The organism is Bacillus sp. SRL337, assembly GCF_984799155.1.
Map to the genome: position 1 here is coordinate 1,668,502 of NZ_OZ481793.1, position 920,335 is coordinate 2,588,836.

General features: G+C 41.8%; 968 protein-coding genes, 1 tRNA gene, 30 pseudogenes, 7 riboswitches and 6 other annotated features (2 of these 1012 running past the window's edge). Of the genes and pseudogenes, 473 read left to right on the forward strand and 526 right to left on the reverse strand.

Annotation, left to right across the window (positions count from 1 at the left end):
• The 90 genes from dprA to AC4E8A_RS08590 all read left to right on the forward strand — a co-directional run.
• Window positions 1-515 carry the 3' portion of a DNA-processing protein DprA gene (gene dprA / locus AC4E8A_RS08145; RefSeq protein WP_490197888.1) on the forward strand. Its footprint begins 379 nt before the window's first position, so the window shows 515 of its 894 coding nt (coding positions 380-894); its start codon lies off the left edge, out of view; the stop codon is at window positions 513-515.
• Between the two features lie 301 nt (window positions 516-816).
• Complete coding sequence (gene topA / locus AC4E8A_RS08150; protein WP_490197889.1) at window positions 817-2,892, forward strand: type I DNA topoisomerase; 2,076 nt, start codon at window positions 817-819, stop codon at window positions 2,890-2,892.
• Between the two features lie 212 nt (window positions 2,893-3,104).
• On the forward strand, window positions 3,105-4,001 hold the full coding sequence (xerC, locus tag AC4E8A_RS08155; protein WP_490197891.1) for a tyrosine recombinase XerC: 897 nt from the start codon (window positions 3,105-3,107) through the stop codon (window positions 3,999-4,001).
• Window positions 4,002-4,021: 20 nt separating this feature from the next.
• Complete coding sequence (gene hslV, locus AC4E8A_RS08160) at window positions 4,022-4,564, forward strand: ATP-dependent protease subunit HslV (RefSeq protein ID WP_490197892.1); 543 nt, start codon at window positions 4,022-4,024, stop codon at window positions 4,562-4,564.
• 50 nt (window positions 4,565-4,614) lie between these two features.
• Window positions 4,615-6,027 carry an ATP-dependent protease ATPase subunit HslU gene (hslU, locus tag AC4E8A_RS08165; RefSeq protein ID WP_490197893.1) on the forward strand — a complete coding sequence of 471 codons (1,413 nt, stop codon included), beginning with the start codon at window positions 4,615-4,617 and terminating at the stop codon, window positions 6,025-6,027.
• A gap of 142 nt (window positions 6,028-6,169) precedes the next feature.
• Entirely contained in the window at window positions 6,170-6,949 is a 780-nt protein-coding gene (gene codY, locus AC4E8A_RS08170) for a GTP-sensing pleiotropic transcriptional regulator CodY (RefSeq protein WP_490197894.1), read from the forward strand.
• 188 nt (window positions 6,950-7,137) lie between these two features.
• A riboswitch (cyclic di-GMP riboswitch) is annotated at window positions 7,138-7,230 on the forward strand.
• 434 nt (window positions 7,231-7,664) lie between these two features.
• Window positions 7,665-8,054: a flagellar basal body rod protein FlgB gene (gene flgB, locus AC4E8A_RS08175; RefSeq protein ID WP_490197895.1), complete on the forward strand. Its 390-nt coding sequence runs from the start codon at window positions 7,665-7,667 to the stop codon at window positions 8,052-8,054.
• 2 nt (window positions 8,055-8,056) lie between these two features.
• Window positions 8,057-8,518: a flagellar basal body rod protein FlgC gene (flgC, locus tag AC4E8A_RS08180; protein WP_490197896.1), complete on the forward strand. Its 462-nt coding sequence runs from the start codon at window positions 8,057-8,059 to the stop codon at window positions 8,516-8,518.
• A gap of 11 nt (window positions 8,519-8,529) precedes the next feature.
• On the forward strand, window positions 8,530-8,835 hold the full coding sequence (gene fliE / locus AC4E8A_RS08185) for a flagellar hook-basal body complex protein FliE (RefSeq protein ID WP_490197897.1): 306 nt from the start codon (window positions 8,530-8,532) through the stop codon (window positions 8,833-8,835).
• A 53-nt stretch (window positions 8,836-8,888) separates the two neighbouring features.
• Complete coding sequence (gene fliF / locus AC4E8A_RS08190; protein ID WP_490197899.1) at window positions 8,889-10,475, forward strand: flagellar basal-body MS-ring/collar protein FliF; 1,587 nt, start codon at window positions 8,889-8,891, stop codon at window positions 10,473-10,475.
• Between the two features lie 11 nt (window positions 10,476-10,486).
• Window positions 10,487-11,503: a flagellar motor switch protein FliG gene (fliG, locus tag AC4E8A_RS08195; RefSeq protein ID WP_490197901.1), complete on the forward strand. Its 1,017-nt coding sequence runs from the start codon at window positions 10,487-10,489 to the stop codon at window positions 11,501-11,503.
• The gene (gene fliH, locus AC4E8A_RS08200) at window positions 11,496-12,272 is read left to right on the forward strand and encodes a flagellar assembly protein FliH (protein ID WP_490197902.1); all 777 of its coding nucleotides are present in this window, start codon (window positions 11,496-11,498) and stop codon (window positions 12,270-12,272) included. The genes fliG and fliH overlap by 8 nt, the downstream gene beginning before the upstream one ends.
• Window positions 12,272-13,594: a flagellar protein export ATPase FliI gene (gene fliI, locus AC4E8A_RS08205; RefSeq protein WP_490197903.1), complete on the forward strand. Its 1,323-nt coding sequence runs from the start codon at window positions 12,272-12,274 to the stop codon at window positions 13,592-13,594. Before fliH ends, fliI begins: the two co-directional genes overlap by 1 nt.
• Window positions 13,591-14,034 (forward strand): flagellar export protein FliJ, encoded by a 444-nt coding sequence (gene fliJ, locus AC4E8A_RS08210; RefSeq protein WP_490197905.1) that lies wholly within the window; start codon window positions 13,591-13,593, stop codon window positions 14,032-14,034. Before fliI ends, fliJ begins: the two co-directional genes overlap by 4 nt.
• Window positions 14,035-14,042: 8 nt before the next feature.
• Complete coding sequence (locus tag AC4E8A_RS08215) at window positions 14,043-14,648, forward strand: MotE family protein (protein WP_490197906.1); 606 nt, start codon at window positions 14,043-14,045, stop codon at window positions 14,646-14,648.
• Window positions 14,649-14,673: 25 nt separating this feature from the next.
• On the forward strand, window positions 14,674-15,990 hold the full coding sequence (locus AC4E8A_RS08220; protein ID WP_490197908.1) for a flagellar hook-length control protein FliK: 1,317 nt from the start codon (window positions 14,674-14,676) through the stop codon (window positions 15,988-15,990).
• Window positions 15,991-15,999: 9 nt separating this feature from the next.
• Entirely contained in the window at window positions 16,000-16,641 is a 642-nt protein-coding gene (gene flgD / locus AC4E8A_RS08225; RefSeq protein WP_490197910.1) for a flagellar hook assembly protein FlgD, read from the forward strand.
• Between the two features lie 16 nt (window positions 16,642-16,657).
• Window positions 16,658-17,053, forward strand: coding sequence for a TIGR02530 family flagellar biosynthesis protein (locus tag AC4E8A_RS08230; protein ID WP_490197911.1), 396 nt, complete (start codon window positions 16,658-16,660; stop codon window positions 17,051-17,053).
• A 71-nt stretch (window positions 17,054-17,124) separates the two neighbouring features.
• Window positions 17,125-18,336, forward strand: a complete 1,212-nt coding sequence (locus AC4E8A_RS08235; RefSeq protein WP_490197912.1) for a flagellar hook protein FlgE — start codon at window positions 17,125-17,127, stop codon at window positions 18,334-18,336.
• Between the two features lie 50 nt (window positions 18,337-18,386).
• Window positions 18,387-18,608 (forward strand): flagellar FlbD family protein, encoded by a 222-nt coding sequence (locus AC4E8A_RS08240; RefSeq protein WP_490197913.1) that lies wholly within the window; start codon window positions 18,387-18,389, stop codon window positions 18,606-18,608.
• On the forward strand, window positions 18,598-19,020 hold the full coding sequence (fliL, locus tag AC4E8A_RS08245) for a flagellar basal body-associated protein FliL (RefSeq protein ID WP_490197914.1): 423 nt from the start codon (window positions 18,598-18,600) through the stop codon (window positions 19,018-19,020). The genes AC4E8A_RS08240 and fliL overlap by 11 nt, the downstream gene beginning before the upstream one ends.
• A gap of 31 nt (window positions 19,021-19,051) precedes the next feature.
• Complete coding sequence (gene fliM / locus AC4E8A_RS08250; RefSeq protein ID WP_490197915.1) at window positions 19,052-20,050, forward strand: flagellar motor switch protein FliM; 999 nt, start codon at window positions 19,052-19,054, stop codon at window positions 20,048-20,050.
• A complete protein-coding gene (fliY, locus tag AC4E8A_RS08255) occupies window positions 20,040-21,251 on the forward strand; it encodes a flagellar motor switch phosphatase FliY (protein WP_490197917.1) in 1,212 nt (403 codons plus the stop codon). The genes fliM and fliY overlap by 11 nt, the downstream gene beginning before the upstream one ends.
• A gap of 17 nt (window positions 21,252-21,268) precedes the next feature.
• Window positions 21,269-21,631: a response regulator gene (locus AC4E8A_RS08260; protein ID WP_490197918.1), complete on the forward strand. Its 363-nt coding sequence runs from the start codon at window positions 21,269-21,271 to the stop codon at window positions 21,629-21,631.
• A gap of 77 nt (window positions 21,632-21,708) precedes the next feature.
• On the forward strand, window positions 21,709-22,374 hold the full coding sequence (gene fliO, locus AC4E8A_RS08265; RefSeq protein WP_490197920.1) for a flagellar biosynthetic protein FliO: 666 nt from the start codon (window positions 21,709-21,711) through the stop codon (window positions 22,372-22,374).
• Window positions 22,367-23,032, forward strand: a complete 666-nt coding sequence (gene fliP, locus AC4E8A_RS08270) for a flagellar type III secretion system pore protein FliP (RefSeq protein WP_490197922.1) — start codon at window positions 22,367-22,369, stop codon at window positions 23,030-23,032. Before fliO ends, fliP begins: the two co-directional genes overlap by 8 nt.
• A 14-nt stretch (window positions 23,033-23,046) precedes the next feature.
• On the forward strand, window positions 23,047-23,316 hold the full coding sequence (gene fliQ / locus AC4E8A_RS08275) for a flagellar biosynthesis protein FliQ (protein ID WP_490197923.1): 270 nt from the start codon (window positions 23,047-23,049) through the stop codon (window positions 23,314-23,316).
• Window positions 23,317-23,320: 4 nt separating this feature from the next.
• The gene (gene fliR / locus AC4E8A_RS08280) at window positions 23,321-24,097 is read left to right on the forward strand and encodes a flagellar biosynthetic protein FliR (RefSeq protein WP_490197924.1); all 777 of its coding nucleotides are present in this window, start codon (window positions 23,321-23,323) and stop codon (window positions 24,095-24,097) included.
• Between the two features lies 1 nt (window position 24,098).
• Window positions 24,099-25,181: a flagellar biosynthesis protein FlhB gene (gene flhB, locus AC4E8A_RS08285; protein ID WP_490197925.1), complete on the forward strand. Its 1,083-nt coding sequence runs from the start codon at window positions 24,099-24,101 to the stop codon at window positions 25,179-25,181.
• A 25-nt stretch (window positions 25,182-25,206) separates the two neighbouring features.
• Window positions 25,207-27,243 carry a flagellar biosynthesis protein FlhA gene (flhA, locus tag AC4E8A_RS08290; protein WP_490197926.1) on the forward strand — a complete coding sequence of 679 codons (2,037 nt, stop codon included), beginning with the start codon at window positions 25,207-25,209 and terminating at the stop codon, window positions 27,241-27,243.
• Window positions 27,240-28,397 carry a flagellar biosynthesis GTPase FlhF gene (gene flhF, locus AC4E8A_RS08295; RefSeq protein ID WP_490197928.1) on the forward strand — a complete coding sequence of 386 codons (1,158 nt, stop codon included), beginning with the start codon at window positions 27,240-27,242 and terminating at the stop codon, window positions 28,395-28,397. Before flhA ends, flhF begins: the two co-directional genes overlap by 4 nt.
• Window positions 28,394-29,266 (forward strand): MinD/ParA family protein, encoded by an 873-nt coding sequence (locus AC4E8A_RS08300; protein ID WP_490197930.1) that lies wholly within the window; start codon window positions 28,394-28,396, stop codon window positions 29,264-29,266. Before flhF ends, AC4E8A_RS08300 begins: the two co-directional genes overlap by 4 nt.
• Complete coding sequence (locus AC4E8A_RS08305) at window positions 29,263-30,354, forward strand: protein-glutamate methylesterase/protein-glutamine glutaminase (RefSeq protein ID WP_490197932.1); 1,092 nt, start codon at window positions 29,263-29,265, stop codon at window positions 30,352-30,354. Before AC4E8A_RS08300 ends, AC4E8A_RS08305 begins: the two co-directional genes overlap by 4 nt.
• 5 nt (window positions 30,355-30,359) lie before the next feature.
• Complete coding sequence (locus tag AC4E8A_RS08310; RefSeq protein WP_490197934.1) at window positions 30,360-32,435, forward strand: chemotaxis protein CheW; 2,076 nt, start codon at window positions 30,360-30,362, stop codon at window positions 32,433-32,435.
• Window positions 32,436-32,450: 15 nt separating this feature from the next.
• Complete coding sequence (locus AC4E8A_RS08315; protein ID WP_490197935.1) at window positions 32,451-32,891, forward strand: chemotaxis protein CheW; 441 nt, start codon at window positions 32,451-32,453, stop codon at window positions 32,889-32,891.
• A 101-nt stretch (window positions 32,892-32,992) separates the two neighbouring features.
• Window positions 32,993-33,628, forward strand: coding sequence for a chemotaxis protein CheC (locus tag AC4E8A_RS08320; protein WP_490197937.1), 636 nt, complete (start codon window positions 32,993-32,995; stop codon window positions 33,626-33,628).
• A 38-nt stretch (window positions 33,629-33,666) separates the two neighbouring features.
• Window positions 33,667-34,122 carry a chemotaxis protein CheD gene (locus AC4E8A_RS08325; RefSeq protein WP_490198805.1) on the forward strand — a complete coding sequence of 152 codons (456 nt, stop codon included), beginning with the start codon at window positions 33,667-33,669 and terminating at the stop codon, window positions 34,120-34,122.
• Window positions 34,123-34,211: 89 nt separating this feature from the next.
• The gene (locus AC4E8A_RS08330) at window positions 34,212-34,967 is read left to right on the forward strand and encodes a FliA/WhiG family RNA polymerase sigma factor (protein WP_490197938.1); all 756 of its coding nucleotides are present in this window, start codon (window positions 34,212-34,214) and stop codon (window positions 34,965-34,967) included.
• Between the two features lie 73 nt (window positions 34,968-35,040).
• Window positions 35,041-35,601: a hypothetical protein gene (locus AC4E8A_RS08335; protein ID WP_490197939.1), complete on the forward strand. Its 561-nt coding sequence runs from the start codon at window positions 35,041-35,043 to the stop codon at window positions 35,599-35,601.
• Between the two features lie 152 nt (window positions 35,602-35,753).
• Window positions 35,754-36,464 (forward strand): 30S ribosomal protein S2, encoded by a 711-nt coding sequence (rpsB, locus tag AC4E8A_RS08340; protein WP_119545982.1) that lies wholly within the window; start codon window positions 35,754-35,756, stop codon window positions 36,462-36,464.
• Between the two features lie 197 nt (window positions 36,465-36,661).
• Complete coding sequence (tsf, locus tag AC4E8A_RS08345; protein ID WP_490197940.1) at window positions 36,662-37,546, forward strand: translation elongation factor Ts; 885 nt, start codon at window positions 36,662-36,664, stop codon at window positions 37,544-37,546.
• 107 nt (window positions 37,547-37,653) lie between these two features.
• Window positions 37,654-38,379 (forward strand): UMP kinase, encoded by a 726-nt coding sequence (pyrH, locus tag AC4E8A_RS08350; RefSeq protein WP_490197941.1) that lies wholly within the window; start codon window positions 37,654-37,656, stop codon window positions 38,377-38,379.
• Window positions 38,379-38,936, forward strand: a complete 558-nt coding sequence (gene frr, locus AC4E8A_RS08355) for a ribosome recycling factor (RefSeq protein WP_490197942.1) — start codon at window positions 38,379-38,381, stop codon at window positions 38,934-38,936. Before pyrH ends, frr begins: the two co-directional genes overlap by 1 nt.
• Before the next feature lie 337 nt (window positions 38,937-39,273).
• Window positions 39,274-40,068: an undecaprenyl pyrophosphate synthase gene (gene uppS / locus AC4E8A_RS08360; RefSeq protein WP_490197943.1), complete on the forward strand. Its 795-nt coding sequence runs from the start codon at window positions 39,274-39,276 to the stop codon at window positions 40,066-40,068.
• Window positions 40,065-40,859 carry a phosphatidate cytidylyltransferase gene (locus AC4E8A_RS08365; protein ID WP_490197944.1) on the forward strand — a complete coding sequence of 265 codons (795 nt, stop codon included), beginning with the start codon at window positions 40,065-40,067 and terminating at the stop codon, window positions 40,857-40,859. The genes uppS and AC4E8A_RS08365 overlap by 4 nt, the downstream gene beginning before the upstream one ends.
• A gap of 59 nt (window positions 40,860-40,918) precedes the next feature.
• Window positions 40,919-42,067, forward strand: coding sequence for a 1-deoxy-D-xylulose-5-phosphate reductoisomerase (locus tag AC4E8A_RS08370; RefSeq protein WP_490197945.1), 1,149 nt, complete (start codon window positions 40,919-40,921; stop codon window positions 42,065-42,067).
• A 92-nt stretch (window positions 42,068-42,159) separates the two neighbouring features.
• Window positions 42,160-43,416: an RIP metalloprotease RseP gene (rseP, locus tag AC4E8A_RS08375; protein ID WP_490197946.1), complete on the forward strand. Its 1,257-nt coding sequence runs from the start codon at window positions 42,160-42,162 to the stop codon at window positions 43,414-43,416.
• Window positions 43,417-43,544: 128 nt separating this feature from the next.
• Entirely contained in the window at window positions 43,545-45,251 is a 1,707-nt protein-coding gene (locus AC4E8A_RS08380) for a proline--tRNA ligase (protein ID WP_490197947.1), read from the forward strand.
• Window positions 45,252-45,620: 369 nt separating this feature from the next.
• On the forward strand, window positions 45,621-49,943 hold the full coding sequence (locus AC4E8A_RS08385; protein WP_490197948.1) for a PolC-type DNA polymerase III: 4,323 nt from the start codon (window positions 45,621-45,623) through the stop codon (window positions 49,941-49,943).
• A 406-nt stretch (window positions 49,944-50,349) separates the two neighbouring features.
• The gene (gene rimP, locus AC4E8A_RS08390; RefSeq protein WP_490197950.1) at window positions 50,350-50,820 is read left to right on the forward strand and encodes a ribosome maturation factor RimP; all 471 of its coding nucleotides are present in this window, start codon (window positions 50,350-50,352) and stop codon (window positions 50,818-50,820) included.
• Window positions 50,821-50,859: 39 nt separating this feature from the next.
• Window positions 50,860-51,984 (forward strand): transcription termination factor NusA, encoded by a 1,125-nt coding sequence (nusA, locus tag AC4E8A_RS08395; protein WP_490197951.1) that lies wholly within the window; start codon window positions 50,860-50,862, stop codon window positions 51,982-51,984.
• 11 nt (window positions 51,985-51,995) lie between these two features.
• The gene (gene rnpM / locus AC4E8A_RS08400) at window positions 51,996-52,265 is read left to right on the forward strand and encodes an RNase P modulator RnpM (RefSeq protein WP_490197952.1); all 270 of its coding nucleotides are present in this window, start codon (window positions 51,996-51,998) and stop codon (window positions 52,263-52,265) included.
• An 11-nt stretch (window positions 52,266-52,276) separates the two neighbouring features.
• Complete coding sequence (locus tag AC4E8A_RS08405; RefSeq protein WP_490197953.1) at window positions 52,277-52,597, forward strand: YlxQ family RNA-binding protein; 321 nt, start codon at window positions 52,277-52,279, stop codon at window positions 52,595-52,597.
• 4 nt (window positions 52,598-52,601) lie between these two features.
• Window positions 52,602-54,740 carry a translation initiation factor IF-2 gene (infB, locus tag AC4E8A_RS08410; RefSeq protein ID WP_490197954.1) on the forward strand — a complete coding sequence of 713 codons (2,139 nt, stop codon included), beginning with the start codon at window positions 52,602-52,604 and terminating at the stop codon, window positions 54,738-54,740.
• Window positions 54,740-55,018, forward strand: coding sequence for a DUF503 domain-containing protein (locus AC4E8A_RS08415; RefSeq protein WP_490197955.1), 279 nt, complete (start codon window positions 54,740-54,742; stop codon window positions 55,016-55,018). Before infB ends, AC4E8A_RS08415 begins: the two co-directional genes overlap by 1 nt.
• 46 nt (window positions 55,019-55,064) lie before the next feature.
• Window positions 55,065-55,424 carry a 30S ribosome-binding factor RbfA gene (rbfA, locus tag AC4E8A_RS08420; protein ID WP_490197956.1) on the forward strand — a complete coding sequence of 120 codons (360 nt, stop codon included), beginning with the start codon at window positions 55,065-55,067 and terminating at the stop codon, window positions 55,422-55,424.
• 528 nt (window positions 55,425-55,952) lie between these two features.
• Complete coding sequence (truB, locus tag AC4E8A_RS08425; RefSeq protein ID WP_490197958.1) at window positions 55,953-56,858, forward strand: tRNA pseudouridine(55) synthase TruB; 906 nt, start codon at window positions 55,953-55,955, stop codon at window positions 56,856-56,858.
• Between the two features lie 19 nt (window positions 56,859-56,877).
• Window positions 56,878-57,828: a bifunctional riboflavin kinase/FAD synthetase gene (ribF, locus tag AC4E8A_RS08430; protein WP_490197960.1), complete on the forward strand. Its 951-nt coding sequence runs from the start codon at window positions 56,878-56,880 to the stop codon at window positions 57,826-57,828.
• A 128-nt stretch (window positions 57,829-57,956) separates the two neighbouring features.
• Window positions 57,957-58,226 (forward strand): 30S ribosomal protein S15, encoded by a 270-nt coding sequence (rpsO, locus tag AC4E8A_RS08435; RefSeq protein ID WP_006837488.1) that lies wholly within the window; start codon window positions 57,957-57,959, stop codon window positions 58,224-58,226.
• Window positions 58,227-58,589: 363 nt separating this feature from the next.
• A complete protein-coding gene (gene pnp / locus AC4E8A_RS08440) occupies window positions 58,590-60,710 on the forward strand; it encodes a polyribonucleotide nucleotidyltransferase (protein ID WP_490197961.1) in 2,121 nt (706 codons plus the stop codon).
• A gap of 176 nt (window positions 60,711-60,886) precedes the next feature.
• Complete coding sequence (locus AC4E8A_RS08445; protein WP_490197962.1) at window positions 60,887-61,885, forward strand: polysaccharide deacetylase family protein; 999 nt, start codon at window positions 60,887-60,889, stop codon at window positions 61,883-61,885.
• A gap of 34 nt (window positions 61,886-61,919) precedes the next feature.
• Window positions 61,920-63,164: a M16 family metallopeptidase gene (locus tag AC4E8A_RS08450; protein ID WP_490197964.1), complete on the forward strand. Its 1,245-nt coding sequence runs from the start codon at window positions 61,920-61,922 to the stop codon at window positions 63,162-63,164.
• 380 nt (window positions 63,165-63,544) lie between these two features.
• Entirely contained in the window at window positions 63,545-63,778 is a 234-nt protein-coding gene (locus AC4E8A_RS08455) for a YlmC/YmxH family sporulation protein (protein ID WP_490197965.1), read from the forward strand.
• Window positions 63,779-64,221: 443 nt separating this feature from the next.
• Window positions 64,222-65,115, forward strand: coding sequence for a dipicolinic acid synthetase subunit A (gene dpaA, locus AC4E8A_RS08460; RefSeq protein ID WP_490198806.1), 894 nt, complete (start codon window positions 64,222-64,224; stop codon window positions 65,113-65,115).
• A 5-nt stretch (window positions 65,116-65,120) separates the two neighbouring features.
• Complete coding sequence (gene dpaB / locus AC4E8A_RS08465) at window positions 65,121-65,717, forward strand: dipicolinate synthase subunit B (RefSeq protein WP_490197967.1); 597 nt, start codon at window positions 65,121-65,123, stop codon at window positions 65,715-65,717.
• Between the two features lie 252 nt (window positions 65,718-65,969).
• Window positions 65,970-67,022 (forward strand): aspartate-semialdehyde dehydrogenase, encoded by a 1,053-nt coding sequence (gene asd, locus AC4E8A_RS08470; RefSeq protein WP_490197968.1) that lies wholly within the window; start codon window positions 65,970-65,972, stop codon window positions 67,020-67,022.
• Between the two features lie 99 nt (window positions 67,023-67,121).
• The gene (gene dapG, locus AC4E8A_RS08475) at window positions 67,122-68,360 is read left to right on the forward strand and encodes an aspartate kinase (protein WP_490197969.1); all 1,239 of its coding nucleotides are present in this window, start codon (window positions 67,122-67,124) and stop codon (window positions 68,358-68,360) included.
• 13 nt (window positions 68,361-68,373) lie between these two features.
• Window positions 68,374-69,246, forward strand: a complete 873-nt coding sequence (gene dapA, locus AC4E8A_RS08480) for a 4-hydroxy-tetrahydrodipicolinate synthase (protein WP_490198807.1) — start codon at window positions 68,374-68,376, stop codon at window positions 69,244-69,246.
• Window positions 69,247-69,993: 747 nt separating this feature from the next.
• Window positions 69,994-71,661 carry a ribonuclease J gene (locus AC4E8A_RS08485; protein WP_490197971.1) on the forward strand — a complete coding sequence of 556 codons (1,668 nt, stop codon included), beginning with the start codon at window positions 69,994-69,996 and terminating at the stop codon, window positions 71,659-71,661.
• 526 nt (window positions 71,662-72,187) lie between these two features.
• Window positions 72,188-72,925, forward strand: a complete 738-nt coding sequence (locus AC4E8A_RS08490; protein WP_490198808.1) for a ClpP family protease — start codon at window positions 72,188-72,190, stop codon at window positions 72,923-72,925.
• Window positions 72,922-73,128: a YlzJ-like family protein gene (locus AC4E8A_RS08495; RefSeq protein WP_490197972.1), complete on the forward strand. Its 207-nt coding sequence runs from the start codon at window positions 72,922-72,924 to the stop codon at window positions 73,126-73,128. The genes AC4E8A_RS08490 and AC4E8A_RS08495 overlap by 4 nt, the downstream gene beginning before the upstream one ends.
• Before the next feature lie 234 nt (window positions 73,129-73,362).
• Window positions 73,363-75,714 carry an FtsK/SpoIIIE family DNA translocase gene (locus AC4E8A_RS08500; RefSeq protein WP_490197973.1) on the forward strand — a complete coding sequence of 784 codons (2,352 nt, stop codon included), beginning with the start codon at window positions 73,363-73,365 and terminating at the stop codon, window positions 75,712-75,714.
• Window positions 75,715-76,202: 488 nt separating this feature from the next.
• Window positions 76,203-76,928 carry a GntR family transcriptional regulator gene (locus AC4E8A_RS08505; protein ID WP_490197975.1) on the forward strand — a complete coding sequence of 242 codons (726 nt, stop codon included), beginning with the start codon at window positions 76,203-76,205 and terminating at the stop codon, window positions 76,926-76,928.
• A gap of 58 nt (window positions 76,929-76,986) precedes the next feature.
• Entirely contained in the window at window positions 76,987-78,069 is a 1,083-nt protein-coding gene (locus AC4E8A_RS08510) for a BMP family lipoprotein (RefSeq protein WP_490197976.1), read from the forward strand.
• Between the two features lie 204 nt (window positions 78,070-78,273).
• Entirely contained in the window at window positions 78,274-79,809 is a 1,536-nt protein-coding gene (locus AC4E8A_RS08515; RefSeq protein WP_490197978.1) for an ABC transporter ATP-binding protein, read from the forward strand.
• Complete coding sequence (locus tag AC4E8A_RS08520; protein ID WP_490197980.1) at window positions 79,802-80,845, forward strand: ABC transporter permease; 1,044 nt, start codon at window positions 79,802-79,804, stop codon at window positions 80,843-80,845. Before AC4E8A_RS08515 ends, AC4E8A_RS08520 begins: the two co-directional genes overlap by 8 nt.
• Window positions 80,846-81,811 carry an ABC transporter permease gene (locus AC4E8A_RS08525; RefSeq protein WP_490197982.1) on the forward strand — a complete coding sequence of 322 codons (966 nt, stop codon included), beginning with the start codon at window positions 80,846-80,848 and terminating at the stop codon, window positions 81,809-81,811.
• 672 nt (window positions 81,812-82,483) lie between these two features.
• Window positions 82,484-83,758 carry an EF-P 5-aminopentanol modification-associated protein YfmF gene (gene yfmF / locus AC4E8A_RS08530; protein ID WP_490197984.1) on the forward strand — a complete coding sequence of 425 codons (1,275 nt, stop codon included), beginning with the start codon at window positions 82,484-82,486 and terminating at the stop codon, window positions 83,756-83,758.
• A gap of 3 nt (window positions 83,759-83,761) precedes the next feature.
• The gene (gene yfmH / locus AC4E8A_RS08535) at window positions 83,762-85,054 is read left to right on the forward strand and encodes an EF-P 5-aminopentanol modification-associated protein YfmH (RefSeq protein WP_490197986.1); all 1,293 of its coding nucleotides are present in this window, start codon (window positions 83,762-83,764) and stop codon (window positions 85,052-85,054) included.
• Window positions 85,055-85,276: 222 nt separating this feature from the next.
• Window positions 85,277-85,999 carry an elongation factor P 5-aminopentanone reductase gene (ymfI, locus tag AC4E8A_RS08540; protein WP_490197987.1) on the forward strand — a complete coding sequence of 241 codons (723 nt, stop codon included), beginning with the start codon at window positions 85,277-85,279 and terminating at the stop codon, window positions 85,997-85,999.
• A gap of 150 nt (window positions 86,000-86,149) precedes the next feature.
• Window positions 86,150-86,407, forward strand: coding sequence for a DUF3243 domain-containing protein (locus tag AC4E8A_RS08545; protein WP_490197989.1), 258 nt, complete (start codon window positions 86,150-86,152; stop codon window positions 86,405-86,407).
• A 470-nt stretch (window positions 86,408-86,877) separates the two neighbouring features.
• Window positions 86,878-87,669 (forward strand): DUF3388 domain-containing protein, encoded by a 792-nt coding sequence (locus AC4E8A_RS08550; protein WP_490197990.1) that lies wholly within the window; start codon window positions 86,878-86,880, stop codon window positions 87,667-87,669.
• Between the two features lie 19 nt (window positions 87,670-87,688).
• Entirely contained in the window at window positions 87,689-88,594 is a 906-nt protein-coding gene (locus tag AC4E8A_RS08555) for a helix-turn-helix domain-containing protein (protein ID WP_490197991.1), read from the forward strand.
• A 49-nt stretch (window positions 88,595-88,643) separates the two neighbouring features.
• The gene (gene pgsA, locus AC4E8A_RS08560) at window positions 88,644-89,222 is read left to right on the forward strand and encodes a CDP-diacylglycerol--glycerol-3-phosphate 3-phosphatidyltransferase (RefSeq protein ID WP_490197993.1); all 579 of its coding nucleotides are present in this window, start codon (window positions 88,644-88,646) and stop codon (window positions 89,220-89,222) included.
• Between the two features lie 130 nt (window positions 89,223-89,352).
• Window positions 89,353-90,600: a competence/damage-inducible protein A gene (locus tag AC4E8A_RS08565; RefSeq protein ID WP_490197994.1), complete on the forward strand. Its 1,248-nt coding sequence runs from the start codon at window positions 89,353-89,355 to the stop codon at window positions 90,598-90,600.
• A gap of 309 nt (window positions 90,601-90,909) precedes the next feature.
• Complete coding sequence (gene recA / locus AC4E8A_RS08570; protein WP_490197996.1) at window positions 90,910-91,947, forward strand: recombinase RecA; 1,038 nt, start codon at window positions 90,910-90,912, stop codon at window positions 91,945-91,947.
• Window positions 91,948-92,218: 271 nt separating this feature from the next.
• Window positions 92,219-93,781, forward strand: a complete 1,563-nt coding sequence (rny, locus tag AC4E8A_RS08575; RefSeq protein ID WP_490197997.1) for a ribonuclease Y — start codon at window positions 92,219-92,221, stop codon at window positions 93,779-93,781.
• A 283-nt stretch (window positions 93,782-94,064) separates the two neighbouring features.
• Window positions 94,065-94,865, forward strand: a complete 801-nt coding sequence (locus AC4E8A_RS08580) for a TIGR00282 family metallophosphoesterase (protein ID WP_490197998.1) — start codon at window positions 94,065-94,067, stop codon at window positions 94,863-94,865.
• A gap of 344 nt (window positions 94,866-95,209) precedes the next feature.
• Entirely contained in the window at window positions 95,210-95,470 is a 261-nt protein-coding gene (gene spoVS / locus AC4E8A_RS08585) for a stage V sporulation protein SpoVS (RefSeq protein WP_029281188.1), read from the forward strand.
• Window positions 95,471-95,596: 126 nt separating this feature from the next.
• Entirely contained in the window at window positions 95,597-96,520 is a 924-nt protein-coding gene (locus tag AC4E8A_RS08590; protein WP_490197999.1) for a dipeptidase, read from the forward strand.
• Window positions 96,521-96,796: 276 nt separating this feature from the next.
• Here AC4E8A_RS08590 and AC4E8A_RS08595 read toward each other — a convergent pair whose 3' ends face one another.
• A complete protein-coding gene (locus AC4E8A_RS08595; protein WP_490198000.1) occupies window positions 96,797-96,925 on the reverse strand; it encodes a hypothetical protein in 129 nt (42 codons plus the stop codon).
• 386 nt (window positions 96,926-97,311) lie between these two features.
• Here AC4E8A_RS08595 and miaB point away from each other — a divergent pair, with 386 nt between their 5' ends.
• Window positions 97,312-98,877: a tRNA (N6-isopentenyl adenosine(37)-C2)-methylthiotransferase MiaB gene (gene miaB, locus AC4E8A_RS08600; RefSeq protein WP_490198002.1), complete on the forward strand. Its 1,566-nt coding sequence runs from the start codon at window positions 97,312-97,314 to the stop codon at window positions 98,875-98,877.
• Between the two features lies 1 nt (window position 98,878).
• Window positions 98,879-99,310 carry a YlbF/YmcA family competence regulator gene (locus AC4E8A_RS08605; protein WP_490198003.1) on the forward strand — a complete coding sequence of 144 codons (432 nt, stop codon included), beginning with the start codon at window positions 98,879-98,881 and terminating at the stop codon, window positions 99,308-99,310.
• Window positions 99,311-99,507: 197 nt separating this feature from the next.
• Here the strand turns inward: AC4E8A_RS08605 and AC4E8A_RS08610 are convergent, their stop codons facing one another.
• Together AC4E8A_RS08610 and AC4E8A_RS08615 are read right to left on the reverse strand one after the other, a co-directional pair.
• On the reverse strand, window positions 99,508-99,717 hold the full coding sequence (locus tag AC4E8A_RS08610) for a hypothetical protein (protein ID WP_490198004.1): 210 nt from the start codon (window positions 99,715-99,717) through the stop codon (window positions 99,508-99,510).
• Between the two features lie 80 nt (window positions 99,718-99,797).
• Complete coding sequence (locus AC4E8A_RS08615) at window positions 99,798-100,529, reverse strand: class I SAM-dependent DNA methyltransferase (RefSeq protein ID WP_490198006.1); 732 nt, start codon at window positions 100,527-100,529, stop codon at window positions 99,798-99,800.
• Between the two features lie 262 nt (window positions 100,530-100,791).
• Here AC4E8A_RS08615 and cotE point away from each other — a divergent pair, with 262 nt between their 5' ends.
• From cotE to glpK, 5 genes are all read left to right on the forward strand, one after another.
• Window positions 100,792-101,328, forward strand: a complete 537-nt coding sequence (gene cotE, locus AC4E8A_RS08620; protein ID WP_490198007.1) for an outer spore coat protein CotE — start codon at window positions 100,792-100,794, stop codon at window positions 101,326-101,328.
• Window positions 101,329-101,645: 317 nt separating this feature from the next.
• Window positions 101,646-102,017 carry a VOC family protein gene (locus AC4E8A_RS08625; protein ID WP_490198009.1) on the forward strand — a complete coding sequence of 124 codons (372 nt, stop codon included), beginning with the start codon at window positions 101,646-101,648 and terminating at the stop codon, window positions 102,015-102,017.
• A gap of 174 nt (window positions 102,018-102,191) precedes the next feature.
• Complete coding sequence (mutS, locus tag AC4E8A_RS08630; RefSeq protein WP_490198010.1) at window positions 102,192-104,816, forward strand: DNA mismatch repair protein MutS; 2,625 nt, start codon at window positions 102,192-102,194, stop codon at window positions 104,814-104,816.
• A gap of 12 nt (window positions 104,817-104,828) precedes the next feature.
• A complete protein-coding gene (gene mutL / locus AC4E8A_RS08635) occupies window positions 104,829-106,733 on the forward strand; it encodes a DNA mismatch repair endonuclease MutL (protein WP_490198011.1) in 1,905 nt (634 codons plus the stop codon).
• A gap of 221 nt (window positions 106,734-106,954) precedes the next feature.
• Window positions 106,955-108,445: a glycerol kinase GlpK gene (gene glpK, locus AC4E8A_RS08640; RefSeq protein WP_490198013.1), complete on the forward strand. Its 1,491-nt coding sequence runs from the start codon at window positions 106,955-106,957 to the stop codon at window positions 108,443-108,445.
• 59 nt (window positions 108,446-108,504) lie between these two features.
• Here the strand turns inward: glpK and AC4E8A_RS08645 are convergent, their stop codons facing one another.
• Window positions 108,505-108,840, reverse strand: a complete 336-nt coding sequence (locus tag AC4E8A_RS08645) for a DUF948 domain-containing protein (protein WP_490198015.1) — start codon at window positions 108,838-108,840, stop codon at window positions 108,505-108,507.
• A gap of 143 nt (window positions 108,841-108,983) precedes the next feature.
• Window positions 108,984-109,219: a binding site (T-box leader), on the forward strand.
• Window positions 109,220-109,452: 233 nt separating this feature from the next.
• On the opposite strand from AC4E8A_RS08645, the gene AC4E8A_RS08650 reads away from it, so the two are divergent.
• Window positions 109,453-110,448 (forward strand): tryptophan--tRNA ligase, encoded by a 996-nt coding sequence (locus tag AC4E8A_RS08650; RefSeq protein WP_490198016.1) that lies wholly within the window; start codon window positions 109,453-109,455, stop codon window positions 110,446-110,448.
• Window positions 110,449-110,612: 164 nt separating this feature from the next.
• On the opposite strand, the gene AC4E8A_RS08655 is transcribed toward AC4E8A_RS08650, so the two are convergent.
• A complete protein-coding gene (locus AC4E8A_RS08655) occupies window positions 110,613-110,864 on the reverse strand; it encodes an alpha/beta-type small acid-soluble spore protein (protein ID WP_490198017.1) in 252 nt (83 codons plus the stop codon).
• Between the two features lie 127 nt (window positions 110,865-110,991).
• On the opposite strand from AC4E8A_RS08655, the gene AC4E8A_RS08660 reads away from it, so the two are divergent.
• From AC4E8A_RS08660 to AC4E8A_RS08730, 15 genes are all read left to right on the forward strand, one after another.
• Window positions 110,992-112,449 carry an FAD-binding oxidoreductase gene (locus AC4E8A_RS08660; RefSeq protein ID WP_490198018.1) on the forward strand — a complete coding sequence of 486 codons (1,458 nt, stop codon included), beginning with the start codon at window positions 110,992-110,994 and terminating at the stop codon, window positions 112,447-112,449.
• Complete coding sequence (locus AC4E8A_RS08665) at window positions 112,446-113,015, forward strand: MFS transporter (RefSeq protein WP_490198020.1); 570 nt, start codon at window positions 112,446-112,448, stop codon at window positions 113,013-113,015. The genes AC4E8A_RS08660 and AC4E8A_RS08665 overlap by 4 nt, the downstream gene beginning before the upstream one ends.
• Before the next feature lie 457 nt (window positions 113,016-113,472).
• Window positions 113,473-114,414 carry a tRNA (adenosine(37)-N6)-dimethylallyltransferase MiaA gene (gene miaA / locus AC4E8A_RS08670; protein WP_490198021.1) on the forward strand — a complete coding sequence of 314 codons (942 nt, stop codon included), beginning with the start codon at window positions 113,473-113,475 and terminating at the stop codon, window positions 114,412-114,414.
• A gap of 39 nt (window positions 114,415-114,453) precedes the next feature.
• Window positions 114,454-114,687, forward strand: a complete 234-nt coding sequence (gene hfq / locus AC4E8A_RS08675; RefSeq protein WP_490198023.1) for an RNA chaperone Hfq — start codon at window positions 114,454-114,456, stop codon at window positions 114,685-114,687.
• 235 nt (window positions 114,688-114,922) lie between these two features.
• On the forward strand, window positions 114,923-115,873 hold the full coding sequence (gene spoVK / locus AC4E8A_RS08680; RefSeq protein ID WP_490198025.1) for a stage V sporulation protein K: 951 nt from the start codon (window positions 114,923-114,925) through the stop codon (window positions 115,871-115,873).
• A gap of 644 nt (window positions 115,874-116,517) precedes the next feature.
• Window positions 116,518-117,408, forward strand: coding sequence for a nitrilase-related carbon-nitrogen hydrolase (locus AC4E8A_RS08685; protein ID WP_490198026.1), 891 nt, complete (start codon window positions 116,518-116,520; stop codon window positions 117,406-117,408).
• Window positions 117,409-117,543: 135 nt separating this feature from the next.
• On the forward strand, window positions 117,544-118,893 hold the full coding sequence (locus AC4E8A_RS08690; protein WP_490198027.1) for an NAD(P)-dependent oxidoreductase: 1,350 nt from the start codon (window positions 117,544-117,546) through the stop codon (window positions 118,891-118,893).
• A 25-nt stretch (window positions 118,894-118,918) separates the two neighbouring features.
• On the forward strand, window positions 118,919-120,205 hold the full coding sequence (gene preA / locus AC4E8A_RS08695; RefSeq protein ID WP_490198028.1) for an NAD-dependent dihydropyrimidine dehydrogenase subunit PreA: 1,287 nt from the start codon (window positions 118,919-118,921) through the stop codon (window positions 120,203-120,205).
• 13 nt (window positions 120,206-120,218) lie between these two features.
• A complete protein-coding gene (gene hydA, locus AC4E8A_RS08700) occupies window positions 120,219-121,646 on the forward strand; it encodes a dihydropyrimidinase (protein ID WP_490198029.1) in 1,428 nt (475 codons plus the stop codon).
• A gap of 137 nt (window positions 121,647-121,783) precedes the next feature.
• Window positions 121,784-123,250, forward strand: a complete 1,467-nt coding sequence (locus tag AC4E8A_RS08705; RefSeq protein WP_490198030.1) for an NCS1 family transporter — start codon at window positions 121,784-121,786, stop codon at window positions 123,248-123,250.
• Between the two features lie 473 nt (window positions 123,251-123,723).
• Complete coding sequence (locus AC4E8A_RS08710) at window positions 123,724-123,924, forward strand: hypothetical protein (RefSeq protein WP_490198031.1); 201 nt, start codon at window positions 123,724-123,726, stop codon at window positions 123,922-123,924.
• 15 nt (window positions 123,925-123,939) lie between these two features.
• Complete coding sequence (locus tag AC4E8A_RS08715; protein ID WP_490198032.1) at window positions 123,940-124,122, forward strand: hypothetical protein; 183 nt, start codon at window positions 123,940-123,942, stop codon at window positions 124,120-124,122.
• 61 nt (window positions 124,123-124,183) lie between these two features.
• Entirely contained in the window at window positions 124,184-125,785 is a 1,602-nt protein-coding gene (locus tag AC4E8A_RS08720) for a PucR family transcriptional regulator (protein ID WP_490198033.1), read from the forward strand.
• A gap of 124 nt (window positions 125,786-125,909) precedes the next feature.
• On the forward strand, window positions 125,910-127,376 hold the full coding sequence (locus AC4E8A_RS08725) for a CoA-acylating methylmalonate-semialdehyde dehydrogenase (protein ID WP_490198035.1): 1,467 nt from the start codon (window positions 125,910-125,912) through the stop codon (window positions 127,374-127,376).
• Between the two features lie 97 nt (window positions 127,377-127,473).
• Window positions 127,474-128,829 carry an aspartate aminotransferase family protein gene (locus tag AC4E8A_RS08730; RefSeq protein WP_490198036.1) on the forward strand — a complete coding sequence of 452 codons (1,356 nt, stop codon included), beginning with the start codon at window positions 127,474-127,476 and terminating at the stop codon, window positions 128,827-128,829.
• Between the two features lie 90 nt (window positions 128,830-128,919).
• Here AC4E8A_RS08730 and AC4E8A_RS08735 read toward each other — a convergent pair whose 3' ends face one another.
• A complete protein-coding gene (locus AC4E8A_RS08735; RefSeq protein WP_490198037.1) occupies window positions 128,920-129,528 on the reverse strand; it encodes a trimeric intracellular cation channel family protein in 609 nt (202 codons plus the stop codon).
• 272 nt (window positions 129,529-129,800) lie between these two features.
• On the opposite strand from AC4E8A_RS08735, the gene hflX reads away from it, so the two are divergent.
• A complete protein-coding gene (hflX, locus tag AC4E8A_RS08740; protein ID WP_490198039.1) occupies window positions 129,801-131,054 on the forward strand; it encodes a GTPase HflX in 1,254 nt (417 codons plus the stop codon).
• Between the two features lie 93 nt (window positions 131,055-131,147).
• On the opposite strand, the gene AC4E8A_RS08745 is transcribed toward hflX, so the two are convergent.
• Entirely contained in the window at window positions 131,148-131,396 is a 249-nt protein-coding gene (locus AC4E8A_RS08745; RefSeq protein ID WP_490198040.1) for a hypothetical protein, read from the reverse strand.
• A 48-nt stretch (window positions 131,397-131,444) separates the two neighbouring features.
• Between AC4E8A_RS08745 and AC4E8A_RS08750 the strand changes: the two genes are divergently transcribed.
• The 10 genes from AC4E8A_RS08750 to AC4E8A_RS08795 all read left to right on the forward strand — a co-directional run bounded on the left by AC4E8A_RS08750 (window position 131,445) and on the right by AC4E8A_RS08795 (window position 141,749).
• Complete coding sequence (locus AC4E8A_RS08750) at window positions 131,445-132,722, forward strand: methionine gamma-lyase family protein (RefSeq protein WP_490198041.1); 1,278 nt, start codon at window positions 131,445-131,447, stop codon at window positions 132,720-132,722.
• Window positions 132,723-132,861: 139 nt separating this feature from the next.
• The gene (locus AC4E8A_RS08755; RefSeq protein WP_490198043.1) at window positions 132,862-133,269 is read left to right on the forward strand and encodes a MerR family transcriptional regulator; all 408 of its coding nucleotides are present in this window, start codon (window positions 132,862-132,864) and stop codon (window positions 133,267-133,269) included.
• Between the two features lie 42 nt (window positions 133,270-133,311).
• On the forward strand, window positions 133,312-134,646 hold the full coding sequence (gene glnA / locus AC4E8A_RS08760; RefSeq protein ID WP_490198045.1) for a type I glutamate--ammonia ligase: 1,335 nt from the start codon (window positions 133,312-133,314) through the stop codon (window positions 134,644-134,646).
• Between the two features lie 641 nt (window positions 134,647-135,287).
• Entirely contained in the window at window positions 135,288-136,502 is a 1,215-nt protein-coding gene (locus AC4E8A_RS08765; RefSeq protein WP_490198046.1) for a S8 family peptidase, read from the forward strand.
• A gap of 207 nt (window positions 136,503-136,709) precedes the next feature.
• Window positions 136,710-137,636: an AAA family ATPase gene (locus tag AC4E8A_RS08770; protein WP_490198047.1), complete on the forward strand. Its 927-nt coding sequence runs from the start codon at window positions 136,710-136,712 to the stop codon at window positions 137,634-137,636.
• Window positions 137,633-138,739: a DUF58 domain-containing protein gene (locus tag AC4E8A_RS08775; RefSeq protein ID WP_490198048.1), complete on the forward strand. Its 1,107-nt coding sequence runs from the start codon at window positions 137,633-137,635 to the stop codon at window positions 138,737-138,739. Before AC4E8A_RS08770 ends, AC4E8A_RS08775 begins: the two co-directional genes overlap by 4 nt.
• 13 nt (window positions 138,740-138,752) lie before the next feature.
• Complete coding sequence (locus AC4E8A_RS08780; RefSeq protein ID WP_490198049.1) at window positions 138,753-139,433, forward strand: hypothetical protein; 681 nt, start codon at window positions 138,753-138,755, stop codon at window positions 139,431-139,433.
• Between the two features lie 39 nt (window positions 139,434-139,472).
• Entirely contained in the window at window positions 139,473-140,183 is a 711-nt protein-coding gene (locus tag AC4E8A_RS08785; protein WP_490198050.1) for a hypothetical protein, read from the forward strand.
• Window positions 140,184-140,214: 31 nt separating this feature from the next.
• Window positions 140,215-141,084, forward strand: coding sequence for an alpha/beta fold hydrolase (locus tag AC4E8A_RS08790; RefSeq protein WP_490198809.1), 870 nt, complete (start codon window positions 140,215-140,217; stop codon window positions 141,082-141,084).
• Window positions 141,081-141,749, forward strand: coding sequence for an HAD family hydrolase (locus AC4E8A_RS08795; RefSeq protein WP_490198051.1), 669 nt, complete (start codon window positions 141,081-141,083; stop codon window positions 141,747-141,749). The genes AC4E8A_RS08790 and AC4E8A_RS08795 overlap by 4 nt, the downstream gene beginning before the upstream one ends.
• Window positions 141,750-141,966: 217 nt before the next feature.
• Here the strand turns inward: AC4E8A_RS08795 and AC4E8A_RS08800 are convergent.
• Window positions 141,967-142,212: pseudogene (locus tag AC4E8A_RS08800) on the reverse strand (transposase); the annotation flags it as partial.
• 412 nt (window positions 142,213-142,624) lie between these two features.
• Between AC4E8A_RS08800 and AC4E8A_RS08805 the strand changes: the two are divergent.
• The 4 genes from AC4E8A_RS08805 (at window position 142,625) to AC4E8A_RS08820 (ending at window position 146,205) form a co-directional block, all read left to right on the forward strand.
• The gene (locus tag AC4E8A_RS08805; protein ID WP_490198052.1) at window positions 142,625-143,875 is read left to right on the forward strand and encodes a penicillin-binding transpeptidase domain-containing protein; all 1,251 of its coding nucleotides are present in this window, start codon (window positions 142,625-142,627) and stop codon (window positions 143,873-143,875) included.
• Between the two features lie 128 nt (window positions 143,876-144,003).
• Window positions 144,004-144,618, forward strand: a complete 615-nt coding sequence (locus AC4E8A_RS08810) for a PH domain-containing protein (protein WP_490198053.1) — start codon at window positions 144,004-144,006, stop codon at window positions 144,616-144,618.
• 211 nt (window positions 144,619-144,829) lie between these two features.
• Window positions 144,830-145,795 (forward strand): SGNH/GDSL hydrolase family protein, encoded by a 966-nt coding sequence (locus AC4E8A_RS08815; protein ID WP_490198054.1) that lies wholly within the window; start codon window positions 144,830-144,832, stop codon window positions 145,793-145,795.
• Window positions 145,796-145,932: 137 nt separating this feature from the next.
• Complete coding sequence (locus AC4E8A_RS08820; protein ID WP_490198055.1) at window positions 145,933-146,205, forward strand: DUF2188 domain-containing protein; 273 nt, start codon at window positions 145,933-145,935, stop codon at window positions 146,203-146,205.
• A gap of 107 nt (window positions 146,206-146,312) precedes the next feature.
• Here AC4E8A_RS08820 and AC4E8A_RS08825 read toward each other — a convergent pair.
• Window positions 146,313-146,640: pseudogene (locus AC4E8A_RS08825) on the reverse strand (transposase); the annotation flags it as partial.
• A gap of 414 nt (window positions 146,641-147,054) precedes the next feature.
• On the opposite strand from AC4E8A_RS08825, the pseudogene AC4E8A_RS08830 reads away from it, so the two are divergent.
• The 9 genes and pseudogenes from AC4E8A_RS08830 to AC4E8A_RS08870 all read left to right on the forward strand — a co-directional run bounded on the left by AC4E8A_RS08830 (window position 147,055) and on the right by AC4E8A_RS08870 (window position 157,015).
• Window positions 147,055-147,806 (forward strand): annotated as a pseudogene (locus AC4E8A_RS08830) (MerR family transcriptional regulator).
• 205 nt (window positions 147,807-148,011) lie between these two features.
• Window positions 148,012-148,473, forward strand: coding sequence for an IS200/IS605 family transposase (gene tnpA / locus AC4E8A_RS08835; RefSeq protein WP_119549773.1), 462 nt, complete (start codon window positions 148,012-148,014; stop codon window positions 148,471-148,473).
• Window positions 148,474-148,728: 255 nt separating this feature from the next.
• Window positions 148,729-150,789 carry a DUF4179 domain-containing protein gene (locus AC4E8A_RS08840; RefSeq protein WP_490198056.1) on the forward strand — a complete coding sequence of 687 codons (2,061 nt, stop codon included), beginning with the start codon at window positions 148,729-148,731 and terminating at the stop codon, window positions 150,787-150,789.
• A 70-nt stretch (window positions 150,790-150,859) separates the two neighbouring features.
• Window positions 150,860-151,741 (forward strand): aminoglycoside 6-adenylyltransferase, encoded by an 882-nt coding sequence (locus AC4E8A_RS08845; protein WP_490198810.1) that lies wholly within the window; start codon window positions 150,860-150,862, stop codon window positions 151,739-151,741.
• A gap of 554 nt (window positions 151,742-152,295) precedes the next feature.
• Window positions 152,296-152,838, forward strand: a complete 543-nt coding sequence (locus tag AC4E8A_RS08850; RefSeq protein ID WP_490198057.1) for a GNAT family N-acetyltransferase — start codon at window positions 152,296-152,298, stop codon at window positions 152,836-152,838.
• Between the two features lie 638 nt (window positions 152,839-153,476).
• Window positions 153,477-154,142 carry a hypothetical protein gene (locus AC4E8A_RS08855; RefSeq protein WP_490198058.1) on the forward strand — a complete coding sequence of 222 codons (666 nt, stop codon included), beginning with the start codon at window positions 153,477-153,479 and terminating at the stop codon, window positions 154,140-154,142.
• Between the two features lie 516 nt (window positions 154,143-154,658).
• Complete coding sequence (rlmD, locus tag AC4E8A_RS08860) at window positions 154,659-156,050, forward strand: 23S rRNA (uracil(1939)-C(5))-methyltransferase RlmD (protein ID WP_490198060.1); 1,392 nt, start codon at window positions 154,659-154,661, stop codon at window positions 156,048-156,050.
• A gap of 359 nt (window positions 156,051-156,409) precedes the next feature.
• Window positions 156,410-156,637 (forward strand): GNAT family N-acetyltransferase, encoded by a 228-nt coding sequence (locus AC4E8A_RS08865; RefSeq protein ID WP_490198811.1) that lies wholly within the window; start codon window positions 156,410-156,412, stop codon window positions 156,635-156,637.
• 30 nt (window positions 156,638-156,667) lie between these two features.
• Window positions 156,668-157,015: a hypothetical protein gene (locus AC4E8A_RS08870; RefSeq protein ID WP_490198062.1), complete on the forward strand. Its 348-nt coding sequence runs from the start codon at window positions 156,668-156,670 to the stop codon at window positions 157,013-157,015.
• A gap of 183 nt (window positions 157,016-157,198) precedes the next feature.
• On the opposite strand, the gene lexA is transcribed toward AC4E8A_RS08870, so the two are convergent.
• Window positions 157,199-157,819, reverse strand: a complete 621-nt coding sequence (lexA, locus tag AC4E8A_RS08875; protein ID WP_490198063.1) for a transcriptional repressor LexA — start codon at window positions 157,817-157,819, stop codon at window positions 157,199-157,201.
• Window positions 157,820-157,975: 156 nt separating this feature from the next.
• Between lexA and yneA the strand changes: the two genes are divergently transcribed.
• The 9 genes from yneA (at window position 157,976) to AC4E8A_RS08920 (ending at window position 168,801) form a co-directional block, all read left to right on the forward strand.
• On the forward strand, window positions 157,976-158,299 hold the full coding sequence (gene yneA, locus AC4E8A_RS08880) for a cell division suppressor protein YneA (protein WP_490198065.1): 324 nt from the start codon (window positions 157,976-157,978) through the stop codon (window positions 158,297-158,299).
• Between the two features lie 11 nt (window positions 158,300-158,310).
• The gene (locus AC4E8A_RS08885; protein WP_490198812.1) at window positions 158,311-158,961 is read left to right on the forward strand and encodes a YneB family resolvase-like protein; all 651 of its coding nucleotides are present in this window, start codon (window positions 158,311-158,313) and stop codon (window positions 158,959-158,961) included.
• A 123-nt stretch (window positions 158,962-159,084) separates the two neighbouring features.
• Window positions 159,085-159,318 (forward strand): DUF896 domain-containing protein, encoded by a 234-nt coding sequence (locus AC4E8A_RS08890; RefSeq protein ID WP_490198066.1) that lies wholly within the window; start codon window positions 159,085-159,087, stop codon window positions 159,316-159,318.
• A 1,010-nt stretch (window positions 159,319-160,328) separates the two neighbouring features.
• Window positions 160,329-162,335 (forward strand): transketolase, encoded by a 2,007-nt coding sequence (tkt, locus tag AC4E8A_RS08895; protein ID WP_490198067.1) that lies wholly within the window; start codon window positions 160,329-160,331, stop codon window positions 162,333-162,335.
• A 192-nt stretch (window positions 162,336-162,527) separates the two neighbouring features.
• Window positions 162,528-162,968 (forward strand): sporulation inhibitor of replication protein SirA, encoded by a 441-nt coding sequence (sirA, locus tag AC4E8A_RS08900; protein WP_490198069.1) that lies wholly within the window; start codon window positions 162,528-162,530, stop codon window positions 162,966-162,968.
• A 101-nt stretch (window positions 162,969-163,069) separates the two neighbouring features.
• A complete protein-coding gene (locus AC4E8A_RS08905; protein ID WP_119549243.1) occupies window positions 163,070-163,288 on the forward strand; it encodes a YneF family protein in 219 nt (72 codons plus the stop codon).
• A 551-nt stretch (window positions 163,289-163,839) separates the two neighbouring features.
• Window positions 163,840-164,985, forward strand: coding sequence for a CamS family sex pheromone protein (locus AC4E8A_RS08910; RefSeq protein WP_490198071.1), 1,146 nt, complete (start codon window positions 163,840-163,842; stop codon window positions 164,983-164,985).
• Between the two features lie 266 nt (window positions 164,986-165,251).
• A complete protein-coding gene (locus tag AC4E8A_RS08915) occupies window positions 165,252-167,000 on the forward strand; it encodes an ABC transporter transmembrane domain-containing protein (protein ID WP_490198073.1) in 1,749 nt (582 codons plus the stop codon).
• Window positions 167,001-167,004: 4 nt separating this feature from the next.
• On the forward strand, window positions 167,005-168,801 hold the full coding sequence (locus AC4E8A_RS08920) for an ABC transporter ATP-binding protein (RefSeq protein ID WP_490198074.1): 1,797 nt from the start codon (window positions 167,005-167,007) through the stop codon (window positions 168,799-168,801).
• 330 nt (window positions 168,802-169,131) lie between these two features.
• Here the strand turns inward: AC4E8A_RS08920 and AC4E8A_RS08925 are convergent, their stop codons facing one another.
• Window positions 169,132-169,320, reverse strand: a complete 189-nt coding sequence (locus AC4E8A_RS08925; RefSeq protein WP_490198075.1) for a Spo0E family sporulation regulatory protein-aspartic acid phosphatase — start codon at window positions 169,318-169,320, stop codon at window positions 169,132-169,134.
• Window positions 169,321-169,600: 280 nt separating this feature from the next.
• Here AC4E8A_RS08925 and AC4E8A_RS08930 point away from each other — a divergent pair, with 280 nt between their 5' ends.
• The 3 genes from AC4E8A_RS08930 to AC4E8A_RS08940 all read left to right on the forward strand — a co-directional run bounded on the left by AC4E8A_RS08930 (window position 169,601) and on the right by AC4E8A_RS08940 (window position 172,202).
• Window positions 169,601-170,308 (forward strand): cytochrome c biogenesis CcdA family protein, encoded by a 708-nt coding sequence (locus AC4E8A_RS08930; RefSeq protein ID WP_490198076.1) that lies wholly within the window; start codon window positions 169,601-169,603, stop codon window positions 170,306-170,308.
• A gap of 140 nt (window positions 170,309-170,448) precedes the next feature.
• Window positions 170,449-170,808 carry a response regulator gene (locus tag AC4E8A_RS08935; RefSeq protein WP_490198077.1) on the forward strand — a complete coding sequence of 120 codons (360 nt, stop codon included), beginning with the start codon at window positions 170,449-170,451 and terminating at the stop codon, window positions 170,806-170,808.
• A 908-nt stretch (window positions 170,809-171,716) separates the two neighbouring features.
• Entirely contained in the window at window positions 171,717-172,202 is a 486-nt protein-coding gene (locus tag AC4E8A_RS08940) for a CcdC family protein (protein ID WP_490198079.1), read from the forward strand.
• A 213-nt stretch (window positions 172,203-172,415) separates the two neighbouring features.
• On the opposite strand, the gene AC4E8A_RS08945 is transcribed toward AC4E8A_RS08940, so the two are convergent.
• Complete coding sequence (locus AC4E8A_RS08945; RefSeq protein ID WP_490198080.1) at window positions 172,416-172,844, reverse strand: DUF2621 domain-containing protein; 429 nt, start codon at window positions 172,842-172,844, stop codon at window positions 172,416-172,418.
• Window positions 172,845-173,136: 292 nt separating this feature from the next.
• Between AC4E8A_RS08945 and AC4E8A_RS08950 the strand changes: the two genes are divergently transcribed.
• Window positions 173,137-174,474 (forward strand): ATP-binding protein, encoded by a 1,338-nt coding sequence (locus AC4E8A_RS08950; RefSeq protein WP_490198082.1) that lies wholly within the window; start codon window positions 173,137-173,139, stop codon window positions 174,472-174,474.
• Window positions 174,475-174,762: 288 nt separating this feature from the next.
• Window positions 174,763-175,317 (forward strand): YtxH domain-containing protein, encoded by a 555-nt coding sequence (locus AC4E8A_RS08955; protein WP_490198084.1) that lies wholly within the window; start codon window positions 174,763-174,765, stop codon window positions 175,315-175,317.
• Window positions 175,318-175,339: 22 nt separating this feature from the next.
• Here the strand turns inward: AC4E8A_RS08955 and AC4E8A_RS08960 are convergent, their stop codons facing one another.
• Window positions 175,340-175,840: a CBO0543 family protein gene (locus AC4E8A_RS08960; protein WP_490198085.1), complete on the reverse strand. Its 501-nt coding sequence runs from the start codon at window positions 175,838-175,840 to the stop codon at window positions 175,340-175,342.
• 330 nt (window positions 175,841-176,170) lie between these two features.
• Window positions 176,171-176,267: transfer RNA gene (locus AC4E8A_RS08965), tRNA-Sec, on the reverse strand.
• Window positions 176,268-176,523: 256 nt separating this feature from the next.
• Here AC4E8A_RS08965 and AC4E8A_RS08970 point away from each other — a divergent pair.
• The 9 genes from AC4E8A_RS08970 to AC4E8A_RS09010 all read left to right on the forward strand — a co-directional run bounded on the left by AC4E8A_RS08970 (window position 176,524) and on the right by AC4E8A_RS09010 (window position 184,491).
• Entirely contained in the window at window positions 176,524-177,042 is a 519-nt protein-coding gene (locus tag AC4E8A_RS08970; protein WP_490198086.1) for a hypothetical protein, read from the forward strand.
• A 393-nt stretch (window positions 177,043-177,435) separates the two neighbouring features.
• Window positions 177,436-177,654 (forward strand): DUF1659 domain-containing protein, encoded by a 219-nt coding sequence (locus AC4E8A_RS08975; RefSeq protein WP_490198087.1) that lies wholly within the window; start codon window positions 177,436-177,438, stop codon window positions 177,652-177,654.
• 37 nt (window positions 177,655-177,691) lie between these two features.
• Entirely contained in the window at window positions 177,692-177,907 is a 216-nt protein-coding gene (locus AC4E8A_RS08980) for a DUF2922 domain-containing protein (RefSeq protein ID WP_490198088.1), read from the forward strand.
• Window positions 177,908-177,980: 73 nt separating this feature from the next.
• Complete coding sequence (locus tag AC4E8A_RS08985) at window positions 177,981-178,121, forward strand: YvrJ family protein (protein ID WP_490198089.1); 141 nt, start codon at window positions 177,981-177,983, stop codon at window positions 178,119-178,121.
• A 180-nt stretch (window positions 178,122-178,301) separates the two neighbouring features.
• Window positions 178,302-179,447 (forward strand): exonuclease SbcCD subunit D, encoded by a 1,146-nt coding sequence (locus tag AC4E8A_RS08990; RefSeq protein ID WP_490198090.1) that lies wholly within the window; start codon window positions 178,302-178,304, stop codon window positions 179,445-179,447.
• Window positions 179,444-182,578 carry an AAA family ATPase gene (locus AC4E8A_RS08995; protein WP_490198091.1) on the forward strand — a complete coding sequence of 1,045 codons (3,135 nt, stop codon included), beginning with the start codon at window positions 179,444-179,446 and terminating at the stop codon, window positions 182,576-182,578. Before AC4E8A_RS08990 ends, AC4E8A_RS08995 begins: the two co-directional genes overlap by 4 nt.
• A 115-nt stretch (window positions 182,579-182,693) precedes the next feature.
• Entirely contained in the window at window positions 182,694-182,987 is a 294-nt protein-coding gene (locus AC4E8A_RS09000; RefSeq protein ID WP_490198092.1) for a hypothetical protein, read from the forward strand.
• Window positions 182,984-183,784, forward strand: a complete 801-nt coding sequence (locus tag AC4E8A_RS09005; RefSeq protein WP_490198093.1) for a type II pantothenate kinase — start codon at window positions 182,984-182,986, stop codon at window positions 183,782-183,784. The genes AC4E8A_RS09000 and AC4E8A_RS09005 overlap by 4 nt, the downstream gene beginning before the upstream one ends.
• A gap of 131 nt (window positions 183,785-183,915) precedes the next feature.
• Window positions 183,916-184,491: an SCO family protein gene (locus AC4E8A_RS09010; protein WP_490198813.1), complete on the forward strand. Its 576-nt coding sequence runs from the start codon at window positions 183,916-183,918 to the stop codon at window positions 184,489-184,491.
• A 119-nt stretch (window positions 184,492-184,610) separates the two neighbouring features.
• On the opposite strand, the gene AC4E8A_RS09015 is transcribed toward AC4E8A_RS09010, so the two are convergent.
• On the reverse strand, window positions 184,611-185,432 hold the full coding sequence (locus AC4E8A_RS09015; protein ID WP_490198094.1) for a DUF2935 domain-containing protein: 822 nt from the start codon (window positions 185,430-185,432) through the stop codon (window positions 184,611-184,613).
• Window positions 185,433-186,031: 599 nt separating this feature from the next.
• Between AC4E8A_RS09015 and AC4E8A_RS09020 the strand changes: the two genes are divergently transcribed.
• From AC4E8A_RS09020 to AC4E8A_RS09035, 4 genes are read left to right on the forward strand one after another with little or no spacing between them, the layout of a single operon-like run.
• Complete coding sequence (locus AC4E8A_RS09020) at window positions 186,032-186,205, forward strand: hypothetical protein (RefSeq protein ID WP_490198095.1); 174 nt, start codon at window positions 186,032-186,034, stop codon at window positions 186,203-186,205.
• A gap of 33 nt (window positions 186,206-186,238) precedes the next feature.
• The gene (selB, locus tag AC4E8A_RS09025) at window positions 186,239-188,134 is read left to right on the forward strand and encodes a selenocysteine-specific translation elongation factor (protein WP_490198097.1); all 1,896 of its coding nucleotides are present in this window, start codon (window positions 186,239-186,241) and stop codon (window positions 188,132-188,134) included.
• A gap of 49 nt (window positions 188,135-188,183) precedes the next feature.
• Window positions 188,184-189,083, forward strand: a complete 900-nt coding sequence (locus AC4E8A_RS09030; protein WP_490198098.1) for an SDR family oxidoreductase — start codon at window positions 188,184-188,186, stop codon at window positions 189,081-189,083.
• A 48-nt stretch (window positions 189,084-189,131) separates the two neighbouring features.
• Entirely contained in the window at window positions 189,132-189,611 is a 480-nt protein-coding gene (locus tag AC4E8A_RS09035; protein ID WP_490198099.1) for an 8-oxo-dGTP diphosphatase, read from the forward strand.
• A gap of 53 nt (window positions 189,612-189,664) precedes the next feature.
• Here the strand turns inward: AC4E8A_RS09035 and AC4E8A_RS09040 are convergent, their stop codons facing one another.
• Window positions 189,665-190,444 carry a SurA N-terminal domain-containing protein gene (locus tag AC4E8A_RS09040; RefSeq protein WP_490198100.1) on the reverse strand — a complete coding sequence of 260 codons (780 nt, stop codon included), beginning with the start codon at window positions 190,442-190,444 and terminating at the stop codon, window positions 189,665-189,667.
• 179 nt (window positions 190,445-190,623) lie between these two features.
• On the opposite strand from AC4E8A_RS09040, the gene AC4E8A_RS09045 reads away from it, so the two are divergent.
• Entirely contained in the window at window positions 190,624-191,061 is a 438-nt protein-coding gene (locus tag AC4E8A_RS09045; RefSeq protein ID WP_490198101.1) for a Dps family protein, read from the forward strand.
• A gap of 35 nt (window positions 191,062-191,096) precedes the next feature.
• On the opposite strand, the gene AC4E8A_RS09050 is transcribed toward AC4E8A_RS09045, so the two are convergent.
• Window positions 191,097-191,372, reverse strand: a complete 276-nt coding sequence (locus AC4E8A_RS09050) for a YpbS family protein (RefSeq protein ID WP_490198102.1) — start codon at window positions 191,370-191,372, stop codon at window positions 191,097-191,099.
• 216 nt (window positions 191,373-191,588) lie between these two features.
• Here AC4E8A_RS09050 and AC4E8A_RS09055 point away from each other — a divergent pair, with 216 nt between their 5' ends.
• Together AC4E8A_RS09055 and AC4E8A_RS09060 are read left to right on the forward strand one after the other, a co-directional pair.
• Window positions 191,589-192,155, forward strand: a complete 567-nt coding sequence (locus AC4E8A_RS09055; RefSeq protein WP_490198103.1) for a VanZ family protein — start codon at window positions 191,589-191,591, stop codon at window positions 192,153-192,155.
• A gap of 70 nt (window positions 192,156-192,225) precedes the next feature.
• Complete coding sequence (locus AC4E8A_RS09060) at window positions 192,226-192,459, forward strand: hypothetical protein (RefSeq protein ID WP_490198105.1); 234 nt, start codon at window positions 192,226-192,228, stop codon at window positions 192,457-192,459.
• An 823-nt stretch (window positions 192,460-193,282) separates the two neighbouring features.
• Here the strand turns inward: AC4E8A_RS09060 and AC4E8A_RS09065 are convergent.
• Window positions 193,283-193,510: pseudogene (locus tag AC4E8A_RS09065) on the reverse strand (transposase); the annotation flags it as partial.
• Between the two features lie 130 nt (window positions 193,511-193,640).
• Window positions 193,641-193,796, reverse strand: a complete 156-nt coding sequence (locus tag AC4E8A_RS09070; RefSeq protein ID WP_490198107.1) for a hypothetical protein — start codon at window positions 193,794-193,796, stop codon at window positions 193,641-193,643.
• Between the two features lie 956 nt (window positions 193,797-194,752).
• Between AC4E8A_RS09070 and AC4E8A_RS09075 the strand changes: the two genes are divergently transcribed.
• The 5 genes from AC4E8A_RS09075 (at window position 194,753) to AC4E8A_RS09095 (ending at window position 199,815) form a co-directional block, all read left to right on the forward strand.
• A complete protein-coding gene (locus AC4E8A_RS09075) occupies window positions 194,753-195,307 on the forward strand; it encodes a GNAT family N-acetyltransferase (protein ID WP_490198108.1) in 555 nt (184 codons plus the stop codon).
• 89 nt (window positions 195,308-195,396) lie between these two features.
• Window positions 195,397-195,579 carry a small, acid-soluble spore protein, H family gene (locus AC4E8A_RS09080; protein WP_490198110.1) on the forward strand — a complete coding sequence of 61 codons (183 nt, stop codon included), beginning with the start codon at window positions 195,397-195,399 and terminating at the stop codon, window positions 195,577-195,579.
• Between the two features lie 382 nt (window positions 195,580-195,961).
• Window positions 195,962-196,372 carry a glucose starvation-inducible protein GsiB gene (gene gsiB / locus AC4E8A_RS09085; protein ID WP_490198111.1) on the forward strand — a complete coding sequence of 137 codons (411 nt, stop codon included), beginning with the start codon at window positions 195,962-195,964 and terminating at the stop codon, window positions 196,370-196,372.
• 176 nt (window positions 196,373-196,548) lie between these two features.
• Window positions 196,549-198,255 carry a gamma-glutamyltransferase gene (ggt, locus tag AC4E8A_RS09090; protein ID WP_490198113.1) on the forward strand — a complete coding sequence of 569 codons (1,707 nt, stop codon included), beginning with the start codon at window positions 196,549-196,551 and terminating at the stop codon, window positions 198,253-198,255.
• Between the two features lie 261 nt (window positions 198,256-198,516).
• A complete protein-coding gene (locus tag AC4E8A_RS09095) occupies window positions 198,517-199,815 on the forward strand; it encodes a Glu/Leu/Phe/Val family dehydrogenase (RefSeq protein ID WP_490198814.1) in 1,299 nt (432 codons plus the stop codon).
• Between the two features lie 188 nt (window positions 199,816-200,003).
• On the opposite strand, the gene AC4E8A_RS09100 is transcribed toward AC4E8A_RS09095, so the two are convergent.
• The gene (locus AC4E8A_RS09100; protein WP_490198114.1) at window positions 200,004-200,843 is read right to left on the reverse strand and encodes a hypothetical protein; all 840 of its coding nucleotides are present in this window, start codon (window positions 200,841-200,843) and stop codon (window positions 200,004-200,006) included.
• A 222-nt stretch (window positions 200,844-201,065) separates the two neighbouring features.
• On the opposite strand from AC4E8A_RS09100, the gene AC4E8A_RS09105 reads away from it, so the two are divergent.
• The 4 genes from AC4E8A_RS09105 (at window position 201,066) to AC4E8A_RS09120 (ending at window position 204,336) form a co-directional block, all read left to right on the forward strand.
• Window positions 201,066-201,710 carry a class I SAM-dependent DNA methyltransferase gene (locus AC4E8A_RS09105; protein ID WP_490198115.1) on the forward strand — a complete coding sequence of 215 codons (645 nt, stop codon included), beginning with the start codon at window positions 201,066-201,068 and terminating at the stop codon, window positions 201,708-201,710.
• A 90-nt stretch (window positions 201,711-201,800) separates the two neighbouring features.
• Window positions 201,801-202,262: an S-ribosylhomocysteine lyase gene (locus tag AC4E8A_RS09110; RefSeq protein ID WP_490198116.1), complete on the forward strand. Its 462-nt coding sequence runs from the start codon at window positions 201,801-201,803 to the stop codon at window positions 202,260-202,262.
• A 15-nt stretch (window positions 202,263-202,277) separates the two neighbouring features.
• A complete protein-coding gene (locus AC4E8A_RS09115; RefSeq protein ID WP_490198117.1) occupies window positions 202,278-203,195 on the forward strand; it encodes a PLP-dependent cysteine synthase family protein in 918 nt (305 codons plus the stop codon).
• 4 nt (window positions 203,196-203,199) lie between these two features.
• Window positions 203,200-204,336: a bifunctional cystathionine gamma-lyase/homocysteine desulfhydrase gene (locus AC4E8A_RS09120; RefSeq protein WP_490198118.1), complete on the forward strand. Its 1,137-nt coding sequence runs from the start codon at window positions 203,200-203,202 to the stop codon at window positions 204,334-204,336.
• Window positions 204,337-205,297: 961 nt separating this feature from the next.
• Here the strand turns inward: AC4E8A_RS09120 and AC4E8A_RS09125 are convergent.
• The 3 genes from AC4E8A_RS09125 to AC4E8A_RS09135 form a co-directional block, all read right to left on the reverse strand.
• Window positions 205,298-205,807 (reverse strand): hypothetical protein, encoded by a 510-nt coding sequence (locus AC4E8A_RS09125; RefSeq protein WP_490198119.1) that lies wholly within the window; start codon window positions 205,805-205,807, stop codon window positions 205,298-205,300.
• Window positions 205,808-205,916: 109 nt separating this feature from the next.
• On the reverse strand, window positions 205,917-206,798 hold the full coding sequence (locus tag AC4E8A_RS09130) for a VanW family protein (protein ID WP_490198120.1): 882 nt from the start codon (window positions 206,796-206,798) through the stop codon (window positions 205,917-205,919).
• Between the two features lie 16 nt (window positions 206,799-206,814).
• On the reverse strand, window positions 206,815-207,636 hold the full coding sequence (locus AC4E8A_RS09135; RefSeq protein ID WP_490198121.1) for a hypothetical protein: 822 nt from the start codon (window positions 207,634-207,636) through the stop codon (window positions 206,815-206,817).
• Between the two features lie 243 nt (window positions 207,637-207,879).
• Here AC4E8A_RS09135 and AC4E8A_RS09140 point away from each other — a divergent pair, with 243 nt between their 5' ends.
• The 12 genes and pseudogenes from AC4E8A_RS09140 to AC4E8A_RS09195 all read left to right on the forward strand — a co-directional run bounded on the left by AC4E8A_RS09140 (window position 207,880) and on the right by AC4E8A_RS09195 (window position 216,507).
• Entirely contained in the window at window positions 207,880-208,863 is a 984-nt protein-coding gene (locus AC4E8A_RS09140; protein ID WP_490198122.1) for a ring-cleaving dioxygenase, read from the forward strand.
• A 12-nt stretch (window positions 208,864-208,875) separates the two neighbouring features.
• Window positions 208,876-209,478 carry an alpha/beta hydrolase gene (locus tag AC4E8A_RS09145; protein ID WP_490198123.1) on the forward strand — a complete coding sequence of 201 codons (603 nt, stop codon included), beginning with the start codon at window positions 208,876-208,878 and terminating at the stop codon, window positions 209,476-209,478.
• A gap of 366 nt (window positions 209,479-209,844) precedes the next feature.
• Entirely contained in the window at window positions 209,845-210,108 is a 264-nt protein-coding gene (locus tag AC4E8A_RS09150) for a hypothetical protein (RefSeq protein WP_490198125.1), read from the forward strand.
• Between the two features lie 371 nt (window positions 210,109-210,479).
• The gene (locus AC4E8A_RS09155; protein ID WP_490198126.1) at window positions 210,480-211,154 is read left to right on the forward strand and encodes a sigma-70 family RNA polymerase sigma factor; all 675 of its coding nucleotides are present in this window, start codon (window positions 210,480-210,482) and stop codon (window positions 211,152-211,154) included.
• A 14-nt stretch (window positions 211,155-211,168) separates the two neighbouring features.
• On the forward strand, window positions 211,169-211,741 hold the full coding sequence (clpP, locus tag AC4E8A_RS09160) for an ATP-dependent Clp endopeptidase proteolytic subunit ClpP (RefSeq protein WP_490198128.1): 573 nt from the start codon (window positions 211,169-211,171) through the stop codon (window positions 211,739-211,741).
• Between the two features lie 177 nt (window positions 211,742-211,918).
• A pseudogene (locus tag AC4E8A_RS09165) lies at window positions 211,919-212,338 on the forward strand (DinB family protein); the annotation flags it as partial.
• A gap of 72 nt (window positions 212,339-212,410) precedes the next feature.
• Window positions 212,411-212,950, forward strand: a complete 540-nt coding sequence (locus AC4E8A_RS09170) for a GNAT family N-acetyltransferase (RefSeq protein WP_490198815.1) — start codon at window positions 212,411-212,413, stop codon at window positions 212,948-212,950.
• A gap of 26 nt (window positions 212,951-212,976) precedes the next feature.
• Window positions 212,977-213,876, forward strand: coding sequence for an EamA family transporter (locus tag AC4E8A_RS09175; RefSeq protein WP_490198130.1), 900 nt, complete (start codon window positions 212,977-212,979; stop codon window positions 213,874-213,876).
• A gap of 131 nt (window positions 213,877-214,007) precedes the next feature.
• Window positions 214,008-214,463 carry a DIP1984 family protein gene (locus AC4E8A_RS09180; protein WP_490198132.1) on the forward strand — a complete coding sequence of 152 codons (456 nt, stop codon included), beginning with the start codon at window positions 214,008-214,010 and terminating at the stop codon, window positions 214,461-214,463.
• Window positions 214,464-214,744: 281 nt separating this feature from the next.
• Complete coding sequence (locus AC4E8A_RS09185; protein ID WP_490198133.1) at window positions 214,745-215,290, forward strand: GNAT family N-acetyltransferase; 546 nt, start codon at window positions 214,745-214,747, stop codon at window positions 215,288-215,290.
• A gap of 15 nt (window positions 215,291-215,305) precedes the next feature.
• Window positions 215,306-216,148 (forward strand): DUF2785 domain-containing protein, encoded by an 843-nt coding sequence (locus tag AC4E8A_RS09190; protein ID WP_490198134.1) that lies wholly within the window; start codon window positions 215,306-215,308, stop codon window positions 216,146-216,148.
• Window positions 216,149-216,234: 86 nt separating this feature from the next.
• The gene (locus tag AC4E8A_RS09195) at window positions 216,235-216,507 is read left to right on the forward strand and encodes a GNAT family N-acetyltransferase (RefSeq protein ID WP_490198135.1); all 273 of its coding nucleotides are present in this window, start codon (window positions 216,235-216,237) and stop codon (window positions 216,505-216,507) included.
• A 246-nt stretch (window positions 216,508-216,753) separates the two neighbouring features.
• Here AC4E8A_RS09195 and AC4E8A_RS09200 read toward each other — a convergent pair whose 3' ends face one another.
• The gene (locus tag AC4E8A_RS09200) at window positions 216,754-217,251 is read right to left on the reverse strand and encodes a L,D-transpeptidase family protein (RefSeq protein ID WP_490198137.1); all 498 of its coding nucleotides are present in this window, start codon (window positions 217,249-217,251) and stop codon (window positions 216,754-216,756) included.
• A 226-nt stretch (window positions 217,252-217,477) separates the two neighbouring features.
• Here AC4E8A_RS09200 and AC4E8A_RS09205 point away from each other — a divergent pair, with 226 nt between their 5' ends.
• Window positions 217,478-218,959, forward strand: a complete 1,482-nt coding sequence (locus tag AC4E8A_RS09205) for a Na+/H+ antiporter NhaC family protein (RefSeq protein ID WP_490198139.1) — start codon at window positions 217,478-217,480, stop codon at window positions 218,957-218,959.
• Window positions 218,960-219,062: 103 nt separating this feature from the next.
• Here the strand turns inward: AC4E8A_RS09205 and AC4E8A_RS09210 are convergent, their stop codons facing one another.
• Window positions 219,063-220,355: an NCS2 family permease gene (locus tag AC4E8A_RS09210; RefSeq protein ID WP_490198140.1), complete on the reverse strand. Its 1,293-nt coding sequence runs from the start codon at window positions 220,353-220,355 to the stop codon at window positions 219,063-219,065.
• A gap of 97 nt (window positions 220,356-220,452) precedes the next feature.
• Window positions 220,453-220,553: riboswitch (purine riboswitch) on the reverse strand.
• Between the two features lie 842 nt (window positions 220,554-221,395).
• Here AC4E8A_RS09210 and AC4E8A_RS09215 point away from each other — a divergent pair.
• The 5 genes from AC4E8A_RS09215 (at window position 221,396) to AC4E8A_RS09235 (ending at window position 226,258) form a co-directional block, all read left to right on the forward strand.
• Window positions 221,396-222,136 carry a YwaF family protein gene (locus AC4E8A_RS09215; RefSeq protein ID WP_490198141.1) on the forward strand — a complete coding sequence of 247 codons (741 nt, stop codon included), beginning with the start codon at window positions 221,396-221,398 and terminating at the stop codon, window positions 222,134-222,136.
• Window positions 222,137-222,380: 244 nt separating this feature from the next.
• Window positions 222,381-222,788, forward strand: a complete 408-nt coding sequence (locus AC4E8A_RS09220; RefSeq protein ID WP_490198142.1) for an NUDIX hydrolase — start codon at window positions 222,381-222,383, stop codon at window positions 222,786-222,788.
• A gap of 161 nt (window positions 222,789-222,949) precedes the next feature.
• Complete coding sequence (locus tag AC4E8A_RS09225) at window positions 222,950-223,708, forward strand: methyltransferase domain-containing protein (RefSeq protein WP_490198143.1); 759 nt, start codon at window positions 222,950-222,952, stop codon at window positions 223,706-223,708.
• Between the two features lie 91 nt (window positions 223,709-223,799).
• The gene (locus tag AC4E8A_RS09230) at window positions 223,800-225,809 is read left to right on the forward strand and encodes a putative bifunctional diguanylate cyclase/phosphodiesterase (RefSeq protein WP_490198145.1); all 2,010 of its coding nucleotides are present in this window, start codon (window positions 223,800-223,802) and stop codon (window positions 225,807-225,809) included.
• 266 nt (window positions 225,810-226,075) lie between these two features.
• Window positions 226,076-226,258, forward strand: coding sequence for a hypothetical protein (locus AC4E8A_RS09235; protein ID WP_490198147.1), 183 nt, complete (start codon window positions 226,076-226,078; stop codon window positions 226,256-226,258).
• A gap of 292 nt (window positions 226,259-226,550) precedes the next feature.
• Here AC4E8A_RS09235 and AC4E8A_RS09240 read toward each other — a convergent pair whose 3' ends face one another.
• Window positions 226,551-226,778, reverse strand: coding sequence for a hypothetical protein (locus AC4E8A_RS09240; RefSeq protein WP_490198148.1), 228 nt, complete (start codon window positions 226,776-226,778; stop codon window positions 226,551-226,553).
• Window positions 226,779-226,900: 122 nt separating this feature from the next.
• On the opposite strand from AC4E8A_RS09240, the gene AC4E8A_RS09245 reads away from it, so the two are divergent.
• The 3 genes from AC4E8A_RS09245 (at window position 226,901) to AC4E8A_RS09255 (ending at window position 229,315) form a co-directional block, all read left to right on the forward strand.
• On the forward strand, window positions 226,901-227,218 hold the full coding sequence (locus AC4E8A_RS09245; protein WP_490198150.1) for a hypothetical protein: 318 nt from the start codon (window positions 226,901-226,903) through the stop codon (window positions 227,216-227,218).
• 139 nt (window positions 227,219-227,357) lie between these two features.
• Entirely contained in the window at window positions 227,358-228,434 is a 1,077-nt protein-coding gene (gene rlmN / locus AC4E8A_RS09250; protein ID WP_490198152.1) for a dual-specificity RNA methyltransferase RlmN, read from the forward strand.
• 191 nt (window positions 228,435-228,625) lie between these two features.
• Entirely contained in the window at window positions 228,626-229,315 is a 690-nt protein-coding gene (locus AC4E8A_RS09255; protein WP_490198153.1) for an aspartate/glutamate racemase family protein, read from the forward strand.
• A gap of 69 nt (window positions 229,316-229,384) precedes the next feature.
• Here AC4E8A_RS09255 and AC4E8A_RS09260 read toward each other — a convergent pair whose 3' ends face one another.
• Complete coding sequence (locus tag AC4E8A_RS09260) at window positions 229,385-229,990, reverse strand: peroxiredoxin (protein WP_490198154.1); 606 nt, start codon at window positions 229,988-229,990, stop codon at window positions 229,385-229,387.
• A 223-nt stretch (window positions 229,991-230,213) separates the two neighbouring features.
• Here AC4E8A_RS09260 and AC4E8A_RS09265 point away from each other — a divergent pair, with 223 nt between their 5' ends.
• From AC4E8A_RS09265 to AC4E8A_RS09345, 17 genes are all read left to right on the forward strand, one after another.
• Window positions 230,214-230,807 carry a glycerol-3-phosphate acyltransferase gene (locus AC4E8A_RS09265; RefSeq protein WP_490198155.1) on the forward strand — a complete coding sequence of 198 codons (594 nt, stop codon included), beginning with the start codon at window positions 230,214-230,216 and terminating at the stop codon, window positions 230,805-230,807.
• Between the two features lie 2 nt (window positions 230,808-230,809).
• Complete coding sequence (locus tag AC4E8A_RS09270; RefSeq protein WP_490198157.1) at window positions 230,810-232,423, forward strand: aminotransferase class V-fold PLP-dependent enzyme; 1,614 nt, start codon at window positions 230,810-230,812, stop codon at window positions 232,421-232,423.
• Window positions 232,420-234,270 (forward strand): LTA synthase family protein, encoded by a 1,851-nt coding sequence (locus tag AC4E8A_RS09275; RefSeq protein WP_490198158.1) that lies wholly within the window; start codon window positions 232,420-232,422, stop codon window positions 234,268-234,270. The genes AC4E8A_RS09270 and AC4E8A_RS09275 overlap by 4 nt, the downstream gene beginning before the upstream one ends.
• Before the next feature lie 131 nt (window positions 234,271-234,401).
• Entirely contained in the window at window positions 234,402-235,034 is a 633-nt protein-coding gene (locus tag AC4E8A_RS09280) for a LysE family transporter (RefSeq protein ID WP_490198160.1), read from the forward strand.
• 158 nt (window positions 235,035-235,192) lie between these two features.
• Complete coding sequence (locus AC4E8A_RS09285) at window positions 235,193-235,414, forward strand: hypothetical protein (protein ID WP_490198161.1); 222 nt, start codon at window positions 235,193-235,195, stop codon at window positions 235,412-235,414.
• Window positions 235,415-235,861: 447 nt separating this feature from the next.
• Window positions 235,862-236,062: a cold-shock protein gene (locus tag AC4E8A_RS09290; protein WP_119545389.1), complete on the forward strand. Its 201-nt coding sequence runs from the start codon at window positions 235,862-235,864 to the stop codon at window positions 236,060-236,062.
• A gap of 170 nt (window positions 236,063-236,232) precedes the next feature.
• Complete coding sequence (locus AC4E8A_RS09295) at window positions 236,233-237,201, forward strand: cation diffusion facilitator family transporter (protein ID WP_490198162.1); 969 nt, start codon at window positions 236,233-236,235, stop codon at window positions 237,199-237,201.
• A gap of 885 nt (window positions 237,202-238,086) precedes the next feature.
• The gene (locus tag AC4E8A_RS09300; RefSeq protein ID WP_490198164.1) at window positions 238,087-239,592 is read left to right on the forward strand and encodes a flotillin family protein; all 1,506 of its coding nucleotides are present in this window, start codon (window positions 238,087-238,089) and stop codon (window positions 239,590-239,592) included.
• A 57-nt stretch (window positions 239,593-239,649) separates the two neighbouring features.
• Window positions 239,650-240,279 carry an HD domain-containing protein gene (locus AC4E8A_RS09305; RefSeq protein WP_490198165.1) on the forward strand — a complete coding sequence of 210 codons (630 nt, stop codon included), beginning with the start codon at window positions 239,650-239,652 and terminating at the stop codon, window positions 240,277-240,279.
• Window positions 240,280-240,364: 85 nt separating this feature from the next.
• Window positions 240,365-241,498, forward strand: coding sequence for a DNA polymerase III subunit beta (dnaN, locus tag AC4E8A_RS09310; protein WP_490198166.1), 1,134 nt, complete (start codon window positions 240,365-240,367; stop codon window positions 241,496-241,498).
• A 361-nt stretch (window positions 241,499-241,859) separates the two neighbouring features.
• Window positions 241,860-243,308, forward strand: a complete 1,449-nt coding sequence (locus AC4E8A_RS09315) for an IS1182 family transposase (RefSeq protein WP_490195673.1) — start codon at window positions 241,860-241,862, stop codon at window positions 243,306-243,308.
• Window positions 243,309-243,561: 253 nt separating this feature from the next.
• Window positions 243,562-243,930 carry an IDEAL domain-containing protein gene (locus tag AC4E8A_RS09320; protein ID WP_490198167.1) on the forward strand — a complete coding sequence of 123 codons (369 nt, stop codon included), beginning with the start codon at window positions 243,562-243,564 and terminating at the stop codon, window positions 243,928-243,930.
• A 56-nt stretch (window positions 243,931-243,986) separates the two neighbouring features.
• Window positions 243,987-244,379 carry a DUF1259 domain-containing protein gene (locus AC4E8A_RS09325; RefSeq protein ID WP_490198168.1) on the forward strand — a complete coding sequence of 131 codons (393 nt, stop codon included), beginning with the start codon at window positions 243,987-243,989 and terminating at the stop codon, window positions 244,377-244,379.
• Between the two features lie 207 nt (window positions 244,380-244,586).
• Window positions 244,587-245,048 (forward strand): IS200/IS605 family transposase, encoded by a 462-nt coding sequence (gene tnpA, locus AC4E8A_RS09330; RefSeq protein WP_119549773.1) that lies wholly within the window; start codon window positions 244,587-244,589, stop codon window positions 245,046-245,048.
• 256 nt (window positions 245,049-245,304) lie between these two features.
• On the forward strand, window positions 245,305-246,474 hold the full coding sequence (locus AC4E8A_RS09335) for an endonuclease (RefSeq protein ID WP_490198169.1): 1,170 nt from the start codon (window positions 245,305-245,307) through the stop codon (window positions 246,472-246,474).
• A gap of 374 nt (window positions 246,475-246,848) precedes the next feature.
• Window positions 246,849-247,109, forward strand: coding sequence for a hypothetical protein (locus AC4E8A_RS09340; protein ID WP_490198170.1), 261 nt, complete (start codon window positions 246,849-246,851; stop codon window positions 247,107-247,109).
• Window positions 247,110-247,310: 201 nt separating this feature from the next.
• On the forward strand, window positions 247,311-247,538 hold the full coding sequence (locus AC4E8A_RS09345) for a hypothetical protein (RefSeq protein ID WP_490198171.1): 228 nt from the start codon (window positions 247,311-247,313) through the stop codon (window positions 247,536-247,538).
• A 146-nt stretch (window positions 247,539-247,684) separates the two neighbouring features.
• On the opposite strand, the gene AC4E8A_RS09350 is transcribed toward AC4E8A_RS09345, so the two are convergent.
• Both AC4E8A_RS09350 and AC4E8A_RS09355 read right to left on the reverse strand, forming a co-directional pair.
• Window positions 247,685-248,131 (reverse strand): hypothetical protein, encoded by a 447-nt coding sequence (locus AC4E8A_RS09350; RefSeq protein ID WP_490198172.1) that lies wholly within the window; start codon window positions 248,129-248,131, stop codon window positions 247,685-247,687.
• Between the two features lie 895 nt (window positions 248,132-249,026).
• Window positions 249,027-250,667 (reverse strand): peptide ABC transporter substrate-binding protein, encoded by a 1,641-nt coding sequence (locus AC4E8A_RS09355; protein ID WP_490198173.1) that lies wholly within the window; start codon window positions 250,665-250,667, stop codon window positions 249,027-249,029.
• Between the two features lie 600 nt (window positions 250,668-251,267).
• Here AC4E8A_RS09355 and AC4E8A_RS09360 point away from each other — a divergent pair.
• From AC4E8A_RS09360 to AC4E8A_RS09370, 3 genes and pseudogenes are all read left to right on the forward strand, one after another.
• Window positions 251,268-251,363: pseudogene (locus AC4E8A_RS09360) on the forward strand (FbpB family small basic protein); the annotation flags it as partial.
• Between the two features lies 1 nt (window position 251,364).
• Entirely contained in the window at window positions 251,365-251,751 is a 387-nt protein-coding gene (locus tag AC4E8A_RS09365) for a sporulation protein (protein ID WP_490198174.1), read from the forward strand.
• A gap of 39 nt (window positions 251,752-251,790) precedes the next feature.
• A complete protein-coding gene (locus AC4E8A_RS09370) occupies window positions 251,791-252,585 on the forward strand; it encodes a TerC family protein (protein WP_490198175.1) in 795 nt (264 codons plus the stop codon).
• Window positions 252,586-253,292: 707 nt separating this feature from the next.
• Here the strand turns inward: AC4E8A_RS09370 and AC4E8A_RS09375 are convergent.
• Entirely contained in the window at window positions 253,293-254,309 is a 1,017-nt protein-coding gene (locus AC4E8A_RS09375; RefSeq protein ID WP_490198817.1) for an NADP-dependent oxidoreductase, read from the reverse strand.
• Between the two features lie 810 nt (window positions 254,310-255,119).
• Here AC4E8A_RS09375 and AC4E8A_RS09380 point away from each other — a divergent pair.
• From AC4E8A_RS09380 to tnpA (AC4E8A_RS09390), 3 genes are all read left to right on the forward strand, one after another.
• Window positions 255,120-255,542: a GNAT family N-acetyltransferase gene (locus AC4E8A_RS09380; RefSeq protein WP_490198819.1), complete on the forward strand. Its 423-nt coding sequence runs from the start codon at window positions 255,120-255,122 to the stop codon at window positions 255,540-255,542.
• A gap of 66 nt (window positions 255,543-255,608) precedes the next feature.
• Window positions 255,609-255,788 carry a hypothetical protein gene (locus AC4E8A_RS09385; protein ID WP_490198177.1) on the forward strand — a complete coding sequence of 60 codons (180 nt, stop codon included), beginning with the start codon at window positions 255,609-255,611 and terminating at the stop codon, window positions 255,786-255,788.
• A 179-nt stretch (window positions 255,789-255,967) separates the two neighbouring features.
• Complete coding sequence (gene tnpA, locus AC4E8A_RS09390) at window positions 255,968-256,429, forward strand: IS200/IS605 family transposase (RefSeq protein WP_119549773.1); 462 nt, start codon at window positions 255,968-255,970, stop codon at window positions 256,427-256,429.
• On the opposite strand, the gene AC4E8A_RS09395 is transcribed toward tnpA (AC4E8A_RS09390), so the two are convergent.
• Window positions 256,357-257,037, reverse strand: a complete 681-nt coding sequence (locus AC4E8A_RS09395) for a hypothetical protein (RefSeq protein WP_490198178.1) — start codon at window positions 257,035-257,037, stop codon at window positions 256,357-256,359. The two genes, tnpA (AC4E8A_RS09390) and AC4E8A_RS09395, sit on opposite strands and share 73 nt — an antisense overlap.
• 81 nt (window positions 257,038-257,118) lie before the next feature.
• The gene (locus AC4E8A_RS09400) at window positions 257,119-257,700 is read right to left on the reverse strand and encodes an HD domain-containing protein (RefSeq protein WP_490198180.1); all 582 of its coding nucleotides are present in this window, start codon (window positions 257,698-257,700) and stop codon (window positions 257,119-257,121) included.
• Window positions 257,701-257,878: 178 nt separating this feature from the next.
• Here AC4E8A_RS09400 and AC4E8A_RS09405 point away from each other — a divergent pair, with 178 nt between their 5' ends.
• The 4 genes from AC4E8A_RS09405 to AC4E8A_RS09420 all read left to right on the forward strand — a co-directional run bounded on the left by AC4E8A_RS09405 (window position 257,879) and on the right by AC4E8A_RS09420 (window position 261,336).
• Window positions 257,879-258,082 (forward strand): YbxH family protein, encoded by a 204-nt coding sequence (locus AC4E8A_RS09405; protein ID WP_490198181.1) that lies wholly within the window; start codon window positions 257,879-257,881, stop codon window positions 258,080-258,082.
• Between the two features lie 15 nt (window positions 258,083-258,097).
• Window positions 258,098-258,817, forward strand: a complete 720-nt coding sequence (locus tag AC4E8A_RS09410) for a hypothetical protein (protein ID WP_490198182.1) — start codon at window positions 258,098-258,100, stop codon at window positions 258,815-258,817.
• A 245-nt stretch (window positions 258,818-259,062) separates the two neighbouring features.
• A complete protein-coding gene (locus tag AC4E8A_RS09415; RefSeq protein WP_490198183.1) occupies window positions 259,063-260,415 on the forward strand; it encodes a Na+/H+ antiporter NhaC family protein in 1,353 nt (450 codons plus the stop codon).
• Between the two features lie 69 nt (window positions 260,416-260,484).
• On the forward strand, window positions 260,485-261,336 hold the full coding sequence (locus tag AC4E8A_RS09420) for an STAS domain-containing protein (RefSeq protein ID WP_490198185.1): 852 nt from the start codon (window positions 260,485-260,487) through the stop codon (window positions 261,334-261,336).
• Between the two features lie 255 nt (window positions 261,337-261,591).
• Here AC4E8A_RS09420 and AC4E8A_RS09425 read toward each other — a convergent pair whose 3' ends face one another.
• Window positions 261,592-262,860 (reverse strand): MDR family MFS transporter, encoded by a 1,269-nt coding sequence (locus AC4E8A_RS09425; protein ID WP_490198821.1) that lies wholly within the window; start codon window positions 262,858-262,860, stop codon window positions 261,592-261,594.
• Window positions 262,861-263,034: 174 nt separating this feature from the next.
• Between AC4E8A_RS09425 and AC4E8A_RS09430 the strand changes: the two genes are divergently transcribed.
• From AC4E8A_RS09430 to AC4E8A_RS09440, 3 genes are all read left to right on the forward strand, one after another.
• Window positions 263,035-263,454 (forward strand): hypothetical protein, encoded by a 420-nt coding sequence (locus AC4E8A_RS09430; RefSeq protein WP_490198186.1) that lies wholly within the window; start codon window positions 263,035-263,037, stop codon window positions 263,452-263,454.
• 58 nt (window positions 263,455-263,512) lie between these two features.
• Entirely contained in the window at window positions 263,513-264,646 is a 1,134-nt protein-coding gene (locus AC4E8A_RS09435) for an NAD(P)/FAD-dependent oxidoreductase (RefSeq protein WP_490198188.1), read from the forward strand.
• Between the two features lie 117 nt (window positions 264,647-264,763).
• Window positions 264,764-265,288, forward strand: a complete 525-nt coding sequence (locus tag AC4E8A_RS09440) for a CBO0543 family protein (protein WP_490198189.1) — start codon at window positions 264,764-264,766, stop codon at window positions 265,286-265,288.
• Between the two features lie 346 nt (window positions 265,289-265,634).
• Here AC4E8A_RS09440 and AC4E8A_RS09445 read toward each other — a convergent pair whose 3' ends face one another.
• A complete protein-coding gene (locus tag AC4E8A_RS09445; protein WP_490198190.1) occupies window positions 265,635-266,036 on the reverse strand; it encodes a hypothetical protein in 402 nt (133 codons plus the stop codon).
• 138 nt (window positions 266,037-266,174) lie between these two features.
• On the opposite strand from AC4E8A_RS09445, the gene AC4E8A_RS09450 reads away from it, so the two are divergent.
• From AC4E8A_RS09450 to AC4E8A_RS09460, 3 genes are all read left to right on the forward strand, one after another.
• Window positions 266,175-267,047, forward strand: a complete 873-nt coding sequence (locus AC4E8A_RS09450) for an SDR family oxidoreductase (RefSeq protein WP_490198192.1) — start codon at window positions 266,175-266,177, stop codon at window positions 267,045-267,047.
• 122 nt (window positions 267,048-267,169) lie between these two features.
• A complete protein-coding gene (locus AC4E8A_RS09455; RefSeq protein WP_490198193.1) occupies window positions 267,170-267,373 on the forward strand; it encodes a hypothetical protein in 204 nt (67 codons plus the stop codon).
• Window positions 267,374-267,380: 7 nt separating this feature from the next.
• The gene (locus tag AC4E8A_RS09460; RefSeq protein ID WP_490198195.1) at window positions 267,381-268,571 is read left to right on the forward strand and encodes an alanyl-tRNA editing protein; all 1,191 of its coding nucleotides are present in this window, start codon (window positions 267,381-267,383) and stop codon (window positions 268,569-268,571) included.
• A gap of 385 nt (window positions 268,572-268,956) precedes the next feature.
• Here the strand turns inward: AC4E8A_RS09460 and AC4E8A_RS09465 are convergent, their stop codons facing one another.
• Window positions 268,957-269,820: a glycine betaine ABC transporter substrate-binding protein gene (locus AC4E8A_RS09465; protein WP_490198196.1), complete on the reverse strand. Its 864-nt coding sequence runs from the start codon at window positions 269,818-269,820 to the stop codon at window positions 268,957-268,959.
• 183 nt (window positions 269,821-270,003) lie between these two features.
• Here AC4E8A_RS09465 and AC4E8A_RS09470 point away from each other — a divergent pair, with 183 nt between their 5' ends.
• From AC4E8A_RS09470 to AC4E8A_RS09495, 6 genes are all read left to right on the forward strand, one after another.
• Window positions 270,004-270,393: a GntR family transcriptional regulator gene (locus tag AC4E8A_RS09470; RefSeq protein ID WP_490198197.1), complete on the forward strand. Its 390-nt coding sequence runs from the start codon at window positions 270,004-270,006 to the stop codon at window positions 270,391-270,393.
• Complete coding sequence (locus tag AC4E8A_RS09475) at window positions 270,386-271,288, forward strand: ABC transporter ATP-binding protein (RefSeq protein ID WP_490198198.1); 903 nt, start codon at window positions 270,386-270,388, stop codon at window positions 271,286-271,288. The genes AC4E8A_RS09470 and AC4E8A_RS09475 overlap by 8 nt, the downstream gene beginning before the upstream one ends.
• The gene (locus AC4E8A_RS09480) at window positions 271,260-273,212 is read left to right on the forward strand and encodes a DUF6449 domain-containing protein (RefSeq protein WP_490198199.1); all 1,953 of its coding nucleotides are present in this window, start codon (window positions 271,260-271,262) and stop codon (window positions 273,210-273,212) included. Before AC4E8A_RS09475 ends, AC4E8A_RS09480 begins: the two co-directional genes overlap by 29 nt.
• 23 nt (window positions 273,213-273,235) lie before the next feature.
• Window positions 273,236-273,754: an RNA polymerase sigma factor gene (locus tag AC4E8A_RS09485; protein ID WP_490198200.1), complete on the forward strand. Its 519-nt coding sequence runs from the start codon at window positions 273,236-273,238 to the stop codon at window positions 273,752-273,754.
• A 223-nt stretch (window positions 273,755-273,977) separates the two neighbouring features.
• Window positions 273,978-275,528, forward strand: a complete 1,551-nt coding sequence (locus AC4E8A_RS09490) for a hypothetical protein (protein ID WP_490198201.1) — start codon at window positions 273,978-273,980, stop codon at window positions 275,526-275,528.
• Between the two features lie 54 nt (window positions 275,529-275,582).
• Window positions 275,583-276,248 (forward strand): Type 1 glutamine amidotransferase-like domain-containing protein, encoded by a 666-nt coding sequence (locus AC4E8A_RS09495; protein ID WP_490198202.1) that lies wholly within the window; start codon window positions 275,583-275,585, stop codon window positions 276,246-276,248.
• A 51-nt stretch (window positions 276,249-276,299) separates the two neighbouring features.
• Here AC4E8A_RS09495 and AC4E8A_RS09500 read toward each other — a convergent pair whose 3' ends face one another.
• A complete protein-coding gene (locus AC4E8A_RS09500; RefSeq protein WP_490198203.1) occupies window positions 276,300-277,229 on the reverse strand; it encodes a CorA family divalent cation transporter in 930 nt (309 codons plus the stop codon).
• A gap of 179 nt (window positions 277,230-277,408) precedes the next feature.
• Between AC4E8A_RS09500 and AC4E8A_RS09505 the strand changes: the two genes are divergently transcribed.
• On the forward strand, window positions 277,409-277,732 hold the full coding sequence (locus AC4E8A_RS09505) for a four-helix bundle copper-binding protein (protein WP_490198204.1): 324 nt from the start codon (window positions 277,409-277,411) through the stop codon (window positions 277,730-277,732).
• 212 nt (window positions 277,733-277,944) lie between these two features.
• Here AC4E8A_RS09505 and AC4E8A_RS09510 read toward each other — a convergent pair whose 3' ends face one another.
• Window positions 277,945-278,175 (reverse strand): hypothetical protein, encoded by a 231-nt coding sequence (locus tag AC4E8A_RS09510; RefSeq protein ID WP_490198205.1) that lies wholly within the window; start codon window positions 278,173-278,175, stop codon window positions 277,945-277,947.
• 151 nt (window positions 278,176-278,326) lie between these two features.
• On the opposite strand from AC4E8A_RS09510, the gene AC4E8A_RS09515 reads away from it, so the two are divergent.
• The 4 genes from AC4E8A_RS09515 to AC4E8A_RS09530 all read left to right on the forward strand — a co-directional run bounded on the left by AC4E8A_RS09515 (window position 278,327) and on the right by AC4E8A_RS09530 (window position 280,393).
• Window positions 278,327-278,476, forward strand: coding sequence for a hypothetical protein (locus tag AC4E8A_RS09515; RefSeq protein WP_490198206.1), 150 nt, complete (start codon window positions 278,327-278,329; stop codon window positions 278,474-278,476).
• Window positions 278,477-278,594: 118 nt separating this feature from the next.
• A complete protein-coding gene (locus AC4E8A_RS09520; protein ID WP_490198207.1) occupies window positions 278,595-279,626 on the forward strand; it encodes an STAS domain-containing protein in 1,032 nt (343 codons plus the stop codon).
• 78 nt (window positions 279,627-279,704) lie between these two features.
• Window positions 279,705-280,055, forward strand: coding sequence for a hypothetical protein (locus AC4E8A_RS09525; protein ID WP_490198208.1), 351 nt, complete (start codon window positions 279,705-279,707; stop codon window positions 280,053-280,055).
• Between the two features lie 62 nt (window positions 280,056-280,117).
• Entirely contained in the window at window positions 280,118-280,393 is a 276-nt protein-coding gene (locus AC4E8A_RS09530) for an HU family DNA-binding protein (protein ID WP_490198209.1), read from the forward strand.
• 93 nt (window positions 280,394-280,486) lie between these two features.
• On the opposite strand, the gene AC4E8A_RS09535 is transcribed toward AC4E8A_RS09530, so the two are convergent.
• Window positions 280,487-280,822 carry a hypothetical protein gene (locus AC4E8A_RS09535; protein ID WP_490198210.1) on the reverse strand — a complete coding sequence of 112 codons (336 nt, stop codon included), beginning with the start codon at window positions 280,820-280,822 and terminating at the stop codon, window positions 280,487-280,489.
• A gap of 118 nt (window positions 280,823-280,940) precedes the next feature.
• Window positions 280,941-281,567: a LysE family transporter gene (locus AC4E8A_RS09540; protein WP_490198211.1), complete on the reverse strand. Its 627-nt coding sequence runs from the start codon at window positions 281,565-281,567 to the stop codon at window positions 280,941-280,943.
• A 200-nt stretch (window positions 281,568-281,767) separates the two neighbouring features.
• Here AC4E8A_RS09540 and AC4E8A_RS09545 point away from each other — a divergent pair, with 200 nt between their 5' ends.
• Window positions 281,768-281,893 carry a hypothetical protein gene (locus AC4E8A_RS09545; RefSeq protein WP_490198212.1) on the forward strand — a complete coding sequence of 42 codons (126 nt, stop codon included), beginning with the start codon at window positions 281,768-281,770 and terminating at the stop codon, window positions 281,891-281,893.
• A 437-nt stretch (window positions 281,894-282,330) separates the two neighbouring features.
• Here the strand turns inward: AC4E8A_RS09545 and AC4E8A_RS09550 are convergent, their stop codons facing one another.
• The 4 genes from AC4E8A_RS09550 to AC4E8A_RS09565 all read right to left on the reverse strand — a co-directional run bounded on the left by AC4E8A_RS09550 (window position 282,331) and on the right by AC4E8A_RS09565 (window position 284,017).
• A complete protein-coding gene (locus AC4E8A_RS09550; protein ID WP_490198213.1) occupies window positions 282,331-282,573 on the reverse strand; it encodes a hypothetical protein in 243 nt (80 codons plus the stop codon).
• Between the two features lie 65 nt (window positions 282,574-282,638).
• A complete protein-coding gene (locus AC4E8A_RS09555; protein ID WP_490198214.1) occupies window positions 282,639-283,151 on the reverse strand; it encodes a DUF3231 family protein in 513 nt (170 codons plus the stop codon).
• A gap of 204 nt (window positions 283,152-283,355) precedes the next feature.
• Window positions 283,356-283,670 (reverse strand): DMT family transporter, encoded by a 315-nt coding sequence (locus AC4E8A_RS09560; RefSeq protein WP_490198216.1) that lies wholly within the window; start codon window positions 283,668-283,670, stop codon window positions 283,356-283,358.
• Window positions 283,670-284,017 (reverse strand): DMT family transporter, encoded by a 348-nt coding sequence (locus AC4E8A_RS09565; RefSeq protein ID WP_490198217.1) that lies wholly within the window; start codon window positions 284,015-284,017, stop codon window positions 283,670-283,672. Before AC4E8A_RS09565 ends, AC4E8A_RS09560 begins: the two co-directional genes overlap by 1 nt.
• A gap of 156 nt (window positions 284,018-284,173) precedes the next feature.
• Between AC4E8A_RS09565 and AC4E8A_RS09570 the strand changes: the two genes are divergently transcribed.
• Complete coding sequence (locus AC4E8A_RS09570; RefSeq protein ID WP_490198218.1) at window positions 284,174-285,229, forward strand: ATP synthase beta subunit C-terminal domain-containing protein; 1,056 nt, start codon at window positions 284,174-284,176, stop codon at window positions 285,227-285,229.
• 96 nt (window positions 285,230-285,325) lie between these two features.
• Window positions 285,326-285,757 carry a DnaJ family domain-containing protein gene (locus tag AC4E8A_RS09575; RefSeq protein ID WP_490198219.1) on the forward strand — a complete coding sequence of 144 codons (432 nt, stop codon included), beginning with the start codon at window positions 285,326-285,328 and terminating at the stop codon, window positions 285,755-285,757.
• Between the two features lie 455 nt (window positions 285,758-286,212).
• On the opposite strand, the gene AC4E8A_RS09580 is transcribed toward AC4E8A_RS09575, so the two are convergent.
• Together AC4E8A_RS09580 and AC4E8A_RS09585 are read right to left on the reverse strand one after the other, a co-directional pair.
• The gene (locus tag AC4E8A_RS09580; RefSeq protein ID WP_490198220.1) at window positions 286,213-286,728 is read right to left on the reverse strand and encodes a DUF421 domain-containing protein; all 516 of its coding nucleotides are present in this window, start codon (window positions 286,726-286,728) and stop codon (window positions 286,213-286,215) included.
• Window positions 286,729-286,823: 95 nt separating this feature from the next.
• Window positions 286,824-287,390 carry a DUF2179 domain-containing protein gene (locus AC4E8A_RS09585; protein WP_490198221.1) on the reverse strand — a complete coding sequence of 189 codons (567 nt, stop codon included), beginning with the start codon at window positions 287,388-287,390 and terminating at the stop codon, window positions 286,824-286,826.
• Window positions 287,391-287,606: 216 nt separating this feature from the next.
• Here AC4E8A_RS09585 and AC4E8A_RS09590 point away from each other — a divergent pair, with 216 nt between their 5' ends.
• Window positions 287,607-287,948: a hypothetical protein gene (locus tag AC4E8A_RS09590; protein ID WP_490198222.1), complete on the forward strand. Its 342-nt coding sequence runs from the start codon at window positions 287,607-287,609 to the stop codon at window positions 287,946-287,948.
• A 66-nt stretch (window positions 287,949-288,014) separates the two neighbouring features.
• On the opposite strand, the gene AC4E8A_RS09595 is transcribed toward AC4E8A_RS09590, so the two are convergent.
• From AC4E8A_RS09595 to AC4E8A_RS09610, 4 genes are all read right to left on the reverse strand, one after another.
• Entirely contained in the window at window positions 288,015-288,179 is a 165-nt protein-coding gene (locus tag AC4E8A_RS09595) for a YfhE family protein (protein ID WP_490198223.1), read from the reverse strand.
• 101 nt (window positions 288,180-288,280) lie between these two features.
• On the reverse strand, window positions 288,281-288,433 hold the full coding sequence (locus tag AC4E8A_RS09600) for a hypothetical protein (protein ID WP_490198224.1): 153 nt from the start codon (window positions 288,431-288,433) through the stop codon (window positions 288,281-288,283).
• 30 nt (window positions 288,434-288,463) lie between these two features.
• On the reverse strand, window positions 288,464-288,658 hold the full coding sequence (locus AC4E8A_RS09605) for a YozQ family protein (protein ID WP_490198225.1): 195 nt from the start codon (window positions 288,656-288,658) through the stop codon (window positions 288,464-288,466).
• A 15-nt stretch (window positions 288,659-288,673) separates the two neighbouring features.
• Window positions 288,674-289,426: a TraR/DksA C4-type zinc finger protein gene (locus AC4E8A_RS09610; protein ID WP_490198226.1), complete on the reverse strand. Its 753-nt coding sequence runs from the start codon at window positions 289,424-289,426 to the stop codon at window positions 288,674-288,676.
• 207 nt (window positions 289,427-289,633) lie between these two features.
• Between AC4E8A_RS09610 and AC4E8A_RS09615 the strand changes: the two genes are divergently transcribed.
• Both AC4E8A_RS09615 and AC4E8A_RS09620 read left to right on the forward strand, forming a co-directional pair.
• Entirely contained in the window at window positions 289,634-289,972 is a 339-nt protein-coding gene (locus AC4E8A_RS09615) for a hypothetical protein (RefSeq protein ID WP_490198227.1), read from the forward strand.
• Window positions 289,973-289,982: 10 nt separating this feature from the next.
• On the forward strand, window positions 289,983-290,546 hold the full coding sequence (locus AC4E8A_RS09620; protein WP_490198228.1) for a GNAT family N-acetyltransferase: 564 nt from the start codon (window positions 289,983-289,985) through the stop codon (window positions 290,544-290,546).
• Between the two features lie 62 nt (window positions 290,547-290,608).
• On the opposite strand, the gene AC4E8A_RS09625 is transcribed toward AC4E8A_RS09620, so the two are convergent.
• Both AC4E8A_RS09625 and AC4E8A_RS09630 read right to left on the reverse strand, forming a co-directional pair.
• Window positions 290,609-291,304 (reverse strand): DUF421 domain-containing protein, encoded by a 696-nt coding sequence (locus AC4E8A_RS09625; RefSeq protein ID WP_490198229.1) that lies wholly within the window; start codon window positions 291,302-291,304, stop codon window positions 290,609-290,611.
• A gap of 82 nt (window positions 291,305-291,386) precedes the next feature.
• Window positions 291,387-291,785 (reverse strand): secondary thiamine-phosphate synthase enzyme YjbQ, encoded by a 399-nt coding sequence (locus AC4E8A_RS09630; protein WP_490198230.1) that lies wholly within the window; start codon window positions 291,783-291,785, stop codon window positions 291,387-291,389.
• A 249-nt stretch (window positions 291,786-292,034) separates the two neighbouring features.
• Here AC4E8A_RS09630 and AC4E8A_RS09635 point away from each other — a divergent pair, with 249 nt between their 5' ends.
• The 8 genes from AC4E8A_RS09635 to AC4E8A_RS09670 all read left to right on the forward strand — a co-directional run bounded on the left by AC4E8A_RS09635 (window position 292,035) and on the right by AC4E8A_RS09670 (window position 296,298).
• Window positions 292,035-292,157 (forward strand): hypothetical protein, encoded by a 123-nt coding sequence (locus tag AC4E8A_RS09635; RefSeq protein ID WP_490198231.1) that lies wholly within the window; start codon window positions 292,035-292,037, stop codon window positions 292,155-292,157.
• 96 nt (window positions 292,158-292,253) lie between these two features.
• Window positions 292,254-292,889, forward strand: a complete 636-nt coding sequence (locus AC4E8A_RS09640; protein WP_490198232.1) for an NUDIX hydrolase — start codon at window positions 292,254-292,256, stop codon at window positions 292,887-292,889.
• A gap of 16 nt (window positions 292,890-292,905) precedes the next feature.
• Entirely contained in the window at window positions 292,906-293,208 is a 303-nt protein-coding gene (locus AC4E8A_RS09645; RefSeq protein ID WP_490198234.1) for a hypothetical protein, read from the forward strand.
• An 11-nt stretch (window positions 293,209-293,219) separates the two neighbouring features.
• Window positions 293,220-293,915 (forward strand): Type 1 glutamine amidotransferase-like domain-containing protein, encoded by a 696-nt coding sequence (locus AC4E8A_RS09650; RefSeq protein WP_490198235.1) that lies wholly within the window; start codon window positions 293,220-293,222, stop codon window positions 293,913-293,915.
• A gap of 190 nt (window positions 293,916-294,105) precedes the next feature.
• Entirely contained in the window at window positions 294,106-294,300 is a 195-nt protein-coding gene (locus AC4E8A_RS09655) for a hypothetical protein (RefSeq protein WP_490198237.1), read from the forward strand.
• A 229-nt stretch (window positions 294,301-294,529) separates the two neighbouring features.
• Window positions 294,530-295,120: a DNA-3-methyladenine glycosylase gene (locus AC4E8A_RS09660; RefSeq protein ID WP_490198823.1), complete on the forward strand. Its 591-nt coding sequence runs from the start codon at window positions 294,530-294,532 to the stop codon at window positions 295,118-295,120.
• Window positions 295,121-295,395: 275 nt separating this feature from the next.
• The gene (locus AC4E8A_RS09665) at window positions 295,396-295,521 is read left to right on the forward strand and encodes a 3-methyladenine DNA glycosylase (protein WP_490198238.1); all 126 of its coding nucleotides are present in this window, start codon (window positions 295,396-295,398) and stop codon (window positions 295,519-295,521) included.
• A gap of 162 nt (window positions 295,522-295,683) precedes the next feature.
• Window positions 295,684-296,298: a CPBP family intramembrane glutamic endopeptidase gene (locus AC4E8A_RS09670; protein WP_490198239.1), complete on the forward strand. Its 615-nt coding sequence runs from the start codon at window positions 295,684-295,686 to the stop codon at window positions 296,296-296,298.
• A 42-nt stretch (window positions 296,299-296,340) separates the two neighbouring features.
• Here the strand turns inward: AC4E8A_RS09670 and AC4E8A_RS09675 are convergent, their stop codons facing one another.
• Both AC4E8A_RS09675 and AC4E8A_RS09680 read right to left on the reverse strand, forming a co-directional pair.
• A complete protein-coding gene (locus AC4E8A_RS09675) occupies window positions 296,341-296,538 on the reverse strand; it encodes a spore germination protein (RefSeq protein ID WP_490198240.1) in 198 nt (65 codons plus the stop codon).
• Between the two features lie 24 nt (window positions 296,539-296,562).
• Window positions 296,563-296,802 (reverse strand): hypothetical protein, encoded by a 240-nt coding sequence (locus AC4E8A_RS09680; RefSeq protein WP_490198242.1) that lies wholly within the window; start codon window positions 296,800-296,802, stop codon window positions 296,563-296,565.
• A gap of 192 nt (window positions 296,803-296,994) precedes the next feature.
• On the opposite strand from AC4E8A_RS09680, the gene AC4E8A_RS09685 reads away from it, so the two are divergent.
• Window positions 296,995-297,699, forward strand: coding sequence for a class I SAM-dependent methyltransferase (locus AC4E8A_RS09685; protein WP_490198243.1), 705 nt, complete (start codon window positions 296,995-296,997; stop codon window positions 297,697-297,699).
• Between the two features lie 91 nt (window positions 297,700-297,790).
• Here AC4E8A_RS09685 and AC4E8A_RS09690 read toward each other — a convergent pair whose 3' ends face one another.
• On the reverse strand, window positions 297,791-298,603 hold the full coding sequence (locus AC4E8A_RS09690) for a DUF2935 domain-containing protein (protein ID WP_490198244.1): 813 nt from the start codon (window positions 298,601-298,603) through the stop codon (window positions 297,791-297,793).
• Between the two features lie 268 nt (window positions 298,604-298,871).
• On the opposite strand from AC4E8A_RS09690, the gene AC4E8A_RS09695 reads away from it, so the two are divergent.
• The 4 genes from AC4E8A_RS09695 (at window position 298,872) to AC4E8A_RS09710 (ending at window position 300,947) form a co-directional block, all read left to right on the forward strand.
• On the forward strand, window positions 298,872-299,861 hold the full coding sequence (locus AC4E8A_RS09695; RefSeq protein WP_490198245.1) for a Gfo/Idh/MocA family protein: 990 nt from the start codon (window positions 298,872-298,874) through the stop codon (window positions 299,859-299,861).
• Window positions 299,858-300,136, forward strand: a complete 279-nt coding sequence (locus tag AC4E8A_RS09700; protein ID WP_490198246.1) for a hypothetical protein — start codon at window positions 299,858-299,860, stop codon at window positions 300,134-300,136. Before AC4E8A_RS09695 ends, AC4E8A_RS09700 begins: the two co-directional genes overlap by 4 nt.
• 174 nt (window positions 300,137-300,310) lie before the next feature.
• Window positions 300,311-300,790, forward strand: coding sequence for a site-2 protease family protein (locus tag AC4E8A_RS09705; protein ID WP_490198247.1), 480 nt, complete (start codon window positions 300,311-300,313; stop codon window positions 300,788-300,790).
• Between the two features lie 58 nt (window positions 300,791-300,848).
• Window positions 300,849-300,947, forward strand: coding sequence for a hypothetical protein (locus AC4E8A_RS09710; RefSeq protein WP_490198248.1), 99 nt, complete (start codon window positions 300,849-300,851; stop codon window positions 300,945-300,947).
• An 822-nt stretch (window positions 300,948-301,769) separates the two neighbouring features.
• Here AC4E8A_RS09710 and AC4E8A_RS09715 read toward each other — a convergent pair.
• The 4 genes from AC4E8A_RS09715 to AC4E8A_RS09730 all read right to left on the reverse strand — a co-directional run bounded on the left by AC4E8A_RS09715 (window position 301,770) and on the right by AC4E8A_RS09730 (window position 304,539).
• Complete coding sequence (locus AC4E8A_RS09715; protein ID WP_490198249.1) at window positions 301,770-302,066, reverse strand: DUF3817 domain-containing protein; 297 nt, start codon at window positions 302,064-302,066, stop codon at window positions 301,770-301,772.
• A 413-nt stretch (window positions 302,067-302,479) separates the two neighbouring features.
• The gene (locus AC4E8A_RS09720) at window positions 302,480-303,139 is read right to left on the reverse strand and encodes a DUF429 domain-containing protein (protein WP_490198250.1); all 660 of its coding nucleotides are present in this window, start codon (window positions 303,137-303,139) and stop codon (window positions 302,480-302,482) included.
• A gap of 136 nt (window positions 303,140-303,275) precedes the next feature.
• Window positions 303,276-304,091 (reverse strand): alpha/beta fold hydrolase, encoded by an 816-nt coding sequence (locus AC4E8A_RS09725; protein ID WP_490198251.1) that lies wholly within the window; start codon window positions 304,089-304,091, stop codon window positions 303,276-303,278.
• Window positions 304,092-304,344: 253 nt separating this feature from the next.
• Window positions 304,345-304,539: a hypothetical protein gene (locus tag AC4E8A_RS09730; RefSeq protein ID WP_490198252.1), complete on the reverse strand. Its 195-nt coding sequence runs from the start codon at window positions 304,537-304,539 to the stop codon at window positions 304,345-304,347.
• Between the two features lie 355 nt (window positions 304,540-304,894).
• On the opposite strand from AC4E8A_RS09730, the gene AC4E8A_RS09735 reads away from it, so the two are divergent.
• The 4 genes from AC4E8A_RS09735 to AC4E8A_RS09750 all read left to right on the forward strand — a co-directional run bounded on the left by AC4E8A_RS09735 (window position 304,895) and on the right by AC4E8A_RS09750 (window position 307,276).
• Window positions 304,895-305,287, forward strand: coding sequence for a thiol-disulfide oxidoreductase DCC family protein (locus AC4E8A_RS09735; RefSeq protein WP_490198253.1), 393 nt, complete (start codon window positions 304,895-304,897; stop codon window positions 305,285-305,287).
• 72 nt (window positions 305,288-305,359) lie between these two features.
• Window positions 305,360-305,782, forward strand: a complete 423-nt coding sequence (locus AC4E8A_RS09740) for a DUF4064 domain-containing protein (RefSeq protein ID WP_490198254.1) — start codon at window positions 305,360-305,362, stop codon at window positions 305,780-305,782.
• Window positions 305,783-306,201: 419 nt separating this feature from the next.
• The gene (locus tag AC4E8A_RS09745) at window positions 306,202-306,414 is read left to right on the forward strand and encodes a hypothetical protein (protein ID WP_490198256.1); all 213 of its coding nucleotides are present in this window, start codon (window positions 306,202-306,204) and stop codon (window positions 306,412-306,414) included.
• Between the two features lie 112 nt (window positions 306,415-306,526).
• Entirely contained in the window at window positions 306,527-307,276 is a 750-nt protein-coding gene (locus AC4E8A_RS09750; protein WP_490198257.1) for a polyphosphate kinase 2 family protein, read from the forward strand.
• A 557-nt stretch (window positions 307,277-307,833) separates the two neighbouring features.
• Here the strand turns inward: AC4E8A_RS09750 and AC4E8A_RS09755 are convergent.
• Window positions 307,834-309,576 carry an ABC transporter ATP-binding protein gene (locus AC4E8A_RS09755; protein WP_490198258.1) on the reverse strand — a complete coding sequence of 581 codons (1,743 nt, stop codon included), beginning with the start codon at window positions 309,574-309,576 and terminating at the stop codon, window positions 307,834-307,836.
• A 237-nt stretch (window positions 309,577-309,813) separates the two neighbouring features.
• Here AC4E8A_RS09755 and AC4E8A_RS09760 point away from each other — a divergent pair, with 237 nt between their 5' ends.
• From AC4E8A_RS09760 to AC4E8A_RS09785, 6 genes are all read left to right on the forward strand, one after another.
• Window positions 309,814-311,964: a DNA topoisomerase III gene (locus tag AC4E8A_RS09760; RefSeq protein WP_490198259.1), complete on the forward strand. Its 2,151-nt coding sequence runs from the start codon at window positions 309,814-309,816 to the stop codon at window positions 311,962-311,964.
• 194 nt (window positions 311,965-312,158) lie between these two features.
• The gene (locus AC4E8A_RS09765; RefSeq protein WP_490198260.1) at window positions 312,159-312,425 is read left to right on the forward strand and encodes a hypothetical protein; all 267 of its coding nucleotides are present in this window, start codon (window positions 312,159-312,161) and stop codon (window positions 312,423-312,425) included.
• A gap of 226 nt (window positions 312,426-312,651) precedes the next feature.
• Entirely contained in the window at window positions 312,652-313,752 is a 1,101-nt protein-coding gene (locus tag AC4E8A_RS09770; RefSeq protein ID WP_490198261.1) for a M24 family metallopeptidase, read from the forward strand.
• An 867-nt stretch (window positions 313,753-314,619) separates the two neighbouring features.
• Complete coding sequence (locus AC4E8A_RS09775) at window positions 314,620-315,282, forward strand: type 1 glutamine amidotransferase domain-containing protein (RefSeq protein ID WP_490198263.1); 663 nt, start codon at window positions 314,620-314,622, stop codon at window positions 315,280-315,282.
• 603 nt (window positions 315,283-315,885) lie between these two features.
• A complete protein-coding gene (map, locus tag AC4E8A_RS09780; protein ID WP_490198264.1) occupies window positions 315,886-316,629 on the forward strand; it encodes a type I methionyl aminopeptidase in 744 nt (247 codons plus the stop codon).
• A gap of 350 nt (window positions 316,630-316,979) precedes the next feature.
• On the forward strand, window positions 316,980-317,780 hold the full coding sequence (locus AC4E8A_RS09785) for a 3D domain-containing protein (RefSeq protein ID WP_490198265.1): 801 nt from the start codon (window positions 316,980-316,982) through the stop codon (window positions 317,778-317,780).
• 961 nt (window positions 317,781-318,741) lie between these two features.
• Here the strand turns inward: AC4E8A_RS09785 and AC4E8A_RS09790 are convergent.
• Window positions 318,742-319,113: a VLRF1 family aeRF1-type release factor gene (locus AC4E8A_RS09790; RefSeq protein ID WP_490198266.1), complete on the reverse strand. Its 372-nt coding sequence runs from the start codon at window positions 319,111-319,113 to the stop codon at window positions 318,742-318,744.
• Window positions 319,114-319,139: 26 nt separating this feature from the next.
• Complete coding sequence (locus AC4E8A_RS09795) at window positions 319,140-319,547, reverse strand: hypothetical protein (protein ID WP_490198267.1); 408 nt, start codon at window positions 319,545-319,547, stop codon at window positions 319,140-319,142.
• 263 nt (window positions 319,548-319,810) lie between these two features.
• On the opposite strand from AC4E8A_RS09795, the gene AC4E8A_RS09800 reads away from it, so the two are divergent.
• Together AC4E8A_RS09800 and AC4E8A_RS09805 are read left to right on the forward strand one after the other, a co-directional pair.
• On the forward strand, window positions 319,811-320,383 hold the full coding sequence (locus AC4E8A_RS09800) for a 3D domain-containing protein (RefSeq protein WP_490198268.1): 573 nt from the start codon (window positions 319,811-319,813) through the stop codon (window positions 320,381-320,383).
• 499 nt (window positions 320,384-320,882) lie between these two features.
• Window positions 320,883-322,400: a glycine betaine uptake BCCT transporter gene (locus AC4E8A_RS09805; RefSeq protein ID WP_490198825.1), complete on the forward strand. Its 1,518-nt coding sequence runs from the start codon at window positions 320,883-320,885 to the stop codon at window positions 322,398-322,400.
• Between the two features lie 347 nt (window positions 322,401-322,747).
• On the opposite strand, the gene AC4E8A_RS09810 is transcribed toward AC4E8A_RS09805, so the two are convergent.
• Both AC4E8A_RS09810 and AC4E8A_RS09815 read right to left on the reverse strand, forming a co-directional pair.
• Window positions 322,748-323,131 carry a hypothetical protein gene (locus AC4E8A_RS09810; RefSeq protein ID WP_490198269.1) on the reverse strand — a complete coding sequence of 128 codons (384 nt, stop codon included), beginning with the start codon at window positions 323,129-323,131 and terminating at the stop codon, window positions 322,748-322,750.
• Window positions 323,043-323,708 (reverse strand): hypothetical protein, encoded by a 666-nt coding sequence (locus AC4E8A_RS09815; RefSeq protein WP_490198270.1) that lies wholly within the window; start codon window positions 323,706-323,708, stop codon window positions 323,043-323,045. Before AC4E8A_RS09815 ends, AC4E8A_RS09810 begins: the two co-directional genes overlap by 89 nt.
• 106 nt (window positions 323,709-323,814) lie before the next feature.
• On the opposite strand from AC4E8A_RS09815, the gene AC4E8A_RS09820 reads away from it, so the two are divergent.
• Both AC4E8A_RS09820 and AC4E8A_RS09825 read left to right on the forward strand, forming a co-directional pair.
• Window positions 323,815-323,931, forward strand: coding sequence for a YjcZ family sporulation protein (locus tag AC4E8A_RS09820; protein WP_490198272.1), 117 nt, complete (start codon window positions 323,815-323,817; stop codon window positions 323,929-323,931).
• 330 nt (window positions 323,932-324,261) lie between these two features.
• Window positions 324,262-324,891, forward strand: a complete 630-nt coding sequence (locus AC4E8A_RS09825) for a lytic transglycosylase domain-containing protein (RefSeq protein ID WP_490198274.1) — start codon at window positions 324,262-324,264, stop codon at window positions 324,889-324,891.
• 37 nt (window positions 324,892-324,928) lie between these two features.
• Here the strand turns inward: AC4E8A_RS09825 and AC4E8A_RS09830 are convergent, their stop codons facing one another.
• Complete coding sequence (locus AC4E8A_RS09830) at window positions 324,929-325,183, reverse strand: GlsB/YeaQ/YmgE family stress response membrane protein (RefSeq protein ID WP_490198275.1); 255 nt, start codon at window positions 325,181-325,183, stop codon at window positions 324,929-324,931.
• A gap of 120 nt (window positions 325,184-325,303) precedes the next feature.
• Between AC4E8A_RS09830 and AC4E8A_RS09835 the strand changes: the two genes are divergently transcribed.
• Both AC4E8A_RS09835 and AC4E8A_RS09840 read left to right on the forward strand, forming a co-directional pair.
• Window positions 325,304-327,589: an AAA domain-containing protein gene (locus AC4E8A_RS09835; protein WP_490198276.1), complete on the forward strand. Its 2,286-nt coding sequence runs from the start codon at window positions 325,304-325,306 to the stop codon at window positions 327,587-327,589.
• Between the two features lie 124 nt (window positions 327,590-327,713).
• Window positions 327,714-327,899: pseudogene (locus tag AC4E8A_RS09840) on the forward strand (Rdx family protein); the annotation flags it as partial.
• 31 nt (window positions 327,900-327,930) lie between these two features.
• Here AC4E8A_RS09840 and AC4E8A_RS09845 read toward each other — a convergent pair.
• A complete protein-coding gene (locus AC4E8A_RS09845) occupies window positions 327,931-328,317 on the reverse strand; it encodes a hypothetical protein (protein WP_490198277.1) in 387 nt (128 codons plus the stop codon).
• A 148-nt stretch (window positions 328,318-328,465) separates the two neighbouring features.
• On the opposite strand from AC4E8A_RS09845, the gene selA reads away from it, so the two are divergent.
• The gene (selA, locus tag AC4E8A_RS09850; RefSeq protein ID WP_490198278.1) at window positions 328,466-329,869 is read left to right on the forward strand and encodes an L-seryl-tRNA(Sec) selenium transferase; all 1,404 of its coding nucleotides are present in this window, start codon (window positions 328,466-328,468) and stop codon (window positions 329,867-329,869) included.
• A 182-nt stretch (window positions 329,870-330,051) separates the two neighbouring features.
• Here selA and AC4E8A_RS09855 read toward each other — a convergent pair whose 3' ends face one another.
• Window positions 330,052-330,195, reverse strand: coding sequence for a small acid-soluble spore protein P (locus AC4E8A_RS09855; RefSeq protein WP_490198280.1), 144 nt, complete (start codon window positions 330,193-330,195; stop codon window positions 330,052-330,054).
• A 145-nt stretch (window positions 330,196-330,340) separates the two neighbouring features.
• On the opposite strand from AC4E8A_RS09855, the gene AC4E8A_RS09860 reads away from it, so the two are divergent.
• Window positions 330,341-330,604, forward strand: coding sequence for a hypothetical protein (locus AC4E8A_RS09860; RefSeq protein ID WP_490198827.1), 264 nt, complete (start codon window positions 330,341-330,343; stop codon window positions 330,602-330,604).
• 474 nt (window positions 330,605-331,078) lie between these two features.
• On the opposite strand, the gene sspO is transcribed toward AC4E8A_RS09860, so the two are convergent.
• Complete coding sequence (sspO, locus tag AC4E8A_RS09865; RefSeq protein ID WP_044022356.1) at window positions 331,079-331,228, reverse strand: small acid-soluble spore protein SspO; 150 nt, start codon at window positions 331,226-331,228, stop codon at window positions 331,079-331,081.
• 320 nt (window positions 331,229-331,548) lie between these two features.
• Between sspO and acnA the strand changes: the two genes are divergently transcribed.
• The 10 genes from acnA to AC4E8A_RS09915 all read left to right on the forward strand — a co-directional run bounded on the left by acnA (window position 331,549) and on the right by AC4E8A_RS09915 (window position 341,990).
• A complete protein-coding gene (gene acnA / locus AC4E8A_RS09870) occupies window positions 331,549-334,260 on the forward strand; it encodes an aconitate hydratase AcnA (RefSeq protein ID WP_490198281.1) in 2,712 nt (903 codons plus the stop codon).
• Window positions 334,261-334,382: 122 nt separating this feature from the next.
• The gene (locus AC4E8A_RS09875) at window positions 334,383-334,955 is read left to right on the forward strand and encodes a peroxiredoxin family protein (protein WP_490198282.1); all 573 of its coding nucleotides are present in this window, start codon (window positions 334,383-334,385) and stop codon (window positions 334,953-334,955) included.
• Between the two features lie 108 nt (window positions 334,956-335,063).
• The gene (locus tag AC4E8A_RS09880; RefSeq protein ID WP_490198283.1) at window positions 335,064-335,207 is read left to right on the forward strand and encodes an FbpB family small basic protein; all 144 of its coding nucleotides are present in this window, start codon (window positions 335,064-335,066) and stop codon (window positions 335,205-335,207) included.
• Between the two features lie 605 nt (window positions 335,208-335,812).
• A complete protein-coding gene (locus tag AC4E8A_RS09885) occupies window positions 335,813-335,956 on the forward strand; it encodes an acid-soluble spore protein N (RefSeq protein WP_119545284.1) in 144 nt (47 codons plus the stop codon).
• Between the two features lie 38 nt (window positions 335,957-335,994).
• On the forward strand, window positions 335,995-336,252 hold the full coding sequence (tlp, locus tag AC4E8A_RS09890) for a small acid-soluble spore protein Tlp (RefSeq protein WP_490198285.1): 258 nt from the start codon (window positions 335,995-335,997) through the stop codon (window positions 336,250-336,252).
• A gap of 102 nt (window positions 336,253-336,354) precedes the next feature.
• Window positions 336,355-336,771, forward strand: coding sequence for an acyl-CoA thioesterase (locus tag AC4E8A_RS09895; protein ID WP_490198287.1), 417 nt, complete (start codon window positions 336,355-336,357; stop codon window positions 336,769-336,771).
• A gap of 19 nt (window positions 336,772-336,790) precedes the next feature.
• On the forward strand, window positions 336,791-337,090 hold the full coding sequence (locus AC4E8A_RS09900) for a hypothetical protein (protein ID WP_490198288.1): 300 nt from the start codon (window positions 336,791-336,793) through the stop codon (window positions 337,088-337,090).
• A gap of 77 nt (window positions 337,091-337,167) precedes the next feature.
• Complete coding sequence (locus AC4E8A_RS09905; protein ID WP_490198290.1) at window positions 337,168-338,820, forward strand: diguanylate cyclase; 1,653 nt, start codon at window positions 337,168-337,170, stop codon at window positions 338,818-338,820.
• Window positions 338,798-339,169: a response regulator transcription factor gene (locus AC4E8A_RS09910; RefSeq protein ID WP_490198292.1), complete on the forward strand. Its 372-nt coding sequence runs from the start codon at window positions 338,798-338,800 to the stop codon at window positions 339,167-339,169. The genes AC4E8A_RS09905 and AC4E8A_RS09910 overlap by 23 nt, the downstream gene beginning before the upstream one ends.
• The gene (locus AC4E8A_RS09915; protein ID WP_490198294.1) at window positions 339,162-341,990 is read left to right on the forward strand and encodes an ATP-binding protein; all 2,829 of its coding nucleotides are present in this window, start codon (window positions 339,162-339,164) and stop codon (window positions 341,988-341,990) included. The genes AC4E8A_RS09910 and AC4E8A_RS09915 overlap by 8 nt, the downstream gene beginning before the upstream one ends.
• A 39-nt stretch (window positions 341,991-342,029) precedes the next feature.
• On the opposite strand, the gene AC4E8A_RS09920 is transcribed toward AC4E8A_RS09915, so the two are convergent.
• Complete coding sequence (locus AC4E8A_RS09920; RefSeq protein WP_490198296.1) at window positions 342,030-342,320, reverse strand: HesB/YadR/YfhF family protein; 291 nt, start codon at window positions 342,318-342,320, stop codon at window positions 342,030-342,032.
• 159 nt (window positions 342,321-342,479) lie between these two features.
• Here AC4E8A_RS09920 and AC4E8A_RS09925 point away from each other — a divergent pair, with 159 nt between their 5' ends.
• Entirely contained in the window at window positions 342,480-342,743 is a 264-nt protein-coding gene (locus AC4E8A_RS09925; RefSeq protein WP_490198298.1) for a hypothetical protein, read from the forward strand.
• Between the two features lie 445 nt (window positions 342,744-343,188).
• Here AC4E8A_RS09925 and AC4E8A_RS09930 read toward each other — a convergent pair whose 3' ends face one another.
• Together AC4E8A_RS09930 and plsY are read right to left on the reverse strand one after the other, a co-directional pair.
• Window positions 343,189-344,337 carry a CapA family protein gene (locus AC4E8A_RS09930; protein WP_490198300.1) on the reverse strand — a complete coding sequence of 383 codons (1,149 nt, stop codon included), beginning with the start codon at window positions 344,335-344,337 and terminating at the stop codon, window positions 343,189-343,191.
• Window positions 344,338-344,569: 232 nt separating this feature from the next.
• Window positions 344,570-345,163: a glycerol-3-phosphate 1-O-acyltransferase PlsY gene (plsY, locus tag AC4E8A_RS09935; protein WP_490198301.1), complete on the reverse strand. Its 594-nt coding sequence runs from the start codon at window positions 345,161-345,163 to the stop codon at window positions 344,570-344,572.
• Between the two features lie 228 nt (window positions 345,164-345,391).
• On the opposite strand from plsY, the gene AC4E8A_RS09940 reads away from it, so the two are divergent.
• From AC4E8A_RS09940 to AC4E8A_RS09990, 11 genes are all read left to right on the forward strand, one after another.
• A complete protein-coding gene (locus AC4E8A_RS09940; RefSeq protein WP_490198303.1) occupies window positions 345,392-346,684 on the forward strand; it encodes a purine/pyrimidine permease in 1,293 nt (430 codons plus the stop codon).
• 320 nt (window positions 346,685-347,004) lie between these two features.
• Window positions 347,005-347,970, forward strand: coding sequence for an ABC transporter ATP-binding protein (locus tag AC4E8A_RS09945; RefSeq protein WP_490198305.1), 966 nt, complete (start codon window positions 347,005-347,007; stop codon window positions 347,968-347,970).
• The gene (locus tag AC4E8A_RS09950) at window positions 347,960-348,619 is read left to right on the forward strand and encodes an ABC transporter permease (protein WP_490198306.1); all 660 of its coding nucleotides are present in this window, start codon (window positions 347,960-347,962) and stop codon (window positions 348,617-348,619) included. The genes AC4E8A_RS09945 and AC4E8A_RS09950 overlap by 11 nt, the downstream gene beginning before the upstream one ends.
• A gap of 17 nt (window positions 348,620-348,636) precedes the next feature.
• Window positions 348,637-349,530 (forward strand): glycine betaine ABC transporter substrate-binding protein, encoded by an 894-nt coding sequence (locus tag AC4E8A_RS09955; RefSeq protein WP_490198308.1) that lies wholly within the window; start codon window positions 348,637-348,639, stop codon window positions 349,528-349,530.
• Window positions 349,531-349,641: 111 nt separating this feature from the next.
• Window positions 349,642-350,049: a CoA-binding protein gene (locus AC4E8A_RS09960; RefSeq protein ID WP_490198309.1), complete on the forward strand. Its 408-nt coding sequence runs from the start codon at window positions 349,642-349,644 to the stop codon at window positions 350,047-350,049.
• A gap of 315 nt (window positions 350,050-350,364) precedes the next feature.
• Complete coding sequence (parE, locus tag AC4E8A_RS09965) at window positions 350,365-352,320, forward strand: DNA topoisomerase IV subunit B (RefSeq protein WP_490198828.1); 1,956 nt, start codon at window positions 350,365-350,367, stop codon at window positions 352,318-352,320.
• The gene (gene parC / locus AC4E8A_RS09970; protein ID WP_490198310.1) at window positions 352,317-354,746 is read left to right on the forward strand and encodes a DNA topoisomerase IV subunit A; all 2,430 of its coding nucleotides are present in this window, start codon (window positions 352,317-352,319) and stop codon (window positions 354,744-354,746) included. The genes parE and parC overlap by 4 nt, the downstream gene beginning before the upstream one ends.
• A 213-nt stretch (window positions 354,747-354,959) precedes the next feature.
• Complete coding sequence (locus AC4E8A_RS09975) at window positions 354,960-356,390, forward strand: alanine/glycine:cation symporter family protein (RefSeq protein ID WP_490198312.1); 1,431 nt, start codon at window positions 354,960-354,962, stop codon at window positions 356,388-356,390.
• Window positions 356,391-356,490: 100 nt separating this feature from the next.
• Window positions 356,491-357,246, forward strand: a complete 756-nt coding sequence (locus tag AC4E8A_RS09980) for a hypothetical protein (protein ID WP_490198313.1) — start codon at window positions 356,491-356,493, stop codon at window positions 357,244-357,246.
• Between the two features lie 77 nt (window positions 357,247-357,323).
• Window positions 357,324-357,782, forward strand: coding sequence for a staygreen family protein (locus tag AC4E8A_RS09985; RefSeq protein ID WP_490198315.1), 459 nt, complete (start codon window positions 357,324-357,326; stop codon window positions 357,780-357,782).
• Window positions 357,783-357,929: 147 nt separating this feature from the next.
• Entirely contained in the window at window positions 357,930-358,115 is a 186-nt protein-coding gene (locus tag AC4E8A_RS09990; RefSeq protein ID WP_490198316.1) for a hypothetical protein, read from the forward strand.
• 870 nt (window positions 358,116-358,985) lie between these two features.
• Here AC4E8A_RS09990 and AC4E8A_RS09995 read toward each other — a convergent pair.
• Together AC4E8A_RS09995 and AC4E8A_RS10000 are read right to left on the reverse strand one after the other, a co-directional pair.
• The gene (locus tag AC4E8A_RS09995) at window positions 358,986-360,005 is read right to left on the reverse strand and encodes a hypothetical protein (protein WP_490198317.1); all 1,020 of its coding nucleotides are present in this window, start codon (window positions 360,003-360,005) and stop codon (window positions 358,986-358,988) included.
• Entirely contained in the window at window positions 359,998-360,882 is an 885-nt protein-coding gene (locus tag AC4E8A_RS10000; protein ID WP_490198318.1) for an ABC transporter permease subunit, read from the reverse strand. The genes AC4E8A_RS09995 and AC4E8A_RS10000 overlap by 8 nt, the downstream gene beginning before the upstream one ends.
• A 112-nt stretch (window positions 360,883-360,994) precedes the next feature.
• Between AC4E8A_RS10000 and AC4E8A_RS10005 the strand changes: the two genes are divergently transcribed.
• The 8 genes from AC4E8A_RS10005 to AC4E8A_RS10040 all read left to right on the forward strand — a co-directional run bounded on the left by AC4E8A_RS10005 (window position 360,995) and on the right by AC4E8A_RS10040 (window position 371,276).
• On the forward strand, window positions 360,995-361,675 hold the full coding sequence (locus AC4E8A_RS10005) for a hypothetical protein (protein WP_490198320.1): 681 nt from the start codon (window positions 360,995-360,997) through the stop codon (window positions 361,673-361,675).
• A 446-nt stretch (window positions 361,676-362,121) separates the two neighbouring features.
• Window positions 362,122-362,787 carry a thioredoxin domain-containing protein gene (locus tag AC4E8A_RS10010; RefSeq protein WP_490198322.1) on the forward strand — a complete coding sequence of 222 codons (666 nt, stop codon included), beginning with the start codon at window positions 362,122-362,124 and terminating at the stop codon, window positions 362,785-362,787.
• Between the two features lie 2 nt (window positions 362,788-362,789).
• Window positions 362,790-363,215, forward strand: coding sequence for a disulfide oxidoreductase (locus AC4E8A_RS10015; protein WP_490198324.1), 426 nt, complete (start codon window positions 362,790-362,792; stop codon window positions 363,213-363,215).
• Between the two features lie 113 nt (window positions 363,216-363,328).
• Window positions 363,329-364,180 (forward strand): cation diffusion facilitator family transporter, encoded by an 852-nt coding sequence (locus tag AC4E8A_RS10020; protein ID WP_490198325.1) that lies wholly within the window; start codon window positions 363,329-363,331, stop codon window positions 364,178-364,180.
• A gap of 955 nt (window positions 364,181-365,135) precedes the next feature.
• A complete protein-coding gene (locus tag AC4E8A_RS10025) occupies window positions 365,136-366,077 on the forward strand; it encodes an IS30 family transposase (protein ID WP_490198326.1) in 942 nt (313 codons plus the stop codon).
• A gap of 456 nt (window positions 366,078-366,533) precedes the next feature.
• The gene (locus tag AC4E8A_RS10030) at window positions 366,534-367,697 is read left to right on the forward strand and encodes an endonuclease (protein ID WP_490198327.1); all 1,164 of its coding nucleotides are present in this window, start codon (window positions 366,534-366,536) and stop codon (window positions 367,695-367,697) included.
• Window positions 367,698-368,125: 428 nt separating this feature from the next.
• Window positions 368,126-370,066: a lipoteichoic acid synthase gene (gene ltaS / locus AC4E8A_RS10035; protein ID WP_490198328.1), complete on the forward strand. Its 1,941-nt coding sequence runs from the start codon at window positions 368,126-368,128 to the stop codon at window positions 370,064-370,066.
• Window positions 370,067-370,304: 238 nt separating this feature from the next.
• Window positions 370,305-371,276, forward strand: a complete 972-nt coding sequence (locus tag AC4E8A_RS10040) for a tRNA dihydrouridine synthase (protein ID WP_490198329.1) — start codon at window positions 370,305-370,307, stop codon at window positions 371,274-371,276.
• Between the two features lie 682 nt (window positions 371,277-371,958).
• Here the strand turns inward: AC4E8A_RS10040 and AC4E8A_RS10045 are convergent.
• Window positions 371,959-373,143, reverse strand: coding sequence for an MFS transporter (locus AC4E8A_RS10045; protein WP_490198330.1), 1,185 nt, complete (start codon window positions 373,141-373,143; stop codon window positions 371,959-371,961).
• 69 nt (window positions 373,144-373,212) lie between these two features.
• Window positions 373,213-373,312, reverse strand: a riboswitch (purine riboswitch).
• Window positions 373,313-374,224: 912 nt separating this feature from the next.
• Here AC4E8A_RS10045 and AC4E8A_RS10050 point away from each other — a divergent pair.
• The 23 genes and pseudogenes from AC4E8A_RS10050 (at window position 374,225) to AC4E8A_RS10160 (ending at window position 392,842) form a co-directional block, all read left to right on the forward strand.
• Entirely contained in the window at window positions 374,225-374,536 is a 312-nt protein-coding gene (locus AC4E8A_RS10050) for a hypothetical protein (RefSeq protein WP_490198331.1), read from the forward strand.
• 274 nt (window positions 374,537-374,810) lie between these two features.
• Complete coding sequence (locus AC4E8A_RS10055; RefSeq protein ID WP_490198332.1) at window positions 374,811-375,845, forward strand: serine hydrolase domain-containing protein; 1,035 nt, start codon at window positions 374,811-374,813, stop codon at window positions 375,843-375,845.
• A gap of 294 nt (window positions 375,846-376,139) precedes the next feature.
• Window positions 376,140-376,295, forward strand: coding sequence for a DUF4181 domain-containing protein (locus AC4E8A_RS10060; RefSeq protein WP_490198830.1), 156 nt, complete (start codon window positions 376,140-376,142; stop codon window positions 376,293-376,295).
• Window positions 376,296-376,383: 88 nt separating this feature from the next.
• A complete protein-coding gene (locus AC4E8A_RS10065; RefSeq protein WP_490198333.1) occupies window positions 376,384-376,560 on the forward strand; it encodes a hypothetical protein in 177 nt (58 codons plus the stop codon).
• 672 nt (window positions 376,561-377,232) lie between these two features.
• A complete protein-coding gene (locus AC4E8A_RS10070; protein ID WP_490198334.1) occupies window positions 377,233-377,763 on the forward strand; it encodes a GNAT family N-acetyltransferase in 531 nt (176 codons plus the stop codon).
• A 181-nt stretch (window positions 377,764-377,944) separates the two neighbouring features.
• A complete protein-coding gene (locus AC4E8A_RS10075; RefSeq protein ID WP_490198336.1) occupies window positions 377,945-378,085 on the forward strand; it encodes a hypothetical protein in 141 nt (46 codons plus the stop codon).
• Between the two features lie 133 nt (window positions 378,086-378,218).
• Window positions 378,219-378,419, forward strand: a complete 201-nt coding sequence (locus AC4E8A_RS10080) for an undecaprenyl diphosphate synthase family protein (RefSeq protein WP_490198832.1) — start codon at window positions 378,219-378,221, stop codon at window positions 378,417-378,419.
• A gap of 31 nt (window positions 378,420-378,450) precedes the next feature.
• Complete coding sequence (locus AC4E8A_RS10085; RefSeq protein WP_490198337.1) at window positions 378,451-378,564, forward strand: hypothetical protein; 114 nt, start codon at window positions 378,451-378,453, stop codon at window positions 378,562-378,564.
• 17 nt (window positions 378,565-378,581) lie between these two features.
• On the forward strand, window positions 378,582-379,049 hold the full coding sequence (locus AC4E8A_RS10090) for an AraC family transcriptional regulator (RefSeq protein ID WP_490198833.1): 468 nt from the start codon (window positions 378,582-378,584) through the stop codon (window positions 379,047-379,049).
• A gap of 230 nt (window positions 379,050-379,279) precedes the next feature.
• A complete protein-coding gene (locus AC4E8A_RS10095) occupies window positions 379,280-379,549 on the forward strand; it encodes a CD3324 family protein (RefSeq protein ID WP_490198338.1) in 270 nt (89 codons plus the stop codon).
• A 141-nt stretch (window positions 379,550-379,690) separates the two neighbouring features.
• Window positions 379,691-380,152 (forward strand): GNAT family N-acetyltransferase, encoded by a 462-nt coding sequence (locus AC4E8A_RS10100; protein WP_490198339.1) that lies wholly within the window; start codon window positions 379,691-379,693, stop codon window positions 380,150-380,152.
• A gap of 36 nt (window positions 380,153-380,188) precedes the next feature.
• Window positions 380,189-380,413, forward strand: coding sequence for a hypothetical protein (locus AC4E8A_RS10105; RefSeq protein WP_490198340.1), 225 nt, complete (start codon window positions 380,189-380,191; stop codon window positions 380,411-380,413).
• Between the two features lie 1,369 nt (window positions 380,414-381,782).
• Window positions 381,783-381,974, forward strand: coding sequence for a hypothetical protein (locus AC4E8A_RS10110; RefSeq protein ID WP_490198341.1), 192 nt, complete (start codon window positions 381,783-381,785; stop codon window positions 381,972-381,974).
• A 235-nt stretch (window positions 381,975-382,209) separates the two neighbouring features.
• Window positions 382,210-383,187 carry a sugar ABC transporter substrate-binding protein gene (locus AC4E8A_RS10115; RefSeq protein WP_490198342.1) on the forward strand — a complete coding sequence of 326 codons (978 nt, stop codon included), beginning with the start codon at window positions 382,210-382,212 and terminating at the stop codon, window positions 383,185-383,187.
• Window positions 383,184-384,653 carry a sensor histidine kinase gene (locus AC4E8A_RS10120; protein WP_490198343.1) on the forward strand — a complete coding sequence of 490 codons (1,470 nt, stop codon included), beginning with the start codon at window positions 383,184-383,186 and terminating at the stop codon, window positions 384,651-384,653. The genes AC4E8A_RS10115 and AC4E8A_RS10120 overlap by 4 nt, the downstream gene beginning before the upstream one ends.
• Window positions 384,631-385,089, forward strand: a complete 459-nt coding sequence (locus AC4E8A_RS10125) for a response regulator (protein WP_490198344.1) — start codon at window positions 384,631-384,633, stop codon at window positions 385,087-385,089. Before AC4E8A_RS10120 ends, AC4E8A_RS10125 begins: the two co-directional genes overlap by 23 nt.
• A 24-nt stretch (window positions 385,090-385,113) precedes the next feature.
• Window positions 385,114-386,175: a helix-turn-helix domain-containing protein gene (locus tag AC4E8A_RS10130; RefSeq protein WP_490198835.1), complete on the forward strand. Its 1,062-nt coding sequence runs from the start codon at window positions 385,114-385,116 to the stop codon at window positions 386,173-386,175.
• A 21-nt stretch (window positions 386,176-386,196) separates the two neighbouring features.
• Window positions 386,197-387,288, forward strand: coding sequence for a sugar ABC transporter substrate-binding protein (locus AC4E8A_RS10135; RefSeq protein ID WP_490198345.1), 1,092 nt, complete (start codon window positions 386,197-386,199; stop codon window positions 387,286-387,288).
• Window positions 387,289-387,644: 356 nt separating this feature from the next.
• Entirely contained in the window at window positions 387,645-388,712 is a 1,068-nt protein-coding gene (locus AC4E8A_RS10140; RefSeq protein ID WP_490198837.1) for a sugar ABC transporter substrate-binding protein, read from the forward strand.
• 79 nt (window positions 388,713-388,791) lie between these two features.
• On the forward strand, window positions 388,792-390,312 hold the full coding sequence (locus tag AC4E8A_RS10145) for an ATP-binding cassette domain-containing protein (RefSeq protein WP_490198346.1): 1,521 nt from the start codon (window positions 388,792-388,794) through the stop codon (window positions 390,310-390,312).
• A gap of 12 nt (window positions 390,313-390,324) precedes the next feature.
• Window positions 390,325-391,497 carry a sugar ABC transporter permease gene (locus AC4E8A_RS10150; RefSeq protein WP_490198348.1) on the forward strand — a complete coding sequence of 391 codons (1,173 nt, stop codon included), beginning with the start codon at window positions 390,325-390,327 and terminating at the stop codon, window positions 391,495-391,497.
• A gap of 184 nt (window positions 391,498-391,681) precedes the next feature.
• Window positions 391,682-392,343 (forward strand): annotated as a pseudogene (locus AC4E8A_RS10155) (HAD family hydrolase).
• A 154-nt stretch (window positions 392,344-392,497) separates the two neighbouring features.
• Entirely contained in the window at window positions 392,498-392,842 is a 345-nt protein-coding gene (locus tag AC4E8A_RS10160) for a hypothetical protein (RefSeq protein ID WP_490198349.1), read from the forward strand.
• Window positions 392,843-392,916: 74 nt separating this feature from the next.
• On the opposite strand, the pseudogene AC4E8A_RS10165 reads toward AC4E8A_RS10160, so the two are convergent.
• Window positions 392,917-393,015 (reverse strand): annotated as a pseudogene (locus AC4E8A_RS10165) (1,4-dihydroxy-2-naphthoate polyprenyltransferase); the annotation flags it as partial.
• Window positions 393,016-393,544: 529 nt separating this feature from the next.
• Complete coding sequence (locus AC4E8A_RS10170; protein ID WP_490198351.1) at window positions 393,545-394,369, reverse strand: STAS domain-containing protein; 825 nt, start codon at window positions 394,367-394,369, stop codon at window positions 393,545-393,547.
• Window positions 394,370-394,504: 135 nt separating this feature from the next.
• On the opposite strand from AC4E8A_RS10170, the gene AC4E8A_RS10175 reads away from it, so the two are divergent.
• Entirely contained in the window at window positions 394,505-394,648 is a 144-nt protein-coding gene (locus AC4E8A_RS10175; protein ID WP_490198352.1) for a hypothetical protein, read from the forward strand.
• 966 nt (window positions 394,649-395,614) lie between these two features.
• Here AC4E8A_RS10175 and AC4E8A_RS10180 read toward each other — a convergent pair.
• From AC4E8A_RS10180 to AC4E8A_RS10195, 4 genes are all read right to left on the reverse strand, one after another.
• On the reverse strand, window positions 395,615-396,688 hold the full coding sequence (locus AC4E8A_RS10180) for a hypothetical protein (protein ID WP_490198354.1): 1,074 nt from the start codon (window positions 396,686-396,688) through the stop codon (window positions 395,615-395,617).
• 77 nt (window positions 396,689-396,765) lie between these two features.
• Complete coding sequence (locus AC4E8A_RS10185; RefSeq protein ID WP_490198355.1) at window positions 396,766-397,275, reverse strand: hypothetical protein; 510 nt, start codon at window positions 397,273-397,275, stop codon at window positions 396,766-396,768.
• Between the two features lie 56 nt (window positions 397,276-397,331).
• Complete coding sequence (locus AC4E8A_RS10190; protein ID WP_490198357.1) at window positions 397,332-398,408, reverse strand: NAD(P)/FAD-dependent oxidoreductase; 1,077 nt, start codon at window positions 398,406-398,408, stop codon at window positions 397,332-397,334.
• A 100-nt stretch (window positions 398,409-398,508) separates the two neighbouring features.
• Window positions 398,509-398,754 carry a stage VI sporulation protein F gene (locus AC4E8A_RS10195; protein ID WP_490198358.1) on the reverse strand — a complete coding sequence of 82 codons (246 nt, stop codon included), beginning with the start codon at window positions 398,752-398,754 and terminating at the stop codon, window positions 398,509-398,511.
• A gap of 171 nt (window positions 398,755-398,925) precedes the next feature.
• Between AC4E8A_RS10195 and AC4E8A_RS10200 the strand changes: the two genes are divergently transcribed.
• Entirely contained in the window at window positions 398,926-399,210 is a 285-nt protein-coding gene (locus AC4E8A_RS10200) for a phospholipase (RefSeq protein ID WP_490198359.1), read from the forward strand.
• A 115-nt stretch (window positions 399,211-399,325) separates the two neighbouring features.
• Here the strand turns inward: AC4E8A_RS10200 and AC4E8A_RS10205 are convergent, their stop codons facing one another.
• Window positions 399,326-400,663 (reverse strand): APC family permease, encoded by a 1,338-nt coding sequence (locus AC4E8A_RS10205; RefSeq protein ID WP_490198360.1) that lies wholly within the window; start codon window positions 400,661-400,663, stop codon window positions 399,326-399,328.
• Between the two features lie 638 nt (window positions 400,664-401,301).
• On the opposite strand from AC4E8A_RS10205, the gene AC4E8A_RS10210 reads away from it, so the two are divergent.
• Window positions 401,302-401,757 carry a GNAT family N-acetyltransferase gene (locus tag AC4E8A_RS10210; protein WP_490198361.1) on the forward strand — a complete coding sequence of 152 codons (456 nt, stop codon included), beginning with the start codon at window positions 401,302-401,304 and terminating at the stop codon, window positions 401,755-401,757.
• Between the two features lie 84 nt (window positions 401,758-401,841).
• Here the strand turns inward: AC4E8A_RS10210 and AC4E8A_RS10215 are convergent, their stop codons facing one another.
• The 12 genes from AC4E8A_RS10215 to tenI form a co-directional block, all read right to left on the reverse strand.
• A complete protein-coding gene (locus AC4E8A_RS10215; RefSeq protein ID WP_490198362.1) occupies window positions 401,842-402,300 on the reverse strand; it encodes a GNAT family N-acetyltransferase in 459 nt (152 codons plus the stop codon).
• Window positions 402,301-402,422: 122 nt separating this feature from the next.
• Window positions 402,423-404,339, reverse strand: a complete 1,917-nt coding sequence (thrS, locus tag AC4E8A_RS10220) for a threonine--tRNA ligase (protein ID WP_490198363.1) — start codon at window positions 404,337-404,339, stop codon at window positions 402,423-402,425.
• 23 nt (window positions 404,340-404,362) lie between these two features.
• Window positions 404,363-404,506, reverse strand: coding sequence for a hypothetical protein (locus tag AC4E8A_RS10225; protein ID WP_490198364.1), 144 nt, complete (start codon window positions 404,504-404,506; stop codon window positions 404,363-404,365).
• A gap of 151 nt (window positions 404,507-404,657) precedes the next feature.
• Window positions 404,658-404,884 (reverse strand) — a binding site (T-box leader).
• 121 nt (window positions 404,885-405,005) lie between these two features.
• Entirely contained in the window at window positions 405,006-405,338 is a 333-nt protein-coding gene (locus AC4E8A_RS10230) for an HIT domain-containing protein (protein WP_490198839.1), read from the reverse strand.
• A gap of 3 nt (window positions 405,339-405,341) precedes the next feature.
• On the reverse strand, window positions 405,342-405,566 hold the full coding sequence (locus AC4E8A_RS10235; RefSeq protein ID WP_490198365.1) for a hypothetical protein: 225 nt from the start codon (window positions 405,564-405,566) through the stop codon (window positions 405,342-405,344).
• A gap of 113 nt (window positions 405,567-405,679) precedes the next feature.
• A complete protein-coding gene (thiE, locus tag AC4E8A_RS10240; RefSeq protein ID WP_490198840.1) occupies window positions 405,680-406,345 on the reverse strand; it encodes a thiamine phosphate synthase in 666 nt (221 codons plus the stop codon).
• Window positions 406,338-407,153 carry a bifunctional hydroxymethylpyrimidine kinase/phosphomethylpyrimidine kinase gene (gene thiD, locus AC4E8A_RS10245; protein ID WP_490198366.1) on the reverse strand — a complete coding sequence of 272 codons (816 nt, stop codon included), beginning with the start codon at window positions 407,151-407,153 and terminating at the stop codon, window positions 406,338-406,340. Before thiD ends, thiE begins: the two co-directional genes overlap by 8 nt.
• Window positions 407,154-407,163: 10 nt before the next feature.
• A complete protein-coding gene (locus AC4E8A_RS10250) occupies window positions 407,164-408,183 on the reverse strand; it encodes a thiazole biosynthesis adenylyltransferase ThiF (RefSeq protein WP_490198367.1) in 1,020 nt (339 codons plus the stop codon).
• Window positions 408,176-408,946, reverse strand: a complete 771-nt coding sequence (locus AC4E8A_RS10255; protein WP_490198368.1) for a thiazole synthase — start codon at window positions 408,944-408,946, stop codon at window positions 408,176-408,178. Before AC4E8A_RS10255 ends, AC4E8A_RS10250 begins: the two co-directional genes overlap by 8 nt.
• A 1-nt stretch (window position 408,947) precedes the next feature.
• Window positions 408,948-409,151, reverse strand: a complete 204-nt coding sequence (gene thiS / locus AC4E8A_RS10260; protein WP_490198369.1) for a sulfur carrier protein ThiS — start codon at window positions 409,149-409,151, stop codon at window positions 408,948-408,950.
• 12 nt (window positions 409,152-409,163) lie between these two features.
• Window positions 409,164-410,300: a glycine oxidase ThiO gene (thiO, locus tag AC4E8A_RS10265; RefSeq protein WP_490198370.1), complete on the reverse strand. Its 1,137-nt coding sequence runs from the start codon at window positions 410,298-410,300 to the stop codon at window positions 409,164-409,166.
• A complete protein-coding gene (gene tenI, locus AC4E8A_RS10270; RefSeq protein WP_490198371.1) occupies window positions 410,293-410,910 on the reverse strand; it encodes a thiazole tautomerase TenI in 618 nt (205 codons plus the stop codon). The genes thiO and tenI overlap by 8 nt, the downstream gene beginning before the upstream one ends.
• 96 nt (window positions 410,911-411,006) lie before the next feature.
• A riboswitch (TPP riboswitch) is annotated at window positions 411,007-411,112 on the reverse strand.
• A 185-nt stretch (window positions 411,113-411,297) separates the two neighbouring features.
• On the opposite strand from tenI, the gene AC4E8A_RS10275 reads away from it, so the two are divergent.
• On the forward strand, window positions 411,298-411,861 hold the full coding sequence (locus AC4E8A_RS10275; protein WP_490198373.1) for a glutathione peroxidase: 564 nt from the start codon (window positions 411,298-411,300) through the stop codon (window positions 411,859-411,861).
• A 174-nt stretch (window positions 411,862-412,035) separates the two neighbouring features.
• Here the strand turns inward: AC4E8A_RS10275 and AC4E8A_RS10280 are convergent, their stop codons facing one another.
• Window positions 412,036-412,476, reverse strand: coding sequence for an SRPBCC family protein (locus AC4E8A_RS10280; RefSeq protein WP_490198375.1), 441 nt, complete (start codon window positions 412,474-412,476; stop codon window positions 412,036-412,038).
• 749 nt (window positions 412,477-413,225) lie between these two features.
• On the opposite strand from AC4E8A_RS10280, the gene AC4E8A_RS10285 reads away from it, so the two are divergent.
• A complete protein-coding gene (locus AC4E8A_RS10285) occupies window positions 413,226-414,386 on the forward strand; it encodes a glycoside hydrolase family 18 protein (RefSeq protein WP_490198377.1) in 1,161 nt (386 codons plus the stop codon).
• A gap of 16 nt (window positions 414,387-414,402) precedes the next feature.
• Here the strand turns inward: AC4E8A_RS10285 and AC4E8A_RS10290 are convergent, their stop codons facing one another.
• From AC4E8A_RS10290 to AC4E8A_RS10300, 3 genes are all read right to left on the reverse strand, one after another.
• Window positions 414,403-414,687 (reverse strand): hypothetical protein, encoded by a 285-nt coding sequence (locus tag AC4E8A_RS10290; RefSeq protein ID WP_490198379.1) that lies wholly within the window; start codon window positions 414,685-414,687, stop codon window positions 414,403-414,405.
• Between the two features lie 306 nt (window positions 414,688-414,993).
• Complete coding sequence (locus tag AC4E8A_RS10295; protein ID WP_490198381.1) at window positions 414,994-415,260, reverse strand: DUF1292 domain-containing protein; 267 nt, start codon at window positions 415,258-415,260, stop codon at window positions 414,994-414,996.
• 21 nt (window positions 415,261-415,281) lie between these two features.
• Complete coding sequence (locus tag AC4E8A_RS10300) at window positions 415,282-415,635, reverse strand: DUF6509 family protein (protein WP_490198383.1); 354 nt, start codon at window positions 415,633-415,635, stop codon at window positions 415,282-415,284.
• Window positions 415,636-415,945: 310 nt separating this feature from the next.
• Here AC4E8A_RS10300 and AC4E8A_RS10305 point away from each other — a divergent pair, with 310 nt between their 5' ends.
• Window positions 415,946-416,242: a hypothetical protein gene (locus AC4E8A_RS10305; RefSeq protein ID WP_490198384.1), complete on the forward strand. Its 297-nt coding sequence runs from the start codon at window positions 415,946-415,948 to the stop codon at window positions 416,240-416,242.
• On the opposite strand, the gene AC4E8A_RS10310 is transcribed toward AC4E8A_RS10305, so the two are convergent.
• Window positions 416,243-417,019, reverse strand: a complete 777-nt coding sequence (locus AC4E8A_RS10310; RefSeq protein ID WP_490198386.1) for a S1C family serine protease — start codon at window positions 417,017-417,019, stop codon at window positions 416,243-416,245.
• Between the two features lie 158 nt (window positions 417,020-417,177).
• Between AC4E8A_RS10310 and AC4E8A_RS10315 the strand changes: the two genes are divergently transcribed.
• Window positions 417,178-418,494 (forward strand): short-chain fatty acid transporter, encoded by a 1,317-nt coding sequence (locus AC4E8A_RS10315; RefSeq protein WP_490198388.1) that lies wholly within the window; start codon window positions 417,178-417,180, stop codon window positions 418,492-418,494.
• 294 nt (window positions 418,495-418,788) lie between these two features.
• Here the strand turns inward: AC4E8A_RS10315 and AC4E8A_RS10320 are convergent, their stop codons facing one another.
• The gene (locus tag AC4E8A_RS10320; RefSeq protein ID WP_490198390.1) at window positions 418,789-419,715 is read right to left on the reverse strand and encodes a DMT family transporter; all 927 of its coding nucleotides are present in this window, start codon (window positions 419,713-419,715) and stop codon (window positions 418,789-418,791) included.
• Window positions 419,716-419,897: 182 nt separating this feature from the next.
• On the opposite strand from AC4E8A_RS10320, the gene AC4E8A_RS10325 reads away from it, so the two are divergent.
• Both AC4E8A_RS10325 and AC4E8A_RS10330 read left to right on the forward strand, forming a co-directional pair.
• Complete coding sequence (locus tag AC4E8A_RS10325) at window positions 419,898-420,101, forward strand: hypothetical protein (protein ID WP_490198392.1); 204 nt, start codon at window positions 419,898-419,900, stop codon at window positions 420,099-420,101.
• Between the two features lie 87 nt (window positions 420,102-420,188).
• Window positions 420,189-420,608, forward strand: a complete 420-nt coding sequence (locus tag AC4E8A_RS10330; protein WP_490198394.1) for a VOC family protein — start codon at window positions 420,189-420,191, stop codon at window positions 420,606-420,608.
• Between the two features lie 144 nt (window positions 420,609-420,752).
• On the opposite strand, the gene AC4E8A_RS10335 is transcribed toward AC4E8A_RS10330, so the two are convergent.
• From AC4E8A_RS10335 to AC4E8A_RS10360, 6 genes are all read right to left on the reverse strand, one after another.
• Window positions 420,753-422,201: an IS1182 family transposase gene (locus tag AC4E8A_RS10335; protein WP_490195675.1), complete on the reverse strand. Its 1,449-nt coding sequence runs from the start codon at window positions 422,199-422,201 to the stop codon at window positions 420,753-420,755.
• A 311-nt stretch (window positions 422,202-422,512) separates the two neighbouring features.
• Window positions 422,513-423,274: an exodeoxyribonuclease III gene (locus AC4E8A_RS10340; RefSeq protein WP_490198395.1), complete on the reverse strand. Its 762-nt coding sequence runs from the start codon at window positions 423,272-423,274 to the stop codon at window positions 422,513-422,515.
• 136 nt (window positions 423,275-423,410) lie between these two features.
• Window positions 423,411-424,895, reverse strand: coding sequence for a DEAD/DEAH box helicase (locus tag AC4E8A_RS10345; protein ID WP_490198396.1), 1,485 nt, complete (start codon window positions 424,893-424,895; stop codon window positions 423,411-423,413).
• A gap of 51 nt (window positions 424,896-424,946) precedes the next feature.
• Window positions 424,947-425,144, reverse strand: coding sequence for a hypothetical protein (locus AC4E8A_RS10350; protein WP_490198398.1), 198 nt, complete (start codon window positions 425,142-425,144; stop codon window positions 424,947-424,949).
• Window positions 425,145-425,370: 226 nt separating this feature from the next.
• On the reverse strand, window positions 425,371-426,039 hold the full coding sequence (locus AC4E8A_RS10355; protein ID WP_490198399.1) for a GNAT family N-acetyltransferase: 669 nt from the start codon (window positions 426,037-426,039) through the stop codon (window positions 425,371-425,373).
• Between the two features lie 26 nt (window positions 426,040-426,065).
• On the reverse strand, window positions 426,066-426,212 hold the full coding sequence (locus AC4E8A_RS10360) for a hypothetical protein (protein WP_490198401.1): 147 nt from the start codon (window positions 426,210-426,212) through the stop codon (window positions 426,066-426,068).
• A gap of 519 nt (window positions 426,213-426,731) precedes the next feature.
• Here AC4E8A_RS10360 and AC4E8A_RS10365 point away from each other — a divergent pair.
• Complete coding sequence (locus tag AC4E8A_RS10365) at window positions 426,732-426,926, forward strand: alpha/beta-type small acid-soluble spore protein (protein WP_490198842.1); 195 nt, start codon at window positions 426,732-426,734, stop codon at window positions 426,924-426,926.
• Window positions 426,927-427,587: 661 nt separating this feature from the next.
• On the opposite strand, the gene speD is transcribed toward AC4E8A_RS10365, so the two are convergent.
• A complete protein-coding gene (speD, locus tag AC4E8A_RS10370; RefSeq protein ID WP_490198402.1) occupies window positions 427,588-428,409 on the reverse strand; it encodes an adenosylmethionine decarboxylase in 822 nt (273 codons plus the stop codon).
• Between the two features lie 218 nt (window positions 428,410-428,627).
• On the opposite strand from speD, the gene AC4E8A_RS10375 reads away from it, so the two are divergent.
• Window positions 428,628-429,770, forward strand: coding sequence for a CAP domain-containing protein (locus AC4E8A_RS10375; RefSeq protein WP_490198403.1), 1,143 nt, complete (start codon window positions 428,628-428,630; stop codon window positions 429,768-429,770).
• Between the two features lie 674 nt (window positions 429,771-430,444).
• On the opposite strand, the gene AC4E8A_RS10380 is transcribed toward AC4E8A_RS10375, so the two are convergent.
• Entirely contained in the window at window positions 430,445-433,030 is a 2,586-nt protein-coding gene (locus AC4E8A_RS10380; protein WP_490198404.1) for a DEAD/DEAH box helicase, read from the reverse strand.
• A 31-nt stretch (window positions 433,031-433,061) separates the two neighbouring features.
• A complete protein-coding gene (locus AC4E8A_RS10385) occupies window positions 433,062-433,874 on the reverse strand; it encodes an Fpg/Nei family DNA glycosylase (RefSeq protein ID WP_490198405.1) in 813 nt (270 codons plus the stop codon).
• A gap of 216 nt (window positions 433,875-434,090) precedes the next feature.
• Here AC4E8A_RS10385 and AC4E8A_RS10390 point away from each other — a divergent pair, with 216 nt between their 5' ends.
• Both AC4E8A_RS10390 and AC4E8A_RS10395 read left to right on the forward strand, forming a co-directional pair.
• Window positions 434,091-434,954: a manganese catalase gene (locus AC4E8A_RS10390; RefSeq protein ID WP_490198406.1), complete on the forward strand. Its 864-nt coding sequence runs from the start codon at window positions 434,091-434,093 to the stop codon at window positions 434,952-434,954.
• Between the two features lie 145 nt (window positions 434,955-435,099).
• A complete protein-coding gene (locus AC4E8A_RS10395; protein ID WP_490198407.1) occupies window positions 435,100-435,339 on the forward strand; it encodes a hypothetical protein in 240 nt (79 codons plus the stop codon).
• A gap of 43 nt (window positions 435,340-435,382) precedes the next feature.
• Here AC4E8A_RS10395 and AC4E8A_RS10400 read toward each other — a convergent pair whose 3' ends face one another.
• From AC4E8A_RS10400 to AC4E8A_RS10425, 6 genes and pseudogenes are all read right to left on the reverse strand, one after another.
• Window positions 435,383-437,290, reverse strand: a complete 1,908-nt coding sequence (locus AC4E8A_RS10400; protein ID WP_490198409.1) for a PTS fructose transporter subunit IIABC — start codon at window positions 437,288-437,290, stop codon at window positions 435,383-435,385.
• A 2-nt stretch (window positions 437,291-437,292) separates the two neighbouring features.
• On the reverse strand, window positions 437,293-438,216 hold the full coding sequence (pfkB, locus tag AC4E8A_RS10405; RefSeq protein ID WP_490198410.1) for a 1-phosphofructokinase: 924 nt from the start codon (window positions 438,214-438,216) through the stop codon (window positions 437,293-437,295).
• On the reverse strand, window positions 438,213-438,962 hold the full coding sequence (locus tag AC4E8A_RS10410) for a DeoR/GlpR family DNA-binding transcription regulator (RefSeq protein ID WP_490198411.1): 750 nt from the start codon (window positions 438,960-438,962) through the stop codon (window positions 438,213-438,215). The genes pfkB and AC4E8A_RS10410 overlap by 4 nt, the downstream gene beginning before the upstream one ends.
• 519 nt (window positions 438,963-439,481) lie before the next feature.
• Window positions 439,482-439,703, reverse strand: a pseudogene (locus AC4E8A_RS10415) (transposase); the annotation flags it as partial.
• A gap of 793 nt (window positions 439,704-440,496) precedes the next feature.
• Window positions 440,497-440,913, reverse strand: a complete 417-nt coding sequence (locus tag AC4E8A_RS10420; protein ID WP_490198412.1) for a VOC family protein — start codon at window positions 440,911-440,913, stop codon at window positions 440,497-440,499.
• 64 nt (window positions 440,914-440,977) lie between these two features.
• The gene (locus tag AC4E8A_RS10425) at window positions 440,978-441,586 is read right to left on the reverse strand and encodes an FMN-binding negative transcriptional regulator (protein ID WP_490198413.1); all 609 of its coding nucleotides are present in this window, start codon (window positions 441,584-441,586) and stop codon (window positions 440,978-440,980) included.
• 68 nt (window positions 441,587-441,654) lie between these two features.
• Here AC4E8A_RS10425 and AC4E8A_RS10430 point away from each other — a divergent pair, with 68 nt between their 5' ends.
• On the forward strand, window positions 441,655-442,335 hold the full coding sequence (locus tag AC4E8A_RS10430) for a serine/threonine protein kinase (protein ID WP_490198414.1): 681 nt from the start codon (window positions 441,655-441,657) through the stop codon (window positions 442,333-442,335).
• Between the two features lie 35 nt (window positions 442,336-442,370).
• On the opposite strand, the gene AC4E8A_RS10435 is transcribed toward AC4E8A_RS10430, so the two are convergent.
• From AC4E8A_RS10435 to AC4E8A_RS10460, 6 genes are all read right to left on the reverse strand, one after another.
• Window positions 442,371-442,964 carry a hypothetical protein gene (locus AC4E8A_RS10435; RefSeq protein ID WP_490198415.1) on the reverse strand — a complete coding sequence of 198 codons (594 nt, stop codon included), beginning with the start codon at window positions 442,962-442,964 and terminating at the stop codon, window positions 442,371-442,373.
• A 141-nt stretch (window positions 442,965-443,105) separates the two neighbouring features.
• On the reverse strand, window positions 443,106-443,531 hold the full coding sequence (locus AC4E8A_RS10440) for a cell wall hydrolase (RefSeq protein WP_490198416.1): 426 nt from the start codon (window positions 443,529-443,531) through the stop codon (window positions 443,106-443,108).
• A 64-nt stretch (window positions 443,532-443,595) separates the two neighbouring features.
• On the reverse strand, window positions 443,596-444,519 hold the full coding sequence (locus tag AC4E8A_RS10445) for an MBL fold metallo-hydrolase (RefSeq protein WP_490198843.1): 924 nt from the start codon (window positions 444,517-444,519) through the stop codon (window positions 443,596-443,598).
• Between the two features lie 108 nt (window positions 444,520-444,627).
• Window positions 444,628-445,674, reverse strand: coding sequence for an S-methyl-5-thioribose-1-phosphate isomerase (mtnA, locus tag AC4E8A_RS10450; protein ID WP_490198417.1), 1,047 nt, complete (start codon window positions 445,672-445,674; stop codon window positions 444,628-444,630).
• A gap of 11 nt (window positions 445,675-445,685) precedes the next feature.
• Window positions 445,686-446,858 carry an S-methyl-5-thioribose kinase gene (mtnK, locus tag AC4E8A_RS10455; RefSeq protein WP_490198418.1) on the reverse strand — a complete coding sequence of 391 codons (1,173 nt, stop codon included), beginning with the start codon at window positions 446,856-446,858 and terminating at the stop codon, window positions 445,686-445,688.
• A 90-nt stretch (window positions 446,859-446,948) separates the two neighbouring features.
• A riboswitch (SAM riboswitch) is annotated at window positions 446,949-447,103 on the reverse strand.
• Between the two features lie 349 nt (window positions 447,104-447,452).
• The gene (locus AC4E8A_RS10460) at window positions 447,453-448,241 is read right to left on the reverse strand and encodes a carbon-nitrogen family hydrolase (protein ID WP_490198419.1); all 789 of its coding nucleotides are present in this window, start codon (window positions 448,239-448,241) and stop codon (window positions 447,453-447,455) included.
• Window positions 448,242-448,344: 103 nt separating this feature from the next.
• On the opposite strand from AC4E8A_RS10460, the gene AC4E8A_RS10465 reads away from it, so the two are divergent.
• From AC4E8A_RS10465 to AC4E8A_RS10485, 5 genes are all read left to right on the forward strand, one after another.
• Window positions 448,345-449,523, forward strand: a complete 1,179-nt coding sequence (locus AC4E8A_RS10465) for a pyridoxal phosphate-dependent aminotransferase (protein WP_490198420.1) — start codon at window positions 448,345-448,347, stop codon at window positions 449,521-449,523.
• Between the two features lie 168 nt (window positions 449,524-449,691).
• Window positions 449,692-449,793, forward strand: a riboswitch (SAM riboswitch).
• Between the two features lie 288 nt (window positions 449,794-450,081).
• Window positions 450,082-451,290, forward strand: a complete 1,209-nt coding sequence (locus AC4E8A_RS10470; protein ID WP_490198421.1) for a 2,3-diketo-5-methylthiopentyl-1-phosphate enolase — start codon at window positions 450,082-450,084, stop codon at window positions 451,288-451,290.
• Window positions 451,287-451,970, forward strand: a complete 684-nt coding sequence (locus AC4E8A_RS10475) for a 2-hydroxy-3-keto-5-methylthiopentenyl-1-phosphate phosphatase (RefSeq protein WP_490198423.1) — start codon at window positions 451,287-451,289, stop codon at window positions 451,968-451,970. The genes AC4E8A_RS10470 and AC4E8A_RS10475 overlap by 4 nt, the downstream gene beginning before the upstream one ends.
• Window positions 451,954-452,580, forward strand: a complete 627-nt coding sequence (locus tag AC4E8A_RS10480) for a methylthioribulose 1-phosphate dehydratase (protein WP_490198424.1) — start codon at window positions 451,954-451,956, stop codon at window positions 452,578-452,580. Before AC4E8A_RS10475 ends, AC4E8A_RS10480 begins: the two co-directional genes overlap by 17 nt.
• A 14-nt stretch (window positions 452,581-452,594) precedes the next feature.
• Window positions 452,595-453,137, forward strand: coding sequence for a cupin domain-containing protein (locus AC4E8A_RS10485; protein ID WP_490198425.1), 543 nt, complete (start codon window positions 452,595-452,597; stop codon window positions 453,135-453,137).
• A gap of 152 nt (window positions 453,138-453,289) precedes the next feature.
• Here AC4E8A_RS10485 and AC4E8A_RS10490 read toward each other — a convergent pair whose 3' ends face one another.
• Complete coding sequence (locus tag AC4E8A_RS10490; RefSeq protein WP_490198426.1) at window positions 453,290-453,925, reverse strand: FMN-dependent NADH-azoreductase; 636 nt, start codon at window positions 453,923-453,925, stop codon at window positions 453,290-453,292.
• A 203-nt stretch (window positions 453,926-454,128) separates the two neighbouring features.
• Window positions 454,129-454,278, reverse strand: coding sequence for a hypothetical protein (locus tag AC4E8A_RS10495; protein WP_490198427.1), 150 nt, complete (start codon window positions 454,276-454,278; stop codon window positions 454,129-454,131).
• A 197-nt stretch (window positions 454,279-454,475) separates the two neighbouring features.
• Here AC4E8A_RS10495 and AC4E8A_RS10500 point away from each other — a divergent pair, with 197 nt between their 5' ends.
• Window positions 454,476-455,285 (forward strand): MBL fold metallo-hydrolase, encoded by an 810-nt coding sequence (locus AC4E8A_RS10500; RefSeq protein ID WP_490198428.1) that lies wholly within the window; start codon window positions 454,476-454,478, stop codon window positions 455,283-455,285.
• A 46-nt stretch (window positions 455,286-455,331) separates the two neighbouring features.
• Here the strand turns inward: AC4E8A_RS10500 and AC4E8A_RS10505 are convergent, their stop codons facing one another.
• Together AC4E8A_RS10505 and AC4E8A_RS10510 are read right to left on the reverse strand one after the other, a co-directional pair.
• Window positions 455,332-455,637, reverse strand: a complete 306-nt coding sequence (locus AC4E8A_RS10505) for a hypothetical protein (RefSeq protein ID WP_490198429.1) — start codon at window positions 455,635-455,637, stop codon at window positions 455,332-455,334.
• A 268-nt stretch (window positions 455,638-455,905) separates the two neighbouring features.
• Window positions 455,906-456,211 (reverse strand): hypothetical protein, encoded by a 306-nt coding sequence (locus AC4E8A_RS10510; RefSeq protein ID WP_490198430.1) that lies wholly within the window; start codon window positions 456,209-456,211, stop codon window positions 455,906-455,908.
• 262 nt (window positions 456,212-456,473) lie between these two features.
• Between AC4E8A_RS10510 and AC4E8A_RS10515 the strand changes: the two genes are divergently transcribed.
• Window positions 456,474-457,172 (forward strand): hypothetical protein, encoded by a 699-nt coding sequence (locus AC4E8A_RS10515; protein WP_490198431.1) that lies wholly within the window; start codon window positions 456,474-456,476, stop codon window positions 457,170-457,172.
• Between the two features lie 56 nt (window positions 457,173-457,228).
• On the opposite strand, the gene AC4E8A_RS10520 is transcribed toward AC4E8A_RS10515, so the two are convergent.
• The 4 genes from AC4E8A_RS10520 to AC4E8A_RS10535 all read right to left on the reverse strand — a co-directional run bounded on the left by AC4E8A_RS10520 (window position 457,229) and on the right by AC4E8A_RS10535 (window position 459,974).
• Complete coding sequence (locus tag AC4E8A_RS10520; protein WP_490198432.1) at window positions 457,229-457,564, reverse strand: VOC family protein; 336 nt, start codon at window positions 457,562-457,564, stop codon at window positions 457,229-457,231.
• A gap of 53 nt (window positions 457,565-457,617) precedes the next feature.
• Entirely contained in the window at window positions 457,618-457,980 is a 363-nt protein-coding gene (locus tag AC4E8A_RS10525; RefSeq protein WP_490198433.1) for an aminoacyl-tRNA hydrolase, read from the reverse strand.
• A gap of 359 nt (window positions 457,981-458,339) precedes the next feature.
• Window positions 458,340-458,852 carry a mismatch-specific DNA-glycosylase gene (locus AC4E8A_RS10530; protein ID WP_490198434.1) on the reverse strand — a complete coding sequence of 171 codons (513 nt, stop codon included), beginning with the start codon at window positions 458,850-458,852 and terminating at the stop codon, window positions 458,340-458,342.
• Window positions 458,853-458,930: 78 nt separating this feature from the next.
• Window positions 458,931-459,974: an SDR family oxidoreductase gene (locus tag AC4E8A_RS10535; RefSeq protein WP_490198435.1), complete on the reverse strand. Its 1,044-nt coding sequence runs from the start codon at window positions 459,972-459,974 to the stop codon at window positions 458,931-458,933.
• 118 nt (window positions 459,975-460,092) lie between these two features.
• On the opposite strand from AC4E8A_RS10535, the gene AC4E8A_RS10540 reads away from it, so the two are divergent.
• Both AC4E8A_RS10540 and AC4E8A_RS10545 read left to right on the forward strand, forming a co-directional pair.
• Complete coding sequence (locus AC4E8A_RS10540; protein WP_421385108.1) at window positions 460,093-460,227, forward strand: hypothetical protein; 135 nt, start codon at window positions 460,093-460,095, stop codon at window positions 460,225-460,227.
• Window positions 460,228-460,778: 551 nt separating this feature from the next.
• On the forward strand, window positions 460,779-461,183 hold the full coding sequence (locus tag AC4E8A_RS10545; RefSeq protein ID WP_490198436.1) for an anti-sigma regulatory factor: 405 nt from the start codon (window positions 460,779-460,781) through the stop codon (window positions 461,181-461,183).
• 80 nt (window positions 461,184-461,263) lie between these two features.
• Here the strand turns inward: AC4E8A_RS10545 and AC4E8A_RS10550 are convergent, their stop codons facing one another.
• The 24 genes and pseudogenes from AC4E8A_RS10550 to AC4E8A_RS10665 all read right to left on the reverse strand — a co-directional run bounded on the left by AC4E8A_RS10550 (window position 461,264) and on the right by AC4E8A_RS10665 (window position 478,652).
• Window positions 461,264-462,217 (reverse strand): bile acid:sodium symporter family protein, encoded by a 954-nt coding sequence (locus AC4E8A_RS10550; RefSeq protein ID WP_490198437.1) that lies wholly within the window; start codon window positions 462,215-462,217, stop codon window positions 461,264-461,266.
• Window positions 462,218-462,342: 125 nt separating this feature from the next.
• Window positions 462,343-463,560, reverse strand: a complete 1,218-nt coding sequence (locus tag AC4E8A_RS10555) for an MDR family MFS transporter (RefSeq protein WP_490198438.1) — start codon at window positions 463,558-463,560, stop codon at window positions 462,343-462,345.
• Between the two features lie 155 nt (window positions 463,561-463,715).
• Window positions 463,716-464,618 (reverse strand): AEC family transporter, encoded by a 903-nt coding sequence (locus tag AC4E8A_RS10560; RefSeq protein ID WP_490198439.1) that lies wholly within the window; start codon window positions 464,616-464,618, stop codon window positions 463,716-463,718.
• A gap of 155 nt (window positions 464,619-464,773) precedes the next feature.
• Window positions 464,774-465,472 carry a YetF domain-containing protein gene (locus AC4E8A_RS10565; RefSeq protein WP_490198441.1) on the reverse strand — a complete coding sequence of 233 codons (699 nt, stop codon included), beginning with the start codon at window positions 465,470-465,472 and terminating at the stop codon, window positions 464,774-464,776.
• Window positions 465,473-465,951: 479 nt separating this feature from the next.
• Window positions 465,952-466,866 carry a LysM peptidoglycan-binding domain-containing protein gene (locus AC4E8A_RS10570; RefSeq protein WP_490198442.1) on the reverse strand — a complete coding sequence of 305 codons (915 nt, stop codon included), beginning with the start codon at window positions 466,864-466,866 and terminating at the stop codon, window positions 465,952-465,954.
• Window positions 466,867-466,983: 117 nt separating this feature from the next.
• Window positions 466,984-467,370, reverse strand: a complete 387-nt coding sequence (locus AC4E8A_RS10575; protein ID WP_490198443.1) for a YidH family protein — start codon at window positions 467,368-467,370, stop codon at window positions 466,984-466,986.
• 182 nt (window positions 467,371-467,552) lie between these two features.
• Window positions 467,553-467,678, reverse strand: a complete 126-nt coding sequence (locus AC4E8A_RS10580; protein ID WP_490198444.1) for a hypothetical protein — start codon at window positions 467,676-467,678, stop codon at window positions 467,553-467,555.
• A gap of 196 nt (window positions 467,679-467,874) precedes the next feature.
• A pseudogene (locus AC4E8A_RS10585) lies at window positions 467,875-468,030 on the reverse strand (sulfurtransferase TusA family protein); the annotation flags it as partial.
• Between the two features lie 190 nt (window positions 468,031-468,220).
• Window positions 468,221-469,350: pseudogene (locus AC4E8A_RS10590) on the reverse strand (MBL fold metallo-hydrolase).
• An 81-nt stretch (window positions 469,351-469,431) separates the two neighbouring features.
• Window positions 469,432-470,001, reverse strand: a complete 570-nt coding sequence (locus AC4E8A_RS10595; protein WP_490198445.1) for a sulfurtransferase TusA family protein — start codon at window positions 469,999-470,001, stop codon at window positions 469,432-469,434.
• A gap of 52 nt (window positions 470,002-470,053) precedes the next feature.
• Window positions 470,054-470,350, reverse strand: coding sequence for a rhodanese-like domain-containing protein (locus AC4E8A_RS10600; RefSeq protein ID WP_490198446.1), 297 nt, complete (start codon window positions 470,348-470,350; stop codon window positions 470,054-470,056).
• Window positions 470,351-470,869: 519 nt separating this feature from the next.
• Window positions 470,870-471,232 carry a rhodanese-like domain-containing protein gene (locus tag AC4E8A_RS10605; RefSeq protein WP_490198447.1) on the reverse strand — a complete coding sequence of 121 codons (363 nt, stop codon included), beginning with the start codon at window positions 471,230-471,232 and terminating at the stop codon, window positions 470,870-470,872.
• A 17-nt stretch (window positions 471,233-471,249) separates the two neighbouring features.
• The gene (locus tag AC4E8A_RS10610; protein WP_490198448.1) at window positions 471,250-471,729 is read right to left on the reverse strand and encodes a DsrE/DsrF/DrsH-like family protein; all 480 of its coding nucleotides are present in this window, start codon (window positions 471,727-471,729) and stop codon (window positions 471,250-471,252) included.
• A 62-nt stretch (window positions 471,730-471,791) separates the two neighbouring features.
• Window positions 471,792-471,970 (reverse strand): annotated as a pseudogene (locus AC4E8A_RS10615) (sulfurtransferase TusA family protein); the annotation flags it as partial.
• Between the two features lie 131 nt (window positions 471,971-472,101).
• Entirely contained in the window at window positions 472,102-472,362 is a 261-nt protein-coding gene (locus AC4E8A_RS10620) for a metal-sensitive transcriptional regulator (RefSeq protein WP_490198449.1), read from the reverse strand.
• On the reverse strand, window positions 472,352-472,729 hold the full coding sequence (locus AC4E8A_RS10625) for a hypothetical protein (protein ID WP_490198450.1): 378 nt from the start codon (window positions 472,727-472,729) through the stop codon (window positions 472,352-472,354). Before AC4E8A_RS10625 ends, AC4E8A_RS10620 begins: the two co-directional genes overlap by 11 nt.
• A gap of 443 nt (window positions 472,730-473,172) precedes the next feature.
• Window positions 473,173-473,451, reverse strand: a complete 279-nt coding sequence (locus AC4E8A_RS10630) for a hypothetical protein (RefSeq protein ID WP_490198451.1) — start codon at window positions 473,449-473,451, stop codon at window positions 473,173-473,175.
• 201 nt (window positions 473,452-473,652) lie between these two features.
• Complete coding sequence (locus AC4E8A_RS10635) at window positions 473,653-474,591, reverse strand: NADP-dependent oxidoreductase (protein WP_490198452.1); 939 nt, start codon at window positions 474,589-474,591, stop codon at window positions 473,653-473,655.
• 71 nt (window positions 474,592-474,662) lie between these two features.
• The gene (locus AC4E8A_RS10640; protein ID WP_490198453.1) at window positions 474,663-475,811 is read right to left on the reverse strand and encodes a CHAD domain-containing protein; all 1,149 of its coding nucleotides are present in this window, start codon (window positions 475,809-475,811) and stop codon (window positions 474,663-474,665) included.
• A gap of 301 nt (window positions 475,812-476,112) precedes the next feature.
• Complete coding sequence (locus AC4E8A_RS10645) at window positions 476,113-476,268, reverse strand: hypothetical protein (protein ID WP_490198454.1); 156 nt, start codon at window positions 476,266-476,268, stop codon at window positions 476,113-476,115.
• 86 nt (window positions 476,269-476,354) lie between these two features.
• On the reverse strand, window positions 476,355-477,059 hold the full coding sequence (locus AC4E8A_RS10650; protein ID WP_490198455.1) for an SGNH/GDSL hydrolase family protein: 705 nt from the start codon (window positions 477,057-477,059) through the stop codon (window positions 476,355-476,357).
• Between the two features lie 97 nt (window positions 477,060-477,156).
• Window positions 477,157-477,509: pseudogene (locus AC4E8A_RS10655) on the reverse strand (VOC family protein).
• 147 nt (window positions 477,510-477,656) lie between these two features.
• Window positions 477,657-477,929, reverse strand: coding sequence for a hypothetical protein (locus tag AC4E8A_RS10660; protein WP_490198457.1), 273 nt, complete (start codon window positions 477,927-477,929; stop codon window positions 477,657-477,659).
• A 129-nt stretch (window positions 477,930-478,058) separates the two neighbouring features.
• On the reverse strand, window positions 478,059-478,652 hold the full coding sequence (locus tag AC4E8A_RS10665; RefSeq protein WP_490198458.1) for a kinase: 594 nt from the start codon (window positions 478,650-478,652) through the stop codon (window positions 478,059-478,061).
• 166 nt (window positions 478,653-478,818) lie between these two features.
• Between AC4E8A_RS10665 and AC4E8A_RS10670 the strand changes: the two genes are divergently transcribed.
• The 3 genes from AC4E8A_RS10670 to AC4E8A_RS10680 all read left to right on the forward strand — a co-directional run bounded on the left by AC4E8A_RS10670 (window position 478,819) and on the right by AC4E8A_RS10680 (window position 479,848).
• On the forward strand, window positions 478,819-478,977 hold the full coding sequence (locus AC4E8A_RS10670) for a hypothetical protein (protein WP_490198459.1): 159 nt from the start codon (window positions 478,819-478,821) through the stop codon (window positions 478,975-478,977).
• A 400-nt stretch (window positions 478,978-479,377) separates the two neighbouring features.
• Entirely contained in the window at window positions 479,378-479,578 is a 201-nt protein-coding gene (locus AC4E8A_RS10675; RefSeq protein ID WP_490198460.1) for a hypothetical protein, read from the forward strand.
• A gap of 24 nt (window positions 479,579-479,602) precedes the next feature.
• Window positions 479,603-479,848 (forward strand): OsmC family protein, encoded by a 246-nt coding sequence (locus AC4E8A_RS10680; protein WP_490198844.1) that lies wholly within the window; start codon window positions 479,603-479,605, stop codon window positions 479,846-479,848.
• 38 nt (window positions 479,849-479,886) lie between these two features.
• On the opposite strand, the gene AC4E8A_RS10685 is transcribed toward AC4E8A_RS10680, so the two are convergent.
• From AC4E8A_RS10685 to AC4E8A_RS10700, 4 genes are all read right to left on the reverse strand, one after another.
• On the reverse strand, window positions 479,887-480,210 hold the full coding sequence (locus AC4E8A_RS10685) for a hypothetical protein (protein ID WP_490198461.1): 324 nt from the start codon (window positions 480,208-480,210) through the stop codon (window positions 479,887-479,889).
• A 44-nt stretch (window positions 480,211-480,254) separates the two neighbouring features.
• Complete coding sequence (locus tag AC4E8A_RS10690) at window positions 480,255-480,629, reverse strand: hypothetical protein (protein WP_490198462.1); 375 nt, start codon at window positions 480,627-480,629, stop codon at window positions 480,255-480,257.
• A 113-nt stretch (window positions 480,630-480,742) separates the two neighbouring features.
• A complete protein-coding gene (locus AC4E8A_RS10695; RefSeq protein ID WP_490198463.1) occupies window positions 480,743-481,303 on the reverse strand; it encodes a DEAD/DEAH box helicase family protein in 561 nt (186 codons plus the stop codon).
• 226 nt (window positions 481,304-481,529) lie between these two features.
• On the reverse strand, window positions 481,530-482,723 hold the full coding sequence (locus AC4E8A_RS10700; protein WP_490198464.1) for a TraB/GumN family protein: 1,194 nt from the start codon (window positions 482,721-482,723) through the stop codon (window positions 481,530-481,532).
• Window positions 482,724-482,765: 42 nt separating this feature from the next.
• On the opposite strand from AC4E8A_RS10700, the gene AC4E8A_RS10705 reads away from it, so the two are divergent.
• Entirely contained in the window at window positions 482,766-483,200 is a 435-nt protein-coding gene (locus AC4E8A_RS10705) for a hypothetical protein (RefSeq protein WP_490198466.1), read from the forward strand.
• 56 nt (window positions 483,201-483,256) lie between these two features.
• On the opposite strand, the gene AC4E8A_RS10710 is transcribed toward AC4E8A_RS10705, so the two are convergent.
• On the reverse strand, window positions 483,257-484,336 hold the full coding sequence (locus AC4E8A_RS10710) for a bifunctional 3-deoxy-7-phosphoheptulonate synthase/chorismate mutase (protein ID WP_490198467.1): 1,080 nt from the start codon (window positions 484,334-484,336) through the stop codon (window positions 483,257-483,259).
• A 53-nt stretch (window positions 484,337-484,389) separates the two neighbouring features.
• Window positions 484,390-484,616 (reverse strand) — a binding site (T-box leader).
• Between the two features lie 55 nt (window positions 484,617-484,671).
• Window positions 484,672-484,898: a binding site (T-box leader), on the reverse strand.
• Window positions 484,899-485,099: 201 nt separating this feature from the next.
• Here AC4E8A_RS10710 and AC4E8A_RS10715 point away from each other — a divergent pair.
• Window positions 485,100-485,531, forward strand: a complete 432-nt coding sequence (locus AC4E8A_RS10715; protein ID WP_490198468.1) for a YndM family protein — start codon at window positions 485,100-485,102, stop codon at window positions 485,529-485,531.
• A 2,315-nt stretch (window positions 485,532-487,846) separates the two neighbouring features.
• Window positions 487,847-488,026, forward strand: a complete 180-nt coding sequence (locus tag AC4E8A_RS10720) for a hypothetical protein (RefSeq protein ID WP_119546643.1) — start codon at window positions 487,847-487,849, stop codon at window positions 488,024-488,026.
• A 58-nt stretch (window positions 488,027-488,084) separates the two neighbouring features.
• Here the strand turns inward: AC4E8A_RS10720 and AC4E8A_RS10725 are convergent, their stop codons facing one another.
• Entirely contained in the window at window positions 488,085-488,498 is a 414-nt protein-coding gene (locus tag AC4E8A_RS10725) for a disulfide oxidoreductase (RefSeq protein ID WP_490198469.1), read from the reverse strand.
• 5 nt (window positions 488,499-488,503) lie between these two features.
• Window positions 488,504-489,175, reverse strand: a complete 672-nt coding sequence (locus tag AC4E8A_RS10730; RefSeq protein WP_490198470.1) for a DsbA family protein — start codon at window positions 489,173-489,175, stop codon at window positions 488,504-488,506.
• 163 nt (window positions 489,176-489,338) lie between these two features.
• On the opposite strand from AC4E8A_RS10730, the gene AC4E8A_RS10735 reads away from it, so the two are divergent.
• Window positions 489,339-489,878 carry a helix-turn-helix domain-containing protein gene (locus AC4E8A_RS10735; RefSeq protein WP_490198472.1) on the forward strand — a complete coding sequence of 180 codons (540 nt, stop codon included), beginning with the start codon at window positions 489,339-489,341 and terminating at the stop codon, window positions 489,876-489,878.
• 220 nt (window positions 489,879-490,098) lie between these two features.
• Here the strand turns inward: AC4E8A_RS10735 and AC4E8A_RS10740 are convergent, their stop codons facing one another.
• Entirely contained in the window at window positions 490,099-493,254 is a 3,156-nt protein-coding gene (locus AC4E8A_RS10740) for an SNF2 helicase associated domain-containing protein (RefSeq protein WP_490198474.1), read from the reverse strand.
• Window positions 493,255-493,360: 106 nt separating this feature from the next.
• Window positions 493,361-494,317: a DUF2268 domain-containing putative Zn-dependent protease gene (locus AC4E8A_RS10745; protein ID WP_490198476.1), complete on the reverse strand. Its 957-nt coding sequence runs from the start codon at window positions 494,315-494,317 to the stop codon at window positions 493,361-493,363.
• A gap of 188 nt (window positions 494,318-494,505) precedes the next feature.
• On the opposite strand from AC4E8A_RS10745, the pseudogene AC4E8A_RS10750 reads away from it, so the two are divergent.
• Window positions 494,506-494,745: pseudogene (locus tag AC4E8A_RS10750) on the forward strand (helix-turn-helix transcriptional regulator); the annotation flags it as partial.
• 84 nt (window positions 494,746-494,829) lie between these two features.
• Window positions 494,830-496,011 carry a chromate transporter gene (locus tag AC4E8A_RS10755; RefSeq protein WP_490198845.1) on the forward strand — a complete coding sequence of 394 codons (1,182 nt, stop codon included), beginning with the start codon at window positions 494,830-494,832 and terminating at the stop codon, window positions 496,009-496,011.
• A gap of 278 nt (window positions 496,012-496,289) precedes the next feature.
• On the opposite strand, the gene lysS is transcribed toward AC4E8A_RS10755, so the two are convergent.
• From lysS to AC4E8A_RS10770, 3 genes are all read right to left on the reverse strand, one after another.
• Window positions 496,290-497,750 carry a lysine--tRNA ligase gene (gene lysS, locus AC4E8A_RS10760; protein ID WP_490198477.1) on the reverse strand — a complete coding sequence of 487 codons (1,461 nt, stop codon included), beginning with the start codon at window positions 497,748-497,750 and terminating at the stop codon, window positions 496,290-496,292.
• A gap of 74 nt (window positions 497,751-497,824) precedes the next feature.
• Window positions 497,825-498,087, reverse strand: a binding site (T-box leader).
• Between the two features lie 283 nt (window positions 498,088-498,370).
• On the reverse strand, window positions 498,371-498,934 hold the full coding sequence (locus AC4E8A_RS10765; protein ID WP_490198478.1) for a nucleotidyltransferase family protein: 564 nt from the start codon (window positions 498,932-498,934) through the stop codon (window positions 498,371-498,373).
• Between the two features lie 210 nt (window positions 498,935-499,144).
• Complete coding sequence (locus AC4E8A_RS10770) at window positions 499,145-501,331, reverse strand: FUSC family protein (RefSeq protein WP_490198480.1); 2,187 nt, start codon at window positions 501,329-501,331, stop codon at window positions 499,145-499,147.
• A 156-nt stretch (window positions 501,332-501,487) separates the two neighbouring features.
• Here AC4E8A_RS10770 and AC4E8A_RS10775 point away from each other — a divergent pair, with 156 nt between their 5' ends.
• Entirely contained in the window at window positions 501,488-501,877 is a 390-nt protein-coding gene (locus AC4E8A_RS10775) for a hypothetical protein (protein ID WP_490198481.1), read from the forward strand.
• Between the two features lie 209 nt (window positions 501,878-502,086).
• Here the strand turns inward: AC4E8A_RS10775 and AC4E8A_RS10780 are convergent, their stop codons facing one another.
• Both AC4E8A_RS10780 and AC4E8A_RS10785 read right to left on the reverse strand, forming a co-directional pair.
• Complete coding sequence (locus tag AC4E8A_RS10780) at window positions 502,087-502,830, reverse strand: phosphotransferase (RefSeq protein WP_490198483.1); 744 nt, start codon at window positions 502,828-502,830, stop codon at window positions 502,087-502,089.
• 145 nt (window positions 502,831-502,975) lie between these two features.
• On the reverse strand, window positions 502,976-503,647 hold the full coding sequence (locus AC4E8A_RS10785; protein ID WP_490198484.1) for a DUF421 domain-containing protein: 672 nt from the start codon (window positions 503,645-503,647) through the stop codon (window positions 502,976-502,978).
• A 222-nt stretch (window positions 503,648-503,869) separates the two neighbouring features.
• Here AC4E8A_RS10785 and AC4E8A_RS10790 point away from each other — a divergent pair, with 222 nt between their 5' ends.
• Together AC4E8A_RS10790 and AC4E8A_RS10795 are read left to right on the forward strand one after the other, a co-directional pair.
• The gene (locus AC4E8A_RS10790; RefSeq protein ID WP_490198485.1) at window positions 503,870-504,304 is read left to right on the forward strand and encodes a MarR family winged helix-turn-helix transcriptional regulator; all 435 of its coding nucleotides are present in this window, start codon (window positions 503,870-503,872) and stop codon (window positions 504,302-504,304) included.
• Window positions 504,305-504,368: 64 nt separating this feature from the next.
• Window positions 504,369-504,995, forward strand: a complete 627-nt coding sequence (locus AC4E8A_RS10795; protein ID WP_490198487.1) for an FMN-dependent NADH-azoreductase — start codon at window positions 504,369-504,371, stop codon at window positions 504,993-504,995.
• Window positions 504,996-505,154: 159 nt separating this feature from the next.
• Here AC4E8A_RS10795 and AC4E8A_RS10800 read toward each other — a convergent pair whose 3' ends face one another.
• The 10 genes from AC4E8A_RS10800 to AC4E8A_RS10845 form a co-directional block, all read right to left on the reverse strand.
• Window positions 505,155-506,603 carry an IS1182 family transposase gene (locus AC4E8A_RS10800; RefSeq protein WP_490198488.1) on the reverse strand — a complete coding sequence of 483 codons (1,449 nt, stop codon included), beginning with the start codon at window positions 506,601-506,603 and terminating at the stop codon, window positions 505,155-505,157.
• Between the two features lie 295 nt (window positions 506,604-506,898).
• A complete protein-coding gene (locus tag AC4E8A_RS10805) occupies window positions 506,899-507,051 on the reverse strand; it encodes a hypothetical protein (RefSeq protein ID WP_490198489.1) in 153 nt (50 codons plus the stop codon).
• Between the two features lie 80 nt (window positions 507,052-507,131).
• Window positions 507,132-507,662, reverse strand: coding sequence for an NADPH-dependent FMN reductase (locus tag AC4E8A_RS10810; protein WP_490198490.1), 531 nt, complete (start codon window positions 507,660-507,662; stop codon window positions 507,132-507,134).
• 97 nt (window positions 507,663-507,759) lie between these two features.
• On the reverse strand, window positions 507,760-508,233 hold the full coding sequence (locus AC4E8A_RS10815; RefSeq protein ID WP_490198491.1) for a hypothetical protein: 474 nt from the start codon (window positions 508,231-508,233) through the stop codon (window positions 507,760-507,762).
• 21 nt (window positions 508,234-508,254) lie between these two features.
• Window positions 508,255-508,500, reverse strand: a complete 246-nt coding sequence (locus tag AC4E8A_RS10820) for a YuzB family protein (RefSeq protein ID WP_490198846.1) — start codon at window positions 508,498-508,500, stop codon at window positions 508,255-508,257.
• 178 nt (window positions 508,501-508,678) lie between these two features.
• The gene (locus tag AC4E8A_RS10825) at window positions 508,679-509,281 is read right to left on the reverse strand and encodes a nitroreductase family protein (protein WP_490198492.1); all 603 of its coding nucleotides are present in this window, start codon (window positions 509,279-509,281) and stop codon (window positions 508,679-508,681) included.
• A 151-nt stretch (window positions 509,282-509,432) separates the two neighbouring features.
• On the reverse strand, window positions 509,433-510,554 hold the full coding sequence (locus AC4E8A_RS10830; RefSeq protein WP_490198493.1) for an NADH-dependent flavin oxidoreductase: 1,122 nt from the start codon (window positions 510,552-510,554) through the stop codon (window positions 509,433-509,435).
• Window positions 510,555-510,608: 54 nt separating this feature from the next.
• Window positions 510,609-510,986, reverse strand: a complete 378-nt coding sequence (locus tag AC4E8A_RS10835) for an IDEAL domain-containing protein (protein WP_490198495.1) — start codon at window positions 510,984-510,986, stop codon at window positions 510,609-510,611.
• Window positions 510,987-511,138: 152 nt separating this feature from the next.
• A complete protein-coding gene (locus AC4E8A_RS10840) occupies window positions 511,139-511,570 on the reverse strand; it encodes an Rrf2 family transcriptional regulator (RefSeq protein ID WP_490198847.1) in 432 nt (143 codons plus the stop codon).
• Window positions 511,571-512,234: 664 nt separating this feature from the next.
• Complete coding sequence (locus AC4E8A_RS10845) at window positions 512,235-512,972, reverse strand: hypothetical protein (protein ID WP_490198496.1); 738 nt, start codon at window positions 512,970-512,972, stop codon at window positions 512,235-512,237.
• A 39-nt stretch (window positions 512,973-513,011) separates the two neighbouring features.
• On the opposite strand from AC4E8A_RS10845, the gene AC4E8A_RS10850 reads away from it, so the two are divergent.
• A complete protein-coding gene (locus AC4E8A_RS10850; protein WP_490198497.1) occupies window positions 513,012-513,245 on the forward strand; it encodes a hypothetical protein in 234 nt (77 codons plus the stop codon).
• On the opposite strand, the gene AC4E8A_RS10855 is transcribed toward AC4E8A_RS10850, so the two are convergent.
• Window positions 513,235-513,696, reverse strand: coding sequence for an Hsp20/alpha crystallin family protein (locus AC4E8A_RS10855; protein WP_490198499.1), 462 nt, complete (start codon window positions 513,694-513,696; stop codon window positions 513,235-513,237). The two genes, AC4E8A_RS10850 and AC4E8A_RS10855, sit on opposite strands and share 11 nt — an antisense overlap.
• A 67-nt stretch (window positions 513,697-513,763) precedes the next feature.
• Between AC4E8A_RS10855 and AC4E8A_RS10860 the strand changes: the two genes are divergently transcribed.
• Both AC4E8A_RS10860 and AC4E8A_RS10865 read left to right on the forward strand, forming a co-directional pair.
• Window positions 513,764-514,006 carry a hypothetical protein gene (locus tag AC4E8A_RS10860; protein WP_490198500.1) on the forward strand — a complete coding sequence of 81 codons (243 nt, stop codon included), beginning with the start codon at window positions 513,764-513,766 and terminating at the stop codon, window positions 514,004-514,006.
• A gap of 14 nt (window positions 514,007-514,020) precedes the next feature.
• Window positions 514,021-514,254: a hypothetical protein gene (locus tag AC4E8A_RS10865; protein WP_490198502.1), complete on the forward strand. Its 234-nt coding sequence runs from the start codon at window positions 514,021-514,023 to the stop codon at window positions 514,252-514,254.
• A 198-nt stretch (window positions 514,255-514,452) separates the two neighbouring features.
• Here the strand turns inward: AC4E8A_RS10865 and AC4E8A_RS10870 are convergent, their stop codons facing one another.
• The 5 genes from AC4E8A_RS10870 to AC4E8A_RS10890 all read right to left on the reverse strand — a co-directional run bounded on the left by AC4E8A_RS10870 (window position 514,453) and on the right by AC4E8A_RS10890 (window position 517,252).
• Window positions 514,453-515,304 (reverse strand): cupin domain-containing protein, encoded by an 852-nt coding sequence (locus AC4E8A_RS10870; RefSeq protein WP_490198504.1) that lies wholly within the window; start codon window positions 515,302-515,304, stop codon window positions 514,453-514,455.
• A 239-nt stretch (window positions 515,305-515,543) separates the two neighbouring features.
• The gene (locus AC4E8A_RS10875) at window positions 515,544-515,759 is read right to left on the reverse strand and encodes a hypothetical protein (RefSeq protein ID WP_490198506.1); all 216 of its coding nucleotides are present in this window, start codon (window positions 515,757-515,759) and stop codon (window positions 515,544-515,546) included.
• A gap of 86 nt (window positions 515,760-515,845) precedes the next feature.
• Entirely contained in the window at window positions 515,846-516,370 is a 525-nt protein-coding gene (locus AC4E8A_RS10880) for a GNAT family N-acetyltransferase (protein WP_490198507.1), read from the reverse strand.
• Window positions 516,371-516,443: 73 nt separating this feature from the next.
• A complete protein-coding gene (locus AC4E8A_RS10885) occupies window positions 516,444-516,638 on the reverse strand; it encodes an STAS domain-containing protein (protein WP_490198509.1) in 195 nt (64 codons plus the stop codon).
• The gene (locus AC4E8A_RS10890) at window positions 516,635-517,252 is read right to left on the reverse strand and encodes an STAS domain-containing protein (protein WP_490198511.1); all 618 of its coding nucleotides are present in this window, start codon (window positions 517,250-517,252) and stop codon (window positions 516,635-516,637) included. Before AC4E8A_RS10890 ends, AC4E8A_RS10885 begins: the two co-directional genes overlap by 4 nt.
• A 505-nt stretch (window positions 517,253-517,757) precedes the next feature.
• Here AC4E8A_RS10890 and AC4E8A_RS10895 point away from each other — a divergent pair.
• Both AC4E8A_RS10895 and AC4E8A_RS10900 read left to right on the forward strand, forming a co-directional pair.
• Window positions 517,758-518,615, forward strand: a complete 858-nt coding sequence (locus tag AC4E8A_RS10895) for a manganese catalase (protein ID WP_490198512.1) — start codon at window positions 517,758-517,760, stop codon at window positions 518,613-518,615.
• A 139-nt stretch (window positions 518,616-518,754) separates the two neighbouring features.
• A complete protein-coding gene (locus AC4E8A_RS10900) occupies window positions 518,755-518,910 on the forward strand; it encodes a YjcZ family sporulation protein (protein ID WP_490198513.1) in 156 nt (51 codons plus the stop codon).
• 321 nt (window positions 518,911-519,231) lie between these two features.
• Here AC4E8A_RS10900 and AC4E8A_RS10905 read toward each other — a convergent pair whose 3' ends face one another.
• On the reverse strand, window positions 519,232-519,378 hold the full coding sequence (locus AC4E8A_RS10905) for a hypothetical protein (RefSeq protein ID WP_490198514.1): 147 nt from the start codon (window positions 519,376-519,378) through the stop codon (window positions 519,232-519,234).
• 196 nt (window positions 519,379-519,574) lie between these two features.
• A complete protein-coding gene (locus AC4E8A_RS10910) occupies window positions 519,575-519,778 on the reverse strand; it encodes a zinc ribbon domain-containing protein (RefSeq protein WP_490198515.1) in 204 nt (67 codons plus the stop codon).
• 142 nt (window positions 519,779-519,920) lie between these two features.
• Between AC4E8A_RS10910 and AC4E8A_RS10915 the strand changes: the two genes are divergently transcribed.
• Entirely contained in the window at window positions 519,921-520,289 is a 369-nt protein-coding gene (locus tag AC4E8A_RS10915; protein ID WP_490198517.1) for a hypothetical protein, read from the forward strand.
• Between the two features lie 140 nt (window positions 520,290-520,429).
• A complete protein-coding gene (locus tag AC4E8A_RS10920) occupies window positions 520,430-520,567 on the forward strand; it encodes a hypothetical protein (protein ID WP_490198519.1) in 138 nt (45 codons plus the stop codon).
• A 317-nt stretch (window positions 520,568-520,884) separates the two neighbouring features.
• Here the strand turns inward: AC4E8A_RS10920 and AC4E8A_RS10925 are convergent, their stop codons facing one another.
• The 9 genes from AC4E8A_RS10925 to nagA all read right to left on the reverse strand — a co-directional run bounded on the left by AC4E8A_RS10925 (window position 520,885) and on the right by nagA (window position 527,535).
• Window positions 520,885-521,754 carry a cation diffusion facilitator family transporter gene (locus AC4E8A_RS10925; RefSeq protein ID WP_490198520.1) on the reverse strand — a complete coding sequence of 290 codons (870 nt, stop codon included), beginning with the start codon at window positions 521,752-521,754 and terminating at the stop codon, window positions 520,885-520,887.
• Window positions 521,755-522,025: 271 nt separating this feature from the next.
• Window positions 522,026-522,571, reverse strand: coding sequence for a P-loop nucleotide/nucleoside kinase family protein (locus AC4E8A_RS10930; protein WP_490198521.1), 546 nt, complete (start codon window positions 522,569-522,571; stop codon window positions 522,026-522,028).
• A 225-nt stretch (window positions 522,572-522,796) separates the two neighbouring features.
• Complete coding sequence (locus AC4E8A_RS10935) at window positions 522,797-523,000, reverse strand: hypothetical protein (RefSeq protein WP_490198523.1); 204 nt, start codon at window positions 522,998-523,000, stop codon at window positions 522,797-522,799.
• 174 nt (window positions 523,001-523,174) lie between these two features.
• A complete protein-coding gene (locus AC4E8A_RS10940) occupies window positions 523,175-523,441 on the reverse strand; it encodes a hypothetical protein (protein WP_490198524.1) in 267 nt (88 codons plus the stop codon).
• 134 nt (window positions 523,442-523,575) lie between these two features.
• Window positions 523,576-523,887: a histidine phosphatase family protein gene (locus tag AC4E8A_RS10945; protein ID WP_490198526.1), complete on the reverse strand. Its 312-nt coding sequence runs from the start codon at window positions 523,885-523,887 to the stop codon at window positions 523,576-523,578.
• A 177-nt stretch (window positions 523,888-524,064) separates the two neighbouring features.
• Window positions 524,065-524,802: an SIS domain-containing protein gene (locus AC4E8A_RS10950; RefSeq protein WP_490198527.1), complete on the reverse strand. Its 738-nt coding sequence runs from the start codon at window positions 524,800-524,802 to the stop codon at window positions 524,065-524,067.
• A gap of 17 nt (window positions 524,803-524,819) precedes the next feature.
• A complete protein-coding gene (locus AC4E8A_RS10955) occupies window positions 524,820-525,548 on the reverse strand; it encodes a GntR family transcriptional regulator (RefSeq protein ID WP_490198529.1) in 729 nt (242 codons plus the stop codon).
• A gap of 54 nt (window positions 525,549-525,602) precedes the next feature.
• Window positions 525,603-526,337 carry a glucosamine-6-phosphate deaminase gene (nagB, locus tag AC4E8A_RS10960; protein WP_490198530.1) on the reverse strand — a complete coding sequence of 245 codons (735 nt, stop codon included), beginning with the start codon at window positions 526,335-526,337 and terminating at the stop codon, window positions 525,603-525,605.
• A 4-nt stretch (window positions 526,338-526,341) separates the two neighbouring features.
• Window positions 526,342-527,535 (reverse strand): N-acetylglucosamine-6-phosphate deacetylase, encoded by a 1,194-nt coding sequence (gene nagA, locus AC4E8A_RS10965; protein WP_490198531.1) that lies wholly within the window; start codon window positions 527,533-527,535, stop codon window positions 526,342-526,344.
• Window positions 527,536-527,806: 271 nt separating this feature from the next.
• Here nagA and nagE point away from each other — a divergent pair, with 271 nt between their 5' ends.
• A complete protein-coding gene (nagE, locus tag AC4E8A_RS10970; RefSeq protein WP_490198533.1) occupies window positions 527,807-529,693 on the forward strand; it encodes an N-acetylglucosamine-specific PTS transporter subunit IIBC in 1,887 nt (628 codons plus the stop codon).
• Between the two features lie 129 nt (window positions 529,694-529,822).
• On the opposite strand, the gene AC4E8A_RS10975 is transcribed toward nagE, so the two are convergent.
• The 7 genes and pseudogenes from AC4E8A_RS10975 to AC4E8A_RS11005 all read right to left on the reverse strand — a co-directional run bounded on the left by AC4E8A_RS10975 (window position 529,823) and on the right by AC4E8A_RS11005 (window position 535,108).
• Window positions 529,823-530,122: a DUF3231 family protein gene (locus AC4E8A_RS10975; protein ID WP_490198535.1), complete on the reverse strand. Its 300-nt coding sequence runs from the start codon at window positions 530,120-530,122 to the stop codon at window positions 529,823-529,825.
• A gap of 2 nt (window positions 530,123-530,124) precedes the next feature.
• Window positions 530,125-530,289 carry a DUF3231 family protein gene (locus AC4E8A_RS10980; protein ID WP_490198537.1) on the reverse strand — a complete coding sequence of 55 codons (165 nt, stop codon included), beginning with the start codon at window positions 530,287-530,289 and terminating at the stop codon, window positions 530,125-530,127.
• 173 nt (window positions 530,290-530,462) lie between these two features.
• Complete coding sequence (locus tag AC4E8A_RS10985) at window positions 530,463-531,014, reverse strand: MEDS domain-containing protein (protein ID WP_490198539.1); 552 nt, start codon at window positions 531,012-531,014, stop codon at window positions 530,463-530,465.
• Window positions 531,015-531,374: 360 nt separating this feature from the next.
• Window positions 531,375-531,551 (reverse strand): annotated as a pseudogene (locus tag AC4E8A_RS10990) (YeeE/YedE thiosulfate transporter family protein); the annotation flags it as partial.
• A gap of 344 nt (window positions 531,552-531,895) precedes the next feature.
• Window positions 531,896-533,020: an alpha-hydroxy acid oxidase gene (locus AC4E8A_RS10995; protein WP_490198848.1), complete on the reverse strand. Its 1,125-nt coding sequence runs from the start codon at window positions 533,018-533,020 to the stop codon at window positions 531,896-531,898.
• Between the two features lie 110 nt (window positions 533,021-533,130).
• The gene (locus tag AC4E8A_RS11000) at window positions 533,131-533,367 is read right to left on the reverse strand and encodes a DUF2651 family protein (RefSeq protein WP_490198540.1); all 237 of its coding nucleotides are present in this window, start codon (window positions 533,365-533,367) and stop codon (window positions 533,131-533,133) included.
• A gap of 544 nt (window positions 533,368-533,911) precedes the next feature.
• On the reverse strand, window positions 533,912-535,108 hold the full coding sequence (locus tag AC4E8A_RS11005; protein WP_490198541.1) for an MFS transporter: 1,197 nt from the start codon (window positions 535,106-535,108) through the stop codon (window positions 533,912-533,914).
• Window positions 535,109-535,230: 122 nt separating this feature from the next.
• On the opposite strand from AC4E8A_RS11005, the gene AC4E8A_RS11010 reads away from it, so the two are divergent.
• Complete coding sequence (locus AC4E8A_RS11010) at window positions 535,231-535,995, forward strand: DUF3891 family protein (protein ID WP_490198542.1); 765 nt, start codon at window positions 535,231-535,233, stop codon at window positions 535,993-535,995.
• A 33-nt stretch (window positions 535,996-536,028) separates the two neighbouring features.
• On the opposite strand, the gene AC4E8A_RS11015 is transcribed toward AC4E8A_RS11010, so the two are convergent.
• The 3 genes from AC4E8A_RS11015 to AC4E8A_RS11025 form a co-directional block, all read right to left on the reverse strand.
• Window positions 536,029-536,259 carry a hypothetical protein gene (locus tag AC4E8A_RS11015; protein WP_490198543.1) on the reverse strand — a complete coding sequence of 77 codons (231 nt, stop codon included), beginning with the start codon at window positions 536,257-536,259 and terminating at the stop codon, window positions 536,029-536,031.
• Window positions 536,260-536,447: 188 nt separating this feature from the next.
• A complete protein-coding gene (locus AC4E8A_RS11020; protein WP_490198545.1) occupies window positions 536,448-536,924 on the reverse strand; it encodes a DUF2975 domain-containing protein in 477 nt (158 codons plus the stop codon).
• A gap of 553 nt (window positions 536,925-537,477) precedes the next feature.
• Window positions 537,478-538,116, reverse strand: coding sequence for a 2OG-Fe(II) oxygenase (locus AC4E8A_RS11025; protein ID WP_490198850.1), 639 nt, complete (start codon window positions 538,114-538,116; stop codon window positions 537,478-537,480).
• A 264-nt stretch (window positions 538,117-538,380) separates the two neighbouring features.
• On the opposite strand from AC4E8A_RS11025, the gene AC4E8A_RS11030 reads away from it, so the two are divergent.
• The gene (locus AC4E8A_RS11030) at window positions 538,381-538,527 is read left to right on the forward strand and encodes a hypothetical protein (RefSeq protein ID WP_490198546.1); all 147 of its coding nucleotides are present in this window, start codon (window positions 538,381-538,383) and stop codon (window positions 538,525-538,527) included.
• Window positions 538,528-538,743: 216 nt separating this feature from the next.
• Here AC4E8A_RS11030 and AC4E8A_RS11035 read toward each other — a convergent pair whose 3' ends face one another.
• The 4 genes from AC4E8A_RS11035 to AC4E8A_RS11050 all read right to left on the reverse strand — a co-directional run bounded on the left by AC4E8A_RS11035 (window position 538,744) and on the right by AC4E8A_RS11050 (window position 542,221).
• Window positions 538,744-539,322 (reverse strand): hypothetical protein, encoded by a 579-nt coding sequence (locus AC4E8A_RS11035; protein WP_490198547.1) that lies wholly within the window; start codon window positions 539,320-539,322, stop codon window positions 538,744-538,746.
• Window positions 539,323-539,806: 484 nt separating this feature from the next.
• Window positions 539,807-540,562 carry a class I SAM-dependent methyltransferase gene (locus AC4E8A_RS11040; protein ID WP_490198548.1) on the reverse strand — a complete coding sequence of 252 codons (756 nt, stop codon included), beginning with the start codon at window positions 540,560-540,562 and terminating at the stop codon, window positions 539,807-539,809.
• Between the two features lie 226 nt (window positions 540,563-540,788).
• Window positions 540,789-541,163: a nuclear transport factor 2 family protein gene (locus tag AC4E8A_RS11045; RefSeq protein WP_490198549.1), complete on the reverse strand. Its 375-nt coding sequence runs from the start codon at window positions 541,161-541,163 to the stop codon at window positions 540,789-540,791.
• Entirely contained in the window at window positions 541,160-542,221 is a 1,062-nt protein-coding gene (locus AC4E8A_RS11050) for a DUF1835 domain-containing protein (RefSeq protein ID WP_490198550.1), read from the reverse strand. Before AC4E8A_RS11050 ends, AC4E8A_RS11045 begins: the two co-directional genes overlap by 4 nt.
• Before the next feature lie 304 nt (window positions 542,222-542,525).
• On the opposite strand from AC4E8A_RS11050, the gene AC4E8A_RS11055 reads away from it, so the two are divergent.
• Together AC4E8A_RS11055 and AC4E8A_RS11060 are read left to right on the forward strand one after the other, a co-directional pair.
• Window positions 542,526-543,119: a cupin domain-containing protein gene (locus AC4E8A_RS11055; protein ID WP_490198551.1), complete on the forward strand. Its 594-nt coding sequence runs from the start codon at window positions 542,526-542,528 to the stop codon at window positions 543,117-543,119.
• Between the two features lie 212 nt (window positions 543,120-543,331).
• Window positions 543,332-543,563, forward strand: a pseudogene (locus AC4E8A_RS11060) (IS5/IS1182 family transposase); the annotation flags it as partial.
• A 160-nt stretch (window positions 543,564-543,723) separates the two neighbouring features.
• On the opposite strand, the gene AC4E8A_RS11065 reads toward AC4E8A_RS11060, so the two are convergent.
• The 5 genes from AC4E8A_RS11065 to AC4E8A_RS11085 form a co-directional block, all read right to left on the reverse strand.
• Window positions 543,724-544,035 (reverse strand): hypothetical protein, encoded by a 312-nt coding sequence (locus tag AC4E8A_RS11065; protein ID WP_490198552.1) that lies wholly within the window; start codon window positions 544,033-544,035, stop codon window positions 543,724-543,726.
• A 253-nt stretch (window positions 544,036-544,288) separates the two neighbouring features.
• Window positions 544,289-544,897, reverse strand: a complete 609-nt coding sequence (locus AC4E8A_RS11070; RefSeq protein WP_490198553.1) for a lysozyme inhibitor LprI family protein — start codon at window positions 544,895-544,897, stop codon at window positions 544,289-544,291.
• Window positions 544,898-545,020: 123 nt separating this feature from the next.
• Window positions 545,021-546,025 carry an LLM class flavin-dependent oxidoreductase gene (locus AC4E8A_RS11075; protein WP_490198554.1) on the reverse strand — a complete coding sequence of 335 codons (1,005 nt, stop codon included), beginning with the start codon at window positions 546,023-546,025 and terminating at the stop codon, window positions 545,021-545,023.
• A gap of 313 nt (window positions 546,026-546,338) precedes the next feature.
• Window positions 546,339-546,905, reverse strand: a complete 567-nt coding sequence (locus tag AC4E8A_RS11080; protein WP_490198555.1) for a sugar O-acetyltransferase — start codon at window positions 546,903-546,905, stop codon at window positions 546,339-546,341.
• A gap of 201 nt (window positions 546,906-547,106) precedes the next feature.
• A complete protein-coding gene (locus AC4E8A_RS11085; protein WP_490198556.1) occupies window positions 547,107-547,481 on the reverse strand; it encodes a nucleotide excision repair endonuclease in 375 nt (124 codons plus the stop codon).
• A gap of 177 nt (window positions 547,482-547,658) precedes the next feature.
• Between AC4E8A_RS11085 and AC4E8A_RS11090 the strand changes: the two genes are divergently transcribed.
• On the forward strand, window positions 547,659-547,958 hold the full coding sequence (locus AC4E8A_RS11090) for a hypothetical protein (protein ID WP_490198557.1): 300 nt from the start codon (window positions 547,659-547,661) through the stop codon (window positions 547,956-547,958).
• A gap of 60 nt (window positions 547,959-548,018) precedes the next feature.
• On the opposite strand, the gene AC4E8A_RS11095 is transcribed toward AC4E8A_RS11090, so the two are convergent.
• The 3 genes from AC4E8A_RS11095 to AC4E8A_RS11105 form a co-directional block, all read right to left on the reverse strand.
• Window positions 548,019-548,198, reverse strand: coding sequence for an SE1832 family protein (locus AC4E8A_RS11095; protein WP_490198558.1), 180 nt, complete (start codon window positions 548,196-548,198; stop codon window positions 548,019-548,021).
• 397 nt (window positions 548,199-548,595) lie between these two features.
• Window positions 548,596-548,826, reverse strand: coding sequence for a hypothetical protein (locus AC4E8A_RS11100; RefSeq protein WP_490198559.1), 231 nt, complete (start codon window positions 548,824-548,826; stop codon window positions 548,596-548,598).
• 290 nt (window positions 548,827-549,116) lie between these two features.
• The gene (locus AC4E8A_RS11105) at window positions 549,117-549,866 is read right to left on the reverse strand and encodes a GTP pyrophosphokinase (protein ID WP_490198560.1); all 750 of its coding nucleotides are present in this window, start codon (window positions 549,864-549,866) and stop codon (window positions 549,117-549,119) included.
• Window positions 549,867-550,071: 205 nt separating this feature from the next.
• Here AC4E8A_RS11105 and AC4E8A_RS11110 point away from each other — a divergent pair, with 205 nt between their 5' ends.
• Entirely contained in the window at window positions 550,072-551,184 is a 1,113-nt protein-coding gene (locus tag AC4E8A_RS11110; RefSeq protein ID WP_490198561.1) for an AI-2E family transporter, read from the forward strand.
• Window positions 551,185-552,090: 906 nt separating this feature from the next.
• Here the strand turns inward: AC4E8A_RS11110 and AC4E8A_RS11115 are convergent.
• Complete coding sequence (locus AC4E8A_RS11115; protein ID WP_490198562.1) at window positions 552,091-552,276, reverse strand: hypothetical protein; 186 nt, start codon at window positions 552,274-552,276, stop codon at window positions 552,091-552,093.
• Between the two features lie 302 nt (window positions 552,277-552,578).
• A riboswitch (SAM riboswitch) is annotated at window positions 552,579-552,690 on the forward strand.
• A gap of 79 nt (window positions 552,691-552,769) precedes the next feature.
• On the opposite strand from AC4E8A_RS11115, the gene fbpA reads away from it, so the two are divergent.
• From fbpA to AC4E8A_RS11130, 3 genes are all read left to right on the forward strand, one after another.
• The gene (gene fbpA / locus AC4E8A_RS11120; protein WP_490198564.1) at window positions 552,770-552,964 is read left to right on the forward strand and encodes a Fur-regulated basic protein FbpA; all 195 of its coding nucleotides are present in this window, start codon (window positions 552,770-552,772) and stop codon (window positions 552,962-552,964) included.
• 250 nt (window positions 552,965-553,214) lie between these two features.
• The gene (locus AC4E8A_RS11125; protein WP_490193842.1) at window positions 553,215-554,435 is read left to right on the forward strand and encodes an ISL3 family transposase; all 1,221 of its coding nucleotides are present in this window, start codon (window positions 553,215-553,217) and stop codon (window positions 554,433-554,435) included.
• 258 nt (window positions 554,436-554,693) lie between these two features.
• A complete protein-coding gene (locus AC4E8A_RS11130) occupies window positions 554,694-555,455 on the forward strand; it encodes an SDR family oxidoreductase (RefSeq protein WP_490198565.1) in 762 nt (253 codons plus the stop codon).
• A gap of 317 nt (window positions 555,456-555,772) precedes the next feature.
• Here AC4E8A_RS11130 and AC4E8A_RS11135 read toward each other — a convergent pair whose 3' ends face one another.
• The 5 genes and pseudogenes from AC4E8A_RS11135 to AC4E8A_RS11155 all read right to left on the reverse strand — a co-directional run bounded on the left by AC4E8A_RS11135 (window position 555,773) and on the right by AC4E8A_RS11155 (window position 559,752).
• Window positions 555,773-556,291: a methylated-DNA--[protein]-cysteine S-methyltransferase gene (locus AC4E8A_RS11135; RefSeq protein ID WP_490198567.1), complete on the reverse strand. Its 519-nt coding sequence runs from the start codon at window positions 556,289-556,291 to the stop codon at window positions 555,773-555,775.
• On the reverse strand, window positions 556,284-557,180 hold the full coding sequence (locus AC4E8A_RS11140; RefSeq protein WP_490198569.1) for a DNA-3-methyladenine glycosylase family protein: 897 nt from the start codon (window positions 557,178-557,180) through the stop codon (window positions 556,284-556,286). Before AC4E8A_RS11140 ends, AC4E8A_RS11135 begins: the two co-directional genes overlap by 8 nt.
• 9 nt (window positions 557,181-557,189) lie before the next feature.
• Window positions 557,190-557,765: a bifunctional transcriptional activator/DNA repair enzyme AdaA gene (locus AC4E8A_RS11145; protein ID WP_490198570.1), complete on the reverse strand. Its 576-nt coding sequence runs from the start codon at window positions 557,763-557,765 to the stop codon at window positions 557,190-557,192.
• Window positions 557,766-558,005: 240 nt separating this feature from the next.
• Window positions 558,006-558,246 (reverse strand): annotated as a pseudogene (locus AC4E8A_RS11150) (hypothetical protein).
• A 255-nt stretch (window positions 558,247-558,501) separates the two neighbouring features.
• Window positions 558,502-559,752, reverse strand: a complete 1,251-nt coding sequence (locus AC4E8A_RS11155) for an MDR family MFS transporter (protein WP_490198571.1) — start codon at window positions 559,750-559,752, stop codon at window positions 558,502-558,504.
• A gap of 98 nt (window positions 559,753-559,850) precedes the next feature.
• On the opposite strand from AC4E8A_RS11155, the gene AC4E8A_RS11160 reads away from it, so the two are divergent.
• On the forward strand, window positions 559,851-561,497 hold the full coding sequence (locus AC4E8A_RS11160; protein ID WP_490198573.1) for an ABC transporter substrate-binding protein: 1,647 nt from the start codon (window positions 559,851-559,853) through the stop codon (window positions 561,495-561,497).
• Between the two features lie 40 nt (window positions 561,498-561,537).
• On the opposite strand, the gene AC4E8A_RS11165 is transcribed toward AC4E8A_RS11160, so the two are convergent.
• Window positions 561,538-561,777: a hypothetical protein gene (locus tag AC4E8A_RS11165; protein ID WP_490198575.1), complete on the reverse strand. Its 240-nt coding sequence runs from the start codon at window positions 561,775-561,777 to the stop codon at window positions 561,538-561,540.
• Between the two features lie 287 nt (window positions 561,778-562,064).
• Here AC4E8A_RS11165 and AC4E8A_RS11170 point away from each other — a divergent pair, with 287 nt between their 5' ends.
• Together AC4E8A_RS11170 and AC4E8A_RS11175 are read left to right on the forward strand one after the other, a co-directional pair.
• The gene (locus tag AC4E8A_RS11170; protein WP_490198576.1) at window positions 562,065-562,697 is read left to right on the forward strand and encodes a hypothetical protein; all 633 of its coding nucleotides are present in this window, start codon (window positions 562,065-562,067) and stop codon (window positions 562,695-562,697) included.
• Window positions 562,698-562,727: 30 nt separating this feature from the next.
• A complete protein-coding gene (locus AC4E8A_RS11175; RefSeq protein WP_490198578.1) occupies window positions 562,728-563,213 on the forward strand; it encodes a DUF4825 domain-containing protein in 486 nt (161 codons plus the stop codon).
• A 197-nt stretch (window positions 563,214-563,410) separates the two neighbouring features.
• On the opposite strand, the gene AC4E8A_RS11180 is transcribed toward AC4E8A_RS11175, so the two are convergent.
• On the reverse strand, window positions 563,411-566,473 hold the full coding sequence (locus AC4E8A_RS11180; RefSeq protein WP_490198579.1) for an efflux RND transporter permease subunit: 3,063 nt from the start codon (window positions 566,471-566,473) through the stop codon (window positions 563,411-563,413).
• 469 nt (window positions 566,474-566,942) lie between these two features.
• Here AC4E8A_RS11180 and AC4E8A_RS11185 point away from each other — a divergent pair, with 469 nt between their 5' ends.
• The 5 genes from AC4E8A_RS11185 to AC4E8A_RS11205 all read left to right on the forward strand — a co-directional run bounded on the left by AC4E8A_RS11185 (window position 566,943) and on the right by AC4E8A_RS11205 (window position 571,799).
• Window positions 566,943-567,815: a TetR/AcrR family transcriptional regulator gene (locus AC4E8A_RS11185; RefSeq protein ID WP_490198581.1), complete on the forward strand. Its 873-nt coding sequence runs from the start codon at window positions 566,943-566,945 to the stop codon at window positions 567,813-567,815.
• Window positions 567,816-568,316: 501 nt separating this feature from the next.
• The gene (locus AC4E8A_RS11190) at window positions 568,317-568,466 is read left to right on the forward strand and encodes a hypothetical protein (RefSeq protein ID WP_490198974.1); all 150 of its coding nucleotides are present in this window, start codon (window positions 568,317-568,319) and stop codon (window positions 568,464-568,466) included.
• Window positions 568,467-569,103: 637 nt separating this feature from the next.
• Window positions 569,104-570,480, forward strand: coding sequence for a PepSY-associated TM helix domain-containing protein (locus AC4E8A_RS11195; protein WP_490198583.1), 1,377 nt, complete (start codon window positions 569,104-569,106; stop codon window positions 570,478-570,480).
• 26 nt (window positions 570,481-570,506) lie between these two features.
• Entirely contained in the window at window positions 570,507-570,974 is a 468-nt protein-coding gene (locus tag AC4E8A_RS11200) for a FixH family protein (protein ID WP_490198584.1), read from the forward strand.
• A 531-nt stretch (window positions 570,975-571,505) separates the two neighbouring features.
• Complete coding sequence (locus AC4E8A_RS11205) at window positions 571,506-571,799, forward strand: hypothetical protein (RefSeq protein ID WP_490198586.1); 294 nt, start codon at window positions 571,506-571,508, stop codon at window positions 571,797-571,799.
• An 88-nt stretch (window positions 571,800-571,887) separates the two neighbouring features.
• Here the strand turns inward: AC4E8A_RS11205 and AC4E8A_RS11210 are convergent, their stop codons facing one another.
• The 5 genes from AC4E8A_RS11210 to AC4E8A_RS11230 all read right to left on the reverse strand — a co-directional run bounded on the left by AC4E8A_RS11210 (window position 571,888) and on the right by AC4E8A_RS11230 (window position 578,008).
• Window positions 571,888-572,082: a hypothetical protein gene (locus tag AC4E8A_RS11210; RefSeq protein WP_490198587.1), complete on the reverse strand. Its 195-nt coding sequence runs from the start codon at window positions 572,080-572,082 to the stop codon at window positions 571,888-571,890.
• A 621-nt stretch (window positions 572,083-572,703) separates the two neighbouring features.
• On the reverse strand, window positions 572,704-575,289 hold the full coding sequence (locus AC4E8A_RS11215) for an ABC transporter permease (RefSeq protein ID WP_490198589.1): 2,586 nt from the start codon (window positions 575,287-575,289) through the stop codon (window positions 572,704-572,706).
• Window positions 575,286-575,969: an ABC transporter ATP-binding protein gene (locus tag AC4E8A_RS11220; protein ID WP_490198590.1), complete on the reverse strand. Its 684-nt coding sequence runs from the start codon at window positions 575,967-575,969 to the stop codon at window positions 575,286-575,288. The genes AC4E8A_RS11215 and AC4E8A_RS11220 overlap by 4 nt, the downstream gene beginning before the upstream one ends.
• A 331-nt stretch (window positions 575,970-576,300) precedes the next feature.
• Window positions 576,301-577,320, reverse strand: coding sequence for a sensor histidine kinase (locus AC4E8A_RS11225; protein ID WP_490198591.1), 1,020 nt, complete (start codon window positions 577,318-577,320; stop codon window positions 576,301-576,303).
• A gap of 1 nt (window position 577,321) precedes the next feature.
• On the reverse strand, window positions 577,322-578,008 hold the full coding sequence (locus AC4E8A_RS11230; protein ID WP_490198593.1) for a response regulator transcription factor: 687 nt from the start codon (window positions 578,006-578,008) through the stop codon (window positions 577,322-577,324).
• Window positions 578,009-578,540: 532 nt separating this feature from the next.
• On the opposite strand from AC4E8A_RS11230, the gene AC4E8A_RS11235 reads away from it, so the two are divergent.
• Window positions 578,541-578,918, forward strand: a complete 378-nt coding sequence (locus tag AC4E8A_RS11235; RefSeq protein WP_490198594.1) for a hypothetical protein — start codon at window positions 578,541-578,543, stop codon at window positions 578,916-578,918.
• A gap of 145 nt (window positions 578,919-579,063) precedes the next feature.
• Here AC4E8A_RS11235 and helD read toward each other — a convergent pair whose 3' ends face one another.
• Complete coding sequence (gene helD, locus AC4E8A_RS11240; protein WP_490198596.1) at window positions 579,064-581,379, reverse strand: RNA polymerase recycling motor HelD; 2,316 nt, start codon at window positions 581,377-581,379, stop codon at window positions 579,064-579,066.
• A gap of 275 nt (window positions 581,380-581,654) precedes the next feature.
• On the opposite strand from helD, the gene AC4E8A_RS11245 reads away from it, so the two are divergent.
• Both AC4E8A_RS11245 and AC4E8A_RS11250 read left to right on the forward strand, forming a co-directional pair.
• On the forward strand, window positions 581,655-582,404 hold the full coding sequence (locus AC4E8A_RS11245) for a phosphotransferase family protein (protein ID WP_490198597.1): 750 nt from the start codon (window positions 581,655-581,657) through the stop codon (window positions 582,402-582,404).
• Between the two features lie 17 nt (window positions 582,405-582,421).
• Window positions 582,422-582,757 carry a hypothetical protein gene (locus AC4E8A_RS11250; protein WP_490198599.1) on the forward strand — a complete coding sequence of 112 codons (336 nt, stop codon included), beginning with the start codon at window positions 582,422-582,424 and terminating at the stop codon, window positions 582,755-582,757.
• On the opposite strand, the gene AC4E8A_RS11255 is transcribed toward AC4E8A_RS11250, so the two are convergent.
• From AC4E8A_RS11255 to AC4E8A_RS11320, 14 genes and pseudogenes are all read right to left on the reverse strand, one after another.
• The gene (locus tag AC4E8A_RS11255; RefSeq protein ID WP_490198600.1) at window positions 582,719-583,279 is read right to left on the reverse strand and encodes a DUF421 domain-containing protein; all 561 of its coding nucleotides are present in this window, start codon (window positions 583,277-583,279) and stop codon (window positions 582,719-582,721) included. The two genes, AC4E8A_RS11250 and AC4E8A_RS11255, sit on opposite strands and share 39 nt — an antisense overlap.
• A 133-nt stretch (window positions 583,280-583,412) precedes the next feature.
• Window positions 583,413-583,595 (reverse strand): hypothetical protein, encoded by a 183-nt coding sequence (locus AC4E8A_RS11260; protein WP_490198602.1) that lies wholly within the window; start codon window positions 583,593-583,595, stop codon window positions 583,413-583,415.
• Window positions 583,596-583,615: 20 nt separating this feature from the next.
• Window positions 583,616-584,068 (reverse strand): DUF1648 domain-containing protein, encoded by a 453-nt coding sequence (locus tag AC4E8A_RS11265; RefSeq protein WP_490198603.1) that lies wholly within the window; start codon window positions 584,066-584,068, stop codon window positions 583,616-583,618.
• 86 nt (window positions 584,069-584,154) lie between these two features.
• On the reverse strand, window positions 584,155-584,310 hold the full coding sequence (locus tag AC4E8A_RS11270) for a hypothetical protein (protein ID WP_490198605.1): 156 nt from the start codon (window positions 584,308-584,310) through the stop codon (window positions 584,155-584,157).
• 187 nt (window positions 584,311-584,497) lie between these two features.
• Window positions 584,498-584,716, reverse strand: coding sequence for a hypothetical protein (locus tag AC4E8A_RS11275; protein ID WP_490198607.1), 219 nt, complete (start codon window positions 584,714-584,716; stop codon window positions 584,498-584,500).
• Window positions 584,717-585,011: 295 nt separating this feature from the next.
• Complete coding sequence (locus AC4E8A_RS11280; protein WP_490198609.1) at window positions 585,012-585,338, reverse strand: DUF3221 domain-containing protein; 327 nt, start codon at window positions 585,336-585,338, stop codon at window positions 585,012-585,014.
• A 28-nt stretch (window positions 585,339-585,366) separates the two neighbouring features.
• Entirely contained in the window at window positions 585,367-585,735 is a 369-nt protein-coding gene (locus tag AC4E8A_RS11285) for a hypothetical protein (protein WP_490198610.1), read from the reverse strand.
• Window positions 585,736-585,853: 118 nt separating this feature from the next.
• Window positions 585,854-587,065 carry an MFS transporter gene (locus AC4E8A_RS11290; protein ID WP_490198612.1) on the reverse strand — a complete coding sequence of 404 codons (1,212 nt, stop codon included), beginning with the start codon at window positions 587,063-587,065 and terminating at the stop codon, window positions 585,854-585,856.
• Between the two features lie 172 nt (window positions 587,066-587,237).
• A complete protein-coding gene (locus AC4E8A_RS11295; RefSeq protein WP_490198613.1) occupies window positions 587,238-588,266 on the reverse strand; it encodes a serine hydrolase domain-containing protein in 1,029 nt (342 codons plus the stop codon).
• Window positions 588,267-588,346: 80 nt separating this feature from the next.
• Window positions 588,347-589,759, reverse strand: a complete 1,413-nt coding sequence (locus tag AC4E8A_RS11300) for a bifunctional metallophosphatase/5'-nucleotidase (RefSeq protein WP_490198615.1) — start codon at window positions 589,757-589,759, stop codon at window positions 588,347-588,349.
• Between the two features lie 189 nt (window positions 589,760-589,948).
• Window positions 589,949-590,605 (reverse strand): zinc dependent phospholipase C family protein, encoded by a 657-nt coding sequence (locus tag AC4E8A_RS11305; RefSeq protein WP_490198617.1) that lies wholly within the window; start codon window positions 590,603-590,605, stop codon window positions 589,949-589,951.
• A 105-nt stretch (window positions 590,606-590,710) separates the two neighbouring features.
• A complete protein-coding gene (locus AC4E8A_RS11310) occupies window positions 590,711-591,589 on the reverse strand; it encodes an aminoglycoside phosphotransferase family protein (RefSeq protein WP_490198619.1) in 879 nt (292 codons plus the stop codon).
• A 381-nt stretch (window positions 591,590-591,970) separates the two neighbouring features.
• Window positions 591,971-592,359 (reverse strand): annotated as a pseudogene (locus tag AC4E8A_RS11315) (hypothetical protein).
• A gap of 754 nt (window positions 592,360-593,113) precedes the next feature.
• Complete coding sequence (locus AC4E8A_RS11320; protein ID WP_490198620.1) at window positions 593,114-594,676, reverse strand: histidine kinase N-terminal 7TM domain-containing diguanylate cyclase; 1,563 nt, start codon at window positions 594,674-594,676, stop codon at window positions 593,114-593,116.
• Window positions 594,677-594,809: 133 nt separating this feature from the next.
• On the opposite strand from AC4E8A_RS11320, the gene AC4E8A_RS11325 reads away from it, so the two are divergent.
• Window positions 594,810-594,971 (forward strand): hypothetical protein, encoded by a 162-nt coding sequence (locus tag AC4E8A_RS11325; protein WP_490198622.1) that lies wholly within the window; start codon window positions 594,810-594,812, stop codon window positions 594,969-594,971.
• A 203-nt stretch (window positions 594,972-595,174) separates the two neighbouring features.
• Here the strand turns inward: AC4E8A_RS11325 and AC4E8A_RS11330 are convergent, their stop codons facing one another.
• Both AC4E8A_RS11330 and AC4E8A_RS11335 read right to left on the reverse strand, forming a co-directional pair.
• Window positions 595,175-595,402 (reverse strand): hypothetical protein, encoded by a 228-nt coding sequence (locus AC4E8A_RS11330; RefSeq protein WP_490198623.1) that lies wholly within the window; start codon window positions 595,400-595,402, stop codon window positions 595,175-595,177.
• A 207-nt stretch (window positions 595,403-595,609) separates the two neighbouring features.
• Entirely contained in the window at window positions 595,610-596,131 is a 522-nt protein-coding gene (locus tag AC4E8A_RS11335; RefSeq protein ID WP_490198624.1) for an SRPBCC domain-containing protein, read from the reverse strand.
• A 638-nt stretch (window positions 596,132-596,769) separates the two neighbouring features.
• Here AC4E8A_RS11335 and AC4E8A_RS11340 point away from each other — a divergent pair.
• Window positions 596,770-596,973, forward strand: coding sequence for a hypothetical protein (locus AC4E8A_RS11340; RefSeq protein ID WP_490198625.1), 204 nt, complete (start codon window positions 596,770-596,772; stop codon window positions 596,971-596,973).
• A 10-nt stretch (window positions 596,974-596,983) separates the two neighbouring features.
• On the opposite strand, the gene AC4E8A_RS11345 is transcribed toward AC4E8A_RS11340, so the two are convergent.
• The 13 genes from AC4E8A_RS11345 to AC4E8A_RS11405 form a co-directional block, all read right to left on the reverse strand.
• Entirely contained in the window at window positions 596,984-597,874 is an 891-nt protein-coding gene (locus AC4E8A_RS11345; protein ID WP_490198627.1) for a GNAT family N-acetyltransferase, read from the reverse strand.
• Between the two features lie 44 nt (window positions 597,875-597,918).
• Window positions 597,919-598,152 (reverse strand): hypothetical protein, encoded by a 234-nt coding sequence (locus AC4E8A_RS11350; RefSeq protein ID WP_490198628.1) that lies wholly within the window; start codon window positions 598,150-598,152, stop codon window positions 597,919-597,921.
• Complete coding sequence (locus tag AC4E8A_RS11355) at window positions 598,122-599,132, reverse strand: TolB family protein (protein WP_490198629.1); 1,011 nt, start codon at window positions 599,130-599,132, stop codon at window positions 598,122-598,124. Before AC4E8A_RS11355 ends, AC4E8A_RS11350 begins: the two co-directional genes overlap by 31 nt.
• A gap of 460 nt (window positions 599,133-599,592) precedes the next feature.
• Complete coding sequence (locus tag AC4E8A_RS11360) at window positions 599,593-600,078, reverse strand: hypothetical protein (RefSeq protein WP_490198630.1); 486 nt, start codon at window positions 600,076-600,078, stop codon at window positions 599,593-599,595.
• A 22-nt stretch (window positions 600,079-600,100) separates the two neighbouring features.
• On the reverse strand, window positions 600,101-600,730 hold the full coding sequence (locus tag AC4E8A_RS11365) for a DUF3108 domain-containing protein (RefSeq protein ID WP_490198631.1): 630 nt from the start codon (window positions 600,728-600,730) through the stop codon (window positions 600,101-600,103).
• Window positions 600,731-600,748: 18 nt separating this feature from the next.
• On the reverse strand, window positions 600,749-601,171 hold the full coding sequence (locus AC4E8A_RS11370) for a GNAT family N-acetyltransferase (RefSeq protein ID WP_490198632.1): 423 nt from the start codon (window positions 601,169-601,171) through the stop codon (window positions 600,749-600,751).
• Between the two features lie 32 nt (window positions 601,172-601,203).
• Entirely contained in the window at window positions 601,204-601,539 is a 336-nt protein-coding gene (locus AC4E8A_RS11375) for a GNAT family N-acetyltransferase (RefSeq protein WP_490198634.1), read from the reverse strand.
• 354 nt (window positions 601,540-601,893) lie between these two features.
• Window positions 601,894-604,047: a penicillin-binding protein gene (locus AC4E8A_RS11380; protein WP_490198636.1), complete on the reverse strand. Its 2,154-nt coding sequence runs from the start codon at window positions 604,045-604,047 to the stop codon at window positions 601,894-601,896.
• A gap of 135 nt (window positions 604,048-604,182) precedes the next feature.
• Window positions 604,183-604,662, reverse strand: a complete 480-nt coding sequence (locus AC4E8A_RS11385) for a hypothetical protein (protein ID WP_490198637.1) — start codon at window positions 604,660-604,662, stop codon at window positions 604,183-604,185.
• A 9-nt stretch (window positions 604,663-604,671) separates the two neighbouring features.
• Window positions 604,672-605,679, reverse strand: a complete 1,008-nt coding sequence (locus tag AC4E8A_RS11390; RefSeq protein WP_490198638.1) for an ABC transporter permease subunit — start codon at window positions 605,677-605,679, stop codon at window positions 604,672-604,674.
• Window positions 605,676-606,602, reverse strand: a complete 927-nt coding sequence (locus tag AC4E8A_RS11395; protein WP_490198639.1) for an ABC transporter permease subunit — start codon at window positions 606,600-606,602, stop codon at window positions 605,676-605,678. The genes AC4E8A_RS11390 and AC4E8A_RS11395 overlap by 4 nt, the downstream gene beginning before the upstream one ends.
• Window positions 606,603-606,614: 12 nt before the next feature.
• Entirely contained in the window at window positions 606,615-607,322 is a 708-nt protein-coding gene (locus tag AC4E8A_RS11400; protein ID WP_490198640.1) for a hypothetical protein, read from the reverse strand.
• Window positions 607,294-607,851: a sigma-70 family RNA polymerase sigma factor gene (locus tag AC4E8A_RS11405; protein WP_490198641.1), complete on the reverse strand. Its 558-nt coding sequence runs from the start codon at window positions 607,849-607,851 to the stop codon at window positions 607,294-607,296. The genes AC4E8A_RS11400 and AC4E8A_RS11405 overlap by 29 nt, the downstream gene beginning before the upstream one ends.
• Window positions 607,852-608,059: 208 nt before the next feature.
• Between AC4E8A_RS11405 and AC4E8A_RS11410 the strand changes: the two genes are divergently transcribed.
• Entirely contained in the window at window positions 608,060-609,103 is a 1,044-nt protein-coding gene (locus tag AC4E8A_RS11410; protein WP_490198642.1) for an ArsR family transcriptional regulator, read from the forward strand.
• The gene (locus AC4E8A_RS11415) at window positions 609,100-610,311 is read left to right on the forward strand and encodes an MFS transporter (RefSeq protein ID WP_490198643.1); all 1,212 of its coding nucleotides are present in this window, start codon (window positions 609,100-609,102) and stop codon (window positions 610,309-610,311) included. The genes AC4E8A_RS11410 and AC4E8A_RS11415 overlap by 4 nt, the downstream gene beginning before the upstream one ends.
• 1,261 nt (window positions 610,312-611,572) lie before the next feature.
• Here AC4E8A_RS11415 and AC4E8A_RS11420 read toward each other — a convergent pair.
• From AC4E8A_RS11420 to AC4E8A_RS11440, 5 genes and pseudogenes are all read right to left on the reverse strand, one after another.
• Window positions 611,573-611,794 (reverse strand): annotated as a pseudogene (locus AC4E8A_RS11420) (sigma factor); the annotation flags it as partial.
• 86 nt (window positions 611,795-611,880) lie between these two features.
• Entirely contained in the window at window positions 611,881-612,327 is a 447-nt protein-coding gene (locus AC4E8A_RS11425) for an NUDIX hydrolase (RefSeq protein WP_490198644.1), read from the reverse strand.
• A 534-nt stretch (window positions 612,328-612,861) separates the two neighbouring features.
• The gene (locus AC4E8A_RS11430; RefSeq protein WP_490198645.1) at window positions 612,862-614,283 is read right to left on the reverse strand and encodes a hypothetical protein; all 1,422 of its coding nucleotides are present in this window, start codon (window positions 614,281-614,283) and stop codon (window positions 612,862-612,864) included.
• An 11-nt stretch (window positions 614,284-614,294) separates the two neighbouring features.
• Window positions 614,295-615,464 carry an anti-sigma factor gene (locus tag AC4E8A_RS11435; RefSeq protein ID WP_490198647.1) on the reverse strand — a complete coding sequence of 390 codons (1,170 nt, stop codon included), beginning with the start codon at window positions 615,462-615,464 and terminating at the stop codon, window positions 614,295-614,297.
• A gap of 508 nt (window positions 615,465-615,972) precedes the next feature.
• Window positions 615,973-616,641 carry a hypothetical protein gene (locus AC4E8A_RS11440; protein ID WP_490198648.1) on the reverse strand — a complete coding sequence of 223 codons (669 nt, stop codon included), beginning with the start codon at window positions 616,639-616,641 and terminating at the stop codon, window positions 615,973-615,975.
• An 87-nt stretch (window positions 616,642-616,728) separates the two neighbouring features.
• Here AC4E8A_RS11440 and AC4E8A_RS11445 point away from each other — a divergent pair, with 87 nt between their 5' ends.
• Entirely contained in the window at window positions 616,729-616,977 is a 249-nt protein-coding gene (locus tag AC4E8A_RS11445) for a hypothetical protein (protein ID WP_490198649.1), read from the forward strand.
• Here AC4E8A_RS11445 and AC4E8A_RS11450 read toward each other — a convergent pair.
• The 9 genes from AC4E8A_RS11450 to AC4E8A_RS11490 form a co-directional block, all read right to left on the reverse strand.
• On the reverse strand, window positions 616,964-617,167 hold the full coding sequence (locus AC4E8A_RS11450; RefSeq protein WP_490198650.1) for a hypothetical protein: 204 nt from the start codon (window positions 617,165-617,167) through the stop codon (window positions 616,964-616,966). The genes AC4E8A_RS11445 and AC4E8A_RS11450 overlap by 14 nt on opposite strands.
• Before the next feature lie 143 nt (window positions 617,168-617,310).
• Complete coding sequence (locus AC4E8A_RS11455) at window positions 617,311-617,562, reverse strand: hypothetical protein (RefSeq protein ID WP_490198652.1); 252 nt, start codon at window positions 617,560-617,562, stop codon at window positions 617,311-617,313.
• A 17-nt stretch (window positions 617,563-617,579) separates the two neighbouring features.
• A complete protein-coding gene (locus tag AC4E8A_RS11460) occupies window positions 617,580-617,822 on the reverse strand; it encodes a hypothetical protein (RefSeq protein ID WP_490198653.1) in 243 nt (80 codons plus the stop codon).
• Window positions 617,823-618,576: 754 nt separating this feature from the next.
• The gene (locus tag AC4E8A_RS11465) at window positions 618,577-619,410 is read right to left on the reverse strand and encodes an aminoglycoside adenylyltransferase domain-containing protein (protein ID WP_490198654.1); all 834 of its coding nucleotides are present in this window, start codon (window positions 619,408-619,410) and stop codon (window positions 618,577-618,579) included.
• Window positions 619,401-619,745, reverse strand: a complete 345-nt coding sequence (locus tag AC4E8A_RS11470) for an NIPSNAP family protein (protein ID WP_490198655.1) — start codon at window positions 619,743-619,745, stop codon at window positions 619,401-619,403. Before AC4E8A_RS11470 ends, AC4E8A_RS11465 begins: the two co-directional genes overlap by 10 nt.
• Window positions 619,746-619,804: 59 nt before the next feature.
• Window positions 619,805-620,272, reverse strand: a complete 468-nt coding sequence (locus tag AC4E8A_RS11475; protein WP_490198656.1) for an NUDIX hydrolase — start codon at window positions 620,270-620,272, stop codon at window positions 619,805-619,807.
• A 66-nt stretch (window positions 620,273-620,338) separates the two neighbouring features.
• Entirely contained in the window at window positions 620,339-621,616 is a 1,278-nt protein-coding gene (locus AC4E8A_RS11480; RefSeq protein WP_490198657.1) for a histidine--tRNA ligase, read from the reverse strand.
• A 266-nt stretch (window positions 621,617-621,882) separates the two neighbouring features.
• Complete coding sequence (locus AC4E8A_RS11485; RefSeq protein WP_490198658.1) at window positions 621,883-622,371, reverse strand: VanZ family protein; 489 nt, start codon at window positions 622,369-622,371, stop codon at window positions 621,883-621,885.
• A gap of 1,493 nt (window positions 622,372-623,864) precedes the next feature.
• Window positions 623,865-624,458, reverse strand: a complete 594-nt coding sequence (locus AC4E8A_RS11490; RefSeq protein ID WP_490198659.1) for a GNAT family N-acetyltransferase — start codon at window positions 624,456-624,458, stop codon at window positions 623,865-623,867.
• Window positions 624,459-624,566: 108 nt separating this feature from the next.
• Here AC4E8A_RS11490 and AC4E8A_RS11495 point away from each other — a divergent pair, with 108 nt between their 5' ends.
• Complete coding sequence (locus AC4E8A_RS11495) at window positions 624,567-624,764, forward strand: hypothetical protein (protein ID WP_490198660.1); 198 nt, start codon at window positions 624,567-624,569, stop codon at window positions 624,762-624,764.
• A gap of 92 nt (window positions 624,765-624,856) precedes the next feature.
• Here AC4E8A_RS11495 and AC4E8A_RS11500 read toward each other — a convergent pair whose 3' ends face one another.
• The 12 genes from AC4E8A_RS11500 to AC4E8A_RS11555 all read right to left on the reverse strand — a co-directional run bounded on the left by AC4E8A_RS11500 (window position 624,857) and on the right by AC4E8A_RS11555 (window position 635,134).
• The gene (locus tag AC4E8A_RS11500; RefSeq protein WP_490198661.1) at window positions 624,857-626,278 is read right to left on the reverse strand and encodes an amino acid permease; all 1,422 of its coding nucleotides are present in this window, start codon (window positions 626,276-626,278) and stop codon (window positions 624,857-624,859) included.
• Window positions 626,279-626,785: 507 nt separating this feature from the next.
• Window positions 626,786-627,658: a DMT family transporter gene (locus AC4E8A_RS11505; RefSeq protein ID WP_490198662.1), complete on the reverse strand. Its 873-nt coding sequence runs from the start codon at window positions 627,656-627,658 to the stop codon at window positions 626,786-626,788.
• Window positions 627,659-627,739: 81 nt separating this feature from the next.
• Entirely contained in the window at window positions 627,740-628,438 is a 699-nt protein-coding gene (locus AC4E8A_RS11510; protein WP_490198663.1) for a helix-turn-helix transcriptional regulator, read from the reverse strand.
• Window positions 628,439-628,471: 33 nt separating this feature from the next.
• On the reverse strand, window positions 628,472-628,654 hold the full coding sequence (locus AC4E8A_RS11515) for a hypothetical protein (protein ID WP_490198664.1): 183 nt from the start codon (window positions 628,652-628,654) through the stop codon (window positions 628,472-628,474).
• A 74-nt stretch (window positions 628,655-628,728) separates the two neighbouring features.
• Entirely contained in the window at window positions 628,729-629,286 is a 558-nt protein-coding gene (locus AC4E8A_RS11520; RefSeq protein WP_490198665.1) for a cysteine hydrolase family protein, read from the reverse strand.
• 228 nt (window positions 629,287-629,514) lie between these two features.
• Window positions 629,515-629,946, reverse strand: a complete 432-nt coding sequence (locus AC4E8A_RS11525; RefSeq protein WP_490198667.1) for a hypothetical protein — start codon at window positions 629,944-629,946, stop codon at window positions 629,515-629,517.
• A 494-nt stretch (window positions 629,947-630,440) separates the two neighbouring features.
• On the reverse strand, window positions 630,441-630,929 hold the full coding sequence (locus AC4E8A_RS11530; protein ID WP_490198668.1) for a hypothetical protein: 489 nt from the start codon (window positions 630,927-630,929) through the stop codon (window positions 630,441-630,443).
• A 510-nt stretch (window positions 630,930-631,439) separates the two neighbouring features.
• Window positions 631,440-631,601 (reverse strand): hypothetical protein, encoded by a 162-nt coding sequence (locus tag AC4E8A_RS11535; protein WP_490198670.1) that lies wholly within the window; start codon window positions 631,599-631,601, stop codon window positions 631,440-631,442.
• Window positions 631,602-631,616: 15 nt separating this feature from the next.
• Window positions 631,617-632,141: a hypothetical protein gene (locus AC4E8A_RS11540; protein WP_490198671.1), complete on the reverse strand. Its 525-nt coding sequence runs from the start codon at window positions 632,139-632,141 to the stop codon at window positions 631,617-631,619.
• A 44-nt stretch (window positions 632,142-632,185) separates the two neighbouring features.
• Window positions 632,186-632,605 (reverse strand): nucleotidyltransferase domain-containing protein, encoded by a 420-nt coding sequence (locus AC4E8A_RS11545; protein WP_490198672.1) that lies wholly within the window; start codon window positions 632,603-632,605, stop codon window positions 632,186-632,188.
• 832 nt (window positions 632,606-633,437) lie between these two features.
• Entirely contained in the window at window positions 633,438-634,367 is a 930-nt protein-coding gene (locus AC4E8A_RS11550; RefSeq protein ID WP_490198674.1) for a zinc-dependent alcohol dehydrogenase, read from the reverse strand.
• Window positions 634,368-634,372: 5 nt separating this feature from the next.
• Entirely contained in the window at window positions 634,373-635,134 is a 762-nt protein-coding gene (locus tag AC4E8A_RS11555; protein WP_490198675.1) for a serine hydrolase, read from the reverse strand.
• Between the two features lie 197 nt (window positions 635,135-635,331).
• Here AC4E8A_RS11555 and AC4E8A_RS11560 point away from each other — a divergent pair, with 197 nt between their 5' ends.
• Window positions 635,332-635,550, forward strand: coding sequence for a hypothetical protein (locus AC4E8A_RS11560; protein ID WP_490198677.1), 219 nt, complete (start codon window positions 635,332-635,334; stop codon window positions 635,548-635,550).
• A gap of 54 nt (window positions 635,551-635,604) precedes the next feature.
• On the opposite strand, the gene AC4E8A_RS11565 is transcribed toward AC4E8A_RS11560, so the two are convergent.
• The 15 genes from AC4E8A_RS11565 to AC4E8A_RS11635 form a co-directional block, all read right to left on the reverse strand.
• Window positions 635,605-635,871, reverse strand: coding sequence for a hypothetical protein (locus AC4E8A_RS11565; protein ID WP_490198679.1), 267 nt, complete (start codon window positions 635,869-635,871; stop codon window positions 635,605-635,607).
• 64 nt (window positions 635,872-635,935) lie between these two features.
• Entirely contained in the window at window positions 635,936-636,343 is a 408-nt protein-coding gene (locus tag AC4E8A_RS11570; protein WP_490198680.1) for a hypothetical protein, read from the reverse strand.
• 575 nt (window positions 636,344-636,918) lie between these two features.
• Complete coding sequence (locus AC4E8A_RS11575; protein ID WP_490198682.1) at window positions 636,919-637,416, reverse strand: GNAT family N-acetyltransferase; 498 nt, start codon at window positions 637,414-637,416, stop codon at window positions 636,919-636,921.
• A gap of 22 nt (window positions 637,417-637,438) precedes the next feature.
• Entirely contained in the window at window positions 637,439-638,263 is an 825-nt protein-coding gene (locus AC4E8A_RS11580; RefSeq protein WP_490198683.1) for a hypothetical protein, read from the reverse strand.
• A gap of 11 nt (window positions 638,264-638,274) precedes the next feature.
• Window positions 638,275-638,700, reverse strand: a complete 426-nt coding sequence (locus AC4E8A_RS11585; RefSeq protein ID WP_490198685.1) for a hypothetical protein — start codon at window positions 638,698-638,700, stop codon at window positions 638,275-638,277.
• 1 nt (window position 638,701) lies between these two features.
• The gene (locus tag AC4E8A_RS11590) at window positions 638,702-638,905 is read right to left on the reverse strand and encodes a helix-turn-helix transcriptional regulator (protein ID WP_490198687.1); all 204 of its coding nucleotides are present in this window, start codon (window positions 638,903-638,905) and stop codon (window positions 638,702-638,704) included.
• Window positions 638,906-639,090: 185 nt separating this feature from the next.
• Window positions 639,091-639,234: a hypothetical protein gene (locus AC4E8A_RS11595; RefSeq protein ID WP_490198688.1), complete on the reverse strand. Its 144-nt coding sequence runs from the start codon at window positions 639,232-639,234 to the stop codon at window positions 639,091-639,093.
• Between the two features lie 134 nt (window positions 639,235-639,368).
• Window positions 639,369-640,121 carry an HAAS domain-containing protein gene (locus AC4E8A_RS11600; protein ID WP_490198851.1) on the reverse strand — a complete coding sequence of 251 codons (753 nt, stop codon included), beginning with the start codon at window positions 640,119-640,121 and terminating at the stop codon, window positions 639,369-639,371.
• 2 nt (window positions 640,122-640,123) lie between these two features.
• Window positions 640,124-640,453: a PadR family transcriptional regulator gene (locus tag AC4E8A_RS11605; RefSeq protein WP_490198689.1), complete on the reverse strand. Its 330-nt coding sequence runs from the start codon at window positions 640,451-640,453 to the stop codon at window positions 640,124-640,126.
• A 361-nt stretch (window positions 640,454-640,814) separates the two neighbouring features.
• Window positions 640,815-641,303, reverse strand: a complete 489-nt coding sequence (locus AC4E8A_RS11610) for a hypothetical protein (protein ID WP_490198690.1) — start codon at window positions 641,301-641,303, stop codon at window positions 640,815-640,817.
• Window positions 641,304-641,359: 56 nt separating this feature from the next.
• Window positions 641,360-641,896 (reverse strand): thiol-disulfide oxidoreductase ResA, encoded by a 537-nt coding sequence (resA, locus tag AC4E8A_RS11615; RefSeq protein ID WP_490198692.1) that lies wholly within the window; start codon window positions 641,894-641,896, stop codon window positions 641,360-641,362.
• A gap of 198 nt (window positions 641,897-642,094) precedes the next feature.
• Window positions 642,095-642,469 carry a VOC family protein gene (locus AC4E8A_RS11620; protein WP_490198693.1) on the reverse strand — a complete coding sequence of 125 codons (375 nt, stop codon included), beginning with the start codon at window positions 642,467-642,469 and terminating at the stop codon, window positions 642,095-642,097.
• Window positions 642,470-642,842: 373 nt separating this feature from the next.
• Window positions 642,843-643,652 (reverse strand): PP2C family serine/threonine-protein phosphatase, encoded by an 810-nt coding sequence (locus tag AC4E8A_RS11625; RefSeq protein WP_490198694.1) that lies wholly within the window; start codon window positions 643,650-643,652, stop codon window positions 642,843-642,845.
• A 1-nt stretch (window position 643,653) separates the two neighbouring features.
• Window positions 643,654-644,100, reverse strand: a complete 447-nt coding sequence (locus tag AC4E8A_RS11630; protein WP_490198695.1) for an HIT family protein — start codon at window positions 644,098-644,100, stop codon at window positions 643,654-643,656.
• 78 nt (window positions 644,101-644,178) lie between these two features.
• On the reverse strand, window positions 644,179-644,790 hold the full coding sequence (locus AC4E8A_RS11635) for a hypothetical protein (RefSeq protein ID WP_490198696.1): 612 nt from the start codon (window positions 644,788-644,790) through the stop codon (window positions 644,179-644,181).
• 159 nt (window positions 644,791-644,949) lie between these two features.
• Between AC4E8A_RS11635 and AC4E8A_RS11640 the strand changes: the two genes are divergently transcribed.
• Both AC4E8A_RS11640 and AC4E8A_RS11645 read left to right on the forward strand, forming a co-directional pair.
• A complete protein-coding gene (locus tag AC4E8A_RS11640; protein WP_490198697.1) occupies window positions 644,950-645,483 on the forward strand; it encodes a 2'-5' RNA ligase family protein in 534 nt (177 codons plus the stop codon).
• Window positions 645,484-645,617: 134 nt separating this feature from the next.
• Window positions 645,618-646,580 carry an arsenic resistance protein gene (locus AC4E8A_RS11645; RefSeq protein WP_490198698.1) on the forward strand — a complete coding sequence of 321 codons (963 nt, stop codon included), beginning with the start codon at window positions 645,618-645,620 and terminating at the stop codon, window positions 646,578-646,580.
• A gap of 724 nt (window positions 646,581-647,304) precedes the next feature.
• Here AC4E8A_RS11645 and AC4E8A_RS11650 read toward each other — a convergent pair.
• From AC4E8A_RS11650 to AC4E8A_RS11685, 8 genes are all read right to left on the reverse strand, one after another.
• Window positions 647,305-647,805, reverse strand: coding sequence for a hypothetical protein (locus AC4E8A_RS11650; RefSeq protein ID WP_490198699.1), 501 nt, complete (start codon window positions 647,803-647,805; stop codon window positions 647,305-647,307).
• 88 nt (window positions 647,806-647,893) lie between these two features.
• Window positions 647,894-648,517 carry a hypothetical protein gene (locus AC4E8A_RS11655; RefSeq protein WP_490198700.1) on the reverse strand — a complete coding sequence of 208 codons (624 nt, stop codon included), beginning with the start codon at window positions 648,515-648,517 and terminating at the stop codon, window positions 647,894-647,896.
• A 77-nt stretch (window positions 648,518-648,594) separates the two neighbouring features.
• Window positions 648,595-649,461: an alpha/beta fold hydrolase gene (locus AC4E8A_RS11660; protein WP_490198701.1), complete on the reverse strand. Its 867-nt coding sequence runs from the start codon at window positions 649,459-649,461 to the stop codon at window positions 648,595-648,597.
• Between the two features lie 108 nt (window positions 649,462-649,569).
• Window positions 649,570-649,788 (reverse strand): helix-turn-helix domain-containing protein, encoded by a 219-nt coding sequence (locus tag AC4E8A_RS11665; protein WP_490198702.1) that lies wholly within the window; start codon window positions 649,786-649,788, stop codon window positions 649,570-649,572.
• A 10-nt stretch (window positions 649,789-649,798) separates the two neighbouring features.
• Window positions 649,799-650,278: a DUF2975 domain-containing protein gene (locus AC4E8A_RS11670; RefSeq protein ID WP_490198703.1), complete on the reverse strand. Its 480-nt coding sequence runs from the start codon at window positions 650,276-650,278 to the stop codon at window positions 649,799-649,801.
• 319 nt (window positions 650,279-650,597) lie between these two features.
• A complete protein-coding gene (locus AC4E8A_RS11675; protein ID WP_490198705.1) occupies window positions 650,598-651,314 on the reverse strand; it encodes a hypothetical protein in 717 nt (238 codons plus the stop codon).
• Window positions 651,301-651,828 carry an RNA polymerase sigma factor gene (locus AC4E8A_RS11680; protein WP_490198707.1) on the reverse strand — a complete coding sequence of 176 codons (528 nt, stop codon included), beginning with the start codon at window positions 651,826-651,828 and terminating at the stop codon, window positions 651,301-651,303. The genes AC4E8A_RS11675 and AC4E8A_RS11680 overlap by 14 nt, the downstream gene beginning before the upstream one ends.
• Before the next feature lie 137 nt (window positions 651,829-651,965).
• Entirely contained in the window at window positions 651,966-652,808 is an 843-nt protein-coding gene (locus AC4E8A_RS11685; RefSeq protein WP_490198708.1) for a tyrosine-type recombinase/integrase, read from the reverse strand.
• 166 nt (window positions 652,809-652,974) lie between these two features.
• Between AC4E8A_RS11685 and AC4E8A_RS11690 the strand changes: the two genes are divergently transcribed.
• Complete coding sequence (locus AC4E8A_RS11690; protein ID WP_490198710.1) at window positions 652,975-653,166, forward strand: hypothetical protein; 192 nt, start codon at window positions 652,975-652,977, stop codon at window positions 653,164-653,166.
• Between the two features lie 46 nt (window positions 653,167-653,212).
• Here AC4E8A_RS11690 and AC4E8A_RS11695 read toward each other — a convergent pair whose 3' ends face one another.
• Complete coding sequence (locus AC4E8A_RS11695; RefSeq protein ID WP_490198711.1) at window positions 653,213-653,413, reverse strand: hypothetical protein; 201 nt, start codon at window positions 653,411-653,413, stop codon at window positions 653,213-653,215.
• Window positions 653,414-653,441: 28 nt separating this feature from the next.
• Window positions 653,442-653,753, reverse strand: a complete 312-nt coding sequence (locus tag AC4E8A_RS11700) for a hypothetical protein (RefSeq protein WP_490198713.1) — start codon at window positions 653,751-653,753, stop codon at window positions 653,442-653,444.
• A gap of 101 nt (window positions 653,754-653,854) precedes the next feature.
• On the opposite strand from AC4E8A_RS11700, the gene AC4E8A_RS11705 reads away from it, so the two are divergent.
• Window positions 653,855-654,652: a GNAT family N-acetyltransferase gene (locus AC4E8A_RS11705; protein WP_490198714.1), complete on the forward strand. Its 798-nt coding sequence runs from the start codon at window positions 653,855-653,857 to the stop codon at window positions 654,650-654,652.
• Here AC4E8A_RS11705 and AC4E8A_RS11710 read toward each other — a convergent pair.
• The 8 genes from AC4E8A_RS11710 to AC4E8A_RS11745 form a co-directional block, all read right to left on the reverse strand.
• Window positions 654,638-655,156 (reverse strand): GNAT family N-acetyltransferase, encoded by a 519-nt coding sequence (locus AC4E8A_RS11710; protein WP_490198715.1) that lies wholly within the window; start codon window positions 655,154-655,156, stop codon window positions 654,638-654,640. The two genes, AC4E8A_RS11705 and AC4E8A_RS11710, sit on opposite strands and share 15 nt — an antisense overlap.
• Window positions 655,157-655,183: 27 nt before the next feature.
• The gene (locus AC4E8A_RS11715; protein ID WP_490198717.1) at window positions 655,184-655,423 is read right to left on the reverse strand and encodes a hypothetical protein; all 240 of its coding nucleotides are present in this window, start codon (window positions 655,421-655,423) and stop codon (window positions 655,184-655,186) included.
• A gap of 122 nt (window positions 655,424-655,545) precedes the next feature.
• Window positions 655,546-655,824, reverse strand: coding sequence for a hypothetical protein (locus tag AC4E8A_RS11720; protein WP_490198718.1), 279 nt, complete (start codon window positions 655,822-655,824; stop codon window positions 655,546-655,548).
• A 389-nt stretch (window positions 655,825-656,213) separates the two neighbouring features.
• Window positions 656,214-656,789 (reverse strand): nucleoside/nucleotide kinase family protein, encoded by a 576-nt coding sequence (locus AC4E8A_RS11725; protein ID WP_490198720.1) that lies wholly within the window; start codon window positions 656,787-656,789, stop codon window positions 656,214-656,216.
• A 450-nt stretch (window positions 656,790-657,239) separates the two neighbouring features.
• Window positions 657,240-657,806: a SurA N-terminal domain-containing protein gene (locus AC4E8A_RS11730; RefSeq protein WP_490198722.1), complete on the reverse strand. Its 567-nt coding sequence runs from the start codon at window positions 657,804-657,806 to the stop codon at window positions 657,240-657,242.
• 450 nt (window positions 657,807-658,256) lie between these two features.
• Window positions 658,257-659,300 carry a DUF3231 family protein gene (locus AC4E8A_RS11735; protein ID WP_490198724.1) on the reverse strand — a complete coding sequence of 348 codons (1,044 nt, stop codon included), beginning with the start codon at window positions 659,298-659,300 and terminating at the stop codon, window positions 658,257-658,259.
• Window positions 659,301-659,447: 147 nt separating this feature from the next.
• Window positions 659,448-659,801: a DUF2200 domain-containing protein gene (locus AC4E8A_RS11740; protein WP_490193346.1), complete on the reverse strand. Its 354-nt coding sequence runs from the start codon at window positions 659,799-659,801 to the stop codon at window positions 659,448-659,450.
• The gene (locus AC4E8A_RS11745; RefSeq protein WP_490193347.1) at window positions 659,801-660,016 is read right to left on the reverse strand and encodes a hypothetical protein; all 216 of its coding nucleotides are present in this window, start codon (window positions 660,014-660,016) and stop codon (window positions 659,801-659,803) included. The genes AC4E8A_RS11740 and AC4E8A_RS11745 overlap by 1 nt, the downstream gene beginning before the upstream one ends.
• Before the next feature lie 98 nt (window positions 660,017-660,114).
• On the opposite strand from AC4E8A_RS11745, the gene AC4E8A_RS11750 reads away from it, so the two are divergent.
• Together AC4E8A_RS11750 and AC4E8A_RS11755 are read left to right on the forward strand one after the other, a co-directional pair.
• Window positions 660,115-660,585 (forward strand): hypothetical protein, encoded by a 471-nt coding sequence (locus AC4E8A_RS11750; RefSeq protein WP_490193348.1) that lies wholly within the window; start codon window positions 660,115-660,117, stop codon window positions 660,583-660,585.
• Window positions 660,578-661,099, forward strand: coding sequence for a hypothetical protein (locus AC4E8A_RS11755; protein WP_490193349.1), 522 nt, complete (start codon window positions 660,578-660,580; stop codon window positions 661,097-661,099). Before AC4E8A_RS11750 ends, AC4E8A_RS11755 begins: the two co-directional genes overlap by 8 nt.
• A gap of 100 nt (window positions 661,100-661,199) precedes the next feature.
• On the opposite strand, the gene AC4E8A_RS11760 is transcribed toward AC4E8A_RS11755, so the two are convergent.
• On the reverse strand, window positions 661,200-662,282 hold the full coding sequence (locus AC4E8A_RS11760; protein WP_490193350.1) for a citrate/2-methylcitrate synthase: 1,083 nt from the start codon (window positions 662,280-662,282) through the stop codon (window positions 661,200-661,202).
• Between the two features lie 112 nt (window positions 662,283-662,394).
• Between AC4E8A_RS11760 and AC4E8A_RS11765 the strand changes: the two are divergent.
• Window positions 662,395-663,273 (forward strand): annotated as a pseudogene (locus tag AC4E8A_RS11765) (LysR family transcriptional regulator).
• Here the strand turns inward: AC4E8A_RS11765 and AC4E8A_RS11770 are convergent.
• The 9 genes from AC4E8A_RS11770 to AC4E8A_RS11810 all read right to left on the reverse strand — a co-directional run bounded on the left by AC4E8A_RS11770 (window position 663,268) and on the right by AC4E8A_RS11810 (window position 671,599).
• Complete coding sequence (locus tag AC4E8A_RS11770; RefSeq protein ID WP_490193351.1) at window positions 663,268-663,630, reverse strand: hypothetical protein; 363 nt, start codon at window positions 663,628-663,630, stop codon at window positions 663,268-663,270. The pseudogene AC4E8A_RS11765 and the gene AC4E8A_RS11770 sit on opposite strands and share 6 nt — an antisense overlap.
• A gap of 82 nt (window positions 663,631-663,712) precedes the next feature.
• On the reverse strand, window positions 663,713-664,591 hold the full coding sequence (locus AC4E8A_RS11775) for an alpha/beta fold hydrolase (RefSeq protein ID WP_490193352.1): 879 nt from the start codon (window positions 664,589-664,591) through the stop codon (window positions 663,713-663,715).
• 543 nt (window positions 664,592-665,134) lie between these two features.
• Window positions 665,135-665,797: an HAD family hydrolase gene (locus AC4E8A_RS11780; protein WP_490193353.1), complete on the reverse strand. Its 663-nt coding sequence runs from the start codon at window positions 665,795-665,797 to the stop codon at window positions 665,135-665,137.
• Window positions 665,798-665,821: 24 nt separating this feature from the next.
• Window positions 665,822-666,556 (reverse strand): GntR family transcriptional regulator, encoded by a 735-nt coding sequence (locus AC4E8A_RS11785; protein WP_490193354.1) that lies wholly within the window; start codon window positions 666,554-666,556, stop codon window positions 665,822-665,824.
• Window positions 666,557-666,620: 64 nt separating this feature from the next.
• Window positions 666,621-667,439: a PfkB family carbohydrate kinase gene (locus AC4E8A_RS11790; protein WP_490193355.1), complete on the reverse strand. Its 819-nt coding sequence runs from the start codon at window positions 667,437-667,439 to the stop codon at window positions 666,621-666,623.
• Window positions 667,440-667,451: 12 nt separating this feature from the next.
• Window positions 667,452-668,339 (reverse strand): carbohydrate ABC transporter permease, encoded by an 888-nt coding sequence (locus tag AC4E8A_RS11795; protein WP_490193356.1) that lies wholly within the window; start codon window positions 668,337-668,339, stop codon window positions 667,452-667,454.
• A gap of 2 nt (window positions 668,340-668,341) precedes the next feature.
• A complete protein-coding gene (locus tag AC4E8A_RS11800) occupies window positions 668,342-669,223 on the reverse strand; it encodes a carbohydrate ABC transporter permease (RefSeq protein ID WP_490193357.1) in 882 nt (293 codons plus the stop codon).
• A 63-nt stretch (window positions 669,224-669,286) separates the two neighbouring features.
• Entirely contained in the window at window positions 669,287-670,567 is a 1,281-nt protein-coding gene (locus AC4E8A_RS11805) for an ABC transporter substrate-binding protein (RefSeq protein ID WP_490193358.1), read from the reverse strand.
• Between the two features lie 57 nt (window positions 670,568-670,624).
• Complete coding sequence (locus AC4E8A_RS11810; RefSeq protein WP_490193359.1) at window positions 670,625-671,599, reverse strand: SIS domain-containing protein; 975 nt, start codon at window positions 671,597-671,599, stop codon at window positions 670,625-670,627.
• A 695-nt stretch (window positions 671,600-672,294) separates the two neighbouring features.
• Here AC4E8A_RS11810 and AC4E8A_RS11815 point away from each other — a divergent pair.
• Window positions 672,295-672,876 (forward strand): HAD-IA family hydrolase, encoded by a 582-nt coding sequence (locus AC4E8A_RS11815; RefSeq protein WP_490193360.1) that lies wholly within the window; start codon window positions 672,295-672,297, stop codon window positions 672,874-672,876.
• A 214-nt stretch (window positions 672,877-673,090) separates the two neighbouring features.
• Here the strand turns inward: AC4E8A_RS11815 and AC4E8A_RS11820 are convergent, their stop codons facing one another.
• The 7 genes from AC4E8A_RS11820 to AC4E8A_RS11850 all read right to left on the reverse strand — a co-directional run bounded on the left by AC4E8A_RS11820 (window position 673,091) and on the right by AC4E8A_RS11850 (window position 677,737).
• Window positions 673,091-673,561: a DinB family protein gene (locus AC4E8A_RS11820; RefSeq protein WP_490193361.1), complete on the reverse strand. Its 471-nt coding sequence runs from the start codon at window positions 673,559-673,561 to the stop codon at window positions 673,091-673,093.
• A 121-nt stretch (window positions 673,562-673,682) separates the two neighbouring features.
• Entirely contained in the window at window positions 673,683-674,567 is an 885-nt protein-coding gene (locus AC4E8A_RS11825) for a TIGR01777 family oxidoreductase (protein ID WP_490193362.1), read from the reverse strand.
• Between the two features lie 1,094 nt (window positions 674,568-675,661).
• Window positions 675,662-675,805, reverse strand: coding sequence for a hypothetical protein (locus AC4E8A_RS11830; protein ID WP_490193363.1), 144 nt, complete (start codon window positions 675,803-675,805; stop codon window positions 675,662-675,664).
• Window positions 675,806-676,009: 204 nt separating this feature from the next.
• The gene (locus AC4E8A_RS11835) at window positions 676,010-676,273 is read right to left on the reverse strand and encodes a hypothetical protein (protein ID WP_490193364.1); all 264 of its coding nucleotides are present in this window, start codon (window positions 676,271-676,273) and stop codon (window positions 676,010-676,012) included.
• 220 nt (window positions 676,274-676,493) lie between these two features.
• Entirely contained in the window at window positions 676,494-676,625 is a 132-nt protein-coding gene (locus tag AC4E8A_RS11840; RefSeq protein WP_490193365.1) for a hypothetical protein, read from the reverse strand.
• Between the two features lie 98 nt (window positions 676,626-676,723).
• Window positions 676,724-677,278 (reverse strand): DUF3231 family protein, encoded by a 555-nt coding sequence (locus AC4E8A_RS11845; protein WP_490198852.1) that lies wholly within the window; start codon window positions 677,276-677,278, stop codon window positions 676,724-676,726.
• 6 nt (window positions 677,279-677,284) lie between these two features.
• Window positions 677,285-677,737: a DUF3231 family protein gene (locus AC4E8A_RS11850; protein WP_490193366.1), complete on the reverse strand. Its 453-nt coding sequence runs from the start codon at window positions 677,735-677,737 to the stop codon at window positions 677,285-677,287.
• A gap of 188 nt (window positions 677,738-677,925) precedes the next feature.
• Here AC4E8A_RS11850 and AC4E8A_RS11855 point away from each other — a divergent pair, with 188 nt between their 5' ends.
• The 3 genes from AC4E8A_RS11855 to AC4E8A_RS11865 all read left to right on the forward strand — a co-directional run bounded on the left by AC4E8A_RS11855 (window position 677,926) and on the right by AC4E8A_RS11865 (window position 680,487).
• The gene (locus AC4E8A_RS11855; RefSeq protein WP_490193367.1) at window positions 677,926-678,441 is read left to right on the forward strand and encodes a hypothetical protein; all 516 of its coding nucleotides are present in this window, start codon (window positions 677,926-677,928) and stop codon (window positions 678,439-678,441) included.
• A 199-nt stretch (window positions 678,442-678,640) separates the two neighbouring features.
• Window positions 678,641-679,288 carry a hypothetical protein gene (locus AC4E8A_RS11860; protein ID WP_490193368.1) on the forward strand — a complete coding sequence of 216 codons (648 nt, stop codon included), beginning with the start codon at window positions 678,641-678,643 and terminating at the stop codon, window positions 679,286-679,288.
• Between the two features lie 569 nt (window positions 679,289-679,857).
• On the forward strand, window positions 679,858-680,487 hold the full coding sequence (locus AC4E8A_RS11865; RefSeq protein WP_490193369.1) for a class I SAM-dependent methyltransferase: 630 nt from the start codon (window positions 679,858-679,860) through the stop codon (window positions 680,485-680,487).
• Window positions 680,488-680,593: 106 nt separating this feature from the next.
• On the opposite strand, the gene AC4E8A_RS11870 is transcribed toward AC4E8A_RS11865, so the two are convergent.
• From AC4E8A_RS11870 to AC4E8A_RS11910, 9 genes and pseudogenes are all read right to left on the reverse strand, one after another.
• Window positions 680,594-681,022 (reverse strand): DUF4362 domain-containing protein, encoded by a 429-nt coding sequence (locus AC4E8A_RS11870; RefSeq protein WP_490193370.1) that lies wholly within the window; start codon window positions 681,020-681,022, stop codon window positions 680,594-680,596.
• Between the two features lie 215 nt (window positions 681,023-681,237).
• Window positions 681,238-682,376 (reverse strand): annotated as a pseudogene (locus tag AC4E8A_RS11875) (glycerate kinase).
• Window positions 682,377-682,586: 210 nt separating this feature from the next.
• Window positions 682,587-682,751 carry a hypothetical protein gene (locus AC4E8A_RS11880; protein WP_490193371.1) on the reverse strand — a complete coding sequence of 55 codons (165 nt, stop codon included), beginning with the start codon at window positions 682,749-682,751 and terminating at the stop codon, window positions 682,587-682,589.
• Window positions 682,752-682,841: 90 nt separating this feature from the next.
• The gene (locus AC4E8A_RS11885) at window positions 682,842-683,006 is read right to left on the reverse strand and encodes a tRNA U-34 5-methylaminomethyl-2-thiouridine biosynthesis protein (protein WP_490193372.1); all 165 of its coding nucleotides are present in this window, start codon (window positions 683,004-683,006) and stop codon (window positions 682,842-682,844) included.
• A 48-nt stretch (window positions 683,007-683,054) separates the two neighbouring features.
• Window positions 683,055-683,264 (reverse strand): hypothetical protein, encoded by a 210-nt coding sequence (locus AC4E8A_RS11890; protein WP_490193373.1) that lies wholly within the window; start codon window positions 683,262-683,264, stop codon window positions 683,055-683,057.
• A 153-nt stretch (window positions 683,265-683,417) separates the two neighbouring features.
• The gene (locus AC4E8A_RS11895; RefSeq protein ID WP_490193374.1) at window positions 683,418-683,816 is read right to left on the reverse strand and encodes a DUF3021 family protein; all 399 of its coding nucleotides are present in this window, start codon (window positions 683,814-683,816) and stop codon (window positions 683,418-683,420) included.
• 55 nt (window positions 683,817-683,871) lie between these two features.
• The gene (locus AC4E8A_RS11900; RefSeq protein WP_490193375.1) at window positions 683,872-684,528 is read right to left on the reverse strand and encodes a histidine phosphatase family protein; all 657 of its coding nucleotides are present in this window, start codon (window positions 684,526-684,528) and stop codon (window positions 683,872-683,874) included.
• A 28-nt stretch (window positions 684,529-684,556) separates the two neighbouring features.
• Window positions 684,557-685,039 (reverse strand): DinB family protein, encoded by a 483-nt coding sequence (locus AC4E8A_RS11905; RefSeq protein ID WP_490193376.1) that lies wholly within the window; start codon window positions 685,037-685,039, stop codon window positions 684,557-684,559.
• Between the two features lie 227 nt (window positions 685,040-685,266).
• Window positions 685,267-685,812: a cupin domain-containing protein gene (locus AC4E8A_RS11910; protein WP_490193377.1), complete on the reverse strand. Its 546-nt coding sequence runs from the start codon at window positions 685,810-685,812 to the stop codon at window positions 685,267-685,269.
• A gap of 137 nt (window positions 685,813-685,949) precedes the next feature.
• Here AC4E8A_RS11910 and AC4E8A_RS11915 point away from each other — a divergent pair, with 137 nt between their 5' ends.
• Both AC4E8A_RS11915 and AC4E8A_RS11920 read left to right on the forward strand, forming a co-directional pair.
• Window positions 685,950-686,576 (forward strand): LysE family translocator, encoded by a 627-nt coding sequence (locus AC4E8A_RS11915; RefSeq protein WP_490193378.1) that lies wholly within the window; start codon window positions 685,950-685,952, stop codon window positions 686,574-686,576.
• A gap of 305 nt (window positions 686,577-686,881) precedes the next feature.
• Window positions 686,882-687,317 (forward strand): annotated as a pseudogene (locus tag AC4E8A_RS11920) (transposase); the annotation flags it as partial.
• Window positions 687,318-688,118: 801 nt separating this feature from the next.
• On the opposite strand, the gene AC4E8A_RS11925 reads toward AC4E8A_RS11920, so the two are convergent.
• The 5 genes from AC4E8A_RS11925 to AC4E8A_RS11945 all read right to left on the reverse strand — a co-directional run bounded on the left by AC4E8A_RS11925 (window position 688,119) and on the right by AC4E8A_RS11945 (window position 694,319).
• Window positions 688,119-688,394, reverse strand: coding sequence for a hypothetical protein (locus AC4E8A_RS11925; protein WP_490193379.1), 276 nt, complete (start codon window positions 688,392-688,394; stop codon window positions 688,119-688,121).
• Window positions 688,395-688,558: 164 nt separating this feature from the next.
• Entirely contained in the window at window positions 688,559-689,044 is a 486-nt protein-coding gene (locus AC4E8A_RS11930; RefSeq protein ID WP_490193380.1) for a hypothetical protein, read from the reverse strand.
• A 961-nt stretch (window positions 689,045-690,005) separates the two neighbouring features.
• On the reverse strand, window positions 690,006-690,638 hold the full coding sequence (locus AC4E8A_RS11935; protein WP_490193381.1) for a type 1 glutamine amidotransferase family protein: 633 nt from the start codon (window positions 690,636-690,638) through the stop codon (window positions 690,006-690,008).
• Between the two features lie 74 nt (window positions 690,639-690,712).
• Window positions 690,713-691,675 carry a helix-turn-helix transcriptional regulator gene (locus AC4E8A_RS11940; RefSeq protein WP_490193382.1) on the reverse strand — a complete coding sequence of 321 codons (963 nt, stop codon included), beginning with the start codon at window positions 691,673-691,675 and terminating at the stop codon, window positions 690,713-690,715.
• Between the two features lie 1,780 nt (window positions 691,676-693,455).
• Entirely contained in the window at window positions 693,456-694,319 is an 864-nt protein-coding gene (locus AC4E8A_RS11945) for an SDR family oxidoreductase (RefSeq protein WP_490193383.1), read from the reverse strand.
• Window positions 694,320-694,510: 191 nt separating this feature from the next.
• Here AC4E8A_RS11945 and AC4E8A_RS11950 point away from each other — a divergent pair, with 191 nt between their 5' ends.
• On the forward strand, window positions 694,511-694,945 hold the full coding sequence (locus tag AC4E8A_RS11950) for an Rrf2 family transcriptional regulator (protein ID WP_490193384.1): 435 nt from the start codon (window positions 694,511-694,513) through the stop codon (window positions 694,943-694,945).
• Window positions 694,946-695,025: 80 nt separating this feature from the next.
• Here the strand turns inward: AC4E8A_RS11950 and AC4E8A_RS11955 are convergent, their stop codons facing one another.
• From AC4E8A_RS11955 to AC4E8A_RS11970, 4 genes are all read right to left on the reverse strand, one after another.
• On the reverse strand, window positions 695,026-695,409 hold the full coding sequence (locus AC4E8A_RS11955) for a group-specific protein (protein ID WP_490193385.1): 384 nt from the start codon (window positions 695,407-695,409) through the stop codon (window positions 695,026-695,028).
• 110 nt (window positions 695,410-695,519) lie between these two features.
• Window positions 695,520-695,723, reverse strand: coding sequence for a hypothetical protein (locus AC4E8A_RS11960; RefSeq protein WP_490193386.1), 204 nt, complete (start codon window positions 695,721-695,723; stop codon window positions 695,520-695,522).
• A gap of 271 nt (window positions 695,724-695,994) precedes the next feature.
• Window positions 695,995-696,264: a hypothetical protein gene (locus AC4E8A_RS11965; protein ID WP_490193387.1), complete on the reverse strand. Its 270-nt coding sequence runs from the start codon at window positions 696,262-696,264 to the stop codon at window positions 695,995-695,997.
• Between the two features lie 679 nt (window positions 696,265-696,943).
• Window positions 696,944-697,132, reverse strand: a complete 189-nt coding sequence (locus AC4E8A_RS11970) for a tyrosine-type recombinase/integrase (RefSeq protein WP_490198853.1) — start codon at window positions 697,130-697,132, stop codon at window positions 696,944-696,946.
• A gap of 429 nt (window positions 697,133-697,561) precedes the next feature.
• Here AC4E8A_RS11970 and AC4E8A_RS11975 point away from each other — a divergent pair, with 429 nt between their 5' ends.
• Window positions 697,562-698,581, forward strand: a complete 1,020-nt coding sequence (locus tag AC4E8A_RS11975; RefSeq protein WP_490193388.1) for a DUF3231 family protein — start codon at window positions 697,562-697,564, stop codon at window positions 698,579-698,581.
• Between the two features lie 522 nt (window positions 698,582-699,103).
• Here the strand turns inward: AC4E8A_RS11975 and AC4E8A_RS11980 are convergent.
• From AC4E8A_RS11980 to AC4E8A_RS11990, 3 genes and pseudogenes are all read right to left on the reverse strand, one after another.
• A pseudogene (locus tag AC4E8A_RS11980) lies at window positions 699,104-699,401 on the reverse strand (transposase); the annotation flags it as partial.
• 74 nt (window positions 699,402-699,475) lie between these two features.
• Window positions 699,476-699,610, reverse strand: coding sequence for a hypothetical protein (locus tag AC4E8A_RS11985; protein WP_490193389.1), 135 nt, complete (start codon window positions 699,608-699,610; stop codon window positions 699,476-699,478).
• Between the two features lie 533 nt (window positions 699,611-700,143).
• Window positions 700,144-700,611, reverse strand: coding sequence for a hypothetical protein (locus AC4E8A_RS11990; protein ID WP_490193390.1), 468 nt, complete (start codon window positions 700,609-700,611; stop codon window positions 700,144-700,146).
• A 514-nt stretch (window positions 700,612-701,125) separates the two neighbouring features.
• On the opposite strand from AC4E8A_RS11990, the gene AC4E8A_RS11995 reads away from it, so the two are divergent.
• From AC4E8A_RS11995 to AC4E8A_RS12005, 3 genes and pseudogenes are all read left to right on the forward strand, one after another.
• Window positions 701,126-702,133 (forward strand): DUF3231 family protein, encoded by a 1,008-nt coding sequence (locus AC4E8A_RS11995; RefSeq protein ID WP_490193391.1) that lies wholly within the window; start codon window positions 701,126-701,128, stop codon window positions 702,131-702,133.
• A 9-nt stretch (window positions 702,134-702,142) separates the two neighbouring features.
• A pseudogene (locus AC4E8A_RS12000) lies at window positions 702,143-702,585 on the forward strand (hypothetical protein).
• Window positions 702,586-702,742: 157 nt separating this feature from the next.
• Window positions 702,743-703,294, forward strand: a complete 552-nt coding sequence (locus AC4E8A_RS12005) for a CBO0543 family protein (protein ID WP_490193392.1) — start codon at window positions 702,743-702,745, stop codon at window positions 703,292-703,294.
• A 1,240-nt stretch (window positions 703,295-704,534) separates the two neighbouring features.
• On the opposite strand, the gene AC4E8A_RS12010 is transcribed toward AC4E8A_RS12005, so the two are convergent.
• The 8 genes from AC4E8A_RS12010 to istA form a co-directional block, all read right to left on the reverse strand.
• Entirely contained in the window at window positions 704,535-705,122 is a 588-nt protein-coding gene (locus AC4E8A_RS12010) for a DUF5412 family protein (protein ID WP_490193393.1), read from the reverse strand.
• A 136-nt stretch (window positions 705,123-705,258) separates the two neighbouring features.
• Window positions 705,259-706,065: an aldo/keto reductase gene (locus AC4E8A_RS12015; protein ID WP_490193394.1), complete on the reverse strand. Its 807-nt coding sequence runs from the start codon at window positions 706,063-706,065 to the stop codon at window positions 705,259-705,261.
• Between the two features lie 477 nt (window positions 706,066-706,542).
• Window positions 706,543-707,055, reverse strand: coding sequence for a DUF4367 domain-containing protein (locus tag AC4E8A_RS12020; protein WP_490193395.1), 513 nt, complete (start codon window positions 707,053-707,055; stop codon window positions 706,543-706,545).
• A gap of 190 nt (window positions 707,056-707,245) precedes the next feature.
• The gene (locus AC4E8A_RS12025) at window positions 707,246-707,494 is read right to left on the reverse strand and encodes a hypothetical protein (RefSeq protein WP_490193396.1); all 249 of its coding nucleotides are present in this window, start codon (window positions 707,492-707,494) and stop codon (window positions 707,246-707,248) included.
• A gap of 240 nt (window positions 707,495-707,734) precedes the next feature.
• Window positions 707,735-709,537: a group II intron reverse transcriptase/maturase gene (gene ltrA / locus AC4E8A_RS12030; RefSeq protein WP_490193397.1), complete on the reverse strand. Its 1,803-nt coding sequence runs from the start codon at window positions 709,535-709,537 to the stop codon at window positions 707,735-707,737.
• 1,142 nt (window positions 709,538-710,679) lie between these two features.
• Complete coding sequence (locus AC4E8A_RS12035; protein WP_490193398.1) at window positions 710,680-712,461, reverse strand: methyl-accepting chemotaxis protein; 1,782 nt, start codon at window positions 712,459-712,461, stop codon at window positions 710,680-710,682.
• Between the two features lie 617 nt (window positions 712,462-713,078).
• Window positions 713,079-713,834 (reverse strand): IS21-like element helper ATPase IstB, encoded by a 756-nt coding sequence (gene istB, locus AC4E8A_RS12040; RefSeq protein ID WP_490198756.1) that lies wholly within the window; start codon window positions 713,832-713,834, stop codon window positions 713,079-713,081.
• Window positions 713,831-715,378, reverse strand: coding sequence for an IS21 family transposase (istA, locus tag AC4E8A_RS12045; RefSeq protein ID WP_490193399.1), 1,548 nt, complete (start codon window positions 715,376-715,378; stop codon window positions 713,831-713,833). Before istA ends, istB begins: the two co-directional genes overlap by 4 nt.
• Before the next feature lie 1,419 nt (window positions 715,379-716,797).
• On the opposite strand from istA, the gene AC4E8A_RS12050 reads away from it, so the two are divergent.
• Both AC4E8A_RS12050 and AC4E8A_RS12055 read left to right on the forward strand, forming a co-directional pair.
• Window positions 716,798-717,814, forward strand: coding sequence for a DUF3231 family protein (locus tag AC4E8A_RS12050; RefSeq protein ID WP_490193400.1), 1,017 nt, complete (start codon window positions 716,798-716,800; stop codon window positions 717,812-717,814).
• A gap of 12 nt (window positions 717,815-717,826) precedes the next feature.
• A pseudogene (locus AC4E8A_RS12055) lies at window positions 717,827-718,206 on the forward strand (hypothetical protein); the annotation flags it as partial.
• Between the two features lie 37 nt (window positions 718,207-718,243).
• Here the strand turns inward: AC4E8A_RS12055 and AC4E8A_RS12060 are convergent.
• From AC4E8A_RS12060 to AC4E8A_RS12160, 21 genes are all read right to left on the reverse strand, one after another.
• Window positions 718,244-718,633 (reverse strand): glyoxalase superfamily protein, encoded by a 390-nt coding sequence (locus AC4E8A_RS12060; protein WP_490198855.1) that lies wholly within the window; start codon window positions 718,631-718,633, stop codon window positions 718,244-718,246.
• Window positions 718,634-719,372: 739 nt separating this feature from the next.
• Window positions 719,373-719,618 (reverse strand): hypothetical protein, encoded by a 246-nt coding sequence (locus AC4E8A_RS12065; protein WP_490193401.1) that lies wholly within the window; start codon window positions 719,616-719,618, stop codon window positions 719,373-719,375.
• 1,024 nt (window positions 719,619-720,642) lie between these two features.
• Window positions 720,643-720,861 carry an aminopeptidase gene (locus AC4E8A_RS12070; protein ID WP_490193402.1) on the reverse strand — a complete coding sequence of 73 codons (219 nt, stop codon included), beginning with the start codon at window positions 720,859-720,861 and terminating at the stop codon, window positions 720,643-720,645.
• Complete coding sequence (locus AC4E8A_RS12075) at window positions 720,785-721,897, reverse strand: aminopeptidase (protein ID WP_490193403.1); 1,113 nt, start codon at window positions 721,895-721,897, stop codon at window positions 720,785-720,787. The genes AC4E8A_RS12070 and AC4E8A_RS12075 overlap by 77 nt, the downstream gene beginning before the upstream one ends.
• Entirely contained in the window at window positions 721,894-722,151 is a 258-nt protein-coding gene (locus AC4E8A_RS12080; protein WP_490193404.1) for a hypothetical protein, read from the reverse strand. The genes AC4E8A_RS12075 and AC4E8A_RS12080 overlap by 4 nt, the downstream gene beginning before the upstream one ends.
• A gap of 203 nt (window positions 722,152-722,354) precedes the next feature.
• The gene (locus tag AC4E8A_RS12085) at window positions 722,355-722,813 is read right to left on the reverse strand and encodes a GNAT family N-acetyltransferase (RefSeq protein ID WP_490193405.1); all 459 of its coding nucleotides are present in this window, start codon (window positions 722,811-722,813) and stop codon (window positions 722,355-722,357) included.
• Between the two features lie 576 nt (window positions 722,814-723,389).
• Window positions 723,390-723,645, reverse strand: a binding site (T-box leader).
• Window positions 723,646-725,490: 1,845 nt separating this feature from the next.
• Window positions 725,491-726,159, reverse strand: coding sequence for a Type 1 glutamine amidotransferase-like domain-containing protein (locus tag AC4E8A_RS12090; protein WP_490193406.1), 669 nt, complete (start codon window positions 726,157-726,159; stop codon window positions 725,491-725,493).
• Window positions 726,160-726,331: 172 nt separating this feature from the next.
• A complete protein-coding gene (locus AC4E8A_RS12095; RefSeq protein WP_490193407.1) occupies window positions 726,332-726,979 on the reverse strand; it encodes a CPBP family intramembrane glutamic endopeptidase in 648 nt (215 codons plus the stop codon).
• Between the two features lie 230 nt (window positions 726,980-727,209).
• Window positions 727,210-727,692: a redoxin domain-containing protein gene (locus AC4E8A_RS12100; protein ID WP_490193408.1), complete on the reverse strand. Its 483-nt coding sequence runs from the start codon at window positions 727,690-727,692 to the stop codon at window positions 727,210-727,212.
• A 112-nt stretch (window positions 727,693-727,804) separates the two neighbouring features.
• On the reverse strand, window positions 727,805-728,257 hold the full coding sequence (locus AC4E8A_RS12105) for a DinB family protein (protein ID WP_490193409.1): 453 nt from the start codon (window positions 728,255-728,257) through the stop codon (window positions 727,805-727,807).
• A gap of 258 nt (window positions 728,258-728,515) precedes the next feature.
• A complete protein-coding gene (locus AC4E8A_RS12110; protein WP_490193410.1) occupies window positions 728,516-729,394 on the reverse strand; it encodes an SDR family oxidoreductase in 879 nt (292 codons plus the stop codon).
• 698 nt (window positions 729,395-730,092) lie between these two features.
• Entirely contained in the window at window positions 730,093-737,610 is a 7,518-nt protein-coding gene (locus tag AC4E8A_RS12115; RefSeq protein WP_490193411.1) for a carboxypeptidase regulatory-like domain-containing protein, read from the reverse strand.
• A gap of 198 nt (window positions 737,611-737,808) precedes the next feature.
• Window positions 737,809-739,428: an aspartate 4-decarboxylase gene (aspD, locus tag AC4E8A_RS12120; protein ID WP_490193412.1), complete on the reverse strand. Its 1,620-nt coding sequence runs from the start codon at window positions 739,426-739,428 to the stop codon at window positions 737,809-737,811.
• Window positions 739,429-739,824: 396 nt separating this feature from the next.
• The gene (locus AC4E8A_RS12125; RefSeq protein WP_490193413.1) at window positions 739,825-740,604 is read right to left on the reverse strand and encodes a PhzF family phenazine biosynthesis protein; all 780 of its coding nucleotides are present in this window, start codon (window positions 740,602-740,604) and stop codon (window positions 739,825-739,827) included.
• 135 nt (window positions 740,605-740,739) lie between these two features.
• Complete coding sequence (locus AC4E8A_RS12130) at window positions 740,740-741,579, reverse strand: GNAT family N-acetyltransferase (protein ID WP_490193414.1); 840 nt, start codon at window positions 741,577-741,579, stop codon at window positions 740,740-740,742.
• A gap of 55 nt (window positions 741,580-741,634) precedes the next feature.
• A complete protein-coding gene (locus tag AC4E8A_RS12135) occupies window positions 741,635-743,056 on the reverse strand; it encodes a hypothetical protein (RefSeq protein ID WP_490193415.1) in 1,422 nt (473 codons plus the stop codon).
• Between the two features lie 169 nt (window positions 743,057-743,225).
• On the reverse strand, window positions 743,226-743,597 hold the full coding sequence (locus tag AC4E8A_RS12140) for a VOC family protein (RefSeq protein ID WP_490193416.1): 372 nt from the start codon (window positions 743,595-743,597) through the stop codon (window positions 743,226-743,228).
• 505 nt (window positions 743,598-744,102) lie between these two features.
• A complete protein-coding gene (locus tag AC4E8A_RS12145; RefSeq protein WP_490193417.1) occupies window positions 744,103-744,561 on the reverse strand; it encodes a hypothetical protein in 459 nt (152 codons plus the stop codon).
• A gap of 2 nt (window positions 744,562-744,563) precedes the next feature.
• Complete coding sequence (locus tag AC4E8A_RS12150; protein WP_490193418.1) at window positions 744,564-745,277, reverse strand: hypothetical protein; 714 nt, start codon at window positions 745,275-745,277, stop codon at window positions 744,564-744,566.
• A gap of 995 nt (window positions 745,278-746,272) precedes the next feature.
• Entirely contained in the window at window positions 746,273-746,980 is a 708-nt protein-coding gene (locus AC4E8A_RS12155; RefSeq protein ID WP_490193419.1) for a M48 family metallopeptidase, read from the reverse strand.
• Window positions 746,981-746,983: 3 nt separating this feature from the next.
• Window positions 746,984-747,478: a YehS family protein gene (locus AC4E8A_RS12160; RefSeq protein WP_490193420.1), complete on the reverse strand. Its 495-nt coding sequence runs from the start codon at window positions 747,476-747,478 to the stop codon at window positions 746,984-746,986.
• 338 nt (window positions 747,479-747,816) lie between these two features.
• Between AC4E8A_RS12160 and AC4E8A_RS12165 the strand changes: the two genes are divergently transcribed.
• The 3 genes from AC4E8A_RS12165 to AC4E8A_RS12175 are packed head-to-tail and all read left to right on the forward strand — an operon-like array spanning window position 747,817 to window position 748,451.
• The gene (locus AC4E8A_RS12165; RefSeq protein ID WP_490193421.1) at window positions 747,817-748,011 is read left to right on the forward strand and encodes a helix-turn-helix transcriptional regulator; all 195 of its coding nucleotides are present in this window, start codon (window positions 747,817-747,819) and stop codon (window positions 748,009-748,011) included.
• 3 nt (window positions 748,012-748,014) lie between these two features.
• A complete protein-coding gene (locus AC4E8A_RS12170) occupies window positions 748,015-748,209 on the forward strand; it encodes a hypothetical protein (RefSeq protein WP_490193422.1) in 195 nt (64 codons plus the stop codon).
• 14 nt (window positions 748,210-748,223) lie between these two features.
• Window positions 748,224-748,451: a hypothetical protein gene (locus AC4E8A_RS12175; RefSeq protein WP_490193423.1), complete on the forward strand. Its 228-nt coding sequence runs from the start codon at window positions 748,224-748,226 to the stop codon at window positions 748,449-748,451.
• A 327-nt stretch (window positions 748,452-748,778) separates the two neighbouring features.
• On the opposite strand, the gene AC4E8A_RS12180 is transcribed toward AC4E8A_RS12175, so the two are convergent.
• From AC4E8A_RS12180 to AC4E8A_RS12200, 5 genes are all read right to left on the reverse strand, one after another.
• Window positions 748,779-750,086 (reverse strand): replicative DNA helicase, encoded by a 1,308-nt coding sequence (locus tag AC4E8A_RS12180; RefSeq protein ID WP_490193424.1) that lies wholly within the window; start codon window positions 750,084-750,086, stop codon window positions 748,779-748,781.
• Window positions 750,046-750,921: a DNA helicase gene (locus tag AC4E8A_RS12185; protein WP_490193425.1), complete on the reverse strand. Its 876-nt coding sequence runs from the start codon at window positions 750,919-750,921 to the stop codon at window positions 750,046-750,048. The genes AC4E8A_RS12180 and AC4E8A_RS12185 overlap by 41 nt, the downstream gene beginning before the upstream one ends.
• A gap of 447 nt (window positions 750,922-751,368) precedes the next feature.
• Window positions 751,369-752,130 carry a PAS domain S-box protein gene (locus tag AC4E8A_RS12190; protein WP_490193426.1) on the reverse strand — a complete coding sequence of 254 codons (762 nt, stop codon included), beginning with the start codon at window positions 752,128-752,130 and terminating at the stop codon, window positions 751,369-751,371.
• A 422-nt stretch (window positions 752,131-752,552) separates the two neighbouring features.
• Window positions 752,553-752,909, reverse strand: a complete 357-nt coding sequence (locus AC4E8A_RS12195) for a class I SAM-dependent methyltransferase (protein ID WP_490198856.1) — start codon at window positions 752,907-752,909, stop codon at window positions 752,553-752,555.
• 84 nt (window positions 752,910-752,993) lie between these two features.
• Complete coding sequence (locus tag AC4E8A_RS12200) at window positions 752,994-753,824, reverse strand: alpha/beta fold hydrolase (RefSeq protein ID WP_490193427.1); 831 nt, start codon at window positions 753,822-753,824, stop codon at window positions 752,994-752,996.
• 699 nt (window positions 753,825-754,523) lie between these two features.
• Between AC4E8A_RS12200 and AC4E8A_RS12205 the strand changes: the two genes are divergently transcribed.
• Together AC4E8A_RS12205 and AC4E8A_RS12210 are read left to right on the forward strand one after the other, a co-directional pair.
• Window positions 754,524-755,972 carry an IS1182 family transposase gene (locus AC4E8A_RS12205; protein WP_490195673.1) on the forward strand — a complete coding sequence of 483 codons (1,449 nt, stop codon included), beginning with the start codon at window positions 754,524-754,526 and terminating at the stop codon, window positions 755,970-755,972.
• A gap of 165 nt (window positions 755,973-756,137) precedes the next feature.
• A complete protein-coding gene (locus AC4E8A_RS12210; RefSeq protein ID WP_490193428.1) occupies window positions 756,138-757,013 on the forward strand; it encodes a DUF6612 family protein in 876 nt (291 codons plus the stop codon).
• A 125-nt stretch (window positions 757,014-757,138) separates the two neighbouring features.
• Here AC4E8A_RS12210 and AC4E8A_RS12215 read toward each other — a convergent pair whose 3' ends face one another.
• The 4 genes from AC4E8A_RS12215 to AC4E8A_RS12230 are packed head-to-tail and all read right to left on the reverse strand — an operon-like array spanning window position 757,139 to window position 759,717.
• A complete protein-coding gene (locus tag AC4E8A_RS12215) occupies window positions 757,139-758,014 on the reverse strand; it encodes an ABC transporter ATP-binding protein (protein ID WP_490193429.1) in 876 nt (291 codons plus the stop codon).
• A 16-nt stretch (window positions 758,015-758,030) separates the two neighbouring features.
• Window positions 758,031-758,423 carry a GntR family transcriptional regulator gene (locus AC4E8A_RS12220; protein ID WP_490193430.1) on the reverse strand — a complete coding sequence of 131 codons (393 nt, stop codon included), beginning with the start codon at window positions 758,421-758,423 and terminating at the stop codon, window positions 758,031-758,033.
• A gap of 17 nt (window positions 758,424-758,440) precedes the next feature.
• The gene (locus AC4E8A_RS12225; RefSeq protein WP_490193431.1) at window positions 758,441-759,181 is read right to left on the reverse strand and encodes a hypothetical protein; all 741 of its coding nucleotides are present in this window, start codon (window positions 759,179-759,181) and stop codon (window positions 758,441-758,443) included.
• A gap of 35 nt (window positions 759,182-759,216) precedes the next feature.
• Complete coding sequence (locus AC4E8A_RS12230; RefSeq protein WP_490193432.1) at window positions 759,217-759,717, reverse strand: small multi-drug export protein; 501 nt, start codon at window positions 759,715-759,717, stop codon at window positions 759,217-759,219.
• A 391-nt stretch (window positions 759,718-760,108) separates the two neighbouring features.
• Between AC4E8A_RS12230 and AC4E8A_RS12235 the strand changes: the two genes are divergently transcribed.
• The 3 genes from AC4E8A_RS12235 (at window position 760,109) to AC4E8A_RS12245 (ending at window position 762,801) form a co-directional block, all read left to right on the forward strand.
• Window positions 760,109-760,597 carry a sigma-70 family RNA polymerase sigma factor gene (locus AC4E8A_RS12235; protein ID WP_490193433.1) on the forward strand — a complete coding sequence of 163 codons (489 nt, stop codon included), beginning with the start codon at window positions 760,109-760,111 and terminating at the stop codon, window positions 760,595-760,597.
• Between the two features lie 278 nt (window positions 760,598-760,875).
• Window positions 760,876-761,358 carry a competence protein ComK gene (locus tag AC4E8A_RS12240; RefSeq protein WP_490193434.1) on the forward strand — a complete coding sequence of 161 codons (483 nt, stop codon included), beginning with the start codon at window positions 760,876-760,878 and terminating at the stop codon, window positions 761,356-761,358.
• Between the two features lie 321 nt (window positions 761,359-761,679).
• Window positions 761,680-762,801: a hypothetical protein gene (locus tag AC4E8A_RS12245; RefSeq protein WP_490193435.1), complete on the forward strand. Its 1,122-nt coding sequence runs from the start codon at window positions 761,680-761,682 to the stop codon at window positions 762,799-762,801.
• 180 nt (window positions 762,802-762,981) lie between these two features.
• Here the strand turns inward: AC4E8A_RS12245 and AC4E8A_RS12250 are convergent, their stop codons facing one another.
• The 6 genes from AC4E8A_RS12250 to AC4E8A_RS12275 all read right to left on the reverse strand — a co-directional run bounded on the left by AC4E8A_RS12250 (window position 762,982) and on the right by AC4E8A_RS12275 (window position 768,592).
• Window positions 762,982-763,695, reverse strand: a complete 714-nt coding sequence (locus AC4E8A_RS12250; RefSeq protein WP_490193436.1) for an Ltp family lipoprotein — start codon at window positions 763,693-763,695, stop codon at window positions 762,982-762,984.
• A 602-nt stretch (window positions 763,696-764,297) separates the two neighbouring features.
• Entirely contained in the window at window positions 764,298-766,145 is a 1,848-nt protein-coding gene (locus AC4E8A_RS12255; RefSeq protein ID WP_490193437.1) for a PDDEXK-like family protein, read from the reverse strand.
• Between the two features lie 30 nt (window positions 766,146-766,175).
• Window positions 766,176-767,195, reverse strand: a complete 1,020-nt coding sequence (locus AC4E8A_RS12260; protein ID WP_490193438.1) for an HNH endonuclease — start codon at window positions 767,193-767,195, stop codon at window positions 766,176-766,178.
• A 21-nt stretch (window positions 767,196-767,216) separates the two neighbouring features.
• Window positions 767,217-767,540 (reverse strand): nucleoside triphosphate pyrophosphohydrolase, encoded by a 324-nt coding sequence (locus tag AC4E8A_RS12265; RefSeq protein WP_490193439.1) that lies wholly within the window; start codon window positions 767,538-767,540, stop codon window positions 767,217-767,219.
• Between the two features lie 261 nt (window positions 767,541-767,801).
• Complete coding sequence (locus tag AC4E8A_RS12270) at window positions 767,802-768,218, reverse strand: hypothetical protein (protein WP_490193440.1); 417 nt, start codon at window positions 768,216-768,218, stop codon at window positions 767,802-767,804.
• Between the two features lie 14 nt (window positions 768,219-768,232).
• Complete coding sequence (locus AC4E8A_RS12275; protein ID WP_490193441.1) at window positions 768,233-768,592, reverse strand: hypothetical protein; 360 nt, start codon at window positions 768,590-768,592, stop codon at window positions 768,233-768,235.
• Between the two features lie 389 nt (window positions 768,593-768,981).
• Between AC4E8A_RS12275 and AC4E8A_RS12280 the strand changes: the two genes are divergently transcribed.
• Entirely contained in the window at window positions 768,982-769,314 is a 333-nt protein-coding gene (locus AC4E8A_RS12280; protein WP_490193442.1) for a hypothetical protein, read from the forward strand.
• Window positions 769,315-769,502: 188 nt separating this feature from the next.
• On the opposite strand, the gene AC4E8A_RS12285 is transcribed toward AC4E8A_RS12280, so the two are convergent.
• The gene (locus tag AC4E8A_RS12285; protein ID WP_490193443.1) at window positions 769,503-770,282 is read right to left on the reverse strand and encodes a nitroreductase family protein; all 780 of its coding nucleotides are present in this window, start codon (window positions 770,280-770,282) and stop codon (window positions 769,503-769,505) included.
• 227 nt (window positions 770,283-770,509) lie between these two features.
• Between AC4E8A_RS12285 and AC4E8A_RS12290 the strand changes: the two genes are divergently transcribed.
• On the forward strand, window positions 770,510-770,980 hold the full coding sequence (locus AC4E8A_RS12290; RefSeq protein ID WP_490193444.1) for a tRNA (cytidine(34)-2'-O)-methyltransferase: 471 nt from the start codon (window positions 770,510-770,512) through the stop codon (window positions 770,978-770,980).
• 267 nt (window positions 770,981-771,247) lie between these two features.
• On the opposite strand, the gene AC4E8A_RS12295 is transcribed toward AC4E8A_RS12290, so the two are convergent.
• The 5 genes from AC4E8A_RS12295 to AC4E8A_RS12315 form a co-directional block, all read right to left on the reverse strand.
• Complete coding sequence (locus AC4E8A_RS12295; protein ID WP_490193445.1) at window positions 771,248-771,448, reverse strand: hypothetical protein; 201 nt, start codon at window positions 771,446-771,448, stop codon at window positions 771,248-771,250.
• Between the two features lie 285 nt (window positions 771,449-771,733).
• The gene (locus AC4E8A_RS12300) at window positions 771,734-776,143 is read right to left on the reverse strand and encodes a coiled-coil domain-containing protein (protein ID WP_490193446.1); all 4,410 of its coding nucleotides are present in this window, start codon (window positions 776,141-776,143) and stop codon (window positions 771,734-771,736) included.
• Window positions 776,130-776,870, reverse strand: a complete 741-nt coding sequence (locus AC4E8A_RS12305; protein WP_490193447.1) for a DUF6063 family protein — start codon at window positions 776,868-776,870, stop codon at window positions 776,130-776,132. Before AC4E8A_RS12305 ends, AC4E8A_RS12300 begins: the two co-directional genes overlap by 14 nt.
• Window positions 776,860-778,374, reverse strand: coding sequence for a replicative DNA helicase (locus AC4E8A_RS12310; RefSeq protein ID WP_490193448.1), 1,515 nt, complete (start codon window positions 778,372-778,374; stop codon window positions 776,860-776,862). Before AC4E8A_RS12310 ends, AC4E8A_RS12305 begins: the two co-directional genes overlap by 11 nt.
• Complete coding sequence (locus tag AC4E8A_RS12315) at window positions 778,365-779,387, reverse strand: Wadjet anti-phage system protein JetD domain-containing protein (protein ID WP_490193449.1); 1,023 nt, start codon at window positions 779,385-779,387, stop codon at window positions 778,365-778,367. Before AC4E8A_RS12315 ends, AC4E8A_RS12310 begins: the two co-directional genes overlap by 10 nt.
• 276 nt (window positions 779,388-779,663) lie before the next feature.
• Here AC4E8A_RS12315 and AC4E8A_RS12320 point away from each other — a divergent pair, with 276 nt between their 5' ends.
• Window positions 779,664-780,902, forward strand: a complete 1,239-nt coding sequence (locus AC4E8A_RS12320; protein WP_490193450.1) for an NADH:flavin oxidoreductase/NADH oxidase family protein — start codon at window positions 779,664-779,666, stop codon at window positions 780,900-780,902.
• Between the two features lie 152 nt (window positions 780,903-781,054).
• Here AC4E8A_RS12320 and AC4E8A_RS12325 read toward each other — a convergent pair whose 3' ends face one another.
• Entirely contained in the window at window positions 781,055-781,756 is a 702-nt protein-coding gene (locus AC4E8A_RS12325) for an SDR family oxidoreductase (protein WP_490198857.1), read from the reverse strand.
• A gap of 195 nt (window positions 781,757-781,951) precedes the next feature.
• A complete protein-coding gene (locus AC4E8A_RS12330; protein ID WP_490193451.1) occupies window positions 781,952-782,101 on the reverse strand; it encodes a hypothetical protein in 150 nt (49 codons plus the stop codon).
• Between the two features lie 247 nt (window positions 782,102-782,348).
• Here AC4E8A_RS12330 and AC4E8A_RS12335 point away from each other — a divergent pair, with 247 nt between their 5' ends.
• On the forward strand, window positions 782,349-783,899 hold the full coding sequence (locus AC4E8A_RS12335; RefSeq protein ID WP_490193452.1) for a metal ABC transporter solute-binding protein, Zn/Mn family: 1,551 nt from the start codon (window positions 782,349-782,351) through the stop codon (window positions 783,897-783,899).
• A 764-nt stretch (window positions 783,900-784,663) separates the two neighbouring features.
• Complete coding sequence (locus tag AC4E8A_RS12340) at window positions 784,664-786,358, forward strand: DUF2207 domain-containing protein (RefSeq protein ID WP_490193453.1); 1,695 nt, start codon at window positions 784,664-784,666, stop codon at window positions 786,356-786,358.
• 141 nt (window positions 786,359-786,499) lie between these two features.
• Here AC4E8A_RS12340 and AC4E8A_RS12345 read toward each other — a convergent pair whose 3' ends face one another.
• Window positions 786,500-787,609 carry a DUF1648 domain-containing protein gene (locus tag AC4E8A_RS12345; RefSeq protein ID WP_490193454.1) on the reverse strand — a complete coding sequence of 370 codons (1,110 nt, stop codon included), beginning with the start codon at window positions 787,607-787,609 and terminating at the stop codon, window positions 786,500-786,502.
• A complete protein-coding gene (locus AC4E8A_RS12350) occupies window positions 787,606-788,001 on the reverse strand; it encodes a GntR family transcriptional regulator (protein ID WP_490193455.1) in 396 nt (131 codons plus the stop codon). The genes AC4E8A_RS12345 and AC4E8A_RS12350 overlap by 4 nt, the downstream gene beginning before the upstream one ends.
• A 122-nt stretch (window positions 788,002-788,123) precedes the next feature.
• Here AC4E8A_RS12350 and AC4E8A_RS12355 point away from each other — a divergent pair, with 122 nt between their 5' ends.
• Window positions 788,124-788,378, forward strand: coding sequence for a hypothetical protein (locus AC4E8A_RS12355; protein WP_490193456.1), 255 nt, complete (start codon window positions 788,124-788,126; stop codon window positions 788,376-788,378).
• Window positions 788,379-788,583: 205 nt separating this feature from the next.
• Here AC4E8A_RS12355 and AC4E8A_RS12360 read toward each other — a convergent pair whose 3' ends face one another.
• The 4 genes from AC4E8A_RS12360 to AC4E8A_RS12375 form a co-directional block, all read right to left on the reverse strand.
• On the reverse strand, window positions 788,584-788,889 hold the full coding sequence (locus AC4E8A_RS12360) for a hypothetical protein (RefSeq protein WP_490193457.1): 306 nt from the start codon (window positions 788,887-788,889) through the stop codon (window positions 788,584-788,586).
• Between the two features lie 143 nt (window positions 788,890-789,032).
• Window positions 789,033-789,176, reverse strand: a complete 144-nt coding sequence (locus AC4E8A_RS12365; RefSeq protein ID WP_490193458.1) for a hypothetical protein — start codon at window positions 789,174-789,176, stop codon at window positions 789,033-789,035.
• A gap of 105 nt (window positions 789,177-789,281) precedes the next feature.
• The gene (locus tag AC4E8A_RS12370; protein ID WP_490193459.1) at window positions 789,282-790,382 is read right to left on the reverse strand and encodes a metallophosphoesterase; all 1,101 of its coding nucleotides are present in this window, start codon (window positions 790,380-790,382) and stop codon (window positions 789,282-789,284) included.
• A gap of 360 nt (window positions 790,383-790,742) precedes the next feature.
• On the reverse strand, window positions 790,743-791,801 hold the full coding sequence (locus AC4E8A_RS12375; protein WP_490193460.1) for a hypothetical protein: 1,059 nt from the start codon (window positions 791,799-791,801) through the stop codon (window positions 790,743-790,745).
• Between the two features lie 667 nt (window positions 791,802-792,468).
• Between AC4E8A_RS12375 and AC4E8A_RS12380 the strand changes: the two genes are divergently transcribed.
• From AC4E8A_RS12380 to AC4E8A_RS12400, 5 genes are all read left to right on the forward strand, one after another.
• A complete protein-coding gene (locus AC4E8A_RS12380) occupies window positions 792,469-792,906 on the forward strand; it encodes a hypothetical protein (protein ID WP_490193461.1) in 438 nt (145 codons plus the stop codon).
• Between the two features lie 235 nt (window positions 792,907-793,141).
• Window positions 793,142-793,558, forward strand: a complete 417-nt coding sequence (locus AC4E8A_RS12385) for a hypothetical protein (protein WP_490193462.1) — start codon at window positions 793,142-793,144, stop codon at window positions 793,556-793,558.
• Between the two features lie 251 nt (window positions 793,559-793,809).
• A complete protein-coding gene (locus tag AC4E8A_RS12390; protein ID WP_490193463.1) occupies window positions 793,810-794,445 on the forward strand; it encodes a pentapeptide repeat-containing protein in 636 nt (211 codons plus the stop codon).
• 359 nt (window positions 794,446-794,804) lie between these two features.
• On the forward strand, window positions 794,805-795,578 hold the full coding sequence (locus AC4E8A_RS12395) for a TerC family protein (protein WP_490193464.1): 774 nt from the start codon (window positions 794,805-794,807) through the stop codon (window positions 795,576-795,578).
• 511 nt (window positions 795,579-796,089) lie between these two features.
• Window positions 796,090-797,031 carry a hypothetical protein gene (locus tag AC4E8A_RS12400; protein WP_490193465.1) on the forward strand — a complete coding sequence of 314 codons (942 nt, stop codon included), beginning with the start codon at window positions 796,090-796,092 and terminating at the stop codon, window positions 797,029-797,031.
• Window positions 797,032-797,913: 882 nt separating this feature from the next.
• Here AC4E8A_RS12400 and AC4E8A_RS12405 read toward each other — a convergent pair.
• The 15 genes from AC4E8A_RS12405 to AC4E8A_RS12475 form a co-directional block, all read right to left on the reverse strand.
• Entirely contained in the window at window positions 797,914-798,165 is a 252-nt protein-coding gene (locus AC4E8A_RS12405; RefSeq protein ID WP_490193466.1) for a hypothetical protein, read from the reverse strand.
• Between the two features lie 408 nt (window positions 798,166-798,573).
• Window positions 798,574-798,777, reverse strand: coding sequence for an alpha/beta fold hydrolase (locus tag AC4E8A_RS12410; RefSeq protein ID WP_490193467.1), 204 nt, complete (start codon window positions 798,775-798,777; stop codon window positions 798,574-798,576).
• Window positions 798,778-798,798: 21 nt separating this feature from the next.
• Entirely contained in the window at window positions 798,799-799,479 is a 681-nt protein-coding gene (locus tag AC4E8A_RS12415; protein WP_490193468.1) for an alpha/beta fold hydrolase, read from the reverse strand.
• Between the two features lie 464 nt (window positions 799,480-799,943).
• Entirely contained in the window at window positions 799,944-800,330 is a 387-nt protein-coding gene (locus AC4E8A_RS12420; protein ID WP_490193469.1) for a hypothetical protein, read from the reverse strand.
• A gap of 968 nt (window positions 800,331-801,298) precedes the next feature.
• Window positions 801,299-802,426, reverse strand: coding sequence for a hypothetical protein (locus tag AC4E8A_RS12425; protein WP_490193470.1), 1,128 nt, complete (start codon window positions 802,424-802,426; stop codon window positions 801,299-801,301).
• Complete coding sequence (locus tag AC4E8A_RS12430; protein WP_490193471.1) at window positions 802,423-803,310, reverse strand: ABC transporter ATP-binding protein; 888 nt, start codon at window positions 803,308-803,310, stop codon at window positions 802,423-802,425. The genes AC4E8A_RS12425 and AC4E8A_RS12430 overlap by 4 nt, the downstream gene beginning before the upstream one ends.
• Window positions 803,294-804,100 (reverse strand): hypothetical protein, encoded by an 807-nt coding sequence (locus AC4E8A_RS12435; RefSeq protein ID WP_490193472.1) that lies wholly within the window; start codon window positions 804,098-804,100, stop codon window positions 803,294-803,296. The genes AC4E8A_RS12430 and AC4E8A_RS12435 overlap by 17 nt, the downstream gene beginning before the upstream one ends.
• Window positions 804,078-804,644: an RNA polymerase sigma factor gene (locus AC4E8A_RS12440; protein ID WP_490193473.1), complete on the reverse strand. Its 567-nt coding sequence runs from the start codon at window positions 804,642-804,644 to the stop codon at window positions 804,078-804,080. The genes AC4E8A_RS12435 and AC4E8A_RS12440 overlap by 23 nt, the downstream gene beginning before the upstream one ends.
• A 387-nt stretch (window positions 804,645-805,031) precedes the next feature.
• Window positions 805,032-805,976 carry an ABC transporter permease gene (locus AC4E8A_RS12445; RefSeq protein WP_490193474.1) on the reverse strand — a complete coding sequence of 315 codons (945 nt, stop codon included), beginning with the start codon at window positions 805,974-805,976 and terminating at the stop codon, window positions 805,032-805,034.
• A complete protein-coding gene (locus AC4E8A_RS12450; RefSeq protein ID WP_490193475.1) occupies window positions 805,969-806,895 on the reverse strand; it encodes an ABC transporter ATP-binding protein in 927 nt (308 codons plus the stop codon). Before AC4E8A_RS12450 ends, AC4E8A_RS12445 begins: the two co-directional genes overlap by 8 nt.
• Before the next feature lie 47 nt (window positions 806,896-806,942).
• Window positions 806,943-807,158 carry a helix-turn-helix domain-containing protein gene (locus AC4E8A_RS12455; protein ID WP_490193476.1) on the reverse strand — a complete coding sequence of 72 codons (216 nt, stop codon included), beginning with the start codon at window positions 807,156-807,158 and terminating at the stop codon, window positions 806,943-806,945.
• 10 nt (window positions 807,159-807,168) lie between these two features.
• Window positions 807,169-807,660 carry a DUF2975 domain-containing protein gene (locus AC4E8A_RS12460; protein WP_490193477.1) on the reverse strand — a complete coding sequence of 164 codons (492 nt, stop codon included), beginning with the start codon at window positions 807,658-807,660 and terminating at the stop codon, window positions 807,169-807,171.
• Window positions 807,661-807,962: 302 nt separating this feature from the next.
• Entirely contained in the window at window positions 807,963-808,583 is a 621-nt protein-coding gene (locus AC4E8A_RS12465; RefSeq protein ID WP_490193478.1) for a sterol desaturase family protein, read from the reverse strand.
• Complete coding sequence (locus AC4E8A_RS12470) at window positions 808,573-809,289, reverse strand: GntR family transcriptional regulator (RefSeq protein WP_490198859.1); 717 nt, start codon at window positions 809,287-809,289, stop codon at window positions 808,573-808,575. Before AC4E8A_RS12470 ends, AC4E8A_RS12465 begins: the two co-directional genes overlap by 11 nt.
• 218 nt (window positions 809,290-809,507) lie before the next feature.
• Window positions 809,508-809,846: a hypothetical protein gene (locus AC4E8A_RS12475; protein WP_490193479.1), complete on the reverse strand. Its 339-nt coding sequence runs from the start codon at window positions 809,844-809,846 to the stop codon at window positions 809,508-809,510.
• A gap of 1,158 nt (window positions 809,847-811,004) precedes the next feature.
• Between AC4E8A_RS12475 and AC4E8A_RS12480 the strand changes: the two genes are divergently transcribed.
• Entirely contained in the window at window positions 811,005-812,009 is a 1,005-nt protein-coding gene (locus tag AC4E8A_RS12480; protein ID WP_490193480.1) for a DUF3231 family protein, read from the forward strand.
• 186 nt (window positions 812,010-812,195) lie between these two features.
• Here the strand turns inward: AC4E8A_RS12480 and AC4E8A_RS12485 are convergent, their stop codons facing one another.
• Together AC4E8A_RS12485 and AC4E8A_RS12490 are read right to left on the reverse strand one after the other, a co-directional pair.
• The gene (locus AC4E8A_RS12485) at window positions 812,196-812,579 is read right to left on the reverse strand and encodes a VOC family protein (RefSeq protein ID WP_490193481.1); all 384 of its coding nucleotides are present in this window, start codon (window positions 812,577-812,579) and stop codon (window positions 812,196-812,198) included.
• A 93-nt stretch (window positions 812,580-812,672) separates the two neighbouring features.
• Window positions 812,673-812,951 carry an ArsR/SmtB family transcription factor gene (locus tag AC4E8A_RS12490; protein ID WP_490198860.1) on the reverse strand — a complete coding sequence of 93 codons (279 nt, stop codon included), beginning with the start codon at window positions 812,949-812,951 and terminating at the stop codon, window positions 812,673-812,675.
• Between the two features lie 200 nt (window positions 812,952-813,151).
• Between AC4E8A_RS12490 and AC4E8A_RS12495 the strand changes: the two genes are divergently transcribed.
• A complete protein-coding gene (locus AC4E8A_RS12495; protein ID WP_490193482.1) occupies window positions 813,152-813,646 on the forward strand; it encodes a GNAT family N-acetyltransferase in 495 nt (164 codons plus the stop codon).
• A gap of 519 nt (window positions 813,647-814,165) precedes the next feature.
• Here the strand turns inward: AC4E8A_RS12495 and AC4E8A_RS12500 are convergent.
• From AC4E8A_RS12500 to AC4E8A_RS12530, 7 genes are all read right to left on the reverse strand, one after another.
• Window positions 814,166-816,238 (reverse strand): HAMP domain-containing sensor histidine kinase, encoded by a 2,073-nt coding sequence (locus AC4E8A_RS12500; RefSeq protein ID WP_490193483.1) that lies wholly within the window; start codon window positions 816,236-816,238, stop codon window positions 814,166-814,168.
• Window positions 816,225-816,911, reverse strand: coding sequence for a response regulator transcription factor (locus AC4E8A_RS12505; RefSeq protein WP_490193484.1), 687 nt, complete (start codon window positions 816,909-816,911; stop codon window positions 816,225-816,227). Before AC4E8A_RS12505 ends, AC4E8A_RS12500 begins: the two co-directional genes overlap by 14 nt.
• Window positions 816,912-817,242: 331 nt before the next feature.
• Window positions 817,243-818,241 carry an HAAS signaling domain-containing protein gene (locus AC4E8A_RS12510; RefSeq protein ID WP_490193485.1) on the reverse strand — a complete coding sequence of 333 codons (999 nt, stop codon included), beginning with the start codon at window positions 818,239-818,241 and terminating at the stop codon, window positions 817,243-817,245.
• Window positions 818,228-818,575, reverse strand: coding sequence for a PadR family transcriptional regulator (locus AC4E8A_RS12515; protein WP_490193486.1), 348 nt, complete (start codon window positions 818,573-818,575; stop codon window positions 818,228-818,230). Before AC4E8A_RS12515 ends, AC4E8A_RS12510 begins: the two co-directional genes overlap by 14 nt.
• A gap of 697 nt (window positions 818,576-819,272) precedes the next feature.
• A complete protein-coding gene (locus AC4E8A_RS12520; protein WP_490193487.1) occupies window positions 819,273-819,818 on the reverse strand; it encodes a GNAT family N-acetyltransferase in 546 nt (181 codons plus the stop codon).
• Window positions 819,819-820,634: 816 nt separating this feature from the next.
• Window positions 820,635-821,561: an alpha/beta hydrolase gene (locus AC4E8A_RS12525; protein ID WP_490193488.1), complete on the reverse strand. Its 927-nt coding sequence runs from the start codon at window positions 821,559-821,561 to the stop codon at window positions 820,635-820,637.
• 110 nt (window positions 821,562-821,671) lie between these two features.
• Window positions 821,672-823,165 (reverse strand): flavin-containing monooxygenase, encoded by a 1,494-nt coding sequence (locus AC4E8A_RS12530; protein ID WP_490193489.1) that lies wholly within the window; start codon window positions 823,163-823,165, stop codon window positions 821,672-821,674.
• Window positions 823,166-823,635: 470 nt separating this feature from the next.
• Between AC4E8A_RS12530 and AC4E8A_RS12535 the strand changes: the two genes are divergently transcribed.
• The 5 genes from AC4E8A_RS12535 (at window position 823,636) to AC4E8A_RS12555 (ending at window position 827,256) form a co-directional block, all read left to right on the forward strand.
• Window positions 823,636-824,103 (forward strand): alpha/beta hydrolase fold domain-containing protein, encoded by a 468-nt coding sequence (locus AC4E8A_RS12535; protein WP_490193490.1) that lies wholly within the window; start codon window positions 823,636-823,638, stop codon window positions 824,101-824,103.
• Window positions 824,025-824,309 (forward strand): hypothetical protein, encoded by a 285-nt coding sequence (locus AC4E8A_RS12540; RefSeq protein ID WP_490193491.1) that lies wholly within the window; start codon window positions 824,025-824,027, stop codon window positions 824,307-824,309. Before AC4E8A_RS12535 ends, AC4E8A_RS12540 begins: the two co-directional genes overlap by 79 nt.
• Window positions 824,310-824,482: 173 nt before the next feature.
• The gene (locus AC4E8A_RS12545) at window positions 824,483-825,325 is read left to right on the forward strand and encodes an aldo/keto reductase (protein ID WP_490193492.1); all 843 of its coding nucleotides are present in this window, start codon (window positions 824,483-824,485) and stop codon (window positions 825,323-825,325) included.
• A gap of 352 nt (window positions 825,326-825,677) precedes the next feature.
• Complete coding sequence (locus AC4E8A_RS12550) at window positions 825,678-826,076, forward strand: CBO0543 family protein (RefSeq protein ID WP_490198861.1); 399 nt, start codon at window positions 825,678-825,680, stop codon at window positions 826,074-826,076.
• Between the two features lie 124 nt (window positions 826,077-826,200).
• Entirely contained in the window at window positions 826,201-827,256 is a 1,056-nt protein-coding gene (locus AC4E8A_RS12555; protein WP_490193493.1) for a DUF3231 family protein, read from the forward strand.
• 180 nt (window positions 827,257-827,436) lie between these two features.
• On the opposite strand, the gene AC4E8A_RS12560 is transcribed toward AC4E8A_RS12555, so the two are convergent.
• On the reverse strand, window positions 827,437-827,601 hold the full coding sequence (locus tag AC4E8A_RS12560; RefSeq protein ID WP_490193494.1) for a hypothetical protein: 165 nt from the start codon (window positions 827,599-827,601) through the stop codon (window positions 827,437-827,439).
• Between the two features lie 100 nt (window positions 827,602-827,701).
• Window positions 827,702-828,079, reverse strand: a complete 378-nt coding sequence (locus AC4E8A_RS12565; protein ID WP_490193495.1) for an iron chaperone — start codon at window positions 828,077-828,079, stop codon at window positions 827,702-827,704.
• Between the two features lie 986 nt (window positions 828,080-829,065).
• Here AC4E8A_RS12565 and AC4E8A_RS12570 point away from each other — a divergent pair.
• Window positions 829,066-829,485: a CBO0543 family protein gene (locus tag AC4E8A_RS12570; protein ID WP_490198862.1), complete on the forward strand. Its 420-nt coding sequence runs from the start codon at window positions 829,066-829,068 to the stop codon at window positions 829,483-829,485.
• 248 nt (window positions 829,486-829,733) lie between these two features.
• Here the strand turns inward: AC4E8A_RS12570 and AC4E8A_RS12575 are convergent, their stop codons facing one another.
• The 4 genes from AC4E8A_RS12575 to AC4E8A_RS12590 all read right to left on the reverse strand — a co-directional run bounded on the left by AC4E8A_RS12575 (window position 829,734) and on the right by AC4E8A_RS12590 (window position 832,702).
• Window positions 829,734-829,868 (reverse strand): hypothetical protein, encoded by a 135-nt coding sequence (locus AC4E8A_RS12575; RefSeq protein ID WP_490193496.1) that lies wholly within the window; start codon window positions 829,866-829,868, stop codon window positions 829,734-829,736.
• A gap of 202 nt (window positions 829,869-830,070) precedes the next feature.
• Complete coding sequence (locus tag AC4E8A_RS12580; protein ID WP_490193497.1) at window positions 830,071-832,032, reverse strand: S9 family peptidase; 1,962 nt, start codon at window positions 832,030-832,032, stop codon at window positions 830,071-830,073.
• An 89-nt stretch (window positions 832,033-832,121) separates the two neighbouring features.
• Window positions 832,122-832,364: a hypothetical protein gene (locus AC4E8A_RS12585; protein ID WP_490193498.1), complete on the reverse strand. Its 243-nt coding sequence runs from the start codon at window positions 832,362-832,364 to the stop codon at window positions 832,122-832,124.
• 182 nt (window positions 832,365-832,546) lie between these two features.
• Window positions 832,547-832,702 (reverse strand): hypothetical protein, encoded by a 156-nt coding sequence (locus AC4E8A_RS12590; protein WP_490193499.1) that lies wholly within the window; start codon window positions 832,700-832,702, stop codon window positions 832,547-832,549.
• 546 nt (window positions 832,703-833,248) lie between these two features.
• Between AC4E8A_RS12590 and AC4E8A_RS12595 the strand changes: the two genes are divergently transcribed.
• Entirely contained in the window at window positions 833,249-834,139 is an 891-nt protein-coding gene (locus AC4E8A_RS12595; RefSeq protein ID WP_490193500.1) for a fructose bisphosphate aldolase, read from the forward strand.
• 752 nt (window positions 834,140-834,891) lie between these two features.
• On the opposite strand, the gene AC4E8A_RS12600 is transcribed toward AC4E8A_RS12595, so the two are convergent.
• The gene (locus tag AC4E8A_RS12600) at window positions 834,892-835,047 is read right to left on the reverse strand and encodes a hypothetical protein (RefSeq protein WP_490193501.1); all 156 of its coding nucleotides are present in this window, start codon (window positions 835,045-835,047) and stop codon (window positions 834,892-834,894) included.
• Window positions 835,048-835,142: 95 nt separating this feature from the next.
• Between AC4E8A_RS12600 and AC4E8A_RS12605 the strand changes: the two genes are divergently transcribed.
• Window positions 835,143-835,355 carry a hypothetical protein gene (locus AC4E8A_RS12605; RefSeq protein WP_490193502.1) on the forward strand — a complete coding sequence of 71 codons (213 nt, stop codon included), beginning with the start codon at window positions 835,143-835,145 and terminating at the stop codon, window positions 835,353-835,355.
• Between the two features lie 61 nt (window positions 835,356-835,416).
• On the opposite strand, the gene AC4E8A_RS12610 is transcribed toward AC4E8A_RS12605, so the two are convergent.
• From AC4E8A_RS12610 to AC4E8A_RS12635, 6 genes are all read right to left on the reverse strand, one after another.
• The gene (locus tag AC4E8A_RS12610; RefSeq protein WP_490198863.1) at window positions 835,417-835,881 is read right to left on the reverse strand and encodes a GNAT family N-acetyltransferase; all 465 of its coding nucleotides are present in this window, start codon (window positions 835,879-835,881) and stop codon (window positions 835,417-835,419) included.
• A 441-nt stretch (window positions 835,882-836,322) separates the two neighbouring features.
• Window positions 836,323-837,336, reverse strand: coding sequence for a phosphotransferase family protein (locus AC4E8A_RS12615; RefSeq protein WP_490193503.1), 1,014 nt, complete (start codon window positions 837,334-837,336; stop codon window positions 836,323-836,325).
• Between the two features lie 55 nt (window positions 837,337-837,391).
• The gene (locus AC4E8A_RS12620) at window positions 837,392-837,733 is read right to left on the reverse strand and encodes a hypothetical protein (RefSeq protein WP_490193504.1); all 342 of its coding nucleotides are present in this window, start codon (window positions 837,731-837,733) and stop codon (window positions 837,392-837,394) included.
• A gap of 417 nt (window positions 837,734-838,150) precedes the next feature.
• Complete coding sequence (locus AC4E8A_RS12625; protein WP_490193505.1) at window positions 838,151-838,816, reverse strand: tubby C-terminal domain-like protein; 666 nt, start codon at window positions 838,814-838,816, stop codon at window positions 838,151-838,153.
• Window positions 838,817-839,260: 444 nt separating this feature from the next.
• Entirely contained in the window at window positions 839,261-840,175 is a 915-nt protein-coding gene (locus tag AC4E8A_RS12630) for a Nif3-like dinuclear metal center hexameric protein (RefSeq protein WP_490193506.1), read from the reverse strand.
• An 83-nt stretch (window positions 840,176-840,258) separates the two neighbouring features.
• The gene (locus AC4E8A_RS12635; RefSeq protein WP_490193507.1) at window positions 840,259-840,678 is read right to left on the reverse strand and encodes an Lrp/AsnC family transcriptional regulator; all 420 of its coding nucleotides are present in this window, start codon (window positions 840,676-840,678) and stop codon (window positions 840,259-840,261) included.
• A 142-nt stretch (window positions 840,679-840,820) separates the two neighbouring features.
• Here AC4E8A_RS12635 and AC4E8A_RS12640 point away from each other — a divergent pair, with 142 nt between their 5' ends.
• A complete protein-coding gene (locus tag AC4E8A_RS12640; protein WP_490193508.1) occupies window positions 840,821-841,009 on the forward strand; it encodes a DUF1272 domain-containing protein in 189 nt (62 codons plus the stop codon).
• Window positions 841,010-841,213: 204 nt separating this feature from the next.
• Here the strand turns inward: AC4E8A_RS12640 and AC4E8A_RS12645 are convergent, their stop codons facing one another.
• Both AC4E8A_RS12645 and AC4E8A_RS12650 read right to left on the reverse strand, forming a co-directional pair.
• A complete protein-coding gene (locus AC4E8A_RS12645) occupies window positions 841,214-842,104 on the reverse strand; it encodes a hypothetical protein (protein WP_490193509.1) in 891 nt (296 codons plus the stop codon).
• Window positions 842,105-842,236: 132 nt separating this feature from the next.
• Window positions 842,237-842,842 carry a hypothetical protein gene (locus tag AC4E8A_RS12650; RefSeq protein WP_490193510.1) on the reverse strand — a complete coding sequence of 202 codons (606 nt, stop codon included), beginning with the start codon at window positions 842,840-842,842 and terminating at the stop codon, window positions 842,237-842,239.
• A 494-nt stretch (window positions 842,843-843,336) separates the two neighbouring features.
• Between AC4E8A_RS12650 and arr the strand changes: the two genes are divergently transcribed.
• Complete coding sequence (gene arr / locus AC4E8A_RS12655) at window positions 843,337-843,753, forward strand: NAD(+)--rifampin ADP-ribosyltransferase (RefSeq protein WP_490193511.1); 417 nt, start codon at window positions 843,337-843,339, stop codon at window positions 843,751-843,753.
• Between the two features lie 144 nt (window positions 843,754-843,897).
• Window positions 843,898-844,047: a hypothetical protein gene (locus AC4E8A_RS12660; RefSeq protein WP_490193512.1), complete on the forward strand. Its 150-nt coding sequence runs from the start codon at window positions 843,898-843,900 to the stop codon at window positions 844,045-844,047.
• A gap of 116 nt (window positions 844,048-844,163) precedes the next feature.
• Here the strand turns inward: AC4E8A_RS12660 and AC4E8A_RS12665 are convergent, their stop codons facing one another.
• On the reverse strand, window positions 844,164-844,376 hold the full coding sequence (locus AC4E8A_RS12665) for a hypothetical protein (RefSeq protein ID WP_490193513.1): 213 nt from the start codon (window positions 844,374-844,376) through the stop codon (window positions 844,164-844,166).
• A gap of 111 nt (window positions 844,377-844,487) precedes the next feature.
• Entirely contained in the window at window positions 844,488-844,628 is a 141-nt protein-coding gene (locus AC4E8A_RS12670; RefSeq protein ID WP_490193514.1) for a hypothetical protein, read from the reverse strand.
• A 141-nt stretch (window positions 844,629-844,769) separates the two neighbouring features.
• Between AC4E8A_RS12670 and AC4E8A_RS12675 the strand changes: the two are divergent.
• Window positions 844,770-845,304: pseudogene (locus tag AC4E8A_RS12675) on the forward strand (dihydrofolate reductase family protein).
• Between the two features lie 38 nt (window positions 845,305-845,342).
• Here the strand turns inward: AC4E8A_RS12675 and AC4E8A_RS12680 are convergent.
• The 7 genes from AC4E8A_RS12680 to AC4E8A_RS12710 form a co-directional block, all read right to left on the reverse strand.
• Window positions 845,343-845,882: a lipoprotein gene (locus AC4E8A_RS12680; RefSeq protein WP_490193515.1), complete on the reverse strand. Its 540-nt coding sequence runs from the start codon at window positions 845,880-845,882 to the stop codon at window positions 845,343-845,345.
• Between the two features lie 75 nt (window positions 845,883-845,957).
• Complete coding sequence (gene paiA / locus AC4E8A_RS12685) at window positions 845,958-846,476, reverse strand: spermidine/spermine N(1)-acetyltransferase (RefSeq protein ID WP_490193516.1); 519 nt, start codon at window positions 846,474-846,476, stop codon at window positions 845,958-845,960.
• 19 nt (window positions 846,477-846,495) lie between these two features.
• Complete coding sequence (locus tag AC4E8A_RS12690) at window positions 846,496-846,948, reverse strand: MarR family winged helix-turn-helix transcriptional regulator (RefSeq protein WP_490193517.1); 453 nt, start codon at window positions 846,946-846,948, stop codon at window positions 846,496-846,498.
• A gap of 132 nt (window positions 846,949-847,080) precedes the next feature.
• A complete protein-coding gene (gene arsC / locus AC4E8A_RS12695) occupies window positions 847,081-847,500 on the reverse strand; it encodes an arsenate reductase (thioredoxin) (protein WP_490193518.1) in 420 nt (139 codons plus the stop codon).
• 24 nt (window positions 847,501-847,524) lie between these two features.
• Window positions 847,525-848,823 (reverse strand): arsenic transporter, encoded by a 1,299-nt coding sequence (locus AC4E8A_RS12700; RefSeq protein ID WP_490193519.1) that lies wholly within the window; start codon window positions 848,821-848,823, stop codon window positions 847,525-847,527.
• Window positions 848,824-848,837: 14 nt separating this feature from the next.
• On the reverse strand, window positions 848,838-849,182 hold the full coding sequence (locus AC4E8A_RS12705) for an ArsR/SmtB family transcription factor (protein ID WP_490193520.1): 345 nt from the start codon (window positions 849,180-849,182) through the stop codon (window positions 848,838-848,840).
• A 277-nt stretch (window positions 849,183-849,459) separates the two neighbouring features.
• Window positions 849,460-850,374: a GNAT family N-acetyltransferase gene (locus tag AC4E8A_RS12710; protein ID WP_490193521.1), complete on the reverse strand. Its 915-nt coding sequence runs from the start codon at window positions 850,372-850,374 to the stop codon at window positions 849,460-849,462.
• Between the two features lie 450 nt (window positions 850,375-850,824).
• Between AC4E8A_RS12710 and AC4E8A_RS12715 the strand changes: the two are divergent.
• Window positions 850,825-851,160, forward strand: a pseudogene (locus AC4E8A_RS12715) (permease); the annotation flags it as partial.
• Window positions 851,161-851,228: 68 nt separating this feature from the next.
• On the opposite strand, the gene AC4E8A_RS12720 reads toward AC4E8A_RS12715, so the two are convergent.
• Window positions 851,229-851,576, reverse strand: coding sequence for a hypothetical protein (locus AC4E8A_RS12720; RefSeq protein WP_490193522.1), 348 nt, complete (start codon window positions 851,574-851,576; stop codon window positions 851,229-851,231).
• Between the two features lie 113 nt (window positions 851,577-851,689).
• On the opposite strand from AC4E8A_RS12720, the gene AC4E8A_RS12725 reads away from it, so the two are divergent.
• The 6 genes from AC4E8A_RS12725 to AC4E8A_RS12750 all read left to right on the forward strand — a co-directional run bounded on the left by AC4E8A_RS12725 (window position 851,690) and on the right by AC4E8A_RS12750 (window position 854,713).
• The gene (locus tag AC4E8A_RS12725; RefSeq protein WP_490193523.1) at window positions 851,690-851,869 is read left to right on the forward strand and encodes a DUF4083 domain-containing protein; all 180 of its coding nucleotides are present in this window, start codon (window positions 851,690-851,692) and stop codon (window positions 851,867-851,869) included.
• Between the two features lie 553 nt (window positions 851,870-852,422).
• The gene (locus AC4E8A_RS12730) at window positions 852,423-852,599 is read left to right on the forward strand and encodes a hypothetical protein (RefSeq protein ID WP_490193524.1); all 177 of its coding nucleotides are present in this window, start codon (window positions 852,423-852,425) and stop codon (window positions 852,597-852,599) included.
• Between the two features lie 46 nt (window positions 852,600-852,645).
• Window positions 852,646-852,942, forward strand: a complete 297-nt coding sequence (locus AC4E8A_RS12735; RefSeq protein ID WP_490193525.1) for a TIGR04104 family putative zinc finger protein — start codon at window positions 852,646-852,648, stop codon at window positions 852,940-852,942.
• A 133-nt stretch (window positions 852,943-853,075) separates the two neighbouring features.
• Window positions 853,076-853,312 carry a hypothetical protein gene (locus AC4E8A_RS12740; protein WP_490193526.1) on the forward strand — a complete coding sequence of 79 codons (237 nt, stop codon included), beginning with the start codon at window positions 853,076-853,078 and terminating at the stop codon, window positions 853,310-853,312.
• Between the two features lie 97 nt (window positions 853,313-853,409).
• Window positions 853,410-854,453 (forward strand): IS30 family transposase, encoded by a 1,044-nt coding sequence (locus AC4E8A_RS12745; protein ID WP_490193527.1) that lies wholly within the window; start codon window positions 853,410-853,412, stop codon window positions 854,451-854,453.
• Between the two features lie 101 nt (window positions 854,454-854,554).
• On the forward strand, window positions 854,555-854,713 hold the full coding sequence (locus tag AC4E8A_RS12750) for a hypothetical protein (RefSeq protein ID WP_490193528.1): 159 nt from the start codon (window positions 854,555-854,557) through the stop codon (window positions 854,711-854,713).
• Between the two features lie 476 nt (window positions 854,714-855,189).
• Here the strand turns inward: AC4E8A_RS12750 and AC4E8A_RS12755 are convergent, their stop codons facing one another.
• From AC4E8A_RS12755 to AC4E8A_RS12805, 11 genes are all read right to left on the reverse strand, one after another.
• A complete protein-coding gene (locus tag AC4E8A_RS12755; protein ID WP_490193529.1) occupies window positions 855,190-855,582 on the reverse strand; it encodes a putative immunity protein in 393 nt (130 codons plus the stop codon).
• Window positions 855,583-855,831: 249 nt separating this feature from the next.
• Window positions 855,832-856,551 (reverse strand): alpha/beta fold hydrolase, encoded by a 720-nt coding sequence (locus AC4E8A_RS12760; RefSeq protein WP_490193530.1) that lies wholly within the window; start codon window positions 856,549-856,551, stop codon window positions 855,832-855,834.
• 85 nt (window positions 856,552-856,636) lie between these two features.
• Window positions 856,637-857,305, reverse strand: a complete 669-nt coding sequence (locus AC4E8A_RS12765; RefSeq protein ID WP_490193531.1) for a DNA alkylation repair protein — start codon at window positions 857,303-857,305, stop codon at window positions 856,637-856,639.
• 137 nt (window positions 857,306-857,442) lie between these two features.
• The gene (locus AC4E8A_RS12770) at window positions 857,443-857,727 is read right to left on the reverse strand and encodes a hypothetical protein (RefSeq protein ID WP_490193532.1); all 285 of its coding nucleotides are present in this window, start codon (window positions 857,725-857,727) and stop codon (window positions 857,443-857,445) included.
• Window positions 857,728-857,925: 198 nt separating this feature from the next.
• Window positions 857,926-858,234 (reverse strand): hypothetical protein, encoded by a 309-nt coding sequence (locus AC4E8A_RS12775; RefSeq protein WP_490193533.1) that lies wholly within the window; start codon window positions 858,232-858,234, stop codon window positions 857,926-857,928.
• A gap of 675 nt (window positions 858,235-858,909) precedes the next feature.
• Window positions 858,910-859,569: a potassium channel family protein gene (locus tag AC4E8A_RS12780; RefSeq protein WP_490193534.1), complete on the reverse strand. Its 660-nt coding sequence runs from the start codon at window positions 859,567-859,569 to the stop codon at window positions 858,910-858,912.
• Between the two features lie 727 nt (window positions 859,570-860,296).
• Complete coding sequence (gene abc-f / locus AC4E8A_RS12785) at window positions 860,297-861,934, reverse strand: ribosomal protection-like ABC-F family protein (protein ID WP_490193535.1); 1,638 nt, start codon at window positions 861,932-861,934, stop codon at window positions 860,297-860,299.
• Window positions 861,935-862,228: 294 nt separating this feature from the next.
• Window positions 862,229-862,414: a hypothetical protein gene (locus AC4E8A_RS12790; RefSeq protein WP_490193536.1), complete on the reverse strand. Its 186-nt coding sequence runs from the start codon at window positions 862,412-862,414 to the stop codon at window positions 862,229-862,231.
• Window positions 862,415-862,444: 30 nt separating this feature from the next.
• Window positions 862,445-862,867, reverse strand: a complete 423-nt coding sequence (locus tag AC4E8A_RS12795) for a hypothetical protein (protein WP_490193537.1) — start codon at window positions 862,865-862,867, stop codon at window positions 862,445-862,447.
• A 441-nt stretch (window positions 862,868-863,308) separates the two neighbouring features.
• Window positions 863,309-863,719 (reverse strand): Spx/MgsR family RNA polymerase-binding regulatory protein, encoded by a 411-nt coding sequence (locus AC4E8A_RS12800; protein WP_490193538.1) that lies wholly within the window; start codon window positions 863,717-863,719, stop codon window positions 863,309-863,311.
• A 48-nt stretch (window positions 863,720-863,767) separates the two neighbouring features.
• Window positions 863,768-864,382: a TetR/AcrR family transcriptional regulator gene (locus AC4E8A_RS12805; RefSeq protein WP_490193539.1), complete on the reverse strand. Its 615-nt coding sequence runs from the start codon at window positions 864,380-864,382 to the stop codon at window positions 863,768-863,770.
• 855 nt (window positions 864,383-865,237) lie between these two features.
• On the opposite strand from AC4E8A_RS12805, the gene AC4E8A_RS12810 reads away from it, so the two are divergent.
• Complete coding sequence (locus tag AC4E8A_RS12810) at window positions 865,238-865,489, forward strand: YueH family protein (RefSeq protein ID WP_490193540.1); 252 nt, start codon at window positions 865,238-865,240, stop codon at window positions 865,487-865,489.
• 37 nt (window positions 865,490-865,526) lie between these two features.
• On the opposite strand, the gene AC4E8A_RS12815 is transcribed toward AC4E8A_RS12810, so the two are convergent.
• From AC4E8A_RS12815 to AC4E8A_RS12850, 8 genes and pseudogenes are all read right to left on the reverse strand, one after another.
• Window positions 865,527-866,237, reverse strand: coding sequence for a class I SAM-dependent methyltransferase (locus AC4E8A_RS12815; protein ID WP_490193541.1), 711 nt, complete (start codon window positions 866,235-866,237; stop codon window positions 865,527-865,529).
• Window positions 866,238-866,280: 43 nt separating this feature from the next.
• A pseudogene (locus AC4E8A_RS12820) lies at window positions 866,281-866,779 on the reverse strand (DUF3916 domain-containing protein).
• 16 nt (window positions 866,780-866,795) lie between these two features.
• A complete protein-coding gene (locus tag AC4E8A_RS12825; protein WP_490193542.1) occupies window positions 866,796-867,152 on the reverse strand; it encodes a DUF6054 family protein in 357 nt (118 codons plus the stop codon).
• Between the two features lie 265 nt (window positions 867,153-867,417).
• The gene (locus tag AC4E8A_RS12830; protein WP_490193543.1) at window positions 867,418-867,984 is read right to left on the reverse strand and encodes a DUF4256 domain-containing protein; all 567 of its coding nucleotides are present in this window, start codon (window positions 867,982-867,984) and stop codon (window positions 867,418-867,420) included.
• Window positions 867,985-868,043: 59 nt separating this feature from the next.
• On the reverse strand, window positions 868,044-868,697 hold the full coding sequence (locus AC4E8A_RS12835; RefSeq protein WP_490193544.1) for a hypothetical protein: 654 nt from the start codon (window positions 868,695-868,697) through the stop codon (window positions 868,044-868,046).
• Window position 868,698: 1 nt separating this feature from the next.
• Window positions 868,699-869,196 carry a hypothetical protein gene (locus AC4E8A_RS12840; RefSeq protein WP_490193545.1) on the reverse strand — a complete coding sequence of 166 codons (498 nt, stop codon included), beginning with the start codon at window positions 869,194-869,196 and terminating at the stop codon, window positions 868,699-868,701.
• A 42-nt stretch (window positions 869,197-869,238) separates the two neighbouring features.
• A complete protein-coding gene (locus AC4E8A_RS12845; RefSeq protein WP_490193546.1) occupies window positions 869,239-869,529 on the reverse strand; it encodes a hypothetical protein in 291 nt (96 codons plus the stop codon).
• A 20-nt stretch (window positions 869,530-869,549) separates the two neighbouring features.
• Window positions 869,550-870,518: a DUF2268 domain-containing putative Zn-dependent protease gene (locus AC4E8A_RS12850; RefSeq protein ID WP_490193547.1), complete on the reverse strand. Its 969-nt coding sequence runs from the start codon at window positions 870,516-870,518 to the stop codon at window positions 869,550-869,552.
• A 99-nt stretch (window positions 870,519-870,617) separates the two neighbouring features.
• Between AC4E8A_RS12850 and AC4E8A_RS12855 the strand changes: the two genes are divergently transcribed.
• Window positions 870,618-871,055, forward strand: a complete 438-nt coding sequence (locus AC4E8A_RS12855) for a hypothetical protein (protein ID WP_490193548.1) — start codon at window positions 870,618-870,620, stop codon at window positions 871,053-871,055.
• Between the two features lie 55 nt (window positions 871,056-871,110).
• On the opposite strand, the gene AC4E8A_RS12860 is transcribed toward AC4E8A_RS12855, so the two are convergent.
• The 9 genes from AC4E8A_RS12860 to AC4E8A_RS12900 all read right to left on the reverse strand — a co-directional run bounded on the left by AC4E8A_RS12860 (window position 871,111) and on the right by AC4E8A_RS12900 (window position 876,780).
• Complete coding sequence (locus AC4E8A_RS12860; protein ID WP_490193549.1) at window positions 871,111-871,335, reverse strand: DUF3953 domain-containing protein; 225 nt, start codon at window positions 871,333-871,335, stop codon at window positions 871,111-871,113.
• Window positions 871,336-871,405: 70 nt separating this feature from the next.
• Entirely contained in the window at window positions 871,406-871,588 is a 183-nt protein-coding gene (locus tag AC4E8A_RS12865; protein WP_490193550.1) for a hypothetical protein, read from the reverse strand.
• Window positions 871,589-872,125: 537 nt separating this feature from the next.
• A complete protein-coding gene (locus AC4E8A_RS12870) occupies window positions 872,126-872,884 on the reverse strand; it encodes a GNAT family N-acetyltransferase (protein ID WP_490193551.1) in 759 nt (252 codons plus the stop codon).
• 78 nt (window positions 872,885-872,962) lie between these two features.
• Entirely contained in the window at window positions 872,963-873,169 is a 207-nt protein-coding gene (locus AC4E8A_RS12875; RefSeq protein ID WP_490193552.1) for a hypothetical protein, read from the reverse strand.
• Between the two features lie 47 nt (window positions 873,170-873,216).
• The gene (locus tag AC4E8A_RS12880; protein WP_490193553.1) at window positions 873,217-873,474 is read right to left on the reverse strand and encodes a hypothetical protein; all 258 of its coding nucleotides are present in this window, start codon (window positions 873,472-873,474) and stop codon (window positions 873,217-873,219) included.
• A 91-nt stretch (window positions 873,475-873,565) separates the two neighbouring features.
• The gene (locus AC4E8A_RS12885; RefSeq protein WP_490193554.1) at window positions 873,566-873,838 is read right to left on the reverse strand and encodes a hypothetical protein; all 273 of its coding nucleotides are present in this window, start codon (window positions 873,836-873,838) and stop codon (window positions 873,566-873,568) included.
• 816 nt (window positions 873,839-874,654) lie between these two features.
• On the reverse strand, window positions 874,655-874,918 hold the full coding sequence (locus tag AC4E8A_RS12890) for a hypothetical protein (RefSeq protein ID WP_490193555.1): 264 nt from the start codon (window positions 874,916-874,918) through the stop codon (window positions 874,655-874,657).
• Window positions 874,919-875,291: 373 nt separating this feature from the next.
• Entirely contained in the window at window positions 875,292-876,107 is an 816-nt protein-coding gene (locus AC4E8A_RS12895; RefSeq protein WP_490193556.1) for a ZIP family metal transporter, read from the reverse strand.
• A 64-nt stretch (window positions 876,108-876,171) separates the two neighbouring features.
• On the reverse strand, window positions 876,172-876,780 hold the full coding sequence (locus AC4E8A_RS12900) for a TetR/AcrR family transcriptional regulator (protein WP_490193557.1): 609 nt from the start codon (window positions 876,778-876,780) through the stop codon (window positions 876,172-876,174).
• A gap of 219 nt (window positions 876,781-876,999) precedes the next feature.
• Between AC4E8A_RS12900 and AC4E8A_RS12905 the strand changes: the two genes are divergently transcribed.
• Window positions 877,000-878,475: a DHA2 family efflux MFS transporter permease subunit gene (locus tag AC4E8A_RS12905; protein ID WP_490193558.1), complete on the forward strand. Its 1,476-nt coding sequence runs from the start codon at window positions 877,000-877,002 to the stop codon at window positions 878,473-878,475.
• Between the two features lie 54 nt (window positions 878,476-878,529).
• Here AC4E8A_RS12905 and AC4E8A_RS12910 read toward each other — a convergent pair whose 3' ends face one another.
• Window positions 878,530-881,337, reverse strand: a complete 2,808-nt coding sequence (locus AC4E8A_RS12910) for an EAL domain-containing protein (RefSeq protein ID WP_490193559.1) — start codon at window positions 881,335-881,337, stop codon at window positions 878,530-878,532.
• 209 nt (window positions 881,338-881,546) lie between these two features.
• Between AC4E8A_RS12910 and AC4E8A_RS12915 the strand changes: the two genes are divergently transcribed.
• Window positions 881,547-882,635, forward strand: coding sequence for an NAD(P)-dependent alcohol dehydrogenase (locus tag AC4E8A_RS12915; RefSeq protein WP_490193560.1), 1,089 nt, complete (start codon window positions 881,547-881,549; stop codon window positions 882,633-882,635).
• A gap of 48 nt (window positions 882,636-882,683) precedes the next feature.
• Here the strand turns inward: AC4E8A_RS12915 and AC4E8A_RS12920 are convergent, their stop codons facing one another.
• The gene (locus tag AC4E8A_RS12920) at window positions 882,684-883,118 is read right to left on the reverse strand and encodes a PaaI family thioesterase (protein ID WP_490193561.1); all 435 of its coding nucleotides are present in this window, start codon (window positions 883,116-883,118) and stop codon (window positions 882,684-882,686) included.
• A 257-nt stretch (window positions 883,119-883,375) separates the two neighbouring features.
• On the opposite strand from AC4E8A_RS12920, the gene AC4E8A_RS12925 reads away from it, so the two are divergent.
• The 6 genes from AC4E8A_RS12925 to AC4E8A_RS12950 all read left to right on the forward strand — a co-directional run bounded on the left by AC4E8A_RS12925 (window position 883,376) and on the right by AC4E8A_RS12950 (window position 887,099).
• Window positions 883,376-884,416: a TDT family transporter gene (locus AC4E8A_RS12925; protein ID WP_490193562.1), complete on the forward strand. Its 1,041-nt coding sequence runs from the start codon at window positions 883,376-883,378 to the stop codon at window positions 884,414-884,416.
• A 185-nt stretch (window positions 884,417-884,601) separates the two neighbouring features.
• Window positions 884,602-884,868 (forward strand): spore gernimation protein GerQ, encoded by a 267-nt coding sequence (locus AC4E8A_RS12930; RefSeq protein WP_490193563.1) that lies wholly within the window; start codon window positions 884,602-884,604, stop codon window positions 884,866-884,868.
• Window positions 884,865-885,233, forward strand: coding sequence for a spore coat protein (locus AC4E8A_RS12935; RefSeq protein ID WP_490193564.1), 369 nt, complete (start codon window positions 884,865-884,867; stop codon window positions 885,231-885,233). The genes AC4E8A_RS12930 and AC4E8A_RS12935 overlap by 4 nt, the downstream gene beginning before the upstream one ends.
• Window positions 885,234-885,251: 18 nt before the next feature.
• Window positions 885,252-886,388 carry a zinc-dependent alcohol dehydrogenase gene (locus AC4E8A_RS12940; protein WP_490193565.1) on the forward strand — a complete coding sequence of 379 codons (1,137 nt, stop codon included), beginning with the start codon at window positions 885,252-885,254 and terminating at the stop codon, window positions 886,386-886,388.
• 198 nt (window positions 886,389-886,586) lie between these two features.
• Window positions 886,587-886,781 (forward strand): hypothetical protein, encoded by a 195-nt coding sequence (locus AC4E8A_RS12945; RefSeq protein ID WP_490193566.1) that lies wholly within the window; start codon window positions 886,587-886,589, stop codon window positions 886,779-886,781.
• Window positions 886,782-886,799: 18 nt separating this feature from the next.
• Window positions 886,800-887,099 (forward strand): spore coat protein, encoded by a 300-nt coding sequence (locus AC4E8A_RS12950; protein WP_490193567.1) that lies wholly within the window; start codon window positions 886,800-886,802, stop codon window positions 887,097-887,099.
• A 776-nt stretch (window positions 887,100-887,875) separates the two neighbouring features.
• Here the strand turns inward: AC4E8A_RS12950 and AC4E8A_RS12955 are convergent.
• Window positions 887,876-888,271 (reverse strand): VOC family protein, encoded by a 396-nt coding sequence (locus tag AC4E8A_RS12955; RefSeq protein ID WP_490193568.1) that lies wholly within the window; start codon window positions 888,269-888,271, stop codon window positions 887,876-887,878.
• A gap of 258 nt (window positions 888,272-888,529) precedes the next feature.
• Between AC4E8A_RS12955 and AC4E8A_RS12960 the strand changes: the two genes are divergently transcribed.
• Window positions 888,530-888,721 (forward strand): hypothetical protein, encoded by a 192-nt coding sequence (locus AC4E8A_RS12960; RefSeq protein WP_490193569.1) that lies wholly within the window; start codon window positions 888,530-888,532, stop codon window positions 888,719-888,721.
• 107 nt (window positions 888,722-888,828) lie between these two features.
• Here the strand turns inward: AC4E8A_RS12960 and AC4E8A_RS12965 are convergent, their stop codons facing one another.
• The 20 genes from AC4E8A_RS12965 to AC4E8A_RS13060 form a co-directional block, all read right to left on the reverse strand.
• Window positions 888,829-889,347: a DinB family protein gene (locus AC4E8A_RS12965; protein WP_490193570.1), complete on the reverse strand. Its 519-nt coding sequence runs from the start codon at window positions 889,345-889,347 to the stop codon at window positions 888,829-888,831.
• A gap of 518 nt (window positions 889,348-889,865) precedes the next feature.
• The gene (locus AC4E8A_RS12970) at window positions 889,866-890,240 is read right to left on the reverse strand and encodes a hypothetical protein (protein ID WP_490193571.1); all 375 of its coding nucleotides are present in this window, start codon (window positions 890,238-890,240) and stop codon (window positions 889,866-889,868) included.
• A gap of 504 nt (window positions 890,241-890,744) precedes the next feature.
• On the reverse strand, window positions 890,745-893,555 hold the full coding sequence (locus AC4E8A_RS12975; protein WP_490193572.1) for a VWA domain-containing protein: 2,811 nt from the start codon (window positions 893,553-893,555) through the stop codon (window positions 890,745-890,747).
• Window positions 893,539-895,359 (reverse strand): vWA domain-containing protein, encoded by a 1,821-nt coding sequence (locus AC4E8A_RS12980; RefSeq protein WP_490193573.1) that lies wholly within the window; start codon window positions 895,357-895,359, stop codon window positions 893,539-893,541. The genes AC4E8A_RS12975 and AC4E8A_RS12980 overlap by 17 nt, the downstream gene beginning before the upstream one ends.
• A gap of 9 nt (window positions 895,360-895,368) precedes the next feature.
• Window positions 895,369-896,241 (reverse strand): DUF58 domain-containing protein, encoded by an 873-nt coding sequence (locus AC4E8A_RS12985; protein WP_490193574.1) that lies wholly within the window; start codon window positions 896,239-896,241, stop codon window positions 895,369-895,371.
• Window positions 896,238-897,245 (reverse strand): AAA family ATPase, encoded by a 1,008-nt coding sequence (locus AC4E8A_RS12990; protein WP_490193575.1) that lies wholly within the window; start codon window positions 897,243-897,245, stop codon window positions 896,238-896,240. Before AC4E8A_RS12990 ends, AC4E8A_RS12985 begins: the two co-directional genes overlap by 4 nt.
• Before the next feature lie 4 nt (window positions 897,246-897,249).
• Window positions 897,250-898,857: a DUF8809 domain-containing protein gene (locus AC4E8A_RS12995; RefSeq protein WP_490193576.1), complete on the reverse strand. Its 1,608-nt coding sequence runs from the start codon at window positions 898,855-898,857 to the stop codon at window positions 897,250-897,252.
• A complete protein-coding gene (locus tag AC4E8A_RS13000; RefSeq protein WP_490193577.1) occupies window positions 898,850-899,704 on the reverse strand; it encodes an ABC transporter permease in 855 nt (284 codons plus the stop codon). Before AC4E8A_RS13000 ends, AC4E8A_RS12995 begins: the two co-directional genes overlap by 8 nt.
• Complete coding sequence (locus AC4E8A_RS13005; RefSeq protein WP_490193578.1) at window positions 899,705-900,637, reverse strand: ABC transporter ATP-binding protein; 933 nt, start codon at window positions 900,635-900,637, stop codon at window positions 899,705-899,707.
• Complete coding sequence (locus tag AC4E8A_RS13010; protein WP_490193579.1) at window positions 900,634-903,066, reverse strand: DUF8725 domain-containing protein; 2,433 nt, start codon at window positions 903,064-903,066, stop codon at window positions 900,634-900,636. The genes AC4E8A_RS13005 and AC4E8A_RS13010 overlap by 4 nt, the downstream gene beginning before the upstream one ends.
• A 405-nt stretch (window positions 903,067-903,471) precedes the next feature.
• The gene (locus tag AC4E8A_RS13015) at window positions 903,472-904,029 is read right to left on the reverse strand and encodes a hypothetical protein (protein WP_490193580.1); all 558 of its coding nucleotides are present in this window, start codon (window positions 904,027-904,029) and stop codon (window positions 903,472-903,474) included.
• Between the two features lie 18 nt (window positions 904,030-904,047).
• Entirely contained in the window at window positions 904,048-904,326 is a 279-nt protein-coding gene (locus tag AC4E8A_RS13020) for a hypothetical protein (RefSeq protein WP_490193581.1), read from the reverse strand.
• Window positions 904,327-904,898: 572 nt separating this feature from the next.
• Complete coding sequence (locus tag AC4E8A_RS13025; RefSeq protein WP_490193582.1) at window positions 904,899-905,177, reverse strand: hypothetical protein; 279 nt, start codon at window positions 905,175-905,177, stop codon at window positions 904,899-904,901.
• 120 nt (window positions 905,178-905,297) lie between these two features.
• A complete protein-coding gene (locus AC4E8A_RS13030; protein ID WP_490193583.1) occupies window positions 905,298-905,519 on the reverse strand; it encodes a hypothetical protein in 222 nt (73 codons plus the stop codon).
• Window positions 905,516-906,316 carry an aminoglycoside phosphotransferase family protein gene (locus tag AC4E8A_RS13035; RefSeq protein ID WP_490193584.1) on the reverse strand — a complete coding sequence of 267 codons (801 nt, stop codon included), beginning with the start codon at window positions 906,314-906,316 and terminating at the stop codon, window positions 905,516-905,518. Before AC4E8A_RS13035 ends, AC4E8A_RS13030 begins: the two co-directional genes overlap by 4 nt.
• 156 nt (window positions 906,317-906,472) lie before the next feature.
• Complete coding sequence (locus tag AC4E8A_RS13040; protein WP_490193585.1) at window positions 906,473-906,904, reverse strand: hypothetical protein; 432 nt, start codon at window positions 906,902-906,904, stop codon at window positions 906,473-906,475.
• A 345-nt stretch (window positions 906,905-907,249) separates the two neighbouring features.
• On the reverse strand, window positions 907,250-907,561 hold the full coding sequence (locus AC4E8A_RS13045; RefSeq protein ID WP_490193586.1) for a hypothetical protein: 312 nt from the start codon (window positions 907,559-907,561) through the stop codon (window positions 907,250-907,252).
• A gap of 120 nt (window positions 907,562-907,681) precedes the next feature.
• A complete protein-coding gene (locus AC4E8A_RS13050) occupies window positions 907,682-907,975 on the reverse strand; it encodes a hypothetical protein (protein ID WP_490193587.1) in 294 nt (97 codons plus the stop codon).
• Window positions 907,935-908,519: a GNAT family N-acetyltransferase gene (locus AC4E8A_RS13055; RefSeq protein ID WP_490193588.1), complete on the reverse strand. Its 585-nt coding sequence runs from the start codon at window positions 908,517-908,519 to the stop codon at window positions 907,935-907,937. Before AC4E8A_RS13055 ends, AC4E8A_RS13050 begins: the two co-directional genes overlap by 41 nt.
• A 153-nt stretch (window positions 908,520-908,672) precedes the next feature.
• The gene (locus tag AC4E8A_RS13060) at window positions 908,673-909,110 is read right to left on the reverse strand and encodes a cell wall hydrolase (protein ID WP_490193589.1); all 438 of its coding nucleotides are present in this window, start codon (window positions 909,108-909,110) and stop codon (window positions 908,673-908,675) included.
• Window positions 909,111-909,531: 421 nt separating this feature from the next.
• Here AC4E8A_RS13060 and AC4E8A_RS13065 point away from each other — a divergent pair, with 421 nt between their 5' ends.
• Entirely contained in the window at window positions 909,532-909,780 is a 249-nt protein-coding gene (locus tag AC4E8A_RS13065) for a hypothetical protein (RefSeq protein ID WP_490193590.1), read from the forward strand.
• A gap of 16 nt (window positions 909,781-909,796) precedes the next feature.
• On the opposite strand, the pseudogene AC4E8A_RS13070 reads toward AC4E8A_RS13065, so the two are convergent.
• The 14 genes and pseudogenes from AC4E8A_RS13070 to AC4E8A_RS13135 all read right to left on the reverse strand — a co-directional run.
• A pseudogene (locus AC4E8A_RS13070) lies at window positions 909,797-910,355 on the reverse strand (GNAT family N-acetyltransferase).
• Complete coding sequence (locus AC4E8A_RS13075; protein WP_490193591.1) at window positions 910,348-910,593, reverse strand: GNAT family N-acetyltransferase; 246 nt, start codon at window positions 910,591-910,593, stop codon at window positions 910,348-910,350. The pseudogene AC4E8A_RS13070 and the gene AC4E8A_RS13075 overlap by 8 nt, the downstream one beginning before the upstream one ends.
• A 5-nt stretch (window positions 910,594-910,598) precedes the next feature.
• Entirely contained in the window at window positions 910,599-910,916 is a 318-nt protein-coding gene (locus AC4E8A_RS13080) for a GNAT family N-acetyltransferase (protein ID WP_490193592.1), read from the reverse strand.
• On the reverse strand, window positions 910,913-911,938 hold the full coding sequence (locus AC4E8A_RS13085; protein WP_490193593.1) for a DUF2268 domain-containing putative Zn-dependent protease: 1,026 nt from the start codon (window positions 911,936-911,938) through the stop codon (window positions 910,913-910,915). The genes AC4E8A_RS13080 and AC4E8A_RS13085 overlap by 4 nt, the downstream gene beginning before the upstream one ends.
• Before the next feature lie 81 nt (window positions 911,939-912,019).
• Entirely contained in the window at window positions 912,020-912,526 is a 507-nt protein-coding gene (locus AC4E8A_RS13090) for a DNA topology modulation protein (RefSeq protein WP_490193594.1), read from the reverse strand.
• 160 nt (window positions 912,527-912,686) lie between these two features.
• Window positions 912,687-913,073, reverse strand: coding sequence for a hypothetical protein (locus tag AC4E8A_RS13095; protein WP_490193595.1), 387 nt, complete (start codon window positions 913,071-913,073; stop codon window positions 912,687-912,689).
• Between the two features lie 249 nt (window positions 913,074-913,322).
• On the reverse strand, window positions 913,323-914,045 hold the full coding sequence (locus AC4E8A_RS13100; protein WP_490193596.1) for a YwaF family protein: 723 nt from the start codon (window positions 914,043-914,045) through the stop codon (window positions 913,323-913,325).
• A gap of 91 nt (window positions 914,046-914,136) precedes the next feature.
• On the reverse strand, window positions 914,137-914,370 hold the full coding sequence (locus AC4E8A_RS13105) for a hypothetical protein (protein ID WP_490193597.1): 234 nt from the start codon (window positions 914,368-914,370) through the stop codon (window positions 914,137-914,139).
• 186 nt (window positions 914,371-914,556) lie between these two features.
• Window positions 914,557-914,970: a DUF2500 domain-containing protein gene (locus AC4E8A_RS13110; RefSeq protein ID WP_490193598.1), complete on the reverse strand. Its 414-nt coding sequence runs from the start codon at window positions 914,968-914,970 to the stop codon at window positions 914,557-914,559.
• Window positions 914,971-915,903: 933 nt separating this feature from the next.
• The gene (locus AC4E8A_RS13115; protein ID WP_490193599.1) at window positions 915,904-916,806 is read right to left on the reverse strand and encodes a carbohydrate ABC transporter permease; all 903 of its coding nucleotides are present in this window, start codon (window positions 916,804-916,806) and stop codon (window positions 915,904-915,906) included.
• A 16-nt stretch (window positions 916,807-916,822) separates the two neighbouring features.
• Window positions 916,823-917,701 carry a carbohydrate ABC transporter permease gene (locus AC4E8A_RS13120; RefSeq protein ID WP_490193600.1) on the reverse strand — a complete coding sequence of 293 codons (879 nt, stop codon included), beginning with the start codon at window positions 917,699-917,701 and terminating at the stop codon, window positions 916,823-916,825.
• Window positions 917,702-917,989: 288 nt separating this feature from the next.
• A complete protein-coding gene (locus AC4E8A_RS13125) occupies window positions 917,990-919,291 on the reverse strand; it encodes an extracellular solute-binding protein (protein WP_490198864.1) in 1,302 nt (433 codons plus the stop codon).
• Between the two features lie 111 nt (window positions 919,292-919,402).
• A complete protein-coding gene (locus AC4E8A_RS13130) occupies window positions 919,403-920,185 on the reverse strand; it encodes a response regulator transcription factor (protein ID WP_490193601.1) in 783 nt (260 codons plus the stop codon).
• Window positions 920,157-920,335 carry the 3' portion of a sensor histidine kinase gene (locus AC4E8A_RS13135; protein WP_490193602.1) on the reverse strand. The gene runs 1,591 nt beyond the window's last position, so the window shows 179 of its 1,770 coding nt (coding positions 1,592-1,770); its start codon lies off the right edge, out of view; its stop codon occupies window positions 920,157-920,159. Before AC4E8A_RS13135 ends, AC4E8A_RS13130 begins: the two co-directional genes overlap by 29 nt.

A 920,335-nucleotide genomic window follows, 5' to 3' on the forward strand; every position in this document is an offset into this window, starting at 1 on the left:
AGTATACTCATGCTGGTTTAAAAGCGATTCTTCCTGAACTCGTAGAGGGAGGTTTCGTGACTGTCAGCGGGCTAGCTGCAGGAGCAGATGGACTTGCCCATCGTATGACGATTGACTTAAACGGAAGCACAATTGGGGTGATCGGCGGGGGACTGAAAAATATTTATCCAGCGACAAACAGGAAATTGGCTGAACGTATGATGAGCGAACATCTTATCATTTCTGAATATTCCCCAGATACTAAACCACAGCGCTGGCACTTCCCCATGAGGAACCGGATTATCAGCGGATTGAGCCAGGCGGTCATTGTCACACAAGCCAGCAGGAAAAGCGGTTCGCTGATAACGGCAGAAATAAGCCTGAACGAAGGAAGAGATGTGTTTGCACTGCCCGGAAGGCTTGACTCTCCATTATCTGAGGGAAGCAACCTCTTAATCCAGCAAGGAGCTAAGTTGGTCTTATGTTCTGCAGATATAATTTCTGAATTTGGGTATAGTTCCTTCAGAAAACAGTAATATGATAGTACACAATTCTTTTGCTCAAAAAGGTGAGACGTCAACATGTATAAAATGTAAATTAAAGGGAAAAACAGACTGTCTATACAGCTGATTTTTTGAAATAATGATGTTTATATGTATAAAATGTATAAAAAGGTTGCAATTATTCTCAATCTGTTATACATTTTGCAACAGATATATTACAACGCAGCAGTTACTTTCATTTGAGTGAATGGAAACGTTTCCTAGGCTCTTTAATTAACGAATATAAAGTATGAATTCCAAATAAAATGATTTCCCTCTTTAAGGAGGCAATTTAATGTCAGATTACTTAGTGATTGTGGAGTCGCCTGCAAAGGCTAAAACAATCGAACGATATTTAGGAAAAAAATATAAGGTCCGGGCTTCAATGGGGCATGTGCGGGATTTGCCCAAGAGCCAAATGGGTGTTGATGTCGAGGATAATTTCAATCCAAAGTATATCACCATCCGTGGGAAAGGACCTGTCTTGAAGGAATTAAAAACAGCCGCAAAAAAGGCAAAACGAATATACCTGGCTGCCGACCCCGACAGAGAAGGGGAAGCAATCGCATGGCACCTTGCACATAGCCTGGATATGGATGTTCACTCTGATTGCAGGGTGGTCTTCAACGAAATTACGAAAGACGCCATAAAGGAGTCCTTTAAGCATCCGAGGCCGATCAACATGGATTTGGTTGACGCCCAACAGGCAAGGAGAATTCTAGACCGTCTTGTCGGGTATAATATCAGCCCGCTTCTTTGGAAGAAGGTGAAAAAAGGCCTTAGTGCCGGAAGGGTGCAGTCTGTAGCGGTAAGGCTGATCATTGATCGGGAGAAAGAAATCAAGGCATTTACGCCAGAAGAATATTGGACGATCCAGGCTCAATTCCAAAAAGGCAAGAGTACTTTCCAAGGGGCTTTTTATGGACTTGATGGCAATAAGCTTGATTTGAAAACCGAACAAGAAGTCAATACTATTCTCAAAAAGATAAAAGGTGAATCTTTTGAAGTTAAGAAAGTGACCAAAAAAGAAAGAAAACGTAATCCTGCTGCACCATTTACAACTTCTTCCTTACAGCAGGAGGCAGCAAGGAAGCTTAATTTCAGGGCAAAGAAAACAATGATGCTTGCTCAGCAGTTATATGAAGGAATCGAGATTGGCAAAGAGGGAACTGTCGGTTTGATCACCTACATGAGAACAGATTCTACGCGCATCTCCGAAATAGCTCAAAAAGAAGCATCTGATTATATCACTGAAAAGTATGGCAGTGAATTCACCAAAAGTGAGGACAGAAAAGAGAAAAAAGGGCAAAAAGCACAAGATGCCCATGAAGCGGTACGGCCTACTTCCACCCTGAGAGACCCATCTTCAATGAAAGAATATCTCTCCAGAGACCAACTAAGGCTTTATAAGTTGATATGGGAGCGTTTTGTGGCAAGCCAAATGGCTTCGGCTGTCATGGATACAATGAGTGTCGACGTTGTCAACGGTGAAGTGTATTTCCGGGCAAACGGTTCTAAAGTGAAATTTCCAGGCTTTATGAAGGTTTATGTAGAAGGCTCTGATGATCAGAAGGAAGAGAAGGAAAACCTGCTCCCTGCTTTGGCAGAAGGAGATGCAGTAAGCTATGAAGACATCGATCCCAAGCAGCATTTTACCCAGCCGCCTCCTAGATATACTGAAGCGAGATTGGTAAAGACTTTGGAAGAGTTAGGGATTGGACGCCCGTCAACATATGCACCGACCTTGGATACGATCCAAAGAAGGGGTTATGTAAGCCTTGATAACAAGAGGTTCATTCCAACAGAACTCGGTGAGATTGTTTCAGAGCTTGTTTCTGAATTCTTCCCCGAAATTATTGATGTCGAGTTCACTGCAAACATGGAACGTGACCTTGACTATGTGGAAGATGGAAAAGAGAAATGGGTAACCATTATCGACCAATTCTACAAAGGTTTTGAGAAGCATCTCGAAAAAGCTGAAGAAGAGATGGAGAAAGTTGAAATCAAGGATGAGCCGGCTGGTGAGGATTGTGAAAACTGCGGACATCCCATGGTTTTCAAGATGGGACGCTATGGAAAATTCATGGCATGCAGTAACTTCCCTGATTGCCGAAACACAAAACCGATCGTTAAAGAGATTGGTGTGAAGTGCCCAGATTGCAAGGAAGGCAATATCATTGAGAGGAAAAGCAAGAAAAAACGGATTTTCTATGGCTGCGACCAGTATCCGAATTGTGAATTCCTTTCCTGGGACAAACCGATTGACAGAAAGTGCCCCAAATGTGAGCACCTCCTCGTTGAGAAGAAACTCAAGAAGGGTGTACAGGTCCAATGTTCGAATTGTGACTATAAAGAAGAGACACAGCAGTAAAGGAACAGTGAGCTTAGAGGCTCACTTTTTCCTTTTATAAAATAATATGGTATCTTAAATGGAGAAGATTCATACTTTGAACATGGACTTGAATAAAGACTTTCGCATAGTCGGAGAAACAATTCAGAACTTTGTGAAATATTTGTAAACTCCATTGCACGGGCTACTAAATTGTGTTACTATTTAGTAGCCTTTTGTGAGGTGATATTAACTTGGAAAATATAGACCAATATCTGGATACCTTCATTACATATATACAAATAGAAAAAAACTATTCAGAGTATACCGTTACTTTTTATAAGGATGATATCAGGGAGTTTTTTCGTTTCATGGATGAACAGAATCTGCGTTCATTATCCGAAATCGAGTATTTTGATGCACGTTTATTCTTGACCGGCCTTCATGAGAAACGCCTTGCAAGGGCCACTATATCAAGAAAGATTTCGAGTATACGCAGTTTCTTCCGATTCTTGAACCGGGAGAAGATGGTCGCTGAAAATCCGTTTGCTCTGGTGAACAGCCCGAAATCTGAAAAGAGGCTTCCGGAATTCTTTTATGAAGAAGAAATGGAAAATCTTTTGAAAGCTTGTGAAGGCGATAAGCCGATACAAGTCAGGAACAGGGCGATGTTTGAATTGTTTTATGCTACTGGGATAAGGGTAAGTGAATGTGCAGGCCTTCGAATGAAAGATATTGATTTCTCGTTGTCGACAGTCCTTGTAAAGGGGAAAGGCAGCAAGGAAAGATATGTGCCGTTCGGAACTTTTGCACATGAAGCTTTGGAACAATACATAAATATATCTCGCGGACAGCTAATGAAGAATGAAGAGCATGAATTCGTTTTCGTCAATTATAAAGGAGGCCCTCTGACTTCCCGGGGGATGCGTCATGTGCTGAATACCATCATAAAAGATGCTTCTTTAACCGGAAAGATCCATCCACATATGCTGAGGCATACGTTTGCCACTCATTTGCTGAACAATGGGGCAGATCTTCGTACAGTCCAGGAGCTTCTTGGACACGAGAATTTGTCGTCTACACAGATTTATACGCATGTTACAAAAGATCACCTTAGAAAAACATATTTAAATCACCATCCTCGTGCTTAAATGAAAAGGAGGTTATACAATTGGGAAATTTCCATGCAACAACTATCTTCGCTGTCAGGCATAAAGGCGAATGTTCCATGTCAGGGGACGGACAGGTTACATTTGGGAATGCTGTGGTAATGAAACACACTGCGAAAAAAGTCAGAAAGCTGTTTAATGGGAAGGTCGTCGCAGGATTTGCCGGTTCGGTGGCTGATGCTTTTACTTTATTTGAAATGTTCGAAGGAAAATTACAGGAGTTCAATGGTAATCTTCAGAGAGCTGCAGTTGAACTGGCAAAACAGTGGAGAAGTGATAAAGTGCTTCGCAAGCTTGAAGCTATGCTCATTGTCATGAATGCTGATGATTTACTTCTGATCTCAGGAACCGGGGAGGTTATTGAACCAGATGATGGGATTCTCGCCATAGGTTCAGGGGGGAATTATGCTCTTGCTGCCGGAAGGGCTTTGAAGCACCATAGCGGGGAACACTTAAGTGCCGAACAGATTGCAAAGGCCGCACTTGAAATAGCGGCCGACATATGTGTATATACCAATCACAATATCATTGTTGAAAACCTGTAAAGTCTTTTTCTTTATGTTAGGAAAACCACGCAGGAAAAGGAGTGTATCACTTGAAAAAACAAGCCAATCAGTTAACACCCAGGCAGATTGTCGATCGGCTGGACCAATATATAGTTGGGCAGAATGACGCTAAGCGAGCGGTTGCTATTGCGCTGAGGAACCGATACAGAAGGAGTATGCTCGCTGACAACCTTCGTGAAGAAGTGGTGCCAAAGAATATTCTTATGATGGGGCCTACTGGAGTAGGGAAAACAGAAATAGCGAGGCGAATGGCTAAACTTGTGGGGGCGCCGTTCATTAAAGTAGAAGCAACAAAGTTTACAGAAGTAGGCTATGTCGGCAGAGATGTGGAATCAATGGTAAGGGATCTGGTAGAAACTTCTGTCCGACTCGTAAAAGAAGAACAAATGGCAGATGTCAAAGAAGCGGCAGAAGAGAATGCCAACCGCCGTCTGGTAGAATTGCTCGTCCCTGCCAAAAAGAAAAATAGTAATTATAAAAACCCTTTTGAAATGATTTTTGGCGGCAATCAAGGAAATCAACAACAGGATGATGATGAGAAACAAGAAGAAACCTCAATTAATGAGAGACGAAAAGTCATAGCAGACAGACTGGCAAAAGGTGAACTTGAAGAAGAGTTCATCACTGTTGAACTTGAAGAACAGCAGGCATCCATGTTTGATATGCTTCAAGGATCCGGAATGGAGCAGATGGGTATGAACATGCAGGATGCCCTTGGCGGACTTATGCCCAAAAAGAAGAAAAAGAGAAAGCTGAAGGTGAAGGAAGCACGACCTGTCCTTATTAATGAGGAAGCACAGAAGTTGATTGATATGGATGAGGTCACACAAGAAGGGATTGTTCGTGCAGAGCAGACCGGGATCATATTCATCGATGAGATAGATAAGATCGCCAGCAAGAGCTCCAGCCAGTCATCTGGTGAAGTTTCCCGTGAAGGAGTGCAGCGTGATGTTCTTCCGATTGTGGAAGGTTCTACAGTAGTAACGAAACACGGGTCTGTCAAGACGGATTACATGCTGTTTATTGCGGCAGGGGCATTTCATACGGCAAAGCCTTCTGACTTGATTCCGGAGCTTCAGGGACGCTTTCCAATCAGGGTGGAGCTGAAGAAGCTTTCTGTCGAGGATTTTGTAAGGATTCTTGTGGAGCCTGATAATGCCATAGTTAAACAATATATAGCACTTTTAGAAACAGAGGGTATACAAATTGAATTTTCTGACGATGCTATTCGTAAGATGGCTGAAATAGCTTTTTCAGTGAACCAGAATACTGATAATATTGGGGCGCGCCGACTTCATACCATTATGGAAAAGCTGCTTGAGGATCTATCTTTTGAAGCTCCTGAAATCACAATGGAGAAGATCACTATCACACCTTCATATGTAGAAGATAAGCTGGGAGCAATCTCTCAAAATAAAGACTTGAGCCAGTTCATTCTATAAGTTTGCTGACGACCGTCCGAGGGTAAAAAATAATTGCAAACTACAAGGGATTTACAGTATCCTGATTGCGGACTATACCAGTCAATCGCGATTCTTATTTAATAATTTTTGAAACTATTTAGTTGCACTAGGAGGAAATGAAATGAATTTACTAAGTAAAACAAGAACCATCAACGCAATGCTGCAAAAAGCAGCAGGAAAACCTGTGAACTTTAAAGAAATGGCTGAAACTTTGAGTACAGTCATTATTGCAAATGTCTTTGTTGTCAGCCGCCGTGGAAAACTGCTCGGATTTGCTGTCAATCAGAAGATAGAGAATGAAAGAATGAAGAAAATGCTGGAAGATCGTCAATTTCCTGAAGAATATACAAACAGCCTTTTCAATATACAGGAAACTTCTTCTAACTTGGATATTGACAGCCAATACACTGCATTTCCAGTAGAAAACAGAGAATTGTTCCAAAGCGGCCTTACAACCATTGTGCCGATCATCGGCGGCGGGGAACGTCTTGGTACGCTGATTCTTGCCCGCCTTGAAGACAGCTTTGATGATGATGACCTGATCCTTGGTGAGTACGGTGCTACTGTTGTCGGTATGGAGATCCTTAGGGAAAAATCTGAAGAGATAGAAATGGAAGCCCGTAGTAAAGCTGTAGTACAAATGGCTATCAGCTCCCTATCTTACAGTGAGCTTGAAGCAATTGAACATATCTTTGAAGAGCTTGACGGAAATGAAGGATTACTTGTAGCTTCAAAGATTGCTGACAGAGTGGGAATTACAAGATCAGTCATCGTGAATGCCCTTCGTAAGCTTGAAAGTGCTGGTGTCATTGAGTCCCGTTCACTTGGGATGAAAGGGACATATATCAAAGTTCTAAATGATAAATTCCTGATTGAATTGGATAAATTAAAGACAAATTAATGAACTGGCCGCTAGTCCAAAAGGATTGGCGGCCATTTTTATTTCCGAGAAATATTATGGAGTAAAGGTGAAAAAACCTCAAAAGGGGTATAAAGACCTAATAGTAATGTAAGGGAAAGGGTTGAAATTAACATCACAAATAGTACAATAAGATTACAGACTATTTCCGACAATTTTCTACAACAATTCTTAGATAATGGCAAACTTTTCTGAAAAGGGAGGACGCAAAGCCACGGGCCTAAAGACAATTCTCTTTGTACATCGGCAGCCGGGTTACCTAATGGAGACATTGCATGTTTGCGGAGCGATCTCTATAGGGGTCGCTATATTTATGAGGAATTTAAGTGGGTTATTTTTCCATATGTGATTGGAAGACTTTCCCTAAAGATTTTTGAGCCATTACCAGTTATAGTATTGTAATGTGTCTGTAACATAAGCGGCGGTTTTCAGCAGAGGAAGACAGAAAAATGTTGGAAAAAAGTAGGGCTGATAGTCCTTTGGAAGAAGAAGAAACTTCCTTTAACAGCTTTGAATGACAGATTTTCTTAGAAAATATGGTAAAAGTCCTTCAAAAAAATGAATAATTAGTAGGAATAAAATTAACAGGATATTCATAGACACCTATTTTTCTTAATATTACAATAGAGACTATGATTCCGTAAAAAATGTCAAAATCCATTAATCTTTGACAAAATATTGGTTAGAGGTGTAAAAAATGAGCTTGTTTTCCAGCACCATTCAATCACTCGAAAATGGTTTGAACTATTCTTCGGCTAAACAGAAGGTGATATCTCAAAATATTGCCAATGTCGATACACCCAATTACAAAGCGAAGACAACCAGTTTCAAAGAACAGTTGAATGATTCCATCTCCACTTTCGAAGCAAAAAGAACGAATCCCCGTCATTTTGAATTTTCTGGCAGAGGAAATATCGATCTTAATGTCAGAAGTAAACCGTTCCAATACAATCACAATGGGAATGGGGTTGATATTGATAAGGAAATGTCAGAAATGGCTTCCAATCAAATCTACTTCAATGCTCTTTCCGACCGGATAAATGGTAAATTTAATTCTTTGAAATCTGTAATCAGGGGAGGTAAGTAGAAATGTCAATCTTTCATGGTATGAATACATCAGCTTCTGCGCTTTCCGCACAAAGGTTAAGAATGGATGTCATCTCATCCAATATGGCAAATGCAGATACGACAAGAGGAAAACTGGTCGATGGTGAATGGCAGCCTTATCAAAGAAAATCAGTGGTATTTCAGCCTGATGGGGAGCGGTTTTCTTCATTCCTAAATAAAGCTATGGGCACTAAGGATTCGGGGGCCATAGGTAATGGTGTCCAGGTTTCAAAGATAAAGGAAGACGATGAGACTCCTTTTAATCTGGTATATGATCCAGAACATCCTGACGCAAATCAGGATGGGTATGTAAGCCTTCCGAATGTCGATCCGCTTCGTGAGATGATTGATTTAATATCCGCTACCCGTTCATATGAAGCAAATGTAACTGTCTTTAATGCTAATAAATCCATGATGATGAAATCACTTGAAATCGGAAAATAAGGGGGATACTTATGGCGATACATAATATTTATTCAGCAACAGATAACAGATTAAGTACATCGTTTGAGAAAAGTAGCATTAAACCAGTACAAAATCAGCAGAATTTCGCTGATTTCCTGAAAAAATCCATTGAAGAAGTAAATGCCAGCCAGAAAGAATCCGATATGCTGACGGAAAAGCTGGTCCGTGGCGAAAATGTTGACCTGCACCAAATCATGGTCGCCTCCCAAAAAGCCAGTATTACGCTTCAGACGACAATGGAAGTCCGAAATAAAGTAGTCGAAGCATATCAAGAAATCATGAGAATGCCAATGTAACTTTTACGGTTATGAATGCCGCGTAAATCAGACAGAGTAACCGGGGGATTAAGATGAATGAAACTGTAAAAAAATACAAAGAACAATTAAATACATTTTGGTCATCACGAACCAAGAAACAAAGGGCTATGTATGGTGCAGCTTTGTTGGTGGTTATTTTAGCTGCTGCCATTACAGGATTCCTTTCAACAAGGACAGATCTTGTACCGCTATATAGCAATCTGGCCCCCTCGGAGACAGGAACGATTAAAGAAAACCTGGATGGAAGAGGTATAGCTTCGGAAATCACCGATGGCGGTTCAACGATAATGGTCCCTAGTGAAATGGTAGACACATTGAAAGTTGAACTTGCAGCAGAAGGAATTCCGAATTCCGGAAGCATTGACTATTCCTTTTTTAGTCAAAATGCTGGTTTCGGTATGACCGACAATGAGTTTGGTGTTATGAAACTGGATGCCATGCAAACGGAACTTGCAAACCTGATGAAAGGAATCGAAGGTGTTCAGGATGCCAACGTAATGATCACACTGCCTGAAAAAGGAGTATTTGTCAGCGAGGACACGGAACAGGCATCTGCTTCAATCGTCCTGAATACAAAACCTGGCTTTGATTTTGATCAGAAACAGATTAAATCCTTATACCATCTAGTATCGAAAAGTGTTCCAAACCTTCCTACTGATAATATCGTCATCATGAATCAATTATTTGAGTATTTTGAACTGGAAAATGAAAATTCTTCCTTTGGAGGAAGTGTAGTCCAGCAAATGGATGTTAAGAACCGGGTGGAAAAGGATATTCAAAAGCAGGTTCAAAGTATGCTTGGCACGTTAATTGGTTTTAATAAAGTGGTTGTCTCCGTTACTACCGATATAGACTTTACCCAAGAAAACAGGGAAGTAAACGAAGTAACGCCTGTTGATGAAGAAAATATGGAAGGAATCGCTGTAAGTGTCCAGAGAATCACCGAGACTTTCACCGGCAATGGAGAAGCTGCTGGTGGTGTGCCGGCTGCAGAAGATAGTGGTGATGGGCTCGGGACGTACGTAGAAGGCGAAAATGGCAATGGGGATTATGAAAGAATTGAAGAAACGATAAATAATGAGGTTAATAGAATTAGAAGAGAGATTGTCGAAAGTCCTTATAAAATCAGGGACATCGGTATTCAAGTGATGGTTGAACCGCCTGATCCAGAAGACCCTGCTTCTTTCCCTCAAGACAGGCAGGAAGATATCTCTCAGATTTTATCTACAATTATCAGAACTTCGATTGATAAAGAAACTGGCACTGAACTGACACCAGAAGCAATTGAAGACAAAATTGTCGTTTCTGTTCAGCCGTTTAACGGCAAGGTGGAATTTGACCAAACGCCATCATCCTCCCTGCCTTGGTGGACTTATGTTGTAGGAGGAATCTTGCTTGCTGTCATTATACTGCTGATTATTTTGATGGTAAGGAAAAACAAGAAAGTGGTTGAAGAGGAATCTGTATTTGCAGAAGAAAGTATGCCAATCAACATTCCTGATATCGGAACAGAAAAAGAGACTGAAGGCTCTGCCAGAAGAAAACAATTGGAGAAAATGGCCAGGGAAAAACCGGAAGAATTTGCCAAGTTATTGCGGACTTGGCTGGCTGATGAATAGGAGGGGACCATATGGCAAAACAGCGTGAAAAAGAATTAACAGGTAAACAAAAAGCTGCCGTTCTCCTTATATCGCTTGGCCCTGATGTATCGGCGTCCGTATATAAGCATCTTTCAGAAGAAGAAATTGAAAAGTTGACCTTGGAGATATCCGGCGTTAAAAAAGTAGAGTCAGAAGCTAAAGAAGAAATACTTGAGGAATTTCATAACATTGCCCTCGCCCAGGATTATATTTCACAAGGGGGGATCGGATATGCAAAGACTGTTCTGGAGAAAGCACTTGGCAACGAACAGGCTTCTGCTATTATCAACAGGCTTACTTCATCACTCCAAGTAAAACCCTTCGATTTTGCCAGAAGAGCTGATGCATCTCAAATCCTTAACTTTATACAAAATGAGCACCCGCAGACCATTGCATTAATTCTTTCTTATTTAAATCCTCAGCAGGCGGGACAAATACTATCTGAATTGTCTCAGGAAGTGCAGGCGGATATTGCAAGGCGTATTGCCTTAATGGACGGAACTTCCCCGGAAGTAATCAGTGAAGTGGAGGCGATTTTAGAAAGGAAGCTATCAACCACGGTCACCCAGGATTATTCGCAGACAGGGGGAGTTGAAGCTGTTGTTGAAGTGCTGAATGGTGTTGATAGGTCTACTGAAAAAACAATTTTGGACGCGCTTGAGATCCAGGATCCGGAACTTGCAGAAGAAATTAAGAAGCGGATGTTCGTGTTTGAAGATATCGTCACATTGGACAACCGTTCGATTCAGAGAGTCATCCGCGACAGTGAAAATGAAGACTTGCTTCTGTCTCTAAAAGTATCCAGTGAGGAAGTCAAAGATATTGTCTTCCGGAACATGTCTGCCAGAATGGTTGAAACATTCAAAGAAGAAATGGAATTCATGGGGCCAGTCAGGCTGCGTGATGTGGAAGAAGCGCAGTCAAGAATTGTCAGTGTGATCAGAAGGCTCGAAGACGCAGGTGAAATCATCATTGCCCGTGGTGGAGGAGACGATATCATTGTCTAAAGTAATAAAGAATATGCAAGCCTTTACTAGTCAGAACCGTCAAGCGAAGGTCATTTCTTTGAGGAATATACACGGATCGTCTGAAGAAAGTGGAGAAGTGAACTTTCCAGAAAGTCAAGGGGCTCAGCCAAACCGTGAAAACATTTTACGGGATGCAGAGGCGGAAGCAGAGCGGATTCTTGAATCAGCGAGGACAGAAGCAAAAAGGCAGGAAGATGAAGCTGCTGCACTGAAATCAAGCTGGGCTCAGGAGAAAGAGCTTTTACAGCAGGAAGCGTATCAAGAGGCGTATCTCCAAGGACTGGATGAAGGAAGGGAAAAGGGGATGGAAGAATACAGACTGCATATCAATGAAGCAGTCGAAGTCCTATCCCGCGCCAAAGATGATTATTATGCTCATATTGAAAAAGCGGAAAGGGTCATCTTGGAACTGGGCATGGAGACAGCAGAAAAGATCATAGGCAGGGCATTAGATGAAAACCCATCAGTATTTCTCGATATTATCAAACGGGCAATAAAGGAAGTGAAAGAACTGCCTGAGGTTCAAATACATGTTCATCCAGTCCATTACCCGTTGCTAAGTGAAAATCTGGAAGAGCTGGAATCCATGTTCCCTGTGTTGCGTAGGCTGTTGATTTATCCTAACGAGGATCTTGGCAATGAGGAGTGCTTCATTGAAACCGGTGAAGGCAGAGTGATTGTGAATGTAGATACACAGCTAAAGGAAATAAAAACTAAACTCGTGGAAATTTTAGAAGGTGGAGAATAATGAGAGCTTTCGATCTTTTAGGGCACATTCCTTCGTTACAAACCTTCAAGAAGTTTGGAAAAGTGAAAAGAGTTGTTGGCCTGATGATTGAATCACAAGGACCTAAAAGCTCAATTGGCGATATGTGCTTCATCCACCTTTCAGAAAGCAGGAAAATAATCAGAGCGGAAGTAGTTGGTTTCAAAGAAGAAACCGTAATCTTGATGCCTTATTCCAATATTAATGAGATTTCACCAGGGAGTCTCGTAGAAGCTACATCAAAACCGCTTACGATTAAAGTCGGCCCCTCTCTAATCGGAAAGGTTGTTGATTCACTCGGGAACCCTCTGGATGGAGACCCTCTTCCAAAAGGCCTTACATCTGCCTTTACTGAACAGGATCCTCCCAATCCACTAACGCGTCCGCCAATCAATGAAAAGATAGAGGTCGGGGTACGAGCGATTGACAGCATGCTGACTGTAGGGAATGGGCAAAGGGTCGGAATATTTGCAGGAAGCGGAGTGGGAAAAAGCACACTGCTCGGGATGATTGCGAGAAATACAACCGCAGACCTGAACGTGATTGCTCTCATAGGCGAACGGGGACGTGAGGTTCGTGAATTTATAGAACGGGATTTAGGTGAAGAAGGTTTAAAAAGGTCGATTGTAGTAGCGGCTACTTCTGATCAGCCTGCGTTAATGAGAATCAAAGGGGCTTTCACTGCCACGGCAATAGCCGAATATTTCCGGGATAAAGGCATGAATGTCATGCTGATGATGGATTCTGTAACCAGGGTTGCCATGGCTCAGAGGGAAATTGGATTGGCTGTAGGAGAACCTCCTGCAACCAAGGGATACACCCCATCTGTATTTGCAATATTGCCTAAGCTCCTCGAAAGGACCGGGACGAACCAAAATGGGAGCATCACTGCTTTTTACACGGTGCTTGTCGATGGGGACGATATGAATGAGCCGATAGCGGATACCACAAGAGGGATTCTCGACGGCCATATCGTCTTAGATCGGAACATAGCCAATAAAGGACAGTTTCCAGCTATTAATATTCTCAAAAGTGTCAGCAGACTCATGAACCATTTAGCATCACCTGAACATTTAAAAGCAGCTGAAAAAGTCAGGGACTTGATGAGTACATACAGTAATTCGGAAGACTTGATCAACATTGGCGCTTACAAAAAAGGAACATCACAGGAAATCGACCAGGCCATTGCTTATCAGCCTAAAATCATCTCCTTCCTAAAACAAGGAACTGGAGAAAAAGTAACAATGGATGAAAGTGTCGCTGACATTATCAACCTTGCAGAAAAAGGAGAGTGGTCTGGATGACTTATAATTTTAAGTTTGAAAAGATTCTGGCTCTCAAAGAAAGAGAAAAAGAAGAAGTAAGGGTATCTTACCTGGACTCAGTTGAAAAATTCGAGAACATCGCACAGAAACTATACGAGCTGTTAAAGAAGAAAGAGGACCTTTTAAACTTTCAATCGGAAAAAATGGTCAGCGGGTTGTCAGTACAGGATATTAGGCATAACCAGAATTTCATCACAAACATTGAAAAAACAATAGACTACTATCAAGGCTTGGTCATTCAAGCAAGAAACAGGATGAACTGGCACGAACAAAAGCTTTCTGAAATGAATGTTGAAGTGAAAAAGTATGAAAAAATTAAAGAGAATGACTTTAACAAGTACACAGAAGTCTTGTATTCTTCTGAAAGCAAGGTGCTTGATGAGCTGGCTGTCATGCAATACATGAATAAAAGAAATTAGGTGAGGACATGGGGAAAACAGCAGAGAAGGAAAAAAATGAAAAAACAACAAGCCGCTTTCAATGGGTTCTATTTGCAGGCATTATCCCTCTTCTGTTTGCCGTAGTCATTGCCCTTCTTGTAATGACGGTAGCAGGTGTGAACATTTTCGAAAAGGCAAAAGCGGCAGGGGAAAAGATCCCATTCATTTCATCAATGATCCCGACAGATGCAAAAGAAGAAGCGGCAAAGCTTGAGGAAAGGGTCCTTACCCTTCAAACGGAAATCGAGGAAAAGAATTCAGAAATAACCAGTCTTCAAGGCAAGATTGATTCACAGGAAAAGGATAAAGAAGGCTTGTTGCTTGAACAGGAACAGCTGCATGCAGAAATAGAGGAGCTACAGCAGATTCAACAGGAAAACAAACGGGCATTCAAAGAAATGGTCTCAACCTATGAATCCATGTCAGCAAAAAGTGCGGCGCCTGTACTCCTTAAAATGAAGAATGAGGAAGCAGTAAAAATATTATCCAATATAAAGCCTGCTGCCCTGGCAAAAATACTTGAAAAAATGCCTCCTGAAGATGCAGCGAAATATACTGAACTGCTTTCTGCTAAAGTTGATCAGGAATCCTAGGCAACGATTGAAAGGGGGTGAAAAAATGAACGTCGGAGCTATGCTCTCCATGCAAAATCTGGGTCAAATTACAAGTGAAAACGCAAGTCAAGCGGTTCAGCAAGGTGGACAAGGAGCTCATTTTAGCAATTTTCTAACCAAAGCAGCGAGTTCGGAGGAAACTACTGAACAGATGGACTCAGGAATAATGAATATCCTTAGACTCTTTCAAACTCTAAGTTCAGAAGATGTGAATGTCTTGGAAGGCAGTGAGGAATCTAGTTTGAATATGGAGCTTCTCCTTTCGCAGACAGGATCTGATAGACAAGAGCTATTTGCTGCTTTAGAGTCTGTTCTAAGTCAAATGATCAATACAGTTCCAGAATTAAAAGAGGTTTTGCCTGGCTTGAATGATGAAAATTTGGAAGAGAGTTTGTTTCAAGTGATTGAAACTATCGGTTTGCTGCCTGTTAAAGATCTTATGAAGATTGATTCGGCTGCTATGGAAATCATCATGAAAGCTGGAAAAACCTTTGAGATGGCTTCAAGGCAGTCTGATCTGAGCTTTAAGCAGGCTGAAAGGGCAGAAACACTGAGTCAAAACCTGAAGGCAATCACTCAGAAGCTAGAGCAGTTTTTAAATAAGGAAAATCAGAAAAACGGGAAATGGAAACAAATATTGGAAAAGGTTTTCTATACAGATGTCCAGACCAAGACACGGAATAACCATCTGACAACAAATCTCTTGTATAACAGGAATCTTGCTAACGAAAGAGTGCATCATCTAATCCCAACTGACCTGTCAGTGGGTAGGAAGGTAAGTGCCGAAGGTGAACAATCAACAAAGACTAGTGTTTCAACACCTTTTACTGGTTTCATGGGCCAGCAGATGGGCCGGGCAGAACAGTTCACACTCTTTGTGAATAAAAGCCAGCAGGGACCAACATACGAACAATTTGTTAAGGATTTTGCCAACATCATTGGTAAATCACAAATGGTGCAGACACCTAATATGAGCAAATTGTTGATAAAGCTTTATCCAGAACAGCTTGGTTCTTTGCGGATTGAGTTATTGCAGCAAAATGGTGTGATGACAGCGAAGATCCTTGCCAGCACAAAAGCGGCAAAAGATATTTTGGATTCCAACTTGACGGGGTTGAGGCATGCTTTGAGCAGCCAAAATCTCCAAGTGGATAAACTTGAAATAGCTCAGACATTCACAGAATCACAACAAAGGCATGAACGCCAGCCATCTCAACAGCAGAATGGCCAGCATCCAAAGGGCCAACCCGAACAGCAGCCAAATGACAAAGATGAAGCGGAATCAACATTTAAAGAATTCCTAATGAACAATGAAATATAGGTGATGACTATGTCAAATACGATTAATTCAAATTTACTGTATTCTTCCTTACAGCAAAAACAACGAGAAGGCGGAAATGATGTACTGGGAAAGGACGATTTCATGAAAATCTTGATGACCCAGCTGCAAAACCAGGATCCGCTCAATCCGATGCAGGATAAAGATTTCATTGCACAAATGGCCACTTTCTCAACCTTGGAACAGATTACAAATTTAAGCAAATCAATGGAGACTTTTATTGAGTCACAAGAGCAGAATAATTTGATTTCCTATAATCAGTTTGTCGGCAAAGAAATTACATGGCATAAGCTTGAAGAATCTACAGAAGGAAAGACAGAAATCCAAGAAGGAAAAGGGATTGTAGCCTCTGTCCGATTTAAAGACAGCGAGGTCCAATTTATCATGCAGGATGGAACAACCTTGGCTCCCGGAAACGTTTCCGAAGTGAATCATAAAGATGCATTGATTGGAACGAATTCCTTGGTGAACGCCAGCAGCCTGATTGGGAAAACTGTATATTGGAGTGGAAAAGGAGCAGAATCAGAATTACATAGCGCCGTTACGTCTGTGTCACAAAAAGACGGCAGTCTGTGGTTTCATCTTGAGAATGGAGAAAAAATAAAAGAAGATCAAATTATGAAAATTGAATGATAAAGGATGAGGTTGAATGCAAAGAAATGTTATCAATCGTTTGCCATCTCAACCAATTACATCACAATTTCCATCCAAGGGTTTCATCAATAAAACTCTGCCTTCAAAAACGTTCGCTGAAACGTTAAAAGAAACAGTCCATGGTAAGGGAAATACCCTTGCACTTAGCAAACATGCAGACTCGCGTCTAAAGCAGAGAGGAATAGTGATTCCTGCAGAAACCTGGAAAGAAGTTGAAAGTAAGGTTGCTCAAGCCAAGTCGAAAGGTGTGAAAGAATCGCTCGTCTTGCTGGACAATGCTGCTTTGATTGTAAGTGCCAAAAACTCTACAGTCATTACCGCAATGGACAGGAAAGAAGCAGGTTCTCAGATATTCACAAACATTGACGGAACGATAATCATAGATAAATAGGCTGGACCTTAAAAGGAAGCCGGTCACTGCTGACTGACAGATGCAGTGAAATATGAAAGGGGAAAATAATCATGCTACGATCTATGTACTCAGGAATCAGCGGAATGAAAAATTTCCAAACTAAACTTGATGTAATCGGAAATAATATCGCAAACGTAAATACGTATGGTTTTAAGAAAGGACGTGTAACCTTCAAAGATACAATGAATCAAACGATATCCGGCGCTTCGGCAGCACAAGATAACCGTGGAGGAAAAAACCCTATGCAGGTTGGCCTTGGCTCCACATTAGCGACCATCGATACCATTCATACGCAATCGAGTTTACAAACGACTGGTAGGTCATTGGATTTAGCTCTAAACGGAGATGGCTATTTTGTTGTCAAGCAAGGCGACCAGCAAATGTATTCGAGAGCAGGAAATTTTTATTTGGATGATAATGGTACCCTAGTTAATGGAGACGGAATGAAGGTTCAATCTTATGAAAATGGAGTTTTAGAAGATATTATTGTGAATGTTAATGCTACTCTTCCAGCTTTACCAACTACTGAAATAAAGATAGAGGGAAATCTTCCTGACACTGCAAGCCTAGCTGGTAATGCAGAGGGAAGTGTACAACAAATCAAGGTAGTTGCTAATTCTGGTAAAGAATTCACTTTAGATGTGCAATTCAAGCCTAATGGCTCAAACTGGGACCTTATTTTTACAAATCAAAACTCCGCGACAGCGCCCAAACCCCACGATGAAATAAGTGTAACGTTTGATAACGCTAGCTCTTCATTTATTCTCGCTGGTGCAGAAACTACAATTAATTTAAAGGAATTAGAAGTAACTACAGGAGATGAATTTATAAATTTTAATGATTTATCAAACTTAAAACAAGACTCTGATTCAATTACTGCCTTAGCTAACCCAAATGGTAATCTACAAGGAGCTTTGGAGAGCTTTAGTATAGGTTCTTTAGGAGAAATAAACGGGGTTTACTCAAATGGACAAATTAGGAATCTTGGAGATCTGGCTATCGCTAAGTTCAGTAATCCGTCTGGTTTGGCTAAAGCTGGTGGAAATATGTTCCAAGAATCTGTTAACTCTGGAACAGCTAACATCAATATTCCAGGACAAGGCCGAGGTACAATCGCATCGGGATCTCTGGAAATGTCCAACGTTGACCTTTCTGAAGAATTCACTGAAATGATTACAGCTCAGCGCGGATTCCAGGCAAATACGAGAATCATCACGACATCCGATGAAATCCTTCAAGAGCTTGTGAACCTGAAACGATAATAGAGTGCAAGGGAGGGACAGGGCTGGATAAGTTCAGCCCTGACTATAAGTTGATTAAACTCACGAAGTTAAATGGAAAAATGTTCTCACTAAATTGTCTATATATAGAAAGTGCTGAAGCCTTTCCTGACACGACCATCACACTTACAAACGGTAAGAAATTCGTCGTGAAAGAGACTATGGAAGAGGTGGAGGAAAGAACCATCACTTTTTATAGAAAGATAAATGTACTGGGACTCAGAAATACCGCGGGGGTACACGATGAAGAATAAATTACTTACTATTACGCTGATATTGCTTGTAACGATTACGTTGGTAGGAGTGCTTGCCCTCATTGTAGTAATGAAATTCAACGATGATGAAGTGAAAGAACCAAGTATAGATGAAGTAATAGAAGCATCTGTAGATGTACCGGAAATTACCACAAATCTTATGAGCGGCGATTATATCCGAATCTCCTTCAAAATCCAAACGGACAGCAAGAAAGCAAAAGAAGAACTTGAGAAGAGAGACTTCCAGGTGAAAAATATCATAATAGAAGAGCTTTCGGAAATGAAGTCAGAACAATTGCAAGGAAAAGAAGGAAAGCAGCAGCTCGAGTCCACCATTAAGGAAAAAGCAAACAGCCTTATGCAAGAGGGGAAAGTAGAAAAGGTATATATCACCTCTTATATGATTCAATGACAATACATCTGGAGGAAACGGGGGTGAGGAAGTGTCCAGTGAAGTTCTTTCGCAAAATGAAATAGATGCATTATTATCGGCGTTATCCACAGGGGAAATGAGTGCCGATGATTTCAAGAAAGAAGAGGAACAGAAAAAAGTAAAAGTTTATGATTTTAAAAGAGCTCTCAGATTTTCAAAAGACCAAATAAGAAGTTTGACAAGAATCCATGAAAATTTCGCCAGGATCCTGACCACCTATTTTTCAGCACAGCTACGGACGTATGTTCAAATATCGGTTGTTTCAACTGACCAGGTCCCATTTGAAGAATTTGTAAGGTCGGTACCGAAAATGACACTACTGAATATCTTTGACGTTCCCCCCCTGGACGGGCACATCTTGATGGAAGTGAATCCAAATATCGGATATGCAATGATGGACAGGGTAATGGGCGGAAGAGGGACCGGCATGAATAAAATTGAAAATTTAACAGAGATCGAGACAAAGATCATGTCTAACCTCTTTGAAAGAGCATTTGATAACTTGCGGGATGCCTGGAGCAATATAGCAGAAATAGATCCGATGTTGTCTGAGTTTGAAGTGAATCCGCAGTTCCTGCAAATGGTTTCCCCCAATGAGACCGTGGTAGTCATCTCGATGAACACGACAATAGGCGAAACAAGCGGAATGATCAACATATGTATCCCGCATGTAGTATTGGAGCCTATTATCCCTAAGTTGTCTGTAAGTTACTGGATGCAGACAAAACAAAAGGATAAAAACCCAAAGGATACAGAAAATCTCGAAAAAAGAATAAAAACAGCCCAGGTGCCAGTTACGGCAGAACTCGGGAACGCTGATATAACGATAGATGACTTCCTTATGCTTGATATCGGGGATGTCATCCAGCTGAATAGACGAATTGACGATCCATTGCTGATCAAGGTAGGGGAAATACCAAAATTCACTGGTCAGCCAGGTGAGTTGAATAAACGATTAGCCGTACAAATTTTGGATTCTTTGAAGGGGGGAGAAGAGGATGATGAGTGATGATATGTTATCACAAGATGAAATAGATGCCTTATTGAGAGGCACAGCCAGCGAAGAGAAAGAAACAGTACAAGCTTCTTCTCAAATGTTGAATGTAGAAAACTACCTAAGTGAATTTGAACAGGATGCTCTTGGAGAAATAGGGAACATTTCATTTGGCAGCTCGGCCACTGCACTTTCTACACTCCTGAATCAGAAGGTGGAAATTACAACGCCTAAAGTGTCCATTTTAGAAAGAAGCAAGTTGGAAGATGACTTTCCGCATCCTTATGTCGCTATACAAGTGCAATATACCGAAGGGTTCTCTGGTGCTAATCTCCTGGTCATAAAGCAGGAGGATGCCGCGATTATAGCAGATCTTATGCTGGGAGGAGATGGATTGAATCCTTCCGGAGGGCTTGGCGAAATTCAGATCAGTGCTGTTCAGGAAGCCATGAATCAGATGATGGGTTCTGCAGCAACCTCCATGTCCACTGTATTCAGCAAAAAGGTGGATATTTCACCACCTACGGTCGATATGTTGTATCTTCCGGAAGGAGAGGGTGCTGACACTATCCCTCAGCAGGATCTGCTTACAAAAATATCATTCTCGTTAAAAGTGGGAGAATTGATTGACAGCAACATCATGCAGCTCCTGCCGCTGCCATTTGCTAAACAACTTGTAGATGAATTAACAAATAATAACTCAACTTCGACAAATTCCGATATAATGGAACAAGACAATGTTGATGGAGGGTTCATCATCGAACAGGCTCCTTCTGCAGGAGCGAAACCTGAACCCCATGAAGAAGTCTACAGTGAAACTCCTGCTGGACGTGAAGCTGTACAGGAGAAGGCGCAGCCACAGCATTTTGGCGGTAACCAAAGTTTTGAGCAGCCAGTGCAAGTACAATCGGCTTCTTTTACAAGCTTTGAACAGTCTTCTGTGCATAAACCTGAAAGCAAAAATCTGGATATGCTCCTGGATATTCCGCTGAATGTCACGGTTGAATTGGGGAGGACAAAGCGTTCCGTAAAAGACATACTGGAGTTATCATCCGGTTCAATCATTGAGCTGGACAAGCTTGCCGGCGAACCTGTTGATGTCTTGGTCAACAGCAGGTTGATTGCCAAAGGCGAAGTTGTTGTCATCGATGAAAACTTCGGTGTTAGAATAACGGACATTGTCAGCCAATCAGATCGATTAAAAAAATTAAAGTAAAAACGGGGGAAAACAAAATGGCAAATAAAATTTTAATAGTTGACGATGCAGCTTTCATGAGAATGATGATTAAGGACATTCTCTCCAAAAATGGGTTTGAAGTAGTTGGTGAGGCGGCAGATGGAAACCAAGCTGTTGAGAAATATAAAGAATTGAGCCCGGACCTGGTCACAATGGATATCACCATGCCTGAAAAAGATGGCATTGCTGCACTTAAAGAGATTAAGGCGGTTGACGAAAATGCAAAAATCATTATGTGTTCCGCTATGGGGCAGCAAGCAATGGTTATTGACGCCATACAGGCAGGTGCGAAAGATTTCATTGTCAAGCCGTTCCAGGCAGACCGTGTAATCGAGGCGATCCAGAAGGCGCTGAGTTAAATTTACTATAACGACTATTTATCACTATGAATGAAGTGTACACAATGAGCAACAGAATTTAGGAGAAGGTGCTTTTTTTGAGGAACATAATTAGGAAGCTTTTTTTCATTATGATTTTTGCAGCTGTTATGCATATGCTTGGAAATACTCAGGCATATGCAGAGTTTGATGGAACTGTTGATGATTACTTGGAACAGCCTGAAGAGCATAATGAAGAAAGCCCGCCCGCTGCAGAGAAGGAAGTAAGTGTCGATGAAGTCTCCACAGGCGTTTCAGCATTGGATTATTTGAAAATGGTATTTGCACTGATATTTGTTATTGCATTGATTTATTTCTTACTTAAATTCATTAATCAAAAAAGCAAATCTTTTCAGCAGACCAAATTAATCCACAACCTTGGGGGAACGCCGCTCGGAGGAAATCGTTCTGTTCAGCTTGTAAAAGTTGGCGAAAGAGTCCTTGTTCTTGGAGTTGGTGAGGATATTCAACTTTTGAAAGAAATCGATGGTAAAGAAGAAAAGGAGGATATCCTTAGTTTTTATGACGAGAAACCTCAAGGGTTACAGCAGCCGAAGGATATGATGATGCAATGGATGGGGAAAAAAACGGGTACAATCTCACCGAAGGCTGAAGAAAACCAGTCTTTTCAAGATTTATTAAAATCCCAAATCGAGGACATAAGGAAAGGCAGAAAAAAGATGCTCAATGATTTGAAGGACAGGGAGAAAGATAAAGATGAATGAATTTATGGAGTTTTTTAATTCAACTTCTCCTGACTCCGTTTCTACGTCCATCAAGCTTCTTCTGCTTTTCACTGTCTTATCCATAGCTCCCGGGATCCTTATACTGATGACATCTTTTACAAGAATCGTCATCGTCCTGTCGTTTGTCAGGACCTCGCTGGCAACTCAGCAAATGCCTCCGAATCAAGTATTGGTCGGATTGTCGCTTTTCTTGACTTTCTTTATTATGGCGCCGACATTTCAAGAGGTGAACGAAAATGCGTTAACCCCATTGTTTAATGAAGAGATTAATTTGGAACAGGCCTATGAAAATGCAGCTGTCCCTTTCAAAGACTTTATGAGTAAGCATACAAGACAAAAGGATTTGGAGTTATTTCTTAACTACTCCGGAGCAGAGCGCCCTGAATCTATAGAGGATATCCCCTTAACATCGCTGGTTCCTGCTTTTGCCCTTAGTGAAATCAAGACTGCCTTTCAAATCGGTTTCATGATCTTTATTCCTTTCCTTGTCATTGATATGGTTGTGGCAAGTATTCTGATGTCCATGGGGATGATGATGCTGCCGCCGGTCATGATATCACTGCCATTTAAGATCTTGCTGTTTGTACTGGTGGACGGCTGGTACCTTGTCGTAAAATCTCTGCTTCAAAGCTTTTAAGTAGGTGAATAAACATGAATGCTGAATCGGTAATCGCATTAGCTGAAAGAGGAGTTTATACAACGTTAGTTATTTGTGGTCCGCTGCTGCTCTTGGCACTGGTTGTCGGATTGGTGGTAAGTATATTCCAGGCCACAACACAAATTCAAGAACAAACTCTTGCCTTCATCCCCAAAATAGTTGCTGTCCTTGTGGGTGTTGTCTTTTTCGGACCGTGGATGCTGACCAAACTGGTCACATACGCTTCCGAGATTTTCTCAAATCTTAATAGGTTTGTAGGTTAATAGAATGGAAGAACTGATTCCAAGCCTCTCCATTTTTTTATTGGTTTTTATGAGGGTGTCCGCTTTTTTTATAACCCTCCCGCTTTTTTCCTACAGGTCCATACCTGCACAGCACCGCATAGGCTTTGCCGGAGTGATTTCCTGGATCATGTATTATACGATAGATGCTGCTCCAATGGCCATTGATGCTGCATATATCCTACTGATCATGAAAGAAGCCGTGATAGGATTATTGATCGGTTTCACAGCCTACATGATCATTTCGGCCATTCAAGTTGCCGGAAGTTTCATTGATTTCCAAATGGGGTTTGCTATTGCCAATGTCATTGATCCGCAAACTGGAGCCCAGTCTCCACTAGTTGGACAATATTTATACACTTTTGGTCTGCTTCTGTTACTTGCGTTGGATGGACACCACCTGCTGCTTGATGGTGTTTTCTACAGCTATCAGTTCATTCCAATCGATCAGGCCTGGGTCCCTTTTGGTGATGAGAATCTTGTTGAATACATTATTAAAACCTTTAATTCGGTATTCATTATCGCTTTTCAAATGTCCATACCGGTGGTGGCAACACTGTTTCTGGTAGATGTCGCATTAGGGATCGTAGCGAGGACTGTTCCGCAGTTAAATATATTTGTTGTTGGATTCCCTATTAAGATAGCAGTAAGTTTCCTTGTGCTATTCATTGTGCTGGGTGCGATGATGGCCCTGATGCAGCAGATGTTTGAATTGATGATTTATACAATGAGGGATTTAATGAAAATTATCGGAGGCGCTTAATGTGAAATTGCTTTCCCTTGATCTGCAGTTTTTTGCAGGTGAGAAAACTGAAAAAGCCACACCGAAAAAACGCCAGGATTCAAGGAAGAAAGGACAAACAGCCAAGAGTCAGGATGTTAATACAGCTGTCATTTTGCTTGCTGTATTTTTATTTTTGACTTTTAGTGCTTCTTTTTTTGGAAACATCATCTTTGATCTATTTCGGGTCTCTTTCCAGGATTATATGCTGATGGACTTGACAGAAGAGTCCTTTATGCTGATTGTCATGGAGGTTCTAAAAGAAGTTGCCATTCTGCTTGGCCCCATTATGCTGGTTGCCTTGCTGGCGGGGGTTTTTTCAAACTATGTACAAGTTGGCGTCATGTTTACGGCTGAGCCATTACAGCCCAAATTGGAAAAGATTGATCCAATCAAAGGGGCGAAGCGGATATTTTCTTTAAGGGCAATCGTAGAATTGTTGAAGTCGATATTGAAAATCGGATTTGTTGGTGCCATCACGTTTGTCATATTGTGGATGAACATTGATGAGGTCCTTGGTTTATCCTTCAAGACCATTCATGACTCATTGGCTGCGATGGCGTCATTGACTGTTCAAATGGGGATTGCCGCTTCATTGGCATTGCTATTTCTATCCGTTTTTGACTATCTATATCAGAAATATGATTTCGAAAAAAATATCCGGATGTCCAAGCAGGATATCAAAGATGAACATAAAAACTCTGAAGGTGACCCGCTGATCAAATCTAAAATTAAGCAAAGGCAGCGGGAAATGGCCATGAGAAGGATGATGCAGGAGGTTCCTGAAGCCGATGTGGTCATCACCAACCCAACTCATTATGCCATTGCTTTGAAGTATGATGAAAGTAAATCGGATGCTCCTTATGTGGTGGCAAAAGGAGTGGATTACCTGGCGCAGAAAATAAAATTCATTGCCGGTGAAAATGACATCATTATGGTCGAGAACAGACCGCTGGCGAGATCGTTATATGACAGTGCCGAAATTGGTGAGGCTATACCGGAAGACTTCTTTAAAGCGGTCGCAGAGATATTGGCTTATGTCTATCGAATGAAAAATCAGCTGTAACAGCTGAAGTTAGGGGGGAATGCAATTGTCAGCAAGAGATTTATCCGTATTATTCAGCGTCATCCTTATCGTCGCCATGCTAATCATTCCTTTTCCGCCTTGGCTGTTAAGTGTACTGATCATCATCAATATTTCATTGGCTTTGCTTGTTCTTCTTACATCCATGAATATGAATGAACCCCTGCAATTTGCCATCTTCCCATCCCTGCTATTGTTATTGACTTTATTCAGGCTTGGCCTTAATGTGTCAACAACCCGTTCCATCCTCAGTAATGGAGAAGCAGGAGATGTTGTGGAAACATTTGGTACCTTTGTCGTTGGCGGAAATATTTTAGTAGGTCTAGTTGTTTTTATCATTTTAATCATTATCCAATTTGTTGTCATAACGAAGGGGTCGGAACGTGTGTCCGAGGTTGCTGCACGATTTACCCTTGATGCAATGCCGGGTAAACAGATGAGCATAGATGCAGACCTTAATGCCGGGATCATTTCCGAACATGAAGCCAGGGACCGCAGAGAAAAAGTAAGCCGTGAAGCCGATTTTTATGGGGCGATGGACGGTGCATCGAAATTCGTTAAAGGAGATGCGATTGCCGGTATCATCATTGTGTTGATGAACTTGATTTTCGGTATCATCATCGGGATGACTCAGCAGGGACTCCCTATTGCCGAAGCGGCAACCAGGTATTCATTATTGACAGTGGGCGATGGTATCGTCAGCCAAATCCCTGCTTTGCTGATCTCGACAGCTACAGGTATTGTCGTCACTCGAGCGGCATCCGACGGAAATCTTGGGAAAGATATTATTGATCAGCTATTGGCATTTCCGCCAATGCTGTATGTGGCGGGAGGAACGATCTTCCTTCTAGGCTTATTTACTCCAATCAATGATATCCTGACCATTCCTGTAGCTGCAGCTCTTGGAATCGGGGGCTTCATGCTTTCACGGGCACCTCAAGAAGATGAAGAAGACCTGATTGAAATGGAAGAAGAGAGAGAGCAGGATGAGATGAAAAGTCCAGAGAGTGTCGTCAATCTGCTTAACGTGGATCCGATCGAATTTGAATTTGGTTACGGACTGATTCCTTTAGCCGATGCCAATCAAGGCGGGGACCTTCTTGACAGGGTCGTCATGATACGAAGACAGTTGGCGATTGAACTTGGGTTAGTCATTCCAGTGGTACGAATCAGGGATAATATCCAGCTGCAGCCGAACGAATACAGGCTGAAAATCAAAGGAAATGAGATGGCGAGAGGGGAACTGCTTCTTGATCATTACCTGGCAATGAGCCCGGGAGTTGAAGATGAGTCTATTGAGGGAATCGATACTATAGAACCTTCGTTCGGACTGCCGGCTAAATGGATAGGTGAAGATATGAAGGAACAAGCGGAGATTTTCGGGTATACCGTTGTGGATCCTCCTTCTGTCGTTTCAACTCATATAACCGAAATCATTAAAAATAATGCACACGAACTGCTTGGAAGACAGGAAACAAAGCAGCTTATCGATCACCTTCAAGAATCTTATCCAATCCTGGTAGAAGAAGTTACACCAAATCCATTGTCTGTCGGAGAAGTTCAAAAAGTGCTGGCCAAACTTCTAAGAGAAAATGTATCCATTCGAAACCTGCCTATCATTTTTGAAACACTTGCTGACTATGGCAAGATGAGTACAGATACCGATTTATTGGCTGAATATGTACGTCAGGCTCTGGCAAGGCAGATCACTTCTCAATATGTAGACCAAGGGGGCACTTTGAAGGTGATCACTTTATCTGGAAGAGTGGAAAAAATGATTGCCGACTCTGTTCAGCAGACAGAGCATGGAAATTATTTGTCCATGGATCCGAATGATTCCCAGAGAATCCTAGAGGCCCTAGCTTCACAGGTGGAGCAGCTTTCCCTAATGGAGGAATCTCCTGTGATTTTGTGTTCACCTGCTGTAAGAATGTATCTCCGCCAATTGATTGACCGGTATTTCCCTCAAGTACCGACACTTTCTTATAACGAATTAGAAGCAAATGTTGAAGTCCAAAGTTTAGGGTTGGTGAATATTGAATGAAAGTAAAAAAATATACAGCACCTACCATGCCGGAAGCCATGAAGAAGATTCGTGCGGAACTAGGTGAAAGTGCAGTCATATTGAACTCTAAAATAATCTATTCAGGGGGATTCCTCGGATTATTCAAACAGAAGAACATTGAAGTTATTGCTGCCATTGACCCGAATCCATTAAAAAATTCAAAAGAGAAACGAATCCCCGCATATCAGCCGGGGACCCAAGCCCCAGCGGCTGTTGTTCCACCTGTAATGGAAAAACACGCTGATGCAAATGAAGAAAACCATACCACTCAGTTTAAAAAAGAAATCACTGAATTAAGGTCCATTGTCCAGCAGTTGAAAACCAATAAAGGTTATGAATATTATCCAAAAAATATTCAAAGGTTCTTGTTGGAACTGAAAGAACAAGAGGTAGATGAGGACTATATAATCGAAACAGCTGAGCATTTGGTGAACACCCTTGAAAACAATGATTCATTATCCACTGAAGAGTTGAAAACTGCTGTTTCAAACTTTATGAACGAAAAACTTGGGGCCTTCTCTTTTGGAGGAATCAGTTATACGAAGAAATATGTAAATGTAATAGGTCCCACCGGCGTTGGAAAGACAACTACGCTTGCAAAAATGGCCTCTGAAGCGGTCTTGGAAAAACGAAAAAAAATCGCATTCATTACTACGGACACATATAGAATAGCTGCAATCGAACAGTTGAAAACATATGCCCAGCTGTTGAATGTTCCTTTGGAAGTTGTATACAAACTGGCTGATTTTCAAAAGGCGATAGAGAAATTCAATGATTATGATGTCGTTTTTATCGATACAGCAGGGCGCAATTTCAGGGAAGAGAAATATGTACAAGATCTTGAAAAGGTGATTGATTTCAAAAATGATATGGAAACCTTCCTTGTATTAGCAATGACTGCTAAAGAAAAAGATCTAAATGAGATCATAACTAATTTTTCTGCATTGCCAATAGAGAAATTCATCTTTTCAAAAGTAGACGAAACCTCCAGCTACGGAACGATGTACAATATTTTAAGGAATGAAGAAAAAGGTGCCGCCTACATTACTTTAGGTCAGAGTGTACCCGAAGATATATCAGAAGCATCTCCAAAAGGGATTGTGGATCTAGTGATGGATGGTATAGAGACATGAACGATCAAGCACAAGGCTTACGGTTAAAGATTCTCGAAGCGCAGTCCAGGAGTGCAAAGACAATAGCAGTCGTCAGCGGAAAAGGTGGAGTAGGCAAGTCCAATTTTGCTGTGAATTTTTCCCTGGCATTGCAGAAGAAGGGCAATAAAGTCCTATTGTTTGATTTGGATATCGGAATGGGCAACATTCACATCATCCTTGGCAGACAGCCGGACAAGACGATCACCGATTTTATGGACATCCCCGATACACTGATAGAAGATATTGTCTTTACGGATGAAGAAGGGACTTCTTATATAAGTGCAGGCAATGGGCTTCAGAATATCGTTGAATGGGACGATACTGATATTGAAAGGTTTCTGAGCGCCCTTTCACTACTTGTCCATTCGTATGATTATATTATCTTTGATATGGGAGCGGGAGCAGCACGTCACACACTGGAAATCCTGATGTCGGTCGATGATATTTTCGTCGTGACCACCCCTGAACCTACAGCAGTGACAGATGCCTACTCCATGATGAAATATATCTATATGAAAGATTATGAAAAGGATTTTTATCTGATTTGCAATAGAGCTGAAAATGAAGCAGAGGGGTCCGATACATTAAAACGGCTGAAACAGGCAATGGGTAAATTTTTGAATAAAGAAGTGTTTCTTTTCGGCGTCCTTCCCGAGGATGCTTCAGTCAGGAAAGCTGTAACCCTGCAAGTCCCATTGCTGCTTTCATTCCCTCAATCTGCTATAGCAACATCATTGAACCGTGTACTGGATCAATACCTTGCCGGTAACACAACTTATACACCTGCAAAGAAAAAAGGATTCGTTTCAAACTTGAAAAGGATTCTGTTCAGGAGGAACGGCAGATGAATCGTAAAAGAGTCCTGGTGGTGGATGATTCAGCATTCATGAGAAAGCTTATAACAGATTTTCTCTCGAGCTCACCGCTTTTGGAAGTAGTGGGTACTGCCAGGAATGGCAAAGATGCCTTGGATAAGATAGAAAAGTATCGTCCAGATGTGCTGACTATGGATGTAGAAATGCCTGAAATGAATGGGATAGAAGCTTTAAAAGTCATCATGGAAAAACAGCCACTTCCGGTAGTGATGCTTTCCTCTACAACAAAGGAAGGCGCCGAGAACACAATTACGGCAATGAACAACGGTGCTGTAGATTTTGTCCCGAAGCCGTCAGGAGCCATTTCATTAGACTTACATAAAGTCAAAGAAGAGTTGATTGCCAAGGTGCTGAATGCCAGTAGTGTCTCATTAATGCGGCTTAAGAAGACAAATTCGGCAGCCCGGATCATTCCCGGCCACCCTGCCCCTATCAAAAAAAACGGTGAAGACAATAGGGGTCCGTGGAATCTACACCAAAATAAAATTATTTGTATAGGCACCTCTACAGGAGGGCCAAGAGCGCTTCAGCAAGTCGTGACTGCCATCCCTGCAAATGTTCAAGCGCCAATCCTAATTGTCCAGCATATGCCCCCGGGGTTTACAAAGTCACTAGCTAATCGGCTTGATTCACTTTCCTGCATTTCTGTAAAGGAAGCAGAGGATGGAGAAGTGCTTAAGAAGGGAACCGCGTATATCGCACCAGGAGGATTCCACCTTAAAGTGAAGGAAAAGGGGACCGGTTTAGTGGCAGTCATCGATAACATTGAACCGCCACGGAGCGGACATCGTCCGGCAGTGGATGTCATGTTCGAATCCATCAGTGAACTATCCAAGTATGAAAAAGTCGCTGTCATCATGACAGGCATGGGCACAGATGGATCAAAAGGCCTGGTGGAATTAAAGGAAAAAGGCAAGGTCAAGGCAATTGCCGAGGCAGAAGACTCCTGCATCGTATATGGCATGCCGAAAGCTGCGATATCTACCAATCTGGTAGATGATATTGAATCTGTAGAAAATATTGCTGGCTGTATTATGAAGTATTTGCCTAGAGAGGTGTGAAACTCATGGAAATGAATCAGTATTTAGAAGTATTTATCGAGGAAAGTAAAGAACATTTGCAAACCTGTAACGTACAATTGCTTGAACTTGAGAAAAATCCTGAGGATCTGACAATCGTTAACGAAATTTTCAGATCTGCCCATACGCTGAAGGGGATGGCTGCGACAATGGGCTATGAAGACCTGGCAAGCTTGACGCATCAGATGGAAAATGTACTGGATGCAATCAGAAACAGTAAGATCCAAGTATCTTCACTTATTCTTGATGTGGTGTTCATGGCAGTGGACGACCTTGAAGCAATGGTCATGTCGATTGCTGAGGGCGGGGATGGAAAACGAAATGTTTCAGAGATTGTTCAAAAGCTTTCGCTTATAGAAAAGGGAGAGTCGATAGACAGCATAAAAGCTCAGGACGAGGCGGCTGCTGCAGTACTTTCCCCGGTTGCTCCCGAGTCCAGGTCTGTTGAGTATGATCAATTTGAACAAACGGTCATTGAACAATCAAAAGAGCAAGGATTTAATTGTTATGAGGTTTCCGTTTCTTTAAGAGAAGACTGCCTTTTAAAAGCCGCAAGAGTCTTTATGGTTTTTGAAGTTTTGGAAAAGTGCGGAGAAGTCATTAAATCCGTGCCAACGGTAGAAATCTTAGAAGAAGAGAACTTTGATCAAGCTTTCCTTGTCAGCATTATAACGAAAGAAACCCCTGAAGACATGAAGAAAAAGGTGATGAAAGTTTCAGAGGTACATAGTGTGGAGGTCAGTCTTGTAAACGTGGATAATGATGAAGGAAAGAGTTCTCAAAGTGATGATCAGTCTTCTTCAAACGAACCTTCTCCACAAACAGCAAAGCTCGAATCACAATTAAAGACTCCGTCAAACACAGCTGCCAAAAAAGAGGAAAAGAAAGAAACGGTTCCCTCTAAACAAGCGGGTGCAGGTAATAAGACGATCCGGGTGAACATTGAGCGGCTTGATATATTAATGAATCTATTTGAAGAACTTGTTATTGACAGAGGAAGACTTGAACAAATTTCCAAGGAACTAAATCATCCTGAATTAAATGAAACAGTGGAAAGAATGTCCAGAATATCCGGAGACTTGCAAAATATCATACTCAATATGCGAATGGTACCGGTAGAAACAGTGTTTAACAGATTCCCGCGCATGATCAGGCAGCTTGCAAGAGATCTGAATAAAAAAATCGAGTTGCAAATCGTCGGTGCAGAAACAGAGCTTGACCGGACAGTGATCGATGAAATTGGCGATCCGCTTGTTCACTTATTAAGGAATGCCATTGACCATGGAATCGAAACCCCGGAAGTCCGAAGTCAGAATGGAAAGTCTGAAGAAGGCACCGTGACGCTGAAAGCTTATCACAGCGGCAATCACGTCTTCATAGAAATCTCCGATGACGGCGGCGGAATCAGCAGGGAGAAAGTCCTGCAAAAAGCAATTTCCCAAGGGGTTGTCACAGAAGACACTGCTTCTGCTTTATCTGACCGTCAGGTGTATGAATTGATACTTGCATCTGGATTCTCAACAGCAGAAACAATTTCTGATATATCCGGAAGGGGAGTAGGCCTGGATGTTGTAAAAGCAACCATAGAATCACTTGGCGGCTCAATCACAATCGATTCAATCTTGGGAGAAGGAAGCACGTTCTCCATCCAGCTTCCACTCACATTATCCATTATCTCGGTCATGCTCGTTGAAGTGAAACAGGAAAAATATGCTGTCCCGTTGTCCTCCATCATTGAAACAGCCATCATCAAAAAAGAGGATATATTGAATGCACACAATCAAAGAGTGATCGATTTCAGAGGGAAGGTTGTCCCGCTCCTATTCCTCGAAGATGTATTTGAAATCCCTAAGCAAGAGGGAGATGACTTCTACTCGGTAGTCATTGTACGAAAAGGAGACAGGATGGCCGGTCTAGTTGTGGATTCATTCATTGGCCAGCAAGAAGTGGTCTTGAAATCACTTGGAAATTATCTTACAAATGTATTTGCAATCTCCGGAGCTACAATCCTTGGTGACGGACAGGTAGCTTTAATTGTTGATTGCAATGCATTGATCAAATAATGGGAGGCGAAGGGCATGAGTGAAATGGCAACAGCTGCTTCAGACATAAAAGTAATTGTTTTTCAATTAATGGAAAAAGAGTATGCAATTCCTGTCAGTCAGGTGCATTCCATTGAAAAAGTCGAACATATAACCCGCGTTCCTAAAGCTGCTCCTTTTGTTAAAGGGGTCATCAACCTGCGCGGGGTTGTAACACCTGTCATTGATTTGCGCAGCAGGTTTTCACTTCCCCAAGAGGCACATTCAGAAGAAACAAGAGTCATCATTGCCGGGGTCAATGATATGGAAGTCGGCCTGGTCGTGGATGCAGCCAATGATGTCCTCGATATTCCTGCTGAAGCAATAGAATCCCAGCCCGAAGTAGTTGGGAGTGTGGAGGCTGACTATATCAGCGGTGTCGCCAAACTTGAAAAGAGACTGCTTGTTCTCTTGAATCTGGAAGAAGTCCTGAACTAACAGCTTGACTTGCTGATCAGCAAGTCAAGCTGCCAGTGGCCGGATCAGCTTCCGGCCTTCCTTAGGAATCTGTAAATTTATCAAACTGGGGTATTTAAATTATGGGATTTGAACAAAAGGTTACCAGCCTTCATCTGGATATACTGAAAGAAATAGGGAATATCGGTGCAGGACATGCTGCAACAGCCCTTTCAACCCTATTGAATAAGAAAATCGATATGAAAGTGCCACAGGTCAGGGTCGTTTCATTTGATGAGATGATGGAAATGGCAGGAGGACCTGAAAACGTAGTGGTCAGTGTGTTTCTGCGCATTGAAGGGGATGCGCCGGGAAGTATGTTCTTTGTCCTTCCATTATCCCAAGGGTCCCGCTTCATCCATCAGATGACAGGCGAACTAGAATTTTCTTTTGAGAAACCGCCATTCTCAGAACTTGGATTATCAGCCATGCAGGAACTGGGGAACATACTCTCAGGCTCTTATCTTTCTTCCTTAAGTGATTTCACAAACTTGAATCTTTATCCCTCCGTTCCAGCCTTATCAGTGGATATGGCAGGGGCGGTCATAAGCTTCGGACTTTTGGAATTATCACAAATCAGCGACATGGCTATTGTAATAGATACTGCCCTTAAAGAAGATGATATAGCAGAATCGGAAAGTGTTAAGGGGCATTTCTTCCTGCTTCCGGATCCCGAATCATTTGAAACCATCTTTAAATCATTGGGTGTTGAATCGTGAGCCTTATTCAAGAGGTAGTCAAAGTAGGCATTGCGGATATGAAAATCGTTAAAGGCTCTCAATCGATCAGAACTTCAGGGCTTGGTTCCTGTGTAGGGGTAGTCATTTATGATGAGGCTGTCAGGCTTGCCGGGATGGTCCATGTTATGCTGCCTGAGTCCAGCCTCGCAAAAGGCAATGACTTTAAAATGGCCAAGTTCGCAGACACTGGAATTCGTGAGTTAGTAAGACTGTTGAGTCTCCAGGGAGGCCGGATCACTCGTTTGAAAGCCAAAATTGCTGGCGGGGCTCAAATGTTCCAGTTCACTTCCGGCAGTGATTTAATGAGGATCGGCCCCAGGAATACGGAAGCAGTGAAACAAGAGCTTACGAGTTTAGGTATTCCGTTAGTAGCCGAAGATACCGGCGGAAATAATGGAAGGACAATTGAGTTTAACTTGGATAGTTCTCTCTTAAATGTTCGGACTGTCAATTTGGGTGTCAAAAACATCTGATGACAGAGTGACTTCAGCAAACAGAAATGAACTAAATCGATTACACCTGAAACAATACAGCCAATCTAATAATCGGGAGGAGGAGTATCATGTCTCAGCCCTCTGCAGCAGATGAGCAAAAATACTGGGATCTGTGGAAGTCTTCCAAAGATGCCCATGCTGGAGATATGCTAGTCAAAAAATATTTGCCGCTTGTTTCATACCATGTTCAAAGAATTTCAGTGGGGCTGCCCAAGAATGTGTCCCGAGAAGATTTAAAAAGCCTCGGCCTTATGGGCCTGCTGGATGCACTTGAGAAATTCGATCCTTCAAGGGATCTGAAATTCGATACCTACGCATCCTTCAGGGTCAGGGGTTCCATTATTGACGGCCTAAGAAAGGAAGATTGGCTTCCGCGCTCCACAAGGGAAAGAGCAAAGAAGATTGAAGCGAAAATTGAGTCAATGGAACAAGAATTTCTCCGTCATGTAACACCTGAGGAAATTGCTCAGGAAATGCAGATGGAGGAAGGAGAAGTATTTCAAACCATGAATGAATACTTTCTGGCCAATGTCCTATCAATAGACGAACAAGTTTCGGATGAAGACAGCGATGGGAGTCATTCTTTTTCGATAAAAGACGATCAAACGATCATGCCTGAAGCTGAGCTGCTAAAAAATGAAAATATCATGGAGTTGACAGATACTATCCGTTCTTTATCTGAAAAGGAGCAAATGGTGCTCAGCCTGTTCTACTACGAAGAATTGACACTCACTGAGATTGGGGAAGTTATGAATTTATCGACCTCCCGTATTTCACAAATTCATTCCAAAGCTATTTTCAAACTTCGGAATCTACTTTCTTGAATGTCCCCGGACCGGGAAATTCAGATCTGATCTGAATCAATATACTACTGAAAAAAGGAATCATGGTGAGCAGATGCAAACATTTTTAATTCTTATATCTTTTATCCTGAATATTATCGCTCTTTTGGCGATTGTTCTCCTATATACCAGGCAAAACCGGCTGCTGGAAGTTGAGAAACGACAGGAAAAAGCTGTCAGTGAAATGGAGGACCTTATTTCGTCTTACCTTTTTGAAATGAAAGAGGAAAATGACCGGTTCATCCAGCAGTTCAAAGCAGTTAAGGAAGTGAAATCCGAAAGCAGTCAAGAAAAGGTCAACAAAATCAAACACGCTGCAGAGAAAGTCTTGCAACCGGAGAGAGACTCCCCTGAAAAGGATAAGGATCTTTACAACAGCCACTCATACAGGCGCCAAAATGCAGTCAAGGCGTATACACCAAAGAATGCGAACGAAATGAGTTCCGAATACGGTGAAAATACACCTGCATCTGAAACCCTTGATAAAGATCCGTTTATTCACCAAATTCAAATTCTTCAAGGTAAAGGGTATACGATTGAGGAAATTGCAAGAGAATTGGGCAAGGGTGTGACGGAAATCGAGCTTTTATTAAAGTTTCGACAAAGTCAAAAATAAATTTCTTGATTGCTGTAATTGATTGTGCTATATTAGTTAACGGTGTGATTACACACGCTTATAGGATTCCGGCGGAAGGTGCTTTAAAGAAGTTTCTGCCTGGAGATGATCATGAGCGGAGGAAAACAAAAACCAATTAGGAGGAAACACACATGTCAGTAATTTCTATGAAACAATTGCTTGAAGCTGGTGTTCATTTCGGTCACCAGACTCGCCGTTGGAACCCAAAAATGAAGAAGTATATCTTCACTGAGCGTAACGGCATCTATATCATTGACCTTCAAAAAACAGTCAAGAAGGTTGAAGAAGCTTACAACTTCGTTAAGGAACTGGCTGGCAACGGCGGAAAAGTCCTTTTCGTAGGTACTAAAAAACAAGCACAGGAATCTGTTAAAGAAGAAGCAGAACGTGCAGGCATGTACTTCATTAACCAACGCTGGTTAGGTGGTACACTGACTAACTTCGAAACAATCCAAAAGCGTATTTCCCGTCTTAAACAAATCGAAAAGATGGAAGAAGATGGAACTTTTGAGGTTCTTCCGAAGAAAGAAGTAGTACAACTTAAAAAAGAACATGAACGTCTAGTTAAATTCCTGGGCGGAATTAAAGATATGCAAGAACTTCCTGATGCACTATTCATCATCGATCCTCGTAAAGAGCGTATCGCTGTAGCGGAAGCCCGCAAACTGAACATCCCTATCGTTGGTATCGTTGATACAAACTGTGACCCGGATGAAATTGATGTTGTTATCCCTGCAAATGATGATGCAATCCGTGCGGTTAAACTTCTTACTTCAAAAATGGCTGATGCTATCCTTGAAGCTAAGCAAGGTGAAGAAGCGGCTGTTCCTGCTGCTGAGTAATCAAAAGCATTAAAAGACCGGCTTATATGGAAGACAGATAATCTGCACCTTACTTAGGCAGAAACTGCTGTGGATCATACGTGGTACGGTTGATCTGAAAAAGGTGATGAGTGGATAACCCTTATCACCTTTTTTTGAAAATAAAAAGTACAAGCATTTTAAGGTTTACATATCATACCTAAAGGAGGAATATCATTATGGCAATTACTGCGCAAATGGTAAAAGAACTTCGTGAAAAAACTGGCGCTGGAATGATGGATTGTAAAAAAGCTTTACAAGAAACTGATGGCGACATGGACAAAGCAATTGATTTTCTTCGTGAAAAAGGTATTGCAAAGGCAGCTAAAAAGGCTGACCGCATTGCAGCAGAAGGTACTACGTACATTCAAAGCGAAGGGAACACTGCAATTATCCTTGAAGTAAACGCTGAAACAGATTTCGTAGCAAAAAACGAAAACTTCCAAACAGTGGTTAAAGACCTTTCTCATCACTTGCTGACAAACAAGCCGGCAACTGTTGAAGAAGCACTTGATCAAAAAATGGAAAATGGAAGCACAGTAGGTGAATTCATCAATTCTGCTATCGCTAAAATTGGTGAAAAAATCACTCTTCGCCGTTTTGAAATCCGTACTAAAACAGATAATGATGCATTCGGGGAATACCTGCACATGGGTGGAAGAATCGGTGTATTAACAGTTGTTGAAGGTACTACAGATGCTGGTGCTGCTAAAGATGTCGCAATGCATGCTGCTGCACTGAATCCAAAATATGTATCCCGCGACCAGGTTTCTGAAGAAGAAGTTGAGCGTGAGCGCGAAGTTCTGACTCAGCAAGCTCTTAATGAAGGAAAGCCTGAAAATATTGTGGCTAAAATGGTTGAAGGACGCCTTGGCAAATTCTTTGAAGATGTATGTATCCTTGATCAGCCATTCGTTAAGAATCCTGACCAGAAAGTCCGTCAATTCCTTGAGTCTAAAGGTGCGACTTTAACAGACTTCATTCGTTATGAAGTTGGAGAAGGTATTGAAAAGCGCCAGGAAAACTTCGCTGATGAAGTTATGAGCCAAGTGAATAAGAAGTAACCCACAGGGTCTGCTTTGTTGTAAAAAAAGGGAACACACTGTGTGTTCCCTCTTTTTCAAAGCCTTGAAGGCTTCAGATAAAAAAATAACTACATATGGAGGTTCAAATGAGCGTTCCAAAGTATAAAAGAGTAGTATTAAAATTAAGCGGAGAAGCGCTTGCCGGTGAGCAAGGGTTCGGTTTAAGCCCTGCAATTATCAAGAGTGTTGCAGAAGATGTAAAAGAGATTGCAGAACTGAACGTGGAAGTTGCTGTAGTTGTGGGCGGCGGAAATATCTGGCGTGGAAAAGTCGGCAGTGAAATGGGAATGGACCGTGCCTCTGCAGATTATATGGGAATGCTTGCTACCGTTATGAATTCCCTTGCGCTTCAGGACAGTCTTGAACAACTCGGTGTTGAAACCAGAGTTCAGACATCCATTGACATGCGCCAGGTTGCTGAACCTTATATCCGTCGAAGAGCCATTCGCCACCTTGAGAAAAAACGGGTTGTCATTTTCGCAGCTGGAACCGGTAATCCGTACTTTTCGACTGACACAACTGCTGCCTTAAGAGCAGCGGAAATTGAAGCTGAAGTTATTCTCATGGCTAAGAACAATGTGGATGGCGTTTACACGGCTGATCCGAAGATGGATGCAAACGCTGTGAAATATGATGAACTTTCATACCTGGAAGTTATTAAAGAAGGTCTGGCTGTCATGGATTCCACTGCGTCATCACTATGTATGGATAATGATATTCCGCTTATCGTCTTCTCGATTGCAGAAGATGGAAACATTAAACGCGCTGTTATGGGTGAATCTATCGGAACAATTGTTAGGGGGAAAGTATAATGCCAAGTCAAATTATGTCCAGCACAAAAGAACGAATGACAAAAGCTATCCAAACGTTTACAAGAGAATTAGCTTCTATCCGTGCGGGAAGAGCTAATGCTTCTTTGTTAGACAAAATAACTGTTGACTATTATGGAGCTCCGACTCCAGTAAACCAATTAGCTGGTATCTCTGTACCTGAAGCAAGGATGCTGGTCATCCAGCCTTACGATAAATCAGCTTTGGGTGATATTGAAAAAGCGATCATGAAGTCGGATCTGGGTATCACACCTACTAATGATGGAAACATCCTGCGTATCGTGATTCCTCAGCTGACAGAAGAACGCCGTAAGGACCTGGTGAAGCTTGTAAAGAAAGAAGCAGAAGATGCTAAGGTTGCAATCCGTAATATCCGCCGCGACGGAAATGATGATCTGAAAAAATTAGAAAAGAACGGCGAAATCACTGAAGATGATCTTCGCGGATACTCTGATGACGTCCAGAAGATGACGGATGAACATATTACGCAGATTGATTCCATTGCAAAAGATAAAGAAAAAGAAATCTTGGAAGTCTGAGTCCATTTATCACTTAAAAACCCTCTGTTCAGGGGGTTTTTTTCATCTAATGAAATACTTTTTCCTGCCTGTGGAATTTCGCGGTCACTTTAAGGAAATGAGGAGCAGGATGATCAGGCTATTAAAGATCTTTAATTGAATACATAACTCCTTAGGAACAGAGTATTTCCTGTTTTTTAAAGATAAATATACATATTTTTGATATGATAGTAGGGAAAAAGTATTTTGAGTCAATTTCATAGTTGTTTGGATTGGTGAATCAGGTCATGCTAAGGGATAGACCTGGAAAAAACATCATGAAAGTGGAATTGATACTATTGTTTTCTGGAGGATAACTATGTTAAATAAAATGAAATTATGGAAAAGTCAAAAGGATAAGGCTGGGTTTGACGAAAAATTTCATGAAGTGTTAAAACACCGAATCCCTAATCATATCGCAATTATAATGGACGGTAATGGCAGGTGGGCGAAGAAGCGGGCTCTTCCAAGAATCGCCGGCCACCATGAAGGCATGAAAGTGGTCCGTAAAATCACCAGAATGGCAAATTCCCTTGGTGTAAAGACACTGACTTTATATGCGTTCTCTACAGAGAACTGGAAAAGGCCCAAAATGGAAGTCGACTACCTGATGAAGCTGCCCGAAGAATTTCTGGGCACATTTTTACCTGAGCTGATTGAGGAAAACGTCAAGGTGACCATGATGGGCTATGAAGATAAACTGCCTGCACATACAGCAAACGCAATCAAAAAAGCAATGAAAGAAACAGAACAAAATGACGGCTTGATTTTGAACTTTGCGTTGAACTATGGAAGCCGTTTTGAAATCATTGAAGCTGTCAAAGATGTCTTAAATGATGTCAGCAATGGTATAATAGATAAAAATCAATTAAACGAAGAAACCTTCTCAAATTACTTAATGACTAAGAATCTTTCCGATCCGGATTTGTTGATCCGGACAAGCGGCGAAATCCGGTTGAGCAATTTTATGCTATGGCAGCTTGCTTATACAGAATTTTGGTTTACACCCGTGCTTTGGCCGGATTTCCAGGAGGAACATCTGCTTGAAGCAATTGAAACCTACCAGGGAAGATCAAGAAGGTACGGCGGTATACAAAGTGAGGAATTAGAATGAAACAAAGAATACTTACGGCTGTAATAGCGGCGGCGGTTTTCCTGCCAATCGTCATGTTTGGGGGAACGCCATTTCTCCTATTGACCTATTTAATTGCCACAATAGGGCTATATGAAGCATTAAAAATGAGGAACCTGAAAATTATTTCGATTCCAGGCTTCATTTCTATTGCACTTTTATGGATTTTTTTACTTCCCGATCAATATATTGATGTTATAGAGGACCTCGGTTACAGCAAAATTGAGCTAGCTCTGTTAGCAGTACTCCTGTTTTTGACTTATACCGTCGCTGCTAAGAATCGCTTTTCATTCGATGATGCAGCTTTTGCTATCCTTGCGACTCTATATGTGGGAATAGGATTTTATTATTTTATCGAGACAAGGAATGCCGATGCAGGAATCCAATTCGTCTTTTATTCCCTCTTTTTGATATGGGCAACGGATTCAGGGGCTTATTTTATCGGACGGGCTTATGGAAAGAAGAAGCTTTGGCCAGATATCAGCCCAAACAAAACGATTGAAGGATCCATTGGCGGAGTACTATGTGCAGTGATTGTCGCCATCATATTTACACTTGTTTCAGACTTGGGTGTTTCACTTCCTAAGCTTTTAATCGTTTCAGCTGTATTATCTGTGTTTGGCCAAATAGGCGATTTAGTGGAATCGGCCTTAAAACGCCATTATAATGTAAAGGATTCAGGTCAACTTCTGCCAGGCCATGGCGGCATTCTTGACCGTTTCGACAGTCTGTTGTTTGTATTGCCCCTTCTTCATTTTTTAAATGTGATATAGATTTATGTTGAGGGACACCGGAACAGAAAAAAATGTGTTTTTATGCAGGGGTGAAATTTTTGAAGAAAATCAGTTTGATGGGTGCAACCGGATCAATCGGTTTACAGACATTGGATGTCATCAGGGAAAATAAAGGAGAGTTTATCCTTACAGCGATTTCCGCAGGGAGAAACATCGCCGAAACAAAAAAGATCATCAATGAATTTACTCCCCGGTTGGTTTCTGTGCAATTGAAGGAAGATGCACTTTCATTGGAAAACGAAGTGCCGCCGGGAACCAAAGTGCTATGGGGAGAAGAAGGGCTTCTCGAAGTTGCCTGCCATCAGGATGCAGATGTATTGGTCAATGCCGTCCTTGGCAGCGTCGGTTTATATCCGACTCTCCAAGCAATAGAGGCGGGCAAAACGATAGCAATCGCTAACAAGGAAACTCTTGTGACTGCGGGGCACATCGTCATGGCTGCAGCTAAGAAAAACGGGGTTCAGCTCTTGCCGGTGGACAGTGAACATTCAGCAATCTTCCAATGTCTCCAGGGAGAAAGCCAAAAAAATATTGAATCCCTAATCATCACTGCTTCCGGAGGCAGTTTCAGGGATCGAACCAGGTCACAGCTGGAAGGCGTCACGGTGGATGAGGCCCTGAACCATCCCAACTGGTCCATGGGTGCCAAGATTACGATCGATTCAGCCACCATGATGAATAAAGGGCTGGAAGTCATTGAGGCACATTGGTTATTCGGAATTCCCTTTGAAAATATAAAGGTATTGTTGCATAGAGAAAGTATCATTCATTCCATGGTTGAGTTTCATGACAGTTCTGTAATTGCGCAGCTTGGTACACCTGATATGAGGGTGCCGATCCAATATGCCCTTACTTATCCCAATCGTTTTGAAAGACCTCAGGCCGGCAGATTGAATCTTGCGGAAATCGGGAAACTCCACTTTGAAGACATGGATTATGAGCGATTCCGCTGCCTGAAATATTCATTTGCTGCCGGCAAGGAAGGCGGCTCCATGCCTGCTGTCCTGAATGCTGCAAATGAGGCAGCAGTCGCAAGGTTTCTGAATGGAGAAATCTCGTTCCTGCAAATTGAGACCCTTATTGAAAAAGCGCTGGATAAACATCAGGTGATTAAGCAGCCTGATTTGAAGACCATTATGGACATTGACTCTGAAACGCGTAAGTACATCAACACGATTCAGCCTTGATATAACCGAATTTTTTTACTGGTCCAGACGCCTTTAAGTATAACGCTGATAAGCTCTGGATCTATACATCATTTACAAAGGTGGTTTTCTATTTGCAGACAGTGATAGCCTTTATTGTCATTTTTGGCGCACTTGTTTTCTTTCATGAATTGGGGCATTTGATTTTTGCCAAGAGGGCAGGGATTATGTGCCGGGAATTTGCAATCGGATTTGGTCCGAAAGTTTTTTCTTTTAAAAAATCAGAAACAACCTACACAATCCGACTTCTTCCTCTTGGGGGATTCGTCCGTATGGCGGGTGAAGATCCGGAAATGATTGATATTAAGCCGGGGCACCGGGTGGGCTTGGTCCTGAATGAAGGTGAAACGATTCAAAAAATCATCCTTAATAATAAGGACAGATACCCAAGCCTCCGAGTAGTGGAAGTAGAAGAATGTGATCTTGAGCATAAACTCTTTGTACGCGGTTATGAGGATGGGGAGGAAGAATTAAAGACATTTCCAATCAGCAGGGATGCGGTCATTATCGAAGACGGTGCGGAAACACAGGTTGCTCCCTGGGACCGTCAGTTTGCCTCGAAAACATTAGGGAAAAGAGCGATGGCTATTTTTGCCGGACCGCTTTTCAACTTTATCCTTGCGTTCGTTATTTTTTTACTGGTTGGTTTACTTCAAGGAGTTCCTGTCAATGAACCGCTTCTTGGAAAGCTCACTGATGATGGTGCAGCCAGGGAATCCGGTTTACAGCAAGGTGATGAAGTGTTGAGCATTGATGGAAACGAAATCTCAACATGGGAAGATATCGTTACAATCATCCAAAAGCATCCTGGTGATCAATTGCTCTTTACCGTCGATCGCAACGGAAGTACAGAGGAACTTTCTGTCACACCTAAGCCTCAGGTGATTGAGGATCAGGAAATCGGGATTATCGGGGTTCATAGTCCAGTTGAGAAGTCTCCGATGAAAGTGATTGGCAATGGTTTTGAGCAAACATATGAATGGACCAAATTGATATTTGTCATGCTGGGCAAACTCGTTACTGGACAATTCTCGATTGATGCACTCTCTGGGCCAGTCGGCATCTATCAATCGACAGATATTGTAGCGCAGTCGGGTATTTATTACCTGATGAGGTGGGGAGCTATTCTAAGCATTAACTTAGGAATAATGAATCTCCTCCCTATACCTGCTTTAGACGGGGGAAGGTTGATGTTCTTTGCAGTGGAAGCGGTCAGAGGAAAGCCGATCGACCGCCAGAAGGAAGGCATGGTCCATTTCATTGGTTTTGCTCTCCTGATGGTATTGATGCTGGTAGTAACCTGGAATGACATCCAAAGGTTCTTCCTGTAAGATACGTAAATGCAAGAAAAAGAGAATGAACCTGTTCGTTCTCTTTTCTTTTGCGGGACTAATGGAATCACGCACATGAGTACGTATAATGAGTCGTAAAATTTAAATAATGTTTGAGGTGGTAGAATATGAAACAAAGTATGACGTTAATTCCAACTTTAAGGGAAACTCCGGCAGATGCCGAAGTCAAAAGTCACCAACAGTTATTGCGGGCAGGATTTATCAGGCAGAATGCAAGCGGAATTTACAGCTTTCTTCCTCTTGGGCGCAAAGTACTCCAAAAGGTTGAAGAAATAATCCGGGAAGAAATAGTCAATGCAGGTGGTGTTGAACTATTGATGCCTGCATTGCAGCAAGCAGAATTATGGCAGGAATCGGGAAGATGGAGTACATACGGTCCAGAGCTGATGCGGATGGAAGATAGACATAAACGTAATTTTGCCTTGGGGGCCACTCATGAAGAGGTCATCACTTCCCTTGTTCGTGACGAGATTAAATCTTACAAAAAATTACCACTGACCTTGTTTCAAATCCAGACTAAATTCCGTGATGAGAAGCGGCCGCGTTTTGGGCTTCTGAGGGGGCGTGAGTTCATCATGAAAGATGCATACTCCTTCCATGCTTCTTATGAAAGCCTTGATGATGCTTATGAAAAGATTTTTGGGGCATACCAGAATATATTCCGACGATGTGGATTGAATTTTAGAGCGGTTATCGCGGACTCCGGAGCCATGGGTGGTAAAGATACCCATGAATTCATGGTCCTTTCAGATATCGGGGAAGACACGATTGCTTACTCGGATACTTCACAGTATGCAGCCAACATTGAGATGGCGCCAGTAGTGTCAAAGTATGAAGTATCAACAGAAGAAGAAAAAGACATGGTTAAAGTTGAAACTCCAGATCAAAAAACCATTGAAGATGTCAGCATCCATTTAGGGACAGGAAAAGAAAAATGCATCAAGTCCCTCCTGTTTAAAGCAGATGATGAATTTGTGCTTGTCATTGTCCGAGGTGACCACGAAGTGAATGACATTAAAGTCAAAAACCTTCTTGATGCATCTGTTGTTGAACTGGCGACTGCTGAAGAAACGAAGGAAGTACTGAATGCACCAGTCGGTTCTATTGGACCGGTTAACAGTAAAGCAGATGTAAAAATTCTTGCAGATCAAGCTGTGAAATACCTCAAGAATGCAGTATGTGGTGCAAATGACGAAGGCTTCCATTTTACCAATGTTAACTATGAAAGAGATTTTAAAGTAGATCAATTTGCAGATTTGCGTTTCATCCAGGAAGGTGATGCATCTCCTGATGGTGAGGGAACCATTCAATTTGCCAAAGGAATTGAGGTTGGCCACGTCTTTAAATTGGGGACAAGGTACAGTGATGCCATGGGTGCGCAATACTTGGATGAAAACGGCAGGGCTCAATCCATGATCATGGGCTGTTATGGGATCGGGGTTTCGCGGACCCTTGCTGCTGTAGCAGAACAGTACAGCGATGAAAACGGATTGCAATGGCCATCAAGTTTAACTCCTTATGATCTGCACATCATTCCTGTCAACATCAAAAATGATGAGCAAAGGGAGTTAGCAGAACAACTTTATGCTGAATTGAAGGAGCATCGATTCGACGTCCTGTTTGATGACCGCCAGGAACGCCCGGGCGTTAAATTTACTGATTCTGACCTGATTGGATTGCCTTTCAGAATCACCGTCGGAAAGAAGGCCGCGGAAGGTGTCGTTGAAGTGAAAGTCAGAAAAACCGGCGAGGTCCTGGAAGTCCATAAGGATGAACTAGCTGCCAAACTGCAGGAATTATTTCGCAATCAATAATGAAGGATTTTATGATAAGATAGTAAGTAATTCGTAGAATTCCTGAATACAACAGGGTCTGATCATTCGGTCAGCCCCTTTGTTCTGTATAAAGCGGAATGGCCACGTACAGCGCCGTACAGATTGGAGGGCTATCGCATGAGATAAAGGAATCACAACGAACGAAGTGAGTTGATGATGACTTATCGCAAGGAGAAAGACCGAAATCTGCCAGGCGTTGTGGCCCTGGAGCTGGAATGGGTATAAAGCGGAATGGCCGTTCAGTGCTGAACCAGCTTTGCTAAAGTATAAGTATTTCACAAGTCCTTTTCACAAAGGGAGATTAACATTTTTAATAGAGACAGATATAAAGATTGGGGGAGAAATGAATTGCGAGACAATCCCGCCGGTAAAAAAGAGAGATTTCAAGTCCTGCTCATGCAGCTCGGATTGACAGAGGATGCGGTTGTACAGCATTTTCAATCAGCACAGATTGATAAACTTCTGGTGGATCGTCAGGAGAAAAGGTGGCACTTCTATTTTACACTTGAAAAACTAGTGCCATGCCAAGTATGGAATGAGTTTTCCATAAGACTCCACCAAGCCTTTCAACATATTGCCAAAGTCCAATTTTCGATAAAACTAATGGATGACTCCCATACACAGGAGCAGCTGCTTGAGTATTGGAATGAATGCATCAAAGAAATTGATGGTATTTCACCGCCTCTTCTGGCCCTGTTAAATCAGCAGGTCCCGACTATCAAGGGCAACAAGATCATCATTCAGACATCCAATCAAACCGAGGCCGTTGCCCTGAAAAGGAAATATTCCACATTTATTTCTTCCGTGTTTCAGAATTTCGGTTTCCCCGCTTATACAATCGATGCTGAAGTCAAACAATCAGAGAGCGGAAATGATGATTATCAGAAGTTCCTGGAGGCTAAAAGACGGGAAGATGAAGAGAGAGCGAAGCAAGCGGTCATCGAGATGCAGAAACAGGCCAGTGAAAAGGACCAGGATGCTGCTCCGTCAGGACCTGTCAATATCGGCCTGACCATTAAAGATGATGCAGAATTCAGGAAGATAGAACAAATTTATGATGAAGAAAGAAGAATTGCTCTGGAAGGTTATATCTTTGCTGCCGAAACAAAGGAACTACGCAGCGGGCGGACATTATTGACGTTTAAAATCACTGATTATACAAGCTCACTGATGGTCAAGATGTTTTCTCGTGATAAAGAGGATGCAGCCATTATGAACAGAGTGAAAAAAGGGATGTGGGTACGCTGCCGGGGAAGCATTCAGAATGACACATTCGTCAGGGATTTAGTCATGATTGCCAATGACGTTAATGAAATCACTCCTGTATTGAGGAAGGATACAGCACCAGAGGACGAGAAGAGGGTCGAGCTTCATCTTCATACGCCGATGAGCCAGATGGATGCAGTTTCATCAGTCGGCGACCTGGTTGGACAAGCAAAAAAATGGGGACACCAAGCTGTCGCCATCACTGACCATGCAGTGGTCCAGTCATTCCCTGAAGCTTTCAATGCAAGTAAAAAGCATGGTATTAAAATCCTTTACGGGCTTGAAGCCAACCTTGTGGATGATGGTGTTCCGATTGCCTATAATGATGCCCATCGCAGCCTTGAGGAAGATACTTATGTTGTTTTTGACGTGGAAACCACAGGTTTGTCAGCAATGTACAACACGATTATCGAGCTTGCGGCGGTGAAGATCCATGAAGGGGAAATCATCGACAGGTTTGAGAGTTTTGCAAATCCGCATCACCCGCTATCAGCGACCACGATTGACCTTACCGGAATCACTGATGATATGGTACAGGGTGCACCTGAGGTGGAGGAAGCCCTGAAATCATTTAAGGATTGGGCGGGCGATTCGGTTCTTGTTGCACATAATGCTTCATTTGATATGGGGTTCCTGAACGTTGGTTATGGAAAAGCAGGGTTTGATAAGGCGGAAAACCCTGTAATCGATACCCTTGAGCTGGCTAGGCTCCTATATCCTGAAATGAAGAATCATCGGTTGAACACACTAGCCAAGAAGTTCGATGTAGAACTTACCCAGCACCACAGGGCCATCTATGATGCAGAAGCAACAGGATACCTTCTTTTGAAAATGCTGAAGGACGCCAATGAAAAAGGAATTCATTATCATGATCAATTTAATGATTATATGGGAAAAGGCGATGCCTATAAACGTTCCCGTCCATCTCATGTGACGTTGCTTGCCCAAAATGAAGAAGGGCTTAAAAACTTGTTCAAGCTTGTAACCGTTTCTCATCTTGAGTATTACTTCCGTGTACCCCGTATCCCGAGGTCGTTGCTGCAGAAATATCGCAGCGGTATTCTGGTTGGGTCAGGATGCGATAAGGGAGAGGTATTTGAAGGGATGATGCAAAAGGCTCCCGAGGAAGTTGAGGAGCTGGCGCGGTTTTATGACTATTTGGAAGTGCATCCTAAAGAAGTTTATCAGCATTTGATCGAGTTGGACCTTATTCAGACAGAAGAAAATCTTGAAGAAATCATCAGCAATATTGTGAAGATGGGTGAAAAGCTGGATCTTCCAGTAGTGGCAACGGGAAATGTCCATTATATCAACCCGACGGATAAGGTACACAGGGAGATTCTTGTAGGGTCTCAAGGCGGTGCAAATCCGTTGAACCGCCATAAATTGCCGGATGTTCATTTCAGGACCACGAACGAAATGCTGGACTGTTTCTCCTTCCTTGGAAGAGAAAAAGCGAAGGAAATCGTTGTGACAAACACCAATAAGGTGGCGGATTTAATCGAGGAGATCAAGCCTATAAAAGACGATCTTTATACACCTAAAATTGAAGGTGCCGATGAAGAGATGAGGCGCATGAGCTATGAAATGGCTAAAAGCATCTACGGTGAACAACTTCCTGAAATTGTCGAGGCAAGGCTTGAAAAAGAATTAAAGAGTATCATCGGCCATGGGTTTGCGGTTATTTATCTGATTTCAGCAAAGCTCGTAAAAAAATCCCTGAGCGACGGCTACCTGGTTGGATCGCGTGGATCAGTCGGTTCGTCTTTAGTGGCCACAATGACGGAAATCACAGAGGTGAATCCGCTGCCGCCGCATTATGTTTGTTCTTCTTGCAAACACTCAGAGTTCTTTGATGATGGGTCAGTCGGATCCGGCTTTGACCTTCCGAACAAGAACTGCCCTGAGTGTGGTAGTGTATACAAAAAGGACGGACACGATATTCCTTTTGAAACCTTCCTTGGATTCAAAGGTGACAAAGTTCCGGATATCGATTTGAACTTCTCAGGTGAATACCAGCCCAAGGCCCATGATTATACAAAAGTATTGTTCGGGGAAGACAACGTATACCGTGCCGGGACCATAGGTACAGTTGCGGACAAAACGGCGTTTGGATATGTTAAAGGGTATGCTTCAGACAATAATCTTCAAATCCGCGGAGCGGAAATAGACAGGCTTGCCCAGGGATGCACTGGTGTCAAGAGAACGACCGGGCAGCATCCGGGCGGGATCATCGTTGTTCCGGATTATATGGATATATTTGATTTTTCTCCGATCCAATTTCCGGCGGATGATAAGAATTCAGAGTGGAAAACGACTCACTTTGACTTCCACTCCATTCACGATAACCTGTTGAAGCTCGACATTCTCGGCCACGATGATCCAACCGTGATCCGCATGCTTCAAGATTTATCAGGCATCGATCCCAAAACGATCCCCACAGATGATCCTGAAGTTATGAAAATATTCAGCGGTACAGAGTCTCTTGGTGTTACAGAAGAACAGATTATGTGTAAGACCGGTACGCTCGGAATTCCTGAATTCGGGACGCGCTTTGTAAGGCAGATGCTTGAAGATACAAAACCGACGACATTTTCTGAACTCGTGCAAATTTCGGGCCTTTCGCACGGAACGGACGTATGGCTTGGGAATGCCCAGGAATTGATCCATAACAATATTTGTAACTTGAGCGAAGTGATCGGCTGCCGTGATGATATTATGGTGTATTTGATTTATCAGGGTCTTGAACCTTCACTCGCCTTCAAAATCATGGAGTTTGTCCGGAAAGGAAAAGGCCTGCAGCCTGAATGGGAAGAAGAAATGGCCAAGAACGGAGTGCCTGGATGGTATGTCGATTCTTGTAAGAAAATCAAATACATGTTCCCGAAGGCCCATGCTGCAGCATATGTATTGATGGCCGTAAGGATTGCCTATTTTAAAGTCCATCACGCACTTCTCTATTATTCTGCGTACTTTACTGTCCGTGCTGAAGATTTTGATATTGAAGCAATGGTAAGGGGAAGCCAGGCAATCAGGGCAAAGATAGAAGAAATCAATCATAAAGGACTTGATGCTTCTCCAAAAGAGAAAAATACGTTGACAGTTCTTGAACTGGCTTTGGAGATGTGTGAAAGAGGCTTTAAATTACAAAAGGTAGATTTATATCGTTCTTCTGCCACGGAATTTATCATTGATGGAGATTCCCTCATTCCTCCGTTTAACGCGATTCCTGGTTTGGGTACAAACGCTGCCATCAATATTGTGAATGCAAGGAAAGAGGGGGAATTCCTCTCCAAGGAAGACTTGCAGCAAAGAGGAAGGGTTTCGAAGACTATTATTGAATATCTGACGAATCACGGATGCCTTGATGCACTCCCTGATCAAAACCAATTGTCCCTTTTCTGAGGGGCAGGGTTGTCAAGGGTTATATTTGCAAAAAAATGTTGGTTATGGTATATTTTTATTGGAAATACTAATGATAACTCTGAAGGAAAGAGTGGGGCACCCCCACTCTTTCGTTTGTTGATTAGGGATTTTGCTTGACTGGATTCTATTTGTTCATCTTAAAACAGAAACGAATCTTGCTCTGCCTTTCATCCCTCAAGCCGAAAGTCTTCTTGTAGCAGGAATGATAAAATATCTTACAAGTTTTTTCAGGCTTGTACCAGACTAACGGGAGTTCATGCGATAGACAGGAGTTGCAGTCCGTTCTGTGATGATGCCTGTCTATATTACTAGGCGGTCCGATATTTTATTAGCTGGGAATGATTATTCCTGGTCCAAGATTTCTTTTATAATCCAGGAGGTATGTATGAGTAAAATTACTGAACTCGTAGATGAACTCGTGACACCGATTTTAGATGATATGTCACTTGAATTGGTAGATGTTGAATATGTTAAGGAAGGCTCCAATTGGTTCCTGCGTGTCTTTGTCGACAAGGAAACAGGCGTGGACATCGAAGAATGCGGAGTCGTAAGTGAGCGGCTCAGCGAAAAGCTGGATGAAATGGACCCGATCACCCATAATTATTTTCTTGAAGTATCTTCACCGGGTGCAGAACGCCCCCTTAAGAAGGAGAAGGATTTCGAGAAAGCGGTGGGTAAGATAGTCCATGTCAAAACATATGAACCTATTAATGGCGAAAAAGCGATTGAAGGGAAGCTTCTGTCATACGACGGAAACTCTTTATCAATAGAAATGACCATCAAGACCAGGAAGAAACAGGTAGACATTCCGATGGAAAAAGTAGCTAAGGCCCGCCTGGCTGTCACTTTTTCATAAAAACGGAAGAGCCTTGACTAGAAGGGGGATGACATAACAATGAGTTCACAATTACTTGAAGCTCTAAATGTACTTGAAAAAGAAAAAGGCATCTCTAGAGATGTGATTATTGAAGCGATTGAGGCAGCGCTCGTTTCTGCGTATAAGCGGAACTTTAATCAGGCGCAGAACGTAAGGGTTGATCTGAACTTGGACACAGGGTCGATGCGGGTTTTTGCCAGAAAAGAAATCGTCGATGAAGTCTTTGATTCACGCTTGGAAATTTCCCTGGAAGATGCAAAAGATATCAATCCGGGATATGACACCGGGGATGTGGTGGAGCTTGAAGTCACACCTAAAGACTTTGGCCGGATTGCTGCACAGACAGCCAAACAGGTTGTCACTCAGCGTGTAAGGGAAGCTGAACGCGGAATCATTTATTCAGAATTCGCGGATAGAGAAGAAGACATCATGACCGGTATTGTCCAAAGGCAGGACGGCCGCTTCATTTATGTTGCCCTTGGCAAGATTGAAGCACTCCTTCCGGTGAACGAGCAAATGCCGAATGAATCTTATAAACCGCATGACAGGATAAAAGTATTCATTACGAAAGTCGAAAAAACGACAAAAGGACCGCAGATTTTCGTTTCCAGAACACATCCTGGTCTTTTGAAAAGGTTATTTGAAATTGAAGTGCCGGAAATTTTCGATGGCACAGTCGAAATCAAATCGGTGGCACGTGAAGCAGGCGACCGCTCAAAAATCTCGGTAGCTGCTTCCAATGAAGAAATTGATCCTGTTGGCGCTTGTGTAGGAACAAGAGGCGCACGCGTACAAGCGATCGTGAATGAACTCAAAGGTGAAAAGATCGATATTGTCCAATGGACAGAAGATCCCGTCACTTTTGTGGCAAATGCTTTGAGCCCTTCCAAAGTGCTTGATGTACAGGTGGATGAAGAGGCAAAAGCAACGACCGTTGTCGTGCCGGACTATCAATTGTCGCTCGCTATCGGGAAAAGAGGCCAAAACGCACGCCTTGCAGCGAAACTGACAGGCTGGAAGATTGATATCAAAAGTGAAACCGATGCACGCGAGTTAGGCATCTACCCTAGGACAGACGAACCGCTTCTTCCGGTAAATGATGAAGATGACTTTGAAGATAACTCTTCAGAAGATCTGGAATAAGGTGATTATCGATGAGTACGAAGAAGAAAATTCCTTTAAGGAAATGCTTGGCCACCGGGGACATGAAGCCTAAAAAAGAAATGATCAGAATTGTCCGTTCCAAGGAAGGCGAAGTATCCGTCGACCAGACAGGTAAGAAATCAGGGAGAGGGGCATACCTTTCGAAAACGAAGGATGCAATCCTTACCGCTAAAAAGAAAAATGCAATAGCCAATCAATTACAGGCAAAAGTGGATGATTCAATTTATGATGAACTGCTTTCGTTAGTGGAAAAGGAGTAGTTCTCGATTATATGGATCAGCAAAATCGATGGATGTCTCTGCTAGGATTGGCCAATCGGGCACGCAAGGTGATTTCAGGCGAAGAGCTTGTCATCAAGGAAATCCGAAGCAATAAGGCAAAGGTCGTCATTCTTGCAGGTGATGCATCTGAAAATACCCGAAAAAAAATCACTGACAAATGCAGTTATTATAAAGTTCCTGTATATCAAGTAGATGACAGGGGTGTTCTCGGACGAGCAATCGGAAAAGAGGCGAGGGTGACTGTAGCAGTACTGGATGCCGGATTTGCCGCAAAGATCTCCAAGCTGCTCGATGAATCTCAATGGGGGTGAACATATGAGCAAAGTACGTGTATATGAATACGCGAAAAAACATAACGTTTCAAGCAAGGATGTTATTTCGAAACTAAAAGAAATGAATATTGAGGTATCAAATCATATGGCGACACTGGAGGACGACACCGTTAAGAAGCTGGAAAAATCATATGGCAGCAATGCCGGCAATGCTGCAGAAAAAGCGGCAAAGAATGAGACGAAGACTGCAGCACCAAAGAACCGTGAAGGCAAAAAGCCTGAACAGCAGCAAAATCAGCCTAAAAAAGGGTTTAACAATAATAAAAAAGGTAAGAACAACAATAGGCCAAACAATAGCAATAACAAGGCAAACAAGAACAGCAGAAATACTCATTCAAACAATCCGCCGCAGAAGAAAAAAGAAAAAGAACTTCCTGCAAAGATCACGTTCTCTGAGTCACTGACTGTAGCTGAACTTGGTAAGAAGCTTCATCGTGAGCCTTCTGAAATCATCAAGAAGCTTTTCATGCTGGGTGTAATGGCAACTATCAATCAAGAGCTTGAAAAGGAAGCGATTGAACTTGTAGCTGCTGAGTATGGTGTAGAAGTAGAGGAAGAAATCCTGGTGGATAAGTCTGACCTTGAAGTATACTTCACTGAAGATGAAAAAGAGGACCAAGTTGAACGTCCTTCTGTTGTTACCATTATGGGACACGTTGACCATGGTAAAACGACTTTACTTGATTCCATCAGGAACACAAAAGTGACTGAAGGAGAAGCTGGCGGGATTACACAGCATATCGGTGCTTATCAGATCGTGGATAACGATAAGAAGATTACCTTCCTTGATACACCTGGACATGCTGCCTTTACTACAATGCGCGCCCGCGGAGCGCAAGTGACAGATATTGCCATCATCGTCGTTGCAGCTGATGATGGGGTCATGCCGCAGACAGTGGAAGCAATCAACCATGCTAAAGCAGCGGAAGTACCGATTATCATTGCTGTTAACAAAATGGATAAAGAAGCTGCGAACCCTGACCGTGTCATGCAGGAACTTACTGAGTATCAGCTTGTTCCTGAAGCATGGGGAGGCGATACGATCTTCGTTCCGCTTTCTGCCTTGAAAGGTGAAGGAATCGATGACCTTCTTGAAATGATCCTGCTTGTAAGTGAAGTGGAAGAATTGAAAGCTAATCCAAACCGTCTTGCACAAGGTACTGTCATCGAGGCAGAGCTGGATAAAGGCCGCGGTTCAGTAGCGACCCTCCTTGTTCAGAACGGTACATTGAAAGTCGGTGACCCGATTGTTGTCGGAACTACTTTCGGCCGTGTCCGCGCAATGGTCAATGATCTGGGACGCAGAGTAAAGGAAGCAGGCCCTTCAACTCCTGTTGAAATCACAGGATTAAACGATGTCCCTCAAGCAGGAGACAGGTTCGTTGTTTTTGAAGATGAAAAGACTGCCCGCTCTGTTGGAGAAACACGCGCACAGGAGGCTCTGCAGGCACAGCGAGGAGAAAAATCCCGTGTCAGCCTTGATAACTTGTTCGAACAGATGAAACAAGGTGAAATGAAAGATCTGAATATCGTGATGAAAGCCGATGTCCAAGGTTCAGTCGAAGCACTGGCTGCTTCCCTTCAAAAGATTGAAGTGGAAGGTGTTAATGTTAAGATCATCCACACTGGTGTAGGTGCTTTGAATGAGTCTGACATTACACTTGCTGCGGCATCTAATGCGATTGTCATCGGTTTCAACGTCAGGCCGGATGTCAATGCAAAACGTGCTGCCGAAGCCGAAGGTGTTGAAATCCGCCTTCACCGTATCATCTATAACGTAATTGAAGAGATTGAATCTGCCATGAAAGGCATGCTTGATCCTGAGTTTGAAGAGAAAATCATCGGGCAGGCAGAGGTGCGTCAAACATTTAAAGTGTCTAAAGTTGGGACGATTGCGGGAAGCTATGTAACAGACGGGAAGATCACCCGCGACAGCGGAGTTCGTGTTATCCGCGATGGCGTAGTCATCTATGAAGGTGAACTCGATGTCTTGAAACGCTTTAAAGATGATGTGAAAGAAGTGGCTACGAACTATGAGTGTGGTATCACAATCAAGAACTTCAACGATATCAAAGAAGGAGATATCATTGAGGCGTTCGTTATGGAGGAAATCAAGAGATAATGATCGCTTATGTAGAATGTGAGTTTAACATCCATGATTCTCATTCTCTTAAGGACAAAAGAGCGGTTCTTCAGCGGGTGTTGACCCGCTTGAAGCAGAAATACAACGTGGCGGTTTCAGAAATTGACCATCAGGATGTGTGGCAGCGGACAAGGATTGCCATTGTCACCGTTTCATCTTCAAGTCAATCCGCCAAATCTGTCATTGACAGTGCTCTGAAGCTGACAGATTCCTTTCCTGAATGGGAAAGAGGAGAAACAGTACACGAACTTCTTTAGTCGCAGAAGCTTCAGATATAAACTAGGAAGTTAAGAGGTGATATTGATGAGCCATCGTTCTAACCGTGTTGGCGAGCAGATGAAAAAGGAGCTCAGCGATATTATCGGACGAAAAATCAAAGACCCGAGAGTCGGCTTTGTGACAGTCACTGATGTCGAAGTATCAGGGGATCTGCAGCAAGCCAAAGTGTTTATCACTGTTCTGGGTGATGAAGTGCAGCGAGAAGACACATTGAAGGGGCTTGCAAAAGCTAAAGGATTTATTCGTTCGGAAATCGGACAGCGGGTTCGTTTGCGAAAAACACCTGAACTCATTTTTGAATTTGATGAATCGATTGATTATGGTAACCGGATCGAGTCATTGCTTAAAAAAATTCAAGATGATCCTGAAGAAAAGCAGGACTGATTCTTCCAGCCGGAAGACAGGAGCTTTCTTCATAGATGAACAAAGGCTGACCAAGTTGATTGGGTCAGCCTTTTTCTTTGGAACATAGCATTGATTTCCGCCCCAGGTTGGAGCGGAAGGTGCTTAACCTCCTGAGGGATCAGAGGGCCAGGTGAGACCACCCTGCAGGCGATCCAGCTCCGGCCAGCGCCTAACGGATTTCATTCACCTTCCTTACAATAAGCCATCAGTCAAATCGCTGCTGCTCTTCGTGATTCCTTTATTTCCTGCAGGAGCCCTTCAATCCGTAAGGCACTGAACGGCCGCATTCATTTTGATTTCAGTATTGTTATCCAATGATCATTTGGAAGTTATACATCTGCCTCTTTTACCAAAAATGAGTTTATAAAGAAAGTATATAAGTTTAATCAGCATTAATCTTTTACACTTAGATCCATTTTTAATTCATCTTAAACAGTGCAATGATAGTAGTAAAAGTTCCAAAGTGAATTTATCATGAAAAATTTTACAGAAAGGCAGGGATAGAACATGAATGGCATTTTACCTCTATGGAAGCCAAGAGGAATGACCTCCCACGATTGTGTCTTTAAAATAAGAAAGATGCTGAGGACAAAAAAGGTAGGGCATACAGGGACACTCGACCCTGAAGTAACAGGGGTCCTTCCTTTATGCATTGGCAGAGCGACTAAAGTAGCCGAATATATTATGAACGGCGGAAAAGCATATGAGGGAGAAGTAACCATCGGAAGGTCAACCACCACTGAAGATGCTTGGGGAGAAACAGTCGAAGAGGAGCAGGTGACAGATTCGTATACCAGAGAACAAATCAATTCTATGTTGAACTCTTTCAAAGGGGAAATAACTCAAACTCCTCCTATGTTTTCAGCTGTTAAGGTGAACGGCAAGCGTTTATATGAGTATGCAAGAGAAGGAAAAACAATCGATCGTCCCAGCAGGACTGTAACAATTCATGATATTGACCTACTTGACGACCGGGAGGTTTTTGAGGGCGATATCATTAGCTTTAAGTTCCGCGTCTCCTGCAGTAAAGGCACATATATAAGAACACTTGCCGTTCAAATCGGAGAAAAGATGGGGTACCCTGCTCATATGTCGGAATTGACAAGGGTCCGGTCTGCTTCATTTGAAGAAAAAGATTGTTTCACATTCGAACAGCTGGAAGAACTTATTGAATCTGAGAAGGTAAATCATGCATTGTATCCAATTGAAACGGGTATATCTTATTTGCCGAAATGGGATTTAAGTGATACATTAGCTATGAAAGTGAAGAACGGTGCAGTGCTTAATATGCCGGAGAAGTGGCCGGGTAACCAAGTTGCTATGAATCATGATGGGAAGACGTTAGCGATCTATCAGGCACATCCAGAAAAACATGGCATCATTAAGCCTGTAAAAGTACTGTTTAATGATTAGTGAAAATAGGTGAGATAACATGAAGGTTATTACGGTTCATCATCCCCATTCATTCAACCGGGAAGATTTTCCTCCATTATCAATGGCGCTGGGTTATTTTGATGGAGTGCATAAAGGACACCAAAAAGTTATTGAAACGGCTATTTCGGCAGCTGATAAACGCAAATTGAAAAGCGCTGTGATGACATTTGACCCCCATCCTTCCGTAGTGCTGGGTCGCAAGCATAAGCACGTCCGGTATATAACACCGATTCAGGATAAGATCCAGCTGATTGAAAAACTTGGTGTGGATTACTTGTTCATTGTCCGGTTCACTTCGGATTTTGCGAGTCTGCATCCGCAAGAATATGTAGATCAGTACATCATCAACTTAAATGTGAAACATGTTTCTGCAGGCTTTGATTTTACATATGGAAAGCTTGGCAAAGGTAATATGGAGACCCTTCCATTTCATTCACGGAATGAGTTTGCCCATACCACAGTGATCAAGCTGGCTGAGCATGATGAAAAGATCAGTTCAACGGCCATAAGGAAATTCCTTGATGGAGGGGAAGCGGAGAAGGCTGGAAATTTACTGGGCCGCCATTATACAACCTCAGGGACAGTCATTCACGGTGATAAGCGCGGCAGGAAAATCGGCTTTCCTACAGCAAATATTGAACTGTCAGATGATTACATCATCCCGAAAACAGGCGTCTACGCTGTCAGGATTTTGGTCCAGAACCAATGGCATAATGGTGTGGCGAACCTGGGATATAAGCCGACTTTCAATAATCCGGATGATAAGGTCCTCTCCATAGAAGTGCATATCTTTGATTATGATTCTTCCATCTATGGCGAAGAAGTAAAAGTGGAATGGCATCAGTATATCCGATCCGAGAAGAAGTTCGATTGCATCGAGCAGCTTATAGCCCAAATTGAAAAAGATAAGCAGCATGCTATTGCATACTTTCAAAAAATATTTATTTAGACTTGATTTTTTCTGTGAAAAGTAGTATTCTAATTAACGTATGACAATGAACCTTTACTTGGCAGCACGATTCACCAACGTTTGCTGGGTCACAGGGGATTTTGAAAAGATATTAGGAGGTGAAATGGATGGCTATCACACAAACACGTAAAAACGAACTAATCAACGAATTTAAAACTCACGAGAACGATACTGGTTCTGCAGAAGTTCAAATTGCTATCCTTACAGAAGAAATTAACACTTTGAACGACCATTTGCGTACTCACAAGAAAGACCACCACTCTCGTCGCGGTCTTTTGAAAATGGTAGGTCGTCGTCGTAATCTTTTAACGTACCTACGTAATAAAGATGTTGCGCGCTACCGTGATTTGATCAACAAATTAGGTTTACGCCGATAAGTGACTCAGAAGCGGGATTTTTTCCCGCTTTTTATTTAGGTTTAAGGTATACACTATAAGGGAAATACTGCTAATCAAACAATCAAGAATGAAGCAGCAAAAAGCGCTTTGCTTTTTCATTTTTGATTGTTTACTTTCATCCATTTGAAAGTTTGCGGATTTTTCGCTAGCCAGGATTCTTCCGTAGTGGTGCCAATGACTTTATAATTCTGAAAAGGGCCGGCACAGAGAATATTCCTGCGCAGGGTAAGTCAAAATACATATAAATGTCGCTTATTACAATTAAAATTGTGTATATATCTGCTTCAAGGGTATGAGAGAAACCGAATACTCTTAATCGAGAAGTAAAGAGAGGGGTTCATTATGGAACAAGAAACGAAAGAGTTTTCCATAGATTGGGCAGGCAGGAAGTTAACAGTAGAATATGGTCAGCTGGCAAAGCAAGCAAATGGTGCGGCATTGATCCGTTACGGTGATACAGCTGTACTAAGTACAGCAACAGCATCAAAACAGCCAAAACCATTGGATTTTTTTCCATTGACTGTCAACTATGAAGAGCGTTTATATGCTGTAGGTAAAATACCAGGAGGCTTCATAAAACGTGAGGGGCGTCCGAGTGAAAGAGCTGTCCTGACAAGTCGTTTAATTGACCGTCCCATCCGTCCATTATTCGCTGATGGGTTCAGAAACGAAGTTCAGGTCATTAGCATGGTTATGAGTGTGGATCAGGATTGTTCATCTGAAATGGCTGCAATGTTTGGTTCTTCATTGGCATTGACTGTATCTGATATTCCATTCGAAGGGCCGATTGCTGGTGTTCAAGTCGGGCTGATAGAAGGAGAGTTCATCATTAACCCTAATGTTGAACAGCTGGACAAAAGTGAAATCAACTTGATTGTTGCCGGGACGAAAGATGCTATCAACATGGTTGAGGCAGGTGCCGATGAAGTACCTGAGGAAACAATGCTCGAAGCGATTATGTTCGGACACGAAGAAATCAAGAGACTGATCTCTTTCCAAGAGGAAATTGCTGCACAAGTCGGTAAAGAAAAGATGGAAATCGAACTTTATCAAATCAATCAGGATTTGGAAGCTGAAGTTCGTGGGATTTGTGAAGAAGACATGATCCAAGCGATCCAAGTCCAGGAAAAACATGCCCGCGAAGCTGCAATTAAAGTTGTTAAAGATAATGTCATTGCTAAATTCGAAGACAAGGAAGCAGATGAAATTCAGCTTAAACAAGTGAAACAGGTACTGGACAAGCTTGTGAAAGGTGAAGTCCGCCGCTTGATTACAGAGGAAAAAGTCCGCCCGGATGGCCGCGGCCTTGACGAAATCCGTCCGTTGGCTTCCCAAGTCGGACTGATGCCAAGGACTCATGGTTCAGGCTTGTTCACCCGCGGACAGACTCAGGCTTTGAGTATCTGTACTCTTGGTGCACTGGGAGATGTACAGGTTATCGATGGGTTAGGCCTGGAGGAATCCAAACGGTTCATGCATCATTATAATTTCCCGTTATTCAGTGTTGGGGAGACTGGCCCTATCCGTGGTCCTGGACGCCGCGAAATTGGCCACGGAGCTCTTGGAGAAAGAGCACTTGATCCCATCATTCCTAACGAAAAGGATTTTCCGTATACAATCCGCCTTGTATCAGAAGTATTGGAATCTAACGGTTCAACTTCCCAGGCGAGCATCTGTGCAAGTACACTCGCGATGATGGATGCGGGAGTACCAATCAAGGCTCCTGTTGCCGGTATTGCAATGGGTCTGATACAATCAGGCGAACATTACTCGATCCTGACTGATATTCAAGGCATGGAAGACCATTTAGGGGACATGGATTTTAAAGTTGCAGGAACTGCTAAAGGTGTAACAGCCTTACAAATGGATATTAAAATTGAAGGTCTTTCAAGAGAAATTCTTGAAGAAGCTCTTCAACAGGCTAAAAGCGGTCGTATGCATATCCTGGACAGCATGCTTTCGACTATTTCCGAGTCCCGCGAACAATTGTCTCAATATGCACCTAAAATTGTTACAATGTCCATTAACCCTGATAAGATCCGGGATGTTATCGGGCCAAGCGGTAAACAAATCAATAAAATCATTGAAGAAACCGGCGTGAAAATCGACATTGAACAAGATGGTACAGTATTTATTTCTTCCACAGATGAAGAGATGATCAAGAAGGCTAAAAAGATCATTGAGGATATTGTCCGCGAAGTGGAAGTTGGACAGATGTATCTTGGTAAAGTAAAGCGTATTGAGAAATTCGGAGCTTTTGTTGAAATTTTCAATGGCAAAGATGGTCTTGTTCATATTTCAGAGCTTGCAGAAGAAAGAATCGGCAAAGTTGAAGATGTAGTCAGTATCGGTGATGAGTTATTGGTAAAAGTTACAGAAATTGATAAGCAGGGCCGTGTAAACCTTTCTCGCAAGGCAGTATTGAAAGAACAGCGAGAAAAAGCAGAACAGGCTCAAAAATAAAAAAAGAAACGAAAGAAGCCAGCCGGAAACGGTTTGGCTTCTTTTTTAGGCCTCAGAACTTTTTTCATGGTGGGGCATCCAATAGTCATTGATATTGCACAACCATCCATGCCACCCAAGTTCTACCTTGTCCACATTTATCATATGCTGTTAGGGATAAGAAAGGGTGAAGAACGATGAATCATAAGGTACTGATTGGTATAACCGTGTGTGTTGTAGCTGTCATCTTTACTGTCAGCAATCCTGTGACCTCGCAGTATGTCTCGAATTTGAAGGAAAAGGCTGTTTTAGTTGCTGCCAAACCGGAAAAACTACAGTCGATTATAGAGAAAGAAGCCAAAAAATATGATGTTTCACCGATAGATGCCAAAAATGATCCTGTTTGGAAAGGAACACCTGGTTATAATGGTTTAAAGGTGAATAGTAAGAATTCTTATGAGAAAATGAAGGATAAGGGCGTGTTTGACAGCGAGCGAATCGTTTATGATCAAGTATCTCCCGAAGTGCATCTATCAGACCTGCCGCCGCTACCTATATACAGGGGCAATCCGGAAAAACCAATGGCTTCGTTTATCATTAATGTAGCTTGGGGAAATGAATATATACCGGACATGCTTGCCACTCTGAAGAAACATCAAGTATATGCCACTTTCTTTTTGGAGGGAAGATGGGTCAAAGAAAATCCGGAACTTGCTAAGATGATTGCGGATTCAGGGCATGAAATCGGAAACCACTCCTACTCCCATCCAAAAATGGAGACACTTTCAGGTGAACGAATCAGGGAAGAAATATTAAAAACCAATGATATTATCGAAGCAACAACTGGAAAGCGAGTGAAATTGTTTGGACCGCCGAGCGGGGGGTTCAATGATGAAGTCGTTAAAATTGCCGGGGAGTACAAAATGAAGACGATTTTGTGGAGCGTGGATACAATTGACTGGCAAAAACCGGCACCAAGTGTCATAGTAGAGAGGGTGTCATCAAAACTGCATAAAGGTGCTCTCATTTTAATGCATCCTACAGCATCCACATCATCAGCTTTGCCAGCACTTATTTCAGTTATCAAAGAGGAAGAATTAAGAATTGGGACAGTCTCTAGTTTGTTGAAGGAAGAAAGAATTATCGAAAAAGGAAATAATTCTCTCCTAAAAGGAAAAAGTAATGATAAGAACTAGAAGATGTTGACAACATGAACAGGAGGAATATTTTTTGATTAAAAAATATACATGCTCAAACGGATTAAGGATTGTTCTGGAAGAAATTCCAACTGTCCGTTCCGTCGCAATCGGTATATGGATCGGTACAGGGTCCCGTCATGAGAACAAGGAGAATAACGGTATCTCTCATTTTCTGGAACATATGTTTTTTAAGGGTACAGAGACAAAAAGCGCCCGTGAAATTGCTGAATCCTTCGACAGTATCGGAGGCCAGGTGAATGCATTTACTTCTAAGGAATACACTTGCTATTATGCAAAGGTCCTTGATAATCATGCTCAGTATGCATTGGATACCCTTGCTGACATGTTCTTTAACTCAGCGTTTGATGAAGAAGAATTGAAGAAGGAAAAGAATGTAGTGTATGAAGAGATTAAAATGTATGAAGACACCCCTGACGACATTGTGCATGATGTATTAAGCAAGGCAGTGTACGAAGATCATCCATTAGGGTATCCGATTCTTGGTACAGAGGAAACGCTTGATGCATTTAACGGCCAAACATTGAGAAATTATATGCATGACATGTATACGCCGGATGAGGTCGTCATCTCCGTAGCTGGAAATGTGGACGCTTCTTTCATTAAGCAAGTTGAAAAGCTGTTCGGGCAGTATGAAGGCGGCAAGGGGCATGATCAGCATGCAAGCCCATCGTTTCATCATAATAAAGTCTCGAGAAAAAAAGAGACGGAGCAGGCACATTTATGCCTGGGATACCCTGGATTACAGATTGGTCATCATGATATCTACAGTTTGATTGTTTTAAATAACGTCCTTGGTGGAAGCATGTCATCCCGTCTATTTCAGGAAGTCAGGGAACAAAGAGGATTGGCATACTCTGTATTCTCTTATCATTCTGCCTATGAAGACAGCGGAATGCTAACAATATATGGCGGAACGGGAGCTAAACAATTAAACCAGTTGTTTGATACGATCCAGTCAACCCTTGAAGTACTTAAGGAAGATGGAATTTCTTCAAAGGAATTAGCAAACAGTAAAGAGCAGTTGAAGGGAAATCTGATGCTCAGTCTTGAAAGTACCAACAGCAGAATGAGCAGAAATGGTAAAAACGAATTACTATTGAAAAAGCATCGTTCTCTCGATGAAATTGTCGAAGAAATTGATGGAGTGACCATGGACGCAGTGAATAATCTGGGCAGGGACATTTTCAATAATGATTTTTCAGCAGCATTGATCAGCCCCGATGGAAAAATGCCGGGAAATATTCGTAATGCATAAAGAAAAAGCTCCAGGTCCATTGACCTGAAGCTTTCAGCTTGTAGACAAAGTTCAATATATGGACCATGTCTACGAGCTTTATTTGTATAATGAAGGTGTAAATACTGTTTAGCTGAAATTTGGGTGGTTAGAATGAAAAGAACTGCTCTTCCATTCAGATAGAAAAGCTTTAGTACCCAAGGGGAAATCCGGCCATTGGGATTTTTTCAAAAGCAACAATCAGTACACCCCTCTTTTTAAAAGATGAGTAAATTTTTTACCATGCTATATGTAATCACTGATTCTAAAATGGAAAAGCACTTTATACATTATTTATAAGGATACAGTCAGCTGTGGTCAAAAGGGACAAAATCTATATTAATGATGAGTGGAGGATTCATATGCGACTTAGTGAACTGAGCGGCAAGGAAATAGTCGATTTTAAAAAAGCAGAAAGACTTGGGGTACTTGGACAGACGGACTTGGAGTTCAATGAGCGGACAGGACAAATTAACGCCTTGGTAATCCCGACAGGAAAATGGATGAGAAAACAAAGCAGTGAGATCCGAGTCCCGTGGCATCATATCCGGACCATCGGTTCCGATATGATCATTCTGGAAGTGGCAGAGGAGTAATGTACAGGAAAAAAGAAGAAATAGAAAAATGGTTGAGGACGAAATCGCTTATATGGATTTCGTCCTTTTCTTTTGATTGTTAGATGAAAGTTTCTTGTGAATTTTCATCCTACTGATAAAGTCGATTGAATGCATATGTTTATTAGACCTTGATAATAGAACTGATTGGAGACACAGTCAGATTATGGCCACCTTCAGGGCAATTGACGCACCCCAGGCAAGGACAAGGAGGTCAAAGCCGTCCCATCATAGTCAAACAGTGCAGCGGCGATCATATGAACGGCGATTTTATTTTCAGAAAGATAGGCTCAAGAACAAAAGTTCAACATTATTCCTTAATTTCCTAAGGCCCCTCACCTATTGCCCCCACCCTTCATACAATGTTGAAGTGATAAACCTTTGCAGGTGCAACGCGATTACGTTAAAAGAAGGTGAAAGCATTGATGTTGACTGGAATGCAGATCGCAGTCTTAGGCGGAGATGCGCGTCAACTCGAGATTATTCGAAAGCTTACAGAGCTCGATGCGAAAATTTCCTTGGTAGGATTTGAACAATTGGACCATGCTTTTACAGGTGCGCTTAAAGAAAAGATAGATGAAGTTGAATTTAATTCCGTTGATGCCATCATTCTTCCAGTTCCAGGGACCAACCTGGAAGGGGAAATCGAGACGATTTTTTCCAATGAAAGGATTGTGCTGACAGAAGAAATCCTGCTGGCAACCCCTTCGCATTGCAAAGTCTACTCCGGGATTACAAACAAATACCTAAATGAGATTACTTCATCGGCAAATAGAAATCTGATCCAGTTATTTGAACGGGATGATGTGGCAATTTATAATTCGATTCCAACGGTAGAAGGAACTATCATGATGGCAATACAGCATACCGACTTCACGATACATGGCTCAAATCTCATCGTATTGGGATTGGGGCGTGTTGGTATGAGTGTAGCGAGAACTTTCAATCATCTGGGTGCAAGGGTAAAGGTCGGCGCGAGGAAGAGTGAACACCTGGCCCGGATAACGGAAATGGGACTGGTGCCTTTTCATTTGGATGAATTGGAGAAAGAAGTCAAAGATTGTGATATGTGTATTAATACTATACCAGCACAAGTGGTAACAGCCGGTGTCATCACCAAGATGCCAGCACATACTCTTATCATTGATCTCGCCTCAAAGCCTGGAGGCACGGACTTCCGATATGCCGAAAAGCGTGGGGTGAAGGCACTTCTCGCCCCAGGACTCCCTGGAATAGTAGCCCCAAAATCGGCGGGGCAGATTCTGGCCAATGTGTTGTCCCAACTCTTGCTTCAAGATTTATCAACAGGAAAGGAGTAATATACATGAGTGTAAAAGGAAAACGAATCGGATTTGGGTTAACGGGTTCCCACTGTACTTACGATGCAGTTTTTCCAGAGATTGAAAGACTGGTGAATGAAGGTGCCGAGGTCATACCGGTTGTAACCTCTACAGTGAAAAATACAGTTACCAGGTTTGGTGATGGAGAAGACTGGATTAAAAGAATTGAAGAGGTGACAGGAAACACGGTAGTTGATACCATCGTCAAGGCAGAGCCGCTTGGTCCGAAGCTTCCACTTGACTGCATGATCATTGCTCCCTTAACAGGTAACTCAATGAGCAAATTTGCAAATGCCATGACTGACTCCCCAGTGTTGATGGCTGCCAAAGCGACTTTAAGGAATCACAGGCCAGTTGTAGTGGGTATATCGACAAATGACGCTTTAGGCTTAAACGGAGTTAACTTAATGAGGCTTATTTCGACTAAAGATATTTACTTCATTCCGTTTGGCCAGGATGATCCTGAGAAAAAACCAAAATCTATGGTAGCAAGAATGAATAGGCTTTTGGATACTGTTGAAGCTGCAATGGAAGGAAAACAACTGCAGCCTGTAGTAGTGGAGAGATACCTGGATTCATAAATTCCACTCTTGTTTTTACATTTAATCGCAAAGGAAAAATGCCGCTCCATTCAGGGGGCGGTTTTGGCTTGCCATTCACTCCGATCAGGTAATAATTCTTAGAGAGAAATACTTCCAATGGTATTAAAGAAAAAATAATATTGTCGGACTATTGTTTATGTTAAAATATTCTTTATTACGGTAACTGATTAAAATGTTTTTATTCTGAATATCACAGATATTGATTTAAAGGGTCTGGAAGGAGAATACAAGATGAACACAAATGGATTTCACGTAGCGGTTGTCGGCGCTACAGGTGCTGTCGGACAGCAAATGATCAAAACACTGGAGAGCAGGAATTTTCCGATTGAAAAACTTACTCTTTTATCCTCTGCACGGTCCGCGGGCAAGAGGGTTATTTATAAAGGTGAAGAAATAATCGTCCAAGAGGCCAAACCTGACATTTTCGACAATATCGATATTGCTCTGTTCAGTGCCGGCGGGAGCGTTTCAAAGGAATTGGCACCTGAAGCTGCAAAGCGCGGAGCTGTTTGTATCGATAACACAAGTGCTTATAGAATGGATCCAAACGTACCCCTTGTAGTACCAGAGGTAAACGAAGAGGAAATAAAGAACCATAATGGAATCATTGCCAATCCTAACTGTTCTACTATACAAATGGTAGCTGCTCTTGAACCTATTCGACAGAAATTCGGCCTTGATAAAGTCATTGTCTCTACTTATCAAGCCGTTTCCGGCGCTGGTGCTGCTGCTATTGATGAACTTCACAGCCAGTCACAGGCCATCCTGAATGGGGAAAAGCCTAAAGCAGAAGTGCTTCCTGTTAAGAACGGGAAAAAACATCATCAAATTGCTTTCAATGCCGTTCCGCAAATTGATAACTTTGAAGAAAATGGATATACATTCGAAGAGATGAAAATGATCAATGAAACAAAAAAAATCATGTCAATGCCTGAATTGAAAGTGGCAGCAACTTGTGTAAGGCTTCCAATTGTCACAGGACATTCTGAAAGTGTATATTTTGAAATTAAAGATGAGAATGTAACAGCAGAAGATATCAAGGCATTGTTAAAAGTTGCACCTGGCATCGTACTGCAGGATTCACCAGAAGACCAGTTGTATCCCATGCCGGCCGATGCGGTAGGCAGTAATGATGTATTTGTAGGCAGGATCAGGAAGGATCTTGATGACAGCCGCGGCTTCCACATGTGGGTGGTTTCCGATAACCTGTTAAAAGGTGCAGCTTGGAATTCAGTCCAGATTGCGGAGAGCCTGATCACGCTCAATTTAATTACAAAGAAATAAATAGTAAATGAGGTATATCAACTAGTGAATACACTTAACGTCCTGATACCATCTCCGGCAGGCCTCTTGTTTTTATATTAAAAACATTGGGGTGTAGACATGAAGATAACTGTTCAAAAATTTGGGGGAACTTCGGTTCGGGATGAAGAAGGCCGCTCAAAAGCTGCAGAGCATGTAATGAGAGCGATAGAAGACGGCTTCAAGGTAGTTGTCGTGGTATCCGCCATGGGAAGAAAGGGAGAACCTTATTCTACTGACACCTTGCTCTCACTGATAAATGGTAAAGAGACAAAAGTAAATAGTAGAGAACAAGACATACTTCTTTCATGCGGGGAAACCATTTCCACCGTTGTATTTACGAACCTGCTTTTGGAGCAGGGCATCAAAGCAACAGCATTGACAGGTCCGCAAGCCGGTTTCCTAACGAACAGTGACCACACCAATGCAAAAATCATCAATATGAAATGCGATCGATTACTGTCTGAATTACAAGAGTATCAGGTAGTTGTAGTTGCCGGGTTTCAAGGACTCTCACCACAAGGGGAAATTACGACAATCGGCCGCGGGGGAAGCGACACTTCAGCCGCTGCCCTTGGCGCTGCATTAAAAGCTGATTGGGTGGACATTTTCACTGATGTGGAAGGCATCATGACAGCTGATCCAAGAGTGACAGAAAAGGCAAGGCCATTATCCGTGATTTCATATAATGAAGTATGTAATCTTGCTAATCAAGGAGCTAAAGTCATTCATCCCCGTGCGGTTGAAATTGCAATGGATTCAAGGATCCCTATCCGAATCCGTTCAACCTATTCCAATAATCCAGGCACATTGGTGACATCATTGGAGAAGAAGAAGGAAAAAGGGATGGAAGGTGGAATCGTTACAGGTATTGCACATGTGGGGAGTCTTTCACAAATTAAGGTTTCTGCCAAGAAAGATCAGTATAATCTGCAAACAGAAGTATTTAAGGCGATGGCAAACGAGGATATATCCGTCGATTTCATCAATATTTCACCTCAGGGAGTCGTTTATACTGTACCAGCAGATTTAACGTCCAGAGCATTCCGTGTGCTTAAGGAACTGGGTCATGAGCCATTGATCGAAACAGAATGTGCGAAGGTATCAGTTGTAGGAGCAGGGATGAAAGGAGTCCCTGGAGTTACAGCTGCAATTGTCACTGCACTTTCTGAAAGGAACATTCGAATCCTTCAATCTGCTGACAGCCATACGACGATCTGGGTGCTCATTAAAGAACATGACCTAAAAACCGCAGTCAATGCCCTTCATGACTCTTTTCAACTGGAAGAAGAACCGGGTACGCTGTTTATTGAAGAATGAAAAGGAGTGGGAAATCGTGCATTTTGGCCGTGTATCAACAGCAATGGTTACACCATTTGATAACAAAGGAAATATCGATTTTCAAAAAACAACATTACTTGTAAATTATTTGATCGAAAATGGATCTGATTCTCTTGTTGTAGGAGGAACAACAGGTGAATCTCCTACTTTATCTCAAGAAGAAAAATTGGCTCTTTTCAGCCATGTAGTGAAAACCGTAAAGGGAAGAGTGCCGGTAGTGGCAGGGACAGGAAGCAACAATACTTATCAATCTGTTGAATTCACCAAAAAAGCAGTGGAAACAGGCATTGATGCTGTCATGGCAGTTGCGCCGTATTACAACAAACCAAATCAGGAAGGTCTGTATCAGCACTTCAAAGCAGTTGCTGAGGCTACGAGCCTTCCGGTTATGCTCTATAATGTACCAGGCCGTGCAGTGACAAAAATCTCACCGGAAACAATCATCAGACTTTCTGAAATTGAAAATATAACAGCTGTTAAAGAAGCAAGCGGCGATTTGGATGCGATGACGAAAATTATCGCCAATACACCGGATGACTTTCTTCTATACAGCGGTGACGATGGCTTGACTCTTCCGGTCCTCTCTATTGGAGGAGCAGGAGTCGTATCGGTTGCCTCCCATATTATCGGGAAAGAAATGCAGGAAATGATTCAACAGTTCCTTCATGGAGAGCTTCGTACAGCCTCAAAGATTCATGGAAAGCTGCTTCCCGTCATGAATGAACTATTTGCTGCACCAAGCCCTTCACCTGTTAAGACAGCCCTTCAATTAAAAGGACTGGATGTCGGCTCAGTAAGACTCCCGCTCATTCCCTTAACAGAAGAAGAAAGAAAACGTCTTTCACTCGTGCTTGGACAAAATTAAAAATGTTCTGAAGGCCGCTTGCCCAAGACTTTCAAGCTTTGGGCAAGCGGTCTTTTTGAATGGCTCTATTCGAAAACTTTGTTGCTATTCAAAATGAATGTCAAATACTATTTTGGTCATTCACCGGATAACCTTCCTGTAAGCAGGAAAGAAAAGAGCTAATTTCCCTTTTTCGAGGGGAAATCTCTGGAATACAGGAGGAGAATCCGGCTCTTGAGATTTTTACGAAAGCAACAATTCATGCGAAAACAGCCTTTTGAATACAAATACATACATTGAAAAAAATCACCTCATTGCCCCTCAACCCTTTATAGATATCATTTGAAACATAAGGAATCATTACCAACAGAAATACCGTTTGCTATTGTTATATTAAACACCCTTCATGACGAGGGGATCGGAAGCTATGCGGTATTTCAGGGACTCATCGTCCAATTCCAGCCGCCCGGCCCCATCCGCTTCAGTTTCTCTCCCTTGCCATACCTAAGACCAAAACAAGCAGATTTCAAATCGATATTTTTCTCGCTCAAAATCTCTGAAAAGGGAAAGATTTTTAAAAGGAGAAGAAAAGGGTATAGAGAATAGTGGAACAGACTGTCATAAAACGCCTGGATGAAGCAGGAAATGCGCAATATTTAGAATTTAATGACCGTTTAAGATGATTTTCATTGTAAAGATAAAAATTTATAAAGTATAATATATCTAACTGATTAATGATCGGGAATTACAGCATAGGAGGAAACGACATTGAGTAAGAAAAAGAATGAAAGTATAAAAATTATTCCCCTTGGAGGAGTAGGGGAAATCGGCAAGAACATGTATATAATCGAAGTGGATGAGGAGATATTTGTCATCGATGCCGGACTTATGTTCCCGGAAGATGAAATGTTCGGGATTGATATGGTCATACCGGATATCCAGTATCTAATCGAAAACAAAGAGAGGGTAAAAGGTATTTTCCTTACCCATGGACACGAAGATGCCATTGGTGCCATCACCTATGTCCTCAGAAAGATCAAAGCTCCTGTCTATGGTACAAAATTGACGAATGGCCTTGTCAAGGGACGACTGAAGGATGAAGAAATCAAGGAAGATATCAAGTTTTATAATGTCCATTCAGACAGCAAACTTTACTTTGGCGGGGTGGATGTGACGTTCTTCAGGACAACACACAGTATTCCTGACTCCGTAGGCGTTTCCATCAATACTTCTGAAGGATCCATTGTTCACACAGGGGAATTTAAATTCGATCAGGCCGCAAAAGGGCTGTATAGACCTGATATGGGTAAAATGGCGAAAATTGGGGATAATGGAGTGCTTTGTCTTTTGTCAGACAGTACTGAAGCAGAAAGACCAGGATATACAACTTCTGAGGAAGTGATTGCCAATCAATTGAATTCTGCATTTCATGCAGCGAAGCAAAGGATCATTGTGGCAAGTTATGCTTCCAACCTGATTAGGATCCAGCAGGTATTTGATGCTGCTTATAATAATAATCGAAAAGTAGCTGTTGTCGGCAAAAGTCTTGAAAGAGTGTATGAGATTGCCTTGAACATGGGCTATCTGAAAATCAAGGATGATGTGATCATCCCTATTCAGGATATCTCTAAATATAGTAATGATGAACTTGTCATCATTGCTACCGGCGATCAAGGAGAACCATTTGAAGCATTGCAGAGAATGTCCAAACAGAATCACAAACTTGTGAATATCCAGGAGGGGGATACGGTTTTCATCACGGCGACTCCATCTCATGGAATGGAACTCACTATGGCAAAAACAGTGGACATGCTTTATCGTTCCGGCGCCAATGTGCTGACAGCAAATAAGAAAGTACATGTATCGGGGCATGGCAGCCAGGAAGATTTAAAGATGATGCTTAACCTGATGAAACCAAAGTATTTCATTCCTATCCAAGGAGAATATAGAATGCTGATTGCACATGCCAAGGTTGCCAATTCTGTCGGCATTGCCCATAATCGGGTATTCATCCTTGATAAAGGGGATGTGGCTCAATATAAAGACGGAAAAATGAAAATGAGTGGAAGGGTTCAGGCAGGAAATGTCCTTATTGATGGGATCGGTGTAGGAGATGTGGGGAATATTGTACTGCGTGATAGAAAGCTGCTTTCACAGGATGGAATTTTCATTGTGGTGGTGACCATCAGCCGTAAAGGAAGGACGCTTGTATCTGGTCCGGAAATCATTTCACGTGGCTTTGTATATGTCCGTGAATCGGAAAAACTGATGGACGAGTCCACACAGCTTGTCAAACAAATAGTGGATGGTTACCTTGCCAAAGGAACCTTCGAATGGTCAAATATCAAACAGGATATCCGTGATCAGCTTAACCATCTCCTATTCGGCAAAACACGAAGAAGACCGATGATCCTCCCGATCATTATGGAAGTCTGAACATCATAGAAGTTAAAAGAGCTGGCCGAATGGTCAGCTCTTTTCTTATTCAATAGTTCGATAAGCCATTGTGGTTCCTTTTATCTCATGCGGAACCGGTCCAGTCCGTACGCCGCTGAGCGGGGCCATTCCGCTTTTTATCAATACAGCTCCAAGGCCCCAACGGCTGGCGGACTTCCCGTTTCCTTCTTGCGATAAGTCAACATCGACTCACGATGTTCGTCGTGTTTCCTTTATCTCATGCGGAACCAGTCCAGTCCGTACGCCGCTGAGCGGGGCCATTCCGCTTTTTATCAATCCAGCTCCAAGGCCCCAACGGCTGGCAGACTTCCCGTTTCCTTTATCTCATGCGGAACCAGTCCAGTCCGTACGCCGCTAAGCGGGGCCATTCCGCTTTTTAAAAGATCCCTCAGGCACCTAACCTATTTCTTCCTCTAACCAGTTTATGAATTGAATTTCATTTTGAAGAAGATACTAATTTTATTATTGCTTCAGAAGGAGAGTGTCTCGAGTAATGAATTTCAGTATGAACCAAAATCAACCAAACAAAGGTGAAGAAAAAGAAAAAGAGGGCAAATCTTCTGGTTTGATGGAAAAGATTCAACAGCTTGGCCAAACGAATGTACCGCAGCTCTCAAACGATTCAAATATTCATTGTTTGACGATTGTCGGTCAAATAGAAGGGCATATGCAGCTTCCACCGCAAAACAAGACGACCAAGTATGAGCATGTCATTCCTCAACTGGTCGCAATCGAACAAAATCCCAAAATTGAAGGGTTGCTTGTTGTACTCAACACAGTAGGAGGCGATGTAGAAGCTGGCCTGGCTATTTCGGAAATGCTCGCTTCCCTCTCGAAGCCTACCGTATCAATTGTGCTGGGCGGCGGACATTCCATTGGTGTTCCAATTGCGGTTTCATGTGATTATTCATTCATCGCTGGAACGGCAACCATGACCATTCATCCCGTTAGACTTACAGGGCTCGTAATTGGTGTCCCCCAGACATTCGAGTACCTGGATAAAATGCAGGATAGAGTCGTCAATTTTGTAACAACGCATTCCAAGGTAACTGAAGAGGACTTCAAAGAACTTATGTTTGCAAAAGGGAATTTAACAAGGGACATTGGAACAAATGTCGTAGGTGAGGATGCAGTGAATTATGGGTTGATGGACGGTGTCGGCGGTGTCGGGGAAGCAATAAAAAAGTTAAATGAATTGATTGAGCTTAAAGGCGGAAGCAAGGAAGAAGGGATGCTTCAATGATCCTTTATACAACGGTCCCTCAGGAGATGATATTTCCAGCTGACCAGGATGCGTACTCACAGCAGGAGGTTGTTGAGTGGCAGGGTATCCCGTTGCTTGTTGAACAATCTCAGCAATACTATAAGGTGATCAGGGTGATGAGCAGTGACCCGGCACATTATTTAAACGAACAGATTTGTCCAGGGGAATATCTGAAGATGTAGTCTTCCAATCATTGATTTTCGCCAATGACAGTATATGATATAATATATGGAGAAAGCGGCATTAATTAGAAACCTTAGAGACATGCTTTCCAAATATACGGGACTGGTATTTCCGGCTTGGTGATGAAGCGGTAAATGCCAGCCCTTTCTTCATCTATATGAGGTTGTCATCAATTGGAAACTGGGATCCTGAGACGAAGAGCATATTATTAAGAGAATTTAGGTGAAAGAACGTTGGCGAAGAGAAAAAGAAGAAGCAGTAAAAAGTCCTCCAATATCAAACACACAATCAAATATGAATTAATCGGAATGCTGTTGATAGCACTGAGCTTAATAGCCATCATCCAGCTGGGTGCAGTCGGCAAGGCATTCGTTCTTTTTTTTCGATTCTTCCTGGGGGAATGGTACATGCTTGCATTCATAGGCATGCTGTTTATTGCGGGATATATGATGGTAAAGAGGGAATTGCCGAATTTTTTTTCGAGAAGGCTGGCCGGGATATACATAATTTTAATCAGCACATTGCTCCTCAGCCATGTAAAACTATTTGAACTCCTCTCGAATGACGGTGCATTCCAGAACCCAAGTGTGATTGCAAACACTTGGGAACTTTACTGGATGGAAGTGAAAGGGGAAGCAAGTACATCGGATTTAGGCGGAGGCGTTATCGGGTCTGTTTTATATGCGGTATCTTTCTTCCTGTTCGAATCCGCGGGAACCAAGATTTTGTGTATGGCATTGATAGCCATTGGAGTCGTGCTGTTCACTGGAAAGTCTTTCGGATCTGCACTTGGCAAGATGGGCAGTGCCTTCAATGAATTCTTTGGAAATCAATGGGCAGCTTTCCGTCAGGATATGAAAGAATGGAAAGAAGAGCGGATTGAAAAGAAGGAAGCAAAACAACAGCGGAAAAAAGGAACAGTCCATGAAAAAAACACAGGCAAAACGATAGAAGAGCCGGCTGAAGAAGTGAAAGTGGAACCGATTATTTCCAGCTTCAATGAAAAAGCCTATCCTGGTGAAACTGTTCAATCCGCATTGGAAGAAGAACGGATGGAGCAGCCCCCGGGACAGAGCGAGAAGAACAGCGGGGAGCAGCCTTCCGAAGGTGCCGACGAAGCGCCTCCCATCACGTTTACCGAGGTGGAGAATAAAGATTATAAACTGCCTCCAATATCTCTATTAAACAGGCCAAGCCAGACGGACCAAAGCAATGAATATCAGATGATCCATGCGAATGCAGCAAAGCTGGAGCGCACCTTCCAGAGTTTTGGTGTCAAGGCAAAGGTCACGCAGGTTCATCTGGGACCAGCCGTCACAAAGTATGAAGTTCATCCAGATACGGGTGTGAAGGTCAGCAAAATCGTCAATTTAAGCGATGACCTGGCTTTAGCGCTTGCTGCAAAGGATATCAGGATTGAAGCACCTATACCTGGTAAATCAGCAATAGGAATTGAAGTCCCTAATACTGAAGTCGCGATGGTTTCATTGAGGGAAGTCCTTGAATCGAAGTCAAATGATAAACCAAACTCCAAATTGTTGATAGGACTTGGTCGGGACATAACCGGAGAAGCTGTATTGGCAGAGCTGAACAGGATGCCGCATTTACTCGTTGCCGGGGCTACAGGAAGCGGAAAAAGTGTTTGTATCAACGGTATTATTACAAGTATCCTTATGAGGGCGAAACCGCATGAAGTCAAATTAATGATGATAGATCCAAAAATGGTTGAGCTTAATGTATACAACGGTGTTCCTCACCTGCTGGCACCTGTAGTGACCGATGCCAAAAAAGCATCACAGGCATTAAAGAAAGTTGTCAGTGAAATGGAGAGAAGGTATGAGTTGTTCTCCCATACAGGCACCAGGAATATTGAAGGCTACAATGAATATATAAAGCGGCATAATAAAGAAAATGAGGAAAAGCAGCCAGAACTTCCATTTATCGTTGTCATAGTGGACGAACTCGCCGACTTGATGATGGTGGCTTCAAGCGATGTAGAAGATGCCATCACACGACTTGCCCAAATGGCACGTGCTGCGGGTATCCATTTGATTATCGCTACACAGCGTCCGTCTGTGGATGTTATCACAGGGGTCATCAAAGCGAACATTCCATCAAGGATCGCGTTTGCAGTTTCCTCCCAGACCGATTCAAGAACCATTCTGGACAGCGGAGGAGCTGAGAAATTGCTTGGCCGAGGTGACATGCTCTTCATCCCTGTCGGTGCTTCTAAACCGACCAGGGTTCAGGGGGCATTTTTATCGGATGACGAAGTGGAAGAGATTGTAGACTATGTCATTGGCCAGCAAAGGGCGCAATACCAGGAAGAAATGATTCCTGATGAAGTGCAGGAAGGAGACGTTTCATCATCAGTCGAAGATGACCTTTATGATGAAGCGGTTCAGTTGATTGCAGAAATGCAAACAGCCTCTGTCTCGATGCTGCAAAGGAGATTCAGGATAGGCTACACGAGGGCTGCCAGATTGATCGATGCAATGGAAGAACGAGGTGTCGTCGGTCCTTATGAAGGAAGCAAGCCAAGAACAGTATTAATTGGAAAGCCCTCGGAAGAACACTCATCATAGGTATTTTTAAACTGTCCGGATCGATTCCGGGCAGTTTTTTTGTTTTCTTTAGGACTTAGGATCCAAGCTGTTAAGCCGCAATTTATATAGACTAAATGTCCCCGATAAAGAAGGGGCCTCTACAATGATTTAGAATGACCTGATTGGAAATGAACGAAGGAGGAAAGCGTTTTTTTGGCAAAAGAAAAATAAATTTCACTTTATGAGGTCAGACCTCTATCCTTATCGACGGATAATGTGTTATACTTTTAAAAGCGTTTACATTTACCGTGTTTGCTTGAAATCATGGCCTGTTCAAGACGCCGCTCTAAAAAAACCGGTTTGCATTCGGAGTTGAAAATTTCGAAAGTTTTGATTTTCTGGTTTTTTCGACAAAAATTCAATAATCTATTTATTTATTTTTTTAAAAATGATATAGTATTTTGGATTAGTAGGAAAGATATACATCAGAGTCTGGTGTCTTGAGAAAAAATGGTGGTGGTTCTTGGATGACAATAAAAGCAGATAATAGGCATTTGTACTTACAAGTGATTGACCGTCTAAAAAAAGACATTGAAGAAGGCATATATAAAGAGAAAGAAAAACTGCCTTCTGAATTCGACCTTGCGAAACAGCTTGGAGTAAGCCGGGCAACACTTCGGGAAGCCTTAAGGATCCTCGAGGAGGAAAATGTCATTATTCGCAGGCATGGGGTTGGAACCTTTGTAAACGCTAAGCCGCTCTTTACCTCGGGTATCGAGCAGTTAAATAGTGTCACGAATATGATCAAACAGGCTGGTATGGAACCTGGGACCATTTTCTTGAGTTCAAGTTTTCAAGGCCCGACTGATGAAGACATCCGTCGTTTTACACTGGATACTGAAGAAGACATTGTGATGGTAGAACGAGTAAGGACAGCAAATGGGGAACCAGTGGTCTACTGTGTGGACAAAATGCCCTCAAATGTGTATCCCAGAAAGTTCACAACAGATGTAAATTCTCTTTTTCAAGTTCTTGAACAAGAAGAGAATAAACGAATCACTTACGCCGTGACGCAAATTGAACCACTTGGGTACCATGAGAAGATTTCACCCATCCTCAATTGCGATCCGGAGTCTGCCCTGCTGGTTTTAAAGCAGCTTCACTTCGATGAAAACGACAATCCGATTCTTTACTCAGTCAACTATTTCCGCTCGGACAAGTTCAGTTTCCAAGTGTTGAGAAAGCGGATCTGATCATTTTGCAAGTCTATTTTTCTTACTATATCAACATATTTTACAGGGGGTAACCAAGGTGAAAAAACGTAAATTTGGTTTAGCACTTTCTATGGTTCTTGCAGCAGGTACAATTCTAGGTGCATGTGGAAGCAACAATAATGATTCTGAAGATGTAGCACCGGCTAAAGACGGGCAGGCAGACACATTCACTGTGGGTATGGTAACGGATGTCGGCGGTGTCGATGACAAATCCTTCAACCAATCAGCTTGGGAAGGTCTTAAGGCATTCGGTGAAGACAATGGACTTGAGAAAGGTACTGATGGATTTGATTATCTTCAATCAAAATCTGATGCGGACTATAAAACAAACTTGAATACTGCAGTACGTAACAACTTTGATCTTATCTATGGAATTGGCTACAAACTGCAGCCTGCCATTGAAGAAGTTGGAAAACAACGTAAAGACAGCAACTTTGTAATCGTTGACAGTGTGATTGAGGGTATGGATAATGTTGCGAGTATTACGTTTAAAGAACATGAAGGTTCTTTCCTTGTTGGTGTCGTAGCAGGTCTTACGACTAAAACGAATAAAGTAGGTTTCATCGGTGGTACTGACTCTGACCTTATTAATAAATTTGCTGCTGGTTTCCAAGCAGGCGTAAAGTCTGTAAACCCTGACGCTGAGGTAGATATCCAGTTTGCAGGAGCATTTGATAAAGCGGATAAAGGTCAGTCAATGGCTGCTTCTATGTACCAGGCCGGCAATGATATCATTTATCATGCAGCAGGCGGTACAGGAAATGGTGTGTTCACTGAAGCGAAAAACCGTAAACAGCAAAATCCTGATCAAGAGCTTTGGGTCATCGGTGTAGACCGCGACCAGGCTGCTGAAGGTTCTGTAACAGTTGATGGAGAAGAAATGAATATCACTTTGACTTCAATGGTTAAACGTGTGGATACGGCTGTAATCGACGTTGCTGAAAGAGCGAAGAACGGCGAATTCCCAGGCGGAGAAGTAGTTGAATATGGATTGGATGATGATGGTGTAGGCATTGCTTCTTCTCAAGATAACATCTCTGAAGATGTTTTAGCTGCAGTTGACGAATGGAAAGAAAAAATCGTTAACGGCGAAGTGGAAGTTCCAACAAAGCCTGAGTAATAACATAAACATCGGCCGGGGAGGTCATGAGTGATTTTCCCCGGTCAACTTTTGAAAAAAAGTGTTAAATAAAAAGTAGAATGAAAGAATTCTGCTTTTTATTTAGGATTTTTTCAGGGATGAGCCTCCCTTTCCTAAAAATTTCAAAGTCTGACCTCATACTTTAGAAAATCAGACTCTATTCATAGCAAGGAGTGAAACTGGGTGGAATATGTAATTGAGATGCTTAACATTCGCAAAGAATTCCCTGGTATCGTGGCTAATGATAATATCACCCTTCAGTTGAAACAGGGCGAAATCCATGCGCTCCTGGGAGAAAATGGCGCTGGGAAATCGACTCTTATGAACGTTCTTTTCGGTCTTTATCAACCGGAACAGGGTGAAATCAAGGTCAATGGGAAAAGTGTGAAAATCACAAATCCAAATATCGCAAATGATCTAGGAATCGGGATGGTCCACCAGCATTTTATGCTTGTAGACACGTTTACCGTTACCGAAAATATCATCTTAGGCAAGGAACCTAAATCAGGCGGCAAAATCGACCTTAAGAAGGCAGAGCAGGAAGTTCGTGAAATCTCTGATCGATATGGGCTGGCAGTGGATCCACAGGCTAAGATATCTGATATTTCAGTCGGCATGCAGCAGCGTGTAGAGATCTTGAAAACGTTGTACCGCGGTGCAGAAATCCTTATTTTCGATGAGCCTACTGCTGTCCTTACGCCGCAGGAAATCAAAGAATTGATAGAAATCATGAAGACGTTGATTAAAGAGGGTAAATCTATCATCCTTATTACTCACAAACTGAAAGAAATTATGGAAGTATGTGACCGCTGTACGGTTATTCGCAAAGGGGAAGGAATCGGTACTGTCGACGTCGCTGATACAGATGTGAATGAACTTGCAAGTCTGATGGTTGGACGCGAGGTAACGTTCTCAACTGAAAAGAGCAAGGCAGAACCAAAAGAGCCTGTCTTGGAAGTTAGTGATTTAAAGGTGAAAGATTCACGGGGAGTAGAAGTTGTCAGGGGCTTGAACCTGACAGTAAGAGCAGGTGAAATCGTTGGAATAGCAGGTGTTGACGGAAATGGCCAGTCTGAGCTGATAGAAGCGATTACGGGTCTTCATAAAACATCCAGCGGTACCATTAAGTTGAATGGTAAGGAAATCCAGAATAACAAGCCAAGAAAAATCACTGAATCGGGGTTGGCGCACATCCCCCAGGATCGTCATAAACATGGACTTGTCCTTGATTTTCCAATCGGGGAAAATATGGTTCTGCAAACCTACTATCAAAAACCTTATTCTAAATCTGGTATTCTGAATTTTAAAGAAGTGTACAAGAAAGCTTCAGCATTGATTAGCGAATACGATGTCCGTACCCCAAGTGAATATACGCTTGCGCGAGCCTTATCAGGAGGGAATCAGCAAAAAGCCATCATAGGCCGTGAAATTGACCGTAACCCTGATCTGCTTATAGCTGCCCAGCCAACAAGAGGGTTGGATGTAGGTGCAATCGAGTTTATCCATAAGCGTTTGATTGAACAGCGTGACAATAATAAAGCTGTCCTTCTGGTTTCATTCGAACTGGAGGAAATTATTAATGTCAGCGACAAAATTGCTGTGATTTATGAAGGGGATATTGTGGCTGTTGTAGACCCGAAGGAAACCACCGAACAAGAACTAGGACTGTTGATGGCTGGTTCCAAGCGCAAGAAAGAAGGTGACTCTATCAATGTCTAACAAATATCAAAATATACTCATCCCTGTCATTTCAGTAGTATTGGGTTTAATTGCCGGGGCAATCATCATGCTTGTGACCGGTTATAATCCAGTAGAAGGTTATGCTGCCCTCTGGAATGGTGCATTTGGCGACAAATTCTATGTCGGCGAAACATTAAGGCAGGTTATACCCTACATTTTAGCAGGCTTAGCAGTTGCCTTTGCTTTCCGTACAGGATTATTTAACATCGGAGTTGAGGGACAGTTGTTGGTCGGCTGGACTGCAGCTGTATGGGTTGGTCTTGCTTTTGATCTTCCCAAATTCATTCATCTGCCGGTATCTATCATTGCTGCGGCTGTGGCAGGAGCTCTATGGGGGTTCGTACCTGGTATCCTTAAAGCGAAATGGCGTGTACATGAAGTAATTGTTACAATCATGATGAACTATATTGCACTTTATACTACTAACTATTTAATCAGAAATGTAATTGCGGATGAGGCTGATGCTACCGACAGCATTGCAGAATCTGCTTCACTGAAGAGTGGTTTCTTTGAAACACTGACGGATTATTCCACACTTCATAACGGAATCTATCTAGCTGTTATTGCAGCGATCATCATGTGGTTCCTGCTGGAAAAAACGACTACTGGTTATGAATTGCGTTCAGTTGGTTTTAACCAGCATGCCTCTCAATATGCCGGTATGAATGTGAATAAGAATATTGTACTATCTATGGTTATCTCCGGTGCTTTTGCCGGTCTCGCAGGTGCGATGGAAGGGCTTGGAACTTTCGGTTTTGCCTTCTTGCATTCAAGCTTTTCCGGTGTCGGTTTTGATGGGATCGCTGTAGCACTTCTTGGAGGGAACACAGCAATCGGTGTCATCCTGGCAGCAATCCTATTTGGCGGATTAAAAGTCGGTGCATTGAATATGCCGTTGGAATCAGGTGTTCCGAATGAACTCGTAGAAATTGTCATTGCCTTGATCATCTTTTTCGTAGCATCAAGCTACATGATCAAATGGCTGTTGAATCGTTCGAAAAAGGGGGTGAAATAAGTGGGTTTCATGACAATATTGGAGATCATCATCTCTTCTTCATTGGTTGTAGCTGCTCCGCTTATTTTCACTGCATTAGGGGGAGTGTTCTCTGAACGCTCCGGAGTAGTTAATATCGGTCTGGAAGGTCTTATGGTCATTGGTGCCTTCGCGGCCATTGTGTTCAACCTTACTTTTGCATCTACATTTGGCGCTGCGACCCCATGGGTAGCTTTGATTGCTGCGATGGCAGTAGGCGGTTTGCTATCACTTCTGCATGCACTTGCATCGATCACATTTCGTGCCGATCAAGTGGTCAGTGGTGTAGCGATCAACTTCCTAGCCCTTGGAGCAGGTTTGTTCCTGGTTAAATTAATTTATGGAAAAGGCCAAACAGATATCATCCGCACAGAATACAGCTTTAAAAAAGTGGATATCCCTTTCTTGAGTGATATTCCCGTAATCGGAAATCTGTTCTTCAGCCGTGTAACGTACACTGCTTACATTGCCATCATCCTGGCTTTTGTCGTTTGGTATATATTATATAAAACACCATTCGGATTAAGGTTACGCTCTGTCGGTGAACACCCAATGGCTGCTGATACAATGGGCATCAACGTAACAAAAATGCGATATATCGGTGTTTTCTTATCTGGTATACTTGGAGGACTGGGTGGTGCCGTGTATGCTCAATCGATTTCATTGGATTTCAGTCACTCCACGATCACTGGACAAGGATTCATGGCTCTTGCTGCAATGATTTTCGGTAAGTGGAATCCTCTTGGAGCAATGGGAGCTGCGCTTTTCTTCGGATTCGCCCAAAGCTTGAGTATTGTAGGGTCAAGTATTCCTTTATTTGAAAATGTACCAAGTGTATACTTGCAAATAGCGCCTTATGTCCTGACAATCCTTGCTCTTGCTGGATTCATCGGTCGTGCAGATGCACCTAAAGCCCTTGGGAATCCTTATGTGAAAGGCAGCAGATAACAATATGGAACGAGTGCAGACCTAATGTGGGCGCACTCGTTTTTTTTGTGGCCGTTTTGTAATCGCTCTAAGGTATAAATATCATTGATGTATGTTTACCTATATAGATAAACATATATTAAACTGCCATTCATATTGGTACGTAAGGATGTGCGATTTTCTGCAGAAGTAGCGGGACAGGAGCAGCCTATCAGTCAATCGGGCTCCAGCGGCAGGAGTCAATGAACAGTCTTAGCGGCTGGCAGATCTCAGTCTCGCTCTTTCAAATCCATTTTCCTGGCCCCGCTGCCAGTATATGTCCTCCCCTCTCCTCACGATCACTTCGTTCGTTCTATTTCCTTATACCTCATGCGGGAGTACACCAATCTGTGCGGCTGAACTCCGGGTTCGGCAGCTCAGCCGGCCTTGTACCCTTCAGTGTAAACCAAAGCGGAAGCCAAATTGGAAATGCTTGAGTGAATTTAAGAACTTTCCTCTCATTTTTCAGCATATAGTGAAATAATGACCATATTTTAAATGGCCATTAGTGGCAAAAACTTGAAACGGTGAAACGGTAACATGTATAGTAAAAGGGAATTTACCTCAAAATAGGGATAAATTAAGGTATGATAATAAACTAGTTGTAAAGACCTTGAATGAAATATGAATTCGTCAGCAAAAGGAGGATGGCAAATGTCTAAAGTCAATGAAATGGTGAAAACGAAAAATGGTTATTCGTTACATATCGTCAAGACAGATAAATATAAGACAAATACTCTAGTCTGGAGGATGAAGACTCCTTTACAAGCAGCAAATATAACATTAAGAGGGCTCCTGCCGCATGTGCTTCAAAGCAGCTCTAAGAAGTATCAAAGCACGACGGCGCTCCGTTCTTACCTGGATGAATTATATGGTGCAAGTTTCTTCGTCGATCTTGCAAAAAAAGGTGAATATCATGTCATGAGCTTTTCCGTTGAGGTAGCCAATGAGAAGTTTCTGAAGGATTCAGAACCGTTGCTGCAAAAAGGACTGCAGTTCCTGGCGGATGTAGTAACTGATCCCAATGTAGAAAATGAATCTTTTCATGATGAAACCGTAGCAAAGGAGAAAAGGAATCAAAAGGTGCGGATCCAATCTGTTTTTGATGACAAGATGAGGTATGCCAATTCCCGCCTTGTGGAGGAAATGTGCAAAAACGAAGCATATGCCCTGCACCCAAATGGAATTTTGGAAGATGTCGATAAAATAACAGCAGAAAACCTATTTCAGTATTATCAGGATGCAATCAGCAAGGATGAGCTGGACTTATATATAATTGGTGATGTAGACCCCGGTGAAGCAGAGAGAATGTGTGAGCAGATCTTCTCTCTACAAGAAAGGCAGCCCCAAATAGTGGGAGATGAAAGCCGGGCGCAAGATGATGACGTGAATGAAGTAATTGAAAAGCAGGATGTTAAACAAGGCAAGCTGAACATCGGTTACCGGACAAATGTTGCTTATGGAGAAGCCGATTATTGGGCATTGCAAGTCTTTAACGGCATCTTTGGCGGATTTTCGCACTCAAAACTGTTTATTAATGTTCGTGAAAAGGCAAGCCTTGCATACTATGCGGCCAGCAGGCTGGAGAGCCATAAAGGACTGATGATGGTCATGTCTGGAATTGATGCGAAAAATTACGAACAGGCCGTGACAATAATAAAAGAACAAATGCAGGCGATGAAAGACGGGGATTTTACAGAAGCTGAAATACAGCAGACAAAGGCTGTTATCAGAAATCAAATCCTTGAAACCATCGATACTTCACGCGGGCTTGTTGAAATCCTATATCATAATGTGGTATCCGATAAGGAAATAGAACTTGATGACTGGCTTGGCAGCATTGAAAAGGTGACAAAGGAGCAAATTACCTCGGTTGCGCAGAAAGTCAACATGGATACCATCTATTTTCTTACAGGAATGGAGGGATGAACTATGGAAAAAATTTCATTTGATCAGCTTCAAGAAGAACTGTTCTATGAAAAAATGGACAACGGCCTTCAAGTGTATGTCCTTCCAAAAAAGGGCTTTAATAAGACCTACGCTACCTTTACGACAAAGTATGGTTCAATAGATAATCACTTTGTGCCAAAAGGAAGCAGTGAATTTACAAAGGTACCTGATGGAATTGCCCATTTTCTTGAGCATAAACTGTTCGAAAAGGAAGATGAGGATGTTTTCCAGAAATTCAGTAAACAGGGTGCCTCTGCCAATGCATTCACGTCATTCACAAGAACAGCCTACTTATTTTCTTCTACATCCGAAGTAGAAAAAAATCTGGAAACACTGATTGACTTTGTTCAAGCTCCTTATTTTACGGAGAGTACTGTTGAAAAAGAAAAGGGGATCATTGGACAGGAAATCACTATGTATGATGATAATGCCGATTGGCGCCTGTACTTTGGCGTCATCCAGAATATGTACAAAAACCACCCTGTCAAGATTGATATAGCTGGAACCATTGAATCGATTTCCCATATTACGAAGGATATGCTGTATCAGTGCTATGAAACGTTCTATCACCCAAGCAATATGCTTATGTTCATTGTGGGTGCTGTCGAGCCAGATAAAATCATCCAACAGGTGAAGGATAATCAAAGTAAAAAAGATTATAAAGAAATGGATGAAATCAAGCGTAAGTTTGATGATGAACCAGCCGAAGCCGCCGAAAAGAAACAGGTGCTCCATATGAATGTTCAGGCTCCTAAATGCCTGGTAGGTGTAAAAGCCCTTAACACAGAGATTCAAGGGCCGAAAATGCTTAAATATGAGCTCTCTGTGAATATTGCGTTAGATATGCTTTTCGGGAAAAGCTCAGAAAATTATTTCTCACTTTATAATGATGGCCTCATCGACGAGACTTTCCATTATGATTTTACACAGGAAAAAGGGTTCGGTTTTGCCATTCTTGGAGGAGACACTGAAAAACCGGATGAATTGGCAGAACGTCTTACAAAAATCCTTTTGAATGCAACGGAAGGTGACACCTTATCAGAGGAGGCTCTCGAAAGAACAAAGAAAAAGAAAATCGGAGCATTTTTGAGGGCGATCAACTCGCCCGAGTACATCGCAAACCAATTCACTCGTTATGCTTTCAATGAAATGGATTTGTTTAATGTGGTGCCCACACTGGAAAAAATCTCATTACAGGATATCCGCTCTGTGGTTACTGAATTATTCGAAGAACAGCGGTTTACAGTTTGTCAGGTGCTTCCTAAAGAGAAATAATGGTTTTTACAGAAAGGGGAGAAATTCCCCTTTTTTATTATTTACGGCTCTTTTCGTAAACTTTGTTGCTATATAATAATATTTCCAAAAGATAGTGGAGTAATGAAACCGGAAAAACCCCAAGAGAGAAAAGTGCTTCTCTCTTCGTTCAGAGCGAAAAACGTAGTAGGCAGCAACAATATATGCGAAAACAGCCTTATTTATAGAATAGGGTGAAGGACAATGAAGAAATTTGCATTAATAACAGGAGCATCAGGGGGAATAGGAAGGCATACAGCAATGACTTTGGCAGAACAGGGCTGGAGCCTGTATTTGCATTATCATACAAATGGAGAAGCCATAAAGGACCTTCTAGGTCTGCTTGCTCAATATGAAGGAGAATTCATTCCAGTGAAAGCGGACTTATCGGTTGATAAGGGATCTGATGATCTTCTATCACAACTTTTTCATTTAGATGCTGTGATCTTTGCCAGCGGGAAGGCGCAGTATGGGTTATTTCAAGAAATTAAAGGTCAGGAAATGGATGATATGTGGAATATCCATGTCAAGGCACCGATGAAAATTATGCAGGGGGTGCTGCCCAAGCTGTTAAACAGCACGATTGGAAGTGCTGTAATCGTCAGTTCCATCTGGGGACAGACAGGTGCGGCATGTGAAGTGATGTATTCCACAGTAAAAGGTGCTCAGATAGCATTGGTCAAATCACTAAGCAAGGAATTGGCCAGAAGCGGCATACGCGTTAATGCGGTAGCCCCTGGAGCTGTGAATACAGATATGATGAGCACTTTTACAGCGGAAGAATTGGCTGGGATAGCTGAGGAGATCCCAATGGGAAGGCTGGCTGAACCCCTTGAAGTGGCGAACATGATAGAATTTTTATTGTCCTCAAAAGCCTCATATACTACCGGACAGGTGTTTTCAGTGAACGGCGGCTGGTATACTTGAGGAAATAAGGTGATTTTAATATGGTGAGGATGAATATTTTCCTTTTGAAGATGCAAACTAAGGTTGTATTTCATAAAGAAATGCAAGCAAGGCCTCTAAACTGCAGATTGAGGCCTGAAATAAAGCATGACTTCTAAGGAGGCTCCATTTATGTCTGTATTGGATAACTGGCAAGATTGGAAAAATTTTTTGGGTGACCGCTTGAATCAAGCACAGCATGAAGGGATGCAGGGCGGAGTAGTATCGGACCTTGCGTACCAAGTCGGTGACTATCTTGCAAATCAGGTAGATCCTCAGAATGAGCAAGAGAAAGTCCTTGCTGATTTATGGTCCGTTGCATCTACTGAAGAGCAGCATGCAATTGCGAACATGATGGTCAAGCTTGTTAAGAACGATGGTACTCGCTAAGAGAGAGGATTAGTTCCTCTCTTTTTTTATTTTGATTTTAGCAGCAGCAAGTTGTTGGGGCTGGGGTCACAAGGAGTGGGACCCAATGGATTGGGCTATCCAGCTAAACTAAACGGGTCCTGCCAGTGGCACAAGGACCCGACGTCCACCGTTTTAATCGCCACTGCGCTGTGGTTGATGACAAGAAATATAACTCTCCCAAAGCAAATCCTTATGTATTCCATTATTCTAATCACTGCTAACTAACTCCCGCATTTGAAAGTGTGTAAAATGATTCGACTATCGGCATATAGGGTATGATGAGAAAAGATGAGTAAATATTACGTTCATTTGTAAGGTTTTCCTTTTCTAATAAGCCAAAATCATATATTATAGAAGCTAACGATACATGACTTAAACTCTCTAATTTTCAGGATATACGCAGAAATTTGTCAGATGGCGACTGTCACTTTTATTTTTGGAGGGATCTTATGGAACGAAAAGAATGGTATTTAGAATATGAAATTCAAAGAAACCGTCCTGGACTCCTTGGTGACATTTCTTCTCTGCTCGGTATGCTCTCCGTTAACATCGTGACAATCAACGGTGTAGATGAAGGCAGGCGGGGTATGCTGCTTCTGGCAAATAATGATGAGCAGATTACCAGACTTGAATCGATATTGCAGACAATGGATACGATAAATGTAACAAAGCTTAGGGAACCCAAATTAAGGGACCGTCTTGCCGTTAGACACGGACGATACATCCAGAGGGATGCCGATGACAAGAAGACGTTCAGGTTCATAAGGGACGAACTTGGCTTGCTGGTAGATTTCATGGCAGAGCTTTTCAAGCAGGAAGGCCATAAACTGGTAGGGATAAGAGGAATGCCGCGTGTTGGAAAAACGGAATCAGTTGTGGCCTCTTCCGTTTGCGCCAATAAAAAATGGTTATTCGTTTCTTCAACTTTGCTGAAACAAACCATCCGCAGCCAGCTTATTGATGATGAGTATTCATCTGAAAACATCTTCCTTATCGACGGGATTGTATCTACCAGAAGAGCAAATGAACGCCATTGGCAGCTTGTGAGGGAAATTATGAGACTATCTGCTGTCAAAGTGATTGAACATCCTGACATATTTGTGCAGAACTCTGAATACTCGCTGGATGATTTTGACTATATCATTGAACTTCGTAATGAGCCTGACGAAGAAATTACATATGATTTGGTAGAGAAAAACAATTTATTTCAAAACTCCGATTTTGGAGGATTCGATTTTTAAAAATTGGCAGGTGTTAGTTTTGACTGAACTAGGAACACGACTTAGAGAAGCCCGTGAAGCAAAAGGGTATTCCCTTGATGATTTGCAGGATATGACTAAAATCCAAAAAAGATATCTAGTGGGAATAGAAGAAGGTAATTATGATATGATGCCCGGCAAGTTCTATGTCAGGGCTTTTATTAAGCAGTATGCTGAAGCGGTCGGTTTAGACCCTGAGATGATTTTTGAAGAATACCCGAACGACATTCCTGTGACAAATACGGGAGACCTTCCCGAATTATCAAGAGTCCAATCCAGAAAACCTGTTTCTGCGGGCTCTTCTAAAGTGATGAATGTAATTCCAAGGATTCTGGTTGCCCTTTTTGTTATTGGTGCCATATTTGTGGTTTGGTATTTGCTGCCGAAACAATTCGGTGAAAACAACCAGGGGACGGATGAGAACCAGCAGGAATCTGTAGATTATTCTGAATCCCCGGAGGTACAGCAGCCTGATGATGAGGGGACGGAGGAATCTGCCGATGAAGGCAGTGAATCTGAAGAAAGCTCAGAATCAGGGCAAAACGAAGAAGAAACAGAAGAGCCCGCGGCAGAAACTGTACAGGAGATCGCTGTTGCTAATGTGAGCGGGAAAGAAACCACTTATGAAGTTAGGAATGCTGATGGCTTTAAGGTAGACATTTCAGCTGCCGGCGGTGACACTTGGATTGGTGTTTATAACTCCAAGGATGAGCAGCTCTTCAATCAAATGTTGAGTGATGGGAACACACAAACCTTCGACCTGGCAGAAGACGGAGAAGCTTTCATCATAGTCGGTAATGCCTCGGCAACGACAATAAAGGTTAATGGCGAGCAGGTCAAATATGAAGTATCGCCGACAGAAGTGGTAAGACAGGACATCATCATCAAACGTCCTGCCCAAGAATAGTCACTAAAGTGGCTATTCTGTTTTGTTATGATTCAAGGAGGTAGTAAGAGTGAACTTGCCAAATAAAATTACAATATCCAGGATTTTCCTCATCCCCTTATTTATGATTATCATGCTGGTTCCATTTGATTGGGGAACCATCTCTATTCTAGGGGCAGCAATGCCTGTAACACACTTTGCAGGAGGCCTTTTATTTATCATCGCATCTACAACAGACTGGATTGATGGGTATTATGCCCGTAAGCTGAACATGGTCACCAATCTGGGGAAATTTTTAGATCCACTGGCAGATAAGCTGCTCGTATCCGCAGCATTGATTGTCTTGGTGGAGATGGGCTTCGCTCCATCATGGATTGTCATCATCATCATCAGCAGGGAATTTGCTGTAACAGGATTGAGATTGGTACTGGCAGGGACAGGGGAAGTGGTGGCAGCCAACATGCTGGGGAAAATCAAAACATGGGCACAAATCATTGCGATTTCATCCCTATTGCTGCACAATATCATTTTTGCAGCCCTCTCCATCCCATTTGATACCATTACATTATGGATTGCTATGCTCATTACAATCTGGTCAGGATGGGATTATTTTTATAAGAACCGCCAGGCGTTTATAAATTCAAAATAATATGGACAAACAGGAGCCCGAACCCTTCTTTTTAACTGGTTTAGGGCTTCTTTTTTGTGGTATCAATGCTAAAAGCCTATAATTTATAGTGTAGAAAAAAATAAAAGATAACTGTAAAGGGGATAAAGGTATGAACGCAGAAATCATTGCTGTTGGTTCTGAATTGCTCCTTGGGCAAATCGTTAATTCAAATGCGAAATTCTTATCAGAACAACTGGCTGAAATTGGTGTGAATGTATACTTCCATACTGTTGTCGGAGATAATCCCGACCGATTGAAAAACGCTATAGAGATTGCCGAATCCCGTGCTCAACTGATAATATTTACCGGCGGCCTCGGACCGACGAAAGACGATTTAACCAAGGAGACGATTGCCGGCCATTTAAATACCTCGTTAGAAAAAGATGAAGAGGCATTGGCATATATAAAAGATTATTTCGTAAGGGCTCAAAGGGAAATGACGCCCAATAATGAGAAGCAGGCATTGGTTCTGAAAGATGCTCAAGTACTGAAAAACGAACAGGGCATGGCACCGGGAATGTTCCTCGCTAAGCCATCAAGATATTACATGCTCCTTCCAGGGCCTCCATCTGAAATGATTCCTATGTTCAAAAAATATGGAAAATCCGCTATTGAGAAGGCTTTGGGAAGACAAGAAACGATTGCTTCCCGTGTTTTGCGTTTCTTTGGTATAGGGGAAGCGGAGCTTGAAACAGAACTGATGGATTTAATTGAAGCACAGTCTAATCCAACAGTAGCGCCGCTGGCTTCTGACGGAGAGGTAACTCTTAGATTAACAGCAAAAGATGAATCAAAAGAAACGGCTGAGAAGCTGCTTGATCAACTGGAAACTGAAATACTGAAAAGAGTAAGGCCGTATTTTTATGGATATGAGGATACCACCTTAATGGAGGAAACCTCAAAGGCACTTAAAGAGAACGCGTTGACGATTGCCTGTGCGGAGAGTTTGACAGGCGGCCTGTTCGAGTCGCAGTTGACATCAATATCAGGCGCAGGATCCATTTTAAAGGGTGGTATTGTCTGTTACTCACCAGAAATCAAAAAGAATCTCCTTAATGTGTCGAGGGATACAATTGCCATTCATGGCACAGTAAGCAAACCATGTGCGGAAGAGCTGGCGGAAAATGTGAGGGAGAAATTCGATTCTGATATTGGAATCAGTTTCACCGGAGCTGCAGGTCCCGGCCCCCACGAAGGGAAAGATGAAGGGACCATCTGGATCGGCATCGCCAGAAAAGGCAGGGAAACGAAAACCTTCCTGCTCAACCTTGCCGGAACAAGAAATGGAAATCGGGCAAGGACAGTTAAGTACGGCTGCCACTTCCTCTTGAAAGAATTGAAAAAAGAAAAGGAGTAAAAGAGCGAGGACCAACAGGATACCCTGTTGGTCTTTGGTTTGATTTGGGGTGTTTATCTGTTGAAAGATAGTGACATAAAAAAGTGTTTTAATGAAATCCACTCTTGAGAATGACATTTTCTCCAAAGGAAAAAGAAGAAAGTTTAAAAATTCCGGCATAGAAAAAAACCGAATGAATGTTCGATTTTTCTCTTGTTAAATTGACCAAAAAGGTTTATAGTAGAGATAGGTTGTTGAAATGAGACAAGCAGTTGATAAATTGCTATTTTGTCTTTCTATATATGTAAGAGATTAAAAGGAGGAAATTTTGTGAGCGATCGTCAAGCTGCCTTAGACATGGCACTTAAACAAATCGAGAAACAATTCGGTAAAGGTTCTATCATGAAACTGGGAGAACAAACAGATAGAAATATAGTAACAATTCCAAGTGGTTCATTGGCATTGGATGTTGCTCTTGGTGTGGGCGGATATCCACGCGGGAGGATCATCGAAACATACGGTCCGGAATCATCTGGTAAAACAACAGTTGCTCTTCATGCAATTGCTGAAGTTCAGGCCAATGGCGGACAGGCTGCATTCATTGATGCCGAGCATGCCCTTGATCCTGTATATGCCCAAAAACTTGGTGTGAATATAGATGAACTTCTGCTTTCACAGCCGGATACCGGCGAACAGGCTTTGGAAATTGCTGAAGCGCTTGTCCGAAGCGGAGCAGTCGATATTCTTGTTATCGACTCTGTAGCTGCGCTTGTTCCTAAGGCAGAAATTGAAGGGGAAATGGGAGATTCACACGTTGGTCTTCAAGCACGTTTGATGTCCCAGGCCCTTAGAAAACTTTCTGGTGCCATTAATAAATCAAAAACAATTGCCATCTTTATTAACCAGATTCGTGAAAAAGTCGGAGTCATGTTTGGTAATCCTGAAACCACGCCAGGCGGACGTGCGCTTAAATTCTACTCCTCCGTCCGTCTTGAGGTCCGCCGTGCTGAAGCACTGAAGCAAGGGAACGAAATGGTCGGTAATAAAACGAAAGTCAAAGTCGTTAAGAACAAAGTGGCACCTCCTTTCCGTGTTGCAGAAGTCGATATCATGTATGGACAAGGGATTTCCAGAGAAGGGGAAATCATCGACATGGGCTCTGAACTGGATATCGTTCAAAAAAGCGGTGCCTGGTATTCTTACAATGAAGAGCGACTTGGCCAGGGCCGTGAAAATGCAAAAATTTTCTTGAAAGAAAACCCTGAAATCCGCAATGAGATCATGCAGAAGATCCGTGATCATTATGGGTTGGATACTGGCAGAGCGGAAACTGATGAAGGCCAGGATGAATTGTTCTTAGAAGAATAAGCTTTTTAAGAAGCAGGGAACCGTTCTCTGCTTCTTTTTCATATTAGGGTTCAAATGCATGAAAAATGATGAAAAAATCCAGTTAAAACAAGGGGAAAAGGCTCACCCCCTTGACAATGAATATTCTGAGATTTAAAATTAACATGTATATTTTACAAATTTTCGAATGTTAATATTTGAAAGCCTAGCGCTGTATATTGAAACCTTTGGAAACAATGTACCAGCCGACATGTAAAAGACATGACAAAAGTTCATAGCAAGGGGAGGTGAAATGATGGAACTCATTACAATCATCTCCATTTTGCTTGGCCTAATCGTCGGTGTAGTTGTTGGATACTTTATTCGTAAATCCATTGCTGAAGCAAAGATTGCTGGAGCTAAAGGTTCGGCAGAGCAGATTCTTGAAGATGCAAAGCGCGAGGCAGAAGCTCTGAAGAAGGAAAAGCTCTTGGAAGCAAAGGATGAAAATCATAAGCTTCGTACTGATATGGAAAACGACCTTCGTGAACGAAGAAATGAACTGCAAAAGCAGGAAAATCGTTTAATGCAAAAAGAAGAGAACCTCGACCGCAAAGATGAATCGCTTGATAAGCGTGAATCTCAGCTGGAAAGAAAAGAGGATGCTCTAAACGAAAGACAACAACATATTGAAGAGATGGAAAGCAAAGTGGACGAGATGATACGATCACAGCAGACTGAACTTGAACGCATCTCTGCACTTACACGGGATGAAGCGAAATCAATTATCCTGGACCGCACTGAGAATGAATTGTCTCATGATATCGCCTTGATGATCAGAGAGCATGAAACTCGTGCGAAAGAGGACTCTGACAAGAAAGCGAAAGAGATTCTTTCACTTGCAATCCAGCGTTGTGCTGCAGAGCATGTTGCAGAGACGACGGTATCTGTTGTGAACCTTCCGAACGATGAGATGAAAGGTCGCATCATTGGTCGTGAAGGACGTAATATTCGTACATTAGAAACGCTGACTGGAATCGATTTAATTATCGATGATACACCAGAAGCGGTTATCTTATCCGGTTTTGACCCAATTCGACGTGAGACTGCAAGGATTGCACTCGAAAAATTGGTTCAGGACGGACGAATCCATCCAGCCCGTATCGAAGAAATGGTCGATAAAGCAAGACGGGAAGTGGATGAGCATATCCGTGAAATCGGTGAACAGACAACATTTGATGTTGGTGTTCATGGGCTCCATCCGGATTTAATCAAGATTCTTGGGCGCTTGAAATTCCGTACAAGCTATGGTCAAAACGTTCTGAAACACTCCACTGAGGTTGCATTCCTTTCAGGATTGCTTGCCGCTGAATTGGGTGAAGATGTAACGCTTGCCCGCCGTGCAGGACTGCTTCATGATATCGGTAAAGCGATTGACCATGAAGTAGAGGGAAGCCACGTTGAAATCGGTGTTGAATTGGCTACAAAGTATAAGGAACATCCGGTTGTCATCAACAGTATTGCTTCTCATCACGGTGATACGGAACCAACTTCCGTCATTTCAGTGCTTGTCGCTGCTGCTGATGCACTTTCAGCTGCAAGACCAGGTGCGCGAAGTGAAACACTTGAGAACTATATCCGCCGCTTAGAAAAGCTGGAGGACATCTCTGAATCCTATGAGGGTGTCGAGAAGTCATTCGCCATTCAGGCCGGCCGGGAAGTTCGTATCATGGTTAAACCTGAATCAATAGATGATCTGGAAGCTCATCGTCTGGCACGTGACATCCGGAAACGGATTGAAGAGGAACTGGATTACCCAGGCCATATCAAAGTTACGGTCATTCGTGAAACAAGAGCGGTTGAATATGCAAAGTAAAGCGGTGTGATTTCACACCGCTTTTTACTTTGTGTCCAGCGCCCATCCCCAAGTGTCATAAGGTATTCCATCAAGAAGGTTAAAGAGCAGCCTTCCAGCCTGCTCGTCCTTTACTTGTCGGGGCTGAACAAGGCGATTCCTTTCTTTTATTTGCTACAAGCTGCTTTACCCCTCTAAAGGTCTAAGAGGCACCAGCGCTCTTAGCATGGTAATGGGTAAAGTATGAGTTTTTGTATAAGCTATGATAAAATAAAAGAAATGTTGAAAGAGAAAGGGTTTGTAAATGAAGATCTTATTTATTGGAGATGTAGTAGGCTCATTGGGCCGTGAAATGGTTTCAGAATATTTACCTAAGCTGAAGGCGAAATTTCGTCCTTCAGTCACCATTGTAAATGGGGAAAATGCAGCAGGCGGAAGAGGGATAACAGAAAAGATTTATAAACAGTTTTTGAATGATGGCGCCAATATCATTACTATGGGTAATCATACATGGGATAACAAAGAAATCTTTGATTTTATTGATAATACAAAATTGATGGTGAGGCCGGCAAATTTTCCAAAAGGCACTCCGGGAGCAGGGCTGACATTCATCAATATCAACGGCTTCGAGACAGCTGTGATCAATCTGCAGGGCAGAACATTCATGCCCCCTTTGGATTGTCCCTTTGAAGCTGCTGAAGAGCTTGTTGCTAAGGCAAAAGAGCGGACTCCGTTTGTATTTGTTGATTTTCATGCAGAAGCAACAAGTGAAAAACAGGCGATGGGCTGGTTCCTTGATGGAAAGGCTTCAGCAGTAGTCGGAACGCATACTCATATTCAGACAGCCGATAATCGGGTTCTTCCGAATGGAACTGCTTTTATCGCAGATGTCGGAATGACAGGGCCGTATGATGAAATATTAGGGATGAATAAGGAATCGGTCATCACGAAGTTCAGAACAAGCCTTCCTGTCCGATTCGAAGTGCCAAGCAAAGGAAGAAAGGTATTGAGCGGTGTCATCATTGAACTGCACGATAAAACTGGTGTGGCGAAAAGCATTGACAGGATTCTGATCAATGATGACCACCCGTTTATTGTTGAATAAAAATGAAAAGCAAAAGTACATTCTGGTGCTTTTGCTTTTTTGTGTTTTTTTTTCGTAAATGGTTGGTATTGGCAATGCGAAATATCCGAAAAAGTGTCGATGGTTTATTTCAAGGATGCAAGCAGTAAAAAAACGCATCAAATTGGTTTTTTGTATCACCTTTTATTCAAACGATATTCATGCAGTATCAGAAGTTCCCTTTGTATACACCCCCACTACGGCTTTTTTGGGCCAAGCGGGAATGATTTCCTGCTTTCATGAATATAGTAGCAGTGGAATCATTTATACCAGGTTGTTCTTTGCTTTGAACATTCGGTATGGGGAAATGACAAGGAGGAAAAGAAATGGAAATATTAAAAGTTTCAGCAAAATCTAATCCTAATTCTGTAGCAGGTGCACTTGCCGGAGTTCTTCGTGAGAGAGGAGCAGCAGAGATACAAGCAATCGGGGCAGGAGCCCTTAATCAGGCAGTGAAAGCGGTTGCGATTGCCCGTGGGTTTGTCGCTCCCAGTGGGGTAGATCTTATATGTATCCCTGCATTCACCGATATACTGATTGACGGAGAAGAACGAACTGCTATCAAATTGATAATTGAACCTAGATGAATGGAGTTGAGGCTGTCCCTGAAGAATGAATGGGAGAGCCTTTTTTAGTATACTGAAAGAGAAGGAGTTTAGGGATATATCAAGAAGTATATATAAAGAGCAAAGAGAACAGAAAGGAGTTTTTGTATGATATTTGATGGTCACTGCGATGTGCTTTTGAAGCTGCACCATTACAAGGATAAGGTCTCCTTCGAAAGCAAAGGGGATTTACATATTACATACCCACAGCTTCGTAAGGCGGGTAGCAAGGTTCAGCTTTTTGCCATTTACCTTCCTTCCTATCTAAAACCCGGTCAACGCTTCCAGGCAGCATTGGAGATGGTGGAGGTTTTTCATAAGCAAATCCTTAAGCAAAACCCCAAAATGAAAATGGTTCGTTCCAAGAAGGAAATTGCAGCATTAAAAGAGGATGAAATTGGCGCCATGCTGACTCTGGAAGGCTGTGAGGCCATCGAGGAGGATCTCATCAAGCTGCATACACTTTATCAGCTTGGAGTCAGGGCAGTCGGCTTAACCTGGAACTGGGCCAATGCTGTTGCAGATGGAGCACTGGAACCACGAGCTGCAGGTTTAACGAATTTCGGGAGGGAAACAGTGGAATTTCTCAATGATCACAAGATCATCACGGATGTTTCTCATCTCTGTGAGAGATCTTTCTGGGATACGATAGAAATTGCAAAGTATCCAATCGCTTCCCACTCCAATACTTTCAGCTATTGTCCCCATCCTAGAAATTTAAAGGATGACCAAATTAAGGCGCTTATAAATAAAGGAGGAGTGATGGGGTTAACATTTGTCCCGCCATTCTTGAATCAAAGTGGAGACGCCGAAATTTCCGATATTCTCCGTCACCTCGATCATATATGTTCAATAGGCGGCGAAAATCATGTAGGCTTTGGTTCGGATTTTGACGGAATCTCCGAGACCGTTAAAGGGCTGTCCTCCTACCGTGATTACGATAACTTAGTAGACGCACTTCAAAAACATTATAGTGAAAGCCAGATCCGGAAGTTCCTCTTCGATAATTTTTATGAGGCACTTCCGGAATAAAGCCGCAATTAGATTAAGATTCCCGCCAGATCACACTGGCGGGATTTTTTAGTTGTATTCTTTGCTCAGGTGAATTACTTAACTGTGCGATTCTGCATTTAGTGGGACTTGCCTAGCTCCAGGGGCCGCCGCATCGACTGGCGGATTTCTGTCTCCCTTCTCTCCAATCCAGCTGCCGCTAGGGTACTTACCGGCTCTTTCTTGAGATAAGTCAATATCCACTCACTCTGTTGGTTGTGTCTAAGTGATTTCATGCCAGTCCAGCCAGTACGCAGCTTAACGAGTCAATTCCGCTATGTAGTGATCAATCATCAGGAAAGGGCTCTGCTTTTTTTGATTCCCAGAACTCATCCGGAAGCCATCCAGCTGTGAATGGCCATTCCGAAACTTTATTGAACCACTCATTGCAGTGCTCTTCGTATTTCCTTTATCTTATCCGATAGCCCTGCAATCACTACGGGCTGAAAGGCAGATCGGGCAGGCTTTTGTTCAGCACGGCTCATAAAGAAATTGACTATTTTTGTTTAGAAGCATTAATGTTTACGAATAGAGCAAAGAAAGGACGGTTTCCCTTCTCTTTAACAGGATAAATTGAACATTTTGCAACATATGTACGCTTCTATTGTTTCAGGGGAGAAAAAGCTTTATACTAGATTAACGTGCAATCCTTTTGTAAAAAACTATCAACATTTTATAATAAAGAGTATCGTTCTTAGAAAATGCGTCGGCTGGTTTACATACAAGCCTGCAAAAACGCAGTTGAGCAATAGCAGGAAAGGAGTCCTTTTTCAATGAATGAAGAACAAAGAAAACATGGCCAGCAAGCGGCAGGTCCAGAAGATAAAAAGACTGAAAAAGATTATTCGAAATATTTTCAGAGTGTATATATTCCTCCATCATTGAAAGACGCAAAAAAACGCGGGAAAGAATCGGTTCAATATCATAATGATTTTAAAATCGATGAGAAGTTCCGGGGGATGGGCAATAACAAAAAGTTCTACATCCGTACATACGGCTGCCAGATGAACGAGCATGATACCGAAGTCATGGCAGGGATTTTCATGGCGTTGGGATATGAAGCCACCAATAGTACAGAGGATGCAGATGTCATTCTTCTGAATACATGCGCCATCCGTGAAAATGCAGAAAATAAAGTATTTGGCGAACTTGGACATTTAAAGCATCTTAAACGTGAAAAGCCTGAGCTGTTGATCGGTGTTTGCGGTTGTATGTCCCAAGAGGAATCTGTCGTGAACAAAATCCTGAAGACGTATCATCAGGTAGACATGATTTTTGGTACCCACAATATCCACCGCCTTCCGAACATCTTAAATGATGCATACATGTCAAAAGCGATGGTAGTTGAGGTTTGGTCAAAAGAGGGAGATGTCATTGAAAACCTTCCTAAAGTCCGCCGCGGCAATATTAAGGCATGGGTGAATATCATGTATGGCTGCGACAAATTCTGTACCTATTGCATCGTTCCTTATACAAGGGGCAAAGAGCGAAGCAGAAGGCCGGAAGAAATCATTCAGGAAGTCCGCCACCTGGCTGCACAGGGATACCAGGAAGTCACTCTTCTGGGACAAAATGTAAATGCGTATGGCAAGGATATTGAAGATCTAGAGGATTACGGTCTTGGAAACTTGATGGATGAACTCCGCAAGATCGATATACCCCGCATCCGGTTCACCACAAGCCACCCTCGTGACTTTGATGACTACTTAATCGAAGTCCTTGCGAAGAAAGGGAATCTTGTAGAACATATCCATTTACCGGTTCAATCTGGTTCATCTGCTGTCCTGAAAATCATGGCCCGTAAATATACACGCGAGAGATTCCTGGAGCTGGTAGGAAAAATCAAAGCGGCGATGCCTGGTGTAGCACTGACAACGGATATCATTGTCGGATATCCGAACGAAACAGAAGAACAGTTTGAAGAAACACTTTCATTGTATCGGGAGGTAGGCTTTGAATCAGCCTATACGTATATCTATTCTCCAAGGGAGGGTACTCCTGCAGCGAAAATGAACGATAATGTACCGATGGAAGTTAAAAGAGCGCGTCTGCAGCGCCTGAATCAGGCAGTCAATGAATTTTCAGCTGAAGCGCTTAAGCAATACGAAGGCAAAATCGTTGAAGTCCTTGTTGAAGGAGAAAGTAAGAAAAACCCGGAAATCCTTGCTGGTTATACGCGCCGAAACAAGCTTGTAAACTTCAAAGCTCCTAAAACGGCAATCGGCAAAATTGTAAAAGTAAAAATCACAGATACTAAGTCATGGTCGCTCAACGGAGAATTCGTTGAAGAAGGCCGGATTGGTTCAGAATTTCTAGAAGAAGCGGCAGAGGTGAAATAATATGACGAAATATACAAAAGACGATATTATGAAAAGAGCATCTGAACTGGCAAACATGATTGCAGAAACTGAGGAAGTTGATTTTTTCAAACGTGCAGAGGCACAAATCCATGAAAATCAAAAAGTGCGCGAAATGATCGCCAGCATTAAAAGCTTGCAAAAACAGGCCGTGAACTTCCAGCACTATGGTAAAACGGAAGCACTGAAGATGGTAGAAGCCAAGATTGAAAAGCTGGAAGATGATATCGATGCCATTCCGGTCGTGCAGGAATTCAAACAGTCTCAAGTTGACGTAAATGATCTTCTTCAGATTGTGGCGTCGACTATCTCTAACACTGTTACAGACCAGATCTTATCATCTACAGGCGGTGACCTTCTCAGGGGGGAAACGGGTTCCCAGGTTAAGAACTCCACTCCGGGAAGCTGCAGCTAATTTATAGGGGAACTGATTTCCTTTAGCAGGAATCAGCTCTCCAGTTAAATAAAGGCTGTTTTCGCATATATTGTTGCTTTCGGAAAAATCCCAAAAGCAGGATTTTTCCCTTGCATACTAAGTTTTTCGCTCTTGCTAAACAGGGGGTTTTTCCAAATCATTATTCCACTATCTTTCGGAATTATTGTCAGATTGCATCAAATAAAAAAAGCGTTATCTTCAAGGTGCTGTTTTTGAAGATAACGCTTTTTATGTTTTGTTTCGCTTTTTCTCGATCTTTCCTTCTTTGTCATCGTTTTTCTCTCATGAGTGCTGAATTGGCATCCAGGAGCCCTCAAGACCGTAACATCCCGTCCTCTGGTCCTCAATAAGTGATCACGTTCCTTTTTCGCCTTGCTTTTGGCCATCGGTGCTTCACCTCGTACGTAAATTCCTCCTGTGGAGGTGGTTCTATTAAAGCACGAAATGAGATAAGTTGAAAGCCTTTTTATTTATGGAGCTGCAATATAAGGATCAGCGGTATTCTCAGCCTTCTTTTAAATTCCTCTTTATCGTTGAAGGCGTCCTTCCTCGGAGCAGCTTCTTTTAAATTTTTCAAGGCAAATCCTCCAGCCAGGCACAGTGAGATATAGTCTTCAATCGTTCTGTGGTACTTAACAACGGAATGGTCCATCCATGCCTCGGTTCTTTTCCCGCTTTCAAAATAGTTGTCAACTACCCAGTGTGTCCGTTTTTCTTTTCCTGAAAAATGGTCGAACGTCGCAGTAATGACAGGATGCATAACGGAGAATACAAATTGGCCGCCGGGTTTTAGTCCCTTATACACAACATGAATCACAGCCTCCAAATCCTCAATGTAATGAAGGGCCATCCGAGATGTAATCAAGTCATATTTCGCTTCCTCGATATTCAACTTCTCCAAATCTCCTAAGAGAAATTCCGCCTTTTCAGTCGCATGGGATGAAGTTGCGCTATCAACCATATTTTGGGATCCGTCGATTCCTGTATAATCAGCAGCCCCTGCATCAAGCAGTTCTTTTCCGAAAAAGCCATCGCCACATCCAAGATCCAGGATGCTTTTGTCCCGGACATCCCCAATCAGTTCAAACAGTACCGGTTTTTCCATAGCATTATTTGGACTTTCTTCTCTTTGTCTCCGGGACATGAAACGGTCAAAAAACTCTTTTTCTTCGTATACACTTGATCCTTTATGTAACAACGTCATCCCCCCTGAATTTAAATGTCTTTTTTTTTACTCATCATAATATAGTACGGATGAAATTACCTTGCTTTTTTGAAATTATTTGATTGTAAAGACGATTAATGGTTTTTAAGGTGGTCGGGAAAATGGGAACATTCACTATTTTTAAGCATACAATGAACTATCTCGAAACTAATTTGTCACCATTCTTAAAATACTCGCACAAACGTCTAGACGCCCGCATAAGATGAATTGAAAATGAATGAGGAGGTACGCTCGAATGGCAGAATACAGAGAGATCATTACCAAAGCGGTCGTAGCGAAGGGACGCAAATTCACCCAATCCCATCATACGATTAGCCCGCCGCATCATCCATCGAGCATTTTAGGCTGCTGGATCATCAATCACACGTATGAAGCACACAAAGTCGGCAAAAAAGTCGAAGTATCGGGCTTCTACGAAATCAACGTGTGGTATTCCCACGATGACAACCGTAAGACTTCCGTGGTTACAGAGAAAGTGGAGTACTGCGATGTCATCAAGTTGAAATATCGCGATCCTGACTGCTTAGATGATAAAGAGGTAAATGCAATCGTACTGCAGCAGCCTAACTGCGTTGAAGCGGTTATTTCACCAAATGGCAACAAAATCATCGTACATGTAGAACGTGAATTCCAAGTCGAGGTCATCGGAGAAACAAAGGTTTGTGTCCTGGTTAATCCGGATGGCTGTGATGATGACTGGGATTGTGACTTTGACGATGAAGACTTTGAAGAGCTTAACCCGGATTTCCTGGAAGGGCTTGACGAAGAATAACTGAGACTAGGAAGACGGCCTCTTCCTAGTTTTTTTGGTTTAGAAAAGAACGGAACTCCTGTTTGAAAAATCATATTTTGACAGCTGGGAATCTTGCTTCCAGGTTAAATAATCAGAAAAAGAAAAGGGCGAAACGCTACGATTTCGTCCTTTTCTTTTCGTATGTTTATTTTATCAGTGAAGCCTGTTCACCACGCATATAGATGAATTTCAAGTTTTACAGCAATTGTCTTCTTGATTTTTTGGTGAAAAGCTCCTTGGTACTGATAAAAGGAGCGAAAAAGTAGTATGATGAAAAAAAGAAGAGGAGGGATAAAATGGATTATGAGATGCTTGGCTTGGACCATGTTCAACTGACTGCACCGAAAGGGACTGAAGAAAAGGCAAGATGGTTTTATGGGGAAGTTCTCGGGCTGAGAGAGATCCAAAAGCCGGAAAAGCTCATAGCTGGAGGGGGCTGTTGGTTTCAATGCGGAAACCATGAAATACATATAGGGGTAGAGAATGAATTTTCTCCAGCACTGAAAGCCCATCCTGGAATCACGGTGAAAAACATCGGTGCTCTTAGAAGCAGGCTTGAAGGAAATGGATTCCAAGTGCAGGAAGACACCCGGATTGAAGACCGGAAGAGAATTTTTATCAACGATCCTTTTGGAAACAGAATCGAATTTCTTGAGTTCCATAAATAAGGATTGCCCATTCAGCCGGATCTCCAAGGAGAAACGGCTGTTTTCGTCCCCGGAAGTTTTTACATAATACACGCAAGCCTTCCTGTTGTTTCCTTCAATATAAAAATCAAGTTTGCTATGATATAATTGGTGTTTGAAGATTACTAGATAAGATCGGAAAGGTTTGGTTGGCCAATGGCGACATACACTCCAATGATTATGCAATACTTACAGGTGAAGGCAGAGTATCAAGATGCCTTTTTGTTTTTTCGTTTAGGGGATTTCTATGAAATGTTTTTCGAGGATGCCGTCAAAGCTTCCCAAGAACTTGAAATTACATTAACAAGCCGTGACGGAGGAAGCACCGAGCGGATTCCAATGTGCGGGGTGCCGTATCATTCAGCACCAAATTATATAGAACAACTTATTGAAAAAGGCTATAAAGTGGCCATTTGTGAGCAGACTGAAGACCCGAAACAGGCAAAAGGGGTTGTAAAAAGAGAAGTCGTTCAGCTTATCACACCCGGGACAGTGATGGATGGGAAAGGGCTTCATGACAAAGAAAATAACTATATAGCTTCTATCAGTCTATTTGATGACAATACAGCAGCATTGGCTTACAGTGATTTATCCACAGGTGAAACAAAGGTGACCCAGTTGACTGACAACTTTGATGACACCATTAATGAACTGGCCACAATCGGCGCAAAAGAAGTGGTCGTGCATTCAGATTTCGATGAAGAATTAAAGAAGAGGATGTGTGACCGCACAGGGATTACCCTCTCCTTTGAAAATGGTACGGAAACAGCCGTGAATTTCAGCACGCTTGTTGAGGAATTGAAACAAGACAAACTGAAATATGCAGTTTGCAGACTGTTAAACTACTTATTCAGAACCCAGAAGAGGAGTCTGGACCACCTGCAAAAAGTCGAAACCTACCAAATTCATCAATTCATGAAAATTGATTACTACTCAAAGAGGAACCTTGAATTGACGGAAACCATCCGTGCTAAGGGGAAAAAAGGATCCTTACTATGGCTTCTTGATGAAACCATGACAGCAATGGGAGCAAGGATGCTGAAGCGCTGGATTGACCGCCCGCTTATCAACCAAGAGGAAATTGAGAAGAGGCACAGCATGGTGCAGCTTCTTCAGGAGCGTTTCTTTGAACGGGAGGATATCAGGGAACTTCTTAAAGAGATATATGACCTGGAAAGGCTTGCCGGCAGAGTGGCCTTTGGAAATGTCAATGCAAGGGACTTGATTCAATTAAGGAAATCCCTTTCCCAGGTTCCTCTTTTGAAAAATATTATTGGTGAACTGGGGCATGAAATTGCAGACGATATTTTGAAAACCATCGATCCATGTGGCGAGCTGACCGAAATGCTGCAGGATTCCCTACATGAACAGCCCCCGCTTTCGATTAAAGAAGGGAATATCATCAAAGACGGCTACAACGAGGACCTTGATCAATACCGGGATGCAAGCCGGAACGGAAAGACATGGATTGCCCAGCTGGAAAGGGAAGAACGCGAGAGAACCGGCATCCGTTCCTTGAAGGTTGGATACAACCGTGTGTTCGGATACTATATCGAAGTCACGAAAGCCAATCTGGGATCATTGGAAGAAGGGCGATACGAGCGGAAGCAGACCCTGACGAATGCTGAACGCTTTATCACTCCTGAATTGAAAGAGAAGGAAGCTCTGATCCTCCAGGCAGATGAAAAAAGCATTGAGTTGGAATATGACCTGTTCCTGAATATCAGGGAAACGGTCAAAGACTATATTCCACGCTTACAGAAGCTCGCCAAGATTGTAAGTGAAATCGATGTTCTGCAGTGCTTCGCAACCGTAAGTGAAAAGAGGCACTATGTAAAACCATCATTTAATCGTGACAGGGGGATCATGATCAAGGACGGCCGCCATCCAGTGGTTGAAAAAGTCATGGACGCCCAAGAGTATGTTCCCAATGACTGCTATATGGACCAGGAAAGGGAAGTCCTGCTGATCACAGGGCCCAACATGTCCGGTAAAAGTACCTACATGAGGCAGCTTGCCCTCACAGCCATTCTGGCCCAGATAGGCTGTTATGTACCTGCAGCGGAAGCCAGCCTGCCGATTTTCGATCAGGTTTTCACAAGGATTGGAGCAGCGGACGATCTGATTTCAGGGCAAAGTACATTCATGGTTGAAATGCTGGAAGCCAAAAATGCCATCACCAATGCAACGCAAGACAGCTTGATTCTTTTTGATGAAATCGGAAGAGGAACGAGCACTTACGATGGAATGGCACTGGCGCAGGCCATCATTGAGTATATTCATGAAAAGATCAAAGCGAAGACGCTTTTCTCAACGCATTACCATGAATTGACTATTCTCGAACAGGAACTTGCTCATGTGAAGAATATCCATGTCAGTGCGATGGAACATAACGGAAACCTGGTGTTCCTTCATAAAATTAAAGAGGGAGCGGCTGACAAAAGTTATGGAATACATGTAGCGCAGTTAGCGGAGCTTCCTGAAAATCTGATCATCCGGGCAAATGAAATATTGAGTAGGCTCGAACAGAAAAAAGAGACTACCGCAGAAAAAAGTGCTGCATACCAGCAGACGCTTCCTGCTTTGGAAGGAGTAAAAGATGAACAGCCTTCACAACTGTCCTTCTTTCAGGAGGAAAAAACCGGAGTAGCTAGTGGAAGCAGTCTCAGCAAGAAAGAACGCAAGCTGCTGGAAGAATTGAAATCTTTTGATATCCTGGAAATGAATCCGCTGCAAGCCATGAATGCCCTCTATGATTTACAAAAGAAACTGAAAAAATAAGGAGGTGGGATTATGGGGAGGATCTTTCAGCTTGACGATGCCTTGTCGAATAAAATTGCTGCCGGAGAGGTAGTGGAAAGGCCGGCATCAGTGGTCAAAGAATTACTGGAGAATGCAATTGATGCCAATGGCAATGTAATTGAAATACATGTAGAAGAAGCGGGCCTGGGTTCAATCAGGATCATCGACAACGGTGACGGCATTTTAGAAGAAGATGTCCAAACCGCCTTCAGCAGGCATGCGACAAGCAAAATCAAGGATGAAAATGACTTGTTCCGTATTCGCACCCTCGGATTCAGGGGAGAGGCCCTGCCGAGTATTGCCTCTGTGTCTCACCTGGAAATGAACACAAGTACAGGGACTGGACCAGGTGTCAATATCAAGCTGCATGGCGGAAAAATCATCAGACAAGAAAAAGCATCAAGCAGAAAAGGGACAGATATTACAGTTTCAAATCTCTTCTTTAATACACCTGCACGATTAAAATACATGAAGACGATCCATACGGAGCTCGGCAATATAACGGATGTGACAAACAGAATCGCTCTTTCCCACCCGGAAATTTCAATCAAGTTGATCCATAATGGAAAGACCCTTCTTCATACAAACGGAAATGGAGACGTACAGCAGGTGCTCGCTGCCATTTATGGAACTAATATTGCGAGGAAAATGGTTAGAGTCGAAGCAGCCTCGTTGGATTTCAAAGTGAAGGGATATATTTCTCTTCCGGAAATCACGCGGGCGTCAAGGAATTACATCTCGACCATGATCAATGGCCGTTTCATCAAAAACTATGGACTTGCGAAAGCAATCGGGGAAGGATATCATACCTTGCTTCCGATAGGAAGGTATCCTATCGTATTGCTTTCGATTGAAATGGACCCGCTGCTTGTGGATGTCAATGTGCATCCTTCTAAAATGGAAGTAAGAATCAGTAAGGAACCAGAACTTTTTGAATTGGTTTCAAGCGCTATCAGGGATTCTTTTAAAACCAAGGAATTGATTCCTTCAGGCTATAAAGAGCCTAAACCGATGAAGTCTCAAACAGAGCAGACCTCGTTGACATTGGATCATCTGCCTGGAGATAGAGACGCCCGTGTTGAGCTGGAAAGCCAGAATCAACGTCAGGGACAGCAAACGAATAAGTACCGGTCAGAAAGATCGTATGAATCAGACAAACTGCCTCCAAAAGAGGTCATGGAACTTCTTTATAAACGGGATGAGCCTTCCGTTAAGGAAGAGGATGTTTCCAAGCTTTATGAGGAGATTCCTGATATTCAGCCTGTATCACATACGGCAGGGATTGAAATGCAGCCTGATGTATCAAAACCATCAAGGGTTCCGCCATTGTATCCTGTCGGGCAGATGCACGGTACTTATATTTTTGCCCAGAATGAAAATGGTTTGTACATCATCGATCAGCATGCGGCACAGGAACGGATCAAATATGAATATTACAGAGAAAAGGTTGGAAAAGTCGAAAAAGAACTTCAGGACATGCTCGTGCCGATTACGCTGGAATATTCAGCGGATGAATTCATGAAAATCACAGAGCATAAAGAGGAACTTGAAAAAGTAGGTGTCTTCCTGGAGGAATTCGGCCACAACAGCTTTATCATCCGCTCACATCCCCAGTGGCTGCCGGCCGGCCAAGAGGGCGAACTTATAGACGAGATGATTGAACAGCTCCTTAACATGCGAAAGGTGGATATAAAAAAACTTCGAGAAGAAGCGGCCATCATGATGAGCTGTAAAGCATCCATCAAAGCCAATCAGTACTTGAAGAATGAAGAAATTCAAGCGCTGTTGGATGAGCTTAGACGTTCTGAAGATCCATTTACATGTCCACACGGCAGGCCGATCATCATCCACTATTCAGTGTATGAAATGGAAAAGATGTTTAAAAGGATCATGTAAGGAAAAAGGGGCTTATGCGCTAAATCGCATAAGCCCCTTTGTAATCACAGGAAGGTTTAGATTTCTTATGTGAAGGTGATTGACAACGCTTCCAGATTTCATTAATCTTAAACTAAGTGAATTGAACCGTGAAACAAGAATTAGGACTCACACAGTTTATCTCAGGCGATAGTTGTGTGGGTTTTTCTATATTAGTTTAAAAGAGAAGAGGAGTGGGGAGTTTGGAAAAATATATATTATCTTTGGACCAGGGGACGACCAGTTCAAGAGCCATCCTTTTTAACAAAAAAGGGGAAATCGTCCATACCGCACAAAAGGAATTCACCCAGCACTTCCCCAAAGCAGGCTGGGTCGAACATGATCCCAATGAGATCTGGGGTTCTATCCTGGCGGTGATTGCCACAGTCCTTTCTGAATCGACCGTTAAGCCGGAAGAGGTTGCAGCGATTGGCATCACAAATCAGCGTGAAACTACAGTGGTTTGGGATAAGAATACTGGTGAACCGGTATATAATGCAATCGTTTGGCAGTCACGCCAGACTTCGGACATTTGTGAGGAGTTGAAGGGAAAGGGGCTGGAAGATACATTCCGCAATAAAACCGGTCTTTTGATCGATGCCTATTTCTCCGGCACCAAAGTGAAGTGGATACTGGATAATGTTGACGGGGCGAGAGCGAAAGCCGACCATGGAGAGCTGCTTTTTGGCACGATCGATACATGGCTGATCTGGAAACTCTCCGGAGGGAAAACACATGTTACAGACTACACCAATGCCTCCCGTACACTGATGTATAACATTTATGACTTGAAATGGGATGAGGAGCTTCTCGAAATTCTAGGAGTTCCGGATAGTATGCTCCCGGAAGTGAAGCCGTCTTCTGAAGTATACGGCAATACCGTCCCTTATCACTTCTTCGGTCAGGATATACCGATTGCCGGTGTGGCAGGTGATCAGCAAGCGGCATTGTTCGGTCAGGCATGTTTCTCGGAAGGGATGGCAAAGAACACTTATGGGACTGGGTGTTTTATGCTGATGAATACGGGGGAAAAGGCTGTCAAATCCAACCAGGGATTGCTGACGACAATTGCCTGGGGCTTTAACGGAAAGGTTGAATATGCGCTTGAGGGGAGCATTTTTGTGGCTGGTTCAGCCATCCAATGGCTCCGCGATGGTCTCCGTATGATAAAAGATGCTGGTGAGACCGAGAGCTATGCAGAAAAAACAAATGGGAATGAAGGTGTTTATGTAGTCCCGGCCTTTGTCGGGCTCGGTACACCTTACTGGGACAGCGATGTGAGGGGAGCAGTATTTGGATTGACACGGGGAACATCTAAAGAACTTTTTATCCGTGCGGTCCTTGAGTCTCTGGCCTATCAGACAAAGGATGTGCTGACGGCCATGGAGGCTGATTCTGGATTGGCACTTAAGACACTCCGGGTAGACGGGGGGGCAGTGAAAAATAACTTCCTGATGCAATTCCAAAGTGATATTCTGGCTGCTGCAGTGGAACGGCCGGTAGTCAATGAAACTACGGCACTTGGTGCAGCATATCTAGCCGGACTTGCTGTCGGCTATTGGAAGGATACAGGCGAGATTACGGCACAATGGGATTTGGACAGGAAATATGAACCCGCCATGAATCAAGAGGAAATCGACAGGCATTACGGCGGCTGGAAGAAGGCCGTGCGTGCGGCTATGGCTTTTAAATGATACAAGAGCTTCCCGGATAGACAAAAAGCCTCATACAAAGGAGTATGAGGCTTTTGGATTTAACCATTTGAAGTGCGGTAGTTCTTGCCTTCATCCGGTTTTTTGAAATTATGTTCCCAAATTTTCTTCACAGGCTTTGGCAGCTGTTTAACAGCACCAACTGTATATTGGATGTTATCTTTCTTTTCATCGATATCTACCTTGATCTCCTGGCTGTGGGTAGAAAGTTCATCGGTTTCTTCCTGCAGGTTCTGGGCGCGTTGCTGCAGGCTTTCCACAGTCTTATTCAAGTGATTCAAAGTCGGTTTTGTTTGCTTCATAAACTTAATTCCTTCATATCCGAGATAGACAATGGAAAGGACAAATAATCCGATGCTTAAATAAACGATGATCATGGTTAAACCTCCTATAGCTTCTGTAGTCCCTAAATACAGAAAATCGTTACTGTTCTTTACCCTGAATGAATGGATTAAAACAGTGGAAAATAAGATTGCCTTCCATTAAACAATGAGCTATAATAAAATCAAAAATTTTCAAATAGTATGCGATGAAAAAGAAGAGTATGCATGGAAACGACTTAAGAGAGCTGATGGCTGGTGGGAATCAGTGTTGGACCGTGTTGAATGGGCTTTAGAGCATCCAGGCTGAACAAAATAGGCCGGCGGAGGGTTCCACCGTTAAAAGGAACAAAAGAGTTGATTTTTGAGCTCTTTTCAAGATTGCCCTTTTGGAAGGGTAAATGAAGGTGGCACCGCGGGGTTTCTCGTCCTTTTTGGATGAGAAGCCCCTTTTTATTTTTGGTTCTTTCGTAAACGTTGTTGCTATCTGATAATAATTCCAAAAGATAGAGGAGTAATGATTCGGAAAAACCCTGTTTAGCAAGAGAGAAAAGAGCTTCTCTCTTCGTTCAGAGCGAAAAACGTAGTATACAGTGGAAAATCGGCTTTTGGGATTTTTCCGAAAGCAACAGTATAGGCGAAAACAGCCTAATTTTTAGGAGGGGTATTATGGATCGACCAACCGTATTAACAGGCATAAAGCCGACAGGGCATCCACATCTCGGAAACTACATCGGAGCGATTAAACCGGCACTTGAGATGGCCAAAGACAGCAGTTTCCAGGGAATCTATTTTATTGCTGATTACCATGCCTTGAACTCAGTGCAGGATAGGCAAAAATTCAAAGAATATACGTATGAGATTGCTGCAGCATGGCTTGCACTCGGTTTGGATCCGGAAACGGTCATTTTCTATCGGCAGTCAGATGTACCAGAGATTTTAGAGCTTCATTGGATTTTGTCTTGCATGACACCGAAAGGACTTATGAACAGGGCGCATGCCTATAAATCCAAAGTGGAGGAAAATAAATTGGAAGGAAATGATCTGGATGCAGGCGTCAATATGGGGCTTTTCACGTATCCCATTCTGATGGCAGCTGACATCCTCTTGTTCAATTCGGATAAGGTCCCAGTAGGGAAAGACCAGGTGCAGCATGTGGAAATCGCAAGGGACATTGCCGAAAATTTCAATCGTACGTTTGGAGAAGCCCTTAAGCTACCGAACTATGTCATAGAGGAAGAAACCGCCGTCATTCCCGGGCTGGACGGAAGGAAAATGAGCAAAAGCTACGGCAATACCATCCCGTTGTTCTCTGAGGAAACGGCATTGAAGAAACTGATCAATAAAATTGTCACGGATTCAACTCCTCCAGAGGAACCAAAAGAGGTGAAGGGATCATCCTTGTTTACTCTTTATAAAGAGTTCGCGGCTGCAGGTGAAGTCGAATCATTGAGGGAGAAATACCAGCAAGGCATCGGCTGGGGACAGGTAAAGAAAGAAGTGTTTGAAGTGTTGAACAGAGAGCTTGAGAAACCTCGCCAGAACTATTATGCATACTTGGATAACACAATGCTGCTTGATGAAATACTTGAGAAGGGTGCTGAAGAAGCACGCCGTATTGCATCGGTTCAACTTAAGAAGATAAAAGAAATGATTGGATGTTGAATGGATGGGCAGGAGTCTGGCTTCACACCGTGTGATTTCAGCTGTTAGTTTGAAAGTGCATCAAGGACCGGGATGGTAAGTCTATACGCGGCTCCATCAAAACCAAAAAACAGGCCAAACTGAATGTTTGGTCTGTTTCCCATTCATACAACTTACCCCATTTATCATTTTTTTTCAGCCAGTGTCTCCTCTGCCATCTTGATCATTTCTTTAACCATATTGCCGCCGATTTTTCCTCCGACTCTACCTGCATCGTGAGAGCTTAGCCCCCCGTTATAGCCTTTATTCAATGTGACTCCCTGCTCTTTTGCAGCTTCAAATTTCGCTGCAGCTGGATCTGTTTGATTAAACATATTGGCTTTCATGGTATTTAATCCGTTGCGTGCTTCTGGAACCAAAAGTTTATTTTTACTCATCTGAATCATCCTTTCATGTAGTACTAGTATGGTGAAAAGATAAAATTATATTAAAAAAATATTGTAATTTATCTTTAAAAGTGTAAAATTACACTAAGCATAATTTGGAAAACATGGGGTGTTTCACTTGAAGGCAAATCAAAATGTATCATTAAAAACGGGGATTCTAATTCTGTTTCTTTTTATTTATGTACTTGTATTTCTAACGGTTGCTCAAAGGCCAGAGAAGCAGGATTCCAAGGTGGTGAGTGATGTAGGCGGACTGATGCCAACCAAGATCGAGAAAGTGACCAAAGGACAAGAGGAAGATAAGATCATTAAAACAGTCAATAATGCTGTAGATAAGGACCTGAAAATATCGATTGCAGGAAAAATGCATAGCCAGGGGGGGCACACTTATTATCCTGGAAGTGTTGTCCTTGATATGACCGGTTACAATAAGGTGCTTGATATGAATGTTGAAAAAAAAACGGTACGAGTCCAGAGCGGCGCTACTTGGGAAGATGTTCAAGAAGCAGCCAATCCCCATGGCCTGGCTGTTAAGGTGATGCAGTCACAAAATATATTTACGGTTGGTGGTTCCCTTTCCGTCAATGTTCACGGGCGCGACATCAGGCATGGATCTTTGATTGAAACCGTCAATTCGTTTCGATTATTAAAACACGACGGAGAAGTGATTAATGTCTCCCGCACTGAAAATGAAGAATACTTTCCGCTGGTAATAGGCGGCTATGGCTTATTCGGTGTCATTCTGGATGTTGACCTTCAACTGACGGACGATGAGCTTTATACAATGAAAACCACAAAACTGTCTTACGATGAGTACAGTGATTTCTTTAATGTAAATGTGAAAGGAAATCAGGACGTCAAAATGCATCTTGCCAGAATTTCCACTGCTCCAGACTCGTTTTTGAAAGATATGTATATTACTGATTATGTCCATGCAAAAGATCAGGAACGTATGGAGGATTATACCGCCTTGAAGGGGGAAGAAGGTACGTTTTTTTCAAAGTTGATGCTGGGTGTCTCAAGAAATTCGGACTGGGGGAAAAATATTTTTTGGGATATGCAGAAGACCTATTTTACAGGTAAAGATGGAGAACACACCACACGGAACAACGCTATGAGGTCGGAGTCCAAGTTCATGGAATATGAAAGCAGCAAGGATACGGATATACTCCAGGAATATTTTGTACCGGTGGACAAATTCACAGAATATATCGATGATCTAAGGAAAGTGCTGGAAGAGGAAGATCTGAATTTGATTAATATCACTATTCGTTATGTGGAAGAAAATGAGGTTGCAGTATTGTCTTATGCCAAAGAAGACATGTTTGCACTGGTTCTTTTGATTAACCAGGAAACGTCCATTGAAGGGGGAGCAGAAACAGAGAGGATCATCAGAAAGTTGGTGGATGTAACAGTGAAGCACAAGGGGAGCTATTATCTCCCATATTACTCTTACCCATCAAAGGAACAAATGAGAGCCGCCTATCCAAGGACCGAAGAATTCTTCAATAGTAAAAGACAACTGGATCCAGACGAGGTTTTCATGAATCATTTTTACGAGGAGTATGGATTATGAACTATTTTATCTTATCTCAAAGCCTGGCCATGATGGCAAGTTCTGTGTCGTTTCCTTTCTATTTATTATTTATAAAAAATATAGGCTCGAACTTCTCGAGTTTTGGGTTTGCTTATGGTTTATTTACCCTGAGTTCTGCATTGTTTCACAGGTTGATAGGATCTGCCGCGGACATGATAGGGAGCCGCGGCCTATTGATAGGCTATGCATGGGGAATGGCGCTCATTTTCCTGGTGATTCCTGAGGTTGATACACTGGCTGGTGTTTATTTGTTGCAGGTAATTCTGGGGTTTTTGGGAGCTGTACAAAAAACATGCGAAAAGACGATGGCAGGGGAGGTATTTCGAGGGAAAGGGGCAGGCAGAAAGATAGGGGAATATCACTTCTGGACCACCCTTTTTGCCTCGTTCGCCGTATTCGGCACAGGAGTTCTCATTGACTTCTTTACCATTTCATTCATCTTTTATATCGGGTCCTTCCTATTTGCCGGAAGCGGAATCGCCCTGTTGTTCTATCAACAAAAGATATCCCGGAATCCTGCTGATGAGGATGTCACTGCGCAGTAGGTTGAATGGCTGTTCTTCTCACCCTTGTGAAACTTCTTTTAAATTCAAAGAACTTTTAGTTTTTTGATGATGATTAAAGCGAAGGTGTACGACCTCCTGCGGGGCCATAGGGACAGATGATATCCTGCGGGTTCATCCAGCATAAGTGGCAAGCGAAAAGCAGTTCGGTTTGTCTCCTTCCGATAAGTCACCCTCTTTATTTCCACTTATCGTGGTTTCTTCCTCTCATAAGAGAGACCTGCAATCCGTTCGTACCGCTTGGATGGCCTGCTTCGGCACTTGAGTACCATACGCCGCGGGGAGACCAGTATCTGAAGCGGAAATCATGGAAATTTTTTTATAATGTATATGTATAAAAAAGATAAAGTTGGTTATACTCTTCTGATATGTAACAAATGATTTCTTATGGTACGATAATATGTAAACTTATCTTTTTACATAGAAAGCAGTGAATTAGTTGAAGCAAAAAGAAAAACTTATCGTACTGATAGGACCTACTGCGGTTGGAAAGACAGCCACAAGCATAAATCTGGCAAAACAATTCAATGGTGAAATCATCAGCGGGGATTCCATGCAGATTTATAGAACGTTGGATATAGGCACAGCGAAAATAAATGAAGAAGAAATGCAGGGAGTTCCCCATCATCTCATCGATATAAGGGAGCCAGAACAAAGTTTTTCGGCTGCAGAATTTCAAGAGCTCGTCAGGAAAAAAATCTCAGAGATCCACAGCCGCGGTAAGCTCCCAATGATTGTGGGTGGAACGGGTTTGTATATCCAATCGGTTATTTATGATTATCATTTTACAGATGCTCCCGGGGATGAAGCGTACCGAAACAGTCTTGAAAAGGAAGCTGGAGAGCTTGGATACAAGGAAATCCACAGAAGGCTTGAAGAGGTGGATCCCAAAGCCGCCTCCAACATCCATCCCAATAACATCAGAAGAGTGATCAGGGCGTTAGAGATTTATCACTGTACCGGGAAGACAATGACAGTGCTTCAGGAAGACCAGAACAATGAACTTCTGTATGATGTGGCTCTCATCGGTTTGACAATGGACAGGGATCTTTTATACAGCAGAATTGACCTTCGGGTAGACCTTATGATGAATGAGGGGCTTCTTGAAGAAGTAAAAGGTTTATATAATCAGGGCCTGAGAGATGTTCAGTCCATCCAGGCAATCGGTTATAAGGAAATATACGAATATCTGGAAGGCATGGTTTCATTGGAAGATGCTATTGAAAACTTGAAGCAGAACTCAAGGAGATATGCCAAACGCCAGCTGACGTGGTTCCGTAACAAAATGGATGTTGAGTGGTTTGATATGTCAAACTCAAGGGAAAAGAACAAAAAAATTGAACTGATATCGGATTTTGTTGCAGGAAAGCTAGGGTTATAGTCGAATAGTTAAAATAGAGATAGAAGAGGAGGACTTATCATGAAACAATCGATCAATATTCAAGATCAATTTCTTAACCAATTGCGAAAAGACAGTACACAAGTAACTGTATTTTTATTGAATGGGTTCCAAATCCGTGGTCTTGTCAAAGGCTTCGATAACTTTACCGTTCTGTTTGAGTCAGAAGGAAAGCAGCAGATGGTTTATAAGCATGCGATTTCAACCTTCTCGCCTCAACGCAATGTTCAAATTAATTTTGATGAAGCTCAATAATTCTCTTTAAGTGATAAAACACACCAGGCTGATTCTGGTGTGTTTTTTGTTTTTATAATCTTAAACTTAACATAATATAATTATGATAAAGAGTTAAACGTGTGTATACAAAAAATAATAATGAATTCCTAACCATTTGAATAGGATGATAAGAGAGTTTTTAGAAGCATAGATGGGCATTTGTCACCGTTAAAAACCTCCAGACGTATACTGTATAGAATGGTGAGGTGAAGATATGGAACAGCCGATGAGAATGAAGAATAATGGACAAATAAGTATCGTACTGAATTCACATAAACGAAACCCGGTCCGGGAAATTAGAAGAACGGAGGATCCGGTCAAAGTCCTCCCTCAAGAACATGCGGCATTGAAAGAGATTGAAGCAGAACTTGCCATGTTAGTCGGCATGGAAGATATGAAAAAAATGGTGAAAGAGATATATGCTTGGATATATGTTAACAAGAAGCGGGAGGAAGCCGGTCTTAAAGCAGGTAAACAAGCACTTCATATGATGTTCAAAGGAAACCCTGGAACAGGAAAGACAACTGTGGCAAGACTGATAGGTAAGTTGTTTCATAAGATGAATGTCCTTTCCAAAGGGCACTTGATTGAAGCAGAAAGAGCGGATTTGGTTGGAGAGTACATTGGACATACTGCGCAGAAAACAAGGGATCTCATCAAAAAAGCGATGGGCGGGATCCTTTTTGTCGATGAAGCCTACTCACTTGGGCGCGGTGGAGAAAAGGATTTCGGGAAAGAGGCAATTGATACCCTTGTAAAACATATGGAAGACAAACAGCATGATTTCATACTTATCCTGGCAGGGTATTCACGTGAAATGGACCAGTTTTTAACTCTGAACCCGGGCCTTCATTCACGTTTTCCACTTGTATTTCAGTTTCAGGATTATACGGTCGAACAGCTTATGGAAATTGGCAGGCGAATGCTGACTGAGAAAGAATACGAGTTGAGTGCAGATGCTGAGAGAAAACTGAAAGAACATCTCTCACAGGTCAAAACTGCCATAACCCTTGCAGCTTTTTCAAATGGCCGGTATGTCAGGAACGTGATTGAAAAATCAATCAGGTCCCAGGCAATGAGGGTTCTTATGCAAAGCTCATACGACCGTCATGAGTTGATGACCATCAGGAGCAATGATTTAACTTTCCCAGCTGCCGCAGATTGAGAGAACGAGACTTCAGCCAGATGGGGGTGCTGCTCCATCTGGCTGTTTCTAATGGAGAAGAAGAGAATTTTATATAGACTTGAATATTTCATAATTCAACAGCTTTTCAAATTCAATAAGTTGCCATCCCCTTCGTCTTTTATTCTGTGCCCTTCCTTTTCACCTTTAGGATTAGAATTCGTCAGTTCTTTCATACTGAATATGATTTGTGAAAGAGAAATGATCGCGGAAAAAGGACAACCGGTAATAAAAGTGATCATCTGATCAGGGTGTTTTTCTGAAAGACTTCTACAGCCGTGCAAGTTTTTATTGAAATCGTTTTATGAATTAAATTACCTGAATATCCGGCATATTGTCGATATATTTAGATTTTTATTATGAACTGAACAGCTTGTTTTACAAAATTCGTGAACCTGCTGTGCTAGGGTATTAAGTAAGGAAGATCAGAGAATAGGAGTTTACACACTGACAATTCAATTAGATCTTGGATCTTACACAATGTACGATGTTTTTACTTGAGGGACGAGATAAAATGAAGAAAATTAACTGAATATTCCGTTAGTCGGTGCGGGATTTCAGAGAAGCGCTAATGATTAACCTTTCTGTTTGTAAGCGCTTTCTAAAATGAACTAGGGGGATTTGAAATGTCAGATATGGTAAAGATCGGCTTGATCCAGGCTTCTCATGATATTGACGGAACCGAACCAGTGGAGGTCCATAAAGAAGAGGCAATTAAAAAACACATTTCAATGGTGAAGGATGCAGCTAAAAAAGGAGCCCAAATTATCTGTTTACAAGAAATTTTTTATGGCCCTTACTTTTGTTCTGAACAAAATCCGAAATGGTATGACTCTGCAGAGGAAATTCCAAATGGCCCTACAACTAAGAGATTTCAGGACTTGGCGAAGGAATTAAATGTAGTCATTGTCCTGCCTATTTATGAAAGAGAAGGGATTGCTACATATTACAATACGTCAGCTGTCATAGATGCGGATGGTTCTTATCTCGGAAAATACCGGAAGCAGCATATTCCTCATGTAGGGGTAGGGGACAAAGGATATGGGTTCTGGGAGAAATATTACTTTAAACCTGGAAACCTCGGATACCCTGTATTTGATACGGCCTACGCCAAAGTCGGTGTGTACATTTGTTATGACCGACATTTCCCTGAAGGTGCACGATTGCTGGGCTTGAAAGGAGCAGAAATTGTATTTAATCCGTCTGCGACGGTAGCCGGTCTTTCCGAGTATTTATGGAAGCTGGAACAGCCTGCACATGCTGTAGCAAATGGTTATTACCTGGGAGCGATCAACCGAGTGGGCTATGAGGGTCCATGGAATATGGGCGAATTTTACGGCCAGTCATACCTTGTTGATCCCCGTGGAAGCTTTGTTTCCATTGGAAGCCGTGATAACGATGAAGTGATCATTGGAGAAATGAACAAGAAGCTGATCAGGGAAGTCAGGGATACATGGCAATTCTATCGAGACCGAAGACCTGAAACTTATAGTGAAATGACGGCGCTGCTTCCTTAAAATTGCATGAAAGGCTGACGATTATATACTGCATTTGACAGTAATAACTGTCAGCCGTGTTTTGTTGGTAAGGCAAATGGAATAGAGTGTGTGATTGGAAATGTGTTGACCAAAGCGGAAGAGGGGGAAGCAGGTTTGTCTAATAGTCTGTCGTTACTCAATCTTGAGAAGAACTTTCAGGAAGCCCATGGAGGGTTATCCAACAGGGAAGCTGTGGAAGAAGCTAATCGCTGTTTGTACTGTTACGATGCGCCTTGCATTCAAGCATGTCCAACAGGAATTGATATACCTTCGTTTATTAAGAAGATTGCTTCAGGAAACTTAAAAGGTTCAGCCAAAACCATTATGCTTTCCAACCCAGTCGGAGCAAGCTGCTCCCGTGTTTGTCCAACTGAAGAGCTTTGTGAAGGGGCTTGCGTGCTCAATCATTCTACCAAGCCGATTATGATTGGTGATTTGCAGCGCTATGCCACAGACTGGGCAAGGCATAATGAAGGGATTCTTTTTGAGGCAGGAGAAGCAAATGGGAAGACGGTCGGAATCATCGGCGGTGGTCCGGCTGGTTTATCCGCGGCGAGGGAGCTTGCCAGATTCGGTTATGAAGTAACGATTTATGAATCTGAAGAAAAAGCAGGTGGATTGAATACTTATGGGATTGTGTCGTTCCGTCTCCCGCAATCCGTGTCTTTTTGGGAAGTGGACCAGATTAAGAAGCTGAATGTTGAAATCAAGACGAATACAAAGATTGGCAGAGATGTTTCCGCGGAGGAATTGATTGATAAGCATGACTTTATTATCCTGGCAGCCGGAATGGCACATGTTCCGGACCTAAAAATTGCAGGGGAGGAGTTAGAAGGGGTACATGATGCGATTGAGTTTGTAAAAGCGACCAAGAGAGGAGAGTTGTCTAAAGATTATATAGGAAAGAACGTAGTTGTCATAGGAGCAGGCAATACAGCTATTGATGGTGCGACCTGCTCTGTTCGTTTAGGGGCGGGGAATGTAAAGATTCTCTATCGGCGAACTCAAGAAGAGATGACAGCTTATGACTTTGAGTATGAATTTGCCAAGCAGGATGGTGTGGAATTCAGCTGGCTGACGGCTCCAAAAAGGATCATAGGGAACGATGAGGACAAGGTAATTGGAATTGAATGCATCAAAATGGAGTTAGGGCAGCCGGGTGGAGATGGCAGAAGAAGACCGGTTCCAGTACCAAATTCTGAGTTCGTTTTACCTGCAGATGCCGTTATTAAAGCCATTGGCCAGACAAGACATCGATCATTGATTGAACAATTTGACCTGGAGCATAAAGATGGTGTTGTACAAGTCGACAGGGACACGTTCCAGACATCCAATCCCGCTATTTTTGCTTGCGGCGACATTATTTTTGGCAAGGGGGTTGGTGAAGCGATGGTGGTAACGGCTGCGGAACAAGGAAAACAAGCAGCATATCACCTGGATCAGCTTCTGGTGAAAGTTAATTGAATGAAATGTTTTGAGGGGGAGTCTCATGGCAAATTTAAGTATTGATTTAGCAGGCATTAATTCACCGAACCCATTTTGGTTAGCATCTGCCCCGCCCACGAATTCCGGATACCAGGTCCAAAGGGCTTTTGAAGCTGGCTGGGGCGGTGCTGTATGGAAAACGTTGGGGGAACCGATTATCAATGTATCTTCAAGATTCGCTGCTGTAAGCTTCAATGGCCAAAGAGTGGCAGGATTTAATAATATCGAGTTGATTACAGATCGTCCTTTAGAGGTTAACCTAAAGGAAATTTACGAAACGAAAAAGCGTTTCCCTGACCATGCCATCATTGCTTCACTCATGGTCGAGCCAAAACAGGAGAAGTGGCATGAGATTGTAAAAAAAGTTGAAGAGGTTGGCGTCGATGGACTGGAATTAAACTTCGGATGCCCTCATGGTATGGCTGAAAGGGGAATGGGTTCTGCTTCCGGCCAAGTTCCCGAACTGGTGGAAAAGCAGACCTATTGGGCAAAAGAAGTCGCAACAACCCCGGTGATTGTAAAATTGACTCCAAACATTACTGATATCACTGTTACTGCTGAGGCAGCTGTAAGAGGTGGAGCGGATGCTGTCAGTATGATCAATACAATCAACAGTTTGGCAGGGGTTGACCTGAATACATGGAATACAATTCCACATGTGGCGGGAAAAGGGGCACATGGCGGCTACTGCGGACCTGCAGTCAAACCGATATCTTTAAATATGGTAGGGGAATGTGCGAGGAATTCAAGGATCAATGTACCAATTTCAGGGATGGGAGGTGTATCGAATTGGCAGGATGCTGTTGAATTCATGCTAATGGGAGCTTCAGGCGTTCAAGTGTGCACGGCTGCCATGCACCATGGATTTCGCATTGTTGAAGACATGATTGATGGACTGAATAATTATCTGGATGAAAAAGGAATCGCTTCTGTTCAGGATATTGTTGGGAAATCAGTCCCTAAATATTCAGATTGGGGCAACCTCGATTTGAATTACAGTGTAGTAGCCAAGATCAATACCGATGTATGCATCAATTGCAATAAGTGCCATATTGCTTGCGAAGACACATCCCACCAATGCATCGACATGCTGAAAGATCCATCTGGCCGCAGTTATTTAAAAGTAAGAGAAGAAGACTGTGTCGGATGTAATCTATGTTCGATCGTATGTCCTGTCGATGGCGCCATCGATATGATAGAAGTTCCAAGCGGGCATTTGCCCATGACATGGAATGAACGCCAGGAAGCTGTAGGAAAACTTGCTGATTGCAGCATTGATGCAGTGAAATAATGGAGGTAGAGAGATGAAAAAAGTGATTAAGAATGGAACAATCGTGACAGCAGCCGATACGTATCAGGCGGATATTCTTGTGGAAGACGGAACGATCAAAGCAATTGGGAAGAATTTTGATACTACAGGAGCTGAGACTGAAGTTGTTGATGCTGGCGGGAAGTATATATTTCCGGGAGGGGTCGATCCGCATACCCACCTAGAGATGCCTTTTGGAGGGACAGTATCAAAGGATGACTTTGAGACAGGTACAATTGCGGCAGCTTTCGGGGGTACAACCACACTGATTGATTTCTGTTTGACCAACAAAGGAGAGCCCCTGAAGAAAGCGATTGATTCGTGGCATGAAAAGTCAAAAGAAAAAGCAGTCATTGATTACAGCTTTCATCTGATGATCGGAGAAATCAATGAGGATGTAATGCAGCAGCTTCCAGAAGTGATGGATAAAGAGGGGATTACATCCTTTAAAGTGTTCATGGCTTATAAAAATGTATTTCAGGCTGATGATGAAACCCTTTTTAGAACATTGGTTGCAGCTAAAGATCTTGGTGCTCTGGTAATGGTCCATGCAGAGAATGGTGATGTTATTGAATTTTTAACAGAGAAAGCTATAAAAGAGGGAAATACTGATCCAATTTATCATGCCCTTACGAGACCCCCTGAGTTAGAGGGAGAGGCGACAGGAAGAGCAGCTAAGTTAACTGGACTTGCTGATTCGCAGCTGTATGTAGTACATGTTTCATGTGCGGAAGCTGTGGACCAGATTGCGTCTGCACGAAGCAAGGGACTTAATGTTTGGGGGGAAACCTGTCCTCAATACCTGGTTCTTGATCAATCCTATCTTGAAAGGCCGAATTTCGAAGGAGCCAAATATGTCTGGTCGCCGCCGCTTCGAGAAAAGTGGAATCAGGATGTGCTTTGGAATGCCCTGAAAAGCGGACAGCTTCAGACATTAGGTTCCGATCAGTGCTCCTTTGATTTCAATGGACAAAAAGACCTTGGAAAAGGAGATTTCACTAAAATTCCGAATGGCGGCCCGATTATTGAGGACCGTGTATCTATATTATTTTCAGAAGGGGTTGAAAAAGGAAGAATCACCTTAAATCAATTTGTGGATATCATGTCGACGCGTAGTGCAAAACTTTTTGGTCTTTACCCTAAGAAAGGCACCATTGCAGTTGGTTCCGATGCAGACCTGGTTATCTTTGATCCGGATGCCGAGAGAGTGATTTCTGCTGAAACCCATCATATGGCAGCAGACTATAATCCTTTTGAAGGCATGAAGGTGAAGGGTGAACCGGTGTCCGTTTTATCACGGGGGGAGTTTGTAGTAAAAAACAAACAATTCGTCGGAAAGACCGGGAAAGGAAAATATGTAAAGAGAGCGAAATACGGTCATCAATTAGAAGAGAGCGGAGCATTCCAATCAGCAAATTCCTAGTAATCTTTCACATTTAAATACGGCTAGTATTCCAGAACAGCTCCTAAAGGCGGTGCAGGGTGGTTTGAACCCGGCCGCCAGGCTCTCTTGTATCATTAGGTTTTGCCATTCGAAGCAAACAAAGGAGAGTGTTCAATGTGAAGAAAAGCTATTTGAAATCGCCGGATTTATTGCCCATCACCGAAAGTAACAGAAAGATAACCAAACTTGGCTATTCATTTATGTGGGTCGGGATGGTTGTCGTCCTTGCTACCTTTGCGATTGGAGGAGCAGGCGTCATATCTCTGCCGCTTCCGATGGTTATATTGGCAACCGTTATCGGTTCACTGGCAATCGGTTTTTTCATCACCCTGACAGGTGATATCGGAATTGAACATGGATTGTCTTTTCCGGTTTATATGAGAGCACCATTTGGCACAATCGGCACCCATATTCCTTCAGTGACCCGGGGATTGGCAGCATCGATGTGGTTCGGTATCAATACCTTCTTCGGGGCAACTGCCATGAATGGAATTCTGAATATATTATTTGGGTTTGATAACTGGTTTGTATGCTTTTTGATTTTCGCTTTGCTTCAGTTGATCAATACAGCGCTTGGAATCAAGGCGGTCGAACGATTTGCAGACCTTGCCGCTCCGGTAATTATTTTGATATCTGTTTGGATGTACTCATCTTTATCTGATTCGGCGGCAGTACAGGGAAGGGATATTTGGTCATGGGTTGAGAGCCCTGTTACTGGCGGGGCAGCTTTTACTGCCTTCCTTGTCGTTATTTTCAGTAATATGGGATTCTGGGCTACACTTGCAGCGGACATCCCTTCCATTTCCCGTTTTATGAAAGCGCCAAAATATGAGAAAAACTGGTTCAAGCGGAACAGGAACGCCATCATTGGGAACCTTGTCGCTCTTCCGATCACTCAGTCCTTCATGGTGATGATCGGGGCAGTAGCATATATAGCCGTTTTGAACTATGACCCTGTCATCGCCCTTCAGGAAGCAGCGAGCGGATTTATTCTGGGCTTGCTCTTGTTAATGATTGTGCTGGCACAGTGGTCCACAAATATCGCAGCCAACATTGTCCCTGCTGCGACCATCTTCTCCAATGTCGGCGGCCCCAAGTTCCCATTCTGGGCAGGTGTCATTACAGCGGGGATTGTAGGGACAGTTGTTCAGCCATGGAACCTATTCGATGTCATCATCCCGGTCCTTTTGTTTGTCGGAGGGATACTATCTGCCATTGTCGGAATTCTTGTGTCAGATTACTATTTTATTAGAAAGCGCAGGGTGAACGTCCCTGATCTCTATGAAGAAAATGGACAATTCAAGTATATGAATGGCATTAATCTGGCGGGTTTCATTTCATGGATACTGGGTGGGGTAGCTTCCTATTTCGTTCCCAACTTTTCCTTCCTGATCGGTTTCGGAGTCGGGGCGGCATGTTATTATGTCCTGGCGAAATTCTGGTGGTTTAAAAAATATGAGCAAGCAGAGCTCGTCAACCCGAGTGATGATCAGTACTTGGGCATATCAGTAGGCCGTGATTGGAAAATCAAGGCAGAACCTGAACTCCTCACAGATGAAATACCTGCCGTCAAAGGTGTTTGATGGAACAAGAATTTAATTTCTTATTAAAAAAATACCATTAATAGTCTTGGAGTGCTGCCTGGGATGAAGGTGTACGCTCGTTTGCGGGAATGGAGGTGCACTTTCAGCTCCCTGGAAGATTTCGGGCTCCCGCCTTATGAATACCAATAGCAAGCGATTCCCTGCTTCTCAAGTCAACACTAACTCGCTGCGCTTGCCGTGTTTCCTTTATATCATGCTGATCCGAGCCGGTCCGCACCAAAACTTCCGACTTTTAGTGATAAGTCATCATCACCTCACTTGTTTGCTGTGATTCCTATATCTTAACCAACTGCCTTCCAATCTGTACGTGAAACGGCCGCTTGCGCTTTTTAGTTCACCGCCTTCATCGCGGAGTCATTCGCCAGCAGCGGAATGCAACCAAATTCATCATAAGGAATGGTGGGAGCAGGAATGCCCAAATCAGAAGAATTCTTTAATGGAAGGGTGTCGCTATGTCGGAATATCAGGAATTCCTTGGAGAAAGAGATAAAATAGATTACTTGATTCAAGAAGGTTATAGAATCGGAAAAGTTAGCGAAAACCTTAGCGGGGCTTTTGTTGTATTCAGCCACCCTGAGAAGGAGAATAGGACACTTCATGTTAAAACCGCCAATGCCCGAAAATACTTTTCAAATCTATTGATTCAAGGCTGAAAAAGGGGGAGTTGGATGAATAGCCTGGACAATTCAGGATCAAGCAGTTTTGAAGGACAGGGAGAACAATTACATGAGTTCTTTAAAACAACTGAAGAGTTGGTGGAGTGGGTGATGAGATTCTTAACTGCTGATCAACTATCTGAAGAACCATGGAATGAAGAGGTATATTTCACGATTCCCCCTATCGAGGAATGAGGATTGGTTCTGCCAATCCTTTTTCTCGATTTTATAAACAAAGCAGCAAAAGGAGAAATCGATGAAAAGTAATTATTATTTCTCAGTTGAAGACATTCTGTCCAGAAAGCACTTTGAACATTCAAAAGTGATAGCCGGACAAAACGGTATGAACCGCCAGGTCAAGTGGGTGCATGTTGTGGAAGTCCCAACCATCAGAAATTTGCTGAATGGATGTGAATTAATCCTGACGACAGGACTCGCATTGAAAGAGGAACAAGCATTCCTTTCTTTGCTTCAGCAATTGATAGAGTGTGATGCTTCCGCCATTTGTGTTGAACTTGACACCAATATCGCAATGATCCCGCCTAGTGTTCTTCAATATGCGGAAGAACATGATTTTCCTATAATTGTCTTTGAACAAGAAGTGCCATTTGTCAGTATCACCCAGGATATACATTCCATGCTTATTAATCAGCAGTACAGCATGATTAAGCAACTCGACACATTCGGCAATGAGCTGAATAGGAGGCTCCTGGATGTCAAACACTTCAGAGAAATCCTTGATGTTTTATATAAGGAACTCAAAGTTCCGGTGCTGTTGAAACTTCTGGATCATGAGGTGGAAATCCATCCAAGGATGCGGAGGGCTGAGGAACAAAAACTGCACAATCTTTTTGAAGGATTCACCAAAAGAGAGGATGCGCATTTTGCCTTCAGGAAAGTCCTTCTGTTTGAAAAGGAATATGCCCAACTTTTAATCTACCGGGATGATTTTTCCTTCAGTGAATATGAACTGCTCCTTTTGGATAGAACTTCGACAGCCATTGCCCAATATTTGATGAGAGAACTATACTTCAATGAAAAAAAGCGGATTGATGAATCCAGGTGGATTATGTCATGGTTAAAAGGCGAACAAACAGAGGAGAGATTATCAAAGTATCTATCTGACAAGAAAGGCGGAATATCAGGTGGAATGGTTTGCTTATGCCGACTGGAAGAATTAAAAGGGAACGAACAAATGGACTTTACGTACTTCACATTAATTGCAAGGGGTATTTTTGAACAACAAGGATTCAGGGTGCTGGCTGAAAGGGAAGGCGAAAACCTCATATATATCTTACTTGATAACCGATTGAGCACAACCTGGAAATCGAGATTGTCCAATGCTTTTGAAAAAATCCTGGGAACCGATTTTTTTCAAAAGACAGCGGATGTGAGTTTTGCTGGGGGGAAATATCAGGAAGACATAATGGACATCCACAAGAGTTACCAAACAGCTAAGGAATGCCTGGCATACCGGTCCACACTTTCCAATGGACAACGTTTTTGTTTCTATGATGATCTGCATTTATACCGATTGATTTCCATCGTTAACGATAATATGAACTTACATGAAATGATCAAGGAATACCTTGCCCCTCTTCAAAAATATGATAAAGATCATGCCGGAAGCCTCCTTCATACGTTAAAAGTCTATCTGGGCTGCCAGGGGTCCAAACAAGAGACGGCCAGACAGCTCTATATCGTCAGGCAAACATTGTACCACCGTTTAAAGAAGATTGAAGAACTCTTAGGAGAAGACTTCATGGAACCGGAGAAGCGGGTAGCGATTGAGTTCTTGCTCCATGCCTATAAGTATCTTAACCTGGACGCACCCTCAATGGAGGCTGCGAGTCATTAAGGGGAATCCCCGTGATGTAAAAAGGACAACCCGGGTTATTTTACACTCTGTCTAATGAAAGCAAGGTGCAATTCTTTCATAATGAAAATAGAAGACTTTATAAATCGATCAAGGGAGGACTATTATGTCAGTGATAAAAGAAGAAATGGCCGTGCTGAAAAACTATATCGACGGTGAATGGGTGGAGTCCTTAAGCTCGCAGACTCTTGAAGTGGAAGACCCGGCAACGAATAAAGAGCTGGCCAGAGTTCCTATCTCAACGAAAGAAGATGTGGATCAGGCGGTAAAAGCTGCAAAAAGGGCAGCCAAGACCTGGAGAAACATTCCGGTGCCGAAACGTGCCCGTTTTCTATATAAGTATCATGCATTATTATCGGAAAACCATGAGGAACTTGCCAGACTGGTGGTCCAGGAAAATGGGAAATCCTATAAAGAAGCCTATGGAGAAGTTCAAAGAGGGATTGAATGTGTAGAATTTGCCTGCGGTGCGCCAACTCTGATGATGGGCGAAACGTTGAGCGGGATCGCGGAGGATATTGATTCAGAGATGTTCCGTTATCCCCTGGGAGTTGTAGGGGGGATCACTCCATTCAATTTTCCGATGATGGTGCCATTATGGATGTTCCCGCTCGCGATTGCCTGTGGGAATACATTTGTTTTAAAACCTTCAGAACGCACCCCTATTTTAGCAAACAGGCTTGCTGAACTATTGACCGAGGCAGGGGTTCCAAATGGAGTCCTGAATGTTGTTCATGGTGCTCATGATGTAGTCAACGGCCTGCTTGAACATAAAGATATTGCAGCAATCTCCTTTGTTGGGTCTCAGCCGGTTGCAAAGTATGTATATGAGAAAGCCGCTTCGCAGGGTAAACGCGTTCAAGCGCTGTCCGGGGCAAAAAACCATCATGTCGTCATGCCGGATGCCAATTATGAGAAAGCTGCCGAACATATCGTCAGTTCTGCCTTCGGCAGCGCCGGACAGCGGTGCATGGCATGCAGTGCAGTTATTGTGGTGGGAGATAATCAGGAGTTTGTCACAGCTCTTAAAAAGAAGGCTGATGAAATCGAAGTCGGGAATGGGATGGACGATGAAGTGCTTTTGACTCCAGTGATACGCCAGGAGAACCGTGACAGGACCCTTAAGTATATTGAAAAAGGGCTTGAAGAAGGGGCTTCTCTGATTCGGGACGGCCGGAAAGAAATAGCGGACTTTACAGAAGGGAATTTCATGGGAGCGACAATTTTTGATCACGTGACACCTGATATGACGATTGCCAAGGAAGAAATGTTTGCTCCTGTACTTAGCCTGCTTCGGGCGGGTGACCTTGATGAAGGTCTTGATTTTATCCGCCAGTCACGATTCGGAAATGGAGCAACGATTTATACCAAAGATGCAAAAGCTGTAAGGCAGTTCAGGGAAGAAGCTGATGCCGGGATGCTTGGAATCAATGTCGGCGTACCTGCGACAATGGCATTCTTCCCGTTCTCTGGCTGGAAGGATTCCTTCTATGGAGATATGCATGTGAACGGGAAAGATGGTGTCAATTTCTATACCCGGAAGAAAATGATCACCTCCCGCTTTGATTTTTAATAGATGCCCATTCTTAACGGCATGCGCAGATTCATAGATATATATTGATGACATTTACAGGTGATTCATTATTCATATTGGTAAAGGAGGTCGCTTCTTGGTGAATACAGGACAGTCCATTGAAAATTTGTTGGCCATGGATGAACGGTATGTATGGCATTCAATGAAGCCCTATAATCCCTCAGGTACAATGGTTGTTGAGGAATCGGACGGCTCTTGGGTGATCGATCAGAATGGCGGAAAATATTTGGATGGGATGGCGGGCTTATGGTGTGTCAATGTTGGATATGGTCGTCAGGAATTGGCAGAGGCGGCTTATGAGCAACTGAAAAAGATGGCATATTTCCCAATGACGCAAAGTCATCAGCCCGCTATCCAACTGGCTGAAAAGCTGAACCAGATGCTTGGAGATGAGTATGTAATATTCTTTTCCAACAGCGGATCGGAAGCGAATGAGACAGCCTTCAAAATTGCGCGGCAGTATCATCAGCAAAAAGGGGAAGGGAGCCGGTATAAAATTGTTTCCCGTTACCGGGCCTATCACGGCAACTCGATGGGTGCACTGGCTGCTACTGGCCAGGCACAGAGAAAATACAAATATGAACCACTGGCCCCCGGATTCATTCATGTACAGCCTCCGGATTCTTACCGTGATGACTCTGCAGGGTGTCTGCCTCATGAATTGCCAGGGGTGAAAGCTGTTGATCAGGTCATGACTTGGGAGTTGAGTGAAACGATCGCTGCGTTGATCATGGAACCAATCATTACGGGAGGGGGCATTCTCGTCCCGCAGCAAGAATACATGAAAGCGGCTAAGGAAGTTTGTGAGAAACATGGGGCACTGCTGATTGTTGACGAAGTCATCTGCGGATTTGGGCGGACTGGTAAACCATTCGGGTTTATGAATTACGGGGTGCAGCCTGATATCATTACGATGGCAAAGGGAATCACCAGTGCATACCTCCCTTTATCTGCAACAGCTGTAAAGCGTGAAATCTATGAAGCATTTAAAGGGTCGGAAGAGTATGAATACTTCAGGCATATCAATACATTTGGAGGAAATCCGGCAGCATGTGCACTCGCTTTGAAGAATATCGAAATAATGGAAAATGAAAAGCTGTTTGAACGGTCAGCCGAACTTGGAGACAAAGCCATTAACATACTCAAAACAAGACTTCAGGAGCACAAATTTGTTGGAGATGTTCGCGGAAAAGGTCTCTTGATTGGCATTGAACTTGTTTCTGATAAAAAAACAAAAAACCCCCTGCCAGTTGAGCAGGTGAATCAGGTGATTGGATATTGTAAATCAAAAGGAGTGCTCATCGGTAAAAATGGAGCAACAGTAGCGGGATTTAATAATGTATTGACGTTATCCCCTGCGTTGAATATTGATGTTGAGGATCTTGAGTTCCTGCTGAAAACCGTCTGTGATGGAATTAATAACCTTCCTTGAATGCCTGCCTGAGGTTGAAAAAGCTTGGATCCAATTGGATCCAAGCTTTTCCTGTTCTCTGGCTGAGCAGTGGTCATGTTGTGTTTTTTCTTATTGATAGGCCTTGATATTCCGGTTTGGCAGTCTCCATTTGAGTGAATAAGACAACACTCTTAAGGAAGTGGTCAGAATGAAGAGAGTATATAATTCCCAGGCCTCGGTGACAAAGTTCAGCCCAATCGCAGCTCCGCAAAGTACAGCCCAGACAGCATAAATTTCTGATTTAAGCACCAGTGGCCTTCTTCCTGCCAGGAGATCCCGGATCATCCCGCCGCCGCTTCCAGTGAGAACAGCCGCAACAATGATGGCACTGATAGGATGATTCATCTCGGAAGCATAAAGGGCACCTTGTATGGCGAATGCTGATAACCCGATGGCATCAAAAAAGTTACCCCAGCGCCGCCAATGGCGCAGCAGGTTATTAGGGAATAGGAATACTGCCGTAATGGAAAGAAGGGCAATCTGAAACAGGAAACCCTGCTCCCATAATGCGGATACAGGGACACCGATCAGAAGATTGCGTATCGCTCCTCCTCCAAACGCAGTAACAATACCTAAGATGTAAACGCCAAGAATGTCATATTCTTCTTCCATAGCGACGATCGCTCCGGAAACGGCAAACGCAACAGTGCCAATGATACTAAGAACTTCCCAAGTCATACCTGTATTCCCCCTTTGCTGTCAATTCCCGAATTCCTTTAACGCATCACCGCAGCCGGGGACTGTCCCCCTATGAGTTAATGCGTTAATCTGTTAAAGGAACTCTGCATAGTTGTAGGTTCAAATCTCGATTCAAACATATTGATTTTATCATGTCATAAACGTTTTGCAACCTTTTTTTATCACATTTTTGAAAAGGTTAAACATAGTGTTTGTAATTTGTTTTTGATATGATGAAGAATAGCAAATATAAAAGGAAAGAAGGATTTTATTTGGAAGAAAAAATTGTAGAAAAAGCCCTGCTAGTCGGATGTCAAATCGAAGAAGATGACCAGCGTTTTGAGTACTCGATGGAGGAGCTTGCCTCCTTGACCGAAACAGCCCAAGCGGAAGTTTTAGCCACACTAACACAGAAACGGGATAGGGTTCATCCGAAGACATACATAGGAAAAGGGAAAGTGGAAGAACTTGTTTCCCTTGAAGAGCAGTTTGAACCGGATGTTGTGATTTTCAATGATGAGTTGTCTCCCAGCCAGATCCGGAATTTATCTGAACAGTTGGAAGCCAGGGTCATTGACAGGACACAATTGATACTGGATATCTTTGCACAGAGAGCACGTTCAAAAGAAGGAAAGCTGCAAGTGGAGTTGGCCCAGCTTCAATACATGCTCCCGCGCCTTGTCGGAAAAGGAACGGCCATGTCCCGTCTTGCCGGGGGTATTGGTACAAGGGGGCCAGGTGAAACCAAGCTTGAGAGCGACCGCCGCCATATCAGGCGCAGGATCGATGACATCAAGAAATCCTTGCAAGTAGTGGTTGAACACCGAGAACGGTACAGGGAAAGAAGAAAGAAGAACAAAACCTTCCAACTGGCATTGATGGGGTATACCAACGCCGGAAAATCAACGCTGTTCAATCGGATCTCGATTGCAGAATCATATGAAGAAAATCAACTGTTCGCCACACTGGACCCGTTAACTAGAAAATTGATCCTGCCAAGCGGATATACAGCGCTCGTAACCGATACTGTAGGCTTTATTCAAGATCTTCCTACTGCTTTGGTTGCAGCTTTCAGGTCGACGCTGGAAGAGGTAAAGGAAGCTGATCTTCTATTACATGTTGTGGACAGTTCCAACCCGGATTACAATAACCATGAAAAAACCGTCCAGTCGCTTTTAGAAGAATTGAAAATGGACCATATTCCGCAACTGACAATTTATAATAAAAGAGATCAAATGCACCCTGACTTTGTCCCGGACAGCAGCAGCGAAAAGATCATCATCAGTGCCCTGGATGCAAAAGACAGAACGGAACTGAAAGATAAGATTGAAGAAATTGTCATCGAACAGATGGAAGCCTACCATGTCCATCTGCCATCGAGTGAAGGAAAGCTCTTATCCCAGCTCAAAAATGAAACGATCCTGAGAAAGCTAGAATTCAATGAAGAAACACATACCTACGAGGCTAAGGGCTATTCAGTGACCGATCACCCTGTAACGGGAAACATCAAGAAATATCAAAAGTAACAGCTGTCAATATTAAAGAAGCCGATTGAAAGTATTGTTGTTATTCTCCATTTGACAATGCTGATACCAGGGGTTGATTGGAGTGTTGCAGGATTAACGGGACTCAGCTAGTTTCAGGTGCTTGCGGAATTTTAGTTTCTCTACTTGAGAATCCTGCTCCAAGGCCAAGCAGCTGGCAGACTTCATGGCTCCTCCTTGTGATAAGTCAATATCAACCCAGAATGGTATTGCGTGTATTCTATATCCCATGCGGAGCCAGTCCAGTCCGTACGGCGCTGAACGGCCGTTTACACTTTGGTTGACCGTCCGCCCTGCGGGTTCGTGCCCTGTACCTGAAATCAATTATTCCTGCTTTTTTAAAAGATAGCTCATCTACAGAAGGAGAAACAAATGTATCAATATTTAACGTACGGAAAACAACTACAGGCTTTGGCCGAAAAGGCTGAAGAAAAGATATCGAAAATTCATCTAAAAATCGACCGGCAGGCGGAAACCAATCAATTCAAGGTTCTATCTTCCTTTCAAAAACATCGTGTCAGCGATTCACACTTCATCCCTACAACGGGGTATGGTTATGATGATATCGGCAGAGATACACTGGAACAGATCTATGCTGATGTATTTGGGGGGGAAGCCGCATTAGTCCGCCCCCAGATCATATCTGGAACACATGCCATATCGATTTCTTTGTTCGGTATCCTGCGGCCAGGAGATGAACTATTGTATATCACTGGAAAACCCTATGATACCCTGGAAGAAATCGTCGGGATCCGCGGCAAAGGAACAGGTTCCCTAAAAGAATTCGGTATCGGTTATCAATCCATCCCGCTTAAAGAAAATGGATCAGTCGATTTTGAAGCAGTCTCTAAAGCAATCAAGCCAACTACCAGGATGATAGGGATTCAGCGTTCGAAAGGATATGCCAACCGCCCTTCGTTCACCATTGAGCAAGTCAAGGAAATGATTGATTTTGTCAGAGAAATCAAGCCGGATGCCGTCGTATTTGTTGATAACTGTTATGGAGAATTTGTTGAAGACCGGGAACCATGCCATGTAGGAGCAGATCTCATCGCCGGCTCACTGATAAAAAATCCGGGAGGAGGCCTGGCCAAAACCGGAGGATATATAGCTGGCAAAAAGGAATTGGTAGATGCCTGTTCGTATCGTATGACGTCTCCGGGCATAGGTGCAGAGGCAGGGGCATCACTATATTCCCTTCAGGAAATGTATCAGGGGTTTTTTGGGGCTCCCCATGTAGTAGCGCAGGCGTTGAAAGGGGCAGTCTTCACCGCAGCCGTTTTGGAGGATCTTGGCATGAATACAAATCCGTCATGGAATGCAGATAGAACCGACTTGATTCAATCTGTACAATTTGATGACAGAGATAAGATGGTGGCGTTCTGCCAGGCGATTCAATTTGCTTCTCCAGTCAATTCACACTTCACGCCTCATCCCAACTATATGCCGGGATACGAGGATGATGTCATTATGGCAGCAGGCACTTTCATTCAGGGTGCAAGTATCGAGCTTTCTGCCGACGGTCCAATTCGTCCCCCTTATATCGCTTATGTACAAGGGGGATTAACGTACTCACATGTAAAAATCGCCATCCTGACAAGCGTTAATAAATTGATGGAAAAAGGTTTAATCAATAGTAAAATAGGATAATTAGTTTTTAAAAGGATAGCTTAAATGGAAGCTGTCCTTTTTTATTGAAATTTCATGTGAGTTTTTCTAACATTCCTTTGACAAAATTCCTTACATAGAATATACTGATATCATGAAAGCAAGAAGGAGGTGAATCGGGATGAGTGGAAGTGAAATTAGAAGGAGCATGCCGCTTTTCCCAATGGGAATTGTGATGCAGCTGACTGATTTGACTGCTCGCCAGGTTCGCTACTATGAAGAGAATGAATTGATCTTTCCGGCAAGAACTGAAGGAAAGCGCAGGCTCTTCTCCTTGAATGATATCGATAAGTTACTTGAAATCAAGGATTTATTGGATCAAGGAATTAACATGGCAGGTATCAAAAAAATATTTGCTGTACAAGAAGAACATCATAAGAATGGTGCAAACAAGCAGCAAGAGGAAAAAGCAAAACCTGACCTTTCTGATGGTGAATTGAGGAAACTGTTGAGAAACGAACTGCTTCATGCCGGCCGTTTCAACAAGTCTTCACTTCGGCAAGGCGATTTATCCCGCTTTTTCCATTAAAAAATTATATTATAGAAAATTCTTGAGGAGGAATTAGTTAAGATGGCAAAGTATACTCGTGAAGACATTCTGGAAATGGCTGACAAGGAGAACGTTAAGTTTATCCGCTTGCAGTTCACAGATATCCTGGGAACGATTAAAAATGTTGAAATACCTGTTAGTCAGTTAGGGAAAGCTTTGGATAACGAAATGATGTTTGACGGTTCTTCCATTGAAGGATTTGTTAGGATTGAAGAGTCTGACATGAAGTTATATCCTGACTATGATACTTGGGTAGTGTTCCCTTGGACCGCTGAAAAAGGGAAAGTTGCCCGTTTGATCTGTGACATCTATAACCCGGACGGGACTCCGTTTGCAGGAGATCCACGCAGTAACTTGAAGCGTGTGTTAAAGGAAATGGAAGAGCTAGGATTCTCTGATTTCAATCTTGGGCCTGAACCGGAATTCTTCCTCTTCAAGCTAGATGTAGAAGGACAGCCAACGCTGGAATTGAATGATAACGGCGGTTACTTTGACCTTGCGCCTACAGACCTTGGTGAAAACTGCAGAAGAGATATCGTCCTCGAGCTGGAAGAAATGGGCTTTGAAATTGAGGCATCCCACCACGAGGTTGCACCTGGACAGCACGAAATCGATTTTAAATATGCATCTGCATTAAAAGCTTGTGATGATATTCAAACGTTCAAGCTTGTAGTCAAAACAATTGCCCGTAAGCATGGCCTTCATGCTACATTCATGCCGAAACCGTTGTTTGGTGTGAACGGTTCCGGTATGCACTGTAACATGTCTTTATTCAAAGAAGGCAAGAACTCCTTCTTTGATGAAAACGGAGAATTGCAATTGAGTGAAACAGCACGCCAATTCCTTGCCGGCACAATCAAGCATGCTACAGGGTTCACTGCCATCACCAACCCGACAGTTAACTCATATAAACGTTTGGTTCCTGGCTATGAAGCACCTTGTTATGTTGCATGGTCTGCACAAAATCGCAGTCCGTTAATCCGTATTCCGGCTTCCCGCGGTATGAGCACACGTGTAGAAGTAAGAAGTGTTGACCCGGCGGCTAATCCTTATCTTGCCATGTCTGTATTGCTTGCAGCAGGATTGGATGGTATCAAGAATGAAATGAAAGCACCTAAGCCGGTTGACCGCAACATCTATGTTATGAACAAACAAGAACGTGAAGAAGTGGGAATTGAAGATCTTCCAGCGACCCTTTACGATGCTCTAGAAACACTGAAGAAAGACGAAGTGATGGTTAACGCACTAGGGGGCCACATCTTCGAACACTTCATCGAAGCAAAAGAAATCGAATGGGATATGTTCCGCACACAGGTCCACCCTTGGGAGCGCGAGCAGTACCTGCAAATGTATTGATAAATGGGAAAACCCTGGCACAATTGTGCCAGGGTTTTTTTGTTGTGAAATATCAATGGTTTTATCTGAAACAAGTGAAAAGGCGGAAGTTTTTTTGTTTGTGAGCAACATTTTCGCCTGGGCTGTTAAGGGGAATCCACCACCTTGTGTGATTGCTATGCGGATCGGAGGGTGAGAGGGATCTTCCCAAGAATATGTCAAAATGGAACCGCTCTTGGTAACCTTTGACTGCTTTTGTACTGTCCTGAATGAGTTGAAGTAAACCTGAACTACCGCTGATTTTTTCGTATGAACCTGCCTCTAACGAATTTTTTAGGAAAATCACTTGCGAAAATCACCGACTTTTTTCCTATAAATAATCAATCGAAACAAACTTCCTTTTGGAAATTTTTCATGATTAGACAACCTTTTTGAGATTCAATCTGTTTTATCACCTAAAAATCACCATTTTTCAGAATTGATCACCTATTCTGTTAAATAAAGAAATCTGCTAGAATTCTAGTGACAAGAGGCATTACATACGTTTTCTGCAGACATTTAATGACTCTTGTCAACTATTAATCAGGAGGGGATTTGTCGAAAGCTGCTCTGCGTTAGCCGGTCATATAGGACCAGGACAAAATTACAATGGAGGAATGTAAATGAAAATCAAAAAAATTGCCGCCCTGTCGCTTGCTGCATCTCTTGCCATCTTTCCAAGTTTCGGAGGAAGTGCACTTGCAAAGGATTCAAACCCTCTAGAAAATGCTCCCAAAAAATCAGCTGTTAAAGTCAGCCTTGAAAAAGGAAGTTACGAAAAAGGTGAAGTCATCGTAAAATTCAAAGATAGCGTAAGCCTCTCGAAAAAAGGAAATGAATTAAAGAACATTGGCGCCACTGAAGTCCCTGACAAAGACGGCGTAAAGTCAGAATTTAAAGTTTTGAAAGTCGGAAATCCAGAAGCTGCTGCAAAAGCACTAAGCAAAAATCCTAACGTTGAATATGCTGAGCCTAACTACACTTTTTCTGCAACATGGACTCCTAACGATACTTACTATCAAGGCTATCAATATGGTCCTCAGAACACATACACAAATTCAGCGTGGGATTATACACGCGGAAGCAGCGGACAGGAAATTGCCGTACTCGATACAGGAGTGGATTATAACCATCCTGATTTAGATGGAAAAACGATCCGAGGCTATGACTTTGTCGATAATGACTATTATCCAATGGACTTGAACGGACATGGTACTCATGTGGCAGGAACAGCCGCCGCTGAAACGAATAATGGAACTGGAATTGCAGGTATGGCCCCGAACACCCGGATTCTTGCCGTTCGCGTCCTTGATGCTAGCGGAAACGGATCCCTGGCTGATATAGCCGACGGTATCCGTTATGCAGCAGATCAGGGAGCGGAAGTCATCAACCTTTCCCTTGGATGTGACTGCAGCACTACTACCCTTAAAAATGCTGTAGATTATGCATGGAACAAAGGATCTGTCGTTGTGGCGGCTGCCGGGAATGACGGTGTCTCCACAACATTTGAACCTGCATCGTACGCAAATGTCATTGCAGTGGGAGCAGTTGATTCTAATGACCGCAGAGCTTCATTCTCTAACTACGGCTCTTGGGTGGATGTAACAGCACCTGGTGTCGACATTGCCGCCACTGTACCGAATAACGGCTACTCTTACATGTCAGGTACATCGATGGCCTCTCCTCACGTTGCAGGGTTAGCCGGCTTATTAGCAAGCCAAGGGCGCACAAACGTTCAAATCCGCGCAGCCATCGAACAAACAGCAGATCCGATCAGCGGAACTGGTACCTACTTTGAACACGGTCGAATCAACTCTTATGATGCAGTAAGATACTAATCAAGAATACAGGCGGTCCTGAATTAAGTTTCAGGGCTGTTTTTTTGTTGTCCAGGAAATGATAAAAGTCTTGGGGGGTGGTTGATAGGAAAGCATTTCCGCAGACAGCTCCAGCCCCTGAAGGAGAGGAGTAGTTAATGAAAATTTTGGAATATTCAGGACTTTTTATGTTACCATATTATTACAAAGAAGAAGAGGAGTGGGTTTATGCTGCAGAAGGTAAAAGAAAATGTTTCAAAGGTCATGGTTGATAAAGAGAAAGAAATTGAACTTATGCTTGTTGCCTTGCTGAGTGACGGGCATGTTCTTTTGGAAGATGTACCTGGTACAGGGAAGACGACGATGGCCAAGAGTTTTTCAAGGAGTATCGACGGAAGCTTCAATAGACTCCAATTCACACCGGATACACTGCCATCTGATATTGTCGGCCAAGAATATTTTAATATGAAGCTTAGCGACTTTCAGGTAAGAAAAGGGCCGGTATTCAATCATGTTCTATTAATAGATGAAATCAACCGTGCAGTTCCGAGGACACAGTCCGCCCTGTTGGAGTTAATGGAGGAAAAGACTGTTACTCTTGGGGGAGTTACCTACCCGCTCCCGAAACCTTTCATTGTCATTGCTACCCAGAACCCGCTTGACTCAATCGGAACATTTCCATTGCCCGATGCCCAGCTAGACCGGTTTTTGTTAACGATCAAGCAAGGATACCCTTCTCGTGAAAAAGAAAAATCAATGCTCAGGCGATTCCGAATGAACAACCCGATTGAAACTTTGGAAAGTGTCATCTCAACAGAGGATATTATGGAGATGAAACAAAAAGTAAAAGAAGTTACGGTGTCAGATGATGTTGAGGATTACATGATGAACATTGTTCAAAACACAAGAAGTCATCGCCATATTGAGATTGGAGTCAGTCCTAGGGGATCGCTGGCTTATATGAAGTCCGCTCAAGCAAGAGCTTTCCTAAAGGGAAGGGCGTTTTGTACCCCTGATGATGTAAAAGAGCTTGCTCAGCCTGTCCTGGCCCATCGGATATCGCTGAATGTGGAAGGGGAAGTGAAAACATCAAAGGAGAATGTGCTTCAAGAAATCCTGGACAGTACGTCCGTCCCTGTTGAGACAACGGCATGATGATTCATCGTGATAAATCGTTCTTCATTCAGCCAAGAGTGTTGATGTTCATTGTCATATTATTTATTGTCTGCAGTTTGGCAGGGCAGAGTATAGGATCGTTTCTATGCGCCCTGGTCATTTCCCTTTCGCTGCTTTCCAATTGGTATTTAAAATACATGCAGAATAAAGTCGTTTGGCATTTTAAAAAGTACCTGGATATGACCAGTATTGATGAGGATTTCACAGGGGTATTGGAGATTAAAAACGAATCCGCTATCCCCATCTATGGATTAAAACTTAATATTGAGAGCAGAAGTGAACAGGACTTTGTTTTTCTTGATATGAAGAAGGAGATACATGAATCCAGTATTTATTTCAAAAAGGTCGACCTTCCTCCCCGGTCAGCAAAAAAGATAGATATCATGATGAAGGGAAAAGGAAGGGGAACCCATAAATGGAGTGCATTTGACCTGCTTATGTCAGACCCTCTTAACTTACAAACCACCAGGTTGGATTTTTCTGGATCTGATCTACCAGGATTTAAAATCGTCCCACGAATTCATAAGCTGAAGGATTTGAAATTAAAGTCCATGCTTCAGGGATTCAAAAATACTACCAACTCCTTATTCATTGACGAGACCAATATTATCGGAACGAAAGATTATGAAAATGAAAGCTTTCGGCATATCCATTGGCTTGCGACCGCTAAGGAAAACAAACTCCTCGCTAAAAAATACCAGCAGGTCCAAGGAGATTTTTATACTGTCTTTCTCAACTTGGCAGGCAAAGGCACCTTTCATCTGCGGCAGGATATGGAGGAACTGATTGAGTACAGCGTCTCAGTTTGCATTTACTTGATTAAGGAAGGATGCAAAGTTCAGCTCTGGGTGAATTATTCCACCCGTGATAAAGGGATTCTGCGAATAGATAATGACATTGACCGTTCGCATTTGAAAAAGGTGATTGAAACGATGGCCCTCATTAATACGAACGGATTATTCTTGTCTACAGAACAATTTTATCAGTATGGGATGGCGCAAATGGATCCTAAATCCATGGCGCTTGTCATCGGGACACCGCCATTATTTGTCAAACAAAAATGGCTTCAAATCAAACAATAAACAGGAGTGGAAAATGAAGCGTAAAATACTGGTTATTTTGATATTTGCAGCTCTGGGGGTTTCTATGGGATATCTAGTAAGCGGAACATCGATATCCATATCGGAAGGGGTTAAAAGCTTTTATAAAAAGAAACAAGAAGAACTCCTTGCCGAAAGTGACCCTTTGGTGATTTATGCCAAAGATGTTCGTGATGGGCGGGAAGTGGACTGGGATCCAGATGAAATTTCACGGCGTTTAATCATAATAGGGGGCCTTCCCTTTCCTCGCCTATATGGTGAAGGAGGATTTTCGATAAAGGATGCGGCAAGGTTGGCAGGGATCGTCGTGCCTGTTGCGGTTCTTTTCATCCTTTTATTCCGGCGCTATCAAAAGAAAAAGAAAGATCAGGAGATTGACAGACCCGCGGAGTCATTGCAGGAATCGAACAATCCAGTTTTTTCTTTTAACGAAGAACAGCAGGAGGAAGAGGTTTCTAATGTGCAGGTAATCCATGAAGTTCGGAAGCTGCTGAAGGAATGGGAAAATAACCTTCCCCCTGGTAATAAGAAACGATACCATGAAACAATTTCAGAGTGGTTTTATAGAATTGGGGGACCGACAGCCATCATTCCCGTCTATGAAAAAATCCGTTACGGATATGGAGAATGCACACTGGAAGAGTATATGCTGATAAAAAAGGTCCTTAACACGTGATAGTACGAGACTGCTATTTAAAGAGGGAGGTTGGAAAGCTTGAAAACAAAGATACACTTTCTTGTTGGGTTTGTTCTGGCTGGCCTTTCACTGGCTTTTTTTTTTAACCTTACCAACCTCAAGCTTGCTGATCAAATTACCGGCTATTATCAAGAAATTCAAGATAAGCAGGAAAGAGCCTTTCTTGGGGATTTTAATGAAGGAAGATCAAGGCGGGAAATGGATCTGGAACAGTATAATAATTTAAAAAATGATGAAAAGACAGTAGACAAGAAAGACGGACAAATAATTAAAGGGAATATTTTAAAAAAAGATCCTGTACCATTTGAAGAAGCAAAGGAAATACCTTTAAAGAAAACTGATTATGTGTTCTTAACCACTTTATTAGTAATCGCGTCAACATCAATATTAGTTTGGATTAGAGCGAGGAGGGAGAATGGTGATAGGACAGTGGAGATTGGTATAAACAAAGAAATCAAAAATGATAGTGGAAATTCATTGGCTGAACATATTAACACTGATAATCAAAACAAAATCCGCCATCTGCTTATTGACTGGCAAACCAATTTGAAGGATGATCAAAAGAAAAGAGACAGCGAGACCATTTATGATTGGTTTCTGAGAATAAATGGACCAATGGATATAATTCCTATTTACGAAAAGGTGCGTTATGGTTGTCAAAAATTCACACAGCATGAATATCTTCTCATCTACTCAAGTTTAAAACAAGGACGTGGCCAAGATTTATAAATATATTGAGAGTAAAAGCCAAAAATTGGAAGTGCTCGAAAAAGGACCTGAGGGAAACCGGATAATAATTCTTACGGGAATGGGATGCTCATTTGATGAATGGCACGAGGTGACCGATTCATTGAGCAAGACCAATCAAGTCATCATGTTCCATCGGCCTGGTCTGGGAAAAAGTGAACTTGGTGAAGAAATCAGGAATACACAAGCGGCTGTCCAGGACATACACAGTGTTATAACCCATTACGGCATGAGGGATCCTATTTATCTGGTGGGCCATTCCTATGGCGGATTATGTGCACAACATTTTGTAAAGGTTTATCCTGAGCTTGTGAAAGGGCTGGTATTGGTGGACTCTACCTCAGTTGACTTGTCAGCATTGGATGAGCTTGATTTACCAGTAATGGATGAAGAATCAGATGAAAGTTGGATTGCAAAATGCCTGGAATATGCCGCTAAAACGAAAGAACAACTAAAAGAATGGCTAAATCCTTCCCTTGATGAAAAATATGAAAAATTCCCTGTGCTGATCCAAAAGAGACTTTTGGAATTCCAAGTGAGTCCGGATCTTTATAAAGCAATGGCATCGGAAATACGGCTCTGGAAGGAAGATGCAGACAAAATAAAGAAATTAGGGGAGTTCCCTGATATCCCTTTAGTAGTTATAGGGAGGGATAAGGAATATAGTATTGAATATGAAGAAAATGAAAGAATTCCAGAGTGGGAATGTATAATATTTGAAAAAGCATGGGAAGAGTTGATAATAGCCCAGTCAAAGATGTCATCAAGGAGTAAGCTCATCTTTGCTTCCCATTCTGGCCATGCTGTATATCTTGATAGACCTGATGTGGTCATTGAATCAATACATAAGTTGATTTTTGCAGCGGAAGGGAGAGAAGTATGACATTTTCAATAATCTTTGATATGGATGGAACTCTTTTTCAAACAGAAAAGATTTTAGAATTATCATTGGAAGATACATTTAACAACCTTAGGCGTAACAATCAATGGGACACCGAGACACCCCTGAATCTTTACCGGGAAATTATGGGGGTGCCGCTCCCAAAGGTGTGGGAAACATTACTCCCGAATCATTCCATAGAAGTCAGGGAGCAGGTTGATTCCTATTTTTTAAATAGGTTAATCGACAATATCAGAAATGGAAAAGGGGCTTTATATCCAAACACCGTAGAGATATTCATGTTTTTGAAAAGCATCGGCTGTGATATTTACATAGCTAGTAACGGGCTGACTGAGTACCTGAAAACAATCGTTTCCCAGTATAGACTGGATAAATGGGTTACAGAAACCTGCAGCATTGAACAGATTGGATCACTGCATAAGGCTGACCTGGTAAAAAGTATTATTGAAAAGTACAAAATTACCAAAGGGGCAGTAGTAGGTGACCGCCTGTCAGATTTCGAAGCAGCCAGAGATAATGGGCTTATTTCCATAGGATGCAGTTTTGATTTTTCCCGTCAGGAGGAGCTGATCCAGGCAGATATGGTCATTGAGGATTTAGGGGAATTGAAAACCATTATTAAAGGATTAAGTAAACAGCCTATATAAAGAAGCATGGCGGGAAGAGGAATTTGACGTTACCTGCCTCGGAGGTGAGGCTGCTGATGAGGAGGATGAAAAGGGCCACACTGCAAGAGGAGGCCAATGAAAATCTGCCGAATATTAGAATATCACTTTGATCAATAAAGAAAAAGCCGACTCTTCTTCCTGAAAAAGGAAGAAGAGTCGGCTTTTTTCTTGGAAATAATCATACATAACTCTCTATTTACCCCAGTAACTTTAGAATCCTCTTGATATTTACCGCAAATAGTGCCATGGAACCTTGTAATTCCATGTCAATTAGACCCGAGGATTCTGCCACATTATACCCGTGTGTACGTTTTAACTCACTATTTTTCACTTCAATTTTGTATCGTTCTTTTGCCTTATCCTTAAAGTATTCACTTTCCTGGAATGCTGCCTGCGGGGAGTGCTGATCGGACTTAAGGGTAACGGAACACGTTTTATGCCTGCAATTTTAAAGGAAAAGTCTATTAAATCTTTTATTCTCCGACCATATTGCCTTGAGTTTTGAGGAACACTATCAATAAAAGTGGGTGGTTTCCAGTGATCCAACAAGAACAAACAATGATGTTCAGTAAGTATGAAGGGCTCTATGATATCGTTTTTCTTTTTTCTCAATGTTGATTGGAGTGGAAGGTGCATGATCTCCTGCGGGACTTGCGGGACTCGCCTAGATCCAGCGGCCAACGACTAGCGGACTTCAGGCTCCTTCCTTGCGAATCCAGCTCCAAAGCCCAGCTGCTAGCGTACTTCCCGGCTCCTCCTTGGGATAAGCAAAGGATTACAGCCGGAATGACAGAGTCGGAACCAGTCAGTTGGAGTTACAGTACGAAGAAGTATAGAGAGGCAAGAAAGAAAAAGTGAAAAACATAACAAAAGATGGAGAAGTTCTCGATACAATTGTCATGAAGGAAGGGAAGCGCGGAAAGGATATTGTCATCACAATCGATATGGAGCTTCAACAGGAAATAGAGAAGATTGTTTCAGAAGAACTCTTGAAGAATGTGCATAACGCACAGTCATCTCACCTGGACCGTGCATTCGTGGTCATGATGGATCCGAATAACGGTGAAATTTTAGCACTTGTAGGAAAGATTTATGGCAAGGATCCTGATACGGGTGAATACAGGATCATGGATTATGCATTTGGTACATATTCGAGTTTCTATGAAGTAGGTTCTGCAGTCAAAGGTGCTACTGATTTGACTGGATATATGACTGGGGTGCTGAGTCCGGGACAGTCCATGGTTGATGAACAGATTAAAATAGCCGGCACTGATCCAAAGACATCTTGGTTTAATACTACTGGTGCTGCGAATCAATCGATGAATGACAGATTCGCATTAGAAATATCATCCAACTCTTACATGTTCAAAGTAGCGATGAAAATTGCCGGAAATCCTTACTATATTTATGATGCCTCCATTAAAGGTTCAGAAGCAGATCTGGTGAATATGAGGAATCATTTCAACCAGTTTGGCCTTGGGGTCAACACCGGAATCGACCTTCCTGGTGAAGTGGATGGTTATAAAGGTGAATACAAAATCCCTGGTAACCTGCTCGACTTCGCAATTGGACAATTTGAGACCTATACTCCTCTGCAGCTTGCGCAATATGTGTCTACGGTGGCAAATGACGGATACAGAATCCAGCCTCACATCATGAAGGAGATACGCCATCCTGGCAGTGATAAGGATACCCTTAGCCCTGTAGAAACCAAGGCAGAGACGAAAGTCATGAATAAAGTCAATGTTACACAAAGCCAGCTGGAAAATGTTCATCAGGGATTTTATCAGGTTTATCACCACGGCAAAGGTACTGCCAGGACCCATTTTGCTGATGCTCCGTATATAGCTGCAGGTAAATCAGGGACTGCTGAATCCTTTACTCCAAAAGACCCGGTAACAGGCACCAGATATGAAACCTATAATACTACCTTGATAGGCTATGCTCCTTATGCCCAGCCGGAAATTGCCTATTCGACTGTTGTGCCGGCGTCACACAACGGGGCAAAGGATCCATACATTAACAAGGACATTTCCAGAAGAATAATGGATAAGTATTTTGAATTGAAAAAAGCCAGAAACAGCCAAGCTGAAAAGGAAGAGTAATGGATAAAAAAGTTCGTGCCGCATATAGATAAGAAGAACAAAAGCTCCTACAATGACAATCTAGTATGTTAGCATGAATATATAATGAGAGAAAGGTACTTGAATAGTACTTGAAAAGGGGTAATAGAATGTTCAAGAAAATAGCAAGTGACGCTTTGGGATTAAGCGATATCGGGAAAATCATCAAAAGGGAGGATTTTGACAAAACGTTATCGGATGACTATGTCCTTCATGAAGATGGGAAAAAAATCCATTTCCTGATAAAATCCAAGACTGATGAATACTGCTTTACGAACCGGGCGCTCATCCACTTGGATGGTGAGAAGGCTGCGAGCAGCAAACGCAATCTGTATCGATATGAGTATTACCAGAATCCAATAAGCAGCGTTTCCATTGAAACAGCAGGCACAATTGACCTTGATCTGGAAATAAAATTCACATTGGGTGGAAAGCAGGTCTCCGTTGATATCGATAAAAAAGAAGGAGAAGCTATTGCTCATTTATATAAATCACTTATTGCCATTTCCCATATACAGGAGGAGGGTAGGAGGATGCTTGACTCAGCAGAGAAAAGCTTAACCATTGCCAAAGACATTCTCAATAGCAATCGCTTCCACGACAGTGATATTTCCAATGAATTTAAAGAAACGGCCAATTTTGCTTTTGAATGGTTTAACCAGCATTATCAAACGAATACCAAAAAGGACTTTGGGGATATCTTTGACCGCTATATCCAAAATTAGTAGATATCACCCGGACGGCGCCTGTTTTCCTTAAGGACTTTAAAGGAAGACAGGCGTCTTCACTGTCTATTGGACATGAAGAACTACTATAATTTGTAACCTTTATCAAACCGCTTTGAACATGCTAAAATGGATAGACCATTCTGAATGAGGGATTAACCAGATTGGTAAAGAGGTATAGTAGTAGAAATATGACAAGTGTGGTGTCAACATGCAGAGATTGAATAAGATAATCTTTATTTCAGTTCTGCTGATGGCTGGCGTTCTAGTGTATTTATTTTTTTCCGAATCCGGGCACCCCCAACGGGTGGATGTGGAACCGCAGACCGCATCGGTCAGTGAGCAAATAGACAATCTAACATCTGATACTGAAAAGGAAGATGAGGAACGGAAACAGCTGGAGGCAGATCAAGATACAAATGAAACATCCTCTATAACAGAAGAAATAAAGAAAAATGTCCGGGGAGTCATTAGAGGTGTTATCAATTTATTTAATAAGAATCTAAAGGTAGTGGCCGTTGGGGACTCACTTACTCAAGGTGTTGGGGACGATACGGATAGCGGAGGCTATGTTGGTATCTTAAATAATACATTCGAAGAAAATGACCTCAATATTTCTATTAAGAACTACGGCAAACGGGGAAACCGGACTGATCAACTCCTTAAGCGGCTTGGCGAAAAAGAGATATCAAATTCTATTAAAGAGGCAGATACTGTCCTTATTACAATTGGTGCCAATGACATCATGAAGATTGTCAAAAGCAACTTCAATGATCTCAAGTATGACACTTTTGAAAAAGAAAAGCCTGCTTATACAGATAGACTCAGGTCAATTTTTGATGAAATTCATGATCTGAATCCTGACACGAACGTTTACCTGATCGGCTTTTACAATCCTTTCGAAGGATATTTCAATGATATCCAAGAATTGGATGTGATCATGAGAGGCTGGAATGATGCCGGCAAGTCGGTTACGGAAGAATACGAAAATGTTCATTATATTCCAACTGCGGATTTGTTCAATAATACGAAGCTTGAATTATTGGCCGGAGATTATTTTCATCCAAACTCGAAAGGCTATAAACTCATTGCTGAACGAGTCTTGGAATATGTCGATGAAATTAGCTTAGAACCAGAATCTTTGGAAACAGAAGATAAATCCAGTTCCGGGAACTGAGGTCCAAATAAGCGGCCTCAGTTTTTTTGTTGGAATTGAAATAATTATCTGAGAAAGACCACGTTTTTCAATTAATTAAAGGGGTATTACATTAGTAAAGAACAATAGAATACATTTTAATTATGGAGGTTTTAATCATGGCCAACAACAATAATAATGATCAAAACAACCGCAGTGAATATTTCGAGGATCGGGCAGGTACAGAAGATGCACGTTATCATGTAGTCCCTCATGACGAAGAGGGATGGGCCGTAAAGGAAGAAGGAAAGGACGAGCCGATTTACACAGCAGGCTCAAAATCAGATGCTGTCGAAGAAGCAAAGCAGAGAGCGAAGGACTCTGGTACAATGGCTTATATCCATAGTGAGCACGGAAAAATTGAGGAACAACATAATTATATGGACGAATAAAGAACAAAACCCGGGATGTTTCCCGGGTTTCAGACCGTAGACAAACCCCACTTCAACCAAAAGGTTGGAGCGGGGTTTGCTAATTTTTTCGTAAAAATGGTTGATAATTAGACTGGACAAGGCCCTCGCCATGTCCAACTTGCTAACGTTTTAAGGTTCATGGCAGCAAACGTAAGCATCGCCTGCAGTGAAACTTTTTTTAGACATCTCAAGGTCGTCCAACGGCATGCCAAGCTTCTCTTTCGCATCAGCAAAAATTCTTTCGATTGTTTCTTTTCGCTGCGAGTAAAGTGTTTTATTCAAATCAGTATTCCTCAGATGTTCAACCTCATCCAGGTAATCCTGCCAAAGGTGTCGATGAATCATTTTGGTGTGGTTACAACTTTGGGTGCACTTTTGTAATAACGGGCAGTCTTTACACTTTAAAGGATTAGAAGAACAGATTTTTAGAGTTTAATTGTTGGAAGCAGCATAGTTTACAAAGGGTTGATTGGAGCGGAAGGCGTACGATCTCCTGCGGGATTAGCGGGACAGGTGAGACCCCGCAAGCACAGCGAGGAGGCTCACCGCCCGCCCCGCGGAGTCGTGCGCCTGTAGCGGAAATCAACTTTTCGCTTCCAATCACTCAAATTTGAAAGTATTTAACTTAATTAAACAAAAAAAGCCTGTCGACATGGTCCATAAATTGGACTTTGTCTACAAGCTGAAACCCGGGATGTTTCCCGGGTTTTTGTTTCTGTTGAACTGAAATTATCGTTAAATGGCAGAGAGAATGAAAAAAATTCTAAACGCCCCTTTACCTTCACGCAGCGTCAAAGTGTATAGTAAAAGTTGTCAGGAGGTGGCATCATGGAATACACCGTTAAAAATTTGGGGAAGTTGGCTGGGGTCAGTACCCGTACATTACGGTATTATGATGAAATTGACATTCTTAAGCCGGCAAGAATCAACTCATCAGGATATCGGATTTACGGGGAAAACGAAGTCGACCGTCTGCAGCAGATCTTCTTTTACAAAGGGTATCGAACTGGTTCAGATAAAGGATATCCTTGATGATCCAGCCTTTGACGTATCAAGTGCACTGATACACCATAAAGAAAAGCTGTTGGCTAAGCGTGATCAGCTGGAACAATTGATTGCCAATGTTGAAAAATCAATTGCCGTGAAGGAAGGGAGATCGACTATGACAGATAAAGAAAAATTTGAAGGCTTTAAAAAGAAGATGATAAGTGACAATGAACAGAGGTATGGAAATGAAATCCGGGAAAAGTATGGGGAAGAAACCGTGAATCAATCCAATGCCAAGCTTCAGAAAATGTCTCAGGGAGAGATTGAACAAGCAAATAGGCTGGCCGAAGAGATTCACTCGGCGCTTGCTGAAGCAATGAAAACCGGCGATCCCTCGAGTGAACGGGCTCAAAAGGCAGCCCGGCTGCATAAGGAGTGGTTGATGTACTATTGGCCGCAAAGAAGGCCACACAGGGCTTGCTGATATGTATGTCACAGATGAACGGTTTAAAGCCTATTATGATAAGGACCAGAAGGGTTCCGCTGAATTTTTGAGAGATGCAATCTATGTTTTTACAAGTGGAAAACAATAGAGAATGAATCCTGTTTGTTAAGGTGCTGGCCGTTCCATTTAAAAATGGAACGGTTTTTTTGATGATCTTGAAAACCCCTGGCTATGCCGGGGGTTCCAGAGAGCTTAAAGCGTGGTATTAAAAAAACCTCGCTTCCATGATAGGATAAAGTTGGTTTCCCGACCACTTCATTCCATCATAGAAGGAGGTATGCCCTGTGAAGGACATGAACAGTTTAGCACATACAACTTGGAATTGTAAGTATCACTTAGTATTTGCACCGAAATACAGAAGACAGATTATATATGGAAAATACAAAAAGAGTATTGGGCAAATTATTCGAGATTTGTGTGAAAGGAAAGGTGTCATAATTCATGAAGCAAATGCCTGCCCGGATCACATTCATATGTTAGTGAGTATCCCACCAAAGTTAAGCGTATCTCAATTCATGGGTTACTTAAAAGGAAAAAGCAGTCTCATGATATTTGATCGCCATGCCAATTTGAAATATCGATATGGAAATCGAAAATTCTGGTGTCGTGGATTCTATGTTGATACAGTGGGCAGAAACAAGAAGCAAATCCAAGAATACATTAAGAATCAGCTGAAGGAAGATTATATGGCCGACCAGTTAACATTGTTCGAGGAACATGACCCGTTTACCGGACAGAAAAATCGGAAGAAATAAAGAAATTCTTTAGAATTAGTGAGTGAATGTGGTGCAGAAGGGAAACCATTCAGTGGGCCTTTTAGGCCGAGGCCGGTAAGAGAGGCTTCCAGCCGCAGAGCAAACCACCAGTTCACACTGGTGGTTTTGATTATGATTACGGAGGGCTTTATTATATGGTAAAATTAGAGGAGTTATTTCAGAAAATTCGACCTATTAATAGGAGGTAGTTTCTAGTACTATAGAATCAAGACATGCAGGATAGGAGGCCGCTGAATGAAAACTGAAACTGAATCGGTCCTGGTACAAAATAGTAGTGAAACCAGTCTGAAAGCTGTACTGACCTGGTTCGAAAGATATAAAATATCGTTTTATAAGCTTGGATCGGTTTTTCTAAAGGAAACTCCTTCCATTCAGGAAGTTATTTATCAAACCATCATTAGGATCCATGCCGATTCAAGGTACCTGAGGGATAATACTGAGTTTGAATCATGGGTCACTGGCATATTTGTCAATGAGTGCCGTAACAGTCCATCCTTTCTAACCAATGAAAAGGATGAAACTGGGGGTTCAGTGTTGGCTGTTCTGGATCAACTTCCAGCAAAAGAAAAAGAAGCGCTTGCTCTTGTTTATGGTAAGGGAATGCCTTTTGAGGAGGCATCAAAAATCCTGCAAATATCGATTGTCGAATTGAATTCCCGCTTGGCAGATGGGGTTGAAACATTGAGCCAAGGACTATTTGATGCTGAACCGAAAGAAAGTTGTCCAGAGTACAAGGACAGGTTTATCCGATATTTAGGAAAGACGCTGGATAGAAGCGAAAAAGTGGATTTTGAGATACATATTTATCATTGCCAGGCATGTCAGGAACAATTGTCCATTTTTCAAGAGGTGGTTTTTTCCCTTGAAAGAAGCATTGATGAATTGCCAGTTCCGAAAAATTTTATGGGCCGGGTCCGGGAAAGAATAGCAGAAACAGAGAAATTGAAAGAGGAGAAAAGGAAGAAAAGAAGCCGGCTTGGCCTCACTGCCGCGGGTTTGCTTACTTTTGTAATTTGTACCGGGTTTGTAACCGGGGGGTTCACCAGCATCTATTATTCTTGGATGGGATGGACTCAGCAGGAAGAAATAGAGATCATCAATTACTATAAGGAGGGCATAAGTGAGCCGCTGAATCTGCAAGAGGAAAGCAATGGGATCAAAGTAACGATTAAAACAGCTGTTGCCGATGATATTCAGACGCTTATTTATTATGAAGTAGAGGATACGAACAATGAAAATCAATATTTCATTAGCATGCCGGACGGTGTGAGGATTGAGAACGAGTATGAACTATTAGATCAGCAAGCAGACGAAATGTTTTATCATCCCTTTGAACAAGGGCTGGCAAATGGAGAAGAGCCGAATGTTTTCAAGGGAAAAATCAGCATTGCCCCTATTTCAAAGGACAGTGGGACCATTGAGTTAAGTCTGATGAGGCTGCAGCAGGCTATAAAAGAAGATGCGGACCGAACCAATTTTAAGTATTTTGAACAGGAGTTCATCGAGGGAGAATGGAATTTCAACATTCCGGTTACCAAGCAAGCAGCGACTGTATATGAAGTTAATCAGGAAAGTGAGATTGAAGGTCTGCCCTTCAGGGTCGATAAACTGAAGATTGCCCCTACAGCGACTATACTGGAGTACAGCTTTAAACAAACCCTCGACAATCGGATGATTGAATATGTCACATTGAAAGAATTGCGGACAAGACAGAAGAGTGTAAAAGCAGACTTATATGGAGGAGGAGGGTTTCTTCATTCTTCCGGCGAATGGATTTCATTGCAAACAAAATTCGAACCTCTGTTCTTTGACAAGCCCGGGGAGGTCAACCTCTCTTTCGAGTCCATGAATGTTTTTGTCGAGGATAAAAAAACGATTGAAATAAACGGGACAGATGATTTCCCCCAGAAGTTTGAATATCAAGGAAACGAACTTTCAATCAATAAGATTGTAACTGGAAATCCGACAAGAATTTATATAAGAGACGAATATACTGAGGACCGGAAATATGAAACGATCCAGTTCAATGTGGTTTCAGAGGATGGACTTCAATCCTATGGAATTGGAAATGGAGGGGAGGGTGTCTTGGTAGATAAAGACGGCAAAACTTTTAAACCGGAAGAATATCAATTCGCTTATGATGAGGTCGAGCAGCCCCGTTATTTCCAAACAAGCCATGAAATTGAATTGCATCAAGATAACTCCGATGAACCACTCAATCCCAAAATGCTGATGATTGAAGGATACAGAACAACCAAGTACATTGAAGATAAAATTAAAATACCATTGGATTAACTTAAGGATCTGGCAATGCGAATCAATGTATTCTATAAAAGCTCATATGACTTTTATGGGAGGGATGATGATGAGGACAGAAACCGAAATGATGGATGTCATTATGATGACAGCTAAAGAAGACGAGCGCATACGTGCCGTTTACATGAATGGATCAAGAACCAATCCCAATGCACCAAAGGATATCTTTCAGGATTATGACATCGTTTATGTTGTAACCCGCACAGCTCCGTTAATCGAGGATAAAAGATGGCTGAAATCGTTCGGGGAATTGCTGATGATACAAGAACCTGATCAAAATGACCGGATGTCCGGGAATGATAAAGATTTCACTATGTCTTATGGTTATCAGATGCTCTTTAAGGATGGCAATCGGATTGATCTCCAACTACAGGCAATTGATTGTGCGATAGAAAGATATCTAGGCGATAAGCTCACGATTGTACTTTTGGACAAGGATGGATGTCTGCCTCCCATAGGGGAACCGACAGATTTGGACTATCACGTGAAAAAGCCGACAGAGGGACGGTATTTCAGCTGCTGCAATAATTTCTGGTGGTGCCAGCAAAACATTGCCAAAGGCCTATGGCGTGACGAACTGCCTTATGCCAAGTTCATGTTTGAAAATGTGGTCAGACACGAACTTGATGACATGGTTTCCTGGTGGATTGGCACACAAACCAACTTTAAAGTATCATCAGGTAAATTGGGTAAATACTTCAAGGATTACCTCCCAGATCTTTACTGGGAAATGTACAAGGCAAGCTATGCCGATGGGAACATTGAAAATATATGGGATGCTGTATTCACAGCAGGAGTGCTATTTCGAACTTTGGCGAGGGAATCAGCAGTGGCCCTTTCATATACTTATCCAGAAAAGGATGATCGAAATATGACGATTTACTTGAAACAGGTAAGGAAGTTGTCAGGGGATGCTAAAGAGATTTTTTGAAGAATAAAAAAAGGAGGAGAGAGGTATGTTTGCACCACCGAAGCATAACGTTTCGGCCGCAGCAGTGGTAGTGAAGTGAATGATAAGAATGAAGTTTTGTTGATCAAAGGGCCAAAACGGGATGGGAACTGCCAGGCAGCCAAGTGGAAGAAGGGGAATCCTTGAAGGAAGCGGCTATAGGGGGAATGCTGACACCAATATTGGAAGCGCTGAAGCAGGTTTTTTCCCAATTACACAGGCTGGGAAAGAATGGAATACTCTTTGGGTGAAAACACATATCCGTTTTACAAAAAATTTTAGAGCTTTCGGTAATAGAAACTTTTCTGACTGGAGTTCCTATAACCATTCTTACATCATCTTGGAAAAAGATTATGTGACACTGATTGATTCCTGTAAAGAAATTCATACACCCTGCCTTATGAAAAGCCCTGGCAGAGCTGGGAGAGTCTCCTGCGGACGTTAGGTGATTTTTGCTATCATGGGCATGAAGGCGAATAAACCGCTTTGTTTGAGATAAGAAAGTTAAAATCATTCAATAGAAAGTGAGGTAACCTATGACATTTCCTGTTATTGAAACCCAAAGGCTTCTCCTGAGGAAACCGGCAACAGAAGATGCTGAAGATATTCTTAGTTATCTGTCCGATGAAGCGGTTGTAAATCACATGGGCTTGGTTTCATTTGAGTCAATTGAAGACGCGATGTCGGAAATTCATTGGTATGAGTCAATCAGAAAGGAAGGAAGCGGCATAAGGTGGGCAATCACCCTTAAAGGAAGTACAAGAATGGTGGGAAGCTGCGGCTTTCATAATATGGATGAAAAGCATTTCAGGGCAGAAGTGGGGTATGAATTGAGCAAGGATCATTGGGGGAAAGGGATCGCCAGTGAAGCACTGGAAGCTATAGTAAGATATGGTTTCAAACATTACCAACTGGAGAGGATACAGGCATTGATAGAACCTGAAAATACTTCCTCTCAAAAACTCGTAGAAGCAAAAGGGTTCCTCAGAGAAGGCTTGCTTCGAAATTATGAATATACGAATGGGAAATTTGATGACCTATACATGTATTCCATATTAAAAAGTGAATGGAGGCTGTAAAAAAGTGAGTATAAGACTTGTTTGCAGGAGTGCTGGCGAATCTGCAAACCCGTAATGATAGAACTGCACATTTTAACATTATTTCGCCAATGATTATGCATGGCGGTGGCATGAACAAGGCTTAGATGCTGCCCATATCTACTTTGGCATTCCAAAGTACAAGGTATACGGCCGAAGTGGAAGGAGAAAGGGTCGGGTTTTTTTGTATCACAGTCATTTAAAAGTAAGCCTATATTCACTTTGCAAGAGTTCATCCACAGGATCGGAATCAGAATAATGGGAGTGCACTTTTTAACCAATTCTTTCAGAAAGCAAACGAGTTAGTCAGAGATGGTGTGAGAGCAGGTACAACTCAAAATGGTAAAGGGTCCAAAGTTTGTCATACCAAGCTGGGTTATTACATAGAAAATGGAGCCAAAGAAAAGGATGGGGTTTCTGTGTTCTCAGATTATGACAGTCCTGGTCAAGACAGAATTTTGTTCCAAAAAACCTTTCTTTTGAAGATATTTATCGGTTACTTGGGATAGAACATGGTGAATTCTTTAATGAAACCAACTAACACTAATGAGACAGCCCCACTCCATTTCAGGTTTTATCCTTATTGACATGGGTACAACAAAGGGATGAAGGGGGATTCCATGGATACTATTCTTTTTGGTTTATTTGCGGTCGCGTATGTTGCGCTTTTCTTTTTTTTCGCAGCCGTTTATAAAAGATACCGTGTTCAGAGTGCTGTGCTTATGATTCCTGTTGTACTTGGCCTTGTCTATGACAAAGCCATCATTTCAACAGGGCGATTTATTGGCGAAGGGGCATTGTTAGAGAATTTAAACCTTATGCGCTACTGGTTACATGCTTTTTTTACACCACTGCTCGTATTATTCTCCTGGAAAACATTAGAACAGGCTCATATCGGTTGGTCAGGTGAAAAGAGAGCATTGATTTCCGTGCTTCTTCTTACAATTGGGTTGGTGCTGCTAGAGCTTTTTACAGAGGTTTTTGGCCTTGTCCTTCAGCCGGAATGGGAATACGGTGTTCTTACATACAGTGATGCAGCTGTTTCCGCTGGCCCGCCCATCATGGTGTTGTTTGTATCACTGGTGCTTTTGATTGCTTCCACCCTTATTTGGTGGAAACTGAAATGGAGATGGTTTTTCATCGGTTCAACCCTCATGATTGCCGGGAGTGCCATTCCTTTCCCAATAAAAAGCGGAGCTGTTACAAACTTGTTTGAACTTGCATTGCTGATCTCCCTGGCCGCAACTTCAGCCTATCAGGGGAAAGGTGCCAAGACTTTGAAGTGAAATTCTGTTTATGAGGTGGAATACATGGTTTATTTCATCTCCTTTCGCATGAATTTTTTTAGAGATGGGATACAGCGATGCTTCCATCTTAAGAGCATGTATTCCTCTTTTAGTGATGGTATACAGGGGTGCTTCCACCTCCTTAAGCGCCATCCCTTCTTTTCGTGATGGTAAAAAAGAGTACCATCCCCACATTGTATGCCTGAATCCCCGTCTTTAAAAGAATACAGTCAATTTTCCATCCCTACTAGTCCGCTGTTCACACCTTTATATGAGAAACACACCACTTAACTCAATTCCGTTTTCCTTATTAGTATGGTGAAAAGCACCATCTGCTCCACCGTTGACTAGGCATTGCCGCAATGTAAATTTCTAGATTTACAAAGGAAAGGATTCCATAATAGCTGTCCGTCCTTTATACTAGGTAAGTATGCTTTCTGGCAAGCAAGTTATTATACTAACAAAATGACCCTAAATATATAGTGTTAATACCTTTGTATGAAGGAGGAAATTGAGATGAAAATTGCTAAAGGTGAGATGATAGAAGCACAAGTTCATCGTTTGGATGATAGAGGAGCGGGTCAGGCTGTGGTCTGGCGTGAAAATGATAAAGGAAATATCGGGAAACTAAAACTTACAATTCCCCATACACTGCCTGGGGAAAAGGTGAAAGTCGTAGTGGATGAGCCTCTGAAAAGAAGAAGGAAGGCTATACCAGAAGAAATTCTTGAGTCGCATCCTGAAAGAACAGCTCCGCCATGCCCTCACTTTGAGCGCTGCGGCGGTTGTGTATGGCAGCATTTGAGCTATGAAGGCCAGTTGAAACAGAAAACCGACCATGTTAAAGAGGCTGTCGCATCCCAGGGCTATGATCCTGCTTTGGTTATGGATACCATTGGAATGGACAATCCTTGGCGTTATCGAAACAAGATGGAGTTTACTTTCGCACCGGATGGATCTTTGGGTCTGCATGAACAAGGGAATTTCCGTAAAGTCATTTCTTTGGAAACTTGCTTGATTGCGAGTGAAGAAATGGTTGAAACGGCGATGGAAGTAGCCGAGTGGGTTAAGGCACACGGATTAAGAGGATACGATAAAGACAACCATGAAGGCTTGCTTCGCCATTTAATGGTTAGACAATCATTTGCAACAGGAGAAATTATGCTTGGACTGTTTGCTACAGAAGCACCAGAAGGAAAGCTGGAAGATGCTCAAGCCGACTTGGTAATGCGTATAGGCAAGAAGTTCCCGAAAGTGAAAAGCTTGTTATGGCTGGAAAACAGGGATTGGGCAGACAGAACTCAATCTGAAAATACCCATGTTCTTTCAGGCCGTGACTTTATATATGATGAGATGGACGGCTATCGCTTCCGTCTATGGTTCGATACGTTCTTCCAAACCAACCCTGTACAGGCGCAGAAACTGGTAGACCTTGCTGTCGAAATGGGTAAACCGAAGGAAACGGAAAAGATGATTGACCTATTCTGCGGAGTTGGAACATTCTCTCTTCCTTTTGCGAACCGTGTTGGTAAGCTTGCAGGAATTGAAATCGTGGAAAGCTCCATTGAGTCTGCAAAACGAAATGCCCAAGATAATAGTATCCACAATACTACCTTCCTTGCGAAAGATGCACGAAAGGGAATTGACCAAATCCTGGAGACTTTCGGCACACCGGAATTACTGCTTCTTGATCCACCGCGTTCAGGGGCTGGCGGAAAGGTAATGAGAAGAATCGGCCGTTCTCAGCCTGAGCGAATTGTCTACGTATCTTGTAATCCAGATACTTTTGCAACCGACATTAAAGAATTGGAGCAGTTCGGCTACAGCTTGAAAGGCGTTCAGCCGGTTGACCTTTTCCCTCATACAGTCCACGTGGAATGTGTGGCGGAACTAGTTCTGGAAAATTAATTTTTAAACACCTGCATTCAAGTGCAGGTGTTTTTTATACACCTTTTTATTGCGGACTATTCTGAAGTTTGGAATAATGATTGTCATAATATAAGGGGTGATTCTTTCAATGCAGTTTAGGACGATTGATTTGGAAGTACAAGAACAGGTTGTGACCCACACTTCAGGAGGGATTCATTTGCAGTAAGTTTTAATGATACTTTCTGGTTTGATGAAGAAGAGTATCTGAGGTGGCTAAAAAAGAAAATTATCGAATTTCCTGAAGGATTTGTAATGGTGGAGGAAGGGGATGGGAGTGGGAACCAGTTGGTCAGCTGGAACTATCCACTAGAGAGCATGAAGGTCGACCTATCGGGTATATCCATTTATTTTATTTGAAGTCCGATTACCGGCAAAAGGGGGTGGGTAACGATATTCATCAATATGCTCTTCGATTTTTCAGGGGGAAAAATGGAAGAGAGTACCACCTGAGAGTTTCCCCGGCCAATATTCCTGCCAGAAGATTCTACAAGAAGATTGGAATGAAAGAAATGGGTCCAGAGCTGGATGGAAAAGTCATCCGAATGAAAGGGGAAATAGGCAAATGAAATCATATGTTGCCCTCAGCTTAAGAAATATTGAGCAGATACGGTAAGGCTGTGAAAAAATACTATACATACGATTGGACTCAAGCTGAAAGAACTGCCAGACTCGTGAATCTTCAGAGAATAGGGTGGAAAGAAGCGGCCGTTATGGAATCAGGTGTAGTCGTCACTATACCTTTCATTGAAGAGGAAGAAGTCCCGTATGAACATGAAAGTATCTTAGAAGCAGCCGCTGTGGCTGAGTATCATGAAAAATGGCGTGAATTTCCTCGTGCAGACGGCCATTTGCGGAATGGACATAGTGTTTCAGGAGAAGAGCTGAACCAGTTTTTAAAGAGAAACGAACCGAATATAAAACGCCAAAAGGCATTACCTTTGTAAAAGAATTGCCAAAAACAGCATCTGGAAAAATTCAAAGGCTTATCATTCGGAGAGGATTCTGGAAGGGAAGAAAGTCGAATGGTAAATTGATCTTGGCCACAGTGTAAAAATACTATTATAAAGGCTTTAAATCTAGTAATATAATATAAAAAATCCAGGCTGAATCAGCCTGGATTTTTTATATTAATGAATTTGGCGGTATACTCCGATGACTTTACCCAAAATGGAAACATGACGTAAAATGATTGGCGCCATAGAAGAGTTTTCAGGCTGAAGGCGGAAAAAATCCTGCTCCTTAAAGAAGCGTTTGACTGTTGCTTCGTCTTCCTCTGTCATGGCCACCACTATATCTCCGTTATTGGCGGTTTGCTGCTGACGGACAATTACATAGTCTCCGTCAAGGATCCCGGCTTCTATCATACTATCACCCATGATTTCAAGCATGAAAACTTGTTCATCTGATGGAGCAAGGTGCTGGGGCAGCGGGAAAAATTCTTCTACATTTTCAATAGCCGTAATCGGCTGCCCGGCTGTTACCTTCCCAATTAAAGGAACGTTAACGGCAGCTTGCCTCGGGATCGAATCTTCTTCCAGGTTCAATACTTCAATCGCCCTTGGCTTTGTAGGGTCTCTTCTAATCAATCCCTTGCTTTCCAATCTTGCAAGGTGACCATGGACAGTGGAGCTGGAAGCCAGGCCGACAGCTTCACCGATTTCTCTAACGGAAGGAGGGTATCCCTTTAATTTGACTTCTTCTTTGATATATTGAAGGATATCCTGCTGCCTTTTTGATAATTTTGTCATTTATTCCACCTCTAAACCGATCTTTTGTTCCCATTATAGCATGACTCCCAAGGTGATACAAACATAAGTTCGAATAAATGTTGACACCAAACGAGTGTTCGTATTATAATCAAATCAACAAAAGCGAACAAACATTCGTACGGAGGTAATAGTGTAATGGTATCTATCTGGAGAAATTATTCTTATGTTATCCTTCTAATGGGATTAGCAGTGATTATGGGGGCAGTTGCATTGATGAAGATAGGAGCAGGTGACTCTTATCAAAAAGTGACAGTTCAAGAAGGTGACTCGATCTGGACGATTGCAGAGGAACTCTCTGATGACTATAATATGTCTACAAAAGATTTGGTGGAATGGGTAAGCGAAAATAATAATCTCGCAACAGACATAATACAACCGGGTGACTCATTGATAATTCCTGGCGGGAAACCAATTCATATTAACGACAGCAGTTATGAACTTGCAAGCGGAAAAGAATAGGAGTATGAATGATGAGAGCAGCAATATATTGCAGGGTCAGTACAAAGAAAGATACACAGGAATCATCCCTCCAGAGACAGGAGGAAGAACTACTAAAACTGGCTGGTAATTTCAATTTTGAGGTTGAGCATATCATCAAGGATCAAGCGAGCGGCTATGAATTGGACAGGGATGGTGTCCTGGAACTGCTTGACCTTTTAAAGAAGGAAAAAATAGAAGCGGTCCTCATTCAGGATGAAACCAGAATCGGCAGGGGAAATGCCAAGATTGCCCTTATCCACTGCATAATGAAAGAAGGGGTGAAGATTTTCAGCATATCACACAATGGAGAACTTCATCTTTCTGAATCAGATTCCATGGTTCTCCAAATTGTCAGCATGGTAGAGGAGCATCAGCGAAAGCTGCATAATTTGAAAATTAAACGCGGCATGAGAAGGGCCGTAGAAAAAGGATATGAACCTCACAGGAATTTGAAGAACAAAGGTAACGGAGAAGGCCGCGAACGAATTGAAATCCCAGTTGAAGAAATTGTCAGACTGAGAGACAATAAATTAACTTTCGCAGAAATTGCAGCAACATTAAGAGGTTTTGGTTATAATATTTCCAAAGCGACTGTGCACAGGAGATATCAAGAATTCGTGAACTCCTCTGAGGAAGCCTGATACTTGTATTTTCCCCTTATTTTTAGTAACATGTCGATATTCGAGCGTTAATTCTGATTAAATCAAAGCACTGATCTTTTAGTGCTTTTTATTATACGACAAAAAGGAGAGGGGAAACAGACTATGCTATCAAAGGAGAAAATGGCACGGATCAATACACTTGCCAAAAAAGCAAAAGCTAAAGGTCTCACACCTGCCGAGGCAAAGGAACAAACTAATCTACGTAAAGAGTACTTGGAAACATTCAGGAACTCAATGAGATCTACTATCGAAAATACAAGAATGTTTGACCCGGAGGGCAATGAGGTGACCCCTGAAAAGGTAAGGGAAATCCAAAAAAACAAAAAACTTCATTAATAGTTGCCCACTCTCAACTTCAGTGAAAAAACACGCATAGTGCATGTTTAAGACTGTAGACTAACCCGACTTCGACCAATTGGTTGAAGTCGGGTTAGTTTCTTTTTTGAGGAGATAAAGGTGAAGATCCAACTGGACATGGGCCCCTCCATGTCCAGTTTGCCTATTCCTTTAGATTTATGGAAGCAAACGTAGCATGAGCAAAAACTCATTCAATCGTTTTTTCCGCTGCGTGGAATCAGTATGCCTCAGATGTTTAACCTCGTTAATGTAGTCCCGGCAAAGGTGTCGATGACTCATTTCGGTATGGTTTTGACTTTGTGTACATTTTTTAGTAATGGACAGTTCTTACACCTTTAAATATCAATTGGTTTGTTCAACCTTCCTTCCTAACTGGTCTTGCAGGACCAACTGATCCAGTGCAACCATCTCAATCTGATAATCTCTTCCATCTTCTACATGTTTTGATAATATATTGAATCCCCCACAGATTTTTTCAAAGGTTCGGCGTCAATACCAGCTAAGTTTAAAAAGGGTTGATTGAAGCGGAGTCTTGTGCCTGTAGCAGAAATCAACTTTCCATTCTAACCACCCCATTTTTTAGCTGAACAGTATTTACAACTTCAAAATACGGAAAAAGCCAGTAGATATGGTCCGAATACTGTACTTCGCCTTCAAGCTGAAACCTGCATATTGCATGTTTTTTTCTTTCTTATAATTAATGATCTTTAAATAGGGTATTAGGGCTATAAAAAGGAGCATTCTATAGTATGTAACACGAGTTTTTATATGACTGAAAATGGATATATTCGATGTTTTCGAAAAAAATTCCGCACTTTCTCGGATTGTAGAAAATAATTTTTATAATGAAGAAAAGGCTTTCAAATCAATAAAGTAAACGCTTTCAACGCAGGTGCTGCAAGCTTTGTGGTGAACAAATCAGTTGTATAAACTGGGTAAGAATATTAATATTAACAAGTAGTAACTGAAAAAAGGAAGGATGTTGATTAATGTTTGATGTAACTGATCAATTAGCCATTAATACAATAAGGACACTTTCAATAGATGCTATTGAAAAAGCAAATTCCGGTCACCCGGGAATGCCAATGGGCGCTGCGCCTATGGCCTATGCTCTTTGGTCCAAAGTGATGAACCATAACCCAAAGAATCCAGAATGGTATAACAGAGATAGATTTGTTCTTTCAGCAGGACATGGATCTATGCTTCTTTACAGTTTGTTACATCTGTCAGGTTATGATGTTTCGATGGAAGACCTGAAACAATTCAGACAGTGGGGAAGCAAAACACCAGGACATCCTGAATACGGTCATACTCCTGGTGTGGAAGCAACGACCGGTCCACTTGGACAAGGACTTGCTATGTCAGTCGGAATGGCAATGGCAGAACGTCATCTTGCTTCTGTTTACAACCGCGACAATTTTAATGTAGTGGATCACTATACATACAGTATTTGTGGTGATGGAGACTTGATGGAAGGCATCTCGTCTGAAGCAGCATCACTTGCTGCCCATTTGAAGCTTGGACGGCTAGTTGTTATGTATGACTCCAACGACATTTCACTAGATGGTGATTTAGATAAATCATTTTCAGAAAATGTCGAAGGACGCTTTAAATCATATGGCTGGCAGTACATCCGTGTAGAAGACGGAAACGATACAGAATCCATTGCTAAAGCATTGGAAGAGGCAAGAATGGATGAAGCTCGTCCGGCATTGATTGAAGTGAAGACTGTCATCGGCTATGGTGCTCCAAATAAATCTGGTAAATCCGATGTTCATGGCGCGCCTCTTGGTGAAGATGAAATGAAATTGACTAAAGAGGCATACAAATGGACTTTCGAGAAGGATTTCCATGTACCTTCTGAAGTTCAAGAACGCTTCCAGGAGCAAATCGTAGATGCAGGACAGAAGAAAGAACAGGAATGGGAAGAGATGTTCTCTCAATATAAAGAGAAATATCCAGAACTTGCAGCGCAATTCGATTCTGCAATGAAGGGTGAAATTCCTGAAGGATGGGATAAAGAAATCCCAGTTTATGAAGAGGGTAAAAGTCTGGCAAGCCGTGCCTCTTCCGGTGAAGTAATGAATGCCATTGCGAAGAACATGCCGACATTGATTGGTGGTTCTGCAGATCTTGCTGGATCCAACAAAACAATGATAAAAGGCCAAAGTGACTTCACACCTGAATCTTACGATGGCCGGAATATTTGGTTCGGTGTACGTGAGTTCGGTATGGGTGCAGCAATGAACGGAATGGCGCTTCATGGCGGAGTCAATGTTTTCGGTGGTACATTCTTTGTGTTTTCTGACTACCTAAGACCGGCAATCCGTCTCGCTGCTCTTATGGGACTGCCTGTAACTTATGTGTTCACACATGACAGTATCGCTGTCGGTGAAGATGGTCCTACGCATGAACCGGTAGAACAGCTTGCTTCATTGAGAGCAATGCCGAACCTTTCTGTCATCCGTCCAGCAGATGGTAATGAAACTGCCGCTGCCTGGCGCACAGCTTTGACATCAAAAGATAAGCCGACAGCACTTGTGTTAACAAGACAGAACCTGCCTACTTTGAAAGGCACGGACGCTAAGGCGCAAGCAGGAGTCGAAAAGGGAGCTTATGTTGTTTCACCTGCTGGAAAAGAACAGCCGGATGCACTACTCCTTGCTTCTGGTTCTGAGGTCAATCTTGCAGTTGATGCACAGGCAGTACTTGCCAAAGATGGAATTTCCGTTTCTGTCATCAGTATGCCTTCTTGGGATCGATTTGAAGAGCAATCCAAGGAATATAAAGAGTCCATCATTCCAAAAGCGGTTAAAAAGCGTCTTGCAATTGAAGTGGCTGCACCGTTTGGATGGGACCGATATGCAGGAGATGAAGGAGATATCCTGGCTATCAATGGATTCGGTGCTTCAGCTCCCGGAGAAAAAATCATGGAAGAGTACGGTTTTACTGTAAATAATGTAGTTTCTCGAGTGAAAGCTTTGCTTGAAAAATAAAATTCAATAGAAGAACTTGAAAGCTGCTGTTTTTCAGCAGCTTTCAGTTTCTTTACTGGCAAGCCGAACAACTTTTTTCTATTTGTAAACACGTTCGACAAAAAAAGTGAAGTTTCTCAACAACTTTCAACAATCTTACCTTGACTTGTTCTTTATACTGGAAAAAAGGACAAGCTTAGGGGAGGAAGAGTAATGAAATCCTACCGGCTCTATTGGATAGAAAATGAAATTGCTGATTATTTTTATGGAAGAGAGCGATCGTTTTTCAACTTATTTCGTGAAGGCGGATCTGCAAGAGGGCCCTTGGAAGAAGTAGTGAAGCTGCAAATACTTTATATTACCCGTTCCATACCGTTTCTGCCTTTTAATCGAGCCATCTCACAAGCGCTTGCACCCAAACGGGAATACATGCAAAACAATAATCATTTTTACATTGAATCTTCCTGTGGAAAAAACACTGCCATGATTCGGTTACTGGACAGGTATATTGAAGTAGAACTGCAGGGACACAGTGATTGGGAAGCCTATATCTTTGAAGTATTAAGAAAGCTTGATGGCCGGCTTCTGGCCATTGACGTTGAAAACGAACAATACGGCTGGCTAAAACCGATAAAAGTAAGAAAATTCATTTGAAGATTTTTTGGGGAATATAGAAATTTTTAATTAAATTATTGTATATTCTTTCTTGGTTTAGTACACTTTTATAAGGACAACATGAAGGAGGAAATAGAACTATGCTTTGGCAATTCATTCTAGTCGGTGTTCTGGCTGCATTAGCTGGGGTAGCGCTAGGATTTTTCATCGCTCGTAAATACATGATGAGCTACCTGAAGAAAAATCCACCAATCAACGAACAAATGTTAAGAATGATGATGATGCAAATGGGACAGAAACCTTCCCAAAAGAAAATCAATCAAATGATGAACGCAATGAACAAGCAGCAAGGGAAGTAAACACTATATATCCCATGGGTTTGTAACATCTAAGAGATTGATTCGGGTAAAAAGGGCAGCATTCATTTCTTCCCTGATTACTGATTCTTCTATTTGAAATCATTCAATTTGATTAATTATTTAACGTAATCTCGAAGAAGACCACTATTCCTGCAGAACCAATATACAGGGAAAGTGGTCTTTCATTCATTCGATACTGTGGTACCAGTAAACGTTTCTGCCTTTTATGGCACATCAAGTTTTTTTGTGACTAATTACCTGGTTTGTTAATGATTCCATAGGGTATATAAACTATATCTTGAAATTGACCCCCTTTTTTAACCCCATCCTTAATTGGACGGGGTTCCTTTTTAATTAAGCAGGCACAATCACTCTAAGACTGACGGCACCGCTGCTGTGTTCCTTGATTATTTCTCTTGTCATTTACACAAAGGTTTTGATACAATTGCTTGAATTTCAATGTGTTTTATATTATTTTACTCATAATAATACCGTGACTGGTCAACACCGGTCTTTTTTTATGCTAAAATAATGGTCGGAGGGAGACCTAAATGAAGAAACGATTAATTGCTACAAGTGCAGGATTACTATTGATACTATCCGGGTGTAACTTTTTGGGGATGCCTGGTAAACCGGAGACTGAGAACACAAACCTGGTCACTCAGCAGAGTTCATCAGAAAATGAAACTAATGAGTATTTGAGATATAAAGTAAAATCATCTGTTTTCAGTAAAAATAGAGAGCTGATTACTTATCAGCTGAATAACCGTGTGGACATGAATGAACTTGAAACAGGATTGATGAGCTTATCTGAAGAATACTTCCCAGCCGATGAATACATCTATCAAGAAGGTCAGTATCTGGATGAGATCGGAAGCTGGATCAGACGTAAATCGAATGATGAATTGGGGCTTAACCCTGCAATAGACGTAACGGAAAATATGGGATGGGAAGAAGTGATGGAGCTCAATAAAGCGAATCCCATGTATCTGGGGTATGTCCATGAACAAAACTATGTTGACCAGAAGGGTAAATTAAAGGGATTATCCATCGGCCTTGCAATGAAGTCCGTCGATTATATTTCCGTCAATGACAATATGGGCTTGAGGCATTTTGATACGAAAGAAATCAGTGAAAAGAAAATGATCAGTGAAGGCAAGAAAATGGCCGAAACGATAATCAGCCGCGTCAAGCAAAAAGAAAATCTCGGGAATGTTCCCATTGTCATTTCACTATACCAGCTTGAAAAGCAAAATAGTGTGCTTCCTGGATCTTACTTCACTTATGCATACCTTGATGGGAATGATAAGTCGATTAAGAAATGGCGGGATGTTGAAAAGAAGGATTTCCTTTTCCCTTCAGATGAAGCGGAAGAACACGACCGTATAGTGGCCAATCGTTTTAAAGGGTTGGAAGAAGATATGAATTCCTTCTTCAGTGACAGAACGATTCAATTGGTAGCTAAGGGGACTTATATTGAGAGTGACCTGCAAAAGATGGTTATCAATGTGAACACAGATATGGCTAAGTACGGGGAAATCGTCGGTTTCGTCCAGGCGTTCACTCCTGAAATTCAGGATTTCTTCCCGCATGAGCCTGTTTACATCTATGTGAAAACACCTGAAGGGACCGCGGCGACAGTCCTGATTGAACCTGAGCACGATCCGGTTGTCCATATTCATGATAGTGGAAGTTGATGAAAAAACGTGCTTAGCTGCACGTTTTTTTCTTTTGTCAATCGTTGCCGATAAATGCAGCCCATGGGCGGGATGAAAGGTGAGGGGTGATATACCAACTTATGAGTCTTCACCATGCAAGAAAACATCCCACAAAACATCCAATACCTGAGGACTTCGATTAAATATAAATAATTCAAGCAAAAAAGTTTTATTTTATTTTCTATTTTTGAAAAATTTGCTAAAATTAAGAGTCATAAATTTTTCGGAATTCGGAGGAAATCATCATGAGAGTCTTTCTTGATTTAATGTGGTTTTTTAAACAAGAAAAGAAGTCCTATCTTACGGGGATAGCTGTCCTTTTGGTGGTAGCGCTGCTGCAATTGGTGCCCCCAAGAGTAATAGGACTTGTGGTTGATAGTATCAAGGAGGGGGAAATGACATCGGGCGGGCTGCTGCAATGGGTTATGATTTTGGCAGCAGCAGGTATAAGTATGTACGGACTGAGATACATCTGGAGGATCATGATCTTTGGATCTGCAGTCAAACTGTCAAAATTACTGCGTACTAACCTGTATTATCACTTTACCAAGATGACACCATCCTTTTATCAAAAAAGGCGGGTAGGAGATTTGATGGCACATGCTACCAATGATCTTCAGGCGATTCAAATGACAGCCGGGCAGGGTGTATTGACTTTTGTCGACTCTCTTGCAACAGGAGGGTTTGTCATCATTGCAATGGCGCTTACCATCAGTTGGAAATTGACACTGATTGCCTTGATACCTATGCCCTTTATGGCTTTGCTGACAAACTATTACGGAACTTTACTACATAAGCGATTCCATAAAGCCCAGGAGGCCTTCTCGGACTTGAATGATAAAACCCAAGAAAGCGTGTCGGGGATTAAAGTCATTAAAACGTTTGGACAGGAAAATGAAGATATCGAATCATTCAGGGAACAGTCGGAAGAAGTGGTGCAAAAGAATATTTCCGTCGCCAAGGTTGACTCGTTATTCGATCCAACGATCTCCATCATCGTAGGGATATCCTTCTTCTTATCGGTGGCATTTGGATCCAGATTTGTTATTGCAGGAGACTTGACGATAGGTGAGCTCGTCTCTTTTACGACCTATTTGGGGCTGCTGATCTGGCCGATGCTCGCTTTTGGATGGCTATTTAATATTGTGGAAAGGGGCCGGGCGTCCTATGACCGCGTCGCCAATCTGCTTGCAGAAAAAGTGGAGATCGCTGACAGCCCTAATGCCTTGGATATCAAACCTACAGGTGACATCCAGTTTAGTATTGACCAGTTTACTTATCCTGACGAGGACGAAGCTGTCCTCAAGAATATCGGCTTTACTTTAAGAAGGGGAGAAACGTTAGGGGTTGTCGGAAAAACCGGCGCCGGGAAAACAACACTGCTCAAGATTTTGATCAGGGAGTTTGAGGGATACGAGGGAAGTGTCCTGTTCGGAGGACGCTCGATTAAAGATTACAAGCTTGAAAAGCTTAGAGAGTCTCTCGGATATGTCCCACAGGATCACTTCCTGTTTTCAGCTACCATTTCAGAAAATATTGCCTTCACGAATCCCATGACAGAAAAAGAATCGGTTGAAAAAGCTGCTTCTTTGGCTCATATCCACGAAGACATTGAGCAATTTACAGAAGGGTATCAAACAGTTGTCGGTGAGCGTGGGGTTTCGCTGTCAGGCGGCCAGAAACAGCGGATTTCAATTGCACGTGCCCTAATGATGGAACCGGAAGTACTAATTCTGGATGATTCACTGTCCGCTGTGGATGCAAAGACGGAAGAGTCAATCCTTAATGCCCTTAAAGAAAATCGAGAAGATAAAACCACGATTATTACTGCTCACAGGCTGAGTGCCATCCAGCATGCCAACTTGGTTCTGGTTCTGGACAATGGCGAGATTACCGAGAAAGGAACACATGAAGAATTGATGGAAAACGAAGGCTGGTACAGGGAGATGTTCATGCGCCAGCAATTAGAAGAATTAGTGGAGCATGGAGGCTAAACGTATGGAAAAATCAACGACCATGTCAGCAAAAGATCAGCGTCATGTCTTAAAAAGGTTATTAACATATACAATTCCACATAAAAAGGCTATATTCATCGCTTTTTTTCTATTGGCTTTAACGACCCTCGGTGACGTCCTTGGCCCCTATCTCATCAAGATATTTATCGACGACCATCTGACGCCAAGGAATTTTCCGTATGAACCACTAGTTTGGCTTGGGGCAGGATATATTGGCATACAAGTGGCCAATGTTGTTATTTCCTATTTCCAATTGCTGAAGTTCCAGGAAATCGCCTTGAAGATCATTCAGCAAATGCGGGTAGATGTGTTCTCAAAGGTACAGAACTTAGGAATGAGATATTTCGATAAGACACCGGCAGGAGGCATCGTTTCAAGGGTAACAAATGATACAGAAGCGATCAAAGATATGTTTGTCAGTGTGCTGGTCAGCTTCATACAGGGTGGTTTCCTGATGGTCGGGATATTCACAGCAATGTTCATTCTGAATGTAAAATTAGCTTTGTTCTGCCTGTTAATCCTGCCAATTTTATTTATGATCATTAAAATATATAGAAAGTACAGCTCGATTTTTTATCATGATTTGAGGGAGCGTTTAAGCCAGTTAAACGCCAAATTGAGTGAGTCGCTGCAGGGTATGGCGGTTGTACAGGTGTTCAGACAGGAAGAACGCCTGAGGAAGGAATTCGATGAAATTAATGATGGCCATTATAATGCGGGAATGCGAAATATTAAAATGGATGGATTGCTCCTGAGACCTGCAATTGATCTGGTATATGTCTCTGCTTTGATACTGGTATTATCTTATTTTGGAATCAGCTCATTTCATAACCCCATAGAAATCGGTGTGCTATACGCATTCATCAACTATCTTGACCGCTTCTTTGAGCCTGTCAATAATGTGATGTCCAGGCTGTCAATGTTTCAGCAGGCCATTGTTGCCTCTTCCCGCGTTTTTGCCCTGCTGGATGAGAAAGAGGAGACCCCTGCTCAAAACAAGGACAGTATGGGAAGTATTGCAGACGCCGAAATCGAATTCAGGGATATTTCGTTTTCATATGATGGTAAGAAGGATGTTTTGAAGAACATTTCTTTCACTGCAAAACCTGGAGAAACAATCGCCTTGGTCGGACATACAGGCAGCGGGAAAAGTTCTATCATCAATTTACTGATGAGATTTTATGAATTCAACCAAGGGGAAATTCTTATTGATGGAAAGTCGATAAAAGTATATCCGATAGAAGAACTGAGGGACAGGGTCGGATTGGTTCTCCAAGACCCGTTTTTGTTTTATGGTACCATCGAGGACAATATTAAGCTGCACGCAAGTGATATGACTGATGAAGAAGTAAGAGCGGCCGCTGAGTTTGTTCAGGCTCATACTTTTATTGAAAAACTTCCAGATGGATATGGACATAAGGTAGTTGAACGCGGATCCACTTTTTCCAGCGGACAAAGGCAGTTGATAGCATTTGCAAGGACCATCGCTGCCAATCCGAAGATTCTTGTATTGGATGAAGCGACAGCCAATATCGATACTGAAACAGAGGATGCGATTCAGCAGGCACTGGCGAAGATGAGGAAAGGCCGAACCACTATCGCGATTGCACATAGACTTTCGACCATTCAAGACGCCGATTGTATCCTGGTTCTTCACCAGGGAGAGATTGTGGAAAGAGGGAGCCACCAGGAACTTCTGTCTCAAAAAGGGTTGTATCATAAAATGTATCTCCTTCAAAATGGGCTTGTAGAGGGAATTGAAGATGCTGTAGGCTCATAGCAAAAGAAGATAGCCGTAATAACCGCGGTTATCTTCTTTTTGTTTATTCAGTGGCTTAAAGGTGAATAGGATAGTCAAGGAAGTCAAAAGGAGTTGATCCCCTGTGAGGAAGGTTTTTTGCTTGTTAGGAGTTTCGATCTTGATAACAGGTTGCGGCCAAATGGAAGAGAGCACGGAAGCAAATCCAGCAGAAGCACAGGAAGCAAAGGAAAAATTACAGGAAATTTTTGAGACTTCTTTTCCTGAAGAATAAATGCAGATGATATGCTAATAAACAAAAAAAGGCAAAAGCGAGAGTACGCTTTTGCCATTTTCTTTTTATAGGGTTGCTTATTTGGCAATCAGTGATGTTGATATGGACGATGTTTTAATGAATTTTCGGTTATAATGATTCAAGAGAGTGTCAAGTTCTTGACTGTATTTTATAGCCAGAGGTGAGTTAAGACCATTAACAGCTGCAATATCTATTAACTGGGCGCGTTTTTTTTCTATTCGATCTAGGAGCTCTTGTTTACTCATGGCCGTAAGTCCTTTCTTGAAGAGTGGTCTCTTTTTTAAAATAGTTGGGAATCTGCTAATAAATGTAACTGATATTTAATAGTATAGCGAAAAGTATCTGTCATTGGAAGAAATATTCACATTTTTTAAGAAAAAAGTAAAGAACTGTAAAAGGTGAATGAATGAAGGCTACTATATCAGGCACTAGTCCGTACACAAATTGTTCACAGTAGTGTAACACCAAACCAAGAAGGATGTCTGATACAATGAAAATTAAAGAAATCTTTTAGGAGTTGGACTAATGGGTGATATAAATATATTTTTGGCTTTCGGTGCTGGATTCCTAAGCTTCATTTCACCGTGCTGCCTGCCGCTTTATCCTGCATTTCTTTCATACATAACCGGGATGTCAGTGAGTGATTTAAAAGATGAAAATGTCAAACTTCAAAAGAGAAGTTTGATTCATACCATTTTATTTCTTATAGGCTTCTCTTCCATTTTTGTGGTTTTGGGTTTCAGTACATCGTTTCTTGGAAACGTGCTGTATCAGTATGAGGATATCATACGCCAGGTCGGAGCGATTTTTATTGTGATCTTTGGCTTGATGGTCATAGGGGTCTTTCAGCCTCAGTTCCTCATGAAAGACCGGAAGTTTGAATTTAAAAACAGACCGGCCGGCTATATTGGTTCCGTTTTGATAGGTATGGCATTTGCAGCTGGATGGACTCCATGTACCGGACCGATTTTGGGAGCCGTCATTTCACTTGTCGGGTCAAACCCTGGCTCGGGTATGTTGTATATGATCTCTTACGCGCTTGGCTTTGCTATTCCCTTCCTTGTTTTATCCTTCTTTGTCGGTAAGATGCAATGGATCAGACGTAACAATGCCAAGATCATGAAAGCCGGCGGATACATAATGATACTGGTGGGAATCATGCTGTTCTTCGATGGGCTTACAGCCATAATCATATTTTTCAGTAAAATCACTGGAGGCTTTACTGGTTTTTAATCGAGCGGGCAGGTGATTGCAAAGATTTATTTTACAGGATTGAAATCAACTGGAAAAGAATGCTATATTTATAGATGTCAGAAAAATACATCTATAAAAACATCAATCCAGATCCAATGCTGGAACGAGGAGGATCACCTGTGGCAACAGTACTGATAGTGGACGATGCAAAATTCATGCGCATGACCCTGGAAAATATGCTTCAAAACAGTGAGCACGAAGTTATCGGTGAAGCAGAGACGGGCATTCAGGCAATTCAACGATACCGTGAACTTCAACCTGATATTGTGACAATGGATATAACGATGCCTGAGATGACGGGCATTGAAGCAGTAAGGCAGATAATCAAGGAGTATCCCGATGCGAAAATCATAATGTGCTCGGCAATGGGCCAGCAGAAACTGGTGGTAGAAGCAATTGAAGCCGGCGCTAAGGATTTTATCGTTAAACCTTTCGATGAGAACCGTGTCGTAGAGGCAATCAATAGAGTATTTAATTAGTTTTTTTTTACCTCTCAGTCTAAAGACTGGGAGGATTTTTATTTTTTGAAGGATGGACAACAGGATTTTTAATGTTTTTTTGCTATGGGGTAGTCACGAGATATCGTGATTTGAAAAAGAAATAACAGTTTTAAGAAGGGTTCGTAGGATCCACTGATTGGAATAGAGAACACGAAGGAGTCTCTTGAATGGTATAACAGGAGCCTTCCTTTCCGTACGCAGCTTACCGGGATACTTGCGCTTTTGTTCATCGAACTCCAGTGGCCAGCGACTAGCGGATTTCGGTCTCCTTTCTTGCGATAAGTCAACATCGGCTGCTGCCGCATGCCGTGTTTCCTTTATCTCATGCAGGAGCCCTCCAATCCGTACGTCGCTGAACGGCCACTTGCGCTTTTGTCCGTCCAGCTTCAGTACCCCAGCTGCTAGCGTACTTCCCGACTCCTCCTTGCGATAAGTCAACATCAACTCACGTTGTTCGTTGTGTTTCCTTTATCTCATGCGGAGCCAGTCCAGTCCGTACGCAGCTTACCGGGGTACTTGCGCTTTTGTTCATCCAGCTCCAGTGGCCAGCGACTAGCGGATTTCGGTCTCCTTTCTTGCGATAAGTCAACATCGGTTGCTGCCGCATGCCGTGTTTCCTTTATCTCATGCAGGAGCCCTCCAATCCGTACGTCGCTGAACGGCCACTTGCGCTTTTGTCCGTCCAGCTTCAGTACCCCAGCTGCTAGCGTACTTCCCGACTCCTCCTTGCGATAAGTCAACATCAACTCACGTTGTTCGTTGTGTTTCCTTGATCTCATGCGGAGCCAGTCCAGTCCGTACGCAGCTTACCGGGGTACTTGCGCTTTTGTGGTAATAGTCTATAATTAGGGTCGATACTAGTAATTTATTTATAAAGGATGATGGGTATGTCAATGACGATTGCTTCATCCATTATTGCGATTGGTATGGGGTTTTTTGTGATTTTTATTCGAATGAAAGCACAGAAGAAGCCTGTGACAGCAAGGAAAATCATTTTGCCTCCGATTTTTATGAGTACAGGTGCACTTATGTTTCTTATTCCGATGTTCAGGGTGACGCTGTCAGAAGTTGTTGAAGCCTTTGTTGTAGGCATGATTTTTTCTATTTTCCTCATCAAAACCTCTCGTTTTGAAATTCGTGATAATGATGTTTATCTGAAACGTTCAAAAGCTTTTGCTTTTATATTAATCGGGTTGTTGTTGATACGAATCGCAGCAAAGATGGTACTGAGCAATAGTATTGATTATGGTCAATTAAGTGGTATGTTCTGGATTCTTGCTTTTGGTATGATTGTGCCATGGCGGATTGCCATGTATATGCAATACAAAAAATTATTAAATGAAAAAGATGATTTGACAACCAATACAATTTGAGAAAGAACCGGTAACCTGTTCAAGGACAGGCCGCCGGTTTTTTGGTTGTTTCAACACTGATAAAAGAAAAAAAGGCTGATGCAGAACTCTGCGTCAACCTTTTTTCTTTTTGTGTTTTTTATAAATGACAAGCCCTGCACCGAAAAAAATTATATATAGAATGAAAGGAATGACTAAAATCGCGCTCATATACCTAAGATCCTTTCATCGAGTCTAAAACAGATGTTCATATGGGGCAGCATCAATGTTCATCTCATCCAGCTTCTTTCTTAAAAACTTGTGGTCCCTTTTCGGCGTTGCCATGATATAGCCGCGGATGATCAATTCTTGAGAAATTGAAGATGCTTTTTCTTTAAGAGCCAATTCTCCGATTTTGCCGGCGATTTTCTGTTTTGCAACATCTCTGAACAGGTCTGGAACAGGTGTTACCAGTTCGTTTAACATTTCTTTCTCGTTGGGTCCCCATAACTGATAGGTTTGATTGACGTAGTATTCCTCCCAATCCAAATCAGAACGCCCATCCTCTTTCGGCATTCTCTTCAGGAACTTCCTGAACATGAAAAAACCGCCGATTGCAAATAAAGAAACAAGGATGACTACCCAGAAAAGGATGAAGATCAAAAACCAGCCTTCTAATTGCAAACTTGTTCACCTCATAACTCTGTAAAAGCCAATTATCGTCTTTCATTATAGACAAGGGAAGGAAGAGTGACAAGTATCTGTGCCTATTTAATTCCTTTTCCATCAAATTATCTTTTTAGCATGAAAGTGATGAATGGGATTGTCCCTCCAGTACTTTAAAGAGTTAAGGAGCTTTTAAAAATTTTTATTAGGAAAATATTTCTTTTTCTTTTTGAGAGATGGTATACTGATTTTAGGAAAATTGTGCGAAAATTGGGATAAAATATAGAGTATAGGAACGAAGGGTGACGAAATGAGTCGATATCAAGGTCGTCTTACAGCTTTCATCGTGGTTGCATTATTTGTTATGATCTGGGATTACATCTTTTATTTTGTTCTGGGGAATCAACTCAACTTAGCGGTGGATATCGTTTATACAATCTTGATCCTAGGTACTGGTTTCTGGCTTGGGGGCTATTATGACCGCCATCAAAAAAACCTGGAAAAGTTGAAGAAGAGTGAAGGAAAGTACCGTACGCTATCAGATGAAATGGCCCTGGTACTGGAACAAATTGATGAAGTAGTTTTCAGGACTGATGAACAAGGACATTTTCAATTTTTGAATCCAGCATGGGAGACCTTCTCAGGGTACTCGGTAAAAGAAAGCCTGAATGCAAATGCGCTCCATTTCCTGCCTCTGCAGCAGCGGCATGAAGTACTCCCGAACCTCCGGGCATGTATAAAAGATAAGACTGATCGCAAAAAAGTAGAGATTTTTTATCGAACGAAGGAGGGAGGGAACTACTGGGCTGAACTGCATATTAAGTTCAACTATGACGAAAAAGGGAAGTTCCAGGGAACCATTGGGACTATTTCAGATATCACCCATCGGATATATGCCGAGGAAGAACTCATGGAAATGAATGAAAACCTTGCCGTGCAGTCACAGAAGCTTTCTGTCGCGGGACAGCTTGCAGCGGGCATAGCACATGAAGTGAGAAATCCCCTTACCGCTATAAACGGCTTTCTTCAATTAATGAAAACAGACTCCAATGCAAATCATTACTATTTAGATATTATTTTCACAGAAATTAAAAGGATTGAATTGGTTCTCAGTGAACTTTTAATGCTGGCAAAGCCTCAGGCTGTCCACTTAAGGGAGAAAAATGTCGTCAGTATACTGAAGCAGGTGGTTGCTTTGCTGCAAACCAATGCCACTTTATTCGATGTCAGTATCCACTCGCGATTCTCAAAAGATGAATTATATATTCGATGTGACGAGAATCAAATCAAGCAAGTATTCATCAACCTGATAAAAAATGCAGTTGAAGCCCAGCCCGATGGGGGGAATATTTATATAGATGCGAGTGAAATGAACGGTCAGATTCTGCTAACCTTTGAAGATGAAGGTGAAGGGATGGAAAAAGATACCCTTAATAAACTTGGGGAACCTTTTTATACCACCAAAGAAAAAGGAACTGGGCTTGGATTCATGGTATGTCTGCGAATTTTAAAAGATCATCGCGGAGCCATTACTGCCCAAAGTGAAAAAGGAAAAGGAACCACCTTTGAAATTGTGCTGCCTGCAGCGCTTCCGAAGAAGTCAAAAAGAGGCAAACAAGCTGTCAAAGGGGCGGTTGAAAAGCTGTAAAGAAATTTACAGTTTTTTCTTTTGGAAAGGCTCTTTTCGTAAACTTTGGTGCTAGTTGATAATAATGCCGAAAGATAGTGGAGTAATGAACCCGAAAAACCCCTGTTTAGCAGTAGGCAGGGAAACATCGGGCTTTTGGGATTTATCCGGAAGCAACAATATATGCGAAAACAGCCTTTGGAAAAAAAGCCCTTAGTTACTTAGAGAATATCCAAGTTTAATAAGAATAAAAACGGGAAATAAAAAACTAAGCCAACATAACAAATAAGTATAGGAGGATGAATATCTATGACACAAACAGTTTCTTATAACAATACTGGCGTTTCTGCATCTGAAGAGGAAAAGAACGGAAAACTAGTGAAAGGAATGGTTCTTGGGGCGGTTGTCGGAGGAGCGATAGCCATGCTGGATTCCACAACAAGGCACAAAGTGGTTTCCAATACGAAAAATGTGAAAGATTCAACAATGGATATGGTCGGCCAGGTCAAAAATGATCCATCTGGTGTAAAAAGTGATCTGCAGGATCGTATGAAATCTGCATCATCCGTTTTAAAGGAAGCCATTCACGATGCTCAAAATCTTTATGAGAAAGTAAATGGAGACATTGTCGGCCAAGTCAACCAGGTAAAAGATGAATCATCAGATATTCTTTCAACAGCTAAAGAAGCTACTTCTGATTTGAAAGATATCGGAGGGAAGGTAAAAGAAGCTGGTGAAGAAGTTATGGATGAAAATCATACTCAATCACGCAGCGGGACGAATAGTGGTTCAACCACTGCAAACTTTAACAGCACCAACGGAGCCTCAAACGACAGCAATAAAATTCCAGGTGAGCTTGGATAAAAAACCGGTTTTAACCGGTTTTTTATTTTGGGCTATTTTGCATACTTTCCTTTTCACTTACGTTTCGTATAATCGAAATGATGCCTCTGACAGCCAGAAACGTTAAATTTAAGGAGAGGAAGGTGAAACGCCAATTCCAGCCTTTTTTATACTCAACCAAATGGGTTTTTCGTTCCAGCCATTGTTCAACTACTGTCATTGGTATGCTGAAAAATAAAACTCTCAGCAATATGGTAGGAACAGGCTTCCCATAAGTGGCCTGGTTATAGTAAACACATGTAAGAGGAAATAAAAGATAATCAAAGATAAAACTGATGTCAAATGATTGAATTAATTTAACGGGGTAAGCGATATACTCCTTTTTTACCACGAATTTATCCAGAATGGATGAAATATATCCCTTCAGCAGAAAAATAATAACCCAATCTTTCAAAGGAGGTTTCCGGATTGCATTTAAAAAAGACAGTAATCCGGAAAAAAGCAGAAACGCCAATAATTTCTTTTCCTTTTTATTCTTCTTCACTTCTTCTCCTCCTAAAAGGTATCTCGGTTTCATTAAAAGTGACAAAGGGATTCATAGTATGAGAAAATTTAGTGGGAAGGCATTATATGAGTCAGATAACTATTAATTTTTACATTGGACAAGATTTTATACACAGGAAAGTTTGAGCATGAAAGGAAGTTGCGAATATGGGATTATTGGTTGACCTAAGCGGTGTCATCATTGGCATTGTCCTGCTATATGCAGCCTACAGAATGTATAAAAAGGGGAAAGAGCAATAAAACAAAAAGTCCTTAAAGCTTTTGGCTATTAAGGACTTTTTATATGTATAATGACTTTGATTTCAAAATTTGGCGGGACTGCCTGGGAATCGAACCCAGCGGAGACGGCACGCGCCTCCCAAGCGGTTTTGAAGACCGAGGCATGCACCAGCAACACAATCAGCCCCACATAATGAACAAGCTCTATTATGGGGTAGATTCCGTTTTTTTTCAAGTATCGCGATCTGGGCATTTTTATTCAGAAAAAAGGTACTATTTACAAGATTTAAACTTTAGAGAAATGGAGGAATATTCCTTTACCTTTCCCTCGTTCCCGTGATAAGATACATATCGGCTAAAACATGGAAAGCTTCCTTAAAAAGGGAGTAACATAGATGTTGCCAGTATTCTACTCAACAAGGGAATTCAGAAAGGATGGAGAACATGAAGAGATTATGGTGGTTAGGATTGGTTTTATTGTTAGCGGTTGCAGGCTGCTCTGACAACGGCGGTAATAACAACGCCGGAAATGGTGCAGAGGATACAGAAGCTACTGAGGAAACAGCTGATGCTTCCGGAGCAATGATGGACTTCTACTTGAACATGACAAGCACTCTTAACGGTATTGATAATGAGTTAAATGATTATGAAGCGGCAATGGGCGGGGAAGAAGCTCCGACTGCTGAAATGAAAACAGCAGCTGCAGAATCTGCTGCAGCTTCAAGCGAAGCAGTAAAAGGTCTTGAAGTATCAGGAGATCTTTCACAATATGAAGAAGAACTTGAAACATTCAAAACAACATTAGCTGAGTCATATGATATGAAGGCAGCAGAACTTGAAAAAGAGGAAGTTAACTTCGATGCTGCAAACGAAAAGTTTGCTGAAGCTGAGGAGCAAATCGCCGGCCTTCTTGAAGAAGCCGGGCTTGTAAAATCAAGCCTAACAAATGATATTAACGGCTAATTGAAATAGAACAAAAGGACTGTCTCCAATGCGGGACAGTCCTTTTGTTGTTAGAGCAGATTTTTGCGGGTGGACTTGGAAAAAGCCAAAGAAATAAACGAAAACAACCAATGCTTGTAAGCATTATAAACCCAACCTGCAGTATTATGCAGGTGACTGCCGAAGAAACCTCTAACCCAGATACAAATTTCACCTTGATTTCCAGGTGAGCCTGCCTTCCATCCTTTATCCACACAAAAAAACAGGTTTTGCAGATAAAGATTTATTATATATATATTTTTACTTACAAAACCCATCTGTTACAGCAGTTGTGAACAATTCTATTAAAAATGGATTACTGGTGTCGAGTTTGGCCTCTTTTCCCTATATAAAGAGTGAAAGGAGGTGACGCAGATGGCAACAGCCGATTTGAAAAGCATCAAGCTCAGAATGGTGTTTGATGAAGGTATGGATAGTGAAGGAAGACCGAAGTATTCCAACAAGACCTACAGCAATATCAATAATGCTTCGACACCGGACGAAATCCTTCAGGCAGGAGAAGCGCTGGCAGGACTGAGCGCAAAACCGCTTGTTCTGTTGGAGAAGAATGACAGCTATGATATTAACGGTTAATTGAACAGAAAATGATGAGGAAAGGAGGTAATGATGAATGGCCAGAACATTGGAATTGCAATTTACTACAAAGCTTGGAAAAATAGCACGTCTTTCCATCGGTGAACCAATAGAACCAGTCGATCCAGAGAATGTCAAACAGGTAATGGACACTCTGATTGCCACAAATGTTTTCCAAAGCAACAGCGGTCCTTTGGTAACTGCCGAGGGAGCAAGGGTCATTGAGCGTAATGTCACTGAGTACGAGGTGTAATCGTAATATAGGTGCCCTGCCGGCTTTGGCCAAAGGGCACCTTCTTTACCAGGGTTGAAGGAGGTGACTTGTAATGGATCAAGTGATTCCCTTTATCTCAGAAGTCGGTTTTCCGATTGTGGTGACAATGTATCTGCTTCACAGGATAGAGACAAAGCTTGAAGCAGTAATTTCTTCAATCAGGATGCTCCCTCAGGAGATGAAGAATCAATAACATAAGCGCTTAACTTTGGCGAGTGCCTGTCAGGTTAAGCGCTTTTTGGAGGAAACCTTCTGACAACGAACAAAAATCAACGTCCTCCCGTTAATTCATGCCAACCTTTAGAACGGTAACAACCTCGAGGTAATCTCTGATATAATACTTAGTAGAATACTTGTTCGAGAGGTGGAAAAGATGAAGTTTATACATACAGCCGACTGGCATTTGGGCAAGCTTGTCCATGGCATCTATATGACGGAACAGCAGCGGCAAGTCCTTAATCAGTTTGTCGATTTGGTAGAAGATGAGAAACCGGATGCGGTTGTGATTGCAGGGGACCTATACGACCGCTCCGTTCCGCCTACAGAAGCAGTTGAACTATTGGATGAGATTCTTTATAGGATCAATGTGGAACTGAAGACGCCGGTGGTCGCGATTTCCGGTAATCACGACAGTGCAGAGCGACTGTCATTTGGAACCTCTTGGTATCGCCAAAGCCGTTTGTTTCTAAAAGGGAAGCTTACCAACGATTTCACTCCAGTAAATATTGAAGGGGTAAATTTTCATTTAATACCCTATGCTGAACCAGGTGTTGTCAGGCAGCTCTTGCAGAATGATTCGATTCATTCCCATCATGATGCCATGAAGGCGCTGGTCGGTGAAATCGAAAGGAATATGGATCCGTCTGAGCCGCATGTGTTTGTGGGACATGCCTTTGTACTGGGAGGAAAGACGTCTGATTCCGAGCGGACATTATCAGTAGGGGGATCGGGTTGTGTAGGATCGGAATTGTTTGATCCATTCCATTATACAGCCTTGGGCCATTTGCACAGCCCAGATGCGATTAAGCATGATAAGGTCAAATATTCTGGTTCACTACTAAAATATTCTTTTTCAGAAGCTAAACAGCGCAAGGCGGTCTCCATTGTGGAAATTGATTCGAATGGCTGCGTGTCCCTTGAGGAAAAGACACTGACTCCTAAACAGGATATGCGTGAGATAGAAGGGCATTTAGAAGAACTGTTGGATCCGCAGTTTTTTCAAGAACAGAAAACAGATGATTTTCTGAAAGTGATTCTTCATGATCAGGGTTCGCTGATTGATCCAATCAATAAGCTGCGGCAGGTGTACCCGAATGTTCTGCATCTGGAAAGAAAAATGGAGCAGCGTGACTTAAGGGTGAAAGAAGATATTTCAACAACCAGGGACGATAAGAAAACAGAACTTGAACTGTTTGAACAGTTTTACAATGAAATGACCACCTCTGACTTTACAGAAGAAAAAAGGCAGATCATGATCAGTGTCATAGAGAAAGCGAAAAAGGAGGCTGAGAAGCAGTGAAACCACTAAAGCTAACCATGCAGGCATTCGGACCTTATCCTGCTGCCGAGACCATTGATTTTCAGCTTCTTGGAAACCGGACGATGTTTGTCATTTCAGGAAAAACAGGGTCAGGAAAAACCACCATTTTTGACGGCATCTCTTTTGCTATTTATGGGAAGGCTTCCGGCGAGGACAGAAACGGGAATGATCTTCGCAGCCAATTTGCCAGCGAGCATGACTTAACAGAGGTTTCATTGACCTTTTCTCTTCGCGGCAAGACCTATCATATTGTTCGTTCCCCACAGCAGGAAAAGAAGAAAGCCCGTGGAGAGGGATTCACAACAGTCACCGCAAAAGCCGAATTTTATAAGGTGGATAAAGACGGGGAAAAGCAGTTGTTAGCAGCGAATGTCCGTGATGTTGATGAGAAAATCAGAGAAATCATCCAGCTGGATGCGAATCAGTTCAGGCAGATCCTTATGATTCCTCAAGGGGAGTTCAGGAAGCTGTTGATTTCAGACAGCAAAGATAAGGAAGCGATCCTGCAAAGGCTTTTTCATACGGAATTATTCAAAATTGTACAAGACAAGCTGAAAGATGAGAGTGATCTCTTAAAGCGGGATGTTGAAAAAGCAGTGGAAAATCGGACGAGACAACTCCTTGGTATTCATCCGGAAGAGAATGAGGAATTAAGGGGATTGCTGCTTGAAGATGCTTTGAACGACCATATGATTTTAGACAGACTTGAGCAGCATATTGAGATGATGAAAGAAGACCTGGCTCAATTGAATCAGGCTTATGAAGGTAAGCAGAAAGACCGGGATCAGCTTCAAAAAGAGATTGTCCAGGCCCAAAAACTTGTAGAGCAATTTGAGAAAAGAAGGGTGCTCCGGGAGGAAAAGCGCTCACTTGAAAATAACAAAGATGAAATGGAACGCTTGAAAAAGGAAATCAAGAAAGCGTACCAAGCGGATAAACTGGTCAAGCAGGATGAATACTGCCATAGGCTGAATCGAGAATTAAAAGCTGTGGAACGTGAATTGGAAAAACTGCTTTCAGAACAAAAAGAGCTGATTGAAAAAGTGGATGTTGCCCAGGAAACATGGGAAAAGGAACAGGGGAGAGAAGGCGAAAGAAACGAAGCTGCAAGGAAGGTAAATACTCTCGAAGGCTTGAAGGATGATGTCTATAGCTTGGGTCAGCTTGAGGATGAAGTTGGGAAACTGGAGACCCGGCGGCTGGACTTACAAAAGGAAATCAGCCGAACAGTCGAAGAATTGAAAACAATAAGGACCCTTATAGAGACGGATGAAAAAAGAAAAGCCGATTTGGAAAATATACGGCTGATATCATTTGAAACAGAGAAAGCAGTTTCTCAAATGCAAATGGAGGAGAAACTGTTCATCGATTTGCAAAAGCGAATGAAAGAAAGTGAAAATATTGAGATTGTTCTTGCCAAACGAAAAGAGCAGCGTCAAAATGCTGAACAGGAAGTTGAGGATGCCCGCTCGACTTTAACTTGGCTCGAGGATACATGGAACAAAGCGCAAGCTGGAATACTTGCTTCTCAACTTGTTCAGGACGAGGCCTGCCCTGTGTGCGGTTCCTCCCATCACCCCAATGTTGCCCATCTCCAGGAAAACCTGCCAGACGAAAAAGATATCAAGGCGGCCAAAGCCATGGTGATGGAAAAGGAGAAAACGTTAAATGAAACAAGCAGAGCGTTCTATGAAATGGAAGCCAAATATGCAGCCGTCACCTCACAGAAACAAGAAGCTTTGGAAGAAGTCCGTACTTTGCACGAAGACGTTAAAGTGGAAAACATTGACTTGGAAGTGGGGTCATTAAGAAATAAGATCAGCGGCAAAAATCAGCAGTTGCTTGGTTTCAGGCAGGAATTGAACGGACTTAGTGCATTGATGAAGAAATTGGAAGAAAATAAAAGTACTCTTGCAAAATCGGAGAAACTCTTGGAAAAGCAAAAAAGTGATGAAGCTGGCCTTTCGGAAATGTTCCATGCAAAAAAGGGAGCTCTAGACAGTAGACAGTCTTCAATCCCAAACGAGATCCGTTCAAGGGAGAAATTCAACGCTGCATTAAGTGATGCACAAAAGGATCTTAACAGGTTAAGAGCATCCTATGAAAAGGCACAGGAATTTTATAATCAGCTGACAAAGGATGTCTCTGTCAACGAAGTACAGGTAAAAGATAAACAACAATCTGTCTCCAGGTTGAAAACAGAAATGGATGAGGAACGAAATAAGTTTCTTCGGATTTTAGAAGAGCAGGGGTTTGAAAATTACAAAGCCTTCCAGGAAGCGAAGAAAACAGAATCAGAAATCACTTCGATGGAGAAGATTGTCAGCAGTTACGGAGAAGAAGTCCGCTCGGTCCATGACAGGCTTGAAGAGCTGGAACATTCACTGAAAAATATTGAGGAACCGGATCTTGATAGACTTCAGCAATCCTTTGCAGAGATAAATGAAGAATTAAAAAAATTGAATGAAGAATGTAATACATTAAGAATGAGGAAAATGGAAAATGAAACTATATTGACGTCTGTCCGCACTCTTAATGAGCAGATGAAAGATCTTGAACAAAGGTACAGCATTGCAGGGCATCTATCAGAAATGGCTAGGGGACAAAATGCCCACCGGTTGACCTTTGAACGGTATATGCTTGCATCGTTCCTTGAGGATATTTTGTTGGTAGCTAATGACAGGCTGATGAAAATGACTTCAGGAAGGTACAGGCTGATCCGGAAGAAAGACCGGAGTAAAGGGAATGTACAAAGCGGTTTGGAGCTTCTCGTCTTCGACCAATACACCGGACAGGAGCGGCATGTTAAGACCCTTTCTGGAGGGGAGAGCTTTAAAGCCGCATTATCTCTGGCATTGGGGCTCGCTGATGTCGTTCAGCAATATGCGGGAGGCGTTTCCCTGGAGACCATGTTCATTGATGAGGGATTTGGGACTCTAGATCCGGAATCACTTGATCATGCAATAGAAGCCTTGATGGATATTCAGAACAGCGGGCGTCTGGTTGGGCTGATTTCACATGTTCCGGAACTGAAAGAGAGAATCGATGCACGCCTGGAAGTCATCTCTTCGCAGAATGGAAGTACTACCGAGTTTCACTTTTTGGCTTAGAATGGAAATTGAAAGGGATAAGGAGAAATCCTTATCCTTTTTTCACCTTCACGCTTTATGTTGGTGTTACTTTTTAATAAGATAGAGTTATCTTAGAGAATGGCAGGTGTTTTATGTGGAATTATTCTTTTTTGTAGTGATCATCCTTCTGGCCGCTGCAGTTTCTTTTATCTGGAGCTGGAAGCGTCTGCTAGACTTTAACAGTTATAAAAAGCCGTTCATCGAGGGGTCTATTTTTAATTTTATCGTCCTGCTGCTGGGATCTATCTGGTGGTTGGTCACAACGGAAACTCCAAAGGAACAGTTGACCGGACTTTTTTATTTCCTGGTCTCCTTCCTTGTGATCATGGTATTGAACGGGGTGATTTTGGCTTTCCTATTCTCTAAGCGAAAGGATGCTTCTTCATGAATAAAATTGGAATCGATGCTGGCGGGACTCTAACGAAGGTGACCTATCATGAAAAAGGAACAAGGCATTATAAGATATTCCCATCTGGTGATCTTGCAGGTTTTGGCCAGTGGATCCAATGGCTGTCGCCTTCCTCCGAGTATTATGTTACCGGAGGGAAAGCATGGGCAATCCAGAAGATTCTAAGGAATGCCACTACGATACCTGAATTTGAGGCAGTGTGTAAGGGTTCTGCTTTTCTTTTATCAGAAGAGTACCAGATGAAAAGACCGTTCATCCTGGCTAATATCGGGACTGGCACTTCTTTCTTTTTTGTAGATCAGGAACAAAGCGAATACCGTCGCCTTTTAGGAACTGGCATGGGCGGCGGCACCATTCTGGGCCTTGGAAAAATCTTATCAGGAAAAGATTCGTTTAGTGAAATCATTTCCCTTGCTGAGACTGGAAACCGAGAGAAAGTAGACTTGCTGGTCAGGGATTTATATGAAAATGAAGAACCTCCGATCCCGGGCCATCTGACTGCTGGAAATTTTGCAGGTCAAATGTCAGGCGATGAAACACCAAATGACTCACTGCGATCGGTAATAAATATGGTTGCTGAAAACACTGTCCTACTGGCTTGGCGTGCCGCCGAGACCGAGGGTGCAAAGACAATCGTGTTTACTGGTGGAGGTTTGTCTGGAAATCCTTTATTAAGGGCGGATCTTTCCCAGTTTCAGGATTTTATGGGTTACGAGCCCGTTTTCTTAACCAATGGAGCTTTTGCGGGAGCAATTGGCTGCATTCTGAATAGCTGAACGTTCCTTTCACAAAATAGTCAAGTATAATTTTCTGAACGGATTGTATTCATTCTGTGATTCCTCTAACATAGAGAATGAATTAATATGCAAAGTGTGTGGAGGGATTCCTTTTGGTGAAAAATTTAAAGATGCCGGCTTTGTTATTGGCAGCTGTACTCATATTGGCAGCGTGTGGAAACGGCGGTTTCAAAGCGGATCATAATTGGGAAGTTCAGGATTTCAGTTATACCAATCAAAATAATGAAAAAGTAAGCTTGAAAGATTTGAAGGGCGAAGTGTGGCTGGCGGATTTCATTTTTACTAATTGTGAAACGGTTTGTCCTCCCATGACGTACAATATGACTACTCTTCAAAAAAAGTTGAAAGAAAAGGGGATTGAAGATTACCGCATTGTCTCCTTCAGTGTCGATCCGGAAGTGGATACACCTGAAGCTTTATCTGAATACATCAGCAAGTATGAAGCGGATACCAGCAAGTGGGATCTATTAACAGGGTACACCCAGGAACATATCTCGAAATTTGCAGAAAAGTCTTTTAAGTCCCTTGTGGCTGATGATCCAAATACAGATCAAGTCGTCCACCAGACAAGCTTTTATCTTGTCAACCAGGAGGGTGAGACAGTAAAAAGCTACAGTGGATACCAAGAGGTGCCATATGACCAGATCGCGCTTGATATTAAAGCATTGATAAAAGAAGGAAAATAAATCACGAAAGGACTGCCGGATATATAGGCAGTCTTTTTTTCGCTGGAAATCCTTTATTGAATTAACGCACTGAGGGACAGTCCCCTGTTACGTTAACGTAACAGGGGACTGTCCCTCTATCACCGGCCTGGGGGATACGTGATCTGGCAGGGTGGGTACTGAAGGTTGGGAGCATGGAAGGACATCTTCTTCATAAAGTAGCAGGCTTCGGGAAAATGGTGAAAGAGAAATCTCCTGGTTGATTGGTTGACAAGGGATGTTTCATTGTATTTTTCAAGCGTATATCCCATAAGTTTATTGAAGGCTACCACTGACTCCCCGACTTCATGGGCAAACCGGATTTGAACGGGTGAATTGGCAGGAAGGAACCGTAAATAGCCTTCGATTGCATTGTTTTTGACGATATACTCAGAGAATTTAAACTTCAGTCCCTCTGCCTGCCTGATGATATCGAACTCTATACCGTCGACTACCCTGATCAAGAGAGCGGCATGGCCAAGCTGGTCTTCCAGCCATAAAGATAAGAGGTTAACGAGAGAAAGCGGCGGGGCTTCCTGTCCCTGTATATTATATTGAAGTATTCTCAGGTATTCTGCATTTTCGTTTAGTGTTCCATTAAAGTATGTCGGTGTGAGATTGATATTAATTTCGTTCCTTAATCTCATACTTAAGATATTGCCTTCAAATAAATAATATTTTCCAGCAGTCTGATAAGCAAAGCCTGCTAACTCAACCATTTCAGCTGAAGAATAATCCGCATTTTTTGAAATGGAATACAGCCGCTGTAAGACTGCTTCAAAGCTTCTGATGAACATATCCGCTTCCGAAACAAATGTTGTTTCTGACGGAGATAAATAGTCTCTAACAAAATAGGCATGATCCTGAAGCATATTCAGCCAGAATTGATGTTCTTCCCAAAGGGAAATCGGTTGTTCAGGCATCTTCATCCTCCGCTCTTTAAATCCTTTATTAAAAAGTTATTAGTCTTAGCCCTGTGATATTCATCATTAGTGAAAAATAGAGTTCCAAAGTTTGAGAAAAAGAATGAAAGAGAGGTATACAGAGGCGGGAGAAAATGAATTACAGGAATAAAGTAACGAAAGGCAAATTGATTTGAGAGAAAAGACTGTAGTACGAAAATATATCCTTTTAACGAGGGAGTATAGTTTGAAGGTTCCCAGTTCGGAATGAAACGGACCTCCAGGTCGAAGATGTAGGCCTTGCCGTGGTATCAGTAGGAGGGAAAGTATCGTTAGTCAGAGTTTTTTAAATCCTGAAGCGGCACGTTTCGACTAAGAATCCATCGGTGCTGTGGTTGGAAAATGGTTCGGGCAGAGTCCATAGAAATGAGCTGCTTCCCAGCACAAATACTCCAAATTTAAGTGCCGATATTTCAAAAACAAAAATGCCGGCTAGCCATATTTTAAGAAGGTCGCATCCAAGAAAAAGTAAAACAGAATGTGGTATTATTACGAAGTATATATAAAACGCATATGAAGCCGGTAGCCTTCCATAGTATCAGAAAGGATGAGGGAAAACAGTGAAAGAAAAGACAACAAAACGACTATTTCTTTTTGATATAGTATTTACAATCTTTATTTTGGTATGGGCCATCAAAACCTTTATGGAAGGAGATTTGAAAAAGGGACTGATATTCTCTGCGCTGCTTTTGATCATGGGTGGCGTCCTTATTTACAATAGAAGGAAACATTAAAGATTACTTGGAACAATGAAAGAAGGTGCGGAAATGGCGAAAAGGTATTTTACAGTCGGGATGGCAGGTCATATCGATCATGGAAAAACCGCTCTAGTAAAAGCGTTAACCAACAAGGAAACGGATCGTTTAAAGGAAGAAAGAGAAAGGGGGATTTCCATTGAGCTCGGATTTGCTCCTTTACTGGAGACGGAGGATATGGAAATCGCCGTGGTGGATGTCCCGGGGCACGAAAAGTTTATCAGACAGATGATTGCCGGTGTGGCCGGCATTGATTTGGTCATCCTGGTTGTGGCTGCAGACGAAGGGGTTATGCCTCAGACCAGAGAACATCTCGAAATTCTTTCTTTTCTCGGAGTCGACCAAGGCATCGTGGTGTTGAGCAAGATAGATAAAGTGGATGAGGATTTACATAGCCTCGCTCGTGAGGAAATTAAAGAGGAGTTGCAGGGAACGGTATTTGAAGGGTCTCCTGTCCTACTGGCAGACAGCTTATCTGGGAAGGGGGTTGCAGAGGTAAAGGAATCGATACTTCAGTTCCTTGAAGAAGTTCCGTCAAGGAGTATTACCGGTGATTTCCGGATGCCGATAGACCAGGTATTTACAGTTAAGGGGCAAGGGACTGTTGTAAGGGGGACAGTTTATGAGGGGAGCGTCAAAGACGGTGAGTCCCTAATGCTTCTGCCTTCAGGAAAAGAAACAAAAGCAAGGCAGATTCAAGTCCATCATAAACCGGCTTCGGAAGCATTCGGGGGTCAAAGGACAGCGATCAACCTTTCAGGCTTATCAAAAGATGAAGCGGTACGGGGAGATGTGCTGGTGAAATCGGAGTTCTTCACGGTCACCGACACTATTGATGTTAGTATAAAAATGGTGGCGGACCTTGAGCATCCTGTGAAACAGAGAATGCCTGTTAAATTGCATACAGGAACTTCGGAAACAATGGGTAAGATCATCTTTTTTGACCGCAATGAAGTCGAAATGGAGCAAGAGGATATCCTCTGTCAAATAAGGCTCGATGAGAATGTGGTGGTGAAACGAAATGACCGCTTCATTCTTAGGAGGCCAACACCTGCTGAGACAATAGGCGGGGGTTTCATCATTGACCCAAATGGGGGCAGGTATAAATTTGGACAAGATACAATTCATTTTTTATATCAGAAAATGAATGGAACGCCTTTGCAGCGGGTTGAAGATGCAATTTTAAAGCATAAAGTATTGAGCAGAAGCCAGCTTTTGCAAGAAGCCTCTTTATCTTCAGGTGCTCTTGAAGAGCTGATGGGAACTGAAAGTCTTCTGATACTGCCAAATGGAGAGGTTACGTCCATACCCGTGTTAACTAATTTGGAACAGTTGATTGAGGGAGAACTGAGAGAATTTCATAAAAAATTCCCGCTGAAATCAGGCTATGACAAGGCACAGTTGTTTCAGCTTTATAAAAGCCTTTTTTCAGAAACGCTATTGAATCATTTGGTTAAACAAAATCTGAAGTCGGAAAAATGGGTCCAAAAAGGACATTTCCTTTCCCTGGCAGAATTTACCCCAGCTGTCCCTGAACATTGGAAAAAAAGGTCGGATCAAGTGCTGGAAGCGCTGAAAAACGATGGGATGACGCCTGAAGACATAGCTGTATACGTAAAGAAAGCGGGGATTCCTGCCGATATGCAGCCGGGCTTATTTCAATTTTATCGCGAGCAGGAGAAGGTCATCTTTATCGATGACAGCATTGCTTTCCAAAAGGAAATTTTTGACCAGGCAGTCCAATTATTGAAGGACGGGACAGATGAAGAATTTACGTTGCCTGAGGCAAAGGATATCCTTGGATTATCGAGGAAATATTTGATCCCGCTTCTAGAGTCGCTGGATACTCTTGGACTTACCATCAGAATTGATAATAAGAGAAAATGGAGATCCTCAGCCGCACAGTAAGCAAGGTTTAGGAATAGGGTACGATAGAACTCAATTTAGGAGTGAGAACATGTATCCTGTATATCCTTACTACGCTTATAAAAAGAAATATGAAACAGTGCCTGTTCCATTTCCGCCGCAGCATCAACCGCAACAGCCGGGCTTGGAATATTTGATGGATCCAAGGCCCATATCCGAGGATCCTGCATACCGGGGCAGCAAAAAGCTGGAAGGTAAAATAGCCATCATTACAGGTGGTGACAGCGGGATTGGCCGTGCTGCTGCTTATGCAATGGCAAAGGAAGGTGCGGACATAGCCATTGTGTATTTAAATGAGCATAGAGATGCAGATGAGACAAGGAGAAGGATTGAAGAGATTGGCAGCAGGTGCTTATCAATCAGCGGCGATTTAAGATATCCGCAAACATCTAAGGCAGCAGTAGAGGAGACATTGCGGGTATTCGGGAGAGTTGATATTGTAGTGAATAACTGTGCAGTACAGTTTCCGCAGGAGAGTATTTTGGATATTTCAGATGAACAGCTTGAAAATACATTCAGAACTAACATCTTTTCCTTTTTTTACATGACGAAAGCAGCACTTCCGCATCTCCAGAGAGGAAGCTCCATCATCAATACAGCTTCCATTACAGCTTATCGGGGCAATAAAGACCTGGTCGATTATTCAGCGACAAAGGGGGCGATTGTTACGTTTACAAGATCTTTGTCTAAGCAGTTGATTGATAAAGGCATCAGAGTGAATGGTATAGCTCCGGGTCCGATATGGACACCGCTGATCCCTTCAAGTTTTTCAGCAGAGAAGACGTCATCTTTTGGCCTGGATGTTCCAATGAAACGCGCCGGCCAGCCTTTTGAACTTGCTCCGTCTTTTGTTTATTTAGCGTCGGATGATTCACGGTATGTTTCTGGCCAGATGCTTCATATTAACGGCGGTGCCATGGTAGAATCATAGATATGCTGGGCGTTCATCCGCCCTTATTACATATGTGCAGGTGATAAAATGAATTGGAAAGACTACGAGACGCAGCTTTACACCATGGTGATGATTGAGAAAGGGGACGAGTTATTATTCGTTGAAAGACCTTCTGAAAAAGGATTTCCCGGTTATATTGCTCCGGGTGGAAAAGTTGATTTTCCCGAAAGCCCCGCTCATGGAGCAGAAAGGGAAGTGAAGGAAGAGACCGGTTTGACGGTTAAGAATATGAAATTTAAGGGAATCGATGAGTTTGTCATTCCTGATAAAAAATACCGCTATGTAGTCTATAATTATCTGGCCACAGAGACAAGCGGAGAGCTGTTGGAAAATCCTCCTGAAGGAAAGTTGAAGTGGGTTAACCGTCATACAGCCATGGAGATGCCGATGCAGCCGTGGTTCAAGCGGAGACTACCATACTTTTTCAAAGAAGGTGTGTTTGAAATTCATTCTAAGTGGGACGGAAATGACCGGCATGATGCCGTAGTGACGATAAGGGAATTATAAAAAAAGCCTGCAGCATCTCGATCGGAGATACGCAGGCTCTCTTATGGCCAGCATTAGATTTTCACTTCAATTGAAGCATCCTTCTTCAATCTCTCTACTTCAGCAGTCAAAACTTCTTGCGTTTTCTGTTGTTCCAATTGCTGTTTGATCCGGTCTTTAATTTCTTCATATTCAGGTACCTTGGCCTCTGCTTCTTCAGAACTGCTGCTCTGTTCAGCAAATTTATCATAATAGGCTTTGACATCTTCTTCTTTCACTTCTTCAATTGTCAGTTCTTTATCAACAAACGCTGTATATTTAATATTATTGGCAATTTCACCTTTAAGTTCATCCACTGAAAGACCGCTGCTCTTCAGGGTTTCCTCAAATTGTGCCTCGTCTTCATAATTAGCCTTTATCGTATCCAGTTCTTTTTGTATTTCCTCATCTGTTGCTTTATAACCCTTTTTGTCAGCTTCCTGAAGAAGCAGTGTCTGGCCGATAAGGCTGTCGATGGTACTTTCTTTTAATTGAGCAGCAACCTCATCAGAAGTTGGGTCTTGTCCCATTTGCTGGTACCTCATTTGAGAGTCGCTAAGAAGCGCATTGTAGGCGTCTCCCTTGATATCCTCATCATTGACGACAGCGACTGTAGCCTTTTCATCAACGTGTTGTTTTTCCATTTTCTTCTGCATTTCTTCCATTTGCGCTGTTTGTTCTTCAGTTTGTTCAGTTTGTTCCTGTTTTGAATCTTCTTTGTCAGCTTCTTTGCTGTTTTCACTGTTATCTCCGCAAGCTGCCAATCCTATTGAAATTATGCCCGCAAGCATGGCTAATGTCCATTTCGATTTCATGTGATAACCCTCTTTCTTAAAGATTGAATTATTAAATGATGCGTCTCTCTTGGAAGATAAAGAGGAGGCATGTATAAAATAACCTAGTGGAAGTGTATAACATTCCCGAGTAAAAGGAAAGCTATAACAGTCAATTTAACAAGATTGAAACATATTTTATAGGAAGGAGAAAGCCAATCATGTCAAATGGGCTTACGGTAATGCTGAATAACCAGCTTTCAAACTGGAATATTCTTTACACGAAACTGCATAACTATCACTGGTATGTTACAGGTACCGATTTCTTCACTCTTCATACGAAATTCGAGGAATACTATACAGAAGCGGGACAATACATAGATGATATTGCCGAACGAATTCTCACATTAAAAGGAAAGCCGGTAGCGACATTAAAGAAGTATCTGGAAACAGCCACAATCGAAGAAGCTTCATGCCAGGAAGACGCAAAGGAAATGGTGTCAATCCTTGTGAAGGATTTTGAACAGGTTATAAAGGAATCGAAAAAACTGATAGAAACCGCCGAAGATCTACATGATCAACCGACTGCAGATATGTTCATTGGTATCAAATCCTCACTTGAACAGCATGTCTGGATGCTGACGGCATATAATGCATAAAAAACCCCCTGGACTTTTACGTCCAAGGGGTTTTTTCATTCATTGTCAGGGTTGTTGGATAATGAAGAGCAATATTCTTTCACCATATCAACGGTAACATATTTACGTTCTGGAACAATCCCGAGTTTTGCCTCATCATTGATCTTTTTGGTGATTTCATTTATTTTATCTGTCGAAAAAGTTTCTCCTTTCAGGCAGAAACTTACAGCTTCCTCAATGTAGTATTCTCTTTGTTGATCAAGCATAATGAATTCTTTCGCAATGGCATTTTGCTTATTTGAATGCTCTGTTATCGCTTTATGTACACTCATTTCCCATTCACTCCAATCAGAAGTACTTTATAATCACTATTTATTATGCGCAATTCCCTTCCGCATCGCAACTAATTTAAAGAAAAAGCAATTTCCTTTAAGTTTATCTTGATTGCAAAACCATTTTCAATGAAAATAGTAATCGATGGTTTAAAGTGAAAGTATATATTTTAATAGAATTTGAAAAGTATGAAGTTTAGAAAGTAGGCTGACATTATGATACAGCTTTGGAGACAGTTCAGTTGGGTCATACCTATCCTGGCATTAGTGACGGCATCGCTTGTTACGTTTGTTTATATATGGAAAAATCATAAAGGGAAAGGGCAGGCAAGATGGGCTGATCTGATCCCGGTGTTGTTTACCCTCATTTCCACAGGCGGAATTTTTCTTATCACATTGTCTCCCCTTATACCAGGTGTTGCCCTTGAAGGCGGAACCAATTTCCGACCCTTTGATAACCTGAGGCTGAACCTGGTGTATCGTACTCATCTGGATGTACCGATCAGAAACCTAACCGCAAACATTGTACTGTTTATTCCATTCGGATTTTTTTATGCCTGGTGGATAAGGAACCGAAAATGGGTTATTCTCAAAAGTACTGTTTCTGGGAGTGTTCTTTCTCTAATAGTCGAGGTAACTCAGTATTTCCTTCCCCTGGGAAGATCCACGGATATTGATGACTGGATGATGAACACAATTGGCGCTTTGTTAGGCGGAATCCTTTTCCTTCTATTTAGTAAAGCGTGTAAAAAGTATCTAAAAACCAAGAAAAGCAGTGATTAAATATTGAGGTTACTTCCAGGGAGATAAGGGAACAGCCTATATGTACCCTTTATGAAGAGGAGGTATCTCGATGAGTCGTTATTACAAAAATTCTGAGTCCAAAAATGCCAACGAAAAACTGAACGAGGAATTAGAGATCCAGGATGATTCAAATCCCAATTATAGCCAAACAGAAAAGGCCAATAAGGAAATAATGGACCGTTTAGAGAGTGGTGAACCATCAAAGGGAGTGGATCCAGATCACTACTTCGCCAACATTGAAAACTCCCATGTGACAAAAGGAAAAAATAAGAAGAGAGAATGAAAGAGCATGTAAATCATGCTCTCAGACCGTTGACAAACCCTACTACAACCTTTTGATTAACCCGTTCAGTACAGAGGGAAAACCAATAAATGGAAAGGTAATTTGCGGTACAATTTGCATAGCATTTTGTATCGGCATACCAATGGTTTTGAAGTTTTTTCGCTTATTGCTGCATACTGATTTGCAGGCCAATTTGCACTACCGCATATATGTATGTGGTGTTGCAAACTGGTCTGCATTTTATGTTACAAATTTGTCCGCGGATTCGTTATTGCCAGATACAATAGATGGGAAGATGAAGGGGAATAACCCAGTGGGAGAAAAATAAGGGGAGATTTTACCGTTAGATGTAGAGTAGACGTGGTTTTTGCGGAAAATAAGGGGAGTTTTTCCCTTTATTCAAAGCAAATCTGCCTATCTTCACGTTTTTTGAGTCAAATAAGAGGAATTTCTCCCTCTATTTAAGCTGTTTTCAGTACTATTTGCTAATTAAGGGGAATTTTTCCCTCTATAATCCTCAATTAGCAAAGAACCTGGTTTCATTGCTGAAGAAGGCAAAAATTTAACGGGAAACCGGCTGCTCAACCGATCTGGGGCTTACTTGAATAACGCATAATAGAAGTGAGGAGCTGCAAGGTCGTTGGCAGCTCCTCTTTTTTGTGCAATTTTTCATACATATTACACTTCAAAACAGCCTGCAAAAGTCTTTGTATTTTAACCCGCAAATCACCAGCAAATAGGCATTTTCTCCCACTCAACCGAACGAGTTAACCTTTTGATTGAAGTAGGGTTTGTTAATTTTCGAGGAAAAACCCCATAAACATTACACTGGATATGGCCCTCGCCATGTCCAGTCTGCTAACTTCTTAAGATTCATGGCAGCAAACGTAAGCATCGCCTGCATTGAAACTTTTTTCAGACCTCTCAAGGTCGTCCAACGCATGCCATGCTTCTCTTTCGCATCAGCAAAACCTCTTTCAATTGTTTCTTTGCGGTGTGCGTAAAATGTTTTATTCAAATTAGTGTGCCTCAGATGTTCAACCTTCCTAACTAAGTGGTCTTGCGGGACCAACTGGTCCAGGGCAATCATCTCAATTTGACTTCTTCCATCTACTACATGTTTTGATAACATTGTGAATCCCCCACAGGTTTTTTATGTTAGGTGTCAAACCAGATTTAATTCACAAAAGGTTGATTGGAGCGGAAGGAAGGCGTACGATCTCCTGCGGGACCAGCGTGACAGGTGAGCCCCCGCAGGCGAAGCTGAGGAGGCTCATCTGGCTCCAGCGGCCAACGACTAGCGGATTTCGGTCTCCTTCCTTACGATAAGTCAGCATCGAATCGCTCCACTCTTCGTGATTCCTTTATCTCATATGTAGCCAGTCCAGTCCGTACGCAGCTGAACGGGCCTTTCCGCTTTTTAATGATAAGTCATCATCAACTCACTATGTTCGTTGTGATTCCTTTATCTCATACAGAAGCCCTCCAAACCGTACGTCGTTGAACGGCCACTTCCGCTTTTTAGTCAATCCAGCTCCAGCGCCTAGCCCCTCGGGGTCATAAGCCCATCCGCCGAGAAGGCAAAGTTCAGCCTTCCTGCCGGCTCGTCTTATGCCTGTCGGGGCTGATCAAGGCGCTTCCGCTTTTTAGTCAATCCAGCTTCAGCGCCTAGCCCCTCGGGGTCATAAGCCCATCCGCCGAGAAGGCAAAGTTCAGCCTTCCTGCCGGCTCGTCTTATGCCTGTCGGGGCTGATCAAGGCGCTTCCGCTTTTTAGTCAATCCAGCTTCAGCGCCTAGCCCCTCGGGGTCATAAGCCCATCCGCCGAGAAGGCAAAGTTCAGCCTTCCTGCCGGCTCGTCTTATGCCAGTCGGGGCTGATCAAGGCGCTTCCGCTTTTTAGTCAATCCAGCTCCAGCGCCTAGCCCCTCGGGGTCATAAGCCAATCCGTCTAGAAGGTTAAAGAGCCAACCTTCCTGCCGGCTCGTCTTATGCCAGTCGGGGCTGATCAAGGCGCTTCCGCTTTTTAGTTCCCCGCACGCCCCGCGGAGTCGTGCGCCTGTAGCGGAAATCAACTATTCCTTCCAACCACCCAAGTTTTTAGTTAAGAAGTAGTTAACTAATTATACAAAAAAAGATTGTAGACATGGTCCAAATCTTGGACTTTGTCTACAAGCTGAGAGCATGTAAATCATGCACTTTTTTATGAAAAATCTCACTCCTCGACAAAATTCAACACCCCTGCTCTTTGGGTTTTAATATGATAGTACTTATATTGCTTAAGGAGAGGGTACCTATGTCATTTCCAGAATTAGAAACTTCCCGTTTGAAACTCATCGAAATTACAGAACAACACACAGAGCGTTATTTTGAAATCATGTCACTTGATTCAGTCACTCAATATTATGGAATGGAAAGCCTTCAAAGGATAGAGCAGGCTGCTGGCATTGTACGATCGTTTAAAACAGGTTTTGACAGTAAAAGCTCCATGAGGTGGGGGATTGTTATTAAGGAGATGGAAACCTTAATTGGTACTGTGGGGCTTAATAACCTTCAGATTGCCCAAAAAAGAGCGGAAATTGGGTTTGAGATCCACCCGGATTACTGGAACCGCGGCTATACCTCCGAAGCGGCAAAAGCAGTTATTCAATATGCTTTTGCAGAACTGGGAATATACAGGATTGGAGCCGTAACCTTCCTGGATAATAAAGCTTCATTCGGACTTTTGGAGAAAATCGGCTTCAAAAGAGAAGGAATATTACGGGGATACATCCACCAAAATGGAAAATTCAATGATACTTATGTTTTTTCTTTGCTGGCGCCTGAGTGGCAACCCCATTTTCAACGCTGACGTCTCTTTCTCCTTTGTCCTGTGGAGGAAGCATAATTTCAGTGATTTCACGCAAACTATTTCCATCTTTATAAAATGGAGGCAGGCTTATGGATATTAACAGAGTTAAACAAATATTGGCTTCTTCGGCGGATGTTGACGTTACATATCAAGGAGTGTCGGTGTGGATAGATGAACTGCTTGAAGGTGAAAAGCTGGCAACGGTCCATTTAAGAGGACCGCTTGAGGAGCGTTCGCAAGTTGCTATCGAAGATTTAATTGAAGAATCGTAAGCAAAGCACCCTGTTTAAGGGTGTTTTTTGTCTTCCATATGCCTGGTTCCAGGCAACAATTAAATTAGGCATCAATCCAAAACGCTAACAGCTCTGTAAAGTATCATATTACAAATTTCATTCTGGAAATTTGCATAATTTAGTGAAGTACTACCAGGAGAAGGTTCCATACCATAAATCTTGAATAAATAGAATTACATGAATGTTACAAAAACATTAAAAAGCTTTTTTGTAGTTTAATAGACTGTGCAGGTGGAAGAATAAGAGCAAAGGTTAAGATAAAAAGACGAGGCTACAAAAGAAGTACAGCAGCCCAGAAGACAGCTAGAGAAATTCGACTTAAATCCAGAAAATGATTTCATTATTTAAGGAGGAATTTATTATGGCTAAAAACAACAATCAAAACGACAATGGGAAAATGAGTTTGGAAGAAGCAGGCCGCAAAGGCGGCAAAACAACATCACAAAATCATGACAAAGAATTTTATCAGGAAATTGGCCAAAAGGGCGGAGAAGCGACGTCCAATAACCATGATAAAGAGTTCTATCAGGAAATTGGTGAAAAAGGCGGAGAAGCGACGTCTGAAAATCATGATAAAGAGTTCTATCAGGATATTGGTAAAAAGGGTGGAGAAGCCACATCAGATAACCATGATAAAGAATTTTATCAGGAGATTGGTGAAAAAGGTGGAGAAGCCACGTCGAATAACCATGACAAAGACTTCTACCAGGAAATTGGAGAAAAAGGCGGAGAAGCCCGCAGCAGACAAAATAATAATAACAACAGCAACTAATATCAGCTGACTGACTTCAGTTTAAACAACTATCAGGAGCTTGCACTTATCCGGTGCAGGCTCCTTTGTATCTTTAGAGCTGGTTTAGAATGTTTTTAAAAAAGGGTAACAGTATAGAGAGTCATAGAACAAATAAATTAAATCAAGCATCAGCTGTATATGCAGGAGGGGAAAACATGAAGGCAAGAGACATCTTGAACAATCAAAAATTTGACCGCAATGGAGATCAATATAAAGCAGTGGGAGATTACGGTATGACTGCCAGTGCCACAAAAGAGGCAAGTGATATTGGTGCAGAAGTGCTGAAAAATGGGGGGACAGCTGCTGATGCAATTGTGGCTATGCAATTTGCCCTGGCGGTATCAGAACCATTCAACACTGGAGTGGGAGCCAGTGGATTTATTATCTATCATCATCATTCCACAGGCGACACCAAGGTTTTCAATGGACATTCAAAAGCCCCGGAAAGTGCTCATCCGAAGCTTTGCTACAATGACGAAGGTGAATTGATTCCCTTTGTCGAACGGACCATGAATGAAAGTTTCGTAGGGATTCCAGGTATCATGAAAGCAGTGGATGCTATTAACAAAACTTATGGGACCAAGGAATTGGGAGAACTGATCGATCCATCAATCAATCTTGCTGAGAATGGAATAAGAGTGAATTTCCTGTGGGATATGGCCCTCAAGCTCTATGGAGACCGGGTTGGCAATACAGCAAAAGACTTATTCTTTCCAAATGGTGTGCCTCTTGTAGAAGGAGATATTGTCAGAAACAAAGCGCTCGCAAATACCTTCAAGATTTTTAAAGAAGAAGGGATCGATGCCCTTTATAAAGGAAGAATTGGACAGGCAATCATTGACCGGCTTCAATCTCATAATGGCCATATGGAAAAGAGCGACCTTGAAAGATACGAATGTAAAATACAGGAGCCAGTTATACGGAATTACCGGGGATTTGAAGTCGCAGTTCCTGCACCACCTAATGGCGGGGGAACGAATGTCCTTCAAATACTGAAAATTATTGAAAAATTCGATTTGAGCAGCTATACAGCATCTTCGTGGGAAAAATACTTTATTCTTTCTGAAGCGATGCGCCTGGTCTTTTCGGATAAACTCGCCTATATGAGTGATCCGGATTTTCATAATGTACCGGTAAATGGCCTGCTTGATCCAGATTACATTGCTGATAGAGCTAAGATGATCGATTTTGACGGGAGAAACCCTGACATCGATTTCGGTAACCCATGGGAATATGATAAAAGCGAAATGAAACCTGGGGCCGTTTCCCAAAAAAGAACAGAAGGCGGCGAGACAACTCATTTCACCGCTGTAGACAGATGGGGTAATGTGGCGGCCTGTACCTCTTCCTTGGAACATTATTTCGGAGCAGGAATCATGATTGAGGAATATGGATTTCTTTTGAATAATGATCTGACTGACTTTAAATCTGAGGAAAACCATATCAATGAAATGCAGGGTGGAAAATATCCAGTCAGTGCAAAGTGTCCGACAATCATCTTTAAAGATGGCGAGCCTTTCATGACATTGGGTTCTCCTGGTGGCCCTACCATTGTTTCATCTGTTGCGCATGTCATCCTGAATGTGATTGATTTCCAAATGGATTTGAAGGAGGCAATTGAACATCCGCGGATCTATAACAGTACTGCCCCGGAAGTCTGGGTAGAGGATGATTTCGACCCTGGTGTGAAAGGGAAATTAAAGACATTAGGAATAGAGATACTGGATGATTCCATGCCGATCGGTAACGTTCAGGCTATCCTGATCGACAAGGAGAATAATAAATTTTATGGGGCGGCAGACTCCACCCGCCCAGGAAAAGCAACAGCTGTTTGGAAAGAAGAGGCTGAAAAACGAATATAAAAAGGCTGCGATTGCAGCCTTTTTCTTATGGTGTTTCTGCCCTATTTATAATTACCTTTAAAATTTGAAACGTTTACACATAAATCCAACGGGTATTTGAGAAAATGACGGTAAATGAATTTATCATTATGAAATGGAGGGAATAGGATGAGAAAACCCGATCCAGCAAAAGATATTAATATGGAAGAAAAACCGAAAGTGACAAACGAAGAACCCCAAAATCGGGTGAAAAATGAACCAGCTGCGGAAGTGAAGAATGAAATGCCTGTCAAAGAAGAGAAGAATGGAGAGGAAATCACAAATCCTTATCAAATAGCCCAGCAATTAATCAAACGGGCAACGGAAGCGCTTGAACTTCCTGAAGGGGTCTATAATATTCTGAAGAAACCAAAGCGTGTAATGAAGGTATCGATTCCGGTTAGACGGGATAATGGCGAGTATGTCAATTTTACAGGTATGCGCTCGCAGCATATAGATATCCTCGGACCCACTAAGGGCGGAATTCGCTTTCATCCAGGTGTCAATGAAGATGAGGTAGTGGCGTTGTCCATGTGGATGTCATTGAAGTCTGCTCTTGTTGGACTCCCGTTTGGAGGTGGTAAAGGCGGGGTCATTGTGAACCCGAAAGAACTTTCAGAAAGGGAGCTTGAAGAATTGAGCAGAGGCTATATAAGAGAACTCGAGCCAATTATTGGACCGGATAAAGATGTTCCAGCTCCTGATGTGAACACCAACGGACAAATAATGGGGTGGATGTTGGATGAGTTTGACCGACTGCGGGGGAAAGATGTTTCCGGATTCATTACAGGCAAACCTGTCATCATTGGGGGATCGGAAGGCCGTATCGAAGCTACAGGCAGAGGCGTCGTCATTAATATCATGGAGGCGGCTAAACGGCTTGACCTTGAAATGGATAAACTCTCAGCTGTGGTACAAGGTTTTGGAAATGTCGGTTCCATCACGGCCAAACTGCTTCATGAGCAAGGCGTAAAGGTGACTGCTGTAACCGATGCAGGCGGGGGAGCCTATCAATCCAACGGCCTTGATATTGTCAGTCTGATTGATTATGTCAACGAGCATGGGACGGTTAATGGTTTTGAAGGAAGCGACCCCATTTCGAATGAAGAGTTGTTTGCTGCAGATTGTGACATCCTTGTTCCGGCTGCGCTGGAGAATCAGATTACCGAAAAGACTGCCCCGACAATTAAAGCCAAAATTGTAGCAGAGGCGGCTAACGGTCCGACGACTCCGCAAGGCAATCAAATAATGGAGCAAAAAGGGATCTTTGTCATTCCTGATATTCTATGTAATTCTGGTGGAGTAACCGTTTCATACTTTGAATGGGTGCAAAACGCAATGCATTACTTCTGGAAAGAAGATGAAGTGAATGAAAAATTGAAAGAGAAAATGGAAAATGCTTTTGACAGTGTTTACCGGATGAAGCTGGAGAAGAATTCGACAATGAGGGAATCCGCTTATCTTGTCGGAGTGGGCCGTCTGGCAGAAGCCATGAAAGCTAGAGGCTGGATAAAAAACTGGTCCATGCCGATAGAATGTTAATAATAGAGGGCTGCATTCCATAATGGTTGATGCTTGTGGATTTTCCTGTGGATACCGGGGCTTTTTTATCTGATCGGAAGAGCAGCTCATTTCTGGCTACCTTTTTAAGAAATTTTGGTGAAATAGAACAATATATTATACAACTCTGAAAAGAGCCTTCTGGAAAAGAAGATCGAAGCAGCCATGCCTTACGTTGCTTCGGTCTTCTTTTTTTTAAAAATATATGACTTTAGAAAAGGAGCCAGGCAAATCATAAAGATATTTTGAAATGTGACCAGAACGAAAGTACTTTTCTTATTGATGACCTTCAGACGAGCAAGGAGAGAATTCATTCCCGTCATTATCAGAAATGTGAAGACCTTAACGCTTAGTTTATTTCTAATGGCAGGCAGCAGGGATGCTGCCGAAAAGATGAACATATATAAAGGGGAAAGTAAAAAATGCTCCTTCCAACTGTGGAATCGGCCAAAACCGATCTTGTTTTTTTTGTAGATATCAAAACTGAAAAACAACGTCTTTGTTACGACACCAATAGATAAAAAGGTGGAGAGCCACAGGAAGGTACTTTTCTTTAAGCGCAAGTTATCATCCCAAAAATCACTGATAAAAAAATATACAGGAAGAAGCAAAGTTGTATAGACCGGTTTCCACCAATGAAGTTTGTAATTTCTAATCTTAAGAAAATATAGTTCAATAAGGTGGAAATAAAGGGTGAATAGAAACTTGAAAATTGAGCTGAGCCGGAAAGTGGTAAGGAAAGTAGCTGTTATGGGCACATAAATGGCTTGAGAGAGCAAGGCCCCTAAGGCATTATCAAGCTGCCGCTTTTTTAATATTTTTGGATTGTACCGATATGATTCCAACAAATTGAACACAAGGTACTCGAATATATAGGCAAAGCTGATATTTGATAAAAGCAGTGTAACCGTCTGTCGTTCACGCTTCTTCAATAGGGTGAAAAGTAATAGGGAAATATGCACGATAGACAGCAATATAAAAGGCATCGAATTTTTATTGGTTCGTTTCAAGACCTAGTATACCTCCTTTAGCACATTAGCCCGCTAAGTCTGCCGTTGTATTTGTTAATTATACTTTGATGGGTTGAGGCTTGTTATACGCATTCTCCTATTTTTTTTACAAGAATGGGCATTTGCTGATTTATTTTTTCGATTTCTTATGTTAATATTAGACTCAACAGAAAACCTGAGTATTCTTATCGGGTTTATTTGAAAAGACAAGGGTGATAGATAATGAGTCGAGAATTTGTTGATTTATTCAATAACTGGGCCCAAACTTATGATCAAACAGTTTCCGAAGACGGAGATCTGGAATATAGAGAAGTATTCGAAAATTATGATGAAATTCTCCAGTCGGTTGTTGCAAACACAAAAGGGCCGAATGTAATGGAATTCGGGGTTGGAACAGGTAATCTTACAAGAAAATTGGTGAATAGAGGGTTCAAAGTATTCGGAATTGAACCATCAGAAGAAATGTTGAAAATTGGTCAATTGAAAGTGCCAGAGGCAAAAATTAAGGATGGTGACTTCCTTGCTTTTCCAATACCGGATGAAAAGATTACGTCAATCGTCAGCACGTATGCATTTCATCACCTGACTGATTTGGAAAAAGAAAAAGCGTTGAAAAAATTCAGTGAAATCCTTCCTGAAGATGGGGTAATTGTTTTTGCGGATACAATCTTCAAGGATAAAGCGGCAAGAAGATCGATCATGGAACAAGCAATTGCGTCCTACTTCCATAATCTGGTGGATGATTTGAACAGTGAGCATTACACCTATCTGGATATATTGAAGAAGATGTGTGAGAAGCATGGGTTTTCAGTTGAATTTATTCAGAAAAATAAGTATGTTTGGATTATGACAGCAACGAAAAAGTAAATCCCAGTAAAGGGAGGCAGAACTCGTCAATGACCTACCTTTAAAATGTTCTGCCTTTCTCATAATATAAAAAGAAAGCGAGAGATGGTTATGCCTAAAATGAACGTAGAAAGTTTCAACCTCGATCATACAAAAGTAAAAGCCCCCTATATAAGATTGGTCGGGATTACAGAAGGACAGAGCGGGGACAAAATTTATAAATATGATTTCCGGATTAAACAGCCCAACAAGGAATATATGGATATGCCTGCCTTGCATTCCCTTGAACATATGATGGCAGAATTCAGCAGAAATCATCATGATAGGATCGTGGATATCGGCCCTATGGGATGCCAAACAGGTTTTTACATTACAATCCTGAATGATGACAGCTTCGATACTGTTTTGGATGTCATTGAAAATACATTAAAAGATGTTCTGGAAGCAACTGAAGTTCCGGCGTGTAATGAAGTCCAATGCGGATTTGCAGCAAGCCACAGCCTTGAAGGCGCAAAGGAGCTTGCTAAAGATATGCTGCAAAAAAGAGATGAGTGGACCGAAGTATTCGCATAATAAGGGGAGCTAGTCTTGAAGTATGTTAAAAGTGTACAAGAACTTATCGGGCAAACCCCTATGGTTGAATTGACCAAAATAGGGCTGCCTGAAGGTGTCCGGTTGTTTGCGAAACTGGAATACTTTAACCCGGGAGGAAGCATCAAAGACCGATTGGGTATGAAATTGATCGAAAGTGCCGAACGATCAGGTACTTTAAAGCCTGGAGGAACCATTATAGAGCCTACAGCTGGAAATACCGGAATAGGGATTGCCCTTGCGGCAGTGGGGAAAGGCTATAGAGTCATATTTGTAGTACCTGAAAAATTCAGCATGGAAAAACAGACACTCATGCGGGCTTTAGGTGCTGAGGTAGTCAACACTCCCACAGAACAAGGGATGAAGGGAGCCATTCAAAAGGCCAAGGAACTATCCGCCGAAATTGAGGGTTCGTACTGTCCCCAACAATTTGGAAATCCTTCAAACCCAGAGACCTACTATGAAACGCTGGGTCCTGAAATTTATGAAGCGTTAGATGGAAAAGTGGATATATTTGTAGCGGGCGGAGGAACTGGCGGCACATTCATGGGAACATCAAAATATTTAAAGGAGAAAAATTCTCTTTTGAAAACAGTCATTGTGGAACCTGAAGGATCAATCCTGAATGGAGGTCAGTCAGGTCCACACAAGACTGAAGGGATCGGTATGGAGTTTTTGCCGCCCTACATGGATACCAGCTATTTCGATGATATTTATACAATCAGCGATAGAGATGCTTTTAAAGCATTAAAAGAACTTGCGCTGAAAGAAGGCTTGCTCGTTGCCAGCTCATCAGGTGCAGCCTTCGTTGCAGCATTTGAGGAAGCAAAAAAAGCGGAAAAAGGAACGAACATCGTTACAATTTTTCCTGACAGCAGTGAACGATACTTAAGCCAAGGAATATATGAGGAGTGAAATCATGAGAAGAAAAACAAGATTGATACACGGTGGAATTACGGGAGATGAACAAACAGGAGCGGTTTCCGTACCGATTTATCAAGTCAGCACCTATAAACAAGATGGTGTAGGAAATCACCGCGGTTTTGAATATTCCCGTACAGGAAATCCAACACGTCATGCCCTAGAAACATTGATTGCAGATATCGAGGGAGGACATGCAGGCTTTGCATTCGGTTCAGGAATGGGAGCCATCACTTCTTTGCTTATGCTCTTCAAAGCAGGAGATCACATTATTTTTACAGATGACGTATATGGCGGTACATATCGCCTGATATCAAAAGTGATGAACCGCTTTGATCTTTCAGTTTCATTTGTGGATACTTCAGATGTAGAAAAGATTAAGGAAGCGATACAGCCTAACACGAAGGCCATTTATATTGAAACACCAACTAATCCTCTTTTGAAGATTACTGACCTGCAAGCAGTATCAGGAATTGCAAAAGAAAATGACTTACTATTCATCGTTGATAATACGTTCAGCACCCCGTATTGGCAAAACCCAATTGACCAGGGGGCGAATATTGTCCTGCACAGTGCCACTAAATATCTTGGAGGACACAGCGATGTAGTTGCTGGCTTGGTTGTCGTCGATTCTGCGCAACTTGCGGAAGATCTCCATTTTGTCCAAAATTCTGCAGGTGCCATTCTTGGACCGCAGGATTCATGGCTGTTGATGAGGGGAATTAAAACACTCGGAATCAGAATGGAAGAAATCGAATCAAACACAAAACAGTTTGTTGAATTCTTAGTGAACCATCCAAAGGTCAGCACCATTTATTATCCTGGTCTTGAATCACATAAAGGCAGTGATGTTCACAACAAGCAGGCACGCGGAGCTGGAGGCATGATTTCTTTTGATGTCGGCAGTGAGGAGAATGCTGATAAATTATTGACGAATGTACGCTATTTCACATTAGCGGAAAGTCTTGGAGCGGTGGAAAGCTTGATCTCTGTCCCTGCTAAAATGACGCATGCTTCCATTCCTGCAGAAAGAAGAGCTGAGCTGGGGATTACGGATGGCCTGGTGCGTGTTTCAATCGGTTTAGAAGATATAGAAGATCTTATTGAAGATGTCGAGCAAGCACTGGATAAATAAGCGGGTACTCTTATTCGCATCAGACCATAGAAAACCCCACTTCAATCATTGAGGTGGGGTTATTCATTTTTCCGGGTGAAAAGTCATTTGAATCTCAAACTGCATATGGCAACTGCTGTTACATTTTACAAATTCCTTGGAATGCACGACACATTACCGTCACTTTAACTTTTGATATATTTACACGCTTATTGAAAATAATCTTTCCTTTTTTACTGTTTATTTCGTGTTTTTGTATTTAAAACACGAATAAACATGTGTAATAAAGAATAAAAGAAGGGAATTGCAGAAAACAATGAAGCCGCTTATTTTGAAAGAAGCAGTATCACCGGAATGAACTGAACGAAAGATTAAAGACTTAACTGAAATTGTGTTTGGAGATAGAAGAGAGGTAAGGGATGTGAGGCTATGTTCATTTTCAGCGGTACCCATCCCGGCTACTGGATGAAGGCGGTTCAAGCTTAAAAAAGGGTCTTTGTAAGGAGATCATCGTTACTGGAGGAAAGAGTCTGACAGGGGTGCCGCATCCTGAATGGCATGATAAACAGGCGAGAGAAGCCCAGGTAATCATGTCTCATAGGCATCCCCAGAGAATAGATGGTGCTTGAAGACCAGTCCACAAATCATTGGAAAATGTGCTGTACGCTAAGCAAGTTTTTGATTTCTAAGGAGTTGAAAAACGGCTTTACATTTGTAAAAGCCATGTCGCTGGAAGACAGGAAAGAAAACTAAGCAAGCATCTTGGCGGCCAGATTGACTATATTCCTTTTCCCTTGATGCTGAATATTAAGGGATAAAGGTAACTAGAGATACCTGGAGTAATTCTGGAACTGGAAGAAACAGGGTGTGGGGAGAGTTTCTCAGAATTGCAGCTTATGGAGAAAAAGGAGACATAATGCCGTTGTTAAATAAGATTGAAAATAAAGCAAGCATGATAAGAAGGCTGCAGTTTGCTGCCTTCTTATTTTACTTCCACCACAACCGTGCCTTTTCCAGTCCCCTCATAATCGACGTCAATTTTCCACAGGCCGTCATCTGGGAAGGTAATGAGGAGTGGTGCCCTTTGTTTACTCATCTTGACAGTAATTGGTTCGATGGTATCTCCATTTTTGGAAGTAAATGATAATGTAGCATCTTTTCCATCCTGACTGCCGGGAATGAAGAGTACAGTTTCAAATGGAGAATCTGCATAAGGAAATTCTTCATGAAGGATGGCAGGACCATTTTTCTCCCCTGTATAAAGCTGTAAATCTCTTTCAAACATGGGACTGGTATACCACTGAACTTTGGACAGACCGTAGTAATGGCCTCCGATAATCGTAAGGGAGAATAATAATAAAACAATTTGGGTCCACCAGAAATGGGAGGTTTTTTTAAAACTGTTTACAAGCTCAGATTCAGGCGCAAACCATTTCGCCAGCAGAAAAACAAAGTTAAATAAAAGCACAGCAAATCCAAGAAATAGCAGCATTTTACCTCCTAAGTTATTGGAATTTTATAAAGTAAGTATATGTTCAGTATAACATAGGATATTAACAGAAAATGACAAAAGCAGTGTATCGTGGATACACTGCTCCAGTCTACCTATTTATGGGTGCTCTCTGCACTTCCTTGCGTTCAAAGTCCAAATCTTCAGAGGAGAAAACCATGATAATCATCTGACTGCCGGCTACGAACGATCTGATTAAAAGCGGCTGATTATGCAGATTTTTGAAAGTGAAGTCAGGACCATACCAGCTGACCGTTGCATCCCTCTTGGGAGGAACATAAGGGACTCTTCTGCTGTGGGAATAACGTTCAAGAATTTTCACCCCTGCACGGTCCACAGCATTGAACAGGGTGGATGAAACCTGGCAGATTCCTCCTCCCACACCTTCTGACAGTTCTCCTCTTACAATGACTGGTGCAGGAAGGTATCCTTTTGAAGCCGTCCGTCTGCCTACCACTTTGTTAAAGGAAAAAGTCTCTCCAGGAAAAACAACATGATTGTTGATGGCTTCGGATGCCAGCATGATGTTATGGACTCTTTCTTTGTTTCTGCTGTTAAAATAGGTGACATAATGGCTTATTCTTTTTCGTTTAATTCGTTCAAGCAGTTCACTGTCCACCTTTGGATAGACCGGCTTAAATGGAATCTTGACCGAGGCAGGCTGGTTTTTGTAAAAAGCGTTGTAGAAGGAAGTTTTGAACGTTCTCTCATCCACTGCTTTTCCTGTTTGTTCGCTGACAATGGCGCCCTGTCCATTAAGTGTTGCGTCGACAGGCTCCATTGCCAATTGTTTATTCAGAAGGAAGATTAAGTCATTAAGCTTTTGTTCATTGACCAAGTAGTCTGGGTATGGGGTCATTTGATACTCTGAACGATCCACATCTGCTATGATTTCCTTCTCATTTTCTATCTGCAGCTTAACTGGAGCCGTCTGGATTTGAGCAGCGACTAAGAATGACAGCAGTAATTTCACACGTTTTGCCTCCTTATCATTGGTTCAAAAGTGTCAGCAGGGGAGTGCCGTCAACCTTCCACGGTGAGAATGGAGACGCTTTGAAGACCGTAAAGGTTACTTTCGTATGAAGAGGTCCGTAGTCTTTTAAGTAAATCTCCAGGTCAGTTTGGACCTCTTTTATTAGAGAAGGAGTTTCCTTTTTGCTTAAACTTATCTGCCACCTGATAGCATCAATCTTCTCAAGAACTTTCTGGTCAGCTTTCTGGACCGTTGTGGTTTTCTTAATCAATCCCGCATCGTTATTTTTAACTCCAGCTAAGAATGTTTCCACTAAAGCCTGAGCTTCAAGTTGGGCTATAAATGGATCCAGTTTTCCTCCGGCTTTCAGTACCATCAAATGGTGGGAGAGGTCAGGGGAATGGGTCTTATGGGTAGTGCTTCCCTTGAAGTGGATGCAGAAATGGCCAGGAAACCCATTTTGTAAAGCTCCCGCACCATGGGGCATCCCATGCATGGAGCCTGCAATAAGCAGGTTCCCAGAGTAGACCAAAACCGCTCTTCGTTTCCAGCTCCAGTTTCCGTTATAAATCTCTTTCATGGTTTTTGTATCTTTATTTGTTAATGGCTGGACATCAGCATGACTGCTGCCTGCCCGTCTCTGTGCCTTGAAACGTTTTCCTGTGTCCACATCGATGACAGTGAATATTGATTTTCGCGGAAGGAGTTCATCAACTTTTTCCCACGGGACCATTTCAATATGAAAATCAATGCTCGGGGCAGGTTTACTGCTGGCAATAATGGTATGACCCTCTGAATAAACAGTCATGATAAAAAGGATAAGGGCTAATTTTTTCATTTGAAGACCACTCCATCTATCTTGTATTAACCTTATATTGTGCGGAAACATTCCCAAGGATGACTTCAAATATATGGAATAAGGAAAACGCTTTAGCGCTTTAAAGGAAGAAGGGACTGTCCCTCACCACTTTAAAGCACTGAAGTGTATGAAGGTAAATTACTTTGAATTTGAGATAATTCACGATATGATTGTAAATGAGTCATACTAATTGGGATATTTACTTTTTGAGGAGGGATTCATTTGGAATTGAAACCATTAAAGGGGCAGCACCATGTTTCTGCCATAACAGCGAATGCAAAGGAAAATTATAGATTTTACACAAAGGTATTGGGCATGAGGCTCGTTAAAAAAACAGTCAACCAGGATGATACGTCGGTATATCATTTATTTTATGCAGATGAGAGAGGAAATCCGGGGACAGATCTGACGTTTTTCGAAATCCCGAATGCAGGCCGGACATATCCTGGAACCAACAGCATCTCCACTACTTCTCTCCGTGTTCCTTCTGACGAGGCTCTAAACTACTGGCTGAAGAGATTGGAAGCAGAAGGTGTCGGGCATGATGGGATATCGACTGAGAGCGGAAGAGCGACTCTTGCTTTCAAGGACTTTGAGGGCCAGCGTTTGATGCTTGTATCGGATGAAAACAATCAGGGAGTAGAAGGCGGGAAACCGTGGAAAAAAAGCCCCGTACCTGAAGCTTATGCCATTCGCGGTTTAGGCCCGGTTCATTTAACAGTAGCTAAAAGGGAAAATACTGAAAAGATTTTAACTGATCTACTGGGCTTCCGCAGAAAAGGGAGCTATTCAACAAAGTTGGATGACAATCAATATGAAGTGAATGTCTTTGAAACAGGTGAAGGTGGTTCCGGTGCAGAAGTGCATATCATTGAACGTCCTGAACTGCCAATTGAAAGACCGGGACGTGGAAGTGTCCACCATGTTGCCTACAGAGTGGAGAATGAAGAAGAACTGAAGAAGTGGGTGGAAGTGCTTAAGGAACTCCGGATTCCAAGTTCTGGATTTGTGGAGAGGTATTATTTCCGTTCTCTATACTTCCGGGAAGCCAATGGAATTCTTTTCGAGCTTGCGACTGACGGACCGGGATTCGAAGGAGACGAAGATTTCGAACACCTTGGTGAAAAACTTGCCCTGCCGCCGTACTTTGAAGATCAGCGTGACCAGATCGAGGCACGTTTGAAACCTCTTGAGACGAAGGAATAGGGGGGGCTGCTAATGGAACACCTTTTTAAACAAGGAACAGAAAATGGACCGACTCTAATTCTATTGCACGGTACAGGCGGAAATGAGCGGGACCTTTTACCACTGGCTGAAATGATAGCTCCTGGACACTCTGTCCTCGGCATAAGGGGAAATGTCTCAGAGCATGGCATGCCGCGCTTTTTCCGCAGACTGGCTGAAGGGGTATTTGACGAAGAAGATCTTGTGTTCCGGACGAAGGAATTAAAGGAATTTATTGATAAGAGTGCAGATCAGTACGGATTTAATCGGAACAATGTAATGGCCATCGGCTACTCCAATGGTGCTAATATAGCTGCCAGCATGATGTATCATGATAGTAATGCCATTCACGGTGCCATCCTCTTCCACGCAATGGTGCCTCTGCGGGGCATGAAAGTGGCCGATTTAAGCGGGACACCAGTGTTTATCGGAGCTGGAGAAAATGATCCATTAATTCCTGCACAGGAAACGAAGGAACTGGCAGATGCCCTTAGAAGTTCAAACGCCGATGTCACGGAATTTTGGACGGCAGGCGGTCATCAGTTGACGAGAGAGGAAGTCGAACAGGCATCAGCCTGGTTTAAAGAAAAGTATTAATAAATTTGCAGGACACCCTTAAAGGATGTCCTGTTTTTTTATGGTTTTTGCGTAAACTCTGTTGCTATTCAAATATGAATGTCAAATATTATTTGGTCATTCACCATATCCCCCCCTGGAAGCAGGAAAGAAAAGAGCTACTCTCCCATTTTTGAGGGAAAAATCCATGGAATACAGGGTGAAAGTCCTGCTCTTGGATTTTTCAGAAAGCAACAATGAGTGCGAAAACAGACTTTTTAAACAGCAAATGTAGCAGTGTAGGTATATTACATTTTAACTGAAAACTGATTCTTTTTGAGTTGATGTGAATAGGAATAATATATCTCATACCCTTTTTAAAACAGCCATCTTCTGCAGGAGCCTGGGATGCGTGGCTTACCACCGGAACTTATCATTGCCGCAAAAAATGGAGAAAGGAAAATCACCTTGTGGGGGGACCAGCCGGATGGAAACAGCTTAGAAGCCGGAGGCAGACTCGTCCATGCAGAATCTCCTTATTCCTTTCGTTTGAATTGGACTCCTGGAGAAACCGGCACAACCGTACCGATGGAATCGGAAGACTATAAAGGAGGAACTTTTCTGCATCTAAATGAAGAAGGATTACCTCTTCTAAAAAGGCTCTTTTCGTAAACTTTGTTGCTATTTGATAATAATGCCGAAAGATAGTGGAGTAATGAAACGGAAAAACCCCTATATAGCAAGAGAGAAAAGAGCTTCTCTCTTCGTTCAGAGCGAAAACTCTGTATGCAGGGGAAAAATCCGGCTTTTGGGATTTTTCCGGAAGCAACAATATATGCGAAAACAGCCTCTAAAAAAGATCGTTCCGGGCAGGTAATATGTGCCGCAGGCTGGGGAGATGCCCACTTGCTTCTGAAAATGAATTTGGAACATGGGGTAAGTATGTAAGGAAGAGTTGAATTTATAAAAAATTGCTGCTGCCCGTAACTTTTCAAGTGATTCATCCGTTTCTATTATAGAGGTACCTGAAGGAGTGATGAAATTTGAATGCTAAGCTTAGCAAGACCCATGATACCGCGGATCAAATCATCGCGGTCTATCCTCAATTAATGTCTTATTGCTGTAATCTGACAGGTGATAATTGGGATGGGGAAGACCTTGCACAGGAGACAATGTTTAAAGTGCTCGTTTCATATAGCGGGACGACTCAGAAATTGAATGCAGGTCTATTCTATACGATTGCCCGAAACCAGTGGATTGACATAGTCAGAAAGAGATCAAAGGAAACTTTGACTGACCGCATTGAGCACGAAGAAAGGCACTGCCCATCTTCATCATTTGAAATCAGCAATTTAATTGTGACAATCTTAAAAAACTTTACACTGCAGCAGACAGTGATTTTTCTCCTGAAAGATGTTTTTTCTTTTAACAATAAAGAAATATCTGAGGAGCTATCTCTGACAGAAGGTGCTGTAAAGGCATCTTTGTTCAGGACGAGGACACGTATGAAAACAGGAATCTTTAATGGAAAAGAACCGTTTTCCTCAGGATGGGTTGATAGCATCGTGGACGGGATCATGAAGGACAATCCAAAAGAGATTATCCACGTGTTCACTGTTTATCGTCATTCAAGAACAGTCGGCCCATCTCCATACGCATCTGCGTTCTCAATTGGTCCCTCAGATTCCTTTCACAAGAATCCTGTCCTTGCTGCATAATAGGAGGGTGAAATATGGGAACAGTTCCCTATGTAATTGAACAGACAAAAGGCGGAGAACGATCCTATGATATTTATTCAAGGCTGTTAAAAGACAGGATCATCATGATTGGCGAAGAAATCAATGACCACGTTGCAAACAGTGTTGTGGCGCAGCTTTTATTCCTGACAGCTGAAGATAGTGAAAAGGATATTTCGCTGTACATTAACAGTCCTGGAGGCTCCACTTCAGCAGGCTTTGCCATATTCGATACCATGCAATATATCAAACCGGATATCCGTACAATATGTACAGGGATGGCTGCCTCATTTGGAGCATTGCTTCTTCTCGCCGGGGCGAAAGGAAAACGGTTTTCCCTTCCCAATAGTGAAATCATGATACACCAACCTCTCGGCGGGGCAAGGGGCCAGGCGACGGATATTGAGATTTCTGCCAGGCGGATCCTGAAATTAAAAGAGCACATTAATGAAATCATTGCCGAACGGACCGGTCAGAGCTTTCAAAAGGTGGCAGAAGATACAGACAGGGATTATTTCATGTCGGCCAGTGAGGCACTGGAGTATGGGATTATCGATAAAATAGTGTAATCGGATAGACGGAAATGGAGCTCCCAACGGGGCTCTATTTTCATTTTATTAATCGAATAATATATCATCTGCTTGTGAAAGATGTGGTATATTCTGAGTATAATATCAATTTATTCTATTCGTGTTATTGAAACAATAGGAAATTCAGCAGCAATTTAAATATAGGGGGAATTCTGGATGAAAGACAAAATCATTAATCAGAAGCGGGAGACAGCCGCTTGGTCATTGAAATATAAACAGTTGTCAGACGATCTTTGGTTCAAGCCTTTTAAAGAAGGTTCATGGGGGGCTGCAGAGGTTATCTCCCATTTGATTTTTTGGGACCAGTTTGTCATTGACAGCCGGTTAAAGCCTTATCTGCTGAATGGACAGCAGCCCCAAGTTGACGTTGATGTACAGAGTGTAAATGATAAGGCGGCGGAATTTGCACGAAAAGTAAGCAAGGAAAACCTTATCGATCAATTTGTCAGTACTCGGGATGAGCTCACAGGGTACCTCCAAGAGATGCCTGAAGACGTTTTTTTGCAGAAGGTACCAGGGAAATCAATAACCTGGGATGAGTATTTTCAAGGGTTGGCTGAACATGATAACAGGCACAAAAGACAGATTGAAGACCATGTCACCAACGCTTTAAATGCTAAAAGTGATTCAGGGCAAGGAGACGAAAACATCCAAGGAACGCAGATTTATCTTAGAGAGCTTAGAGAAGAGGATGCTTGTGACCTCCTCTATTTGCAAAAGGAAAATAAGGAATTCTTCGAAAAATATTCGATGAGCAGGATGGCGCGCTTCTATACCAAAGATGGCCAAGTGGAACGTATAAGTCAATTTTCTAGAGATAAGGAGAATGATCAAGCCTATCATTTCGGGATCTATTTAAGCAGGGAAAACAGATTAATAGGAACAATCAATCTGTTCCAGGTCCTGAGGGGGTCTTTGCAAAGCGCTTTTATTGGATACTTTTTAGACCGAGGCTACAATGGCAGGGGATACACATCAGAAGCCGCAAATCTCATTGTGAAATATGGATTTGAAGAGCTTAAGCTTCATAGAATTGAGGCCGGCGTGATGCCGAATAATATTGGATCGATCAGGGTGTTGGAAAAGGCGGGTTTTCATAAAGAAGGCACAGCGAGGAAAAATGTAAGAATCAATGGTAAATGGGAAGATCATCAAGTCCTGGCTATTATTAACCCAGCAGATGAATAAAGTGAAAAACTTGGGGGATGGATTCATTGAAATGGAGATACTTTTTGGCAGTGTTCATTGGAGCCTGCTCATACGGGGTGCTTTCCACTGTTGTTAAATTATCTTATGAGAAGGGGCTGAAGATTGCTGAAGTGACAGTTGCCCAATTTTTCACGGGCTGGCTCATTTTAGCTTTAATATTCTGCTTCACTCCAAATAAGCGTGCATTGACCATCAGGAAAAAGATCCTATTAATGGTTGGAGGAATCCCATCAGGATTGGTGGGAATCTTTTATTATACCTCTCTTGAAACGGTTGATGCCTCCTTTGCCATCATTTTATTATTTCAATTTGTCTGGATGGGGATTTTACTCGATAGTGCAGTGAATAAAAAGATCCCTGATAAAAAAATGTCGGCAGCCATTCTCACCCTTCTGTTGGGAACTTTTCTCAGCAGCGGCTTAAATGGGTCGGAACCCCTTCTGGATCTCAAAGGGATCCTGTCCGGTTTGCTCGCAGCAGCAGCTTTTGCGCTGTTCATCTTTGCAAATGCAAGAATCGTTCCAGATTTACATGCTGTCCAAAGAAGTTTTTATATGGTCTCAGGCAGCTTTCTGATTGTAGCCCTGATATTTGTGCCTGTGCTCTTTAGAAATGGCATCGGAAGCGTTTCTGATTTAGGGATTTATGGAATGGTCCTTGGCTTCTTTGGGGTTTTCATCCCTCCATTTTTATTTGCCTACGGAATGCCTCTAATTGGTTCTAGCATCGGCAGCATTCTTGGTTCAGCTGAATTGCCTGTTACGATCATATTATCGATGCTGTTTCTTCATGAATATGTCACATGGCTGCAATGGTCCGGGATTCTCTTAATACTGACAGCAATCATACTGTCCAATCTGAACATTCAATCGGTAAAAGAAAAGTATATGCTGAGGAAGGACTAGTATGTATCTGCAAAGAATATGCATTATTTTTTAAAAAAATTGAAAGGAGTCTGTCTTTTCAGAATTCCGTAATATATGGTAATATCAAGAAAGATGGTAAATCGAGGTAATTTTTCATGGAGGTGAAATTAATGAAGGTAGCAGAAGCGTTACTGGAAAGAGCAGATTTGCAAAAGAGGCTAGCTCAAATGTCAGGAAGGCTGGAACGATCAGCGGTCATTCAGGAAGGGGAAGATCCCCCTGAGGATCCGCAGACCTTATTGAAGGAGATGAAGAGGTCATTTAAACACCTGGAAGAGCTGGCAGGCAAGATACAAAAGGCGAATGCCGGAACTGAACTTCAGCCTTTTGGGACACTTTCTGATGCGCTCGTGAAAAGGGATATCCTCATGCAGAAGAGACAGATGCTCCAGGCTCTGGCAGATCAGGCTTCCTTAGTAGAAGGAAGGTACAGCATGTCCGAGATCCGCAGAGTCCCTACTGTCAGTGTCCGAAAGCTGCAGAAAGAAATCGATGATTTGTCAAAAGAGTATCGTATAGTAGATACCAAAATACAGCAGGCCAATTGGCTGACTGAATTGGGTTGACAATGGCGTCATGAAAGAATGAATGAAGGTGTAGCCTTATCCTATAGCGGATGCAAAAAAAAATCTGGTGGCGGGACTGGGAGAGAGCCCATCGGTTCAAATCCGATTTTACAATTTCCTCTCAGAACATATGACCACTTACTGTGTATACATTACATTTATCACCACGCATCGGATATGTAAGGCGAGGGCGGGAATGGGGCTAATAGCTGTTTTTTGGACTTTTTTTAAATGGGGATACTTACATTTCAAGAAAACGTGAATAGCGGGAGTTGTAGAAAATGTTTATACATAAAATTGACGAAGACCTATCTTTGAAACTGCCTGAACCAAAAGATGCGGAGGAGTTTTTCCAACTCACTGATTCTTCCCGGGAGTATCTCCGCGAGTGGCTGCCCTGGCTGGATGGAACCAGGACAACCACGGATACAGCGGAATTCTTGAAGTCAGCACTGACAAACTATGCAGCGCAAAAAAGTTTGACTGCTTTGATCCTCTTCAAAGGTAAAATTGCTGGGACCGCAGGATTCAACTCCATTGATTGGTCCAACAGGATCGGGTATGTCGGATATTGGCTGGGGAATGATTTTCAAGGCAATGGAATCATGACAAAAGCAGTTGAAGCGCTGACTGAGTATGCATTCGGTGAATTGGAGTTAAACAGAGTGGAAATCAGGGCAGCCGTGAAAAACCATAAAAGCAGGAGCATCCCTGAACGATTGAACTTTGTGAACGAAGGTATGATCCGGCAAGCGGAAAAACTGTATAACCATTACGTGGATCACCAGGTATATGGGATGCTTGCTGAGGAATGGAAGAATAAGTAGAATAGAGGAATTGAAATGGATTTAAAAGAGAAGCTGATGGATTTCCAGATTCAAATGTATGATCCTTCGCTGCGTGATGTTGATTTGATTCTGGGCGAGATGATTGAGAATATAGGGCATCCCGATCCTGAATTAAGGGATCGTGTAATTTACACCACCCTTTACAACTGGGTGAATAATAATATTCTTTCAAGAGATCATTTAATAAAGTTGCTGCAAACATCCTTGGATGATTGTCGCCTGTTTTATAAAATCGGCGAGAGGGGAACGGACTCTGTTTTTACCCGGAGCTTTTCCTCCCTTGCTGCAGCCCTTGTGATCGAGAAAGATGCTGAGTTACAGAGTATCCCAAGGGAACTGATTTTAGAAGGGATTGCGAAGTCTATAAGATACCTTTCGGAAGAGCGTGATACACGCGGCTATGTTCAGGCGAAAGGCTGGGCGCACAGTATTGCACACGGAGCTGACCTTTTGGCTGCTGCCATTAACCACCCGTATTTTGAGGGTGAGCTGATCGCTGAATGCCTCGAAGTCATTGGAAATTGTTATGAAAAAGAGGCTGCCTATATGGATGATGAAGATGAAAGATTACTCTTTGCAGTTGAGGCACTTTTCGAAAAAGGCCTGACAAAACAGGATTTGCTCCTATGGTTCAGGTCGCTGAACCAGAAATTAAAGTCTCATTATGATGCTACAGGTTTTTCGGTTCCTTTTTTCAGGAAAAAGAAGAATTTGTCCGATTTCTTGAAATCGTTGTATTTCCGGATAGGCTATCTGGAAGGATATCAGGATGTCCAGCAGGAAATTCAATCTATTTTGGGTACTTGGCACAATGATTTGTATAAACCAACTAACTGATTGCTGCTTGGCGTAACTATATGTTTTAAAGATGTTCGATGCAGGGAATAGATAATCCTAAGGATATTAGAGAGAGGAGCAATGGAATGAGTGATATTCAGCAAGGCTCTAACAAATTTTACTTAGGTCAGAATGAATCGAGACCTGATGCAGAACTGGTCTATAATGAGAATCAAAATGAATTAGTCATTGAACACACGATTGTTTCTGAAAAGTTAAGAGGACAGGGTGTCGGAAGGCAGCTGGTTGACCAGACCGTCCAATATGCAAGAGAGAAAGGCATCAAGATTGACTCGGAGTGCCCGTATGCGAAAGAAGTACTGGAGAAGAGCGGTAGCTATCAGGATGTGCTGAAATAATATTTTGATGAAAGAGAACCCTTGATGTTGGGTTCTCTTTTTATTTGGCTCTTTTCGTAAACTTGGTTGCTGGTTGATAATAATGCCGAAAGATAGTGGAGGAATGAACCGGAAAAACCCCTGTTTAGCAAGAGAGAAAATGGCTTTCCTCTTTGTTCAGAGCGGGACATTTAGTATGCAGGAGAAAAATCCGGCTTTTGGGATTTTTTCGGAAGCAACAATATATGCGAAAACAGCCTTTTATTTCTATGGAGCAATTACGACCCTGGTTCCGACTGGAATAGTTCTGGATAACTCTTCAACATCTTGGTTATACATCCGGATACACCCTTTTGAAACAGCCTTTCCAATCGAAGAAGGATTATTGGTTCCATGGATTCCATACGATTTCTTTGATAATGACATCCACATGGTCCCAAACGGTCCTCCCGGATTAGGAGCTTTATTGATGATGATGAATTCACCGACAGGGGTAGAGGACAGGATTTTTCCAACGGCAATTGGATAGGTTTTGACTACGGCTCCATTTTTTCTAAGGGTCAAAGTTCTTTGGGCAGTTGAAACGTGAATGGAATAAGGAATTTGATTTGGATTCGGGAGACCGGGAATCGTGAGTTTCTGCCCGATAAAAAGGAGATTGGGGTTTGTTAAGTTGTTGGCTCTTACTAGTTCACGAAAGGAAACCCGGTAATCCTCCGATATGGACCATAAGGTTTCTCCCGGCCTAACAGTATGCTGATACATGGCACGCCTCCAGATTCATTTGTTTCATTATATGAAGCAGGTGGGAAAGAAAGGCGAAAAATATGTAAAAAGATATAATTTGTTATTTAAGTATTGTTTTAAAACCCGGGAAACGTAGATATTATCAGTTGCTAAAGTACTAAATTGTTATTCTGCATTTGAAAATGTTTTCAAACTATTTGGGGAAATGGTAGACTAATATGGATTACAACTTAGGGGGGACGTCATGGATAAAAGACAAAGAGAAGAAGTAATCGATGAAGCAATCGGAGAAAAGACCATCGAGAGGCTGGAGTTTAGAGGTGGTGTGTTTGCTGCTACCATCCCGCTCGTATTCTTTATCGTTTGGGCCATTTCACTGAGTGTTGCCGAACTTGTAACGGAGGAGGCACTTGTTCTGGGAATGGTCATTGGAATTGCGATTGGATTATTCTTTTGTAAATCAAAATGGTCAGATTATGCTCAAAGCTTGTTTTCCGGCATGGCACAGCCAATAGGGGTTATAGCTGTCATTGCCTGGTTTTGGGCGGGCATGTTTGCCAAGTTGCTTTCTGCAGGCGGGCTTGTAGACGGATTGATTTGGTTTGGATTCCAGACACATCTGGAAGGCGGACTTTTTGCTGGCTTGACCTTCCTGCTCGCGGCATTGTTTTCCACCGCTGTTGGAACAGGTTACGGAACGGTTGCAACTTTTGGTATTTTGATGTATCCCGCAGGTATTATTCTAGGTGCAGATCCGGTTGTATTACTTGCTGCTGTCTTGAGTGGTGCCGTATTTGGGGACAACCTTGCACCGGTTTCTGATACGACGATTGTATCGGCTACAACACAGGATGCTGACGTGCCGGGAGTAGTGCGTTCAAGGTTCAAATACTCGATTGCCGCCGCAATACCTGCGTTGATTTTGTTTGTGGTATTAGGTGGAGGCGGCGAGATGGGCAATACGGCGGCTATGGCCCAGTTGCAGGAGCAGGTATCGCCAAACGGACTGCTTTTACTGATTCCATTTGCGCTGGTCTTATATTTAGCACTGTCTGGTCATCACTTATTGACTTCCCTTACTTGGGGAATCGTGGCATCCATTGCGTTCATTTTCGTGTCCGGGACACCTTTCACCGAAGTCATCCACATCTACAAGGATGATACCGGAACGGCGGTGGTTGAAGGAGCCTTGATGAGCGGGATCGGCGGCTATTTCAATATGGCAATCTTAATATTATTCATTTTGGCAGCAGCCCATTTGATGGAAGTTGCCGGAACTATGGAAGTCATCAAGAACTTCTTCCTGAAAATGATTAATAATGTGGTCCGCAGAGCCGAACTTTCCATCTTCGGAATTGTTGCATTTTTAAATATTTTCATCACGATCAATACAGCTGCAGAGATTGCGGCAGCACCGTTTGTTCGTAAAATCGGAAAAGAAATGAATATCCATCCATATAGAAGGGCAAACTTCCTTGATACGGTTTCATCTTCACTTGGATATATATTTCCTTGGAGCGGCGGCGTCCTGCTGGCGTGGGCTACCATCAAAGGTGCTGCTGACGAATATGATTTCCTACCGATTGTGAGCCCGACAGAGGTAGTGCCATTTGTATTCCAGGGCTGGGGATTGCTGATTGTCATGCTGATCGCAGCATTGACAGGCTGGGGCCTTCGTTACAGCGGGAAAAATGGCGAAGAAATTAAACCGAAAGACTATAAGTGATTCGCGAAGAGAAGCCGGGCAAGCGGGCTTCTCTTTTTAATGCATTAACGCGTTAACAAGACCGGGGACAGTCCCCGGGTGCGGTGAAGCATTAAAGTGTCATCTAAACAAACAAGAAGTAACAAATGAAAAGGATGCAGAGAACATACATAATCGGATGTATTTCTTTAAAGCGCTTCTGCGACATAAGTGACAATGGATAAAGAATGAAGCCAAGAGCGATTCCGGTAGCAATACTGAACGTCATGGGCATCATCAGGATTGTGATGAACGAGGGAATGACGATCTCCATCCTGCTCCAATTTATCTTGCCCATTTCCGTTGCCATCAGTGCACCTACAATGATCAATGCCGGAGCAGTTACTTCAGGTGTGATGACTCCTAAAATCGGTGAGAAGAACAAGGCGATAAAGAAACAAGCAGAAATGACAACAGATGTGAACCCGGTTCGCCCGCCGACAGCAATACCAGCAGAGGATTCAACAAAAGATGCAGTAGTGGAAGTACCCAATACTGCCCCTACAACACCAGAAGTTGAATCTGCAAGCAATGCCCTTCCAGCGTTGGGAATTTCATTATTTTTCATGAGTCCTGCTTGGCTGGCCACCGCAATCAAGGCACCAGCCGTGTCAAAGAATGCAACAAATAAGAAGGTGAAAATGACAGTCAGCACTTGTGGAGTGAAAATGTCGCCTAAATGTTGAAATACCACTCCGAAAGTCGGATCGAGGCTTGGTACTTGTCCAACAACTGAACCAGGCAAGCTGATTAAACCGACGGCCATACCAATGATCGTTGTTATGACCATTCCGATGAAAATCGCTCCGTGAATCCCACGGACAAGCATCAATACGGTTATTACAAAACCGATCACCGCCAGGCCGGTCATAGGTGATGCAAGGTCACCAATTGAAACGAACGTATCAGGGTTGGAAACTATGATCCCTGCGTTCTGAAGGCCGATGAACGCGATAAAAAAACCGATTCCTGCAGCAATTGCATGTTTTAGGTCCTGTGGTATGACGTTTATGATTTTTTCACGGATCTTTAACAAGCTTAAAATCATAAAAATAACTCCTGCAACAAAAACTCCAGTCAGAGCGACTTCCCAATCGATGCCCATTCCAATACAGACAGAAAACGTAAAGAACGAATTCAATCCCATGCTTGGCGCGATTCCAATTGGATAATTTGCCAGCAGGCCGATAAGTAGCGTCCCTGCAATTGCTGATAAAGCAGTAGCCGTGAATAAGGCACCTTTATCCATCCCGGACTGACTCAGGATGATGGGGTTGACCACCAATATATAGGCCATGGATAAAAATGTTGTAACTCCGGCAAGTGTTTCTTGCTTAAAGGATGTCTGCCGTTCTTCGAATTGAAAAAAATTCCTCATGATGATTGCCCTCCTGTTGTGAAATTCAAGCAATAAAAAAAGCTCCCGCAGCATGCAGCCGCCAGAGCAGTATCTAAAAGAATAGGAATCATGGAAAAACAATCATCACTATCCTTGTAGACAAGCTATTTATGGTAGCTGGTAGAAACGTTCAAGCCATATTCCTGAACTTATACAAGGTTATTATTCAAATATAATAGTGAACATCTTAACAGCAGAAAATAAAAGCGTCAATAGAGACGGGAATAGTCATGCTATTTGGATAACTCCTTCAGTGCTTTAATGCGGGAAAAGGGACTGTCCATTTTCCCGCATTAAAGCATGCACGTATTTTTCAATTTTATTTGGTGGTTTAGAGAAAACAGTTCAGGGAATGAACAATGTGCACGTTAAAGGAAGAAGTCAAATCCAATTCTTTGACAGTCAGCCAAGGTGCAGCCCCATTGCAGGGACAATATGCATAATATCCTTGGCGATTAAATAGAATAAAATAGATTTAAAGGTAAAGACAAGCCAGCCATTTTAATCGTGAAGCTTTATCAAAGGATCTTTTCATAAATTTTGTGCTATTTAATATGATAGTAAAATATAGCGCCCTATTACCTGGAAAACCTTCATAAGTAAGAAAAAAGAGCCGCTCTTCCATTCAGCTTGAAAAGCCTCAGCATCCAAGAGAAATATCCTGCGATTGGATCTTTTTAAAAGCAGCCATCCATGCGAAAACAGCCTTATCAAAAGGCTCTTTTCGTAAACTTTGTTGCTAGTTGATAATAATTTCGAAAGATAGTGGAGTAATGAACCGGAAAAATCACTGTTTAGCAAGAAAGAAAAGAGCTTCTCTCTTCGTTCAGAGCGAAAAACTTAGTATACAGGGGAAAAATCAGGCTTTTGGGATTTTTCCGAAAGCAACAATATATACGAAAACAGCCTTATCAAAAAGAATAAGATATAATAATTAAAAGATTTAGTTCACTGCCGTAATAAAGGGGACCGTCCCTCTTAGCACGTTGAAGCGGTAAAGCGGAAAAGGGGAGGTAACAATGAGGCAGATGTTAAATTTTGAGAAGGCCAGTTATCCTTTTGAGCTGTTTTCAGTTTCCCATCTTCTTGCTATAGGAGTGTCCATTCTTTTGATTTCGTTATTCTACCTTATAAGAAACTGGACGAAATACGTCAGGAGTCCACTGAGGTTTGTATTGATAGTCATGCTGGTAGGAAGTGAAGTCTCCTTTCAATACTGGTACGTTATAAATGACCGCTGGGAAATGAGCATCAATCTGCCTTTCCAGCTATGTTCGCTCTCGCTGTATTTATGTACGGTCATGTTACTGACAAGAAGCTTCAAAATTTTTGAAATCAGTTTCTTTGTCAGCATGACAGGTGCATTTGTGGCTATCCTTACACCAGAATTATTTTTCGGCTTCCCTCATTTTCGGTTTTTTCAATTCTTTACCGCCCATATTGCAATCGTATTATCATGTTTGTATATGGTTTGGGTAGTAGGGTACAAACCAAATTTCACATCGGTCCTTAAATCTCTGGCTGCCCTTAATATTATCGCCTTTATGGTTTTCTTAGTGAATCTTGCAATAGGGGCAAACTATATGTTTCTGATGCATAAACCGGTAAATGCCAGCCCCATTGACTTACTCGGTCCGTATCCTTGGTATATCTTCTCGTTGGAAGCAGTAGCATTCATCTTATTTTTTATTTTATACCTGCCATTTCACTATACAAGGAATAAGAGCTTATCCAGGAAGCATCTACAGAAGGGTCAATGAAAAAGGCTGTTTTCGCAATCATTGTTGCTTTTGGAAAGAACCCAAGAGCCGGACTTTTCCCTGTATTCCATAAAATTTCCCCTCGGAAAAGGGAGAGTAGCCCTTTTCTTTCCTGCTTACAGGGGGGATCCGGTGTATGACCAAGATAGTATTTGACATTCATATTGAATAACAACAAAGTTTACGAAAAGAGCCATGAGAAAAATGTATAATAGAAGATAGAGATAGCGTTAGGAGGATAAAAATGAGGGAATGGCACGGAGCTGCTGCAATCTGTATAAATGAAAAAGGTGAGGTGCTTGTTGTCAGAGGTGTGGGGACAGAAATATGGAGTGTACCCTCAGGCGGAATAGAAGAGGGCGAATCGCCGGAAGAGAGCTGTATCCGTGAAGTGGCTGAAGAGACAGGCTGCCAGGTGAGGATCTTAAAAAAACTGCAAGTCAAACAAACGGTGATTCACGTTATCGAAGTCACAACACACTATTTTGAGGTAGAACAAACAGGTGGAAATCTGGAGGTCAATGATCCAGATTTGACTATCGAAGAAGCCTGCTGGAAACCACTTGCAGAATATGAACTCCTTCAGCAAATGTATCCTGAGGATCTTCCTCTGATAAAAAAGGCAGCGGGTAATTCCAAATCAATTACATAGTTTTCTCAAAGAAGCCGTTGAACCCGGCTTCTTTTTTTGCTGGTTTTTCAACTCCTCCATCCACAGATATACCATATTAACACAAATAAATCTCACAAGAAGAAAAATATGGTAAACTATAAAAGTATTCTGAAATATTAACAAACTATTGGAGTGGAAATATGAATAGCCGAACGGAATTTAAAAGATTAATTGAAAATGCAGGTCATCGTTTTTCGGGATGGGACTTTTCCTTTGTCTCCGGAACAGGAAGAATGGCATCTGGACCTCTTGACTGGTCTTACGGTTCACAAGCGCTGAAGCTTGTACAGGAGTCACAATCCATGCTGGACATGGGAACCGGCGGGGGCGAATTTCTATCTATGCTGAGGCCGTTCCCCCCTAAGATTTTTGCAACGGAAGCATATGAGCCGAATATCCCTATAGCTAAAGCTCATCTGGAACCGTTAGGAGTGAAAGTGGTAGGAATTAAGGAAGATACTGACCTTCCTTTTGAGACTTCTCAATTTGACATCGTTTTAAATAAACATGAATCATACTCCGTAAGGGAAGTCAGCAGGATTCTGCAAGATGACGGAGTTTTCCTTACGCAGCAGGTAGGTGGCGGTGATTGTCTGGAAATCAATGAAGCACTGGGGGCAGAATTGGATGGCGGATACAGCCATTGGGCCCTGGATTATGCGGTGAATGAGCTTGAAGCAGGAGGGTTCAACATTCTTGCTGCGGGTGAGCAATTTCCTGTACAGCGGTTTTATGACATAGGAGCATTGGTTTTTTATTTATTGGCAATCCCATGGCAGGTGGAGGGCTTTTCCGCAGAGAAATATGAGAATGAATTATTCAGCATTCATAAACGGATTGAGGAAAAAGGTTTTTTTGAAGTGAAACAGCATAGATTTTTCGTCAAGGCGGCAAAGTGACGATAAAATGAGGTTGCAGAGGAAAATAATCTTTCAATATAATAGATAGGAAGATATAACCACTTTTAATAGAAAGCTAGGGGACGGATGAGTGAGCACCGAGAGTTTATTTATTTTAATTTGCATATTGATGATCAGTACTTCGGTCTTTGCTTTATTGAAGTACAGCATCCTTTTTCAAGATACAAAGGCTGTTGCTGCTAATTCGGCAGCAGCTTCCTTAGTGGTTTGGTTTGTAATCGCTCTCTTGACGATCAAGAATGGATTATATGATAACATCCGGTTACAGGACAGCTGGTATATAATAGCGAGCCTTTTTCTGTTTACCATTTTGGCATTTGCACTGGTTTTCTTCAATTTAAAAACCATTGAACAGGAAAAAAACTCATTAGGATACTTTATCAGCAGTATTATATCAGGAATTTTCCTCATCGCTATTCAGTGTAATCTTTATTTGGAACTGACAGGTTTCGATACATACATATTAAATGATAGATTGCTATTCGCCATGCTGCACACGGTCATTACGTTATTTTTAGTGACAAGGGTCCTGCAACAGGTCAGATTTGATCAGTTTCATGATCCCAATAACGTCAGCAATAGGTCTTTGCTGATCATTTCGATCATTTGTGGATACTCTCTATTTGGATCATTGTCGACCGTTGCAGAAGCATTCAGCTTATCGATTGATGAAAGATTTTTCAATGTGGAATATTTTACGATCATCCTCCTGTTCGTCATTACCGTGGCTACAGGAGAAAGACAATACCTGGATGAAAGAGGCAAACTTAATTATATGGCCTATCATGACTCTCTTACAGGATTGTATAATCGGGCCTTTATACAGGAAACGTTGAAGGATAGGACTGCCGGTAGCGAACCTTTTTATCTTCTGCTCCTTGATTTGGATTATTTTAAACATATCAATGATACTCATGGCCATTTTTTTGGTGATGAGATTCTTAAAGAAGTTACTGGATTTATGAAAAGTATATTGGGTCCAAATGATGCAGCCGGAAGACTTGGCGGCGATGAGTTCATTATCCTTTTTCATGAAGAGTCCGGCTCAACTTCGATACAAGAGTTTTGTTCCGCCCTTCTTGGATATTTTTCACAGCCATTGACCATTAAAGGCCGTCAAGTGACGGTCACAGCTTCCATCGGTGCCTGTGCCTTCCCGGAGAACGCTGAAACACCAGGGGATTTGCTGGTAAAGGCTGATATTAGTATGTATAAAACCAAAGGAAATGGACGGAATTCCATCACCATATTTAATAAAGATCTGGAAAACCAGTTTAATGGGGAAATCACTCTTCAGTCTGATTTAAGCAAGGCGCTGCTTAATCAAGAGTTTGAAGTGTATTACCAGCCAATGGTCAATTTGAAAGAGAAAAAGGTAATCGGATTCGAAGCATTGATTAGGTGGAATCATCCCCAAAAAGGGATGATCAGTCCCGCGGAATTCATTCCCATTGCTGAAGAGACAGGACTGATCATACCGATTGGTGAATGGGTAGTGAAGGAAGCGTGCAGACAGATTCATGAGTGGAATCAACAATTAAATCAACAATATACGATATCGGTCAATTTATCGTTAAAGCAGTTTTCGAAGGAGAATATATTTGATGTCCTAACAGGGATTATAAACGAAACAGGGATTCACCCCGGCCTTGTAACCATTGAGATAACAGAATCGATGGCCATGGTCAATACAGAACACACCCTTTCCCTATTAAAAAAGTTTCGGGAAAATGGAATTGGGATCTCGATTGATGATTTTGGCACCGGGTATAGTTCCCTCAGTTATCTAAAAGATTTTTCAATTCAAAGTATAAAAATTGATCGTTCATTTATAAAAAGTGTAAATGACAGCGGTAAAGATGATGCAATCGTAAAGGCCATCTTATCAATCGCGGGCAACCTGGGTCTGGAAGTTGTGGCAGAAGGGGTGGAAATGCCCCAGCAGGAAAGTTTTCTTCTTAGTCAGCACTGTCAGTATGCGCAAGGTTTTCACTACAGCAAACCGTTGAACAGCAGGGATTTGCTGATGTTTTTAAAGGAAACCGGAGGCGGATTCGCCACTGAACCTGTACTTGTGTAAAGTTTCAAGAATAATTGTTAAGCGGATAACCTTTCGTGTTTAGAAACCCATTTAATTTGAATGGGTTTTTTATGTGTAGGCTGAATCGAACCGATTTAAACCCTGAGGACTTCCGAAACTACCGGGAATAAGTCGGGAAACACGGAACGCCTTTTGTGTCTCTTTGAGGGAGAGGCAAAGAGTTAACCTGAAGGTTGAAAAAATTGAATGTTTTGCTGACAAGATTATTACTCTCGAAGGTCCTCTTTCCCTGGAGAGTGCCGTAGATGAGTTTGAATATTTTTCTTTTTGAAATCCTCGAAGCACCTGCTGCAGAAAAGAAACAGAAGTGGAGGGAACTGGAACAGGTTTTCCAGCCTGGGCTTGGCTGCGAAGGGAACAGCTACATGAAGGGAGGAGGATGTCTTCATTTAATAGCCAATATCTATCCTATTTATTTCATAGTCTGATACAGCGCTTATCCTTCTGTTCACTTATGGGAAAGATCTCAAGCAGAGCCTGTGCCTGCCTATAAAATTTTCTTAGGGATGTGACAGGCGGGAGGCAGCCGGTCATTGAAAGAAAAAATCGAAGCCGCTGCTTTAAGATCGCCATTTAAAGAAGGAACTTTATCAGGAATCTTTAAAGTAGGGAAAAATGGCTGAAGACACATAGTTGAATTTTTCAATAATGAGGCAGGCTTCCACATGATAGACCAGGGAGCCTGCCGGTTATGCCGCTTAGCGGGGCCAAGCTTTTTTATTACAAAAGCTCAGTCTTATCTCTAGGACGATCCAGTTTCATCCTTTCAAGTTCCAGTTTCATCTTCTCAGTTTCGATGAGGAAGTTTTCATGTTTAAGTTTTTCAAGCTCGAGCTCATCTTTCAACATGGCCTGCTTGTGCTTAGCACTTTTCTGGAAATGGTCTGTGACTATCGCTATAATCGGAATAGAGAAAATCATGACGACTGTTACGATGGCAATTAGCATATAAACGCTCCTTTTTTAAGAATAGTTCGGATGTATCTTTATTATAAATATATTCTAACTAATTTGACAGACTATTTTCTCGGTCTGAAGACGGAGCTTTTACAATCAAAAGGAGGAATTCATTGGCAGTGAAAATAGTGAGCGGCATTCTCATCACTTTGTTGGCAGTATCAGGAATCATCTATTATATTGGTAACTACAGAATGATCCATACAGATTCCATTATTTCAGCGGATATCGATCGGAAAGAGGAACAAGAGGGCCGCTATTTCATTTTTGTAAAGAACCAAAAAGTTGAAGTCCAAGATGAAAGCCTTTGGAATGTTATAGAAGAAGATAGATCCTATGATATTCAATACGAATCATATGGAGAAAAAGTTCCCTATATCACAGAAATTCTTGTACATGGCGAGGGGAAATCCATTAATAGTGCACATTAATAGGATGAGGCGTTTGTAGAAACGATTGATAAATCAAGATTATTGTCATTTTCATTATAAATGGGTTGCGACATTGGCATACTTTAAGTAGTATAGAAAAAGTAGAAAAAGGCAAGTCATTTTGAAATGAGGGTTTATAATGGAAAAAGTATCTATATATGGCTTAACAATAGATCAACTTACATCCTGGATTGTGGAAAAAGGCGAAAAGAAATTCCGTGCATCTCAAATTTGGGATTGGTTATATAAAAAGCGTGTAAAAAACTTCTCGGAGATGAAAAATATCGGGGCAGGCTGCATCGCTCTATTGGAAGAAAACTTTCATATTGGAACTCTGCAAGAGGAAATCAAACAGGAATCAAAAGATGGAACCATCAAGTTCCTATTCAAACTAGAAGATGGCAACCTGATTGAAACAGTGCTGATGAAGTTCAACTATGGCTATTCTGTTTGTGTGACAACCCAGGTCGGCTGTAATATCGGCTGTTCTTTCTGTGCCAGCGGACTCCTAAGGAAGAACCGAGATTTGTCCAGCGGTGAAATCGTTGAACAAATCATGAATGTCCAGCACCATCTTGATGCAAAAGGCAACGACGAGAGAGTCAGTCACATCGTAGTAATGGGTATCGGTGAACCATTTGATAACTATGACAACCTGATGGATTTCCTCCGTGTAGTGAACGATCAGAAAGGCTTATCTATCGGCGCAAGACATATTACCGTATCAACCAGCGGCCTGGCTAATCGTATCTATGATTGGGCAGATGAGAATATCCAAGTGAATCTTGCTGTTTCACTGCATGCACCGAATAATGAACTGCGCTCCAGGATAATGAAAATCAATAAGGCATATCCGCTCGAAAAGCTTATGCCGGCCATTGATTATTATCTGGAAAAAACAAACCGCAGAATCACATTCGAATATATTTTGCTTCAAGATGTAAATGACCATAAAGAAGAAGCATTGCAGCTGGCGAAGCTCCTTAAAAACAAAAAACATTTATCATACGTAAATCTGATTCCATATAACCCAGTGGATGAACATGGACAATATCAGCGAAGCACGAAAGACGCCATCGTTGAATTTTACGGCACTCTGCTGGACCAGGGAATTAATTGCGGGGTCCGTACTGAGCATGGAACTGATATTGATGCTGCCTGCGGACAGCTTCGGAGTAAACAAATCAAAAAGGATAAAGAAAAGGTCCAGTCTTAAATCCTTTATTAAAGAGCCGTCATGCTGAAATAGCTGACGGCTTTTTTCTGTTGAGGGAGGCAGAATACATAAATTTCAGAAAAAGGATTGAACATAGCAGCTGAACTTTTAAACAGGATCATTCATCAAAGAAACCTAAAACTGGAAAGATGTTATATAATAACAATATAAAGAGGGCTGGGGGGATAACATTGAAGACAATTGGATTAATTGGCGGTATGAGCTGGGAATCCTCAGCTGAATACTACAGGTACATTAATGAGCGTGTCAAACAAGAGCTTGGTGGGCTGCACTCAGCAAAATGTATATTGTACAGTGTGGATTTTGCGGAGATTGAACTTTATCAGTCAACCGGCCAGTGGGGAAAGGCAGCCGATGTATTAGGACTAGCGGCATTATCTCTGCAGAATTCAGGAGCGGACTTTATTATTCTTTGTACAAATACCATGCACAAGGTACTCGACCGAATTTCTGAACGTATTCATATTCCTGTGCTGCATATTGCTGATGCTGCTGCTGTGCACATCAACAATAAGGGAATCGGGACGATAGGCTTGCTGGGTACCCAATATACAATGGAGCAGAATTTTTATATTGACCGTTTGAGGAGCAATAATTTGGATGTAATTATTCCTGATGTCCTGGAAAGAGAAAAGATCAACACTATTATCTTTGAAGAACTGTGTATTGGCAGGTTAGAAGAAACTTCCCGTGAATTTTTAAAAGAGGTAATCAGTTCATTAAAGAGAAAGGGGGCCGAAGGGATTGTTCTGGGGTGTACGGAAATCGGCATGCTGATTAAAGAAAACGATGCCGAAATCCCTGTTTTTGATACGGCCTTACTACATGCGGAAGAGGCGGTGAAAAGAGCGGTAACTTAAGGTTTGGGAAAGGTGCCGTGGAAATATTGGTCATTTCATAGGCACCGACACTTCCTGATGGTCTACACATCAAATCTTGCCCCACATATCTGCATCCCTGATGATTCCAGGGTTGCCAGGGATCCAGTTGGCGGGAATGGCCTCGCCGGTTTCGCGATTGTATTGGATTCCTTGAAGGATCCTTAAGATCTCATAAACATTTCGACCCACCTCAGAAGGGTTTATAAGTTTGGAAACGATGATTCCTTCAGGATCTATTATGATAGTTGCTCTAAAAGCAGCGCCGGTCTTTTCATTTAGGACATTGTAAGCTTTTGAAATTTTTTGTGTTCGATCACTAACAAGCGGGTACAAGACACTGGCTAATGATGGAGATACTTCCGTAAATACTTTATGTGCATAAACACTGTCTGTACTGATGGCAAGCACTTCTGCGTTTAACGATTGAAACCCAGGATAAATAGCAGCGACCGCTGCTAATTCGGTTGGTCAGACGAATGTGAAATCACTGCCATAAAAGAACAGGACGACCCATTTTCCACGTAATTCATTTAAAGATATTGTCCTGATTTTTTTATCGGAATTAAAAAATGCTTCTGCAGAAAATGTAGGAGCAGGGTCGTTTGTCTGTGCACAGAAGGAATCTTGGACGGAATGCTTTCCGTTAGAGTCCATTTCCTCACCTCTTTTCTATACGATAAAATAAATATATTCATATTTTCTCGATTTAGTATGGTGCATGAAAGCAATTTGGCCGCATCTTCTAATCATGAAAAAGATCATCTCGTTCTAAATGGAAATAAAGTGAAACTTTTTTCCGGTAAGATTCGTTATCTTATATAGGGTGGATTTATATAAAATGAAATACTTAAAAAATGATAAATGAGTGTGAAACAAAATGAATGTATATTTGCTTATTGCAGTCTGCCTCCTTTCTTATGGTTTTGGAGGGCTGAACGGAGCTTACTATTTGACTGAATTTTATTTACGTGATGATATTCGCAGGCATGGAAGCGGGAATGCTGGGGCAACAAACGCAGGAAGGATTCTTGGGAAAAAGGGGTTTATTCTGACAGTTATCATCGATACTGCCAAGGTCATGGCGGCGTTGACGATTACATTCTTAATGACTGAAAATGACACAGCGGCAATGGTGTTGAGCTCTTTTTTTCTCCTCATTGGACACCTGTTTCCCTTACAGCTGGGATTTAAAGGAGGAAAGGGTGTGGTGGTCTTTCTGGCCGCGTCCCTATTCTTATGTCCGATAAGTATCTTGGTACTGGCTGTAATCATGGGAGTATCATTCTTGCTGCTTAAAGACTTCAAGAAAGCGGGATTCATCTCTATGTTGTCAATCCCGTTGTCAGCCTATTTATCCGGCCGGCCGGCAGAGTATTGGGCGATGCTTCTCATCATGATGATCATCGTCTTGCTGGTACATATAAAGTCACCGCCGCAGCAAGTTCATCACGGGCATCATAAGGGGGTTTAAGAATGAATACAGATTCGCTATATTATAAGGTTGCAAATGAACCAGAAGAATTCCATCAAATCCATCAAATGAACTACCAAACATTTGTCGATGAAATTCCTCAACATAGGGAAAATGAAGAGAAAATCCTCATTGACCGTTTTCATAATGAGAATACATATATCATAGCAAAGAAAGGCAAGGTCCTTGTAGGAATGGTAGCTGTAAGGGGGAATCGTCCTTTTTCACTGGACCAGAAATTGTCTGACGTACATTCCTTTTTGCCGGTGGGAAGTATCCCTTGTGAAATACGCCTGCTTTCGGTACAGAAGGATTTCCGCAGCAGTATCGTCTTTTTTAAGTTGGTTGAAGAAGCTGTGTCCCATTGTTTGAAAAATGGATATAACCTTGCGCTTATATCTGGGACGGTCCGGCAGTTGAAGCTTTATAAACGAATCGGCTTTGAGCCCTTTGGCCCTTTGGTTGGTGAAGACGGTGCCCGTTTTCAGCCTATGTATCTTACTAAAGAACGCTTCAAGAGCAGCACAAAAGCGTTTAACAGGCTGATGATCAGGCAGTCACCCAAGAGGAATCCGATTAATTTCCTCCCTGGTCCTGTACCGGTTAGTAAAACAGTAGAAGAAGCATTTTCTCACTATGCAATTTCTCATCGATCGGATAGATTTAAGAACCAAATAAAAGAGGTCAAAGAAAGGCTTTTGCATATGACAGGAGCCAACCATGTGCAAGTAGTCGTTGGCACAGGGACTTTATCCAATGATCTGGCAGCGGCGCAATTAAAGAGAATGCCAGGAAAAGGGCTGATTCTTGCTAATGGTGAATTTGGCTTCCGGCTCATCGATCATGCAAGAAGAATGGACCTTGCATTTGATGTCATAACGAAAGAATGGAACGGGGAGATAACCATCGGGGAAGTCGATGAGTATCTGGCAGATCATCAGGATACCACATGGGTATGGACGGTTCACTGTGAAACCTCTACAGGTTATTTGTTTGATCTGAAAGAATTGGAAAGGGTTTGTGAAGGATATAGGGTGAATTTGTGTGTGGATGCATGCAGTTCGGCCGGAATCGTACCGTTGGATTTAAAAGGTATCTATTTGGCTACAACCGTCAGTGGAAAGGCACTTGGTTCCTATCCCGGACTTGCGATTGTTTTCCATCGGGAAGAAGCAGAACCCGACATGAATCTGCCCAGATATTTGGATTTGGGCATGTATCAGCAGAATGATAGTGTACCGTACACCCATTCATCTAATCTTGTAAGTGCCCTTCTTGCGGCCATTACTGATATCGACACACAAAAAAGAGTAACGTTGAGTAAAGAAGTGAAAAGAGTCCTTATCAGGGAAGGAATTAAGTTTCTGGGTAATGATACTTATTCACCAGGAATCATAACCTTGCCTCTCGATAAATATATTTCATCAAAGGAATTTGGTGATAACCTAAAAAACAGTGGTATTTTCGTAAGCTATGAGAGCAATTATTTACTCGAGAGAAACTGGGTGCAGTTGGCATTGATGGGTGAATACCAAACAAGTGAAGTGATGAAGGCGATGGATATGCTAGTAAAAGAATATACCAACTTAAAAGCAAGGGCAGAAGCTGTACAATGATGGGGAAACAAAGTGAGCCTGGCCGGCAAATACCTTCACTCAGAATAGTCATCATGGCAGTTTCAGCAATATGGATAAAAACGGTTTTTGTTTTGTTTTTAGGGTTTGATTTAAAGATTGTATCTGCATGGGAAATTCCTGCTATGCTGATCAGTCCTGCCGGTTCGTTGATCCTACTGTTCGGCTTCTGTTTTTATTTTTCGAAAACATTTAAACCTGTTCTGTTTTGGATCTCCTGGATCGTGGCCAATGCTTTACTCTATGGTGATTTGCTGTATTACAGGTTCTATACTGATTTTGTTACTCTTCCAATTCTCTTTCAATTTGATAATGTAGGCGGCCTTGGACCAAGCACGTTAGAATTGATGAGTCCTTGGGATTTACTGCTCTTTATTGATTTATTCATTATTCCATGGCTGTTGAGGAAGAAAACAGACAAAAATGAAGTGATTAAACCAAATCAAAAAGTATGGTATGTTTCAACAGGCTTGGTGCTGGTATCGCTTACTGTCTTTTTCGGTTTAATTCGTTCGCCCTATTTATTTTCAGCCTCCTATGACAGGGTTGGCCTGGTGAAGGCACTCGGTCCTTATAATTATCATCTTTATGATTTTGCGCTGGGAGCCGTCACTCCTTTAGGCAGCTCTCTAGCATCAAAAGCGGATGCCCGGCCCTCAGAAGATTATTTGAAGAAGAAAGAAAATGAATCGACTGAGTTGTTTGGGATTGCAAAGGGAAAAAATGTTGTGCTGATCAGCATGGAGTCCACCCAGGACTTCGTCATAAACCGAAAGATAGATGGGCAGGAAATCACACCTTTTTTAAACGATTTAATTAATGATAGTTTTTATTTCAGTAATATCTATGATCAGACCGCCCAAGGAAAAACTTCTGATTCGGAATTTATGATCGATACAGGATTATATCCTTTGGCCAGCGGTTCTGTTTTTGTGCAAAAGCCCGAAAATACGTATGTAAGCCTTTCTCATATTTTAAAAGAGGATGATTACTATACTTCCGTTTTTCACGGAAATGAGAGGACATTCTGGAACCGGGTAAACATGTATGATGCGCTCGGATATGATCATTTTTATTCTGAAAGGGATTATGAAGTAACGGAAGAAAACTCGGTGAACTATGGAATCAAAGATATGAATTTCTTCGAACAGACGGTTGATAAAGTGAAAGAGCTTCCGCAGCCGTTTTATTCAAGACTCATAACTTTGACCAACCATTTTCCATTCCTGCTTGAAGAGGAAGACCAACTGATTGATGAAGCGGATACCGAAGTGGATGTGGTGAATCGCTACGTCACTACTGTCCGGTATCAAGATGAAGCAATTAAAGAATTTTTTAAAGATATGAAGATGCAAGGCATGTATGAGGATACGATCTTTGTGCTGTACGGCGACCATTACGGTATCTCTGAAAAGTTTGAAGACGGGGTTTATGAGCTGACCGGTGAAGAAGCTATTCCAGTAAACCATGTAGGATTGCAGCAAGTTCCCCTTATTATTCATATCCCGGGGGCCGGCGGAAAGAAAATAAGCAATATCGGCGGTGAAATCGACATCCGTCCAACCATCCTTCATTTATTAGGGGTAAAGACAGAGAATAGGTTATCGTTCGGCCATGTTCTCTTTACAAGAGATGAGGAACATCCTGTCATTTTCAGGGATGGAAGCTTCGTGACCAAAGATTTCATTTTCAAAGATGGTGTTTGTTATGATAAGTCATCAGGTGGAATATCAACATCAAACTGTATCCCCTATCAGAAAACTGCCAGAAAAGAGCTGAAGCTTTCTGATGATATCATATATGGAGACCTGTTGAGATTTCTAAACTAATGCCAGTAAAGCCTTCTGTGGAAATGCAGGAGGTTTTTTGTCATATATACATTTAAGGTTTTTCATTCTACTCTCTCTTTCTAAAGCATAAAATGTACAAGTTGTTTTTTAAATAAAGGTGGAGAGGTATTTTGAGTATCAGCATTCTTTTCAGTTACATACTATTGGGACTCACCCTTGCAGCACCTATTGGCCCTGTCAATTCTGCCAGGCTCGATAAAGGCATAAAGAACGGATTCTGGCATGCCTGGATTGTAGGTGCCGGCTCCATGGCAGCCGATGCCATCTTTATGCTTTTGGTTTATGTTGGTATGGTACAGTTCCTGGACATTCCGGCAGTGCAGACTTTTCTCTGGCTTTTTGGCGGGTTTATCTTAATCTATTCAGGAATTGAAAGTATGACGAGTGTCAAAACATTCACTTATGACACCGTCAGGAAAAAAGATTCATTGACCAAATGTTTTTTGACAGGATTTATCATGTCCATTTCGAGTCCGTTATCCATTTTATTCTGGCTTGGCATTTATGGGTCCATTCTGGCAAAGACGGCTTCTGAGAATGGTACGGGAGACCTCTTGGTTTATAGTAGCATGATCTTCCTGGGCCTTACACTATGGGATATCTTTGTTGCTTTGCTGACGACTTCTTTAAGAAGATACTTTCATTCAAATATCCTTTTTATCATAACCGTGCTATCGGGGATATCTTTGATTGGCTTTGGTGCTTATTTTGGATATCAAGGGGTTATGGCTTTATTACAGTAGTTTTTTGCCAACCAAATAATAGATTACAATATTGACTGGATGAACAGCTATGCTGCCAAATTGATGAATGAATTAGCCCCATTATTCGACTTGCAGAAGATATGGTCGGATTGAATATGGGGGCTTTTCAACGTTCACCCTCCTATCAGGAAGGGATAATGAAGGAATTGACAGAGATACATAAGGCCAGTATTACCATTATGGATCAATTTGCTGCAGACATTGTCATTACGCCAATAAAAAACGAAGCAATCCAAATCAATGGTCATGTTGATGGTGTGACGACGAAGGCGAAAGAAGATCAAGAAAAAGAAAAATCAATAAAAAACCTTGTCTGTTCCTTACAGGACGATGGTCCTGCCTTTAATAGGCCATTTTGATAACGACAGAGCAGAGACCCTGATTGGTTATGTTCTCCAAGAGCGTACTTCAAATAAAATAGAATATGTACTTATTGACTTAAGCGGAACCTACGTATGTGACTTAAGTAGTAAAATTTAAATTCAAATGATTGTTTAAGCCTCATGGGCTCTCAATGTATCATTGCAGGCATCACTCCGGAATTTGCCATGACAGCAGGAGAATTAACAGGAAAAAACCCGATCTTCAGCAATGAACATGAAGGATTTATGCATGTGATTGAACATCTTCAGTATTTTTTTTCTATAATAAGCATTGTTTTACTTTCATATCTCCTTCTAACCTGTTATGATAGTAATGAATTATTTTTGTTCGGCATGTAAGAAGGAATGGATTCATTCACTCTGAATACCGCTAAGAGCAAGGATAGTATTAATATGTGTTATATGCACTAGGAGGACGTTAAAATGGAAAAAGGTACAGTAAAATGGTTTAATGCAGAAAAAGGTTTCGGATTCATCGAAGTAGAAGGCGGAGAAGATGTATTTGTTCATTTCTCAGCTATTCAAGGTGAAGGATTCAAATCTCTTGACGAAGGTCAAGCAGTAACGTTTGATATCGAGCAAGGTCAACGTGGACCACAAGCTGCAAACGTTGTTAAAGCGTAAGCATCTTACTAACTTACAAATCCGGCAGGAGTTCCTGCCGGATTTTTTTATATTCTCCCGAGAATAAAACTAAAATGGGTGGGTATAAATGTTATATTGATAAGTTTTAGCATACTTCATCAAACTACATAAGAAAGCAATACAGATTGAAGGAAAAGGAAGGGGTAAATATGGGAGAACTCTGGAATCTTCTGAAACAAGGCAATAAATCGTCCCTGTTGGCAGCTGTTATTAATGCTGTCATTGCAGTGGTAAAGGGGGTGGCCTATGCATTTACTGGAAATGTAGCGATGTTTGCCGAAACGCTGCATAGTGTCGGCGATTCGGCCAATCAGTTTTTTGTCTTTATTGGTTCGGCATTGAGTAAGAAGTCGCCTACACCCCGCTTTCCAAACGGATTTGGGAGATTGGTCAACCTTGTCTTATTAGCGGCGGTACTCGTCGTTGGTATTATGGCTTATGAAACAGTCATTGAAGGGTATAAACATATATTTCACCCAACTGAGTCGGAAGGATTCCTCATAAGTGTTGCAGTATTGTCGCTGGCAGTCATCTTGGAGGGATTTGTTCTGTTTAAAGCAATGAAAGAAACGCTGCATGAGGTTGGCATTGAAGCAACAGGGTTTGAAATTGTTACAAAAAGTGTGGCCAATGTAAATAAAGCCAAAGCCGCAACCAAACTTGTGTTCCTGGAGGATACTGTAGCCACAGGCGGCGGTCTTCTGGCTCTTATTGCCATCGTCATTTCTCATTATACTCCCTATCATCAGGCAGAAGGCATCGCTTCCATTATTATTGGTATATTGATGTTTATAGTAGTAGGGAAAACCTTCCTGGATAATGCTGCAGGAGTTTTAGGTGAGGCCGATTTAGCCATGAGGAATGTAATAGGGGATATTGCCTATCAGGACCCTGGAGTCAACGATGTTCAGGAAATCGCTGTCCTTAAAGAAGGAGATGAATATCATGTGGAATTGGTGGTGGAAGTAGATCCGGCACTCACCGTTGCAGAGGCAGATGATATTAAGGACCGGCTTGAGGACAGGATTTTAAGGGAAAACGGCGTAACAGATGTAATTGTAGAATTCGATGAAGACGACAAGCTTACCAAATGGAAAGGATCAACGGAAAACGAATAACCGTCTTAGTGAGCCGCCTTAAAGAGGCGGTTTTTTGGTGAGGGAATACATTTGTGTGAAACGGGACAGAATCACCTGATAATTGGAAAGTTTGAGAAAAAAACGGTTGCACTCCTTGGGGAATAGTTCAAATTCATGCTAAACAGTCAATCATGATAGATGACTTAAAGGAAAGACAAAATTTTTTACCGTTCATGATAAGGTGGTCTATTCTCATTGAAAAGGCTCTTTTCGCAAACTTTGATGATATATGAATTGCGAATTCTAATACGCTATTTTACCAGGAGTATCGCACGAATTAAGAAAGAGAAGAGCTGGTCTTCCGTTCACATACAAAAACCTTATATTGGGGTTTTCCAAGAGCAATAATCATTACGAAGAATTATCTATTCCTTTAGAAAGGCTGTTTTCGCATATATTGTTGTTTTCGGAAAAATCCCAAGTGCCGGATTTTTCCCCTGTATTCATAGGGTTTTACTCTCGAAAAGGAACGGGCAGCTCTTTTCTTTCCCTCTCACCGCGGTTTTAACGACGATTTACCAGGATATTAGTTGATATTTATATTGAATAGCAACAAAGTTTACGAAAAGAGCCTTTAAAAAAACCATTTGAAAGCCGAAAAAATTCACTTATGTCTTGATCCGTGGTGGATTCGGACACCAGCTCTGAGTTTCTTCTTATAATTCCGGACCAAGTCAGTCTGCTTAAAGTCCACTAAAACAGAAAAGCAGTAAAAAGGAATGATTAGAAATAATTGGCATAAGTATTTTTCGATAATTTTGTAAAACATGAAACTTTTATGTTTTTTGCCTCGTATACATACTATATCCTCTAAGTTATAGGCATATAGAAATAAGGGGAACGAAAATAGGAGGGGTAGTAATTATGCAGTTATTTGGTTTACTTATGATCTTGATTCCAGTCTTGGTTGTTGCAGCGATTGTAGGGATTGCTTATTTCTTTTGGGTCAGATTCCGTTATCGTACGGCGAAGTCGAATCAGGCTTTAATCATTACCGGTCCAAGGCTTGGCGATCCGGAAAAAGAAACAAACATCTTCACCGATGATGAAGGGAGATCCATGAAAATCATCAGGGGTGGCGGATACCGCTTAAGAAGATTCCAAACATCGACGCCTGTCAACCTTACGTCATTTCAATTGAAGCTTTCCACGCCGCGTGTTTACACAAACGGCGGGGTGCCGATCGTAGCCGACGCAGTGGCAATGGTTAAGGTAGCAGATAGTCTCAACGGAATTGCAAACTATGCAGAGCAATTTCTTGGTAAAGACCAGGATGAAATTGAATCCGAAATCATAGAAGTTTTAGGAAGTAACCTGAGGGCCATCCTGTCGAAAATGACAGTCGAGGATATCAACAGCGACCGTGAAAAATTCAATGCGGATGTTGCGGAGATTGCTCAGAAGCAATTGGATCTGATGGGCTTCAAAATTACATCCCTTGGGTTGACTGACCTGCGTGATGCTGATGAAGAAAATGGATACCTGGAGAATCTTGGGCGTCCTCGTATAGCAGAAGTACGGAAACTAGCTGAAATTGCCGAAGCAGAAAATGATCGTGAAACGAGAATCCATAGAGCACAAACAGATCAGCAAACAAAAGAAGAAGAATACAAGCGCCAAATAACCATTGCTGAGAGCAAAAAAGAGAAGGATATAAAAGATGCAGCTTTCAAAGAAGAGACAGAAAGAGCGCGTGCGAAATCCGAACAATCTTATGAGCTCGAGAAAGCGAAATTGGCTAAAGAAGTAAAGGAAGAAGAATTGACTCTGAAATTCCTTGAACGTGAACGTGCCGTTAAGCTGGAAGAAGAAGAGAGCAAGGTCCGTAAGACAAAAGCGGATGCTGAATACTATGAGACAACCAGGAAAGCGGAAGCCGAAGCACGCAGGGCCGAAATTGACGGGGAAGCAAAAGCGAAGATCCGCCGTGAAGAAGGTTCAGCTGAAGCAGATGTCATCCGGGAACGCGGTAAGGCAGAAGCTGAAGCGCGTAAATTACTCGCTGAAGCGATGGAAAAACACGGTGATGTCATTATCACTGAGAAACTCATTGAGATGCTGCCACTGTTCGCAGAAAAGATTGCGCAGCCATTGAATAACATAGAATCAGTTAAGATCATTGATTCAGGTAACGGAAATGGAATCCCTTCATTTGGAAAGAGTATCACAAAGACGATGGTCGACATGCAGGAACCCTTAAAAGAAATGACAGGAATTGATGTTGGAGAGCTTCTAAAATCGTATGTTTCCAGAGGGAACTCAAACAATGGAAACAATTCAACAAGTCAGACACAAACTGCGCTGGCAGAGCCGTCTGCACTTGCAGAGGGAACACCAGATAAGTCCAGCGAAGAATCAGAAGATAGTTAAGAGGCAGAAAGCGAAGCGCATCCTGATAAAGGGTGCGCTTTTTAGGAGGAAGAGGAAATGAAATTAGACCTGTTGAAAGTTATGGAAATCATCAAGCTCGGTGAAAAATTGAAATATGAGCTGCGCCACAGCTGGTTATCAAATGGGCGAAGGGAAAGTGTTGCTGAACACACCTGGAGGACAACCCTCATGGCTGTGCTGATTGTTCCAAAGCTTTCCGTGAGGGCAGATATGGAGAAATTGCTTAAAATGCTTATTATACATGATTTGGCAGAGGCTGAAGCAGGAGATATACCAGCATTCGATACGTTGAATAATAAGGGTTTGAAAACCGAGAAAAGAAGGAAGGAAATCAAAGCTATAGAAAACATCAGAAACACATTGGGAGATGACACCGGGCAGGAACTGTACGAGCTGTGGTTCGAATTTGAGGATCAAGAAACAACAGAGGCAAAGATAGCGAATGCCCTGGATAAATTGGAGGCGCAAATTCAGCATAATGAAGGCGATTTATCAACCTGGCTGGAGATTGAGCAAGAGATGAGTTTTAACCTAGGCCGTCATGTAGAGTTTGATCCGGTACTTGAAACTCTTAAAGATTTGATCCAGGATGAAGCAGAAGAGAAATTGGTTGCAGCAGGGGTGAATGTTGCTTTGCTGAAGGACAGACTTGTGAGGAAAGCTTAGACACTCTTTCTTAAACTTCTCTATAAAATTCAAAATTTTAAGTATGTTAAAATTAAGCAATAGACTTGGGTGAAGGGAGAGAGAAATGGAATTTACTATAGATAGCGAGAGGCTAAAGACAGCATTGAATATTGTCGGACGAGTGGTACCGGGAAATCCGGTGGTCCCTGTTCTCTCAGGAATTATGATTGAGGCAGAAGCGAATCATGTCGTATTGACCGGCAGCGATGCTGATATCAGTATCGTAAAAAGGATTGATATGAACAGTACCGAGTCAGGAGAGGTTATAGATCCTGGGAAATCAGTCGTTCCAATGAAATATTTTCATGAGCTCATAAAAAAAATGCCCAATGAAACATTAATCACAATCAAAAAGATAAACCATCAAGTAAAGGTCACTAACGGGGAAATTGAAATGACTTTAAGCCGAATGAATGACGAAGACTACCCGGCGTTCCCTGAAATACCAAGTCATGAAGGAGGAGAAATCAAAGGAAGTCTTTTGATTGAAATGATAAAAGAAACACAATTTGCGGCTTCCAAATCTGATTCCCGCCCTGTGTTGACAGGTTTAAATTGGGTATTTTCAGAAAACCAGCTGACAATGACGGCAACGAACTCGCAGAGAATGGCGATGAGAAAGACATCTCTGCAAACAACGGTTTCAGGATCATTTATTTTTCCTATCAAAGCAATGACCGAGCTGACCCATGTGTTGGATAAACATCAATTCATTCAACTGTTCCCAAGTGATAACATGGTCATATTTCAAACAGATGACCTTCTTTTCTTTACAAAACTTATATCAGGAAATTATCCCGATATAACCAAAATCATACCTGAAGAAACAGTAACAGAAGTAGTGATGAGCCGCAGAAGACTCCTGCAAGGCATTGAACGTGCAAATTTGCTCGCTTTCCAGTGGAAACATAATAATGTTATGTTTTCCTTTACCGACGGAGGAAAAATTCAACTGGCATCCAGCACTTCTGAGATTGGCCAGATCACTGAGAAATTAACCCCCTTGAAATTGAAGGGGGATAAGGGATATAAGATTTCGTTTGATGGCAAGTTTATTGCAGAGGCTTTGAAGTCTATGAATGATGAACTGATTTCACTCCGGTTTGGCGGCAGTCTTAGACCGATTATCATTTCACCATACAACAAACAGTCGACTATACATTTAATATCACCTGTAAGAGCTCCATCGTATCAATGACTGGTCATCACTTATAGTGGCAGATAATATATCATTTCATAGAAAACACCGGCCAATCATTTGGAGGGCACTGAAAAAGTCCAATAAAGTTCTAAAAGGCAGAATCGCTCACCTCTAAGAGCGATTCTGCCTTTTTCACTTCAGATTTCACGAAAAAATGTTGATTTCCGTTCCAGGTGCACGACTCCGCGGGGCGGGCGTTGAGCCTCCTCGGCTTCGCCTGCGGGGTCTCACCTGTCCCGCTAGTCCCGCAGGAGGTCGTGCACCTTCCACTCCAATCAACATTGAGAAAAAAGAACACTACCCGCTAATAAATCCTTACTTTATAATAGAACTAACAATATTAAGTGGGTGGTTTCCAGTGATTCAACAACAACAAACAATGATGTTCAGTAAGTATATGGACCTTTATGATATCGTCGTTCCTCAGGACAATATGTTAAGGAAAATAAACGATTTAATCGATTTCTCCTTTATTTTTGATGAATTAAAGAATAAATATTGTCATGATAATGGGCGAAATGCGATTGATCCTATTCGCATGTTCAAATATTTGTTTTTGAAAACCATTCACGATGTATCAGATGTCGATATTGTTGAGCGGTCTAAATATGATATGTCTTTCAAGTATTTTTTGAATATGGCTCCAGAAGAGCCCGTCATTGATTCAAGTTCTCTGACTAAGTTTCGTAAACTTAGGTTAAAGGACATGAACTTATTAGACATGCTTGTCAACAAGACGGTTGAGATTGCCATAGAGAAAGAAATTATAAAAAGTAAGTCCATTATTGTTGATGCCACCCATACCAAAGCCCGCTATAATCAAATGAAGCCAAAGGAAATTCTTATGGAGCGCTCCAAGAATCTTAGAAAATCGATTTATAAGATTAACGAAAGTATGAAGGACAAGTTCCCTGTGAAGCCAACCAATGATGTTCTGGAAGATGAGATAACCTACTCACAAAAGCTCATTAAGGTGATAGAAAAGGAAGAAATCCTTTTAGAATATCCCAAAGTGAAGGAACAGCTTAATCTCCTGAAAGAAACGGTTGCCGATGATATTGAGCAGCTCCAGTGCATGAATGATCAGGATGCCAAAGTGGGACACAAAACAGCAGATTCCTCCTTTTTTGGCTATAAAACTCATCTTGCGATGAGTGAAGAACGTATTATTACAGCCGCAACCATTACCACTGGAGAAAAGAGTGACGGGAAAGAACTGCAGACACTCATAGAGAAAAGTAAAAACGCGGGCATAGAAGTGGAGACGGTTATTGGGGATGCGGCCTATTCCGAGAAAGATAATATTGAATATTGTGAAGGAAATGAAATCAAACTGGTTTCAAAATTGAACCCTCTAATCACTCAGGGTGCTCGAAAAAAAGAGGACGAATTCGAATTCAATAAGGATGCGGGTATGTATGTCTGCAAGGCAGGACATATGGCTATAAGGAAAGCTAGGCAAGGTAAAAAAGGAGTAGGCAAAAACCAGGCAGACACCTATTATTATGACGTGGATAAATGTAAGAGATGCCCACTGAGAGAAGGGTGCTACAAGGAAGGAGCCAAAAGTAAGACGTATTCCGTTACTATAAAGTCCGATCAGCACTCCTCCCAAGCAAAATTCCAGGAAAGCGAGTATTTTAAGGAAAAGGCAAAAGAACGATATAAAATTGAAGCGAAAAATAGTGAACTAAAACACAGACACGGGTATGATGTAGCAGAATCCTCGGGTCTAATTGGCATGGAATTACAAGGTGCCATGGCTATATTTGCGGTAAATATTAAAAGGATCCTAAAACTAATGTGATAATAAAGGGCAGCATATATGTTTATATCCAAGAAAAAGCCACCCCTTCTTCCTTTTATAGGAAGAAGGGGTGGCTTTTTCTTTATTAATTTTAGTTATAGTTTAGAAATCGGCAGATTTTCAGTGCCCTCATCATTTGGTCAGTGTTTTTTTAAATCACATGTTTGATTTCTTTCATTAAAGGATAATTAGCAATTAAGATAATAAAAAAACCTGACAATTGATTAACAATAATAAAAGGCGGTGTATTGAAATGAGCAATATCAAACGAGACAAAGTGCATGTCGGCGACTGGGTTAGAGGTTTTGCGAAAAATGGAGCATTGATACAAGGGTATCTGGAAAATATCGACCCTCTTGATCCTTTATTTAAAATAAGGGTCGTCGATAGTGATGACAAAGATTTAATCGGGTTTTCATTAAATATGGATGACAGTCTCATTGAAAAAGTTCCTTCAAACGACAGTCTTACAGAGCCCCAGATTCAGTACTTAATAGACATTGCATTGGAAACACAGGATAAGGAATGGTTTTATGAACTGACGAACTCCATGCAGCCATACAAGCAAAATTATGGTCAACGTCACTCTCCTGAATTTGTCGATTTTACAATGAAGCGTTAAATCTATCTTATAGAGAGCCATCAACTCAGGTAACATTGATATGCAGGAGGGATAAAGTGAAAGAACTAAGAGAATTGGCGGAACAGCTGAAAGAATTGCTGAAAGCTGAAGGTGAAGCTAAGGAAGGGATGATATCTTTGGAGATTTCCAGAGATATTGAGGTATCCGTACAGGGCAGGCCATTCAAAAGTGAAACAGAGATGGAAATTCATTTTGAAGCATTTCAAGAGGATGGAACAGCTCTTAATCATGCAGAAATCGTTCTTCTCCCGGAGGAAGTACCAGACTTTACAATTGCACTTGGCAAGAACGACATCCCGATCACTGCCTTGCATAATCATTGGCTGTTTGCAGAACCGGCGATCAAATACTTACATGTTCAGACAGTTGAGAAGCCGGAGTCCTTCGCCAAAAGGCTTTCAGAAGCTTTTAAGGTATTAATACATTGACTCTCATAGCTTGGGATATAGGATAAGCAGCAGCTCCAATAAGGTGCTGCTCTTATTTTTTTGATGATCTTGAAAACCCCTGGCTATGCCGGGGGTTCCAGAGAGCTTAAAGCGTGGTATTAAAAAAACCTCGCTTCCATGATAGGATAAAGTTGGTTTCCCGACCACTTCATTCCATCATAGAAGGAGGTATGCCCTGTGAAGGACATGAACAGTTTAGCACATACAACTTGGAATTGTAAGTATCACTTAGTATTTGCACCGAAATACAGAAGACAGATTATATATGGAAAATACAAAAAGAGTATTGGGCAAATTATTCGAGATTTGTGTGAAAGGAAAGGTGTCATAATTCATGAAGCAAATGCCTGCCCGGATCACATTCATATGTTAGTGAGTATCCCACCAAAGTTAAGCGTATCTCAATTCATGGGTTACTTAAAAGGAAAAAGCAGTCTCATGATATTTGATCGCCATGCCAATTTGAAATATCGATATGGAAATCGAAAATTCTGGTGTCGTGGATTCTATGTTGATACAGTGGGCAGAAACAAGAAGCAAATCCAAGAATACATTAAGAATCAGCTGAAGGAAGATTATATGGCCGACCAGTTAACATTGTTCGAGGAACATGACCCGTTTACCGGACAGAAAAATCGGAAGAAATAAAGAAATTCTTTAGAATTAGTGAGTGAATGTGGTGCAGAAGGGAAACCATTCAGTGGGCCTTTTAGGCCGAGGCCGGTAAGAGAGGCTTCCAGCCGCAGAGCAAACCACCAGTTCACACTGGTGGTTTTGATTTTCAAAGAATCCGAGCCAGTATAATAGTAACAGGGCTATTTGGCTGATTACTTTTCTGATGAATATTATAGTAAGCTATTAGATAAAGAGAGAGAAATGGACGTACATAGAGAGGAAGAGTTTGATGATATTAAAAAAGGAACTTGCATATTCCATCATTATTCTACTTCTGTTCTTGACTGGTTGCAGCTCTTCAGGCAATCTTTCAGGCAGAAACATAATTCACTCTTCGCTGACAGTTGAACAAGCCCTTTCAAAAGGTGAAAATGAAGAGGTCGGTGTTCAGGGCTATGTTGCCGGACAGCCTGTCTCCACAAGCTCTGTGGCTTTTGAGAACTTTTCCAATGATTATGCCTTGGCTTTAGCCGATTCTCCGGAGGAAAACAACAGAGAGAAAATGATCTTTGTTCAGATACCTGCTGAATTCAGGGAACAATACGGACTGCAGAGTAATCCTTCCTTGTTGGGAAAACGGATAATCGTTACGGGGAAGCGTGAAAGCTACTTTGCACATCCAGGAATAAAATCCGTCACTTCCATTGAGAGTAAGCCTGATTCAGAACAGCCGGAGGATGGTGAGGAAGAGGAGCCGCCGTCTCCACCTGAAATAGCTGATCCCTATTACCAGGGAGCAAACGGAAAAACAGGGTTAAAACTGAAAGAAGCTTTACACGACATCATCGATGATCACAGGAGACTGTCATATGCTGAAGTATGGCTGGCATTGAGGGAAACAGATGAAGATCCAGAAAATCCTTCAAATGTCATTTTGTTATATACAGGCCGTTCGCAATCGAAGATTCTCAATGGAGGAGGTGCCGATGAGTGGAATCGCGAGCATGTCTGGGCCAAATCTCATGGCGGTTTTGGCACTTCAAAAGGAGCAGGAACTGATCTCCATCATTTACGGCCAGCTGATACATCAGTGAACTCATCCAGAAGCAACCTTGACTTTGATAACGGCGGTTCACCTCATGGAGAAGCAGAAGGTAATTTCTCCGACAGCGACTCCTGGGAACCACGGGATGAGGTAAAAGGAGATATTGCCCGTATGTTATTTTATATGGCAGTTAGGTATGAGGGGGCAAGCGGGGAACTCGACTTGGAGCTGAATGACAAAGTTGAAAATGGGTCCAACCCTCTTCATGGAAAACGCACGGTTCTATTGGAGTGGCATAAACAGGACCCTGTAGATGAAAATGAAATGCGAAGAAATGAAATCATTTATGAAAATTATCAAGGAAACCGCAATCCATTCATTGACCATCCGGAATGGGCAGAAATGATCTGGTGAAAATAAAATTTTTAAAAGGAGTGCTAACTATTCTATAGGCATTCCTTTTTTACTGGGAAATGAAGGATTTTTCCCGGCAATAAACCTGGTTCGAGGTTTATGATAATCATGAAAGGTATAACCATTAACTTTCAATGAAATCGACAGAGCTGCAAACCAAGAAACCCGCTTTGCAAAGATGAAAAAAGAGGAAAGTCTTGAATTAAAGTGCGCAAATTACAGAAGGGGCATCACCTTGAGACAGTTAATTTTGAAAACCCGATGTTTTAGTGTGTATTCTTTATCCGATGGGGTATATTCCGCAATAGCAAAACTTGGTGGAGGTACTTGGAGTAATGCGGTGATTGAAGACCTTGATGAAGATTTGATACTGTTTGATTCGTTTAGTTAGTATACCTGCTGGCTGTGAGTTAAGAGGATTGGCTGAAGCGATTATAGGAATAAAAGTAAAGTACCTTCTAAACACCCACCACCATGGTGATCTTGTGTTTGGAAATCAAGCTTTCAGTGATGCCACAATTATATCCACAACTCTGACCAGAAAGTTGATCAAAGTGAAAATTATAGCGGAAGAACAAGAAGAAATGGAAGCGTACTTAGAAGGGTTTAAAAAAGCCCACAAAATATCATGTTAAAAGTAAGTTTGCAGAATCAGTTGTAATGAAATGAAGAAAGTGCTTGATGACTTACTTACCTATTCTGAAAATGCTTGTAACGCAAATTATTTTTGAGGAAAAACGTACGATAGAAGGTGCAAAAAGGAAGTTACATAGTCTTGGAGGGGGGCATTCACCGAGCGATGCATTTTTATTTTTTCCTCTAGAAAAATTGCATTTATGGGTGATTTGGTTACAGAGAATCTCCACGTGCCTATTCACAATCCTGATGAATTTATTTACTATTTGCAAAAAGTGAAGCAGATGGATATCGAAATCTTGATTTCTGGACACGGAACAATCGGGGATCAAGAGATGCCGTATATTCTTGCTGATTACCTATCGTTTATAAGTGATAAGTCTCAAGAAACCATGTCCCCTTCCACCTTTTTATTTCAAATAGTATAACATTCAGTAAGTATCTGAATAGGATCGATGCCAAGATAATAGGCTGAAAAAATCGGTCAGAGGCTTAAGCCGCTGACCGTCTTCAATTAAAAGTATATTGAACTTTTAATTGAATAATAATAACTGACCATTTTATTAATCCCCCATTATGACTCCCGCCAAGTCCTGAGCTCACCTTTTCTTCTGGTTAAATCCATATTGCCGATTACTTCGCTTCCGCATTTCTTTTCGAAGGTCAGCAATAATTCATCCCAGGACTCCGAAAATGGAAGGAATGGTACCGGGCACACCTTAGAATAACGGCCTTTTTTAGCCTGGATTTCCATTATGGGAGATCCGCTCATTTTTGCTTTGCGAACTTCATGGACATGTTCAAAATCTATTTTATGACGAGTCATCCCAATAACCTTTAAGATGAATTGTTTCTCCGTTATGATGATGCGCTGGCTTTTGATGGCTGAATAAAGTAGCGTGCATATAACAATAAAGAGAAGGCTTAGAAGCAGAAATGAAGTCCATTGGGCCAAAGTTTCATCAAGAACCATACTTAAAATGCTCCCACCGGCCACAAGAAGAAAATAGACAGCTGCCATAATTTTGATAACCCCTTTAGTTTCAGGGAAATAAACTTTAACTACCCTCAATTCAGTCACAACTTTTCATGAAAAATCCCGTGGCTCAACAAGCTTGATAAATGCTGTAGTCTGGAAGGGGATAATACCATCCTGGCCGTAAAAAGAAGGTTCGAAACGTAAAGGGTATCTATTTTACCATTATCCTTATTTCCATGGCGTAAACATTTACGGGAAAGACCTTCGTTAGATGTTAACATAATATAATTAAAGTAAAGAAAAGTCTATGATTATTTATGTCTGATTGTGTCAAAGAATTGAAAAACAGAAATGTTCAGCTGCAGCTTATATCTTCATCTTTATACGTGAAATAAATGGTTGGATTGAAGGTGTGCTTAAAAGGGGTGACCGTCTGCTGGTATAGTTTACATCCAGGATGTTTCTGATTCCATTTGATCATTGTGTCAAAGAACTGATCAGCAGGGTGAAAAGTAGTACAGGAAAAAATATGACACAGGGTGAAATCATTAACTCAAAATTGTTGCTGCCACTGGAATGTGTCCAGCCAGGGATAAAAAAGCCTATATTGGCGACATGCATCATCAATGTCATGACTGCAATCAGTTTTCCCGTGAATATAAGTAATAAATTTCCTTTTAGTGCAGGTATGACATGCTTTAAGAGGACATGATTCCCGCTTCTTTCCCCCAACATTCTTTCGCTTTCTATATAATCATTATGTAGGGTGACGTTAGTTCCTTTTCCAATCAATTGCATCAGTCAGGGTAGGGATTTCTAGTAAAGTTAGCGTGAAAGCAATGAAATACCACCTGAAATCCGGAAGTCATCCAGCCTTGCTTGAAAATCAAGTTCAGTGAAATAAAAAAAGAGACCGAAAAAATCGGTCTCTTGCACTTTATTCGATGTAAGTCCACTTATAAGAGTAGTCGGCACCAAAGGAATGGCGGTAAAGGTCCTTTACATACTCTCTTTGAACATATGCAGAACCATCCTGGAACATTGGGCTGATGGCCTGATCTTCCATAAGGATTTGTTCAGCTTTTAGAAGAGCTTCCCAGCGCTTTTCCGGATCTTCAAGCAATGTGCTTTGAGCATCCTGGATTAACTGGTCATATTCTTCATTAGAGAATCCAGTTTGGTTGTATGAGCTTCCCGTTACGAACATATCAAGGAATGTCATTGGATCTGGGTAGTCAGGTCCCCAGCCGGCGTAAGAGAAATCATAGTCACCTTTTTGTTCAACTTCAAGCTTTTGTTTGAATGGCTGTTGAGATATGGTAATCGATAAGCCTTCAAGATTCGCTTCAAGCTGCTCTTTCAGGTATTCACCGACTTTACGAGAATTTTCACTATCATAGTTCAACAGCTCAAGAGATGCTGTTTCAATTCCTAATTCTTCTTTGGCAGTTTTCCAAAGGTCAGCAGCTTTCTCTGGTGCATACTCACCAAGCTGGCCATTTGCATCGCGGAAGTCTTTCCCATCAGGACCCGTTACGAAGTCGTCTGGTACAAGATAGTATGCAGGGATGGATCCATCATTTAGGAGAACTTGTACAAGACCTTCTTTGTCCCATGCCATGTCAAATGCTTTGCGGGCATTTTTATTAGCCAACACTTCATTTTTTTGGTTCAAACGAAGGAAGAAGGTTGATGTGCGCAGCCTAGTATTAAAGTTCGGGTCATCCTTGTATGTATCAACATACTGCTCAGATAACACAGCAACATCTGTTTCTTTTGTTTCATAAAGGTTTACACGAGTTGACGTGTCTTTTACGATGTTGAAATTGATTTCTTTAAGCTTTACAACGTCTGATTCCCAATAGTCAGGGTTTTTCTTCATTTGGAAGCTTTGTTCATGTTTCCAATCAGATAATACGAAAGGACCATTGTAAATAGCTGTGTTAGCTTCGAGACCAAATTGATCGCCTTGCTCTTCAACAAAAGCTTGGTTTTGTGGAAGGAATGTAGCAAATGTCAGCAGTGACTTGAAGTAAGGCACGATTGTTTCTAACTCGATTTGAAGTGTCTTATCATCAATTGCTGTAATGCCGGCTTCATCAACAGGAACTTCCCCATTGTTGACTTTCTCAGCATTTTTGATGTCAAACATAATATATGCATACTCTGATGCATTATCAGGGTCTAATGCTTTTTTCCAAGCATATTCAAAATCATGCGCTGTGACAGGGTCACCATTAGACCACTTTGCATCACGGATTTTGAATGTGTATGTTTTTCCATCTTCAGAAACTTCAGGCTCTTCTGCAGCCATACCAAGAACCGGCTCATCATCTTCGCCTAAACGGTATAACCCTTCAAATACGTTATTCATCACATTGAATGAAACAGAGTCTGTTCCAAGCGTTGAATCCAATGAAGGGATTTCAGAGCTTTCAAGCAAGTTAAGAACTTGCTCATCTTTACCGCCATCTGTGCCGGCGGTATTGTTGTCGCTGTTGTTACCGCCGCCGCATGCTGTTAAGAAAGCACTTACAACAAGCAGAATAGACAGTAATATCAATGATTGTTTCTTCATGTAAACGCAACCACCTATCTATAAAAATTTTATGTATCCCTTTTGAGGGACCGGTTTCCATAATAATCGCAAATTTTCGCAAATGCAACAATAAAGTCTTATATCAAAATAATAACAGTATTGCTAAAAGTGAGAAATTGAATAAAATTTTGAAGATTTTAACAACTATTTCACTATTTTGAAATAACACTTTTGGCAACCTCAAGTTCTTCAAAAAGTATTCCCGGGATATATTTATTTATTCATTAGAAAGTATGGGGCTTTTGGAGTGTTGAGGTTGGAAAGCCCTTATTTAAAGGAATTATTGACAGATTCTTGCGAATATAATATTATTATCTTATACAGTTGAATAGTTTCTCCTTAAAGGGGAGTAGCTTTTACAGCAAAGTCGTCATTTCAGAGTGTAAACTCTCGGCTTTGTTGGCAACGATCATGTTGTTAGCAAGACCTTTACCATGCTGGTACAGGTCTTTATTTTATTTATGAAGCCTTTACCACATTGCTGGTAAAGGCTTTTTTTATTAAATGATTGAATTGAATGTTAAAGGAAGTGATAAGCGTGAAAAGGGGTCAGAGTAGCATTGATGAGCTGGTAAAGAGGAACTTCTCAAGGATAAAAAATTCGTCGAAAAAATTGAAATGAAGATTGAAGAGAAATATGTAAGAGAATCTACTAAATTTAATGGAGGTCAATGAATTGATCCTAAGAAAATATATGTCTCTGATTGGAATCGGTGCTGCCAAAATAGACTTGCAGTTTCCCGAGAAGGAATATAAGGCTGGTGAGACAATAAAAGGGTTATTCCTGATAGAAGGAGGAACCATCGAACAAAAATTAAACAGAATAGATTGTGATTTGGTGAAAATTGATAAGCTTTTCAAAAAGGAGCAAGTAATCCGTTCAGCAACAGTTCTTACTTCGACAATTATTGAGGCTCAAGAAAAATCTGAAAGGGACTTTGTTTTTAAACTTCCAGATGATCTTGAGGCTTCATCTGAATCTGTTCTATATCAATTCAAAACAAGGCTGACATTTAATGAAGGAGTGGAGAGCAGAGATCAGGATTTCGTCAGGGTTCTTTGACGGTTATAAAGAAAGGGATTTAAAGGAGGAGACTGAAAGATGGATTGGGCATTGCTAATGGAATATTTTTGGGTATTGTTCCTATTGATCGGGATTGAGGGTCTGCTTGCAGCAGATAACGCGCTTGTACTTGCCATCATGGTAAGACACCTGCCGGAAGAACAAAGAAAGAAAGCATTATTCTATGGTCTGGCAGGGGCCTTTGTGTTCCGTTTTGGTTCTCTTTTCGCCATCAGCTTCCTTGTGAATGTGTGGCAGGTTCAGGCGATCGGGGCCCTTTATCTTCTATTTATAGCAGCTAACCATATTTTCAGGAAGTTGGCTGTGGGAAAACATAAAAATGATAAGGGTGCTGCCAAGGCCAATAAAAAGCCATCAGGTTTTTGGGGGACTGTTTTGAAAGTAGAGCTGGCTGATATTGCCTTTGCTGTAGATTCAATATTGGCCGCTGTGGCTTTAGCTGTTGTACTGCCGGATACGCCCCTCCCCCATATTGGAGGCCTCGATGGTGGTAAGTTTCTTGTGATTTTTGCCGGTGGACTGATTGGTTTGATCATCATGAGATTTGCTGCTGACTTTTTTGTGAAACTTTTACAAAAGAAACCGGGTCTTGAAATTGCTGCTTTCATGATTGTTGCCTGGGTGGGCGTGAAGCTTGCCGTTTATACATTATCTCACCCTGCACTTGGTGTGCTGTCAGAAAGTTTTGCCAAGTCACCCCAATGGAAGATTTCATTCTATGCAGTGCTTCTTCTGATTGCTGGAGGGGGCTGGTTTTTATCGAAGGAGAAAGGGGAGCCTGACTCAAAGGGCATGGAGGAGCAGCGCTCATAGGGGTGATGTGTTAACCGGCCGGCAGAAGGTGCTGCCGGTTATTTATTTGTCTTTCCTGGAATTTCATTAGAGAGGAGGATGACTCATAAGTGGACTATGAGCTAGCAAAATAGAAGTCGATTAGGAAGGGTAGCTTATTGAAGATTCATTGGCTCAGTATTGGAGGAGGAATTTCATGGCCCACTTTTAAAGGGATTTTGAGAATAGAGTGACTCATGAGAGCGTGATGAGCCCATTTCAAAAAGGGGGAATGAGATTAGAGTGACTCATGAGAGCGTCATGAGCCAATATTTAAGGGAGAACTAGGAATAGAGTGTCTCATAAAAGCATCATGAGCCCATTTTAAAAGGAAAAATAAGAATAGAGTGTCCCATGAGAGCATCATGAGCCCATTTTAAAAAGGAAAAATGAGAATAGTGTGTCCGATAAGAGCGTCATAAGCCCATTTTTAGTGGGAAATTGAGAAAAGAGTGTCTCATGAGCCCGTTATAAGTCAACTTTTAAAGGATAAATAAGAATAGAGTGTCCCATGAAAGCATCATAAGCCTTTTCTTAAATAGGAATAGAGATCAGCGTATCATTGAGAGGTCTCGTGACACGAATGATCACAAAAAGTGCAAATAGGAGTTAGTCAAAAAAGCTTCATAAGACCAGCATCACCCGGGTCAACAGGTTTACCGGTCCTATGATGATCTAAGCAGCCCTATTTATTCTTCTTCACTCACCTTAACTAACTGCTTTCCAAGATTGCTGCCAGTAAACAACCCAAGGAAAGCATCGGGGACATTTTCGAATCCTTCAGTAATTGATTCTTCATACGTTAACTTACCTTCAGAAACCCATTTACCCAGATCTGCTGCTCCTTCTTTAAAGCGATCGGCGTAATCATTGACGACGAATCCTTTCATGAGGGCGCTTGATTTAATCAAATAGGATTGAACGCGGTGACCGATATCTGCTTCTGTGTTATTATAAGCGGAAATGGCCCCGCAAACCGGCACTCGGGCGAATTTGTTCAGAAGGCTAATGGCTGCATCGCCTATTTCTCCTCCAACATTTTCGAAGTAGACGTCAATTCCGTTTGGGCACACTTCTTTCAGTGCTTCTCTAATATTCCCGCATGTTTTGTAATTAATCGCTTTGTCGAAACCGAGTTTGTCAGTCAAATATTCCACTTTTTCATCGGAGCCGGCAATGCCCACGACATTGGCCCCTTTAATTTTTGCGATTTGGCCGGCTGCTGAACCTACAGCACCTGCTGCACCGGAGATCACCACCGTTTCACCTTCTTTGGGCTGGCCGATATCCAGTAATCCGAAATAAGCGGTCAACCCTGTCATTCCGAGGATGCTCAGATATGATGATAAAGGGGCGATGGATGGATCGACTTTGCGGACTTCTTTTTCGTTTACAATGGAGTACTCCTTCCAAGGAAGCATCCCTATGACAAAATCACCCTCTTTTAAGTGGCTGGAATTGGATTGGACAACTTTGGACACTACGCCACCTTCGATTGGTTCCCCGACGGTAAAGGGTTCTACATACGATTTAGCTGCAGACATCCGGCCTCTCATATAAGGGTCTACTGACAGGTAGATGGTTCTAAGGAGTAATTGTTCATCACCAGGCTCCGTTACAGCGATTTCGTCATATTGGAAATCTGTTTTCTCCGGTATTCCATGTGGGCGTGAAGCCAATTTGATTTGCTTTTGAGTTTTAGGCAGCATTTATATTCCTCCTCATTTTTCTTATCATTATTAAAGGTAGCATAAAGTGAAGCGGTAAGAAAAAGTAACGCTCAAATCATTGGAAAGTGACCCGAAAGAAGGAATCCTGCTATAGAATATCGAATCTAGTTGGTCGGAATAAAAACCTCCAACTTTGGTGTGTAGAAAGAGGGAAGGTATGGAAATCACCTTACTGGAAGCAGGATTGAGTCAGAAAGAAATCTTACGAAATCCGTTTCATGATGCGGATGTTTCGGAACAAGGTAAATTCGGAGAGTATCCCTACTTGGATCACTAGTGGGTTGAGGAGGAACGGTTTCTCTTTCTCCTAAAATGTGAAGATGAATATGCAGGCTTTGCTTTCGTAAGGTTTGTGGAGGAAGAAAAAAAAATTATTATTCCATGACAGAATTTTTTTTGGGATGAAAAAATATCGCCGGTCAGGAGTAGGGAAAATCTCTGCTCTTAGGTTATTCAATCGGTTTAAGGGAGAATGGGAAGTTTCCCAAATGAAAAGGCTGTTTCGCATATATCTTTGCTTTCGGAAAAATCCCAAAAGCCCGATTTTTCCCCTGCATACTAAGTTTTTCTCTCTTGTTAAACAGGGTTTTTTCCGTTCATTACTCCACTATCTTTCTGAATTATTATCAAATAGCAACAAAGTTTACGAAAAGAGCCAATTAAAAGCACAAAATTTTTGGAGAGAAACGATTTCTGAGTTTACAAATGGTGAGTGGACTGAACTGGAAAGTGGAGGCCTTTCCATTCAGACGTTCACCCTCAGATAAAAGGAAGGATGAAAAAATGATGAAGATTTTACAACAATGGAATCAGGAAGACAGCGATTTTATAAGAAAAAAAGTGATTGAACATAACATGCAGCAAATTAGTGAGCAGGTGAAGACACCGCTTCTTAATGAAAGCTTCATGGTGAGGGACGATAATGAGGAGATTGTTGGAGGAATTACAGCGACACTATTCTGGGGGCATTGCCATGTTGACTTCCTCTGGGTAGACAATGCGCACCGTCACCAAGGAGTCGGAGAGGAACTGTTGACCAGGATGGAGATCTTAGCAAAAGAAAAGGGGTGCTATTTAATCGTCCTTGATACATTCAGTTTCCAGGCACCGGGGTTTTATAAAAAACAGGGTTATAAAGTGGTTGGAACCATTGAGGACTTTCCTAAAGGCAGCAAGCAGTTCTATCTAGAGAAGCGGATTGCTGAATGAGGTAGTATGAAGATATGGATTTTTTCCTGATAATTGCATATCCTATGCATGGCAGGAGGTGATCATATGTCAGAAAACAAACAGCAGAAAGAAACTATCACAAATAATATTAAAGATAGTGCAGGTGCGGTTTTCCATGCGGCTCATAAAGGGTTGGAAGCTACTGAAAATATAGCAATGGGAACAGTGGATACCACTTCTAAAGCCATTAAGAATCTGACTGGAAATGACAATGATGAAAAGTAAAAAACGCCGTGAAAGGCGTTTTTTATTTTGTTTTGATGATCTTGAAAACCCCTGGCTATGCCGGGGGTTCCAGAGAGCTTAAAGCGTGGTATTAAAAAAACCTCGCTTCCATGATAGGATAAAGTTGGTTTCCCGACCACTTCATTCCATCATAGAAGGAGGTATGCCCTGTGAAGGACATGAACAGTTTAGCACATACAACTTGGAATTGTAAGTATCACTTAGTATTTGCACCGAAATACAGAAGACAGATTATATATGGAAAATACAAAAAGAGTATTGGGCAAATTATTCGAGATTTGTGTGAAAGGAAAGGTGTCATAATTCATGAAGCAAATGCCTGCCCGGATCACATTCATATGTTAGTGAGTATCCCACCAAAGTTAAGCGTATCTCAATTCATGGGTTACTTAAAAGGAAAAAGCAGTCTCATGATATTTGATCGCCATGCCAATTTGAAATATCGATATGGAAATCGAAAATTCTGGTGTCGTGGATTCTATGTTGATACAGTGGGCAGAAACAAGAAGCAAATCCAAGAATACATTAAGAATCAGCTGAAGGAAGATTATATGGCCGACCAGTTAACATTGTTCGAGGAACATGACCCGTTTACCGGACAGAAAAATCGGAAGAAATAAAGAAATTCTTTAGAATTAGTGAGTGAATGTGGTGCAGAAGGGAAACCATTCAGTGGGCCTTTTAGGCCGAGGCCGGTAAGAGAGGCTTCCAGCCGCAGAGCAAACCACCAGTTCACACTGGTGGTTTTGATTTCTGCCAATGTCAAATATTGCTGTATTTGCTTGGAATGATGTGTATCATGTTCAATGAATTCAATCATCAGGTAGTTCAAGGTATAACGTGCCCCTGTGTTGGGACAGTTTGTCTTCCCATTGACTGTGATTGATTCACTAAGCGTCCCATCATTTGTAACCAAATCTTGGACTAATTGACCTCTCGCATGAATGGATTGATTGAGCAAGTCTTCAAAAATGACTGTTGCAGCATAGGCTTCTGACTGTGCATTGTACTCATCGTGAGAAGGAAAAGTGACGGCTTTAACGTGGATTCCTGCACGCAAAATGGTGTTGATCAAATACAAATCCCATCTGTAGATATGGCTGATCATTTGCTTGACTGACCATTTCCTTCCATTATAGGTGTATCTATGTTCTAAGCTTTTCGTTCTTAGATGCTTGAGCAAGTCAGTATACCTTCTCAGACCTTCTGTTACTTGTGAATTATTCATCTAATCCCCCTTGGTGTGTTCCTTTAGTGCTTTAAAGCGGTTGGGGACTGTCCCCGACTGCTTTAAAGTGATAAAGGATATTTAGGGTTTCAGCCAGCCGTTTTCAATTCCTTGGTCGACCCATCTTTCTATTTGATTATAGATAGCCGGCGAGATGTCTTTGATCCAGCTGTTTCGATTCAGGACCTGATGAGAGTAGATTCCATGTTCTTTCCAAGAGATTCCTGAAGTGGCTATGTTAAGCATCAATGGCTGAATGTGATCGATGATATGTGCGAAAACTGCTTCAGGTGAGGACCCTTCTTCGAATTCATCCCAGACAGTCCGGAAGTCTTGCCCGGTCTGATCTGGCAGCATGCCAAATAATCTGTCGGCTGCCTGTTGTTCTCTCTCCTGTTTCTCTTGATAGCCTTGCTCATCAAATGCATATGTATCTCCTGCATCTATTTCCACAATATCATGAAGCAATAGCATCTTTACACTTTTGAATACATCCACACTCTCTTTATGTTCATAGTATTCCCACAATGTCATGGCCATCATGGATACATGCCAGGAGTGTTCCGCCGTATTTTCGTTCCGGCTGCCATCCGATATGTACGTTCTTCTTATAATTTGTTTTAGCTTATCGATTTCCAATAAAAAATCAAATGATTGTTCCATTTGCACGGCTCCCCTTTGGCAACATTGTCTTTTTTCCTATTCCTGTCCTTATAAACCGTTGACAAGATACTTATGTCATATGGAAATTTTATCATAAAATATAACTGCTTGTCAGAGAGGTTATTCCTGCCGGTTTTTAATCATACTAGAAAGGAGAAACCCTATAAGGAGCAATGAGATGGGAGCAATCGAGAGAAATGGTTTTGTATTTGAACCTGAATTCAGTGTGATAAGCCAGAAAGGGGCCATTCATGTCTATAAGAACGGGACCTTTTTAGAGGAAATTGAGTTTGATTTCAGTGGGAAATACCCAGAGCACAATATGATTGAAGAACTTGTAACACATTATTGCTATGAAAATGCCATCCATAGTGAAGGATAGAGAGGAAGGGAAAAGATGAATTTAGAATGGTTTGACAGAGTAAGCGGAGAATTGCAAGATCATCTTGAATCCATATGTAACAAGTATGATCAAGTGGGACAGATGAATATTGATAGAGGTGCCAGACATCCTAGAGTGGAATTCTACGTGGAAACAGAAGACCAGGAAAGGGACTTCTTCTGTACCTTGCTGTTCGATCCTTACAATGATGAATTTTATATGGAATCATATGATATCGACTACGGCCAATCTCTCAAGATCATTCTTCCAGATATAGAGGACATTGTGGATGCTGTGCATGAAAGTCTCCATGATTATTTGAGTATGGAGGAAGTAGATTTCTATGATGAACCAGTTGAATATGATGATCATATCGATTATATTGTTGATGATGAAAATGAAGAGGGGCCGGTTCATTACGTGGTCGATGACTATGATTACGATTACGAGGAGCAGGCAGAAGAGGATGGTATCCTGGAAGAAATCGAGGTTGAGTGGGAGACTCCTGAAGTGACTGCGTTCATTCACGGCGACGAGGTTGAGGTGACGTACCAGTTTGGTATTATCAACGAAACCGGCGATGGGGTCCTGAAAAGGATAAACCGGATCAGGGCAGAGGATGGAAATTTGATTAAAGACGAATCCCATTTTATCTTCAGTAAAGAAGAAGCCAACACAATGATTGCCATGATTGCCAGCCATAGTGATAAGCTGAGTGAGTTTTCATTTGATTGATTTTTTGGGGGCCGCTTTCTCAGCGGTTCTTTTTTCATTATTTATACTATAAAAAATCTTGGGGCAGATAAGAATGTTCCCTGCGTTCAGCTCAAGGCCATGGGTCTTAAGCTGAACCGGCTAGAGAGTTAAAGAGCCTCCTTCTTAAGTCACTTTTCCTTTTGTTCTTTTCTAAGCCTCTTTTCATCCACTGTATCACCGGTTATAGTAAGATGTATTAATACGTTTTAAAGGGAGATGGGTTTATGGGGAATTTTCATTTTTCCGTCCATCAAGTTCTTGCCATTATAGTGGTTACTTTATCTGGAATATTACTCTCAGTCGGAATTGATATTCCTTTGTTCTTTGGCTTTTTGCCAGGCTATTTGATATTAGTTTTTGCTGTGTTATTGAAGGGAGGGAAGCCTGCTGAAGTTTTCTTCATCTCTTGGACGGGTGTTAAGAAAACGAGAGGGGTAATTTATATTTTGCTTCTAGTGAGCTTTCTTCTTCCATCCTGGTATACTTCCGGTGTCATTGACCAGCTTGTTTCCATTGCTTTGCATTTGATTACGCCTGATCATTTTTTTCTGGTGTCTTTCTTCAGTTCCCTTATCTTCTCGATGATTCTTGGAACCTCCGTGGGTACTTTAAGTGCAATTGGGATTCCTATCATGAGCAGTGCACTTGCTTTAGATCTTCCTGCTGCTATTACAGCTGGGGCATTGATTTCGGGTGCGTTTGTAGGAGACAGGACTTCACCATTTTCCAGTTCCCATCAATTGCTTTCCCATACAGTGGAAGTCCCTGCAGGCAGACAGTTCCGGGCATTTCTGCCTACAACATTAGCTGCCATTATCATCTGTGCAGCATTTTACATAGTGATGGATATGAAAACCATTTTCGGGATGACGATTTTCACTCATGAAGCATTTCAATGGAGCGGTGTTTCGATTGTGAAATTCTTACCGCCAATCATCCTGGTTGTTTTTGTCCTTCTCAGGTTTAAAATTTTGTATGCCTTCATCTTCAGCGTTCTAACTGCTATCATTATCTCCTTGTCAAATGGGGCAGATGTCCGCGCGGTAATCAGCTCACTTTGGTTTGGGGCAGAAGGGGCAGGCGGAGGCCTTTCCAGCATGTATTTCCTGTTGCTTTTCTTAGCATTGGCAGGTGCATTCAACGGAGTGCTTGAAGGATACAAAGTCATCCAGCCGCTCCTGGACCGCTGGCTGACGCACTCGAAAGGTTTATTCAATGATTCTCTCAAAACGATCTTTGCGACATTCGTCATTTCATTGATTTCAGCGAACCAAACTCTGCCGATCATCCTAACGGGACGTTCATTTCTGACGCATTGGACTGAAAGGTATGGCAAGCCTGAACTTGCAAGGGTACTGGGAGATTCGACTATGCTCTTTCCGGGAATGATACCCTGGAGTGTATTGGCCATTATGTGCAGTACCATTTTAGGAATGCCGATTCTGGCTTATCTTCCTTATGCTATTTTCTTGTGGTCCCTCCCGGTATTGACCTTGATTCTTTCATTCTATAAACAGTATCGTAAAGGGCTGCGTTATGTAAAAACCGGGAAGCCGGCCATGAACCAAAAAGAGTAATATTTTGTATCTTTTTATGTATGAATAGGGTACTATATTGATGTAAACGCTTATGAAGGGAGCGGGACTATGCGTCTGAACCAGCAATTGCATGAATTTTTCATGAATAATACAAAAGAGATGAGTGAAGAATGGTATCAATCGATTGATAAAGGCAGTTCATCAGGAATCTATACAACAACAGACCTAGACTCTATCAATCAATTAAAAGACCAGAATCATGAATTCTATGTGAATATGGCCAATCTATTTGTTGAAGAAAAAGAGATTTTCTTTGAAAAGTTCAATAAATGGATACATAAAATTGCAAACGATGGTGCCCATATTGATACCCCAATTCACAATGTAATACGGGAATTTCTGAGAGTAAGGGATCAGTACTTCGCTTATATCACTCAATTTACAATAGCTATAGATGAAAATATTGAACAGCAAAGGATTGACCATTGGAAGGGTCAAATTCAGAATGTAATAGATCATGTTGTGCTTCAGTTTGTAGAAGGAACACATAATGCTTCAATAAAGCAGCTGCGGGCCCAGCAGGAGATGATTAACGAACTGAGTTCTCCAGTTATCTCCATCAGTTCTGATAGTGCACTGCTTCCGCTTGTCGGGGATATAGATACGGCCAGGGCAAAGGTTATCCTGGAAAATACTCTGCAGCAATGTACGGTTAAAGAAGTAGACCGTCTATTCATTGATTTATCCGGGGTTGTCATTATTGATACAATGGTGGCACATGAGATTTTTCAATTGATTGATGCGCTCAGCCTTATCGGGGTAAAGGCAACTCTTTCCGGAATCCGTCCGGAAATTGCGGTAACTGCCGTCCAGCTGGGGATTCCCCTTGACAGGATTTCCATTGAATCCACCTTATCGAATTCCATTGCCAAAAGTGTCGGCTCGATGTCGCCAAAATAATAAACAAACAGCCCGTGGATCACATGACTGGTCCGCGGGCTGTTTGTGTGTTGACTAATATTAAATTCAAAATTTGCCAATGTATTTTTGCATTGATTGGTGGATCTTAATGGTTAGCGAGACCCGTGTTTCAACTCCGACAAACTGCCCTCATCGATTTTTGATTTTCCTAAGCGGATTCCGCCAAATGGAAAACATGAGGACATCGTTTATAACTGCTCTTAAAATATTATAATAAGAAGAAACATACAAGCTCTAAACTGTCTTTTCCTGCTCTTGGACTGCAACAGGAGAGGGCTGGTTTCTTGCAGCCATTTTATCGATCAGTACATAAACCAAACCGGCTGCCATACATCCAATCCCCAGCATTGTAAACATTACATTTCCAAGTGAACGGTCAAGCAGAAAACCTGAAATGAGAGGCCCGACAGCTCCACCCAATATCCATTGAAGGCCAGAAGCCCCCATATAAGTGCCTCGCAAATGTTCAGGAGCAATATTTGAGATGAATGTCATTTGCACAGGACTGATCAGCATTTCTCCAACGGTGTAAACTCCATAGACAGCCAAAAGGATGACCATCATCGTGACGTATTCACTTTGTTGGGCATAAAAGAAGGATGGGAACCATGCGATGGCTATTTGGCCAAGCCCAAATAAGAATGCCCCTAAAAGCATAACGGACCCAACTTTCCTCTTTCCGGCCCAGCTGGAGATGGGAAATTGGAATAGCACGACTAATAAACCATTGAAGGCCATCAGGTAAGGGAACGGGTTTTTCTCTGCCGGAATGTGCTTCAATTCATTATCAAAATGAAGTGGAAGCATACCCTCCGTTTGGGAAAAGCTCATGGAAATAACAACACCTGTCAGTACAAAGGCCAACAGAAGCTTATCCTTCAAAAGCACTTGTAAAGGGGAGGGAAGGTTCTCATTTCCCTGCTCTTCCTGCAGATCCGATTCATTTCGTTCACGCTTGGGAAGACTTTCATAGATAAACAATGCCACGACAACCGAGTAAATGAAAACAGACCCAGCTGCTATCATAAAGATTACCGACTTTGAAAAAACAATGATGGAAGCACCAATCAATGGACCCACCGCTGCCCCGACGTTATGCCCCAGCCTTAAAAGTCCGAATGCTTCCGTCCTTTTATCTGGTGCTGTTACATCTGCGACCATAGCAGATGCTGCGGGGTGGAAAAGGGAATTAAAGAATCCCATGAATGCTGAAAGAAATATAAATGCAATAAACGTATCAAAGAAAACAAACCCAAGCATGACAAAACTGTTTCCCAGCATAGAAATCACCATAATCGGTTTTCGGCCATATACATCGGCCAGCTTTCCGCCGAGCATAGTTCCGACTACTGAAGCAATCGGCGCAACAGCCATGACGACTCCAACCAGCCATAAGGAATCGACTTTGTCCTTAAGATAAAGTGCAAAGAACGGCATAAGCATCATGAAGGCAATACCGTTGATTGCTTCACCGGTAAAACGGATCCATACATTTCTATCCATATCTTTCAATTGTCTAAATGAATTCAATCATTTCACCTTCTCTCTAACATACTCCATCGTATATAATAACCGAAAAATAGCTATATTGGATATTTTTTGAATAATCTTTTAATTGAGTGGACCCTCTGCAGATTCTTCCGTATAGTGTACTAAGAAGTGGAGGTGAAAATTGGGGTGAAATATGTTCTTTCCTTTTTGTTGTTTTTCTTCTATTGGGTTGCCACACGCTTTTTGGGAAACATGATCAGGGAATACGGTATGAACACATTTATCTTATATCCTTATACCATCTATTTTGTTACCATCCAGTATTTAATCGGTGGAATGCTGTTGGGGATTCCTTCTTTATTAAGATACAGAGACAATCCAGGGAACTGGAAGTTTGATTACAAGAAATTTGCAGGTGCCGGCATCCCGGCATTGTATGTGGGTTTGCATTCGCTTTTTTATTTTTTCACTCCCTTCATGACACTCCCTTCCTTTTTTCATTTAAGCATATCCCTTCAGGAACCAATGCTGATTCTGTCGGGTTTCATATTATTATCCAGTTTTTATAAAGAAAAGGGCAGAATCTCCACCAGCTCTTCAATTTGAGAATCCAGTCCTGGTTTAGTACAATCTACGAATAAGATACAAGAAAGTGGTGTTCAAATTGAAGAGGATCATTGTTGTTGGCGGGGGGATTCTGGGAGCTTCTACTGCTTACCATTTGGCAAAGGAGGGCGCTGAGGTCCTAATGGTTGACCAGCACCATCCCGGGCAGGCTACTGATGCAGCTGCAGGAATTGTATGTCCCTGGATTTCCCAACGGCGCAATAAAGCCTGGTACCGCCTGGTGAAGGGCGGCGCCCGTTACTATCCTTCCCTGATAAAGCAATTAGAGGAAGAAGGGGAAACCGAGACTGGATACAAAAGAGTAGGAGCATTGAGTCTCCATAAGGATGAAGACAAGCTGAAAAAAATGGCCGAGCGTACCATAAAGAGGCGGGAGGATGGTGCCCCTGAAATTGGCGAGGTGAAAATATTGTCCAATGAAGAGACCAAAAAACGATTCCCGTTATTATCTGAGGAGTATGGGTCTGTATATATAAGCGGTGGAGCCCGGGTGAATGGAAGAGCGCTGAGGGATGCGCTAATAAATGCTGCGATTAAAAATGGGGCACGATTGATTCATGGAAAAGGTTCCCTGCTTACTGATTCCACCAATAAGGTCATTGGCATTGAGCTGGAAGGGGAACACCTCCTGGCAGATGAAGTAATTCTTACTGGAGGCGCCTGGGCTTCAGAGCTGATTAGGCAGCTGGGTATTGACTTCCAAGTTTCCTTTCAAAAGGCACAGATTCTCCATATTTGTATGGAAGGAATGGAAACAGAGGACTGGCCGGTTGTCATGCCGCCTACTAATCAATACCTCTTAAGTTTTGCTGATGGCCGCATAGTAGCGGGAGCCACACATGAAGACAATACTGGCTTTGATGTACGCCCGACAGCAGGCGGCCTTTATGAAATACTGGAAAAGGCTATAAGTGTTGCACCAGGAATGCAGAATGGCACGATTTTAGAAACAAGAGTAGGATTCAGGCCTTATACACCGGGGTTTCTGCCGGTAATCGGAATGGTTCCAGGATATAAGGGAATCTTGCTGGCGAATGGTCTTGGCGCATCCGGCCTTACGAGCGGGCCATACCTTGGCGCCGAGCTTGCGAGGCTGGCACTGGGCAAAGAAACAGAATTGGATTTGGAAGATTATCCCGTTTCTGGAGCTGTAGATGTACGAACAGAATAAGGAAATGTTATCGGACAAAAAAATGAATAAGTAAGAAATGGAATATACACTTATCACACATAAAAAGGTGAACCTTGTATGAAAATAAGGTAAATATATTTTCTGAAAGGTTTTAAAATGAGTATTATCATATTGGTTATATATATAGTGGCAGGAATTAAATACGGGAATTGGTCAAAATTTGATCATTTTTATCCCACCATCCTCTATTTTGTCATAGGTGACCTGTTATCACAGTTCCTGCTTTTTAATCACTCTCTATGGCTATTCCACCCCATGGATAAAATAGATCGGCTCTTTTATTTAAATCATACTTTTATTGCCTTGTCTAAAATGGCTATCCAATATTCAGTGACGGTTGCTATCTTTATTGGAAGGCTGCCGGACACATTGATAAAACAAGTGCTATGGGTGTTTTTTTGGACAGGGATTTATGGCTTGAACGAATTAATCACACATTTATATGGTAGTTTGACCTATCACAGAGGCTGGAATTTTGGATGGGACATTGTTTTTAATATCATCATGTTTACTTTGCTGATCATCCATTATAAAAGACCTCTTTTTGCTTGGGCGTTATCAGTACCGATCATCGTCACCCTGTGGTTGATTTTTGATGTGCCTGCAGATGTCATAAAGTGATACCAATCAGCGGAGCCCCTTTATAAGTAACAGTTTATTTTCGAATTTCCACTTAACTAATTGGCTGAGTTGATGGCCGCAAAAACAACAAGAAGATTTCATAAAAAATGGTCAGTGGCTGATGCCTCTGATCCATCTTTTTTAGGGGACCATTCTTGATTATTGACGCTTTTGAATACGAATTTGAACAGGAATGGCGACACTCATTCTCTCCCTGACAAGATAGAAAACATCTAGCAGCCAGGTGGAAATTCCGGATCTTGGGATTTTCTCATGGCAGCATTCTTTGCGAAAACTGCCTCATTAATTTGTCATTCTGGAACACTCGAAAATGGAACCCTTAACTTTATAAGGGCTTCTTTAAAGTATGGTGCTGTGGATGGTGGGCTAACGTGTCGAATAATGGTTTAGGGAGAGGAATCATCTTGCTCTTTTTAGATTTGTCTTCATAAGAGTTGTAAGAAAACACCTGTTTCTCCTGAGATGAAATAGTCAACTGCAAGATAAACGGGTTCCATTCTCCTTTCATCTCCAAATGAAGGGAAAATGGAAACAAGTTAAGAGTGTATATAGTATAGACATTTCCGAGAAGCTGTCTTCTGGAGTACTTCGTTTTCTCATGTCCCTTGATGAGTGCAACCAACTCATGAAATTCAATCTTTTCGTGCAGGTGGTCCTTGATCATCGTACTTATATCACTGGATACATGTTTAGATAAACTTCTTATCTTTTCAACGAATTCAGTCATCGTATTCCTCCTTTTTACTAAATTACCCTTTGAAAAAATTATCATTCATAAAAGACCCCGGTAAGGCGAAGCGATGTTTTATGTTCCTATTCACAGGGAAGAGAAAAATATATTTCAACTATTTGGAGGGGTAGACTTATGACAGAAAAAAGACCAGAATCAATACCTGGACAGGAACAAAGCCATCAGCCTGGATTAGAATCCGATATGAATCCAAGACCTGATTTCACTGGCAACCTTGCCGGAGTGGCAAAAAGGTTAAATGGTAAAACTGCATTGATTACTGGAGGAGACAGCGGCATCGGAAGAGCTGTCTCTGTTGCCTATGCAAAGGAAGGTGCAGATGTAGCAATCGTTTATCTTGAAGAAGACAGTGATGCAAAGGAAACAAAGGAATATGTGGAAAAAGAGGGAGGGAAATGCATACTGATCCCTGGAGACATTGCGGACGAAGAATTCTGTCAGAAGGCTGTCCAAAAGACGGTTGAAGAATTCGGCAAGCTGGATATCCTGGTTAATAATGCAGGTGAGCAGCATCCTCAGGATTCTATTGAAGATATAAGCAAAGAACAGCTGACAAGAACATTCGAAACAAATATTTTTTCCATGTTTTATCTGACTAAAGAAGCACTGAAGCACATGAAGGAAGGCGGGGCGGTCATCAATACCTCTTCCATCACGGCTTATCAGGGAATGCCGTCACTGATAGATTATTCTGCAACCAAAGGGGCGATTACGACATACACAAGGTCACTTTCACAGTCACTGCTCGATCGCAAAATCAGGGTAAATGCAGTAGCACCCGGCCCAATTTGGACGCCTCTTATCCCATCTTCCTTCTCAGAAGATAAGGTAGAAGGATTCGGATCAGATTCAGTGCCGGTTCCAATGAAGAGACCGGGGCAGCCTGCAGAACTTGCAGGAAGCTATGTATTCCTTGCCAGCGAAGATGCTTCCTATATCACCGGACAAATGATTCATGTGAATGGCGGGACAATTGTAAACGGGTAAAATCAAGGCACTTCCAGTTAACTGGAAGTGCCTTTGTTGTGAGTTTGAAAAATCATCTCGATGGAAAAACAGGTAGTAAGAGATATACAATCATTATAAGGCTTCGAGAAGGAGGCATTCGGATGTTCATCGTATCGTTATTGGCAGGTATTGGCCTTTTGATCTTCGCATTTTATGGACTGAAGGGAAAAAATACTGAAAATGTGCAAAATAAAATTGTGAAGATAGGTTTTATCCTGCTGGGGATAGTGCTTGTCTATGCAGGGATCATCGATATCATCTCTATGTTTACCGATCCAGCTGGTTATATTGAACAGAGAAGGTGAGAGAGAATTGAAAGAGAAACTATATTATCATGATCCATATCTTCGCCAATTCAAATCAAAATTGATGTCACAACAGAAAAATGAAGACGGAAGATGGTTTGCCGTCTTGGAAAAAACGGCTTTTTATCCAACAGGAGGCGGGCAGCCTTTTGATACAGGTGTACTGAACAACAGCACCGTCCTAGAAGTCGAGGAAGTAGGTGGGGTCATACGCCACTATCTCGACAGTCCTCTCGAAACAAATGGTGAAATAACAGGGGAAATCGACTGGACAAGAAGGTTTGACCATATGCAGCAGCATGCAGGGCAGCATATCCTTTCTGCAGGCTTTGCGGATCATCTTGGATATCAAACCGAGAGTTTTCACCTTGGAAAAGCCCTTTGTACCATTGATTTGAACACTCCTGAATTAACTGAAGCAGAAATCCTGCTAGCGGAGGAGCTTGCCAATGAAGTGATTTTGAGGAACTTGCCGATACACACAAAATGGGTAAACAAAAACGAGGCTGGCCAATTCCCGCTCAGAAAGGAACTGACAGTGGAGGAAGACATCAGGCTGGTCATCATACCTGAATTTGACTATAGCGGCTGTGGAGGCACGCACCCCCGGTCTACCGGTGAAGTAGGGCTTATTAAGATTCTGGGCAGGGAAACGCAAAGAAAAAATACAAGAATTACATTTGTTTGCGGACAGCGTGTTGTAGAGCAGCTTCATGAGAAAAACGCCACTTTAAAACAACTCACGGGAATAGTGAATGCTCCTCCAACAGAAATGGTGTCAGCTGTTACGACGCTTATAGAAAACGCAAAGAAAACGGAGAAGCTCCTCGAGGAGGCACGGCAGACAATCCTCACTTATGAAGCAGAAGATCTTGTTCAGTCATCAGTGGATATACCCGGGGCCAAACTGGTGAAAAAAGTCCTTCAAAACCGTTCCATGGCTGAAATGCAGAAAGTGGCCAGAACGATTCTCCAAGATCATGAAGTGGTCGTCTTGTTAGTGAGTGAAAATGGCGATAAGCTGCAATTTGTGTTTGGCGCTGCACCATCCTGCCAAAAAAATATGAAGGACCTCATCGGGATTGCCCTGGAGATCACGAACGGAAAAGGAGGAGGAAATTCGTATTTGACTCAAGGAGGAGGCAGTGCCGTTATGACCGGCGAAGAGTTGCTGAAGCGATTGGTGGAGAAACTATAAATTTTTAAAAGATTTAAGGGGATAGGTGAAATTGATTGATGTTGAAACGGGTTAAGAGCCCTTTTATTGTGATGCTAGTGGCCTTAGTTTAGTTGCTCAAAAAATAAAGGGTGGGTAAAGAGCGCCTTTGGTTTTACCTTAGCGCTTTTTGGTTCACCGCCGCGCCGAGGTGTTGAGCATCTGAAGAGAAAATCGCCTGACCCTTTTCAAAGACCAAAATACCCTTGAAAAAGATCGGTCAGAGGCATCTGCCACTGACCGTTTCTGTGTAATTCATCCTGAGATTTTTATCCCAGTATGGCTATGAATTTCCTTGAAAAAATTACGGTTTGTACACGAAAACAAAACCGGTTACGTTAGTAAGCCTATGCTGACTATGCCTTCCTCACTTCAGCCACTCATCGACCTGCTTGCGGTTTTCCTCGATCCACGTTTTTGCCCCTTCAGCAGGGTCACCGGCATCTTTGATGGTCGCCATCAGGCTTCCAAGGGATTCATCATCCATTTTCCAGTTATCCATCCATTTAATCACGTCAGGATGATCCTCTTCAAAGCCTTTTCTAGTCATATAGTGAATATCATCCGCTTCTCCATACACCTTCTTTGGATCTTCGAGATATTTTAGGTCATACTCCGAGAAAGCCCAATGAGGATTCCAAAGGGTGACCACGATCGGCTCCTTGTCTTTATAGGCTTTGGATAATTCAGCCATCATGGCAGGACCGGAACTTGTAACTAAATCCAGTTCAAGTCCATATTCTTCGATTGCATCCTTCGTCGTAGATGTTAAGCTTGCTCCTGGATCAATACCGACAATCCTGCCGCCGAACTCATCTTTTCTATCATTCAGTTCATCAATACTCGAGATATCTTCCATATAAGAAGGGACTACCAGCCCGAGTCCTGTATTTTCATACCAAATTTCATGTATAGTAAGTTCTTTTTCATATTTCTCCATAAGAGGTTTATCCGTATTAGGGAGCCAGACTTCAGGAGCGATATCCAGTTCATCCCTTGTGATTCCCAGCCAAACAGGTGCTTTTTCCATTGACTTTAACTCAACTTCATAATCTTTCTCTTCGAGGATCACTTTCCACATATTAGAGACGGCAACATTTTCAGCCCAGTTATTCAGCCCGATGACAAGCGATTTGCCTCCTCCATCTTCACTGCCATCATTGTTACAACCGGTCAGCAGAACCCCTGTGGAAATTAACCCCAAAACGATTAAGTCTAATACTTTCTTCATTCCCTACACCTCAAATTTCAGTTAGTATTTTGAGTTATTATTTCCTGCTGACAGATCAATATGCAAAGTTAAAGGTTGAATGTGTCAGTAAAATTAAAAAATTTCTTCTCTTTTACATGTAGATACAGTATAATCAACTGTATTAAGACACGTAGTACACTGCATACAGATCGGAGGGTATTGATGTTCGAATTAGATTTGCGCAGCCGAAAGCCGATATATGAGCAGCTTGTTGACAAGCTTAAAGAATTGATAATCAGTGAAATAGTAAAGGCAGATGAACAATTGCCCTCTGTCAGAACCCTTGCAGGGGACCTGACCATCAATCCTAATACAATTCAAAAAGCGTATAGAGAACTAGAAAACCAAGGCTATATATACTCTGTGAAAGGAAGAGGCAGTTTTGTGAACCCAGCCGCTCTTACCCAAAATTCCGAAAAAGTGAGCAAAGTTCTTTCGGACTTGGAAAAGTTGATTGCAGAAGGTATGTATCTTGGTATCACGGCAGAAGACATCATCGAAATTATTCGAAAAATCGAAAAGAATGCGGGAGGGGGAGTACACCTTGATTAAACTTCATAATGTATCTAAGCGGTTTGGCAGGACTGAAGGAGTCCAAAACGTATCCCTGTCGATTGATAAAGGGTCAGTTTACGGCCTGCTTGGTTCCAATGGAGCTGGAAAAACGACACTTCTGAAAATGTTAAGCGGTATATACAAGCCTGATAGCGGAGAGGTAAAGATTAGTGGGGACATAGTGTTTGAAAATCCTGCTGTTAAACAGAGAATCTTCTTTTTGCCTGATATCCCTGCTTTTTTGCCGCAATATAACACGAAGCAAATGGCTTCTTTTTATAGCAGTATTTATAAGCGATGGGATCAAGAAAGGTTTCTTGAATTAGTGAAAATACTTGGTATTGATCCAGGCATTAAGATACATAAATTCTCCAAAGGGGTCCAAAGGCAGGCAGCGTTCCTGCTTGCGTTAGCATGCAGGCCGGAAGTGTTGATATTGGATGAGCCTGTCGACGGGTTGGATCCGGTCGTCCGCAAGAAAATTAAATCGATTTTGATGGAGGAAGTGGCGTTAAGTGAGTTGACCATCTTGATTTCATCCCATAACTTAGAGGAAATTGAAGACCTTTGTGATCATGTGGGAATTCTGCACGAGGGCCATTTCTTAGTTGAAAAGGAATTAGATGAATTGAAGTCCGAATTTCATAAAATTCAGATCGCCTTTCGCCAGCATCCTCCTGAAGAGTTCTTTGCCAGGCTTCATGTCTTGCAGAAAGAGCAGAGGGGAAGTGTTTTTTCCTGCATTGTGAAAGGTGAGCGTGAAGAAATAGAAGCAGCAGTAAGTGAATACAAGCCTGTTATCTTTGATCTTCTTCCATTGACACTTGAAGAAATTTTTATACATGAAATGGGGGATGCTGGCTATGCCGTCAAGGACATCTTGGGTAAATAAAGAAATTATTTCCCTCATTCTCAGAAATACCGGCTGGATAGGTATCGTTTATACGGTTGGACTTCTATTTGCTTTACCATTAAACATAGGGATGATGGTTTCCAGTGATGAATCTTCCTATCTATTTACATATGGACACATGTTCCAGGTGAACTTTGTCCTTCAAGCCGGATTAATGATGGTGATCCCTGTACTATTATCGATTTTTTTATTCCGCTATCTGCATGTCAAACAGCATGCGGATATGATTCACAGCCTGCCGATCAAGCGGAAGAAGCTCTTTATTCAGTTTTCGGCTGCGGGGTTGATTATGCTGTTGATCCCCGTTCTGATAACCGCTGTCGTTATGATCATGATCACCTTAACGAATGATCTGGGTCCGAACTTTCAAGTTGCAGATATAATCAACTGGTCCATGCTCACGTTTCTGATGACCCTTTTATTTTATACTTCCGGAATAACCGTTGCTATGATGACGGGGCTCTCAGTTGTCCAGGCTGTAATGACCTATCTGCTGCTGCTGTTTCCTTCAGGGATATATGTACTGTCCGTCCTTAACTTGAAGAATTTCTTATATGGGTTCCCCCAGGACTATTTTATGGCAGTACAAACGGAGAATTTCTCACCGGTGATCAAGGCAGGGTTATTTAATGAAGTTCAACTTTCCTCTTGGGAAGTTGTCATTTACCTTGTCATCATAATTGGGCTGTGGCTGCTGGCTCTTTTCTTATACAAAATGAGAAGGATAGAATCAGTTTCACAGGCACTGGTGTTCCCTGTTCTTCAGCCCATTTTTAAATTTGGATTGATAACAAGCGTTATGCTGCTTTCAGGCGGATATTTCAGTGAAATGCAGAATACGTTAAGTTGGACACTCTTTGGTTATGCCATTGGATTTGTCATTGGCTATATTCTTTCTGAAATGGTATTGCAAAAGACTTGGAGAATTGTTTTAAAAGTAAAAGAAGTGGCAGTCTTTGCTCTATTTATAGCAATCATCGCCGTGTTCTTTCAATTCGGATTTAGAAATTATGTAACCTATATACCTGATTCAAATGAGATTGATAAAGTCTACTTCAATGATCATATTTATTCCTATTTAAATGAATACGAAGAGGAACCGGTCAGGTATTTGAAAAATGAGGACAATATCATGAATGTAAGAGAACTGCATAAAGCTGTGATTTCTAATAGGGACAGCAAAGGGCAGCATCCATTATACATTGTCTACGAATTAAAGAATGGTAAAAAAATCGTCAGAAGTTATGAAATCAATCGTGACCGTTTTGATTCTTTATATGAATCGATCTATGAATCTGTTGAATACAAAGAATCCACGAACAGGATTCTAACCATTGATTCGGAAAATGCAGATAAGTTAACGATAACAGCACGGGGCCCGCATAATAAGCAAGTATCCATCACGGCCTCTGATTTATTAAAAGAGGGGATAGATGTCCTTAAAAAAGAGGTGCTGGATGAATCCTATGAGAGCATGATAGATCCATCAGAAACTCTCTATGAAATGGAACTTCTCCTGTCTAATGACCGGAGAGTTTATATGGAGTGGAAGCCTTCCTATAAAAATTTTAAAGAGTGGCTGATCGACAATGGCCTTTTCAACCAAGTGAAAGTGACAGCTGATGACGTTTCAAAGATTCTTGTTTTTAAGAGGGAGGACCATCAAGCTGTATCCGGGCTGGAAGTGGATTTCCATGAATCTATTTCAAAGCTGGAAGAAGAGGGGAAAGCCATGACCATTACGTCGGACCAGCAGGTTGAGGACTTATTGAAAATGACTTCCTGGACAATGGAAAGTGATTATATGGCTGCTTTCTATTTTAAAGGAGAGGAATATCCCGATGTAAAAGGCATTACAGCTAAAGAAGCTCCTGATTATATAATAGACCGCTTTGAAAAATAAGAGAGAAAAGGGGGGAAGTTTTCTTGACAGTCGATTTCGAGTATTTATATATACATTATCAAAAGCTGGTGTATCATATCGCATTCCGAATTACAAAGGATGGCAGTTTATCAGAAGATATTGTTCAAGAGACATTCATTAAGGCTTATAAGAAAATCGACACCTTGATCGATGAGAAGAAGGCAGGAGCCTGGCTGTCTTCCATAGCCACTCGTACAAGCATCGATTTTATCCGGAAAGAAATCAGGACCAGGGAGATACTGATTGATCCATTCAATATCGAAATAGATTGCTTAGTGTCATCGACACGGGAAGAGGTCGAGCAAGCAGTTGATGTGACCTTGCTGAAAGAGGAACTTGCCACTGAAATCAGGCAATTGCCATTAGCGCAGCAGGAAGTCTTTCTGCTCCGGGTAGAGTATGGAATGAATGAAGAAGAAATTGCCCAAAGGCTTGATTTGAAAAGGAGTACAGTAAAAACAAGATTTTTCAGAGCCAGAAGAAAGTTAAAAAACTTATATATCCTGAAATACAGTGCGTAGAGGAAAGGGGTTTTCTGATAAGGAAAACTCCTTTTTTTGGATTCTAGAAAATTTTAAATCATCAATTAAAAAGAAAGTATTGACTTTTCCCAAAATTCACCATAATATTTTACATGTGTTAAGACTTGTTACATTTTTGTAACAATAAACATCATTTAAACGGATCCATTTTTTGTTAAAAATGGTTCGACTATTTCAAAAATAACCAATAAAGGATGTTACGATGAAAGAAAAATTAAAAGCTTTTGGACCGCCGCTCCTAGTCATCATAGCTCTTCTCGCAGCATTATATTTTCATCAGCTATCCGCAATGACAAAGCTTCCGAATGAAGATTGGAGCAGATCGATTGCCCTTGATTATGAAGGAAAAGAGATGCCGATAACGTTTCAGCGAGAAAATGAACTTTATCTTACAAATTTGGATAAGGTAAGAAAGTTTGTCTTTGAGGAGGGTCTTGCTGTTGGAAGTGCTGAAGAAATTTCTATGGATGTACCAAGAGGATATCCTTTTTGGACAGACGGAGAAAGCTTCATTACATTGTCAAAAGGAGACTTAACATTAACCCGGGATCGTGAATCAGAAATTATCGACAATAATGTCACTGGCATTGCAACAGAAGAAGAAAGAATACTTTATTGGAAAAGTGAAACCGTTTATACATATGATTTAACCAGCAAGGAAACCAAAAAAATACATACATTCACAAATGAGATTACGGATATTGTATTTGGCAGCAGCGGAAGTTACATGATTGTCCATCAAAAAGATGATGCGAATGCCGAGGTTTTCCTGGCAGATGCTGGAGGCAACTTGATGGAAAAACCGATCTTGTCAGTGAAAAATTCAAGATATGACCAGCTTGGCAGCCTGGTATTTAACGTTGAGGACGATGAGTTGACAATCGTTTACGGCAGACAAATGAGAACGGGCGGTTCCCTTTCTTTCAATATGTTTAAAGCGACAGGGAATGTCAGTGAACTGGAATCCAAGCCGTTGGCAGTAAAGCAATTGGAATTTATTAATGAAGAAAACAACAGCAGACTGCAATCACCAGATTATGCTTCGCTAGTATCATTGAATGGGGACCTTCAGCTGGTTTTTACTGCAGAGGGCCAGCGTGTTGGGGACAACAGTGACATGCGATTATATGCAGGAGCTTTGGAGGCAGGTAACCAAGTTGCAGCAAGGCCGGTCAATACTAATAATGATGTCGCTCAAAATCCTATGAGAATCAATGAAGAGTCATTGCTCTGGATTTCATTCAATGGGGATTATTACAAGCTATATGGAGCTTCGCAAAACGAGAACGTGAAAGCCGAGAGTATTAAGCTGACAGCAGAGGAGTGGAAGCTCAGTGCGTATAATTCTTTCTTGATGCTTTTCAGCAGTATGGTCACAATCCTGACTTCATTTTATTGGTACTTGCCATCGCTGACACTTTTGTTATTGCTGTATATTTTAAGGCCGAACATCTTTGAGAAAGACGACATCAACTGGGTGGAATATGCTTCCATTCTGCTATTCATCTTGATGCCGTTTACTTATATGAGTAAAGCTATGAATCCAGATTTCTATGAGATGGCACCATCTTACTATACTTTTAATAACAGTGGTATCATACTGTTGATCATCATCAGTATCCTTTCGGCCGTCGTATGGAAGATTGGCAGGCACCCTGATTGGGGTACGTTCGCAGGTGTATTTTACTTTATGCTTGTCTATATGCTGTTTTATATCTTCTCGGTTGGTCCGTATATTTTCAATCTATTCTAAAACTAGATGCCCGGTATGTAACTGCCGGGCAGTATGAATATGGCGGTGAGAATCATGGGAACATTATTCTTGTACAGCGATCAGGTGATAGAGGGAAACAGGGTGATTGATCAGCAGCTTTTTTCATCCTTTGAATCCGGAAGCCCCTTCATTGCTTATATTCCAAGTAATGGAGACCCTGACCGTTTACATTATCATCATCAATTAAACTATTATCAACAGTATGGTTTGGAAAAATTACTTTTAATGGATATAACGGAGGAGCTGGACGAAAGGTTATTGAATGAGGCTGGACAATGTGATGCCATTCATTTATCAGGAGGAAATCCGATTTTATTTCGGGAGAGCCTGCTAAGAAGCAGAGTCGGCTCTTTTCTTGTTGACTACTACAATAGGGGTGGAACATTAGTAGGTGTAAGTGGAGGAGCGGTTCAATTTGGGATAAGCACAGCTTTATTTAAACTATTCCAGCATGGCCTTTCTCATGCACTTGAAAACGATCCGGAGCTTGGAACATTAAACTTGACGGCATTCGAATTTCTCCCTCATTATAATCGCTGGTCCGACTCTTTTAAAAAATCCGTTGAAGTATATACCAAGCTAACCAACCGGCTTGTGTATGCTGCGGATGATGGAAGCGGGATCGTAGTGAAGGGTGAGGAGCTTGCCTTTATCGGGAACATAAAAAAAATACAAAAGGGCAGAACAGTACAAGTTTAATTATTGCATAATAGGCAGTCTGTCAATTACAGGCTGCCATTTTCTTTCTTATTAATTTTTTCTATCTCTATCCTTTTTTCCCTTTAAAATGTTTCGCGTCCATCCTTTTTTATGAAGCCAGAAGAATATGACAGCAGATGAAATCAGAATGATCGATAGTGCAAGGGGATATCCATATTTTTCGTTCAATTCAGGCATATACTTGAAATTCATTCCCCACAATGCCCCAAGAGCTGTAATAGGGGCTGTAATGACTGTGAAAACAGTCAAGGTTTTCATGATTTCATTTCCACGGTATTCAACCAGTGTATCATCCAGGCTCATTAGTTTATTTATGGTTCCATTATAATGCTGTATCAATTTGAATATCTTTTGTACTCTTGCATGTACCTTCTCATATTCCAATGTGTTTGTTATGTTTTCTCCGAGTGCTGCCCTTAAAGTCAGAAGGAATTCTTCATATGGGATCAGTATATTTTCCCAGCGGATTAATTTGTGCCGGTAATCGATTAACTGGGAGAGGTGCTCTGTTGTTTTATCCTCTTCTATCTTACGGTGCATCAGTTTGATATGTTTGAAGCTGGGGTATAAATCGATGATGTACCGATCGAGAATTTCATTGATAATAAACAAGAATCCGTCAATTGGCGACTTGCATTGAGCAGTCCTGTATTCAAATTCCTGATCATGAAACCATTCAAATATAGAAGGGGACAAACCGGCTGTTATTAATTTTTCTTTCTTAAGGATGAAATGAATGTCGTCCGTCTCCAGCCTTTTGGTAATGGTTATGGGCAAAGAGCCAATGAAAGTGACATTTCCAGCTTTATCCTCATCTGATAGGGTAAAGTGGTCACTTTGTGCTCCGTGATCCAGAAACCAGTGGTGCTGCTTGAATTTTTCTGATAGATTTTGTTTGAATTCCTCATTAGTAACAGAATCAACACGGGTCCATCCCCATCCTCTATCCATACCCGCCATTGAAATCACACCTTTCAATATTTTTCAAACAGGATTTATTTAAGAAACATTCCCTTTCTTTGTTCAGGTAAAACTTTGGAGGTAAATGCCAATGGTCAGTCTTATATCGTGAGCTTCGTTTTAATAATTGCCGGAAGGGTATTAACCTTCTGAACAATAAATGAAAGGTGGTGTAAAGGTTGAATCCAACGTATGATGACTGTTTAAAGGCATGCCGGGAATGTTTAGATGCATGCAATGCATGCTTTGACAGCTGTTTGCAAGAGCAAGATGTTAAGATGATGGCAGAATGTATCCGCTTGGACCGTGAATGTGCAGATATTTGCTCACTTGCCATCCATGCTATGCAATATAACAGCCCGAATGTAAGTGCCATCATGAAACTTATGGCTGAAGTCTGTGATTCCTGCGGGAATGAATGTAAGAAACATGATCATGATCATTGTCAAAGATGTGCAGATGCCTGCTTTAAATGTGCAGAAGAATGCAGGAAGCTTATTTAACTGAAAAAGCAGTTCCCATCATAGAGGGAACTGCTTTTCTGTGTGCTGGCTGTCCAGTCCGTACGGCGCTGAACGGCCGCTTTCGCTTTAGTCTCATCCAGCTCCAGCGCCTAGCCCTTCGGGGTCATAAGCCAATCCGTCAAGAAGGGTAAAGAACAACCTTCCCGCCGGCTCGTCATATGCCTGTCGGGGCTGATCAAGGCGCTTTCGCTTTAGTTGTAATCCTGATTATATTTCTTTTCGCTTGATGATTGGTCTTTTGTGTTCGATTTTTTTCTTTCTTCTATCTTTTCTTCGCGTATGTCCTCAAGTGGCAGCGGGTCTACATTTTGTTCACTTTCGTATTTATCGAGCATGTTTTCTTTGTCACTATCATATTGTTCGGGGTTATCGAAGTTTTCGAAGCCTTTGCCTTTATTAGTTTTCTCGTCTTTCTTTACCATGAAAATTCCCTCCTGATGGAAATGTATTTAGTTGAAATTTCCCTAATATTCGAAAGGTCAAACACTCATCCGCTTCTTCCTGAAATTACTATTTTTCAGTTTGTAATTTAGGGTAAATAGAAACCAAACCTGTATGAAGGAGTGAATTTATATGAGTAATCAAGGCAGCTGGTATAATTCCAAAAATCATAAGTATGAAACTTGGAAGGACAGACAGGATCGAACGGTGATAAGTAAGAACCTTCTCTATTACGGTGTTCCGTCTATTATAATGGTGATCCTTTTATTTATTGGGGCTTAAAGTTCTGCATACTGAGCAGAACTTTTTTTATGCAGAGAGGCCAAAAGCCAGGCTGCTTTACTGATTCAATAACTTAGGTTACATTAGTAGTATCAATGAAGTGGGGGACCAGTCAACAATGAAAAAATATGACAGTATACATAAGGATCAAATCAATGTTGGAGGACTGGATTTTTCTTGGAACCTGGAAAAAGGGTTGTTCGAATTTGAAGGGGATGACGCAGTCCTTTTTTGGATTTCATCGGCAATGAAATCGTTTTTCGATACTATTGAGGAAGTATCTGGGCAAGAAGCCGCCAAAGTCGTTCTTGAGACAACCGGCTTCAGGCAGGGGCTTGTCGTTGGCCGTTACTTTCAATCATTAAATATGCCTTTGGCGGAAGCGGCAAAAGCAATCCCGGCTACATACGCTTCTGCTGGTTGGGGTAAAATTGAAATCAGCGACTTGGATGAGAAAAATCAATCAGGAGTCGTAAGGTTGAAAGACAGCTGGGAATATAAAATTAACGTAGCACAAGGTAAGCAGCATACAACTACTTTCTTAGCCGGGCATTTTTCAGGAATTTTCTCTGGGTTGTTCGGTTCCAATGTCTGGTTTACTGTTGAAAGGGATCAAATTACAGATGGAGACTTCGGTGAATTCCATTTTGGCCCTTCCAATATAACGATAGAAGAGAATATGCACGACTTGGCAAGGAAATCCGAGTCTGAACGAATAGTGAAATTGGAAAGCATGGTAAAAGAGCGTACCCAGGAGCTGACTGATTTGGTAAAAGAGATTTCCTCTCCGATCATACCGGTTCTTGAAGGCATTGTGGTAGTCCCTTTACTAGGGAAATACGATGAAAACCGGTCTGAAGATTTGATAACAAAAACGTTAAATAACCTTCCAAAACATAAAGCAGACTACCTTGTAATGGATCTTACAGGACTGCATCAATACATCAGCCAATTCACAGTGGAGTTCCTAGGTAAACTGGCCTCTGCAGCTTCGTTGATTGGAACTGAGACAATCCTCGTGGGTATTTCACCAGAACTAGCACAGGAAATAACCGGAACGGATCTGAAATTGTCCCGATTCAGTTGCTTTTCAACATTGAAGCATGGTATTTACTATGCAATCGGCCAGCAGGGCAGGCAGATTTATTAACGGCAGGCGGATTTCCCGCTTGCTTTTTTGTTTTATTCAAACCGATGGAGGGAAAGAAACGGAAAAGGAGGCTGACGTATGGCAAATGATGTTATGGGTATATACAGTTCTCTCGAACAATTACTTACTGATATAAATGTAAGAATTATTGATAAGAATAACGATGTTCAATTCTTTACAGTCGACTCCGATCAGTATCATACTTTGAAAGAAAAGACTTCAATTAAAGGCAGCTTGCTGGAGACTCCTGAACGGAATGGTGACGGCGGAATTCACAGTTTGGCAACAGCATTTGATGAAGATGATGGTTCACTGGAATTAATGAGAATTGAAAAGGTACTCTTGGAACAGGGGTTTTCCCAAGAAGATGCAGCGGAATGCAAGATCTATCTTCATAAAGGCATGATTGTTGTCACTGAAAAGGTTTAACACCTACAAGGGAGTGGTAAGAACCAATTGTAGCTTGATAATACTTTTAGGAGGTTCTACATATGAACAAAACAGATTTAATCAATGCAGTGGCAGAGTCAGCGGAATTAAGCAAAAAAGATGCAGAGAATGCAGTGAAAGCAGTATTGGAAAACATTGAGGATACATTGGCAAAAGGGGAAAAAGTTCAACTGATCGGATTTGGGAACTTTGAAGTGAGGGAACGTTCTGCAAGGAAAGGCCGAAACCCTCAGACTGGAAAGGAAATGGAAATCCCTGCAAGCAAGCAGCCTGCTTTTAAGCCGGGTAAAGCACTAAAAGATAGTGTGAATCAATAATGAATTGAAAGTCCAGCTCTGCTGGACTTTATTTTTTGGTTTCTTCCATAAAAAAACTGCCCATTTAGTAATGGACAGTTTGATTCGATGTAATTACTCTTCCTCCTGAGACGCATCTTCATCCATATCAGGACTGTCAGTGCCATTGTCGCTTCCTTCTGGATCTTCATTTAACATACCTTCATTATCTTCTTCAGATCCAGAATTACCTTCATCTGTTCCCTCGGTGTCTTCGTTCATCGTGCCTTCACTGTCTTCTTCCATATCTGTACCATCAGAAGGATCTGTACTTTCGGGAGTTTCTGTTTCATTCATATTTTCTTCTTCCTGAATCATGTCTTCATTTTCTTGGCCCTCTTCTGAACTACAGCCTGTCATGATGATACCTGCAGCCAAGGGAACCGTTAGAAATAAATTTTTCTTGTTCATTGGTAGCACGCTCCTTAAAAGTGATATTCAGCTGTTCTATTTTTTATTTACCTTCAATAATGAAGAGTTAAACAAAAATATCCTACAAAGGAGGAGAGTCCTGCTTTTGTAAGATAGGTTAAAGAAAAAGAATCTTGATTGCTTCCCAGCCGAAATAAATACCGAAACCTATGAGTGATAGACCGGAAATGCAGGAAATGCCGATCAGCAATCTATCTGTAAGGTATCTTCGGAACGAACTGGCAAGAGCGGCCATGCTCACATCCCACAGGGTCAATCCAATGAAAATGGCTACGCTGTAAAGAATTAGATGCGCGTGGTCAACAGTCTGTGCAGTCTTAGCGAGTACAGAGCCATAGATGCCCAGCCAAAATAGAATGGTCAATGGATTCGACAAGGCCATGAAAAATCCGGTGAAAAATGTCTTCAAATAGGATTCATCTGTTTTTCTGGATGAAGAACTGATTTTCCCGGCCCCCAAAAGACTCTCAATTCCTGTGTAAATCAAGATGAAGAAGCCAAACGACCAAAGGAATGCTTTAATAAAAGGTGTATGTAAAAAGTTGACTACACCAAAATAGACAACAAGCATATAAAGGAAATCCGCGACCACCGATCCAATCCCTATCAGCCAAGCATGCCAGAATCCATTTTTAATCCCTCTATCCAACTGTGCAGCATTAATAGGGCCGATTGGTGCGGCGAGCGATAAACCAAGAAAAATATAACTAAAGAAGACGGCCATTATTTCCCCCCTAAATAAGATAACTTGTACATCTTATTCAAGAGTTGTCCAGTTTATAACAATGACTCAAGGGTGCGATGGGACGATAATTATTGAGGAGGAATAGAAGAATACCTATTAATAACTATAGAGATAAGAGGTATAAGGACATGAAACAAGAGAGCGTGGGTGGAATTTGTTTTGAAAGGTGAGCCAATGCCATGAACTCGCCAACAATAACGAAAGTGGCTGAAAGGGTGATTCAAGGAAATGAAAACTTAAGAAAGAAGCCGAGGAATTGGCTTGAAAAGAAGATTCAGAGGCACGAAATCATGGATTTTCTGTAGAATTGGTCATGAGGCAACATTTAAGAACATGAATTAAGCCTGGATCCTGATAAGTCCCGACATTCGATGTCCTCTGGTGTTCCGATTAGTCGGCAAGAAGTCCTAATGGTATTGAAACAATGTCTTCAATCTGCCGGCTTGACTGCACTGAATCCGACATGTCCCTTTTCGCTGTCCCTAGTTTTCCGTTCTAACTGGACGGAACCTAATAGAATTTTATTGGGTATGCCAGCTTTTTTTGTTTTTACGAAAATAGTCTTATTACTTGCTGGAAGTGAGTTGCAAGGACATTTACTCATGAAATATGTATAGAAACAATCAAGAAAGGATTGTACACTGACTGAAACAGCTTAAAAAACATTAGGAAACTTGTCAGGAATACCCCGGCCAAAATCCGTACATTTATCTGGGGACCTAAAGGTAGTGGGGAGAATTTCCTATAGAGAAGCGAGCACCTCTTCCATGAGCCTCATTCTTTCCTGTGCACGATGATATTTTTCCTGTTCTTCTAGAGGCGTTTTTCCGATGAAGTCATGAATACTGTTTAATAACGCTTGCGCATAGTGGATGTCTTGTGATGCACGTTGATAGTGCTGCGGATCATTATTCCCTTGTGCATCTAACAAATTTCGTTCTGCAATTTCCACTTGCTTTAACGCATCTTCCAATGTGTTAGTCATATGATTCACTCCTGATTTGAGAATAGGATCAGGAATACTTCAGAATAGAAGTACCCCTGTAAGCTTTAACAATCTTCTTTTTTGTGCTGATGCAGAGGGGGCGGAATCAACCATCCTTTTTCTTTATTCAAACGAAGCAGTTTTCCGCCAAGAGCAGCCTTCTGAGTATGGAATTGACCAAACATCATGGCAATATCTTCTCGTATGCATTGGCCAATGGCCTGACTGCATGCGACCAATCCGCCAGAAATATCCATGGAAAGTGTTGCTGCAATCTCTTGGTCCTGAAATCTTGCGCCAACCGGAATATCTTCAATACATGCACTGGGGCGTTCCGGCGGTGTTGGAGGAAGACCGACCCCATTCTCTTTTAACAGTTCTTCCAATTGCTTAATTTCCTGAAGGCCATTATCAATCATTTCATCCATGAGCTTATTTAAGTCATCGTCACCTGCGTGGTTTTTCATCGTCTGATACCCGGCAACCATTCCTTTGGCAGCGTTTAAAAATGACCAGCTTCCGAATACTTCTCCATAATGCATTGGTTCATCTTTTGGATTACCACTTAAGATTCCCATTGTAAGCCTCCTGATAATATTCATTATTGTGCCACCCTTTCTATTGCACATCCTTAATATGACCCTAGAAGCATTCTGTATTCAGACCGGGAAAATATCTTATAAAGAGAGTTGGAGGAGATATATATCAAAGTGATTGTAAATTGCTATCAGCTGCTAGCAGGAGGGAGGACAATAAAAAAAGGAGCGAGGATGCCCCTTTGTTCAGGAAAATGCTTTTAAACCGATGACACTGATAACGATGCATCCAATGAAAAAAATCCTCTTGATATCTTTTGCTTCACTGAAAAAGAGCATACCGGCAATGACAGCACCTGCAGATCCAATGCCAGTCCATACCGAATAGCCTGTGCTAATCGGGATAGAAATAAGTGCCAGAGACAATAGATAGAAACTGATGCCTCCTGAAATAAAGGCTAGAATCGTAGGGATTAGTTTTTTGTACCCATCAGAAAGCTTCATAAAAGTAACAAGAAGAACTTCGAATAAACCAGCGGTAATTAAATAAAGCCAAGCCATTATTTTGCCTCCTGAGATGAGTCTTCTTCATCTTTTGAACTGAATTTAAGTCCGATGACCCCAAAGATAAGCAAACAAATAAACAGAATTTTTGGAAGGCTGACTTCTTCTCCCAAAAAAATCATCCCGATGATGGAAGTTCCTCCCGCGCCTATCCCGGTAAAGGCAGCGTAGGCAGTTCCGATAGGGATCATTTTCATTGATTTTGCAAAGAAATAAAAGCTGATGATTAAAAGGATCAAGGTCACTATGCTGGGGGTCAACTTTGTGAATCCGTTTGAAAAAGATAACCCGATGGCCCAGCCGACTTCTAATATCCCTCCGATAATGAGATACATCCAAGCCATGCTTGTCATCCTCTCTCTATTTTTTTATTAATACCATTACCATTATCCATACTGGGAGTGAAATCGCAAACAGATTGTTTACAAAAAAATAAATCAATCCCCTATTGCTTTTTGGAGTAAATTTAATTACTATATAAAGAAAAGGGGATGATTTTTATGAACAATATGATTAAATTGAATGTTGCGCTATTACGCCGCAGGGTTCCGAATCTCACATCAGCTGCTAAGGCTGTCGGCTTAAGGCCGGCTACCGTTTCCAATTTATGTACCGGAAAAATTCCTGTGGGAAGAGCGGAAGTCAAGACAGTAGCAGCATTAGCTTCTTTAGCAAATTGTACACTTGATGAACTGCTGATCCGCGGAGGCCGTCTTGAAATGATCGAAACCGGAATAAAGGTTGTAGATTTATTTTGTCCGATAGTAAAAGGCGGCAAGATTGGATTTATTGCCAGAGCTCAGATGGGGCAGCTCGTACTATTGAATGAGCTGATGGTAAGGCTGCAGGAAAAGCGTTATAAATTGATATTTGTTGACCCTGGTACCAACGTTCCTGATGTTGCTGAAGCAAAAAAGACAAGTGATTATGTTTGTGAAAATATTGAAGAAGTCTTCAAGTTGCTCAATGATTTAGATAAAAAGGAAGAAGCAATTATTATAGCAGACCGTGCCATTGTTCAATCCGGTGATTTATTTAAGCTTAATGACCAGTTCGAAGAGGCGGGGTTTCCTGAGATTACAACATTTTTATACGATCCAAGCGGTGAAGCAGTTGATGAAGAGGATCCTTATGGCCCTCTTGACACACTGATACCATTTGATTTGGATTTAGCCACCAGGCAGATGTATCCAGCTGTTCAGCCGGTTAAAGCAGCATCGACCCTTCTTGAAGATGCTTTGCTTGATAACAATCACTTGTCTATCCAGCGCCGGGCAAGTAAACTTCTCAGGAGGTACCGAGAAATTCGGGTTTTGGTCAATAACATTGGAGAAGAGAGAATCCCTGAATCGGAAATTGAATTATATAAAAGGGGACAAAAGCTTGAAGCATTCCTGACACAGCCTTTCTATGTTGCGGAGGAGTTCACCGGCCAGAAAGGCGAATACGTGCCGGCCGATATGACACTGGCGGGTGTACAAAAAATCATCGACGGCGGTGCTGACAGTCTCACACCGGACCAACTGAAATATACCGGGAAATTAATTATAGAATAAATGCTTTACCACTTTAAAGCAGGTGGGGACAGTCCCTCTCTGCTTTAAAGTGGCAGTGTGTTAAAGGACTGCGCAAAACAAAGGGGGAGTGCAGGGATGAAGAATGATCAAGATGGTAATCTCCAAAAGGCAGATAATATTATGATGGGAGACCAGTCAACCAGCAAATTCAATCAGTACTATGAGGATCATATCACCGCCATTATAAGGCGTGCTGAAAAAGACGGGCAATTTCCAGAAGGTAAAGGGAAACCGCTGCAGTTTGACAGTAACATGACTTATAATCCGGAGAGGGCACTTAACAAAGTACTGAAAGATAATGGCGTTCTACCAAAATGGTTGGAGCTTAAAAAGGAAATAGACAGCTTGAGGCAGGATCTGGATATATTTAACGATAAAGCAACTATCAGGAGAACGGTTGAAAATATAAATAAGAAAGTAATCGACCATAATCTTTGCTGTCCTCGAACTTCTCAATTAGGCGGACCAAATTTGGAAATCTATCTGAAAAAGAGGGGGATCAACTGATCACTTTAGTGCTTTAAAGCAAGTGGGGACTGTCCCCCAATGCGTTAACGCGGTGAAAGGGGAATGAGGCTGGGACATAAGTTGAAAACTATTTGATTTAAGTAGAAATAATCGAAAATAAAACCGTATGAGATCAAGGTTACATACTTGACTTCATGCGGTTTATTCATGATATTAGACTCCGTATTTAAAGGTGTTGCTTTTAAGGTTATTTACCGCTTCTTTCTGAACGTAGGCGGATTGGAGCGGAAGGTGTGCGACCTCCTGCGGGACTAGCGGGACAGGTGAGACCAAGGTTACGTACCGACCGGAACGTAACCCCGCAGGCAAAGCCGAGGAGGCTCACCGCTCGCCCCGCGGAGTCGTGCACCTGGAGCGGAAATCCATCCTTTTTACTCTGACACATTCTTTGAGAAAAAAGCTTTTTTATAGGTTTTGTCCCAGCCTCATGTTGCTTATTTTGTGTATCCTTTTACATCCTGCAGTGTTTCTTTTGGTTGCTGATCCGATTTCTTGATGATGGAGATAGACCCATCTGTTTCGAGGACCACGGCATCAATTTCGGACATCGAACTGATGCCTTGAGATCTGGCTGCTTGCAGGATTTCTTTTTTCATGACCCGTTCCTTCCTCATTGCACCAGTATGGTAATCTCCATCGAGGTAGAGGATCTTCGGGTCTGATTTGATTAGTTCATTGATAAAGGGAATGTGGACAGCAAGTTTTGCAATGATAAATTGGAGGCCGATTAACATAAAAAATGCTGTGGTTCCCTGCGCCCACGTGACATTCTTATTGATGAGGATGGAGGATAAAGTGGAACCCATGGCAATCGTGACTACCATATCAAACGCGTTTAGTTTGGAAAGCGTTCTTTTACCGGAGATTCTAAGCAATAAGATCAACGCAATGTAGGCGCAAAATCCAATAATGATGGTTCTTTCAATTGTATTGAAACTTGAGAAAAACATGGTTATATCTCCTTTCTGTCTCTATGTCCATTGTTTTTCCTCTGGACCCGGCAGATAAACCAAAAAGACCCTCTTAACCAAGAGAGCCTTCTTTTTCAGCTGTTGGATGGAAAAGTGTCAGATTCTGCCTCCCGCTGATTCTTCTTCATTCTTTTTTTCATTGCCTTGACAAGGAAACCGCCCTTGAATCGGCGTGGTTCATAAGAGATGATGAAAGCTCTAGGTTCATGGTCCTCCACAATTTCAAGGAGTTCATCCTCCCGATTGCGTTTCGTCAGGATTTCCAACTGATACCGTTTGCTGTCTCGTCCCATTCCCTCAAATACCGTTACGCCAAATCCTTCATTTCTCAAAATCTCAATTAATTTTTCGTTGATTTCCATAAGATTCACAACAATGCTTGTATATCCTATGGCCAGTTTATTCTCAACTTTGCTGCCAATAAACAGGCCGACACCAAATCCAAGTGCATAGACAAGCATACTGGCAAAACTCTGGTCACCCGAGAAGACCAATGCCAGACCGAAGACATAAATCAAAGCTTCGAGAAAGCCAAAGGATGAAGCGGCTACACTCATGTTTTTCACAAGGAAAATTGTCCTTAAGGTAAGAATTGGGACATATACCAATTGGAGCGCGAAAATAAGCAATATATCTATCATAAAAAGTACCCCTTTTTAATAAATTTTTCATCAAAAAAATCCTTTCCAACTATACCATTGATAAAGGTTATAAAGGAAGAGATTTTTGTGGGTTTTTTAAAAAATAATTGTCAAATAGTAGGGGGTTATTAATTTCCTTTCTTGATCATTCCGAAAAACTCTTACAAAGCATATACATACACTGTAAAGTATTACAATTTTGAAGGAGTGTATGCATTGATGCAGTACCCACACAGACAGAGTTTTTATGGTCTGGGCCAATATGGAACTCCTGGATTCCCTGGTGGATATGGACCAGGGTATGGACCAGGATATGGGCAATCATATGGATATCCGGGATTTGGAGGAGGCTATGGCCAATGGCAAAATTCAGGTTATCCCGGCTATGGAGGACCAAATTATGGCGGATATGCTGGTTACGGAACTCCCTTTGGAGGAGCGGGATTTGGTCCTGGGGGTGGACTCTCGCCGTTAGGAGCAGGCCTTCTTGGATTGGGAGCAGGGTATCTTGGTGCCGAACTCTTGGATAATGGCTCAAAGCGCGGTTATTTTTATTGAAAAATAAAATGACCTTCTGCCTTTCTTAATTTAAGCTTGAAAAGCAGAAGGTTTTGTATTGAATAGTTATTGGTTTTCGCGTTTATCTTGTTTGACTTCATCAGGATAACCGGCTTTGGTTGCTGTTTTAAATTCCTTTGCGTAATTTACCTCCTGGGAACTTGAAAGACCGTTATTCTTTTCTGTATTAAATCCTTTGTAAGGAAGGTTTTTAGCATTTCTTCCTGCCATAGTGATTCTCCTTTCATTGTATTATTTGTCTTATGATTTATTTACCCACTATAAAAATCACTAAACAAAAAAACGCGATGAGGGATCCCTCATCGCATTTTTTATTTTTCCTCCAAAACAATCGGAAGCTGGTTTTCGGTACGCTGCCGGCCATATTCCGACCCTTTGTTCTGCTTAATGTGCTTATTGCCTGGGTAAACCGACTTATGTTCATTAGACAATTTCGCTACTTTTCCTGCGTCTGTATTGACCATTGCCATCCTCCTTAAAAAGGGATAAGAAGATTATAGCTTCAGATCGATGTCTTTTCCAGCCACATCTTCCATGGTTCCATCGATCGTTCCTTCTGTAAGACTGTCACTTGCCTGCTCATGAGTCATTGCAAGCCCTTGTGATAGTTCATCGCTCTTTTTGTAGTCTGCCGGCTCGTATGTTCTGCCTGCAAGTTCAGTTGATTTTGATTGTGGTCTTTTTGTCATTTACCTTACCTCCAATTAGTCTTCAACATATGGATCATGTTCATATGCGGGTAAATCACCAAATGTGGTCATAGTCCCTTCCTCATCAAGAACCTCTTCATACTGCTCATGCTGTTTGTTTGGATAGACGGTTACGTTTTTGCCTTCTATATCATTGCCTGTAAAATTCTCGAAATCCTCTGTATACCCGACATTTTCTTCATAGTCGATATATACATCGTTGTAATCATCAGGCGGGTTCATCAGTGCAGATGGTGATTCTGAAGTTCCCCATTCAGCAACTGCCTGCCAGGAATCTTCTGCATCAAACGCGATATCCTCATCTTTTTCATCCATAAAGAATTTGCCGAATGGCGGCATGAGGACCCCCTCCTCAATGGGGCGGTTATGAGAAACCGTCTGGTCCGGGCTGTGTTCTTTGCAATACAGGGTTGTAGGAATTGCATCCAGTCTTTCCAATGGGATTTCCTGGCCGCAAACAAGGCATTCCCCATAATTCCCTTTATCCATAGCAGTCAATGCCTTTTGAATGTTCTCCAACTCATAATCAAGATGCTGATGCAAAGCGATATCTTTTTCGCGTTCATAAAGAGCGGTCCCTTCATCCCCTGGATGGTTGTCATAGCTCGATAACTCTCCTGTAGTCTCATGGGGGTGCCCTTGATTTAAATCAAACTTGTCGTTATCTTCCTGTCTTCTATTAATGGTTCTTTCCAGTTCTACGAGGGTTGATCGGAAGGCAGACAGTTGTTGTTGTGTCAGTGTCATTTCATCATTCCTTCCACGAAATTTTCTTTATTAGTATGGAGCAGATCAGAAAATAAATGTTTGTTAAATCATACCGGGTTTTATAAAATATAAAGGAAAATCAAAGGGGGCATCGAACCATTTTACAGAGGGCTCATACCTCCGTCATATTTTCCCGATCCTTGAATATCATTAGATGTTGGATAATTCTTAGCGGGGAGAACAGGTATGAACAAGATTGTCATCAAACTTGGTATTGTCATTACCTTGACGGGGATATTGGTGTTTATGCTTCACTATAAGAAAGAAGATGGAGAGACTCTGGAAAAAAATAAAGTGACGCTGGTTGAAAAATACTTTGCTCCAAGTCAATCGCAAATAGCAGTTGGAGTAAAGTCCAAGAAAGAAATCGATGTTCAGGATAGTGAGAACAAAAAATGCATGATGGAATTCAGCAATAAAAAATTATTTGAAGTGGACTGTGATAAGTACCTTGATTTCAAAGTAGGAGATAAGGTAGTCATTATGTATCAAAATGAAAATCTTGTAAAACTTGGAAAAAAGTAAGGGGAGAACGATGATAACAGTGAATTTTGAAGAAATAGCCGATATTGATTTGAATGATTATTACTTAACTGCCATGGAAGAAAGTCATGCACAGCAAATGTTTTTGTTTTTAAGTGACAAAGAAACGATGAAATACCTCACGCCACACCCCCCGGAATCTGTTGAAGAAGTCGCAGAGACTATTAATAAGTCCTTACAGCAATTTAAACAGAAGAAGGAAATCCCCTGGGTATTAAAAGAAAAAACAACGGATAATGTTATTGGGATGTTTCGATTACATAAGCTGAATTTCTGGCATAGGAAAACCGAGATGGGAGTCGTGATATCAAAAGCATTTCAAAAGAGAGGTGTCATGACTCAAGTGCTCCCGGAAGTGTTGTCGTTCTGCTTTAATGAACTGGGGTTAAACAGAGTAGTAGGAGATATATTTGCAGAAAATGCTGGTTCAAGAAAATTGCTTCTGGCTCATGGATTCAGGGAAGAAGGAGTCCTTAGGCAAACGGATTATGATGGTGAACGATATCATGATACGATCGTATATTCTTTGTTAAAATCGGAATACGAACAATTATAGACTGTAATAATATTATGTAAACGAAAAGTACACTCGTCCACTTGTTTGGACGAGTGTACTTTTTATTGTAAATCGTTCGGAGGTTCTTTCATATGACCCTGATTTCCAACTTCATCAAATATATTCCCTTGGGAGGAAGCCGTTGAAGCGGTGTAGCCGGGGGGCTGCTGTACAGATGGCCATTTATTGACAGGTAAAGGGGCAGACATGCGCTTACTGATCGTTTGTGTGAGCAGTTCGATCTCTTGCCGAAGCTGTTCAATATCTTCTTTAACGGCTGGCTGCTTATTTTTCTTCAGTATTATTCCAAGCTGGCCATTTGGTTCTAACGTGGCATATTGAACATGAGAAATGTCGCTCACTTGTGACTGCCGCAACTTCATTTCCAACTGATCAACTGTCAAGCGCAACTTCTTTAAGGTGTCTTGCTGAAGTGTCCCATTATGAATAACGACTTTTGAACGTCCCGTTATGAATTTTTCGAGCGAATCGTTCTTTATCTGAATATACTCCATGACCACTAAGGTCAAAACAAGTATCAGTCCAACTGTTAAGGTGGACCAGACACTTTTTCCGACAATCGGCTGAACAAGTAATGAACCCAAACCAATCATGATGACCACTTGGGCAAGTGTCATCTGTGAGATCGATTTCCTTCCTGCCACGCGTAAAAGCAAGGTCCCGCCGGTCACGATCAGGACGGCTTTCCAAAGTAAATCCAAATCCAAAATAACCACTTCCTTTATGAATGAATCCATTAGTCGATAACCGCTTGGAGAACAGATTATCAGTAAGTAGGTTGCGGAATAAAAGGCGGGATTATACTTTGACACCTTTGCCTTATTCAGTCAGTTTACAAATAATTCTTCTGGTTCTTGGTCCGTCGAATTCACAAAAGTAAATGCCCTGCCAGGTGCCAAGAAGGAGTCTCCCCTTTGTGATGATGACTGTTTGGATATGTCCGACTGTGCTAGTTTTCAAATGAGCTGCAGTGTTTCCTTCTCTGTGTCTGTCCTGGATATGGTTCCAAGGAAACGTTTCATCGAGTCTCATAATGAAATCTGTTTTCACATCCGGGTCGGCGTTTTCGTTTACGGTGATACCGGCTGTCGTATGCATGGACTGAACCAGCAATACGCCTTCCTTGACTCCTGATTCATCAAGCCACTCTTGAAGAAGCCTAGTGATTTCAATCATTTCGTCTCTTTTTGAAGTACTGATTTCAAATTGTTTAATCATCGAATCTTCCTTTCTTCATTACCTTCCTTTACTATTACTGATTTTCCGCACCCTTAAACTTTTCTTTTGTTAAATCCGGGATTTTGTGGATATAGCAGGATTAAAGTGTAAAATAAAGAACTATATAGGCAAGAGCTTTATAAAAGGCTGTTCGCATTCTTTGCTGCTTTCGGAAAAATCCCATGGAATTCCCCTCGAAAAAGGAAAAGCAGCTCTTTTCTTTCCTGGTAACAGGGGATCATCCGGTGAATGACCAAAATTGTATTTGACATTCATATTGAATATCAACAAAATTTATGGAAAGAGCCTTATAAAAAGAAATACTTTCGCGAAATCCATTCATTAAAAGTAAACCAGGCATTGATTAAATAATGTAAAAACGCACGGTTATCGCTATACTTTTTTACAGAACAAAAGCAGAGTCAGATGGGATCATAAGGGTAAAGGTTATGATTGAGGTGAGAATATATGGATTTATCAGCAATCAAACGAAAATTTCATAATCGGACGCCCAGGATTCTGGGAAGCGATGACTTCTATCGGTTTTCCGTTTTGCTGCCGTTGATAGAGGTGGATGGGGACATTCATATCCTCTTTGAAGTACGTTCTAAGCAGCTGAGGAGGCAGCCTGGAGATATATGCTTTCCAGGGGGGAAAGTGGATGAAACAGATAGAACAGAACAGGATACTGCCATCAGGGAGACCTGTGAAGAGCTTGGAATAAAAGAAGAAGATTTATCAGATATCTATCCCATGGACTACATTGTCTCTTCATTTGGGACATTCATTTTTCCATACATTGCAGTTTTGGAGAAAACGACTGCTTTACTACCCAATCCAAGCGAAGTGGCAGAAACTTTTACCGTTCCTTTGTCATTTTTCCTGAAGAATGAGCCTAATGTATATAAAGTCGGGTTTACTATTGAGCCGGAAAGAGATTTTCCACTTGATTTGATAGCAGGAGGAGAAAATTACAATTGGCAGACAAGGAAGGTTGATGAATATTTCTACTTTTATGAAGACCGAGTCATTTGGGGATTGACGGCGAAAATCTTAAAACATTTTACAGGTGAAATCAAGCCTTTGACGAATAACAACGAATAAATGGGAAGGTGAAAGTATGTTTATCGAAAGTGTCAGGAATGTATTAGGGAAAATTGCCTTGATGGATGATGACGATCCCCGGGTGGAAGACACCCTTCAGCTGCTCCTTGATTTATTGCTCCAAGATGAGGAAAAGACAATACAGTTTATGGAACAGGCCAGCCGGAAAGAGCTGTTATTGATCAGTGAGTGGTTCCCTGAGGTAGTCTATACCTTTGGAAGCCAATATTTTCTTGAATATATTTATTCCCTGGATAAAAAACATCCGGAACTCGATTTGCTTCGATATATTGAAACAAATCCCAAATATTTAAACTAGCGGGAGGAACGATGAAACAGGTCATTGCGATTGGAGGGGGAGGGTTTTCGATGGAACCTGAGAACCATCTTCTTGATACATATATACTGAACCAGGCATCTTCAGCTCAACCCAACATTTGTTTTCTTCCCACAGCCAGCGGTGATTCTGAAAGTTATATCAATCGCTTTTATCAGTTTTTCAAACAAAAGAAATGTGCCCCTTCACACCTCTCATTATTTAATCCTCACACAAGGGACATGGAAGGGTTTTTATTGGCTCAGGATGTCATTTACGTTGGGGGAGGCAATACCAAAAATCTGCTGGTCCTTTGGAAAGCATGGGGAATAGATTTAATCCTGCGTAAAGCCTTTGAAAAAGGAGTGGTCCTTGCAGGGCTGAGTGCCGGGTCGATCTGCTGGTTCGAAGAGGGAGTCACCGATTCTTATGGTGACGGGTTGGAGCCGTTGACAGCTCTCGGATTTCTAGAAGGAAGCCATTGTCCGCATTATGACGGTGAATTGGAGAGGCGGCCCTCCTATACAGCCTTTATAGCGGATACAGCATTGAAACCAGGGTATGCGGCAGATGACGGTGCAGCCCTTCATTTCATTGATGGAAAACTCGAGAAGGTAGTTAGTTCAAGGCCGCACGCAGCTGGGTATTATGTGGAAGAACAAAATGGACAACCTGTTGAAACGAAGCTCTTGGCAACATACCTGGGTTAAGGTAAACAAAAGGGAAGCTTAAATTCCGCTTCCCTTTTGTTCTAGGGGGTTATAAAGAGACTTCAACATCACCATTTTCTGTAATAGAGACGGTCGTGTAGCTATAGAATGTATCCCTTTCGTCAATCATACTCTCCTCTTGTCAGAGTGCATTCATATAGCGATTATACGTGTTGGCATTTTTTGCGATATGATAAAAATAGGTCGGTACCTCGTCAATGATTTCCTTTTCTTTGAATATGAATTGCTCCTGAAATCAGTTGCCATACCAATCGCTTGCTTCCTTGTGATTGTCAAAATCAGGCATGTCTTTGGCCAGTTGTTCAATATTGATGGTCATAAATCAGCCTCTTCCTTTCTGGGGATGGATGAGAATTCGGATTGAGATTATTTTTTACAATAGTCATAAGATTCATGCAAAAATGCTGCTGTCTAAAGGCTTTTGACTTTCGGGAAAAAAATGCCGAATTTAACACTTTGGAAATCGAGATGTTCTTTCTCGACGGGAGAGCAGCTCTTGTTTACCAGGGGATTTCTACTGAATGAGAACGGAAATATTTTTAAAAACTCGTATTATGAAAAGTGTTTAAAATAGAAAGGAGTTGTCGCAGTTGATGGACGATGCATCCTTTGACATTTTGCCGCAGGAATTCTATTTATTGCCTACACTTCAGCTGGCAAAGGAACTCCTGGGATGCTTGCTTGTCAAGGAAACGAATGAAGGGCTCGCTTCAGGATACATAGTCGAAACGGAGGCTTATATGGGACCTGAAGACAAGGCCGCACACAGTTTTAACAATAGAAGAACGAAAAGAACGGAGATTATGTATGCGGAAGCTGGAAGAGTGTACACGTATGTGATGCACACCCACTGCCTGGTGAACGTGGTGAGCGGCCCTCCCGGCAAACCGGAAGCCATCCTGATAAGAGCCGTTGAACCGCGGAACGGGATAGAGTTGATGGAGAAGAGGAGACCAAAAACCGGGAAGGAGCTCACAAATGGTCCCGGCAAGCTGACGAAAGCAATGGGGATAACCATGGGGGATTATGGAGGAAGTTTTGTTCAGGGCTCCTTGTACATCGCGGTGGGCTATCAACCGGACAATATTTCAACAGGGACACGGATCGGGATCGGAAATTCGGGGGAAGCCCGCAATTATCCTTACCGGTTTTGGATTGATGGAAATAATTATGTGTCACGGTAGGATTGTGGGAAGGTTTATGTGCAATTTTGTTTAGACATGGTGATTTATATTTTGAAAGGTTCATGAGGCAGCCAGAACCAGAATGATTAAATAAAGCAAGAGTGATTGATGAAGGATGAGCGATCTAAAAGTATCTGATATGTGTCTATCAAATAAACAAATTCACCCTTGTGCTCCCTGCAAGATTTCCTGCGGGAGGGGCAAGGTTTTTTTGTTTGAGTAAAAAGTGAATGGGGAAATACCAAAGTGACAGACATTTTAAAGGAGGATTCAGAATGAGTAAAGAAAAAAATCAAGAAGAAAAAGATAACCTCTCTTTAGAACAGGAAGAAAAGAAGGAACACGAACAGGATATCGACCCGCAGAGAGATCCACAGAAGCCAAAGCATCAGGAGGATTGATTCCTTACCATTTTTAATGAAACCAGATTTTAAAGGATGGGACCAATATTGGTTCTGTCCTTTTTTAAGGGTGGCTTGAAAAATGATACAATAATAGAAATAAAAGGATTGCTGCCGAGGTGAGGTATGAGAAAGTTTCTTCTTCTTTTGGGGCCAACCCTGATGATTTTTATAGGCTTGACCCTGCTTGGAAATGTCCCTTTGACATTTGGTTTGTTTTATGGCTGGCTTCTCCTAGTGCCGTCCATTAGCAGATGGAAACAGCCCAATCATGTTAAATGGAAAATATGCTTTACAAAGAACTCTATTATTATAGGTTTAGCAAGCGGTCTGATTTTTATGGCCATCCTATTTGCAAGCGTCTCTTACTTATTCTCATTCTTGATTGATCTTGAACATATTCGTTCATTGTTGAAAGAATGGAATTTTGATGGAGCCATGGTATGGGGGTTGATGGCCGTTTTGATTTTTCTGAATCCCTGCCTGGAAGAGAAATATTGGCGGGATTTCATTTTTGAAGAATTAAAGACTTCAATTTCTCCAGGAAAATCCATTCTTATTGCCTCTTTTTTTTACAGCTTCTATCATATTCTTTCGTTGGTTGAATTATTTAATTGGCCATTCAACATGATCGCGTTCATTCCGGTTTTTTTAGCTGGCGTCATCTGGGGGGTTATCAAACAGAGAACCGTTTCCATCGCTGCACCGATGATAAGCCATATGCTGGCGGATATGGGAATTATGCTGGTTTATGTAATTCATATTTATATTTGGTGACTGTAAAAAAACAAGCTTGGCCCAAGCTTGTTTTTCTTTGAATTAAAGGGTCATCGGCGTCTGTGTGGCCTGCGTGAAAGAAATTCCATTTGAGGTTATCTGGAAGGGACCAGTATTCCCAGACACTGATCCATTCGTACTTTTTGAGCTGGAGACTGGCGATTGGTTTAATGGTGCGCCGAACGTGACTTCCCCTCCGCTGATATGATGAATATAGACTTTATTGATGTAGCAAGGCATGACTTTGGCTCCTTTCAATGCGGTTTACCAAATGAATGCAGCCAGAGCCAATCCAGTGATGGCCCCTAGAGCAATTCCATAAGCAAAGCCGTAATATCCCCATCCCCCGCCAAGGTAGCCAAATCCTCGGTTTGTTCTTACAGGGCGGATGAATACTTTATTGTTTGTCACTCGTGTAATTTCACCAAGATGTGTTCTTCCGAAATGGTCGTTGATTCTAACCACTTTGCCATGGTGGCGGCAGCATAAATGATAATAGTTCATTCCCCAGAACTCTCCTTTCCTATAATTTGGTATACTTCTAATGTATTCATCACATGGACATGTTGATTGTTCATTCACCTATTTCGCCTTCTTTTCATTAGATATTTAGAGAAAGGGGTTAATTCTTGACCTAAGACCTTGAATTTCTATGAATGAATGATTTAAATATACCTTTGAAAAGGGGATAGAGGTATGGGGAGTTATCTTGATTTCTTAGCTTTATATGGAATTGGAGGGGCACATCCCGGTGGGATCCTGCTGACAAAGGAGCTGATGTTCCGGGAAAAAATTACGGAAGGAATGTGTCTTTTGGATATAGGCTGCGGCACTGGCCAGACAGCCGTCTTTATGAAGGAGGTGTTCGGAAGCAGGGTAGTGGGGCTGGAAAATCATCCTATTATGCTGGAAAAGGCGGAAAAGAGGATTAAGGCAGCAGGAGCGGAAGTGGAGTTGGTAAAAGGGGCAGCAGAAGAGATGCCGTTCGGGCACGGGACGTTTGATTTAATCACCAGTGAATCCGTTTTGTCCTTTGTAGACAGTCCGGCCGTTCTTTCTGAAGTGGCAAGAGTGTTGAAACCTGGAGGCATCTTTATTGCGGTCGAAATGACAGCAGAGAATGACCTGGCCATTGAAGACCGAAGTGAATTGGGGAGCTTTTATGGTGTGAGCCATTTTTTCACTGAGGAGGACTGGAAACGGTGTGCAGAAGGAGCAGGGTTCGAGGAAGTGAACATTGAAAGACCTGATTTCCCCTTGTTATCGCCGGAACCCATTATTGAATTCAACCTATCAGATGAGATTCCTGAAGAAATTCATGAGATGCTTGACCGCCATGAAGATTACGTGGAGAAATATAGAGATTTATTAGGGGTCAGGATCATCAAATGCAAAAAGTAAAGGCCCAAGATGCCTTGGGCTTGGAAAGGGGTACTTCATTCCTTTAACGTAACAGGGGACTGTCCCCCGGTGCTTTAAAGTGTTGAAGTGCTCAGGCTGTTACTCGCGGGGCTGTGGGGTCGCAGTCAGGCAGCTGGGTACCTGCAGATTCATAAAGTTTAACCAGATAATAACATTCTTCACGACCCATATGATCTGCCATCAACGCTGAAAATGAACCAAGCAGTTTATTGTTCATTTCCCACTCTTCCAATTCGGCAAGGAAATTTCTAAATATTTTCATCTCGAGTTCGACATCTTCATTGAACTTTGCCAAGGCTGGAAATTCGGAGAGTCCGGTCCTCAGATAGCCAGCCAGCTCAATCGATTTTAAGTAAAATGCTTCAAAATCTTTTTGAAAAGCCGAGCCTCTTTGTTTCAGTTTTTTCTCGCTTAAGTCAAGTTCATCATTGATGGCTCCCGCATGCCCAGATGCATCGGACAACCATAGAAGATGGTGGTGAACCGCATGGAATACCGGGACTCCTTCATCTCGGAGCAAGTGATCAAGGATGGTCAGGTATTCTTCCAACTCGTTCACCATGTGATTGATGAAGGTTTCCCCAAGTCCGATGACCACTTTCCCTGTCAGTTTCTTTTTAATCAGAGAAAGCTTAAATGTTCTGAGCTTTTCAGTTTGCTTTGCGGCCATCCTGTTCAAATCATCCAGCTTCTGCCCAGTTGACGGCTGTCTTGCCATTTGAAGGAGCTGATCCATGACAGAGATAAATTGTTCGGCCTGCCTGATCTCGTCTTTCTCTGAAGGGGAGAGTGTATCATGAATAAATCGTGCATGGTCACCAAGTATCTGCAGCCAAAAACGGTGTTCGTAAAGGGCGTTATCTTCCAAACTATTTCTGCTCATTATGAATGACACTCCTTTTTGTTTTTTTTACCTTATGAAATCGTGCAGGTTCTGAAGTTGAAAAATGCTGTGAATGTCAGGAATATAAATTATAATGTCTTGCCATGAACAAACCTGTCTGAACCATATCGATTTAATATATGAGGGGATGTCAGCAAAAATTAACGAAAGTTTGATTTGCAGACAGGATAAATAATTTCACCCATTATGGAAAAAGTGATAAAGTGTGGTTATCGACATAAAAGCAGATAGCAGGAAGGGGAATAATATGATTCGATTTGGAGTTATAGGCACCAATTGGATAACAGATAGATTTCTGGATGCAGCAGGTAAGGTGGGAGATTTTAAACTTACGGCTGTTTATTCAAGGACCGAAGAAAAGGCGAAGGATTTTGCAGCCAAATATGGAGTGGAAAATACATTTACCGATTTAGACGAAATGGCAGCAAGCGATAAGATAGATGCCGTATACATAGCAAGCCCGAACATCCTGCACGCGAAGCAGTCCATCACTTTCTTGAATAAGGGTAAGCATGTACTGTGCGAGAAGCCGGCTGCTACAAACGCTGATGAGCTGCAAGGGATGATCGATGCATCCAAAGAAAACAATGTACTCTTAATGGAAGCCTTAAAAACAACATTCATACCAAGTTTCAAGGCAATCAGGGCAAACCTGCCAAAAATTGGGCAAGTCAGAAGGTTTGTGTCCGTGAAAAATCAATATTCTTCCCGATATGATTCATACAGAAAAGGCACTGTGATGAATGCCTTTAGGCCTGAGTTGGGCAATGGTTCCTTAATGGATATCGGAATTTACTGTATCCTGCCTGTTGTATCATTATTCGGAAAGCCACAAAGAATTTATGCACAAGGAATGATGCTGGACTCTGGTGCAGATGGGGAGGGGACCGTTCTCTTTAAGTATAAAGAGATGGAAGCAACCGCTATGTATTCCAAAATAACAAATTCCACCATTCCCTCAGAGATACAGGGGGAAGACGGAAGTATCATCATTGATAGTATTTCCGATCCGAAAAAAGTGGAAATACACTACAGGGATGGGTCTATCGAAGATATCAGCATCCAACAAGAAGAGAATACAATGTACTACGAAATTTGTGAGTTTGTCGACTTAATAAAAAGAGGTGAAACCGAATCGGCGATGCAATCTTTTCAGCTTTCAACAGATACACTGTCCATTCTTGATGAAGCACGGAGGCAGATTGGCATAGAATTTCCTAGTGATCAACACTCATGAAGTTAATTACCAGTCATCCTTACTATGTTGTCACCAGAAAAATCGAACATGATGTCCAGTTGGCTGATGAAACGGAGCATGAACTTCAATTATTTTCCGAGAGCATTATCTGTACCTCAAAAACCTTCAGAATGAAGAACGTTTTTGATGTTTCATACAAATCCCTGAACAGCCATAAAGGATTTTTGTATTTACATACCCATCAGGGGCTCTTCAGTTTTTATGTGAAAGAAGATCCGAATGAATTTATTAAAGCATTTAAGAAGCTGAGATAGCTTGTGTTTTATAGAGAGCCCCTTAAATAAGGGCTCTTTTTTTGACCAATTTTTGACTGGATTAAGACAACCATGAAGGTTAAGTTACGAGATTATTAAAAAACTGAAAATCACGCTTACTTTTTCTTATAACAGGAAATAGACAGAGACATCAAATTAACGGGGGTCTTGGATTTGTTTACACTCAATGATATGTGGATATTCTTTCTAGCCTTTTTCCTGACTCTGCCTCTAGTTACACTTGTTCACGAAGCAGGGCATGTCCTGGCGGCAAGGATGTTCGGTGCTAAAATCAATTTTACAATCGGAGCGGGCAAGACGCTATTTAAAGTCGGCCCGCTGGAAGTGAAAAGAATGTATTTCATGGATGGCTGGTGTCAATATGAAAAACTGAAATATGATCGAAAATGGGTCCATATCCTGATTTATCTTTCAGGCAGCGCGGCCAATTTGATTGTCATCCTGCTGATTAACTATCTGATTTATCAGGGTACATTGCCAGTGCACATATTCTTCTATCAGTTTGTTTATTTTTCTGTCTATTTCATTTTCTTTTCTTTGTTTCCTTTTAAAACTGGAGAAGGCAAGCCAAGTGATGGTCTGGCTATTTATGAGGTCTTGAAATACGGAAGAAAAGCAGATCCCTTGGATTGAGTTTAGCTTCACTGTGAATGAGGTAAAAAAGAAGAAGAAACCATTGGGAGGTACTTTCATGAGACGACTAATCAAACACTTGATTAAATGGGGACCAATTGTCTATCCAATTTATAAAAAATATAGAAATAAAAAGAGAAGCGCCAGATCTTATTAACCAGTTGATATACTAACAAAGCACCCCATATGTTACTTTCCGGGGTGCTTTGTTGTGTGGTTTTGAAATACTGTACGGGAAACGGGATGCTGTATTTCTTATCAAAAGGGTAATTTGCTTCCCGGTAACGTTAGATTCTCAGGGAATCATGCAGGAATAGAACTGCAATACAAGCACATCTATTGATTTCCATGATTTCATGCAGGAATGAAGCAGCTTGTACAGCATCATTCTCTGCTCTCTATAGTTTTGTGGTATATGATTGATTCACCGGATTTGGTGACCCCTTAAAAACTCTCAGGAATCGGAACCCGCGATATTCACTGAGAATGTATCCGAGAAAAAAACAGCGGTATCATCGAGGGCACTGAAAAAGTCCAAGAAAGAAATATTAAAAGGGCAGAAACGTTCATTCAATGAGCGATTCTGCCCTTTTTTCTCTAGGCTTAGGTATAGAGTCATGATTTCCGTTCCAGGTGCGCTACTCCGCGGGACGGGCGGTGAACTAAAAAGCGGAAAGCCCGGTTCAGCAGCGTACAGATTGGAGGGCTCTCATATGAGATATAGGAATCACGAAGAGTGTAGCAATTCGATGATGACTAATCGCAAGGAGAGAGACCGAAATCTGCAAGCGGCTGGCCGCTGAAGCTGGACTCGGGGTCTCACCTGTCAGGCTAGTCCCGCAGGAGGTCACGCACCTTCCACTCCAATCAACGTTAAGACTATCAGAGCCCTGCATTATACTAGAAACATCAATATAAGCGGGTGGTTTTCAGTGATTCAATATCATCAGCTGTTTTTTTAGAATTCGATCACATGTCATTAAGAGAACCGGCTTTTTTTCAATCGGCTGTCAAGGACCATGTTTCCGAAAGGCACGAAGGCTACCAGGACAGAGCCGAAAATCCATTTGAAAGCCCAGCGCACCTTGATGGTTGTGTAGGCAATGACAAGTAAATAGACAATGAAAAAGAATCCGTGGAGCGCCCCCACTACTGAAACGGCTTCCGGAATATCTGCTATGTACTTTAACGGCATAGCAATGAATAATAAAATTAGAAGCGAGGCTCCTTCAATGAACCCCATTAGCCTGAATCTACCTATATCAGTTTTCCACATAGATTATCCTCCAATATTCTTCATCCTACTGTTCATTATAATATAAAAGTGCGGATAAAACCTTCAATTGATTTCTCCCAGAGTCAACATTTCATGTCTGCTTGGCATTATTATATGATGTGATTTTGGTGGAAATGACTTATTTCAGAGATCAATGCACAGTCTTGACGTACCCATTGAAAAAACTAGACAAGGGGAATGGTAAGCATATGCCGGCCGCTACATGATCAAGACTCTGAAAGTACCGTTGCTGATAGTTTCAATAAGCTTCTGAAAAAACCTTGATGACTCATCATCAGATGTGGATATCGGGAGTCAAATTCATTGAAAAATACGATCCTATTAAACATAACAAAAATCAACTAGAAAACAGGCTCCCCATTGGCAAGCCTGTTCTTTGTTCTTTGAATGACCTAACAGCAAAAATCATAGGGATGGAAGGGAGGTTCTGCCTTCCAGTGCCAGTTTGGATCCAGATAAGGGTCCCCCCAGTTCCATGCACCAAGTGCCGCTGCACAAGCGTCAATTGCGTGGGTGGTTTCTTTTACTTCATCTGGCAAAGCATTAAGGTCCGTAGATTGTAAAAAGTGATAGATTTCAGTTAGTGAATCTTGGTTTCTTTTATAATGGAGGAGATGTGGAAGCAAGTGTGCCGGTATCCTTGATCCCATCACGGCCCCAGGGTGGACCTCAACTATTTTAACAGGTTTCTTGGTTTCGATTGTTTCAATGGCCCTTGTCAGCGAAATGCCCCTGAGTGTAAGATAGGCCATCCTGTTCATAATTGGCGACATGATGGAGGAAGGTTTCATTCCAAGTTTTGTAATATAGGAACGTACACTTTTATCTGCCGGCCTGTCTCCACCTCCGTCCTGGTAGGATAAGGGTGAGTCGATTCCAATGATTACAGAGTGGTTTTCCGCTTCTTTTCGAATCCTGCAAAGAATGACTTCATCCGTTGCTCCTTTGATCAGCTGCCGGAACTTCAAGGTTCCATTGATTTTTTCAAAAATGGATACGGCAGTATTTTGTGGATTAGACGGACCTGATAAGTCAATGCCAATGACAATCATATATTCACCTTCTTTCGATTTTTAATAGGTTAATTTTCAGCTTAGTTAGTGGTGATCAGTATATTTTACCCAATGGAGGATGCTTTAAAAGCTGATGTGGCTGAAAGTCGACATTTTTTTAAAATAAAAAGCCGCCTTACATTAGGACGGCTAGGTGAAGCAAAATTGAAGCTGGTATTGGATTCAATTTCTTTAAAAAGTTAAGGGTTATAGAATTGAACTTTTCGGGCTGATCGATATTGCAGACGTGTCCTGAGTCTTTTATGGTCCTCAAATCTAACTCTTGTTGTTTTGCCACCAGTTCCTTGACAGGGGTAAGGAATAAGTGGTCCTCTTCTCCCATGATGAACAGCGTTGGAATACCCTTTGAGTCCATTTGCAGGTTCTTCAGATACGGGTTGATGGACTTGGTCAACCCAAACCAGCGGATAAATTCCTTCTGGCACATTTTACGGGCTTGTTTAACAAAAGTATATCTGGATTCCATATGAGTGGAGCGCGGCATAATGATCCAGGCAAATAGCTTGTAAAGCCACATATAAGGAAGAATGAATTTAAAGGTGTTTCCTACAGCAAGAAGAAATTTCGTGCGGAAGTTCAACTGAATGACAGCACCGGCCAGTATCATGGATGCAAGGCGTCCTGCATGCTTCCGGGCCAGTGTCTGTACCACAATGGTACCCAGGGATATGCCGATGAAATGAGATTTATTAATGTTCAGATAGTTCAAAACATCGATGACTTCGTCAGCTACATGGATAAAGGAATCCCCTTTTTTCCAATTGGCTTTAGAGCTTCTTCCATGTCCCCTCAAATCAATGAGCAAAACATTATAGTCTTTTTTGAAATCTTTTATTTGTTTAAACCATATGCTGGAGCTTCCTCCAGCCCCATGGACAAATGTCACCCATGGGGAAGAGCCGTCTTTAATATAAGTTTTATGATGTAACATATGCATGCAACCTCGCAATCAATGATGAAGCGGCTAATCGTGTTTCATAGATCATAGATCAAGGAAGGGATCTAGTAACCTTCCAGCCTAACTGCCACTCTCAGAAGTATACTGAAGCGCTTTAATTATAACCTATCACTATTAATATATCATCAATTGACTCGAGGTAAACATAGAAAAAAGACCGCCCTCATCCTTTAACGCATTAGCGTAACAGGGGACAGTCCCTCAGTGCGGTGAAGTAGTAAAGTACTCATTCTTTGAAGTAGTCTTTGAACTTTTCTGAAGCCTGCTGGTTGTCCTTTTGTAAATAAGGATTTTCTTCCTCGATGGTTTCCGGGTCCAGGTTGGTTTTGATGACAAGGGTCGGTTCCGAAGGCATCGAAGCAATCATCCTGTCATCCAGACTGTCAAAGTCAGGGGTTTTCGTTTTTTTATCTTTGTCCATGGAAAATCACCTCCATCCATTAGGATACAGATTTCACATGAATTTATGTAGCAATAGCAAAAAATCACCTAATCAAAATAAAAAAGCTGACTTGGACTAGCCAAGTCAGTAAAAACGAGGGGGTCTAAAGTCTTCTACAAACCTTGTTTATAATGTACATGGTTCTTTCGAAAAAGCCAATTTCGTTATGATCCTTTCGCTGTACATACACGGTGCTGAATGAGAAAAAAGCTTTTGAATTGGAAGGTTTTCATTCAATTCAATAACTCTAAGCATATTGATGAATCACACCAAACATTACCAAGTGTCTTTGGAAAAATGGTAATATGAAAGTGAAGGAAAGGAGGCTGCATGAATGCATGGAATCATTATGTTTGATGGTGTGTGTAATCTCTGCAATAACATCGTCCAATTTGTTATAAAACGGGATAAAGCCGGTTATTTTCAATTTGCATCACAGCAAAGTCCCCAAGGAATAGCCATGATGGAAAAGTATCAGATTGATTCAAATACAGACAGTTTCATTTTAATTGAACACGACCGCTCGTATATGAAATCAACGGCCGCCCTGAAGGTTTCCAAAAATCTGGACGGTATGTGGAAGGTATTTTATCTGGGCATGGTCATTCCACGGCCGATCCGGGATGCTATGTATGATTATATTGCCCGCAACCGGTATAAGTGGTTTGGAAAGAGAGACAGCTGTATGCTGCCCGGAACCGAAATGAAAAAAAGATTTCTTGAATGACATTTTTTTTGAATCTTTTTTAGGATTTTATCGTATGTAATGAATGAACAAGTCAATAGGAGGAGATTTATTATGGTAAAACGCACTGGAGAAATCGTAATGGGGATCATCGGTGTTGTATTGAGTGCTTTATTTGCAATAATGGGATTCTTTTTAAATGCAAATAGCGATGAAATCAGAAATTCTGTAGAACAGGAATTCAGCAATGATCCGACTCTTACTGCAGAAGACACAAATTACATCCTGCAGATGATGGATTCCATGGGGCCGTTCTTGATCGGCCTTGGCTTGATCAGTTCTATATTAGGACTGATTGCTGTTCTTCTTATCAAAGGAAACAAGAAACCGATCGTATCAGGAATCTTATTCATACTGGCAGCCTTGGTGGTTGGGCTGGGAACAGTCGGCATCGGCTTCCTTCCGGGAATCCTTTTCTTGATTGCCGGAATCATGTCTTTCGTAAGAAAATCTAAAGAACCAGTGACGATGGGGTAAATCCTTATGGGTAATGAAAGAGTTATGACTTATTCGGTCATAGCTCTTTTTATTTGGCTCTTTCGGAAACTTGTTTGCTAGTTACGATGAATGTATAAACTTTACTGTCCATCTTTCACAAAAATATCTTTAATCACAAAAAAGAATAGAAGTGCCCATCCATGAAGCCAGAGAAGTCCCGGTACCCATGGGGATCGTTCATTGCCTGGGATTTTTCAAGAGCAGCAATCAATACGAAAACGTCCTTGATATAAAAGACCTTACTGGTTATGTTGAATCATGTAATCCGCCCGTTTATTTTTGAAATAAGATAGATGTCCATTCCTTTCCTGCTCTTTAACATATCTTATTAGTATACCAATCATTCATAAAAGGCGGATGTGTCTGAATGGATGATTGAACAGAAGGAGGGGAATGGTTTGTCTGAGGAAAGAAGACGTGTGATTAATGCTGATAAGGTGCTGATCCGTGCTAATGAAGTCATCATTATGAATGAAAATGATGGCAAAAGGCGCCATCAAGATAATAATGTCGGCGGTGCAGAAGATAGAAGGGAACATCACGGCCGGAATAATGTCGGCGGTGTTGAAGAAAGAAGTAATGAAAAGCGACGCGGCTGGTCTTGGCTTTAACTAAGTCAATGGTCCTGATGGGAATCAGGGCCATTTTAGTTTGAAGTGAGGCAGCGGCGGATAAAAAAGGGATATCCAAACGAATTTCCAATCATGACGAGGAGGTCTACATATGCTGGATTCAGTGGATTTAAGCAAAAAAATGGATAGTAAAGAATATAAAAAACGATTGAAGAAGTTGCAACTCGAGCTTCTTGGGCTGCAAAGAGGATTGCTTGATGAGAAAGCAGGCTGTATTTTAGTATTCGAAGGCTGGGACGCGGCTGGAAAAGGAGGAGCAATTAAAAGGGCAACACAGAATATGGATCCCAGAGGATATGAAGTGCATGCCACAGCTGCTCCAACATTGGAACAAAAACAATATCATTATCTTCAAAGATTCTGGAACCGGCTGCCGAAGTATGGAAAGATCGGAATCTTCGACCGCTCTTGGTACGGAAGGGTGCTTGTGGAAAGGGTGGAAGGCTTTACGGAAGAGGATGCATGGCAAAGAGCGTACGGAGAGATTAATCAGTATGAAGAGATTCTCTCAAATGAGAATTATATCGTCATGAAGTTCTGGTTTCATATTTCGAAAGAAGAACAGTTGGAAAGATTTAACGACCGTCAGAATGACCCCATGAAATCCTGGAAGCTGACAGAGGAGGATTGGCGGAACAGGGAAAAGTGGGATCAATACCAGGAAGCGGTAGAGGACATGATTACTTACACGAACAAAGAGAATGCTCCATGGCATATCATTGAAGGAGAAGATAAAAAATTCGCCAGAGTAAAAACCTTGGAAATCATCACTCAAACAATAACGAGGAAGCTTGAAGAGCGCAATGTGGATCTGAAGCGATATGTTAAGAGAAAAGAATAGATACAGGGGATTTCCCGCATAGCCGGGAAATCCTTTTGGTTGGGAATTTGATGGTTCGTGTTTTGGCCAATGAGTGAATTTAAGAGAAGCTGGCAAGTAAAGAGAGTAAATTGACCAGAATAAGTAATTGAGGAGGAATATATAGTCGATTACATTCTGGGATGAGCCCAATTTTGTCCACATGTTAAGAAAATTAGGCGCTTACCTCAAAGAATGCAGCGAAAAATGCATAGGCTGAAAATATGGATTAAAGGGTCAAGGGGATCTTAAAATGTAAGGATGCTGAACCACAAAAAGGGTAGATGGGCCAATGAAAGGTCAGGGTCACAGAGGCATTGGCCAATAAAAAGAGTACATGGCCAATGAGATCTTGGAGAGTAATAGATGTTGGCCCATAAGGACGAACGGGCCAACAAGGGATCGGCATTAAAAAATGTCAGCCGATAAATAGATGAAATCAGCCAATGAAAAGCTGGAATCAGAGAATCACGCTTTAAACATCCTCTTTATGATCATCCAGCTCAAATCCACTTGGCCGGGCTGAAAGGGGAAAAGTATTATTTTTCCGCAGCGAGCTGCTGCTGGACAAGTTTGTTGTAAAGCTCACTCGTCTGCAATAATTCGCGATGTGTCCCACTCCCGGAAATCACCCCGTTTTCTATGACAAAAATGGTATCTGCTTCTACCACGGTTGAGAGACGATGCGCTATAATAAGAGTTGTCCTTCCCTTCATCAGATTCTTTAAAGCGATCTGGACAAGCAGTTCCGATTTGCTGTCCAGGTTGGACGTGGCTTCGTCGAGAAGCAGAATTTTCGGATCACGCAGTAATGCCCTGGCAATCGCGATCCGCTGCCTTTGTCCGCCTGACAGCTTCACTCCCCGTTCACCCACTTGTGTCTGAAACCCATCAGTAAGATTAGTGATGAAATCAAACGCATTGGCCTGCCTTGCCGCATCAAAGACTTCTTCATCCTTAATTTCCCTCTGCAATCCGTAGCTGATATTTTCAAATATGGTGCCTGACATGATTGGGCTTTCCTGGGAAACGTAGCCGATTGCCCCGCGCCATTCCTGTAAAGGGATATCCTTAATCGAGGTGCTTCCTAACTTGATAACACCGCTTGTCAAAGGGTAGAACCGTTCAATTAAAGAAAAGATCGTGGTTTTCCCCCCGCCGCTGGGACCAACAAAAGCAGCAGTCTGACCTGTTGAGACTTCAAAAGATATTGAATTCAATATTTGTGTACTCTTGCTATATCCAAACGAAACCTCATCAAAGATAAGTTTCTCTTCTGTAAAGACTTTCTTCACATTGTTCCTGCTTCCTTCGGGATCTTCATTCAAAAGCTCCTGAATCCGTTCTGTAGCACCTGAAGCTTTTTGAAAAGCAGTAAAAAAGGTAGCCATCTGGGTAAAGGGCACAATGATCTGAAACATGTAGATGATGATGGCGACCAGGGAGCCGGCTGTAAGGGCACCGGAAGAAACCCTTGCCCCGCCATAACCAATGATCACGACTAGAACCACCATCATAATCGTGGTCATAAACGGAGAGACTACCGCCTGGATTTTGGCTTCTTTCAAACCAAACTGAAATAAGTTTTGGATGCCCTTCCTGCCGCTTATCCTTTCGACCGGCTGCCCATTATAGGACTTTACAAGTCTTATTTCAGAAAGCACCCTGCCAAGATTGCCGCTGAAATCAGCCATTTCATCCTGGGTCTGCCTGGAAACAGTATGCATTTTCCTGCCAAGCGGCATCAGGATGACAAGTGAAACAGGAACGGCTACAAACATAATTACGGTCATGCTCCAGTCTATCGTCAAAAGGATGATGATGGATCCAATAATTGTCACAATGCCAGAAACAAACGTGACAAGATGATTGGTGATCAATGTTTTGACTGTGTTCGTGTCTTGGGTAATCCTGCTCATTGTTTCGCCTGATTGATGGGAATCAAAAAACGTAACAGGCAGTTCCAACACATGATTCCATAGTGCCTCCCTGATTTTCGCCACAAATGTTTCCCCTATGTAGGTCATCAGATAATAGGAAAAACCGCCTGTTACGGCCTGAACGATAAAGGCAGCCAGAAGAAGGAAGATCAAGCTCATTTCGATACCGGCACCCGATATCTGATCTACCAATGACTTTGTGAAAAGAGGGACAACAAGGGAGGCGGCAGTTTCGAATAAGCTTAACACCAAAGCCGATATGAAGATCCACTTAGATGGCCTGCCGATTTTCATTAATTGCAGGAAGCGGTTCCAACTGGATGGAGTGGTTTTTGTAGACATAAATCTTCCTCATTTCTATATAAAACATATTTCAATTTGTAACAAGACCCCCGAAAGTGTCTGCATTCTTACTTACTGTATCAGATTATCTCCACGATTACCCGCATTGAACTGACCAGTCATCGAATTCTAATCTATTGATTGACAGAAATTATGCTACAATGAAGAATATTTGTCATGTGAAGTCTTGGATTTCACGAATACAATGATTATAAAATTTTAAAAAAGGAGCCGGACATGAAAGTAATAATTGCTGAAAAGCCTGATCAGGGAGCTGCACTAGCGAAGCCTTTTCCACATAAAAAAGGGCATGGGTTCATTGAAGTCCTGCCAAACCAGCTGTTTCCCCAAGGTGCTTACATTACATGGGCTATCGGACATCTTTTGCAGCTGCAGTCTCCTGAAAAATATAACAGTAGTTGGAAAAAGTGGAGCATCGATACACTGCCGATGATTCCAGAAAAGTTCAAATATGAAGTGTCCAGGTCGAAGTTCAAGCAGTTCAATGCTGTAAAGTCCCTGCTGAAGAAGCCATCTGTCACTGAAATCATACATGCGGGAGATGCTGGACGTGAAGGAGAGCTCATTGTCCGGAACATCATCAATATGTCAGGGGTCAAAAAGCCGATGAAGAGGTTATGGATTTCTTCCTTGACACCTAAAGCCATTACGGAAGGATTCAGCAAGCTCCTCGATGAAAGTGATACCAGGAGCGTATTTTATGAAGCGTACTCCAGAGCATGTGCCGACTGGATCATCGGGATGAATGCATCAAGGATTTACAGTATTCTGCTGAAACAAAAAGGGATGTCGGATGTGTTTTCGGCGGGCCGTGTTCAAACACCGACTTTGGCATTGATCGTCAAAAGGGAAAAAGAAATTGAGAGCTTTGTAAGCGAGCCGTTCTGGGAAGTAACAGCCGATTTTGATATCGACGGCAAGGTCTATCAAGGAAAATGGGAAAAAGAGAAACAATCGAGAGTAAAAGATAAAGAGACGGCAATGAAAATTGCAGAGTTTTGTAAAGGAAAGGCGGCAGAAGTAAAGGATATTACTACTGAAAGAAAGGAATATCAGCCGCCGTTGCTGTTCAATCTTTCTTCACTGCAGGCAACAGCTAACAAGCTGTATAAATTTTCACCGCAAAAGACACTGGATACCTTGCAAAAGCTTTATCAAAAAGGAATTGTTTCGTACCCGCGCTCGGATTCTAACTATGTTACAAGAGGAGAAGCGGAGACGTTTCCGGAAATTTTGACTAAATTGAGCAGTTTGCCCGTTTATCAGGACCTATTCCCGCTTCCTGTAAAATCGTTGTTGAATAATAAGAGGTATGTGAATGAACAGAAGGTCACAGATCATTATGCAATCATTCCGACTGAACAAGTCAAAAATCCTGACAAACTTGGAGCAGATGAGCAGAAAATTTATGACCTGGTCGTCCGCCGACTGATTGCTGCCCACTACGAGAAATCGATCTTCGATTATACGTCTTTGGTCACACTGGTGGATAGGCGTGCTGAATTTATTTCCAAAGGAAAGGTTCAAATTCAAGAAGGCTGGAGGAAAGTTATTTTTCAAAATGAAAAAGAGGATGAGCAGCTTCTCCCGTTGGTCCAAAGAGGAGAAACGGGTAAAGTAAAGAGCGTCAAAGTGAAAGAGGGGAAGACGCAGCCTCCAAAGAGATACACAGAGGGGCAGTTGATCACCCTGATGAAAACGGCAGGCAGGCATTTGGAGGACGAAGAACTTGAAAAGATCCTCAGCAGCACGGAAGGACTCGGGACCGAGGCGACAAGGGCAAGTATCATAGCTGGATTGAAAGATAGAAAATATATTGAAGTGAAACGGAATATTGTATTTGCAACTGACAAAGGCAAAGTGTTGATTGAAGCGATAGGTGAGAAGATTCTTGCATCACCGGAAATGACGGCCAAATGGGAGCAGAGGCTTCGCGAAATTGGTAAGGGACAAGCTTCTGCCCCGCAGTTCATGGAGCAGGTTAAAAAACTCAGCGGGAAGATCATCGGAGACGCGATCGAAGCTTCCAAAGTATGGACCTTTGACGGCATCGACACCGAAACCATTCAGAGAACACGTTCCCGCGCATCACTTGGCAAGTCGGTCGGTGACTGTCCGTATTGCAGTGCCAAAGTAATTGACAAAGGTGAATTCTATGGCTGCAGTGCTTATAACAAAACCAATTGCAGCTTCACTCTCTCCAAGGTGATCATGAAGAAGAAGCTTTCCCAAACGAATGCAAAAAAATTGATCAGTGAGGGAAAGACGGACATCATAAAAGGATTCAAAAAGGGAGAGCGCACCTTTGATGCTGTCTTGAAGTGGAACAAGGATGGCAAAAAGCTGGAGTTTGAATTTCAGAATTAATACGATTTTCATATAATAGTTTCATTGATGAAATCAAAATACAATCAACAAAAGAGCTCCTGTATTTCTACACATGGAATAATATGCTAGTCATTAAGATGAAGAATTATTCCTAAATACGGTTTCAACCTCAGGATAACGGGTAAGTTTAGATTAATAACACATCATAAATATTCATAGAGGAGTGAACTGTAGTGGATATTGGCCTTTACAGAATTGAAAATATGTCTGATGAAATTATTACACTATCATTATACGAAAGTGAACAAACCAATGAAGAAAATCCGATGCAGCACCTGCCAAGGGCGCTATTTCCTTTCCATGTATCTAATGACATCATGATTGAAGTTTCCGAGCGTGCAGGGCAGCTTGAATTTACACCGATCAGTACGGACAATGTCCAAGCGCGGATGCAGGCTGAAGAGCTATTGAAAGACTTTATTGGTACAGCGGAAGTCTGAATCCCCTTTACGAAAACACCTTCTTACATCGTTATGAAGGTGTTTTTAATTTGCACAAACACTTTAGCACTTTAAAGCAGCCGGGGACAGTCCCCGGCTGCTTTAAAGCGCTAAAGTGAATCCTTGCCTTTTAATTAACTTCCATTGAAAACTATGTTAATGTGTTGTCATGATTACTTTCATATAATCTTACTAAATACATAAAGGTGAATTGGAGTGTAGCAAAATGACCAGTCGTATCGAAAAGCTTCAAACTTGGTTGGACGACCAGAATATTGAAGCGGTATTTATCAACTCGAAAGAAAATGTATTTTATTTATCGAATTTCCTTACAGATCCGCATGAACGGCTGATGGGCCTATTTTTGTTCAAAAGTGCGGAACCGCTATTTGTCCTCCCTGCTATGGAAAAAGGGCAATTGAAGAGTGCCGGCTGGAATCATGAGGTCATTGGGTATTCAGACCATGAAAACCCTTGGGCTCTAATCGGTGAAGCTATCAAAAAAAGAAAAACAGCGAATGCAGAGAAAGTCGCTTTGGAAAAAGAGGTGCTTTCATATTCACGCAGTGAGGCGTTTTTATCGCTTTTCACTGATGCGGAAGTCATCGATGCCGAAGAGAAATTGAATGAGCTAAGGGTAGTGAAGGATGAAAAAGAAATTGAGATTTTGCGACGTGCAGCAAAAATGGCTGACTTCGGAGTGCAGACAGGTGTAGACGCCCTTCGAGAGGGTATTACTGAAATGGAAGTATTGGCCAAAATTGAGTTTGAATTGAAGAAGAAAGGGATTAGGGAGATGTCCTTTTCAACCATGGTCCTGTTCGGTGAAAAGTCCGGTGAACCGCATGGAAATCCAGGCAGCCGGAAGTTGGAGCCGGGAGACTTTGTCCTGTTTGACCTCGGGGTGGTCCTTGACGGTTACTGCTCAGATATTACGCGAACTGTCGCTTTCAAATCAGTATCTGATAAGCAGAAAGAAATTTATGAGACGGTTTTACAAGCAGAAAAAGCTTCACTTGAGGCAAGCAAGCCAGGAAACAGAATCGGTGACTTGGACAGCACTGCGAGGAAAATCATTACTGATGCCGGGTATGGAGACTATTTTCCACATCGCATTGGGCATGGGATGGGAATCAATGTCCATGAGTTCCCTTCAATGAGTCATTTGAATGACGGAATCCTGAAAGAGGGGATGGTTTATACCATTGAACCGGGGATTTATTTACCGGAAGTTGGCGGTGTCAGAATAGAAGATGATGTCCTGGTCACAGCTGATGGATATGAAACCCTGACAACATTCCCAAAAGAACTGCAAATCATAGAATAAGAAGAACCTCCAGTGTGTTTTTAAATCAACTCGTTCGGATGAGAGAGAGAAAATGCCTACTTGCTGGTGGTTTTGCAGGTTAAAATACAAAGACTTTTGCAGGCTGTTTTGAAGTGTATTATGAATGAAAATTGCACAAAAAAGAGGAGCTGCCAACGACCTTGCAGCTCCTCACTTCTATTATGCGTTATTCAATTAAGCCCCAGATCGGTTGAACAGCCGGTTTCCCGTTAAACTTTTGCATTCTTCAGCAATGAACCCAGGTTCTTTGCTAATTGAGGTTTATAGAGGGAAATATTCCCCTTAATTAGCAAATCGTATTGAAAACAGCTTAAATAGAGGGAGAAATTCCTCTTATTTGACTCAAAAAACGTGAAAATAGGCAGCTTTGCTTTGTATAAAGGGAAAAACTCCCCTTATTTTCCGCAAAAACCACGTCTACTCTACATCTAACGGTAAAATCTCCCCTTATTTTTTCAATCACTCGTTACTCCCCCTTTCTCTTCCCATCTATTGTATCTGGCAATAACGAATCCGCGGACAAATTTGTAACATAAAATGCAGACCAGTTTGCAACACCACATGAATTTATGCGGTAGTGCAAATTGGCCTGCAAATCAGTATGCAGCAATAAGCGAAAAAACTTCAAAACCATTGGTATGTCGATACAAAAGCTGATACAAAATGCTATGCAAATTGTACCGCAAATTACCTTTCAATTTATTGGTTTCTCCCACTGAACTGAACGAGTTAGTTTTTAAACACACTGGAGGTTTGTTGATAGGAAGCGGTTTTGTTTAAGATTGTTTAATCAAATGCCGCCAAGGATAAATAGAGGTTAACAGGAAAAAGGAGGAATAGATACAAATGAAGAAGATTTTAATGGTGCTGACAAACACTGATCAAATGGATAAAAAGCATGATACGGGCTTATGGCTGTCTGAGTTTGCAGAGCCATACGTGGAATTCACCGGCAGGGGATATGGTGTAAGTGTCGCAAGTATTAAAGGCGGAAGGGTGCCTGTAGACCCTAGGAGCACAACCGAAGGGGAGATGCCTCCGGATGAATGGGAGGACCCTATCCGTGAATTGGAGGGCACGCTTGTTCTGTCACAAGTGAATGTGAACGATTATAATGCAATCTTCCTGCCCGGGGGACATGGCACGATGTTTGACCTGCCAGGAGACTCGGCGCTGCAATCTGTGCTGGCACACTTCGCCGAGAATAATAAACTGATTGGAGCTGTTTGCCACGGTCCTGCAGGTTTTGTAGATGTGAAGCTATCTTCCGGCAAATACCTGGTCGATGGGAAGAGTATCACAGGTTTTACCAATGAAGAAGAGCAGCAGATGGAATTGGACTCGTTGGTTCCCTTCCTGCTTGAATCAAAGCTCAGGGAAAATGGAGCTGATTTTCAAAAAGGGAGTCCATTTTCTGATTATACTGTTACTGACACAGGATTTGTTACAGGACAGAATCCGCAGTCCAGTTTAAGTACTGCAAGAGCGTTTGTGGAACAACTTGGATGAACAGCCAACCGAAAGCCGGATAATCGTGCCGGCTTTCGGTTATTTTATTTCAAAGGGTTCTTTTCGTTGGTATTCAATTTGAATTACGTAAGCTCAAAAGCAAGAAAGAACAACTCATCCGTTTTATGGTAAAGCATTCGTATCTAAAGGTTGCTTTGTAAGATTCCACAAGCAACGAACCATACTAAAACAGGCCTTTCAAAAGAATGACATACTGATGAAGCATTCGAAAAGGGAGTGGTACTTTCCTATTGAGTTAACATTTCGCTCTGTTATCACCACACTGCTTCAATTAAAGAATGACGACCAGGTATTATGAAAATCGGCCTGTATCAAACTCTTTAAGCACAATCTCGGGCGGGCAATTGTCCTTGACAACATTTACATATCCAACCGCAATGGTTGTTTTGATTTTGGCTGCATATGCTTTCCTTTTTCTCGAGGACAATAATTAATCTTCAGGGAAATTTGAAGATCCTGGAAGGGGAAATAAACTGCATGCAAGGAGGAAAACGCTATCTAAACAAAGAAAAGGCAATTTCCTTCTCATTCATTTTGAAATCTGTATAATATAAAGAGACTATTTAAAAGAAGGAAGATATTATGATTATTAAAAACGAACAAGAACTGCAAGCAATGAAAACCATCGGAGGTATTGTCGCATCCATAAGGGATGAGATGAAAACTGCTGCCAAGCCGGGAATGACGACCAAAGAACTGGATGAGCTTGGGGCAAAATTGTTTGACAAACACGGAGCCATCTCAGCTCCTAAACAAGAGTATGATTTTCCAGGTTTCACATGTATCAGTGTAAACGAAGAAGTTGCGCACGGTATTCCCGGTGACAGGGTAATTCAGGAAGGAGACCTGATCAATATCGATGTTTCCGGTTCAAAGGATGGCTTTTATGCCGACACAGGCATTTCCTTTGTAGCTGGAAAGGGAGACGAAAAGCTTCAGGATCTCTGTGAGGCAGTCAAGAAATCGTTTGATGCCGGCTTGAGAAAAATCAAAGCAGGTTCAAAATTAAACGGGATTGGGAAGGCTGTTCATAATGAAGCACGCAAAAATGGTTACACGGTGATTAAAAACCTTACGGGACATGGTGTTGGGAAATCACTTCACGAAGAACCTGCCCATATCATGAATTATTTTGACCCTTGGGATAACGGCCTTCTTTCAGATGGAATGGTCATTGCATTTGAACCTTTCGTTTCGACGAATGCTGAAGAGATAGTCCAGGAATCGGATGGATGGACATTTGTCACTGAGGATAAAAGCTATGTAGCGCAGATTGAACATACGATCGTCGTGACGAAAGGCGACCCAATCATTTTAACCCTATAAAAATTATTCAAGAAAAGCAGCCAGTGATTCCTTCACAGGCTGCTTTTTTATGTTGATTATTGTAGAAACTTCACTAAACTATATTGAATTAGAAGGGGAGAACAGGTATTATTATAAATATAAAATACTTATTTACCTTTCAAATTCCCTTCTGTAACATTCACCTTTTTTCTTCTTTAATAGCCTTCCAATTCTTTCATTTTAAGGCACAATATCCCATTACAACATTGAAATACAACTGTATTGCCTCTATTATACTCTCGTAACTGCATTGTAGTACTCCTATGTTAGCATGAAGATTGTGAGTAAAGATATCGTACCACTTACTAACAAAGGAGAGGATTACTAGAATGAAGAAAACAGTTATCACTCTTGCAACGGCAGCAAGTTTAACTCTAACAATGGGCGCGAGTGCCTCTGCAGAAAAGGTAGAAGTAAAAAAGGGCGATACACTTTGGGGATTGTCAAAGGAATATGGAACAACGGTTGAAGATCTCCTGAAATGGAATAACTTAAACTCTGACTTGATTTTCCCTAATCAGCATCTGAGGGTATCATCTACTGAAAATTATATAGTAGAATCCGGAGATACTTTATGGGGAATCGCGAAATATTATGGCGTTTCAGTGAATGAATTAAAGAATACCAATTCATTGACTTCAGATATAATTTATCCGGGGCAAAATCTTACTGTCGATTTGGATAGCCGTGGACTGGCTGTTAAAGTAAATCAGCAGGAACAAGCCCAGCGAACAACAGAAACACAACAACCACAAGAAACACAGCAGACTCAACCACCTGAGGAGACGGCAGCACAACCTGCAGAGACCCCTGTAAATACACAGTCTACTAAAGAAGCGGCCAACGCAGTTACAGTCCAAGCTACAGCCTATACAGCGAACTGTGAAGGCTGTTCAGGTGTAACGAAAACAGGTCTCGACCTGAATGCAAATCCCGAGGCGAAAGTCATTGCCGTGGATCCTGATGTAATTCCGCTTGGAACAAGGGTATATGTTGAAGGTTATGGATACGCAACTGCACAGGACACTGGCGGTGCCATCCAAGGAAAAAGAATAGACGTATTCATCCCTGAAAAAGAAGAGGCTGTTGACTGGGGAGTCCGTTCTGTAAAAGTTACGATTCTTGATTAATATAATACCCATGAAGCAAAGGTGAAAACCTTTGCTTTTTTTGATGGTTTTGAAAATCCCTGACTATGCCGGGGTTCCAGAGAGTATAAAGTGTAGGATATTAAAAGGCGGTTTTGACAAGGCTTACTGCTTTCATAAACCGGTGGTAGAGGTCTTTTTCTCAAAAGGGAGAACCGTTCTTCTCTTCTTGCTTTCTACAGTTATTTAGATTAATGATGGAAAGATTCACGAAGTTGGTATGAAACAGAATAAAGGTTAAGAAAGAAGCCGATTACCTCCATTGACAAATGGGGATAGGGTTGGTTTCCGTTTCCCGAACATTTCAATATACCAAAGATGAATTATGCCCGGCGAGGTATAGAGGGAGAAACAGGGGATTGAACTTGTCCCCTATGTCCCCTAGAACAAAAGACAGATTTAGAAAATAGAAAAAAGTTTTCGGCGTATTTTCCAAAATTTATGTGAACAGCAAGGTGTCATTATTATAAAGATAAATGCTTGTCCGGACCACTTCATATACTAGGCAGGTCCCCCAAAAATTTTGGCCAGTTCTCTTTGTTACTAAAAAGGAAGAATCAGCACATGATAGTTGTTCGGCCTGCCAAATTAAACTACCGATATGAGAATCAAAAATTCAGGAGATCGTGTTTTTTTGAGGAATCAGTGGATAGAAATATGAAACAAATACAAAGAATCGGCTAAGAATGTGGGATTCAATTAATGCTATTCTGAGAATTCAGTTCGGTCTATTTAATCGAAAATAGAAATTGGAAGAAATACACAGATTCTTTACCATAAGAGCATGAGTGTACAAAGGAAACCCAGCCAGTCATCCTTATAGGGGCGGGTTGAGAGGCTTCCAGAAGCAGACGAAACCTCGCTTCCACACACTGGTTGTTTGGAACAATTACAAAGACAGTCATGGAGGCATATCCATCTTTGCATCCATGACTGTCTAAATTTATACCAAAATCTCCTCTAATACCCTTTCTTCTTTTTCATTAAGGAGGTTCTTTTGGATGATACCATGTACCTCCTTGTTCATATTCTTGCTTAAGACGTTGCCTGTCCCCTTATCACCAACCAAAATAATCTTGTTCCATTTCCGATTGGCGGCCTCCTGATCAAGCTTACTGCCAAGGCTTTTGTACCAGCGTTTTTGATGAGCCTCAATTTTTTCTTTGAAATGGTCGTCCTGGTTGGCGCTGCCTCCATTAGATCCAATATTGATATCAGCAGGCTGCGGGCCTGCATGCCTTCTCCATTCCTCTGTATCCAAATCAAAATGGAACATCTGGGTATCCTCCACTTCTCCGAATTGTGTTTGAATCATCTTTACCTGGTTTTGCTGAAGTAAAATTAAGCCAGTGAGGGGAGATATTTGGACTGAAGTTCTTTCAATTGGTCAAGGACAGCATATTCTTCCCAGTAAAAGTTGGTTTTGACCGGAACTTGCAGTTCAAATGTTTCCCATATTCCACTGTCTTCCGAGGCGAAAACAATAATACTTCTGGGGAGATCCCTTTCAAGGCTGAGTACATAGGTTTCAACCTTCTCACGGATGCCATTCATTTTCTTTTTCTCCTCTGCATTACTGACATCCAGATATTCTTCAAAACTGTTAAAGCCATTTTTCATGGCAATCTTCCACTTTCCGCCTTGTTGATCAGGATCTCTTCGATCTGTGTTCAGGTACATGGTAAGGAGTTTGTCAGGTTTTTGTAAATGAAGGTTCTCCAATTTGTTCAATGTTTTGGTTAAACTCATTTGTTTGCCCTCCTTATAAATTCTTATTATGTATTTATCTGAAAAGAAGATGGTGTAAACATTTAATGGAAAATTAACAAGATGGAAACTTTGGAAGAATTAATGGGATCACTCAAAGAATTGGGGAGCGTGTGAATATATTCCTTAAAATTTACAGGCTGTAATGATATGTAATGGTTTCATCATTCTTTTGACACTGTTATGAGATGAGCCTATGTTACTATGACTTCTGTTGGCGTAACAGCCGTAAAGGAGGATACAACATGAAGAAAACATCATGGCTTGCCATTATTGCCATTATTATAATTGGATTTCAAACATTATCTGTACAAGCAGAGGAATATAAAGAAAACGATACTGAAGAAAATGTGAAAGATTACCACAATCTCAAAGAAGGTGACATGCTTTGGGAGCTTGCCTCTAAACAGGATGAAGCTGATTTCACTGTAGAAACAAGGAAGGAACTCATCCAAAATGGTAAAGAAGTCTTGATACCGAAGCAGGTTGAAACAGAAGAGAGCCAGGTTCAAGGTGAAGACAATGTAATAAAAGAAATCGAGGTCAAAGCAACAGCCTATACAGCTTATTGTGATGGCTGCATCGGCATTACAAAAACAGGTGTTGACTTGAGAGCCAATCCAGATGAAAAAGTGATTGCGGTTGACCCGGATGTTATTCCGCTTGGATCCAAGGTATATGTAGAAGGCTTCGGATATGCTACTGCAGAAGATACCGGAAGTGCCATTAATGGAAACCGAATTGACATATTCATTCCGAAACGTGAGGAAGCAATGGAATATGGAGTTAGAAATATTACAGTAGAAATAATTGAATAAAGCAAAAGCAGGGGAAGAATTCTCCTTTAACCCATTAAAGCGCTAAGAGGGACTGTCCCTTTTAGCGCTTTAATGGGTTAACGACCTGGTTTTGTGTTTGGATTTTTTACAGATTGAATTTCTTTTCTATCGCTCATTTGTCGCTCTGCCAGCTCTTTAGCCGCTTCATGCTGGGATGCAGGGTTCTTTTTTGTCATTGATATTTCCTCCTTTTATTTACTTCCATATTCAAGTGTTAGCTTTTGTAAGAGAAAGGGGAATCATTCATTTCTACGCCCTTTCATGGAGGTTTTATTTTTAAGTATCATTTTGAAATTCAGGGAAAAAATAAACCAAGTATTGATACTGGTGCGTAATAAGTTTTCCAATAACTATGCATATTGGTTGATTCTACCCACACCTTCTGATAGGGTTAAAAATGTTGTCTTGTACGGCGGGGCTTTCATTTTACAAATGTGTATGAACAACTAAAAACATTACATACGAAAGGAGAATGATGATGAAGAAAATATCAGGTGTTTTTTGGATCACGGTAGCAATCGTTTTGGCAGCACTGATTTTTGGGGTCACTGCTCCTGGAAGTTTTGAAGAAATGACAGCCAGAGTCCAATCGTTTATTACTACACGGTTCGGCTGGTACTACTTAATTCTTGTTACGGCGATTGTAATTTTCTGTATCTTTCTTATTATCAGCCCAATCGGAACCATTCGCTTGGGGAAACCGGATGAAAAACCTGAATACAGTACATCTACCTGGTTTGCAATGCTGTTCAGTGCTGGAATGGGGATAGGGCTTGTATTCTGGGGAGCAGCAGAACCGCTTTCTCATTTTTTGGCGCCTCCAATGGCAGAGGGAGGTACAAACGAAGCGATCAAAGAGGGAATGCGATACGCGTTCTTCCATTGGGGAATCCATGCTTGGGCCATTTATGCTCTTGTGGCGCTTGCACTTGCTTACTTCCAATTCAGAAAAGGAGAACCCGGTCTTGTATCCGCTACACTGAAACCATTATTTGGTGATCGTGTAAATGGTCCGCTTGGAACCATCATTGATGTTCTGGCAGTCTTTGCGACTGTTGTCGGGGTTGCTACAACGCTTGGCTTCGGTGCTGCCCAAATCAATGGAGGGCTTTCCTACCTTTTCGGGATTCCAAACAACTTTACCGTGCAGTTTATCATTATTGCGGTTGTAACCGTCCTGTTCATGATCTCCGCTTGGTCGGGATTAAGTAAAGGTATTAAATATTTGAGTAACACGAATATGGTACTTGCTGTTGCTTTGCTTGTACTGATTTTCATTGTCGGTCCGACACTGCTTACTTTGAATTTGTTTACGGACACTCTTGGTGCTTACGTACAAAATCTCGTGAGGATGTCTTTCCGTATTGCTCCGCTGAACTCTGACCACCAGGAATGGATCAATGGCTGGACCATTTTCTACTGGGCATGGTGGATTTCCTGGTCTCCATTCGTCGGGATCTTCATTGCGCGTGTGTCCCGCGGAAGAACCATCCGTGAATTTTTATTCGGAGTGCTTCTGCTGCCAGCCCTGGTAAGCATGATCTGGTTCACGATCTTTGGAACTGCCGCAATTGACATTCAGCAATCAGGTGTGGTGGATCTATCTAGTTACGCCACTGAAGAAGTGCTGTTTGCGGTATTCAATGAAATTCCATTATCAGCCGTCCTATCGATTGTGGCTGTAATACTAATCAGTACATTCTTTATTACTTCTGCTGACTCTGCGACATTTGTATTGGGAATGCAGACAACTTACGGATCATTGACACCTCCGAATACGGTGAAATTGACTTGGGGTATTGCCCAGTCAACAGTAGCGTTGATCTTGATGTACAGCGGCGGGCTCCAAGCCTTGCAAAATGCTTTGATTATTGCGGCGTTCCCGTTCTCAATGATCATGATCTTGATGATGGTGTCACTATATAAAGCGTTGACGAAAGAAAAGAAAGAGTTAGGTTTATATCTTAAACCGAAACCACGTAATAAAGTTAAATGATAACGAAAAAACAGGCAGGCCAGAACATGGGGCTGCCTGTTTTTTTTGTGGAGGATTACGGGCTGCCCGAACTATTGGAAGCGACCAACACTTTGAATCGGTAAGCTGGGAACAATAAATTTAGTGAATATGGAGGGCTTAGCGGATAGGGGGGAAATGGTGCAACGTATCATGCATAGACCAAATTTTGTGAAGAATAAGGACAAAGTGGCGCAATACCTAGGAGAATGCACCAAAATTCCTAGGCATAGGGGGGAATCGTGCAATACCTCAAGGTAAGCACAAGACTCAAGAGCACATCAGATAAAGAGGTCGATTGACTAAAGGGAACCAGCCGCAGCACATCATCAAATTCCCGATTCCGTCAAAATCGCGACTCTTTCGACTCCTCTCCGGCGATTTCTGTCCCGATTCCGCCCGAATGGCGACTCTTTAGACTCCTCTCCGGCGATTTCTGTCCCGATTCCACCCGAATCGCGACTCTTTAGAGACTCCTCTCCGGCGATTTCTGTCCCGATTCCACCCGAATCGCGACTCCCTGGACTCCTCTCCGGCAATTTCTGTCCTGATTCCACCCGAATCGCGACTCCCTGGACTCCTCTCCGGCGATTTCTGTCCCGATTCCGCCCGAATCGCGACTCCCTAGACTCTTCTCCGGCCTTTCCTGTCCCGATTCCACCCGAATCGCGACTCCCTGGACTCTTCTCCGGCGATTTCTGTCCCGATTCCACCCGAATCGCGACTCCCTAGACTCCTCTCCGGCAATTTCTGTCCTGATTCCACCCGATCGCGACTCTTTAGACTCCTCTCCGGAGATTTCTGTCCCGATTCCGCCAAAATCGCGACTCCCTGGACTCCTCTCCGGCGATTTCTGTCCCGATTCCACCCGAATCGCGACTCTTTAGACTCCTCTCCGGAGATTTCTGTCCCGATTCCGCCAAAATCGCGACTCCCTGGACTCCTCTCCAGAGATTTCTGTCCCGATTCCACCCGAATCGCGACTCCCTGGACTCCTCTCCGGCCTTTCCTGTCCCGATTCCACCCGAATCGCGACTCCCTAGACTCTTCTCCGGCGATTTCTGTCCCGATTCCACCCGAATCGCGACTCTTTAGAATCCTCTCCAGAGATTTCTGTCCCGATTCCGCCCGAATCGCGACTCCCTGGAATCCTCTCCGGCCTTTCCTGTCCCGATTCCGCCCGAATCGCGACTCCCTAGACTCCTCTCCGGCGATTTCTGTCCCGATTCCACCCGAATCGCGACACCTTTCCCTGTTCCCAGCTGCTTTCTGTCCCGATATATAAAGCACCAGTGCAAAAACCTAAAGTTTTTTGGTTATTCAGGGCGTTTACTTCAGTCATTCTTCTCTGTAAAGCATACAGTGTAATAACCATGGTACGAGGAGGTGTTCATGTATGTACGGATACGGCGGATACGGCTACGGTGGTGGCGGTGGCTATGGCAGCACTTTTGTGTTGATTGTAGTTCTATTCATTCTTTTGATCATCGTTGGTGCAGCTTATGTAAACTAATGATGGCGATAGCTTCAGTGGAACGTCCCGCTGAAGCTGTTTTATTTTTGTGAAGAATAAACATTTCAGCGCTTAAGTGTTTTTTTGGAGGCTCGACGTCTATCTTCAACTCCAAAGGATTCGAGTCAAAAGAAGAATAGCCATTAAGGATTCCAATGCCCAGGGGCTTCTCTATAGCTTGACAGGGGTTATACATGGCGCGTTTGCCTTTTCTTGATTAGGATTGATACATTAGGACCCTTTTTTGCTTTCCAGAAGACTATCAGTTGCTTATACCTTCAAGTTTTCTTAAAATAAGAAAGACATTTATTAAAAGGTTGATGCATCTAAATGGCTAAAAAACGCCGAAAACGGAAAATTAATAGGAAGTCGCCTCTAAAGATCCTGCTTATTCCTTTTACAATTCTTCTGACTTACTTTATTGTATATGGTGGATTTTTGACCTATCAAGAACTGTCAGAGGAAGCAAGAGACGAAATTCCCCCTGAATATATCCCGATCTATAAAGACGCTTCCCGTGAATATGGAGTGCCATGGAACCTGCTTGCTGCTCACCATAGGGTCGAAACAAAATTTTCTACAATGAAGACGATGGTGTCGGCCGTGGGAGCTGAAGGCCCCTTTCAATTTATGCCCTGCACGTTTGTCGGATGGTCACACCCCACTTGTGAAGGCCTCGGTAAAGGAGACATTCCAAAAGAAGAGTTGACTGATCCCGAAGTAATTGCAAAGTATGGAGGGTACGGTGTAGATGCCAACGGTGACGGCAGAGCAGATCCGTGGGATATTGAAGATGCCGTCTTCAGTGCAGCCAACTACCTTGCGAACAATGGAGCTGCGGACGGAGACCTCGAAAAGGCTGTTTTTGCCTACAACCACAGCGAACAGTATGTAGAAGATGTGTTGTTCTTTGCAGAAAGATATAAACAGGAAAACACAAAAAAACAGGCTGCTGATTGATTCAGTTTACAGCAGCCTGTTTTTTCTTTTTCCATGGTTAACGATTCTTCCTCATGCTTTTCATGATCAAGCTCAACAAGAAGACGAGAATTATTGCGCCGATCAATGCGGGAATGATTGCCATGCCGGCTATGTCAGGACCGAAATCCCCGAAGATTAAACCGCCAAGCCAAGCACCAATAATCCCGGCGATAATGTTCCCGATTATACCTCCTGGGACGTCTCTTCCCAGAATCAAACCTGCAAGCCATCCGATAATACCGCCAATGATCAAATATAGAATAAAACTCATACTATTTTTCCTCCTAATTGAATAAATTTAATTTCTTGTTTAATATACACAGAACATCAAGATGTTAAACCAGATCATATTTTGGGTATATCTATAGTTTCCCTTGAGGAAGGAATAATAATGATGAAATCTTCACCATTAGGAGCAGCAGCTATGAATAAAGCAGAAAGAATGATACAACAATGGAAAACAGCATTGATTGCTGAGATTCAAAAGTTAAAAGAGTTTGAAAGCAGGGGGATTACAATTATAAAGGGCCAGTACTTGGATACCTCTGAAGGGGGCGCTGTGTATTGGCTGGTAATGGCATATCCAGCAAGCTTGTTTCAAGGAGGATCGATTATCTTTGAATATGGAAGAAAAAAGCATGAAGGCAAGGTGCTTTCTTCTGAAGGGGTCGATGTAATCGTCGAGTTGGATTGTGATTTGGGCGAAGAGATAGGGAGAGGGTTATTACATAATGAGCCATGGGACCTTCTTAACCAATTAATTGAGCGGCTGGAGGAGATAGAAGAAGATACAGTAAAACTAAAGATGGTTGAAAGGGTAATGAATCCTGGAGAGAAGACTTACCATCCGGCTGAAAAGGCCAAGAATCATGTCCATGAAGCAGTATTAAGGTCCAAGTATAACCCGGTTACCTATATATGGGGACCGCCCGGCACCGGAAAAACATATACATTGGCACGCACTGCTGCTTATCAATATGTAAATGACCGAAAGATCCTGCTTCTTTCACACAGCAATGCAGCAATCGATGTGTTGACTTTGGAGCTAAGCAAGTTCTTGCAGGAAAACGGGAAGTGGACGCCTGGAGAAGTCATCCGCTATGGCATACCAGAAAAAGAAGAAGTCCATTCCCATCCTGAATTAAGTGTGGTCAAACTGACTGAAATGGAAGATATACGTGTAAGTGAACGAAAACATAAATTTGAACGAAAACGAATCTTGTTAAAGAAGAGATTATCGGTCAAGTTCAACTCAAAGGATTCTGCTCAGTTGACTAAAGTTGAAGTGGGATTAGTGAAACTGAGGGAGAAACTGAGGAAAATGGAAGGGCAATTTGTCAATGATGCGAGAGTGGTGGCGACCACTCTTTCAAAAGCGGCCATCGATCCGATGATATATCAGACCCAGTTTGACCTGATCATCATTGATGAAGCGAGCATGGCATATACCCCGCAAATAGCTTTTGCAGCAACACTTGGGACAAGGGTCGTCATATGCGGGGATTTCAAGCAGCTTCCGCCGATAGCTGTGTCTCGGCATAGATTGGCAGAAAAGTGGCTTAAGGAGGATATTTTTCATTTAGCGGATATCGCCAGCCAGGTTGAACAAGGCGGCCACCCCCCGCACTTGTTGCTTTTGCCAGTCCAGCGGAGGATGCACCCTGATATATCCGCCTTCACAAATGACTTTTTTTATCATTCTTTGGTGAAAGACCACCCTGACATTCGGAAACAGCGTACCCAAGTTACAAACCTTGACCCTTTTCCAGGGGAAGCAATCTTCTTATTTCCTCTTATTGACGGATTACCATGGTGTCTGACAGACAGCGGCTCAAGGTGGAATGTAATGTCTAGCCTGGTGTCTCTGCAACTGATGCTTGCAGCCAATGAAGCAGGAATGACATCGGTCGGATACGTCACTCCCTACAGGGCACAAGCGAAATGGATGAACCGAATCATCCCAGTATTCTTTAACAAACGTGATATTCCAACATCTGCGGACATCTTTGCATCAACTGTCCATAAGTTTCAGGGATCGGAAAAAGACATGATTTTATTCGATCTTACAGACAGCTCGCCGCAGGAAAAAGCGGGCATGTTGTTAACAAAGAAAGGAAGTGGCCGGCTCATCAACGTGTCGGTGACCAGAGCAAAAAGTAAATTCATCTTGCTGGGCGACCATCAGTTTGTCAAAAGGCGTGTATCCGGCGATAAGCCGGTTCGTAAATTAATTGATTTTATGGAAAAGAGACTGTCTGAGTCCCTTCCTGATCCGTACTCTGTTTTTATACAGAACCATACGAAGAGGTTGAGGTGGTTCAAAAAAACGGACCTGGCAAAGATAAAAAAGGATATCATCAATGCAAAGTCAGAAGTTTTTCTATCGTTTGAAAAAGTAGAAGATATTCCAGAGAGTATATGGAGGGCAGTAAGGAGTGTCGAAGAAAAGAAAACTATAATAATATTATGTAAACATAACAAAGGAATTCCTTTAAACGACTATAAAACCGATGCACGGGAATTCATTCAGCCATTCATCGGCTTTGATCAAAAGGTTTTATGGTACGGTCTTACTGAAAACGAATCAGTAAAGGATTCGTTTCCATACATGGCCCGGGTGTTTTCAGGGAACTTTTATATTGCATATGAATCCAATTTGCCATATCAAAGAGAATGAAGCGTTTGCACAAAGGTTTTCCCTGTATTAAAATAACAGAAAGAGAGCTCACCAAAAGGAGGAATATCCTATGAAGAAGTTCAAAATGTGCATTGAATTTTGTATGATGTGAAACTACTCGCCTAAAGCCGCGAGGTTCGCGGAAGAGTTATTCAACCATTTTCGGGGGGACCTGGAAGAAGTGAAATTGACTCCTTCATCAGGAGGCGCATTTGAAGTGTCGGTGGATGGAGAGAAAATCTACTCTAAATTGGATACAGGAGTCTTTCCTGATCCAGACGAAATCATTGAACACATAGAGAATAAATAGGGATCAGCCTCACTGCCGGCTGATCCTTTTTTTATATTTGACCTTGGAACCGGATGACCGAAGGAGCCGGCTGTTTGTCGAGCGCTTTCAATATATGGATTTCCAAATATTCTTTCTGGGGATATAACTGTATCGGATGATACTTTAAGGAGAAGGGGAAGTTGACAGACCTGGCCTTCGTTCTATCTTTTTCTTTAGGGATAATCTCGATGGTAAGTGTTTGATTTTTTTTAGTAAGGATGACTTCCTGAACTGAAAATTTTTCGGTCGTTACTTCAACAATGTACGCTTCCGTGGTATCGAATAAATCGACCCTGAATTGTGTTTCATCGAGTTGAGTAGTATAAGGGTCAAGCAGCCAGTCTTTCATCCATTGTTCCCAGTCTTCTAATTTAAAATCATCTCCCGAATATGTCATGTTTTCCTCCATCTTTCCTTTGGGCTTATTTCGAGACTGTAAAGAAGAAAATAAGCTTTCCTTTTCAACAGTTTATTCTTTTTGGGTTATGATGTGTGGGTGGTATAATGTGAAATATTCACTGTGTATGGAATCGGAGGCAACGAGTATGAAAGAACTGTTAAGAAACATCCCTTCTATCCATGAAATTCAACATGAGGAAAGCTTTGACCAAATGGTGAAGGAACAAGGCATCTCAATGGACCAGGGAACAAAACTCATTAAAGAAGCTGTGGCCAGCCTCAGGAGCCAAATCCTGAATGGGACTTGGAACGGTCCGCTGCCTGGAAGTGCGGGCTTGAATAACCATCTGATCCAACAAGCCGGAAAGGCAGCAAACAGTAAATTTTCCTATACTTTATCAAAAGTAATCAATGCCAGCGGCACCGTTTTGCACACCAACCTTGGAAGGGCAAGATTGAGTCAAACTGCAGCCAGGCATGTGCTGGAAATCGCCAGCAATTATAATAATTTAGAATATAATCTTGAAAAAGGCACAAGGGGCTCCAGGCATACACATGCTGAGACGCTCATAAAGGAAGTCACCGGGGCAGAAGCGGCGATGGTGGTCAATAATAATGCTGCTGCTGTTTTCTTAATCCTTTCTGCTCTTGGTAAGGGAAAAGAAGTGATTGTTTCAAGAGGGGAGCTTGTAGAGATCGGAGGCTCATTCCGTGTATCCTCGATCATGGAAGAAAGCGGTACAGAGTTGATTGAAGTCGGAACAACCAACAAAACGCGGATTTCTGATTACGCTGAAAAGATAAACGACAATACGTCAATGCTCATGAAAGTTCACAGAAGTAATTTTGTCATCAAAGGGTTTACGGAAGAAGTCAAGACAGACGAGCTGGCCAAACTATCAGCGGAATACGATGATGTGATTTTTTACGAGGATTTGGGAAGCGGTATGCTTTATGACTTAAAGAAACATGGCATTGGTTCCGAACCATTGGTTAAGGATGTAATTGCAAAGGAGGCGGACGTTGTTTCATTCAGCGGTGATAAACTGCTTGGGGGACCGCAGGCGGGAATCATCGCCGGCAAAAGAGAACTCATTGAAAAGTTGAAAAAACATCAGCTGTCCCGGGTTTTACGTGTGGATAAGATGACGTTGGCAGCTTTGGAAGGAACCCTACTGGATTACCTGAAAGGGGAGGAAAAAAACATCCCAGCTTACAAATCGCTGCTGAAGGAGCCAGGCGAATTAAAAATGATAGCAGAAGAGATGCAGCGTTCTATTATGGAATCCGGGTGCTTCTCTGCTGAAGTAAAACCGGGTAAAAGCCAGGTTGGAGGCGGGACGATGCCGGAAGTGGAACTTAATACATATGTCCTTTCCCTTGGGCACAGCCATATGGATGCTGCGCAGTTGGAAAAAAAGCTTCGAAAAGCCGACACCCCGATTATCGCCAGGATCCATAGAGACGAAGTACTTCTCGATTTCAGGACTGTCAATGAAGAAGAGATTCATGTGATTCGCCAAACTTTATTAGGACTGGGAAATAGGTAGAATCAAAAACACAGTCTCAAGCAAGGAGACTGTGTTTTTCAAAGAAGAAAAGGCCATGTTCCAAATAGTCAACTAAGGAACCCATGGCTGATTGCTGCTCCTCCTGGCGATAACTCATCTTCGAATCGCTTTCGCAGACATAATACTTTTTTCAAAGCGGAGCCGGTCTGCTGCCTTTTCGTCTACATGTCGTGATGCTGATTATGCTTCTGGCGGGTATGGTTACGGTTCTTCACTTTTTTTGACCCGCTTAAAGGTTCTGGTTGACCGGTAGGCTGTCCTTTAGTGGAATTTCTGCGCATATCTTTACCATCATTTTTGTTCACTTTGCATCCCTCCTAGAAGTAGAATGTGGATTTTGGCGGTCCGTTATTCATCTCCTATATGCTTGAGGGAATTCAGCGTCGCGTATAATTCCCTCAGGTTAAGGAGATTCTAACAATGGATTATTCTTCTAAAGGAGATGACTTCATGCCATATCATAAAGATAAACAGCAGGCCTTTCAGGCAGCACAGCAAGGTCATGAGGAAGTAAAAGATGCAGTGAATGAATTGGTACTGGATGGTGCTGACTACGGCCATCAGCTGGCGCACCTGAAGAATGAAGTGAATGAGGCGTACCAACAGATTGAAAATGCACTTGAAACCGCTTCTGAGCATCAGCGCGGTCAGCTTGAAAAAATGAAAGATGACCTCTCATCTGTCATGCAGCAAGTAAACCAAAATCCGAACTGAACAAAAGAAAGGGATCGGCCAACTTTTGGCCGATCCCTTTCTTGTTCAGCATTGTCAATATCGAACAAGCCAAATTACAAAATGTTATATGAAATTAAAGCAACTTCTAGGGAGCCGCGGACTTCAGGTTATCCGGATGCCAACCAGCTCAACCCCATACTGATAACGGACTTGCCGGCTAATCCTTTGGTATTCAGCTGCAATAGCCCGGCGGCCATCAGATTTGCACCTATCTACATGAGGTAATTCTTCATCGATTGGCTTTGCTCATCTTGAACCATTGGTACAATGCAAGTGGCCGCCCAGTTCCTGCGCTGCTGAGCATGAATATTCCAGCTTTCACTACACTTTCGCGCAGGGCGGATTCGCTACAGCTAGTACAGAAACCACTCCAATTACTTAGTTTTAAAATGCAAGGCCTTTCAATTGAGTAAAGGGCGCAATATTTGTTACTATATAGTTGAAATTGTTTGATTATTGATTTTTCTTGCGCTTTTTGTTGTTTTGTCTTTGAGCAGCAGTCAACGGTTCATTAGAAAACTCTTCATTATATCCTGCACCTGTACCTTGAGCTTTAGCGGCATTCATGCCCTCGCGGATATGATTAGCTTTTCTTTTGGCCATTCCGGTCACCTCCCTTTACAGTTATCGTTTCCTCGGGAGGGCGATGCTATGAGTTGAAACCAATTTCATTTGTTTTTTCAGGATAATAAGTAGTGCACAGAGAAGTCTGATTTTTTTAATAAAAACCTTATTTAAATGGTTTTTTAGTCAGAGACGAAATGAAAAGTGGAAATCCTATAAGAAAAACTTATCAAACACAATAACTTTCTTGATATTTACTTATGTAATCGCTTGTATTAAGATGTTAATGTGACCAAGTTAAAAAAATCAAACTTTTCATCACATGTAAATCGTTACAATCTCTAAGAGGGGGAATCGAGATGGCGAAGAACGACGTATTTAAATCCCGTGCTTCATTCGAGGCAGCGGGGAAACGCTATCATTTTTATCGTTTAAAAGCATTAGAAGAGGCTGGCGTAGCCAACGTTTCACGTTTGCCTTACTCAGTGAAGGTATTGCTTGAATCAGTACTGCGTCAATATGACGGCCGCGTAATCAACAAAGAGCATGTAGAAAACCTTGCAAAATTTGGATCTAAAGATGTGAAGGATGCTGAAGTTCCATTCAAGCCTTCACGTGTAATCCTGCAGGATTTCACAGGAGTACCTGCAGTAGTAGACTTGGCCTCCTTGCGTAAAGCAATGGCTGATATCGGCGGAGATCCAGACAAAATCAATCCGGAAATCCCGGTTGATCTTGTTATTGACCACTCTGTACAGGTTGATAAATATGGAACAGCCGACTCACTTGCAGTCAATATGGACCTTGAATTCGAACGGAATGCAGAACGTTACCAGTTCTTAAGCTGGGCACAAAAAGCATTCAAGAACTACCGTGCAGTACCGCCGGCAACTGGTATTGTCCACCAGGTTAACCTTGAGTTCCTTGCAGATGTCGTTCACGCAGTTGAAAACGAAGACGGTGAATTTGAAACATATCCTGATACACTTGTGGGTACTGACTCCCATACAACCATGATCAATGGTATCGGTGTACTTGGGTGGGGCGTAGGCGGTATCGAGGCAGAAGCAGGAATGCTTGGACAGCCTTCATACTTCCCGATCCCTGAAGTAATCGGCGTTAAAATGACTGGAGCACTGCCAAACGGCGCGACTGCAACAGACTTAGCGCTTAAAGTCACTCAAGTCCTGCGCCAAAAAGGTGTTGTAGGTAAATTTGTCGAGTACTTTGGCGAAGGTGTTGCAACGCTTCCGCTCGCTGACCGTGCGACAATTGCCAACATGGCGCCTGAATATGGTGCAACTTGCGGATTCTTCCCGGTAGATGCCGAGTCGCTTGACTACATGCGTTTGACTGGCCGTTCTGAAGAACACATCAATGTTGTTGAACAGTACCTGAAAGAAAACGACATGTTCTTCACTCCGGATAATGAGGATCCAATCTACACGGATGTTGTGGAAATCAATTTGTCCGAAATCGAACCAAATCTATCCGGCCCTAAGCGTCCGCAGGATTTGATCCCGCTTTCCGATATGAAACCTTCTTTCCATAAAGCGATTACAAATCCTGAAGGAGTCCAAGGATTCGGCCTTGATGAAAAAGAAATTGAAAAGACAGCCACTTATACTAACCAGGCTGGCGAAGAAGTGAAAATTCCTACAGGAGGCATCGGTATTGCCGCAATTACTTCTTGTACGAACACTTCTAACCCTTACGTAATGCTGGGGGCAGGACTTGTAGCGAAAAAGGCCGCTGAAAAAGGCATGATTGTACCGGATTACGTGAAGACTTCCCTTGCACCTGGTTCAAAGGTTGTTACAGGATATCTTCAGGATTCCGGATTGCTCGAACCGCTTGAAAAGCTTGGATTCAACCTTGTCGGTTACGGCTGTACAACATGTATCGGTAACTCAGGTCCACTCCGTCCTGAAGTCGAGAAGGCTGTTGCAGATGCAGACTTGCTTCTGACTTCCGTTCTTTCCGGTAACCGTAACTTTGAAGGGCGTATCCACCCGCTTGTAAAAGCAAACTACCTTGCTTCACCTCCGTTGGTTGTAGCCTATGCGCTTGCTGGTACAGTGGATATCGACCTTAAAAACGATTCACTTGGAAAAGATAAAGACGGAAACGATGTCTTCTTTGCTGATATCTGGCCGACTCAAGATGAAGTGAAGGATGTTGTAAAACAAACCGTTACACCTGAGTTGTTCCGCAGGGAATATGAAAATGTATTCAATGATAACAAACGCTGGAACGAAATCAAAACAAGCAACGAACCATTGTACAGCTTTGATGACCAATCAACGTACATTCAGAACCCTCCATTCTTTGAAGGCCTTGCTCCGGTTCCGGAAGATATCAAGCCTTTAGATGGACTGAGAGTGGTAGGTAAGTTCGGTGACTCCGTAACTACGGATCATATTTCTCCTGCCGGTGCCATCGGTAAAGATACACCAGCTGGTAAGTACCTGCGCAGCAATGGCGTAGAGCCTCGCGACTTCAACTCTTATGGTTCCCGCCGTGGTAACCATGAAGTAATGATGCGCGGGACATTCGCCAACATCCGTATCCGTAACCGCATTGCTCCTGGAACCGAAGGCGGATTTACAACGTTCTGGCCTGAAGATGAAGTAATGGCAATGTACGATGCATGCATGAAGTACAAAGAGCAGGGAATCGGCCTTGCGGTACTTGCTGGCAAAGATTACGGAATGGGATCTTCCCGTGACTGGGCTGCCAAAGGGACAAACCTTCTTGGCATCAAAACAGTCATCGCAGAAAGCTATGAGCGTATCCACCGTTCAAACCTTGTGATGATGGGTGTTCTTCCTCTTCAATTCAAGAAGGGTGAAAATGCTGATACACTTGGACTGAAAGGCACAGAATCCATCTCTGTGGATCTTGCTGAAGGTGTAAAACCTCGTGATATCATCAAAGTTACGGCTGCTGATGAAGACGGCAACAAAACTGAATTCGAAGCACTTGTCCGTTTCGACTCAGATGTTGAAGTTGACTACTACCGTCACGGCGGGATCCTGCAAATGGTCCTTCGCGACAAACTTAAAGCATAATGATGTAAAAACACCCGTTTCGCAAGTGGAACGGGTGTTTTTTTATCATAAAATTGAAACTAATAAATTCAGACAGGCTTTCATAATATATAACGAATACGAATTTTTGGAGGCCTGAATCAGTGAAAAAGCTGATGGGAATAGTTTTAATAATCTTATTTACAGTAGTTGTTTATACGGAGAATAAATCAATGCCGGGAATGTATGACATTGAAAAAGAATCAAAAGCAATTCAAACATCTGTAAATTCTAAAGCAGCTTCTGTTAGTGGGATAACTGACCGTCTTCCTGGGCCTAAACTTGGAAGCCCAGCACCCGAGTTCACACTCATGTCATTAACAGGACAGAAAGTATCATTATCAGATTTTAAAGGAAAGAAAGTTTTAATCAATTTTTGGGCAGCCTGGTGTACCCCGTGTACAAATGAACTCCCGGCGTTAGAAGCATTTACAACTTCGACACAGAAAGACATTGAAGTTCTCTCCATCAATATCGATCCAGAGGATCGTGCAGGAGAATTCGCCAAGGAGGCAGGAATAACATTCCCAGTCCTTCTGGATAAAGATGACAACGTTAATGAAGACTATCAGATTATTTCCATTCCAACCACCATTTTAATAAACGAGGAAGGGAATGTAATGAATAAACACATCGGGGCCATGGATGAAGAAGGATTTCATGTTTTTGTACAATAAAAATAAAGAGAAAACCCTCTCTTTTTAAAAATTTTAGAAAATTGATTATAATTCATGGGAAGATTGCCCATACTAAAAGTAAATTGCAATAGAAGAGAGGGTAAAGAAATGCGAAGAATAAGGAAAAAATCATTTGCCGATCTAGTAAACGAAAATAAAAAAGCGTTAATGATGGATGCAGAAGCTATTGATGCCATTGAAAAGAGAGTGGAAGCCAGGCTGGAAATCAAACGGATGGAGAAAGCCGAGTAACGTTCATAAGGTGGCTCAATTCGATTTAGTTCAACTTTCAGGACAGGCATTCGGTCAGGAATGCCTAAAATATTTGTTCTGGAGAAAACACCACGAAGGGAGGGTTAGTGTCCGAATCGGGCGGTAATTCGGACATGAATCCCCGCTCAGAGCGAAAACGAGTCTGAACCAGATGCCAATATGCACAGAAATGGAATCATAAAATCGAAAAGAGTCAAGGGTGGTCCCAAATCAGGAAAGAAACCAATAAAGGCCAAGGAAGCTGCAATTCCACCGAAATAAACCCCAATACTTTAAACTTTCCAAAGTAAGTCACGATTTAACCGGAATTCAGCCGAGGAATCTAAAAAGCAAAGCTAAATTGGGACGAGATTTCTCCTTAAACCACGGGATTTTTTGAATAAGTTGCGGAAAACCTGACCCGGCTCATCAAAACCATCCACCCACGACATTTAGCTTCGAGTCGCTCCCGCATTTCCAAACAATATCAAACATGGACTAAGCTGCATACGTTGATTCCCAACAGAGCCAGGAATAACTAATAAAAGAATGCTCATATCTCCCCATCCTTTGGAAATTCTAATGATTAAGGGAGGGATTTTTTTATGAGTAATCCAAAAGGAAGCAGAAGTCACTTTGTGCCGAATCATCTTGGAACCCAGCCTCGTGCAGCAGGAGGGAACAAAGGGAAACAAATGCAGGACAAGTCAGGGAAACACGCTCAGGTGATCCAGACTAAAGGAGAATAGCTTCGCAGGAGTAACTCTTATTCTAAGGAGGAACCGCAATGGCAGAAGAATATAACAATCACTCGAATCCAGATGACCGCAGTGACAACGTCGAGAAGCTGCAAAGCATGGTTTTTCACACAATCCAGAATATGGAGAGAGCTGAAGAATCCATGGCCAATACTGATAGTCAAGAACAAATGCAGGCTATCGAAGCAAAAAATGATCGCCGCCGTGAAAGCATTGACGCATTCAGGAGCGAACTGAAAGATGAAGCAGCCTACCAAAGAAACGGCCAGGGGAACCAGGATAGATAAAGCGGGAGCTGCCGGAATGTACCGGCAGCTTCTTCTTCTATGGGCATGAGACTTACATATGTTAAAATTGAGGATAAATCCAGAAAGCAAAGGTGATATTTTATGTACATATCAGAAAAAAGCATTGAAGTGCGTTATGCGGAAACAGACCAAATGGGTGTCGTTTATCACGCCAATTACTTGGTATGGATGGAATTGGGAAGAACTAAACTGATTGAAGATTTAGGCTTTAGGTATGCAGATATGGAGAAGGATGGGATTATTTCTCCCGTGATTGATATAGAAATTAGCTACAAAAGTCCTGTCAGGTATGGGGAAAAGGCTATTGTGAAAACCTGGATTGAGTCGTATGACGGACTAAGGGTGACATACGGGTATGAAATTTTCACGGAAAAAGGTGCCTTGTCGGTTACAGCAATTTCCAAGCATGTATGTGTAAAAAAAGATACGTTCAGGCCGATATCAGTTAAGAGACAATATCCTCAATGGCATGAAGCATATGAGAAAGCCAAAAAATAAAAAGGTTATGTGATGAAATATGGCATTTGGCATAGATAGAAACGAATTAAAAAAGTGGAAACAGGATATCGATAACGGAGAAATATCATTCCTTACTCATTATTGGCTTGACGAGCGTTTCCCTGAATGTAAAACGGTAACAAAAGTCGGTGCCAGGGATATTGATGCACTTGCTGAATGGGGAAAACCATATGGGTTGAAACGAGAATGGATTGATGCGAGGAGAACGGATTATCCTCACTTTGATCTTCTTGGGGAAAAGCAGAAACAGGTTCTTAAATGCGAAAAACTAAACAATCATTTGAATCGGTTTTTTTAGTCAAGAAATTGACAATTGACTGCACTCCCCTGTCATAGTACATTCAATCTATCTACTATTTTTAACTGGGGTATAATATGACAAAAATGAAAGTTTATCAGTATAAATTAATCGATAATATCAGAAAAAAGTTATCTGAGTGGTTAAGCTCGGATAAAGAAATCCCGGCTGCTGAAGTAAAGCGTTTTTTCCATTCTATCAGCGGGACAGCGCCTACCATCGAGCTTGACGAGATTGGTGGTTTGGCTGCGGAAGCGATGAAAATCGCTGATATTAATGGGGAACTTACATGGAATAGAAAAAACATTCAGGAGATCATCTCTCCTCTTTTAAAGGAATGCTATCAGTTTGAATATGAAAATGAAATCGACTTCCCGATTAAGGCTGATATGAGTGAAAAAAGGAAGATTGTTTTTCTGGTAGAAAACGATACAAGCTTCCTCATTTCCATTAAAGATTATTTGGAACAGAAAGGGTTCCATGTGTTCGGTTTCACCGATGCAGATAAGGCAATCTCAGCATTGTATGATGTGAAACCCGACTGTATCCTGCTGGATATTTTTCTTGGAGATCAAAGTGGGCTGGACACACTGGCACATATTTCAAAGACCGTTCAAAAGCAATATGTCCCTGTTGTAATGCTGTCAGATGCAAATTCAGATGCCCTCCGAATCGAAAGTTATAAACAAGGAGCGGATGATTTTATCCAAAAGCCCTTTGTCTTAGAGGAACTCTTCATCAGGGTGAACAGACAGATAGAGCGGAAGGGGTTTGTCGATCATTTAATTTTAGTCGATGAATTAACCAGATTGTATAATCGGAAATACCTCCGCAACTCGTTTGCGCATCTGTGTGCGAAGCAATGGGAGGAAGAGCAGAATTTATCCATTGCCTTTTTGGATCTGGATTATTTTAAAAGGGTAAATGACCAATATGGCCATCTTACAGGTGACACTGTCTTAAAAGAATTTTCAATGTTTGTTAAAAAAAGACTCAGACCGGAGGATATCCTGATAAGGTATGGCGGCGAGGAATTCGTTTTGCTGTCTCCTGAAACAACAGCTGTGAAATGCAAAGAACAGCTGGAAAAAATATTAGCTGCCTTTTCAGCACATATGTTTAAGGCAGAAGGCAGCCATGAATTCAGTTGTACGTTTTCTTCTGGTGTAGTTGATGTGGATGCTTCCGTTTCTACTTCCTTATCTTACTGGCTGGATATGGCAGACCTTGCACTGTATCAATCGAAAGAGAATGGAAGAAATCAGGTGACCTTGTTCAACCGGAGCATGTCCTCATCCTTCAAAGCTGTTTCCATTGCCTTGCTGGAGGACGACCCCATTATGCAGGTGCTGCTTTCCAATACAATAAAGCAGACCGCAGCTGAATGCGAAATCCCAATAAAGATTTCAAAATTTGAGAGCGGGGAGCAGTTCCTTGGGAGCAGGTGGATGGAACAAAATCAAAGGGGCATGGTTCTTCTGAATATCTTCATGGATGGAATGAGCGGAATCGAGACCTTGAAGCAAGCGGATTTTGCTGCATTTACAGTCTTGATGCTGTCTGCAGAAACAGGACGGAATGAGATGATGCAGGCGATAGAACTGGGTGTAGCCGACTATGTCATTAAACCCTTCTCCATTCATTCGCTGGAAAACAAGATTTTATTCTATTTAACTAGATTAACAGATAATAGTAGGGAGAATACACATGAAGAGAATATTAATAGCTGAAGATGAAGATGTCCTCCGTATGTTGATCATGGATACACTCGAAGACGAGGGCTATGATATACATGAGGCAGGCGACGGGGAGGAAGCGGAATCCCTTGCCGATTCTTTGAAATTTGATTTAATACTGCTGGATTATATGATGCCGGGCAAAACCGGCCTTGAAGTGATCGAGACCATACGCAGCGGCAGTTTGAACAAATATACAAAGATCATGATGCTTACGGCAAAGAGCCAGAAGTCAGATGAACAAACAATCCTGGGAGCGGGTGCTGATTATTTTCTATCCAAACCGTTCAGCCCTATGCTGTTGGCAGAAAGAGTAGAGGAAATATTGGCAGAAGATGAATAATTATTTTCAAACAAGTCTTTCAAGGCGATTTGCTTCCTTGATGATGGTCTTTATCCTTCTTTTTTTGGTAGGGGCAAGCATTATTCTATATATTCAGTTTAACGTACAAGAAGATCTTGAAAGAGAGAACAGGATCACACTGCAGAAGGAAGATATCATCATTGAAATCGATGAGAACTTTAACCAGGCAATCATGGATATCAGGGGATATATTGCTTTTGGAAATAAAAATCTTAAGGACAGTGCGTTGGGCCAGCAGGAGGAGATAAGCAGCCTGCTAATTCAATTCGGTAATTTGGCTCTTTCATCAAAGGATCAAAAATTCTCCGAGGAGATGGAGTCCTTTTACAATCATTACTTTGAGGAGCTGCTCCCTCCGACTTTAACGGATTACGAAGAAGGAAATTTGGATGCGATCGTCAGCCGTGCAAATGATTTTGCCACTCCTCAAATCCAAACCTTTCAAAATAATTTAAATCGTTATCATAAGAGTTTGGAAGATCAGGTGAAAGAAAATGGAGAGGTCCTTGCTTCTGTCTATAATGATCTCCAATGGACGATGTTTATATTTGTTCTGTTCATGCTGGTCATTCTGCTTTCCATCACGCGAATCAGCTTGAATAGAATTGGAAAACCATTAAGAGAACTTGCCTTTGCTGCAGATAAAGTCAGCAGGGGAGAGGAATCTGAAATTGTTTTTACCCCCGACAAGAGAAGAGATGAAATTTCGATTTTGAAGAACAGTTTTTTACAAATGTTTTCCTTTATCAAGGAAAATGAGCAGCACTTGAAAGACAACAATGACGAACTCTCAGAGCAGCAGGAAGAACTTCAGGCCCAGCAGTTTGAATTGGAAAATCTTCTGGGCCAAATGGAAAACCGTGAGAATCAGCTGCGCCACAGGAACAAACTCATCAATAGCTTATCCAATTCCCTAGATAAGCAGGAAGTTCTTGATTCAATCGTCAAAGGATTTTCAAGTGTACTGCATGCCGACAGGGGCATCATTGCAATCCTTGATGCGGATAAGACTTTTGCAAAATGGAGTGTCCATGATAAAGGCGTGAAGCAATTCATCAGCCATTTGGAAAATGGTCTGATGGAGAGGTTACAGGAAGAGAAGGAAGCTTTCGTCATCAAGAGAAGGCTTCCTAGGGAAGAAAAAGGAATTCATAATGAGGAGCAGCCATGCTGGGATCTATATATTCCAGTCCTCTCATACAATGGAAATATTGAAGCGGTGATGGTCTATTCCCGTTTTTCAGGAGGCTACTCTGCCGAAGAAATACAAGAGTACTTCTCCCTTGCGAAACAGGTTTCAATCTCATTGGAAAAAATCAAGGTTTTTGAAACATCTGAAACAGATCGAATCATGAATAATGATATCTTAAACACCATCCATGAAGGAGTGCAGCTGCTGGATACAGCCGGGAGGATCCTTCACTTAAATGAAACGTTCTGTTCCATCTACACCTGTCATGAACCGCGTGTGTATATAGGAAAACCTTTCTTGGAGTGGTTTGAGCGGATACACGAACGGGTTGAAAATCCAAATGAAATCCATGATTTCATCCATCAGTTATTTTCAGGTGAGGACAATGCCCCAAAGCAAACCCAGTATAAAATCAGTGATGGGCAGCAAAAGATGATACAGGTTTATGCAGAGCCTCTCTATAGAAATGATATATTGTCTGGCTGGGTCCTTGTTCATCGTGACTTTACAAAGGAATATGAAGCTGACCAGATGAAGAATGAATTGGTCAGTACTGTGTCTCATGAGCTGCGCACACCTCTTGCCAGTGTACTGGGCTATACCGAACTGCTGATAAATCGTGAGCTGAAACCCGAAAGACAGAAGAAGTACCTGGGCACCATTCATCAGGAAGCAAACCGATTGACAGCCCTTATCAACGACTTCCTTGATGTACAGAGAATGGAAGCAGGTAAACAGACCTATGATAAAAAATATGAGTCTCTTACTCCTCTCTTAAAACAAGTAATTGAAGGAATTAGAATCAGCACCGACATCCACGATATACAGCTTGTCAGTAATAGTAAAGATGACATCGTGCTTGGGGACCGAGATAAATTGATTCAGGTTTTCCAGAATTTAATTCAAAATGCAGTGAAGTATTCCCCCGGTGGAGGTAACATCACCATTAACCTGCAAGCCCGGGCGAATGATGTCCGGATTTCCATCATGGACGAAGGACTGGGAATTCCGGAAGACGCCATACCTAATCTCTTCACTAAGTTCTTCCGCGTGGATAACTCGGACAGGAGAAAGATAGGAGGGACAGGATTGGGGCTTGCGATTGCAAAAGAGATCATTAAAGCCCATGATGGAGACATCACTCTGACCTCAAAGATTGGCCATGGAAGTACTTTTGCTGTCATTCTCCCAAGGATGAAAAGCATTGCTGAATACAGACATGAAGCTGGTTCTATAGGGATGGACAGAGGACGGATTGTTATCGTGGAAGATGACCAGCAGCTGGCCTCCCTGATGTCACATGAATTATCAGAAAGCGGTTTTGCCATCTCAACCTTCTCGAACGGAGAAGAGGCATTATTATCCATAGAGGAAAACCCACCTGATGCGCTTATCCTGGATATCATGTTAAGCATGTCGCAAATGGATGGACTGGATATCCTTAAAACGGTAAAAAACCGCTCCGATTTAAAAGACATCCCTGTGTTTGTATCAACAGCGTTGGATGAAAAAGAGAAGGTAATGAGGATGGGAGCTGAAGGCTTTCTGGTAAAACCTTATTTACCAAGCAAACTGACAGAGATGGTACTGGACAATCTGAAAGGATAAATCAAAAAATGAAGGCGGGATGGACCGCCTTCATTTTTGTCATTTTTTATATTCATATGCCGGTTCGTCTAGTTTTTCATTGTAATTCACATGAAGGTCATGATCAGAAAAGAACCAGATGTCATTTTCCTCGACAAAGAAAGTGGTTCCGTCCACTTCTGTTTTCGTACCGATGTCAATAGGGTCTTCCTTATTCACCCCTAATGAGAAGGAATCATGAAGGGGGCTTGAACCGCCATAACGAACATAGAATCGTATGAAATCCCCTTCTTCTATGTTCATCTCGTCTTTAAACCATTTCAATGCTTCGTCTGTAATAGAAATATTCATAGCTGTACTCCTTTCGGTTGCTGTCTTTGTCTATTATATGATGTTTTCCGTATCTTCAGCCAATCATCGGCTCAAAAAGGAAAATGATTGGATTAAGGCATACTCTTTATGTTATTTTAATACTAATACATACCATCCATCTATAAAGGAGGCGGGAGGATGAACAATCTCAAACTATTTCTCATCATTGGAGCAGGAATATTTGGCGGCTTGGTCCTGATGACTTTCGTCCAGCTCGAAAAGATAAATTATAGAATGGAAGCCCTCGGATTTATTGCCGCAGCCGCAGCTGTGTACTTTCTGTTGCTGTGGATGTTCCAAAAACGCATGACGAAAGCCTTTACCGCTGCTGTTTTGGTGTTGGCGGTGCTGGCCGTTACAACTGCAATGTTCCACCATGTCCTTTTCCCTGCTGGCCACTGAAAAAACCTGTCCATTAAATGACCAAAGGTCCTTTTCCGTGTGCCAGAACTAAGAAATCAGCTTTTTACACCGTTTAAGAGTGAATGCCGAGACTCGTCCAAGTGATGAGTCTTTTTTTATATGATACGAAAATCCAGGTAATCCTCATCCTGAATATGGCTAAATGAGCCAACGAGACCGAGATGATAGAGAGAAGCAGGACCGATAAGAGGCAAAATGGGCCAACGAGAATGAGGAACCGGGAGGAACCGGCCTTCCTTGGAAAAAATCCAGTACCGACTTATATACATGAAGATAATCCCTTTTTCGTTGAGCTGCTTCTCATTGAATATGGGGCCACCATTGAAATAAAAACAAACCGGCCTGTCCAAAATCCCAGATCGGTTTGTTTTAACATTTATGCAGTTCATTATGGAAAAGCTGCAGCAAATGGACCTTTTTTCATTTAAGGTTCCATGTTCATCACATGAGACACCATTTCTTCTTCCGGAAAGGATACAAGTCCGTTTTGATTGGCGGCATCAAGCGGCAGGATACGATAGTTTCGGTAGCGGGATTGTGTCACAAACGTCGGTTGGAAATTGATTTCAGGGAAAGTAATCCGTTTTCCGTTCTCATCTATGATTTTCTGGACCTTTACATTCGCAATACCACCGATATTCTTCAGTTCCCCGTCCTGGCCGGAAAGGAAGTTGCCCAATGAATAAATGACGACTGCTTCACGTCCGTCTTCAGTGTTCAGTTTCTCGATTGGCTGCAGAACATGAGGGTGATGGCCGATGATAAGATCCACTCCTGCATTGGTCAACTCCCGGGCAAGCATTTTTTGTGTATCGTTGGGATATCTTTCATACTCATTTCCCCAGTGAGTTGCCATCACCACCATGTCCACTCCCAAAGCTCTTGCTTTTTGAATATCCTGCTTCATTAAATCCAGGTCAATCAGGTTGACAAGATAATCCTTGCCCTCAGGAACAGGAATTCCGTTTGTTCCGTATGTGTACGCCAATAAGGCAAATGAAATCCCATTGACATTAAACGTTCTAATATTTTCACGGTCTTCCTTACTTTTGAATGCCCCGGTATAAGGCATTCCGATTTTCTCATAATGGGAGATGGCACTTAGTACGCCTTTGGTTCCTTTATCCAAGGAATGATTGTTCGCTGTAGTTACAGCGTCGACTCCAAGCTGCTGCAGGGCATCGACTATTTCATAAGGACTGTTAAATGCCGGATAAGTTGAGACCCCGAGCTCGGCTCCGCCTGGAAGGGATTCCTGGTTGGCAATGGTGAAATCAGGACTTTGCAAATAACTCTCTACATCCTGGAACATAGGTACAAAATTATAGGATTCTCCTTCTTCGGCATCCTGATAGACTGTGTTATGTAGCAGTACATCACCGATTGCCCCGATGACAGCCTCACTCGTATAGGACTTTTCCTTAAGGTTTGTTTTAGTACTGGAGTGCAGGGCGGATGTGCCCGATGCTCCAGTTGGATCTTTAGATGACTCAAATTGGTTCAGCACTAACATCAACGCTGCAATCATAAGGATGACAGCGAGCGCAGAACCCCATATAACTTTTTTATTCATTTTCTTTACCATCCACTCTCTACTAATTTTCCTAACGGGCCAAACATTCCTTCTATTAAACATTATAGAGTTGCGTAACCGAGAAATACACAGAAACTTGTTGAATTTCAATGTTAAATTAAGTAAATTCCAGCATCGAGGAGGACAAATTCATTTTGTAAAAAAATTCGCTTCGACATTTTCACAAAAAAAGCTGCCATGAACCGAGTCGAGAGGTTTATGGCAGCGGAATTTACTTATTGAATGAAAGCCATTTGACTTTCGGCTCGGTTTTGTTTTTGATTCTGCTGAGGTTTGCTCTATGCCTGTAAATGACAAAGAAGGTAAGAGCTCCGACTACTATAATCAGCGGTATGTCCCCTGTGAAAACGGAGTAGATGAAAGCAAAGATACCCGCAAGGATTGAAGAAAGGGAAACATATTTAGTAATGAACAGAAATGCAAAAAATACTAAAAGCAATAAAATGAACAGCACGGGAACATATCCAAGAAGAACTCCTCCTGATGTGGCCACTGCCTTTCCTCCACGGAAATTAGCAAAAACAGGATACATATGGCCTATAACCGCAGCTACTCCTGCAATCAGCATGTGAAGGTCAGATCCGAACAGGTCCGGGAGCAGCACAGCCGCCGTTCCTTTCAGGATGTCCATGATGGTTACCACCATACCCGCTTTCACACCAAGTGTCCGGAAACTGTTGGTTCCGCCAAGGTTTCCGCTTCCATGTTCCCTGATATCTTTTCCGAAAAATGTTTTTCCAATGATAAGACCTGAAGGAATGGATCCCAATAAGTAAGCTAAAACAATAATAAGAGCAATGATCACTGTGACAACCCCTTTTAACTATATGCCGTTCACAATTGTAAAACCGCATGTTTATATAAGTAACATTATTTTACCATGAATGCAGCCGATTTGGGAGAAACTCCGAAAAAAATCATGACCAGCTACTAATACTTCCCTGTAAACATTGAGGAAAAAAGATAAGATGTCCCCTAATAATACAGTGTTGTGCTAGAATGAAAAATAGATTTTCCAGAATGAGGTGTCACAATGAAAATATTTCTTACAGGTCTTCAATGGATGGCCTTTATGGTAGCTGGTTCAATAGCGGCTCCCATAGCGATTGCAGATTTATTTCATCTGCCGCCTGCAGAGACTGCAGGTTTTATTCAAAGAACGATGTTTGTCCTGGGAGCAGCAGGAGTCCTGCAGGCATTGATCGGACACAGAATGCCAATCAACGAGGGGCCAGCCGGTCTTTGGTGGGGTGTGTTTGCCATCTATGCAGGATTTGTCGGGACCATTTATGGGACTGGGAATGAAGTATTGCAGCTGTTGCAGGGAGGAATGCTGGTCAGTGGAGTATTTTTCTTTTTATTCGCTGTAACCGGAGGGCTGTCAAAGCTGACAAAGCTTTTCACTCCGACGATTACATTTATTTATTTACTGCTCTTGATTCTTCAGCTGAGCGGTTCTTTCATCAAAGGGATGTTCGGTATGTCCGGGGATCATCCGACGATTGATTTTACCATTCTTGCTGGAAGCTTATTTACGTTTTTCCTGACATTGTACTTATCTCGTCATAAAGTTTCCTGGATTAGACGTTATTCGATCATTTTATCATTAGCCATTGGATGGTTGGTGTTTATCTGGATTGGAAAAACAGGAAGTGTCCCGCCAACGGCAGGAGAGATCATCTCATTGCCTGGTATATTTGTGTTCGGTATGCCGAAGTTTGATTTAGGAGTCATCATCACATCCTTTTTCATTACTTTATTATTGATTACCAACATGATCGCTTCCATCAGGGTCATGGAAGAAGTCATGAATACGAATAACATGAAGCTGCATAGAAGATATAATCAGGCAGGGACTGTTTCAGGGATCAATCAGCTGCTAGGAGGTCTGTTTTCTGCAGTGGGCTCCGTTCCAATTTCAGGGGCAGCGGGATTTGTTTCGGCGACAGGTATCCTTTCGATCATCCCGTTTGTACTGGGAGCGTCCTTGGTGGTAGCTATCAGCCTTTTTCCAGACATCATGAACATCTTAGCTACGCTTCCTGCTCCTGTTGGCTATGCCGTAACATATGTCATTTTCATTAATATGGTCGGTTTGGCGCTTGGGGAGTACAGGAAAGAAAAAAATAATGAGCGTTCGAATTTCACAGCAGGAATTGCCCTCATTGCTGGAGTAGGACTGATGTTTGTTCCTTCGGCGGCCTTTGTAGGAGTGCCAGCCGTAGCGGCTTCAATCCTGAACAACGGGTTGATCATCGGCACCATTGTTGCGATTATCGTGGAGCAGGTGCTAATACGGAAGGACAGGAAGTTGGAAAATAAGTGATGTGTTTGTGGCACCAGCCAGGCCAGGTCCTTGCTGGTGTCTTTTGATTTTTGGGGATCATTTTTTATGAAGCCTTTAATAGGGTAAGGGTAGAGGCCCTTATTGTCGCCCTTTGCCGTTCCACCGGCCAGCTAAGGTAATCTATCAGTCATTTCTGCATTTCAACTGAATACAGAAGATGATTTTAATATTGAAAGGGGGCTGGTTCCGGGAAAAACATACTCCCCAAACATAATCTTTCTATAATTGGTAAATATATGTTTAACTTGTGGTGGAGAGGGTATTGATAATACGATTATTTATTTGAAGCAGGTGTTGAGATGATTGAATTTAAGAAGGTAAGAAAGACTTTCGAGGATGGAACGGAGGCTATCAAGGGGATAGACCTTATCATTCCCGAAGGCCGATTGACCGCACTGATTGGCCCGAGCGGCTGCGGTAAGACGACCACCATGAAAATGATCAATAAATTGATTGTTCCCACGGACGGTACGATATACATAAATGGTGAAGAGATTGCTTCCAAGGATGAAGTGGAATTACGGCGGAATATTGGGTATGTCATCCAACGCATTGGTTTGCTGCCGCATATGACCATAGAAGAAAACATTGCGCTTATCCCAAAGTTAAAGGGGTGGAGGAAAGAGCAATATGAACCCAGGGTGGAAGAGTTGATGACTCTGGTCGGACTCGAACCCGAGGTATACAGAAAGCGCTATCCGCTTGAACTCAGCGGCGGGCAGCAGCAGCGCGTCGGGGTGATCCGGGCACTTGCCGCAGAGCCTCCCATCATCTTAATGGATGAGCCATTCAGTGCACTGGATCCAATCAGCCGCGAACAGCTCCAGGATGAATTAAAAGTACTTCAGCAGAAAATCCATAAAACGATTGTGTTTGTCACACATGATATGGATGAAGCATTGAAAATTGCGGATCATATCGCTGTCATGAGAGACGGTGTCATTGAACAGTACGGCTCCCCGGCTGAGCTTTTGACTGCCCCTGCCAACGAATTTGTCAAGACATTCATAGGTGAGCATCGAATGAACAAGAGTGCGGATCGGGCTGTTAGGGATATCATGTCAACGGGTATGGATCAACGAACAAAGAGCGCTGGTTCCGCTATTTCTCCAAGCGCCACCATCTCTCAGGCTGCTAAAGAGCTCTTGCTGTCAAACGCTGATTTTCTAAAGGTTGAAGAGAATGGCAAAGCAGTCGGTTTTGTCACCAAAGAGGACATCCTGCAGGCTGTTGCTGATAAGGAGGGATCGCCTCATGCTGGGTAACATAGTATCAACATTCCTGAATACGGTGTCAAGCAGGTCAGATGATATTATGCAGGGCCTATTAGAACATCTGATTCTTTCGTTTGTCGCTATATTCATTGCTATCATTATATCGCTGCCTCTAGGAATATACATATCACGAAAAAAAAGCTCGGCAGAATTCTTTATAGGCGTGACGGCGGTCTTTCAAACGATCCCCAGCCTTGCTCTGTTCGGATTTCTCGTGCCATTGCTCGGTACGGGAAGTGCGACAGCCATAGTTGCCTTGACTGTGTATGCTCTTCTCCCGATTCTCAGGAACACTTATACAGGAATCACAGGTGTTGACCAGGCTGTCATTGAGGCAGGAAGAGGAATGGGTATGACGAGACGCCAGCTGCTTTATAAGGTCGAGCTTCCGTTATCCCTTCCGTTCATCATGGCGGGTATCCGTACGGCGACTGTGCTGACAGTCGGCGTGGCGACGCTGGCAACATTCGTTGGTGCCGGAGGGCTTGGCGACATCATCTATCGGGGGCTCTCTTCCTGGAATAACAGCCTGGTGCTTGCAGGTGCCCTTCCAGCTGCATTGCTTGCTCTATTTTTTGATTACTTATTAAAACTACTGGAAAAGGCGACAACTCCTAAAGGGTTGAAGGCCAGAAAATGAAAAAGGAGACTCAAATCATGAAAAAAAGATTGCTAGTTGCGGCCATTTCCCTTTTGCTGATACTTTCAGCATGCGGAAACGGCAGCGAAAAAGATACAGTTGTAGTATCCGGCAAGATGTGGACAGAACAATACATACTGACAGAGATGCTTGCACTTGTCATTGAGGAAAAAACAGACCTGAATGTCGAGCGGGAAGAAGCCCTTGGAGAGGTTTCCATCCTTACTCCGGCAATTGAAAAAGGCGACATCGATATGTATGTCGAATATACGGGAACCGGTCTGAAAGCAGTACTGAAAGAAGAAGCAGAACAAGGTGCAAGTGCAGAGGAAATCTATAAGCAGGTTAAAAAGGGTTATGAAGAAAAATATGGTGTAACCTGGCTGGAGCCGCTTGGGTTTGAAAACACCTATACCCTTGCTTACCGAAAAGGCGAAGATATTGATGCTGAAACTTACTCTGATTTAATTCCCTATTCAGAGGAAATGGTCTTTGGTGCACCACACCAATTCTACGAACGTCCTGGTGACGGATATGATGATCTAATCAAAGCATACGACTTCAATTTTAAAAATACAGAAAGCTATGACCCTAACATCATGTATGAAGCTGTGAAAAATGGTGACGTCGACCTGATCCCCGCCTTTACTACCGACGGCAGGATTCAGCGTTATGACCTAGCGGTAACGAAAGATGATAAAGGATTCTTCCCTCCTTTCTTTGCTGCACCGATTGTCAGACAGGAAGTATTGGAAGAGCACCCTGAGCTTGAAGATGCGGTCAATGAACTTGCTGGTCAGATTTCTGAAGAAGAAATGAGCGAACTGAATGCCAAAGTGGATATGGATAAAGAGGACGTTGAAGATGTGGCAAGGGAATTCCTGATCTCCAAAGGGATCATAGAGGAATAAAAATAGAGGATTCAAGCTGATCTATTCGGGTAAAAAACCTATAGATCAGCTTTTTTTGCAGGATATTTCCAAAAAACATCGAATTAAAGTAGAGGAGGAGTTGAAATAACAATGGATTTTTTAACGAGAAATGAAATGAAACCGCTGCTCGATAAATCAAAAGTGATTGCAGTCGTGGGGTTGAGTGACAACCCTGAGAGAACATCTTATATGGTTTCCAAAGCCATGCAGGACAATGGCTATGAAATCATTCCGGTCAACCCGACAATAGATGAAGCATTGGGGGTAAAGGCAGTACCGACACTGAAGGACATCGGCAGGCATGTTGATATTGTCAATGTGTTCCGCAGGTCGGAATTCCTTCCTGAAATCGCTAGAGAATTCGATGAGATCGATGCAGATATCTTCTGGGCACAGCTTGGTGTATACAATGAACAAGCCTATGACTTTTTGAAAAGTAAGGGATATACCGTTATCATGGACCGCTGTATCAAGGTAGAACATGCTTTAACACGATAGGGATTCGAACAAGCGACGGATGGATTTCCGTCGCTTGTTTTTGGGTGCCAAGAGACCGTTTCATCGGCATGGACTTTAACGAAAAAATGATCACACTCGGATAAGAAACCCGGCAATCTTCCATTCTTTTTACATGTCTTTATGAAAATAAATTTGCGAAATTTAAATAAAACGATACAATAAAGCATAGAAGTTTGCCGATACTGTGGTAAAATAAAAGGGCGAACAAATGTTCTTTTATATAAAATAAAGCACTTTAATTAGACAGAGATAAGTTTTGAAAGGGGAATGTTCGTGGCCAACAGGAATCAGAGCATGGATTACAATGATGATGCGATTCAGGTATTGGAGGGTCTTGAAGCGGTCAGAAAAAGACCGGGTATGTATATCGGATCCACAGACGCCAGGGGCCTGCATCACTTAGTATATGAAATCGTTGATAACTCTGTAGATGAAGCGTTAGCGGGATACGGAGATGAAATCACTGTTACTATACATAAAGATAACAGCATGAGTGTAGAAGACAGCGGACGTGGGATGCCGACGGGCATGCATAAGCTTGGGAAACCCACACCCGAGATCATTCTGACTGTTCTCCATGCCGGGGGTAAATTCGGGCAGGGAGGCTACAAAACAAGCGGAGGATTGCATGGTGTAGGGGCATCGGTCGTGAATGCCCTTTCCGAGTGGCTGAAAGTGACCATCATGAGAGATGGTTATGTTTATGAGCAGACCTTTGTAAACGGAGGAAAACCTCAAACGACACTCGAAAAAGTGGGAAAAACCAAAAAAAGCGGGACAAGGATCAGTTTTAAACCGGATCCATCCATTTTCAGTGTGACATCCTTTAACTACGACACATTGTGTGAACGTCTCCGGGAATCGGCTTTTCTTCTCAAGGGTCTCAGGATTACGATTGTCGATGAACGGCACGATCAAAAGGATGTATTTCATTTTGAAAGCGGGATCCAGGCATTCGTTCAATACCTGAATGAAGAGAAAGACAGCATCCATCCGGTTGTGTTCTTTGAAGGAGAACATAACAGTATCGAAGTGGAGTTCGCTTTCCAATTTAACGATGGCTTTTCAGAGAATATCCTGTCGTTCGTCAATAATGTCCGTACCAAGGACGGCGGGACACACGAAGCGGGTTCGAAAACAGCCATGACTCGTGTGTTCAATGAATATGCACGAAAAGCGGGAATCCTGAAGGATAAAGACAAGAATCTGGAAGGGACGGATATCCGTGAAGGCCTTGCCGCCATTGTTTCTGTCCGTATTCCCGAGGAACTTCTTCAATTCGAAGGACAGACAAAGGGGAAACTTGGAACAAGTGAAGCAAGATCTGCAGTGGATGCTGTTGTTTCGGAGCATCTGCTTTATTTCCTCGAGGAAAATCCGGATACCAGTTCCCTGCTGATCAAGAAGTCGATAAGGGCTGCACAGGCCAGGGAAGCAGCGAGACGAGCACGTGAAGACGCCAGGAACGGTAAGAAGAGAAAACGGTCAGAAACGATTCTTTCCGGCAAGCTGACTCCGGCCCAGTCCCGAAATCCACAGAAAAATGAACTTTATCTTGTCGAGGGTGATTCTGCAGGCGGCTCAGCTAAACAAGGCCGTGACAGGAAATTCCAGGCTATCCTGCCTTTACGGGGTAAGGTCATCAATACCGAGAAAGCGAAGCTGCAGGATATCTTTAAAAATGAGGAAATCAATACAATTATTCACGCAATCGGAGCCGGTGTAGGGCCGGAATTCAATATTGGCGATATCAACTACGATAAAGTCGTGATCATGACTGATGCCGATACAGACGGTGCACATATACAGGTCCTGCTTTTGACTTTCTTTTACCGCTATATGAAGCCATTGCTTGAAGATGGAAGAGTGTATATTGCGCTTCCGCCGCTTTACAAAGTAAGTAAAGGCAGCGGAAAAAAAGAAGTCATTGAGTATGCCTGGACTGATGAGGAACTCGATGGTGCTATCAAGAAAGTCGGCAAGGGCTATATGATCCAGCGTTACAAAGGCCTTGGCGAGATGAACGCCGACCAGCTTTGGGAAACGACAATGAATCCTGAAACCCGGACGCTCATCCGTGTCAAAATCGATGACGCTGCGAGAGCCGAACGCAGAGTAACGACTCTTATGGGTGATAAAGTCGAACCGCGCCGGAAATGGATTGAAAGCAATGTTGCTTTCGGGCTTGAAGACGATGGCAGTATTTTGGAAAATGAAAATGTATCGGTCGCAGAGGAGGGCAATTTATGACAACTCAAGAACGCTATCAGGACCTGCCTTTAGAAGAGGTACTAGGCGATCGTTTCGGGAGATACAGTAAATATATCATTCAAGACCGTGCACTGCCTGATGCACGTGACGGCTTGAAGCCGGTTCAGCGCAGGATCCTTTATGCCATGCATGTGGAAGGGAATACGCATGAAAAAGGATTCCGGAAGTCTGCCAAAACTGTTGGTAACGTAATCGGTAACTATCATCCCCATGGTGATACGTCCGTTTATGACGCCATGGTCCGGATGAGCCAGGAGTGGAAGCTTAGGAATCTTCTTGTGGAAATGCATGGAAATAACGGAAGCGTCGATGGAGACCCACCAGCAGCCATGCGCTACACTGAAGCACGGCTTTCGGCGATATCTACGGAACTTCTTCGAGATATTGAAAAGGATACGGTAGACTTTATACCAAACTTTGATGATACATCAAAAGAGCCAACTGTGCTTCCTGCCAGATTCCCGGCTCTTCTGGTAAACGGATCGACAGGTATTTCTGCTGGTTACGCAACAGACATCCCCCCGCATCACTTGGGGGAAGTAATCGATGCGGTCATCATGCGCATGGATAAGCCCGAGTCAACTGTGGATGAGTTGATGACGGCAATCAAAGGACCGGATTTTCCTACGGGAGGCATCATTCAAGGAATTGAAGGGATCAAGAAAGCGTACGAAACAGGCAAAGGAAAAATCGTTGTCCGGGGCAAGGCTGAAGTGGAAGATATCCGCGGAAGCAAGCAGCAGATTGTTATCACCGAGATACCTTATGAAGTCAATAAAGCGAATCTAGTAAAAAAAATGGACGAGTTCCGTATGGATCGGAAAGTAGAAGGAATCGCGGAGGTAAGGGATGAAACTGACCGTACCGGCCTGCGTGTTGTAATCGAGCTGAAGAAGGATGCGGATGCAGATGGTGTCCTTATGTTTCTATACAAAAATACTGACCTGCAAGTGGCTTATAACTTCAATATGGTGGCCATCCACAACCGCCGACCGCAATTGATGGGGCTCCGCCAGCTGCTGGATGCCTACATTGAGCACCAGAAAGAAGTGGTGACGAACAGGTCCAAGTTTGACTTGAAAAAAGCGAAGGACAGGCAGCATATTGTTGAAGGATTGATGAAAGCACTTTCGATTCTAGATGAAGTGATTGCCGCTATCCGTGCATCAAAGGATAAAAGAGATGCAAAAAATAATTTGATTGCCAAGTTTGATTTTTCAGAGGCACAAGCAGAAGCAATTGTTTCCTTGCAACTATACCGTCTGACGAATACAGACATTACAGCTTTGAAACAGGAAGCAGAGGAACTGGCAAACCGTATTGATGAACTGACGGCAATCCTTGAAAGCGAACACAAATTATTAAGTGTCATCAAGAAAGAGTTGAAAGCGGTCAAAAAACAATTTGCAGATGCCAGACGTTCTGTAATTGAAGCAGAAATAGAGGAAATCAAGGTCAACCTGGAAGTCATGATTGCCAATGAAGATGTGATGGTGACTGTAACAAAAGACGGTTATCTCAAGCGTACAAGCCTTCGTTCCTTCTCTGCTTCGAATGGCCAGGATCTGGCGATGAAAGAGACGGACAGGATCTTGCTTCAGCAGGAAATGAATACAACAGATGTGCTTCTGCTGTTTACAGACAAGGGCAGCTACCTATATTGTCCTGTTCATGAACTGCCGGATATCCGCTGGAAGGACCTTGGGCAGCATGTTGCGAACTTCATTTCAATCGATAAGGATGAAAGCCTGATTGCAGCTATGCCAATAAAAGAATTCGATGAAAACCGGTATTTACTGTTCATCACCAAAAACGGGATGGCCAAGAAATCATTATTGAGCCAGTATAAAGCACAGAGGTACTCTCGTCCGCTTGTGGCCCTCAATCTAAAGAAGGATGATGAATTGATCGATGTCCATGTAACGGATGGAACGAGTGATTTGTTCCTCGCTACTCATTTTGGTTATGGATTATGGTTCAACGAAGAAGAAGTCAGCGTGGTGGGACCGAGAGCAGCAGGAGTGAAAGGAGTCAACTTGAAAGACGGGGACTTTGTCGTTGCAGGGAAACCAATTTCAAGCCCTGGATCTCAGACTGTCCTGATTGCCACCCAGCGCGGGGCTGTGAAGAAAATGAAATTGGCTGAGTTCGAAAAGACATCAAGAGCAAAACGCGGTGTCGTGATGCTTCGTGAACTTAAGTCCAATCCACATCGATTGGCCGGAATGGAAATCGTCGAAGAAATCGATGCGATTTCACTGGAGACGAAAAAAGGGCATGTCGAAACTGTCCAGGTTTCCAACTTCAGGAACAATGATCGTTATTCGAATGGCTCATTCGTACTCGATCAGGGAGAAAGCGGTTCAGTCATCAAGATATGGCTTGAGCCCCGTTCCTCATTATAATAAGCTCATTTCCTTCTGAATGGGTGTTAGATTCTTGTGAAGTTCTATAAAGAAAGTAAGAAGGTTTATGAGAAGAGCCCTATAATAGAATATCAAGAAGCAGGCACATATCCATGCCTGCTTCTTACCTTTTTCACCCGATGGTTTTATCTTTGTGAAGCAAGGGTATAACCAAGGGATGTTTTTCGTTATATTGATTGCAGGAGGATGACAATGGACTTTTTTACAAACATAACCGGCTCACTTAATACGTTTATCTGGAGTTACATACTGATTGCCGGTCTCATCGTACTGGGTATCTATTTTTCAGTCCGGCTGAATCTGGTTCAATTCCGCTATATCGGAGAAATGTTCCGCCTTCTTACGGATAAAGCGACCATTTCAGCTGAGGGAAAGAGAGGGATTTCCTCCTTCCAGGCTTTTACAGTATCGACCGCTTCCCGGGTGGGCACTGGAAATCTGGCAGGGGTCGCGACGGCTATTGCAGGGGGCGGTCCAGGAGCTGTATTCTGGATGTGGTTGATTGCTTTGCTGGGGGGAGCCACCTCCTTTGTGGAAAGTACACTTGCTCAGATTTACAAAGTGAAAGATAAAGATGGCTTTCGGGGCGGCCCGGCGTATTATATGGAAAAAGGATTGAATGCACGCTGGATGGGAATCATTTTCGCCATCGTGATCACTTTCAGCTTCGGTCTTGTCTTCAATTCGGTGCAATCCAATACGATTGCCATAGCCGTCAATGAGACATATGGGCTTAGTAAAATGACAATCGGGCTGATCCTGGCAGGACTGACAGCTGTCATTATATTCGGAGGAATCAAAAGGATTGCTCATGTCACTCAGATCCTGGTTCCGATATTGGCTATTTTATATATTTTGCTGGCGCTATTTATCTTGATTGTGAATATTACAGCAATTCCTGACATGTTTGTCTTGATTTTTGAAAGTGCCTTTGGAATTCGGGAAGTGGTCAGCGGTGGAGTTGGAGCAGCCCTTATGATGGGAATCAAGCGCGGGCTGTTTTCCAATGAAGCGGGAATGGGGAGTGCTCCGAATGCTGCCGCGACTGCTGCCGTGACACATCCGGCCAAACAAGGCTTGATTCAGACATTGGGGGTGTTTACAGATACATTGATTATCTGTACCTCTACAGCTTTCATTATCATTTTATCCAACCAGTATACTGGTGATCTGGATGGTATTCGTTTGACACAAGCCGCATTGACACACCATGTTGGTGACTGGGCAGGCTTCTTCGTTGCTACTGCGATTTTCCTGTTCGCATTCAGTTCCATTATCGGAAATTATTACTATGGTGAAACCAATATTGAATTTATTAAATATAGTCGTGTCTCTCTCTTTATATACCGGCTTGCTGTATTGGGAATGGTTGTCTTCGGTTCGACGGTAGAGCTCGAAGTGGTATGGGGCCTTGCCGATCTTTCGATGGGATTCATGGCGATCATTAACCTGATTGCAATCACTTTGCTTGCTAAAATTGCAGTTGCCGCTTTAAAAGATTATCGCCGTCAGAAAAAAGATGGAAAAGATCCAGTCTTCTATTCAAACTCCATACCTGGACTGAAAGGGATTGAATCCTGGGATGCCATGCCGGAAGAAGAAAGAAGAAAAAGAAACAAATAGGCTGAAGCGGATGATGAAAAATCATCCGCTTTTTTATATTACATATAATTCCCTCTTCTGGAGAACATAAGAAAAAATCAGTTCAAAAGGAGTGGTTAAAATGAGAAAGGAATTGTTGTTTGCATTTGCGGCTTTCTTTTTCATGTCATTGCATGCCATTGCCGGAAATTTTGCCGAAGAACACGAACGGCCGAATGTCATGGCAATTGTCACTTACGAAGAGGATGTAACTGGAGATAAGAATAAGGACACTATTACGTTATGGGGCAAACCTTTTGAACCTGGTGCATTATTTTACAAGGAAATCTGGGCGGAAATTAAGACTTCAGAAGAAAAGGAATTCAGGATTGACTATGAGGGCGGTTATGAGCCGGAAATTGAATTTGTTGACCTTGATCATGATGGTGTAAGGGATCTGCTGGAATCTTCAGCCACTGGGGGAAGCGGAGGTCTCTATAATTATAGTTTATACACACTGGCCGGTAGTCAGAAGAAAGAGATCGCCATGCCGCCAGATTTGTCGATCGAAGCCTATTTTGAGAATGGGTACAAAGGCATCATTACCTTCAATGACACAAATGAATCCTTTACAGTTAATTTGAGTAACAGAAAAGAAGACTATGAACGGCTGGGTATCTTTCAGGATGGGAAATTGAATGAGCCGACGGAGATGATGGTCATTCCTTATGCGATGTTTGAACCCGTGAAGATTAAAGGAGAAGAAGGAAGAGGATTGAGAGGCGTCCAAAGGGTAAGTGGTGCCTATCAGGCGGATGCAGTGGGAGATGTTTATTCCTATTGGTATTATGAGAACGGCAAATGGAATTTGACTGATATTCAATGGGAGGAGTTATAAGAGGAAGAGCACCACATCTGGGCTATTTTCATACTTTAATGTAAGCAATACACTTCAATAAGGCGGGGTGGCTTACGTTGAGTGAATTAGAACCAGAGAAGTTGGCGGTGTCGTTTATTCCTCCAGCTTCCATTTTTAATCCGATGGATGGCCGTAAATATACACTGACCCATTCCGATACTACTGGGGAGCTTTTTCTTAGTGTCGGCTGGGTTTATGACTTTTCAAAGGTGAATGCAATGATGCGGGATGAAGTACTGGCTGAATGGGTGAGAGTAATGGGGCAGTATACGCTTTCGGGGACAGTATATGTGAGCAGCGGAGAGTTTGATAAGAACCTCTCAAAGGTCCGTTTCATGATCTTTCAAAAGGAACTGCCGCTTGCTTTAACTGCTATAGTCAATGGAGATAATGATTTTTTCACTTATTTCCCATGGCTCTTAGATGCACCGATATATATGAGCTTTGACTCCATCTATCCAGATTTTAATCAAGTTAAATATTATGGTACACCAAGGCAATACTTATTAAGGTAAAATCGGCTGGGGAGGTTAAACTCTTCAGTTTTTTTTGATTATGTTTTTTTGGTTCTCTTCCGAAAATATAGCAGAATGCTGATAGAATGGATGAAGCTAAATGAGGCGGGTTGTTGACGAAATAGTTAGGGAGACCATAAGGCTTGGTTGGGTGATTACACAAAATGCAATGGCTGTCTTGAGTTATTTTGGTTCATCACAGCCATGTGCTATGAAATCATTGACAGGATATTACAGGTGGCTGCTGGCTCTATCCGTTACTCAATTCATATCGGTCAGCATTCAATCTGTCCTCTCCAGCCGCTTGCCAGTCTTGCTTTATCTTTGGATTGATTGTAAAACTTTGTTAAATAACTGGAAGATAAACTTCAGATTCAATAAAAGGTTAAATGGGCCAATGAGAATGGAATCGAGAGAGCCCCTGGCCCAATCAATGGTTAAATGAACCAATGAGAGTCAGAATTCAGAGAAACCCTGGCCAGATTACTGCTAAATGGGCCAATAAGAAGGGGAACCCAGAGAGATCTTGGCCCAATAAAAGGTAAAATGGGCCAATGAGAGTCGGGATTCAGAGAAGCCCTGGCCCAATAAAAGGTAAAATGGACCAACGAGAATCGGAACCCAGAGAGACCTTGGTCCAATAAAAGGCAAAATGGGCCAATGAGAGTCGGGATTCAGAGAAGCCCTGGCCCATAAAAGGTTAAATTGGCTAATGAGAGTTGGAACCCAGAGAGATCTTGGCCCAATAAAAGGTTAAATGGGCCAATGAGAATGGGGATTCAGAGAGGTCTTGGCCCAATAAAAGGAAAAATGGACCAATGAGAGTCGGGATTCAGAGAAGCCCTGGCCCATAAAAGGTTAAATGGGCTAATGAGAGTGGGAACCAAGAGAGCCCCTGGTCCAATCAATGGTTAAATGAACCAATGAGAGTCGGGATTCAGAGAAGCCCTGGCCCATAAAAGTTTAAATGGGCTAATGAGAGTGGGAACCAAGAGAGCCCCTGGTCCAATAAAAGGCAAAATGGACCAATAAGATCGTGATTCAGGGATAATGGACCAAACAGTTGGACTAGATCTTTAAACAAAAAGAAGCCGATTAACTTAATCCGCTTCTTTCTACGTTTATTTATTGTAGCTGTACATCACAGGCCAAGCCTGGCTTGAACTCGTGCCGAAGTATTAAACTGTCCTCATTTTGTTGCAGTTAATTTTTGAACGTAAACAGCTCCTCGGAAAGAATCGCGTTCTCTTTTGAATTTTCTTCTACTTCCACAGACTTTCTAATAATTACGTCACTATCAATCAACGCTTTTTTTAGAGAGGCGCTGATAGAATTGATGCAAAGAATCAGTATCGAGAATAGTGATAATGGAACTACAACCAGCAAGGGATTTGAGAATACCTGCTGGATATTCATACTGATGGTCGCAGCCCATTCATTCGTTTCAGAAAAATAGACAGGGTTGCTTGGGTCATAAGGCCCGAACGCAAATTCTGCCACTTTGATACCGCCAAGCGCCATTAGGATGACACCGAGTTGAATAAGCAGTGAGAGAGCCTGGGAAACCTGTTCAGAAAATAGCACAATCGAATGGCGTAAAAATTGGGGCAGGAGGTGTTTCCGGACGAGATGAAAACGGTTTGCGCCCATGATCTTTGAGACATCGATAAACTCCTGTTTCATAAAAATCTTCATTTCTTCACCGAGATAGATCCCCAATGATGGAATCGTAATAGCGGCTATACCTGCCAGTTGAATGAAGAAATAGCGGCTCGATGGAAGGGCATCTCCCTGGAATGCCCCCTCCAGAGGTGCCAGCAGGGCAAAAACGACGATAGCGAGTGGGATATATTGAAATGACTCCCCTAAGCCTTTTAATGTCCTGGTAAATGAAACTGGAAGAAACGTATAAAGGACTGCGAATAAGAATCCAAAAACCATCCTGAGTGCTGCAATTGCAAGTGCTGCAAAAATGGTAAATTTGGCGCCTGCGATAAGGATCAGCAGAAAGTTCCTTCCCAACCTGTCACTTCCTAATAGCGGCATCTCTTCAGCAGTGAAGGGCGGAGCAGCAACCACTTTATTATTTTCATCCTTAAGGTAGTTTGTGATCTCATCATAATCAGGATATAGAACTGGTACTATGAAACTTGCCGCCAAAAGTCCGGTGATGATCAAAACAGGGACAGCCAAACGTTTGAGGATTGTGTTCAGGTTAGACATTGTATTCTCCCCCTTTCAGCCATTTTTTTAGCAGCCAGGAACCGAATGTAAACACTAGAAAAAATGGTACGAAGATCAAAAGCATTCCAATAAAGAATGCAGGTGCAGACGAGGTGGCCGTTCTAAGCAGAACAGTCATGAAACCTTTGATATTGAATAAGACCTCAATGATGAGCAGGTTGGAAAGCATCAGCAGGAAAATCGGCTTCAAATGCAGGAAAAAATGGATCCAGACGTTTCGGAAAACATGAAACCAAATAGTATACGATTTTTTAAAGCCTTTAGAAAATGAAAATTCTACATAGGGCTTGCTTTCTTCTTCCTGAAGTTGGAATAAGAACTGCTTCATTAAGAACACCACAGGCAAAAATGACAAGCAAATGACGGGAAGGGTATAGATCCGTTCCTCACCAGTGGCGTATATATTGAATAAGAGGAAATCAGTTTGTTTAAACAGCCACACAATAAATAGCTGGAATAACACAACCAAAAACACATCAGGTAATCCATCAAGGATGCTGACAATTTTTAATGAAACTCTGTATAGATTCCTCGGCAGCATCATAATCAAATAACTCAATATGACCGAAATCATGATAGCTGCAAAGAAAGAAATGAACAATATACTGAATGAATAAGGATATGTAGAAAGAAAAATATTTAGCATCTGGTATTCTCTATCGTCCGCTCCCCAAATGACGAAGATCGAAGAAGGGGAAAATAAATCAAGTATTGTCTGCCACAGCCTTAATCCATATGCTCCTACATTAATGACTAGTTCTGTATCATAATCCAACAAAGCGCTGATCCCGCTGAGTAGAAACAATCCTATTAAAACAACGCCGAAATGAAGAGGTGTGCGCAATGTTTTTTTCATAGAATCTCCTGCCTTTTCTTCAAAAAATATACAATTTTCGCTATATAAATGGTACAATAAAGATATTAAATAGTAAACACTATTCAGAAAATATCGTCGAAGGTGATTGAATATGCACAGAAAAAGAGTTTTTCTCATTCTCCTGATCCTATCCTCCATTTCGCTTCTCTCTGCCTGCAGAATTGTCTTTGATCCGACAGCGCAAAATACAAAGCAGAAGGAAATCCAAAAGGAACACCGGCAAACAGTTCAGGTGCAGGAACAGGAAGAAGTGGAAACAGAAGAATCTGAAGAGGAACCAGCCTTTAAGATAGATGCATCACTTGCTTTAGCTGGAGAAAATATGGTTTTGACAGGAGATACAGACCTTCCGCCTGAAACATATCTGATGATCAGAATGAAGGTATATAAAGGAAACGCCACAGTGGAACAGATTGAAAACAATCACGCACAGACTCTTAATGAGGTGCCAGCTAACATTATCGGAATCGGCACAAGCGTACAGGAGGATGGAACGCTTATTCCAAAGACCTTCGTCAGGCCGGAAACTTCGACCCGCTATCGTTTTGAATTGATTTTTAAGCCCGAAGGTCAAGATGAAAAGGTAAAACAGCAGTTGATCGACCAAGCTGGAAACCTCGATGAAATGGCAGGAATACAAATTTTAGAGGAAGCAGATCCGGAAAACTCAATGGTTCGAGGTGACAAACCTGTGAAGGGTTATATTCAAACCGTCAATATCATGAAAGCTGATGAACCAAATGGAGATCACGTGACTCTGGAATTTCAGTGAGGTAAGGCGAAGTCCATTTTATTGGGCTTCGCCTTCTTGATATAGGTGTAAACACACTTTTTTTTGTCATTCCCCAAGATTCCCACAAGGAAGGATCCAGAGATTTGTAAAGCAGTTGCGATTAAAAGAGGAAATGTAAGTACTTCTTTTTCACCTGGTCACTCACCACTAAAAAATGAGGCGGCGATTCACCAATACACTATCTCTTTTTCAGGGGTTGAGAAGACTGTCTATGTCATTGACTGTACTCGATCAGATGGATGTGATCCTGTAAAAACCATTTTTTGTGCCTGAAGATGAACTCCCCACTTTCGAATAGGCATTCAAAAGCTCCTGCTATTTAAATAGGAAGATGCTTTTGTCGAAAAGATGTAAAACATTTTTGCCAATCCGATCAGTTTATCCATGGTATGATAGTGATAAATATTTTTTGCAGAGGTGAATACATGAGTAAAAAGAAATCTTCCCCAATGAAGTACCTTGTGATCATCACACTTATTATCGTGGTTCTTCTTGTGTCAATCGTGCTATTAACAAATAAAAGCAAGAATACGGATGAAGCACTTGAGTCCCATCCGGCAACTGAAAACCAGCCAACCATTGGTGAAGCAGATGCACCAGTTTCAGTAGTGGAATTTGGCGACTTCAAATGCCCTGCATGTAAAGCATGGGGCGAGCAGATTTATCCTAAATTAAAAAGTGATTTCATTGATACGGAGAAAGCGAACTTCTCTTATATCAATACGTTATTCCATGGTGAAGAATCAGCATTAAGCGCCCTGGCAGCAGAGTCAGTTTACGAAAATGATCCGGACTCCTATTTCGAGTTTCATAAAGAATTATTCAATCAGCAGCCGACTGCAGATCATGATACAACTTGGATTACTGTAGAAAAGCTGATGGAAGTAGCTGGCGCAACAACTGATATGGATGTTGAGCAATTAAAGCAGGATGTTGAACAAGGCAGCGGTATTGAAGCGGTAGAAGTGGACAAATCACTTGTTGAGGAATTTAATATTCAGCAAACACCTACCATCATAATTAATGGAACTAAATTAGAGGATCCTTATGATTATGATAGAATCAAAGAATTGATTGAAGAGGGACAATAGAAATGGAGCCAAAACAGCTTGATAAAAGCCAGCTCTTTTTATATGGAGCCTGGCTTACTGCTATCATGGCTACTCTCGGAAGTCTTTATTTCAGTGAAATCAGGGGTTTTATACCCTGTGAGCTTTGCTGGTACCAAAGGATTGCCATGTATCCGTTGGTTCTGATACTTGGAGTGGCCACCTTTCAAAATGATATCGGCTTGAAAAAGATTGTTCTTCCTATGTCCATTGGCGGAGGGTTAATTTCTCTCTTTCATTACCTCGAACAAAAGGTGCCTGGATTTGCCGCCATCAAACCGTGCGCAAACGGTGTGCCTTGTAACGCGGAATATATCAACTGGCTTGGATTTATCACGATTCCATTCCTTGCGCTTACAGCGTTTTTCTTGATTACGATATTTACATTCCTTTCTTGGAAAACAAAATAAATCATGCAAATCCACCTTTGAAATTCGGAGGTGGATTTTTTACTGAAGTTTACTTTCTTATAAATAGGTGTATAAAAAATCATATAGTACTAAAAGAAAAAGGATGTGAGGACTTGTCTAAAAGGCATTCTGCTGCCAGCAACACGAGATTGGCGTTTTTTCTCAATCTACTATTTACTATCATTGAATTCATAGGTGGTTTCTTGACCAACAGCATTGCCATTCTTTCTGATGCTGTCCATGATTTAGGAGACAGCGTTTCATTGGGAAGTTCCTGGTATCTTCAAAAATTGTCCAAAAAAGAAAGTAACCATAAATACAGCTTTGGGTATAAACGGTTCTCAGCTTTGGGTGCATTGATTAGCGGGACCATTTTATTCTTTGGTTCGATTTATGTACTGACAGAAGCGATTCCCCGTCTGTTCAACCCCCCGCATCCAAATGCTCAAGGCATGCTTTGGCTTGCGGTTCTGGGAGTGGGAATGAATGGTTTTGCTGCTTGGCGGCTACATAAAGGGAGTTCCATGAATGAAAGCGTTCTTTCTTGGCATCTATTGGAGGACCTGCTCGGCTGGATTGGCGTCCTGATTGTCAGCGGTGTGTTGTTATTTAAGGATATTCACATCCTGGATCCGATTCTTTCAATTTCGATAACAACCTTTGTCCTTTTTAATGTGACTCGTAAATTGATCAAAACCTTAAAAATATTTTTGGATGCTGTCCCCGAAGGTGTTGATTTGGAAGCCATTCAGGCAAAGATAGAAGACCTGGCTGCAGTTCATGAGGCTGACCACCTGCATATCTGGTCAATTGACGGAGAGGACAACGCCATGTCTGTTCATTTATCGCTCAATGAAGATTTATCAGTGGAACATGCTGAAGACCTAAAGTGTGAAGTTAAAAAAATTGTATCGGATTTAAATATCATTCATTCAATCATTGAGATACATCCACCGAAAAAGTGAGCAGGATTCCCTGTTCACTTCTTTATATTGCGGGGCCACCAAAATAGGAAGTTCTCAGCTGCGCCCTGTTTCTGCCAAACATAAATACTCGTGTTTTGTCTAATTACTACATACATTTTTAATTAACTGGAAAAGTAATTTTTGAAAAGCTAAAGGGAGAGGGCTAGGAACATGAAAAATCACTTTGGAGTGTTGTCACTTGTTATCCTTTTGTTAACAGTCAAAATTTCTTTATTTCTTATGTTCACAAAGCATAAAGGTATGCTGGATGAATATGTTGGAATCTTTGGTTTTGGACTTACGGTATTATTCTTGTTACTGAGTAAAAAAGGGAGATTAAAGAGGGTTCTCTTATAGGTTTATGGAAGCTTCCTTGGGGGCTTCATTTTATTCCTTTCTTTTGGGAACAACCGGACTTTAAGCGTTCATATTATTTTGCCGTTCATTAATGAAGGGGTGAGGAGCATGCATCCAAAGAAACAAGTACAGAATCAAAAGCTTAGAAAAGTTCAGGGCATATATAGAAAAAAGGGTAGAAAAAGCAATACTCATGAAGATAATCTTCTTTGGAGAGTGTTTGCTGGCATTTGTATGTTGGCTGTGTTTTTCTTCTTTGTCCTGAGTGTACTGTTTGATATTGGTATACACCTTCCGCCATTCTTTGGAAAGTGAGGATACCAACGTATGGGTTGCTTTTGCAAATATCACGAGAGCCGATCTTTCACCTGGAATTTAATGATGAAGAAAGCCATATTTTATTAAATTCAACAACAAAGCTTAGGAAGAGAGCCGTTTATTAAGACGTTGACAGGAAGAACAGATGCAGTCTGGTTCTTTTTTTTTTTGAGAATAATTCAATTTGTAGATTATCATATTAAGTCGAACGGCTCGTAAATTAAAATAGCTCAAGTGGGTACACAATAGTTAACGCCAATCAACTAAGGAGTGTTCCCAAATGAGCTATACCCATATCGTACCACAGGAACGTGTATTAATCGAAAGTTATTGCCTGGAAAAGAAATCGCTGTCTTACATTGCCTCACAGTTGAAAAGAAGCAAAAGCACCATTCATTACGAGCTAAAACGCTGTAAACCTTATAATGCCTTGCAGGCTCAGCTCGACTACGATGCCAAGCGGGAAAACTGTGGCTCTAGACGCACGGTCGATCAAAAAGATGTTGACTATATCTTGTCCAAACTCCAGCTGGGCTGGTCGCCGGAAAGCATTGTAGGCAGGTATAGGAAAATGCATAAGAAACCTTTTCCAATCAGTGTATCAAGCATTTACCGGTACGCTGCCCTCGGTCTGTTTAAGCTGTCCCAAAAGCTTCTGATTCGAAAAGGGCGGAAGTTAAAAAACAACATGACGGAAACGCGAGGCAAGATGCCCCGTCTTAAAAAAATTCATGCTCGTAATGCGCCTCGAAGCCAAGTCGGGCATTGGGAAGTCGATACAGTCATTGGTAAGTCGCACAAAAGTCAGATTCTCACGTTGACCGAACGTACCAGCCGGTTTGAGATTATCTATAAACTGTCGGCAAAAACGGCGAGTGAAACCACCCAGTCCATCATCCATGTGTTGAAAAACTTGCCTAAAAAAGTGGTGAAGTCCATCACCGCAGACCGCGGCAAGGAATTTCATCTTTGGGAAGAAGTGGAGAAAGGGCTGGAAGTTCCCTTTTACTTCTCGGATCCCGGCAAACCAGGTCAGCGTGGTACCAATGAAAATAGCAACGGCCGCATTAGGCGCAAGTACCCAAAAGGTACCGATTTCAGCCGGATGACCCAGAAGGACATTATGGACTTTCTCTTGACGTTTAACCAGGTCCCCCGGAAAGTGCTCAATTATAATACGCCATTTGAGGTATTCATGAATTTCTTGCCGTGTTCGACTTGAGTTGACAATTTATATTTCAAAAAAGAAAACCAATTTATTCTTTTAGTAATAGTTCGTAAATTAACTGTAAAGTCTGTTTACTTATGGGTTATTCTTATTTACCATAGGAACCGATACACCCAAAAGAAGGGCTTCAGGAATGAATCAAGCAAAGGGAGGGATGAAGGTCTTCAAAAAGAATGCTTATCTTTAAAAGGCTGTTTTCGCATTAATTGTTGCTTTCGAAAAAATTCCAAGAGCCGGATTTTTCCCCTGTAATCCATGGATTTCCCCTCGAAAAAGGGGAAGTAGTTCTTTTCGTTCCTGCTTAAAGGGGATTATCCGATGAACCAAATTATTATTTGAAATTCACATTGAATAGCAACAAAGTTTACCAAAAGAGCCATTTAAAAGGAACAGGAATGGTTAGATCCTCCAGTCAAGAAGGGGACCAAAGAGTTTAAGGGAGAGGTTATAATGAAACGTTTTTCAGGCAAGTGGTTTGGTATCATAACCGTTTTGTTAACGGTTCTACTGGTTAGTACTTCTTTTCAGCTGGACAAGATCAGTGCAACAGGCATTGGTGATTGGAACTCGCCGTTTACAGTTAGTCAGGCATCATCGACTCAAAATGGTTCTGCTTATTCTGTAGAAGGTTACATAGTAGGTCAGCCAACATCTGCCACTAATGTGGTCTCCAGTAATTTTCCGAATGATTATGCCCTTGCGCTTGCAGATTCTCCAAATGAAGCAAACATATCTAATGTGGTGTATGTCCAAATCCCATCTTCCTTTCGTTCCAGCTACGGACTTCAAAGCAATCCTCAGCTATTGGGAGAGAAGCTTAAAGTGACAGGGTCTCTAACGTATTATTTCGCTCATGCAGGTGTGAAATCCACAACAGCTTTCCATGTAACGCAAAGCCAAGACCCAGATCCTGCTGATCCAATATCTTATGAAGAATACTATAAGACAGCAGAAGGGAAAACGGGAGATTCCTTGAAAACGGAATTGCATACTATTATTGATGACCATTCAACGCTCTCTTATAGCGAAGTATGGGATGCATTACGTTCGACGGATGAAGACCCGACCAATCACAATAACGTCCTATTGCTGTATTCAGGACGGTCACAGTCAAAATATACGAATGGCGGCAGTGTGAATGACTGGAACCGTGAACATGTCTGGGCCAAATCACACGGTGACTTTGGTACAGCCCAAGGGCCGGGAACCGATCTTCATCATCTGCGTCCAACAGATGTGACGGTCAATTCCTCAAGAGGAAACCTTGACTTTGATAGAGGTGGAAGCGAGCATATGGAAGCACCAGGTAATTATTATGACAATGACTCCTGGGAACCGCGTGATGAAGTCAAGGGAGATGTTGCCCGAATGCTTTTCTACATGGCTGTGCGTTATGAAGGAGACGGCGGGGAGATCGACCTGGAATTGAATAATTACGTAAATAACGGCAGCGGTCCTAATCATGGGAAAATTTCTGTCTTGTTGGATTGGCATGAACAGGACCCTGTAGACTCCCTGGAAAGACATAGAAATGAAGTGATTTTTGAAGACTATCAAGGAAATAGAAATCCGTTTATTGATCACCCCGAATGGGCTAAGATGGTTTGGCAGTGAGGCACTGAAGGTCATACGGAGAGAAAAGGCAGGTCAGGACGTTGATCTGCCTTTTTCTGTGACAAAAGCTTTCGATATTCTTCAGTCTCCTGATTAGGAATGGTTTCATTATGGTTCGATATCCTCTGCCCCCTCTTCTTTATCAGGATCCTGTATCTTAACTTTCTCGTCTTCAGGGGTGATTGTTCATTCTTCTGCACAAGCGGACAAGAAGAGACATGCTGCCCGAGGAAAGGAAAGTGCTGCTAAATTCTTTTTAGTATCGCTCCTGCTATTTGGATAGTTATCTTTATACAAATAATTGAAAGATAGGTATACAAAAAATATTTTCACCTTTACATTCTCTACAATTTATTATAAAATTATTGAATGGTTTCCCAAATTTTAATAGTTTACTAGTAAAAAGAAGACGTGAGGTGAAAGTAAATATGTTTGAGAAAATGAAAAAGAGCCACCTGAGCCTTTTCTTTTTGGCGGTTGTTTTGTTATGGTTCAAAACATATTTAGTACAACATATAGAATTTAAACTGGGTTTGGATAATAGTTTGCAGGAATTTCTCCTGTTTTTAAATCCATTAGGCTCCATCCTGTTATTTTTAGGATTAACCTTACTGTCCAATAAGAGGAAATTTCTATGGCTCATTGTTTTTGACTTTATTTTGAGCTTTTTGTTATTTGCAAACGTTGTGTATTATCGTTTCTTTAGTGATTTCATTACCATTCCAACATTGATGCAGACCAATAACTTTGGGGATGTAAGTACAAGTGTAACATCCCTTTTAAAACCGCATGACATTTTATTGTTCGCCGATACCTTTATTTTGCTTGCTATTCGCTTATTCTTTAAGAAGAAACAATCGAATGTACATGTTAAAGGCAGACATGCCGGTGCTATTTTAATAACAGCTGTTTTAATTCTTGCTGTGAACCTTCATCTGGCAGAAAAAGATCGTCCGCAGCTGTTAACAAGAACGTTTGATCGTAACTATATTGTTAAATATCTAGGCATGTACAACTATACGATTTATGATGCGGTACAGAGTATTAAAGTATCTTCGAAACGTGCACTTGCAGATTCTGACGATGTAACGGAGGTTCTTGCCTATAATAACTCGAATTATGCAAAGCCCAACCCGGAATATTTCGGGGCTGCAAAAGGGATGAATGTGATTTATCTCCACCTTGAATCCATGCAGAATTTCCTGATTGATTATAAGCTTCACGGTGAGGAAGTCACTCCGTATTTAAATTCTTTAACAAGAGATGAAAATACAATGTACTTCGATAATTTCTTTCACCAGACAGCACAAGGGAAAACATCTGATGCAGAATTTCTATTAGAGAATTCCATGTATGGGCTGCCTCAAGGTTCAGCTTTCGCATTAAAAGGAATGAATACCTACCAGGCTGCACCTGCCATCCTGGGTCAAAACGGTTATACTTCAGCAGTGTTTCATGGAAATAATGGAACGTTCTGGAATCGTAACGAGATTTATAAATCATTTGGTTTTGATAATTTCTTTGATGCAGGCTACTATAACTTAGAATCAGACGAACTGGCTGAGTATGGGTTAATGGATAAGCCGTTCTTTGAACAATCTCAACCATTGCTTGAGTCATTGCCGCAGCCATTTTACACAAAATTCTTGACGGTATCACACCATTTTCCTTACAAAATGGATCAGGAAAAAACAACGATTGCTCCCCATACAACCGGAGATGCGTCTGTTGATAACTATTTCCAGACTGCCCGGTATGCAGATGAAGCCATTAAGGAATTCTTTGACTACCTAAAGGAATCCGGATTGTATGATAATACTGTAGTCGTCATGTATGGTGATCATTATGGAATCTCAGAAAACCATAATAAGGCGATGGCCAAAGTATTAAATAAAGAAATTACACCGTTTGAAAGTGCCGGCCTGCAGCGTGTGCCATTATTGATACATGTGCCAGGCATGGAAGGCGGCGAAATGCACCAGTACGGCGGTCAAGTTGATTTGCTTCCAACACTCATGCACTTATTAGGAATTGAAACTAAACAGTATCTTCAATTTGGGACGGACCTATTATCCGAAGAGCATGATGAATTGGTGCCATTTAGAAATGGCAACTATGTAAGTCCGGAAATCACCCACACTGACGGTAAATATTATGATTCAACGACTGGTGAAGAAATGGAAGAAACAGAAAAAGCAGAAGAAATGAAGGAAAGAGTTCAAAAAGAGCTTGATTATTCCGATAGGGTTGTAGAAGGAGACCTTTTACGATTCTACACTCCAGAAGGTTTTACACCGGTTGATCGATCAGATTATAACTATATCCTTGAAGATCCAAATGATACTAAGCAGGATAGCAGTGAGACCTGATAAAAGGAAAAGTTGTTGAGCTTAACGGCTCAGCAGCTTTTTGTTTTGAGTAAGAGTTTTCGGTTGTCCTTGATTATAATGAAAAGTATATTGAAAAAGTGATTTTATATTGATAAAAAGGGTTTAAACGTGGTATAAGTGTAAAAGAAGTAAAGAAGCAAGGTTTCTTTGCTTTTTATTTTTGTGGTTGCATCAGGGTTGTCCTGATGACCTGATGATGAGAGGATTGAATTTGGGAATGAAAAATAATTTCTGGCGTGAATTACCACGACCATTTTTTATATTGGCACCAATGGAAGATGTGACGGATGTTGTATTCCGCCATGTAGTGAGTGAAGCAGCAAGGCCTGATGTGTTTTTCACAGAGTTTACCAACTCAGAGAGCTACTGTCACCCAAATGGGCGGCAGAGTGTGCGAGGGCGTTTGACGTTTACAGAAGATGAACAGCCAATTGTAGCCCACATATGGGGAGATAAACCTGAATATTTCCGTGAAATGAGTATCGGAATGGCAAAAGAGGGGTTTCGCGGCATAGATATCAATATGGGGTGTCCTGTAGCGAATGTAGCCGGAAATGGAAAGGGCTCTGGACTTATCCGCCGGCCGGAAGTTGCAGCCGAACTGATCAAAGCTGCCAAAGCAGGAGGCTTGCCTGTTAGTGTAAAAACAAGATTAGGGTATACGGAAGTAGATGAATGGCGGAGTTGGTTAAAGCACCTATTAGAGCAAGATATCGTCAATCTTTCCATTCACCTGCGTACAAAAAAGGAAATGAGTAAGGTGGATGCTCATTGGGAACTGATACCTGAAATTAAGAAGCTTCGTGATGAAGTGGCTTCACATACACTTTTGACAATCAATGGTGATATTCCTGATCGGCAAACAGGCTTGGAACTCGTGGAAAAATACGGTGTTGATGGGGTTATGATCGGCCGTGGAATCTTTAACAATCCATTTGCCTTTGAGGAAGAAAAGAAAGAACATAGCAGCAAGGAATTGCTGGATCTCTTAAGGCTGCACCTTGATCTCTTCGATCAGTATACAACCGAGTTTGAACCACGTTCTTTTAAGCCGCTGCGCCGTTTCTTCAAAATCTATGTTCGTGAATTCCGAGGAGCGAGCGAATTAAGAAATCAATTGATGGAAACACAGACAACGGATGAAGTACGTCAATTGCTGGATCAGTTTGATAATGGCGATAATAACTAATCTCATATAAAAAAGAGCGGAAGTTTTTTTAGACTTCCGCTCTTTTTATATTGGTGCTTAGCGATAATGTATTTGAAAAGATGTGAAGCGCGCGGATTAATCGACCGGATCTTGTGCGGAGGCCATCAAATTTGGTCCATTCCATGAGGTAATAGGCCAAAATTCCGCCTCAGCCTCTACCATTGGTGCATTTCGGAATTAATTCGACCAAATTGTGTGCGTCCGCCATCAAATTTGGAGCATTCCATGAGGTAATAGGCCAAAATTCTGCCTCGGCCTCTACCATTTGGTGGATTCCGGTATTAATTTGACCAAATTGTGTGCGGCGGCCATCAAATTTGGAGGATTCCATGAGGTAAAGGGCCAAAATTCCGCCTCAGCCTCTACCATTTGGTCCATTTCGGAATTAATTCGACCAAATTGTGTGCGTCCGCCATCAAATTTGGAGCATTCCATGAGGTAATAGGCCAAAATTCTGCCTTAGCCTCTACCATTTGGTGCATTCCGGAATTAATTCGACCAAATTGTGTGCGGAGGCCATCAAATTTGGTCCATTCCATGAGGTAATTGGCCAAATTTCTGCCTCAGCCTCTACCAATCGTCCAATACACTAGAATGAAAGGGTGCCGATGCTACGTTTTCCTAATAACGGTTTGATACACAGCGCGCCAGTTACTTGTTCTTATTCATTTGACGATGACATGGCCATTGTCTTCTCTCTTAAGAAGGTTTTTCTTGTTAGAGAAAAGACTGCAAAAAGTAATGAAATAATTACAATGCCGCTTCCAAACCACGCTGTATGGGAGACGTTGCTTGAATGAGTTAACACTAGGCCACCAAATGCCGAACCAATAGAAATTCCCACTTGTATCGCTGAATTATTAAAGCTTTGCTGGATATCCGATGTAGATGGGTCAGTTTGGATCAAGTAGCTTTGCTGCGGCGGTGCCAGGCTCCAGCTTAAAGCGGCCCAAACCATCATGATTGGTATAAAAAGTATAAGTGAGAATGTCGTTAGTGGCAACAAGAATAAGACAATGGCAAAGGCGCTGATCACAACGACAATGCTTTTTGGAGCGCCGATTGAATCCGAAAGAATGCCTCCAAATGCTCCTCCACTTACAGCTGCAATCCCAAATAATAAATAACAGATACTAATCCAATTGGGATTCAAATTCAGTTCAGATTCTAGAAATGGAGTGAAATAGGCATAGAGAGTATAGTGTCCTGCGAGCAAAAATACGGTTGCTAGATGTGCACTTCCTATTTTAGCGCTGCCAACAGCCTTTAACTGCTTTGAAAGAGGGATTGTATTTTCCCCTGGTACCCGCTCTAAAAAGATAGAAATAAGAACGATTGATCCAATTGATAATAAGGCGATCCCAAGGAAGATGACACGCCAGCCAAAACTGTTGGAAATAAGAATTCCAAGCGGGACCCCCATAACAAGTGATGAACTGATCCCCATATATATTAGTCCCAGGGCCTTTGCTCGATGTGCAGGAGTTACAATCTTAGCAGCGATGGTCAACGAAAGCACCACGATAAGAGCAGTACTCATGGCAGTCAAAACCCTTGCTGCCATCATAAATGTAAAGCTCGAACTGAAATAGGTCATTATATTCCCTGTAAAAAAGACAAATAAAGAAATGAGGTACAGTTTTTTACGCTCAATCTTACTAGTGATAACAAGTAAAACTGGCCCGGCCACTGCATAAATCAACGCGAAAACGGTAATCAATTGTCCTGCGCTGCTTAATGATATATTAAAATCTTTTGCGATCGTAGGAAGTATCCCTCCGACGATTAGTTCAACTAGTCCAACTGCTACAGTTGATAGTGCGAGAATAAACACTTTAAAATTCATAAATGTAGTATCGTCCTTCCAAATTTAAATTTTAGTTCAGAACATAAAAAAATCCTGATTACAGAAAACGAATAAAATTCATTTTTCTGTAATCAGGATTTTAAGGTTCCTGGTAGAAACCCTCAAGCCATATTCTTGAGGTTATACAGGGTATATTTACTTTTTATAGACACTTTGAAAATTTTATCAGATTTTATCCTATTATTCAAGGGTGTAATTTTACAGATTTCACTCCATCTTTACTAGAGGAGCAGGTTATAAATGAAGTTTTATCTTACAACGGTTCAGTAGGATAGTGAATTTTTTTTCAGTCCTTACAAAGCAAAAATTGACAGGATTGGTGTGCTTATTGTCGTTATGAGAGGTTAAAAGAATAAATCATTAATCAGAGGGGGAGCAGCTGTGTCGGATTTTTATGTGGATATTATTCAGGTCAGGGACGATTCTTTTAAAATTGGTGTTAATAGTGGGATGAAAATGCGAAACCACTCAATCGTTCAAACGTTTGAAGCAATCACAAAGCCAGAAATAAGTTATAAAAATTGAAGGAAATGTATTCCTTATTCGGCCGCCTTTATTAGAAGAGCTCTATGGTTTATCTCATAATTTAAAGCTTCATTCTCATAAAGCAGCTGCTTTGTTTTGTGGATATGATGTCTGCTTGCTTAATTTTTCACTTGGAGATAGTGGAGGAAATATGGCTGTTGTGGAACCCAGTCCAGACAAAGTAATTCTTACCTAACTTGTGTAAATACTCTTCATACATTTTCCTATTCCTATCAAACCTCAAAAAAATCAACCATTGCACAAAGCAGTGAAACAAAAGGGTTGAAGGAAGAGATACTAACATTCAAAGGTTAAAAGGGACTATTGATGCGTAACGAAATCTTTCATTTCAAGGGTCTTTATGAACGGAAAATCCCCATAGATGAAACTCTAACCAAATGGCATTCGTCTATTATTCAAGAAGTAATACAGTAAGAACAAAGAGGATAAAGAGCCATTCCTACTATTGGACTTATGAATTACAGCTTTAGTCAAGGTATCAACAATAAGGAATATAAAATTTAGGAGGGAGAAAATGCCCATACTTTTTATTCCATTTATTTTCGTCATTATACTGATTGGATTTGCGGCAATATACTTACTAAAGACAGGCAAAAAAATAAGAGTTACAAATAATAGAGGACCCACTGTTATTTTTATTTTGAGTGTCTTTTCTTTACTCATTTCTTTAAAAATATTTTGGAACACCGCTGCATTTGTTGATGACTCTGGTTCATCTCCTACAGACATATATGGCAGCGATTTTTGGCTTAGTATGGCGTGGCTGCATTTGGCAATCCTTTTCATTATTACTTTTATCTCCGGTCGCAAATTATTTAGTAAATAATCTGTTCACGGCCGATGCAGTTGAGGGGTCCTCAAACGTATTCAAATATAAAGGATCCCAGAAGTGCGACTTGACGAAGACACTTTAAAACGGATCGCGGGCATTCTCCTTGGCTCGTATAGCAATAGGCACTGGATCTATTGCCTGATTTTCAGCTGACATTTTTGATTTGATAACTAGTTAACAAATAGTTTTAAACTGAAACACCCCCAAGTAGCCTGTTAAGAACATATATTACCATTAATGGTATAATTTAAGAAAACGGGGGTGCTGTATGAAGTTAAGTACTATAAATATTGAAGAACGGATGAAGTTTCATGCTATTCAGGGGTTAAGCTTAACATACATCACAAATGGCCAAATAAGTATGAATGAACATTATGGTCTACTTGAATCAGGCACTGCTAATCTTGTGGACTCTGATTCTGTTTTTAATGCGTGTTCGATAAGTAAGTTCGTGACAGGGATGGTCGTTATGGTTTTAGTTGAACGTGGACTTCTAGGTCTGGACGAGGATGTGAACAACTGTCTTTTATCGTGGAGAGTACCTGAAAGTAAACTTACTTTACATAATAAAGTTACATTGCGCAGGTTGCTTACTCATCAATCTGGAATAGTTGATCCAGAGAATAGTTTTATTGAACATAATTTGAAGGACCAAATTCCTTCAATGGTAGAGTTACTGGAAGGCAAAACGGTGTATTGTAAAATACCAATCGAAGTTACCATTGAGCCGGGAAGTGAATTTCACTATTCAGATGCCGGTTTTTGTATTATACAGCAGATAATTGAAGATATAACGGACAAACCTTTTGAAGTTACAGTTGACGATTTCATTTTCAAACCCTTGAATATGGAATATAGTACATTCCCAAATAATCTGTCTGAAAAAACACAGATAAACTTTTCATGCGGACATAACAGAAACGGCGACATAATTAATGGGAAATACTCGTTTTATCCTTATCCAGCTGCGTCGGGACTATGGACAACATCTGTGGATATAGCCAAGTTGGTCATTGAATTAATTCGTTCGGTAAATGGCCAAAGTAAGATCGGACTTTCTAAATTGTCAGCAAAAGAAATCATTCTCCCTCAGGGGAAAGAATGGACTGGGCTGGGAGTATTTTTAGATGGAGCAGAAGAAGAACTTGAAATTTCTTCTCTTGGATGGGGAGTCGGCTTCCAATCCATGATGGTGGCATCTCCCTTACTGGAGACTGGCTTGGTCATCGTGACGAATACAGATCTGGGTGTGCATCAATTGAAAGGGATGATTGGAGAGATTTACTACTCTTCCAGCTTTTGATGGATTGCTCTCTTCTGTTACCTGCTTACACAAAAATTAAAAAGGGAGGGATTTTTTGTTCTGGATGCATGTTATCTTCATAGCGATCATAGTTTTGGGCAGTATCTCAATCGTTACGTTTTTAATTAGAAAGATGCTTAGAATAAAGAAAAGTAAACGAACTTGTTTTCTAATAATTACATTACTGAATGCCAACGCAAGGTTGATAATTGGATAAGAATTGTTTCTGCAGCCACTCTTCCGATTTTTGCAATTATCTTTATATAGTATGAAAGCCTTGCAAACTTATATTTTATAGGATTTATTTCCTTTTTGACTTTGGATTATATTGCAAGGGGATTATTCAAATGGAAATATAGTGAATATCCCAAACAAGCCATCCTAACTTTAACTGAAATGTGTCTCATGATAATAGCCGTCTTAGTTGTATTTCAGAATTGGATTTTTTAGTATACTTTTAACAATAGAGGAAGTGCAGGTGCCGGATGCACACTTATCATTTCATTTTACCGGAATGTAACCTAAGGAGGAGCATGTTATGTCAAAAGATTTCATTACCGTGATATCTATAGTTTCTATTATTATATGGATATCAGTGTCCAGGAAACTGGAAAAGTCTTCAAAGGAAAAGAAAAAGCGGGAGGTCATTCCATTAATGGCTGTGGGAGTCATATCAACGTTAATACTGACCCTTTCACTGATTGAGAAGTTATGACCTAACAGCTATAAAGAAGAGGCGTTAATCGAGAGAGGATTGCCGGTATTTATAAATGAAGGATTTAAAAATAACGGGCAGGCTGGAGGGAAAAATCTTGAATGGATCTCATATAAATTAATAAAGTGCATAACTACTTTACTTTAATAGCACTCTAGTTAAACCTCTTACCTTATATGGTATCAACTTTTGATTGGAAATATACCATAACTGAATTTGTCCTATTAATTGCCGCCATTCTCTTAGCTATGATCACAAATGAATTTATTTTCAGGGTGAGACAGTGAGTAAAAGCTGCCTGCTGTACCTTTATTTGGGAACAATTGGTTTAGTTCCACACAGGGGGCAGGATACCAGGAACTCCATGGAGAGAATCTCTTGAACTGAATGCAGGATAAATGAAGAAAGCATATGATAAGTTTTTTATAAAAGGCTGTTTTCGCATATATTGTTGCTTTCTGAAAAATCCCAAGTGCCGGATTTTTCCCCTGTATTCATAGGGTTTTACTCTCGAAAAAGAACGGGCAGCTCTTTTCTTTCCTGCTCACCGCGGTTTTGACGACGATTTACCAGGATATTAGTTGAAATTTATATTGAATAGCAACAAAGTTTACGAAAAGAGCCTTATAAAAAAGATTTCTTTGAGATTTTAAGGAACTGGAGAGAAGTAAAATGTTATTCCGTGTTGGAAAATTAACAGTTCGCAAATTAGAAAATGGAGATAATGCCCAATTAGCAAAATGGCTTTCGGATCCCTCTGTCCTGGAGTTCTATGAAGGCAGGGACAATCCTTTTGATTTGAACAAAGTGAATGAGGTTTTCTATCCGCCGGAAGATAAAGAAGTAAAATGCATGGTAGAGTATAACGGAAAATCAATCGGGTATATTCAATTCTATGAAGCCGCTGAGGAAATGAAAAAAGAATATGGGTATCTAAACGAAATTGTTTATGGAACAGATCAATTTATTGGAGAAAAAGACTATTGGAACAAAGGCATTGGAACATTGCTTGTTACCTCTATGGTGGAATACTTAACAGAATACAAAATGGCAGACCGAATAGTGATGGACCCTCAAACAAGAAATACACGGGCTGTAAAGTGTTATGAAAAATGTGGTTTCACAAAAAGGAAATTACTGAGAGGCCATGAACTTCATGAAGGGAAATATCAAGATTGTTGGTTGATGGAGTATTACCAATAAAATGATTTTTCAAAAGGGATGGAGCTGCAGCCTTTAGAAGTAAATGGCTAAGATTTAACAGATAGATCGGTGAAACTGTTTTCGATAAATCTCTTAACGAAAGGAGTATTCTAATGGAAAGAAACCAGTACATATTGCGATTATGATGGATGGAAATGGCTGATGGGGAGAAGAAAGTGGTTTGACTAGAAGCCAGGCGCATTATGCAGGTTCCCAGGCAATGGAGAAAATAATCGATGCCTCACTAGAACTGGACATTAAAGTCATTGCGTTATACGCGTTTTGCAACAGAAAACTGGAAACGGCCAGTAAGAAGAGGTGAACGACCTTATGGATCTTACTGCACGTTATTTACCTAATAAATTACCCACATCCATCCAGAAGGATATAAAAGTTTCTGTTTCCGGTGATCTCGAAAAGCGCCTTCTCATACCAAGGAAGCGATAAAAACAGCAATAAGGAGAACGTCTGGCAATGGCTCTCTTAGTGTAAGCTTTGCAATGAATTATGGTGGCAGGAATGATATCATAAATGCAGTCCATTTTCTGATCTGTGATGTTGAAACATCTAAACTGGCACCTAAAGAGATTAATGAAGCCATGCTAAGCCATTATCTTTATATAAAAGGACTGCCGGACCCGAAAATAGTGTTTTAGAACTGGCGGCGAGAAAAGGATAAGCAATTTCTTGTTATGGCAATCTGCCAAAACAGAATTTTGGTTTACTGACACCCTCTTTCGGGATTTTGACAAGGAGATTCTTATTAAGGCTATAGAGGAAATAAACGGAGCGAGGTGGTAAATTTGGTTATTGAAGTAATGGAACTGCCAAGGTACGAAGTGGCATTTATCAGGCAGATTGGGAGTTATCATGAACCTCAGGAACATTGGGATAAATTGATGAGCTGGTCAATCAGACAGGGACTTTATCCTCCAAGCCAATCATTCATAGGGATTTCTTTAGATGATCCGAGTTTAGTAGAGAGTCACCTTTGCAGGCATGATGCTTGTGTAACACTTCCTGAAGGATTTGACAAAGAGATGCACAATGAGGTGAAATTTAAAAAGCTTGCTGGCGGGCAATATGCCTTATATTCATTTTATAATATGCCTGATAAGTTGCACCTTGCTTACCAATATATATTTGAACAGTGGCTCCCAAACAGTGAGTATGAAGCAGACTTTAATAGTCCCAGCCTGGAATTCAATCTGAATAACCCTGCAGAAGATTCAGAAGGGAGATGCAAGGTTGATTTATTTGTGCCTATTAAAGGCCGGATATTTTGAATGGAAAGAGATGGGACAGCTGATTTTTTTACTTCAAAGCGTTTATTGATACATAGTATATTAAAAAAACATTAAAATTGGAGGGTGTTATTATGGGGAAATACCCTAACTTGAAACTGTTTACTTTCTAGCAGCAAAGGCTGTTAGAAAGAGTGTAAGCAGAATAACAATCCTTTTAGCGGTCTTTGCTATTTCTTATTGAAATCTATTATAAGAAAGCAGGGACAAATATGGGATATAAAAATGCAAGCGATGTTTTACCACAAGAAATCCTGCAGTTAGTCCAGGATTACATTGACGGCGATTACTTATATATACCAAGAAAAAAAGGAAGTGAACTTTCCTGGGGAGAAAGAAATGGTACAAGGAAAACCCTTAAAGATAGAAATTTGACTATCTATCATCTCTACCTCAACGGAGCAGCAAAGGTAGAGCTAGCTAGAGAGTATCACCTTTCCATCAAAAGTATTGAAAGAATCATCTATACGTTAAAAGAATAAGTGCTGCGAACATGTCTTATGTTATTTTTACATAAGGCATTTTTATGCTGGCTAAAGAATGCTTCATACTTGAACAATAGGAAGCCTGGTTAAACACAAGAGTATAAAATGGTGATAGGTATAGAAAGGGGATGCAGGCTTATGAATTATAATATGAGAAAAAGAACCAAGGAAGATGTTAAGGAATTCATTACGTGGACGTATGATGGTATCTATTCTTTTTATGATAATACTATCCAGGAAGAAAAAATCATTGGATTCCTCGATAGTATTGATACTGAAAATTACTATTCAGTCCTTGATCAGCAGGGTGAGTTAATTGGAAACTGTGAGTTCTTTCATGTCGGTGAAGAAACTATGGCAGTGGGTGTACAAATGAAACCCTCATTGACAGGAAAAGGGCACGGCGAAGGATTTATTCAATCCATTATTGAACAAGGGAGAAAAATAATAGGCTATGACCATCTGGAGCTGGCGGTGGCCGATTTAAATCAAAGAGCAATCAAAGTATATGAAAAAGCGGGCTTTACCAGAAAGGGAACCTTTAAAAATACTATAAGAGAAGTAGAGTATCAGTTTATCATCATGGAAAAAGATTGGTGAGACGAACACTTTCTTCATTTGGAGTAAAACTTGTGAATGGCGCGTGTTAGTTCAATATCAATCACTTCTCGACAGTACTCTTGGAACTTCGGACAACAGTCTCATCTGCTGCTGTCGCGATTAACAAAAAATCGAGACAGAATCCAAGCGGTACTGACCAAGTCTGTCCCGATAACGGGTGAATCTGGACAGGAGACCACCAGATTACATAAAAGCTGTCGCGATTTACAGGAAATCGAGACAGAATCCAAGCGGTACTGACCAAGTCTGTCCCGATAACGGGTGAATCGGGACAGGAGACCACCAGATTACATAAAAGCTGTCTCGATTAACAGGAAAACGAGACAGAATCCAAGAGGTACTGACCAAGTCTGTCCCGATAACGGGTAAATCGGGACAGGAGACCACCAGATTACATAAAAGCTGTCGCGATTAACAGGAAATCGAGACAGAATTCAAGAGGTACTTACGAAGCCTGTCCCGATAACGAGTGAATCGGGACAGGAGACCACCAGATTACATAAAAGCTGTCGCGATTAACAGGAAAACGAGACAGAATCCAAGCGGTACTGACCAAGTCTGTCCCGATAACGAGTAAATCGGGACAGGAGACCACCAGATTACATAAAAGTTGTCGCGATTAACAGGAAATCGCGACAGAATCCAAGAGGTACTGACCAATCCTGTCCCGATAACGAGTGAATCGGGACAGGAGACCACCAGATTACATAAAAGCAGTCGCGATTAACAGGAAATCGAGACAGAATCCAAGAGGTACTGACAAAGCCTGTCCCGATAATCGTTGAATCGGGACAGGAGGCAACCAGATTACATAAAAGCTGTCGCGATTAACAGGAAATCGCGACAGAATCCAAGAGGTACTGACCAATCCTGTCCCGATAACGAGTGAATCGGGACAGTAGGCAACCAGATTACATAAAAGTTGTCGCGATTAACAGGAAATCGCGACAGAATCCAAGAGGTACTGACCAATCCTGTCCCGATAACGAGTGAATCGGGACAGGAGACCACCAGATTACATAAAAGCAGTCGCGATTAACAGGAAATCGAGACAGAATCCAAGAGGTACTGACAAAGCCTGTCCCGATAATCGTTGAATCGGGACAGGAGGCAACCAGATTACATAAAAGCTGTCGCGATTAACAGGAAATCGCGACAGAATCCAAGAGGTACTGACCAATCCTGTCCCGATAACGAGTGAATCGGGACAGTAGGCAACCAGATTACATAAAAGTTGTCGCGATTAACAGGAAATCGCGACAGAATCCAAGAGGTACTGACCAATCCTGTCCCGATAATCGTTGAATTGGGACAGGAGGCCACCAGATCACATAAAAGCTGTCTCGATTAACAGGAAATCGAGACAAAAACCAATCACTTTAATCCGTTGCTGTCCCGAAAATCTCTGAATCACCACCCCGTTTAGCGATAATGAACTTGAAGTAGGACCAGCTGCAGAATAGTTATCATTGAAAGCGTTGAGCTGACAGGAATGAATGCTTTTTATTAATAATCCTGCCAATTGACAGCCTAAACGAGCAAATTCCGAAACCTATGTATGGTGTCTGCCGTCTAACAATGTAAAGGGGCGGATAATTGGGATATTAGTATGCAGGACTTTGGGAAGCTTGGTTATGTACTGGGGATATTCAGTATGGAAGAAGAAAAAACCCATTTCATTACAGGGTTTAATAGAAAAGGTTTCAAAGGCAGTATAAATAAACTGGCTAAAGTATTCAGGATGTATTTAATCTTTCTTGGTGGTATATTGACAGAATCCCTCCCATTTAATCTAGTGTAAATAGGCTTTTTTACTGGAGAAATTCATTTGATTTTTGTACGGCAATGCCGCTCAGTCTATCTTTTATATCGAAACAGATGGATCCCTAAGGAAACATGGTTACAAAATAGCTGAATTGAAGAACTCGCGTCAAGAGATACATATAATGTTCGTTTTTTCTGAAAACTCTTACGCCTTTTGTCCTATTCCTGCTATAATTACTATATATTCTTTTTTCATTAAAGGAGCGCCATCTATGAAAAGGTTCGCCACTTTGGTAAGCGCTGTCATTTGTGTTGTCCTTTTTTATTTTACAATTCAATCGGCACTTGATGTCTATAGTGCGAGTTGGCAATTACCTCAGAAGAAAAGCCAGGAATCTCTGAATAAACGTTTGGTTTTAATCACGCAGGAGCTGGATACACCTTTTTGGGATCAGGTCAGTTACGGAGCGAGAAATCAAGCGGAGAAAGACGATGTCACATTAGAAGTATGGGGGAGCTATGGGAATGATCAGGAAAATTTTCTAAAGCAAATAGAATTAGCAATCTATTCAAAAGTGGATGGTATCATTGTACAGGGGCTGGATACGGAAGGATTTAAGGAGTTAGCCAAAGTGAAAGCGGCGTCCTATGGAATCCCTCTCATTACTGTAGCCAATGATGTTCCTCCGTCAGAAAGTCTTCGCAAAACGTATGTGGGTTCTGACCAGCATTTTGCCGGTGAATTAATTGCCAGGCAGCTCATCAATGATATGGGCACATCAGGAGAAGTGATCCTTATGCTCGATAGTAAGAAGGAATATTATCAGGAAGAACGGTTGAAGGGGATACAGAATTCTCTTGAAAGGTACTCCAATATCAAGATGATTCCAGCTGAAGCTGAAGACAGCAGAGAGCAGGGGATTGCTTTGACGAAGGATTTATTGAACCGCTATCCGAATGTCGATGCATTTATCGCTGTTAACTCCAATTTTACAGGGGACATCATTCAGGAAATTGAAAAACGGTCGAAAGTGGAACCATTTTATATCTATTCTTTTGATGATAGCAGCGTTTCATTATCTTCCCTGCAGCAAGGCAAGCTAGATGGGATAATTGAGCAATCCCCCAAAGAAATGGGGGAAAGAAGCGTGCATCTCATGGTACAGTGGCTGAACAATGAGACGGTGCCGCTGGATTTGGAAGGCTATTTAACGGATATTCGAATGATAAAGGCGACAGATATAGAATGACCAATATACAAAAGAAAATCTGGATGCTGGCGGTGATTGTTTTAGTGATCATGGCCACGATCTGGATGTCACTCACTTTTTATAATCAAAAAATGCAAAATCAATATAATGATATTCTTGAGCGGTACCTGGTATTGAACGAAATCAGAACCACCAGTCAGAAAACAGTGACAGCCCTTAACAATTATCTGCTCCTTCCTTCTGCAGAAAATTTAAATGCAGTGAATGTCAGTATGCAAAACATCCAAAACAAGCAGGAAGTGGTAGCCGGCTTCAAAAATATGGATAATGAGTTTGAGTTGGCCAGCTACGTTAACTTACTTGATAGTCTTGTAGAAGTAACAGACCGAGCCCTTGTGTTTCACTCGGAAGAAGGGATTGAAAATGCAAGAAGTTCACTTAACGAAGCGACATATATTTCTAATTATATTTCTGAAATGACTCTCTCGTTAATTGATACGGAACTTAATACATATGACCAGTTTTACCGGGCGATCATTGATCAATCCGAAAAATTGAATCAGCTCGGGATTTGGTTATTGCTGCTGATTACCTTTTTGTTATTGCTTTATACCTATTGGTTTTCGTTAAGGATTACAAGACCATTGGAAAAGCTGACACGGGCAGCCAGTGAATTGTCAAAGGGACGATTCGATTTAAAGATTGAAGTGAATTCCAGAGATGAGATGGCCTTTTTAGCAAGAATGTTTGATCATATGAGGACGAACATAAATAAATTGATTATTGAAATTCAACAGAAGGCACAACTTGAAAAAGAGCTTCAGGAGAGTAAAATCCTTTTAAAAGACAGCCAGCTCCGAAGTTTGCAAAGCCAGATCAACCCTCATTTTTTGTTTAATACCCTGAATACCGTCTCGAAAAAGGCCTATTTGGAAGGTTCAGAAGAAACAAGCGATCTCCTTGTCAGCATTGCAGGTCTGCTGCGCTACAATCTCAAACATTTGGATAAAACAATGACACTCTGTGACGAGGTTAATGTGTTAAAGCAGTATATGATTATACAAAAAGCCAGATTTACTGACCGGCTCACTTTTCATACAGACATCGACGAATCGTGCCTGAGTATCGATATTCCAGGCTTGACACTTCAACCCATTGTTGAAAACGCTGTCATCTATGCTGTTGAGCCTAATGAAGCTGGCGGCACCATCTGGTTCAGAATCAGGGATAATGGAGATCGAGTGATGATAGAGGTTGAGGATGACGGTCCAGGTATGCAAGAGGATAAGATTAGTAAAATTATGAAGGAAGAAGAGGAGAACGAGCCAAAACAGGGTCATACCTCGGGAATCGGATTGAATAATGTAATGAAACGCTTGCGCCTTTTTACTGGCAATGGAGATGTAATGAAGATTGAAGGCAATGAAGGAATTGGAACGAAAGTAACCATAGAGATCCCTAAGAAGAGAGGAGCTGCGGAAGATGATCAAGCTGCTGGTGGTTGATGATGAACAAATCGAACGTGATGCACTGCAAGTGATACTGGAAAGGAATTTCACCGGCCTCATAATCAAACAAGCTAGGAATGGCAGGCTAGCCGTAGAGATGGCAGCAGAGTTTCAACCGGATTTAGTGTTAATGGACATTCAAATGCCCGGTATGAATGGATTTGAAGCAATAGAGAAAATCAATCAAGATTATCCTTCTGTTAAGTTTATTATGATCACTGCATTTGCAACATTTAATTATGCACATTCTGCCTTAAAGCTAGGAGTTATCGATTATATGGTGAAACCGACGAAGGTGTCGGACATCGTCGACACGATTGGCAAAGCACTCCATCAAATTGAGGAACAAAGGAAATTAGTGGAAAAAGATAAGGAACAACAGGATACCGTTCAAAAAGCCATGTCCATCTTTGAAACAGATGTTGTTACATAGCTATTGTTCGATCATGTGCATGAGGTGCATTTACACGAATTGGTTGAGAAGTTGGAAATGCAAATGACAGAAGAAAAATTTGTAATGAGTATTATTCTTCCACCTGGTTCGGAGAATTACTATTCGGCAATCAGGCAGAAAGTCAGAAAGATAGGAGACGCATGGATGGGGGCTTTATATGGGCGCCATTTACCTGTCATCGTTTTTAAAAAGCAAGGCCAGTCTTACAGATCTCAAGCTATAGTGTTATCCAGGGAGATTATGAAGCTTGTAAAATCAGAAAATGCAGGTTGGTTTATAGGAATAGGGAATGTTTATCACTCCGTGGACAAAATCAAACAATCCTATCAAGAATCTTTATCAGCAACTCGTGATACATCGCTGCCGGTCAAATACCGTTTTTATTCCGATATGCCCACACTTGCTTCCGATGTCGATGAACATACCTCCAAGCAATATGAACAACAATTTTTTGACAATATCCGCACAGGGGAATGGGGAGCAATCCATACCTTCGTGACAGACTTAATTGATCGAAATGAAAAAAAAGGCACCGAAGTGGTGAACACCCAGCAGCGGCTGATGGAGCTTCTTTGGATCATCTCTCAAGTCATGGGTGAGATGGGGGTGGAAATAGACTCCCCTGTCTATCCCTTCAAATCCACAGACTACCGCCAATTGCGGGCAGAGACGGGCCAGGTATTAGAAAGTCTGCAGCAATACGACCAAAAGCATCATGAAAAACTGGAAGCAAACACAATTGAACAGATTAAGCAGTATATTGTGGAACATGCCTATCAGGATATATCACTGGAGGAAATAGGGAAAGAAATTGGCCTGAGCCCGATTTATATAAGTAAAATTTTCAAAGAGCAGCTTGGTGTGAATTACATTCATTTCTTGACCGAGTGCCGAATAGAAAAAGCAAAAAAACTGATGAGAGATCCGGAGAAAAGCTTGAAGGAAATCACTTATGAAATTGGCTATCATGATCCAAACTATTTCAGCAAAGTATTCAAAAAAATGTGTCATGAATCACCGACCGACTATCGAAAGAAAATCATGGATAACAAGAAGCTTGTGTAAAAAAGGAAGGAAGCGGGGTAAATGAAGCGTAGTTTACTAAAAGCAAGTGCTTTGCTGTTTATGCTCGTGATCCTGCTGATGATTTCTTCTTGTAAGCCGCAGGAAGATATTAATATGAACGGCGGTTCCTCAAGTAAGCCAACCCCTGCCATGCAAGAAATAGAAACAAGCGGGGACACAATAAAAATTGGTTTCGTGATGGGGACCCTGCTCGAAGAACGCTGGCAGAAGGACCGCGATCTATTTAAAAAGGCGGTAGAACATCTAGGCGCCCTTGTGGAAGTTTATTCGGCAGACGGTAACGACGCCTTGCAAATTTGGCAAGCAGAAAAGTTAATCAGTCAGGGAGTCGATCTCTTGGTCATTATTCCTCAGAATGCTGAATCAGCAGCTGCCATCGTAGAAAAAGCACATGCTGCTGGTGTGAAGGTTTTGTCTTACGACCGGCTGGTAACGAATGCAGAAGTGGACATGTATGTATCCTATGACAATGAAAAGGTTGGAGAATTGCAAGCGAAAGCGATTACCAAGTTAGTACCTAAAGGGAAATATGTCTATATCGGCGGAGCTGAAATCGATAACAATGCACATTTAATCAAAAAAGGTGCCTTTTCTGTACTGCAGCCATTGATTGATAATGAGGAGATTACCATTGTGTTTGACCAATGGACGAAAGACTGGCTTCCCTCTAATGCAAAAGCCAATATAGAACTCGCCCTTGATGCAAACCATAACCAGGTTGATGCAATCATTGCTCCAAATGACACCACGGCTGGCGCCATAATTGAAGTGCTTGAGGAACGGGGGCTGGCTGGCAAAATTCCTGTAACGGGACAGGATGCCGACCTTGCAGCGGTCCGAAGAATCGTTTCAGGTGAACAGGCGATGACGGTATATAAACCAATTCAAGAATTAACGGAGACCGCGGCTGAACTGGCAGTCAAACTAGCCAAGGGTGAGGAAATCGGGAACGACCTGAAAATCAATAATGGGAAGGTAGAAGTCCCTTCGGTTCTCCTTCCGCCGATTGCTGTCAATAACGATAACTTGGATGAAACCATTATTGCAGATGGATTTCATACTAAGAAAGAAGTTTACCAGCTGAATGATTAGCAGGGAAGGACAAGGAGATTAAGCTCCTTGTCCTTTTTTAATTTTACTATCATGAACGCTTTTGAGTAAGAAACACACTGTAAAAAGGTAATGCCTTGCTGGATGGTAAACGCTTAAAAGAGAAAAGGGCCACTATAATGCTGGCTGGTCTCTTGTAAGGTAACCAGTAAAGGGAAGATAATGGTGTAAAATAAAGAAAATTTAAAAAAGTACAGATGAATACCAAAATAGTGCTATAAGAAAGCGTTTTCAGTAACCTGGAAGCTGATATATTTAAGGTGTTAGACAAAACAAACAATTTTTGAAAGGGGTTACACAGGGTGAAGAAATTATTTCTTGTATTATCAGTAGCCATTATGGCTGTCCTTATCGCAACAGGTTGCAGCAGCAGTACCGGAGGGAGCGGTGACCTGAAAGTGGGAATCGTCCTGCCGACGAAAGATGAACAAAGATGGGTGCAGGATGAGGAGAGATTTAAAGAAGCAATCGGTGATTCCGAGTACTCTGCTGAAATTCTATTCAGCCAAGGGTCTTCTGCGAAAGAAAAAGAAAATGTAAACACGTTGATCAGTAAAGGGATCGATGTATTAATCATCACGCCGGTTGATGGAGACTCAGCTGGAAGTGCAGTAGAAGCTGCCAAAAAAGAAGATATCACCGTTATTGCGTACGACCGTTTAATTACTAATACCGATGCTGTTGATTACTATGTAACTTTTGACAGTGTGGCAGTTGGTGAAGCACAAGCCCAATACTTAGTTGATCATTCTGACGGATCCGGGGTTCCTCTATACCTATATGCAGGTGCAGCAACGGACAATAATGCCTTCTTGTTCTTCGAAGGTGCATGGAATGTGCTTCAGCCAAAAATCGCAGACGGTACATTTAAAGTTGCAAACTCAAGTGAAGCTGAAGCGTTAAAAGATAAAGCAGAATTATCTCGTGAAGAAATGAGTAAGATTGTCAGTCAGCTTACCACTGGATGGGATCCGAACGAAGCCAAAAACAAAGCGGAGACACACTTAACAGCTGCAGGAGACGACATGAAGGGCGATGTAGCCATCCTTGGTCCGAATGATGACACTGCACGTGCGATTGCCGATGTATTTTCTGCGGAGAGCGGCATTACCAGCTTTGTTATCTCTGGCCAGGATGCAACAAAAGCTTCTATCCAATACATTATCGATGGCAAACAGTCCATGACAGTATTCAAAGATGTTCGAACTCTAGTAAAAGATGCAATGGATATGGCATTAACCATCCTTGATGGAGATACACCTGAAACAACTGGTTCGTATGACAATGGATCGACTGAAGTTCCGGCAAAACAATCAGATGTCATCAGCGTTGATAAAGATAATGTCAAAGCAGAAATCGTGGATAGCGGATACTATAAAGCAAGTGAATTCACAGGTTTAGAATAAACAGGAATAAAGCGGAATAGTGATAGATTTTCTATCACTATTCCATATGTGTTAAGTGGTCTGGTTAAGGAGGCATAACATGAGTGATTATATTTTAGAGATGAACCAGATATCAAAAGAGTTTCCAGGTGTCAAAGCGTTATCCAATGTCAATTTCAAAGTCGAAAGAGGAGAAATTCACTGTCTTGTAGGAGAAAATGGGGCTGGAAAGTCTACACTGATGAAGGTGCTAAGCGGTGTTTATCCTTATGGAACCTATGACGGGGATATCGTCTTTAATGGGCAGGCGCAGCGCTTCAATAAAATAAGTGACAGCGTCGATACTGGTATCGCAATCATCTATCAGGAGCTGGCATTGTTTCCAGACCTGGCAGTTTATGAAAATATTTTTATTAATAACGAAATACAGAACCGCGGTGTCCTGGATTGGAATGAAGCGATCGTTCAATCAAAGAAATTACTTGAAAAAGTGAACCTGAAAGTCAATCCGGAAACATTGATTAAGGACCTTGGTGTAGGGAAGCAGCAGCTTATTGAAATTGCAAAAGCACTGAGCAAAGAAGTAAAGCTGCTCATTTTGGACGAACCTACCGCAGCACTGAATGAAGACGATAGTGAGAATTTATTGAATCTGCTTCGAGTATTAAAAGAACAAGGCATTACCAGCATCATGATTTCTCACAAGTTGAAAGAAGTCATTGCGATTGCAGATAAAGCAACGGTGCTCCGCGATGGGGAAACAATGTGTACACTGGACGCTTCTAAAGGTGAAATCACAGAAGCTTCCATCATCAAAAACATGGTTGGCCGTGAACTAGGAGATATCTATCCGAAAAGGCCTGAGAAGAAATTCGGTGACAAAATACTGGAATTAGTGAACTGGTCTGCTTATGACCCTAAGTTGGGCCGCCAGGTAGCGAAAGATGTCAACCTTCACGTTAAGCAAGGTGAAATCATAGGTATTGCCGGTTTGATGGGGGCAGGTCGGACAGAACTTGCGCAAAGCATCTTTGGGAATGCACAAAATTATAAGCTGCAAGGTGATTTATTTGTGGATGGAATGCCTGCCAACTATAAACACACAAAAGATGCCATTAAAGCTGGTATTGCCTATGTTACCGAAGATCGAAAGGGAAATGGCTTATTTTTACTGCAAGATATAAAAAACAATATTTCTGCCGGAAACTTACATGGAATTTCCTCAAACGGAATCATAAATGAAAATGAGGAAATTAAAGTTGCAGAAGAATATAGAGCCTCATTAGGAATTAAAACCCCATCAATCCAGCAGCTTACTGGGAATCTGAGCGGCGGTAACCAACAGAAAGTTTCTTTAGGAAAGTGGCTTTTTGTGGGTCCGAAGCTATTGATTTTGGATGAACCGACCCGCGGAATTGACGTTGGTGCTAAGTATGAAATTTACACCGTTATGAATGAACTGATCAATAAAGGAATGAGCATCATCATGATTTCATCAGAACTAGGCGAAATCCTTGGAATGAGTGATCGTGTTTATGTCATGGCAGAGGGCGAGATAAAAGGTGAAATGTCATCTGAGGAAGCAAGTCAGGAAAAGATCATGGAGCTTGCGACGCAATAGGAGGTAAACGATATGAATTTATTAAAAGAAGGAAAGCAGGTCATCAAACATAATATTCGTGATTATGGGATGTATATTGCTTTATTGATCATTATGGTCACTTTTTCGATTTTGACCGATGGCTTATTTATGTCTTCACGTAACATTAGTAATCTACTGGATTCAGCCGGTTACATTGCCGTACTTGCTGTAGGTGTCATGCTTGTCATTGTCATTCGGCACATTGACCTATCCATTGGATTCTTAGCAGGGTTTCTTGGTGCAATAGCAGCCATCCTGCTCCTGAATGGTGTACCAGTCTATATCGTGATTCCGCTGGTCCTTCTATTAGGTATTCTTGCCGGATCCATCACAGGCTTTTTGGTTGCCAAAGTCGGCATCCCCGCGTTCGTGGCGACGTTAGCAGGCTGGCTTATCTATCGCGGAGCCATTCTATTAGTAACGGAAAAATCCGGAACCATTAATGTGGACAATGATGCATTTAATGCGTTAGGGAATGGATATATTCCTTCTATCACACAAGTTGGCGGATTGCATTTGCTGTCATTGATTATTGGGGCAATCGGTATTTTACTTTATATCATCAGCGCCATCCATAACCGCAAAAATAAGATCAAATATAATTTTGATGTGGTGTCACAGCCGATGTTTATTATCCAGTTGGTATTTGTCTCCGCGATCATCGCTTATTTCACTTGGCTGTTAGCCGGTTACAATGGCATTTCCTGGACCGTTGTCATTATCCTTTTAGTAGTCACGATCTATCACTTCGTTACAACGAAGACGGTTATCGGACGACATATCTATGCTGTGGGAAGTAACCCTGAAGCCGCCCATCTTAGCGGGATCAGCGTAAGTAAAATCACATTCCTCGTATTCGGTTCGATGGGAATGCTTGCAGGACTATCGGGTATTCTCTTTACTGCACGTTTACAAGCTGCTACCACCACTGCAGGAACTCTATTTGAACTGGATGCCATTGCTGCGGCATTTGTTGGCGGTGTATCCGCTGCAGGCGGAGTGGGTAAAGTTACAGGAGCTGTCATCGGAGCGATCGTCATGGCCACCCTTACCAACGGAATGAACTTGATGGGTGTAGGGATTGCGCCGCAGTACATGATCCGTGGTGGAGTTCTGGCACTTGCTGTAATCTTTGATGTCATGACCCGCAGACAAAGAGCATAGTGTTAGTGTTAAAGTTGCATAATGATAAGCCGGTTTAATCCATTTGCAGTTTAAGTGGGTTGGCTGGCTTGTTTTGTTTTTTCACGGCTGGCAGTAAAAAAGTTTAATGAATATCAAAGAATGATAATAACAAAAGTGTTATGCGAAAGCGGAATTGATAAAGGAAGAAAGGCTGTGAACTTAGTTGAACGGTTATAAAGCAGTCCTGTTTGATCTGGATGATACCTTGTTTGATAGGGGCTGTACATAAGCTGTTCTTAAAAATTTTATATGAGTGGTATGAGGATATTAGCCATTCTGCGAGAGACGAAATGTTGTATAGATTCAGAGATTTAGATAAGAGCTCCTATGCTAATAATAATAATAAATCACGCGTTTTAGCCCCGTTTTTTAATGAATTTCCACCAAAATATAGAGTGCCCGATAACCTCATTGTTTTTCTATTGATGACGCAACAATGAATACCATAATGAATTTAAAGCACATGTTCAAATCGCCATTATTACAAACGGCTCGACGACAAGGCAAAAAGCGAAAATCAGAACACTAATTTAGATCTAGTTTTTGATGTGGTCATCATCTCTGAAGAAGAGGGAATCCGCAAACCAGGCCAACGGATTTTTGAATTAGCATTACAGAGTCTTAATGTGCAGCCGGAAGAGGCATTATTTGTGGGAGACGATCTTGAAAAGGACATTGGCAGCTGTCAGAATGCAGATATTAAGGGGGGGATGGTTCAATCCTCATAATAAGAAAAATGAACCTTATGCTGAAATCAAATCTATTGCTGGATTATGTAGGATTCTGAACCTGTGTAGAGGGAGTGTAAAGGAAACAGGAGAATAGCGGTGAATAAGGTGATGAATGAATCAATAATCTAAGTAAACCATTTGATACTACAATGTAATGGTTTGGCAAAAGGGATGTAACCAGGCGCCGTTATACTTGATAACAGGAGATATACATAGGTACTCGTAATTTAACCATCAGGGAGGCCAAAATGGAAGACTACTTAGCAAAGTCACTGGATGAATGGAAAGCAGACATTTCTGAAGTGTTGGACCAAATCAATAGTGAATATAGTGAGTTAAAGAGAGAACTCAGAGTCTATACTTATAAATATGGCATTACAAAGCAAGTAATCCAATCTACTGTAAACGATGAAATCATCAGAAACATCAGGCAAATGTATCATAAGCCATTCGAAGAAAAATACAATCAGTTGAAAGAAGACATATATGAATTGGATGAAAAACGTAAAGTGTTTCAAATGTTCGTGGACAAAATTGATGAAGTAAAACGAAAGGAAGGGACGAAGACGGATCTCGCTTCCGCTTATAAATAGAGTAAATTGGATGGAACCGCCTATTGGGAAGGCGGTTTTTCACTTTGAAGGGGGAATGTGGTTATGCCGTATCTAATTGCTTCGCCAATACCAACCGATTCTTCGGTATCCAGTCTTCTATTAAAATCATAGTATTCATTAAACAAGTTGACAGCAATTTGGAAAATCAGACATGAAGATCGCAAGAAAGTGCCCTCATTTGATCTCAACATGAAACAAAGCTAAAACAGGCCCTATTATTACAGGTGTATGGGCCGATGTCAGGGTAAGCGGTCATGTTAACGCCCACAGGATTCTTCCAGTACTTTGACGGGATGAAGCCTAAGATGGTATTACACCTAGCTTTCGGTTCGCATACTGTGGCAATGTTAGTTGGAATTTATATTTATATTTAAATTTGTATGAATAGCAGCTAGTGGGGCTTATCCTGATTGGAATAGCAGGGATGGTCAACAGTAAGTTTTCACCAGCTTTATTAATATTTTTTTATGTGAATTCAAATAATATAAGCGCTATTCCAATTTTTATGCGGGGGTAAGGAAGAAAGAGATCCAGCCTATGAAATAGCAGTCTAATTCGCATTGAATAGGCTGCTATTTTTTATTCAAATTATTTTGGTGAATGACCAAACTGAATAGCCTCTCTATTGTGTGACAACAAAGAATCACCTTCACAACGAGGTGGCTAAGCTTACACAATTGTTTAATCTTTTATAGTAGAGAGTGCAGTTTGAAGATTTGAGAACGTTGAGACTGAGTTAAAATCTATCCCTAATTGGACCATTGTCTGAGCTATTTCTGGTCTGATACCAGTAAGCATGGGTTTAATACCAACAAGTTTGAGTGAATCTATCACCTTAAAGATTCTGTCAGCCACCATGGTATCAATTATCGGTACTCCTGAAAGATCAATTAAGAGGTAATCAAGTGAGAGGTCTGCTCCTTTTGTTAGTGCTTGATCCATAAGTTCCTGAGCTCTCTTAGTATCAACATCACCAATTAATGGAAGGACTCCAATGCCCTTATATATCTTAATGACTGGGATAGAGAGCTCCATCACAGAGGTTTCTGCTGCATTAATTCGATTCGTATAGAACCGTGTATATGTCACACTAAGCCAGTGAATAGCAAAATCTATTACTGAGGTGAATTTGAAGATAATATCGTGATAATCAGATATTGAAAGCTCTAATTCTTCAGCTTGATTTTTAATGATGTCCCCAACCACTGTCCGATAGTGTTTAATCACATTTATTGCATTATCCAGAGAAAAATCAATTTTAATTAACAAATTTATAGTTTCTTCACCCCAGCTTTCGACCTCTGATTTGTTAGTCGTATCTTTATTGGTGAACGAATAAGCGAATAGGTCGATAAGTTCATCTCGCCAACTTTGTAAGACTTTCTCACTTTGTTGGGATTTATGTTGATCCAGTTCTGCGATTTCTCTTGGGGATGCTGTATTCTTCAGTCCCAGTATACACTCTGAGATATTCAGGATTTTAAAATTATTCACCTTATTAATCACAAAAAATGCTCCTTTTACAATTCAATTTTATAAATAGTATAACATGTAAATTTACACTACAATATAAATGATGTCTTGATTTACGCTTTTCATTAATTCACACAAAAGCAATGGGTGAATTCGGAATTCCTAAAATTGGATGAAACTGTAGAATTTAATTTCTTCTTTAAAAAGTTTGAAGCAGGCGCTTATCCAACTGGAATTGTCATCGCATCAACTTGGAACAAAGATTTAGCCTGCCAAATGGGTACAGTAATTGGAAAAAAAGCAAAATCCTAAGGAATCAATCCACGGTGGGTACGCTCTGAGTTTTCACCGTACAGAACGAGGTGAAAGAAACGTTGAGTAGGCGAAAGGTGCGGGGGACAAGGGATTAATGTATTTGTGAGGCACTATATAATGAATGAACAAGAAACAAATGCATGCTCTGGGATGCTTGTATGGTCTCATGACCAAGCGTTGGGGGAAATCCGAAACTATAGCAGGGGAAGAGATGGTCATTAAATAGAGAAGGTTTAATCGAATAATATTATTATGTAAACAATGCAGAAAAGAAAAGAGAGGTATTTACATAATAGTTTTGAAAGACCTTATGGATGAAGCTTAGACGGAAGAACCTGTGTTTGAAGCTAAAAAAGTTCTGGCCAGATATTTAGACTTGATAAGAGATTAAAATTCAAAATTATTTCTAAAAGTCTTAAATAATGTAATTGGGGCCGATTACTAAATAGTATGATCAAAAAATTCCATTTTGTCTCAATATTATTAGTATTCTTAGGTTATGAGACTAAATAGATTATTTTCATATCGCTTCCTATAATATATGTTATGTAAACTAAATAATGTAAAAAGGTAAGGGGAGTTATTACTCCCCTTGGTTTAATTGGATCTGAACAAATTTTTCTTTTCTGGCTGTATTTGCTGCTTTAGTACGTGTTAAACGGATATTTTTTATTTTCTCCAGTGTAGAATTTCCTTTGCAGAATCCATGATATTTCTCTCTAAGAACAAATCTTTACCAAAATCCTCAATAATTTCTTAGAATCTACGGATTAATAGCGTTAATATACACTTGGTTATGAATCCATTTCAACTATATTTTTTGGGGGATAATCAATGAGTCTTTCATTGCTAAGCTTCTTGTATTTTTGTTAAGCCCTTCTCTTAATCCTTCCAAACCGAACAAATGTTCTTGTGTGCGAAAAAGGGCACCTACCTTTTTTATTAGACCTGTTACAGTAGTAGTTAGTTTGTCTTATATCTCAATTCAATCCTTCCAATAGTAAAATAAAATGGTGATGGAAATGGCGGCATTTTATTTCTTCTTAATCTATGTAGAGCTATTCGCATCCAATTCCGTTGTTTGTGAAGTCCTGTAAAAAACACATATAAAGTATTCTTGTCAGTTTCATTTTCACCATATAGGCAGCTCGGACTGGCGGTTCCATTTTTATACCACAGTTCACCGCTATCTGCATCAAGGATCGGTTTCGGATCCTTAGACCAGTTGCTGCGCTTTCCATTTGGTTTCTGGCCTTCCAGGAGCCAAAGACCTTGCTTGGGATACGGACTTCTTCCGTATAGGTTTGTGCTTCTGCAGACGACCATTTCATAACCGTTTGTGTTACTGGTATGGACAGACGCATCATAGAAATTTTCTTCTTCCAGAAATAAGTCTTCCGGTTGGGACCAATTGGTTAAACCATCTAAGCTTTCAGTGTATTGAATACGATATTGAGGATAGCCTTTCTTTCCGGTTTCCTGCTTTGTCGTAACATACCAGATTCGCCATTTACCTTCAAAGAACCTTGCTTTCGGCTCAAGGACATTAGGGCTCTCAGGGGTTCCAGTCAGGATTGGTGTGGTATGTCGTTCCCAGCCTATTGAGGTTTTGGTGAACACCCCTATTGAATACGGAGCCTGATTATCTAAAACATGTATAGATGCACGTCCGGTATAATAGATTCTTTCAACCTTCTCTCCGCCCAGACCTTTTCCTGCAACATAACATGGGGTATGGTAGCCGAAATAGTCCCAGCTGCCCTTTTTTGAATTAGACGCGATTGGTTTTGCTTTTTTGGGATTATCTTCACAGGTTGTAATGGTCCAGTTATTGCTGTTCAATGTTTCACCAATTGGAAGTGTTGCTGTGAAGATATTATTTCTAAAATCCTTTTGGAATCCTCCAATAAACATATGCCATTGATTCTTTATCTTTACGACATGAGGATCTCCAACTCCCAAAATATTGCTGATGGGGCCATATTTTTCAGTTTGATCAAATAGTTTAACTATTTTCACTATTTTGCGGGTCATCATTAACCATTCCTTCGTTAATAAGGATAGAATCATTTTGGTCAATATACGCTGAAAAAATAAGCTGCGATTTACGCAGCTTAGATATTATGGGAGACTAAATGCTGGTACTTCTGGACAGTCATCCACTGCATATCCGGCAATGCCATCGGAACAAAATCTGCAGAAGCAATCAGTTTGTTGTACATCTTTTGGAACTGAATATCCTGGTAAGCCATTTGTAAATGAATGTTTTTGACGTTTTTATTTTTCATCATTGCAGCTGAATTGAAATTGTTGGTTCCCATTGAATTTGCTGTGAATCGGCTTTCAAGTGCCATGTTCTTTTCCCAGGATTTCAAAGTTTCTGGAGGTCCATCAATTTCAATTTGTTGAATGTCCGGCAGGTTTACTTTTTCAACCCGGTTGGGATCTATAAGCATCAGCATGACGGCTACATGGTTCCGCAAAGTATTTATATGGCTTTTTAAAATATTCCTGAACGTTTTATTTTGGACATTTTGATGATAGATTCCCAGTTTATATAGTACTCCTTCGTGGGCAGCCAGGTGTTCAGCCATTAAGCCGAGATCGATCGCAGGTATTCTCATTCCTTCATCCCCCTCATTTGTAAGGTATGCAGTAATGAAGTTTGTGAGCTTTTCTGTCAGTTTTTTAGCAGCTTTTTATTTTCTAACTGTCTCAAAACCCAAGGGATCCTTCCGTGAAACGGTCTATTATTGTATACCGCAAATCCTTGCTTGTTCCCTAAATCCAAAGGAGAATATATTGGGTTTCCACCTGAGTAAAACGCACCTTCACCCGTATCGAGGTAGCCTTTAAAATTTGTGTACAATATGTTTCCTTGTTTTATTGAGGTGCAGATTGAATGAGAATATGGCATCTGTCCTTCTATCACGGCGCATTCGCCGGCACCGAAGAGAAATGGATATTTTTTTACCTGCAGGGTTTCCTCGATAGATAAATAGCCATTTACATCGACTGGCAGCCTTGAGAGCTTAAACAAGTCAGGTGCTTTTGGAGGTTGTACCCATAGCAGTTTTTCGAAAGGGATTTCCTGTGAATCCAAGTACACTTTGTTGCCTTTGATCTTTTGAATATCATCACTAAAATAAAGCCGGATGCCTCTATCCATTAAGATATCGGCAATCTTTTTAGAAACAATTGTTCCCATATCAGGAAGGAGTCTATTTTGAGCTATTAAAGTAATGGGATTATGTAAATTGTGTTTGGCTCGCCACGTTTGAAAAGTTGAGGCGATTTCCACGGCAGCACCATTCTCTCCTGCAATGACCAGGTTGTCCGCACGGCGCACGGCATCAATAGCAGATGTAAATTGATAGGTGGGTTTGATGGTATAGATATCATCTGTCAACGAAATTTTATCTGTCCCGCTTGTCATTGATCCGATGTCAATGGAGATGAGGTCAAAGTTCAAGATGTCTCCATTTGCTGTCAAAGCAAGTTTCTGCACTGGATCAATGGAAAGTACCGCTCCCTCTTTCCAGGTTACCCCCGCCTCCCTTGCGGCTCTTTCCAGGTTTACCCGGATTTCGTTCTCCTTATAGTTCTCTTCGATATAGCCTGGTATCAACTCAGGATGATACTGATTTTTTGATGGAGAAATTAGAGTGATTTCCACTTCACCTATTGGTTCCTTTTTTAGTCTTTTCATTACTTGTATATGAGAGTGGCCTCCTCCGGCCAGCAGCAGTTTTTTCAATGTAAACGACCTTTCTTCTAATTCTGTATGTAGTTTCCAGTCTAACGTTTTGCCAGGAATAAAAACAAGCAGCAGCCCTCCAAGAGCTGCTGCTCCCCTCTTACTTCTTCTTATTCATCATTTTCTGGATTTCATTCATGTCTTTTGGTACATTCCCCGTGGTTATCGCTTTGACAAGCATTTCTTCCTTCTCTTTGGATACAGGTTTGTTCGCTATTTGCCCTACTTTTTTAATAAGGGTTCTAACCTGCTTTTCATCTTTAAAATTCGTGTGTTGAAAGGATTGAGTCAGTTTCATGATTTCGTCCATCTTCACACCGGTCTTTTTTTCAAAGTTACCAAACATTTTGGACCTCCTCTCAAGAACGTTTCCCCACATTCTATGTAAGGCGGAGGTGTCTTGTATCAACGGACGTCCCGGGCTTGAAGATATTTCTCTGTCTCTTAGGCAGGTGAACAAGCCAATAGGTATCGTCTGCATATAATGTGATAAAGAGTTTGTGCAAGGAGGGTTTTCATGCATCCGTCTTTTAGAAATCGCAAGAGGTCAAAGGGGATTTGTATCTTTCCGGGTTATAGATATTGTGGTCCCGGATGCAGCGGTCCAGGATCTCCTATTAATGCTGTCGATGCAGCATGCAAATTTCACGATGAATGCTACAGCCGTTATGGTCCATCATGTGAATGTGACCGGCTCTTCATGGACCGGTTAAGAAGAAGAATGAATCAAGATACCCCGGAAGGAAGGCATGCACGCATTATGTATCGTTTTATGAAACTTAAAACAGTGTTTTCCTGTTAAAAGAAGACCCGTATTCCCTCCATAGAGGGAATACAGGTCTTATCATTCAAAGAATATCGCTTTAACACTCTAACGCACCGGGGGACTGTCCCCGGGTGCTTTAAAGCGGTAAAGGCTACTCTTTCCACGCGCGTTCTAACTGTGCGTTATAGTCAAATTCGTTATTCTTCCCCTGTCTTCTGCCGAGCAGGAAGATAACTATTCCGACTGCCGTCCAGATGAGAAGAAGCTTGATGACGGACCAGATCAATGTGTAGCTGAAGAATAACAATACACTTAAGGAGAAGATTCCGCAGAAGATGATCAGCGGGAGCTTCGGTTTGATCAGTGCTGTTTTGAAAAGAGCCGGTCTCACAAACGGCAGGGCAATCATTGCGATTGCATGGCCGATGTACATCAGGAACATCCCCTGCAGTGACACATTCAACAAGTAATCCAGCGTCCTTGTCCAGATCAGGATTAAGACAATGATCGTGTTAATGGTGATGGCAATATGCGGAGTATTAAAACGCTTGTTAACTTTTGCAATGCCTACCGGGATGACACGGTCTTCCGCAAATGCAAACAGCATTCTTGAAACCACCATCACAAGTGAATTCAGCGTTGTGGCAAATGCCATGATGATTCCTATCATGACAATCCATTTACCTCCAGCGGGCAGGTACACGGAAGCCACATCGAACATGGCGCTCTGTGATGATGCCAGTTGATCATATGGAACCACGCCGAACGCAACAATCGAAATAAGGAAGTAGATGATGACTGTAGCAAATGAACCGATCAGCATCGTTTTTGGCATGGCTTTTTGCGGATCCTTCATCTCCCCTCCTGCTTGAGCTAGCTGTTCAAAACCGAAGTATGCAAAGAACAAGGAAGGGAGAATCGCGATGAAACCACTCCAGCCATTAGGAAGCATCGGTGAAAAATTCTCTGTCTCGATAAAGAATACGCCCGGTATAACCAGTACCAGAATGGAAACGAACAAAATGGCTGACATGACAAGCTGTACGACCCCGAACCATTTTACTCCGATGATATTCAATAAGTAAAAGATCAATAACAACACAGTGGCAAGGATGGCTGTATTTCCAGCTCCAATGACACCTGAAATGTAATCACCAAATGAGATTGCCATGATGGCCATTACCCCGAGTAATGCAATATATTGAAACCACATAAACAGGAAGCCGGCAAAAAAGTTTTTAAACGTCCTGCTGATATGCACATAAGCTCCTCCTGGGCTGTTTCCAAGCGGTGTACTCATGAAGATCAAGTACGCCAGTGCCGAACAAAGTAATACCGGCAAAAGGACGACATAACCAAATGGAACCGAGGGTCCTGCCTGGGCACCTGCTTCACCTGTTACAACAAATATCCCGGACCCAATCATTCCTCCTATCATCAGGGCATATCCATGCCATTTTCCTAATTCCCGTTTTAATCCGTTTTTCATGATGACTCACCTTCTCCTTCTTGTAAATGAATACAAAAAAGCCCTTCACCCAATAAGGGACGAAGGAGCTCCGCGTTACCACCCTTGTTGATGGAAAAAGAATTTTTCCAACCACTTCATTGTGAGACAGCTCTGATGCACGATGTAATTCACTTGTAAGCTGCCTGAATTTTCACCTGCCATTCAGTCTCTGTCACTGCCCGCTTACCCGCTACTGCTTTCGCACACTGTCTTGTATAGTATTGTCATGAATCGCTTTTTTGCTTTAACGCTTTTATGCTTTTATGCAATAAAGTATATTAAGACTATACAAGGGTTATCATTCATTCGTCAAGGGTTAAATTCGATTTATTTTAATTAGTGGTGATGATTCAACTACATTATTCATTCACGGACTTTCACGAACGGGTAGTTCCTTAAAGAATGCCAAATAAGGTGAATTCTAGGCATTAGGATTATGACAGTTGTGTTATACTGTAAAAAGCCTGAAAATTCTTTATTGTTTTCCGGCAATAGTTGTTTAAGGAGGCGTTCAATATGTTAAACAAAAGTGCTGTTATGCTAAAAAATACTAAGGGGATAACGCCAAATTAATAAATGATTTTGCGTTTTCCCGAATACTGAGAGGGGAAACATTTGTGAACACTGATCATGTGACAATAGTTGAATTAAATGCAGAAAACTGGTATGAATGCTGTGAATTAATTGTCTCAACAGAGCAGGCAAAATTCATCGACCCTAATGCGATATCAATCGCCCAGTCCAAGTATGAGCCATCATTAAAACCGTATGCGATTTACTTTAAAGAGAAAGTAGTCGGCTTTTTAATGTACAACTCTGTTCCAGAAGAACTTGATGGATATTGGGTCTATAGAATCATGGTCGATGAAAAATTCCAAGGCAGGGGTATAGGGAAAGCGGCAGCTAAATTAATGATGGGGGCTATTGGGGAATTACCTGATGCCAAAAAAATCATTGTGGGCTATCATCCTGAAAATGCTGGTGCGCACCAACTATACAAAAGTTTAGGTTTTATTGATAATGGAGATAGATTTGGAAAAGAAATGGCGGTAATTAAGTATATAAACCAATGATTTTAAAGGCAAAGGCTTAGAGAGACCTCTCTAAGCCTTTATGTGATGATTTTTACACCTCAAGTGCTGTCCGGCAATAGACCATCAAGACAATTTTTTGGCCATTATGACATTTGTCACGTCATACTCCAGTTGTTCATATAGATGTCTGGCTGTTTGGTTGTGGCCGAATACATGAAGTTCGATCTTGGAGAACCCTAATTCTTTAGCCACTTCTTCAATTTCGGTCATCGCCTGCCTGCCATACCCTTTTCTCTGATGCTCTGGTTCAATGAATATATTATAGATATAACCGGTATCCTCCCCTATTTTGGCAAGCCAAATGGAACCAGCAGCTACATCTCCATCCCATATTGTATAAAGATAGTTATCCTCAGAGTCCTCTCGATTTGGAAGCAGCCGCTTAAAGTCATTTTTCGAATTCTCCAACGCTTCTTCTTGTGACCAGTTTCCTGCTTCGGCTTTTTCCTTTGCATAACCCTCTATAGAATGTTCGTAAAATAAATCAAATTCTTTTGAAGTCATTTTCTTTAGCGTGACCATACAGACTTCCCCCTTTTGATAATGAAAAATCGTCTCTCATCATAAAGTGTTCTCCACTAAATGTCCGATTCCTTTTTTGGATGTACAGAAACCTGCTTACCATCTTAAAAGTCGGGGCAGCATTAGAGCTTTTTACTGTTGATGGCTGATTTCAGCTCTGAAATGAATTTCTGCAGCTCTTGTTCATTGGAATGCTGATTCCCGTATTTTCGTACGTTGACTGATCCATTTTTCATTTCATTCTCACCGATAACCAGCATATAGGGGATTTTCTTCAGCTGCGCTTCCCTCATTTTATAGCCCATCTTTTCATCTCTGGAATCGAATTCTATACGGATCCCTTCTTGTTTCAAACGGTCTGCCACTTTTTTGCTGTAACCCCTATGATATTGATTGGATACAGGGATGACACATACTTGCACAGGTGCAAGCCAAGCCGGAAAAGCACCGGCAAAGTGCTCAATAAGAATTCCAAGGAATCGGTCAATGGAGCCGAAAACAGCTCGGTGAATCACGACCGGACGGACCTTTTGATTGCTTTCATCAATATAGTGCAAGTCGAATTTCTCCGGCATTTGAAAGTCGAGCTGAACAGTTGCACATTGGTAGCTGCGCTTCAGGGCATCTTTAATGTGGATATCGATTTTCGGTCCATAAAAAGCACCGTCTCCTTCATTGATTGTATACTTATACCCCAACTGATCCAGGACATGTGTAAGAGAGTCCTCGGCTTTGTCCCAGAGCGCTTCTTCCCCCATGGAATCATCAGGTCGAGTGGAAAGTTCAATTTCATATTCAAATCCGAAAGTGCTGTACACATGATCAATCAGCTTCATGGCCGACTTTATTTCCTCTTCGATCTGACCGGGAGTGACAAAAATGTGGGCATCATCCTGGCAGAATGTCCTCACACGCAGCATTCCGTTTAATGCTCCGCTGAATTCATGGCGGTGGACCTGTCCGAACTCTGCCATCCTGATAGGCAGGTCACGATAGGAGTGAAGCTTGTTTTTATAAATCAGCATATGTCCTGGACAATTCATCGGCTTCAAGGCAAAGCTTTGATCATCAACTTCCGAAAAATACATATTATCCTTATAGTGATCCCAATGCCCCGATTGTTCCCACAATTTCCGGTTCATCATGATTGGTGTCCTGACCTCTTCATAGTCATAGGAATGCTGGAGCTGTCGTAAAAAGAATTCAAGTTCATTGCGGATCTTTTGCCCGTTATTCAGGTAAAATGGCATCCCGGGGGCTTCTTCTGAAAACATGAAAAGTTCTAATTCATTGCCGAGTCTGCGATGATTCCGTTTTTGAGCTTCGTCGATAAAAACGAAATACTCATCGAGTGCCTCTTTTGATGGAAAGCCGACTCCATAGACACGCTGCAGCATCTTGTTATTGTTGTCACCTCGCCAATAGGCCCCGGATACATGAGTTAATTTAATCGCTTTCACCATTCCTGTTGTTGGGAGGTGCGGTCCTTTGCATAAGTCGTAAAATTCTCCCTGGCGATAAATAGAGAGTATTTCATCCTCCGGGATATCATCGATCAATTCTAACTTCAGCTGGTCCTCAGCAAAGAGGATTTTAGCTTCTTCCCTTGAGACCTCTTCTCTTTGTATCGCGAGGTTTTCTGCAATGATTCTCTTCATCTCTTTTTCGATTTGCGCGAGTTCTGACTCGGAAATGTTCTTATCGAGATCCAAATCATAATAAAATCCGTTATCGATGACAGGTCCGACACCTAACCCGACCTTTCCATACAGGCGTTTGACCGCTTGCGCCAGGATATGCGCGGTACTGTGCCTCATCCTTTCTATTCCTTCCGCTGAGTTTATTTCATGAAGTTCAATGGAGGCATCCTCTTTGATCGCCCGGTGAAGATCAACTAAAACACCATTCACTTTGCCCCCTGCAGATTTTTTCTTTAAGCTGGGGCTGATTGATTGAGCTATCTCAGCCAGTGAAATTCCTCCCGGGTACTTCTTTTCTTTTCCATCTGGAAACTTGATGAGAATTTCCTGTTGTTTCATGTTCATCCACTCCCTTTGATTTTTTAGAAAACAAAAAACACACAGCCATCCCTGTAAAAAGGGACGAGTGTGTGTTGACCCGTGGTTCCACCCAGCTTCCCGTCAACAATTGACGGCTTCATTTGCTTTATCGCAGCATCTGCGGTATCGATTACTGATGAATTCACCAATACGGCTCCAAGGCGGTAAGCATCTTCTTCTGAACTGGGAAGCTTTCAGCCCGCGGCTTCCCTCTCTGTGAATCAGAAAGAAGAACTCATGTCCTTTTCATCGCTAAGTATATTCTTTTAAGAAAATAAAAAAACACACGCATCCCAATAAAGGGACGAGTATGTGTTGGACCCGTGGTTCCACCCAGCTTCCCGCTGGAAATGTCCGGCGGCTTTGGTGCTTTAACGCAGCATCTGCGGTATTGAATACTATTGGATTCCTCAATACAACTCCAAGGCGGTAAGTTTCTCTTTCTGCATTAGGAAGTTTTCAGCCATGGCTTCCCTCTCTGTGAACCGTTTTAGAAAAACTCAGATCCTTATCAACGTTTCGATTAATTTTTTTTATAATATATAGCATCTCTGAAATGAAGTCAACCTCATCGGGTGAAAAAATTTTAGGTTGATAGGATTTCAGTTTACTCTTCCCTGCTAATATATGTTCTTCATTTTCTTTTCAATTGCCACTCCGGGGCCGGCCCGAAACAATATGCCAGTGAAGATGCTTTGAATCCTGGTATGTACCTAGATTCGTGATGACTTTACAAGATCCATGCTCCTCGGTCACCTCTGCTGCAACTTCCTTGATGACCAGCATCAATTCTAGGAGCAGGCCGTGATCACTTTCTTCAAGGGCAGTCAGGGATGGGATGTGCTTCTTAGGGATGGCTACGACATGGATAGGATAAAATGGTTTGGTATGGTGGAAAGCCAAGATATATTCGGTTTCCTTCACTTTATCCACCTGGATATTACCGCTTACTACCTCATCACAATAAAAGTCATTCATCACTTATTGCTTCACCCTTGCTTTCTTATTGTAAAATGAACCTTTGTTCAATAGAAGGAGCCCTGCTCCGCTCAGCGTCATGAGGGTAAGTAAAATGAAGATATCAAAGCTGTGAAACGATACAAGCTCTTGCGATGAAAGGCTGACATCAATTAATCTGATCACAACTCCAATCAAAGTAGAAATAAGCATCAGCAGCAGTACAGTTTTCTTTTGGGCGGTAGTCAAAGTCCATTCCTCCTTCTAATCTCGTAATCATTAGACGAGTGAAAGAAAAGAATGGTTTCGGAAGTTGACGAAATTTTAACACATTACTGCACGGAGGGACTGTCCCCAGTATTTTAAGAATGGTTTCGAAAGCTGGTAAAATTCCTTGCTCTATGGATTTCAGCTTTCATTTTTGCTGCCGCTGCTTTCGGTTCAGGAGCTCTGCTTATACAGGAAATGACCGCAACTCCATCAGCACCTGCTTTTATCACATTCGAGACATTCTCCGCTGTAATTCCGCCTATTCCCGCAATGGGATGTTGAATTCCCTCTCTTCTCATCTCGCTGATGAGGTGAGGTCCGCTGACAGGTCTGGTATCCAATTTGGTCGAAGTGGCATACATCGGTCCAACGCCTAAGTAGTCTGCGCCTGCGTCAATTGCCGCCAATGCTTCTGGAACGGAATGTGCGGAAATTCCAAGAATCCTATCCCCAATGAGCTTTTTCACTACTGAAGGATCGCCATCCTCCTGCCCAATATGTACGCCGTCTGCATTGATTTTGATGGCCAAATCAATATCATCATTAATGATGAAGGGGACATTATATTCCCGGCAGATAGCTTGCATTTCAATCGCCCGTTTTTCTGCCTCTTCACCTTGCAGGCAGCCAAGTCCTTTTTCACGGAACTGAAAGAGACTCACTCCCTCAGAGAGTGAATCCCGGAGGACCTGGATTGGATCCAAGGTACAATTAACACTACCCATGACCAAATAAAAGGATAGGGATTCTCTAAGCATCAATGAATATCATCCCCTTGCGGTTGTAAGCCCAGTGATTGGTCGGTCCATGTCCTGAACCGATCTTTAGGTCGTGTTCGATGGCCGACTGAATAAACGCTTTTGCGGTATGAACGGATTCATTTAGGCTGCAGCCTTTGGCGAGTTCAGCTGAAATTGCTGCTGAAAACGTACATCCTGTCCCATGGGTGTTTCTCGTCGGGATCCTTGGAGCAGAAAGTAGTTCAAACCGGCTTCCATCAAAGAATAGATCTTTGGCTGTATCTGCTTCATCGTGGCCTCCTTTGATGACAACTGATTGTGCACCAAGGTTAATGATCGCTCGTGCGGCATCTTTCCTTCTGTCCATCGTGTCAATTTTCATACCTGTTATGACTTCAGCTTCAGGAAGGTTGGGGGTGATGACCGTGCTTAGCGGAATCAATTCATTCCTTAATGCTTCTATAGCCTCTTTTTGCAGCAGAGGAGATCCCCCTTTAGCGATCATGACAGGATCAACAACAACATTTTGCCAAGAATATTTCTTTAAAGCTCCGGCAACAATCTTGATTACATTACTGTCAAAAAGCATCCCTGTTTTGACTGAGTGGGGAGTAAGGTCATCGGCAATCGATTTCAACTGTCTTTCAACGGCCTCCAACAGGACAGGATATACCCCCTGTACCCCCAATGTGTTCTGAGCAGTAATAGCCGTAAGAACAGACATTCCATATACCTTGAGTTCCTGGAATGTCTTCAAGTCTGCCTGTATGCCGGCACCCCCTCCGCTGTCAGAACCTGCAATGGTCAAGGCTTTTACAGTTTCCATGTACATCCTCCTATCCTAAATAGCGATGATAAATCGTTTTGGCTTCTGCGATGTCTTTTATGCCGTGGACAAGGACCCGCCCATCCTCGAACAGGACCAGGCGCTTGCCGGAATTTTCATAGGATAGTAGAAAAGGGTTCCTTTCCACCCTTCCACCGGTTTTCGCCAGCATTTGCGCTGTTTTCCCTAGATTTCTTATTCCTTTCACGGCCGGCCGTATCTGAACAGAGTTTCTTCCGCACAGCACGGCCGCTTTTGTCTGGTTTTCAAAGCGTAGGAACGGGTATGTTGGATGGCTCCCGCAGGAAAGGCAGCCATCTTTTTTTAATCTCCCCGGCGAAATCGAGGTATGCTGGTTTTCCCATAAATCAAATGTTACAAGCTTTGTTCTTAAATGGCTGAAATCACTGACGAGAAGCTTCAACACCTCAGCGGTTTGATAACTGACCACCATCCCGGCGGCCGGACTGATGATCCCTGCTGTATCACAGGTTGCACCCCCGAGCGGAACCTCTTCCAGCAGACAATGGAGACATGGTGTCTCTCCTGGAATGACCGTATAGCTTATGCCGTAACTTCCAACACACGCACCATACACCCAGGGAATCCTGTACTTTTGAGATATGTCATTAATAACCATCCTGGTATCAAAGTTATCTGTAGCATCAACAATGACATCAACGCCATCTTGGAGTCTTTCGAGTTCCTGCACTCCTGCATCACCAATAATGGCTTCGACCTTAACTTCAGAGTTGATCATCGTTAACCGCTGCTTAGCAGCTGCTGCTTTTGGCATTTTCTCAGCAGCGTCCTGTTCGGTAAAAAGCTGCTGGCGTTGTAAATTGCTCCATTCCACATAGTCTCTGTCAATGATCGTCACCTTGCCGACACCAGCCCTTACCAGAGCCTCGGCATTCCCGCTTCCAAGGGCACCAGCCCCCACAATTAGAACATGCTTTCGCGAGAGTTTGTGCTGGCCTTCCTTCCCGATTCCGCTGAATAGTTCCTGTCTTGAGTAACGGTCATTCACACGTGCTCATTCCTTCCAGTGGACTGCTGGCCGTGGCATAACGTTTTCTAGGGATTCTTCCAGCTTCAAATCCCAGTCTTCCTGCCTTGATGGCGAGTTTCATGGCTTCTGCCATTTTTACGGGGTCTTTGGCAGCCGATACAGCTGTGTTCAGCAAAACACCATCTGCTCCCAGTTCCATGGCATATGCTGCATCCGCCGGTGATCCGATTCCTGCATCCACAATGACAGGAACCTCGGCTTGTTCGATGATAAAACTCAGGTTCAGCGGGTTGATGATCCCTTGTCCGGAACCGATAGGCGATGCCCCCGGCATGATGGCATGAACGCCAAGCTCCTGCAGCCTCTTGGCAAGAAGGACGTCATCGGAGGTGTAAGGAAGAACGGTAAAGCCTTCTTTTAAAAGTGCCTCTGATGCTTTCAACGTTTCCAAAGGATCAGGCAGCAGTGTGTTGAAATCGCCAATGACTTCCACCTTGATCATGTCGCAAAGCCCTGAGGCTCTAGCCAACCGGGCAGTCCGTACAGCTTCCTCGGCTGTTTTTGCTCCTGCTGTATTAGGCAGCAGGGTATACTTTTCTACCTCCAGCTTTTCTAAAAAGTTCGGCTGGTTTGGTTCGAAAATATTCATCCTCCGAACGGAAAATGTCAGTACCTCTGTTTCAGAAACATCCACCGCTTTCTTTTGGGTATCCATGTCCGGATATTTTCCAGTGCCTAACAGTAATCGTGATTGAAATTCATAAGTACCAATTTTCAACATATCATCCGCCTCCTACAAAATGTACGATTTCTACAACATCGCCATTGGCAAGCTTTACTTCTGCATGCTTGCCTTTTTCAAGGATCACTCTGTTCAGTTCAACGATGGCAGCCTTTTTATTCAATTGAAAATGGGTAAGCAGGTCTGCAACGGTTGCTACATCGTCATCCACTCGGACTTCATCGTTATTTATGATCAAGTTCACAAGATACCCCTCCTAAAATGCAGTCAATGTTCTTCGCTCTAGTTTAAAAGAATCATAGAGCGATCGTTCGTCTTCAGTCACTTTGTTATCAATCATATCGGACACCATCTTTCCGGTTATCGGACTGAGCAAGATCCCGTTTCTATAATGTCCTGCCGCCATGAAAAGTCCCTTATGTTCCGGATCGATTCCAATGTAAGGCAAGCCATCTCCCGTCTGCGGCCTGATTCCGGCCCAGGCATTGTTCCATTTGGCTTCCTTTATTTCGGGAAGCAGTGAAACGGCCTTTTCTGCCAACCGGGAAATTCCTTTCAGAGAAACTGATTTGTCCATACTGTACGGATAAGTGGTTGCACCTATGATGAGCCTGCCGTCTTTTTTGGGTACGACATAGCAGCCCTGGTCTGAAAAAATCGTTGAACTGATAAGCGGCATGGCTGGTATGACAGAAAAACATTCCCCTTTCACTGGAATAAGATCAAGGAAGATTCCATTTCTCTTCATCAGCTTTCCTGCCCATGCACCGGATGCGACGACGACAGTTTCGGCAAAAAATTTTCCTTGAGGGGTTTGGACGCCATCCACACGTTTGCCGGTCGATAAGATTTCTTCTACTTCACAGTAGGAAATGGAATCAGCACCATGAGCTGCTGCTCCTTGAAAGAAAGCCATTGATAGCTGAGGAGCCATTACCTGCCCGTCATTGGGAATGTCCATTGCCCCCTCGAAATCTTGTGATAGAGCTGGTTCTTTTTGAAGAAGTTCTTCAGTATCCAGCCATTTCACATCCGGATCCCAATCAGTGTGATACTGAACCTGCCTTTTTAATTCAGGAATTTCATCTTTTGTTTGAGCGACCTTCAGCATTCCCCGATTGATATATCCGGTATGGATACCAGTGAGCTCCTCCAACTCATTGATTATTTGGGGAAACATCCCCCTGCTCTTGAGTGCAAGCTTTAGCATCGCATCATTTTTATCAATCTCTGCCTGCGCCCCTAACATTCCGGCAGCCGCACGGGAAGCTTCCATTCCGAATTCATTTTTATCAATGATCAAGACGTTCTTTCCACTTTTGGCCTGCTGATAGGCGATGGAGCTGCCAATGATTCCTCCTCCCACCACAATTACGTCATAGGTGTTATTCATCTACTATCATCTCCAATCGGGTTTGATAATCCTTTGCTGCCACAATGGGATCTTCAGCACTAAAGATTCCTGACATTACAGCGATACCTGCACAGCCATGTTTAATAACTTCCCTGGCATTGGATGGCCGAATTCCTCCGATGGCTATAAGGGGGATCGATACGTGTGCAGCGATACTGGTGAACTCAGCGGCTCCTCTTGATGGTATCCCTTCTTTTGAGTCGGTTTGAAAAATATGACCATAGACAAGATAATCAGCTCCTTCTTCTACTGCCTGAAAAGCTTCGGTAAGAGTATGTATCGATTTTCCGACTGACAGTTCTGGAAAGGAGCGTTTAACGGCCGGTACCGGCAGGCTGTGATACCCAAGCTGTATATTCTGAATTCCCAGCGCTGCTGCTGCATCAACCCGATTATTCACGACAAGTTTTTCTGTCGGTATCCCGGTTTCAATCAGTCTCTTGCCTAATTCAAAAATTTGGTTTGCTGTTTTGTCATGCTCCCGGATATGTATGGCATCCACGTAGGGACAGATGTCCAGACAGATCGATGCTGTTTCTTCAATCGTGTTCCTTCCGTTAGTAATGGCATGGAGAACAGGTTTTTTCATAGATAACTCCTTACTAAAAATGTGGGCAAATATAAAAAGCCGCCTCCCGGAATACACGGGAAGGCGGCTTGACTGACAAACTTGTAAAATGGCAATCAATTTCTGCACACACTTCCCTCCGCTAGTATGAACTAGATCAGGTTCTAAGGGTCTTAAAGTACACTTTAATCTCAGCCTTTAAAAGGCTCCCCCAGTGAATTCGGTTCGGCTATTTATTTATATGCATTCTACCATATGAAAATGAAATTTCAAACAATTAATCGGGTAAATTCATTCTACAAAAAAATACTTCGAATTCGAGACATATTGTTTGCATATTTGTATATAGAAATTATAATGAATGTATAATGTTTAATAGTTATATTTTACTATATAGGAGGAATTGAAATGAGCATTTACGACTATTCAGCTTTGGGGATGAACGGAGAGGAAAAAACACTTGAAGATTATAAAGGCAACGTTGTACTAATTGTCAATACAGCTGGGAGATGCGGGTTCACCTATCAGTATGAAGATCTGCAAAAGCTGTATGACCGCTATAAGGACAAAGGATTTGTCATCCTGGGTTTCCCATGCAATCAGTTTGATAATCAGGAACCCGGCTCCAATGAACAAATTCAGAATAGCTGCCTGTTGAACTATGGAGTGAACTTTCCATTATTCCAAAAAATTGATGTGCGCGATGAAAAGATGCATCCGCTGTTTAACTATCTGACACATCAGAAACCATTTGAAGGGTTCAACAAATTTCACCCTGTTGCTAAAATTCTGATCCCCCTTCTAAATGCCAAGCATCCAGAATACCTTACCGATGATTATTCTATCAAATGGAACTTCACCAAGTTCCTGATTGACAGCAACGGAGAAGTAGTAAAACGGTTTGAATGCACAACCGATCCCATCGATATGGAACAAGATATTGAGAACCTCCTGGCATCTGAGACAGTATAAAGGAAAACAGCAAAAGGACAAGCCGCAGGGCTTGTCCTTTTGTATGTGGCGGGTCTCCGGCCATTTTATTAAAGCGTAGATAGGCAGGCATAGAATAGTTTAAAGGTCTTTATTTGCTAATCTTCCATGTTGCATATGAGTATACATATCTCGCCTTTGGGAAAATTTGATCGATCAGCCATGAACTAGTGATGCTCTAAGGGTGTTAATGCCATTTTCTGTATAAGCTTTTAAACACGTCAACATATAGACCCATCCTTCCTTTTGTGCAAGCATTATTTCCAATTCTGCAGGATCATCGTTAAATCCGGATTCTGTCACTTTGATGATGGTGGATTCATTCTTCTGTTCAGTCAGGGTAATACTAACAGTTGTAGGATGCTTTGGGTCTCCCCAGGTGAATACAATATTATATGGCTCTTGAATTTCCAATACTTTAACTGCACCTTCGGCATTGTATTCATCGTATCTCCATGTAATGATTTTTCCCTCTGCTAATCTATCCGTTCCTGAAGAAAACCAATAATTAGACATCTGTTCAGGGTTGACAATTGCTTCGAACACCTCCGTTATCGGCCGGTGGATTTTAATTCCTGATGTTACACTTCTTTCCATTTTTCTTCACTCCTTTTTAATTTTAATCCGTTTCTTTCTGAAAATTCCCTTGATGCATCGTTCTTGATTCCATGACTCCATAACCGTGGAAAGAGATCATCCCTTTCATGGATTGAATATGATGCCCTTCTCACACCATTTGGTCTAATTAAGTCCAGAATGCACCAAATGGTAGAGGCTAAGGCGGAATTTTGTCCTATTATCTCAGGGATTGCACCAAATATGATGGCCACCTCACATAATTTGGTCGAATTAAGTCCGGATTGCACCAAATATGATGCCCACACAACGCTTGAGATGCTGAATCCATTCTCCTTCTTTGTTGAGAAGGAAAAAACGAAAGTATGTATGATTCAGCGATTTCTATGAGACTCTTTAACAACAGAATGACAATTTCAATTTCTCCTTAACTATGCTGTGATGTGGACCTATGACCAGGTGGTGTTTGCTCACTTGGAGAAGGATACCAAGAACGGACTCAATAGAGATTTCCCTTTCTTGGCACGACATTTGATAGGTTTTCGCCTTTAATTAATGGTCCCAACTGCCTGGATGCCGCTGCTGCGGCATGTACAGGTACCTGTTTACTCGTAATACAACTCCGTCCAAAAGGGCACTTAGTACTCTTCTACATCGGCATCACCAATTCCTTTGATAGTCTCTTAAATGGCAGGCGGATATTACCAACGCTTCATGTTCTTTATTTCTGGTAAACTTCTAATGGAAAAGTCAACAGGAGGCTTACATCTATGAAAAAACTTTTACCGCTGATGTCACTGGTGATTGCATTTACATTCGCCGGCGGATTTTACACAGGGATTTCTTATAAAAGCACCAACTCTGCTCAAACAGATTCTTACATTCATTTTACTAGAGCAGCAGAAATAAATTTATCGAAGAAAGAGCTTCCTGAGAAAGCTGCTGAGCCTTCAAAGGTATTAATCGGTTATGTACAGGATTATCAGGATCCCCAGAAGACGGATTATTCAAGGCTGTCACATGTGATTTTTTCCTTTGCCCACCCTTCTCGAACCGGTGAGGTTAAGATGAATGGTGATCATGCACTGGAAAACCTGCGCGAAACTGTGAAACTTGCTCATAAACAAAATACAAAGGTCCTGCTTGCTGTCGGCGGCTGGTTTCATATGAATGGCGGGGAATCTTATCCTTACTTCAAGGAAGCGGTATCGAGTGAAGAAAATAGAAAGAAGCTCGCAGGCGAATTGGCTGAGATCGTTCAGCAGGAGAACTTGGATGGGGTCGACATAGACTTTGAACACCCCCGTTCCGAGGAGGATGCTGAATGCTTGGCAGCGTTTATAAAAATAGTAAACGCAGAACTTAAAGAGATGGAAAAAGAGATTTCCATAGCCGTCTATTCAAAAGTCGACAGCGTGACGGGACAGGAAAACAAATCAGTCATTTTCCTGCCATCGATGTTTACTAACGTTGATTATGTCAATATCATGGCCTACGACGGGCAGTGGGATGGCGGATACAATGCAGCCAATCTGTCGCCATATCCATTTACTGAAAATATTATCCAGTATTGGAGTCGGTTATTTGACACTCATGGAATTCCAAAGGAGAAGCTGGTTCTTGGTGTTCCATTCTATGGACAACCTGAAGATCCGTCGAAACCTGTATTAACCTACTCTGCGATCATCCAAAATCGAGCGGAGAATGCCAATAAAGATTCTGCAGAGATTGACGGAGTAACTTACCATTATAACGGAAAGGATACCATTCACAAAAAAACCGAGCTGGCACTGGCTAACGATTTAGGCGGAATGATGCTCTGGGAGGCAGGTCATGATGCTCATGGAGAATCCAGTTTGACAAGAGTCATCTCAGATACTCTTAAAAAGGCGGAAGAAAAAGACAAACGTCTATTTTGGGCGAGGAATTAAAGAAAGACAGCGGAACTTATTCCGCTGTCTTTTCCTTAACATAATGAATGAATCCCATTCTATGGCCTTCACTATCGATGATTTTTCGTACATAGTACGGATCCTTCAACAAGCCGTCGAACTTGGAAACCTCCAAGAAATCTTCTATTTCCGGATCTGCTTTTAATTCACGGTACCAATCCTGCTCATCCAGTTCCTCCCATAACTCCTCAATGTCAGGATCCTTTATGCGGAGGATGTACTTTTGAAAGAAGTTGATGATAAGAGCTCCGGTTAACAGAAGAAGAAAGATAAAGGTCATAATTTGGCTCCTTTAGACGATGATGTCTGCTTAAGGAATTTGATAAGATACCCTATTATAACAGAGTCGTCAAAAAGATGTTTTTGGTTTGTTCAAAGCATCCTTACGGGAGGAATTGCATAATGTCCCTGAAGTCTGTTTTCAAGACAATTTTTGTCACCTCTTCAAAGAGTTCTTGCCCATGAAATGCGTTTTCATGGCACATTACCTTTTTCTAACTGTAATGAGTACAGGTCTCTGCATCACACAACCCCAGATCTCTCAAAAACTCAAACATGCTTCATAAATAATGAAGCACGTTTGGGTTTAAATCTCATCCATATTCTTGGCAAATTCCGTAGACACCTTCGCAAACTCATCGTCATTTTCAATTCCAGTCAAATCGCCATCTGAATCAACTTTCAGAAAGTAGATGTCCATATCTTCTTCAGACTCGGCATTAACATCTTCTGCAAATGCCACTGCTGCATAATCCGTATCTTCAATTGTCAATGTAGCAAGTACCTCGATATCCTGCTCTTCATCATTTTCACCAATCAGTGTGAATACTTCTCCGACTTTAACGTTTTCCATTCTGCATTCTCCTTTTTCTGCTCAATTTTCTTCTGATTTATCTGTAACGTGTTGCTGGGTGATATAGGTACGAATAAGCTCTTCTTCGTCTTCTTCCAGTTCAAAGTCCAAATAGGTTTCATCAGACTTTTCCATAAGATAGTATTGAGCGATGCGTTCACCCTTTTCATCGACGGCATAAATCACTTTGATCAAAAGACCGCCTTCCGTATAAAGCTCATCATCTTCAGGAACCTCGACGTCAAGGAGATACTCATAACGTTCGCCTGCCAGGATGCCGGTTGGATCCTCCAGTTTTTCGACCGTGTGTCCGGTAATATTCATAATGGATGCAGTCCTTTCGATCTCTCTATAAGTTAATTTTGGTAAATCCATCGCAATTATACACTTATTCGACAAACAATGCTTATAATTCTATGATAGGTAAGAAGGTTGTATAAACTTCCGAATACTTGTCGTATTCTGCGCTTTCCCGGGAAACATCGGAAACCAGAGCGTGAATGTAAAGGCTCTGTTCTTAGGCATTGTTGCTATTTCATACGAATTTCAATTAAATATGAAACCAATCATTCATCTAAAAAGCCAAGGTGCCAGAGAATAAAAGAGTGCTCCCTGAAGAGAAGCCCCCTGGTACCAAGATTTTTCCGAAAGCAACAATCAATATAAAAAAAGGAGGAGAACCCTAATGGAACGCGAATCAAGAGAAAAAAAGATCATTGAGAAATATCAGCAAGATGAAAAAATGATGATACTGGCCTTTGCCCAATGGTGCATCAATCATGACATTGACCCGATGGAGGTTTATTCAATGGCTTATCCTCATCAGGAAAAAAATTCTCTTCTTAAACAAGCGCTTGAATCGACAGCAGCAAGAGAAGAGTCTGAAGATATTTCCCTCTCTTCCTTGTTTGCTGTATTTGAAATCTATGGAAATGAGGAGCTTGCTTTTGCACTTTCCGAAAAGGTCCGAAGCCTGAAATGATTAGGGCAGGGCTGGTATCCGGTCTACCGGAACAGCCAGTCCTTCCGGATTATCTTCACTTCCAATGGGAGGAATCGTGATGGCATATACAACGCCGATCACCTTCCCGTCTGAATCAATGACCGGGCTCCCGCTGTTTCCTTTTTCAATCGGAGCCGAAAGAAAAAGCCATTCTCCGTTCTTGGTAATGTCACCTTCCATTACAATCTGGTTATATGCAAGCGGGTTTCCGATAATATAGATGGAATCCCCGCTTTCCCACTCCCCGCCATCCTGGATTTCAAGGTAAGGCAATTTCTCCCCCTCCACTTCAAGCAGCGCAATATCCAAATCGGGGTAGTCTTGCATGACCTCTGCACGCAGAATTTCGCCGTCCGGGAATACCACAGTGATGCGTGACATGTTTTCGATGACGTGATGGTTTGTAACGATGATTCCATCCTCAGAGATGTTGAATCCTGTTCCTTTGGTTTCGTTTCCTTCTATTGTCACGACCGCTTTTTTGTAGTTCTTGATATTATCAATTTGGGAAAGCTCATTGGACTTCGACAGAAATGACAAAGCCGGCAAATTGAACACTCTCACCCAGACAGCCAAAACACTGACAACCAGGCTAATGGCAATCAACACGGCTACTGATTTTGCCAGCAGCGACCTTGTTTTATTTTTTGAGGATCTTTCCTCCTCTTCAAATAAAAAATCTTCCAAATCTGGTTCGTCCAGAGGTACCTTTTCTTCACCTTCTTCTCTTACAGGGGAATCATTGTGGCTCTCCATATTTTCCTCCAGTTCATTTTCTTCTCATCCAAGTGTATCGCAAACGTATTGGTATTACTAACAGTATACCCCTATTTTCCCTGTTCAAGGAATACTCTGAATGTTTAAATAATAGTAGTAGGTACTAGAATGTACTGTTAAGAAAAGGAGGAATTTAGTTGAAAAGATTAATATCTTTCTTTAACAGGATCATGCAGCGTTATCTCCCTGATCCATTTTTATTTGTGGTCATTTTGACGTTTGTTGTCCTGGTTCTGGGTCTTATCTTCACCGACAGCTCCGTAATCAACATGGTCGAATATTGGGGAGGAGGTTTTTGGAGCCTGCTTGAGTTTTCAATGCAGATGGTCCTGGTCCTTGTAACAGGCTATGTCCTGGCATCCAGTCCTGTATTTAAAAAAGGGTTGGCGGCGTTAGCTTCGACTGCCAAGTCACCGGCACAGGCAGTAGTCATTGTTACGGTTATATCCATTTTCGCCAGCTGGATCAACTGGGGGTTCGGCCTTGTAATCGGTGCCCTTTTTGCGAAAGAACTGGCTAAGAAGGTCGCTAATGTGGATTACCGCCTGTTGATTGCGGGCGCTTACAGCGGGTTTGTTGTCTGGCATGGGGGATTTTCAGGTTCCATCCCGTTGACCATTGCTACTGAAGGACACTTTTCGCAAGAGTTGATTGGAATCATTCCGACTAGTGAGACGATTTTTGCAGTCTTCAATGTGACAATTGTTTTGGCATTATTTATCATCCTTCCTTTCCTGAACAGGTTTATGATGCCTTCTAAACATGAAACAGTTACCGTTGATCCCGCCATTTTTGATGAAGAAATTGCTGTTGCAAAGGAATCAGCGATGAATACTCCTGCCGACAAGCTGGAGAACAGCCATATCGTATCTCTTTTGACGGCAATTCTTGGTATTGCATTCTTAGTTTATTATTTCACAGCCAATGGATTTGCCCTTAATTTAAATATCGTCAACTTCCTGTTCTTATTCCTGGGCATCCTGTTCCATGGTACACCGAGACGTTTTCTTGATGCAGTTCTGAGCGCGGTAAAAGGTGCAAGCGGTATAATCATCCAGTTCCCCTTTTATGCGGGAATTATGGGCATGATGACAGCATCAGGACTGGCAGCTGTCATGTCGGAAGGATTTGTGAACATTTCTAATGATTTCACCTTCCCGTTCTTTGCCTTTCTGAGTGCTGGTATCGTCAACTTCTTCGTCCCTTCGGGGGGTGGCCAGTGGTCAGTCCAGGCACCGGTCATGCTTGAAGCTGCCCAGGCACTTGGTGTGTCTACGGCTAAAACGGCAATGGCGGTTGCCTGGGGGGATGCGTGGACCAATTTAATTCAGCCATTCTGGGCGTTGCCGGCCCTTGCGATTGCCGGTTTAAAAGCCAAAGATATAATGGGCTTCTGCACGATTGTGCTGATTATCAGCGGAATTGTCATTTCCTTGGGCTTGCTCTTCTTATAAGGAGCTTATTTCTTTTACATTCTTGCTTTTTAATACGACTATTCAAAACTGGATAGCAACAAAAAAAGAGCTCTCTCGCTGTGGAGAGAAAACCTCTAGTAGGCAGGGATCATTTTTTCAAGAGCAACAATCCATGCAGTAACATGGCCAATTAACATAAGGACCAAATCCCATGTCTTTTAAAACATGTGGGATTTGGTTTGAATTCAGTAAATAGTGATAAATCTCTATGTCGTTCGTAGCGCGGCGAATGAACGGCCGCCAGGTACAGCTTCTTTCCAATATTTCATGGTTTTATTTCCTGTTCCGAAAAATTGGGGTGCTGAACCTATTTACAATATTCCCATTTACTGCTGCAACCCCGGCAATAATAATCAATCCGCCTGTTACACTCATCAACATTGCTTTTTCATGAAGGATGATGATGGCTGCTCCAAATGTAACGATCGGCTCTAAGTAGATAAGAACGCCCGCCTGTGAGGCCTCCAGTACTTCCAGGGATTTAGCCCAGAACCAATAGCCTGTCCCTGATACGAATACACCAAGAAATATAAGGTGGCCCCATTCACTGGCCGTTAGACTGGGCAGGCTTTCCCAGCCATGGTTTCTCATAATGAATGGAATACTGACAACAAAACCGATCATGGTGATATAAAAGGTCAAAACTGTCGGCGGAAGCGGGACCCTCAGGCTTTTTAACAGGACTGTATACACAGCCCAATTCAAAGTGCTTAATAACATCAGGAAAAAACCAACATTAATCCCGAACGCCAACCGGTTTTCTGTACCTGCCGTTGTGACCATGATGACTCCGGAGATAGCTATGATGATGCCGATAGCTTTCCAAAGGTTTATTTTTTCATGTAAAAAAATCATGGAAAGAACAACTGTGAAAACAGGTGTAACAGAAATCAGCCATCCTGCCGAGGAAGCATCAATAAAAATAAGGGAGGTCGTTTGAAGAAGCTGATGGCAGAACGTACCGAGGATTGCCAATATGAATAAATGAGGAAAATACTTAATCGGAAAACGCATTCTATCTCGAGTCAGCAGGACAATCAACAATAGAAATGCCGCCCCAATTGCAAAACGGAAGACAATTAACGTGAAAGGATCCAACTTGTCCAACACTACCTTTGCAGATACAAACGAAACACCCCAGAAAAAGACGGCAAGCGAAGCATATAAAGCAGCTGCACCTTTGGCATTAAATAGGCTCATCAGTCTCTACCCTTCTAAGAAAATACTTTAAAAACAATATATGCTTATCTCTCCTGGACATACCTCAGGTCAGGGATTTTTGTCCAGCGGGTCTAAAGAATCAAAATCTGCATTACTGGACGAATGACCAAGCAATTCCTATCTTCTTTCATATTTTTATAATAAAAGGAGGGGAAATCATTATGTATTACTTGCTTGTTGTTTATTTAGCAGCGGTGGCTGCTGGATTGGCTCTGCTGTTTGTTCTGGGTTCAAGTGCTGCGTCATTCCTTGGAGCAGGCCTGATTGGGCTCTTGAACGGATTTGCAGTCATTGTTGTAATCGTTTTCACTTTGTTAATTGTATACCTGGCGGTAAGAGCACTGTTTAATAAAACTCGGTATTAACTCTTATGGAGGCTGCTTGAAAAGCAGTCTTCTTTTTTTGGAGTGAATTTCCTTGTATACTTGAAGGGACTAAAAAGGAGTGGTTGCATGGAAAAGAAGCTTGACCATATCGGCATAGCGGTAAGGGATTTAGACAACAGTATACATATATACACAAATATTCTTGGTGGTGAGTTGATTGATCGATATCGCAGTGAAGCGGTTGGCGTCGAGAGTGAAATAGCCGTCATCGATCTTAATGGCGGACGGTTTGAACTGCTTTCTCCCACGAATAATACCACCTCTCCTATTGCCCGTTTCATCAGGCAGAAAGGAAAAGGCGTTCATCATGTAGCCTATGAGGTGGATGATCTGGATGATGCACAGATTGAGCTTCAAAGACAAGGTATCCGGACCCTTAAGGATACATTACGCACAAATAAACATGGAAGGCGCCTTATTTACCTGAATCCAGCTGATACAGAAGGAACCATCATTGAATACTGTGATTATCCAAATAAAAAATGATCTGTGCACGGGCGAGGGCACTGAAAATCTGCCGATTTCTAAACTATAACTAAAATTAATAAAGAAAAAGCCACCCCTTCTTCCTATAAAAGGAAGAAGGGGTGGCTTTTTCTTGGATATAAACATATATGCTGCCCTTTATTATCACATTAGTTTTAGGATCCTTTTAATATTTACCGCAAATATAGCCATGGCACCTTGTAATTCCATGCCAATTAGACCCGAGGATTCTGCTACATCATACCCGTGTCTGTGTTTTAGTTCACTATTTTTCGCTTCAATTTTATATCGTTCTTTTGCCTTTTCCTTAAAATACTCGCTTTCCTGGAATTTTGCTTGGGAGGAGTGCTGATCGGACTTTATAGTAACGGAATACGTCTTACTTTTGGCTCCTTCCTTGTAGCACCCTTCTCTCAGTGGGCATCTCTTACATTTATCCACGTCATAATAATAGGTGTCTGCCTGGTTTTTGCCTACTCCTTTTTTACCTTGCCTAGCTTTCCTTATAGCCATATGTCCTGCCTTGCAGACATACATACCCGCATCCTTATTGAATTCGAATTCGTCCTCTTTTTTTCGAGCACCCTGAGTGATTAGAGGGTTCAATTTTGAAACCAGTTTGATTTCATTTCCTTCACTATATTCAATATTATCTTTCTCGGAATAGGCCGCATCCCCAATAACCGTCTCAACTTCCATACCCGCGCTTATACTTTTCTCTATGAGAGTCTGGAGTTCTTTTCCGTCACTTTTTTCTCCGGTGGTAATGGTTGCGGCTGTAATAATACGTTCTTCGCTCATCGCAAGATGGGTTTTGTAGCCAAAGAAGGAGGAGTCAGCTGTTTTGTGCCCTACTTTGGCATCCTGATCTTTCAAGGACTGGAGCTGCTCAATATCATCGGCAACCGTTTCTTTCAGGAGATTTAGCTGTTCCTTTACTTTTGGGTATTCTAAAAGGGGCTCTTCCTTTTCTATCACCTCAATGAGCTTTTGTGAGTAGGCGATCTCATCTTCCAGCACATCACTGGTGGGTTTCAAAGGGAATTTGTCTTTCATATTTTCGTTTATCTTATAAATCGATTTCCTAAGATTCTTCGATCGCTCCACAAGAATTTCCTTTGGCTTCATTTGATTATAGCGGGCTTTGGTATGGGTGGCATCCACAATAATGGACTTACTTTTTATGATTTCTTTCTCTATGGCAATCTCAACCGTCTTGTTGACAAGCATGTCTAATAAGTTCATGTCCTTTAACCTAAGTTTACGAAACTTAGTCAGAGAACTTGAATCAATGACGGGCTCTTCTGGAGCCATATTCAAAAAATACTTGAAAGACATATCATATTTAGACCGCTCAACAATATCGACATCTGATACATCGTGAATGGTTTTCAAAAACAAATATTTGAACATGCGAATAGGATCAATCGCATTTCGCCCATTATCATGACAATATTTATTCTTTAATTCATCAAAAATAAAGGAGAAATCGATTAAATCGTTTATTTTCCTTAACATATTGTCCTGAGGAACGACGATATCATAAAGGTCCATATACTTACTGAACATCATTGTTTGTTGTTGTTGAATCACTGGAAACCACCCACTTAATATTGTTAGTTCTATTATAAAGTAAGGATTTATTAGCGGGTAGTGTTCTTTTTTCTCAATGTTGATTGGAGTGGAAGGTGCACGACCTCCTGCGGGACTAGCGGGACAGGTGAGACCCCGCAGGCGAAGCCGAGGAGGCTCAACGCCCGCCCCGCGGAGTCGTGCACCTGGAACGGAAATCAACACTAATTCGTGAAACCTGAAGTGAAAAAGGCAGAATCGCTCTTTGAGGTGAGCGATTCTGCCTTTTAGAACTTTATTGGACTTTTTCAGTGCCCTCGCACGGGCACAGATCATTTTTTCGTTTCAATTTCAAGGTAAACGGGGCAATGGTCGCTGCCAAGGGTTTCGGTATGCATCCCGGCATCATTCAATGAGTCTTTTAGTCTCTCAGACACAATGAAATAGTCAATTCTCCAACCGATATTCCTCTCCCTGACTTTGCTCATATAAGACCACCAGGTGTAGGAGTGCTCCTGTTCAGGATAAAGATGCCTGAAGCTGTCCAGGAACCCTTCACTAAGGAGAAGGTTCATCTTCTCTCTTTCTTCAGAGGTGAAACCGGAATTGCCGTGATTGGATTTAGGGTTCCGCAGGTCAATCTCATTATGGGCAACATTCAAATCACCGCAGTAAACAACCGGTTTAACCGCATCCAGTTCTTTAATATAGGCACGAATCCGTTCTTCCCAATGCAGCCTGTCCTCCAGCCTGGAAAGGTCTCTTTTGGAATTTGGGGTATAGACATTCAATAGAAAAAAGTCATCGAATTCCAATGTTATGGAACGGCCTTCCGGCTCACTTTCGTCTTCGCCGATTCCATAAGAAACAGAAAGTGGCTTCTGCTTTGTGAATACAGCCGTTCCTGAATATCCTTTTCTTTCAGCATAGTTCCAAAATTGATGGTAATTTTCCAGATCCAGGGCAATCTGCCCCTCTTGCAGCTTAGATTCCTGTATACAAAAAATATCGGCATCGACATCATTGAAAAAGTTTAAAAAGCCTTTTTTCACACACGCCCTTATACCATTTACGTTCCAAGACACTAATTTCATGATCCATGATCGCTCCTGTTGAGTTTCTAAAGAGCTAGTTTAACAGAAAAAAAGGGATTATTCACTTCTGCTGATTCAGCTGGAGATTGAACACAAAAACATAGCCCAAGAAAAGGCTATGTTTTTTCAGGATCATTTATTTTCTTTTTCCTCTTGTGCTGGATGAGTTTCGTCCTCTTCGGCCGCCTGATTTGCTGGAGGAAGAGGCATTTCCACTTTTGCTTTTTCGGCCGCTTGCATTTTTGTCGGTAAGCTTGTGAACGGCCCCCCGTTTGACTTCTTTAGCTTCCAGTATATTGGAGCGATTCTTTTTCTTGGCCGGACCTGATTTGGCCTGCCTATTCCCTCTTGAGGAATCAGATTCCGCACTTCTCTTGGCGTTTGAACTTCGGGAACGGTTAGCTGTCTTTGGTTTACTGCCGGTTCGGCCCTCACTGCTTTTTTTCTTAGCAGGAGCTTTTTTACCGGAAGATGGTTTAGACTTCGATCCAGGTTCACGGTCGATGGTATTCCCAATGTTCTGCTTAGGCAGTTTAATGGTTAATTCTTTCTCGATTTCTGCCAGAAGATCTTTTTGTGCAGGGGAATAAAATGTGACGGCCAATCCTTTTTCGCCAGCTCTTCCGGTTCTCCCAATCCTGTGGACATAACTGTCTGCGTCTTCCGGTATATCATAATTGAAGACGTGCGTAACACCTTCCACATCAAGTCCCCGTGCCGCTACATCGGTAGCAATGAGCAGCTGGAATTCGGAATCCCGGAACCGTTTCATGACTTTTTCCCTTTTGGCCTGTGACAGGTCTCCATGTAACTCATCACATGTAAAACCATAGGAAACAAGGGCTTCATAAAGCTTCGTCACCCTTCGTTTTGTCCTGCAGAAGATGACTGCAAGATAAGGGTTATATTCCTTTATCATTTCTACAAGTGTCGATTGCTTTGCCCTGTCGTTTACAAAGACAGCAAGCTGTTCAACTGTTTTGGCAGGTCCCTGCTTGCGTTCAACACTGATATATTGGGGGTTCTTCATATGCTTCTTTGCCAAAACCTGTATCTCCTCAGGCATGGTAGCAGAAAAAAGAAGAGTTTGCCTTGATGTTGGTGTTTCCCTGATAATCATTTCGACTTCTTTTAAGAAACCGATGTGAAGCATCTGATCGGCCTCATCCAGTACAAGGGTATTCAGTTCTGAAAGGTCAATGGTTCCTCTTCCGATATGATCGAGGATTCGTCCAGGAGTTCCAACAACGATGCCTACATTTTTTCTAAGCTTGTTTAGCTGCTTTTCAACATCCTGCCCTCCATATACGGGTAACACAGTGATTCCTTCAATATGGCGGATGATTTTTCGTACTTCTTCGGTAATCTGCAGAGCGAGTTCTCTTGTAGGTGTGACAATTAATGTCTGGATGTTCCTCTTTTTGAAATCAAACTTTTCTATGGCCGGCAGAATAAACGCCAGTGTTTTTCCAGTTCCTGTCTGGGCCTGTGCAATGACATCTTTGTGATCCATCACCGCAGGTATTGCTTTTTCCTGAATGGGAGTAGGGGTATTGACACTATTTTTCTGCAGTCTTTCAACGACTGCTTCCGAGATGCCTAAATCACTAAAATTTTTCAATTATAATCCCTGCTTTCGACTTTGTAGGAAACCTGTTGGTTGCCGGTTCTCTTAGTATTTTCTCTTTTGGATGGCTTTCTGCTTTTCCATTAAGCCATGAGATTTTTCGATGATGTCTGTAAGCACATCACCTTTATATATTCTGCCAAGCTTTGTGTTTTCTTGATAATATTCCACAATTTCATCAAGCATATTGGCCGTTTCTTTTGTGATTCGCACATTCAGCTGGATTCTGTTTTGATCACTCACAGTAAGTAAACTTCCTTTCCTGACAGTGTTCTAGCATATGTTATCTCCCTGCTAGCACATTGATAACATATGCCTAGTGAATGATATCATGTATGGCAGCCGGTTACAATTGAAATTTGTCACTCTTTGCGGATAGTGGTTTTTTTGTCGCTTTTCATAGGGTCGTTATAAGCATATGAAATAATTCTTAACGATTAAAAAAACCTCAAGGATGAGGTCTTAAAACTCATTGAATGAAAAAAGGGTTCCTCCATTCCATTAGGACGGCATGGTTTCTGGATTCTTTGTCTTCTAAGTAGTCGGGGATGACACCGATCGGTAAACGTCCGCAGCGAAGCAGAAATGAAATGACTTGATCATGAATGGTACCGTTTATAACGGCCCTTAGATAGTCATCAGCCTTCATTGTGGCGGCCGCTTTCCCATAACCCGGCATCCTTCCTCCGCCTAAAAGACGCTCTTTTTTCAGGTTCACCACCACTTCATACATGGAATTCATCAGCGCCTTTCCAAGTCCGAAACTTCTGTATTTCGGTGATATCCCTATATCGACTATGTATAAGGCATTGCCGTTTGGATTATGGGTTCTTATATATCCGTCATCCGTGATATCTGACCAGGAGTGCTGAAAGTTCTTCGGGTCAAAATTTGTCAGCATACCGGTGATCGATCCTCTGATTTCTCCTTCCATTTCAATGCAAAGAGCACCTTCCGGGAAAAGATTAATGTGATTGGAAAGCTGCTTTTCATTCCACCATAAGTCAGAAGGAAATGGCGGCGGAAAGCACTCCTGCTGCACCTTGATCAGTGTGGAAAAATCCGCAGCCGTATAGGTTCTGATTGTCGCTTCCATAGGCTTGTCCTGTTTAAAGACATATAGTTTTTTTTGGTACAATACGATTCCTCCTATTCAAGAAAAGATTACTCATGAGTGGATTGGCCAATATCTGAATGATGAGGTTCTCTGTATCGGTCGTCGAATGTTTCCAGAAGAAGCAGAGTAATTAAAGTAAGAAGAACGAGTAAGCCTACCAAGGCAACAATTAACGCAGCAGAATAAATAACCATTTTCTTAAGTCCTATATCCCTTATACTCTTCCAATCAACATGGTTTAAAATAAACAGCCCTCCTGTTTTTCTAATAGTTTATCAAATCATCGAGCTGATTTTAACCTGAAAATTCCATATAATAAAAAAGCGGACATGTGCCGCTCTCTGGAATAACTCAATCATCACTATCCAATAGATCACTGTCCAAGGTACGGGAACTGTCTGGATTCAATCTCTTCCATTCAGCCGTCTTGCTGACAGGTATTCGCCAGTGCACCAAAATGCGGAGGGCAGTCAAGGGGCGAAGGAAGTCATCTCGGCGGACTTGGACAAAAAACGGCCCTTTCCCTCAAAAGGATGACGATTTAACCTTCCCGAGATATTCAATGTTATGTCAACATCTATCCTTCACTCTACTTGCCATTTTCGGGTAGCATCCTATGAATTACGGAAATATTTGGAGGAATGAAGATGCCGCATTTCGCGGAAAGTATACAAGAGCATACTGCTCAATCCTTCATCGGGAGTGATTTGGCCATGGCAAGAAACAAACTTATTGTTCCTGGATCAGATCGTGTGCTGAACCAGATGAAAGAAGAAATCGCCAATGAGTTTGGAGTAACACTTGGAGCAGATACAACCGCGCGTGCCAACGGTTCCGTCGGCGGTGAGATGACTAAACGTCTTGTCGCACTTGCCGAGCAGACGCTGGCTGAAGGACAGAATCAGTAAAACATGGCCCTCTTCAATATGAAGGGGGCTTTGTGATTGAAGCAAAACAGACCGTAAAAAAAACCAGATTTCAACCGATGTTTATTCTGTGTTCCTCTTGATCAATATTACTCTCCCTGGTAACTCCTCGTTTCAACTCAAACTTCTTTTTTTCTCTGGATTTTACTTATTAACCTTCCCTTTTATATGTGTTGAATCAACGATAGAAACGGATGCAGCTGACCGAGCGTCTCCGCTTTTGGGTGATAAATGATCATCGAATCGCTATGGCTCTTCGTAATCCTTATATATATGGCGAGAGCCTTCCATCCAAACGGCGCTGAACGGCCGCTTCCGCTTTCTATTCAAACCAGCTCCCAATATTATCTGCTTACCGCTTTTACAAAAGGCTGTTTCCGCATATATTGTTGCTTTCGGAAAAATCCCAAAAGCCGGATTTTTCCCCTGGATACTACGTTTTTTGCTCTGAACGAAGAGAGAAGCTCTTTTCTCTCTTGTTAAACAGGGTTTTTTCCGGTTCATTACTCCACTATCTTTCGGAATTATTATCAGATAGCAACAAAGTTTACGAAAAGAGCCTTACAAAAAAAGCCTGTAGACATGGTCCATATCTTGGACTTTGTCTACAGGCTGATACCTTTTATATAAGAGACAGCAGGATTTACTCATTCAGACTGCCGGGCATGTTTTTTCCATAGAAGATTTCATCCATTTCCAGTTTCAGTTTATTTGTTATTTCTTCCGCTTCATCGTGGTTCAGCTTGTCCTTTGAATAGCCGAACAGATAATGGTTTAAATCAAAATCCTTCAGCTTACATTTTGTGTGAAAGATATTCTGCGGATAGACGTTGACATCGATCATGTCATAATCATCTTTGATTTCTTCAGGTATATAGTTTTGAATGGAATTGATATCATGATCGATAAAAAGTTTGCGTCCGTTGATATCCCTCGTAAATCCCCTTACTCTGTAATCCATGGTCATGACATCCGTCTCGAATGAATGAATCAAATAATTCAAGGCTTTAAGAGGTGATATTTCACCGCAGGTTGATACATCTATGTCTGCTCTGAAGGTGCTGATCCCCTCATGAGGATGATATTCCGGGTAGGTATGGACCGTTATATGGCTCTTATCGAGCTGCATGGTAACAGCAGATGGAAGCGGTCCGGGGGATTCATCGAAGTGTTCATTCGGCACTTCGACAATCGGTCCTTCCGATACAAGAATCGTGACGGAAGCTCCTTGTGGGACATAGTCCTGTTTTGCTATATTGAGAACATGGGCTCCAATGATATCAGAAACATTAGAAAGGATCTTGGTGAGCCTGTCCGCGTTGTACTGCTCATCTATATATTCAATGTATGCTTCACGTTCTTCCCTCGTTTTCGTGTAGCAGATGTCATACATATTAAAGCTTAATGACTTCGTTAGGTTATTGAATTCGTGTAGCTGTATTCTTTCTTCATGTGACATTTTCATGATACCTTCCCCCTATGTAAAAAATGTGCAGAAACTCTTCGTTTCAACTCGATGTTATTGTTTATGATACCCTGTGACTACCAGAATAAAACGGTAATCTTCTTGAATGTCATACGGTTAGCATAATGTTCCAGAATAAAATCGTTAAATAGGTGGGCTGATAGTTTTTGAGAAGCTGTAAATCGGGTAGAATGGAAAGTAAGATGGGAGCGTGAATTATGAGACGTTTACTATTACTGGTCTTGATTATACTGGTCGCCTATAATACAAAGCCGTACTGGCAGGAATATGTGAACACTGCCCTTTTGGATGATGCACTTGCACAGTTTGATTCTTTTAAGGAAAAGCCTGAAGTGCAGAATACCCTGAACGATTTAAACGAACGATTCAGTGCGATAATCTATGGTATGGAAGATTCACTTAAAGAAGCGAAAAAAGAGGTTAACGAAACACAGGATAACCCAGAAGCTGTAGAAGTGAACAAGCCCCGGCTTTCAAAACCGGACAGTCAGGTGTTTTCAATTCACAATCTCGAGATTGGCGACACAAAGGAATATGTGGAACAAACTGTCGGAGCTCCAGTACGTTCATCACTTAATGAGTACGGAGTCGAATGGAATACATATCATCAAAATTATCAGAACTTCATGATGGTTTCCTTTGATAAAAACAATCGGGTCAGCGCTCTTTATACCAATCAAGATCTTATTTCTTCCGACTCAGGTGCCGGGTTGAATAGTTCAAAGGATGAAATTCATCAAGTTCTCGGTGAGCCTATTTCAAAAATCAGGAAAGGATTAGTCTACTATCAACTCCAGAATAATGGAGAATATGAAATTTACCAGCGTGATAACAGCTATATCACTGTTTTTTACGATAAACACGAAAATGAGACGGTGACCGCCCTGCAAATCATCGACGAAGATCTTGAGCAGGCTAAAAAGGAAATTTATGCTTCAGAAAGCCAGGGGCTTAAAGAAGGGTTTGAATACCAGCTTTTTGATCTTACCAATGCTGCAAGGGTCAATCATGGTTTGTCGGTCCTTACATGGAATGAGCATATAAGGATTACAGCACGGGATCACAGCCTTGATATGGCTGAAAACAATTACTTTAACCATACAAATCTTCAAGGGCAGTCGCCTTTTGACAGAATGCAGGAAGACAGCATCACCTTCACTGTTGCTGGTGAGAATTTGGCTTATGGCCAGTTCAGTTCGATTTTTGCCCACGAAGGACTGATGAACTCCGAAGGACACAGGAAGAACATTTTGAAAGAAGAGTATGAGTTCCTTGGTGTGGGAGTTGCTTTTAACCAAGACTCACAACCATACTATACAGAGAACTTTTTCCGGGATTGAGAATAACCCGCGCCTACTTGGGTGCGGGTTTTCAATTTAGGGGGTGAAATTGCAAGCATGAGGGCAGTGTCTATGGTAAATGCAGGGGTGGATGCCCTCAAAGTGCAGGGTCGAGGGCATGAACCTCGAACTTTGCACGAGTAGGATGCCGTCAAATGCTGGCTCTAGGACATGCATCGCGAGGAAGGTCCGAGTAGATTTCCTCAAAGAACTAGCCCGAGGACATGCACCGCCAGTTAGATCAGATTACATGTCCTCCCCTCTTAAAACCGTGGCTGGGACAAAAGATATTTAGTTAACGAAGGATCTTTTCGCAAAGATTGTGGCTTATCAAATTGTATGGATTTCCGCTCCAGGCGCACGACTCCGCGGCGGGCGTTGAGCCTCCTCAGCTGCGCCTGCGGGGTCTCACCTGTCCCGCTGTCCCGCAGGAGATCGCACGCCTTCCACTTCAATCCTTCTACGTAAAAAGGGAAGAGAAAAAAATCATTCAAAAATAAAAATCTTTTAGAAACGTGCTTTAACGAAAAAAACCGAACTTTTTCTAAAACTCTAAAATAGAGCCTCTAAAAAGTTCGGTTTTCTCATTTGTTTTGTATTGGTAACTTACAATTATACTGATTTTAGAGGGAATATTTTAGTTCTGTCCTACCCACGTACTGGCCGATTGTTTATTAATTGCTGCCTTTACGATCCCTTCTGCCGCTGCGCTTCCGCACACGCGAATAATGGCAGCTGTCACAAATCGGGAACTTGAATCCGGCAGGAAGCCTTTTTCCACACCGTTTGCATTTCATCGTCAACGTTGAAACCTCTGTATCCAGGCTTTCATGGACACCATCGGCAATGTCTTCCCTGAGGCGCTCCCAGTAGATTGCTTCTGTCCGGTGTCCCAGGCGGTAAAGGAAAAGCAAATGGAGACCGACTGCTTTATATGCGACCTCCTGCTGCTCCAGGTTCTTACGTTTCAGTTTCGGCTCAGGCAGTTCATTGCCGCTCATAATGGCGTCCATGGTTTCCAGCCATTGTGAGGTCAACTCGGGCTCCTTCTTGGAAAATGGAAGGTGCAGGAATCCATACAGGTCCATCATCGACAGTCTGCCCTCTATCTCTGTCCCTCTGACCAATTCATATAATTCCCTCTCTTCGTACAGGGACGCTTTTTGTGTGCCAAATGGGCTCTGGAACTTTTCCCACAGTTCGAAAAACCGTCCTAGGTCCTGATGATACTTTTGGAACCGTTCAAAGACGGATGTTGTTGGGGCGATCGCAAAGGATTGTACCGGTTCATCTTCCTGTTCCAAAAGTTTCATCATCCGCTTGATGTCTTTCGTGAAAGCGACCTTCCCCACATCATAGATTCCTTTGCGGCCAGCACGCCCGGCAATTTGTTTTACTTCCTGAGAGGTAAGGATTCTTCTTCTGGTGCCATCAAACTTATCATTCTCAAGAAAAACAATTCTTCTGATGGGGAGGTTCAACCCCATTCCGATGGCATCGGTTGCTACAATGACCTTTGTCTCGCCTTTAATGAATCTTTGCATTTGCTTCTTTCTCGTCTCCGGAGGCATGCTTCCATAAATCATACTGACGGAATGGCCGCTGTTTTGCAGTTTTGAAGCTGTCTCAAGCACTCTTCTTCTTGAAAAGCAGACTAAGGCATCGCCTCTTTTGGCATGTTTTAGGGAGAATTCCCGCTGTTCGACCTCCAAAGGAATGTCCCTGCTGTACTCATTGATTTCGATCTCACAATTCTCGAGAATCCCGAGAAGCATCGGTTTCACATTCCGGCTTCCGATGATATGGACTTCCCTTGCTCTCGCCTTTGTAATAGCTTTGAACCAGGAGAACCCGCGGTCTTTATCTGCCATCATCTGCGCTTCATCAATGACGACGACATCATAGGCTTCTTTTTCATAAAACATTTCTACTGTACAGGCAACATGCCTTGCTTGCGGTACTGTCTTTTCCTCTTCCCCTGTTTTCAGGTTGCAGGGTACTCTTTCATTATTCAGGCGGTCATATACCTCCAGGGCAAGAAGGCGGAGAGGCGCAAGGTACAACCCGCTTTCGGCTTTTTTCATGCTTTCCAGTGCATGATGGGTTTTCCCTGTGTTGGTTTCTCCGATATGAAGGACATATTTTGTCGTTCCACCCAGGGAGACGCTGTATTCCCTGCCGAAAATATCATTCATCATCCGTTCTTCTTCTTGCTGCTTACGTTGAAGCTCAGCAATCTCAGCTGCCTTCCTTTCTTCCCTTCTTGCCAGGTCGTTCTCATAAATTGCAGCATGATTTTCTTCATTTGAAATGCCTGCCAGGTTCAAAAGGTCTTCCACATATTCTTCCTGAAGATATTCCATATAAAGGTTTGCCTGATCATAAAAGTCATCCTGCATCCATTTGCGGATGTCATCCTCAGCAAGAGGTTCTTCAAAGGCGCTTTGAAATTGATCCGATTGCTCTTCTGAAACATAGTTAAGCAGTGATTTTGGGAAGGTTTTTAGCATATACCTGGAAACGAACTCTTCATAAACAAAATAATAGGTCTCGTATTCCCAATAACTTCTGCCGCGGTGAAGAGTTCGATGAATGAGTCCATTGAGTTCTTGCAAAAACTCAGACAGCGTACGATAGTCTACCGGATTGAATGCACCGATTTCTTCCAGCTGTTCTTCCAGCATGAAGGTGTCAACCTGTCCGTACTTTACTTTTTCCTTAAAATCATTTAAAAGCTTCTTGGCAGCTGCATATCTGATAGGGAGATACCAATTTTGTTTTTGATCATGAAACGCTTCTCGAAGACTTTGAATGATTTCATGTGTAACCCTCTTTTGTTCAGCCTCCACTTTATCCTGTTCTAAACGCAGCAGGTAACCTTCCCTTGCTGTATCATAGCGGTCCCTCCACTGTTCCTCCTGAGAACCCGCCTGGCCCTTGAGCCAAGGAATCACATCAAATGGCCGATAACCTCTCATTTCATTCCGGAATACCTGATTAATAACTTTTTTATCGACTCCCTCCACTTCATAATCCCGTTCCCGAAGAAAAGCTTTTTTTTCACTTCTGCTCACGAAATTTGTGACCTTATTCAGCCAAACGTTCATCCATAGTTGATCTATATAATGAATTCTTTCATTGAGATATTCGTCAAAGGAAGGGACTGTTTCCTTTGTTTCCATGAACCGAAAGATATCCTCTTTTATTTTCCGTTTCGTATCTTGCAACGCTTCTTCATGCAATTCAGTCAATTTTTCCATTTCTTATCACCTTTTCTCTACTGCTGTAAATCTAGTTCTGGCAGTTGCTGCAGTAAAATGTTTTCTTAGAAGAGATTTCATCTTTGATTAGTTGATTTCCGCATCGAATACATGGTTCTCCTTCACGGTCGTACACGCGGCATTTTCTGCTGTATCCTCCAGTCAGTTCATCATTAGGATGAAAGGGCTCTTCCATATATCCACCGCTCTTGATGGCGTCCTTTAGTATGAACTGCATGGATTGAAAAAGCTGACCGGATTCTTGTTCAGTAAGCTCATTGAATTTCCGTGCGGGCAGCAGCCCAGCATGAAAGCACATCTCGTCTGAATAGCAATTTCCTATGCCGGACAGGAAGCTTTGATTGACTAGGGTCGTCTTCAGGCTTCCCCTCCGGTCACGGGACATTTCAATGAATTTTCCAGCCTTAAACTGTGGGCTTAACGGTTCTGGACCCAGATCTCCCAATTCTTTTCCTGCTTCTTCAAGCTTTTTATATAAATGTAGATACCCAAGTCGGAGGCCGATAAAATATAAATGTTGATTTCCAAAGGATAGCTTGATCTGAATAGTTCTGTCGGGTTTTTCCTGTTCCGTACTGAAAAACATCCAGCCGCCCAGCATTAAATGCAGTACTAATACTACATCATTATCTAGATGAAACAGCAAGTGCTTTGCTCTTCTAGTTACATTTTTTATGTGATGGTTCTTCACATGGCGGATAAAGTCATTGACAGGAACATTGATCGATTTTTCCCTTCCGACCTCGATATCCGTAATTTGTTTTGTAAGGACGTGCTGCATCAGCAGGTTCTTATAATTCTCCATCTCAGGAAGTTCCGGCATATTATCACTCCCGCTCCTTTTTTCATTATCGTTTCCATTCACAAACAAAAAACAAGTTCCATAAATGGGAAACCACACTTCAGTCCTTTAAAGCAGCGGGGGACTGTCACCTGATGCTTTAAAGGGCAAAAGGGCACTGGAAATTATATTGCGAAATACTCATGTGCCCGCAGAGCATACTAGTAAAGAACGAATTTTGGCTAGAGGAGGAAAAGTATGTTCCATCACATAAAAGAACTTCAGTACAATGCAAAACCAAGTAAGCCAGACCCTGTATACGCCAAAAAACTTCAAGAGATTCTTGGCGGCCAGTATGGTGAGATGTCTGTTATGATGCAGTATCTCTTTCAAGGTTGGAACTGCCGGGCAGAAAGCAAATACCGTGATATGATCCTTGATATTGGTACAGAGGAAATTGCTCACGTTGAGATGATTGCCACAATGATTGCCCAGCTCTTGGACGGAGCCCCGGCAGGTGATCAGGATTATGCTGCCCAAGATCCTGCTGTGCAGGCCGTCCTTGGCGGAATGAATCCTCAACATGCGATTGTCAATGGCCTTGGCGCACAGCCTAATGATAGCGTCGGCTATCCGTGGACTTCCCGCTACACCATTGCAAGTGGAAACCTCCTTGCAGACTTCCGTGCCAACTTGAATGCTGAGTCACAAGGAAGGCTGCAGGTTTGCCGCCTGTATGAAATGACGGAAGACCCTGGAGTCAGGGATATGCTATCATTTTTGATTGCAAGGGATACAATGCATCAAAATCAGTGGATGGCTGCCATAGAAGAACTGGAACAAACCCAAGGAGCCATTGTTCCGAGTACATTTAACCAGGAATATGAAAAACAGGATGTCTCCTACTCCTTCATGAACTTCTCCCAAGGAGAGGAAAGCAGTACTGGACGCTGGGCGAATGGGCCGACATTGGATGGACAAGGTAATTTCACATATGTCCAGCAGCCGCAAGCGATGGGTCAGAAACCAGAACTACAGCCTGCCCCTCCTTTTATCCACGGTACACCTCCTGAAGCTCTGCGCAAAATGCAGGGCAAGGGAAAAATGGAGCCTAATCAATAATATGAATCGCATGAACGCATCGGGGGACTGTCCTCCGATGCGTTCATGCGTTTAAAAAACGTTCAAGCCCTTTTTAAACAAAACCGAAACCCAAGTGGACTTTTTTCCATAGAATAAAGCGAATGTTATTTAAGGAGGGTGCTTTATGTATAGAGAGGATTTCCCTATGTATGAACATGATGAAAGAATATTGCCTTTACTTGCTGTAGGAGCGGCCACCGGCGGCTTTGGAGGCTGGGGGGGCTACGGTTACGGCCGTCCGGGCTGGGGGTATGGACCAGGCTGGGGCTACGGCTTCGGACGCCCTGGCTGGGGTTATGGAAGGCCGGGCTGGGGCTATGGACGCCCTGGTTGGGGTTACGGACGTCCAGGATATTGGCGGTAACACACAAAAAAAGAAGACCGGAATCCTCCGGGCTTCTTTTCAATTATCCTTGTTTAGCTGGTTTTTTCAGCAAGCCGACCATAACAGCTGTAACGGCTGAACCAATCAGTACGGCCAGAATATACAATAAAGGATTACCCTGTACGACTGGGAATACAAAGATACCGCCGTGTGGTGCTGGAAGGCCGATGCCGAATGCCATTGCAAGTCCACCGGCTATTGCTGAACCGACGATTGCAGATGGGATGACACGTCCCGGATCTGCTGCTGCAAACGGAATAGCTCCTTCGGTAATGAATGATGCCCCCATGAAATAACACGTGAAACCAGCTTTTCTTTCTTGTGGTGTAAATTTATTTTTAAAGAATGTAGTCGCTAACGCCATTCCAAGCGGAGGAGCCATACCTCCAGCCATAATGGCCGCATGAGGACCGAAATTACCGGCATCAATCATGGCAATTCCGAATGTGAATGCCGCTTTGTTGATTGGACCGCCAAGATCGACTGCCATCATACCTCCTAGAAGGATTCCAAGTAGGACAAGGTTTGTCGTGCCCATACCTCCAAGCCATTCCTGCAATTGCTCATTAATGAAAGAAACCGGTTCATTGACGACAAACAGCATGATCAAACCAGTGATCAAAATTCCAAATACAGGATAAAGCAATACCGGTTTTAAGCCTTCAAGCCAATTTGGCAGGTTGGCAAACAACTTTTTAAGCAGTAGAACAATATAACCCGCAAGGAAACCGGCAATCAAGCCGCCAAGGAAACCGCCGCCGCCAGTAGCTGCAAGGTACCCACCGACCATACCTGCTGCAAAGCCAGGTCTGTCTGCAATACTCATGGCGATGAATGCTGCAAGCACAGGAATCATTAAGCCAAAGGCACCTGTTCCGCCGCCGATGGTGTTAAGGGCTTCAGCAATTGGGTTATACGTTTCGTGGTTGGGATCAGCTGCCTGGATCCCGAACATGAAGGATATCGCAATTAAGATACCGCCTCCGACAACAAATGGAAGCATGTTGGAAACGCCATTCATCAAGTGCTTATAGAAGCCGCTGCGTTTTTCTTTGGACTCTCCTTCATCTTCTGCAGCCTTGCCGCTGCCATCATAAACAGGAGCATCTCCATTTACCGCCCGGTCGAGAAGTTTATCGGGGTTGCGAATTCCCTCTGCCACTGGAACCTGAATGACTTTCTTCCCTTTGAAACGTTCCATTTCAACTTTTGTATCAGCTGCAACGATGATGGCCACCGCATTTTTAATTTCGGCTTTTGTCAGTTGATTTTTCGCTCCGCTGGAACCATTTGTTTCAACTTTGATCTCAATATTTTTTTCTTTAGCTTTTGCTTTCAGGGAATCAGCAGCCATATAAGTATGGGCAATTCCTGTTGGGCAAGCCGTAACTGCCAGGACTTTTCCTGTTTCCCCGCTTGTACTTACAGCTTGGTCTTCCTGAGGCTGTTCTTCAGGCTCTTCGTCAGCCAATACCTCTTTTTCTTTTTCATCAATCAGGTTCAGGATCTCTTCTTCATCTGCTGCGTTCATTAATTTCTTCCTGAAACCATCATCCATCAATAAGGATGAAAGTCGTGAAAGGGTTTCCAAGTGGGCATTATTTGCTCCTTCAGAAGCGGCAATCATGAAGAATAGATGGCTGTTCTGCCCATCTAGTGCTTCATAATCAATTCCTTCTGCAGAGCGCCCAAATGCGATGGCAGGCGTTTTGACAGATGCTGTCTTGGCATGTGGAATGGCAATGCCTTCCCCGATCCCGGTTGTACTTTGTTCTTCTCTTGCCAGGATGGCTTTCTTGTATCCCTCTCGATCATTTAATTTGCCGCCTCTATCAAGCTTGCCGACCAACTCATCAATGACATCAGCTTTAGAGCTGGATTTTAAATTAAGGATCATGGTGTTTTTCTGTAAAAGTTCTGTTATCCTCATGGTCATTCCCTCCCTGAAATAGGTATAATTTCTATTTCATCTAACAATTCGTTTATGGTTTCTTTTGTACAGAAACCTGTTGAATAAGCGGTTGCACTGCCAGCTGCAGCACCAAATTTGAAACTGTTCAAAAGATCGCCGGTTTCATGGAAAGCTGCTACAAACCCCGCAACCACGGAATCCCCTGCCCCGACTGAATTCACAAGCTCGCCATGCGGGACAGGTGCAAAATAGGCTTCTTCTCCGAAAAAGTAAAGAGTTCCTTTCCCTCCCATGGAAACAATGACATTCTGAGCGCCCATTTCCAGCAGTTTCTTTCCATAAGGAATCGCATCTTCTCTGCTTTCTATGGAGATGCCGAATAATTCCCCTAGTTCATGATGGTTCGGCTTAATCAGAAATGGCTTGTATTTCAAGATGTTCAACAGTTTCTCTTTCGTCGTATCAACGACGATTCTGATGCCTTTGCTCTCTGCCTGCTTAATGATCTGTTCATAAAAATCACCCGGCATGGAAGGCGGAATGCTTCCAGCAAGCACCAAAATGTCCTCTTCATTAAGGATGTCGAGCTGGCGGTTTAATATTGTCAAAGCTTCAGATTCAATAACAGGACCAATTCCGTTGATTTCTGTTTCCTCATTGCCGCGAAGTTTGATATTAATTCTTGTATCTCCATCAACTTGGACAAAATCGGAATCGATTTGTTCTTTTTTTAGTTCATCTAGAATGAATTGGCCAGTAAATCCACCTAGAAAACCAAGTGCTTTGTTCTTAATCCCTAAAGAGGTTAAAACCCTGGAAACATTGATTCCTTTTCCTCCTGGAACTTTTGAGTCATGCTCCATTCGGTTCGTTTTCCCCAGGTTGAGTTCATCTACTGTTACAAAATAATCAATGGATGGATTCAGAGTAAGTGTGTAAATCATGTTGTCACAACCTTTATTGAAGTCTGCTGCTGATAGTTCTGGATATTTTCGTTTATCTTGTTGGTAATCAGTGCGGCCTCTTCCATATCGGCTATCTTGCTGAATGATACTTCTCCAATTTTGGAGTGATCTGCAAGGATGAATGCCTCTTGGGAAAGCTGGATGGCATTTTGTTTAATTAGTGCTTCTTCGGGATCCGGCGTGGTGTATCCATAGTCAACGTCGACGCCGTTTGTTCCGATGAAGCATTTATCAAATCGGTAAGTCCTTAAATTCTCGAGTGCCGACCGGCCGATGACAGCCCTTGTCGAACCCTTAATCATCCCCCCAAGCAGGTAGGTGGAAATGCCCTTTTCGAGCAATGGTTCAATCAAGGTAATCCCATTGGTTACAACGGTCAGCTTTTTTTGATTTAAGTAGGAAATCATCTGCTGGGTCGTTGTTCCTGCATCCAAATAGATGGAATCCCCGTCGCGGACAAAGGAAGCAGCTGTCTTTGCTATATCTATTTTATCTTGAAGGTTTTTGAATGATTTTTCAGACATGCTGGGTTCATTTCGTTTTCCTTGCAGCAAGGATGCTCCGCCATGGACCCTTTTAAGCTTTTTGTCCTCTTCTAGTTGAATGAGATCGCGGCGGATCGTTGATTCTGATGCATTGGTTTCTTCAATTAGTTCTTGCAGCTTGACGACACCCTTCTCTTTTAAAAGAGAGAGAATGATCTGCTGCCTTTCTGGAGTAAGCATGTTCATCCTCCAATTCAATTTGAAGTATCTTAATTATAAAGTAAGCCTTTACACATTTCAATCATAAAAATTCATTCTCTTTCAGAAACGTTCAATTTATTCATTATTCTGGTTATTCTGACGGATTTGCGATGGGGGTTCTCGACACTGCAGGGATGCGTTGCGGCCATGGGTACTGGGTTCAGAAGAAGGAGCTGGAAATCACATTAGCCGATGGATCTTGGAGCATGTGGCTGCAGGGCGATAACTAATGGGCAAATGAGCTTGTTTAAAAAGAAGGGATACAGAAATCCTCTGGTCGCTGGACTGTGGAGCTGGCCGAGCTGCGCCTATTTGAAGAGGTTCAAGCATCAAAAGGTTCAACGCATTCGGGTCCACCCAAAGTACAGCCCCTGCAGTTGATATTCAGGCAAATAAAAAGAAGACGAGATAACCTCGTCCCAGACTGTAGACAAACCCTACTTCAACTTTTTGATTCAAGTAGGGTTTGTTAATTTTCGAGGAAAAGGCCTATAAACATTACACTGGACATGGCCCTCGCCATGTCCAGTTTGCTAACTTCTTAAGATTCATGGCAACAAACGTAAGCATCGCCTGGATTGAAACTTTCTTCAGACCTCTCAAGGCCGTCCAACCCATGCCATGCTTCTCTTTCGCATCAGCAAAAACTCTTTCAATTGTTTCTTTGCGCTGTGCGTAAAGTGTTTTATTCAAATTAGTGTGCCTCAGATGTTCAACCTTCCTAACTAAGTGGTCTTGCGGGACCAACTGGTCCAGGGCAGCCATCTCAATTTGATTTCTTCCATCTTCTACATGTCTTGATAACATTGTGAATCCCCCACAGATTTTTTATGTTTGGTGTCAAAACCAGATTTAACTTACAAAAGGTTGATTGGAGTGGAAGGCGTACGATCTCCTGCGGGACCAGCGTGACAGGTGAGACCCCGCAGGCGAAGCTGAGGAGGCTCACCGCACACCCCGCGGAGTCGTGCGCCTGTAGCGGAAATCAACTATTCATTCCAACCACCCAAGTTTTTAGTTAAGAAGTAGTTAATACAAAAAAAGCTTGTAGCCATGGTCCAAATCTTGGACTTTGTCTACAAGCTGAGACGAGATAACCTCGTCCTCTCTTTATACTGTAACTAGTCTTCTATTAAATATATCAGCCCCGAATCTTCTTTATCCAGGCGTTTGACGATACCGCTGGGTTGGTAGCCGTTGGAACCAAATACCGGCTGCGTTGTCTTGTTGGATGGGGTGATGAAAATATTTTTTCAGTTGGTGCGCCCTCTTCTTCTCTTAGAAGGGTGAACACCAACTAATGCTATAAAAGTCCAGTCAAAAAACTGAGTATGATAGATTAAGAAACCGCCGGTCTTTCTTTCTTCTCTTGCCACAACACAGTGTCCAGTATCAAGCGTGAGCCTCTTTTAGCCAGGAAACTTCTTTCTTGACTTCCAAAATTATTTCGCTGTCAATTTCAATAATCTTCAGGTTTGTTTTTTACCTATAGTAATAGAAATCTCAATCATTTTTATTGCCCTTTGGCAATGCTAGGGTGCCGGCCGCCTAGTATTTCAGCAATCCGGGCATCTCGTTCATTTTCATCAAGGTACTGAAAGAATCCCAGTAAATTTCCCCATGGATCCTGAAAGGTTGCCCACTTGACAGGTACCTCTTCCCTGCCATGGATTTCAAAGTACTCAAGTTGGAGCTTGTCCATCAACCTTTGGCGTTCCGCTTCAATATCCATTACCCCCAGTCGGATCGGACCACTGTTGGCAGAGGGTTCCCCTTGTGATACTTGAAGCCAGCAGCCGGGAATGAATTCCCACTCTGCGAAATCTTCATGTGGGATGAAATCCGGCTCCTTCTTCAGTAGAGTCTCATACCAGTGCTTTCCTTTTTCAAAATCGGCCACTCTTACTTGATAAGTCATTTCAAAAATCATATTTGTCCCCTTTCAACTCTTCCTTATATATCTTGTTTCTATCAGAAAGAGGGGATTTCCTCTATTATGGTTGATCTTCCATCAAGTCGGCAATTTCATGTGAATCGTAGACGTCCTGTTTTCTAAGGTTCTTTATGACCTCTATCTTATTTTCGGTACTTTTGTTCTGATTCAGTTTCCATTTACCTTCAATGGTGTCTATTTTCATTCTGAAGCCGACAATGCCATTCAGCAGGCGGCTGACAGTTTCTGTTTCATCTTCCATTTTCCACGGATTTTCAAAGCCATTCTCATAGAAATCCACTGATTGTTGAAGAATGGACAATAATTCTTTTCCCTCCGTTAGGATTTCGATGGTACCCTGAACATGGACAGCAACATAGTTCCAAGTAGGTACATTCTTTTTCTCTTTATACCATGAAGCGGAAATGTAGGAGTGCGGGCCGGAAAAGACGGCTAATCCCTTCTTGCCATCAAGATTCTTCCATTGCGGGTTTGCCTTTGCTATATGGCCGATAAGTTCTGGTTTATCTTTATCTCTAAGGACAAAAGGAAGATGGGTTGCTTGAGGTCCCTCCTCATCATGGGAGAATAAGATGCCGAAGCTGTTCTCTTCAATAAACTTCAATAGCCTTTGTCGATCTTCCACTTTAAATTCTTTTGGGATAAACATGATTTTCCTCATTTCATTAGTTTATTTTAACTATACTATAAAAATAAGAAGATTAAGGAGTGAAAAATATGCCGGCTGAATGGCACTCTGTTGTTCCTGAACTAAATAAACTGGATATAAGGTCAAACCCTGACAATGAACCTGTCTCAATCGAGGGTGATGCAGAAGACCTTCTCTTGGTTGGCACAGGGACCGACGCCGCGGTATTTCGTTCCATGGTCTATCCCCATCTGGCCTTCAAGGTATATGCACAAGAGAAGCGGGACAAAAAGGCAATCGAGGAAGAAGTGTATGAACGCCTCGGGATTTCCCATTACTTTCCTAAGAAGCTCGGGAGCGGTGTGAATTTCCTAGTATTGAGCTTTGAAGAAGGGACTACTCTTTATGACTGTCTCCTTCAAGGAATCACCATCCCACCTGTAGTGATTGAACAGGTGGAACGTGCAAGGGAGCATATCCGGAAATGCGGACTGAACCCAAGGGACATGCATTTGAAAAATATCTTATTGTATGATGGTCGGGCGAAAATCATTGATGTTTCTGAGTATGCACTGCCAGGGAATGATAAGCGCTGGGAGTACCTGAAGAAAGGATATGAACAGTATTACCGACACATCTCTGGAAAGCCGGTTCCATCCTGGATGATGGAAACCGTACGCGCCTGGTTCAATCATACCAAGGGTCCTCAGTTTACGTTTGAAGATTTCATGAAGAAAGTAATCTCCCTTACATTCAGGTGGAAAGTATAAAAAAGCGATCCACCAATGCGGGGATCGCCTTCCTGTTAATTATTGAATTCCAATTCTTTCAGTGAGGAGAATAAGAGATGATAAATCAACTGCAGGGTTTTGCCTATGGAATCATTTTCATTGAAGCCTTCCAGCTTCTCGATCGAAAGATTCAGATCAAACAGCTCGTCCTTGTCATTCCACAGCAGTTGTACTTTGTCATCACCGTGAAGTTTCCCCGCTAAAATCGCTTTCAGCTCAGCTCCTGTCTTTTTTTGCTGTTTCAGTCCGGTCAATATGCTGTAATGGCCAAACACATCATCCACTTCCAATGTCAGACCGTCAATTCGGATAATATCGAACCATTTGCTGTCTATGAATAGAAACTCGTTTCCATGCTGCTTGATGAAATTTACGGGTGTCTCCAGGAAAGCTGGAGCTTCTTCTGTTTGGACAAGCTCTTCTGTTTCTTTGTCCACTCTCTCGATGAGGGCATCATGGAATCGTACCGCATCATCCATAGGCTCAACTGCTATCCCCTCAGGTATGAGACCGTTTTCCTGAGCATAGGCCACTTCGTTAGAAAACAGGGCGATCGTCTGTTCATTCATTTCTTCATCTATGTATGTTCTGAGTGTTTTGTTCAGCATCAATAAACCTCCTAAATACGTTTCATTATTAGTTATATCATATCCTGCTGAGTTTTTCGTAAACTTTGAACCAAAAGGAGAGTTTTCGACAAAAAACGAGGTGTGACTTTTTAAAAAAAAGCTTGCAGAATTTCGCAAGCTTCAAAAATAAACCTGGGGGCAGTCTTCCTGCGATGGAGCAAAGAAGCAATGTGATTTGTATCTCCCTACATTCCGCTGATCATACCAGGTTGGCGGACAGTCGCCTTCAGGACGGAAGAACCACAGAGCATAGGACGCTGGATGGTACTTCCAGCCCCTGATGACCTGTCTTGCAAGACCTATATCTTTTTCTCTAGCCCTTTGATAAAAATAGCCTTTGACTGTGGCTTCGAATCCCCCGGGACGCTGGTATACCATATCATTGATCGTACGCAAATCTTTAAAATCAAGACAGTTGGAAATGACCCTGTTTACTCCCGTGTTGCCGACTGTAAGCATCCCGAGACGGCCGTCCCCTTCTGCTTCCGCCCTCATCAATCTTGCCAAAAGCTTGACATGCTTTTCTGGTGCTTTAATGACCGCCATAATGACACAACCTCCTTTATACCATCTATATTCAAAAGGAGTGAATTAGTGGCGGTAAAAGTCTTCACAGCCACAATGTTTCACCAATATCAAGCACTTTCAGATTTTCTTCCACCAATCCAGCCTTCTTCCATTCGGCAAATAGGCGGCCGAGTGCTTCTGGGCCGGTGTCATCGGCGAGCCGGTAGGTACCGTAATGCATAGGTATGAATAATGAGGCATTCATCTCCATGAACGCTTTAACAGCATCTTCCGGAGTGATGTGGCTGTCACTCATAAACCATTCAGGTTCATAAGCACCGATCGGCATTAATATGATTTCGGGTGAAAGTCTCTCGGCAATTTCTTTAAACCCTCTAAAATACCCCGTATCACCGACAAAGTGTATGCTGGTTCCTGCCGCTGACTTCAAGACCCAGCCGCCCCAATGGGAGGTATTAGTATCTGTCAGCGTCCGTTTGGTCCAATGCTGTGCAGGAACAAAATCAATGGCAATACCTTCTTCATTAAAAGAATCCCACCAATTTGCTTCTATGATTTTTTTATAGCCCCTTCTTGTAAAGGCAGATTTCAGACCAAAAGGGATATAGAAAACAGGATCGCCTTTAAGCCTTTTAATTGAAGCAAAATCCAGATGATCATAGTGGCCGTGTGAAATGAGAACGATATCCACATTCGGAATGTCCGTCGGCAGCAGTCCGGGATCAGTCAGTCTTTTTCCCATTCCCATCCTTCTGGCCCAAACCGGATCAGTCAAAATAGCCAGACCATCCAACTGGATCAGGAAGGTTGAGTGGCCGATCCATGTAATGGTAGGCTTGTCCTTGTTTTGCTTTAGAAGGGAAGCCTCCTTCTTGCCTGCTTGAGGAATCTGTGTCTTGAGATCTTTTATCTTTGTCCGTCTTTCTTTCATCCATTTCATCATGTCATTGAAGGATTTTTGATTGCTGACATCATCTTGATTTTCATATCGCTTCTTTCTTGGCATCATTTTCCCTCGTTTTTTTCTTTCATTATACTTTACTTAAAGTATTTCCGTACAAAATAAAAGTGCCTGGTACAAAACAACCGTTTGTATCAGGCTTCAGATGATGAATTATTTTATCGCAGGGAGCCGCTCTTTATAATTTCCTTTTATGATGCCTTTCTCGGTGATGATGGCGGTGATGTATTCGTTTGGTGTCACATCAAACGCCGGGTTATAGACCTTCACTCCTTTGGGAGCCAACTCAACCCCGTTTAAGTGTGTCACCTCTTGAGGGTTTCGTTCCTCAATCGGGATTTCTTTTCCGGTTTCAATAGCGAGATCTATGGTGGATAACGGTGACGCCACATAGAACGGAATATGAAAGGCATTTGCCAAAATGGCCAATCCGCGTGTCCCGATTTTATTGGCCGTATCCCCATTTGCTGCAATTCTGTCAGCGCCAACGATTATGGCTGAAATTTCTTTTTCGGCGATTGTGTGGGCCGCCATATTATCTGTGATGAGAGTGACATCCATCCCAGCTTGCATCAATTCCCAGACAGTCAACCGTGCCCCCTGAAGGACTGGCCTTGTTTCGGTGGCATATATTTTCAGATCGAGGCCTTTTTCCTTTAAGACATAAAAGGGGGCTAACGCTGTCCCATACCTCGCTGTGGCAATTCCCCCAGCATTGCAGTGTGTCAGGACAGCATCTCCTGCCTGAAATAATTCTACTGCATGTTCCCCGATCTTCCGGCATACTTCCTCGTCTTCTCTGGCGATGGCAAGCGCTTCCTCCAACAGAAGTGATTGTCCCTCTTCCACCGAAGCTGCCTGGGCAAACCGGTTTGCAAGCCTTCCCAATGCCCAAGCAAGGTTGACGGCAGTGGGTCGGGAGGTTTCCAAGTAGTGTCGTTTGTTTTCCAACTCGTAATAAAAGCCAAGGAAATTGTCCTTCTGTTGAAATGATTGAGCCCATAGTGCAAGCCCAAATGCAGCTGTTATCCCGATGGCTGGAGCTCCTCTCACTTTCAGACTGTGAATGCCTTCCCATACCTCTTCTATTGTAGTGAGTTTGATATATTCCGTGACATGCGGAAGTTTTTGCTGATCAAGCAGGAGGATATGATCATCCTTCCACTGTACAGAACGAATGGTTTGCATTTCGGTTTTCATGTTTTTCCCCCTTAATAGAGTGAGAGTTGTGAAGGGTTCTTAATGATTTTACGCTGCAGAATCAACCTTCTGCCCAATTCGATTGCCTCTGTTTTTGCCTTTATTCTTTTTGTCTTATTTTCAATACCGTCAAGATCTGCCACATGGGAAAGCCCGATTGTACGACGGATTATTTCGCAGCCCGCAAAACCAATTGAGTCTTCGAATATTTCAGCCAGGATATGATCGAGGTATCCTGTGGTTGTAGAATAGGTCTCTTGGTTATGTTCCTTCCATAAGTTGGTGAACTCAGAGCAGAAAACCTCCCAAGTTTCGGAAATGATTTGAAGTCTGCCGGCATGGTCATCTTTGGGAAGCGACAAGGAATTCAGCAGGATATTAGCAAAAAATTGTCCCACATCAAATCCGATTGGCCCATAAAACGCAAATTCAGGATCAATAATCTTTGTATCGTCTTCCCTGACAAAGATGCTTCCGGTATGAAGGTCACCATGCAGAAGAGCATCGGCTTGGGTTAAAAACTTTCTTTTCAATTTTCCTGCTTCAAGTCTTACGACAGGGTCATCCCAAAGAGCCTGAACCTTTGCCTTCAGTTCGTCTTCAAAATCATTGCTGTCATGGTCGTGAAAAGGGTCGGTGAACACAAGGTCCTCCGTGATCTTGCATAATTCCGGGTTGATAAATCTGCCGACCAGCTCTTTCTTTTCTCCCCCGTTCAAGCCAAAATCAGATGTGAAAAAGAGAGTCTTGGCAAGGTAAAGACCAATGTGGGTCGGTAAAAGCGGGAATTCCTCCCCATCTATCAAGGCCTTCCTCAATATCTTGTAACTGGATAAATCCTCCATTACCGTCACAGCCAGTTCCGTATCTGTATAAAATAGTTTTGGAACAGACTCTGGGGTGAATTCACTGTACTTCTGCAATGCGCTGCTTTCAATCTGGGCACGCTTCAATGTAAGCGGCATGCTTTCGCCGACGACTTTTGCGTAAGGAAGCGCCTGCTTGATGATGATCGATTTTTCGTAAAGATTGGTCCCAATCCTGAAAACATAGTTCAGGTTTCCGTCCCCGATTTCACTGCAGAATAATTCGTCATTTTCATTGAAGAAGCCTAATGCCTTTGCCAAATTCAGGGCGCTTTCTTCTGTCAAAGGATAATATCCGTTAGGTTTTACAAGTGCCATTCTATATTCCTCCTTGGTTAACAAGGCTTTTCAGCAAAGTAAAAAGCCTCTTTCATTCAGAAAGAGGCTTGAAGACATGAGACTTCGCACCTCTTATCTGCCAGAAAGATTCCTCTTTCTGTTGGAAGTAGCACCGTGCTGTCAGGTTGCATCAAGCGTTTATTTAAAAACGCTCCAGTCTCGCTGGTGACAGTCGGTTGCTGGGCTTCATCGGGCCAAATCCCTCCGCCTACTCTTGATAAGAGAATGTCCTATTTGATTTTTCTAAACATTTTTATTATTCCTGATAAACATTAAACTAAGTTTGGAGGCAATTGTCAACCCTTTTTTTATAAAACGATTTTCGCTCCAGTTGTTCGACTTCGCGGGTGGGGCAATAAGCTAAAAAAGAGGAAGTGTCCATTCATCGACGTTGTAAAATCTGCCCCGGTTGTGAACGAAACGCGACTAAATGACGTCCACATTTTAAAACAAGCCGCGATTCCGGCACTATCGAGACACAATTCAATTCTCAATGAAAATCGCAGCCCTGGTTGGTCTCGTTACGCGACAAACATCCCAACGAATCATAAACTGAGTCTTGATTCGTCAAACTTAATAAAGCTCCGGCCGGCGATCCTGGAAAATCGGGATCTGGTTTCGTACCTGCTTTACTTTTTCCAGATCAAGCTCGGCTGTGATAACGTCTGTCCCTTCGCCTGCTTCAGAGGTCACATCTCCCCCAGGGTCGATGATCATAGAATGGCCGGCGAATTCATTGTCCGGGTCACTGCCGCTGCGGTTGCAGGCTACTATATAGCACTGATTCTCGATCGCTCTCGCCTGAAGCAGCGTGCGCCAGTGACCTACTCGGGCCAATGGCCATTCGGCCACGACGTAAAGTACTTCTGCGCCTCCTGCTGTGTGCGTTCTTAACCATTCCGGGAACCGGATGTCATAGCAGATGAAGGCGGCTGAAGGAACTCCCTCAATTGTCACTGCCCCGCTGGTATCCCCTGCCGAAAGATAGTGGTGTTCATCCATCAGCTTGAATAAATGGACTTTGCTGTATTCGCCGAGAAGGCCGCCATTCCGGTCAAAAGAATATAGCGTATTGGTTACATTTTCTTCGCTTTTCTTAGCAATAGAGCCTCCGACGATATTTGTTTTATATTCTTGAGCAAGGCTTGAAAGGAACTTTTGTGCGTTGATGCCTTTATCATCTGCGATTTCATCAAGCCTCGTCAGGTCGTAACCGGTGGTCCATAGTTCCGGAAGCACGACGACATCGATGTTCGTTTCTTTTTCAAATAAGCGCTGGAACTCATCCGAGACATTTTTATAGTTCTCGTCTGGATTTCCAAATTGTATATCAATCTGCAAGCATGCTACCCTTAAACCCATAGGTCCCCCTCCTCGAAAATTCAAAAAATTAGCTAGACTTTTTTTCATTAACCATATAACATAAGCTACTAGAATTTCAAGAATCTTTCAAAAGGAGCGTCTTATGAAAATCTTCAATCATTCAATAACCTTAGAAAATCTTCCTCAACAGTTTTTCGCCAGACTTGTCAAAGACGTAAGTAAAGTGACTTCTGAAGGACACGATGTGATCAATTTAGCACAGGGAAATCCTGACAAGCCGACCCCGGAACATATCGTTCGTTCGGCACAGGAAGCGGTTGAGAATCCCCTGTTCCATAAATACTCCCCTTTTCGAGGCTATAGCTTCCTTAAGGAAGCAGCAGCTAAGTTCTATAAGCGCGAATACGATGTTGACATCGATCCGGAGACAGAAGTGGCTGTATTGTTCGGAGGAAAGGCAGGCTTAATCGAAGTCAGCCAATGTCTGCTTAATGAAGGGGACACTGCTTTGGTCCCTGATCCAGGTTATCCCGACTACTGGTCGGGAATCGCACTTGCACATGCGCAAATGGAGCCGATGCCTCTCCTGGAAGAAAATCAGTACCTTCCAGATTATTCAAAGATCGATTTAGGTATTCTGGATGAAGCAAAATTGATGTTCTTGAATTATCCAAATAATCCTACCGGAGCCATCGCCACTTCAGAATTTTTCTCAGAGACGGTCGAACTCGCAAATGATCACGACTTCTGTGTGGTCCATGATTTGGCCTATGGTGCCATCGGTTTTGATGGCAAAAAGCCTTTGAGTTATCTTCAGACACCAGGGGCAAAGGATGTCGGAATAGAAATATATACCCTTTCCAAAACCTATAATATGGCTGGATGGAGAGCCGGGTTTGCAGTTGGCAATCCGAGTGTGATCGAGGCATTGAACCTTCTTCAGGATCACTTGCATGTCAGTTTGTTCGGGGGCGTTCAGGAGGCTGCTGCCACTGCACTTACCTCTTCACAGGAATGCGTGGATGAATTGGTATCTTTGTATGAATCCAGACGAAACTTCCTCTTTGAGCGTTTAAAGGAAATCGGCTGGGATGTGGAACCGCCCAAAGGATCCTTCTTCGCCTGGCTGCCTGTGCCAGAAGGCTACACCTCGGAATCCTTCTTTAAGAAATTGCTTGAAGAAGCACATGTCGCGGTTGCTCCTGGAATCGGATTCGGAGATTACGGCGAGGGCTATGTGAGAGTCGGCCTCCTGCAGGAAGAAGATGTCCTGGCAGAAGCAGTGAGGAGAATTGGGAAGCTTGGATTGTTTAAAAAGTAAACCATATCTCAAAATGCTTCCTTGAACATTTTGTTGATGCAGTGCTGATTCAAGATTGAATCGGAGCACCTGGATTGGAAATCCTGCTTACTAAATAAATAATTGACAACATTTCCAACAAGTGTCATAATGCAAGTTGAAATTAACTAAAAATAAATACAATTCCTATTCTTATCAAGAGCAGGCGGAGGGACTGGCCCTATGATGCCCGGCAACCGACTTTTAAAGCACGGTGCTAAATCTTGCAGCAATATTGCTGAGAGATAAGAGAGCTTATTTTGACTGTAAAATAAAACCTCTTCCTCGGCGGGAAGAGGTTTTTTTATTTGGCTCTTTTCGTAACCTTTGTTGCTATTTGATATTCATTCCGAAAAATAGTGGAGTAATGAACCGGAAAAAACCCGTTTAGCAAGAGAGAAAAGAGCTTCTCTCTTCGTTCAGAGCGAAAAACGTAGTATGCAGAAGAAAAATCCGGCTTCTAGGATTTTTCCGGAAGCAACAATGTAAGCGAAAACAGCCTTTTATTTAAAATGCAGAATGTTGAAAGGAGCATCACCTATGTCACACATTACAGCGGTCTATACGGTTCATGGACCGACCGACAATCTGGAGAAAAAAGCGGAAGGCATTGCGCTTGGACTGACGGTTGGATCATGGACGGACCTTCCCCTCCTGGAGCAAAAACAGCTTAAACGCCATAAAGGCCGCGTTGTTTCTGTCGAGGCTTTGGAAGAAAACAAGGGCCTCATCAAAATTTATTATCCGGCAGCCAATTTCAGCAGTGACCTCCCGGCTATTTTAACAACAGTATTCGGCAAGCTTTCATTAGATGGAAAAATCAAATTGACGGATCTTCATTTTTCAGAAGAATTAAAGTCTGTCTTTCCCGGTCCCGGATTTGGTATTGAGGGAATCAGGCAAAGGCTCAACAAGTATGGCCATCCTCTTTTGATGAGTATTTTTAAAAGTGTCTTCGGAAGGGATTTGGACTATTTTTCCGGTCAATTAAGAGACCAGGCGCTTGGCGGAGTTGATATCGTGAAGGATGATGAAATTCTATTTGACAACCCCCTCACTCCGTTTGCCAAGAGGATTACGAAGGCGAAAGAGGTTCTGGATACAGTTTATAACGAGACAGGGCACCGGACATTATATGCCGTCAATTTATCCGGCAAGACATATGATTTAAAAGAAAAAGCGAAACGAGCCAGGGATTTAGGTGCTGATCTTCTTCTCTTCAATGTATTTGCCTATGGTCTTGATGTCCTTCAGTCCATAAGAGAAGATCAAGAAATCGGCCTGCCGATCATGGCCCATCCAGCAGTGAGCGGTGCCCTGACAACCTCACTCCATTATGGGTTTTCGCATCAGCTTCTATTGGGCAAACTGCTCCGGTATGCCGGAGCTGATTTATCCCTCTTCCCTTCCCCATACGGAAGCGTTGCTCTGAAAAAGGAAGCGGCTGTCAGCATAGCAAATGAATTGACTGAAGAAGATTCACAGTTCAAAAAAGCATTTCCGGTCCCATCCGCGGGCATTCATCCGGGATTGACCCCCCTGCTTTACCGGGACTTTGGGGCTGATTCTGTCATTAATGCAGGCGGCGGTATTCATGGGCATCCTCTTGGCGCTGCGGGAGGCGGAAAAGCATTCATTCAAGCAATTCAAGCGGTTGTTGAAGGAATCCCTCTGGGGAAAGCAGCCCGGGAACATGATGAACTTCAGCAGGCGATAAACCTGTGGGGATCAAGCGAGGTACCGGTATGACACGTTTAAGAATATTTTGTGATTTTGACGGTACGATTACGACAACGGACAATATCATTTCCCTTATGAAAAGATTTGCTCCTCCTGAATGGAATGCACTTAAAGATGCCATTCTTTCTCACCAGATTTCAATCAAGGAGGGTGTCGGTGCGATGTTCAGTCTTCTCCCCTCTTCCCTTCGAGATGAATTGGTTCACTACTTACTGGACACCCATCAGCTGCGTCAAGGGTTTAAGGAGTTCATCGACTGGACTCAGCAACAGGAAATAAAGTTGAAGATTGTCAGCGGCGGGATTGATTTCTTTGTAGAACCGATCTTGGATGGGATCATTTCTGCAAAGGAAGTGTACTGCAACAGCGCCGACTTTTCAGGAGATACCATCAGGATCACCTGGCCTCATGCCTGTGATGAGCATTGTAATAATGAATGCGGCTGCTGTAAGACCAGCATTATCCGTCATGAAGCAGAGCCCCGGGATTTCTTAGTGATGATTGGCGATTCGATCACAGATTTGGAAGGGGCAAAAATGGCAGACTTGGTTTTTGCTTGTGATGATTTCCTTGCCGATAAATGCAAGGAGCTTGGATTGAACTACCGTTATTTTGAAACGTTCCATGAAGTGATAGCGGGTTTGGAAGAGATTAATAGAGAGGGTGAAGCACATGAGCAACTATCTTGAAAAGTGGAATGAACTAAGTGAAGTGAAAGCGGAATTGGCAAAGCGGGACTGGTTCTACGGCACAAGCGGTAATTTGTCCATCCGTGTCAGCGGATCCCCCCTTTCCTTCCTGGTAACTGCAAGTGGTAAAGATAAAAGAAAGACGACGTGTGAAGATTTTCTACTCGTCGACGGTGATGGGAATCCTGCTGAAGATACAGATTTAAAGCCTTCTGCAGAGACCCTGCTTCATCTGGAAATTTACCGCCGGACCAATGCCGGCTGCTCTCTCCATGTCCATACGGTAGATAACAATGTCATCTCCGAACTTTATGGAGACAGCCGCGAAGTCGTCTTCAAGGGTCAGGAAATCATCAAGGCATTCGGTCTTTGGAATGAAAATGCCGAACTTCGGCTCCCGATCATACCGAACCATGCTGATATCCCCCTTCTAGCAAGTGAGCTGGTCCGTCACATTCAAGGTGCTTCCGGGGCTGTTCTGATCCGCAATCATGGGATCACAGTTTGGGGAAAGGATGCATTTGAAGCAAAGAAGCATTTAGAAGCATATGAGTTCTTATTCAACTATCATGTTAAACTACTAACCTTGCGCCAAGCTGCGCTTAACTAATAGGAGGAATCAAGATGGCTGTTATAAAAGTTAGGAACACAGGTGAAACCATTTCAGGAGAAGAAAACGTCAGGGGATTTTTAGCCAATCAGGAAGTGCTTTATGAGCATTGGGATGTATCAAAGCTTCCAGCTGAACTACGTGATCGCTGCCAGATCACGGATGATGAAAAGCAAACCGTCATCGACACGTTTGAAAAGGAAATTACATCCTTGGCAGAACGCCGCGGATATGGAAGCTGGGATGTAGTGGCTCTATCGGAAGCAACGCCGAATATTGAAGACCTTTTGAATAAATTTGAGCAGGTTCATACCCATACCGAGGATGAAGTCCGCGCCATTACGGCTGGCCATGGCATTTTCATTATCAAAGGCAGTGACGAAACCGGTTACTTTGATGTCGAGTTGGAAGCAGGCGATGTGATATCTGTCCCTGAGGGAAATCCCCATTTCTTCACACTGATGGAAGATAAGCAGGTTGTGGCTGTCCGCTTGTTCATTGATTCTACAGGGTGGGTTGCTCATCCATTCAAAGATCCAGAATTTCAACAATCATAAGGTATGTTTCGCCAGCGGGCTTGGGGTCGCTGGTTCTTTTATCAGCCGTAAATCATCCTGTATCCCATCAAGAACGGCTGATTAAGCCTGTGTTCCCCCCTCCTCTTTCAATAAAAAAAACCCAGAAGACGCAACGTCTGCTGGGAACACCATTAAAAGGTCTTAGCCAGGTCCTTCGCACGGGCAATTCCATTCTCTTTGATAGCCTGTGCTTTCTCCGGCATTGCGTTATGCCCCTCAATGAATAAGCCTTCAAAGGAAGGAACTCCAAAGAACTGCATGATGTTGTCAAGGTACCGATGTCCCATTTCCATCTGAGCAGCCGGCCCTTCTGAATAAATGCCGCCGCGCGCTTGGATATGAAGCGCTTTTTTATCTGTCAGCAACCCTATCGGCCCTTCAGCTGTGTATTTAAATGCCTTCCCTGCCACTGCAACTGAATCGATATATGCTTTCATTACCGGCGGGAATGAGAAGTTCCAAAGTGGCGTAACAAAAACATACTTATCAGCCGATACAAATTGTTCGCTTAGTTCAGATAGTCTTCCCACTTTTCCTTTTTCCTCTTCTGACAGTTCTTCAAATCCTGATCCTTTTTGAAGTTTGCCCCATCCAGCGAAAACGTCGGCATCGATTTGAGGGATATGTTCCTTATATAAATCCACGTGAATGACTTCATCAGAAGGATTGCTTTCTTTATACGTATCAATGAAAGCTTTCCCGGCTGCCATACTGAATGACTCTTTATCATCGTGTGGGTGCGCTGTAACGTACAAGACCTTTGCCATAATACTGATCGTCCCTTCTAAGTAAATTGACAGTTTAGTTTCTGTTAGTATGCATTCTTTTATTCCAATGAAAAGGAAAAGTGCATTCAAGCTTTCACTTACCCGATTTCACAAAAAAAGTAACCAACTCATTCAAAACACGCCAAATGACCTAATGACAAAAAAAGAAGCTGACACTGACTCAGCTCCTAAAAAAATGTCTATCAATCCTCACTGCTTACTTCATAAGGGTTACCGCCGATATTTCTTCTTGCTTCCTGTGTCAGCACAAAAGGTTCTTCTCTCTGGAAAATGGGTTCCATCTCATTACCTGAGGTTGTGGAGCCATCAGAGTGCAAGGGTTTGTTGTCCATATGATATTCCTCCTGATAAAAAAGTAATAGCTTGTTCATTCTATTTTACCAATTTATTAATGGAAATATCAGTATTTTATATAAAAAACGAGTGTGTTAATCTTTTTTTGCTGTAAGGGTATATACGAATCTGAAACGTGACATAATCATCTGCTGGTTTACAGATACTACCACTGAGATACTAAAGGAGGCTGTTTATGAAGAAAATGCCCATGACATCTATGGCAAGCGGTATCGGGATCCAAGTATTGCCTGACCTCTATTGCCACACAATTCAAATTGTGAATATCGCCTTTATAGGCGACCCGAGTGTAAGCAGCGAATATGTTTTGATTGATGCGGGGATGCCGGAGTCCGAGGAAAAGATTATGGAAGCAGCTAAGGAACGATTCGGTGAAAAAGCTGTCTGTAAAGCAATTGTCCTTACCCATGGACATTTTGACCATGTTGGAGCTCTTGAAGGGCTTATTGAAAAGTGGGATGTTCCAGTTTATGCACATGCCGCTGAGGTGCCGTTCCTGACGGGGGAAAGCAATTATCCGCCGCCTAATACGGATGCAGACTCTGGATTGGTAGCCAAGATGTCTTCCATGTTCCCTCGGCACAGCATTGATGTGTCCTCCAGCCTGAAAATCCTGCCTGAAGACGGTACCATTCCTGTGCTTCCCGGCTGGAAATACATCCACACACCGGGGCATACACCTGGACACATATCATTATACAGGGAAAGTGATCAGGCACTGATTGCAGGTGATGCCTTCATCAATGTTGAACAGGAGAAGCTTTATGATGTCCTCACACAAAAACAGGAAATCCATGGCCCTCCTCAATATTTTACAACAGACTGGCAGGCGGCGTGGAAGTCTGTTGTAACTTTGTCAGAGTTAAATCCTCTAGTCGCTGTGGTTGGCCACGGCCTTCCGCTTGCAGATGATGAACTGAGAACAAATCTTGACAAGCTTGCGAGAGATTTTAGGGAAACAGAAATTCCCGAAAACAAAAAATGACAGGAAAGAAGAGGCTGAAGTAATACAGCCTCTTCTCTTTGCTTAATTACTCTTTCTCCACTCTTCTCTTTTGCAGCTTCTCCTTCGAGGTTAAGCTAAAAGCAAATAATGAGATTTTTGCCAGTTTATCCATGCCGAGGTTTTCAAGTAGTGAAGGATCCCTTGCAGCAACAATAAGGCTTGCCAATCTTTCTAACAATTTCTGCTGGCATTGTATCACTCTCTGCAAAGAATTGACAATGGATTCATGAGCTTTCAACTGATCGTACATTCTAGATACTCTTAACTCAATGGGAGATTGAGTGCCACTCTCCATTGTAATCATTTCCTTCTCGTTTTCGTAATACCTCATGTCTTGTACAGCCTATGTGAGTCTATCCCTCTTTCTCACGAATCACCTGTTTCACTAAAAGTTGTTCAATTTAAGTGAATCCCAGGATATTACAATCATTGAGATAGAGTCCTTTCAATTCGATAGGTTCATAGATCATTAATGAGTGCAGGTATTGAAATGATGCGGTTTTGTTCAGGGGGGATGGGTTTCGCATGGGTTTGGTTGGATTCCTGTACTATTGGTTCGGGTTTCTAATAATAAAAAAGAGAAGCCTGCAGATCAGGCTTCATTCTTTCTCGTTGGTCAGCTTTATCACTCTGCAGAATATCCAGACGATCACACTAACGATAATCACTGGTATGAAAATGATGAGATAAACAAGGATACTTTCGAACAACGGCGGCTCCCGGTCTTCTTGATTCTGTTGATCTTCTGCTGACCGCTCCATCGTTAGAGAGGAATTTGAGCTGAATTCAGCAGTGATTCTTGATTGGTTACTTGAATGGGCCTGGCTGTATAATGGAAAAATCAGTGAAGAACTGCATACTGTCAAAAAAACACTCAGGAAGTAAACAGCAGATATCCTTTTCATGACCACACTCCTTTCATTTTAAAAGGGCTTTCGGATAAATCCCAAGAACAGAATTCCCCCTTGGTAAATGGTTTCTTTTTTGCTAATCAAGGTTTTCAGGAGGCTCATGTCAGCATTTTTAGAAATTTGCATGAAATAGAAACAAAGTCTAAAAAAGTCATCCAATTAGGAATTTTCCCGGTGGATAGGCACATGATTCCCTGTTGTCAATAGGATGTAAAGGAAGTTTAAAAAGCTCAAAGCTGAAAGGCAGGTATATTTTGTGAACCATTTTTATCCATATGGAATGAACGGAACCAGTTCAGAGAGAATGCAGACCTTCCCTTCTTCTCATGATCCCTTGATGGAATTTGATCAGGATCATACGTCCCCTTATAGAATGACAGGATTAAACCCTTTACAGATGTCTGGAATAAATGAAGATGAATTAATGCCTATGAACATGTCTGAGATGCATGGAATGCAACAGGGCCAGAGCCCTTACAATATGTATGGCATGGAACAGGATCCCGCTGATATGTATGGAATGCAGCAAGGCCAGAACCCGTATGGCATGTATGGAATGCAGCCGGGTTCTGGCGGCCAGGCATCTCACAATATGCTGCAAGGAAATCCATGGCAAATGTCTGATATGCCTTCGATGAATCCTTATCAATCAAGTTTGGATACAGGACAGATGGGAGGTAGTGGATCAGGAAATCAGTATACCCAGTTTACCGAGTGGCCATACGGGCAGCAATATAGCCACTCCCCTCAAGGCACATATGCTTCTCCCTTCATGCATGGCCAAGGGAATCCTGGATATGGCTCAGAGCTTCCTTATGGCTCCCCACAGCCAGGATTTGCTGAAGGATATTATGGACCTGCCCAGTCATATGGGGGTTATCCATCTCAGGGATATGGAATGCCCGGTGGACCATTCGGCATGGGAGCAGGACCCGGAATGAGATATTTCTGGTAAACCGAAAGCAGAGCTGGAGCTGATCTTGCTCTGCTTTTTCTAATGGAACGGCCTTATTAAAAGTGACAAACCTCAAATGGATTCCCATCTGGATCATTAAATGTAAAGAAGGTCACGGTGCCGTCAATCTCAAGCTGTCCTGCTTCAACGCCCTTTCCTTTTAGTTTTAACTGCGTTTCTTCAATTGCATCGGAGAACAGGACCGGCTTTATGGTCGGTCGCCCTATTTCCCCTTCAATAATTGTAATAGGCGTTTCGCCCTGCCCGACTTTAAATACAATATGATTTCCGCCATCGTAGATTTCTTCCAATTCGAGTACTTCTTTATACCAATTTTTTGCCTTCTCCAGGTTTTTCACATTCAAAATTACTGTATCCAATTTAGCAAACATAATCGACTCTCCTTTTCTCTGTAATTCGCCTTTATGTTTTACCTTCTCTTGATCTATTTAAACAATGACAAGTGTCCGACCTTTTCTTTTGCTTCTGCTTTGGGCATGGGAGGAAGTGCTACTACAGTCAGCGAACCCGATTCAATTTCTGTCCTTCCGCTGTCCCTTATGCTGTAATAACCCTGATCTGCCAGCTTTTCAAGGTCTTTTTGTCTTCCTCTCAAGACAATCTTGGTCATTCCTTTTTGAAACCATTGGATAAAGTACTCCCTGCATCCTGGAAAAGCAGATGAATCCGAAAGGAGATCGATGGTACTGATGGTGGCTGCATGTGCTGTCTGGGCTCCGATTTTCCCTGATGACATATTCAAGTCCTTATTTACTACGTAGTATTGAACAATTTCATTTTCAGCCAAGATAATTCTCCTTTCTATTCGTGGAAAAAAGCACCTAATTATTGTGTAGCTTCCATACAATTTGGAAATGGACTGCTTACCTATTCCTACTATACTTTGAAAGCGTTGTCTTTGAAAACGATTAGTTGGTCAGTACTAAAAGTTTTTATGGTTTGGTGAGCTTATAGGGCGCTTGAAGAAGGGATAATTACTTCTTTGTTCCTGACTGCCTTTTACTAAGCTAAATAACCCGACCGCTTATCCCGCTGCTTTCAATAAAATTTAAAGAAAGTATCTTCACGATGGAAAGCTTGACTCGGGATGCGGAAGTGGAGAAGAGAAGGAAATAGTAGCCTAAGCCGCAGCGATTGGTGCTTCGGTTAAGGCTGCTTTTCTATAAGTAGAGCCAGTTCTTTATAGATGTCTACTATTTCGTCGATTTTCATCCTGACGAGACCGCTTGAAGACGGTGCCACAAAATCAATGACTCCACCCACCATTGATTCCTCCTGCACTCCCCAAGAAATCTTCCGTTTTTGTGAAAACTGCTGGTACACACCTTTTCCGACATAGCAGGCAATGTGGGGAGAGTAGTTTTGAAGCTTTTGGTTTAGGATGCCCCTTCCCTCTTCATACTCCTCTTTGGTTATGTCGGCGGCCTCTTTTGTCGGCCGCTCAACGATATTGGTAAGACCGTATCCGAGTTTAAGCAGGCTGGAGTCTTCTTCAGGTGCATACTGTCTCGGTGTCAGCCCGGAAAGATGAAGGATCTTCCAAAACCGGTTGCTGCGATTGGCATAATTATGCCCCACCTGTCCGGACTTCAAGCTCGGATTGAAGCCAATAAATACAATATCCAGGTCCTTCCTTAGATGATCTGGCAATGGCTGCATGCGATATCCCTCCTTTGTATTGCTTTAGTCCTTTAAAGCACTCGGGGACAGTCCCCTGTTACTTTAAAGCGGTAAAGTTTATTTTTTGAAGCCGCTGAGAATGAATTTAAGGTTTGTGTAATTCAGATCCAGTGGCTGAAGACCTGCCTTCTTCAACATCATCTGGGTGTTGTCAGATGGAAAAACTATTTCCCGTGTGAAATAGTTTTCAAAAACGGACATTGAATGGTTAAATGTTTCTTCAATAGGGTTTAAAGTGTCAGCTTTTGAAAAAGGAATGAGTTCCATATTTGGGAATTCAAGCACTTCTTTTATCACTTGAAAGATTTCTCCCTGGGTGAGCGGCTCTGGATCCACTATATTATAGACTATTCCACCTTCACCATAATTCAAAGCGGCTTTCAATATTTTTACCACATAATCAACTGGTACCAGATTAATTTTCAGATCAGCTTGCCCTAGGAAATGATAAACCATCCTCTCTGCACCTTCCGCTTTGCTCATTTTTCTTTTAAGAAGGGAGGCAGCCTTCAATAATCCATAGACACCAAAAGTTGTTTCAGCTTCTCCAGTCCTTGAGTCCCCGATTATAATGGAAGGCCTCAATATACGAATATCCATACTATTTCTATATGAATCAACAAGATGCTCTGCATGTGCCTTTGATTCTTCATAGGGGTTAACAAAGGCCCTGTCAAGGCTGTATAGCTCCTCATGTCCTTCCGTTTGCATTCCTATTGTATAGGCAGTGCTCACATACAGGAAGGTGTTACAGTGAATTCTTTCTGCAAATTCCAACGTATTTCTAGTGCCTTCCAGATTGATGTTGAATGTTTCCTCCCTCTGTGAAGGATCAAAAGAAAGGTAAGCTGCCATATGATAAATTGCATCAATTTCTCCCTTTAAATTAGCCTTTTGCATTTCTGTGAACCCAAGGTCATCTTTCTGCAAATCTCCTTGCAAGCAAACAATTTCCCCCTTGGATTCTGGCATTTCACTTAAAAAGGTTTCCACTTTCACGGCGCTTCTGCACAGTATGTACAATTTATGGCCGTCAGCCAGCAATCCTTCTGCTAATTTCTTTCCGACAAATCCCGTTGCCCCGGTTAGAAATATATTCAAACAGCCCCCTCATTTCTATTCTAAAGTTGTTAATAAGGCTTACGATGATACCCTCTACTATAGTACATAATCAACCCATAAATTGAAAAGGATAACAAGGAAAGGAGGCTTAAAAACTATGACAAATAAAAATGATAACCGTGAACGTAAGAATAAATACCCTCGAAACAAGGTATTCAATGAAGAATTTGCGAAGGATGCAACCATTAGAAGTGAAATCACACAGCAGGATATTAAAAATAAGCTTAAATAACGCTTTAACACATTAACGCAGCAGGGGACTGTCCCCTGCTGCGTTAATGTGTTAAAGAGAAATGGCTTATGCTGTTTTCAGCATACAGGGTAATCTTATTTGTTCTCTTTCGACAAAAAAATCTTTGTGCCACCAAAGGAGATTCTCAAAGATTGGTAGTTTAAAGGCATTTTCTGCGTTATGATAAAGAAATAGTAGAATTCGAAAAGGATGACGGATAACACGCCGGAATCTCAAAACAGAATCTATGAAATGAAAAAACAACATTTACGAGCATCAGCGATCGGGAACTTCTTCATCACTTGGTTTCTGAATACGTATACAATGTATAAAGCAAAGAGTTTATAAAAATGGATATGATGGGCTGTAATGGACTAGGCAGAGAACTAGACATAAGCCGAAATAATAAGGGCCACTCCTTGTTATTTCGGCTTTTTTCTTTCAATAAGGACCTTATCAATGAATTGTTTTGAGCGATTGAACAGGAACCAAGTCCAGGAGAACGACCAATAATCTTGCGGAAATCATAAAGTGAGAATAGGGAGATTTTTATGGAAAAAAAGGTTGTTATACAAATTCATATCGAGGATGATATTATATTTGCCCGGAAAATGGTTAGGAAATTGGGCGAATCTGTAAATCTAACTCAAGTAAACTTGGCAAGGGTCATTACCTCAGTTTCTGAATTATCTTGGAATATCTATCAGTTTGCTGGGAAGGGATTCATTGAATTAGAAATAATAAGGGAGCAATCAAAAACAGGAATCAGGATCACCGCTAATGATGATGGTCCTGGCATAGAGGATATTAAACAGGCATCGAAGAAAGGCTACTCTTCAATCGGTACTCTTGGCGCCGGCATTCCAGGCGTCCAGAACATGATGGATGAATTCACGATAAAAAGCTCCCCCGGGGACGGTACAAAAGTCACCGCTGTGAAATGGCAGCTGAAATGAAAAATATGAGCTTTAACGTATTAACGCACTAAGAGGGACAGTCCCTTTTAGTGCGTTAATACGTTAAAAAATGAATTTTGTCAAGCGCCATGATTGGAGTCCCGCTCCCCTTCTGTCTTTGAAAAGAGAAATCCAAACAAGGAAGCCAATATTTGTTGAAACAGCATGGCAATTACTACAGGCACCGCCACTGGAGCAGGAAAATAATGGACCGCTATGACGGCCCCGGCACTGATATTCCTCATTCCTCCCGTAAATAACAGGCTGATTTGAGTATCACGACTCCTCTTTGCTGCTTTTGCGAGCATCCAAGCAAAAACGTAACCCCCAATAGCAATGAACAGGACGGCCACCCCTATACTGATAAGTTTCCAGTCAACCTTGCGCAAATAGGGTGCTGCAGATGCACTGTTGATGGCAACAACGACCCCTATCCCTATTTTCGTGAATGGCTGCAGCTTCACTCCCAAGGAATCCTTTATGCCCCCTTTCGTTATATGGTTCAAGAACATTCCTGCCAATGACGGAATGGCAACCATTGTTAACAACCCTGTCATAAGACTTCCTGTATCGATCCCTGCCTTTTCCCCTGCAAAGATGGACAAGCTATATGGGACGATAAGTGGAGACAAGAGGGTATCCAATAGGATGATGGATAGTGCCAGTTCTATATTTCCTTTATAAATCGATACCCAGACAAAACTTGTAATTCCGGTCGGGATAACCATTCCAAGAACCAGGCCCGTAACCGTCATGGTATCTTCCGGAAAGACAATAGAACCAATGGAGAAGGCCCAAACCGGCATAATGATGTGAAGGATGACCATCGCCATTAATAATGCTGCAGGTTTCGTCACAGTCTTTTGAAGACCAGAAAAATTGCTGTTTAAGCTGCCGGCAAACGTCATGATTGCGAAGACCCAGGGCACCAGAAAGGTGAGGGCTTTCAAACTTTCTTCCAACATGATACCTGCAATAACAGCTGCCGGCGTTATGAAGGGCATTAATCTTTCTAAAACTCTATTTACACTCATTTTTAAGTCTCCAGTAATCGTAGCCATTATGAAATGATTATTGATAGATACGTAGTAGTTTTATCTTAATATAATGAAGAATTTTATATTTTCTTTATTAAGCCCTTTTTATTGGATGATAACGATTAAACACTTTTCATCCTTTGAGGTTCCACATTTACAAAAGATCTGTTTCCCAGCGAAAAAAATAGGATGCTTGAAAGGGCAATGAGAGAGACCAGCCATAGCATCACCGGCCCTCCTGCTTCACTGAAAATGAACCCTCCCAGAACAGGACCTGCAAAATTTCCGATCTTGCGGAACTGTCCCGCACCAAAGTATATCCCGCGCAAGTGTTCTGGAGCAAGCCTGTCGATCAAAACGGAGTTAGCCGGAAAAATTAAGATTTCACCCAAAGTCAGCAAAGCCACTGACAGGATTGATAGGAACCATCCGTTTGTGAACCCGAATCCTGCCAATCCCGTAATCATCAGCAGGGCTCCACATACCATCGCCTGCATGGGCCGGAACCTTTCAGCAATGGCGCTGACTGGCATCTGCAAGAAAACGACCATTATTGCGTTTATGGATAACAGGATTGAAAAGATATAAACTCCGTTTTCCAATGTGTCTTCGAAATGCATAGGCAGCGTTGACTGTAATTGAGAGTAGCCTATATTAATCAAAATGATGCCTAAAATGAGATAACGAAGTGCGGAATCCCTTTTTACAATCGTCAAAGCATCCCTGAATGTAACTTTCGCCTTGCCCGCTGTTGTCCCGCCAAGATTGAACTTGCGTAATAAAGCCGTCAGGACGATGGCATAAAAGAAATAAATTGAACCAGTAATGATGAAGGTGGACTCTGCAGATACATTCGCTAAATACGCACCGAGAAGCGGTCCGACAGCTGCTCCTATATTAATGGCTGTGTATCGCAGAGAGTAAGCCTTCATCCTTTTCTTCTTTTCTGTCAGGTCGGCCATCAAAGCCTGTGAAGTAGGTTCGAAAAATGAATTCGACAATCCATTCAATGCGTTCAGGAGTATAAACCAAATGGGATGATTGACCACGCTGAATCCGAAAAACACCAAGGATATCGTAAACAAAGAGATGATTAAGATGAGCTTTCGGCCAAACCGGTCGGATAGATGTCCCCCGATGAATCCCCCTATGGTCGCCACAAGCGGACTGATTCCGACAGTCAACCCGATGAACAACGGATGCATATCCATGGTTCTGGATAAGTAAATAGCCAGAAACGGCATTGTCATGAACATGGCTCCTCTAGAGAGCACCGTGCCTGATAAAAGAGCCCACACCATCGGATGGAACTGATCAATGTACTTTTTTAATGCATTCATATATGACCCCTTCTTTCCCCTTGACGTGCTTACTATTCCCATAACTTACTATAAAGCGATTCTTCTCATAAGTAAATGTTATTTATATTATGTATGTCTATAAGAAAAACTTATAAAAATAGAACTCCCTATAAAAGGAAGTCCTGTAAGAGAACCTATGACATCAGCATGATCATAAGGGGAACGGTAATTATGCTGATGGATGTCGTGACGAGTGTACTAAAGGAAACAAGGTCAGGCTCTGTATCGAACTGCACGGCAAACATGGTCGTGTTGGCGGCAGTCGGCATAGCAGCAAGCACAATTAATACACTTGAAAGCAAACTGTCTAATGAAAGCATGACGGTAATGGCATAAGCGATGATTGGAGAAGCAACCAACCTTATGACAAGCACTGCTGATAGTTCCTTCATCTTCACATTCTTTTTAGAAATATTGGCTAACTGCATTCCAAGGACAAGCATGATGGTCGGAATCGTAGCTGATGCGATCAAATCAATGCCATTGTATAGAAAGTCAGGTACCTGGATCGAACCAATTTGCATCAGAAGCCCAGTCATTGAACCATACAATACGGGCATTTTTAAGATTTTATTAAGTGAATCCTTCAATGTCGCCCCACTCTTTCCCCCTTTAGCGGCAAAGTATAAACCGACCGTGTTCATCAACAGTGATTGTATGACCATCATGATGACCGCATATTGAAAACCAATTTCACCAAAGGCAAACAAAATCACCGGAACACCGTAATTGCCGCTGTTCATAAAGGCACCAGCCAGGACAAACGCGGGTGTTTTGGATTGTGGGCGGTTAGTCATCTTTCCGGCAATGAATGAAATAACTATTAATCCAAACAGAAGCAAAATACAAAAAAGAACGATATATACATAATTCATATTCAGTTCGTTTTCATAAAAAGTCTGAAAAGCCAGGAAAGGCAGCATCAAGTAAAGTGCAGCAGTGGATATCGACTTAATATCGAGATTTAAAACCCGATGGCCGATGAACCCGACAGCCAGAATTAAAAATACCGGTAGAACGATTAATATAAAACTCATGCTCAAAACTCCAAATCGAAATTTTTCTAGTATAGTAATCTTTCATCTACCTAGTATAAAACAAAAAATGAAATCCTGCCTGCCTTTTGCTTGTCAATTACTGGCTTTCCATAAAAAAACACCTACCTGGACAGAAGGTGAAATAAAAAGCCAGCCTAATGTGTCATGTTATCATTACGGCTGTCAATGTATAGTGATCCATCTGTTTGTACCTCTGCATAATAAACATCGGTCACAGAAGTGATTCCATTTTTTCTTAACTGTTCCTGCAGCCATTCTTCCTGCAAATTCAACCTTTTAAGGTTATTATCGATGATTTTGCCGTCAGCAATCACTTCAGTGGAATAAGGATAAACCTGTTTTGACGGCACAATATTCATGTCCTTTTTCGTAAGGGCCTGCTGCCCCTGCTTTTTCATAACAGACAGCTTTCCATCCGTTTCAAATATGGCGTATTCTACATCCTTAACAGAAAATACATTTTTTTCCCTCAGGTGCACCATTAAGGCATCAACATCAAGCCTAGTCCTTCCAAGTGCCTTCTCCATAATCTTTCCTTGTTTAATGACGATGATCGGTTCCCCTTCAAGCAGTTTTCTGGCGCCCTTCGATTTAATATCCAGATACCCAAATAGTATAGTCAAAATCAGCCATCCGCCAAGTGCAAGCAGTCCGTTTCTGACAGAGAAGTTTGCAGAAGTCACGATTGATCCGCCAATAGTACCCAAGGTAATAGCAGAAATAAAATTAAAAAATGTCATCTGGCTGATTTCTTTTCTCCCAGAGATCCTTGCTACGATGAAAAGCGCAGCAAATGCAATCATCACCCTCAGTATAAGTTCAAAAGCATCCATGGCCTTGCCTCCTTTTGGTTAGTATTTGCGTTGAGTGAGGAATTATGTCTAATCTTCTCGTTTGAGGAACCGGATTTTTGTGCATTCATGTAAACACCCGGTTACAAAAGGAAGCAGTGGCTATAAGCAGGTGATTAGACCGAAAAGCCCGGGTTATAAACGTAAGTCGTATCTGTAACCATGTGATTAAATGAGAACCCCCCTGGTAAAAAGCGAATAGAAGTTAAAACCGTGTGAATAGACTGAAAACCCCCTGTTTTAAATGTAAGCTGTGGCTGTAACCATGTGAATAAGAGAACCCCCCTGATAATAAAAACGAATCGAGTTTAAAACCGTGTGAATAGACCGAACCCCCCCTATATAAATTGAAACCAAGGCTATTACCCAGTGATTATTCGTAAAAGCAAACTATACAGCACCGCTGCCTCTTCCCCTTCCTCATAAAAATAGCCCGCTGCAATTGCAGCGGGGCCACTCACTTACTTCGCCTTGATGTTGTTAAGCATTTCAAGCATCTCCGGAACAAGTCCCTCTGCTTCTTCTCGATTTGGATAAAAAATCGTAAATCGTAACAGCTTGCCATCAACCTCTTTGACGACAAGGTTTCTTTGATGCTTTGCATCATGAGCATGCAGAAAGAAATAAGCATTTTTATAGAGCGGGAGGGAATTCTTTGTGGAAAGTTCCGACACGGTGCCAAGGGCATTTAACTGGTCCATAGAGTTCTTTTTTACTGCTTTGATATCAGCCTTTGAATCAAGCACTTCCACCCTTGCAAAGTAACCAGCATCTATGTTGTTTTGAAGGATGAATCTCCTTGGTTCTTCTGCAGTGAACATATATCCTTTTGAAGGTGTCAGCGCCAGCCGGACTTTATGTGCATCATATGAAGTCTCGACATTTTTAACTTTATTCACCTTCAATACCTGTCCCGCCAGTATCAGATTGCCCGTCAATCCGTTTCTTCTTTTTAACTCATCCACTGTCATTCCATACTTGCGGCTGATGTTCCAAAGAGTGTCTCCTGGTCTTACAAGTATGACATTCGGAATTTCGAGTTTCTGGCCGATATAAATCATATCAGATTTAAGGTTGTTGACGTGTTTCAATTGCTCGACCGTACTGTTATGTGTTCGTGCGAGGCTCCATAATGTGTCGCCTTTTTTTACGGTTATAACCTTCTCCATGGCTAGCTTATCCCCTGCAATTATGAGGTTGGATGCCAGACCATTGCGATCCTTCAGTTCATCCACCGTAATCCCATATCTTTGGGAAAGGCCCCAGAGGGTATCGCCCTTCTGGATAACGTGAAAACCAGATGCGCCGGCACTTGAAACACTCACTGAAGCAATGGCCAAGGCAAGTATGGCTGATTTAAAAGACTTCCTTTTCATAAAAAATGACCCCCAGTATGTTCTCTCTTGATGTAATGGCTGAATTTTTCCTTTTACACCTCATTAGACGGCTGGAAAAACAGGAAGTTACATGAAGATAAGCCCATTTTGGAAGTCTTAAACAATCAGGAAATATGCACCGAAAATAAGGGCAATCACAATCACAAATACAGCCAATACGACGATGGTGAACTTGGACGTGCGAAATGATTGATTATTGATTGCATCTATCTTTCGGATATAGCTGACGAGCGCCATGACGATGGTCAATATCCCAAGGCAGACTGACGATAAGCCGATAACATTCGCGAGGGCATCCCCAATCGGTGACAGGCTGGCTTGCATTGTAGAATGGAGATTGGTTACAAGAAAGCCTACACCTATAACCGCTATGGCTGTCCGGATCCACGCTAGGAATGTCCTTTCGCTTGCCAAGTGCTGCTGAATGTACTTGCTGTCAGCTGTCCCTCCGTTCTGCAGGTTGTCCTTTTCTATTTTTTTCATAACCATTCACCTCAGGATAAAAAATGTCTTTGTTAAAGAAATTTAATCGACAGTAAGACGACTCTTGCCAGGAACCAGACAAGCATGCCGGGTCATGGCAGGAAGCTCTTCCATGACCCGGCATGCTTAATCCTCAAGTGCCGTTATTGCATTGATTCGTTTTTTTTACTTTGTCACCTTCATTATACACGGAGTACTTTAAACTCCCCGCCGCCAAATAGCGTTCTGACGTAGTCGATTTTTGATTCATCAAAATAGACCTTATCTTTTTCATGAACAAGGAATTGAATGCCGTCAATTTCCGTCACTTCATCAATTTCTAAAGCCGACTCCTCCAGAGTCAGACGCAGTTTTGGGCCGCCTCAGCCAATCCCCATCGAAAGGCGAATGAATGGGACCTTGCCTTCATGTATTTCCTTGTTCACTTCAGCTTTGATGTAATCGACTGCTGATGGAGTTACCTTGACCATGGAATTCCCTCCTTCAGTGATCTTAATGGGCAAATCGAGCCCAAGCTGTCAGATCGTTTTTATCGCCTTTGTCAGTAGCATGCACTTCAAGGACATCTCCGGATTGCAAGCCGTTCATCGCTTTTTTCGTTTTTACAATCGGCATTGGACATGCCAAGCCTTTTGCGTCTAGTATTGTTGCTGATTCCATATTGATAGCCTCCTGTTTTGATAGAATTTTTTTGCTGTTGAGTGTTGTATTTTATCATTTGGTCGATACGTGAATGGTTTTCGCCGAAAAATGAACGAGAAGCGACGAAACAGTCTGTGAAATCGCCCAAAACCGACTCAGTTTCGCCGAAAAACGATCAAAAAAGCCGATAAACTATTCCCCTGGAAAATCAACTCACTGAACAGCGGTTTGGTCCGATTTCCATTTCACGCTGCTCATCCGTATCAGGCGTGATTTTACCCATATTTGTTTTGCGGATTTCTTGATAGGCATTTGGCTGAGGAGGAAGGTTATTGGTAACAAGTGATCTGAATTCAGCCTCGTCCGCAATATTCAAGCCATGGTTTTGTTCATGTACAGTACCAAGGTTCTCTGATACACTTCCATCTTTGTTCAATTCATCAATGATCATGAAGTGTGCAGGAAGGACAATCAAGTTATCTGAAAGTTCTTTGTATCGGGTGTATAGCGTTTCCCGTAGATCTCCTACCCAATCTTCAGCAAGTCCTGCAAGGTCTGGCCTTCCGATGGAATCGAGGAATAGGATATCCCCTGTCATCAGGTATTGGTTGTCAACCACAAAAGATGTCGAACCGATTGTATGTCCTGGTGAGTACAATGCATGTATGTTGATTTTTGAATTGCCGATCGTCACTTCACTGCCGTCCTCCAATGCGGCATATTCAAATGTAATCTCCTCAGCATCTTTCGGAGGCAGCCAGTAAGCCGCGCCAGTTTTCTCAGCAATGATGCGTCCGCCGGAAATGTGGTCTGCATGGAGGTGCGTGTCAAATACATGAGTGATCTCAGCATTCAGGCTGTCGGCAAAATCAGAATAAACTTCCGCCATTCTCGTGGAATCGATGATGGCTGCTTCGCCATTGGAAACTACCATGTATGACAGGCAGCCTTTCCCGATACGAACAAATTGGTAAACCTCGCCGCCATCTTTCAGATCACCGACTTTGACGGGCTCAAGATGCTCACTCCATGCTTTCATGCCGCCTTCAAAAGGTAGGATACATCCAACCCTTCGTCGGACAGCATTTCTGCCACCATTACAGAAGAGCCTTCTTTGGCACATACCACCAGAATGTCTTTGTCTTTTGGAAGTTCATCCATGATTTCTTCAACTCCGTCCAATAAGTCGAAGTAAGGAACATTCAGATAATCGAATTTATGTCCTTCAATTCTCCAATCTTGAAAAGAGTCTTTATTACGTACATCAAGGATGAATAGTTCTTCGTGATTGAATACTTTTTTCGTTACTTCTTTTGCATTCATAGCTTTAATAGTCATTTCTGAGTTACCCCCTAAGGTATTATATTTTGTAAAAAAATTTGCTTCAGGGACCTGGGTTGGTCCCGCCCTGGGTTCCCGTTACTTAGTGTTCGACTCAGCAGCACCGTTCCACTGGCTCATGCCCGGGACAACATTGATGACCTTAGTGAATCCATTTTCGGTGAGTTTCTGCGCGGCAAGGTCGCTTCGGCTTCCCGTGCGGCATACAACATAGATTTCATCTTCTTTGTTCAATTGATCCATGCGAGAGTCCAATTCACCCAATGGGATGGATACAGCATTCGGGATGTGATGGAACGCATATTCCGCCGCCTCGCGTACATCCAGGACAACTATATTATCTTCCAACTTACCTGCGAGCTGATCATTGTCTGCTGTGTGAGGGTGCTTTTTCTCGATGGCTTCCTCACCGGATGCTTTTCTCAAGTAATGCTTAAGGATATCTCCCTCTTCAATCGTCCCCAGATATTGATGGACGGATTTCTCGGGCAAGGCTTTGATATCTGCCTTTGATCCCTTTTCAGTCGCTTCAACTTCAAGGACCTGCCCTGCTTTCATGTACGCGATGGTTTTCCTTGTTTTGACGATTGGCATTGGGCATGCAAGGCCTTTAGCATCCAATGATTGATTTACTGTAATGTTTTCCATTCCATGACCTCCATTTTATACTCCATAGGGTATGAAGATTCTCAAAAAAAATTCATTTTGTTTCGCCTTCCCAAGCAAGCATGCCGCCAGTCATATTTATAACATTGAACCCTTGGTTTTCAAGGAACTGGCACGCGGAGCCGCTTCTTCCGCCAGAACGGCAAACCATGATATATTCTTTGGATTTATCCAATTCATTCATGCGGTATTCAACTAATCCTAACGGGATATTTACTGCGCCGGGGATTTTCCCTTGAGCTGCTTCATCCGTTTCCCGGACATCAATGATATTCACAAGTGTTCCTTCATTCACGATTAATTCAACTTCGTTTGGTGTGATTTCTCTCATCTTGTTCGTCCTCCTTATGGTGAGCTTTTCCTGGAAAGATTTGCTGGGGAAAAGAGCATTTTACATTTTAACGTGTTTCTTTATTTCAAGCGGAACTGGTCCAATCCGTACGCCGCTGTTCAGGGCGCTTACGCTTTTCTTTATGTCTAGCTCCAGCGCCCAGCCCCTCGGGGGTCATAAGCCAATCCGTCAAGAAGGTCAAAGGGCGACCTTCCCGCCGGCTCGTCTTATGCCTGTCGGGGCTGTTCAGGGCGCTTACGCTTTTCTTTATGTCTAGCACCAGCGCCCAGCCCCTCGGGGGTCATAAGCCAATCCGTCAAGAAGGTCAAAGGGCGACCTTCCCGCCGGCTCGTCTTATGCCTGTCGGGGCTGTTCAGGGCGCTTACGCTTTTCTTTATGTCTAGCTCCAGCGCCCAGCCCCTCGGGGTCATAAGCCAATCCGTCAAGAAGGTCAAAGGGCGACCTTCCCGCCGGCTCGTCTTATGCCTGTCGGGGCTGTTCAGGGCGCTTACGCTTTTCTTAAGACCAGGCACTCATACCGCCTTTTACATTTGCTACTTTGTTGAATCCTTTTTTTCTCAGTAACTTTGCAGCTTTATTGCTTCTTGTACCGCTTTGACAGATTAAGACGATTTCTTTGTTAGAAGTAAGTTCTGTTGTTCTTTGCGGTAATTCATATAAAGGAATATTTTTGAATCCTTGAATCTTTTTTTTGTTATACTCACCCTTGGTGCGAACATCGATGAACAACTTATCTTGATCCTCCAGTTCGTTTTTTAGGTCAGTGGTTGTGATATGCCTTACACCTCTTGCGGGAGTAAGACGAAAGATGATGATTAGAATTAAAATTCCGACAAGGATATACCTCAAGTACTCTTCCAAGTTTAGATGCCTCCTTACTAGATGAACAGATTCACGTTTCCGTCTTCTGCATCCGCTAAATATGCAGCAACCCCAGCATATTCGATATTATCCAATAACTCTTCTTTTTGCAAACCCAGAAGATCCATTGTCATTGTACATGAAACCAGCTTTACATCTTGTTCCTGAGCCATTTCAATAAGTGCAGGCAATGACATGGCATTGTGTTTTTTCATTACACCCTTCATCATTTTAGGTCCCATTCCTGCGAAGTGCATTTTGGACAGCCCCATCTTATCAGCGCCTTTTGGCATCATCTTGCCGAACATCTTTTCCATAAAGCCTTTCTTCACGTTGATATTCTCATCTTTACGAAGTGCATTCAATCCCCAGAATGTGTGAAAGATCGTTACTTCGTGATCATACGCAGCTGCTCCGTTTGCAATAATGTAGGCAGCCATGGCTTTATCGTAGTCTCCGCTGAATAATACTATCGTTGTTTTTTTCTTTTCAGACACTTTTCTCCTCCTAATAAGTTTACTATTACCCGTATGGGTATAAAGCGTTGCAAAAAAATTTTCCCTTTCCTGATCCAAAATGTAAATACATCATTTTTTTCTTTTGGTTAACCAATTCATGTCCTCCTAGTTTTGCCCAGGCAGTCAGGTCATTCCTGGCTCCTTTTTCCGTAGCAAGGACTTCCAGCACTTGGCCAGATTCCACCTCATTGATGGCTTTCTTGGTCTTGATGATCGGTATTGGGCAGGCTAATACTTTTGCGTCTACTACTTAAACTGTACGTTTGTAATTTCTCCTAGTGTTAGTATTATTTACTCATTACCCATAGGGGTATATTAACAGGTGGAAAAAAAGCTGTCAACCCTAAAGGTTTATCTGCTTTTAACCAGCAAATTGACAGCTTCTTTAATCATATCATCTGTCTTCTCGCCCCGTTTTTCAGCTTCAAGGACGCATTCAACCAAGTTCGAGCTGACGATGACCCCGACAGTCCGGTCAACAGCTGACCGGACTGCTGATAGCTGAGTAATGACTTCCTTACAATCTTTGTTTTCTTCCATCATCTTCAGGACGCCTCTTAACTGGCCTTCCATCCGTTTCACACGGTTCTTCACCTGATCATTATATTCCATAACAATACCCCTTTCCGTTATTCGGTTTTGGTGGAGATTGTTGTTCAGTCAATGTGAATCCTTCTACCTTATAACCTTTTCTCTTAAGTAACCTGATGCTCATATTCTTTTCAAGCTTAGTTGAAGCGATAACATGAACCCTGATGCCGTAAAGCTCATGCCAGTTTCTATTCATATAGGCAACCGGCAGATTAACCGCTTGGGGTATTGGATTGCGGAAAGACTGATTATAATCTCTTACGTCTACTATCTGTATGAATTCTGCCACCACAGGAACATCATTAAACTGTTTAACTCCTGCAACAGGCATATATCTTTTATACAGTGCCGTTATTATTGGGGCAACTATAATAATCAATAATAACATTACTTAACCACCCTATTCAATTTATAGCAATTGTCTTGCTCACAACATAATCATATACCCAAATGGGTATAAAATCAAAATCCTATTCTCACCTTTAAGTCAGTCTGGTTTTATGCAGAGAAAACTATACCGCCTCAGGTATAAGCGCTGCAATTGTTTTGCTTATAGTGAAAGGAGGGATCCGCTGGTGGATTCATCCTTTCACTTAAAGGCTTAGCTGCTTTTTTTCCTGCAGGCCACCAGCCGTTCTTCAATATGGTTGGCAAATTCTTTTATTTTTTCATCATTAAGCATTGAGATGAATGAAGTTGGGTATCTTTAATGTCAAATGTCCAGAGAATACCACTGGTCTCTTTAAACTGCTTTCGAGGATGTTAATCGCTTCTTCCATACTTTTATCGGTGGTATAGATAGATCTTCCTCTCTCTATTTTTTCTTCCATCTTACAGCACAACGGTTTGGACCGGTTTCCATTTCATTCTATTTCTCTTCATCCGGCTTTCTTTCCCCAAATTTGTCTTCTGGGATCTATTCATAAGAATGAGGATGTAGTGCGTTTTCCTTCCCTGTCCTCCTGAACTTTTCTTCATTTTTAACATTCTATCCGTGCCTTTTTTAATAAGAGTGGCCAGTTTTGCGGAGTCATTTCCTTCTTTCATTTCTTCGCTTCTCATATAGTGTGCAGGCATCACAATCACCCCATCTGCCAGCTGTTTATACACGCTACACAGATTCTTCTTCCTTTCCTGCGTGCGAGGTCAGGCCATATAGGGAATGGAATAAGCTAAACCCTCTCCCCCCCTTTTTACCCATATTTTCAACCATTTAATAAGCAACTTCTCTCCTAAACATATTCGATGGTTCGATTATTGGGTGTTAGACAAAAAAGAGAAAGCGAAAGACAATCTGCCTTCCGCTTTCTGTTATTCTTTTATGAGTATCACAATTTTCCCTCTTGCATGATGGGTTTCGCTTAATGAATGTGCTTCCTGAAGAGCTTGTTCACTGAAACTAAGTGTTGTACCGATTATAGGTTTCAGGTTCCCGGCAGAATAGGCATCGGCAAGCTTCTTCAATTGTTCCCCGTTTGGTTCCAGCCACAGGAAACCTGCTTTTACGCCATACTTCTCTGCTTCTTCTTCATCAGGGGGTGAAACAATGGACACCAGCTTTCCGTTTTGTTTCAAAACCTTATAACTGTTGGATTGCACATCCCCGCCGATGGAATCAAGCACAAAGTCGACTTCATTGAGAACATCACTGAATATCTCTTTCTTATAATTGATGACCCTGTCGGCCCCAAGTGACTGTAAAAATTCAATATTGTAATCACTTGCGGTGGTTACTACTTCTGCACCGAGGCTTTTGGCGATTTGGATGGCATAGATTCCAACCCCTCCTGCTCCGGCATGTATCAGGACTTTGTCACCTTGTTTTACTTCTCCAAAATCCACCAGGCACTGCCAAGCAGTCAGTCCAGCCAGCGGGATCGCGGCAGCTTCCAAAAAACTCATGTCATCAGGTATTTTTGCAAGAAGGTTTGAATCAATTGCAGTATACTCTGCATAAGTTCCTCTGTTTGTCGTCGCTGGCCGGGCAAAAACGCGGTCTCCTTTTTCAAAACCTTTGACAGACTTTCCTTTTTCTTTGATAACCCCTGCGGCATCCCAGCCAAGGATGATTGGAAAATGAAATGGAAGCATCTCCTTCAAGTGGCCTTCCCTGAGTTTCCAGTCAATGGGGTTGATGGAAGTAGCGTGCATCTCCATCAAGACCTGGTTATCCTCCATTTTGGGCACCTCTATTTCGGCTTCTTTTAAAACCTCTTTTCCCCCGTATTCATTAATGACAATTGCTTTCATCTTAATTCCTCCTTTAGAATATAGGTTTCCTCGAAGGGTTCGTTCATAAAATCGGGTGGTTCGTGCATTTCCTATAAGTTCACTTTTTGAAGTAGCTGCTTTTGTCTTTGTTGCAGCTGCCTCTTTAGTTCGTCTATGTCCTCTTCATTGCTGTCTGCTTTTAACTCTTCCATTTCATCAAGCCAGTCGCGAAGGTCAATGATGTCCCCGAATTTCTTTTGTATCTTTTTATAAGGTTTTGATTTGGACTTATAGTTTTGGGAATACAACTTGTCAAGGTAACTATAGATGTATCGCAGCTTTTTTGCTTTTTTCCTGACTTCATGGAGGCACTCGATACTATTTGAAGATGCTTTGCCTTTGTCCTCAACCGCTTGATGATAATTCTTAACTCGCTTTTTATAATCATCCTCCTGCTTTCGGAGTTCTGACGGTAAATCCAAAGTCAGTATATAATTCTTTATGTCATCTTTTAAAAAAGTGCGAAATTTGGAGGTGAATTCATGATCAATTATGGAAGGTAATTTCTTTAGCAGTTTTTCCCGCTGCTTTTCCCTTTTTTGATTTGCCGAACATACGAACTCTTGATAGACATCAGCATATGGACTGGTCTCTGCCTCATTCTCGAATTCCTCGATGAACACGTCCTCTTCTCTTACTTTGCCCAATGCATCATGTGCTTTTTTTAAGCGTTTATACATATTATGGTCTTTGGGAACCCCAATGAAATTCAGAAGAGTCCTCAACCTGCGTCCTTTGGTCCTGGCTTTATGAACATCCTCTGTATGTTCAAAAGTAACCGCATTCTCACAGTATTCATTGTATTTCTGAAATAGAGATTGGAGGACCTCAGCCCATCTTTCCACTATCGCCTCATTCCCTTTCCAGACACAATCTTCACACACAAGGGTTTTCTTTACTTTCAGAAGAGTGTGGTTGCTTCCGCATACAGCACAAGAAGGAGCCGTCTCTTGTAAAAATCCTTTTTCTCCTTCTAGATAGAGCCCAATTTCGGTTCCTGTTTCCCAATTCAGTTGTTGAAGATAATCAGGGGGAATTGTCAGCCTGCTGCTTGCGTCCAACTTAGCCTTCCTCCTCTTGCCTCCGTCTTCTTTTTTAAAGAGGCCAACCTTGTGATACTCTTTATCTATTTTCAAAAAAAAGGTTTCTTCCAGGTCCATGGTTTTCCTTGCTTCTTTAGGGAAAATTATACGGCCCATATCATCCAGACTCCTGGTTATAGAGATAATTTTCATATAAAAACTCCCTTTCCAGATTGTGATGTTGGTATTTTCCCGGAATGGTATTATGAAAAACCCTTTGTCTTAGCGAGCTTGCCTTGCCGGAAACAGGTTCTGGAATGTGAGATCTCAATAGCGCAAAGATCCGCTAAAGGGGTAAACATTTTCCGAAAACGCCCGTCTAAAAGACCTAAGAAACCTTGAATTCAAAATTACCCAACTCTAATTCAAAAAGCACTTAAGCCGTAATACCGGCTAAGTGCTCTTTAAGAAACCAACTTCAACTGGGGTCAACCTCATCATACGAAACCGTAGTTACTTCAGTGTAATCGCCTTCCTGAATCTCTTGATTGGTCGCTTCTTGATTCATTCCTTCTTCATCATCCATTCCAGGGGCTATCGTTGCTTCATCGGGCTCCTTCTTTTTGATGTTCACTATCTCATCATCTCCTTTCCTTCATACAATTGCCTGCTGCACATGGAACTATACAAAAAGAGGATGTAAACACTGTTTACATCCTCTCACACTAATTGCAAGTCTTTATCATTCGACCATTTTTCGATATTGCGGTAGATTTCTTCGCTCAAAATTTTGTAACCAGCTTCCGTTAAATGAATCCCATCATCGCTGATGAACTCTAAAAGGTCACCTGCTTTTTTCAGTGCTGACCGGACATCCACCTTTAAAATGTTATATTCTTCTGCCAATTTGTTCAAATTCCGGTTGTATAGTCCGTGCCAATAATCAATGCCTCCAACCTCACTGATCCAATGGCTAATTGCTGGGCTGTATCTTTCGGAAATGCTCTTGTAATAACGAACGGGATCTAATGGCGGAAGTGTAGCGATCACCGGGATGATATCGTTTTGCTTAATATTTGTGATGATTGTTTTTACATTATCCAGGTACTGGTTCATCGGTACGATGGCCTGATGTTTTTCCCAGGGATTTTCAGCCACTTCATCCCATTTAAAATTGCAGTCATTACCGCCGATTTCAATTATGACAAAATTGGGCTTTTCCTTAATGACGTCTCTTTCAAGCCTATCCAAAAGGAGTCCCGAATTGTCATTAAACACACCTTTGTTAATAACAGATACTGCCTGATTGTTTTCTGAAAATAATTGTTGAAGTATTTGCGGGTAGTTTTCTTTAACGATTCTTAAGCGCCCTTTTACATAGGAAACCCCACGGGTCAGGCTGTCACCGAAGCATACAATTTTCACAGTCGACACCTCTTATATTGGTCAAATAAGTTTTTACTATTTTACCATAAAAACAATCAACTGCTATGCTATCTGCTCACCACACCCTATTCTTATTTCAGCATTGGCAGACCATGAGCCGATTACCATCAGGATCCTCAAAGTTGAAGTAATGATCGAGTTGAATATCCGAAACCAGTTTGACACCTTTTTCTTTCATGAAGTAATAGGCTTCCTGAATATTTTTTGTATTGATATGAAACGGAGACACTTTAAACACAGTGTCTTTTGAATAGGTTTTGCTGTCGAGAATTATCCCTGTATCCTGCCTGGGCAAGGAATATAATGACCGAACATGATATCTCCATCGGCGGGAAACTCAAACAACTCACAGTACCAATCTCGAGCCTTTTCAATATCACTGACAGGAATAAAAATCACCCCGATCTTGTTTGTAAGCGCACTATTCATACATATACCTCCCAAAATATACTTCTCTTGATCGTATTCGGAACAGAAGGCTGAAATCCTGCTTTTGTGCCAGTCACCCCTTGGGTTTTGGCGACTGTGTACACTAAAAAAGTGCCCGAAGGACCTCCGGGCACTTTGAATACGGTGTTATTTTCTTTTGCTGTCTGGTGCAATCTCGTCTGCAAACTCGACCATTGCTGCTTGCAGTGTCTTCATATTCCTGTTTTTCATGGGACCCTGAAATGACTCGGCACCGTTATTGCTGCGCTTTCTATTCAGGCCATATGCTGCTGCACTCATCCCAATACTCAGGACAGAACTCCAAATCATTCCCTTGGTCATTCTTCTTCTTCCGCGGAACACTTTCAGAAATGGAGATAACTTTCGATTGTTAAAAAGCATCGACAGCCAATTATTCAAACGAAACACCTCTTCGTTTAGAATCTGAAAACGCGATTTAAGCCTTTTCAATATTATTGTCTGCTTGCTCATTTTGCAATATAACTGGTAAAACCTTGCCAAATCACAATTGATCGAAAACAGTCATGCTCATGCTTTAATTACCAGGTCTGCTTTCTTTTTTGGTGAAACCGCCTTGAGATAGAATTTTTCCGCCTTCCAATACCTGTTTTGAAATTTTGTAAGGTTTTTCTTGGTTTCTTCGCTTTCTCTTGAGAATCTTTTTTCCTGGGGGCAGTCAAGAAAAACAACATAGTCGAAAAAGCTTCGCCATTCCTGGCGCTGAAGGAATACTCCTTCCACAATGATTATACTTTCTTCCTGGAGTTCAATATTCTTGAGGACTTGTGAATCAATCTTAGTGTCATAATAATCGAGTGTGAATTCTTTTGATATCAAAAGCTTCTCAAAGAACTTTTCTTTAATGCCATGCAGGTCCCACTGCAAAAAATAGTATTCAAACCATTCATCCCGGCCGGTATTATATCTTCTTTTTCTTTCAACGATATGATCATCGATGTGGAAAAGGGAATGCGCAATATTCATTTCCTTCAAGTCCTCACAAAGGCTTTTGGCTAACGTCGTTTTGCCAGAGCGGCTCAGACCATCGATTCCTAAAATAAAACGGTGCCCTTTTTTCTTCTTCTTGGCCAGGTTCAACAAGGTCTGTGAATAATGTTGCAATCTTTTACCTCCTCCAGCAATGAGATATTTAAAAGATTATATCATAAAATAAACTGAATATTCCGGTTTGCTTAAAATTCCTGAGATAATATGATCCTCAAACACATTAGATATATAGGAGATGAAGGGTATGGATATGTTCCTTGGAGGAAGTTAAAACTTTTTCGTGAAAATCTCAAACGCCCTCGTTTGCCCGGAAATCAGAAAAGTGACTGATTTGCAGAAATTCCTTATGCTTCAAAAGATTGAAAAAGCGCAGATAGCATTTGCTCTTGCCGCTTACAGAATTGTTCTTGTCATTGTCTCAGCGGGCACGGAAGAATAAATAGGGATTTGGCACTGAATGAAATGGATCCTCTCAATAGAATGGTAAAATCAGAATGGCCCTTCACTACCTGGACTCTTTAGTTAAGGGAGATTGTACCGAATTCATTGAAGCCGATTCTTGCTCATCGTTCCATGACCTTGAACTCATATCGTGTCAGCAAATGTGTGTATTCTGATAATGCCAGAGCCGAAAATCATATGCGAAACATGGGCTCCGGCAGTAAGGAATCGTTCAAGGAGAATTATTTTTTGATAAAGAATAACTGGACAACCTTATTATAGGGGTGCTGTGTTGAGTTTTTAGATGTTGAAAAAATAATGAGGGAAGAAAGTGTACAACCGTTTTATTTGCGTTGTATTAGGGGGAATCGTTATCCTATTAAAAAGGTGGTGGTGAAATGGGTAAACCAGAAGAATTAACGGAAATTACCATTATTCAAAAGGACACACCCAACAAGATCAGAGAAGCTTACATTGGCAGCTTCAAAGAACCAGTCATGTTTGGAGTTCATGGAGGAGTCAAGAAATTCTATGGGGTCGAACCTGAAGTGGAGTATCCATCGAGACTTGACCACATTGTAGCAGCGGCAGGCGGCTGACTGGTTGGTACATTATCAGGCGCGCTGGAGGCGCGTAAAATTCCGACGTCACCCGATTTGGTGTCTGCCAACATCCAAGGTGTGATTGAAGCGCCGGAGGGTGTTTTGAAAATCACCAAGATAAATTGCCGGTATCATTTGAAGGTCCCAAGTGGAAAACGGGATGCAGCAGAACGTGCACTTTCCGTCTTTGAAAGAGGCTGTCCTGTAGCCCAGACACTCAAAGGTGCAATTGACTTTGAACATTCCTGGGAAATTGAAGAATATTAATCCACCAAGAGGCCCTGTAGTAACCGGGCCTCTTGGCATTAGCGAATTAAATTAAAGATTCTCCTCAACTGCTCCTGATTTTCTTCCACGCCTACCTTTTTACAGAGCATGTGATGAACTCTTTGAAACTCGGTGATGAGGATAATAAGTGAATTCATGAGCGATTCCTCGTCGTGGGTGAAACCCGCCTTTTCAAGAAATGCTTCCTGCCAAGATTCCAGCCTGCTCCTGTTTCCGCCGAGATTTGCCCAATATCCTGGATTGTTGGGAGGCATGCCTGCCAACATGAACCAGCCGGTTGTTATGAAAAGCCTCAAGGTGTCAAGTGAACTTGCAGCATGAAGGAATTCTCTTCTTTTCACACTGCGATACACTTCATGAGAATAGGCGAAAAACTTGTTTCTCCCTATATCGAATTCCTCAATGGAAGGTTGATACAAAAGGTGTCTGGACTGCCTTTGAACATCCTGCATAAAAGAATTTTCATCATAAACTTCTCGATTTTTTTCAACCAAATAGAAGGCTTCAGATCCTTTTGTATGTAATAGAAAGAGTCAACTTTAATGAAGTCCTTATAGTGGGCGACACTGTGAGAAGCCGTTGGAAGGTCCTCATAGAACAGTACTTCCCCCCAATTTTGAGCTCTGCTTTTCTTGTTGAGCCGGTATTGCTCAAAAGCTTCATCTTTGACAACGATTCGGAGATCAATGTCCGAATAGAAGTCGGTGTCTCCCATTCCAATCAATCCGCCGTAAAAAACGCTGATGACGTTTTTATCCACCAGCAAGTCCCTTTCGATGGATTCTTTTATTTTCTGCCGTGCCTTTGGCAGTTCCCTGTCCCTTGCTTCAAGTTTAGTGTGGAATCCCGCACATCTCCATTATCTCCTGTCTCCTACTTTAGTTTAAAACCTTGGATTATTTTCTGAGCTGTTTCATCTGCGCTCAAGCTGGAATTGTTTATCCGCAGGTAGTTCTCGGCATCGATTTCAGCCTCCAACGAATTCAATCTTGATGTCTCAAATGTGCTTAAAAGGTGATCTTCAGATTGTTTAATATTTCGTTTTGTTGGTTTGTGTTCAAGCCTGTTCGGAGTTTGGTTTCTCCTTAATCGTTCATCCAGGTCTGCTTCCAGCTCAACCAGGTAAATTTCCGCACCTTCAGATTTGAAAATTGCACACATGTTTTCAACGAACTCCCAGTCTTCCTTCATGTTAAAAGCCCAAACGAAGGTGGTAATCAACCCTTTTTCCTCGGTCTTGGCAAATGATTTGAAGATCTCTTCCCGAAAGAGGTGGGTGAGCCTCCACATTTCAGGCGTGAAATCAAACAATGGCTGCAAGAGATCAATTGTCATATGGTTGTGCAGTAATTTCAAACCTGTTTGTTTTGCTAATGATTGTCCGACCGTCATTTTGCCGACAGCCTGGGGTCCAAAGATAAGGACAAATTTCAAGAATGCATTCCTCCAGTGATTGCTCATTGTTTCTAAAAGCATTTTGTTTGTGGTTTTAAGGACCCTCTCCATTTCATATTTGCATCAGGTGCAGACAGAGGGGTTTTATAAGCAACCCATCCAAAATCCAGGATAGAAAGAGTTGCTTTGAGGAAGTTTCACGTGTAAGTATACCGGAAAAATTCTCTCTCCGAATATAAAACAAGAGAGGGCTGCATAACCCCCTCTAGAAATTCTCTAAAAATAATCGTATAACATCCGCCCCGCCGATCAGGGTGCCGATGGTGCTTCCGAGATTTGCCAAGACAACAATCAAAAGAACGCGTGTCACCTTGTTATTCCAGAAGCCTTTGACACTAAGAACATCTTCTGGTAGTGTTTCGAAGTCTTTTACATTCGGGCGGCGGAAGTAGGCTTGGACAAATCCAGCAAACCATCCGGCCGCAAGCAGCGGGTTCAGGGAGGTAATCGGCGCTGCTACAAAGGCTGTCAAGATTGCCAGCGGGTGGCCGAGGCCGATAGCTGCTCCCAGTGCTGAAAAGGAGCCATTCCAGAGAATCCAGCTGATGGTCTGCTGCCATCCGGCTGTCGGGTTGCTGATAAAGGTATAGGCAATGACAGCAAGGATAAGGACCGGAATTGCCCAACCAATGAATTTAGGAGCCTTGGATTTTGGCGGCCGCTGATCCAACCGGTTAAGGTCATGCTCTTTGTGAATTTCCTCTTTGATTCCAGGTATATGGGCCGCGCCCAATACAGCGACAATTTTCTTTCCGGGTGCTTCCTTTATTTTTTGGGAAAGGTATTGATCGCGTTCATCAATCAATGGTTTCTTTAAGCGAGGGAAATGTTCTGTGAAATCATTCAGCATCGAATCCAGCATATCCTGCGATTTAATCCGTTCGAGCTCTTCTTCTGTGATGCTTTCATTACTGAAGATGCTGTAAATGATTTGCATCATGAGTTTTGCCTTTCCGACAAAACCTACCTGGTTCCAAATCCGGGCAAATGTGATTTGAATGTTCCTGTCAGCCAGCACAAGTTCGGCACCGATTTCCTTCGCCGACTCGATTCCCTGAATCATTTCCTGTCCGGCATTGATGCCGAATTGTTTGGCCATCCTCTTTTGGAAAGAAGAGATAGCAAGGTTAATCAACAGCAGGGAGGCTTTTCCTTCTTTGATAACCTTGAAAATATCCATCTCTTTCCATTTGTTGCCCTCCATCACCGATTGGTAACGGGATTCATCCAACTCCACACAAACTGCATCAGGCTGTTCCCTCTCAATGACTTCTTTCACCTGTTCAGCACTTCTTTTAGAAACATGCGCCGTCCCGATCAGGATGAATTCTTTCCCATCCAAGTGCAGTCTGGTTATGTTCTGTTCAATCTCAGTTTCAGTTTCAATATCAATCGACATAGTTTCCCTTCCTTTATCCACAATGGCTTCTCTAAGAGATATATGTATAGTTTACCATTTTTCAGAGAGAAAATGGGATACCAGTTCTCTGAATTCAAGAAGACAAGTGAAACGATTCTTCTTGAAATTGTAGATAAGGCCAAAATTTATAAGGAATGTCTTTTCAACACAAAAGGATGGATGTTCAAGACTAAAGGTAAAACTGTTGGGTTTTACAGAACTGGCAACCTTATGGATGACCTATCATCAGAAAACGATGATCCAGAGAATCTTTCCTACTTTATTGAAGCTGCTGATGATAAACAGGCAAAGAAGATCCCTCAGGCTAATATTTTAAAGGCCGTAGGAGCTGTAGTCCCTGTTGGGTTTACAGGGATGATGTCTATGAAGGAGTACCCTTGCCAGGATGGCGGCAAAATAATAGCTAGAAATGGGTGGCTTGAGCAGCCCCTGATATGGAAGACAGGAATAAGCTGATAAAATAAATGCACATAGCATGGGGAAAGACAATAAGTGTCCTTCCCCCATGCTTTTTAGGCCAGTCTGCCTTTGAATTCAATCAGCTTTTCCATGAAATCATTGAATTCATCGATGTTCATCTGCTGTGCTGAATCAGAGAGTGCAACGGCAGGATCAGGATGGACTTCCGCCATAACAGCATCCGCCCCGATCGCCAATGCTGCTTTTGCTGCTGGGAATAATAAATCTTTTCTTCCTGTTGAATGAGTGACATCGACCACTACCGGCAAATGTGTTTCTTTTTTCAGAATAGGAACAGCGGAAATATCCAGTGTGTTTCTCGTCGCCTTTTCGTATGTCCGGATACCCCGTTCGCACAGTATGATGTCTTTGTTTCCTTCCGAATAAATGTATTCGGCTGCATGGATGAATTCCTCAATTGTAGCTGAAAGCCCCCGTTTGAGCAGGACCGGTTTATTGACCCTTCCCACTGTTTTTAACAGCTCAAAGTTCTGCATGTTCCTCGCCCCGATTTGAATGACATCTACGAAATCCAGTGCAACCTCAACATCCTGAGGTGTGAGAATCTCACTGACAATAGACAGCCCTTCTTCATCAGCCACTCTTCTTAATATTTTCAGGCCCTCCACGCCAAGCCCCTGAAAATCATAAGGAGACGTACGCGGTTTGAATGCCCCGCCCCTCAATAATGTCAGTCCCTGAGCTTTCATCGCTTTCGCCACTGTCTTCACTTGTTCATAACTTTCAACCGCACATGGGCCCATGATGAAATTCTGAACACCATTGCCGATGAAAGTTCCATTGACATTGATGACTGTATCTTCCGGGTGATCCTTTCGGGAAACCAACAACGCTTTCCGATGGTCATCCTCCTGCAGCTCCAGGCTTGCCTTAAAGATTTCTTTGAATATATGGACAATCGTGGAGGATTCGAATGGACCATTATGATGTTTAAGCAGCATATCCAGTGACTCACGCTCTCTTACTGGATCAAAACGGTTAACCCCTGCCTTTTTGTTCCTACCGATTTCTTTGACAATTTCAGCCCGCTCATTAAGTAATTTCAGTAGCTGTAAGTTGATATCATCGATTTTGTGACGCAATTCCTTGATTCCTGCTTTTGTTACACTCATTTTCCATTCCTCCATTTTTTTTTTGGTATTAAAAAAACCCCTGCCGTATAATCGACAGGGACGAATAACTCGCGGTACCACCCTTATTGTGGACAAAACAGTCCACCACTCTACCTGATAACGGTCCATTGACCGTCTTTTCCTTCATAAAGCCAAAAGCTTTACTACGAAAAAGAAGCTCCGGGATTGTAATTCATGCTTATCTTTGACTGATTTGCACCGCCATCAGCTCTCTGATCAGGGAGATAAAGCACTACTGTGATCCTTTCGTTGCCTGTTATTCGATTTTCATGGGTACCCATGCTAATAAAAAAATCCCCACTGATTGTATAATCAGCAGGGACGAATAATCGCGGTACCACCCATGTTGTGAAGAAACCCCTTCACCACTTTTCATTGTTAACGATCGGATGACCGTCTTTCCCTTCATAAGACAGCTGCCTTACTACGTGAAAGAAGCTCCGGGATTGTAATTCATTCTTTATCTTTGGCTGATTTGCACCGCCATCAGCTCTCTGGACAGGGAGATAAAGAATTACTGTTTTCCCATCAATGCCTATTATGGAAAATTGATTAGTTCGAAAATTCTTGCTTTCCGGTATTATATGGTGCCTGCTCCTCCAATGTCAATGCTTTTTCAATAAAAAGATTTCAAGGTGTGCACGTCCATATCAATTGTTATTCATTCCTATCCCCGCCCTCTTCAACATGTATGCGCTTTCTGATTTTGCGCAAACTAAAGAAAAAAAAGGAGTCTTTCTTCGTGAAAAATCTTAATGTATTATTGATGAAATTAGTTGCGGGCATGGTGGTTTTTTATATCAGCCTGGATTTGTTCTTCGATGCTAGCTTTATCCACATTTTTTCGTTCAGCATCCTTTTGACAATTGTCTCCTTTTTCGCAGGTGATCAAATTCTATTGCCGCGCATTGGAAATCGCAACGCACTTATCACAGATTTCCTCCTGACCTATTTGATTGTTTGGATTTTTGGCGGGATCTTGTTTGACAGCTATCTCCAGGTGGCATGGGGAAGCATTATATCTGCGGTGTTGTTTACAGGGGCAGAAGTAATGGTCCATTCGTATATCATTAAACATACTCCCATGGAAAATAAGGAGAACAGACCGGCATTCAATCGACGCTTCGCCTATGAATTTGCAGAGGAACAGGATCCAAAACCTAATAAAGAATGATTGCAGAGGAACAGGATCCAAAACCTAATAAAGAATGATTGCAGAGTGAGTTATGCGATGTTCCATTTGTGAAGGTAGGATTTTGGAGTGCACGCTCTGTCATTGAAGAAGAGCAGGATCAGCTGTTGAGTCCCTTGCGCCGCTTCTGTTTCAATAAGCCAGAAACGCGGATTCGAGATTTCTTTTAAGAATGTTATGTTTCTTTAAAGGATAAGGCAGAATCGCGACAGCCTGGGGGCATTTTGACTTGAACCTGTCGCGAAAACCCGAGAATCGGGACTCCATCGTGGCATCTTGACTTGAATCTGTCGCGAAAAGGCAGGAATCGGGACAGTATCGTGGCATCTTGACTGGAACCTGTCGCGAAAAGGCAGGAATCGAGACAGTATCGTGGCATCTTGACTGGAACCTGTCGCGAAAAGGCAGGAATCAGGACAGCCTGGCAGCATCTTGACTTGAATCTGTCGCGAAAAGGCAGGAATCGGGACAGCCTGGCAGCATTTTGACTTGAATCTGTCGCGAAAAGCCAAGAATCGAGACAGTATCGTGGCATCTTGACTTGAATCTGTCGCGAAAAGGCAGGAATCGGGACAGCCTGGCAGCATTTTGACTTGAATCTGTCGCGAAAACCCAAGAATCGGGACAGTATCGTGGCATCTTGACTTGAATCTGTCGCGAAAAGGCAGGAATCGCGACAGCCTGGCAGTATTTTGACTTGAATCTGTCGCGAAAAGGCAGGAATCGGGACAGCCAGGTGGCATCTTGACTTGAATCTGTCTCGAAAAGGCAGGAATTGCGACACCCGGGGTACATTTTGACTTGAATCTGTCGCGAAAACCCAAGAATCGAGACAGTATCGTGGCATCTTGACTTGTACCTGTCGCGAAAAGGCAGGAATCAGGACAGCCTGGCAGCATCTTGACTTGAATCTGTCGCGAAAAGGCAGGAATCGGGACAGCCTGGCAGCATTTTGACTTGAATCTGTCGCGAAAAGCCAAGAATCGAGACAGTATCGTGGCATCTTGACTTGAATCTGTCTCGAAAAGGCAGGAATCGGGACAGCCTGGCAGCATTTTGACGCGAACCTGTCGCGAAAAGGCAGGAATCGGGACAGCCAGGTGGCATCTTGACTTGAATCTGTCGCGAAAACCCAAGAATCGGGACAGCCAGGTGGCATTTTGACTTGAATCTGTCGCGAAAACCCAAGAATCGAGACAGCTTGGCAGTATTTTGACTTGAACCTGTCGCGAAAACCCAAGAAATGCGACAGCCTGGGAACATTGTGACTCGTACCTGTCGCGAGAACCCCAGAATCGCGACAGTATGGTGGCTTCTTGACCCTGTCTTGAAAACGCCTGTGCGGTTTCACGCCGGCTTTTTTAACTTCACTACGCCTTCTTTCTTTTCCGGATATTCCTAGTATTCGATGCTCCATCATTATGTGAAGATACGCATTTTGTTTTTCTACAGTAACTCCCCTGCTCGAATAATTCAAAACCATGAATGGTGAAATCAGCCTTAAAAACCTTCTCCCCTAATCCTCTTAAAAGAGTACTCATCCTCCATCCATAGAGCCTGTTCAATCGCTGCTCAAACTCTTCAAAGTCTTTGGCTTCCATGATTGTGCAGTATCTATTCCGAGGGGGAGCGTTTCGCATAAGATAGGGAGATATTCTTTCATTTTTCTTATACTTCCCATTGCATCAATTGTCCTCTAGGCTGTTTGCTGGTTGGCAGTTCCGGTTTTTGTTACGTTTTCTACTTTACATATACTTTTGAAGTATTTTAGATTTGTGGTAAAATTATAGTTTAACCTGAATGGTGATTGTGGGGATTTCCTGAGGACTATCAAGACTTGTACAGTTGAAGAGGCCGGTGACTAGAAGAAATCGAGGTTTTTCCTGATGAGACAGTTGCCAGCGTACTTTCAGATTCCAGCCTAAAAGTCCCCAACGGCTACACGGATTTCAGCCTGCGAAAGTATACCAATCCATCTGCCTTTAAGCGTTGGACGTTTTGTTTCTTACTGACAAGGGAATATCATTATTTCTTTTCGCTCCCCTCCAATCTGTGCATGTACAGCTCTGATCTGCCGATTCCGATTTTTGTTCACCGGCCCTCAGTGGAGTCGTCATTTGGAGTGGAAATCAGGGAACAGTTTTAGATAAAAGAAAGCAGTATAAATCAATTTATTTAAAAGTTTTTACAATTAATTGGTTAAAGTACTCAATTTCACAACTATTTAATACTTATGTATTGATAAGACAATTCAATCAGTATTATAATTAAATCAATCTTTTTCACGAGGTGGTTAAATGGAAAGTCACAGGAGTAAAAAAATTTCGAAGCTTTATCGAAGGATCGTTACTTCTGATGAGACGAAAGCTTTGCTGATCTATAATGGACTGGACAGCAATACGAAGGAAGAACTGCAACAGTTGATGAAAGAGATTGACACCGAGCATACGAAGAGTATTCTGAACAAGATCAGCTGAAATAGCCATTACTTTTTTTAATCGAAACTTATATAACAAAACAAAACAAGCCTGGACATCAGTCCTGGCTTGTTCTCTTTTTGAATATGACCATAAATATGGTAATGGCACTGAAGGCTGTGAAAGAAAGTACTGGTATGGTGATGAACCCGAGCCAATTAATATACTCTCCTGAACAGGGAACGCCGCTGGTACACATTTCGAACTCATGCATAAAGGGTATTTTTTGTAAGGTGATGTGATAGGCAGATACAGCCATCCCTAGCACAGAAAGCGGCAGTACGTACCGATGCGCTTTATGATCTCCATAGTAATAAGCTGTACCAATAATAATGGTAAGCGGGTACATCAAGATCCTTTGATACCAGCAAAATGTACATGGAATGAAATGCCTGATTTCACTGAAATACAGGCTTCCCAGCATGGCTGCGATGGAAACGAGCCACGCTGCTAACAAGTGGTGATTTTTCATGCCTCTTATTCTCCCTCTGCCGCCTTATTAACGGCCTCCTGGAAGTCTTCAAACGAATTTCCGGTAAATTCCTCTCCATTGATAAACACGCTTGGTGTACTTTGGACTCCCAGTTCTTTTGCAAGGTCCATATCTTTTTCCCAAGCATCTTCCGCTTCTTCAGACTGAAATGCAGCGTCCGCTTTCTTGACATCTTCTTCTGAAGCGACTTCTCCAAGCAGCTGGGCAAGATAATCTTCGGTAAACAGGTCTTGCTTTTCGGACTCCATATCCCCTGGGAATTTTTCATACAGGAGCTCATGGAACTTCCAGAATGTCTCATTTCCTAATTGTTGGTAAACGGCTTCTGCAAATTTAGCAGCTCTTGTGGAATCTACATTGATAAAGGAATAATTGATAAAGTAAAAGGATGCTTTGCCTGTATCCACTAAATCCTTTTGGATTTGTGGAAAGAATGTTTCATTAAAATTCTTGCAGTAAGGACATTTGTAATCACCGAACTCAACAATTTTTACAGGCGCGCTCTCCTTTCCAATAAAAGGCTGTTCAGAATAATCCAGATCAACCTGTTTTGGAATATTGGAAAGGAAAATCATTGCAGCCAGCAATACGGCAACAAGGCCGATGATCCAGAAGATAAACGTTGATGAACTTTCTTGTTTTCTTGATTTTGGCATGGTTCCACCCCAGTCATTTAGTGAGATTACTTCTTTGTATAAGTTTCTTAATATGATATTAAGTTGTTTTTAAGGTAACAAGATTACGGCTGGATTGTCAATGTGTATTTTGGTAATATGAAAATAAGATTCATATTTGTAAACTTTTCAAGGAGGTTATTGCTTGGAAATAGGGACGAAAATCCGTGCCATCCGGAACAGGAAGAAACTGACGATTTCTCAAATGTGTGAAGCTACCGGTCTTTCGAAAGGTTTTATCAGTAATGTGGAGAATAATAATACATCCCCTTCTATCAATACGTTAAGCAGTATTGCTGAATTTTTGAACGTTCCATTGCCATACCTTCTGTTGGAAAAGAAGCAGCATATGAAAGTCGTAAGAGAAGAAGAAAGGTCTACATCTACCTTTAATCAGTTAAAGATAAAACACTTGAGTTCCAAAGCCGGTCTGAGGATGATGGTGGTCGATATGCCTCTCGGTTCTTCTATTGGTGAGCCCCACGCCCATGAAGGCATTGAAACTCATCTTGTGCTAAAGGGGAAAATTCTTGCCGTGCAGGGCGAAGATTCATATATTATCGAAGAAGGAGATTCATTCAGCTGGAATGCCAGTGTTCCGCATTATGTGAAAAATGTCGGCCAGTCGGATGCTGTGATCCTCATCAGTGTCTATTCGGAAGCAGAGCTGCATGATATTCTATAAAAAGAACTCCCAAGCTGAGGCAAGGAAGTTCTTTTTTTTAGGCTTTTTTCATAACGCTGCTGCCAGTGAAAATGAAATTCTGCCCTGTTCTCCAGAAATCTATCTAAAAGCAAGAAAGGATATAGCAGCCCTTCCATTCGGATGGATAAGACCTGGTATCCATTTAGAGAATCCACCCCCGGGATTTTCCAACAAGGACAATATGACGAAAACACCCCTTTTATATATTCAGTATTTCTTTTATATCTTCTTCTGTCAGGGCTGTCTCCCTATTTTCCTGAGAATCAATCAGCTCTTCTACAAGATGCCGCTTTTTTTCCTGGAGTTCATTCATTTTTTCTTCAATGGTCCCGCTGGCCACCAGCTTGATGACCTGAACAGTGTTCTTCTGGCCCATCCTGTGTGCCCGGTCGGCTGCCTGCTCTTCCACAGCAGGGTTCCACCAGGTATCGTATAATATGACGGTGTCTGCGCTGTGGAGGTTAAGCCCTGTGCCTCCAGCCTTCAGGGAAATCAGGAAGATATCCCGCTCCCCTTCATTGAACCGGCTGCATAACTCGAGCCGTTCCTCAGAAGGTGTGGCCCCATCAAGATAAAAAAACGGAATCCCCTCTCCTGCTAAATCTCTCCCTATGAAACCCAGCATTTTAGTGAATTGGGAAAAAATTAATACTCTTCTTCCGGATAACTTGGATGCCTCAATGATTTCCATCAGTTGCTTCAGCTTGGCGGATTTTCCTTTATATCCATCGATGAAGAGTGCCGGATGACAGCAAATCTGTCTCAGGCGTGTGATGCCGGCAAGAATCTTGATTTTATTTTTCCTCAGTGTATCCTTATCCAAATGTTTCAATGTATCGTGCTTCAGCTTGGCAAGATATGCGGCATAAAGTTTTTTCTGTTCCGGAAGCAGTTCGACCAACTCACGGGTTTCCTGTTTGGCCGGCAGCTCTGATAGTACATCCTCTTTTACCCTGCGTAGCATGAATGGCTGGACCCTGCGGGCAATTGTTTTTCTTGTCAGTTGGCTGTAGTCTTTCAAGCCAAGGAATAATTGCGGAAACACGACATGGTAGATGGACCAGAGTTCTTCGATAGAATTCTCAATCGGTGTCCCTGTAAGAGCGAAGCGGTGCCCCGCTTGGATCTTTTTCACTGCTCTGGCTGTTTGTGTTACTGGATTTTTAAAATATTGTGCTTCATCAAAAAATACAGTGGAGAAAGATTGTTTTTCAAACCACTGTATGTCCCTTCTCAGCAAAGGATAGGACGTGATGAGAACATCCTTTTCTTTGAAGCCATTCTGCAGGTTCTGTCTCTTCACCCTATCGCCATCCATTACGGCTGCATGAATGGTTGGTGTGAATTTCTTGAATTCAGCCAGCCAATTATATGTTAGGGAGGATGGACAGACAATCAGGGCAGGCTCAGAGTTTTTGCGTATGGCAGGAAGAATCGATTGAATGAAGGTGATGCTCTGGAGAGTTTTGCCCAAACCCATATCGTCTGCCAACACACCTCCAAATCCATAATGCGCCAAAGTCTTCATCCAAAAGAACCCTTGTTTCTGATAATCCCTCAAAATGGATGAAAGGTTTTCAGGGACAGGAAAAGACAAGCTCCCCGGATGTTTCAAACCATGAATAAACTCACGGAATGACTTCTCGATTTTGAATCCGTCATCTGATTCCACATGATCAAGCATCTCCAGGCACTGATTCATCGGAAGGGAAATGCCTTTGGCAAAGTCGATGTGGTCAGCCTGCGAGCTTCTTAGAAAACGCTGAATTTCTTGGATTTCTTTTGTTTCCAGGGACAGAAGTGACCCGTTTGGCATGCGGTAATATTTCCGCTTTTCTTCCATGGCCTGCAGGAGCTCGTGGACTTCTCTTTCAGGAATGCCGTCCATTTCAAACTTGAATTCCAGCCAGTTCATCCTCTCGCGTTTTACCTTCACCCGGATCTGGGGACGTGATTTCCCGCGGTGAATTCTGTTCCTCACTGCTGTAGTAGCATAAATGCCTGCAAGCTTTTGAAGCTTGGGTACCATGTAATAGAGAAAGTCGTATTCCAATTCCTCGTTATACAGGATATAGCCGCCTTCTGTCTTAGCGAACGAACTTTCTTTCATGATGTCCAGGATTTCATTTTCCTTTTGTGTATCCCTTACAAGAAGGCTGCCTGTTGGAATTTCTTTTTCTTCCAAAGGGTTGATGATGATGGTCTCATAGTGAAATTCCAGGCCGGCCAGCAGCCTGTTTTTCACACGATCGAGATAGAGCTTGGCCGAAAGAGGTGTCTTCATATACTTCTCTCTCAGTGAGCCGGTAATCTCAACTTGGCCGATTCGTTTTAAATCGACTGCCACTTTTTCAAGGAAGTATCGTACTCTTGGTGCTGGTATAGGGAACTGATTTTTTCCCGTTTTTTCAAGCATGGTTTTGATTTCAGAAAGCCTTTGGCAGTCCTCTGCTCTTAAAGGATATAGTGTACCTTCACTCAACACGGCATTATAGGGAAGTAACACAACCATGTAGTGGAGGCCCTTTACCTTAAGGACATACTCGTTTTCACTATCATCATCAAAGGTAAACTTCAGGGGAATCCGTTCCCCGGACATTTCAAGTCCCTTGAACAGGTGCCCTGAATCATCCAGGATCACCTTTTGGTTGTTCAATAGTAAGGGACAAACCTTTTCCCATGATGTTGGAGGAATCAGCAGGGTGTGGTGCTCCTGAAGGGATCCATGGATATAAGCCTTTTCATCATGAACCACCATGATAAGCTGTTGTATAATATTGTCTGTATCATTTTCAAAGCAATGATTTTTTGGGTCGTAAGTCAGGTTTTTTGTAATCCGAAAAGACTGTCCTTCTCTTATTCTTTGTAAAAAAGCTTTAATATCATAGATTCTTCGCTGGTTAATCATGATGTCCATCCCTAAAAGATAAACCTCTTTATTTGTAAACACAGGTTTAATGCGGAATTCAACGTCCAGTATTGTTCTAGTTTCAAAATGGCGCTGAAATCCGCTTGATTTCCCTTTCTTCTTTTCGAAAAGGTCCAAGAACCCTGTTGCCAGGTCCTGTCTGTCCGGCTGTCTTTCCTTTATTGCGAGTAGTACTGCTGCAACATGCTGGCATTGGAGCGTGAAAGAGGACAGTTTTGGGCAGGTGCAATCTGTATGGATCTTTCCATTGGCATCCTTCTTGACGGTCACTTCAAATCGTTCCCCGCCTTTTACGATACCCTTGCAGTAATCTGTGTGTATATCCACGATCTCGACAGCATTATTTTTGTAATAGACGTCACCTCTTCTGAAGGAGACGCTGCCGCACATGTCAGTGATGATTTTTGTATTCAACTCTAAGTTCAAATCGTTTTCCCCTTCCTTCAAGGCATATTGCGCTATCAGCATTTTAACATATTTATAATAAAATAATGCAAAAAGGAGCTGGACGATTCACCAGCTCCATCTTTCTTTATTGATAGTGTTCAGTATATTTCCCTTCCTCAAATATCTCTTTCCCGCTTAGTCCGGTCCATTCTATTGGTTTTGAATCGGGGTGAAGATCCAGAAAGGATTTTACCATCTTATACCCCTCCATGTAACCATATAGCTGGGGAAGGCCATTTCCTCCAAAAAGAATCTCGCTGGACCGGGTATAATCATATTCATTTAAATCATTTTGGATTTGAGTCCAATAGTCTTTGTTATATTCATCATTAACATGTGTCCCTTCCAAATCAGGGTATACGATCTTTTCGAACATTACTGCTTTTCCTTCAAAGACAAGGTTATCCAGTACTGAAGCCCTCTCGTCATTGAAAAAATGTTCTGCCCAAAAACTGTGATGATATTCATGGGCGATGGCCGTCTTCAGATAATCCTGTGTGAAAAGTGGGCTGTATAAAACGTTAATCCTTTCAGCTCCGACGGTAACCGCTCCTGCACTCCTTTTGTTCAAGTGGGGAAAGATACATACATTCGTTTCCTTATCAGAAGGCAGCAATTCAGATGATTTAATCAAAGCTTCTTTAATAGAGTCCAAGTACTCACTGCTCTCAATTTTCTCATTCAGAATCTCTATCTTTTCAAGCGAATAGGGAACTTGTTCGGTTATAGTCTCGGCCATTTGAGGGAATTCCCCGCCAGCAAAGCATTCCTGGTAAAGGGGATCAATGATTTCCTGCTTATAAAGTGCACTCTCTTCACTCTCCGGATCCTCCTCTATGGCAATAATATAGTTGTAGAACAACTTATAGGCATCTATAATTTTGTATGATTGTTCTGTTTCCGGGTGTTTGAACGAATGTATTAACTCTTCGACTTTGACTTTATCCTGCCAATCTTCTTTTATCTGTTTTTGTTCTGGTATCTCTTCTGAACATCCTGCCAAGAAGATAACACCTATCATAAATAGCAGTATTTTCTTCATCGTTCCCCCCTAGTAGAATGCAGTTTACTAGATTATACCATAATAATCCATTTTGTTAGCTGCATAGAGTTTACGTTGTTTTCAATGTTAAGAGTTTGTAAATTATGCTGATATTAGTTGTAAGCAGACAGGAGCTATTCTAAAATACCGATATCGGTTTTCGATGTGGCGTTATGGGGGTCATACTTATGAAGGATACAGTATTGAGAAGTAATTCCTCTCGATTCATCCATACCCACATCTTACACCATGCAAAGGAACATCCTGTATATGGGAGTTGTATGGTCGAGGAGTTTAGAGGACAGGGGTATAATATCAGTTCCGGCAAATTCTACCCTATTCTGCATTCAATAGAATCGGACTGCCTTCAGGTTAAAGAAGTTAAAAAGGTCGGGGGAAGGATCAGGAAATACGATACGACGACGAAGAAAGGCTTTGTCATCCTGAAGGAAGCCAGATTGAAAGGCTATGAGTTGTTCAAAGAAAAAAAGAGTAAGGCAGGTGATGAAATCATGAAAAAATCGAGCATACGCGAACTATTGGAGCTTTTAATGATCTCTACCAGGCTGGGATTGACCTCATTTGGAGGTCCTGTGGCCCATCTAGGTTATTTTCATGGTGAATATATCAGACGAAAAAAATGGATGGATGAGAAAAGGTATGCTGATTTGGTGGCATTGTGTCAATTCCTTCCAGGTCCTTCAAGCAGCCAGGTTGGAATTGGGATAGGAGTAATCCGGGCAGGTGCTGTCGGCGGTATTGTATCATTCATTGGTTTCACGCTTCCTTCCGTTGTTGCTTTAATCCTATTTGCATTGCTTTTGAACCAGTTCGATGTATCCGATGCAGGCTGGATTCATGGGTTGAAAATTGTGGCTGTTGCGGTCGTAGCTCATGCCATTTTAGGGATGACCCGGAAGCTGACTCCTGATTTATCAAGGAAAGCTATTGCCCTTATAGCTTTGGTGGTGGCTTTGCTATGGCAGACTGCCGTTACGCAGGCAGGAATTATTATGATTGCAGCACTGGCAGGATACATCTTATTTCAAGATCATGCCGATTCGGATGATAGGGAAATAAAAGTCCCGATTTCCAAAACATTTGCGACCGTCTGTTTAGCTTTGTTCTTCGGTCTGCTTGTTTTGCTGCCGATCCTCAGAGAAGCGACATCTCTTAATTGGATTGCGATGTTTGACAGTTTTTACCGGTCCGGTTCATTAGTATTTGGCGGCGGGCATGTCGTCCTGCCGTTATTGGAGCGTGAATTTGTACCAACAGGATGGCTGAGTGAGGAAACTTTTCTCGCGGGTTATGGTGCGGCCCAGGCTGTCCCCGGACCTCTCTTCACTTTTGCTGCCTACATTGGTGCTGTGATGAGCGGTTGGCAAGGCGGATTGTTAGCGACGGTTTCCATTTTCCTGCCTGCCTTTCTGTTAGTTTATGGGACTCTTCCGTTTTGGGATTCTCTTCGCAGAAAACCAAAAATCAAGGGGGCATTAATGGGTGTCAATGCTGCTGTAATCGGTATTTTGATTTCCGCGTTTTATCATCCTATTTGGACAAGCTCGATTCTCGTGCCGATTGATTTTGCTTTGGCCGCTATTTTGTTCAGTCTGCTGGTATTCTGGAAACTGCCGCCATGGGTAGTTGTGTTGACTGGTGCTGCTGGCGGCTGGTTGATTGGGATGATATAAGTTGTAATTTTTAGGTGCCTTGTCCTCATTAGAAGTACATACAACTTGAAACATCAGGCGAAAAAGATCCCTTTTTTCGTAAAATATGTACCATAAAATGACAAAAAAGGTCAGTGGCTGAGACCTCTGACCCCTTCTTTTGAAGGTTTTTTGTTTGGTTTTGAAACGGGATAAGCTGATTTCTTCTCATATGGGCGTCTCCAAAGGGCGGGCTTTTCCGCATTTTTCAACGTGCGGCTGGCAGAGGTGCTTTCCGGCAATTTTATTTAAGATGTCCTCTAGAGCTTTCTCGTCAACGGAAAGAGCACACAATCCTTGATCGTTTCACTGTCAGTCAAGATCATCAGGAGGCGGTCGATCCCGAATCCCCAGCCGGAAATCGGAGGCATGCCGTACTCCATTGCCGTCAGATAGTCTTCATCCATTTCCATAGCTTCTGCATCACCGCTGCTTTTCAGCAGGGCCTGCTCTTCCAGTCTCATTCTCTGTTCTGCAGGATCGACAAGCTCTGAATAGGCATTGATGATTTCTGCTCCGTTCACCACCAGTTGGAAGCGGTCTGTGAGGCTTGGATCATCGTCGTTCGCTCTCGCCAGAGGTGACAGATCGATTGGATGCTGAACCAGGAATGTTGGTTTGATGATCAGCGGCCTGCAGGTTTTTTTGTACAAAAGATCAATGAAGTTCCCTCTCCCCATCGTTTTCAAATCCTCACCGCCAAGTTGGATATTTCTTCTCCTGGTTTCACGTAGTAAATCTTTTACCTCAGGATAAAGGTCGATATCGATCTCTGTATGCTTTAAGATCAGTTCTCTGAATGAAACGATCTCCCACTGTTCTGAGAAGTCTATGGATTGTCCCTGCAGTGTGATGGTTGTCGTACCGAATGTTTCTCTCAAAACATTTAACACCATGTCCCGCATCAGTTTCATTGTATCTTGGTAGTTCCAAAAGGCGGCATATCCTTCAACCATGGTGAACTCCTGAAGATGCTGCGGACTGATGCCTTCATTTCTGAAGCATTTCGCTACTTCAAAAATTTTTGTGAATCCTCCGACCATTAACCTTTTTAAGTAGGTTTCAGGAGCAATACGAAGGTTCAATTCAGTATCCAAGGCATTATGGAATGTCATGAAAGGCTTAGCAAGCGCACCTGAAGACGTATGCTGCAGTATTGGTGTTTCCACTTCTATGAAATTTTTCTCTTCAAAAAATCTGCGGACAGAACGGATCATTTGAGAGCGGGCAAGCATTCTGTTTTGTGTCTCTTTTGTCATGATCATATCCAGGTACCTCTGACGATAACGAAGTTCTACATCACTTAAGCCATGCCATTTTTCAGGCAAAGGCCTTAATGCTTTTCCCAGGAAAACATACTGGTCGATTCTTACCGTTTTTTCACCTGTTCCAGTAGTGTACATCTTTCCTTCGACACCGATAAAATCGCCGATATCAAGGAGTTGATGAAATTGAGCAAAACGTTCTTCTCCTATTTCGTCCTTTTTTAACAGAAGCTGCAAAGTTCCCTGCACCTCTGAAATCGTAATAAATGCCAGCTTGCTAAAATTCCTGATGGCTGTTATTCGTCCAGCTGTTCGCACACCTTCTGTCCCATCATCCAGCCTTGCTGCTGCATGAAGTTCATGGGTTGTAGAAAATTTATCTGGGTACACTTGGTTGCCCTTCGACCTCAAGGCATTCATTTTTTCCAAGCGCCGTTCCATTTGTTCCCTGCTCATTATTATTTCCTCCCTTTTAAATGATGGTGAAACTCACTGCAATAAAAAAACTCCCACCCCCAAGATTTAGAAATCTTGAGGGCGGGAGTTGTTCACTTCGCGGTACCACCTCAGTTTGTTGATATGTCGCCATACCAACCTCTTCGAGTACGCCAATTATCATTGGTTATACTCTATCTCTGTAACGGGAGATCCCGTCGCACCATCACCAGAAAATGCCCTGGATCCATACGAGGCTCGGAGTCTTTTTTCATTAAGAATCTTATTGTCCCTTTCCACCGGCCGGGACTCTCTGTGAATAATGATTCAAAATTACTCTTCTCTTCAATGCCGTTCATGCCGTTATTGAATAATTATGGTTATTCTAGAGGAATAAATTGGGAAAGTCAATAGGTTGTTGGATTTTTCTGATATTTTTTGAGCCTCTGCAGGATTTGGTATTCTTTATGGATGAAGCGGTAAGGCATAAAGGCAGCTCCTCTGTGTCCGAGAGGCTTAGTCTGCAGCAGTTCATCAACAGTGAGCAGATCTTCAGAATCGAATGTGGTAAGGGTGGTTTCTATTCATAACGCACTTGTTGTCTGGCTATTTCTTCCTTAAGATAGATCGGGAAGTATTGATCACACATGAAAGACTTTTACTTTTGGCCAAATCGATGGCCAGTTCTTTTTTGCGAGTCGTTCTTCATAAATTTCAGCTAGTTCTCTTGATGTTTTCATAGATGGTGTCGGTCTTAGCTCCATGTTAAGGACATCTTCCAAACCATGAGGGGCAGTAAGGATTAGGTTGTCATGCTCATCAAGCTTTATACCCAGGGCTGTGGCTGTCTCTGGGAATTTGGATATGGCATCTACTGTGGAAGAAAAGGGCGGAATATTGTTGATGATGTGCATTCTTGCTTCATTTTTGACGGACCATGGGATTTCTGGAATGATTTTTCTAAGCGCTTTTTCCAATTCTTTCTCCAAGGCTTCGTCCATGTTTGATGAGTTAAAATAAACGACATCGACATCCGGTATCATTGTTCGTTGTTCGTATCCATGTAGTGAATCCCAGATTTTAGAGCGTACGAAGCCTGCGCATATCCACCAGTCAGGCAAATCCAGTGTTTTGGCTGCCTTTAGCACCTCCATCATCTGCTTATCTTCCTGTATTAACGTTAAAACGTCTTCTTTGGTCTTCATGTGGCCGCCTCCCGAACGTATATTCCTATTTTATTATATCATAGTAAAATATTTTGAATTGGGCTTTCGGAAAAAATCAGAAACCTGATTTTCCCTCTGGGTACTAGAAGTTTTCTCTCTCAACAGGAAGACCAGTTGTTATCTTTTTTGCTTACCAATGATTTTTATAGAGACAAAGTATAAGAAAAGACCAAATAAAAAGAGCGGAATTCATTTCCGCTCTTTTGCTCCCAACTCTTTACCCAGGGCAATAATGGATTGATTGATGCGCCAAATGTAATACATATGGTGAATCAAATCGAACTGCCCTTTTCGCCGGCTTGGTGCAAGGGTTTCAATCTTTACCCTCTCATCATCCAGCGGCCAGAACCCTGTTTCGTTTTCGTTTTCTTTTATTAGGTTCTGCAGGAGTTCTATGTTCTCTGCAAGCTTAGTCTCTACTGTTTGAAAGACACCCGTTAATTCTTCAGGCAAAGTGGCGGTCACGTTCCGGTGTGAGGAAGCAAGCAGGTGCTTGGCATAATAATTGATGGCGGTCACGACCATCATCCATCGGCTGATTCCCGACTTTCTCGCAGCATCCGGACGCTGCATAAGGGATTGTGCTTCATCCCTTATTACTTGAAGCTTTTGGTCAAGTTCAAATGCCTGGTCGGTCAGCTCCCTTGGCTTTCCATTGATATACGATGCCAAGTAGTCTGAAGTGTAACTTTTCAATTCCCCAAGGAAGTCGTCAATCGTTTCCGTCACTTTTCCTTTCGTTTTTTTTGGCAGAATATAGGCAGAAACGAGTAAAGCAATAAGTGCGCCTGCAATGGTATCCATGACTCTTGCGCCGATTAATGCTGCACTGATTCCTCCAAGCAGGAGATCATACATGAAAGCAATAAGCATTGTGATGAAAAAACTCATCCATGTATAAGAAACTGGAAAAACGTAAAACATCAGGAAAATAACGAGGAATAGCAAGATGACTTCCAACAATGGGTGGCCGCTTACAACTTTGGCAGCAGCAAAACCGATTACAGCCCCAATGACTGTGCCAAGTGAACGTTGAACCCCTTTAACATATGTCCGCCCTACCGATTCTGTTCCAATTTGGATGATGAACGTGGTCAGAAGCACCCAGTAAGGCTGTTGAGGAGAAATGATATTTCCCACTATAATGGCGAGGACACCGGCGACCAGACCTTGAATGGCTTTCCGGGTTGCTGGTTCGAGTGTGATTTTTTCATCGTTATCCTCTTCGTTATTTTCGGTTGAATCCTCTTTTTCAGGCTCCATCCGGTTTTCAAGAATCTCAGGAGCTGATGACTTCAACGCTTCCTGGATGGTTACTGCTGCATTCACTACATGGTTTGCTATCGATTCAATCCTGCGGAGCGGGTATACCCATCTTTCCGGTTTCTCTTCTGTATTCAAGATTTCCGTCAATAATAGCCGCAGGCCTTGGACTGCCTTTTCTGCATCCTGAAGAGCGTACGGTGAATAATTATGGGAAAGCACTTCTGCATCCCTTAATGATTGGATTACCCAGACAACAAGGGCTTTTACATGTTCATGCTCATACGCATGCAGTTCCCTCAGCTTCTCGACAGATCCTGTAAGTGTCTGGATCAGCATCTCTGTATCGAATATATACAGCCTTAATTGCGATGAGGTTATTCCCGGCCACAGCTTTTTGAGATTCTCATCTTTTATCTCGCTAGCAACCAGTCTTGAATATTCATTTAATCTTTGAACATTCTTATGAAGCACGCTTTTTTTCTTTTCACTATTTTCGGGATTCTCGATCCATTGGATCAAAAGGTTCAGTGTTAAATTGGTTTGCATATGGAACGACCGCATTCCCCTTCGCAAACTTTGAGCTGAACCTTTGAAGATTACAAAGTTATAAAGAAAAGCAAACACAACACCGCATGTAATTCCAATATAAAACCAGGTTAAATGGGCTGCATCCAATTGCAGGATGGAAGAAAAATAGGTCGACATGAAACCAGCCATTCCCATTGAGAAATAACGGATTTGAAAGCGTGAAAAATAAAAGGCGCAAAATATGACCAGCACCATCAATGCATTCAATGATAGTGTAAAAGGAGCGAGGAGAGAACCAAGCGTAATACCCAAGGATGCACTAATGCCGATCAACACAGTCGTAATCTTCTTTTTGATCACCGTGTCATCCATCACCAGCATGATCCCGAACAAGCCGACCATTCCCGCAACGATTGCAGGTGTAATGGTTCCATATTCAAACCAATTCAGCAGCCATATCATCGTAAAGACAGAGGAAATAATGCTGATGGTTGTCTTTCCTGCAGTTTGAAATCTTTTTCTTCCCGGATCGGAAGCTAAAAACCGGACGATCCATACCGGGTGGTTATGTATTTGTTTCATATCTATCAAACCTTTACTAAATGCCTTTTATATTGTACTCATTTATCGTACCCTTTCTGACAGTGTGGTAATCTTGGGTGCACGAGTTTTTAAAGTCTATCATAATCAGGACCGGGAAATACAGCAACTTGATTGGGAGAGTTGTGAATTACCGTTATGGAACAGTTTTTGACAGGTTTAGCAGAATACTATTCGTCTGTGATGGCTCTTTTAGATATTCGCACCATTTTTCCTGTTCCGAAATCATACTTTAGGAAAATGGATTTTTTCTTAGTTTGCTTGGTTGGATATACTTTTGCTGAACAGCAAAAAAACGTTAAGAGATATATTTCTGAACATACCCTGCTTCATTATACTAGTTTCGTCAGCTCCATTTTTTTCCTGATAGGAATGCCGTCTTCACTCACTAAATGTATTTCCTGTAAATTATTGAACAGCTTAATTGCTTTATCGGGTTTGGGTATTGAAATCCTAACCACCATTGCCTCATATCTAATTGATAAAATCGGTAAAAAGAAACAACTTTTTGACGAGCGTCAGCAGTAAATCAACAAGCGGTATCCTGGAAGTCACACTGGTTGTCATATTGCTGGGATGGGCATTGGTGATTGTCTTTGGAGGCATTTCCTTGCCTTTTTTTGCTTACCACAGTATATGTCCTTCATTGCTTATCTCTGATGATCACGAGTGTTTACTACAGTATTCAGATACCTAAGAGCTTGTGATACAGGATCTTTCCCTTTCTAAAAAAACTCTTAAAGCCCCTGATTAAAGTAACGATATTCTTCTTCCGAAATCCTATTGCGTGTATATCCCTCGTAGAAGGCATCAAGGTGCTTTTTATTTTCTTTGAAACGGCCAATGGCAAGTGCTTCATCATAACTCGGATCGCCGACTGCCATTCCTGCTGCATCAATGAACATGTACACTTGTCCATCCTGTACGAGGACATTATCTGTCGTACAGTCTCCATGGATGAGTGTTTGTACAGCAAGTCCCGGTTTGTTCACTTTCAGGTATTCCAGAAGTTCCACCGATCCTTCCGCTTCCCCTTCTGACAAATAACGTTCTGCTTTGAACAATTGCTGTTCCAGCCATAAGGAGTCAGTTACTTGGGATTTGTTGGATTCATGAAATTGATGAAGAAAGCGGCCGAAGCTTCTGAGGAGCTCTAATTCTTCTTCCAAGGTATCTGCTTCAGTTAATGCCTTTCTGAGGGTGTTTCCTGCTTCTAAGGTCATTAGCAGATGGCTGCTATCTTCCTCCTCAACAAATTCAATAAAGGCTGGCACTGGAAGGCGGTTGTGCTTTTTCAGGGCCTCTGCTTCCGCTTTCAGCCATTCACGGTATTTTGGTTGGTATGAACTCTTTACTATGTAGGTTTGTTTCCCGCACACCAATTTAGAAACTTCTGAAGTGCAGCCTTGTTCTTCAAGCTTTTGAACTGAAAAAGGCTTCTCCGTAACCTTTTTTAATTTGTCTGCCAATTGATCATCCATTATTATCTCTCCTTTATCTGCTGAACTACTTCTTCTCGATAAAAACATAATCCCCTTCTCAATAAAAAAGAAAAGACCTCCCAAGTGATCAAGTGGCATGCTTTAACACATTAAACCACTAAGAGGGACTGTCCCCTTTAGTGGTTTAATGTGTTAAATTATTACGCTTATGTATTTGCAGTTTCTTTGTTTTTTCGTTGACGTACGCGTACAATACATCCTTTTGGTTCAAATGCCGTGAATCCAAGTGTCCAATGAGCCATTCTTTTGTTTTTCCCAGTAACTTCAGGTTGCGAGTTTGAATCCTTCCATCGATGATTACAGAAATGGGCAGTCCCTCATCATCAATGGGTATTTCCAAATGCTGAACAGTGACCGGTGTGTTTTCCGCTTTAGGAATCACACTCACCTCTCCGATTGGTTCTAATAACGCATATTCCACATCGGAAACCTTTGGATACCCCTTACTCCTAAGAATAGAAAGCAGCTGAGCGACAGATAGCACGGATTTTTCAATATTATCCTCTATGATCTCACCATTCTTGATCAGCAGAGTAGGTTCTCCGAGAAAGAACCGGTTCCCCCACTGCCATAAGGTCATTTTCGAAAAAAATACATGTAAGGCAACGAGGATCCCTAAAGCCAGGATTGTTGGCCAAAAGTCGGTGCTGATGAGAGGTTCAGAGGCAATTGTACCAACAATGATAATTGCCACTAAATCATAAGGTGTCATTTGTACAATAGTCGATTTCCCCATTAATCTCATAACAGCTATGGTCACTAAATATAAGGTTAAAATCTTCAGGATTACTATCATTTTCCCACCCCAGACCGTTCGAATTCGTTCATTCAAATTAATAATGCGTTTGGTAACATGAGCAATAGTTTTCTCTTTAAGTTGCCCCTGATGTCAAAAAATAGACTTTATTTGTTCCATTTCGGTACGAATGAAAGTTTAGTGATTTGACACCTCAATTCATAATGAGTATACTGTTTCGAGTGAATGGTCGTTATAGCAACTAATAATTGGAGGAATTCGGTGAACATTCAATTTCAAGATTATGTCAGTATCAAAATTCACAAGACCGACCTGAATCTTACCAGCTATATTAAATCTAAACTCGAGGTATTCAATCTTGCGCCTGAGCAGAATCTTGTCATGCTGCTGCTTTGGGAAAAGGATGGCATAACCCAAAATCAGCTGTCCGAAAAGCTTGGAAAAGATAAGACGAATATTGCCAGGATGGTTTCCAGTCTGGAGAAGAAGGGGTTCATCAAACGAATGAGCTGCCGTAAAGACCGCCGCTCCCTCGAACTGTATCTCACAGATAGAGGCAGAGAACTGGGATGTCAAGTCCTTCCGGTTGCAGAAGAATTTAATGAGATTGTTTGCAATGGTATCTCGCAGGCTGAGCTTAAGGAATTGGAAAGACTTCTTTCAAAGATCAACGCAAATGTCCAAAGAGAGCTGTAAGTTTCTCTCTTTTAATAAGTTGCTATAACAACATTAAGAATGACTCAACGGAGGTTTTTTCATCGTGGAAAAAGTATTATTTATTAAAGCGAATTGCAGACCAATCGATCAATCTGTAAGCGTAAAACTGTATCACGCTTTTTTAGACAATTATAAGGAAGCACATCCCGAAGACGATATCATCGAACTTGACTTATTCGAGGAAAATCTTCCTTACTACAATAATGAAATGATCAATGGCATGTTCAAGCTTTCCAAAGGGATGGACCTGACCCAGGAAGAAAAAACAGCGACAGAAACAGTGAACCAATATTTAAACCAATTCCTCGAAGCGGATAAAGTAGTCTTTGCTTTCCCGCTATGGAACTTTTCTGTGCCGGCAGTATTGCACACCTACTTGGACTATTTGGCTCAAGCGGGAAGAACATTCCGCTATACACCTGAAGGTCCGGTCGGCTTGCTTGCTGACAAAAAAGCAGTGTTATTGAATGCCAGAGGCGGAGTATATTCTGGAGGTCCTGCCCAAAGCTCTGAAATGTCCGTGCATTATGTGGAAACGATGCTTGGCTTCTGGGGAGTGAAAGACATTGAAAAAGTGATCATAGAAGGTCATAACCAGTTCCCTGATCAAGCTGAAGCCATTGTCGAAGGCGGGTTAACAAAAGCGTCAGAGATTGCACGTCAAAAGTAAAATAGTGAAAAAGGATGCCTATTGGACGGAGGGCACTGAAAATCTGCCGATTTCTAAACTATAACTAAAATTAATAAAGAAAAAGGCACCCCTTCTTCCTATAAAAGGAAGAAGGGGTGCCTTTTTCTTGGATATAAACATATATGCTGCCCTTTATTATCACATTAGTTTTAGGATCCTTTTAATATTTACCGCGAATATAGCCATGGCACCTTGTAATTCCATGCCAATTAGACCCGAGGATTCTGCTACATCATACCCGTGTCTGTGTTTTAGTTCACTATTTTTCGCTTCAATTTTATATCGTTCTTTTGCCTTTTCCTTAAAATACTCGCTTTCCTGGAATTTTGCTTGGGAGGAGTGCTGATCGGACTTTATAGTAACGGAATACGTCTTACTTTTGGCTCCTTCCTTGTAGCACCCTTCTCTCAGTGGGCATCTCTTACATTTATCCACGTCATAATAATAGGTGTCTGCCTGGTTTTTGCCTACTCCTTTTTTACCTTGCCTAGCTTTCCTTATAGCCATATGTCCTGCCTTGCAGACATACATACCCGCATCCTTATTGAATTCGAATTCGTCCTCTTTTTTTCGAGCACCCTGAGTGATTAGAGGGTTCAATTTTGAAACCAGTTTGATTTCATTTCCTTCACTATATTCAATATTATCTTTCTCGGAATAGGCCGCATCCCCAATAACCGTCTCCACTTCTATGCCCGCGTTTTTACTTTTCTCTATGAGTGTCTGCAGTTCTTTCCCGTCACTCTTTTCTCCAGTGGTAATGGTTGCGGCTGTAATAATACGTTCTTCACTCATCGCAAGATGAGTTTTATAGCCAAAAAAGGAGGAATCTGCTGTTTTGTGTCCCACTTTGGCATCCTGATCATTCATGCACTGGAGCTGCTCAATATCATCGGCAACCGTTTCTTTCAGGAGATTAAGCTGTTCCTTCACTTTGGGATATTCTAAAAGGATTTCTTCCTTTTCTATCACCTTAATGAGCTTTTGTGAGTAGGTTATCTCATCTTCCAGAACATCATTGGTTGGCTTCACAGGGAACTTGTCCTTCATACTTTCGTTAATCTTATAAATCGATTTTCTAAGATTCTTGGAGCGCTCCATAAGAATTTCCTTTGGCTTCATTTGATTATAGCGGGCTTTGGTATGGGTGGCATCAACAATAATGGACTTACTTTTTATAATTTCTTTCTCTATGGCAATCTCAACCGTCTTGTTGACAAGCATGTCTAATAAGTTCATGTCCTTTAACCTAAGTTTACGAAACTTAGTCAGAGAACTTGAATCAATGACGGGCTCTTCTGGAGCCATATTCAAAAAATACTTGAAAGACATATCATATTTAGACCGCTCAACAATATCGACATCTGATACATCGTGAATGGTTTTCAAAAACAAATATTTGAACATGCGAATAGGATCAATCGCATTTCGCCCATTATCATGACAATATTTATTCTTTAATTCATCAAAAATAAAGGAGAAATCGATTAAATCGTTTATTTTCCTTAACATATTGTCCTGAGGAACGACGATATCATAAAGGTCCATATACTTACTGAACATCATTGTTTGTTGTTGTTGAATCACTGGAAACCACCCACTTAATATTGTTAGTTCTATTATAAAGTAAGGATTTATTAGCGGGTAGTGTTCTTTTTCTCAATGTTGATTGGAGTGGAAGGTGCACGACCTCCTGCGGGACTAGCGGGACAGGTGAGACCCCGCAGGCGAAGCCGAGGAGGCTCAACGCCCGCCCCGCGGAGTCGTGCACCTGGAACGGAAATCAACATTTTTTCGTAAAATCTGAAGTAAAAAAGGCAGAATCGCTCTTTGAGGTGAGCGATTCTGCCTTTTAGAACTTTATTGGACTTTTTCAGTGCCCTCATTGGACGAGGCATCCTTTTTTGTCATTCTGATATGGAAAATAAGGGATTTGACCAAGGTCTCCGAAAGCAACAATGAATGCAAAAACAGCCTTTGAGAAAGAAGGATTATTTTCGCTGCCATCGTAATGAACCGGCTTTTCTCCCTTCATCCCCACGCCCCCCGACTGGATATGTATAACCCTTTGCATATACAAAAAAATAGAAAATGCAGCATTCAAAGGAACAGGACTTACAATGTTTGTTGGAGCTTTATCATCTCCTGAGTCATATGATCCATCCGGTTCAGTACATCTTCATTAGTAATCTTGTTCGAGTTATCAAAACAAGAATTGTGAACGAATACATTTCTTGCCGGCAAGGTCCCTTTCAAAAAGGCGATAATCGGTTTGAGGTGATACTCTGGAACAAGGTAATGCTTTTCGGAACCAGCAGTCGCCACCATCCCTACCACTTTACCATTAAAAGCCTCTTGCGGAATATGATCGAAAAGATTCTTCAACACCCCGGATATGGAAGCCTGATAAATAGGTGTTCCAATTACCAGCATATCTGCAGAAAGAATCGTCCTGACCACATTCTGGGTATCCTCGTTATACTTTTCCAAGGGATATCCTTTAACGAATTCAACATCGAAATCTTTCAGGTCAATCATTATGGTATCCAGGTTTTGGTCATGACGGTTTGCCATGCTCAATGTTTCTTTTACTGCAATGGCTGTCTTCGAACCCGCCAAAGCACCTGAAATTCCTACAAGCTTCATAACAGCATACCTCCCAATGAATAATACTCGTTGTTGTACAATGAACGTTCAAATAATTTTTACTATTCTACAGTACCATATAACTTATGGTTTTTCGTTATTTCTGCTTTCGTTTGGGAAAATCATTCATCATTTTTAAATGAATCGAGAAAAAAACGATCAAAAAAGCAGCGGTGGTCAACACATCCTGCGAAATGAATAAATCAATAAGGAAGGCTGTGAGGATAGGCAGGGGCAGCGAGAATGCCGTCATTTTCCATAGGTATTGGTACTTCAATTTTCTTTTGGCTAGAACGGCTATTCCCACTAATATACTTGCGGTAACGGAAATCGCTGCCAGCAAGGCAAAAGCGGCAAAAAACGGCCCCAATACGACGTACTGAAGGAAAAATAGGCTTTCCGTCTTCCCTCTGCCATTTACCAGCACACCCAAAAAGCCGGGGAGATTAATAAGGATCACCAGCGAAAACAAATACAGTAATGTTTGCGTCAAATTCGTTTTGTTCAAGAAAATGCGTGCCTGCTTTTTCGGCAGTCGCAGTGCGTTCGTATAGATCTGAATCAATTTCATCCTAACCCTCACCATTCCATCTTATGCATAGATTGCAAGTTCGTTTTCAATGTGTTCTTCTATTTTCTTCAAGCATTCTTCTGCTGTTTTGGCAAAAATCCTTTTTCCATTCACAATGGCATAAGGGCGTTTGGCGCACATCCCGCAGAAAGAAAGGCAAGTATTTTCAAGTACTGATACTTCCGGATACTTGGATTCCAGTATTTCTTCCAGATTGAGAGAATTAATCAAACTGCCGTCACATATCTCGACCACTACAATACCCATCATTGTCTCCCTCCTTTTCATGATGAAGTGCTAACATATATTGTGTATAGGGAACGAAATCCACTTTGGTTCCAGCTTAAAGTATTATTATAACAAAAATGGACGCCGTCAACTTGGACTAAATCGAACATTTTTAAAACCCTGCCCTATGAATAGGAAAGGGCAGGGTTACATTTTATCAGGAAGATAGATTTTCATAGTCACTTTCGTCAGAAAGCCACTTTACACATCCCGCAAGTTCTTTTCGCTTGCCGGGAGGGGCTTCTCTCTTTGGATAACCGAAGTAAAGAAAGCCAAGTACTTCCCCTTTTTCCGAGAGGCCGAAAAGATCTTTCATCTTTGAGTGATAAGATGGTTTTCCGGTTCTCCAAAAACCTCCCAGGCCCAGTCCATGCGCGGCAAGGAGCATATTTTGTATGGCAGCGAATACTGCTCCATATTCTTCTACATCAATCACTTTAGGATTGTCAGGTGTAGGTTCAACTGCCACTGTAATGACAAGCGGGGCCCTGAACGGTTTTTCCAGCGTCTTTTCAAGTTTCTTGGTGTTGGTTTCAGATGAAGGGTCATCCATGCTCTCTTTAGCAATTTCAGCCAGCACCCTGCCAAGAGGGCGTCTTCCCTCCCCTTGCATAACGAAGAAGCGCCATGGTTCAGTTTTGAAATGGCTCGGTGCCCAATTCCCTGCCTCAAGAATCTGATTGATGACTTCTTCAGAAACCGGCTCATCCTTCACCAACCCCATGCTTCTTCGGGATTTAATTGCTTCTAATATATCCAATTCTGTCACCTCCTGCATTTCCAGCCTGTTAGTTATATATGAAGGATATCCTTGTTTTAACATTGAAATTGATCAGAAATGGTGTGTGGCTTGTCGTTTCATTACCTGCAAAAACCAGCCATTCACAAATCAAATGGCTGGTCTAAACGAATTACTCTTCCACCGGGAACCATCCTGGCGTGTTGATGGCCGCATGCCACAGGTCATCCGGAATGACCAATTTCTCCTGATCATTTTTGGAAAGAGTTGTGGCGATATCATCTTCACGGCCCTCTTCAACCTTTTGCACCCAATCCGGTTCCATGATTAATCCACGGCCAAGCGCCAATAAAGGAACTCCTGCCTGCAGCGCTTTCACTGCTTCTTCAGGTGTGTGGATCCCGCCGACCCCGATTAAAGGAGCACGCTCCCCGATTGTATCAAGCAAGTATTGAATCCGGGACTTATCCGGCTCTACTCCGCGTCTCGGCTCAGACCAAAAGTCCATCAGCGATACATGGATATAGTCAAGATTCCTATCTGCCAGCTTGTCTACTAACACAAGTGTTTCATCCATTGTGATCCCTGGAGTTTCGGGTTCTTCAGGGGAGAAACGATACCCGATGATGAATGAATCATCAGCATGTTTGGCCGCAGCCTTTTTCACTTCATCAACAATGGCAAGAGGGAAATTTAACCGCTTATCGAGGCTGCCTCCCCACTTGTCATTACGGCGGTTGGAATGAGGGGAAAAGAATTGCTGGATAAGGTATCCGTTTGCCCCATGAATCTCGACTCCATCAAAGCCGGCTTGGATGGCCCGTCGCGCTGCCTCGCCAAAAGACTTGATGATATCGTCTATTTCCCGTTCATTCAATGCCCGCGGGGTATGTTCATTTCCCTCGGCGGCCACTGCACTTGCACTGACAATTTCCCCATTAGGTACGAGTTCAGGAGGGCATGCCCTGCCTCCATGGAAGATTTGCAGGATCGCTTTTGCACCCTGCTCTTTAAGGGCATCGGCCAGCCTCTTCAGGCTCGGAATCATTTCATCATTGTCAGCACCAAACTCACCCGGGAACCCCTTCCCATTCGGTGTCACATACGTACACGCAGTGATGGCCATCCCCACGCCTTGTGAGCGGCGGATATAATAATTGATTTCTTCCTCACTCACAGTTCCATCAGGATGGGAGGCGAAGTTGGTCATCGGCGCAAGGACGATCCGGTTTTTTAATTGAATCCCATTATTAAATTGAAAAGGCTCTATAAGCGGCTTATGGTTATCATTCATTTCATTGCACTCCTATTCACTTCATTGTTTGACTGTCGTATTGTTTGTGTTTTCCTACTTAACATGAGGAAAATGTAATCTGTTGACAGAGGTGGTTGGCCTCGTCACACTTCCCTTATTTGTTGTCTCTTCAAACCTCTTGAGCTCGTCGGTCAGTTCATTGAACCATTTCTCATCACGAGTCAGAAGGGCAAGGTCAATCAATTCCATTACGGTTTCTTTTGTGAAATTATCTGCAGATGGCAGAAGGGTTACCGTGCTGAGCAGTGTCTCGATTGCCCTTCCTGAGATAAAGCCTTGTTCTGCCTGCACTACCTTGATCCTGGCCGTTTTTCTTTCTTCATTCACACCTTCAATATATCCGATCAGAAGTTCACCTTCCATCGATTTAGCCTTTACCCAGTCACCTGTAATAAAGTTTTTCCCATTCATGCCTTCACCTTCTTTTTAAGTGTAATTAGAAAAGTTACAGTTGGATTAAAAGAAAAGCTTAAATGATTGTTCACCTAAGCAGAAAATTCTATTTAGTTGTGAGTTACCTCAAATATTACTTACTGTAATCTTATAATTTACAGTTCCTGAAGTCAACTAGTAGTGTCCATCGTTTGTTTTATTTGTTCCAAAACGGATTTAATCGTCGTTTTATCAAGATACTCAGCAAAAAACTGATCGGCATCTGAAAAGATTCCATTCACGACTTCCTGGATATTGGTCGAAATCATACAAGATTCCTCGCGTTCTCCCTTGCACCAGGCCGGCTTGATTGCCCCGAAAGATACAGAACGGTACACCTGTCCAAGGGTGATGTCCCCTGGTTCGGCAGCGAGTGTATATCCCCCGCCTGTCCCTTCTTTTGTTCTGACAAAACCAGCTTCACGAAGGGCGCTCATGATTTTCCTCACCCTTACCGGATTGGTCGCAACATTTTGGGCAATTGCCTGGCTGCTTGCCATATGATCAGGCAGATACGCTAAATAGACAAGACTGTGAACGGCAATCGTAAATTCACTATTCACTTCCATCACTTCCTCCAGACAACTTACTGTAATCATAAGATTTACAGTTCAGTTTGTCAATGGGCGAAGTTAGTGGGTGCCTATAGAAGTGCCAGTTACAATTCGCGGGCAGTGTACAAGGCACCAGAATGTTGAAGACCTTGCCCCATCCTATCTTCCCCTCTCCAAAAACTTCATTCACATGCAAACCCGCCAAACTGCGTAAAGGTCTTCTTTATGTTGAGGCTGCTCCCTTTTGTTACTACTTAACACAAATAGCCGCACTCCTTGAGATAAAAAAGCCTCTGGTCTCAAGGGGGAAAATCCGGGTCTGAATTTTCCGGAAGCCATAATCTATCTGAAACTGCCTATTCTTAGGGGAAAATGTTGAATTCTACTGCATTTTGGTCAAAATCTTGAGAAGAAAAATCTTTCAGCATAGAAAGGAAAGATGGATATGGAATCAGTGACAGACAGTTGTCCTCATTAGCGGTGCCTGCCGCAGAATCGGCCAGGCCGCAGCGCTTGCTTTGGCTAAGGAAGGCGTCGACATCTGGTTGATCGGGTTTACCATGGAGAATTTGGGAAAGGTTTCTACGGAACTTTCACCATAGATGTCCAAGTATTTGCAGCGACAACGGATGCCCTTGAGCTAAAATCAGTGTATCATTTCTGAAGGGGTATCTTACTCATCATCGATTTTAATTTCAGTATATTCCTCATCAGTTGTCCCTTTTTCTTCACTGGTTTCTTCTGACTGGCCGCTTTCCGTCGTATCCTCGTCTTTCATATTTTTGAACCCTTCCATCCCATTTTTGAAATCCTCAGCAAGTTCATCAGGAATCATCCCTCTTCCATAGGTTGCACCGATGTTCAAGAAGCCGCTTAGCTCTTTTACACCGAGCTGTGGAATATTATTATTTAATTCATATTTATCAATCATCATCCGTTCAATTGTGATGTCCTGATAGATCACCTGTTTTTCTTTTTCTTCTGCCGGATTCCCTGTTCTTCCCTTTAAAACGTCCAATTCCTTCATCAGGGTTTCAACCTGTTCTTGTTGCCCCCATAAGGTTTCATTTAAATCTTGGACATCTTTATGAAGTGCTTGCAGCTGTTTCTGCTGGTTGTCCCATTTTTTCACTTGTTGAGATACCTCTAAGGCCACCATGCTCTTCACCTGTTTTATAAACTCAGATTGAGAATCAATTCGCTCCCTGTTAGGTTCACGTTTTACAGCAGGATTTTGCCGGGAAGAGGATTGGCTCAGCAGTAAAGAGTGGATCTTGCCTTCAATATTTGTGAATCGTTTCATTGTGACATCAAGTGAATTGATCCTTTTCACATCATGTTCAAGTTGCTGAATTCTCTCCTGGATGTCGTCATGTTTGTCATTTCCCGTGAATATTCCTTTTATAGGCATTTCATCACCACACATATTATATTTTTACCCGGAGGGATTATGATGGAAAAAAGTAAAACTACGATCAATCTTTCGTATACCAGCATCACATCAATGGATAAAGGGTCTTCCGTATCGTTAAGCCGCATCTGCAGCCTTAATAAAAATGTTGCCAACAAGCGTAATGAAGGGTTCGGTGAAGAAGGCGGTGATGGTGTGATCTTTATAAATGGGACGCAAAAGGTGGATGACCGTGATTTCACCGATGCTGAGGCTGAGAAGTTCAATCAATAATGACTCGTTCTTCTGCAGCATATTGCATCGGATAGGTCAGGACCAGCAGTCCGTGGTTATAGCGTGCTTTAATTTGGCTTCCGTCCGTCGGTTCGGGAAGCTCGAACGTCCGCTGGAATTCTCCATAATTTCTTTCATTTTTAATCGTGGTTTCAGGTTTGAAAGGAAGGCGCACCATTCCTTTTATCGTCATGCGGTGGCCGCTGACGGTCAACTGAATATCCTGCTTATCGACCCCTGGGACCTCGACCATTATGACGACTTGTGCATCCAACGTAAAGATATCGACAGGGGGATGGTCTTTTTGTACATTTTGCTGCTGTTGAGAATCGTTTGAGAACTCATTCATAAAGTTTTTGGCAGAATCCTGGTCAAAGACGTTGTTCCAAAAATCGCCAACCTGATACTTTTGAGCAATGTCCATCCACTGCTGCAGTTTGTCAAAATCCAAGTCTTTCCCTCCTTCCTCTCATAAATGGCAGAACCCTTAATATATTTGTAAAAAGGGGGTAACCATCTTGGCGGGCAGCTCTATTAATATTAATATTTATTTGTTGAAGATTAATTCCTTTGAAAATGCGTCAGCGGTGAATATCGGACAAAATTTACTTGCCGAATGGCATAATTCCGATAAGAAAAATCAGGGCTATGGACAGAATTTTGGAGATGAGAGCACCTTTATGGGAACCAGGAGCTTCGTGGATGATAAAGACCAGATCGACTCACCTTCCTCCTTTCAATCGCTGCCGACAAAATTATGAAGGGGTGTATATAAATGTTTACAAGTCCTGTTGTCATCAACATGGTCGGCATTAAAGCAAATGCCATTGACCGAGGATCGTTCATCAGTTTAGGTCCAACTCAGCAGCTGGATACATTCTTTTCAATTAAATTGAATTATGGTTATGGAGAGGAAACCGGAGATGCCGTTTTCTTCAATACACCACTGAGTATTGTCAATGATCAGGATGTCAATGATAGTAATGCTGTAAAGAACAGTTTGGTATAGACCCATTCGTAAACTTGGTTACTATTCAATAGAATTTCAGAAACTATTTTGGCCATGCACCGGATCCCCCTGTAAGCAGGATAGAAAAGAGATACTCTCCCTTTTTCGAGGAGAAAGCGACATTAATGAAAAAAGCCATAAAAAAGATCCGTGGTTTAAAATGAAAGCATCCATCTCAATGGAGATGGATGCTTTCGTTCATCCTTCTGCTGCCATCGCATCGGCTTTTGTTTTATGGACCGTCCCGTATGGATGTTCCGATGGGGAATAGATGGCATAAACCTTCATAGGCACAGTCCCTGTATTGGTGATGTTATGCCAGGTTCCTGCAGGTATCATGACAGCATAATCAGCATAAGCCTGCTGCTGGAATGTCAGATTATTCTTGCTGCTGCCCATCTGGACAAGCCCTTGTCCATCTTCAATCCGGATGAATTGATCAGTGTCCGGGTGTATCTCAAGGCCGATATCGTCGCCTGCGTTGATGCTCATCAAGGTCACTTGCAAATGATCTCCAGTCCATAGTGCGGTCCGGTAAGTATCATTATCCTTTGTAGCTTTTTCTATATCCACGACCAAAGGATCTCCCCCTTTATCCAGGCTTCTGCTCTTTGATTCTGAGAGCAGGATGTGAAGCCGCAGCGCATTCTCTCTCTGCGCAGAGAAAGCATGAAGAAGGGCATTCTGGATATGCGGGCCTTGCATTATAACGTAATGGCTTCGGTAGTCTTCGGACTGTTCAAATTCAGCCTGAAAAGCTATGTCCAATCCTTCCTTATAGGTTCCATATGAAATTTGTTCTATATCATATGCAGGCTTACTTCCAGTTAGATGATGCAGAGCGGTGAATTGATTTAAATGAAATTCTTTGTTCTGTAATGAATCGAATAAGATTCCACGGTGCGATGGGTTTGGTGCATCCTGGATTAAACGGCGGTAAAGGTCGATGAGTTCAGCGTTCTTCTGCAGGATCGTTAAAATCTCTTCGGTTGTTTCGTTATTCGTCCTTGGGACATTTTCTTTTATATGAAATGAAGAAAAATTGTACAAGGTAGATCATCTCCTTCCAAGGTTCTACAACTCATCATATTCCCAGGATGGAAGAATGTACTTATAGAACCTTCCCTGTAAGCAGGAAAGAAAAGAGATGCTCCCCCTGTTGAGAAACACACCCTCTAGTCCTCAAGGGAACGGCCGGCTTTCCGGGATTTTCCTGAAAGCAGCTATCTATGCGAAAACACCCCAAAATAAAAAAGCAGTCCATTTTATTCAATGAACTGCCACCGGCATCATCTCTTTTTCTTCTTCGAGAGGTCGACCGGTGCCTTCTTGCTGATCTGCTCCAGGCTGACTTGTACTTGAACTTGATTTCCTTCTGTAATTTGGGAGCTGAGGACCTTGGCCTTCCTTCCTTTGATCTTAAATTCTTCCCCTGACTGAGGTACATTCTGCCGGAGCTGATGCAGCAGCAGATTTTTGCCTTCATGAAAATAGACAACGTACACGTTTACCCACCCGCTTCATACAGGATAACATCCCTTTTTACCACTATATGAAACGAAGACGAAATAGATAACGGAGCCAAATCATATTATTTGTGAATGCCTTTCAGCTCTATCTTCCTGGTATTCTTCCAACCATAAACAAGCTCCGGTATGGTTATGCCGGAAATTTCTGTATCTATCCTGTCGACAACCTCTGCACCAAGAGACTCATAGAACAGTCTTGAGAGGTTATCTTGTAGAACGGTCACTGTCATAGTATAAACACTCATATCAGCAAGATCATTCAGTACGGGCTTGAGAAGCAACGATCCAATTCCTCTCCTTTGGTACTGTTGGTCAAGGTAAATGGCGTATAACTCACCTGCATAAGCTGGATAATTTTCGGATCGCTGTTTACCTCCGCAGGAAAACCCGCAGACCTTTCCTTTTTCTTCTGCTACATAAACGGTCCCTTCCTTGAGTATTTCCTTCCATTTGTATTCCCGGTTCTCAAAAGTCATAGAGTCAAGATAATCATCCGGGACTATCCCTTGGTAGGTTGTCCTCCAGGTATCGACCTGAACCTTGGCGATACCCATTGCATCAGAAGCTATGGCTTTTCTGATTCTCATATTTCTACTCCCCCAGCTAATAGTAAATATAAATACTTGAGAAAGAAAGACGCACCTTCCAGGGGTACGTCCGTTACGATTTGATCATTTCCAATGCTTGTCTCACACTATGATAAGAGTTCACGCCAACTGACCCTATCCCGATTGTTACTGCAGCGTGCGCCAGCTTCGGGGTGATACCTGTCGAAATCACGTTTATTCCCAGCAGCCTGAGCATCGAACCCGCATTCTGGAGATTTCTGGCTGCCAGTTCATCGATTTCATTCACTCCTGAAAATCAACAATCAGATGGTTTATTTTGAGGTTATTGACTTGCGGCAATACGGAATCAATCAAATGGTTAGTCCTGTGCTCATCAAGATTCCCCACAAGAGGGACAACAGCCATGATTTCAGTGAGCGGCACAAGGGGAAATGAAATGATGTCAATTTCGTCTGCGAATTTTTCCTTTATTCTGGCATTGTATTCCTCGAAGGCTATCACAGTTTTCTCCAGGCTGACATCCAGCATTCTATTAATCTTTTTCAATACAATCGTATACTCTTCTGTAGAAAGGTGAAAGTGGCTTGCCCATCCAGAGACTAAATCTGTAAATCCTTCCCTTGTTGGCGGATAACGCAGAATGATTTCTGAGATTTTTCTGTTAGCGGATACTTGTTCATAGGCGTTATGCTTACTCCATTCAATTCCTTCATCTGGAATATCCCGATCTTCAGTTTCAAGTGACATGCTTAGGAAGCTTAACAGTACCTGATACATATCGCTGGCCCGATGGATTTCCACTTCCGGAATCGATAAGTTCATCTTTTGAATGACGGTACCTACGATATCATTGGCAAGTTGGATGTTTTGATCTTTTAGAAAGGCTGTTTTCGCATTCATTGTTGCTCTCGGAAAAATCCTAAGAGCCAGATTTTTCCCCTATATTCCATCGATTACCCCTTGAATAAGGGAGAGTAGCTCTTTTCTTTCCTGCTTACAGGGGGTTATCCGGTGAATAACCAAAATAGTATTTGTCATTCCTATTGAATAGCAACTAAGTTTACGAAAAGAGCCTTTAGAAATGCAGCAAGTTTGCTGATTGTTGGTTTCAATGCAGCTGCTCCTTATATTTTAATTGATTATAATTAATTTAACACAGCCGCCAATAAGAATGAATGGCTTTTATCATTTAATCCAGGTTTTAGTACTATTATTTTCCGTGAAATTGGATCGTTTCCGATAGAACCCTTCTTGTCATTTTCCAAATGCTCTTTTTTGCCTTGCAGGGTATTCATCGGAAGCCTTTGTTATATACCTCTCAATGACAATCTCCATATAGACATACACACAATTGGGTATTTCAAATACCATAAAAGGAATCTTTCTATAAAAGGAGATATGCCCAATGTTTTATCATGTTAAAGAACTGCAATATCAAGCAAAACCTGATAGACCTGACCCATTGTTTGCAAAGCAGCTGCAGGAAGTGCTTGGCGGGCAGTTTGGTGAAATATCAGTTGCCCTGCAATACCTCTTTCAAGGATGGAGTGTCAGAGGGAATGGCAAATATAAAGACTTATTAATGGATACAGGTGCTGAAGAGCTCGCTCATATTGAAATGCTGGCTACAATGATTGCACGACTCTTGGAAGGAGCACCTGTAGGCGATTTGGAAGTGGCGGCTAAGGACCCGATCATTGGAGCGATCCTTGGCGGAATGAACCCCCAGCATGCCATCGTGTCGGGTTTGGGGGCCATGCCGGCGGACAGTGTCGGGAACAGATGGACAGCTGACTATATTATTGCCAGTGGTAACCTGCTGGCTGATTTCAGGGCTAACTTGAACGCGGAATCACAGGGACGCCTCCAAGTTGTGAGACTGTATGAATCTACTACCGACCGCGGAGTCAAAGATATGCTCTCATGGCTGATTGCCCGGGATACCATGCATCAAAATCAATGGATTGCGGCAATCAAAGAGTTAGAGGCAAAGGAAAATGTCGTTGTACCAAGCACATTCCCGAGAGAGTTGGAAAAACAAGAAGTTTCCTATACACTTTTCAATCTGTCCAGAGGAAACAAAAGTGCAACCGGAAGATGGGCGAGCGGTCCGAGCATGGATGGATTGGGCACCTTCAATTATGTTGAAAATCCTGTCCCGTTCGGTCCAAAACCAACCTTGAGTCCAGCCCCTTCCTATATCCATGACACACTGCCTTCCGTCCTTAAAAGTGATGTCATGCCGCCGCCGAACATGTGTTAAACGGCGAACAGGACATTGTGCTTCAACCATTTATAAAACCAACAAATTCCTGGGCATGCCTGTCATTCAGGGCTCTTGCCCTTACCATATCATATACATCACATATACTATTCCATCTCTATGAAAGGAGGTGGAATACATGAGTGGTACAGGAGGATATGGCGCAGGATTTGCGCTGATTGTCGTTTTGTTCATCCTTTTAGTGATCGTCGGTTCAGCATACGTTGGCGGGGGTTCTGGAGGTGGCTACGGCGGAGGCTGCGGCGGCGGTTACGGCTACGGCGGAGGCTGGTAATATAAAAAAGAAGTCATTTCAAAAAGGCAGGTTACCTCAAACCTGCCTTTTTGGTAAATTAGGAACCACTTTTCGTAGGTATTGTCCCTTACACTTCAGTTTCTTTTTCATTATGAAAAGGGTCGTCAAAGTGAAACAATGTATAGGCTGCCAAGAAACAAGACTGATTAAAAGAAAGCCCTTCATCATGTCAAAAATCAATTTCCCGATCAAAATCATTAGTACATACATTCGAGGCAGTCTTTGAAATGATGTTCGTTTCAATGTCCACAGTCCCTTCTTATCCCTTCCCTGCAGGCGCTGAAAACCTGAATCCAAAACTCATGAAGAGGAAATGACGGGGCCAAGAAAAACTGGTATTCCCATTTGCTGGACGAAAGTGAAATAGGTCAGTGAAAAGAAAAGGCTGTTTTCGTATTGATTGTTGCTCTTGGAAAAATCCCAGGATCCGTATTTTTCCTTTGCCATACTAGGGCTCTTCTACCCTAATGGAAGAGCCGCTTTTTTCTATCTTCCTTTTCGAGATATTTCTAGTGGAATAGGTGACATATAACGGCCCTCCCAATAAATGGAGAAAAGTTGGCGAAAAGAGCTACAGAATGTATAACAGGTGTCATACCCATAGCAGACAGACTGGGGAAATAACTTTTTAAATAAGCTGTCTTCACCCGAAAAATAAGTCCAGTATATTTGACGATGTGGAAGCATTTTTATTGTAGAATTCTGAATACCCACAGTTTTTACAAAAGACTACAATAAATTGGTTATTCTGGATATCGAACATCTTCGATAGGCCGGTCCCTGTCATAGCGACTTCTTTCTTTCCGGCATCCGTACTCCCGCATTTTATACATCCTTGATTTGACATATGATCTTCCTCCTTTAATTTCTTATTACTATATACGGGTGGTAGTGGGAAAAGGTTTCTTTTCTGAAAAATTCATGAAACAATCTGCCCGAAACAATAGTTATATAGGTGAAGAACCAGAAACGCTTCAAGGAGGATACCAATGGGAAAACGAATTGATATTAAAATCATGCGCCTAAGCGCTGCAGCAGCAATCGCTTCATCACTATTTCTAGGCGGCTGCCGGCTTGAAACAGAAAGTGAGGCTGGTGTTCAAGAAGCAAGTGATGGAGGGGCTCCACGGCAGGTTGAAAAATCAACTGGGGCTGTCACTCTTGAAATATATAACCAGCTGGGGAAAGGGATGAGTTATGAGGAAGTCAAAGCGATTATAGGGACTGAAGGAAAACTCATTACCGAAGAAGGTGATCCCAATGCAACCTATGTATGGGAGGGGGAAGGTAACGGTTTTTTAAGTGTTTCATTTAGAAAGGACAAGCTTTTGACCAGGACACATTTCGGGTTAAAGTAATTTAACAAGTGCACCCTAAACAGCCGGCTTGGGGTGTTTTGTTATGTGTGAAGGGTATCTGGGTATAATGAAATCGACTGCCACCCCCAAAAATCGAAACAATCATTCGAATCATCTAGTGAAAGGACAGGTGAAACCGCATGAATACACGCATCACAAAGCTTACCTATGATGAAATCGATCAATTACTTGAACCGTCCGACAAAGAATTAATTAATGAGATCCATTGGAAATTTGTCTCTGAAGAAGAGATGGAATACCTTTTACACACCCCTTAACCGTTCCGAGTCAGGGGAGATTTTTGTTTTAGAGGAACGACGGAAAAAATAATGATGGATAAACTGGCTTCTAAGTCTTATGAAGAGCAATATAAAAAACTCCAATTTTTAAAGTGCAATAATTTTGATCCTATGAAAAAACTCATGAAACACCTAACCCACTAAAACTCCCTATTTTAGAGTGGTATGATGTTCACTATGGTCATTACGCTAAGACCACTCTTTTCACTGCTTTCTCCGCTTTATCCTCCCAATTTCACAGTTGCCATCACTCACTTACAAAAAGAAAACCGCGTGACAAAGAAGTGTTTTCTGGCTTAGTTAGGCTCAACATGGACATGGACGTCATAAATATTATGCGTTTCTTTCAAATAGTCCTCGACCTTGGTGGATATATCATGGGCATCGCGGATATCCAAATTCGAGCTTACAAGGATTACCACATCAACCACTGTATTGTTTCCGTAAGCCCTGGCTCTTATATCTTTTACGCCTTTGACACCATACACGTTCATCACGGAATCATGATATGTTTCTACTTTTGTTTCATCATAGCCGTCCGTCAAATAATGAGTGGACTCCCGGAAGATATCCCACGCCGTTTTGCAAATTATGAAACCGACCACTACAGCTGCCACAGGGTCCAGCCAGGTGAGGTTGAATTGGGCGCCGATGATGCCTGCTGCTGTCCCAATGCTCACCCACGCATCTGACAAATTATCTTTAGCGGCAGCCATCACTGCATGGCTGTTGATACGTTGAGCAATTTTTTTGTTATATCTGTAAACAAAGAACATAGCCGCCGCACTGAATATGCCTGTCCAGGCAGAAATCATATCCGGTGCCTGCTGCTTTCCTTCAATGACAGAAATGACGGCTCCAATCAGTACCTGCACCCCCACTGCCATCATAATAAAAGAAGCAATTAAGGAGGCGATCGTTTCAGCCTTCCAGTGTCCGTAGGGGTGATCTTTATCAGCTGGTTTTTGTGACCATTTCAGGCCAGCCAAGACGGCAGCTGAAGCTATGATATCGGTAGTATTATTCAGTCCATCTGCACGGAGGGCTTCTGAGTTCGCAGTATACCCGATAACCAATTTTATGATCGACAAGGTGAGGTAGGCCACTATACTGACAATTGCCGCCCTCTCCCCTATTTTTAAATCTGCATACTTTTCTTTTTCCATTCCACTATCCTCCACTCTAGCAGCCACTATTTATACTACCAAGCGATCATTGAGTGGGTCTATAGCAACGTTCTTTCCTTTTCCTTACTTAATCGGGGGCAAGAAACAAAGTTTCCCACGCTCAAAACCAAAGGGATTATCGTCTACTGGAATAGTTCCCACCCCATTTGTCGCTCGACTGGGACCGAATAACGTGAAGCCTACCAGAAACGGTCGTCAAGATAGGCACAGAAAATGCTGCTTAACACTTTCACTGTATCCCCTTTCCTTTTTAGCTTTCGCTTACTTTCAGAATTTCCTTGATGACCTGCTCAACCTCTTCGGGTGTTTCAATGGTAAAAAAATGAGCCGCCTCTTGCTCATTCGGATGGTCTGCTTCTTCCTCATTTTGTCTGGTTAATACTTCAGAAAAAGTAGAGGCGCTCCTGAATATCCTGGTACTGCGATTGCTTTGTTTAATGCGCATTCTAAGGGTATCATCAGGGATGTTGAAGTTCACTAGAATCGATTTTAAGCCCCGTTCATGGAAATAATCGAGGATCCTTAAGCGTCCCCCTTGATGACGGTTGGAATTACAGAGGATCAGATGGTAATCAGTATGCTCAGCAGCGTAATCCAGAATGGTCTTTGATACAGCATATTTCAGTTTATTGGGACCTTCTGCAGGAAGCAATTTTGGGTATATTGTAGTAAGAAACTCAGCTTGATGATCCTGATCAATCACTACAGAATGATCAAGTCTTTCTTCTAACATTCTTGCAAATGTAGATTTTCCGCTATGGGTTTTACCTACTGTCAAGATGACCAGTCTGTTCATTATGACACTCCTTTCATTATCCTTATATATTGAGATGCGTTCTTTTAAAACATCCTCCAATGGATTCAAGGGCTGTCTCTTTTTCTTTTAACAAACACTAGAAACTCATAGCCCTTATTTAATTCCTGAAGGTAATTCTTTCAACTCCCTGGATTGATTGTTAAGATGGATAGTGAAACTGTCATCATCCCCCTTTGTTCTCTACTTCTCCAAGGGTCATTTCTTTCACAGAAATAATTCCTGACTGAGAAAATGATTCTGGCTGTTTTTTTGCTTAAATCGATCCATTTCCTCTTCCGTACTAGTAACCTGTTCGATAACGCTTCGATTTTTTTCAGGTATCTCTTCTGCCTTCACTTCTGAGAAAGCGTGTGCTTTGATTGCAGATCCGCTGTACCCAATCAAAAGAAGCAGGATCAAGAAAAACATTAGCTCGACCGCGTTTGAAAAATTTGTTAAAGTACTTGAGTTTAATGACGAATTTGGGTTGAAGAAAGTTTCAGAAAAAAGCCTTCCTGTTTTGGAAGGGTAGAATTAAAGCGTTGCAACCGACCTTCTAAATTAAAGGTGAAGTTGTCCAGCATGTAATCTTAGAACAGGGATTTATTGATCGTCCAGCTCAAAATATCCCGTCTCTTTTGGGAAATCGTCCCGGCTGAGAGCAGTTGCGTTGATGAATTGTCTGAAAGATGTAATTGTCCCATCGTGAGAGACGATAAAAACCCGCTTTTTCCCTTTGCTCCTGCACCATTTCAGAAAACCGCCGGCAAGGCTTCGGAACTCATGTCCACCCATTTTATTGATACCGTCTGTCCATAACCTATCAGATTGTGGCTTATCCAATTTGAAAGAAGGAAATTCTTTTTTCAATAGGCTCTTTTCGTAAATTTTGTTGCTAAAATAGTGGGGTAATGAATCGGAAAAAAACCTGTTAAGCAAGAGAGAAAAGAGTTTGTCTCTTCGTTCAGAGCGTAAAACTTAGTATGCAGGGGAAAAATCCGGCTTTAAGGATTTTTCCGAAAGCAACTATCTATACGAAAACAGCCTTTCATTTTGTGTTGAGGCATGATGGTATCACAAGGAAGAGTATTCCATTCGGGTTTCTGCGGGAACATTCGAGGAGAAACAAGAGGGCTTGCCGTCTTCTCGCATCTTGTGTCCTTACTAAAGATCGAGGCTGTTTCCAATGTCCGTCTTACAGGGCTGGCGATCAAGAGATCATCCTCTGTTAAAGTGAATTTTTTCCTGGGAGCTGCTGCTTGGGCTACTCCTTCCAGCGTCAATCCTGGATCCTCAATCTGAAGGCTGTCCGGCAAATTCAGTGTATGTTACCCTGGCCATGCCTGATGAAAATCAATTTCATAAAAAACCTCCTGAATCTTGGTGTATACCCTCAGGCTAACGCATATGGAACGAAAAGAAATCCCCTTAGCCTTTATGCACACAAAAAAGGCATCTGAAAACTCCTAGATACCTTCGTGCATTCATTCAAATTAGAGAACGAGCAGCGGAATCCTGTCTTTGTACTTATCAATCAAGATTCGATTATGCTCTTCTGCCCCATCAACATTACCACTTTTGAAAATAGGAGGTTGAAAGCCATTTTGTTTCATCTCTTTCACTGCTTCAACCATGATCCCATTGGCAATGGCTGTGCCGATGACAGTGGAGCCTGTACCAAAGGAAGACTCAATTCCTTCAGCCTCCATAAGCGCGTCTCCAATGTCGATATGATTATCAATCACAAGATCAACAGAATTGAATAAATATTTTCCTGACCTATGTCGGGAAGCCTGGGTGTCTGAATAGCGAGGGGATGTGATTCCAATAATGAAAGCCCCCTTGGACATGGCCGTTTGCGCCACATCTATAGGGACAGGATTCCTGCCTGATGTCGAGACCACAATGACCACATCTTCCGGACGGATATCGACCTCCGACAAAATTTCCATACCAAGTTGTTCATCCTTTTCCAACTGGGAAGATCGGACTGCCCCCTTATGAAGCATTAAGTTTTCCACTAAAATCGGGTTTATCGGAACCAGTCCACCTGCACGGTAAAATAATTCCTCTCCCAGGATATGTGAATGTCCACAGCCGAACACATGAACAACCCCGTTGTTTTGAATAGATCGGGCAATTGCAGAGGCTGCTTTCTGGATAGTAACTGTTTCGTCTCTTTCTACCCGATCTAATAATAGTTTGAGTTTTTGGAAGTATGTTTTAAACAATTTACAGTCCCCTTCCTTTACCTGCTCATCTGAATCTTGAATTTATAGCGGTCAGCCCGATAAGAGGATTTTACGTATTCAACAGGAGTGCCATCTGCAAGAAATGTGTTTCGTTGAATGAGCATCACGGGAGCTCCCTCCTGCACGTATAAATACTCAGCCTCCATCTCGTCGGCAATTGATGATTCAATGACCTGGGAAGCATGGTCGATTTTTAAATTTAATGTCTCTTCTATATACGCATATAAAGATTGGTTGACGATCTGCTCTGTCAATCCCTTTATAAAGTTGGCTGCAATATAGTTCGTTTCCAAAGCCATTGGCATATCGTCTGCTAAGCGGATCCGCTGAATTTCATAAACCGGTCCATATTCTTGAATGCCAAGTTCGCGGGCAATATCCATTGTTGCCGGAATGATCTCGAAGCTGACCAATTGGCTGCCCGGTTTCATGCCTCTTGCCACCATATCTTCTGTGAAGCTCGTCAGTCCTTGCAGCCCCTGTTCAATCTTAGGTTTGCGATCGGCGACAAATGTCCCCCTGCCTTGGACCCGATGTAAGTATCCTTCATTAACCAGTTGTGTAAAAGCCTGCCTGACCGTCATCCTGCTGATTTTAAATTTTTCCGCATACTCTCTTTCCGCAGGAACAGCATCACCTGTTTTGAGCTCGCCTTTTTCAATAAGCTCTTTTATCAGTTCCCCGAGTTGATAATAGATCGGTATGGGTGAGTTCTTCCTAATCATTGTCTCGGTCCCCCTCCTTTGCTGCTGGTAGTTCCAGTCCCTTGGCCAGTTTTTCTAGTTTCGAACCTTAGTGGGAATGGCCGCTTCATCAGCGATAATTGTAACACATGGATGATGCTTCAATACGGAAGCAGGAAACCGTTCATCTGCCTCCCCTTCAAAAAGCTGTTTCAGGGCATCCTGTTTCTTTTCGCCAGAAGCTAAAAGCAGGATTTCTCTGCTTTTTAAGATAGTTGCGATTCCCATGGTAATGGCTTTGGTCGGTACTTCCGCCGGTGTATCAAAATATCTGGCATTCGCTTCTCTTGTGGAAGGTGTCAAGTCGACGACATGCGTCCCGGATTGAAACGAAGTGCCGGGTTCATTGAAACCGATATGCCCATTGCTGCCAATTCCGAGAACTTGAAGATCGATACCTCCGTGCTTATCAATCTCTTGGTCATAATCCCGGCATTCCTTCTCCAAATCTTCTGCATCACCTTGAGGGATATGAGTGTGAGAAGCAGCGATATCAATATGGTTAAACAAATGATCATCCATATAGTACCGGTAACTGTTCGGGTTATTACCTGACAGACCGACATACTCATCCAGATTAAACGTAGTAACCTGTTTATAAGAGGTGAAATTCTTCTTGTGGTCCTTAATCAAATATTGATAGGTGCCAACCGGTGTTCCTCCTGTTGCAAGACCGAGATTAACAGCGTTGGCGGTGCGGACTTTATCAATGATGAATTCCGCTGCCCTTCTGCTCATTTCCTGGTAGTCTTTTACTTCTATTAATTTCATTGGTCTATTCCTCCTTTTTAAATGCAAGACTTCCTCTGCAGAAAGTCATGGCTACATCCATTTCTTTGTTCAATATGACGATATCTGCATCTTTCCCTCTCGAAATACTGCCTTTCCGGTTGTACAGGTTCAATTGTTTTGCCGGATTGGCGGATGTCATTTGAATGGCATCCTGCAGCGAGCATCCTGTAAATTCGAGCATGTTCTTTAAAGCATTTCCCATTTTTAAAATGCTTCCTGCCAGGGTTCCATTCCCGAGGACCGCTTTTCCGTTTTTCACAGTGACATTCTGACCTCCTAAGTCATATTCCCCGTTTTTCAGGCATTTAGCACGCATGGAATCAGTAATCAGTATGACCCCTTCGCTTCCCTTCTGTTTGTAAGCCAGCTTGATGGCTTCCGGGCGAACATGGACACCGTCCACAATCAGTTCCGTTTTCAATTCATCATATAAAAAGGCTGCGCCTACTACACCTGGTTCACGATGGTGCAGGCCTTTCATTTGGTTGAATAAATGGGTAATGTGAGTCGCACCGGCTAGAACAGCCTCCCCTGCCTGCTCAAATGTTGCATCCGAATGACCAATCGAAGCAATGACACCGGTCTCTTTCAAATGCCGGACCAGCTCCTGGCCGCCCGGCTGCTCAGGAGCAAGGGTAACCAGCTTGATGGCACCATTAGAAATAGACTGCCACTTTTTGAACAATTTAACGTCTGGATCTGTAATATGTTCTGATGGCTGGGCACCTGCCCGTTCTGCATTAACGAATGGGCCCTCAAGATGGACTCCCAAAATTTCTGAGCTGCCGGAGTTCTGTTGATGTCCAATATAGTCTGCTGCATTCTTGAGTGCTTTTTCAATTTCGCTGCTGCTTTGAGTAATGGTCGTAGCGAGGAAACCTGTGGTCCCTTCACGTGGAAGCGTTTCAGCCATAGTGTCCAAGACCTCCGGGGTGGCATCCATTACATCTGCGCCGTTTACCCCGTGAATGTGTACATCAATGAAACCGGGCAGGGCTTTATATTCAGGAGAAAGTTCAACAACTTCCTCATTGCCCTCCTCAACTAGATCTTTTAGCTGGCCTATCTCAATAATTTCATGACCTTCTATTTTTAAATATCCATTGTTCACTATCCCATTTTCGGAATAGATTTGAAGGCCCTTAAGCAAAATAATAGTTGTATCATTTGGACTCATTGTTCATTCATCCTTTCAATGGGCAGTGTTTTTATTGAATAGTCCTTTCGATTTTATCATCACCAAAATATAGTTGTCTATACCAATTTTGTTTAATCTATTCTTTCAAAATACATTAAACTTGTCAAACACTCTTGTTTCATCGATTTTTAGTATTTTTTATCACTTTGTAGATTTTTTAGTTGGTATAGACAACTGTAACTTATGATGGTAAGATAAGCTTGTTTAGAAAAACGCTTTCAAAAAGGTAGAGTAAAAAGGAGAGGGTAATATGTTAGGTTTTTTACAACGTATTGGTAAGTCGCTGATGCTCCCGATCGCTGTTCTGCCGGCTGCAGGACTGCTCCTTCGATTCGGGCAACCTGACTTGCTGGATATTCCATTCATTGCGAATGCCGGGGATGCGATATTTGCCAATCTTGCACTTATATTTGCCATAGGGGTGGCAATGGGGTTTGCAAAAGATAACAATGGTGCCGCAGCGTTGTCAGGCGCCATCGGTTACCTGGTATTGACCAACGGTGCTGAAGCTTTGGATAAAACAATAAACATGGGAGTGCTTGGCGGGATCATCACTGGTATCATTGCCGGGTTGCTCTATAATCGATTCCATGATGTAAAGCTCCCTGAGTGGCTTGGATTTTTCAGCGGCAGGCGCTTTGTTCCAATCGTGACTTCGGTTGCAATGGTCATTGTTGCCGGGATTGCCGGATTCGTTTGGCCGCCGATACAGGCGGGGATAGACGGACTTGGCAACTGGATCATCGACATGGGTGCGATTGGTTCAGGGATTTTCGGGATTTTAAACCGCCTGTTGATTCCACTCGGACTTCACCATGTATTGAACAGCTTATTCTGGTTTGAATTTGGTGAATTTGCAGGGAAATCAGGAGATATCGCCCGTTTCTTTGCTGGAGACCCGACTGCCGGCGGATATATGACTGGATTCTTCCCTGTCATGATGTTTGGTCTGCCTGCAGCAGCTATTGCCATTATTGCGGCAGCAAAACCGGAAAAAAGAAAAGCGGTTTCCGGGATGTTCATTGGTCTAGCGCTCACTTCTTTCCTAACAGGAATCACGGAACCTATTGAATTTTCGTTCATGTTCGTGGCTCCATTGTTATATGGTGTACATGCGATTTTAACAGGTATTTCAATGTGGCTGACATCCCTGCTCGGCATCAGGGATGGGTTCACCTTCTCAGCCGGCGGTATCGATTATCTGTTGAACTTTAATATTGCTGAAAAGCCATTGCTGCTTTTATTAATCGGTGTCATTTATGCGGTTATTTACTTTGTGGTCTTCTATGGCCTGATCAAAGCATTCAATTTAAAGACTCCTGGCCGCGAGGAAGATACCGAAGAAACAGTCCCAGCAGCTTCACCTGATGCGGGAGCGGATAAGTACGAACAGATGGCAAACTTGTTTATTACCGATATAGGAGGCAAAGAGAACATTTCTGCAATCGATAATTGTGCCACCCGTCTTCGCCTGAATATAAGGGATATGACCAAAGTCCAGGATGCTTCATTGAAGAAACATGGTGCAAAAGGTGTCATGAAATTAAATAAAACCAACCTGCAAATCATTGTAGGGACAGAGGTCGAATTTGTTGCCGATGCGATGAAGAGGCTTGAAGGAAATGCTGCCAAGGAAAGAATTGCTTCTGAAACACCGACTTCAGTTTCGAATGAAGGAATGAAGCCCTTAACGGAAAATGACTTTGTCGTTCCTGTTGAAGGGAAAATCATACCGATCACAGAAGTGGAAGATGAAGTCTTCTCTCAAAGGATGATGGGTGACGGTTTCGCTATTGTCCCATCAAAAGGTTCGGTGGTTTCTCCGGTTGATGGTGAAATCATTAACGTCTTCCCTACCAAGCACGCTATCGGAATCAAATCCGTACAGGGATACGAAATCCTCATTCATGTCGGACTGGATACGGTCCAACTAAACGGTAAAGGATTCAACGTCCTGGTCGAGAATGGCCAAAAGGTTTCCAAAGGTCAGGAACTTCTCACATTTGACCTTGATTTGATTTCTAGTTCAGCATCATCTATTGTTACACCGGTCATCTTTACAGATTTACCAAAATTAAATGTGAAAAAGCATGATCAAGTAAAACAGGGAGAGAGCGGAATATTATCAATTGAATAGTACTCAAAAAAAGCAGTGTCATGTTGAATAGTAACGGTTTCTATTTTGGGAGGGAAAGTTACTTATAAACAGTAAAATAGCACTTAATTGACACAATAAATAGCAGAAGAAAGAGCATTGATTTCATCATCAATGCTCTTTTCTTTGTGCTATTAGAATAAAAGACCCATCAGAACGTCCTTTAACCTTATTATAATGTTCCTTCCCAAAGTAACCGGCTAAAAAGCTTTGGGCTTTCACAAAATCCACTTTTTCATGCCTCGGGATAACCGGAGGCCGGATGACAATTCCTTTTTTTGCAGCTGTTTCTTTCGCATCATTATGTAACTTTTTCGTTTCACCCAGACAGTCTGAATAGTAGGCTATGACATCTTCACGGTTCGAAAGAGATAACGCAAGGGAATATGAGCTAAGACCGAATTTCCCCATATTCAATACAATAGTAAATACATTTTATCCGTGAATAACGGCGGGGCTTCCAAATTAAGGTCATCCTCTGAATAACCAGTAGGAACAGGATGTCCTTCCTCTTTGAAAAAATGTGTAACCTTATCAATATGTGTCTCCGCATATGTCAATGCCTGTTCACAAATCATCGGACATCCTTATCATTACAACATGGTGTCATTCTGATATGAAATCCATAGATTCGACATTTCTGAAGAAGTCAGTTGAGTGTTATGATCCATCGTTAGTCTTTCCCTCCACACTCTTTTAGATAGTCATAGGTTTTACAAACTATCGTGTAAGTATGACGAGAATATGTAATTTAACGGTAATATTTATATTCGTGATCAGTTAATATGACATCATGACATTCAGCTAAAAGGTTCTCAAGCTCAGCAGGTGTATGGTTTCGGTTATACGCACACACTGAAACGAGCCCGTTTTGAGTTATAAAAGAATCAATTTGTCGTTCATATTCAGTGATGGTTTGGATGAATTCCTGCTGATCTCCCCATTCTATCATGCCCCATGTCCACAGAGGAACCCCGCTATCCAAGTGGGATTGGACGTTTTCTAGGAAATGGGAATAAATAATTTCTGGTTCGAAGGTTTTATGGGAATAGTAGAAATCATAGTTATTCGTAAAATGGACATTGCATAATTCTTCTTCACTTAAAATTTCTTCTAATTTGCGTAGGATATTCAATTGATTCCGGTCGTTTTCCACCAGCATAATTTGACTGCCCTCTTTCACACCAGCCTGAATAAAGGTGAGTGCATTTTGAAGATATGACTTCTCATCCTCAAAATGATAAAGGATATGGCCGTTTTTTCCTTTATGTTTCTCTAGTAATTGTAAGATTAAATCGCTCATATACTCATATCTCCCTGTTATGTAAGATGATTTGAATTATACCATTTCTTCATACCTGATTATAGAAATACAACTAAATGAATATTCCATGGGTCTTCTTAATTATGTCAATTCCCTCTTCTCTATTTTCACCGAATTAGGACCCGTCAATCTTTCCCGCCTGATAGACTCCAGAATGTGTGCTTCTTTCCCGAAATTGCAACCAGCGCGTCTTCGTCGCCAAGTAGTATTATCTGGCTGAAAAGATAGTTCTCCTCCCCATTGAATTCGTACCAATGATGCCATTTGTGGAACGAGTGTTCCTGGTTTTCAAAAAAACCGTTCTGCCAAGAGACTCTCCTCTCGGCAGAACGGTTTTTGTTAACAGAATGTATCCTTCGGTTTAGGGACAGAGAGCCCGAACATTGGTCTAAGATAAAGTGCAACAAATGTACCAGCCATTGCAAGGATCCCCCAGATTTAGCCATGAAGACTGAACGAAGCGATTCCTCCGAAGTAGGCACCGATGTTGCATCCGAAGGCAAGTCGTGCGCCATAACATTTTTCATGTCTGACTGGTTCTTGACTGATTTCCGCCATTATAAAAGGCTCTTTCCGTAAACTTTGTTGCTATTCAATATGAATGTCAACTACTATTTTGGTCCTTTACCGATAACCCCGTGTGAGCAGGAAAGAAAAGAGCTACTCTCCTTTATTCGGGGAAATCCATGGAATACAGTGGGGGATCCGGCTCTTAGGATTTTTCCGAAAGCAACAATTAATGCGAAAACAGCTTTATAAAAAGAAGTTCAGCCTATTGTCCGGGTATATTCTCCAAAACTGTCTCCTCAATATGTATTTTTGACAAAGCAAGGGCTTTGGTTTTCACTAAAATTGTTTTCCTACCTTCTTTTTTGAACAAGGTAGGTTTTGTCGATTTCCTGAATAGCAGCAGCACCTGCAAGTGCCATCGAAACCTCGAACTCATCCTGTATCTGCTGCAGCGCCTTTTTCACTCCCTCCTCCCCGCCGCAGGCCAATCCATACATGAATGGGCGTCCGACCAATACGGCTGAAGCACCCAATGCCAAGGCTTTAAAGATATCGCTTCCGCGGCGGATTCCGCTGTCTATCAAAACAGGAATTTCTCCTTGCACGACTTGACAAATATCTTCCAGTACATCCAGGGTGGCAACTCCATGGTCAAGCTGTCTGCCTCCGTGATTTGACACAATCAACCCATCTATCTTATATTCCAAAGCCAGCTTGGCGTCTTCCGGGTGAACGACACCTTTTAAAAGAATCGGAAGGTCGGTATATTGGCGTATTCTGTGAATCGCATCCCAAGTGACTGTTGGATTTTCGAAGAGTTCTTTCATTTTTTTTAGCGCGGCTTGTTTATCTTCCAGAATGGGTTTTTCTAAAAGGTTTTGAAACACAGGATCGCTAAAATAATTTCCGCTCCCGCTTCCTTCGCCAATCGGTGAATACCTGTTGATATGATCACGTTCCCGAAATCCCATTATCGGTGTGTCCACAGTAAGGACGATCGCAGAATAACCTGACGATTCAGCACGTTTGATCATACTTTCTGCAACCAATTCATTTCCTGAATAATAAAGCTGGAACCAACGCGGGGCATCCCCCATCCGGCCAGCTATCTCTTCCATGGAATAGGAAGAAACCGTGCTGGTTACAAAAGGAAGATTCATGGAGGCAGCTGCACGTGATGAAGCGAGTTCACCTTCTGGATGTGCGATGGTCTGGACACCAATTGGGGCAAATAGTACAGGTGAAGAAATTGTCTGGTCCAATAAAGTCACGGATGTATTGATTGTTGAAACGTCCCTCAGCACCCTGTGGGAGATTTGGTAATTTGAAAAGGCCTCTCTATTAGCATTTAATGTCGACTCTTCACCTGAACCCCTTGCTATGTAATCAAAAGCTTTCTTTTCGATAATGCCTTCCGCCTCATTTTCCCATTCGTTAATGCAAAGGTGGCGGTCCTCCCATTTCTTATTAACCATCTTCAACCCGTATCCCTCCAGTGCCTTTTTATACATTTATTATGGCATAGGGGCGCTTAGTTTTCAAACTTATCTGAATATAAAGATTTTAAAAAAGCCCAGATGAATAATCAACCTTTACGTTTAGAAATAACCTTAGTGAACATGCCGCTGCCCAAGGACAAAAATGTATATATCCACACCCAGATCCAGAAGGTTTCATTAAAAAATGCATAAGTCGCAAAGATTGCTGTTATAAAAATAATCAGTGGAGTAACAAATATATTCTTAACTAAATAAAAGCCAAGCACCCCGGTCAATAAAGATAGAACTGGAAAACCGATTAAAATCATAAAGATGATATCCATAAAACCCCTCCTTTAGTGTAATTTTACACAATCAGAGAATAAATGCCAATATCATCTTATTCCCTCTTTATCATCCAAGATATCCAGTGATGATCAATCGTTTCAGATTATAAAAGGAATCTTAAAGTTTTAGGATGCATTTCACCTCATGGATTTAGAGTGCCATATCTAGGATTAGATCGAAGGGACAACAACTGGTTTGTTGGATGTCTTGGTTTTTATGTATGGAGTTAAGACTTCTGCTTTGCAGGAGGGGATATAGCACCCGTTCCATCTCGTATTGAAAAGCAGAAGAATATTAAGCATAAACGGGTATCCTTGTATATATTAAGCCATCACTGATGTTTTAAAGTATGAAACAGCTACTCTCTAATGAAGAAAAGAGATAGAAGCGCCCATTCAGGTTGTGGAGCAATTCTCCATTAGTTTTATCCTTTTTTAAAAAATCGGTAGCCGATTCGAAGGTATAGTGAATCGGAATCGAGAGCTTTTCATCTTTTCTTATCCTTCTTCGCCGATTGGCTTGAAATGGCCATCCATCCGCCTACCCCCTACTAGTCGTTCTCTTATAATGGATGGGGGTTAACGTGCCAATCAGTGCCACTATACTGCTGACTACAAGAATTCCCGTGATACCCTTGAATGCAATTACAGATAAAAGACCGAAAACAACCAGGTCAAAAGCAGAGTCCAGCACGGAAATCAGGGATAACGTGGTAGCACGAATTTCTGATGGAATAAGATCATTTTTTAGTTGTGAATAAATCGGTCCTCTCATCGCCTGTCCAAGCCTTAACAGAAAAAAGGCACCGAGGACAACCCATAATGATTCTCCATAAACAGCTGATAGGAATAGGGCCAGCGCTGCAACTGCTCCTGTTACGTTCATTAAAAGCACCCTGCTGAAGCGGTTTGTAAGCCAACCGACAGATTGAGAGATGAAGAACGCGCCAACAGCTGCCAGGGCATAAAGAATTCCAATCATGACTACGGGTAATCCCGCTTCCGTAAAAATGGGTTGATTGAATGCTTCATAAACAGAATCAGCAGGAATGAAAACGAGCGTAAAATTGATGAAAAGCAGCAGCAAAGCAGGAGCTTTACGAATTGCCTTGATTCCAGAGGCCACCTGGGTAAAAGGATTCTCACGGTAATTCCCATATTGGCTGGGACTTCTAAGAAAGAAAATCAGCAGCAACTCAACAACGTGAAAAGCGGCGCCAATAATAATGAGAGTGACAAACTGTTCATCTTTCAAATCACTTGCAAAATAAGCTCCAAACAAAACAGCCATGATCATGGAGATAAATCCCGCCGATTGGATTTTTCCCATAGCCCGGTCCATCCCATGATGTTGATCGTCCTCTTTCAGAGATTCATAGACCAAAGCTTCATCTGCTCCTGAGAAAAAGGTGACAGAAAACCCATTCAATGCACTGAAAAGAAAAAACATCCAAGGTTCAACGGCAAAGATGAGAAAAATCAAACTTCCTATTTTAAGCATGACCCCGATGAAGAAAGAAACTTTAGGTCCGAACCGGTCTGCCACGACTCCGCCCGGGACTTCCCCCAGCAAAACCGCTCCGCTCCAGAATAACTGCAGCCAGAGAATATGAAGAGGTTCCAACCCTCTGCCTAAATAAAAGAGTGTCAATACAGGTGCGATAAAATTGATTGTACCAAAGAAGCTAATCCAAAACATAACATTGATATTGTGCTTAGAGATACTGGTAGTTTTCATAGTCATTCCTGCTTTTTTTAAAAGGTAATAGAATATAGTAAAATATCATTATACCATTATATAACAACCACCACTTCTACTCTCATGAAAATGATTTTTTAGCCAGAAAGGAATGGCAGGCCATGATTATACGGGAAACAAAAGATGCATTCATTATGATCAGACAGCATGACCACGCTTTTTTATCGGGTGAAATAGTACAACACTTTGCTAAAGGCTTAATAGGTTCAGCAGACTTCTTTGAGGATGCCATTTATGCAGCTTTTCAACATGATCGCGGCTGGATCGGTTTAGATGATACGCCGATATGGAATGACCGTACAATGGCCCCTTACTCCTTTTCTGATTTTCCTTTACGTCCAAAACTCGCTTTTTATACCATTGGCTTGAATGAAATTGAGGAGCGCAATCGATATGCCGCCCTCCTATGCAGTATGCATTTCTGTTCATTCTTCACACATTCCAAGGACGAACACTGTATTCAATTTGTGCAAGAGGAAGCCAAAAGACAAGCAACGATCAAAAAGGGAATCTCAGATTTAAATGAGCCTTTGTTAAATGAGCATTTTCGTTTGCTGCAGTTTGCTGATGATCTCTCCCTCTACCTTTGTTTAAATGAACCAGGCACTACTAAAGAAAAGGAGCATCCCTGGTTTAAGGAAGGGTTTAAGAATACAGAGATATTCCACAGTGGAAATAGCCGTCTAGAAGCCTTGTGGATCAGTGAAAGCAAGATAAGGGTAGAACCGTTTCCGTTCACTAAGAAGGTTGAGGTATTGCTGCAATATAAAAGACTTTTTAAGGAAGATATTCAATCGATGGGGATCTCGGAGGCATACAAAAAGGGCAGAATTGAACAGAGGAAGATTTTGATTGTACCGGCATGAGTTTTCAAGGAGAAGCAATTTTACTGCTTCTCCTTATTTTAGCTTCTTAATGGTTGTGTACAATAAAACCGCCACAAAGAAAAAAGTCATGCTGCCTATCATTACTCTTATGAAAGATACGCTGTATGCAGAGGTATCGGAACTGCTTTGCTCAGTTTTTAATACGGACCACCACTCTTCCCCTGAAGATAAATAAATAGAAAAGAACAACCAGCTTAAGAAGCAGAAAAACACGAGCAGGGAAGTGCCTATTTTTCCATTCAAATGACAACCTCCTTTTTGGCCAGGCATTTCATCGAAAAGGATTCTCGTTGGCCCAATCATACGTTTGGTGTCACACCATCTGAGCTGGGATTTCTTTGGCTGAATTCCTTTAATAATATTCAGTAAGGTTCATCTTTCATATGAACGATATCCTTTTGATATTGATGAACATCACTATTCTCCTTCACTCATACTGTTAAATCGTTTTCTGCTTGTATTTTAAGTGCATTTTGTATCAGCTTTTGCAGGACGGTTGTGAATACAGAAATGACAACCGAAGAGAAAATGATGATGAGTCCCATCAGGACAATTCCCGGATGCCCCGCGCTTTGTGAAATCAAGTAGATGATTCCTATCAAATACAGCAGCACAATCGTTAACGCGCAGTATTTGATGTACTTCAGTGCCCGTACAGATGCACCCGAGAAAGCTTTGTTCTTTTCAATAAAGGTTATGATGATGAATGCCTGGTAAAGAGCAAAGAAAAATGGGATGGCAGTCAGGTAGAGTCCGATTAACACCGGATAGTGTAAATGCGAAAACTCAGGGGCTGTTTCAGCAAAGTAGGCTGCCTGCCCTGGGAGCCAGAAAATACAAAGTGCAAGTACAATAAGACTGATCACGGTCAGGGATGCTTTTAACAGAAGGATAGTACTATGTTTCATCACTGTCACCTCATTTGGAATTGTTTGGTTTAATGATAAAACATTATTTATTGATAATCAATAAATTATTATTAATTTTCAACAGTTATGGAAAAGATCCCTTTTCAACCATGTACTTATCTTAAGGCTCTTTTCGTAAACTTTGTTGCTATTCAATAGTAAATTCAAATACTATTTTGGTCATTCACCGGATAACCCCCTGTAAGCAGGAACGAAAAGAGCTACTCTCCCTTTTTTAAGGGGAAATCCTGGAATACAGGGGAAAAATCCGGCTCTTGGGATTTTTCCGAAAGCAACAATTTATGGGAAAACAGCCTTTCTTAAAGATTGTTGCTGCTTAATGGCAATAGGAATTTTTAAAAAAGGCCATCATTCATCTGAAAGCCCTGGCTATGCAAGAAAAAAATGAGGTTTTCTGTTGAGGCAATATCTCAAGTAACCAGGAGGATTCGGCTCCTGAGAGTTTTCTGAAAGCGGCAATCTATGCGAAATCAGCCTTTTACAAATAAAAACGCACAAGCAATCCCTGCCGGTGCGTTATCTATCCAGATCATTATTTTACTTGTTTCCTTCTCATCCACTGCGTAGCAGCCCATTTATCACCAATGATCACAGGAGCTCCGCCATGCAGGGTCAAGTCATTCAATTCCTGGTTATCATAAAAATACTCAAAGTATACAGCCATCCCTTTTTGCGGCGAAACAGAGAAGTTTAACTTAGGGAAGTAGGTTTCTCCGCCAAGTTCTACATCATTCAAATACATCACCAATGTGCTGATACGGGGGTTATCCGCCTTTTTAAAGAAGTCAAAATGAGCTTTGTACTCCTGTCCGATTTTGTAGTTCAGCATTTGCAGGCCTTCTCCATGCTCGTAAGGGATATTCATGATTTGTGAAATCCGCTTTTCAACCCTTGTGACAATTTCGCTTTCACCCTCCTCTATAAACGTACTGCTGCTTGTGCGTAAATCGTTCTCATTCCGTGTGTTTCCAATTTTCGACCGCTTCATCTTATCCTTAGACAATCTTATCAACGCATCACATTCCTCATCGCTCAAAACATTTCCCAAGACGACGATGAGTGGTTCTTCTATTCTGGCAATAATATTAATCTCTCTATCTTGGGTTTTGATCTTATTCCCTACGTGATGAAAAATACTTTGTTCCTTAACAGCTGCTTCTTGATTTTCCATTGTCAACTTTCATCTACCTCTTGTCTGTTATTATTTCTGAATAATTTGAAAACTGTTGATAATCGAAGCTTCTTTTACAGGATATTGTGGAGGAACTCATTTTCCCTTTGTGTCCTGTTTGTTTGGTCTACAAAAATTTAAATTAATTTTACACTGTCCCTCATGGTTTGACCATCTTTTTTTTAGTGTATTTTAGTCTATTTTTTGTCGGATATTTTCAGCATGAAGGCATAAAATATAATTGTTCATAAGGAGGTGTGACGGATGCCGAATTTAAATGATCACAAGTTCCGCAAAATCCAGTCTGAAGCTGCTAAGCTAGGCAAGTATCAAGAAGAATATGCTGCAGAATTGGAAAACAATAAACTAAAGGCTCAAAAAGGAAATAATGAATTTGAGAAATGCAGGTGACAGCAGCCTGCATTTTTTTGCAGACTAAATTTAGTCATTTGATGATGTTCACCAATGGACGAGTATCCTTACATTTTCTGGCCGTTTTGCATTCCCGTCTTCGTATGCTGAGACAACATGTGCCTCTGAAGGAAAATGTTTTTCTGCTCCATCAGCACCATTCAAGCCTGCATCCCGCTTCTACTTCTAAAGTAAACGTAATGAAGAAGCCGGACATTATTTTCTTTTGATTTTTTTCATCAGAAGAAATACAGTTGATCCAAGCAGAATGACCGCTGCAGGAACAATCCAAAGCAGAGTCGCTGGTCCCTTCTTGTTCTTACCTTCCAAATCGACTATTTCTGCTGGAGGCTTTCCTTTTCCCAGTACTTGTAGGTCTTCATCAGCCTCACTTAACTCTGTGGTCCTGTCACAAATAATAGTCACAAGGTCCTCTTGGCTTCCATATATTTCAGATGGTTTAGCATAAATCAAGTAATCTTCACCTTCTTGAAATTCAATACCGCAGTCACCACCTCCGGACCCCGTCGTAATGATCATTTGAGACTTGGAAGCTCCTTTCCAATTCTGTTGTACTTCAAAGAGGATTTTTTGGGTATGATTGGCTCTGAAGCTCACATCCTCTTCTTCCATCCACTTTATAGCTTTACCTGAGAAAACAGCTTGCGAGCGCGCAAATTCCTCCTTGACTGAAGGTGGTTCGACACAGGAACATGCATTTGCAGCTGGTGGTACAGTCATAGTGAACAGAACTAGTGTGATGAACATTATCAGTATTTTGAGTGCTTTTTGCAAAAAGAGACCCCCCTTTATCTCATTAGACGAATACTTCTTACAGTAGTTGCAGTTCTGGTTGAATTTCCGAAGAAGAGTAGAAGGGTGTGTAACAAGCTTTTTGTTTGAAAAAGGCAGAAATAAATGCGGGTAAAGCGGTAACGATAGGAGGGTAGGGCTTTATGAATAATATGAGATCTCCTGATTAGGCACTGTTCTAACGGTTGTGTATCAGAAATTCAGGAAGGGTGCGTTTTGGCAGAAACAGACATTTTGATGGGTCAGAAACCAATTGAAGCCAAAAACGCACCCGGAGGATAGTTTCGCAACGTGATGTACACAGAGTGTTAGTCGGTAACCTGTCTGCTTTTCTCCTAAAGTGAGTAAATCTGCACTGCTCTAAGAGAAGTACCTGTCCATGTCACCTTACTAGGTTAAAAGAAGAAAAACAATCATAAACAATCTTGCGCACAGACTCCTGCTGATCGTTTTTCTTCTATTGAGCTTATCGCTTCCTAGCCTTGATTATCAAGGTGGTCGGAAACTTTCTTGCCTTATATAATGAATAGTATCGGTTGGAAACTTCCCCTTCCATCGATGCAAAGCTTTCTGATACTTCACTTTCAATAACCGATTCAATCATGAAACCCGCCATGATCAATTCATTGATATAGGTGCTCATCTTACGCTGTGGAATGTTCACTGGTGCATCTTCCCCCTTGAAGCTTGGATAATGGGTCATCCCTTCTTCCTGATAGGAACCGGTAAGACGGACTTCGCCATTTACGCTTTCTAAATGGGGATACAGAGGGTGGTCCCAGCTGAAAATAAAATACCCGCCCGGTTTTAAATAAGAATGAATCAATTGAAAGGTATCTGTCAGTCTGGATGTCCAGCCAATCGCATAAATCGAGTACACCACATCGAAATAGGAATGGGGGATACCGATATCCTCTTCCATAGGAGCACAAAATAATCTTGGAGCATACTGAGTTAACGTTGTTTCTGCCGTCTTGATTTGGCTCTCTGATAAATCAAGCCCCCATAATTCGCCGGCGCCCTTTCCTGCCATATACAGCATGGAATGTCCGCTTCCGCAGCCTATGTCCAAAACCTTTTTATCCGTCAGTTCCTCGAAAAGCCCCAGTTCCTCCTCTGTTTGTGCGAACGGTCCATAACTTGGAAGCGAGTCCTTCCCATTGAAATGGTGTGCCACCTTGTCCCAGCTGTCTTTGTTTTGTTCTAAAATATCCATTTTCATAGCAATCCTCCAGATTAAAATTGTTTGTTGAAGGCACTTTTCGTAGACTTTGTTGCTATTCAATATGACTGTCAAATCCTATTTTGGTCATTCACCGTATAAACCCCTGTATGCCGGAACGAAAATCGCTACTCTCCCTTTTTCGAGGGAAAATCGTTGAAATACAGGAGGAAAATCCGGCTCTTGGGGTTTTTCCGAAAGCAACAATTAATGCGAAAAAGCCTTGTTAAAACATTCCGTTCTCATTTAGGGATTCTACGGGTATAGGCTGTCCAATGTCCCACAACTCAACTATACGGCCCTGTTCAAACCGGAAGATATGGATGACTGTAGCACCTATGTCCTCAGGGTGCTGTTTAACATGTGAGTGGACTGCCACTCTTTGGCCATCTTCAATGGTTTGTTTCACCTCAAAGATTTTGTCAGGGTTTTGTTGTGCATTTTCATCCATTGCTGTCATTAATGACTTGGCATCCCCTTTAAAAAATGGATTGTGATGAATAAAGCCGCTATCTGTGTACATTTTAAATGCTTCACATGCCTTTCCGGATGCTGCCAATTGCAAGAACGATACTGCTGACTCTTTATTGCTCATATTCATTCTCCCGTCCTATTTGTATTTTCCCTGAGCCGGACACTATAAAATCTCATCCCTTTAGGAACTCCTTTTATTTCAAATACCCCATTGAGGACCAAATTCCGGACTCGGTATTCGACGAAACTGTCCCCTAAGTAGTCCTCCAGGTGACCAATGACTTCGCCGATCAACCTGGCCGATTTCATGAAACCTTTTCTCTTTTTTTGAATCCTTTGTGCCGTTTTGATGATGTAGTCATCGTAATACCCTTCTTCCACATCGAGGATCGAATTCCCTCCCCAGACTCTTAGAACTCCTTTTGACTCATCCAATATTTTCCATTCTTCTATGTATGTTTTCAGCCTCTCCAAGGAACAAGGCTTTACATCCTTTGCCTTTTTATAAAGCTTTTTCCAACCATCAATTGAAATTTCCCCTGTATGAAGCAGGTCGTAGGTATACTCTTCCGTATCAAATAAAGTTTTGTACAGTGAGGTAGTATTAATTATAAAGATTTCGTTATCCTTTTCTTTTAGTAAAAATAAAATAAATCGCAGCAAGCTCTGCTCATGGGCATTTTCTCCTGTCCAAACTGTAATCGGCATCTTTGGAGGAATGCATTCAATCTGGATAATAGCTTCCTTGAAATCATTGAAATAGACTTCTGAATACTCGTACTCAACATCCAGATTAATATGATTATGCAGCCATTCATATCGCTCTTTCTGGCCTGTCTCTTCATGCAAATCAGTAAGTGGTCCATAGGAAAAGATATCGGAAAACGAGATGACCTTTTCCTCCTTGTCGCATCTCATTTCTTCCATGGCCATTTTAAAACCTCCTGCGGCCGAAGGTCCCGAGAGAATATGGACAACCTTAAAATTCCTGGCTTCATTTTCAGATTGTTTTTGTTTATATTCAAGAAAGGACTTGTATGTTTTGTGTAAATTCTCAACAACCTGTTTCTCTGAATACCCCTCTGTATCTTCCTGCATGTTCAGGTGCAGCAAAATATGGATCAGAAGGGATTTTGCCTCTTCTTCCGTTGACTTCTGAACGAGCTTCTTAAGATTTTCTATCAATCTTCCAGCCTCCTTTTTACATAATTCTACCATAATGAATGAGATGGAGAGGAAAGAGCAGAATAATGAAGGGTGCCAAAGTACAGCCTGCCCCCAAGGTTCATGGCTAATACAAAACTTCTAACCTGGTGAAAGCGGCCAAATTACGGAGTTGGTGTCCGCTGAAAAATTTTTGCTATTAAACTTATTCGTTAAATGTTGTGTAATTCCCCTTTTTAGTGAAAAGATTTCTATAGGGTCAACACCTGCCCTGAGGAAAATGCATAACATGCCTATATAGGTTTAGATAACCGAGGTGATAAAATTGAAAAGTGACCCTGATTACACATCCCCGCAAACGCAGTTTACATTTGACTTGAACAACAGTCCTCTGTTTATAAAAGATAATAAAAATTATATAAACATACTGGGCATAAAACAGTTGAATACACTTGAAAATACCTCTCTGCTGGATATTTTCCTAAGCAAAGGAAATGTTGTGGAGCCGCACTATCATCAAAATGCGGCTGAACTGGTTTATTGCATCTCAGGCACAGCCACTGTTTCGATTCTGAATCCCTATACAAAACAGGTGCTGAATTACACTATCACTCCAGGTCAAGTGGCAAATGTACCGCAAGGATGGTGGCACTATGAGCTCTCTTTAGTGGATCATACCCATCTTCTGGCTATTTTCAATGCACAGACACCGGAAGTGATTTTAGGTTCCGACATTTTAAAATTCACCCCTCCCAATATCATGTCGCACACCTATTGCCTTGATGAAGCACAGTGGAAACAGGCCGTTGCTCCTGTAAAGCCCTCGACCTATATAGGGCCATATAAGGAATGCGAAAGAAACATCGGGCAATTCCGCCCATATCCTCCTGCTCCTCTCTACCAGCACTGGTATTATTAAGGAATAAAAAAATCCCTGTTTTTAAGCAAGGGCACTGAAAAGTCCAAGGAAAATAAAAAAGGCAGAATCGTTCAATTTAATGAGCGATTCTGCCTTTTTCATGTGAGATTTTATGAAAACGTGTTGATTGCAGTGGAACGTGTACGATTCCGCATGAGGTTGCCCACCTGCCACTGCAATCAATAACCCGGATAAGTGGGTGGTTCCAATGATCCGTTCCCATAAAGTCCGACCAACATTCTTGCCCAGGAGAAGTTTCAGGAAAGTGAGTACTTTAAGGAAAAATCAAAAGAACTATATAAAATCGAAGCAAAAAATATCGAGTTAAACCACAGACACGGGGATAATGTGGCAGAATCCTCGAATCTAATTGGCATGGAATTACAAAGTGCCATGGCAATATTCGCAGTAAATATGAAAAGGATTCTAAAACTAATGGGATAAAAGAGCAAACATGTACGACGCTTTCGAAGAAAAAAGCCGGCTCTCTTTCCTTTTTTCAGGAAGAAGAGTCGGCTTTTTCATATTAATTATAAATGTGGTTTAAATATCAGAAGATTTTCAGTGCCCTGTTTTTAAGCTGACAGCCCTTTTTTCTATTCTTTTAGAAGTATGTGATCATCATCATGATAAAACTGACAACTGTGAATAAGGCGGCTCCATAAAAGACAAAACCGACATTTGCTTTTAAGTCATTGTCTTTTTGGATCTTCCAGCCTGCTGTACTGGCATCCAAAGTAGCAGCCTTCGACAAAGCACCACCGCTGCTGTTAAAGAAAAATAACACGACTGAAACAGCCAGCCCAATGAAGAAACTCCATTCCATATAAGAAAAAGATAAGACCTTACTTGCCGCCCAAACCAATAACGCGAACACACCTGCTGATAGTAATGTACCAATAATTTTCTTCTTCATCTGCATCTCTCCCAGAGTTAGTATGTAGGCCAACGATTATTCCCCTTTTTCGGAGGTTCCCCTGTCGTACCCGGATTTTCCCCAGTAATAAAGGAATAATGCTGATGACAGAAAACTTAATAGGATATAAAGGAATGCCACCATAACACCTCCTCTTTCATCATGGTATGTTTCTTATCTCTATATACGGAGAGATAAAGCGGAAGTTTCAAAAATTTTGTTTTTTTCAAATCAATGCGGAAATAGTCATCGTTTAGTTCATGTAAGCTGCAACAAGTGCAAAGCATCTCTCTCTTGTTAGAGAGGCTTGAGTGGCGATATATTCAAGTGATTCCATTGTACCGCCTTCATATTTTAGCGACGCCTCTTTTGCTTGGGCATCCCGCTGTTTAATCCAGTTCCGTTGTTCTTCTCTTAATTGATCCATCTCTTTTTCTGGCAGCTGTTCAGTAAGAACACCATAAATCTCATTCAGCTTTACATCCCACTTATTTAACCTTACTGATTCCTCTTCTTCCATTTCTGGAGTGGTCGTGGCATCTGAATTCTGTTGGGATGCTTCTATTTCTTTCTTTAACGCATTCAGGTCATTGAGGTATTTTTCTTTCATCCCATCTTTTGTCCCGCTCCCTGAGTCTTCCTGTTCATTGTTTTCTTCAGGTGCTTGATCCTGGTTATCTTGAATGTCATTGGATGATGCGGAATCTTCACTTGAGTTGTTTTCTGTCGTTTTTTCAGGAGTTTCATCCGTTTCGTTCAAAGACTGATCATTGGTGTTTGCGTTTGAAGATGAATTTTGACAAGCACCCATAATAAGTGCAGAAAGTGTTAGTGTCATAAACCATCTGTGTCCAAGTTTCATTTTTATACTCTCCTTCTTTAACGAAATATTCCAACAACACGGACCATCCTAACACACCCTGGAAAAAAATACCATGTAATGCAAAAAAGCCCTTTCATTAAGAAAGGACTGGTGAGACACTATTTATTTTCCATCCACAATTTCCTTAAAGATTTCATAGGAGCGCTTCTGTTTGTCGATGTCATATATATAAGAGACGGCCATGATTTCATCGACATTGTACTTCTCCTGGAAACTGGTCAATTGCTGTTTGACTGTATCTTTGCTGCCCATCAACGATACACTTGTCATGGATTCAGCCATTTGTTTTTCAGGGAGGCTCCAAATTTCATCCATATCGTCCACGGGCGGGCTCATTGGTTGTTGGGTCCCTCTCACAACATTCAAGAAGAATTGCTGCATGGTCGTTGATTCACGTTTTGCCTCTTCATCTGTTTCGGCCGCAATGACATTCAAGCAGATGATTGCATACGGTTTATCCAAATACTTTGATGGCTGGAAACGGCTGCGGTAAATGGAAAGTGCATCCTCCATATGCTTTGGTGCAAAATGGGAGGCAAATGCATACGGCAAGCCAAGTTTGGCTGCTAGGTACGCAGAATCCGTCGACGAGCCAAGGATATAAATTGGAATGTTGGTATCCACTCCGGGATGCGCTTTAACATACCCCTGCTCTTCCTTGGGTCCGAAGTAGGTCAGCAGCTGCTGCACATCATCAGGAAATGTGTAGACGTTTTCCTGAGTGGACGTCCTTCTTAACGCACTTGCAGTCATCATGTCTGTCCCTGGTGCACGTCCCAGCCCCAAATCGACACGGCCGGGATAAATCGTTGCCATCGTACCGAATTGTTCTGCCACTACTAACGGTGAATGGTTCGGCAGCATCACTCCGCCGGATCCGACACGGATTTTCTCCGTGTTTTCCAAGGTATGTTTGATCAAAATCGACGTCGCGGAGCTTACAAGAGTCGAAGTATTATGATGTTCCGCGATCCAATAGCGTGTGTAACCCATATCTTCAGCTGCCTGAGCAAGGTCCACCATCGCATCAATCGCGTCTTTTGACTCCTGGCCTTCGCGGATTGGCGCCAAATTCAAGACGGAAACAGGAATGTTAGTTTTAGTCATTTATCTACAGATCCTTTCTTTCACAATTTACTGTACTCATAAAGAATGTTGCTATCAATATACCCTGATCTCATTTCTGCATTCAGTACGTAAATGTATATACAGAAGTTACAGTTTGGATTTAAAAAAAGCTTAAACATTATCTAAGCTTTTTTACGTTAAAGACGATACTGTAATATTATTATGTACAGTTTCAGAAGTCAATTAATAAGGCTGTTTTTGTATTGCTGCTTTTGGGGAAATCCTAAGAGCAGGATTTTCCCCTGGCTGCCAAGGGTCTTTCTCACTCAACAGAGAGCTAAAGTGAAATCGTCTACTCTTGGCTGACAAGCCGTTTAATGATTTTCGCAGGATTTCCTCCGACAACCACATTATCCGGAACATCCTTCGTCACAACAGCACCTGAAGCAATCACGACATTGTCCCCTATGCTTACACCGGGATTTATGACGGAGGTTCCCCCGATCCAAACATTATCCCCAAATGTGACAGGCTTCGCATACTCTCTTCCCGAATTCCGTTCGCCGGGTTCCAATGGATGGGTCGCTGTATAGATGTGTACCCCTGGCCCCAGCATACAGTGATCTCCGAACCGGACTTCACAAACATCGAGGATGGTACAGTCAAAGTTGGCAAAAAAGTTGTTGCCGACATGTGTATTGTACCCGTAGTCAAACCGGATATTTGGTTCCATATAGACTGCTTCCCCAGTAGAACCAAGGAGTTCCTTTAAAAGGCTTACCCTCTTTTCACCTTCTGTTTCAGTCGTTTCATTAAAGATTCTTACTAATCTTCTCGCTTCTTCCCGTTCTTTCAACAGAACCGGATCAGCTGGATCGTACATCTTCCCGGCTAACATTAGTTCTTTTTCTGATTTCATCCAAACCACTCCCTGGTATGTATATAACTGAATCATATCAAAAAAGATGGCTGTTTTCTCATATATTATTGTTTTCTCTTTCGGAATTATTATCAAATCGCAACAAAGTTTACGAAAATACTCAAAAGGAATGAAATGCAATAATGGATGAACCACAAAAAAAGGGTTTGATATCCATTATACGGACTCAAACCCGGATGCTTATTTAAAGAATACTTTGTCTACGTTATACTTCGCCTGCAAAGTATTAATAAGATATGTTTCATAAATTTCCCGTTCCATGGCATCCTCTACATAGATGACATCAATACGATAGACTTCTTCCCTGTAAGGCTTAAGAGGGGAAACATTGTCTTCCAGGTGCTTCTTCACACGCTGCCTTAATTTTCTCGCTTTACCGACAAACAGCAGGTCATCATTGATGTTGTAAAACAAAATCATGCCGCCCTTGTCCCGTGGAATTTGATGAAGATCGATAAAGCCTTCGACCGATTTAATCACAGGTTCATTGGAATTAGCTGGTTGCTCACGTTCTGTTATTGATACATCTACTTTTGGGATCTCAATTGTTATCATAAATTCACGTCCTTTTTCTTTAAATATAAATGGTAACACAGATACCTGAAGAAAGCTATGATAATTAGGTTGAGCCCATTTTATCATTTTTTGTCAGGAAAAAATTCCCTGAATAAAAAGACATAGAATGTGAAAAAATGGGTATCTAAAAGTAATCGGTGAAAATGGAGGGATTTTATGAATAAGATGATGAAGAATGTACTCATGGGTTCACTGGTATCAGCAGGCAGTGCAGCACTGGCTACAACAATCTATAAAAGAAGAAAAAAAGCGAATTTCCCTGTAGATGAAGATATAGATACGAAACATGATTTGAAAGCAGACTTCGAGGAAAGCCCGAATGCTGATTATGAAGAGGAAGAAATCGGCCTTACGAAGCTTGATTCAACTTATCGCTCAGAGTGGCAGGCCAACGGTTTTCCCATGACTCATGCGGAAATGGACCGGCTGGAAGAGGAATCAAGACAGGATTCTTGAACAGCATGAAAAAAACTGCCGTCTGGATACGGCAGTTTTCCTTCCTTCCATGGCGAAAGGCTAACTTATCTCTGCAAGCTGCCTGTTCAGCTCTGCCAATTCGTTTTCCAGATCTTCTAATCTCTTCTCCGATTTTTCCGTATTCCGGCCGACGGATTCCAATTTTTCCAGGTCTCCCTGAATGCGGACATAATCCGACTTGACCTCACTGATCTTGTATTCCAATTCTGCTTTCGTCATCTATGTACCTCACCTTTCAACCATTTTCAATCTCCATTATAACAATTTCAAAAGAGTTTCATGAATGAAATGCTTTTCAAATCTCATCTACTGGATTTCATCTGCCGTTTCCGTTTAGTTACTATGAATGTGACCAGCCCCATGCCAAGCAGGATCATAGACAGCCCTGCCCCATCATGGCAGAGACACGATAGCTCTCTATTAACTGATAAAGGAAAAGAGTCAGCACGATTCCCAGACAGACGAACCCCTTCGCTTTACTTTTTAAAAGATGGTGGAAAAGATAGCCAATGCCCATGAGACCTGAATTAAATGAGCAGTTAAAAGGATCACAGACATTCCAACACCAGTTTCCATTTTCCCCCTCCTTTTAATGGATGCTTTATCCGACAATCATTTATAAAACTAACCAAAAAGAAATGATGATTAGAGTTACTAAACCCGTTATGGACTGAATCCAAATCATCCGCTTGCTTATTCCAGCCTTCCTTTCAAGCTGATAGATGTAGCCATTGGTGAATGCGTATCCAATCATGGACATGGCATATCCTTGTGCATCATAAAGCAAAGTGAAATACCTGATGATTCCCAAACCAGCCATGGTCATTCCTGCAGTACCGAGTATCATTTCGCAATCAAGCTTTTATCCTTCATATTTTAACACCCCTATGCGTTCTCGATATGTTGTTAATTCTTTACCATTAACCATATCCATAAGCCAAAATATCAATTGGGCTGTATCAAAGACCAACCCCTGATAAGGTTCATTTATTCAGACTTTCATCCGTGCCTTGTTGCACCCTTACTTTATTAGACGCTTTTACTAATGGATTAGTTTCGTTCAGGACTAAAACAAAAAGCAGCCCATCTCAGCTGGAATCAATCTTTCAAGCTGAGATGAACTGCTATAGATCTCTACTATTCTGACAACCTTTTTGTGCTCAAGCTGTACCTTTGCAGTATCGATTGTAAAATGGGATCAGCTCCTTCTTCAGTAAATAAATCGAGATCGAGACTGTCCTGCTTCTTCAATTCTTTTACTTCTTTATGGATATTCTCCATCTTGCGGTCCAGTTCGGCTGCGGAGCCGGCTGCTTCCCTTAATTCTGTGGAAAGCCTTTCAGGGATTTCCTTATCATATTTGTAGTAGATTTTGTGTTCAAGACTTGCCCAGAAGTCCATTGCAATCGTCCGGATCTGTACTTCCACATAGACTCTCTCTTCGCGGTCGGATAGGAATACAGGAACCTTTACGATAAGATGCAGACTCTGGTACCCATTCTGTTTGGGGGTGTGAATATAATCTTTCTTATCGATTACTTCGACATCCTTTTGGCGCTCGAGCATGCTGCTCAGCGTGTAAATATCTGAAATGAACGGGCATGTCACTCTGATACCCGCAATATCCTTGATGTTTTCCTTAATCGAATCCAGTGAGAGGTCGATATCCTTTCGAAAAACCTTCTTCAGGATGCTTTCGGGTGCTTTCAGACGTGAATTGGTATGCTCTATCGGGTTGTAATCGTGAATATATTGAAATTCTTCTTTCAAAATATTTATTTTTGTATTCATTTCATCCAATGCAAATTTGTATACCGCTGAGAATCTGGCAAGCTCTGTTTTGAAATTCTTCAGCTGTAGTAGATGGTGCTGTGAAAGTGTTTGCATTCTGTCATTTCCCTTCAAAGTAGATGGTAATTTGTTACCTTTTTCACAAGTTCTATCAGTTATCATGCTCTTCAATCGCAGTTTACTCTCTAAAGCGGTTTTCGTCAATAACGTAAAATTCAGTCAATCCTCTTCCAATCATTGTTAAAACACCAGCTTCCTGTTATAATCAAGCCATTACATAATTGAATAAAGAGGTAATGTCGTGTCTAAGAAAAATTTGCAGTTCTGGTTGATACAAATCCTTTTGATTGTGTTAATTGTATTTGTATCTACGAAAATCTCATTTTTGTTTCATCCTATCACCATTTTTATCACAACGCTGTTTTTCCCGATTTTGATCACACTGTTTTTGTACTTCCTTCTGAACCCGATTGTCAACTACCTTCAGCGCTTCAAAGTGCCAAGGGTTGTGGCCATCCTGATTATTTACGTATTGATCATCGGATTGCTGGTTCTGGCTATTGGCAACATTGTCCCGACAATCACAAAACAGTTCACAGCACTTGCCAATGAACTTCCTAAGTATGCTTCAGAAACAGTCCAGTACTTTGAAAATCTGTCTCAATCTGCAGAGTTCAAAGAGTTCATGAATGAACAGCAGGATCTGTTGGATTCAGCACAAGAAAGATTGGTGGGCTTTGCCAACGACCTTCCTACAATTATTACAGGAAGCTTCCAAAACATCTTAGGGTTGGTTGCCAATATTGCCATCATCCTTGTGACTGTACCGCTCCTTCTCTTCTACATGTTTAAGGATGGCCATAAGTTCCCTGTCGCGGTCTCAAAGTTTTTGCCGGCTGCGTATAGAAAAGAAGCCATGAACATCATGAAGGAAACGGGAAGTACACTGGCCGCCTATATTCAAGGCCAGGTTACAGTCGGCTTGTTTGTCGGAGTCCTTTCGCTGATCGGGTATCTGATCATTGATTTACGATTTGCGTTGGTCTTGGCGATAACTGTTTCTGTCACAAACATAATCCCGTATGTGGGCCCATTGATTGGCGGTGCTCCGGCAGTCATTGTTGGCTTATTCGAATCACCTACAAAAGCCTTTCTTGTCCTGCTCATCCTTGTGATTGCACAGCAAGTGGAAGGAAATATCCTTTCCCCGCTCATTTTAGGAAAAACGCTGGATACCCACCCGGCAACGATCGTCATCCTGTTATTGGCGGCCGGAAATTTAGCAGGCGTGCTGGGAATGATCCTTGCTGTTCCTACTTATGCGGTCACCAAGACCATCATCATTAATTTGGTGAAATTTTTAAAGGCCAAAAAAGAAGCTAAACTCAGAGTTGAACCAGGGCCTGAAGGGTAAAAAAGAGTCCCTTGAACATAAAATGTAACTCGTTCGGTTGAGAGGGAGAAAATGCCTATTTGCTGGTGGTTTTGCCGGTTAAAATACAAAGACTTTTGCAGGCTGTTTTGAAGTGTAATATGTATGAAAAAATTGCCCAAAAAAGAGGAGCTGCCAACGACCTTGCAGCTCCTCACTTCTATTATGCGTTATTTAATAAAGCCCCAGATCGGTTGAACAGCGGGTTTCCCGTTAAACTTTGCATTCTTCAGCAATGAAACCAGGTTCTTTGCTAATTGAGGTTTATAGAGGGAAAAATTCCCCTTAATTAGCAAATAGTATTGAAAACAGCTTAAATAGAGGGAGAATTTCCTCTTATTTGACTCAAAAAACGTGAAAATAGGCAGCTTTGCTTTGTATAAAGGGAAAAACTCCCCTTATTTTCCGCAAAAACCACGTCTACTCTACATCTAACGGTAAAATCTCCCCTTATTTTTTCTATCACTCGTTACTCCCCCTTTCTCTTCCCATCTAGTGTATCTGGCAATAACGAATCCGCGGACAAATTTGTACCATAAAATGCAGACCAGTTTGCAACACCACATACATTTATGCGGTAGTGCAAATTGGCCTGCAAATCAGTATGCCACAATAAGCGAAAAAACTTCAAAACCATTGGTATGCCGATAAAAAAGCCGATACAAAATGCTATGCAAATTGTACCGCAAATTACCTTTCAATTTATTGGTTTCTCCCTCTGTACTGAACGGGTTAATAGAAAATGTTCACGGGGGACTTTTTTATTGTATTGCCTGTTCCTGACTTGACGAATCAGCTGCACCATTATTCTTGCTGCCGTTGAGGAATCAATATCTCAACCTAAAAGGCTATTCCGCACCAAGCTGTGAAGGAAATTTGCAAAAGCCTCTAAACTGTTTGGTCCCGTCTGTCACATGCAACAAGAGACTCAGTTATATCCTTCATTGAAACCGTTTGTCCGACGAACAAAGGCATTAACTTCCCGACAATCGGTCCCTCTATCAGCGTTATTAATAAACTGACTATCACCCACAAAATGAGCATCATCTTCATGGTCACCAGATAAATATTCATGCTAAAACCGCCTTCGAGATCGATAATGACAAGAGGAGTCGTGCGGGAAGGATAGGATAGAAATCACCAAGATCAAGAGGCATCCTTCTCTGCTGTTTCTTGGAAGTCTTGTTTTTGTTTGCCCATATCACTTCTCCCCTTTCTTTCGGTACCTCGTTATTACAGCGGTATCGGGAATCCACTATAAGGGAACGTTTGTGAATGCATTTAAAGTTTACATAATAATATTATGTGTTATAGACTTAAATTCTAGTTGACAGGTCGGAATAGTAAGTTTAAACTTAGAAGTAATAAAAAGGAAATACTTATCCAGAGAGGTTGAGGGACAGGCCCTGAGAAACCTCAGCAGCAGAATCACGGTATAACGTGGGCACTGTGCTAATTCCTGCAGGCAGATTGCTTGGAAGATAAGTTGAGGTTGAAGCACCAAAAGAATGATCTCCCTCTTCTTGTCATTTGATAGATAAATTCATAGGGAGGAATTTTTTTTTTTATGGGTGAATTAAAAGAAACAGTTGAAAACCGGCGAAACGAGTTAATCAGAAAGTTGATTAAATTGGACCAATATAAGACAAACCAAGAGCAGCTTTTGGATTTATCGTTACCCGATCTTGAATATACATTTTACAAAAATCAGTTGAGTGGTCACCCTCATGACAGTATGCAATCCATCCGTTGGAGAAAATAATGTCTAAAAAGACAAATGAACGTGTTCATTTGTCTTTTTTTATGGCTCTTTTCGTAAACTTTGCTGCTACTTAATATGAATCTCAATTACTATTTTGGTCATTCACCGGATAACCCCCTGTGATCAGGAATCTCCCTTTTCCGGGCTCTATTATATTTGTTGGGGTAGGTTTTAAGGCAAAAAAATACACGCAAGCTCCTTAATCTTTTACACTTGAGTTGACTAGAAACAAGACAAAGATAGGAGTTGCGTGTACATGCATTTTAACATGGTTTTACCTGGATTAGAAGAGGTTAGGATTTTGAAAGCTGAGGAAATAGGGGAGGCATACCACCTGCATATTGAATTGCCCAAAAGGAAACATATGTGTCCTGCTTGTGGTGATCAAACGACCAAGGTACATGATTATCGTCTTCAAAAGATTCAACACCTTAAGCTCTTCGAAAGGACTACTTACTTGTTCTATCGAAGACGGAGGTACAGCTGCCACTGCGGCAAACGCTTTGCCGAAGATAATCGTTTTGTCCAACGGTATCAACGACATACCATTGAATGGAACCAAGCCTTAGGCCTCCGGGTGATTCAAGGGAAGAACTTCAAAGATACAGCCTGCCAGTTCCGCACATCTCAGGCCACAGTAATCAGGCGTTTTGATCATATTTCTGCCTCTCAGTTAAAAGAGGTTGAAAAGCTCCCACCTGTGATTGCGATCGATGAGTACAAAGGAGATACCAATGCAGGAAAGTACCAGTTAATTATAGCTAACGGGGAGACTAGAGAGCCATTGGATATACTTCCAAACCGCTCAGTAAGCACCATTAAGAAATACCTTCGGGAAAAGGGTTCAGAAGTTCAATTGGTCGTGATGGATATGAGCCATGCCTTTAAATCTGCGGTTCAAAAAGCATTGGGTTCGCCTATTATTGTGGCGGACAGATTTCACTTTTCCCGCTATATCCATTGGGCTTTAGAACGCGTGAGAAGGCGTGTCCAAAAAGATTTTCATCCATATGACCGCAAGAAATGTAAAAGAATGAAGCACATTTTTCATAAGCCATATAGCCAATTAAATGATCGGCAACACTGGTATTTAGAAAGGTATCTTGGTTTGTCTGAAGAGCTGCGCACAGCTTTTGCGTTAAAAGAAGCCTACAGGTTATGGTTTGAAGAGGCGAAGGAAATTGGTACGTCAGCTCCCAATAAGGTTAAAGAGGGATTGTACAACTTTTACCGACAGGTTGAAAATTCAAGCTTAAAGGAGTTTCACCAGGCTATTCAGACCTTAAAGAACTGGCAGACTGAAGTATTAAATAGCTTTGCCTTCAACTATAATAACGGTTTCGTCGAGGGATTAAACAATCAAACGAAGGTCATTAAAAGAAATGCCTTTGGGTTTAGACGATACGACCGTTTTAGACTTAGAGTACTATTGCATCACCAATTTAAATCAAAAGGAATTAATGTGGGATAAGGAGCGAGTGCTCCTACCCCAACATTTGACGTAGAACCCTTTTCCGAGGGGAAATCCATGGTATACAGGGGAAAAATCCGGCTCTTGGAATTTGTCCAAAAACAGCCTTTTTTAATTATCTGCCTGCCTCCCGCCTCCCATTCAATCTTGCTAATAGATTTCAGTTATGAATGTATATTAAAATAATCCTGATTCCCCCTGTGCATGTTTATTCCAATCGTGCCAACAATAATCCTGAACGAAGAAAGGAGATCCATCATGAAACTTTCTGGGAATACAATCCTTATTACAGGCGGAAGTGCAGGAATCGGCCTGGCTTTTGCCCAACGGTTTTTGGATGCTGGAAATAAAGTGATTGTTTGCGGCCGCCGTGAGTCAACATTGAAGAAAGCCAAAGAAAAACACCCTGAACTTATTACCCGTGTGTGTGATATTTCGAAGGAGCCCGACCGCACAGCCTTGTTTGAATGGGTAACAGAACACCATCCCGAAGTGAATGTACTGGTCAATAATGCTGGTATCCAGCAGCGTTTTCATGTATTAAGAGCTGAAGCAAAGACGGATTGGGATTATTTTAAGAATGAAATCACCACTAACATTGAAGCTCCCTTTCATCTATCCATGTTGTTTGCGCCGCTATTTGCAAAACAAACAGAGGCTGCGTTCATTAATGTCACTTCAGGGCTGGCGTTCACACCGATGGCCATTGCGCCGATATATTCGGCCACTAAGGCAGCATTCCATTCATTCACAATGAGCTTGAGACACCAGCTTTCTGATACTTCGGTGGAAGTCATCGAGGTAGCCCCTCCTGCTGTCAATACTGATTTAGGCGGTGCGGGGCTGCATACCCAAGGCGAGCCGCTGGATGATTTTGCTGATGGTATTTTTTCGGGGTTAAAAGAAGGCAAATGGGAAATAGGTTATGGTTCATCCGCAGAGCGGTTACGAATGTCGCGGGATGAAATTGATGTATATACTAAGAAAATGTACGATGCCATGAAAGACAGTATTGAATAGCGCCTAGACACCAAAAGGACAATCCCCGGGGATTGTCCTTTTTATATTCCAAATCAAGATAAGATTTTCTTTCTACTAAATAAATTATCCGCAAGTTTTCTTCTTTTCATAATCTCCCGCGTTTTCAACTTCAAAGCCGGATAGAACATGATTAGATGAAATCTAGATGCACTATTCAACATGGAAACATCAAAAAGGCTTTCCATAATCCAATGCATACTTATTTCATTATAAATTCCCGAACATTCATTCTGCAGCTTGGATGTTCAGGATATGTTGCTGCCTGGGATGCATCTTTTCCCCTCACAAAACAAGGATTAGAGGTTGCGTGATAAGCAGCCTCCCTTTAGTAATTTATGACAGCAATTGCTTTCATGCTGAAGAAGCCATTCCTTTCTCCCGATCCCCCCTGCATATCCTGTCAACTTCCCATTTGAGCCGATAATTCGGTGGCATGGGACCACAATGCTTAATTTATTTCTTCCATTGGCACTTCCTACAGCTCTGTACGCTTTCTCCTTGCCTATCCCTGCTGCAATATCATTGTAGGCAGCTGTTTGGGCATATGGTATTTTTGTAAGGGCGTTCCATACAGATAATTGGAATGCGGTTCCACTTTGAACGTAAGGAAATGTAAATTCCAAGCGTCTTCCTTTAAAATATTCATCCAGTTCATCCAGGCAGCGTTTAAGGACTTCAGGAATTTGATCATGTACGCGCTGGATTTCTTGAGTGCGTTCTGTAAATTCTATTGATCTAATAAAGTCGTGGCAGCTTGAAACCTCAATTAGTCCGATTGGCGAACTGTAATCAGCCTGATAAATTGATTCACTCATATAATGACCTCCACAGATAAAAGACTGCGTATGCTTCCCAACCCTTCCAATTTTCAGCCATTTTTTCAATCTCGATGATGGCGGGTTTACCTTCTATTCCTTTTTGCAGTCTGATTGCATTATGAAGGCCGACATCAGCTTTCGGAAAGGCCCGGGGGTGGTGTAAGCATTTCATCATTACATAATCAGCGGTCCAATCACCTATACCCCTTACTTTCTTTAACGTCTCCTTTAGTTGCGGATAATCATCACCCTGAAGCAGGTTGTTTTTCGTTATAAGCCCTGCTTTCATCAATTTGGCGATTCCGATGATATATTCTGCCTTTCTGTTGGTAAACTGCAGTTTTCTTAAATCTTCTACATCTATTTCCGCTATTCCAGCAGGCTCAGGATATAACCAATACGTCCTTCCTTCAAAGTCTATGCATTCACCATATTGTTCAACAAAACGTTTCTTCAGGGTATAAGCAAAAGTCAGATTGATTTGCTGTCCAATTACGGCCCATGTCATAGCTTCGAATAAATCAGGAATACCGATGATCCGCAAACCGAAATGTTTCTGGGAGATTTTCTGGAGGATTTCATCACTTTCTGCCATTTGGTAGAAATCTTTCAACTCGCGATTGATATCTAACCATTCCATGATAAAGGCTGCAGCTTTCTCCCTTAGCCTTGGATGTGGCTTGCTGATAGGAAATTCCACTATAATTGAATGGGGTGTTGCCTTCATTTTCAATAAAATTCGGTGGCCGTCTTCCTTAATCAGCTTATAAAGAAACCCATCTTTGACTTGATGCAGCACTTCTTGATCAGACCTTTCAAGAAAGACCAGACATTCCTTGAAGCTGAATTCGGCGGGAGGGAATAGTTCAATGAAAGACCCCCCCATCCCTCCAATTCATTGGTAATCTCCTTTTCTTATGGCATTCCGATATTCAGTTGGGGAGCATCCTTTCAATCGCCGGAATACCTTATAAAAGTTGGAAGCGCTTTGAAATCCAGCTTCATAACAGATATCCAGATTCGTCCCAGGGGTGTTCTTCAGCAAACTCGCTGCTTTATCCACACGTATTTTTTCCAAATAACTGCGCGGAGTTTCTGATGTTTCCTGTTTGAACAGCCGCTCCAAGTGAAAAATACTGATACCTGCATGTTCAGCAATGTCTTGTAATTCCAGCCTCTGATTATAATGCACCACTAAGAATGCGCTGATCTTCCTGACAAGTTCAATATGGGGAGAAAGATCAGATTTTGGCTGGCATCTTTTACAGGCACGATACCCTGCCGTTTCTGCTGCTTCGATTGTATTGAAGAACTCAACATTTATTTTCTTGGGTTTCCTTGACCTGCAGGAAGGTCGGCAGAATATTTTGGTTGTCTTTACAGCGGTAAAAAACAAGCCGTCATACTTGCTGTCACAGGCAAGGATTTTCTCCCACATCTCCTCGAAAGAGAAGGGTAAGGCTGCATCCATTCCATTCATGCCCCTTTCACGTTTTATTATCTAGTTGAACTTATCTCTCATTTTATCAAAACGGGCGAAGCCATTCGTCCTCATTCTTGCTCTTATGGTCTTTAATAGTAAAAAGAGAAATCACTTTGATTTCTCACGAAACTATTTGGAATCACCGGCATGTTATCAGCATCATGCGAATCGGATATCTCTTACTATTATTTCACTCACTCTGGATTGGACCCCAATAATAGTAATGGATTAAATGGGATTCCGTTTTCTTTCATTCCCTCTTTTAAAATTTCCGGTTGCCTTAGCCATGATTAATTGTATTTCTGTCTCATTGCTGCTAGAGGTGACTTTTGAGAGAAACTTTTTGCGTCTATTCCTTTTAAAATTTTCACCTGTTTTCCAAAATAATCCACGAATACGGTGTCTCTTTATTTACACGATAGGTGAATGGGGTTTCATTCAAGCGGTCTCTTTTATCGATATTTGTCATTTCTATTTAATGGTCCATCCTTTCATTTCAATACAGGTTCATACTAGCATCAGAATAGTTAGAGAATAAGTTATAAATATCATGAAGCGAAAGGTTTGTTAGTTTTATGGTAAGCCCTCGCAATAATGGGCCGCAACAAAAGTGGAGAAAAAAATCAGCGTTAAACCAACAAAAAGAACGCCCGTCTTTTAAACAGGCACTCCCATTTTTTTCTACGTTATTTTCAGATTATCTTTTCCATACGATTCCTTCTACTCATACAGACTTTTCGGTAATGACCTTACCAGCCGTCCACCTTGGTGCAAACAATCCTGTGTATATAAGAACTGTACCGAACATCACAATGACCCCGATGTAAACAGACATCATGGTTGGCATAAGGAATGCCCCGATTATGATGCTGCTTCTGGCAATGAGGTCGGCTCCACTGAATGATAAATTGGAAAAGGCCGAGTATGAACCTCGTTGATCACTTGGAATCATGTTTGCCTGCTCGGCATTTCGGATCGGGGAATAAATCAATTCACCCAATGTCGCAATCAAGTTGAAAGCGATCAACATATACCAAGTGCCAGCCGAGGTGACTGTCACATAGCCAATTCCATAGAGAATAAGGCCGATCAGCAAAGCCTTCTTTTTATCAAATCGATCGGTGAAGCGATTAACAATGAAGGTAAAGCAGACAACAAGCAGCATATTTTCGATATTCAATATACTCAACATCCTGACACCGACAATGTCAAAATGACCGATGCGAACAGCTTCAAAGGTCTCCGCCAGCCGGATTCCTATATAGCTGTTCAGTGAAAATTCCGCTGCGAAAATGAAGGTGGATCCAGCCACAACTTTGACAAACGCTGAGTCCCTTAGTGCCACCCGGTAGTTATTGATCAAGTCAATGAACACATTTTGATGTTTCTTCTGCAGCTGATCCTTGAACTTGTCCTGCAGCCAGATTCCATAGGCAATCGGAATCATGGTGGAGGTGAAAGTCAGCATCATGAAAAGTTCCTTCTGGTGATTCAGGTACAAGAGTCCGCCAAGTGCGGCTCCTATGGCCATCGATAAATTAATAAGCCAATAATCCAAAGCATAAACGGCTTTTCTGTTTTCAGGTGTAGTGGAATCAATAATGATCGCATGCATCGCCGGACGGCCGAGGCTGCTGGTGATGATGAAGCCTATGTAAGCAGTTCCGAAAAGCCAAATCAGTTTAGTTTGTGGAAACAAGCTGATCGTCATGGTCAAGAAAAACAACGCATTTAACCATGAAGTGCTTAACAGGACCTTTTTCCGTGGGAACCGGTCAGATATATAACCTCCCACCAAGTTGATGGCGAACCCAATGACAACCGTGATAATCAAGAAAGCCCCTGCCCAAATTTTATTCATTTCCTGTGCAAAGAATAATGCCATGAACGGCATAACAGCTGATGAAACAGCCCGGTTGAAAAATGAAGTAATCATTCTTACTTTTATATTTCTCGGTAATTCCTTCCATTTCATGTTGTTCCCTCCCCTTGTTTACTGTATATTAAACTAGACGAAATGTTATAAAAATAGACAAATGTCAAAATGATGTCCACTTTTGGGGAGGTTTTCCAATGGATAATAAATTACTGACACTTTGGAGGTACTATCCTTCCGGCAGCATAAAAATTGAAGAAATTTCCCAGACCCTTCAGTTAAGCCATAAGCAGACAACGCGCTATCTGAGAAAGTGGGATGAACAAGGCTGGATTGCTTTCACGCCTGGACGGGGACGGGGGAATGTCTCAACACTGAAATGGAAACAGGAAGTGGAGACCGTTTTCGAAAAAGAAGCGTTGAAAAAAATTGGACAGGAGCCGGTGGAACGCAGCAGCAAATACTTATTATATAACTGGTCCACAGACAGCAAAATGAGATTGATGAATAAGTTTCAGACAAAATTGGGGTTTGTCCAGGAATCAAAGGACAAGCTGATTGTACCTAAAAGATATCCATTCTTCTCGATTCATCCTCTTGAAGCAGCCGATGTTTTCAGTGCCCACTTGGTGGCGAATGTATTCAACCGCCTTGTCTCTATGAACGAGGAAGGAACCTTCATTCCTGAACTCGCTCACAGTTGGGACTCCTCTCCTGCTAAAGTGCGGATCTATCTCAAAAAGGATGTAAAATTTCATGACGGCTCCCTCTTGACTGCCCATCATGTTGCCGATTGTCTGGAGAGACTCCGGGATCATAAGCATTATAAAGAACTATGGTCTCCTGTTAAAAATATTGAAGTGAAATCTTCGTTAATTCTTGATATTCATCATCCTGATGGCTGCAGCTATATTTTGCCGCTTCTCAGCATGATGTGCGCGAGTATTTATAGGGAAACAAAGGACCGCTTCCTTGGTACAGGCTGTTTTTCCCTTGAGGAAAATAGTGAACAGAAAACCACTCTCACAGCCTTTTCGGAACACTTTCAAGAGCGTCCATTGCTTGATTCTGTAGAGTTTGTCCAGGTCCCGGCAGATTTCAAAGGAATCTATCATTCTCAAAATGAGAAAAGCAGGTCTTCATCGGTTGAGGTCGAAAGTGATTCAGGGTTTGGTATTGTTGTTATGAACAGTACCCGTAATTCAGCCATCAAACGGAAAGAGGTTCGGGATTACCTTCATTGGGTAATTGCTAAGAACAGGCATTCCATTCAGGTCTGCAATCCCCGCCTTCTGCCAAACAAGAAAAGTGTCAGGGTCGGCAAAGACCACTGCATCACAATTCATGAAGTGGATCGTCCGGATATTATTGAGCCGATGATCATTCGTGGTGCCAGTCACACAGCAAAAGCGACAGAGTGGCTCTTTGATATTTTAGTGAGTGAAGATATACCAGTTGAAATCAAGTGGTTCTCGTTCGCTGATACATTAACCAAACAATCCGAAACATTAGATGTCGACTTGTTCGTCCATGGTGAGATCTTTGAATCCAATCAGGAATTTTCGTTTTATTACTTCCTGAAAAATGGATACTCTCCTCTTTCCCCTATTTTGAAGGAATACAGAGAGTTTGATAGGCTGCTTGATAGCTACCTTCATACTGAATTCGAGGCATGGCCGATGCTTAATTCAGAAGTTGAACAAAAATTAATCGAACAATCCATCATGATCCCGCTTTATTATGAAAAAAGATTCATCCCATTCTCATCGGACATCATGAATATCGAGTTCAAGCATTTTGGGTATGTTGATTTTTCAAAATTGTGGGTGCGGCCACAAGTTTGATAAGAGAAGTTTTTTTGCAGTGAGGGTTTCTGTAGAGGAATCAGCCCTCAATCTGATAGCTGTACGGTATGATGACTCCATCCACGACCGCAAGGAGGATTCTCTCCCCCTGCTTTGCATTTTCCCCGCCGGCTTCATAAATCTCGGTTCCAACGGGGAGAATGCTGGAAGCACCATCTTTAAACTCCCTGTGATCCATTGTTTGGTTCTCTATTTTCACTATCATGGTTCCCAAGCTGTATTCTTGGGTGCTTTCTCTTTCGCTCTTTTGATAAATCACACCCTTCCACTGGAAAATGTCCGCTTTTTCATTGGCGGCCAGATATTCTTTGGCGGATGGGTCAGATGATACCGTAGATAGGGTGCTGTCGTTTGAACAAGCTGCCGTCATTAAAAGTAAAGCAGTAAGTATTATAAATCTGGTTTTTTTCAGATTGATCCCTCCCCTTTTTTCTTATTTTTACATATTGGACGTTATCCTTTCTGGAAAGTTACAGGTTCCGCTGGTTGTTATGAAACTATTTTTCTATCTGCTTCGTATTTTATAGTAAGAAAGGAGTTTGGAACATGCCTAATGCAAGTGAGCCATTACCTCCACATTTTAATGAACATACAAGACCACACCCTTTGTACTTTTTAGTTATCCCTTCCTTTTGCAGTATTGTCAGTATCGCAGCTCCATTTGAATCCAAGCCCTTTACGATTGCCGCAGCCATTGTTTTGGCCATGCAGTTTTTATTCGCCATTTATATATGGCTTTTAAACCCAAGGAGCAAGCGAATGTATAACTTTTTTCTTATCATCACGACCGTGCTCACATCTGTCATTTGTTTGATACCTGGGCTGAAGATTTCTTTTGGACCTTTTTGGACAGCCTTTCTACTAATCTATTGGCTGATTTTCTTCTTTGTTTCCTTTTGTGGAGAAAGGTTTTTTCCATCCAGAAAGTTTCCGATGGGGTTCATTATCATCATCTGTTCTCTCTTCATTATTCTTGGCAGGGTTGTAAGTAACGGAGCTGCAGGACCTGATGGTACGGTGTATGTTTCACTTCTTGATGACGAACACATACTTGTTACGCTATTTGGCAAGGAGATCGGATGGGATTTGGCTGCCTATTTATACAGTATAACGATGTCGTCATTCCTTTTGATGTTTTCAAAAACGGTAAAGACAATAAGAAGTGAACTGGATATATAAAATCGAAAATAATTGTAAAGGCGGGTAAAAATGAAGAAATGTATGGTATGTTTTTTAGCATTATCGCTCCTATCAGGCTGCAATCCACCTTCCCAAACTGCATCAGAAGGTCTGTTTCAATATAAAGATTCCTATACAGGAGACAGCGGTGCGGTTGGAAGCATAGCCAGGGCATTATCCAAACCGGACGGGGAACAGTTAAAAGGATTGGAGCTTCAAACAACGGAGGAACCGTACGGAATTATTTTAAACTATTCCCCTGCTGAATTAACGGAAGAAAGCATTACCGATTACCGTGAACTGTCTCTTTATAATGCCGGCATCCTACTTGCTTTGGTTAAAAATGCCGATTGGGTTCAATTCAATTACGTTGAAGAGGAATTAAAGGTGGGGCGTGAAGAATTGGAAAACTGGCTTGGAACGAATTTACGGGAGTTCAATAGTGAAGAAGAACTGAGGAGTTTTCTGCAGGGTCATCTTGAAGATGAAGGAAAAGTCAGGTCGTTTTTTGAGTAGTTTCATATAAGGGCATATGCCGCTTGAAGGCACGTGCCTTTTTCGTAGTGAATATGTGCTGGAAATGTCAATCAATGAATGTTCGGTTTCAAACGCCGCCTTTCCAGCTCAAAGTGAGAGCAGCGGGTCTCCCGCATCACTCTCCTGCAACTTACAAACCAAAAAGGAGAGAGGCTGCAGCCTTCTCTCCAATACCCTTATGAAACTGCTTTCTGTTTTCTCTTTCCTCTAAAACGATTAAATACCAAGTACAGCATGGGTACTAGCAACAGTGTAAAGATTGCTGAAAACAAGATTCCGGAAATGATCGTGACAGCAAGTGGAGTGAATAGTGCATCCCCGTTTACAGCGACAGGGATCAGCGCGACAATGGATGTCAGTGCAGTCAATAGGATTGGGCGCAGTCTTGTACGGCCCGCTTCAATAACGGCTTGTTTAACGTCCATATCCCCTTTCCGCTGCTCAATGAACTCAATCAGCACTATCGAGTTCCGCACGACAATACCGGTCAGTGAAACCATACCCATAACACCAAGGAAGCTTATCGGTGTCTGTGTAATAAATAGTCCCAAAATCGCTCCGGCAATGGCCAGGTAAACTGCAACAAGCACCAGGAATGGTAGTGATAAGGAGTTGAATTGCAGCGCGATCAACAGATATACGAGGAAAATGACGATCGTGAATAAGATAATGATTTCTGAGAAGAAACGATCCTGGGCTTCATTCTCTCCGCCCAGTGTTATATTGTATTCCTTATCCAACCCGTCTTTCGCCTCATCGACAATATGCTGGACATTCGCTTCATATCCTTCTTCGTTTTCCGGAAATGCCCTGATTGTAATGGCGCGTTCGCCGTCCTTATGTGGAATTTGCTGAACTTCTTGTTTTTCCTTAACATCGACAAGCTGATCCAGTGAAACAAAAGCTGGCGGTACTGCAGGATCAGTACTTGCTGCGGGAAGCTCCAAAGCAGAGAGGTCAACATCTTCTTCATTCCCTTCCAGCACAATGCTCATATTCCTCTTCGTGATACCATTGTCAAAGGATTTCATTGGAATCCCTTCGGTAGCCAAACGGATTTGTTCACTAATTTGATTGATAGTGATCCCGTTCTCCTCCAATGCCCTGCGGTTTGGAGAATATTCTATAGTAGAAGCCATTTCACCTACATTATCAACGACTAGATTTGTTTCCAAATCGTCGATATCATTCTTGATTATGTCCCTTAATTCAAGAAGTTTCTCCAGTTCCGGACCGGATACAGTTACCGTCACCGGCGCACCAGCCGGAGGCCCTTGCTGGATCGTTTCCATAAACAATTCCGCATCCGGGAATTCTCCGCGCAGTTTTTCAGTCCAGTCATCGATCAACCCTTGAGCCGTCTGGTTTTCCCGGTCGACACGAGCAACGATCTGCCCGGTATTGGAACCGGCATTTGATAAAGAACTGTTAAACAGGTTCGGAAGTCCAGTTCCTGCAAATACACTGGTTTCATGAACCCCTTCGTCTGATTTCAACATGACTTCCATTTCCCTAAGAGTGTCAGCTGTTTCTTCAAGGGTCGTTCCGATAGGTAGAGTTATATCGATCGTCACCTCTTCACGGTCAGCTGATGGGAAGAACTCAAAAGGTGTTAACACTATTAGCCCAAAGATGGCGGTTGTGAATACCAAACCGATAATCGATGTGATCAAGGGCCTTTTAGAAAACTTCTTCAGGATGGTATCTGCATAGAAATCAGCCAGTTTATCAAGTGGTTTTCCTAAGAAACCTGGAGAATCTGAGATTTTCTTGCTTGTTTTACTATATAAAAGATAGCGCATCACTGGTACGAAAATCAGGGCAACCAAAGTGGAAGCGATGATGGTAGTAATCAAGACGGCAGGCAATGCCCGGATGAATGCACCGTTTCCGCCTGACAGGAAGATCAGCGGCAGGAAGGTGAACACGATCGCAAACGACGAGGTCACGATGGAAACCCAGATTTCCTTAACCCCTGTGATGGCTCCTGCGAGTGCCCCATCGCCAAGCTTATATCTTCTTTGTATATTATCATTCACGACGATTGAATCATCGACCAGGATACCGAGTGCGATGATGGCACCGATGACGGATATCTGGTTCAGGTCCACTTCAGCAAAGGGCAGTGGAATCAAGCCCATCAGTACCGAAATCGGAACGGCAAGCGCAACAACAAATGCACCGGATCCTGTTAATCCAAGAGAAGTGGTGATGACTACTGCTGCTACTGAAATGGCCAGCGACATAAATAGCCCATCAAATATATCATTTACCAGGTTTGCCTGAGAATAATAAGGAACCAGTTTGATTCCATCAGGAAGCCCTTCGGCAAGCTCCTCGACCTTGTCACTGACTCTCTTATCGACGGAAGGGATATCTTCCCCTGACTGGACAAAGGCTGTGAACGAAACAGCAGGTTTTTGTTCAAAGGTAATCAGATCTTTTCCCTCTTTTGGAGAAATTTCTATGGTGGCGATATCACCTAAGAATACTGAATTACCTTGAGGGCTTTTCCCTACAAATACTTTATTCATCTCATCGATCGTTGTATAATGATCGACAGTTAATTGAACGACTTTTTTATCAATTTCCTGTTTTCCCAAAGGAGCAGGGTGAAATTCGTCATTGATGGCGGTCATTACACTGCCGGCGTTTAAGCCTGCTTCTTTGAGAGAACCGGGTTGAAGCTCTATGACGATTTCCTCTTCAGGAAGTCCCTTCACCTTCACTCCTTCTACACCGGTTAACTCTTTTACCTCATCGCTCCACCGGTCCATTTCACTTCTTAATTCCTCAAGGTTTTCACGATTGTCGCTCGTCAGCTGATAAGAAACAATCGGCATTTGGACTGTGGACTCCTTGATTTCTGTGTCAAATACTTCCTCAGGAAAGGCAGTTGAAGTATCTGAAACTGCCTGGCGCACATTGCTGAACACCTCTTTTTTGTCTGCACCGTCCTCAACCTCTACAATGATAGAAGAGAAACCTGCAGCTGAAGAAGAGTTCAGTTCACTGATTCCCTCAATGGACTGAAGGGAATCTTCAATGGGATTGGTAACAGTCCTTTCGACTGTTTCAACTGCTGCTCCTGGATAAACAGTCGATACAGTGCCGATATTGACCTCCGTTTCAGGGATTTCCCGCTGTGGGAGTTGTAAAAAAGTAAAGACACCAATGATCACAGATAACAAAGCAAAAATAAGCGTGATTTTGGACCGTTTCAGAATAGCTTTTAACATGGATAAACCTCCTTTGATAATTTTCGACTCACGGGTCAAATCACCTTACGTTAGTTACTAATAACTTTAATATAACAGCGGTTCATTTGGTTGACTCATTAGTCATTTTACATGGAATCTTGGTGTAGTCAAGGATTAATGTGCCGTGTTTGCAAAGCAGCCCCGATCTTGGTCAAAAGCCCTTGTTTAAAACATAGCTACAATTCAATCGGACTAAAAAATTTCTTCTGAAGTGCACAGGTATGCTGGTAATAAAAGAGCTGCCTCACTGTTGAGAGAGAATATGTATAGTAGCCACGAGAAAGATCCGGCTCTTTGGATGAGCCGAAGCAGCAGTCTATGAGAAATCAGCCTAACCAAAAGACCAAAACGCTGATCTCCATTTTCCAAACTTGACGGAATAGTATGTTATAATGATGTGATTTGCTACACTTTTATACTAGAATGGGAATGAAAGAAGGTGAAGTAGATGAATAAACGGAAGGCAATCCTTGAAGCAGCAGTTGAACTTTTTGCCGAACAGGGCTATTCACAGACTTCCATGCAGCAGATTGCCGACAGCATCGGCATCTCGAAAGGTTCGTTGTATTCATTTTTTCACTCCAAAGAGGATTTAATCATATCGATCTATGAACATTATCAGCAGCTGGTGTTCGAGCGCGCATATATTGTGGGTCTCGATGCGAATATGCCTGGAGAAGCACGGCTGGCAAAGCAGTTCCAGGTCCAATTTGAAGGAATCCTGGAATACAAATCGTATATGAAGATGCATATGAGAGGCGATTCTGCTAAGAACAGCGACAAACTCTCTGCGATGGAGCACCGCATGAGAGGAAGGTTATTCAGCTGGCTGGAACACAACCTCCTTCAGTTGTATGGAGATAAGATAACCCCTTATAAGTGGGATCTTATGTGGATGACACAGTCGATCTATACTTCCTATATGATGCTCCTCATTTCGACGGAAAGCGGACTGTCTCCTGGAGAACTTGGAGAACACATCGTCAGACAAATTTCCATACTGGCTGATGATTTCTTTGTTGGGAATAGCACTCCTCTTCTCAACGACGAAATCATGCAGCCCTTTTCCGTGAATATGGACCGGGAAGGTGCTTTCATCTCCTTTGAAAAACGTGAAAAAGCATGGAAAAATCTTTATGCAAAGATTGATGCATTGCCGGAGAAATCTGGTGACTACATTCGTGCTGCAGACCGCATTTCAGAAGAATGCCGAAAATCCAAGCCAGATGAGCTGGTTATCAAAGGCATGTTCAAACTGCTGGCAGATGCTAAAGAACTTGAAAAAGAAGCAGTGGAATTAGAGCGTGAATTATTTTCCTGAGGTTTGAAAAGTGAATATCTGCCAATTTGAAAAAAGCTCAGAGTTTCATTGCTCTGAGCTTTTTTACTTCCAGTTTATAGCTATTTCTTTTTTGTGAGTTCCCAATTACGATTCTATCCATGCCTTTTTTGATTTTTATCCGATAGAGCACCATCCTGGGTCCTGCCTCGAAAAGTGCTAGTGAGGTATCCTTGATTCTGCAAAGAATTGCATTACATAGTAACCCCGGTCTCCTCCATGAGAAGAGAAGTGATCTTCTCCTATATGGAAAAAGGTTCCAATGGTGTTCAAGCAGTTCTTCATCCTCTAATCTTTCGTCCTTTTTATAATGAAACTGGAACAACCCAAGAGTATAGCTGAAACCAATTGCTTCTTTTTCCTCCTATGATAATTATTTCAATATGACACCCTTATTGCAGGCGCGCCTTTCATTTTCTTGGATAGCCGGGGTGTGATATCCCAATAATAAGAAAGGGTAAAATTAAATGTAGGGGTGATATTATGAAGAAAGGCAATCAAGCTAAAGGCACAGTGATGAATCCGGCACTATCCGGCACTGATCCACAGAAGGTAAAACAAGAAATTCAAAAGGATGTCAGCCGGGGTCAAGGGGATATTACTTCCCGGGAAGCCGGTGGCTATCGGGACTAAAACCACTTCGAGTGGTTTTTTTGTTTAGTTTCTTATAGGTGCCCGCTGCTAATATCAAAGAAGAAAATTCAAGCCAAACACTGGAGATTATAAAAGTCTTCCTTCCATCGACCGGGGTCAAATCAAGCGGTCCCTGATGGAATTTTTTCATATACGCTTACAGATGAAAGAAGTATTTAAAATCTTGTCCATAACTACCCTCTCTATGTTCCCGTATGGATATCCAATTTTGAAAGTTGGTTTTTTTTCCATCGCTGTATGTCCCGGCTATTTTGCTAAGTGGCAAATTGATGATGAAGTTTTTTTACTGTTATCCTTGCTTCCATTTCGATCCCTCCAAAAAGGATGATGAAAATTCCTTTCACTATTTACAAACTTTGTTGCTATATAACATGGAGGTCATAAAATATGACCTTCATTCATCTGAAATACCTTGGTAACCACGAGAAAAGAGCTGCTTTCTTTATCGGGTAGAAACCCAGATGCCAGAAGGGGAAATCCGGCTGATGGAATTTTTCCCAGAGCGAAAGTATATGTGAAAACCTTATCTAAAAAATTTAAAACTTCATACTTCCCTCACATTTGCCTGTTATTATGGACAAGTCTTAAATTCTTGTCTTTTAAAGGAGAAAGAAGTATGGAGCTTGCAAAAAAAATCAAAACAGCCACTCAAAACAGGAAACAAACTGATTCATCTCTTTACCGGACGGTTTGGAGATGGCATTTCTATGCCGGAATCATTTTTGCCCCCTTTCTTGTGATTCTGGCGGTCACAGGTTCGATCTATTTATTTAAACCACAGATTGAACAAGTGATATATAAGGACTATTTTGAAGTTGTTCCTCAGGAAAACAGAGTCTCAGCATCACAGCAGATCGAAGAAGTACAGCGGCTCTATCCGGACGCAGTAGTTACTAAATACCGTCCTGGTGAAAAAGCATCCCGCTCCAGCGAAGTAGTTATCACAGACAATGGTGAGTCCCTCACTGTCTTTATGGACCCTTATACCGGACGTTCCATCGGGTCATTAAATAATAAAGATCGGATCATGGATAAAATCGAAGAATTCCACGGTGAGTTAATGGCAGGCACAACGGGTGACAGAATCGTTGAATTAGCTGCTTGCTGGGCGGTTGTTTTAATCGTGACAGGGGCCATTTTATGGTTTCCTCGAAAAAAAGAGAAGATCTTTGGCGTGTTCATCCCCAGGTTTATGAAAGGAAAAAGGACTTTCTTAAGGGATCTTCATGCAGTCCCGGCTTTTTGGATATCAGCAGGGATGTTGTTTTTGATCATGACAGGTCTTCCCTGGTCTGGTTTCTGGGGAGCCCATTTTCAAACGATGGCCACCAATTCCGGTGCCGGCTATCCCCCGACGATTTGGTCTGGAAACGCACCAAGTTCAGCAATTCAAACCAAAGACGTTGCAGATGTACCTTGGGCTGCAGAAACACTGGAGGTTCCTAAGTCTGAAATGGAGGGGCTCGTCCCTGCCTCCATCGATGATGTCATGAGCATTGCCAATCGGGAGGGTATAGATCCTGGCTACACGATCAGTATTCCAAGTGAAAAAGAAGGAGTGTACACCATTTCAGCCTATCCTCCAAAAGCGCAGGATGAAATTACGATGCATGTGGATCAATATTCAGGGGCGGTATTGACAGATTACCGATACGATCACTATGGTTTTGTGGGAAAACTGGTTGCCTTGGGAATCACCCTTCATAAAGGGACCCAGTTTGGCTTCATCAATCAACTGTTCAGCCTATTCATCTGTCTTGGCATCATTTTGGTGGCTGTGAGCGGCTTCTTCCTATGGCTGAAGCGTAAACCGAAAAAGGATATGGGTGCACCAAAAGGTCCGCGGATTTTTAAAAAGAAACCCTTTCTATTCACAATGATTGCATTGGGATTCGTATTTCCGTTGGTCGGACTGTCGCTCATCATCGTCTGGGTCATTGACGGGTTCATTATTCAACGCATACCATCGGTCAAGCGGTTTATGGATGCATAATTATAGAAAAAGGGAGTCAAATGGATATGAAAAAAATCGTCATACTCCTCCTCTTGGGAATCAGTGTGGTAGGAAGTGCATGTTCACTTAATGAAGAGGCTGCTGAATTATATCGCAAGGAGCAGCCCCTTAAGGCAGACATCATCCTCCCTGCAGATTTTTCCGATCCAGGTGAAGAAAGCATTGAGGTTGCATTAACACAGAATGGTGGGAAAATAGAAAACCCAGACTATGTTCATTTTGAAGTGTGGAAGCAGGATGGCTCCCTCCACTTCCCTATGGAAGAAGCTGAAGCCGTTGGGGGCGGGATTTACCGTATCTCAAAACAATTCGATCAGGACGGACTATATTTTGTCCAAGTCCATGCTGCCAATGACGGATCAATCATTATACCGAAGAAACAATTCATTGTCGGTGAGCTGTCAAAGGGCGAACTCGAATTCCTGCAAAAAGGAGCAAAACCCGATACCCCTGTGGAAGAGCATCATCATTAAGCTAACCTGTTTTCAAAACGTGTAATTCAGATGCGGATTACACGTTTTTTATTTTGAAACTCCGAGTGCAATATGGTTGAACGGTATAGGTTCAACTAGTTCTGCTTTTAACCCGTTACTTTTAAATCAACAACCCTCGTGTATTCAATATCTTTTGTACCCTTACATTTTCGCCTCTGAAAGAATAAACCATCGCTATGGAATGGAAATTGACAACCACTTCCCAGATGAATAACACAATCCCCTTACGATATCTTGACAAAAATAGATGGCCGAACCCAGGGAAAGATGGACTCCACCAGTCGATGATATTGGGGTTCTACAGTGGATTGGAGTGGTTCCCATGATACTGAGATGCCCCGGTATCTTATAATATCTTTTTACCCCTTTGTGACTTCCATATGCTTCCTACTTTTCCTTGATAATCTGCTTTTATTTCAACACCCTCGTAAGTCGCAATATAAATTTAAGTTTGATACGAATGTTATTAAGGGTATGAATGTAGTAAAGAAACTTATAGGAGGAATCTTTATGAATCAAAAGACCAAGAACATTCTGATCAGATCCGCTGTATCAGCCGGAGGCGCTGCCTTAGCCACAGCGGTTTATAAAAAGAAAAAAAGTGACAAATTCGAAGTAGATGAAGATGCCAACCTGATGCAAAGTGAAAAATACGATGAGATGGAAAGTGTTGATGCTGACAAGTCTGATGCAGAAAAAGGGCTTTCAGAACTTGATCACACCTACCGTGAGGAATGGCAGGCAAACGGGTTCCCGCAAACTCATGCGGAAATGGAAAAATTGAAAGAAGATGAAGATAAGTAAGAATTGGTCCCCCTTTTGGAATAGGGGGACTTTTTGTGCTTTCGGTTAGGCGGCTTCTTTTGAAACAAAGATTAAAGGGTTCGTTGAATCAAACCTCCTCAGAGTCGTCATAGTCGCAGCGGAAACCGTCTTGCTGAGCCAGCGGGGATTCTACCACTTTGTTTTCCTGAAGCTTCTGTAGCACTTTTTGATATTGAAAGACAGCATGGTGATCAGCCGTATGGGCAGTTGCTGTTTTTAATGCTTTTTTGATGATTGCCTCGTCTTCGGAGCTGAAATTCATGAAAGGTTTTCCTCCTTTTTTTAATGGCACTTTGTTATCTTTGCAGCTGCTTCATACCTATCTCAAAAAATGTCCGCATAATTCAGCTGATAAGCTTGGTAAGCAGGATAGAAAAGAACTGGACTCTCTGTTGAGACAGTATACCTCTGCCAGCTCTTGGACTTTTCGTAAAAGGTTTCAATTTCTTATGATACTTTTTGTTGTTATTGTGGGGATTATACGTAAGGGTGTGAGATCTTAGCTGGAATTATGATAAAGCGGGGTTTGATAATTCCGTGTGGTTTCGTAATTGTGGCGTGGGCAAACAAAATGAAGGTGAGATATTTAAGATTGGGGCTTGTTTTCTCTCTCTAAAGATGAGCCGGCGCCGCTGTTTTGGCATGTAGCCCCTTTGTTTAATGGCTCCCTCCAAACTTTTAATGAGATTAGTTAATATCTGTTGTCCTTTTGGTGGATGAATCCTTAGTTATAATGGGTACCATTCCATCAGGTAACTTGGAAATACGTGAAACGCGATGGATTCATCCCCTACATCAGAATCTCTAAAAAAGTGAAAACGGAAGCACTGCCGTTTCATTTAAAAAGATGAGCGCCCCTACTTAGAGCGCTCACCATCAAATCTTATATATTTTCTTGCTTTAATCCTTCGATAATATTCTCTTTTCTGATCTTTGAGATCGAATACAGCATGGCCGAGCTGACAATGACAAATATCGCAACGACCACGAAGAAAATATCCATCCATGGCAGCATAAATTTATATTCAAAGGTTTCCCTGGTAGATGTATGAATTAAATACATAATGATGAAACTGATCGGCAGTCCGAACAATAAAGAATTTACTCCATAAAAGATACTTTCATAGTTGATCATTTTATTAAAACCTTTTGGTGTCATCCCTACTGATTTCAGCATGGCAAATTCCTTTTTACGCAGTGAAATGCTTGTTGAAATCGTATTGAAGATATTCGCAATCGAGATCAAAGATATCAAGGCGATGAACCCGTACGTAAAGATTGATAAGAACAAGACCAACTGCTCTTCTCGCTGTCTATTTTGAAAGACATTATAGATGTACATCGATGAAGGTGCCGCTTCTTCAAGCGCTTCCTGTGTCTTTATAGGATCTGTGCTATTCAAAAAAAGATAGGAATTCACATCGTTGACAGCCGTTGAATTTGGAATAAGGTGGTTAAAGGTTTCCATCGAAACTATTACATCAAAGCCCCCGAGCATAGCCGTCTGAATCCCGGTTGGCACCTGGTCGGTTAGAGCACCGATTGTTATATCCTCTAAATTCCTCGTCTCATTCGTTTCATAGTTAGTGTAAATCAGTTGAAGTTTTTCTCCAGGTTCTGAATGAATGGATTTTGACTCAATGAATTTGGATGACTCATAATCTTGATAAGTTATATCCTCTATAAGGATGGCTGTCGGTTTTTTTTCGTTATTATAGTTCCCTGCTTCGGTTCCGGCCTTTTCAGCATAGTCTTGAAAACTAGCTTCATCCATCCCGTACAAGTTCACATAATATTGATACTTGCCATCTTCAAGTTCAATGTTTTCTCTCTCGATCAACTCTTTGAGATCGTCAGGGAATTGATCCTCTTCCACAAGCGAAGTAAGCTGCACCCGTTTCTGTATACTATGGTTCGTTACAGTATCGATGCCTGTTAACGCTTCTAGCTCAGTGATGTCTCCATTTTTGCCGGAAACCATAATATCATAATTCAGTGTGTCTTGATACATTTCAATCGACCTTCCGAGACTATCTGTAAAAAACGAGACCGATAAGAAAAGAATGATGCTGATGACGAGTGAAAACAGAGTGGCATAGTATCTTTTTCGGTTTCTTTTGACATTCTTCAAGCCGATTTCTGCTTCCAGGCCGAAAATTTTTCTGACCAGCTTCGAAGTCTTTACCTTTTTACGGGATAGCTTAATATCTTGTGTTTGCCTGATTGCATCAATCGCTGATACTTTGGAAGCTTTCCGCGATGGGATAAACGTAGAAACAAAAATCGTCCCGATGGATATGGCACAGGCAACCAGGATTGAGGCAGGTGTGACGACGACACCTAGTTTTTCGGTAGTCCCTAACGCATCGGAGACAAAGGAATTAATGAATAGAAAGGTTGCGCCAATCCCAACAATACCGGCTATTATGCCAATCGGAATACTGATCAACCCGATGACAGCTCCTTCAAAAAAGACAGAATTACGCTTCTGTTTCTTTGTTGCCCCGACACTCGACAGCATCCCTAAATGCCTTGCCCGCTCAGAAACACTGATAGCAAATGCGTTATAAATTAAGGAAATCGAACCAATGATGATGACAGCCATAATGATGCCAGCCAAAGAAAACAGTGTAAGCCGCAGATTATCGTTATTGGTAATTCCATAGAACCTGAGTAAATCATTGTTAAAACTGATCTCAGCAATGTTATTATCCTTTGCCAGCTTTTCTGCTTCCTTAAAAATGGTTCCTTTTATATCCTTAACTGCCACGATGGCATCGACTGTCTCAGTCTCAGCTAAAGACTCTTGATCGATATAACTAATCATCGTGTAGCCAGGTGACCACATTGGTTCCCATGTCGGGCGTTCAATGACACCGACCACATTGTAGGTTCCGGTGGATTCAACCTGCAGCTCCTCCGTTACACCATTCTCGTCTCTTTGAAGACTGTCAGTCTGTCCTAACGGCTCCGGGACATCCTCCGTGTAACGGTTTCCGATTTCCAGTGAAATTTCATCGCCAACCTTATACGTATTGGTTGAATCCTCTATCAGATGGTTTGAGATAACCACTTCATTTACCGCTTCAGGTAGCCGGCCATCAGTTAGTTCCACCGGAAATTGCTTGAATCCTTGTTCACTGTATTCCTTTATGAACAAATACGGCTTTTCCTCATTATCCGTCTCTGGAAGCCGGGCATAGCCAAGATTCTTGGACAGCACCAATTTTGCGGTGTTTTCATCCTTTGAAATGGCTTCGATTTGACTGGGGCTGACATCCTTGTATTGAACATGCCATTCTCCATCCGTTGCAATGCTTTGTCTCTTCATCAAATCAAGAAATGAGACACCGAGAGTAGCAACGGCGGTCACCATCGCCACTGAAATGATGACACCAATAATCGTGACGAGTGTTCTCCTTTTGTTTTCCTTCATATGACGCAGAGTCAGTTTGTTGATGATGTTCATGGACGAATCACCTCGTCCTTGCTGATTCGTCCGTCATCGATTTCAATCACCCGGTCAGCCTGCAGAGCAATTCGCTCATCATGTGTAATGATTATCAGTGTCTGGCTATAGGTTTTGTTGAACATTTTCAACAGTTCAATGATTTCTCCACTGTTCTTGCTGTCAAGGTTACCTGTAGGCTCATCCGCCAGAATGATCGCAGGATTACTGATCAAGGCCCTTCCAATTGACACACGCTGCTGCTGGCCGCCGGATAGCTGATTCGGGAGGTGGTTCAACCGCTTGTCGAGACCCAATACTGAAACGATGTCTTTAAGCTGCTTGTCACCCACTTTATGCTGGTCCAGCAGCATAGGCAGTGTAATATTCTCTTCCACGGTCAGGATTGGGATCAAGTTATAAAATTGATAAATCAATCCAATCTGCCTTCTTCTGAAAATCGCCAGCTGGGTTTCGTTCAATTGATAAATATCCGTGTTGTCGATAAGGACCTTCCCACTGGTCGGACGATCGACACCACCGAGCATATGAAGCAGTGTGGATTTCCCAGATCCCGAGGGTCCGATGATGGCAACAAACTCCCCTTTCTTCACGGAAAACGAAACATCATCCAGTGCTTTGACCGCCGTTTCCCCTTTGCCATAAACCTTAGACAGATTTTCTATTTGTAAAATACTCATTGTATAACCTCCATATTTTCGATGTTGACCTCAGTATATCTGTCTAATATGACTTTCAAGTGACTGCTAAAGTGACAGTTTGGTCACTTTCGGGATTCGCCTGCTTTTGGCAGGCTTTCAGACGGTTATCCTTCTGTTTTTGGCGGCCAGCGTATCAGTGAATCTGTGACAAGGCCGTTTTCGAATTTTACTAGCTGATGTCCTTGAAATCCAACTTCCAGACAGTTTTCCATCTGTTTTCATCATACATGTCCTTGACCCGCTCTATTACCTGGTTGATGACGATAAAATCCCAGCTCAAGACTGGTATCGGTTCATCGCATTGGGATCATCAACCGCTAACAGTATCTCTGGTCTGCTTATAAAACTTAATCAAAAACTCGGTTCCATTGCCTTTATCGCTTCTGACCTCGATATCCCCCTGCTGGCTTGTGATGATGGTATAAGCCATTGCGAGTCCGATGCCGACACTGTCTTCCCCTGCATTTTTCCCTTTATAAAAACGTCTGAATATATAGGGAAGGTCTTCTTTAGAGATTCCATTCCCGTTATCCTTGATGCGGATTTCTGTATAAAGCGGATTTTCCGCATAGCCGATTCTGATAATACCGCCATTGAGGGTATGCTCGACACAGTTTTTTAATATATTAATGAGAGCTTCAGCCGTCCAGTGGAAATCACCTTTAAAGGAGACAGCAGGATCGCCTTCCGCCTCAACTGCCTGTCCCTTGACTTCCATTGGGATCAGAAGAGGATTCAGGGACCTTTCCAAGAGATCTTTAACAAACACTTCATCTTTTTTGAACGCAATGGTGCCTGCGTCAATTTTGGATAACTTTAATAGAGAGGAAACCAGCCATTCAATCCTTTCCAATTGCACACGTATATTTTGCGTGAACTCTTCCCGTTTTGATTCGTTCAATGTATTGTCACTCAGCAAATCGGACATGACCATCATCGAAGTCAAAGGCGTTTTAAGCTGGTGGGAAATATCTGAAATGGCATTGGTCAAGGCATGCTTGTCCTTCTCCAGGCTGCTGCGGTTTTCCAAAAGCATCAAAGTCACTTTATATATGTCACTTTTTAAAATACTCAGCTCGCCTTCATGATTATCACGGATATCAAATTCGTAGTCTCCACTCGATATTTTGCGTAAGTAACTTGATAGGTTTTCAATTTCCCTGTACCTCCACCTGGTAAAAATCAAACTGGCACCCGCCAGCAGCAGGCAGGTGATCAGCACGAACAAAGCAATTGGTCTGGGGAACAGGGCTAAAGCCAATGCTGCTGCTGCCAAACTTAGAAAAGCCAGGATCAGAACAAACCATCGAATTTCGCGGTTTCGCCACATATCAATTCCCTACCTTGTAGCCAAGGCCCCGGACGGTTTTGATGATGACGGGGCTTTGCGGATGGTCCTCCAGTTTTTCGCGGAGTCTCTTAATATACACCGTCAATGTATTGTCGTTGACGAAATCACCGGCCACATCCCAAATGCGTTCAAGAAGCTGGGCTCTAGTCAAAATCTGGCCAAGATGATTGGCAAAAATAAGGAGCAGCCTGTACTCCAAGGCTGTCAATAGAACTTCTTCGCCGTTTTTATAAACCTTGCCTTCCGATGTATTCACCCTGATGGATTCAATATCTATGTAGGGTTTTGCCTGCGGTGATTGTATATGATAACGCCTTAACACAGATTTAATCCTTGATAACAACTCACGTATCCGGAACGGCTTGGTAATATAATCATCTGCCCCCATATCAAGACCCATGACCACATTCACTTCATCATCAAACGCGGTTAAAAAAATAACCGGTTTATCACCTTGCTTCTTGACCATCTCGCACAATTCGTATCCGCTGCCATCAGGGAGAGACAAATCAAACAAACAAAGATCGATTTCATTTAGCTGCCCTCTAATGGCTTCTTTTGCTGATTCGGCATCAGGACAAAGAATTGTTTCGTACTCTTCCTGCTGCAATGAGTACTCCAGACCTGCAGCGATCGTTCGGTCATCCTCTACCAATAAAACTTTCATCTTTGAACACCCTAACCTGGTTTCGTTTTCTTTTATCTTATTTTATAGAAGCAGTTCTCGTCAAAATATGAGTTAGAACTTTTCAGCTATCACAAACCTCACACTCTCTCTGTTTGAATGCTATTGGACAAATCTATCAACAATAAGGATCCGTTATGTGGATCTGGATGTCCTTCAGAAGCCTTTTAATAGCCATTTTGGATGGGGATTTCATCTCGGTTTGCCCTTCGGCCCAGCTGTATCGACGGCATAAGGAAGGTCTCATGTCTGGAATGTTTTTATCTCAACGGTTGTGAAGAGGTTTAAAGCTCGGGATGATTTCACTCCCACCTGCAATCAGACACAAACTGAATTCTACTATCCGCTTCAGTTTGTGCTTCGTGAAGAACGTCTGCGCAATGAATACGCCAGGTGCCAGGAAAAGCGAGATCCCGTTTTTTTTATGCTCCTTTTCCTGCCTTTTGTTCAATTCAGTCATTTTTTATAGGGACAAACATATTTTTTAAATAGATGACAAATGGAGGTCATAACAATGAAACAATTCCTTATTTGTATGGCAATTATTCTTTCGGTGGGAGCAGTCCTCCTTCTTAATGGCTTAGTGGATAATGTTCAAGAAGTGAATTCTTCCATAGCAGAGCCGTCCGGGGATGTAGAGGCTGAAACAGAAGCAGAACCAGTCTTGATGCCTGCTGATTTAGAAGAGTTGGTTGAAGGCGGGGGATCTTCTGAATTGAATGAGGCGGATGTATTACCAGCAGAGTTGGAATATGTATTCGATGCAAAGTTCAAGGAAGATGGCAATATCGTGGAGATCTATCGGGAATTCGAGATTTATAGGGATGCAGAGGGAAATGTGGTGAAGGAGGTTCCTACCTCTAACTTTGAGTATATAAAATATAAAGAATAACACTGGGGATCGATAACTTCCCCAGCGTTATTCTGTGGTTCTGAGTTATTGCGTGTTGGCTTTCGTCCTCAGTCTAAAAGCTTTTTCCCCAAGCAGCCCAGGGTTCTGGCTCGCAATTTCCTGTCTATGCATTCTGTAAAGTGCCTCACATCATAACAAGACAAGCCGATGGTATATTTTTCAACATCGGACTGGGCTCCCCAACACTACATAACTTCAATTGATGCATTGCCCGGGTACAGGCCGTGTAAAACAATCTTCGGAGCGATTCATCGCCATATATCTCAGCTGAAGCATTATAAATGATTACGGCATCAAATTCGATCCCTTTCGCTAAGTAGGCAGGTATCACAACCACCCCCTGCTCGTATTCAAGTGAACTGCTCTTCATAAGCTTGAGATCAGGGACCTCTTTCTTTAAGGCCGAAAAAGCTGCGGAGCTTTCTTCTGCAGATTTACAAATGACCGCGATGCTATTATAGTTTTTTCCCCGCATGTCACCGATCTCTGAAATAATCGTGGAATGGAGTTCAGTATGGCTAGCTGTTTCTATCAGCACAGGTTTCTGCCCTTCTCTCTCAAAAGGGGTGATTGTGCCAGGAACAAGCTGGCTGGTGAAGTCAATGATTGGCTTGGTGGATCTGTAGCTGCGCGTTAGGTTGATAACCTCTGCCTGGTCCGATCCGTAAAGGTCCATCAGCATGTTGAAGTCATTTTTTTTACCAGCATGAGCGAAAATGGCCTGATTGAAGTCACCAAGGACCGTCATCCTGGCAAAAGGAAACAGCCTTTTCAGAAATTCAAACTGAAACGGTGAGTAATCCTGTGCTTCATCAATAATGATATGTTTGATCGATGTGTTTGTCTGAAAACCCAGTATGAGTTCTTGTAAGAATAAATAAGGGGTGGCATCTTCATAATGCATTTTTCCTTTATCCAGCATATTTACTGTGAACTGGCAGATATCTGTCCAGTTTTCGTTTCTTTCATGATGGGTTTCCAGTTTCCCTTTTTCAAACAACTGTCTGTATATTCCCTTAATATTAATAAACTCCAGGTTTTCAATTCGTTTGCGTAATCCTTTAAACTTCTTTCGCACAATCAAACGGCCAAGTGCATCATGGTCCACAACAAAATCTTCCTCAGACACATCGCTCTTTTTCCGTAAAAAGGTGACAGCCTTATGATACTCTTCATTGCTGAGCAGTTCGATTTCTTCCTCAACCCAAGGTTTGGCCAGTTCCCGTTTTTCTGCTTCATCCACCCTTTTATAAACCCATTCAGACAATTTCTCCAGCCGGTTCTGGAATTTAAGTTCAGTATCATGACTGTAAAACCGATCCTGGATTTGTTCAGCCGTAATAATCGGCTCTCCCCTGAATTTAATTCGCTTGAACAGCATTCCGCCGGTCCCCAACGAATCCCTATAGTCCGTAATCCGTTCGAAGAATTCAGTGGAAGCCTTGTAATGAATACTTGCCAGCCTGGTTTCATATAGAGGTAGGTTCATGGCCGTCAGCACATACTCCAATTGGTCATAAGGGCCTTCAAGATCATATTCCTTGCTCAGGCGATGATCCAAATACTCCTGGAAGGTAACTTGCTGCATATTTTCTTCCCCAAGTTCAGGCAGGACATTGGAGACATAGCTGTTAAACATGGTATTGGGCGAAAATAAAATGATTTGATCGGCGTTCAGTTTTTCTCTGTACTTATATAGTAAGTAGGCAATCCTCTGCATGGCAGCCGATGTTTTGCCGCTGCCCGCTGCTCCCTGGACGATCAGCAGCCTCCCTTTGTCGTGACGGATAATGTCATTTTGCTCCCGTTGAATGGTGGCGACAATCGAATGCATTTGATTGTCCGTGCTTTGACCGAGAACTTGCTGCAAGATTTCATCTCCAATGGTCAAACTTGTATCAAACATGGTCTGTAGTTCGCCATTGCGGATGATATACTGCCATTTTTTATTCAGCTCGCCTTTAATAGTCCCACCGGGTGTGGAATATTCTGCTGGCCCGGGACCGTAATCATAATAAATACTCGATACCGGAGCCCGCCAATCATAGACAAGGAATTCCTCTCCCCCCTTATCTGTCAGGGAAGCTATGCCAATATAAATCTGTTCTGTTGTGGTTTCCCCTTCTTCAGTAAAGGAAATTTTGCCGAAATAAGGAGAGTCTTTCATCCGTTTCAACGTCGATAACGTCTTTGCTGCATGCCTGTGGGTGCTTTGGCTGACGGATAGATCTTGTGCCTGCTGCCGCAAACTGATGATGGTCTCAAGGTAATCATCAAATGTATCGGTATTGACCTTGACCTCATCCCAGAAGTTTCGACGGATAGTAATAACTTCACTCCGCCGCTTTGCTGTTTCTTCCTCCAGTTTATCGATCTGCTCTGTAATGATTTTCTCTACATGATCCAATCGATTCTGCTCCAGCCCGATTTCTTTCGCCAAACAAACCACTCCCTAAAAAATATTATGAAAAGGTGTTGACTCATCTGTTGTTATGCTGTAAAATTATAATTGGGATAAAATAATTAAACGGATAAAAATGAGTCTTACTGTATTAAGTTATCATATTTGACTTCCGATTTCAATGTCATTTTTACATAAAAAGAGCTGTCCGCTACCGGACGGCTCTTTTTTTATCTCCTGCATATGGAAAAAGATTCATTCCTTTCCTTCCCCCTGTGATAAAATAAAAACAAAAAACGCAGGGAGAAATTTAGATGAATTTAGGGAAGCCCATTGCAAAAGGGAATTCAGCAGAAATTTTTCTCCATGAGAACAAAGTAGTGAAAATGTTCAGCAATCACTTGCCTGAAACAGAAGCCTTAAGAGAAGCAGAAAAACAGAGAGTTGCGCATTCATGCGGCCTTTCAGTTCCAGCAATTCTCGATGTAACCCACATTGCAGGAAAACAAGCCATCCTCATGGAATACGTTGAGGGAAAGACCCTCGGAGATCTGTACTTTAAGGAACCAGATAACAATGAAGAGTATCTAAAGCTTTCTATAGATATCCAGCAAAAGATTCACGCGATTGTTCCCAAATCCATTGAGCCCATGGACGAAAAATTACAACGGCAGATCAAAGAAGCTCAGCAATTAAATTCAAAACAGAAATCATTTTTGTTATCCAAATTAGATTCCATGACTATTGAAAACAGGCTTTGTCATGGTGATTTTCACTTGTACAATTTAATTAAGAAAGATAATGAAGTGGTGATAATTGATTGGGTGGACGCCAGTTCCGGAGATCCCCGTGCTGATGTATGCAGGACCTATTTTTTATACTCGCAGGTGTCACAGGACATCGCCGAAACATACTTAAAGCTCTATTGCGACAGAAGCGGATGTTCGAGATCTGAAGTTTTAGAGTGGGCACCGATCATCGCCGGTGCAAGACTATCAGAAAATGTATCTTCCGAGAATGAAGACCGACTGATCGAAATCGTTAAGACCGGCTGTTCATCCTAATGAGACAGGTGATTGAATTGGATCGACATAAGTTAAAGATCGTTACGAAGGCAGCTCATATTTTAGCACTGGCCATTATGTTTTCCTTGATTTTGACGATCCTCACTCCGGCAAGAGTCTTTGTGATGCTCCTCTCCCTCTCTTTCATCGGCATTCCCCTCAGCATCATTTCTATGTTCAGTAAGGAACGTCTCTCAAAAAGGCTGTTTGCATTGGCAGGAAACCTGCTTCCTGCAGGTGTGTTTTTTATGCTGTGTTGGTTGAATGCATTGATGAGTTTTTCAAATCTGCACCATAAAAAAAGAACAGCCCCCTCAGCTGTTCTTTTGAACGCCCTTCAATGCCTCTTTTGAACTGCCATTTTCTTTTTTAATGACGGATAAGGATCCATCTCCTTCCAAAACGATGGCTTCGATATTATCAAAGGAACCCATTCCCTCATTCCGTACCTTCGCCCGCACGTCATCCTTGCGAATTCTCTGCTTCTGCATTTCTTTTTCGAAAAACCGGCCATCATGGTAAAGGAAAGATGGGGAAGCCTTAATGATTTGGTCTATCGTTTTCGATTTGGCAGTTGATTTTGCGATAATGAACTGCAGGAATGTGAGCATCAGGAGAACAACAGCTCCTTTTGCCAAAGAGACTGTACTGCTGGTAAGGACACTGGATAAGGTGGCTCCATATGTAATGGTGATGATAAAATCGAACAGGTTCACTTGTGTAATGGAACGCTTGCCGAACAACCTCAAAATCAATAGGAGAAAAGGGTAAGCCAATAGGCACATCAAGAAGGCACGGTAGACACTTTTCCAGCCGTCAAAGATCATGGAATCAAACATAGATGCACTTCCTTTGTAATGGAGTCTCAAATTCATTTCTCTGATACCCTTGTTACTCTGGAAGTAAACGAAAAGGAATGAATGTAAGGTTAATTCCGGACTTTTTGATCAGGCATGTACTTTGTAAAATAAGAACCTAGAATAAACAACATGACAGTTATACACCAGTTCAAGAATCCATAGAATCAAACCAATAGGCCAATAGATTGATAACTCCGGCAAGAAAGAAACATAATGGCGTTAACGCACTCCTGACGCCGGTAATATTGTTTTTCCTGCGCTTTCGAATCGCCAAAGCAACGGAGACAATCAGCGCAGGTATCAGTAAGGTGAATAATATATCCTCTATCATTTCTCACACTCCGACAATTGTTATTTAATCTTTCTTTGTTTCAAGATGCCTGCGATGATCGGAAGCCCGAATCCTAAGATAGTCAGCGGCAGGAACCATTTGCCTATACCATTCCCCCAGCCTAACGCAATGGAAACCGATTCAAACAAGATCAATGCGAAAAGTATCAAGCTGAGATTTTTGATGATATTGATCATTTTCCGGCTGTTAAGATAGAACTCTTTTACATTGGATTCATTCATTCTTTCCGGATAGTTATTGGTTTCGGGGTACTTTTCAAACACCTGCATCAGGATAATTGTAAACGCAGCTATACCCGGTATAGTGAGAAGCTCCCATTTTGAGCCCCAGCGATCCACCTCTCCCCTTGCATTATAATGAGCAGGTACTTCACCAGGGGTGGATCCCCATTTCCAGATGAAGAGGATGGCCGCCCCGATAAAAACGAGTACCCGATGATATCCCCTACCCACTCACTCTTTGTTTTCGACATTTTAATCCTGGGTCCCTTCCAGTCATCAGCCATAATTCTTTCCCCCTTTCTTTAAAGTTCCTTGATTTAAATCCAAAGGAAAATGAATATCAGCATGACAACCGTCCAGATACCGGCAGAAAAAAGGGCTCTGGTCTTAGGTTTTTTAATGAATTTTAAAACGGCAAACTCTATCATTACACCAACGCATAAGATTCCAACGAATAAAGCCCAATCACTCATATACCCACTCCTTCATGTTTGCTCTTCTTCAATCAAAAGAGCGATTGAATCAATAGCCATACTGAAAAAAACGATCGCAAAAGCAAATGGAGACAGGTACTCCCGGGGAAAATCAGGGCAGTGGAACCGGAAAGCAGCATAAGAATGCAGCACACATTAACGGTCCTTTTTATGAATCGATCCTCAATTACATAATCATTTCAAATGGTTTGTGATAACCAAATGGCAAAATGGAGGCTGTAACGACACCAATACCAATGGATGAAGCAATCAAGATCCTGTATTTCCTCTTGGATAGTTCATTTCGTTTTAAGGCGATGTTCAGCACCTTAATAATCGAATGAACGGTCATAACGATGATGATGGCTGAAAAGAAACTGATCAAATACAGTGGTTCTGGTTTCATAATGATCCTCCTTAAAATCTACTTCATAATGCATTGAAAATCATATTTCCCTGCTGCTAAATCCTGTACATTCATCTTTACCATGCCTCCGCTTTCATAACATCTGGATGTGAGCGTATCCAATTCTCTGCTGACTAGGTGATAGTTCGCGAGGTTTATAATCAATGTAACTAGTAAAGCAAAATTAATTAACAATGACGCTGTGAACATAGTTCTTTCCTTTACTCATTCTGTTCATTCTGTCTTTTAACATATGTATAAAAACTCCAATACTTCTTTGTGAGTATGTACCTTCTTAATCTACTACTTCAATCTTCAGGCCGTTTGTCTGGGGAGGGTCGGATTCTTTTATGTAGTCGTACCATATGTCGACTATTTGCCCTTCTTCTGCATCAGCAGTCATTTGGCCATTCGGGAATCCTACTATTACCATGTCTCCCCATCTCTTTAAATCACTTACCGGTTCTATCCATAATTCATTGCTTTCTTTTTTCAGGACCTTTCCCTGGAGGATTTTCGAGTCGGTCATTCCCATATTCATTTCTTCTTCAGAGTTTGAACAGCCTGTTAAAGAAAGTGCCAGGCTTATCAATAGCAATAGTTCAAAAAGGAGTCTGCGCATGGAATCACCTCTAAATTTGCTGCAGAAGTCAGTGTGACGCAGGATGAAGAGTCAAGTAGAAAACCATATAGATTCTGGCCAATCCCAGCAAAAGGATGATGGAATAAAAGGCATTTTTTCTGTTCCCAGTGCGAAAATACAGATGAACCAGCAAGAAATAAATCAGACCACTGCCCAAACAGAAAAGAAAATAATTTATGGATTCTTTTCCTGACATAATCAGGTCCTCAATCCTGTAGAGTTGAAATTGACTGTCCATTGAAACCGGCATGGTAATACTTTGTAAAAGCAATCCACCAAATATAAAGATTCCTGAAATATTTAAAACAGCTTTCGCAGGATCCTGGATTTTATCTTCCGGCTTGTAATCCTGCGGTGCCTTGTACTGCAATTCCATACTTCACCCCCCACTGAATCTGTTATACCTGTAAATACAGATTTATAGTTAAAAAGTTTCAAAGTTTCCCTCAACCTTAAAAAGACTTCCCAGAAATTCGGGAAGCCCTGGACATTGTTTAATCTTCAAAACTTACACTTAAGGATTGCTTTATTGAATTCAATCTGGGGTTCATTAAAAAATAAACGGTAAAAAACATATAACCGGTTCCTGCAATCATTAATAAGAATAATCCCGAGGTTTGTTCCCCGATGACACCGCCAAGGAAGTAACCCAAAGGGCTTAGAGAACCAAGCAGTGAAGAAATGAATGCAAAACCTATGCCCACGTGTTCTCTCGGCAGGTTCACTTGTATCAGGGTTTGAATGAAGATACTCAGAATGCCGATTCCCGCCCATGAAAGGGCAAAAAATAAATAGGGTACCAATTGTCTTTCGTTAAAGAAAAACGTCAGCTGCCAGAATATCCCGGACCAGAGAGCAGCGATCGGCAGGACACGGTTAAGCGGGAACCTTTCGATCTTACTTGAAAGAATCGTTCCTGACAGGGTGCCAATCGACATAGCAGTCAGCCAGAAGCCGTACTCTACAGACGTATCTGAGATGACAGGAAGCATTGCCAGACCCATTGTCGCAAGCAGATTCATTCCCATGAAACCAAAAATAATGCTTAACAGCCGGTGCCTGGATTTCACTACCCCAAATCCATCTTTGAAATCTTCCTTATATTGCTTGAAAAAGCCTAAAGTTGATTTCTCCATTTCTTTGGTTGACTTTGGTACCTGCAGATACACAAGAAACATCAATCCGATCATAATCAGTAAAATACTATTGCTGATATAAATGATTCCGAGGCCGGCAAAGGCAATCAGTATCCCGGAAACGGCATCACAAATGATATCGAGAGTCTGATAGGAAAATGAAAAAATCGAATTTACTTTTGTCAGCTTTTCCCGCGGGGCAAGCCGCTCAATCAGCGCACTTTCAGTTGGGTATGAACATTCTGATAATGACAAAGCCAAGAACATCATGAGGTATAACAAAGGAAGCCAGAGAAAGTCGGCATAGTATAGAATCGATATGACACTGACCATCAGCCCCTGGCCAAACATCGCCGCATAGAGAATCGTTTTTTTAGAAAACCGATCGATCAGCGGTCCATATAAAAATTGGATTGTCACCGGAAGAATGGCTATCGCACTTGTTAAGCCAACCAATAATGGTGAATCGGTCATGGATTTTACGTACCAAATGGTAGCGATCATATAAAAACTATCAGCAAAATTAGTTAAAATTCTTCCTATTAATAAAATGGTTAATTGTTTGTTCATCCTGCTCCTCCTTCAATTGAATAAATACCAATACGGCTGTTTATCAATTAAGGAGGCTTCCACACCTTAACAGTGCTCTAATGATCGAACGGGTTGAGATAGATTATTTGCACCATCATGTTTCACCTTTCTTTTCTTAATACGGTAATTATTTCATAATAATTCTGAACCTTCAACCTTTGTGTATTAGTGGCCTTATTCCCTTTACAGCCAGGCTGCCAAAGGTCCGGATATCATGAAGGTAATCGTCATTTCCATCACTATGTAAACTGTTGTACATCCTGACAGCCACAGCATTATATTTTGGAATCACGAGGCAGGCACATCCAGACGCACCAAGTATTTGATAACTTCCTTCAGGCACTTCTCCTCCTAATTCATCCTCTGAGTATGAAACCATTCCATCTTTGATCCACCAGTAGAAGCCGAACTTTGGCAGAGTCCGGTCTATAGTTTGGGGGCTCTGAATAGTCACAGCAAGGTTGAACACTTCTCTTGGGAGTACCAGCCTCCCATTCACTACACCTTTTTGCAAATGCAGATTACCCCACACCCCCAGTTCTCTCGCATTTACATAAAGGTTTCGATCATCGCCGAGAGTGGAACCTATTCTAATTGATGGATAAGTGCCAGGAGAATGGATATCACAGACAAACGTGCTTTTTCCCTCTGCGGCCCATTCAGTATGGGACAAGCCTAATGGATGAAACACTTTTTCGGAGATGATTTCATTGACTGTTTTTCCCGTAGCTTGCACAATGATGGCCGCCAGCAGATCTGGACGCTTTCCTTCAATCGAGGTTCCTGCTTCCACTATCCTTTGGACGCGGCTCCCTTTAAACTTCAGCCCGGTACTTCTTGTGACGAGATGCCTAATTGTCGTATTTCCCAAGACCTGTTTATCCAACTGGGGAAAAAAACTGCTGATCCTGTCTTCAAGGTCCAAACATCCCTCATAGATAGCAATCGCCGCTGCCAGTCCGATATAGGTAACCCTGGCCGAGTACACGTTAAATTGGGAATGGACATCAATTTCCCTAGCCCCCGGTTCAAAGTGGTGAGTGCCTGAATACCATTCATGTACAATCTCGCCATCTATCATGATGAGCAGAGCCGCCCCGGATGCCTTCATCTTTTCTTTTGCCTCTTCACTGTATTCCGTTAAATCATGGAAAGGTTCACTGGTCGTTGTTTGACCCATTCACTTCACCTGCTGTTTTTTAGTTAGATTTTTAAAAAAGAGCTCAATTTTTCTGATCAAGCTCTCAGTCTTTAAAGTTATTAAATTGGCACCGAACGATTCAGCAGGCTTTTCAAATAGCCTAGGAATACATCCTTGACCATCTCATTTTTGCCCAGGTCAATGAATGTATTTTCTTTGACTGCACTATACCCGCACACTTCTTCATACAGCATTGGCGAGCCGGTTCCGATTTTATAAAGTCTCTCTACTTCTAGGTCTTTCCCATTTACTTTGATATCGCTTATGATGCCTTCCTTAGTTTCCCATGTCACCCCGGAAAATGCTAAGGTTCCAATCGGAATCCCATGCGGACGGAATCCATTTCCGTAGACTGGCTTTGATGTAACCTCATCTGTATAACTATCCTCGATCAACTTAGCAATGTGTTTTCCTTGAAGTTCCATCAACACCGGGGAGTGCATGCTCTTGCAGGTATTCAGGACAGATCCTTTTGTCACATCACCTGCTTCTATCCCTCCAACAGCTCCTCCGCCATACATGATTCCGATTTCTGTATTCCATCGGTTCCGGAGGCTGTCGGCCATCAGTTGAATGACATTTGCATGAGAAAGCGGCTCGCTGGTTGTGAAAAGTACCTCTGAAAGAAATTGGTCGGTTTCCTTCCTGCCTTCTTCCAAAATAGCGTCCATGGCAGGATCCGGTTCGGAGTCAGCAGAGATCTCCACTAACTTGCCCTCAAAAGTATCGATGAGGTGGCGGCCCTCCCTGTCGACCTCGAGATTCAAGGACAATTCGCCTACATAAATTCCGTGAGAGCCTGCCTGCACGATCGGAATACCGGACTCTATTACAGGAGTTTCCAGGACGGTGTGAGAGTGCGCTCCAATGATGATATCAACGCTGCCGTTGATTTCCTTGGCCATCTCCTTATCTGCCCCAAACCCAAGATGAGATAGAAACACGATCAGGTCAGCCCCATCTTCTTTTAAACGTGCGGCAGTTTTCTTTACCACATTCAACGTGTCGAGGTTTTTGAAACCATGTTTGTTTTCATAGAGATCTTCGAATTGATCTGTAGCACCAAAAAGTCCAATCCTTGTACCGTTGGCTGCAGTGACAATGAGCGATTCCTTCACCCCGCCGATTAAAGACCCGTCACCTTCCACAAGGTTGGATAGCAACCATGGCACGCGGGATTGAAGGCTGAGTTTCCTAATCAATTCAGGTGTTGAGCGCAACAGTTCATTATTGCCGACGGACATGGCGTGGTACCCAGTTTCAGCAAGCATATCGAGATGCATCCTGCCTTCAGTCGCCAGACATTCATTGATGCTCATGTCCATGTGATCTCCGCCATCCACCAGGAGGAAGCTTTCCCCGTTCGCTTTCATTTGCATGACTCGTTTTTTTATGTAAGCTGCTTGTCTTAAAGCCTGGTCATAACTTGCGTGAAGATCGTTCGTATGTAAAATGGTGAGTTTTTTATTCATCTCTATTTCCCCCTCTTGCATAGTAAGTTTGGATCATTGTTAGATTTGGACTCTTTTTCTTATTTTCGAGAATTTGTGTGCGAATCAGCATCGGATTCGGATCTCGCTCCATGAAACTTGAGGTTTGGATCCGCCCCCCCTTTACTAGGTCCACTTCCCTTATTTCCCTTTTAACAGCAGCCATTTTTCTCAAACTGACTGCAGGTTAAATCGTTCATTTAATAAATTCAGGACGACTTCTACCGTATTCTCAATAAATTCATCGACCTCAACAGCCGTAAGATAGACGAATTCATGGTCTTCAGAGATCGTACTTGTCTGGTAAAACTCTGTAATGTTTTTGATCTGTGTCAAGGTCTGTCCTTTAGGAAAGATATCCAGATACTCAGGAAAATCAGTGATATATTGAAAATCTGTCCAGAAAATATTTTCCTTATGATTCTTCAAATACAGAAAATCCAGTCCATACCAATCTCGTTTAACAAGACGTGCGTAGTCCGGACTGTCCAAGATTTCCTGATAGACCTTTTCCTTTTTCTTTCTGGCCAGCAGTTTAAGCCATTCTTCATCTGTCACCAAATGGATGTAATAACCTAAATAATACGAGAACTCTTCAGACAAAAGTTCATTTTCACTCGTGAGATGTTTCTGATAAAAGGCAGCAGAATCCATTTTGCCGTCGACATAGGAATGAGTGATCTCTTTTGGAGGCACCGGTATGCCATCTTCTCCAATCAATCCACAATCAGGACCGATATTTCCCACGAGGAATCCATTCTTGGAAACAGGCAGATCCCTTTTCATTAATTCTTCTGTAATTCGAAAATGCGTAACCCAAGTAGCCACTATTTCTCTCCCCTTTTTTGCTTTATCTAAAAGTAATTCTAAATGATGGTATGAAATTCCTTTTTTTATGACGAAATAGTGGTGGCTGTGCTGCCTGTTGAGTTATCATGCCAATTCTTCTCGAAGTAACTCCATGAAACCATTTAAAGCGGTGTTCCAGTTCACTCTTTGCTGATTTTTAACCGCATAAAGCAGTTCATGAAAAACAGGCTGCAATCCATAAAAATCTTGCACTCTATTAAAGATGGCCTCATTCTCCCCGGATTGATAATGGGACAGGACCTCCCTTGTGAAATCAGGTCCGAAAGCCCAGTAAAGACCGGCAAAGTCGAACGCCGGATCTCCCAGTTGTGCATCTGTAAAATCAATGATCCCGTTCACCAGGCCGGTTTTTTTATTAAATATGATATTTGATGTGGTCAAATCACCATGGATGGGGACCGTTTGGTGAGTGGTGAACAATGAATCTGAAAAGAAGTTTTTAAACAGATTTTGAATGGCTGTTTTTTCTGAGGATGAGATATGCGGGAAAATAAAAGCCTCAACGGAGTCATTTAATTCTTCCCAATACTTCTTGGTGTGGACTGGGCGGATGTTCGTTTCATTTAACACTGAAGGTTCGATGCTGTGCAGCTTGGTGAGAAAGTCGCCGATTAATCGTGCATTATCCTGATGAAAAGAGGGATGAAGATCAGATTCTCCTTTTATGTAATCATATTTAACTCCGATAAATTTTCCATCCTGCAACACCATATCATATTCCGGCACTTTCAGTATGGGTTTTTTAACTATCAACTGATTCATTAATGCTGCCTCGTCGATCACCTTTGATGCCGTTTCTTTTGTTTTCGGAAACCGAAAGACAACTTCATCATTAACAAGTAAAATATCGTTATCCCAGCCATTGGAGAAGGATGTTACGGTATCTATATGTATTTCGGGATTCGTTTGCAATACGATATCGATCATTTGTTGGGAATTCATAAACCTGGTACCTCCGATAATTCTTTCTTGCTTAAAACATTATGGTACCCTTATGCCAACATCAGGGTTCCTACTTTATCCTGTACTTTAAAAGGTACATTTGAGTTTTAAATCAATAGTTATTTATAGTCATTATACTATTTCCCACAGAAAACTTACTAAACCCAGGCTCTCCAAATCCACCTTTCAGCATCCCATTCTAAGTTTAAGTAAAATGAAACTTACATGAGTGGAGAAATGAAATCATAAAAAAGCAATGAATGATCTAAATTAGATTTCAACTGCTTTAGAAGGTAACTTTCTATTAAATTGCTATAGTGAATAGACCTTTCATTGAGGATAGTTTTCCTGTCTTCAATCCCTCTCATCCCACTACTTTAGTCAGAAAATCTTCTCTTTTTCAATATCTACAACCACTTCGTCCTTTTTAACCCACTTTTGATATATACCTTTGTCTATTACAGTCATCCCTATATTTTCCCAAGTTTTATAATCACCAACCATTGTAACAATAGATATCATTTTATCTTTTTGGCTGACAACTTCAAACACATACCCCTTATAATGCGCCTTAATGGTTTTGTGATACATTTCTTGAATTTCATTTTTGTTAATAACTTAACAAAGAATCTATGGTTGTTTAATGACTTTTCAATAAGCCCATTTAATACATCGTTTGGGTCGTGGGAACGCAAAACAATACGCCTGTCGGCTTTAATTCCTGGAGAGTATTCTTTTCCATTAAATATTGCAAAAGTATTATTTTTCATAAGTAATTAATTTCCTTCTGAATATTTCTATTTTTAAAGTTGAGGTTGGGTGTCAAAATAAGCAACCTATTATGGCTACCATGAAATAGGATCCTAAAAAAAAAAATTGTAGAAGGGATACGTTATAAAAGGAAGGTAATGGAACCAGATACAGATTTAAGAACATATATAGCGTATTCAAAGTCGTTGCTCACATTTAAGCTTAGGAAGGAAAGTGATCTCTTACAATTGGGACAGTTTACCTGTCCCTACGTCCCATTTTTCTTCCCTTAACCGGGATATCTTCTCTTGAATGTCCCTCGACCGGGAATGAATAACGCTTTGAATGCTGTTCAATTCACTGTAGAGTCCCATATCGGCATCTCCCTTATAGATTAATCCAATAAAAAACCTTTAAATTCCAATTTCTATAGATATAGTACCACCCTTTTCGTCCCCTTCCTATACAGAACAGGGGGATATGACAAAAACAGGAATTTTTTCATCGTTCTTTTATATCGCGATTTTTCATTTTCAAAATTTTCCTGAACGCTATATGAGTCTTTGGTACTGTTAGTGGGGATTTTCGGTATTATTGAGATGGGTTCAAATAAGAGACAAATACGGAAGATAACATTTAACTGAAAGGAAATATAGCTGTCCAACCACTTATTAAAGGTTCTATTAAGTACCTAGTAGAGCCTTCATATACTCCTTAACAACAAAAAACCGCCAAGACCTCGTCCCAACGGTTTCATTTATTAAAGTTAGAGTCTTATACCCTTTGAAGTGATTTGGAAGTACTTTTGTAAGCCTTCACCCGGTTTCGTCCTTCTCTTTTGGCGGCGTATAATGCTTCATCTGCCCTGCCTACAGCCTCTTTGATTCGCTGGTTTGCTGAAGAAGAACTATGTTCAATAGAGGAAACGCCAAAGCTGGATGTCACATGAATGACATGATGGTCACTGCTGATCAGGTTGTCTGCGACTTCTTTCCTGATAACATCAGCAAGCAGGTACGCATCCATTTCTTCTCTGTCTTGTAAAAAGACTATGAACTCTTCACCGCCATACCGGCCAATATAATCATGTGGTTCCAAATGTTTTTTCGCTGTCTTTGCGATCTGGGTGAGAACGTAGTCCCCCATTTCATGCCCGTATGTATCATTCACCTTTTTAAAATGGTCGATATCAAATAGAATGAGAGAGCTGACGCCTGTTCCGAGATTCGCTTCTGCCTTCTCGTGAAAATATGTTCGGTTGTACACCTGTGTCAATCCGTCGTAGGAAGCCAGCTTTTTCAGCTTTTTCTGCAATGCAACCCGTTCTGTGATATCAGTGAAGGTAATGATCTTCCCTATTAAAGTGGTGCCTTTCCGAAAGACGGGAGAAAAGCGGATTTGATAGTTTTTGGTTACAGTACCTGCCTTGCTTTCAAAGTCACATGCGGCTCCAGAGCAGATAAGCGCGCCAAGGCCGCTGTCAACCGGGATTGCTTCATGAATAGGCTTTCCTACTATAAGCGGATTTAGTTTCGGCATGATCGGCTTCATAGCTTGATTATAATCGAGTATCGCACCCTTATGATCAAGGACGATCACTCCTTCGCTCATACTGTCAAATACCTTTTCCCTTGCAATCGGCAGGACATTGAACATTTGATAGGAAAATAGGGAAATGCCATGGAGAACGAAGGAAGCACTCATGGAAACAGGTCCAAGGTCAATTCCATAGGGGCTTAGTTCATTCAGGTAAAGGTAGTTAGCGGCAACAGGAACAAATAAACCTGAAATCATCATCATGATCTGCATTCTAAATCGAAGCTGGGGTTTTCTCAATTGGAAAAACAATGTTGCTATGCTAATGGACAAGCATAAGAACAGATAAAGCGAATGAATATAGAAAAATGGGCCATACTCCAAGTCAACAATCGTAATGGGAACACCTGTCCTCAATTCAACAGAGGAATAATAGAGATGATGCAGGCCGTTGGTATGATGCATGAACACCGTTATTATGGGAAGCAGGAACAATAAGTAAAGGTGGCGCTGCCTTAGTTTGTTTCCGGCCAATTCCAAACACATCCATAAGAGGAATCCAGGTATGAATGGCATCACCAAGTATTCAATACCGAGCCAGAATCTCGCTTCGTTCAAATTGCTGCTTAAAAGTTCAAATATATAAGTAAAGGCGAAGACTGCAGATAGCAAGGTGGCCAGCATGTATTGCCTGCCTCCGGGAGCTTCCCTCAGTTTTAAATAAGCAAAAACACTTAACCCGAGGCTCAACAACCCGGCAATTCCGATCAACAGTAAAAACAAACCAATTTCTTCAGGCATATCGGTCTCCCATATAGAAGGAATTTTTTTCAATTCATTATATAATGGACTGAAGGAAATAACTACATTTTTTTACCTTTAATAACGCTTTCGAAATGGCTCTTTGGTAATAATGCCGTAAAGGAGTTGAGTAATGAACCGGAAAAACCCCTGTTTAGCAAGAGAGAAAAGAGCTTCTCTCCTCGTTCAGAGCGAAAAACGTAGTATGCAGGAGAAAAATCCGGCTATTCGGATTTTTTCGGAAGCAACAATATATGCGAAAATAGCCTTTGAAATAAAAAAGACATTCATATAGTATGCGCCGTTCGTTTTCGTGGAGACACACTGTAAATAGCAAATGATTTTCAGTGATGCACCACTGAAATATACAGAAAATAGTCCTGATTTAACATTATAAATAGCACCCCTAAGAGCAGCTTGATAATGTCATTGTAATGATTATATTCATGTTAAAAAATCAACTTAAAAACTGTCGCATAGGAACAGTTTTCAAAATATTTATTTGACTGCCTTTTTTAAGGCTTTCCATTTGTTATAGACAAGCCTTTCCCATCGTGCTATCAAGCCGTTTCCATTTTTTCCAGTTTCAATTGCAGAGGTGTGATTTCTATGAAAATCTGCGACTCTTTTATTATGCTGACTATGGAGATGGTTGGTTTTTTCATGGAATTTAGCAACTCTCACGTTGTGTTCTTTTTCCCAAAGAGCAGCATTAACATTTTTCATTTATGTACCTCCTATTTATGGCTAAATTCATTATCATTAATTTTTAAAAGAATGATGTTGTTCAACGGGAACTATAGTTTAACAACATCATTCTTCAAGAAGAAAAGCTTGAGGCTGTGAAAGTTCCCTCAAGCTTTTTGTGTCATTTATCATGGTTGTGCTTTTAAAATTCACTCCACGTTATGGAGCTGCTTTGAATTGTCAGCTTTATCTTTCTTGATTCTGGTATGAAGTCAGATATTCTTCCAACCGATCCCACGTCTCAGTGATACCTTGTTCCATTCCCATTTCCAATACTGTTTTCAGTGCTTCTTCCGATCCATATTCTGCACGATTAATCAATTTGGTGCTGCTTCCGTTTTCCTCAAACAAAAGAGTGACGTTAGTCGAAGGCATTTCATCAGATTCAATTCCATCTGCATTGGAGAAATAGTCAATGTACGCAATCTTTTCGCCATTGGATATCTCTGTATAGACCCCTTTTCCCCAGGATTCAAATTCGTAAAAATCCCCCTGGTTTTTATCTGTGCATTTCATGCAATAATGCCAGGTTCCATCAACTGTGAAATCAAGATCACAATTGGTTAGAACCCACCCCCTTGGTCCCCACCATTGAGTAAGATGTAACGGCTGCGAAAATGCATCAAATACCAGGTCCTTGGGGGCAGCAAACTCGCGCTCCAAAACCAGTGTGTTACCATCTACCTTTGTAACCATTTTGGATATCATGACCATTCCTCCGATATTCATTTTTAAAGACTAAATGATGAAGATGCTTCCAGGTGGATAGTATGAAGAAAGCCTGATCAGTATTCTATATATACTATACTCAACCTTCAATGCACCTGTAAATAAAAATGTTGTAATTTTCACTAAATTATAACGTGATCAGGTTCATGACAATCTTCAGGGTTCCCTTTGTTCCCATACCTTCTTATTAAATATGTTCAGTTTTGTTAAAGTGGGCCGGCAATTCTGATTGTTGATTTTTCCATTTTTTGAACAATCTGATAGACTCTTAACTCTTCAAATTGTAAAATAATAGAGAGGATGTGTAAGGAGTGACGCTCATGCCTGCCTGTAAAAGCTGTGAAAATCTATGGACCTGGAAGGAAAGATGTCGACTTTCAAACTCCTTCTTGCAAAAGACCCGATACCTGTCAAGAATAGGCTGAATTACTTCTCGATGCTTTCTTTTCTCATTTGGTACTGATTTGTCTTTTTTCATGTTTCTCTTTAACTAACAATTTCAGCTGGATTCAATTTATGGTTATTGACGTTTATGACAATGCCGTTTGGACAACAAGAAGAACCTTTACGGTGAGAAGCAACAATGAAATTCAACTATTTTTTTCCGGAGGCGGGCAATGAAAAAAACCACTTGGATCCCTTTGGTTAGTGGATTTATGACAATGACAGTTTTATTTATTATGGGTTCTTTGGCTGATATCCCATTTCTACTGTTTAATATAGGTCCTAGTTTCATAGAGATTTCTTTTCTTCCAATTATATTTGGATTTTTGGCAGCCTGTGTTAGTGAAAAAGTAATTCATATGCAAAGCATTTCTTGAACGCTCAGTCTTACATATCGGATTTTTGTGGTTTCCAAACATAACGTTTCCCCACCATAGCAAATCCTGCTGATTCATAAAGATTATTGGGGGCAGGGAATTTTTCAGGCATCCCCGTGTAAACTGTGGCTTTTTCAGCGCCTAATGCTTTTGCAGCCATTAACTGCTCCCTCAGTAAGGCTTTGCTGATCCCCTTCTTGCGGAAATCGGGAAGGCATGACACAGCCTCAATGGTGACCAGTTTATTCTCTTCATCATATCTTCCGCTGCACAGGGCTGCCACGTGATGATTAGCCTCCATTGCGACCATATCCAATTCTCTCCTGTATGTGGAAGTTTCATAGAAATTATCCAGGATAACCTCATTAAATTGGATTCCATAACAGAGCTTATAAGCCTTATAGACTTCCTCTTTCTTTTTTACATGGGGAACAGTATCGGTATAAAAACCCTCGGGAAGATTGTAGTCAAATGTCTTATCCTTTAAATCGATGTCCCTTCTTACCCAGTACTCTTCCGTCTTCTGATATCCATTTCGCTGAAGGGCATTCTCATAGTCTGCATCCTCTTCATAAACTTCCCATTCTAAGCCCGGATCCCTTTCTTTTCCGATCTTGACTGCTTTTTCAAAGAGATGTCTATAGTGGGGGGCAAAACAAAACGCTCCTTCCTCAAGGAGTCCGACCAGAGTTCCTCCATCGAACCACAGAATGATGTGCTTTAACACCTCATCTACACTTTTAGGTGGGTTTCCCATTCCAGATGATAATGCAGACTGAAATTCAAAAAGCGTCAAGTTATCGTCAAATCTGGTTCCACCATTTTTGCAGCTGTTTATCAAAAACCTGCTGATCTTATCATAATCTTCATGACAGATATATTTTCTATATGTAATGGCCATGGGTTACCTCCTCATTTAATATGTATTTATAAAGGATTGCAGCTTCAATAGTTGTAAAGTGCTGGAGCCGAATCGACACTCTTCAGCCACAGGCGTTCCTTTCCTTTCAATCCATCCTTCATCCAAATGTCACCTTGAAGGGCATCTATTTTCGTTCGGTACCAGGTCAAGTGGGTATCAACGGCTTGGGGATCAAGGTCCAGCTCATCTTGGCTAGGGAATGTTAACTGAGTTTGCTGGCTGCTTTTTAGATTGATGCTATAAAGCGATGTATACATGGTTGGGACCGGTCCCTCTGTCCACTCTTTATTTTCCTTTGCACGGGCAACGACGACAGTGTCCGATAAATACCATTCCACATCAAGGTCCACGAAACCGGCTGGTGTGTATTCTTTTTGTTTAGTGGCAGCCGGAATGTCTGCAATCGTTGTTTTCTTATTCTCCACCATGAAACGCCCTTCTCCTGATATATAGACAAGTTGATTTTCAAATGGTGCCATTGAAACCAGTCTTGGAACCAAAGCATTTTTCCAATCACTTGAAAATCATCTCCGTTGGATGACAATACGCATAATGTATTGCTGTCATTCGACCAGGACGCCGTCGGAATGGCGAGGAAACCTATCCACTTGCCGTCCGCACTCCATTTGAAATCTTCTGCTGAGATAGCAAACAACTCTGGTTCCTTGGTTTCAATTGTATAAAAAGGGTTGATTTTTTCAGGCGATAGATTCGCGTCCACTGAAACTTTATAGAGATCGATCGGCCCCCAGCCGGCAGGTTTCAAGGAGGCTTGAGAAGAAACTAAAAAATATTTTCCATCCGGAAACCAGTCAAAGTCATCGACACCCAGTGCCACATTTTCAAACCCTTCCGGCCGGCCATCCTTCGATTTAGTAACATTTAGGACACCACCTGATGTGTAGGCCAAAACATTAGCTTGCGGTGACCACTTAAAATTTGTAGTTTCCACTGAAGTATAAGGCTTATAACTTTCTTTTTCTTTCGTATCATAAATATATAATTGTGATTTTCCCCCTTTATCGCCACCATCGATATAGGCGATAAGCCGGCCGTCATATGACCATTTAGGTGAATACACATACTGTCCCTTCGTCAGTTGTGTTTCGTTCTCCCCTTGCTTTAACCAGAGTTGGTGGTCTCGGACGAATGCGGCCTTGAACGGAATCTCAGCATGAGCAAAAGTCGGTGTTAGCAGAAATAAAGATAGGATAAGTACAATTCGTCGAATGATCATGGAAATCCCTCCTATTAAAAGGATGGACTTAAACGCTATGTTTATCCATTAAACACCTGATTTCAAAACGATTCTCGATCTATTACCAGGCGTTTATCCGTTAATCACCCTATTACAAAACAGTTCTCCCTCTATAACCAGGCGTTTATCAGCTAATCACCCTATTTCAAAACTGTTCTCGATCTATAACCAGGTGTTTAACCGTTAATCACCCTATTTCAAAGCGGTTTTCGATCTATAACCAAGTGTTTATCCATTAATCACCCTATTTCAAAACGGTTCTCGATCTATAACCAGGTGTTTATCCATTAATCACCCCATTTCAAAGCGATTCTCCCTCTAAAACAAGGTGTTTATCCGTTAATCTCCCATTATAAATGGTTTGGCTTTCTATAACCGGATGTCTACACCAATAACCGACAATAGGTGTACTACAACAACGGTTTCTCCACATTAAAAGTTACACCTTCAACAAAGCATAAAAGTACTTAACGTCCTCCAGAGAATTGCTTAAGTCGACAGAAGCGCCAATTGCAATGTATAGCGCAATCCCGGCAAATACAGCGATGAACGGACCGCTTTCTTTCAATGTCCGTCTGTTTTTAATAAAGAGAAAGGTTACAATTCCAGCTGAGATTAATAAGTAGGATACGGATAAAATGAGTTTCACCAGTTGGGACCCTCCGTTCTCAACCGCCATCCTGTAATGATCCAACTCTTCTTGGTTGGCGGAGTTTTCCCGAATAAGCATTGAACTGTCTTTGAAGCCCGCCTCCCATGTTAGTTCATCGCCTTCCTTATTTACAATATAGTGATAGCCAAATAGCTTGCCTTCACTGATGATACCTGAGAAGTTACCGGGATCTTCTTCTCCCTGCGAGCAGGATGCTGTTAGCAACGTTAAAAATATAAAAATAAGTAACAGTGTCTTTGATTTTCCTTTCATTTTGTCCATCCTCTCAGGAGCATCACCGGCGGAACTCCAATATTACGCCATCACCGACTTCTGAAGATTGTTTAAGCAATTCTTTATGTATTGTGTCAATCCAATAATATTGAACGGTTTCCCCAAAACAAGTCTTCACTTTCCATGCATTTACAACCTCATCGTTGCCTCTTTTTATTTTTTCTGATTTGATTACTTGGATGGTTATTTCAACTTCTGCTTCATTTATCGCATTAAAGGCATTAAACGTCATCGAGTACCCTTGCTCCAAAGGCAGCACCCGCAAAATGAGTTCAGCTGAAAAAGAGTCGAAACAATCTTTCGCATTAAAGCGGGAAACTTCTCCTTCTTCACTTACTATGTTTACTGTGCCATCCTTATACTCAGCTTTCACATGGATCTCTTCATCAACATAATCAGTGAATGATATCGGCTGAAAAGAATTTTTTTCAACTACCGTGACACCTTTTCGATTCCCTAAAACACCCGAAATTAGGATTTGAGTTCTTTCAATCGCTTCACCCCCAGCTAATTGAATGAATCGTATAGATTCAGTCGTAAAACCAACCCTTTTTTCCAAACCGTTTTCTATGATGAAAATTCCTTTTTTGTCTTGTGTTTCATATAATCCTTCTCCGGTTAAAGTTTTCAATTCGACTCACTCCCCTGTTCACTTTAAAAATTTCCGATAGACCTGGGTATTGTGCAGGGGCTGAAATCCCAGTGATCTATAGAGTTTTTCAGCTCCATCATTGCCTTCCACAAAACAAATGCGGATCACTTCGTACCCTTCTTCCAGCATTTTGTTCATGGCAAATTGAAGGGCTTTCCGTCCATACCTTTTCCCCTGGTATTCTGGAGCAACCATTAAGTTATCCACTTCCCCATTTCCCGTGGTGACGGAGGCCATGATTCTGTCGCCATCCAGAACAAGATATACCTTTTCTTTATGATTCAATTTGTACTTCTTTACACTGTCTTCTGAAGCAAGATAGGGCTTTAAATCATTTTTTTCATGCAGCTCATAGAATGAATCTTGTACAACTTTTAAAAAGCCCTCAAAAAACCGGTCCTCATATAATACGAAATCCAACTCCGCTTCTGGGAGCCGCCCTCCCCTATATACTAATTCAGGTGACCCCACCATTTTGTGAACGCCATTTTTTCCACAAAGGGAATCGGGTTTTCTTCCTCTGGTCTCATCGTCACACTCACAAAATCTACTTTATTTTTTAAAAGTGCCTTTTCCATTTCTTTGTATAACGAAGAGCCGATTCCCTTTTGACGTGCCGTCGGATCGACAAATAAACTGACCTGTGCAATCGTCTCCCCGTCATTCTCATATATGTCGGCAAAAGAAAACCCCTTTACGCCATTTTCTTCATATACCAAAAAATGTTCAGACCCTCTAATTGCTTCTTTCGTGTTCCCTGTTTTTTCGGCTATATCCCAATCTGCCATCTATTCTACTAATCTCTCGGTATCTCTTTTTTCATTCATTTTCCGGATCATTACTTCCGCCCCTTAAGTTCCGCCGTAATGACAATTATTTCAAAATATTCTCATTTATTCAATCCTTCTTTTAAAATGGCTGTTTTCGTATATAATGTTGCTTTGGGAAAAATCCCAAAAGCCTGACTGAGTTTTTCGCTCTAATCGGAGAGAGAAGCTCTTTTCTCTCTTGCTAAGCAGGGATTTTTCCGGTTCATTACTCCACTATCTATCGAAATTATTATCAACTAGCAACAAAGTTTACGAAAAGAGCCTTTAAAATAAAAAGGCCAATCCAGGTGAGGATAGGCCTTCTTCAAACAATTATTCAGATCCGAATGGTGCAAATTCGACAGACAACGTTTCCTCTCCCTGGATAACTGTACCCGGTTTGAGGTTCTGCTTCGTCAGATAGCCATCACCTTTCATTTCTATGGAAATGGCACTCAATGCAACAAACTTCTGGACATCCCTTAAGGACCAGCCTTTCATGTCAGGAACCGTAACCGCTCCATCTGTCTGCAGGAGTACCCTTTCTTTTTCCAGCAGGACATCTGCTGTAGATTGAGCTGCGACCTTTCCTCCATTACCAATGACTACAGGATTCAATCCTGCTTCTTTCAGGGTGGCTGCAGCTTCTGCGGCAGGAACTCCTTTCAAGTCGGGGATCTTTACGGACTTCAGCTTTTGAGCAGGAGTAGTCGTATCGATATTCAAGTACTTCAAGCTGTTTTGCATGACGGGATTAAAAACTTCCGCGACAGGAATCGAGCCTATTTTGCCTCCTAAATCAGGCTGCTGGATACCGACATAAACGACCAGCTTGGGGTCCTCTGCAGGTGCCATTCCCAAGAATGAAAAGAGATAGTTATCATGACCGATCATATATCCCGCTCCATCATGGTTCGGAATTTGGGCCGTGCCGGACTTCCCTGCCACAGAGTAACCTGGAATGGCAAAAGGTTTACCGGTACCTATTTCGGACGTGACCGTTGTGGCAAGATATTCCCTTGTTTTTTGCGCGGCTTCCTTACTGATTGGGTTTCCGCTTGAAATGGGTTCGTATTGTTTGACGACTTCTCCGTTACTGCCGTCCACAATCCTGTCGACCATATACGGTTTCATCATCTTGCCATCGTTTGCAACCGCGGAAGCAGCCTGGATCATCTGCATGGCTGTGACCGTCGTTCCCTGTCCGAATATCGTGGTATATCGTTCGATTGGATAGTCATAAAGAATCCGGCCGCTTGATTCGTTCTCCAATTCTAAGCCGATCTTCTTCCCGAATCCGAAAGCATCCAGATAATCGTGGTACCTATCCTGCCCGATTTGATCAAGCAGCTCGGCGAAAGCAACGTTGGAAGAACGCTGTACCCCCTGAAGATACGTTATGGTGCCCCATCCGGACCCTGCATTCCAGTCTTTGATTGGAAGCGGATTTCCTTTTACGTAAAATTCACCGGAGTTGTACGTGGCGTTCGGATTGAAAACGCCCGCATCCACTGCTGACGCAAGAGAGAAGGTCTTCATCGTCGAACCCGGTTCATAGGCGGTCTGCATGGTGAAGTTCGTCCAGCTGCTCTCGACCCCTTCGGTTACATTGCGATTGAACGACGGTCTTTGTGACACCGCAAGAATTTTCCCTGTTTTCGGGTCTGAAACAATCGCGAAGGCCTTAACAGGGTGATAAACGTCTGTCACATGGTTCAAGGCTTCTTCCACAAAAGATTGGATTTTTTCATCAATCGTCAGGTAGATATCACTACCGTTCTTTGGTTCTTTCACATGGGTATCCGAATCAGGAAGCAGATATCCCCATTTGTCACTTTCAAAATCGACTTCCCCGTCTTTTCCTTCGAGGAGATCATTATAACTTTTTTCTATGCCCAAAATGCCATTACTTTTGACTTTTCCATCATCCGAAACTTTTTGCTGGGAGATTCCGATCAAGTGGGTGGCAAAATTCCCATTTGGATACGTGCGTTTTGCTACTGTTTCGAAAAGGATACCCGGCAATTTCTCATTTTCTATGCTTTCTTTCGTGACAGGTGAGATATTTCTGCCAGCTGTACCAAACTCAACCTGAAACGGGCCCTTTTGGTTTAATCGATCAAGAATCTCCCCTTGGTCCATATCTATGTATTGTGAAAGGACCGAAGCGGTTCTTTGCTTGTCCACCACATGCTGAGGTGATTCGGGATCTGTCGTGACAGTATCTGATAGAATCGCAATCAACTTGAAGGTTGATGAATCTTCTGCAAGGATTTCCCCGTTTTTGTCAAAAATAGTTCCTCTGTCTGCCTCCAGGATCTTATTCTTCAAATATTTTTCCGATGCCTGGGCCGCTAAGTTGACTCCTTCCACTTCCCCTGAGACGGCTATGTAAGTAAACCGGGAAAATAAAATGAGAAAAACCGCTGAAAAAGCCAGGAACAAAACGAGTGCACCAATTCTTATTTCCTTTCTTTTCCCGTTCATAATACTCATCCTTTACTAGTAGTTTCCTATACTATTAGTCTACTACTTTCAGGAAATTAATTCTATAAGGTGAGAAATTTAGTGGAACATATGATTGGTTTTGTACTATATTTTTCTAATTTGCAATCCAAACGATTAATACTCGGGCAATTGAACTGCCAAAGTGGTTCTTTGTCCAACCGATCCATCTCCGATTGAGAGGATTCGGTCGTACATCTTAATGCCCTGGTATTCTTCATCGAAACCTTTCGAGGATTCAGCCAAATTTTCTCCCTTATCACCATATATCTTTTTACTATCATCGTTTTGTTGTGAAGGGTTGAAAGCGACACTGAGTTCATAGTGTGTTTCAAGATGGTCCCTCGCGAATTTGACCTCAAAGTTACCGTCTTTGTCCGTTTTCACTTCTGTTTCTTTTTCAATTTGTTGTGATTCTATATCCTTCAGCTGCGCAGTGATGACTGAATCCTTTTCAAGTGAACTTGTTCCATAAATGATGATATTTTTCCCCACGGTCTTAATGCTCCCCTCAAGTTCGACCTCTTTTTCCGGGGTGCTGCAGCCGGCTATTAATCCGATAAATAGTGCCCAACAGATCACTAATAAGTTCTTCATGTTTTCCCCCTATTTTTCTTTATATAGTAATTCAAAAGGTTGTTTTGCCACGACTGGTGCTTCATTTGTTTGTAGCGATTTGTTCACTTTCTTCTCTGCATTTGCGGCATCCCCCAACGCCTCTTCCAACCCTTTCCCCATTAAGCGGAAGGCGTATATCGTCAATGTAAATCCGATGCACGGTCCGATGATGATCCACTTATCAAGCATCAATTCGTGGTAAGATAAACCGATTAAACCTGACCATTCATTGGAAAGCGACATAGTGACTTTCTCTGCTGAATGAAGTCCATCAAATTTGGTGACTTCTTTTATTTTTCCGATCAGGATTTGAAACACACCTAGGTGCACTAACAATAATAGTGTCTGGACGACCTGCTGCGTAAATAACACAAATACCCGCGGCTGAAGGTGCTTCAGAATATGCCATTTAATCAGCCACCATTTACTTGCTCCTAAGGTTTTTGAGCAGGAAACAAAATCATTGTCCAGAAAAACTCGTATTTCGGCACCCAGAAATCCTATAAGAGGTCCAACACCGATGAAAACTAGAATAAACAGCTGCTGAATTAGCAATCGAGCCGCAGATACGTCCGGCAGGTTCACGGATATGAAAAAAATCATGGCCAACATTACTGCCGGAATGAACCGGATGGACCGTATGAAGGATTCAATGATAAAGGTGAGATTGCCCAGGTAAAGGATATAAACGATACTCCCTAAGACACTGAGAAGGATTCTTAAAATCGCTGCAGAAATCGCTATCACCACTGTATATTTGGCACCGTCGACCACCATCCAGAATACATCCCCTCCATAGCGGTCGACACCGAAAATGAATGGAAAACCCGGAGGATACGGCGGCACGTCCGATAGTGTATGATTCTCGCCATACATCATTTCCGGCGGCCTTGGGAGAATTGTATCCAGATAGACGGAATACAAGATACTTAGAAAGAGAAGAAGCACCACGAAAGTGAATCCAGCTAAAAATTTTCTGCTTTTTATAATATTCATAGGAGACCTCTTTCGCCTGATAGCCTGTTCGCCACCGATTTGCCAACATAATCCAGCAGGTATACAGGCAGGAAAATCATCGACAGGCTTACCACAAGAACCTCGGATGAATGGATATTCCTGTAAATGAAACGGAATAATCCATTCATGTTGAACAGGTATTCAATGATAAGGAGATTGGAAATGATGAACCATAATAGAAATTGAATCTTTGAGAAGACTGTCACACAGACGTTTCTGAATATATGAAAGACCAGTACTTCTCCCTTAGACAAACCTTTTGAATATGAAAATTCAACATACGCTTTATCCCTCTCTTCTTCCATTGCCATGGCCGTCATCTGGAACAGGATCACGAATGGAAGAATGGATGTAACGAGAATCGGCAGTAGATAGACATCTTCCGGTCCGCCTATCGGGTTGAGCAAGAGGACAGCAGATTTTTTGAAAATCCAGATGATTCCAAGCTGAATGGAAAAAATCAACACTACATCCGGAATCGATTCAATAAAAAAGAGGATCTTATGAACAAGGCTCCGGCATTTTGGAGGTAATAAGGAAATACAAAAGACCAAGAAGACCCCTGCCACAGTGGATAGAAGCAATACACAAAAAATTAATACAGCCGTATACCCGTATGGTTCGACTATCACTTCCATTAACGCCTGGTTTTTATAGTCGGATATCCGCACCCTTATGTCTTCAAAATGAAGCAGCAGAAAGAATAAATTGTTCAATCTATTGGTGAAGACGGAAAACCATTGAGGAGTGAATAGTAGAAAATACGTTTGGGCAAAAACAATGATAAACGCTATAAACAGAATGGTCATGGCTATTTCTGCCAACATCCTGCCCATAAGGAGAAGCACAGTGAAAATGCGGCCTCTTTTGGGAAAGCTTGAGAGTTCGGCACCCTTGTTCATTTCTTTCGACTCCTATTCTACATTTTCTAAATCGTCATCGAGCCAGGTTTTCTGGCCATCAGTCCATTCATCATTCGCATGGATCTTTCCATACATCCGGATACCGGTATATGGTTTATCACCATGGTAGTATTCCACCTGTCCATCAATCCGCTTGCTGTATTTAAGGTTTACACCGTCGTCCCCTATCACATCCTTAACTTCTTGGTTTTGCTGATGCGGAAATAATTCCAAGGTCAGATAATAGTCTTTCTCCCGGATTTTCCTATTTAGAAGAACCGAATAATTTCCCTCAGCATCCGTTACCGCTTCTTGTTCTTCAATGGGGTTATCGAATGGTTTAGATGCGTACACCTTCACAGATAGAACCGTTCCTTCTGGAAGTGTACTGCGTCCCCTTATGATCGCTTTATTCGGGAGGCCGATAAGACTCTGATACTGCTTATTGAAATGGATGATCTTCAAAGTCTGCTTTTCGCTTTCCGATAGATGACTTGAAGATTGGAAAAGAGGTGAATCCTGAAAAAAGCCGGCAGCAAATACGGCAAAGATGAGACAGGCTGCCATCCCCATAAGCCGAGGTGTTATCTTTTTATGGAAATTGAAGGGTGACTTCTTTGTTTTTTTTATATTCTTCAACATTTCTTCCTTCCTCGAAGGATTGATGGTCATTTCATTTAAATAGGACTCCTTATCCAGTTGTCTTAGTTCCCTCTCCATACGCCATGCCTCCTTCCTCAGAATAAATCTTTTTTAAGAGTTCCTTCGCTTTCTTCATTCTGGATTTGATCGTGTTATCTTTTACACCAAGCGAGATGGCCATTTCCCGTATTTTTAAATGATGAAAGTAATGCAGGAACAAGACTTCTCGATATTTCAGAGGCAGCTTCATGATTTTCTCTGTCAAATCCGTGTTTCCGTATGTACCAAAAACAATCTCTTCAGGCGATTCATTCTTCCCCAAGGCGAGCTCGGATATCTTGCTGCTTAATAGCACGTACTTGGCATAAGCACTCTTCCTGTAATCTTTGCATTGATTAATGGCGATTCTGAAGATCCAGGTCTTTAAGCTGGAAGTTCCATTGAATTGGTCAAAATGCCGGTAGCATTTTATAAAGACTTCTTGAACTAAATCTTCAGCAATTTCTTTATTTTTCACATAAGTAAAATTCAACCGGTAGATGTCATCGCTAAACTGCTCATATATGTACTCCAGGAATTCCTCTTGTGTTGAAAAGCACTCTTTCATCCAATCCCCCTCTCCCAAGTCTTTCTATCTATTAGACGACTCAAAAAATTTGATTGTTTATCTTTTTAGAAAACTTTCAATCTATTACTGATTATTGCAGTTTTTGGAAATAAAATCAGCAAGAGAATTAATTATTCAAAAAGTATTGAATTATTATTTCAACTAAATTAGAATGTGTATAACGTAAAATATACAGGAGGTTTTTGTTATGAAACGATTTCCCCAGCCAACCCAAACGGATTCCTTATCTCTAGAGGTAGAATGGTCACCCGTCTGGGAAGTCATTCTTGGCATCTCAGGTTATACATATAAGCAGTTAAGACATACTTTTGAATTGAATGAAAAGTGGTCCACTTCCATTGACACAATACCGAGTTCATTGGTTTCTCTACTGAAAGAAATAGAAGAAACGAATTTCTGGTATGGAATGATCATGCTGCAAAATAAATTTTCCGCACAGAGCGTTCAAGAATTTTTGAAAAAACTGTCGGCACTTTCCCTTTCTGCTTTTTACGACACACTTCTTCCCTATAAAGGCAGGGATTATGAACGAAACCGAACAGAGTTGGCTGCCCATCATGAAAAGCAAGAGTTATTCGATGAATATGCTGCGCTTTTTGAAGGACATGATTACCTAGGAAGTTATGTGCAGATGCTTGGCCGCTATCCCTACCAGGCAATTGTCGACCTTATCAGCAATACGATGGATCGCTGGCACAACTGGGTCAGCCAGCAAGAAGAATGGAAAAAGTGGATGCAGGCCCTGGAATTTGAAGGGAAGCAGCATCGCTCTTTGGATGGTACGAAACCATTGCAGGAAATCGACCGGGTGACTGGCGGTGTCCAATATCTTCCCGAACCTTCCGTCTGGACGGTAAAAATGATTCCTCATGTTTCCTACCGCCCTTGGCTGCTGGAAAACCGGACGTCCGATACGAAGTTGTTTTTTTATCCCATTAAAGATGAATTTTTGACTGAACCGGGTGAACCGTCTGCAGAATTGGTCCGCGGGCATAAAGCCTTGGGAGATGGGCTCCGGCTGAAATTGCTTTATCACCTTTTGAAGGGCCCGTTATCCCTGCAGGATTTAAGCATGCAATTCAACACGTCAAAGACAAGGCTTCATCACCAGCTTTCCCTGTTGAAAGCGGCCAAATTTGTTTCCGTGGAAAAAGGGATCTATTCAGTGAACCCTGTTCAGATTCAGTCGTTTTCTGAGAAGCTGACACAATTTTTGGATGTGAAGGAATGAGGAAGTTTTCAAAGTCCTTCAAAGCTCTTTGGATAGGGGAAATCATATCCGAATTTGGCGGTGCAGCGGGAGGAATCATCAATGGGCTGCTGCTATTCGAGCTGACAGGATCAAAAGAGTGGATGGGTGCACTGTGGCTCGTCTATTTTCTTCCTTCATTAGTCTTACAGGGAGTAAGTGCCCCATTTTTGAATCATGTGATCAAGGAAAAAGTATTGAAAAACATTCAATTGATACGCGCATTCTCTTATTCACTGCCTCTGCTGGGGTATTGGCTCGGCTCCCAATCCGCAGTCATCATGGGATTGATTGTCCTGCAATGCCTTTTGGGGCTGATGCAGCCGATCTATGCAAGTCTATCATTCTCGTTATTACCAGAATTGTGCAGAGACGAGGAGCTGGAGGATGCCAATGGCTTATTGGATGGAACAATCAGACTGATGAGCTTTCTTGCGCCTGGTGTGACCTCCCTCCTGCTTTTGGTCATTCCCCTGCCTTTCATTTACGGCATATCTGCCGCAATGTTCCTGGCCAGCTACTTTGCCCTCTCTCAGATACCCCCTTTGAAGGCGAAAAAGACAGCCGTCTGGACAAAGAAATTTTGGTGGAAGGAAATGCAGGAAGGTTACAGAACGTTTTTTCAATATCCACAGTTAATGCGGCTTACGATTTTAACATCTACTGTACAGTTTGCAGTTGGGGCAACATTGGTGTTAAGTGTGCCTTTTATAAGAGGTGTCCTTAATGGGCAGTCATGGGAATACGCGATTTTTTCTGGAGCCTTTCCCGTCGGTTACGCTCTAGGCATGCTTTTGCTTGTGAAACTACCAAAGAATGCTCATACCATGTATCTTGGATTGGTTGGCGGCGGCCTTTCATTTGTGCTTCTGTTCTTTGTCCAATCCATCCCTCTTGCCTGGCTTTGTGAATTGATTGGCGGGGTTCTGTTCCCTTTTTTTAACGCCCAGAATTCAGCGATTTTCCAGCGGGAAGCACCGAGAGACCGGCTCACCCAGTTAACTGCTGTGAGACTGCTGTTCATCAGGGTCACCATGCCTCTGGGTATCCTGTTCGCTTCTTCTTCGTTACTGCCGCTCACGACCCGCGACACATATTTGCTGATCGGCTTTGTGATTGCATTGCCTGGATTGTATTATTTGGTTACTTCATACACTCGTCCCCGGGAACAGTTGAAGAAGGCTGGTTAACGGAATCCCTTCGTTTTTTTAAAATCTAGTAACGATGCTATTGATGAGGTGGATCCGCCTTCCTTTTCATTTGACAGATTCGTATCCATAAGAGAAACGCACTATCTAATGAAAGGGGGGAACTAATTGAGGGGAGGGTTTAAATGGAATGGAGTGATAATATTGATGGCTGTGTATGAAACATTGATCAGAAATCTCAAGGCACAAAGCCAAAACTTGAACTATTTTCAAGAGCTCAATTGCAGGCATAGCACCAACTCAATTCCGTTGCAGTTGAAAAAATAGTGTCCTGCGATTCATGTGAATGTAAGTGGTTACGTTTTTGATTCGAAAAATTTATGGCCTATCTCTCTGTTTGAAAAAATTCGATAGTATAAGCAAAATGATTCCCGCGAGAATAGACGGTATAGAAATAGTAGAAAAGAATTCAGGTCCATCTTTAATATTTCCTGCCGATGAATTGAACATAAAACCTAAAATAAACAGGAATAATCCAAGCCCAAAAATGACTTTCCCAAACGTGGTATGATGGTTCAACGTAATTACTCCTCTCAATTGGTTTTAGTGTATTCGTGGCCTGAGTTATATCGGTTCGTTTCAGGGTTGGTTGGGTTGGGTAGCAGATCGATGAGGCAGGATCTTGGTGATTAGAATTTATTAAGTTTTATGCGCCGATGAGTTCGGGGATTTTCGGTGGTGCTGGCCTAATTAGGGCTTAAATGGGCCGGTGAGATCCTGAGTTTTGCTCGAAATTAGCCCAATTAGAGCATAAATGGGCCGGTGAGTTCCGGGATTCTCGATGGTGCTGGCCCATTAGGGGCTTAAATGGGCCGGTGAGATGCTGGATTCTGCTCGAAATTAGCCCAATTAGAGCTTAAATGGGCCGGTGAGTCCCGGGATTCTTGGTGGTGCTGGCCTAATTAGGGCTTAAACGGGCCGGTGTGCTGCTGGATTGTGCTCGAAAATGGCCCAATTAAAGCATAAATGCGCCGGTGAGTTCCGGGATTCTCGTTGGTGCTGTCCCAAATTTAAAATGCATATAGAAGCACATTGATTGCTGCAAGGCCGTATGCCGTTTGAATCAGCTATATGCATATTTTTCCTTTTTCTTTGTTGTTTAATTTTGACAAGTTGACGAATAAAGAGTGAAGAACTTATCACCAACAGAAGAATGGCTAGAGCCCTCACCGTCCCTACTTTGATCAATGGAATGGACTGATATCAAGCCAGGAAGTATTGACTTCCGAGGAGTATGACGCTAAAAATTCGGTTCCTTCAAGGTTTCAATGTTTTTAAACGCCCGGTAGGCCACTTCCTGGACAACATCCAATGCATCGTCTTCATTTTTGACATAAAGATAGGCCATACGATAAAGATCCTCTTCATAGCGCTGGAAAAGTTTTAGGAACGCCTTGCCATCACCTTTTTGCGCTTTCTTCACTAATTTAATGATGTCTTTCACCCCGCTTTTTGAATCATTCATTCATTAGACAATGCTAACGAGGATTTAGCTTTAAAACTTTTAAAAAAAATCAGAGATTGAGTAAATCCCTGATTATCTATGTATCTTCAGTTGGAATTTTCAGTTGTTTGGTTTTGTAGGAGCATCTTATCTGCCTGTTTGATATTTTTCTTTAAATAAATCGGCAGATCTTCATGCTCACTAATTTCCAAAGCCGTCAACCAAACGACCTCATCCACTTCTTCACTGCTTTTAGGATAAGGTTCTCCTGAAAGCCATTCACATAGAAATACAATGTCGACTACATTTATCCCTTTATCCGTTACAAATGATGAACTGTTTACATATTCAAGTCCTGTCACCTGGGAGCCAACTTCTTCTATGATTTCCCGGCGCAAGGTTCTTTCCAAAATATCCGAGGAATCCCCCTCCAGGTCACACTTTCCTCCGACAAGGGAAAGACATCCTGCAGCGTGCTCTTCCCTTTCGCTTCTCCGAATCAATAGCCATTCACCACAACGATGTATCGCCGATTCAACATTTACGATAAACATTCTCCTGCCTCATTTCCTTACAGTTGTCGATTAGAGCATCAATACCTAAAAGAAAGCCGTTGAAATTGAATTTGTCTCTTGTTAAAGTAGCTTTCCAAACACCTATGAAGATTTTTGTTTGAAAATTTGTTACTGAACCTTTCACAAAGGACTCTCTATTTTTTTGATGATCTCTAATTTATTTTCTTCTATCGGCACCATGAACAGGGCCAGCTTCCTGGGGTTAAATCAATCCATTTTTACCATTTCCGAGCATTGCTTAATCGGAGCTCCCCCATTTGCTTTCTCTAGAAAAAGATGGTGTCGTTCCTCATACTGGCTGATTTTCACCGATTTTCCTTTTGGAATAATGGTCTTCCTTTTTTTACTGACAGCGAATTTTTCGTTTTCTCCCTTTTCGACGTTCCGCCTGGTGAATCTCAGATAGGATAATCTTTCCTCTTCATCAGGAGTATACCTTTATCATGATTGAAAACGCTCGTGAAACAGCCTTCCGTTTTGTCTCTGGGAGGGGTTACGGTTATTCTGAAATGGTCAATCATTTTCTTTTATAATCCCAGTTTCAACATAACTGACTTCCCCTGTATGGGCATTGATTTTTTCAATGTGTCCGCTTGCTGCAGGAAAATCGACCAGATAAGCAAGTGTATAGAGGCTGGGGGTATCCATGGCTTTTACACAGCGGACCAATTTCATTTCTATTTCGCTGAAGAATAGTTCTTCTGCTTCCTTTGTTGTTACGACGGGCTTCAAATCCAGCTTTTCCAGGCAGGCTGTTTGTTCAGGGGTCAGACGTGTGAGGGAGCACTCCCTGATGATGCCGGTGTATAGTCCGACATGCACGTGCCCTTCACGTCCTTCGATCCGGTATCCAGCATGCTCCCTGAAGAAGGTGAACATTTGAGTGGGCTCGAAATCGAAGAAAACGTCTTCTTCATCATGATCTTCTTCCACTAGCTCTTCATCATATAACGGTTCATTGTCGTAGGTCAGCACTGGTTTTTCCAATACATATTTATCATGTATATCGCCTTCTGCCAGTTCCATGTATTCCACTGCAAGATCCTTCAATTGGTGTATACTCAGTGGGGCATCGTCTTCAATCCTCTCAAAAGACACATTGGAATAGCTGAAATGACCCGATGCATCGGAGAATAGAGAGATAACAGGCTCTTCCTCTTCTGTATCTGCATGGTGATCTATCCAAATGAGGGATCCCTCTTCACCTGTTTTTTTTACCAAATTTCCGTTCCCTGCAAGCATCTCTTCCATGGTTTTGGATGGTGTTACTTTCTGGATTTTTTCTACAGAAAGGTCCTCCGCATCCATAAATTCAGTAACTGTATCTATTTTTCCATCCCTTCCGACTCCCATGATGTCGGGATTGGAACAGTAAATCAATTCAACAGGAGGAGCTGAATCTGCTTCTTCCAAATGTGGGACATGCAGTGAAAGCTGGACATAATCCGCCTTTCTTATAATCTGTTTAGCTTCTTCACTCGAAACAGAGATGTCCGGATACTCCAACTCATAGTCCTCCTGGCCAATGTTGGCTGATTTCAAGATTCCTTCCCTTGTAAAATAAAGGGTGCATCCTGTATGAGGAATAGGGAGGCCAAGTTCTGGATCACGCTCTTCATACATCACCATGAAATGATCTTCACTCCATTCATTCAACATGCTGAAGTGAACGTCCCGGTCAATAAACGAATCCACAAACAATTGGGCTGTCTCCACTATTTTCTCTTTATTTGGCGGGGCAGCGAAACGACATGGTTCTTCATCTTCTTCTCTTTCGATCTCAAAGCCAATGAATCTTTCTTCATCCATATTGATATATCCATACACTTGTCCGGTCTCAATATCAACAATCTCATGGACAAACTCTTCTTCCACAATTTGAATGGGGGATTCCCCTGCCATAAATGGCTGCAGCTTCTTTGCCAAATCTTCCATCTCGCAAACTCCTATTCTCTTATTTCTCTATTTGTCCAGTTCCAGAGTGAAACCTCATCTACTTCCAATTCAGTTATCCAGCGTTCATCCTTTAGCTTTACTATTTCTTTGCTCGGCCCGGTAATAACAGCTCCATAATGCTTAAAACCTTCTTGTTTTAAAAAGTCGATCCGGTTGGAAAGGTCAAGTTTGTGAAAGACCATTTTATTCGCTTTGCTTTCATGCTGTTCTAAAAAAGACAACGTTTTGAAAAATTGCTTGTGCAATACCTCTTGATCTCCTTCTTCATACTCCGGAGACTCAGATCCTTCAGAAACTACCTTTCCGCCAAACCAACCGCCATCCTCCACCTTTCTATCTGTGACAATGAAATCGTCATCGTGCCAAATAGGAAAGCTCGGAAAACCAATCGGTTCAAAAATAACCCCCTCTGAAGGCCCTGATTTTTCAATCCCGGTATCGACAGCCAGCCAGAGTAAATCCATATTCCTCCCCTCAAAGGAATCAAATACTTCCTTCGTTTCCATTAGCTTTGAAAAAGAAACATAAGCAGAAACAACCGTACCTTCTGAAAGATCCTCCAGTTGATTCCAGTCGGACATCTCCCTGGAACCTCTTCCTGGATAAACAAACGCAGGCTGGTCTGTAGAAACGCTTCCATAGTGCTGTTCGTCTGGTATCCCCATCAACGAAAACAGAAAGTCCACTTTCATCTCACCTACATTAACTTGTTCGTCTCCTACCCTTTTGTTCAAGTCCCTGGAAGCTTCCATGCCAAAATAGGTTTTCCCATTGGAACTTGTCCCCCCAATATAGCCATAGGGATTCGTCACTGTCAGTGTTTGGTCGATGACCGAACTGTACACTTCCATCCTGTCGGGCTCTCCCCAAGAATAATAAATCCCGGTGAAAATACCGGAAACTATCGTAAAAGCCAGAAACAACCCGAGTGCGGTTACTGCTGTCTGAAGCCTGGCTTTCCATCTGCACCATCTCCCTATTGTCTTTGGCTTCTTCACTTTAGCTGTGCTTTTATTTCTTCGATCCTCTTTCTCGTTTTTCTGTAAAAATTTCTGGTAGCGTTCCAACTTGGCTAATTCCTGCTCAAACGCATCCAGTTCTTCTCCGGATAATTCTCCTCTTTCATACGAATCCAATTTCCGTTTGAATTCATCTCCCATTAACTCTCACCCTCCTCTATTTTTTCGCCTGCCTGCCCCAAAAAATATTCAGCTTACTAGCCATGATGTCTTCAAGATCATCTTCCATTTATGTATTGTTTATGAACTAGTATCCTCTTAGATGTAAAAACTTAATTAGCATTAGATACCACGACAGGATATATCGGTTCCCAATTAAATGTTAACGAAAAAGGCATTTGGATATGAGAAAGCAAAACCACTGCATCACCGGAAATTATGGGTAGTGATAATCGTCCGAAAATTCCTTCATTCTCTACCCCCTCATAGATAATACGAACCAGTTTTTAAAAAGTAACAAAAATTTGCAAACTCATTATGCTTGTAAAAACAAAAAACGTTCCGAAGTAAGACTACTGACAGAACGTTTTAAGCTGAACAGAACATTCAGTTGGAATAAAAACTTATTTATTCTAGTATTTAACAACTGTAATGGTAGCACAAGAAATATCCATTATCATTTTGCCCCGAGTAACAAGTTCTCCTCCATCTATTCAGGGGAAGGGGTATTTACGTCCAGGGTTACTTCTTCTTCTTCTTCCTTTTCCAGTTTATCCAGCCAGTCAGGAGGCTGATCTTCCTGGTTTTCATTGTAAACTTCCCCTGCATTTTTTTCTTTCATGAACGATTTCAAATCATGAATGTCGTTGTTATTGCCAACGATATTCCCTAATCCTTGGTTGTGTTTTTTATTGCTCCTGAAATTAGTCGGGAAGTTATTACCGAAATTAACAGCTGAAGCGTCTTCGATCGTTCCTATGTGGATGTCCCCAATGGTGAATTCAGTTGAGGATGGGAGGGCATGTTCGGTTCCTCCCTCATCACCATTCTCAATTGTGTACGGAACCTCTTTCCCATTGATGAGGATAGATAAGTCTTTTTTGCCAGAAGGGGCAGGAGATAAATTCATTGGGGATTTTGCGTTTCGCTTCAGGGAAGTATGGCTCTGGTCAAAGGTATTTCCTATATTCAGTATTCCGCTGAGATCTTTAATATCCACATGATCCAAATGATAGATCAAATTCTCCAAGTTCAATGTTTCGACTTGTTGAATTTGCAGATGGACGTTTTTGTTTTCCTTCAACGTTTCCTCTAACCGTTCCATCCTTTTAGTAAGGTCCTGGATTGCTTTTAAGATTGCAGCTTCTGTTAGTTCCATATACCGTCATCCTCAATAAGAATTAGCACTGACCGCCTGTGGGGCATATGCTATGGAAAACCTTATATTGATCGATAGGAGGAAGATATGAAAATCTCGATCAGCAGCCCCTCTATCCTTTTTAAAAGCCTCGACGTCAAGGCAGTCCATAACAACGCTGGCCTCTTTTTCGGAAGAAATCAGCAGTATGGTTGGCGTTCTGCAGAGATTGACCACTCAGGCTTTGGTATCATTTCCGGTCAAAAGAATTGTGTATATACAAGTACCCATCTTGTTTTAAAAGAAGAACCTGCAAAGCCTATTTTGGAGGAAGTAAATCAGGTTAGCCCTGATTAGAGTCAGTCTTCGCTTTCACAACCAGTGTCTGGTTATTGGCAAGCGTGTTGGAAGAGCCTGCTACAGTACCTGCCCCCTCGTTTTTCTTTGTTTGTTTATCCCAGTTCACCTGAATGTTTCTTCCGTAGTATACTCCGGCCCCATTGGCGATTTTATCAATATGGAGAGATCCGAATTTAATGTTGACCATGTGTGTTCCTCCCTCGAAACGTGTACCCTATACACTATAGATATTATTTTTCTGAAGAAGTATGCCCGTTCAGGGAGCAGTTCTGTAAACATAGATGGCTCGTCCAAATTACATGCCCCCCTGTTTCTGAAAGGGGAGCATTATCAGCTTTGGATAATGGGCTGATTATTAGATTCTTGAACTTGGGTAAAATCGGAATCAACAAAATCATTATCATTGATGATATTCACAATGTTAATCGCTGCATTCTGATATCCGGCTATCGTGCCAAGACCGTTATTTGTCTTTCTATTGACTTGCCAGTTTCTCTGTGTGTTTTCGCCTGAAAAAATACCGGAGTTGGAAGACAGGGAGCTGACCGTAATATTGCTGAATTGAATATTGATGGAGTTCATGAAACGACACTCTTTTCTTATATTTGTGAGGTTGGCTGAGGGTTAATATTTTCCGGCTGGGTAATCGGTGTATCGATCACATCCGGATCATTGATAATATTGGTGCAGCCTAAAACAACTGAATTCACATAGTTTCCGTTCCCATTGTTGAATTTCCCCTGCGCATTCCAGTCAGGCTGGCTGTTTTGGCCAGAACCGATGATGGAATTCGAGGACATACTTAATACGTTGATTTGATTGAACACAACACAAACAGGCATGATTTCTCCCCCAGTCCTTGGGTAGTTACTGTATGTATATGTGTTTTTCACGAGGGTGTGACTGAATCGGTTGCCGGTGGTGGAGTTGAAACCCTTCATCTCAAGACACTTGCGGCTCCGATTCTTCTCGTTCCTGTCCTTGAACCTCGATTTCAAAACACTTTTGATTCCGTTACTACTTAAGCTGGAATTAGCGCCCTCACTAGGAAGCTAAGATCTCTCTGGTTTCTCTTTTTTTGTTGTTCCACCCCCTCCAAGATCCCTATGATAACGCTGATTTCGTATTTACCGGAAGCGACTGCCTCATAGCTGCACTATGACTACATCGATCTCGCTTTTCCTGGAATCGACCCCCTCATAGCGAGCCTATGACCACATCGATTTCCATTTTTCCGGAATCGCCCCCCTCATAGAGCCCCTATGACCACATCGATCTCGCTTTTTCCTGAAATCGACCCCCTCATAGAGCCCCTATGACCACATCGATCTCGCTTTTTCCTGAAATCGCCCCCCTCATAGCGGCCCTATGACTACATCGATCTCGCTTTTCCTGAAATCGATCCCCTCATAACGGCACTATGACTACATCGATCTCGCTTTTTCCGAAAACGCCCCCCTCATAGCGTACCTATGACCACATCGATTTCCATTTCTCCAAAAACGCCCCCCTCATCCTATAACGATCCAACTCCACAACCCACCTATCTCTCAACACAAAAAACAAGAAAAAGAGACAGTCACCTGTCCCCCGATCTCATTGATTAATATTTCTGTTGCAATGTTCAATAATGAACTTTGAGAATCTCATTGATTCTTCGATTTTCTGCACGTTGGATTCATAAGCACTTTTTCCTGTGTTGTTCCGTATATGCAACGCTTCGCTGATAATCTTGTGATACTCACCTGGAAGATTGGATATCCCATACTCCCCAGCATCGGTTTTTGAAATAATATCCTCTTTCTGTACTGTATAATACTGCCGCAACAAACCAAGCACGGTCCATTCTATTTCTTCATCAATCTCTCTTTGTGGCATTTGGACAAGCTCATCAATCGAATCCTCTACTCTCTTGACCCTGCCAGCCCAGTAGGAGTTCATATTTTCCATGACATAGGAGGTGAGTTTCCCAGCATCGGCGTTCAACTGTTTTGCTTTTATATCCGGTCCGAGGATGGTAATTCCTTTATTTTCCAAAATCCACCAGGTGACCGCGTTGAAATGGCTGCCATACCCTATTTTCCCTTCATTGTAATAAGGAAGAAGCTCCCCGCTGTCAGCACGGGATATCCCGAGGTCCTCCCAGGTCAAAAACGCTCCATCCAACTTGGGTTTATATTTGCTTTCTATTAAACTATGTATCTCAGATAAAACATGAACTTCATCCGAAGATAACCGCTCGGTGGTCACAGCCACAAAATCGATATCGCTGGAAAATGGGATATACGCATCCAGGGCAATCGAGCCGTGGAGATAAAATCCCTCAAGACGATCGGGCAGCCTTTCTTTCCAATGATTGATATATTCATTCACAACCTCATGAATCGAGGTATGTAATTGGATCGTTTTCACCCCTGCCTTCAAATCCATTTCACCGTATCCTCTAATGCTTCGTTCCTTACTTCCAGGAAATATTTCTTAAACACGTTTTCCTTCCCGCCATGTTTTTCATACCAATCATTGATCCGTTTCACGTGTGGTTCATCTCCGCGCACGTTCTTCTCAATGTTTTCGTACTCCTCATAGCTGTCATATTCCCAAATCGCAAAAATTTCCGTTGTCCCGTTTTCCCGGTCCTTCATCCAGCGGCCGACTAGGCGAGATCCGTATTTTAACTGATTAGGAAGGTTAATGGTGTTGAACAGCTCATTGAATACCTCTACAAATTCACTTTTTACAATATAAAACTTGCGTCTGTAAAACATGGAATCCCCCCCTTTTCATTTTACAATGTGATTCAACAAGGTATATCCGGCTATCCCTTCTATTGTTTTACTACAAGTTGTGCTGGATGTTCAGGTATATCATTTAATGCTGTGCGTAAAAATTTAGGATATAAGGTCACATTTTCAAGCTCCTGCAAGAGAGTCCATTGATAAATCAACCTTTCGCCTTCCATTCCGAAGAATGGTTCGGAGTTGAATTCCATTGATGCATTCTCTGATTTGACAAGGTAATACAAACCAATTTCATGAATATCTTTTTCATTATACTGAAAGAAGTTTTCCACGAACCACACAAAGCGATCAATTTCCACGTTGACATCCAGTTCCTCGATGAATTCCCGTTTCAGGCTGAGTGCCGACTCCTCTGCAATGGCAACCCTGCCACCAGGAAGAGACCAGCTCTCATCGGTTACGGCCCTATGTAAAAGAACATGCCCGTCCTTAATCCAGATTCCGGCCACACGGTAGTTGAAAATAGCTTTTTCTGTTTTGAATACTACATCCATTTCTTTTCCTCCTAACTCATTACCAATTATTTCAAAAACCAGCCATTGACTCAAGTGATTTTTTTTTTACAAAAAGGATTCGGCCCTTTCTTTTCCTGTAACCATGTCCTTCACTTTGTACTGATTGTTGCTGACTTCTTCTTCTCCAATGATAATGACATTTCGTATGCTCTCCTTATTTGCTTTTTCCAGCAGCTTCCCCAGTTTTTTGCTGCTCATTTCAATGTCGACCTTATATCCTTTGCTTCTTAAGTCATTGGCCGCCAGCAGTCCTTCCTTAAATACTCCGAGCGGTATGACATAATAATCCACATCTGCGTCTGAATTGTTTTCTTTCTTGGATGAACTGACCGCTGTGTAAATGACATCCAGTCCGAATGAAATGCCTGCTGTCGAATAGGTTTTGTCTGACCCTAGAAGTCCCCCGATGGCATTGTCATATCTTCCGCCGCTTCCGATGCTGGACTTGATCGATTGGTCGCTTAGAAAAATTTCATATATGGTGCCTGTATAGATCTCTAAACCTCTCGCCAAAAATGGGTTGAACATACATTGCTGGCTGATTCCCAGGAAATCCAGATAGGACTTCAACTCTTTCCATTCATTCAGGCCCTCTTTGACCTGCTCATTTTGCTCACAAAATGTTTCAAAATAGTCAAAGCTTCTATTGTCTTGATTGGTAAGGAATCCCTCAATCAGCCTTCGTGATGTTTCGGAATTCCCCAGCTCATTGAGTTCCGAAAGAACAGCTTCTATGCCGACCTTTTCGAGTTTATCCAGTACCAAGACAGTTTCATTGATCTTGGTCTTATCAATTCCGAACACAGCAAGCATCCCCGTCAATAATTTCCGGTTGTTATATTGAATGGTGACCTCCAATTGGAGCTTGTTGAATGCATCAAGTGCCATGATCATCAGTTCTGCTTCGGCGATTTGAGAATCGACCCCGACAATATCGACATCACATTGCGTGAACTCCCTGAATCTTCCCGTTTTAATTGGGCCGTCCCTGAACACCTTCCCGATTTCATATCTCTTGAAAGGCATCCTGATCGTTGGATTCATGGCAACCACTTTCGCGAAAGGAATCGTCAGGTCGTACCGCAGTGCCAAAGCTCTTTCTCCCCGGTCTGTTAAGGTGTACATTTCTTCCAGGATTTCTGCCCCTCCTCCATACTTCGAAGACAATAAAGCAGAATAATTCAGTATCGGTGTCTCCAACGGCTTGCAGCCATATTGGATGAACACATCTTCCAGTGTCCTGCGAATATTCCTCCTCACCGTTTCAGCTCCCGGTAAATAATCTTGCGTCCCTTTGACATTTTGATAATCCATTTTTTTCATCTTTTTCTCCTCCAAACTCTTTTTTATAATACAAAAAACCGCACTTGATTTAAGTGAGAAACTTAATCAAATGCGGTTTCATGAGAAATAACCTTCCTATTAACGATCAGTTAAAATCGGATAGCAAGGTTATTCGATAGGATGATGTAATTGTAAGAACGATTTAGGAACGAAACCTGTAACCATTATTCCTCACCTCGAATTTCCATTAAAGGTATCATATTACAGGAGTAGTTGCAATAGTTTGGATAAAATCAACGGCTTGTCTAATTGAAGTCAGCCGGAACTTTCTGCCGCAGCAACTTCCGAACCATCGGCATTTTCCAAATCGCAAATCCAATAAGTGCACCCATCATATTCAAAATAAAATCATCAATGTCAAAGCTGCCCCGCATGGTAACCAGTTGAATGGCTTCCAGGGCAAATAACAATATAATCATGGATCCAGAAAAAAGGCTGATTCTATCCAGCCTTCTAAAGAAGAATGGCAGATACACTCCCATTGGCAAAATTAAAACCAAATTGCCTGCAAGATTTTTAATTGGGATATCCCTATTCATTGATCCATCAAAAATGGCTGCCACATAGGTACCTATAGTTTTGAAGGGAACAAAGTTGGATGAGCTTTTTATGTATTCCACCAGCGACAAGTCTGTAAAGCCAAGCCCTCTTTGCCCAAAAAATAAGATAACCAGTACTGCTCCCGAATAGATGATAAAGCTAATGATCAATAAAAATGTAAAGATTTTCTGCATATGATCCTCTAAATCCCCTTAATTTTACTTTTATCTATTAGACGATATTCGATACACATAAGTTTCCAGTAACTTAAAATTAAACTCCCTCACCCTGTTTATTCCTTTTTCAGTCTTTCCATCCGCTGCCTGTGATTTGCGTCAATCACCACATCACCAACACCCATCGCAATCAGTCCGTTCAGCAAAGCAAAAATGGGTATCATCAAATTCCCCAAACCTCCTGCAAAAATGGCCAATAATAATAGCAATGACACTAAAGAAAACAAAAGCCATTCCTAATAAGTATAATGCTCTGCCAACAAACAATTTTATCTGCTCCCTTTATATTCTCTATGTCTTTTTTTTATGTATCGTTGTTTATGTAAAAAATGTCGCTTTCCCGCTTAACCTTAACTGATGGATAATAGACCATGTATCCATTTGACACTCCAAAATTTGGAGCATTCCTGTAGGGAATAGACCAAATACTCCGGAGTCACTTCTGAATTTGGTGCATTTCTGCAAAGAATAGACCAATCTGTCCGGAGTCACTCCAAAATTTGGAGCATTCCTGCAAAGAATAGACCAATCTTTCCGGAGTCACTTCTGAATTTGGTGCATTCTGTAGGGAATAGACCATTTTTCCGATCTCCACCTCAGAATTTGGTGTAATACCACTATGAATAGACCAAATACTCCGGAGACACTCCAAAATTTGGTGCATTTCTGTTGGTAATAGACCATTTTTCCGATCTCCACTTCTGAATACGGTGCATTCCTGCAAAGAATAGACCAATTACTCCGGAGACACTCCAAAATTTGGTGCATTTCTGTAAAGAATAGACCAAATATTCCCGAGTCACTCCAAAATTTGGTCATTCCTATAGGTAATAGACCATTTTTTTGATCTCCACTTCTGAATTTGGTGCAATACCACTAAGAATAGACCAATCTTTCCGGAGCCACTTATGAATTTGGTGCATTTCTGCAAAGAAAAGACCAATTATTCCGGAGTCACTCCAAAATTTGGTGCATTCCTGCAAAGAAAAGACCAATCTTTCCGGAGACACTCCAAAATTTGGAGCATTCCTGTAAAGAATAGACCAATTTCTCGGGAGTCACTTTGGAAGTTTGTGCATTTCTGTAAGTAATAGACCATTTTTCCGATCTCCACTTCTTGAATTTGGTGTAATACCACTAAGAATAGACCAAATACTCCGGAGACACTCCAAAATTTGGTGCATTCTGTAGGGAATAGACCATTTTTCCGATCTCCACCTCAGAATTTGGTGTAATACCACTAAGAATAGACCAAATACTCCGGAGACACTCCAAAATTTGGTACATTCCTATCGGTAATAGACCATTTTTTGATCTCCACTTCTGAATTTGGTGCATTACCACTAAGAATAGACCGAATACTCCGGAGACACTCCAAATTTGGAGCATTCCTGTAAGGAATAGGCCAATTTTTCCAGCATCATTCCTCTATTTGTTCCATTCCACCCTACTTACTTATCGCCTACATTCTTAACGTAACAAATGCAGTCATGAACTCTATTGAACCTGCTTCTCACTTTTTCCTTGTCCGGCCCAGTATAATGGGCAAAGGTTTTCATTAGCCGCAACCCAGCCATTTCAGTTCCTAAAATGCCTTCGTGCTCGTCATGTCCCTCTATGTATACATGTAAGTAAGAATGCATATTTTCAAAGCCGTTCTTTTCATACCACCGGTTCACCCATTTATCATCCCGGGTCCAGGCTTCTAAATAATCCAGTTCCAACTCTGAAGCGATTTTCTCGGCTTCTTGCAGTAACTTAACCGCAATTCCGTTCCTTTGAAAGTCTGGATGGACCGCTATATGCCATATCATCCCGCCGAGGCCTGTGCCTCTCGAACAAAACTGCCTTTCCTTGAGCTCATATTCAATGTCCATAAGGCCGGCAATTTGGTCATCCAACACCGCCACCAATTCAATGGAGGGATTATCATAGGTTTCTTTCTCTCTCAACACATTATCAAAATATGCTGTGTCCAGAAATGATAACACCCTGCACCTGACCCAGCCTTTTTCATCCCATGGATTATACCTTCTGATTTCCATCACTGTTTCCCCCTTTCCTTGTTTATATCATACAAATCTCCTGGATGAATAAAAACCCCTGCAATAGCAACAATATCATAGAATCACGTTGGAAAGGTGGGGGTTAAGGTGAATCAAGAGACAAGGATAGCAAGTAAACTGCAAGAAATGATGACAAGGAATCTGGTCCCTGTTTCGGCTCAGGAAGATATAAACGGGATTTGTGATGAACTAAAGAATGGAACGGTAAACCTGAATGAACTGGAAAACCGGGATCCTTTTGTAGTAGAGATCATTCACAAAGCTATGAAGGAAGCTGGAGAATAACAGTCTCATCATGGTGATCATCAGACATAGAAAAAAGGGCCAGGTCGACTACCTGCCCTCTTTCTCGTGCCTTTGATATAAGTTCCTCTGATTTACGTATGTTCTTCTCCTTCTTTCAATTCCTGTCCAACCAGCTTCTTGACGACAAAATACCCGGCAAAGATAACGGCCATTATGCCAGCGCTGATGAACAGGCCGATCCTTTCACCGTCTTCAAAACCGGCGCCGGTGATGGCAACACCGATCAACACTATACCTAAGTAGGAAGTATAGGGGGAACCCGGCATTTTGAAATAGGTTTTTTTAGATGGGTTTTCTTCATAACTGCGTCTATTTTTGATTTGTGAAGCTAGAATGATCACCCAGTTCATGATCAAGATGATTCCTGCTGCTGTTGTTAAGTACTCGTATACTTTGCTCGGCAGCAGAAAGGAAATCACGATGGTGGCTGCAAGGGCCGCCGCATTCAAGCCGAGTGCGCGGGTAGCGACTCCCCTTTTATTAAAACGGGAGAATTGTTTGGGGGCATCTCCGTCTCTACCAAGAGAAACCACGATTTTTGTAATGGAAAAAAGAGCTCCAACCATAGTTGAAAAAGCGGCCGTGATCAGAATCAAATTAAAAATAGTCCCTATATATGGGATTTGAAAGGCTGTGAGTGCTGTAACAAATGGGCTTTCTTCCTCACTGATGGCTGTCCACGATACCATCGAGACCACAAAGAAAAGGGACAATACGTACATCGCCATCAGGACAACCACCATAGATAACCCTGCTTTTGGTGTATCTGCCTTTCTTTCCAGTTCACTGGACATTAATCCGACTACTGCGATCCCGCCAAAAGAAAACAATACAAAGATCATGGCCGTCCAAGTTCCCATGAACCCATTTGGAAACCAAGTCATCCCATTTTCCATTGATTTCGCTGTATCGACAGGTGAAACCGCCCCAAATAAAAAAAGAGCTCCGAATACAATAAACCCTATCAGTGTTGCTATCTTTACGACGGCAAACAGAGATTCCAGGGTTCCGAAATTTTTAACACCAAGAAGAATAATACTGAAACCCGCCGCTGCATACACAATCATTAACAACCAAAGAGGAACGCTCGGGAACCAGAATTGTGTGAATAAAGAAAGTGCTGTGATTTCACTTGCCATAATCAGTATCCCGGACACCCAATACATCCAGCCGCTCATAAAGCCCATAGACCGACCAAAGGCTTCCTGGGCATATTTTTTAAAAGAGCCGGTACCCTTGTCATGTACAGACATTTCCGCTAAAGCGCTGAAAACTAAAAATGCAATAATCCCGGCAATAAGATAATCCAGCAGGATGGATGGGCCTGCCCTTTCAATCGATAGTCCGGTACCAAGGAAGAATCCCGCACCAATCACCGATCCAATTCCGATCAATGAAAGCTGCCACCAATGAAGCTTGTGGCCTTTTCCTTTCTTCGCCTTTTGCTTTTGCTGCTCCTGAACGGTCTGTTTGACAACATGTTCATTCCGCATTCATTAACGCCTTCTTTCTAAGAGAATCCTGTTACAGTGATTCTTTTCCCTATTTTTTTCTGGATATCCGATAATCTTTTGTGTAATCAGAATATGGTTAGTATATCCTGCAGAAATCCTATAACTCTCAACGCCTGGAAAATTGTCCAAAAAAATAGATGCCTGACCGAGCAGACATCTCTCTAAAGCTTTCCTTATTATGGAGTTTATGTATCCCTACAAATATAATAATCCAGTGAAGCAAAACATGATTGCGCTAATAATGTGGCCAATTCAAGATAAGGATCTTCTTTTATGAACCCCACCAACCAAACTATAGAACGGCAGTAGAAAAAGCCAAAAGTGTATAAGAGTTTATCATTATCTTAAGCAGGTCTATGGTAAAGCTTTCAAATGTTTCAACAACCCACTGTTCAGAGGAGTGAAAAACATACTTCAATAAGTGAATCATAGAAGCTTAATGTATATCACTCCCTTATTTAAGTGTTCTAACGTTGCTATTCAGTTTTAGTACTTTTCCTCACTTCTAGGATTAAAAAATAACAGACCAATCCCCAACAGCATGAAACCAATCCCGATCCAGGATGCCCATGCAAGGCTCTCTCCGATAAAGAACACACCCAAAAGCGCTGCCGTCAGCGGTTCTGCTAATGCAAGAGTTACAGCTGTAGAGGATGGAACATTCACAAGCCCTTTGGCAAAAAGGTAATAGGACAATCCTGTTGCAATCAAGCCGAGATGCAGACTCACTGTCAAACCTCTAAATTCGGTGATCCATGATAGGTCATATAGGAATAACAATGGAAATAACATCAGGGCACTGAGGGTAAATACGACAGCTACTATGGAAATGGATGAATGCCTCTCCACCAGCTTTCCGCTTACAAAGGAATAGCCTGCAAACGATAAGCCGGCACCTAAGGCAAGCAAGACGCCGATAGGGTCCACGGTGACCGAATCTTTAGTTATAAACAGAAGTAAACAGCCGATGATGGATAAGCCTGTAGAAATCCACCATACCCTTCCAGGGCTTTTTTTCAAAAAGAACCACTCGAGTACACCTGATAAGACGGGTGCACTGCCTATGGCGATGACGGTTCCGACGGCCACACCGGTCATGCTGACCGCAGAGAAGAATAAAGGCTGATAACAAGCCATACTGACGGCTGCGACAACGGTTTCCCTTACTGGCCAATCACTGAACTTGACCTTCCCCATCACCAGAATAATGATGAATAATGGCATTCCGCCAAGGGCCATGCGGACTGCCCCGATGACGAACGGATGCGCATCAGCAGGAGCCAGCGTTTGTGCTGTCCCTGTCGTTCCCCACAAAACAGCGGCCACTAAGATCCATAAAGGAGCCAGTGGTGTTTTCATAAGAATCACCCCAATAAAAAGAACTTATACTCATTTTAAAAGAATACAACCTTCATATCTTTACAGAGTTTACGTTCTTTTTTATCCATTCTTAAGCCTTCTGAACTGTTGCGGTGTGATGCCTTCCCACTTGACGAACCATCTAGTGAAAGAAGAAGAGTTCTCGAATCCGATTTCCCCGCTGATTGAAGAAATCGTCCAGGAAGTACTCAATAATAAGGATTTGGCCTCCTTCATTCGCAGTTCGGATATATACTGTTTCGGACTTTTCCCGGTTTTCCGTTTAAACCAGGAAGAATAATAGATGGGGTGATAGTTTTCGATTTCTGCTAACTTGTCGAGATTCAGAGGCTTTTTAAAATGATGATGGATATACTGAATGGATGCCGGCGAAGCCGTCTGTAACTTATGTGTCACGAATCTGGTCAGATCCCGGAGCGCTGCTGATTCGTTGGCGACATTTCGTGCCTCTTCCAAGAGCAAAAACCGGATCGAACTCCACTGCTCGGTTAACGGGATATACATGCTCTCCGTGTTATCCGGCAAGTAGTGCAGCGGAATATCAAGAATCATGAATTCATTTCGTTCGTTGGAATGATAATCGTGGTTCATGTTCGGCGGAAGATAAAAGCAATGGTCAGGAGCGAGGGTCAATGTGTCCAAGTGTGTATGTATTTCGAGTGATCCATGCAAAGGAAAGAGAAACTGGCCGAATCCATGCTGATGTGAGTGAATTTCTTGCGTGTAAGATCTTTTATCACAGACAACCTGACTACTCATACCGATTTTCCCCCGCCTTTCTATTCGCTCTCTCTATTTACTGTCATTTTTCTCAGATCTTCTTACACTTAAGTAAGAAAAAATCAACGCCATTACAATCATTGTTACCCAGTACTGGTTCTCCTTGGCTGCCATCAGGATTCCAGCAACTGAAAACAATATCGACGTGATAAAACCTAGAATTGTTTTAAAATCTTTATATACAGAAAAATTCATGAGTAACCTCCTGTGTAAATAAGGTCCCAATTTTTGATGGTCCACTCAAAAATTGGGATAGGGAGTCATAAGAATTATCTATATGAATCGTGAGTCGGCTGGAACAATTCTTCTGCAGCCTCTCGTACAACCGAAAAGTGTTCCACATTGTAGTGGCCATGAAGTGTCTGGTTGTGATGCTTGATGATTTGTTCTGCACTCAGTACATCATTGTCTGTAGTGGAATGGCCGTCAGCAACCAGTGTAACATCAAATCCGTTGATGGTAGCTGTTCTGACGGCGGTATCAATGCAATGCTCCGTGGCACAGCCCATGATGACCAGATGATTTACTTCGTTTGATTTTAGATGTTGCAACAGCCCTGTTCCATGAAATGAATTGGTAGCAGATTTATCAAATACCCTGGATTCCTTTGGCATATTGATACCTTCATGAACTTGAAACCCTGCTCCCTCTCCTTCAGCAACATCCAGATCCCTGACAAACAGAATGGAAACCGCTGCTGCCTGGGCTTTCTCAATCACCAAATTTATGTTGGACAATAACTGTGTGTTATTAAACACAGCACTTGCTTCCTGATTTCCTTCAATCAGTTCTTGCTGAGCATCAATAATGACTAACGCTTGATTCAAATGATTTTCCCCTTTCGAATGCAGGTAACCGCTCTGCATAAATTATTTAGGCGTATTTCCCATACTATTTTTGTAAACAATCTTTGCACTTTTCATCTTGATCCTCCTAAATAATTCATTGTCCCACCATCCGTAATCGGATTTTTCAGACAATTAAACTTTAACATATTTCACTACCAAAGGATAGAATCAAGGAGAACGCAGAATTTCTCTAGGCTCCGGGAACAATTAGGTAAAAGCAATATAAAACGAAATTCCCCAGCTGACAACAAAAAAGGTTAAGGTAGAGACGAAAAATGGCGTAAACACTTTAATATGTTCAACACTGAAATCATGCTTATAGGCACCATTCGTTACAAATCGTAAACTTGCCCCTGCCTGGTTGATACTCGCTCTTCTCGTAAAAGAAGTTATCCAGCCGATTCCGAAAAAAATTGGTGCGCATATAAAGCTTGTATCAAGTATACTCCATGTCCCGTTGCTGGTAATTAAAAGAACAACCCCCCACTGGATCATCAAGAACACCGAAACCACCAGCAAATAAGCAAACGTTCTTGAAAACTTTGCTTCTATGTATGTAAGTACTTTGTCCTGAGCAATGGCAATGACAATAACAGCCACGACGAAAATCAACGTCGACACTATTCTCAAAATAAACATTCAACTTCATCCCCTTTTTCTCTTTTAAAACATGCTAGATTCTTGCATTATCACTCTCCTTGGATTAGTTAGATTATTTACGGATAATAGCGCCAAAAAGTTTCAAATTATAGAAAAAAAGTTAAAAGATTCCAATAGAATTTCTACAAATCTTTGAGCTGACTTGCAGATTCTCTATAACTAAATACAGCCTGTGGGATAGGTTGGATTGGCGGAATTTTTGGGAGCTATATGGAAGGATTCTGGATAGATTAAACAGAAGAATTGACTCCGCTGAGCGGCGGTTCAGATTGGAGGGCTAATACATGAGACAAAGAAATTACGATGAGCAAAGCGAAATCGATGATGACTTATCGTAAGAAAGGAGCCTAGTTATATTTAGTTCGATCTCCTGCGGATGAAGCGTGACCCTAGCCGCCAATGTTAGCATTTCAAATCGTTCTCGAAAGAGTTTGCATCTAATTTGCCGCCATTAGGTTCCTTCCAATAAAACCTTACCGTATTGTCTTTATTAATTCAGGGTCTGCCTTCAATTCCTTTATGTTTTTTTTATCAAAAATCGACTTCAACTCATGTTTATTTTTCATAAAACTGTAATCGATTTTAACGTGTTTGGGTAGTTCTGTGCTGATTCCTTCTTTTAAAAATAGGTAAAAGCTGGTTGAGCCGCCGCTGGATCGAAGAATCATATAGGACTCGATATCTTCCCATCTTATTACTGTTGCTTTCTTTTTGAACTCGATGATCACTTCAGTGTCAGTCAACATCACAAGTAATGTCGGACGGATCGTTTCTTTCGCTGTATCGATAGTAAACCATACAAACAACAGGAAAAAGAAGGAGCCAATAATCAGTCTCGGCCAGTAATGAACAGCCGTGAAACTAAAATACACTATCCAACCAGCTAATACGGCCAAACCAATGGAGAATATAAACAAAAACGCCATTTGAATTCTTGAATTGTAGAACCTTGTTTCTCCCATTTTATTCACTCCCTGTCAAAGCCATTTAACCGGTAATGGCCCAATATTGCTTCTAAAATAGATCTCAATGGCCAATTAACCGGTTTGCGGTCGAATATCTTGACGAAAACCGAATCTCAACGGCCCAATTAACCTGGCTGTGGCCCAACACCTTTGTGAAAACAGAGTCTCACCTGCCTAAGTAACCGGTAATGGCCCAATATCTTGATGAAAACTGAACCTCAATGGTGCATTCAACCGGTTTATGGTCTAATATCTTGACGAAAACCGTATCTCAACGGACCAAATAACCGGTTTATCGCCCAATATCTTGACGAAAACTGAATCTCAACGGCTCAATTAACCGGTTTATCGCCCAATATCTTGACGGAAACCGAATCTCAACGGCTCAATTAACCGGTTTATCGCCCAATATCTTGACGAAAACCGAACCTCAACCGCCCATTCAACCGGTTTCGGGACCAGCATCTTCAGAAAAGCCGACTCTCAGTTGTCCTCAAACAACGTCAATCACATAATATTTAGAAACTGAGCAAACATCGCAACACACAGGCTAATGAAGACCGTAATCAGCCAATTGATTTTAGCAGTCATCCGCAGCAGAATATTGAGTACTGAGCCAATGACCATACATAAAATGAAGACAAATATAAACATGAGCATGAATTCCATATCCGTGCCTCCCTCCTAAGCACTTTGCTCTTCCACGATCTCAAAAATCCTTGAATACAACGAGTTGATGTACTCATCTTTTTTTTCATCATTGTACAAGCTGAATCCCCAAGACTTTAACGATTCATCTTGTTTAGATGGCAGAATACCAACCGCATAGCTGGTGCCTTTACTCCATTTCCAAGCTTCAGAGTACGTCTCCGTTTCTAAAGTGAACGGTATATGACTTTTTGCAGAAAGGAAGAAATATGGAATATGAGAGTCTAAATACACATCCGCGAAATGACTCTCGGATGCCTTTTGAAGATTATCTTCTGTTACAATGACTGCATCATACGAACGCGAAAGATCATTGCTTAATTCATCAAACGATATTTCACTGAATGTCACCTGCTCTTCTTCAACGACCGGTGGTTCGCCTACAACGGCTATGGTCAATGATCCACCTTCATACACCTCAAAATCGGGATCCGAACTGCAGGCTGATAGTACATGACAAATTAGCAAAACAACTAAACAACAGAAGTGTTTCATTTTCATATTAAGAATCTCCCAACGGAAAAATATAATGTCAGTTTGAGATACTACTCTTCTAAAAACTGAATGATTTCTCTAAAATACTGGTCCTTATCTAACAGGATACGAAACCCTTCTTTAACCACTTCTTTGGTTCCGCTATCCAATGGTGCCCTGATCCAATCGGTGGTTGAGACACCATACTCGATTTCCAATCCACTTTGATAAAAAATCCGCAGAGAGGACAGAAAAGGTCCCCATTCCTCGACTTGGTGACTGCATACAGATTCATAGTTGAAGTCTGAAAAAACAGCCTCCATCACTGCTTTTTTATCTTTTGTAATGATGACCAAGTCAACATCCGAACCTTCGTGATAGTCATCGCTGGCGAAAGAACCGACAATGGCCGCAGCCAGAATGGTATCTTGAGTTTCAGACCAGCTCTTGAAACAACATAAAAGATCAATGGCTTTTTCTTTTATAGACACCTATCATTTCCTCCGTAACTCCATTTAGTTCAAGCTAAAGTGCTTAGAATTAAATAATCCGTCAATAATATGGGGGCTTTGTGTTAATGGCAGTCCGTTTCCCCGGAAGCAGGTCCCCAATCGCAGCACTTGAGGTTTGATTGTTTCTCTTTTATTTTGGCAAAAGAGGGAACAGGACACCCTTCGAATGTTTCAGATTCCTGTTAAGTTAAGCCAAAGAGTGAGAGAGTGCCAGCTATTTGCTGTGCCATTATTTTCCCTCTCGTTTATTCTTCCATAGATTTATAGAATTCAGAACAAACCATCTCTGCAGGCAACTCCATCACCAGTTCTTCTTATTTTTTCTTCGTCCTGCCAAACGCAGCCCTAATGCTAGCCCGATGGCTACTCCCATTGGAATATTGTCCATTGCCGCTCCAATCCCTGCACAAGTGCAAGTCCCATACCAATTCCCAACCCGGTGTTGTCTTTGCTATTTTTATGGTTTCCCATATTTCATCATCCTTGTTTGAAATTTCTGTTATATATGTATTACGGTTTTCAGGATGAAAAGTTTCAAAAATCCTATATCAGTACGGTTTTATAACCAGTGGTTATCGACAAACGACATGGTTTGTAACCAAACTTGTTCCTTTTCATTAGGCTGTTTTCGAATATATTGTTGCTTCCGGAAAAAAATCCCAAAAGCTGGATTTTTCCCTGCATACTACGTTTTTCGCTCTGAACGAAGAGAGATGATCTTTTCTCTCTTGCTAAACAGGGGTTTTTCCGAATCATTACTCCACTATCTTTCGATTCAAACAGCAACAAAGTTTACGAAAAAAACCTTTCATTAAGAATACTTCACAAGCACCTTTACAGGATTAATATCCTTTTTACTAAGCCTCTCAAAACAATCTATCAATTCATTGGACGTAATTTGATGGTCAAAGATCCCGGATAAATAGGGAGCCCTCACACATTCCTCAAAAAACCACTCAGCATGCTTGCGGTAGTCCAAGCCATCACTCGAACCGACGATTCTTAATTCTTTTCTATAAAAGTCCTCATTCAGGTAAAAAAGATCCTTGTTGCCATCGGATAAAATGCATAGTTCCGAATGGGGGGTCAACGCTTTTAACTGGGTTAGAAAGGCCACTTTGCTTGCAGAACATTCCAGTCCATAATCATAATATGCCGAAGGGACTTGTTTGGCTTCGGAATAGGCTGTTTCCGCACCAAAAACAGATGCCAGGTTCCTTCTCCTCTCATCAGGCTCCAGCACATCAACATGCGCCACCTTCATATAGTTTCGTAGAAAGTGAACAGTCAGCAACCCAATAGTACCAGCACCGGATACCAGAACTTTTTCACTCGGTTTTGGATTTAGTTTCATCACACCTTTACCGGCATCACAGGAAAGCGTGTTAAGCAATGCATACTGGTAGTCTAAGGAGATCGGAACCTTCACCGCTTTGGCGGCTTTCACGATACCGACATTTTTATGGCTGTAGAAAGCGAGCACATGGTCCCCTGTTTTCATGTCTGTAACAGCACTTCCTGCCTCGATGACTTCTCCATAGCTTTCGTAACCTGTTTCTCGTGGATAAACAGGATTAGTGTCGGTCACATCACTTTCGCGGTATTGAGGCAGTTCAGCTCCGATACTGATCGCTCCGGCAATTGTCCTGATAAGGATTTCATCGGTTTCCAGTTCTCTCAGATCATTCGTTTTCCACTCTAATTTCTGCTTTCCCGTCAAAATCAATGATTGTTGGATCATATATCTCATTCCTTTTTTTCTTTTTGTTCTGTATATAAGAGGTTCAAGGCATCAAGAATCATGAGATCTGCCAGTGTATGAGTCGACCTATCTGGTAAATTAACAGCTGCGAAGGCATAGATCCATGGATGATCGTTGAAATTCCCCAAAACAATATCGACAACCGCATTCTCCAATCCACCGGTCATATGGTTAAGATGATAATCGGGAATTCCCTCTGCACCCCCTTGCTGCCTTACCAACCCATTGATAATGGGTGACCACATCATCGGGTTCTTTTTATAGTTCATGAAGATATCGATTATTAATTGATGTATATCATCCAGCCTGCCCTTATTTTCAGGATCTCTCGGATTTTCCGTCACGTGGATGGCAGGGTATAATTCCTGGATGCATCCATTGACCTTGTTCCAGCCGCCGCAGTGATTCACTACACTCTTGGCAACTTGACTGTCATGACAGGCAATCATGACTTCAACCGCTTCCCTCAATGACAATGAGCTTCTGTCCTGAAGATGCGGATACAGTTCTTGACTGTCCTCAGCCGGATTAAATGAAATATTCTCTACCACATCATCCCAGGTTAATCCTCCTTTCTCTACCAATCGTGGGATCGCAAATCCAACCGCTGCTTTGGCAGCCGAAGCAAGAGGAGTGATCATCTCTCCATTCATCGACCCGATCACCTCCGCTTTACCAGTCGAGTAAACGACGAGACCTGCCTTTTCCTGTTCTATTTCTCTAAGTATATTCCATGCCTTTTCCAATTTGCTACGTGCTCCTCTCATTTTTAAATTCTATGTACCTATTCGATCAATGGTCTCTGTAATTGTTGAAAACAGTGATGGAACAAGTCTTTTATTCACAATCTGCGAAAAAAATAGAAACTGTGATGGAATGGCTAGCGAGGAACTGCAGTTTGTTATGAGATGTACTGCGATCGGCCAATTCCCAATGCGAACGAATGGCCAGGCCTGCTGGGGATGTATATCAAACAAATCAATTATCAATGGTGGCTTGCTGTCAGATCTTGGCATGCTTCAGCACCTCCATCCTGGCAATCAACAATATTGCTGCCGGCATTGAGAAAGGTCTGACTACTCAAAAATGGTACGCGGGAGATGGAGCATTGAGAGGAAAAGAACTGACCATCACAGTGGATGCCGAACGGGTTTTCCAATAATGCTTAAAGTTTTTTGGAAAGCCATCTCAACTGGTTGGCCTGTTTTGAATCAAACTAATCTTCTACGGTTCTGGAAAAGTCAATAGTCAGTTCTCCCTCTTTCCACAGATAACCGTTCAAATAGGTGGTGTCTTTCCCTTCCAGCCTGTAACTGACAAGGACCTTCCCTCCCTCATTCAGCTTCTCGATGAAATGGATTTCAAAGGTGTCGGTATCCAGCCTTTCACTCAGATCCTGTTCGACCGATTTTTCCAACTTCATTTCATCAATATAGGATGGCAATAATAAAATCAAAGCGAGAAGGCAAAGCCCGAATGCCAAGTATGATGCTTTATTATTTCTCTTTTCGAGAGTCTGGATAGTACCACATCCTTTCCTTCATTTTTCACCAAAGGTAGATGGTGTACGCAATGATCATGATCATACCGATGAACACAGCGGCAGCAAGCCCCAATACACCAGCCAGCCCCACCCATCCAGTCGCAAATGTCATAAAAAACAGCAAATTATAAAAGCCAAGAAGGATCAAAGCAACGGGGACATTAAACGGAAAGATTCGCTTCCATAGCAGCAAAAGCAATGTAGTCAAGGAAAGCAGAATAACCAATAATACAGTAGAAGCAGAATCCCAGCGAAAATCCTTTCGCGACTGGGCATCCTCTCCTGCCGGCGAGTTAGCAAAATAGTTAATTCCTGAAACGCTTGAGAAATTACGATGAGTCCCAGAATGAAAACAATCCCGAAAATGAACCAATTGATTGTTCTTAGCCGTTCCTTGTTCATCATCGTTCATCGCCACCTTATAATGTTGACGATTGCCGGTAATAAAAAGTTTCGGTTGGTTTGGGACAGAGTTGGAACATTCTTTCGGTGAACGACTAAATTCTTGAGAATCCCATTCGAGTTGATGCAATCCTCGGACTAATAGACCTAAACATCGGGGGTGGGATGGAGGTCTGGTGCATTCATGTGACTAATGCACCAATTTCGTACAATGATTTCCATGATTTGGTTCATTCTTTCGATTAATCGACCAAACTCCAAGCAAGTTACACAAAATTTGGTGCAATCCTTGGACTAATATACCAAATTTTCGGCGGGGGCATTGAGATTTGGTGCATTCTTTCGGTTAATCGACCAAAACCCAAGTTCCACCCTCAACTCTCTGAAGTATATTTCCATCAATATGGAGGACCAGGTTCGCTATACTGTTGCTTTCTTCATTTGGACCGCCAATTGCTGTCTTCGTCACTCAGTTGGTCGATGGCTGCTGTCATTCTATTTTTTATTTCAGCAAATTTGAGCAACAGGTTATTGATCACGACTTGATTTATGTTCATATGAAATACCCCCTCCATTTATAATGAGCTACAACAACTTCGCCATGTAATACTCATCAACGTATTTGCCATGGATGATTAGCGAGTTCCTTTTGGTCCCTTCAATTTCGAAACCGTTTTTTATGTAGAGCGCGACACCCGCTTTGTTTTCAGTAACAGCCGTTAGTTCGAGCCGTGTGATGTTATGTAGTCCAGCCCATTTCATCACATGTTCAAACAACTGACTACCGATGCCTTGTCCACGGTGATCCTGCAGTATGCCGATCACCAAATATGCAGAGTGTTTGTTTTTCTGAACGGTGCCTCCCATTGCGATTAAATACCCCAGCAATTCCCCTCCATCTTCCGCAACGAAAATGGTTGAGTTCGGCTGTTTTTTGATTCGCTCCAATTGCCTTTGCTGTTGTTCTGGAGTGGTTTTCCTTTCGCCTGCTCCCATCAGCATAAAATCCGAGTGACGTTCGACTTCTTTTATTAGATTAATAAAATTTTCCGCATCCTCAACCTCTATTTCTCTTATGAACATATCCGTTTCCTCCCTATCTGTTTTATTTACTATTTCCAATGATATCAATGGTACTGTTGTTACTTTTAAATGCTGTAGAAATCATCTCAACGTCCATCTCATCTGCTTTTTGATCTTCTTCCCTTACTGCCTGCAAAGCGTCGATAAACGGTTGAGGATCATCCATGTAAATGAGTGCTTTATTCACGAGCTTCTTTTGGCCGAAGTACCCATTTGCCTCCAAAGGTTGTTTGAAGATGATTTCATATTTCAACTCATCAGTGACACCGAAGATCCTGGTAAGGACCCTTGGAAGCGCTGCGACATGAAAGACATTTTTCTCATGGACCATCCCGCCGCTTTTATGGTAGTTTGTTTTGGAATGCTGAATGGTTTCAACATCCTCTGCCAGAAACGTTAACGACCTCCTGACTCCGATTTTCATAATGATTCTATTTTTCACTATTTTGATTGGGCTATTCCGGACGAGATTATAATCCCCGAGCATATACAGGATGCTGTACACATGGAGAACCAAAAGGATATCTGCTCTGAGAGGATCGACTTCTTTTAGATAAATATGAAATACAATGCCTTCGATGACCTGCTCATGGAGAAGGGCAAGGAATAACCAGAAATAGAGAGATCCTGTATGATAGTGATACGTTTGGATTTCTGTGTCGTTTTCCCTTCTTTTCCATCTGAAAAATGCATAAAAGAGAATCAGCCATTCTTTTTTTACAATCGTGACATATGGATTTTCATCGATAGTGCCCCGTTTATATTTTACAAACAGGATGACTGCAAATACTTCAAAAAGTGTGATTAATAGGCCGATAGAAATGATGAACTGTGTATCCATATCCAAACCAGTCCTCTCTATTTATATTTCTTCAATTGAAACCAATAAATGAGGTACTGTGCTACTCCCATCACTACGAGAAGAAGGATAGGAAAATACGGGATGCGGTTCAGATAGGCTGTTAACGCGATAGCCAACGGAATCGCAAATGCATAAAAGATGTACACTTTTCGAGTCGCTTTGAACGTGATCCACTGCATGCCTTCATCTTCCTCCCGCAGCTCCATTGGTATGATACTCGGCTTTACCGGGTTTTGCGGGTTCCTTCTATTATAAAAAGGGATGACTGCCAGGATGATCAGGATCGGTATGCCCAAAACCATCGGATCGATAATCAACCAGGTTGGAATGTGTGTGGAATAATACTCTCCAACCATGATCAGTCCAAAGCACAAAATCAGGACTGAATTGAACCACTGGGATTGATACATTTTCTTTAACAAATCAACTCTCTCCTTCCAGACGAAAAACTTTCTCAACAGGAACGCCAAATATATGTGAGATTTTTAAGGCAAGCGTAATAGATGGTGAATAGTCACCCTTTTCAATCAAACCGATTGTCTGGCGGGTAACACCGACTTTATCGGCGAGATCTTGTTGGGTGAGACGAAAACGTGCTCTTAACTCCCGAACAGAATTATACAGCATTCCCATTTATCTCCTTTTTAGTTGATATCTTAAATGTAAGGTATCCATTGCATTATGTATAGGATTCTTTACTCCATTTATGGAATTTTCACTAAAATTTGTATTTTTTGTTAATTTTGTTGTTATTTATTGACAAAGAAAAAAACACGATCCCATTAGGACCGCGCTGATCAGCAAATATGGTTTTATCCGCCCCACCAGAAGTTGTTTTTGGCTCTTTCTTCTTCCTGGGTGATTTTTTCGCTGCTTTGTTTTCTAACGGATAAGAAATTCATCAAGAAGCCTAAAATCCCGAAGACGACAATCATGAAAACAAAGGTCCAAATCATAGCTGATTCCTCCTTTTCTTTCTATTTTTGTCATATAACTTCCATGTCATAGTTCTATTATACGCTAAAAACCGATTGAATGATCAATTTGTCAGATAATTGGACAGTGGATTTGATAAATACAAGAACCTTTACTATCCATTTTCACATGGTTTTGCTTTTTCAATCCTAACCAGATACAAAAAGAAGGCAGCAAATAATACAGGTGAGACTACTGCCGACACGGTCAGTTTGGTTGCCTCATCAAAATTAGTTTTGTTGATCATGAATTCCGGAAGAAACAAAAGGACCGGTAAAATGATGGGAATCCATGTCTTCGTCCATATCGAAATCCCTATAAATAGCGAGATGGTGACAATCATGGCAGCTATATGACCTGCTGTCCCAAAGGTAATTGTTTCCGTCTCAATACTTCTGTTAAGAAAAAACAATCCTATAAATAAACTTAAGGGGAAAGCACCCAATAAACCGAAAACGAGCCAATGTTTGAACTGGGAAGAAGTTGCTGCTACGTACTTGAATGATACGGAGATCAGCAGTATAAACAGGACTAAAATAACGGGATAACCAATCAATTCTAGCAATGAATAGTGAAGTTCCCCGCGCAAAGCATCTCCCAGAACAATATAGGATAGCGCCCCCATCATAATGACCGGTAGATACTTCATCCAGCCTAAAGCATCAAAGGGCATTTCTTGAGCAATCTGTTCCATATACTCTTTCGGTGATCGCCCTATGATGTCTTCTACACTTTTCCCTTGAGACTCTGCTTCAGACAGGTGATCTTCCAGTTCCCCAATGAGGTCTTCAATCTCTTCTTCATTTTTTCCGCTTGAAAACAAATAAAGCCTCAGGTTATTCAAAAACTCCTCACTTTGTTTGGACACCTTCAACCCTTTTCCTCCTCCAGTACATGATGGACACTTTTTGAGACAGCATTCCATCTCTCTTTAAATTCACTTAATTCTTCCCTTCCTTTATCCGTTAGCGCATAGTATTTCCGTTTTGGACCGCCAGACGGCAGCTGTTTCTGGCTTGTTCTCACCAGCCCTTCTTTCTTCATGCGCAATAACAACGGATAAATACTGCCCTCCCTTACCATTGTGAATCCATAGCCATACAACTTCTCCATCATTTCATATCCATAGGTCTCCCCTTTAGAAATGATGGAAAGAAGACAACCTTCCAAAATGCCTTTGAGTATCTGACTTGATGACAAATAAGCGACCCCCTCTGAACAGGAAACTATATTGTTTTACAATATAGTTGAATAAAAAAATAAAACCAACTGTCTTGTTTAGCAATATAGTTTAAAATTACCATATCCAGTAAGTTTTATCAAGTGGCGTTCTGAATTATCTAAACTGATTATTAGAGAGCTTTAAATAAAATAAACTTCACATGGAATCAGCGTAAACCAAAATAGCCGGTGACCAGTTATAAGGTCTCCGACTATATGATGTTATAGTTGTGTAGTGATATAAACCATAATTGTTAGAAAGAAACATAAGGTTTCTATATTAAAAACGAAGGGATTAGCCTTGATTTTCTTGAAAAGTTTTATCGGTTTAATCAAACTATTATTGACCAAAATGATAAAAAAAATAAAAAATAAACAAACTAAATATAAACATTAGGACAGCGAATATCTGCAAGTCATTATCCCAAAATGCTAGAGCTAAAAAGAATGCCCATATACATTTGAAACTATTTGCAAGAAGTTCAAAGGGGCCGGACAAGGTTGCCATCACATGATCACTTCGTTCTTCCTGTGCTGCAGCATTTTTTTCTTCCTTTGTAATATGAACGATATGCCCCGTTTGCATTGCCATTGTCATGACCATCATGATCAAATAAAGTATTCCGAAACTCATTCCAGCTGGTAATGCTTCGTGATTCAACAAGTTGATTAAAAAAAATGGTAAAGGAAGCCACATAGAATACATCACTGCCATTAACATGTGCAGAAATCCATACTCATTGTTCCGTATTAATGTTCTTAAAGAAAGAACTAAAATAAGAAAAATCACTATTCCAACCCATCCCAAAAATAGAGCAGCTGCTAACATAACATTCCCCTTACATAAATCAATTTCATGAAACCCTCATGCTATTTTTCCTTTTGCTAACTTTTCGGCAAAACGTCCTCAATCCATTTATCAATATCCTGCCGGTTCATTTCCCCTTGAACCATTCTTTTCACCTTTCCGTCCGGAGATACAAAAAATGAAGCGGGGAGATTGTATATGCCATATTGATCATACACTTCGCCATTTTTATCCATTACTACCGGAATGGATAGGTTATTATGTTCAAAAAACTCATTCACCGTGAATTCTGATTCCTTGATATTGATGGTGACCACTTCAAAATCTTTATCTTTATAGTGTTCATAAGCCTCCTGGATTGCTGGCATCTCCTTTTTACAGGGACCGCACCAGCTTCCCCAAAAATTCACCAGGACTGCCTTTCCTTCGTGATCGCTTAACTGAAAATCACCACCACTTAATGTGGAGAGAGCAAAATCAGGTGCCGCATCGCCCACTTGGACTCTTTGATTCTCTTCTTTATGAAATAGATTTGCATACAGGGTATAGCCCACCGCACACAAAAGAATTAAGAGAATTGAAGTTCTCATAATGAAACGGTTCTTTTTCTTCATAATCATTTCCTTCCCTATAACCACAAATGAAAATGGGTATTTCTTCCTTCCCTTGCTTTATATTATAACTACCCTAGATGCCATTTTCAGTGAATTTTATGACGATATTGGTACACAGAAATCGGTTAAGAGATCAAAACCGTTCAGGGTTCCTGACTCAAACCCGAGAACGATTTGAGCCTGGCTCAACTACTCCCCTTACCCCGTGCAAATCATAATTACATGGCCATCCGGATCCCTGACTGTAAAAAAAGAGAAATCATCGAAAATGGTAATCATGGAAGCAACCTGGCAGCCCATTTTTACAACAAAGGAAAATGCTGATTCAATCTCTTCAGTGTGGAAATTAAATAGAGGATATTCACCAGGCTTTACGCTCTTTGCCACACCTGCCGGCCCTGCATCCAATGTTAAACCTGTGTGATGATTGAGCACGATATTGTGGACCGGATCAACCACCATTTCTAAATCATACTCCTGGCCAAGCAGTCTTGAATACCACTGCACAGACCTTTTCAAATCACTCACATGGACAAAGATCGTATTGAGTTGGTTCACAATGGGACTTTTCAAAAGTATCCCCTCCTTTTGTTTTTTATAACGAAGAGAACGAGCAAAACCCACTATAGAAAGGTGTACATCAAGAACAGGAAAGATGGTATCCTTCACTTCTACAGCCACTACTTTCATTGACTGAATAAGGCTACTTATATCGTATTGATCTCTTATTTTTCTTCAGGGAACAAATAAGAAAGGAAAACAAAAACAAGACCAATAGTGAGCCCTGACCATTTTAGGATATTCAGTGTGTTTTCAGATAGATTCTGAGAGATGTCGGTTACACCTGACAATATCGTTACTAATAGAATCAATATGACTACAGTGAATCCCAGCCACTGCAGGATTCGGCGTTTGCGATTGATATGAATTCCTCCTCCCCTATCCGTTATAGATCACTGGGTTGAACCGCTTCTTGGGTCACATGAACCTCCCACGAAATAATGGTGGTGCTGTCCCTGACATTATTTTCTTGGATGGTTTCCAGTAATGTCTTTATCCCATCTTCAATGGGAAGACCATTCACAGTTTCATATATCTGTTCAGGGGTGGAAAAAGGTTCATTGGCACACTCAACCAGCCCATCGGTGGTCAAAAGGATGCGGTTAAGCCCCTTTCTGAGTTCCCGTTTACCGCTGCTGTAACAAGGAACCATTTGTTCAAATGTATTCACTTCTCCTATCCATTCGAAAAACTGCCTTTGGTTGAGTTGATATTGACCAAGCCCGTCGAGTTCCGGATGAAAAAGATGAGCGATACAGTCTCCGATTGAGAACCACCACAAATACTTATCTTTTCGTAAAGCGATAAGACAAGCCGTTTCACCTTTGACGTCCCGGCATGCTGAGAGAAATTCCTCTTCCTGAAATAAATTCAGAATGATGTTCTCGATCTTCAGCAGTGTTTCTTCTGCAGAAAGAGATAACATGGCGAGGATCTCCGTTTTTTTTGTGTTGAATTGCTGAATGACCAGTTCGGCACTATCGGCAGATTTATGGGCATCTAAGATCACTGCAAACTCGAAAGCTTCTTTTTCATCCGTCCAAATCAGGCAGCCATCCTCATTCTTATACTGACCGGCAGCAGAATTTCCCCCGAATCGTCCCAGGGAAATATGGTTGATCTTCTCGATGCAGATCGTATCTACGAAACTATTTTGGTTTCCACTCCAGCTGATTTCATGAATGCCTTTTGTCATTTCAATGATTCTCCAAGATTGCTTTTAGACGGTTGCAAAGATGGGCGACTTCCTGATCCCCGCCTATTGGAGCATCCTTCCAATCATATACTTCCATTGGTCCCCAATGTTCTTGGGGTGTACCTGGATACCTTGCGACAATATGCATATGAAGATGCGGCACGGAATTCCCTGACACAAGGGAATAAATATGCTCAGCGTTTTCAGACTCCTTCAGAGCCTTGCTGACCCTGGACATGATTACGCCAAAAGCTTGTGCTTCTTCGGTTGTCATATCGGCAAGTGACGGAGCGTGCCTTTTCAAATCGATCATGATATGACCCAAATAATTGGGCTTCCCGTTTCTATCGATATGACCGACATACACGTATTCATCCTCATAAATTTTCACGCCTGAAGTATTGATTGCCCCTGCGTGCTTGTCACATATAAAACAACGTTCATTCATAGTAAAATCCCCCTTCTGATGAACGGATTCCCCGTCCCTGTATGCAGAATCAGACAGGGATCTGTCCAAGCCCTTCTGTTAGAATTCTGCTTCTTTTTCTTCCACTTTGATTTTCAGTAAAAGGACAGTATCATAATTTTCAATGAGGTACTCGATGGAATCCTCATCTTGAAAATCAATGGTCCTTATAGAGTCACCTGTAGTCCCTATGTAGGCAGCCAAAACCTTCGTCTCTCCTAATTTCAATTCAACTTCATCGTCTCCGATGGCATACTCACCGGAAGTTACCATATCTTGCTTAAATTTATTACTCACTCGTTCTGGCAGGGATTTGACACCTGGTCCATAGAGAAATACCATTGAGTCCTCTTCATTTGGATTGATCATACCAAATCCCAGGTTTCCGTCCTCTTCTTCCTCAGGGCTGTTTCCATAGGATAGCTGTGTTAACGGATCCGGCTCTTTTACTCCCTCACTGTACCATTCGACCCAAACGGTTACCCATCTTTTATCTGCATGAGGGACATGAAAGTCAAAATCGAAAAGCATTCCTAATGATAAGTCAGTAAAGGTTTTTTCGTATACGGAATCGGTACTTTTGGAGATGACAGGAAGATCTTGCTTTGCAGAGCAACCCCCACAAAAAAGGATGATGATTATTCCAAACAATAAATGAGGTTTTTTCAGCACACAAACCCTCCCCCTTTGAGATTTAGGTTTCAATACCAATATTTTACCATTATTCCCGAACGATTCCGTTACTTATTTTGAATATTTAGAAGAAAGAATAGATAAGTGGTCGATTTCTGATAAACTAATGTCAACTGAAAACAAAAGGATTGAAGTGAAATGAATGTTCAGTATTTTATTGGAATCGTTCCACCAGAAGCATATGTAAAGAGAGTTGAGATTTTTCAAGGTAAGTGGATCAGCCATTCAAGTGTAGAACCTCACATAACGTTGAAAGCACAAGGGGGATTGACTTCAGATAAAAAATGGATAGACAACGTGCAAAAGGTGTGTGAAACATTCAACCCCTTTCATGTCTCAATAGAAAGGCCACAGTCTTTTGGAGATAACATCTTATATTTGAGTGTAAGCTCTATTGGTTTACACCGATTGCACGAAGAACTGGTGCTGGAGATTTCGCCGTCAGAAGACCTAATTAAACAGTATTTCGAACTGGAAGCCTTTGTTCCTCACCTAACTCTTGGAAAAGAACAATACGGGCTCACTAAAAAAGAACTGAAAGATATGGAAAGATTGGCAGATAAAGAGTTGACGCCCTATCCCGTAATCAAAGTCAATTTTGTCAGGATTTATGAACTGAACATGGAAAAGAAACGATATGAAAAGTATGCAGATATCTCTTTAAGGAAATGATACGCTTCTAGTCAGGTGAAGCATCTTAGAGAGGATACAGCATTCATTCAGGTTTTACTTGGGTGAAGATGCTCTTCAAAGGCGTATGGTAAAATGGAACAGTCATAAATCCTTCAGTCAGGTTGTGTTTCCAGATGCACTTATTCGAAAAACTATATACATTCATCATCTTCTTGGCCGTCATCATTGGGATTGTTTTAGGACAGGTTGGCATAGTCAGTGAGAATGCAGAAAGCCTCATTGTGCCGTTACTGATGGCTATGCTTTATATCACGTTTCTGCAAATACCCCTTGAGGAAGTATGGGAATCCTTCAATAACATCAAGTTTACCTTCACATCGCTCCTCATCAATTTTGCTTGGACCCCGATTTTGGCGTGGCTGTTAGCGATGTTCTTCCTTGGTGACAGCCCTGCCTTGTATATCGGCTTCATCATGCTGATGGTCACTCCCTGTACGGATTGGTATTTGATTTTCACCGGCATCGCCAAAGGAAATGCTGCCCTTTCAACAGCCTTACTTCCCCTGAATTTACTAGTGCAGCTCCTATTGCTGCCTATGTATCTGCTTATCTTTGGGGGAACAAGGGGGATTATCGAGTTTGGCTTTTTGATGGAAAGCGTCCTGCTTGTGTTAATCATCCCTTTTGTAATGGCGGTTATTTCCAAGATGGTTTTAAGGAAAAAGAAACGACTAAGAGAAAAGCTGATCTCTAAACTCACGTCATTACCAATCTTGTTTCTGGGCCTGGCCATCCTGGCAATGTTTGCTTCGCAGGGCCGGCTGCTTATGGCTAATATAGAACTGCTGTGGCAGATCACCGTCCCCATCCTCTTATTTTTTATCGTGAACTTCTTTGTTGGACAAAGTATTGGAAAGCTCATGGGATTTCGGAGCGCAGACAGAATAAGCCTGAGCCTGACAACATTGGCAAGGAACTCACCTGTTGCCCTGGCGGTTGCCATGACCGCATTTCCAGACCAGCCACTAATCGCATTGAGTCTGGTGATGGGACCGTTGCTGGAGCTTCCCCTCCTAGTGGTTGTCTCCCAGGTTTTACTTTTTTTATTCAGAAAAAAAAGCACACATCCTTCTTAGTGAGAGGTGTGTGCTTATACCATTGTTAGAGTAAATAAGAAACGGCCTGCCATCCAATTATGCCTACCCCAGCAGCCACTAACAGGAGATTAACAATCGCGGACTTCTTATTTAGGCACTGAAAATCTCATATTTTTTTATTCTGCTTAACAAATAAAAGGTACCTTTTTCTTCGGAAGCTTCGTATAGGTTGCTCTTTTTATCCTAAAAGTTTTAAGATTCTTTATGTTTACCGTAAATAGAACAATGGCACTTTGTAATTAGTAGCATCTTGAGGAACGGCAAAATGAACACCATTATTTTTTGAAACAATGGAAACCAGCCACTTGGCTCTATTGTTATGTAAGGTTTGGTTAGTGGATAGTTTTTTTAACGTTGATTGTAGTGGAAGGTGTGCGATCTCCTGCGGGTTTAGCGGGACAGGTGAGACCCCGCAAGCGAAGGTGAGGAGGCTCACCGCCCGCCCCGCGGAGTCGCTCACCTGGAACGGAAATCAACACTTCTTTATAAGCAGAAGGAAAATAGCCAGGATCGTCTTTTTCTTTTTTTTTCCAAATCAGAATCAGTGCAAGCCAGCCAAGATGGTCATTGTCAGGCTGTTCATCAAATAAACATTTCGCAGCTGTTAACAGAAGGATAAACTCAGTTTTAAAAAAACAATGGTAGCAGGTGATTTCTTTGCTGATACTTCTTTAGTCAAATAATCCACTCCTTGTTGACTAGGTTAAAAACTTGGGAATAAAAAGAAAGCCGACCCGGCAAGGAGAGACGAACCTATCCAAGTGATAAATAACTTTCTTTCCACCTTTATCGAACTTTCAACCAGATTATGAACGACCGATAAAACAAACAGATTGATCAAAAATAAAAAATAAAAACCTGCCAAAAACATGATCCACGGTTGGGCATTGATGAATGCTTCGAGTGTTGTACCAAAAAACAAGATAATAAACAGAATAAATGACATCAACATCACCATCAGGACTATAAAAAACATCTTCTTCCAGATCCTGTGTTTCATAAAGTCCTTTTCTTTTTTGGCAAAATTGTATATAAACTGATTAAATATAAAAAAGAGAACGGAAATACCGGCAAACATGATTAATTGTTTTACCACAACATTGGTTATCGTCCTGCTTACATTGGTAAAGTAATAGTCCCCTAAGCAAGCAAAAAGAAATAAGGTTAGAAGGCATACTGATTGCTTTAGTCCGTAAAGTCTCATGATACTTTCATCTCCAAACGTTCCAAGGATGGTTCTCACCGTTCTCTATTATCTACGGGCTGAAAGAAATAAAGTTTCGCTATTCTTATCATCTTTTTTTCTCTTCTGAACCTTTGAAGCTTTTTCTTTTATAGCGATAGATCAAGAAACACACGATTATTCCAGCTGCAACTCCTGCACCAACATACAAAAGGAGAAAGGATCCCTCTTGTTTGCCGCCACGACGGAATTCACCATTTCCAGTTAATGTTTTTCCGGAATGCGATTCAAGATAGTTTTCGAAAACTAGTTTTCTTTCTTTATTCGGGGCTTTCACTTCTCCATCCTGAACCAGAACCATTCCGTTTGCACCACTAATGGGGATCAGGAAGTCTGCCTCTTTATCCTTTTCTAAAAATAAGAGGAACTCTCCTCCCTCTTCTTGAAACTCTTTCGCCCAACCCATATCATAATAGTCAATGCCTACGATTTCTTGTTGGGCAGCCTCCCCTTTGTACACAGTTTTTATATGGAATTCTAACCCTTGAAACACAAACTCCATTGGTTTTGGATCACTTGTAAAATCATACTCCCCCATAAGAATGGCATCAGCGCGGTCAACAATGTCCTGTGGTTCTATTTCAACCCAACTTGTCGCATAAACTGAAGGGCCAACCATCATAAAAAATACAGAAAAGCTGAAATATAGAAGGATATAAATCGATACTTTCATTTTATCTCCGCCTTTTATTCAGTAGACGTAAAGTAAACAATAACGTTCCTTTAGCCAGGGGGACAGGTAATCAGCCATCATTTGAATTTTTGAAGGCATTCTATGATGATATCAGGCCGATCCTTATGGATTTCATGATCACTGCCATCCGCTATGAAGAACTCCGCAGCAGTATTCAGCTGGGACAATTCTTCTTGGAGCACACGCCACATCCTTTCATGAAGATGTGCTTCTCCTTCGGGAATTCCATGGCCAATAAAAGGAAGGGAAGAAATATCCTGATCCCGGGTGATGACTGTTAAGGGTATGTCGGGGAATTCCCCTGAAGCATTTATCATAACACTGTCATTTGGCCAGTTTTGAAACTCTTCAGCAATCGTTTTATAAAGCGCCGGAGTTGTAAGGAAGGCTTTATATTCCGTGAAGTGTTCTTGAGACAGCTTTTCAGCTTCCTGAATGGCAGCCTTATTGTCATCCTCCAACTCTCCTCTTGTTTTGCTTGAGGATTCAATGCTGCCTTTGATCATTTTCTCTAAACTGATGCAGGACCACATAACAGGAAGGTCGAGATCATATATCTTCTGAAAATTGGCTGAGGTGGAATCAATCAGAACCATTCCCTTCAGTTTTTTGGGAAACATCTTCGCATACTGCTGGGCGCACAGTCCGCCGAAGGAATGGCCAACCAAAACAAAAGATTCCTTGATATCCAATTGTCCAACAAGCGAATCCAGTTCTTCCGCTATGGTTCTTACATCACGCGGCCTATGCGAGAGTTTGCTCTTTCCATAGCCCGCTCTATGGTATAACACGATTGTAAAATCCTTACTCATTTTTTCGGCAAGGTCCAGCCAGCTGTAAAAAGAATTGCCTATCCCTGTTTCGAAAATAAGAGTGGTATTGCCAGTTCCCATAATTCTGTATTCCAATTCAAGGTCTGCCACCGAATTCCTCCTTGTTTGTTCATTCCAATTATTTCAAATATTCCTTTCTTGCACAACACCTCTCTTTCACCACACAAAAAAAAGGACAGTGCACCTGTCCTCCCGCCTTTAGTCATTCTCTTCTTCTGGTCTATACTCTAAAATATCACCCGGCTGGCAATCCAACTCTTTGCAAATCTGCTCTAGCGTGGAGAAGCGGACAGCCTTTGCCTTCCCGGTTTTCAAAATGGAAAGATTGGCCATTGTGATCCCGACCCTCTCGGAAAGTTCCGTTACGCTTATCTTTCTTTTCGCCATCATGACATCAAGGTTGATTATAATTGGCATTGAATTCACCTCAGATTGTTAAATCATTTTCCGATTTTATATCAATCGCATTTTTCAATAATTTTTGAAGAACAGCTGCGAAAACGCTGATGACCACTGATGCAAAAATGATAATCATCCCTATCAAAATAACACCTGGCGCATCGTCAATCTCCGCCATCATATAGAAGAATGGCATCCCCGCAATATAAAGGATACTAATGGCCAACGCATATTGCTTGATCTTTTTTAACGCCATTACAGACAAGTCTGAAAAAGCATTATTATTGTCAATGTAGGTTAAAAGCCTGTAAGACTGATATAGGGCTGCGAAATAAGGAATCGCCGATATGTACATAACAACGAAGACAGCATACAGCCAGGTAATCGCCTTAAAATGGTTTTCTGCTGCGTCGATGGCTGCCATAGGCAACCCTATGACACACGCGGCAAGAATGGGAACCCCGAGTAAAACCAGGGCAGCTTTCAAAAAAAGGGTTTCACGCTTCATCCAAACGCACCTCATTTAGTTAATGTTAATCTAAGTGTAATACACTCTTTATTGATATTCAATAAACTTTATTGATTACAGATTGGGAGAATAAATTGATTCTCTTGGTGCAATTTTCATGACAGGTTGTCGTCCTATCGGCAGTTTTCATATGGACATTTCCTAAAGCTTCATTTTACCTACGCTTTCTGCGCCATTTCCCCTTATAACAGATAGAATTTCATTTACCATTTGTGTGGTTGTATGGCTATCCTGCCTTCCACAAAGAAAAAGCTGAAGGATTCATTTTCTGTCCTTCAGCATACCTCATACTACAAAGTCAGCTTCCTGTTTGAATCGCTTGAACCAATTCCGCCAGACCGCCATCTTCATAAAATCTGATGGTATTGATTTTACCGGTTTCATAGATATTTACTCTCCCGGATATTTTCGTTACACTGGTTTGATTATCAGCGGATTTATAGTGGACATCGACGGTGAATTCGTATGCGTCTTCGTTATTCTCCTCTTTTTTACTGTCTATTTTGGCAGCTTCCAATTGATACCCCTTTGCACCTGCCAGTTCAAGAAAAGTCAGTTTATTGGTCATCAAATGGTCTTGAAGCCTGTTTTCTTCAAAGTAAGGCCCATACTCCTTTTGGTAATACGATAACAATTCATTTTGGTACTCTTGGCCGTTGTTTTTTTGGATATAGGCATCTTTTTTATCTAAAATGCTTTTGAACTCTTCAGTTGGACCGGAAAATGTTTTTTCTAAAACTGTTTCAATCACGTCGATGTTTTCATCCTGGGGAGCGGCTTGTTCCCAGATCGTGTTCGTGGCTATGAAGTAACCTCCTCCCATGAGGAAAATGGCAACGAAAGCGGCTGTTAATACATGATTGGACCATTGAAAGACCTTGCTTCTGTGTTTTTGATTCTCCATGCTAGTCCTAAGGTTGGAATACACTTCCTGTTTATCCGGTTCTTCCAATCGAATCGAATCCAACGATTTTAACCTATTGTCGAGTTCAGTATGTTCATCATGTTGTTTCATGGTCATATCCCTCCTTTTGCAATTGGTTTTTCAATGCCTGCATTCCTCTGAATAAGGTCGTTTTCACTTTACTCTCCTTCCATCCCAGCACTTCAGCTGTTTCCCGAATGGACAGGTCTTTGATCTTTCTTAAGATGATGACTTCTCGATACGGCCTCTTCAATTTGCTTAATGCGAGATATAACTGCCTTTCAGCTTCACCTATCTGCATGATTTTTTCCGGGGAATCATTAGTTGATGGAAGAGCCTTGAAGGAATCTGCCAAGTAACGAAGGGGTTTTCTTTTACGCATATAATCGATGGTGATATTTCTCGCAATGCGGTACAACCAATTCTTGTCGCTCGTTTTTCCTTTGAAATGATCCAGATGATGATAGGCTTTAAGGAACGTATCATGCGTTAAATCTTTGGCCTGTTCATGGTCACCGATCATGATTAAAATGAATCGATAAATTTCATCGCTATAAACCTGATACCAATCATGTATTTGGTCCTTTTTCATCTCTTTTTCCACACTTACCACCTCGCTTTACTCATTATCTTGGATGATTCACAATAGAGACGTATGAGCTGCAAAAAAGTTTCACTCTTTTACAGCCATAAAAAAAGGAGCATAAAATCGGTATGATTTTATGCTCCTCCTCTCTATCCTTACATTTGTTCTTTACTAAACGCCCTTTGGATCGCTTCTTCCAGCTCCATCTGCTCAAACCGGGATTTCGTATACCTCTTCGTGACGTTAATGTCTTTATGTCCCGCAAGGCGTGAGACAATTTCAAGGCTGACTCCTTTATCGACCAGCTGCTGGCAGAATGTATGGCGGAGCTTATGGGGATTCACATTGAACTTTTTTAACATGTATTGAATGGATCTTTCTGTCAATCTTTTCTGAGATTTCGAAACAAAGAGTGCGCCATTCCCTTGAGCTCCGTCTATATAGCTTTGTAAGGAAGATACGGCTTCCTCCGATAAGGGGATCATGCGCTGATCGCCAGTCGGGGCCTTGACGGTTACCCTTCTGGCTTCTAGATCCACATCGGTTCTGTTCAAACCGCATAGTTCCGAGACCCGCATACCTGTATGCAGAAGGGTATACACAATCGCTATATTTCGGCTGTTAGATTGTTCTTTTACTTTTTTTACCAAGGTGTCACATTGACTGTCAGAAAGACACTCAATCTCTTGTTTCTTTTCAGCTGTTTTGATGACAATTTCACTGGTTAGTTCCGGTTTTTTCAAGTATTTAGCATACGTCCTGATGGCTCCGAGTATTTTATCAGTTGTGACAGGGCTGCGACCCTGCTCCTCGAGAAAGTGGATGTAGTTCTGCACTTCCTGCCGGGAAAATTCTTCTAAGCTCTTACGGTCCTTTTGAAGCCAGTCCTGGTATTTTTTCAGTTCTCTTTCATAGGTGACTACCGTGTTAGCTGACTTCCCTTCTTGTTCAAGCCAAACTGTAAACTGTTCGATAACATCATTAGGAGACTGTCCCAAGATTCCAACACCCCTGTAAAAAGACTCTATTTCTTATATGTTAATGGCTTAAAAAAAGGAAGTCAACTTCTGCGAAGGAAATTGTATGTATTTTCAATTTTTTTCAACCTTACTCTGACACTATCATGTTAAAATGATAGTCATAACGAACAAAGGGGGGCGAAAAGTGGATTTCTTCCTTACGATAACGATCTGTTTTTTTGTCACCGGTTTTATGGTTCTGACATTTATCAAGCGTAGATTGGACAAAAAGAAGAGGACGGCTGCCCAACCCGTCGTCTGGTGGATAGAGGCGGCCACCCTTTGGGGAGTAATCAGTATCTTTCTTGTGGCCTTGTGGTTCAACATCCGATTCTAAAATGAAAAACGCATTGGAAATCCAATGCGTCTTATCCCGAACACTTCTATCTATAGGGGTATCCCCAGCCTGGTCCACAGCATGGGTACACGGGAGGCGGCGGGGGTGGTGGTGGTGGGTATCCGTAAAACGGCCTCGGAGATAATAAGGCAGACCCCAACAATCCTCCCGCCAATCCACCAAGGAATGGCCAGCCAAATCCAAATATTCGCTGGTCGTGGGTCTGATAAGGGTTTCTATAATACATTCACACTTACCTCCATTTCTCTAGGTATCTATACTATGTATATGCGCGGAGCCCTTGTCGGCTTGGGCATTTCATCTAAGACAAGCTGATAAATCCTTGGTTGGGGAAATAATCTGTTCAGTTGACCAAGTGCTTCCAGTACCTGCCATCTTGAATGTTCCCTGTTGGTCATCGCTATAGGAACGAAAAGCTGGCAAGTCGATGCAAAGCTGCAGTCTCCCCCTTGTCCTCCACCTGAACTGATCGTTTTTGTCTTATAAGCAGTCCCTTTACTTTCAAGCTTTCGTTTTACTAGCGAGTATTCACCAACATCCTGGATGGAATAGACTTTTTGAACCATTTAGCGTTTTTTTTACATACACTCACCTCCTGGTTATACAATTTGTCAATTTACGATTCTGCCATTTAAATAGTAGGATAATGGATGGGAAAGGACATTTTATGATAAAAAAAGTAAATGAAGCCGACTTTAGTACAATAAAAAATCTAGTCGAAGCACAAGCAAACCGGATCCCAACGTTCGCTTATTCGGTAATGGACGGAATGATCAGAGGGACCATTTATTCAGATGCAGCCTCTCCGAACTCGATACTGGTTGGCACAGGATCCGGTATTTATTTTGCTGCAGGCGACTATGACAACCAACAATTCAACCATTTTCTTAATGATCTTTATCAGCAACGAAAAAAGCAGCATTTGCGCTTCTCTTTGTTTTCTTCTTCAAAAGAGTGGGACAAAGTGTTGAAGGAGCAGTACAGCGAAGAGTTAAGGCAGATGAGCAGGTATTCTTTTGTTTTTGAGCATCAACAGGCTTTTGATTTTGCTGAAGCTCTGCCAAGTCCCTATCATCTACAGCAAATAGATGAAAAAATTATTAGTGCCAGCATTGAATTCAATAAAAGATATTATCGGGAGTATTGGGGATCGGTATCCAATTTCATTCGAAACGGATTTGGATATGCTATCATACATGAAGGAAAACCAGTAAGCGAATGTACATCCATTTTTTCTTCAGAAAGGTGTGCAGAAATCGATATTGCCACCCACAAAGATCATCGGGGAAAAGGATTGGCCTTTCATACAGCAAAAGCATTCATAAACCATTGCTTAATGAATGACCTCAACCCTCGCTGGGATTGCGATGAGACGAACGACTCGTCAATCCACCTGGCCCGGAAACTGGGTTTTAGTGATCCTGCCGTGTATTCGATTTTTATTAATCGCTTAGAAATCAGTTGAATCAAGAGTGGTCCACTCCATTAAAATAAAATCGTTGTCCATGTCTTTGACTTTGACAAATCCGCACTTTTTATAACTGGAAATCGCTCTTCCGTTTTGTCTTTTTACCTCTAATACAACTTTTGAGGCACCTTGGTTTTCAAGGAAATGCAGCATCAGTTGAATCATGTTCGTACCAATCCCTTTTCCCCACCATTCCGTTTTACCGATGAATTGGTCAATTCCATACATATTGCCTGAAGACAGGCCATATCTCTGCCATTCCGATTGGGGTACCTTGTAGTATTGGATATAGCCGATCGGCTTCTCTTTAAATTCGACGATACACGGGACTACATAATGGTCCCCATCAATTCTGGGACCATATTTTTCTATGACCATTTCTCTTGTTGATGGAGGTTCTTCATAGAACTCCAACACATTTGGATCATTCAGCCATTTAACCATCAAATCCACATCATCCAGCCTCATTAGTCTTATGGACAGCTCATTACTTAAGATCATCTGTATTCACCAGCACCCTCTTATACGTCAATTTCTTTTTAAGAACTTTTCCAGATAGAACAAAATCAAATAAATACCAATACCACAAGCAGCAATGATAAGAAAAGAGTTCATCACCAAATTGACATCAAGCTCATTAATAACTTGATAAACGTCTCCTTCACTGTTATGACGAATAAATGTCCACCCCTTGTATTCCAGAGTAAAAAAAGAGATGACAGAACCCAGGACCAACCCGGCGACAACCGCAATCCAGCCTTTTCTCATTGAGACACCTCCGTTTTCATTTTGAAAGGACCTTTATGATTTTTCTGTAAGCAAGCCGCTATACTTGGCGATCCGGCGCTTGGAAGAAATTCTTTTCTTCTCAAACCGGCGATTTCGGCACTTCAGTAAAGCTTATTCGTAAGCAGCCCCATGATCAAAACAACTACTGCGTTTAAAAAATAGATAAACGCATAGGCAACAGAAATCATTCCAGTACCAAACCCGTATTCGTCAAATGGACTGATTGAAACAGCGGTTAAAAAGAATATGACCGGGGTGAGCACCAATAGAATCAAACCAGAAATGACCCTTCTCTTCCTATTGCGTCCAGATATCTTAAAGACCAAAACATCTGTACTTGCAATCAGAACAATCAAAAGGACAATAAAGAATAAAAGCAATGGGTATCAGCTCCAAATGTTTTGGGTTCCTGTATTTCGTTAAGGAGTGTCACATATAAAAGTCGCCACAAATGAGGGCAATGGATATAATCAAAGCTTTTCAGAAGATGGAGACTTTTTTATATCCCCCCTTTTCAGAAAAAGGCATCAAACAAACTGCTGACAGAAAATATAACCGTTCCTGTTAGAAATTCCCCCTCGCCCAGCAGCATGGCCAAAGAGGATACCGCAGAAATAATAAACAACTTAACGAAGTTAGATGAAGGGTATTCTTCTATTCACTCTGCCCCTTACATCAATGGACGATTCGAGGCTTGTTTTAGTTTCAGTTGATTTTGGGGAAATTCAGCAACAGTCAAATCTTCTTGGTTACAAGTAACATGATGTATCTATTCAATTGAATCTCTTTTTACAGCGGAAGTCCGTGCGAATTCAGCTATATGTTCACTGATAATCCTGACAATACGGGAAACGGATAAGGCTCCATCGACAATAAGATCAGCAGTTGGTTTTATCGAATCTAACATCGCAAAATATCCCTGTCTTCCTTTATCAAGGTAGTTTTCCAAGTTCTCCAACACCTCAGATGCTGAACCACTTTTATGATCTCTCGTGATTCTGCGCGCCATCGCAATATCCAACGGGGTATCAATAAACACGGCAACGTCTACGAGATTCCGGGTTTGTCTGTGTGTATAGGCAAAAGGATAATCTAGCAATAGGTATTCCAGGGGTTCAGAACTTAACTTGCCAATATCACTGATAAGAGGAGACAGGTCCCACTCATCTGGATTAGATCCCTGCTCGATCCAATCCATCATGTCTGTTGGACCATCAAAGTCATAATCATCAAAGAACAATGCTGCACTATTCTGCAATGTTTCTTCTAAACGGGAAGTTATGGTCGTTTTCCCTCCGCCTGATACGGCAGCAATGGCAATGACGAGTGGTTTTGCCTTATTCATAGAAACACTCCCATCATTTATACTAAGGTTGTACTCCGATTTGGGTACATTCCCCCTCCAATCAAATCGTTTCATCCATTTCACCACCAGTACAACCTGTCAGAATAGCAGAGAAATTGGGTATAAGACTTAATAATAAATCTCCTTTTCTATCTAGAGATTACGGTTTCTTATAAAAAAAGCCTATCAATGTCGTAATACAGCCTATCGCAAAGAGAACCTGTACTAGACTCGAAGGAGAACCGTGCTGCGGGCTTGAGAGGTTCTGAATGAATATTCTGCCAAGGATAATGGCGATTCCTGCTAACATGATTTTGATTGGGTCTTTGATAAAGAGTCCTCCTCACACTATAGATTCCTTATCATGACTTGATTCCAAACGCTAACCATCTGCCATCGAAATCTTCTACAACAAATTCCCTGTTTTTTTCATTTCCATCACCTCGGCTCTTATTCCAGCAGCGTGGTAATAAGTTGGTTTATTTCAGTTTCATGATCCTGTCTGAAATGATTGATGAGTTCTTTCTTATATTCATTCCACACTTCTACCTGTTTCTCTGGCATTTGGTCTTGAGAGACAATTTCGTCATGCAATTTATTTTCCAATAACTTTTCCTTAATCGAATCGTAAGCATAGTCTCTGTAATACTCTTCAATCGTCATTCCCATTTCTTCAAGTATCGAATTGAACCTTTCGTCCTGTACTTGGCTGGCTGTTTCAATATTGAACTCAATGACATCTTGAATTTCTTCTTCTGACACAGATAACTCCTTGGCTTTGGCTTCGTAGAAAAGGATGTATTCATCTATTATTTTTTGTATTGCTGTTGATTGTGCATCCTCTGGTGTCAGCTTTGGGTCTATCTGTTGTAAACTTGCCATCCTTCTCTCGACCTTTTCGTCTGTTACATATTCATCGAGTCGTTCTATATCGATGGTTCCCCCCTGCTGTTCCGCTGTTCCACACCCCCATAAAATTGAAATGGTGAGCAGCATGACAATAAAAATTTTCTGCAACTATATCAACCTGCCTTTTTCTCAAAATCAAGCTATCCTTTAACGGAATTTTCTAATTTTATTTCCATACTTATTTTACCAGAGTTGGACTATTATACAAACAGGTTCGATGGATTACCCTTTCATTAACAAATCATAATCTTTTTCAATAAATTACGAAATTGGTACTATTCAGGATTAGAAAGCCGGGTGGAATATGCCTAAGGATTTTAACATGTACCAAGTGGAGCTGCGGCGGTAATAAGGGATTTTTGATGTAACCAGTGAGAGGAAAGCAGCATTCACAAACGCAGAGCTGTCCATCGTGGTAAATCAGTATCTGCCCAATTGCCTGTCCGCTTATAAAGATGGACGTCCCAAACAGCCATCAATTGTCGATCTTATTGCATACAAAAGGTGAGCAGTTCTCTGCTCACCTTTCTACTTCAAGCTTAGATACCTTCACCCGTATCAGTTTTTTTCAGGAGAAGATAATTTATTTCGATCGGCCGCAAGCGGCGGCAGTTCCATCCAGCCTTTTTCAATCATGATTCTGGCAGCCATTTCAACAAATTTGGAAAGTTTCATAAGCGATTTAGAATAAAGAAGACCTACATCGTGCCTACCATTGACAGCCACTGAATTCCCAAAAGCTCTAATCTTCATTGAAAACATATCCATCTTATGAAAAAGCATTAACTTATCCGAAAATGGGGAGAAAGTAGAATCGGTCACCAAATCATCTAGGAAAGAGGGCGTGGGTAAATCCTCTTTATGAAGCATCTTCATGTATTGTTCAACGTTTTTACCCGTCATTTCACGACCAAACTCAAACAATTCCCTTATCTTTTCGTCCTTTACTACTTGAGCGAATGCCAGGATCAAGGCTTTACTTGTGACATTGTTTTCAATGTTATCATAAAAGTGGGCGATTTCTAACGCATGCAGCGGACGAACATCTCCTAAGAATCCATTCAAAAAATTCTTACTAGAGAAATTGGGCTGCTCCGGAACAGGAATGATGGGTGGTTTTATAATCAGTCCTTTTCCCATTAAAATCTCTTTAATCTGGTCAGTCAAATCCATGGTGGCATCCATGGCATACCGGAAGAACTCTTTCACATCTTTTCTATAAACAAGTGGTATGGCTACTTGATAAATACTCAATCCGGCCTTTACTGCATATTTTAAATAATGTACATAGTATTCGTCTTGAAACAGCCGTGGTGCGCCCAGATTAACATCCTCGTCACTGAAACCTTTTGGATACGGAAACCCTTCCTTATCCATGATTTGTTTTATAGTTTCCATGAATTCTGTACTTAGCATCAATGCATTTTCTAAAAGGATTTTGATATCTTGATTTTCCACATGCTGAAGATAGTACCTCAAAATCTGTTTAGACATGCTGTTTCCCATATAGGTGGCCCAAAGTTTTCCCATTTCTGCAGATGTTAGCTTTTCGTTTGTGTTTGTCTTGTATGACTCTATTTTCAACGGCTTGATTGTTTTCATGGATAATCCTTTCCCGACGTTTTTTTTAGTATTCAACGTAACAGGATTCTTATTCTCTTGATTGCACTCTCTTCCGGAGCTCCTTTACCAAGGAAATCATAGGAGTGTACCTCAAAAAAAAAGACCTCCCCCCAGAAAATGGGGAAGTCATTCGGACCGCAAAATCTTCTCCATCGCTTTTCCTCTTGCTAATTCATCAATCATTTTATCCAGATAGCGAATTTCCTGCATTATGGGTTCTTCGATTTCTTCCACTCGGACACCGCAGATTACTCCTTTAATGAACATTCGCGAAGGATTCATTTGAGGAGCCTCAGCAAAAAAGGTCTCAAAGTCTGTATGTTTTTCCAATTGTGTATCCAGCTCTTCCTGGCTATATCCAGTCAGCCATCTGATGATTGTATCGACTTCTGCTTTAGAACGGCCTTTCTTTTCTGCTTTCGCAAGATAATGTGGATATACACTTGCGAAACTCGTCGTAAAGATTCTATGCTTTTTCATTAAACACACTCCTTATCTTTGCTATTTTCTTTATTATAGGCTGTTTTCGTATTGAATGTTGCTCTTGGAAAAAACCCAAAGGCAAAGGGCGTATGTTTTGGTTGTATACCAGGGCTTTTCGATCTAATAATTCGCTTTCCATTCAGTGAAATAGCAACATAAACTAACTCATCCTTATATTCTTTTCTGCTTTTTACTTCCAGTTGTGCTGCCAAACTGCCATTCCCTTCCCGGTGCTATCATTGTTTACTTCTTAATAAAAAATGGTTATGAAGGAATACTATTTCTATTAATGTAGAATCGGGGGAAGAGCGTGCTTACTTTTTCTTTTATTCTTATCTCTATTATAGGATGTATAGGATTTTGTATCATAAATACACTTCCTAAAATAAAGGTCATTCCGTTGTGGTTGTTTATTTTACTCAGCTCTGGTTTGCTGTTCAATTCAATATCCAGCAACTTAGGGTATATAAAAAAACCAATGAATCCTGATCCTTACCTGACCTATATACTCTTGCAGTATATAGTAGTTCCCCTCGCTTTCCTTACCATCATGAACCTATACCGTAAACCATTACGTCCGCTCAAAGTGTTTGCAGCGTTGATGTGCCCCTTTATATTAAGCCTGGCAGAGGTCGGGGTGGAACGTCTGGGTGTCATTCTTTACATTGAATGGAATTTCGGTTTATCACTGCTTCTTTGGTATTCCCTAACCTTTATGGTTATTGTCTTTTATCATTTCATTGATTTAACTGTCCCGAAGAAAGTGGGTTCACATGTTTAATTTCCCTATCCATTTTGACACAAATGAATATTTTGTCCTTATAACGATGGCTCTTTTAATCCTACTTTTCCTTGCGGTTCCTAAAATACTGCCCAAGGGTATGACTTTAACCATTCTTTTATATTTTGCTGTACTAGGATTCACTGCAGACATTTTAATCGGAGTGGATTATCCTTATGATTTTTATAAAGTCATGGATTCTTCAAAATTGGAGGTATTTGACCTGTTGATATATGGCGTTAACTATCCGTTTTTTGGTTATTTCTTCTCTTATATATTTTATAAATTGAAGGAAAGAAAGTTCACTGTATGTTTATTCGTTCTTTTATGGTGCTTACTGACTACTTTCATTGAGTGGATTTCAGTAAAGTTTAACGTTTTCAACTACAACCATGATTGGAATATAGGTTATTCCCTGCTCTCTTATGTACTGGTTTATACGTTGAGTGTATTTGCTATAACCTATTTAATAAAGATTTGGCAAACTCACCAGACCTGCGTCAATCCCCGTTGAAAAATCTGGATAGTACAAAAAAGAAAAACCCTCCCTTACACTGCATAATCGGTCAAGAACCGACTAGCAGTGAGGGGGGATTAATAGGAAGCATTCCCTTTTACATCTCGCCGATATACTCCGATTGCGGGCGGAATATCACGTTGTTTTCAGCCTGCTCCAGGACATGTGCAGTCCAGCCTACCACCCGGCTAGCCGTGAATGTCGGGGTGAAAAGCTCCGTCTTTAGGTCGATCGATTTCATGATGGCTGCAGCGTAAAATTCGACATTCGTATAGAGTGACCTGCCGGGTTTCACCTCTTCCAACACCTCAATGGCCGTTGCCTCAACATGAAGGGCAAGGTCCAGTGAAGGGTCGGCCCCGCTTGATTCCAACAGTTTCTTCCTTAATGCAACCGCACGAGGGTCATGAGTTTTGTAGACCCTATGGCCAAACCCCATCAGTCTTTCCCCATTCATTACCATTTCTCTTATGACGCTTTCCGCTCTTTCCGTTGTCCCGATTTCGTTCAGCAAGTCCATCACACCTGCAGGAGCTCCGCCATGCAGCGGACCTTTCATCGTGCCGATTGCAGAAGTGATGGCCGATACCATATCGGATTCACTGGAAGCCGTTACCCGCGCTGAGAATGCGGAGGCATTCATGCCATGTTCGAGCGTCAGAATCATATAGGTCTCCAGTGCATTGGCCACAGGCTCCGAAGGTATATCGCCAGTTAACATATAGAGATAGTTAGCCACATGATCCATTTCAGGATCTGGTTCGACATAAGGTGTTTCCTCCTGCAGGCTGTGCCGGTACGCAATGATGGACGGAATGACTGCCGTCAGCCTGATTGCCTGGTCAATCGTCGGTTTCCAGGAATAGGTGGTTGAACCTTCTGCTGACACAGCGGTTCTCAGCACACTCATCATGTCCATATCTTTTGGAAGCTCCCTGATGAGGGCTTTCATTGGTGCTGTCAAAGTCCGGTTTTGACGCAGCTTCGACTGCAATTCTTCCACCTCAGTTTGGGAAGGCAGCTGCCCATACCAAAGCAGATAGGCCGTTTCCTCGAACGACAGCCTTTCCGCTATTTCCCGGATTTCCTTCCCGCGGTAAATTAAGATTCCCTTTTCCCCATCTATATGGCTGATCTTCGTCTCGGCTGCCACAATACCTTTTAAGCCTTGTTGAAACATTTCCTCACACCCCTTTATTGTCATTAAATTCATTGTATAATAGACATACAATTAAGAAAATTAATGATATTTAAAGCGTTTGATTTAAATTGTTAATTAAGGGGTGAAGCGCATGGAACTGAACTGGTTAAGGACATTCATTACGGCTGCACAGTACAGTAATTTCAGAAAGGCATCAGAGGTGCTTTTCATCTCGCAGCCATCAGTGACAGTACATATTAAACAATTGGAAAAAGAACTTGGGGTCTCCTTGTTTGACAGAGAAGGAAAAACGCTTAAGTTGTCAGAGGCCGGCAGATTATATTTGAATCATGCCCGCCAGTTGATCGGGTTTTATGAAGATGGCATTACGGAGCTTCAATCGTACAGGCAGGGATACACAGCAAAATTGACGATCGCGATTTCGCCATTGATCGCCGATAATGTCCTTCCCTATGTATTAAAACAGTATCTGAAAAAACATCCTGAAGTCGAGATCTCAGTCAAAATCATTGAGTCGACAGAGATTGAAAAAGCGGTCCTGGAAGAAAGAGTCGATATCGGCTTGTCCTGCCTGGGAACGTTTCATCCTCAATTGGAAACGAAATTGCTTTACACAGACAAGGTGATCATGGTGGCACCTCATGATGGACGGGATGCTGAATCGGCTTATCCCCTTGACGAAGAAGAACTCCTGGCCCACAATTACCTGCTGACCCATAACCACCCAGACTAATGGAATGACTTATGCCGGACTATAAAATCGTTTTATCCGGCGACACGCATGATGGAAGTTTCGCAAATTCATATAACGAAGCGGTTCATTGTCGAAGGCCTCGGAGTCTCCTATCTCCCCTCCTCAACAGTCAGACGCGAGCTGTTGGAAGGCAGGCTGTTGGAGGTCCGCACTAATATCTTCAAGTTGCCGGAAGCCGAAACGTACGCGATTTTGAAATATGAACACAAGGAACAAAAGGAATTTCTGAAGTTCCTTTCAGGGTTCAGATTATAGCCCCCTGCCCTGCTCGTTAAACATCTCAATAATCAACCGGATGCTATGAACCCGTCCGGAAAATAGAAACAAATCATCATAGTTTTGTTGAACAAATTCTTCGAGAATAACGATTTTTTCGTTCACCTTTTCAATGTTCATCAAGGTTTGCTTTTCTTCGCTCTCGTATTTGGTCAATCGAAACAATTCATCTGCCAAGATTTGAAATCGGAACTCCTCCATAAGCAGTTTTAAACGGTACAGGATATCCTTATTTAGTACGATGAATGAATGCTGCTCAACTGTTCGATCGACCAAGTCAATGAATCCTTGAAGATTGACCGCCAGCAGCTTGGCTCTTTCGATATTGAAATTCATGTCAGCGCCTCCCCCCTTTTATTTATGTATAAGGGGCTGGTTATGGATTGATTCCGGTATTAAAAAATTTTTATAAAAGTGCCTAGTAATAGGTATCAAGGAAGCCTCTGATCTCCTGGTTCATGTCCATTACATACTGGCCGGAAGGAAAATGGCCCATATCAAAAGATTTCAAAGCCGTTAGATGAGGCATTATTTCTCTTGCAGTCGATTTCAGACTCTTTTCGGGAAAAAAGATATCGTTCTTCCCGGCTATAACCAAGGTGGGGGCTGTATAATTTCTCAACTCTTTTTTTGTTGTTAATTTAGGCATATCCTGCTCGAGTTTTACGTGTCTGAAAATATCCCCGATAATTTCTTGATCCACCTTTTTCATGGCAGAGCCTGATAAGGCATCGGCTATCTTACCAAGGTGTTTTTCTGATGAGTTCAGTTTGAACAAAAGTAATGGAATCAAAACATCTTTGATCATTTTTACTTTCGAGCCCATATTGATCCCTGCTGGAGAAACCAACACAGAGCAGGCGATCTTTTCCGGTTTATAGGCGGCCAATCGTAAAATGATTCCTCCTCCATAAGAAGGTCCGATGAAGGCGCTGCGCTTCACCTCGAAATAGTACATCAGTTCTTCAATCCACTCCGCAAAACTGTGATCCCTGGCAGAGATCCTGGTTTCATCGCTGTAACCTGGGTGGCCTATCGTGTCGGGGGCATAAATTCTATAGGTATCCGCTAAGGTAGAAAACCAGGAAAGCGTCATAGGATTGATACAGTTCCCACCCTGAAAAATAAACAACGGTTTTCCATTCGGAGGACCTGCTGTAAGGACATGGGTGATTCCGTAACTGGTATCCACATAGACCCTTTCGACCTTAATGCCCAGTGATGTCACATAGTCCTCATAGTGCTGCGTGATCACCTGTTTGCCTTCTTTGCTTTTGTAAATGGATGTTTGTTTCATCTTTCATCCCCGCCTGACTTTTGCCTATTGGTATACTAATTCAACAGAGACGGTCCATTCACCTACTGCTATCGTCCAATTTTCAGAAAGAAATGGTGGATTCATTTACCCATTTTGAAAAATTTATTCTACTTCTTGATCTAGATCCCAGAATCCTTGGCAACGTTCGGGACATAGAAAGAAAGACCTTGCAGATTCAACTGTTATCCGTTCCCATCAGTGGTGAAGTGAATTCTGAAAGGACAACCGGAGTAATGGGATGTATACTTAGGGAAGCGTTATCTTTGATCTATAGGGATTAACGAAGATTGATTCAGAATTGCAGATTGAGATAAATAAGTCGGAGTAAAAATTATTTTAACAGGTATTCATCCCGGCATAGCCAAGAATGCGATAGAAACCGGGAGTACTTTCTGTAGAATTCATAATGAAGAGAATTTTAAGAAGCGATTTGAAGCATATCAAGTTGGCTCCCCCTTATATACTTATTGATTCTAAATATAGGGGGGCCATGTAGTAAATTCATTTCTTTCTTTTGATGTGTTATTTTAAACTTAACTCCTCTAGCAATTTCCCCAATGACAAATCACTCATTGAACTCATCCGGCGTTTGACTACTGGAAACTCCAAGTGTTTAGTCGTATGGTTGGGGACAAGGATACAAGTTAAGCCTGCCTCTATGGCAGCAAGTGCCCCATTCGCAGAGTCCTCAAAAGCGAGACATTCCGAAGGGGAAACACCCAAATCATTCACAGCCAATTTATAAAGTGCGGGATCCGGCTTCACTTTTTCAACATCATCAGCTGTCCGTATCGTTTCAAAAAAAGGACTCAAACTAAGATTCTCTAAGTGAGTAGAAACCCAAGTGTGATTTGAGCTGGATGCCAAACCAATCCTTAATCCTTCTGTTTGCGCGGCAGTCAAGTATTCCACGACCCCGGGACGAGGGCCGAGATTCATTATGCGTTCATTAAACTTTTGCTGATTATGAGCCTTCCATCGTTTCCTGTCGACTTTTTTCGTTACCAGTTGCCTATCCAGCACATCATATATAGATACATTACTTTTAGAACCAATGTTTTGAATCCATTCATAATATGGAAATTCCATTTCATGGTGGCTGAACATTTCTTGAAATACTTCAACGTGCAAGGTTTCCGTATCTAAAATCAGTCCATCAAAGTCAAAAATGACCGCTTTATACATTCACCTCATCCTCTACATTAAATGTTAAGTGATATCATGTTCCAACCTTAATTTCACCCGTTCCGCAATTAAATAGTACTTTGAATAATGGACCGGTGACTGGCTTTCCCCGTATATAACTTTATCCACTAAGACAAGCAAATTAAAACTGTTCACCTTTAATTGGGCTTGAAGTTCCTCATCAGGATGAACAAACTCCAGGTTTTTGTTCACTTTTTTAAATTCAATCCCATATTCATCATTGATAATTTTAAAGGTAGAACTTTCAGGAGCTATTTTTTCTTCAATTCCCGGATAAAGATCCACCGGTAAATAAGCATAGTCCAAGCTGAGTGCCTGGTCATTACGGAAAACTTTTCTTACAAGTTCAATATACTCATCATATTTATTGTGGAAAATTTTATTTAAGTGAGTATTGCTTTTTACTCTTTGTATAGAAAGAATGTCTTTGGTAATAGTATCGTTTTCAGTGGTTAGGCCTTCTGAAAAACCCTGCAAATCCAACAAATGAATCTCTTTTCGAGGAGCACTGACGAACGTTCCTTTACCCCTGACAATTTTAAGAGTTCCTTCCTCTACAAGTTCCTTAATGGCACGCCTGATTGATATCCGGCTGCCCTTAAACAATTCACCGAGCTCTTTCTCAGTGGGGATGCGATCCCCTTCTTTCAATCCATTAGAATCTATATATTTTTTTAGTCCGGTCATAATTTCTTCGTATAAGTAGAACTGATCGCGACCAGGATTGTCTTTTTCCATTTTTCAACGCCTCAATATCTTAATTTTACAAATAATTATACATGAAAAAGAGCTGAAATGAAATTCATCCCATTTTAGCAGGATAGCCGAAACCTCCGTATTCCTGGCAGGTCCTTTCAGCAGACATGGTTCCCTTTTCGATTGCTTTCTCTATATTATGGTTCTTAACATACTCGGTTAGGAACCCGGCAATCAAACTATCTCCTGCACCCATGGTATCCACTACTTGAATTGGCCATAACGTCTGCTGATACACCTTGTGATCATGAATAAATACAGCAGGATTTCCTCCACGGGTTACGCCGATGATTTCAAATTGAAAGGGAGCCAGGTCCGTGATGAAATCCTGAAGTTCTTGCTCCGAGAGTTCAGCTGCTGAGAAGAAAGCATAAGAGACAAAGGGAGCAATAGATGAAATGTACTCTATATCTTTACGATTGGAAAAGTCATAAGAAACGTTTATTTGTTGAGAGAGTTTAGGAAGTTCACTTTCCATTGATGAGTAACAGCTAACATGACATAAATCAAATTGCTTAATGTAGTCCAGTTCCTCGGGGATAAGCTGTATTTTAAACCGATGCTGAACAGTGTCTTTAGGGCCTCCAACAAAAACCCTGTCATTATCTTTTGTTAATGCTACTTTTGGTTGTCCCGTGATGCCAGTAGCTTCCCTTGCATATTGGATGTCAATTCCTTCCTTCTTCAGTACTTCTTGGATATGTTTTGCTGGTTCATCCGTAGCGAAAATTCCAATGTACGCTACACTACTTGCACCATTCCGCTTCGCATTAACAGCTACGTTAACACAATTCCCTCCAGGAAAATACTCGTTTCGATCTAGATAACAGTCTACGACATTATCACCAACAGTAAGTAATTTCATATGTCTTTATCCCTACCCTTTCACTGAGCCTTCTGATAAGCCTCGAACTAAATATTTTTGAAGAACAATCAATAATATAATCATAGGTACTGATGCAATCACCATACCGGATAATAAGACTCCCCAATCCGTTCGTAATGCATCCCTGAAGACCATCAACCCTGATGGAATCGTTTTCAATTCACTGGAATTGATAAAAACCGTTGCAAATAAGAATTCATTCCAAGCATAAAATGCATTGATAATCACGGACGTAATGACAATGGGGATTGATAATGGCAAGTAAATTCTCCAATAGATTCCAAATTCACTGCAGCCATCGATTAACGCAGATTCTGAAAGTTCATGCGGAACTGTTATGAAAAAGGCCCGTATTAAGATGATTGTAAGCGGAAGCCTGTAAGCTACATAAGTTAGAATTAACGCCCACCTAGTATCAATTAAATGAAGGAACGATAAAATCTCAAATAGAGGAATTAAAGCCACCTCTGGATTCATCATCAATCCGCCTATAATAAATAGAAGAGCGGCATCAATCCAGCGATTGCGATAACGAGCCAAAATAAATGCAGCCATTGTACCGGATATCACAGTAAGAAGTATGGAAAACCCAGTAACGTAAGTACTATTTATAAAATAGTTTTGAATTCCTTTTTCCCAAGCTAATTTGTAATTTTCAAAGTGCCATTCACTAGGCAATGCCCAAACATTTGAATAGATTTCTTGATAACTTTTAAAAGAAGAGATAATCATCCAGAAAAGTGGGTATAGAACCATTAGTGCAAAAATCAATAAGCCAAGGAAGATCAAATTTCTAGTGATACGGGTTCTAATCGGCATGTAACTTCTTTTGGCGGATGGGAAAATTGATTTTTCAGGTGTAAGGGTTTCTATTTTCATCCTCAATCTTCCTTTCCTGTTTTAGACACTTTAATTTGGACTAAAGCAAAGATAGCTGACAGCAAAAACATAAGCGTTGCGATCGAGGAAGCATAACCCATGTTGTCCTTAAAGAATCCATTCTGATACATATGGACTGCCAGTGTCATAGAACTGTTCCCTGGGCCTCCATTGGTTAGGATATACGGTTCGTTAAAAACCAAAATCGAACCAGTTACTGTAATTAATAGATTCACAAACATCGTTTCTTTTACTTGTGGAAGGGTTATATGAAAGAATTGACGTACCTTGCCTGCCCCATCGATTCGAGATGCCTCATACAATTCATTTGGGATTTTTTGAATCGCTACGATGAATAACATGGTAATCAAACCGATGCTTTGCCATTGTGACATAGCGATGACACTATAAATCGCCGTTTCTGAATTCCCAAGCCATGGCCTTGCAAGATCCCCTAAACCGATCAGCTCCATGAAGCTGTTCAATATACCAATTTGAGGATTGTAAACAAATCCAAACAATAGCGCGATGACTGATATGGAGATCATAACTGGAATGAAGTATATGACTCTTAGTGCCGGAGCTACTCTGTGAAACAACTTATCCTCCAGGACACTCGCCAAAATCAGGGCGAAGAATATCTGAAAAACGACAGATATAATGGCATATTTTACATTGTTTAAGAATGCAATTCCGATCACATTATCCTGGAATAATTCTTTTATGTTACTTAATCCTACAAAGGTTTTGGAATCAGAGAATACATTAAAGTCAAAGAAACTATTATAGAAGTTTTGAATTAGGGGTATGTAAATGAAAACACCTAAAAATAGTACTGTAGGCAATAAAAATAAAATTGGTATTAAGTTAATTCTTTTCGCCATACGTATCACCCACTTTCAAGATAGTTAGAAAGCCCCGACACCCGAATGTCAGGGCCCTCCCCTTTACTGACTTATTTTAGCTGCTTCGTCTTGTACCTCTTTCATTATGTCCTCTGGTTTCTTTTGTTTAGTAGCGAGTTCCTGGCCTCCACGCATGAAGATATCGGCTATACTGATATCTACTGCATTATCAAACCACGATGCTGTACTAGGTGCATCCATCACAATCTGGTAAGCTTCATAGCTGGTAGAACTTGTGTTTTCTTCAGTTACTCCATTCTTGATAGCATTTAACTGGCCATCTGTTTCTGTGAATTCCTGAGCTGTTTCCTCAGAAGTCAAGAATTTCAGAAACTCAACAGCTTCTTCAGGTGCATCCTTGCTGAGCATCCATCCTTCAGGTGCACCCGTTAGAGAATCCGCTCGCCCTTCTCCATCCTCCACCTCGGGGAAGTTAAAGAAACCAATGTCCACATCTCCAATGTCTTGAACCAAGCCTACTTCGGCAAATTGCATATAAAGGACGGGAACTTCACCTGCAGCAAACATATTTCTGGCTGCTTCATGATCGATTGCTGTAGAAACATCACCCATATAAGTGGTCAATTCCTGAAAGATTTCGAGTCCTTTGATATAACCCTTGTCGGTGAAAGGGGCATCACTTACAAGCTCGTAGTCTTGTTCACGAACCTCAGGATCGACTACCCTGTCAAAAATCGTCCCCATATAGTGAGAAACAGCCCATGCATTCGTCAAACCTTCAACAAGAGGAGTCTCATATCCAGCAGATTGTAAATCATCCAATGCCTTGATCAACTCTTCGTAAGTTTTCGGAACATTAAGATTATTTTCTTTAAAAATCTGTTTGTTGTAGAAAAAAGCTTTTCCATCTACAGTAAAGGGAATGCCATACGTAACGTTATCAAAAGTAAAGCCTCCATACTGTGATTCAAGGATGTTCCCGCTCCATTCTTGATCTTCGTTGATGACATCATTCAATTCTTTAATTCTCCCGGAACTTACGAGATTCTCAGCAAAGGAATCTGACCATGATGAGAAGATATCCGGCAAACCTTCATTCGACACCAACACTCTGATCTTTTCCTTGTATGAATCATTCAGAACAGAGTCAACATTAATCGTCACACCGGGATGAGATTCCTCGAACTCTTTGATTTTCTCATCATAGAATGATTTTCTCGGTTCATTTGGCCAGCGGTGAAAGAAGTCGATAACGACCTCGTCCTCATTTGCACCGGAACTTGACCCAACAGATGAGTTGCATCCTGATAGAATACCAGCTGCGGTTACCCCTGCTAAAAGAAGGCTGATCACTTTTTTCATATAATCCCCTCATCCATACCGTATTTTTTAAAAGATTTTACACCAATTCTATGAAAATTAATACTCCATTTTCCACATATATCTTCTTACAGAAAGAGGATGACCTGTATATTCTGCTAAACCATCAGCATAAAGACGCATTACTGGACCTGCTAATGCAGGACCAAAGTACTCTTTCAAGTCTCCATCCACACCGCTGTAATCAAACTTGGTAACGTCTACTACTTCTACATTGTCACTGTATTTTGTGACAAAATCCAATGCACGTTCATCTAGTGGCTTACTTGGCCCTTCACCGACAATCAGCAGGAATGGAACATCAAAATCTGTTATTTCAAATGGCCCGTGGAAATATTCTCCTGAATGAATAGCATTGGAATTGATCCATAGCATCTCCATTAGAAGGCAGCTCGTGAATGAGTAGGCATGATGGATGTATGCACCGCTTGCCATGGTATAGATTGTCTTTTCTCTTTTATTACGCTTGCCGAATTCAAATGCCGCTTCTTTATGCTCCACCTGATTCTTTTCAATCAATTGTCCAAGATTACGTAATTGGTTAATACCTCGATCATATTTTTCATCTCCTGTAAATGTTTTCAAGAGTTTAAAGATGAATGTGTAGAAGATTCCTATTTCGCCATCAATGGCATCTGATCCGTCTTTATAATTGTAGTGGAGGACATATTCTGCTTCTTTACAGAGTGGAGATTCAACATCCATAGAGATGGCAACCGTCAGAGCACCTTTATTTCGTGCATATGTAGCTGCCTTAACTGTTTCAGGTGTTGTTCCAGAATGAGACCGAAGGATAACCAGACTATTTTCATTCAAAGATTTAGGATCCAAGTGAACAAATTCATTTGAAGTGTACACAAAACTTGGTTTACCAGTATCCTTTGTTAGGAAATAATCCCCGAATGATAAGGATGCCATTGATCCGCCGCATGCTACGAAAAATACATTTTGAATGTTTTTGTTTTGGATTTCTTCAATGGCATTTTGGATTTGATTAACATGTTCTTGCTTCATTGAAGTTCCCTCCTTTCCGTTCTTTTTAATTGCCGATTGAGATAATGATTGTGTCATAAAAGCACCTCCGAAATTTTATGATGTCTCATAACATCATATTGTTGATTATAATACGTCATATGACGTTATAGGTCAATACTGTTTTTATAATTTTCTTAATATTTTCAATAAACAAATAACGACTTATTTTGCAAAAGTCGTTGTGAATATATAGTAGAATAATAAAAAAGAGTGACTTCTTTTTTGGAATGTCCACTCTGCTTATGTAAGTAATTCAATTAAAAATACTGAGATAATTTTTTACTCTTGATAGAAGATTACGTTTATAACAAAAAAAGACTTTCCCATATGAGTGGAAAAGCCTTTTTTCAATCTCCCTATCTTAGACAACAGTATTTCTACGCTCATCCTTACATGGCAAACCAGCCAATTGCAAATCTGGCTAACACAGCCTCAGCAACGTACTTTGTGAATTATATAAATGATCTTCGTTGATTAAAAAATTATACTCCGGTTCGTACTCCTTCTCCAACATACTTGTTCTTATAACTCTATACCAACTACCTAAAGCTGTTAATATCAGCAAACTAACTATTTAGGTACTGATCTTTGAACGAATTAAAAAAAGGACTTTCCCTTAATAAATAGAATGTATGGTTAGGGAACAGAACAAAAAATTTCAGAAGGGTGATTAAATGAATATTCTATGGGACTTTGACGGAACATTGTTTGATACATATCCCGCTTATACCAAGGTGCTTTCGACTGTGCTTGGAGAAAATGCTGACCCTGAAGACATCTACAAGCAGCTGAAAATATCCTATACACATGCTATGAATTATTATCAGTTTTCCCAAGAAGATGAAGCAGCTCTAATTGAACTAAGGAAAAAACTAGCTCCTGAAGATATGAAACCATTTGAGCATGTAGAAAAAGTTCTTAAGTGGGCAGACAAGAATGTCATCATGACACACAAGTCAAGGAAAGGCGTCATGGCGATTTTGAAGCACTATGGCTGGGAGAAGTATTTTTCTGACATTGTGACGATTGACGATGGCTATGCCCGGAAGCCCGACCCCGAAGCTTATGTTTACTTGCACCACAAGCATGGAATCGACTTGGCGATCGGAGACAGGGAACTGGATTTGATTCCCGCTAACCAATTGGGGATCGCCACGTGTATTTTTCAGAGTGAGTGCGAGATTGCTGATTATCAGCTGCAGGATTACGCTGACTTTTTTAGATTGGATCTATTTGCCAATAATCCAACTACATAATATGATTCAGCAAACTAATCAATTTTTCAGGGATATAGCTAAGGCGGCACCTTTCAGAAGGAGCCGCCCATTTTGTTTCCCGCATCACGTTTTTACATGACTGGCATTTATTGAGGTATGACCAGCAGGATTAGTGGAATGAAAACACCACCTGCATGGAACTTTTAAAAAAGTCCAGTGCCTTATGCTCTTACCTTTCTGGCCGACCATTGACTCAGCGTTTCCCCGGCCATGACCCTTGCATTTTTCTTAATTGAATGATCTGACCTGTATGATAGGCATCATGAAGCAGAATGTCCAGCAGTTTTTCTTCCAATGAATCCCGGACCAGGACCTGTTCAGAAATCGTACTTAAAGCCTGATTAAGTTTGACATGGGCACTTTCAGCCCGCTCCACTGCCTTCTTCCATTCGTTATCATCATTGGATGGAACGGTAAGCATAAAGGTGTCATCACCATCCAGATTATTTTTCCACTCCCGGCCTTCCAGATTTGCGGCAAGCCTCTCTTTGTAATAGGTAAGATGATTTACGTTCTCCCAAATCGTTTTTGCCGCTTCCCCGCTTGCTTTCCAGTTCGCCTGGTCAGCATTCAAACCCTCTATCGCATGTCTGAATGGTGCATACCAGTTTTCTCTGTCGAAAGTGGAATTTAACAGCTTTAAAAGTACATCCCTTCGATTCATTCGTTTCCCTCCTAACTTTAAAGTTCCAGTAGCTATTTAGGTTCTGCATTTTATTAAAACCTCCTCCTTCCTTATCTAAAAATGAAGAGGCGGTCTCATATCAATGACACCACTTAATTTTTCACCTCAAAATATCCTGTAAGGTTTTATCCAGTGTATCGAAAACAAAGGTATACCCTTCCCGTTCGAGTCTGTCCGGCACCACCCATCGGCTTTTAAGTACCAATTCCGTTTCTGTTTTGATTAGAAGAGACCCTATTTCAAGCATCCATTTAGGTGACGGGAGACCAAATGGCACATTCATGGTCTTCCTAAGTTTACTCATTAACTTACGATTGCTGACTGGGTTAGGAGCAGAACAATTAAAGGTGCCGCTTAACTCTTTTTTATCTCTTAAAAAAAGAATGATTTGATATAAATCTTCGATATGAATCCAGCTGAACATTTGGTCTCCAGACCCCTGATTGCCCCCCAAACCGAACCTCACCAGATTCTTGTATGGAATCATGACACCGCCGCCTTTGCCAAGAACGATGGCAATCCGCAAAGCGATTTGTCTTGTTTCAGGTAAGGAAAAGGAAAAGAACGCTTCTTCCCAATTTGTTGCAACGTCAACAGAGAACCCGCTCCCAATTTCACCTTCTTCGTCTGTCATGGGCCGATCTTCGGCATGACGATAGATCGTTGCTGTACTGGAGTTCATCCAAACCTCGGGTGGTTGATTGCACGAAAGAACTGCTTCACCCAGCATTCTTGTTGTTCGGATGCGGGATTCCATGATTTCCTTTTTATTCTCTTCATTGTATCGGCAGTTCACGGACTTCCCGGCCAGGTTGATAAGAAGCTCAGCACCTTCTAACGCCTCTACAATGGCTGTTTTGTCATCCCAGGAAATATTCGGTGTCTGCCTGGAAATGATTTTGACCTCATAGCCTGCTTTTGTAAATTTAGTATTAAGGTATTCTCCAATAAAACCTGTCCCTCCTGCTATGACCACTTTTTTCATAAAATCACTCCATTTCCATTACATAGTGTGTTTAGTTAAATTCTACTAGAATCACAGACTATTTGGTAAAAATATACTCAAAAAAAGATGTATTTCTTAATCTTCAAGAAATACGTCTCTTTATGGGGAAAGGCTATTGAAAAAAGTGATCAGCACGATGAGTCTTCCTATGGCAACATGAATCAGGACGGCTAATGCTGTCCCTGCTTTGAGAAATTGGGGGGGCATCTGTTCTGATCGTCGGTTTTTTGGGGATACGGACAGGTTGCTATTTTTGTGCCAGCAGCTATTGAGACTGTCTGCTCGAACTTGCAGCCGGTTTTTCTTGGTTCCTTGCTTTTTGCGACTCACTTCTTGGAATCGGCCGCCCGGTGTCTCGATTCTGGCCTTTTCGCGACTCCAATCATGGAATCGGAGCATAGCTGTCCCGATTCCGGGCTTTTCGTGACACCTACCATGAAATCGGACGCTCGGCTGTCCCGATTCTGGGCTTTTCGCGACTCCAATCATGAAATCGGTCACTCAACTGTCCCGATTCCGGGCTTTTCGCGACACTAATCATGGAATCGGACGCTCAACTGTCCTGATTCCGGCCTTTTCGCGACACTTTTCTTGAAATCGGTCACTCAACTGTCCCGATTCCGGGCTTTTCGCGACACTAATCATGGAATCGGCCACTCGACTGTCTCGATTCCGGGCTTTTCGCGACTCCAATCATGAAATCGGACGCTCAACTGTCCCGATTCCGGGCTTTTCGCGACTCCAATCATGGTATCCACCGCTCGGCTGTCTCGATTCCTCGCTTTTCGCGACTCCAATCATGGTATCCACCGCTCGGCTGTCCCGATTCTGGGCTTTTCGCGACACTAATCATGGAATCGGCCACTCAACTGTCTCGATTCCTCGCTTTTCGCGACACCAATCATGAAATCGGTCACTCAACTGTCCCGATTCTGGGCTTTTCGCGACACTTTTCATGGAATCGGTCACTCAACTGTCCCGATTCCGGGCTTTTCGCGACACTAATCATGGAATCGGACGCTCAACTGTCCCGATTCCGGGCTTTTCGCGACTCCAATCATGAAATCGGACGCTCAACTGTCCCGATTCTGGGCTTTTCGCGACTCCCACCATGAAATCGGACGCTCGGCTGTCCCGATTCTGGGCTTTTCGCGACACTTTTCATGGAATCGGTCACTCAACTGTCCCGATTCCGGGCTTTTCGCGACACTTTTCATGGAATCGGTCACTCAACTGTCCCGATTCCGGGCTTTTCGTGACACCTACCATGAAATCGGACGCTCGGCTGTCCCGATTCTGGGCTTTTCGCGACACTAATCATGGAATCGGCCACTCAACTGTCTCGATTCCTCGCTTTTCGCGACACCAATCATGAAATCGGTCACTCAACTGTCCCGATTCCGGGCTTTTCGCGACTCCAATCATGGTATCCACCGCTCGGCTGTCTCAATTCCTCGCTTTTCGCGACTCCCACCCTGGAATCGGACGCTCAACTGTCCCGATTCCGGCCTTTTCGCGACTCCAATCATGATATCCACCGCTCGGCTGTCTCGATTCCGGGCTTTTCGCGACTCCCACCATGGAATCGGACGCTCAACTGTCCCGATTCCGGCCTTTTCGCGACTCCAATCATGGTATCCACCGCTCGGCTGTCTCGATTCCTCGCTTTTCGCGACACTAATCATGGAATCGGCCACTCAACTGTCCCGATTCCGGGCTTTTCGCGACTCCAATCATGGTATCCACCGCTCGGCTGTCTCGATTCCTCGCTTTTCGCGACACTTTTCATGGAATCGGCCACTCAGCTGTCCCGATTCCGGGCTTTTCGCGACACCAAGCAGGGAATCCACCACTCAACTGTCCCGATTCCAGTCTTTTCGCGACAGCAATCATGGAATCGGCCACTCAGCTGTCCCGATTCCGGGCTTTTCGCGACTCCCACCATGAATTCCACCACTCAACTGTCCCGATTCCAGTCTTTTCGCGACAGCAATCATGAAATCCACCGTTCGGCTGTCCCGATCCTGCACTTTTCATGAATCTATTCCTACATTTCATCACTCAACAGGTACCATTCTCACGACAACGCATCACCAGCTGCATTGCTTCGCCACAATAGGCTCGAATCACACCACTCAATGCTTATTTTCTCCCAGATGTTCCCGATTCGGCGGTGCTGGTGGTTCTTCCAGCCATCTATTTTCAATCATGATGTCTGCGCCTTCTTTGGCGTATAGCCCAATTTGGACTGACAGCCGCTCGTACATGAGTGTTAAGTCTGAACGCTGGCTTGCTGCTGCAGCCGTTGAATAGTTGCCGGTTCCGGCTGTGCTTAGCATACTCATATGGAACATCATCAATTTTTCCGAAAAAATCGGAGTTGTACTGTCTGTTATTGCATGATCGGCTGAAATCGGTGCCTGAATTTCGTCCTTCAATAATACTTCAGAGAATTTGCTCATGTGATCCTTTGAAATGTCTTTCCCTTTTTTCATGAATTTCTTTACTTCCGTTGATTGAGCTGTCTGCATGAACCCTGATGTCAGCATGACTCCAATCTGGTTGGTTTCAATGTTCATGCTCAGATGGGAAATTTCAATCGAGTTGAGAATTCGGTGGGATGTTAATGGGTTAATCCCGCTCAGATAGCTCTTATCATTGATAAAGCTTGTTTGTTTTGGGTATGGAATGTATGGTCACCTTAAATACAGACCCATCTCTAGAGAAATATCTGCAGACAATTGGTATAGTTCCTCCACCCGTCTAAAACACCCGCTGAAAAGCTGGCGGATATCTTTTCTGGCAGAAAGGGCGAGACTTGCTGCGTGCGTCAGCATTCCCACCCGGCCCATATGCAGTATGTACGTCAGCTTGAAGGTATCGGTAAATAAATCAGGTGCCTTCAGTTCCACATCTTTTTCAGAGAAACCGTATGGAAGCGGCATATTTTCCTGATTATAGATTTTTTCATATTCAAACAAATGGCGTGAAGCAATTTCATGTGCCTTTTCTATGACTGGTGCAATTTCCTTATTTTGCACTTTTTCCGTCATGAATCGTATAACCTGAAAGGACATGCTGTCGTATAAATAAGCAGACCATAAAGTACTAAGTTCAGCTGCCGTTAGACTAACTTGTTTATTTTCCATTTTAACCTCACCCAAATCATAGTAAATTATTACTAATTTATTATGGAATTAAATAGAGATTTTATACATTGAACTTTAGCCCTTTAAAGCAGTGGGGGACTGTCCCCCACTGCTTTAAAGGGCTAAAGTCATAAACACCAAGTGCCTATCCAGCATATACTGTCGCATATTGATGGAGGTGAATTCCGGTGAAAATCAATACGACCGAAACGTGGCTTTCCCTGCTGGATGCTCATATCGAAAAGAAAGCAAAGAAGAACATGGACGGGAAAAGGGAGCAATCAAACAAAGTTCATGAATTATCATTACAAGTTGAAAAGCTCAAAGCTGAAAATAACCTATTACAAGAAAAACTCAACAGTTTCAAAGAAATGGATGCTGCCCTTGGGGACATTCATGATATGGCAATGGCCTTTACCCATTCGCTCACGATCATCCTGGAAAAGCAAGAAAAGAATGATTATTTCCTACAAAGGCTTGAAAAGCTTGAAAAAGAGGTAGCTGAGAAACCACTGCCTATAAAACCACATGAAAATGAGTATGTAACGCGAGATGTTTTCTTTGAAGAATTGGAAAAGATAAAGAGTGAACTCTATGAAAAAATAATTGAGTTACACAATACGGTACTAAGGGATAAAGGAGAGTCAAATGCTGAAAAAAAAGGGGTAAGAAGGAGAATTACACCTGACATTAACAAAGAATGATCACTCTGCAAAGTGAAACTGGGGAAAGACCCCTATCCCGCAGAAGCGCTGATTCTCTTTTTAAAACATAGATTATTGTTCTAGGGAAAAGACATATTTCTTAAAAGGGCATCATTTTAAGGGAGCTCACCCACGCAGGACAGGTTGTCTTGAATACTCTGATAGAGAACTAGAAATATAGTGAAAAGGAGTTTTCAAAATGACCAATCGAAACACAAGGCTTTCTTTAGAATCAGATAAAAAAGAACAATTGAGCGATGTGCTGGAAAATTTAAAAGATGCTTTACAACAGGCAGAAGATGATAATAATGCTGCACTTGCAGCCAAATTACAAGGGGTCTTCCAACAGGTAGACAATTTGGCCGCAGACTGCTTCGCGGTGGCGCTTGACCAATGTACAATCGAACTTCCAAATGCTGGCGGTACTATAATCAGTACTCCACCATTATTTGCAGAAGTCATTAACGACCCTTTTTCCCTGCAATGCTGTATTTCCCCTACAACTGTAGGTGCGGTTACGGATTGCGGAATCATCCCGGATGCGGCTACTGTAAATGAAGTAAGGGCCACAGGTCCGCTCAATTATTACCTCACCTTTAACCTTAACACCTTCTTTAATAACGGAAACCAAGAATGTAGTGATCAAGATGTAAGACCGTTTGTCTGTACAGGTTCTACATGTGTAGATGAGATTCTCTGTTATTCTCCGCTGGATGAAGGAGATGTCTGCCCAGACTTCTGTAATGGAAATGTTTTCTCGTTTGCCGTCCGATGCAGTCTTTGTGAATTCGGTGACAAGATTACAGCAACCTATGTGATTGTCCACCTATTGCCTGATTGTGAATAAATCTTTTTAATAGTGAAGGTTCAAGCCAGTCTTGAACCTTCTATTTTTGTGTATGCTTTAAGTAAGGCATACCACAGCAAGGCTCAGCCCCACCTGGAGAGGATTTCTATTCTCTGAATCCCCCTTCTTAATGCAAGGTTACGGAAATTCCTTATACTTCTCCAAATTTTTGCTCCACTTACTTCTATATACTTAAAATCTTCAATGACTGCCCATCGAAGTGTTTGAAGACCCTAGGCAAGGCTTTAAAGCGATAAAAGGCTAAATGTTGCTTTACCTGCATCTATCGCTAAGAAGAGTACAAGCATACTTGGAAGATTATGAATAATATATACAAGCACTCTTTCTATATTTAGTTGCAATAAACAAATTCTGTCTACTATTCATCTCTTTAGAAGTTTTTTACGTTAATGTACAATTCTGAATTTACACGAAAAGCAAGCAAGAAAAGAGTTACTCATTCATTCAGATAGAAAAGCCCTAGTATCCAGGGGGGAAACCAACCCTTGGGGAATATCTGCAAGCAGCATTTAATACAAACACAACTTATTAGAAAGGAGTTGGCCGTTTTGCCGGTTACAGTCATTGAAGATATGAAAGATTTAGAACCCGAGGTAATGAAACATATTAAACAAACGGATGTGGTCATAGATATTGGCTGCGGAATCAGACCGCAGAAATTAATTAAACCTAAGGTTCATATTGGTATAGAACCCTATGCAGAATATATTCAGCACTTGGAAAAAAAACTGGTCAATCATGAGAGCATCTTCGTGTTGATTAATAGCACCTGGGACATTTTGAAGAGCCTGTCTTCCAAGTCAGTTGATACGATCATTTTTACAGATGTGATCGAGCACCTCAGCAAGTCACAAGGAAGGAAGCTGCTGAGAGAGGCGGAAAGAGTTGCCAATGTTCAAGTCATTTTGTTTACACCACTGGGGTTTCTCCCTCAATGCCATCCGGATGGCAAGGATGCCTGGGGTTTGGACGGCGGGGAATGGCAGAATCATAAGTCAGGTTGGAAACCAAAGGACTTCGATGAAAAATGGGATATTTTCCTTTGTGAAAAATTCCACTTTGGAACTGATGAGAGGAATTTATTTAAAAAACCCTATGGTGCTTTCTGGGCTCTATTAAATATAGAACCAGATATGGAGCAGAATCTGGCCTTCACTATCCTGCTGCCTGGACAATAGACCCTAGAAATCCTTCCTTTCATTTTTTTACCAAAAAAAGAGCACCGCAATCCCATTGCCGGTGCTCAGAATGGTAGCGGCTGCCTGAGTTCTCTCCCTATACAAATCACTCTTCTAGTCGAAAGAGAAACTCTTCATTATTCTTTGAACAATCACTTACCAAAAAATCAGTCCCCAACTCATTTTCCTTCTCAACTATCGTTTTACAGAAATCAGACATTTTCCCCCGGTTACCCCCTGCAAACTGATCGTTGGAATTATCGTAGGTATAGTGAATGACTTTACCATCGAAATCCAAGTCCTGAAACACAGGATCACCTTCATCAGTATAGCCTGTCACTCGTATTCTATCTTCTTTTTCATTTGATACATTTTGTCTGAACTGTTCAAACCTGTTTAAATTAAACACTTCATTTTGATAAACAACATCCCCTCTGTTAATGGCTTCCTCTGAACCATATGCATTGCTCTTTGAACAGCCTGTTACATTCGTGACAACCAAAACGGCAAACATGACAAGTATCAATCCTTTCATTCGCTGGCCTCCTGTTAACGTCTTACTTTTACTAATATTCCCGAATAACTATCAGATGTCCCCATCATTTCCATTACACGTATGCCCTGAAACAGATGTTCTTTTTCTGGCGGTCCTGCAGGCGCAATCACAGTTACCCGATCACCCTTTTGCAGAGCTGTTGGCGTAATCATATAGGTTATCACTATCCTTCTGTATAAAATCCTGGCAGCGTCCTAAACCCTGAATCGTTTAATCGTCCGTGCAACATTCTCTGCCAGTTCCTCTGTATATTCTTGTGCCCTGGCTAGCGCAGTCTCCAAGGACATCGGTCCTGGAACGATCGAGTACACAGCATCTATTCCATGTTCATACACAGCTTGATAGCCATTACCCAGGGAGCCAGCCAAAGCAATCACTGGCACATTTCGTTTTTTTGCAATCCTGGCGACACCCATCGGCGTTTTGCCATAAACCGTCAGCTGTCTATTCTTCCTTCACCCGTCATCACCAAATCTGCTGACTTCATGTGTCCTTCCAAACCGACAGTATCCATCACCAAGTCGATCCCCTTTTTCATCTCGGCTTCTAAAAAAGCAAGAAGTCCTCCGCCAAGCCCGCCTGCTTCCCCAGCTCCCGGAATGCTGTTGACATCCTTCCCAAGATCACGTTTGATCACAGAAGCGAAGTGACCAAGATTCCGGTCCAAAATAGGAATCATCTCCCTGGTCGCTCCTTTCTGTCTGCCATAGACTCTCGATGACCCCCCCCCGTTCACCAGTCAATGGATTATCGACATCACAGGCAACCTCAACTTTTACCCGCTTCAGCCTGAGGTCCACTCCCGTACTATCTATTGAGTGAAGGTCTTGCAGTGAACCGCCGCCAAACCCAATTGGCTCCCCGTTTGATTTCAAGAGTTCCGCACCCAAAGCCTGGGCCATTCCAGCTCCCCCATCATTGGTCGCGCTCCCCCCTAACCCGATAATCAGATGTTGGATGCCTTGGTTCAAAGCAGCAAGGATTAATTCCCCTGTTCCTTTGGTTGTCGTATGTAAAGGGCTTCGTTTTTCAGCTGATACTTGATAAAGTCCGGAAGCAGCGGCCATTTCGACTATCGCTGTCTTCCCATCGCCTGTTAGGCCATAAACCGCATGGACTGGTTCACCCGTTGGACCCGTCACTACTGCAGTCAGGATCTTTCCGTTTGTGGCATCTACCAGGGATTGCACGGTTCCCTCCCCTCCGTCAGCCATGGGAACTTTTACAATTTCTGCTTCAGGAAGAATCTTTTTAAAGCCTTTTCCTTCGCATCAGCAGCTTCCAAAACACTCATACTTTCCTTAAAAGAATCAGGTGCTATGACTATTTTCATCTTCATTCCACCTTTAGTTAAAAATTACGGTATGCATTTTCCGCGCGGGTGCATGATCCAATATACGGAACTCCTCATCACTTCTTTGCATTTTGATACCGATAGACCGTTTCCAGTCTGATCAATTTAATCCCTTTCCTCTTCAACAATTTTCAGGTGACGTCACAGGTATTTGTATCTCCGGTAAAAACAGGCGCAGGAACTCTCTGATTATTTCTCGCGTGAAATAATACAGATCCCGCCAATCTTGATTTCATTACTGGTTGTCTGAACTATTATTTGTTCTTTATCGTCAGGTATAACATGATAGCTGCCCTGGTCGCCGGAACCCTGCTTAAATTCCACTACGTCAACCTTGGTAAAAGCCGGTCCCATGTAAAACTTCTCCAGCTTCCACCATGACTCCCCTCATTTGAATGATCACTATTCGTTTCCGTTCGTAAAATTTTGCTGTATGCTAGATGACTAATTCTTTATTCCTTTTACTTTCTCCTTCTTTCCTATACCGAAACCGATCGCTAACCCGTAGATCAATGGAAAGAGGATTCCCATACTGAAATCATTTGTCATGTATCCCCAAATGATCCATCCGGTGACAACTCCAAGGATACCCAGGACCAAATCTTTCATTACATCACCTTTCCCTGTTTCGATTTCGGTTACATTGTCATAAACCTGTTACTGGCTTCCGCTGTCTTTTACATACTTTTGATGGGCTTTTTTCGTACTCAATGAAATTAAATACGTGCTTATGAAAGAAAATACCCCTACGAACAATAAATACATGGCAGGGCTCGGCTTAGGGCTCTCCATGGAAAAGAAAGCCAATATCGTGATTAACAATGAAATACCTAATGCTTTCAAGATGTGTATCTTGTTTGCTTTCATCTATATCTTCCTCTCCATAATCGATAAGCTGCTGTTTTGTGAAAATACAGTCATTAGACGCAGGGAGAGAGAATTTAGTTTCGAAATAAAACCGGAAATTAAAAAAAGCAGAGGACGGATTTTTACCGATCTTCTGCTTTAGGAGATTCAAATTCAATGGGGTTTGGCGTTGGAGAATTTACTGTGTGATCTGTAAATTAACGTTGAAATGAAATACGTGGCCAAAAATAATATGACGCCTACTTTATTAAAATGCAAATATACCATTAATAGGTCTACCACCGAATCCAGCGGATAATAACCGCTCAGTAGCAGGGTCGGAAAAACAGTTACCAGCATCACCAGATAATGAACAACAATTTGTTTAACAAAACTCCATTTCCTTATCAGATAGATTACGCTTGTTACTCCTAAGAAAAAAACGATTAGGCCATTGATCAAGAACGTGTGCGCACTCTCGGTTGACCCTTGAAAATAATTACATAGCGAAAAAACCAGAAAGATACTAAATGGGATTACTCCTCTAAGGAGTCCTTTTTGAAATAGCTGCATGTCACATTCCTCTCTAATCAATAAAGATTTAATACCATTTTAACATAAAATTACATTAATGGTAACTCTCTCGTTTTCCGACTCTATTTTTCTGATAGATTGGTTCATTTTCTTCTATTACGGAATCAGGTCCACCCCAGACCCTGTTCACCCCCACTAATGTTTGGCCATTGAATTTCAGCCTGTAGATATCGGGCTTCGTTGTGCTATGTAAAAATTCCAAATCGTACTTTGGATCGAAATACCCCATCATCAAGGTCATTACTGCCCCATGAGAACCGATTACTATTTTTCTATCTTTATAGGTACCTAAAAGTCCCTTTAAAACCGTTACCGCCCTCTTTTGACAATCAGCATTGGACTCCCCACCCTCTAAAGCGAAGTCATCATCTATAAATGACTTCTCCAGCAGCGGTACTAATTCCTCATCAGGAACCCGGCTGTCTTCGGAAGAAAATACCCTTTCTTTTAAATCCTCATATACAATGACTTCCTTCCCAATTAGTTCAGCTAATCCTTCAACAGTTAAAACAGATCGGATATAGGGGCTGGATATCACTGCATCTATCTCCTCGTCTTTCAATACTTCCATCACACTCTGGGCATCTAGTCGCCCTTTAGAAGTCAGCCCTCTGGTTCGTTCAATTCCTGCCTTTGGCGATTCTCCGTGTCTCACCATATAAACCATTGTCGTCTTCCGTTTTTCCTCCATGAAGTTGTACTACAAATGAATAAAAGCTTCATTTCCCGCCCCAAGCTCCTTGCATTTTACATAAAGATACAATTTGCCCAATATGATAGGCGTCGTGCATGGCTAAACTCTTTAGTTCAAGAACTAATGTTCGTTCGCCTGGAATCGGTCTATTCCTATCTTCCTCTTCCGATTTTGCTAGTATCCTTTCAAGTTCACGATGAACATAATAGTATTCTTGTTTTGTTTCTTTCCAATTTTGAACCGTCTCTGCTGGCAGTCGGAATGTAGAAACATTGTCTTCGGCCTGCGGTTCCTTATGGGTATCACCGAGAAAGCGCATCAGAAGCCGCTTTTTATAGAACAGCAAATGGCAAAGAATTTCCCAGATGGAATTCAGTTCCCCTTCACCTGGTTTCCAAATTGCCTGTTCAAGAGTCACGCCTTCCAGCACTTTTTCCAGTGGCGGAAACCAGTCTTCCTGATCTAAACAGCTTGCCCATTGTTGTAACAATAGTGTCTTTACTTCCATTTCTTTTCCCTCCGTTCCAATACGTCAAAGATAGCTGGTTTGGAAATATTTTTAACCATTTGTCTATTCTCCGTTTTCCATTGTCTTCACCAGATTAAACCACTAAAGCGTATATTCTTTAATTCATAGCTGAATTTTAGTAAAAATGGTGCAGTAGAATTGAAGCAGCCACGTCCAGGTGCCAAATGATCTTTAAGTATGCCCAATAAATGTAAGATCTCCCCCCCTTAGAATGAGGGAGGGGTGACTGAGAAAAGGATTGTTGCTTCTGTACTATAATCGTTGATCCACTGATGTTTCAGTTGTGAAGGGATTTTGACACTATCCCCTGTTTCCAGTTCATACTCTTCTCCATCTAAGTTAATTCTCACTTGGCCGGACAAGACATATGCAACTTCTTCCCCCTTGTGTTCTAATGGTTGATCGGATGATCTACTATCTGGAGGAAAATTCATTATCGCCGCAGCCAGATTACCAGAAATATCAGGTGACACTAATTCATATGACAAATGATCCATCACCATTTTTCTTCTGTTCTTTTTTCTCACAACTAATTCTTCTGTATTTACCTCTTCTAACAGGAAACTGAACGTTGGAACATTTAGGACTTTAGCTAAGACCTTAAGGGTTTGAATGGAGGGGTTCGCTATCCCGCGTTCAATCTGACTTAACATAGAAGCTGTAATTTCGGCTTTAGTTGCTAATTCCCGAATGCTTAAACCGTTTGCTTTCCTGTGCTTTTCAACTTTTTTTCCTATATTGATATTTTCCATCACACACTCCGTTAAATTCAATTTAATTTTATAAAATACTGCTTAACTAAGGCCATCTGATTGTGTTAAAATAAATTAACTTTAATTAAGTATCATTTTACCACAGAGCAATCCTAATCATAAGGAGGGGCAGAATAATGAATGACTTTTTTACTTTTATCCTACTTTCTTTGTTCGTCGTGATGAGCCCGGGAATTGACACAGCCTTAATAACAAAGAGGACAATTTCGGCTGGAAGAAGTGAAGGCTTTAAAATGGCCCTTGGAATCACAGGCGGTGCTCTCGTTCATACATTTGCCGCTGCGTTTGGCCTTTCAGCCGTGCTGATGCAATCGGCTGTCGCCTTTGAAATTGTAAAATACATTGGAGCTGCCTATTTAATTTACCTCGGTGTTTCATCATTTATATCAAATAAAAAAGAGAAAGAACACAGGTTGGATAACCAGAAAGAACTAAACGGAAAGGATTCAGCCTTTAAACAGGGATTCTTTTCAAATGTACTGAATCCCAAAGTGGCGATCTTTTTTCTGACCTTTTTACCTCAATTCGTAAACTCACAATCTCACGCAGCAAAACAACTAATCCTGATGGGGATAATATACACCTTATTGTCCATTGTCTGGTTTATTGTCTATGTAATCTTCATCAACTATTTACGCAAATGGCTGATGACCCCAAAGGTCCAAACTATGATGGAGAAAGCTACAGGTACAGTATTGATTGGTTTTGGGCTGAAATTGGCATTGGAAAAACAACATTCATAAATACAAAAAGAACATTGGGGTATTCCCAATGTTCCAGCTTGTAGACAAAGTCCAATTTATGGACCATGTCTACAAGCTTTTTTTGTTTAATTAAGTTAAATATTTTCCAAATTTGGGTGATTGGAAGCGAAAAGTTGATTTCCGCTATAGGCGCACGACTCCGCGGGGCGGGCGGTGAGCCTCCTCGCTATGCTTGCGGGGTCTCACCTGTCCCGCTAATCCCGCAGGAGATCGTACGCCTTCCGCTCCAATCAACCCTTTGTAAACTATGAGCTTCCAACAATTAAACTCTAAAAATCTGTTCTTCTAATCCTTTAAAGTGTAAAGACTGTCGGTTATTACAAAAGTGCACCCAAAGTTGTAACTACACCAAAATGATTCATCGACACTTTTGGCAGGTTTACCTGGATGAAATTGACCATATGAGGAATACTGATTTGAATAAAACACTTTACGCGCAGCGAAAAGAAACAATCGAAAGAGTTTTTGCTGATGCGAAAGAGAAGCATGGCATGCCGTTGGACGACCTTGAGAGGTCTAAAAAAAGTTTCACTGCAGGCGATGCTTACGTTTGCTGCCATGAACCTTAAAACGTCAGCAAGTTGGACATGGCGAGGGCCTTGTCCAGTCAAATTATCAACCATTTTTACAAAAAAATTAGCAAACCCCGCTCCAACCTTTTGGTTAAGCCGTTCGGATGAGAGAGAGAAAAAGCATATTTACTGGTGTTTTTGCAAGTAAAAAAACAAAGCCTTTTGCAGGCTGTTTTGAAATGGAAAATGAATGAAAAATTGCACAAAACAAGAGGAGTTGCAAACGACATTGTAGCTCCTCTTGTTTATTATGCGTTATTCAATTAAAGCCCCAGATCGCTGAATAGTAAAACAGCAGGTTTCCCGATAAACTTTTGCATTCTTAAACAATTAAACCAGGTTCACTGCTAATTAATATTTTTAGAGGGAAAAACTCCCCTTAATTAGAAAATAGCACCGAAAACAGCTTAAATAGAGGGAGAAATTCCTCTTATTTAACTCGTAAAACGTGGAAATAGGTAGCTTTGCTTTGTTTAGAGGGAAAAACTCCCCTTATTTTCTCCAAAACCACGTCTAATCTGCATATAAGAGTAAAATCTCCCCTTATTTTTTATCACTGGTTACTCACTCTTCATCTTCCCGCCTTTCGTATCTGGCAATAGCGACTCCGCGGACTAATTTGCACCATAAAATGTAGACCAATTTGTACTACCACATAGATTTATGCGGTAGTGCAAATTGGCCTGCAAATCAGCATGTAAAATCAAGCGAAAAAACACCAAACCATTGGTATGTCAATAAAAAAGGCGATACAAAATGCTATGCAAATTGTGCCGCAATTTATCTTGCAATTTATTGGTTTCTCCCTCTCAACTGAACGGTTTGACCTTTTGGTTGGAGCGGGGTTTGTCTACGGTCTGGAACATTGGGGTATTCCCAATGTTCTTTACCCTCAAAAGTATTGGGCCAATCGCCGGAACATTCAGGTGAACTTCTGTTATGCCCCGTTTTACTGAATAACTTCTTTTTTGATCCTCTGTTGAAGGATCAAGTAAGTAACTATGGATAAAAAGATGATAATCACCAACATTCCAACCCCCAAAGTGAACGAAACTGTAAACCCTTGTATCAGTGAATAAGTTAGAGCTAAAACGATTAGGGCAAGGTTCACAAATCCTTTTGTTTTATTTTTCAGGTAAATTGAAGTGAATAGAGCGAACGCCAGGGAAGCCCCGACCAACAGCGATAAAAAAACCGTTATATACATCCAAATACTAAAATCCAACTAAAATCACCCCTTACTAGATCAGCAGTTCAATGATAACTTTCCTTTTATAGATTTACGAATAAGAAAAGTAAAAGTTTCAATTAACCCCTTATTCTTCCATACTACTCCTTAGGTTAAATTGCTTTGTAAGCTGAGCTGCCGCCCCCATTAACCAAAAGGTTTTACTCTATATATTCGATTAGTTTGGCTGGCACTTGTTCAAATATATAAACTTCAGGATTATTAAAAGGATTGTTCTTCAAATACTCGTCAAGAGTGATCATGCTTTCCCAATACTGCTTCATTAAATCTTCCTTTGGAGGTAACCCTTCAACAAAAAATCCTCTGCCGCCATCATATGTATCTTCGATATAAGCAAATAAATCACTTGATATATCTTGGTTGAAAACTAAAATTTTGTCAGTGAAAATAGGAAATCGATAAAAAGGTTTTTCATACTCTTTCAAATCTGCTTTAAAAGAAACCTTAAAATCAATCCATTTGGGTAAGGTTGCTGGTCTGTATCGCTTTGTTAATTCTGGAAATAAATCACTGCTCTTTGAATACCAGCCGGAAGCAGTTTTATGATTTAATCCATCCTGTAAGACACTTTGCGAACGGATATTTACCCCAGGCTCATTGTGAATGGCCATATGATATAAAAACAAACAATCGTCCCCCTTCTATAGTGAATACCTAAACAACTCTGCTCCATAAGTAAAAAAGCGACTGCTTTTGTTCGGCAATCGCCAACGTTTGATGGAATTCCTACATTCACAGGGTTTCAGTCGTCCCTCTTTCGTGCCTTGCCACTGATAAGGTTAAATAAATCAAGTTAATAAGTGTAAGAATGCTCGCGATATACAAACTTACATTATATAAACGAGCATATTCAGTTGTATAATATTCAGCTCCATTATGAGTTTGATGAATGAACAAGTTGAATATTGTTATCGCAGCGAATATACTGAATGTAAATAAGTAGAATCTTCTAGCTTTTGCCAATATTGTTCCCAGAAGAACGACTATGCCCGATAAAAAAAAATCGCTGTGCCCATGCAGATTCCTCTGGAGTAAAAGTAACTGGGACGTCTGAGGTGAGTAGCATTTGATATGCAGAGGTAAGGAACCAAATCACAACACCTGCCGATAACAAAATAACCCCTATGATGTTTCTCCAATTCATCCAATCCCCCTGTAAATTCACCTGTATATATGACGATTACCAGAAGGATATTGTTTGTTTAGATCTTACCTTGTTGTAACTCCTTACCTTCAGACTAATGTGATCTTCAAGTAGAATGACACAATTCCTGCTCATGTAAATGAGACCCTTGCTGGAAATTACCTTGTTCTATTAAAATGAAATGCAGTTATAAAAAAAACACCCGGCATTCAAGTCATGATTTTAAAGTAAAACAAAAAAGACCCAATATACAGTTTAGTGAATAACATTTTGTATATTTGGGCTCTTTGGTATTTGTTTTTCATGCCCCCGTTACATAAAAGAGCTTACCTTATTATAGGGCAGCGTCAAAAAAATGCGGAATTTACACCGTTATGGGAATTCCACATTAATAAGCCCAGCTTCTCTATAAATCAAAATAGAGATTGAGCTTCTCAGTTACTTCATTTATTTATTGAATTCATTAACTGGAAGAAGTATTCAGGTTTATGAGTCTTATTTAGGTTATACCATGAATGTAATGCATCTGGTGCAAATACATCTAGTTTTTTCAGGACCTCCATTGCAAATTCCAGAGGAGCTATTCCTGATGCAGTAACTAAATTCGCGTGGGAAACCGCAGATTCGAACTCATAAAACTTTTCTCCTTTATAGTTAGGACAAGCCATTTTAGTATATTCTAAGTTATTACTTGTATGCCTTCTAGTATCTAAGTATCCCATATTCGCAAGGGCATCAGTTGCACCACAAATTGCAGCAACAATTGTGCCAAGCTTTAAAGCTCCGCCAATTCTCTCCAAGATAGGTTGATGAATTTCTTCACTCCAAGAAGTCCCTCCTGGTAAGATTAAAAGATTTTCACTCTCAAGAGTACATTCATCAAGGGAAATATCTGGTTTTATGCCCAGTCCTCCCATAGTAGTAATCACTTCTTTATTTGCTCCTACTGTAATTACTTTTAAAGGTGCTAAACCTTTTTTAAAATATCTTCCTGAGTTTAGTTCTGCAATTAAATATCCATATTCCCAGTCCGACATTGTATTAACTACATAGAGAAAAGCTTTCTTTGTTTGCATCCAAAAACACTCCAATCACCATTGATATAACTAGTATAAAATAACTTCCCTGACAGTTAGCGTCAGGGAAGTAATCATACTTGATGAAATTCGATTAATTCGGACAGAACTTCAATAATTCTTTTCTTAAGGCTTATTGGCTCAATAACTTTAATAGATTTATTGTATGGTAAAAGTATATAAGGTACATATGTATGTATCATATCTTTATCCAGAAGAAAAACTGCTTGATTTGAAGTCTGTTCTTGTAAATAATGTCCTAAAAACCAATGTTGGCAAATATCAGCCAGTACACTTTTGTCCCCATTAATAACCAAAGAAATTATCCCTTCCTTATCTGCTATAGTTGGAAGAAGGTTTTTTGTAAAAAAGTCACGTGCTGAAAAATTTTCTGGCCGGTTAAACTTATTTTCGGTCAGCATTAGACGTTCAATTCGATCTACTCTAAAACTGCGGATATCATTCCTTAGATGACAAAATCCAATCACATACCACTTATTATTCCAATAGATGATTCTGTACGGATCGACCAATCTAACATTTAATTGCTTTTCGCCACTTTTTTGATAAAAAATTTTCACTGAGAACCCGTCAGCTACTGCCTGCTCCAGCTCCTTCAAGAAAGGTTCAATAGAGAGTGAACTTACTCGACTTATTACCTCAAGACTGGTTAAATGTTGGTTTATCTTTGTTTCCTGTTCTTGATTTGAATGTTTGCTTAGCTTTGAAATGGCTCTATTTAGTGCTTCACCTCCATAATATCCAGCTTCTTCCGCAAAAACAGCAGCATGATAAAGTGAAGTTTGCTCCTCAGAATCAAAAAAGAGAGGAGCTTCAATAAAATTGTTCAATAAACTGTATCCACCGTTATGGCCTGGTTCTGAAATGATCGGTACGCCACTAGTTGAAATGGTATCTATATAACGATACACAGTCCTTATATTCATCTCTAACTTCTCCGAAATTTGTTTTGCAGTAATTTTTTCATCTGAACGAAGCATCCATAGAATTGCTAGCATGTTGTCAATTTTAGGCATAAATCCACCTCTATAACCTTCTCTAGATATAATTAATAACCATCTTACAATACCAATTATTTCAAATAGTTAATATTTGAGCAATGCTCTTGTTCCATTAATTGGTCCGTTTGTTGAATAATCCCTTCTCCTTCGATATGGATAAAAATCACACCATATTCAATAATGAATGAAATTCTTTCAATCCGCTTGATTGTTAATCTGAGCATTTTATTTAATCGACTATATGAAGAAGCGTTTTCCAATGGAAAATCAGTGTGTCACTTTATCAAGCAAAGACTGTTTCATCCTATTCAGCGGTCACAAGTAATTATTGATCGAGCAAACGACCCATGCAATTCGTTTACTTTTAATTCCCTTGCTTTGTAGTGTTAATTTTTTGGGGGAATAAGTAAGAAACCAAAACCAAGACAATACCTATCGCAAACCCTCTCCACGTTATAGTATTTAGTGTCCTGTAAGCCAGATTTTGAGCTATCCCCGTTACATCTAATACTACTCTTGTCGCGGGAACAAGTATCACTATTGCAAAGGCCACCCACTGAATAATAGTACGTATTCTGTTTTCTTTAATTTTCATAATTCTCATCCCTTCAAAACCTTATTCAATATTGTGCCAAATACGTAAACAATGGGAGGCTGCTTGTTCAGTTACGCAACCTTTTGTAAGATACAGGTAAGCATTTACTTACACTCGTATTTTTCAGAATTTAATTTCCCCCTGAACGCTCCGCTGGAAGGGCTTCACTATCATCAAACCACAATAGAGATAAGAGTAAACCACATCTTTACTAATAGAATGTTAAGTAAAGTACAGTAGTAAAAAGAAAAATACTCATAACAATATAGGCTGAAAATTCTTTTTGGTTTTTGTCCTTATAACTAAAAACGGCTAATGATACATAAAAAAGACACCATAATGTTTGACCTATTATGGTTATATAAAAGATTCCAGGTGATGAATATCCGTTTTGATTGAAAAAGAAAAAAGAACCGATACTCCATAGGATTAGTAAAACCCCGACCAAATTAATCCAAAAGGTTTTTTTAGACTTTACCATTTGTATTCCCCCCTTTAAGAATTAGACGAATACCCGAATGGTTAAGTTTCCGATATTCCATTAACCCGTTCCTTTACTTAAAAAAGGATGGCTGCTTGTTCAAGTGAACATCAAAAGAAAGGATTTTCATTACGAAAATCAATAAATGGTTTGCTTATAGAAAGTGAGTTATTTCTTTCCCTTTTTCTTTCTTGCCGAGCCTAAAGCCTGCCGACATAACTAGAATCGTACCCAAATTAATACAGCCAAGAGATTTTACCACCCCCTGCCATCTTTTTTACCACTGCTCCAAGAAATCCTCCAACGTATCTTTCAATAGAAGCAGGTCAACGGTTTTAAAGTAAAAAAGCCTAATCCTCCTTATTTTCATTGAGGAGTTAGACATAGATTTTCAAAAATCGTGCTAAATCTAGGTGCTTGAAACAGAAAAATAGAAATTACTATTTTATTTTTTTTGCAGTTTCTTTAATTAAATAGTAAAACAGCAGTGGCTCCATAAGGGTTGCCGGAATGAGCCCGGTCTGCACCTATTGATCCAGCCTTTGAAACAATTACTAAAACGGATACTGTAGTGATGCTTCTAAATCAAATATACATTAATAATCATAGCAAGCTTAACAGTAAAAAAAGAGACCAAATCATACGATTTGATCTCATAAAGAATATTCTATTCTATGATTAAGTATCAATGGATTTCTTTAGTTGATATGCAGGATGACTTAAGAAACAGACTTAACCAGGTGTGATAATGCTTCTTTCATTGGTGTAACAGGACGGCCTAGAACTTTTTCAAAGTCATAGCTTTCAACAGCTAACGATCCGTTTCGAATACTTTCTTGGATACCAACGACAATCGGGATCACAAAATCCGGAAGTCCCACTTGTTTCATAACCTCGGCATATTCATCATCTGTCACTTGTTGGACGGGAATTTCTTTACCTAGCACTTCACTGAGCACTTGGACTAACTCCTCTTGTGTGTAAAGGGGGCCGGATAGCTCATAGATCGTATTATCATGACCATCTTCACTTAAAACGTTTGCAGCTGCCTCGGCGTAATCTTGTTGAGTCGCCCAACCAACTTTTCCTTCACCAGCAGATGTTATCCATGGAGCACCCGCGATGGCCCCTTTGATACTGTCTGTTTCATTTTCCAAATACCAGTTGTTGCGTAAGAAAGAGTATGGAATTCCCGTCTTCACAATCGCTGCCTCTGTTGCTACATGTGGTGGAGCCATGAAGTTCGTACTTTCTGTTGCATTAGCTATGCTTGTGTATGCAATAAATTTAATTCCGGCACGCTCAGCTGCGCCAACAGCATTTGCGTGTTGTTTTATTCGCGTGTCATTATCCCCATCTGCAGAAATGATTAATAGACGGTCAATACCTGCAAAGGCTTCATCTAATGATTTCGGATCATCGAAATCGCCTTGTCGAACTTCGACCCCTTGTGCGCGTAGCCCTTCTGCTTTTTCTGGATTACGAACGCTTACTACCAATTGATCAGCCGATACACTTTTTAATAATGTATCCACTATCTTTGAACCTAGTTTCCCCGTTGCCCCTGTAACTAATAATTTCATTATCCATCCTCCATCCTTGAATACCTGTAACTAGAATGATTACATGTAATTATTTTAGTTACAGGAAGATGAAATGTCAACAGATTAAGACGATATATACGTTGTTTTATTTGATACAATAGACTTGTAATCAAATTAGTTACACGATAAGATTAGCTTTTAATAAGAATCAAAATAGGATGGTGACTGAATTGTCAATCAGCAGCCGATTTTCAGTAGGAATACACATACTAACTTTAATAGATTTTAATAAAGAAGAAGCAAATTCTTCCGAATACTTGGCTGCCAGTGTAAATACGAACCCAGCTCTGATCAGAAAAATAATGGGAATGCTAAAAAAAGGAGGATTAATCGAAGTACGTCCTGGGGTTGCTGGAGCAAAACTGGCAAAAGAATTATCCGACATTACTTTACTTGACGTGTATAAAGCCGTTAATGTTGTGAAAGAAAATGAACTATTCAGCATGCATGACACACCAAATCCAAAGTGCCCTGTCGGCAAAAATATTCAGCAAGCCATTGAGCCATTATTCGCTTCAGCTCAACTAGCAATGGAAAAAGTGTTAGGCAGTGTAACACTAGAAGATGTGATGAAGGATATAGCTAAAAAAGAGAATACAGAATAAAAAAGACTTTAACGATGTAAAGTCTTTTTTATTCTGTAATAACGGGTTTCAGTTAAAATTAATTAGGCCAATAACTTCGCTTACTTCATTACTGCTGAAATCAATTCATCAATGGTTCCAATGCATTTCTCCACGTCAGATAAATGATAAAACGTACTGGTTGTTTCAAATCTATTTACTTCATCATTTGGTGAGTAGAGAAAAATTCTTTTTCCATGTCCAAGTGCAATCCCAAACTCAATATGACTTCCTTTACCTGCTGGTAATAGAACAATAATAAAATCTGCTTCCAATACAGCACTTCTTTCGTTCTGTCCTATTTCTTTTAAATCCTCAACCGTTGAAGCTCTTTCATTTTGTGTCCAATCATATGTTTGAATGTAACCTTTATTCATTAACGCATTACTAACATAACGAACTGCATCTATGTTTCTAAAGCTCGATGCAACATAAAACTTTTCCATAATGATCAAATCACCCTTTATTCTTAAACCTCACCACAAAAATCCAAGTCCTTTTTCAACATAACTTACAAGAAATGGCGGCTGCATATTCTGCAAATGCCCCTGTCTGTTTAATAATGTTTATCCAAAAGCAGAAGCAAATAACTACTTCCCAAAAGAAGAAATGCAATTCGAGTTACAACGAAAACTGTTAACTCAACTGCAGTCATTTTCCTCTCCCTTTTGATTTTCTTAAAATGAAAATAATAATACATTGCACAAACGAGCAGCACTATTCCCGATACTTGAAATAAAATTTCTAAGAAGCCAATCATATATACCCTCCTCTTAAATTAACCGTTAGTTGTTCAAACAGATGCAACACTCTTAGACAAACGTGCTCAATAATTGAAAAAGGCAATAGTCTGGGATCAGTTGGCTGATCTTCCAAAATTGTTATGTACCTGTACTATACAAATAATCAATTATTTTAACCGCGTTAAATATAGTTGAAATAGAAATGCGACGGATTATGCCATTAACCGTCCCTTTACTTGAGAAAAGGACAGCTGCCTGTTCAGCAAACATCGCTGAAGTGTATTCTCGTTAAGGTGTATTCCATATAAAAATACGTACAATAAGTGGAATAATTACTGTAAATAAAAGAAAAAATGAATGTCCGAATATACCGATGTTCCTTAAAATACCTTTATTACCAGACCACGAAAGCACAACTCCAATAACTGAAACACTTAACATCATTGGAAAGGCTGCTTCATCTGGAACTAAATCAATTCCGTTGAAAAATAAAATATAAACCACTAAATTGAGACAAAATATAATTACCGATATGATATTAAAATATTCCTTCATCATTAACCTTCCCCTTATTATCAATATTTCACCATTACTCAGATTTGCCCGTTAACCAAACCTCACCTTTTCTTTACCTAGCTTGATAACCTGCATACTCAGCATATGATCCTTTTACGAATTAGACGACAATCAAATTGATTAAGTTTCCGATACTCCGTTAAAATGCTCATTCATGGAACAAGAAAAAACTGCCATTGCAAATACAGTTGTTCAACTCTTGCTCCACTAGCTTAAGTATAAATCTTCATAATTTTTATTTTTTAGTAAGATTCATATGGTATTGTAGCAGTCAATGGGAGACAACAGGTATTTCGTCTCGCCGAATTAAAACAAGGGTCATTCTCCCCAAAGGTAGAGGTAGAAGTAGAGAAAGAAAGTCAACTCATATTGGAATACCAAACTCTCATTGGAAAAGCAGAAACAAATTTCTTATGACAAAAACGCCTCTTAGAACTTACTCCTTACCTTAACTCTTCAGATCGAAAAACGCGAAAGAATGCTCATGAGGCTAAATTTCAGTTTTATCAGAAAAAGGAAAGACGTTTTGATGAATTTTAGACGAACTTGTTCGGTTATCAAAGAATGAACCGAACCTGCCATACTCCTAATGACTTAAGAAAGTATCACGGTCTCAAGTAGAAAAATACCGAGTTCCCTTCGTAGCTAAACGACGAAATTCTCAGGCCAGTAAATGTCTTACTTGATGAGGGTGGATACACTTCTTTATACCAGCTCGTTTAGAAACCCGTTTTATGATATATCGAATCATATCACTACTCATTCGATGTTTGGGTTTTCTTTCTGTTATGAATAAGCAATCTTCTTGATCGTCCCGTTCATCCAAGTACGTTTCAACCAAAGGGAGCATCGAGTATTGATATACAATTCCCACTCGTTGTCACCTTTTCCATATACATTAACATGGTTAGCCGAGAAGTTGATGTCTTCTGGTTAAGCTTTACTATTTCGCCTATCCGGCAACCTGGCGATTAAAAAAATTCAAAGAAGGCATTTTCGAAGGAGCTCTCACAAGCTTCCCTTAAGCGTTCGACTTTCTTGATCCGTAATGAATTTAGGGATTCTTTTTCCGATTTTCGGGTCCTTTTACTAAGAAGCGGGGGTATCCGGAAGATGTCTTTCATCATGTATCCACTTTAAAAGGGATCGGAGACATCGGCCGCGATATCCCCAAGTTCGCCGGTATTAAAATGGTCCCATGATATGTATTGAATATTTTTTTTGATTTTACAAATAATAACTTTAATCAATTTTAAATTTTGGAAGGAAATTAAAAATTATGGATGGCAGGATAATTAAAATCACTTCATCAGAGATAGCTTCTCTATGGACAGCCTATTTAAACAATAATATGTCCATTCAATTTCTAAACTATTTTCTTAGTACTGTTGAAGAATCAGGAGTAAGATCTATTATTGAAAAAGGACATAGCCTTTCGGTTGATGTTTTAAACCATATCACAGAAGTTTTCCGACAAGAAAACATCCCTATCCCAAGTGGTTTTTCAGATAGTGATGTTAACCTGAATGCCCCCAGATTATTTTCTGACGAATTTATGATTTCTTATATAAACCATATGTCTAAAGCAGGGATGTTAGGCTATAGTGGATTTTTATCGATGAGTGCAAGACAAGATATTAGAAACCTTTTTAAGAATTCACTATATAGGACTTCTGATTTATACGACGAGAGTTCCGAAGTACTGCTCAATAAAGGATTATATATTCGTTCACCATATATTGATTATCCTCAACAAAAGGATTTTGTGGACAGCAGAAAGTACCTTAGTGGTTTAAATCCGTTCTCTAATAAACGACCATTAAATGTTGTAGAACTTTCCCACTTGAATATGAATATACAAAACAATCTGATAGGCGCTAAATTATCTATAGCATTTGCACAATCTTCCCCAAGGAAAGAAGTTATAAAGCTAATGCTGCAAGGAAAGGATATATCTGAGAAGCACGTAAAAATTTTCTCCAGGGTATTATTGGATAATAATACACAATCTCCTGTATCACCTGATGTTTCGGTGACCAACTCAACAGGACAGGTATTTTCTGATAAATTAATCATCTTTCATCAAGGATTATTAACTGCTTCAGGGACCGGTAACTATGCAACCGCAGCAGCTGCAAGTCAGCGAAGTGATTTAATATTAAATTATGAGAGACTTTCACTTGAGATTGCTCAGTACGCAAAGGATATTGCTTATTTGATGATTCAAAATGAATGGCTTGAACAACCGCCCGGAACTTTGGATAAAGTAAAACTAGCAAAACAAAAAAAGCAAAATTAAATTAAGAAGAGATATTGTCATCACAAGGATTGTTTCTATTTGAAAGTTCATTGCTCCAAACTGTTTTGAGGTCAATAACCAAAAAATCGAATCAAAATGACAAGCCTATTACACTTAAACAGGCCACAATCACATATAAGACACGTCGATTGAACTGCCCCATAAAAGTTAGACACAAATCTAACGTTTATGGGGTGTTTTTTATGCTAATTTACAGTAAAGCAAAACTTAACGCTATTTGAAAGGGCATGAAAGCTACTTGAGAATCGCTGACATTTCTCACGGATTTCAACCCTCCCATTTCTCACAGAGTCTATGCTTTAAAATTCCTTCATCCAACCCTTTCATGAGGTGGATGTCAGTGATGCTGCCCTACAGGGTCTATGCCCGCACTTTAAATGTTTTACTGACTAATCCGTTCTGCAAATGTCTATGACTATATTCTTTAGAAAAATAGAAATTAACAACGGTTAAACTTAAGCTGCGGCCAGTGATGAAGCCATGAGTAATGTCTTTTAACATTCATTCTTCACTAAACTCACATTGCTTTGTGCCAATCGAAAATAAAATTCTAATTAGCTTGTTACCATATAGCAAACATACTGAATCTTCTTCAAAGGGTGCTCTGTCGAGTAGTATAATACTGATGTAAATCTTTAAAGGTGCCATTCTTGGCAACTAACGGCATAGCTATTCGGAAGAAAAGAGCCTTGAGTGCCTTCCTTCCTCGTTTCGTGTTTTTCGATAGCCCCTTATGCTTTCCTGAGGTATTCTCCTTCAGTCTAAATCCAGCCAATTTGATGATCTGGCGGGGATGGGATTAGTCTCTTACGTCTCCTACTGAGAGAATGATTATATAAATCGAAGCATGAAAGATAAACCAAACCATACACACTAAACATATCCTATAAATCTTATTCCAGCACCTTCATAAAAAATTTCTTGAACATTATCAGTTAGTAAAAACCCAACAATAAAAAATAGAATAATTTCAATTATAGTAACTAAATACATTTTCCATATAGCCATCTCTCCATCTCCCTCAACAAATAACCAAATTTCCCCATATTTATTATAATAGGGTTCTTGCACTGACCTGCTTATATCTGCAAGAACAGGCTGTGAATTAACAAGTCATTTTGAACCCTAATTAGCACCTCATTTTTCAGCTGTACAATAATTATTGTACGTTTGTTATTTAAGATGCTATTTGGTGTGTTAATTCACCCCCAAATAGAAAGAGATCATTGGTATAACAACAAATAAAGCAGATCTAATTCATATGCGAATTAGCCTGCTATTTATAATACTATTTGCTATTTTCTCTCCCTGAACGGAACCCCTTAATATCATACCAGGAGGTTATTTTTTTCTTCAAACTTCATTTTTCTCATAACAGGAATGCTGCCCGTTAATCCAATAACTTCTACAAAAAAGCGTTAATCCTTCTTAAATCAATGCCTCCGTTAGTTTAAGTAGAAAATTTCACAATGTCTTCACAATTAAATAAAAGCGCCCTTTAGTGAAGGAACTGTTAATTATAATGAATCATTCAATTTTATTCAGTTCATTCTTTGTACTAATTCCTTCTCTTTAATAAAATGAATTCCATAAAAAAGAAGTGCTAACATCGTTAAAACATACATTAACTGGATTTTTTTCATACGCACCAATTGTGCAACCCCAAATTTATTTAGGATAGGCTCTCCAATATATGTAAACACTAAATGAACGATTAAATTCACCCCTATATATCTTTTGAAATTCCCATAAGCAAATTTCATAATCCATAATGAACCGGCAAAGAATATACCCCAAGTAAAAGGAAATGAAGCCAAAACTGAGGGGTGTTTTTTTCCGTACCAAAACCACCATCTTCTCTTTTTCGCAATAAACTGAACCACTGTCACTATAACAGCCATAAAAAGTGATGTGGGGAGAAATCGCTTAACGGATTTTTTTCCGGCAAAAGCAAGGGAAAACCAAGAAAGAACCGCAATCAATACAAAAAGTGATTTCACATATTTCATAATAACTACCTCTTCTAACTGTCTTTAGAGATAATTTACCCAGTTTCAGAAACTTTATTAAAAGTATTAAATTAATCCTTACTACATAATATGAACCGATTGTTAAACATAAGTTAAAAAACTCTCTTCAACTAAATTCCGTCTATAAAGAAAGAGATAACTCTTGTTTCTCGCCTATTCTTAATAGTTCTATGATATTTAATTAACTAATGCATTTGAAGTATGGATAGTTGTTGAAAGAAGGGGTAATTTTGTGCTAAAGAGAAAAAAGAAAGCTGCCCTAATAACAGAAGAAGGGTAAGAGACGATCCCAAGCTGATCTTCAATTAGCACGCCCTTTAGTTTTAAAAATTTCCTACCAATTTAAAAGTACCTTCTATCTCCATTTTCCTTTGTAAGTTCTGGAGATGTTACATACTTATCCTCAATATGGATGTATCTTAGTTATCATTGGATATTTTTTGGAATAAAGGCAAATCTAATTTATATTAATGAACTAACTGGAGGTACTTTAGTGGATAAAATCACACATAATGTTGAACTTACTTCAGGAGAAATAGCAAATCTTTGGACTCAATACATCAACGATTCATTATCCATATGTATACTTACTCACTCAATTGAAAAGGCAAAAGACCAAGATATTAAGGAGGTACTTGAATTTGCTTTAAGTCTTGCGGAGTCCCATATAATCAAAATTACAGAATTTTTTAATCAGGAGAACTTTCCAATTCCAAAGGGCTTTTCATTAGATAATGATGTTAATCTTAATGCCCCTGCTTTATTTACAGATTCTTTTATTTTGGTCTATATTCATGTAATGACATTACTCGGATTAACAGGTTATGCAGGTGCCGTTGCTACTTCATGTCGAGAAGACCAAGTGAAATATTTTACCGATTGTACTATTGAAACAATGGAATTATATAAACGGATTATTAATGTATTGTTGAATAAGGGTCTATTTAGTAAACCTCCAAGAATAAATACACCGGATCAAGTTGATTTTGTTGATAATCAGCGATATTTAACAGGTTGGTTTGGAAAGAAACGGCCTTTAAACGCAGTGGAAATTAGTGGTATTAATTACAATATGTTAAAGGTTGTAGTTAAAGTTGTGTTAGAAATAGGATTTGGACAAGTATGCCAAGACAAAGAAGTTCAAAAGTATTTCCACAAAGGTAAACAAATGTGTGAGAAACAGTTCGGGGTTCTTAGTCGTATATTAACTAAAGATGAATTGTCGTCTCCAAACTCATATGTGTCTGAAGTTACTAGTTCTACCGTTTCACCCTTTTCAGATAAGTTAATGCTAAATCATATTGTCATTTTAGTTTCCGCGGCAGTCGGATATTATGGTGCGGGTTTTTCTGTCTCTCAGAGAAGAGACTTAGGAGTCGAGTATGCAAGTCTGATTGCAGAAACAGCGTTATATGCAGAGGATGGGGCACAATTACTAATAAAAAATGGTTGGTTAGAGCAAACGCCAATGGCTGATGACCGAGAAATATTAGCAAAGTAATAAAACAATGTGGCGAATCCAATAGAAAAATTATTATGGAGTATTGCGCTACCTGGTTTCGGTCAATTTCTGAATGGGAGGCTACTAAAAGGTAGTGCGTTTGTCTTCTTAGAATTTCTAATAAATATTCAAGCCAATTTTAACGAAGTAATTATTTCTAGTTTACATGCGGAGATAGAAAGAGCAATCTCACAAGCTGATTATAATGGTTAATGTGTTATCCATGTTTGTATTTCTTCGCTATGTGGGCTGCATGGAAAGATGCAGGGGGAGCAATGGATCAATATGCCTTCCTTCCGTTTGTATTTTGAGCCTATTTTGTAACCGTTGGGTGTATTTATTCTTCAAGTTTCAGGCTATTTGATATTTTATTTGGACCTGTTTGGCTTCAGATATTATTTGTCATACGTGGATTAGCTATCAGTTTTTCAATTAATAAATTGATTAGATAAGAAATCACTAGGAGACGGAATGCCCCTTTATTTTTTTCTTTCCTACCCTTTGGATGCTTGTGCAGCAAACTCCCCGTTTGGCAATTATGATTTACTTTCTAAAAAAACTACAACTTATTGGGAAGAATATAAGTATATTTTTCACAGGAGGGTATATATGAGCTACCCAACTAAAGAAGAAATCAACCAAGTAGATAATCAGCTGACAGAAATGCGGTTAGAAAACTTTATTAACGAGGATTTTTTAAGTCCTCAATGGTGGTTTTTGTTATGCCTATTAATACTACCCTGGATCGTTTGGTGGATCTTAATTGATAAATCGAGAATCAAACAAATTTGGCTATTCGGAGCATTAATGTCAATCCTTATAATCTACTTAGATGATTTAGGGAGCGAGTTAAATTTATGGAATTATCCAATTAAACTAATGAACCTTGTCCCACGGCTTAACCCAATTGACCTAAGCGTTCTTCTTGTAATGCATATGCTTATTTATCAATATTTCACAAGATGGAAACCGTTTATAATGGCGAATATTGTTGTCTCACTTTTCAATTCCTACATAGCTGAACCTTTTTTTGTGAAAATACATATTTATGAATTAACAAATTGGGAATACTCCTATTCCGTCCCAATCTATATTCTGAAAGCAATAGTAATTAAGTCTCTTCTTGAGAAGGTTTTAAAAAAAGCAGAAGCAAATAGCTAATGATTTCTGTTTAGAGATGTATATTCAAATTGCCAGCGATATTATCTGTGGTTTTGACACTTTGTTTGGTAATAAATAAATGGGAAATTCCTCATTAATGACGAGTAATTTTTCTATTGTAATGAAAAAGGAGCGTGCTTAATAAATAAACCCTATATATCCGTTATAATGAAATAGTCTGTTACTTGGTGTGTTTTACTCTTCTATTTTCTTATTGTTTTAGCTAATCTATTAGCCTTTCCAGCCAATGTGTTTACTGTTTGCAATAGTTTATATGTATCCTTCCACTTTTGCTGTGTTACTCAAAACATTTTTTTCATAGTGTTCCTAAAGGCAATCACACCACTGACTTCCAAGAATTTCTCTTACTTATGTCTTTTTCCGCTCTCGGACGTTTGTCATGATTTATCCCACCCTTTTGTACATTATATAAATAATCTATTAATGGGAACAGTATTGAACTTCATCGTTTGTTATCTCCTTATAAAATTTATCATTTAATTCGATACTATAATAATTTGACGAATACCCTGCCCTGCATGTTTCATAATCTCCATTTAACCTGCTCCTTTACTTCACATGGCGCTACTTGTTCAGCAAACCCCCTCTTAAGTAATGTCTTCACAATAAAACGAAATGCGATATTATTAACTATTAAATGAAACCTTTGTGTGTTCAAACCGTATAAATATTTTTAGAACCTATAATCGGCAGGTGACATGCATGAAAAGAGATTGGAGTATAGTCTTAATTGCTCTAATTATTTTATTAGCTGGATTTTTTTTAGATATATATTTAGCCAATTGATAATCAAGTTACGTTTGCATGGTTAGGAAGATGTCATTTATGACTAGAGAAAATCCCAAGAATATATAAATGGCTTTCTATAGTGATCTTATTATCAATCCCTATTGCAGCAAGTATTGCAATAATCTTTAATCTGTATAGAGATCCTTTTTCAATTCCTACTTTTGGTTTTAGGTCTAAGTGTTGTAAGTTGGAGAAGTTGGTCAAAATTCAAACAAATATCTTAGTAATATGTGTCCCAATTTCCATCAAATACACATTATTCGTTTTTCTTCTTCAACTAAATTGTTTCTTTACTTGAACAAAGGAGGCTGCTTGTTCAGCAAATGCACGCACCCTATAATTGAAGATTGCCTATCCTAACTCAGATAATTTTTTTCCAGTTAACATTTCATATAAGATGGCTGAGTCTTCTTCATTTAAATGAGTATATTCACTTTGTCCTTTCATGATTTCTACCGTTTCCAAGGTGATAGCAAGTCTCATATTCGTCTTTCATTAACAAACTTTTACAAGCCAAACCATTTTCGTGATAAATTTCTTTACCAATTTCTAACTCAATACTTCTATTTGAATTTGAATAATCAGGCTCATCATTTAGAATGTAGAGTGTATCTTCATCCAACCATTCCATAGAAAAATTACTTTTTGCATCACTATAATAAACCGTTTGAACTTTATCTTTCTCTTTATTGTTTGAGATTTCAACCCAAACATTAACGCCGCCCGCTGCACCGCCATATAGTTCATAATAGGCATTAGCAGTAAATTCTTTGGTGGGTGAAGTTACAGGGCCAGGTCCCTTTTGGGCGTTTTCTTTATCAATTTCACTAAACGTAAAAAAGTTCGTCTCATACAAATAAATGGAAGAAACTAATATAGTGCCAGACAATGTTGCAAAAAATAATTTTCTTGGAAAAGGCTTCTTTTTAACGAAAGAAATTATTATCCTTGCACATAAAACCAAAAATAATATAACGAAAACGAAAAAAATTGAAAAAGCAAATAAAATAAATATCATACATCCTCCATTTTAAATTCAATGGCACTCATCTCAAATATCCGACCTATTACAAGAAAGTAAACAAAGAATACCCCTTTAAATAATCAAAATCCTAGTGATACTATTGATACCACTAGGATGAAGGACCAACTACTTATAAGTTAGCGATTTTTTTCACATCTTCTGCAGATAACACGAAATCGAAAAGATTTAGATTAGATGCTTGATTTTCACGGTTGTGAGATTTAGGAATAACAATCACTCCACGTTGGATTTGGTATTTTAATAAGACTTGGGCGCCGGATTTTTTATAGGCTTGACCAATTTCATCCAAAACTTCTTTCTGATGGCCATCGACTTTCATTGGACCCCATGCAACTGGTGTAATGCCCTCTTCTTTTAAAACGGCAAGGAGATCTTTATTAGGTTCTTTTAGGTTAATTTGAATTTGATTAACGGCTGGCTTCACTTTAGCGAATTCTTTCATTTCTTCCAGATGATCTTTTCCAAAGTTTGAAACGCCGATTGCTTTTAGTTTGCCCGCTTCGTAATATTCTTCAAAAACTTCCCATGTGTTTTTAAGTTGGACTTTGTCTTCGATAGGAAAGTGAATAAGAAGCAGATCGAGGTAATTTGTTTGAAAGTTCTTTAGACTGTTATCAATAGCAGCCCGAGTAGCTTCCTTTGAAGAAATATATTCTTCATTGGCTGGAACTTTTGTTGTAATAAATAACTCCTCTCGAGGCACTGTGCTTTCTGCTAAAACTCTTCCGACAAGTTCTTCGTTCCGATACATGATGGCTGCGTCTATTGAGCGGTACCCCAACTCCAGTGCTGATGTAAGTTCAGGAATTTCATTTGTTAACGCTCCGTTATACTCATTATTTTTTTTCCCATAAGTATTGGTGCCTGTACCTACAATTGGCATTTCCAACCCATTATTAAGTGTTATGTATTCCATATTTTTAAGCACTCCCTCTGTATACTTTCATTTTGTTCTTACAAAGTACATTTTATCAAATTATAGAATTTTCAAAAAGCCGTAAGTGAGAACGCGTTAATAGTTCGGAAAACGCTCCCTTTACTTAAATAAGCACTAGTAAATTATTTGTCTTTGTTTATATCTTTGTATGCTTGTAGGGAGTTTACTAACCAAAAAAGAATAGTTAAACATAAAAGCATAAACAGATTTTTAATATTTGTTTCTACTCCAAAACAAAGAATAATAATGCACCCAAAAGCATAAACCATAATCGCACTCTTAACGTTATAACTTTTAAAAATCTCCCTTTTCATCACTTTCTTCCTCCAATAGTTATAAGCGCCTTACGTCTATTCTTCTGCCGTTAAACGAGTCCGTTAATACAATAACTTCAACAAAAAAAGCGTTAATCCTTCTTAGATTAACGCCACCTTTAGCGGAAGATACAGTTCCCTTTCACCTGAAAGTTCTTGCAATCTCAACCATTTCATCTTTCGATATAGAAGAACTATCCATTTGCACGTATGTCTCATCTTCTATCCAAGTTAAAAGACCACCAGTTATTATCTTTCCATTTAATTCTTTACCACCGTTTGTCCATTCTTGATAATAAGCAGGAAAATCATTTACTTTTATTTTTTCTCCCTCTGAAAACTCTTCTTCCAATTGATTGATTACCCTTTTGGAGACCTTTTTCTCTTCTATTACTAGCATTAAATTTTCATCATTTTCATCCATATAATGAAATCTAATGTAGCTTAAATTTCTCTCCATGATATCGCGGGTTTTTATTTCCAAAGACCACTCTTCAGGAATATTCTTCGGAACGAGCACTTTAAAATTCAACTCTTCCTTTACTTCAGCTATTGTAATGCTGTTGTGGTTATACTTAATTTCTTTAGCGAAGGCTATTGGGGAGAAAATAGTGCCGAGAAGTAACATTAGCAATAAATTTGAAATAAGTTTCAATCAAAATACCCCGTTTCTCTTAAAATGTTTATACTATATTATCCCCAATACTCTATATTCAATTTAAAAAAACGAATTGCATAATTGCAACCGCTCCATAGTGAATGTGTTCCTTTATTTTTAGTTACCCAATATCGCTTTTCCTGCTTGTTCAGCACACGCCCCCTATAAATGGAAGAACGAAGGTTCATTATAATAAGATTGCGTATAAATCTTTTAAAACTGCTAGTGACATAATAGTAGCAGCACCTATATAAAAGTAGCCACTTTTAACTTCTCTATTCTTTACTTTTTCAATTCCTATCAGCAGGAAAAACACTAATAAAAATGCAAACACTATTGATATAGGTAATTCTATGCCTTTAATGAAAAAATGAGTGACAGCCAAACCTAGTCCAATGATTGCGAGTATATAGTTTACCTTTTTTAAAAAGCCCACCTTCATCTCCCCTTTTTCTGTAAATCTCTTCGTTGTATATAGGATAACATGGAATTGTTGAACTTTTCTAATAACTATTAAGATAACTCTTTTGAACTTCAATTAACGTTAGCAATAGGTAAGCGTTTGAAGTTATCTCCGGCTTTTCCCCTGCTCCGCACCGAACGTGCTAGTTTCCCAGCATTCGGCGGTCCATCTACTGATATGTACTAGATTATAAGTTCCTCGTTACTTTGACGATTAGGATAATACGATGTTTTCCTGTTCACATACCTTCCGGTATTGGTTGATTTTGTTCAAAATGGTCTTTGAGATGTTGAGCTTTTTAAGGATTGACTCTATCTTCTCCATGTCTGTTAGGTGGATTAACCGGTGAATATCCTGGTGAAGAATACGCAGGTTATGAAACTTATCATTTCCTCCTTGTGACTTTGGGAGATAGTGATGACAATGCACTTCAAATGCCTGTAAATCCCAGCCTGTGATTTCACATTTCCCCATTTTCATACTGTATCGGCTTATTCTATTATCCGCGTATTCAATTGACCGGTTAGGAAGGTGAGAATTCAATAGTTTACTGATTTCCTTTTGGATATCAGGACGAAGTTTCTTATATAACGTTTTCCGACCTTCCTCTGTATAGGGTGTTACCTTTGGACTGAAGTTTAACGAGTTAACCGTTTTAACAATTCCTAGTTGGAAAAGGTAGACTTCAGCTACTTTAAAAGTCTTCATGGTTACACTGTAGAATCTTTTAAACAGAGGCGGCGGGTTACTTGGGTGTTCTTGCTTCCCAACCGGTTGTAGTCGATTGTATATGAAATGCTTTAAGTCGTAGGCAAGACGTGAGAACACCGGGTTCACATGTGTCGCTCGCTTAAAATAATTATGGATGCCCAATACAAAACTGTTAAACCGCAGAACGTTTTGGGAAGTTGGTGAAGCTTTAATCCGGCGGATTAGCCTTTTAGCTTCTTGTTTGATTTGTTTCTTTTTCTTTTGAATAACACCGGTATGGGCTACTCGTTTCTTCCCTTTTTTGTTCGCTTGTATCGTAAATCCTAGAAATTCAGACTCCTGTTTGCGCAGGTTAAGGATTTTAGATTTCTCTGGCGAGATATCAAGATTGAGCCGTTCCTTTAGATAACGACGGACCGCATGATACCACTTTTGAGCAGTCTTTCCATCCCGGCAAAGAATTTTGAAGTCGTCCGCATAGCGGACGAGGTATCCTTCCTTCAGATTAGTTCGTTTCTTTGCGTATCGTTCACCAACTTTTGATTTATATGATTTGTGCAGGGGAAAGAACTCCCATTGATCAGCAATCCACTGATCTAAATCATTCAACACGATATTAGAGAGGAGGGGAGATAAAATTCCACCTTGAGGTGTTCCTTTGTCAGGGATTCCTTCTCCATCTATTTCTGCTTTTATCATTTTAGAAATACAAGCTAATACTTTCCTATCCTGTATTCCTAAGTTCCAAAGCTGCTTCATTAACCGTGTGTGGTTTACATTATCAAAGAAACTTTTGATATCAATATCAACTACAAAGTGAAGGGAGGCTTGATTAATCAAATATTGAGTCCTTGCCATCGCATGATGGGCAGACCGTAGAGGTCTAAAGCCATAACTGTGATTATAAAAATGTGCCTCCGCAATGGGTTCGAGAACTTGCTTGAAACTCTGTTGGATAATTCTGTCCAAAATACAGGGAATACCTAGCGGTCTTCGTTTCCCATTATCCTTTTCAATCCATTTTCTTCTGACTTTCTTAGGTTGATAGCTTTTCAGTATTGTACACACCTTCAAGACGAGTTCATCTTCGGATAATTCCTTGATATCCGATATCGTTTTTCCATCGGTCCCAGGTGTATTTGAACCCTTGTTGGATTTGATGGTACGATAAGCGAGTAAGATGTTTTCTCTCGAAGTGATGACGTTATAAAGGAAGGAAAAGCTGTTTCCTTCCTGGGCTTTCTCATATAGTTCCGTGAATGTCCCCGTCATATTGTAGTAATCCCAGTATCGCAGCGTTGGCACTGTGGCATCCCTCCTTATAGAAGTGATGTCCCCACATTCTTACCCGACCGGCACCATTCACATATAGGAAAATAATCGTTTCATTCAGTAGACTTGGGGCTGTTCCTCCACTTTCATTACAAAAGCTTCTTCAGTCGTTCCCCTACCCTCACAAGGATAAATGCCTTTCGAGACCCTTATAGCAAACGTTTGGAGTGACAGCTCTTGTTTCAACGTTCCTTGTTTTCCAAGTACCTTTCAACATAGCTATACATACTAGAAACAGGTGCTTCCTTTAAGCCTGTGAGCTTGATACCGCCGTGGTCCGGTATAGCGTATTTCAGAGGGCAGAATTTTACTCTACACCACTCACCCCATCGTAAGATGGGACATAAGTTTCCTTATGCTTTATCTCTAGACCCTTACCTTCGGAAGTTCGTCAGTTCATCCCTCGATGAACAATTCTCACCATATCCAGTTTTTCAGCCGTGCGGCATATCCATCGGCATACCTCATCTAACCAAAGATTGGCTTTAGCCTTTGTTCTGCCGATTCTATCTGGCTCCATACCCTAAAACCTGTCAGTCTTAACGCATGCAGAAGTCTTGACGAGATGGTTTCCAGAAACGTGGTTCTGTCATTCCCACCTTCTGTTGAAAAGTTAAGAATTTAAATAGTATTCTCCTGACTTTCGTGCAAATCACACTTGTATCAGAACTTGTCGCGCCTGCCCAATAATTGAAGAAGGCTATAGTCTATAACCAGTCGAATTTCAGTACGGCTGCAGATTTGTCTGATCATGAAATAGTTTATTTGTTAGCTATTACAACTCATAAATCCGCACTATTGGCTAACCAGAGTGCCGAATACCCAGTAGCTATTGCTATAGCAACCAAGGCAAGAACGCCTGCCAATTTTAGTGTATAGTCGTTAAACTTCATTTCTCTGCCTGCTTATAAGTTGGCAATTCCTCTCTATGTTTCTTGCTCAGCTGTTCTGCCTGTTGTTTCAGGATTTTATATTACAGGTGCGTATTTCAATCTCATATCTTGGGTATTTTTCCGGTAGCTTTATCAATTTAATGCTAAGAGGGACAGCTCCTCTTAGCGCATATTGTTTGCGCAGTACAGGGGCTGTCCCAATATACCTTATATAAAAAATAGTTAATTATTTGTTGATTCCTTCACTTTCACTGTAAACTGTTTAATGATTTCTTGCAGGGTATCACTTAATTCATTGAGATTTTCTGCTGAGTAAGCGATGGTTCCAATCACTCCCACCTGCTCTTCTACAGATGCCAAGACCTCTTCAGAAGAGGCTGCAGTTTGTTCGGCAACGGCTGAAACACTCTGAATTGAAGCAAGAATGCCTTCGCTTTGAGTAGTCACTGTGGAGATCTCAGTGCCGAGCTTTTGAACAGCTTCCATTATCTGCGACATAGATTCCGATATTAGATTAAATTGGCTTTCTGTATCCGTTACTGCTCCATTCAATTTTAATGTAATCTCATTCGATTCAGCCATGGCCATGACCGTTGTTTCTGTTTCGTTTTCAATTGTATTAATCATTTTTTGAATTTCTGCTGTAGCATTGTTCGTACCTTCTGCAAGCTTCCGGACTTCTTCAGCAACTACTGCAAATCCTTTCCCCGACTCTCCCGCCCTTGCAGCTTCAATACTAGCATTCAATGCCAGAAGATTCGTTTGTTGGGAAATGGCATCAATAGTAGTCACGATATTGGAAATATCTTTAATACTATTGTAAAGGTTGGTAATCCCCAAACTTATTTTTTCAGATGCTTTCCCTGTCGCTTCATTTGATTCCTGTAGGAATAGAACCTTTTCTTTTCCCATTTTAATTGCCTCTGTAGACTGTCCTGTCAAAGAATGGATCGTTCGATTCTGGATGTTCATTTTTTCTATAGCATTAGTAAGACCTTCTGACTTCTGGTTCGTGGACTCAATATCTGATGCTTGGGCAACTGACCCCTGTGTAATCTCATTCATTGCACGGCCCATTTCTTCACTGGTAGCACTGGTTTCCTCTGTCAAAGCTGAAAGCTCCACTGCTGATCGGGATACCTCCGTGCTTGTATTTTGTATGTTAGTCAATATACTTCTCAACTGACCCGCCATCTTATTGAAAGCTTTACCCATTTGACCAATTTCATCTTCTGATTCAGGAAGTGCCGGAACGTTCAAATTACCCTCAGCTATCAAAAGAGATGATTTTGTGATTTGCCCCATCTGTTTCATTTTACTTCTGCTTACAAGGTAAAACAGCAGCAAACCAGAGATAGTAACGATGACTGCCACTCCAAGAATTAAATACATTAACGAATGTAAAGAATCATAGAATTCCTGTTCATATGCGCCGACACCAATATTCCAATCCCAAGGTTCATAGTAGGACATATAGACAATTTTGTTTCTTTCAGTTGTCTCTCCAGCATTTTGCCAGGCATACTCATAAAAACGGTTTTCAACCTTTTCTTCTTTTGCTGCCTTAACGATATCCTGAACAACATATTGGCCACTGGAATTCTTTACGTCTTTTTTACTTTCCCCAATCTGGATGCTCGGGTGAAGCTGTGCTATGTAGTTAGAATCATAGGCCATCAAATACCCTTCATTTTTATACAGGAAAGAAGATTGCGAGAAGTCATGAATTGTTTTGCCATCTTTGTTTTCAGAAGGGCCAACTAGTAACACCCTTGCTTCTTCCTGAGCTTCTCTCAGTGTCATGTTTCCTGCTTCGACCTGTTGGTTTATAAGGTCCATGGTTGAGATTGAATTGTTTACAATGTGCTGCAAATCCAGTTTCCCACTTTTAATGAGTTCGTTCTTAGCAAAGTTATAGCTTAATAATCCAATAGTGGTGGTGGCGACAAGGACTAAAATCGTGATACCGAATAATAACTTTGTGGAGATCTTGTTGAAATTCATAGTGTTGCTCCTTAGTGAAATTTTTTATTATAAAGTTCATTGTATATATCGGCTGCAAAAATGCTTTCTATAAGCTTTATCCAAATTTATTTCATTCTTCGAGTTCAACTTCCGGAAGCTAGTCCAAAGGTTCTCTCTACAACAATAAAGCGATAACACCGTGCAAAAAATCACACTGCACCTCATTCAGTTTAATAATTTTCATTTATTAAACTGAATATCCACCGTCACATAAACAGCCTGACCTGTAACCACACTAGCTCATTCTTCAACCTGTGAGTATTGCGGACAGATTGAGCCATCAGTGCGGAGATTTGAGCCACTATTTGCGGGCAACTGAGCCATTAAGTGCGATGGTGAGAGCCACTCGTATTAATGTAGCTAATAATATAAACAACCACTGGAACTTCACTGGCTCCAATGGTTGTTTATATTATTATTTGAATCTCTTATCTCTCAATTCCTGATCAATAATCTCAATAGCCCAACGAACTAATTCATCCTGATCTATCAAATGCAGGAGGGTAATAGTTTTTCCTCTACAGCCTGCTGTACCTTATCAGGTAAATACATATGCAGAAAATATCTAGCTATACGGTTTTCAACTGCTGGCGGAATCATTTAAATACCCGCAATCCATGGCGTTCCCTCATCGAAACTTCACCATCAACTAGAATCTTATATGAATCATGGACGATTCTGTCAAGAATCGCATCTGCTATTTGTGCCTGTCCTAGTTTTGAATGCCATCCCTCCGGTGAAAACTGGGAACAGAAAATAGTAGAGGCTCTTTTGAGCCTTGCTTCAATAATCTCCAACACATGTAGTACATTCTCCTCTGAGAGCTCTGTTAGTAGCCACTCATCCAGGATTAATAAATCAATCTTTTTGTACTTCTGAATTAACTTACGGAAGCTGCCATCTGCTTCATACTTTGCTACAGCTAATTCATCCAGTAATTCCGGTAACCTTATATATTTCACTTTATAAAATTGGCGACAGGCATGTACCCCAAAGGCATTAGATATCCACGTTTTTCCGTTCCCGGATGCACCCATTAAAATGATGTTATGGTGATTTTGAATGTAATTTCCTGTTGCTAACTCTAGTATTTGATTCTTGTCTAGATTACGACCCGGATGATATTCGATATCTTCTATGGCTGCGGTTGGTTCGCTGAGTGTCGCCTGTTTAATTAGTCGTTCAAGTCGATTCGATTTACGTCTATCATATTCATAATCTACCAGGAGATTGAATCTATCATCAAAATCCATGTCCCTATAATCATTATTCTGCTTTTGCTGTTGATATAATTCCGCCATCGCACCCATTTTCATTTCTACTAGTTTACGTAAAGTTTCTTGGTTCATTATTTTGTATCCCTCCCAAAGTATTTAGCTCCACGGACAAATCCATAGTCGTCAGATGTAGTGCGAGGTCTGTTAATATCCGTTTTTTTAGTTTGTTTTTTCTTCTTATTTCTTTCTACTACACTTTTAAAGACAGAAACCGTTGGGTTTGTTGAAATTTCAAGTAAGGTTTCTGTTGCTTTCTCTATTTCTTCATTTGGGTATTTCTTAGCTATATTCCTCAGTGTGCTAAGGCTATTTAATGCTTTTTTCTCTACATTCATTTCTAAGATATGAGAGACAAATTGAGTCATAGATGGACCAATTGTTTCTGCCCACTTCCGGTTATTTTCTGGATTATGATCTAAATATAATCGGTGATTGTCAGGCATATGGTCTGGATTGGTCTCTAACTGGCCAATTTCACCATGTTGTCGTTTATGGGATGCAATCCGGACTTCTTTGAAGTAAACTTCAATTAAATCCGTGGTCAGTCGAACATCGACATTCTCTCGGACATAATCATATGGAACGGAATAATACATTCGATCAACTTGGATGTGGTAGTTCAGTTGAACTTTTGCTGTTTTCCATTCCGCAAGTTTATACCTTGTTTGAGGAAGCTGTTGAAGGTAGGATTTCTCTTCTTCCTCAAACACCTTTTTACGCGAACCTGGTCGCTTTTGAAATTCAGTGGCGTTGATTTCTTCTAACTTTTCAAAGATTTTCTGGTTTAAATCTTGAAGATGAAAACACTGATAGTTTCTTAGTGGAGCGATAATCTGCCTGGAAATATATCCAACAGTGCCTTCGACACTTGCTTTATCTTTTGGCCGTCGAACACGGCTTGGAACAATGACAGTACGGTAGTAATCTGCCATTTCACGATAGGCTTCATTTAGAAGAGGCTCTTCACGATGTGCTTTCGTAACCCCTGTTTTCAAATTATCGGGAACCATTGTTTCAGGAACTCCATCAAAATACTCCAATGCATGAATATGAGCGATAAGCCAATTAGCTGATTTCATATCTAAAAAGGCTTCAACATAACTGAACTGACTATAAGGTAAGGTCGCAATAAAAACATACGCCGGAAGCGTTTCTCCTGTTGAACGATCATTAATCTTCAGTGTAGTTCCAGCCCAATCTACTTCCATGACTTCACCTGGTTTTCTTCGAATAGGCATTGTCAATTTATACTTTTTCGCATATTTCCCATAGTTCTCACAAAAAGTACGATAGGCATAGGGGATCTTTCCACCTTCACGTGCCTCTGTCGAGTACTCGTGATGCAGTAGGGACAGGGTTACATTCTTCTTTTGTAGTTCCTTATGCACTCTTTCCCAATCAATTGGAAAGTACCCTTTCTCAACAGCCTGTTTCTCTGGGAAGAGAAACGCTTCTAGCCATGGATTGGTCATGGTGTCATTCAAGCTTTCTACACCCAGTTCTTTGGCACGTTGAACGACATCTGAAACTGTATTCCTTGAATGCCCAGTGCTTGAACTAATCGTTCTTTGACTGACTTCTTCAAAGTGAAGTGCCAAAATCTTACGGTAATTAACCATAAAAAAGCCTCCTGTATAATAATGTCATGCTTGCTGGCATGCAAGATAATTATACAGGAGGCCTTTCTCTATTCTATTTATAGTGGCAACGCATTCCGCAAAGGGTGGCTCTTTTCTCCGCAATGACTGGCTCAAAACTCCGCATAAGTGGCTCATTTCAACTGCAATAATCAACCTGGCTAATAACGAACAAAAAAAGCTGAAGATTAGCTGCCCAATCTTCAGCTTTTGCCCCCTTTACTTTAAGAAGAAGCAACGAAGTACCAATTTTTAATTAAAATCCCCACCAAATGAATGTGACGGTGGAGTTTTATCATTCGGGGAATAAACGAAATCAGAAAAACTATCTAACACTCCTCGAAGAAAAATAACACTGAATATTCCTCACCTTGCTTTTCAATTACTATGTCTCCACCTCCAATTGATAAGTGTTCATACTCGTTTGGCAAGTGGATGAGCGATGGATTGTGAGAAACGTTCGGTATAAAGGTTCCTGCTTGTATTTTTGAAACTATTTCAAATCTATCTGATTTGTTAGTCTTGAAATCTATGTTTAATACAATCTCATTGATGGGAATGAGAAATAACAATAATATTGTAATCGCATGTATCCCAACTCCCTTGTTCTGTTAACCTGCCCCATTAATTGAATAAGGCAGTAGCCGGATTAATCAGCTGATTTTCAGTTATTTCACCCTTTTGTAGTAGAATAAGGCGGTAATCAACCTTCGAATTGTATAGTAACAAAAACAATTAATACAAATTGGAACTAGATAATACTTTTTATTTCCACATACTTTATCCGAAATCTATGTTATTGTAGTTAAAACATAGATTTTATGGGACCTTAGAGACTTTTCTTAGTCAACCTCCCTCTAGAAGGGAGAAAATATATATGTCCTCAACCCATATAGAAGCAATGTTGAAATCCTTAACTGATTATAAAGAAAGTAAAATCTCCTTAACGTTTACCAATGATCATAAAATAGATGTATGTTCAGTATGCTATCTAAATAACGGTTTTGAAGTTACTTATTTAATAAATCAGACCTTAGAAACACACAAAGACATTGAATCGACTATCTCAGCTATTGAACATTCAATAAAACTTAGCCTTCCACAATCCTCTTCTCAGTAAGAGGATTGTTTTTTTATATACGCATTTTGTGGCTGCTCTTTATTAAGTATGATAACTTAATTTTTAAACAAAGTTGCCTCTATACTTGAACAAAGTGCCGCTGCTTGTTCAGCAAACCACTAACTTTGATTGCAACCTTTTTGTTATAAGCGATTTTCCTCCGAACCATTTGTTAAAATAGGGCAAAAACTATAATACACAATTATAATCAGTTAAAAAATACATTATTAACCTTAAAAAGGGCATTTTATAAATAAATGAATCCTGGAGGTAATTTTTTTATGAATACCGAACATAATATTCGTCTTACTTCTGCTGAGATTGCTCAGCTTTGGACTGGTTATATGAATAATAGTATGTCAAAGTGTGAATTGATATATTTTAAAGAAAAGACTCAAGATGAGGAAATAAGAACAGTAATAGATTTGGCCATTTCCATAACAGAAAAGGTGTTACAGAATATTACAGAAATCTATGTAAAAGACAATCATCCCATTCCCGTTGCTTTTAATGAGAATGAAGATGTTAACATTAATGCACCTGCATTATATTCTGACACCTTTTGTTTAGTTTTTGTCCATAATATGGCAAGACACGGATTGACTGCATATGGTGCTGCTTTAGCTGGGAGTACACGCTCCGATGTTTCAAAACTTTTTTCAAGGGCCATTGACCTTACAAAGGAATTATATGATAAATCCTTGAACGTCTCATTGGAAAAAGGATTGTACAGTAGAGCTGCTTATATACCAATTCCAGAAAAAGTTGAATTTATTGAGAAGAAAGGATATCTAACAGGTTGGTTTGGAGAACGTCGCCCAATCAACTCTATAGAAATTATGCACTTTTATGAAAATATGCAAAGAAATGGTGTTGGTAAAACATTACTCTTAGGCTTTGCTCAAGTTGCGGGATTAAAAGAGGTTCAAAATTATATGGTTAAAGGAGCAAATGTTGCTAGTAAAGTTGTGGAGGTTCTTGCACATATTCTTGCTGAAGAAAATATTTCTGAATCGCCCACCTATGATTCAGATGTTCTTAAATCTACAACTTCACCTTTTTCAGATAAGTTAATGATGTTTCAAGTAACAATGCTCACCGGTATGTCTCTTGGCTATTATGGAACTGCCATTGGTACGGTTGCCAGACGAGATTTAGGTTCTAAGTTTATACGCCTGATCCTGGAAGCCGTTCAATATGCTGAAGACGGAGCGACCATAATGATTGAACACGGTTGGATGGAAAAACCCCCTGCCTCAATTGATGAAGCTGAAATAGCAAAAACCAAAAGAAAATAGGAGGGATCAGGAATGGATAAAAATGCGATTGAGAAATCATCATGGTCCATTGCTTTTCCTGGTTTTGGACAACTATTAAATCAGAAGTATGTAAAAGATACTCTTCATCTTCATTGAGTTTATTGTAAATACAATACAATCTCATTTTAATGAAGCGATCATTTCTAGCTTTCACGGCAATATTGATACTTCTATTGAACAAATCGATTTGCAATGGTTAATGTTTTATCCCTGTTTGTATTTTTTTTTCGATGTGGGATGCTGTATAGGATGCAAATGGGGGAGAAGAAAAATCCCCCTTTATATTTCTGCCTTTTGTTTTAGCAGCATATTTTGTCACGCTTGGTTTAATTTATTCCACCGATATTAAAATTTTCGGTAAATTTATAGGCTTGTCCCCGTCACTTTAAGTACATAATTTCACATACCTCATAAAAGATTGGCTACTAATTCTTCATAAAATGTGATTTTATTTAAGAAAGGGTCAACAACTGTAAATTCAATAGTATCCCAAGGTGTTTTTTCTATAGCTGGATTAGAGTAGGGATATTCCTTTTTGGATAAAGAAGAATGAAAATTTTTCAAATCATTTATTTTTATTCGAATTGCACCACCTGGAGAAGAGTCGCCATGATGTTCGGATAGATGTAAAACTGCATCATTTAAAGAAACTTGAATATACAAAGGCATATTTTCTTTATATTGATGTTTCCAATCAATTTTAAAGCCTAAGTATTTAATGTAAAATGAGATAGTTTTCTCCATATCAAAAATTCGAAAGATGGGTGTAATCATTAAAAACAGCACTCCTGTACACATTTGTATTAGAGATTCCATAATTAAATCTCGTAAAGGTAAACAAATATTCTAATTAGATATTAGACATCTTATTAGCAAATTCCTTCTTCGATTAACCACTGCCATCTAGTGGAATATCCATTATTTACAATTGTATTACACAAATTTCACTAAAGGCTCATATCTGCAAGAACAGGATGTGAATTGACAAGTCATTTAAAACCCTAATTAGTATCTCATTTTTTAGCCGTACAAAAATATTGTACCCTTGTTAGTTAAGGTGATATTTGATGTGCTAATTCACATCAAATTCGAATGAGAACTTTGTTATAATAACAAATAAAGCAGGTCTAATTCATATACGAATTAGACCGCTATTGATAAGGCTATTTGCTAGTTTCTCTCTCTGAACGGAAAACCTTATTAGATTTTCCAAAGCGATAGAGCAACGCAACATTTTTATAAACGTCGCGACTTTATTCAAAACATCGCATCTTTTCTTATAAACATCGAGACAATATTTCAAAGACACATTTGTTCCATCAGATGCTTGATCCAGATTAAGGAGTTCTCAAAATGACAAGGGGTTACAAACTCTAAATCCCCTTAAAACTGAAAAAAGACTAATCAACTGACGAGTCTTCTTTGCTATCATAGGCCTGTCAATACCAGAAAGGTTGTTTATCTCCTTTTTTGCTCTAAGACAATACTAGAAGAATTCTGAATAAATGTGTGGATTAACAGAAAGGAGATTTTCAACTTAACTTTGGTCGCTTCTTAAAAAATCAGAGTGACGGATTGTTATGTTTTTGTTTTTATCATCTATTGTAATTACACAGTCCCATGTAGGTTTAATTTGGAGCAGGCCTTTTTCGTCAACCCATAATACAGCACTTAATTCGATTGTACCCTCCATAATAACCATTTTATTTATTGAATTATCTACTACTGCAAATAAGTTATCATCTAGTGCTATAGACCACTCACAAAATTCAACCTTTTTCAAAATAATCCTCCTTTTTTACTTACTAATCACATTCCCATACCGTTCAAGACTTGCTTGTCTAGTAGGATTTCCTATTTTCCAAGCTTTTTTATTGCCATTATTCCCTAAATGACCAGAATTATCTTTTGTAATTGTCCATTTTTCCATTGGTAAAAGTATCGTTAGTCTTAGTGGCTGGAGTTTTCAAAATTTTGTGTTTAACCTTTGCTAAGTCAACTTTCATTTTTGATTTCTTTAAACTGTTTGGAATAGTATCAGAAGCTTTTTCGGCAGCTTTTTACTAAGATATCCACTTACTTGATGATAAAGACATGAACCTGCTGCAATTGTAGCACCGCCAATTAAAAAGCCCCACTGCCAAGTGAGATAAACATCTATAGTAGCTAGTACTTTTTTTCTGTATCTTTAAAGATAGCCATAAATCAAAAATGCAGAGATAGAATGATAGACACCGTACAAGAAAAGAACGAAAGGAAAATGCATCGGAAATAAACCTAAAAGTAATGACCAGCAGCTTAACCAAGAGAATGGTTTCATTTCAATCAACTCTCACATGATTACCTATTCTGCCCAATATTTACAGGCGCCACTATTCTTGGAACAGTGGGCTGAGCTTCCATTCTTGCTCCCTTTACTTGCATAAACAACGGACGATTGTTCGACTATTCATATGCATATCTTTCAATCTATATCTTGGATGGGGTGTTATTCACCACTTTTCCTCTTCCATTTGTATGGTATTTCAGACCAATGAAAAAATAAATCAAATAAGAAAAAGAATAATGTCATTCCAATATTATCAACCCATCTAACCTGTTTGTTAAAGATTAGTTGCCATATAGTCAATAGTACGAAGAACATTATAGATTTAGTGATACTCTTTCTAAGCACCTAAAGCCTCCGTTCCTTTATGTACTTTTTTTAATAAACATACCCCCTCATCTTTATTTTTTGCATAAATGCTGTTTTCACTATAACCAGCACTAACGATAATCCACCGAAAATTCGTTAAGTTGGAAACGATTTATAATTGGAAATCCCCATTCTCCATTATCAAGACTTCCGTTCCACTTTCATTAATGCCCACTACTTTCATATCTTCGCTACCAAAGGTCACATTGACCAACAAAAGTGAAGTATTCACACCCGCTGCCTTCAGCTCTTCCTCAGTTTGGTCCATGCCATTTTGAAGATTGGAGGGGGGATGCATTTCCGATTCCAATATGACAGGCTGTATTTTCATCAAACAAGGTATTGTAAAAAAGAGTATCTGCCTGAGCAAGGGGAGATTGATTAGAGACCAAGGCAATTTCACCTAGATAATGTGAACCTTCGTCTGTTTCGATGAGGTTTTGCAACACTTCTTGTCCCATTTCGGCATAATAGTCGGTAATCCGTCCATCTTTAAAAATCAGATAAAAATCATCAATGACACTTCCCCCATAGATAAGCGGTTTAGTACCTGCCAATTTGCCATTCACCTTGTTTTTATGTGGGGCCGTGAATATTTCTTCCGTAGGAATGTTCGGAAAGAAAGGCAGTCCATGTTCATCTACCACACCCCCACCGATATAGAGATGATCTTTGGGTAGACCAACTGATAAATCAGTACCACGGCTATTTGAGAAATGCAGGGATTCGAACTGGCTCTCGTTTAGAATTTTTTTCCGGGATTCGAAAGCTTTATTGTGGCTTTCCCAATCTTTTATAGGATTTTCCCCATCTGCCCGAGATCCTTTTAAAATCAATTTCCATAATGATTGTATGGCTTCTTCTTTACTTTGGTTTGGAAATACCTTAGTTGCCCAGGCAGCGTACGGGACAGTTAGAAGACACCAACGTACCTTGTGGGATTTAATTTTCGCATGATACTCACTCAATTTGGTACGAGAAGCTTTCTGGAAACGGCTTATCCTGTCTGTAGAAACATCCGTAAAAACATCTACGTTTTCAGAAATAATATGGATGTAAGCAGCACCTGCCTTGTCCCACTCCTTGAAACGGGCAGCCTGCCAATCAGGAAAGTCATCGATGACACGATCTGCTGCATGTAAGTAAAATTCTTTGGTAGATTGTTCATCTGACCAATCTATAAATACATTTGAAGCTCCTGCCTCGTAGGCTGCCGTTTGGATTAAACGTGCAAACGCAGCATTTTGTATATCACTATGAATAATCAACAATTGATTCTTTTGCAGATTTACACCAGCTCGGACAGCAAGTTCTGCATACTTTTTTAACTGTGCTTCACTTATAAATTCATATATTCCGTTACTCATTTACTATCTCCCCTGTGATGTTCTTGTCTAATTTTACTACAGAACCCTGACCTGCTTAAACTGACCTTCCCCATGGAGTGTTGGTGAAAGGTACCTGACTTTTCACTGTGCTCGTCTTCGTTCCATTCATTATGATCACTTTGTGCATCAATAGTAAGGTATGCTGCCAATACATTTGTTTCTAAAAGTGTTTTAACCTTTTCTTCTATTACAACTTCAGGCAATTCCTGAAACTTTCCAATAGTCCATAGCACCTTTATTGACACTTGAATAATTAGTCGAATACCAATATATGTTAGTTTCGAATGATTCCATTAACCTCCCTATACTTGAACAAAAGGCGCTGCCACTTCAGCAGACGCCTCAATAGATAGAAGAAGTTTCGCAGAAGAAGGATATTGGACACTTCATCCAAGATAAATAACGCGTATTTTTTCGATAAGGCATGTATCAATGGTTACCGCCCAACGTTTAAAAGTAAAATCGTTTCTCTTTCTTCTAACAACTCGCCTGTGTTGAAAAATCCAAGTGACTCATAGAATCGAAGGGCCGAATAATTATCTGGTTCTGTTGATAGACCAATATAATGACAATCAGCATTCTCTTTCAGCATATTTATGACTTGCAGCATTGCCTCTTTCCCGTATCCTTTTCTTTGGTAAGAAACATCTATCATAAACCTGGGAATCCAATGCTTCCTCTCTTCCATCTCGTCCGGATCATATTCCGTCATCACAAAACCTATAACTTCATCATCCAAATGGATGGCATACGGTGTAAAATTGAAATTCACCTTAGACTCTGCAATAGAGTAAACATTGGGAGCGATATGATCAACTTGATCCTCCGCTAACTTTAAGTTTAGGCACTGATACAAATTTTTCACAGTTAATTCCTGAATGGATATTTCAGCCATAAACATTCTCCTCTAGATAAGATTTACTACTATACCTCCGAATACTCAAATACCATAACGGGTTCCTTCAGAGGTGCAAAACAGAAAAACTCCAGAACATCACTAGCTAAATCTTAGTGACACAACTATTTGATGACTATAAACTACGTTTGCAAAGAATTCTAATGACACAACGACACGAACTGAGCTAAACAACTAAGAGCCATTAAGCAGACCTATGTACCAAAAATTTGACACTGCTATACCCAGTAAAATGATGGATGGTTATTTCCATGGGTCTAGCAAGTGTTTTAAGTTCATCCACTTCACTCCTTACACCCATTTTCAATCCTTTTCTTAAAGGCTCTCTTGGTAAACTTTGTTGCTAGTCAATGAATGCCACATACGATTTGGTCATTCAGCGGATCCTCCCCCTGTAAGCAGGAAAGAAAAGAGCTGCTCTCCCTTTTTCCAAGGGGAAATCCATGGTATACAGAGGAACAACCCAGCTTGCGGGATTTTTCCGATAGCAGCAATTAATGCGAAAACAGCGTTCTTAAAAAACAAATAAAAAAATCTCGTCCCCAAGACATCTGTCTTGGGGACGAGGTTATTATCGCGGTGCCACCCCATTTTATTAATATGTCACCATATTAACCTTATTGGGTACGGCAAATATATCCTTTGCTTATACCCTTCCTCTATAACGGGAGTACCCGTCACACTATCCCTTAGTATAGTTCCAATGTGATGCTCCGAGGCTTGCTTCAGTAAATAAATCATTACTCCTTTTCACCAACCGGAGCTCTCTGAGAATGATTAGCTTACCTACTCTTCTCTTCATCGCACGTTAATATTATTTAACATTATCCACTATTCAATCAATTTTGTAAATAATTTAGTTGACATTATTGTAAGATAAATACATTTTTCTAATTTTTTTAACAATAAGGTGGCAATTCCTACTAATGCAAGTATAAATAAGGTTACAGCCGCGGCTTACGTTTATAACCGGGTGTTTCCGGGCTAATCATACGGTTTTAACTTCGATTTGCTTTTATATCAGGGGGATTCTCTCTTATTCACATGGTTTTAGCTCCCGTTCCCTTTTATAACCGGGGGTTTTCGGGCTAATCACATGGTTATAGCCACGATTCCCTTTTATAACCGGGTGTTTCCGGGCTAATCACATGGTTTTAACTTCGATTCGCTTTTATATCAGGGGGATTCTCTCTTATTCACATGGTTTTAGCTCCCGTTCCCTTTTATAACCGGGGGTTTCCGGGCTATTCACATGGTTTTAATTTCGATTCGCTTTTATATCAGGGCGTTTCTCACTTATTCACATGGTTTTAGCCACGATTCCCTTTTATAACCGGGTGTTTCCGGGCTAATCATACGGTTTTAACTTCGATTTGCTTTTATACCAGGGCGTTTCTCACTTATTCACATGGTTTTAGCCACGATTCCCTTTTATAACCGGGTGTTTCCGGGCTATTCACATGGTTTTAGCCGCGATTTCCTTTTATAACCGTGTGTTTTCGGGCTAATCATACGGTTTTAACTTCGATTTGCTTTTATACCAGGGCGTTTCTCACTTATTCACATGGTTTTAGCCACGATTCCCTTTTATAACCGGGTGTTTCCGGGCTAATCATACGGTTTTAACTTCGATTTGCTTTTATATCAGGGGGATTCTCTCTTATTCACATGGTTTTAGCTCCCGTTCCCTTTTATAACCGGGTGTTTTCGGGCTAATCATACGGTTTTAACTTCGATTTGCTTTTATACCAGGGCGTTTCTCACTTATTCACATGGTTTTAGCCACGATTCCCTTTTATAACCGGGTGTTTCCGGGCTAATCATACGGTTTTAACTTCGATTTGCTTTTATATCAGGGGGATTCTCTCTTATTCACATGGTTTTAGCTCCCGTTCCCTTTTATAACCGGGTGTTTCCGGCCTAATCATACGGTTTTAACTTCGATTCGCTTTTATATCAGGGGGATTCTCTCTTATTCACATGGTTTTAGCCACGATTCCCTTTTATAACCGGGTGTTTCCGGGCTAATCATACGGTTTTAACTTCGATTTGCTTTTATACCAGGGCGTTTCTCACTTATTCACATGGTTTTAGCCACGATTCCCTTTTATAACCGGGTGTTTCCGGGCTATTCACATGGTTTTAGCCTCAATTCCCTTTTATAACCGTGTGTTTCCGGGCTAATCACATGGTTTTAACTTCGATTCCCTTTTATAACCGGGTGTTTCCGGGCTATTCACATGGTTTTAGCTCCCGTTCCCTTTTATAACCGGGTGTTTCCGGGCTAATCATACGGTTTTAACTTCGATTTGCTTTTATATCAGGGGGATTCTCTCTTATTCACCTGGTTTTAGCCGCGATTCCCTTTTATAACCGGGTGTTTCCGGGCTATTCACATGGTTTTAGCCTCAATTTCCTTTTATAACCGGGTGTTTCCGGGCTAATCATACGGTTTTAACTTCGATTTGCTTTTATATCAGGGGGATTCTCTCTTATTCACATGGTTTTAGCCACGATTCCCTTTTATAACCGTGTGTTTTCGGGCTAATCACATGGTTATAAAAGCAGCGCCCCTAGTCATTGAACTTCCATTAAGAGTCATTGAGATTTATCGCTCCTTCTCTCTATATAATCACTAGTTGGTTATTTCTTTCCTTTAAGACGAAAACCGTTTCCAATTTCCTTCGGAGATAACCTCGACCGCTCCATCGATCACTTTGATGGCGGTTTGATCATCAATTGCATATGCTGGTCCCTGTATATCGGATGCCCATTTCTCTGCGGCAGCCAGCGTGTTATGAGGCAGCATCTCGTGATCCAGGTGAGGGAAAATTGAAAAATCGACCAATCCGAGCGTGTTATCCCTGCCGTCCGGTGATGGCCAGCCAACGAAGAATTCACCAATGGCAGGTGCCATCACCATGCTCCCTGCACTCATTCCCACATAGACTGCCTTTAGAGACGGCAACAGGTCTGCCAGCCCGGATTTCCTCATCCAGTGGTACAGGTAGAGGGCATCACCTCCGGCTGCCAGCAGGACGTCTGTCTCACGGACCAGCGGCACCCATCGGTCTTCACCAATACTTGGAAGCGCTGTCAGCTCCAACACGCCGACGGACTTCCATCCCAGGTCGACCATCGGATTCTCGGATTTGCCGCTGGTGAACTCCCAGGCTTTGACGCCGGGGCCGACCCAGGGGTGTCCGTACATCGCAGTTGGGATGCACAAAGCGGTGGAATCGGCAATTGGCTTGTCCAGCATGTCAATCAATGCGTTGTATATGCTTTTATTATTGATGCCTGCAGATGTGAGCAGTAACTTCATCACTTCAACTCCCTATGATTGTGTGGTATTGTAAAAATTTTATAATCTCTAAGACAGCAGCCTGGTGATATGAACCCCTTACTTCCGTTTACTTAACGTTCCTTCACCGATTTACCTTTTGTTTCTCATCGGCGAAGGAATAACATAAGATTATGCTTTTCTTTTGCCTTCTTCAAAAATCAATAAACGAAGCGACAAAATTCCATAGAGCATGCGCAATGATTGGAATCCAAATCGTATTAAAGCGCAAGGCCAATATACCTAATCCTAAACCCATCCAAAAAAACTCAAATGGGTGATCATGAAGGAGCCCAAATAGGACGGAAGACACAAGCAGCATAATGGATTTGAATTTTCGATCAGGGACTAATAATAATAGCCCTCTATAAAGAAATTCTTCTTGTATAGGAACCAATAAGACAACAATCAGTAGTAATTGTATATAATCACTGGAACTTAACGGAAATAGTCGAAATTCAGCAACATGATTAAATCCAGAGATCATTTGCATAATGATATAGAATGCGAATAGGGTGGCGGTAATCCATATATAGCTTTCTTTCGATTTCACTAAATCAACAGCGAAGATAGATTGGTATTTTTTCCTGAACACGAAAAGCAGCAACAGTAAAAAGAAAATCACTGCTAATCGGTTTTGAACTTTATGCAAGCCTGTAAACTCCGGCAAACCATCTTCAATGAAAAGGAACTGAGGGATGACGACATTTTCTAATAGAAAGGCGATAATAAAAATTACGATGAATTGAAAAGATTTCACTAGAATATTTTTCAATTCGGTTTTTGAATGTTTTACTGGCATAGGGGATCTTTTCATAAATTTTTACCTGAAGAATGGATTTTAAAGGTATTCTGGAGTCTTACAGGGAAGTCATCAACATTTCACTCACTCCCATTTTATCATCAAATTCCGACGATTAGTTTTAAATGTTGTCTTTTCTTGATGTTCATTAAAACCTCTCACAAAAAAAGACAATAACCAAAGACCATTAGAACGGTTCTCCAGTTATTGCCCTTATTTCGGCGCCATGGCTACAGCAGCCGTTTCTGTTTCTCCGACAACTTTCCGCATTCATTGAGCAGGCCTTCATAAACCTTTTGGTCCGTCGGATTGAAATCGATGTCCTTATAGACGATCTCCCCATTTTTATCGACTAAAAAACAGGAGCGGACCGCCACTTCGTCTTTTTCATTAAAAACACCATACGTTTTCACCGTCTCTTTATGCCAATCTGACAACAACGGATATGGCAGGGTTCCGAGGCTTGCTTCAAAAACATTGTGCGAATAAATATGGTCGACACCTATCGCCAGAATCTCTGTATCTGTTTTCTTGAATTCTTCATAATCCCCTTTCCAAGAGGATAATTCCGTAATTCAGCCAGGTGTGAAATTCAATGGGTAAAAAGCGAGAAGGACGTTTTTCTTCCCTTGGTAGTCCGATAGCGAAATCTTTTCTTTCCTGGTAGATGAGAGATGAAAATCGGGGGCTTTGTCACCAATTTTAAGTTCCATAGCATTTCCCTCCAATCCTTGAAAATTCTGAACAACATGCAAAGATTGTCCTCTCAATCTCTCTTCCCTTTAGGCAGAGCCTGAAACGTTTAGATGCGCTCGCTGCCTCTATTTACCCTTCTACTCCAGCGTCTGCACTCCAACTCCCTTGTGCCTTTCTGATAAAGATAATTTGTCCAGTATGGTAGGCAGTATGAACGGTCAGATGAGCAAGTGCAGGGGCATGGTCATCCACTTCTTTGTCGGTTGCTTGACTAACACATTCTTTCCATTCTTCTGTATTATTGGTTATCCTTTCGACTGCATCTACCCACTGTAAGCCCTTTGCATTCTGAAACGTATTCTCCTCACGCTGCTCATTAGGTATATTCTTAAAACGATTCAGGTGACGCTCATTATAAAAGATTAAGTGATTGACAATCTCAAAAATGGAGTTCGTGCTGTCAGTAGGTTTCCAATTCGCCTGTTCCTCTGTAAGATCGGCAATAGCGTTTACCAGTGATACAAACCAGCTATTCTCAAGACAAGTATCAAATTGCGTTAAAAAAACATCTTTTGTTTCCATGATCATCCTCCTGTTTTTCACTCATTATGTAACTATTCAACAGAAATCAGCTGACCCCTTTATTTTTACAGTCTTTCAAAGGGAACCCCTGAAGAGGTGCTGGCGGCGGATGTCCTCTCCAGGGTTATCTGATGACATTTTTATAAGCAAGCTTTTGCCTTCATCAAAGGCTTTTCTCAAGCAGTAACGAACCAGTAAAAAACAAAAAAAATAAGCAGATAAGCAATTCAATTTGCTTACCTGCTTTTTTAGTTGACCTTACGAGGACATATAGCCCCCGCCATTCACATGAATGAACTGCCCTGTCATATAGGCTGACCCTTCGGAAGCAAGCAGGATGTAAGGCTCAACCAAGTCTGCCGGCTGACCTGGACGCCCAAGCGGTGTAGATACCCCGAATGATTCCTGTTTCTCCTTCGGCATTGTGGCCGGAATGAGCGGTGTCCAGATTGGTCCAGGTGCCACACCGTTAACACGGATTGCTTTCGGAGCAAGCTCTTGAGCAATCGAACGGGTAAATGACACAATCGCACCTTTGGTGGATGTATAGTCAATCAGCGCCTTATTCCCGACATAGGCATTGATGGATGCCGTATAGATTACGCTGTCACCTTCAGATAAATGCGGGATTGCTGCTTTCGTGAGATGCACCATTGAGAAAAAGTTAACGTCAAACGTGCGCTTCAACTGATCCGAACTGATATCCAGCACACTTTGCTTTACTTCCTGACGCGCTGCATTATTAACCAGGATATTCAGTTTTCCATGCTGCTCGATCACTTCTTCTACCACTTTAAAGCAAAAATCTTCGTCTGCAATATCCCCGGCATGCAGTGTACATTTGACCCCTTCCTGCTCGATCCGTTTCTTCGTATTTTCGGCATCTTCATGCTCGTCCAGGTACGCGATGGCAATAGCTGCACCTTCTTTGGCATACCCAATCGCAACAGCTTTACCAATGCCGCTGTCGCCGCCAGTAATCAAAGCCACTTTTCCTTTCAATTTCCCAGAACCAACATGGCTCTCTAATTCATATACCGGAACGGGATCCATTTCCTTTTCTACTCCCGGCTGCTCGGATTGTGTTTGAGGAGTAACCCCGTCTGATAATAATGTCTGTTTGTCTAATTCACTCAATCATGACGCCTCCTAACATTTTATGAAAATACTAATGTTCCATAGGTTAAATTCCTTTTTTCTCTTTGGATTAAACCTAATTTTGAAAAAGGGAAGGAGAACTCGTCCTTAGTTTTAGCTACCTACCGCAAACAGTAGCATAATGTAATTTTCCTATTCAACAAGCCAGACATGTGGCAGCTTCATGCGTTTATCGAGGGTATAGTTAACATAATATTATTATATTAATCTTTAACCTTTTAAACTGTGTAATCAGGAATCTCCTCTTCTTTCATAACCCTCTTGATCACAGCCAATCAGTATCTCACCCTGTTCGTCTATTGATATAGTCGTTATGACAAACTAAATAGTTTTAGAAATTGGAAAAAATTTAATTTCTTCCGACCCATTATACCTTTTGTTAAGTAGAATTCGCTTTTTTTGAAAAAGGTTCTTTTCATAAACTGTGTTGTATTCAAGATGAATGTCAAAAACTATTCTGGTCACTCACGGATAAACCCCTGTAAGCAGGAAAGAAAAGAGCTGCTCTCCCTTTTTCGAGGGAAGATCCCTGGAATACAAGGGAAAATCGGGCTCTTGGGATTTTTTCGAAAGCAACTATTAATGCGAAAACAGCCTTGAAGAAATAAAAAAAGGACAAGCAGCTGCTGTCCCTTTGAATGGATTTCAAAAATTCATGTCTCTTTACCAATTCTTCCTTACTCCAGCCTTCTTGGTCTACAAAATGTTGCTGGAATTTCGAGAACAACCTCATACGTGGTATCTATCTCCAAGCATAGAAGGAGTTGCAATTCTACCTGCTGAGCCCCTATACTTTTTTCATTCACTTTGCATTTCACCTCTAGGAGAGAGCAATGGATATCTTCAGCAGTCAGTCCTTCCGGCATACAAACGGCCACTCTTTTATCCCAATAAACAGGCACTATCATGGCACACACTTCATCATTCAAGGTGTTTTCCAGCATGACTTCCACTCTTGATTGACCGCTGATATGGACTGCCCCGGGATTTCCGTTTTCATAATCAATGACCCGGCAGTCTAACCCTGATAAGAGGCTGCACCTCGCTTGAACCCTCCCGCAATTAGCTAAGGTACATTCTACAAAGGCTGAACAAACTGGTGTTAACATAATATCTTGACGTTCGTAATGCGGTGCAAAGACCCAGTCATACACTTTCCTGACTGAAATACACTCTGGGCGATAGCCTCCAGGAACCGGTGGATTTTGCTCGCCAAGCTGTACATCAAGCCTTAGGTTTTCATCCCTGGCCAGTTCAATCGTGATTTCCCTGACAGGATATCCTTCTGCAGTAAAGCGCAAGATGAAGGTTCCAGCTGGTAAACCGGTTAAGGAATAAAATCCATTAGGTTCACTTACTGTTGAACGAAGAGGTACCGAGGAGCCGATCCGAAAAATTTGTACAAGCACTTGTGATATCGGCTGTACGGTACGAGCATCTGTAATTACCCCGGACACACTTGCCGGATTTCCTTCTAATAGAAAGTTCTGGGTTAATTGTGCACCAGGCGCAACCGTTACAGCCCGTGTCTGAAGTTGATAGCCCCTTGCCCGGACAACCATCACCAGTACTCCTGCCGGAAGACTGTTGATGGTGTAACGCCCATCTCTATCGGTCAACGTCTGGGTGAGAAGCGACCCATTCGGACGGAAGATTTGGATCAAGGCATCTTGTATAGGCTGCAGGGTGTCAGCATCACGTACATATCCAGTAATGAGAGCGGGGGTGGAATCAAGAACTGTATTCAATTCCCGGATTTCTCCGTTCAATAAAACGACTTGCTCTGTGTTTATCACATAACCCTCTGCTGAAAAAATGATACTGTATGAACCTGCAGGAAGGCCAGGAAGGAAATAATTTCCTTGTTGATCTGTTAAAGCAGAAGCGACGATGATCCCGGTTCCCGATAGCACGGCAGCGACTGATGCACCCTCGATGGGGTCCCCAGTTCCGGCATCAGTTACCCTGCCCAGGATAACAGCCGGGTTCCGTTGTAAATTGGCATTCAAGGTCTGAATTTCTCCGCTGGTCAGTAGAATCCTGAATACCTCACGGGCATACCCTTCAGCAGAGAATACGACTCGATATTCACGGGGATCGAGGCTTTCAATGAAATATTCACCGTTCTGGTTTGTTAATACCGAACTAATGGGTATGTCTGTCCCCACTCTGAATATCTGGACCAATACGCCCGGTAGCGGCTGATTATTGAAACCGTCCCTTACCGTTCCTCTTAATGCAGCCGGTTGGGAGGAAAGGGCTACGTTTAAGATTGCCACTTCACCAGCGGTTAAGTTGATTACATTGATTTGATTTCCATATCCAGATGCGCTTACTATGACAGAGTACATTCCCTCCGCAAGACCCGAAAGTGAGTATTCTCCCTGTGAGTTTGTTAGTGTACTTGTAATGAAAACTCCATTTAAATCAAACAGCTGTACCAGAGCCCCTTGTATGGAGGTTCCTGTCTGCGCATTGGATACTCTCCCGGTAATGGAGGACGGATTCGGTACAAGGAAAGCATCGACCGTCTCTATTTCAGTTGCTGCCAAAATGACAGGTGTGATACTGTTGGCAAACCCCTCTGCACTGATGACTACGTTATAAGACCCCTCCTGCACCCCTTGGATGACATAGGTTCCATTATCAGAGGTTATGATGGAAGCCACCACAATATTTGTACCAGGTATGATGACTGATACCTTGGCACCCGGAATGGGCGCATTGGTCACACTATTACGGACCGTTCCTTGAATAGTGGCAGGAAATGGGATCAGTTGAATATTCAACAGTTCGCTTTCCCCGGGGCTTAAGAAGACATTATTGACGTTCGTTGCATAATTCGATCGTTCCGCTCTAACATCAAAAGTACCTGCTGTAAGCCCATCAATAAGATAGTTTCCATTTTGGTCAGTCAAAACGCGACGGACAAGCACCGTGGTTCCCTGCAAGAACACCTCGATGATTACCCCTGTCAAAGGTGCACGTGTAACAGAATCTGTTACCGTCCCGCTCAAAGTGGCAGGGTTACCTCTCAAGCTGAAATTTTGGCTGGTCAACTCATTGGCATTTACTACCACTTGCGCAAATTCTGCTTGAAAACTCGGATTCACCGCAACGACAGAATAGGTTCCTGCTGTCAGTCCACCAAAGAAATAATATCCCTCTTCATTCGTTTGGGTTGAATTTACAATGACACCTTGTTCATCAATGACCCTTACCAAAGTTTGCGGAATCGGCTGAGAAGTTGCCGCATCGCTGACAATTCCCTGCAATCGTCCTGGATCAGGAGTTAAGAAAATCGTTACGGTTGTTGTTTGGCCGCTCGTGACCTCAGCGGAGATTGAATTGGAACCGAAGTCTCCCCTCCCTGATACGAGTACGTAAACTCTGGGAGATAAAGTCGTAGTACGAAAAAAGCCGTTTTCATCTGTCGCCGTAATATAAACAACAGGGCCTGTTCCCTGCAGTTCACGGACTGTAACGGTTGCATTGGGGATTGGAGCGTTGTTGAGGCTGTTGCGGACATAGCCCTCGATAACCCCAGGGTTCGGCGCTAATGCAAAGCTGATCAGGCTTTCTTGGTTTGCCGATATGATCGCCCCAGCAGTCTCCGGTCCAAAATCGGCAGCATTCGCCACCAGTGTGTACCCACCAGGGGAAACACCTGAGAAAGTGTACTCGCCGAATTGATTGGAAACAGTGGTTTGAACCAATTCATTCGCGAAATTATAGAGCTGAATAACCGAATTGGCAATGGGGTCACCATTTACACTATTCGTGACATATCCTCTAATTTGTCCTGGATTTGGGGTTAAAAGGAATTCTACCGACACTGCATCTCCAGGGGAACCAATCACTGTCGAAAGCTCTGTCCCGAATGATTCAGCATCCACTGCAACATTCAGCACCCCTGCAGGAAGGCCAGTGAAAAGGATGGACCCGTCACTATTGGTGATACCCGTTACAATCGGAAGGTTATTCGAATACCTGACCGTAACGGCAGCGCCTTCAATCGGTGTCAGCGTTACTTCATTCAATACGCTTACAGAAAGTGTAACAGGATTAGGAAGGAGCACATTCGTGACATTCGTTGTTTGGTTGGAATTGACAAAGACTGACACAGTTGAGCTTGAATAATTAGAGGCAGAAGTTGAGATAAAATAATTTCCCGGGGCAAGGTTCATCACAGTGTAGGTGCCATCTGAATCAGCGATCAGACTGGTAACCAGAATATTATTTTCAGTATAAACACCAATTGACACACTGATCCCCGTCACCGGGTCCCCGTTTGAATCGACCACAGCACCGCTGATGCTCCCAGGATTAGGTGCCAGGGAAATGTCTCCTGTTGCAGCTTGATTGCTTATGATAATGGCGCCGATTTGTTCGGTTGTAAAATCGATCTTGCTGGCGGTTGCGATATAGGAACCCGGGGCAAGGTTGGAGATCGTATAATTCCCAAATGAGCTGGTGGTAGTCGTTGCCACTGGAAGCTGGGATACAGCATCTTGTATAACAACCGTTGCTCCTTCAATTGGCACCTGATTAGTTCGATTAGTGATCTGCCCGTTCAGGGTGCCAGGATTTGCAATCAACGTCACATTCACACCTGTCAAATCCTCTCCGACTCCGACCGTTATACCGGTGATTCCCTGACCGTATCCATTGGAATTCACCACGACATTATACAGCCCGCTCGTTAAGTTCCCGACAATATACACACCTTCGGCATCCGTTAAAGCTGTGCCTGCTGTTACGCCATTGACATCAAGGATTTCAATGACCGCATTGACAATGGGCATCCCGAAGGAATCCCGTACAGTACCGGAAACCGTAGAAGGATTCGGCGACATTGTCAAGGTAACAGAAGACGTTTGATTTGCCACTACGGTTGCTCCGGCTTGGTCCGAGGCAAAATTTGGTGCAGAAGCTGTTACGATATAGGAACCTGGTGAAAGGTTGGTAAAGCTGAAGCTTCCATCACTGTTTGCAGCGACAGAATTAATCAGAATGTTTTCACGGTTGCGAAGCTGGACAATGGTATTGCTGACTACCGGGGTGACGGTGCCGGTTATCGTTCCAGAATCAGGAGTGAGGGAAATTTCAACAGGAGTAGTCTGGGCAGATTGAACGATTGCCCCGACAAGGCCGTTTTGGAAATTATCTGCAAATGCATTCACTGTATAGTTATCCGGTGCCAGCCCTTCAATCAAAAACACACCATCTTGATCTGTCAAAACGGTAGAAATCAGGATACCGTTGCTATTTACGGCATTCACGATGGCTCCTGCCAGCGGCGCTCCCCCGACACTCGAGGTTATTCTCCCCTCGATAGCACCCGGATTAGGGATCAGTGCCACATTTCCGCTTGCTGTCTGATTGGATTGCACTTGTACGGATGCAATATTCGTTTGAAAGGTTGGAGCTGAAACTTGGATGACATATATTCCTGGTGCCAAGCCATCAACAGCATAACCTCCACTTGTATCTGTCAATAGGACTGCCACTATGGCTCCACTTGTATCCACAACACTTACCTGCACGTTGGCACCTGTTATGGGGCTTCCTGTTTGGGCGTTCGTCACGGTTCCAGCAATCGCACCAGGATCAGCAGCTAGATTGAAGTTGACGGGTGTGGTGCTATTAGGCAGAATAGCGGCTCCTTGTATGGCTGTTTGAAAGGTAAAGGCTGACACGACAACTGTGTAGGATCCGGGGGCAAGCCCTTGAATCAAATAGGAACCGTCGCCTGCAGTCACAGCAGAAGCTACAATGATGCCTGTTCCAGTAGTAAGCTGAACAGAAACATTTGCGCCGGCGATCGGGTTATTTAGTTCATCTCTTACAACACCAGTCAACAACCCGGGGTCTTCAATTAATGTGACATCAAGAGTAGTCGTTTGGCCATTAACAATCGTTGCGGCTATAGTTGTTGATTGATAATCGGGTGCTGCAAAAACGATGGTATAGCTTCCTGGTGCGAGACCGGCCACTAAATAATTGCCGTTGGAATCGGTACTGGCTGATGCCACCTGTATATTATTCTGGAAGATCGTGACGGACGTGCCTGGAATACCGGTTCCCCCAGAGTCTTGTAGCGTACCGGCCAAGGTGCCAGCCAATCTTGAAAGCAGGGCATCCACTGTTGCCGTGCTATTCGAAATAACGGTCGCTCCTACGGCAGAACTTGAGTAGCCGTCTGCAGAAAAGACTACAGAATAGGAACCTGGAACCAAGTTACCTGCAACATACTGACCACTTCCATCTGTCGTTACCGTAGCCACCACGACATTTTGAGGGTTTACTACCTGGACAGCAGCATTCGCGATCCCTGCAAGAGTTACACTATCCTGGACCGTACCTTGGATTGTTCCTGGATTTGGTTCAAGGAACAGGTTGGTGACGGTTGTATTGCCGGCGGTGACAGTTGAAGACACAATCGAAGTACCGTAATTTGCGGCTGACGATCTGACCTGATAGGTGCCGGGAGCTAAATCTGAAAACGTGTATTGACCTGCCCCATCAGTGATAGCAGTGGCGATGACAATACCGGAAGCGGACAGCAATTCAACAGCAGCTCCAGGAATGACATTGGAAGTATTCCCATCCCTTACGGTACCCGAAATACTGCCTGGATTTGGCACAAGGATGAAATTGAGAATGGCAGACTGATTGGGTTGAGTGATGACGGTTTTAATCTGGGACTGATAACCTGCAGCTATAACAGAAACATTATAGGAACCGGGCGGTACGTTTGAAAAGGTGTAATTTCCCGCTCCATCAGTAGACGTAATTGCTGTTACGGCCCCTGAGTTATTGGTAAGCGTCACCTCAGCACCGCTGATCCCTCCTCCATTTGACACATTCCCTGAAATTGAACTCGGTTGAGGTGTCAAGGAGATAGGAACCGACAGAGAGGAACCGCTGACAACGGTTATGGGTGTTGTACCCGGCAAATAATTCACTCTTATTGCCTCAATGGAATAGTTTCCCGGCACCACATTTGTAAAGGTGTAAAACCCATTCGCATTGGTTTGCGTAGTGGCTATCGTAGTCATCCCTTGCAGTAACGAAACCGTTGCATTGGGCAGTGAAAGCCCTGTAGAAGCATCAGAAACTGTTCCATTCACAGTTGATGCTGCTTGAACCGTCACATTCAAAACCGAGGTGTTGGATTGAATCGCGCTGCCTGTAAAGCTATCCACTCCCGAGGCTTGAACTCGGTCCAAAAGCCTTGTCCCGCTAGAGGTATAAGCTCCGCTAAGCGTGAATGACAATGTCGCTGTGCTGCCCGCTGCCAAGTTCCCGACATTCCAAGTCAATTTCTTCTCTGAAGGGTTATAAGCTGTCAGTCCCTGTGACGTGGAATTGATGGCAAATGAATTCACAATATCTGGGCCGATGATATCTTCCACAAATATGGTGGTCGCTTGAGAACGGCCCGTGTTACTCACTGTTATAGTCCCCGTCCAGGCTGCCTGTTGACCCAGCACGATAACGGCTGGACCCGAATTCAACACTTTATTGGTCACGATCCTTGCTCTGATATCTGCCTGGTTAGGTGTTACTGGATCACTCAAGGCATTCGTGAAAGAAAACCCTTCTGCTGATCGAAGTGAATCCTTGTTATAGTTATTAGCGTTGGCTGAAGTAAAGAATATGGCACGTATGAGAGTGCTGGCATTAATGCCCAGAAATGAAAAAACAATGTCAGCCGGCAGAAACCAATCCAGGAAATAATCCGGCGTTCCTCCAAAGCTTGAATCAGCAACAGAAACCCTTGCAAAATCAAAGTTTGTGATCTGTTGTGCATAATTAGGGTTCCCTCCCCCTGTCCCCTCTGCTGGATCATTCCATGAATTGACCAGCTTCACGGTATTCCGAATTAAACTAACACGATTGTTTAGACCATCTACATTAAATACCCAGTCATATGTGCCTGCCACACCAGACGTATTGATCAGCACACCCCAAGCAAAATTCCTGAAACTAGTTACCTGCGGATTCCTTGGATCACCATTAAGCCTCAGGCGAAAGTAGACATTGACCCCATCGTAGGCAAAGAACGCGGCAGGAAACGAGGCATCGCCTACGATATCCGTCGAAACGGGACTTTCATCCCCAGTCAAATCGAACAATGGACTCCCATTGACCCTAATAGGAGTGAACTGTGTGTTACTAGGAAATGGCACAAAAAAACCTCCTTCTATAAAGATGTAGTCTTATCATCCTATTAGTTAAAAGAAGATCTTGTCTCTTATAAATGACTAAATTTAATAGTCTAATTCATGTACCACCCTTCAGAAATGGAAGCAGCGGAAAAAGGACAAAACCTGCCAAGGCAGCCACTGTCCTTTTTTGAATGATTCAGCTTCATTTGTCAGCAAGGATCATCCATCTTTCCCTTCTTTCCACTCTGCCAAATAATCATTGAGCACCTTCTTCAGTTCCTGTCCGATCTGCGAGTACGCCTTATCTTCCAAGTTCGCAAGCGACACACGGATTGACCACTCCGGCGCTAAAAATCCTTCCCCGCTCATCAACACAATTGATGACCTTTCTGCCAGGCGGTACAAAATATCCACCGGTTTGTAATGGGTTTTCAAGTAATCCAAGAACCCTTCTTCAAAATGAAGCTTGCACCAGATCTCCAAATCGATCTCAGTATAATAGTCTGCATCAAACGGTAAATGCTTCTTCGGGAGCCCCAGACCCTCGTATAATAAAACCATTCTCCGCGTCAAAATGTCATTGGTTTTCTTTTTATACGTATTCTCCTTATCAAGCATTGCGAAAATGGAAAAGATCGCCATCTGAATTTGCTGCGGCGTCGATAATCCTGCCGTGTGGTTCAACGCAACATCCCGGCTGTCTGCGACAATCCGGTCGATGAACGTCAACTCTTCCGGATTTTGCGTCAGCGACGAATAACGGATGTTCAATTCATGTCTCTTCTCTTCCGGCAGTTCTTGGATCAGCTTATCAAACACGTTCGTTTCATTGATCGCAATCGTACCCAAGCGCCAGCCTGTCACCCCAAAGTATTTCGAAAAGGAGTACACACCTATCGTATTAAACGGCAGATCCACCATGAGTGAGCGGAAGCCTTCCACAAACGTCCCATACACATCATCGGAAATGATCATCAGGTTCGGATTATAATGCTTTACAACATCAATGATCTTTTCAACCGATTCCTGGTTTAGGGCAACAGAAGGGGGATTGCTCGGGTTCACCACAAAAAGGGCCTTGATGTCCTGATCCTGTAACTTGTCTAACTCCTCAGCCGGGTACTGCCACGTATGGTTGCCTTCCTCATCAAGGTCCGCAGCCCTGATTTTCACCAACTCGTATGCATGATTCGGGAGTTCGGGAATTTCTATGTAGGGCGGAAAGATCGGGACCATCAGGGCTATTTTCGACCCTCTTGGCAGCAGGTGGTTTTTATAAAAGGTCTCAAAAATATAGCACATCGCAGCCGTTGCCCCTTCAACCGCAAACAAATCAAACGTTCCGCAATCCGTTTCTCCTCCGCACATCTCCTTCACTAAGAAATCATGGACAACCTGCTCTGTCCTGACGAGCATGCGATCAGGGTTCGGGTAGTTATCTCCAATGATCCCGTCCACCAATTCATATAGCCACGCATCAGCCTCAAACTGTTTGGTGTGGATACCATAATCGATAATATCTTTTAGCAGTTGTATACCAGGGGTTTGATTATGGTTCTTCACATATTGGTAAAACCGTTCCGCCATTCCGGTACGGCTCGGCATTCCAGCTAAATCTCCTTCATCCCACACCCGTCTTGATTCTGTAATGGCAAACTGGCCAAGGGCAAAAAACGCTTCCCGGGGAGAGGCGGCAATCCAATTGGGATTCCCCCGGCCGGCATCCAGCATCGAACGCGTCATCCTCTTTTTCCCTGTTGCGAGATCGATGAGTTCATCTTTTAATTCAAACGGGCTGATTTTTTCCAGTTTTCGGCTTTCTTGTTGCGGGTCCTTCATGGTAATCTCCTCCTGAGCATACGGCAATTATATAAGAAGAGTATTCCTCATTGGGTAGAGGAATATGAAAAGAAGGTTCCGCTTAGGGGGGATTCTGTAAATCCTCCCCAATCCAGCAACTGAAACAGCGATGGAATGACCAGGTAACAGTAAAAAAAACAGATCTCCTGACTCTGGGTTTTAAATCTCTATTAGCTTCTTATCCTGTTAACCCCCAGGACAGGGCTGATATTTATCATTTTCACATGGATGAATACTGAATTAAATTGACAGTGCCGGCTTGACGATTGAATAAGCACCACATTTCAAAAAGGATAACTCTTTTTTCATGGAATGGTGATGGAATAAACGTGGATGCAATCACGGAAAGCCCTTTTTCATGGTGTACAGGTGGTTTTAAACAATTATATGTCCTTCTAAATAGGATACTGCTTCTCCGGAAATTTGGACGGTTTCACCTAAATCAGTGCAATACAACTTTCCGCCCCTTTCGGATAATTGCAATGCGACAAATTCATTTTTCTTCAACCGATTTCTCCAATACGGAATTAATGTACAATGAGCAGAGCCCGTAACAGGGTCTTCATCTATTCCGGCATTTGGGGCAAAAAATCTGGAAACAAAATCTACTTCTTCTCCTTCAGCTGTCACTATTACGCCAAACCTATCAAGTTTTTTCAGTTCGTCCATATTCAATTCAAGATCTAAAATATCTTGTACTGTCTCAAATACAGCCAAATAGTCTCTCGACCGATAGACCTCTTTAGGCACTTTGCCTAATCCTTTCATCAGCTGCTCTGGAATATCGCATTTTTCTCCTTTTCTAGAAGGAAGACGCAGGGAGAATAAGCCGCCGTCCCTCGAAACTTCTAAAGGTCCGCTCTTGGTAGTAAATTTTACATTCTCTAAGTGTTCATCTAAATAGGTACATATGACATAAGCAGACGCTAATGTTGCGTGGCCGCATAAATCTACTTCCCCTTTTGGAGTGAACCATCTTAAATCATATTCAGCACCTTTTTTCACAAAAAAGGCTGTTTCTGATAAATTATTTTCTATAGCAATCCGTTGCATTAGTTCCTCTTCCAACCAGTCGTTTAATGGACATACAGCTGCTGGATTCCCTTTGAATCGTTCATTTGTAAAAGCATCAATCTGATAAAGTGGCAGCCTCATTTTCTCACTCTCCTTACGTGTTCATACAACAATTTTATATCGTTTTCGACTATTCCGTCATCTAGTAACGCCCCAACACACACCTAAATTTATCCTTCATTGCCCAAACTGTCATTGATTGGAATAGTGGCCTGTTTAATCAGCAACGCTGAGGGAGGATTCAAAAGACACGCGATACCAACGATAATTCATAGTATTTGTGAAACCTATTTTTTCTGCAACAGAAACGGAAGCTTTGTTACTCTCCATACAATCCCAGTATGGGGTAATGTCCTGATCAAGACAGTCTTTTACAAAAGCACGGGACGCTGTTTGTGCGAGTTTCTTCCCTTGATGATGGGTTACCGTTTCAATATCGATGCCATGAATATTTCCAGCCACTACACCTGAAAAACAAACGCACGCAATGTCATTTTCATAGACAACCATATAGCCCATTCCCTCGGTTAAAAAAGCATCTAATGATGGCCAAAACTCTAATACTTTCGACTGAAGAAACTCAACGTTATTATATGGAACATCCAGGGTTTCACAGGAGATTTGGACCACTTCATATCCTTTCTCTACAACAGGTTCAGGTTGTTTCCGGTAATGATCCTTCTGTAATTCATACACTCTCTGATGGTAACCAATCACATTTTCACCAAAGACTTCTAGGAACGTCTTATCCCACCTTGGATGATGACCGAGGGCTTCAAAGGCTGTATAGCCAGCTTCTCTGAAATCTGGTTGGACTTTTTTTGTGAAAAAATCGGGTAAAACAGCATTGAATTCCGCGTTCTGTTCATCACCGATAAAAATAAAACCGTTATTGCTTCCCAGCCAGATAATTCCAGATGCAGGAGATGCCGTATCATCTACAAAAATGCGGCCAGGATGATTCCCTTCAATGACCGCTTTTGTTTCTAAGAGTCCTTTTTCCGTTATGAGTTCTTTGCATCTATGAAATTCAGACCTTTTAAGTTCCGAAATCATTCATTATCATCCTCTCTCCTACGCTAGTAGATGGCGGCTGCACACCCGCACTTACCTAAGACGCGTTCGTACACCCGCACCGCTCCAAAGCCCAATAGGCGTGGGCTGCAACCAGATCCCGGCTGTCATTCTTCAGCACACTCACCTGCTGTCCAGTCCGATCGATATGTGCCCAAAGGGTGTGGGGAACATGCCTTTCACAGACAAGGATGATATCGGCCTGGGTCATCTTCCCGCTCAACAATCCATCGTTTTCCTCATAGGGGTTATGTAATGTAACCGAACAGCCATGGTTCTCCAGCCTGATCTTATATTCACTGAGGAATCTGGAACCGATCAGCAGCACATGATAGTGCCCAAAGGCGGCAAACGTTCGTTTAGTTTTTCTATGTTTGATAGAGACTACAGTGTTCTTCTTATCCTTATCCTGGAGTTCCAAGGTGAATAGCTCTGTCAGGACAGCCTGTCCGTCCAGAAGCACGGCTCTTGCCGGGCTTTCATTTCTGGCCAGCATGTCGTGGGAAAGGGGGTATTTCAATGTGAATTCAGTATTGGCAAGGTCCACAAAGATCCATTTCCCATTTTTCTCTTCCACATACCCCAGTCTTTCTTCTTCAGCGGAAGAGTAGGATTCCCCTCTTTCCGTCAGCTTCCGGCTCCGATACTTTAACAGTCCGGCACGCCGCATCAATATGTGAAATACGTTGTGTTTCCCTCTGTAAAAGTAGCGGAGATTGTCCAAGTTGATGAACGTTTCCAATAGATTGAGCAATTCCGGTATCCGATCCGGAGGCAGGTTCATCTTCAAGGACTTCAAGAGATAACGAAGATCTTTCAGGGTATTTTCCTCGAGCTGCTTATACTGATCCAGCTCTTTCGAAGGCTTGGCAATATCTTCTTTCATCCCGCCATATTCTTCTTCTTTCAGCAAATCATCATTTTCGAGTTTGTGCCGGTATGCCTGATTGCTGGCTCTCAATAGCTTGACCTGGTTGGCAAGCTCTATCATTTTATTTCCATGTTTTTTCTTCCTGGCTTTCTCAGACTGCAGCTGATCAGCAGCCTGTTCTGCCTGCTGCCTTTTTTCCATTTCCTCATTCAGCTGCGCTTTAATGGCCTTCTGTTTTTCTAACAAATCATCTTCCACCACTTGAGGCTTTCGCTGGAGGTTCCAATTCTCTCGTTTAAGGCTCGATTCCCTGTCCCGGATGGCGGCAAGTTCCGATTGCAGTTCCTTCGTCCGTTTTTTCTGCTCCTCCTGCTTTCTCTGCAGTTTCTTCAATTGAGATTGAAGCTTCTTCCTGAGCCGCCTCTCTGGATTTTCTTCTCGCTTCTTACCAGCAGCAACTCGAGCCTCCGGTTTCGCTTTATCGCTATCCTTGAACTGATTCAAAAGCTTCGCCGTCCGCTTCGTTCTTTCCAGTTTTGTTCGCTCGATTCTTTCCAGCAGGCTTTTCTGCTGTGACTGGAAGTCCATCTTCATCACTCCTTCACACATACCAACGTCCGACCCAGCTATAGTAAAATAATGCCATATAGACAGTCATGAGGGTTCAACAAACAAAACAGGCAATAACCCGAGAACAAGACATCCCCCTCTGTTATTGCCTGCTGCCTGTTTTATATGTATATGAGCTTAAAAGCCCTCATCGATGCTGATCAATTAGAATGGGATTCCCATCAGGATCTTCCAAAGTAATAAAAGCGGGCCCTTCTGATGTTTCATCCGCTTCCTGGATGAGAGGGACTCCCTCTTCCTTTAACTTCTTTTGCAGATCCCGGACATCAGTAAAGCGTTCAATATTCTCTGCATTGTTATTCCACCCTGGATTGAAAGTCAGCATGTTTTTCTCAAACATACCTTGAAACAGGCCGATCACGGTTTCTTCATTTTTCATGATCAGCCACTTTTGCTCAATGTTCCCGCCAAACGTCTCAAAGCCAAGAGTCTCATAAAATTCCTTTGAACGATGGATGTCTTTTACACTTAAACTGACAGAAAACGCTCCCAGTTTCATTCAATCTCCTCCTCAAAATGGTTTCTCCTATAACTTCTATTCAGTTTGGGATATACCTTCTGTTATCTGAATCTTTTTAAGGGAGATTTGCCCCTCTTGAGGAAAAGCCGAGAAAAAACGATATCTTCCTTGTTAGCGTCACAGCTGCCATCCCATTCCTAGTGACAGCAATCCTGCTGCCTCTAGCAGTCCGTCATCACCAATGGCTACTTGTCCATGGCACGGTTGGCTGGGTTCGTACTAAACAGGGCCATCCATCATGATTACTTCACCCGTATGGCCACATCCCCATTCCACCCTCATTACCAGCAGGAGGTTCTTGGAAAAGGAGTGTAGGTGCATTTGTTTTCCCGACATGATTGACCTAACGAAAACGCAGTAGCGTAGGAATTAAATGAATGGAGAATACCAAAAAACCTTGGGATTGAATCCGCAAGATTCCTTTGGCTTTCATGTGTGATGTCAATGTGCCTTCTGCTGCAGGAATGGCTTGCTTTTTTGTTCTTTACATTCCTGGATACACTGTCAGTCCCTGGGCGTTATGCTGCCAGAGAATCTCTTTTATTTTAGGGATTTTGTCATCCTTTGTTGTGTAGATCATCACGAATACCTCTGTCTTGCTTGTGCTGCTTTTTTTGTACTTTGCTTTGATATAAAACCATTTTATAAAAAAACCACTGACTGCCCCAATAACAAGCCCTATAAGAGCCCAAAGGATTGGACCCCATTCTAAAAGAAAACCATAGATAGAACCAAGAAGCATACAAATACACCCTAATACGCCAGCCAGGTCCACCAGACTGGTTCCGTCAGCATAATGGATGCTATCAAATAGACGTGGTGGCTCGGTTAATTTGTCTAAAGGAAGCGCGAGGATATTATTTTGAGGGATTTCATTCTCCATTAGTTCCGTGAGGGCCATTTCCAGTGCCGGTGAATAATCAAAGCTTGCAATAATATACAATGTCATTCCTCCTTTATCGGCATAGGAAATTCTTTTTTTTGAAACTCCTTTATCAGAAATCTCGAGAGTGTAAGGTCAAAAGACTTGTTATTGTAAATACACAATATGTACGTGTGGTATAAAACAAATACATAAACAGATGGCATATATAAAAGCCATTGAGGATCCAATACCGTTTTCGCTTTGGAAAAATCTAATATAAACGTATAGTGGATACTTTCGAACAGACTGGACTTGTAACTGAGTAAGCCTATCCAAAACAAGCTGAAAATCAGGTTCGGCATGTTCTTGAAATACATGGCTGAAATGCCGCTGGAAAGCGCTGACCAGATAACAGCATTAGCAGGAGAAGCTTTATCCAAGGTAGCTATACCCGATGGCGCAAGATTGAAAATATTCAAATCCTGAGTGTTCTCCCTAAAAGCTAATATGTAGGATTTATTGTACTCAACGGCCCGCCGGTAACTGTCATAAATGGCAAAGATATAAATAGCCATGTAGGCCAGGAACCACTTCTTATCGAGAACTTCCTTGGCCTGCTCAAAGTCTCCGATCATTGAAAAATAAATACTGCTGTTTATACCGCCAAGAGTATTCACGATCACTTCAAACATCATTAAAATAAAACCAAGTACAAAATCCCCCAATAATATATACCCAAAGCCGGGAAACGCAGCAGACCACCATAAAACCACCCAGGGATTTGTTAATTTCAAGTAATTGGTACTCCACGATCTCAAAATATATAATTTTCTTCTATTTGGAAGTCCCAATGATTATCATCCTTCTTTTATATAGGCTGTTTCCGCCTATATTGTTGCTTTCGGAAAAATCCCAAAAGCCGGATTTCCCCCCTGCATACTACATTTTTCGCTCTGAACGAAGAGAGAAGCTCTTTTCTCTCTTGTTAAACAGAAGTTTTTCCGCTCATTCCTCCACTATCTTCCGGAATGATTATCGATAGCAACAACGTTTACGAAAAGACCTTTATATATTCCAAGAAAATGAATGTTACTACTAAAATGCACCTTCCCATGACAAGCTATACATTTCACTTTACGCCTTTCAGAAGGACAAAAAAGGAGCTGAAGACACTTGGTGTGTCTACAGCTCCTCAGCTTGTTGACAATGTCCGATGTATGGACCACGTGTACAAGCTTTCTTTTTATGAATAAGTTAAATATTGTCCACCTAAAGATTTGGGTGATTGGGCTGAATAAGTTGATTTCCGCTCCAAGCACACGCCTTCCGCTCCAATCCTCCTACGTAAAATGGGGAGGCGGATAATAAGCAGTCAATAGCAACAATCTTTTAGAAACGCTGTTTTCGCATTAATTGTTGCTTTCGGAAAAATCCCAAGAGCCGGATTTCACTCCTATATTTTAGGGATTATCCCTCGAAAAAGGGAAGTAGCGCTTTTCTTTCCTGCTTACAGGGGTTTATAGGGTAAATGGACGAAATAGTATTTGACATTCATATTAAATAGCACTAAGTTCACGAAAAGAGCTTTAGATTACAGCCTATCAATGAAACCAGGGTACTATAAAGACCGAAATTCTGTTTTTAGCATCCTTGAAGATGACACATCAACCAGGAAAGGAAACCTGCCAATCCCCTATCATTTCCCATGCAGAAAATCGCAATCCGACTGCTGGATTGCGCTATCTCTCCTTCTAGCAGGAATGCCCCCCGTAAACACTGGGTAACCTCGCTAGACTGTCATTTTCCAACTGGATGCTGCCAGCCAGTTTTCTTTCTCTTTATAGTTCGGCACGATTTTTCCTACGAGGCGCCAGAAAGACCGATCATGATTGAGATGGACCATGTGGCACATTTCATGAACCACCACATACTCGATGACATCCCGTGGAGCCATCGCAAGCTTCCAATTGAAGGTCAGCTGCCTTCTTGCATCACAGGTTCCCCAGGTTGTTTTGCTGTCAGAAATTCGGATGGATTGCGGTTTTGTTTTAAAGTGCTGTTGGTGAATAGAGATACTCTTCTCTACCAATGCTTTACACTGTCCATAATAAAACCGTTTCAAAGCCTGTTTGATCCGTTCTTCCTCTAGCTTTTTGACATTGATATGCAATACCTGTTCATCAAACTCTATATGATCCTTTTCAATCGTTGAATCCAGGTGGACTTCTATCGGGTAAACCTTTCCTAAATACAGAAATTGTTCACCTTGTACATAGTCCTTTTCCTGCGGCCCATTCAGGCGGTCCTTTCTTTCTTTCAAGTTCTCCAGAATCACGTCCCACTTACTCTCAATGAGTCGAATGATAGACTCGTCAGGCGTGTCTTTGGGGGCATGAACCTCCACATGTCCATAACTATCAAGATAAATGCCGATGGATTTCCGGTTTTTATATTTAATATCAAAATGTATCGTTTCACCTGAAAACGTATGATTCATGATCTATCCCCTGTATCTGATCGTTAATCCTTTTAAGAAATTCCTGGCATATCGGTCACCGCACACTTGGTAATTCTTATGGCCTTCTCTTCGTAATATCGCACCGATTTCCCCTTTCGTGACCGTCACACCTGCCTCCTGCAGGATCTCGATCAGATCTTCACTAGTCAATGACAGCGCAATTTTCACTTTCTTGAGCAGAAGATTATTCACGTGTTCATAGGTTAACGGGGGACGTTCCGGCTGCCCGGGCTTAGGTTCCTGCTTTCCTCGTTTATAGGTAATGAAACCATTCAAGAAAGACTCGAACATTTCATCATCACATGGGATATGATTTTCCGACTGATCTATATCGTCCTCTGATTTTGTCAGTACCTTCATCACTTCTTCTTTAGACAAATCCATGCCGCCAAGCTTGAAGATATCGACCATCTCTGTATTTTTAATATCCAGTGCATATCGTAAGCGAATCAATATATCGTTATTATCTATATTCATTGGTAGACCCCCTGTTAGTTTGCACGCGTCCTGCTAAGAATCATTTTAAGGACACTGAATCACTAGCTTACCACTTTACGGACCTTGTTACATAGTGTGAATGATTATCATGAGGAAATTCTTTTGCAGGTACATGACCCTGAAACTTTCCATATGAAATAGGACGGAGCGACAGGTTCCTTGTCCCGGCAAGAGGTAACGGACTGCAAACTTTTTCTGTGATTCTCCTCTTTACCGTTAACCTCAGGTAATACTGTTTGAAATACATGACAAAATGTAGATTATAATTGACATCTTAAACTATTCAGAATAGTATGCAAACAGGAGGAGGTGCATGGTTGAAAAACAGAAAATTAAAGATCGCCCGGGTTGAAGCAGATGTATCTCAGGAAAAATTAGCCACAATCGTCGGGGTCACCCGGCAGACCATTAATCTAATTGAAGCCGGAAAATATAACCCCAGTTTGAAATTATGTACAGCAATATGTAAAGCGTTAAATAAAACGCTGGATGATTTATTTTGGGAGGAATGAAAAATGAGTGCTGAAAAAATGGTTCAGGAAACAAAAGGAATCATTCGTGTGTCGTTCCTGGCGGGTCTGGTCCTCTTGATCACCTGGTTCATGTTTGAAATGACGGAACTCTCTTTTGCCAACAACAAGGGCATGTTAGCCTTATCGCTGATCCCTTTCAGTGATGCTGCCGCTTCCTTTCTTAAACAAACAAGATGAAAAAGAACCCCAAAATGATTGTAGCGGAAACAGATGAAAGACTGGTAGCAGAGAACAATGAAGCTGATGCCAAAACATTGAAGGTCCTTCAAGGCGTTTTGTTCTTATCGTATTTGGGGTACTCCTTTATGATTCCAGAGGACATTTTCAAATCGGTTGGATGGTGGATAACATTAGCCAGTTTACTTTTTTCTCTTTTCACTCCGTTGGTATTCCGCCATTTGACAAAAGAAACAAGATGAATTTGGTCATCACTGGCTGTTCATAACGAGTGATCGACAGGGTCGTTCTTCATGATGGGAATCGACCTGCCGCTAAGGATCCACCATTCCGTATGGTATATTGATGTGAAACATTCACAGAGAGGTGGGGAGTGCATGGCAAGTGGTCTGTTTTTACTCCTTATTGATAAGACGAGACAAAAAGAAATAAAGAAGTGTCAGCATCACTGCAACGCTCATCGATCAGCTAGGGAATCCTTCAGCTTTCAGTAATCAAGGCTTTCATCTTGCCCTTCTCAGGTTATGAGCATTCATTCCACATCTTCCAGCTTATACGAATATTGCCTCTTACGTAGACCTAAACCAACTAAACTCCTTACTAAATATCAACTTAACCGTTCCCACCGGACCACTTCGATGTTTGACCAGATTGAGCTCCGTCCCCGGGTCAGTAGTGTCCGGGTTGTAGTAGTCATCACGATAAAGCAGCATGACGATGTCTGCATCCTGTTCAATACTGCCGGAGTCGCGGAGATCGGACATCATCGGCCGTTTATCGCGGCGCTGTTCAACGGACCGGGAAAGCTGTGAAAGCAAGATGATCGGCACCTTGTACTGTTTGGCCATCTGTTTCAACTCCCTGGTGATTGCCCCGACCGCCAAATCATGACGTTCAAATGACCCTTCGATCGGGATGAGCTGCAGATAATCGATGACCACCAGGCATGAAGCACCCTCGTTTTCCCTCTTCGTCTTCTGAATACGTGCCCGGATCTCGTCCAAGGTCTGCCTGCCTTGATCGTGGATTTGGAAGGGCAGCTTGTAACACAGATTCAAGGCTTCATTTGCTTTTGCCAGATCTTCTTTAGTAAAAAAACGATGAGGATTCTGCCACTTGATGGCATTGATAAACGCCATCCGGCTGACAAGACGCTGATATAACTGAAGCTCACTCATTTCAAGGGAAAAGAAATCAATCACCGTCCCTTTAGAAACGGCATTCAACGCCAGATTCAGGACCAGGGCCGTCTTTCCCATCGATGGTCTGCCCGCCACAATGATCAGCTCTCCTGGTTTGAAGCCTCCCGTCATGCCATCAAGTTTTTCATACCCGGACAAGATGCCGGCATGGACCGGTTCGGAATAAAAGGACTCGAAGATTTCTGCCAGCGTATCATCCTTGCTTTCACTTCCCGCGAGGCCAAGCTCCTGGGTCTCGACATAGGTCTGATAAAACGCCTCTGCCCGTTCAGCTGTCGAATCATTGAGGAATCCCGCCGCCGCTTTCTTCAACTCCCTTGTCCGGTAACTCTCCAGCACGACCTTCTGATAATGCTCCAACCCGCTGACAGAGGGACAACAGAGGGAGATGTCGGTGATATACGTGACTCCTCCGGCATTTTCGATACCTGATCCGAGCCGATTAACCAGACTGAACGGATTAATCTCGACTCCTTCCTGCTGCAGCTCTCTCATGATTTTAAAAATCAACCGGTGTCGCGTCTGGGAAAAATGCTCCGGCTTCAGAATGATGTCATGGATTGCAGAGGGTTCCAGGAACACCGCCCCAAGCAGCATGCTTTCCGCTTCGTACAATTCCTGCGGCTGTCCCGTGTCATGCTGGATTGAATACCGGTCTGATTCTCTCTGATTCATTGGCAAGACGCTCCTCCCCCTCTCTCTTCCACTGCTCCAGCATGGCGAGGATGTTATCCGTTTCTTTTATCCTTCTGGCTGAAGAGCTTTCCGTAACGGAAGAACTCCTTGCCTTCCGGATTCTTTGCAGCAAAGCTTTCTCATAATAAGTAAAGGACCTGATCGTCTCTCCTTCATTCCGCTTCCGGTAATCAGAATCAATCCTTTCCATCCAGGACATCAGCATCTCCCCATCCATCTTCATTTCACAGATTCTTTCTATGGCACACTGCTCCTTAGGCGAAATATAAAGGCCGGCATTTCGCAGCTTCAAAAATTGGTTGGTGATCATGTCGACCTTGCTTTGGTTATCTTGTTCGGAAGGCAGTTCAATCCTTTCCCCGCCTCTCTCTTCTTCTTTCTCTTCTCTACCCTTCTTACATTCTTCTTGTTGTACACGTGCAGGACTCTTATTGGTTTCATGCTGTCCACCTGCCGTACACCCGTTTTCAGGCCGCAAAAAAACATCCTGTTCCTGTTCCAGCAAGGTGAACAACGTCCCGTAGAAGGTCTCCTCAATCGTGATGTACGCGTACTTCACTAAGCGATCGACATTCTTTTTGATGGTCGTTTTAGACGGAATCCTCATATTGCCGTTCTCGACATACATCAAATCCTCTGCCAGCAGGGAATACGACCTTAAGTATTGCCCTCTCTTCACCTTCACTTCGTTCACCATTACGTACTCTTTCTGCACCGCCCTGCTGCTGAGCAAAAGATAGAGCCGTATCGCAAAAGGACTGCACCAGATTTCACTTTCAATAATGCTGCGATTGAATTTTATCCATCCTGTCATAGTAATTCCTCCCTAAATATGTATTCGTCCTTTAGTTAGGAAGTTTTTTTAAAAATGGACACCCCTTTCATCGATTTTTATAAAAAATGTTAAATTTGTTTGTTACTTTGCTCCATCCTGCTGAATACGGCTATCTTTCTATTAAGATAGAGAAAAAAATCCTTGTCCCAGCCAGACAGTCTGATTTGAACCAGAACACTATCTATCTTTCATAGCACTCTGTGGAACAGAGTAAGTCTTCTGCGAACGAGCAAAACGGCATTCAAGAGGCACCATTTGAAAATATGGAGAGGAGGAAGGCTATGACAGTAAAGATAAATTGCAAAAAAAAATAGAGCCCGATTGGACTCGCATTTCGTTTATTGATGATGGCAACCCACATTTAGTTGTCTTTGTTTTTTTAATAGTCGATAAATCATTCCGTTCTTAACAAGCCTTAAATGCCAATTAGTTGCCATGATTAAAGCCAAGAAAGCTTAAGGCATCCTTCACCTTGGAAAATGTGATGATATCAGTAGTGTCAATGCCGAGTCTCACTGTTTCTACAGCCAACTGCGGCCTGATTCCCGTTAAAATGCATTCAACACCAATTAACTTCAGTGTATAGTTGAGTTGAAGCAGAGAGTCAATTACCAAGTCATCGATTTCATAAATTCCCGAACAATCGATGATCAACCGGCTTACCTCTTGTTCTTGTACATTGACTGGTACAGATTCCAAGAGTTGTCTTGCCTTGTCTTGACCGATTGCACCGGACAATGGAAGAACGGCAACTCCTTCTAATAGAGGGACAACCTTGGCAGTCAGCACGTTTATTTGTTTATCCAATTCAGTTTGGACCTTTTCTTGCTGCCTTCTTTCCGTAATATCTTTAACGTATGTTTGGATGGCTTCTGTGTCCCCTATCTTGATAGGATGACAATAAAGTTCTACTTCAACAGGAGTTCCATCCATTTTATAAATCATTTCCTCAATAACTTCTGCCGGTTTACTATAAGCCCCGGAAATTCTTTCAGTGATGGCGGGTTTGGAAGAATCTTTGAAGATATCCAACGGACTAGCACCAATAACCTCGTACCGGGAAGCTCTGAAAAATCTTTCTGCCGCTCCATTAATATACAAAATCTTTAGCTGTGTATGAACGATGAGCGGGTCCAAAGAATACTCCATTACTTCTTTATAATTTATACCTTCAATAGTCTGACTCATTAAATCACTCCCTCTATAAAGCCTAAATCAATTATTCATTGTTAACAAGTATAATTGTTTAACGGCAGCTGCCATTATATCAGGAGGAAATCAGGCACAAATGCCCCGACACGCTAAATAACCAAAGCAAAAATCCTCAGTGGCGCTGATCCTGAAAGTGTGAAAACTATATCGTTTGAGGAAAAACAATTACCTCCATAATAGAGATATCCTATCTATGATTCGCACAAGAAATGAAGGTATTATTCTGTTTTTTGGGCAGCCATCATGTATAGAGAGTCCGATGGGAGCCGTCACCTGGTAACCTGCTTTTCCCAGCTCCCGTTCCATTCCGTCCAAATTAATTCTTGTGTCTGTCCTGGAATTTCCCTTTGGGTCCCACTCCAGACAGGTTAGATAGCCGTCTCTTTTCCGTACATTTTTCAATTGTTGTCCAGCGGCTGAATTTCATGCACTACCAGAGAAGCAATGATCCTATCAATAGAGCCATGGAATAAAGGCAGCGCCTGCATACTTCCCTCTAGCGGGACCCTATTCGCCACCTGTTCCTCCTGGGCTTTCTCCTTGATTCGTTCCAGCATGTCAGCGGCGAAATCAAGCGCGTATACCTTGCACTTGATCCTTTTGGCCGCAGGTATGGAAAAATAACCAGGGCCAGTGCCAAAGTCCAAAATGCTGTCCGTTTCTCGTATGGGAACCTTGTTCAGCAGCTGTTCCGGGAAGAATTCTTTTCTCCGTTCCGGACTTTCTAAATATGCTTTCCACGTGGGTGATGCAATTGGATCCCCACCTCTGTTTGGAACGAGTTAATTTCTCTTACTCAGTTAAAGCACCATTTCGTTTAAGTATGCCAAGGTACACACCTATTGCAGAAAGGAATGTATATACGTTATTGCCCGACTATCTGTCACATGCGAGTAGTGTCCGCCACTTAGTTCTTTCATGATAATAGTTGGTTTACTTATTCGATCAACTTGACGTTGTATTTTAGTTTGAATTCTCTGAGGCTGGTCATGGCGATTCCCATATAAAACAAGGCAAGGCACGTTAACTTTTTTTAACATTCTTGGTATGTTGCAGCGATATAGCGCCAAAAGAAGACTAATTCCGCTTAAAGTGGTCTCTTGCTGATTTTCGATGGCTTTTCTTGTGAATTCTGTGTCTTCAAGTCCTAATTCCTCGATGTTCACTTTAATTTCTTCCTCCGTTTTTGGTTTAGCGTTCGAGTTACTATTTTGTTCTTTCTCGTCACCTAAAAACTTTTGCCCCAAAATCTTATGTAAAATACTAATGACAGGAAGGATATACCCAATAGACCCAAACATCTGAACAGGGAAGCGTTCAATTCTAGCAAAACCACTATCAAGTAAGATCAATTTTTTTACCTTTTCAGGATAAAAATAGGCAAAAGATAATCCAATGCCTCCTCCTAAAGAGTGACCAATGAGTATGATTTGATCAATCTGTTGTTCTTCCAAGTAATCATTTACCCATCCCGCCGCATCCCTCATTTTTACGACTCCATCAAGACCTTCAGATCTGCCGATTCCCGGCAAATCCAACATATGGATAGTGAACTTTTCACCTAATGATTCCGCTATGGGCCTACCAAAACTACCTGCCCAGCCAGTACCTGGTAAAAAAATTACCGTTTCTTCTTTTCCATTACCCATTACTTCTGCAAAATGTCTCACTATCTGACCTCCCAAAAGTTTTAGCGTATTGTTCCCTTTGTACATATAGAATTTTCTGATATTTAGTTCACTAAGAGGGTCCTATTTTAGTTATCTGCTATGTTAGGTGAATAAGCTTCTGTTTAAATAATACCATAAAATGTAATTTCCACCTTGTTATAGTTGATAACCGCATTCATTGTTGCTTTCCGAAAAAGCCCAAGAGTCCGAATTTTCCCTCCTGCATTCCATGGATATTCCTCGAAAAAGGGAGAGTAGCTCTTTCCTTTCTGCTTACAGGGGATTATGCGGTGAATGACCAAAATAGTATTTGCCATTCACATTGATAGCAACAAAATTCACGTAAAAGAACACGGTACATACTGGGTTCCTTTCACTGACAAAAGGCACCCCATAAAACTGAGGGCATTGAAAAAATCCAATAAAGTTCTAAAAGGCAGAATCGCTCACCTCAAAGAGCGATTCTGCCTTTTTCACTTCAGGTTTCACGAATTAGTGTTGATTTCCGTTCCAGGTGCACGACTCCGCGGGGCGGGCGTTGAGCCTCCTCGGCTTCGCCTGCGGGGTCTCACCTGTCCCGCTAGTCCCGCAGGAGGTCGTGCACCTTCCACTCCAATCAACATTGAGAAAAAAGAACACTACCCGCTAATAAATCCTTACTTTATAATAGAACTAACAATATTAAGTGGGTGGTTTCCAGTGATTCAACAACAACAAACAATGATGTTCAGTAAGTATATGGACCTTTATGATATCGTCGTTCCTCAGGACAATATGTTAAGGAAAATAAACGATTTAATCGATTTCTCCTTTATTTTTGATGAATTAAAGAATAAATATTGTCATGATAATGGGCGAAATGCGATTGATCCTATTCGCATGTTCAAATATTTGTTTTTGAAAACCATTCACGATGTATCAGATGTCGATATTGTTGAGCGGTCTAAATATGATATGTCTTTCAAGTATTTTTTGAATATGGCTCCAGAAGAGCCCGTCATTGATTCAAGTTCTCTGACTAAGTTTCGTAAACTTAGGTTAAAGGACATGAACTTATTAGACATGCTTGTCAACAAGACGGTTGAGATTGCCATAGAGAAAGAAATTATAAAAAGTAAGTCCATTATTGTTGATGCCACCCATACCAAAGCCCGCTATAATCAAATGAAGCCAAAGGAAATTCTTATGGAGCGCTCCAAGAATCTTAGAAAATCGATTTATAAGATTAACGAAAGTATGAAGGACAAGTTCCCTGTGAAGCCAACCAATGATGTTCTGGAAGATGAGATAACCTACTCACAAAAGCTCATTAAGGTGATAGAAAAGGAAGAAATCCTTTTAGAATATCCCAAAGTGAAGGAACAGCTTAATCTCCTGAAAGAAACGGTTGCCGATGATATTGAGCAGCTCCAGTGCATGAATGATCAGGATGCCAAAGTGGGACACAAAACAGCAGATTCCTCCTTTTTTGGCTATAAAACTCATCTTGCGATGAGTGAAGAACGTATTATTACAGCCGCAACCATTACCACTGGAGAAAAGAGTGACGGGAAAGAACTGCAGACACTCATAGAGAAAAGTAAAAACGCGGGCATAGAAGTGGAGACGGTTATTGGGGATGCGGCCTATTCCGAGAAAGATAATATTGAATATTGTGAAGGAAATGAAATCAAACTGGTTTCAAAATTGAACCCTCTAATCACTCAGGGTGCTCGAAAAAAAGAGGACGAATTCGAATTCAATAAGGATGCGGGTATGTATGTCTGCAAGGCAGGACATATGGCTATAAGGAAAGCTAGGCAAGGTAAAAAAGGAGTAGGCAAAAACCAGGCAGACACCTATTATTATGACGTGGATAAATGTAAGAGATGCCCACTGAGAGAAGGGTGCTACAAGGAAGGAGCCAAAAGTAAGACGTATTCCGTTACTATAAAGTCCGATCAGCACTCCTCCCAAGCAAAATTCCAGGAAAGCGAGTATTTTAAGGAAAAGGCAAAAGAACGATATAAAATTGAAGCGAAAAATAGTGAACTAAAACACAGACACGGGTATGATGTAGCAGAATCCTCGGGTCTAATTGGCATGGAATTACAAGGTGCCATGGCTATATTTGCGGTAAATATTAAAAGGATCCTAAAACTAATGTGATAATAAAGGGCAGCATATATGTTTATATCCAAGAAAAAGCCACCCCCCCCCCGCCTTTCTATTGATCACTTGCTTACCTGCATTTTATGATGAAAAAGCCTAAAAAAATATGAAACTTTCTGTCAACGGAAATCGTAGATATACTATAAGATAAAAAGGAGTGGAATGATGAAGAAATTTGCAAAAGTCCTGTCCGCAGCTGCACTCGCTCTATCCTTGGGTGCCTGCTCAATGACCGCCTCGCCGGAAGATGATGTGAAAAATAGCAGTGATATGACCCTCGAACAAGTATTCACGAAGTCACAAAAAGCGGATTCTGAATTATCCAGTGTCCATATGGAGATGGAATTAAAACAAACCACGCAGAGTGAAGCCAATGAAGAAGAGTCAATGGATATGAGCACCACCTCATCAACGGATCTTGTCATGGAGCCGATGGCCATGCACCAGACTTCTTCGGTGAACATGGAGATGGAAGAAATGGAAGGTACGCCATTACCACTGACAGAAGTGGAAATGTATGTGACAGAGAAAGAGATTTACTTGAAAGACACCATGCAGAATCAATGGACGACACTGCCGAATGAGATGGCCGATATGATGAAGGAAAGTGCCCTGCAGGAATCATCCCTTCCTGAGAACCAATTGAAGCAATTCGAGCCGTATCTTGATCAGTTCACCTTCACACAGGATGATGACCACTTTATCCTTCAACTCTCGCTCGAAGGAGACCAAGCAAACAAAATCCTGGAAGAAGGAATGGGCATGATGAATGAAGAACTTCAATCCACTGTTGAAGGAGCGTTGGAAAACATTTCTATCACCAACATGAACTTGAAAATGTGGATCGATAAAGAAAGCTTCCATACCGTCCACATGGAAGTTCAGCAAGTGATTGAAATGGAGCAGAATGGAGAAACCCTGACAATGGACCAAACCATGAAGAGCGACTTCTCGAAATTCAATGAAATCGAATCTATCGAAGTTCCTGCTGAAGTGACAGAAGCTGCGGTTGAAATGGAAAACCCTTTTGGCCAGTAACCGACAGCCGGCTCCACAATGATAAATAGAAAGAGAAAGAGGACGAAATCGACCATGATTTCGTCCTCTTCTTTGATTCAATTCGATTTGTATGAAAAGGAAAGGAATCCCCAAAACCGTCCCTCTTATTTTCCTTCAATGATCAACTCAATGATTTCTTCAAGGGTCAATCGACTTACATGGTGAATCGAAATTCTATGAGCGGACAAATCTCTTTCTAAACTGGCAAAATCATTTGTCACTACTTGAAGGGTAGAGTCCGTCAGACGGTGAGTCCGGACAATATGGGGATGATTCCTTACCTGTTCGGGCAGGGCTTCAATCCAAAATGTTGCCCATTTTTCCTGGATTTCGTCCTTCTCAAAACAATCATTGATCTGTCCATCATCCAATATATAAATATAATCACAAATCTGTCTCACGTCATCCATGATATGCGTGGCGAGCACAATGCTTTTCTCTCCATCCTCCAAATACTCCACCAAATCTTCTTTGAACTTCCGTTGTGAAACGATATCCACGTTAGCCGATGGTTCATCTAATAGAAGGATATCGGGAGAATGGCAAAGAGACAGCACAAATTCGACTTTCTTCTTGGTCCCTTTTGAACATTTCCCATACTTCTCTTTCTCATCGATTCCATATCTGTTGAGGAGATACTGATACCGTTCGTCATCCCAGCTTGGATACCAGTACGAAACAAGGCTGGCCATCTCCTTGATTTTCAAAGCGGAAAAGGGCTCCAGCATATCGCCGATGAATCCAATTCTTCTTTTCACATCGGTCTCATTTTCTGTTTTGTCTACCCCAAATAGAGCAACCGTGCCAGCTTCCGGCTGCAGGATATCCATTACTAAACGAAAGAACGTACTTTTCCCTGAACCATTTCCGCCTAATAGGGCAACGGCCGTTCCTTTTTCCAATTTGAAATCAAGTGGGCCGAACTTGAATTTCTTGTACTTCTTTTCCAGCCCTTTTACTTCCATCACTATGTTAGTCAATGCCCGGTCCCCCCACCTAAGAATCTTCATAATGGATCCTTAACACTTCTTCAAAAATGGTACGGATTTCATCCTTTGTCGATCCTAATTGTTTTCCTTGTTCGATCGCTTTTTGAAAGACTTCATACACGACTTTATCTTTTGTTTCTTGTTTAAGGATTTTTTCAATTTCCCTTACGAACGTCCCTTTTCCTTGAACGGTCTTAATAAATCCGCCCATTTCCAGGTTCTGATACGCTCTTCTCGTTGTAATCAGACTGCACGCCAGTTCACCGGCCAATGCCCTGATCGAGGGGAGAGGCGTGCCCGGCGGCAGCTGACCGCCAATAATCAGGGCTTTCAATTGTGTTTCGATTTGGTGATATATCGGTTCTCTACTCTCTTCTGAAACACGAATCGGCAGCTTCATCCCAATCCCCCCAATCTTTATACATAATCACGTTTAGCCAGACGTTTGGTCAGAAGCCTATTCCATGTGACACAACCGGCTATTCCGATGATAAAAAAGAGTATGGTGACCGGCCAGCCTATAGTGATGGAAAGGGAAACAGTTGATTCGACAATCCCCTTCCCAACAAGTTTGTAGAACACTAAAGCGATGCCGGTGAGCAGGACAATCAATACGTATGGAACGGCATGCAATACCTTCCCATTGGTCCCGTACTCTATATAAGGATTAAATCCTCCTACAGCAGCAGCGTACCCCAGCCAGATGCCAATAAAAGTGAGATACTGGGGCACTGTCATATAGTCGAATAGTTGATCATGCAGTACAAACGTAATCGTGGTATAGAAAACAAGGCTCAATAGAAATAATGTGATGACCATCATCATCGTACGGCTTAAAGAAAGAACCTTCGCCGGGATAGGAAGAGAACGGAAGAAGGCCATCCGCTTACTGAAAGGATCTTCCTTCATTGCCCGGAAGCTCAAGTATGGGCCAGCCATGAATATCGCGGCTAAAGCCGGTGTAATAAGGACAAAAATGCCATCAACGAAGATGAATTGGTCATGGGTGATGTCCGGATTGAACACATTCTCAAGAGATTGTTCCAGACTTAGCGATGTCAACGCAGCGAAAAGGATGGTCACTATTGCTGAAAATCCTAAAGGCATTTTATAATAAAATAATTCTTTGCGGGCTAACCACCATGCATCTTTTATCAATTCCAGTCACTGCTCCTTTACAGACTACTACTTTCTCAATCTGCTTGAATCATATCTTTCAGAACCCCATTATCCTCATAGCCCAGGAAATCCACTCCATAATAAGCCAACAAGGCAAACACAAGCCCCCATACAGTGATGCTGGTGACCATCCAAATGGAAGCCTTTTTCCTCTGTCCCCCAAGTGTCACGCACATGAAGGCCGTCAAGTGGCTGCCGACAAATAATGGCCCAATCAACGCTAAACCAGGCAGACCATACTTCTTCCACAAGTTCTGTGCGCGTACCGTCCTTTTGCTTTGCTGCTTTTCCGGTTTCTCGCCTTTTCGTTTCTTTCTCCATTCATTAATTTTATTGATAAACAAGATTAATAATAAAACCGTTAAGATGTTCCCTATAAGACTGATCAAGACCACGGGAAGTACAGACAGACCAGCTAAAATCCCCAAGGTAATCACGCCAAATGCTTCAAAAAATGGAACAGCACTCAAAACGAACACAACAACATAAGCCCATAGCAAATCCAAAAACTCCATCAAGATTCTCCTCTTCAAGTGTTATAGTGTGTATATCTATATACACACTATAACAACAGTGCATCTCGATGGCAATATAAATTTTCAAAAAATTTCCGCATTCCTTATTTATCTTCTGTATGATGCGCCTCTTGTCCTGAAGGTAATGATTGCTCGAATGCTTCCAGCCAAACGTAGGAAGGGGAAAAGCCGTTACAGTCGATGCTGTTCCGATGAAAAAAGACCGATACCTGCTATACCTACTGGCTAACATTGAGTTTCTCCTGGAGAAACTCCATCTATCACCCTGCATTCTCCCACCACCGCTCTTTGTCCATCCCCCGTGGCTTTCCTTATGCTGAACTTACCCGGGAATACATGGAAAGTGCGCGCCTTTTGGAAGGATAGCAGATTGAACGATTTTAATGAGGTACATGCCCAGTATGAGCCCATGATCCACAAGATCATCAACACTCTTCACCTATACAAGGATAAAGACGAATTCTATCAGATCGGGCTGACAGCTCTGTGGGAAGCTTGGGAAAAGTATGAAGAAGAGAAAGGCAGCTTCCCAGGGTTTGCCTACTCGACCATCAAAGGCCGCCTGCTGGATGAGTTGAAGCGGCAAGTGAAGCGGAGTGAATCCTTCACCTACCCTGATCTGGATTACTTTTGGGAGATGGTCCCTGATGAGTCCGTAACGGGCTGCCTGGAAGCCGAAACCTTGCTGACGTACTTCCAGCCTTTGACGGAGACACAGAAGAAATGGGTCTTCTACACCTTCATCGGGATGATGAAAATCACCGAAATTGCCGAACGGGAGCAGGTGTCGGTCTCGGCTGTGAAAAAATGGCGGAGTGGAGCCAAAGCCAGACTCTTGATTGGAAAAGTAAGACAATGAAAAAGAAGCCTCTCTGACCTGGAGAGGCTTTTGCCTTTTCATCATCGATTTCTGAATGATTTCTCCCCTGCCAGACCTCAGTAACTGTCATAAAATAAAGATTTTTGTCTGATTATTCGGGAATTTATCATTTTAGGTATTCCATTTTCCAATTATACCCATTATAATAGAAGTGTATTTTATGAAATACAACTTTAACCCATAACGAAAGGGCTTTCACTTTAAAAGCGAAAAACTTCCTTGCACTGTCCTGTCGATCAATCCAAGGAGCGTGTTTAATGAAAGAAATCCTGTCGTGCTACACCATATCCAACAAAACAGCAGCAGTACTGCCCGTCAAACATCCGGAGTACCTCACAAAAGTCATCGAACCTGACACCACTTTGTATGTCACCAAGCCTCCGTTTTCCATCATCAAAGAAGCCTGCCTGCAAGGCTATTCCAGCTATGAAGGCAGACGGGAATCCGTCAAATATTTTACCGGCTACCAACGGAAAGTACCCATTCCCATCAATCCGAAACTGAACATCTTTGCCTTTCCTACACTTTCCCCGGAAGCATTTGAGTGCAGCTGGCTATTTCCCTCACACATACAAACCATTTCACACGCCATAACAGCTGATCATACTATACGCTCTCTTGTGACATTGAAATGCGGCCAAACGATTTATATGACTGAATCTCCTGCTGTTCTAAAAAAACAGTTACAGCGGACGGCTCATTTTTCCATGATGTACTTTTCTGATAGTATCGGAGTCTGAAAGAATCAGTGGTTGTTCTGTTCCCAAACCGTCACGTAAGCTCCAGTTGAAAGGCCGTTACTATCTTTCATTATAGGGAAAGAGGGTTGGCAGAACGACAAAGCATGAACTTTTACTAAGCAGGTAAGACCATGTGAAATCACTCTATTCCTAGAAAAGGTTTACCCTTTCCTGCATAGGGTATTGGAATTAAAGCTTTTGATTTCAAATAGGGTGGATTTTTCCTTTATACTAGAGTGAGAAGGTAAAAATTTGATTAAGTGGTAAAGTCCGCCTTCAGCACAGTACATATTTTCATAAATTTATAACAGGTGGGATAACGTGAATAAGAAATTGAGAACAGGGGCTTGCGTGGCAGCCCTTCCGTATTTAATGTTAACAGGCTGCGCACAATCCGTTACTTCTTCAGACCAGGCGTCAGTGCTGCACGAAAAGTCCAAGTTAGACTTCAGTGGGCAGCATTATACCCTTGAGGGGGCAACCAAATCACCGCGATTTGAACTTGAAGCCTCCTATCAAGCAATTGAACCTTCTGAAGGTGCAAAGCAATTGAAAACCAACTATACAAACCAGCAGCTGGAGGAAATGCCGAGAACGCAGGCGCATGGCGGCGACACGAAAAGAAGTGTTCCATTGGGGCAAGTCTTGCCAAAAGGCGTGGAAGATCAATCGGATGGTCCACTAAAGGAAAACAGAGTGGTTTCCTATTATGGCCACCCCAATTCCGTTAACATGGGAATTCTGGGAGAATACAGCCCTGAGGTATTGATGGAAAAATTGATTGCCCAAACCAAAGAGTATTCCGAACTGGACCCTGAACGACCGGCCATCCCGGCCATCGAATTGATTTCAACCATAGCCCAGCGAAGTCCGGGAGACGATGGAGATTATATCCATCCAACAGCCTCAAAGGACATCGAAAAATATGCCAAGCTGGCCAAAGAAAACAATGCCCTGCTCATCCTCGATGTGCAGCTGGCCAAGGATACGGTCATGAATCAAGTAAAATCGATTGAAAAATACCTGAAACTCCCTTACGTTCATCTGGCCATCGATACAGAATTCCATGTCCAGGAAGGCGAAATCCCCGGAGTGGACTTGGGCACAGTCGATGGCAAGGAAGTCCAAGAGGCCATTGAATATGTATCAAACCTGACAGCAGAAAACGGCCTTCCTGACAAAATGGTCATCGTCCACCAATTCGCAGAAGATGTCCTGATCAATCGAGAAGCCATCCAACCAAAAGATAACGTGGAAGTCGTCATCAATTTCGACGGCCATGGCTTGGATGCCATCAAAAGAGCAGGATACAATGAATTTGTGCAGAAACAGCCTATTCAGTATGGCGGATTCAAAGTGTTTTATAAAAAGGATGAACCTCTGATGAATCCTAAGGATGTGTTGGAGTTGGATCCTGCTCCGGCTTTTGTTAATTATCAGTAAGCTAGAGTCAGTATTTAGATCCTGATCTCTTTGGTTTACAAAAATTCCGACCAACTATTTACCCGTAACCTGATTAGGAACCCTGCTATATCACATTAAGCTGAACTGTTATTTGATTGTCCTGCTTCTGTAAATGTAAAAACGCCCCTATCTTATTTCAAGATTGGGGCGTTTACAGTTTTACTCTAGATTTTGAATGGCATAATCTGCTTCTTCTTGTGTAAATTTTTCTCCGTACTCTGAAGTAAGCTGGTCTCGTATTGCTTCAGGGGACATACTCATTGATTCCTGATATTCTTCGGCTTTTTTCAAGGCATTTTTCTTATAATCTGCTTTTAGATTGTCAATTGCGTACTGTGCTTCCTCTTCAGTAAACTTTTCACCTTGTTCCGAAACAAGTTGTTCAAAAATACCTTGTTTTGACATGAACATTGAATCTGAATAGCTCTCCGCTTTTTTCAAAGCGTTCGCTTTCCAATCAAATTCTAAATTGCTCATTGCATATTCAGCAGCTTCTTCTGAAAATTTCTCTCCATACTCTGATGTTAACTGCTCATGAATAGCATTTTTAGACATGTCCATTGAGCTTGCATAATCTTTAGCTTTCTTCAAAGCAGACTTATGTTCTGTCGGAACGTTATCTTCTTCCTTTGTTTCTTCTTTCTTAGATTCAGCTTTTTCCTTTGCCTTCTCATCATTAGCTTGTACTACTGTTTCTTCCGTTTTTGTCTCTTTTTCTGTTTCCGTAACTTCTGACTGGATGTCAGTTTGAGTTGTTGTATCCGTCTCCTCATCGTCATTGCCATTTATGGCAGCAACAACAATAATAACCGCAATCACCCAAACCCACCATTTTTTATAAAATGGTTTTTTCTGTTTAACTTTCTTCGCCATTACCAATTCACTCCTTAATAATCTTAATTGTTTTTGACTCATTATCATTCATGCAAGCTGTAACTAACGCTATTATCTCTATTTACCAATATTTGGTTCAAGGCACTTTGTTTCTAAAAGCATCTTGCTTTCCTACTTCCTTTTTCTAAAGAGAATTGTATGATAATGAAGACAAGAAGAACTATAATCCAGTGTTTCTAATAAAACAGATTCCACTCCATCCATTCAGTTAAATATTCCTAAATAACTGGTAGTATTTTTCCTTTTTGATTATATTACAAATAGATTACAAATAATATAGATTAGTATTAATTGCCAAAAATAAACAAAAATTTTTTGATTATATTTTATTCGATAGTAAGTTATCTTCGAAAATATAAAAGGTAACTCCATTGCAAGAGTCACCTTGTACATTTATATTATTCTTCTAAGTCATCTGGGTAGAGTAACGGTCACAGTGACAACCCGGTATTTGTCGAACACTGTACGAAACCGCTGATGTAGGTTCTTCCCTTTTCTCATTAGGTAGTTTCCTATCGGCTTGCTACATACCTATTGAATGATCACTGCAGACCCTCACAACTTTATAATGGATGCTTGAATTATACTTGACTTAACAACTCTATACACTCCAGCAACCATTGATTCTTCGCATCACTAAACAAACACTCCATCTCCCGGTGAACTTCCGTTGTGTCTTCCCAATCGTTTATCACCTTGGATTGAGAATATAACCGAGTATACTTTGAACTCTGCTGCTTCGATCTTTCTTGAAATACCACACCATGCTTCTCCAGTTCCTCTATAATTGTAAGACGCTGTTGTGGCTGGAGAGGACCTAATTCCAGTGTAAGCTTCAGACGGTCATCCTTTAACCTGTCGAACCAATAGGTGAATGTACTGTTATGCCACCACCACTTCATACGGGTTGGGCCATACTTTTCTTCAAGTTCTCTGAAGACTGGTAACAGAAAAGAGGCATTGTTGGTTTGAATAGAATATTGTTCCTCAGGAATATTATGTTCTTCAGCAAATTGCAAAAAGGGGTTCTGTAAATGATTTGTAGGTCTACCCTGCCGTGTAGTGTATTCAATTACTTCTTCTACTTGTTTCTCCTCTTCACTCATTTTCTCAAGAGATAGTGCAATTTTCTTGAACACTGACGTTAAATTTGAATCCTCATATAACCTAATCATTTCCTTTAGAACATCCTGTTTATCCGACCAGTCTTCGACATTACTGGTTGCTGTATAAATTTTTGTGTATTTTTTTCCTTCCATTTTTCCTGTGGCTCGGAAGTTAACACCTTCACTTTCAAGATTATTAAGCAGCTTTAACCGGTTTTCATAAGGGATTGGTCCTACTTCAAGATTGATTTTCAACCTTTCATCCCATGTTCGTTCGAACCAAGAGATGAGACCATTGCTTAACCAGTAACTTTCTTCAGGTTCTCCTAGAACCTGGTCGAAATCCTGCCATTCAGGCAGAATGAAGTTTGGAACTTGAACGTGAGCCTTATACGCCTCTTCAGGAAATTTTTCATTTTTTACAAATGAAAGAAATGCCTCTCTGAGAACATTGCTACCCATTTTGAAGATGTAATCTATGGTTTGCTGGTTCCTTTTATAAATTTTGTGCAGGATTTCTTTTTCAGATGCACTTAGTTTATTTAATTGGTTTGCTTCTTGCCTATAACGAGGTTGTCGAAGCAAGTCATCAAAGTGATGTAGATAAAGCAAGTCAATTGCTGCTTTATTGGCTTTATAGACCTCGAGTGCCAATTCTACAGAATCATTATCTTCAACTAGTTCTTCCTGAAGTATCCCAATATAATCATGAAGAAAATCGAAGATCCGATCAGAAATGGCCTCCTTATGTAAATGAATATGTGTCTCAATGATTTCTAAAATATCATTATAGTCTAGTACCCAATACTTATCTAAGGAAGGTAGGTCCCTCCTTAACGTCAAAAATACAGGGATGATCGTGTATCCATCTTGACTGTATTGAGACTGAACATATGATATATACTCCTCCAATTGTCCTTCTGATTCGACGGCATGAAACTTATTTTCTATCATAATGACCAACTTCTCTGAAGGTACCTTGATTACGAGATCAATGAACCTATTGGTATCTGTTTTCACTTCTCTAAAGACCTCCAAGTCTGAGAAAGAAGCATACATGTAGGAAAGAAAATGAATGGAAGATGATTTATCCTCATTCTCAGCCTTGGTCAGCAATCTGGACAACAGCTTTTTAACAAAAAAATCACCCATGTAATGATTCTCATTTGGATCCAGTAACCAAGCCAGGACATTCGAATGCCTAATTTCATACTTATCCACCCTAAGTACTTTCAATGGATTGAACTTAGTAAATTTCTGATGAAGAATGGCAAATTCCTTGGAATGATCTAATTGTGCAATTGCATCTATTGAGAAAGTCATTTTTACTATGCTCCTTTTTTAATTTTAATTTTACAACTGAGCTTTGCCTGTATTATTGTTCTGCTTACGGAGTCCTATTGCATCAAACCCATTCTTAACAGAATAATCGTAAAGCATGATAATTTTCTTAGTCTTATAATTCTCCATCAATTTTACAACTTCCCGATTAGGCTCTGAAACAATTAGTTGTTCATTCCGTTCTATTATTCCATCAAGGTATCCTCTCTCAGGCAGCTTGTCACTCTTTGAGCTATTGCACTTATTGCAGGATAGCACAAGATTCCATATATGGTCCGACTGGACAAAGGACCATGGAATGAAATGGTCGACGTGGGTTTCTCTCTTCTTCCCTGTCAAAGCCTTTCCACAATAAAAGCAATTAGCTTCGAAATGGGATAGAAGTACTTTTTCGAAAGTCTGGAGTGATGAACGTTTGGCAATGCTTTCTACTTTTCCAAGAAGGTAATTGATACTCGGTACCTCGTTTAGTTCCTCGATCATGGCAGCCATATGATAATTGGTAAGGTGAATGATAAGCCTTTGATAATTTAGCATGAAAGCATGAACGGCAGGGTTGAATCTTAATTTCTCAGTTTTATGATCAAAGGCATAGAACTTCCCTCTCGTATCACCGTATAATGCGCCGAATACATTGATCTTCATGGTTGATTTCACTTTGCTTATCAGTGTCACCTGAAGGGAGTCATTGAGCTTATCAAAGATCATTTCAGAGGGTATGGAATACTTCTTCTGTTCCTCCTCTATGATAGTTACAACTCTCGCATTCTTTCCTCTATTATGTTGTGTCAGATTATGGGTAACAATCAGATTCCAATACACCTTTGTGAATGTATAGGCCAACTGATCATAAGTAACTTCAAAATCCTCATTAACTTGATACAAGTTTTCTATCAAGGCTTTTATCAAAGCGTATTTATATGTAGAGGATTTGACTGACTTGCTGGATAGGACGATTGTGAAAATCCGCCAGATTTCTTCGTCCGTTAGGTAATCTTCTTTTAATTCCCCTACTTTCAACTTGTGGCTCATTTGAACCCTTCCCTCACTGTATTAATCCTCTACCTCTATCAAGAAAATCTTCTTCTCAAAAGTCCCTCGTTTCTCTGCTTTCTTACGACGAATTTCTTCTATCTCTTCAAGAGTGGTTCCATGAGCCTTGGCAAATGCATGAACGATCTCCATTAAATCAGCCAGCTCTTCCAAGGCTTCTTCCCTCGTTTCTGCATCTCTGTACTCCTCTAATTCTTCAAAGCTTTTATTCTTCAATTCTGTAATGTATTCTTCATCAGAAAGGATTCTAGTGGAGAATTTCTTTCCGTTGGCTTCGATAATTTCCGGTATTCTGTCACGTACTAGTTTGTTGTATGTAGGCATAGAGCTTCCTCCAAATGAAATATGAATATGATGATAACTTCCAGGTTTATCTTACCAAATCATTGGAAAAAGAGCCATCTGACGATAAGGCTCTTCTATTTTTCATATTTTTTCGCCTAATAGCCTTATTAGAGGAACTAGTTATTACTGACAGACTGGGCAATGAAACTTCCCAAAATTACTGCATCTCCACTCCTAAATGCTTCTTCTTATCCGGCACATTTATTATTAGACGAAACCTCTGCAGATGGTCATTTCACCTTACTCTCCCTGTTCTATGAGAAAATACTTAGCATCTGGACCTTTTCCAAGGTTTTGTTCGTGAATGCCCTTTATTTCCCCTGACTCGGCATCCATATTGATGACGAGTCGCTTCACCTCTTGGGATTGTTCTACAGCATAAAAAGCAACGGTCCACATTCCAGAGCTAATTATGGCTTCTTCGAGCTTGACGGTTATGCCTTCTTGTTCATAATGAGCAAACCATTCCTTCACTTCGCTATTCTCTTTAGCCGTCTCACGTGCCCTCTCCATCGTCAAGATAACAGGTTTTTCAGCATTCGTCAGTTTGATAGGTATTGAAGTTTCAAATGATTCTCCTTCGTGCAATTCAAAAGAGAAGGTTACCTCATATTTGCCGCTGAATGCCTCTGCTGTTTGATTATCCGATACCCTCACCTTCCGTTTGAACGTCACCTCTTTTTCAACGTTTCATCAGGATTCAGTTCTCTTACATCAGCGGGATCGAATATATCATCACATGCAGCATTATTAGATTCGGTATCTGAAACGAGGTATGAATCGGCATCACCCTTTTTCACATAAATACCGAAGGGGACTCCGCATCCGCCGTTATAAATTATGTTTTCACCACTTGTATTGTTGATGGCTGCATCCACCTTGATTTTTTTCCCTATATCAATCTCTGCCTTCAAGGAAAGACCTTTCTTTTCAAAAGTATGGGTGAGCGACTCTGTATCACTATTCACCGGTTGACTCCCTGTCCCGCATGCACTCAGGAATAAAACCAAACACAGCAATGCTTTCTTCATCTCACTCCTCCTTTAACTCAAAAGGTATACTTAATTTTCTTCTTTGATTTCTTTCCTGTAAGTTTTTAGCATAGTACCAACTGATTTAATGAAGTGTTTTCCAGACCTTAGGCAATGTAGTCGTCAGTATCATTACGACTATAAAGCTCCCAAAGATGATGGAAGGAAGGAGCCCTTTCCTCATCTAAGTCTCTTCTTTTACAATCAATCTATAATTAGACGGAGTACCGTTAATTTATGTTTCATCGTACTCTTTTTATTAATGTATATATTGGATTGACAGTTGACTCGTCCCCTCATCAAAACCTTCAGTCCCAAACAAATTTTTACAAATATTTTACTTTCATCTTTGGACAAAAATTTAGTATACTGGAGTGGGAGGTGATGAAATGGAAGAAAAAATGATTAAGCTGCTAACTGAAATGAATCAAGAAATGAAAGGTTTCAGGAAAGATTTGAACAGCTTAAAAGATGATATGGATCAACGGTTTGATGGTATGAATGATCGCTTCGATGGAATCGATCAAAGACTGGACCATATGGATCACCGGTTCGATGGTATGGATCATCGTTTTGACAGGGTTGAATCTAAGCTTGATGGAATTGGTCATCAGTTTGAACTAACGAATGAATCAAGACTACAAGATGTTGACTTTATCACAACTAAAGTTAACAAACTTGAAAAGGAAATCTTTATATTAAAAGGCAAAAATAACATCTGATACACTCTTTTCCTACCCCATTCTTTAATCCTTAAGATATTTTCCTCTTGTTTATTATTCCTTCACCTTGGATGCTGTGGACAGGTGTCCCAATGCAGTTAAAGAAAAAAGAGACAGTGAGCCTGTCCCTTCATCCTGTTAACAATTATTTTTTTCCATATGACACTTTAGCAATTAATTTACTGCCCTTATTCATTATTCATGAAATTCTGTCTTCCCAAATAGTTTAATACCGTCTGAGAAAACTCTTGATGAGATTCTTTCGTGTATTTGGCAATGGTGTATATTTGGGCTAGATTCTTGAGTCCTAACCTTTTCGTCATTTCCTTCAGTTTCGGGTTGGCCATGTAGCGTTCCCAGCCCTTTTCGTTTCTTTCGTTATAGATCTCCTTGATATCTTCATCAGAATAATCCTGATACTGCTCATAATGAACAAGTCCATGCTGTGGCAGCCTGTCCCGCAGAGCAGGGTCTTCTGCCGGATATCCTAATGAAAAGCCAACCACAGGTACGACATTCTCAGATAAGTTCAATAATTCACCAATTTGATCACAGTTTGCAAGGGTCGAACCCATATAACAGATGCCCAAGCCCTCATTTTCTGCCGCTAATGCACAGTTCTGTGATGTCAAGGTTGCATCAATGGCACCGATCATAAAGCTCATATAATTATCAAAATGCACAGGTGCATCGTTGAGAGAAAGCCATTTCCTCATTCTATTGAAATCTGCACAAAATGTTATCAGCACCTGAGCATCTACAACCATGGACTGTTCCATATGCGCAGAATATAATTTTTTCCTAAGCTCTTTGTCCCTGGTCACGACAATGGAATAAGACTGCATGTTCCCGCTTGAAGAAGCACGAATGCCTGCATCGAGTATCCGGTCCAGCAATTCCTGGCTTACCTCCCTGTCTTCATATTCCCTGATCGATCTGTGTCTGTGTATAACCTCGTTCACTTCCATACAACCCATTCCCTTCTGTCATTTTTTTGTGTATTGTACCTTATTTCGGTTACTAACGTTATTTCCCTCTAATTCCTTCCCAATTGTGCTGAAAACATCGGTTAATAAATATCTCATTACCTCCGCAGCAAGTGGTACATAGGTATTGAAAAAGAAATACCAGCACGCAGGCATACCAGCATATATGATATAATTCGAAGTGGAAAATAAAGATAGAGGTGACATTCTTGGCCATTCATGTTGTACTATATCAACCGGCAATCCCTGCTAATACCGGCAATATCGCACTTACCTGTGCCGCAACGGATACCGCTTTGCATTTGATCCGTCCAATCGGATTTTCAACGGATGAAAAAATGATCAAACGTGCAGGACTTGATCATTGGAATTCTACAAACATCACGTATTATGATTCATTGGATGACTTCTTTTCAAAGAATAATGGTGAGTTTTACTATATAGAAACATATGGTGAAAAAACCCACTCATCCTTTAATTTCAGTGATGCTTCCAAGGAACATTACTTTATGTTTGGAAAAGAAACAACAGGGTTACCGGAAGATTTACCGGAAAGATATCCAGGCCATTTCTTGAGGATTCCGATGAATGATCATGTTCGTTCACTGAACCTTTCCAATACAGCCGCTATACTGGTGTATGAGGCGCTGCGCCAGCAGGGTTATCCTCATTTAAAGTAAAAAATCTTCCGGTATGGAAGATTTTTTTCGAGCTTAATCAGAAACTTTCCTGAGACATGAAATCAGTGTATAGCCAAACAATATCCCTGTTGCAGTGGGTAGAATTTCTGTTGCACCGATAAAGTAAAATAGTTGTCTGGGAAGGAACTGAATATAATCAGGTATGATCCAATAAAGAACTGGCAGCAGTGTAATAAATAGAGTTGGAATACCAACTATCGCACTTCTGATCCAATCATAATTCCAGTTTCCACTTTTATTAAGATTTTAAAATAAAGTGGGGATAGCAAACAAAACACCAATGAAAATGGAGAATGCAATCGAAAACCAGTGCAGTGTTCCTGAGATCGTAAATGTTTCTTTGGATTCTTCCACCAGTTGAAATTGATACTGTAGTCCGTAATAAAGAGTACACAGGATGACTGAAATATACAGGCCATACAACAAACTAAGTCTTAAATGTGTCATCTTCTCTCCTCCTCAATACTTTATACGGTTTAATAGGAGGAAAGTTTCGATTTTCAAACTAATCATACGAGAGGACCATTTGACTTTTTAGACTTCTTTCAATCATCCAATACTCTTGCTATTTAAGAGGTTTCGGTGGCCAGACCTCCGAGTACAGAAAATTGATTTACACCTTCCTCAACCTTAATAATAAAATAAGGATTTAAAAATACAGAGGGCCAGGCCAACTCTCCATAAACAGAAACAGAAGCAAAGGGAACCTTTCCCCTGCTTCTGTTTTGTCTCCTAAAACAACTCCATCTGCTCCACCTCACCAAGCCTGTTAAGTGCCTGTGGTTCATGATCCTGAAAATAGGCCTGATGCAGCTGCTTTTCCTTTGTCATGATCTGCTTATTGGAATCAGCAGCCTTTCGTAAGCGGCAGCTATAGATGACCGGGAAGTAATCCCGCAAGAATTTTCCTTCTGCATGTGCTGTTAGGGCAATGATCTGAAATCCTAGTTGTTCTGCAATAAAGAAGACCGGATTTAATACGTGATCACTGGATGCTTTTCCAAATGGATTATCCATGATCACCACTCTGTGGCGTTTCATGTTTGCTTCAATATGCTTTTGTTTTTCGGCAACATAGTTGAGGATTCCTAGGAAGAGTGTCATATTTTTGCTCCATTTTTCGCCGCCGGACCAGACATTGGATTGCTCCCATGAGTAGGATCGGGTTGTGACCTGGTTGTCGTTTGTGACTTTGCGGCAGGTCACCTTCATTATTTCATTGTTCATGACAACACGGAGGAGTTGTTTGGATTGGATCCATGTTTCAATCTCTTTCCGGACCTTTCCAGTATCTTCACTTCCCTCATGATTTCTGAAGCCCTCGGCTTCCAGTTGATCCAGTATCCATTCTATGTGCTTGCGGATGCGGCTTTTGCCTTCTTCCTCTGTCCATTCTGGAATGGTGAATTTGTAGATTTCCTTCCACTTGTCCTCTACTTTCACCTTTGTTTTTTTCGGAATGAGTTCAAGCTCCCCTGCAATCGTACGAAGGTGACTATTGATATGGCTGACAAATTGCTCGAGTTGTTTGTCATGGTCCCTGATACTGGCTTCATTGTATTTAATGGCTGTTTGAATGCGTTTTTGCATATGGGTTTGGAATTCCATGACTTCTTGGTACGTACGTTTTGTCTCAATCCCATCCCGCGCCATTTTTTGCATTTTTACATTCGTGATTTTGTTTTTACAAAAAGATTTGAACATCTCCTTTGCTCGTTCAACCTTGGACCACTCTTTCGATACCTTGTCTTTTCCTTGTCTCAGTTCTGAAGTGACTGTCTTCACAAAGCCGAGTCGTTCATAAGTGAAATCCTGGACCTCGTTTTCAGATAAGACAGTTGCAGCAATTGATGGTCCTTTGAAATGGTGGGCTTCTTCATATCGGTCCAGTTCGTGGAAAGCATTTGTAATGGAATCAAGCTCTTTGTTGAAACGCTTTTGTTCACGTATCAAGAAGGCATGCTTTTCCTGAAGCTGGTTCTTTTCTTCAAAAAGCTGATCCTCGACATCTGATAGGGAATCTGTAAACCGATCTGGCTCTTCTCCCTGAAATTCTTTCTTAAATTGATCAATTGCAAGCTCTACCACTTGCTCCTGCTTCAGCTTCTTCCCTCTTACATCATCAAATCGCTTTGTTATCTCTTGAACAACAAGGTCCAACTCTTTCATTTTCCCTCTGAGTGCAGAAATCTGTTCTTCTCCGTTTGGAGGGAAATGCATGTCTTCATTCAATGGACCATAGTCTAAAACGATTTCTTCCATCGATTTTTGAAAACTGGTTTTATCCTTTTGAGCACTTTCTAATTGAACTTGAATTTCACGACGGGTGCTTGATAGCTTACGTAATGAAAACTCCAGTTCCTTGCGTTCTCCTTTTAGAACATTAATGGCTTTACTGGAATACTTCGGATTGGACGATTTCACTTCTAGATATAGTGGATCTTCCATCAACGTAGTGTAATGATAACGTTCGCTTCTTTCCAGCTCTTCAATTCGTTCCTTTTCCCCTTGTAATCTTTGAATTTGACGTTGAGTACCCCTCTTAGATCGTTCAAATTCATTGATTTGCTGTGTCAGGTCATCTTGGATTTTCTTTAGCTCTGTCTTTTCTTTTTCCAAGCCGAGATATTCAATAGCTGCCTCTAATTTCCGCTCCAGCCCCTGATGTTCTTTTTCAAAGGAATCGATTCGCGACTTCTGAGTAGAGAGCAGCTCCTCAAATTCGTTCATGTTTGTCTGCAGTCTTTTTTGCTCTGCCCTAAGTTCTTGAATTTCTTGGTTGAGCGTCACCAGGCTGTCTTTCCGATCAAGATAGCCTCCATAAGGAAAGTCTCGTAGAAAAGCTGATAGTTGTTCCGCGCCTCGATTCCATTCTTCCAACCTGGCTTCGGTTTCTTTTCGGGCATTTGTTGCTTCCTCTGCCTGCTCCTGCATCGACTGTTTCCAGTCTTGGAAGGCTGTCTCCTGTTGATTCTGTGTCCAGTGACTGGGAACGATCGGGGAGGAAGGGTGATTCTCCCCTTTGACGATTGCACGTGCTTCTTCGATCGTTAACACCTCTATTGGAAATTGCAGATGCTGGTTCAAGTGTCGCACTTTTTGTTTCAGCTGCTTCTGTTCATTTTCAGTTGTAATGAGTGTCATCGGCCACAATGGATACTCTGCTGCTTCCCCTAAGGCGGATTCCTCTAATGACTGGATAAATTGTACACCCGTTTCCAGAAGATCAAACTGATTGCTCCATTGTTTGATTTGCTTCTCAAGATACGGATCGGCAAAGAATAGATTCTGACTGCCGTAATCATCCAGGAACCGGTGTGCGATTCGTTCCCGATGCAACCGGTCTTCTCGGTTTTTCTCTATCCTTTGAATGGAATCGCGGATTTGCTGTGTAATAGATTCCTGTTTGAGATAGATTGACTCATGGACCGCCCATTGGGGTCTTATCGAGCCTAGTACAGCTTTTACCTTTTCGTGTGCTTGCTCTATTTGTTTTATCTCCAATTCCAGTTCGAGGTGTGTACTGTCTTTTTCTTCCTTCTGTTTCTGCACAGACTCCTTTTGTTCCTTCGCTTCTTTAATCTTGCCTTCAAGCTGTTTATTTTCTGTCTTCAACTGCACAATGTCAGTATCCAGGGAAACCAGACGATTTTCCCATTGCTTGGCACTGCCTCTAACAGATTCCTGATCAGGGTTTGATAGAATCCGATTTTGGATACGGCTCATTTGTTTATCCAGGTTCTGAATGATTCCAAGGTTTTGGTTGAACGCACCTTGTGTTTGTTTCAGCTGGTTACTTATTCCTTTTTCCTTTTCACCCGCATCTTCTATCTGATCAGCAATCGGTTGCTTTTCAATCAAGAACCCTTGCGTTCGTTTCGTGCTTTCTTCCAGCTCGTTGGAATAATACCCCATTAGCTCCTGACTGTTTTCATCGAGCTTGTCTTTTATTTCTTCTATATCCAGATCATGATCCAGTGTGTCCAGCTGGTTATGTAATGACTCCAGGCGATCTTCTGCTTCCTTGTGCTGCTGTTTCAGCTGGGCTAATTTCAAGGAGTGGAAGTTTGTTTTTGCTTCCTTATAATCTTCTTTTCCAATTGCGAGCTGCTGTTCGGCATCCTGCTGCTCCACGTCCAAGCTGTCCAGACTAGCTTGCTTTCTTTGAATGCTTAAAGACAGCTCCTTTTTCAGGTGATCCCTTTGTGCTTTTTCCCATTCCAACTGCTCTGCTTCGGTTTCATCAAGGTCCGTCCTCCTGGCTTGCTGTTGGATGAGGATGAGGTTCATGACCGCCTTGGCGCGTTGTTTGGTCAGGTTGTATTCTTGCTGGTGTTCATGTAATCCTTCGTATGTTTCCACATAGCGATTTAGCTCTTCTTCAATCGTTTTGTTTTCTTCGATTTGCTCCTTTAGCTCTTTGTATAGTTTGAAACTGGAGCGATGTTTTTCAAAGGTGTCAGCAAAGGCATTTTCATTATGTCCCGAGATGGCCCCTTCTACGGTTGGAATCAACAGGCGGTCAAAAAGTTGATTTGTTTGCTTGCACTCATCAAAGAAGGCTTCAACGCCGCCTTCGGTACTATTGATTTTCACGATGCTCTCCCACTCATTGGCAATGATGTGATACTGTTCCTCGATATGTTCCTGGAAGGCTTTAATCGTCTGGAAAGTATGAGCATTCATATACTGCTGTGTCATGATTTGATAATAATCGGAAATCTCTCCACGATCAGAAGGCCGGTTTGAGCCTTTGCGGACAAACGGAATGTCCTCAATCCCGTGCCGGTCCCCTGTCTGATACGGATACACATACCTGTAGGAGCCGAGGCCATCCTTTGTTAAAAATAAACTGACACACGTCACCAAATACCGTCTCGGATTGTCTGAAAGGATCCATTCTATCGCAATATGTGCAGGGTAGTTGTCCAGCTGCAGGGTCTGTTTGATTTTACGGTCCGATAGATTTGTATGCGGGATGATGGCTTGAAGGGCCGTCTGGATAAAGACGGTCTTTCCGCCGCCGTTTTCCAGCAGAATCGCGCCATTATAACCGTCAAATCTAAAAATCTCATCATTATACCGCTTCATCCCATCCTCATACAAGACATTGGTAAAACGGACTTTACTAATCGATGGCATGCTCGTCCTCCTCCTCCCATTGATAGATAAACTCAAGGATGCCTTTGTTGTATTCAACTTCCATAAAAAAGCGCTGCACGATCGTTTTCGCTTTTTCCGTTAAAATGACTTCATTGTTTCCTATCTCTTCAATCAAGCCTTGATCGATTAAAAATCGTTTGGCTGTATCCATGAAGCTTAAACGGCTGATTGTATTGCCGCTCTGCTTTTTCGCCGTTTCTTTTATATCATTCATATCGTCCCATTTCTCAATAACCTGCTTCCAGTTGTAAGAAAATCCCTGTTCCCGGGCACGAAGTTCCTCTTCATCATGCTCCATCAGGACATGGATTTGGTCATTTACGAGTCGGGTCCAGTCATCAATACTGATGAACTCCCTTGTCGGTTCGAGTGTTTGATAACTATCATAAAAGGCTCCGAACAAAATAATCGTCGAGAAATAAAGCAAATAAATATCAGCATTTGTTGCTCCTGATTTTAAATAGGTTCGCTTGATAAAGTCATTGTTCACATGAAAAGGCGACAGCTTTGTCTTCGGAATCATATAGATCTTGTCACCCGCACGTATAACAACACAATCTACACGGTAAGCAAAACCATCCACTAAACCGCGAATCGCATCATCCGCGATATATAAAGAAAGTGCCTCCTCCTCTGCCTGACCCTCACGAGCCAATAGCGTATACAGCTCAAATGCCTGCATGACTTTGCTTTCACTATAATTCATCCGGTAAGCCCTCCTCTATTGCAATCTCCATATTCTGAATCGAAAATCGGTCTGTCACCTGTATCGTGTCTGGTTTTTCTTTTACCTGCAGCGTCCGATTTCCGAGTTGTTTCAGAGCATCATCCATACTGTGCTGCTGCTCGTCTCCTTCTCGCTTTATTTGACCGGAAACAAACGGAGCGCGTTGGTGCAGCGTGATCCAAAAATCGTAGAAAAAACGCTGATCGAGAACCTCTGTCTTCTTGGTCACTCGTAAAAATTCTATTATACTAGCAAGATCATAGCAGCCTTCATCAAGTGCAGACAACACGATTTTCATAATTGCTCCATAGTTTTTCCGCAGCCGTTCCTGGTAATCATTTTCACTTTGATGTCCAATCTCCATAAACCCATAATCCACGGATTCTTCACGGTCCTCACGAATGTTTTGTTCGGCAAAGACGGTCAGGGGCGACCACTGCTCAACCTGTTGTACATGGAGAAATGGGTGAAGCAATCCTTTCATTGCTTCTAATGGAAGCGGCGTTCCAATTAATCTGGCATTAATATCCTGTTCGAAGTTGAACGCCTCAATCCCCGTATAATAAAGTGATTCTTGTGCAGCTTTAAGTGTGTGATTTTTCAACTCAATACTTTGTTCGAGCAGCCTTGAGTGTTCGTAGTGTACCTCTTCAAGCTGATTGGTGATCTCGAGTACATAGGCATACATCTTCGTTTCTTTTTGATGATAATCCTTTTCGTATAGACGATCCTTGGTTTCTTTTACAAATTGCCTCAGCTCTGAAAATTCTTCATTTTCTCTTTCCAGTCTTGTATGAATATCTTGTAGTAGTACCTTGTATCGTTCAAAGGTTTCCTCAGAGACGATGCTGCGTTGGATCTCATGACGGAGCTTTATCATTCGCTCATTAAGAGACTCAACATCTATTCGCATTTCGTTTATTTGACGCAGTGCTCCCCGGAACTCGCCTTTTTCCAGCTGCTTACGAAGCATCAACTGATTAATGGAAAGCTGGAATTCACTATAAAATTCCTTCGTTGCGAATACGAGCTCTAATCCATCCTCATCAAGCGTATAGTACTGGGTGTTTGTTTTAGAATCAAAAGCCTTGGCTTTTAGAAGTGAATATTCCAGTTCTCCTTCCCCCAACGTTTCCCAGTCATGAAAGGCATAAGTCCGTTTTTTTCCTGTAGTCGGACGGAAGGTTTGGATAATGGTCGAGGCAATGTCTTCACACGCCTGTCCATCCAGTACATATTGACGTTCCGTTAGTCTCCGCAAAAAAATGGCCAGGTCCTTTGTTCCGACCTTATGGTTCCGCATGATCTTTTGTTCAAAAAAGAACAAGAGTGTCAATAAGCCGAGCCCTTTCATATCTATAGACATATCCTGCTGATCCTTTACTTTTTTTCGGTCTAGTTCATATAAAGGGTCAAATAAAGCCAGGCGGCGCATCCGTTCGCGAAACCCACTCGTGATGTCTGAAATTTCATTCAGTTCCATTCGGCCGTCCTCCATATATCCTGCAATTCACGTGTTTTTAACACTTCCTGCGGGTAATAATGTCCCCGCTCTATAACCGATTGAATCCTTGTTCGTTCTTCCTTTGAAAAAAATGATAGAAATGCTTCAACCGCTGTCTCATCCATTCGTTGATTTGTTTTCCCTACCAACGATGGCTTGTTCAAGCATGCATGGTAAAAGGGCAAAGCTGGCTTGACGTGTTGCTTTTCATTGAGCCGCTCCCATATAAACATTCCTGATCGGTCAATGTCTCCGAAATAATAGAACATGTGGATAGCATTTGGAATGGGAAGCTGTCGTTCAAATTGTTCAATGCTTCTAATAATCTTGTTTCCACTTCCATAGATAAGAGTACAAAACTGCGTTTCAGAAAGTGCATCTACAAGCGCTTGATACGTTGTTTTATTTTCTACAATTAAGTGTTTGTATAGTTTCTGTGTAGCAAGTACCGTTGGATTCACGGCAAACATTAACGGATCTGACACAGGAATAACCTTCATCGCTTCCCATAATGCAACTCGCTCAAGAAGTTCTTTTCCTTGTCCTTCTGTAATCCATTTCTCGTCTCCAACCAGCTCAACACTTCGTTCCGGAGCCGGCACTTCATTTTTGGGAAAACCATAAGTTTCTATATACTTATGTATGGATTGTAAATAGGAGAGGTCTTTTTTCCACTGTGAAGGGTCTAGACCAAAATAGGAATCTAATTTAATAGAAGGATGCAGGTGAAGACGATGATGCTTTATTTCTTCATGAAGTTCTTGTTTCAGTCGTTGCTTTTGAATTCGGTATGTATAAGCTACTGATGGTTTTCGAGAATTTCGCCCCTTTGATTTTACCATTTCTAACACCCCTGCCTCTTCAAAGGAAAGCACAAGCTCTGCAAATTCTTCATAAGACATTGTATGACCGGAAAAACTTGTTTCTAATTCTTCGATGGTTATGGTTTTCTTCATATATTTTAAAAGTTTCTCGATCACTTGATCCCTCATAACATCTCTCCTCAAAAAATGACAATCTTTTACTATTATTTTACTAGAGTTGCTTTGGTTCGTCAGTAGGGAATTGATAAAATGGCAGTTTAGGAAATTGTAATAGTATAGGTATGGAGTGAAGCCGTGGAAACAGGTCCCTTATCCCTGCCAAGGAATACGCTATAATCCACCGTTTTAACTTCTCCCCTTTTAATCAAGTGTACAAAGTTGATTTACACCTTCTTCAGCCTTAATAATAAGGAAAGGATTAAAAAATACAGAGGTGAATCACAAGTGGCAAACAACGCACATCCCCTATCAGAACCGTTAACTCTTCCTAATGGAAGCATCATAAAAAACCGTTTTTTAAAATCTGCGATGAGTGAAGCTCTTGGAACAAAGGATCACGACTCTTCTCCTGCTCTTGTCACCTTATACAACACCTGGGCTGTCGGAGGCACAGGACTTGTTGTGACAGGAAATGTCATGATCGACAGAAGTGCTCTTGGTGAATCGGGGAATGTTGTGATCGAGGATGAAAGAGATATCGAGATGCTCAGTAAATGGGCCAAGGCTGGGACGAAGAATGGTACTCATCTGTGGATGCAGTTAAATCATCCTGGCAAGCAGTCACCGAGAACCCTGTCCAAGAAACCTGTGGCTCCAAGTGCCCTACCTCTTTCCGGCAATCTAAAAAAGTTCTTTAATGAACCGAGGGCTCTTTCCGTAGAGGAAATTCAGGAGTTGATCACACGGTTTGGGAACGGGGCCAAGGTTGCTCAAATGGCCGGATTTACCGGTGTGCAGATCCATGGTGCCCACGGTTATCTCATCAGCCAGTTTTTATCTCCCTATCATAACCGGCGCAGTGATGAATGGGGCGGCTCTTTGGAGAATCGAATGAGGTTTTTAATGGAAGTTTATCTTGAAATTCGTAAACAAACCGGTGAAGATTTCCCAATCGGAATCAAGTTGAATTCTGCAGATTTCCAGCGAGGCGGGTTCACTGAAGAGGAATCTTTGGAGGTCATTCGCTGCCTGGCTGACGCGGGCATTGATCTTATCGAAATCTCAGGGGGAAATTATGAGAATCCTGCAATGCAGGGGGCGAATGTCAAAGAAAGCACCAAGAAACGGGAAGCCTATTTTCTGGAATTCGCTGCAAAGGTAAGAGACATCGTTTCTACCCCATTGGTCGTCACTGGAGGCTTTCGTTCTGAGAAGGCGATGACGGACGCAGTTGCCCAAGGAGCTATTGATATGGTCGGTATCGCCAAGCCCCTTGCCTTGATCCCTGACCTGCCGAATCAAATATGGCAGGGAACCTACGAAACAATCCAGTTAAAACCGATGAAAACAGGCTTGAATTGGCTCGATCAATCTGCCGGAATGTTAGAGATTGTCTGGTATGAGCAGCAGCTGGCACGAATGGGAAATGGAAAACCTCCCAAACCCGGCCATAGTGTCTGGCTGGCGTTAGTGCAAACCCTCATTACCAATGGGACTTCCGTTTTCAAAAAACGGCGTGGGTAGGAAGGACGGTTTTACTTTCCCCTCCAGAAGCAGGGCTGCCATTAAAGTGTGGGCTTAATTGTTTTTCATCCACTGCATCTGGTATTTAGTCAGCCAATTTCAATGAAAACCGCCAAGACCTCGTCTCGGCGGATTCATTTTACCCTTTAAGATCAGTAGTCTGTCCAGCTTGCATCCCCGGTAATGACGGGTCCATTGACGAAGCTGCATTCTTCGGAAGCAAGGAAAAGCGCAATGTTCGCGATCTCTTCAGGCCTCCCGACACGGGGGTTGATGGCCAATCCCGGTTTGATGCGTTCCATTCCGGATTGATTGATGTCTGTCATGGAAGATTGGATGTACGTTTCCACTCCGCCAGGCGCGATTGCGTTGCAGCGGATCCCTTTGCCGGCATACATGAAACCGGTGTTCTTTGTGAAGCCGACCACAGCATGTTTGGAAGCTGTATATGCTGCCCCTGCCCTTTCGCCATAATGGCAGCCGGCTGATGCGATGTTGATGATGACGCCTGATTCTTTTTCCAGAAAGATCGGCAGCGCTTTGCGTGTTGCACGCATGACACTTATTGTATTGACGGCAAAGATCCTCTCCCAGTTACCATCGACGATATCACCGGCAGGTTCGAAGTTGTCCATGATTCCTGCGTTGTTTACCAGGATATCCAATGCCCCATACGTATCGACCGTTTGATCGATCAGGTTTTGGATATCCTCTTCCTTGGCGACATTCGCTGCTATCGCAACCGCTTCACCGCCAGTTGATCTGATTTCCTCTACTGCCGCGTTGGCTTCTTCCTTGTTAATGTCAGAAACGACCACTTTCGCCCCTATGGCAGAGCAGCTGCTGGAAATCATCAAGCATAATCGATCTGTTGTTCTTTACGGGACGGAGGGTTCCTCGTCCTAATGAATGGCTTTGTTCAGGCTGCAGTATACACTATTTTGATGTGATAAATATACCATTCTCTTTTCCTGGCCAAATTTTTCACTCAACAGAAATATCTTCGCTGTCTGTTCTCCCTCTTCAGGCATCTATTCTGGATGAGCAGTTCAATAATCCTGCATCATTCCAATCCACGTTTGATACCCAGAGTCCGAATCCCTGCTTATATTCTTATAAAGAGTTTCATAACCATTTATGAACGGATAGTAAGATGAATCCTCTTCGTTCTGGATCATTTCTTTAAGTTCCTCTTCCATACCAAAAGCCCCTCTATTGGTTTATCTCTCAAAGTCATATACTGCACCCATCCTTTTTTATTCCATATAAGCGGAACAAATCCTGTTCGGTTGCGTCCTTCAGAAAAATAAGCGCAAAAAAATTTCACCAGCTCCTTCTGTCCACAAAAAAATAGTCAACTTTTTTCAATAAATCAAAATCATTACTATTTACAAATCGTAATAATTACGATATATTACTTTATGAGAAATCAAAAGGAGGATACATATGAAGAAAAAATGGTTGGTTTTATTTAGTTTATTCGTCGTCTTTACCCTTGCTGCATGTGGAGAAAAAGAGGAGATGAACAGTGAAGAACAGGGTTCGTCTTCAAGTGAGCCGGTGAAAATTTTCACGACGGTCTATCCCCTTCAATTTTTTGCAGAGAGGATTGCAGGTGAAGAAGCGGACGTTGAATCCATTTTACCGCCAGGATCAGATTCACATACATATGAGCCCACTTCTAAAGATGTCATGTCGATTGCTGAAGCGGATGCGTTTATCATGAACGGCGCCGGGCTTGAGGCGTATGCTGAAAAAATCGCTGAGGCTGTGGAGGCTGAAGATGTGAAAGTTATTGAAGCAGCTGAAGGGATTGAGCTCAGTGAAGGAGCCCATGACCACGATCACGGAGAAGGACATGATCATGACCATGGAGATTATGATCCACACGTGTGGCTGGATCCAATCCGCTCAATTCAGTTAGCGGAGAACATTAAAGATGTATTAGTAGAAATGAAACCTGAACAAGCGACACTTTTTAATGAAAACTTTGAAACTCTCAAAAGGGATCTTGAAGAGCTCCATCAGGAGTTTGCCACGGAGCTGGAAGCCGCTTCAGGCAATCACTTTATCGTCTCTCATGCAGCATATGGTTATTGGGAAGAAGCGTACGGTATACATCAGATTGCTGTGACCGGTTTGAGCCCGACACAGGAACCGTCCCAGAAAGAACTGCAGACACTTGTGGAGACAGCGAAAGAATATGGATTGACACATGTCTTTTTTGAACAGAACATTACGACGAAAATAGCTGAAGTCGTAAGGGAAGAAATAGGCGCAGAAACACTAAGGCTCCATAACCTTTCTGTCCTGACAGATGAAGATATTGAAAAAGATGAAGATTATTTTACTCTGATGAGACAGAACCTGGCACAGCTGCTTACAGCATTGGAACAGGCACCTGCTATAGAACCGGAAGAACACGACCATGATCACAGTCATGAATTGGATGAAGAAGCGCAGAAGATTCATAATGGGTACTTTGAAGATGATCAAATTAAGGACCGAGAGTTATCTGACTGGGAAGGCGACTGGCAATCCGTTTACCCTTATTTACTGGATGGCTCCCTCGATGAAGTATTTGCCCACAAAGCAGAAGACGGAGATAAGACGGCAGAAGAATATAAAGAATACTATACAATCGGATACAAAACTGGCGTCGAGCGCATCATTATTGATGGAGATACGTTCACATTCTATGAAGATGGAAAGAAATCGTCTGGAAGCTATGTATATGACGGGTATGAAATTCTAAACTATGAAGCTGGCAACCGTGGAGTACGCTTTATCTTCAAGCTTGCTGATGAGCAGGAAGGAAATATGCCAAGCTATATCCAGTTTAGCGATCACAGTATTGCCCCAACCGATTCCTATCATTATCACTTGTATTGGGGAGATGACCGGGAAGCCCTGCTGAATGAAGTTACTAACTGGCCAACCTATTACCCTTCTGACCTTAGCGGCCAAGAGATTGCTCATGAAATGATGATGCATTGATCATCCTTCCATAAGCCAAGTGCAGGTCTAATAAGGTGAAATCCGGTGCCACTGCTTTGGGGCACCGGATTTTTCTAAATTTTGTATTCGTTTTGAAGATAACTAATGCTCTCTCTACCCCAAGCCACTTCATCAGACAAAAAAGACATATAACAACAAATTTATGGCAATAAGACCGAATGCGGTTTGAATCATAATGTACATGGCAAACTCAAACGTTTTCAGTTTTCTTTGTTTTTTAGCCTTGGATATATGCCATAGATAAAATGCAGAACTAATGATAAGCAGGAAAATGGACATTGCATGTACCGTATCAGCTAGGACGATCAGTTCTACCCCCCCCCCTATCTAATAAGTGATGACCCTATAACGTATTCAGCACTCATGCTTCTTAACACCTGATCAACCGCGGAACTAAAAGAAAAGCAGTTTTCCTGCCAAATCTCCGCCTTTGTTTTTAGAAGTTGATACAACGTTCCGTTCCTCTGTTGGGCCATCATTTCTGTCATGATTGCCTAGCGAGGCATTGCCGCCCATCATTGCAGGAAGCTCGGATAACATCTCATATGATTACGATGAAAACTATTTATAAGACAACCTTTGAAATATCAGGTTGCTCCCACAAATGATGCTCTTCTGTTTCTTTTCGTACGTACCTTCCCTCCCCTTTGCCATTCCATTAACCCTCTATACTTGTATTCCTGAATGTAACATGAAACTTTTATCCTTTGTATTCCGTATTACATAGAAGAGGAGTTGAGATTATGAAAAACTGGGCGATTGTGCTGACCTTTCTTTTTTCTTTATTATTAATCCCTGTTACAGCTTTGGCTGTGGATTTTACTATTGATGATACGCAGATTGAGGCATTCTTACAGGAAGATGGGGATGTGCAGGTCAAGGAACAGCATACTTACCAATTTGACGGCGATTTTAACGGCATCAGCCGTACACTGATTCCTAAAGAGGAGACCGATATACAAAACCTTCAGGCATTTGAAGATAACAAGCCTTTACAGGTGGAGCAAGAGGGAAATCTTTATAAAATTCACCGGACTGGCTCTGATGAAACGGTCACCATTGAACTTTCCTATACGATTCAAAACGGAATGGAAGTCTATTCGGATTTAGGGCAGTTTTACTGGCCGTTTTTTGACAGCAGCAACGAATCCACTTATGAGAATATGGACATCTATGTACACCCCCCTCAGCCGACCGATGACGTTTATGCCATTGGCTACGATGAGGCGGAAGGATCTGTTTCAATTTCAGGAGGCGGCATTGTCCATTTTGCGATGGGAGAGGTGGACAGCGGCGAAAATGGAGACATCCGGGCCGCTTACGATTCGTCCCTGTTTCCTGGTGCCACTATAATAGAGGGGAAAACGATCAGAGGGGAAATCCAGGATGAGCTCGCCGCCTACGAGGAAAAGATGGAGGCATATAATGATCGAAAAGACACGTTAAGCAGTATTGCCCCTTATGTCGTTGGTATATTTGCCCTGTACTTAACGTTACTTTTGGTCTGGGCCTGGAGAAGAAAACGAGCGATCCTTTGGGAGGCCCAGCGTAAGGCTGGTCATCACGCTCATTTACCAGAGAAAGAGATGAGTCTTCCGGCAACCATTCTCCACATGAAACATATGGCCGCTAATGGAGATCTGCTTTCCGCAGCGTTATTGGACTTGGTCAGAAAAGGCTACGTTTCACGAAAGAATGAAAATGAATTTGTCGTACTCAAAGACACGACCGATCATCACCACGAAAAGCTTTTAATCCAATGGCTTTTCTATAAAGTCGGAAAAGATGGAACCTTCACGGTTGATGCACTTGATGAGTATGTAGAGGATACGGAAAATCAACAAGCCTATCACGAGGAATTTATGAATTGGGTTGCAGCTGTAAAAACAGAGATAAAGCAACATACCTTAGTCGAGAAAAAAGTCGGCTTGCGCTGGACCGTTGCCATCAGCGGATTGCTGCTCATTCCGTTCACTATTCTGTTTGGTGTGTATGATTTACCGATGTGGATGTTCTTTACACTTCTTCTGGGCAGTTTCTTTCTTGTCATTGCCGTTTTCTACCATCCTAGGACACTTAAAGGCGCACAAATGAAGTACCAATGGAAGAACTTCAGTTCCAACTATCATACGATCGAAATTGACCGATGGAACGAATGGATGAGTGATGAGCAAATGCAAGCCTTCATCTACGCCATTGGCATGAATGATAAGAACATGCTGAATAAAAATGAAAAACTTGCGGGAGGAAAACCAACTGCACACGACTCGTTCACCACTTCATCCAGTGACCTGGTTATGCTCATGATTATTGCAAGCATGATGACAAACAGTTTCAACAACGCAGAACAAACCGTCTCCGCCGGAACCGGAGGAAATTCCATACCTGGCGGCGGCTCTGGTGTCGGAGGCGGTGGCGGCGGTTCAGGAGCCTTTTAAAATGTTTCGAAAAACCTGCTGCATTCAATACGTCAAAAAAGGAACCTGGAGATTTATTCCCAGGTTCCTTTTTGGTTAGCCATTGTATTCTCACCAGAGTAAAAGCTACTAGTGTTCATATTGTCCACGTCCTCTACTTCCTCACATACTAAGTAAGAATGGAATCCCAATGGCCAATCCAATGATCACTAGAAGAATAGTCCACGCCATTGGCCGTGCTAAATTTATAGTCCAGCCTACTCCAAATCGTTTTTCCAGGAATAATGATGGATCATTTGGATTGACATAAAACACGCCTAATTTCCAATACCGGTCATCATCACGGTCAATGACAGCCCCATTGGCTCCGGTTGCTGCTGTTTTCAGCCGGCTGCCGCCTTGACCCGTGGTGATTGATAAGAAGACAGACCCCAACACGAGTCCAATCGTGAAGAGTAGCGGAACAGTCGTCATTAATCCAGTGTCAATGGGATATATAGTGGAAAGCTGAATGAATGCGAATAATAAAACGACTGCGGTTCCTGTAATAATGATATACGCAGACCATCTTCTTCTGAAAACCACATTTTTGTACATCGATTCTTCGGGATTTTCAGCACTCACTTGTTGCTTTGCCTTGGCAATTATCGTATTGATCAATATAAAGAGCAATGTTAAATATACTTGCAAGATCGGCATCACCAAGACGGATCGATAGGATTTATCTACCCAGTTGGTCACTTCCCCGTCAAAATTATATTTTGTCGGAATCTGTTCAGGCATAGATTGATAATTTTGAAATGTAATCAAGACAGTCCCCAGCACAATTAAAAACGGCAGGATGAACCATAGATTGGAATAGGTGAGTTTTTGCTTGCGAAAAGCTGTATCAACAACAACAAGCTGTGACTTATCTCCTGACCAATTATATGCCAGTTTTAGTCCCTTCATTTTACGATGAAACACAAGATAAATCAGAAAGCTAAGAACAATATAACCGAAGGCGACTCCGCTGAAAAGTATACTGATCCTTTGCTCATCACCAGCGAAAGAAGGACCTAGTAATAGAAAAAGAATGGTAACAGCAATACTCAGAACGGCTGTAACCAACACATATTGCTTACGCATGCCCCTTAACTCTTTGGTTGCATAAACGTCCTCCGGGATGGAAACCCCGAAGCTTTCCGTTCTCCTCGTCCAATAAGGAATGAACATCATCGAAAGATATACAGGAACCATGATCACCAACAATAAAATATAGACTGTATTCATTTACCCCGCTCCCCTTTTGAAAATTCTTTAAATACACGGCTGCACAATTGTAAAAATTCTTCTTCGTCCAGGCCGCGGCAAACCGATTCAGCAATTACGGGATGTAAGGTTTTCATTAATTTTTTTCTATAGTCCTCATCGGCTCCCTGAACTCCATCTGGATTTACCACTACCCCTTTTTGGCGGTGGATCAATATGAAGCCTTCCTGCTTTAGCTGCTGATAGGCTTTGTTCACTGTATGCAGATTGATTCCAATATCTGCGGCCATTGATCTTACGGAAGGCAAGCCATCACCCGGCTTAAGCTCCCCCTTCGCCATACCTGCAATAATTTGATGCTTCAATTGGGTGTAAATCGGTTCATCTGATTCTAAATCAAGGTTTATTAACATGATAATTCACACTCATTTCTTCTTCGTCGTTCTATCTGTTATACATATAATACAACAGATATTCATTCCTGGTCAATCATTTTTAAAAATTTGATGGTGGAATTTAGGAAAAGGGGGTGTGAATGGGACTAGGTGATGCATTTAGCCAGGTGGAATCTCTGAGTAACGGCGTCTCACATAAACCGCCACTCGAAAAAGGCGCGCAAACTGTTGCCAGTTTACACGCCTTTTTTACTGTTTTCTCCTGTCTTACTATCATACCGGTCATTCCTTTTATTATTTGTAACAACTATAATCACTTTTCTCTTCAAAATTCGGCTTATAGTGCGTTCATGGGACATCCTAATCTGATTTTCTTTTTAAAATTGGGCTTATGAGCGCTTCATGCGACACCTTAATTTACTTTTCTCTTCAAAACTGGGTTTATGAACCCTTTATGAGGTACCCTACTCTGATTTTCTCTTCAAAACTGAGCTTATGAGCGCTTCTTGCGGCACCCTATCCAACTCTAAGCTGCCTGCCCATGGCCCAACAAAGGAACTACGTAACCTGTAGAGAATAAACAGCATATTTCTCAGAAATCTAAAAATCCCTATTAAAGGACAACCCGCTGGTCCAATAATCAACGATGACGTTTGCGTGTTTGAGACCCACTGTTTCTTTTAGATATGTAATAAATGCAGCGAATTCAGTTTGGGTGATAGCCTTATGATTTTTATTAAACATGACAACGACCATGGGCTTTCCTGCTGCTATGTCGTACGTCACGTAAATATATCTGGTATCGCCAAAATGTCCTTCTATATATTTTTCAATTTTGGGTGTTATTTCATGTTCCAGATGGTCCTCTTGTTTTTCAATGATGATGGAATCTTCCATTCGCTTCATTTTTTTATCATAATATACTATAAAGGTGTCATTTGTATCCACGTTTTGAACGGTGACTGCATGTTCAAAGTACCCATAATGTTAAAAGTCAGTGGACGACGAAATCGAATGGATTTCATCATTTAGCTCCTGGTAGGTTTCAGCTAAATACTGTTGTGTTTGTCTAACTGCCTCGTCTTGCTCTTATCTTTAAGAATTCCGTTCATTTTGAAAACTAAAGCCGCTAACAAGAACAACATAGTGATTCCGCCGAGGATGTATAGTACTCTTTTACTTGTTTTTTTCATAAGAACTTTCCTTCCCTGATAACTGAACACTATTCTATTATTCTCAATGGAATGCTCCTTTTTTTTACCTCAACAGCACGGCCCGTCCTCTTATAGTGGCGCTTGCTATTGGAACTGAACATGAATACTGACTATTTCAGAACGGGTGCCGATCCGGATCGGCGGTCCCCAAAACCCGAAACCGGATGTGACGATGCTATGCATTTGTTCCTTTTGCAGATGGCCCCAATCATTTTCGTAGATGGCGTCCGTAACCAGGTTGCCGGGGAATATCTGCCCGCGGTGGGTATGGCCGGACACCATCAGGTCAATGCCTTGCTGCTGAGCGAGATCCAGTTCATATGGCTGATGATCCATTAAAAGGAGTGGTTTTTCAGATTCGAGATCCTCGATAAGTGAATGAAAAGGAAGCCGGTCACTGTCGATGCGGTCTTTGCGTCCGATCAGCGTGAATTGTCCATGAACATCCATCGTTTCGTCATAGAGAACGGTGATCCCGCTGCTCTCCAACGCTGTAATTAGTTCCTGCATTGTGCCTTCATGCCGGTCGTGATTACCGAGTGATGCATAAACGCCAAGTGGTGCATGCAGCTTGGATAAAACCCTGTCAATCTTCTGGTCCAGGAATGGCTGAACATCATCGTCGAAGAGATCGCCGGGCAGCAGGATCACGTCCGGCTTGAGTGCGTTGGCTTCCTTAACGAATCTTTCTGCATGATTCTTCCCAGACAGCAGGCCAAAGTGCATATCGGCCGCCATTACTATGTGAAGGGAATCGAGCGAAGAAGAACCTTTTTCGATTTGGATCTCATAGTCCCGGATAACTGGGCTGAATGCGTTATAACTCCCATATGCCATAAAGAAGATCAGCAGACCCAGCGTAATGTACCCGGCTCCCTTCTGCGTCCGGTGCCTTGGCAGTTTGGTGAGCCGGAGAAGGATGACCGTTACATGGGCAAGCGGAACAAGCAGCAGGAGCAAGTAGAAACAGGCCATCCAATACGCGCCGATGATATTGATAAAGGTGAGTCCGGTCATGCGCCCGACAATAAACGATGTGGCAGCGAGCACCACGACCATGCTATAGAGGATCTTGAAACGCCTGCTCGATGACTCCGGGCGCAGCCAGTGCAGCCCCCGCCAGCCGACATAGTAGACGAGGCCGCCATAAAGCAGGAACGAGATAATCAAAACGAGAATGAACATATGTATTCTCCATGCTCCTTTTCTAGTGTTTTATTTAAGCTTTTTTCGTAATCTTTGTTGCTATTCAATATGAACAAATGCACCCCCGGCCAATTATAAAAAAGGAAATGAATAAACTTATACAACTGATTCCAGATTTTCAGTACATCAGATCTCATTGGCCATCGCCAGACAGTCAGATCTGATAGTAGGTCTGGCGCAGTCAAGCTCTTTTACTTACCCTTCAATTTTACTCTTTTAACTCGTTTATATCTATAGACGTGTACGGGTTCTTGAAGGTTCCGGCTTGCAGTTATCAAGGCTCCTTTTTATGTACAGAAAAAAGACAGTTTCACTATGAAATTGAAACCGTCCCTTGCTTTAACGGAAATCCAAATCAGTTACTTCCCGTGTTTCACCATTCAACTTGAACTCCATGGTGTGAGGGCCATCTCCATAAGGATTTTCGATTTTAACGTCCCATATGTTTTCCTGCTGGTTATGGGAGATGCTTTTCATGGGTGTCTCTTTTAGCACTTTTATATATTCTGACTCCTTCACCTTTTCTACCCGAGCATCTTTAATGAGAATGAACGCTCCATTTTTCTCGTATCCAATGGAGTCCCCTGTATGCGCAGTGATCCATTCATCGATTTCGGAAGACTGCTGTCCGGCCACATCCAGTACCATGGATTGGTGCAATGCGATTTCATCATTCACCATGTCCAACAGGAAGTGTTCATCAGATCCACACTTGAAAGGATACCGGTGCTCGTGCACTTCCTTGCTTCCGCACACATCAACCACAATCGCTTTCACCGGCAGCTGATCGTTTTCAACTTTTCTTTTGCCTAGCGTATTTATTTGATAGTTTTTATCGCCTTTAGCTTCATAGGCCACCCTCTGTCCATCTGTCCTGAATTGAAAAAATTTTTTCCCTTCAAAGTCAAGCATGGACTTGCTGATGAGATCGAGGTTAGCCAGGACGAGTCCTGCATCTGTAAACATGTAATCATGCATGTACGCCTCATCCTCTTCCTTCACTTTATATCTTGATACATTCAGACTTTTTCGATCTTGGGAAAGGTCAATGGAATAGTTAACGATCCCTTCATGTGTCCGTTCAGCCAGCCCCATGCTCAGGTAGGTATACGTTCCATCCTGTTGAATTGTCATATCCAGACCCCGCAACTCTACGGTGTTACCCTCCATGTCAAACTCTTCCTTCACATGCTCTACTTCCCCTGCCAAACTTCCACTATAAAAATTGGCATCCAGTACATCAACAGGATGCGTCCGTTCATAAATCATCTTTTCAACGCCAGGAATAAAAATACTGCCAAGCAGGAATAGCGCCAATCCGAAGTTCGCTGCATAAAATTTTGCTTCACTATTGAACACAGGCTTTCGAAAAAACAAGAGAAAGACGACAAAACCCACCGGAAGCCATCCCGTTCCAATCCAGAAAAAATGCCCCCAGTAAAGTGAACCCAACCAATTTTATCATTAAAAAAGATTCCTCTTCTTTTGCCTTGCGATATAAAGCCAGCACCACGAGGATGGTGAGGATGGATAGAATCATAAGGGTTATATTGCTCATCATGTTCTCCTTTTCTCATCTCTTTTTCAATGTCTATTTATACAAACTTTCACTTACCTATTCTTATCTGAGCTATGTAATATATCGAGTGCACGATTGCCATGATGGGCACCATAAATCCCATTACTATGCAGCAATACTCTACATTAGAGTATTCTGTAAAAGAAGAATATTTCCTCTTTAGCCAACAAGAGGATTCAAATTGCCCTTGCTTCTTCACCAGTAAGTCGGCTGTTAGTTTGACTACTTATGAACTGGATTCCTTAGGTGGACAATTCGGTCATCTTGTGTATAAAGATTTCAGTATTTTCAATTGAACCTGTTGGCGAGGAATCAGCCGAGAAGCCCCAATGAATGTACCGTTTACCCCATCTTCGCCGGCAGCCTGTTCTCATTTCATAGGGGTTATACAAAGGACAGGTTTCGTTTTCTCCTGTTAGTATATTTGACATCCTCTGAATATTCGGAATAATAAGGGATGAATTAGAGAAGAAGGGAGAATAGGGAATGTCTAAAAAGTTTACGTGGGGAATTACTTTTCTTATCAGCCTGGGAGTCCTGCTTTCCCTCTACGGCATGCTGGGTTTTGAGCTCCTGAGCTACGAGTGGAATGAAAAGGATCAGCTCGTTATTAATGAAGGATTCGGTACTCCCATTACTGTCACCAAACAAGATGTTACCATTGATCACGACAGCCTGAAGGTGTTGGATAGGCACATGACCACCTTTAACTACTTAATCTTTGTCGGCCTATTTATTGCTGCACTATTTATAGCGACATACTGGCTTCTCTTCAGTGACAAATGGCGGGAAAAGGAAAGGAAGCGAAAAACATATCTTCGCTGGACGCTGGCCCTGAACGGAGTTGCCATTGCAGCAGCCCTTGTAATTTTTGTTCGATACTACCACCTTTTGAATGACACTTATCATAATGTTGTATTTTGATTGATTCGACGACTACTGTCCCGTTCCTCACAGCTTTAACACTTTGCCACCGGGTCAGTAGTCATCCCTTTCTTTTTACTATATTCGATTTCACCTATTGAGTTAAATTCGTGACAAAATTAGCTTACCCATCAATCAAGAGTCTCTAAAAAAAGTGTGTTCCAGAACGAACTTACAGAATCCTTTAGGAGTCAGCAAACAAGAATTTAGTATACTTAAGTAGGATGTGAGAGAAATGGAGGAAAAAATGATGAATCTTCTACTTGAAATGAACCAGGAGATGAAAGGCTTTAAGCACGAGTTTATTAGTTTCAAAAAAGATGTTCACCAACGTTTCGAAGCAATAGATCAGCGTTTTGATAACGTGGACCAGCGTTTGGATGGTGTAGACATGCGTTTCGATGGGGTGGATCAGCGTTTCAATTGTATGGATCAGCGTTTTGATGGCATGGACCAGCGCTTCAATCGCATGGATCAGCGTTTTGATGATATGGATCGCCGTTTTGATAAGGTAGACGCTACACTGGACGGAATAGGTTTCCCGTTTGAACAAACGAATGCTTTAAGAATACATGACATGGACTTTGTGACCGAAAAAGTGAATAAGCTGGAGAAGGAAATCTTCCTTATTAGAAGTAAAAACAACAGCTGACCTTAGTATTCTTCTTCTTTTTAGTTTGAATGGATCTGCCGCCTTTAAAAAGGATGTGAAACCACACAGTTCTGGAAACCCCTGTACACTCCATGTTTCCGTACTCAACTGTCCTCCCTCTACAATCTTAAACCAGCATTGCACACACTCTTTCCAAAAATGAAAGACTTTAAAATGAAATCTTTATTCTTTATAGTTAAATATATGATTCATTATGTATTGTTTTAACTATAGACAGAGAGGTTTTTTATATGAAGATTGATTCCCCTAATATCCCAAATGAGTTACCCTTAAAGAATTTCAATGATATTTTTTATGAAGAAGATCCTGAATTGGAGCTATGTGAGATTAATGATTCGGTTTTCGAGAATGAAATGCTGCCACGGGTCCGTTTGTATCGAATGACCATACGGAATAGCAAGTTCTTAAATACGGATTTCTCCGGGATTGACTTAACAGATGTTCGATTTGAGAATTGTGATTTTTCGAATGCCAACCTGAATGGGGCTTCGATACACCGGACCGTGTTCAAGAATTGTAAACTGCTTGGGGTCGATTTCACGGATTCCCGCTTTGGCAATGTTCAGTTTGATCAATCCCTCCTCAACCTGGCATCTTTCGGTGATTCCAAGCTTGAAAAAGTGATCATGAAAGATAGCTTATTGGAACGTTCAGACTTTTATCAATGTACATTTAAAAAAGTCGAATTCACCAGATGCGAGCTAGATTCAGCCAGCTTTGAAAGTGCACCGCTTAAAGGAGTCGACATCAGTACTTCCACCTTCGAGTCCATTTCGGTTTCCCCATCCGATTTGAAGGGCTGTAAGGTTTCAACAAATCAAGCGATTCAATTTGCTGCGTTATTGGAACTTGTGATTGTGGATTGATGCTGGAGGCGGAAGGACAGGTACCACTTTTGTGTGCCTGCCCCTTCCTCTTAACCTAACCACCACTATTCCTCTACTATCTTTCATGAAGAAAACGGCATATCTTTCCCCCCCCACCACAGCACACTAAGCATTCCTAAACACCACAGAACCAAAGACCACATTGCAAGAACTTTTTCAGTCAAAAGTTGATTTCTCCGTTTAGTGGAAATATAAGACAATCTAATAGGCAGCAAAGAGGCTGTCAGATGAAGGAATGCAAACATACTTATAGAAATGAGTGGAGTTTTCTTGTGTTGTGAGGCATTCAAGACAGGATTCAAGGTGCAAAAGAAGTCAATATGATAGGAGAATCATGCGTGGATTCAATTTGGCTGGAATATGGTTGGACATTATTGATCTTGATCGGGCTGGAAGGCTTATTATCTGCTGATAATGCGCTTGTCCTTGCCGTCATGGCCAAGCACCTGCCCGATAATGAGAAGAACAAGGCAATTAAATACGGAATCTTCATGGCGTTCGCTTTCAGGTTTCTGGCACTGTTTGCGATTTCGTTCATTGCCAACGTCTGGCAAATACAGGCCGTCGGGGCTGCCTATTTACTGTACTTAGGATTGAAGCACGTCATCAAGGCCACGTTTGGGAAAGAAAATGAAGATGTTCATAAAGATACCGAGGGAAATGCGAAAGGAAAAGGCTTTTGGCCGTCTGTCGGGAAAATCGCCTTGGCTGACCTTGCGTTTGCCATCGATTCCATTCTTGCTGCCGTTGCTTTGGCACTCGGACTTCCTGATTCCCCCCTTGGAGATTTCGGCGGCATGGATGCCGGAAAGTTCATCGTCGTGGTACTTGGAGGGATCGCCGGACTCATCCTCATTAAGTATGCAGCCACCTGGTTTGTACAGCTGCTCGAAAAGCGGCCAGCCTTGGAAACGACCGCCTATGCCATCGTAGCCTGGGTCGGTGTCAAACTGGCTGTCATTACTTTCGCCCATGAGGATATCGGTGTATTGGATCATCACTTCCCTCACAGTACCATATGGACACTGATCTTTTACGGGGTTCTGGTGGGGATTGCCTTACTGGGCTGGTTTGCTCCGGGGAGTAAGAATTCTGGTGAGAGCAAGAGTTGATTTGAATACCCATAAAATGACCTCATCAAAAAAGACTTTGTTTTTAAATGCATTTTGTATATACCATCTTATAACTGACCTGCGAATGGCATAGGTCAGTTTCTTTTTAAATCAAGGCTTAGAAACATGATTATCGAAAGTGGCCTTACCAATTAGAGGAATTCATGGATCTACTGCTTCTATTCATCTGTTAATTCATAAGGTGGAGTGCGAAAGTTCCAAAACAAATGTCTTTAAAGGGGTTGGTATTCTGTAAGAATAAGGAGACCTTTCCCCTATCAATCTAAACTAGCTTTTACTATTTTAGAAAAAAACTGAATCCGTTAGTTTCGGGTTAATCCGTAAGCCGATTGTTGAAGGATACACTAGACTTTTATTCTGTTAAAAACCTAAGATTGATAAAAGCAGTCACTTTACGAATTGCACCGGTATAACTAGTTTAAGAATATTTCGGAAATAGGACTTGCATTTAAAAGTAATTTAAATTACCCTTTAATTAAGGAGGGGTGATATGAATAAAACGTTTTTAGACTTTGTAGCTCTTCAAAAATCTGCCATCGACTTAATTACTCAAGAAAAGTATAACGAGGCCATAATGAATTTAGAAACAGCTAAAACCTTTTTTCCTGATAAACTGGATAGGATCGGGCACTGGCTGGCAGGAATCTATTGTATAAAGAATAATAAAGAGAAAGCCCTATCAGAACTTAAAGAAGTCTTAACAAAAGGGTTATACTGGAACCCGAGCATATTAACAGGTGATTCTGATTTGTCCTTAATACAAGACTCAAAAGAGTTTGCTGAAATCATTCATACTTGTGAGGAATTATATGAAACTCATAAAAACACTTCACGTTTCATTCATCATATTCTAGGAAATACTGAATCTGATACGTCAATCACAGCTTTACATTGGAAAGGTTCAAATGCCTTAGACTTCTCAGAGCAAATAGCTACAGATGGACTAAGGAATAAATATTTATTCTCCTTTATTCAATCTTCTCAGTTGTTTAGTCATGGCTGCTATCATTGGGATCATTATGATGCTGCCAAGGCTGAAATTGAAAATTCCCACATGGAATTAATGGCCGGATATGAAACCTCTATTAAAAAAAGGATTATAATCGGAGCCTCCCAGGGAGCAGATACAGCCATTACTATGTATTTTGAACCGAATAGTTATTACGATACAGCCTTGGCGATCGTACCTACACTCTCTACCCTGGACACGATTGAAGAAACATTAAAGAAACATCCAACAACAAAAGAAAAATTGGTGATTATCACTGGAGATAAAGATTATTTTTATCAAGACGTGTTAGAGGCATTACCGGTTTTTGAAAGATATAATATTCCCTGTCAATTAATCGTTATAAAAGGAATGGGCCACACCATACCAGATAATTTTGAAGAATTGTTAGAAGAAATTATAAAAGAAATAGAAACCTATTAAGATTCAAAAGGGCAATAGCCGGGAATACATCAACATATCCCCAGCTATTGCCTTTTTGTTAAATATCTTAAAGAAAAACGGAAACAGTAACTTCTTTACAATTACTTATTAAAGGAATCTGTTTTATTAATACTGTACTCATACTTCGATCCCGTCATTACATCGATTAATAAATGGTCAACTTCAATATTTAAATTTTCCTCTTTTATGGAAAAGATCAGTATTCATGTCTTACCAATTGCTCTTGACTATAAACATCCTATGGACAAGAACACTTGTTCATAGTAGAGGTAATCATAAAAGCCATCAACGTACTATAAAGCCGTAGCATGACCCTTTTTTATAAAGTAAAGAAGAATTGCCTTTTGATGCGTATTAGTCTTGGGATAAATAGATACCAATTCCACTCATGGAATTCTTCAATACAAAAGGATGAACCTCCATTTCTCAAAATCTTATTGAAAAACTCTACACTATCTGGATGATCATACAAATCTTCTTGAATAGATTCCTTAATATTGAAATTAGTCATATGTGTATTAATCATAAAACTCGAGAAATACGTCCTCAACGTTAATGATTCTTCTTTTGTAAGGGCCTCGTCATTGATTATTGAAATTCTTAAAACATTTAACACCTTATTAATATCTTCCTAGTCCAATATAACATAAAGGATCCATTTTAATATTTTCTTCAGTAAAAGGATTTCTAGTATCCTCAATTACTACATGAGCGAAGATTTTTTCATTGTTTATTACATGAAAAATTTCTAAATCACGCAATCTTAAAATTCTATTAAGGTATATCAGCGTCTCCTCCTACCAATCATAAAATAGGAAAAGTGCAAAACTTCAGACACACCCATTCAACGATTAATTATGACTATATATATAAAACATTAATAAATAAAATAATCCTATAGTAGATGGCCGTCAAGCAGAAACTCAATATCATAAAGAAGGCAATCCCAAGAGTGACGGGAGACAAGCGGAATTGGAATAGTTTGATTCCGCCAACATCCTGACCAGTCCACCCCCTTGGTACATTCATTTCGTTATGCATTTGCGTTGTGTAAAAAACAAATAACCAAATCACTCCAAATTGAAGTGCTCCTCCGAGAAAAAAAATCTCCATAAGGTCCCATCCAAAAAACGCCGCTACTCCCCATAACAACCCAGCTTCTGCCAACATTGTAATAATAACAATCAGCGCTTAATTCTGATGATTTTCCTCCTCTATCGATCCCTACTTATATTACCCACATAACGTTTTATACTTTTTTAAGAAAAGAGAGTAAAAATGATGTTCGATTAACCTCCCGTTAGCCGGAGATCCCAACTACCCAAAGGCCTCCAGGGTTTCTACTTGATCAAGAGTAGTCCCCATGCTAGATAAAAGAATTAAATGAGTATCCCATTAGTTCCGAAAAAAAATAAAATTAAAGTAGAGTTTTTTCTGCTTTAATTTTATTTTTTCCAACGCTTAGGTTTATTTCAAGTTTTTCCTGCTAACACTTTAATTGTTTTATCAACCGATATGATACTATTTAAGGAAGTTAACCACTATGTCCTTGAATTTTTCTGGTTCTTCAAAGTGAGGGAAATGCCCACTATCTTGTAGGGTGATATTATCACCATGTTTTACATCTTTCAAAAAGGCTCTTTTCTGTTCATCACACGTTACGGGATCATATTTGCCATTAATTAAAAGAGCTGGCTGTGTTACTTCTTTTAGTCTTGATAGCAAGGAATTAAATATTTCATTCTCCTAAATCAACCGGTCAATATGAACCATATTTTTTTCGTGAAACTGGTTCCATTCATCTTTTGTATATAATGAATAATCAGTTGTATGTTCAAAATTATGAATGTGTATTTCTATGCCCCTTTCCCCTAATTCTGGACGAATCACCGTAAACTCCAACATTAAAGCCTTCGCAGATTTATCTGATTGTGATAATTCCAAGCATTTCTCTGCCAGGTTTTCTTTTCCCACTTCAGTAAATATTTCTGAGGCTTTTATTAATGAATTTCTCCCTGAAAGTCCAGAATCAAAAGTGGGACACTCGAAAATTATATGACTAACTGACTTTGGAAAGGTAATTGCATATAAAAGACTAAAATAGCCTCCGAAAGAATGACCTAACAGTGCCCATTTTTTAATCCCTAATTCTTTTCTAAGTTCCTCATAATCCAGTATAATATCATACATAGAAAAGCTCTCTTCTTTTTTTATGCTTTCAGAGCGGGAAACACCTCTCTGGTCAACCGCAATGAGTCTAACCTCTTCCTGTAGTCTTTCTGCTTGATGATAAGAGAAGTCGTAACATCCTTGACCAGGACCTCCATGTATATACAATAAAGGAGTGTTATTTTCCGAACCGTAAATTTCTACATATAAATCTTTTCCCCTAATATTAATCAAACTCCCGTTAAATGGCTTTTCCATTTTCTTTCCCCCTTGTTTAATCGCTTACAATAGTTCTATTAGCTCTATGTAAACATCTCTCATCTTTCATATTTAGCAAACATTCAACTGACCATCTTATTTCCTGTTTTTACATACAAACCAGCTCTTCAGGAATTTTTCAACTCATTAAAAATCTTTTTTAAATGGATGTGTATATTTTATATTCACTAATTTTCTTCCCCCTAGCTAATTGAATATACGATTGAGTAGTATAAAAAGATCCAATTTTCAGTAAAAATGTTATTCAATTAACCTCCTCCAATAATTGAAGAAGGCAATAGCTGCATTAATAAGTTGATCTGCCGTTATTGCCTCTTTACTTGAACAAGACATTTATGCATTTGGCAGGTTACGCTACTGGTTTTTAATACTAAGTATTTTTCCGTTACTGATTTTCACCAAATTAAAACCTCCCTCAAAATGAGAGAGGCTCTTGAAACTTATCAGTAAGCATATGCGTTTACTGATCCACCAATTTTAGAATCACTTAATGAGTCTCTTATATCTACATAATATGTTGATGGTATCATGTTAGTAAATATCGTATATCCACCACTCAGTGAGTGAAATACAGTGCAGTTACCTGTTGTTGCAGAACATAATCTAGCTTGCAACATACTAGAGCTGGCTGAACCAATGGCCCCGTTCTCATAAAGCCTCTGTAACCGGCTAACATTAATTCTAACGTCATTTGCTACGCTAGAGGTGGTTACGCTTGTCTCATACTTTCCATCCTCTGTTACAAAAGTTCCCGAACCTGCTAGTGCTGATGATACACCCAAAAGTGACATTACCAAAACTAAGACTGTTATACTAATCATCTTTTTCATCAGTAAACCCTCCACAATTGTTTTAGAGTTTTTTCCGGCCAGAAGTACTCCATTAGAAGATTAACATATAAATTGGAATAATTGTTAAATTATTACCAAAAGAATAAATAGAAGTAACTAGTAATGTTGTATATATTAAACTTTTTCGATTTTTATATCCATCTATTAAATCAATATTTTCGTGAGAACGAGGATTTTTTCTAAATATAAGATCAATATCACATCCTCGCAACCAGAAGTCATGCTATTAAAATGAAATTACCCTAAGGTAAATCCGGCTTTAGGGATCTTTTCGAAAGCAACAAATTCTGCGAAAAACAGCCTATTCATAATTCAATTCTACAAATTAGACGGACGTGTTACGCATTTGGCTTCATTTAATTATCTTCACACCCTAAAGAATTTCATACTAAAGAATTCAAAGAGGCTATAACTGTATTTACTCTTATGAGACTTAGATTTTGAAATCGAGAATACGCACTCATATTCTGTAGCGCAAAATTCCTCACGCCCTGAAAAAAAGAGACAGTCAGACTGTCTCTTTACCACGGAACGAGGGGACTGTCCCCTGATTCACTAAAGCGGTAAAGCGGTAATTCAAGTGGGGACTGTCCCCTGATTCACTAAAGCGGTAACGCGGTAATTCAAATGGGGACTGTCCCCTGGTTCGCTAATGTGGTAAAGCGGTAATTCAAGTGGGGACTGTCCCCTGGTTCACTAAAGCGGTAACGCGGTAATTCAAGCGGGGACTGTCCCCTGATTCACTAAAGCGGTAACGCGGTAATTCAAGTGGGGCGTGTCCCCTGGTTCGCTAATGTGGTAAAGCGGTAATTCAAGTGGGGACTGTCCCCTGGTTCGCTAATGTGGTAAAGCGGTAATTCAAGTGGGGACTGTCCCCTGGTTCGCTAATGCGGTAACGCGGTAACGCAAGTGGGGACTGTCCCCTTTTTACTTCATTAATGATTTATCTACATACTAATCTCTTTATTTTTCAATACCTTGATTGTGCCTGCTGCAAGGGCAACGGAAAGCACTACCATCCACAATACGGCTGCAACAGGGTATAAGACTGGATTCCCAAGGATATTGATCGTTTTGAAACTGTTGAACAGGAAATCCACTCTCATGATATACAGGTATGAAAAATGGACTAAATTAAAGAGCCACGGTTTCAATGGCACCATCTCCACCAACATGAACGGAAGGGAGAAAATCGCCCCTGATATAAAAAATGAGAGAAGTGAGTTCCTGCTGATCGATGAGATAAAAAGGATCAATACCGCAAAACCAAATGCCGCTGCAAGATGGATTCCCAGTTGAATCAGGTGAAAGTCCAGCATATTCAGTCCGTATGGAGAAGCAAAATACCTGAATACGAACTGAAGCGGTGATTCCCATCCAAGGTTGCCCAGTAAATAGAGCTTGCTGATGACATTCACGGCTTCCCACGCGGCGACAACGATCAAGGTATAGATCAAAGCTGCTCCAAGCTTCGACCAAGTCAGCACCGTCTTCCCTTTCTTCGAACTCAGTATATAATTGTCGACACCCGAACTGTATTCTCTTGTATAAGTAGAAGAAAGTCCGATCAAAAGCATCGCCCCGGTAACCACAAACGCAGACGTACCGGTATATTCAATGATTTCCGCTGGGCCTTTGTAAAAAGAATAATAGGAAAGGTCCACGTTTTTCAGCATCTGCTTTTCAAGGGCAGCATTGTATTTAGTTGAACTCTCCAGGTCTTGCAGTCTTAGATTGATGGCCGCCTGTATCCTCTGGCTAAAAGCAATATCTTCATAGATTCCGGACTGAACTTCCTCGTTGTCTGAAAGGAAAGCTCCCTCTGTCCCATTCGCTTTCATTTCCTCTATGCGTTCTTCTGCTTTGGCCATCAATTGGTCATTCGACGCTTCAGCTTCTAAGATTTTTTCAGACGTCAAGGTCCCTTCCCACTCTTTATAAAATTGCTTCGTCTGCTCATCTGTTTTCTCGAAGTTTAAAATATACATAGAAGACAAAAGGATGAGAATTAGAAAGGTGATATAGATCATTTTCTGGCTGAAGATTTTGTATAGTTCCAGCTTTAGCAGCTTCATTCCATCCCCTCCTCTTCATCGAAGTAGTACAAATATAAATCTTCCAGATTAGGTTCCACACTTACTGCCTGTTGATGTGGTTTCTCTTCACTTATCATCCGCAGCTGATAACCATCCTGGATGCGTGAAATGTTCCCGACTTTGTATCCTGTTTGATACGTTTCCAATTCTTCTTCTTTTGATGTCAGCGACCAGACTTTTTGATCGAGTCCTGCCAACAGATGATTCGGCGATTCTTTTTTGAGGAGCCTTCCTTCTTTTAGAATCAGAACTTCTTTTGCAATGAATTCAATATCCGACACAATATGAGTGGACAAAAGGACGATCCGGTTTGCGGATATTTTCGATAACAGATTCCGGAAGCGTATCCGCTCTTTCGGATCGAGACCTGCTGTTGGTTCATCGACGATCAGGATTTTCGGATCATTCAATAGAGCCTGGGCGATCCCGATCCTTCTTTTCATCCCACCCGAAAATTTGCCGACTTTCTTTTTCCGATATCTCAGAAGACCGACTAGTTCAAGCGTTTCCTCCACCTTTTCATTCGCCTCCTGCTTTGATAGGCCTTTCAAAGCAGCTATATAGTGGAGCAGCTTTTCTGCTGAGAAGTTCTTATACAATCCTACATGCTGAGGAAGATAACCGATCAAGTCACGATATTCGTCATCCATGCGGGTAATATCCCTGCCATTCAGATAAACGATCCCTTTGGTAGGTTTCATCACAGTGGCAACGATTCGCATGAGTGTCGTCTTTCCGGAGCCATTGGCACCAAGGATGCCGTAGACCCCAGTCGTCAATTCCAAATGAAGATTATCCAGTGCCTTTATTTCCCCATGTCTCTCTTTAAATATTTTTGAGATGCCTTCAATGGTTAAATTCATAACGTCCCCCCCTTTTATACAACCGGCTTGCTTGAAGAATAATAAAAATGAAAGCGGTTAGGATGCCCAGCACATAAACGGCTGCTGGAACGGCTTCGATCTTTTCAATGATGACAGTATTACTAAGGATCACACCGGCTCCCAACCATACTGCGAGTGTGGCTGTAACCGCATGCACATGCCGTATCCGGTTGGCAATCAGGAAAGAAATCCCCGTAATGATCGTAAAGGGTGTCATCCAATAGAGCAGCAGTTTCCCAGCCCATATATCTGCAGCAAAAACCGAAAGAGCACCCGTCGCAATCAGGTTCATGCCTAAATTGAAACCGCCGATGATGAACAGTCTGGACAGGATGATTTCCTGCAAACTATATCTGAAGGAGAGTTCCAGTTCTGCCATTCCAGTCATTCTGCTTTTTAGGATTTCGCATAAACCAGTAATCGTCGGCAAAGGAGCAAAAAGCATCAGAGACACGTACGGATCTTGGCCGGCAGCGAATACTGCGTACATACATATGGAAAGGAACAAGCCATTCAACACCCAAAAGAATGGACTAAAATAAAATAGTTCCTGATAGGAAATCTTCATGACGGACCAGACGTTTTCCCACATGCTCTTCCAGCGGTTTTCTGTAGCCGGCACAAAAGGGCGGATGGCTTGAATCGTTCTTATCATCTCGTCCTCACTTGGATACTCGACATCATAATCATCAAGCTTGAACCCGATTTCTTTTTCCAGATTCTCTAATTCCATGTCAAATGGGGCATCATTTCTTCTGCTGCTGTCCATCTTCTTCACCTCTTCCTAAAAGTTTGGCTAGTTTACCCAGACCCTGTTTCAGCCTCGATTTCACGGTGGATTCATTGGCTTCTGTCACGGAGGCGATCTCGTGAATCTTCATCTGATGAAAATACTTCAATATGATCGCATCACGCTGATACTCCGGAAGCTCACTGATGGCGGCCTTCACTCTCTCCCTTGTTTCTTTTTGGGCAAATATGTAGGAAACATTCGTTTTCTCATTTGTCAGGTATTCGGGGAGTTCGGACTGCTTCAGGCTGCGATTATATTCCGCGCTCTTCCAGTGGTCCCGGCAATGATTGACCGCAATGGTGAACACCCAGCTCTTGAAGCTGCCGTTGTTTGAATAAGAACTGATTTTTTGTATCACCTTGATAAAAATTTCCTGAGTCAAGTCATAGGCCAAATCCCTATTTCCTGTTTTTCGATAGACAAAAGCAAAAACATCTTTATAATATTTTCGTGTCAGGACTTCCATCGCCGCCTGGCTTCCGCGAAGGATTTCCTTGATCAGCTGCCGATCTTCAGTCACGTTGCATCACCTCAATATGTAAGACGAGAATAGATTTTAAAAAGATTTATCGTAATGTAAAAAAATTCGCACGGCAAAAACGGTGCAGCATGATTGAACAAGTGGATCGTACCCAAGGCACGACCTTATCACATGGAAGTTGTTCATTTATCCCAATTCCCAATCAGCGATCCACTTATTTCCTTTTCATGCTTTTTACTAGTTTACCACGCTATATGTCATTCATTTTCTTTCCATAAAAAAAGAGCCATCCCATTGATCACTCTTTCAATTGCATCCCTTTTAGAACGAGTGATGGAAGATGGAGCATGTAAGGGTTCCCTCCAAATCTGGATATATAAAAAAGGCACCCATACAAACGTGTATGAGTACCTCATCCTGCAGCGATTAAGCCGCCACGTCCCGCCGTGTAAAAAGAAGCCAGGAAATAAAATTGAACAAAAGGAAATAGACAGCGAGGATGGCTATGGAAAAGGACAAAGTCATCCCCTCTTGGAATGGGTTTCCATCCAGGTGCTGGGTAAGATCGGTGTTGGCAAACAACAGATACTTGCTCCAATCGAACCGCTGAAGTGCTTCCAAGATAATGTTTCCTGCGAACAAGGCACCTATGGAAAATCCAATGGCCATCGCGCTGCTCCGGAAAGCAGACGAAATCATGAAGGCCAGGGTAATGTACATGACCGTGGATACTCCATTGAGCATATACGTTTTCCAGAGATTGACGATCATATTCTTTTCAACGAATTCCCCATCTGCCGTCATCTTGACCAAAGGCAGGTCCATGTGTCCAAATCCATAGAGAATGCCATTCACCAAGATGGATAGCACAAATAGGATGAGCAGCAGCATCATGCCGAACAGCAGAAACGAAATATACTTTGAGAGAAGAATCTTAAATCTTCTTGCCGGCCGGATCAGCAGAAGCTTTATCGTTCCCGTTGAAAATTCACCAGCCACGCTGTCCCCGACAATGATGATGGTGAAAATCGTAATGACAATCATCATGCCGGCCGAACCATTCACACCATCCCACAGGGTTCCGTCCGTGGAAGGAATATTATGCTCCAAGTGATAGTCGTTGATGGCAATCTGCCTCTCATAAAAGGCTCGGTCGTCATTGCCCAGCTCCTGCTGTTTCAGAATTTCACTCCACTGCTGATTATCCTGCTGCAGCTTTGCCCTCCAGCCCTCTTCCTGCGCTTGTTTTCCATCCGAATGCCATTCGATGATATTGACAAAAAGGACAAGAGCGACCATTAGTCCGACCATGATCCATGTCCGCACCCTGCGGTATATTTTCATATTTTCATTGCGTACGAGATTAACCAATTTGTCCACCACCTGTCATTTCCAAGAATCGGTCTTCCAGCGACCTGCTGACCATCTGGACTCCGTAGATACGTATATCGTTCTGCATCAGCTCTGACAAAAGATCCGGAATTCGTTCTCTCTCGGCCGTCACCTCGATCCGTCCTTCTTGAACGAATTTGACTCCTTTGAGACCATTCATTCCCATCATTGCGGTCATTGCCTGTTCTTGCGGCTCTGCTTGAATGACATAGGTCTGTTCTTGGTTGGCAGTAAGATCCTCGATTGGCATCACATCAACCAATTTTCCTTGCTGAAGGATGGCGACCCGGTCACACATCAACTCCATCTCGGACAGCAAATGGCTGGAGACGACAACAGATATTCCTTCTGTACGGGTCAAATGACGCAAGTAATCGCGGAGTTCGCGAATCCCCGCCGGATCAAGGCCGTTCGTCGGTTCATCAAGAATAAGAAGCGACGGCCGATGCAGCAGTGCCTGGGCGACTCCGAGACGCTGCCGCATACCCAGTGAATATTTTTTGACTTTATCATGGATGCGGTTTTCCAGCTTCACCAGGGACACCACTTCATCGATCCGCTCCTTGGTTACCCCCGGTACCATCCGCGCATAGTGCACCAAGTTAAGGTACCCGCTGAGATATTTGTACATTTCCGGACTTTCTACAATCGCGCCAACGTGGCGGATCGCTTGCTCGAATTCGGTTTTAATGTTTTTTCCCTTGATCAGGATCTGCCCCTGGCTAATCGACATGAGTCCCACGATCATCCGGATGGTGGTTGTTTTTCCAGCTCCATTTGGACCTAGGAACCCAAATATCTCGCCTTTAGGGACATCGAAGGTAAGTCCGTCGACGATGGTATTCCTGCCGATCCGTTTCGTGACATTCGTTAAACTGATGATAGGTTCCGTACTCATTTTATTACTCCTTTAACGGTAGATTAGAAAATTATTTCAGCTTATCCTTAAGCCTCTTCACCACTTCGATATTCCAGGATATCGCCTGGCTGACACTCCAGGGCTTTACAAATGGCTTCTAAGGTTGACAGCCTGATTGCTTTTGCTTTTCCATTCTTCAATATAGAAAGATTCGCCATCGTGATTCCCACTCTTTCAGAGAGTTCGGTCACACTCATCTTCCTCTTGGCCAGCATGACATCGATATGAATAATAATTGCCATTTTCATCACCTCAGACCGTCAGATCATTTTCTGACTTAATCGTTATCGCTTGCTGTAAAAGCCGTTGGAGGACTGCTGCAAAGACGGCGATGACCAATGAAGCCCCGACTATGACCATTCCGATCAAGACCAGCCCCGGAGCATCATCCCATTGGGCTATCATAAAGACGAACGGCAGTGTCGCCACATACATGCCGCTGATTATGATGGTACTGATTTTGATTTTCTTGAGTGCTGTCACGGATAGGTCCGAAAATGCCTGGTTATTGTCAATAAAGCTTAAAAGCTTGAATGCCTGATACAAGACAAAGTAAAAAGGAATGGCAGATCCATACACAATAAACAAAACGCCAAGGATCATATAAGCCAGCTCTGAACCTTCCTTTGCATACCCAACTGCTTCAGTGACTATTTGCGGCAGCAAAAAAATACATACAGCGAGAACAGGAATTCCCATAAGAATAACCGCCGCCTTCAAGAAAAGAGTTGATCCTGCTTTCATAAAAAAACACCTCACTAATTTATTGTCATTTTGAAATTTACCACATTATTTATTGTTTTTCAATAAATATTTATTATAATTTATGTTTAATTTATTGATTTATGATTAAGAAAACGTCTCCAAAGCATATAAAAAAGCATTTCCCAGTACAGGGAAATGCTCTAAACTCTTGAAGTATTTTAAGGCTGTTTTCGCTTCGCCGATCCTTTCACCCGGTTGGAACTATTTAAAGGGACCCTGGCTTAGTTGTAAACGGTGTATTCCCAAATATACCCCTTCAGTCCTCTGTCCCTCTATCACCCTTATCTAGCTCTCTTTTCCAAATCTTTTACGGTTTGACTGGTCTCCACATCTGTCTGTTCCTTCAATGTGCCAAAGATAGCGTCAACAAATGGAGTCGAAACGCCATACCAATAATTTTCATTTTTGAAGTGGTGAAGGGTATGAGTCTTTTTGACCCATTTTCCAAATCTTGTCTTCGGTTTTATTGGCCGGTGAGCAATGAAATGTCTCCACTCATAGACAAGCAGCATAGTGATCAACCCAAGGCCGAACGCTACTGTTCCCTGTACCGTTCCGGTAATAAAGTAGAAGATCACTGACAGAACGGCAAAATTAGGGATGCTGTACCAAACGGGTAAAAATAACAGCTTTAAATCATTCGGATATTTGTGATGGTCATAATGAAGGCGCTTTAGAAATTTCAGGAAAAAAGGGTTGTCAGGGGCTTTCAAATGAAAAAGAAAACGATGGGTGAGATATTCACTGAACATAAACACGATCAGTCCTATCCCGAGATACAGCCATTCATAATAGCCGGGTACCGTGATCACTGAGGCAGCAGCCAGTCCACTGAAAATCGCTAGCATTAGTAAAATATCAAAATGAAAAAAGAAGTCACGAAACTGCCCTTTATTTTTCACGATGTTCACCCTCCCTATTTTTCTCTTTCCATAACTCAAGGCTTTTCTTCATCACTTCCTTTGTCAGCCGCTCCGTTTCCTGTCTATCCTTTTTAAGCAGCGAATCCAAAAACGCATGGTAATAAATTCTCGATACGTGACGATGACTTTGATGACGAAAATATTTTTCTCCAACCTTTAAATAAATGTCTTTAAAACTATTGAGGAACAGAGAATAGATGGGGTTTGAAGACAGACCCGCCAAACGTTGTTGAAGATTCCAATCAAATTCTGCATAGGCTGTTGCATCGTCTTGCAACTCTTCCACCTCCGAGAATAACGAAATGACTTTAATCGGCTGACGGGTTACAGCGTCTGTTATATAGGCTGGCGCCAGCGAAATTCGCAATTCGAGCATATACTGTATAAATGCGTCAGGGATATCTTCATAGGACTCGAGAATCTTTACAATCGTCATCAAATTCCCGTTTTTCCAATAGTCATTGATATGGGCAGGCATTCCCGGACGAATGGTGATCCAGCCATCTCTTTCTAATCGCTGGAGGACCTCCCGTATGGTCGGCCTTCCCACGCTATAGGCCAGGGCTAATTCCCTTTCCGGCAGCAAGGGGGTATTCATGGCATACTCCCCGCGCAGAATCTTCGTAATGATGCGCTTCTCGATTACATCCGAAGAACGTTCTTTCACTTTATAAGCACTCTCCATTCTTCTGATGGTATTACCAATAATATTATTGGTAATACCACTATATGACTCCTTGGGTATAAATGTCAAACTTTTCTGATAACGTACCCGGATCATCCATCCTATATAGTAAAAAAGAGACCCCTGGTCTGTGTTAAAACCTTGGATGCCTCATTCTTAACCAGGGACAGGCTATCGGTCTTTTACCAAAAAAAAAGAGCCATCCCTTAGACAGCTCTTCATTCATGTACCTCTTGCAGGACGGTATCCAGGTAGTTTCCGTACCCTTCCTGGATGACCAGCCCCTGTTTGATTAAATCCGTCCATATTTTGTAATCGAGTTTGAATAACCCGGTGCTAGGCAGAACTTGGACTTCCTGCTCACTCAGTTTGACCTGGTAATCCTGATCAGCATTCTTGATGACCAGCTCATAATCCCTAAGCTTCATCACCAGGACTTTATAGCTGACATCCCACTCATGAAGCTGCCGTTCAACGGTTTCAGCCACATGTTTCAAGAAATCTTCACTGTCCATGATCTGCATCATATAGCTTCTGACCATCCGATTAATTTGCATGAGTTCTCCTCCCGGTTATAAAGCTAAGGTATCATTATATATAGTCTATATTCCCCGCGGGGATTAGGTGAAACGTTTCTAGACTTAGTTTTGCCTGACAACGGTATACTGGGCACTTCTTGAATGGTTCGTGGGCTGTTTTCGCATAAATGGCTGCTTTTGGAAAAACCCCAATGGTCGGATTCCCCCCTGTATTCCATGGATTCCCCCTAAAAAAAGGGAGAGCAGCTCTTTTCTTTCCTGCTACCAGGGGATGTCCGGTGAATGACCAAAATAGCATTTGAAAAGTTTACATAAAGAGTCATTTAAATCACCCGGCCAACTATAATCATTGGTGACGTAGTAATACTCGGACAAACTTTAAATTCATTAAAAGGATCAAAAATATCATGGGGTACGCCAAGGCAGAATACCAAAGCTTCCATTCGTCATAATAAAAGGCTGTTTTCGCATATATTGTTGCTTTCGGAAAAATCCCAAAAGCCGGATTTTTCCCCTGCATATTAAGTTTTTCGTTTTTAACGAAGAGAGAAGCTCTTTTCTCTCTCGTTAAACAGGTTTTTTTCCGTCCCATTACTCCACTATCTTTCGGAATTATTATCAGACAGCAACAAAGTTCCGAAAAGAGCCTAATAAAAAAACTTGGTTTGTAAACAAAACCATTCAAAAGCAACTGAAAATCCAGTCCAGCCTATGATGTACAAAGCCTCATTTAATTTATTCCTTTCTATCGGATAAAGGTTCAAAAACAGTATACTGATCGATGGAAAGTACAATAGTATAGCTAAAAATCCCAACCACTGAAACCCTTCCCCAAAATACCCGTAAAAACCATAATGCAGGTCCAATATCATATCTGTTGAAATACCATAGGTAAATGCGAAAAAGGAAGTTGCATAAATTTCAATCCTATTCAGCTTTTTGGGTATCAATAATGCGGTGACGTTAAAAATACCAAAAAATATGTATACGAGTTTCCACATACCTTTTCCCCTTCCCCCCTACAAACACAACTAGTATTTGCAAATCGGAAGTACTTTAACAGCTGACAGTTCAAAAATCACTTCATCTTTCTTCTCCTTCATCTGATATACAAATGTTTCAAAACATAGTATAGCAAGTGTTCTATTGAAAAAAAATAATCATTGAGGTGAGAATATGGATGATAATAACCTAAAATTGACATCTTCCGAAATAGGGACGCTTTGGGGAGAGTATGTTAACGGGACCATGACAGATGTGGTGAATAGATATATGTTCTCCATTGTTGAAGACGAGAAAATAAAAGCCATTTTTGAGAACGCAATCAATACATTTGGAAAACAAAAACAACAAATTGTCACCTTTTTGGAAAGCGAGGGGTTTCCAGTCCCGATTGGATTTACTGAATCGGATCTCTTTAAAGATAAACAAAGGTTGTTTACGGATATCTTCTGCCTAAACTATTTACATACGATGACTTTACATGGGTTGCTTGGACATACCACTTCATTAGCTGTTTCAGTCAGGGAAGATTTGAGGCGTTTTTATGATTCCTGCGATAATGATGCGAAAAAGATGTATCATCAAACGATTGAGTTATTGCTCGAGAAGGGAAGCTTTCAGAGAGATCCTTTGTTTTATCCAGCTAAAAACCCGGAATATATCTCAGATAAGGACTTTACCGATGGATTTTTTGGCAAGGGCAGGAAATTAGCTGCAACTGAAATCATCAGTATCTCTTTCAATCTTAAAAAAAGCATTATGGCTAAAACACTTTCCATCGCATTCAGTCAAGTCGCTCAAACCAAAGAAGTAAGAAAGTTTTTGACGGATTCTCAGAATACTTCTGACCAACAAATAAAAACGTTATCCAAGATCATGCAAGCCGATAACTTACCGGTTCCGAAATCCTGGGAAACAGAAGTGACCACTTCCACTGATTCCCCATTTTCCGATAAATTAATGCTCTATCACATGGGATTTTTATTTCAAGCTGCCCAGAACTATCATGGTACAGGTCTTGCATCCGCTATGAGGACCGACCTTGTGACCGCATATGAAGGAACAATTTTAAAAAATCTAATGGTGACAAAAAATTGGTTTGACTTGATGGTACAAAATAAGTGGTTAGAACAACCTCCGCTTGCGCCGAACAGGAAAGAACTTGCTGAAGAAGTATAATGGTTGGAGACGGGGCTTTCCTGGCTCCCGCTTTCCTTTGTTTATCCGGGAGGGCAATAAAAAATAACAGCAGTCTATAGTTGCAAGGTAGACTGCTATTGGATTTCTTTCGGCCATAAAGAGGGGCAGAATTCCTATTTCAGAAGATCATCAAAGGTGAAGGTTAGTCGAATCCTGGGCATGTCATTATTGCTGAATAAGTTGAATGAAGTTTCCGCACGTATCGTCAAAGACAGCAATTGTGACATCGCCCATTTTGGTTGGTTCCATGGAAAACGACACGCCTTTTTCAACTAATTGCTGGTACTCTTCCTGAATATCGTCCACCCCAAACATCGTTACTGGAATACCTTCTTTAAATAACTTCTGTTGATACTCCTTGGCGGCAGGGTGATCATTGGGTTCAAGAAGAAGCTCCGTCCCCTTTAGTTCGTCTGGAGAAACAAGCGCAATCCACCTGTGCGCCCCAGTCGGAATATCATGCTTTTTTACAAATCCGAGCACTTCCGAATAAAACGTTAATGCCCTGTCTTGATTTTCTACGAATATACTTGTAACAATGATTTTCATTTTGATTTCCTCCTAGGCTTTTCTAAACAATCTCTCACCATTGATAACCAACCACACAACTACATCTGTCATTTCATTCGCGACAGTATGCTATTATTCGATCCATCCTTTCAGTAGGTTTTTCAGTGGTTCGTTGTTAAACATGAGCACACGATATTTTCCCTTTCGTTTGGATTCTACAAGCCCCGCATCCTCCAATGCAGAAAGATGTTTTGCTATTGCTTGTCGTGAAATCGAAAGGTCGTGCTTCATAATGAGCCGTGCTGTCAGCTCATAAAGGGTCAGCTCGTTCCGTTCAGTTAACTCGTCTAATATGAGCCGGCGGGTAGAATCACCAAGTGCTTTAAAAATTGCGTCTTTATTTCCATTCATATATCGAGTATAGGCAACTATAGGGTTGCGTGTCAAGCATAAGCAAACCTATAGTTGCTTGTCACACCTATTGCACCTGTTTAAAAAAACCGGAAAGTTGTCTCAAGGAGAAGTTTCGTATTCATTCACAGGCCGAATGCATAAAATAGGATCATACCACTATTTCGGTTAAAGCAGCCTGCCTTGAAAGGAGTGCAGCGATGGAACTGATCCCCATCACCAGCGGAAGTGCCTACTTCATTAAAATGCTCAATTTGTATACCCTCCTTTATGGAGCGGACCCGAAACAGATGCAAAAACAATTCGCAAGTCATTTTCATTATCCGAATTTTGAGGGGTACTTCGCTGTCATAGACAAAAGACTCGCGGGATTTGTATATGGGTACTCCTCGTGCAAAGGCCAATACTATCATGAATTATTGTCGAGTCATTTAAATGGGGACCCGAATTGGATGGAAGACTGTATGGAACTGGCTGAATTAGGGGTCCATCCCAAATACCGGAGAAGCGGAATTGCTAAGGAGCTAGTGAAGACATTGCTTGCAAACCGACCAGAATCAAACGCACTGCTGACAACGAGAAAAGATAATGAAGCTGCAGTGAACTTTTATACAAAAGGAGGCTGGACGGAACTCAGCGATGGATTCTTCCCAAACCTTCCCTACGAATATGTCATTTTCGGAAGAAAGTTATGATTCTGATCGAAACAGGGATTTTGAAACAAAGCCAATAATAATGGCTCTTTTCGTAAACTTTGTTGCTATTCAATATAAATTTCAACTAATATCCTGGTAAATCGTCGTTAAAACCGCGGTGAGCAGGAAAGAAAAGAGCTGCCCGTTCTTTTTCGAGAGTAAAACCCTATGAATACAGGGGAAAAATCCGGCACTTGGGATTTTTCCGAAAGCAACAATATATGCGAAAACAGCCATAATAATTAATCGTTTGCGAATCTACGTTTCTTGAATCTTTATGGGATTATCCTTCTGCTACGAATTGAAACGTTCATTTGTCCCAATTTCTCTAATGGCCTTTACTGAATAGAGCGTGAAAATATGATATCGTTAGTTCATTTGTTTTGGGTTTTCAGGTTAACACATTTAGAGAAAAACACCAGGGATCCCTTCAAATCAGGGATCCCTGGTGTTTCTCATTCATTCAGTAGATGGAAGGAACCGGTGTTATTTTTATCACCAAACATAACAACAGGCCTCTCACTCATTACTATATGGATGCTTAGGGAGATAGATCCTGACCTTGAACAAATCTCCGTCTACCTCTATAGTGAATTTCCCCTTTTGGATCTCAATCAAGTTCCCGGCAATCGATAATCCTAACCCGCTGCCTTGGCTCGTTCTCGATTCATCCCCTCTTTTAAATCGCTCCATTAATTCGCCTGCTGAGATATTTAATTCAGCCGCTGAGATGTTTTTGAAAGTGAGAAGGATTTGGCTGCCTCCATCTTCAATATCGATATATACTCTTGATCCCTCGAGTGCATAATTAAATATATTCGATAATAAGTTCTCGATGGACCTCCACAATAATTTACCATCTGCAGTGACAAAGATCTTGTCTTCAGGGTGATTCAGTTTAAAGTTTAACGCTTTGCTCACTATTTTGTCATTCACTTCACCCAGCCCCTGAGTGATTAAGGACACAATATCGATTTTCTCAAAGGAAACAGGGATATTTCTGCTGGCAGCCTTGGCTGCTTCAAATAAATCATCGGTTAATATTTTCAGCCTTTTGGATTTTTGATCTAGTACTTCAATATAATCTTTAGTCTTTGTGGAGTCCTTTTCATTTTTCAACAGATCAACATACGTGATGATGGAGGTTAAAGGAGTTCTTATATCATGGGATACATTGGTGATCAGTTCCGTTTTCAACCGCTCACTTTTGAGTTCACTCTCCACTGCTTTATTCAAGCCATCTGTGATGCTGTTAATGTTGGAAGCGAGTGCTTCAAACTCTCCTTTGCCATTCACTTCGATCCGGTGATGTATATTTCCATCCTTAATGATCTCTACCCCGTCCTGTATCATGTTGAAGGATTTGATTTTTTTATAGGCAAACCAGGCAGCTATCCCAATGGTTACCGGGAACATAAAGAATGTTAATGCAACCACTATCGGATAGCCGATTACGATCAGTACCGTTTTCACACCGACACTCCCGCTTCGATAGACATCCCCTGCAAATGTAACGAGCCTATAGACCAGGCTGAAGACTAAGGTATGTTTGATAACGGTTTTATTTTTAAAGTGTTTTACGAGTGACAGTAACAACAGCAATCCTGTTGCAGCAATTGGCAACGTTATAGGATAGAAAAACAAATCAATTTGATTGGATACTTCCTCCACCCACGTGCCCCAAAGTAGAGTCAGGCATATACATAACACGAGATTTATATCGTTGTATAATTTGTTTCCTGCATGAAGGTGTACCTCTTGATCCCTGATGAACTTTCTTCCGATAACCAGTACAAGATAGCCAAATGAAAGGACAAACCCTGCCAAGAACCATGTAATCTTGTATACGTTTTCTGCAGCTATGGCTTTATTGGCTTCCCATTCTTTTAATTGAGATTGTATATCGGCTTCCGAAAAAGCAATATAAATGACTGTATTTTCCGGATCCATGTCGTCCAGGTGATCTGTCAGCCGGTATAAGTATTCATTTTGTTTCACTTTATTTGGATAAAAATCGCGTTGATACTCTTCAACAATCATGTAAGAAGGATAGCTTTCAAACTGTTCTTTATCTGCCATCGTTGTATTAGTAAAAATATTATGGCCATCACTCGCGTAAAACAACGGTGCTTCATAATCTTCCAGCTTTTGCAAAAGGAAGTGATAGTCCTTTAAGTCCTCCTTAATCATCCTTTCCTTTGCCTGAGAAATTTCATCTGCATACTCCCGCTGGAATGTTTCCTCATTTTTTTCTCTGCTGGCCTCCGGGTTATACCCTTTGGATTGTTGTTGAAAATTTAAAAATAAATTTTCCTCTTCCTTTTTCCATTCGCTCTCATCCATTGTCTTCCCACTTTTAATATAGTCCTCGTTTTTATAGTCCTCTATTAAGGCCGTGAGTGACCGAATCAGGCTTTCGCTTTCCTGAACATAAGTCCTGCTTTCAAAATAATTGTCATCACCTACACTGCTAAAGTCTCCATCATTTACGATTTCTACCTCTACACATGCTTTCACAATCCCTGTTAAACTTAATACGGCAATCGTAAATACAATCATTTTTGTTATGAGTGAATGGCTATTTTTTTTCAACTTTGTATCCAACTCCCCACACTACCTTCAAATATTTTGGTTCCTTTGGATTGATTTCGATCTTCTCCCTGATTTTCCTTATATGAACGGAAACCGTATTTTCCGGACTATGAGCTGTTTCATTCCACACCTTCTCATAAATTTCCTCAATGGAGAAAACCCTTCCGGCGTTTGAAATCAGAAGCTTGAGGATCTTATATTGTACAGGTGTAAGGTGAACGTCCTCCCCGTCGACTGTAATCATTTTGCTTTCATCATCCATCATGAGGCCTCCGGTCTGATATACATGGCTCTTCGTTTCAAGCCCTCCAAAGGTTGTATATCTGCGCAGCTGCGATTTAATCCTGGCAATCAGTTCCAACGGATTAAACGGCTTGGTCATATAATCATCTGCTCCTAAATTCAAGCCGATGATCTTATCTGAATCCTCTGACTTGGCAGAAAGCATAATCAAGGGAATATTGTTTTCTTCTCTAATCTTCATGGTCGCTCGGATACCATCCATCTCAGGCATCATGATATCCATGATGATAAGATGGATTTCATGCTCGTTAATCACTTCTATGGCTTCTCTTCCATTAAAAGCCTTAAATATTTGGTACCCTTCATTTTCCAGATAGATTTTTATCGCTTCGACGATGGCTATATCATCATCACACACCAATATGTTCACGGATCTTCACTCCTACGTGTTTTTTTCAACATTCATCACCTCTTCACTATGGGATCTAAAAGAATCATATCAATCAAATCTTACTAAATACTTTATGAAATTCTTAAGATTTTCTTAGTGTTGCAAGAGGTCCACATTCAGCTGGACTCTGTAAAAACATGCCAAACGCCAAACTGATTATAGTAGTTTGGCGTTTTAAATCGATTTACATTAGTATGAACCACTTGGATAAGATTCTATGAACTCCTAGAAATCATCCTTTACGGCACTATTTTTCAACATGACGCCTTTCAACTCTTATCACGACTCTGTTGAGAAGGCACTTTCACTATCATCCTTTTCTGATTTTCTTAAAACCTTCAAAACTGTTCAAGCCGGCAAAGAACAGAAAGACAGCGCTTGATCCCCAGACAAAACGGGATACTAACTGGTCGTTACTTACGTTGAATAAATCGGCGATATAGGTAACGAATGGCGGTTGAAACACATTGGGGTTCGTCACAATGATAATAAACACCAATGTTGCAATGATTTCATAGACGGTGTTGAAAATCGCCAGTTTCTTTGTCCATTGCTTCTTCACTAACTTGTAAAGAGCCAATGCAACTTCAAGGCCAATGACAGCAATCACTGCCGGCCAGTAGCCATTTAATACTTCCTGATTTAAGGAAGGGGTGACAAAGACCAACCCGTCCCCATTATTTTCGTATATGCCCAGAAGCTTATCAGCATAGAAATAAATCGTCGCCCAAATGGCGGTCCATAGGAGACCTCCGAAAACTTCATATTTGGAGATTCTCCTTTTTTTAGGGATATGCGTAATCTTCTTCAGATCATCCGGTGTCCATTTTTTCAATTCAGAAGTGAGCGGCACAGGATCCGTCCCTTTGTCCGCACGCTCGATGATGGCAAAAGTCAAAGTGATCCAGAAAAATACCTGTACCCCTACTTCAATAATTCTCCAAATCCCTTCACCCAGGATAGTAAGAATGATGTCCATTACTGCTCTTCCTTCTACCGGTGAGAAGACATATTCGGCGACAAGGGAGATCAGTGAGATGGCGGCTGCGATCGGCAGAATCATTTTAATCAGCGAAATGTAGACATCAAAATAGCGCGGACCAATCAGATGCATCGGCTTCTCACTGTAATTACCTGCGAGGAGCGCTGGATTTCCCATTTCTGCAAGCACGTCTTTCACATCTTCCTCCGTAGGTCCCTCCGGCAGCATGTCCCCAATCGCAGACCTCAGTTCAAGGGCGATATCCTCACGATTTTTCTCAGGCAGCCTGCGTGTTACTTCGCCAATATACACATCAATCAGATTCATCGTATTCCTCTCCTTCCAATAATTGATGCAGTTCTTTCGAATTTTTGATCCATTCTTCTTTCAACTGCTGAAACACTTCGATCCCATACTCACTGAGCACATAATATTTTCGCGGCCTCGTCTCTGAAGTATCCCAGCTGCTTGTCACGAGTTCCTGCTTTTCCAGTCTGCGAAGGAGTGGGTACAGAGTACTTTGTTCAATCTTGATCCCATATTTCTCAAGCCGATAAACAAGTGAATATCCATACTGTGGCGTACGTAATTGGCTTAATACGGCTAAGGTAAGGTTCCCTCTTCTTAATTCTGTCAACAATGATTGCAGTAAGTTGCTCATTGATTCACCTCTTCCTACACAACACTGTGTGTCATACACTATACTTATACTATATGTCATACACTAATGGATGTGCAACATTATTTTAGGGAAGTTTGAATGTAAGGTGTGTGGAGCTTCTAAGTGGAATAACAAGTCCGATGAAAAATGAGGCAACCTGGCTTCTTATTGATGAATCTATTTTTTTGCTTTTAATACATCCACCTTTTGTATGAAATTAGTAGCCAGTTACGGAATCTTTCATCTTCACACAAAAAAACGCCTGTAAACACAAGCGTTTCCAACAATTTTATATAGGTGATCGATAAGATCCCACTTCAAAGCTTTGACCTGCGGAAATTAGTGCTGGGCTGATACTGTCAACCCTGGAGTCTATCACGGGTTGTGCTTTTGGGTTTCGGTGACGGAATTCCGTTTCGGGCTGGGCTGTTTGGGGCTTTGGTGAGGGTTAACCCTGGGATTCTATCATCGTCAGGGCTGGTTTGTGGTTTAATGATGGAGTAACACTCGGATTCCTTCGCGATTTGGATTGTTTCGCATCGCATTTTGATGATGGCATACCCGAGGGATTCCATCACGGTCTGGCTAATCTGGTGTATTGATGATGAACTAACAAAGATAAAACATAGTTCAACAGCCAACGTCCTCAAACCTAAAAAGGCGCATCCCTGAATTACTGGTTCCCCCTCTGATATTCCTACATCTCAAAGCCCGAAGCGTAAACAAGTTGTTCCTCTGTCTCTAATTCAAGCTGCCTTTTCAATCCGCATTTTTCGGCCACCTTGATGGACGGGATATTGACGGAACGAATTTGGGCAACGACCGGCATGCCAGGTAAATAAGTTCTTCCCATTTCAACCGCATAGCTTGCAAGCTCGGTTGCATACCCTTTTCCCCATGCCTCAGGGGTAAAGCGGTAGTAGAGGTTCATCACCTCTCTGTTTTTCCATTGAAGGGGTCTCACTCCGCCCATTCCGATGATTTCACTCTTTCCAGGGAGCATCACCTTCCAGTAGCCAAAGCCGTGTAGTTCCCAATCGAACTGCCATGTCCTGATATTCTCCTTCGCTTCCTTGATGTCCTTCATCGGGCCAGCAGGTCTGTAATGATTGGTTTTGGGGTCGCTTTCAATCCGAAAGACGTCAGAAGCATCATCAAGTGATGGAGGCAGCAGCTTCAGCCTTTCGGTTTCTGCATTTTCAAATTGGTTTTTTAGCCTTTCAATCGTTAACACATGTCCCATCCTGGATTTCCCCTTCCTTTTTCGCCCTTTTTTCGCATGCAAGTTCTCTAGTTTTACTATGAACCTGTTATTTTTATAGGCTCTTTTCGTAAACTTTGTTGCTATTCAATATAAATTTCAACTAATATCCTGGTAAATCGTCGTTAAAACCGCGGTGAGAGGGAAAGAAAAGAGCTGCCCGTTCTTTTTCGAGAGTAAAACCCTATGAATACAGGGGAAAAATCCGGCACTTGGGATTTTTCCGAAAACAACAATATATGCGAAAACAGCCTTTTTATAAGTTTCTATTAAGTCACTGCGGGTTTCATCTTTTTCTTCATGAACCAACCGTGCCCTTGGCCATTTTATGACAGACCCTCATCGTGCAGTCATAGTCTTTGATCAATTTGTGGTTAATTTGATTACAGTAAAGTCGTTGAGTCAGCCCTAGGTAATCCCTTATCCAACATCCACACCTATTTTTACCTTACCCTTATGACAGGCGGCCTTAAAACTGTTTTTGAGATATGTAGAATGACCTGTCTGAGGTGTGGGTGGTTATAGGCGGCCAGATAGTGCTCCTTCAAGATTCAGCACCAACTCTTTACCTTTATCAGGTCCAAAAGATATGTTTAAGATTTCCTGCCACGCAGCAAAAAAACGCCTGTGTAGACACAAGCGCTTCATCATCGTAGTATCCTGACAATCGACAGGTTCCCATCCCCGTCTCTCACTATGCTATGTATAACAGTGGCATTGCTGACACTGTTTGAAAAATAAAAACCAGCCCAATCTTCTTTTTTCACGAAAGGACAGGCAGTAACCTGTCCTTTACCGCTATTGGTTCAGAAAAGCCCCAATCGAGTCATAGACTTCCTGGATGTCACTTTTGGAATCCATCAAGCTGAAGAAGTTGAAAAATCCATGGATCTGGCCTTCTTCTCTTTGAAGGGTAACTGGCACTCCGGCTCCCTTCAGTTTCTCTGCATATGCTTCGCCTTCGTCCCTAAGGGGATCATATTCAGCCGTTATGATCAGTGCTGGCGGCAAATCGCTCAGGTCTTCCGCATTCATCGGGGCAGCATGCGGATGGGAGGCATACTCTTGGTTCTGAACATAGAGCTGGCTGAACAGCTTCATGTTCTCCAGCGTCAGAAAATAGTCTTTTCCATTTTCTTTGTAAGATTCATATTTCTCAGGATGGAAGGAATCCGTGACAGGGTACATCAGGACCTGTTTTGAAATTTCCAGCCCGCCTTTTTCTTTTGCCAGCATGGCGACCACGGCTGCTAAGTTTCCTCCTGCACTGTCCCCGGCCACCGACAGCCTGGACGCCTCCCCATTCAATTCCGCGCCGTTCTCATACACCCATTTTGCCGCGGCATAACAGTCATGGACGGCTGCAGGGAATGGATTTTCCGGTGCCAGGCGGTAATCAATCGCTATCACTACTTGCTGTGAGGCATTGACGATCCCTCTGCACACCGCATCATGACTCTCTAAATCTCCATATACGAAGCCTCCGCCATGGAAAAAGACGACCAACGGAAACGGCCCCTCACCTTCAGGGGTATAGATTCTGATCGGAAGCTGTGTTTCAGGTCCTTGAATCGTACGGTCCTCCACTTTATGAACAGGTTCCGCCTGTCCAACGCTCACGCTTGACCTGGACCGGATATCTTCTATTGTCGGTGTATAGCCTTCGGGCAATTCAGGAACCAGATTCTCTAAAAAATACTTCATCTTTGGATTTAACTCAGCCATTTCGTTCCCTCCATTAGTGCAATCTATTTGTGCTTTATTATTTCCTTGTATTGAACCTGTTATGTTTCACCCCTGCATGTCGCCATTCCGTTTGCGGCAACAGGATCTCTTTATGTTTTAACCTGCTTTCGGCCGACATAATCTTTGCGTTTTAACTTTGCTGCTTTTCTTTTGAAGGAAAAGGTGTAGCCGGGCCATAAGGTCGAGTTCCTGCCGGTTTCGTCAAGGTACCAGCTGCTGCATCCTCCAGACGTCCAGACCGTTCCCTCCATCAACTTGTTGGTTTCGTTGATGAACCGCTCCTGGGCATCTGCACGGGGTTCAATCGTTTTCATGTTTTGTTTTTTCATGTGGTTCAAGGTTTTAAGAATATGCTCCACTTGGGCCTCGATCATCACAATCACTGATGAATGGCCAAGTCCTGTGTTGGGTCCCTGCAGGAGGAACAGGTTCGGGAATCCGGCAACGGTCGTCCCCATGTACGCTTTTGGGCTGCCTTTCCATTCTTCTTTAAGCGTACGCCCTCCCCTGCCGTATATGTCTTTGGAAAAAGGCAGCGCTGTCACCTGAAATCCGGTACCGAAAATGATCGTGTCAACCGGTAGAGTAGTGCCGGTTGAATCCACGAGCCCATCTTCCCGGACTTCGGCGATTCCTGATGTGTTCACCTCTACGTTATCTTGAGCCAAGGCGGGATAGTAAGAATTGGAAAGCAGGATCCGCTTGCATCCGATCCGGTACTCCGGTGTCAGTTTTTCTCTCTGGCCTGGATCTTTTACCGCTTTATGGAGGTGGTGCCTCGCTATGCTTTCCATCGTTTTCATCCACTTTGGATTCCTGAAAGCGATGACCCTTGCCTCCCGCTGCACATAGATTTTCAGCCTTGTCATCTTTTGAAGAAGCTGCGACCGGTTATAGGCGTCCTGCTTTTCTTCACTGATGGGCCCGTCCAGCCGCGGAACCACCCATGGCGGCGTCCGTTGGAAAACATGCAGGGTGTCAACGTCTGGCTGGATTTCCGGAATGAATTGAATCGCGGATGCCCCTGTGCCGACGACGGCTACCCTTTTGCCTTTTGGGCTGAAATCTTCCGGCCACTGAGCTGAATGAAATACCTCTCCCTTGAATCTTTCCAGTCCTTTCAGATTGGGGATGGAAGGGTTGCTGAGTGCTCCAAAAGCTCCTATCACGATTTGAGCGATGAATGTTCCCTGATTCGTCTGGATTCTCCATTCCCCGCTCTCCTCATTCCATTCCATTTTCGTGACTTCATGACGAAACCGAATGTGTTTTAGCAAATCAAATGTCTCGGCACAAGTTTGCAGGTAGCTGAATATTTCCTTCTGCGGCGAAAACACCCGGCTCCACTCGGGGTTCGGCGCAAACGAGAAGGAATAGAGATGCGATTCGACATCACAGGCACATCCCGGATAACGGTTATCACGCCATACCCCGCCCACATCTTCCTTGCGCTCAAGTAGGATGATGTCCTGTTCCCCTTCCTGCTTCAGCCGCACCCCTGCGGCTATCCCCGCAAACCCTGTCCCGATGATGACAATCCTGGCTCTTGTATCGGCCTCACTGTGTCTATGTTTAGATCCCAAATCTGCCTCTCCTTCCATTGGAAGATGTATGTTGAAAGCGTTATCATTTCTTTTCAAATGTATTATGGTCTGTCTGATAAATATGACGTAATCGGAAAAATTTTTATTAAGTAGGATTGTAGCAGTTATTTTTTAAATTTTCAATTTTTTACCTCTTTCAGTGCTTTCTTTGGTAAAATAAACCTATTGAACTATATGTACAAGGGGAGAAGATTCCACCATGACACTGGTCACTCATGAAAAAAAGCGCTCCATTCATAGTTATCTTTTCGAAAAATTCATCACACTTCAAAGCACTAAAAAAAACTTTTCAACCATAGAAAATACGGCCCGATTTGTTAAACAAGCGGGACTGGAAACGAGTTAGGCCTACTCTATGGGCAAGGTGAAGCTTACGAGTGATATATAAGAAGAGATGATCGAGGACATAAAGGTTCACCTTAAATGATCAACTATGTTCCAAGCAAAAAGTGATTCTCTATATACATGGCGGTGCCTGGGTCAACCAGCCGTTAAGTCTTCACTGGAAGTTCATGGACAAATTGGCACAATCATTGAACGCGAAAATCATTGCTCCTATTTATCCGAAGGTCCCTCACTTCAGCTATCAGCACACATACCCAAAATTAGTGAATAAGTATCTCGACATCCTGTCAGGTGTGGAGAGTCCCGGTCAAGTGACCTTGATGGGGGACTCAGCGGGAGGAAACATTGCCTTAGGGCTCGCTCAACTGTTGAAAGTCGCTAGAATCCCCCAGCCAAAGGATATCATCCTCCTGTCTGCCTGCCTGGATATGCGTTTGGATAACCCGGAACTTCCTATTTATGAAAAAAAGATCCCATGTTATCTGCCGGCGGAATGGAAGTCATCACAAAGAAAGGGGCAGCCGATAAGAGTTTGGATGACCCGATCATCAGCCCCATCCATGGAGATTTAACCGGATTGGGCAAAATCACTCATTTTGTCGGCACTCATGAAGGCTTGTACCCTGATGCCCTGAAGTTTGCTGAAAAGCTGACCCACCAAGGAATAAATCACGAAGACATGATTCATTTTCGGATAAACGAAGGTGGTGGTTGTGGCGTGCGTTCGCGCGTGTCGAATTTTGTCGTTTGGTCGTTAAATTCTAAAAAGCGCCGATAAACAGGCCATTTCCGCCGAAAACTAACGGAAAAGCGCCGTTAAACTGCTCAAAACCGCCGATAATCATCAGAAAAGCGCCGATAAAGTCGGCACCCACCGCCCCCAACCTGAGCAACATCCCTGCAAAACAAAGACTTTTCCAGTAAAATACAATGAAAAGGAGTGATGAATATATGTCCAACCATATTCCAGAAATCACATTAAATGATGGAAACCGCATTCCGGCCATCGGGTTCGGTACCTACAGATTGAAAGGAAATGAAGGGGCTGCGGCCATCCAGCATGCTATTAACAACGGCTACCGGTTGATCGACTCTGCCTACAATTATGAAAACGAAGGCACTGTCGGGGAAGCCGTCCGCCGTACGTCCGTCCCTCGGGAACAATTAAAGATCACCTCTAAACTTCCTGGCAGATATCACGGATACAGCGATGCTGTTACGGCCATCCAGGAATCGCTTTACCGCGCCAACCTTGATTACTACGATCTGTATATCATTCACTGGCCGAATCCAAAGAGAGAGCAATACGTCGAAGCGTGGCAAGCATTAATCGATGCAAAAAAATGGGGCTTGGTCCGCTCCATCGGGGTCAGCAACTTCCTGCCGGAGCACCTCGAACGCCTGAAGAAAGAAACAGGTGTGATGCCAAGCATCAATCAAATTGAACTGCATCCATTTTTCAACCAAGAAGAACAGAGAAAGTGGCATGAGGAAAACGGAATCGTCACCGAATCATGGAGTCCCCTTTACCGTGCGTCTGAAGTGTTCCAGAATGAAACACTAAAAGAACTGGCTGAAAAATATGGGAAAAGCATCTCCCAAGTGGTCTTGCGCTGGCACTACCAGATTGGAGCGGTTTCGATTCCCAAATCCTCCTCCCCTGCCCGTCAGCTGGAGAACCTGTCCATCTTTGACTTCTCATTGGACAAAGGAGATATGGAAACCATCGCTGGCCTTTCGCGACCGGATGGACGAATCAACAACCAGGATCCTGCTGTTTATGAGGAGTTGTAATAGGAAAACACCCAGACTGTATGGAAAAAGGACTTGTCAAATATGACGAGTCCTTTTTTTCCATTGTAACGGAAGGAACCTCTGCATAAGGTACATCACACCTTTTTGAATCTTCCCTATGTCGCATAAATATAACTCAAATTATTGAACAGAATAGGAATATGTTTTTAAAGGGGGGATCACTATCGGCTACCCAACTAAAGAAGAAATCAACAAAGTAGATAATCAACTCACCGAGATCAGGTTAGAAAACTTTATTCACGAGGATCTTTTAACTCCCCAATGGTGGTTCTTATTATGCCTTTTAGTAATTCCTTGGATTGTCTGGTGGTTTCTGGCAGACAAATCAAGAATCAAACAAATTTGGCTTTTTGGAGTCATATTATCCATCTTGATCATTTATTTAGATGATATAGGCAGTGAGCTGAATTTATGGAACTACCCAATAAAACTAGTTAACATTGTTCCTCGGCTTAACCCAATTGATATCAGCGTCCTTCCTGTGATGCATATGCTTATATATCAATATTTCACAAGGTGGAAACCCTTTACTATTGCAAATATTATTGTTGCACTTTTCAATTCCTACATAGCGGAACCTTACTTTTTGAAAATAAATATTTATGAATTAACAAATTGGAAGTATTCCTATTCCATACCCATCTATATTCTGAAGGCAGTACTGATCAAATGTGTTGTGGAAGCGGTTTTCGTAAGAGTAAAAGATAAAAGGCTTCTTTTGATTCAATGACATCGAAGAAACCAAAGCGAAAAGAACCCTTTTTAGCAACAGCCAATTTACCATTGGCAAAAATATGAATACTGCTCAAACTACTCGAGAATAATAGCATTAACAATGCAAGGGGAGGAACGAGATGGATAAGAATTCGTTTGTTGAAGCACAGATTGATGAACATCAGCAAAACAAAAAACTGACTGCTTCAGAGCTGGCAGATTTGTATGCTAATTTCCAGGGAGATAGTATGTTTTCTACGGTATTCGAACATTTTCTTCAAGTGGTGGAAGATGATGAGGTGAAAGATTTTGTGGAATTCGCAAACGCCCTTTCCAGAAGGCACGTCAGTCAAATCAGCGATCTTTTCACCAAGGAAAAAATCCCGGTGCCTGTAGGGTTTGGGGAACAGGATCTCAGAAAAGATGCACCTCGTTTATTTGGGGATATTTTCATGGTTTTTTACATCACTCAAATGGCAGCTACTTCATTATCCATTTATAGCAGTGCATTTGGCACCGCGACAAGACAAGACATTATGAACTATTTCAGAAGCAATATCAATGATTCCGCAGAAACCTATGAAAGAGGAATGCATTTATTACTTTCAAAAGGATTGAATGTAAGTCCCCCAACCATTCCTTATGCTAATAAGATTGATTTTGTTGAGAAAAAATCATTTATCTCATTACTAACCGGAAGAGACAGGCCGCTTACTGCAGTGGAGATCAAGCTCCTGCAATTTAACATCAATACGAATATTTTAGGCAAGTCATTAATGTTAGGGTTCAGTCAAGTGGCTTCATCCGATAAGGTTCGGAAGTACTTTCGGGACGGAGCCGCACTTGCAGATAAACAAATTCAGTCATTCTCTTTGCCGTTAACTAATGGTGATCTGCCTTCCCCTAAGTTAATGGATGCACATATAACTGATTCAACGAGTGCCCCGTTTTCGGATAAACTTATGCTGTTTCACGGAGGGTTATCAGGAAGCGTAGCCCTTTCAAACATGGGTGCCGCCCTTGGACAAGTGATGAGACATGATTTAGCGGCAGAGTTTGCTTCCTTTATACCCATGATCGGAAAGTATAACAATGATGGGATTAATATGATGATTGATTATGGATGGTTGGAAGAACCATTTACGGCACCAGACCGAAAGAACCTCTCAAAATCCTCTCCAGGGAATCAAACGTAATAAACCATCGTTGGTGCCAGCTAAATGTATCTCCCTCAACAGGTGCTGGTGATAATACCTGCTATTTCTGGAATATAATTAAGAGGACATCACTCCTTAATATGGCGTCAACATGTTAAGCGACATATCCACACTTACCTTCAAGTGTCGAACCATCAATGCTCCATCCGTTACAGTTAGCTAAGGCGCATCCTTGCCAACTGCAACGGATGGAGCATTTTCCTTCTTGCATTCATTTTCAAAACCAGGAGTACTACCATTGATGAAATAAGGCAAAATTTCTTCTTTGATGTAAAAACGTGACCAATTGGCGGCTGCTTCATCAACTGTGCCGCCTTGTTCCAATAGATAAACCGAGGCACCTCTTTGCCGTTACTTACTTTCCTTGTCATCCTCATCGATATTCCTTCCCGATTCAAACCAGGCCTTTCCCATATAATCAAAATTAACAAGCCGTGTCTTCACCTGCACGCCACATATCAACAGTTTTATGGATAAATTGTTCCAATCCCGTTTCTTCGATCGTTATCGATTTTTTAACGCGAATGCAGCCTTTTCCATGATTATAGCCCGCTAATAGCTTTTCTGCATTTCCTATCTTATCTATTGTACCTACATAGAGGCTGACATAATGTTTTTGCGCGTTTAAGGCAAAGACATAGTTATCATTTGTACCATAATTCAACATCTTATAGCGAATTACCTCTTCCAACTCGGGTGCATATGTAAAAATTATTTGTCGGATCGCGAGAAGTTTCTCTTTTCGCCAATCGTCTTCAAGCAATTCTAAATATTCTTCAGAATTCTTTGCATTATATTGCATATTGAACACTACTCCCTCGTTTTTCGATTTTTTTTAGCTCCAAGAACATTTGCTTTTTCCACTCCATCTCTAGTTCTTCTATTTTATCTCAAAACATTCAAAGAAATATACGCCAAGACCCTCACTATATTCCGTAGTCTTACCTTTTTTCTACTATCAAAAGGAAATAGAGATCCTTACTTTTATAGTCGATGCTTCTTCAACTATTAATTGAAGTAGAAACTCTGATAGAAAAATGAAACATAACTCTCCACATCCTCCGTTTAACTTCAATTCATTTTCCTTTAAACAGTGCTAAAATACAACCAATGATCGTGCACGTTCTATTTCCAATTTCATAAAGGTAAAAAAAATTTCCCACTATAATATAAGGGCATTAATATACATTTTATTCCAGAGTTACATTTATTTCATCCGTAAAACATATTGCCGTTTTTGAAATAAGGTAAGAAGGAAAGGTGCTTCCTTTTTAACCTTCTTTTTGCTTTCTAAAAAATTATAAGTAATCGGTCGATGGAGTGGCTTAGCTCTGCTTTTTATATATAAGAGTGGGCAGAGCAATCTGGATGGAACGAGGAAGATACCACTCAATTAAACCTTGATGTAAATGCGGTTATAGAATTAGAGAATCTGATTGATTCTTCTAATGATGAAGATCATGAAGAAATCTCCTACTGTCTTTAATGGGCCTCATTGCCTGATTAAAGCAATTCTCAATAATGGAATTCCTCCGCTCTATACATGTTCAAATAGCGGCTGCTTGTTTGCATCAGACTTGTTGGATAAGGAGGTAATGGTATGGACTCTTTAAAATCTGCACTAAAGTTAAATGTGCTTACTTGAATAAAATCATTCCTGAATCGCAATATAATATAAGGCATGTTTTGCATTTCAAAGTAGGGGTGTATCTATAAATGAATCAAAAATTCGAAAAAAATACACTTAGGTTCTTATTGGTGTTCGGAATCATTGCATTTGGTAAGTTAATGAAACAATCTCCTGCAAAGGATTGGCTGTTGATCTTTTTCTTCAAGGGCTATCTATCGTCCATTTTGGATAAGCTCGTTGTTCGCAAAGGATACATTAAATATCCCGTTAAGTTATTTAAATCATTTGATATAAGCTTTATTTTTGATTATTTACTTTATCCGATAGCCTGCGTCCATTATAATCAAGTTACTAAAAGTTCAAATATTCTAGGGATTTTATTAAAGGTATTCTACTTTAGTATCCCTATGTCGCTCATTGAACATTTTTTTGAAACAAGGACTAGTTTAATTAGTTATAGAAAAGGGTGGAATATATACACAAGTTTAATTTCGTTATCGACAACTTTTCTCATATCCCGTGGATTTATAGCTATCACAAGGAAAGCACACAACAACCCCGTTCCGGAAAATGACTGAATGGCTTTTTGAACATAGCCCTTTCTTGATACAGGCAGCCGGTTTTTCCACTTTCAACTTCTAATAGCAGGTGTGGATCATACATCTTCAAAGAACACCCATCTTTGGTCCTTTCCATACCGATTTTTTCACGTTATCCGCATGCGTGGTATTTCAGTTCTCCCTATTGACCTCTGTTTGAACAGACCGACAGCTGCCTATAAGATAGGTCCAGCTTCAAATCTTCTCTTTCTCTGAAATGAAAAGCTTTATCTCGTCAATATTTTTTTATCGATTTCATCAAGTTTCTGCTTGGTTGTATTAAAATAGTGAGCAACTCTCGATATCAAGAAAACGATTAGTAAGAAAAACACTATGTTTACAAGAGCATGAACTTGATCCACTATAGTTCCTCCTTTTCATTCCTTTGTTCGTTCAAGTACCGATAAAACTTGGTCTGCAGCCCATGAGCTTTGGAAATAGGGATAATAATGCGATTTCTTTCCCATTCCTGCATAATTAAGTGGTAGGTTGACCATCAGTCCATTATTAAAAATCCGCCTCCAAAGAGAACTGTTTCACCTTTTGCGTGCATCCCTTTGTTTATCACAAACTCCGGAGTTCTTGCCTGCTTTCTCCCAGAAGATAGTGTGAAAACCATATCAAGTTTTGCTTCATCACTGCCGCATTCATTCCAGGCTGGTCAGAACTATAGGCCATCCCTTTGAATATGATCAATTCTGTATCCACTTCCATATCCCTTAACCCTTGAAAGAGCTCATAGGCATTTGCAGCTGGAACTCTTCTGTCGCTTTCGCCTTGCTGTAGTAAAGTGGGCGTACAGGCTGATTTGATATAGGTCATTGGAGAAGCTTTACTATATATCTCCGGATCATTCCATGGGCTGTTTCCTAAATGCCTCCTGATAAAGGAAGGTAGATCTGTATGTACATAATGGTGCCGCCAATTCGTCATACCCCCTCCGACTGATGCTGCCTTGAATCGATCACTATATGTTGAACAGAACGCTGAAATGAATCCCCCTTGGCTCCATCCCATCACCCCTACACGTTCCCTATCGGCCATTCCCCACTCAACTAGTGAATCCACTCCGGATATCACATCTTCGTAGTCACCGATTCCCAGATTTCTATAGTTTGCTTTTAAAAAGGCATTCCCGTATCCTGAACTTCCTCTGTAGTTTGGTTCCAACACGATGAAGCCCTTTTCAGTAAACGCCTCCACAGGATACTTTTCATTGAAACAGCCAGAATGAATCGGGAAAGATGCCCACGCCGGACCACCATGCACCAGTACCAATAACGGATAGGTTTTATGACAATCGAAGTCTGTCGGGGTTGTTAAAACCCCTTCTATTTCAAAATCATTCCGGCTTTTCCAAGAGATGACTTCCCGGTTACTTGTACGCTTAGCTTCGATAATCCTGTTTTCATTGGTGATTTTTTCATCGTCTAAATAGACTTCGAAGGTCTCATTTCTCGCGGCTTTGATATAGGCTGTATGATGTCCATCCTTTGTGGTAGCGGCCTCCAGTACGAAGCCATCCTCACTTACCTTCTCAACTGTGCCATTTTGTGATAATAACCCCATTAAATAGTTCGTTTTATGCTGCCATTTCATGAAAATCCCTCTAGCTGTCCATCGGATCGGTGTAACCGTGCTGTCAAAATCCCTTAAAGGTTGAGAGAATTCGCCGCTCTTTAGGTCATAAATCTCGATAGTGCTGTCCTGTATTCGGGTTTCGTAGTACTCCTTTTCTCTTATGCTTGCTGTATAACCTATTTTGCTGCCATCAGGCGAAAAGCAAACACTCCCTCCCAATAACTTATTTCTATTAAGCTTTTGCAGCTCTTTAGAATTGAGGTCCAGTATGTATAGGTCCCGATGCTGATCATCGTCCGAATCCGGGCTCGGGGTTGCGATAAAGCCCATTTTCTTCCCGTCTAGTGAACTATCGAATTCCTGGATATGAAAATCCTTGCCGTCCGTCAGCTGCTTCTGGCCGCTGCCTTCCTGTTCGGTTTTGTCCTTTTCAGCATCTGTCTCCCTATTATATTCAATAAAATATAAACAATGATTCTGGTGTTCTTTTCCTACATGATGGAAGTCACCATATTTGTTCTTTCGTATCTTGATTTCCTCAGATTCTTTTGGCTGTGCAGTATAATAAAAACCATTGCCATTTGGAGCCCATTTGAATTTACTTACTCCATTTATTTCATGGGTCAGTTGAATTCTGCCCCTGCCATTAAGAGACTCGACAAAAAGTTGATTTTTCATCTCATCCCCGTTACCAGCTGCACTTAAATAGGCAATATAGCTTGATTCCGGAGACCATGCCGGGGATGTGCCCTCTATCTTGGTTGTCAATTTCTCCTTGCTTTTTTCATATATCCAAATGTGATTCTTATATGAATTGTCTTTCCAGTCAGCTGTCTTTTTGACAAACGCTGCGTTATTACCATCCTCACTTATGGTTACACCCGATAAGGTTGGCATTGAAATAAGTTCCTCTATGGTTAGATATGTTTCCCCATTGCTATTCATGGATAAATCTCCTACTCTTTATTTGTATCTTCTTAAAAACTTTATCACGTAAAAGCGCACAGTCATTGAAGGACAAAACCTAATTTTAACTAGCTTGGAAAGAGCATTTTTATAACTGATAGCGACATAATGATAGCCGTACATATATAAAAGCAGCCGCTTTTCACTTGCTTATCCTGCACTTTTTCTATTCCCAGAAAAAGAAAAAACACCAATAAAAACGAAGGCAGGACAAATCTGGGAAATTGCGGGTCGGTAATAAAAACATACGTCATGCCCAATCCGATTCCCATGATAGCCAGTATAAAGTTTACTTTTCTTAATAGGGCCATTCTTCTTCCTCCTATTTTCTTTCATACCATTCAGCCGGTTTGACATTTTTCACATTTCAAATTCCCCATCCTCCACACAATTGAAGGGTATTTTTTCCCAGAATTGCACTGATTTAATTGATCCTGAGTAAGCATATTGAAGGAGCTTTCATACACTCTCCTTTTAAGGATTACAAGCACCTTTATTTATCTTCTTCCTTGTCAATCTTCTTTTCCAAAAGCCTGATCACTTCTTCATTCTGTTTAGTAATCTTATGTAAATCTTTTGATAGTAAAGGCAAATAGTACATGATGAAGACACCAACAGCAAAAAGAGCTATTACATATACAAATTGCATCTTTTCCATCTCCTTTATATTTGGCTGAGATCTTTATCATGAACAGCTTCACGTTCTTTCAAAAATAGAGCCATTATCCTGTTTGAATGGACATATCTGATTAGTTGGTTTAGCCGCTACATCCAAAAATTTCACTGAAAGCCGCGGCATCCTCCTTAGTTACTTGAAGATAAACAACTAAACGGGTTAGTTTTGCAAATAATACACCCAATGCTAAAGCTGGACCAAACGTCTTTATTAACGACGAGCTTTTGCTTTGGTTAAAGGCATATTTTATAAATACAACAAGAGCTGTAACCAATATAAGTATGAAGAATCAAAGATCCATGTTGTACCACCTTAATTCATGTCTATCCTAATCTTACCATAAAAACCCATATCTGTTTCCGCTCAATAACAACTCTAGTACTCTATCAGGATTCATTTTCCGAACGGAAGGGAGGGAGGTTTTACAATCACCTCATTTTAATGTTAACTCTTTCAAAAATAGGGAATTAGTATAGAGGAAGGTTTCACAGCGCAGTTAATGAAAAAGGAGTGGAATGTATGAATCAGAATCAATTGGAACGAATGAAGAATGGAAAAGGGTTTATTGCTGCACTCGATCAAAGCGGAGGCAGTACGCCAAAGGCATTGGAAGCATATGGAGTTACGGAGGACTCCTATTCAAATGAAGATGAGATGTTTGAACAGGTGCACACGATGCGAACAAGGATTATCACGTCTCCTGCCTTCAGCTCCGATTATATCCTTGGAGTGATCTTATTCGAACAGACGATGGACAGTAAAGTAGAGGGGAAATATACGGCGGATTATCTGGCTGACCATAACATTGTCCCCTTCTTGAAAGTGGATAAAGGCCTGGCTGAAAAGGAATACGGCGTACAACTTATGAAGCCGAATCCGGATCTTGATGAAACGCTTCGCCGTGCCAAAGAACGGAATATCTTCGGCACCAAAATGCGTTCGGTCATCCATGAGCCGAATGAATCGGGAATCAAGGCAGTGATGGATCAGCAATTTGAGATTGGCAAGAGAATCATTTCCTCTGATTTGGTTCCCATCATTGAACCGGAAGTGGATATCCATAGCGAGGACAAGGAAAAATGCGAAGAAATCCTGCGTTCCGAAATTGTAAAGCATCTCAATGATTTGTCCGAGAATGAAAATGTGATGCTGAAGCTCACGATCCCGACAAAGGCCAATGCGTACAAAGAACTGGCTGAGCACCCAAGAGTCGTCCGGGTGGTGGCCCTCTCCGGCGGCTATTCCCGTGATGAAGCCAATGAGAGATTGAAAGAAAACGATGGTATGATTGCAAGCTTCTCCAGGGCGCTTGCTGAGGAATTGAGGTTTAACCAATCCTCCACAGAATTTGACCAAGCAATGCAGAATGCCATTGAATCAATTTATGATGCTTCTGTTCATAAAAAGTAAAGTGGTTTTTCTCCCCTGCTTCCATTTGGATAACCCGTTCAGTACAGAGGGAGAAACCAATAAATTGAAAGGTAATTTGCGGTACAAATTGCATAGCATTTTGTATCGCCTTTTTTATCGGCATATCAATGGTTTCGGTGTTTTTTCGCTTATTGCTGCATACTGATTTGCAGGCCAATTTGCACTACCGCATAAATTTATGTGGTGTTGCAAACTGGTCTGCATTTTATGTTACAAATTTGTCCGCGGATTCGTTATTGCCAGATACAATAGATGGGAAGAGAAGGGGAATAACCAGTGGGAGAAAAATAAGGGGAGATTTTACCGTTAGATGTAGAGTAGACGTGGTTTTTGCGGAAAATAAGGGGAGTTTTTCCCTTTATACAAAGCAAAGCTGCCTATTTTCACGTTTTTGAGTCAAATAAAAGGAATTTCTCCCTCTATTTAAGCTGTTTTCAATACTATTTGCTAATTAAGGGTAATTTTTCCCTCTATAAACCTCAATTAGCAAAGAACCTGGTTTCATTGCTGAAGAATGTAAAGTTTAACGGGAAACCGGCTGTGCAACCGATCTGGGGCTTCATTAAATCACGCATAATAGAAGTGAGGAGCTGCAAGGTCGTTGGCAGCTCCTCTTTTTTGTGCAATTTTTTTCATACATATTACACTTCAAAACAGCCTGCAAAAGTCTTTGTATTTTAACCCGCAAAACCACCAGCAAATAGGCATTTTCTCCCTCTCAACCGAACGGGTTATTCGTTTGGAAGCGGGGGGTTTTTTTCCCCTGGAAGTCGGATTTCCGAACCATAGGCCAATTCAAATGTAAACAAAACCTTTTTGCCGTCGATCATTATTGTCAAAACAATATCCTTTAAATGATTATTTGGTGTCTTATCCATCCGGTTCACTGATTACCACCTTCTTGATAATCGCTGCAATTTCTGATAAAGTAAGCGATTCAAACAGAGGTAGTAACCTTGAATAAGAAACAGGAGGTGTTTTCATGGAATTCAATGTATCGGAATTAAAAGAAGCCAAACGTCAAATTGATTCAACTCTGCACAAGCTAAAGAAAACAGTCAAAAGTTTTGAAGCAAAAGAAAATCCTGATAGATATAAATCTCAAATAACTTTAGCTAAAAGGCGGATAGCAGCCTTCGAACTTTCAGTATCACTGATTGAAAGAGAAATGAATGACCTCGAGAAAGAAAGCTAATATCCAGCTTTTCATTGGTTTGATCATCCATTCACTCATACCCTTATAAACCCAGCGAACATTACAACTCTATTTCCATCCGCCTTATCTTTGTTTTTAGATTCATCGATTCATAAAATTTGATGGCACTTTCATTGAATTCCCAGACGCCTAATTCTAATGAATCTGCTTCTATTTCCTTTGCGAAGGCTACTATTCTTTCAAAGAATCGTCTTCCAATCCCTTTTCCTCTGTACTGACTATCGACACCAAAATCATCCATATAGACCATTTTTCTTGGAATGAGAATCGGTCTTTCATCGGTATTTCTAATACTAAGAATGGTATAAGCAACAGGCTGATCCTCTTCTAATATGAATACCTTTGTGTTCTCTCCATCAATCAAGTTGTTGAAATACTCCTCGTCTAACGTGATGTCAGCCATCCTATAATGATCTGGCCTTTCATTGGTGTGAATTTCATGAACCTGCCTTTGTATGGCATGAACCACCTCATAATCACTCTTCTTTGCTTCTCTCATCTGCATAACCAATCTATTTCCCCCTCGGTGTTTGTTTTTAAAATCTATTAGAATGAAGATGGGACAGCGGAAGTTCAACTATCTTTTTTTCAAAAAAATGAATAGGAGTATTACCTATCCCTCGACCTGTTTCACGTATTCCATTTCGGCGCCGTTAACGACAGCTACAGCAATTGGAGAGTCTGTTGCCTAGATTTTCGTGCCCACTGGCTGGACGTTAGCGGTCCCTCATTGAAACCATCGATTTACTTGTCTGTTTTTCAATCATTCCTACTCAATCTATTTCCTGTGCATTTGAATAGACATACCCATCCAGCATAAATATATCAGCTTCTTCACTCTTCAAATAATCAGATGGAGTGGGATTCCCTTCTGAGTGCACCCCGCCAAAGATATAGTAAGATGATCACGAATATATATGATAAATAGTATATCCGCCTTCTAATCTTAGACTCTTTCATCGTTTCCTTGAATGGTTGAATATAATTCCCACTCATTCATTGTTTTGCTGAGAAGTTCCTTGATGTCACGGAGACGGACATCTCCACAATCCTCTTTATTAGCTAAGTCTACTAAAGCAATCATGTCCAGTAATTTTGCTTGTTGCAGCCATTTCTGTGGTAGAACGCCTCCACCATTAAGATAACTTACAATGAATGGTGCTATAAATGCAGATTCTTGTATACTTTCATACCGAAGCATATTCCCGATATCAACCAATGGCGAATGGCTAAAAGAAAACTCCCAATCCAAAATGCCATTCACTTTTATACTGTCTCCCTCTTTTTGGATAAGTATATTCAATGGATTAAAATCGCTATGAACTAAAGAAGAATGATTGCCTAAATGGGCTAATAGATGGGCTTGTTCAGTTGTAAATTCTTTGATGTCGCGGATCATCGTTGACCCCAGGTGTTCCGTCACTGGTCCTGCACTGATGATTTCCTCTACAATAGTATGGAAGGACTCCGGTCCTGATAAATCAAATTCTTGTAAATTGAGCTGTTCATCAAAAAAGCCTGATGAAGGAAACTGGATGGAGTGCATCCTTGCTAAAAGTTTGCCAATTTCATGTCCTGCATTTGAAATGCCTGCTTGATCCCCGGTTAAAAACAACTCGGATAGCTGAAAACCTTTCACCCAATTTAATAGTAAAAACGGATATTCGAGGTTAGACAATGAGAAGTCATGAAAAAGGACTCGAGGCACAGGCAGAGTGTTTTTAACAAGTTCCAAGACTTCCTTTTCAATTTGTGCTTTTACGCCACCATCATTATAGATCCGCAGAACAAAATTCTCTTTATTATCAAGGCTGATTTTCAGATTGGAATTACTCAGTCCGCCGCCAAGAGGCTCAATATGCACGATGTTTCTTCCATTTAGAAAATCTTGTAACATATGGGTTACGGTTTGATGGTCAGGACAAATTAGCGGTTTGCTTCGTTCCCATCCTGTTTTCAATTAGCATCACATCTCTATCTATGGGGTATTTTGAGTAAAGGTACCTTGGTCATTACTACCGTTCCATTGATTTTGTAAATCTCATTACCAAAAAACCTACTAAATAAATAGCACAAGTTACACCAAACAAAGCAAACACTCCGGGTGTAAAGACCAAGTAAAGACTGAACGGGAATGACCAAACAAACGCGATGAACATCCACGCTGGTTTAGTTGTAAAAGAAGCAATGATGGCTAAACAAGATGGAAGCAGCAGCAAGAAAAATGAAATCAAAACAGGGTCTGCATCATTTAGTGGTGAATATGGATTATAAAAGCAAAATAGCAGCCATAACACAATGCTGGCGAACCCTCCAATGACCCCAATAAATTGTGATGGACTCCGGATTGCACTCACCCTCCTTAGCTTTGTATAATACTGAAGCCGTTAGTCAATACATTCAACAAAAAGAACGTTAATCCTTCTGAACCGAGGGTCCTAATGATGGAGCGTACAATTATTGTCCATTATATTCATTTCTCCGCTTAAAAAGAAAAATCCCGATCAGAATAATCTCGTCTGCCACTAACAGACCTAAGCCCAAAACTAATCCTGCAAAGAAAAGAGATTCATTAATACTCCAAGTAAAAACAGACCATCCTATCAGGGCTGACAGGCTCACCGATAAATTTCACTTCGACTGAAAGTAGGTCCCTGTGTAAAATGAAATTACTCATTTCCATTCATGACACTTTATTATTCAGCGATAACAATCGTTTTCAACCTCATTAGCCTGTCTTTTTCTTTATGTTGACCTGCTATTTCTTATAATTGTTACCTATATAACTTTAAAGCTTCAAAAATCGAAGCGGTCAACAGTAATGGCATTTCTCCCTGGCAGCCATCTATATATATTCTCCTAGGTGGTAATTTACCAATTATTGAAACGATTGCAGCTTCTTTATCTCCCTTATAAAAATAATAGGAATTCTCACCATATTTCTTCGTCACTTCTATGAGTTCACCTTGGAAAATAAACGACGCTATTCCTCCATGCTTGGAACCTTTGCTCTCTCCATTAAGGAGAAAGCTTTCGTTTATACCTGGGGAACTTACTTGAACTTCCCATCTGCTAGTGACCAAGCCTTTTCTTCCCCTTACCTTCTGTACTTTCACAACAGTTTGATTATGACTGTCCGTTCCCTTAATCCGAACAAAGTAATTAGGCAGTATTAGAGATATTATCATTTGATAGACCGAATTATATTCCCTATTCATTTGTCCGATATGGTTCGTTTTCATATCCATAATGGCAACAGGTCGAGTCATCATTTTGACTGGGTTTTCAAAATAAATCCCTTTTGTCTCTGTACGATCAGAGAATCCAGGTTTCAAGTCAACCCTCCCGCTGCTCAACCAATAACTAACAGCGGCAAAAATGATGACGACAATGAGAACCCCTAGCAGGAACCAATCAGGTATATATTCCCCTCCGTACACTCCATCACCTCAAAAAATCCAGTTCTATGAGACAGCTCTCATCACCAGAAAACAAGTTCATAAATACGATAAAACCGGTACATTGCGACCGTAAACATAAAAGTTAAAAACGCGAATAATATGTATCTAATTTTGTAGAGCCAGTATTACTGTCACTCTTCAAGTGATAAAACAGAATGAATTGTGCAGGAGAAAACTACAAAGATAATGTTGAAAAGGAAAAGTATGCGATTAAAATAAATTATGGCGACGCTCGAAAGAATCGATCTTAACACTGCACAAGCTATTTGTTTAGTTCACAAGACTGGTATACGTTTATTAACAGATACTCATACTTTGAAGTGGATATTATCCAGTTCCCATTTTAAAAACCAAAAAAGGAACTTTTCTTCCTTTTATAAAGTCGCTCCCCTTGAGCCAAAGACTAGCTCTTATGACCACCTCCTACAACCACCATGTTTCTTGTGGAATGAAAACAGGTTTAATTTCAAATTCGCTTTCGAGCCAGTCGTTGATCAGTGTCTTTTTCACGATATATTCTGAAGCCGAATGTGATACACCGATAAGCGACATCGATGTGTGTTCAGCATATTTCATCATCTTTTCATATTTCATTCTTCCGTAGTCGTTATCGATATGGCAATGGATTTCCCCCGTAATATAGGCGTGAACACCTTTTTCTTCTGCCTCTTTCATCCAATCCACTTTATCCCCGCACCCGGCAACAATGGCCACTTTCCTGATGTCATCTAATTCTTTCCCCTCAAAATCAACATAAGGAAGATCAAAGATTTCTTTTAAGTCCTGTTTAAGGGCTGATGTATTTGTCTGTTTCATAGTACAAACCAAGACAAGATTATGGCCATGTTCATCTGGCAGCAAACCGTCCACAATTTCAGCATTTAAAGCTTTAGCAATCGCAACGCTTGTCCCCAATTGTTTGTGATAGTCCAAAGGTACATGGCAAGTGTAGATGGATAATTGTTTTTCTTTCACCTTTTGTAAATATTCTTTTTTAATTGGCAGGAAACCACGGCCCCATTTCCCTTGTGGATCCCCACATTCCATTAACAACGGATGGTGCATGAAGAGTAAATCACCAGGAACACTCTCATCGATGAATCTTTCCAACACATCATCTGTTGGAAAGACAGCTAAAAAGATATTGCTGACCTCAGAAGCACCTTTCACCATCAGCCCATTGAACAATTCAGTGAAATCATCCTCAAAGATACTTGGCCAATCGACTTTGGTTTGTGAATACACATCCGGGATGAATCTACTGAACGCAGGGTCTTTACCAAAAGATCTTATATCAAACTCTTCATCTAATTTATTTACAAGCTCGTCTAAATACACGTTGTCCCTCCCTCTCCTGCAGATCCTTCACCCATGACTGTAGGACGATAAGCAAAAACCCTTTTTAAATGGTATCTGGGCCATCAAATGATTTTGTTTGTAACAGGTGAAGAAAGATTCATCATTGTATACGGTTTGCCGTATTCCATTGATAGATCGATAAATTCTTCCAGCAACTTATACGTCTCGGTAACAATCTTAACAAGGTAACTGTATTCTCCCGTTAATCTATGGCATTCGACAACCAAAGGATTTTCCTTGCAAAACTCTCTGAATGCTTGACATCGATGAGTTTTAATGAATATAAATGCCTGGACCGGCTTTTCAATCTTCGAATTGTCGATCACTGCCCTGTATCCTGTAATGACTCCTTGATCTTCCAGCTTTCTCACCCGCTCTGTAACCTCAGGAACAGATAAAGAAATTTTCTTCCCTAACTCTGTCATTGAAATCCTGCCCTCTACTTGTAAGACATCGAGAATCTGCCGATTAATGGGATCCATACCTTCACCTTCATTTTTTAAGAATTTTTAAAAAACACCTATTTTAATTAAGTGTACCAAGTCAAACACCTTAAGAAAAGTATGTTCGAAGCTTTATTTTTTAACTAGACTATGTGTATAGATCGTTTAGGAGGTTTTGTAGATGGCATTGGAAATGAAGACCAGGTGTGAAAGATGCGAAGACACATTGAAAGGAAATGCCTATATCTGTGTTCATGAATGTACGTTTTGTGAAGACTGCACAGTTTATATGTCCGGAGTATGCCCGAACTGTTCAGGAGAACTTGTAAGGAGGCCAAAGGGACCTGGTTATAGGGAGCTAAATACATGAAGAAAGAGACAGGTATATGTTTTCTTATCAGTAAGTGAAGATGGCAAAAAGATATTTAGTGCTATGTATGATGCTGACATATTTCAAGTACGGCAGAACCTGAAAGAAAAACCATCCTACTCTTAATACCTTGAGCCGGAAGGTTTTTTTCTTTATATATTGCCCTTTTCCTAACCAAGCTAAGGATGGGTGTTTAATAAAGTACTAGGTAGTTTTACGGAAAATCTTCATATTATAACGATCCCAACCCTTGTTCAGTTCAGTAAGGTCAACAATTTTCCAGGGATTAAAGAAGGTTTGCCCGCTCTTGTTAAAGAATAAATTTTCTCCTATACAATAAGATGCGTGTTGAATTAGTCCTTCTGAATTTTCCCAAATGACTACGTCGCCTGCTCTCAGATCTTGGTGGGTGACAAAGTTATATTTTGCATTTTTCAAACTGTGCATAAATGTCTTAGGATGTATCCATTCAACTATCAACCACTCCTGATGAGTGATGGCAAATAATGTTGCAGATAAACAATTACTTCCAGAGGTGGATGGAAAGGTGTTTGCAAACTTTTTTAAATATAGAGGTGCGTTAGTTGGATAATCATAACAAGTCCAATTCTCCCATTGTTGTGCAATATCTTTAATTAAGTCTACCTTCATATTATGAGAGAGTTCTTCCCACATAGCTTTCTGTATGACTAAAAAATCTTCTCCATTCACTTCAATTACATTCTCTCTGAGAGCAGAAGTGTCTATTGAGAAGTCAGAAATTGGATAGATCAATCCTCTTTCAACTTCCTTTTGGATATGAAAAAGTTCTCTTTTCTTATTCACAGGAAGCTTAGTAACCCACTCTGAAGGTGCCACAAGAATAAATTTGACTGCCTTCGAAATTCCCCAATACTCATAACTATTAGCAAGTTGGATTTGTTTATAAGAAGAATGTTCAAAGAACTCTTCTTGCGGAATGACCAAAACGCTGCTTAAATATTCTTCAAATGAATCAAGTTCATTCTCAGGAAGAAAAAACAAGTCTCTTTCTGGTACAAAAGCCTTTATCCACTCGTTAATATTATCAAATGTTGGCTGTATGTATGTGTTCAATTAATCTCACCTCTAGTTGGAGTAATACCCTGCTCTTAAACTGACTACCCTCATACTTCAATAAAAATGGCGCAAATCCCTTTTTACAGTGCGGAAATCGTCTGCTATTTTATTAAACAAAATCTATATATCTTACTGCTCCGGATATTCTTGGGAATCGCGACACCCTGAGGGCCGTGCGAGGAGTTTCTGTCCCGATTCCTCGAGAATCGCGACACCATGAGGGCCATGCGAGGAATTTCTGTCCCGATTCCTAGTGAATCGCGACACCCTGAGGGCCGTGCGAGGGGTTTCTGTCCCGATTCCTCGAGAATCGCGACACCATGAGGGCCGTGCGAGGAGTTTCTGTCCCGATTCCTCGAGAATCGCGACACCCTGAGGGCCGTGCGAGGAGTTTCTGTCTCGATTCCTCGAGAATCGCGACACCATGAGGGCCATGCGAGGAATTTCTGTCCCGATTCCTGGAGAATCGCGACACCTTGAGGTCCGTGCGAGGGGTTTCTGTCCCGATTCCTGAAGAATCGCGACACCATGAGGGCCATGCGAGGAGTTTCTGTCTCGATTCCTCGAGAATCGCGACACCATGATGGCCATGCGAGGGTTTTCTGTCCCGATTCTTGAAGAATCGCGACACCATGAGGGCCGTGCGAGGAGTTTCTGTCCCGATTCCTCGAGAATCGCGACACCATGAGGGCCGTGCGAGGAGTTTCTGTCCCGATTCCTCGAGAATCGCGACACCTTGAGGTCCGTGCGAAGAGTTTCTGTCCCGATTCCTCACAAAGTCTTTATTATTTGGCCATCATAAGGATGCAATCAATGCCGTTACATCGTCGTCTTTATAAATAATATCTTGCTGCTTAGTCTAGTCTGAACTAGTTTGTTTTGGTCGTCCCCTTCGCTCTTTATAACCAAGCAAAAAGGACACATATACTCTGGCAATATTGGTTCAAGTTCTCCTCTCCTCAACCACATAGTACTGAGATCCCTTAACCGTTTACCGAACTCGGCTGCTTTCTAATTAAACTTACTTACATAGAGTTTTCACAAAAAAAGCCCAATTTCTCTAAAGGAAATCAGGCTTCAGCCGCTTGGTGTGCAGGTATGTAATGGACGTTCAAAATCGTTCTCTCTACTTACAGTATACATAAATAAAATTTTATTTACAGGCTACTCTTTCTGTCGTTCCTGCCCTATACTGTTATATACAAATCTAAGATCAGAGGTGTGTTGATATGAATGATAAAAAAGATGTTTTAGATAAAGGGCCATTTTTTCACGGTACGAAAGCAAAGCTGAAAATTGGGGATCTTTTGGAACCGCAGTATCTTTCCAACTACCAGGATAAAAAATCCAACTATATTTATTTTACAGCCACATTAGAAGCTGCTAAATGGGGTGCAGAATTGGCAAAGTCTCAATCCAAAGAAAGAATTTACATTGTCGAGCCGCAAGGTGTCTTTGAAAATGATCCGAACTTAACCGATAAAAGGTTTCCTGGTAACCCTACACGTTCTTATCGATCTAAATCGCCTTTGAAAATCGTCGCTGAATTAAGTTCATGGGAAAGACATTCCAATGAAGAAATAAATCATATGCTGGCCTCTTTAAAACAGCTGCGTGAACAAGGGAAAGCAGTCATTCACGATTAACCTATACCCGCTTTTACCTTTGTCCATTGTAAAGAGTGTACCTTTCCCTAATCGGCCACCCCTCTCCAAAGCAGGTAAGATTGCTGTGGTGATGACTCTTCATTTTCACAGTGACAATTGAGCATATTATCAGTAGGAGGTGATATGATGTCTGACAAAAAGAATGCTTCCAAAGACACACCAAGAAACAGTCCCTTAAATAACGGCTATAAAAACGATCGAGACAATGAAAATGCAAAGGCAGCAGCAGCTCTTGAACCGGAATTCCCGAGAATTAGTACAGAGAATCTTTAAGCGGGTTTCGGTCACATAGCAGGAATACGATTAGACCTCTCGGAGCAACGCTTGGGTCTTCACCCAAGTGTTCTTCATTTTCCATTACAAAACCCGTCCGTTCAAACAAAGGTCATTTATTTCCATTGGTCATCATCACCTATGACTATACTAGAAGATATATTTAATTTCTCCCACACCCACGCCTCAAACGTTTTATTTATTCTTTCCATCAATACTCCCTCTTCCATTTCATCATCTAGATTCAATTCTTCAAGAGTAAAGGTTTCTGTCGCTTCTGTGCCTTCATAATTGGTACTGCTAAAAGAAAAAGTGACTATTCTTCCCACTGGTATCCTCCCCTTATCTGCCCTGTTGTGCTGAAAATGCTGATGGAATCTTATTCATTACCGATAGGTCTGTTCTTTTTTCATTTGGCTAAAAGTGATCATCATCCCAGTTCATCCCGCAGCAAGAGACGAAGGGATACTCCAGGCAAGATAACGCCAATTCCCTGTAACCAAAGATAGAAAGAGGAAAGCAATTGGAAAAAGGACTAATACGGCTAATGAAATAAAAAGGGCAAATTTATTACGCTTCATACCTAACCTCCCAAATCTAGTTTCATTCACACCCTAATTTTACCATAATCAAATCAATGATCACCTACCTTCTTATTGGATAGGCAGATGTGTTAAAATATAGAGAAACCGAACATGTATTCTGCATAAGGGGTGATTGAGATGGAAAAAGGAAGAAGCCTGGCTGTTTTCATTGCTTCCAGTCTCGATGGGTACATAGCGGCTGAAGACGAATCTTTGGAATGGTTGTTTAACGTAGAAGGTGAAGGAGATAACGGGGTACTCCGCGTTTTATGACACTGTCGATACTATATTGATGGGGAAAAGAACATACGATTGGATCATGAAGCATGAAGAAGGTGAATTTCCTTATAAAAACAAAGAGTGTTATGTATTCACCAGGTCTGGAGCGCAAGATACCGACGAGGTAAAGTTTATCAATGGAGACCTGTCTGATTTTGCTGACAAGCTTAAAAGCCAAGCAGGCAAGCGCATCTGGATGGTGGGCGGCGGGGATATCCTTCAGCATTTCTTTAAAGAAATGCTGATAGATGAACTGATTATTACCATAGCACCAGTCATAATCGGCAGTGGAATCCCATTATTTAAAGAAGGCGATTACCAGTAGGATTTAAGATTGCTAGGAACAAGGACGTTCAACCAGTTTGTCGAGCTGCAGTACGCAGTGCGCAAGTAACAGTGAGCAGTCCCTTTCATTTAGAAAGGGCTGCTATTTTAAAGTCCATCGACTAGCTGCACCACATCTTCCTTCGAGAACCTCTCCGGTGTTTCGGCTGCTTCCTCTTTATAGGAAAGGTGCATAAGGTAGTTCACATCACCCTCTACCCAAGTGATATCGTGTGAGTTGCCGTCTTCTGCATACATGGCAATTCTCCCGTCTTCTAATACGACCTCTTCGTATTCCAGAGAAGGATCTTGTTTGAATTTCACGTTATTTTCCACATAAAACACAAGTGTGTGCCCAATGCCCTCATACGCCATTTCAATCAATCGGCTGTTTTCTTTCGTTCCCGTCACCCTCGCCGACTTCTCCTTCACATCAAACGGAAGTGTTTCTTCGTTTATTCTCTTGTGGTCAAAGGAGATCTCTTTCAACGCGTCCTGTATGCTCATCTCCTCTTGATTTTGCAGTGCGTCGTAAGTATCTTCAACAGGACTCACTTCAATATAATCGGTGAGTTCTCCATAGTCCTCCGAATGACTGCATCCTGACAGAATTGCCGCAGCAACAAACCATAAAGTGAATTTCCGCAAAAGCTTGTCCTCCTTTCTGATACAGATATCCAGCCTTTTATGCGGCTGCTTGAAAGACTTCTGTTATTCCTTTGGTTACCCTAGGCTTTTAATCATAATTAGATCGGTCTGCTCTTCGTCTCCCATATAAAAAGAATGGCTGCCCACTTGAACAAACCCCATTTTTTTATAAAATGCAATGGCATTGTCGTTCTTTTCCCACACGCCCAGCCAGACTTTCTTTTTATCCAGTGCCGCAGCCATTTCCAGCGCTTTGTTATAAAGAGATGTACCGAGTCCGTGTTTTTGGAATTGTTTCTTAATGTATATTCTTTCGATCTCAAGTGCTTCATCACCCATTTTTTCCGTCTGTGCATCAAGGATATTGATTTTTAAATAGCCTGCGATTTCTTCTTTTACATATACAAAAAAGAAGTGTGATGAATCATTGTCCAGCTCTTTTTCCAGCTGCCGTAAATTAAAGGCCTTTTCCAGATAGACCTTCATATTTTCCGTTGTATTCTGCTCTTTGAATGTTTCATCAAATGTTTCGTGGCTAATTGTTTGGAGTGTATGCAACTCTTTGGAGGTACACTTCTTGAGTTTGATTGTCATCTATCCCTTTCGCCCCTTTTTAATACTCTCTCTTGCTTCCTTTTTTGACAAACTCCCAGTCTTTTTCTATGTTCTTCCTTACTTTCACCAGCTGTTCAAGAAAAGTCTCTGCTTCCTGTTCGGAAAGCCCCTCTAATGCCACATCATGAGAGTGGTCGTTTTCCCTTATTATGAATGGATAGACCTTTTCCCCTTTTTCTGTCGGATGAAGTTTCTTGATTTTTTTGTTGTGCTGATCCTCTTTCTTTTCGATGAAACCATTCATTTCCAGCCTTTTGATTGCACGGGCTGCCGTTGTTCGGTCCACCTTAATCATTTCAGCTACTTGTTCCTGGATGATGCCTGGGTTTTCACAGATCCTGACAAGGTATAAATACTGCCCCTTGGTCAAATCAAATTCTTTGAATTCGATATTGCTAATGGAATCCAAAGCCCTGGCAATCATTCCGATTTCACGAAGAATGTGCTTCATCGCTTTCTCCTTTTCAACATAGGTTGTAAATGCAGCTTTTTTTGTTTAATAAAAGATACCTTATTTTTGTTGTAAATGCAACTAAAAAAAGCCAAAGAGCCATCAATGACGAATCTTTGGCTTTCTTTTTGTTTACTTTCCTTTTACGGAAAATGTGTGAATGCGCTCGCCGATTTCATCTCTTACACGCTGGAAGAAGGCCCACTTCTCTTCGTCCGTCCCCTCTGCCTTAGCTGGGTCATCGAATCCCCAATGTTCACGTTTGACGTGCACCGGGGTCATCGGGCATTTATCGGCTGCGTCACCGCAAAGTGTTACCACCAAGTCTGCATGATTCAAGATTTCAGGATTGATGATATCCGACGTTTGGCTGGAGATATCAATTCCTGCTTCATTCATGGCTTTAACGGCATTTGGATTCAACCCATGGGCTTCGATTCCGGCACTGTATACGTTCCATTCAGCCTCAAGATGTTTTTTTGCCCAGCCTTCTGCCATTTGGCTGCGGCATGAGTTACCGGTGCAGAGGAAATAAATTGTTTTTTTCGTCATGTGCCATGCTCCTTTTGGTGTGTTTTAGTAGATGATCAGCAACCAAATGTATAAACCAACAAGTGTGATGAACAATGTCGGGATGGTTAACATAATGCCTGTTTTGAAATAGGTACCCCACGAGATTTTGACCCCTTTCAGTGACAGGACATGCAGCCAAAGAAGTGTTGCCAGGGAACCGATCGGGGTGATTTTCGGACCTAAATCGGACCCAATCACATTCGCATAGATAAGTGCCTCGCGAATGACACCGCTCGTATCTGTATCAGCGATGGCTAGGGCATCAATCATGACGGTCGGCATATTGTTCATTACCGAGGAAAGAATGGCGGCAATGAAGCCCATTCCGATTGTGGCAGCAAACAAGCCTTGATCTGCCGCCACCTGGATCAGGTCGGCCAAAACAGTCGTCAAGCCAACGTTTCTCAAGCCGTATACCACGACATACATTCCGATGGAAAAGAAGACAATTGCCCATGGCGCTCCCTTGACGACTGTCCGGGTATTGACCGCAGCACTTCTCCTTGCCATGAGCAGGAAGAAGATCGCGACAACCCCGGCTATAAAGGAAACGGGAACACCGATGAATTCACTCGCAAAGTATCCCGCTAACAGGATCGCCAGTACAACCCAAGATAAGCGGAACATTTTATGATCACGGATGGCTTCTTGAGGCCTTTTCAAATCAGCCATATCATAATTCTTCGGAATGCTTTTTCTGAAAAATAGGTATAAGACAAGGATACTCGCGATGAAAGAAAAGAAATTGGGGATGATCATCCTTGATGCGAATTCAACAAATCCTATATCGAAGAAGTCTGCTGAAACGATGTTGACCAGGTTGCTGACAACCAGCGGCAAGGATGTGGTGTCCGCAATGAACCCGCTTGCCATGATAAAAGGAAACACCATTTTTTCATTAAAATTCAGGTTCCTCACCATGGCTAATACAATCGGGGTCAAAATCAGTGCTGCACCGTCATTGGCAAAGAAGGCCGCGACGATTGCTCCCAAAATCGACACATACACGAACATCCTGACTCCATTTCCTTTTGCAGCCCGTGCCATATGAAGGGCCGCCCACTCGAAGAAACCGATTTCGTCCAATATAAGAGAAATGATAATGATAGCGATGAAAGCTAATGTAGCGTTCCATACGATGGATGTAACATCGAGGACGTCATTGAAATCAACGACTCCAACAATGAGCGCCAACACTGCTCCTCCACAGGCAGACCATCCAATCGACAACCCTTTAGGCTGCCAGATGACTAATATGAGGGTGATCAGAAAAATCACCGATGCCAAAATAATGTGCGTCAAAATTCTTCCTCCTTCTAGTCACAGGAAATTCTTAAACCCTGTTCTTCCAATTGCTTTAATCTGAAGCCCTGGTCTGGAATCTGCTCCAGCAAACTCTTAACCAAAGGATAAAACTCGCTCGTTGTATTGAGGGAATAAATGATCCATTGCCCTCTTCTCGATTCCTTCACCAGACCAACATCCTTCATTTTCCGGACATGCTGGCTGATGGCCGGCTGGCTGGTATTAAAAATCGCAACAAATTCACACACACAGCAATCATGCTGTTCCAGGATCTTCATCATTGTCAGACGGGTTTTGTCTCCAAGCAGTTTCAATACAGACGCAGCTTTCTCGATCTCAACCAATACTGCAGGCATGTGCAACACCTTCCATCCGTTTAATAATTTGATAATAATTTACTTATATGAGCCCGTGATGTTCGTATTTTTAGTATTCTACTCAGTCCGTTCGTAAACCCTGCCTACATATAACGTTCTGCTTATATAATAAAACGCTTATATGCTAATTGCAAGAATGAAATTGTAAGGGAAGTAACCTGCTTCACAATGGGAATAAGAAATGTGGTAGAGCAAAAACCCGGAAAAATTGATTCCGGGTTTTATATATATATTTTCAGGCTGGTTTCAGCCGGTTTCATACTAAATACATATCCGTTATCGATCTATTTCTTATGAAGCCCAGGTCTTCATACAGCTTGATGGCTGGGTTATCTTTGATGACAGCTAATCGGGTAGCTGGGTACTCTTTACTGGATATGTTTATAGAATGAGATAACAAAAATCGGCCAAGACCTTTTTTTTGGTGCTCCGGGTCCACTGCTAGACTCATGATCAGAGGATAATCCTCAAATTCCATGTGCAGACAGACGCCAACTATGTTGTCCGTTCTTGTTTCTACTACAACCCTTGAACACTCATCCATAATTTCATGGATTTGATATTTGTCCATGAACTCCTTTACATGATTCGTGTAATCCTCCTGGGTTCCGATTTGTTTATAAGCCGGATTTGCGTTATAGGATTTCAGTAATAAATCTGCTAAATCAACAGTATCTTCCCTTCCAACGGGCCTGGCGGCATACCCATTGGGAAGAACTGCCTGTATGGATTGCGTTGGACGAATCATCCAGTAATTTATTTCGTTTATCAGGCATCCTCTTTGTCGATAGGTTGGAACATGTTCTTCTACAATATCTCTCAAAATCATTTTCTCGTGAGCGTTTGATATCTTTCTCAAATGGGTCAATACCTTGTCAGCCAGCCCTTCATAATCCTCAAAGGGAGGATTAACAAATAAATCGGTCATGAAATTAGGTTTTAGGAATACACCGCCAATCGTGTCTTCGTCCTTCATGATTAAATAGCCGCAGTCAAAAATCGATACAATTTCTTTTACCGCCAAGGATGACCTTCTAAAAAAGTAGTCTGCATATTTCTGTCCATAATAGATCGAATAATACCGATAATAGTCTTCAGGTTCCTGATAAACCAACCTCAATCCATCCCCTAACTCAATCCGTTCCTTTAAAGATTCACTTTGCTTACCCATCTCTCTCTCCCCTTTTCTACCAACCCAGCAGCTGAAATGAATTTCCATTATTTACAATTGTATCACACGGATTCTATGATAGGGAAAATGGCTGTCAGTCTTACAAATTGCAAACTACTCTCGCCCACATCCTAACTGGCTGGCTAATCATTAAAAAAGCAGGCTGGTTCACTTGGGTCAGCCTGCAGTGTTCAATAGGAGATACCTTTAATCGATGACTAATTTATACCCGATCCAGTTTCACTAGCAGTAAGGGAAATAAAGATGTGGACTGAAACGCTTACTAATTTATTTTTTTCTTTCGAGTAAACTCTTTTATTTTTTGTCAATTCTTATTGATCAGGCATTTACATGGCTTTATCCCTTTTGAAAAGATGGCGAGGAAATAAGGGCAAGAACAAAATGACAGCTGGTCTGGCTGCGATTCTCTTTGCTTTCATCACAGCCTCCGGAGCGGCAGTTGGAGCAATTATTCACGGATTGGTGCCAACTGAATGGATCTCTTCCATTTTCGGTGAAGATAATTGGTGGTTGATCCCTATCGCTTCCATTATAGGGATCCCTCTTTATATCAGGCTTTCAAGCATGATTCCCATCTCGCAAATCCTTATCATGAAAGGGATGGCACTCGGCCACGTCATGGCGATGATGATTAGTTCAGCAGGAGCAAGTCTGCCTGAAATCGTACTGCTTAGATCGATTTTCAAGAAGGAACTGATTATACTATTTGTCCTTTCGGTCATCACGATGTCCACCGTTTCGGGTTATCTCTTCTATTTCATCTGAGTTTGGCATCTGCGGGCAAGTGTGGATGGCATGCGGCTTTTCTTTGAACGTTTTATGGCCAGCCACAATCAAGATAGCTTCCATGCCGGGATTAACGAATGGAATTGAAAGAAATAACTCATCGGTATATGGATGACCGTGTAGATGGCCAACGTGGTCATGTAGGTTAAAAACCATAACGGGACAGATACATTAAGGAAGGAATAAAGCAACAGCATTCCCACCGGAAAGGGAACCAGCACAATCAGCCACATGGGACTTCCTGCAGCTTCTGACAACGCACCTAACGTCACGACGGAAAAACCGATCAGTATCGCTTGCCAAAAAGCTAATTCATTCGTGAGGAAGAAACTTGCGATGTAATAGGAAAATCCATTCAACGAGATTGCAAGTAGGTAATCAAACCAATATTTCATAGAGCCACCCCTATTCACTATATAAAATTAGACGAAACTCCAACATATCGGGTTTCAATACAGGCACTGCCAATATTTGTGGTATAATTATCCAAAAAGATAGGAGGTCTTCTATGTTCGCGGGAGATTATCTTTTTACAGCTGTCATCTTTGCGGTGGTACTTTTAGGAGCCGTTTCCTTTACTCTTTTTATCAGAAGGTTGCTTATCAATACTTCTGCAGCAAGATACAATGGTGATGATATCAGTGAGAAATTAGATAGAATTATAGAGCTGCTCGAAAAGCGGGATTGATGAGGTGCCCTGCTATGCCTTATTCACTTCAGTTTTATAAAGAAGTGTTTATTTCGCTCCAGGTGAGCGACTCCACGGAGCGGCCTTTCATCGACGTACTGAATGGAAGCTCCCTCATGAGATAAGGGAATAAAATGAATGCAGTGAGTTGAAGTTGACTTTCTCTAGCCGCCGGCTGAAGGACGTCGAACACCTTCCACTCCAATCAGCGTTGTGAAAAAGGATACTAAGTTTTCTAGATGCATTCCAAATAAATGACATTGAAACTGACTTATGAATTGTCATAGGTCAGTTTTTTATTATATCAAGTTTCATTAAGTTTTTAGCGAGGAAATGGTCAGAAATGACATCACTATTATCTTGGACAACAGCTATTGTCCTTGGGAGAAAAATGCCATTCCCTATTCTTTTAACTAGTAAATTGGCAGTCTAACCTGTGGTAAAATAAGGATAGGGAAAGATAGCGAACATTAAACCAACGAGCGGGTTAGTCGAATGTATAAGTTGCCCTAATTACCTTTATGTCCATTATGTTAAACCTGGAGGCTGGATTTTGACAAAGAATAAAATAATCTTACTTATTGTTTTTTCAATAGGCTGCCTATTACTTCTTGCTTATAAAGCCATTCAAAACCAGGATTCTTCCTACTTAATAGGAGTGGTTACCATTATTGTTATCCTCTTTTTCAAGAAAAGAGAGTACGATCGGAATAAAGAACGAATGGAGTAAAGAGAGCTATTACCGCCCTTTATTCAAGTAAAGGATTATTATTGAGGTGATTATTTTGCAAGAATGCGGGAAATGCCATGCACAATTAAGTTGGAGGAAAATCTATGAGTCCTTCTGGCTGAGTTATAAACCTATAAAATGCAACGAATGCGATACAACTCATAAGATAACCATACCAAGCAGGTTTATATTTGTCTCTTTTACTATTCTTCCTATGCTCACCTTTGGATATTTTCTGTCTCCTTTTAACAATGGATTTGTAACCTTTGGTATAGCTATTTTTATTTTTATAATGGGTTCTTTGTTGGCACCTTTTCTGGTTACCTATAAAGAGTCTCTGTGAACTAATGTATTTACACTAAGGGGCAAATAACTGAAGATCCGCTAATTGATCCGGCTAGTTTTCTTCTTCAATTATTGCGAAGGTTAATATATGAGGATATTTATTAATTTATTTCTGATAGAGGGTGCTCTAAATGAAGAAGGTTATCTCTATGCTCCTTGTTTTCCTCTGTTTATTTTTTGCAATCCTCCTTTACAAAGGTAGTATAGAGGGGCTTAAAGAATACCTAAGGGAAGAAAGCATTGAGTTTAATGAAGTATCAATTAACCATAAATCCACATTTGATAAACGACTGCTTGGAATGGAACCCCATCACCTTGAAATGACAAGTGAAGGTTTCCTGCATATCTATAAGTATTCGAGTGGTTAATTGTAAAATGAAATGCAACACCAAAAAAATAGAAAAGTCATAGGGGAACCTGTAACATTAATGTCGACTAAAACAATTAATTACGGAGGTTTTCCCTATGACTCAAATTCATTCTAGCACAAAGACTCGCAGCTTTAAACACCTGAGCGATTCCGAGAGAGGAGAAATCCATGCTTACCTGAAAATGAATCTTTCTCTCAGAGAGATCGCAAAGCGTACAGGCCGTCATGTCAGTACAATCTCTCGAGAAAAGAAAAGAGGGACCGTCACGCAGTTGGATACGCGTCGTAAACCATACGAAAAATACTTTCCTGATGTCGGAGCTCATGTATATAAAGAAAACCGTCAAAACTGCGGAATGCCAACCGTTTTCATGAAATCGTGGGCCTTCATTCTCTATGCAGAAGAGAAGATGCTAGAAGATAAGTGGGCACCCGATACAATCGTCGGCCACGCGAAGAAAACTAACATTCTAAAGAACTCTTACATTCCAAGTACCAAGACCCTTTACAATTGGATAGATGCCGGTAGGCTTTCTGTTCGAAACATTGATTTAGCGATGAAATTGCGTCGCTCAACCAAGAGGAAACGGTTACGCAGACCGAAGCGCATCTTTGGTCAGAGTATTGAAGAACGTTGTGACTCCGTTGAAACAAGGGAGGAATTTGGTCACTGGGAAATTGATACGGTCATTGGACAGAAATCAAAGGACGAAGCCTTACTGACACTGATTGAGCGTAAGACGCGAAAAGAGCTCTTGATGCGATTACCAAGCAAGACAGCATCCAGTGTCCAAGACGGAATAAAACAACTATTTGCCCCATTTAAAGACAATCTTTCGAAGGTGTTCAAAAGTATCACCGCGGACAACGGTTCAGAATTTAGTGAATTAGGTGCGCTTGGTGAGAACAACGGGATTTCCGTTTACTTCTCCCATCCATATGCGTCATTCGAGAGAGGAACAAACGAACGACACAACGGGATAATCCGAAGGTTTATTAAGAAAGGGCAGCCCATCCATCGTTATACAGACAAGACGTTACAAGAGGTTGAAACCTGGATGAACGAGATGCCCCGGAAAATTCTAGATTACGAGACGCCAAATGAACAATTCGCTCGTTGTGTAGAGTTGGTGGCCTAGGCCACCAACTCTACACAACGAGAAGTTCCCCTAGGATTGTATAAGGGTGTTGCATTTAATATTGCAATTTACGTAAGTATTCGAGTAAAAGCTTAGCTGAAATGGCAAGAGATACTTTTATTAAGAAAACAGAATCGGCGGATATGGTTTCCCACAATTTATATGTGGTAGAAGATATGTTTATCATCTATGAATTTCATAACGAAGTAAATGATTTCAATACGTACCTGTCCGATATGATAAGTGCGTATAAAAAGTGAATATACATGCGCTTGGGGGCCACTGACATTCCTGCTTCTATTTTCTAGGAATATGTAATGCTGACCCCTTTTTCTTTGCCTGGTTCTCCAATATATCTTGAGGAGAGCTTAACCAAGAGAACTTTTTCAATAATCCCCATCACATAATTAACTACCCTTCCCTTTACTTGAACAAAAGACGGCTGCCTTTTCAGCAAACTACTTTAAGTAGTTATTTCACAAACCCATTCAAAGTTAGTAAATTTATTTACAAGGAGATAGTTTCAATTTACCAGTCACTTTTTATTGCTTTACATTACGTTCACTCAACAATTTTTCCTTATTGGCCTTGGTATTATCTAACAAAAAATCCGCCCATTCAAGTTCAAGTTGATCTGTAGTTTCTTGCCAGTATTGCAAACGGGTATAATAATAATTGATCTTTTCACGTACTGATTCTTTGAAGTTATCGACTCCGTAGCTTCGTACAATGGCTGTCAATTCATAAATAGGAAGCCATAAGCATGTGTTTCTACATGTACGGCAGCTCCCGCGTGGCCAATTGCTTGGTATAAAGCTCCGTACTCACGATCATCAATTTCTTTTGCCACTGAATGTGATCCTAAAATAGCCTGTTTTGCTTTAGGCATTTTTATTTTTCCCCTTGCCCAATTCTCACATAGTTCTAAACAGGTTCGGGGTCTTCGTTCGTTCGGGTACTTTGCTTCAAATTGGTTTAAAGGCAATTCTGCACAATCCAATGCCCACATAACCAGAGTTCGATGATTTTGTAATTGAATCAATTTTATTAACTCCTGCAAGCAAAGACTGTCACGAGAAAACAACAACTTATTTCTTTTCTTTAACTTGAGTTCTACATCTGAAAACATTTCTATGCCCCCCATCGCCAATTATCATGAAATAGGTTCTGCTCATTTAAATGTCACACATTACTGAAATTTATCTTGCCTAAATTAAGATGCCCTATAATAAGCAAGACATCTAACTAGCAAAATCCTGTTCTAAAATAACTCATACAGTTTATTGAATGTAATTATGTATTGGGGATATTGGATATACATCTGTTTTATTGAATTGAATCCACCCTATAACAGAAGAAAGTGGCTGATGAATTGGTACTATGTGTTAGCCTCTAAAAATGTTATAAGTATCTTATTATATATTGCTGGTTCTTCAATATTGACTGTATGCCCTGCATAAGGAACCAGTCCAACTCTAATATCATTATTCAGTTTCTTCATATAAGTCGATGCCTCTACTTCGTGCATTTCATTACTGCCATTAAGTATCAACATTGGAACTCTTATACTCTTTATTTCTTCTGGGGTAGCTCTTGGATACTTATACGTCATCTGATACAAGACCTTTTTTAAGGTCTTATGCCATTTATCTCCGTGCAGGGACTTAAAGTATTCTGCTGTCTCTTTATCGTTTTCCTCAATATTTAAGAAGAAATCATATTGTTTCTCCATAACATTTTTTAACTCTTCAGGAATATATGGTGAATAACCAGTGAGCACAACTCCTTTTATTAGCTCTGGCTCTCTAAGGGCAATATGTATAGCTAAAGATGCTCCTAAAGACAATCCAACCAAAAATACTTCGCCTTCTTTTTTTATTTGAGAAATAACGTATTTTAGAGCTCCTTCAAAATAGTTATCAGAAGCCTCAATGGATGAATTCCCGTGTCCAGGTAAATCAATTAGGATAGCTTCATAATCATCCCCTAAACTAGAAACTTGATTAGAGAAATGAATTTCTCCTGTACCCATAAATCCGTGTAAAAAGTAGACTCTCTTTATTGGAATCTCCCCCTCTTTTCTATAACAAGCTGTCATAACACGTTGTTTATTATTATTCGGTCCATTCCTATGACCATTTCATATTGAGAATTTGAATTCCTACTAATTTTTTCAGAGCGAACTAATTATGAAATCGTTTGTTAACTTCAATTGTAATGAACTCTGGCAAATAGTTGGGAGTACATCCTTTTGATACTTTTTCATCTTTGTAAAGACCCGTTTTCTCACCAAGTTTAATACATCGTTCACGATTCTTTTCATCAAAAACGCCGATCCAGCCTGCGGTAAAATTCATAGCCCATTGAACTTCCGGCTCTTCCTGCGAAATATTGGCTTCTATTGCAGATAGCAAGTATGCAGTGTTATCTGGCGGTGTTTGTCCAGTCCATCTTAATCGCCCTTGGTAATACCAGAAAGTTCGCCTTTGAAGAGAAGATGGACTATTTTCCCATGACTCCATCAACGCAATTCTCTTCTTGTCTTTGGTGAGCTGATTAGCCAATAACCAATCCATTAAGTTGTTTCGCTCATCAAAAGTGTGAGTCTGCATATCCTTATCAAGCTTATTCAGCACATCCTGTGAAAGAAGTTTCTTGTCCATAATTAAGATTGCTAATAGTCTGGGCAAAAACGCTTCGGTTGACCAAAGTTCCATAGCGAGTTCGTGATCTCTTTTAATATCCTTCGCGATTTTACGTAGGTCGCCCAGCTTCGTTTTACTATTGATCTCCATGAGAATGTTTTCTGCGATGGAAGAGCGCTTTATTTCTGTATCTTTATTTTCGTTCATTTTATACAACTCCTTTTGTAAAGCACTACTTCATACTACGGGGTATCAAGAACTTAAATCCTTCATACTTCACCAATTAGTTGGGGTAAGACTTACAGAATAATTGCCTATTATATTAATGATGTGACAATAAGTCATTATTTTTTTCCTTTTCGTTCTAAAAATATAGGTGCTATATTTAGTAAGATAGAAACAATGGTCAATACCCATAATGCCCTTGCCATACCAGGAACTACATCCGATAAAGCCGCCCAATCTTCCGCTACTATCCACCGAGATACATAACTGTAATCTGCACAAATTGTTAATGCTGTAAAAGATAATCCCATCGCCATAGCTAACTTATAATCTTTTCCTGCTGTGTACAAATAAAGATTCACAAAAGTTGCTGCTATTGCCATAACCCCTAAAATCACCCACATATTTACTCCTCCATATAAGTTTCGTTATAACGTACAATATACTAAAGTGCATCGTCTCAATTTTTTGCATTTCATTTTTTCAAACCTAAAACCTCAAAGTAAATGCCCTTTATTTATGATTCCGTATTGAAAAACCATGCCCAATAATTAAACAAGGGCAATAGCCGGATCCATTTGCTGACCCTTCAGTTATTGCCCTTATAATGTGATATCAATTTCTTTATTTTTCTTTATACAAGTGACTACAATAACATTCACCAATACTCCCACCCCAAGGAAACCTGAGTAATAAATACTCTGTATGCCTGGTCCGAACCCTTTTTCGATTACATCAATTGCAGCCAGTAAAAAGGGCAAGAAAAAGGCTGAAATGGCTAAGAGCATAAGCGAAAACGCGGGTATAAATCTTTTTGAGTAGCTAATTCTTATTGTCCAATAAACGGAAGCGATCACTATGGACAACGGCAAAATAAACCCCAAAATAAAATTCAGGATTGACGTACTCATATAACCCCTCCTCTGTATTTCCACAAAAAACATGTTAAGTTCAAATTAGTTCCCACCCATCTAGTTATTAGACGAAATCCTGTAAATATAAGTTTCGTTTCATTTTATTTCGCCGGACTTTACTTGAACAAAGGCGGGCTGCTTGTTCTGAAACTCCCACGGTAGTTGAAAAACACTAACCAGAAATGAATTTGATGTTTTCTTCATTTAGGAAAATATAAATCTATATAGAAGCCATAGTGATCGCTAGCAAATATATTATTCAAGCCTATAGTTCTATTTGCAAATAAACCGTGACTAGCTATTTTAGGTTCTTCCTTAGGAAAACAAGACTTTACTAATATCCAATCATAACGAACTGGATTACGTACTTTATTCAAGTTATCTTTATGACGTAACCAATGATTTTTCCGAAAGTCTAAAGTTGGAGTATTTGAAGATTGCCCTAAATCAACCCAGCTAGTATCACAGGAATTGATTGAGATTCTCCTGTTAAATAGTTGTAAATACTTGATACATTTGGTCTGCTGTTAATTCCCACATAGCAGTTCATAATCGGTATGAGTATCTTCAGCTATCAAGTTGGTCACTTCAAGTATTTCCTTTTCTCTCTTAGCAGCACTTCAACTGCATGCTCAAAAATAATTGAGGAAACTATATACGACTAGTTAATCACTATTTCTCCTTCAAATTCTCTAACTTTCTGATTATCAAATCAATCTCTTCATTACTAAGCGAGGAATAGTTATCAATTCTTTCTCTAACATACTTTATTTCTTCTGGAAATTCCTTATCCCTTGAAAAGAAAGAGGCTGCCATTCCAGTTATTGTACCAATCAACCCAATACCTACAAACATTAAAAAAGAAGCAATTATCCTGCCCACAGCAGTTTGAGGATACAAGTCTCCATACCCAACAGTCGTGGTGGTCACAATGGACCACCAAAGAGCATCTTCAAAGGAGTTAAAACTCGGTTCTATCCAATACATTGTAATCGCACTTAAAAACAATAAAGCAATAACAATCACAAATATTCGATCCACTTTGTATTTTTGTGCTACAACCTCGAGAAACGAATCTTTTCTTTTTAACAAAACTACCAATCTTAGTAATCTTACAAGTCGAACCAACCGTAATGCCCTGAATACCTGATCGAAAGGTATAATTGCCAGCAATTCCAATGGATGTTTTTTAACATACTCCCACTTATCCTTACTAACTATGAAACGGACGATGTAATCAACTAAAAATAGTCCCCATACAAACCAGGATAAAACCTTGTCTTGATCATTAGGTAGCTTAACAATTAACGAATAAATAATTAAACCTGCCAATACAATTTCATACGTAAAATAAACTATATTTTTCTTTATGAATATCCCTCCAATAAGGAAGGAAATTTATCATAATTCTCTACCGTGTTTCCATCCTTCAATATAATACCAATTATTTCAAATTTCATCGATTTGAGCAATACTCTTGTTCAATTAATGGTGGCTTAGCAGAGCAGAAGGATATTCCTTGATTTTTCAATGTTATTCATACACTTGTATTAATGTACAAGATTGTATGCATCATTGTAAAAAAATGACACAATAGGACTATTGGTTACTACCAATTTATTTTTGTGTCTGTACTCTTGTGGGATTTTCAACGACAAACAATACTACTATACTGATTGCCCTTTATGTCTTCTTGGTGCCACAAGCGTTTGCATAAGAATCCTACCTAAGCAAGGCTCTGAATTTTCAACGTTACTTTAATATCCTGAGGGCAATAGTTAAGTTTAGTAATTCTTTTAATCAAATGAATTTTCGTCTTTGGTGTTGTTCTTTTCGATTAATTTCCTTCTTTTTTGTTAAACTGTCCAAAGGGAATAAAGACAACTATCCCATAATTTTACAAACCTTAAAGCTGCTGCTGATGATCAAGTCTCAAAGTTAACTCATTAAAACAGCGTAATGTCCAGGACATTACGCTGTTTTATATTCCTGAAATTCTTCGGTACAAAAAAAGGGGCCAGCGCAGAACCACTGGCACCCCCTCATTCTTCAGGCCTCATCATTGAAGCGCCTTGATCCTTTCCGTCAACTCTATAAATCTCTTGTCAAGCTCTCTATACTCTTTATGAGTTGGAGTCATAAAGCTGAGTTTCCCCAGGACTTCCTGCCTTTCCGTTTCCAGAGCCATTCTCTTTTGTTCCCGGTCATCCACTTTTGATGGTTCCAGTTCATTGAATTCTTTCACGATGGTTTGGTTGGCGAATACAAGCTTGCTGTTTGTTGTTTTTTCAAGAAAATATCGATCATGTGAAACCACCAACAAAGTCCCTGTAAAGTGTTCTAATGTTTCTTCCAACTGTTCACGTGATGGCAGATCAAGATGGTTGGTCGGTTCATCAAGGATGAGGACCTCTTTTTCGTCCATGATGTACTTCATCAGCTTACACTTGACCCGTTCCCCCATGCTCATTTGGTTAATGGGCTCAGACCATTGAGTTTCCAGGAAACCAAGATGTTTCATCAGGTTCCGTACTTTCCCTCTCTCTGCAAACGTCTCTTGATAGAACAGCTGTTGAGGTGTTTTATCAAGAGGCAGATCAAAGACTTCTTGTGTCAAGTAGCCGATGTTGGCGGAAGGCGATACCCAAATTTCACCTTTGCTGACCGGCTCATTACCCATGACCATATTAATGAATGTCGTCTTTCCTCTTCCGTTCTCGCCTGTAATGGCGACCTTTTCCCCATGCAGGATGGTGAAGTTGGCACTTTGGAACAGAGTATGACCGTAAAAGGTTTTTTCCACGTCCTTCACTTCCAGGAAACGCTTGCCTGCTTTATGACTGGTTTTCAGTTGAAAGTGGACTTCATATTCCGCCTTGGGTGCCTCCGCGTTTATTCTTTCAAGTTCTTTTTCAAGCCGCTTTTGTTTAGATTTGACTTGGGCATCCATTCGTTTTGCTTTTGATCGATAGTATTCTTTCGGAAATTCCTGTTTTGTCGATTGCGCATGTGCTGATTTTGACCAGGAGGTTAATTGGTTCATCTGCCCCTCGATCCGTTCTTTCATCTTTTGTTGTTTCTCATATTCACGCTGCTGAATGAGCCTTATCTTCTCGCGTTCCTCCATATAGCTGCTGTAATTGCCCATATGGGTTATGAGCTTCTGGTCTTCTATTGCCCATATTTTCGTAGCCACTTTATCGAGGAAGTACCGGTCATGCGACACCAGAATAACTGCTCCCTGGTGCTCACCGACCTGAGTGATGAGAAACTCCGTACTCTTCTCATCCAGATGATTGGTTGGTTCATCGAGCATTAGGATATCAGCATCCTTCGCCAATCCCTTTGCCAGCCGGGCTTTTAATCGTTCTCCCCCACTCAATTTCGAGAATTCACGCGTTGGCACGTTCCATTTGCCTAGAATCGCTTCCTCCCGAGGCGTCACCTCATCAAAGGAATAGGACTCCGTTTCTTGTTCCACCATAGTAAACACCAGATTTTCCTGGAGATGTTTAATGCTGCCTCCGTCAGGCTCTATATCCCCATTCAGTAAGTGCAGCAATGTCGATTTGCCGGCCCCATTTTTACCGATGACCCCAATGACATCCCCTTGCTGTACATTCGTATTGATTTGTTCAAACAGCAGATGATGTTGTATTTCCACCTTGATATTTTGCAATTGAAGCATTTCTATCATAAAGCTTCATCCCTTCTTTTCTAAGGGAGAACAAATAAATCCTCCCAATAATGTTGGAAGGATTAGTCATCTATCATTTTACCGTACCTAAAGAAAGCGATGAACCCAAAAGGTTTATCCGCTTCCTTGTATATAGAAAAATGGGCAGACTAATCCTATGTTTTTATAATCTGAAATCATTCATTTCAAATTTTAAAAAATAGGTTAGTTATCCATCGTCCACCCATCAGTCCCTTCGTCTATGTTAAAGCTATTTTACCATTAGGCGGCAGTTCCTGGCAACATACTGTCTGTTCAGTTAAAGAAAGCATAATACATCGCCATCGCAATCAGGGCTAAGGGTATGACAAACAGCAGGCTCCGTTTACAAGCCTCCATATACGAACAAAAGCTGGTGCCCCTGTCTTCCACAACTGCAATTTCAAGAGATAAAAGCACAATGGCCAAAATAAATACGCTTATTCCGACTAAAAGCCCCATTTTAAATTCCTCCATTTTTGAGCATTTGTGTTATTGAGGTGCATCATAAAACTCGCTTTCATTGTCTGTTTCGTCATAGATCTCCCTATCGCAGCAATTGCCGGAGTCATATGAAATCTTTATAAAAGTGGTATCACTGCTGCTTCCTTTTAATAGAGTCACCTTCAAATTTTCATTCAACTTTCCTTCAATATCCTCAAAGATATAAGCAACCTTTGCTTTCTTATACCCTGCCGCATGTACATAGGTTATTCCGTCTTCTGCACTTAAGCTGTGAATTCCCGCATCTTCAGAGAGTTTGGAATCATCCAGCCACTGTTTGACCTCCTCGGAAAGACCTTCCGTTTCAGACAGGTACTCATATTGAACCAAAGCAGACCGATCGTGGTCTTCCGGGCTGCACCCTTGCATAAAAAACAAAGATAACATAAGCAAAACAATAAATGGACGCAAAGGAATTCCTCCCTCTTTACTATTAGACGGAATACACGCATATTAAGTTTCGAAGTATCCCGAGAAAGATCTATGCAGATGAATGGAAAGTAAGGCATAAGACTCGTTGATTTTTTCGTCTTTAAGGCGTCCTACCCACTGAAGATCCTTCTAAGAGTTTATTTGCGTTTTGCTGTTTTGATGTACTTCTTAAAGGTTTTTAATTTGCCTTTTTTATATTCTCGTTCTAACTGGTAATCTTACCGCTTGAGGACTAATGAGTGAGTGTAACGATAGCTTTCTTTACCAAGCGTAATTGTTAGGATTTAAGCGGGTATGATTCTTTAAGAAACGGTCATTTTGCAGTAAAGATCGTTTAGACTGAATCTCAAGTCAGTTCCAAAAGACAAACAAAAAAAGACTCGCACCAGACAAGTCTTTCCATGCCAACCTCTTATGATTTTATATTCCCCAGTCAATCAAATCCCAATATTCAATGTGATTCATTCTCCAATTTAAACGGGATTTCCTTGGAAGGAATTGTCGAATATCTTCACTGAATCCAGCCAGGATCCGTTTTTCATCAACAATAATCGGACTTTTAAGCAGCTTGGGATTTTCATTAATGAGATCAAGCAGATCATTCAGGGATAGGTCATCCAAGTTTAAATTCAGCTCTTTATACAGCGAAGATCGGGTAGCCAGTATTTCATCTGTTCCATCCTGGGTCATATGTAAGATATTATGGATTTCACTCGCTGTTATCGGTTCTTGGACAATATTTCTCTCCTTGAAGGGAATTCCGTTATCTTTTAACCACTGCTTCGCCCGCTTGGTCGATCTGCAGGTACGGCCATACACTGTAACAGTCATTTGACATTCCTCCTATTTTTTATAATCCAGGAATATTCCTGCAGCACATTACTTCTTGTATATTCCAAATTTGATAAGATCCATCTGGACCCGTAAATTCTGAATTGCCTGTTCATCGGATAATCTCTTCGATAATTTTTCTATCAAGTTGTGAAAGGCGACAGCTGCAATGATTTGCAGGATCAGGTTCAAGTCTGTATCACTTTTGACATTGATGGATTGCTTATCTATCAACTCCATCATTTTTTGAAAATGTTTCTGATCCTGTTTCGCATCAGCCAGGTAGGTGAAAGAATTTTCGACTTTGTGCGTGGCATACAGCAACGCATTCTTAATGAAGTTCTCCTCTTCCTCATCAGGCATCATCACCAGAAACTGATGATGCATTTCTATGAAAGCTTCAATGATATCGCCTTTATGTTCAGCCAATTTCGTCAGGAAATGCGTTTTTCCCACTTTTAATTTTTCGTCCAGTAAATAGAAATACAGATCGTCCTTATTCTCGAAGTATTGATAAAAGCTTCCCCTTGGAATTCCGGCTGCTTTGATAATGTTCGAAATCGACGCCTCATGCAGTGGAACTCTGGAAAATTCCTTCTCTGCTGCTTCAATCAGAGTCTTCCGTTTACTCTCTGATAGGTTAAAAAAAGTTGCATTCGGCATATGATCACTCCAAACATATGACAACGTGTCACTTGATGATATAACCATTGTATATGACACGATGTCACTTTGTCAAAAGTTAAGGTTTTTCTTGGTTAGTATGTGAAATTATTTTAGTCAGTATGTAATGGCAGGATTGGTCAAGTAATCTTTCGTTCGTTTCCTCTTTTCATGGGAAACTGACCTTTTGCTGTGTTAGTCACGCATTACAAAGGCTTCAGCCACGGGATTCAGTTTTGATGCGTCCTCTCCCGTTATCAGATTTTCGAGTCCAAAGGAGATGGCTTTTTTTCCTTACAAAGTCATTGGTGATTGTGAAGCTTTCTAGTGCCGAAATGGGGCTAATGATCGACCGTCCATCCGATTTAAGGATGACAGATGGTTTTGCACTTATGGCATGGGTTAATTGTTCCCATCAATTCCATTCCGGATTAAGCCTTCAGCCTCGGAACGGATCATGTCTAGGTAATTCTTCTGTTTAAATGGCTTGATTATATGCTCAATGCCTCTTAAACTTCCTTCCGTGGTGATTTTATTATTTCCAACATCTACTATGACCGAAAGATACAATTTCTCATTGTAGCGGACAATTCCAGTGACCATTTTCTGTTCATGATCAATGATTGTTTACTCAGGGATTATTTTTAACGGAGCAAACGTGGTATAGCCGATTTTGGGTCTGCACCTTACCCGATCCATCATCAGTCTGACTAACTCTTTTAATGTATACAGCAACTTACAACTCCTCTCTTCTATAGGAAGAAAAACCTCTGAACCCTGGTTTATCGCTTTATCTCACTAAAATAAAATGGTATACTTTAGAAAATTCACATAAATAAAGAATCGAGTGATGAAATGATTACCTCGTATGAAAAAATAACGATTTCCGGAAACAAATCTGCAGAGGTTTTCTTGTATCTGACAGATGATAAAAGATTCATTGTTTCCATCCCCGCCATTCATTGGTCTGCAGAATTCAAGGAGGAGAATGACGAAGGTTTTCAAACTGATAAGCTCCGTTCATCCCTTAACTTTCATTTATTTGAAGGAAATACAGATGAATTGGTAACGGCCATCAATACCCTGGCTGATAAATATTTAAAATGAAACAGCCTGTTGGCTGTTTTTTCAATTCCATTGAATGTCACTGCTTCTTATTCGCTTTGATAATCAAAAACTGAGGGCTTGTCATCAGTTTTTTATAACTTTTTGGCGCTTCCCTTTTGATCCGCATGGTTGGGGTCGGCTCCTTGACTTTTTCTAATGAAAAGTAGGATAAGGTCATATTCAATATGTCATGAAGCGGACGTCTGTAAAATGGGACCTCGAAGGTTTTTCCTTGTTTTTTCCATTCGTCGACAATCAATTCTGTGGAGAAGTACTTGGGGTCTTTGAGGAGCTTGATATCTGTGAGTGGGTGATGGACAGAAAACAAGATGCCTCCTTCAGATTTAAGAATCCTATGAAATTCATTAAATGGTTGCTGCCAGTCCTTTATGTAATGAAGTGCCAGTGAACTGATAATGAAGTCAAAGGATTGATCCTCAAAGGGCAGAACCGCTTCCAAATCAATGCACACCACATCTGCCTTTTCTCCAACACGCCTTTTTGCAGCGTTGATCATTTCCATGCTGATATCTCCTGCCACCACATTGGCTCCCCGATCAATGAGCTGTTGAGTATACCAGCCGGCTGCACACCCGGCATCCAGAACTGCCTTTCCTTGCAAATTGGAGGGAAGCAGGTCCAGCATGGCCGGTCTTTCATATTCGCTATTGTACAAACTGTCTGTATCAACCGACTGTTCATAAATGCTTGCCAGTTCATCAAAAGTTGTCCTCACACTTTCCTTCATATGTACCCGCCTTTCTTTTAATCTTTTAGTTAACATAATAATATTATAATTCTCCAACAAACCAAATCTCGCGATGATATTCGCCGTCTTCATCTTTAATAACTTCTTTATACCCTTTCACACTTAAATTTGAAGGAATATTTAACTGCCATTCTCTTTCAAATTCCCATTCCGAAGAAAGTGGAATCCATTTTTGAACATCATTATTCCTTTCGAAGAAGCTATTAAAGTATGTTTCACCATTGAATACAATTATTTGAGAATTCCATAATGCTGGTAAATCAATCGCTGCCACCACACGCAGTGTTTCTTTAGAGATGGGTTTGATGCTTATTAAATGTTCCACTCTTCTTATAAGCATCTCGATACATACTTTTTTGACTCTTCTTGGCGTTTTGGATGAAGAAATCTTTTGCTGCCGGCAAAGGCATATGCCAATGGCCGTTATAGAAATTTGCAGGAAATTCATCGGTATTAAGCACGATACGGTCAAGCAAATCTCTTTTCTTCCGTCTTATTCCCCGGATCTTTTTCTCACGCATATGCAAGACCGCGTCCTTATGAATTGATTTCAAGGATGTGGGGATCAAGCACTTTACGGATCGGCTTGATAAAACTTTTCCCAGCACCCCATCCAATATTAAAGAGTCCTGCTCCATTTCCCGTGGAGATACATTTGACGGTCGTTTTCCCTTCGAAATTACTAATGGTGATCGTCAACGTAGCCGAGCTATTATTTCTGAAAAAGTACTTCTCGAAGACCAGTATCGCAATCGCTTGCTCATCTGTAACCCCGCCAAGAGCGACTTTATAGTCTTGAAAAACCAATGTCTCCTTGATTTCTGCATCTGCTAACAACAAGGTAACGGCATCAACCGGCAGAATCTCCACCGTGAATTCTTCGTATTCCTTCATAGATGATCCATCCCCTCTGTGTACTTTTAAAAAACTTTTCCGCAAAAAATTTTACTTTTCGGAAAAATCACAAGAGCCGAGTTTGCCTCCCGGTACCAGCGTTTTTTACTCAACCAGGGAGATCGGCTCTTTTCGGTTGTCAAATGGTTAAGGCAAACACTATGTGAAAGTTTGGATTGAACAGCAACAAAGTTTAAGAAAAGAGCCTTGATAAGAGAAATCCGGAGAATACCTTCCTATCTCCAGCATTTTTCTCTCCTGCCTGTTAAACTGTCAGTGCACCTCGGAATCCCCTTGCACCATAGTAGGAATCGGCGCCATTGTGATAGAGAAAAACATGCCCGAAGCGGTAATCGCAAAACAGGGCGCCTCCCAGTTTACGGATGTCTGCCGGGGTTTGCACCCAGCTGGACGTTTTTTTATCGAAGGGTTCCAGGTCCTGAAGTTTTCGATACTGATCTTCCGTCAGGATCTCGATGCCCATATCAGACGCCATATCCATCGCACTGGTTTCCGGCTTGTGTTTCTTTCTGGATTCCAACGCTTCACGGTCATAACAGACACTCCTGCGTCCTTTAGGGCTTTCCGCAGAGCAGTCAACAAAGGTATACTCGTCCTTCTTTACATCGTACCTCACCACATCCGGTTCGCCGCCTGTACTTTCCATTTCTCTAAGGGACCAAAGTTTTTCACCATTGGCATCCAGTTTTTCCTGTACCTTCTCCCACTCCAGTGATTCATGCCGGTGCATGTTTTTTTCGAACCGTGACTTCAATACTGAGAGTAATTCTTCACGCTGTTCCGGAGATAATTGCTTTTTTGACATCATCATTCCCCCTCCATTCTTATGCTTCAAGTATAACGAACTGCTGGAACTTTGATAACTAGTACTTATAAAATCATGCTTTCCTTCCCTTGCATTAATTTAATATGGATGGAATCGGATGATCCCCCGGTGATATGCTGCGGAATTGCTGACACATCAATCCATTCATTTATGCTAATCGTTTGTTGCTCATTGGCTTCTAAAGTAATTACATAAGGGCCATTTTCGTTTAAAAGAGATGCCATTCTCGGCTCCTCTTCCATATAGAACGAATCCAGGAATTCCAGCTCAAAGGTTACGGCGTCATTACTGCGATTCTTAAGCGAAAGGGTACATGCCCCTTTAACGAAGGGCTCCTCTTCTGATTCAAAATCACACGATCCATTTTGGTCATAAGATACAGCGGCAATTCCATCGGCCAGCGTTTCTTGATAGATGGCAATAAAGAATTGCGGCAGCAGTGCAAAGGCAAAGAATGCAATGACTGTAGAACGGACAAGGTATTTTTTCAGCCCCATCACTAGCAAAATGATAGAAATGATAAACAAGATACTCCCGATGATCCCTTTCACACTATATCCTTCAATAGTCTCTATCGGAAATAACATGAAAGACGAACGGGATTCCAACAATTCTAGACCTGAAAATGAAAAATAGATTCCCCAGCAAATACATATCATCAAGGCTGCGCTTATGAGGGCCTTCTCATTTTTCACCATACTATCCAGACTGCTCCCTGATGGTTTGTTCTACATAGACAAGCAAGCAAGGGTATGGTGAACTTCCTTTCAGCATCCCGGAAGCTATACTTAAAGGAGAAATCACTTCATCCTTCGTTTTTGAATAAATAACGGTCTCGATGTCCCTTTCTACTTGACCGGCAGCAGGGTTGGACGAATGCCTGTAAACTGATTGTGCCTCATACCAATGAAAATCCTGCCTAAGCTCCCTTTTGATCACTTCTCCTGCATAGGCACCTATACGGGAAACGAAATGATTGAAATGGTCATTCAGGAGATCTGTTTCATATTTCCGACCCATCAGCCTCTCGATATACCTATCAATCCACCTGACACTCTCCACGCTATAATCCAGATTCATTTTCGTCAGGTTTTCCCGGTCCCATGGATCCTTTGAAACATCCTGGTACATTAATTTGGCAATCCCTTTTAAATCATCTTTTATTAATTTCTGCTTATTTATAAAGCCAAACATCATGATGGATCTCCTTCAATTCGATAGTAAATTTCTGATGCTTCCTTACAAAAAACTCACAATAACCCCTACGAGGGAAAGAGCATAAACCAAAACGATCAGGAATAGAAGCAGTGGTGCTATATTTTTCAGAAACCCTTTTTCTTTACGCCTATGGGCCATAACGCTAAAAAGCAAGCTGAGTAATCCAGACAGGATCGCCGTGTAAAACAGCGCCTGCAAGACCCTTACAATCGCTCCTTCTGGCTGGTCCGGTGCAAGTTCATAAGAAAGAAATAAGGTAAAAGCACAAACGATACTTAATAACGCTGAAGGCTTACTGAATTTTTCTTTCATAGTACCATCCTCTCATGGGCTTAATCGTGTACAATCTCGCTGTAATCACTGCCCAGGACCATTTGCTTTTCATCCATCCTCGTCCATTCAGTTATCGGGACTTGCGGGTGATTATTCAAATAGCTTTCGGTTATTTTATGGCCGATTTTATAATTGGCCCACATTGGAATCCCATTTACAAAACTCCCATTTTGGAATTCATTGTATATCTCACGACTTGTCGATTCCCTATTTTTTCTTATATAATTTATAACTACTTTTTCTTCTTCAGGTTCCAACGGCTCTGACCACGGAGCCGTAACACCGGGGAAAAGTGATGAAGCAAAGGATTCGGCTTTCCCTTCAAAAATGATACTGCGCAGCAAATTAGCATCACCTGGATCATCCTCTAGAAAAACAGAATGATGGTATTCATGCGCAACGACGTAGTTTACCATTTCCTTCTCGAAAGAAGGGTCCAGCATCAAAAGAATGACATCTTTACTGACTGTCACAGCTCCTGCCCCGTTCATATAGGAGGAAATTCTGGAATCTTCGGGATCTGAAGGTTTTATCACGATCGTTTTATCTTTTCCGGGTAGCTTTTCAGCGGATTTTTCAAGAGAAGATTGGATGATGGCATTAATTTCGTCCTGCCGTTTCAGTAATTTCTCTGTATGTTCTTCTAAAGCTTCTGCCTTTCTTGTTGGGTAAAAATAAGGAGTATAATCGAGCCCGCCGCTTAAACTGGCGTCTTCTTCATTCATATATTGTTGAAAAGGCTGGATTACTTTCGTATAAAGCTCCCCTTTATTATTTAGCTCTGGCTTTTCCATTGCGTCCCTCGAATAAGCTAGGAACTCTTCATAAAGCGGCACAATGGTAAAATGCTGGCCATTCTCCTCAAACTCCAGCTTCGTTTGGGAAGGCAGCGTTTCCTCCTCATTTGAGCAAGCAGCAATGAGAAGGAGGAGAAGCAAAACAGCCAACGCTTTCAGCTTGAGTTTCATTCAATACCTCCTAAATCACCGGTTCACCTTCTAAAAACCATTGACATATTATCCTGATTTGGAATAATAAGGATAACAACGATGGAAGGGAGATTGACCATGCCAAGAAAACGCACATGGGCAATAGCATTTTTCATAAGTCTCGGGATTTTGATTGCCCTATACGGCATATTGGATTTTCAGTTTGTCAGATTTGAGATCAATGAACAAAATCAGCTTGTTATGTATGATGGACTAGGCGGACCCCAGACGCATGTCAGTGATGTCAGTGACAAGCAGGAAAGCGTGGCGATATTAAAGGATCACGCAAAAGCTTTCAATACCTGGTTTCTTGCTGGTCTTGTTGTGGCCGCATTTTTTATCGCCACTTACTGGGCATTGGGCAGCAGCGGCTGGCATGAAAATCAAAGGCAACAGAGAAAACGTTACCTTCGCTGGACGTTTGGATTAAATGGAATCGCCGTCGCAGCAGCCCTCTTCATTTGGGTGCGATACTTCCACCTCGTGAATGACGCCTATAATCAAGTTTTTTACTAGAAAGATTGATAAACAGTGAAATTCCTATCAGGAGTTTCACTGTTTTTATATCCGTTTATAACGTATAAACGAAAACAAAAAGAATGAATCCAGAAGCAAGAATTGAGAAGACAGCAGACTGCTTACGTCTCGATATCCACTCATAAACCCCGTTACTCAACGTCAAAACCCCTAAGAAAAATAACATATAAGGTATCAATGTTGAGGTTCGATCAAAGATCAACCCATATAAGGATATGGCGATGGCTATAACAGCTACACTTACTCTAAAAATTTTCAAGAAAATGGTCAGCCCTCCTCCACAGCTTTAAATACGTTGAAAGCCATTGGAAGGTTTCAACAAATTTACACTACCTTGAAGCTTGCCCTTGTTGTTTTCCAACAAACAAGCTGATCATTAATAGAAATAATCCGATAACTCCACCAACCAATTCCGCTATATATACATCTCCGTCGCGAAAATAGCGGATTAAACATCCTCCCCCTAAAATCACCATAAGCAGCAGACCGAAAAAAATGGCCGGCATTTTCATTTTTCAATTCCCCCTTCATACTCTTTTTTGATTTTTATAGAGAAGTAAGCATCACAGCTAGTAAAACTATGCCTAGGCATCCATAAAGAAATGTCCCTTTTGATATAAGCCAATCGTTACGGCACCAAGAATGGTGACAAACTAAAAACGGTTTTATGTCCTTCATCGGTAGCCTTCGCTTCCGCTTCCTGTTATGTATTAGACGATATACAGGCTTTTAAGGTTGCATTGAAAACAAACGGATGACATTGAAGCTCATTGTTAAAAATCTCAGATTTGTACCGGTCTAACTATAGAGCTAACCGCTTGGAGTTACTGTTTGTCCAAGCACTTTTTTTCTCGTTTCATATATTAGTAGTAGAAAGTGAGGTGAAATATGCGGTTTAGGTGTGGACAGCTTGCTATTTCCAGACGAATCCGGAATCAGTTGCCGGTTGAATTCAAGGGATAGATTTTTGGTGCAGCACGCTAAGCATTTTATGATCGATTAAGATGACAATAGCAAAGACATCCATGGACGGATGTCTCTTTTTTATGTTACAACAACTCTACCATTCTTTTCGTTGCTGAATAAACGGTCAATCGATGAAATGTTAAGAGCTTTCGTTTATAAACCACCCCATACACACCGTAGGGAGTCGGTGATCGTTTCATCAGTTCCTCCCTGCTCTTCAAATCAATTACCATCGCTTTTATCCCCAACTTGGCAGCACCATTTGCAATGTTGTCGGCAGCTATTTCGATGAATGGACACTGTTGTGTTCGCAGAATTGTTAACTCTGTATAGGGCTCTAGCCTTTCATCCCAATTCGTCGGGAAATAGGGATCAGCTGACTCACCGAATTTATGAACAAGCAATTCAAAATCATAAGGTGCACGATCAACTTCAAGAAAGCCATTTTTGATAAAAATATCCTTGCTTGGTGTCCATGAGGTATTCCGGTTTGTCACGACTATCACCCCGGATTTCCCCTGATCTCTGGCATCTTGGAGACATTTTTGAATCAATTGTGTCGCATAGCCCTTTCCAGAAACACCGACCCACAAACAATGAATGACCAAATAATCTTCCCCGTAAACCACCCTGGACGAATATTCAATAGGTATATACTCAATAAATCCGGCTTGTTTATGGTCCTCGATTAGTTTTATGTACTTCAGGCCATCCACAAACCTCTCGGAAAGCCACTGATTTTTATTAAGGTAACCTGCAGACTTTGGTTTGCTCCTCAGGCAGTAACAACCACTTTCTCTCAAGTTCTCCGTAGTCAATTCTACCATTTCCATTGCAGCCATGCGCCCTTCCTCCCCACTTAGCCATCCTGTGTCGAAAAGCGAACAGGATCGCGGCATTTAAAAACAAGGTAAAAAAATTTACATGACAGAAGCGAATGCGACCCCTTCCATCAAATTTGACCAGATCGTTTGAAAAACAAGTGAACCAGCGCAGACGCTAATCTTGAGAATAATAGAACCGTCCAACTCTTTTGTTCCTATTTGTTGGTTGGTTCTCATAAGATTAATTCGCTGCCGTGTCCCGGCAATCAATCCGAGGTAAGACTGCTGCCATAACCAACTCATCTTACCTTTGCCCCCACCCCTTATGATTTTGCTTACCTCCCTACTAATTATTTCAAAATTTCGATTCCTTCACAATCTATTTTTAAATTGAATGGTAACAAAATGCTGGATTCACTAAATGTCTCTTTATAGTAATGGGAAAAAGCAAGAGAGTCATGATTTTGGAGGAATCGCGACAGGATATCCTCATGACCACCTCTTCCTGTCCCGATTCCCACAAAATCGCGACAGAATTTCCCCTTAACCTCCTCTTCCTGTCCCGATTCCCAACAAATCGCGACAGGTACTCCTCCTAACCAGCTCATCCTGTCGCGATTCCCACCAAATCGCGACAGAATTTCCCCTTAACCTCCTCTTCCTGTCCCGATTCCCACCAAATCGCGACAGGTACCCCTCCTAACCTCCTCTTCCTGTCCCGATTCCCACCAAATTGAGACAGAAATTCCCCATAATCACCGCATCCTGTCCCGATTCCCACCAAATCGCGACAGAATTTCCCCTTAACCTCCTCTTCCTGTCCCGATTCCCACCAAATTGAGACAGAAATTCCCCATAATCACCGCATCCTGTCCCGATTCCCACCAAATCGCGACAGGTACTCCTCCTAACCACCTCTTCCTGTCCCGATTCCCACCAAATCGCGACAGAAATTCCCCCTAACCAGCTCATCCTGTCGCGATTCCCATCAAATCACGACAGAACCTCCCCTTAACCACCTCTTCCTGTCCCGATTCCCAACAAATCGCGACAGAATTTCCCCCTAACCTCCTCTTCCTGTCCCGATTCCCACCAAATCGCGACAGGTACCCCTCCTAACCTCCTCTTCCTGTCCCGATTCCCACCAAATTGAGACAGAAATTCCTCCTAACCTCCTCTTCCTGTCTCGATTCCCACCAAATCGCGACAGGTACTCCTCCTAACCTCCTCTTCCTGTCTCGATTCCCACCAAATCGAGACAGAAATTCCCCATAATCACCGCATCCTGTCTCGATTCCCACGAAATCACGACAGAAATTCCCCTTAACCTCCTCTTCCTGTCCCGATTCCCATGAAATCGCGACAGTTACCCCTCCTAACCACCACATCCTGTCCCGATTCCCAAAAATCGCGACAGAATTTCCCCCTAACCTCCTCTTCCTGTCCCGATTCCCACCAAATCGCGACAGGTACCCCTCCTAACCTCCTCTTCCTGTCCCGATTCCCACCAAATCGCGACAGAAATTCCTCCTAACCAGCTCTTCCTGTCCCGATTCCCACCAAATCACGACAGAACCTCCCCTTAACCACCTCTTCCTGTCCCGATTCCCACCAAATCGCGCCAGAAATTCCCCCTAACCTCCTCTTCCTGTCACGATTCCCATTAAATCGCGACAGAAATTCCCCTAAACCGCCTCTTCCTGTCACGATTCCCACCAAATCGAGACAGAAATTCCTCCTAACCAGCTCTTCCTGTCCCGATTCCCACCAAATCGCGACAGAAGTTCCTCATAACCTCCTCTTCCTGTCTCGATTCCCATTAAATCGCGCCAGAAATTCCTCATAACCAGCTTTTCCTGTCCCGATTCCCACCAAATCGCGACAGAATTTCCTCCTAACCTCCTCTTCCTGTCTCGATTCCCACCAAATCGCGACAGGTACCCCTCCTAACCTCCTCTTCCTGTCCCGATTCCCACCAAATCGCGACAGAAATTCCTCATAACCTCCTCTTCCTGTCACGATTCCCATTAAATCACGACAGAAATTCCTCATAACCAGCTTTTCCTGTCCCGATTCCCACCAAATCGCGACAGAATTTCCTCCTAACCTCCTCTTCCTGTCCCGATTCCCACCAAATCGCGACAGGTACTCCTCCTATCCGCCTCTTCCTGTCGCGATTCCAACCAAATCGCGACAGAAATTCCCCCTAACCAGCTCATCCTGTCGCGATTCCCACCAAATCACGACAGAACCTCCCCTTAACCACCTCATCCTGTCCCGATTCCCACCAAATCGCAACACCTACCCCTTAAGAACAAATCACTATATCTCCACTTTGAAGGAACCGCCACACACTCAGCACAAAAAAAGCGCCATACAAAAAAAAAGCATCGCGGAATCCGCAATGCCTCTTAATACCCCTATCTCATCCCAAAGCCACATCCAGAATCATCATCAACACAAACCCGACCATCAAACTCATGGAAGCCAGATCCTTATGGCCATTTTCCTGTGAGCTCGGGATTACTTCTTCTGCCACTACAAATATCATCGCACCGGCAGCAAAACTTAAAGCATATGGCAGCAAAGGTTCGAAGAATGCAACGGCAAAAGCGCCGATGACAGCAGCAATCGGTTCGACCATGCCTGAAAACTGGCCATAGAAAAAGCTTTTCCTGCGGGACATGCCATCTCCCCTTAACGGCATGGAAACCGCGAGGCCTTCGGGGAAGTTTTGAATACCGATCCCAAGGGCGAGGGTGACAGCCCCTGCCAGTGAAGCCTCCGCACCTCCATTTGCCAGTGCACCGAACGCAATCCCAACAGCCAATCCTTCCGGAATATTATGAAGCGTAATGGCAAGGACCAGCAGTGTGCTTCTTTTTCGTTGTTTTGAATGAAGTCCCTCCGCCCCGCTGAGAGGAGTATTGGGATGAAGGTGTGGCAGGATCTTATCGATTCCCCATAGAAAGACCCCGCCTAACAAAAATCCTATTGCGGCAGGAAACCACGCGCCTATCGAATGGTCCTCTGACAATTCGATCGCCGGTCCCAGCAATGACCAGTAACTGGCGGCAATCATGACGCCGCCGGCGAAGCCTAACATGCTGTCTAATAATCGTTGATTCATTGTCTTGGTTGCAAAGACAAGTGCAGCACCTAATGCCGTCATGAACCATGTAAATAAGGTAGCGATAAATGCTTGAGTAATCGGGTTAAACTGTTGAAAAAACTCCACCATATTAAGGACTCCTTCTAATAAATGTTTACCTTAGGAAACATTTTAGCTTTCAGCAAAATAATAGTCAATTATTTGAGTCTCCATTGTCCAGTCCCCTTTTATGGATCAAATAAAACTGCCTTGCCAGATAGGCAGGTGTATAGGGCATATCGTTCCGCAGCCATGCCTCAACCGTGCCGATGACAGCTGCCGCATCATACCACAGAAGGATTTCCTTTTGGATGCCGGCCTGCTTCACGAAAGAATCGCTGCCTCTGCTGTCGATCCTCTGTACAAGCCATTCAGTCAAAAAGGACAATAATCGTTCCTTAAAAATCGGTATGCCTCTGGATGCAAGGATCGTCTTATAGAATTTGGCATTCCCTGCAATATGCTCAAGAAACCTCTCAAGCATCCTCATGTTCTCTTCATCATTGGATGACTGGTTGGCTTCTGGCTCGCCTAAAACCACCGAAACATCCTGGATCATCTCTTCGGCCATCTTTTCGAGCATATCGGATATGTCCTTATAATGAAGGTAAAAGGTGACACGGTTAATGGTCGCCTGTTCTGCCAGTCGGTTGACTGATAGTCTTTCTATATCCATTTCCTGAAGCAGATCCACAAAGGCATCTTTCAGCAGCTGCCTGGTCCGGAGAATCCTTGGATCTGTTTGTTTTTTGTGTTTATCCATTTCCCAATTCTCCCCTCTCTTCAAACTTAATAGACTGATCCAATGAACTTGTCTTATTTTACGAAATTAAACGACATATTATGAATAATCGTAAACTAATTAACAAATTATCCATTAGTGTAGGTTGTAGCCGCCAGTGATAACTTTTATAATGTAATTTATGCTTTGTTAATTATACTACACATTGTAAATTAAGTACGCGATCGAATGAAAGGATGAATGAGTTTGAGTCATAGTACAGCAACTGAGAGCAGCACGTTAAAAAAAGGCCCAATCATGGCGATTATGATTCTCGGTGCCTTTTTCACCATTTTTAACCAAACGACGATGACCGTTGCTCTTCCTAAATTAATGGAAGCTTTTGATATTGATGCTTCTACAGGGCAGTGGCTGACCACTGGTTATATGCTTGTCAACGGTGTGCTGATCCCTGTTACAGGTTTTTTGATGCAGCGATATACAACACGCCAGTTATTTCAGACTTCGATGGTTATCTTCCTAATCGGGACCATTGTTTCGGCTCTAGCCCCGAGTTTTTCCGTTTTGCTTACCGGAAGACTGATTCAGGCAGCTTCAACAGGTATCACCATGCCGTTGCTGATGAATGTGGTGTTATCCCTTTTCCCTCCTGAAAAACGAGGAACAGCGATGGGAACTGTCGGCCTTGCGATCATTTTCGCTCCGGCAATCGGACCGACCCTGGCCGGATATGTCCTGGATGTCTATCCTTGGCAGACACTGTTTTACGGCATGATTCCGTTCATTTTGATCATCATTATTTGTGGGTTCATTTTTCTAAAGAATGTATCTGATACGACGATGAGCAAGATTGATGTCATCAGTTTGATTCTTTCCACCGTTGGGTTTGGTGCCCTTCTTTATGGGTTCAGTGAAGCCGGGAGTGAAGGATGGGACAGCCCTCTTGTGATCATGATGTTAACCGTCGGGTTGATTGCAGTAGGTCTGTTTACATGGAGACAGTTGATTGCTGAAAAGCCGTTCCTTGATTTGAGAGCGTTCAAGTTCAATATGTTTTCACTAACGACGATCATCAATTGTGTCATCACGATTGTCATGTATGCAGATATGATCCTGCTGCCGCTGTACCTTCAGAACGCACGCGGCTTTACAGCTTTGGAAGCCGGAGTCCTCATGCTTCCGGGTGCCCTTTTGATGGGATTGATGAGTCCCGCTGTCGGGAAACTGTTCGACCGCTTCGGTGCGAAGTGGCTTTCGATTATTGGAATTGCGATTATTTTGGTTACCACCTATACCTTTACCAATTTAACGGATTCCACCAGCTATACCCACTTGATCCTGATGTATGCGGGCCGCCGGATCGGAATGGCTTTGTTCTTGATGCCGATTCAGACTGCTGGTTTGAATCAACTGCCGGCAAGCCTTCATGCCCACGGTACCGCGATTTCCAATACAGCAAGGCAAGTGGCTGGGGCGATTGGGACCTCCCTGCTCATCACGATTATGACAAACCGGACAAAAGATCATTTGCAGGATATGATGGCTGGAGGACCATCTGGAGAATCTCAAGCCCACCTGATGATGGAGGCATCCATCCAGGGAATTGGTGATACCTATTTTGCCATTATGGTGATCGGTCTTGTCAGTTTGGTGCTGTCCTTTTTCATCAAGAAAGTTGAACAGGCACCAGAAGAGGCTGCTGCTTCTCAAGGGTAATATCAAAAGGGAGAAACCACAGCTCAACGTGGTTTTTCCCTTTTATTAATACAATCATGTTTGCAATAATCTTTTAAAATCCCCAACAGGAACGGGCTTGCTATAGATATATCCCTGGATCTGATCACAACCATTTTCCTGGAGATACACTAATTGCTCTTTCGATTCTACACCTTCAGCCACCACATTTAATCCCAATCCATGGGCCAACCCGATAAGGCTTTCAGTGATGACAGTGTCTTCTTTCTGTGTGGGGACATTCCTGATGAACGACTGGTCGATCTTCAAGGTATCAAATTGGAAATGGTGGAGCTGCGATAGGGCTGAGTAGCCTGTCCCAAAGTCATCAAGCGACATTTTTACTCCCATTTCCTGCAGTGTTTTCATTGTATTCTTCACTACATCGGAATAGTGGATGAGGGAATTCTCTGTAATTTCCAATTCTATCCATTCTGGCTTGATTTCGTATTGGTTGATATGAGACCGGACGAGATCCACGACATCTTTCTTTAAAAAATGCTGCGGGGATATATTGATCGATATCGGAACTAACGGACTGCCGTTTACAGCCCACTCCTTCAATTGCCTGCATACATCTTTTAATACCCAGGTGCCGATTTCCGTTATGAACCCGCTGTCCTCTGCAATCGGAATGAATTCTGCCGGTGAAATCATCCCCAATGATTCATGATTCCATCTTAGAAGAGCTTCTGCTCCTGTTATTTTCTCCGTCTTCGTGTCAACTTTTGGCTGGAAATACACTTCGAATTCGTCATCTTCTACTGCTTTTCTCATATCTCTTTCCAAGCAATATTTCCGGTACGATTCCTTGTTCATTTCCCTGGTGTACATCCGATATGTGTTCTTCCCGCTGTTTTTCGCATAAGATAAGGCAGTATCGGCATTCTGGACAAGTGAATAAGAGTCATCTCCATCCAATGGATAGATACTGATTCCAATACTTGTCGATATAAATAAGTCGTAATCTCTATATCTAAAAGGCTCCTCCAAAATCCTAATTATTTCCTCAGCACTTTTCACCGCATCCTCTGGTGCTGTAATCCCGGGAATACAGACGGCGAATTCATCACCGCTCAGTCTTGCGATAAATTGCTTGTCCGAACGGTTTTGAATCCTTTTTGTCACTTGCTTCAATAATTCGTCACCGACATAATGTCCGAGCCTGTCATTGACGAACTTGAAACGATCCAGATCCAAATACAATAAGGCAAAGGATTTTCCCTGTTCCTTATGATGCGAAATTTCCTCCTCTATGCAATCTTCAAATTTTCTCCTGTTCGGCAGTCCGGTCAAGTAGTCCTGGAAAGCTGCCCTGTATAACTTGTCTTCGGCCTTTTTCTTTTCTGTAATATCCCACATGATTCCATCCAGGCGGATGAGCTTTCCTTCAGAATTGAGAAGCGGAATCGCTTTGACATCGATCCAGGTAACCTCTCCTCCAGCTTTTTTGAAACGATACTGTTCAAGTATCTCTTTCCCTTGCCGGACGTCCCCAATGATCCCTCTGATTTTTTTTATATCATCGGGGTGTATGCAGTCATCCCAAAGTGCCGGATCGGCAAGAAATTCATCCAGTGTATGCCCGCATAGCGCTGAAAATTCCTCTGAGCAAAAAAGCACGCGCTTATTTTCTATATCGATCGACCAAATGATTTCATTCAAGCTGTTGTATATGCTTTGCGCCTGGATTTCGCTTTGCTCCAGCTTTTCGACTGTCTGCCTGTATTCTGTGACGTCATGGACGGTACCGATCATCCTGAGGAGCCGGTTCTCTTCATCGCGAATCGAATTCCCCTGTTCATGGACTACTCGTACTACACCATCTTTTCCGATGATTCGGTACTCTAAGCCGAAATCTTCACCCGAATAAAAAGCTTCCATACAATTTTTCTTAAAATTTCGAGCATCATCCGGATGGACCATCGAGAGATAGTTGACCAATGAAGCTGGAAATTGATTCTTATCCTCAACTCCATATATTCTATATAACTGATCGGACCAGATCGCTTCTCCTTTAATGACATCATATTCCCAGTTCCCGACATTGCTGACGAGCTGGACAAAATCAAGATCTTCCTGGGTCTTCGACAGCTTTTCCTCATACAGCCGGAAACGGGTGATATCTTTTGCAACCCCCAGAACGCCTACGATCGTATCCCCATTCTTGATCGGAATGTGAGTCATGTGAATATCAAGCTGTTCATTCTCTTTGTTCATAAAGACGGTGTTGTAGTTGACTGCTTTCCCATCCAGGACTGCCTGAAATTTTTCAAGGGCTTTATTCCTGCTTTCAGGTGCCAGGAACTGAAAAAAAGGTCCGGTCAGATTCCGGTTTACCTTTCCTATGTAGTTTATTATTACATCGTTGCACTTCTCGAGATTCCCCTGCAAATCGAGCATGAAGACGCCATCGGGATGAAACCGGAACAAGGAGTTGAACTTCTCTTCGCTCTTTCGTATTTCTTCCTCCAGAATCAGTTCTTTTGTTCGCTCTTTTAACAGAATCATGACTGCATGGCTTTTTATTATCGATACAGCTGTCATCATTACCAACAGCTGTGAGCCTGATTTGGTGTGCACCACGCACGGCGAATGCTGGGACTCGCCTTCTATTACTTTTGTGAATAAGTGATTCATGTTTTCTTGATATTCGTCTGTTATAAGAGACAGGAACGATTGCTTTTCAGCATGGCCGAAAAGCTCTTGAGCTGATACATTTAATGTTTTTATGGTCATGTCAATATTCAAGATAATCGCTGGATCTGGATGAAGTTCAAAACAGTGATTTATAGACTTCCTTGTCATCTCTCCTGCCCGCAGTTCTCTTGTAAACTCTGTCATTCATTCTTTCCACAAACCAGAACCCCTTTTTCTTTTTCTGTAGTTCTAGAAGCATACTATTAGTATATCGAACAATTTCTAGGAATTTTTACCCATTCCATTAATTTCGTGAAGCCTTTTAAATTGAAGCTGGCGAAAACACAAGTATGATTTTCCTCTATATACAAACTATAAAGAGAAATTAATCCAGGTAAAAGGAGTTTTGAAGCATGAAAATTAAAGCAGCCGTTACCCATGGTCAAGGTCAAGAGTTTAAAATAGAAGAAGTGGAACTGGCAGAACCGAAAGCGAATGAAGTATTAGTGAAAATTGTTGCGGTTGGTGTATGTCACACTGATGCAGTTGCCCGCGATGCAGCGATAGCCCCCCTTCCGGCTGTCCTCGGCCACGAAGGCTCAGGGATTGTCGAGAAGGTTGGCTCAGGAGTGCATTCTATTGAAAAAGGAGATCACGTAGTTCTTTCCTTCGCACACTGCGGACAATGCCATAACTGTTTGACTGGCCAACCGACTGTTTGTGAAGTATTCAATGATTTGAATTTCGGCGGCACAGCGGATGACCATACCCATCGACTGAATCAAGATGGCCAGGAATTATCAACATTCTTTGGCCAATCATCTTTTGGTACATTTGCGATAGCCCATGAACGAAATGTGGTGAAAGTCGATAAAGACGTCGATCTTTCCCTGTTAGGGCCACTGGGCTGTGGTATCCAAACGGGTGCTGGGACGGTATTGAACAGCTTGAAACTGGAATTTGGTTCAACAATTGCCATCTACGGAGCGGGAGCTGTGGGGCTGAGTGCCATCATGGCGGCGAAAATCACAGGCTGCCAGCATATCATTGTCGTCGACATCCATGACAGCCGCCTTGAATTGGCAAAAGAACTCGGAGCTACACATGCCTTGAATGGCTCCCATGTGGATGTGGTAAAAGAGATCAAGAACATTACAAACGGCGGCACGAACTATGCTATTGATACAACCGGCGTTCCCCCGGTCGTCCGTCAGTGTCTGCAGGCACTCCGTCCATTAGGAAAAGCCGCAATAGTCGGAGTCACTCCTGAAATGAATATTGATGTCCATAATGATATCATGGCGGAAGGCAAGACCATGATGGGCGTCATTGAAGGAGACTCTGTTCCACGTGTATTTATCCCTCAGCTTGTGGAGTATTACAAGGAAGGCCGTTTTCCTTTCGACAAATTGGTGAAATTCTTTGAATTCGGGCAAATTAATGAAGCCTTTGAAGAATCCAAAAAAGGAAATGCCATTAAACCCATTTTAAGAATGGGATAAACGATGAATAGAAAAAGACATGGAAGCGCCCATGTCTTTTTCTATTTACTAAATAAAGTATTGATCCTTTCGGTAGGCGACCGCATCCATGACAGCGATTTGGCCGGCTTCATGGAAAACCTCGATTCGATAAAAACCAGTCCTGAAATTTCGTCTCGTTTCCGTCGCCCGTGCCGTGATTTTATCTCCAGGCATGGCGGCCGCAATAAATTGGATATTCGTTGAAAGTCCGACCGATGTTTTCCCATAGGCATTGCAGGCAACGGAAAACACATGGTCCGCCAAGGCGTACATGACGGCACCATGCATGGAACCGTGAGCATTCACCATGTGGGGAAGCACTTCCAGTTCCGCTTCCGCTAGTCCGGGTCCGAATTTTGTTAAGTGAATGCCTAATGATTGAGCATAAGGATCATTTTTGACTGTCTCATATATGTGGTCATAGTGCTCTTCGTGAATTTCTTGTTCATTGATCTTCTTCAATTCCTTCTCCCCTTATAAGTTAGTACGTTTCCAAACTTCATTTGCTTGGCGGCGATTCCTTGTTGGCACTTTTTCTGATTTTCTAGTAAGCTTTACTTGCCTATCTATTTGATCAATTTATAAGGCTCTTGTCGTAAACTTTCTTGCTATTCAATATGAATTTTAGATAATTTTTTGGTCTTTCACCGAATAACCCTTGTAAGCAAGAAAGAAAAGAGCTATTCAAATTCAATACATTTGTAAAGAAGTGAATGTTCATGTTGACCCATTTTAAAACGTTAAAAGTCATCAATCCTGCTGCTGCTGCTGCTGTAATGGCTATCGGCATATTTTTATTTGCCGCCATTGACAAAATACCGATTTTGAATGATGTTGCAATCCTTCTGGTCATCCCATACATACTAGTAGCCTTGTTCATCTTTTTGTCGATTTTCGTCCAGGTTCTGCAGCCTGATTTCATTACCCCTTTCATCAAAAATCCTGTTAACTCTTTTGTTATGGGTTCCTGGATTGCCGGGGTTTCAGTTGTTTGCAATGTCGTATTGAAATTTTCTCCTGATGCGGATGATTTCATTTTTGGGATTACGGTTATCAACTCGATTGTTTTTCTCTTATTTCTATTTTTTTACCTGCGGAATTTCTGGAGGCTGCTCATCGAACCATGTAAACATGAAGTACATGGAGTCGTTTTACTATCAACTGTATCGACCCAGTCCATTGTCATCCTATGGGTTGAATTAGTCCCATCGCTGTCTCGAATGCTTGTGGCCGTGGGTATTGGCATGGGCCTCTGTTTCTACATAGTTGGGATCAGTTTGATTTTCTTAAGGTATCTTCGTTCAAATGAATGGTCCCTTTCTGAGGATTGGACGAACACCAACTGTATTATTCATGGTGCCCTGTCCATTTCGGGTCTCGCCTTGGTCTTATCCCATTCAGGTTCACCAGGCTTTATACTGCTGTACTGGCAGAGTGTGTTTTTCCTTTTTGCCTTGATCGAATCGTTCGAACTGGCAAGGGCCGTAATAAGGGTGAAGAAGTATGGATGGAGAAAAGGTCTGTTCACCTATCAAGTCAGCCAATGGTCAAGGAACTTTACGTTTGGGATGTTCTATGCTTTTACCCTCTCACTGGGGAATGACCCCTTCTATGCAGGAGTTCATCTCCCCTTTCAAACCTTCTTCTTACCCATTCTTGCATGGATTGTTTTTCTCCTGCTTATGGTGGAAATTTGCTTGTGGATTTACATCAAAATGCCTCACAAAAACGGAGAGACAGATTCCTTGTCCAAAGCCTGATTCCCATTGAGAATCAGGCTTTTACTATCCATTCTTGTCCTTCCTGTCCAGTTACTCATGCTTCCCTGGACTAGCTCTTATTCTTATTTTGCATAATGTCTTTATTTAAGGAGAATTTAAATGGTATCTGAAGGCGATATTCCGTTTCGGGTTAACCATATTCTTAAAAAAGGAGGGCGTTTTCATTGGATCCATTTAAATTATCTCCCCATGAATCCCTGGATCTTCATGAAGCTATCAATTTAAAGACACTGTGCGTAGCAAAATCGAAGTTGATGCAAGGGCTGGTGTTCGACCAGGACTTAAGGGAATTGATGGAAAAGGATGTCCGGCAATCGATGCAGGATCTTGCTGAGTTACAAGAAATTTATAAACATGCACCATTCGAGGCTACGGTTCCAGAGAGCCGGCCGACCCCGATCATCGGTGACAAGGAGGGGAATATACATTGAATCAGGACTATCTAGATCCCATTAATGCGCTGAATATGCCCGAATTGGCGGACACCACATTTGCTCTTGATTTCCTGGTACGCGCCAAGGAAGCTGTCAGGAATACAGCTGTTGCTTTATCTGAAACCATTACACCTGAACTGAGAACAGTCCTTCGCAAACAACTTTTTCAAAGCATCGCCATGCATCAGGAAATCACCGAGCTGATGGTGAAGAAAAAGTGGTTCCACCCTCATGACTTGAGTGAACAATATAAATTGGATCAACTATCAGCCAAGAACACCCTTATGATTGCCAACATGGACCTGTTCCCTGTTGATTCGAACCGGAAAGGAATGTTCGACCGGACACCTGATGATCAATAACATTGGAGGTAAAACAGCATGAAAGCAGTAACTTATCAAGGCATAAAAAATGTCGAAGTGAAAGAAGTGCCGGATCCGAAGATTGAAAAACCGGACGATATGATTATCAAAGTCACCAGTACAGCGATTTGCGGTTCGGACCTCCACTTGATCCATGGAATGATACCAAATATGCAGGAAGACTATATCATCGGCCATGAACCAATGGGGATCGTTGAAGAGGTCGGACCGGATGTAAAAAATTTAAAAAAGGGTGACCGCGTCATCATCCCCTTCAATATTGCCTGCGGCGAATGTATCTATTGTCAGAACCAGCTCGAAAGCCAATGCGATCAATCGAATGACAATGGTGATATGGGCGCCTACTTTGGCTACTCGGGTAATACCGGCGGTTATGCAGGAGGACAGGCTGAATACCTGAGGGTCCCATTTGCTAATTTCACCCATTTTAAAATTCCCGAATCCTGCGAAGAACCTGATGAAAAATTAAGCTGTATTGCCGATGCGATGTCCACCGGCTTTTGGAGTGTAGATAATGCGGGGGTAAAAAGCGGAGATACCGTCATTGTCCTTGGATGCGGTCCGGTCGGCCTTTTCGCCCAGAAATTTGCCTGGATGAAAGGCGCCAAACGAGTAATTGCTGTCGACTACATCAAATACCGCTTAGAGCACGCAAAACGGACGAACAAAGTCGAAATCATCAACTTTGAAGACCACGAAAATGTCGGCAGCTACCTCAAAGAAATCACCAAAGGCGGCGCAGATGTGGTCATTGATGCGGTCGGAATGGATGGCAAAATGACGGACATGGAATTTCTCGCTTCCGGCTTGAAGCTCCAAGGAGGTGCCATGAGCGCGCTCATCATCGCAGCGCAAGCGGTACGCAAGGCGGGGACCATCCAAATCACAGGTGTTTATGGCGGCCGTTATAACGGTTTCCCTCTCGGCGATATCATGCAGCGGAACATCAATATCCGCTCTGGCCAAGCACCAATGATTCACTTGATGCCGCATATGTATGACCTGGTCACTTCTGGCAAAATCGAACTGGGCGATGTGGTCACACATGTCCTTCCATTGAGCGAAGCCAAACATGGATACGAGATCTTCGATACCAAGACGGATAACTGTATTAAGGTTGTTTTAAAGCCTTAGGGGGATCATGGATCCCGGAGCGAATCCAGGGTTTTTTGGCTGTGATTCCGGATGTGAGACATTCTGTTTGTTGGAGTGTGATGGAATAGGCCCTGCTTCCACACAAAAACTGCTTTTTCCCCGAAGTGTGATGGGATGTGGTCATTGGTGTTAGCCCAGCGCAAACACCCACCGTCGAAATAAAAGGAGGTTTATGAAATGGAATATGCAATGCACGAAGTCCTGGAAGTCCAGGAAATGGCATCATTTAAGACAAATTGCTTAACAAAGTCCAAAACCATGAGAGCCCTTGTATCAGACGAAAAGTTGAAGAGAATCATGGAAAAGGATGTGGAGCTTTCTACGCGCCAGCTTGAGGAATTCGCGGGTATTTTGACAAAAGCCAAACAATGATGAGGAGTTGAAGATATCATGAATTTTATCGTTGAAAACCTAACGGGCTTGAAAGCACTGACAGATCAGGTCGTAGCAACCGACCTCCTGATTTCAGCTAAAAGCGGTGTCCGGAATTATGCCATGGCCGTTACGGATTCAGGGTCCCCTGAAATTAAAGAAGTCCTGATCAAGCACCTTGAAGATGCACTCGATATGCACGAACAAATCGCAAATTATATGGTGGAGCGCGGCTGGTACCATGCCTTTGATACTAAAGAACAGGTGAATCTCAATCTGCAGAATATCAATACAGCCTTAAAGCTTCCCACACTATAAGAAATCGAGGAGCAGACTGGATCGATCAGGGAGCTGCTCCTTCATTTTCTCTCGCCATCTACCCCGCTCCCTCTGTCAGTGTGAATCATTTTTTCTTGAAATACGATCAGCAGATGAAGCCCAATCAAACGATTATTCATATAGGATGTTCATGTTTCGTACTCCTTTTGGAAATCCACACCAGTAATGGTCCATACCCCAAACCAATCAACAGATAGGCTGCGTTTAGAGCCGCAGTTTCGATAATACTCCATTCAAGAAATTCAACCAGTACTAAAGATACCAACAAATAGATATAGCCATTCAAACAGACAAACACCCAGGAATGTAAGGAATCGTTTGGCTCTCAGTATAAATTCACTATGAATCCTATTACTAAAAATCAGAAGCGTCAATGGAAGAATTGCATTCCGATATAGTAAATAAGCCGAAAACAAAAAAGGATCTTCGGTTCTGTTTATTAATTCCAAATTCAACATCAGGACAGTCTTGATATTTATGGTTAAACTGGCATAAAGCATATAAAAAATGCTACTTTCCAAAAACGAAAATGACTTCCCCTGAAAAAACAAACCGAGAAAGTCGTTAAGAATAAGACGATCATCCGGGGCAGTGCCAACGTTCATAAATCTCCTTCTCTAATACTGTGACTTTTCTTCATTATGTGTATAAGCCGGGAGACTTTATTCGAAATTGTGGAAACCTTCATTCCCTTTTCAGGAAGATACAAAAAAACCTGGACGCTGATAACCGTCCAGGTTTCATCCATATACTAATTACTTGGCATTCTCATCCGGCTGATGAATCCCGAAGATATTTCCTTCCGTATCCTTATAATATCCCTGCCAGGCCATTCCTGGAAGAGCATATTTTGGCATAGCTACAGAGCCGCCGTGTTCAAGGATTTTTGCTTCTGTGGAATCATAATCAGCCACTCCCAATGTACAAGCATATCCATTCATGGGCTGCCCGGCTTCGGGCGGCGGCCCTTGGCGCTGCATCAGTGCCCCATTGATTCCCGGTTGTTCTTCCCCGCCTGTTACTGCCCCCTTATAAGGCATGCCGGCATATTCGCTCCAATCTTCAAATGTCCAGCCAAATACTTCTCCATAAAACGTTGAAGCGCGAGCCATGTCATCAACGTGAATTTCAAAATGAACGATTCTTCCCATCGTTACCCTCCTGTTTTTTCTGAATTTTCAAACCACTTATATACTTCTCTGCCAGCGGAAAAAATCCTCCTTGTAAATCGGACAAATATTCGGATTCCTATATTTTTTATTATATTCTCATCTTAATTTGGTAGCTTTGCTGCAAATCAGCCTATTTACCCTTTCAAAAAGGAATAAACAGGAGAAACAACTCGCATCTATCGATTTCCTTTTGGAAAAGGACGCCAAAAGATCATTTTTCTAAAAAGCGGATCTATCATGCTGATAATTTTGCGCAAGCCTATAACTACAGGATTAGCTATGTCCCTCATGCTGCCAGTCGGTATCGAAGCCGTATCTGCTGAGAGCAATTCTGTCAGTGCATTATCCATTTCTTCTATTACCGAGAGATATGTGAATTATCCGCTGTCTCTGCAGGCGCGGAATCTTTTCAATTGGGGCCATTCATGAGGATTTATTGAAACGGCACTGCAAAAGGTAGAATCATTATAGAACAAAAGACCAGGAGATGCTTTTTACAATCGTTGTCATCCGTGTACTTCCCGGTGAAAACCCGGCTATTTTTGAGACATTTGCCGCTTGATGGATCGAATCTGCCCACGGTGATTGATTTCGTCTTCCATCACATGAAACCATAAATAAAAGTTATTATAAGGAACGCCGTTTCCCCACTCGTTTTCCTGTTTCAGCCATTCATCATCAAGTTTTTTCAATGCGCTGATCGTTTTCTTCCTCATTTGGGACAATTCCCTCAAATAAAACTCGATTGGATGATCTCTGATGTTCTCTCTGGCGGTATGCCCCAGTTCCAATGGAGTTTTCCATTTCTGCAGTTCCTTCTCATTCAAGTCGCGGCTTTCAAACGAAATGACCTGATGAACATATTCAATTGACGCTATATGCAGTAGAAGTGATCCTATCGAGTTACCACCTTCATCTGTCTGGAATTCCAGTTCTTCTTCGTCAAGACCTTTAATTTCTTCCAGTGTGACAGCCCTTGTATGTTCCAGCATGGAGACAAGTTCCCCAACCTTTTCCGTATACCCCTCGACCTGTCTAATTCTGTAATCAATCATATTCCCAACCTCCCAACAAATCTACTTAATAGAATATCAGCTTTTCGTGCAAAAAATAGACTGATAATAATTGGATAGAAATGGTATAATGAAATCAGGAACACTCCTTCCGTCTATAAAAAAAACGCCCTGTGCAGCTCCACAGGACGTTCATACCTATTAACACACAGCGTCGTTCCCTAAAAAGACCAATCCATTGCCTTCCTGATTAACATCAAGCGTCATATTTTGGGTAACTGATTCAATTGCAGGGTCGACCGCTACAGTAATTTCATTCACTGTTTGTACAACATCATTCTCTTCAGGCTCATCCAGAGCCAGTCCTACTTTTGGCTGTCCTCAGCCGAAGCCGGCGAAATGAAATCGGATATTTTTTGCTTCGTTATCCTGCAGCATCTGCTTCAAGAAATCACGAGCTTGATCAGTAATTTTCACTATTTACACCTCAAATACTTTATTTCTATCATATTTTACAAGACAACTCCCGTAAATGTCGACTATCGGGCTCACGACTTCCCTTAATCAATGGTGAATGGCAGCTCCTCCAGCCTCTCTTCATACTGTCCGTCGAATTCGGCAGGCATAATATTATCACTAGAGAATTCATGACTTGATACCAAATAATGATTCTTCCCATCTGTAAAGTACATCTGGGTTTCTTTTGAACTCCCAAATTGAGTCTCTTCGTATATGTGCTCAACCTGGTAAAAACCTCTCTCATCGAACTGCACCTCATAGTGATGTTTAGTAGGTTCACCTGAAGATTCACCCAAGGTTTTTGCCTCTATGACAAGCTCTCTCTTGGTGGTAAGATCGGGTGATACTTGCGGGTCTTCCGGTATCCATGAAGTAAGCCCGGTTAATACAAACATAAAGGTCAGTGTCTGATGCATTGAAGCCCTCCTTACGCTTATAAGTGTGTTCCGTGGAATGTGAGCTATGTAGGGATTGGCAATGAAAGTCATTAGAACAAAGCCATTTTCCGTTATACCCAGAAACTTTCTATTAAAACTTGAGTTTTTCAACGTACTAAGCAAGCGGAAAAATCACTTAGAAATATGCGAAGCACCTCTTCAAATACATCAATTCAAAACCCACATCAAAACGTCTTGAAACCCTATTACATACACTCAGGCCAAAAAGATAAACCGAACGGTCTTGAACCCCGCTAAAGCGTCCTGATATCTTATTCCAGAACCAATCCGTAAGCGTCTTGATCAGCCACGACAGGCATAAGCCAGACGGCAGGGAAGTTCTTGACGGATTGGCTTATGACTACGAGGCCCAGCCTGGAGCTCGATGCATAACTACCCTTTCTTCTCCTCCCCACATGATTTTTATAGATTCCTAAGCAAAAAACGCACCAGCAATAATGCTGATGCGGCTCTAAATCACATTTATTTCTTTCGTTTATCTTTTGCCTTCAACAGCTGATTCATTCTATCAGAACGGGAGGTTTCATCTCCTTTTTTCTCCTGCTTTGCCGGTGGATTTTCAGGCTCTTTACGCTCCGCCTTTAGGGCGGTTGCAGAATTTTCTCGGACAGGAGGGATCTCCTCTTTTTTCCTCTCTGTTTTCTTTTTAACAGTGGAGGTTTTCAACTTTTTGAAATGCTCCATCTTTTCGCGTTCACTCTGTTTACGTTCAGACTGTTTCTTCGCTTTTTTACCTGCAATGTTCGAAGCCGGTCCCAGAAGCCCGAACCGGCGAAGGGCAATTTCCAGGAACAACAGGAAGAATGCTATCACCAGCAGCCACTCAGAAATACTCGTCTTCGTAAATGATTTCGGCAGGTTGCCCTTATACAAGTCTTCAGAAGAATGGAGGACTTCTCCTCCACCAGCTTCTGCTATTCTCTCTAAAGCTGTGCTATCCCTCCCCAAAAGCTGATATTCAGATGAATAGGGAACAGATATTCCTGTTTTGAATAATCCGGAACCTCCAGATTCATTCTCCTCTGTTAGCTGCAGAAGGTAATTACCTGGATTTGCCGGAAACGTCAATTCAAATTGACCCGGCCCTGTGGTTTTAAAGGAAGATGAAACCTCTCCACCTTCATTGTTCACAAGGACTGCTTCCATTGGTACACCTTGATAATCTGGCTGTGTTATCGACACCTTCATGTTATTTTCTTCCCTTGTCTGGCTGACTTCGAAGGCTGTGTTTTGGTAGGTAGGGAAGCTCCAGGTGATCAGCTGATTCCACATGTCCGGCCACCTATTCCATTTCGGCCACTCGCCGGCCCATTCACCGGGAATGTCAGAGGTCCAGGCAGCCGTCCTGCCCAGCCCGTACTGCCATCTGGCCAGGACGGAGTCTTCTTTTCCGCTCTGCAGAATGGATTCCGCCCTTCCTTTCAAGGAGGTCGCAATGTAGGCATTCATCTGCGGTATTCCTTTGCTGAACAAACCAGCAATTTGGCTGCCCTCAATAACCGCTGGATAAAAAGGATCATCCTCTATATAGGTCCTCGTCGTCAACACCGTCTCCCTTGATAAAATGCTGGGGATCGTGGAAGAATCAATGACATCATAAAATCTTCCGCCGCCTTCCTCAGCCAATTGTTCAAGAAGGACCCTATCTGAACCATCCCCTATGGCAACAGTCGAGAGCGTGATATTATTGGTTTTTCCCTCCTCGATGGTCGTCAGGTAGTCCGGGGAGGTTGCCGATTGTCCATCCGTCAGCAGGATGATATGTTTACGCTGCAATTCGAGAGGAGTCAGCTGTTCATATGCCAACTCCAGTGAAGGGAAGATGTTGGTCCCTCCTCCAGCAGTGAGGCCGGTAATCTGTTCGATGACCTTCTCCTTATTTTTAATCGGCTGTGTTTTTACCAACTGCCATGGACGGTCATCAAATGCAATGAAACCAAGGGTATCCTTTTCCCTGAGAAGTTCCGCTGAGCGGATGGCGGCCTCTTTTGCCAGTTCAATCTTGTATCCTGCCATACTTCCAGACCGGTCCAGGACGATCACCATTCCCAGTGACGGCAGTTCTTTCTTCCCTTTCAGCTCCATATCGACCGGAAGCAGCTTTTCAATCGGTGTTTTGAAATATCCTCCTAGTCCAAAACTGTTGTCCCCTCCGGCCATTACAAAGCCGGCACCGAAATCCTTCACTGCACTGTGGATCAGGTCCATCTGCTGCTGGCTGACCTTTGTGGCCGGTACATTGACAAATACAATCGACTGATACTGCAGATAACTTGAAAGATTGGTAGGCAGCAATTCTGGCTGTGTGATTTCCATGGACAATCCTGCTGCAGAGAGAGAATCAGTCAGGTTTCTCCCCTCGCCTTTCGTGTTCTCTACGACAAGGACTTTCGGATCCCCTTGTACATTGGTGAATGCAAACGCTTCATTGTTTTCACCCACTGTGTCCGAATCTGTTATCACCTCAGCTCGATACTGCCTGAATCCTTCACTGGCAGCTTTATGCTGAAAGGTAAAGCGGTTCTTTCCAGGCTCTACCGCCACTTCACTGTCTACGACCGGCTTTTCATTTTCAAAAATTCTTACCCTGCTTTCTGTGTTGATATTGCTGTTAATCTCAACTTCCAGCTTTGCGGTTTCTCCGATAAACTGGTTATCGGGAATATCAAAAGCACTGATTGAAACATCCTCACCGATAACAGGTTCAACCGGAAAGACATCCACCGTCAAGCCCTGCTGTTTTAAGTAGGCAGCCTGCTTAACAGCATCCCCTGTGTTCTCGTTTCCATCAGACATCAGAACGATCCTGCCTTTGTTGTATGAAGGAATAAGGCTTCCTCCAAGCCGTAGCCCGCTGGAAAGATCGGTGCTGAAGGTTTCAAGGTCACTCCGAAACTGTACATCCGCACCTGTTTTTCCCTTTAAAGGCCTTTCGACAACTGCTCTTTGTCCAGTGGTGACAACTCCATATTGATCATCCGGATCCATTTCCTTTACAGCCTGATTAATCGATTGTCTGATTGTTTCTTCTTGAGTATGCAAACTGTCAGACAAGTCGGCAACAAAAACCGTTGAGGCTCCTTTAACAGGAAATAAGATCTGAATGCCCGCCAATGCGAAAACGAGCAGCAAAATAATGAAGGTACGCATGGTAAGAATCACTCTTTTTTCTAGAAGCGGGATACTTGTCCGGCTCGTCCAATACATAAACAATCCCGCTGCTGCTGCCGGAAGGAGCAACAGCCATAGAGGCTGATCAAGCTGAAATTCCACGGCGGTACACCTCCCATTCGACAATCAGCAGGATGAAAGCAAACAGGGCTGCCCATTTCCAGAGCGGGTGGATACTTTGGTTCTCCTGCTTCTCTTCATTGGAACCACCAAGAGTAAAGGATGATTCCGGAATTATTGATTGTTCTTTCTCAGGAAGAAGGACTGCCAGGTAACGGTATCTCGTTCCGGAAGATATTGTTTCTTTGACCTGGTACACGCCCGGATTACCAGGCGCAGCAACCATTTCCAAGTCTATCGGCAAATCAATGACTGTCTCCTCATTTGTCACGTCAATGATCTCCGCTCTTTTTGCATCCGCAGAGAATGTTATCGGCATCTGTTCATCCGGTTCTGCATACCCCAGCGATTGGTTTTCCTGCTGAAGATACTCCATGGCGTTCTTTATAAAAATCGGAAAGCCCGGCTGAAGCGGCCAATCGGAATCCTGCAGGTCGAACCCTGCCAAAACCAATGGGCTGCCTCCAAAGCTGCCTTTACTGATGACTGGTGCTTCCCCGCTCGATACTATGGTCTCCAGATTTTCAGTTTCATAAGGAAACCTCGATTGCAGGAAAACCTGATTCATATCGACATAGCGGAGCAGCGGACTAGAAGAAGAGCTTTCCAGTTCTTCCCCGGCTTCCACTTTTGGCTTCACATTAAAGGTGCCGCCTTCAGCTGGTGATAAAATCAGTTTTGGTCCATTCGGCCATTTTTCCTGTTGAATCCCGGATAGAATATATAGAGGATTTTCCTCTTCAGGATAGTCCCATTCTCCCTGTTCGTCAGCAGACAAGACTACAGGGTCAAAGCCAAGAAGCGGAAGGGCTTTTTCTAAAAATGGATTGGTTTTACCTGCCAGATAGACCGTTGCCCCTGCCTGTCCGCCTAAAAATGCAGAAATCTGGTTATCAGCAGCGAAAGCATCTTCATTTGCAAGAACGGCTTCATAATAATCTGCCTGACCAAGGCCTTCCACGAACATCAATTCTGTTGCTTCTGCTTTTACTTCGAAGCGTTTTTTCACCGTACCTTCCCCGCCTTCAATCTCCACGGTTACTGTTTGATCTTCCTTGCTTTCATTGGCTACTGTCACTACCCCCGTAATCATGCCTTCTGTTTTAGCCACACCGAAAGATTTCAGTGAGAGGTTATTCCTTTGCTTACCGATATTATGAACGACAACCTTATTACTGAAAGGCATTTCCTCGATTTCCTCCTGAGCCAAGGAGTCGGTATAGAGATGAATCTCGCCATCCCCTTCAGGTACCAGGGATGATGCATACCCTGCAGCCTGGACGATGCTGTCTTCCTGCAAAGAAGGAATCAATTCATTTACCTCATTTTTCATCCGTTGTTTTTCCGATTCATTGGTAAAAATCAATTGAGGGACTTTACCTGCAGTTAGCAGGCTCATCTGTTGTTCGCTTCCAAGTGAATCAATTATCTTCAGCACTTCCGTTTTCGCCTTTTCAAACCTGGTCGATCCGTCCTCGTTTGCCTGCATGGTAGCTGAAGTATCAATCACTACCACAATATGAGCACCATTGATCCCCTTTCCTGAGAAGAATGGCTGAGCCAGTGCAAGGATCAGGAAACAAACGATCAATATCTGCAGAAGGAGCAGCAGGTGGCGCTGAAGCTTCCGCCACCAGCGGTTCGCTTTCCACTCCTGTATGAGCTGATCCCAAAGGAGGGTGGAGGAAATCTGTTGTTTCGTGAACTGCTTGCGAAATAAATAAAATACTATAAGAACGGCCAGAAAGCTTGTCAGCCAAAAATAGGCTGGTGTTAAAAATCCCATTGTCTCACCTCACATTACCCATCCTTTTCCAGCCATCAACGAAAAGATCAGCTCCTCCAGATCTTGGCTGCAGGAACACTGCAGAAAGCCGATTCCCCTTCTCTGGCAGAATTCCTCAATCTCCGCATTGTGAGCTTTCAGCCTGGATCCATAGTCCTTGAGTACAGAGCTGCTGATGGAAACATCCCGCTCCTGTCCAGATTCACTGTCTATCAATTTCAGGTCTCCATGGTAGGAGGGCCGAAGTTCATACGGACTCAATACTTGAATGATCCGGATTTCCTGTCTGGAAGCCTGAATCCTTTTCAATGCCTGTGTCATTTCTTCTACAGGCTCGAGAAGATCACTGATGATGATGCACAGTCCGTTCCGTTTCTGCTGGATACCGCTGAGTTCGGATGAAAACCTCTTCCTATTGGCAGATAACGTCAAATCGCTGATATAGTTCAACAGCCTGCCAGCATACGCCCGCCCTTTCTTATAGGTGAAATGGGGACTGCTGCAGCCGACAGGAAAAACCGAAACCCTGTCATCATTCGCCAGCGACATATAGCCGAGACAGGCCGCAATAGACTTTGCCATCTCCCACTTTTCACCTGGAACCATCATTGACTTTGAACCATCAAGGTATAGGGATACGAACAATTCCTGTTCATCGAGATACCGTTTGATATAGTGCTTCTGCGTTCTGGCATATGCATTCCAGTCGATCAGCCGCGGGTCATCTCCTGGGGTATATGCCCGGAAATCGGAAAATTCAAGAGATGTCCCCTGCTTGGACGAACGCCTCTCCCCTTTATGCATCCCCCTGACAGACTTGCGGAGAATAAGGGAATGCTTGACGGCGCGCTGCAAAATTCTCGGGGAAAGCTCGATTGTCATTTTGATTTCACCGCTTGATCGGCGGAAGCAAGGACTTCCTGGATGATTTCGTCAGGCGTAACTCCAGACGCTTCGCCTTCGAAATTCAGAAAAATCCTGTGGCGCAGGACAGGGAAAGCCGCCTTCTTCAGATCTCCGACAGACACATGATATCTCCCTGAAAACAAGGCCCTTACCCGTGCGACTTTGATCAAGCTTTGCAATCCCCTCGGTCCTGAGCCGTACCGGACATTTTTCTTCACGATATCCGGAGCTATCTCCTCATTTGGCTGTGTAGCCATGATTATCGTGACCGCATAATCGAGGATATGATCAGCGAGCAGAAGTTCCTTTGCCAGTTTCTGTGTACTCAGGATGAAGTCCCCGTCCACTTGTTGATTCAGCTTGATTTCATCCACACCGGTGGTTCTCAAGGCAATCTCTTTCAACTCTTCCCTTCCCGGTGCTTCGACGTTGATTTTTAATAAAAAGCGGTCCATCTGGGCTTCCGGCAGAGGATACGTCCCTTCCAGTTCAATCGGGTTCTGCGTGGCGAGGACGAAGAACGGATTCGGCAGCCGCTTCATTTCCCCCAGTACGGTGACGGTCTGCTCCTGCATCGCTTCCAGAAGTGAACTCTGTGTTTTCGGTGTTGCCCTGTTGATTTCATCCGCCAGGACAATATTCGAAAAGACCGGACCTGGATGGAATTGGAACTTCTGGTTGCCTTGTTCATCCGGCTGAATCATCATGGTGCCCGTTATATCTGTCGGCATCAAATCCGGGGTGTATTGGATACGTGAAAATTGAAGGTCCATGACATCGGAAATCGTTCTGACAAGCATGGTTTTACCAAGCCCAGGCAATCCTTCAAGTAAGGCATGGCCGCCGGCAAAAACCGCCCACAGCACCTGCTCGATGGTTTCTTCCTGTCCAACGATAAACTTCCCGATTTCCTCTTTAATGTGTTGATATGTTTGCGCTGCCTGCTGCAGCTGCTGCTCTTTCACTGCAAGTTCTGTCAATTACTTACTCCCCTTCCGGATTCAATTCGCTGAAATAGTTTTTCACAACGTTCTCAAGGCTTCCCGGAAGCTCCATCCGGTCAACACTTTCCCGATATGCCTGTTCGTATGTCCCGTATACTTCACTGTACGGCCTGGCCGATCCCCTGAGTGCAGGGCCGTTTTCTGTTGTTTCCTGTTGACCGGAACCTTGGCCAAGTGGACCTTTTTCAATCGATTGGTTCTTCTTTCCTCCAAGGCGTCCCGGAACAGTGACCAGTTCTCTTGATCCCTGTCCTAATCCGGCACCATTGCCGCCGCTGCCTGACCCGCTCCCTGAACCTGAACCACTCCCAGAACCAGTTCCAGAACCTGATCCAGAACCTGATCCACTGCCGGCCCCTGAACCGGATCCAGTGCCGGAAGACCCGCTGCCTGATCCCTGGCCATTTTGCCCGCTTTGACCTTCGGAAGAGGCGCCGCTTCCGTTACTACCATTTTGTCCAGAACTGTTTTGCGGTGAGGGAGAATCATTGAAAGCCAATGAACCGGGAGACCCCAGGCCTGCTTCCGCCATGTTTTGCTTCGTCGCTGACGCCAGCTCCTGAAGCGATTTTTGCACAGAGGCTATCTGTGTTAATGAAGAAGCCGAGGCGAGCATTTCATCAAGGGATTTCTCAAGGTCTGCGAGCATTTTTTCCAATTGTTCCTGTGATAAACTTTGCATGTCAGCCTTTTCCCCATCCACGTCCTGCTTCATCTTTTCCAGTGCTGCAAGATCCTCCTTGTTCAAGTTTTGCTTATTCTTCAGCTTCTCCATGGCCTCATGAAGTTTTTTCTGGTCCATTTCTTTCAAGGCTTTCGACAATTCACTGAGATTGCTTCCAGACGCTTCTTCAGCAAGGTTACCCAACTCTTTCTCAGCCATCTCTGCCTCTTTCTTTAATTCCGCTGTTTTTCTTTCTTTTTCAAGCAGCTTTTGAAGTGATTGCTCAGCTGTCTTGCTTTCAGCCAGCTCTTTTTCTAATTGCTGCAGTTCTTTCTTGGTGTCTTCATTGACGGTCTTTTTCTTCTTTTCAGCCAGCTCTCCCACTTTCTCTTTTGCCTCATTTATGATTTCGTCTTCCTTTTCTTTTTGCTCTGCTTTTTCCATCATTGTGCTCGGAAAAACCATCGAAAAGGAAACCAATGCTGCTAAAAATAGGGTTGTATAGAGAGGCTTCCTTGGGAGATTTACTGATTTGATCCGGTCGATAGCCCGCTTCGATTCCTTCATTTTTCTTAATGCATCCTTCCGCTGAAGGATGTACATATCCTCACTTTTATCAAGATAAGAGAAAGCAGTGGATACCGTATCTTCCCCTGTAAGCTCATCAAACCGGCGAGCCGCTTCTTCCCGTTTCGGCCGGGAGAACCCGGCGTACACCGCAGCTCCCAGAAACAGGATCAGGCTGGTAAAGCTGATCTTTTCCAAAAGAAATGGGATGACGAAAATCCTGCCTGCCAATGACCATATTGCCGCCGCCCCTGCAGCAGCAAACAGACCATACGTCAGGATGAAACTAAAATGCCTGCCCTGAAGCTTTTTGTGCAGGGAGGAAAGCATGGACAGAAAAATCTTCTGCTCATGCATCTTTCTTTCTTCCTCTGCCAGTCGGCCTCATCCGCGGACGAAGCTTTGAAATGCTCACCCACAAGCAGACCGCCGCAATCACTGCAAACGTAATGACAAAGCTGAGCCAAAATGGAAACTCGATCCCGGTCCTCAAGACAAACTCTTCTTGCATTCCCGGCTCAAATATCGTTATAAGCGCAAATGCGGGATTGCTCATGATCATAAAGTAAGGAGCGGCATTCGTCTGATTCCCCATCAAAATCGCACTCATAGTGAAGAGTGTCAAAAACCCTGTTCCTGCTGTCAGGAATAAAGCCACACCATACGTTGCAATCATTGAGACGATCGTCTTTTTCAGGATGGTGGAAAACAGGATACCGATACTTCCGATGGTGATGATGGTGATGACATATATTCCGAACGTCCCAAGCATGATCCCAGGTGACACCCCTCCATATAAAAAGACAATGCTGTATAAAGGGAGCGAGGCAGAAATCATCAGGAACAGGAACGCGACGGATGAAACAAGCTTACTCAAAATAATGCTTGTCGACGATTGCTCGGTTGTCAGCAGCATGCTTAGGGTCTGTCTTTCCCTCTCTCCGCTTATGACACCTGCGGTCAGCCCGGGAGTCATAAACAGGATCAACCCCAATTGCACCATGGAGAGCACCATGAACATCATACGGCTCTCTTCAGGACGGATATAGCCGTTGCGGCTGTTCATCATCGTAATGTAGATGAATCCTATCGCGACCAGCCCTAATGCGGCAAGATAAAACAAGATGCCCATAAAACTTTTCAGCGACCTCAATCTCAATTTAATTTCTTTATTCAATACCGGATTGATCAGAAGTGTCTTCATCTACTCATCCCCTTTCGTAATTTCCAGGAAGATGTCTTCCAGATCTGTTTTCTTCTGGCTAAAGTCTATGATCATAAGCCCTGCCTGAACCGCTTTTGAGAGAAGTACGACTTGTTCCTGGTCCGAACCGGAGTAGGCAAAATGGATTATCCGTGGATCCTTCTCATCTCTTAATACTTCTGCCACCTGCGGGTCGTCCTCGAAGAAAGCAGCTGCTTTTTCGATTTCATCCAATACCGTGACATTCAAGACCTTGTTTGCCTGAAGCTGCTGGTGAATCACCGAAACCGAACCGGATGCCACCAAATTTCCATTTTCAATGACCCCCAATTCATCGCACATTTCTGCAAGTTCCGGAAGGATATGTGAAGATATCAATATCGTTTTTCCCATCGTTTTGAGTTCTTTTAAAATATCCCTCATTTCGATCCTTGCCCGCGGATCCAATCCAGAAGCAGGTTCGTCGAGGATAAGTACTTCGGGATCATGAATCAGGCACCGCGCAAGGCAAAGCCTCTGTTTCATCCCCCGCGACAGCAGATCGACATAGGAATCTTTTTTATGGGAAAGGTTCACCAATTCCAACAATTGAGGAATCAGGGCTTTCCTTTCCGCTGCGGATAATCCGTAACTTGCTCCGTAGAAATCAAGATACTCTGAAGCCTTGAATTGATCATACACCCCAAAGAAATCCGGCATATATCCGATTTGTTTTCTAACCATCTTCGGATCCTTTGTCACATCAAATCCATTGACGTACGCTGTTCCTTCAGTGGGAGCAAGCAATGTGGCCAGGATGGAGAATGTGGTGGATTTGCCAGCACCATTAGGGCCGACAACCCCGAACACCGTCCCTTTTGCGATGGACAGGTTTAAGTTATCCAAGGCCGTAAATGTGCCATATCTTTTTGTTAAATTGACAATCTCAATCATTGTACAAACTCCCCTTCTATCGTGACTTCCGGAACTGGAAGCTGCGGGTTTTGCTGGCCATGCTTTTCAATCCGAATCGTCAGCCTGCCGTCCTTGTCGATATATTCTTGGACGTTCTGATCGATTTTGATTTGCCTCACGCCTGTTTCCAATTCCTCTGCTTCCCCGGTCTCTGCATTTAGAATAGAAATCCCGTCAGAAACAATGGTTTCCCTGAAAGAAAGGTTCAATTTTGAGTAACTGACTTTATTATCCACAACGGATTCCGGAAGTTGGAAGGCCAGATCATAAGTCCCCGGAGCGGCATCAATATAGAATTTCCCTTCAACGAATTCCTGATAGTGGATCATTCCCTCCACTACCGAAACCTTTGGCTCCAATTGGCCGCTGTCGAGGGAGAAAGCTCCTTTATTATCCGCATTGATCGTAATCGGCTGTAAAAACAAATTCGTTGATTCTTCATCGGCTTTCTTGCCGTTAACCTTCATATCTATCAGCGAATCTTCAGAGTAACCGACAATCAAAGGCTTGTTGAGAGAAGCGTTATAAAGTTTTTCCTGCAGGGCAAAGTCGAGCAGGCTGAACTTCTTCCAATCATCACCCGGGCTTTGTTGCTGCATTCCCGTTCCATACATATAATTCTGAGCGTTAGGGAAGGCCTTTCCAGCTGTGACGCTGTTTGGTACACCTAACAATGCAGTTGATTTTTTCTCAATTTTCACGTCTTTTGCTTCACCCTTTGCCAGTTTGCCAATTTCATAGGCGCTGCCTCCTGCGAGGATGAATACGTCTTTCAGATCATGGATCATATTATTTGTCACGGTTCCTGAGATAAGGGTATCATCTGCTGTCAGTTCCCCTTCGACCCTGCCCGTTTTCACATCTGAAAACTTATTGACAAGGGAGCGGACCGACCAGAATTCCACACCCGTAAATGTGACTTCAGGATGTTCTCCATCCGTCTGGACCATCGGGTAATGACTAAAGCTGGTTTGCTCTACATACTCCTGATTGAATGGAACCGGATGAAGGCTTTTGCTCCCTAACTCGACGGTATAGTCGCCGCCGCTGCTTGAAAGCATGGAAGAGAAATGCAATCCGCTGCCCATACCTTCTTCATCAACGGAAACGATTCCCATCTTATTGATACTTTCACCGCCTGACCGGTCAGAAGCACCAGTGAAAAAGATGCCCAGACTTGTCAGGATCGCAATGGATGGAATGATCCACCATCCCCATTCACGTTTGTCTTTCTTCTTCAATATAAAATAAAGCACTGGAACAATCAGAAGGATGTAGACCATAAACAAAATGACAATGACCGAAACCGGCATAAATGAGGAAGAAAACAGCTCGGTTGTCTCCCGCAGGATGTTTTGCACCTGATCATAAAAAGCCATCGGGTGCTGCATTTGCGTATCTATAGAAGCCGTCAAGATCCTATTCCACCAACCGCTGTTCCCTTCCCATGAAGCCAGTGGTTCTTCTGCCAGGCTGTAGCTAAGCTGTGTGACTTTCCCCATGCCGAACCCTTTTTCCAGTACAAGCGGCAATCCGCCCTCAGCAATCAGTTCATTGGTGCCTGCTGATTTTTCACCGGTCAAGACTGTCAATTCCTGCATCGACAATGGCTTTTCGCTGAACCCTTTCAAGAATGACAAATCTTTCAGCTTTTCTTCCCCATTGACTTGCATCGGGACAAGAGATGAAAGGTCTCCCATTTTTTGCTGCAGGTCTGGAGTGCTTCCGATAATCAGATGTCCCCCCATCTTCACCCACTGCTTCAATGCATTCCGTTTTTTCTCAGGCAATTGATCTATTGAATAGTCATGGATGATCAAGGCGTCAAACATATTCAGACCAAGAATGTCTTTCGGCAGGGTTTCCGGATTCAACGGAAGGACTTCAGGTGCCTCTCCTTGAAATGAAGTAAGTTTCAACACATTCATTTGATCAGGGTTGTCACTCAGAACTCCAAGAGCAAGCTTCGTTTCTTGTATGAATCCATGAGTGACTTTCTTATCACCCGTGATTTTCATTTCTTTGCCTTTTTCCCAGCCGCCTTCATAGAAACGGATTTGATTTTCTTTGTTGGCATTCATTGGGCCGCCGCCCATATAGTCACTGGAACCAGGGAGGGACGCTTGTATCTTTTGTTCCGCACCAGCTGCAATTTCTACAGGGACGACCACATTTTCATAGGCTTGATAATGCGGGGTGGATGATATGACGAGATCCCCTGAAACATCCTCCCCATTATTCTTAATCGTTATGGTAACAGGGAACGCCTCTCCGTTTTTAACTTTTCCATTGATTCCTGCTTCTACATCAATATCAAGTGTTCCTTGCGCAGATGTTTCCTCTCCGTGCCACGGCATAAGTGTCATGATAAGCACAACGGCCAAAATCTTCATTATGTATTTTTTCACCCAAAACTTCCCCCTCTTTATCTTCTCTTTATTAAAGACGAGTTTCGAGGATAAAAAGTTCTGCCAGATAGTGATATTTTTGAGAAATATTTGTTTTTTTGATGTTTTATTGTTTTTTAAGGCATCTTTCGTTAACTTTGTCCCTATGTACTATAATGGGGGAGATATATCGCCCTATTTCAAGAGAAATATCTCGAAAAGCAAGAAAAAAAAAGAGCGGCTCTTTCAATCAGATAGAAGATCCCAAGTATGGCAAAGGAAAAATCCCGATCTTTGGATTTTCCCAAGGGCAACAATCAATACGAAAACAGCCTTTTTTAAAGACAGGGGCCGCTCCTTCAATGGAGCTTTTGGTAGGAGAATGATAAAACTGCAGACCTCATCAGAGATCTGCAGTTCGTGCTACTATTTCTTGAGTACAGACAGCTTCTCAACCATGTTATCAAGAATGTCCACCATGGCTTCTCTGTCTGCCTTCACTTCAAGCGAAAATTCATCCTTTTCCAATAAAGAATATAACCGGCTTTTCGCTTCTGATAGTGCTTCAATGGCAGTCCTTTTTTCTTCTTCTGTGTATTTAAAACCTTTTAACCCTTTTACGAGAGTAACTAACTCTCCAAGATCATCGCTGACCACCATGAAATCGGGGTAGTCGTTCAGCTGCCGTATTGTGTGGTCAAGATGGTCAAGGCGCTGTATATCCTTGTCCAGAGCGTCATGATAATAGCTTTTCTTATCATCTTGGATGGGGAATTCATATAGATCCAAGGTTTCTTCCATACTGTAAAGAAGTGCATGAAGCTCTTCAAACTGGTAGTTCATTTGGAAGACATGGCGATCCTCATAGTTCTTCACTTCATTGTTTGTTTCTATAAAATGGAACAGGACAAAAGCGACTGCGGCCCCTACAATCAAATGAAAAAACTTATCTAGTTTTGTATTTTTCCCGGCGTTGAGTTTCAATTTCCCACTCCTTTTCTCCTAATGTTCAGACCTGTATTGTTTTATGAATGGCGAAAAGGCTGTTCCTATGGATATACCGATGATGCAAGCGACTGAATAAATAGCAATTCCTGCACCATCTTCCGTTCCCCGAATCTGGATAAGGCTGTAAAGAAAGCCGAGGATTCCTCCAGCACCTAATACTGAACAAATGCCATAAAGAGTTTTCCTGCTTAAACATATAGCCATTAAGCTGATGGCTCCTGTAAAAAATAGGATGATTAAAATGAACGGCAGCCGCCTTCCAAGTGAATCCAATTACCTGCTTTCTCCATCAAATCAACCCCCTTTAAACTCAAAAACAGAGATCCAGATTTCTTTTAGTAAACGGCTCTTTTCGTGAACTTTGTTGCTATTCAACATGAATGTCAACTATTATTTTGGTCATCCACCGGATAACCCCCTGTAAGCAGGAAAGAAAAGAGCTCTCCTCCCTATTGTGAGGGGAAATCCATGAAATACAGGGAAAAAATCCGGCTCTGGGATTTTTCCGAAAGCAACAATGAATGCGAAAACAGCCTAGTAAATAGACGATGCCAAGACAAATGAAGTTTCGCAAAGAACTCCTTCCTTTAGCTGTCCTCAGTTATAAAATCTGTTTCACCTTTTAGGACCAGTGGCTCATTGCCACATTGGCAGGGGGAAGGAATTATTATTCGACAAACTCCATCCATCGGGACCCAACAAGGAAAATCCCAATTGGCGGATGTATACGCAGCCATTCCACTCGAAAACGAGGCCACTTGCCCCCTGAAGAGGAAGAATGCCGTTACTGGTAAACCCAATCAGTGAAGAAAAGGCTGCCTGCTCCATCAGCTGGTTTTTACGAATCATTCATCAGTGAAACTTTCTCCCGTAATAACTTTATAAAATTCCTCTGCTTGCTCATACAGTAAATAGGCCCGTTCCGTTTCGGTATCAGGTGAACTTCTAAAGATTTCTATGGAGTTGTCTCTTTCGAAAATAGTTACATCATACTGATACCCGTTCAATTTAAATGTGTAGTCAGGACCCAGATATAAGTCGACACCCAGGGAAGCCCACCGCTCATTTTTAAATTCCGTTTCCAGGAGTTCAATTTCTTCTTCGGAAGTGATGGTATGAACCACTTTTGTGTCTTCATCGTCTCCGCCCTTTTTTACAACGACCTCTTGGATTGTTTCAGCCTAATGGCAGCCGGTTAAGAACAGAACTAAGAGTAGTATAATAGCTTGGTATTTTTATTGATATCACTCGCCTCCTGTTTCATCCAGCCATGTCAACAGCTTTGGAATTGTGTTCGAAAAGGTCTTTATCTTATGGAGGGAGACTGTTACTTCTTTTGTCCCTATTTCCTGATCCTCGTTGTCTGCACATTCGATCCATAAAGAACGTTTTATATTATATAGAAGCCAGGCTAACTGACCTGCAAATCCATATTCTAAAGCATGTTTCCAATCTGCATGGATCAAATCGCTCCTATTTTATAGCCTTCCAGGAAAGAGTTGAATTTTTGTTTATCCAGCTCTCCCTTATCGTTTTCAGACCAGTAAATCGCCGTTTCAAGTAAATCATGTACAGGATTGATACTTCCTGCTGACTCCCAATCAATAAGAAACGGCTTATTAAGATTCCATAGAACATTCTTCGGATCGAGATCCCTATGGCTGATCACTGTATCCGCTGCAAGAACTTGCTCTGCTGCGATTGCTCTCTGGTTCCAGCTAACGAGATCATCAAGGCTTTCCCGCAGAATAGGAGCCCATTCTGCCCCCTTTTCGTCAGCCATTATCAGGTAGTCAAGCCAATCTACCGATTCTGTACTTTCTATGTTTTTGATACAGTTCGTTACTTCTAAGGTAGCTGACCGATGTATTTTTGCAAGGATATGGCCCATTTCGCGGCAATGAAGCTGGGTGATTTCCACTGTTTGTAATCTTCTGCCTTCAACCCAGTTAAAAACAAAGTAAAATTGGGACCCTGCCTTTTGCAGTACATGACCATTGACCTCCAGAGCAGGAACAGCCGGAATTCTTTCAGCAAAGCAGCGGGCGATTTTTTCAGATTGAATATAATTATCAATTGCTTGCTCCCTCATCATAATCCCAGGATTCAATAGTTTGATAGCGTATTGGCCAGTTGTTGTATTCACTTTGTACATTCTATGCAGCAGCCCGCCTGTGATGGGTCTTGGTTCAGTGACCAGTTCACCCAGTCCTGAGTGCTGGCACATGGTCTGGAATGCAGTGTTGTAGTGATAATGAGTCATCTTCTTCCCTTCTTTTTTATAAAATAGGATAAGGCATATGTTTGTTTTCAACAAGATAATTGGTTGAATAATAGATAAAGAGAAGGAGTGTAAATCTGCATTTAAAGGCAACAATCTTTTAGAAATGAGTCATTTTAATTTCTTTCCGTCCATTGCCTAGTCTTCAAAATCTACTCCGTCCGAGAGTTCGACACCCCGAACTTTTTCCATGATTTCTGTTAATTCGGCTGCCGAGCTTTTATCCAATTCAGAAGTGATGCTGTTACGAGGTATTAAGCTTTGAATATAGCCCTTCCCATCCTTGGTAAGCCATAAACTATAGTCGATGTCCTGCTCATCCTTCTTGTAAGAGAGCGTAAAAGTCAGCAAAGGCGCCGTTTGAATGACCTTTTGCGGCTTAAGTGTTTCAGCACGATTTACAGCTTCAACAAATGCGTTCACTTTTTCATCGCCTTTGTAAAAAAAAGCCGGTTCACCTTCCCAAAATCTCCCGCTGACAGACTCGCCCCGCTCACCTACCATCGTATTCGAGCATGCTGTAATAGCGGAGAACAAAAGAATACCAGTCAACAGCTTACGAATTCCCAAAAGCAAAACCTCCTTCAGCTTTTCCTAAAATCCATTCAGATTAGAAATAGGACTGACCCTGAATGGAATAAATCTCCTGCTATTTCGATGCTCTGAACAATCAAACGGAATCCTTTCTTTCCATATGAAGACTTTTTTGATTGAACAACAAGGATTTTTTTGCCGGTTGACTGACAATTTAAAATTGGGCAGGGAGTACCTCACATTTTCCGATATACATTTTATACCGCAGCCCATTGCTAACCAGTTCAAAAATTCATTGTCGCCGGGATGGGATTCCATAAGAGTTAATACGGGAATTTATTGACATGAACACTTTAACTCTTCGAATCAATTTTCCTGATTTTATTTATATGTAATGATCTGCACAAAAAGGCTGACGACTGTGAATAGTACGATTCCATAAAAGACAAATCCGACATTGACCTTCAGCTCGTTATCTTTTTGGACCTTTCCATATGCCCGGCTGGCAGATAAGTTCGCCATCTGCGAGGTGATGCCGCCGCTGCTGCTGAAGAAGAAAACGATGATACTCAAAGTAAAGCCGATAAAAAAACACCATTCCGTGTAGGGAAATAAAAACAGCATGCTTCCAAACCAAACCAGAATACTGACAATTGCTGCCGTGACAATCGTTCCAAGTACAGTCATTCTCATAGACTTCCACCTCTTGAATTCATTTCCATTTTTTTGAGAATTAGACGACAAGCTGATCCAATAAGTTTCAAAATCCTCCCTTTACCGCATTAACGCAGCGAGGGACTGTCCCCCGCTGCGTTAATGTGCTAAAGTCTGCCAGCCATTTGCTTTCAATTTTTCTAAGTATGTATCGAACCTGATTTCTTCCAGTTCAATCGCAAGAGGCGACAAGGACACCCAGCACAGATCATTTGTATAATCGATAGTGACTTTCACCACTTCATAACCATTGTGATAAGCTGAATCAAATCCTGGATCGTCAAGGATATCCCCTTTTGCAGGACGTATTTCCGACTCGAATGTTTTGATTAGACTCTCCATTTTATCGGGCTCATTCATCGAAGTGATGAAAAGAACTAAATTGATTTTCATGGCTTTTCTCCTGTTCACTTTCGTTAATATATTTTTCCATACGTATGTCATCCCACATGCGTCCCTGCCAATAGGTAAACTCTTTTACTACGCCGATTTTATGGAATCCCAACTTTTGATAAAGCCGGTTGGCCTGATGGTTGAATTCAAAAACGCCAAGCTCAATCCGTTGCAGCCCTTCCTGTTCAACCTGTTTTTCTAAATGCTGAATAGCCAGGTACCCGATCCCTTTTCCCCTTCCTTCCGGCTCACCAATGGTGATTCCCAACCAGGCGGTTCCTGCTTCTTTTTTATAAAGGTGACCGGGATCGACCATATAATTCATTTCACCGATTAATAAGTCATCCAAATAAAGTAAGTAATAGTGGTGGTTTTCCAGTCTTTTGGTTAGATCCTCAATGGTGACTTCATTCCTCTGTTCAGTTTCCTCTTTATTTTGGCTGGGCCGGATTAAAGGAATGATAGCTGGGTCATTCTCCCAGCGGTTAAAAGATTCGGCAATCACTTTCGTTGGTTCCACTAATTTTTCAAAACGTATATTCATATTCTTCTCTCCGTTCCTATATAGCAGATGTTATTCTGTTTACTCTTAGAGTACAGTAAAGCCTGCTGGTTTACCAACAACTTTCACAAAAAAAGAACCCCCGTCAGACAGGAAGTTCCTTTGAAAAGTATGGATTGTTCATCTTGATTTCCATCATGTATAAACACTTCCGCAGGTTCCAGCTGCCGGTTCATAGTAACAATGATTCTTAAATTGTCCTGCAAAAGGCTGGCCGTACCAGGTTGGAGGACAAGGAGCATAGGGATTGAAATACCAGAGTGCATACTTCCCGGGATGCTGTCGCCAATAGTCCAAATTCTGCTTAGCCAATCTTTTTTCAACCGACCGCGCCCTGTTGTAAAAAAGATTCCCTTTTTGAACAGCTTCAAAGGAATAATTTCCTCCCTGCACTTGGAAAATGACATCATTAATCGTTCGGACATCTTTAAAATCCAAACAATCCGCTATTGCACGATTCACGATTACGTTACCAACATACAGCATTCCTTGTTTTCCTTCACCTTCGGCTTCCGCCCTCATCATCCTCGCCATCAAAGCCACATCTGAATCGCGGTATTTAACTCTTGGCATTTTTCTCACCTCAAAAATAGTGTATGAAAAATGCCTGAGTTCATGTCATCATATCCAAAATATGATGACATCACTCCTGGGTTAGACAGTTTTTAGCTCCTTAAAATCATTCACTTTGAATAGCTCATACTAACAAGTGCCGTTGCAGACAAATCTTAGGGATGGATGACTATGAATACATCGTTTTAATTTTTTTCATCATCATGGGGTTACTCTTTGGGAAGTGGAGACGGTGGAATCTTTTTCGGATTATCGGGGATTTGCTGTACGCTGATCTGCTCTCCGATTTCCGTGTCTGGAAATTCCGGCCAGTCTCGATCGATCTCATCTTCTCCTTTCTACCCCTACGCTAATGGCAACGGTGATTGCCTTCATCGCCTATCCTTCGGTGATGGTCATTTTTCATGGCCGGATGCCTGAATTGAAACTGCTAAACGTGTTTTGGGGCACTCTTTGGGCTGTTTTATTCAAAGCCGTCGAAATCATTGCCTTGCTGAATGACAGCATCAACCATCATCACGGCTGGTCACTTTATCGGTCCTTCCTTTTTAACCTGACTACATTTTCAGCGCTGATCATTCATAGGTGGAAAACCTGGGCTACTTGGCTTTTATCGATTTTTACCATCGTTTCCTCGTTCATCATCTATGATGCGCCTTTGCCGGATTGATATAGTCACAGATGTTTCAAACGGATGATTGTGATGACCATTTGTTGATTATCCCATAATGAACAAGATCTTCAAACTTTCCTTCTTTCATGATGTGTTCCTTCAGTATACCTTCTTTTTGCATCCCGACTTTTTCCAGAACCCTTCCTGATGAAGGATTCGATTGAAAATGGCGTGCGTACACTTTATGGTAGTCCATATCCTTAAAGGCAAACTCAACAATCGCTATCGCGGCCTCCGTTGCATAGCCATTTCCCCAATGTGGTTCCCCAACAGTATGCAATCTCCCCGTTTTTAAACTGCTGGTGATTCGATAAAGCGATGGCACCGTATAGCTCTCCACTCCTTTTATCTGTGATGGCAAACTCATATAGCTGATAACGTATAAAATTGCCTTGATGACTCCCTATCCATTCCCGTGCATCATCAATTGAATAAGGGTGTGGAAGAAATAATGTGGACTGATAAAGAGCGTAGCTATTACACAGCTTAGCAACTGATGATGCATCACTGTTTTGAAAACGCCTCAAGATCAAACGCTTAGTCGTAAAGGTTCGTTCATGGATTTCAGTCACTATTCATTCCCACCTGGCTCTGGTACATATACTCTTCACGGAGAATCCCATAGACTGCGCAATCCTTATACTGCTTCTTCGAATTGCGGATCATATCCCTGATGACTCCTTCTTTCACCATTCCAGCTTTGCTCATCACTTTTCCGGATGCCGGATTATCAGTGTTATGTGCCGCTGAAACTTTGTGAACCTTCATTTCCCTGAAAGCAACGCCTCTGTGCCGAATCCCTGGTTCCACCAATGTTATCCAAGGGAATAGCTTACTTCACAGTTTCCGGTGGTTTCATCAAAATCATACAAATCAATTTCCCCAATTAACTCCCCATTGTTTTTCAACTTGATTGCCCAGTAACAAAATTTTTCTTCATTATTTTGAGAAACAATATTGGCCAGCCGCTTATTTGTTTGAGAAATATGTTGATGCGCTGCTTTTTTACGGTTGTCCGATATCCGTTCATCGGACAGCCAATGGTCGAACACTTTTTGGGCATCCGAGAGTTCAAGCTTCTCTAGGATTAACCGGTCGCTTTCGATAGGAAGAGTCCCTAAGTAAGATATCATCCTGCATCAGCCTCCAATTGCTCATAAACCTCCCTGTACTCACTGCCGAGAATGATTTCCTTCGGGATGAGGCCGGTCCATTCTTCAACGGATACATCAGGATGGTTCTTTAAGTAGCTTTGGACTATCTGATATCCCGTTTTGTAGTTGGACCACATTGGGATGCCTTTGCTTGAATAGCCATTGAAAAATTCATAGTACCTGTTCAGGTCAAAATCATTTCCGTTCTTCCTCAGTTCTTCGAAAACTTTTTCCTGCAACCTGGCTGATAATGGCTCTGTCCAAGCAACTTTGTAGTCGGGGTATAGACCATTCGCAAAGGCATCGGCTTTTCCTTCTAGTAGAAAGGCATCCATCATGGAGTTTATGACTTCAGATCGTTTTTCTGTTTGCAGTGTATGATGATATTCGTGGGCGACGAGATACTTCAACCCTTCCTCTTCAAATGAAGGATCCAGGCTTAACACAACTGTATCCTCACTCAAGGTTACACCTGAGAGCCCTCCCATTTTTTCATTGACAACCAATTCATCAGGATTGACTGGCATGATGATGATGGTTTTGTCTTCTCCTGCCATTTGTTGAGCGGAATCTTTAATGCCTTGTTTGACAAGATCAAGAATTCTGTCCTCGTCATCCAGAAGCGTTTTGGCATTTTCCTTCAGCTTGGTTATATTGGTATTTGGTGACAGGAACGAATAGTAATCATCATAGATATGCGCATCCACTTCGGCAACTTGCTTTTGAAGCGGCTCAACGACGATCTCTCTATAAACTTCCTTTTTGATCGCGGAAGAATCACTTTCCACCGCTTTGGCGTACTCCCATATCTCTTCGTTCAGCATAATGATATGGAAGGTCTGGTCACCAACCGTTACGTCCATTACGTCACGTGCAGCATTTTCAACCATAGTTTCAGCCTTATCAGGACCATTATCTTTATTACCGCTAGTCAGCTTTCCTTCATTCGAACAGCCAGCCAGCAATGAACCCACGAGTAATAACAGCACTATCCTTTTCAATGAAATCCCCCCATTTAAGATTGGTTATAAATGGATACGGATTACTTCCCAAAAAGTTTCAAAGAATAGTTTCATAGAGTTTCAGTTGATTCTTTCTAGAAATGCTTCAACCTCATTTGGGTTTCTTAAAATTATAATGGTCTTGTCTTTGGGAAGATTTGCAAGCTTAGCCAGGACATTGGGCCTTTTCATTTTGGGATAGTCCCAAACCCATTTCAAAAACTGCAGGTCAAACTTTTCAACACAGCCTTCACGCATATCAGGTCTTGTCCTGTTTCGATTTTGCATCATCCTTTTAAATACACGCCAGACACAAAGATATCGGGACAGGTCCAGAAAAATGATCGTGTCTGCTGCGTCCAGCCTGATATCCAAGGTGCCATTGTAATTTCCGTCAATAATCCATTTCTCCTTCACTACCAGATCTGACTGGATCTTTGTCTGTTCTTCTCTTGTCGATAAATTCCAGCCCGGTTTCCACAACAACCGATCCAAATGCCAAACATCAATTTCCAGCTTTTCTCCTACCCTTTTTGCCAAGGTGGATTTCCCGGAACCTCCGGAACCAATTAACGCAATTTTGTTCATTCTAAAACCCCTTTCCCAATAGGATAGACGAAAAAAAGCTTACCTCTTTCTGGATAAGCCGGTTATGTATGATATTCTTTTTCTAATCACCACCACATAGTGGCACTAGCTTTGATTTACCATTACAGTGTTTCCACCGTCTGTCCTGACTTCAACTATACTATAAATCCATCACTTGAATACCTTCTTTCGTGTCTTGGTAAAGCAGCTTAATTTCTTGGAGTTGACCAGCCTCCTCACTCTCGAAGTACCAAAGATATAATCCTTTCAAGTTATTTTCCTTTACCACTGACTGAGGGAGCAGTTCGAGATTCAGAATATCAGCCCGTTGTCCATCAACGGTGACCATTTTTTCATTGGCATTTCTAATGATTCCGTAAATCAGATGATCTCCATGACCCTGATATCCCGCAATTTCTTCACCTATTTCTTTTTTGTCTAAAGGGCTCCAGGTAAACCCTCCTGATTTCCAGCCGAATAATCCTTCATGGGCAGTTGCAGCTCCGAGATTATTCCCATCCTTTATAAAAAAACAACGATTCCGCATTCATTTTATATGCCGGAATTATGCTATACCGCTAAGTTCTGACTGTATGGCTTGATAAGGTTCAAGATAAGAGTTCTGCTGTTCCTGAACTCCCCAGATGATGAGTAGTGCAGTAGGTATCAGGATTATTACCACCATTTTGATTAGCGCAGTGTTCTTCATCATCTCCCCCTCTTTTCAGAAATATCTTACCATACTCTATCCCAAAAAGTCCCAACGCCATCAAACAGCAATTGGGACTTCACTTATTTATGATGGTACGTTTTTTCTAACACTCTCTTTTTTTATTAAAATGCCCATTGGCAGATAGGTGATAAAGAATACAACAAGTGCAGCCATTTCGAGAGTGATATAATACACGATTCCTGAACCAAAGAAAGATAAAATCGTCGTAGATTCCGTTGGATTGGCTAAATAGAAGAAATTTGTATCCAGAAGAATATTGATGAAGAAGACCGGCAATGCGATGACATTCAGCAGCAGGAACCCAGTCCAGACAGCTCTCCGTGGAACCCGATACCCCTCGAAAATGATGAAATACAAAACTGACCAGGAAATCGCAGCATGGTGCAGGAAGTACTTAAGGAATCGAAAATGAGGAAATTGATAAACCAGCTCAGGTGTCACCATACTGAGAATTGCCGGCAGCGAACCGGTAAAAAACAATAAATAAAACGCTTTCTTGCTAGGCTTCAGGAATAAATAAAGCGCTATAAAGGTACTGATCGAGCAGAGATGCAGCGGCAGATTCCCGACTTCCCATTGGTCTGTCAATATCAGCCAAAGCTGCTGTGAAACCTCACTAAGCACGAGAATCGCAAATAATGTCCATTTGATCCACTTGCTGAAAGGCGTCAATACATCCCTGAAAAAAATGAACCATAAAGCTACCAGAACAAACAACAAAAGCATTACGTTATGCGGGGCAGAAAACAACTCGAATGTGCGTATTTCCGTAACCGAAAACATCATGCCACCCCTATCCCTTCTGAAATAAAGTGGTTATCATGAATAGTTTATTCGGGTGAGAGTTGTCTCGAACATTGTCCGCAGAACTTTACCTTCACAAAATAAATGTACCCAGGACGATCAAGGAAGAACCAATGATGACAACCGCCACTTTCACGAATGGATGGGGTAGCCGGTTCATGAACTTCATCAGTACTTCCCACTCAATATAACCGCTCCGCCCTAAAGGATTATCATCATAGAAATCTTTCTTCTGCAAGCAGAAAATCGAGGAATAGGTGACAAACATTCCCCAAAAAATCAATGACCAGCCTACTATTTGCAACATCTCCAACTCATTTCAAACGAAGTTACAGGATTATGGTCCTCTGCCCGGAGTACATTAAATCACTGTGCAAGAGTTTGATGTTGGCACATACTCACAGATGCCTTCGTTTCGTGCAAAACCGTCCTCATTTCATGAATAACCTTCAATCCAGGTGTAAATCATCGGTCACACTACTCAAAATAATTCTTACGTAGATTCGTGCTTTACCTTTTCCCTGTCAAAACCTAAGTATCTGCTTCCTTGAAACGTTAACGTTCCACTATCCCCTTCAACCAGCAGTCCAAATTCTTTCCCAGAAACATGGAACTCCTGCCGGTCCCCACTTTCAAACTCAAAGGTTACAAAATACTTTGTGTGACTGCTTGAAGAATGGGGGAGAGTATCATTGGCATGGACATTTGAACTTCTTCTGACATCAGTCCGTTTCGACTTCACAGCTGCCGGAACGCTCAGCCTTGGCGACTGCTCATTTTTGTTCCACTCACCAATTCCTCTAAAAGCAGAAACCACTATACTGCCAATGACAATCACAAAAATAATACCTATAAAGATAGGAACAATTTGGAACATAGGTTCATTCATTGTAAATGGATCTCCCATAGCAGCAACTCCCTTCTGTCCTTTCTTTACGAGCAAAAGCTGAAAAAGGTTTCAGATTTAATTCCTGATACGGCTTTCCTCGGCAGGGTCGAGAATCACCCACCGTTATCTCTTGGTTGATTCTGTTTTGATATGAACAACTTGGCCCTTGCCATCAATTCAGTCAATTCCTGGATTGCGCGAAATTTCATTATTACTACTCAAAATTTGGGTGATTTATTCGCGAAATGAACCAAATTTTAGTTACACTACTAAACATTTGGTCTATTTTTCCCAAGATTGCACCAAATTTCATGAACACCACTCGAATGTCGGTCCATTCTTAAGAGAAATGAACCAAATTTTAGTTCCACTACTAAACATTTGGTCTATTTTTTCCAAGATTGCACCAAATTTCATGAACACTACGCGAATGTTGGTCTATTCTTAAGAGAAATGAACCAAATTTTAGTTCCACTACTAAACATTTGGTCTATTTTTTCCAAGATTGCACCAAATTTCATGCACACCACTCGAATGTCGGTCTATTCTTAAGAGAAATGAACCAAATTTCAGTTCCACTACTAAACATTTGGTCTATTTTTCCCAAGATAGCACCAAATTTCATGAACACCACGCGAATGTTGGTCCATTCCTTCGAGAAATGAACCAAATTTTAGTTACACTACAAAGAATTTGGTCTATTCATCCAAAGATTGAACCCAATCATATATTTGTATGATTAAACAGAATGACTCCGCCATTATACTCTCAATCTCAGTAAAGTTGCGATTGATTCTTGTATACTATCAACCATGTGCACTCCGGTCCATCAGAATTGAATACGATCCAAACGAATCATCCTTAGTAAATTCCAGGCGGATTCCCACATAAAAAAAACCGGACATGAGGAACATGCCCGATTTTTCACAGAGGGGTAGTCAATTAAAGGGATCATCCCTTCACAGAACCTGCAGCAATTCCTTCAACAATGCGGTCGCTGAGGATGAAGTAAGCAATCAATACCGGGATGATGCTGATCATCAAGGTTGCCCCGATGGCACCCCAGTCTGTCAGGTATTGCCCGACGAAGTTATTCACGCCAACTGTAATGGTTTTCCATTTGTCTGAACTCATGAAGGTTTGGACGAATACGAATTCATTCCAGTTATAGATCATATTGATGATGACCGTTGTCGAGAGGACTGGCATCGTCATCGGCAGCGTGATTTGGAAGAAAATCCGGTGAATGGAACAGCCATCCATGACAGCCGCCTCCTCGATTTCCCTTGGCAGCGATTTATAGAAACCGGTCAGGATCATAATCGTGATCGGCAGATTGAACGCAACATAGGAGACTATGATGGATACTGGATTATCAATCAGGTTGACAGATTTAAAAATATTGAACAACGGAATCAATGTCGAGTGCAAGGGAATCATATACCCTGCCATGAACAACCCCAGAACAACTCCGCTCAATTTCCAATGCATCCTTGTGACGGCAAATGTTACGAAGCTGGCAAGAATGACAGTCAGAACGACAGCGACTACTGTATAAAGGACACTGTTAAAAAAGTACGTATCAATATTTCCGGTTGTCCAGGCTTTTACATAGTTCCCCCACTGCGGATCCTGCGGCAGTGCGAACGGGGACATCCCGAACACCTCTTGATTCGTTTTCAGTGAAAACATGAATAACCAGATTAACGGATATACCTGGACAATTCCAATGATGCCCAGAATGATGTAGAGAATGCCGAAACCAATTCTTTTTCCTAGAGACTTACTTGTTTTATAAGAACCTGGGAGCGTCGGCTGTACTTGCGATTGGGTTTCTAAGGCGACTTTACTCATCTTTTTCTCCCCTTTCTTAATATTCGACTTCGTTTTTCGACGTCATTAATTTTTGAATAACCCAGGTCATCACAAGACAGATCACCAATAAGCCGAAGCCGATGGCACTACCGTAACCGAAGTTGTATTTGCTGAATGCTTCTTTGTACATGTACGATGCCATTACTTCACTGGCTCCATTCGGCCCGCCGCCTGTCAAAACGAAGATCAAATCGAAATATTTCAATGAACCGACGATGGCCAGGATGACCATGACTTTAATGACACCGGAAATCAATGGCACTTTGATTTTATAAGCAATCTGGATTGGCGTTGCGCCATCGATTTTTGCTGCTTCTACCAATTCTTCCGGTACATTTTTCAGTGCTGCATAGAAGATGATGATATAGAATCCTGCGTACTGCCAGACAATTGGAAAGAATAAGGCGTATAATACGATATTCGGGTCTGCCAGCCATACTGGCGGGTTTTCAAAGCCCATCAGGACGAGAAGCCTGTTCAGCATACCGTTTGATGGATCAAAAATCTTGGCCCAAAGCTGACCGATGGCAACTGATGATAAAAGCATCGGGATCAGGTAGATTTTCCGAAAGAAGTTGGCGCCTTTGATCTTACTTGCCAAGATCAAGGACAAAATTAGATAGCCGGCCAGGCTCAAGGTTGAAAACAGCCCAAGCAGGATCGAATGCCATGTGCTTTTCCAGAACATCGCGTCCTTGACCAGTTCTATGTAGTTATCCAAACCGGTGAATTGCATTTTGCCGATTCCGTTCCAGTCCATCAAGCCGTAAATGCCGGTGAGGACGATCGGAATATAGATTAATAGGAGAATCAGGATTAATGCTGGAAGTACATAAAGGCTGATGACCCATTTGTTTGACATTACACTTTTCATTTTTCTATACTCCCTTCTTGTTAAAAGACTTCTTGAGGTTGATCTCCGTTTCAGGGGCACGACTCCGCGTGGCGGGCGTTGAGCCTCCTCGGCTTTGCCTCCGGGGTCTCACCTGTCCCGCTATTCCCGCAGGAGGTCGCACCCCTTCCACTTCGATCAAACAGAAATTTAGAGATGTCACTACTAAACGTTAAGACGATACAGAATTTTCTGATTGCAATCTTTCTATTAAATCTCTTAATAAACAATGGAGGGCATATTCGATATGCCCTCCATCCAAGAATTGTATTACTCCCGCTCTTTGGCAAGTTCGTCCGCATGCTGTTTCACAAATTCTTCCGGAGTCACTTGTTTTCCGAACAGAGCTGTTACCAAATCATGGTGAAGCTCAGATACGGCTGGGCTTGATTGAGTATCAAAGTATGTTGTTACGTTAGATGCTGCACTTAGATCATCAAGGATTTCAATGTACATCGGATCCAGATCCAAGCTTGCAGTGTCCACTTTTGTAGCCGGGATCACACCAGCATCTGTCACTGATTTCTCGCCCCATCTTTTCACAAGGTAGCCGGCGAAGTCTTTTGCTTCATCTTGGACTTTGGAGTCTTTTGCAACAAATAGACCAACACCAGGACCACCTACATAACTATCGATGGACTCCCCTTTTCCGCCTTCATAGGTCGGGAATTTGAAGTAACCGATTTTATCTTTGAATTCTTGTGTAACATCAGGGCTTGTTGTGTAGTTAGGAAGCTCCCATGTTGCTGTCAGGAACATGGCAGCCTGTTCATTCATGAAGTAGCCTTTTGCATCATCATTGGATAACGCGCTGGCACCTTTAACGAAACCGCCCATGTCTACAAGATTCTGAATTTCTTCAGCTGCTTTTTTGATAGAAGGGTCATCGAATTTTGCTTTTTCATCGATGACATCCGTCAAGATTGTAGAGCCGCCGATACGGTCTGCCATATACATGAACCAGAATGATGCCGGCCATCCATCTTTCGCACCAACCGTAGCAGGTGTAACACCGGCATCTGCCAATGTTTTCACTACGTTTTTGTATTCTTCATATGTCTTAGGAACTTCTAAACCATGCTTCTCAAAAATCTCTTTGTTGTAGAAAACATATGAGATATTTAACTCAAGTGGAAGTCCGTACGTTTTTCCATCCACTGCATACGATTCTTTCACGCCAGGGATGAATTCCACTCCACCAGTATCCACTTCATCAAGAGGCGCTAACATGTCGCCTTCAACGTAAGGCTGGATGAAGCCGTCTGACCAAGTCATCCCGATATCAGGAAGCTCATTGGAAGAAGCCAGGACTTTCAGCTTTTCTCTGTATTGATCCGGATTAAGGATTTCTGTTTCGATTTTCACATCATTATCTTTCTCATATTCTGCGATGATGTCCTTCACGATCGAGAACTGTGCATTTGAACTGCCTTCCGGCCACAAGTGCATGAATTTAATTACTTTTTTGCCATCCGCACTCGCTTCTTCAGAACTTGAAGAAGAACATCCGGCAAGAGCAAGTGAGACGAGCATCAGCGAAGCCATCATAATTGCAAACGCTTTCTTTTTCAACAATGTAAGATCCCCCTTTGACCTTGTTTGTGTTTGTTTCTTACATTTATAGTGTACCGTCAGAGAGTTCTGAAAAATAGGTAACAACGATTAGGAAAAATACTACTATTTTTAGAAAGCGGTTTCATCATTGGCCTTTCGGTAAGCGCTTGGTGTCATACCCTCCAGTTCTTTGAATATCTTAATAAAATATTTTGCTGTCCTGTAGCCGGATTCTTCTGCGATTTCATTGATTGGCAGGTTAGTGGAAATCAATAAGTCCTTTGCCCGCTGGATCCTCCTTCTGGTGAGGTACTCACTGAATGTCATCTTGACATGCTCCTTAAAAAGGACACTCAAATAGCTTGCATTCAAATGGACATGTTCTGCAACCTCTTTCTGTGACAGCTCATTTTTTAAGTTCAGATTGATATAGTCAATTGCTTCCCTTATCGGTGTCCGATTTGAAAAATCCTGTCCGCCAGCGGTGACCAGCTTCTTATCCACTACTTTCTCGATCGTTTCTGTGCGTTCTTGTTTTTCCACTGCTTCCACTGCAGCTTCCACTGCCTCGACCAAAGCTTTTTTACTGATAGGTTTGAGCAGATAATTGATGACTCCCAGCCTAAGCGCTTCCTGGGCGTATTCAAATTCCGAATACGCCGATATCACAATGATGATCGGATGGATGTTCTGCTCCTTTACCAGCTTTAATAACTGAAGTCCTGTTATTTCCGGCATACGGATATCGGTGATCAGAATATGAACTTTATTTACTTTTATAATCTCCATTGCCTCTTCCCCATTGGAAGCGGTACGAATTTGAAAGTTTCCATTTGCCCACTTGTCCAGCGTCTTGGCCAGTCCTTGGCGGGTCCTTGGCTCATCATCTACGATCAAAATCGTTTTCATCATATTCCCCATCTCCATTCAATGGTATTTCAAACGAAACCTTCGTTCCCATGTTCGGTTTACTTTCTATTGTCAATCCGCTTTTCAAACGGTTTGGATAATACAGTTCAAGGCGTTTGTTTACATTTGTGACAGCCATTCCATTACCGGAAT

Excerpts from the sequence above, each read along its gene's own strand:
- topA (WP_490197889.1), top strand. The coding sequence starts at position 817 with ATGTCAGATTACTTAGTGATTGTGGAGTCGCCTGCAAAGGCTAAAACA.
- codY (WP_490197894.1), top strand. The coding sequence starts at position 6,170 with ATGAATTTACTAAGTAAAACAAGAACCATCAACGCAATGCTGCAAAAA.
- flgB (WP_490197895.1), top strand. The coding sequence starts at position 7,665 with ATGAGCTTGTTTTCCAGCACCATTCAATCACTCGAAAATGGTTTGAAC.
- flgC (WP_490197896.1), top strand. The coding sequence starts at position 8,057 with ATGTCAATCTTTCATGGTATGAATACATCAGCTTCTGCGCTTTCCGCA.
- fliE (WP_490197897.1), top strand. The coding sequence starts at position 8,530 with ATGGCGATACATAATATTTATTCAGCAACAGATAACAGATTAAGTACA.
- fliF (WP_490197899.1), top strand. The coding sequence starts at position 8,889 with ATGAATGAAACTGTAAAAAAATACAAAGAACAATTAAATACATTTTGG.
- fliG (WP_490197901.1), top strand. The coding sequence starts at position 10,487 with ATGGCAAAACAGCGTGAAAAAGAATTAACAGGTAAACAAAAAGCTGCC.
- fliI (WP_490197903.1), top strand. The coding sequence starts at position 12,272 with ATGAGAGCTTTCGATCTTTTAGGGCACATTCCTTCGTTACAAACCTTC.
- fliJ (WP_490197905.1), top strand. The coding sequence starts at position 13,591 with ATGACTTATAATTTTAAGTTTGAAAAGATTCTGGCTCTCAAAGAAAGA.
- AC4E8A_RS08215 (WP_490197906.1), top strand. The coding sequence starts at position 14,043 with ATGGGGAAAACAGCAGAGAAGGAAAAAAATGAAAAAACAACAAGCCGC.
- AC4E8A_RS08220 (WP_490197908.1), top strand. The coding sequence starts at position 14,674 with ATGAACGTCGGAGCTATGCTCTCCATGCAAAATCTGGGTCAAATTACA.
- flgD (WP_490197910.1), top strand. The coding sequence starts at position 16,000 with ATGTCAAATACGATTAATTCAAATTTACTGTATTCTTCCTTACAGCAA.
- AC4E8A_RS08230 (WP_490197911.1), top strand. The coding sequence starts at position 16,658 with ATGCAAAGAAATGTTATCAATCGTTTGCCATCTCAACCAATTACATCA.
- AC4E8A_RS08235 (WP_490197912.1), top strand. The coding sequence starts at position 17,125 with ATGCTACGATCTATGTACTCAGGAATCAGCGGAATGAAAAATTTCCAA.
- fliL (WP_490197914.1), top strand. The coding sequence starts at position 18,598 with ATGAAGAATAAATTACTTACTATTACGCTGATATTGCTTGTAACGATT.
- fliY (WP_490197917.1), top strand. The coding sequence starts at position 20,040 with ATGATGAGTGATGATATGTTATCACAAGATGAAATAGATGCCTTATTG.
- AC4E8A_RS08260 (WP_490197918.1), top strand. The coding sequence starts at position 21,269 with ATGGCAAATAAAATTTTAATAGTTGACGATGCAGCTTTCATGAGAATG.
- fliP (WP_490197922.1), top strand. The coding sequence starts at position 22,367 with ATGAATGAATTTATGGAGTTTTTTAATTCAACTTCTCCTGACTCCGTT.
- fliQ (WP_490197923.1), top strand. The coding sequence starts at position 23,047 with ATGAATGCTGAATCGGTAATCGCATTAGCTGAAAGAGGAGTTTATACA.
- fliR (WP_490197924.1), top strand. The coding sequence starts at position 23,321 with ATGGAAGAACTGATTCCAAGCCTCTCCATTTTTTTATTGGTTTTTATG.
- flhF (WP_490197928.1), top strand. The coding sequence starts at position 27,240 with ATGAAAGTAAAAAAATATACAGCACCTACCATGCCGGAAGCCATGAAG.
- AC4E8A_RS08300 (WP_490197930.1), top strand. The coding sequence starts at position 28,394 with ATGAACGATCAAGCACAAGGCTTACGGTTAAAGATTCTCGAAGCGCAG.
- AC4E8A_RS08305 (WP_490197932.1), top strand. The coding sequence starts at position 29,263 with ATGAATCGTAAAAGAGTCCTGGTGGTGGATGATTCAGCATTCATGAGA.
- AC4E8A_RS08310 (WP_490197934.1), top strand. The coding sequence starts at position 30,360 with ATGGAAATGAATCAGTATTTAGAAGTATTTATCGAGGAAAGTAAAGAA.
- AC4E8A_RS08315 (WP_490197935.1), top strand. The coding sequence starts at position 32,451 with ATGAGTGAAATGGCAACAGCTGCTTCAGACATAAAAGTAATTGTTTTT.
- AC4E8A_RS08320 (WP_490197937.1), top strand. The coding sequence starts at position 32,993 with ATGGGATTTGAACAAAAGGTTACCAGCCTTCATCTGGATATACTGAAA.
- AC4E8A_RS08325 (WP_490198805.1), top strand. The coding sequence starts at position 33,667 with ATGAAAATCGTTAAAGGCTCTCAATCGATCAGAACTTCAGGGCTTGGT.
- AC4E8A_RS08330 (WP_490197938.1), top strand. The coding sequence starts at position 34,212 with ATGTCTCAGCCCTCTGCAGCAGATGAGCAAAAATACTGGGATCTGTGG.
- AC4E8A_RS08335 (WP_490197939.1), top strand. The coding sequence starts at position 35,041 with ATGCAAACATTTTTAATTCTTATATCTTTTATCCTGAATATTATCGCT.
- rpsB (WP_119545982.1), top strand. The coding sequence starts at position 35,754 with ATGTCAGTAATTTCTATGAAACAATTGCTTGAAGCTGGTGTTCATTTC.
- tsf (WP_490197940.1), top strand. The coding sequence starts at position 36,662 with ATGGCAATTACTGCGCAAATGGTAAAAGAACTTCGTGAAAAAACTGGC.
- pyrH (WP_490197941.1), top strand. The coding sequence starts at position 37,654 with ATGAGCGTTCCAAAGTATAAAAGAGTAGTATTAAAATTAAGCGGAGAA.
- frr (WP_490197942.1), top strand. The coding sequence starts at position 38,379 with ATGCCAAGTCAAATTATGTCCAGCACAAAAGAACGAATGACAAAAGCT.
- uppS (WP_490197943.1), top strand. The coding sequence starts at position 39,274 with ATGTTAAATAAAATGAAATTATGGAAAAGTCAAAAGGATAAGGCTGGG.
- AC4E8A_RS08365 (WP_490197944.1), top strand. The coding sequence starts at position 40,065 with ATGAAACAAAGAATACTTACGGCTGTAATAGCGGCGGCGGTTTTCCTG.
- AC4E8A_RS08380 (WP_490197947.1), top strand. The coding sequence starts at position 43,545 with ATGAAACAAAGTATGACGTTAATTCCAACTTTAAGGGAAACTCCGGCA.
- rimP (WP_490197950.1), top strand. The coding sequence starts at position 50,350 with ATGAGTAAAATTACTGAACTCGTAGATGAACTCGTGACACCGATTTTA.
- nusA (WP_490197951.1), top strand. The coding sequence starts at position 50,860 with ATGAGTTCACAATTACTTGAAGCTCTAAATGTACTTGAAAAAGAAAAA.
- rnpM (WP_490197952.1), top strand. The coding sequence starts at position 51,996 with ATGAGTACGAAGAAGAAAATTCCTTTAAGGAAATGCTTGGCCACCGGG.
- AC4E8A_RS08405 (WP_490197953.1), top strand. The coding sequence starts at position 52,277 with ATGGATCAGCAAAATCGATGGATGTCTCTGCTAGGATTGGCCAATCGG.
- infB (WP_490197954.1), top strand. The coding sequence starts at position 52,602 with ATGAGCAAAGTACGTGTATATGAATACGCGAAAAAACATAACGTTTCA.
- AC4E8A_RS08415 (WP_490197955.1), top strand. The coding sequence starts at position 54,740 with ATGATCGCTTATGTAGAATGTGAGTTTAACATCCATGATTCTCATTCT.
- rbfA (WP_490197956.1), top strand. The coding sequence starts at position 55,065 with ATGAGCCATCGTTCTAACCGTGTTGGCGAGCAGATGAAAAAGGAGCTC.
- truB (WP_490197958.1), top strand. The coding sequence starts at position 55,953 with ATGAATGGCATTTTACCTCTATGGAAGCCAAGAGGAATGACCTCCCAC.
- ribF (WP_490197960.1), top strand. The coding sequence starts at position 56,878 with ATGAAGGTTATTACGGTTCATCATCCCCATTCATTCAACCGGGAAGAT.
- rpsO (WP_006837488.1), top strand. The coding sequence starts at position 57,957 with ATGGCTATCACACAAACACGTAAAAACGAACTAATCAACGAATTTAAA.
- pnp (WP_490197961.1), top strand. The coding sequence starts at position 58,590 with ATGGAACAAGAAACGAAAGAGTTTTCCATAGATTGGGCAGGCAGGAAG.
- AC4E8A_RS08445 (WP_490197962.1), top strand. The coding sequence starts at position 60,887 with ATGAATCATAAGGTACTGATTGGTATAACCGTGTGTGTTGTAGCTGTC.
- AC4E8A_RS08455 (WP_490197965.1), top strand. The coding sequence starts at position 63,545 with ATGCGACTTAGTGAACTGAGCGGCAAGGAAATAGTCGATTTTAAAAAA.
- dpaA (WP_490198806.1), top strand. The coding sequence starts at position 64,222 with ATGTTGACTGGAATGCAGATCGCAGTCTTAGGCGGAGATGCGCGTCAA.
- dpaB (WP_490197967.1), top strand. The coding sequence starts at position 65,121 with ATGAGTGTAAAAGGAAAACGAATCGGATTTGGGTTAACGGGTTCCCAC.
- asd (WP_490197968.1), top strand. The coding sequence starts at position 65,970 with ATGAACACAAATGGATTTCACGTAGCGGTTGTCGGCGCTACAGGTGCT.
- dapG (WP_490197969.1), top strand. The coding sequence starts at position 67,122 with ATGAAGATAACTGTTCAAAAATTTGGGGGAACTTCGGTTCGGGATGAA.
- AC4E8A_RS08490 (WP_490198808.1), top strand. The coding sequence starts at position 72,188 with ATGAACCAAAATCAACCAAACAAAGGTGAAGAAAAAGAAAAAGAGGGC.
- AC4E8A_RS08495 (WP_490197972.1), top strand. The coding sequence starts at position 72,922 with ATGATCCTTTATACAACGGTCCCTCAGGAGATGATATTTCCAGCTGAC.
- AC4E8A_RS08505 (WP_490197975.1), top strand. The coding sequence starts at position 76,203 with ATGACAATAAAAGCAGATAATAGGCATTTGTACTTACAAGTGATTGAC.
- AC4E8A_RS08520 (WP_490197980.1), top strand. The coding sequence starts at position 79,802 with ATGTCTAACAAATATCAAAATATACTCATCCCTGTCATTTCAGTAGTA.
- yfmF (WP_490197984.1), top strand. The coding sequence starts at position 82,484 with ATGTCTAAAGTCAATGAAATGGTGAAAACGAAAAATGGTTATTCGTTA.
- yfmH (WP_490197986.1), top strand. The coding sequence starts at position 83,762 with ATGGAAAAAATTTCATTTGATCAGCTTCAAGAAGAACTGTTCTATGAA.
- ymfI (WP_490197987.1), top strand. The coding sequence starts at position 85,277 with ATGAAGAAATTTGCATTAATAACAGGAGCATCAGGGGGAATAGGAAGG.
- AC4E8A_RS08545 (WP_490197989.1), top strand. The coding sequence starts at position 86,150 with ATGTCTGTATTGGATAACTGGCAAGATTGGAAAAATTTTTTGGGTGAC.
- AC4E8A_RS08550 (WP_490197990.1), top strand. The coding sequence starts at position 86,878 with ATGGAACGAAAAGAATGGTATTTAGAATATGAAATTCAAAGAAACCGT.
- AC4E8A_RS08565 (WP_490197994.1), top strand. The coding sequence starts at position 89,353 with ATGAACGCAGAAATCATTGCTGTTGGTTCTGAATTGCTCCTTGGGCAA.
- rny (WP_490197997.1), top strand. The coding sequence starts at position 92,219 with ATGATGGAACTCATTACAATCATCTCCATTTTGCTTGGCCTAATCGTC.
- AC4E8A_RS08580 (WP_490197998.1), top strand. The coding sequence starts at position 94,065 with ATGAAGATCTTATTTATTGGAGATGTAGTAGGCTCATTGGGCCGTGAA.
- spoVS (WP_029281188.1), top strand. The coding sequence starts at position 95,210 with ATGGAAATATTAAAAGTTTCAGCAAAATCTAATCCTAATTCTGTAGCA.
- AC4E8A_RS08590 (WP_490197999.1), top strand. The coding sequence starts at position 95,597 with ATGATATTTGATGGTCACTGCGATGTGCTTTTGAAGCTGCACCATTAC.
- AC4E8A_RS08595 (WP_490198000.1), bottom strand. The coding sequence starts at position 96,925 with ATGAGTGGTTCAATAAAGTTTCGGAATGGCCATTCACAGCTGGATGGC.
- miaB (WP_490198002.1), top strand. The coding sequence starts at position 97,312 with ATGAATGAAGAACAAAGAAAACATGGCCAGCAAGCGGCAGGTCCAGAA.
- AC4E8A_RS08605 (WP_490198003.1), top strand. The coding sequence starts at position 98,879 with ATGACGAAATATACAAAAGACGATATTATGAAAAGAGCATCTGAACTG.
- AC4E8A_RS08610 (WP_490198004.1), bottom strand. The coding sequence starts at position 99,717 with ATGGCCAAAAGCAAGGCGAAAAAGGAACGTGATCACTTATTGAGGACC.
- cotE (WP_490198007.1), top strand. The coding sequence starts at position 100,792 with ATGGCAGAATACAGAGAGATCATTACCAAAGCGGTCGTAGCGAAGGGA.
- AC4E8A_RS08625 (WP_490198009.1), top strand. The coding sequence starts at position 101,646 with ATGGATTATGAGATGCTTGGCTTGGACCATGTTCAACTGACTGCACCG.
- mutS (WP_490198010.1), top strand. The coding sequence starts at position 102,192 with ATGGCGACATACACTCCAATGATTATGCAATACTTACAGGTGAAGGCA.
- mutL (WP_490198011.1), top strand. The coding sequence starts at position 104,829 with ATGGGGAGGATCTTTCAGCTTGACGATGCCTTGTCGAATAAAATTGCT.
- AC4E8A_RS08645 (WP_490198015.1), bottom strand. The coding sequence starts at position 108,840 with ATGATCATCGTTTATTTAAGCATCGGATTATTTGTCCTTTCCATTGTC.
- AC4E8A_RS08650 (WP_490198016.1), top strand. The coding sequence starts at position 109,453 with ATGGATCGACCAACCGTATTAACAGGCATAAAGCCGACAGGGCATCCA.
- AC4E8A_RS08655 (WP_490198017.1), bottom strand. The coding sequence starts at position 110,864 with ATGAGTAAAAATAAACTTTTGGTTCCAGAAGCACGCAACGGATTAAAT.
- AC4E8A_RS08665 (WP_490198020.1), top strand. The coding sequence starts at position 112,446 with ATGAACTATTTTATCTTATCTCAAAGCCTGGCCATGATGGCAAGTTCT.
- hfq (WP_490198023.1), top strand. The coding sequence starts at position 114,454 with ATGAAACAATCGATCAATATTCAAGATCAATTTCTTAACCAATTGCGA.
- spoVK (WP_490198025.1), top strand. The coding sequence starts at position 114,923 with ATGGAACAGCCGATGAGAATGAAGAATAATGGACAAATAAGTATCGTA.
- AC4E8A_RS08685 (WP_490198026.1), top strand. The coding sequence starts at position 116,518 with ATGTCAGATATGGTAAAGATCGGCTTGATCCAGGCTTCTCATGATATT.
- preA (WP_490198028.1), top strand. The coding sequence starts at position 118,919 with ATGGCAAATTTAAGTATTGATTTAGCAGGCATTAATTCACCGAACCCA.
- hydA (WP_490198029.1), top strand. The coding sequence starts at position 120,219 with ATGAAAAAAGTGATTAAGAATGGAACAATCGTGACAGCAGCCGATACG.
- AC4E8A_RS08710 (WP_490198031.1), top strand. The coding sequence starts at position 123,724 with ATGTCGGAATATCAGGAATTCCTTGGAGAAAGAGATAAAATAGATTAC.
- AC4E8A_RS08715 (WP_490198032.1), top strand. The coding sequence starts at position 123,940 with ATGAATAGCCTGGACAATTCAGGATCAAGCAGTTTTGAAGGACAGGGA.
- AC4E8A_RS08720 (WP_490198033.1), top strand. The coding sequence starts at position 124,184 with ATGAAAAGTAATTATTATTTCTCAGTTGAAGACATTCTGTCCAGAAAG.
- AC4E8A_RS08725 (WP_490198035.1), top strand. The coding sequence starts at position 125,910 with ATGTCAGTGATAAAAGAAGAAATGGCCGTGCTGAAAAACTATATCGAC.
- AC4E8A_RS08735 (WP_490198037.1), bottom strand. The coding sequence starts at position 129,528 with ATGACTTGGGAAGTTCTTAGTATCATTGGCACTGTTGCGTTTGCCGTT.
- AC4E8A_RS08750 (WP_490198041.1), top strand. The coding sequence starts at position 131,445 with ATGTATCAATATTTAACGTACGGAAAACAACTACAGGCTTTGGCCGAA.
- AC4E8A_RS08755 (WP_490198043.1), top strand. The coding sequence starts at position 132,862 with ATGAGTGGAAGTGAAATTAGAAGGAGCATGCCGCTTTTCCCAATGGGA.
- glnA (WP_490198045.1), top strand. The coding sequence starts at position 133,312 with ATGGCAAAGTATACTCGTGAAGACATTCTGGAAATGGCTGACAAGGAG.
- AC4E8A_RS08765 (WP_490198046.1), top strand. The coding sequence starts at position 135,288 with ATGAAAATCAAAAAAATTGCCGCCCTGTCGCTTGCTGCATCTCTTGCC.
- AC4E8A_RS08770 (WP_490198047.1), top strand. The coding sequence starts at position 136,710 with ATGCTGCAGAAGGTAAAAGAAAATGTTTCAAAGGTCATGGTTGATAAA.
- AC4E8A_RS08775 (WP_490198048.1), top strand. The coding sequence starts at position 137,633 with ATGATGATTCATCGTGATAAATCGTTCTTCATTCAGCCAAGAGTGTTG.
- AC4E8A_RS08780 (WP_490198049.1), top strand. The coding sequence starts at position 138,753 with ATGAAGCGTAAAATACTGGTTATTTTGATATTTGCAGCTCTGGGGGTT.
- AC4E8A_RS08795 (WP_490198051.1), top strand. The coding sequence starts at position 141,081 with ATGACATTTTCAATAATCTTTGATATGGATGGAACTCTTTTTCAAACA.
- AC4E8A_RS08810 (WP_490198053.1), top strand. The coding sequence starts at position 144,004 with ATGTTCAAGAAAATAGCAAGTGACGCTTTGGGATTAAGCGATATCGGG.
- AC4E8A_RS08815 (WP_490198054.1), top strand. The coding sequence starts at position 144,830 with ATGCAGAGATTGAATAAGATAATCTTTATTTCAGTTCTGCTGATGGCT.
- AC4E8A_RS08820 (WP_490198055.1), top strand. The coding sequence starts at position 145,933 with ATGGCCAACAACAATAATAATGATCAAAACAACCGCAGTGAATATTTC.
- tnpA (WP_119549773.1), top strand. The coding sequence starts at position 148,012 with ATGAACAGTTTAGCACATACAACTTGGAATTGTAAGTATCACTTAGTA.
- AC4E8A_RS08840 (WP_490198056.1), top strand. The coding sequence starts at position 148,729 with ATGAAAACTGAAACTGAATCGGTCCTGGTACAAAATAGTAGTGAAACC.
- AC4E8A_RS08845 (WP_490198810.1), top strand. The coding sequence starts at position 150,860 with ATGAGGACAGAAACCGAAATGATGGATGTCATTATGATGACAGCTAAA.
- AC4E8A_RS08850 (WP_490198057.1), top strand. The coding sequence starts at position 152,296 with ATGACATTTCCTGTTATTGAAACCCAAAGGCTTCTCCTGAGGAAACCG.
- AC4E8A_RS08855 (WP_490198058.1), top strand. The coding sequence starts at position 153,477 with ATGGATACTATTCTTTTTGGTTTATTTGCGGTCGCGTATGTTGCGCTT.
- rlmD (WP_490198060.1), top strand. The coding sequence starts at position 154,659 with ATGAAAATTGCTAAAGGTGAGATGATAGAAGCACAAGTTCATCGTTTG.
- lexA (WP_490198063.1), bottom strand. The coding sequence starts at position 157,819 with ATGACAAAATTATCAAAAAGGCAGCAGGATATCCTTCAATATATCAAA.
- yneA (WP_490198065.1), top strand. The coding sequence starts at position 157,976 with ATGGTATCTATCTGGAGAAATTATTCTTATGTTATCCTTCTAATGGGA.
- AC4E8A_RS08885 (WP_490198812.1), top strand. The coding sequence starts at position 158,311 with ATGAGAGCAGCAATATATTGCAGGGTCAGTACAAAGAAAGATACACAG.
- AC4E8A_RS08890 (WP_490198066.1), top strand. The coding sequence starts at position 159,085 with ATGCTATCAAAGGAGAAAATGGCACGGATCAATACACTTGCCAAAAAA.
- tkt (WP_490198067.1), top strand. The coding sequence starts at position 160,329 with ATGTTTGATGTAACTGATCAATTAGCCATTAATACAATAAGGACACTT.
- sirA (WP_490198069.1), top strand. The coding sequence starts at position 162,528 with ATGAAATCCTACCGGCTCTATTGGATAGAAAATGAAATTGCTGATTAT.
- AC4E8A_RS08905 (WP_119549243.1), top strand. The coding sequence starts at position 163,070 with ATGCTTTGGCAATTCATTCTAGTCGGTGTTCTGGCTGCATTAGCTGGG.
- AC4E8A_RS08910 (WP_490198071.1), top strand. The coding sequence starts at position 163,840 with ATGAAGAAACGATTAATTGCTACAAGTGCAGGATTACTATTGATACTA.
- AC4E8A_RS08915 (WP_490198073.1), top strand. The coding sequence starts at position 165,252 with ATGAGAGTCTTTCTTGATTTAATGTGGTTTTTTAAACAAGAAAAGAAG.
- AC4E8A_RS08920 (WP_490198074.1), top strand. The coding sequence starts at position 167,005 with ATGGAAAAATCAACGACCATGTCAGCAAAAGATCAGCGTCATGTCTTA.
- AC4E8A_RS08925 (WP_490198075.1), bottom strand. The coding sequence starts at position 169,320 with ATGAGTAAACAAGAGCTCCTAGATCGAATAGAAAAAAAACGCGCCCAG.
- AC4E8A_RS08930 (WP_490198076.1), top strand. The coding sequence starts at position 169,601 with ATGGGTGATATAAATATATTTTTGGCTTTCGGTGCTGGATTCCTAAGC.
- AC4E8A_RS08940 (WP_490198079.1), top strand. The coding sequence starts at position 171,717 with ATGTCAATGACGATTGCTTCATCCATTATTGCGATTGGTATGGGGTTT.
- AC4E8A_RS08950 (WP_490198082.1), top strand. The coding sequence starts at position 173,137 with ATGAGTCGATATCAAGGTCGTCTTACAGCTTTCATCGTGGTTGCATTA.
- AC4E8A_RS08955 (WP_490198084.1), top strand. The coding sequence starts at position 174,763 with ATGACACAAACAGTTTCTTATAACAATACTGGCGTTTCTGCATCTGAA.
- AC4E8A_RS08970 (WP_490198086.1), top strand. The coding sequence starts at position 176,524 with ATGAAGAGATTATGGTGGTTAGGATTGGTTTTATTGTTAGCGGTTGCA.
- AC4E8A_RS08975 (WP_490198087.1), top strand. The coding sequence starts at position 177,436 with ATGGCAACAGCCGATTTGAAAAGCATCAAGCTCAGAATGGTGTTTGAT.
- AC4E8A_RS08980 (WP_490198088.1), top strand. The coding sequence starts at position 177,692 with ATGGCCAGAACATTGGAATTGCAATTTACTACAAAGCTTGGAAAAATA.
- AC4E8A_RS08985 (WP_490198089.1), top strand. The coding sequence starts at position 177,981 with ATGGATCAAGTGATTCCCTTTATCTCAGAAGTCGGTTTTCCGATTGTG.
- AC4E8A_RS08990 (WP_490198090.1), top strand. The coding sequence starts at position 178,302 with ATGAAGTTTATACATACAGCCGACTGGCATTTGGGCAAGCTTGTCCAT.
- AC4E8A_RS09005 (WP_490198093.1), top strand. The coding sequence starts at position 182,984 with ATGAATAAAATTGGAATCGATGCTGGCGGGACTCTAACGAAGGTGACC.
- AC4E8A_RS09010 (WP_490198813.1), top strand. The coding sequence starts at position 183,916 with ATGCCGGCTTTGTTATTGGCAGCTGTACTCATATTGGCAGCGTGTGGA.
- AC4E8A_RS09015 (WP_490198094.1), bottom strand. The coding sequence starts at position 185,432 with ATGCCTGAACAACCGATTTCCCTTTGGGAAGAACATCAATTCTGGCTG.
- selB (WP_490198097.1), top strand. The coding sequence starts at position 186,239 with ATGGCGAAAAGGTATTTTACAGTCGGGATGGCAGGTCATATCGATCAT.
- AC4E8A_RS09030 (WP_490198098.1), top strand. The coding sequence starts at position 188,184 with ATGTATCCTGTATATCCTTACTACGCTTATAAAAAGAAATATGAAACA.
- AC4E8A_RS09035 (WP_490198099.1), top strand. The coding sequence starts at position 189,132 with ATGAATTGGAAAGACTACGAGACGCAGCTTTACACCATGGTGATGATT.
- AC4E8A_RS09040 (WP_490198100.1), bottom strand. The coding sequence starts at position 190,444 with ATGAAATCGAAATGGACATTAGCCATGCTTGCGGGCATAATTTCAATA.
- AC4E8A_RS09045 (WP_490198101.1), top strand. The coding sequence starts at position 190,624 with ATGTCAAATGGGCTTACGGTAATGCTGAATAACCAGCTTTCAAACTGG.
- AC4E8A_RS09050 (WP_490198102.1), bottom strand. The coding sequence starts at position 191,372 with ATGAGTGTACATAAAGCGATAACAGAGCATTCAAATAAGCAAAATGCC.
- AC4E8A_RS09055 (WP_490198103.1), top strand. The coding sequence starts at position 191,589 with ATGATACAGCTTTGGAGACAGTTCAGTTGGGTCATACCTATCCTGGCA.
- AC4E8A_RS09060 (WP_490198105.1), top strand. The coding sequence starts at position 192,226 with ATGAGTCGTTATTACAAAAATTCTGAGTCCAAAAATGCCAACGAAAAA.
- AC4E8A_RS09070 (WP_490198107.1), bottom strand. The coding sequence starts at position 193,796 with ATGCTGACTTATCGTAAGGAAGGAGACCGAAATCCGCTAGTCGTTGGC.
- AC4E8A_RS09075 (WP_490198108.1), top strand. The coding sequence starts at position 194,753 with ATGTCATTTCCAGAATTAGAAACTTCCCGTTTGAAACTCATCGAAATT.
- AC4E8A_RS09080 (WP_490198110.1), top strand. The coding sequence starts at position 195,397 with ATGGATATTAACAGAGTTAAACAAATATTGGCTTCTTCGGCGGATGTT.
- gsiB (WP_490198111.1), top strand. The coding sequence starts at position 195,962 with ATGGCTAAAAACAACAATCAAAACGACAATGGGAAAATGAGTTTGGAA.
- ggt (WP_490198113.1), top strand. The coding sequence starts at position 196,549 with ATGAAGGCAAGAGACATCTTGAACAATCAAAAATTTGACCGCAATGGA.
- AC4E8A_RS09095 (WP_490198814.1), top strand. The coding sequence starts at position 198,517 with ATGCCTGTCAAAGAAGAGAAGAATGGAGAGGAAATCACAAATCCTTAT.
- AC4E8A_RS09105 (WP_490198115.1), top strand. The coding sequence starts at position 201,066 with ATGAGTCGAGAATTTGTTGATTTATTCAATAACTGGGCCCAAACTTAT.
- AC4E8A_RS09110 (WP_490198116.1), top strand. The coding sequence starts at position 201,801 with ATGCCTAAAATGAACGTAGAAAGTTTCAACCTCGATCATACAAAAGTA.
- AC4E8A_RS09120 (WP_490198118.1), top strand. The coding sequence starts at position 203,200 with ATGAGAAGAAAAACAAGATTGATACACGGTGGAATTACGGGAGATGAA.
- AC4E8A_RS09125 (WP_490198119.1), bottom strand. The coding sequence starts at position 205,807 with ATGCTGCTATTTCTTGGATTTGCTGTGCTTTTATTTAACTTTGTTTTT.
- AC4E8A_RS09135 (WP_490198121.1), bottom strand. The coding sequence starts at position 207,636 with ATGAAAAAATTAGCCCTTATCCTTTTTATCATGACTGTTTATTCAGAG.
- AC4E8A_RS09145 (WP_490198123.1), top strand. The coding sequence starts at position 208,876 with ATGGAACACCTTTTTAAACAAGGAACAGAAAATGGACCGACTCTAATT.
- AC4E8A_RS09150 (WP_490198125.1), top strand. The coding sequence starts at position 209,845 with ATGCGTGGCTTACCACCGGAACTTATCATTGCCGCAAAAAATGGAGAA.
- clpP (WP_490198128.1), top strand. The coding sequence starts at position 211,169 with ATGGGAACAGTTCCCTATGTAATTGAACAGACAAAAGGCGGAGAACGA.
- AC4E8A_RS09180 (WP_490198132.1), top strand. The coding sequence starts at position 214,008 with ATGAAGGTAGCAGAAGCGTTACTGGAAAGAGCAGATTTGCAAAAGAGG.
- AC4E8A_RS09185 (WP_490198133.1), top strand. The coding sequence starts at position 214,745 with ATGTTTATACATAAAATTGACGAAGACCTATCTTTGAAACTGCCTGAA.
- AC4E8A_RS09190 (WP_490198134.1), top strand. The coding sequence starts at position 215,306 with ATGGATTTAAAAGAGAAGCTGATGGATTTCCAGATTCAAATGTATGAT.
- AC4E8A_RS09195 (WP_490198135.1), top strand. The coding sequence starts at position 216,235 with ATGAGTGATATTCAGCAAGGCTCTAACAAATTTTACTTAGGTCAGAAT.
- AC4E8A_RS09200 (WP_490198137.1), bottom strand. The coding sequence starts at position 217,251 with ATGTATCAGCATACTGTTAGGCCGGGAGAAACCTTATGGTCCATATCG.
- AC4E8A_RS09205 (WP_490198139.1), top strand. The coding sequence starts at position 217,478 with ATGGATAAAAGACAAAGAGAAGAAGTAATCGATGAAGCAATCGGAGAA.
- AC4E8A_RS09210 (WP_490198140.1), bottom strand. The coding sequence starts at position 220,355 with ATGAGGAATTTTTTTCAATTCGAAGAACGGCAGACATCCTTTAAGCAA.
- AC4E8A_RS09215 (WP_490198141.1), top strand. The coding sequence starts at position 221,396 with ATGAGGCAGATGTTAAATTTTGAGAAGGCCAGTTATCCTTTTGAGCTG.
- AC4E8A_RS09220 (WP_490198142.1), top strand. The coding sequence starts at position 222,381 with ATGAGGGAATGGCACGGAGCTGCTGCAATCTGTATAAATGAAAAAGGT.
- AC4E8A_RS09225 (WP_490198143.1), top strand. The coding sequence starts at position 222,950 with ATGAATAGCCGAACGGAATTTAAAAGATTAATTGAAAATGCAGGTCAT.
- AC4E8A_RS09235 (WP_490198147.1), top strand. The coding sequence starts at position 226,076 with ATGAGTTTGAATATTTTTCTTTTTGAAATCCTCGAAGCACCTGCTGCA.
- AC4E8A_RS09240 (WP_490198148.1), bottom strand. The coding sequence starts at position 226,778 with ATGCTAATTGCCATCGTAACAGTCGTCATGATTTTCTCTATTCCGATT.
- rlmN (WP_490198152.1), top strand. The coding sequence starts at position 227,358 with ATGGAAAAAGTATCTATATATGGCTTAACAATAGATCAACTTACATCC.
- AC4E8A_RS09265 (WP_490198155.1), top strand. The coding sequence starts at position 230,214 with ATGAATGTATATTTGCTTATTGCAGTCTGCCTCCTTTCTTATGGTTTT.
- AC4E8A_RS09270 (WP_490198157.1), top strand. The coding sequence starts at position 230,810 with ATGAATACAGATTCGCTATATTATAAGGTTGCAAATGAACCAGAAGAA.
- AC4E8A_RS09275 (WP_490198158.1), top strand. The coding sequence starts at position 232,420 with ATGATGGGGAAACAAAGTGAGCCTGGCCGGCAAATACCTTCACTCAGA.
- AC4E8A_RS09285 (WP_490198161.1), top strand. The coding sequence starts at position 235,193 with ATGAAGGAATTGACAGAGATACATAAGGCCAGTATTACCATTATGGAT.
- AC4E8A_RS09290 (WP_119545389.1), top strand. The coding sequence starts at position 235,862 with ATGGAAAAAGGTACAGTAAAATGGTTTAATGCAGAAAAAGGTTTCGGA.
- AC4E8A_RS09295 (WP_490198162.1), top strand. The coding sequence starts at position 236,233 with ATGGGAGAACTCTGGAATCTTCTGAAACAAGGCAATAAATCGTCCCTG.
- AC4E8A_RS09300 (WP_490198164.1), top strand. The coding sequence starts at position 238,087 with ATGCAGTTATTTGGTTTACTTATGATCTTGATTCCAGTCTTGGTTGTT.
- AC4E8A_RS09305 (WP_490198165.1), top strand. The coding sequence starts at position 239,650 with ATGAAATTAGACCTGTTGAAAGTTATGGAAATCATCAAGCTCGGTGAA.
- dnaN (WP_490198166.1), top strand. The coding sequence starts at position 240,365 with ATGGAATTTACTATAGATAGCGAGAGGCTAAAGACAGCATTGAATATT.
- AC4E8A_RS09320 (WP_490198167.1), top strand. The coding sequence starts at position 243,562 with ATGAGCAATATCAAACGAGACAAAGTGCATGTCGGCGACTGGGTTAGA.
- tnpA (WP_119549773.1), top strand. The coding sequence starts at position 244,587 with ATGAACAGTTTAGCACATACAACTTGGAATTGTAAGTATCACTTAGTA.
- AC4E8A_RS09335 (WP_490198169.1), top strand. The coding sequence starts at position 245,305 with ATGATATTAAAAAAGGAACTTGCATATTCCATCATTATTCTACTTCTG.
- AC4E8A_RS09345 (WP_490198171.1), top strand. The coding sequence starts at position 247,311 with ATGGGTGATTTGGTTACAGAGAATCTCCACGTGCCTATTCACAATCCT.
- AC4E8A_RS09350 (WP_490198172.1), bottom strand. The coding sequence starts at position 248,131 with ATGGCAGCTGTCTATTTTCTTCTTGTGGCCGGTGGGAGCATTTTAAGT.
- AC4E8A_RS09355 (WP_490198173.1), bottom strand. The coding sequence starts at position 250,667 with ATGAAGAAACAATCATTGATATTACTGTCTATTCTGCTTGTTGTAAGT.
- AC4E8A_RS09370 (WP_490198175.1), top strand. The coding sequence starts at position 251,791 with ATGGATTGGGCATTGCTAATGGAATATTTTTGGGTATTGTTCCTATTG.
- AC4E8A_RS09380 (WP_490198819.1), top strand. The coding sequence starts at position 255,120 with ATGAAGATTTTACAACAATGGAATCAGGAAGACAGCGATTTTATAAGA.
- AC4E8A_RS09385 (WP_490198177.1), top strand. The coding sequence starts at position 255,609 with ATGTCAGAAAACAAACAGCAGAAAGAAACTATCACAAATAATATTAAA.
- tnpA (WP_119549773.1), top strand. The coding sequence starts at position 255,968 with ATGAACAGTTTAGCACATACAACTTGGAATTGTAAGTATCACTTAGTA.
- AC4E8A_RS09395 (WP_490198178.1), bottom strand. The coding sequence starts at position 257,037 with ATGAATAATTCACAAGTAACAGAAGGTCTGAGAAGGTATACTGACTTG.
- AC4E8A_RS09400 (WP_490198180.1), bottom strand. The coding sequence starts at position 257,700 with ATGGAACAATCATTTGATTTTTTATTGGAAATCGATAAGCTAAAACAA.
- AC4E8A_RS09405 (WP_490198181.1), top strand. The coding sequence starts at position 257,879 with ATGGGAGCAATCGAGAGAAATGGTTTTGTATTTGAACCTGAATTCAGT.
- AC4E8A_RS09410 (WP_490198182.1), top strand. The coding sequence starts at position 258,098 with ATGAATTTAGAATGGTTTGACAGAGTAAGCGGAGAATTGCAAGATCAT.
- AC4E8A_RS09415 (WP_490198183.1), top strand. The coding sequence starts at position 259,063 with ATGGGGAATTTTCATTTTTCCGTCCATCAAGTTCTTGCCATTATAGTG.
- AC4E8A_RS09420 (WP_490198185.1), top strand. The coding sequence starts at position 260,485 with ATGCGTCTGAACCAGCAATTGCATGAATTTTTCATGAATAATACAAAA.
- AC4E8A_RS09425 (WP_490198821.1), bottom strand. The coding sequence starts at position 262,860 with ATGGATAGAAATGTATGGATCCGTTTTACCGGTGAAGCAATCAACGGT.
- AC4E8A_RS09440 (WP_490198189.1), top strand. The coding sequence starts at position 264,764 with ATGAGTATTATCATATTGGTTATATATATAGTGGCAGGAATTAAATAC.
- AC4E8A_RS09445 (WP_490198190.1), bottom strand. The coding sequence starts at position 266,036 with ATGACTGAATTCGTTGAAAAGATAAGAAGTTTATCTAAACATGTATCC.
- AC4E8A_RS09450 (WP_490198192.1), top strand. The coding sequence starts at position 266,175 with ATGACAGAAAAAAGACCAGAATCAATACCTGGACAGGAACAAAGCCAT.
- AC4E8A_RS09455 (WP_490198193.1), top strand. The coding sequence starts at position 267,170 with ATGTTCATCGTATCGTTATTGGCAGGTATTGGCCTTTTGATCTTCGCA.
- AC4E8A_RS09465 (WP_490198196.1), bottom strand. The coding sequence starts at position 269,820 with ATGAAGAAAGTATTAGACTTAATCGTTTTGGGGTTAATTTCCACAGGG.
- AC4E8A_RS09470 (WP_490198197.1), top strand. The coding sequence starts at position 270,004 with ATGTTCGAATTAGATTTGCGCAGCCGAAAGCCGATATATGAGCAGCTT.
- AC4E8A_RS09480 (WP_490198199.1), top strand. The coding sequence starts at position 271,260 with ATGCCGTCAAGGACATCTTGGGTAAATAAAGAAATTATTTCCCTCATT.
- AC4E8A_RS09490 (WP_490198201.1), top strand. The coding sequence starts at position 273,978 with ATGAAAGAAAAATTAAAAGCTTTTGGACCGCCGCTCCTAGTCATCATA.
- AC4E8A_RS09495 (WP_490198202.1), top strand. The coding sequence starts at position 275,583 with ATGGGAACATTATTCTTGTACAGCGATCAGGTGATAGAGGGAAACAGG.
- AC4E8A_RS09500 (WP_490198203.1), bottom strand. The coding sequence starts at position 277,229 with ATGGCGGGTATGGATAGAGGATGGGGATGGACCCGTGTTGATTCTGTT.
- AC4E8A_RS09510 (WP_490198205.1), bottom strand. The coding sequence starts at position 278,175 with ATGGTAAAGAAAGACGAGAAAACTAATAAAGGCAAAGGCTTCGAAAAC.
- AC4E8A_RS09515 (WP_490198206.1), top strand. The coding sequence starts at position 278,327 with ATGAGTAATCAAGGCAGCTGGTATAATTCCAAAAATCATAAGTATGAA.
- AC4E8A_RS09520 (WP_490198207.1), top strand. The coding sequence starts at position 278,595 with ATGAAAAAATATGACAGTATACATAAGGATCAAATCAATGTTGGAGGA.
- AC4E8A_RS09525 (WP_490198208.1), top strand. The coding sequence starts at position 279,705 with ATGGCAAATGATGTTATGGGTATATACAGTTCTCTCGAACAATTACTT.
- AC4E8A_RS09530 (WP_490198209.1), top strand. The coding sequence starts at position 280,118 with ATGAACAAAACAGATTTAATCAATGCAGTGGCAGAGTCAGCGGAATTA.
- AC4E8A_RS09535 (WP_490198210.1), bottom strand. The coding sequence starts at position 280,822 with ATGAACAAGAAAAATTTATTTCTAACGGTTCCCTTGGCTGCAGGTATC.
- AC4E8A_RS09540 (WP_490198211.1), bottom strand. The coding sequence starts at position 281,567 with ATGGCCGTCTTCTTTAGTTATATTTTTCTTGGTTTATCGCTCGCCGCA.
- AC4E8A_RS09545 (WP_490198212.1), top strand. The coding sequence starts at position 281,768 with ATGAACTCGCCAACAATAACGAAAGTGGCTGAAAGGGTGATTCAAGGA.
- AC4E8A_RS09550 (WP_490198213.1), bottom strand. The coding sequence starts at position 282,573 with ATGACTAACACATTGGAAGATGCGTTAAAGCAAGTGGAAATTGCAGAA.
- AC4E8A_RS09555 (WP_490198214.1), bottom strand. The coding sequence starts at position 283,151 with ATGGGAATCTTAAGTGGTAATCCAAAAGATGAACCAATGCATTATGGA.
- AC4E8A_RS09560 (WP_490198216.1), bottom strand. The coding sequence starts at position 283,670 with ATGGCTTGGCTTTATTTAATTACCGCTGGTTTATTCGAAGTTCTTCTT.
- AC4E8A_RS09565 (WP_490198217.1), bottom strand. The coding sequence starts at position 284,017 with ATGGCTTGGATGTATCTCATTATCGGAGGGATATTAGAAGTCGGCTGG.
- AC4E8A_RS09570 (WP_490198218.1), top strand. The coding sequence starts at position 284,174 with ATGAACAATATGATTAAATTGAATGTTGCGCTATTACGCCGCAGGGTT.
- AC4E8A_RS09575 (WP_490198219.1), top strand. The coding sequence starts at position 285,326 with ATGAAGAATGATCAAGATGGTAATCTCCAAAAGGCAGATAATATTATG.
- AC4E8A_RS09580 (WP_490198220.1), bottom strand. The coding sequence starts at position 286,728 with ATGTTTTTCTCAAGTTTCAATACAATTGAAAGAACCATCATTATTGGA.
- AC4E8A_RS09585 (WP_490198221.1), bottom strand. The coding sequence starts at position 287,390 with ATGATAGATATATTGCTTATTTTCGCGCTCCAATTGGTATATGTCCCA.
- AC4E8A_RS09595 (WP_490198223.1), bottom strand. The coding sequence starts at position 288,179 with ATGGCAGGAAGAAATGCTAAAAACCTTCCTTACAAAGGATTTAATACA.
- AC4E8A_RS09600 (WP_490198224.1), bottom strand. The coding sequence starts at position 288,433 with ATGGTCAATACAGACGCAGGAAAAGTAGCGAAATTGTCTAATGAACAT.
- AC4E8A_RS09605 (WP_490198225.1), bottom strand. The coding sequence starts at position 288,658 with ATGACAAAAAGACCACAATCAAAATCAACTGAACTTGCAGGCAGAACA.
- AC4E8A_RS09610 (WP_490198226.1), bottom strand. The coding sequence starts at position 289,426 with ATGACACTGACACAACAACAACTGTCTGCCTTCCGATCAACCCTCGTA.
- AC4E8A_RS09615 (WP_490198227.1), top strand. The coding sequence starts at position 289,634 with ATGAACAAGATTGTCATCAAACTTGGTATTGTCATTACCTTGACGGGG.
- AC4E8A_RS09620 (WP_490198228.1), top strand. The coding sequence starts at position 289,983 with ATGATAACAGTGAATTTTGAAGAAATAGCCGATATTGATTTGAATGAT.
- AC4E8A_RS09625 (WP_490198229.1), bottom strand. The coding sequence starts at position 291,304 with ATGGATTCATTCATAAAGGAAGTGGTTATTTTGGATTTGGATTTACTT.
- AC4E8A_RS09630 (WP_490198230.1), bottom strand. The coding sequence starts at position 291,785 with ATGATTAAACAATTTGAAATCAGTACTTCAAAAAGAGACGAAATGATT.
- AC4E8A_RS09635 (WP_490198231.1), top strand. The coding sequence starts at position 292,035 with ATGACCAAAATTGTATTTGACATTCATATTGAATATCAACAAAATTTA.
- AC4E8A_RS09640 (WP_490198232.1), top strand. The coding sequence starts at position 292,254 with ATGGATTTATCAGCAATCAAACGAAAATTTCATAATCGGACGCCCAGG.
- AC4E8A_RS09645 (WP_490198234.1), top strand. The coding sequence starts at position 292,906 with ATGTTTATCGAAAGTGTCAGGAATGTATTAGGGAAAATTGCCTTGATG.
- AC4E8A_RS09650 (WP_490198235.1), top strand. The coding sequence starts at position 293,220 with ATGAAACAGGTCATTGCGATTGGAGGGGGAGGGTTTTCGATGGAACCT.
- AC4E8A_RS09655 (WP_490198237.1), top strand. The coding sequence starts at position 294,106 with ATGATAAAAATAGGTCGGTACCTCGTCAATGATTTCCTTTTCTTTGAA.
- AC4E8A_RS09660 (WP_490198823.1), top strand. The coding sequence starts at position 294,530 with ATGGACGATGCATCCTTTGACATTTTGCCGCAGGAATTCTATTTATTG.
- AC4E8A_RS09665 (WP_490198238.1), top strand. The coding sequence starts at position 295,396 with ATGAGTAAAGAAAAAAATCAAGAAGAAAAAGATAACCTCTCTTTAGAA.
- AC4E8A_RS09670 (WP_490198239.1), top strand. The coding sequence starts at position 295,684 with ATGATTTTTATAGGCTTGACCCTGCTTGGAAATGTCCCTTTGACATTT.
- AC4E8A_RS09675 (WP_490198240.1), bottom strand. The coding sequence starts at position 296,538 with ATGCCTTGCTACATCAATAAAGTCTATATTCATCATATCAGCGGAGGG.
- AC4E8A_RS09680 (WP_490198242.1), bottom strand. The coding sequence starts at position 296,802 with ATGAACTATTATCATTTATGCTGCCGCCACCATGGCAAAGTGGTTAGA.
- AC4E8A_RS09685 (WP_490198243.1), top strand. The coding sequence starts at position 296,995 with ATGGGGAGTTATCTTGATTTCTTAGCTTTATATGGAATTGGAGGGGCA.
- AC4E8A_RS09690 (WP_490198244.1), bottom strand. The coding sequence starts at position 298,603 with ATGAGCAGAAATAGTTTGGAAGATAACGCCCTTTACGAACACCGTTTT.
- AC4E8A_RS09695 (WP_490198245.1), top strand. The coding sequence starts at position 298,872 with ATGATTCGATTTGGAGTTATAGGCACCAATTGGATAACAGATAGATTT.
- AC4E8A_RS09700 (WP_490198246.1), top strand. The coding sequence starts at position 299,858 with ATGAAGTTAATTACCAGTCATCCTTACTATGTTGTCACCAGAAAAATC.
- AC4E8A_RS09710 (WP_490198248.1), top strand. The coding sequence starts at position 300,849 with ATGAGACGACTAATCAAACACTTGATTAAATGGGGACCAATTGTCTAT.
- AC4E8A_RS09715 (WP_490198249.1), bottom strand. The coding sequence starts at position 302,066 with ATGTGGAAAACTGATATAGGTAGATTCAGGCTAATGGGGTTCATTGAA.
- AC4E8A_RS09720 (WP_490198250.1), bottom strand. The coding sequence starts at position 303,139 with ATGATTGTCATTGGCATTGACTTATCAGGTCCGTCTAATCCACAAAAT.
- AC4E8A_RS09725 (WP_490198251.1), bottom strand. The coding sequence starts at position 304,091 with ATGTTACATCATAAAACTTATATTAAAGACGGCTCTTCCCCATGGGTG.
- AC4E8A_RS09730 (WP_490198252.1), bottom strand. The coding sequence starts at position 304,539 with ATGGACAAAGATAAAAAAACGAAAACCCCTGACTTTGACAGTCTGGAT.
- AC4E8A_RS09735 (WP_490198253.1), top strand. The coding sequence starts at position 304,895 with ATGCATGGAATCATTATGTTTGATGGTGTGTGTAATCTCTGCAATAAC.
- AC4E8A_RS09740 (WP_490198254.1), top strand. The coding sequence starts at position 305,360 with ATGGTAAAACGCACTGGAGAAATCGTAATGGGGATCATCGGTGTTGTA.
- AC4E8A_RS09750 (WP_490198257.1), top strand. The coding sequence starts at position 306,527 with ATGCTGGATTCAGTGGATTTAAGCAAAAAAATGGATAGTAAAGAATAT.
- AC4E8A_RS09755 (WP_490198258.1), bottom strand. The coding sequence starts at position 309,576 with ATGTCTACAAAAACCACTCCATCCAGTTGGAACCGCTTCCTGCAATTA.
- AC4E8A_RS09760 (WP_490198259.1), top strand. The coding sequence starts at position 309,814 with ATGAAAGTAATAATTGCTGAAAAGCCTGATCAGGGAGCTGCACTAGCG.
- AC4E8A_RS09770 (WP_490198261.1), top strand. The coding sequence starts at position 312,652 with ATGACCAGTCGTATCGAAAAGCTTCAAACTTGGTTGGACGACCAGAAT.
- AC4E8A_RS09775 (WP_490198263.1), top strand. The coding sequence starts at position 314,620 with ATGAAGAAGATTTTAATGGTGCTGACAAACACTGATCAAATGGATAAA.
- map (WP_490198264.1), top strand. The coding sequence starts at position 315,886 with ATGATTATTAAAAACGAACAAGAACTGCAAGCAATGAAAACCATCGGA.
- AC4E8A_RS09785 (WP_490198265.1), top strand. The coding sequence starts at position 316,980 with ATGAAGAAAACAGTTATCACTCTTGCAACGGCAGCAAGTTTAACTCTA.
- AC4E8A_RS09790 (WP_490198266.1), bottom strand. The coding sequence starts at position 319,113 with ATGATTCAAACACAATTCGGAGAAGTGGAGGATACCCAGATGTTCCAT.
- AC4E8A_RS09795 (WP_490198267.1), bottom strand. The coding sequence starts at position 319,547 with ATGAGTTTAACCAAAACATTGAACAAATTGGAGAACCTTCATTTACAA.
- AC4E8A_RS09800 (WP_490198268.1), top strand. The coding sequence starts at position 319,811 with ATGAAGAAAACATCATGGCTTGCCATTATTGCCATTATTATAATTGGA.
- AC4E8A_RS09805 (WP_490198825.1), top strand. The coding sequence starts at position 320,883 with ATGAAGAAAATATCAGGTGTTTTTTGGATCACGGTAGCAATCGTTTTG.
- AC4E8A_RS09820 (WP_490198272.1), top strand. The coding sequence starts at position 323,815 with ATGTACGGATACGGCGGATACGGCTACGGTGGTGGCGGTGGCTATGGC.
- AC4E8A_RS09825 (WP_490198274.1), top strand. The coding sequence starts at position 324,262 with ATGGCTAAAAAACGCCGAAAACGGAAAATTAATAGGAAGTCGCCTCTA.
- AC4E8A_RS09830 (WP_490198275.1), bottom strand. The coding sequence starts at position 325,183 with ATGAGTTTTATTCTATATTTGATCATTGGCGGTATTATCGGATGGCTT.
- AC4E8A_RS09835 (WP_490198276.1), top strand. The coding sequence starts at position 325,304 with ATGATGAAATCTTCACCATTAGGAGCAGCAGCTATGAATAAAGCAGAA.
- AC4E8A_RS09845 (WP_490198277.1), bottom strand. The coding sequence starts at position 328,317 with ATGACATATTCGGGAGATGATTTTAAATTAGAAGACTGGGAACAATGG.
- selA (WP_490198278.1), top strand. The coding sequence starts at position 328,466 with ATGAAAGAACTGTTAAGAAACATCCCTTCTATCCATGAAATTCAACAT.
- AC4E8A_RS09860 (WP_490198827.1), top strand. The coding sequence starts at position 330,341 with ATGCCATATCATAAAGATAAACAGCAGGCCTTTCAGGCAGCACAGCAA.
- sspO (WP_044022356.1), bottom strand. The coding sequence starts at position 331,228 with ATGGCCAAAAGAAAAGCTAATCATATCCGCGAGGGCATGAATGCCGCT.
- acnA (WP_490198281.1), top strand. The coding sequence starts at position 331,549 with ATGGCGAAGAACGACGTATTTAAATCCCGTGCTTCATTCGAGGCAGCG.
- AC4E8A_RS09880 (WP_490198283.1), top strand. The coding sequence starts at position 335,064 with ATGCGAAGAATAAGGAAAAAATCATTTGCCGATCTAGTAAACGAAAAT.
- AC4E8A_RS09885 (WP_119545284.1), top strand. The coding sequence starts at position 335,813 with ATGAGTAATCCAAAAGGAAGCAGAAGTCACTTTGTGCCGAATCATCTT.
- tlp (WP_490198285.1), top strand. The coding sequence starts at position 335,995 with ATGGCAGAAGAATATAACAATCACTCGAATCCAGATGACCGCAGTGAC.
- AC4E8A_RS09895 (WP_490198287.1), top strand. The coding sequence starts at position 336,355 with ATGTACATATCAGAAAAAAGCATTGAAGTGCGTTATGCGGAAACAGAC.
- AC4E8A_RS09900 (WP_490198288.1), top strand. The coding sequence starts at position 336,791 with ATGGCATTTGGCATAGATAGAAACGAATTAAAAAAGTGGAAACAGGAT.
- AC4E8A_RS09905 (WP_490198290.1), top strand. The coding sequence starts at position 337,168 with ATGACAAAAATGAAAGTTTATCAGTATAAATTAATCGATAATATCAGA.
- AC4E8A_RS09910 (WP_490198292.1), top strand. The coding sequence starts at position 338,798 with ATGAAGAGAATATTAATAGCTGAAGATGAAGATGTCCTCCGTATGTTG.
- AC4E8A_RS09915 (WP_490198294.1), top strand. The coding sequence starts at position 339,162 with ATGAATAATTATTTTCAAACAAGTCTTTCAAGGCGATTTGCTTCCTTG.
- AC4E8A_RS09920 (WP_490198296.1), bottom strand. The coding sequence starts at position 342,320 with ATGAATATTTCTATTACAGACGAAGCATTGAAATGGTTTAAAGACGAG.
- AC4E8A_RS09925 (WP_490198298.1), top strand. The coding sequence starts at position 342,480 with ATGAACAATCTCAAACTATTTCTCATCATTGGAGCAGGAATATTTGGC.
- AC4E8A_RS09930 (WP_490198300.1), bottom strand. The coding sequence starts at position 344,337 with ATGAATAAAAAAGTTATATGGGGTTCTGCGCTCGCTGTCATCCTTATG.
- AC4E8A_RS09940 (WP_490198303.1), top strand. The coding sequence starts at position 345,392 with ATGAAAATATTTCTTACAGGTCTTCAATGGATGGCCTTTATGGTAGCT.
- AC4E8A_RS09945 (WP_490198305.1), top strand. The coding sequence starts at position 347,005 with ATGATTGAATTTAAGAAGGTAAGAAAGACTTTCGAGGATGGAACGGAG.
- AC4E8A_RS09950 (WP_490198306.1), top strand. The coding sequence starts at position 347,960 with ATGCTGGGTAACATAGTATCAACATTCCTGAATACGGTGTCAAGCAGG.
- AC4E8A_RS09955 (WP_490198308.1), top strand. The coding sequence starts at position 348,637 with ATGAAAAAAAGATTGCTAGTTGCGGCCATTTCCCTTTTGCTGATACTT.
- AC4E8A_RS09960 (WP_490198309.1), top strand. The coding sequence starts at position 349,642 with ATGGATTTTTTAACGAGAAATGAAATGAAACCGCTGCTCGATAAATCA.
- parE (WP_490198828.1), top strand. The coding sequence starts at position 350,365 with ATGGATTACAATGATGATGCGATTCAGGTATTGGAGGGTCTTGAAGCG.
- parC (WP_490198310.1), top strand. The coding sequence starts at position 352,317 with ATGACAACTCAAGAACGCTATCAGGACCTGCCTTTAGAAGAGGTACTA.
- AC4E8A_RS09975 (WP_490198312.1), top strand. The coding sequence starts at position 354,960 with ATGGACTTTTTTACAAACATAACCGGCTCACTTAATACGTTTATCTGG.
- AC4E8A_RS09980 (WP_490198313.1), top strand. The coding sequence starts at position 356,491 with ATGAGAAAGGAATTGTTGTTTGCATTTGCGGCTTTCTTTTTCATGTCA.
- AC4E8A_RS09995 (WP_490198317.1), bottom strand. The coding sequence starts at position 360,005 with ATGTCTAACCTGAACACAATCCTCAAACGTTTGGCTGTCCCTGTTTTG.
- AC4E8A_RS10000 (WP_490198318.1), bottom strand. The coding sequence starts at position 360,882 with ATGAAAAAAACATTGCGCACACCTCTTCATTTCGGCGTTGTTTTAATA.
- AC4E8A_RS10005 (WP_490198320.1), top strand. The coding sequence starts at position 360,995 with ATGCACAGAAAAAGAGTTTTTCTCATTCTCCTGATCCTATCCTCCATT.
- AC4E8A_RS10010 (WP_490198322.1), top strand. The coding sequence starts at position 362,122 with ATGAGTAAAAAGAAATCTTCCCCAATGAAGTACCTTGTGATCATCACA.
- AC4E8A_RS10015 (WP_490198324.1), top strand. The coding sequence starts at position 362,790 with ATGGAGCCAAAACAGCTTGATAAAAGCCAGCTCTTTTTATATGGAGCC.
- AC4E8A_RS10025 (WP_490198326.1), top strand. The coding sequence starts at position 365,136 with ATGAGCTATACCCATATCGTACCACAGGAACGTGTATTAATCGAAAGT.
- AC4E8A_RS10030 (WP_490198327.1), top strand. The coding sequence starts at position 366,534 with ATGAAACGTTTTTCAGGCAAGTGGTTTGGTATCATAACCGTTTTGTTA.
- ltaS (WP_490198328.1), top strand. The coding sequence starts at position 368,126 with ATGTTTGAGAAAATGAAAAAGAGCCACCTGAGCCTTTTCTTTTTGGCG.
- AC4E8A_RS10040 (WP_490198329.1), top strand. The coding sequence starts at position 370,305 with ATGAAAAATAATTTCTGGCGTGAATTACCACGACCATTTTTTATATTG.
- AC4E8A_RS10045 (WP_490198330.1), bottom strand. The coding sequence starts at position 373,143 with ATGAATTTTAAAGTGTTTATTCTCGCACTATCAACTGTAGCAGTTGGA.
- AC4E8A_RS10050 (WP_490198331.1), top strand. The coding sequence starts at position 374,225 with ATGCCCATACTTTTTATTCCATTTATTTTCGTCATTATACTGATTGGA.
- AC4E8A_RS10055 (WP_490198332.1), top strand. The coding sequence starts at position 374,811 with ATGAAGTTAAGTACTATAAATATTGAAGAACGGATGAAGTTTCATGCT.
- AC4E8A_RS10065 (WP_490198333.1), top strand. The coding sequence starts at position 376,384 with ATGTCAAAAGATTTCATTACCGTGATATCTATAGTTTCTATTATTATA.
- AC4E8A_RS10070 (WP_490198334.1), top strand. The coding sequence starts at position 377,233 with ATGTTATTCCGTGTTGGAAAATTAACAGTTCGCAAATTAGAAAATGGA.
- AC4E8A_RS10090 (WP_490198833.1), top strand. The coding sequence starts at position 378,582 with ATGGAACTGCCAAGGTACGAAGTGGCATTTATCAGGCAGATTGGGAGT.
- AC4E8A_RS10095 (WP_490198338.1), top strand. The coding sequence starts at position 379,280 with ATGGGATATAAAAATGCAAGCGATGTTTTACCACAAGAAATCCTGCAG.
- AC4E8A_RS10100 (WP_490198339.1), top strand. The coding sequence starts at position 379,691 with ATGAATTATAATATGAGAAAAAGAACCAAGGAAGATGTTAAGGAATTC.
- AC4E8A_RS10105 (WP_490198340.1), top strand. The coding sequence starts at position 380,189 with ATGGCGCGTGTTAGTTCAATATCAATCACTTCTCGACAGTACTCTTGG.
- AC4E8A_RS10110 (WP_490198341.1), top strand. The coding sequence starts at position 381,783 with ATGCAGGACTTTGGGAAGCTTGGTTATGTACTGGGGATATTCAGTATG.
- AC4E8A_RS10115 (WP_490198342.1), top strand. The coding sequence starts at position 382,210 with ATGAAAAGGTTCGCCACTTTGGTAAGCGCTGTCATTTGTGTTGTCCTT.
- AC4E8A_RS10120 (WP_490198343.1), top strand. The coding sequence starts at position 383,184 with ATGACCAATATACAAAAGAAAATCTGGATGCTGGCGGTGATTGTTTTA.
- AC4E8A_RS10125 (WP_490198344.1), top strand. The coding sequence starts at position 384,631 with ATGATCAAGCTGCTGGTGGTTGATGATGAACAAATCGAACGTGATGCA.
- AC4E8A_RS10135 (WP_490198345.1), top strand. The coding sequence starts at position 386,197 with ATGAAGCGTAGTTTACTAAAAGCAAGTGCTTTGCTGTTTATGCTCGTG.
- AC4E8A_RS10140 (WP_490198837.1), top strand. The coding sequence starts at position 387,645 with ATGGCTGTCCTTATCGCAACAGGTTGCAGCAGCAGTACCGGAGGGAGC.
- AC4E8A_RS10145 (WP_490198346.1), top strand. The coding sequence starts at position 388,792 with ATGAGTGATTATATTTTAGAGATGAACCAGATATCAAAAGAGTTTCCA.
- AC4E8A_RS10150 (WP_490198348.1), top strand. The coding sequence starts at position 390,325 with ATGAATTTATTAAAAGAAGGAAAGCAGGTCATCAAACATAATATTCGT.
- AC4E8A_RS10160 (WP_490198349.1), top strand. The coding sequence starts at position 392,498 with ATGGAAGACTACTTAGCAAAGTCACTGGATGAATGGAAAGCAGACATT.
- AC4E8A_RS10180 (WP_490198354.1), bottom strand. The coding sequence starts at position 396,688 with ATGATGACCCGCAAAATAGTGAAAATAGTTAAACTATTTGATCAAACT.
- AC4E8A_RS10185 (WP_490198355.1), bottom strand. The coding sequence starts at position 397,275 with ATGAGAATACCTGCGATCGATCTCGGCTTAATGGCTGAACACCTGGCT.
- AC4E8A_RS10195 (WP_490198358.1), bottom strand. The coding sequence starts at position 398,754 with ATGTTTGGTAACTTTGAAAAAAAGACCGGTGTGAAGATGGACGAAATC.
- AC4E8A_RS10200 (WP_490198359.1), top strand. The coding sequence starts at position 398,926 with ATGCATCCGTCTTTTAGAAATCGCAAGAGGTCAAAGGGGATTTGTATC.
- AC4E8A_RS10205 (WP_490198360.1), bottom strand. The coding sequence starts at position 400,663 with ATGAAAAACGGATTAAAACGGGAATTAGGAAAATGGCATGGATATGCC.
- AC4E8A_RS10215 (WP_490198362.1), bottom strand. The coding sequence starts at position 402,300 with ATGGTCACGCTAAAGAAAATGACTTCAAAAGAATTTGATTTATTTTAC.
- thrS (WP_490198363.1), bottom strand. The coding sequence starts at position 404,339 with ATGAAACAACAGGAAATTCTCATCAAGTTTCCAGATGGAAAAGAAAAG.
- AC4E8A_RS10230 (WP_490198839.1), bottom strand. The coding sequence starts at position 405,338 with ATGAATGACTTTTATTGTGATGAGGTAGTAAGCGGTAATATCCAGGTG.
- thiE (WP_490198840.1), bottom strand. The coding sequence starts at position 406,345 with ATGCTTAGAGAATCCCTATCCTTTTATTTGGTCATGGGTAGTGTTAAT.
- thiD (WP_490198366.1), bottom strand. The coding sequence starts at position 407,153 with ATGGAAACTGTAAAAGCCTTGACCATTGCAGGTTCTGACAGCGGAGGG.
- AC4E8A_RS10255 (WP_490198368.1), bottom strand. The coding sequence starts at position 408,946 with ATGTTGAAAATTGGTACTTATGAATTTCAATCACGATTACTGTTAGGC.
- thiO (WP_490198370.1), bottom strand. The coding sequence starts at position 410,300 with ATGAATAACACCTATGACGTAATTGTGGTGGGAGGAGGAATCATTGGC.
- tenI (WP_490198371.1), bottom strand. The coding sequence starts at position 410,910 with ATGAAAAAACCTGTTCTCCATGCCATTACTAACGGAAGGAACACGATT.
- AC4E8A_RS10275 (WP_490198373.1), top strand. The coding sequence starts at position 411,298 with ATGAGCATTTACGACTATTCAGCTTTGGGGATGAACGGAGAGGAAAAA.
- AC4E8A_RS10280 (WP_490198375.1), bottom strand. The coding sequence starts at position 412,476 with ATGGAAAGAAGTGTAACATCAGGAATTAAAATCCACCGGCCGATAACG.
- AC4E8A_RS10285 (WP_490198377.1), top strand. The coding sequence starts at position 413,226 with ATGAAAAAACTTTTACCGCTGATGTCACTGGTGATTGCATTTACATTC.
- AC4E8A_RS10290 (WP_490198379.1), bottom strand. The coding sequence starts at position 414,687 with ATGACCTTTATCTTTCTTCTTCTGTTAACCGGAGCTCTTATCATCAAC.
- AC4E8A_RS10295 (WP_490198381.1), bottom strand. The coding sequence starts at position 415,260 with ATGGAAAACGTTAAAGTCGGAGAAGTATTCACACTGATTGGTGAAAAT.
- AC4E8A_RS10300 (WP_490198383.1), bottom strand. The coding sequence starts at position 415,635 with ATGGATTTACCAAAATTAACTTATAGAGAGATCGAAAGGACTGCATCC.
- AC4E8A_RS10305 (WP_490198384.1), top strand. The coding sequence starts at position 415,946 with ATGGAACGCGAATCAAGAGAAAAAAAGATCATTGAGAAATATCAGCAA.
- AC4E8A_RS10310 (WP_490198386.1), bottom strand. The coding sequence starts at position 417,019 with ATGGAGAGCCACAATGATTCCCCTGTAAGAGAAGAAGGTGAAGAAAAG.
- AC4E8A_RS10320 (WP_490198390.1), bottom strand. The coding sequence starts at position 419,715 with ATGAGCCTATTTAATGCCAAAGGTGCAGCTGCTTTATATGCTTCGCTT.
- AC4E8A_RS10325 (WP_490198392.1), top strand. The coding sequence starts at position 419,898 with ATGTATTACTTGCTTGTTGTTTATTTAGCAGCGGTGGCTGCTGGATTG.
- AC4E8A_RS10330 (WP_490198394.1), top strand. The coding sequence starts at position 420,189 with ATGGAAAAGAAGCTTGACCATATCGGCATAGCGGTAAGGGATTTAGAC.
- AC4E8A_RS10340 (WP_490198395.1), bottom strand. The coding sequence starts at position 423,274 with ATGAAATTAGTGTCTTGGAACGTAAATGGTATAAGGGCGTGTGTGAAA.
- AC4E8A_RS10360 (WP_490198401.1), bottom strand. The coding sequence starts at position 426,212 with ATGGTTATTTATTCTGCTGCGTTAATTGTTGCCTTGGTAGGCTTACTC.
- AC4E8A_RS10365 (WP_490198842.1), top strand. The coding sequence starts at position 426,732 with ATGGCAAGAAACAAACTTATTGTTCCTGGATCAGATCGTGTGCTGAAC.
- speD (WP_490198402.1), bottom strand. The coding sequence starts at position 428,409 with ATGAAAATGTCACATGAAGAAAGAATACAGCTACACGAATTCAATAAC.
- AC4E8A_RS10375 (WP_490198403.1), top strand. The coding sequence starts at position 428,628 with ATGAGACGTTTACTATTACTGGTCTTGATTATACTGGTCGCCTATAAT.
- AC4E8A_RS10380 (WP_490198404.1), bottom strand. The coding sequence starts at position 433,030 with ATGGAAAAATTGACTGAATTGCATGAAGAAGCGTTGCAAGATACGAAA.
- AC4E8A_RS10385 (WP_490198405.1), bottom strand. The coding sequence starts at position 433,874 with ATGCCGGAACTTCCTGAGATGGAGAATTATAAGAACCTGCTGATGCAG.
- AC4E8A_RS10390 (WP_490198406.1), top strand. The coding sequence starts at position 434,091 with ATGTTCCATCACATAAAAGAACTTCAGTACAATGCAAAACCAAGTAAG.
- AC4E8A_RS10395 (WP_490198407.1), top strand. The coding sequence starts at position 435,100 with ATGTATAGAGAGGATTTCCCTATGTATGAACATGATGAAAGAATATTG.
- AC4E8A_RS10400 (WP_490198409.1), bottom strand. The coding sequence starts at position 437,290 with ATGAGGATAACAGAACTTTTACAGAAAAACACCATGATCCTTAATTTA.
- pfkB (WP_490198410.1), bottom strand. The coding sequence starts at position 438,216 with ATGATTTACACACTTACTCTGAATCCATCCATTGATTATTTTGTAACA.
- AC4E8A_RS10410 (WP_490198411.1), bottom strand. The coding sequence starts at position 438,962 with ATGCTTACTCCAGAAAGGCAGCAGATCATTCTCTCTCTTTTAAAAGAG.
- AC4E8A_RS10420 (WP_490198412.1), bottom strand. The coding sequence starts at position 440,913 with ATGATTTTTGAAATGACTTATCAAGTAAGAGTGGCCGATTTTGAAAAA.
- AC4E8A_RS10425 (WP_490198413.1), bottom strand. The coding sequence starts at position 441,586 with ATGTTTATCCCAAAAGAATTTAAAGTGGAAGATCGACAAAGGCTATTG.
- AC4E8A_RS10430 (WP_490198414.1), top strand. The coding sequence starts at position 441,655 with ATGCCGGCTGAATGGCACTCTGTTGTTCCTGAACTAAATAAACTGGAT.
- AC4E8A_RS10435 (WP_490198415.1), bottom strand. The coding sequence starts at position 442,964 with ATGCTGAACAAAACACTCAGAACATACATAGATGAAGAAATGAATGAA.
- AC4E8A_RS10440 (WP_490198416.1), bottom strand. The coding sequence starts at position 443,531 with ATGGCGGTCATTAAAGCACCAGAAAAGCATGTCAAGCTTTTGGCAAGA.
- AC4E8A_RS10445 (WP_490198843.1), bottom strand. The coding sequence starts at position 444,519 with ATGCCAAGAAAGAAGCGATATGAAAATCAAGATGATGTCAGCAATCAA.
- mtnA (WP_490198417.1), bottom strand. The coding sequence starts at position 445,674 with ATGAAAACCGAAATGCAAACCATTCGTTCTGTACAGTGGAAGGATGAT.
- mtnK (WP_490198418.1), bottom strand. The coding sequence starts at position 446,858 with ATGGCACTTGTAAAACCTAACGGATATTATCCTTTGACAGAAGAAAGC.
- AC4E8A_RS10460 (WP_490198419.1), bottom strand. The coding sequence starts at position 448,241 with ATGGGTTTAAGGGTAGCATGCTTGCAGATTGATATACAATTTGGAAAT.
- AC4E8A_RS10465 (WP_490198420.1), top strand. The coding sequence starts at position 448,345 with ATGAAAATCTTCAATCATTCAATAACCTTAGAAAATCTTCCTCAACAG.
- AC4E8A_RS10470 (WP_490198421.1), top strand. The coding sequence starts at position 450,082 with ATGTCACACATTACAGCGGTCTATACGGTTCATGGACCGACCGACAAT.
- AC4E8A_RS10475 (WP_490198423.1), top strand. The coding sequence starts at position 451,287 with ATGACACGTTTAAGAATATTTTGTGATTTTGACGGTACGATTACGACA.
- AC4E8A_RS10480 (WP_490198424.1), top strand. The coding sequence starts at position 451,954 with ATGAGCAACTATCTTGAAAAGTGGAATGAACTAAGTGAAGTGAAAGCG.
- AC4E8A_RS10485 (WP_490198425.1), top strand. The coding sequence starts at position 452,595 with ATGGCTGTTATAAAAGTTAGGAACACAGGTGAAACCATTTCAGGAGAA.
- AC4E8A_RS10490 (WP_490198426.1), bottom strand. The coding sequence starts at position 453,925 with ATGGCAAAGGTCTTGTACGTTACAGCGCACCCACACGATGATAAAGAG.
- AC4E8A_RS10495 (WP_490198427.1), bottom strand. The coding sequence starts at position 454,278 with ATGGACAACAAACCCTTGCACTCTGATGGCTCCACAACCTCAGGTAAT.
- AC4E8A_RS10500 (WP_490198428.1), top strand. The coding sequence starts at position 454,476 with ATGAAGAAAATGCCCATGACATCTATGGCAAGCGGTATCGGGATCCAA.
- AC4E8A_RS10505 (WP_490198429.1), bottom strand. The coding sequence starts at position 455,637 with ATGAGGTATTACGAAAACGAGAAGGAAATGATTACAATGGAGAGTGGC.
- AC4E8A_RS10510 (WP_490198430.1), bottom strand. The coding sequence starts at position 456,211 with ATGAAAAGGATATCTGCTGTTTACTTCCTGAGTGTTTTTTTGACAGTA.
- AC4E8A_RS10520 (WP_490198432.1), bottom strand. The coding sequence starts at position 457,564 with ATGTTTGCTAAATTGGATACAGTAATTTTGAATGTGAAAAACCTGGAG.
- AC4E8A_RS10530 (WP_490198434.1), bottom strand. The coding sequence starts at position 458,852 with ATGCAGCCATTGCCAGATCATCTAAGGAAGGACCTGGATATTGTATTT.
- AC4E8A_RS10540 (WP_421385108.1), top strand. The coding sequence starts at position 460,093 with ATGACAAATAAAAATGATAACCGTGAACGTAAGAATAAATACCCTCGA.
- AC4E8A_RS10545 (WP_490198436.1), top strand. The coding sequence starts at position 460,779 with ATGGAAAAAAAGGTTGTTATACAAATTCATATCGAGGATGATATTATA.
- AC4E8A_RS10550 (WP_490198437.1), bottom strand. The coding sequence starts at position 462,217 with ATGAGTGTAAATAGAGTTTTAGAAAGATTAATGCCCTTCATAACGCCG.
- AC4E8A_RS10555 (WP_490198438.1), bottom strand. The coding sequence starts at position 463,560 with ATGAATGCATTAAAAAAGTACATTGATCAGTTCCATCCGATGGTGTGG.
- AC4E8A_RS10560 (WP_490198439.1), bottom strand. The coding sequence starts at position 464,618 with ATGAGTTTTATATTAATCGTTCTACCGGTATTTTTAATTCTGGCTGTC.
- AC4E8A_RS10565 (WP_490198441.1), bottom strand. The coding sequence starts at position 465,472 with ATGGATGCTTTTGAACTTATACTGAGGGTGATGATTGCATTTGCTGCG.
- AC4E8A_RS10570 (WP_490198442.1), bottom strand. The coding sequence starts at position 466,866 with ATGAAAAGGAAGTCTTTTAAATCAGCCATACTTGCCTTGGCCATTGCT.
- AC4E8A_RS10575 (WP_490198443.1), bottom strand. The coding sequence starts at position 467,370 with ATGAAAAAAATAGAAAAGGACAACCTGCAGAACGGAGGGACAGCTGAC.
- AC4E8A_RS10595 (WP_490198445.1), bottom strand. The coding sequence starts at position 470,001 with ATGGAAAACATTACAGTAAATCAATCATTGGATGCTAAAGGCCTTGCA.
- AC4E8A_RS10600 (WP_490198446.1), bottom strand. The coding sequence starts at position 470,350 with ATGAGAGAAATCACACCAAACGAAGTTGAATTAATCGTGAATGAAGGA.
- AC4E8A_RS10620 (WP_490198449.1), bottom strand. The coding sequence starts at position 472,362 with ATGGAATATAATGATCAGGTGAAGAACCGTGTGAAACGGATGGAAGGC.
- AC4E8A_RS10625 (WP_490198450.1), bottom strand. The coding sequence starts at position 472,729 with ATGTTATTATTGATTATTATAGTTGCCCCAATAATAACGGCACTGTAT.
- AC4E8A_RS10635 (WP_490198452.1), bottom strand. The coding sequence starts at position 474,591 with ATGAAAGCAATTGTCATTAATGAATACGGGGGAAAAGAGGTTTTAAAA.
- AC4E8A_RS10640 (WP_490198453.1), bottom strand. The coding sequence starts at position 475,811 with ATGGGCCGTATAATTTTCCCTAAAGAAGCAAGGAAAACCATGGACCTG.
- AC4E8A_RS10675 (WP_490198460.1), top strand. The coding sequence starts at position 479,378 with ATGGGTAAACCAGAAGAATTAACGGAAATTACCATTATTCAAAAGGAC.
- AC4E8A_RS10700 (WP_490198464.1), bottom strand. The coding sequence starts at position 482,723 with ATGTCGATTGATATTGAAACTGAAACTGAGATTGAACAGAACATAACC.
- AC4E8A_RS10705 (WP_490198466.1), top strand. The coding sequence starts at position 482,766 with ATGTATAGTTTACCATTTTTCAGAGAGAAAATGGGATACCAGTTCTCT.
- AC4E8A_RS10710 (WP_490198467.1), bottom strand. The coding sequence starts at position 484,336 with ATGAGTGTAACAAAAGCAGGAATCAAGGAATTGCGTCACAAAATCGAT.
- AC4E8A_RS10720 (WP_119546643.1), top strand. The coding sequence starts at position 487,847 with ATGGAAAGTCACAGGAGTAAAAAAATTTCGAAGCTTTATCGAAGGATC.
- AC4E8A_RS10725 (WP_490198469.1), bottom strand. The coding sequence starts at position 488,498 with ATGAAAAATCACCACTTGTTAGCAGCGTGGCTCGTTTCCATCGCAGCC.
- AC4E8A_RS10730 (WP_490198470.1), bottom strand. The coding sequence starts at position 489,175 with ATGCCAAAATCAAGAAAACAAGAAAGTTCATCAACGTTTATCTTCTGG.
- AC4E8A_RS10745 (WP_490198476.1), bottom strand. The coding sequence starts at position 494,317 with ATGAAGAAAATACTGCTATTTATGATAGGTGTTATCTTCTTGGCAGGA.
- AC4E8A_RS10755 (WP_490198845.1), top strand. The coding sequence starts at position 494,830 with ATGAAAAAATCGAGCATACGCGAACTATTGGAGCTTTTAATGATCTCT.
- lysS (WP_490198477.1), bottom strand. The coding sequence starts at position 497,750 with ATGAGCAGGGAACAAATGGAACGGCGCTTGGAAAAAATGAATGCCTTG.
- AC4E8A_RS10765 (WP_490198478.1), bottom strand. The coding sequence starts at position 498,934 with ATGAAGACCAAAGAAGACGTTTTAACGTTAATACAGGAAGATAAGCAG.
- AC4E8A_RS10770 (WP_490198480.1), bottom strand. The coding sequence starts at position 501,331 with ATGAAACAAATACATAACCACCCGGTATGGATCGTCCGGTTTTTAGCT.
- AC4E8A_RS10775 (WP_490198481.1), top strand. The coding sequence starts at position 501,488 with ATGGAACAGTTTTTGACAGGTTTAGCAGAATACTATTCGTCTGTGATG.
- AC4E8A_RS10780 (WP_490198483.1), bottom strand. The coding sequence starts at position 502,830 with ATGGATGATCAATTGGCAGACAAATTAAAAAAGGTTACGGAGAAGCCT.
- AC4E8A_RS10785 (WP_490198484.1), bottom strand. The coding sequence starts at position 503,647 with ATGATAGTAATCCTGAAGATTTTAACCTTATATTTAGTGACCATAGCT.
- AC4E8A_RS10805 (WP_490198489.1), bottom strand. The coding sequence starts at position 507,051 with ATGAAGGGAGAAAAGCCGGTTCATTACGATGGCAGCGAAAATAATCCT.
- AC4E8A_RS10810 (WP_490198490.1), bottom strand. The coding sequence starts at position 507,662 with ATGAAGCTTGTAGGAATTTCAGGTGCTTTGGCGGGTTCGAAGACAGCC.
- AC4E8A_RS10815 (WP_490198491.1), bottom strand. The coding sequence starts at position 508,233 with ATGAAATTGATTCAGATCTATACGAACGCACTGCGACTGCCGAAAAAG.
- AC4E8A_RS10820 (WP_490198846.1), bottom strand. The coding sequence starts at position 508,500 with ATGGGTATTGTAGTGGTCGAGATATGTGACGGCAGTTTGATTAATTCT.
- AC4E8A_RS10830 (WP_490198493.1), bottom strand. The coding sequence starts at position 510,554 with ATGAATGATAACCATAAGCCGCTTATAGAGCCTTTTCAATTTAATAAT.
- AC4E8A_RS10835 (WP_490198495.1), bottom strand. The coding sequence starts at position 510,986 with ATGAATGGGAAAAACTTTATTACAGGTGACTGGGTAAAGGCTAAATCG.
- AC4E8A_RS10845 (WP_490198496.1), bottom strand. The coding sequence starts at position 512,972 with ATGCCTATAAAAGGAATATTCACGGGAAATGACAAACATGACGACATC.
- AC4E8A_RS10850 (WP_490198497.1), top strand. The coding sequence starts at position 513,012 with ATGATGGAAAAAAGTAAAACTACGATCAATCTTTCGTATACCAGCATC.
- AC4E8A_RS10865 (WP_490198502.1), top strand. The coding sequence starts at position 514,021 with ATGTTTACAAGTCCTGTTGTCATCAACATGGTCGGCATTAAAGCAAAT.
- AC4E8A_RS10880 (WP_490198507.1), bottom strand. The coding sequence starts at position 516,370 with ATGAGAATCAGAAAAGCCATAGCTTCTGATGCAATGGGTATCGCCAAG.
- AC4E8A_RS10890 (WP_490198511.1), bottom strand. The coding sequence starts at position 517,252 with ATGAATGCGAAAACAGCCTTTCTAAAAGATCAAAACATCCAACTTGCC.
- AC4E8A_RS10895 (WP_490198512.1), top strand. The coding sequence starts at position 517,758 with ATGTTTTATCATGTTAAAGAACTGCAATATCAAGCAAAACCTGATAGA.
- AC4E8A_RS10900 (WP_490198513.1), top strand. The coding sequence starts at position 518,755 with ATGAGTGGTACAGGAGGATATGGCGCAGGATTTGCGCTGATTGTCGTT.
- AC4E8A_RS10905 (WP_490198514.1), bottom strand. The coding sequence starts at position 519,378 with ATGGCAAAGGAAAAATACGGATCCTGGGATTTTTCCAAGAGCAACAAT.
- AC4E8A_RS10910 (WP_490198515.1), bottom strand. The coding sequence starts at position 519,778 with ATGTCAAATCAAGGATGTATAAAATGCGGGAGTACGGATGCCGGAAAG.
- AC4E8A_RS10915 (WP_490198517.1), top strand. The coding sequence starts at position 519,921 with ATGGGAAAACGAATTGATATTAAAATCATGCGCCTAAGCGCTGCAGCA.
- AC4E8A_RS10920 (WP_490198519.1), top strand. The coding sequence starts at position 520,430 with ATGAATACACGCATCACAAAGCTTACCTATGATGAAATCGATCAATTA.
- AC4E8A_RS10925 (WP_490198520.1), bottom strand. The coding sequence starts at position 521,754 with ATGGAAAAAGAAAAGTATGCAGATTTAAAAATAGGGGAGAGGGCGGCA.
- AC4E8A_RS10930 (WP_490198521.1), bottom strand. The coding sequence starts at position 522,571 with ATGAACAGACTGGTCATCTTGACAGTAGGTAAAACCCATAGCGGAAAA.
- AC4E8A_RS10935 (WP_490198523.1), bottom strand. The coding sequence starts at position 523,000 with ATGTTTTTCTTGATCCTGCTTCTTTTGATTGGGTACAGCGGATCTGCA.
- AC4E8A_RS10955 (WP_490198529.1), bottom strand. The coding sequence starts at position 525,548 with ATGATTAGGAAGAACTCACCCATACCGATCTATTATCAACTCGGGGAA.
- nagB (WP_490198530.1), bottom strand. The coding sequence starts at position 526,337 with ATGAAATTAATAGAAGTAAAAGACTACCAGGAAATGAGCAGAAGGGCA.
- nagA (WP_490198531.1), bottom strand. The coding sequence starts at position 527,535 with ATGAGTCCAAATGATACAACTATTATTTTGCTTAAGGGCCTTCAAATC.
- nagE (WP_490198533.1), top strand. The coding sequence starts at position 527,807 with ATGTTAGGTTTTTTACAACGTATTGGTAAGTCGCTGATGCTCCCGATC.
- AC4E8A_RS10975 (WP_490198535.1), bottom strand. The coding sequence starts at position 530,122 with ATGGGGAAATTCGGTCTTAGCTCATATTCCCTTGCGTTATCTCTTTCG.
- AC4E8A_RS10980 (WP_490198537.1), bottom strand. The coding sequence starts at position 530,289 with ATGATTTGTGAACAGGCATTGACATATGCGGAGACACATATTGATAAG.
- AC4E8A_RS10985 (WP_490198539.1), bottom strand. The coding sequence starts at position 531,014 with ATGAGCGATTTAATCTTACAATTACTAGAGAAACATAAAGGAAAAAAC.
- AC4E8A_RS10995 (WP_490198848.1), bottom strand. The coding sequence starts at position 533,020 with ATGGTTAATAAGAAATGGGAGGACCGCCACCTTTGCATTAACGAATGG.
- AC4E8A_RS11000 (WP_490198540.1), bottom strand. The coding sequence starts at position 533,367 with ATGGATATCATCTTTATGATTTTAATCGGTTTTCCAGTTCTATCTTTA.
- AC4E8A_RS11005 (WP_490198541.1), bottom strand. The coding sequence starts at position 535,108 with ATGAAAACTACCAGTATCTCTAAGCACAATATCAATGTTATGTTTTGG.
- AC4E8A_RS11010 (WP_490198542.1), top strand. The coding sequence starts at position 535,231 with ATGATTATACGGGAAACAAAAGATGCATTCATTATGATCAGACAGCAT.
- AC4E8A_RS11020 (WP_490198545.1), bottom strand. The coding sequence starts at position 536,924 with ATGAAACATAGTACTATCCTTCTGTTAAAAGCATCCCTGACCGTGATC.
- AC4E8A_RS11025 (WP_490198850.1), bottom strand. The coding sequence starts at position 538,116 with ATGGAAAATCAAGAAGCAGCTGTTAAGGAACAAAGTATTTTTCATCAC.
- AC4E8A_RS11030 (WP_490198546.1), top strand. The coding sequence starts at position 538,381 with ATGCCGAATTTAAATGATCACAAGTTCCGCAAAATCCAGTCTGAAGCT.
- AC4E8A_RS11040 (WP_490198548.1), bottom strand. The coding sequence starts at position 540,562 with ATGAAAATGGATATTTTAGAACAAAACAAAGACAGCTGGGACAAGGTG.
- AC4E8A_RS11045 (WP_490198549.1), bottom strand. The coding sequence starts at position 541,163 with ATGAATATGAGCAATAAAGAGTCAGCAGTATCGTTCTTGCAATTGGCA.
- AC4E8A_RS11065 (WP_490198552.1), bottom strand. The coding sequence starts at position 544,035 with ATGAAGAAGAAAATTATTGGTACATTACTATCAGCAGGTGTGTTCGCG.
- AC4E8A_RS11070 (WP_490198553.1), bottom strand. The coding sequence starts at position 544,897 with ATGAAACTTGGACACAGATGGTTTATGACACTAACACTTTCTGCACTT.
- AC4E8A_RS11075 (WP_490198554.1), bottom strand. The coding sequence starts at position 546,025 with ATGACTAAAACTAACATTCCTGTTTCCGTCTTGAATTTGGCGCCAATC.
- AC4E8A_RS11080 (WP_490198555.1), bottom strand. The coding sequence starts at position 546,905 with ATGAAATCAGAAAAAGAACTAATGTTAGCCGGGAAGATGTACGATCCA.
- AC4E8A_RS11085 (WP_490198556.1), bottom strand. The coding sequence starts at position 547,481 with ATGATAACAATTGAGATCCCAAAAGTAGATGTATCAATAACAGAACGT.
- AC4E8A_RS11090 (WP_490198557.1), top strand. The coding sequence starts at position 547,659 with ATGAATAAGATGATGAAGAATGTACTCATGGGTTCACTGGTATCAGCA.
- AC4E8A_RS11095 (WP_490198558.1), bottom strand. The coding sequence starts at position 548,198 with ATGACGAAAGCAGAATTGGAATACAAGATCAGTGAGGTCAAGTCGGAT.
- AC4E8A_RS11100 (WP_490198559.1), bottom strand. The coding sequence starts at position 548,826 with ATGATACTCGGTACTGCAGGAATGACCATGGCTGGTTTGGGAATCATC.
- AC4E8A_RS11105 (WP_490198560.1), bottom strand. The coding sequence starts at position 549,866 with ATGCAAACACTTTCACAGCACCATCTACTACAGCTGAAGAATTTCAAA.
- AC4E8A_RS11115 (WP_490198562.1), bottom strand. The coding sequence starts at position 552,276 with ATGAATATTTATCTGGTGACCATGAAGATGATGCTCATTTTGTGGGTG.
- fbpA (WP_490198564.1), top strand. The coding sequence starts at position 552,770 with ATGGGTGAATTAAAAGAAACAGTTGAAAACCGGCGAAACGAGTTAATC.
- AC4E8A_RS11130 (WP_490198565.1), top strand. The coding sequence starts at position 554,694 with ATGAAACTTTCTGGGAATACAATCCTTATTACAGGCGGAAGTGCAGGA.
- AC4E8A_RS11135 (WP_490198567.1), bottom strand. The coding sequence starts at position 556,291 with ATGAGTGAATCAATTTATCAGGCTGATTACAGTTCGCCAATCGGACTA.
- AC4E8A_RS11140 (WP_490198569.1), bottom strand. The coding sequence starts at position 557,180 with ATGGGGGGGTCTTTCATTGAACTATTCCCTCCCGCCGAATTCAGCTTC.
- AC4E8A_RS11145 (WP_490198570.1), bottom strand. The coding sequence starts at position 557,765 with ATGGATGCAGCCTTACCCTTCTCTTTCGAGGAGATGTGGGAGAAAATC.
- AC4E8A_RS11155 (WP_490198571.1), bottom strand. The coding sequence starts at position 559,752 with ATGAAATGGAAGGAATTACCGAGAAATATAAAAGTAAGAATGATTACT.
- AC4E8A_RS11160 (WP_490198573.1), top strand. The coding sequence starts at position 559,851 with ATGGATAATAAATTACTGACACTTTGGAGGTACTATCCTTCCGGCAGC.
- AC4E8A_RS11170 (WP_490198576.1), top strand. The coding sequence starts at position 562,065 with ATGCCTAATGCAAGTGAGCCATTACCTCCACATTTTAATGAACATACA.
- AC4E8A_RS11175 (WP_490198578.1), top strand. The coding sequence starts at position 562,728 with ATGAAGAAATGTATGGTATGTTTTTTAGCATTATCGCTCCTATCAGGC.
- AC4E8A_RS11180 (WP_490198579.1), bottom strand. The coding sequence starts at position 566,473 with ATGTTAAAAGCTATTCTGAAACGGTCCAAAATCACGCTTATTTTTGCT.
- AC4E8A_RS11185 (WP_490198581.1), top strand. The coding sequence starts at position 566,943 with ATGAATAAACGGAAGGCAATCCTTGAAGCAGCAGTTGAACTTTTTGCC.
- AC4E8A_RS11190 (WP_490198974.1), top strand. The coding sequence starts at position 568,317 with ATGAAGAAAGGCAATCAAGCTAAAGGCACAGTGATGAATCCGGCACTA.
- AC4E8A_RS11195 (WP_490198583.1), top strand. The coding sequence starts at position 569,104 with ATGGAGCTTGCAAAAAAAATCAAAACAGCCACTCAAAACAGGAAACAA.
- AC4E8A_RS11200 (WP_490198584.1), top strand. The coding sequence starts at position 570,507 with ATGAAAAAAATCGTCATACTCCTCCTCTTGGGAATCAGTGTGGTAGGA.
- AC4E8A_RS11205 (WP_490198586.1), top strand. The coding sequence starts at position 571,506 with ATGAATCAAAAGACCAAGAACATTCTGATCAGATCCGCTGTATCAGCC.
- AC4E8A_RS11210 (WP_490198587.1), bottom strand. The coding sequence starts at position 572,082 with ATGAATTTCAGCTCCGAAGACGAGGCAATCATCAAAAAAGCATTAAAA.
- AC4E8A_RS11215 (WP_490198589.1), bottom strand. The coding sequence starts at position 575,289 with ATGAACATCATCAACAAACTGACTCTGCGTCATATGAAGGAAAACAAA.
- AC4E8A_RS11220 (WP_490198590.1), bottom strand. The coding sequence starts at position 575,969 with ATGAGTATTTTACAAATAGAAAATCTGTCTAAGGTTTATGGCAAAGGG.
- AC4E8A_RS11225 (WP_490198591.1), bottom strand. The coding sequence starts at position 577,320 with ATGTGGCGAAACCGCGAAATTCGATGGTTTGTTCTGATCCTGGCTTTT.
- AC4E8A_RS11230 (WP_490198593.1), bottom strand. The coding sequence starts at position 578,008 with ATGAAAGTTTTATTGGTAGAGGATGACCGAACGATCGCTGCAGGTCTG.
- AC4E8A_RS11235 (WP_490198594.1), top strand. The coding sequence starts at position 578,541 with ATGAAACAATTCCTTATTTGTATGGCAATTATTCTTTCGGTGGGAGCA.
- AC4E8A_RS11245 (WP_490198597.1), top strand. The coding sequence starts at position 581,655 with ATGAATTTAGGGAAGCCCATTGCAAAAGGGAATTCAGCAGAAATTTTT.
- AC4E8A_RS11255 (WP_490198600.1), bottom strand. The coding sequence starts at position 583,279 with ATGAATTTGAGACTCCATTACAAAGGAAGTGCATCTATGTTTGATTCC.
- AC4E8A_RS11260 (WP_490198602.1), bottom strand. The coding sequence starts at position 583,595 with ATGATAGAGGATATATTATTCACCTTACTGATACCTGCGCTGATTGTC.
- AC4E8A_RS11270 (WP_490198605.1), bottom strand. The coding sequence starts at position 584,310 with ATGAGTGATTGGGCTTTATTCGTTGGAATCTTATGCGTTGGTGTAATG.
- AC4E8A_RS11275 (WP_490198607.1), bottom strand. The coding sequence starts at position 584,716 with ATGAAACCAGAACCACTGTATTTGATCAGTTTCTTTTCAGCCATCATC.
- AC4E8A_RS11280 (WP_490198609.1), bottom strand. The coding sequence starts at position 585,338 with ATGCGCAGACTCCTTTTTGAACTATTGCTATTGATAAGCCTGGCACTT.
- AC4E8A_RS11285 (WP_490198610.1), bottom strand. The coding sequence starts at position 585,735 with ATGGAATTGCAGTACAAGGCACCGCAGGATTACAAGCCGGAAGATAAA.
- AC4E8A_RS11290 (WP_490198612.1), bottom strand. The coding sequence starts at position 587,065 with ATGAACAAACAATTAACCATTTTATTAATAGGAAGAATTTTAACTAAT.
- AC4E8A_RS11295 (WP_490198613.1), bottom strand. The coding sequence starts at position 588,266 with ATGGGTCAAACAACGACCAGTGAACCTTTCCATGATTTAACGGAATAC.
- AC4E8A_RS11300 (WP_490198615.1), bottom strand. The coding sequence starts at position 589,759 with ATGAATAAAAAACTCACCATTTTACATACGAACGATCTTCACGCAAGT.
- AC4E8A_RS11310 (WP_490198619.1), bottom strand. The coding sequence starts at position 591,589 with ATGAATTCCCAACAAATGATCGATATCGTATTGCAAACGAATCCCGAA.
- AC4E8A_RS11320 (WP_490198620.1), bottom strand. The coding sequence starts at position 594,676 with ATGCCTGAAGAAATTGGTTTGTTTTTACTGTTGATCGGAATTGCCGGG.
- AC4E8A_RS11325 (WP_490198622.1), top strand. The coding sequence starts at position 594,810 with ATGAACCGGAAAAACCCCTGTTTAGCAAGAGAGAAAAGAGCTTCTCTC.
- AC4E8A_RS11330 (WP_490198623.1), bottom strand. The coding sequence starts at position 595,402 with ATGAAAAATGTTAATGCTGCTCTTTGGGAAAAAGAACACAACGTGAGA.
- AC4E8A_RS11335 (WP_490198624.1), bottom strand. The coding sequence starts at position 596,131 with ATGATATCCAAAATGGTTACAAAGGTAGATGGTAACACACTGGTTTTG.
- AC4E8A_RS11340 (WP_490198625.1), top strand. The coding sequence starts at position 596,770 with ATGAAAAAAACCACTTGGATCCCTTTGGTTAGTGGATTTATGACAATG.
- AC4E8A_RS11345 (WP_490198627.1), bottom strand. The coding sequence starts at position 597,874 with ATGGCCATTACATATAGAAAATATATCTGTCATGAAGATTATGATAAG.
- AC4E8A_RS11350 (WP_490198628.1), bottom strand. The coding sequence starts at position 598,152 with ATGTATACATCGCTTTATAGCATCAATCTAAAAAGCAGCCAGCAAACT.
- AC4E8A_RS11355 (WP_490198629.1), bottom strand. The coding sequence starts at position 599,132 with ATGATCATTCGACGAATTGTACTTATCCTATCTTTATTTCTGCTAACA.
- AC4E8A_RS11360 (WP_490198630.1), bottom strand. The coding sequence starts at position 600,078 with ATGAAAGGAAAATCAAAGACACTGTTACTTATTTTTATATTTTTAACG.
- AC4E8A_RS11375 (WP_490198634.1), bottom strand. The coding sequence starts at position 601,539 with ATGGCAGATTGGGATATAGCCGAAAAAACAGGGAACACGAAAGAAGCA.
- AC4E8A_RS11380 (WP_490198636.1), bottom strand. The coding sequence starts at position 604,047 with ATGAACGGGAAAAGAAAGGAAATAAGAATTGGTGCACTCGTTTTGTTC.
- AC4E8A_RS11385 (WP_490198637.1), bottom strand. The coding sequence starts at position 604,662 with ATGAAGAACTTATTAGTGATCTGTTGGGCACTATTTATCGGATTAATA.
- AC4E8A_RS11390 (WP_490198638.1), bottom strand. The coding sequence starts at position 605,679 with ATGAATATTATAAAAAGCAGAAAATTTTTAGCTGGATTCACTTTCGTG.
- AC4E8A_RS11395 (WP_490198639.1), bottom strand. The coding sequence starts at position 606,602 with ATGAACAAGGGTGCCGAACTCTCAAGCTTTCCCAAAAGAGGCCGCATT.
- AC4E8A_RS11400 (WP_490198640.1), bottom strand. The coding sequence starts at position 607,322 with ATGGAGAGGGAACTAAGACAACTGGATAAGGAGTCCTATTTAAATGAA.
- AC4E8A_RS11405 (WP_490198641.1), bottom strand. The coding sequence starts at position 607,851 with ATGAAAGAGTGCTTTTCAACACAAGAGGAATTCCTGGAGTACATATAT.
- AC4E8A_RS11410 (WP_490198642.1), top strand. The coding sequence starts at position 608,060 with ATGAAACGATTTCCCCAGCCAACCCAAACGGATTCCTTATCTCTAGAG.
- AC4E8A_RS11415 (WP_490198643.1), top strand. The coding sequence starts at position 609,100 with ATGAGGAAGTTTTCAAAGTCCTTCAAAGCTCTTTGGATAGGGGAAATC.
- AC4E8A_RS11425 (WP_490198644.1), bottom strand. The coding sequence starts at position 612,327 with ATGTTTATCGTAAATGTTGAATCGGCGATACATCGTTGTGGTGAATGG.
- AC4E8A_RS11430 (WP_490198645.1), bottom strand. The coding sequence starts at position 614,283 with ATGGAAGATTTGGCAAAGAAGCTGCAGCCATTTATGGCAGGGGAATCC.
- AC4E8A_RS11435 (WP_490198647.1), bottom strand. The coding sequence starts at position 615,464 with ATGGGAGATGAATTCAAACGGAAATTGGATTCGTATGAAAGAGGAGAA.
- AC4E8A_RS11440 (WP_490198648.1), bottom strand. The coding sequence starts at position 616,641 with ATGGAACTAACAGAAGCTGCAATCTTAAAAGCAATCCAGGACCTTACT.
- AC4E8A_RS11445 (WP_490198649.1), top strand. The coding sequence starts at position 616,729 with ATGAAAATCTCGATCAGCAGCCCCTCTATCCTTTTTAAAAGCCTCGAC.
- AC4E8A_RS11450 (WP_490198650.1), bottom strand. The coding sequence starts at position 617,167 with ATGGTCAACATTAAATTCGGATCTCTCCATATTGATAAAATCGCCAAT.
- AC4E8A_RS11455 (WP_490198652.1), bottom strand. The coding sequence starts at position 617,562 with ATGAACTCCATCAATATTCAATTCAGCAATATTACGGTCAGCTCCCTG.
- AC4E8A_RS11460 (WP_490198653.1), bottom strand. The coding sequence starts at position 617,822 with ATGCCTGTTTGTGTTGTGTTCAATCAAATCAACGTATTAAGTATGTCC.
- AC4E8A_RS11465 (WP_490198654.1), bottom strand. The coding sequence starts at position 619,410 with ATGGATTTGAAGGCAGGGGTGAAAACGATCCAATTACATACCTCGATT.
- AC4E8A_RS11470 (WP_490198655.1), bottom strand. The coding sequence starts at position 619,745 with ATGTTTTACAGACGCAAGTTTTATATTGTAAAAAGTGAATTTGTAGAG.
- AC4E8A_RS11475 (WP_490198656.1), bottom strand. The coding sequence starts at position 620,272 with ATGGATGTAGTATTCAAAACAGAAAAAGCTATTTTCAACTACCGTGTG.
- AC4E8A_RS11480 (WP_490198657.1), bottom strand. The coding sequence starts at position 621,616 with ATGAAAAAAATGGATTATCAAAATGTCAAAGGGACGCAAGATTATTTA.
- AC4E8A_RS11485 (WP_490198658.1), bottom strand. The coding sequence starts at position 622,371 with ATGCAGAAAATCTTTACATTTTTATTGATCATTAGCTTTATCATCTAT.
- AC4E8A_RS11490 (WP_490198659.1), bottom strand. The coding sequence starts at position 624,458 with ATGGAAATCAGAAGGTATAATCCATGGGATGAAAAAGGCTGGGTCAGG.
- AC4E8A_RS11500 (WP_490198661.1), bottom strand. The coding sequence starts at position 626,278 with ATGCGGAATGAACATGTTGTCAAACAGACCGTTCAGGAGCAGCAAAAG.
- AC4E8A_RS11505 (WP_490198662.1), bottom strand. The coding sequence starts at position 627,658 with ATGAAAACACCACTGGCTCCTTTATGGATCTTAGTGGCCGCTGTTTTG.
- AC4E8A_RS11510 (WP_490198663.1), bottom strand. The coding sequence starts at position 628,438 with ATGAGTAGTCAGGTTGTCTGTGATAAAAGATCTTACACGCAAGAAATT.
- AC4E8A_RS11515 (WP_490198664.1), bottom strand. The coding sequence starts at position 628,654 with ATGAATTTTTCTGTATATAAAGATTTTAAAACAATTCTAGGTTTTATC.
- AC4E8A_RS11525 (WP_490198667.1), bottom strand. The coding sequence starts at position 629,946 with ATGTTTATTTTGAGAATAGTGTCGACGTTGATTTTCGTCGTGGCTGTT.
- AC4E8A_RS11530 (WP_490198668.1), bottom strand. The coding sequence starts at position 630,929 with ATGGGAGAAACAAGGTTCTACAATTCAAGAATTCAAATGGCGTTTTTG.
- AC4E8A_RS11535 (WP_490198670.1), bottom strand. The coding sequence starts at position 631,601 with ATGGAATTCATGCTCATGTTTATATTTGTCTTCATTTTATGTATGGTC.
- AC4E8A_RS11540 (WP_490198671.1), bottom strand. The coding sequence starts at position 632,141 with ATGAAAATGAAACACTTCTGTTGTTTAGTTGTTTTGCTAATTTGTCAT.
- AC4E8A_RS11550 (WP_490198674.1), bottom strand. The coding sequence starts at position 634,367 with ATGATCCAACAATCATTGATTTTGACGGGAAAGCAGAAATTAGAGTGG.
- AC4E8A_RS11560 (WP_490198677.1), top strand. The coding sequence starts at position 635,332 with ATGGCCAGGCCTGCTGGGGATGTATATCAAACAAATCAATTATCAATG.
- AC4E8A_RS11570 (WP_490198680.1), bottom strand. The coding sequence starts at position 636,343 with ATGAACGATGATGAACAAGGAACGGCTAAGAACAATCAATTGGTTCAT.
- AC4E8A_RS11575 (WP_490198682.1), bottom strand. The coding sequence starts at position 637,416 with ATGTTCATAAGAGAAATAGAGGTTGAGGATGCGGAAAATTTTATTAAT.
- AC4E8A_RS11590 (WP_490198687.1), bottom strand. The coding sequence starts at position 638,905 with ATGCTGTATAATTCTGTTCGGGAGTTAAGAGCACGTTTTCGTCTCACC.
- AC4E8A_RS11595 (WP_490198688.1), bottom strand. The coding sequence starts at position 639,234 with ATGATTTGGACCTTTGTTTTCATGATTGTCGTCTTCGGGATTTTAGGC.
- AC4E8A_RS11610 (WP_490198690.1), bottom strand. The coding sequence starts at position 641,303 with ATGTTAGCAGCTGCTCTATTTTTGGGATGGGTTGGAATAGTGATTTTT.
- resA (WP_490198692.1), bottom strand. The coding sequence starts at position 641,896 with ATGAAGAAAAAGAACCGTTTCATTATGAGAACTTCAATTCTCTTAATT.
- AC4E8A_RS11625 (WP_490198694.1), bottom strand. The coding sequence starts at position 643,652 with ATGACAAAAGGCATTCATGAAATCAGCTGGAGTGGAAACCAAAATAGT.
- AC4E8A_RS11630 (WP_490198695.1), bottom strand. The coding sequence starts at position 644,100 with ATGAATGAACGTTGTTTTATATGTGACAAGCACGCAGGGGCAATCAAT.
- AC4E8A_RS11640 (WP_490198697.1), top strand. The coding sequence starts at position 644,950 with ATGAATGTTCAGTATTTTATTGGAATCGTTCCACCAGAAGCATATGTA.
- AC4E8A_RS11645 (WP_490198698.1), top strand. The coding sequence starts at position 645,618 with ATGCACTTATTCGAAAAACTATATACATTCATCATCTTCTTGGCCGTC.
- AC4E8A_RS11650 (WP_490198699.1), bottom strand. The coding sequence starts at position 647,805 with ATGAGACTTTACGGACTAAAGCAATCAGTATGCCTTCTAACCTTATTT.
- AC4E8A_RS11655 (WP_490198700.1), bottom strand. The coding sequence starts at position 648,517 with ATGAAAGTATCGATTTATATCCTTCTATATTTCAGCTTTTCTGTATTT.
- AC4E8A_RS11665 (WP_490198702.1), bottom strand. The coding sequence starts at position 649,788 with ATGCCAATTATAATCAACCTTGATGTCATGATGGCGAAAAGAAAGATA.
- AC4E8A_RS11670 (WP_490198703.1), bottom strand. The coding sequence starts at position 650,278 with ATGAAGCGTGAAACCCTTTTTTTGAAAGCTGCCCTGGTTTTACTCGGG.
- AC4E8A_RS11675 (WP_490198705.1), bottom strand. The coding sequence starts at position 651,314 with ATGAAACAACATGATGAACATACTGAACTCGACAATAGGTTAAAATCG.
- AC4E8A_RS11695 (WP_490198711.1), bottom strand. The coding sequence starts at position 653,413 with ATGTATTATAGAAACCCTTATCAGACCCACGACCAGCGAATATTTGGA.
- AC4E8A_RS11700 (WP_490198713.1), bottom strand. The coding sequence starts at position 653,753 with ATGGTTCAAAAAGTCTATTCCATCCAGGATGTTGGTGAATACTCGCTA.
- AC4E8A_RS11705 (WP_490198714.1), top strand. The coding sequence starts at position 653,855 with ATGATAAAAAAAGTAAATGAAGCCGACTTTAGTACAATAAAAAATCTA.
- AC4E8A_RS11710 (WP_490198715.1), bottom strand. The coding sequence starts at position 655,156 with ATGATCTTAAGTAATGAGCTGTCCATAAGACTAATGAGGCTGGATGAT.
- AC4E8A_RS11715 (WP_490198717.1), bottom strand. The coding sequence starts at position 655,423 with ATGAGAAAAGGCTGGATTGCGGTTGTCGCCGGGTTGGTCCTGGGTTCT.
- AC4E8A_RS11725 (WP_490198720.1), bottom strand. The coding sequence starts at position 656,789 with ATGAATAAGGCAAAACCACTCGTCATTGCCATTGCTGCCGTATCAGGC.
- AC4E8A_RS11735 (WP_490198724.1), bottom strand. The coding sequence starts at position 659,300 with ATGAAAACAATCAAGCCGTTGAAAATAGAGTCATACAAGACAAACACA.
- AC4E8A_RS11740 (WP_490193346.1), bottom strand. The coding sequence starts at position 659,801 with ATGAAAAAGCATAGAATCTTTACGACGAGTTTCGCAAGTGTATATCCA.
- AC4E8A_RS11755 (WP_490193349.1), top strand. The coding sequence starts at position 660,578 with ATGTTTAATTTCCCTATCCATTTTGACACAAATGAATATTTTGTCCTT.
- AC4E8A_RS11760 (WP_490193350.1), bottom strand. The coding sequence starts at position 662,282 with ATGTTTCAACAAGGCTTAAAAGGTATTGTGGCAGCCGAGACGAAGATC.
- AC4E8A_RS11770 (WP_490193351.1), bottom strand. The coding sequence starts at position 663,630 with ATGAATTTCAATATCGAAAGAGCCAAGCTGCTGGCGGTCAATCTTCAA.
- AC4E8A_RS11775 (WP_490193352.1), bottom strand. The coding sequence starts at position 664,591 with ATGAAACAAACATCCATTTACAAAAGCAAAGAAGGCAAACAGGTGATC.
- AC4E8A_RS11780 (WP_490193353.1), bottom strand. The coding sequence starts at position 665,797 with ATGTATAAAGCGGTCATTTTTGACTTTGATGGACTGATTTTAGATACG.
- AC4E8A_RS11785 (WP_490193354.1), bottom strand. The coding sequence starts at position 666,556 with ATGGAAAAAGACAATCCTGGTCGCGATCAGTTCTACTTATACGAAGAA.
- AC4E8A_RS11790 (WP_490193355.1), bottom strand. The coding sequence starts at position 667,439 with ATGAAATTACTTACTGTTGGTGATAATGTCGTAGACTGTTATCTAGAT.
- AC4E8A_RS11795 (WP_490193356.1), bottom strand. The coding sequence starts at position 668,339 with ATGAAAATAGAAACCCTTACACCTGAAAAATCAATTTTCCCATCCGCC.
- AC4E8A_RS11800 (WP_490193357.1), bottom strand. The coding sequence starts at position 669,223 with ATGGCGAAAAGAATTAACTTAATACCAATTTTATTTTTATTGCCTACA.
- AC4E8A_RS11805 (WP_490193358.1), bottom strand. The coding sequence starts at position 670,567 with ATGAAAAAAGTGATCAGCCTTCTTTTAGCAGGGGTAACCGCAGCTGGT.
- AC4E8A_RS11810 (WP_490193359.1), bottom strand. The coding sequence starts at position 671,599 with ATGAAGCAAGAACATGTTAATCAAATCCAAAATGCCATTGAAGAAATC.
- AC4E8A_RS11815 (WP_490193360.1), top strand. The coding sequence starts at position 672,295 with ATGAATATTCTATGGGACTTTGACGGAACATTGTTTGATACATATCCC.
- AC4E8A_RS11820 (WP_490193361.1), bottom strand. The coding sequence starts at position 673,561 with ATGAATCGAAGGGATGTACTTTTAAAGCTGTTAAATTCCACTTTCGAC.
- AC4E8A_RS11825 (WP_490193362.1), bottom strand. The coding sequence starts at position 674,567 with ATGAAAAAAGTGGTCATAGCAGGAGGGACAGGTTTTATTGGAGAATAC.
- AC4E8A_RS11830 (WP_490193363.1), bottom strand. The coding sequence starts at position 675,805 with ATGAAAAGTGTCGCGAAAAGCCCGGAATCGGGACAGTTGAGTGACCGA.
- AC4E8A_RS11835 (WP_490193364.1), bottom strand. The coding sequence starts at position 676,273 with ATGATTAGTGTCGCGAAAAGCGAGGAATCGAGACAGCCGAGCGGTGGA.
- AC4E8A_RS11840 (WP_490193365.1), bottom strand. The coding sequence starts at position 676,625 with ATGAAAAGTGCAGGATCGGGACAGCCGAACGGTGGATTTCATGATTGC.
- AC4E8A_RS11850 (WP_490193366.1), bottom strand. The coding sequence starts at position 677,737 with ATGGAAAATAAACAAGTTAGTCTAACGGCAGCTGAACTTAGTACTTTA.
- AC4E8A_RS11860 (WP_490193368.1), top strand. The coding sequence starts at position 678,641 with ATGACCAATCGAAACACAAGGCTTTCTTTAGAATCAGATAAAAAAGAA.
- AC4E8A_RS11870 (WP_490193370.1), bottom strand. The coding sequence starts at position 681,022 with ATGAAAGGATTGATACTTGTCATGTTTGCCGTTTTGGTTGTCACGAAT.
- AC4E8A_RS11880 (WP_490193371.1), bottom strand. The coding sequence starts at position 682,751 with ATGGGACCGGCTTTTACCAAGGTTGACGTAGTGGAATTTAAGCAGGGT.
- AC4E8A_RS11885 (WP_490193372.1), bottom strand. The coding sequence starts at position 683,006 with ATGAAAGATTTGGTCCTGGGTATCCTTGGAGTTGTCACCGGATGGATC.
- AC4E8A_RS11890 (WP_490193373.1), bottom strand. The coding sequence starts at position 683,264 with ATGAAAGCAAACAAGATACACATCTTGAAAGCATTAGGTATTTCATTG.
- AC4E8A_RS11895 (WP_490193374.1), bottom strand. The coding sequence starts at position 683,816 with ATGCAGCTATTTCAAAAAGGACTCCTTAGAGGAGTAATCCCATTTAGT.
- AC4E8A_RS11900 (WP_490193375.1), bottom strand. The coding sequence starts at position 684,528 with ATGGAGGAAAAACGGAAGACGACAATGGTTTATATGGTGAGACACGGA.
- AC4E8A_RS11905 (WP_490193376.1), bottom strand. The coding sequence starts at position 685,039 with ATGGAAGTAAAGACACTATTGTTACAACAATGGGCAAGCTGTTTAGAT.
- AC4E8A_RS11910 (WP_490193377.1), bottom strand. The coding sequence starts at position 685,812 with ATGGAAAATATCAATATAGGAAAAAAAGTTGAAAAGCACAGGAAAGCA.
- AC4E8A_RS11915 (WP_490193378.1), top strand. The coding sequence starts at position 685,950 with ATGAATGACTTTTTTACTTTTATCCTACTTTCTTTGTTCGTCGTGATG.
- AC4E8A_RS11935 (WP_490193381.1), bottom strand. The coding sequence starts at position 690,638 with ATGCAAACAAAGAAAGCTTTTCTCTATGTAGTTAATACAATGTCGGAC.
- AC4E8A_RS11940 (WP_490193382.1), bottom strand. The coding sequence starts at position 691,675 with ATGCCTAAAATTGACAACATGCTAGCAATTCTATGGATGCTTCGTTCA.
- AC4E8A_RS11945 (WP_490193383.1), bottom strand. The coding sequence starts at position 694,319 with ATGAAATTATTAGTTACAGGGGCAACGGGGAAACTAGGTTCAAAGATA.
- AC4E8A_RS11955 (WP_490193385.1), bottom strand. The coding sequence starts at position 695,409 with ATGGAAAAGTTTTATGTTGCATCGAGCTTTAGAAACATAGATGCAGTT.
- AC4E8A_RS11960 (WP_490193386.1), bottom strand. The coding sequence starts at position 695,723 with ATGATTGGCTTCTTAGAAATTTTATTTCAAGTATCGGGAATAGTGCTG.
- AC4E8A_RS11965 (WP_490193387.1), bottom strand. The coding sequence starts at position 696,264 with ATGATGAAGGAATATTTTAATATCATATCGGTAATTATATTTTGTCTC.
- AC4E8A_RS11970 (WP_490198853.1), bottom strand. The coding sequence starts at position 697,132 with ATGCTCCCTTTGGTTGAAACGTACTTGGATGAACGGGACGATCAAGAA.
- AC4E8A_RS11975 (WP_490193388.1), top strand. The coding sequence starts at position 697,562 with ATGGATGGCAGGATAATTAAAATCACTTCATCAGAGATAGCTTCTCTA.
- AC4E8A_RS11985 (WP_490193389.1), bottom strand. The coding sequence starts at position 699,610 with ATGGCTATATGGAAAATGTATTTAGTTACTATAATTGAAATTATTCTA.
- AC4E8A_RS11990 (WP_490193390.1), bottom strand. The coding sequence starts at position 700,611 with ATGAAATATGTGAAATCACTTTTTGTATTGATTGCGGTTCTTTCTTGG.
- AC4E8A_RS12005 (WP_490193392.1), top strand. The coding sequence starts at position 702,743 with ATGAGCTACCCAACTAAAGAAGAAATCAACCAAGTAGATAATCAGCTG.
- AC4E8A_RS12010 (WP_490193393.1), bottom strand. The coding sequence starts at position 705,122 with ATGATATTTATTTTATTTGCTTTTTCAATTTTTTTCGTTTTCGTTATA.
- AC4E8A_RS12015 (WP_490193394.1), bottom strand. The coding sequence starts at position 706,065 with ATGGAATACATAACACTTAATAATGGGTTGGAAATGCCAATTGTAGGT.
- AC4E8A_RS12035 (WP_490193398.1), bottom strand. The coding sequence starts at position 712,461 with ATGAATTTCAACAAGATCTCCACAAAGTTATTATTCGGTATCACGATT.
- istA (WP_490193399.1), bottom strand. The coding sequence starts at position 715,378 with ATGGTTAATTACCGTAAGATTTTGGCACTTCACTTTGAAGAAGTCAGT.
- AC4E8A_RS12050 (WP_490193400.1), top strand. The coding sequence starts at position 716,798 with ATGAATACCGAACATAATATTCGTCTTACTTCTGCTGAGATTGCTCAG.
- AC4E8A_RS12060 (WP_490198855.1), bottom strand. The coding sequence starts at position 718,633 with ATGTGTACAGGAGTGCTGTTTTTAATGATTACACCCATCTTTCGAATT.
- AC4E8A_RS12070 (WP_490193402.1), bottom strand. The coding sequence starts at position 720,861 with ATGAAAATACAGCCTGTCATATTGGAATCGGAAATGCATCCCCCCTCC.
- AC4E8A_RS12075 (WP_490193403.1), bottom strand. The coding sequence starts at position 721,897 with ATGAGTAACGGAATATATGAATTTATAAGTGAAGCACAGTTAAAAAAG.
- AC4E8A_RS12085 (WP_490193405.1), bottom strand. The coding sequence starts at position 722,813 with ATGGCTGAAATATCCATTCAGGAATTAACTGTGAAAAATTTGTATCAG.
- AC4E8A_RS12090 (WP_490193406.1), bottom strand. The coding sequence starts at position 726,159 with ATGAAGTTACTGCTCACATCTGCAGGCATCAATAATAAAAGCATATAC.
- AC4E8A_RS12095 (WP_490193407.1), bottom strand. The coding sequence starts at position 726,979 with ATGCCAGTAAAACATTCAAAAACCGAATTGAAAAATATTCTAGTGAAA.
- AC4E8A_RS12105 (WP_490193409.1), bottom strand. The coding sequence starts at position 728,257 with ATGGAAACAAAAGATGTTTTTTTAACGCAATTTGATACTTGTCTTGAG.
- aspD (WP_490193412.1), bottom strand. The coding sequence starts at position 739,428 with ATGAAGGACCCGCAACAAGAAAGCCGAAAACTGGAAAAAATCAGCCCG.
- AC4E8A_RS12125 (WP_490193413.1), bottom strand. The coding sequence starts at position 740,604 with ATGAGGCTGCCACTTTATCAGATTGATGCTTTTACAAATGAACGATTC.
- AC4E8A_RS12130 (WP_490193414.1), bottom strand. The coding sequence starts at position 741,579 with ATGATTTCGGAACTTAAAAGGTCTGAATTTCATAGATGCAAAGAACTC.
- AC4E8A_RS12135 (WP_490193415.1), bottom strand. The coding sequence starts at position 743,056 with ATGGACTTCCAGTCACAGCAGAAAAGCCTGCTGGAAAGAATCGAGCGA.
- AC4E8A_RS12140 (WP_490193416.1), bottom strand. The coding sequence starts at position 743,597 with ATGAAACTGGGAGCGTTTTCTGTCAGTTTAAGTGTAAAAGACATCCAT.
- AC4E8A_RS12155 (WP_490193419.1), bottom strand. The coding sequence starts at position 746,980 with ATGAATCATACGTTTTCAGGTGAAACGATACATTTTGATATTAAATAT.
- AC4E8A_RS12160 (WP_490193420.1), bottom strand. The coding sequence starts at position 747,478 with ATGAATATAGATAATAACGATATATTGATTCGCTTACGATATGCACTG.
- AC4E8A_RS12170 (WP_490193422.1), top strand. The coding sequence starts at position 748,015 with ATGAGTGCTGAAAAAATGGTTCAGGAAACAAAAGGAATCATTCGTGTG.
- AC4E8A_RS12175 (WP_490193423.1), top strand. The coding sequence starts at position 748,224 with ATGATTGTAGCGGAAACAGATGAAAGACTGGTAGCAGAGAACAATGAA.
- AC4E8A_RS12180 (WP_490193424.1), bottom strand. The coding sequence starts at position 750,086 with ATGAATCAGAGAGAATCAGACCGGTATTCAATCCAGCATGACACGGGA.
- AC4E8A_RS12185 (WP_490193425.1), bottom strand. The coding sequence starts at position 750,921 with ATGACAGGATGGATAAAATTCAATCGCAGCATTATTGAAAGTGAAATC.
- AC4E8A_RS12190 (WP_490193426.1), bottom strand. The coding sequence starts at position 752,130 with ATGAGTCAGACTATTGAAGGTATAAATTATAAAGAAGTAATGGAGTAT.
- AC4E8A_RS12210 (WP_490193428.1), top strand. The coding sequence starts at position 756,138 with ATGATGAAGAAATTTGCAAAAGTCCTGTCCGCAGCTGCACTCGCTCTA.
- AC4E8A_RS12220 (WP_490193430.1), bottom strand. The coding sequence starts at position 758,423 with ATGAAGCTGCCGATTCGTGTTTCAGAAGAGAGTAGAGAACCGATATAT.
- AC4E8A_RS12230 (WP_490193432.1), bottom strand. The coding sequence starts at position 759,717 with ATGGAGTTTTTGGATTTGCTATGGGCTTATGTTGTTGTGTTCGTTTTG.
- AC4E8A_RS12240 (WP_490193434.1), top strand. The coding sequence starts at position 760,876 with ATGAAAGAAATCCTGTCGTGCTACACCATATCCAACAAAACAGCAGCA.
- AC4E8A_RS12250 (WP_490193436.1), bottom strand. The coding sequence starts at position 763,695 with ATGGCGAAGAAAGTTAAACAGAAAAAACCATTTTATAAAAAATGGTGG.
- AC4E8A_RS12255 (WP_490193437.1), bottom strand. The coding sequence starts at position 766,145 with ATGACTTTCTCAATAGATGCAATTGCACAATTAGATCATTCCAAGGAA.
- AC4E8A_RS12260 (WP_490193438.1), bottom strand. The coding sequence starts at position 767,195 with ATGAGCCACAAGTTGAAAGTAGGGGAATTAAAAGAAGATTACCTAACG.
- AC4E8A_RS12265 (WP_490193439.1), bottom strand. The coding sequence starts at position 767,540 with ATGCCTACATACAACAAACTAGTACGTGACAGAATACCGGAAATTATC.
- AC4E8A_RS12275 (WP_490193441.1), bottom strand. The coding sequence starts at position 768,592 with ATGAAGAAAGCATTGCTGTGTTTGGTTTTATTCCTGAGTGCATGCGGG.
- AC4E8A_RS12280 (WP_490193442.1), top strand. The coding sequence starts at position 768,982 with ATGGAAGAAAAAATGATTAAGCTGCTAACTGAAATGAATCAAGAAATG.
- AC4E8A_RS12285 (WP_490193443.1), bottom strand. The coding sequence starts at position 770,282 with ATGGAAGTGAACGAGGTTATACACAGACACAGATCGATCAGGGAATAT.
- AC4E8A_RS12295 (WP_490193445.1), bottom strand. The coding sequence starts at position 771,448 with ATGACACATTTAAGACTTAGTTTGTTGTATGGCCTGTATATTTCAGTC.
- AC4E8A_RS12300 (WP_490193446.1), bottom strand. The coding sequence starts at position 776,143 with ATGCCATCGATTAGTAAAGTCCGTTTTACCAATGTCTTGTATGAGGAT.
- AC4E8A_RS12305 (WP_490193447.1), bottom strand. The coding sequence starts at position 776,870 with ATGAATTATAGTGAAAGCAAAGTCATGCAGGCATTTGAGCTGTATACG.
- AC4E8A_RS12310 (WP_490193448.1), bottom strand. The coding sequence starts at position 778,374 with ATGGAACTGAATGAAATTTCAGACATCACGAGTGGGTTTCGCGAACGG.
- AC4E8A_RS12315 (WP_490193449.1), bottom strand. The coding sequence starts at position 779,387 with ATGAGGGATCAAGTGATCGAGAAACTTTTAAAATATATGAAGAAAACC.
- AC4E8A_RS12325 (WP_490198857.1), bottom strand. The coding sequence starts at position 781,756 with ATGATTTCCAGCAGCTGCTCTGCCATAGGGGCGAAAGTGGTCGTTTCT.
- AC4E8A_RS12330 (WP_490193451.1), bottom strand. The coding sequence starts at position 782,101 with ATGGAAGAGGAACTTAAAGAAATGATCCAGAACGAAGAGGATTCATCT.
- AC4E8A_RS12335 (WP_490193452.1), top strand. The coding sequence starts at position 782,349 with ATGAAGAAAAAATGGTTGGTTTTATTTAGTTTATTCGTCGTCTTTACC.
- AC4E8A_RS12340 (WP_490193453.1), top strand. The coding sequence starts at position 784,664 with ATGAAAAACTGGGCGATTGTGCTGACCTTTCTTTTTTCTTTATTATTA.
- AC4E8A_RS12345 (WP_490193454.1), bottom strand. The coding sequence starts at position 787,609 with ATGAATACAGTCTATATTTTATTGTTGGTGATCATGGTTCCTGTATAT.
- AC4E8A_RS12350 (WP_490193455.1), bottom strand. The coding sequence starts at position 788,001 with ATGTTAATAAACCTTGATTTAGAATCAGATGAACCGATTTACACCCAA.
- AC4E8A_RS12355 (WP_490193456.1), top strand. The coding sequence starts at position 788,124 with ATGGGACTAGGTGATGCATTTAGCCAGGTGGAATCTCTGAGTAACGGC.
- AC4E8A_RS12360 (WP_490193457.1), bottom strand. The coding sequence starts at position 788,889 with ATGAAGCGAATGGAAGATTCCATCATCATTGAAAAACAAGAGGACCAT.
- AC4E8A_RS12365 (WP_490193458.1), bottom strand. The coding sequence starts at position 789,176 with ATGAAAAAAACAAGTAAAAGAGTACTATACATCCTCGGCGGAATCACT.
- AC4E8A_RS12370 (WP_490193459.1), bottom strand. The coding sequence starts at position 790,382 with ATGTTCATTCTCGTTTTGATTATCTCGTTCCTGCTTTATGGCGGCCTC.
- AC4E8A_RS12380 (WP_490193461.1), top strand. The coding sequence starts at position 792,469 with ATGTCTAAAAAGTTTACGTGGGGAATTACTTTTCTTATCAGCCTGGGA.
- AC4E8A_RS12385 (WP_490193462.1), top strand. The coding sequence starts at position 793,142 with ATGGAGGAAAAAATGATGAATCTTCTACTTGAAATGAACCAGGAGATG.
- AC4E8A_RS12390 (WP_490193463.1), top strand. The coding sequence starts at position 793,810 with ATGAAGATTGATTCCCCTAATATCCCAAATGAGTTACCCTTAAAGAAT.
- AC4E8A_RS12400 (WP_490193465.1), top strand. The coding sequence starts at position 796,090 with ATGAATAAAACGTTTTTAGACTTTGTAGCTCTTCAAAAATCTGCCATC.
- AC4E8A_RS12405 (WP_490193466.1), bottom strand. The coding sequence starts at position 798,165 with ATGGAGATTTTTTTTCTCGGAGGAGCACTTCAATTTGGAGTGATTTGG.
- AC4E8A_RS12415 (WP_490193468.1), bottom strand. The coding sequence starts at position 799,479 with ATGGAAAAGCCATTTAACGGGAGTTTGATTAATATTAGGGGAAAAGAT.
- AC4E8A_RS12420 (WP_490193469.1), bottom strand. The coding sequence starts at position 800,330 with ATGAAAAAGATGATTAGTATAACAGTCTTAGTTTTGGTAATGTCACTT.
- AC4E8A_RS12425 (WP_490193470.1), bottom strand. The coding sequence starts at position 802,426 with ATGAAGCTGCTAAAGCTGGAACTATACAAAATCTTCAGCCAGAAAATG.
- AC4E8A_RS12430 (WP_490193471.1), bottom strand. The coding sequence starts at position 803,310 with ATGAATTTAACCATTGAAGGCATCTCAAAAATATTTAAAGAGAGACAT.
- AC4E8A_RS12435 (WP_490193472.1), bottom strand. The coding sequence starts at position 804,100 with ATGGACAGCAGCAGAAGAAATGATGCCCCATTTGACATGGAATTAGAG.
- AC4E8A_RS12450 (WP_490193475.1), bottom strand. The coding sequence starts at position 806,895 with ATGAGTACGGAACCTATCATCAGTTTAACGAATGTCACGAAACGGATC.
- AC4E8A_RS12455 (WP_490193476.1), bottom strand. The coding sequence starts at position 807,158 with ATGGCAATTATTATTCATATCGATGTCATGCTGGCCAAGAGGAAGATG.
- AC4E8A_RS12460 (WP_490193477.1), bottom strand. The coding sequence starts at position 807,660 with ATGAAAGCAGGATCAACTCTTTTCTTGAAGGCGGCGGTTATTCTTATG.
- AC4E8A_RS12470 (WP_490198859.1), bottom strand. The coding sequence starts at position 809,289 with ATGGAGAGTGCTTATAAAGTGAAAGAACGTTCTTCGGATGTAATCGAG.
- AC4E8A_RS12475 (WP_490193479.1), bottom strand. The coding sequence starts at position 809,846 with ATGCAAATTAATCGGATGGTCAGAAGCTATATGATGCAGATCATGGAC.
- AC4E8A_RS12480 (WP_490193480.1), top strand. The coding sequence starts at position 811,005 with ATGGATGATAATAACCTAAAATTGACATCTTCCGAAATAGGGACGCTT.
- AC4E8A_RS12485 (WP_490193481.1), bottom strand. The coding sequence starts at position 812,579 with ATGAAAATCATTGTTACAAGTATATTCGTAGAAAATCAAGACAGGGCA.
- AC4E8A_RS12490 (WP_490198860.1), bottom strand. The coding sequence starts at position 812,951 with ATGAATGGAAATAAAGACGCAATTTTTAAAGCACTTGGTGATTCTACC.
- AC4E8A_RS12495 (WP_490193482.1), top strand. The coding sequence starts at position 813,152 with ATGGAACTGATCCCCATCACCAGCGGAAGTGCCTACTTCATTAAAATG.
- AC4E8A_RS12510 (WP_490193485.1), bottom strand. The coding sequence starts at position 818,241 with ATGAATCTGATTGATGTGTATATTGGCGAAGTAACACGCAGGCTGCCT.
- AC4E8A_RS12515 (WP_490193486.1), bottom strand. The coding sequence starts at position 818,575 with ATGAGCAACTTACTGCAATCATTGTTGACAGAATTAAGAAGAGGGAAC.
- AC4E8A_RS12520 (WP_490193487.1), bottom strand. The coding sequence starts at position 819,818 with ATGGGACATGTGTTAACGATTGAAAGGCTAAAAAACCAATTTGAAAAT.
- AC4E8A_RS12525 (WP_490193488.1), bottom strand. The coding sequence starts at position 821,561 with ATGGCTGAGTTAAATCCAAAGATGAAGTATTTTTTAGAGAATCTGGTT.
- AC4E8A_RS12540 (WP_490193491.1), top strand. The coding sequence starts at position 824,025 with ATGGAAGTCATCACAAAGAAAGGGGCAGCCGATAAGAGTTTGGATGAC.
- AC4E8A_RS12545 (WP_490193492.1), top strand. The coding sequence starts at position 824,483 with ATGTCCAACCATATTCCAGAAATCACATTAAATGATGGAAACCGCATT.
- AC4E8A_RS12555 (WP_490193493.1), top strand. The coding sequence starts at position 826,201 with ATGGATAAGAATTCGTTTGTTGAAGCACAGATTGATGAACATCAGCAA.
- AC4E8A_RS12565 (WP_490193495.1), bottom strand. The coding sequence starts at position 828,079 with ATGCAATATAATGCAAAGAATTCTGAAGAATATTTAGAATTGCTTGAA.
- AC4E8A_RS12570 (WP_490198862.1), top strand. The coding sequence starts at position 829,066 with ATGAAACAATCTCCTGCAAAGGATTGGCTGTTGATCTTTTTCTTCAAG.
- AC4E8A_RS12580 (WP_490193497.1), bottom strand. The coding sequence starts at position 832,032 with ATGAATAGCAATGGGGAAACATATCTAACCATAGAGGAACTTATTTCA.
- AC4E8A_RS12585 (WP_490193498.1), bottom strand. The coding sequence starts at position 832,364 with ATGGCCCTATTAAGAAAAGTAAACTTTATACTGGCTATCATGGGAATC.
- AC4E8A_RS12590 (WP_490193499.1), bottom strand. The coding sequence starts at position 832,702 with ATGCAATTTGTATATGTAATAGCTCTTTTTGCTGTTGGTGTCTTCATC.
- AC4E8A_RS12595 (WP_490193500.1), top strand. The coding sequence starts at position 833,249 with ATGAATCAGAATCAATTGGAACGAATGAAGAATGGAAAAGGGTTTATT.
- AC4E8A_RS12605 (WP_490193502.1), top strand. The coding sequence starts at position 835,143 with ATGGAATTCAATGTATCGGAATTAAAAGAAGCCAAACGTCAAATTGAT.
- AC4E8A_RS12610 (WP_490198863.1), bottom strand. The coding sequence starts at position 835,881 with ATGCAGATGAGAGAAGCAAAGAAGAGTGATTATGAGGTGGTTCATGCC.
- AC4E8A_RS12635 (WP_490193507.1), bottom strand. The coding sequence starts at position 840,678 with ATGGATCCCATTAATCGGCAGATTCTCGATGTCTTACAAGTAGAGGGC.
- AC4E8A_RS12640 (WP_490193508.1), top strand. The coding sequence starts at position 840,821 with ATGGCATTGGAAATGAAGACCAGGTGTGAAAGATGCGAAGACACATTG.
- arr (WP_490193511.1), top strand. The coding sequence starts at position 843,337 with ATGAATGATAAAAAAGATGTTTTAGATAAAGGGCCATTTTTTCACGGT.
- AC4E8A_RS12660 (WP_490193512.1), top strand. The coding sequence starts at position 843,898 with ATGATGTCTGACAAAAAGAATGCTTCCAAAGACACACCAAGAAACAGT.
- AC4E8A_RS12670 (WP_490193514.1), bottom strand. The coding sequence starts at position 844,628 with ATGAAGCGTAATAAATTTGCCCTTTTTATTTCATTAGCCGTATTAGTC.
- paiA (WP_490193516.1), bottom strand. The coding sequence starts at position 846,476 with ATGACAATCAAACTCAAGAAGTGTACCTCCAAAGAGTTGCATACACTC.
- AC4E8A_RS12690 (WP_490193517.1), bottom strand. The coding sequence starts at position 846,948 with ATGAAGCACATTCTTCGTGAAATCGGAATGATTGCCAGGGCTTTGGAT.
- arsC (WP_490193518.1), bottom strand. The coding sequence starts at position 847,500 with ATGACGAAAAAAACAATTTATTTCCTCTGCACCGGTAACTCATGCCGC.
- AC4E8A_RS12705 (WP_490193520.1), bottom strand. The coding sequence starts at position 849,182 with ATGCCTGCAGTATTGGTTGAGATCGAGAAAGCTGCGTCTGTATTGAAA.
- AC4E8A_RS12710 (WP_490193521.1), bottom strand. The coding sequence starts at position 850,374 with ATGGGTAAGCAAAGTGAATCTTTAAAGGAACGGATTGAGTTAGGGGAT.
- AC4E8A_RS12720 (WP_490193522.1), bottom strand. The coding sequence starts at position 851,576 with ATGAAATATTGGTTTGATTACCTACTTGCAATCTCGTTGAATGGATTT.
- AC4E8A_RS12725 (WP_490193523.1), top strand. The coding sequence starts at position 851,690 with ATGTTCGCGGGAGATTATCTTTTTACAGCTGTCATCTTTGCGGTGGTA.
- AC4E8A_RS12740 (WP_490193526.1), top strand. The coding sequence starts at position 853,076 with ATGAAGAAGGTTATCTCTATGCTCCTTGTTTTCCTCTGTTTATTTTTT.
- AC4E8A_RS12745 (WP_490193527.1), top strand. The coding sequence starts at position 853,410 with ATGACTCAAATTCATTCTAGCACAAAGACTCGCAGCTTTAAACACCTG.
- AC4E8A_RS12750 (WP_490193528.1), top strand. The coding sequence starts at position 854,555 with ATGGCAAGAGATACTTTTATTAAGAAAACAGAATCGGCGGATATGGTT.
- AC4E8A_RS12755 (WP_490193529.1), bottom strand. The coding sequence starts at position 855,582 with ATGTTTTCAGATGTAGAACTCAAGTTAAAGAAAAGAAATAAGTTGTTG.
- AC4E8A_RS12760 (WP_490193530.1), bottom strand. The coding sequence starts at position 856,551 with ATGACAGCTTGTTATAGAAAAGAGGGGGAGATTCCAATAAAGAGAGTC.
- AC4E8A_RS12765 (WP_490193531.1), bottom strand. The coding sequence starts at position 857,305 with ATGAACGAAAATAAAGATACAGAAATAAAGCGCTCTTCCATCGCAGAA.
- AC4E8A_RS12770 (WP_490193532.1), bottom strand. The coding sequence starts at position 857,727 with ATGTGGGTGATTTTAGGGGTTATGGCAATAGCAGCAACTTTTGTGAAT.
- AC4E8A_RS12775 (WP_490193533.1), bottom strand. The coding sequence starts at position 858,234 with ATGAGTACGTCAATCCTGAATTTTATTTTGGGGTTTATTTTGCCGTTG.
- abc-f (WP_490193535.1), bottom strand. The coding sequence starts at position 861,934 with ATGATAGAAATGCTTCAATTGCAAAATATCAAGGTGGAAATACAACAT.
- AC4E8A_RS12790 (WP_490193536.1), bottom strand. The coding sequence starts at position 862,414 with ATGGGGCTTTTAGTCGGAATAAGCGTATTTATTTTGGCCATTGTGCTT.
- AC4E8A_RS12800 (WP_490193538.1), bottom strand. The coding sequence starts at position 863,719 with ATGACTGTTACAGTGTATGGCCGTACCTGCAGATCGACCAAGCGGGCG.
- AC4E8A_RS12805 (WP_490193539.1), bottom strand. The coding sequence starts at position 864,382 with ATGCCGAATGCAACTTTTTTTAACCTATCAGAGAGTAAACGGAAGACT.
- AC4E8A_RS12810 (WP_490193540.1), top strand. The coding sequence starts at position 865,238 with ATGATTACCTCGTATGAAAAAATAACGATTTCCGGAAACAAATCTGCA.
- AC4E8A_RS12815 (WP_490193541.1), bottom strand. The coding sequence starts at position 866,237 with ATGAAGGAAAGTGTGAGGACAACTTTTGATGAACTGGCAAGCATTTAT.
- AC4E8A_RS12825 (WP_490193542.1), bottom strand. The coding sequence starts at position 867,152 with ATGAAGGAATACGAAGAATTCACGGTGGAGATTCTGCCGGTTGATGCC.
- AC4E8A_RS12830 (WP_490193543.1), bottom strand. The coding sequence starts at position 867,984 with ATGATGATGTCAAAAAAGCAATTATCTCCGGAACAGCGTGAAGAATTA.
- AC4E8A_RS12835 (WP_490193544.1), bottom strand. The coding sequence starts at position 868,697 with ATGGTGAAAAATGAGAAGGCCCTCATAAGCGCAGCCTTGATGATATGT.
- AC4E8A_RS12840 (WP_490193545.1), bottom strand. The coding sequence starts at position 869,196 with ATGATGTTTGGCTTTATAAATAAGCAGAAATTAATAAAAGATGATTTA.
- AC4E8A_RS12845 (WP_490193546.1), bottom strand. The coding sequence starts at position 869,529 with ATGAAAGAAAAATTCAGTAAGCCTTCAGCGTTATTAAGTATCGTTTGT.
- AC4E8A_RS12850 (WP_490193547.1), bottom strand. The coding sequence starts at position 870,518 with ATGAAACTCAAGCTGAAAGCGTTGGCTGTTTTGCTTCTCCTCCTTCTC.
- AC4E8A_RS12855 (WP_490193548.1), top strand. The coding sequence starts at position 870,618 with ATGCCAAGAAAACGCACATGGGCAATAGCATTTTTCATAAGTCTCGGG.
- AC4E8A_RS12865 (WP_490193550.1), bottom strand. The coding sequence starts at position 871,588 with ATGAAAATGCCGGCCATTTTTTTCGGTCTGCTGCTTATGGTGATTTTA.
- AC4E8A_RS12870 (WP_490193551.1), bottom strand. The coding sequence starts at position 872,884 with ATGGCTGCAATGGAAATGGTAGAATTGACTACGGAGAACTTGAGAGAA.
- AC4E8A_RS12875 (WP_490193552.1), bottom strand. The coding sequence starts at position 873,169 with ATGAGTTGGTTATGGCAGCAGTCTTACCTCGGATTGATTGCCGGGACA.
- AC4E8A_RS12880 (WP_490193553.1), bottom strand. The coding sequence starts at position 873,474 with ATGAGCTGGTTAGGAGGAGTACCTGTCGCGATTTGTTGGGAATCGGGA.
- AC4E8A_RS12885 (WP_490193554.1), bottom strand. The coding sequence starts at position 873,838 with ATGAGCTGGTTAGGGGGAATTTCTGTCGCGATTTGGTGGGAATCGGGA.
- AC4E8A_RS12890 (WP_490193555.1), bottom strand. The coding sequence starts at position 874,918 with ATGAGGAATTTCTGTCGTGATTTAATGGGAATCGTGACAGGAAGAGGA.
- AC4E8A_RS12895 (WP_490193556.1), bottom strand. The coding sequence starts at position 876,107 with ATGGTGGAGTTTTTTCAACAGTTTAACCCGATTACTCAAGCATTTATC.
- AC4E8A_RS12900 (WP_490193557.1), bottom strand. The coding sequence starts at position 876,780 with ATGGATAAACACAAAAAACAAACAGATCCAAGGATTCTCCGGACCAGG.
- AC4E8A_RS12905 (WP_490193558.1), top strand. The coding sequence starts at position 877,000 with ATGAGTTTGAGTCATAGTACAGCAACTGAGAGCAGCACGTTAAAAAAA.
- AC4E8A_RS12910 (WP_490193559.1), bottom strand. The coding sequence starts at position 881,337 with ATGACAGAGTTTACAAGAGAACTGCGGGCAGGAGAGATGACAAGGAAG.
- AC4E8A_RS12915 (WP_490193560.1), top strand. The coding sequence starts at position 881,547 with ATGAAAATTAAAGCAGCCGTTACCCATGGTCAAGGTCAAGAGTTTAAA.
- AC4E8A_RS12925 (WP_490193562.1), top strand. The coding sequence starts at position 883,376 with ATGTTGACCCATTTTAAAACGTTAAAAGTCATCAATCCTGCTGCTGCT.
- AC4E8A_RS12940 (WP_490193565.1), top strand. The coding sequence starts at position 885,252 with ATGAAAGCAGTAACTTATCAAGGCATAAAAAATGTCGAAGTGAAAGAA.
- AC4E8A_RS12945 (WP_490193566.1), top strand. The coding sequence starts at position 886,587 with ATGGAATATGCAATGCACGAAGTCCTGGAAGTCCAGGAAATGGCATCA.
- AC4E8A_RS12950 (WP_490193567.1), top strand. The coding sequence starts at position 886,800 with ATGAATTTTATCGTTGAAAACCTAACGGGCTTGAAAGCACTGACAGAT.
- AC4E8A_RS12955 (WP_490193568.1), bottom strand. The coding sequence starts at position 888,271 with ATGGGAAGAATCGTTCATTTTGAAATTCACGTTGATGACATGGCTCGC.
- AC4E8A_RS12960 (WP_490193569.1), top strand. The coding sequence starts at position 888,530 with ATGCTGATAATTTTGCGCAAGCCTATAACTACAGGATTAGCTATGTCC.
- AC4E8A_RS12965 (WP_490193570.1), bottom strand. The coding sequence starts at position 889,347 with ATGATTGATTACAGAATTAGACAGGTCGAGGGGTATACGGAAAAGGTT.
- AC4E8A_RS12970 (WP_490193571.1), bottom strand. The coding sequence starts at position 890,240 with ATGCATCAGACACTGACCTTTATGTTTGTATTAACCGGGCTTACTTCA.
- AC4E8A_RS12980 (WP_490193573.1), bottom strand. The coding sequence starts at position 895,359 with ATGGGATTTTTAACACCAGCCTATTTTTGGCTGACAAGCTTTCTGGCC.
- AC4E8A_RS12985 (WP_490193574.1), bottom strand. The coding sequence starts at position 896,241 with ATGACAATCGAGCTTTCCCCGAGAATTTTGCAGCGCGCCGTCAAGCAT.
- AC4E8A_RS12995 (WP_490193576.1), bottom strand. The coding sequence starts at position 898,857 with ATGCATGAGCAGAAGATTTTTCTGTCCATGCTTTCCTCCCTGCACAAA.
- AC4E8A_RS13000 (WP_490193577.1), bottom strand. The coding sequence starts at position 899,704 with ATGAAGACACTTCTGATCAATCCGGTATTGAATAAAGAAATTAAATTG.
- AC4E8A_RS13005 (WP_490193578.1), bottom strand. The coding sequence starts at position 900,637 with ATGATTGAGATTGTCAATTTAACAAAAAGATATGGCACATTTACGGCC.
- AC4E8A_RS13035 (WP_490193584.1), bottom strand. The coding sequence starts at position 906,316 with ATGACTCATTATCACTACAACACTGCATTCCAGACCATGTGCCAGCAC.
- AC4E8A_RS13045 (WP_490193586.1), bottom strand. The coding sequence starts at position 907,561 with ATGAGAATGACTGTACTTGGAACGATTGTCACGGCAGCAATTGTCAGT.
- AC4E8A_RS13050 (WP_490193587.1), bottom strand. The coding sequence starts at position 907,975 with ATGAAAATCAATTTAGTTCTTTTCATCACTTCGATGAATGAGCCCGAT.
- AC4E8A_RS13055 (WP_490193588.1), bottom strand. The coding sequence starts at position 908,519 with ATGAATATACGTTTTGAAAAATTAGTGGAACCAACGAAAGTGATTGCC.
- AC4E8A_RS13060 (WP_490193589.1), bottom strand. The coding sequence starts at position 909,110 with ATGCCAAGAGTTAAATACCGCGATTCAGATGTGGCTTTGATGGCGAGG.
- AC4E8A_RS13080 (WP_490193592.1), bottom strand. The coding sequence starts at position 910,916 with ATGATATCTTACTTAGGGACTCTTCCTATCGAAAGCGACCGGTTAATC.
- AC4E8A_RS13090 (WP_490193594.1), bottom strand. The coding sequence starts at position 912,526 with ATGAACAAAATTGCGTTAATTGGTTCCGGAGGTTCCGGGAAATCCACC.
- AC4E8A_RS13095 (WP_490193595.1), bottom strand. The coding sequence starts at position 913,073 with ATGCGGAATCGTTGTTTTTTTATAAAGGATGGGAATAATCTCGGAGCT.
- AC4E8A_RS13100 (WP_490193596.1), bottom strand. The coding sequence starts at position 914,045 with ATGATGTTTTCGGTTACGGAAATACGCACATTCGAGTTGTTTTCTGCC.
- AC4E8A_RS13105 (WP_490193597.1), bottom strand. The coding sequence starts at position 914,370 with ATGTTGCAAATAGTAGGCTGGTCATTGATTTTTTGGGGAATGTTTGTC.
- AC4E8A_RS13110 (WP_490193598.1), bottom strand. The coding sequence starts at position 914,970 with ATGGGAGATCCATTTACAATGAATGAACCTATGTTCCAAATTGTTCCT.
- AC4E8A_RS13115 (WP_490193599.1), bottom strand. The coding sequence starts at position 916,806 with ATGAGTAAAGTCGCCTTAGAAACCCAATCGCAAGTACAGCCGACGCTC.
- AC4E8A_RS13120 (WP_490193600.1), bottom strand. The coding sequence starts at position 917,701 with ATGAAAAGTGTAATGTCAAACAAATGGGTCATCAGCCTTTATGTACTT.
- AC4E8A_RS13130 (WP_490193601.1), bottom strand. The coding sequence starts at position 920,185 with ATGATGAAAACGATTTTGATCGTAGATGATGAGCCAAGGACCCGCCAA.